Genomic DNA, 922,746 nt, shown 5'->3' on the forward strand with positions numbered 1-922,746 from the left:
AACATGACGATTCCTTTCGTTTTTCCCGCCGCTTTCATGTAGAAAACGGCGGGAGACATTCCTCAATTACACAGCGACAAAAGCCATCCCTGTAAACGTTCGTCGCGGGTTGCCACGTTCAATCTGGTGATGGAACATTCGCCGCTGCGATTTCAGCGCCGCGCTATTTTTCTGTTGCTGCTGCTCCAGCTTCCAGGCAATCAGCAATCGCGCCAGCCGTTTGTTAGCATGCTGGCTGCGCTCTGACTGAACCTTCACGCTAATCCCGGATGCCAAATGCGTGGCGCGTACCGCCGAGTCGGTTTTATTGACATGTTGACCGCCCGGCCCCGACGAACGCAGCGTCTCATACCGGATCGCATCGGATTGCTCCTGCTCATCAGCGGTAAAACGCCCAATGCCCAGAAACCAGTTTTTGCGCCCATGATGAGGCCGATACGGACTCGGACAAATCCACTGAATAGTGCCGCACCAACTTTCGCTTAATGCCCATGCATTATCGCCATCCAGAGAAACCAGCGCTGAACGCAGCGTGTCAGAGTAGCGGCCCGTTTCTGTTTCCAGCACCGTTACCGCGACGTCTTGTCGGGTAGCTTCTTTAATCAGCCTGTCCAGCGCCTTTTTCACTGCGAGACAACATTCTTCCGGCCCCTGCGCTGAGGAGATTTGTAGCAAGATCATCCTTTTTTCCTCCACTGTTTTTGAGCGTTAGCACCGGACGCAGTCGCGCGACAGGAATAATTAAACCGGCCTGCAGCAGACATTGCACCACGCTTTCTGCCGATTTATAGGCCTGTGGCGCTTCTTCGAAGATGAGTTGTTTATCGCGACAAATCACCCGGCTGCCAAGTTCAGTACGCGAGAGTTGCGTCGCCGTGTAATTCGCTGCCAGACGCCCTTTACACTCGGTGCGCCCCCATTTACGCCCTGCCCCATGCGCCAGCGAGTGGAGCGTTTTTTCGTTCGCAACAGGCTCTACAAGCCAGGAGTAATCGCCGCGTGAACCGGGAATAATCACCAGACCGTTGTCATCCGGCGTGGCACCTTTACGATGCAACCAGCCCTGTTGATCACCGATTCGACACGCGCTAACAAAGTTATGCGCCACATCCAGAACCGGACTTCCCATGGCTTTCACTTGTTGCATTATGCGCAAAGCAATCAGCTGGCGATTAATACGCGCAAACGCCAGCGCATCGTCATGTTCCGCAATATACCGTAGCGCGTCGTCACTGCCTTCAGGCAAACCATGATGCGAAAACGAGGCAATATGCCGCTGTAAAATAGACTGCCCCAACCCCCTCGAGCCGCTATGAACCAGCAGTTGCAGATGCTGCGCATCCAGACCTGCCAATGCAAACAGTTCAGCGTCGATGATTTCATCAACTTGTTGCAGTTCTGCGAAGTGGTTTCCGCCACCGATAGAGCCAAGCGAGCTGCGCCACGGATGCTGTGCAAATGCTGACGGCAGGTTTTCCTCCAGCCAGCTTTCTTCAGCAACGTCATCCAAAGCTGATAATCGCTTTTCAAACTTATCGGCGTTGTATTTACGAGCGAGAATATCTGTTTGCCATAGCGCCATGCCACAGCCGATATCATTGCCGACCAGTGCCGGGTAAAAACGGCCTACGGAGAAGAACGCTGCGCCAATCGGGTAGCCGCGTCCGGGGTGTAAATCTGGCATCCCTGCTACGCGCTGCATGTTGGGTAAATTTGCCGTGGTGTGTAATTGTTGGATCGCTAAACTCTCGATCCACAGGTCATCAGATGCGATGGTAAATACCGCATCGGATAAGGGACGAATATATTTGCCCATGTACCATTCCATTTATACTCGTCATACTTCAAGTTGCATGTACTGCGGCTGCGTTCGTTCACCCCAGTCACTTACTTATGTAAGCTCCTGGGGATTCACTCGCTTGTCGCCTTCCTGCAACTCGAATTATTTAGAGTATATAAATATTAAAAATCAGGAAATGGCAGACGAATCCAGGGCAAGAAAAAAAGAATTAATCCTGGAAAGGTCTGCAAAGAGTCATTGATAAAGGATTTGTCATGATTTACCTCCTTGCAGTTTGTGGAATAAGAAAACGCGCACATATTAGGCGGGCGTTATTTTCATTGCAAGCTGGATTTAATGTTGCGGTTTATAACGCATATAAAAATTAATAAACCACGCTCCCCGGCATTCAACGCGCTGCTGCTTAACTGTCTGAAAACCATAACGTTCAAAAAAGGGTTTTGCGGTTATGCTGGCATCTACCGTTAGTTCGGATTCAGACTTAATCAAAGGTTTTAACAAAGCGCTGGCAACCCCACGGCGGGTGTATTCAGGGTCAACAAATAACATATCGATATAATGTTCAATGCGGGAAATAAAACCAACCGGTTGTGCATTAATGATCGCAACCCACACTTGTGATTTCGCGAGTTTCTCCTTCCAGCGAGATTCGTCAATCTGCGCCCAGGCGGCAATTTGTTGTGGTGAATAATGCTGACTGGCGGTCATCGTAACCGCTCTAATGAAAATAGCGCATAGTTGCTGAAAATCGCCAGGCTGATAGTTTCTTATTTGTATGTTATTCATAATCCCAGCACCAGTTGTCTTTCCATTTGAGGGTCAAGCAACGTCACATGCAGCCCCACCAGTCGCACACCGCGCCCGCCGCGACGTTCATCCCAGGTTTTACGCGCGGTGGCGATTAGATCAGCTTTATTCAGCCGCGGCCAGACGTGCTCCTGAGTGGTTTGCTGGAAATCGTCGAACTTTAATTTCACCCCCTGGCGAGCAATCAGTAAATCAGGTTTTACCTTTGCCAGACGGCGTTCAAGTTCCGGATACAGCCGCTCGATAATCGCTTCACATTCAGACCAGTGATGAATATCTTCCGCCATCGTGCGTTCCACGCCGACGGATTTTCGCAACCGTTCGCTGTTAACGTCGCGCTCGTCAATCCCCTGACTACGCTCCCACAAAATGCGGCCAAATTTGCCAAAACGTTTGAGCAGAGTCACCAGATCACACTTTTGCACATCACCGCAGGTTCGTAGTCCCATCGCTTCCAGCTTTGCCGCTGAGACTTTGCCGACGCCGGGAATTTTTGCCAGCGGTAAGGTTTGCAGAAATGCCGGAACTTCTGCCGGAGTAATCACAAACTGACCGTTGGGTTTATTCATGTCGGAAGCAATTTTGGCGAGAAACTTTACCGGCGCAACGCCCGCAGATGCCGTCAGTTGCAGCTCGTTAAAGATCGTCTGACGGATTTCCTGGGCGATGAGGGTCGCAGAACCGTGGCAATGGACGCTATCGGTGACATCGAGATAAGCCTCATCCAGTGACAACGGTTCAATGCGCGAGGTATAGCGCGAGAAAATTTCGCGGATATGATTTGAGGCTTCTTTGTAGGCGTCAAAGCGCCCTGGAAGCAGCGTGAGATGTGGGCATAATTTGAGTGCCATCCCTGTCGGCATAGCGCTACGTACGCCAAATTTACGCGCGGGATAATTGGCGGTGCTGATCACCCCCCGACGTTCGCGGCTGCCGCCAATAGCAATAGGGATATCGCGCAGGGCAGGATTGTCGCGCATCTCCACCGCTGCGAAAAAGCAGTCCATATCCACATGAATGATTTTACGCATTGCTCACCTCTCAACACTGGTAAAGTATACAGTGATTTCAGAGTTTGAGAAATGCGTAAAGATTCAGCATCTAGCGCGTTCGCTGCGAAAGCACCTGCTGCTTATCCAGCTTTTGCACCAGCGGCTGCACCACTTTATCCCCATGCTGACCAAAGTATTGATACAGCGTATCGGACGCACTTTTGGTCAGCACCATAATCTCAATGCGCCGGTTGCCCGCGCTTTGCGGATTTTTGGCATCCAGCAGCATCTGGTCCGCCATTGCGCTTACCTGCATCACTTTATCTTCCGGCATTCCGGCCTCTTCCAGCACCCGACGGGCCGAAAGCGCGCGATCGCCCGAAAGGTTCCAGTTGTTGTAGATATTGTTTTTGTAGGCCATCGCATCGGTATGCCCGGTGATGATGATCTTATTGTCGAGCGAATCAAAAACCGGCGCTAACTCCACCAGCAAAGTTTTAAAGAACGGCATAATCTGCGCGCTGCCGCGTTCAAACATATTGCGGTTCTGGTCATCTTTAATCAGCACGCGCAGTCCCTGGGGAACAATCTCCATCTCCAGATTCGCTTCCATATGCGCATCACGGGCGATGGTGTTGATACTGGTTGCCAGCTCACCAAGCTCGGTGGCTGATTTCTTCTTCAGCAGCGCCGTTTTCTCGTTGAGGTCGCGCGCTTTTTTCTCCGTCTCTTCCGGCACTGCCACGGTGGCAGGTTTTGACGGATGAGACGGGCTGATTTTATTTAACGGCGACAACCCGCCGCCATTGAAAATCGACTGCCCGTGCAGCGCGGCGATAATGCTTTCACGCTCGGATTTACTGACGCTGTTGACAATCAACTTTATCGTCGTCACCAAAGGGGCCGAGCGTATTTCCGAGGTTTCTGCCCGCTTTACCTTAGACGCGATGCCCGGTAAACAGATGGCGATTGACGCCGATCTTAACGCTGGGTTGATCAACCAGGCGCAGGCGCAAACCCGGCGTAAAGATGTTGCCAGCGAGGCCGATTTCTACGGCGCGATGGACGGGGCATCGAAGTTTGTGCGCGGGGACGCCATCGCCGGGATGATGATTCTGGCGATCAACCTGATCGGCGGCGTCTGTATCGGCATCTTCAAATACAACCTGAGCGCCGACGCCGCCTTCCAGCAGTATGTGCTGATGACCATCGGCGACGGGCTGGTGGCGCAGATCCCGTCCCTGCTGCTCTCCACCGCAGCGGCAATTATCGTCACCCGCGTCAGCGACAACGGCGATATCGCCCATGACGTGCGCCACCAGCTGCTGGCAAGCCCGTCGGTGCTCTACACCGCCACCGGGATCATGTTTGTGCTGGCGGTGGTGCCGGGGATGCCGCATCTGCCATTTTTGCTGTTCAGCGCCCTGCTTGGCTTTACCGGCTGGCGGATGAGCAAACGCCCGCAGGCGGCGGAGGCGGAGGAGAAAAGCCTCGAAACGCTGACCCGAACCATCACCGAAACCAGCGAGCAACAGGTCAGTTGGGAAACCATTCCGCTGATCGAGCCCATCAGCTTAAGCCTCGGCTACAAGCTGGTGGCGCTAGTCGATAAAGCCCAAGGTAACCCGCTCACCCAGCGGATTCGCGGCGTGCGGCAGGTGATTTCCGACGGCAACGGCGTGCTGCTGCCGGAGATCCGTATTCGGGAAAACTTCCGCCTCAAGCCCAGCCAGTACGCCATTTTCATCAATGGCATTAAGGCTGATGAAGCGGATATTCCGGCGGATAAACTGATGGCCCTGCCCTCCAGCGAAACCTACGGCGAGATTGACGGCGTGCTGGGGAACGACCCGGCGTACGGGATGCCGGTGACCTGGATCCAGCCCGCGCAGAAAGCGAAGGCGCTGAATATGGGGTATCAGGTGATCGACAGCGCCAGCGTGATTGCCACCCATGTGAACAAGATTGTCCGCAGCTATATTCCTGATTTGTTTAACTATGATGACATCACGCAGTTGCATAACCGTTTGTCGTCGATGGCACCGCGACTGGCGGAAGACTTAAGCGCGGCGCTCAATTACAGCCAGTTGCTGAAAGTGTATCGCGCGCTGCTGACCGAAGGCGTTTCCCTGCGCGATATCGTCACCATCGCCACCGTGCTGGTCGCCAGTAGCACAGTGACCAAAGATCATATCCTGCTGGCGGCCGATGTACGCCTGGCATTGCGGCGCAGCATTACCCATCCGTTCGTTCGCAAGCAGGAGCTGGCGGTGTATACGCTGAATAATGAGCTGGAAAATCTGCTGACCAACGTGGTGAATCAGGCGCAACAGGGCGGGAAAGTGATGCTCGACAGCGTACCGGTTGACCCGAATATGCTCAACCAGTTTCAGATCACGATGCCGCAGGTGAAGGAGCAGATGAAAGCGGCGGGGAAAGATCCGGTGCTGCTGGTGCCGCCGCAGTTGCGTCCTTTGCTGGCGCGCTATGCGAGATTGTTTGCGCCGGGGCTGCATGTGCTGTCGTATAACGAAGTGCCGGATGAGCTGGAGTTGAAGATTATGGGGGCGTTGAGTTGATTGAGGAATCTTTTCCATGCTTTGCAGCACCTGACACCATTAATTGACGTCACACTGCAAAGAGACTACGATGACACCATACAATGACGTCATGGATTGATAGTATGATTAAGGTCAGCGCGCTAGGCTCTCGTCATAGAAAAACATTCGACGATGTAATGACGGAGCCGCCAAAATCTGGAATTAAATGGGATGATGTTGTTGCACTCATTAAAGCTGTGGGTGGAACAATAAAAAATAACAACGGCTCCAGACGAAAATTTCAGATTGGAACGACCAAATTCAGCACACATGAGCCACATCCAAAGAATGTGATGGATAAAGGCGCAGTAGCAGGTCTTAAGGAGTGGTTTGTTAACTGTGTAGGGGTAGATTATGAATAAAGCATCGAACATTATCACAATTAAAGGTCAACCAGCCGCAGTGACATTTGAAGCCGATATCAACGCATTTCGCGGCAAGTTCCTCAATGTAAACGGTTATTGTGACTTTGTAGCCACAAGTATTGAGGCATTATATCGTGAAGGCGAAAGCGCGCTGGATGAGTGGATGGCGGATTGTGAAGAGGACGGTATTGCCCCTTTTCGTGAAGAAGAAGAGCAAAAACGGCTGACGCTTCGTGTTCCTCATCACATTGATTCGCGGCTGACCATCGTCGCCAGACAACATTCCATTTCAAAAAACCAGCTCATTGTTGATGTCTTAGAACGTGAGTTTTCAGCCCAGATGTAAACAGGTCGGATGCCGCGTGGCATCCGACCTTTTGCCAGTTCGTCAATATTACCCATTTACAAAATCGTCTCTTCCGTCAAAATCCGGCGCGCGCCTAAAAAATGGTCCTGCCAGAAAGGTTCAGCTAACCGACTTACCCGTATGGTTTCCCCGGTGCGCGGCGACTCAATAAACTGTCCATCGCCCAGATACACGCCCATATGGTCGGCAATCTCGCGGCTGTGGATATGAAAAAACAGCAAATCTCCCCGGCGCAGGTCGTTATTCGCCACAATGGTTGCCCGGCGATAGTGATACATCTCATTAGCCGTGCGTGGGAGTTTCGCCTCGAGGATCTTGTTGTAGGCATAAAAAACCAACCCGCTACAGTCGAAGCCTTGATCGGGCCGCGTGCCGCCCCAGACGTAAGGCTTGCCAAGCTGCTGCTCCAGGCGGTGAATCGCCACTTCGGTGATGTTGTGTAGATGGTCGCTGCTTAAGAAATGGTTGTTCTCCGCCAGCGCCTGCCAGCGTCTGTCACTTGCCTTGAGCGGCGCAGGAAACCATTCTGGATGCTGTTTTATCTGTTCGCGGTTGTGCTGGCGCAGCGCCTTTCTGCTTTCGGCATTGCCTTCCACAATATAGCTGGCCTGTTTTTTCAGATGGGTTTGGTACTGTTTTAATAAACGCGCACGGTTTTGCATCCGCTGGCGGGCGGCGTAGCTGAATGAGATATGTGATGTGGTGGCGCTGGCGAGTAAAGGGAGCAAAACGCATAACGAAAACACGCCTGGATGCAGAAATCTGCCGAGCAAGAACGAAGACATGAAGGACATAAACCGGCTGAATGAAGGTGAGAATTTTAAAAGACCGGAGGAGTAAACGGGATTATTAATTGCTTATTTGCATATTACTATTGAGGTTTCATAATCTTAGGAAATAAATGATACATGCGCTTTTCGGACTATTGAAAACTGCCCCTGTGCTAAATTTGTAAACCCTGCGCCGACAGGCTTGCGTAAAACTCTTTTGGTGATAATGTGAGCCTTCCAAATCCAGACTATTCCGATTTGGGATCTATTTTGCCGTCCTGGCGTGTGTAACCGTTTTATCAAGGAATAAGCAGTATGCGTAAAATCGCATTAATTCTTGCGATGTTGTTGATCCCGTGCGTTTCGTTTGCCGGTTTGCTGGGCAGCAGTAGCTCGACCACGCCAGTGAGCAAAGAGTATAAGCAGCAGTTGATGGGATCCCCTGTCTACATCCAGATCTTCAAGGAAGAACGTACGCTCGATCTCTACGTCAAAATGGGCGAGCAATATCAACTGCTCGACAGCTATAAAATCTGTAAATATTCCGGCGGCTTGGGGCCAAAACAGCGTCAGGGCGATTTCAAAAGCCCGGAAGGGTTTTATAGCGTCCAGCGTAATCAGTTAAAACCAGACAGCCGTTACTACAAGGCGATTAATATTGGATTCCCCAATGCCTATGACCGTGCGCATGGTTATGAAGGGAAATATCTGATGATCCACGGCGATTGTGTTTCCATCGGCTGCTACGCGATGACCAATCAGGGTATTGATGAGATCTTCCAGTTCGTTACTGGTGCGCTGGTTTTTGGTCAGCCGAGCGTGCAAGTGAGTATTTACCCGTTCCGCATGACCGACGCCAATATGAAGCGCCATAAATATTCCAACTTTAAGGACTTCTGGGAGCAGCTGAAGCCGGGTTACGACTACTTTGAGCAAACCCGTAAGCCACCGACCGTTTCTGTGGTCAATGGTCGTTACGTGGTCAGCAAGCCGTTAAGCCACGAAGTTGTGCAGCCACAGCTGGCATCAAACTACACGCTCCCCGAGGCAAAATAAGCGCCATTCGCCTGGCATAATCTTTTGCCAGGTTTCATTGCCCGTCAGCGGCTGTGTCGCAATCACCGTGACCACATCATTCGGTGTGGTCTGCGAGCTGAAGTCGATTTCCACATCCTGATCCAGCAACGTTGCCACGCCAAACGGCGCGCGGCGGGTGATCCAGTGTAAATTAGTCGAGCAATACGCCATTACATAGCGCCCGTCAGAAAGCAGCATGTTGAAAACGCCCTTCTGCCGCAGTTCATCCGCCAGTGAGGCGATATATTTAAACACTGCCGCCATGTTGCCCGGTGTGCGCGGGTAACGCTGCGTTAATTTATGCAGGAGCCAGCAGAAGGCTTTTTCGCTGTCGGTTTCACCGACCGGGCGGAAGTTGCCGGTTTCCAGTGATTTATAGCCCGTCAGTTGCCCATTATGGGCATAAGTCCAGTTACGCCCCCATAACTCGCGGGTAAACGGGTGAGTATTTTCCAGCGCCACCTCGCCCCGATTCGCCTGGCGAATATGAGCCACCACCGAACAGGATTTTATCGGGTAGTCCTGGACAAGTTTGGCGATGGGGGAATTAAAGCTGGGTTGTGGATCTTTAAATGTGCGACAGCCTTTACCTTCGTAAAAGGTGATGCCCCAGCCATCTTTATGTGGCCCGGTTCCACCACCACGCTGTACCAGACCGGTGAAACTAAAGCAGATATCGGTAGGGACGTTGGCGCTCATCCCGAGCAATTCGCACATGGGTAACCTCCACAACAGCGGGAGCACATGGCCCCCGGCGAAGATTGATTAAAAAGTAAAAAGGTGCAGGCTGTTACCCTCACCCCGGCCCTCTCCCTGAAAGGGAGAAAAGACCTTACTTAACCATCTCTTTTTCAATTAACTGGATCAGGATATGGATAACTTTAATGTGAATCTCCTGAATGCGGTCGGCATAACCAAAGTGCGGTACGCGAATTTCGATATCCGCCGTGCCAGCCATTTTGCCGCCATCTTTACCGGTCAAGGTGATCACTTTCATCCCCTTCTCACGCGCCGCTGCGATCGCTTTGATCACGTTTGCAGAGTTACCGGAGGTGGAGATCCCCAGCAGTACATCGCCTTCGCGACCTACCGCTTCAACGTAACGGGAGAAAATATCATTGAAACCAAAATCGTTACCGACGCAGGAAATATGACTAACGTCAGAAATGGCAATCGCCGGGTAGCCCGGACGGTTTTCACGGTAGCGACCGGTCAACTCTTCGGCAAAGTGCATAGCGTCGCAATGGGAGCCGCCGTTGCCACAGGAAAGCACTTTGCCACCGGCTTTAAAGCTGTCTGCTAACAGGACCGCCGCGCGCTGAATGGCGTGAATATTGGCGTCATCTTTTAAAAAGTTAGCCAGCGTTTCCGCCGCTTCGTTCAGTTCGTTACGAATAAGATCCTGGTACATGAGGATATCCTTCAGCATAAATGTAATAGACAAAATGCAGTGTACCGGATACCGCCAAAAGCGAGAAGTACGGGCAGGTGCTATGACCAGGACTTTTTGACCTGAAGTGCGGATAAAAACAGCAACAATGTGAGCTTTGTTGTAATTATATTGTAAACACATTGCTAAATGTTTTTACATCCACTACAACCATATCATCACAAGTGGTCAGACCTCCTACAAGTAAGGGGCTTTTCGTTATGATGATTTTGAGTGTTCTCGCTACGGTTGTCCTGCTCGGCGCGTTGTTCTATCACCGCGTGAGCTTATTTATCAGCAGTCTGATTTTGCTCGCCTGGACAGCCGCCCTCGGCATTGCTGGTCTGTGGTCGGCGTGGGTACTGGTGCCTCTGGCCATTATCCTCGTGCCATTTAACTTTGCGCCTATGCGTAAGTCGATGATTTCCGCGCCGGTATTTCGCGGTTTCCGTAAGGTAATGCCGCCGATGTCGCGCACTGAGAAAGAAGCGATTGATGCGGGCACCACCTGGTGGGAGGGCGACTTGTTCCAGGGCAAGCCGGACTGGAAAAAGCTGCATAACTATCCGCAGCCGCGCCTGACCGCAGAAGAGCAAGCGTTTCTCGACGGCCCGGTAGAAGAAGCCTGCCGGATGGCGAATGATTTCCAGATTACTCATGAGCTGGCGGATCTGCCGCCGGAGTTGTGGGCGTACCTTAAAGAGCATCGTTTCTTCGCGATGATCATCAAAAAAGAGTACGGCGGGCTGGAGTTCTCGGCTTATGCCCAGTCTCGCGTACTGCAAAAACTCTCCGGCGTGAGCGGGATCCTGGCGATTACCGTCGGCGTGCCGAACTCATTAGGCCCGGGCGAGCTACTGCAACATTACGGCACTGATGAGCAGAAAGATCACTATCTGCCACGTCTGGCGCGTGGTCAGGAGATCCCTTGCTTTGCACTGACCAGCCCGGAAGCGGGTTCCGATGCGGGCGCGATTCCGGACACCGGGATTGTCTGCATGGGCGAATGGCAGGGCCAGCAGGTGCTGGGCATGCGTCTGACCTGGAACAAGCGTTACATTACGCTGGCACCGATTGCGACTGTGCTTGGCCTGGCATTTAAACTCTCCGACCCGGAAAAACTGCTGGGTGGCGCAGAAGATTTAGGTATTACCTGTGCGCTGATCCCGACTACCACGCCGGGCGTGGAAATTGGTCGTCGCCACTTCCCGCTGAACGTACCGTTCCAGAACGGACCGACGCGAGGTAAAGATGTGTTCGTGCCGATCGATTACATCATCGGCGGGCCGAAAATGGCCGGGCAAGGCTGGCGGATGCTGGTGGAGTGCCTCTCGGTAGGCCGCGGCATCACCCTGCCTTCCAACTCAACCGGCGGCGTGAAATCGGTAGCGCTGGCAACGGGTGCGTATGCGCACATCCGCCGTCAGTTCAAAATCTCTATTGGTAAGATGGAAGGGATTGAAGAGCCGCTGGCGCGTATTGCCGGAAACGCTTATGTAATGGATGCTGCGGCATCGCTGATTACCTACGGCATTATGCTCGGTGAAAAACCTGCCGTGCTGTCGGCTATCGTTAAGTATCACTGTACCCACCGTGGGCAGCAGTCGATTATTGATGCGATGGATATCACTGGTGGCAAAGGCATTATGCTCGGGCAGAGCAACTTCCTGGCCCGTGCTTACCAGGGCGCACCGATTGCCATCACCGTTGAAGGGGCTAACATTCTGACCCGCAGCATGATGATCTTCGGACAAGGAGCGATTCGTTGCCATCCGTACGTGCTGGAAGAGATGGAAGCGGCGAAGAACAATGACGTCAACGCGTTCGATAAACTCCTGTTTAAACATATCGGTCACGTCGGTAGCAACAAAGTTCGCAGCTTCTGGCTGGGCCTGACGCGCGGTTTAACCAGCAGCACGCCAACCGGCGATGCCACTAAACGCTACTATCAGCACCTGAACCGCCTGAGCGCCAACCTCGCCCTGCTTTCTGATGTCTCGATGGCTGTGCTGGGCGGCAGCCTGAAACGTCGCGAGCGTATCTCGGCACGTCTGGGGGATATTTTAAGCCAGCTTTACCTCGCCTCTGCCGTTCTGAAGCGTTATGACGACGAAGGCCGTAATGAAGCCGACCTGCCGCTGGTGCACTGGGGCGTACAGGATGCGCTGTATCAGGCAGAACAGGCGATGGACGATTTACTGCAAAACTTCCCGAACCGCGTGGTTGCCGGGCTGCTGAATGTAGTGATCTTCCCGACCGGACGTCATTATCTGGCACCGTCTGACAAGCTGGATCATAAAGTGGCGAAGATTTTACAAGTGCCGAACGCCACTCGCTCACGTATTGGTCGCGGTCAGTACCTGACGCCGAGCGAGCATAATCCGGTTGGTTTACTGGAAGAGGCGTTGGTGGATGTGATTGCCGCCGATCCAATTCATCAGCGGATCTGTAAAGAGCTGGGTAAAAATCTGCCATTTACCCGTCTGGATGAACTGGCGCACAACGCGCTGACGAAGGGGCTGATTGATAAAGATGAAGCCGCTATTCTGGTGAAAGCTGAAGAAAGCCGTCTGCGCAGTATTAACGTTGATGACTTTGATCCGGAAGAGCTGGCGACGAAGCCGGTAAAGTTGCCGGAGAAAGTGCGGAAAGTTGAAGCCGCGTAATTGAATAACGGAGCCGAAAGGCTCCGTTTCTTTATCCGCTAATTATTTAAAATTAAAGCCATCCGGATGGTTTTCCAGGCTGCCGGTCAACGCCGCGAACAGCACCGTTTTACCATCAATCGAAAGCGCATCGTTCACATTCAACCAGGTGAGTTTCTCTTGCGACGTTTTCTCATCAATAGTCGAGAACAGCCCCGTCATCTGATTAGATTTCTCGGACCACATCACAGCGATACGTTGCGAGCCACAGTCATGCGGTTTGCACGCGCTCATCACCTGATACGTCTCATCTCCCAACGTTACGGTTTGTGCAGGGGTATAAGTCCCGCCTTTCATCACCCAGGCAGGCAGCTTATGCCCTTGCACCATCTGATTAAACGCAGCTTTGGTGGTTTCGCCCTTTGCAAGGCTGCTAATGGTTAAATCATCCTGCGCCATTGCACTGGTGGCGATGACCAGAGCGGCGACTGTCGTTATTGCCTTAAACATCATTCCTCCCGAGCTTATCCTGCCCATGTTATTAACCTCCTAAAGCCTGGCGATAACACGATAATTTGCAAATCAGATATTTCCAATATCAGCATTTGTTATCAATTTATTCTGCGCTAAGGCAACTGCCTGATAAGGTGTTAGAGTTATAAAACCCTTCACATAAAGGAGTTGTACACCGTGCCTGGTTTGAAGATTACGCTTTTACAGCAACCACTGGTGTGGATGGATGGTCCTGCCAACCTGCGTCATTTTGATCGTCAACTGGAAGGTATTACCGGACGCGATGTGATCGTTCTACCGGAGATGTTTACCAGCGGCTTTGCCATGGAAGCGGCAGCTTCGTCGCTAGCACAAGATGACGTAGTGAACTGGATGACAGCCAAAGCGCAGCAGTGCAATGCGCTGATTGCAGGCAGTGTTGCATTACAAACGGAGTCTGGTTCGGTTAACCGCTTTTTGCTGGTTGAGCCGGGCGGCACGGTACATTTTTATGATAAGCGTCATCTGTTCCGAATGGCAGATGAGCATCTGCATTATAAAGCGGGCAATGCGCGAGTGATTGTGGAATGGCGCGGCTGGCGTATTTTGCCGCTGGTGTGCTACGACTTACGTTTTCCGGTGTGGTCGCGCAATCTCAACGATTATGACCTCGCCCTGTACGTCGCCAACTGGCCTGCTCCGCGCTCTCTGCACTGGCAGGCATTGCTGACGGCCCGCGCGATTGAGAATCAGGCGTATGTGGCGGGATGCAATCGCGTCGGCAGCGATGGCAACGGCTGCCATTATCGTGGTGACAGCAGGGTGATTAATCCACAGGGCGAGATTATCGCTACTGCCGACGCGCATCAGGCAACGCGCATTGATGCGGAGCTGTCGATGGTGGCATTGCGGGAATATAGAGAAAAGTTTCCGGCATGGCGGGATGCGGATGAGTTTAGGTTGTGGTGAGTGGGTGTTGTGTTTAGGGCCGGGGAGAGTCGGGGTATGACTACGAAAGCCCGCTCTCCTGCAAGGACTGACGCCAGGTAGTTTCTGTCCATGGCTGCTTTTCGCATCTTACGTCTTAACCCTGCCTTGAATACATTATCATTCGTTAAAATATTAATAGCGATGTGCCGTATCCCTGAAAATAATTCTGCTGCATTTCCTCTTCTTATTTTGCAGTCGTCTTCATTCATTACCACGTCCAGACGCCAGTGCAGCTTATTCTCCACGTGCCAGTGGTTTCGGATTGCTGTGGCGAACTTCTCTGCGGTTAAATCAGCAGAACTGATATAATATCTGACCGTCATTTCTGGCTCTTTCTTTTGTTCTGCTATTATTGGCCGAAAGGAGACTGCCACGCATAATTTCTTCAGACCTTTCCATTCAAACGTGAAATCAATAAGTTCATCAGGGACATCGCAAACAATGTGAAGACGGATTTCTTCTCTGCCGTGACTCTTTTCACTAATTGCGTAACTGTCATGCTCTGGATTATTTAATTCTTTCAGCGGAAATTTTTCCTCGAAGGCTTTATTTAGCCGCCCCTGGTTTCCTTTTACAGCGAATAAATAATCACCTCCCTGTTTTTGTATCTCCTCTGCAATATCTTTCTGGCAACCCATCGCATCAGTTGTGATAATTTTTCCTTTAATATCCAGCATGTTAAGAAGTTCTGGGATAGCTGTAATCTCATTGGATTTCTCATCCGTCTTGATCTGTCCGATGACCAGACTGTGCATTGTTGAGAACGCACTAATGACATGAATCGCTCCCCTGCGGCGACTCTTGTCATAAGAGTGCCGGAGCGTTTTTCCATCAATTGCAATGACGCCTTTATCATCTGAAGAATGGCAGTCACGCATCCAGTTAATAAAGCACTCGTGAAATTTTGCAGGACTGATACAGGATACAACTCTGGCAATGGTATCGTGAACAGGAATACCATTTTCAAAATCACCATATTGCTTCAAAAAATCGAGATGTGTTTCCCCAAAATCCTCTATATCTTCCCAACCTTCTGCACCCGAAATAACGGCACAAATAGTCAACAGTAGAATATCCGATAATTTATGTTACACTTTCCAGGCTTGTCTGTAATCGGGGATAATAGAAATATGCTCCATCAATTTTTTAAGTTCCATTTTGTGCTCCTTAATTATGTAAGGAGTATTTGATCATGTATAAGCAATAAAAAACAGCTTTAGGTAATGAGGAATATCTCAATTTTTAAACATAAAATGCGAATTGTTTAGTACAAAAAGTGTACTTCTAGTGAGTAGGCCACCGGAACCTCCCCGACAGCCTCTCGCAGAACCGTATGTGAAACTCTCGCTTCATACGGCTCCCGTCAGGCAAACGCGCTTTCCGGTCCTGCTTTCCAGTGGGCAAATAATTCCGGCTTCTCTTTCGACAGTCTTTCCATTAACTGACACGCCTTCGTCTTTTTATACCGCAGGGTCTTATACTTCTTTCTCAACCACGCAATCAGGAGCAGATTGATATATCTGCACACCTTCTTCATCGCTGATTTATAGTATTTCGCGTAATAGTTCAGCCACCCCGATATCATCGGATTCAGCCATTTCGCAATATCTTCGAGACTCATCTCCACCCTGCGTCTGAGCCGCAGTTTCCTGAGTTTTCCGATCATGCCTTTCTGCGCACTGTTACTCACCGCCGGGCTGAAACTCGTAAAGAGATTTCCCCTTCGCTGATTACGTGCCCTTCTCGCCCTGAACGTATACCCCAGAAAATCAAACTGCACTGTTTCGTGGTTCGCCTGTCGTTCGCTGTCTTTGCAGTAAACTATTTTCGTTTTCTCCGGATGTAATTCCAGTCCACATTCCTGAAAACGTTTTGCCAGTTTATTCAGTAATTCCTCTGCCTGTTGTTTACTGCCACAATGAATTAATCCATCGTCTGCATACCGGCACCACGGAATTCCCGGATAATGTAACGTCAGCCACTTATCAAACACATAGTGCAGAAATAAATTCGCCAGTACCGGGCTGATGACGCCGCCCTGTGGCGTACCTTTATTTCTTTCCTTCAGTGTTCCATCCGGCATCTGCACTGGCGCTGTCAGCCACCGGCGAATAGACAGTCTTACCCATTTATCCGCGCAATGTTTATCCACTGCCCTGAGTAATAAATCGTGGGGGATATTATCGAATAACCCTTTAATATCAAACTCAAGACACCAGTCGTATTGCCAGCAACGTTTTCTGGTGACTGCTATTGCATCCAGCGCCGATTTTCCATGCCGGTATCCGTATGAATCATTCAGGAAATAACGCTCCACTAATGGTTCAAACGTTATCAGCACCGTCATCTGCGCTATTCGGTCGCTTACTGTCGGTATTCCTAAAAGTCTTTTACTTCCATCCTTCTTCGGAATTTCCACCGCACACACTGGCGGCGGCATCCCGCTTCCCGACGATAACCTGTTCCAGATTTTGTACAGATTTCCTTTCAGATCCCGCTCAAAATCTTTCAGCGTCTGGTTATCCACTCCGGCAGTTCCGGCATTCGCTCTTACCCGCCGGTACGCTTCCACCACATGCAATTTACTGACCTGAAACGGTTTTGTCTGTTCACCCGCAGCCTCCTCCTGTTTACAGTTGGGCTGTGATGCAGACTGCCCGACGCTGTCCCTTCGCTCCACGTTCATTACAAACGCTTCCTCACTACTACGAACAGCTCTGCCCCGGTTTCGCACATCGATACTCTCATACTCATAATTTCGGTTATTTGTATTTCTCTCTTGACATTGCGACGACCAGTTCCCGTAGTTCCTGCAAAGAGCCTGATACAGCGTCATGCCTGCTATACGCCGGACACCATTCACGCAGCATTCGGAATTCACCCGTAAATTAATCCCGGCGGTATCATCATGCCTCCGGTTTTGATGTCACTTAGGACTAACGACCTTTCAACACAGGTTCGGGTTTACTCATCTCACTGTATCTCACACAGGATCAGATCGCGTCTGATCGTTCCCCCTGCGCTCACTACCATGGCTCTTTACCACAGCAGCCGGGGTTGTTTGGGACCGACTTCCGACAGCAGATCCCGGTGGGCCTGCCACCATCTCTTCACAAGCTTATGCTTATTACATGCAAAACGTCCCGTTTTGCATCTTTGTGCCTACGGCACACGATGATCTTTCCCTGGTCCTGAATCCGCATTCTCAACCTGCCCCAGAAAATATAAACGGCTAAGGGTGCATATTGCCTAGTTAATCTGCAGGGCTTGCAATATGATCAATGATGTGTGACGTATCTTTCCTGTGTTTGCTTTAATAGATGTTTGTTTCTATCAGTTCATCGGTTCCGAGATGTGTGAACATAACTTTTAATGATTCTGATGGAAAGGGATGCTCATAAATTAACACACTAATTTTTAGATGATTTTCATCAATAACATTTATATTCCATAAAAACCAAGCTCTATTTTCAATTTCAAACCAATAAAGCCAATCACTAAGTATCCAATCTTCATCTTCATTTGAGTTGCGAAAGGACTCTACATAATCCTCTGGCAAAATAGAAATCCACTCATTAATATCAGGCCATGTAGAATAACTTCTATCATTAATCAATAATAATATTTCCCTGGCTTTTTTATGAATGTATTTAGCACATCCACTACTACAATGTGTTATATAATCCACAATAATACCTTTGTGTTCTTTAGGAATAATAGATGAAATAATTCTACTTTTTTCATCATTCAATTCTTTTTTTATTGACTCTGAATATGTCATAAATTACGTCCTGACCCTGGTATGATATTTTCTATTAACTCATTAATTTGCTCTGTTCGCAATCCATATTGATCTGGAGTTCCCTTATCAACAACTAATGGTCTGTTTTTATCAGATTTATTTTTTGATCTAGCTAATTCCCTTTCCGTAATCGATGTTTCTCTTAATTTATCCAGAAAAGACCTATTAACCTCAAATGTCTTTATTTGCTTAGAACCGATACTTCGAAATTCATTTGCTCTTGCTTCACTCCCAAAATTTAAAAATAGCATCCTGATATTATCAGGTATGGAAACATTGCCAAATTCATCAATGAAAACTCTCTGGCTTGCTGAAATATCTGTTTCTACACGATAAACAGATACTTCCTCACCACATAAACCTAGAGGATCGATCCATGACAGCGGATTAGGCGCGTAAGCATAGAGGTTTATTCCCCCCGCCAGCCCTATCGGATCCTGGCTGATAAACCGCCCGCACTCCGGCGCATAATATCTGAACAGATTGTAATGCAGTCCTGTTTCTTCGTCAAAGTACTGCCCCGGCAGCCGCAGCGGCTGTTCAAAGTACGCCCCGCTGTTGCTGATGTCGCCCCGGTTTTCACCAAATCCCGCCTGGTAGCCTGCCCACACCAGCGTCCCGTCCGGCGCGGTCACCTCCTGTACCGTGCCCGTCAGGTCCGTATGGTAATACCAGATTTTTTGACTCTCTCCGCGCCCCGTGATGCCCGCCACCGGCGTGTACGGCTGTTCCGCATCGTACAGGTATGTCCGCTTCCCCTGCCACGTTGTCTCCTGCAACAGCCGGAACCCTTCCCACACAAGCGTCGTCCGGCTTCGTTCTCCCCGGTCCGTATGGCGGCCATATGTCGCCTTGCTGATGCGCCTGCCCAGCGCATCATACTGATACCGCGTTTCGCTGTTGCTGCTGATGACCCGCGTTAACTGGCCCTGCGCATTCCACTCCAGTTGCTGGTCCCTGCGCTCTGTCAGTTCGCCCCATTCGTTATAGCGGTAACGGTCACGCCCGTAGCCCGGCAGGCGGTTATCCGGCACCGCTCCCTGATACTCATCCGTCAGCAGGTTGCCCGCTTTGTCGTAATAATAATGGTTATGGTCGTACATCTGACCCGTGCGGCTGGTCAGCCAGCCGCTGCGGTCATAGCTGAACACCAGGCAACCGCGCAGTTTGTCATTGATGCCGCCGACTTCACCGTCTGCATTCCAGATATAATCCCGCGCTGTCACGCTGTCGTTCTGCGCCGGGGGGTTACCGGCCTGCTGCGGATTCTGGCTGCCGCCTGGCAGGCTGCGCTGCCAGCTTAACCGGTTGTCGGCGTTGTAGCCGCTGAACGTCGCCAGCGCTCCCTGCGCGCGCATCACCTGACGGTGCAGGCTGTCACGTTCATATTCACTGACCGTGATACCGTCCAGCGCCGTCTGGAGCAGATGCCCGCTGCCGTAGTAAAGATGACTGAGGTGCTGACCGTCCGGCAACGTGATATCGGTGGGGTTACCCAGCGCGTCACGCCGGTATCTGATGCTGCCATGCATGCTGTACTCCGCCGTCAGCCACCCGCTGCGGTCATACGCAAAACGTACCCTGTCCGCCTGCAGCTAGCTGTTCAGATGATGAACTTAATTACACCTTCTGGTTATCACCGTATTCAAATGCCACGATGCAATTACTGGGAAACTACACTCATTCTCTTATTTTTTTAGAAATTTTTATCGGTTAAACAATACATATGACCGATATCATTTAACCCTGCTGGGTATAACTGAGAAATTATTTATTTTTAATTAGATTCATTAAATCCCAAACATTGACATCATAATGATTGAAACCTTGAATTACAAGATAAGACAATGCTTTCATATCCAACAGAAATCTGATTTTCCCATCTGTAATTTTTGTGTTTTCCGTTATAAACAATCGTTCCAATTTAACAAGGTTACTTATTTTAGTTACGCTTGGAATATCACCCATTTTTGAAAAAGATATTTTTCTAATTGAAGGTAATTTACTTACATCTTCAATGATTGACATTGCCATTTTTTTGCATAAAGATAAAGACATTTCTTCTATACTTTTCAAACCATATAAAAAAGCCGTGTCCGAAGCCTTAGATAATCCAGATAACTTGATGCTCCTTAAAGTCTTGATAGATGATAAATTAGGGATTGCTTGAATATTGCTATTTTTTATCTCTAATGATTGCAAGAATGATCTCCCCACAACATGCTCTTTTTTTTCTTTAAAATCTATCAATGTTATTTTTTCCAGAGATCTGTGATTAAACAAATTATCAACTCCATTTCGACCTATTAATACAGCCTCTTTTAAAAATGGGAAACATGATAAATCAAGTCTCATTTTATCATCATTCAAAAGATGGATGACTTGTATTTTTCTCAACGAATACAGTTGTGATATATCCTTTATTTTATTGCCTGTGATATATATTTCATTAATGAAATAAATTTCATCAAGAAATGATAAATCAGTTATAAGCGGTGACAAAACTAACCCGTTAACTTTCTTTTCTTTCATCGTGTCAACAATATGACTTGTCTCATCATGCATTTCATACACAAGGACACAATTTCCCCGCACACCATAATTTTCCACTAGTCTCATATATTTCCCCTTAAATAAATCAACACTCTCCCTTCACTCTAAAATCTTGATCTGAAACATTTCCTGTATTTGGTGGTCGTTTTTCATTACTGGTTACACCTCTTCCTCCATTTTTAGCTATTTTCATTGCCTCTAAATTATTTAACCATTATTTACTAATTCCAGCATATTTATCAAAATTCAACGAATCCAACATTGCCTGAGTTAACTTCCCACTTCTAGCATGTTGCAACATTCTCTGATATAGATTTTTTGTTTGACCTGCATACATTTTACCCGCACCTTCATCAAAAAACTCATAAATTGCTTGCCCTTTATATTTTGCAGTAACATCTCTTATTTGTTCTAAAAAATCACTTGCAAGTCTTATTAATCCCCAAGGATCAATCCACCTCAGCGTATTCGGCGCATAAGCATACAGGTTTAACCCGCCCCGCAGCCCAATCGGGTCAAGATAGAGAATCTACGCAATCATCGGATCATACTACTGATTTCGTTTATACCCTTCCATCACACCGGGAACAACCACTCATTCTTAAACGATACACTGTCCCATTTAGCAGTACGCCGTTTAATAATCCATTGATTGAGTTTATCTTCTTTTGGCCGCCCCGACTTGGGGTATTTAATTGGAACAAGTAATAGCAAATCGACAGTCTCACCTTCGAGGTCTTGTTCTTTTTCTTGATGATCAAACGAATAATCTACCGCGATCAGTGCATCAATATTTTCCGGCCATTTCAGTTGTCTCCAGGCTATATCCTGTTTTTCTAAAATGGAGCCTTCTTTAATATCCATGCCATTCTTATATGATTCAGACAATAGAAACAAAAACTTTAATGGGAAAGCTTCTCTATAATCCCCATCAAGTAGTTGAATATTTATCGGCCAGTCATATGGGAGGCAAATAAGAAACTCTTTGCATGGTTTTTTCACGAAATTTCCAAAAGTAAATAATATTTTATTATTTATATATTGCTTCCCTTTGCCTATAAGAGATGTTTTAATTGATATATCGTCTTTTATATATTCATCCGTAATAATAACACCTGCATTGTCATATATATGTGCTAATATTCCACTTCCCGGAGTAGTTTCTAAGTCAATAGTTTCTCGTGAGTATTTAGCACCATTATTTTTTAATAATTCAACAATCTTATGATTTTGACAATTTGTAGCTATATCCAAAGGAGTGCGATTAAACTTAGTTTGAAGTCTGTTAACATCTGCGTTATTTATTATCAATAGTTTTACGACTTCAAAATGTTCATTTTCTATGGCCTCTATGAGAGGCGTGGTAATTCCTCTGGGGTCACCGTTGACCCAAGCTCCATTTTTTAACAAAAGGTCAACCAAATCTAAGGCACCGTTATATGCAGCTTCAACTAAAGGCGTTAAATAGGAGTCATCTATAACATTAACATTCATGCCATTCTCAATTAACATACTACATATCTCTGGTTTATTATTTGATACGAAAAAATAGAGCAAAGACTCATTAGCATCATACGTGTCTATTAAAGAAGAATTCGTATCAATTAATAATCTAATTTTATCAATGTCATTTGATTCTATCAAAGCTAGAATGCTCATATTAGAAGAATTTGCCACGTCTCATCTCCTGACCTAATTTACTAAGAGCTTTTTCAACTTCATCTACACCACCAGGAGCAGCATCCATCACTTTTTCCCAAACATGCCTTGCTGCTTTTATCGTATGCGCCCCACGGCCATTTGTTGCCCACGTGAAGTTACGGATATCCTTATTTTTATCTATTCCAAAATAATCCAGAACATCATGTACTTGAGTTATATAATCACGATTTTGTTTTGACCAGTTCCTCGGAGCTTTTTCTCTACCAATATGATGCCGGTGTGGGTTGATCATTCCAGCAGGCGCATCGCCCATTATTTTCTTATCTGCTGCCGATAATAAACATTTCTCTAATCCTAGCGGGTCGCTCCATGACAGCGGATTCGGTGCATACGCATACAGGTTTAACCCACCATTTAGCCCTATCGGGTCCTGGCTTACGAACCTCCCGCACTCCGGCGCATAATACCTGAACAGATTATAGTGCAGCCCCGTCTCTTCATCATAATACTGCCCCGGCAGCCGCAGCGGCTGTTCAAAGTACGCCCCGCTGTTGCTGATGTCGCCCCGGTTTTCACCAAATCCCGCCTGGTAGCCTGCCCACACCAGCGTCCCGTCCGGCGCGGTCACCTCCTGTACCGTGCCCGTCAGGTCCGTATGGTAATACCAGATTTTTTGACTCTCTCCGCGCCCCGTGATGGCTGCCACCGGCGTGTACGGCTGTTCCGCATCGTACAGGTACGTCCGCTTTCCCTGCCACGTTGTCTCCTGCAAAAGCCGGAATCCTTCCCACACAAACGTTGTCCGGCTTCGTTCTCCCCGGTCCGTATGGAGATTGCTGGTCGCCTTGCTGATGCGCCTGCCCAGCGCATCATACTGATACCGCGTCTCGCTGTTGCTGCTGATGACCCGCGTTAACTGGCCCTGCGCATTCCACTCCAGTTGCTGGTCCCTGCGCTCTGTCAGTTCACCCCATTCGTTATAGCGGTAAAGGTCACGCCCGTAGCCCGGCAGGCGGTTGTCCAGCACCGCACTCTGATACTCATCCGTCAGCAGGTTGCCCGCTTTGTCGTAATAATAATGGTCATGGTCGTACATCTGACCCGTGCGGCTGGTCAGCCAGCCGCTGCGGTCATAGCTGAACACCAGGCAACCGCGCAGTTTGTCATTGATGCCGCCGACTTCACCGTCTGCATTCCAGATATAATCCCGCGCTGTCACGCTGTCGTTCTGCGCCGGGGAGTTACCAGCCTGCTGCAGATTCTGGCTGCCGCCTGGCAGGCTGCGCTGCCAGCTTAACCGGTTGTCGGCGTTGTAGCCGCTGAACGTTGTCAGCGCTCCCTGCGTGCGCATCACCTGACGGTGCAGGCTGTCACGCTCATATTCACTGACCGTGATACCGTCCAGCGCTGTCTGGAGCAGATGCCCGCTGCCGTAGTACAGGTGACTGAGATGCTGCCCGTCCGGCAGGGTAATGTCGGTGGGATTGCCCAGCGCGTCACGCCGGTACTTTATGCTGCCATACACACTGTGCTCTGCCGTCAGCCAGCCGCTGCGGTCATACGCAAAGCGCACCGTATCCGCCTGCATGTGGTGCAGCCGTTCCCCTTCTTCCGTCGGGATTAGCGTCACTTCCGTTATCTGGTCAAGACGGTTGTAGCTGAAGGTCCGTGTACTGTGCTGCGTGTCACTGCGCAACAGGCGGCCCAGCGCGTCACGCTCCTGCCGCTCATTACGCATCCCGCCTTCTGTACCCTGCGTCTGGATGATGACCGGGAACCCGCCCGCATTCAGCACAAACATCCGTATCAGACCGTCCGGGCGCTGTTCTCCCGTCAGCCGTCCGTCCGCATCGTGGCTGAACCGGTACTGCGCCCCGTTGCCGTTGCTCAGACTGGCGACCAGCCCTTCCGGGGTGTACTGCCAGCGCGTCTCCCGCTTCTCTTCATCCATGTGGCGCGCCAGCAGCCCGCGCGGCGTGTACTGCCAGGACTGCACGCTGCCCGTGATGCGGCGGTGGCTGCTCAGTAACCCCAGCGCGTTCCACGTGTAACGGTCCTGCAGTTTACCGGGATGGCTGACCGTCTCCGGCAGCCCCAGACGGTTATAGCGGATACGTACCGTTTTCCCTTCCGCGTCCGTCACCGCCGTCAGGTTGCCGTCCTCATCGTATTCATAACCCGTGGCGCACCCCGAACAGTCGGTGTAACGCGTCAGTTGACCGCGCGCATCGTGCACCAGCGCAGCCTCGCCGCCCCGCGCATCCGTGCGGCTGACCGCCAGCCCCTGTTCATCATACCCGTACCGCGTGACGCGCCCTTCCGGGTCCGTCTCCCGTATCACCTGGCCGTGTTCGTTGTAATCCGCCTTCCATACGTGGTCGTCATCCAGCGCCCGGCGCGTGATTTCAGCAAAGCTGCCGTTCCACTGCGTCTGTGTCACCCGCCCTGCCGCGTCCGTCTCTTTCACCACCCGGCTCAGGGTGTCGTATTCCAGCGTTACCCTGCGTTCGCCGGGGAGTTCCACGGCGACCGGGAAATGGTTTTCGTTGTACGTGAAGCGGTACAGTCCGCCGCCCGGCGTCCGGTGCGCAGTCACATACGTCTCTTCATCAAACCACCACTGCCACTTCTGCTCCTGCCTGCCGGTTACCACCGTCTGCCCACCGGCAAAATCATAGTGGAACCGGTAATACTCGCCGTCGCTGGTCGAGTGTTCCACCACGCGGGGGAAACCTTCAACCTCTTCCCAGCGGTAGGTACAGGTGAAGCCCGTCGCGTTGCGGTGCTCTGTCATCAGGCCATTTTCCCAGGCAAACTGGCGCACCGTCATACCTGCCCGGTTCACCACGCCGGTCAGTTGCCCGTTATCGTCGTAACGATATTCCACCAGGTTACCGGGACGCCCGCCTTTCACCAGTTCAATATGCGAAAGTCTTTCCCCCGCCGGTGTCATTGTACGGTGCAGTAACAGATGGTGCCCGCTGCTGGAGGCTACCCGTACCAGCCTGCCGTTCTCACGCCCGAAAGCAATGCGCTGTCGGTACGGCGTCTCCATAAAAAGTAACGGCGCGACGCCGTGGTCATCAAATTCATCAAATACGTAATAGCTGCGGTCGGTGTAATGCAGCACATAGCGCCCGTCATGCAGGCGACTCAGATAAAATTGCTCTTCCGGATCGAATATCTGGTGGCCCGGCGTCAGCATCGCTTTCGGATAACTCAGTTCCCGTCCCTGTACACCGATGAAGGTGATATATGTTTCATCCTCACGCAGGTTTATCTCCCAGTTCAGCCGCCATCCTCTGCCCAGTAATCCTTCAGTTTCCAGGTGGCTGGCATAAAAGCGCGAACAGGTGACGGGCAGGCGTCCTGGCAGGGTGAAATCCGTCTCCGGCAGCAGGATTTTTTGCCCGGTGGTGACATCCACTGGGTTGCTGAACAACCCCATAGCGACCTCGGAAACGGCCATCCCGGTTATTTCGCCACCAATAAATTTGGCCGCACATTTGGTGCCGAATTTTGTCCCCAGCTTCGCCGCCTGGCGTGCGGCTCCGGCAAGTCCGCCAACCATTCCGGCAACCACAAACAGCACATCCACTACCTGACGCAACCAGTCAGGGATTTCCGGGCTGATCTCCAGCACCGTCTGCGTACCGCCGCCGAGAAAGACATTGGGAGAACCGTCCTCAATCACTGCATCACATTCAGTGTGGTCATCCTTCCGGGCTGCGGGCTGGCTGTTGATGTAGATATTGCAGGAACCCTGGGCGATACGGATTTCTGGAGAATGGTCTTCGCATATCACCGTACTCAGTACGGCGCGGGCAGCAGGTCGGCTGTTGGTGTTGACATTGGGAGAGCCGGTCAGAATTTTTCCCGCAGTGGAATGTATCGAGCGCCCGATGGCTTCCCCCAGTTGAAGGACTCCGGACGCTATCTGGTCAGCAAGAAAACCCAGCACCAGACCGGCAAAAAAACCACAGGTAAAAAAGGCAAAGGCGGCAACGGCAATAATGGCAATGCCAATGATAGCCCCAATCAAAAACCCGGCAAGAGCGCTGGTGTGGTAGATAGGGTCATCCACCCGTGCGGCTTCATACATGACAACACCTCCATGTTGTTTTAACTTTTAGCAGGCTGAAAACTGGTCAACCAGGCAGTCCATAACTGGTCAGTATGCTCATCAAAAGGGCGCTGACTGGTCAGGGTTAACACCAGTACCTTTGCTGGCCCGGTGATAAACCCGGCCTGACGCTGGTACACTTCTGTTTTTCCAGAACGGTGGGTTGCGAGAATTTGTTCACCTGCCATGGCAGCTTCGCCAGTTCCCGCCAGGGCCGTTCCCCGCGAAAGTACCCGGTGCTGGCCCAGGTTTTTTTTCATCAAGACTATCTGGCGGTCAATATAGGTGGTCAGGTTTTCATCGGGTTTGAGAGTGTCACGGGAAATATTCAGACTGGGGGAGGCCCGCTCATTACTCGCCGGGACGAAAATATTGACGGTACGATCAAGAAAAGTTTCAGGCAGGGTAAAACAGCCCTCCTGAATACGGTAAAGGCTGGTCATAGAAAAAATTCCTTTTATATTTTTTTATTCAGAAACGTCCGGGGTAGGTAACGGGGCAATATCATCCGCAGTCATGGCTGTGCCGCCATCCGGGTTCATATCAATCCCCTTACCAATAAGCTGCATCGCATCACTGGTATGCAGCAGGAGTTGTTTTCCGCAGAACTCAATAGAACCGTCTTTGTGCAAAACAAGAGCCGCTTCGCCACAGCGAAGGGTAAATTGATCGCCAACATCCAGTCGGTATGTTGTCCCGATATTGATGGTTTGAGCCAGTTTTACGGAGAGACCATCATTTTTTGTGATGGTGGCATTACGGTCTTCTCCCACGCTGATGGTTTCATTTTTGACAATGGTTTTTATGCGATCGACCATGACCGTGTGGGTTTCATTGTTTTTTACCGTGGTATTGAGGTCTTTTTCCGCGTGGAATTTCACCTCTTCTGCCCCCGTTTTGTCATCGAAGCGCAGCATGTTTCCGTTGGTCGGCCCCCCCTGTAACGAATGGCTAAATATCCCGCTCTGCGACGCCATGCCCGGCAGTCCCCACGGAGGCATGGTGTCCTGGTTGTAGGTACGGCCCACGATAATCGGTAAATCCGGGTCGCCATTTTTGAAATCCACCAGCACTTCCTGGCCGATGCGTGGGATCTGGATCATCCCGAATCCTTTCCCCGCCCACGGGTAGCTGACGCGGATCCAGCAGGAGCTGTTTTCGTCATTCTTTCCGTAGCGATCCCAGCCAAACTGCACCTTCACCCGGCCATATTTATCCGTCCAGATTTCCTGCCCCGCCGGGCCGGTGACGATGGCGCTCTGCGGGCCTTTGGTGTGGGGTTTGCTCAGGGTTCGTTGTGGGCGGTAAACTTCGCTGGTGGGGTGCAGTTCAAACGTGGTGACATAGGTAAAATGCTGATCCTGGCCGCTGTGCTGCGCATTATCCCGTAAAAACAGAGTGGTCTGTACCAGCAGATATTCCTGATTAATTTCTGCCGTCGGGTGATTCATCAACGTAAAGGTGTACCCGGTCATGAGGGTACGGATATGACCGGCCCCATGTGCCCGACTGCCTGGGCTGCGCTGCGCTTCCATACGAATGCGCGTCAGCATCTCGCCTTCGCCCGTAGTGAAGTAATCACCAGGCCATTCGTAATGCTCGTATTCAGCATGACCGGTATCACGCGGACTGGCCACGGTACTTTTAAGCAGCGAACGAGGCTTCATAAAATCAAAATCGTCCATTACCCACTTTCCAGTACGCAGCCTCTCACTAGCCGTAATGGTGTGGATAAATTCCTTGTCCAGTTTCAGCCCTTCCTGGTGCCACTCCACCAGTGGCGAGTCAGGACACGCTTTATGACCATTGATAGCATCCGCCAGCACCAACGTATGGCAGTTCTCGCTGTGCTCAAACCACCAGTAAATTCCCCACTCCTGCATCAGGCGCTGGATGAAATCAAAATCCGTTTCGCCGTACTGCACCTGCCAGGCACGGGGCGGATAATTTTCCACCAACCGTTTTTCCACCGGAAAAGAATATTCATCCAGTACTTCATCGAGAACATCCACCACGGTTTTGTTCTGGAACGCTTTGTAGTCGCTGGTATGGGTCAGCAGCTTCAGCCATGGCTCAATGCGTAATTCATACGTTACCGAACGCCCCTCATGGCCGACCACCCTCGCAGCCGTCACCAGCCCGCTGATATACCGTTTTTCGCCACCGTCCAGTTCGATACTGACGCACAGGTCTTTGCCCACCATGGGCTGAAGCGGCAGGTTGGCAGCGGGAGAAACGTAACCCAGGTTCAGGATGTCCGGCGTTTTAAGCTGTACTGTGTAGGAAAACAGATTCCCAAGTCCTTCCGAACCATTCATGCCTGCAAACAAAAGCAACTGCGGCGGCACAGCGCTACCACTTACTGTGACGTTATGCGCCCCCGGACCACCGGCTGCAATCGACGCCGCCGCATCCTGAACTGCACCAGCCATATCCGATATTCCTGCTGCGGCGGCTGCGGCTTGCGCAGCAGCTACTGCGGCTTTAACCAGACCTGACGGTTCCGGCAATGCACCAAACAGGTCCGCCGCGGCCTGTCCTGCCATCTGCCCGGCTGCATCAGCTACATCGGTTGCGGCTGAACTGGCGCTTACAGCACTACTTTCTCCGGCTATCGGTGGCGTGGAGATAGCTGGCCCACCGTTACTGCCAGATTTATTACTCGTAGATACAAAACTCATGATATTTATTCCTTTAATATCGGATTAGAATTTAGCGCCCGGCGGCCAGAAAAAATAAGAAATAACACGCCACTGTCCATCTTTATAATGAAAAAAACATGTCAGATTTAAATCCCCCCGCAAATGCCAAAACATTTCTTTGATGGGAATATTTCTGAATTCAGGATTTGTTGAGCGATAGGTGTTTTCAATTTCTATATAATACTCACCGACAAATTTATAACGAGGCTTTATAAATTCATACGCTGGCTGACCATAGTTATTTAATAGAACATTCTCTTCAACTCCATTATACACACCACTCGCATTCAGATAAGCATGCCCAGGAATATCAGACATGCTATTTTTCACCCCACCCACTATCAAAAAAATTATCACAGCGTATATTAGTTTCATTTTTTTACGCTTTTCACAAAAAATTAGAACCCGGAACCATTCTATTTAACCGCTCAATGACATTTCCCATATAACGAGAGCGCAGTTCCATACCAATATTCATTAACGCACTGGCGTCCCCGGAGAATGGTGTAGTTGCTTTATCTGCATCATCACTATAGTATTCATCAGCAAGATATCCAATAATATGCCCAAGCTCGTGAGACAGCCCTATTTGCTCATGGCAAACTTTTGATGAGCCAAGACATTTAGCTGCTGCAACTATATCTTTAGAGTCAAGTTCAACGTATCGACTATTCCAGACAATGGAACTCTGTCGAAAACTATTTGGATCATCATTATCAATTTTAAACACCACCACATCCCAATACCCATGACGATCAGTCTGAATTATTTCTATTGAGAAAGATAAATCCTTACCATTAAACTTACTGGCAAACTCAGACTTCCCAGAAACGGATAAAAAAATCTTATTATTCCATGTTTGATTAATGACAAAAATAACTTTCTCATGAAAGGCATTTTTCTCCAAATCTGTCCAGTCAGTTTTTGCATCCCATCTTTTTATCCAATTATATTTCCATCTCAGCAACAATGAGATTGCACCATTTTCACGGTCAATTCTTAAATCTCCCCAGGCATCATTGTCCCTGAGATATCGTTTATCCAGCATTAAGTCGTCATAAGCATCGTATGCCTGCTGAATAGCCTCATCATGAGAGTTACCCATGATCATCTCCTTATATTGCTATATATCCAATAAACCTGAAGATGCTTGCTTACCCACCAATGCAGACGGGACCAAGGGTAGCCTGAAGTCAACAGATAGCAATCAACTTGAAGTTCATGGGTATATTTTTTCCCCATCTACACGTTTATCGTCATATTTTTGTATAGCCATTCTCAGCATTCGTGGGCACATTATTTTTTCTCCAGTCGCAAAGCATCCACATACCGCCCTTCGCTGTTCTGCTGCCAGAACCAGCCCAGCCCCTGCTGCGCCTGCGTTAACATTTTTGCTAGCCAGCACGGTCACGGCAGGCAATTCCATGACATGTACTACTCATCCGTACAATCCAGCCCCCGGCGCTGAACCACTTCACTGGCAAACGTTGCTCCGGTTTTTTTCATTATTCCTTTTTGTATTTTTTGCAGCGCGGGAAATGAGATTCTCCTGCATGAATCCTCTTCCCATATATCACCAGTTACAGGGCTAACTGAAAATAGTCCCCACACATCTGTCGCACCGGCGGAAGGAGAATCATAACCTACCCCAAAACTAAAATACCCAGGATGAAACAGGTTACCTTTTTTATCTTTCAGAGAACCGTCAAGAAAAACCCCAGACAATTCCACATTATATTTTTCATTTTTTAGTGAAAAAACCAATAATGCCTGCGCCTGTGTTTCAGTAAGACCTGACTGGTTAACATTCGCTAGATCAAACCGCGGCACATTCCTGATAAGAATTTCAGCACAACAATTCACGGACACGACCATGATAAGCAATGCTGATATTAATTTACAGGACATGTTATTCTCCGCTTAACCATATTAATCACCCCCACTAACTCACTAGCATAACCGGTATGGCCGCCATTACTGTTTTTACCTGAATTAAAACCAGAATCAATCAATGCCTGCGCAAATTGCTCCGGAGATTTTTTATTTCTGACCGCATTACCAAATCGGATTGCAAAGGACTTTCCGCTAGTTGAAAAAGAGGTATAAGTGGCAACCCACACTTGATTACTCCCCAGCGGGTGAACCTCTCCTGACTGTAAAGGTGCCGGACCATGCATGGAAAAGTAGTTATTGTATTCTGTCGCGATTCTACCCTGCCCGTAAAAGGACTCCTTTGCAGCAAGCCCCAGGATATTTTCCACAGGCACATCAAGTTGCTTAGCGATTAATTCACATTCTTTCAGATATTGCTGTACAAACCTGACTGCACCAGTGTTATTACAGGCTTTATCACAAGACCCCATGATTCACTACTCCTTGTCTGATTATTTTTAATGCGGCCGGATATCCAGCCGAAGCGCATCCACATACCGCCCTTCACTATTCTGCTGCCAGAACCAGCCCTGCCCCTGCTGCGCCTGCGTCAGCATTTTGTCCGGCCAGCCCGGCCACGGCAGGTGGCGCACACCGGGCAGTTCCACTACCGGCGCATCCGGCAGCCCGGTGAGTTCCCGGCTACGCTGCGGCACACGTCGTAGGCCGCGCAGCCATTGCGTCCAGCGCTGCCCCGGTCGCCACATCGCCCAGAGCTGGTCGGCCTGCTCTGCCAGTCGCCCGCGCCGTTCCGCCTGTGGTGCAACCTGCGCCGCCACCAGCCGCGCCAGCCAGTACAGCCAGCCCTGTGTGTCATCCAGGCTCTCTTCCAGCCATTCCCGCCCGGCACACTGGTAAATCACCAGTGGCCACGGCCTGCCCATACTGTCACGCGAGGCGGTCAGTACCCCGGTCAGCCACTCATCGCGCCCACCAATGGGTACAAATCCCGGCGATAAAACAAAGCTCCACGGTAGCGGATGGTGTTCCGGCACCGCCGTTTTCTCGCGCGGTGACAGATGCATCCAACCGTCAGTTACTCCGGTCTTCGCAGCATCCGTTCCTTCCGGCAGAACAATATGCCGCCCCTGTCCCAGCCACGTCTGCTGGTTCAGCCACGCCTGCCACACCTGCCCTTCGTTCGCACTCACCCGCCAGCGCACATAGTCCCGCTGGTCCGGCAGTCTGCCGAACATCGCCGGAGCCGATACCACTGCCCGGCGAATCACAGCGCTCGCTCCGGGCAGGCGAAGCGTTGCAATAGTCCGCGATCCACTGGGTCAAAATCCCGTCCGGCGGTGATTTCCAGTATCACCCGCCGACCATCAAAGCTGTACTCCACCTGCTGTGTTCCCCGTACCGCCGTTTCTTGCGCTTTTCCCGCATCCAGCAGGTGAAACAGCGCCCACGGTCCATTAGTCAGCAGCGTCGAGGTGTCCTGGCGGATGCGCGGGCTGGCGGTTATTTCCGCCATTGAGCCGTTGCGCGGACCCGGTCAGTTAACTTTCAGCGGCCTGACCGGGCCGTGAGCGTAACGCAGTACCTGGCCGTCAATGTCAATCACCAGTTCGGTGATGGCCGGGTCCATATCCACGACGCGGACCTGCATCGCCCAGGAGAACTTTTTCCCGCCGTCGCCGTTAAAAAACACGCTGCGGATCTGTTTCGCCTCCTGAAACGGCGTCAGGTCCGGCCCCTGTAAGGTCATGTTGCCTTCGGTCGGTTTGTAGCGCCACGGGTTGCTGGCGGTGTCCGCCAGTGGGGCCAGTTGCTTCGTCCAGAAGGCATCCAGCACGCCGCCGCTGGCAAAGATACGGTTAAAATCGTCCGCGCTGACCTCCTGCGGGCTGTCGGTGAAGGGGTAGCGCCCGTCGATGGCGTCGCGGCACTCATCACCGATCACCGCTTCCATCTGCGCGTTCAGCACTTCACCGGTGCCGGCGTTGATTTTTCGCGTTCCCTGCTGCGTGAGATCCAGCAGAATATTTTTCAGCGGCGCGGGCAGTTTTGCCGCCTCCAGTTGCAGTTTATCCGCCGCAGAAATGCGCCCCGGCAGAGTGCTCGCAGCCAGCGCACTGTCGGCAATGGTGAGCTGGGTGTAATACTCATTGAGCATCGTCAGCAGCGAATTTAATTGCGGCACGCCGCCGCCCTGCCCGCTGTCCGTCCGCCCGGAAACCACTTCCCGCAGGGCGGCGAAGCGGTCATCCACCAGTGATTTTTCCAGCCGCTCTTCCGGGTGAATGTCCTGCAACAGCTTCGCCGTCTGCACCGCTTTTCCCGCATTGCCGGAGAGCCGGTCCTGCGCGCGCTGGGCCATCTGCTTTTGTCTGGCCTGCGCATCCAGCGGCGGCACCAGCGTGGTCTGCTCCACCACCGCTTTACTCAGGCGCATCAGCGGGGAATCCGGCGAGGCCAGAGTGCGGAGCACCTGAAGGTCATACGCTAGTCCAGGGCTACCGTCCTCCCCGGCGCTGTTGATGCTGTGAATGCTTGCCAGAAAATCCTGCCATCGGCGAGCATATTCAGCCAGGTACAGACGACGTACCTCACGGGTAACCGGGAGTTCCTGCCCCGGTAGCTGACTCATCACAATATCAGTCGTTTTTTTTTGTGCGTTTTCCCGGCCCATCACCCAGGCGTCGTCCGCTGATGCGGCGGCGACAAACTCCGACAGCCGTTTGTCGAACAGTTCCCGGTAGCCTTCGCGGGTGAAGATGCCGGGCACGCCCCTGTCCAGCGGCGCGCCATCCGTGCGGACAAAAACCGTTCCCGCATCCGCGCCCACAGCGCGAACCAGCGAAAACTACTGCGGTGCTTCGCTCTCCATGGAAGCCAGGGCTCGAGTGTAGATACGCTCAGTGCTGGTATGGCCGTCAAGGAAGGCCCGCGCCTGGCGGATCAGCCCCTCATCTTTTTCCCAGGGCGAATGCACCACGCGGCTGCCGTCAAACAGGGCGTCAATATGCTCCAGCACGGCTGCGCGACCGCCAAACTCCGCTACGCTGTCGCGGTTGTCCAGATCGTTCAGCACCCAGGCGTGGATCTCCGCCGCGTTGTATTTGTCCTCGTGGTCCTTATCGAGGTTCAGCAGCAGATAAACATGCAGGGCGTCATAGGCGGCTTTGCTGTCCTGACGCGCAATCGCATCTGAAAGCACATATTCCATTCGTTTCACGAGCGGAGGGAGCAGTAGCTGGTCCAGCAGGCGGTCATACAGGGAGGCCACGCTCTCCATCACAGGCGGGACGCTGTAAAGACCATAACGCCAGGCCAGCGGCGGCGAGTCCGGGTCCAGCCCCGGCCAGGCAGAGAGCGCCCGCGCCTGGTTCAGCAGGGCCGGAACAGGCTGCATAGCAGGTTTTCCGGTATAGGCTTTGACATCACCATCCAGTTGGGTCGTCCGGCTGGCGATTTCATTCAGATAACCGCTGTTACCCTGCTGGCTACCCTGCATTCCCTGCCACAACCAGAAAGCCAGCGCCAGTACCAGCAGATGCCCGCCGGTACGCAGCAGGCGGTAACGCCAGGCCCATTGAAGATTCGGCTCCACCAGGTGCGCTTCGCGGAAGATAAACCGCGTCAGTAGATCGTGCAGGAAATAGCTGCGGTTGCCGTCCGGCAGGGTATGGGATGGGGAATCTGCCTTCCCTTTGATCGCCCGGACAAAACGCTGCCAGATGCCTGTCTGATCGGCCACCGCGTCTGCCTGCGCCTGCGCGGCACTGGTGAAAAATACGCCGCGCAGGGTGTTGTTAAGCTGGGTAGCATCAAATTTTGAATCGAGGAAAATCTGTTCAATAGCTTCCAGCAGCGGCGCGCCCAGCGCGGCAAATTCACGCGGGAAGCGGTAGAGCCGCTGACGGCTTTTAAGGTCGTACTCTTCCTGCAACCGGGTATCCAGCCCCTGATCCAGCCGCTGTGTCAGGTTTGCCAGTTCCCGGCCACAGAGCGCATGCAGCGACTGCGGATCGCTGGCGTGACGCCTGCGGCTGTAAGGCAGGGTGAAGCCCCAGACCTGGGCTCGCAGGTGACTGGTCAACCCACGGAAATACTCCGTAAAGCCCGGCAGCAGATCCATCTTGGTGACAACCAGATAGACCGGAAAACGAATGCCCAGCGTCTCCCGCAGTTCCGCCAGCCGCGCACGCAGAGCTGCACAGGCAGCCAGCCGTTCCGCCGGGGACTGCGCGGTCAGATCCGCCACGTTCAGCGTCAGGATCACGCCGTTGAGCGGTGCGCCTGGGCGGTGTTTACGCAGCAGCCCCAGAAACCCCTGCCATTCCCCGGCGTTACGCTGGGTCGCGCTGATTTCGCCGCCGTCATCGTGTCGGGCATAGCGCCCGGCGGTATCAATAAGCACTGCTTCGTTGGTAAACCACCAGTCGCAGTGCAGCGTGCCGCCGCCCGGCACGGTGAGGATATGCGCGGTCTGCTCCATCTGCTCCGCCAGCGGAAACTGTAGCCCGGTGTTAAGCAGCGCAGTGGTTTTACCATCGCCGGGGCTGCCGATAACCATAAACCACGGCAGTTCGTACAGAAAACGCTTTCCTTCCAGGACTTTTCGCCAGCCAGGAAGATCCACACGCAGTTGTTTCAGTTGCCGGATGGCGCGGCTGACAATATGGCTGACGGTACGCAGGTCGGCTTTAATTTCCCCTGCCACAGGTACGTCTTCCCCACGCGGATGCAGGAAACGGCGCAGCAGTTGTTCATCCAGACGCAGCGCCCGCCACAGCCGGTACAGGCCATACAGAGCATAAGTCAGCAGGATCAGACCGATAAGCGTCAGACGCAGCCACAGCGGCGCAAATGGATGAACATCACCGAAGGCCAGCAGGGGTGAAACAAAACCGATGACCAGGCACAGAACCGTCACGCCAATGATGCTCATCGACCAGTTAACCAGCCACAGTGCGAGGAACATCAGTAACAGAACGATGGTGACTACCCGACTTCCCACGGACGCGAGCGGATGCAGGGTGTCAAACGCCACCAGCGGCCCAACAAACCAGACCAGCAACGCCAGCATCACCACGCCAACAACGGCCAGCGCGCGGCGGGAAAACAGCATACTGAGAAATTTTTGCATTATTGTTCAGAACTCCACATTGTAATCATCAACAATAAAAGGCCACAAGCTGAAAATGTTTTCCCGATTCAGCACAAAAAAGTAGATGGCGATCCGAAACATCACTAAACCTGAAAAATAAAATTTCGCAGCATCATTTTATTTACATCATCACGCAACAACGTTGTCATTATTAAGTTTATGCTCAATATTTTAATTTATATACAAAATCATTCGAGTTGCATCAAGGCGGCAAGCGAGAGGATCCCGAAGCATTTATTCCGGTAAGTGACTCGGGTGAACGAGTGCAGTCAACGCAGAGGCAACCTGAAGGATAAGGTGTATACATCAAAATTCTCTGGATAGAATAATATAGCCATTGAATCTTACGGAACACTCATTTTCATTAATAAGGCCGGATGCAATAACAACATCTTTCCCCCTGTCATTGTTAATATAGGTATATTTTGCCACAATAGACTTAGCATGATTTTCATAGTAGCTATCAAAATACGATTTTTCATCTAACATTGCCTTCTTATTTCTGGCTTTGTCCTTCTCATAATCAATCTTAGCCAGAGACTCTGCATAAAACTTAGACACAGGAGAAACATCAAGAACTTCTACCCTTGTTTTATCTCTTAAAATAGTAGAAGAATTTATATTCAAATCACTTTTCATTGCATCAAATAACGACAACTCTATTGAGGCTCCAACCGTAGCGCAACCATCATTTTGTGCATATGAAATTGCAGGTATGCCAGCTAACAGGCAGATTATTACCTTGAACATATTAGTCCTCAACCACTAATATTTTATCAGTACTGGCAGCAATAACCTTGCGATAAGGTAAATCCAGAATTATACAGCCATCAGAGGCTTCTCCTGGATGGGCTGAACTCTCTCCGTGTATCATGAAACCGTCACGCCCGCACATTTGATTTTCGGGGTAAGGCGTGAGCCTCATCGTCCATGCTCTTGTTCTGGCATGAAAAAATGCAGGTCCAATTGTATATGTACCTCTTGGCAATGGTCCCTTATCTCTTACACACTCATTAACAGAGTCATCTTTAAAACCCGGTCTGCCAGAATATCTGGCATTGAACTGATAGCTACCATTTAAATAAAATGAACGTGCATTAATTTTGTATACCCAAGGCATTACACAATCTCCTTTTTGTTAAAAAATAATAGTCAGATCAGAACACCATATTTTATTGTTAGTTTTCTGACCTAACCATAGTCATATTAATTCACTCCACCACCAGAATTTCCACCCGACGGTTCTGCGCCCGTCCGGTTTTAGTACGGTTATCGGCCACCGGTACGGTATCTCCTTTCCCGACAACCCGGATCCGGCTGGCCGGAATACCACCGGACGTCAGCAGTGAAGCCACTTCCGCCGCCCGTTTTTCCGACAATACCTGGTTGGACGGGAATTCAGCGGAGTGGATCGGCTGGCTGTCCGTGTGGCCGGTCACCGTCACCGCGCCCCCCACACGCGCAATCTCACGCGCGGCCTTGTCAATCACCGGGCGCAGCGCATCATTCACGGTTTTCTGCCCCGGTATAAACATCGTATCGCCACGAAAGATTACACGGCTGTGATGGTCATCTTCCTCCACCGTCAGCAGGCCACGGGCGATTTCGTTCGCCAGCAGGATTTTCAACCGCAGTTTATGCACCGGAACGGGTGGCGGCGGAAGATTTTTACCAATGGCGTCGATACGCTGTTGTACGGTTTCGGTGGCGAGGTTCATCCGGTGGCTGTAAAGGCCAAACAGCGTCAGCATCATCAGCAGGGTGATTCCGGCGCTCAGCCAGACCGGCACCCGGCGCATCCGCCGCATTCGCCCACTAACGGCACCGGCAAAACCCGGCGAGAGCGTCGGCGTGATCGGATCGCGACGCTGGACCAGTTGAGTCAGCAGTTGCTGGCGGATATCGTCCAGTTGTTTACGCCCGTCAGGCCGTACACTGTAGCGGCCTTCAAAACCCAGTCCCAGAATGTGGTAAATGATTTCCAGTACATCGCTGTGCTCCTGGAAGCTGGCGGCCAGACGCCCGATTATCTGAAACAGCTTGATGCCGCCTTCACTTTCGCCATGAAAAGTCACCAGCAGGCTCTTCCCGGCCCAGACACCGCGTCGCCCCCAGACGGTGTTGTTGGCAGCTTCATCCAGCGCCGTGCACACGCAGTAACGTACCGCCAGCACATGTTCGCGGCGCAGGTTTGCCTGGTCGCACAGCGTCTGATACCGGCGGACTTCACGCTCCAGTAGGGCGCGATAATGTTCGACAAAACCAGGGGAAAGTTCACGGGGCATTTGCGCCAGCGCGCATAACAGAGGGCTGGCCGCCGCCAAAAGAGGATTCACAGCAGCAGTGATCTCAGCCAAGCGGAGCTTCAAATCTGGCCCGTCTTCAACCACCACTTTTATATCTTCCCTGCGAAGGCTGTCCTGGACGAGCGTATCGTAACCGTCATTATCAGGCGACCTTGTTCCCCTCATTGAAGGCTGTAATTGCAGGGTATTCACCGCAGGTTGCGTCAGAATATCGTCGGTCATTTATCGCGAACTCCCCACAGCTCCAGCTCCAGTCCAGGAAACTCTCCGGCGGTATGCATTGCCATGCCACCATAGCGGGCGATATGTTCCCACAACACGCCGTCGCGGCGGATGTCGTAATAGATGTAACCGGACTGGAACGGGATCTGACGCGGTGGCACTGGCAGCACCTGTAGAACAAGACCAGGAAGGTGCGAGCGAATCAGTTCCGGCAGGCGTTCTGACGGCCCTATTTTGGTCTGAGCCGAAAAATGTTGTAGTAAGGTGTCGGCGGACATCTGTGCCTTCACCGCCAATACTAACGAGCTGAAATCTGACAGTTCGGTAGGTTCAACCACCGCATTGAGAATACCGTAAGTTCCCTCTTCCAGAGGAATTCGCTGCGCCCCACGTATTAGCACAGCATTCAGCAGATACTGAACCTCGTCCACCACCGATTTCAGCCCGGCATAGGGCGTCAGGTGCTTATATTCTTTATATTCTTCCGGACGGCGTGTTTGCGGACGCACGTAGGTAGATAGTTCTCCGGCCAGTGCGCAGAGGTTACGATAGAGTACTTCAGGCGATAGCGGCGTTTTCGACATATGGATCAATAAGGGGCCGAAACGATTAAGAACTTGCAGAAGCAGGTAATCCGACACTTCCGCCGCTTCATGACCGTGTTTGTCGCTCCCCGTCAATCGTTCCGCCAGTGAATCTGCACGCATTTTTATCAGATCGTTAATCCAGGATAGCCAGGTACATATCAGCGTACTGGCCTGGTAGTTCGCCACTGGAGGGATCAATTCTTTGTCTATATCGACCCGACCATCGGGATGCAGCGCTGTGATGCGCGTCAGCGGCAGGCCGATCCACGCGTCTGTCACCGCCTTTTCCGGTAACAGTCGCAAGCGCAGGTGGCTAAGTTGCAGCAGTTGCGCGCCTCGCCCCAGCGAATTGGCATCACGGATTTCACTTTCATGTACCGAAAAACGTGCCAGTGATTCAGGGTTATTGTCGAAACTGGTTTCTTCACTGTTCGGCGTACGTATTGGCACAGCCAGATAAATCAACTGGTTAAGATGTTCTGGAAGGATGGTCAGAGGCGGCGGGAGTGGTGTATGACCCGGCGCATTAAAAGGTGTACCGTCAGCAAATACCCCGGAAGCCTTCGTAAGTACCAGTTTTCCGATGTTCAGCGCCTCACTACCAATACCATACTCATTGAAGCCCCAGTAAAAAGGTGAAAGAGGCAAACTGCGATAATGAATGACATGTTCCAGATAGCGTTCCTGCTGCTGAAACATCTGTGGCAACAAAAATTGTCCTTCACTCCAGACCACCCGGTTATTCCAACTCATAATTTACTCATCCCGTTCTTTAATCACTATGGCGCTTTGCTCTATGCCAGCATCCAGTTCGACTTTTTTCTTTGGCATAAAGCGGCTGTACCAACTTTTTTCCGGTGGATCAGGAATTTTATATGTAGCCCGCCAGACCGATTTTCCCAGATTGCGGTATCCGGCGAGGATCCCCAGCGTGGTAGTTTCCTTATTGAGGGCGCGGCGTAATTTTTTCTCCTCGCCCGGACGCAGGATAAAGCTGTCGCGGTGGAGTAAATCATCGGCAAGAACAGCCTTGTCATTGTCCTGAAGGGACCACCAGTCCGCCGCCGTGAAAGCTGCATCAATTTTCAGTTCATAAACGCGTATCTCTATGGGCGCGGCTTTTTTCTGATTGTCAGGATTCACCTTATCGGAAGCCTTAATCACCAGATCGAGTCTTTGTGACATCAGGTCCGGCACGTCGTCGCTGTCAATGCTGCACCCGGAAAGCAGGAAGACAAAAGACAAAGCTACCGCACATAACCACCCACCGGGGTTACGCCATTTATTCACTGTAATTTCCTTTAAAATCAAATAATAAAAACCGGCCAGGCTATATACCTGGCCGGGAAAATGTTGCTTAAATTTCTTTGTTAGCTTTGAAATCGTAACCTGCCGTGATAGTGCCGCCGCTGCCGCCCTGCTGGTTCTGCACCACGTATTCCTGCTTCACGGTGCTGAAAGAGAGTTCGACTGACTCACGAGAAGCTATTTCTCCCCCCTGACTCCCGCTGGGCGAAACCATTGCTACGATCAAATCAGTAAAACTGTATTTGAGGTATTCCAGTGGGTTGCCGCCTGCTTTGCGCATGGTCAGCACGGCTTTCGGAATGTGTTTGCCGGAGGCGCAGTATTTGAACAGGTTCGGGCTGGCGCGATCGATATAGTGTTCAAATGAAAGATTAGTTACGGATACCTTGCCGGATCCCAGACCGCTACCCGCGTGCATGGTGGACTCCTGGTGGATATTCCAGCGCCAGCTCAACACCTCAATTTCATTTTTATGTTTGTCATCCATTGACTCGCCGTCAATGCCGTCAATTTTCAGAAAAATATCATAAGACATATTTCATACCTTTTATTTAAATTAATTTTGGTTTATCCGCTTACAAATAAACCATTACTTTACAACACTCTTCCACATATGGAATCGGCAGAACAAAGGATTGAATATATTTCATTTCTTAACACTCCTGGAAATCAACTCATCCAATTCATTTCCATGAATGAAATCTATACATTTCATAGTACTGAAGTCTGATGCTATAGAACCATCATATTTTAATGATGCATATTTTCTCGCTATCGCATCTATTTCACGATAAATTTCTACAGGTTGCTGACCATATTCAAGATAAGCACTAGCTGTAGCTCTGGCATCATCCTGAACGGCATCATTTTTATACACCAATGACAAACAATGACTCAAAGCCCAATTGCGTAAGAGCTCTGACTGAGAATATTTTTCAGTCAATGCTTCCTGAGCATAAGATAATTGACATATCTGTAGCCCACAGAGGCCCCAAAATATTAATTTCAGCCATTTCATGGTAGTACCCACAGGATTCCGACTTCAGGAACAAATGTTCCATTATCTGGATCATTTAGTAGATGGCATTGATCTGAACAAACGCTACCATTCCATAATGTTACATGTCCCCGAGCATTGCTCCAGCCATGGCCTTTTACAACAATGATGCCTTTTTTACCTGTAAAGTCACCAGGAGTTGGATTATTAATGACAAGATCTGGCTTCCCCATAATCTGGGTCAGATGTTCAATCATATCATTCACACGATAAATATAAAATTTCTTATCAGAACCACTAACCGTTGCATAGGGAGAACTACGGGATATCGAAAATCCCGTAGCATTCAAAACATAACTCATACGAATTGGACAAGCATTTTCAAAATAGCCACCTGAAATATTTTGCCCAACATTTCCGCCAATTATACGACCGACATCAGCAACGGGAAAATTCACTTTTCCAAATGCCGACCATGCCTCATTAAATGAAGGTCTACCCATTTTCTTTACCCTCTAAAAAATCTGCATCACAAGCTTTATGAAATATAATAAATCAGGTATTACCCTGTTTTACCGACGGCAGTTTTGTGACCAGACGCAGTGATCCTGTTAACCCTTCAAGCTGAAAATGCGGGCGCAGGAAGAATTTGGCATCGTAATAACCCGGATTACCTTCCACCTCTTCCACCACCACTTCAGCAGCTGCCAGTGGGCGACGAGCTTTGGTTTCCTGTGAGGAGTTCACCGGATCGGCATCGACGTAGTTCATGATCCACTCATTGAGCCAGCGCTGCATATCTTCACGCTCTTTGAACGAGCCGATCTTGTCGCGCACGATACATTTGAGGAAGTGCGCAAACCGTGAACAGGCGAAAAGATATGGCAAACGAGCTGAGAGATTGGCGTTGGCCGTAGCGTCCGGATCGTAATACTCCTGCGGTTTTTGTAGAGACTGAGCGCCAATAAAGGCGGCGTAATCAGAGTTTTTGCGGTGGATAAGTGGGATAAAACCATTTTTCGCCAGTTCAGCTTCACGACGGTCAGAGATGGCAATTTCTGTCGGGCATTTCATATCCACGCCGCCGTCATCGGTCGGGAAGGTATGACAGGGCAGATTTTCCACCGCACCACCAGATTCAACACCGCGGATCAACGTACACCAACCGTAATGTTTGAAAGAGCGGTTGATATTTACACCCATTGCATAGGCGGCATTGCTCCAGACATATTTGCTGTGATCTGCGCCATCCGCATCTTCTTCAAAATCAAACTCATCGACAGGGTTTGTTTTCGCACCATAAGGCAAACGGGAGAGAAAACGTGGCATCGTCAGGCCAATGTAGCGAGAATCCTCACTTTTTCGCAGCGAGTTCCACGGTGCGTATTCGAGGTTTTGGGTCACAATTTTGGTCAGATCACGCGGGTTAGCCAGTTCCTGCCAGGAGTCCATCTGCAACACTGACGGAGAGGCCCCAGCAATAAACGGCGCATGGGCTGAGGCTGCCACTTTGGCAATGGAGCCGAGCAGATCTACATCCGGTGGCGTGTGATCAAAATAATAATCCGCAATGATACAACCGTAAGGTTCTCCGCCTAACTGTCCATATTCAGCTTCATAAAGCTTTTTGAACATGGGACTTTGATCCCAGGCGATCCCTTTGTAACGCTTCATATTTTTCCGCAATTCATCCTTTGAAAGATTCATAAAACGGATTTTTAATTTTTCATCGGTTTCAGTGTTGTAAACCAAATGTTCCATCCCACGCCAGGAGGACTCCAGTTTCTGAAATTCCGGATGACTCAGGATTAGTTTGATCTGCTCAGTTAATTTGAAATCGATCTGCTCAATAATCGCAGCAATACTTTTATAAGCGTCGTCACTGACGGTGACGGTATTTGTCAAAGCCTGTTGGGCCAGCGTCTGAACTGCTGCCTCAACAGCCTTTGCTGCCTGAGGTGTCTTGGGACGGAAGGCTTTATCCAAGAGCGAATCAAATTCAGTGTCCTGATAGGCAGTGGTTTGCGCAGCAGAGAGTTCGCCAGTCGCCAGAAGAGTATCGTTTACCATGAAAGTTCCTTAATAAAATCGCAGTTAGTCTGCTGTTCCCGTTTCACCTGATAAGACACTTTCCTGTTGAGCGACAGGTTTTGGCGCACTAGCCAGAGCTTTCAGTAACGTAGGGTCTTGTAATAGTTTGTTGATAAGATTTTCTGCTCCCGCTTTACCATCCATGTAGGTTTGTAGGTTGGCAAGCTGAGTACGCGCTTCCAGCAGCTGGTTCAGGGCATCCACCTTACGGGCAATCTGCGCAGGCGAAAAATCGTCCATATTCTCTAACGTGATATCGACCATTAACTGCCCTTCGCCCGTCAGCGTATTGGGGACAGCAAACGCCACGCGCGGCGCAATGGCTTTCATCCTCTCGTTGAAGTTATCGATATCAATATCAAGGAATTTACGATCGGTGACCGGCGGCAGCTCTTCACGCGGTTTACCCGCCAGGTCGGCCAGCACCGCCATGACAAACGGCAGTTCGATTTTTTTCTCGGAGCCGTAAATCTCAACGTCATACTCAATCTGCACGCGGGGCGCGCGGTTGCGGGCAATAAACTTCTGCGCGCTGTTGTTGATAGCCATAATCCTTCATTTCCTTATCAGTGAGCCGACGACCACCAGGGGAGCGGTTCGACGGTACAGTTTAAAAATCATACGCAGAGAGTATTTTTATAATCTCTTTGTTTTCTTTGTACTTTTCCCGCAGCACAGGGAGTGATTTCTTCGCCGGAGGACACCAGGTATCAACCCCCTTTTCGATGTCTCTTTTATCCTTCTCTGGTAAAGAACTGTCCCATTCACCAGCAAGATGCTGGCACATTTCCGCATTACTCAGAAAATGCTGTACATCCTGTGGTAAAGACGGTTCCCCCTGAACACTGAAAGCGAACATCATTAACAGGAATGTCCACAACACCGGATAACGAAATGTCATACTTAATGTCCATCAATTGACCAGTGGGGTATATCTGTATTTCCGCCTACAAATTTTCTGACGCCGTAACCCAGACCTACCGCCTGAAGCTGGGCATTCATTCCGGTTCGATGTAGTGTATTAATTGCAACATTCTGACCATTGCTCCCCGCAATTGTTAATGTTCCGCTCCAACTGATATTCATATCTATCGCAGTACCGCGTGTATGGTTGGAGCTCAGTGCAGGCGCGACATTCAGATTATTCATACCATAGGCCGTAACCATAGCCTGCGCCGCTTCAAGCGAGGCTTGCTCAGTCGGGTGAACCCACTCAATATCCACCCCCTCCATCGCCGGGACGTTTTTTGCCTGAACGATTTCATGAGCAATCAACCATGACCAGTGCATGAGATATGCTCTGGCGGGAGGGCGATATGTTGCAGAGATACTGACCCTTGCACGCGCATTACCAAGCGCGCGCAAAAAATTATCTACCGATGCACGAAAAGTCCCCTGCAAATCATTAGTGGAAGAACTTCCAGGAAAGCGACTGACCCACAGTGCGCCACTTAATTCTTTTGCCATAAGGATGCTCCATTAATCCGTTTCAAAAATAATCTGTTCATCCTCATCAACACGAATGCGGATTTGCGTGATGGCCGTTTTCTCTGTCATCGCCTGCAACCAATAACGGGACAGTTGTGGGAGGATATGTTGTTCGATATAGCCGATGAGCAAACGAGCGCCGGTTTCGTGCATCGGGCAGCGCGACACAATATGCGTAATCAGTTCATCGCCATACACCAGTGAAACGCCATGCTGCTCCGCCATCCGATCCATCAATCTGCCAAGATGCAGGCGGGCAATAACACCACGCGCGGTCTCATCCAGCGGTAAATAAGGAATAACCGTCACACGCCCCAGGAAAGCCGCCGGGAAGTGTTTACGTAACTCCGGCATTAACGCCTCTTTTAGTCCTGCCGAATCAGGCATCAGCGCCGGATCCTCACAGAGCTGGCTGATAAGTTCCGCCCCCGCGTTAGTCGTCAACAACAGCGTGGTATTTTTGAAATCGATGTGGACACCTTCGCCATCTTCCATCGCCCCCTTATCAAACACCTGGAAGAACAGCTCGTGGACGTCGTGATGGGCTTTTTCAATTTCATCCAGCAATACCACGCTCCAGGGATGGCGGCGTACCGCTTCCGTCAACACACCGCCTTCGCCATAGCCGACGTAGCCAGGCGGCGCGCCTTTCAGAGTGGAGACTGTGTGAGACTCCTGATACTCGCTCATGTTGATAGTGATCAGATTCTGTTCACCGCCATAGATTGCTTCTGCCAGTGCCAGCGCGGTCTCAGTCTTGCCTACTCCGGACGGCCCGGCCAGCAAAAAGACACCCACAGGCTTACGCGGGTCACCTAAACCCGCCCGCGCGGTCTGGATACGCTCGCCAATCTGCGCCAACGCATCCATCTGCCCGGTAACACGCTGCGCCAAACGGGTGGGCAATTCCAGTATCTGACTGGCTTCATCTTTCACCATGCGTCCGGCGGGAATACCGGTCCAGTCGGAGACAATCTCTGCCACCACGGTTGCACTGACTTCCGGGTACACGACGGGGTTTTCACCCTGCCAGCCTCTTAATGCCGTTTCTGCCTGTTGTAGAGTGATTTCGTCGCGCTCGCCAGGCGCTGCGCCGCGTTGCTCCTGTAAACTGCGAACCAACTCCAGTTCCTGCTGCCACCGCGCTTCGGTGTCAGAAAGATCGGCATTAAGCGATATAATCCGCGCCGTCAGTACATCGCCCCGCTCCGAGCGGATACCCATTTTTTCCTGCTTTAATAACAACTCCTGCTCCAGTTCGGCAGCGTTGAGCTGCTGGCGCAGATACTGGACTCTCGCAGGCGGGGTATGCAGCGACAGCGCTACACGGGCCGCCGCCGTATCCAGCAGGCTGATGGCCTTATCCGGTAGTTGCCGGGCCGGAATGTAACGGTGAGAAAGCTGTACGGCGGCGCGCACGGCCTCATCAAGAATCAGGACATCATGGTGTTCTTCAAGCGTGGTGACTAATCCGCGCACCATCTCAACAGCCGCAACCTCTTCCGGCTCAGCAACCTGCAATACCTGAAAACGCCGGGTCAGCGCCGGATCCTTTTCGATATGGCGTTTGTACTCGCTCCAGGTGGTTGCGCCGATGGTGCGCAGAGTGCCACGCGCCAGCGCCGGTTTCAGCAGGTTGGCAGCATCCCCCGTACCGGATGTACCACCAGCGCCCACCAGGGTGTGAACTTCATCAACAAAAAGTATCACCGGCTGCGCCGAGCGCGCGGCCTCTTCCAGCAAAGCTTTCAGGCGGGATTCAAATTCACCCTTCATGGACGCCCCAGCCAGCAGCGCTCCAACATCCAGTGACAGCAACCGCACGTTACGCAGTGAAGGCGGCACTTCCCCCCCGGCAATCGCCAGCGCGAATCCTTCCACCACTGCCGTTTTCCCGACCCCCGCCTCGCCGGTCAGGAGCGGGTTGTTCTGGCGGCGGCGCAGCAGAATATCCGTCATAGTACGGATCTCGTGTTCGCGGCCGGTGACCGGATCGATATTGCCTTCACGGGCCAGCGCAGTCATGTCCTGGCAGTATTTCGCCAGCGCGGATTTACTTCCGGTTGATTCGCCGGCAAAGACCTGGCTAGCTTCCCCCGGTACTGCAAAATTTAAATCCGAGCCGTCATAAGGTATTTCTGTTAATTCAGGAGATGAAGCGATTAAAGACGGAAGAATATCTAATAGTTCATCTACCGGTAGCCCTGCCAATGGCGCACAGATATTTTTTAACACCCGATACAATTCTGGCGTGGTTAACCAGGCAAGTAATAACCATCCACTACGAATTTTTTGATCACCAAAGCGGATACTTGCCAACATCCAGGCTTTTTCAACAGAAAGATCGATATGATGGGAAAAATCGTTAATTACACTCGCTCCGGCAGGCAATATATTCAATTGCTGAATTAACGCCTTCTCAACATCAGCAGATGTTATTTGATAATGTCGAAGCACATTGTGAATGTCATTCTCTGGTTGTTGTATTAACTGATGCAACCAATGCGTCAGTTCGACATAAGGATTAGCGCGTAATTTACAGAACGTCGTCGCAGATTCCAAAGATCTAAACAAAGATTTGGTTAGCTTTCCATACAGTGCACTGCGCGAAACAGGAGTGTCCATCTGTTACACCTAATGATGTAAGAACATATAAATGATACATAAACATAACTGTACCGATTAAAACTTCTAATTAATAGAATTATCAAAAAGGCCGAATGAAACAATGATGCATATCACAGAACACAATGTAATATAGCAGGTAGTATCTTTTTCATGGTGATATTCAATAGAGCAAGCCAATTTCATACATACCATGAATATATTAAATTGAAAATCGCCACTATATATTTCCGCGAAAACTTATATTGATAAAGTAAATTGATCAGCATTGCTTATCTAAAATTTAGAAAACTTATTCTTTTGAAAGAAACACTCTACACAGTGATACACAATGAAACCAAATATTACGTGGGGACTCCAAAAAATACAGGCGCACGGGATCGCCGATAACACAATTTACGCGACTGAAGGAACCCAAATTATCTTCACCGTTACCTCACCCTGGATTCCTGTTTTTGAGGTGAATGATGATGTAAAGATTGCCCTCAGTCTGACCCGCCACGAAGAAGCATGGTGGATTATCAATCAGTCTACCGAATATTGCTGTACGGTAAACGACCAGATTGTGGAACCTCATCACCGTATGCGTCTGAATGAAGGCGACCTGATAGAATGGGGGTTATCTTCATGGTGCCTTGTGCACGGCAATCCATCATCTCCGGACCTGAGCGCAGTAAAAACGACATCGCAGACTGCCACCATGTCGGAAACAATAACCGAATATCTGGATCTGGATTGGTTCAGGCAGCAGCATCTGACATCACAAAATCCATTCGATATCATTCCTGTTCATGGAGCCTCCTCCACTGGAGAAGATGCTAAAAAAGAAAATGCCCTGACTCGACTTTATCAGGAATACCGCGAGGCGTTGTTATCTCCTGAACAAGATCTTCATCGCCATGCTGATCCTTTTCCCTTTAACGAAGAGCCCTCCTCACAGGATCTGGATTCATTGCGTGATCTGGTCACTGAAGCCGAGACATTGCAGGATATGGTCACTGGCGGGTTAAGCATTGACGCTATTCTCGATGTCCTGGACGCCACCGGCGAAGGGGAAACCGCCTGGCCTGCCGAAAAGACGCCCCCAGATATCCTGCACCTGCTATCCCCGGAATGCGCACCGGAAACAGCGCATAACACCGTTCTACCCGACCTGACACGCAAAGAGCATCGCATCATTGGCATTGACAGCCATTATCGGATAAACCCGGCACAACACGGAGAGATATCTCATGACAAACAATAACGAGCTACCGGCTACCCTGTCGGCGCTGCTGCGGGATTATTCCGTGGCGGAGGGCATTCAAATGGCAGAGCAGCAGGTCAGGATGCACCCGGCGCAGGCCTCCCGCCGCCACAGCCTATTTCAGTTATTGTGCGTGGCAGGCTACTGGTCGCGGGCACTGCAACAGATCCAGCTATGCGCCCGGATGGACGCAAATTATACCCGCGAAGCGCAGGTATTTGGCGAGCTGATACGCTGTGAGATATACCGCCACGCCTGCTTTCAGGGAGAACAGCGGCCCGATTTTATTCTCCCGCCGCCCGCCTGGATGGAGGATCTGCTGACCGCCCTCGCCTGTAACGCTCGTGGTGAAGCGCAGGAAGCTGACGCCCACCGCAGCCGCGCACTTGAGGCCATAACAGATACTGCAGGGCAGTGGAATGGCGGCGCATTTGACTGGATTAGCGACAGCGACTCCCGTACCGGTCCGGTACTCGAACTCATCGCGGGCGGAGTATATATCTGGCTGCCGTTTTCACAAATCTGTTCGCTAAAATCGCCGCGGCCTGCGCATCTGACCGATTTGATCTGGAAACCCGTCAACGTCACACTGAATAATGGCGACACACACAGTGCCTGGCTGTTTTCCCGCTACAGCGGCTCTGAAAAGGCTGCCGACTCCCTGCGTCTGTGCCGGGAAACGGTCTGGCAGGACGGGCCGGGAGAGACTCTGGTACAGGCGCTGGGTCAGAGGGTGTGGCTCACCGGTCACGGCGATATCAGCCTGCTGGATTTGTCCACCTGTACCTTTAACACCGCTGAAGGAAGCGACGCGTGAGCGCTTCCCGCCAGCGTCCGGGCAATCACCTGCTGCCCACGCTGTTTGACCGCCTGTGTGATGATGCCCCAAACCAGAAACGCGACCACGATATCAGCGTCAGCCCGGTTCAGCTTAAGGAGATCATTCGCCGGGATTTGTCATTTCTGCTCAACACCGTCAGCCATGAAGATGATATTGATGCTGCACGTTATCCGGACGCGGCAGCGTCCGTACTGAACTACGGCCTGCCGCCACTGGCGGGCAGCTTTCTGTATGAACACAAGTGGGACGATATTCGCAGGGCCATTTTGCGTACCATCATCCGGTTTGAACCCCGGCTGAAAGCGTCCACCCTGCAAATCATCCCACTTCAGGATGAGCGCCACCAGAGCGGCCATAACACATTACAGTTTGAAATTCGCGGCGAGATCCTCACGCAGCCCTACCCGATGGCATTCCGGGTACGCAGCGCGCTGGATATGGAACAGAGCCGCATTACGTTTTTTTAATTCAGAGAGAAACCGATGGATCCACGGCTACTGGAATACTACAACCGCGAACTGAGCTATCTGCGGGAAACGGGAGCCGAATTTGCCGCCCGTCATCCTAAAGTCGCCGCCCGACTGGGTATGCAGGGAACGGATATTGCCGATCCGTATGTGGAGCGAATGGTCGAGGCCTTCAGCTTCCTGACCGCCCGCACGCAGCTAAAAATTGACGCTGAATTCCCCCGTTTCACCCAGCGTCTGCTGGAAGTGGTCAGCCCCAATTACGTCACACCCACGCCCTCAATGAGCGTGGCGCAGCTTCATCCCAATCCGGAAGAAGGCGATCTGGCGAAGGGATTCACCGTCCCGCGCAACACGGCCTTTTTTTCCGCCATTCCGGAAGGCGAAAGTACCGCCTGCCAGTTTCGTAGCAGCCAGAATGTGACGCTGTGGCCGCTTGCCATCGAAGAGGTGCGGCTGACCGCCGCGCCGCCGGATATGCCTGCCCTGCACCGCTACCTGCCAGCCAACATTCACGTCGCTGGTGCGCTGCGTATTACCCTGCGCACCTTTGGTGAACTGACGTTCAGTCAGCTTGCAGGGCTGAACAAGCTGCCATTTTATCTCTGCGGCGAGGAGCGCACGGCCTCACACCTGTTCGAACTACTGCATACCAGCGCCATCGCGAGCCTGGCTGGCATTCCGGGGCATTTTGACGGCGCACTGGATGTGAATCTGAAACAGCCCGTTATGTACGAAGGCCTGGATCCGGATCAGGGACTGTTGCCGCTGGCGTGGAATGTGTTTCACGGCCATAACCTGCTATATGAATATTTTACCTGTCCGGAACGCTTCTTTTTTTTCACCCCGACAGGCCTGTCTGCCGGGTTACAGAAAATTGACGGCGGCGTGGCGGAGATTGTTATCCTGCTGAACCGCCTGCCGCCGGACTGGCTGATCCACCAGACAAACGCGGCACAGTTCAGTCTGTTCTGTACCCCGGTTATCAACCTGTTTCCCCGCGTCGCCGCCCGGATCGATGTCACGCACAGCACGACGGAACAGCATCTGGTGGTGGACAGAACCCATCCGCTGGATTATGAGGTGTTCTCGGTCCAGGAAGTGGAAGGGCTGGAAACTGACACCACACGGAAGATGGCCTTTCGCCCGCTCTACCACACCCGCAATAATGATGAAGGCAGTCACGGACGTTATTTTTCCCTGCGCCGGGAGCCGCGCCGGTTGTCGGAAAATGCCCGCCGCTATGGCACCCGCACCTCCTATACAGGATCAGAAGTGTTCCTGTCGCTGGTTGACCAGTATGAAGCGCCGTACCCGGAAAATCTGCGCCATATCACCATCACGGCTATGGTCACCAACCGCGATCTGCCCTGTCTTATTGCCCGCAATGGACGGGACGATCTGACCGTGGATGCGGCCATCCCGGTGGCGGGCGTGGGGCTTATCCGTCCGCCGCGTCCGCCGCAGCCTCCGCTGGCTGAACGTGAAATGGCCTGGCGGTTGATCCGCCAGTTATCCTTTAACTATCTGCCGCTGGCCGATCTGGATCACCGTACTGGTGGTCAGGCGCTGCGCGATCTGCTTAACCTGTTTATTCCGGCGCATGACAGTCCGCAGTCGCGCCAGGTGCGCAGCCTGATTGGCTGCAACACCACCCCGGTCACCCGCCGTCTGCCCGGTTCCGGGCTGCTGGTCTATGGGCGCGGCGTCAGTTGTGAGCTGACCGTGGATGAGGAGGGGTTCTCCGGTATCAGTCCGTATCTGTTCGGTCTGGTGTTGGAACACTATATCGCCCGTCATGTTTCCATTAATACCTTCTCGCAGATGACGCTGCACAGCATGCAGCGCGGCAAAATTATGACCTGGCCTGCCAGGGCGGGACAGCGGGGAAGCGTATGAGCGACGATTTCACTCAGGCGCAGGAAACCCCCTGGCGTTACGGTTTTCTGAACCTGATGCGCCGCGTGGATGTGCACTTGTGTACCGTTCCGGCGGGCAACACCTGGCAACCACGGATGGAAAAATTTCGCCTCGGACAAACTCCCGCGCTGACCTTTGCGCCACGGGAAATCGCCAGTGTGAGCTGGCAGGAAGAGCGGCTGCACATCAGTTTGTACAGTCTCGGGCTGTGGGGGCCGAACGGTCCACTGCCGCTGCACTACACCGAACTGGCGCGCAACCGGACTGAAAGCCGAAGAGACCCGACGCTAACCCGTTTTTCTGATCTTTTTCATCACCGCTGGCTGACGCAGTTTTACCAGGCATGGCGCAGCGCCCAGTCCGCTGGGGGCGGTCTGGATAAACCACAACATGACCGTTTTGCCTTTTATATCGCCAGCCTCAGCGGGCAGGATTTGCGGGAGAGCGCCGACAGCCCGTTGCCGGATCACGCTCGCCTGGCGGCATCGGCCCATCTGGTGCGTGAGTCCCGCAATCCGGACGGTCTGGCCACCACGCTGGCGCACTATTTCGGTGTACCTTTCCGGATACAGGAGTATGTCCTGCACTGGATAGCCGTGGCGGACGATGAGATCACCCGGCTGGGGATGCCAGCCCCCTCTTCCGTTATTGGCAACGGTGCACTCATCGGCCAGGCCGTGCCGGACATGCAGTATAAGTTCCGGCTGGTTATCGGCCCGCTGACGCTGGAGGATTACCGACGTTTTCTGCCTGGCGGCAATAACCTGCCAGTCCTGACAGAACTGGTCCGCGCCTTTAGCGGTTTTGAATACTGCTGGGAAATTGAGCTACAGCTAAAGCCCCACGCCGCCCCTCCGGCTGTTACCGGTGGTTCGTACCAACTGGGCTGGACCGCATGGGCGGGTAAAGCCATGCACGAAAACCCGGTGACGGGCATGATTTTCGAACCAGAACACTACCTGGCGCACTGAGGATAATTTAATGGATACATCCCTGTCTGACCCAATTTCGGCAGAATGCCCCTGCGGCCCGGATCTGGAGTACGATCCGGAATACCTGCTACTGTTCACGCGCGCCGCACCGCGTGAAGAAGCGCAATACGGCGATTTTGTCAGTACGCCGGAAACCATTAACTGGGCGGAGCTTGAGCGGGATGCCTGCCGACTGCTGACGCGCAGCAAAGATATCCGCATTCTGGTTGTCCTGCTGCGCTGCCGTATCCAGCAGGCCGGTGCCAGGGGACTGGCGGAGGCGCTCGCGCTGCTGGAAACGTTGTGCGCCACGTACCCGAACGCCATCCATCCTCAACTGCTCGCGACTGAAGATATCACCGCCGAAGAGGCGGCAGTGGCACGTAGTAACGCCCTGGCGGCGTTGCTGGACCATGAAGGCGTAATAGCGGATATTCGTGGCATTACACTGTCAAACAATGCTGCCATACGCCTTCAGGTACGGGATGTGGAGCGTTCGCTGTCTGCATCACGCCCGGCGGATGCGCTGGCACCAGAATCGGTACGCCAGCAACTGGCCGACCTGGAGGCGCGCGGCACACTGCCGCTGGATGCCTTTCGCCAGGCCGCAGAGACCACTGAGCGGCTGCAACGCCATGCGCGTGAAACGCTGAATGACCAGGCACCGAACCTATCCCGTCTGACACAATTGCTGGCCCTGTTGCCGGGAGCGATACGGACCACCACGCCGGAGATCCTGCCACAACCAGTGGCTGAACAGCCGGAGAGCACCACCATCGTTCATACTGAAGAGATATCATCAGAGCAGATTGCGCTACCGGTGCATATCTCGGAGGAAATATCACCGATGTCCGGCGCAGAACCCCGGCAGATCCGCGACCGGAACGACGCGCTGGAACGCCTGCGTGTCATCCGTCGCTGGTTTGAGCACAGCGAACCGAGCAGCCCGACCATTCCTTTGCTGCGCCAGGCAGAACGCCTGGTCGGAAAACGCTTCTCGGAGGTAATAAATGAAATTCCAGTAGAACTGCTGGAAAAATGGGATGCGCTGGAGTAACAGAAGTGGCCAGAATTTATATTATCTGGCCATTTTTTAAATCATATTCGTTTTACTTGCGGAGTGAAAAATTCTCGCTTCACCAAAACGACGAAAGCCCGAATCAGTAATGATTCGGGCTTTCTGAATATTGGCGGAACGGACGGGACTCGAACCCGCGACCCCCTGCGTGACAGGCAGGTATTCTAACCGACTGAACTACCGCTCCGCGTTGCTTTCCGTTGGGAACGAGGCGAATATTACGGATTGCCTCACCCTTCGTCAACGGTTTTTCTCTTCTTTTGAATCGTTTGCTGCAAAAATCGCCCAAGTCGCTATTTTTAGCGCCTTTTACATGTATTTATGCCCGCCAGAGGCAGCTTCCGCCCTTTTTCTGCACCAGATCGAGACGGGCTTCATGTGCTGCAAGCTCTTCATCTGTCGCAAAAACAACGCGTAACTTACTTGCCTGACGTACAAGGCGCTGGATTGTTGCTTCACCTTGTTGCTGTTGTGTCTCTCCTTCCATCGCAAAAGCCATCGACGTTTGACCACCAGTCATCGCCAGATAAACTTCCGCAAGGATCTGGGCATCGAGTAATGCCCCGTGCAGCGTTCGTTTACTGTTATCTATTTCGTAGCGGGCACATAACGCATCGAGGCTGTTGCGCTTACCGGGAAACATTTTCCTCGCCACCGCAAGGCTATCGGTGACCTTACAGAAGGTATTGGTCTTCGGAATATCGCGCTTAAGCAACGAAAACTCGTAGTCCATAAAGCCGATATCGAACGCTGCGTTATGGATCACGAGCTCCGCGCCGCGGATATAGTCCATGAACTCATCGGCAACCTCGGCAAACGTGGGCTTATCGAGCAAAAACTCATCGGCAATACCATGTACGCCAAAGGCTTCCGGATCCACCAGCCGATCGGGTTTGAGATAAACATGGAAGTTATTGCCCGTCAGGCGACGGTTCACCACCTCAACGGCACCAATCTCAATGATCTTGTGGCCTTCATAGTGCGCACCAATCTGGTTCATACCGGTAGTTTCGGTATCGAGAACGATCTGGCGTGTAATTGCAGTGCTCATAGCGGTCATTTATGTCAGACTTGTCGTTTTACAGTTCGATTCAATTACAGGAAGTCTACCAGAGATGCTTAAACAGGTAGAAATTTTCACCGATGGTTCGTGTCTGGGCAATCCTGGACCTGGGGGTTACGGCGCTATTTTACGCTATCGCGGACGCGAGAAAACCTTTAGCGCAGGCTACACCCGCACCACCAACAACCGTATGGAGTTGATGGCCGCTATTGTCGCGCTGGAGGCGTTAAAAGAACATTGCGAAGTCATTTTGAGTACCGACAGCCAGTATGTCCGCCAGGGTATCACCCAGTGGATCCATAACTGGAAAAAACGTGGCTGGAAAACAGCAGACAAAAAACCAGTAAAAAATGTCGATCTCTGGCAACGTCTTGATGCTGCGCTGGGGCAGCATCAAATCAAATGGGAATGGGTTAAAGGCCATGCCGGACACCCGGAAAACGAACGTTGCGATGAACTGGCTCGTGCCGCAGCGATGAATCCCACACTGGAAGATACGGGCTATCAAGTCGAAGTTTAAGCCTGTGGTTTACGACATTGCCGGGTGGCTCCAACCGCCTGGCGAATTCGTGGCTTGTTTTTACTCTGTTTCATCGGATTTAGCGTTAAAGGAATAGTCCGTTTCCGGGCGACAATAAGTTGTAAGCAACCAAGCGCAGGAATATGCGCATTCAATAGTTTTCCACCGTGTTTGTTCCACGGGAGAACGTGGAAACGGCTGGCGTGTAGCACTTCAAAATTCAACAAAGAGAGCCAGTCCAGCTGCCGCATCAGAGTAAACATCCGGCTGTTATAGGGCGAGGTTTTGCGCAATACCGGCACAAGTTTGCGTAATCCCATTAAACTTATGGGATTGAAGCCACTAATCACCAGCCAGCCATCATCAATCAATACCCGATCGGCTTCACGCAATAAACGATGCGGATCGGTGCACCACGGCAATGTATGTGCCAGTAGACAAACATCAACGGATTTATCGGCAAAAGGAAGATGAAGTGGGTCCGCCTGCACCTGGACGGGCAGTCCTTGCGCAGAAACATTCACTTGATGAGAAACCGCGCACGCTTCGCAATTGATTTCTGCGCTTAAATTGCCAATCTTAAGCAGATGAAAACCATACATTTTAGTGAACCACGGGTTGAGCTGGCGCTCCAGCGCCTTGCGATAAAGCTCTCCCCAGGGCAAATCGCCCCAGCAATCAGGAGCCACGACAGTTTGAGGGACTCTTGCCGGTTTCATCACAACCTTCCGTTTCACACTGAGAGGTAATCTATGAATCTTAACAGTATTCCCGCCTTTGATGACAATTACATCTGGGTTTTGAATGATGAAGCAGGTCGCTGCCTGATTGTCGATCCCGGAGACGCAGAGCCAGTATTAAACGCCATTGCCGCCAATAACTGGCAACCGGAGGCCATATTTCTCACCCACCATCACCACGATCACGTTGGCGGCGTAAAAGAACTGGTGAAAAAGTTTCCGCAAATTGTGGTGTATGGTCCACAAGAGACACAAGATAAGGGAACAACACAGGTAGTCAAAGATGGCGAAACTGCCTTCGTTTTGGGGCATGAATTTAGTGTAATTGCCACACCGGGTCACACTTTAGGACATATCTGTTACTTCAGTAAACCTTATCTATTTTGCGGCGACACGCTGTTTTCTGGTGGGTGTGGTCGGTTGTTTGAAGGGACACCATCACAAATGTATCAATCAATTAAAAAGTTAAGTGCGTTACCTGACGATACATTGGTATGTTGTGCTCATGAATACACGTTATCAAATATGAAGTTTGCTTTGAGTATTCTTCCGCACGATTTGTCCATAAATGATTATTATCGTAAAGTTAAGGAGTTACGGGCAAAAAATCAAATAACACTACCCGTAATTCTGAAAAATGAGCGGCAAATTAATGTTTTTTTAAGAACGGAAGATATTGATTTAATTAATGTAATTAATGAAGAAACATTATTGCAACAACCTGAAGAGCGTTTTGCATGGTTAAGGTCAAAGAAAGATAGGTTCTGATAAAACTTTCTTGTCATCGGCTCCGTTCGCCGTTATGATCGGTCGTCTTTTAAGCAACTATTGACACACACATGAAGGCAAAAGCGATATTACTCGCCTCTGTCCTGCTCGTGGGTTGCCAGAGTACCGGCAACGTTCAACAGCACGCACAGAGCCTTTCTGCAGCTGGTCAAGGGGAAGCAGCAAAGTTTACAAGTCAGGCACGATGGATGGACGATGGGACGTCTATCGCGCCAGATGGTGACTTGTGGGCTTTCATTGGCGACGAGCTAAAGATGGGAATTCCGGAAAATGACCGGATTCGCGAACAGAAACAGAAATATTTACGCAATAAGAGCTATCTCCACGATGTAACTTTACGGGCAGAGCCGTATATGTACTGGATAGCCGGGCAAGTTAAAAAACGTAACATGCCTATGGAACTGGTACTACTACCCATAGTGGAGAGCGCTTTTGATCCTCACGCAACGTCTGGCGCCAATGCAGCAGGCATCTGGCAGATCATTCCGAGCACGGGGCGCAATTATGGTTTGAAACAGACCCGCAATTATGACGCGCGTCGCGATGTTGTTGCTTCAACAACTGCCGCGCTGAACATGATGCAGCGTCTGAACAAGATGTTTGACGGCGACTGGCTTCTGACCGTAGCGGCTTATAACAGCGGCGAAGGTCGAGTCATGAAGGCAATTAAAACGAACAAAGCGCGTGGGAAATCCACGGACTTCTGGTCGTTACCGTTGCCGCAGGAAACGAAGCAGTACGTGCCTAAAATGCTGGCATTGAGTGATATTCTCAAAAACAGCAAGCGTTATGGCGTACGTCTGCCAACGACCGATGAAAGCCGTGCTCTGGCGCGTGTGCACCTGAGCAGCCCAGTTGAAATGGCGAAGGTTGCAGATATGGCGGGGATTTCCGTCAGCAAGCTGAAGACATTCAACGCTGGCGTGAAAGGCTCCACGCTGGGCGCAAGTGGTCCGCAGTACGTGATGGTGCCAAAGAAGCATGCAGATCAACTGCGTGAATCTCTGGCTTCGGGCGAAATTGCTGCTGTACAGTCGACGCTGGTTGCCGACAATACGCCGCTTAACAGCCGTGTTTACACCGTACGCTCTGGCGACACGCTTTCAAGTATCGCTTCACGTCTCGGCGTTAGCACCAAAGATTTGCAGCAGTGGAACAAACTGCGCGGATCTAAGCTGAAGCCAGGCCAAAGCTTGACGATTGGCGCAGGTAGTAGCGCACAGCGGTTGGCAAACAACAGCGATAGCATTACGTATCGTGTGCGCAAAGGCGATTCGCTTTCAAGCATTGCTAAACGCCACGGCGTGAACATCAAAGATGTGATGCGCTGGAACAGCGATACTGCGAATCTGCAACCAGGCGATAAGCTGACGTTGTTTGTGAAAAACAACAACATGCCAGATTCCTGACAAACCAGATAATAAAAGGCACCGATTCCCCTGGTGCCTTTTTTATTTATGCTGCTTTATGTGCTTCTACCATGATGATATCACTGGTGAAAGAGCCATCATTCTGCAAGGCAAAATACGTTTTCACCTCTGTCGATGCGCTCTGTTGGTAAATGCGAATAGCGTCTACTAACGCTTCTGGCGTACGCATTCTCGCGACCCATGAAGAAAATTCCAGCGGTAACTTATCTGTAATTAAATTATCAACTATCAGATTGGCTTCATTGATTAACGTCAACCACTCACCGCTGGCGTAGTTTCGTACGTGAGAGGTATCGCGTAATGCTTCTACCGTCTGTAACCAGACGTCGCGCACTGGGTGCCCCGGAGACATTACGTCCATCACAATCAGCCTACCGCCAGGTTTCAATATCCTATTCACTTCTCGCAGTGCTGCACCAACATCATGCCAGTGATGGGCAGAATAACGGCTGATAACAATATCAAATGCGTTATCGGCAAATGGCAGACTTTCGACATAACCCTGGCGGGTGGTGATATTTTTCAGTTGCCGGGCTTCGGCAGCTTGTGCCACGACATCCAGCATGTGGGCAGATAAGTCATACGCCACCACCGCGCTCACGTTCTGCGCAGCGACAAAGCTGGCATGCCCTGCTCCGCAGCCCATATCAAGTACACTTGCATCAGGATAATCAGCCAGACGCACCGCCAGGCGCTGTAAATCCCGTCCGGATGCATGTACGGTACTAGTCAGATATTCGCTAGCTTGAGAGCTAAACTGCTTTTCTACGTGGTCATGGTGGGATTGTGATGTCATTGCGCTGTCCTTTTGTTGTTTGAGTATAAAAGGGCAGCGCCAAACGTTGGTCTGCCCTGTGGCAGACCTGACATACCTTATTTATCAGGCTTGCCGGGACTGAATTCAACGAGTAGCGGATTGTGATCGGAAGCGCGCGTAACCAGTACAGAAGCTTCGCTGACGTTCAGACCACGGTAAAAAACAAAATCGAGCGGGCGACCAAACGCCCGACGGCGCTGATCGTCGGTAAAACGCACCTGGCGCAGCGACATTTCCCGCGCAAAGCGATATAACGCGTTCATCCTTCTACGGCTCCAGGCATTGAAATCTCCCGCCATAATGACCGGGCCGCTGTGATGAGCTATCTGATCGCCAATAGGAAGTAACTGCTTACTATAAACATCCACGCCCAGACTGAAGTTGACGGCGTGTATATTAACCACCATCAACAGGCGGGTGTCAGGTAATGGATAGACCGTCACCAGTGCCGACTTCGCCAGACGCAAAATGGGTTCTCGTTCACGTAACGGGCAGCAATACACTGGATGTGCCGCCGAAAGGGTCATTACGCCAGAAGGATGTTGTGGCAGCACGAAAGCGGGTACCTGATCGGCGGCAAGATAGTTAGCGGTCGCAAACTGTACTAACTCTGGCGTTGTCTGCGCTTCCTGCAATAACACCAGATGTGCATCTTTGCCGTAGTTCTTTAATACCGACAACCATTCAGCGCGTTGCTGTTTGTATATGTTCCACACCAGGATCCGAATACGCTCTTCGGTACTTAACGGTTCTCCGGGTGGTAATGCCTGGCCGATGCTCGCAAAAGACCCCGGCGGTAAGATCCTTTCCGCAGGTTGTCCGGCAACATAGCGCATGGCATAGGTGTTTTTTCGCACTTTTGACTTTGAAACCTCTATTACGTCAACCCTTCCGCACTCGGGAGGGTTCTACTGTTATAGGGATTTTAGCTCACTCTTTCAACGAGCAATTGTATATTGTTATGTAAGCAAGTGCTTACACCGGTCAGAAATTTGCTCATTATTGAGAACATTAAATCGGATGACATATCACGCATCCTGATGGTTTAATGACAAATAAATTCAAAATATCTCATCTATTTTGCAACAGGAGCAAAAATGAAAGCCACGTCGGAAGAACTCGCCATTTTTGTTTCGGTCGTCGAAAGCGGCAGCTTTAGCCGGGCAGCGGAACAATTAGGGCAAGCAAACTCAGCGGTAAGCCGGGCGGTGAAGAAGCTGGAGATGAAACTTGGCGTTAGCCTGCTTAATCGGACCACGCGGCAACTTAGCCTGACGGAAGAAGGCGAGCGTTATTTTCGTCGCGTACAGTCAATTTTGCAGGAGATGGCAGCGGCAGAATCAGAAATTATGGAGACGCGTAATACACCGCGTGGACTGTTGCGCATCGATGCCGCAACTCCAGTAGTGCTGCACTTTCTGATGCCGTTGATTAAGCCTTTCCGTGAACGCTATCCGGAAGTCACTTTATCACTAGTCTCCTCCGAAACGATTATTAATTTGATCGAAAGAAAAGTGGATGTCGCGATACGCGCCGGTACGTTAACGGATTCCAGCTTACGTGCCAGGCCGTTATTTAACAGTTATCGAAAAATTATAGCCTCCCCCGATTATATTTCCCGCTATGGGAAGCCAGAAACGATCGACGATTTAAAGCAACATGTTTGCCTGGGATTCACTGAACCCGCTTCCCTCAATACCTGGCCGATAGCCTGTAGCGATGGACAATTACATGAGGTGAAGTACGGTTTGTCATCCAATAGTGGGGAAACACTGAAACAGCTTTGCCTGAGTGGCAACGGGATTGCGTGTTTGTCCGACTACATGATCGACAGAGAAATCGCTCGCGGAGAATTGGTGGAGCTAATGGCAGATAAAGTGTTGCCAGTGGAAATGCCATTCAGTGCAGTCTATTACAGCGACCGTGCGGTAAGTACGCGCATCCGGGCTTTTATCGATTTCCTTAGCGAGCATGTAAAAACAGCTCCCGGAGGAGCTGTCAGAGAGGCTTAATCCCATTCAGGAGCCAGACCTTCCGGGCTAACCAGGCGGTCGTTGCAATCCAGTGCGGCGATCGCTTTTTTATCTTCGGCATCAAGCTGTAAATTTTGTGCCTTAAGATTACTTTCCAGGTTTTTACGTTTAGTAGAAGAAGGAATTACTGAGTAACCTTCCCCCATAGCCCACGCCAGAATCACTTGTGCCGGAGTCGCATTGTGTTTAGCTGCGATACGAGCAATAACCTCATCTTTCAGGGCCTTACCATACGCCAGTGTCATATAGGAAGTAATATGGATGCCGTGCTGTTTAGCCCAGGCAACCACTTTACGGTTTTGCAGATAAGGAGAGAGTTCAATCTGGTTAGTAGCGATGTTTTCAGCGCCAACAGCAGCAATCGCCTTTTCCATCAATGGGATCGTGAAGTTGGAAATACCGATCTCACGCGTCAGCCCTTGTTTTTTGGCTTCCAGCAGCGCCTGCATAAACTCTTCAACAGAGACTTCATCGTTTGGTGACGGCCAGTGGATTAGCGTCAGATCAACATAATCGATACGCAATTTTTGCAGGCTCTCTTTCAGACTCGGGATCAATTTGTCTTTGCTGAGATTTTCAATCCAGATTTTAGTGGTGATGTAGAGTTCATGACGTGGCACGCCACTTTCTGCAATCGCCTGACCTACTGCGGCTTCGTTATCATAGATTTGTGCGGTATCAATTGCGCGATAACCAAGTTCAAGCGCCGTTTTCACAGATGAAATAACAACGTCGTCTTTCAGACGGAAAGTACCTAAACCAAATGCAGGGATAGCCATAATATGCCTCTTTTAATGCTATTTTCGTTAACTGAGGTGATTATGGGCTTCAGACTGTTGCGGAAAAAGAGCGTAAAACGCAGAGGATTTTTGCGATTCTGGCAATAATAGATATCCAGACGAAAAAAAACCTCGAGCGTTAACTCGAGGCTTCTTAATAATTGGCGGAACGGACGGGACTCGAACCCGCGACCCCCTGCGTGACAGGCAGGTATTCTAACCGACTGAACTACCGCTCCACCGAATTCTTTTACAACCACCGGTTTGATGACCGGCTTACTGCTAAATTTGATGCCTGGCAGTTCCCTACTCTCGCATGGGGAGACCCCACACTACCATCGGCGCTACGGCGTTTCACTTCTGAGTTCGGCATGGGGTCAGGTGGGACCACCGCGCTACGGCCGCCAGGCAAATTCTGTTTTATCAGACCGCTTCTGCGTTCTGATTTAATCTGTATCAGGCTGAAAATCTTCTCTCATCCGCCAAAACATCTTCGGCGTTGTAAGGTTAAGCCTCACGGTTCATTAGTACCGGTTAGCTCAACGCATCGCTGCGCTTACACACCCGGCCTATCAACGTCGTCGTCTTCAACGTTCCTTCAGGAGACTTAAAGTCTCAGGGAGAACTCATCTCGGGGCAAGTTTCGTGCTTAGATGCTTTCAGCACTTATCTCTTCCGCATTTAGCTACCGGGCAGTGCCATTGGCATGACAACCCGAACACCAGTGATGCGTCCACTCCGGTCCTCTCGTACTAGGAGCAGCCCCCCTCAGTTCTCCAGCGCCCACGGCAGATAGGGACCGAACTGTCTCACGACGTTCTAAACCCAGCTCGCGTACCACTTTAAATGGCGAACAGCCATACCCTTGGGACCTACTTCAGCCCCAGGATGTGATGAGCCGACATCGAGGTGCCAAACACCGCCGTCGATATGAACTCTTGGGCGGTATCAGCCTGTTATCCCCGGAGTACCTTTTATCCGTTGAGCGATGGCCCTTCCATTCAGAACCACCGGATCACTATGACCTGCTTTCGCACCTGCTCGCGCCGTCACGCTCGCAGTCAAGCTGGCTTATGCCATTGCACTAACCTCCTGATGTCCGACCAGGATTAGCCAACCTTCGTGCTCCTCCGTTACTCTTTAGGAGGAGACCGCCCCAGTCAAACTACCCACCAGACACTGTCCGCAACCCCGATCAGGGGCCAACGTTAGAACATCAAACATTAAAGGGTGGTATTTCAAGGTCGGCTCCATGCAGACTGGCGTCCACACTTCAAAGCCTCCCACCTATCCTACACATCAAGGCTCAATGTTCAGTGTCAAGCTATAGTAAAGGTTCACGGGGTCTTTCCGTCTTGCCGCGGGTACACTGCATCTTCACAGCGAGTTCAATTTCACTGAGTCTCGGGTGGAGACAGCCTGGCCATCATTACGCCATTCGTGCAGGTCGGAACTTACCCGACAAGGAATTTCGCTACCTTAGGACCGTTATAGTTACGGCCGCCGTTTACCGGGGCTTCGATCAAGAGCTTCGCGTTACCGCTAACCCCATCAATTAACCTTCCGGCACCGGGCAGGCGTCACACCGTATACGTCCACTTTCGTGTTTGCACAGTGCTGTGTTTTTAATAAACAGTTGCAGCCAGCTGGTATCTTCGACTGATTTCAGCTCCATCCGCAAGGGACTTCACCTACATATCAGCGTGCCTTCTCCCGAAGTTACGGCACCATTTTGCCTAGTTCCTTCACCCGAGTTCTCTCAAGCGCCTTGGTATTCTCTACCTGACCACCTGTGTCGGTTTGGGGTACGATTTGATGTTACCTGATGCTTAGAGGCTTTTCCTGGAAGCAGGGCATTTGTTGCTTCAGCACCGTAGTGCCTCGTCATCACGCCTCAGCCTTGATTTTCCGGATTTGCCTGGAAAATCAGCCTACACGCTTAAACCGGGACAACCGTCGCCCGGCCAACATAGCCTTCTCCGTCCCCCCTTCGCAGTAACACCAAGTACAGGAATATTAACCTGTTTCCCATCGACTACGCCTTTCGGCCTCGCCTTAGGGGTCGACTCACCCTGCCCCGATTAACGTTGGACAGGAACCCTTGGTCTTCCGGCGAGCGGGCTTTTCACCCGCTTTATCGTTACTTATGTCAGCATTCGCACTTCTGATACCTCCAGCATGCCTCACAGCACACCTTCACAGGCTTACAGAACGCTCCCCTACCCAACAACACATAGTGTCGCTGCCGCAGCTTCGGTGCATGGTTTAGCCCCGTTACATCTTCCGCGCAGGCCGACTCGACCAGTGAGCTATTACGCTTTCTTTAAATGATGGCTGCTTCTAAGCCAACATCCTGGCTGTCTGGGCCTTCCCACATCGTTTCCCACTTAACCATGACTTTGGGACCTTAGCTGGCGGTCTGGGTTGTTTCCCTCTTCACGACGGACGTTAGCACCCGCCGTGTGTCTCCCGTGATAACATTCTCCGGTATTCGCAGTTTGCATCGGGTTGGTAAGTCGGGATGACCCCCTTGCCGAAACAGTGCTCTACCCCCGGAGATGAATTCACGAGGCGCTACCTAAATAGCTTTCGGGGAGAACCAGCTATCTCCCGGTTTGATTGGCCTTTCACCCCCAGCCACAAGTCATCCGCTAATTTTTCAACATTAGTCGGTTCGGTCCTCCAGTTAGTGTTACCCAACCTTCAACCTGCCCATGGCTAGATCACCGGGTTTCGGGTCTATACCCTGCAACTTAACGCCCAGTTAAGACTCGGTTTCCCTTCGGCTCCCCTATTCGGTTAACCTTGCTACAGAATATAAGTCGCTGACCCATTATACAAAAGGTACGCAGTCACCCCATAAAGAGGCTCCCACTGCTTGTACGTACACGGTTTCAGGTTCTTTTTCACTCCCCTCGCCGGGGTTCTTTTCGCCTTTCCCTCACGGTACTGGTTCACTATCGGTCAGTCAGGAGTATTTAGCCTTGGAGGATGGTCCCCCCATATTCAGACAGGATACCACGTGTCCCGCCCTACTCATCGAGCTCACAGTATGTGCATTTTTGTGTACGGGGCTGTCACCCTGTATCGCGCGCCTTTCCAGACGCTTCCACTAACACACACACTGATTCAGGCTCTGGGCTCCTCCCCGTTCGCTCGCCGCTACTGGGGGAATCTCGGTTGATTTCTTTTCCTCGGGGTACTTAGATGTTTCAGTTCCCCCGGTTCGCCTCATTAACCTATGGATTCAGTTAATGATAGTGTGACGAATCACACTGGGTTTCCCCATTCGGAAATCGCCGGTTATAACGGTTCATATCACCTTACCGACGCTTATCGCAGATTAGCACGTCCTTCATCGCCTCTGACTGCCAGGGCATCCACCGTGTACGCTTAGTCGCTTAACCTCACAACCCGAAGATGTTTCTTTCGATTCATCATCGTGTTGCGAAAATTTGAGAGACTCACGAACAACTTTCGTTGTTCAGTGTTTCAATTTTCAGCTTGATCCAGATTTTTAAAGAGCAAAACTTCGCAGTGAACCTTTGCAGGTACACTCTGAAGTATTTTTTATTTAATCACTACAGAGATGGTGGAGCTATGCGGGATCGAACCGCAGACCTCCTGCGTGCAAAGCAGGCGCTCTCCCAGCTGAGCTATAGCCCCATAACATGTAGTTAAAACCTCTTCAAATTTGCCGTGCAAATTTGGTAGGCCTGAGTGGACTTGAACCACCGACCTCACCCTTATCAGGGGTGCGCTCTAACCACCTGAGCTACAAGCCTGTAGAGGTTTTACTGCTCATTTTCATCAGACAATCTGTGTGAGCACTTCAAAGAACGCTTCTTTAAGGTAAGGAGGTGATCCAACCGCAGGTTCCCCTACGGTTACCTTGTTACGACTTCACCCCAGTCATGAATCACAAAGTGGTAAGCGCCCTCCCGAAGGTTAAGCTACCTACTTCTTTTGCAACCCACTCCCATGGTGTGACGGGCGGTGTGTACAAGGCCCGGGAACGTATTCACCGTGGCATTCTGATCCACGATTACTAGCGATTCCGACTTCATGGAGTCGAGTTGCAGACTCCAATCCGGACTACGACGCACTTTATGAGGTCCGCTTGCTCTCGCGAGGTCGCTTCTCTTTGTATGCGCCATTGTAGCACGTGTGTAGCCCTGGTCGTAAGGGCCATGATGACTTGACGTCATCCCCACCTTCCTCCAGTTTATCACTGGCAGTCTCCTTTGAGTTCCCGGCCGGACCGCTGGCAACAAAGGATAAGGGTTGCGCTCGTTGCGGGACTTAACCCAACATTTCACAACACGAGCTGACGACAGCCATGCAGCACCTGTCTCACAGTTCCCGAAGGCACCAATCCATCTCTGGAAAGTTCTGTGGATGTCAAGACCAGGTAAGGTTCTTCGCGTTGCATCGAATTAAACCACATGCTCCACCGCTTGTGCGGGCCCCCGTCAATTCATTTGAGTTTTAACCTTGCGGCCGTACTCCCCAGGCGGTCGACTTAACGCGTTAGCTCCGGAAGCCACGCCTCAAGGGCACAACCTCCAAGTCGACATCGTTTACGGCGTGGACTACCAGGGTATCTAATCCTGTTTGCTCCCCACGCTTTCGCACCTGAGCGTCAGTCTTCGTCCAGGGGGCCGCCTTCGCCACCGGTATTCCTCCAGATCTCTACGCATTTCACCGCTACACCTGGAATTCTACCCCCCTCTACGAGACTCAAGCTTGCCAGTATCAGATGCAGTTCCCAGGTTGAGCCCGGGGATTTCACATCTGACTTAACAAACCGCCTGCGTGCGCTTTACGCCCAGTAATTCCGATTAACGCTTGCACCCTCCGTATTACCGCGGCTGCTGGCACGGAGTTAGCCGGTGCTTCTTCTGCGGGTAACGTCAATGAGCAAAGGTATTAACTTTACTCCCTTCCTCCCCGCTGAAAGTACTTTACAACCCGAAGGCCTTCTTCATACACGCGGCATGGCTGCATCAGGCTTGCGCCCATTGTGCAATATTCCCCACTGCTGCCTCCCGTAGGAGTCTGGACCGTGTCTCAGTTCCAGTGTGGCTGGTCATCCTCTCAGACCAGCTAGGGATCGTCGCCTAGGTGAGCCGTTACCCCACCTACTAGCTAATCCCATCTGGGCACATCCGATGGCAAGAGGCCCGAAGGTCCCCCTCTTTGGTCTTGCGACGTTATGCGGTATTAGCTACCGTTTCCAGTAGTTATCCCCCTCCATCAGGCAGTTTCCCAGACATTACTCACCCGTCCGCCACTCGTCAGCAAAGCAGCAAGCTGCTTTCTGTTACCGTTCGACTTGCATGTGTTAGGCCTGCCGCCAGCGTTCAATCTGAGCCATGATCAAACTCTTCAATTTAAAAGTTTGATGCTCAAAGAATTAAACTTCGTAATGAATTACGTGTTCACTCTTGAGACTTGGTATTCATTTTTCGTCTTGCGACGTTAAGAATCCGTATCTTCGAGTGCCCACACAGATTGTCTGATAAATTGTTAAAGAGCAGTTGCGACGCGGCTTTCAGCTCACTGTCGCGAGGTGGCGTATATTACGCTTTCCTCTTTCAGAGTCAACCCTGAATTTCAGGATTTTTCTCTTCAACCGAACCGGCTGTTTGTGTGAAGTGATTCACATCCGCCGTGTCGATGGAGGCGCATTATAGGGAGTCGGCTCAGGAAGACAAGCGGAAAAATGCATTTTTATTTCAACCGCTCATCTTTTAATCATTACGCCGGTTTTTTCTGCTTTTTTATCGCTTGCGGCAGGTCTGCCAGGCTATTTAACACCCAATCCGCCGCGTTTTCTGCTTCAGGCGTAACAGGTTTACCCGTACGCACCAGCACTTTTGTTCCCACGTTCGCCGCAGCCGCTGCCTGCATATCTTCTAATTTATCGCCCACCATATAAGAAGCGGCCATATCAATATGCAAATAATCGCGTGCTGACAAAAGCATCCCCGGATGTGGTTTGCGGCAGTCGCAGACCTGGCGAAACTCTTCAACACTACCCTGCGGATGATGCGGGCAATAATAGATACCATCCAGATCGACATCGCGGTCCGCCAGCGACCAGTCCATCCACTCGGTCAGCGTTTCAAACTGTGCTTCAGTAAATTTACCGCGAGCAATGCCAGACTGGTTGGTGACTACCACCAGCGCGAAGCCCATTTTTTTTAGCTCGCGCATGGCGTCAATAACACCGTCGATAAATTCAAAGTTATCGATCTCATGGACATAGCCGTGATCGACATTAATGGTGCCATCACGGTCAAGAAAAATTGCGGGTACGCTCTTCGCCACCTTTTATAGCTCCTTAATAAGGCATGTGACGCTAGTATCGCATGTTTCGACCTGCAAGAAAGTGCTCTTCGCATAAACCTGATTGATTTAGACGTCTGGATGCCTTAACATCCATTTCATTGACGGCGTTGCCCGTTTCAGGCATTCGAAATGCCACGACTAACTTAATGACGATAATAAATAATCAATGATAAAACTTTCGAATATCACCAAAGTGTTCCACCAGGGCACCCGCACCATCCAGGCGTTGAACAACGTCAGCCTGCATGTGCCAGCTGGGCAAATTTATGGCGTTATCGGTGCCTCAGGCGCGGGTAAGAGTACGCTTATACGTTGTGTAAACCTGCTGGAGCGCCCAACCGAGGGTAGCGTGCTGGTCGATGGACAGGAACTGACCACGCTGTCAGAATCCGAGTTGACCAAAGCTCGCCGCCAGATTGGTATGATTTTCCAGCATTTTAACCTGCTCTCTTCGCGTACTGTTTTTGGCAACGTGGCTCTGCCGCTGGAGCTGGACAATACACCGAAAGACGAGATCAAACGTCGCGTGACGGAATTGCTGTCATTGGTTGGTCTTGGCGATAAGCATGATAGCTACCCGTCGAATCTTTCCGGTGGGCAGAAACAACGTGTGGCGATTGCCCGTGCATTAGCCAGCAATCCCAAAGTATTGCTGTGTGATGAAGCCACCAGCGCGCTGGACCCGGCAACGACACGTTCTATTCTCGAACTGTTGAAAGACATTAACCGCCGTCTGGGTTTGACGATTCTGTTGATCACCCACGAAATGGACGTTGTGAAGCGCATTTGTGATTGCGTGGCGGTTATCAGTAATGGCGAACTGATCGAGCAGGACACGGTAAGTGAAGTGTTCTCGCATCCGAAAACGCCGCTGGCGCAGAAGTTTATTCAGTCGACCCTGCATCTGGATATCCCGGAAGATTATCAGGAGCGTCTGCAAGCGGAGCCATTCACTGACTGCGTGCCGATGCTGCGTCTGGAGTTTACCGGTCAATCGGTCGATGCCCCACTGCTTTCTGAAACCGCGCGTCGTTTCAACGTCAACAACAACATTATTAGCGCGCAGATGGATTACGCCGGTGGCGTTAAGTTCGGCATAATGCTGACTGAAATGCACGGCACACAACAAGATACGCAAGCCGCCATTGCCTGGCTGCAGGCACACCATGTAAAAGTAGAGGTACTGGGTTATGTCTGAGCCGATGATGTGGCTGCTGGTTCGTGGCGTATGGGAAACGCTGGCAATGACCTTCGTATCCGGATTTTTTGGGTTTGTGATTGGTCTGCCGGTCGGCGTCCTGCTTTATGTTACGCGCCCGGGGCAAATTATTGCTAACGCGAAGCTGTATCGTACCGTTTCTGCGATTGTGAACATTTTCCGTTCTATCCCGTTCATTATCTTGCTGGTATGGATGATTCCGTTTACCCGCGTTATTGTCGGTACATCGATTGGTTTGCAGGCAGCGATTGTTCCGTTAACCGTTGGTGCAGCACCGTTTATTGCCCGTATGGTCGAGAACGCTCTGCTGGAGATCCCAACCGGGTTAATTGAAGCTTCCCGCGCAATGGGTGCCACGCCAATGCAGATCGTCCGTAAAGTGCTGTTACCGGAAGCGTTGCCGGGTCTGGTGAATGCGGCAACTATCACCCTTATTACCCTGGTCGGTTATTCCGCGATGGGTGGTGCAGTCGGTGCCGGTGGTTTAGGTCAGATTGGCTATCAGTATGGCTACATCGGCTACAACGCGACGGTGATGAATACGGTACTGGTATTGCTGGTCATTCTGGTTTATTTAATTCAGTTCGCAGGCGACCGCATCGTCCGGGCTGTCACTCGCAAGTAACGTTCAACACAACATAAATAATTGAAGAAGGAATAAGGTATGGCGTTCAAATTCAAAACCTTTGCGGCAGTGGGAGCCCTGATTGGATCACTGGCACTGGTAGGCTGCGGTCAGGATGAAAAAGATCCAAACCACATTAAAGTCGGCGTGATTGTTGGTGCCGAACAGCAGGTTGCAGAAGTCGCGCAGAAAGTTGCGAAAGACAAATATGGCCTGGACGTTGAGCTGGTAACCTTCAACGACTATGTTCTGCCAAACGAAGCATTGAGCAAAGGCGATATCGACGCCAACGCCTTCCAGCATAAACCGTACCTTGATCAGCAACTGAAAGATCGTGGCTACAAACTGGTCGCAGTAGGCAACACTTTTGTTTATCCGATTGCAGGTTACTCCAAGAAAATCAAATCACTGGATGAACTGCAGGATGGTTCGCAGGTTGCCGTGCCAAACGACCCAACTAACCTTGGTCGTTCACTGCTGCTGCTGCAAAAAGTGGGCTTGATCAAACTGAAAGATGGCGTTGGCCTGCTGCCGACCGTTCTTGATGTTGTTGAGAACCCCAAAAATCTGAAAATTGTTGAGCTGGAAGCACCGCAGCTGCCGCGTTCTCTGGACGACGCGCAAATCGCTCTGGCAGTTATCAATACCACCTATGCCAGCCAGATTGGCCTGACTCCGGCGAAAGACGGTATCTTTGTCGAAGATAAAGAGTCCCCGTACGTAAACCTGATCGTAACGCGTGAAGATAACAAAGACGCCGAGAACGTGAAGAAATTCGTCCAGGCTTATCAGTCTGACGAAGTTTACGAAGCAGCAAACAAAGTGTTTAACGGCGGCGCTGTTAAAGGCTGGTAATTTTTAGGCTGTTTCCACAATTTGTAATATCATTCAGGACGGGCGCTTGCCCGTCTTGTCATTTCTACAAGCTCCTGATTCAATATTGACGTTTTGATCATACATTGAGGAAATACTATGCGTGCTTTACCGATCTGTTTAGTAGCACTCATGCTAAGCGGCTGTTCCATGTTAAGCAGATCCCCTGTCGAACCCGTTCAAAGCACTGCACCCCAGCCGAAAGCGGAGCCTGCAAAACCGAAAGCGCCGCGCGCCACGCCGGTCCGAATTTATACCAATGCAGAAGAATTAGTCGGCAAACCGTTCCGCGATCTCGGTGAAGTCAGTGGCGACTCTTGCCAGGCCTCTAATCAGGACTCTCCGCCGAGCATTCCAACCGCACGTAAGCGGATGCAAATCAACGCCTCGAAAATGAAGGCCAATGCGGTATTACTGCATAGCTGCGAAGTCACCAGCGGTACGCCAGGCTGCTATCGTCAGGCTGTATGTATCGGTTCTGCGCTTAACATTACGGCGAAATGAGCAGTTTCCAGTTCGAGCAAATAGGCGTTATTCGCTCGCCCTATAAAGAAAAATTCGCCGTTCCGCGCCAGCCAGGTCTGGTAAAAAGCGCCAAAGGCGAACTGCATCTCATTGCTCCCTACAACCAGGCCGACGCCGTTCGCGGCCTGGAAGCGTTCAGCCATTTATGGATCCTTTTCGTCTTTCATCAAACGATGGAAGGCGGCTGGCGTCCAACTGTGCGCCCACCGCGCCTCGGCGGTAACGCCAGAATGGGTGTTTTCGCTACGCGCTCCACTTTCCGCCCTAACCCGATTGGTATGTCGCTGGTAGAGCTGAAAGAGGTTGTTTGCCATAAAGATAGCGTGATTCTGAAGCTCGGCAGTCTGGATCTGGTCGATGGTACGCCGGTGGTGGATATCAAACCGTATCTCCCCTTTGCCGAATCGCTTCCCGATGCCAGTGCCAGCTATGCGCAAAGTGCGCCAGCGGCAGAGATGGCGGTGAGCTTTACCGCAGAGGTCGAAAAGCAGCTTTTGACGCTGGAGAAACGTTATCCGCAGTTAACGCTGTTTATCCGCGAAGTACTGGCGCAGGACCCGCGCCCGGCCTATCGTAAAGGTGAGGAAACGGGCAAAACCTATGCCGTCTGGCTGCATGATTTTAACGTTCGCTGGCGCGTCACCGACGCAGGTTTTGAAGTCTTTGCGCTGGAACCGCGTTAAATTCGCTCCCTTCTCTTTTGACATTTCTTTTGCACTGGTAAACTAAATCACTTTTTTTGTCCCAGGCTCGCCTTGAGCCTGTTCTACCTTCCAACTGGAACCGTAACAACATGCGTACTAGCCAATACCTGCTCTCCACTCTCAAGGAGACACCTGCCGACGCCGAGGTGATCAGCCATCAGCTGATGCTGCGCGCCGGGATGATCCGCAAGCTGGCCTCCGGGTTATATACCTGGCTGCCGACCGGCGTGCGCGTTCTGAAAAAAGTCGAAAACATCGTGCGTGAAGAGATGAACAACGCCGGTGCGATCGAGGTGTCGATGCCGGTGGTTCAGCCAGCCGATTTGTGGCAAGAGAGTGGTCGTTGGGAACAGTACGGTCCGGAACTGCTGCGTTTTGTTGACCGTGGCGAGCGTCCGTTCGTACTCGGCCCAACTCATGAAGAAGTTATCACTGACCTGATTCGTAACGAGCTTAGCTCTTACAAACAGCTGCCGCTGAACTTCTATCAGATCCAGACCAAGTTCCGCGACGAAGTGCGTCCGCGTTTCGGCGTCATGCGTTCCCGCGAATTCCTGATGAAAGATGCTTACTCTTTCCATACTTCTCAGGAATCCCTGCAGGAAACCTACGATGCAATGTATGCGGCCTACAGCAAAATCTTCAGCCGCATGGGGCTGGATTTCCGCGCCGTACAGGCCGACACCGGTTCTATCGGCGGTAGCGCCTCTCACGAATTCCAGGTGCTGGCGCAGAGCGGTGAAGACGATGTGGTCTTCTCCGACACCTCTGACTATGCAGCGAACATTGAGCTGGCAGAAGCTATCGCGCCGAAAGAACCGCGCGCTGCTGCTACCCAGGAAATGACGCTGGTTGATACGCCGAACGCGAAAACCATCGCGGAACTGGTTGAACAGTTCAATCTGCCGATTGAGAAAACGGTGAAGACTCTGCTGGTTAAAGCGGTTGAAGGCAGTAGCTTCCCGCTGGTTGCGCTGCTGGTGCGTGGTGACCACGAGCTGAACGAAGTTAAAGCAGAAAAACTGCCGCAGGTTGCCAGCCCGCTGACTTTTGCGACCGAAGAAGAAATTCGTGCCGTGGTTAAAGCCGGTCCGGGTTCACTGGGTCCGGTAAACATGCCGATTCCGGTGGTGATTGACCGTACCGTTGCAGCGATGAGTGATTTCGCTGCTGGTGCTAACATCGATGGTAAACACTACTTCGGCATCAACTGGGATCGCGATGTCGCTACCCCAGAAATTGCTGATATCCGTAACGTGGTGGCGGGCGATCCAAGCCCGGATGGCCAGGGTACACTGCTGATCAAACGTGGTATCGAAGTCGGTCACATCTTCCAGCTGGGTACCAAGTACTCCGAAGCACTGAAAGCCTCCGTTCAGGGTGAAGATGGCCGTAATCAAATCCTGACGATGGGTTGCTACGGTATCGGGGTAACGCGCGTTGTGGCTGCGGCAATTGAGCAGAACTATGACGAACGCGGCATCGTATGGCCTGACGCTATCGCGCCGTTCCAGGTGGCGATTCTGCCGATGAACATGCACAAATCCTTCCGCGTACAGGAGCTGGCCGAGAAACTGTACAGCGAACTGCGTGCACAAGGTATCGAAGTGCTGCTGGATGACCGCAAAGAGCGTCCGGGCGTGATGTTTGCTGATATGGAACTGATCGGTATTCCGCACACTATTGTGCTGGGCGACCGTAACCTCGACAACGACGATATCGAATATAAATATCGTCGCAACGGCGAGAAACAGTTAATTAAGACTGGTGACATCGTCGAATATCTGGTGAAACAGATTAAAGGCTGATGCCAGAAAGGGTCCTGAATTTCAGGGCCCTTTTTTACATGGACTGTATAAAATGGATAAACCAAAGGCGCATTGCCGCCTGCTTCTCCCCTGCATTCTTTTCCTTTCGGCCTGTACCGTAGATATCAGCCAGCCGGACTCATCAGCCACAGCGGTAGATGCCGGGGCGAAAACATGGGCAGTCAAATTCCAGCATCAAAGCTCTTTCACCGAACAATCAATAAAAGAAATAACGAAACCTGATCTCAAACCCGGCGATTTGCTGTTCTCCTCAAACCTTGGGGTAACCTCATTTGGAATCCGCGTCTTCAGCACTTCCTCTGTGAGTCACGTTGCAATCTATCTGGGTGATAATAACGTTGCCGAAGCGACAGGGGATGGTGTCCAGATTGTTTCCCTTAAAAAAGCGATGAAGCACAGTGATAAACTTTTCGTCTTACGAGTCCCAGACCTTACTCCGCAACAAGCCACAGATATCACCGCGTTCGCCAACAAAATTAAAGATAGCGGTTACAACTATCGCGGCATTGTCGAATTTATTCCCTTTATGGTGACTCGCCAGATGTGCTCACTGAATCCGTTCTCCGAGGATTTTCGTCAACAGTGCGTCAGCGGCCTGGCGAAAGCGCAGTTAAGCAGTGTGGGCGAAGGAGACAAAAAGTCGTGGTTTTGTTCGGAATTTGTCACTGATGCATATGCGTATTGGTGATGTCTCTGCGTTTAAGCCAGAAACGCAGTTACAGTATGTTGGGCACCTGAAGCCTGGGATTTATATCAAGGCGGGTCGCTTTGTTGGGCTGACTCAGTGATGAAAGCCGGAGAATGCTCCGGCTTTCAATTACTGCCCCAAACTACTGCAATCCTGGTTCGGGTAAAATTTACCTGCCGTATCGGGCGCTAATACTTTGGTTGGCGCACCGGTATCCGGATTAGCCTCAAGCGTAAAGTGCCCTTCTAATGACAGTAACATCGGTTTTTCACTATGACCGCGCGCAGCCAGGTAGCCACGCTCCAGCTCTGCGTTATTCGCTACCATGAAACGTTTTCCGGTCGCGCAATCAGTGAAGGTCGCCGCATCAGCCATATAAAAATACATGCCCCGCAGGGTCATCGGCGTCATGGGTAAACTGGATTGTGCCGGTTCCAGCGTATAGTTGAACTGCGATTCAATCGGATTACCTTCACGATCGAGCATCTCCAGCGCATCTCCTTTCGCCCGATAATATGACTTTTCACCTTTGCTGTCGGTTAATACCAGCTTGTCAGCGGTTCGCGCCCATGTACCGTAGGAAGCGAAAGAGGAAGGCTCTTCACGCGCACCAAGATAGCGCTCATTCATCACCCAGGTTCCGTCTTTTTCGAGGAACAGAGAGGTTTCGATTCCTTCGCAATCGGCACACGGCAGCACGCCGCGCCAACTTTGCGGCATCGGTTTCAGTTCGGCAGCCTGTGCCGGAGAAAGCGTATCGACTTCGGCCCGATTATTACATCCCATCAGAGTAAAGAGGCTGATTACAGCCATCGCTGTCACTATCGCTTTTTTCACCATCCATTCCTTCTTTTTATTCCCGACCGCTGCGCACTTTGCCGCGCATCGCCTTCACGCTTGATTTTTGTGCTTTCGATGCCAGCCTGCGCTCTTTTGATGCGCGGGTGGGCCGCGTGGGTCGTCGGGCTTTTTGTTCTGTTGTTAAATCTTTAATCACTGCCACCAGCCGGGCCAGCGCCGCTTCGCGGTTGAGCTCCTGATTGCGGTATTCCTGTGCCTTAATGACAATCACCCCATCACTGCTGATCAAGTGATGGCTGGCGGCGAGCAGACGTTCTTTGTAATACTCTGGCAGGCTGGACGCCCGAATGTCAAAACGCAGATGAATAGCCGTTGAGGTCTTATTAACATGCTGCCCGCCCGCGCCCTGCGCACGAATGGCGGTGATCTCAAGCTCACCATCGGGGATAGCAACATGTCGGGAAATCACAATCATGAAGGTTGTTGCCAGACGGTTAAGTTCACTTCCAGATTATTCTTATCATCCGATAACCAGATCACGCCATCCTGAATCGTTGCCTGCAGCGTCATGGTACGATCGGCAAAGGCGCTTACTTTCGCCAGTTGTTCATCGTCCAGATACCAGATGGAAAGATTGGCAAACTGCACACATTTGCTCTGATTTTGCTGCCACCAGATTTGCGCCGCCCGACTATTATAGGTAAACAGCGCCACTTCTGCGGCCTGGGTGCAGGCTTTCTTAATCCGCCGCTCATCCGGCAGCCCCAGCTCAATCCACAAATCAATGCCCAGGTGATCGTTACGCAGCCACGCTTCCGGCTCATCATCGGCACACAAACCACGGGTAAATTGCAGACGTTCATCAGCATATTTCAGCCACGCCAGCAGGCGCAGCATCATGCGCTCCTGGGTTTCTGAAGGATGGCGCGCCAGCGTCAGAGAGGCATCGAGAAACTGGTTGCGGTCGAGATCGGCCACATTAACCGTCGATTTATAAATTGTCGCTTTAAGCGCCATAAGAAAACTCCTTTCGAATCAGGAGGCCATTGTAACGGAATACGTGCAGTTGCGGCGCTGATATTGCAGAAATGAGTGTGGTATAGTCACCTTGCGAAACAGAGTTTATCTTCGTAGGCTTAGACTTGCATCCACGGTTAAGTCAGAGTGCTGACAGGAGGGCATGTGGAAAAATATTGTGAGTTAATACGCAAGCGGTACGCGGAAATCGCCAGCGGAGACTTAGGATACGTTCCGGACGCGCTGGGCTGCGTTTTGAAAGTGCTGAATGAAATGGCTGCCGACGACGCCCTTTCTGAGGCTGTCAGGGAAAAAGCAGCATACGCTGCGGCAAACTTACTGGTGAGCGATTATGTCAATGAATGATACGTATCAACCAATCAATTGTGATGATTACGATAATCTTGAGCTCGCCTGCCAGCATCATTTAATGCTGACACTTGAGCTGAAAGATGGCGAAAAATTGCAGGCGAAGGCCAGCGATTTAGTCTCCCGCAAAAATGTGGAGTATCTGGTCGTCGAGGCCGCTGGTGCAACCCGCGAGCTGCGTCTGGATAAAATTACCAGCTTTAGCCACCCGGAAATCGGTACGGTGGTGGTGAGCGAGTCCTGATTGACTTTCGCCGGATGCGACGTTTGAAGCGTCTTATCCGGCTTTCACTTAACTAAGCGTTTTCTGCCAGACAAAACTGACGCCATTCTCACCTTCAGCCACACCTTCTTGCGTCACAAATACCCCTGCCGCCGCAATCAACGTTTCGCCATAAAACAGCAGTGGCGTGGTGTCACGTAGCCACGGCGGCACACCCAGCTCTTGCCAGATTTTCTTCAGCTTACGTCCGCCGTTGCGCCCGATAATATGCAGCAATCCTGGCGCTTTGAAACGCACGCTGACCGCTTCGTCTGCACGCGGAGGGCGAATATCGCCTCCCGCATTAAGCTGTACACTTCCCAGCCCCGCCGGTAATTCCAGCGGTTGAAGCCACGTCTGCCACGGCACAATGTTTTCGCTTTGCCCGGTGACGGATTTAATCCACCACAGTTGCGACTGATAGCGGCGGATTTCAAACGCGCCCAGACGTAAACAGGGGGAAGCATCTTCCCGCGCCAGCGCCACTTCCTGCCAGATCCGCACCAACGCGTCGCGGGAAGGCATTGGTGCATTCTGCCCTGCCAGCCAGCGACGGATAATCGCCGCGCGACGGGCATCACTCATCGCCAGCATTGGCGCAATCTGCAGCGTCCCCTGCGGCGATTGACAGTGTGCTAAATCATCCGCCAGCAGTTCATCCAACAGGCTCTCTTGTTCAGCACAAAGTGCGGCGCTGCGGGCCGTTGCTTCGGCAAAATGCGGCCAACGCTGCTGCAATAACGGCACTACGCGCAGGCGCAGAAAGTTACGATCGTATGAGTCGTCCTGATTACTTTCGTCTTCAATCCAGCGTAAACCATGCGCCAATGCCCACTGCTCCAGTTCCCCCCGCGTGCGGGCGAGCAACGGGCGGATAAGCCGTGTTCCGGCAAACTCCGAAACTTTCCCCATAGCCGAAAGCCCGGCAGGGCCGCTACCACGTTTTAGCGCCAGCAGAAAGGTTTCACATTGATCGTCGAGATGTTGCGCGGTGACCAGCACTTCACCGGGCAACAAGGTGCGGGCAAATGCCTGATAACGCGCCTGCCGCGCCTGGGCCTCAATACCCAGTCCTTCTTGCGCAAGTTGCACGCGCTCGACCACCAGCGGCACCTGCCACTGTTGGCAGATGTTCTCGCAATGCCTAACCCAGGCATCGGCATTGGCACTTAAACCGTGATGCACATGGATAGCGCGTAGAGTGACGCCCGGATTTTCCGTCCGCCACTGCACCAACTGATGCAGCAGAACGGTGGAGTCAAGCCCGCCGCTAAAGGCCACCAGAATCTGGCGTGAGGAGAGAAGTTGTCTATTGAGCGTGAGTGTCATGATGATGCGATTTTACAGTAGCAATGCCCGGCACGTTACCGGGCAAATGCGGCGATGACAAGCCTTACTGCTCATACAGTTCCAACGGCAGCCCGTCCGGATCGTTAAAGAACGTGAAGCGTTTTTGCGTGTATGGATCGACACGGATGGCTTCACACTTCACGTTATGGCTTTCAAGGTGCGCCACTGCCGTATCGATATCATCAACGCTAAAAGCCAGATGACGCAGGCCGCAAGCTTCCGGTCGGCTGGGGCGCTCCGGCGGGAACGGAAATGAGAAAAGCTCAATCACATATTGCCCATTAAGCGCTAAATCCCCTTTCCACGAATCGCGCGCTTCGCGATAGACTTCGCTTTGCAGCGTGAAACCAAGAATATCGCAGTAAAACGCTTTGCTCACCGCATAATCCGTCGCAATAATCGCAATATGGTGAACCTGTTTTAAACCCAGCATAACGTCTCCTTTATTTGTTAACAGCACGTTACTCGCCCGGAAGCCGCTCTGGCAAGTTATCCCGCCATTTTTAGGACTCGTACGCGGTAAACGCCGTCTTCGTCCTGTTTCGCGCCGTGAATATCCGTTTCAAAACCGGGGTAATGTTGCCCTACGGAACAAAGCATCAGTAGAAAATCGAGTACTGTGCGGCTCTCTTTGGTCAGCATTTCTCCCGGCATCAGCAGCGGTACGCCAGGTGGATAAGGCAGGATCATATTTGCCGATACTCTACCGACCAGTTGTTCCAGCGCAATGGTTTCTACTTCACCTTTAATCTGTCTCTGCCATGCCTGATGTGGCGTCATGATCATCTCCGGCAAGGTATCAAATGCCCGCAACATCAAACCGGGAAGATCGTGTTTACGAATCAGCTTATGGATCCCTTGCGCCAGATCCTGAATACGCATATTGCGGTAGAAATCGGGATCTTCTGCATAGAGATCGGGTAGCATATTTTTGATCCGCAGGTTGAGATCGTAAGAGCGTTTGAATTCCGTCAACCCACGCAATAATCCCATTGCCTTGGTTTTATCGATGCCAATACTAAAAAGAAACAGCAGGTTATACGGGCCGGTTTTCTCTACTACGATCCCACGTTCGTCGAGGAATTTTGCCACCAGCGCCGCCGGGATCCCCTCCTCGCTCATATTGCCCTGCTCGTCCATCCCCGGTGTCAAAATAGTGACTTTAACCGGATCGAGAAACATATGATCGGCATCCGCATCGTTAAAGCCGTGCCACCGTTCGCCTGGCGCAACGGGCCAGCATTCGGCTTCATCCACCTGCGGCGGTTGCCAGATATCAAAAAACCAGCCGTCAGACTCTTCCCGCAGCCGCTGGACCTCTTTGCGAAAATGCAGAGCTCGTTCTACTGAACGGTTAATCAGCCGTTTGCCTGGATTACCACGCAGCATCGCCGCCGCCGTCTCAACCGAAGCAACAATGGGATAACTGGGCGAGGTGGTGGTATGCATCATAAAGGCTTCGTTGAACGCCTCTTCGTCATACTCGCCTTTAATGTGGATCAGCGAAGCCTGGGACAACGCCGCCAGCATTTTATGGGTCGATTGCGTTTCGAAGATCACTTTTCCCGCAACACGCTCGCCGCTCATACCACTTTTACCCTGGTAGATCGGATGAAAATGGGTGTACGGCACCCAGGCAGAATCGAAGTGGATCGAGGGGACATCCAGCGTCTGTTTGATCCAGTCGGTGTTGTAGAGCAAGCCATCATAGGTTGAGTTGGTGATCACCGCATGAACCGGCCATTGTGCCTGCGTGGTGGCAGCGACTTTCTCTTCGATGCTGTCGCGAGTAAATTCACGGCGCGGGATCCCCCCCAGAATCCCTAACGCATTACGCGTCGGTTTCAGCCAGACTGGCACTACATCGTTCATCATCAACAGATGCGCCAGCGATTTATGACAATTGCGGTCGATCAACAGCGTACTGCCGGATGGCGCGGCGTACATACCCACAATTTTGTTCGACGTCGATGTTCCGTTGGTAACGATATAACTCTGTTCCGCGCCAAAAGTCCGCGCGATGTACTCTTCTGCTTCCAGGTGTGGCCCGGTGTGATCGAGCAACGAACCAAGCTCGGTAACCGAAATAGAGACATCAGCCTTAAGAGTATTCCCGCCGAAAAAATCATAAAACAGACAGCCAACCGGGCTTTTTTGATATGCGGTGCCGCCCATATGACCCGGCGTACAAAAGGTGTACTTCCGCTCTTTGACGTAGGTAAACAAGGCTTTCGTGAACGGCGGTGTAATGTTATCAAGATATTCGTTGGTGTACTGACGCATACGAATGGCGATATCTTCCGCCTGCCCCAGCGCATATTCAAAAAACCAGAGCGCCATCCGCATATCCTGCACGCTGACATCCATCGTCGAGTGGGTGTTGATGAAGGCATAAAGCGGGAGATATTCATTAAGCTGATTGATATCGCTACATAAATCGAGACTGTACTCATCCCAGTCAAAAATCACGCCGCAAATTCGAGGGTTATGTTCGATAAATTTCAGCAAATCAACGCTGTTTTGTGGCCAGATAATCTGAAAGCCTTGCGCCACCAGCACCGACTCCAGTTCTTTGATGGGCTCATCTTTATAAAAGACGCCATGCGGTCCCATAATGGCAATGATGTTCATGTGTTCCTCCTGGAAAATCCTTCCTTAATCATAGCCTGCTCAAACCGTGGCGATAAAAAAGGGCCACCGAAGTGACCCTTTTTCAGAACTTTTGCGAATTATGCGTAACCGTAGCTCATCAGGCGCTGATAACGACGATTTTTTAAATCTTCAGTGCTTAACACGTCGAGATCGGCCAGATCCGCCAGCAGTTGCGCTTTCAACGATGCCGCCATCGCTTCCGGGTTACGATGAGCGCCGCCCAGCGGTTCCGGGATGATGGAGTCGATCAGTTTCAGCTCTTTCAGACGCGGAGCGATGATACCCATCGCTTCAGCCGCCAGCGGCGCTTTGTCGGCGCTCTTCCACAGAATGGACGCACAACCTTCCGGCGAGATAACGGAATAGGTGCTGTATTGCAGCATATTCACTTTATCGCCCACGCCAATCGCCAGCGCACCACCAGAACCACCTTCACCGATAACCGTACAAATTACCGGTACGCCGAGGCGAGACATTTCACGCAGGTTGCGTGCAATGGCTTCAGACTGACCACGTTCTTCTGCGCCCACGCCCGGATAAGCCCCCGGGGTGTCGATAAAGGTGATGATTGGCATCTTAAAGCGTTCAGCCATTTGCATCAGACGCAGTGCTTTGCGGTAACCTTCTGGCGCTGGCATACCAAAGTTACGGCGAATTTTTTCTTTGGTTTCACGACCTTTTTGATGACCAATGATCATCACCGGACGACCATCGAGACGGGCGATACCACCGACGATAGCTTTATCGTCTGCATACGCGCGGTCGCCAGCCAGTTCGTCAAATTCATCAAATGCCAGGCGAACGTAATCCAGGGTATAAGGACGCTGTGGATGGCGTGCCAGTTGCGCAATCTGCCATGCACCGAGATCGGCGAAGATTTTACGTGTCAGTTCTACGCTTTTTTCACGCAGACGATGCACTTCTTCATCGATGTTAATATCCAGTTTCTCATCCTGACGGCTAACCGCAGTCAGAGAATCGATTTTCGCTTCCAGCTCTGCAATCGGCTGTTCAAAATCAAGGAAATTCAGACTCATAGTATTCCTGTATTAGTCAAACTCCAGTTCCACCTGCTCCGAACCAATGAGGCCACGGAGATCGTTTAATAAACGATCGCTCGGAGAGACACGCCACGTCGCGCCAAAACGCAACCGCGCGCGTGCATCCGCCCTCTGATAGTAGAGATGTACTGGAATTGTCCCAGAGCGGTGGGGTTCCAGAGACTGACGGAGTCGGTTTAAAAGCTGGTCATCAATTTGCCTGTCCGTCAGCGAGATAGCAAGCCCGCGAGCATATTTTTCCCGGGCTTCGTCAATATCCATCACTTCGCGAGCGGTCATTTTAAGCCCACCGCTGAAGTCATCAAAGCTGACCTGTCCGCTGACGATAAGTATGCGGTCTTTTTCCAGCAATTGCTGGTATTTATCCAGGGCGTCAGTAAACAACATCACTTCCAGCCGCCCGGAACGGTCATCCAGCGTGCAGATACCGATACGATTGCCGCGCTTGGTGACCATAACCCGCGCGGCAACAACGAGCCCCGCAGCCGTGATGACTTTACCACGTTCTGTCGGGTGCATGTCTTTCAGCCTTACGCCTCCGACATAACGCTCAATCTCTTTTAAATACTGGTTGATAGGGTGTCCCGTCAGGTACAGACCTAACGTTTCACGTTCCCCATCTAACACCACCTGCTCCGGCCACGGTTGGCAGCTGGCGTAGGATTGTTCAATTTGTTCCGGCTCTTCGGCCAGCACGCCGAACATATCGGCCTGACCGATAGCTTCCGCTTTCGCGTGTTGATCTGCCGCTTTTAACGCATCGCCCAGCGAGTTCATCAGCGCTGCGCGGTGTGGCCCAAGACGGTCAAACGCCCCGGACATGATCAGTTTTTCCAGCACCCGCCGGTTTAACTTTTTGGTGTCGGTTCGGGCGCAGAGATCAAACAGTTCGCGGAAGTAGCCGCCTTTATTGCGGGCTTCGATGATCGCCTCGATCGGACCTTCACCTACCCCTTTGATCGCGCCAATACCATACACGATTTCGCCGTCGTCGTTGACGTGGAAATGGTAAAGACCGGAGTTTATATCCGGCGGCAGGATTTTCAGCCCCATCCGCCAGCACTCATCCACCAGGCCCACCACCTTCTCGGTGTTGTCCATATCGGCGGTCATTACCGCCGCCATAAACTCCGCCGGATAGTGCGCTTTCAGCCATAACGTTTGATATGACACCAAAGCATAGGCCGCAGAGTGCGATTTGTTAAATCCGTAACCAGCGAATTTTTCCACCAGGTCGAAGATTTTCATCGCCAGTTCAGCGTTGATTCCGTTCTTTTCTGCACCTTCAGCAAATACAGAACGCTGCTTAGCCATCTCTTCCGGCTTTTTCTTACCCATCGCACGACGCAGCATATCCGCGCCACCGAGGGTATAACCAGAAAGCACCTGGGCAATCTGCATGACCTGTTCCTGATACAGGATGATGCCGTAGGTTGGCTCCAGTACCGGTTTCAGGCTTTCATGCTGCCACTGCACGTCCGGATAGGAGATCTCTTCGCGACCATGTTTACGGTCGATAAAGTTATCCACCATCCCTGACTGCAACGGACCAGGGCGGAACAGTGCCACCAGTGCGATCATATCTTCGAAGCAGTCAGGTTGCAGACGCTTGATCAGGTCTTTCATGCCGCGCGATTCAAGCTGGAATACCGCCGTGGTTTCCGAGCGTTGCAGCATATCGAAGCTTTTCTTATCATCCAGCGGGATCGCGGCGATATCCAGAGGCGGCTCGCCATTCTTCGCCCGCCGCTTGTTGATCATCTCCAGCGCCCAGTTGATGATGGTGAGCGTACGCAAACCGAGGAAGTCGAACTTCACCAGCCCGGCGTATTCAACGTCGCTTTTATCAAACTGGGTGACCGGATGTTTGCCCTCTTCATCGCAGTAAAGCGGCGCAAAATCGGTAATTTTGGTCGGTGCGATAACCACCCCACCGGCGTGCTTACCGGCGTTACGGGTGACCCCTTCCAGTTTGCGCGCCATGTCGATCAGCGCCTTAACTTCTTCATCCGCTTCGTAGATTTCCGGCAGCTGCGGCTCGGCTTCAAACGCTTTCGCCAGCGTCATCCCCGGATCGGGCGGGATCAGTTTCGAGATACGATCGACAAAGCCGTACGGATGCCCCAGCACGCGACCTACGTCGCGGATCACCGCTTTCGCCGCCATCGTACCGAAGGTGATGATCTGCGATACCGCATCACGACCGTACATGTCCGCCACGTGTTCGATAACCTGATCGCGTTTCTCCATACAGAAGTCAACGTCAAAGTCAGGCATGGAGACACGTTCCGGGTTAAGGAAACGTTCGAACAGCAGGTCAAATTCCAGCGGATCAAGGTCGGTGATTTTCAGCGCGTAGGCCACCAGTGAACCCGCACCGGAGCCACGGCCTGGCCCTACCGGTACGCCGTTATCTTTCGACCACTGGATAAATTCCATAACGATGAGGAAGTAGCCCGGGAAGCCCATCTGGTTGATAACCTGAAGTTCAGTCTCCAGACGTTCGTCATATTCCGGGCGGCGCTTAAGACGTTCTTCCTCATCAGGGAATAAAAAGGCCAGACGCTCTTCCAGGCCTTCTTTTGCACGCTTGACCAGATAATCTTCGGTGCTCATGTCCCCGGTCGGGAACTGCGGCAGGAAGTATTCACCAAGACGCACAGTTACGTTACAGCGTTTGGCGATCTCAACGGTGTTGGCAAGGGCTTCGGGGATGTCGGCAAACAGCTCGCACATCTCCTCTTCGCTACGCATATATTGCTGCGGCGAATAGTTACGCGGGCGTTTAGGATCATCTAGGGTAAAGCCGTCGTGGATCGCGACGCGGATTTCGTGTGCGTCAAAGTCGCTGCTGTCGATAAAGCGCACGTCGTTGGTCGCCACGACGGGCAAACCGCGCGCTTCCGCCAGTTCCACCGCAGCGTGCAGATAGCTTTCTTCGTCCGGCCTTCCGGTGCGGATCAGCTCGAGAAAATAGCGATCCGGGAAGTGTTCTTCATAAAACGCGACACACTCATCTACCAGCGCGCTGTTACCACGCAAAAGACTGCGCCCGACGTCGCCCATGCGCCCGCCAGAAAGAAGGATCAAACCTTCATTTAATTCGATAAGCCAGTCGCGATCGATGATCGGCCCGGCGGCACCGTACCCGCGCTGATACGCTTTTGAGATCAGCAACGTCAGATTCTGATAGCCGGTATTGTTCGCCGCCAGCACCGTCAGGTGGGTTAACTCATCACCCAGCAGGTCGCACTGGACGTTAAAATCCGCCCCGACGATGGGCTTAATCCCTGCGCCATGTCCCGCTCCGTAGAACTTCACCAGACCGCAAAGGTTGGTGAAATCGGTGATCGCCAGTGCTGGCATCCCTAACGCCGCCGCCTTTTTTACCAGCGGCGCGGTTTTGGCCAGGCCATCGATCATCGAGTAGTCGCTGTGCACCCGCAGGTGTACGAAACGTGGTTCAGACATCTTCAGATTCCGGTTTACTTAATCTCGACACAAGAATCAGGACGCAAGTCCCAGTGCGCGTTTGACAGGCCCAAAGCTGCGCCGATGGTGTTCGGTCGCGCCGTGTTCAGCCAGTTTTTCCAGATGAAAAGCGGTTGGATACCCTTTGTGTTGGGCAAAACCATATTGCGGGAAAACAATATCCAGCGCCGCCATTTCGGCGTCACGCGTCACTTTCGCCAGGATAGACGCGGCACTGATTTCCGGTACGCGGCTATCGCCTTTCACCACTGCCATCGAAGGCATCGGTAATTTCGGGCAGCGGTTACCATCAATCAACACATATTCCGGCGTAATATGCAGCCCAGCGACGGCACGCTGCATCGCCAGCATGGTCGCATGTAAAATATTCAGTTCGTCGATTTCGTGAGGTTCCGCGCGGCCCAGACTCCAGCTCAACGCTTTCTCTTTGATCTCTTCGCAGAGCGCCAGACGGCGTTTTTCGCTCAGCTTTTTGGAATCATTCAGCCCGGCAATCGGGCGCGACGGGTCAAGGATCACCGCAGCGGTGACGACCGCGCCAACTAACGGCCCGCGTCCGACTTCATCCACACCCGCAACCAGCTGCGTGTGCGGATAAACAAATTCGATCATTGTGCTAACTCCAGAACGGCTTGTGCCGCCTGCTCATCGGCATTGCAGCGGATCTGCTGATGCAGTTCACGGAAGGTATCGTGCATCGCGTGGCTGGTTTTCCCGTTCGCCAACAGCGGTAACAGCGCTGCAGCCAGTTTTTGCGGCTCACACTCTTCCTGCAATAATTCTTTAACTAACTCTCTGCCCGCCAGCAGGTTTGGCAGCGAGACATAATCGGTTTTCACCAGCCGCTTCGCCAACCAGAAGGTGAAAGGCTTCATGCGATACCCCACCACCATCGGGCATTTCGCCAGCATGCACTCCAGTGCAGCCGTACCCGACGCCAGTAGTGCCGCATCGCTGGCGACCATCGCCTCACGGCCCAACCCATCCAGCATATGAACCGACAGGTCTGGCGCAACTTCAGCTTTGATGCGTTCAAACTGCTCGCGGCGTTTGGCATTCACCAGCGGCACCACGATTTCGAGATCCGGATATGTCTGGCGCAAAAGCTGGGCCGTTTTCAGAAAATCGGCGCTAAGCATTTCGACTTCCGCACCACGGCTGCCCGGCAACAATGCCAGACAGTGGGCATCGTGAGGGATCCCCAGCACATCACGGGCACCATTTTTATCTGGATCTAATGGCATGGCATCAGCCATGGTATGACCGATAAAGCGGCACGGTACGTTGTATTTGTCATAAAACGCTTTTTCGAAAGGCAGAAATGCGAGCACCAGATCGGTGGCTCTGCCTATTTTGAAAACGCGTTTCTGTCGCCACGCCCAGACGGACGGACTGACGTAATGAATGGTTTTGATACCCTGCTTTTTGAGGTTACCTTCAAGAGTAATATTGAAGTCAGGCGCATCAATACCGACAAAAACATCTGGCTTCAGTTCGCCAAAACGCTTTGTCAGATCGGCACGAATATGCAGTAAGCGACGCAGACGCCCGAGCACTTCAACAATGCCCATCACCGCCAGCTCTTCCATTTCGTACCAGGCTTCGCAGCCTTCAGCCTGCATTCGTGGCCCGGCAACACCAACAAAGCGGGCGTTGGGCACACGTTCTTTCAGAGCGCGGATTAAACCGGCCCCCAGGATATCGCCGGAGGTTTCTCCGGCGACCAGGGCAATCGTTAATGGACGCGGTTCAGTCATTAACGAATCAGACCGCGCGTTGAGCGTGCAAAGAAATCGGTAAAGGCTTTCACTTCCGGATATGTTTCCGCCAGTTCAGCAATTTCCGGTTTCACTTCATCGAGCGTTTTACCGCTACGATAAATCAGCTTATACGCATTGCGGATAGCGGTAATCGCCTCACGGCTGAATCCGCGGCGCTTCAGCCCTTCGATATTGACACCGAACGGCGTTGCGTGGTTACCCTGCGCAATGACATAAGGAGGGACGTCCTGCGCCACACCGGAGCAGCCGCCAACCATCACATGCGCACCAATGATGCAGAACTGATGGACTGCGGTCATGCCGCCGATGATCGCGAAGTCGTCAACCGATACGTGACCCGCCAGCGTTGCGTTGTTGGCGAGAATACAGCGGTTACCTACCGTACAATCGTGCGCAATGTGCGCGTTGATCATCAGTAAGTTGTCGCTGCCCACCTTCGTCAATCCACCGCCCTGGACTGTGCCACGATGAATGGTGACGCTTTCGCGAATGCGGTTACGATCGCCGATTTCCACGCGGGTCGGTTCGCCAGCATATTTCAGATCCTGGTTAACTTCGCCGATGGAGGCGAACTGATAAATCTCATTATCGCGGCCAATTTTAGTATGACCATTCACGACAACGTGAGATTTCAGTACGGTACCCTCACCAATTTCGACATGGGGTCCAACGATACAAAAAGGACCAATGTGAGCGTTCGCGCCAATCGACGCGCCCTCTTCCACAATGGCGGTTGGATGCACAAAGGCGGATTTATCAATCACGTATCAGGCCTCCCGGCTACGAGCACACATCATCGTTGCTTCGCAAACTACTTTACCGTCGACCAGAGCAACCCCTTTAAAACGGGTCAGGCCGCGGCGCGTTTTTTCGAAAGTGACTTCCATGATCATTTGATCGCCAGGCACGACCGGGCGCTTGAAGCGCGCTTCGTCAATACCAGCGAAGTAGTACAGCTCACCCGGTTCCAGTTTTCCTACGCTTTTAAACGCCAGAATACCTGTTGCCTGTGCCATTGCTTCCAGAATCAGCACACCGGGGAAAATCGGTTTTCCAGGGAAATGGCCCTGGAAGAATGGCTCATTGACAGAGACATTTTTTACTGCGCGCAGAAAACGACCTTCTTCAAAATCCAGCACGCGATCCACCAGTAAGAACGGGAAACGGTGCGGCAGAAGTTCTAAAATCTCTTCAATCTGCAGAGTATGAGTGTTAGTAGTCAAGATACTCTTCCTGTCAAAATATAAGAAACGACAATAATAACACGGCCTGCCGCAATCGTAAGAATGAGACAGGCCGTAAAGTTTGGCGAACAAAAGATGGAACGTTAGTCTTGTTGATTAACCTTGCGCTCAAGCGATTTCAGACGCTTGCTCATGTCATCAATGTTCATCACCAGTGCAGCGGTTTTGCGCCAGACTTTGTTGGGTTGCAGCGGAATGCCTGAGGAATAGACGCCTGGTTCAGTGATGGGACGCATCACCATACCCATGCCCGTAACCGTCACTTTGTCGCATATTTCCATATGCCCGTTGATTACGCTGGCTCCGCCGATCATGCAGTAACGACCAATTTTCAGGCTGCCCGCCATAATGACGCCACCGGCAACCGCCGTATTGTCGCCAATCACGACGTTATGTGCAATCTGGCACTGGTTATCAATGATCACGCCATTGCCAATAACAGTGTCATCCAGCGCGCCGCGATCGATGGTAGTACATGCGCCGATCTCCACACGATCGCCAATAATTACGCGACCAATCTGTGGGATCTTCACCCAGTTACCACGATCGTTGGCATAACCAAAGCCGTCTGCGCCTACCACTGTTCCGGACTGGATCAGGCAATTCTGACCGATCTGGATCTCATGGTAAATGGTTACGTTCGCCCAGAGACGCGAACCTGCACCGATTTTGCTGTTTTTACCTACGAAGCAACCGGCACCGATAATCACGTTATCGCCCAGTTCAACGCCGGACTCAATCACCGCGTTAGCGCCAATCGATACGTTGTTACCCAGCTTCGCCGTCGCGTCGATCACCGCACTGGGTGCAATGTTCTGCGCGGGCTGCGGCGTGGTATCTAAAATTTGCGCCATGCGCGCGTAAGTCAGGTAGGGATTCTTCACTACCAGCGCGGCACTTTTCGCGAAAGGAAGATCGTCCTGGGTCATGACAACCGCGGACGCCTGGCACAAGCCTAAATGCTCACGGTATTTTGGGTTAACCATGAACGTGATGTGACCTGTTTGTGCAGATTGCATGGACGCAACGCCGGTGATGACGATATCGCCATCACCGTGTAGTTCTGCATCCAACTGCTGCGCTAAATCAGCCAGTCGAATTGAAGGCATTACTTATTTAACCTGTTTCAGTACGTCGGCAGTGATGTCTTTTACATCGCTGCTGTTGTAAGCAACGGCGTTAGCATCAACAACCAGATCAATATCCTGGCTGTTGGCAACGGATTTCACAGCAGTCTGGATACGAGTAACCAGTTTGCCGCGTTCTTCGTTGGAACGACGTGCGCGATCCTGCTCAAAAGCCTGCGCTTTCTGAGCAAAAGTCTGGCGCTGAGCCATCACGTCTTTTTCCAGTTTGGTGCGATCGCTGCCCGCTTTCATGGACTGCAGCTTTTTCATTTTAGCCTGCAGATCGGTTTCCATACGCTGCAGTTCGCTGGCACGGCCTTTGAACTCATTTTCCAGCGTGTTAGAAACACCGGTTTTCTGCGCTACCTGCTGGAACAGGCTGCCCATATTGACGATTGCAATTTTGTCAGCCGCCTGAGCAGAAGTTGCCAGTGCTAAACCGAGACCTGCAGCTAATAACCACTTTTTCACAATAAACTCCTTACCATCCCATTTGCACCGGAGGGTGCAGTTCTTTGCGTGGCCCGGCGATCTTATATTGATCGCCTAAAGTCATCGCTACACTACCACTACATTCCTTTGTGGAGAACACTTACCAGGTTTTACCGATGTTAAACTGGAACTGTTCTGCCTTGTCTCCATCGTACTTTTTGAACGGCTGGGCGTAGGAGAACACCAACGGCCCCAATGGGGACATCCATTGTAATGCGATACCCGCAGACATACGGATATTGCTTGGATCACTATAGTCCGGATATCCAGAATATTGGCTGGAATCCCAGTTTGTATCCCAAACGGTACCCATATCCCAGAAGAAGGAAGTACGAACCGAGTTAGCATACTTATCGCTAATAAACGGCGTCGGGGTGATGAACTCGAGGCTGGCAACCGCCATGGCGTTACCGCCTACAGCATCATCCGATTTACACAGGTCTTTCGCGCCGTCCTGAGTCGCACATTCGTAATCATAGTCCGGATCATAATTACTAGCCTGATGCGGGAAGTAAACTGCTTTCGGACCAATGGTATTGGACTGGAAGCCACGGACGGTGCTGGAACCACCGGCATAGAAGTTCTCGTAGAACGGCATCTCTTTGCCGCCTAAACCATCACCATAACCCCAGCGGGTACGACCCAGAACAACCCATTTGTGATCGTCATCGATCGGCACATAAGTCGCCGTGTCTAACGTCACTTTGTAGTATTCGTTATCCGATCCCGGAATGGTCACTTTACCAGTCAGGTTGACACGTGAACCATCTGTCGGGAAGTAACCACGGTCAAGCTTGTTATAGGTCCAACCATAGTTGAACGTGAAGTCGTCCGTTTTGAAGCTGTTATCCTGATCAGAGGTGCTCGGATGTTCACCCATAGAGTACAGATAACGCCACATCGCAACCTGAGGCTGCATGTTGGACAGGGAGTTATGTACATAACCCAGACCTGCACGCAGCGAGTTATATTCGTTGATCGGGAAGCCCAACGTCACGTCTGTACCATAACTCTTGTTGGTATAGTCGGACAGGTCGGCGTCATCTGCCTGGAAGTCATTATAGAAGAGACGACCACCGAGGCTTACGCCATCTACGGTGAAGTACGGGTTGGTTACCGACAGTTCAGCATAGGTCTGGTAATCGTTTTTGGTCCCGTTGATACCAACAGCATAACCCGTACCTAACCAGTTATCCTGTTGCACACCAGCCTGGAAGCTCACGCCACTTTCAGTACCGTAACCAATCCCGAAGTTGAAGCTACCGGTGTTACGTTCTTTCACCTTGTAGACTACATCAACCTGGTCCGGGCTACCCGGAACACGTTGGGTATCGGTATCGACAGTTTCAAAGAAGCCCAGACGATTCAGACGCTCCTTACCCTGATCGACCAGATCGCTCCCCAGCCATGCACCTTCCATCTGACGCATTTCGCGACGCAGGACGGCATCTTTCGAGGTATCGTTACCTTCAAAACGGATCTTACGCACGTAGAAACGGTTACCCGCATCAACGTTCACACGTAATTTAACGGTTTTGTCGGCATCGTTAATTTCAGGCATCGACTGTACGCGCGGATAGGCATAACCATAGCGACCAAGAAGCTTTTTAATGTCATCTTCCATTTTGGTCACTTTGGTGCCGTTATACAGCTCGCCCGGCTCGATCTTAGTCAGCTGCTCAATTTCAGCGGAGTGCCCGGCAAGGTTGCCGCTCACTTCAACGCCAGAAAGCTTGTACTGATCGCCTTCGGTGATGTTCACCGTGACGTAAATACCTTTTTTATCTGGCGTCAGACTGACCTGGGTAGAGTCGATGTTGAAACGGGCATAACCGCGATCCAGATAGTAACTGCGCAGGGTTTCAAGGTCGCCTGCCAGTTTCTGTTTCTGGTATTTACGATCGCCTACCACGTTCCACCACGGCACTTCGTCACGCAGTTGGAAATGAGAGATCAGTTCGTCGGTGGTGAAAGCATGGTTACCAACAATGTTAATTTGCTGGATTTCAGCTGACACACCTTCCTGGAACACCAGTTTTAGGTCAACACGGTTGCGCGGCAGCGGGGTCACGACAGCTTTAACGCTGGCGCTATATTTACCGACGCTGTAGTAGAAGTCTTCCAGACCTTTCTCGATATCGGCAATGGTGGTGCGATCGAGGGATTCGCCCACACGCACGCCAGAAGCCTCGAGGTTTTGCTTCAGCATGTCATCTTTCACCGATTTGTTACCGGAGAAAGTAATGCTGGCAATGGTCGGACGTTCTTTTACCTGAACCAGAAGGGTATCACCATCACGAAGGACGCGAACATCCTCAAAGTTGCCGGTAGCAAACAGAGCGCGAATGGTATTACTGATATCTTCATCATTAACCGTGTCGCCTGTGCGCACCGGCATACTGAGGAGGGCCGCACCAACGGCGACACGCTGAAGGCCTTCGAAATGAATATCTTTCACTACGAACCCTTCAGCACCGTATACGGTGGCGCTGCTAAACAGCAGCGACGCTATGAGCAACTTTTTCATCGCCATCGTTATTATGCGTTCTTCCTAACTAACTCTCATAACCGAGAGAAATCATTGAAAAGTGCAAGCCCCATTAACAGCACCAGCAAAATCGAGCCAATGCGATAACAAAAGTCTTGAACCCGCTCGGATACCGGTCCGCCCTTGATCTTTTCGATCGCAAGGAACAGCAGATGCCCCCCGTCAAGTACGGGCAACGGAAACAGGTTAATTATCCCTAAGTTCACGCTAATAAGCGCAAGAAACGGCAGGTAATAAACAACCCCGAGTTCCGCTGTCATCCCAGCCCCCTTGGCGATAGAGATCGGCCCACTGAGGTTGTTCAGTTTCACATCACCGGTGATCAATTTTCCCAGCATACTGACCGTCAGCTTCATCAACTGCCACGTTTTGTCCGTGGCTTCGACAATGGCGTTGAACGGCCCATACTGGCGTACAACTTTATACTCATCTGGCAAAGGAATGACTTTCGGCTCAATACCGACAAAACCAATCGCTTTACCATTACCCGGTTTACTCTCCGGGATTAATGTCAAAGACAAGGGACTCCCCTGCCTTTCGATTTCTAACGCTAAGGATTTACCCGGGTTATCCCGGACAAGCACCACAAAGGTCACCCACTGCGTTAAGGGCTGACCATCGACTTTAACGATCCTGTCGCCTGCTTGCAAACCTGCCTTGCTTGCCGCCGAGTTTGGCTGCACATTTTCCAGTACAGGTTCAATTTGCGGCCCACGAGGACGAATCCCCAGCGAAGTTACCGGATCTTCTTTATCAGGCTCAAACGCCCAGTGACGTAAATCGAGCTTTACATCCCGCCGTTGGTCGCTGCCAAATGGCGCTACCGTAATGGTGGTGCTTTCATCGCCAATTTTATCGACCAACTGCAAACGCACGGCATCCCAATCAGGCGTTTCGATACCATCTACGGCTTTTAGTTCCGTACCTGGTGCAATTTGTGCTTCCGCAGCTATCGAATTGGCTGCTATTTCGCCAACCACCGGACGTACGCCAGGCACACCAATAATAAAAACCAGCCAGTAGGCAAAGATAGCAAAAATGAAGTTTGCAACCGGACCTGCGGCAATAATCGCCGCTCGTTGGCCGACAGATTTATTATTGAAGGCATGGTGGCGGAGTTCCGGAACGACCGGTTCTGCGCGCTCATCCAGCATTTTGACATAACCGCCCAGCGGGATCAGGGCGATAACATATTCGGTGCCGAGCTTATCAGTTCGCCGCCAGAGCGCCTTACCAAACCCTATTGAGAAACGCTCAACGCGAACACCACAACGCCGGGCAACCCAGAAATGACCAAATTCATGCACGGTGATAAGTACACCCAGTGCAACGATGAACGAAGCCAAATCCCAGAGAAAACTCAGCATATTACCTTCCGTTAAAGCGTCCTGAATACCAGTAACAACAAGCAAGCAAAGACCGGTACCGCAGCCGTCAGGCTATCAATACGATCTAAAATACCACCGTGTCCTGGAATTAAATGACCGCTGTCCTTAATTCCTGCTTCACGCTTAAACATACTCTCGGTCAGATCGCCGAGCACTGAGGCTAACGCTGCGACAATAGAGCAAATGAGTAAGGTGACGGGAGCGACGTCGAGATTCGCCCACATGCCATAACCCCATGAGATTACCGCTGCAGTCGCGAGTCCACCTATAAAGCCTTGCCAGGTTTTACCCGGAGAAACCTTCGGTGCCAGTTTATGTTTACCAAACAATTTGCCAAACATATATGCGCCAGAGTCAGCACCCCATACCAGGATCATGACATAGAGCAGCCATATTGCGCCACTGTAATGATTCTCGTCGTAGTGCCAGGCCCGTAACGCCAGCATGCCCCAGAAGAAGGGAACAATGGTTAGCACGCCAAAAATAATGCGCAATGTTTTAGAGTTACGCCAGATTGCTGCGGAACCTGGGTAAAACAGCACCAGCAATAGCGCGACAATCCACCAACCCAGCGAAGCCCAAAGTGAGATTTCAACCAGCGGTTGATGAATATTTCGGTGATATTCCGGCAACAGAAAAAGCATCAGCGCCAACAATAACCCGCATAACACCGCCAACCATACTCGCTGCGAGCGAGTGGTAAAACCGCTAAGCTGTCCCCATTCCCACGCTGCCAGCATGCAGACCACCAGCGTTACAATGGCGAACCCCACCGGCGGCAACAGAAACAACGCCGCGATGACGACGGGTATTAACACAAAAGCAGATATCAGGCGATACTTCAGCAAAAGCGACCCCCATCAGGCTGTTTCATCACCGGGCTCGGTGCCGCCGAAACGACGCTCTCGATTAGCAAAGGCATTTAACGCCCCTTCAAAGTCTTGTTCATCGAAATCGGGCCAGAGAACATCTGTAAAGTAAAGTTCGGCATAGGCAATTTGCCAAAGCAAAAAGTTACTAATGCGATGCTCCCCCCCAGTCCTAATTACTAAATCTACAGGGGCCAGTTCATGCATACAGACATGCTGGTTTAGCATCTCTTCATCTATCTGATCTGGTTGCAGGTTTCCTTGCTGCACCTTTTCAGCCAGTTGCCTGACTCCCTGGACTATATCCCAACGTCCACCGTAGTTCGCCGCAATATTCAGCGTCAGACCGGTATTCCCGGCTGTTAGCGCTTCAGATTTACGAATACGTTCTTGCAAACGCGAGTTAAAGCGACTGGTATCGCCAATAATACGCAGACGCACGTTATGTCGGTGCAGACTCTTTACTTCGCTATCAAGCGCCCACACAAACAGTTCCATTAACGCACTGACTTCCTGCGCTGGTCGGTTCCAGTTTTCACTACTAAAGGCATACAGAGTTAACGCCTCAATACCGTTGTTGGCCGCAAAAGAGACAGCCCGGCGGACGGATTTTGCCCCGGCTTTATGCCCAAAGGCACGAATCTTCCCTTGCTTTTTTGCCCAGCGACCATTGCCGTCCATAATGATCGCAACATGACGACAGCCATGCGCTGGCAATTTTTCGCTAAGTGGTTGAGTAGCAGACAACATCACGCGTTTTTTATTCCCTGACAGGGTTTACGGTACTCAGGAATACTGAAGCCTATACAAAAAAAAGCCGTGTAAAACCACGGCATACCTGACCTTATAAAGCCAACTACTTACGATCAGATGGCGCAGACTATATCACTGAAGCCCTACGCTAACAAATAGCGCGACTCTCTGTAGCCGGATTATCCTCAGCTTGCGAGACGCATCACCTCTTTTCTGGCGACTTCACGCGCGTTCGCATCAACAGATAACACATCGTCCACACATTGTGGTTCGCGCATATCCATTTTTTCCAGTACGGATAAATTCAACGCGGCGATATCCGTAAAGCGGATTTGTTGCGCAAGAAAAGCAGCAACGGTGATTTCGTTTGCGGCATTCAATGCTGTCGTCGCTGCCTGGCCTTGTTCGAACGCCTCCATCGCCAGTTTCAGGCATGGATAACGATCATAATCCGGTGCGGCAAATGTCAACGCACTTAGTTTGCAAAAATCGAGCGGCTTCACGCCAGAGTTCACGCGATTCGGCCATGCCATGGTGTGGGCAATTGGCGTACGCATATCCGGTTCCCCCAGCTGCGCCAGAACACTGCCGTCCTGATAGCGCACCATTGAGTGAATCACTGACTGCGGGTGAATCAGCACTTCCATCTGGCTGGCGCTGGCGTTAAACAGCCAACGCGCTTCAATGTATTCCAGACCTTTGTTCATCATGGTAGCCGAATCGACAGAAATTTTACGTCCCATCGACCAGTTCGGATGACGGCAGGCTTGATCGGGCGTCATTGTTGCCAAATCGCGCAATGGCGTCTCACGGAAAGGGCCACCAGACCCGGTAAGTAAAATGGACACCACGCCATTTTGCTCAAGGTCAGCGTATCCCAGATTATGCTGGATAGGTTGCGGTAAACTCTGAAAAATGGCGTTATGTTCGCTATCGACCGGTAACAATTGCGCTTTGCTCTGCTTTACGGCGTCCATAAACAGACGTCCGCAAGTAACCAGTGATTCTTTATTGGCCAGCAAAATGGTTTTACCCGCGCGGATCGCAGCAAGCGTAGGTAACAGCCCAGCAGCGCCAACAATGGCTGCCATCACCTGATCAACATCCTCAAGCGCTGCCATATCGCAAGCGGCTTGTTGCCCACTTAAGACTTCGGTGCGGCTACCCTGTTGCTGTAGCATCGTTTTAAGAAGTTTCGCACTCGCTTCATCGTCCATTACGGCATAGCGGGGAGAGAATTCCAGGCACTGTTCTACCATGCGAGTGACATTTTTGCCTGCCACCAGCGCAACTACGCGGAAGTGTTCGGGATTATGGCGCACCACGTCCAGCGTGCTGCAACCAATCGAGCCGGTCGAGCCCAGAATGGTGAGTTGCTTCATGAAACATCCAGAGTTGAGACAGAATAAAAAGCAAAACGCCGCCAGCCGATCCGCAAGGATCTACTGAGCGGCGTTTTTGTCGTTCAAGAAATCAGAACTGCATCAGTTCTGCTTCTTTGTCTGCCAGCGCCGCTTCAATTTTCTTGATTGCAGCATCAGTCAGTTTCTGTACATCGTCCTGAGAACGGCGATCGTCGTCTTCGCTGATCTCTTTATCTTTCAACAGTGCTTTCACTTTGTCGTTCGCGTCACGACGCACGTTACGTACTGCAACACGCGCTTGTTCTGCTTCACCACGAACGATTTTGGTCAGATCTTTACGACGTTCTTCCGTCAGCGGCGGCAGCGGAACACGGATGTCGCTACCCGCAGAGTTCGGGTTCAGGCCAAGATCGGACGCCATAATCGCTTTTTCAACGGCCGGAGACATTGAACGATCAAACACGTTGATTTTCAGAGTACGGGAATCTTCTACCGTTACGCTTGCCAGCTGACGCAGCGGCGTCGGCGTGCCGTAATATTCCACGACAATGCCATCCAGCAGGCTGGGAGAAGCACGACCCGTGCGTATTTTGCTGATTTGGGTTTTGAACGCTTCTACGCATTTGTCCATGCGTACTTCAGCATCTTTTCTGATATCGCTAATCACGTTACGAATCCTTGAAAACTTGTCTCAGTCAGACCAGACAGTCACACACAGTGGAAGTGTGCTAAGTATAGCCCTGATTAAACATATTACGGGTAATCGTCTGGATTATTAGGCTATTTTATTTGCCATTTTGGCCCCGGGCAGTGCTCGCCATCCTCACGCACTTGTGTACGCTCCGGTTGCTGCGCGCTGGCCGTGACCAAACTGCCTGCAACAATAACGCCTTATAACCAGACTTACGCCCCCGCGATACTTACGCGGAATCTTACCCTTATTTATCCATCACGGGAATTATTCCGTGATTAAAGTCCCTTCTTTTTCACCCATTACCACACGGCGCAGCGCACCCGGTTTGTTCATGTTGAAAACACGAATCGGTAATTTATGGTCACGAGCCAGCGTGAAGGCCGCCAGGTCCATGACTTTCAGCTCTTTTTCGAGCACTTCGCTGTAAGTCAGTTGCTCGTACATGGTTGCGGTTGGATCTTTCGCCGGATCAGCGGTAAACACGCCGTCAACTTTGGTTGCTTTCAGCACCACATCGGCTTCAATTTCGATACCACGCAGGCAAGCTGCTGAGTCGGTGGTAAAGAACGGGTTACCTGTACCGGCGGAGAGGATCACCACACGGTTGTTGCGCAACAGGCTGATAGCTTCTGCCCAGCTGTAGCTGTCGCACACGCCATTCAATGGAATAGCGGACATCAGACGAGCGTTCACATAGGCGCGGTGCAGTGCATCACGCATTGCCAGGCCGTTCATTACGGTCGCCAGCATCCCCATGTGGTCGCCCACAACGCGGTTCATACCCGCTTTCGCCAGACCAGCGCCACGGAACAGGTTACCCCCACCAATCACCACACCAACCTGAATACCCAGTTCAACCAGTTCTTTGATTTCCTGAGCCATGCGATCCAGTATGCTTGCATCAATACCGAAGCCTTCAGTGCCCTGCAGAGCTTCGCCACTCAACTTAAGCAGAATGCGTTTATAGACGGGTTTTGCATTGGTAGCCATGTTTCTTTCCTGAGACTGTCAACGATTGAAATGAATTAATACTAGCGACATTGTACGTCGCTTTTCAGCGCAGCCCCACAAGGGTTAGCTGAATTTACAAGATGGGCACAAAAAGAAGCCGCCCTCAGGCGGCTCCTTTTCGATAATTAAGACTGCTTGGACATCGCAGCAACTTCTGCTGCAAAGTCAGTCTCAACTTTCTCGATGCCTTCACCCACTTCGAAGCGGATGAAGCCAGTCACTTCAGCGTTATGCTCTTTCAGCAGCTGACCAACAGTTTTGCTTGGTTCCATAACGAACGGCTGACCGGTCAGAGAAACTTCGCCGGTGAATTTCTTCATGCGGCCTTCAACCATTTTCTCTGCGATTTCTTTCGGCTTACCAGACTGCATCGCGATATCCAGCTGTACCTGGTATTCTTTTTCTACCACTTCAGCGGATACGTCTTCCGGTTTGATGAATTCTGGCTTGCTTGCAGCAACGTGCATAGCGATGTGTTTAACCAGCTCTTCGTCAGCGCCTTTAGCAGCAACCAGAACGCCGATACGCGCACCGTGCTGATAAGAACCCAGAACGTCGCCTTCCAGCGCAGCAACGCGGCGAATGTTGATGTTTTCACCAATTTTCGCTACCAGCGCAACACGTTCTTCTTCGAACTGTGCTTTCAGAACTTCAACGTCAGTGATTTTGCCAGCAACAGCTGCGTCCAGAACTTTGTCTGCGAACGCCTGGAAACCAGCGTCTTTTGCAACGAAGTCAGTCTGGCAGTTAACTTCCAGAATGATGCCGTAGTTGCCGTCGATTTTGGTTTTGATCACGCCGTCAGCAGCAACGTTGCCTGCTTTTTTCGCTGCTTTAATAGCACCGGACTTACGCATGTTTTCGATTGCCAGCTCGATGTCGCCGTTAGCTTCAGTCAGTGCTTTTTTGCAATCCATCATGCCTGCGCCAGTACGCTCACGCAGCTCTTTTACCAGGGATGCGGTAATTTCAGCCATTCTAAAATCCTCGGAGATGTGATCTGCCCGGCATTAAACCGCACAGATATAAAAGTGAAAAAGGGGGCCATATGCAGGCCCCCTAACCAAACGTGTACTACCTGGTCTATAAGGGCTCTCCCCCTTCATATTTCGCGCCGCAGATGCGTTATCTTCGCTCGCTCATCCCGGTCACTTACTGATGTAAGCTCCCGGGAATTCTCGAGCTTGCCGCCTTTCTGCAACTCGAACTATTTTGGGGGAGTTATCAAGCCTTATTACTCAGCTTCTACGAAGCTTTCTTCCGCCTGGGAAGCCAGATCCTGAGAACGGCCTTCACGTACGGTTGCAGCAACAGCGCCCAGGTACAGGGTCACAGCACGGATTGCGTCGTCGTTACCCGGGATAACGAAGTCAACACCGTCCGGATCAGAGTTGGTATCAACGATAGCAAATACCGGAATACCCAGGTTGTTTGCTTCTTTGATAGCAATGTGTTCGTGGTCAGCATCGATTACAAACAGAGCGTCCGGCAGACCGCCCATGTCTTTGATACCGCCCAGGCTGTTTTCCAGTTTCTCCAGCTCACGAGTGCGCATCAGCGCTTCTTTCTTGGTCAGCTTGTCGAAAGTACCGTCCTGAGACTGAGTTTCCAGGTCTTTCAGACGTTTGATGGACTGACGAACGGTTTTCCAGTTAGTCAGCATACCGCCCAGCCAGCGATGGTTCACGAAGAACTGGTCGCAGCTCAGAGCAGCGTCTTTCACCGCTTCGCTTGCAGCGCGTTTAGTACCAACGAAAAGGATTTTACCTTTGCGAGAAGCAATCTTGTTCAGTTCAGCCAGAGCTTCGTTGAACATCGGTACAGTTTTCTCAAGGTTGATGATGTGAACTTTGTTACGCGCACCGAAGATGAACGGCTTCATTTTCGGGTTCCAGTAACGGGTCTGGTGACCGAAGTGAACACCAGCCTTGAGCATGTCGCGCATGGAAACAGTTGCCATGATTAAAACCTCTATATAAAAGTTGGGGTTATGCCTCCACGTATCCCATATTACCGACCCCAAAGGGCACCCCGGAATATGTGCCGATACGTGTGTGTTGTTACACAAAGTGAGATTGTCGCTTCCGTCCAGTCTGTGTATACGAAATGGATCGGAAGTCCGGCGCGCTTTATACCACAAATACGTCGTGGACACCAATAATTGTTGGCGCTGTGTACAGCATCAGACGTTGAATTTTCTATTATAGAAAACCTTCAGTGGCACGTTTGGCGAAATTCAGAATGATTCTCAATTTGCCCGGGTGTGATACCATTGACAGCACTTACATATATATTGTCGGTATCACCGACGCTGATGGACAGAATTAATGGCTATCTCAATCAAGACCCCAGAAGATATCGAAAAAATGCGCGTCGCTGGCCGACTGGCTGCCGAAGTGCTGGAGATGATCGAACCGTATGTTAAACCGGGCGTCAGCACCGGCGAGCTGGATCGCATCTGTAATGATTACATTGTTAATGAACAACACGCGGTTTCTGCCTGCCTCGGATATCACGGCTATCCGAAATCCGTTTGCATTTCTATTAATGAAGTGGTGTGCCACGGTATTCCGGATGATGCTAAGCTGCTGAAAGATGGCGATATCGTTAACATTGATGTCACCGTAATCAAAGATGGTTTCCACGGCGATACATCGAAAATGTTTATCGTCGGTAAGCCGACCATCATGGGCGAACGTCTGTGCCGCATCACGCAAGAAAGCCTGTACCTGGCGCTGCGCATGGTAAAACCTGGCATTAATCTGCGCGAAATAGGTGCGGCGATTCAGAAATTTGTCGAAGCAGAAGGCTTCTCCGTCGTTCGTGAATATTGCGGACACGGTATTGGTCGCGGCTTCCACGAAGAACCACAGGTGCTGCACTATGACTCCCGTGAAACCAACGTCGTGCTGAAACCGGGGATGACCTTCACCATCGAGCCAATGGTCAACGCGGGTAAAAAAGAGATCCGCACCATGAAAGATGGCTGGACGGTAAAAACCAAAGATCGCAGCTTGTCTGCACAATATGAGCATACTATTGTGGTGACTGATAACGGCTGCGAAATTCTGACGCTACGCAAGGATGACACCATCCCGGCGATAATCTCGCACGACGAATAAAATGAAGCCGGCGAATGCCGGCTTTTTTAATGCGATAATTTAATCTTATGGGTGGCGCACAATGAATACCCTTCCAGAACAGTACGCAAACACCGCTCTCCCCACCCTGCCCGGTCAACCGCAAAATCCATGTGCCTGGCCCCGTGATGAATTAACCGTCTGTGGGATAAAAGCCCATATCGATACTTTCCAGCGTTGGCTGGGTGATGCCTTTGACAATGGGATCTCCGCAGAACAGTTGATTGAGGCACGTACCGAATTCATAGACCAGCTCCTGCAACGATTATGGATTGAAGCGGGATTCAGCCAGATTGCCGACCTGGCATTGGTTGCCGTCGGTGGTTATGGTCGTGGCGAGCTGCATCCACTTTCCGACATCGATTTACTGATTTTAAGCCGTAAAAAGCTCCCGGATGATCAGGCGCAAAAAGTGGGCGAGCTGTTAACGCTGCTCTGGGATGTGAAGCTGGAAGTCGGTCATAGCGTGCGCACGCTTGAAGAGTGCATGCTGGAAGGGTTATCGGATTTAACCGTCGCCACCAATTTAATCGAATCCCGCTTATTAATTGGCGATGTAGCGCTCTTCCTCGAACTGCAAAAACATATTTTTAGCGAAGGATTCTGGCCTTCCGACAAGTTCTACGCAGCGAAAGTTGAAGAACAGAACCAGCGCCATCAGCGTTACCACGGCACCAGCTACAACCTTGAGCCAGACATCAAAAGTAGCCCTGGCGGCTTGCGCGATATCCACACGCTGCAATGGGTGGCCCGCCGTCATTTTGGCGCAACATCGCTGGATGAAATGGTCGGGTTTGGCTTCTTAACCTCAGCGGAGCGAGCGGAATTAAACGAATGTCTGCATATATTGTGGCGTATTCGCTTTGCCCTGCATCTGGTCGTCAGCCGTTACGATAATCGCCTGCTGTTTGATCGCCAGCTTAGCGTCGCCCAGCGTTTGAATTACAGTGGTGAAGGTAACGAACCGGTCGAGCGGATGATGAAGGATTACTTCCGCGTTACACGCCGCGTCAGTGAACTCAACCAGATGCTGCTGCAACTGTTCGATGAAGCCATCCTCGCCCTTCCCGCCGACGAAAAACCACGTCCAATCGACGATGAGTTTCAGCTACGCGGTACGCTAATCGACCTGCGTGATGAAACACTATTTATGCGCCAGCCGGAAGCCATCTTGCGTATGTTCTACACCATGGTGCGCAACAGTGCGATCACCGGCATTTACTCCACCACGCTGCGCCATCTGCGCCATGCCCGTCGCCATCTGCAACAACCGCTGTGTAATATTCCGGAAGCGCGAAAACTGTTTTTGAGCATTCTGCGTCACCCTGGTGCGGTGCGTCGCGGACTATTACCGATGCATCGTCATAGCGTGCTCGGCGCGTATATGCCCCAATGGTCGCATATCGTCGGGCAGATGCAGTTTGACCTGTTCCACGCCTACACGGTGGATGAACATACTATCCGCGTGATGCTGAAACTGGAGAGTTTTGCCAGTGAAGAAACGCGCCAGCGCCATCCGTTGTGCGTGGACGTCTGGCCGCGCCTGCCGTCAACTGAGCTGATTTTCATCGCCGCGCTGTTTCACGATATTGCCAAAGGACGCGGCGGCGACCACTCTATTCTCGGTGCTCAGGATGTAGTGCATTTTGCCGAACTCCACGGGCTTAACTCGCGCGAAACACAGCTGGTGGCGTGGCTGGTTCGCCAGCACTTGCTGATGTCGGTGACCGCTCAGCGCCGCGATATTCAGGACCCGGAAGTGATCAAGCAGTTTGCCGAAGAAGTGCAAACAGAAAACCGACTTCGTTATCTGGTATGCCTGACAGTGGCCGATATATGCGCCACCAACGAAACGCTGTGGAATAGCTGGAAGCAAAGTCTGTTGCGCGAACTCTATTTCGCCACCGAAAAGCAGCTACGACGCGGAATGCAAAACACGCCGGATATGCGCGAACGGGTTCGCCATCACCAACTCCAGGCGCTGGCACTACTGCGCATGGATAACATCGACGAAGAGGCGCTGCACCAAATTTGGTCACGCTGTCGTGCTAACTATTTTGTCCGCCATAGCCCAAATCAACTGGCCTGGCATGCGCGCCATTTATTACAGCATGATTTAAGCAAACCGCTGGTATTGCTTAGTCCGCAGGCTACGCGTGGAGGCACCGAGATTTTTATCTGGAGCCCGGACCGCCCCTATCTGTTTGCCGCCGTCTGTGCCGAATTAGACCGCCGCAATTTAAGTGTCCACGACGCACAAATTTTCACCACTCGCGACGGTATGGCGATGGATACCTTTATCGTGCTGGAACCCGATGGCAGCCCGCTGTCCGCAGATCGCCATGAGGTTATTCGGTTTGGTCTGGAGCAAGTACTGACACAAAGTAGCTGGCAGCCACCGCAGCCCCGTCGCCAACCTGCCAAATTGCGCCATTTTACTGTTGAAACCGAAGTAACGTTTTTGCCGACCCATACCGACCGCAAATCGTTCCTTGAGCTTATCGCTCTCGACCAACCTGGACTGCTGGCGCGAGTCGGGAAAATTTTTGCCGATCTGGGAATTTCGCTTCATGGCGCCCGAATTACAACCATTGGCGAGCGAGTAGAAGATTTATTCATAATTGCCACCGCTGACCGGCGTGCGCTTAATAACGAGTTGCAGCAGGAAGTGCATCAGCGGTTGACAGAGGCCCTCAATCCAAACGATAAAGGGTGATGTGTTTACTGATATGAAAAGAGTTTAACAATGCAGCAGTTACAGAACATTATTGAAACCGCTTTTGAACGCCGTGCCGAGATCACGCCAGCCAATGCAGACACCGTTACCCGCGAAGCGGTAAATCAGGTGATCTCCCTGCTGGATTCCGGCGCACTGCGTGTAGCGGAAAAAATTGACGGTCAGTGGGTGACGCATCAGTGGTTGAAAAAAGCGGTGCTGCTCTCTTTCCGTATTAATGATAATCAGGTGATCGAAGGGGCAGAAAGCCGCTACTTTGATAAAGTGCCGATGAAATTCGCCAATTACGATGAAGCGCGTTTCCAGAAAGAAGGCTTCCGCGTTGTACCACCAGCGGCGGTACGTCAGGGTGCGTTCATTGCCCGTAACACCGTGCTGATGCCGTCTTACGTCAACATCGGCGCATATGTTGATGAAGGCACCATGGTTGATACCTGGGCGACCGTCGGTTCCTGTGCGCAGATTGGTAAAAACGTCCATCTTTCCGGTGGCGTAGGTATCGGCGGCGTACTGGAGCCATTACAGGCGAACCCGACCATTATTGAAGATAACTGCTTCATTGGCGCACGTTCTGAAGTGGTTGAAGGCGTAATTGTCGAAGAAGGTTCCGTCATCTCTATGGGCGTATACATCGGTCAAAGCACCCGTATTTACGACCGTGAAACCGGCGAAATCCACTACGGTCGCGTTCCGGCGGGGTCTGTGGTTGTTTCAGGTAATCTGCCGTCGAAAGATGGCAAATACAGCCTCTACTGTGCGGTTATCGTTAAGAAAGTTGACGCGAAAACTCGCGGCAAAGTCGGCATTAACGAACTGTTGCGTACCATCGACTAAAAGTATGCACACGGGCAGCACGACGCTGCCCGATTGCTTTCTGGTTCAGAATAATTCGTCCTACTCATTCTTCCTCCCCCTTTTTTAAATACTTTTTCATCTTGTTTCGGACTGTCATGTAATTCGCAAAACGAAGATAAATGTGCTAATCCATCCCATGGAATATCGCCACAATAAAGTAGGTAATTTTTTGATTTTTACGCCATGATAGAAGTCTGGAAGAAAAAGGCTTTCTGCGATCACAGTCGAGCCGGGCGGGCCAGGCCAAATGCTAAAATAAGCACAATTTACTGACTCATTTTGAGGTAACGCTATGTACGACAATCTGAAAAGTCTGGGTATTACCAATCCTGAAGAAATTGATCGTTACAGCCTCCGGCAGGAAGCCAACAACGATATTCTGAAAATCTATTTCCAGAAAGACAAAGGCGAGTTTTTCGCCAAGAGCGTGAAATTTAAATATCCGCGTCAGCGTAAAACGGTCGTCGCCGATGGTGTGGGTCAGGGTTATAAAGAAGTGCAGGAGATTAGCCCTAATCTTCGCTATATCATTGATGAGTTAGATCAAATCTGCCAGCGTGACCGCAGCGAAGTTGATCTTAAGCGTAAGATCCTCGACGACTTACGTCATCTGGAGTCAGTAGTAACCAATAAGATCAGCGAGATTGAAGCCGATCTGGAAAAACTGACGCGTAAATAATGCCATTCTTTGAGCCGGGTAAAGTCTCACCCGGCTGTAATTTTGTAATCGACCTACCGCTCTTCATCCAGTTGCAACGCGACATACAGCAGCAACCTGTCATCAAAATTGCCCAAATCAAGCCCGGTCAGTTCCGATATACGATTAAGCCGATACTCCAGAGTATTACGATGAATAAACAGCGCCTTTGACGTAGCCAGCGGTTGCACATTGTGGCGAAACCACGCCGCCAGCGTTCGTCGCAGCAAGCCGTTATTGTCCATCGCTTTCAGCCGCGCCAGCGGTCGCGCCAGTTCGTTGGCCTGCCAGTCGCCACGCAAACTGTCGAGTAACACAGGCAACATCAGATCCTGATAAAAATAGCAGCGACTTTCTGGCATTCGCTGTTTACCCACCACCATCGTCGTTTTCGCCGTACGATAAGAGCGGGCAATACTGCCCGGTCCGGTAAAATAGTTACCCAGCGAAACGCGAAAACGCAGCTGGCCGTACTCTTTCATGCGGGTAATCAGTTGTTCAACTCGCTTACGATGATCTTCTGCATCCCAGCGCCCAAAAGAGTTCAACGCCGGTTTCAACACCACCATTTCGGTCAGCGAAACAATTGCCACCAGATTATTACGCTCAGGCGTAGTCAGCGCGTTTTGCAGTTGCTGTAACTCCGCCATTGCGCTGTCCACGCCAAGCTGACCGCTGTCGACCTCAACAATAGCCACCACTCGCGGTTGATTGAGATCGATCCCCAGCCGTTGCGCCCATTCAGTAAGTGCGGGGGTATTCTCCTCAGCCTGAATCAGGTTCATCACCAGTTCTTCCCGCAAACGGCTATCCTGCGCCAACAGGTGCATCAACCGCGACTGTTCCAGCATCATTTCAGCCGTCATGCAGACCAGTTCGCCATATTTACGCAGGTTCTCTGGTTCACCAGTCAGGCCAATTACGCCGACAATTTCACCTTCCAGCCGTAACGGTAGATTAATCCCTTGCCGCACACCGTGCAGATGACGTGCCACCGCGTCATCGATATCGACGACTCGTCCCTGTGAAAGTACCAGCAATGCACCTTCGTGCAATTCACCAATACGCTCACGATCGCCGCTGCCGATAATTCGCCCGCGGGCATCCATTACGTTGATATTGGTATCGATGATGCGCATGGTACGTGCCACGATATCCTGCGCCATTTTGGTATCAAGATGCCAGCCAGCCATAAGTCCTCCGTTATGCACGGCTTAGCATAAGGAAGTACGTAACGTACGGCATTGTGCAAATGCCCAAAGGATGATGAAGATGTATGGAGTTGTGGCGAAGTTCACAGATTGTAAGGAGAACCCCTTCCCGTATTCAGGAAGGGGTTGAGGGAGATTACTGCATTAACAGGTAGATGGTGCTGTCGCCGCGCTGAATGTTCAGTGCCAGCACAGACGGTTTGCTGTCGAGAACTTTACGCAGTTCAGCGATGTTTTTCACTGCCTGCTGGTTCGCGCCAATAATCACATCACCTTTTTTCAGGCCGATCTGCGCGGCCGGAGTGCCCGTTTTCACGTTGTTCACTACCACGCCCTGATCTTTGCCTTTGTTGCTCATCTCAGCGCCTTCAATGCCGTTGAAGATGGAGCTGGAATCAACCTGATTCTGGCTGCTCTGCTGCAGTTCCAGGTTCACGTTAACCTGCTTACCGTCACGCAGTAAGCCCAGGGTCAGTTTGCTGCCCACCGGCATAGTACCCACCTGAGCACGCAGGGCGGCAAAGCTGCTGATCGGCTTACCGTTCAGTGAGGTGATCACATCACCCGCTTTAATGCCCGCTTTTGCAGCGGAGGAGTTAGGCAGAACCTGGCTTACGAAAGCACCGCGCTGGGCGTCAACTTTCATCGCTTTCGCCAGTTCGGAGTTCAGCTCAGTCCCCATAATACCCAGCTCACCGCGTTTCACCTGGCCGTATTCCACCATCTGCGAGGTCAGGTTTTTCACCATGTTACTCGGGATAGCAAAACCGATACCGATGTTGCCGCCGTCCGGTGCGAGGATCGCGGTGTTGATACCGATCAGTTCGCCGTTCAGGTTAACCAACGCACCACCGGAGTTGCCACGGTTGATCGCTGCATCGGTCTGGATGAAGTTTTCGTAGTTTTCAGCATTCAGGCCGCTACGCCCCAGCGCAGAGACAATCCCGGAAGTTACCGTCTCGCCCAGACCAAATGGGTTACCAATCGCTACGGTGTAATCACCCACGCGCAGTGCATCAGAATCCGCCATCTTAATTGCGGTCAGGTTTTTCGGGTTCTGGATCTGGATCAGCGCGATATCAGAGCGCGGATCTTTGCCAACCATCTTCGCGTCGAACTTACGACCATCGCTCAGCTGGACTTTAATCACCGTCGCGTTATCAACAACGTGGTTGTTGGTGACGACATAGCCTTTATCGGCATCAATGATGACGCCGGAACCCAGCGCCATGAATTTCTGTTGCTGGCCGCCGCCATTACCGCCCTGGCCCCCCTGACAGAACGGAGAGCTCTGGAACGGAGAACCTTCCTGGCAGAACGGAGAATCATCACCGAAGAACTGCTGGAAATTACGCGGCATACGCGGCGTATTAACGGTTGTGCTACCTTCTACGTTAATGCTGACCACTGAAGGCATCACCTTTTCGAGCATCGGTGCAAGGCTTGGCATCTGCTGGGCTGTCGTTGCTGAAGAAGTCTCAGCCGCCGTTGCAGAGAGCGGAGATAACGCCAAACCTAAACTCAGAGCCAGTGCACTCAGTGCTAATGTGGTTTTTTTCATGTATTTCAGTCTCGATTAACAGATAACGCAAAATTGCTGTGTTCTTCAGATTCGTTTTATAGCGCGAAGTTCCGAACTAAAGTTTCTGCAAAAGGTAAAAATTTATTGTTCGTCTTTACAAAAGCCTGGTTATTGTTCTACGGCCATCAGACGTCGGTATTCATCCCAGGCATAGAGGTCGGTCATACCGCTGATATAATCCTGCAGCAGGCGGCAACGGTAATAATATTCCCATAGCGGAAACTCAGGAGAATCTGACGGTAATTTACTGACAGCCTCGACATAGGCCAGCCGATGGCGCGTCGAGAGTTTGTTGAATAAGCGCGATTCAATAGGGAAACGTTTCACCCGTTCTTTTTCTACCAGTTCAGTAAAGTCTGATAACGACAGGCTTAATAAAGGACGATAAATCTCTAATAATCCGCTAATGACCCGATAGCCCTGCAATTCAAGCTGCTCGACATCTGGATGGCTAAACACATGTTTTACAGCGACATTTTTATATAGCTTAAGAAGATCGCTGCATTCGCTGGCATCTTCCAATAATGCATGATTAAACGTTCCGGCGAAAATCGCAGGCAGATTATCAATAAATCGTTGTGCCGCGTAGGGTACCAGTTTATTTAGGGTGTTTACCCGTAAATACATAAAAAACTGATCTTCCGTACTGCGGCTTAAACTATTTGAGCGTGATTTTTCCCAGGCATTTTCAACCACCAGCGAAAAGAGCGAACCTTTCTCATGCTGGCCCCACGCCTCGTGCAAATGATGATAAAGCTGCTCAACGGTAAATATTCTTTTCTCTACCGCATCTTCAAGATCTGCCACACAATAGGAGATGTCGTCGGCAGCTTCCATAATCCACGTTAATGGAAAACGACTGTAAAGCGCCAAATTAAGTTCTTTACGCAACCGGGCAATATAGGCTTCCTCAGAAAGATAATAACCCGGCTTTTTCATTAAATAGTGATGTGTCTCAGGCGTTTCACCACGCCACCACGCCGGACGAGTATATTTTAAAATACCGCCAACCTGTGCCCAGGTGAGATTCATCCGCATCAATGTATGCACCAGACGAATGCCTTGTGCATTCCCCTCAAAATGACATAAGTCCTGACGTATTTTGCGCCGCAGCTCGTTAAGCGGTTCTTCCCCGTCCCGTAAACGTAGTGCCGCCACGCTGCAGCGATCGTCAGTCAAAGGCTGGCTTTCGGCATCTTCCGGGTGCAAACGTTGGCGAAACCAGTCATTTATCGCTGCTTCGCCAAAATGACCAAACGGCGGATTGCCGATATCGTGCATCAGGCATGACATCTCAACAATGCTTTCAAAAGGTCCGGTCAGTTCATCCAGGCCGTATGCTTCCAGCAATTTAAGCTCTTTCAGGCGGCTTAAAATCTCTTTAGCGATGTAGCGCCCCACCTGCTGGACTTCCATCGAGTGGGTAAGACGCGTGCGCACGGCGGCATTGCGCTCCAGTGGAAAAACCTGGGTCTTTTGTTGCAGACGACGAATTGCCGGAGAGTTGATGATACGCCCGCGATCGCTCTCGAAGATCCGCAGGATCTCATGTTCGGTTTTAACGCCCTGTGGTGAACGGTAACGACGATGCCAGTTTATTTTTTTTCGGAAATCAATCTGTGCCATGTCCTCTCCCGCGTGAGAAATACGCTTCCCCGTAAGCGCATGGTAAACTATGCCTTCAAATCGGGCTTATCGCGAGTAAATCTATGAAAATCGGCATCATTGGTGCAATGGAAGAAGAAGTTACGCTGCTGCGTGACAAAATCGAAAACCGTCAAACTATCAGTCTGGGCGGTTGCGAAATCTATACCGGCCAACTGAATGGAACCGAGGTTGCGCTTCTGAAATCGGGCATCGGTAAAGTCGCTGCGGCGCTGGGTGCCACTCTGCTGTTGGAACACTGCAAGCCAGATGTGATTATTAACACCGGTTCTGCCGGTGGCCTGGCACCAACGCTGAAAGTGGGCGATATCGTTGTCTCGGACGAAGCGCGTTATCACGACGCGGATGTCACGGCATTTGGTTATGAATACGGCCAGTTACCAGGCTGCCCGGCAGGCTTTAAAGCTGACGATAAACTGATCGCTGCCGCTGAGGCCTGCATTGCCGAACTGAATCTTAACGCTGTACGTGGCCTGATTGTTAGCGGCGACGCATTCATCAACGGTTCTGTTGGTCTGGCGAAAATCCGCCACAACTTCCCACAGGCCATTGCTGTAGAGATGGAAGCGACGGCAATCGCCCATGTCTGCCACAATTTCAACGTCCCGTTTGTCGTAGTACGCGCCATCTCCGACGTGGCCGATCAACAGTCTCATCTTAGCTTCGATGAGTTCCTGGCTGTTGCCGCTAAACAGTCCAGCCTGATGGTTGAGTCACTGGTGCAGAAACTGGCACATGGCTAAGTCACTGTTCAGGGCGCTGGTCGCCCTGTCTTTTCTTGCGCCACTGTGGCTCAACGCCGCGCCGCGCGTCATCACGCTTTCTCCCGCCAACACTGAACTTGCCTTTGCCGCCGGGATCACGCCGGTTGGGGTCAGCAGCTATTCCGACTATCCTCCACAAGCGCAAAAGATTGAGCAGGTTTCCACCTGGCAGGGGATGAATCTGGAACGCATTGTCGCGCTGAAACCCGATCTGGTGATTGCCTGGCGTGGAGGTAATGCCGAGCGGCAGGTTGACCAGCTGGCTTCTCTGGGAATAAAAGTGATGTGGGTCGATGCGACAAGCATTGAACAAATTGCCAATGCGTTACGTCAACTGGCCCCCTGGAGTCCGCAACCAGACAAGGCCGAACAAGCCGCGCAATCCCTGCTGGACCAGTACGCGCAATTGAAAGCGCAATATGCTGATAAACCTAAAAAACGTGTTTTTCTGCAATTCGGCATTAATCCGCCATTTACCAGTGGAAAAGAGTCGATTCAAAACCAGGTACTCGAAGTTTGTGGCGGAGAAAACATCTTTAAAGACAGCCGGGTTCCCTGGCCGCAAGTTAGCCGCGAACAGGTGTTAGCACGCTCGCCACAGGCGATTGTCATTACAGGCGGACCGGACCAAATTCCTAAAATCAAACAATACTGGGGTGAACAGCTCAAAATTCCCGTTATTCCTCTCACGAGTGACTGGTTTGAACGTGCAAGCCCACGTATTATCCTCGCTGCACAACAGCTCTGTAATGCGCTTTCACAGGTAGATTAGCGCCTGACCTTTTCAGGTGCTCAGTGGGGATTGAACAATGCTCGTCTATTGGCTGGATATAGTCGGCACAGCGGTATTTGCCATCTCCGGCGTTTTGTTAGCCGGAAAATTGCGTATGGACCCTTTTGGTGTTCTGGTACTGGGCGTGGTAACCGCAGTAGGCGGCGGAACAATTCGCGACATGGCGTTGGATCACGGCCCGGTATTTTGGGTGAAAGATCCCACCGATCTGGTCGTTGCAATGGTCACCAGCATGCTGACCATCGTGCTGGTGCGCCAGCCAAGACGCTTACCAAAATGGATGTTGCCGGTGCTGGACGCCGTTGGTCTGGCGGTGTTTGTCGGCATTGGCGTGAATAAAGCCTTTAATGCGGAAGCCGGTCCGTTAATCGCGGTTTGTATGGGCGTCATTACTGGCGTTGGCGGCGGGATCATTCGTGATGTACTGGCCCGCGAAATCCCCATGATTTTACGTACAGAAATCTACGCAACAGCCTGTATTATCGGCGGTATTGTCCACGCTACGGCTTATTACACATTTTCCGTACCACTGGAAACAGCCAGTATGATGGGCATGGTCGTGACGCTATTGATTCGGCTGGCGGCTATTCGTTGGCATCTTAAGCTACCGACGTTTGCGCTGGATGAGAATGGGCGTTGAAGAGAGAAGATGTGCCGGATAGTTTATCCGGCACATGAACAACAGATTAGATGCTAAAGGAAGAACCGCAACCGCAGGTGCTTTTCGCGTTCGGGTTGGTCACGATGAAACGAGAACCTTCCAGACCTTCGGTATAGTCAACGGAACCGCCGACCAGATATTGCAGGCTCATCGGATCAACCACCAGGCCAACGCCCTGTTTTTCGATGGTCATATCGCCTTCGTTCACCTGATCATCAAAGGTGAAACCATACTGGAAGCCGCTGCAACCGCCACCGGTGATATACACGCGTAATTTCAGATTCGGGTTATCTTCGTCAGCGATCAGGCTTTTAACTTTGTTGGCTGCTGCGTCGGTAAACTCCAGCGGCAGTGCTACGTCATCACTCATATTTTGCTCCAAACGACATCGGCAATTGGGCAAATTCTAACCCAATAATAATCGCCATTATCTAATACCCTGGTATTTCGTTCAAGTATTCTCGCTGGCTGATGCGGCCTTGCTTCGCGCCAGTTGCTCAGCTTCCTGTTTTGCCAGCGTGCGCGCAAGAATCGCCGAGTATAGCGGTTTCCCGCCGGTAAATTGCGCTAATAGTGTTGCGCCAAGACCGGTAATAATCATTGGCAAAATGAGCTGGTAGTTATCGGTCATCTCCAGAACCAGAATGATCCCCGTTAACGGCGCGCGAATAGATGCCGCCAGTAATGCCCCCATTCCGGCAATAGCAAATGTCCCCGCCTCAAGGTGATATTGCGGAAACAGCTCAACGGCAACCATTCCGAAAGCGGTTCCCAGCACAGTACCCAGCGCCAGCATAGGGGCAAAAATACCGCCCGGCGCGCCGGAAGAGAAACAGAGTAAGGTGGTAATGACCCGCGCGACGAAGATAAACACCAGCATTCCCATGCTGAAATTCCCTGCGGTAGCGATAGGAATCAGGTTAAAGCCGCCGCCCGACGTTGCTGGTGCCACAAACCCCAGCAATCCACACAGACCGCCAATTGCACCGCCCATCAGTACCCATTTGGTAATATTGCCGCCGTGCACACGGTGCAGCAAATCCTGCATCCCCAGCACCCATTTATTAAAAATAGGGCCGAAAATGCCAAAAATAATACCGAGGATCAGATAAAGCCACAGCGTATTAAGCGGCGCGTCAGAAAGTTTACCGACGTCAATCAATGCAACTTCATGATTAAAAATCCGGTACATAATGGTCGACATAATGACGCCAATAAATACCGCTTTAATCGAAATTAACGTATAGCGAAACTGCGGACGCATCTCTTCGATAATAAACAAAATACCCGCTAGCGGGGCGTTAAAGGCCGCCGCCAGACCCGCCGCCGCACCGGTTGCCAACAGCGTATGGCGAGCTTCATCACCTTTCAGGCGGAAAATATCAAGCACCATGCGACCGATATTGCCGCCGATCTGTACGGTTGGCCCTTCGCGCCCCAACACCATGCCTCCGCCGAGTGTCCCCAGCCCGCCAAAGAATTTCACCGGCAACACACGCCACCAGCGAACGGGACGTTGATCTTCCAGCGCCCCTTCAATTTCCGGGATCCCCGAACCACCTGCTTCCGGCGCGTATTTGCGCACCAAAAAGTAGCCGAACATCGCCAGCACCGCCGAACAGAGAAAAGCGACGGTTAACAGAAGCGGATAATTATCAGCAGTATGTACCAGCGCCCCCATACGCTGGTTCTGCAACCAGGCGACACCTTTGTCAAAAGCAACCGCAGCCAGCCCGACAAGCGTGCCGACGACTGCCGCCATAAACAAAATGGCTAACGGGGTTTTATCGCGCTCAAGAAGTTGGCGAATCAGTTGTCTGCGTCGCAGGCGCGCGGCCTGCGGTGTTTCTAAAGAGGGAGTATCAGTTTTCATCCAATGATCACTTATTGGTCATACAAATAAGATGACGGCATTTTACTCGCACGTTCCATGAAAATCCTTTGCAAAGCGTAATGTTTCAAATGCACAAAACTTTTATACTCTAAGAAATCAGGATTGCACCAGTACAAGCAGCCTGATGTTTGACGAGTATTTAACTTGTTATGAATAACATAGAATAGCAGCCATTCACTTTTTCTACGAATCAGGAACCCTCCATGAGTAAGTCTGAAAATCTTTACAGCGCAGCGCGCGAGCTGATCCCTGGCGGTGTGAACTCCCCTGTTCGCGCCTTTACTGGCGTGGGCGGCACTCCACTGTTTATCGAAAAAGCGGACGGCGCTTATCTGTACGATGTTGATGGCAAAGCCTATATCGATTATGTCGGTTCCTGGGGGCCGATGGTGCTGGGCCATAACCATCCGGCGATCCGCAATGCCGTGATTGAAGCCGCCGAGCGTGGTTTAAGCTTTGGTGCACCAACCGAAATGGAAGTGAAAATGGCGCAACTGGTGACCGAACTGGTCCCGACCATGGATATGGTGCGCATGGTGAACTCCGGCACTGAAGCGACCATGAGCGCCATCCGCCTGGCCCGTGGTTTTACCGGTCGCGACAAAATTATTAAATTTGAAGGTTGTTACCACGGTCACGCTGACTGCCTGCTGGTGAAAGCCGGTTCTGGCGCACTCACGTTAGGCCAGCCAAATTCGCCGGGCGTTCCGGCAGATTTCGCCAAACATACCTTAACCTGTACTTATAACGATCTGGCCTCTGTACGCGCCGCGTTTGAGCAATACCCGCAAGAGATTGCCTGTATTATCGTCGAGCCGGTGGCAGGCAATATGAACTGCGTTCCACCGCTGCCAGAGTTCCTGCCAGGTCTGCGCGCGCTGTGCGACGAATTTGGCGCGTTGCTGATCATCGATGAAGTGATGACCGGTTTCCGCGTAGCACTGGCTGGCGCACAGGATTATTACGGTGTGGAACCGGATCTCACCTGCCTCGGCAAAATCATCGGCGGTGGAATGCCGGTAGGCGCATTCGGTGGTCGTCGTGATGTAATGGATGCGCTGGCCCCGACCGGTCCGGTCTATCAGGCGGGTACGCTTTCCGGTAACCCGATTGCGATGGCTGCTGGTTTCGCCTGTCTGAATGAAGTCGCGCAGCCGGGCGTTCACGAAACGCTGGATGAGCTGACAACACGTCTGGCAGAAGGTCTGCTGGAAGCGGCAGAAGAAGCCGGAATTCCGCTGGTGGTAAACCACGTTGGCGGCATGTTCGGTATTTTCTTTACCGACGCCGAGTCCGTGACGTGCTATCAGGATGTGATGGCCTGTGACGTGGAACGCTTTAAGCGTTTCTTCCATATGATGCTGGACGAAGGTGTTTATCTGGCACCGTCAGCGTTTGAAGCGGGCTTTATGTCTGTGGCGCACAGCATGGAAGATATCAATAACACCATCGATGCTGCACGTCGGGTGTTTGCGAAGTTGTGATGATTTTGCCTCGCCCACCGGGCGAGGCATTCAATTAACGGCTCTGCTTTCTCAACAAATAGATAAAATATGGCGCGCCGATAAAGGTCGACAGCAGCCCCGCTGGGATCTGGAATGGAAACAGCACCATCCGCCCACACCAGTCAGCGAACACCAGCAGTAAACCACCCACCAGCGCCGAAATTACGATGTGTGGCATCGTCCGTCGAAAGCCCATCATCCGCGCAATATGCGGTGCCATTAAACCAACAAAACTCAACGGTCCAATAGTCATCGTCGCGGTCGCCGTCAGGCAAGCCGCTAATAGCAGCAGCGCAATTCGCGTCGGCGTCAGCGCCATTCCTACGGCTCGTGCGGTATCACCGCCCAGCGGTAAAATGGTCAGCCAGCGGCGGCACAGCGGGGTAATCGCCAGCAAAATTACCATCGCAATTCCCGTGCGCCAGACCTGCGCATCGGTCGCGTTGTAGGTCGAACCGGAAATCCAGGTCAGAACTTGCGCCATTCGCGGGTCACCACTTGCCTGCAACATCATCAAAAGCATGGTGAACGCGGTACTTAACGCCATCCCCGCCAGTAGCATGCGGTGTGGGGAAAATCCACCGCGGCCGGCGGCGATCATAATGATCAACAGCGTCACCGCCGCGCCGAGACTGCCTGCAGGTAACAGCCAGCCAAAGGCATTACCCGGCACCAGAAACAGCATCAACACCACGCCAAACGCCGCGCCGGAGCTAATCCCCAGCACTTCCGGGCTTGCCATCGGGTTGCCGGTCAGCCGCTGAATAATACAGCCCGCCACCGCCAGCATGACTCCCGCAAACAGCGCCGCCATAATTCGCGGCCAGCGCCAGGGCATCAAATCCTCGAGCAACGCCCCGCTCGCCCACGTCCAGCCGTGCGCATCACGGCCAAACGACAGCGCCACCACCACTGCCATCAACAGCAGCACGCCGCCCGCGAGGGCAAACGCCAGCACATGTTGGCGTTCAGCAGCGACACGATCGTTCACCTTCATATCCGGCGCGCTAATGCTGCGTAAACGCGGCAGCAGCCAAAGTAGCAGCGGCGCACCTATCAACGCAGTGACCGAACCGGTAGAAACTTCCATCCACACGCGAGTCAGCCAGAGGATGATTTGATCAGAAAGCCACAGAATTAACGCCCCAATCAGCGACGCCAGCATCAATCGTGGCAACAAACGCCGCGCCCCCAGCATTTTTGCCAGCAGCGGCGCGAACAACCCGATAAAGCCGATAATCCCCACCGCATTCACCAGCAGCGCACTGATGACTATCGCCAGCGTCAGCGCCGCCAGACGCGCGAGCGACAAGGCCAGCCCGAGATTGCGCGCCACGCCATCATCAAGCCCCATCAGGGTTAACGGACGAAGTAGCAGTAACGTCAGCATCACGCCGCCCAGCAGCTGCGGCCATAAACGCTCAACGCCGCCCCAGTCGGTTTGCGTCAGCGTTCCGGTGCTCCACAGGAACATGCTTTGTAGCTGGTCGTGATGGAAGATAACCAGTAACTGATTGATTGCCCCACAATAAAGGCTCACTACCAGCCCCGCGAGAATCAGCGTTACCGGCGACAGCCGTTTCCCCCACGCGACGCCAAAGACAATTAAGCCAACAACGCAAGCCCCTGCCAGCGCAGCAAACTGGCTCGCCATCGCGCCGGGGATCGCCCAGAGCGTAGTGACGGTAATCCCCAGTTGCGCGCCTGTTGCAACGCCCAACGTCGTCGGTTCCGCCAGCGGGTTACGCAGCACTTGCTGAAACAGCACGCCCACCAGCCCCAGGCCCGCGCCCACCAGCAGCGAAATCGCCAGACGCGGCAACAAGCTGTAGTGAAAAATCATCTGCTCGATGACGTCAATATCCGGCGACCAGGCGGCCTGCGCCCACTGGCTGCGCGGCAGCGCTTGCGAAAAGTTCATCCAGGTGAGCGCCGCTGCGACAATCACCAGCAGCGCCAGCAATAACGCCGGGAAAAGCGCAATTCGTTTACTCACGCTTTACCTCCGATGGCGTTATCCAGAATACGCACAAAGTGCATTGCCGAAAGCGTCGCGCCATAGAACCAGACCGCCGGAACGCGCTGAAAACGTCCTGCACGGACAAACGGCATGGCCTGCCACAGCGGGGTTGCCATTAGCGCATCCATGTCTTTGCTGTTGTCGTGATCAAAACAGAGCACATCAACGTCTTTATACGCTGCCAGACGATCGATACTGACGGCGGTACTGCCCCAGAAGTTGGTTTCCCCTTGCCAGGCATTTGGGATGCCGTACTCATCAAGAATTTCCTGGAACAAGCTGTTTGGACCGAAGACCAACATATGGCGCGGATCGATAAGCGTCGTCAGCAATAACGGGCGTGCACCACGCTTCACAAAGCGGGGTTTCATGCTGCGGATAAAGTCTTCATAGTGCGCTAAATGCGTTTCTGCTGCGCTTTGCAGGTTAAGTAAATCTGCCATTTCCGTCAGTGACTTACGCGCCATCGCCAGCGGCTGTTTGCCGTCGCTGAAGTTAAATCCGCGCCCAGGCGCAATGCGTGCCAGCATTTCTGGTGAAGGGCCATACCCTGCCGACCAGACCATAAACGACGGTTTCATTTCGGTCAGCAGTTCAAGGTTAGGTTCTGTACGCAAACCAACGTCAATCACTGAATCCGGCAATGGCGGTTCGCTGACCCACAGGCGATAGTTGATGGTATCCGCCACGCCGTAAGGCACGATGCCGAGCGCCAGCAGTAATTCCACCGGCAACCACTCCAGCGCCACAATACGATTGGGATCAATAGCCGCCGCGTGGGCGGTATTCATCTGCCATAACAACGGAGAAAGCGCCATCGCCGTTAACAGTCGACGGCGCGAAATAAGAGGTAAGCCGCTCATCAATAAACAAAACTCACAGGTGCAGCACCCGCCGGATGCGGCAAAATACCCATCGGGATGCCATAAATCATTTCGAGGGTTTCGCCGCGCATAATTTCCGCAGGCGTTCCCTGAGCAATCATTTCACCGCCGCGCAGGGCGACCAGATAATCACAGTAACGCGCAGCCATATTGATATCGTGCAGCACGGCAATGACCGTCAGGCCACGCTCCTGACTTAAACGATGCACCAGCGCCAGCACATCAACCTGGTGGGCGATATCCAGCGCCGAGGTCGGTTCGTCGAGCAACAGACAACGGCTATCCTGCGCCACCAGCATGGCGATCCACGCCCGCTGACGTTCGCCGCCAGAGAGACTATCGACCAGCCGATGCGCCAGCGGTTTTAAGCCAACCAGCGAGATAGCTTCCTCGACCTTTTCGCGATCTGCCGCAGCAAAGCGCCCCAGCGCGCCATGCCACGGGTAACGACCAATCGCCACCAGTTCACGCACGGTCATCCCTTCTGCCGGAGGAAGCTGCTGCGGCAAATAAGCCACTTTGCGGGCAAACGCTTTGCTGCTCCAGCTTTCCAGCGGTTGGGCATCAAGAAGAATCTCCCCTTCCGACGGTGGCTGGTGACGACCAAGCATTTTGAGCAGAGTGGATTTACCAGAACCGTTGTGACCAATCAGACCGGTCACTTTCCCGGCAGGAAAGGTTAACGACAGCGGATGCAAAAGCGTGCGCCCGGGCACACGAAAGGAGATATTACGCAGTGCAAAAGTGGTATCGGAATGATTCGTGTATTCCTGCATAACAGCCAACTTGTGAAACGGGCACGGAAATCCGTGCCCCAAAAGAGAAATTAGAAGCGGAAGGTTGCGGTTGCAACGACCTGACGTTCTGCGCCCCAGAAGCAGCCATAGGTGTTAAAGCAGCTGGCGACGTATTCACGATCGAACAGGTTGTTGACATGCAGCGCCACGTTGGAGCCAGCCATGCCGACTCGCGCCAGATCATAACGCACTAACGCATCCACAACCGTATAACTTCCCACTTTAAAGGAGTTAGCCGGATCACCATAGCTGGAGCCAGTATAACGACCACCGGTGCCCAGCGTCAGACCTGAAAGCGGACCGTCAAAGAAGGTATAGTCAGCCCACAGCGAAGCCATGTGTTTTGGAACCTGTGCAGGCGTATTGCCTTTATAGGTAGTATCGGTGGTGTATTCCGCATCGGTGTAAGTATAAGAACCGACTACGTTAACACTCGCCGACAGCGCCGCTTTCGCTTCGATTTCTACGCCACGAGCGCGGATCTCACCACCTTCAACCGAGAAGAAGGAACCCTCAGGGTCCGCCATCAGGTTGTTGGTTTTAGTGAGATTATACACTGCACCAGTAACTACAATCGGACGATCTTCCGGTACATATTTCACGCCGACTTCATACTGCTTACCTTTAGACGGTGCAAAAATATTACCATCCTTCCCAACTTGCGAAGAAGGTTCAAACGATTCGCTATAGCTGAAGTAAGGTGTTACACCATTATCAAACAGGTAGTTAACACCACCACGCCAGGTAAACTGTTTGTCATCACGTTTATCGGTCGTTCCCGCTACGCGGTTAAGAGATTCTTGATCTGCCCAGTCGTAACGACCGCCCAGGGTGACCAGCACTTTATCCCACTGCGCCTGATCCTGAACATAAACACCCGTTTGTTTCTGCTTATTCAGAATGCGGTAAGGACCGGAGTTTGCCGGATCTTTCGCATTGAAATCGAAATCGGTATTCACCGGATTGTACAGATCGAGCAGTGGCACAGAGTCGTCGTAACCAAACCAGGCGTTGATGTCATTACGCATACGCATAAAGTCGACACCGGTCAACAGGGTGTGGTCGATATCGCCAGTGGCAAACTTGCTCTGCAACTGGGTATCAACGGAGAAGTTTTGCAGCTTCTCATCATCAACGACGTATTTACGTGCCAGATAATGGCCTTTATCCGCTGGCGCTAATGCCGCACACTGTTTGCTGTAAGCATTCGCCGGATCGGAGCAGACGCCGTAACCATAAACGCTGTTTTGCGAAGTTTTGTTTTCAGCAAAGCGCAGGTTCTGACGCACAGTAAAGGTGTCGTTAAATTCGTGATCGAAGCTGTAGCCCACCATCTTCTCATTACGTGAATAGGTGTTGTTCTTCGCCCCTTCATTAAAGTCTGTCGGCAGACGCTTACCGTTCGGTAGCGGCTCAACAGTTCCCTCTTTCGGCAACCAGCCGTAATAACCGGTTTCCGGCTCGTTCTGGAAGTAAGAAAGGAAGGTGAAATTGGTTTTATCATCCGGACGCCAGGTGAACGCCGGTGCAATAGCATAACGCTGCTCTTCTGAGCCTTTCTGCTGGGCATTGGCAGAACGCGCAAGACCGGTCAGGCGATAAGAGTAAACACCGTCATCATCCAACGCATCGCTAAAGTCAAAACCAGTCTGGAACAGGCTGTCAGTACCGGCTTTAAACTGAACTTCTTTCAGCGGTTCGGTGGTCGGACGCTTGCTGACCATATTCAACAGACCGCCAGGACTGCTTTTACCGTAAAGCACGGAAACCGGGCCACGCATAATTTCAGCGCGTTCCAACATATACGGGTCAATGACCGCATCGTTATAGAAGTTGCCCTGCAACTTCAGGCCATTCAGATAGTTATTCTGGCTTTGGCCTTCTGCCGCAAAACCGCGAATGATCAGGTGGTCATAGGTGTTGGATGCGCCACGCGTACCAACAGAGACACCCGGCGTGTAGCTAAGCGCTTCTTTTACCGACTTCGGCTGATGCAGCGCCATCTCTTCGGCGGTCACAACAGAAATAGACTGTGGCACTTTTTGAATCGGCGTATCGGTTTTAGTGCCGGTAGCGGACTGTCGCGCCGCAATAGTTGCAGCAGGCCCCCATGCGCTTTCTTGCGGCGCAGGTGCAGCGGTAACGGTGATAGTGTCTTCTTTCGGTTCAACCGCTGCCTGTGCATAAACAGACATGCCGCTAACCGCTGTGGCTACTACAACTGCGATTTTACGCAGTGAGTGTTTTGGCTGAGCAGTTTTGGAACGCGCCATTGGTATATCTCTGATGTAAAGTGAATGATAACGTAAACGAGAATGATTATTATAAAGATAAGATAATATTCGAAACGCTGGCGGGTTCGCAAGCGGTACGCAATCTGAGCGTTCCTGAAGGGTTAATAAACAACCAGATGAAAAGAAAGGGTTAATACTTTAGGTGGGATGTTATTTTACCGGATGGCAACTCGCCATCCGGCATTTCACGCTTAGATGTTAATTACTACCAAACATATCCTTGATCCAACCAGCTACACCGTCGCTGTCTTTCTGCTCTTGCTGAGCAGGTTGCTGTTGCGGCTGTTGCTGCGGCTGAGAAGACTGATCAAACGGATTGCCTGACGGTTGCTGCTGCATCTCACTCTGCTGGCACAGCGATTGCGGATCGCTGGTCCAGACCGGCAAGACACGCATACCACCGCTGCAAACAAAGTTGCCGTCGTAGTCCACGCCCATATCTGCAATATCTTCTGGCGGAACAAGATTTAGCGGCGTTGGCGTCTGGTTAGCCAGATAACGCTGATAAATCGACATTGCCCCGCTGGCTCCATACAATTTGGTCGGTTGGTTGTTATCACGGCCTACCCAGGTGATGGTCACCGTACTGCCGTCAATGCCCGCAAACCAGGTATCTACGTTATTGTTGGTAGTCCCTGTTTTCCCTGCCAGATGCAGGTTCGGGTATTTCGCCCCAAGCTGACGCCCCGTACCACGTTGTACCACCTGCTGCATGGTCCATAGTGTCAGATACGCCGCCTGCGCCGGAACAGCGCGTTCCGCCTGCGGGAAGCTCTGATACAGCACTTTGCCATCTTCCGCAATTACCGAACGCAGCGCAGAAAGCGGTGCACGGTTACCACCGCTGGCGATGGTCTGGAATGCCTGCGCCACTTCGATTGGCGTTAAGTTCAACGCCCCCAGCAGCATCGCCGGAACCGGATGCAGCTGATCTTTCGGTACGCCCAGTTTGATCCAGGTCTCCGTAACCGCAGGCAGCCCCAGCGCCATCCCCAGATTTACCGTCGGCACGTTCATCGAACGGGTCAACGCATCCACCAGCATCACTCTGCCGCTTTCGCTATAACGACGGTCATCGTTCTGCGGTGACCAGACCTGGCCATTCGGCTGACGTAGCGCGATTGGCGCATCCGCAATCCACGTATTCAGACGATAGATTTTCGGCTGGCTTAAGGCCGTCAGATAAGTCGCTGGTTTTGCAAGAGAACCAATCGAACGACGCGCCTGCATCGCACGGTTGTAGCCCGCAAACTGCGGCTCAGAACCACCGACCATCGCACGAACTTCACCACTAAAGCGGTCGACGACCACAATCGCAGTTTCAAGATCGCTCAGCTTACGCTGTTTCTTCAGTGCCGGAATGCCTTCCACGGCGGCTTTTTCTGCCGCGTCCTGGGCCACCGAGTCAAAGGTAGTGAAGATCTTCACGCCGGAGAGATCTTTTACCTTATCGCCTAATTTCGCCTGCAGCTCCTGACGCACCAGTTGCATAAAGGCTGGCTGAGGAGAGATCACCCCACCGCGCGGCTGAACCCCCAGCGGACGTGCACTCAACATGTCATAGAGTTCTTGATCAATAATCTGTTGCTGTTGCAGCAGACGCAGTACCAGATTACGTCGCTCCAGCGCCAGTTTCGGGTTACGCCACGGATTGTAGATGGACGCCCCTTTCACCATACCCACCAACAGCGCCTGCTGGTCGAGGCTCAATTCTTCTACTGGGCGACCAAAGTAATACAAGCTCGCCAGCGGGAAGCCGCGGATTTCGTTGTCGCCGCTCTGACCGAGATACACCTCGTTCATATACAGCTCAAGAATACGGTCTTTGCTGTAACGCGCGTCCATGATCAGCGCCATGTAGGCTTCGTTCGCTTTACGCCAGTAAGAACGCTCGCTGGAGAGGAACAGGTTTTTCACCAGCTGTTGCGTCAGCGTACTCGCACCCTGCACCGTGCGTCCGGCTGTCAGGTTTGCCAGCACCGCACGCCCAATTGAGTAGAGACTGATCCCATCATGCTCGTAGAAATGGCGGTCTTCTGTCGCCAGCAAAGTATCCACCAGCAAATCAGGGAAACCACTGCGCGGCACAAACAGACGTTGCTCACCGTTTGGCGAGGAGATCATGGTGATCAGGCGCGGATCAAGACGGAAGAAACCAAACTGACGGTTGTTCTCCATATTGACGATGGTCGCCAGATGATCGCCATCAAAGGTCAGACGCGCACGCACCTGCCCTTCTTTACTGTCCGGGAAATCAAACGGACGGCGGATCATCTCAATGCTGTTGGCCTGCACGGTAAATTCGCCAGGACGGGTCATTTTCGACACCTGACGATACTGGGTCGCCTCCAGCAGCTTCACCATCTCGTTCTTGCTGATGGTCATGTCTGGCTCAAGGTTGACCATCCGGCCATAAACTGCCGCGGGCAGTTGCCAGACCTTACCATCAATACGGCTGCGAATTTTTTGATCGAGATAAACGCCGTAAATGGCGATCAGCACGGCAAAAACGATAGCCAGTTTTAGCAGCAGCCATAGCCAGCCGCGTTTGCCACGAGGCTTACGCCCTTTGCCTTTGCCCTTACCTTTGCGCGGCATCGGTTCTTCATCCTCATAGTCATCATAATCGTCGTAATCGTCATCTTCGTAACGACGACGGCTTACCTTTTGTTTGACCGGACGCGTCGGTTTCCCTTTGCGTCCAATTGGCTCGCGGTCATTCCCGGCCATGCTTTTTCTCCGCAATATTCAGGCGCAAAAGCCCGATTTTCTGTTCTTCTGTTGCAAGACAGAAGAAGATATCTCTCAAATTTGCTTTGGTCTTCACGAATACTTTTTCGTCCGTCGCGTCGGTGCCGTGTTTGCCGGGTCGTCCGGCCAGACGTGTTTGGGATAACGCCCTTTCATCTCCTTTTGCACCTCACGATACGCCCCTTTCCAGAAGGCCCCCAAATCACGCGTGATTTGCAGCGGCCTTTGGGCAGGGGAAAGCAACTCCAGCACCAGCGGCACGCGCCCCTGAGCGATCGTCGGATTGGTGGCCTCGCCAAACATCTCCTGCATTCTCACCGCCAGCGCGGGCGGGTTATCTTCATGATAACGAATGGCGATCCGGCTTCCCGTCGGCACAGTGTAATGCGCAGGCAATTCACTATCCAGACGTTGCTGCATTCCCCAATCAAGTAATCCGCGTAGTGCCTGATAAATGTCGAGTGATTTCAGGCCGCGTAGTGAATGCACGCCGCTCATATGCGGCAGTAGCCACGTTTCCAGCGTCGCCAACAAACTCTCATCATCAACCGCTGGCCAGTCATATTCCGGCAACCACTTTGCGGCGCATAACAAACGCAAGCGTAGCTGTTCCGCTTCCGCCGTCCAGTTGAGCACGCTTAAACCTTTATCACGAATGCCGTTAAGCATCGCCTGATGCAACTCGTCTTCCGAGGGTTTCGCCAGTGGCTGCACTTTCACCGTCAACTGACCGATTTGCAGCCGACGCCAGGCTTTCAGCGTACCTTGCGCGTCATCCCACTCCACAGTGTCAGACTGCTGTACCAGCTGCGGGCAGCGTTGTACTAACTCATCAATATCGACCGGCAGCGCCAGTAAAATCCGCGCATCCGGCGAGGCGCTGCCCTGCAATAATAACGGTGCGATCAACCATTCGTGGCGGCTTAGCGCATCGTCGGCATCGAGCATCGCCCCCATGCCGTTTGCCAGTTGATAGCGTCCATCTTGCCCACGGCGGCGAGCAATGCGATCGGCAAACGCCCCGGCAAGTAGCGGCGCGATAAGCGAACTGTCTGCCTCACCGCCGCGTACGTTTAAACGTTTTAACAGTTGCTGACTACGTTGCTGCCAGGCGGGTTGATTGCGCGAAAACGCCACGCCCAGGTCACAATTGCCCATCCGTGGCGGCTCTTCGAGAATAGCGGCAATTTTTGCCGCGGTAGCAGCTTCGTCGTCGCTCTTCGCGCTCACCAGCATTGCCGCTAAACGCGGATCGTTACCCAGCGCCGCCATTTTTTGCCCTTGCGCGCTTAGCCGTTCGCCATCCAGCGCCCCCAGCATCCGTAACAGGCGTTTCGCGGCCTGTAAATTCACTGCTGGCGGTTGATCCAGCCAGCTCATCTGCGCCGGATCGCTGCATCCCCATTGCAGTAATTCCATCAGCAAACCGGAAAGATCGCTTTGTAATATCTCCGGTTCACTTTGCGCGGCAGCGCGTTCTGCTTGTTCTTTGGCGATTAAATGCAGGCAGATACCCGGCTCCAGACGCCCGGCTCGCCCGGCACGCTGCGTCATGGATGCCTGACTAACGCGTTGAGTAATCAACCGCGTAAGCCCCGTGCGCGGATCAAAACGCGCCACACGCTCCTGGGCACAATCCACCACCAGACGAATACCTTCGATGGTTAAACTGGTTTCAGCAATATTGGTCGCCAGCACCACTTTGCGCATTCCTTGCGGTGCCGGAAGGATCGCTTTTCGCTGATCGTTCAGCGACAACGCGCCATACAGCGGGCAGAGCAACACATCACTGCCGATGCGCGAAGCCAGTTGTTCCTGCACGCGCTGAATTTCTCCGACGCCAGGTAAAAATAACAGTAATGATCCACTTTCCTGACGCAGCATTTCGGCGGTGGCTACCGCAACGGCTTCGTCAAAACGCTGATGAGCGGGCAGCGGTAAATATCGGCGTTCAACCGGAAACGAGCGCCCTTCTGAGATGACGACGGGCGCTTCTGGCAGCATTTGCTGCAAGCGATCGTTGTCCAGCGTAGCCGACATAATCAGCAGTTTAAGGTCATCACGCAGACCTTGTTGCACATCGAGTAACAGCGCCAACGCCAAATCCGCCTGCAAGCTGCGCTCATGAAACTCATCGAGGATCACCAATCCAACACCGCTCAGTTCCGGGTCACGCTGGATCATGCGCGTCAGCACTCCTTCGGTAACCACTTCCAGGCGGGTATTCGGCCCGACGCAGTTTTGCGCACGCATCCGGTAGCCAACGGTATCGCCTGGCTTTTCGTTAAGCAGCTCCGCCAGTCGTTGCGCAACGTTACGCGCCGCCAAACGACGCGGCTCCAACAGGATAATTTTCCCGTTAATGCCGGGATGCGCCAGCAGTTGCAGCGGCAGCCAGGTTGATTTCCCGGCCCCGGTCGGCGCACTTAATAACACCTGCGATGCACAATCGAGAGCGGTAAGTAATTCAGGTAAGACGGCAGCAACGGGCAACGACGACACAAAACGCTCCAGAGGGTTAACATTCTTCGCGGCACATTGTAGCATCGCGGTAATTCATAACCGAGTACCTCACATGTCTGAACCGCAACGGCTGTTCTTTGCTATCGACTTACCTGCAGAAATCCGCGAACAGATTATCCACTGGCGCGCCACACACTTCCCACCTGACGCGGGACGTCCGGTCGCCGCCGATAATTTGCATCTGACTCTGGCATTTTTAGGCGAAGTGAGCGCCGAGAAAGAGAAGGCGCTTTCTCTTTTAGCCGGGCGGATTCGTCAACCGGGTTTCACACTCACGCTTGATGACGCCGGTCAATGGCTGCGTTCGCGTGTGGTGTGGTTAGGGATGCGTCAGCCACCACGCGGCTTAATCCAGCTGGCGAATATGCTCCGTTCACAGGCTGCCCGCAGCGGTTGTTTTCAAAGCAATCGTCCGTTTCATCCACATATTACCTTATTGCGCGACGCCAGCGAGGCGGTGACAATCCCGCCGCCAGGTTTTAACTGGTCGTATGCGGTGACGGAGTTCACCCTTTACGCTTCCTCGTTTGCCCGTGGACGCACACGCTACACGCCGCTAAAACGCTGGGCGCTAACGCAATAACAAGGATTGTCGCAATGGAATTTTCTCCCCCTCTACAGCGCGCGACGCTAATTCAGCGTTACAAACGTTTTTTAGCCGATGTGATCACACCCGATGGTCGCGAATTAACGCTACACTGCCCGAATACGGGTGCGATGACCGGTTGTGCAACGCCTGGCGATACCGTCTGGTATTCGACTTCAGACAACACCAAACGGAAATACCCACACACCTGGGAATTAACTCAAAGCCAGAGCGGCGCATTTATTTGCGTCAACACGCTTTGGGCTAACAGGTTGACGAAAGAGGCTATCCTTAATGAATCAATTTCAGAACTGTCAGGCTATAGCTCGCTGAAAAGCGAAGTAAAATACGGCGCAGAACGCAGCCGTATTGACTTTATGTTGCAGGCGGATTCGCGTCCAGACTGCTATATTGAAGTGAAATCGGTTACGTTAGCGGAGAACGAACAGGGATATTTTCCCGATGCGGTCACTGAACGAGGTCAGAAACACCTTCGGGAGTTGATGAGCGTAGCGGCTGAAGGCCAGCGTGCGGTTATCTTTTTCGCCGTGCTGCATTCAGCCATTACACGGTTTTCACCCGCGCGCCACATCGATGAGAAATACGCGCAACTATTGTCAGAAGCTCAACAGAGGGGGGTAGAAATTCTGGCTTACAAAGCGGAACTTTCTGCTGAAGGCATGGCTCTTAAAAAATCACTGCCGGTTACATTGTAGTAAAGTATGTAACTGGTTAATTTACATTCTGGTCGCGTGCGCAAATACGCTTTTCCTCACACAGTTGTCAAGTGTTACGTTTAGATAATTGCTATCCGGAAAAGCATCTGCTATTTATAGCGGCCTCATTTTTCCCCCGAACATGGGGATCGATAGTGCGTGTTAAGGAGAAGCAACATGCAAGAAGGGCAAAACCGTAAAACATCGTCCCTGAGTATTCTCGCCATCGCTGGGGTGGAACCATATCAGGAGAAGCCGGGCGAAGAGTATATGAATGAAGCCCAGCTGGCGCACTTCCGTCGTATTCTGGAAGCATGGCGTAATCAACTCAGGGATGAAGTCGATCGCACCGTTACACATATGCAGGATGAAGCAGCCAACTTCCCGGACCCGGTAGACCGTGCAGCCCAGGAAGAAGAGTTCAGCCTCGAACTGCGTAACCGCGATCGCGAGCGTAAGCTGATCAAAAAGATCGAGAAGACGCTGAAAAAAGTGGAAGACGAAGATTTCGGCTACTGCGAGTCCTGCGGTGTTGAAATTGGTATTCGCCGTCTGGAAGCGCGCCCGACAGCCGATCTGTGCATCGACTGCAAAACGCTGGCTGAAATTCGCGAAAAACAAATGGCTGGCTAATTACAGCCGTTCCATCACGTTTACCACAGGCGGGAAATGCTCCCGCCTTATTTTTTGTTCAACGAGATGACAGACACACACTATATTGGCCGCTTTGCCCCCTCTCCTTCCGGCGAGCTTCATTTTGGTTCTCTGATTGCCGCGCTTGGCAGCTATTTGCAGGCTCGCGCCCGGCAAGGTCGCTGGCTGGTACGCATAGAAGATATCGACCCACCTCGTGAAGTTCCCGGTGCCGCAGAGACTATCCTGCGCCAGCTGGAACATTACGGTCTGCACTGGGACGGCGATGTTCTCTGGCAATCGCAACGTCACCACGCCTATCGCGAAGCACTCGCCTGGTTACATGAGCAAGGATTAAGTTATTACTGCACCTGCACGCGTGCACGTATTCAAAGCATTGGCGGTATTTACGACGGCCATTGCCGGGAATTGCATCATGGACCAGACAACGCCGCAGTACGTATCCGCCAGCAGCATCCGGTCACCCAGTTTACTGACCTGCTGCGAGGCATTATTCACGCCGACGAAAAACTGGCACGGGAAGATTTTATTATTCATCGCCGTGATGGTTTGTTTGCCTATAACCTGGCGGTGGTGGTGGATGATCACTTCCAGGGCGTGAGCGAAATTGTCCGCGGGGCAGATTTGATCGAACCGACAGTGCGGCAAATCTCGCTGTACCAGCTTTTTGGCTGGAAAGTGCCAGATTACATCCATTTACCGCTGGCACTTAATCCACAAGGCGCTAAACTTTCCAAGCAGAATCATGCGCCTGCGTTGCCGAAAGGCGATCCGCGCCCGGTACTAATCGCGGCACTTCAATTTCTGGGTCAGCAGGCAGAAGCACACTGGCAGGATTTCAGCGTCGAGCAAATCCTTCAGTCAGCCGTCAAAAACTGGCGGCTTACCGCCGTGCCTGAGTCGGCAATTGTAAATTCAACATTCTCAAATGCGTCATGCTGAGCTATGATTAGCCGCTATTTTTTTGTCCTGAATGATGTTTGACACTACCGAGGTGTACTATTTTTACCCGAGTCGCTAATTTTTGCCGCAAGGTGCTAAGCCGCGAGGAAAGCGAGGCTGAACAGGCAGTCGCCCGTCCACAGGTGACGGTGATCCCGCGTGAGCAGCATGCTATTTCCCGCAAAGATATCAGTGAAAATGCCCTGAAGGTAATGTACAGGCTCAATAAAGCGGGATACGAAGCCTGGCTGGTTGGCGGCGGCGTGCGCGACCTGTTACTTGGCAAAAAGCCGAAAGATTTTGACGTAACCACTAACGCCACGCCTGAACAGGTACGTAAACTGTTCCGTAACTGCCGCCTGGTGGGTCGCCGTTTCCGTCTGGCTCATGTGATGTTTGGCCCGGAGATTATCGAAGTTGCGACCTTCCGTGGACATCACGAAGGTAACATCAGCGACCGCACGACCTCCCAACGCGGGCAAAACGGCATGTTGCTGCGCGACAACATTTTCGGCTCCATCGAAGAAGACGCCCAGCGCCGCGATTTCACTATCAACAGCCTGTATTACAGCGTGGCAGATTTTACCGTCCGTGATTACGTTGGCGGCATGAAGGATCTGAAAGACGGCGTTATCCGTCTGATTGGTAACCCGGAAACGCGCTACCGTGAAGATCCGGTACGGATGCTGCGCGCGGTACGTTTTGCCGCCAAATTGGGTATGCGTATCAGTCCTGAAACCGCAGAACCGATCCCTCGCCTGGCTACCCTGCTGAACGATATCCCACCGGCACGTCTGTTTGAAGAATCTTTGAAACTGCTGCAAGCGGGCTACGGTTACGAAACCTATAAGCTGCTGTGTGAATATCATCTGTTCCAGCCGCTGTTCCCGACCATTACCCGCTACTTCACGGAAAATGGCGACAGCCCGATGGAGCGGATCATTGAACAGGTGCTGAAGAATACCGATACGCGTATCCATAACGATATGCGCGTGAACCCGGCGTTCCTGTTTGCCGCCATGTTCTGGTACCCACTGCTGGAGACGGCACAGAAGATCGCCCAGGAAAGCGGCCTGACCTATCACGACGCTTTCGCGCTGGCGATGAACGACGTGCTGGACGAAGCCTGCCGTTCACTGGCGATCCCGAAACGTCTGACGACGTTAACCCGCGATATCTGGCAGTTGCAGTTGCGTATGTCCCGACGTCAGGGTAAACGCGCCTGGAAACTGCTGGAGCATCCTAAGTTCCGTGCGGCTTATGACCTGTTGGCCTTGCGAGCTGAAGTTGAACGTAACGCTGAACTGCAGCGTCTTGTGAAATGGTGGGGTGAGTTCCAGGTTTCCGCGCCACCAGACCAAAAAGGGATGCTCAACGAGCTGGATGAAGAGCCGTCACCGCGTCGCCGTTCTCGTCGTCCACGCAAACGCGCACCGCGTCGTGAGGGTACCGCATGACAGTGGCGTATATTGCCATAGGCAGCAATCTGGCCTCTCCGCTGGAGCAGGTCAATGCTGCCCTGAAAGCATTAGGCGATATCCCTGAAAGCCGCATTCTTGCCGTTTCTTCGTTCTACCGCACCCCACCGCTGGGGCCGCAAGATCAACCCGATTACTTAAACGCAGCCGTGGCGCTGGAAACCTCTCTTGCACCTGAAGAGCTACTCAATCACACACAGCGTATCGAATTGCAGCAAGGTCGCGTCCGTAAAGCGGAACGCTGGGGACCGCGTACGCTGGATCTCGACATCATGCTGTTTGGTAATGAAGTGATAAATACCGAACGCCTGACCGTTCCGCACTACGATATGAAGAATCGTGGATTTATGCTGTGGCCACTGTTTGAAATTGCGCCGGGACTGGTGTTTCCTGATGGAACAGTATTAGAAAATTTATTAAAAATAAATAAATTTCATGAATTAAACAAATGGTGATTTAATGATTTCATGAATATAAATAAATTCCGAAAAATAGCCTTACCCATTGCAATTAATATATTCCCTAAGCTACAACCATAATTAATATTATATACCCCGTTAACACCTTCTACCTCACATACAATATTCCTTCCGCTTTGTACATTAAGTTTTACTTAAAGATGAATTAAGTGGATATATAAATTTAAATATGCACAATATCCCACTTGGTGATGAACAGATGTTACATTCAGTAAATCTTCACATTCATCATTAACAAACCAATCTATTTTTCTCTATCGGGGTTCTTTGTCTGAAAGCACCCGATTGTAGTTAAACTCATGGAATATAATTCAAGGATTATTATGTCTAAAAAATTAGGTTTTGCCCTGTCTGGTCTTATGCTGGCAATGGTTGCAGGTACTGCTTCTGCTGATATGGACGGTGGTCAGATTAACATCAGTGGCTTGGTTAGCGATAACACCTGTGAAACAAAAGTTGATGGCGGCAAGCAAGATGGCCTGGTTCTTCTGCAAACTGCAACGGTTGCTGAAATTACCGCTGGTGTATCTGAAACTGCTGTCGGTGCCAAAGCGAAACCGTTTAGCATTACTGTAGACTGCAGCAAAGCGACTCCGGGAGGCCAACCGACTCTGACATTCGGTTCAGTTTTCTTTGGTAACAGTCGTGGCACTTTGAATAACGATATGTCCATCACCACCCCGTCATCTGGTGTGAATATCGCCCTGCACAACATTGACGGCACCACTGTTAAACAAGTCAAAATTAATAATGCATCTGATGCTTACACTAAAGCATTAACCAATAATGTTGCAGTCTTTGACTTCAAAGCCTCCTATGTTCGTGAAGACGACTCACCACCAGCAACGGCTGGTTATGTAAGAACCAACACAGCTTACACCATCACCTACAATTAAGTTATTCGTTGGTGATTTAAATTACTACAAGGGTGCGACACCTATTGTCGCCCCCTTGTCTTGAAAACAATTCATGTCATGGATGGTATATTTTGTTAAATAAAAAGAATATTGTCGCATTATGTGTTGCCAGTAGTATGGCATTTAGTATGCCTGTTATGGCTGATATTGTTATTTCCGGTACACGCGTCATTTATAAAAGTGATCAAAAAAGCGTTAGCGTACGCCTGGAGAATAAAGGCAATAGCCATCTATTAGTACAAAGCTGGCTGGATACCGGTGACGATAACGCTGAGCCGGGAAGCATTAATGTACCATTTACGGCAACACCTCCCGTTTCACGTATTGATGCTAAACGCGGTCAAACCATCAAATTGATGTATACCGGCAGCACCGTACTCCCCAGCGACAAAGAAAGCGTATTCTGGTTTAACGTGCTGGAAGTGCCCCCAAAACCAGATGCTTCAAAAGTAGAGAATCAGAGCCTGTTACAACTGGCTTTCCGTACCCGTATCAAGCTGTTCTATCGTCCGGCAGGATTAAACGGTAACCCGTCTGAAGCACCATTAGCCCTGAAATGGAAATGGGCTGAAGGGAAGTCTGGCCTGAGTGTATATAACCCAACGCCTTATTACGTCTCTTTCAATAACGCAGAGTTAATCGCTGGCGGTAAGTCGAACCCGCTCAATGTAAAAATGGTTGCACCGAAAAGCGAAGAGATTTTCACCATAAGCGGTTCAGGCGGGAAAGCAACGTCAGGAAAGGTACATTTCTCCGCGATTAATGATTTTGGCGGCGCAATTGAAGGCGATGTCAATTTGTAAGACCAGGGACCTTATGCAGCAGGAAGCCAATGTAATGAAAACAACGACATCGACTAAACGCCATAATCTTACGCGTATCGCAATGTATTGCTCAATCATGTATAGCGGCGCTACCATCGGAGCCGAAAGTGTTGAGTATGACCCTACCTTTTTAATGGGTGGCAACGCTTCCAGTATTGATGTTAGCCGCTATAGCGATGGCAACCCGACTTTGCCTGGTGTTTACGATGTTAGCATCTATGTTAACGAGCAACCTGTTGCTAACCTGGAGATCCCCTTTATCGCGATCCCCGATAAAAAGAATGCTCAAGCCTGTATTACCCTGAAAAATCTACTACAACTGCATATCAAGACACCCCCGGCAGACGAGGAAAATACTATCCTTCTTCCACGGGATGAAACGCTTGGCAACTGTCTTGACCTGTCGTTAGCCATACCTAAATCCTCAGTGAGCTATGACCCCTCTGAACAACGTCTGGATATCAATGTTCCCCAGGCATGGGTGATGAAGAATTATCAAAACTATGTGGACCCATCACTTTGGGAAAATGGCATTAACGCGGCTACGCTGTCTTATAACATCAACGCTTATCGCAGTGAAAATTCAAATTATACAAATGATAGCGTTTATACATCGTTCAATGGTGGCGTCAATTTAGGGGCCTGGCGTCTGCGTAGCAGCGGTAACTATAGCTGGCGAAACGACGCGGGAAGCGATGTTGAGTTTATGAATCGCTACGTCCAGCGCGACATTACCGCTATTCGCTCGCAGCTCATTATGGGGGAATCCTACACCACAGGTGAAACGTTCGACTCCGTTAGTATCCGCGGCATTCGCTTATACAGCGACAGCCGAATGCTGCCGCCTGTATTGGCAAACTTCGCCCCGACAATTCGTGGTGTAGCAAATACTAACGCCAAAGTCAGCATCACCCAGAGTGGATACAAAATTTATGAAACCACTGTTCCACCGGGACCTTTTGTCATTGATGATCTCAGCCCGTCAGGGTATGGCAGCGATCTTATCGTAACCATTGAAGAAGCTGATGGCAGCAAGCGTACATTTTCTCAGCCATTTTCTTCAGTAATTCAAATGCTGCGCCCGGGTGTTTCTCGCTGGGATATCAGCGGCGGGCAAATTAATAAAGACGACTTGCATCATGAACCAAACTTACTACAAGCGACCTATTACCGTGGTTTAAGTAACCTTTTCACTGGCTATACTGGTTTTCAGGTCACAGATAATCATTATGCTGCAGGCTTACTTGGCATTGGGATGAATACTTCTGTCGGCGCAATTTCCTTCGATGTCACCCACTCCAGTGTCGATATACCGGATGATAAAAGGTACCAGGGGCAAAGCTATCGCATCTCCTGGAACAAATTTTTTGACCTGACAGATACATCATTAAACATCGCGGCTTACCGCTACTCCACGCAGGACTATCTGGGCCTGAATGATGCATTAACACTTATTGATGAAGTTGAACATCCCACTCAGGATCTTGATCCCAAAACTATGCGCAACTACGGGCGCATGAAAAACCAGTTCACCGTAAGCATTAACCAACCGCTACGCTTTGGGAAGGATGATTATGGCTCGTTCTATACCTCTGGAAGCTGGTCTGATTACTGGGGGGGCGGTAAGAGCCGTAGCAACTATTCGATCGGCTACAGTAACAGCGCTTCATGGGGAAGCTACAGTATCAGCGCTCAACGATCCTGGGATGAGTACAGCCAAACAGAAAACAGTATTTACCTCAGCTTTTCGATACCTATCGAAAAACTGATGGGTACGGAGCACCGTGATTCCGGTTTCCAAAGTATTGATACACAACTTAGTACCAATATGGATGGTAATAATCAGTTCAACATGAGCAGTAGCGGTTATAGCAACGATAACCGCGTGAGCTATAGCGTGAACGCGGGTTATGGGATGAATAAAACCGGCAAAGATCTCAGCAACATCGGGGGTTATGCCAGCTATGAATCGCCATGGGGAACGCTAGCTGGGTCAGTCTCTGCTACCAGCGATAATAACCGCCAGTACTCCGTTAATACAGATGGTGGATTTGTATTGCACAGCGGAGGACTGACGTTCAGCAACGACAGTTTCAGTGATAATGACACCATTGCTCTGGTTAAAGCACCGGGTGCAAAAGGGGCGCGTATTAACTACGGCAACAATACCGTTGACCGTTGGGGATATGGCGTAACCAGTGCTCTTTCACCATACCAGGAAAACAAAATTGCTCTGGACACTGAAAACCTGGAAAACGACATCGAAATGAAGAGCACCAGTACGGTTGCCGTACCACGCCAGGGCTCGGTTATCTTTGCTGGTTTTGAAACCAATCAGGGACAATCTGCGATTATGAATATCAAACGCAGTGACGGAAAAGGTATCCCCTTCGCCGCCGATATTCATGATGAAACAAATGCAATCATTGGCAACGTTGGGCAGGGCGGGCAGGCATTTGTTCGCGGTATTCAGCAGCAGGGCACGATAAAAATCACCTGGCTGGAAGCCAGCATGCCCAAAACCTGTATTGCGCAGTACCAGCAACCCAATGTGACATCGGAGAAAATCCAGCAAACGATTATTCTCAATAATATTCTTTGCCAGCTCCAATAATACGAAAGAGAGATGACAATGATAAAAAACACACGGTATAAAATAGTACTCCTGGCAGGCATTTTTTTACTGCCCGGCGCACTGGCACAAGATATTAATGTTGATTTTGTTGCCACAATCAAAGGCACGACATGTAATATCACTCTGGAAGGGACACGCGTCACCGCTGATGGCAATAATCAGTACACGCTACGGATATTAAATGTTGCTCTGGATAAAATCATAAACAAGATGCCAGAAGCACAAGCCGACTTTAAACTGGTCGCTAATTGTGATGGTAACATAGGCAAGATTACGACATCGCTGGCAGGGAATCCTTCAGTAGAGTTACCCTATTTAATTTCTCCATTAACTTCAGATAATTCATCCACCACAGAATATATTGCTATGGGGATTAAACTTCGAAATGCCTCTGACACTGAATTTATTCCCCCAGATGGTTCTAAAAAGATTTCCTGGGGAGAGGGATTAACAAAACCAGAACTTGAGATGACGGTAGCACTTCGCGAAACCCGACCAGGTTCAGGAAGAGCAGGTAGTTTTAAAGCACTTGCGACATTCAATTTCACCTACGAATAAAAGGATAATAATAATGCAGATGAAATCATTACATTATGGGATATTTGCAAGCATTACTCTGAGCTTATTATTATTCAGCACGTTTTCTATAGCCATCACGGATAACATTGGCCTAAACGTTATGACCACTGTTGAAAACAGAACTTGTCAAAGCGAAATCAGCAACCAGGGGTTGGTTAATCTTGGTACTGTTGGAGTGGGATATTTTGCCAGTAATGTTAGTGCGGAAGATAATTATCCAGGCGGAAAGACCTTTACTGTGACAGTAAAAGATTGCCCCTCCGCTGGCACAACTTCAAGCCAGTTGCATATAGAATTTAAACCTGTCAGTGGTGTAATGGCCACTGGTAGCCAACAGATATTCGCCAATAACCATGTCGGCGGTGCACAAAATGTAGGAATCGTGATTTTTAGCCAAAATAATCAGTCATCGGACACAGTGAATGTGCTGTCACCAACAGGGCAGTTTCGCACGGTCTGGCCAGTTGCCTCTGCAAACATGAATAATTCATCGTGGCAATTTTATACACGAATGCAAAAAATTGATCCGTTACTTCCAGTTGGTGCAGGATTTGTCACCAGCAATGTATTAGTTGATATTTATTATCAATAAATGCCAGACATAACGCATCTACAAATATTATTTTTTCAAAGGAGTGATAAGATGAAGTCAGCGTTCCGATACTTTCTTTTTTTATGGATTATCACAGCCAGCATTAATAATGTAAATGCTGGAAATCTTACTTTTATAGTCGGCAACGATGCTGGCGTAGGAAACCTTAATGGCCCATCAGGCGATAAACTAATATCATTTGCCTATCCGGTTGGTGGAGTAAACAATATTGTATTTTATAATCCAACATCCGCCACACCGACCAATGCAAAAATAAAATTATATTGGAGTGGACTGGACACATCAAGTAGTCGTGGGTTTGTATATTGTACTTCAAAAACTGATTCCAGCGGTGAACCAATTACTGTCCAGCATAACATGGTTTACTCAGGAAAAATGGCAGATGGGCACAGATTATATGAAACCAATGTAACCGGTCTATATTATACGTTAATGCTCAATAGATTCTGGTCGTATGAACTTAGCTCAAACTCTCCAGATATATACGTTGGAGACGACGGCTGGCACACTGTACGGTTCTTTATTACGGGTGATACTATGCGAGGTAATTGTAATACTGCCAGGTATCAAGCAGTCGGAGGCCTTGCTCACGATGCCACGGTGGAATTCTATACCGACAGCAGTTTTAACCCTGCTCCAAATACTAACGTGCAATTAAAACATACTGGTGATTATTTGTATTCATTCGCAAATGAAGGGCCAGGGGTTCCAAATGTAAGTGCATCTAAGATGCTAAAAATTGATTTTAATTTAACAGACATCAATATCCAACTGCCAACATGCTTTACGTCTATCCTTTTGGGTGAGAGCGTAACGCGATCAACCGTAAATCTCGGGGAATATACTGTTGGACAGATCACCTCAGATTCTGCAACACCTGTTAATTTTCAGATCTCGCTACAAAATTGTGTTCGTATAAGCAGTATTAAAACAAAACTAAAATCTAATGTAGTAGGAGTGAATAATCCTCTGTTGCTTGGTAATACTTTGACAGGAACCGATGATGCAAAAGGTGCCGGAGTACTTATTGAAGGGTTACCCAACAGCAAAAATTCACAAAATTTCACGCTTAAGCCAAATGATGAGACATCAAGCTATAACGATGCTGAAGATGATCCTGGAGAAAACAATGGAATTTATAACCCAGATTATCCTAATGCCAATGGTCGTACTACAACCCAGGACCTGAAATTTCAGGCAACATTAAAACGCGATGGTAATGCAACTGTGAAACCCGGCGGATTTAAGGCTACCAGTACATTCCAGGTCACCTACGAGTAACAGGTTTAACCGCACCGCCATCATCTGGCGGTGCTGCAATTGATAAATCATTGCCCCCACAAATGTGACTGATAAAATGCCAGACAGCACGACATTACTTATCAGGATACGTTATGAAACCAACCACTATTGCTTCATTGCAGAAATGCAAGCAGGATAAAAAACGTTTCGCGACCATCACTGCTTACGACTATAGCTTCGCAAAACTGTTTGCCGATGAAGGGCTTAACGTGATGCTGGTCGGCGATTCACTGGGCATGACGGTTCAGGGGCATGACTCCACCCTGCCAGTTACCGTTGCCGATATCGCCTACCACACTGCTGCCGTACGTCGCGGTGCGCCAAACTGCCTGCTGCTGGCTGATCTGCCGTTTATGGCGTATGCCACACCAGAACAAGCCTTTGAAAACGCCGCAACGGTTATGCGTGCTGGGGCCAACATGGTCAAAATTGAAGGCGGTGAGTGGCTGGTAGAAACCGTACAAATGCTGACCGAACGTGCCGTTCCTGTTTGTGGTCACTTAGGTTTAACCCCACAGTCAGTGAATATTTTCGGTGGCTACAAAGTCCAGGGGCGCGGCGATGAAGCGGCCGATCGACTGCTCAGCGATGCATTAGCATTAGAAGCGGCAGGCGCACAACTTCTGGTGCTGGAATGCGTACCGGTTGAACTGGCAAAACGTATTACCGAAGCGCTGGCGATCCCGGTTATTGGTATTGGCGCAGGCAACGTTACCGATGGACAGATCCTCGTGATGCACGACGCATTCGGCATTACCGGCGGTCATATTCCTAAATTCGCCAAAAATTTCCTCGCCGAAACGGGCGACATCCGCGCGGCTGTGCGGCAGTATATGGCAGAAGTGGAGTCCGGCGTTTATCCGGGCGAAGAACACAGTTTCCATTAAGGAGTGACGTTGTGTTAATTATCGAAACCCTGCCGCTGCTGCGTCAGCAAATCCGCCGCCTGCGTATGGAAGGTAAGCGCGTGGCGCTGGTGCCCACCATGGGTAACCTGCACGACGGCCATATGAAGCTGGTCGACGAAGCCAAAGCCCGCGCCGATGTGGTCGTCGTCAGTATTTTCGTTAACCCGATGCAGTTCGACCGCCCGGAAGATCTGGCACGTTATCCACGGACCTTGCAAGAGGACTGCGAAAAGCTGAACAAGCGCAAAGTGGATTTAGTTTTCGCCCCTTCGGTAAAAGAGATCTACCCGAACGGTACAGAAACCCACACCTATGTTGATGTTCCCGGTCTTTCTACCATGCTGGAAGGTGCCAGCCGTCCGGGACATTTTCGCGGCGTTTCGACTATCGTCAGCAAGCTGTTCAATCTGGTCCAGCCGGACATCGCCTGCTTCGGTGAAAAAGATTTTCAGCAACTGGCGCTGATCCGCAAAATGGTTGCTGATATGGGCTTTGATATTGAGATTGTCGGTGTGCCAATTATGCGCGCCAAAGACGGTCTGGCGCTGAGTTCCCGTAACGGTTATCTGACGGCGGAACAACGCAAAATTGCGCCTGGTCTGTACAAGGTTTTAAGTTCGATTGCCGACAAATTGCAGGCTGGCGAACGGGATCTCGATGAAATTATTGCTATTGCCGGGCAAGAACTGAATGAAAAAGGCTTCCGCGCCGATGATATTCAGATTCGCGATGCCGACACGTTGCTGGAAGTCTCTGAAACCAGCAAACGAGCTGTGATTCTGGTAGCCGCCTGGCTTGGCGATGCCCGCCTGATCGACAACAAAATCGTCGAACTGGCGTAATGCTTAACTGGCGCTACGGCTGATGGCGCCAGTTATTCATTGCCATGTTATCTGTAAGCGATTATTCATAATGCAGACAACTTAGTTAGAGTTAATTAGCTTATCAATCTCTGCAAGAGATAAAGCTGTCACCTCTGCAACGTCTTCCCGAGACATCCCTTTACTTAGAAAACGCTGGGCGAATTCCTGTCTTACTTCCTGTCTTACTTCCTGTCTTACTTCTTGATACGCTTCTTGATACGCCTTCTGGACCCCCTTCTCTTCAAACCACTGCGCCAACGTCTGCCTGGTTTCTCTCCGTGTCTTTATTTCCATATGTTCCCTTAATTATCTGGTCAGTTAACAACAACAATTATCTGGCTATAGCCGATAATGCAGACAACTTAGTTAATCAGCTTATCAATCTCGGCAAGGGGTAAATTTGCCATCTCTGCAACGTCTTCCCGAGACATTCCTTTATTTAGAAAACGCAGGGCGAATTCTTGCCTTTCCTCCTGTCTTCCCCTCTCTTCAAACCACTGCGCCAGCGTCATCATAGACTCCCCTCCCGTTTCCCTGTCTCTCAGCACACCATAAAACAAATCCGCTTGTTCAGTATGACCGCGTTGCAGCATATAGTTTTGCATGGCAACTAACTGACTTCCGCTAGTGTACCCTTCGTCAATCAGCGTGACCAGTTGCTCCAGCAATAACATTAAGTCGCGCTGGCGAATATGTTTTTGCAGTAGTTCGAGAATCGCAATCCGCCGATGTTGCATGATTTCGTCATCCGGTGTGATGGTGATATCCACCAGCGGGAAAGGGTTGTTGTAAACGCGTCGCGCCAGCTCCGGCGAGTAAAACATATCAAACCAGCACATTGAGAGCGGATAAGGTGTGGCCTCGCCCTGATAAAACAGAATCGGCACCACCAGCGGCAGCTTATCGTGATCCGCCTCCAGATGCCGGTGCATGGCGGCAATGGCATAGCGCATCATGCGAAAGGTCATTTTCTTATCCGGCTTGCTTTGATGTTCAATCACCACATGCAAATAACCGGGATTACCCTGCATTTGCACGGAATAGAGTACGTCCGTGCTGTGCCCTTTCAGGCTTTCTTCAATAAAACTCCCCGACTCAAGATGCAGCGTGTCGAGGTCACACAGTTCGCGTAGTTCCGCTGGCAAATGGATATCCAGAAAGTCACGAGCCGTTTCCGCATGCATTAAAAATTGTTTAAATACCGCATCATGCGGTGTGGTACTCGGTGCATCCATCTTCCCTGCCTTCCGTGTTGTCTTGCGTGAAGGCAGTATCCAGTCAAGGCGCGCCGTCGTCAGCCGCCTCTTTAGTGTTTACCGAGCAGCGTTCAGAGAAATATCAATTCGTTACAGGCGTTACATGGCACGCTTCGGCACGGTACGCAAACTGCTGATGCAAATGCCGTCAGATGAGTAGACACTAAACAAAAATCGGGCAATACTGCGTGAGAATTTCCTCAAAGCAGGCATCGCCTGCTTCGTTAACGACAGGGTAGAAAGGTAGAAGTTATGATTCGCACGATGCTGCAGGGCAAACTCCACCGCGTGAAAGTGACTCATGCGGACCTGCACTATGAAGGTTCTTGCGCCATTGACCAGGATTTTCTTGACGCAGCTGGTATTCTCGAAAACGAAGCCATTGATATCTGGAATGTGACCAACGGCAAGCGTTTCTCCACCTATGCCATCGCGGCAGAACGCGGTTCGAGAATTATCTCCGTTAACGGTGCGGCGGCCCACTGCGCCAGCGTCGGCGATATTGTCATCATCGCCAGCTTCGTTACCATGCCAGATGAAGAAGCTCGCACCTGGCGGCCCAACGTCGCCTATTTTGAAGGCGACAACGAAATGAAACGTACCGCGAAAGCGATTCCGGTACAGGTTGCCTGATAATCACCCCTGCGGCTGGTTACTCACCAGCCGCGACATCGTCTCGAGCGAATCCGTTCTTAAGATATAAAGTCGTTTTAGTAACAACGGATTATCCCCCGGTTTTACTTTGCCTTTCATGGTTGTCACCGCCAGGTGAAATCCGGCTTCTTTTGCTGCCTTCACGGCTTTGTCATTAAATCCGCCAAACGGATACGAAAGATACCAGACATGCGGATTAAATTGCGCCAGAGCGCGGCGTGAACGTGCAAAATCAAACAGAATATTGTGCTCACTACGGCTCAGTAATATGGGGCGGCGATAACCATCCACCCGATGCAAAAAATGGGTATGTGACTGGAAATCAAATACATCGCGAATTTCGTTAAGTTCAGAAACGCTCATAAATTGCAGCGATTTTGGGTCCCACTTCTGCGGGTGACGTTTGATGCGCGAGGTAACAATAAACGCCGTCGCCTTCATGCCATATTGTTTCAACACAGGATACGCATAGCGGCTCACCGATTTGAGGCCATCATCAAAGGTAATCACCACCGCTCGCGCAGGGAGATTGATCTTATTCTTCACGTAACCTTCCAGCTGCACCATGCTCAGTGTCGTGTATCCCCTGTCGCGCAGCCAGGCCATCTGGTTATTGAAAGCGCGTACCGAGGTGGTCGTCGAAGTATGGCGAAAACGGGTGTTTTCTTCGTCGCGCAGAATATGGTGATAGGTTAGCACCGGCAGGCCATTATCGGGTTGGGCATCCAGCGCGCTGATATAGGCCAGTCGATCGCCAATACGGATCTGATACCAGGTTTGATTTAACCTGTCTTTCAGTTTATGCAAAATCGGGTAGCGCAAATTGTCCGCCAGTACCCCAAACGGCGCACTGCCCGCACTCGGCGCGTTATAGACCGGCGTATCTTTCCAGGTAATTAAGTTCTGATTACTCAGCGGCTTGTTGAGGTCACCCAAACCATCTTCAACTTTTTGTCGCCCCTGAACCGGCTCAAGATGACCTTTATCGATAAACCCTTTACCAAAGCCAAAATTAAATGCGTAATAACTTGCGGCAGTGGGCTCCACGGCAATGATTTGTCCGGCCCGAATATTCCCCACGGTCACCATCTTGTCGCCAATTTGCGCCCAGACCGCAGCATTTTCGATGGTTTGCATATAACGGGCAGGTAACGCGGCACTGACACTTGCGGTAAACAGCATCAGCAGGAGAATAACAGCTTGTTTGTACATTAAAAAATAACCGAGGGTGAAACAACGCTTATATTGTAGCAAAAGCGCCATCAGAATCGCGGGTTAATACTCATACAAATTATGTTTGAGGACGAAAGGCGGATTTTTTTGTTGTTGGTGCCAAAGACTACTCACCTCCGGCGCACCCAGTTCGACAATACGCTCGCGAAACTCTGAACTGGTCATGGTTTCACGGCAAGCCATCATCTGTTCAATTAACGGTAACGTGACACCAGAAATCACTTCGCAACGGGAGTGTTTGTGGCTTAATAATGAAGCCACGCGATACGGTGGCGCTCCGGCTATATCGGTTAAGAAGATGACACCCTCACCAGAGTCCGCTTCATGCAGAGCATCGCACATCATGCGGCTGAGCATATTAGAACTTAATCCGCGCCAGAAATTCACGGCCCGGCACTGAAGAAGTGCCCCATGTTTTTTCTCCAGCGCATCCAGTATCTCTTGCGCACGGTCATCGTGACAGGTAATTACCCAACCTAACATCGCCTTCCTCCTTAGCCGAAAATCAGTCTACCCTGACCATTGTTGATAAAGGGTGATAGCCGTCAAAACTCCTCTCCCCCAAATCCAGAGGAGAGGAAATAGCCTTAGCTACGCAAACCACGTCCACGTTGGATCAGCGACCAACAGATCAAATAAAACGCCACAATAAAGACCACCAGTACACCGAAGGTAGTGACCAGCGGAACATCATTGATACCGAGGAAGCCGTAGCGGAAACCACTGATCATATAAACGATTGGGTTCAGATGCGACAGCCCTTGCCAGAACGGCGGCAACAAAGTCAGTGAGTAAAAGACCCCGCCCAAATACGTAAGTGGCGTTAACACAAAGGTTGGCACCAGGCTGATGTCATCGAACGTTTTGGCAAACACGCCGTTCAGCAAACCCGCAAGGGAGAACAACACCGCCGTGAGCACCAGCGTTAAAGCGACAAATACCCACGAATGCACCTGAAACGGCACAAAAAACAGTGAAATTGCCGTCACCAGAATGCCAACAAACAGACCACGCGCCACGCCACCGCCGACATATCCGGCAATAATGACGTGAGTCGGAACCGGCGCTACCAGCAGCTCTTCAATATTACGCTGGAACTTGGCACCAAAAAATGATGACGCGACGTTAGCGTAGGCGTTGGTGATCACCGACATCATGATCAGCCCCGGTACGATGAACTGCATGTAGCTGAAGCCATGCATATCGCCAATACGCGAACCAATCAGGTTACCGAAGATAATAAAGTAAAGGGTCATGGTGATGACTGGCGGCACCAGCGTCTGCACCCAGATACGCATAAAGCGATGGATCTCTTTCGCCCAGATGCTTTTTAGCGCCACCCAGTAAAGATGCATCATGCGCGATCTCCTTGTTTTTCATTAACCAGTGAAACAAACAGCTCTTCCAGACGGTTAGCTTTGTTACGCATACTTAATACCTGAATGCCCTGCTCACTTAACTGCGTAAATACGCTGTTGATCCCCTGCTCACGCAGCACTTCAACTTCCAGCGTCGCGGTATCGACCAGTCGATACTGATAGCCATCGAGCTTCGGTAACGGGCTTTTCGGTGCGAGATCGAGAATAAAGGTTTCTGATTTCAGCTTCGCCAGCAGCGCCTTCATCGAAGTATTTTCTACCAGCTCACCGTGCTGAATAATGCCGATATTGCGGCACAGCATTTCTGCTTCTTCCAGATAGTGTGTGGTGAGAATGATGGTGGTGCCTTTGTCGTTTAAATCCTTCAAAAAGCCCCACATTGAGCGGCGAAGTTCAATATCCACGCCTGCCGTTGGCTCGTCGAGAATCAGTAGTTTAGGTTCATGCATTAACGCACGGGCAATCATTAAACGGCGTTTCATCCCGCCAGATAACATGCGCGCACGTTCGTTGCGTTTCCCCCATAGATCGAGCTGTTTAAGATACTTTTCGCTGCGGATGTACGCTTCTTTGCGCTCCACACCGTAGTACCCTGCCTGATTCACCACAATTTGCTGTACGGTTTCAAACGGGTTGAAGTTAAATTCCTGCGGCACCAGTCCCAACTGACGTTTAGCGTTCACGACATCCTTCTCGAGATCGTAACCAAATACGCTGACCCGCCCGGAGGTTTTATTTACCAGAGAGCTGATAATACCGATAGTGGTCGATTTCCCGGCCCCGTTCGGCCCGAGAAGCGCATAAAAATCACCCGCTTCGACCTGCAAATCTATTCCACGAAGCGCCTGAACGCCGCCTGGATAGGTTTTTTTAAGCTGTTGAAGTTCCAGTGCAATGGTCATAAATTTTTACTTACCTTACGTTCTTACACTTTATCTGTGGTTTAAATCGTCCCGGAGTTGCCCTATATTAGCCAAACGTAATTATTTGGTTACAGGTCGTTAACCTCCATGAAAGACATAGATACACTCATCAGCAACAATGCACTATGGTCAAAAATGCTGGTGGAAGAGGATCCCGGGTTTTTTGAGAAACTGGCACAAGCGCAAAAACCGCGCTTTCTATGGATTGGATGTTCCGACAGTCGCGTTCCTGCAGAACGTTTAACCGGTCTTGAGCCGGGCGAACTCTTTGTTCACCGTAATGTTGCTAACCTGGTCATTCACACCGACCTGAACTGCCTTTCCGTGGTTCAGTATGCAGTGGATGTACTCGAAGTTGAACACATTATTATCTGTGGTCACTACGGTTGCGGCGGCGTACAAGCCGCAGTTGAAAACCCGGAACTGGGGCTTATCAACAACTGGCTGCTGCATATCCGCGATATCTGGTTCAAACATAGCTCATTGCTCGGCGAAATGCCGCAAGAGCGCCGTCTGGATACCTTGTGTGAACTGAACGTCATGGAACAGGTGTATAACCTGGGCCACTCCACCATTATGCAATCAGCGTGGAAACGCGGGCAGAAAGTCACCATTCACGGCTGGGCCTACGGCATTCACGACGGCTTGCTGCGTGATCTGGATGTCACAGCGACCAACCGCGAAACTCTTGAGCAACGTTACCGTCACGGGATTTCCAATCTCAAGCTGAAACACGCCAACCACAAATAAAAATGCCATGCCGGATGCAACACATCCGGCAACTTCACACTTACTCGTCCAGCAGAATCACTTTGCCGATATACGGCAGATGACGGTAACGCTGTGCGTAATCAATGCCGTAACCCACCACAAACTCATCCGGGATCGAGAAACCGATGAATTCTACCGGGACGTTCACTTCACGACGGGACGGTTTATCCAGCAGCGTACAAATCGCCAACGACTTCGGTTCGCGCAGGCTTAAGATCTCACGCACTTTCGACAGTGTATTACCCGAGTCGATGATATCTTCAACAATCAGCACGTCCTTGCCACGGATATCTTCATCCAGATCTTTGAGGATTTTCACATCACGGGTGGTGGACATGCCGCTACCGTAGCTGGAGGCGGTCATAAAATCGACTTCATGAGATACCTGAACTTCACGACACAGGTCCGCCATAAACATAAATGAGCCACGCAGCAGACCCACCAGCACCATATCGCTGCCGCTGTCTTTGTAACGCTCAGTAATCTGACGACCCAGTTCGGCGATACGCGCTTTAATCTCCGCTTCGGGGATCATTACTTCTACAGTATGTTTCATATCTCTAACCATATGATTTAAAAACAAATCACTTCGCACGGGCAGGTTTTGGCACCGCAACAAAGCGCAAGACACGCAGTATACCAGTAAAACTATTCATTCGCGGAATCTGTTAATAAAGCTCGAATTGTGATGACGATCACACATGTTAAAACCTATAATTAATTGCTACTAAAATATTAATGAATTGAAATGGTGTCTCTTTATGGCAATTAACAATACAGGCTCGCGACGATTACTCGTCACGCTAACAGCCCTTTTTGCAGCACTTTGCGGGCTGTATCTACTCATTGGCGGAGGCTGGCTGGTCGCGATTGGCGGCTCCTGGTACTACCCTATCGCTGGCCTTGTGATGCTCGGCGTCGCCTGGATGCTGTGGCGCAGTAAACGCGCCGCGCTTTGGCTATACGCCGCCCTGCTGCTCGGCACCATGATTTGGGGCGTCTGGGAAGTTGGTTTCGACTTCTGGGCGCTGACTCCGCGCAGCGACATTCTGGTCTTCTTCGGCATCTGGCTGATCCTGCCGTTTGTCTGGCGTCGCCTGGTCATTCCTGCCAGCGGCGCAGTTGCCGCTCTGGTGGTGGCGTTGCTGATTAGTGGCGGAATCCTCACCTGGGCGGGATTTAACGATCCGCAGGAAATCAACGGCACCTTAAGCGCCGATGCCACACCTGCCGAAGCAATCTCCCCCGTTGCCGATCAGGACTGGCCTGCCTATGGTCGTAATCAGGAAGGTCAACGCTTTTCACCTCTGAAACAAATTAACGCCGATAACGTTCACAAGCTGAAAGAAGCCTGGGTGTTCCGTACTGGCGATGTGAAGCAGCCGAACGATCCGGGTGAAATCACCAATGAAGTGACGCCAATTAAAGTGGGCGACACCCTTTACCTGTGTACCGCGCACCAGCGCCTATTTGCGCTCGATGCCGCCAGCGGTAAAGAGAAATGGCATTACGATCCTGAGCTGAAAACCAACGAGTCCTTCCAGCATGTAACCTGTCGTGGCGTCTCTTATCATGAAGCCAAAGCAGAAACTGCCTCGCCAGAAGTGATGGCGGATTGCCCGCGTCGTATCATTCTTCCGGTGAATGATGGTCGTCTGATTGCGATTAACGCTGAAAACGGCAAGCTGTGCGAAACCTTCGCTAATAAAGGCGTGCTCAATCTGCAAAGCAATATGCCGGACACCAAGCCGGGTCTGTATGAGCCGACTTCGCCGCCGATTATCACCGATAAAACCATCGTGATGGCCGGTTCAGTCACCGACAACTTCTCAACCCGCGAAACGTCTGGCGTGATCCGTGGTTTTGATGTCAACACCGGGGAGCTGTTGTGGGCTTTTGATCCTGGTGCGAAAGATCCTAACGCAATCCCGTCTGACGAACACACCTTTACCTTTAACTCGCCAAACTCGTGGGCACCAGCGGCCTATGACGCGAAGCTGGATCTGGTCTATCTGCCGATGGGCGTGACCACGCCGGATATCTGGGGCGGTAACCGCACACCGGAACAGGAACGTTATGCCAGCTCGATTCTGGCGCTGAATGCCACTACCGGGAAACTGGCGTGGAGCTACCAGACCGTTCATCACGACCTGTGGGATATGGATCTTCCGGCACAGCCGACGCTGGCGGACATCACCGTTAACGGTCAAAAGGTTCCGGTCATTTATGCTCCAGCGAAAACCGGCAACATTTTTGTGCTCGATCGTCGTAATGGCGAACTGGTGGTTCCGGCACCGGAAAAACCGGTTCCCCAAGGTGCAGCGAAAGGCGATTACGTAACCCCAACTCAACCGTTTTCTGAACTGAGCTTCCGTCCGACGAAAGATTTGAGCGGTGCGGATATGTGGGGAGCCACCATGTTTGACCAGCTGGTGTGCCGCGTGATGTTCCACCAGATGCGCTATGAAGGCATTTTCACCCCGCCATCTGAACAGGGTACGCTGGTCTTCCCGGGTAACCTGGGGATGTTCGAATGGGGCGGGATTTCCGTTGATCCGAATCGTGAAGTGGCAATTGCCAACCCAATGGCACTGCCGTTTGTTTCGAAACTGATCCCACGCGGTCCGGGTAACCCGATGGAGCAGCCGAAAGATGCCAAAGGCACGGGTACGGAATCCGGCATTCAGCCACAGTACGGTGTACCGTATGGTGTCACGCTCAACCCGTTCCTCTCACCGTTTGGTCTGCCATGTAAACAGCCAGCATGGGGCTATATCTCGGCGCTGGATCTGAAAACCAATGAAGTGGTGTGGAAGAAACGTATTGGTACGCCGCAGGACAGTATGCCGTTCCCGATGCCTGTACCGGTGCCGTTCAATATGGGTATGCCGATGCTGGGCGGGCCAATCTCCACAGCGGGTAACGTACTGTTTATCGCCGCTACGGCAGATAACTACCTGCGCGCTTACAACATGAGCAACGGTGAAAAACTGTGGCAGGGCCGTTTACCGGCGGGTGGTCAGGCTACGCCAATGACCTATGAAGTGAATGGCAAGCAGTATGTGGTGATCTCCGCAGGCGGTCACGGTTCATTTGGTACGAAGATGGGCGACTATATTGTGGCTTATGCGCTGCCGGATGATGTGAAGTAACCATAATGCCCGGAGAGATCCGGGCATATTTCCGAATACGGTCTTTTTATACCGTAAACCCTAACATCATCCCCGTATCTTCATGCTCCAGCAGATGGCAGTGCGCCATATAAGCATGTTCTTTCGGTGCATCGTGATTAAACTTCACCAGCACTTCGCTGACATTACCTTCTACCTTAACGGTATCTTTCCAGCCCGCGCGATGAGCGGCTGGCGGTTTGCCATTTTCTGACAAGATACGGAACTGCGTGCCGTGAATATGGAACGGATGCAGCATCATGTCGCCCACGCCAGAGATAACCCAACGTTCGTACTGCCCTTTCGCCGCCGCAAACATCGGCTTATTCATATCAAACGCCTGACCGTTGATTTTATTGGCATGGTGGAAATCGAACTTCCCGCCGTGGTTCATATGATTCATATTGCCGTGCCCCATATGGCCCATCATCTGGCTGTGATCCATCCCGGCCATCGCCTGATCGCCATATTTCTCCATCAGCATCTGCATCCCCATCATATCGAGCATCGGGTCCATAGAGAGTTGCAGCTTACGTACCGTCAGCCCTTCCAGCGAAGGTAATGCTGGCAGGCTACTTAATGTGTCTGGCAAAGCACCGGAGGCACTAATAGCAATCGGCTGAATCCGCATTACCGGATGCGGCTTATCAAACGGCGCGATCGCCATCCCCATCTGGCTGACTGGCAGCGTCACCAGGTCAAACGGTTTGTTGTCGTTAACCTCCACCAGCACTTCGAAACGCTCGCCCATCAGCACGGGAAGCTCGTTCACCTTCACCGGTTCAGGTAGCAGACCACCGTCGCTGGCAATCACATAAAGCGGGCGATTGTCGCTGGTGGCGAAATTGAGCGAGCGGGCGTTACAGCCATTGAGCAAACGCAGGCGCAGCCAACCACGCGGGGCAGCGTGTTGCGGGTAGATTGCACCGTTGGTCAGCAGCGTATCGCCAAACCAGCCCACGGCGGCGGTCATCACATCCAGTTGATAATCAATCTGCCCGTCAGCGTTAAATTTTTTATCCTGAACAATCACCGGGACATCATCAATACCCCACTGTTTTGGCAGCATTAATTTCAGGATCTCGTCATCTTCAATCACCACCAAACCAGCCAGCCCCATCGCCACCTGACGTCCGGTCTTGCCATGTTGATGTGGATGGAACCAGCAGGTAGCGGCAGGTTGATCAACGTTCAACGTCACCGAGCGCTTGCCACCTGGCGGAATAATTCCCTGCGGGCCGCCGTCGACTTCACCCGGTACTTCCAGCCCGTGCCAGTGCAACGTTGTCTCTTCCGTCAGTTGGTTGTAGATATCAACCGTTACCGCTTTGCCGCGCTGTAATTTCACCGCCGGCCCCAGCAGATTGCCGTTATAGCCCCAGGTAGTTGCAGTTTTCTCGCCAAAGGTGGACTGGCCTGCGCCAATAGTTAACTGAATGCGATTACGGGCATCGGTCGTGAGCAAATCAGGGATCGGTAACGTTGGGCGTTCCGCCGCAAATACTGCGCGGCTCCACAGCGGTAAAGCCGAAGCCACGCCCAGCGCGACGGAATATTTTAAGAAATCACGACGTTGCATAGTTATTTCCTTATTCTTAAGCAGGCGAAACAAAATCAAACGTTGAGCATAGTCCTTCCCCTTACGGGAAGGTCAAGCCGCAGACACAATTTAATCGACAATAATGGTCGTCGCCTCGCTCGCAGTGTGCTAACGTTTATCTTCTTTAAGCCCCTGGTAGAAGCAATGAAGACGTTTTTCAGAACAGTGTTATTCGGCAGCCTGATGGCCGTCTGCGCAAACAGTTACGCGCTCAGCGAGTCTGAAGCCGAAGATATGGCCGATTTAACGGCAGTTTTTGTCTTTCTGAAGAACGATTGTGGTTACCAGAACTTACCTAACGGGCAAATTCGTCGCGCACTGGTCTTTTTCGCCCAGCAAAACCAGTGGGATCTCAGTAATTACGACACCTTCGACATGAAAGCCCTCGGTGAAGACAGCTACCGCGATCTCAGCGGCATTGGCATTCCCGTCGCTAAAAAGTGCAAAGCCCTGGCTCGCGATTCCTTAAGCCTGCTTGCCTACGTCAAATAATCCCTGATACCTTTTTGTAGAAATATTGACCGTGCATCCGCGGTCAATGTTAGCTATTATGTTGCGCCCTTTTTTTACGGGTGTTAACAAAGGAGGTATCAACCCATGGCCGAAAAAAAACAGTGGCATGAAACGCTACACGACCAGTTTGGGCAGTACTTTGCGGTAGATAACGTTCTGTATCATGAAAAGACCGATCACCAGGATCTGATCATTTTTGAGAACGCTGCATTTGGCCGCGTAATGGCGCTGGATGGCGTAGTACAAACCACCGAGCGCGACGAGTTTATCTATCATGAGATGATGACCCATGTTCCGCTACTGGCCCACGGTCACGCGAAACATGTGCTGATTATCGGCGGCGGCGACGGTGCCATGCTGCGTGAAGTAACCCGACATAAAAACGTTGAGTCAATCACGATGGTGGAAATCGATGCGGGTGTCGTGTCGTTCTGCCGTCAGTATCTGCCCAACCATAACGCCGGTAGTTACGACGATCCGCGCTTTAAGCTGGTGATCGACGATGGCGTCAATTTCGTGAATCAAACCAGCCAGACCTTTGATGTCATTATCTCCGACTGCACCGATCCTATCGGTCCCGGCGAAAGTCTGTTCACCTCAGCATTTTATGAAGGCTGCAAACGTTGCCTGAATCCTGGCGGTATCTTCGTCGCACAAAACGGCGTCTGCTTTTTACAGCAGGAAGAAGCCATCGACAGCCATCGCAAACTCAGCCATTACTTCAGCGACGTTGGCTTTTATCAGGCGGCGATCCCGACCTATTACGGCGGCATCATGACCTTTGCATGGGCGACAGATAACGACGCCTTACGCCATCTCTCAACCGAAATTATTCAGGCGCGTTTTCTCGCTTCTGGCCTGAAATGCCGTTATTACAATCCGGCAGTCCATACGGCAGCTTTTGCCTTACCCCAGTATCTGCAAGACGCACTGGCTTCACAGCCGTCCTAAGGAGAAGATAAGAAATTGAAAAAACTGAAACTACATGGCTTTAATAATCTGACCAAAAGTCTGAGTTTTTGTATTTACGATATCTGCTACGCCAAAACTGCCGAAGAACGCGACGGTTATATTGCTTATATCGATGAACTCTATAATGCCAACCGTCTGACCGAAATCCTGTCAGAAACCTGTTCCATTATCGGGGCCAATATTCTTAACATCGCCCGCCAGGATTACGAACCACAGGGTGCCAGCGTCACTATTCTGGTGAGTGAAGAACCGGTTGACCCGAAACTCATCGACAAAACAGAACACCCCGGCCCACTGCCAGAAACGGTCGTTGCCCATCTCGATAAAAGTCATATTTGCGTACATACCTACCCGGAAAGTCATCCTGAAGGCGGTTTATGTACCTTCCGCGCCGATATTGAAGTCTCTACCTGCGGCGTGATTTCTCCGCTGAAGGCGCTGAATTACCTGATCCACCAGCTTGAGTCCGATATCGTAACCATTGATTATCGCGTGCGCGGTTTTACCCGCGACATTAACGGTATGAAGCACTTTATCGACCATGAGATTAATTCGATTCAGAACTTTATGTCTGACGATATGAAGGCGCTGTATGACATGGTGGATGTAAACGTCTATCAGGAAAATATCTTCCATACCAAGATGTTGCTTAAAGAGTTCGACCTTAAGCACTACATGTTCCACACCAAACCGGAAGATTTAACCGACAGCGAGCGCCAGGAAATTACCGCTGCGCTGTGGAAAGAAATGCGCGAGATTTATTACGGGCGCAATATGCCAGCTGTTTAACGGCTCTGGCGGAGCTCCCAGGCTCCGCCAGATTTATTTACTTCTGCTGCACGAAATTACGGTAAGCCGCCACCACCTGCAGAAAATCCTCAACGCCACATAGCGACAGGCTTTCTTCATCGTAGTAGTTCATCCCCTCTTCCATTTCATCGCCAGCGAATTCCAGTTGATTGGCGCGAACCATCACTTCTTCGCCGTCCATCCATAGCGTGTACTCATGCCCTGCCCGCTGCCAGGAACGTTCGCTACCTTTCAGTGCGTGCGCTGCTTGTTCCACTTCATCAAGCAAGGCCAGGTTTTCTTTCACCTCTTCATTAAACCAGTGCCCGACCACTTCATGCCCCATGGACATACGCACCTTTACCACTCCGGTAATATCGCGCAGAAATTCGTAATCCATAGTGTGTTCCTCTGCTCCCGGCAATGCGCCGAAATCGCATTGCGCCATTGATGTAATTATCGCAGCCTTACCGGAGAAAAACAGCGGAACGGCGATGGTTTAGAAATAAAAAAATGCCCGGGAATCTCATTCACCGGGCATTGTGTCGTTTATGCGCAGCGCATGCGCTTACTTATTAAACCGCAGTCTGGAAAATCACCCCATCGGCTTTTTCGGTGTACTGAGAAAGCTGGTTGAAGTTCAGATAACGGTAAGTATCAACGGCAGTTTTATCTACTTGCGCCACGTAGGTCTGGTACTCTTCCGGCGTCGGCAGTTTGCCAATCAGCGCCGCAACAGCAGCCAGTTCCGCAGAAGCCAGGAAGACATTCGCGCCAGTACCTAAACGGTTCGGGAAGTTACGGGTAGAGGTGGAAACCACCGTCGCACCGTCTGCTACACGCGCCTGGTTACCCATACACAGGGAACAGCCAGGGATCTCGATACGCGCACCACTCTTACCGAAGACGCTGTAGTAGCCTTCTTCGGTCAACTGCGCGGCGTCCATACGGGTTGGCGGTGCCACCCACAGGCGGGTCGGCAACTGGCCTTTATGCGCATCCAGCAGTTTACCCGCAGCACGGAAGTGACCGATGTTGGTCATGCAGGAACCGATAAACACTTCGTCGATCTTCTCACCCTGTACCGCAGACAGCGGACGTGCGTCATCCGGATCGTTCGGAGCACACAGGATTGGCTCTTTAATATCCGCCAGATCGATGTCGATCACTGCCGCGTATTCCGCATCTGCATCGGCTTCCAGCAGCTCAGGATTCGCCAGCCATTTTTCCATGCCCTGAATACGACGTTCCAGGGTACGACGATCGCCGTAACCTTCGGCAATCATCCACTTCAGCAGGACGATGTTAGAGTTCAGGTATTCAATGATCGGTTCTTTGTTCAGCTTAATGGTACAACCGGCAGCAGAACGCTCGGCGGACGCATCGGTCAGCTCAAAGGCCTGCTCAACTTTCAGATCCGGCAGACCTTCAATTTCCAGAATGCGACCTGAGAAGATGTTTTTCTTGCCTTTCTTCTCAACGGTCAGCAGACCTTGTTTGATCGCATACAGCGGAATAGCGTGTACCAGATCGCGCAGGGTGATGCCCGGCTGCATTTTGCCTTTGAAGCGCACCAGAACGGATTCCGGCATATCCAGCGGCATTACGCCTGTTGCGGCTGCAAATGCCACCAGACCAGAACCCGCCGGGAAAGAGATACCGATCGGGAAACGGGTATGGGAGTCACCACCGGTACCGACGGTATCCGGCAGCAGCATACGGTTCAGCCAGGAGTGGATTACGCCGTCACCCGGACGCAGCGACACACCACCACGGTTCATAATGAAGTCCGGCAGCGTATGGTGCGTGTTCACGTCAACTGGTTTCGGATACGCCGCGGTGTGGCAGAAAGACTGCATCACCAGGTCAGCCGAGAAGCCCAGACACGCCAGGTCTTTCAGTTCATCACGGGTCATCGGGCCGGTGGTGTCCTGTGAACCTACAGAAGTCATTTTCGGTTCGCAGTACGCGCCCGGACGAATGCCTTTCACACCGCAGGCACGACCGACCATTTTCTGCGCCAGCGAGAAGCCGCGATCGCTCTCAGCGACATCTTTCGCCTGACGGAACACATCACTATGCGGCAGACCAAGTGCTTCACGCGCTTTGGTGGTCAGGCCACGCCCGATAATCAGCGGAATACGGCCGCCAGCACGCACTTCATCAATCAGCACGTCGGTTTTCAGTTCGAAGGTCGCCAGCAGTTCGCCGGTTTCGTGGTTACGCACTTCACCTTTGTACGGGTAAACGTCAATTACGTCGCCCATGTTCAGGTTAGAAACGTCCACTTCAATTGGCAGTGCACCCGCATCTTCCATCGTGTTAAAGAAGATGGGTGCAATTTTACCGCCGAGGCACAAACCACCGCCGCGTTTGTTCGGCACATATGGAATATCATCGCCCATAAACCACAGAACGGAGTTAGTGGCGGATTTACGCGATGACCCCGTACCCACAACGTCACCGACGTACGCCAGCGGGAAACCTTTCTGCTGCAGAGCTTCGATTTGCTTAATCGGACCAACAACGCCTGGCTGATCTGGCTCAATACCTTCACGGGCGTTTTTCAGCATCGCCAGCGCGTGCAGTGGGATATCCGGGCGTGACCACGCATCCGGTGCCGGAGAGAGGTCATCGGTGTTGGTTTCGCCAGTTACTTTAAAGACGGTAACGGTCAGTTTTTCAGCCAGCGCCGGGCGATTCAGGAACCATTCGGCATCCGCCCAGGACTGCATTACCTGCTTAGCATATTCATTGCCTGCTTTGGCTTTCTCTTCTACGTCATAGAAGTTATCGAACATCAGCAGCGTGTGAGAAAGTGCTTTGGCAGCGATCGGTGCCAGTTTGGCATCATCCAGCGCATCGATCAGCGGATGAATGTTGTAACCACCCTGCATGGTGCCCAGCAGTTCGATGGCTTTTTCCGGAGTCAGCAGTGGGGATTTGGCTTCACCTTTGGCGACAGCAGCCAGGAAGCCTGCTTTGACATAGGCGGCTTCATCGACGCCAGGGGGAACACGGTTGGTTAACAGATCTAACAGGAATTCTTCTTCGCCCGCGGGCGGGTTTTTCAGCAGCTCTACAAGTGCGGCCATTTGGTTTGCATCCAGGGGTTTGGGCGCAATCCCCTCAGCGGCACGCTCAGCTACGTGCTTACGGTATTCTTCTAGCACGACGGTTCTCCTCGCTCTCATTGTCATAGTGCGGCAGGCGATTCTCTTCACGCTCCTGTGAGACAGCAGTTTGTAGGGTAAATGCCCAGTACCGCAACGGGCAGAATAGCAGGATTTTGACGATGTGTTAATCCGTTTACAAAAAAGCAACATAAAAAAGTGGCTGAATCGTTAAGGATGGTCTAGAGATTGTTTCCCTCCGTAAAAACTTCGTTAATTCGCATGGTGATAATCACCTTTCTCAACGAATCCCAAGATTAGTCAAAATTTAAACTACCGCCTCTTTATACTCGGATTCTCAGCACCTGCGGGTGGCAGTTCGCCGACCATTGCGATTTCCTTGAGATCCGAATTATGAAAATGACTTTGCCGTTTAAACCCCATGTGCTGGCGCTAATTTGCAGTGCCGGGCTTTGTGCCGCCTCTGCCGGGCTATATATAAAAAGCCGCACAGTGGAAGCGCCTGTGGAAGCGCAATCGACACAACAGACTGCGCCTGACATCTCCGCAGTTACGCTTCCTGCAACGGTTTCCGTGCCTCCTGTAACACCTGCCGTCGTCAAATCCGCATTCAGCACTGCGCAAATAGATCAATGGGTTGCGCCTGTCGCGCTGTACCCCGACTCTCTGCTTTCACAAGTGTTAATGGCATCAACCTATCCGGCAAACGTTGCTCAAGCAGTACAATGGTCGCACGATAATCCACTTAAACAAGGCGATGCTGCTATTCAGGCGGTATCTGACCAGCCGTGGGACGCCAGCGTCAAATCACTGGTGGCCTTTCCACAGTTGATGGCGTTGATGGGCGAAAACCCGCAATGGGTGCAAAACCTGGGCGATGCTTTTCTGGCGCAGCCGCAGGACGTGATGGACTCGGTACAGCGATTGCGGCAACTGGCGCAACAAACCGGTTCGCTGAAGTCATCAACCGAACAGAAAGTTATTACCACAACGAAGAAAGCTGTACCGGTAAAACAGACAGTCACGGCACCCGTCATACCATCCAATACCGTTTTAACTGCCAACCCCGTCATTACAGAGCCGGCAACAACCGTCATTTCTATTGAGCCCGCCAATCCTGATGTGGTCTATATTCCCAACTACAACCCAAACGTGGTTTACGGCAGTTGGGCCAATACCGCTTATCCGCCAGTTTATCTGCCGCCGCCAGCCGGAGAACCGTTTGTTGACAGCTTTGTGCGCGGATTCGGCTATAGCATGGGCGTTGCTACCACATACGCACTATTCAGCAGCATCGACTGGGATGACGACGATCATGACCATCATCATCATGACGATGATGATTATCACCATCACGATGGCGGTCATCGTGATGGTAATGGCTGGCAACACAATGGCGACAACATCAATATCGACGTCAACAATTTCAACCGTATCACCGGTGAGCATCTTACTGATAAGAATATGGCATGGCGGCACAATCCAAACTACCGTGATGGTGTGCCCTATCATGATCAGGATATGGCAAAGCGGTTTCACCAAACCGATGTTAACGGCGGCATGAGCGCCACGCAGTTACCTGCTCCAACACGCGACAGCCAGCGTCAGGCGGCAGCAAGTCAGTTTCAGCAACGAACACACGCCACACCCATCATTACGCGAGATACCCAACGTCAGGCAGCGGCACAGCGGTTTAATGAAGCTGAACACTATGGGAGCTATGACGACTTCCGCGACTTCAGCCGTCGCCAACCACTGACCCAGCAACAAAAGGACGTTGCTCGTCAGCGTTATCAGTCGGCCTCGCCTGAGCAGCGCCAGGCAGTCCGCGAGAAAATGCAGACTAACCCACAGAACCAGCAGCGAAGAGAGGCAGCGCGTGAGCGTATTCAGTCCGCCTCGCCTGAGCAGCGCCAGGCGGTTCGCGAGAAAATGCAGACTAACCCGCAGAACCAGCAGCGAAGAGAGGCAGCGCGTGAGCGTATTCAGTCTGCAACTCCCGAACAGCGCCAGGTGTTTAAGGAAAAAGTACAGCAGCGCCCACTGAATCAACAGCAACGTGATAGCGCCCGCCAGCGTGTTCAATCAGCATCACCTGAACAACGTCAGGTTTTTCGGGAGAAAGTTCAGGAGAGCCGCCCACAACGTCTAAACGACAGTAACCATACTGCCAGGCTGAATAACGAGCAACGGTCAGCAGTACGCGAACGTCTCTCTGAACGTGGAGCAAGAAGACTGGAAAGGTAAATTGCAGACGTAAAAAAAGCGGCGTGGTTAGCCGCTTTTTTAATTGCCGGATGTTCCGGCAAACGAAAAATTACTTCTTCTTCGCTTTCGGGTTCGGCAGGTCGGTAATGCTACCTTCGAACACTTCTGCCGCCAGGCCCACAGACTCGTGCAGAGTCGGGTGCGCGTGGATGGTCAGTGCGATGTCTTCAGCATCACAACCCATTTCGATTGCCAGGCCGATTTCACCCAGCAGCTCGCCGCCGTTAGTACCGACAATCGCACCACCGATCACACGGTGAGATTCTTTGTCGAAAATCAGCTTGGTCATACCGTCTGCGCAGTCGGAAGCGATAGCACGACCAGAAGCAGCCCACGGGAAGGTGGCGGTTTCATAGCTGATGCCTTTCTCTTTCGCTTCTTTCTCAGTCAGACCTACCCATGCAACTTCTGGTTCGGTATAGGCGATGGACGGGATAACTTTCGGATCGAAGTAGTGTTTCTTACCGGCGATAACTTCAGCGGCAACGTGACCTTCGTGAACACCTTTATGTGCCAGCATCGGCTGACCGACGATATCGCCGATAGCAAAGATGTGCGGTACGTTGGTACGCAGCTGTTTGTCAACGCGGATGAAACCACGGTCGTCAACTTCCACGCCAGCTTTGCCTGCGTCGAGGTTTTTACCGTTCGGCACACGACCAATCGCTACCAGCACAGCGTCGTAACGCTGCGGTTCAGCGGGTGCTTTTTTGCCTTCCATCGTCACATAAATGCCGTCTTCTTTCGCTTCAACGGCGGTAACTTTGGTTTCCAGCATCAGGTTGAATTTCTTGCTGATACGCTTGGTGAAGACTTTAACGATGTCTTTGTCAGCTGCCGGGATAACCTGGTCGAACATTTCAACCACATCAATCTGTGAACCCAGCGCGTGGTATACGGTCCCCATTTCCAGACCGATGATACCGCCACCCATTACCAGCAGGCGTTCTGGTACTTCTTTCAGTTCCAGCGCGTCAGTGGAGTCCCAGATACGCGGATCTTCATGCGGAATAAACGGCAGTTGGATCGGGCGAGAACCCGCTGCAATGATCGCGTTGTCGAAGTTGATCACGGTTTTACCGTTCTCACCTTCAACTTCCAGGGTGTTAGCCCCGGTGAATTTACCCAGACCGTTGACCACTTTGACTTTGCGGCCTTTTGCCATACCAGCCAGACCACCGGTCAGCTGATTGATCACTTTCTCTTTCCAGGTACGAATCTTGTCGATATCGGTTTTCGGTTCGCCGAAGACGATACCATGTTCAGCCAGCGCTTTGGCTTCTTCGATAACTTTTGCTACGTGCAGCAGTGCTTTAGAAGGGATACAGCCGACGTTCAGGCAAACACCGCCAAGGGTGTTGTAACGTTCTACGATTACGGTTTCCAGACCTAAATCAGCGCAACGGAAGGCAGCGGAGTAACCTGCGGGGCCTGCCCCAAGTACCACGACCTGAGTTTTGATTTCAGTACTCATCATGACCTCTATGTATTTATCTCCGGCGGTCATACCCGTCGTCTTTCAGGCCGCAGCGGCGTTAGCTTCACGCCCTCACCCCAGTCACTTACTTATGTAAGCTCCTGGGGATTCTGGCGCTTGCTACCTTGCTGCACCCAGAAATCCATAGGGTATGTGAAGTAATACCCTAACCACCACCGGGTCGTTCTATCCGTCGGTATTTTACAAAATTGTTAACAATTTTTAAACAACAAACGGCAACCGATTTGTCTATTCGCTAATAACCTCAATACATTCATGAGATTACCAGAAAAGAGCCGGCCGTTGGGCCGGCTCTTTTACTTACATCACCAGACGGCGAATGTCAGACAGCGTGTTGTTAATGATGGTAATGAAACGGGCACCATCAGCACCGTCGATCACGCGGTGGTCGAAGGAGAGAGAAATCGGCAGCATCAGACGCGGCACGAACTCTTTACCATTCCACACCGGCTCCATCGCGGACTTGGAAACGCCGAGGATAGCCACTTCCGGCGCGTTCACAATCGGCGCGAAGTGGGTAGTACCCAGGCCGCCGATGCTGGAGATGGTGAAGCAACCGCCCTGCATTTCGCCCGCAGTCAGCTTACCGTCACGCGCTTTCTTAGAAATAGTCATCAGCTCGCGAGACAGCTCGATGATGCCTTTCTTGTTGACGTCTTTGAATACCGGAACAACCAGACCGTTCGGGGTATCCACCGCCACACCGATGTTGATGTATTTCTTCAGGGTCAGACGCTGACCGTCTTCCGACAGCGAACTGTTGAAGCGAGGCATCTGCTCAAGAGCTGCAGCAACCGCTTTCATGATGAAGACAACCGGGGTGATCTTCACATCCAGCTTACGTTTCGCCGCTTCTTCGTTCTGCTGTTTACGGAACGCTTCCAGCTCGGTGATATCGGTTTTGTCGAAGTGAGTAACATGCGGGATCATCACCCAGTTACGGCTCAGGTTCGCACCAGAGATTTTCTGGATGCGGCCCAGTTCCACTTCTTCGATTTCACCAAACTTGCTGAAGTCCACTTTAGGCCACGGCAGCATGCCTGGGATACCGCCGCCAGTTGCCGCCGGAGCTGCTTCTGCACGTTTGATAGCTTCTTTCACGTAAGCCTGAACGTCTTCGCGCAGGATACGACCTTTACGGCCAGTGCCCTTCACTTTCGCCAGGTTAACGCCAAATTCGCGTGCCAGACGGCGGATCAGCGGAGTCGCGTGAACGTAAGCGTCGTTTTCAGCAAATTCAGATTTGCCTTCCGCTTTCGCAGCCGGTGCTGCTGCCGGGGCTTCAGCTTTTGCTGCCGGAGCCGGCGCTGCCGCTTCCTGTTTCGCAGGAGCTGCCGCAGGCGCTGCGCCTTCAACTTCGAAGATCATAATCAGCGAGCCAGTTTTCACTTTATCGCCAACGTTGACTTTCAGTTCCTTCACGACGCCTGCAAACGGAGCCGGAACTTCCATAGACGCTTTATCGCCTTCTACGGTGATCAGTGACTGTTCAGCGGCAACTTTGTCGCCCACTTTCACCATCACTTCGGTCACTTCAACTTCGTCACCACCGATATCCGGAACGTTAACTTCTTTCACGCCAGCCGCTGATGCAGGGGCCGCTGCCGGAGCCGCTTCCTGTTTAGCCGCCGGAGCTGCCGCGCCTGCTTCACCCGCGACTTCGAAGACCATAATCAGCGAGCCGGTAGACACTTTGTCACCCACGTTCACTTTGATCTCTTTCACGGTGCCTGCAAACGGAGCCGGAACTTCCATAGAAGCCTTGTCGCCTTCTACGGTGATCAGCGACTGTTCAGCTTCAACTTTATCGCCAACTTTCACCAGGATTTCGGTCACTTCAACTTCGTCGCTGCCGATATCCGGAACGTTAACGTCTTTTGCCGCCGCAGCCGCTGGTGCTGCTGCCGGAGCTGCTTCTTTCTTCTCTTCTGCCTGAGCAGGTGCAGCGTCTGCTGCACCGTCGGCGGAATCGAAAATCATAATCAGTGCGCCGGTCTGGGTTTTATCGCCAACAGAGACTTTGATCTCTTTAACGATACCCGCCTGCGGAGACGGAACTTCCATAGAGGCTTTGTCGCCTTCTACGGTGATCAGCGACTGTTCGGCTTCAACTTTGTCGCCCACTTTGACCAGGATCTCGGTGATTTCAACTTCATCAGCCCCGATGTCCGGTACTTTGATTTCGATAGCCATTATTCTTTTACCTCTTACGCCAGACGCGGGTTAACTTTATCTGCATCGATGTTGAATTTGGCGATTGCGTCAGCAACCACTTTCTTATCGATTTCGCCACGTTTAGCCAGTTCGCCCAGCGCCGCAACCACGACATAAGAAGCATCAACTTCGAAGTGGTGACGCAGGTTCTCACGGCTGTCGGAACGACCGAAGCCATCAGTACCCAGTACGCGATAGTCGTCAGCCGGTACGTAAGTACGGACCTGCTCAGCGAACAGTTTCATATAGTCGGTAGATGCCACTGCCGGAGCGTCGTTCATCACCTGAGCGATATACGGAACGCGAGGTGTTTCCAGCGGGTGCAGCATGTTCCAGCGTTCACAATCCTGACCATCACGCGCCAGCTCGGTGAAGGAGGTCACGCTATAAACGTCAGAACCTACGCCGTAATCTTTCGCCAGGATCTCTGCCGCTTCACGGACGTGACGCAGGATAGAACCGGAGCCCAGCAGCTGAACTTTACCTTTGCTACCTTCAATGGTTTCGAGTTTGTAGATACCTTTACGGATACCTTCCTCAGCACCTTCCGGCATTGCCGGCATGTGGTAGTTTTCGTTCAGCGTAGTGATGTAGTAGTAAACGTTCTCTTGTTTTTCACCGTACATACGCTCCAGCCCGTCATGCATGATGACAGCAACTTCGTAAGCGTAAGCCGGGTCGTAAGAGATACAGTTCGGGATAGTCAGCGACTGAATGTGGCTGTGACCATCTTCGTGCTGCAGACCTTCACCGTTCAGGGTGGTACGACCGGAAGTACCGCCGATCAGGAAGCCACGCGCTTGCTGGTCACCAGCCGCCCAGCACAGATCGCCGATACGCTGGAAGCCGAACATCGAGTAATAGATGTAGAACGGAATCATCGGCAGATTGTTGGTGCTGTAAGAGGTCGCCGCTGCCAGCCAGGAACAACCTGCGCCCAGCTCGTTGATCCCTTCCTGCAGAATCTGACCTTTCTCGTCTTCTTTATAGTAAGCAACCTGCTCGCGGTCCTGCGGGGTGTACTGCTGACCGTTCGGACTGTAAATACCAATCTGACGGAACAGACCTTCCATACCGAAAGTACGCGCTTCGTCGGCGATGATCGGTACCAGACGATCTTTGATCGACTTGTTCTTCAGCATCACGTTCAGGGCACGAACGAAAGCGATAGTGGTAGAGATCTCTTTGCTCTGCTCTTCCAGCAGCGCGCCGAAGTCTTGCAGGCTCGGCAGCTCAAGCTTCTCGGTGAAGTTCGGCTGACGGCTTGGCAGATAACCGTGCAGTTTCTGACGCTGAGCGTGCAGATAGGTATGCTCTTCAGAACCTTCCGGGAAGGTGATGTACGGCAGTTTTTCGATATCGGCATCAGATACCGGCACATTGAAACGGTCGCGGATATGACGCACGCCGTCCATGTTCATTTTCTTAACCTGGTGCGCGATGTTTTTACCTTCAGCCGCGTCGCCCATGCCGTAACCTTTAATGGTATGAGCAAGGATCACCGTCGCTTTGCCTTTGGTTTCCTGCGCTTTCTTGAATGCAGCGTAGATTTTCTTCGGATCGTGACCGCCACGGTTCAGTGCCCAGATCTGCTCGTCAGTCCAGTCTGCAACCAGTGCTGCGGTTTCAGGATATTTACCGAAGAAGTGTTCACGAACGTACGCACCATCTTTCGATTTGAAGGTCTGGTAGTCGCCGTCAACGGTTTCGTTCATCAGCTGGATCAGTTTACCGCTGGTATCTTTACGCAGCAGTTCATCCCAACGGCTACCCCACATCACTTTAATCACGTTCCAGCCAGCACCTTCGAAGATGCCTTCCAGTTCGTTGATGATCTTGCCGTTACCGGTGACCGGGCCGTCAAGACGCTGCAGGTTACAGTTGATAACGAAGACCAGGTTATCCAGTTTTTCACGGGTAGCGATGGTGATCGCACCTTTGGATTCCGGTTCGTCCATTTCACCGTCGCCGAGGAACGCGTAAACGGTCTGTTTAGAGGTATCTTTCAGGCCACGGTGTTCCAGATATTTCAGGAATTTAGCCTGGTAAATAGCACCAATCGGACCCAGACCCATAGATACGGTCGGGAACTGCCAGAATTCCGGCATCAGTTTCGGGTGCGGATAGGAAGAGAGGCCATTGCCGTGAACTTCCTGACGGAAGTTATCCAGCTGCTCCTGAGTCAGACGACCTTCCAGGAAAGCACGAGCGTAAACGCCCGGGGAGATGTGGCCCTGGAAGTAAACCAGGTCGCCGCCATCCTGCTCGTTGCGTGCACGGAAGAAGTGGTTAAAGCACACATCATAAATGGTTGCGGAAGACTGGAAGGACGCCATGTGGCCGCCCAGTTCGAGGTCTTTTTTCGACGCACGCAGAACCGTCATGATGGCGTTCCAGCGGATAGCTGAACGAATACGGCGTTCCAGTTCCAGATTACCCGGATACTCCGGTTGTTCTTCAACGGGGATGGTGTTGATGTAGTTGCTGATACCGGTGCCTGCGGCTACGTTGACACCGCCTTTGCGGGCTTCAGCAAGCAGTTGGTCGATCAGATACTGAGCACGCTCAACACCTTCTTCACGGATGACCGATTCGATCGCCTGGAGCCAGTCGCGAGTTTCGATCGGATCCACGTCATTTGGGAAACGTTCTGACATGGGTTATTCCTTATCTATCTAATAACGTTGAGTTTTCTGGAACCTGTCCCATTGAACTCTCGCCGGAAAGCTCAATAAGACAGGTTCTACGTTTAGTTGCCGCGCTTTTATATGCGCTTGATTTACAACATCTTCTGGATAATTTTTACCAGAAAAATCACTAATTCTTTCGTTGCTCCAGACGACGCAGAGAACGCTCACGGCGGCTTTCTTCACGGCTTCTGTCGAGCAAAATTTCTTCGATAAAGGCCAGATGGCGATGCGATGCTTCGCGCGCTTCTTCCGGCTTACCGGCCATAATCGCTTCAAATATGCGGGTGCGGTGACTACTCACCAGCGGCAGCATCTCGCGACGCGAATAGAGCAATTCGAAGTTCTGACGGACATTCTGGGCCAACATCGGCTCCATACACCTTAGCAGATGAAGCAGAACCACATTGTGGGCCGCTTCGGTGACGGCAATCTGATACTGGAGTACGGCGTTTGATTCCGCGTCCAGATCGCCAGACTGCTGCGCCAGCTCTATGGCGTGGTGGAGTTCACGGATGCGTTCCTTGTCTTCATCGGTACTACGCAGCGCGGCGTAATAAGCGGCGATACCTTCCAGGGCGTGTCGTGTTTCGAGCAAGTCATACTGTGATTCAGGATGGTCGGAGAGCAGCTCCACCAGCGGATCGCTGAAGCTTTGCCATAGGCTGCTCTGGACAAAAGTGCCGCCACCCTGGCGACGAAGCAACAAGCCCTTCGCTTCGAGACGTTGAATCGCCTCACGCAAGGAGGGACGGGAGACGTCAAACTGTTTTGCCAGTTCGCGTTCCGGTGGGAGTTTTTCGCCCGGGCGGAGTGTGCCTTCGAGGATCAAAAACTCCAGTTGCTGCTCAATCACATCGGAGAGTTTTGGTTGGCGGATTTTGCTGTAGGCCATGAGTTCCTGTCTTAAGCCACTTGCCGAAGTCAATTGGTCTTACCAATTTCATGTCTGTGACGCTAAAGTAACAAAGTATTCACCTTATGTCCATACAGGTTTTGATTGAAATCATGAAACTGTGCACATTTTAACAACTTGACATATATAACGTTTCAAAGTTGTAACTATGCACAAATGTAGACTTTACGTAGGAAAGGGATTTTTTAACGATTATTAAACTATAAAAATCCGAATTGAACCGATTCACTTACCAATTTATCGATTTTTAATTCAAAAATAATGAATTTATATTCATTTTGTATATTGAGGGGATTTGAGGCTGATCTTTACAAACGGTTCCTTTTTAAGCAACTCATCTTCAACCATGCATAAAGCGGGTGCATTCGCTGCCGCATACCATTATTCTTGATCTGACGGAAGTCCTTTTGTAACAATTCAAACGTCTTTGATGTAAACAAATTAATACAAAAAACGGAATTGCAAACTTACACACGCATCACTGCGTAGATCAAAAAAACAATCACCGCACGAGGTTTCATGATGGAAGGTCAACAGCACGGCGAGCAGCTAAAGCGCGGCCTTAAAAACCGCCACATACAGCTTATCGCGCTGGGAGGCGCGATAGGGACAGGGCTATTCCTGGGTAGCGCCTCCGTAATACAGTCCGCAGGGCCAGGGATTATCCTGGGTTACGCCATTGCTGGTTTTATCGCCTTCCTGATCATGCGTCAGCTAGGTGAAATGGTGGTCGAAGAACCTGTCGCAGGCTCCTTTAGCCACTTTGCTTATAAATACTGGGGCAGTTTTGCCGGTTTCGCCTCTGGCTGGAACTACTGGGTACTGTACGTTTTAGTTGCCATGGCAGAGCTGACTGCCGTAGGTAAATACATTCAATTCTGGTATCCGGAAATCCCGACCTGGGTTTCTGCCGCCGTATTCTTTGTGGTGATTAACGCCATCAACCTGACAAACGTTAAAGTGTTTGGCGAGATGGAGTTCTGGTTTGCCATTATCAAAGTTATCGCGGTGGTAGCGATGATCATCTTCGGCGGCTGGCTGCTATTCAGTGGCAACGGCGGCCCGCAGGCGACCGTTAGCAACCTGTGGGATCAGGGTGGTTTCCTGCCGCACGGCTTTACCGGGCTGGTGATGATGATGGCGATTATCATGTTCTCGTTCGGTGGTCTGGAACTGGTGGGGATCACCGCAGCAGAAGCTGATAACCCGGAGCAAAGTATCCCGAAAGCAACTAACCAGGTTATCTACCGCATCCTGATTTTCTATATTGGTTCGTTAGCCGTTCTGCTCTCGCTGATGCCGTGGACCCGCGTTACTGCTGATACCAGCCCGTTTGTACTGATCTTCCACGAATTGGGCGATACCTTTGTGGCGAATGCGCTGAACATCGTGGTACTGACTGCTGCGCTCTCCGTATACAACAGCTGCGTATATTGCAACAGCCGTATGCTGTTTGGTCTGGCACAGCAGGGCAACGCGCCAAAAGCGCTGGCGTCTGTCGACAAACGCGGTGTACCGGTTAACACTATTCTGGTGTCTGCGCTGGTTACGGCATTGTGCGTGCTGATTAACTACCTTGCACCGGAATCCGCATTCGGACTGTTAATGGCGCTGGTGGTATCTGCACTGGTAATCAACTGGGCGATGATTAGCCTGGCGCATATGAAATTCCGTCGCGCCAAGCAGGAACAAGGCGTGGTAACTCGCTTCCCTGCTCTGCTTTATCCGCTGGGTAACTGGATCTGCCTGCTGTTTATGGCGGCGGTACTGGTGATTATGCTGATGACCCCAGGAATGGCGATTTCGGTATACCTGATCCCGGTATGGCTGATCGTGTTAGGTATCGGCTATCTGTTTAAAGAGAAAACCGCCAAAGCCGTAAAAGCGCATTAATCTCTCTACGCCCTCACCCGTGCAGGGTGAGGGCAATAATCTTTACACCAACGCCCCGTAAATCGTCAGTAGCGCAATTACCACCACGACCACGAACGAGGTTTTCTTCGCCATGGAAACCGCTGCCTTCGGCGTCTCCACCTTATCGACATGCGGTTCACGCGCCAGAGAGAATTGTGCCAGACGCGTTAATACCTGATATTGCGAAGTATGGAAATCACCCAGCGAAGCAAACCAGGCCGGTAACGCTTTCTCACCATGACCGATCAAGGCATATACCACACCCGCAAGACGAACCGGCACCCAATCCAGTACATGAAGCACGGCATCAATGCCGGACTGTAAACGATGATGCGGCGTCTGGTAACGCGCCAGCCAGTATTGCCATGCACGCAAAAACGCATACCCCATCAGCGTAACGGGTCCCCAGGTTCCCCCCACAATCAGCCAGAACAGCGGTGCAAGATAAAAACGAAAGTTAATCCACAGCAATGCATTTTGCAGCTCACGCAAATATTCACGTTCATCGCAGCCTGCCGGGACGCCGTGAATCATGGTGAGTTCGCCAGCCATCGTGGCACGGGCATGGCTATCATTACGTGAAGCAGCTGTCAGATAAGCATGATAATGAAGACGAACTTTACCTGCGCCAATACACAGCAAACCAATCAGCAGCCACACCAGCAGCGTGGGAACGTTGAACAATACTCCCTGCAATGCGCGTAACAGTAAAAAAATCACGCCCATCGCAATAATGGTCATGCCTAATGTGCGCCCGAGAGAAAAATGTTTCACCCGCCAAAAGAACGCTTCAAGACGATGATCAAGCTGCCAGTGCTCGCCCAACTTAAACAGGCGCTCGAAAATTAACACCAGTAAGGTTGTAAATAGCGTCATGTTGTCTCCTTGCTGACCAGTGCACGAAACCGTGCCCAATCAAATGCAGGACCGGGATCGGTTTTCCGATCCGGCGCAATATCACAATGGCCCGTCATGTTATTAGCGATATCTGGATAGCGATCAATCAGTGCCCGCGTAACCGCCGCAAGCTGTTGATACTGCGCATCGGTATACGCCAGCGTATCGGTGCCTTCAAGCTCAATCCCAATAGAAAAATCATTGCAGCGTTCACGCCCCTGATACTGAGAGACTCCGGCATGCCAGGCACGTTTATCGAAAGGAACATACTGGACTATTTCACCATCGCGGCGAATCAAACAGTGAGCGGAGACGCGCAAATGGGCGATCTCAGCAAAGAAAGGATGTGCCTGCGGATCAATAGTTCCAGTGAATAATGCGTCGATCCACGGACCGCCAAACTCGCCTGGCGGCAGGCTAATATTGTGCACCACCAGCAGGGTGGGTGTTTCGTCATCCGGGCGGCAATCGTAATGTGGTGAGGGAACGCGGCGCGCGCCAACCAGCCACCCCTGTTCTAACAACATGCAGGATCTCCTTATATGTGGTGCTAATACCCGGTTCAGAGTAGCATGTTTCTACCTTATGATTCGTTAGCTATCTGGAGTTTTAACATGCCGCCTCGCCGCTACACCCCTGACACCCGACGTGACGAGCTGCTGGAACGCATTAATCTCGATATCCCCGGCGCGGTGGCCCAGGCGCTGCGGGAAGATTTAGGCGGAACAGTCGATGCCAACAATGACATTACGGCAAAACTTTTACCGGAAAATTCTCGCTCTCATGCCACGGTGATCACCCGCGAGAATGGCGTATTTTGCGGCAAACGCTGGGTTGAAGAGGTGTTTATTCAACTGGCAGGCGACGATGTCACCATAATCTGGCATGTGGATGACGGCGATGTCATCAACGCCAATCAACCCTTGTTCGAACTTGAAGGCCCATCCCGCGTGCTGTTAACGGGCGAACGCACTGCACTTAATTTTGTGCAAACCCTTTCAGGGGTTGCCAGTAAGGTACGCCACTATGTCGAATTACTGGAGGGCACCAACACGCAGTTGTTGGATACGCGCAAAACCTTACCCGGCCTGCGTTCAGCTCTGAAATACGCGGTACTTTGCGGCGGCGGAGCGAATCACCGTCTGGGGCTTTCTGATGCCTTCCTGATCAAAGAAAACCATATTATTGCCTCCGGCTCAGTGCGCCAGGCGGTCGAAAAAGCGTCCTGGCTGCACCCGGATGCGCCAGTAGAAGTCGAAGTAGAGAATCTGGAAGAACTTGATGAAGCCCTGAAAGCAGGTGCCGATATCATCATGCTGGATAACTTCGAAACAGAACAGATGCGCGAAGCCGTCAAACGCACCAACGGCAAGGCGCTACTGGAAGTGTCTGGCAACGTCACTGACAAAACACTGCGCGAATTTGCCGAAACGGGCGTGGACTTTATCTCCGTCGGTGCGCTAACTAAGCACGTACAGGCACTCGACCTTTCAATGCGTTTTCGCTAGTTGCTGACAGATTTATCCGCTCCATCGCGGGCGGATAATCTCCCCTTTCCCAATTTTCTTCGTAACGCCTCGCAAATTTCTTGTCTTTCACTGCAACGTAATAAAAAACTCCGGAAGCTGCTTTCCCGTTTCGTTTTTTGCCCCTCGCTTGTGCTGATGGCGTTTGCCAAAGTAGCGCCAACCAAATCAAGGAGCGAAACAAATGGACAAGCAACGCGGTTTTACACTTATCGAACTGATGGTGGTTATTGGCATCATTGCCATTTTAAGCGCCATTGGTATTCCCGCTTATCAAAACTACCTGCGCAAAGCCGCACTCACCGACATGCTACAAACCTTTGTGCCTTACCGTACCGCCGTAGAGTTGTGCGCGTTGGAACATGGTGGATTAGATACCTGCGACGGTGGCAGTAATGGCATCCCCTCGCCTACCACTACCCGCTATGTTTCAACCATGAGTGTGGCAAAGGGCGTGGTGTCGCTGACCGGGCAAGAAAGTCTCAATGGGCTAAGCGTCGTCATGACGCCGGGTTGGGATAACGCAAACGGCGTCACCGGTTGGACGCGCAACTGCAATATTCAAAGTGACAGCGCATTGCAGCAAGCCTGCGAAGATGTCTTCCGCTTTGATGACGCCAACTAAGGAGCGGCAATGAATATTCCACAGCTCACCGCCCTGTGTCTGCGTTATCAGGGAGTCTTGCTGGATGCCAGCGAAGAGGTGGTTCATGTTGCGGTGGTCGATGCCCCTTCGCATGAGCTACTGGACGCATTGCATTTCGCTACCACCAAACGTATTGAGATCACCTGCTGGACGCGCCAACAAATGGAAGGTCACGCCAGTCGCACACAACAGACATTGCCCGTAGCTATTCATGAGAAGCATCAGCCCAAAGCAGAGTTGCTGACTCGAACGTTACAATCTGCGCTGGAACAACGCGCGTCTGATATTCATATCGAACCAGCGGACAATGCCTACCGCATACGCTTGCGTATCGACGGCGTATTGCATCCTTTACCGGATGTTTCACCGGATGCCGGAGTCGCATTAACCGCCAGATTAAAAGTGCTGGGGAACCTGGATATTGCGGAACATCGCCTGCCGCAGGACGGGCAATTCACTGTCGAACTGGCAGGAAACGCCGTCTCATTTCGTATTGCGACCTTACCATGTCGGGGTGGTGAAAAGGTGGTATTAAGGTTGTTACAGCAGGTGAGTCAGGCACTGGATGTCAACACGCTTGGAATGCAGCCGTTACAACTGGCGGACTTTGCTCATGCCTTGCAACAACCACAGGGACTGGTGCTGGTAACAGGCCCTACAGGCAGCGGCAAAACGGTCACGCTTTATAGTGCCCTGCAAACGCTGAATACCGCTGACATTAATATTTGTAGCGTCGAAGATCCGGTTGAGATCCCCATAGCCGGACTAAACCAGACGCAAATCCATTCGCGTGCCGGACTCACCTTTCAGGGCGTTTTGCGTGCGTTATTGCGCCAGGATCCTGACGTCATCATGATCGGAGAGATCCGCGATGGCGAAACGGCAGAAATTGCCATAAAAGCCGCGCAAACCGGTCACCTGGTGTTGTCTACCCTACACACTAATTCCACCTGCGAAACGCTGGTACGTTTACAGCAAATGGGGGTCGCCCGCTGGATGCTCTCATCGGCGCTTACACTGGTAATAGCCCAGCGTCTGGTACGTAAACTTTGCCCACATTGTCGCCGACAGCAAGGGGAGCCCATCCATATTCCAGACAATGTATGGCCGTCGCCGCTGCCCCACTGGCAGGCACCCGGTTGTGTACATTGCTACCACGGTTTTTATGGTCGCACGGCCTTATTTGAAGTTCTGCCCATAACACCGGTCATACGTCAGCTTATTTCCGCTAATACCGACGTTGAATCGCTGGAAACGCACGCCCGACAGGCGGGTATGCGTACGCTTTTTGAAAACGGCTGCCTGGCCGTGGAGCAAGGCTTAACCACCTTTGAAGAGTTAATCCGCGTATTGGGGATGCCGCATGGCGAGTAAGCAACTCTGGCGCTGGCATGGCATAACCGGCGACGGCAATGCGCAAGATGGGATGCTATGGGCTGAGAGCCGTGCTTTGCTGCTCATAGCACTACAGCAACAGATGGTTACCCCACTTAGCCTGAAGCGAATCGCCATCAATTCTGCGCAGTGGCGAGGAGATAAAAGCGCGGAAGTCATTCATCAACTGGCGACGCTACTCAAAGCCGGGTTAACGCTTTCTGAAGGGCTGGCACTGCTGGCGGAACAGCATCCCAGTAAGCAATGGCAAGCGTTGCTGCAATCGCTGGCGCACGATCTCGAACAGGGCATTGCTTTTTCCAATGCCTTATTACCCTGGTCAGAGGTATTTCCGCCGCTCTATCAGGCAATGATCCGCACGGGGGAATTGACTGGTAAGTTAGATGAATGCTGCTTTGAACTTGCTCGACAGCAAAAAGCCCAGCGTCAGTTAGCCGATAAAGTGAAATCAGCGTTGCGTTATCCCATCATCATTTTAGCGATGGCAATCATGGTGGTTGTGGCAATGCTGCATTTTGTGCTGCCGGAGTTTGCTGCTATTTATAAGACCTTCAACACCCCACTACCGGTACTAACGCAGGGGATCATGACGCTGGCAGACTTTAGTGGCGAATGGGGCTGGCTGCTGGTGTTGTTCGGCTTTCTGCTGGCGATAGCCAATAAGTTGCTGATGCGCCGCCCGACCTGGCTTATCGCGCGGCAGAAATTGCTGTTACGCATCCCGATTATGGATTCACTGATGCGGGGACAAAAACTCACGCAGATCTTTACGATTCTGGCGCTGACTCAAAGTGCAGGCATTACTTTTTTACAGGGCGTAGAGAGCGTCAGAGCAACAATGCGCTGCCCGTACTGGGTGCAACTTCTGACACAAATCCAGCACGATATCAGTAACGGTCAACCCATCTGGCTGGCGCTAAAAAATGCCGGTGAGTTTAGCCCACTCTGTTTGCAATTAGTGAGAACAGGAGAGGCATCCGGCTCGCTGGATCTCATGTTAGACAACCTCGCCCATCATCATCGGGATAACACACTGGCGCTGGCGGATAACCTCGCAGCCTTACTGGAACCGGCGTTGCTGATCATAACGGGAGGAATTATCGGTACGCTGGTGGTGGCAATGTATCTGCCAATTTTCCATTTAGGCGATGCGATGAGTGGAATGGGATAACGCTGGCGTGTTGCTCCACGCCAGCATTGGGAGATTACAGGTTGTTGAAGATGCGGTTTTCTTGTTCCAGCACACGAATAAACGTGGTGCGCTTGGTCAGCTCTTTCAGGCGTGAAGCCCCAACGTATGTACAAGCTGAACGCAGGCCGCCCAAAATATCACGCGCGGTATTTTCAACCGGGCCTCGCAGCGGCAGCTTAACGGTTTTACCTTCTGCTGCGCGATATTCCGCAACGCCGCCAACGTGACGTTTCATCGCAGACTCGGAGCTCATGCCGTAGAACAGCATAAATTTCTCGCCGTTCTCCTCAACGATGCGACCGCCGCTCTCTTCGTGGCCCGCCAGCATACCGCCAAGCATGACGAAATCGGCACCGCCGCCAAAGGCTTTCGCGACATCGCCCGGCGTGGTGCAGCCACCGTCGCTGACGATCATTCCGCCCAGACCGTGCGCAGCATCGGCACATTCGATTACCGCAGAAAGTTGCGGATAACCGACGCCTGTTTTGACGCGAGTTGTACAAACAGAACCTGGGCCAATGCCAACTTTAACGATATCAGCACCGGAGAGGATAAGCTCCTCACACATTTCACCAGTCACTACGTTGCCAGCACAAATGGTTTTGGTCGGCCACGCTTCACGCGCTTTCGCAACGAACTGCACGAAGTGTTCGGAATAACCATTCGCCACGTCAATACAAACGAAATTTAATGCCGGGTTCAGGTCGAGAATCTGTTTAGTTTTTTCGAAATCCGCATCTGATGTACCGGTAGAAACCATCACATGTTTCAGCACATCAGCGGAAGAATTGTTGATAAACGCTTGCCACTCTTCGACAGAATAGTGTTTATGCACAGCAGTCAAAATATCAAAAGAAGCCAGCGCAGAGGCCATAGAAAATGTGCCTACGGTGTCCATATTTGCGGCGATAATCGGCACGCCGGACCAGCTCTGACCTGAATGTTTGAAGGTGAATTGACGTTCCAGTTCAACATCGGAACGGCTTTTAAGAGTGGAGCGTTTAGGGCGGATGAGAACGTCTTTAAAACCTAACTTCAGATCTTCTTCAATACGCATGTGCGGATTCCTGGGGTTAATGGCTATAAGGGTAAGAGCGCAACTCCAGTGACGCTATCATACGCACTAATCAATGCGGCGCAAGACTGCGAAATTGTCTTTTTTTACGCTACAATCCCATAAATTTACCTGGTAAATAGTGAGCGAACGTTTCATCAATTTCGCTTTCGTGCGCTCATTTTTAACGTTTTGATAATCATGATGAATTCCCGGGAATATAAATTATGAGGTATATAGTTGCCTTAACGGGAGGCATTGGCAGTGGCAAGAGTACCGTTGCCAATGCGTTTGCTGATCTCGGAATTAACGTCATTGATGCCGATATTATTGCGCGTCAGGTGGTTGAACCAGGTGCACCTGCGCTACATGCCATTGCTGATCACTTTGGCGCTAACATGATTGCTGCTGATGGAACATTGCAGCGCCGGGCCTTGCGCGAGCGGATCTTCGCCAACCCGGAAGAGAAAAACTGGCTTAACGCCCTGCTGCATCCGCTGATTCAGCAAGAGACGCAACACCAGATCCAGCAAGCAACTTCCCCCTATGTACTGTGGGTTGTGCCATTGCTGGTAGAAAACTCACTGTATAAAAAAGCGAATCGAGTGCTGGTGGTGGATGTCAGCCCAGAAACGCAACTTAAGCGCACCATGCAGCGCGATGATGTAACTCGCGAGCATGTCGAACAAATCCTTGCTGCTCAGGCACCGCGCGAAGCTCGCCTTGCCGTGGCAGATGACGTCATTGATAATAACGGCGCACCGGATGCTATCGCATCGGATGTTGCCCGCCTGCACGCACACTATTTGCAGCTTGCGTCGCAGTTTGTCTCACAGGAAAAACCGTAATGCAGACCCAGGTCCTTTTTGAACATCCACTAAATGAAAAAATGCGTACATGGCTGCGCATTGAGTTTTTGATTCAGCAACTTACCGTTAATTTACCCATCGTTGACCACGCTGGCGCGCTGCATTTCTTCCGTAATGTCAGTGAATTACTGGATGTTTTCGAGCGTGGCGAAGTCCGCACTGAGCTGTTGAAAGAACTTGACCGGCAGCAACGTAAACTCCAGACCTGGATTGGCGTGCCTGGCGTGGACCAGAGCCGTATTGAAGCATTAATTCAGCAGTTAAAAGCGGCGGGGAGCGTATTAATTTCCGCGCCGCGTATCGGGCAATTTCTGCGTGAAGATCGTTTGATTGCTCTGGTGCGTCAGCGACTGAGCATCCCAGGCGGCTGTTGTAGCTTTGATTTACCTACATTGCACATTTGGCTGCATCTACCCCAGGCGCAGCGCGACAGCCAGGTAGAAACCTGGATTGCCAGCCTGAACCCGCTCACCCAGGCACTTACCATGGTGCTGGATTTAATTCGCCAGTCGGCCCCCTTCCGTAAACAAACCAGCCTGAATGGTTTTTATCAGGATAACGGTGGCGATGCCGACTTGCTGCGTCTGAATCTGTCGCTCGATTCACAGCTTTATCCGCAAATTTCCGGTCATAAGAGCCGTTTTGCCATTCGTTTTATGCCGCTGGACAGTGAAAACGGACAGGTACCGGAACGTCTGGATTTCGAACTGGCCTGTTGCTAAGGAGTAAAAATGTCAGAAACTATTACGGTGAATTGCCCAACCTGCGGGAAAACGGTGGTGTGGGGTGAAATCAGCCCGTTTCGGCCATTTTGCTCCAAACGTTGTCAGCTGATCGACCTCGGAGAATGGGCTGCTGAAGAAAAACGAATCCCCAGCAGTGGCGATCTTTCCGAAAGCGATGACTGGAGCGAAGAGCCAAAGCAGTGACATTTTTTCTGATGCGACGCTGGCCTGATAAGACGCGGGCAGCGTCACATCAGGCATCGTGTGCAAATGTCGGATGCGGTGTGAACGCCTTATCCGACCTACAAGACCTTATATATCAACGTGTTAAAATTGTAGATGCTGATAAGACGCGCCAGCGTCGCATCGGGCATCTTGTGCAAATGTTGGATGCGGCATAAACACCTATCCGACATACACACGCTTAAGCTTCGCAAGTACCGGTTCATTGGCTGGCGGAAAATCATCGGCATTCAGACCGACCAGCGACATCCACTCACCGGGTTGCCCTTCTTTACCCCACGGCTCCCCTTCCCAGCTTTCGACCAGCCAAAACCACAGTGTTATATGCCTGTCCGGGAATTCATATTCCAGTTTTTCAAATAGCGAAAAATGTTGTGGGGTAATCCCGACCTCTTCCTGAAGTTCACGCACCACCGCCTGTTCCGGCGTTTCGCCCATTTCAATTTTACCGCCGGGAAACTCCAGTTTATTCGCCATGTGCGCATCTGCTGCGCGACGCGTTATAAAGATTTCATTGTTCTCGTTGCGAATAATACCTACCGCAATTTGCAGCTTTTTCATTGTCTTAAACCTATAAAAAAGGCGCAGAATCCTGCGCCTTTTACTTCAACTGTTAGCTTTTATTGCAGGCGACCATGGCACTGCTTGTATTTTTTACCAGAACCGCACGGGCAAGGATCGTTACGTCCTACTTTGCGCTCACCGGTTTGCGCCGCCAGTGCAGCTGCGGCTGCAGAGTCGTCATCCTGATGGCTAAGCTGCTGCATTTGCGCTAAACGCTCGGCTTCCATACGACGCTGTTGTTCCAGCTCCTCAACCTCTTCAGGCATACGTACCTGAACTTTGCTCAGCGTGCTAATAACTTCATATTTCAACGACTCCAGCATCGCTGCAAACATGGAGAACGATTCACGTTTGTATTCCTGCTTCGGATCTTTCTGTGCATAGCCACGCAGGTGGATACCCTGACGCAGATAGTCCATCGCTGCCAGGTGCTCTTTCCACAGAGAGTCGAGAGTTTGCAGCATGACGCCTTTTTCGAAGTGACGCATCATCTCAGCACCAACCACTTCTTCTTTACGCTGATACACTTCGATGGACTGCGCCAGAATGCGCTCACGCAGCGTCTCTTCATGCAGTTCTGGTTCTTTATCCAGCCACTCAGCAATTGGTAAATCGAGGTCGAAATCGTTCTTCAGACGTTCCTGCAGCCCCGGAATATCCCACATTTCTTCCAGCGACTGTGGCGGAATGTAGGCATCAATGGTGGCTTTGAACACATCTTCACGAATGCTGTTGATGGTTTCACTCACATCGCTGACATCCAGCAGTTCGTTACGCTGGGAGTAAATGGCGCGACGCTGATCGTTAGCCACATCATCATATTCCAGCAGTTGCTTACGAATGTCGAAGTTACGGCTTTCAACTTTACGCTGGGCGTTGGCAATCGCTTTGGTCACCCACGGGTGTTCAATGGCTTCGCCTGGCTTCATACCCAGTTTACGCATCATGCCGGATACTCGGTCGGAAGCAAAAATACGCATCAGCGCATCTTCCATCGACAGGTAGAAACGGGAAGAACCAGCATCCCCCTGACGACCAGAACGACCGCGCAACTGGTTATCGATACGACGGGATTCGTGACGTTCAGTACCGATGATATGCAGGCCACCTGCTTCCAGTACCGCATCGTGACGTACCTGCCAGTCGGCTTTAATTTTTTCAATTTGCTCTGCGGTCGGATTTTCCAGCGCGGCAACTTCTGCCTGCCAGCTACCACCGAGCACAATATCTGTACCACGACCCGCCATGTTGGTCGCGATAGTCACCGCAGCCGGATAACCTGCCTGAGCAACAATCGCCGCTTCGTTGGCGTGGAATTTGGCGTTCAGGACATTGTGCTTAATACCGGCTTTGGTCAGTTCGTTTGACACCAGCTCCGATTTTTCGATGGAGATAGTACCCACCAGCACCGGCTGGCCTTTCGCTGTACGTTCTTTGATATCTTCAATGATCGCCTGAATTTTTTCCGCTTCAGTCATGTAGACCAGGTCCGGCAGATCTTTACGAATCATTGGACGGTTGGTCGGAACAACGACGGTATCCAGCTTGTAGATGGAGCTAAATTCGAAAGCTTCGGTATCAGCAGTACCGGTCATCCCCGCCAGTTTTTCATACAGACGGAAGTAGTTCTGGAAGGTGATCGACGCCAGCGTCTGGTTTTCGTTCTGGATCTGTACGCCTTCTTTCGCTTCCACTGCCTGATGCAGGCCATCGGACCAACGACGTCCCTGCATGGTACGACCGGTGTGTTCGTCAACGATGATAACTTCACCATCTTTAACGATGTAGTCGACGTCTCGGGTAAACAGCGCATGAGCGCGCAGCGCCGCCGTTACGTGGTGCATCAGCATGATGTTGGCCGGAGAGTACAGAGACTCCCCTTCATCCATGATGCCTTCTTTCACCAGCAGTTCTTCAATCAGCACCAGACCACGTTCGGTCAGGTTCACCTGGCGAGATTTTTCGTCCACCGAGAAGTGGCCTTCGCCCTGGAAGGTTTCGGAGTCTTCTTTTTCCTGACGGATCAGGTGCGGAATAATTTTATTCACGCGTTTATACATTTCCGAGCTGTCTTCTGCCGGGCCGGAAATGATCAGCGGTGTACGAGCTTCATCGATCAGGATGGAGTCCACTTCGTCCACCAGCGCATAGTGCAGTTTACGCTGTACACGTTCTTCAGGGCTGAACGCCATGTTATCGCGCAGGTAGTCAAAGCCGTATTCGTTGTTCGTACCGTAAGTGATGTCAGCTGCGTAAGCTTCACGCTTCGCCGGTGCTGGCATGCCCGGCAGGTTGATACCGACAGTCAGGCCAAGGAATTCAAACAGCGGACGGTTGTTTTCGGCGTCACGTTGCGCCAGGTAGTCGTTGACGGTAACAACGTGTACGCCCTTACCGGTTAGTGCGTTCAGGTAAGCAGGCAACGTTGCGGTCAGGGTTTTACCTTCACCGGTACGCATTTCGGCGATGCAGCGTTCGTTAAGAACCATACCGCCGAGTAACTGAACGTCGAAGTGACGCATACCAAAGACGCGCTTACTTGCCTCACGCACCACGGCGAAAGCTTCTGGGATCAGATTTTCCAGCACTTCGCCTTTTTCCAGACGTGCACGAAACTCTGCGGTTTTCCCTTTCAGTTCTTCGTCGGAGAGTTTTTCCATCTCCGGTTCCATGGCATTGATGATGTTGACCACTTTGCGCATCCGGCGCAGGGTGCGATCGTTACGACTACCGAAAACTTTAGTTAATAATTTGATTAGCATAATAAAATCTCAAACGCCCCGCGTTGCGGAGTCAATAAAATGAAGTAAAGGTTTATTGTTGTTAGCTGAGGCGTTGAGGGCCAGCACGGATGCCTTGCGCCTGGCTTATCCAGACGGGCGTGCTGAATTTTGCTTGCGGGGTAAAATGCGCATAATCAATGCGATAACCCTTTTCAGACGGCGTGCCTTCCTGGGTCAACAGCGCGCTGAGCGTATCCAGTAATGCAAGATGTTGCGCCTGAAGAGGCAAAGATTCTTCAGCAACGGGCAGCGTTTGCGGTGCCATTGCGAAGGAAAGATGACGGATTACCGTGCGAATGGCATGTTGATGCCAGTAATCAACGGAATAGTTCGAATTCGGGCGGCGCGTGTTCGCTTCCAGCAAGGCCAATTGACCAAAGTTAACTTTGGCAGAAGGCTCGTGGTTGCGGGTTGTCGCTTTTGCGGGCGCGTTTGGTTCGGCGGCGTTGCTGAGCGCAGGCAAACCTAAACTCGCCGCGACCATCCCTAATAAGAGATGCGGCCAGAAGTAGCGTTTACCAAACTGTCGCCAGCGCGTCAGTATTCCACTCACGTTATTGCCATCCCGATCGTATTCAAACGTATTTAGCGCACAAATCTTATCATTAAAGCCTGAAGTCGACAGCACGAATGAAGATAAGTTGTCCGTAAAAGTGCTTAAGAAAACAGCGTTCGCACCGTTTTTTATAGCTCTTATAAAATTCAAAAAAAAACGACTGGTTCACCTGGCCGGAGAGAGTGCCAGATTTGCCAGTCGAATTTTATACGACAGTATAAATGTCGTTATGCCAGTACAGCTGAAGGCGCTTTGAAGGCCAACGGCAGTTCTGCGTCGTCCTGGAAGGTCACATATTCCCAGGCTTCCTGTTTCGCCAGGACAGCCTGCAGCAGTTTGTTATTCAGTGCATGACCGGATTTATAAGCGGTAAATGCACCAATAATATTGTGACCACACATGAACAAGTCACCGATCGCATCGAGCATTTTGTGACGCACAAATTCGTCTTCAAAACGCAGGCCGTCTTCGTTCAGTACGCGATAATCGTCAACAACGATGGCACAATCGAAGCTGCCGCCCAGGCACAAACCACGGGACTGCAGATATTCGATATCACGCATGAAACCGAACGTACGCGCACGGCTGATCTGGCGCATAAACGCATCAGCGGAGAAGTTCATCGCATAGCGCTGGTTGCTGGAATCAATAGCCGGATGGTTAAAATCGATGGTGAAATCCAGCGAAAAACCATTGTACGGCTTAAATTCAGCCCACTTATCGCCATCTTCGACACGAACAGTCTCTTTGATGCGAACAAATTTCTTGGCGCAGTTCAACTCGTCGATACCGGCGTCAAGCAGCAGGTATACAAACGGAGCGGCGCTGCCGTCCATGATCGGGATTTCCGGCGCGTTAACTTCGATAACAATGTTATCGATGCCCAGGCCCGCGAGAGCAGCATTGAGGTGCTCTACGGTTGAAATCCGTACATCATGCTCGTTGACCAGACACGTACAGAGCATGGTATCACGCACAGATTTGGCATCGGCCGGGAAATCTACCGGTGGATTCAAGTCGGTGCGACGATAGATGACCCCGGTGTTGGCCGGCGCAGGGCGTAACGTCAGGGTGACTTTCTTGCCGGTATGTAAACCGACACCCGTCGCCTGAACGATACGTTTAAGTGTCCTTTGTTTGATCATCGTATTATCTCGCCAAATTACCTATCCAACCGAAGTGTACTATACATTCGGCGGGCCAGTTTAGCACAAAGAGCCTCGAAACCCAAATTCCAGTCAATTCTTAATCAGCTTGCTTACGCAGGAATGCTGGGATATCCAGATAATCCGGCTCTTTCGCAGTTTGCGGTGCATTGTCATTCACGACTTTAGCAACCGGCTTCTGCTCCTGGGTCAGCGGAGCCATCCCGTGCTGCTGGTAGCGATCCATCACTGGCTGCTGAACCTGCTTATTGGTCACCAGAGTGATTTCAGGACGTTTGTCCATGCCGATACCTGTCGCAACAACAGTTACGCGCAGCTCGTCATTCATATCCGGGTCAAGAGAAGTACCGATAACCACAGTCGCGTTGTCGGAAGCAAATGCACGGATGGTGTTACCTACCGTTTCGAACTCATCCAGACGCAGGTCGAAGCCCGCCGTGATGTTAACCAGCACGCCGCGTGCGCCAGACAGGTCGATATCTTCCAGCAGCGGAGAAGAGATAGCCATTTCAGCAGCTTCTTCCGCACGGTCTTCACCGCTCGCCACGCCAGAACCCATCATTGCGTAGCCCATTTCAGACATTACGGTGCGTACGTCTGCAAAGTCCACGTTCATCAAACCCGGACGAGTAATCAGTTCGGCGATACCTTGCACTGCGCCTTTCAGTACATCGTTCGCTGCGCCAAACGCATCCAGCAGGGAGATACCGCGGCCCAGAACTTTCAGCAGTTTGTCGTTCGGGATAGTGATCAGAGAGTCCACATGCTTGGACAGTTCAGTGATCCCCTGCTCGGCGAATGCCATACGCTTCTTGCCTTCAAAGTTGAAAGGCTTAGTGACGACAGCAACGGTCAGGATACCCAAATCTTTTGCCACTTCAGCGACGACTGGAGCTGCGCCTGTACCGGTACCACCACCCATACCCGCAGCAATAAAGACCATGTCTGCACCTTCCAGCGCCGCACGCAATGCATCGCGATCCTCATCAGCCGCATTGCGGCCAACTTCTGGATTAGCGCCAGCGCCCAGTCCTTTGGTGATACCGCTACCGATTTGAATCGTCTGTCCAACCGCTGTTTTACGCAGCGCTTGTGCATCGGTATTTACCGCGAAGAATTCAACACCTTCAATGCGCTCGCGCACCATGTGTTCAACAGCATTACCGCCGCCGCCGCCGACGCCGATGACTTTAATCACCGCGTCATTGGTAAGTTCCATTGGTTCAAACATAGTTTCTCTCCGATTTGTGCCTGTCGCCTGAGGCCGTAATCATCGTCGGCCTCATAAAAATTAAAACTCTTTTCGCAGCCAACTATTGAGTCGCTTGATCCACGAGCCAACTGATGCTGTAACACGTTTTTCTACTTCAGCTTCACCGTTAAGATGTGACTCTTTCCCATAGTGAAGCAATCCCACCGCCGTCGAATAATACGGCTCCTGAGCATAATCCGTTAAACCGGTAATGTTCAGCGGCGCGCCGATACGCACTTGCGTATGAAACACGCGCTGAGCACAGGCTGCAAGACCTTCGATCTGCGCTGCGCCACCAGTTAAAACAATGCCTGCCGCCAGGTGATGTTTAACCCCTTGTTGGCGAAGCTTTTCCTGCAACTGCAATATCTCTTCGTTGACCAGGTTGAGCAGCTCGGTATAGCGCGGCTCGATCACCTCTGCCAGGGTCTGACGTTGCAGACTCCGCGGCGGACGACCACCTACGCTCGGCACTTCCACGCTCTCATCTTTTCCAACGATGGAACCCAGCGCACAACCGTGGCGAACTTTAATCGCTTCGGCGTCGCTTGGCGGCGTGCCAAAGGCGTAAGCGATATCACTGGTCACGACATTGCCAGCATAAGGAATTACCTTAGTGTGGCGCAATGCCCCACCGGTATAAACGGCGATATCCATTGTACCACCACCGATATCGACGACGCAGACACCCAGTTCACGTTCATCTTCCGTCAATACCGAATAACTTGATGCCAGTCCGGCAAATATCAGTTGGTCAACTTTCAGCCCACAACGTTCAACCGCTTTGACGATGTTTTTCGCCATATCGTTGTGACATGTGATCAGGTGCACTTTTGCCTGCATCCGCACGCCCGAAAGTCCTACCGGATTCTTGATCCCTTCCTGATAGTCAATCGCATACTCTTGCGGGATCACATGCAGCACACGGTGTTCATCGCGCACACGCACCGATTTCGCGGTATGGACGACATTTTCCACATCTTCTTGCGTCACTTCTTCTTCAGAAATAGGCACCATACCAATTTCATTCTGGCAGCTGATGTGCTTACCAGAAAGCGCCAGATATACCGAAGAGATCTGACAATCTGCCATCAATTCTGCCTGGTCAATAGCGCGTTGTACGCACTTGACCACGGATTCGAGGTCGTTCACCCCGCCTTTATCCATACCACGCGACGGGCAGCTGCCCACGCCAATGATATTGACCATACCGTCGGGCAGAACTTCCCCTACTAAAGCGGCAACCTTCGCGGTACCAATCTCCAGTCCTACTACCAGTTTTCTGTCCGTCGCCTTGATCATTGTTGTTCTGCCTGTGCCTGATTTTGTTGCTGAGTAGATTCCTCTGGCGGCAAGGGCGCCCAGCCTACTGCCGCTCCAGAGTCATAACGCAAATCAACGTAGCTAATCCGTTTGCCATCGGTTTGCGCCTGCTGCTGTAAAACCGGATAAAGTTCTACAAAGCGAGCCAAACGTTTCATCGTATCGCCCCGGCCAAGATTGAGCTTAATATCGTTATTCAGCGTCAACTGCCAGGAACGCCGCGCGGTCATCGCCGCTTCCTTCAGAGTAAATCTGTCCTTTGCCAGCATCTGCCCCATTTCGCGATAGCCCTGCAACACTTCATTGGCGCTGCCTTCCGGGCCATACAGCATTGGAAGCACCTGCTTGCTGGTGCGATCTGGCGGCACGCTGAAAGTGTTTCCTTCCGCGTCTACCATATGTTGATCATTCCACCGCGCAATCGGCACATATTCAACCAGATGAATCTTCAATTCATCAGGCCACTGCTTTCTGACGCTCACCTGCTTAATCCACGGCAGGCGTTGTTCTATTTGCGTCTGGATGATGTTGACATCCTGGGTCATAAAGGTCCCCGGCTCACCCAATGCCAGGATCGACTGCCGGATATCGTCATTACGTGTGTAATGGCGTTCACCGGTCAACACCAGCTTTGAGAGCGGCAGGCGTTGCGCATCTTCCATCCAGCCCAACACGACCCAGCCGCTCACCAACACTGTCGTTAAAACGGTCAGCAGGAAAAGGATCCCCGCCAGACGCGTTCCATTATTGCGGCGAGAAGAAACCTCTTCTTCGCTGTTTCGCGTGTTCAGAGCAGCCTGCGACATATTAGTCCGCCAGTTCCAGAATTCGTACTACCAACTGCGAGAAGCTCATACCTGCCTGACGTGCCGCCATCGGCACCAGGCTGTGGCTGGTCATACCCGGTGAGGTATTGGCTTCCAGCAGATAAAACTGTCCATCGCTGTCCAGCATAACGTCAATACGTCCCCATCCTTTGCAACCTAACGTCGCCCATGCTTTCAGCACTAATGCCTGCAAATTGGCCTCTTGTGACGCTTCCAGACCTGCGGGGCAGAAATACTGTGTCTCATCAGAGAGATACTTCGCCTCATAATCATAGAAGGTTCCGGACGGTTGAATACGTATTGACGGTAAAATTTCTTCACCGAGTATCGCAACCGTGAACTCCGGCCCACTTAGCCATTTTTCAATCAATACTTCTTCATCGTGCTGAAATGCCAATCTTAATGCATCTTGTAGAGCATTTTCTGCTACTACTTTTGACATTCCCACACTGGAACCTTCGCGGCTCGGCTTAACGATAACCGGCAAACCTAAGGCAGAAATTTCTGCTAACTGCTTATCACTCAGGCCTTTTTCAAACTCTGCGCGGGTTAACGCTACCCACGGAGCGACCGGTAAACCGGCGCCCTGCCAAAGCAATTTGCTGCGTAGTTTATCCATTGAAAGCGCAGATGCCATCACTCCGCTGCCGGTATAAGGCAAGCCCATCAGCTCGAGCATGCCCTGCAGCGTGCCATCTTCACCGCCGCGACCGTGTAGCGCGATAAACACTTTCTGAAAGCCCATCGACTTCAGTTGCGTCACGTCGACTTCTTTCGGGTCGACAGGATACGCGTCAATACCGCCTTCACGCAGCCCGGCTAACACCGCTGCACCAGAATTCAGAGAAACTTCCCGCTCAGCGGAGGTCCCGCCCAACAGGACCGCGATTTTATCAGTCATGTTGTTCTTCCTCCGGAGTTTGCGGCTTCAGTTTGATTTCAGCTAAAGAACGGGCAATTTTTCCGATATTACCAGCCCCCTGAACGAGAATCAGGTCGTTACCGGTTAATACCGGTGCCAGCATCTCGGCTACCTGCGCCGGGTCCGGCACCAGAATGGGATCAATTTTCCCACGTCCACGAATTGTGCGACACAGCGAACGGCTGTCCGCTCCCGGAATTGGCGCTTCGCCAGCCGGATACACTTCCAGCATCAACAGGGTATCAACCTGCGTCAGCACATTGGCGAAATCATCATACAGGTCGCGCGTACGGGTAAAACGGTGCGGCTGAAACAGCATTACCAGGTTTTTATCCGGCCAGCCTGCACGCGCCGCTTTAATGGTGGCGTCCACTTCCGTCGGGTGGTGGCCGTAGTCATCGACCAGCATTGCCGTACCGCTTTTACCATTCACTGGCTCCAGCGGGAATTCACCGAGGAAATCAAAACGGCGACCAGTCCCCTGGAAGCTCTCCAGCGCACGCAAAATAGCCTCGTCGTCAATTCCCTCTTCCGTAGCAACCGCAACCGCAGCTGCGGCGTTCAGCGCGTTATGACGGCCTGGCGCATTCAGGGTGACGCGCATCGGCTCTTTGTCCTGGCGCAGCAGCGTAAAGTGCCCCTGCGGGCCAATCTGCTGATAATCTTCTACACGCACGTCGGCATCTTCGCTGAAGCCGTAAGTCGTGGTCTGACGCCCCACACGCGGTAACAATTCGCGGATCACCGGATCATCAACACACATCACCGCACGACCGTAAAACGGCAGGTTGTGCAGAAAATTAATAAAGGTCTGTTTTAAATTCTCAAAGTCGCCCTGGTAGGTATCCATGTGGTCGGCTTCGATATTGGTGACAATCGCCACCATCGGTTGCAGATGCAGGAACGATGCATCACTCTCATCTGCTTCGGCAATCAGGTACCGCCCATGCCCCAAACGCGCATGAACGCCCGCCGCTTTTACCAGCCCACCGTTAACGAAGGTTGGGTCGAGTCCCGCTTCTGCGTAGATGCTGGAAACCATCGCAGTGGTTGTCGTTTTGCCATGCGTTCCGGCAATGGCGATGCCATGACGAAAACGCATTAACTCAGCCAGCATTTCGGCACGACGGATCACCGGAATACGCGCTTCATGAGCTGCGACAATTTCCGGGTTATCGGCAGAAATCGCGCTGGAAACAACGACCACGCTGGCATCACGTACGTTTTCCGGGCGATGGTTGAAATAAATCGTCGCCCCAAGATTCATTAACTGCTGCGTGACCGGATTTGGCGCTAAATCGGAACCACTGATCTGATAACCTTCATTGGCCAGAACTTCGGCAATACCGCCCATACCGGCACCACCGATGCCGACAAAATGTATGTGCCGAACGCGACGCATTTCGGGCACGATGGAACGCAGTTTTGCCAATTGTTGTGTATTCATTCTTTACGCCATTAACTTCTTAAATTCATACGATGCAAAAGGCATCGCTACAATTACGCCCGGGCAGCCCGGCTCACTTCATTTGCCACTCGCTCGGTGGCATCCGGAATGGATGCAGCGCGGGCGCGTTCAGCCATGGTTAATAAGGTTTCTCGCGACCACCCGGCCAGGGTGTTGGCGACAGCATCCACGCTAAGCTGTGGCTGCTCGATAATTTTGGCTGCGCCCGCTTTTTCCAGCGGTAGAGCATTCCAGTATTGCTGGCGGTCTTTATGTTGAAACGGCACAAACAACGCCGGTAGTCCCGCCGCAGCGATTTCACTCACCGTTAACGCACCGGAGCGGCAAACGACGACATCCGCCCACGCATACGCCGCCGCCATATCATCAATAAATTCCGTCACTTTATGCTGCGGTTGCCCCGCTTCGGCATACGCCTGTTCAACGGATTGTTGCGAACCTTTACCGCTCTGATGCCAGATAGTGACTGAATCACCCAGTTTCGCAGCAACCTGCGGCATTGTCTGGTTAAGAATGCGTGCGCCCTGGGAACCACCCACTACCAACACACGAACCGGACCTTCACGTCCAGCCAAACGTTGCTGTGGCAACGGCAGCGCCAGCACATCGGTACGCACCGGGTTACCCACCACTTCCGCATTAGGGAAAGCGCCTGGAAACGCCTGCATCACTTTGGTGGCAATCTTCGCCAACCATTTATTGGTTAATCCCGCAATACCGTTTTGTTCATGAAGTACAACCGGAATACCTAACGACCACGCGGCCAGACCACCTGGACCTGATACGTAGCCGCCCATTCCGAGCACCACGTCAGGTTTGTACGCTTTCATAATCGCCCGCGCCTGACGCCAGGCGTTGAAGATTCGCAGTGGCGCAGCTATCAGTGCTTTTATACCTTTTCCACGCAGACCAGAGATACGAATGAAATCAATTTCGATGCCATGTTTTGGCACTAAGTCCGCTTCCATACGGTCGGCAGTCCCCAGCCAGCGAACTTGCCAACCCTGAGCCATTAGATGGTGCGCAACCGCCAGTCCCGGGAATACATGTCCACCGGTTCCGCCTGCCATCACCATTAATCGCTTTCCTTGACCACTCATCGTGAACCTCGTACAAACGCCTGCGCTTTCTCCAGACGCGTTTCATAATCAATACGCAACAGCATCATGATGGCTGTCGACATAATCAGTAAGCTCGAACCACCGTAACTGATCAACGGCAATGTCAGACCTTTGGTCGGTAACATCCCCGCGGCCGCGCCTACGTTCACCAGCGCCTGGAAGCTAAACCAGATGCCAATGGAACAGGCGAGAAAACCGGAAAAACGATGGTCAATTTCTAATGCTTTACGGCCAATCGACATCGCACGAAAAGCGACGAAGAATACCATTAAAAGTGCTAGTACCACACCGACATAACCTAATTCTTCGCCGATAATGGCGAAAATAAAGTCAGTGTGCGCTTCCGGCAGATACTCCAGTTTTTGTACCGAGTTACCTAAACCTTGCCCCCACAGTTCGCCGCGACCAAACGCCATCAGCGATTGCGTTAACTGATAGCCGCTGCCAAAGGGATCTTCCCACGGGTTCCAGAATGCGGTAACACGGCGGATACGGTACGGTTCGGCGAGGATCAGCAACACAACCGCTGAAATGCCCATACCGATAATGGCAATGAACTGCCACAATTTCGCTCCCGCCAGGAATAACATCGCCAGCGTAGTCACAAACAACACCACCACCGTACCAAGGTCTGGCTGTGCCAGCAGTAACACTGCCAACACCAGAATCACGCCCATCGGTTTCAGGAAGCCGCGCAGGTTATTACGTACTTCGTCGCCTTTACGCACCAGATAGTTGGCGATATAGCAAAACAACGACAGTTTTGTCAGCTCCGCAGGCTGGATACGTAGCAAGCCGAGATCGATCCAACGCGATGCCCCTTTAACAGAGCTACCCACTACCAGAACGATCATCAACAGGATGATTGATCCGAGTAGCATCGTAGCGCTGTAACGTTGCCAGAACTCCATCGGCAGACGCAGCGTAATGATCGCCAGAATGAATGCCAGGATCAGATAGACGCCATCACGCTTCGCGAAGAAGAACGGATCGTTGGTTAAGCGTTGCCCTATGGGCATTGACGCCGAGGTCACCATGATAAAGCCAATCGCCGCGAGGCCGAAGGTCAGCCACAGTAAGGTGCGATCGTACATGATCAGGCTGTCGGTATCTTTTTCCCGCGAGCCCATCACCCAGCCCTTTAGCGCCGTGGAGATCCAGACCAGAATACTGAATCCTGGCAGGCGCGGCATTTTCAGGCGAGGGAGAGATAAACGCATCAACCTAACTCCTTCGCCAGACGGGCAAACTCATTGCCTCGTTGTTCAAAGTTCTTGAACTGATCAAGGCTGGCACAGGCCGGGGAGAGCAGAACCATATCGCCCGGCTGAACACGCGGAGCCAGCAAGCGCATCGCCTGTTCCATAGTTTCGGTTTGTTCTGCCACTTCCGGGCGTAGCGCCGCCAGCTGCGCGCCGTCACGACCGAAACAATACAAACGTACGTTATCGCCATTCAGGTAACGCGCCAGTGGGCTAAAATCTGCCGATTTACCATCGCCGCCCAGCAACAAATGCAGCGTGCCGTCTACGTGCAGGCCATTCAGCGCCGCTTCCGTACTGCCGACGTTGGTCGCTTTTGAATCGTTAATCCAGCGCACACCGTTATGCTCCAGCACAACTTCAAAGCGATGCGGCAGACCAGTGAATGTGGTTAACGCTTTCAGGCTGCTGGCGCGCGGCAAACCAGCGGCATCTGCCAGTGCCAGAGCTGCCAGTGCATTGGTGTAGTTATGCTGCCCGGAAAGTTTCATTTCTTTCACGTTCAGCACTTTCTCGCCTTTCACCCGCAGCCAGGTTTCACCCTGCTGATGATTCAGGTGATAGTCACCCATGTTGACGCCAAAGCTGACGCAGCGTTCATCCGCACCGCGAATCGGCATTGTTAAGGCATCATCAGCATTAACCACGCAAACTTTTGCGTTTTCGTAAATGCGCAGTTTTGCTGCACGATACTGTTGTAAACCAAACGGATAGCGATCCATATGATCTTCAGTCACGTTCAGAATGGTCGCTGCTACCGCCTGTAAACTGGAGGTGGTTTCAAGCTGGAAGCTCGACAGCTCCAGCACGTACAGTTCGCACTCATCATCCAGCAGCATCAACGCAGGCAGGCCAATATTGCCACCCACACCAACGTTAACCCCCGCCGCTTTCGCCATTTCACCCACTAGAGTGGTGACCGTGCTTTTGCCGTTAGAACCGGTGATCGCCACAATCGGTGCTTGTGCTTCACGACAGAACAGCTCGATATCGCCAACGATTTCGATTCCGGCATCAGCGGCAGCGCTTAGGGATGGATGCGCCAGTGCAATACCGGGACTGGCGACAATCAGATCGGCCGCCATCAGCCATTCATCATTCAGACCGCCCGTGTGGCGTTCTACAGCTTCGGGTAATTTATCCAGGCCAGGCGGTGTCATACGCGTATCCATAACGCGCGGCGTCACACCGCGAGCGAGGAAAAAGTCCACGCAAGAAAGCCCGGTGAGGCCCAGGCCGATAATGACGACATTTTTACCCTGGTAATCAGCCATGATTAACGTACCTTCAGCGTTGCCAGACCAATCAGGACCAGCATCAGCGAAATAATCCAGAAACGTACAATGACGCGCGGTTCCGGCCAGCCTTTCAGTTCATAGTGGTGATGAATCGGTGCCATGCGGAAAATACGTTGTCCGCGCAGTTTAAAGGAGCCGACCTGCAGGATGACGGAAAGTGTTTCTACCACGAACACGCCCCCCATAATCACCAGCAGGAATTCCTGACGCAGCAGTACGGCGATAATACCTAACGCACCACCTAACGCCAGCGAACCGACATCGCCCATAAAGACCTGCGCCGGATAGGTGTTAAACCACAGGAAGCCCAGCCCTGCCCCGACTATCGCGGTACAGACAATGACCAGTTCCCCGGCGTGTCGTAGATACGGTATGTGTAAATAGCTGGCAAAGTTCATGTTGCCGGTCGCCCACGCCACCAGCGCAAAACCACCGGCGACAAATACGGTCGGCATAATTGCCAGACCGTCGAGACCATCAGTCAGGTTTACCGCGTTGCCTGTACCCACAATGACGAAGTAAGCCAGCAGAATGTAGAACAGCCCCAGTTGCGGCATCACATCTTTAAAGAACGGAACCACCAGCTGCGTTGCGGGCGTGTCTTTGCCGGCAAGGTACAGCGCGAAGGCAACACCCAGCGCAATGACCGACATCCAGAAATACTTCCAACGAGCGATCAACCCTTTGGTGTCTTTACGCACCACTTTGCGATAGTCATCAACAAAGCCAATGATGCCGTAACCTACCAGCACCACCAGTACGCACCAGACGTACGGATTGGATGGGTAAGCCCACAGCAGCACGGAGATCACAATCGCTGTCAGGATCATAATCCCGCCCATGGTCGGCGTACCGCGCTTGCTGAAGTGTGATTCAGGACCGTCGTTACGCACTACCTGACCAAAGGAAAGTTTTTGCAAATGAGCAATCATGCGCGGGCCCATCCACAATGAGATGAACAGCGCAGTCAGCAGGCTGACGATGGCGCGAAACGTCAGATAGGAAAAGACGTTAAAGCCGGAATAATATTTGACCAAATGTTCGGCCAGCCAAACTAACATGTCCCATTCTCCTGTAAAGCGCGTACTACCTCTTCCATGGCAGCACTACGTGAACCCTTAACTAAAATCGTAATTACCTGTTGCTCAGTAATCAGTGATTTAAGACGCGCGATAAGCGCAGTTTTATCGGAAAAATGTTCGCCAACGCCGCTGGCGGTGCTGATAGCATGGCTTTGTTTACCCACGCTTAACACGCGGTCAATACCAGCTGCTTTTGCCGCTTCGCCCACCTGTATATGGCAGGCTTCGCTTTCAGCGCCCAGTTCCGCCATATCGCCCACCACCAGCACGCGGTAGCCCGGCATTTCAGCCAGTACCTGGACTGCTGCGGTCATTGAACCGACATTGGCGTTGTAGGAGTCGTCGAGCAGCAACTGGTTTTCCGCCAGCTGGATGGGGAACAGACGGCCTGGAACAGCTTTCAGATTTGCCAGCCCCGCTTTGATAGCATCAAGCGTCGCGCCCACGGACATGGAGAGCGCAGCGGCTGCCAGCGCATTCGCAATATTGTGACGCCCTGGAAGCGGCAGCAGAACATCGACGCTACCGGTTGGGGTTTGCAGGGTAAATTCCGTACCGTGCGAAGTCACATGGATGTTGGTGGCGGTGAAATCGCTGTTGGCGGCATTGGGTGAGAAACGCCACACTTTGCGTGAGCCAATTACGCTCTGCCAGTTCAGCCAGTCGTTGTTGTCGGCATTCATAATGGCGATACCGTTTTCCGGCAAGCCGCTAAAGATTTCGCCTTTCGCTTTTGCCACGCCAGCCAAAGAACCGAAACCTTCCAGATGCGCTGCCGCCAGGTTATTGACCAGCGCCGCTTCCGGGCGAGTCAGACTCACAGTCCAGGCAATTTCGCCCTGATGGTTCGCGCCAAGTTCAATAACTGCGTAATCGTATTCCGGCGTTAAGCGCAACAGCGTCATCGGCACGCCGATGTCGTTGTTGAGATTGCCTGCCGTATAAAGCGTGTTGCCACACTGGCTTAAAATTGCCGCCGTCATCTCTTTAACAGAGGTTTTGCCGGAGGAGCCCGTCAGAGCAACCACGCGCGCCGGAACTTGCTGGCGAACCCATGCAGCCAGTTCACCAAACGCCAGACGCGTATCCTTGACGATTAACTGCGGCAGATCGATATCCAGCGGACGGCTGACCAGTAGTGCGCCCGCGCCGCCAGCTTTCGCCTGGTCGGCAAAATCATGAGCATCGAAACGTTCGCCTTTCAGGGCAACAAACAGGCAGCCCGGCGTCAGTTTTCGCGTGTCAGTGGTTACAGCATCAAGGGTGATATCTGCACCTTGCAGTTCACCGTTGAGAATATCGGTAAGTTGGCTAAGGGTTACGCTAATCATGCAATCACCCCCAGCAGACGCGCCACCGTGACGCGATCGGAGTAGTCCAGACGCTGATTGCCAACAATCTGGTAATCCTCATGGCCTTTGCCCGCGACCAGTACCACATCATTCTCTTTAGCCTGCATAACGGCGCAAGTCACCGCTTCAGCACGGCCTTCCATCACTTTGGCATGTCCGGCATCTAACATTCCCGCCAGAATATCGTTGATGATGGCACGCGGTTCTTCGGTACGCGGGTTATCGTCCGTTACCACCGCCACGTCAGCAAACTCTTCAGCAATTGCGCCCATCAGTGGACGTTTGCCTTTATCACGATCGCCACCACAGCCAAAGACGCACCACAGCTTGCCCGCACAGTGCAGGCGCGCCGCCTGTAAGGCTTTTTCCAGTGCATCCGGCGTATGCGCGTAATCCACCACTACCGTCGGTTTGCCTGGCGCAGTGAACACTTCCATACGTCCACAAACCGGCTGCAGGCGTGCGGCAGTTTTCAGCAGGTCAGACAACGGATAGCCCAGCGCCAGCAGCGTCGCCAGCGCCAGCAGCAGGTTGCTGACGTTAAAAGCGCCCATCAGATGGCTTTCAATTTCCCCATCGCCCCAACTTGAACTAAAGCGAATCGTCGCACCGCTGTCGTGATAGTTCACTTCAGTCGCTTTCAACCAGCGTCCGTGACAGTTCGGATTGATATGATCTTCCATTGATACCGCAACTGCGTCTGGCAGTTTTGCCAGCCAGCGGCGGCCCACTTCATCGTCGGCGTTAATAATCGCCTGACCGCAATGATGCTCAGAATAAAGCAGCCATTTCGCGGCTTCGTAGTGTTCCATATCACCATGATAATCAAGGTGATCGCGGCTTAAGTTGGTAAAGACCGACGCCGCAAATTTCAATGCCGCCACACGGTGCTGTACCAGTCCGTGGGAGGAAACTTCCATTGCGCAAAAAGTCGCGCCCTGATCCACCAGCCCCGCCAGCCCATGCTGAACATCGACTGCCGAACCGGTTGTATTTTCTGTCGGGATCACTTTCCCCAGCAGGCCGTTACCAACGGTGCCCATTACCGCGCTGGTTTCGCCAAGCAGTTGGCTCCACTGCGCCAGCAGCTGGGTCGTCGTGGTTTTGCCGTTGGTGCCCGTTACGCCCACGAGACGTAAATTGTCAGAGGGTTCATGGTAAAAGCGGCCCGCCAGTGCAGATAAACGCTCGTTGAGCTGGCTGAGATAGATGACCGGTACGCCGTGCATTTCACGGATTTCACCGTCGGTCGCCTCATCTTTCGCCTCTGCAATAATGGCAGCCACACCTTGCGCTATCGCCTGCGGGATATATCGACGCCCGTCCGCCTGATGACCTACTACAGCTACAAAGAGATCGCCCGCCGCAGCCACACGGCTGTCGAGTGTCATCTCTCGCAGTGCTCGCGAAGGTGCGTCTGGCACCCACGGAGCAAGAAGGTCGCGCAAATTACGATCTGCCACCTGTCCCCTCGCCTTGATTAATCACAAATTCATTTTTATCGCCCGTTGTCAGCGCATCCGGCTCGATGTTCATGGTACGCAATACGCCGCCCATGATGGCACCAAAGACCGGCGCGGAAACGGCGCCGCCGTAGTATTTACCCGCCTGCGGATCGTTGATAACAACAACCAGCGCGAAGCGCGGCTGACTCGCAGGCGCAACGCCTGCGGTATAAGCAATATATTTATTGATGTAGCGACCGTCCGGCCCGACCTTTTTCGCGGTACCGGTTTTAATGGCGATACGATAGCCCTTAATCGCCGCCTTCACGCCGCCACCACCCGGTAGCGCCACGCTTTCCATCATATGCACCACGGTGCGAACAATGGATTCCGGGAAGACTCGTTCACCGGGAACCGGGGGGTCAACTTTGGTAATCGACAGTGGGCGATAAATGCCGTAGCTGCCGATAGTTGCGTAGACTCGCGCTAACTGTAACGGTGTTACCATTAGCCCGTAGCCGAAAGAGAAGGTGGCCCTCTCTATGTCAGACCACCGTTGTTTTTGAGGATATAAGCCACTGCGTTCTCCGACCAACCCCAAATTGGTCGCTTTTCCCAGTCCAAAACGTGAGTAAGTATCTACTAACGCTGAGGACGGCATCGCTAACGCCAGCTTGGAAACACCGACGTTACTCGACTTCTGTAATACCCCGGTCAGGGTTAATTCGCTGTAGCGTGCCACGTCTTTGATTTCGTGGCCGTTAATTCGATAAGGAATGGTATTGAGTACCGAGTTTTCCCGCACTACGCCACGTTGCAACGCGGTCATCACCACCATCGGTTTAACCGTTGAACCCGGTTCAAACACGTCAGTGATGGTACGGTTACGCATCGCCTCTTTCGGCGTGCCACTCAGATTGTTTGGGTTGTATGACGGGCTGTTAGCCATCGCCAGCACTTCACCGGTGTTGACATCCACCAGCACGGCGCTACCAGATTCAGCTTTGTTAAAGGCCACCGCGTTGTTCAGTTCGCGATAAACCAGCGCCTGCAGGCGTTCATCAATACTCAGCGCCAGGTTGTGCGCCGCCTGACTGTCGGTGGAAGAGATATCTTCAATTACGCGACCATAGCGGTCTTTACGCACAATGCGCTCACCCGGCTGCCCGGTAAGCCATTTATCGAAACTCTTCTCGACGCCCTCAATCCCCTGACTATCGACGTTAGTAAAGCCGATGAGGTGAGCGGTCACTTCGCCGGATGGATAATAACGGCGAGATTCTTCACGCAGATGAATCCCCGGCAGTTTCAGTTTTTTGATGTACTCTGCCATGTCAGGGTTTACCTGACGCGCCAGATAAATAAAGCGCCCTTTCGGGTTGGCGTTAATGCGGGCTGAAAGCTGATCCAGCGGAATATTGAGTGCGTTAGCCAGCGCCTTCCAGCGATCACCGACGCTGATACCGCCAGCGTCATGCACTTCTTTCGGGTCAGCCCAAATCGCTTTAACCGGCACGCTCACCGCTAACGGGCGACCAGAACGGTCAGTAATCATGCCGCGGGAGGTGGAAACTTGCTGAACGCGAAGAGAACGCATGTCGCCCTCTTTTACCAGCATATCCGGGGAGATAACTTGTAACCACGCTACGCGTCCGAGCAGAAAAGCCAGCGCCAGGAGAATACAGCCGCATAACAACGCAAAACGCCAACTGATAAAGTTGGCATGTTCTTCCTGACGTTTTGGTTTCTGCGTTTTCGCCGCTGCTTTCATGCGTCGCGTTTATCCTTATTTTTGCACTACGATATTTTCTTGTGACGGATCAACATGCTGCATTTGCAGCTTTTCCGTGGCGATCCTTTCCACCCGGCTATGGTCGCCGAGCGCATTCTCTTCAAGGATCAGGTTGCGCCATTCAATGTCTAAAGCATCTCGCTCCAGCACCAGTTGTTCGCGCTGAGCGGTCAGTAAACGGGTATGGTGCGCCGTGGTTACCACAGTCACCGCCGTCAAAATAATGCAAATGAACAGGCAGAGTGGCAGCTTCCCAAATCGCAAAAGATCGTCACCGATAACACCAGGCAATGCATGGCGCTCGTGGCTTCCCATCGATCCTTTAACTTTGCTTAGAGCTTCTGTCACTCTGCTGATCATGCGTTCGTCCTCTCTGCAATACGCAGAACTGAACTACGGGCACGAGGGTTCTCAGCCACCTCTTCTTCGCCCGGCATTAACTTGCCTAGTGCTCGCAGCTGACGGCCACCCAGTTTTTTGAGCTGCTCTTCAGTCATCGGTAACCCTGCCGGAACTTGCGGACCGCGGCTGTTTTCACGCATAAAACGTTTCACAATACGGTCTTCCAGTGAGTGGAAGCTGATGATCGAAAGCCGCCCACCCGGGGCCAGCACGTTGAGCGAGCTTTTTAGCGCCTGCTCTATCTCCTCCAGTTCACTGTTTACCCAAATGCGCACCGCCTGGAAGGTACGGGTCGCGGGATGTTTAAACTTATCTTTCACCGGCGTTGCGGCAGCCACGACTTCCGCCAGTTCTTTGGTGCGGGTCATCGGCTGTTCGCGGTTTCGCTCGACAATGGCGCGGGCAATGCGTTTGGCAAAACGCTCTTCACCGTAGGTTTTCAATACCCAGGCGATATCGGCTTCTTCTGCGGTTTGTAGCCATTCAGCGGCTGACTGCCCACGGGTTGGGTCCATACGCATGTCCAGCGGACCATCGCGCATAAAGGAAAAGCCGCGTTCAGCATCATCAAGTTGCGGTGAAGAGACGCCAAGATCGAGGAGGATGCCGTCGATCTTGCCGATAAGATCGCGCTCGGCAACATATTCGCCCAGCGCGGAGAAAGGTCCGTGGATGATGGAGAAGCGCGGATCATCAATAGTCTTCGCAACGGCGATAGCCTGCGGGTCGCGATCGATCGCCAGCAAACGCCCCTCTTCGCCAAGCTGCGAGAGGATCAGACGTGAGTGACCACCGCGACCAAAAGTCCCATCAATGTAGATGCCATCAGGACGGATATTGAGGCCATTAACGGCTTCATCCAGCAGCACCGTAGTATGTTTATAGTTTTCCATCATTTTATAGAGACAAGTCCTGCAGTCGCTCCGATAAGTCTCCGGTAGCCAACTGCTCTGCGTCGATATCTTCCTTGACCTGTTGATGCCAGGTTGTTTCATCCCACAGCTCAAACTTGTTGAACTGTCCAACCAGCATCACTTCTTTTGTCAGCCCGGCATGTTGCCGCAGTACTGGCGCGATTAACAATCGACCTGCGCCATCCATCTGACATTCGCTGGCATGACCTAACAGTAGGCGCTGCACACGGCGCTCAACCGGGTTCATGCTCGACAGACGCGATAATTTTTGCTCGATAATTTCCCATTCAGGCAGGGGGTAAAGCAGCAGGCACGGGTGATGAATGTCAATGGTGCAAACCATTTGACCGGCAGCGTTCTCAAGCAGCTGTTCCCGATAACGGGTAGGCACTGATAAGCGCCCTTTGCTGTCGAGATTGACTAACGTTGCTCCCCGGAACATGCCAGCCTCACCCCTTATTCCCACTTTGCCCCACAATTTCCCACTGAAAGGAGTTTACGGAGCGGAGGAAAAGCTTGTCAAGCCAGTCACAAGGCATACCGAGGTAAAAAACCCGATGTTTACGGCTAATATCAGCGTTGTTTATTTTACGTCCAACGTGCGAAGCAAATTAACGTTATGAATAGCTGTAAGAAAAAATCCCTCATCGTCATCACCGTTTTAAAATGACTAACTATTTTCCACAGCAAATATAAAGTGTCAGTTTGCGACGCGAGCGGCATTTTAGGACATATCTTCCCCGGTTAACAGTCCCTGTTGCGTCTGTGTGGCGCTTGATGCCAGCGGGTTTGCGCAAAAGCAAAGAAAAGTGTTTGTTAAATCGGCAATTCATCTCTGCATGTAACAAAATAATGCAAAAACGCGCTATCGATATCACTTAATTATTGTGAATTTCAGCTGGTGAGGTAATTAACGGGCAGGTTTAAAAGCATTTATCAATAATAGCCAGGAATAGTCTTATTTACTTTAAGGATATTGATATCCATTCCCGTACTCAACGCGCCAGAGAGAAATTCACCTGGCGCGTATTTTTGTTCGCGGCTTAGCTACGGCTGAGCACGCCGCGGCGATAGAGATTACGTTTAATGCGCGTTAAACCAGGTTTTGGCTTACGCGGTTCGTCCAGGCTTGCCAGGACAATCTCCAGCACACGCTCTGCGACATCGCGGTGACGTTGAGCCACTGCCAGCACCGGGCACTGTAAGAAGTCGAGCAGTTCGTTATCGCCAAAGGTGGCAATTGCCAGGTCAGAAGGCAGTTTGCCGTCACGACGTAGCGTGACATCCATCACCCCTTGCAACAACGCAAACGACGTTGTGAACAGTGCCTGCGGCATCGGATGCGTTTCCAGCCATTTTTCGAATAACTGGGCAGCCGCCTCCCGCTCATAGCTGTTGGCATAAAGGAAATGCACTTCGCGCGGATCATCTTTCCAGGCAGTACGGAAACCTTGTTCACGCAGGAAGCTGACAGAAAGCTCCGGCAGCGCGCCAAGATAAAGTACCGTCTCGGCGGGAAACTTACGTAACTCTTCCGCCAGCATTTCGGCATCATCCTGATCGGCACCAACCACGCTGGTGAAGTGTTCACGATCGAGGGCGCGGTCCAGCGCGACAATCGGGAACGGGTCGTTAGCCCAGCGTTGATAAAAAGGATGCTCAGGTGGTAACGACGTCGAAACAATAATGGCATCAACCTGACGCTGCAAAAGATGCTCGATACAACGCATTTCGTTGTCGGGCTGATCTTCCGAGCAGGCAATCAGCAGTTGATAACCCCTTTGCCGCGCCTGGCGTTCAAGATAGTTAGCGATGCGGGTATAGCTGGTGTTCTCCAGATCGGGGATCACAAGACCAATAGAACGTGTGCGTCCAGCACGAAGCCCAGCTGCCACGGCGTTCGGGTGGTAATTGTGCTCACGCACCACAGCCATGACTTTTTCAACGGTTTTGTCGCTCACACGGTATTGCTTCGCTTTGCCGTTAATAACATAGCTTGCAGTGGTCCGCGACACTCCCGCCAGCCGAGCGATTTCATCCAGTTTCACAATTGCCCCTTGCGTAAAATGTAAAAACCATAGCCATTGTACTGGTATGGGTTAAATTCATTAACATCTAAGCGCAGAAAATTAACTGCGGCAACTGCTTTTATTCCAGGTTCCCACTGATTTCGCAAAAAAAGCCCAACGTGACATGTTGGGCTGCAAATTGCGCATTGAGATCATTCTCAACGCATTATTTTATCGCCGCGCGAAAGTCCGACCACACCAGAGCGAGCAACTTCCACAATTTTCGCCACATCGCGAATCGATGCTAAAAATGCATCAAGCTTATCGCTGGTACCTGCTAATTGAACGGTATAAAGCGAGGGTGTGACATCGATAATTTGCCCACGGAATATTTCCGTATTACGTTTCACTTCGTCACGCCCGTAGCCGCTGGCCTGAATTTTCACCAGCATGATTTCCCGCTCAACATGCGCGCCCTGCCCTAACTCGCTCACGCGTAATACATCGACCAGCTTGTGTAATTGCTTTTCGATCTGCTCAAGCACTTTTTCATCGCCCACGGTCTGGATGGTCATACGCGATAATGTCGGATCGTCGGTTGGCGCAACGGTCAGGCTTTCAATGTTGTAGCCACGCTGGGAAAAAAGGCCAATCACGCGGGATAACGCGCCTGATTCATTTTCGAGTAAGACTGATAATATCCGGCGCATAATCAGGTTCTCTCCGTTTTGCTTAACCACATTTCATCCATTCCGCCCCCGCGAATCTGCATCGGGTAGACGTGCTCACTGCCATCGACGGTGACATCAACAAACACCAGGCGATTATTGCGCACCTGTTCCAGCGCCTCGCTAAGTTTGCTTTCCAGTTCTTGCGGATGAGAAATCTGGATCCCGACGTGACCATAGGCTTCCGCCAGACGAACGAAATCGGGTAGTGACTGCATATAAGATTGTGAATGACGGCCGGAATAGATCATGTCCTGCCACTGTTTCACCATCCCCAGATAGCGGTTATTGAGATTCACCACCAGTACGGGCAACTCGTATTGCAACGCGGTAGACAGTTCCTGAATGTTCATCTGAATACTGCCGTCGCCAGTGACGCAAACCACGGTTTCTTCTGGCAACGCCATTTTGACGCCCAGTGCCGCAGGTAAACCAAAACCCATCGTGCCGAGGCCGCCAGAGTTGATCCAGCGACGCGGTTTGTCGAATGGATAATAAAGCGCAGCAAACATCTGGTGCTGCCCGACATCGGACGTCACGTAAGCGTCTCCCTTCGTCAACCGCCAAAGAGTCTCGATCACCGCCTGCGGTTTAATCTTTTCACTGTAAGAGTCATATTTCAGGCACTGACGAGCGCGCCACTGTTCAATCTGCTGCCACCAGTCGCGGATCTCATCCAGCGGTTGATGGACGGATTCTTGCGACAGGAGTTCAAGCATTTGTTCGAGGACCTGGCGAGCATCCCCCACAATCGGGATATCAGCAGTCACGGTTTTAGAAATGGAAGTAGGATCAATATCGATATGCAGAACCGTGGCATTTGGGCAGTACTTCGCCAGATTGTTCGTCGTTCGGTCATCAAAACGTACCCCGACGGCAAAAATCACATCCGCGTTATGCATCGTCATATTAGCTTCGTAGGTGCCGTGCATTCCCAGCATGCCCAGTGCCTGACGATGCGTTGCCGGAAACGCCCCCAGCCCCATTAATGAGGAAACAACGGGCAGATTCAACGCCTCCACCGTTTCTTTTAGCTGCTGATGACAGCCCGCCGTGATTGCCCCACCGCCTACATAGACAACCGGTTTTTTTGCCGCCACCAGCGTTTGCAGAGCGCGCTTAATTTGCCCTTTATGCCCGGAGGTCGTGGGATTGTAAGATCGCATACTGACCGACTCCGGCCAGACGTAGGGTAATTTGTTCGCCGGATTAAGAATATCTTTGGGTAAATCAACGACCACGGGCCCAGGGCGACCACTTGCCGCCAGCCAGAAAGCCTTTTTCAGCACCTGCGGAATGTCTTCCGTTTGCTTAACCAGAAAACTGTGTTTAACCACCGGGCGAGAAATCCCCACCATGTCGCACTCCTGAAAGGCATCGTAGCCTATCAACGAGGTCGCTACCTGCCCGGAAAGGACAACTAATGGAATGGAATCCATATAAGCGGTGGCAATGCCAGTAATCGCATTGGTCGCCCCTGGACCCGACGTTACCAGCACGACGCCGACTTCCCCGGTCGCGCGCGCCAGACCATCGGCCATATGCACCGCCGCCTGCTCATGACGAACTAATACATGATCAATACCACCCACGGTATGCAATGCATCGTAAATATCAAGGACTGCGCCTCCGGGATAACCGAATACTTGTTTAACGCCCTGATCGATAAGCGATCGGACGACCATCTCGGCTCCAGACAACATCTCCATGGCCTGCCTCACTGTTTGACGGAAAAAATGTGTAAAACACATTAACCGTCCGATCTTGCTTAAGCAATTGGCAGCCAGAGACATAAACGCAGGGTAATAAGAATAAACAGGAGGAAAGGTGAAAAGAAACGATAAAATCCTCCATTACGAAGGATTAAATTGATAATAAATCGGCTGAATCCCACAACTTACAGCAATTTCTCTATTTTTTTAATTAATCCTAAAATAGAGAGTCCACACATTCAGGATAAAATTCTACATTCAATAGAAAATGCAGAATAAACCAGACATTCATGTCTGATCTATTCTGCATTCAGTTAGCGTTTGCAAATTGAGACTAATTGCTCTTCCATCCACTGATGGCCTTTATCGCGCCCGGCAGCTTCATGCCAGGAGAGATAACAGGTCCTGCTATTTTGTTTTAACGGTAGCGGTAAAACCTGTAACTCTAAGGATTCAGCGAACTCTTCAGCCAGCCAACGCGGCGCTATAGCGACCAGATGCGTTTGCGACACCACGCTAAGTACGCTCATCATTGCCATGCCCTGATACGCGATACTGGCTTGCTTATCTACCGTGTCATACCACGGTTGACTAAATGACGCGAAACGATCGAGCGAAACCGCCGCATGTTGTTCGTTATAAACATCATGTTTCAGTAACGGGCCTTTAATTGTTGGATGATTTTTGCTGGCTACCAGCACCATTTCATCTTTAAATAATGGCACGCTGGTAAATTCAGGACGATGGAAGTCTTCATAACTAATCACAAACTCCGTTTCCTGATAACGCAGCTGATGTTCAGTGTTCTGATTTAATGAAGACTTGAACATAACATGTATATTTGGCGCAATCTGCTCAATGTGATTATAAATCTGCGAGGTCAGAATGCTGTCTAACGGGCTGCAGACACAAAGATGAAATACACGTTCACTACTGGCAGGCTCAAAGCCTGAACCTGGTAATTCATTTTGTACTAGTTGCAATGCCTGACGAACTGAACCAAAAAGTTGAAATGCGCGAGCAGTCGGTTGAATACCACGGCCATAACGAACAAAAAGCTCGTCATTAAACATCACCTTCAGGCGTGCAACAGCGTTACTGACCGCAGGTTGCGACATTCCCAGAACATGAGCGGCACGGGTAATGTTTTGCTCCTGCATCACGGCATCGAAAACGGTTAATAAGTTGAGATCGACCATGCGTAGCTGTGGCTTGCTTAACTCCGCCGTCTCTGGATGATCTGTTTGTACCTCTGGCATACTTAACTCCACTGTCACACTTAACTCCCTTTCCCTTATTGGAATGCAGAGAAATAATCCTCGAGAATATGATTTATCATGCATATAAAATAAGAAAAAGGAAAATGAGTAAAATTAGGAAAACATAAAGATACGGGTTCTTATAAAAACAGAATCCATTGCCGTGGAAAGCGTCATTTACCACAGCATAATAATCCATAATGTTTTTGTTGCGAAAACAATCTAATCATAACTACCACGAATACTCAATCATCCACAAAATGGATTAAATGTGCTTTTTTAATAATTAATTTATATGTTTAATGCATTAATTCTTAACATTAATTGATCAATAATATTCACCAAATGAATATCAAAAAATTCGCAAAACATATAATTCAATACAAATCATCAGGATAGGTTTTGTAACGCGTGCATTTTATCCCCCTTTCCCTCGTCGATTAGATGCAAAAATTTATTCTGAAATATGTCAACCGATGATAAGCGGCGGTAGTTAAGCAGAAATTAATATCGCTTACTTTAACCACCGCAGCACAATTAGCTAATTTTACGGATGCAGAACTCATGCTGGCGGGACGTTTTTATTGCGTCAGGGTTGACATCCGTTTTTGTATCCAGTAACTCTAAAAGCATATCGCATTCATCTGGAGCTGATTTAATGACTCACATCGTTCGCTTTATCGGTCTACTACTACTAAACGCATCTTCTTTGCGCGGTAGACGAGTGAGCGGCATCCAGCATTAAGCCAGCACGCAGTCAAACAAAAAACCCGCGCCATTGCGCGGGTTTTTTTATGCCCGAAGCGAGGCGCTCAAAAAGAGACAAGGACCCAAACCATGAGCCAGCAAGTCATTATTTTCGATACCACATTGCGCGACGGTGAACAGGCGTTACAGGCAAGCTTGAGTGTGAAAGAAAAACTGCAAATTGCGCTGGCCCTTGAGCGTATGGGTGTTGACGTGATGGAAGTCGGTTTCCCCGTCTCTTCGCCGGGCGATTTTGAATCGGTGCAAACCATCGCCCGCCAGGTTAAAAACAGCCGCGTATGTGCGTTAGCTCGCTGCGTGGAAAAAGATATCGACGTGGCGGCCGAATCCCTGAAAGTCGCCGAAGCCTTCCGTATTCATACCTTTATTGCTACCTCCCCAATGCACATCGCCACCAAGCTGCGCAGCACGCTGGACGAGGTGATCGAACGCGCTATCTATATGGTGAAACGCGCCCGTAATTACACCGATGATGTTGAATTTTCTTGCGAAGATGCCGGGCGTACACCCATTGCCGATCTGGCGCGAGTGGTCGAAGCGGCGATTAATGCCGGTGCCACCACCATCAACATTCCGGACACCGTGGGCTACACCATGCCGTTTGAGTTCGCCGGAATCATCAGCGGGCTGTATGAACGCGTACCTAACATCGACAAAGCCATTATTTCCGTACATACCCACGACGATTTAGGCCTGGCGGTCGGCAACTCACTGGCGGCAGTACATGCCGGAGCACGGCAGGTAGAAGGCGCGATGAACGGGATCGGCGAACGCGCCGGTAACTGTTCGCTGGAAGAAGTCATCATGGCGATCAAAGTTCGTAAGGATATTCTCAACGTCCACACCGCCATTAATCACCAGGAGATATGGCGCACCAGCCAGTTAGTTAGCCAGATTTGTAATATGCCGATCCCAGCAAACAAAGCCATTGTTGGCAGCGGCGCATTCGCACACTCCTCCGGTATTCATCAGGATGGTGTGCTGAAAAACCGCGAAAACTACGAAATCATGACACCAGAATCTATTGGTTTGAACCAAATCCAGCTGAATCTGACCTCTCGTTCGGGACGTGCGGCAGTAAAACACCGCATGGATGAGATGGGGTATAAAGAAAGTGAATATAATTTAGACAATTTGTACGATGCTTTCCTGAAGCTGGCGGACAAAAAAGGTCAGGTGTTTGATTACGATCTGGAGGCGCTGGCCTTCATCGGTAAGCAGCAAGAAGAGCCAGAGCATTTCCGTCTGGATTACTTCAGCGTGCAGTCTGGCTCTAACGATATTGCCACTGCCGCCGTCAAACTGGCCTGCGGCGAAGAAGTCAAAGCAGAAGCCGCCAACGGTAACGGTCCGGTCGATGCCGTCTATCAGGCAATTAACCGCATCACTGACTATAACGTCGAACTGGTGAAATACAGCCTGACCGCCAAAGGCCACGGTAAAGATGCGCTGGGTCAGGTGGATATTGTCGCCAACTACAACGGTCGCCGCTTCCACGGCGTCGGCCTGGCCACCGATATTGTCGAGTCCTCCGCCAAAGCCATGGTGCATGTACTGAACAATATCTGGCGCGCCGCAGAAGTCGAAAAAGAGTTGCAACGCAAAGCTCAACACAACGAAAACAACAAGGAAACCGTGTGATGTCGAAGAATTACCATATTGCCGTATTGCCGGGGGACGGTATTGGTCCGGAAGTGATGACCCAGGCGCTGAAAGTTCTGGATGCCGTGCGCAACCGCTTTGCGATGCGTATCACCACCAGCCATTACGATGTAGGCGGCGCAGCCATTGATAACCACGGGCAGCCGCTGCCGCCTGCGACGGTTGAAGGTTGTGAGCAAGCCGATGCCGTGCTGTTTGGCTCGGTAGGTGGTCCGAAGTGGGAACATTTGCCGCCAGACCAGCAACCAGAACGCGGCGCACTGTTGCCTTTGCGTAAACACTTCAAATTATTCAGCAATCTGCGTCCGGCAAAACTGTATCAGGGGCTGGAAGCATTCTGTCCGCTGCGTGCTGACATTGCCGCTAACGGCTTCGACATCCTGTGTGTGCGCGAACTGACCGGCGGCATCTATTTCGGTCAGCCAAAAGGCCGCGAAGGTAGCGGACAATATGAAAAAGCGTTTGATACCGAGGTGTATCACCGTTTTGAGATTGAACGTATCGCCCGCATCGCGTTTGAATCTGCTCGTAAACGTCGCCATAAAGTGACGTCTATCGACAAAGCCAACGTGCTGCAATCCTCTATTTTATGGCGGGAGATCGTTAACGAGATCGCCACGGAATACCCGGATGTCGAACTGGCGCATATGTACATCGACAACGCCACCATGCAGCTGATTAAAGATCCATCACAGTTTGACGTCCTGCTGTGCTCCAACCTGTTTGGCGACATTCTGTCTGACGAGTGCGCAATGATCACTGGCTCGATGGGGATGTTGCCTTCCGCCAGCCTGAACGAGCAAGGTTTTGGTTTGTATGAACCGGCAGGCGGCTCAGCACCAGATATCGCAGGCAAAAACATCGCCAACCCGATTGCGCAAATTCTGTCGCTGGCACTGCTGCTGCGCTACAGCCTGGATGCCGATGATGCGGCTTGCGCCATTGAACGCGCCATTAACCGCGCATTAGAAGAAGGCATTCGCACCGGAGATTTAGCCCGTGGCGCTGCCGCCGTTAGTACCAATGAAATGGGCGATATCATTGCCCGCTATGTGGCAGAAGGGGTGTAATCATGGCTAAGACGTTATACGAAAAATTGTTCGACGCTCACGTAGTGTACGAAGCCGAAAACGAAACCCCGCTGTTATATATCGACCGCCACCTGGTGCATGAAGTGACCTCACCGCAGGCGTTCGATGGTCTGCGCGCCCACGGTCGCCCGGTACGTCAGCCGGGGAAAACCTTCGCCACCATGGATCACAACGTCTCTACTCAGACCAAAGACATTAATGCCTGCGGTGAAATGGCGCGCATCCAGATGCAGGAGCTGATCAAAAACTGCAAAGAGTTTGGCGTCGAGCTGTATGACCTGAATCACCCGTATCAGGGGATCGTCCATGTAATGGGGCCGGAACAGGGCGTCACATTGCCGGGGATGACCATCGTCTGCGGCGACTCGCATACCGCCACTCACGGCGCGTTTGGCGCACTGGCCTTTGGTATCGGCACTTCCGAAGTTGAACACGTACTGGCAACGCAAACCCTGAAACAGGGTCGTGCGAAGACCATGAAAATTGAAGTCCAGGGCAAAGCTGCGCCAGGCATTACCGCGAAAGATATCGTGCTGGCGATTATCGGTACAACCGGCAGCGCAGGCGGCACCGGGCATGTGGTGGAGTTTTGCGGCGAAGCAATCCGTGATTTAAGCATGGAAGGTCGTATGACCCTGTGCAATATGGCAATCGAAATGGGCGCGAAAGCCGGTCTGGTTGCACCGGACGAAACTACCTTTAACTATGTCAAAGGCCGTCTGCATGCGCCGAAAGGCAATGATTTCGACGACGCCGTTGCCTACTGGAAAACCCTGCAAACCGACGAAGGCGCAACTTTCGATACCGTTGTCACTTTGCAGGCAGAAGAGATTTCGCCGCAGGTCACCTGGGGCACCAACCCAGGCCAGGTGATTTCCGTGAACGACAACATTCCCGATCCGGCTTCGTTTGCCGATCCGGTTGAACGCGCGTCGGCAGAAAAAGCGCTGGCCTATATGGGGTTGAAACCGGGTATTCCGCTGACCGAAGTGGCTATCGACAAAGTGTTTATCGGTTCCTGCACTAACTCGCGTATTGAAGATTTACGCGCGGCGGCTGAAATCGCCAAAGGGCGGAAAGTCGCGCCAGGCGTGCAGGCACTGGTGGTTCCCGGCTCTGGCCCGGTAAAAGCGCAGGCAGAAGCGGAAGGTCTGGACAAAATCTTTATTGAAGCTGGTTTTGAATGGCGTTTACCCGGCTGCTCAATGTGTCTGGCGATGAACAACGATCGCCTGAATCCGGGTGAGCGTTGTGCCTCCACCAGCAACCGTAACTTTGAAGGCCGCCAGGGGCGTGGAGGGCGCACGCATCTGGTCAGCCCGGCAATGGCTGCCGCTGCTGCTGTGACCGGACATTTCGCCGACATTCGCAACATTAAATAAGGAGCACACCATGGCAGAGAAATTTATCAAACACACAGGCCTGGTGGTTCCGCTGGATGCCGCCAATGTCGATACCGATGCAATCATCCCGAAACAGTTTTTGCAGAAAGTTACCCGTACGGGTTTTGGCGCGCATCTGTTTAACGACTGGCGTTTTCTGGATGAAAAAGGCCAACAGCCAAACCCGGACTTCGTGCTGAACTTCCCGCAGTATCAGGGCGCTTCCATTTTGCTGGCACGAGAAAACTTCGGCTGCGGTTCCTCGCGTGAGCACGCGCCGTGGGCATTGACCGATTACGGTTTTAAAGTGGTGATTGCACCGAGTTTTGCTGACATCTTCTACGGCAACAGCTTTAACAACCAGCTGCTGCCGGTGAAATTAAGCGATGCAGAAGTGGATGAGCTGTTTGCGCTGGTGAAAGCCAATCCGGGGATTCATTTTGATGTAGACCTGGAAGCGCAAGAGGTGAAAGCGGGAGAGAAAACTTATCGCTTTACCATCGATGCCTTCCGCCGCCACTGCATGATGAACGGTCTGGACAGCATCGGCCTGACTCTGCAGCACGACGACGCAATTGCGTCTTATGAAGAGAAGCAACCGGCGTTTATGCGTTAGTTTGTACACCGTCCGGCACTCAATCGCCAAAAAGAAAAAAGCCAGCAGATAATCACTGCTGGCGTGGCGATTAACACCAATACTCAGTCACACATGATGTCCGCAAATCAGTAGTCAGAATGACTCCCCTCCCATTGCATCAGTTCTTCAAGCATGGTTAATCGTTGTGGGACGCTTAACCAACGCAACCAGCACAACTTCGCTGTCGCGGTAAAATAGTGCTGATAAAACTGACGCATGGGGCACCTCCTTGCTTCATCGTTAGGAATTATTGACTTAATATAGGGAAAAATAAAATTGCTGACTTTTGCGCAGGAGTTCCCCTTTTATGCCATCTGCTCGTCTGCAACAACAGTTCATCCGCCTGTGGCAATGCTGCGAGGGTAAATCGCAGGACACGACGCTCAACGAACTGGCAGCGTTATTGAGCTGCTCGCGTCGTCATATGCGCACCCTGCTCAACACCATGCAGGATCGCGGCTGGCTGACGTGGGAAGCGGAAGTCGGGCGCGGCAAACGCTCGCGTCTGACGTTCCTCTATACCGGGCTGGCGCTTCAGCAACAGCGAGCAGAGGACCTGCTGGAGCAGGATCGTATCGATCAACTGGTGCAACTGGTTGGCGACAAAGCGGCTGTGCGGCAAATGTTGGTTTCTCATCTGGGACGCAGCTTCCGCCAGGGGCGGCACATCCTGCGCGTTCTCTACTATCGTCCGTTGCGTAATCTGCTGCCCGGCAGTGCATTGCGTCGTTCCGAAACCCATATCGCCCGGCAAATCTTCAGTTCGCTAACGCGCATAAATGAGGAAAATGGGGAACTGGAAGCGGACATCGCCCACCACTGGCAGCAAATTTCACCGCTTCACTGGCGTTTCTTTTTGCGTCCAGGAGTCCATTTTCATCATGGTCGTGAACTGGAAATGGACGACGTGATCGCCTCTTTAAAACGAATCAATACGCTGCCGCTCTATTCGCATATTGCTGACATTGTGTCGCCGACGCCCTGGACGCTGGATATCCATCTCACGCAACCGGACCGCTGGTTACCGTTACTGCTGGGGCAAGTTCCGGCGATGATCCTGCCGCGCGAATGGGAAACCCTCAGCAACTTTGCCAGCCATCCCATCGGAACGGGTCCTTATGCGGTGATCCGCAACAGCAGCAATCAACTGAAAATTCAGGCATTCGACGACTTCTTTGGTTATCGGGCATTAATCGACGAAGTTAACGTCTGGGTCTTGCCGGAAATTGCTGATGACCCCGCGGGAGGCCTGATGCTGAAAGGACCGCAAGACGAGGAAAAAGAGATTGAAAGCCGCCTTGAAGAAGGTTGTTACTATTTACTGTTCGACAGCCGCACCCATCGCGGGGCGAATCAGCAAGTCAGGGACTGGGTAAGCTATGTGCTTTCTCCAACTAATCTGGTCTATTTCGCTGAGGAACAGTACCAGCAACTGTGGTTCCCGGCTTATGGACTGCTCCCCCGTTGGCACCATGCCCGCACCATAAAGAGCGAAAAACCGGCTGGCCTGGAAAGCCTCACCCTGACCTTTTATCAGGATCACAGTGAGCATCGGGTGATTGCCGGGATCATGCAGCAGATTCTGGCAAGTCACCAGGTCACGCTGGAAATCAAAGAGATCAGCTACGATCAGTGGCATGAAGGAGAGATCGAGAGCGATATCTGGCTTAACAGCGCCAACTTTACGCTGCCGCTGGATTTTTCGCTGTTCGCGCACCTGTGCGAGGTGCCGCTGCTCCAACACTGTATTCCGATCGACTGGCAAGCCGACGCCGCACGCTGGCGCAATGGCGAAATGAATCTGGCGAACTGGTGCCAGCAACTGGTCGCCAGCAAAGCAATGGTGCCGCTTATCCACCACTGGCTGATCATTCAGGGGCAACGCAGTATGCGCGGCCTGCGTATGAACACCCTCGGCTGGTTCGATTTTAAATCAGCGTGGTTTGCGCCGCCGGATCCAGAGTAGCTTGCGCCTTTTGGCGGTCATGAGCGCGTTTTTTATATTCAGACGGAATGAATAAAATACATTACTTTTATATTTTCTCTGTTTTATGCATCGTCTGATTAGCGTCGCAAATAAGATTAAAGAAGGGGCATTCCAGCCCCTCTTTCATATTCTGAGTTAATCAATAACGGCGCAGTCTGGCCTTGTTCTGGCCGGAACGGTCAGCTTTTTCAGGTTAACCTCGCACAGGTCAGTCATACCATCTGCTATTGTTCATTTCAGCATTGCTCAGGTCAACCTCGAGACGGTCAATACCACAAATGACAACCCCGTTAAAGTAAGCATGACTCAGATCAATGTACCCGGTCCTGGTGTTCTCTTTCATCTGCAACTCCAGAGTAAGTATCGCCTCATCGCCAATAAAAAAACTGACTCTTAACGTATCTTTTGGCGAGAGTGAGGCCTTCGCGGCCATATTTTCCGGATCTATTGCATGTTCTTTGAGTTTATTAAAATTTATCAGCCAGTGGGTAAACTTATCACGCGCATCCCCATCGACAGCCCCGGTAAAGTATTTTGAGTAGTCATCACTATTATGGAAATAAAATGCATCCTTCAGAATTTGCTTTGCCGCAGCCTGGGAATGTTTATCTGACCGGAAGAGATTGCGTAACTTCTCCCATAGCTCTTCAAAGATATTCATATTCTCGGTCTTTTTGACCAAGTTAACCATCCTGATAATCTGAGAGTGAGTAAGGCCTGGATCTTTAGTGGTATTACTAGCAGAGATACTAATCTGTTCTGGGTTTCTTACTTTCATGCTGATAGCTCCACTCTGAGTTAAAAACTCAGAATAAGCGTCCTGAATAAGAATACTGTCAAAAATCGCTCATTCACGCAATAAGCCGTTGCATTACCGATTTTGACTGTGCTAAGGGATTCTTTCGGTTCAAAGCTTCCCAGCTATGCAAATACGTCCTTGATAGCTGAACGAATATTGGCTTTTTTAATACGCCTTCTCTATGGATTGCTGGTTGATAACAAAATCACTACACTAACGCCGTTCTCAACGGGGTGCCGCGCAGCCGCGTGCGCTGAGAAAATACCCGTCGAACCTGATCCGGATAACGCCGGCGAAGGGATTTGAGGCTCCTTCTCAAGTCCTTTGCCACTCTTTTTTGAGGTGCAAAGTGTTAAAAAAATGTCTTCCCCTGCTGTTGCTGTGCACAGCGCCCGTTTTCGCTAAACCCGTTCTGACTGTTTATACCTACGATTCCTTTGCCGCTGACTGGGGACCTGGTCCGGTGGTCAAAAAAGCCTTTGAAGCAGACTGTAATTGCGAACTGAAACTGGTGGCGCTGGAAGATGGCGTTTCGCTGCTCAACCGTCTGCGGATGGAAGGCAAAAACAGTAAAGCCGATGTGGTGCTGGGGCTGGATAACAACCTGTTAGATGCCGCCAGTAAAACCGGACTATTTGCCAAAAGCGGTGTGGCAGCGGATGCCGTTAACGTTCCCGGCGGCTGGAATAATGACACTTTCGTCCCGTTTGATTACGGCTATTTCGCCTTCGTCTATGACAAGAACAAACTGAAAAATCCGCCGCAAAGCCTGAAAGAGCTGGTTGAAAGCGATCAAAACTGGCGGGTGATTTATCAGGATCCGCGCACCAGCACGCCGGGGCTGGGTCTGCTGTTGTGGATGCAAAAAGTCTATGGCGATGACGCCCCACAAGCCTGGCAGAAACTGGCGAAGAAAACGGTCACGGTCACCAAAGGCTGGAGCGAAGCCTACGGCCTGTTTTTAAAAGGTGAAAGCGATCTGGTACTGAGTTACACCACCTCTCCGGCTTATCACATTCTCGAAGAGAAGAAAGATAACTACGCCGCCGCGAACTTCAGCGAAGGTCACTATTTGCAAGTGGAAGTCGCCGCCCGCACCGCTGCCAGCAAGCAGCCAGAGCTGGCGCAAAAATTCCTCCAGTTTATGGTTTCTCCGGCTTTTCAGAATGCGATCCCAACCGGCAACTGGATGTATCCGGTGGCAAATGTCACGCTGCCTGCCGGGTTTGAACAATTGACCAAACCAGCAACCACGCTGGAGTTCACGCCAGCCGAAGTGGCGGCACAACGTCAGGCATGGATTAGCGAATGGCAACGCGCCGTCAGCCGTTAATTCCCGGCTGGTTAATTCCAGGTGTAAGCGCCGCTACGCTTGTGGTGGCGGTTGCACTGGCGGCGTTTCTCGCCCTGTGGTGGAACGCGCCGCAGGGTGACTGGGTGGCAATCTGGCAGGACAGCTACCTGTGGCATGTGGTGCGCTTCTCCTTCTGGCAGGCGTTTCTCTCGGCGCTGCTCTCTGTCGTGCCCGCGATATTCCTTGCCCGCGCCCTCTACCGCAGGCGCTTTCCAGGACGGCTGGCGCTGTTGCGTCTGTGTGCCATGACCTTGATCCTCCCGGTGCTGGTTGCTGTTTTCGGCATTCTTAGCGTCTATGGTCGCCAGGGCTGGCTGGCATCACTCTGCCAATCGCTCGGTCTGGAGTGGACCTTTTCGCCCTACGGCCTGCAAGGTATTTTGCTGGCGCACGTATTTTTTAATCTGCCGATGGCGAGCCGCTTATTACTCCAGGCACTGGAAAACATTCCCGGCGAACAACGTCAGCTTGCCGCCCAGCTTGGGATGCGCGGCTGGCATTTTTTCCGCTTCGTCGAATGGCCGTGGTTACGGCGACAAATCCCGCCAGTTGCTGCGCTTATCTTTATGCTCTGTTTTGCCAGCTTCGCCACCGTGCTGTCGCTGGGCGGCGGTCCGCAGGCGACCACTATCGAGCTGGCTATTTATCAGGCGCTGAGTTACGACTACGATCCTGCCCGCGCGGCGATGCTGGCGTTGATCCAGATGGTGTGTTGCCTCGGGCTAGTGCTGTTGAGTCAGCGATTGAGTAAGGCCATTGCGCCCGGCACTACGCTGCTGCAAGGCTGGCGCGACCCGGACGATCGTCTGCATAGCCGCATTTGCGACACGGTGTTAATTGTGCTGGCGCTGTTGCTGTTGCTGCCACCGTTACTGGCGGTGCTCGTCGATGGGATAAATCGCCAGTTGCCGGAAGTGCTGGCGCAGCCGGTGCTGTGGCAGGCGCTGTGGACCTCGTTGCGTATTGCGCTGGTGGCAGGCGTATTATGCGTAGTGCTGACCATGATGCTGCTATGGAGCAGTCGCGAACTGCGGGCGCGGCAAAAAATGCTGGCGGGTCAGGCGCTGGAGATGAGCGGTATGTTGATCCTCGCCATGCCGGGGATTGTGCTGGCAACGGGCTTCTTTTTGCTGCTCAACAACACCATTGGCCTGCCACAATCTGCTGACGGCATTGTGATTTTCACCAATGCGTTAATGGCGATCCCTTACGCGCTGAAAGTGCTGGAAAACCCGATGCGCGATATCACCGCGCGTTACAGTATGTTGTGTCAGTCGCTGGGGATTGAAGGCTGGTCACGCTTAAAAGTGGTGGAGCTGCGCGCCCTGAAACGCCCGCTGGCGCAGGCGCTGGCTTTTGCTTGTGTGCTGTCGATTGGTGATTTTGGCGTGGTGGCGTTGTTCGGTAACGATGATTTCCGCACCCTGCCGTTTTATCTCTACCAGCAAATTGGCTCCTATCGCAGCCAGGACGGCGCGGTCACCGCGTTAATTCTGCTGCTACTCTGTTTTCTGCTGTTTACCGTGATTGAAAAACTACCGGGGCGAAATGTTAAAACTGACTGATATCACCTGGCTTTACCACCATTTGCCGATGCGTTTTAGCTTAACGGTGGAACGCGGCGAGCAGGTGGCGATCCTCGGGCCAAGCGGCGCGGGTAAAAGTACCCTGCTGAATTTGATCGCCGGTTTTCTGACGCCAGCCAGCGGTTCGCTGACTATCGACGGCGTTGATCACACCACGACGCCGCCGTCACGCCGTCCGGTATCGATGCTGTTTCAGGAGAACAACCTGTTCAGTCACCTGACGGTCGCGCAGAACATCGGGCTGGGGCTTAATCCTGGATTGAAGCTGAACGCGGCGCAGCAGGAGAAAATGCACGCGATTGCCCGTCAGATGGGGATTGATAATTTAATGGCGCGGTTACCGGGCGAGCTTTCCGGCGGTCAGCGACAGCGCGTGGCGTTAGCGCGTTGTCTGGTACGCGAACAGCCGATTTTATTGCTCGATGAACCGTTCTCTGCGCTCGATCCGGCGTTACGTCAAGAGATGTTGACGCTGGTGAGCACGAGCTGCCAGCAGCAAAAAATGACGCTATTGATGGTGTCGCACAGTGTGGAAGATGCGGCGCGGATCGCCACGCGCTCGGTGGTGGTCGCTGACGGGCGTATCGCCTGGCAGGGTAAGACCGATGAGTTGTTGAGCGGTAAGGCGAGTGCTTCGGCTCTGTTGGGAATTAAAGGTTGAAAGCGCACGGACAGTCCCCTCGCCCCTCTGGGGAGAGGGGCGAGGGGAACAAACCAGCGCCGATGCAAACTATCCCCTAAACCCCAACCACTTTACGCAAAATATCGATATACACCGGCATCAACGGGTGGCGAATTAACACCACCAGCGCCACTACACCGACGGCAGAAATTAACGGTGCCAGCCACAACAAACGACCGCGGGACAAATAATGACTCAAACGGTCAGTCGCTTTACCGCTGCGCCATAACCGCCAGCACAGCCAGCCACCAACCCACAAAAATACCGCCGTCGCCAGCAGCAACCATTTAAACTCGCCGCTCTGCATTCCGGCTGGAATATCGATCGCCGCACCCGCCAGAATCCCTGGCAGGAAGTAAAACGGTGGCCACAGCAGGCAGCCGATAATATTCGGCGTAATGAATTTTGCCACCGGCAGATCCAGCATTCCCGCCACCATTGGCACCAGCGGACGCGTCGGGCCAACAAAGCGACCGACCAGAATGGTGAACATGCTGTGTTGATGCAACGCATGTTCAGTTTTATCGAGTAATGCTTTGTTTTTCTTCAGAAATGACCAGCGATGCAATGGCTTTTTAAAACGCCAGCCCAGCCAGAAAGAGATCCAGTCGCCCAGCAGGCAACCGACGATCCCTGCCAGCCAGGCGTGCCAGAAACTTAACTCGCCACTGCCAATCAGCGCCCCCAGTCCCGCCATTAGCACCGTACCGGGTAAAATCAAACCGACCAGCGCCAGCGACTCCAGAAAGGCCACCAACACCACCGCCATCAATGAATACACGGTGGATTGGGTAATAAAGTGTTCCAGCAATGCTTGCATAATGTGCCTGTCAAATGGACGAAGCAGGGATTCTGCAAACCCTATGCTACTCCGTCAAGCCGTCAATTGTCTGATTCGTTACCAATTATGACAACTTGACGGCTACATCATTCACTTTTTCTTCACAACCGGCACGGAACTCGCTCGGGCTGGCCCCGGTGCATTTTTTAAATACTCGCGAGAAATAGAGTTGATCGTCAAAACCAACATTGCGACCGACGGTAGCGATAGGCATCCGGGTGGTGCTCAAAAGCAGCTTCGCCTGACTAATGCGTTGGTCCTCGCGCCAGCTTAAGACGCTAATTCCTAACTGCTGGCGGAACAGATGCGACAGACGCGACGGCGACAGGCAAACATGCTGTGCGACGCTGGCGATATCAAAATTGCTGTCTGCCAGGTGATCGCTGATGTACTGACAAGCCTCGCGTACCCGATTATCCATCGGTGGATGGAGCGACTCGTTAATCGCTTCCATGCGCCGCAGTAACAATTGCTCAAGCAGATTTATCGCCAGCAGCTCCGAATAGCGCCCTTCCCCTTGCCCGGCGTTAATGATTTGCCCAAACAGGTCGCTGAAATGCGGCTGGTGCGCTTCATCCGGGCGAAAGAAACCCGTATTGGCAAATATTGACGGCCAGTTAAGCCATTCATGCCAGTAGGCGCGCGGACGAAAGTAAACCCACTGGTGATACCATTCGCGAGCCTCCGGATGGCGACCGTAGTGATGAATCTCTCCTGGCGGGAACAGCAAAATATCACCCGGTCGGCAGACAAATTCTCGTCCCTGATTTTTCACCACCCCCTGTCCGCGTATGGTGAGATTGAGAATATAACCCTTCATTCCCAGCGGTCGGTCGATAAAAAAATCGAGATAACCGTTGGCCTCAATCGGCGTTAAACCCGCCACCAGATGGGCGTTAAACGAGTATCCCGGCAGCAGGGGATCATTTTGCGCTTCAGCCATACTTTTCATACTCCCGCCATTCAGAGAAGAAACCAATTGTCCATATTGCATCAGACATTGCCGTCACTGCGTCTTTTACTGGCTCTTCTCGCTAATCCAACCGGTAACCCCGCTTATTAAAAGCATTCTGTAACAAAGTGGGACCAAAGCCATGACAAAAACGCGTAACAAAAGTGTCTATAATCACGGCAGAAAAGTCCACATTGATTATTTGCACGGCGTCACACTTTGCTATGCCATAGCATTTTTATCCATAAGATTAGCGGATCCTACCTGACGCTTTTTTTCGCAACTCTCTACTGTTTCTCCATACCCGTTTTTTTGGATGGAGTGAAACGATGGCGATTGCAATTGGCCTCGATTTTGGCAGTGATTCTGTGCGAGCTTTGGCGGTGGACTGCGCCACCGGTGAAGAGATCGCCACCAGCGTAGAGTGGTATCCCCGTTGGCAGAAAGGGCAATTTTGTGATGCCCCAAATAACCAGTTCCGTCATCATCCGCGTGACTACATTGAGTCAATGGAAGCGGCGCTGAAAACCGTGCTTGCAGAGCTTAGCGCCGAGCAGCGCGCAGCTGTGGTCGGGATTGGCGTTGACACAACCGGCTCGACGCCCGCACCGATTGACGCCGACGGTAACGTCCTGGCGCTGCGCCCGGAGTTTGCCGAAAACCCGAACGCGATGTTCGTATTGTGGAAAGACCACACCGCGGTTGAAGAAGCGGAAGCGATTACCCGTTTATGTCACACGCCGGGCAACGTTGACTACTCCCGCTATATTGGCGGTATTTATTCCAGCGAATGGTTCTGGGCAAAAATACTGCATGTGACTCGCCAGGACAGCGCCGTGGCGCAATCTGCCGCATCGTGGATTGAGCTGTGCGACTGGGTGCCAGCTCTGCTTTCCGGTACCACCAGCCCGCAGGATATTCGTCGCGGACGTTGCAGCGCCGGGCATAAGTCGCTATGGCACGAAAGCTGGGGCGGCCTGCCGCCAGCCAGTTTCTTTGATGAGCTGGACCCAATCCTCAATCGCCATTTGCCTTCCCCGCTGTTCACTGACACCTGGACTGCCGATATTCCGGTGGGCACCTTATGCCCGGAATGGGCGCAGCGTCTCGGCCTGCCTGAAAGCGTGGTGATTTCCGGCGGCGCGTTTGACTGCCATATGGGCGCAGTTGGCGCAGGCGCACAGCCTAACGCACTGGTAAAAGTTATCGGTACTTCCACCTGCGACATTCTGATTGCCGATAAACAGAGCGTTGGCGAGCGGGCAGTTAAAGGCATTTGCGGTCAGGTTGATGGCAGCGTGGTGCCTGGATTTATCGGTCTGGAAGCAGGTCAGTCGGCGTTTGGTGATATCTACGCCTGGTTCGGTCGCGTACTCGGCTGGCCGCTGGAACAGCTTGCCGCCCAGCATCCGGAACTGAAAGAGCAAATCAACGCCAGCCAGAAACAACTGCTTCCGGCGCTGACCGAAGCATGGGCCAAAAATCCGTCTCTGGATCACCTGCCGGTGGTGCTCGACTGGTTTAACGGCCGCCGCACACCGAACGCTAACCAACGCCTGAAAGGGGTGATTACCGATCTTAACCTCGCTACCGACGCTCCGCTGCTGTTCGGCGGTTTGATTGCTGCCACCGCCTTTGGCGCACGCGCAATCATGGAGTGCTTTACCGATCAGGGGATCGCCGTTAATAACGTGATGGCGCTGGGCGGCATCGCGCGGAAAAACCAGGTCATTATGCAGGCCTGCTGCGACGTGCTGAATCGCCCGCTGCAAATTGTTGCCTCTGACCAGTGCTGTGCGCTCGGTGCGGCGATTTTCGCTGCCGTCGCCGCGAAAGTGCACGCAGACATCCCATCAGCCCAGCAAAAAATGGCCAGTGCGGTAGAGAAAACCCTGCAACCGCGCAGCGAACAGGCACAACGCTTTGAACAGCTTTATCGCCGCTATCAGCAATGGGCGATGAGCGCCGAACAACACTATCTTCCAACTTCCGCCCCGGCACAGGCTGCCCAGGCCGTTCCGACTCTATAAGGACACGACAATGACGATTTTTGATAATTATGAAGTGTGGTTTGTAATTGGCAGCCAGCATCTGTATGGCCCGGAAACCCTGCGTCAGGTCACCCAACATGCCGAGCACGTCGTTAATGCGCTGAATACGGAAGCGAAACTGCCCTGCAAACTGGTGCTGAAACCGCTGGGTACCACGCCGGATGAAATCACCGCTATTTGCCGTGACGCGAATTACGACGATCGTTGCGCCGGCCTGGTAGTGTGGCTGCACACTTTCTCCCCGGCCAAAATGTGGATCAACGGCCTGACCATGCTCAACAAACCGTTGCTGCAATTCCACACCCAGTTCAACGCGGCGCTGCCGTGGGATAGCATCGATATGGACTTTATGAACCTGAACCAGACTGCACATGGCGGTCGCGAGTTCGGCTTCATTGGCGCGCGTATGCGTCAGCAACATGCCGTCGTTACCGGTCACTGGCAGGATAAACAAGCACATGAGCGTATCGGCTCCTGGATGCGTCAGGCGGTCTCTAAACAGGATACCCGTCATCTGAAAGTCTGCCGTTTTGGCGATAACATGCGTGAAGTGGCGGTCACCGATGGTGATAAAGTTGCCGCACAGATCAAGTTCGGTTTCTCCGTCAATACCTGGGCGGTTGGCGATCTGGTGCAGGTAGTGAACTCCATCAGCGATGGCGATGTTAACGCGCTGGTCGATGAGTACGAAAGCTGCTACACCATGACGCCTGCCACACAAATCAACGGCGAAAAACGACAGAACGTGCTGGAAGCGGCGCGTATTGAGCTGGGGATGAAGCGTTTCCTGGAACAAGGTGGCTTCCACGCGTTCACCACCACCTTTGAAGATTTGCACGGTCTGAAACAGCTTCCTGGTCTGGCCGTACAGCGTCTGATGCAGCAGGGTTATGGCTTTGCGGGCGAAGGCGACTGGAAAACTGCCGCCCTGCTTCGCATCATGAAGGTGATGTCAACCGGTCTGCAGGGCGGCACCTCCTTTATGGAGGACTACACCTATCACTTCGAGAAAGGTAATGACCTGGTGCTCGGCTCCCATATGCTGGAAGTCTGTCCGTCGATCGCTGTGGAAGAGAAACCGATCCTCGACGTTCAGCACCTCGGTATTGGCGGTAAAGACGATCCTGCCCGCCTGATCTTCAATACCCAAACTGGTCCGGCCATTGTCGCCAGCTTGATTGATCTCGGCGATCGTTACCGTCTGCTGGTTAACTGCATCGACACAGTGAAAACACCACACTCCCTGCCGAAACTGCCGGTGGCGAATGCGCTGTGGAAAGCGCAACCGGATCTGCCAACTGCTTCCGAAGCGTGGATCCTCGCTGGTGGCGCGCACCATACCGTTTTCAGCCATGCGCTGAACCTCAACGATATGCGCCAGTTCGCCGAGATGCACGACATTGAAATCACGGTGATTGATAACGACACCCGCCTGCCAGCGTTTAAAGACGCGCTGCGCTGGAACGAAGTGTATTACGGGTTTCGTCGCTAAGTAGCCGCATCAGGTGTGTAACGCCTGATGCGACGCTGACGCGTCTTATCAGGCCTACACGCTGTGATTTTGTAGGCCGGATAAGCAAAGCGCATCCGGCATTGTTTTCCCCCTCGCCCCTTTGGGGAGAGGGCCGGGGTGAGGGGAAACGACCTCTCAGGAGTCAACATGTTAGAAGATCTCAAACGCCAGGTATTAGAAGCCAACCTGGCGCTGCCAAAACACAACCTGGTCACGCTCACATGGGGCAATGTCAGCGCCGTTGATCGCGAGCGCGGCGTCCTGGTGATCAAACCTTCCGGCGTCGATTACAGCATCATGACTGCTGACGATATGGTCGTGGTCAGCATTGAAACCGGTGAAGTGGTTGAAGGTACGAAAAAGCCCTCCTCCGACACGCCAACTCACCGGCTGCTCTATCAGGCATTCCCGTCCATTGGCGGCATTGTGCATACGCACTCCCGCCACGCCACCATCTGGGCGCAGGCGGGCCAGTCAATTCCGGCAACCGGTACCACCCACGCCGACTATTTCTACGGCACCATTCCCTGCACCCGCAAAATGACCGATGCGGAAATCAACGGCGAATATGAATGGGAAACAGGAAAAGTGATCGTCGAAACCTTCGAAAAACAGGGGATCGACGCAGCACAAATGCCCGGCGTTCTGGTCCATTCTCACGGCCCGTTTGCATGGGGCAAAAATGCCGAAGATGCGGTGCACAACGCCATCGTGCTGGAAGAAGTCGCTTATATGGGGATTTTCTGCCGCCAGCTTGCTCCGCAGTTACCGGATATGCAGCAAACGTTGCTGGATAAACATTATTTACGTAAGCATGGTGCGAAGGCATATTACGGGCAGTAATGACTGTATAAAACCACAGCCAATCAAACGAAACCAGGCTATACTCAAGCCTGGTTTTTTATTGGATTTTCAGCGTGGCGCAGGCAGGTTTTATCTTAACCCGACACTGGCGGGATACCCCGCAAGGAACCGAAGTTTCCTTTTGGTTAGCGACGGACAGCGGGCCGTTGCAGGTTACGCTTGCGCCGCAAGAGTCCGTGGCGTTTATTCCCGCCGATCAGGTTCCCCGCGCCCAGCATATTTTGCAGGGTGAGCAAGGCTTTCGCCTGACGCCGCTGGCGTTAAAGGATTTTCATCGCCAGCCGGTGTATGGCCTTTACTGTCGCGCCCATCGCCAGTTGATGAATTACGAAAAGCGCCTGCGTGAAGGTGGCGTTACCGTCTACGAGGCCGATGTGCGCCCGCCAGAACGCTATCTGATGGAGCGGTTTATCACCTCTCCGGTGTGGGTCGAGGGTGATATGCGCAATGGCGCTATCATTAATGCCCGTCTGAAACCGCATCCCGACTACCGTCCGCCGCTCAAGTGGGTTTCTATTGATATTGAAACCACCCGCCACGGTGAGCTGTACTGCATCGGCCTGGAAGGTTGCGGGCAGCGCATCGTTTATATGCTGGGGCCAGAGAATGGCGACGCCTCCGCGCTCGATTTCGAACTGGAATACGTCGCCAGCCGCCCGCAGCTACTGGAAAAACTCAACGCCTGGTTTGCCAACTACGATCCTGATGTGATCATCGGCTGGAACGTGGTGCAGTTTGATCTGCGAATGCTGCAAAAACATGCCGAGCGTTATCGTATTCCACTGCGTCTTGGGCGTGATAACAGCGAGCTGGAGTGGCGCGAACACGGCTTCAAAAACGGCGTCTTTTTTGCCCAGGCCAAAGGGCGACTGATTATCGACGGTATCGAGGCGCTGAAATCCGCGTTCTGGAATTTCTCTTCATTCTCGCTGGAAACCGTCGCTCAGGAGCTATTAGGCGAAGGAAAATCTATCGATAACCCGTGGGATCGGATGGACGAAATTGACCGCCGTTTCGCCGAAGATAAACCTGCGCTGGCAACTTATAACCTGAAAGATTGCGAGCTGGTCACCCAGATCTTCCACAAAACTGAAATCATGCCGTTTTTACTCGAACGGGCGACGGTGAACGGCCTGCCGGTGGATCGGCACGGGGGATCGGTGGCGGCATTTGGTCATCTCTATTTTCCCCGAATGCATCGCGCTGGTTATGTCGCGCCTAATCTCGGCGAAGTGCCGCCGCACGCCAGCCCTGGCGGCTATGTGATGGATTCGCGGCCAGGACTTTATGATTCGGTGCTGGTGCTGGACTACAAAAGCCTGTACCCGTCGATCATCCGCACCTTTCTGATTGATCCCGTCGGGCTAGTGGAAGGTATGGCGCAGCCTGATCCAGAGCACAGCACCGAAGGTTTTCTCGACGCCTGGTTCTCGCGGGAGAAACATTGCCTGCCGGAGATTGTGACTAACATCTGGCACGGGCGCGATGAAGCCAAACGCCAAGGTAACAAACCGCTGTCGCAGGCGCTGAAGATCATTATGAATGCCTTTTATGGCGTGCTTGGCACCACCGCCTGCCGCTTCTTCGATCCGCGCCTGGCGTCGTCGATCACCATGCGTGGTCATCAGATCATGCGGCAAACCAAAGCGTTGATTGAAGCGCAGGGCTACGACGTGATCTACGGCGATACTGACTCAACGTTTGTCTGGCTGAAAGGTGCACATTCGGAAGAAGAGGCGGCGAAAATCGGTCGTGCACTGGTGCAGCACGTTAACGCCTGGTGGGCGGAAACGCTGCAAAAACAACGGCTGACCAGCGCATTAGAACTGGAGTATGAAACCCATTTCTGCCGTTTTCTGATGCCAACCATTCGCGGAGCCGATACCGGCAGTAAAAAACGTTATGCCGGGCTGATTCAGGAGGGCGATAAGCAGCGGATGGTGTTTAAAGGGCTGGAAACCGTGCGCACCGACTGGACGCCGCTGGCCCAGCAGTTTCAGCAGGAGCTTTACCTGCGTATCTTCCGCAACGAGCCATATCAGGAGTACGTCCGCGAAACCATCGACAAACTGATGGCGGGTGAACTGGATGCGCGGCTGGTTTACCGTAAACGCCTTCGCCGTCCGCTGAGCGAATATCAGCGTAATGTTCCGCCTCATGTACGCGCCGCTCGCCTTGCCGATGAAGAAAACCAAAAGCGCGGTCGCCCCTTGCAATATCAGAACCGCGGCACCATTAAGTACGTATGGACCACCAACGGCCCGGAGCCGCTGGACTACCAACGTTCACCGCTGGATTACGAACACTATCTGACCCGCCAGCTACAACCCGTGGCGGAGGGAATACTCCCTTTTATTGAGGATAATTTTGCTACACTTATGACCGGGCAACTTGGGCTATTTTGAGCAAAAAAAGAGTTCGCCAGATACCATTTTGATGCGTGACGAATGCTTTGCCATCCAGTACCATAGCGCCCTTTCCATTCCTGGACCTGAATAACACCACTACCTCATAAGCACGGTAGCGGGTGGTTATTGCCTGCAATTAAAGATATAGAGCCGAACACATATGCCTTTTACACTTGGTCAACGCTGGATCAGCGATACAGAAAGCGAATTGGGACTTGGAACCGTTGTCGCGGTGGATGCGCGAACTGTCACTTTACTTTTCCCATCTACTGGTGAAAACCGTCTGTACGCACGCAGTGATTCCCCCGTGACCCGCGTGATGTTCAACCCTGGTGATACCATTACCAGCCATGATGGCTGGCAGATGCAAGTCGAAGAAGTAAAAGAAGAAAATGGCTTGCTGACCTATATCGGTACTCGCCTGGATACTGAAGAGTCCGGCGTAGCCCTGCGTGAAGTTTTCCTTGATAGCAAACTGGTGTTCAGCAAACCGCAGGACCGTCTGTTTGCCGGGCAGATTGACCGTATGGACCGCTTTGCGCTGCGTTATCGCGCGCGTAAGTATTCCAGCGAACAGTTCCGTATGCCGTACAGCGGCCTGCGCGGTCAGCGTACCAGCCTGATTCCGCACCAGCTCAACATCGCTCATGATGTTGGCCGCCGCCACGCGCCGCGCGTCCTACTGGCTGACGAAGTGGGTTTAGGGAAAACCATTGAAGCCGGGATGATCCTGCATCAGCAACTGCTCTCTGGCGCTGCTGAACGTGTGCTGATTATCGTCCCGGAAACCTTACAGCATCAGTGGCTGGTAGAAATGCTGCGCCGTTTCAACCTGCGCTTTGCTCTGTTTGATGATGAGCGTTATGCCGAAGCTCAGCACGATGCTTACAACCCGTTCGATACCGAACAGCTGGTGATTTGCTCGCTGGATTTTGCCCGTCGTAGCAAACAGCGTCTGGAACATCTCTGTGAAGCCGAATGGGATCTGCTGGTGGTCGATGAAGCCCATCACCTGGTGTGGAGCGAAGATGCGCCGAGCCGCGAATATCAGGCCATTGAACAACTGGCAGAGCACGTGCCCGGCGTTCTGCTGCTGACCGCAACCCCGGAACAACTGGGGATGGAAAGCCACTTCGCCCGTCTGCGTCTGCTGGACCCGAACCGTTTCCACGATTTCGCGCAATTCGTTGAAGAGCAGAAAAATTATCGTCCGGTTGCGGACGCCGTTGCCATGCTGCTGGCAGGTAACAAGCTGAGCAATGACGAACTGAACATGCTTGGCGAGATGATCGGCGAGCAGGATATCGAGCCGCTGTTACAAGCAGCAAACAGCGACAGCGAAGATGCCCAGAGCGCCCGTCAGGAGCTGGTTTCGATGCTGATGGATCGCCACGGCACCAGCCGCGTGCTGTTCCGTAACACCCGTAACGGTGTGAAAGGCTTCCCGAAACGCGAGCTGCACACCATTAAGCTGCCGCTGCCGACGCAGTATCAGACGGCTATTAAAGTCTCCGGCATTATGGGCGCACGCAAAAGTGCGGAAGATCGCGCTCGCGATATGCTCTACCCGGAGCGTATTTATCAGGAATTTGAAGGTGATAACGCCACCTGGTGGAACTTCGATCCGCGCGTTGAGTGGCTGATGGGCTACCTGACCAGCCATCGCTCTCAGAAAGTGCTGGTGATCTGCGCTAAAGCTGCCACTGCGCTGCAACTGGAGCAAGTACTGCGCGAACGTGAAGGTATCCGCGCCGCGGTGTTCCACGAAGGCATGTCGATTATTGAACGTGACCGCGCTGCCGCCTGGTTTGCTGAAGAAGACACCGGCGCACAGGTACTGCTGTGCTCGGAAATCGGTTCTGAAGGACGTAACTTCCAGTTCGCCAGCCACATGGTAATGTTTGACCTGCCATTCAACCCGGATCTGCTGGAGCAGCGTATTGGTCGTCTGGATCGTATCGGTCAGGCGCACGATATTCAGATCCATGTGCCTTATCTGGAGAAAACCGCTCAGTCGGTGCTGGTGCGCTGGTATCACGAAGGTCTGGATGCATTCGAACACACCTGCCCGACCGGACGCACTATCTACGATAGCGTATACAACGATCTGATTAACTATCTGGCTTCACCGGATGAGACCGAAGGCTTTGACGATCTGATCAAAAACTGCCGCGAGCAACATGAAGCGCTGAAAGCACAGCTGGAACAAGGTCGTGACCGCCTGCTGGAAATCCATTCCAACGGTGGCGAAAAAGCCCAGGCACTGGCAGAAAGCATTGAAGAGCAGGATGACGATACCAACCTGATCGCCTTCGCCATGAACCTGTTCGATATTATCGGTATCAATCAGGACGATCGCGGCGACAACATGATCGTGCTGACGCCGTCCGATCATATGCTGGTGCCGGACTTCCCTGGCTTGTCGGAAGATGGCATCACCATCACCTTCGACCGTGAAGTGGCGCTGGCGCGTGAAGATGCGCAGTTTATTACCTGGGAGCATCCGCTGATCCGCAACGGTCTGGATCTGATCCTTTCTGGCGACACCGGTAGCAGCACGATTTCACTGTTGAAAAACAAAGCGTTGCCGGTAGGTACGCTGTTGGTGGAACTGATTTACGTGGTTGAAGCCCAGGCTCCGAAGCAGTTGCAGCTCAACCGCTTCCTGCCGCCGACACCGGTACGTATGCTGCTGGATAAAAACGGCAACAACCTGGCGGCGCAGGTGGAGTTTGAAACCTTTAACCGTCAGCTTAACGCGGTTAACCGTCACACCGGCAGCAAACTGGTTAACGCCGTGCAGCAGGATGTTCACGCGATCCTTCAGTTGGGTGAAGCGCAGATCGAGAAATCTGCCCGTGCACTGATTGATGCCGCACGTAACGAAGCCGACGAAAAACTGTCTGCCGAGCTGTCTCGTCTGGAAGCTCTGCGTGCAGTGAACCCGAACATTCGTGACGACGAACTGACCGCCATTGAGAGCAACCGTCAGCAGGTAATGGAAAGCCTGGATCAGGCAGGCTGGCGTCTGGATGCCCTGCGTTTGATCGTTGTAACGCATCAGTAACGGAGCCGAAAATGGGGATGGAAAACTACAATCCACCGCAGGAACCCTGGTTGGTTATCCTGTATCAGGATGACCACATTATGGTGGTCAACAAGCCGAGCGGTTTGTTGTCTGTGCCGGGTCGTCTGGAAGAGCACAAAGACAGCGTGATGACGCGCATTCAGCGTGATTATCCGCAGGCAGAATCGGTGCATCGTCTGGATATGGCTACCAGCGGCGTGATTGTAGTGGCGCTGACCAAAGCCGCGGAGCGGGAGTTAAAACGCCAGTTCCGCGAGCGCGAGCCGAAAAAGCAGTATGTGGCCCGCGTCTGGGGGCATCCATCCCCTGCGGAAGGTCTGGTAGATCTGCCGCTGATTTGCGACTGGCCAAACCGCCCGAAACAGAAAGTCTGTTACGAAACAGGTAAACCTGCGCAGACGGAATATGAAGTGGTGGAGTATGCGGCGGATAACACGGCAAGAGTGGTGTTAAAACCGATTACCGGGCGTTCGCATCAGCTGCGTGTGCATATGCTGGCGCTGGGTCATCCGATTCTCGGCGATCGTTTTTATGCATCACCAGAAGCGAGAGCAATGGCACCGCGTTTGTTGCTACATGCAGAGATGCTGACGATTACCCATCCGGCGTATGGCAATAGTATGACGTTTAAAGCGCCAGCGGATTTTTAATAGTCACGCTGGCGAAGTTCGGTAGGCCGGAGAAGGCGTTCACGCCGCATCCGGCAATTTTGCGCCGATTGCCTGATGCGACGCGGGCCGCGTCTTATCAGGCCTACACGTTGAAACTTATTTAAACCCTTTCTGCTGCTTTATCAGCTCGTAGGCCTGCTGAATTTCCTGCGCTTTCTGCTTCGCCATCTCCATCATCTCTGGCGGCAAACCTTTCGCCACCAGCTTATCGGGATGGTGTTCACTCATCAGCTTACGGTAGGCACGTTTGATGGTGGTCGCATCATCCGTCGGCTTCACGCCCAAAACATTACAGGCATCTTCCAGCGTCGGGCCACGCTGCGCTTGCTGCCAGTTACCACCGCCAGATTGCTGCTGATAACCGCCGCCAAACTGTGCACCGCCCTGCATCATGCGCAAAAACTGGTCAAACTGGGCGCGGGAGATCCCTAATTCTTCAGCAATAACATACAGCACCGCCCGTTCATTCGGGTGCAGTGAACCATCAGCAAACGCCGCCTGAATCTGGATCTCCAGAAACATACGAATTAAGTCAAAACGACCAAAGCAAACACTGCGAAACTGGCGCATCTTTTCGCGCAGCGGGTAATTGTCTGATTTTCCCACCCGGAATGCGTTTTGCGCCGCAGTACGGGAAGCGCCATGAAGGTTCATTCGGTCCATCAACTGGCTGGCGATATGAATATCAGCCTCCGTGACGCGACCTTTGGATTTGGTTAAATGCCCCATCACTTCAAAAGTGGTGGCAAAAAACAGCGCCTGACGCTCACGCTGGTTGGCGAACCACGCCATTTTACGGCTACGGGCTTTATCAAACATATGGCCAATTAACAGGCCTAACACTACGCCCCAAAAGCCGCCGCCCATCAGTAAGGCCACGGCCACGCCAATGATTTTTCCCCAATACTGCATATATTCCCCAAATCGACACACGGATATCAGGGCTATCTCCCACAATATAAAGGTGCTTTTACCGTTTTCCGGCTGCGGTCAATTGTGGGACATCGCCTATAATTTGCATTATCATACCTGTCATTCAATGCCGTGCCTAACACCACTGACGCTATTCGGACAGGATTAACACTAGCGTAGAGATGACGAGTACGTTAGTCTCTGACCGTTTGTCACGCGCAACGTTACCGATGATGGAACAATAAAATCAACGTATGAAAAAACGTATCCCCACTCTCCTGGCCACCATGATTGCCACCGCCCTTTATAGTCAACAGGGACTGGCAGCCGACCTCGCCTCACAGTGCATGTTGGGCGTGCCAAGCTATGACCGTCCTCTGGTACAGGGCGATACCAATGACTTACCCGTGACTATCAATGCTGACCACGCGAAAGGGGACTACCCGGATGACGCCGTGTTTACTGGCAGCGTGGATATCATGCAGGGTAACAGCCGTCTGCAGGCCGACGAAGTGCAGCTCCATCAAAAAGAGGCACCAGGACAACCGGAGCCGGTACGTACCGTTGATGCGCTCGGTAATGTCCATTACGACGATAACCAGGTGATCCTCAAAGGGCCGAAAGGCTGGGCGAATCTGAACACCAAAGATACCAATGTCTGGGAAGGTGATTACCAGATGGTGGGTCGTCAGGGCCGCGGTAAAGCGGACCTGATGAAACAACGTGGCGAAAACCGCTATACCATTCTGGATAACGGTAGCTTTACCTCCTGTCTGCCGGGTTCTGACACCTGGAGCGTGGTAGGTAGCGAAATTATTCATGACCGCGAAGAACAAGTTGCGGAGATCTGGAACGCCCGCTTTAAGGTGGGTCCGGTACCGATCTTTTATAGCCCCTATTTGCAGTTGCCGGTGGGTGACAAACGTCGCTCTGGTTTCTTGATCCCGAACGCCAAGTACACCACCACCAACTACTTTGAGTTCTACCTGCCATATTACTGGAACATCGCGCCAAATATGGATGCCACCATCACGCCGCATTATATGCATCGTCGTGGCAATATCATGTGGGAGAACGAATTCCGCTACCTCTCCCAGGCGGGCGCTGGCTTGATGGAACTGGACTATCTGCCTTCAGATAAAGTCTATGAAGATGAACACCCGAACGATGACAGTTCACGTCGTTGGTTATTCTACTGGAACCACTCCGGGGTCATGGATCAGGTGTGGCGTTTCAACGTCGACTACACCAAGGTCAGCGATCCTAGCTACTTCAATGATTTCGATAACAAGTACGGTTCCAGTACTGACGGCTACGCAACGCAAAAATTCAGCGTTGGCTATGCGGTGCAAAACTTCAATGCCACCGTTTCAACCAAGCAGTTCCAGGTCTTCAGCGAACAGAACACCAGTAGCTACTCGGCAGAGCCGCAGTTAGACGTTAACTACTACCAGAATGATGTTGGTCCGTTTGATACACGCATTTACGGCCAGGCAGTGCACTTTGTAAACACCAGAGACGACATGCCTGAAGCAACCCGTGTTCACCTGGAACCGACCATCAATTTGCCGCTCTCTAATAACTGGGGCAGCATCAATACCGAAGCGAAGTTGCTGGCAACCCATTATCAGCAAACTAATCTTGACTGGTATAACTCCAGAAACACAACCAAGCTGGACGAATCCGTTAACCGCGTAATGCCGCAATTCAAAGTTGACGGCAAAATGGTCTTTGAACGCGATATGGAAATGCTGGCTCCGGGTTATACCCAAACGCTGGAACCGCGCGCGCAGTATTTGTACGTGCCGTATCGCGATCAGAGCGACATCTATAACTACGACTCGTCTCTGCTGCAATCTGACTACTCTGGCCTGTTCCGGGACCGGACTTACGGCGGTCTTGACCGTATTGCCTCCGCTAACCAGGTGACGACCGGTGTCACATCTCGCATATATGATGATGCTGCCGTTGAACGTTTTAATATTTCCGTTGGTCAAATCTACTATTTCACGGAGTCTCGTACTGGCGATGACAACATAACATGGGAGAATGACGACAAAACGGGCTCACTGGTGTGGGCAGGCGATACTTACTGGCGTATCTCCGAGCGTTGGGGATTGCGTGGCGGGATTCAGTACGATACACGTCTGGATAACGTAGCGACCAGTAACTCCAGCATTGAATACCGTCGGGATGAAGACCGTCTGGTACAGCTGAATTACCGTTACGCCAGCCCGGAATATATTCAGGCTACGCTGCCTAAGTACTATTCCACTGCTGAGCAATATAAGAATGGTATTTCGCAGGTAGGTGCCGTCGCCAGCTGGCCAATTGCCGATCGTTGGTCCATTGTTGGGGCCTACTACTACGACACCAATGCGAACAAGCAAGCCGACTCTATGTTAGGTGTGCAATACAGCTCCTGCTGCTATGCGATTCGCGTCGGTTACGAGCGGAAGCTGAACGGTTGGGATAACGATAAACAACATGCGGTATATGACAACGCAATCGGCTTTAACATCGAACTTCGCGGCCTGAGCTCCAACTACGGTCTGGGTACGCAAGAGATGCTGCGTTCGAACATTCTGCCGTATCAAAACACTTTGTGATTTGTTGATTTACCACGTAATCCGCAGTGCGGTTAATTGAAATGGAAAAAGTATGAAGAACTGGAAAACGCTGCTTCTCGGTATCGCCATGATCGCGAATACCAGTTTCGCTGCCCCCCAGGTAGTCGATAAAGTCGCAGCCGTCGTCAATAACGGCGTCGTGCTGGAAAGCGACGTTGATGGATTAATGCAGTCGGTAAAACTGAACGCTGCTCAGGCAAGGCAGCAACTTCCTGATGACGCGACGCTGCGCCACCAAATCATGGAACGTTTGATCATGGATCAAATCATCCTGCAGATGGGGCAGAAAATGGGAGTGAAAATCTCCGATGAGCAGCTGGATCAGGCGATTGCTAACATCGCGAAACAGAACAACATGACGCTGGATCAGATGCGCAGCCGTCTGGCTTACGATGGTCTGAACTACAACACCTATCGTAACCAGATCCGCAAAGAGATGATTATCTCTGAAGTGCGTAACAACGAGGTGCGTCGTCGCATCACCATTCTGCCGCAGGAAGTCGAATCCCTGGCGCAGCAGGTGAGTAACCAAAACGACGCCAGCACTGAGCTGAACCTGAGCCACATCCTGATCCCGCTGCCGGAAAACCCGACTTCTGATCAAGTGAACGAAGCGGAAAGCCAGGCGCGTGCCATTGTCGATCAGGCGCGTAACGGCGCTGATTTCGGTAAGCTGGCGATTGCTCATTCTGCCGACCAGCAGGCACTGAACGGCGGCCAGATGGGCTGGGGCCGTATTCAGGAGTTGCCGGGGATCTTCGCCCAGGCATTAAGCACCGCGAAGAAAGGCGACATTGTTGGCCCAATTCGTTCCGGCGTTGGCTTCCATATTCTGAAAGTTAACGACCTGCGCGGCGAAAGCAAAAATATCTCGGTGACCGAAGTTCATGCTCGCCATATTCTGCTGAAACCGTCGCCGATCATGACTGACGAACAGGCCCGCGTGAAACTGGAACAGATTGCTGCCGATATCAAGAGTGGTAAAACGACTTTTGCTGCCGCAGCGAAAGAGTTCTCTCAGGATCCAGGCTCTGCTAACCAGGGCGGTGATCTCGGCTGGGCTACACCAGATATTTTCGATCCGGCCTTCCGTGACGCCCTGACCCGCCTGAACAAAGGTCAAATGAGTGCACCGGTTCACTCTTCATTCGGCTGGCATTTAATCGAACTGCTGGATACCCGTAATGTCGATAAAACCGACGCGGCACAGAAAGATCGTGCGTACCGCATGCTGATGAACCGTAAGTTCTCGGAAGAAGCAGCAAGCTGGATGCAGGAACAACGTGCCAGCGCCTACGTTAAAATCCTGAGCAACTAATGGTTAAAACCCAACGTGTTGTGATCACTCCCGGCGAGCCCGCCGGGATTGGCCCGGACTTAGTTGTCCAGCTTGCACAGCGTGAGTGGCCGGTCGAACTGGTTGTTTGTGCCGATGCCACTCTCCTTACCAACCGGGCAGCGATGCTCGGTTTGCCGCTCACCCTCCGCCCTTATTCCCCCAACTCCCCTGCACAACCGCAAACTGCGGGCACATTAACGCTACTTCCTGTCGCGCTACGTGAATCTGTCACTGCGGGGCAGTTAGCGGTTGAAAATGGGCATTATGTGGTGGAAACGCTGGCGCGAGCGTGTGATGGCTGTCTGAACGGTGAATTTGCTGCGCTGATCACAGGCCCCGTGCATAAAGGCGTCATTAACGACGCAGGCATTCCGTTTACCGGTCATACCGAGTTTTTCGAAGAGCGTTCGCAGGCGAAAAAAGTGGTAATGATGCTGGCAACCGAAGAACTTCGCGTGGCGCTGGCAACGACGCATTTACCGCTGCGCGATATCGCAGATGCTATCACCCCTGCGCTTTTGCACGAAGTGATTGCTATTTTGCATCACGATTTGCGGACCAAATTTGGTATTGCCGAACCGCGTATTCTGGTCTGCGGGCTGAATCCGCACGCGGGCGAAGGCGGTCATATGGGTACGGAAGAGATAGACACCATCATTCCCGTCCTCGACGAACTGCGGGCGCAGGGGATGAAACTCAACGGGCCGCTGCCTGCCGATACCCTGTTTCAGCCGAAATATCTCGATAACGCCGACGCGGTGCTGGCGATGTACCACGATCAGGGTCTTCCCGTGCTAAAATACCAGGGCTTCGGGCGCGGTGTGAACATTACGCTGGGCCTGCCCTTTATTCGCACATCAGTGGACCACGGCACCGCGCTTGAACTGGCGGGACGTGGCAAAGCCGATGTCGGCAGTTTTATTACGGCGCTTAATCTCGCCATCAAAATGATTGTTAACACCCAATGAATAATCGAGTCCACCAGGGCCACTTAGCCCGTAAACGCTTCGGGCAAAACTTTCTCAACGATCAGTTCGTGATCGACAGCATTGTTTCTGCCATTAACCCGCAGAAGGGCCAGGCGATGGTCGAAATCGGCCCCGGTCTGGCGGCATTGACCGAACCGGTCGGCGAACGTCTGGATAAGCTCACGGTCATCGAACTTGACCGCGATCTGGCGGCACGTCTGCAAACGCATCCATTCTTAGGCCCGAAACTGACTATTTATCAGCAGGATGCGATGACCTTTAACTTTGGTGAACTGGCCGAGAAAATGGGTCAGCCGCTGCGTGTTTTCGGCAACCTGCCTTATAACATCTCCACGCCGTTGATGTTCCATCTGTTTAGCTATACTGATGCCATTGCCGACATGCACTTTATGTTGCAAAAAGAGGTGGTGAATCGTCTGGTTGCAGGACCGAACAGCAAAGCGTATGGTCGATTAAGCGTCATGGCGCAATACTATTGCAACGTGATCCCAGTGCTGGAAGTACCGCCGTCAGCCTTTACACCACCACCCAAAGTGGATTCCGCCGTCGTGCGCCTGGTTCCTCATGCAACGATGCCTCACCCGGTTAAAGATGTTCGCGTGTTGAGCCGCATCACCACCGAAGCCTTTAACCAGCGTCGTAAAACCATTCGTAACAGCCTCGGCAACCTGTTTAGCGTCGAGGTGTTAACAGGAATGGGGATCGACCCGGCGATGCGAGCGGAAAATATCTCTGTCGCGCAATATTGCCAGATGGCGAACTATCTGGCGGAGAACGCGCCTTTGCAGGAGAGTTAACGATGATCAATTCGCCCCGAGTGTGTATTCAGGTTCAAAGCGTCTACATTGAGGCACAATCTTCACCTGATAATGAACGTTACGTTTTTGCTTATACCGTAACCATACGCAATCTGGGGCGAGCGCCAGTGCAGTTGTTGGGGCGTTACTGGCTGATCACCAATGGCAATGGCCGTGAAACCGAAGTCCAGGGCGAAGGAGTGGTTGGCGTCCAGCCACTTATCGCACCTGGCGAAGAGTACCAGTACACCAGCGGTGCAATCATTGAAACCCCGCTGGGCACCATGCAGGGTCACTACGAAATGATCGATGAAAATGGCGTCCCTTTCAGCATCGACATTCCCGTATTCCGACTCGCCGTTCCCACACTCATTCATTAAAAGAATATGGCGACATACCTTATTGGCGACGTTCATGGTTGTTACGATGAACTGATCGCATTGCTGCATAAAGTAGAATTTACCCCTGGGAAAGATACCCTCTGGCTGACGGGCGATCTGGTCGCGCGCGGCCCCGGTTCGCTGGATGTTCTGCGCTATGTGAAATCCTTAGGCGACAGCGTACGTCTGGTGCTGGGCAATCACGATCTGCATCTGCTGGCGGTATTTGCCGGGATAAGCCGCAATAAACCGAAAGATCGCCTGACACCGCTGCTGGAAGCGCCGGATGCCGACGAGCTGCTTAACTGGCTGCGTCGCCAGCCTCTGCTGCAAATCGACGAAGAGAAAAAGCTGGTGATGGCCCACGCCGGGATCACGCCACAGTGGGATCTGCAGACCGCCAAAGAGTGCGCGCGCGATGTAGAAGCGGTGCTGTCGAGTGACTCCTATCCCTTCTTTCTTGACGCCATGTACGGCGATATGCCAAATAACTGGTCACCGGAATTGCGGGGGCTAGGAAGACTGCGGTTTATCACCAACGCCTTTACCCGGATGCGTTTTTGCTTCCCGAACGGGCAACTGGATATGTACAGCAAAGAATCGCCAGAAGAAGCCCCTGCCCCACTGAAACCGTGGTTTGCGATTCCTGGCCCTGTCGCTGAAGAATACAGCATCGCCTTTGGTCACTGGGCATCGCTGGAAGGCAAAGGTACGCCGGAAGGTATTTACGCGCTGGATACTGGCTGCTGCTGGGGTGGTACATTAACCTGCCTGCGCTGGGAAGATAAACAGTATTTTGTCCAGCCGTCGAACCGGCATAAGGATATGGGCGAAGGAGAGGCGGTCGCGTCTTAAATCCCGTCGAGCATAAAATCTAATGCCCCTTTAATCAACGTTCGGTGCGCGCTGGCATCTCAAAATTTCGTTCCCAGCGCGTTAACTGGAACAGTTGCAGTCTCATGCGTCATGAGCACATATTCTTTGCCGTCTACCAGTAAAAGGATTGTGTTAAGCCGTTCTGGAGGGCGAATACGGATAAATCGTTCAATAGGTGTTAATGGAATAACAATACGGCGATTAATCTCACCAATAATGTCGCTGGTAACATCGATAACAAAGGGAAACGCGGCGTTCCTGCCGCGACTGCGGTATACCGTAAATTGCATCGCTAGAAGCTCCGGTACTCATCAGAGAAACATCCGGTTTCATCAGCCAATTGATTTAACGCAGCGATAGCTTCTGCGTTCTCTTCACGCCAACGTGTTGCTGCATGTTTTTTAAGTTCAGCATTGAGCGCAACCGTAAGGGTGGCGCTCATATTTAAGCCTGCATCACGAGCGCGATTGACTAACTCACGGTCGACGGTGACGGTCACACTTTGTGTGGTACGTTTTGCAGTCATGATATCGTGCTCCTGTACAATTTATACGTCTAGTAAACACGGATATCTGCACGTATCAGTGATGCCGGAATTCTAATATACAAACTTACCGCCGCTCCAGAATCTCAAAGCAATAGCTATGAGAGTTCTGCGCATCAGCGTCGTGGAATTCGCTGAATACCGATTCCCAGTCATCCGGCTCGTAATCCGGGAAATGGGTGTCGCCTTCCACTTCTGCGTCGATATGCGTCAGATACAGTTTTTGCGCTTTGGGCAGGAACTGCTCATAAACGCGACCACCGCCAATCACCATGATTTCTGGTACGTCACCACACGCCGCAATGGCTTCATCCACCGATTTCACCCACGTAACGCGATCGTCAGTACCCGGTTGACTGCTGAGGATAATATTTTTGCGTCCTGGCAGCGGACGACCGATGGATTCCCAGGTATGGCGGCCCATAATTACGGGTTTATTTAAAGTGTTGCGTTTAAACCAGGCGAGATCGGCAGGCAGGTTCCACGGCATGGCGTTTTCCATGCCGATAACGCGATCTACCGCTAACGCCGCAATCAGACTGATCATTGAGATTTCCCGATAAAAAAAATTGTCGCCACTATACGTAAAGCGTAAACCGTCGTCGACTGGTGCGAGGATGATGTTGAGGAAAATTTTATATTCTGCTGGCGAGTCCACGCTCTCTCCCTGGACTCGCCGCATTACAATGAAACAAAAACAAACAGTTAGCTGTAAAGTGTGATTTACGTCACTCTTTATTAGGATGAGGGTTTTGTTTCCGGTTCATCCGCCATGTTGCCGGTATGTTTACCTTCTTCTGTTCCCTGCCAGCCATGTCGTTGAATTAATGACAGATGTTCGCGGTCCTCGGTAATGATCTCACTTAACATCGCGCTGGTGCGTTTATAGACCGCCGCGCGGGCTTTGGTGTCGTTCTCAACCATTGCCATCTCTTCCACCATCTGAATATTAAAGCGGCGGAACACATCGGCACGTTCTCGCGCTTCATACGGCCCCAGACCTAAACTTTCCAGTGCCAGACGCCCGGTTTTCAGCGCACCTTCGAAGGTTTCACGCTCCGGCTTTTCAACGCCTGCCTGACGCAAACGAATGTAGTGGTCGACATCGCGGGCGCGGGCAATAATCTGCAAATGCGGGAAATGTTCTTTCACCATCTCCGTCAGTTGCAGGTTGGTTTGCGGATCGTCGATGGCGTTAATCAGCACTTCCGCTTTCGCCGCTCCCGCAGATTCCAGTAAATCCATCCGCGTGGCATCGCCATAAAACACTTTCATACCAAATTTACGCAAGGTTTCGATATGGTCCGGATCGTGATCGAGCACCACCATTTTCACCCCGCTGGAGAGCAGTAAACGTCCGGTGATCTGCCCAAAACGACCGAATCCGGCGATGATTACCCGCGGCTGTTCTTCGTCGATCTCATCGGCTTCACGCGCCTCTTCACTAGAAGATTGCTCAAGGCGATTGAGGATCACCAGCAGAATCGGCGTTGCCGCCATCGACAGCGCCACCGCCAGGGTCAGCGATTTCGCCCACTCCGGCTCCAGCACATTCGCCATCTGCGCCGCACCAAATACCACAAAGGCAAACTCACTGCCCTGCCCTAACAGCACCGCAAACCAGCGACGCTGTTTATTTGGCACCTGCAACGGTCGGGCAATCAGCCACAGCATGGCGATTTTGATGATGAGGAAACCGAGCAGCAAAATGACAATGCGCAATGGGTTTTCAATCAGCGTGCCAAAGTCTATCGACATGCCAACACCGATGAAAAACAGCCCCAACAGCAAACCTTTAAATGGCTCGATATCGCTTTCCAGCGCATGACGATATTCCGAGCTTGCCAGCAGTACGCCCGCCAGAAACGCGCCCATCGCCATCGACAAGCCAACCTCTTCCAGCAGCAAACCAAAGCCAAACACGAGGAATAAAGCCACGGCACTAAACACTTCCCGCAAGCCAGAGCGGGCAACAAAACGCAGCGCCGGACGCGTGACATAGCGCCCCAGCAATACCACCAGCACCAGCGCGCCCGCCACTTTTAACGCCGAGAGAGCAAATGCGCCCATCGTCGTTGAGGCACTGCTCGCCGCCAGTAGCGGGATCATCGCCACCAATGGGATCGCCGCGATATCCTGGAACAGCAGCACCGCAAAGGCACTGCGGCCCATTTGCGTCACCATCAGATTGCGTTCATTCATCGCCTGCATGGCAATCGCCGTAGAGGAGAGCGCCAGCGTCATGCCGATCAGTTCCGCGACCTGCCAGCGCAGCCCAAGTAACATGCAGAACAGCCCCAGCAGGCCGCCGCAAATCACCATCTGCAATGCACCACCGCCGAACACCGCCGCACGCAGCTTCCACAGCCTTTGTGGATCGAGTTCGAGGCCGATAATAAACAGCATCAGCACCACGCCAATCTCGGCAAAGTGCAGAATAGATTCGGCATCGGTCACCAGTCGCAGCCCCCACGGGCCAATAATGCAGCCAGCGATCAGGTAGCCAAGTACCGATCCCAGACCAAGACGTACCGCAATGGGTACAATCAGCGCCGCCGAACCGAGATAAATCAGCGCCTGAATCAGCGTATGGCTATCCATGATGTGCCTCCTGCCATTCCAGCAGACGTTGCTTATAGTGACGCGCCTGCCCTTCGAGGGTTTCGTCGTCACAAATAAAGGTGCAGTGCATGGCAAACGGTGGCAGCCAGTTCAGCCCGCAGTAGATTGCCGTCGCCTGTAGCGGCTGTGACAGCACATCAAAGCCCGGATGCGCACCAATCTCAAAATGGCTTTCCCCACCGCCGGTCGTCACCGCCCACAGTAAATGTTTGCCATGCAGCGCCGTGCCGCCGTGACCGTAAGCCCAGCCGTGCGAGAAGACTTTATCGATCCAAAGTTTGAGGAGCGGTGGAATGCTGTACCACTGCATCGGGTGCTGCCAGACGATCAGATCGGCGCGAGACAGCGCCTCCTGCTCGGCGGCAATATCGATATTGAAGTCAGGATAGAGTTGATAAAGAGAGCGAATTTCGACGCCTTCCAGCGTCCTTGCCTGTTCAAGCATCCGTTTATTCGCATGGGAATGATGCGGATACGGATGCGCATAAATTATAAGAATCATAGGTAGCCCGCGTGATTACGCCTTTGTTTTCCCACAAAGTGTAGTCATATATTCACGCGGCTTATAGTCAATAATATTGATTCAGAAAAGAGAGAAATCTGAACAAATTATCCCATTCTCTGCCCACGGATCGTCATATTGCTGGTCTGCGCCAGTGACATCCCTCGAGTCTCCGGGGCAAACGCTACGGAAATCAACAAGCCAAACAGCGAGATACCCGCCCCCATTAACATCGTGTTACTGATACCGTAATTATTGATAAAGATCGGCAGTGCCCAGGTCGAAACAATAGTGCCAATACGGCTTAAGGACATAATCACGCCCACGGCAGAGGCGCGGATATCCGTCGGGAAGAGCTCATTAGGATAGAGCCACTGCAAATTACCCGGCCCGCCAGAGAAAAAGGCATACACCGCAAATGCCATCACTACCAGCCAGATCCCCATATCCGGGATCAGCCCCAAAACCGCCAGCGCCAGCGTCATCATGGCAAAGCTGCCAATCAACAATGGACGCCGTCCGGCAGTGTTTAACCACAGCATCGGTGGAATACAGCCGAGCATAAAGAACAGGCTAATCACCACGTTCCCCAGTGCCGCGTTTTTGCCAACACCCAATCCCAACAAACCAACGATTTGCGGGCCAAAGGTGTAGATGGCGAACATCGGGATCACCTGGCAGGTCCAGATGGCGGCAACAAACAGAACAAAAGGAAAATGGCGGCGATTAAACAGATCGCGAAAACGGGTTTGCTGCGGCTGCTCTTCATCGAAAGCCACCGGTTCGCCAAACAGTTTGATCATCATCTCTTCGCACTCTTTTACTCGCCCTTTGCGTAACAACCAGCGGGGAGATTCAGGCAGTTCGAATCGACCAATCAAAATCAACAAACAGGGGATCGCTGCGCTACCCAGCATCCAGCGCCAACCACCTTCCACATCATAAAGCCAGTAACCGACCAGATCGGCGCAGGTCGCGCCGACATACCACATCGCGGCAATAAAGCTGATGGAAAACGCCCGCTGACGGGTACTGGAGAACTCAGTGATCATCGAAGTGGCGATGGGATAATCTGCACCGATGACAATGCCGATGAGTACCCGCATCACTAACAGTTCGACGGGGGATGAGACAAACATCGTCGCCACCGATATCACGCCGATGGCGATGATATCGATGAGGAACATTTTGCGCCGTCCGACTTTATCGGAGATATAGCCAAACAGCGATGTGCCAACGAACAGCCCGGCGAGCGTTCCCGCGCCCAGCAAGCCAATCCAGTCAGCGTCCAGTTTCAGCGCCGGAGTCAGTTGCTCCAGCGCCACGCCAATCATTACCAGTACATAACCATCCAGAAACGGACCACCGCTTCCCCACAGCAAAATGCGGCGGTGAATAGAAGAGAATTTAAGATCGTCAAAGTTTCTGGACGGTTGCATGGGTTATTCCTGTTTTTTTGCAATGAGAGTCAGTACGGCGTTACGTATCAAACCAACATCAGCCGTAACGGAACTCCACACCAAAGGTGCCGCGCGGGTATTCCCACTGTTCCAGCGCCGACCCCAGCCCCAGAATGCGACAGGTGCCGCACTCCAGACATCCGGCGTAATCGAAGCGCACACTGCCGTCATCCTGCTTCTTGTACAGACCTGCGGGGCACGCTTTCACCAGCAGCTCCAGCGCCTGTTTATCGGCATCGGCCTTCACAACAATGTGCGGATGCTCTTCATCGACATTGAATTTATTGACGCCCAGTTTGACATCCACATTGACGGGAGAAGTCATAAAACGGTCACTCCTTTCATGCCATCCTTGATCAGATTGATGAAGCCCACTTTCTTGCCGTGGCGGAGGATTTTCTTGCGCATCAGTTCCGGCGCACTGCCGTCAATGGTGAACAGGTCACGCGCCACGCCCACCGCCAGTTCCGGGTAGCCGCTAAACATCCGTGGGTTATCAAGGAACGCCGGTAGTTTCTGGTACATACGCATATCGCGCAGCGGGCCACTCTCAAGATGCTGACGATATTCCGCCAGTTTTTGCTTACTGAAATCGTCGCTTTTCATCGCTGAAAGCACGGTTTTTGCTGCGGCTTCCCCGGCGGCAATCGCCAGATCCATACCGCGAATGGTAAAACCGAGGTTCATACACATTCCGGCGGCATCACCGGCAATCAATACGCCGTCACCGACCAGCTCCGGCAGCATGTTGATACCTGCTTCCGGCACTACGTGAGCGGAATATTCCACCAGCTTGCCGCCCGCGATCAGCGGTGCAACGGCCGGATGTTGTTTGAAATCTTCCAGCATTTGCGGCACCGATTTTTTCGCGTCATGCAGATGATGCAAACCACAAACCAGCCCCAGCGACAGGGTATTTTCATTGGTATAAAGGAAGCCGCCGCCCATCAGGCCATCGGTGGGGGAACCCGCAAACAGGCAAGCCGCGCCCTGATTACCCTGCAACTGAAAACGGTCTTCGATTACCGACTTCGGTAACTCGATCAGTTCCTTCACGCCAACCGCCACATCCGTCGGTTTGACGCGTTTTGCCATCCCCAACTTTTCGGCAAGGATGGAGTTCACCCCATCAGCAAGGATCACCGTTTTCGCTTCAATCACATCGCCATCGGCTTCTACACCGACAACTTTGCCATCGCGCTGTACGAGGTTATCGACACGAATCCCGGTAATTAACTGCGCGCCCGCTTCTTCGGCCTGCTCCATCAACCAGGCATCAAATTTACTGCGCAAAACGGAGTAAGAACGCTGGGATGGCGAGGTTTCGTCACCGTTGCAGTAGTCCATAGTCATCGCTGACTTTTCCGTCATAAACGCGAGTTTTTCATGGGTGATCAGGCGTTCTACGGGGGCGGATTCGGCGAAACCTGGAATAATGTGTTCCAGACTGTGGGCATAGAGACGCCCGCCAGTAACGTTCTTGGCACCTGCGGAATTGCCACGCTCGATAACTAACACTTGCGCCCCTTCGCGGGCGAGCACCAGTGCGGCAACCGAACCGGCAAGCCCAGCACCGACGATGATGGCGTCAAAGATATCTTCGGACATAAGAGCTCCCTGTCAGCGGCAGGGCCAAAATGCAGCCCTGCCAGAGTGGATCAACGCGCTAAAGCTGCGGTCAGTGCCGGAAGGATCTTCACGGCGTCGCCAACAATGCCGTAATCCGCGTACTGGAAGATCGGCGCATTTTTATCTTTGTTGATGGCGAAAATGGTTTGCGACGCGTTAGCGCCAACCATGTGCTGGATCTGCCCGGAGATCCCCACCGCCAGGTACAGTTCAGGTTTCAGCATCAGGTTGGAGATACCGACATAGCGTTCGTGCTCCATCCATTTTTCGTTTTCTGCCACCGGACGAGAACAGGCCAACTCCGCACCTATCGCCTTACAAAGCTGTTCTGCCAGCGCAATGTTCTCTTTGCTGCCAATGCCGCGACCGACGCTGACCACCAGACGGGCTTTGTCGAGATCGACGCTGTTGCTCTGGCGCGCCTGGGTTGCCGTGCGGGTAATCGCCACAGCCGGAGCCTGCCACTCCACGGTGTGCGTTTCGCCAGTGCGTGACGCGTCTGGCTGAGCCGCATCAAACGTGCCGCTGCTGATGGTCAGTACCGCATACGGCGTGGCAATGCGTTCTTCGCCAATCGCCAGACCGCCGTAAACCATGTGTTTCACTGTCGCTTTACCGTCCTGTACGCTGACGGTGCTGGCATCGTTAGACACCGCCGCTTTAAGGCGATAACCCAGTTTTGCCGCCAGTAATTTGCCGCGACGGGTGTTTGGCAGCAGCACCAGACCGTCTGCGCCGTGCTGGCGAATAGTGTCAGCCATGACACCGGCGTAATCTTCGATCATCCGATCGTCCGGTTTGCCGTTTAATTTCCAGACATGATTAGCGCCTAGCTGGATTGCCTGTGCGCCGTCGGCATCATTGAGGACAAAGGCATTGATTTGATTAGCTAAAGCCTGCGCACCGTTCATCAGTTCCGGCAGACGAGAAGGGGTATCGCTGAATACCCAGACTTGAGAAAACGTGTTCATAGCATCCCCTGTAATTAAATGACTTTGCGAAGATTTTCAGCAAATGCGGCGATCTGTTCTTCGCCGTCGCCTTCAATCACGATGCGCTGACGCTCGCGCTGTTTCGGCGCGGCAACCTGTTGTTCTGACCAGGCTGCCTCTGCGTTAAAACCGATATCCGCCGCCGACCATACCTGGACGGGCTTTTTCGCCGCGCCGAGAATGGCTTTCATCGAAGGAATTTGTGGGGAGTTGATATCAGTGGAAACAGCAACAACCGCAGGCAGCGGAATGCTTAAGGTTTCTGTTTCATCTTCCAGTTCGCGCTCAACGGTGAGGGTATCTGCCGTCAGGGAGATAATTTTGCTGACGCCGTTAACTGCCGGAATATTAAGGATTTCGCCTACCAGCAAACCAACCTGCTGGGCATAAAGGTCGGAAGAACCATCGCCACAGAGGATCAAATCAAAGCCTGCTTTCTGGGCGGCTGCAGCCAGTGCGCTCGCCGTTTGTTGCGGCAGTGCCTGCTCGAACTGGTCATCAATCACCACAATCAGTTCATCCGGACCGCGCGATAGCACATCTTTACGCCCTTTGGCGTTGGTCAGGGCTTTACCGCCCACACTTAAGGCCGTCACCTGCCCCTCTGCTGCCTGTTGCTTTAGCTGGCAAGCCGCTTCAATAGCGTTGAGATCGTATTGGCTTATTTTGGCATCGGCTTTACTGAAGTCTAACGAACCATCAGTATTATTGACCGCAATATCCTGTTCATCAGGCACGCACTTATAGCAAGTAATAATCTTCATTGCATCTCCAGAAATCATGAAGGAAACGTCGTTCATATCGGTGGTGTTAATTACAGATATCACGCCCTTTAATTTGGAAATAAAACTTTAATCACCAATATTGAAAATGTCACACGCAGATAAATCCAACTTTCAATATTGTTAAGTCCCTCACCAATATTGAAAACATGGCGTAGCAAAAAGAAATTTTCAATATTGCTTTATGGATCACCAATATTGAAAGTCAGATGCTATTTTTTTACTCACAATCAAACTTATCACATTGATAAACAATAAATATTTACACAAAGACGCTCTGTTTTTACCCGATAAAAAACTGTGACTAACATCACAGAACGCAGCCAATTGAATACCCATTATGAGTTAGCCATTAACGCGTCCACGAGGTTAATAATAATTATATTAAATGTTAACAAAAATAAAACAAACGGGAACGCAAAATAAATATTCGTTTTCACAGTGGAATTAACTCATGAAGAATGAAAAGAGAAAAACGGGAATAGAACCGAAGGTTTTCTTTCCGCCATTAATAATCGTCGGCATACTTTGTTGGCTTACAGTCAGAGATCTGGATGCAGCGAATGTCGTTATTAATGCTGTATTCAGTTACGTCACCAATGTATGGGGATGGGCATTTGAATGGTATATGGTAGTGATGCTTTTCGGTTGGTTCTGGCTGGTGTTTGGCCCGTATGCCAAAAAGCGTTTAGGTAACGAACCACCTGAATTTAGTACCGCCAGTTGGATCTTTATGATGTTCGCCTCCTGTACGTCTGCTGCCGTACTGTTCTGGGGATCGATTGAGATCTACTACTACATCTCCACCCCGCCGTTTGGCTTAGAACCGAACTCGACAGGGGCGAAAGAGTTAGGGCTGGCTTACAGCTTGTTCCACTGGGGACCTCTGCCGTGGGCCACTTATAGCTTCCTTTCTGTCGCCTTCGCTTACTTCTTCTTTGTCCGCAAAATGGAAGTGATTCGCCCCAGCTCCACCCTGGTGCCGCTGGTGGGTGAAAAACACGCCAAAGGGTTGTTCGGTACCATCGTCGACAACTTCTATCTCGTCGCCTTGATCTTCGCGATGGGTACCAGTCTGGGCCTTGCCACGCCGCTGGTGACCGAGTGTATGCAATGGTTGTTTGGCATTCCGCATACCCTGCAACTGGACGCTATCATCATTACCTGCTGGATTATCCTCAACGCCATTTGCGTCGCCTGCGGTCTGCAAAAAGGGGTACGTATCGCCAGTGACGTGCGTAGTTACCTGAGCTTCCTGATGCTGGGTTGGGTGTTCATTGTCAGCGGTGCCAGCTTCATCATGAACTACTTCACCGATTCGGTGGGGATGTTGCTGATGTATCTGCCGCGCATGTTGTTCTATACCGATCCCATCGCTAAAGGCGGCTTCCCGCAGGGCTGGACCGTGTTCTACTGGGCATGGTGGGTGATTTACGCTATCCAGATGAGTATCTTCCTCGCCCGCATCTCCCGTGGTCGTACCGTGCGTGAACTGTGCTTCGGCATGGTGCTGGGGCTGACAGCGTCAACCTGGATCCTGTGGACTGTACTCGGTAGTAACACTCTGCTGTTGATAGATAAAAACATCATCAACATTCCAAATCTGATCGAACAGTACGGTGTGGCGCGCGCCATCATTGAAACCTGGGCCGCTCTGCCACTCAGCACCGCCACCATGTGGGGCTTCTTCATCCTCTGCTTTATTGCCACCGTTACGCTGGTTAACGCCTGCTCTTATACCCTGGCGATGTCCACTTGCCGCGAAGTACGCGATGGTGAAGAACCACCGCTGCTGGTGCGTATCGGCTGGTCAATTCTGGTTGGCATTATCGGTATTGTTCTGCTGGCGCTCGGCGGCCTGAAACCGATTCAAACCGCCATTATCGCCGGAGGATGCCCGCTGTTCTTCGTCAACATTATGGTGACGCTCTCCTTTATTAAAGACGCGAAACAGAACTGGAAAGATTAATTAACCCCCAAAATATCAAGAGGTTGAAAGATGGATTTTAATTTAAATGATGAGCAGGAACTGTTTGTCGCCGGTATCCGCGAACTGATGGCCAGCGAAAACTGGGAGGCCTATTTTGCCGAGTGCGACCGTGACAGCGTCTACCCGGAACGTTTTGTCAAAGCACTGGCGGATATGGGTATCGACAGTCTGCTGATCCCTGAAGAGCACGGTGGTCTGGACGCGGGGTTTGTTACTCTCGCCGCCGTGTGGATGGAGCTGGGACGTCTGGGGGCACCAACCTATGTGCTGTACCAGTTGCCGGGCGGGTTCAACACCTTCCTGCGCGAAGGCACACAAGAGCAGATCGACAAGATTATGGCTTTCCGCGGCACCGGTAAGCAGATGTGGAACTCAGCGATTACCGAACCGGGCGCGGGCTCCGACGTGGGTAGCCTGAAAACGACTTATACCCGTAGAAATGGTAAGATTTATCTTAATGGTAGTAAGTGTTTTATTACCAGCAGCGCCTACACCCCGTACATCGTGGTGATGGCGCGCGACGGGGCTTCTCCGGACAAACCTGTCTACACCGAATGGTTTGTTGATATGAGCAAACCGGGCATCAAAGTGACCAAACTTGAAAAGCTCGGTCTGCGTATGGATAGCTGCTGTGAAATCACCTTTGACGATGTGGAACTGGACGAGAAAGACATGTTCGGTCGCGAAGGTAACGGCTTTAACCGCGTCAAAGAAGAGTTCGACCATGAACGTTTCCTGGTAGCCCTGACCAACTACGGTACGGCGATGTGCGCTTTTGAAGATGCGGCGCGCTACGCCAACCAGCGCGTGCAGTTTGGCGAGGCTATTGGTCGTTTCCAGTTGATTCAGGAAAAATTCGCCCACATGGCGATCAAATTAAACTCCATGAAAAACATGCTGTATGAAGCAGCGTGGAAAGCAGACAACGGCACCATCACCTCTGGCGATGCAGCGATGTGCAAATACTTCTGCGCCAATGCGGCATTTGAAGTGGTGGATAGCGCAATGCAGGTGCTGGGCGGTGTCGGGATTGCGGGCAACCACCGCATCAGCCGCTTCTGGCGTGATCTGCGTGTAGACCGCGTCTCCGGGGGATCTGACGAAATGCAGATCCTGACGCTGGGTCGCGCGGTGCTGAAGCAATACCGCTAAGTCCGTGCGCTGCCTGATGCGACGCTGACGCGTCTTATCAGGCCTACGGTCGGCCGGATAAGGCGTTTACGCCACACCCGGCAGTCATGCGCTACATAAATTTTTCAGGAGCTAATAATGGATCATCTACCCATGCCGAAATTCGGGCCGCTGGCCGGATTGCGCGTTGTCTTCTCCGGTATCGAAATCGCCGGACCGTTCGCCGGGCAAATGTTCGCAGAATGGGGCGCGGAAGTTATTTGGATCGAGAACGTCGCCTGGGCCGACACCATTCGCGTTCAACCGAACTACCCGCAGCTCTCCCGCCGCAATTTGCACGCGCTGTCGTTAAATATTTTCAAAGATGAAGGCCGCGAAGCGTTTCTGAAATTAATGGAAACTACCGATATCTTCATCGAAGCCAGCAAAGGTCCGGCCTTTGCCCGTCGTGGCATTACCGATGAAGTCCTGTGGCAGCACAACCCGAAACTGGTTATCGCTCACCTGTCCGGTTTTGGTCAGTACGGCACCGAGGAGTACACCAATCTTCCGGCCTATAACACCATCGCCCAGGCCTTCAGTGGTTACCTGATTCAGAACGGTGATGTTGACCAGCCAATGCCTGCCTTCCCGTATACCGCCGATTACTTTTCTGGTCTGACCGCCACCACGGCGGCGCTGGCAGCACTGCATAAAGTGCGTGAAACCGGTAAAGGCGAAAGTATCGACATCGCCATGTATGAAGTGATGCTGCGTATGGGCCAGTACTTCATGATGGATTACTTCAACGGCGGCGAAATGTGCCCGCGCATGACCAAAGGTAAAGATCCCTACTACGCCGGTTGCGGTCTATACAAATGCGCCGACGGCTACATCGTGATGGAACTGGTGGGCATTACTCAAATTGAAGAGTGCTTTAAAGATATTGGCCTCGCACATCTGCTCGGTACGTCGGAAATCCCGGAAGGCACTCAGCTTATCCACCGTATCGAATGCCCTTACGGCCCACTGGTAGAAGAGAAACTCGATGCCTGGCTGGCAGCACATACCATCGCAGAAGTTAAAGAACGCTTTGCCGAACTGAATATCGCCTGTGCCAAAGTACTGACCGTACCGGAACTGGAAAGCAATCCACAGTATGTGGCTCGCGAATCAATCACTCAGTGGCAAACGATGGATGGTCGCACATGCAAAGGGCCGAACATCATGCCGAAATTCAAAAATAACCCCGGACAAATCTGGCGCGGAATGCCCTCACATGGCATGGACACGGCTGCCATTTTGAAAAATATCGGCTACAGCGAAAACGACATTCAGGAGTTGGTCAGCAAAGGTCTGGCCAAAGTTGAGGACTAAACGCGTGGCGTCAGTCGGCTTGCCTGGCTAGCGCCCGCCCAATAACAAACGAACAACAATGGATAGAGGTGCAATGGATATCATTGGCGGACAACATCTACGTCAAATGTGGGACGATCTGGCGGACGTTTACGGTCATAAAACGGCGCTGATTTGTGAATCCAGCAGCGGAGTCGTTAATCGGTATAGTTATCTTGAGTTAAATCAGGAGATTAACCGCACGGCAAACCTGTTTTATACGCTGGGGATTCGCAAAGGCGACAAGGTTGCTCTACATCTCGACAACTGCCCGGAATTTATCTTTTGCTGGTTCGGGCTGGCAAAAATTGGCGCGATTATGGTGCCGATTAACGCCCGCCTGTTACGCGAGGAAAGCGCGTGGATCCTGCAAAATAGCCAGGCGTGCCTGCTGGTGACCAGTGCGCAATTCTATCCTATGTATCAACAGATTCAGCAGGAAGATGCCACTCAGTTGCGGCACATTTGCCTGACAGATGTGGCACTTCCCGCTGATGATGGCGTGAGTTCGTTTACTCAACTGAAAAATCAACAACCTGCCACCTTGTGCTATGCACCGCCGCTATCGACTGACGATACGGCGGAAATTCTCTTCACCTCCGGCACCACCTCCCGACCGAAAGGGGTGGTGATTACCCATTACAACCTGCGCTTCGCTGGATATTACTCCGCCTGGCAATGTGCACTGCGTGACGATGACGTCTACCTGACGGTAATGCCTGCGTTTCATATTGACTGCCAGTGTACTGCGGCGATGGCGGCGTTTTCTGCCGGGGCCACCTTTGTGCTTGTCGAGAAATACAGCGCCCGCGCCTTCTGGGGACAGGTGCAGAAGTACCGCGCCACCATTACCGAATGTATTCCGATGATGATTCGTACGTTGATGGTGCAGCCGCCTTCAGCGAACGATCGGCAACATCGCCTGCGGGAAGTGATGTTTTATCTCAACTTGTCGGAGCAGGAAAAAGATGCGTTTTGTGAACGCTTCGGCGTTCGCTTGCTGACGTCTTATGGGATGACGGAAACCATTGTGGGCATTATCGGCGATCGCCCTGGCGATAAACGGCGCTGGCCGTCGATTGGTCGGGCGGGGTTTTGCTACGAAGCGGAGATCCGCGACGATCACAATCGCCCGCTCCCGGCAGGTGAGATCGGTGAAATCTGTATTAAAGGCGTACCAGGGAAAACCATCTTCAAAGAGTATTTTCTCAACCCGAAAGCCACTGCGAAAGTACTGGAAGCCGATGGCTGGCTACATACCGGCGATACCGGATACCGCGACGAAGAGGGCTTTTTTTATTTCGTCGATCGCCGCTGCAATATGATCAAACGCGGTGGCGAGAATGTCTCCTGCGTGGAGCTGGAAAATATCATCGCCACCCATCCAAAAATTCAGGACATCGTGGTTGTGGGTATTAAAGATTCGATTCGCGATGAAGCCATCAAAGCATTTGTGGTGCTGAATGAAGGTGAAACATTGAGCGAAGAGGAATTTTTCCGCTTCTGCGAACAAAATATGGCGAAATTTAAAGTGCCCTCTTATCTGGAGATCAGAAAAGATCTGCCACGTAATTGCTCGGGGAAAATAATTAGAAAGAATCTGAAATAAATGAAACGGCAGGGAACTACCCTGCCAGCTAATAATCACGCTCTAAAACAATATGCATTTTTTGCAGGGATGTTGTCGTCCCTGAAAAAGCAAAAATGGAGAAAAGGAATGAGTGAATCATTACATCTGACCCGCAATGGATCAATTCTGGAAATTACCCTTGATCGCCCAAAAGCGAATGCTATTGATGCAAAAACCAGCTTTGAAATGGGCGAAGTATTTCTAAATTTCCGTGACGATCCGCAATTACGTGTCGCCATTATTACCGGTGCCGGAGAGAAATTCTTTTCCGCGGGCTGGGATTTAAAAGCGGCAGCAGAAGGCGAAGCACCGGATGCTGACTTTGGCCCGGGTGGTTTTGCAGGATTAACCGAAATTTTCAATCTCGACAAACCGGTTATCGCCGCTGTGAACGGCTATGCCTTTGGCGGCGGCTTTGAACTGGCGCTGGCGGCAGATTTTATTGTCTGTGCCGATAATGCCAGCTTCGCCCTGCCGGAAGCCAAACTGGGCATCGTTCCTGACAGCGGCGGCGTGCTGCGTCTGCCGAAGATCCTGCCGCCTGCCATCGTCAATGAAATGGTGATGACCGGCAGACGAATGGGCGCAGAAGAGGCGCTGCGTTGGGGGATAGTCAACCGCGTGGTTAGCCAGGCGGAACTGATGGATAACGCCCGCGAACTGGCGCAGCAGCTGGTTAACAGCGCTCCGCTGGCGATTGCGGCGCTGAAAGAGATCTACCGCACCACCAGCGAAATGCCGGTAGAAGAAGCGTATCGCTATATTCGCAGCGGCGTGTTGAAACACTATCCGTCGGTTCTGCATTCGGAAGATGCCATTGAAGGGCCGCTGGCGTTTGCCGAGAAGCGCGATCCAGTGTGGAAAGGACGTTAACAACCGTGAGCTATTACGCCTTTGAGGGGTTAATTCCGGTTGTTCACCCGACGGCGTTTGTCCATCCCAGTGCAGTATTGATTGGCGATGTGATTGTGGGAGCCGGTGTCTACATCGGCCCACTCGCCTCACTGCGTGGTGACTACGGGCGGTTGATCGTGCAAGCGGGAGCCAATATTCAGGATGGCTGCATTATGCATGGCTACTGCGACACTGACACCATCGTTGGGGAAAACGGCCATATCGGGCACGGAGCGATCCTGCATGGTTGTGTGATTGGTCGCGATGCACTGGTCGGGATGAACAGCGTGATTATGGATGGCGCGGTCATTGGCGAAGAGAGCATTGTTGCCGCCATGAGCTTTGTCAAAGCGGGCTTTCGCGGCGAGAAACGCCAGTTGTTGATGGGTACGCCAGCCCGCGCTGTACGCAGTGTTAGTGACGACGAGTTACACTGGAAACGGTTGAATACCAAAGAGTATCAGGATCTTGTCGTGCGCTGTCATGCATCGTTACATGAAACACAGCCACTGAGGCAAATGGAGGAAAATCGCCCCCGTTTGCAGGGGACGACGGATGTGACGCCTAAACGGTGATCTTTCCGGATGCGGCGTAAACGCCTTATCCGACCTGGCTGGAAAGGAACCGTAGGCCGTATAAGATGCGCCATGAACTGAACCCCAAAACCTGGACAGTTTCAGTTAACCGGCTTTTTGATGCTCAGTCCGGTATTCTACCGGACTGAGTCCCCCAAGACTGAGTTTTATTCTTTTTTGATTCCAGTAAGTTATGTATTCGTTAACGGCATTTTCCAGCTCTTCTACATTTCTGTAGTCCCGGCGATAGTACATTTCTTCTTTCAGGTGACCAAAGAAGTTCTCCATTACCGCATTATCAAGACAGTTGCCCTTGCGCGACATGCTCTGCACTAACCCTTTGTCTGCCAGGGCAGACTGATAACTTTTTATCCGGTAATGCCACCCTTGATCACTGTGGAGCAGCGGTTTTTCTCCTTCTGCAAGGCTTTCCAGCCCCTTATTTAACATGCGCTTCACCAGCTCCTCTGTAGGCCTGCAGGCCGTTTCCCACGCCACGATTTCCCCGTTAAACAAATCAAGTATCGGGGACAGGTACAGTTTTTGTCCGCCAGCCCTGAATTCGGTGATATCTGTCACCCATTTCTCACAGGGAGCTTCCGCTTTGAACTGCCGCTGAAGGATATTTTCTGCAGCGAGTCCCATATTTCCCCGGTAAGACCGGTATTTCTTCAGGCGCACAGGAGACTTCAGGCCGAGCTGTTGCATCAGTTTTCGCACCGTTTTGCCACTGAACTTAAGACCTCTTTTCTGAAGCTCACAATGGATCCGCCGGTACCCATAACATCCCCGGTGTTCATGGAAGATGGAGGCTATGAGCTGTTTCACATCAGCATACTTGTCCTTAGCCTTCTGCAGTGACAGCTGGTAGTACAGCGTGCTTCTGGCCAGCCCTGCAGCCTTTAACAGGTCAGACTGGCAGTGTCCGCACCTCAGGCTCCGGATGACTTTCGTTTTTTCTCCAGCTCCTGGCGCTTTTTTTCCAGGAGATGCTCCTGCATGGCTTTCAGATATGCATTTTCTGCGCGAAGATAACGCAGCTCATTCTTCATCTCTTCCGGCGTCATGTTTGCCTCGTTTTCATGGGTATCATCAGAACGGGTCATGCTTTTCTCCTTCCTGCGCCTGATAAAGGCCTCATCACCAGATTTGCGGTAGCCTTTTATCCAGTTTTTAACCGTGTTGTGGCTGGGAATGTTAAACCGGGCAGCTACCCGGGGTAGAGACTCAGAATGCCCGAGAGCATAAAGAACCACGCAAAGTTTATCTTCAGGAGAATAGCTACGCTTGTGTCTGCAATCCAGTGCCCGAGGACCGTGAAGAAGAAAAAGATTAATCCAGTGTGAGAGGCTGGTGTGAGAAAGTTGAAAGAGTTTTGCCGTAGAAATGATGCCTGCATGACCAGCCAGGTAATGATTTACAGCGGCAAGTTTTACTTCAAATGAATGTTTCATAAACTGCACCTTCAGATGTCAGATTATGTCCAACATTTGGGGTGCAGTTCAGCCAGCATCGCATCCGGCGACCAGGTCGCACGGTATCAACGAAACGACATTAACGACGCATACTCTTTGACAACATCATCTGCCACTTCTGCTCGCGGTTAAGTTCCGTGAGCGGAACGGCAGGAATACGCGGCGTCTTTCTTACGCCGACTAATTTTTCCCGACTGTTATTGCGCAGGCGCGCGTAAATTTGCTCATCGATGTCGACCACTTTAACCAGTCGCTGACACTGGCATCCCCGCCCTTCCAGCTTATTAGGGATCATCTTAACTTCGCAGCTTATTTCTGTGACTTCCGACAGAATATAAGTCAGGGTATTAACCGCCTTGCTGTGTTCAATATCGAAATGAATAGAGATCTCTCTTGCTATCACCCACCGATTTTCAGCCATCATCCATTCGGCGATTAACAAGTAGAGTGGTTTTTCAACATATCCTTCACACATACGAACTCCAGTTTCACAAATTAAAAGTCTGGCTATGACTCGTTTTGAAGCAATTAAACAAGGCCATATTAAAATTGTGGATATATCGATAGTATGCAACTTCACCGTCGATAAGTGTGAGCTAAATCCTGCTTATGTCATCAAAAATATCGATTCCCCAAAAGATTTACTTAATGGGCAAAAAAAACGGTCCTCATCAGAGAACCGTATTAGTTATTCGATCAAATTAGCGGATGAAAAATATCCGCCATGACACGCTATTATTTGATCTGCGCGTGCATTTCCTGCACCGAAATTACTTTTTCAGTCGCATCGGCATTCAGCGCCATCGCGGTAGCGAAACCACCGTTCAGAGTGGTGTCATAATGCACTTTATATTGCAGCGCACTGCGACGGATCACGCGGGAGTCTTCAATCGCACGACGGCCTGAGGTGGTGTTGATGATGTAGGTATATTCGCCATTCTTGATGCGGTCCTGAATGTGCGGACGTCCTTCATGCACCTTGTTTACCAGACGCGGATTGATACCCGCTTCGCCCAGCACAATCGCCGTGCCGTGGGTCGCATCCAGCTCGAAGCCCTGTTTCAGCAGTTTTGCCGCCAGGTCCACCACGCGTTCTTTGTCGCCTTCGCGCACGGAAAGCAACGCACGACCGTGTTTCTTCATGGTGGAGTTGCTGCCCAGCTGCGCTTTGGCAAACGCTTCAGCGAAGGTGCGGCCCACGCCCATGACTTCCCCGGTAGAGCGCATTTCTGGCCCTAACAGCGGGTCAACGCCGGGGAATTTGTTGAACGGCAGCACCACTTCTTTCACCGAGTAGTACGGCGGGATAACTTCTTTGGTTACGCCCTGCTCAGCCAGCGATTTGCCAGCCATCACACGCGCCGCCACTTTTGCCAGCGGTACGCCGGTGGCTTTGGAGACGAACGGAACGGTACGCGCCGCACGCGGGTTAACTTCAATCAGGTAGACTTCGTTGTTTTTAACCGCAAACTGTACGTTCATCAGGCCGCGCACCTGCAATTCGAAGGCCAGTTTCTGCACCTGCTGGCGCATCACATCCTGAATTTCCTGACTTAAAGTGTAGGCTGGTAGCGAACATGCAGAGTCACCGGAGTGCACGCCCGCCTGCTCGATGTGCTCCATGATGCCGCCAATCAGCACCATTTCACCGTCGCAGATGGCATCCACGTCAACTTCTACTGCGTCATCAAGGAAATGATCCAGCAACACTGGCGCATCGTTAGACACGCTAACCGCCGTCTGGAAGTAGCGACGCAGGTCAGCTTCGTCATAGACGATTTCCATCGCCCGACCGCCGAGAACGTAAGACGGACGTACCACCAGCGGGTAGCCAATCTCTTTCGCTTTCTCAACCGCCATTTCGATGGTGGTAACGGTGGCGTTCGCCGGTTGTTTCAGTTTCAGACGCTCAACCGCATGCTGGAAGCGTTCACGGTCTTCCGCACGGTCGATGGCATCCGGGCTGGTACCGATAACCGGTACGCCAGCAGCTTCCAGCGCGCGCGCCAGTTTCAGCGGGGTCTGACCGCCGTACTGGACGATAACGCCTTTCGGCTTCTCAATACGCACAATTTCCAGCACGTCTTCCAGAGTTACCGGCTCGAAGTAGAGGCGGTCGGAGGTGTCGTAGTCGGTGGAGACGGTTTCCGGGTTACAGTTAACCATAATGGTTTCGTAACCGTCTTCACGCAGCGCCAGCGAGGCGTGTACACAGCAGTAGTCGAATTCGATACCCTGACCGATACGGTTCGGGCCGCCGCCGAGCACCATGATTTTTTCACGGTCGGTAGACGGATTCGCTTCGCACTCTTCTTCATAAGTGGAGTACATGTAAGCGGTGTCGGTGGCGAACTCTGCCGCACAGGTATCCACGCGCTTATAAACCGGGTGCAGGTCATACTGGTCACGCAGTTTACGGATTTCCGCTTCGCGTACGCCTACCAGTTTTGCCAGACGCGCATCGGCAAAGCCTTTGCGTTTCAACTGGCGCAGGAAGTCAGCGTTCAGGCCAGTGATGCCCACTTCTGCGACTTTCTCTTCCAGACGCACCAGCTCTTCAATCTGTACCAGGAACCAGCGGTCAATGTTGGTCAAATTAAACACGCCGTCTACAGACAGGCCCGCGCGGAAGGCATCAGCGATATACCAGATACGCTCTGCGCCAGCATCTTTCAGTTCGCGGCGGATTTTAGTCAGCGCTTCCGGGTCGTCGAGACTCACTTTCGGATCGAAGCCAGTTGCGCCCACTTCCAGGCCGCGCAGCGCTTTTTGCAGGGATTCCTGCTGCGTGCGACCAATCGCCATCACTTCGCCAACCGATTTCATCTGAGTGGTCAGACGGTCGTTAGCACCGGCGAATTTCTCGAAGTTGAAGCGAGGAATTTTAGTAACCACATAGTCGATGGACGGCTCGAAGGAGGCCGGAGTACGCCCACCGGTGATGTCGTTCATCAGCTCGTCGAGGGTGTAACCCACCGCCAGTTTCGCCGCCACTTTGGCAATCGGGAAACCAGTGGCTTTCGACGCCAGCGCCGAAGAACGCGACACGCGCGGGTTCATTTCGATAACAATCAGGCGACCGTTTTTCGGGTTCACCGCAAACTGGACGTTAGAACCACCGGTTTCAACGCCGATTTCACGCAGCACCGCCATCGAGGCGTTACGCATGATTTGATATTCTTTGTCGGTCAGCGTTTGGGCTGGCGCGACAGTGATTGAGTCACCGGTGTGGATGCCCATCGCATCGAAGTTTTCGATAGAGCAGACGATGATGCAGTTGTCGTTTTTATCGCGCACCACTTCCATCTCGTACTCTTTCCAGCCGATCAGCGACTCATCAATCAGCAATTCTTTGGTCGGAGAGAGATCCAGACCGCGGGCGCAAATTTCTTCAAACTCTTCGCGGTTATAAGCGATACCGCCGCCGCTACCGCCCATGGTAAAGGATGGACGAATAATGCATGGGAAGCCCACGTCAGCGGCAACCGCCAGCGCTTCTTCCATCGTGTGTGCGATACCGGAACGCGCGGTTTCCAGACCAATTTTCTTCATCGCTACGTCGAAACGACGGCGGTCTTCTGCTTTATCAATCGCATCGGCAGTGGCACCAATCATGGTGACGCCGAACTCTTCCAACACGCCCTGACGTTCCAGCTCCAGCGCGCAGTTCAGCGCCGTCTGACCGCCCATGGTTGGCAGCACCGCGTCCGGGCGCTCTTTTTCAATAATCTTGCGTACCACTTCCCAGTGAATCGGCTCGATGTAGGTCGCATCAGCCATTTCCGGGTCGGTCATGATGGTCGCCGGGTTGGAGTTCACCAGAATGACGCGGTAACCTTCTTCACGCAGGGCTTTACATGCTTGCGCGCCAGAGTAGTCAAACTCACACGCCTGACCGATAACAATCGGGCCCGCACCCAGAATCAGGATACTTTTTATATCTGTACGTTTTGGCATGGCTCTTTTACTCCTGATTACTTAGCGGTTTTACGGTACTGCTCAATTAACTCGATAAAGTGGTCGAACAACGGCGCGGCGTCGTGTGGACCAGGGCTGGCTTCCGGGTGACCCTGGAAGCTGAACGCCGGTTTATCGGTGCGATGAATGCCCTGTAACGTACCGTCGAACAGGGATTTATGCGTGACACGCAGGTTTGCAGGTAATGTTGCTTCGTCCACCGCAAAACCGTGGTTCTGGGCGGTGATCATCACCACGTTTTTCTCAACATCTTTAACCGGATGGTTGCCGCCGTGGTGACCAAATTTCATTTTGATGGTCTTCGCACCGCTCGCCAGCGCCAGCAGCTGATGACCGAGACAGATACCGAAGACCGGAATATCGGTTTCGAGGAATTTCTGGATGGCGGTAATGGCGTAATCGCATGGGGCCGGGTCGCCAGGACCGTTGGAGAGGAAGATGCCGTCTGGATTCATTTTCAGCACGTCTTCCGCAGAAGTTTGCGCCGGAACGATGGTCAGGCGACAGCCTCTATCCACCAGCATCCGCAGGATGTTGCGCTTGGCACCAAAATCATAAGCCACGACGTGGAACGGCAGCTCGTCTTCTTTTTTCGCTTCTGGCAGGCCGCCGGTCAACGTCCAGCTCCCTTGTGTCCAGCTATAGGCTTCTGCGGTGGTCACTTCTTTTGCCAGATCCATGCCGTTCAGACCTGGGAACGCGCGGGCTTTTTCTAATGCCAGCGCCGCATCCGGGTTATCGCCTGCGATAATGCAGCCATTCTGTGCGCCTTTCTCGCGCAGTAAACGCGTCAGCTTACGGGTATCGATATCGGCAATCGCCACGATGTTATGGCGCTTCAGATAAGAAGAGAGGTCTTCGGTATTACGGAAGTTGCTGGCAATCAGCGGCAGGTCGCGAATCACCAGACCTTGTGCATGTACCTGAGAAGATTCTTCATCGGCGTCATTAGTGCCGACATTGCCAATATGGGGATAAGTAAGAGTAACGATTTGACGAGAATAGGAAGGATCAGTGAGGATTTCTTGATAACCGGTCATTGAAGTATTGAAAACGACTTCCCCAACCGCCGAACCTGTTGCCCCTATGGCCCGACCGTGAAACTGGGTTCCGTCTTCCAGAACCAATAGCGCTGACTTAATCAAAACACCCTCCAGAGAATATTCACTCACTTTATTTGCATATTAATTCACAATGATGACGTAAATCAATGCAAATCTGCTTACCGACGAATTTCTGGCAAACGGCGGCATTCTGGAGATATGGGCGCTAAAAGTCAACTTAATGGCGGGATTTTTTATATTATTTTGTGGCTCATGCATGTTTTACAGGCATTAAGCGACAAAAAGATCATATAACATGTTCTGGAAAACGCTTGCGCAGCAAGAAGATTGCATGAAATAAAAATGAGCAGAAAAAAGTGGACCAGATGGTCAAAATTTACATTAAAACAACAAAAACAGAAGACAAAACATGTAATTTTCAGCACTTGCATTAAATTTAAAAGCATAACACCAAAAATAAAAGGGCCAAAAATTAAAGCCCTTTATATTCAATGCATTAAATGTGTTATTTTTGCATCACTATAAATATTTTGTGGTTACAGATTATTGAGATCAAGCACATCTCGCATATCAAAAAGACCACTTTCCTTACCACTCAACCACAAAGCCGATCTTACCGCACCGTTAGCAAATGTCATGCGACTGGATGCCTTATGGGTGATCTCCAGACGCTCGCCAATATCGGCAAACATCGCGGTATGTTCACCAACGATGTCACCTGCACGCACGGTGGCAAAACCAATGGTGCCAGGCACACGTTCACCGGTATGGCCTTCACGACTGTAGACCGCGCAATCTTTCAGATCTTTATCCAGAGCGTGGGCGATCGCCTCTCCCATTGCCAGTGCGGTACCTGACGGCGCATCAACTTTATGTCTATGATGTGCTTCAATAATTTCGATATCGGTGTAGTCACCCATCACTTTGGCTGCTTTCTCCAGCAGCTTAAGCATGACGTTAACGCCAACGCTAAAATTGGCGGCAAAGACAATCGCAATATCGGCGGCGGCGTCACGAATCGCCTGTTTACCGGCTTCGTCAAACCCCGTAGTGCCGATCACCATCCCTTTGCCATGCTGGCGACAAAAAGCGAGATGGTTCAGCGTACCTTCCGGACGGGTAAAATCGATAAACACATCAAAATCATCTTTTACCGCATCGAGGCTGCTTTGCACGGTAACGCCTGTTTTCCCTGCACCCGCCAGCTCACCGGCGTCGCTGCCCAGTAAAGAAGATCCTTCGCGCTCCAGCGCCGCGCCCAGCTGCACGCCTTCTAATGCCAGCGCCGCCTGAATCAACTGGCGGCCCATACGGCCCCCGGCTCCCGCGATGGCAACGCGGATGTTTGCATCATGCATAGCTATTCTCTTTTGTTAATTTGCATAGACCGTTTTCAGAGTAACCAGCGCATCGCTACGCCGCCAGCCAAAAACGCTGATAATTAGAAATTAATGATAAACAGGGAGGGATATCAGTGAAAGGCATGAGTCGATGAATGACTGCATGCCGATAACATGTGACAGGTTACGGCACCAGAGCCAGCACCTCAGCTACCCACTGCTGGAAGCCTTTTACATTCAGATCCAATGCCACCTGTACATTGGCTGGTTTGCCCAGGCAACCGTCGATATCAACCACCGTCGTGCCAGAGGTAAATTCGCCCTGCGTTTCCACTGCCACAAAACACGGCTTGAGAGTGAACAGGTCCGGGCGCACCAGCCAGGCGATGGCGCAGAGATCGTGCATTCGCAGACCGCTTTGCATACTGCCGCTACGGTAGTGGCTAAACAGGGCGTGGAGCATTTTTCCGGTGCGATTCAACTCCGGCAAAGTAGCGAGATAGTCAGGGGTTAATATTGCCTGATTGGTGACATCCAGACCGCACATGACAATTTCGATTCCGCTACGGAAGACACAGGCAGCCGCTTCTGGATCGGCAGCGATATTAAACTCGGCATTTGGTGTACAGTTACCGCGACCAGCAGAACCACCCATGATCACCAGACGACGAATATACGGTTTACATTCCGGGCATTGTGAAAATAACAGCGCAATATTGGTTAACGGGCCGATGGCTACCAGAGTAACAGGCTCAGGCGCACGCATCAGGGCATCACGAATCGCCAGAAATGCGGGTTTGTCCAGTGGGCTTCTGTTGTGCTCGACAAAGTCGTAGCCAGCCATTCCCGATTCACCGTGCACAGATGCTGCATTACGCGGTGCGCGTACCAGCGGCACAGCGGCTCCCTGGGCGAGCGGAATCTCCGCATTCCAGAAATGCAGCAGTTGCAGGGCGTTGCGGGTGGTTTTCTCAACCGAGACATTACCCGCGACGGTGGTCATCAGTTGCAGGTCGAGTTCGGGGGCAAAAATCGCGGCAGCAATGGCGACGGCATCGTCAATGCCGGGGTCAGTATCGAGGAAGATAGGTAAACGCATGTTTTCTCCATAAAAAATGCCGGTAACAAGACCGGCATTTTCGCATAACTTAGGCTGCTAATGACTTAATCGACTTCACGAATATCGACACGCAGCTCTTTCGGCACTTCGAAAACAATGTTTTCTTCACGGCCTTCCAGCGGAATGGCTTCACCACCGCCCAGCTGTTGCAAACGTGCCACCACATTCTGCACCAGAATATCCGGAGCCGAAGCGCCCGCAGTGACGCCGACGCATTTAACCTCTTTCACCCACTCTTCCTGGATATCTTTCGCATCGTCAATCAAAAACGCGCGTTTGCCCATACGCTGGGCCAGCTCCGCCAGACGGTTGGAGTTGGAGGAGTTTTTCGAACCGACCACCAGCACCACTTCCGCCTGTTCTGCCAGGGCGCGTACTGCTTCCTGACGGTTAGTCGTGGCGTAGCAGATGTCATCTTTGCGCGGACCGACAATTTTCGGGAAGCGTTTACGCAGCGCGTCGATCACATCAGACGTGTCATCCACCGACAGCGTGGTTTGGGTCATAAAGGAGAGTTTCTCTTCGTTTTTAACTGTCAGTTTCCACACATCGTCTGGCGATTCGACCAGATACATTCCCCCTTCCGGGTTGCTGTACTGACCCATCGTCCCTTCCACTTCCGGGTGCCCGGCGTGACCGATAAGAATAGATTCTTCGCCACGACGGCTGGCGCGGGCGACTTCCATATGCACTTTGGTCACCAGCGGACAGGTGGCGTCGAATACCGTCAAATCACGGCTTTTCGCTTCGTTACGTACCGCCTGAGAAACACCGTGTGCGGAGAAAATCAGGATCGCGCCGTCCGGTACTTCGCTAATCTGCTCAATAAAGATAGCCCCACGCTCGCGCAGGCTATCGACCACGTAGCGGTTATGCACCACTTCGTGACGGACATATATCGGTGCGCCGTAAATGGCCAGCGCGTTTTCAACAATGCTGATAGCGCGGTCTACCCCGGCACAAAAACCACGCGGGTTGGCCAACAGGATCTGCATGTTACGCCTCCAGTGCCGGATCGATTTCCAGCACTTCAATATCAAAATGAACGGTCTGCCCGGCCAGCGGATGGTTGAAATCAACGGTAATGGAGTCGCCGTTAATTTCGCGGATCACGCCAGGCATCTCACTGCCATCCATTGCGGTAAAAAGCATTATTGCGCCAATTTCTGGCTCGCCTGCATCCATAAACTCACGGCGTGAGAAGTACTGAATCAGATCCGGTGACGGCACGCCAAACGCCGCATCTGGCTCCAGCGAGAAGGTGGTTTTATCGCCCACTTTCAGCCCCAGCAAGTGTTGCTCCAGCCCTTCAGAAAGAGAAGCATCACCCAGGCGGAACAGCGCCGGTTTACCGTTGTTGCGGGTAGACTCGGCGGTGGTGCCATCGTCGAGTTTTAGCGTGAAGTGCACCAGGACGGCGCTATTGCTCTGTACAGATTCAGACATGCAGGTTTGCTCTTATATTTTGAGGATTTTTGCCGGATGCGGCCTACGATTTCGTAGCAATCTGTAGGCCGCATCCGGCAGGGTTTATTATTGTTTTTTCGCTTTAGAAGGTAAAAAACCTTCCAGCACAATCAGTGCCGCACCGACACAGATGGCAGTATCGGCAAGGTTGAAGGTGGCGAAGTGCCAGTCGCCGACGTAGAAGTCGATCATATCGACAACGAAGCCGTGCCACAGGCGGTCGAACAGGTTGCCCAGTGCGCCGCCAATAATCAGCGCGTAAGCGATATTGTTTAGCTTCTGCGTGACCTTCGAGCGATACATCATCACTGCCAGGATCACGCTAATACCAATCGCAATACCGGCAAAGAACCAACGCTGCCAGCCGCCGCTATCGGCAAGGAAACTAAACGCCGCGCCATAGTTACGCGCATAATGCAGATTAAGCGACGGGAACAGCGGGACCGTATCCCCCAGAGCAAAGTTCTGGAGGATCAGGTATTTGCTGCCCAGATCGATAATCAGCACGACTACCACCAGCCACAGCCAGCGTAGCCCTGTTGAACAGATCGATTGACTCATCAGGCAAACTTACGTTTTTCACCGTCACCGGCGACGTTGCTGACACAGCGGCCGCAGATTTCTGCGTGTTCCGCCACCTTGCCGACATCCTGGGTGTAGTGCCAGCAGCGTGGGCACTTCTCACCTTCGGCTTTACTCAACGCGACTTTCAGGCCTTTGAGTACTTCGCTCTGCTGAGCATCAGCAGGTGCGTCGTTATAGTCTGCAACGGTAGCGCCGGAGGTCAACAGGACAAATCGTAATTCATCGCCCAGCGCGGTCAGTTTCGCCGCCAGTTCCGGTTCTGCATACAAGGTTACTGCCGCTTCCAGCGAGCCACCCACTTTCTTGTCGGCACGCGCTTGCTCAATAACTTTGTTCACTTCGCCACGCACTTTCAACAGCTCGTCCCAGAACGCATCGTTCATCGCTTCACTGTCTGCCAGACCAAACAGGCCTTCGTACCACTCGCCGGTGAAGACGTATTTTTCACGTTCACCCGGCAGGTAGCCCCACACTTCATCAGCGGTGAAGGAGAGGATTGGTGCCATCCAGCGCACCAGCGCTTCCGCGATGTGATACAGCGCTGTCTGGCAGCTACGACGCGCCACACTGTCCGCTTTGGCGGTGTACTGACGGTCTTTGATGATGTCGAGGTAGAAGGAACCCATCTCAACGGAGCAGAAGCGCATCAGACGCTGTACCACTTCGTGGAAATCGTATGCTTCGTACGCCTTGAGGATGTCTTCCTGTGCCGCTTTCGCACAACCTACGGCCCAGCGATCCAGTACCACCATCTCTTCCGGTTTCACCATATCTTTTGCCGGATCAAAACCGTTCAGGTTTGCCAGCAGGAAGCGCGCGGTGTTACGGATACGACGATAGCTGTCGGCAGCACGTTTCAGGATCTCGTCAGAAACGGCCATTTCACCGGTGTAGTCAGTTGATGCCACCCACAGACGCAGAATATCCGCGCCCAGTTTGTTCATCACATCCTGCGGCGAAACGGTGTTGCCGATGGATTTAGACATCTTGCGGCCCTGACCATCCACGGTAAAGCCGTGGGTCAGTACCTGACGATACGGTGCTTTGCCCTTCATCGCGGTAGAGATCATCAGAGAGGACATGAACCAGCCACGGTGCTGGTCTGAACCTTCCAGATACATGTCCGCAGCGTGACCGGCAAATTCCGGACGCACGTCAACAACGGAAGAGTGGGTAGATCCGGAGTCAAACCATACATCCAGCGTATCCGGCACTTTCACGTACTGATCAGCTTCGTCGCCGAGGAGCTCTTTCGCATCGAGATCCCACCACGCCTGGATGCCGTCAACTTCAACGCGTTTAGCCACTTCTTCCATCAGTTCGAGGGTACGCGGATGCAGCTCTTCCGTGTCTTTATGCACGAACAGTGACATCGGTACGCCCCAGGTGCGCTGACGGGAGATACACCAGTCAGGACGGTTAGCAACCATCGACTCGATACGCGCCTGGCCCCAGTCCGGGATCCACTGCACGCCTTTGATCTCTTTCAGTGACTGCGCACGCAGACCTTTCTGATCCATGCTGACGAACCACTGCGGCGTCGCGCGGAAGATGATCGGCGTTTTGTGACGCCAGCAGCACGGATAGCTGTGCTGCATTTTCTCAACGTGCAACAGCGCGCCTTTTTCCTGCAGCAGCGCAACAACGATGTCGTTCGCTTTGAAAACGTTCACGCCATCCAGCGTCGGGTAAGTACCCGGCAGATAAGTGCCGTCCGGGCCAACCGGGTTAGCGGTTTCCAGGCCGTATTTCTGACCGATCACATAGTCGTCCGGGCCGTGGCCAGGCGCGGTGTGAACGGCACCGGTACCGGCATCCAGGGTAACGTGATCGCCGAGGATTGCCGGAACGTCGAAGCCCATAAACGGATGGGTAAAGCGCAGCAGCTCAAGCTCCGCACCTTTTACCGTGCCGAGAATGGTGTAATCGGTCACGCCGATACGCTGCATTACGCTTTCAACCAGATCTTTCGCCAGAATCACGGCCTGACCGTCGATCTGCACCAGCGCATAGTCGAAATCAGGTGCAATAGAGATTGCGCGGTTCGCAGGCAGAGTCCACGGCGTAGTGGTCCAGATCACCAGCGAGATTGGGCCGTTAACGTTGCTTACGGCAAATTTTGCTTTCAGCGCATCCTGATCGACCGCCTGGAAAGCAACGTCGATGGACGGAGAAGTTTTGTCGTAATACTCAACTTCCGCTTCCGCCAGCGCAGAACGGCAGTCAACGCACCAGTGTACCGGCTTCGCGCCTTTGTGCAGGTGACCGTTGCCGATGATTTTGCCCAGCGCGCGGATGATATTGGCTTCAGTTTTGAAGTCCATGGTCAGGTACGGGTGGGACCAGTCACCCAGCACGCCCAGACGGATAAAGTCTTTGCGCTGACCGTCAACCTGGGTCGCAGCGTATTCGCGGCACTTGGCGCGGAACTCAGCGGCGGTGAATTTCTCCCCCGGCTTACCGTATTCTTGCTCTACTTTCAGTTCGATTGGCAGACCATGACAGTCCCAGCCAGGCACATACGGCGAGTCATAACCGGAAAGCCCTTTGGACTTCACGATAATGTCTTTCAGAATCTTGTTAACCGAGTGACCAATATGAATGCTGCCATTCGCATAAGGAGGGCCATCATGCAGAATGAAGGTTTTTTTGCCTTTTTTAGCCGCACGGATGATGCCGTACAGATCATCATCAGTCCAACGCGCCAGCATTCCCGGTTCGCGCTTGGCGAGATCGCCACGCATCGGGAACCCTGTTTCCGGCAAATTCAGGGTTGATTTATAGTCACTCATCAGATTCTCGGTTCCGTGTTTCGGTTTGATTACATAACAGGCTTAAGCCGGTTTTGTTAGCCCAAAAAATTCGCGGGCGGTTAATTCATCACGCGCAATCTGCGCTTTCAGTTCGTCCAGCGACGCAAATCGCTGCTCATTGCGTATTTTTTTACGCAGCACTACTTGTATATGGCGACCGTAAAGGTCCATTGCAACATCTAACAAATGCACTTCCAGCTGCTGGCGAATACCGGCAACCGTTGGGCGTGTTCCGATGTTTGCCACGCCGGGTAACGGCTTTTCACCGAGGCCCAGCACTTCTACCGCATAAACCCCTTTCACCGGGGAAACCTGACGGCGCAGCGGTACATTCGCCGTCGGGAAACCTATAGTGCGCCCTAATTCATCACCGTGGACTACACGCCCGGAGATGGCAAACGGGTGCCCCAGTAAACTTTCTGCCAGAGCCAGATTGTCATCCGCCAGCGCCTGACGCACGGCGGTGCTGCTGATACGCACGCCACCTTCGCAAAAAGTTTGCGTACTGGTGATATCGAAACCGTATTCCATGCCAGCTTTCTGTAATAACAAGAAATCGCCTTCACGACCAGCGCCAAAGCGGAAATCATCACCTACGGCAAGAAATTTTACGCGCAAATGCTTCACCAGAAGATCGCTGATGAAATTTTGCGCGGTTAACGCCGCGAAACGCCTGTCGAAACGTACGCACAGCACGTAATCAACGCCACACCCTGCAAGGTAACGCAGTTTTTCCCGCAGCCGGGTCAGTCGTGCCGGGGCTTTATCGGTTGCAAACAGTTCCAGTGGTTGAGGTTCAAAAAGCATCACCATCACCGGTAAGTTGCGCTTGCGCCCTTCTTCCTGCAAGCCCTGTAACAGCGCGCGATGACCGCGATGCACGCCGTCGAAATTACCAATAGTCAGCACACACCCTTCTTGCGGGGCCTGGCTGAGATTATGTATGCCGCGTATCAGCTTCATGTCTGGCTCAAAACAGTGAAAATCGTCCGAGTATACCTTGTACAGCGGTCAAGGTTAACCGGCGATTGAGTACCGAAATCAGAAAGAAGTGGCTTTTCATTGCCATGGCGCAAATCACGGGAAGAAACTGACCACCTGCTGCAATTTTTATCGCGGAAAAGCTGTATTCACACCCCGCAAGCTGGTAGAATCCTGCGCCATCACTACGTAACGAGTGCCGGCACATTAACGGCGCTTATTTGCACAAATCCATTGACAAAAGAAGGCTAAAAGGGCATATTCCTCGGCCTTTGAATTGTCCATATAGAACACATTTGGGAGTTGGACCTTGGCTAATATCAAATCAGCTAAGAAGCGCGCCATTCAGTCTGAAAAGGCTCGTAAGCACAACGCAAGCCGTCGCTCTATGATGCGTACTTTCATCAAGAAAGTATACGCAGCTATCGAAGCTGGCGACAAAGCTGCTGCACAGAAAGCATTTAACGAAATGCAACCGATCGTGGACCGTCAGGCTGCTAAAGGTCTGATCCACAAAAACAAAGCTGCACGTCATAAGGCTAACCTGACTGCACAGATCAACAAGCTGGCTTAATCGCCAATTTGCTGAAGCTTTGTGAAAAAGCCCGCGCAAGCGGGTTTTTTTATACCTGCTGCTTTGTGATGTGTGAGAAAACACACTGCCGGTTGCCAGATAGTCAAAAGATGCTGGTTCTTGCAGACATGCAGTTACACTCTCTGAACTCTTCGTGACTTAAAAATCGTAGAATCATCGGTTGATACATTCTGAATAAGAATATCTACTCAATCTTCAGACTCCCCCTACACAGAATGTGGAGATTGTGATACACATTGAGGTATTAAACTTAAGACCACTCTATTTTTGAATTAAATTCCTATACACTTTAACCATTCATAAATATCTCCTTATTAGACCTTGTAAATTATTAACAGCAATCAACACAGGTTATCTACCTATTTATATTGTACTTCTTAAAATTAATGAGCGATTTTTGATAGTAGTCACATTCACTCATAAATTAAATTAATAAAAATTCATCAACTTCAAGGACTGATAATGACAGATGGTATCTCAACTTCGCCACATTGTCTTTATAAATCAAATATAGCAGATGATGTAATAATAAATAAAACAAGACAAAATGAGTTAGTAAAAGTGTTTTGCGAGTATAAAACAGAGTTCTTAATTTTGTTTGATGACTTTTTTAGAAGCCAGGATTTGCCTAAACCATCTCCAGTCCTTCATCATTTTTTTCAATATACTCATCTAAGAGATGCGCATTTTTATAGATGTAAACTCATAGAACATACAGTTCAATTTTCTTTTTTTAAACACAAAGATATCACATTACTTAGATTGGATGTTTTTGATGACAGAACAAGCGAATGTCTTTCTGAAGAGATTAAGATATATCAAGAATGCCATGAAAAATTCATTAAGTTTTTAAAGGTAAACTTCAGCCAGGAAATATACCCACAGCTATATACTCCTGAAATATTTTATGAGGCCTGCAGAAACCTCCAGTCATTTTATGATCATCAGGAGACGTCACAAAACGCTAATTACAGTGCAATAGACAAGAAAAAAAGTTATTTTAATAAGGAAATCAAAAATCTAATTAAAAAGAATATTTATCCTGAGCTATACAATGAACAATGCTTGAAAATCCCCGCCTCATCGACAGATGATAACCAGGAAATAACATGGCGGAATTTTAAAACTAGCAATGCGGCATATTCACAACTATGTGAAAAATTATCTTTATTTAAAAGCGTGCCCAGTCGGTTAATAGAAAAATCAGCTTACTGCTCAATTGAAAACATGATCACCAATAAATTTGATGTTGTCTTTTCTTACTGCGGAGATGATATAAAGGAATTTATACTTTTATTACCTTATAATAAATCACTGGAGATGTATGAACTTAACGAGCAAAAGATCCAGTATTTGATTACCCATAATATTAATATAAATAAACTATTGCTATCAAATATAACAATAGAAAAGAGCAATCTTTCATATGGGTATTATTTTGGTTGTGTATTATCCAATATATCATGTTTTGAAAGCGACTTATCAAACACCATCTTTTCGAATGGAGAAATAAATAATCTCTTCATTAAAAAAAGCAACATATTTGGAACATCGTTCACTAATACCAGGATAAAAAATTTGCGCTGTGAAGATATTATGCCTGGTCGATGGAACACTCAACTTGTCAATAAGCACTTAGGTTACAGATACACAGGAGTATTCAAAACCCTGGCAAGTATTGATGACAAACCGTCCCGTTTCGAAATTTTGATACCATTGATACAAACTTTAGTTCGCGACAATGTAAAGCTAAATAATGATGTGTATAAAGAACTTAATAATTTTATGCTCGATTACGACAAAACATCCTCAGAAATGAGAAAATACCTTAAAAGCATCAACGAGTGTATGTTCCTTATGAAAAACATAGTTCATCAAGATTAAAACACTCCCAAAAGAAGTAATTTCAGAATGAAATTATCTGTGATGATTATTAATTCACTGCAGAGAAACAAAAAATAATCTGAAGCATGATCTTAAACATCCCACTCTGTCACTCTAATGATGGCACCTTGCTCTTCTTATAAAGAAGGGAATAATTAAGAATATTAAATTTTCAAAGTTTCATCAACTTCACATCAAGAAATTAAAAAATTTAAACATTAATCTAAATAATAACAACCTGATCACATAATCGGGTTTGACAACGAGTGACCTTCCATACCAGTTAATTAAGGATGATTTATGAAAAAGTATATTATTCCCTTCGTTGCGACAACGTTGATGTTTAGCGCAACAACCTTCGCCAAGGATGTCGATCAAGGAACGCTAACCATTAGAGGAGAAGTTGTTGATACAACGTGTTACTTTGTTAATGGTGATTCGACAACAGATATCGTTGTCGAAGATGTTGTAACCAGTGCAATGAATCAACTTATCAATAATGAAATCTATACTTTAAAAACCGGTTCAACCTCTCATGACTTAGAAATTCAGTGTGACGGCAATACAGCCCCAAGTATCGAAGTGCTAGCATCAGAGTTTGATGCTAATAACTTTACGCTGAATAAAGGAACTGCTGAGAACATTGGCTTTGCCATTTTCCTCGATGATGGAACTTTGACCAGAATGAGACCGGGGTTAAAAACACCGCTGAAAGATAATGGCTCTGGTCAATATTTTCTTAATTTAAGTGCACAATATGCCCGCACAAGTGGCAATCCTGTTACAAAAGGCTCCGTAGAGTCAACCGTAACGATTAAAATCAGTGCAGATTAACGTTTTTTGCCGGTAGCTCTGCTACCGGTATTATTTACGGAGTGATTACGTGAGAATAATAACAGCATTACTGATGTCATTTTTTATTTTACCTGTTCATGCCGGTGTGGTCATCTATGGTACGCGCATTATTTATCCGGAAAAAAGCAGAGAAGTTCTCGTACAGTTAATGAATCAAAGTAAAAATGCCTCTTTGATTCAGGCATGGATCGATGATGGGAACACCACTATCGCGCCAGAAAAAATTCAGGTCCCATTTATTCTCACACCGCCAGTAAGTCGTGTAGCAGGTGGTTCCGGCCAACAACTTAAAATAAGAAAAATGCCAAACAATTTGCCTCACAATAAAGAAAGTTTATTTTATCTAAATGTTCTGGATATCCCTCCAAACAACCCACAAAATGCAGGAAAAAACAAAATTAAGCTTGCATTGCAAAACCGTATAAAGTTACTTTGGCGTCCAAGCGGAATCGCTCCAGTAGATAAAAAAAGCTTTTCTCAATTAAATATCAAAAAGAAAAATAACGCCATCTCAATAAACAACGAAACAGCCAACTGGATAACGATTACAACTATCAAAGCACAAAACGTGAAAGTTAATAATGAAAGTATCTTACTACCTCCATTTTCGAACAACGACATTACATTAAAAAATAACCACGCATCAGAATATGAACTAACGGTAGTTGATGATTACGGGAATAACATCCATAGTAACATCGCCGCAAGATAACAGGAAAAAGTCATGTTAAGGACGACACGATGGGTCGCTGCTATTATTTTTTTGTATTCTTTTCCGGGTTATGCTGAAGAAACTTTTGATACGCACTTCATGATTGGCGGCATGAGAGGAGAAAAAGTTTCCGAATATCGTTTCGATAATAAACAACCGCTTCCAGGAAACTACGAACTTGATTTTTATGTAAATCACCAGTGGCGTGGGAAAAAAGATATCACGATCCCAGAGTCACCAGCCAAACCATGTCTGCCTAAGGTGCTGCTAACCACACTGGGGGTAAAGACCGATAACCTCAATACAGAAGATAATTGTATTTTACTGGATGAAGCGGTTCATGGTGGACAATATCAGTGGGATATCAGTGAACACCGACTAAATTTAACAGTACCACAGGCGTATATCAATGAACTTGAAAGAGGCTACGTTCCCCCAGAAAGTTGGGATCGCGGCATTGATGCTTTTTATACCTCCTATAATTTAAGTCAGTATCGCTCTTATGACAGCAATAATAACAGTAATACAGCCAGTTATGGCCGGTTTAACAGCGGATTAAATTTATTTAGTTGGCAGTTACACTCTGATGCCAGTTATAGCAAACCTGATGATATGAAAGGCAAATGGCAAAGTAATGCTCTTTACCTGGAACGTGGCTGGTCGCAAATATTAAGCACAGTTCAGATAGGAGAAAATTACACATCCTCACTCATATTCGACTCTCTGCGATTTAGCGGAATACGCTTATTTCGCGATATGCAAATGCTACCTGATTCTATGCAAAGCTTTACACCTTTAGTACAAGGTGTTGCGCAAAGTAACGCCTTGATAACGGTTTCGCAAAATGGCTATACCATTTACCAAAAAGAGGTTCCCCCAGGACCATTTACTATCGCAGATTTGCAACTTTCGGGCAGCGGCTCTGATCTCGATGTCAGCATTAAGGAAGCAGATGGTAGTGTTCGTTCCTTTTTGGTGCCCTACTCTTCCGTGCCCAATATGCTGCAACCTGGTGTTTCAAATTTCGATTTTATCGCCGGACGCAGTCAGATATATGGTGTCAAGAATCAGGAGGACTTTCTCGAGGCAAATTATATATATGGCCTCAACAATCTTTTGACACTTTATGGCGGTACGATTTTATCCGATAACTATAATGCTATAACTCTGGGAAATGGTTGGAATACACCGCTGGGAGCAATCTCTTTTGATGCTACCCGATCGAGTAGTGAGTTAAATAATGATACCAGACACGAAGGTACGAGCTATCAGGTCGCCTATAATAAATATCTATTGCAAACGGCTACTCACTTTAGCGTGGCCGCCTGGCGTTATGCTTCGCAGGATTACAGGACATTCAGCGACCATCTTTACGAAAATGATAAAATAAATCATCAGAGTGACTATGACGATTTTTATGATATTGGCAGAAAAAATAGCCTTTCTGCCAATATCATGCAACCTTTATCCAATAATCTGGGAAATGTATCATTAAGTGCGCTTTGGCGGAATTACTGGGGGCGAAGTGGAAATGCTAAAGATTACCAATTCAGTTATTCCAATAGCTGGCAACGCATCAGTTATACTTTCTCTGCCAGCCAATCCTATGATGAAAACGACAAAGAAGAGGAGCGTTTTAATCTGTTTATCTCCATTCCTTTCTACTGGGGGGATGATATTGCCAAAACACGTCACCAAATTAACTTATCGAATTCGACCTCATTTTCCAAAGATGGCTATTCCTCCAACAATACTGGAATTACTGGCATAGCCGGTGAACATGATCAGTTAAATTATGGTATATATGTTAATCAGCAACAACAAAATAATGATACCTCGCTTGGTACGAATTTAAGCTGGAGAACTCCCATCGCCACAATAGATGGCAGCTATAGCCATTCTAAAAACGCCTGGCAAAGTGGTGGAAGTATTAGTAGTGGATTAGTTGTCTGGCCCGGTGGTATTAATATAACTAACCAGTTATCCGATACATTTGCAATTCTGGATGCGCCTGGGTTAGAAGGCGCGCATATTAATGGACAAAAATACAACCGAACAAACAGCAAAGGCCAGGTTGTTTACGACCTGATGATACCTCATCGTGAAAACCATCTGGTACTTGATATAGCAAACAGTGAAAGTGAAACAGAATTGCAGGGCAATCGTCAAATTATTGCGCCTTACCGTGGAGCAGTTTCTTATGTGCAGTTTACAACTGACCAACGTAAGCCCTGGTATATACAGGCACTGCGTACCGATGGTTCGCCATTAACCTTTGGCTATGACGTACTGGATCTCCAGGAAAACAATATTGGAGTCGTTGGCCAGGGTAGTCGCCTTTTTATTCGCGTAGATGAAATTCCCACTGCCATAAAAGTTGCTCTCAATGATGAACAGAACTTATTCTGTACTATTACTTTTCAACACGTTATCGATGAAAACAAAACATATATATGCCAGTAAAAGGAGTTTACTATGAAGTGGCTTTTATTAATCACCTTAAGTCTATATTCTTTTATTGTGCAAAGTGCTCCCTGTGCAGTGACTAATGTCGGTGAACAACGTGGAACATATATACTCAAGCCACTGAGTATGAAAGGTAATCTAACTGCCGAGAAAATTGAAAACACCGGGAATATCATTGAGTGTGCAGACTTGCAAGAGACGACCAACGCCATTAAAGTTCATTTTTTAACACAGAACGCTTTAAGGTTTAAAGTCGGAAGTCGTCATTACATTATTAATTTCCCCTTTGAATCTGACGGTAAAAAAATAGAGCTTCCAGGGAAGTTATCTTATAATTTAGAAGAAATGCTATCTGCGATAAATTTCACCATTCCATATTCTATCGCATCTGTACAAGATAGTTCTGACACCGCAGATATTTTTCCAGGAACTCCTTTTCCTTTGCTGTTCGAAATTGAAGTGAGTTCATGCACAGGGAATAATACTAATTGTAATAGCGTCCGCTTTAATTTTAATTTAAATACTATTTTACAGGTAAATTTAATGACCTGTGGTTTTGAAGATCAATCCATCGACACTGGACGATTTGTACTGTCTCGTATCAATAATGAAAATTATCAGTTTCATCATATAAGATTTGACTGTATCCAGGGTGAGCAAGGTGAATTAGTTTTTGAACCCAGTGATGTTGAATATTACTTTGAGCCAGTGACGATACAGGATTCAGGAACCAGCATATTAAAAAATGAGTTAGAAAACAGTGAGGACGGTGCGGGTCAAATAGGCTTTCAACTCTCCAATGATGGTACGAATGAAATGCAGTATGGTAAAAGCAATTACTACTCTTTTCAGCATCCCCATGAAGGAAGTAATCAGATTCCTCTATTTATTCGCCCGCGTACATATGGAAACAATGTCTCAAGCGGGCAAATAATGAGCCGAGTCAAAATCGTGGTAATGTACAACTAATCTATCTCCCCCACCTTAACTTTGGGGGAGCTGCCGATTAACGTGCCGCTGGGCTAAAAAGCGCAGAATAATCCGTATTGCAGATTCGCTGTACCGCCGGGTGCTGAATCATCCGCTCAGCAAAAATAGCATGGTACTCTTCCATCACATTTTCGACGCGACCAATTTCTACGACAGTTTTATCGGCATAAAAGTCATATGCATAAAGCGTTGGGGCAACGAAGATTGCATTGTGCATCGCACCAAAAGCTTTCATCAACGCGGCATCATCAAACTCGCCGAGGATTTCTACGTTTAATCCCTGGGAGTTAAACCAGTTAAGCAATTTGCGCCCTAACATTGAACGTCGCCCAGGAATCAAAAGCCGCCGTTCTTCCAGACAAGCCGGGAACGGTTTTTCCGGTGGTGGATTTGTACACCAGAAACTCACGCCACATTCGCCAATTCTCACGGAGAACAGGCCTTCCTGCTGCGTAGAATCTATCGGACAGTCGGAAATGATCATATCCAGTTTATGCTGGCTTAATTGTTCCAGCAGCATTTCGTGGGTGGATTCGAAGCAGCGAAGATGAATGGGCTCGCCTTCTACCACTGCGGCGTTAAGTACGCTACTGACCAGGCGTTTGGAAAGTGCATCAGCCACGCCAACGTCAAACAATAAATTGGATTCTTTGCGATAGTTCACGATATCCAGCATTTCCTGGCTTAAGGTGAACATTTTATCGGCATAGCGATAGACCAGCTCTCCCAGCTCGCTGGGTTCGAGACCACGTCCCTTGCGCTTAAATAATTTTCCTTGCAGGCGCTCTTCCAGCGCCCGAATCTGTCCGGTAATGGTTTGTGGTGTCAAATAAAGCGCCTCCGCTGCGCCAACCACGGAACCTTCTTTATAGACATGCCAGAAGTAATACAAGTGGTTGTAATTGATATGAGACATGCTCATTTCTCTCCCTGATAACAATGAAAAGGGAGCCGTTTATGGCTCCCCGGTAAACCGTCCTGTCAAACTGATGGACGCAAACGAACGCGTAACCAGCTGTATCCAATTACCGCCGAAGAGATAGAACCGACCAGGATACCGAGTTTCGCCCAGTTAATCAGTTCTGGATCTACGCTACCAAAGGCCAGGCTGGCAATAAAGATAGACATAGTAAAACCGATACCGCACAGGATCCCCACCGCCATAATTTGCTGATAAGTCGTTCCCTCAGGCAGATGCGCCAGTTTCAAACGCAGCGCCAACCAGCAGAACAGACTAATCCCCAGCGGTTTGCCAATCAGCAAGCCAGCGATGATCCCCAATGGCAGAATGGAGGTCAAGCCATCCAGCGTGACGCCTTGCAGTGAAACGCCAGCATTAGCAAATGCAAACAGCGGTAAAATCAGATACGCCACCCACGGGTGCAATACATGCTCCAGTCGCTTCGCTGGAGAACGCCCATGCTTCTCTTTCAAAGGAATAAAGAAGCCGACAATTACCCCCGCCAGGGTTGCGTGAACCCCCGATTTCAACACCGCAGTCCACAACACCACGCCAACCAGAATATAGACGCCCGTGCGGCGTACACCACACAGATTCAATACCGCGAGTACCGCAATTGCTACAGCCGCGACACCAAGAGAGGCCATCGATAAGTCATTAGTGTAGAACAATGCGATGATAATGATGGCCCCAAGATCGTCGATAATAGCCAGAGCCATCAAAAAGATCTTCAGGGCTAACGGAACACGACTTCCCAACAGCGCCAGCACACCAAGTGCAAAAGCAATGTCAGTAGCCGCCGGGATCGCCCACCCTTCGCGGGTAATCGGATCGGCATAGTTAAAGGCCAGATAGAGCAATGCCGGCACAATCATCCCACCAATAGCGGCGATAACTGGAAATGCGGCCTGGCGTAAGCTGGCTAGCGATCCTTGCATCAGTTCACGTTTAACTTCCAGACCGACTAACAGGAAAAATACCGCCATCAGCGCGTCATTTATCCATAACAGCATGTTTTTGTTGATTTCGAGTGAACCAACCCGGAGCTGAACCGGCGTCTCCAGAAAGTCGTGATACCATCCACTGGTTGCGCCGCTGTTGGCCATAATCATCGCCAGAATAGCGGCAATGATAAGAATAATGCCTCCCGAGGCATCACTGCTAAAGAATCGATGCAGATGTTTCACTTTTTATTTCTCTTTCAGGTGAATAGATCGTTTTTACTATTTTACCCCGCACGAATCATCGTTAAAATCAGATTATAGTGTAGGAATAATTCGTTTTTTACGAGCCATTGAAGGATTTGCGCCATCAGCGGTGAGATGAGTTTTTGACGGCTGTAAGCGCTGACGAGTGACCCTAAGCCCTGATAATCATAGCTTAAGGTGAGGATTCCTGAGGGATTAATTAGGAAAAGTAATAATTAATTTGTTGTCAGTCGGCGATGTTTGTTAGGCCAATACTTCAAAAATAATCCAGTTTGTCGTCAATAATTGCGATGAAGAGATAAATTAAAGTTAAATAATTAAATCATTAAAAAATTACGCCATAAAAATGCGAGGCGTCTTCAGGATTAGAATCGATAAAACAGAATGGGTTAAAGAGAGCGATATAATAGCGGCGGGTGCTTGAGGCTGTCTGTCTCAGGCATTAGCTGAACGGCAGATAGAGAAAAGCCCCGAGTGATATTTTACTATCAACCCGAGGCCCCCTATATGCAGAACACATGTAGAGTGCCTCTTACTGACCGTAAGGTCAAGGAGAAGAGAGCAATGAAGCAGCATAAGGCGATGATTGTCGCCCTGATCGTCATCTGTATCACCGCCGTAGTGGCGGCGCTGGTAACGAGAAAAGACCTCTGTGAGGTTCACATCCGAACTGGCCAGACGGAGGTTGCTGTTTTCACGGCTTACGAATCCGAGTAAGAGCAACGGCGGGGAGTGATCCCCGCCACTTTACAGGTGCTCGCATATCTTCAACGCACCCTATTTTTACCCAGGCCTGCCCACGGGCAGGCTTTTGGGGAGCTTAGCGAGTCAGGTCGTCAAAAAACTTCTTCACACCATCAAAGAAGCTCTTTGAACGCGGGCTGTTGTGCTCACCGGTTGGGCCACCGAAGCTTTCCTGCAGCTCTTGTAGCAGCTGTTTCTGCTTCTCGTTCAGACCTACCGGTGTTTCGACGACAACGCGGCACAGCAAATCACCCTGTGCGCCACCGCGGACAGACTTGACGCCTTTACCGCGCATACGGAACAGCTTACCGGTCTGGGTTTCACCAGGCACTTTCAGTTTGACGCGACCATCAAGGGTCGGTACTTCGATTTCGCCACCCAGCGCCGCCATAGCGAAGTTGATCGGGACTTCGCAATAGAGGTTGTTGCCTTCACGCTCGAAAATCGGGTGCTGTTTAACCTGAACCTGAACGTACAGATCGCCTGCCGGTGCGCCATGCTCGCCCGCTTCACCTTCGCCCGCAAGACGGATGCGGTCTCCAGTGTCCACCCCTGCCGGGATTTTAACGGACAGCGTTTTGCTGCGCTCAACACGACCATGACCATGACATTTGTTGCACGGATCTTTGATCAGCGTACCCCGGCCCTGACAGTGTGGACAGGTCTGCTGCACGGCAAAGAAACCCTGGCGCATCTGCACCTGACCAGAACCATGACAGGTCGGACAGGTCTGCGGCTGTGTACCTGGTTTTGCACCGCTACCGTGGCAAACGTCACACTCTTCCAAAGTCGGAATGCGGATCTCTTTGGTCACGCCACGTACAGCTTCTTCGAGGGTGAGCTCCATGTTATAGCGTAAATCAGCACCGCGCGCCGCACGTTGACGACCACGTCCGCCGCCAAAAATATCGCCGAAAACGTCACCAAAAATATCGCTGAAGTCTGCGCCGCCGCCAAAACCGCCGCCGCCCATGCCACCTTGCTCAAACGCAGCATGACCATACTGATCGTATGCCGCACGTTTTTGCGAGTCGGTCAGAACTTCATAAGCTTCCTTGATCTCTTTAAATTTCGCCTCGGCCTCTTTGTCACCCTGGTTACGGTCCGGGTGGTATTTCATGGCCAGGCGTTTGTAGGCCTTTTTGATTTCACGCTCTTCCGCTGTTTTGGAAACGCCTAAAATCTCGTAATAATCTTGCTTAGCCATCTTTTTTAAATTGCCCCTAGATGAATGCACGGGCGGAGAGGAAATTCCCCTTCGCCCGTGTCAGTATAATTACCCGTTTATAGGGCGATTATTTTTTGTCTTTGACTTCTTCAAATTCAGCGTCGACAACATCGTCATCTTTCGCGTTGTTTGCAGAAGCATCAGCACCGGCAGTCTGCTGCTGGGCATGTTGCTGCTGGGCGATTTCCATCAGTTTCTGGGAAACCTGTGCCAGTTCCTGCATTTTCGCTTCGATAGCGGCTTTGTCTTCACCTTTCAGAGCAGTTTCCAGTGCAGTCAGTGCAGACTCGATAGCAGTTTTGTCGTCAGCCGGCAGTTTGTCGCCCGCTTCTTCAACCTGCTTACGGGTGCTGTGCAGCAGATGGTCGCCCTGGTTGCGAGTCTGTACCAGCTCTTCAAACTTACGGTCAGCTTCGGCGTTAGCTTCTGCGTCGCGTACCATTTTCTGAATTTCATCTTCGTTCAGACCAGAAGAAGCCTTGATGGTGATCTTCTGCTCTTTACCGCTGTTTTTATCTTTCGCGGAAACGTGCAGGATACCGTCAGCATCGATATCGAAGGTAACTTCGATCTGCGGCATGCCGCGCGGTGCCGGGTTGATACCATCCAGGTTGAACTGACCCAGAGATTTGTTATCAGCTGCACGTTTACGTTCACCCTGCAGCACATGGATGGTTACCGCAGACTGGTTGTCTTCAGCGGTAGAGAACACCTGGCTGTGCTTAGTCGGGATAGTGGTGTTTTTCGCGATCAGCGTCGTCATCACACCGCCCATGGTTTCGATACCCAGAGACAGCGGGGTAACGTCCAGCAGCAGTACGTCTTTCACGTCACCAGTCAGAACACCACCCTGAACAGCAGCACCGATTGCTACAGCTTCGTCCGGGTTAACGTCTTTACGCGGCTCTTTACCAAAGAACTCAGCAACTTTCTTCTGAACCATTGGCATACGAGTCTGACCACCAACGAGGATAACGTCGTCGATATCAGATACGGACAGGCCAGCGTCCTGCAGTGCAACTTTCAGCGGCTCAATGGAACGGTTTACCAGATCTTCAACCAGGCTTTCCAGTTTCGCACGAGTCACTTTGATGTTCATGTGTTTCGGACCGGTCGCGTCTGCAGTGATGTACGGCAGGTTAACGTCGGTCTGCTGAGCGGAAGACAGTTCGATTTTCGCTTTTTCTGCCGCTTCTTTCAGGCGCTGCATTGCCAGCGGATCGTTGCGCAGGTCAATGCCCTGATCTTTCTTGAATTCTTCAACCAGGTAGTTGATCAGACGGCTGTCGAAGTCTTCACCACCCAGGTGGGTATCACCGTTGGTAGCCAGAACTTCGAAGGTTTTTTCGCCGTCAACTTCGTCGATTTCGATAATAGAAATATCGAAAGTACCACCACCCAGGTCATAAACCGCGATAGTACGGTTGCCAGTACCTTTGTCCAGACCGTAAGCCAGCGCAGCTGCGGTCGGTTCGTTGATGATACGTTTTACTTCCAGACCAGCGATACGGCCTGCGTCTTTGGTTGCCTGACGCTGAGCATCGTTAAAGTATGCCGGTACGGTAATAACAGCTTCAGTTACCGGTTCACCCAGGTAATCTTCAGCGGTTTTCTTCATTTTTTTCAGCACTTCAGCAGAGATCTGCGGCGGTGCCATTTTCTGGCCTTTAACTTCGACCCATGCGTCACCGTTATCAGCAGCAATAATTTTGAACGGCATGATGGAAACATCACGCTGTACTTCTTCGTCCTGGAAGCGGCGGCCAATCAGGCGTTTAATCGCAAACAGGGTGTTTTGCGGGTTCGTCACTGCCTGACGTTTAGCCGGCTGACCAACCAGAGTTTCACCATCCTGGGTATAGGCAATGATAGAAGGCGTGGTGCGATCGCCTTCGGCGTTCTCCAGTACACGAGGAGTGGTGCCATCCATAATCGCTACACAAGAGTTGGTAGTACCCAGGTCGATACCAATTATTTTACCCATCTAAACGTCTCCACTATATATTCGGTCATCATGTGGTTGTGAGTCTGTAATAGGGGCGAAACGTCTGGTTTCAACTGCCCAATTTCATTTTTTTGCAGACTCACTCACTGCGGTTGACTACTAAATGGGGTCGTAACCCACGTCATCAAGGGGGAGATGCAAAAATTTTTTGTGCTTTTGCGCAGAAATTTCGCGATATGCCAGAACAAGACATGAAACTGACAGCAATTTTATTCATATAGAGAATGAATGGCAGTCAAGACATTCATAGAAAAATTGTAATAAAAAGAAAATATTACGTACCTGAATCTTCTCTTTATCAGCAGTAAACTAGTGGGTATTCATCCCCTACCTCTCCCCACTAAGAGAATCCTTATGAAATCCGTTTTTACGCTTTCCGCTAGCCTGGCGATTAGCCTGCTGCTGTGCTGCACGGCGCAGGCAAACAACCATAAAATCCTCGGCGTCATTGCGATGCCGCGTAACGAAACCAACGATCTGGCGCTGAAACTTCCTGTTTGTCGCATTGTTAAACGTATTCAACTCACTGCCGACCATGGCGATTTACAGTTAAGTGGTGCATCGGTTTATTTCAAAGCCGCCCGTAGCGCCAGTCAGAGCCTGAATATTCCTTCAGAAATAAAAGAAGGGCAAACCACTGACTGGATCAACATCAACAGCGATAACGACAATAAACGCTGCGTCTCAAAAATCACCTTTTCCGGCCATACGGTGAACTCATCGGATATGGCCACGCTGAAAATTATCGGCGACGACTAACGCCAGAATATAGAAGCCACAAAAAATGAATGTTAATTACCTGAATGATTCAGATCTGGATTTTCTCCAGCATTGTAGTGAGGAACAATTGGCAAATTTCGCCCGGCTGCTCACCCATAATGAAAAAGGCAAAACTCGCCTCTCCAGCGTACTGATGCGCAACGAACTGTTTAAATCGATGGAAGGACATCCCGAGCAACACCGCCGCAACTGGCAGCTGATTGCCGGAGAATTACAACATTTTGGTGGCGATAGTATCGCCAACAAATTGCGCGGACACGGTAAATTGTATCGGGCCATTTTGCTCGATGTTTCAAAGCGATTGAAGCTGAAAGCCGACAAAGAGATGTCTACGTTTGAAATTGAGCAACAGTTACTGGAACAATTTCTGCGTAATACCTGGAAGAAAATGGACGAGGAACATAAGCAGGAGTTTCTGCACGCGGTCGATGCCAGGGTGAATGAGCTGGAAGAGCTGCTGCCGCTGCTGATGAAAGACAAATTATTGGCAAAAGGCGTGTCGCATTTGCTTTCCAGCCAATTGACCCGCATTTTACGCACCCACGCAGCAATGAGCGTACTTGGGCATGGTTTGCTGCGCGGCGCGGGGCTGGGAGGCCCTGTAGGCGCGGCACTAAATGGGGTTAAAGCGGTCAGCGGCAGCGCCTATCGCGTGACGATTCCAGCCGTACTGCAAATCGCCTGCCTGCGCCGGATGGTTAGTGCCACTCAGGTCTGATACCGGAAACCGGGGAAAATTTTCATTTTCCCCTCAAAAGATCGTAGACACTGCCCCACTGGCTGATTATTATGCCGCGCCCTGAAAACACTACAGTTATTCAGGGAAATTATTTCACCATTCATTCGATGATGATTTTTGAGGAATTATGGGCAACACTAAGTTGGCTAATCCGGCACCGCTGGGCCTGATGGGCTTCGGCATGACCACCATTCTGCTTAACCTGCACAACGTGGGTTATTTCGCTCTGGACGGTATTATTCTTGCCATGGGCATTTTCTACGGCGGTATCGCGCAAATTTTTGCTGGTCTGCTGGAGTACAAAAAAGGCAACACTTTCGGTTTAACCGCATTCACCTCTTACGGTTCTTTCTGGCTGACGCTGGTTGCGATTCTGCTGATGCCGAAACTGGGTCTGACCGATGCGCCAAATGCACAGTTCCTTGGTGTCTACCTGGGTCTGTGGGGCGTATTTACGCTGTTTATGTTCTTCGGCACGCTGAAAGGCGCACGCGTTCTGCAATTCGTTTTCTTTAGCCTGACCGTGCTGTTTGCCCTGCTGGCGATCGGTAACATTGTCGGTAATGCCGCGATCATCCACTTTGCCGGCTGGATTGGTCTGATCTGCGGTGCCAGCGCAATCTATCTGGCGATGGGTGAAGTGCTGAACGAGCAGTTTGGTCGCACCGTTCTGCCGATTGGTGAATCGCACTAATTGTTTTGAGATCCCCCCGCTCGGGGGGATTGTTTTATTCGCTAACTTCGCGTCTTGCACTCTTCGGTCTGAATGCAGCAACCACTTCCGGTGCCGTTTCAACGTATGGCCCTTCCAGCAACTGAATGCAGTACGGTACGCTGGCAAAAATACCGTGCACCACAACGTTACCCTCAGCGTCCTTTACACCTTCCAGCGTCTCTTTAATAGACTTCGGCTGACCGGGTAAGTTAAGGATCAGCGCCTGTTTGCGAATCACACCCACCTGACGCGAAAGGATCGCAGTTGGTACAAAATGCAGGCTGATCTGGCGCATCTGTTCACCAAAGCCTGGCATCTCGCGGTCCGCTACTGCCAGCGTCGCATCGGGCGTTACGTCACGACGCGCCGGGCCAGTTCCGCCCGTGGTGAGCACCAGATGGCAACTCATTTCATCCACCAGCTCACACAACGTTTGCTCGATGATCGCCTGCTCGTCGGGGATTAAGCGGGTTTCCAGTTCAAACGGCGTGGTTAGCGCCGATGTCAGCCATTCTTCCAACGCAGGGATGCCTTTATCCTGATAAACGCCGCTGGATGCGCGATCAGAGATGGAAACTAAGCCAATACGTAAAGTATTCATCAAGATTTTTCCGTTTAAACAGTCTCGTTAAACAGAATGATACACTGCTAAGGGAGTGACAGACAGGCTTCAGAAGAGGTAGCGTGACCGACTTCTCGGTCACGCTAAGAATGATTACAGCAGATCGCCGATCATTTTTTCCAGTTTTTCCTGGTCAACAGCAAACTTACGGATACCTTCCGCCAGTTTATCTACTGCCATTGGATCCTGGTTATGCTGCCACAGGAACTCGGACTCAGTGATACGCGCCGGACGCGCTTTCACTTCGCCGGTGTAAGACAGTTTACGTTCGATAGCCCCTTCGCTCTCAGCCAGCTCTTTCAGCAGTGCCGGTGCGATGGTCAGACGGTCGCAACCTGCCAGTTCCAGAATTTCGCCGATGTTACGGAAGCTTGCGCCCATAACCACGGTTTCATAACCGTGCTCTTTGTAGTACTGGTAGATTTCAGATACAGAAACCACGCCCGGATCTTCTGCCGGAGCGTACTCTTTCTTGTCGGTATTCGCTTTGTACCAGTCAAGAATACGGCCAACAAACGGCGAGATCAGGAACACGCCCGCTTCCGCACAAGCACGAGCCTGAGCGAAGGAGAACAGCAGTGTCAGGTTACAGTTAATACCTTCTTTTTCCAGCTGTTCTGCAGCACGGATACCCTGCCAGGTAGAAGCCAGTTTGATCAGAATACGATCGTTGCTAATCCCTGCATCGTTGTAGAGTTTGATCAGGCGTTTTGCTTTCGCAATTGACGCTTCGGTGTCATAGGAAAGACGCGCATCAACTTCAGTTGAGATACGGCCCGGAACCAGTTTCAGGATTTCCAGACCAATATTTACTGCCAGTTTGTCGGTCGCGTCCACGATCTGCTGCGCGCGATCGTTGCTCTGCTGTTTCGCCCAGGCGACAGCATCATCAATCAACTTACGGTATTCCGGAATCTGCGCTGCGTTAAGAATGAGAGAAGGGTTGGTTGTGGCATCCTGCGGTTGATACAGCTTCATTGCCGCGATGTCCCCAGTGTCGGCCACTACGGTGGTGTACTGACGAAGGGAGGTCAATTTGTCCGTCATGATAGTATTTCTCTTTAAACAGCTTGTTAGGGGGATGTAACCGGTCTGCCCTGATGATATCACGACGCAACGTCAGCGCAACCGCCGACAAGACGGTTATCGCCAGGCGAGACTGTTTCGGATTTCTGACACTGCGTTGATATCGCCCGCCATTTTTATACAAAACCTCATGTATGCTACGCAGAAGTTATCAAGTACCTCGTAGCGTATATACTTCTTAAACAATTGGTAACGTTTACACAGGAAAGTCATCGCGACCGGCAATAAGAGGGATATGCATGCCAGATTTTTTCTCCTTTATTAACAGCGTCCTTTGGGGATCGGTAATGATTTACCTGCTCTTCGGCGCAGGTTGTTGGTTCACTTTTCGCACCGGATTTGTGCAGTTTCGCTACATCCGCCAGTTTGGCAAAAGTCTTAAAAATAGCATTCATCCACAGCCAGGCGGTTTAACCTCATTTCAATCATTGTGTACCAGTCTTGCGGCGCGCGTGGGTAGCGGCAACCTGGCTGGCGTTGCGCTGGCTATTACCGCCGGTGGACCAGGTGCCGTCTTCTGGATGTGGGTTGCCGCGTTTATCGGCATGGCGACCTCGTTTGCCGAATGTTCCCTTGCACAACTTTATAAAGAACGTGACGTTAATGGGCAGTTTCGTGGCGGACCGGCATGGTATATGGCGCGCGGGCTGGGGATGCGCTGGATGGGCGTTCTGTTCGCCCTCTTTTTGCTCATCGCCTACGGCATAATTTTCAGCGGAGTTCAGGCGAACGCCGTTGCCCGAGCCCTGAGTTTTTCTTTTGATTTTCCCCCGCTGGTGACAGGCATTATTCTTGCTGTCTTTGCTCTGCTGGCAATCACTCGCGGTCTTCATGGCGTCGCCCGGCTCATGCAAGGGTTTGTCCCGTTGATGGCGATAATCTGGGTACTGACCAGCCTGGTAATTTGCGTAATGAATATCGGGCAACTTCCCCACGTCATTTGGTCTATTTTTGAGAGTGCTTTTGGCTGGCAGGAAGCGGCAGGCGGCGCGGCGGGATATACCTTAAGCCAGGCGATTACTAACGGTTTTCAGCGCAGTATGTTTTCCAATGAGGCGGGAATGGGGTCGACGCCAAACGCGGCAGCGGCGGCTGCGTCCTGGCCTCCGCATCCCGCAGCGCAAGGAATTGTCCAGATGATTGGCATTTTTATCGACACCCTAGTCATCTGTACGGCAAGCGCCATGCTGATATTACTGGCGGGTAACGGCACAACCTACATGCCACTGGAAGGTATTCAGCTTATCCAGAAGGCGATGCGGGTGTTAATGGGTTCCTGGGGTGCGGAGTTTGTTACCCTCGTGGTTATTCTGTTTGCCTTCAGCTCCATCGTTGCCAACTACATTTATGCCGAAAACAATCTCTTCTTCTTACGCCTGAACACCCCTAAAGCGATCTGGTGTCTGCGAATCTGCACCTTCGCAACGGTCATCGGCGGCACCTTGCTAAGTCTTCCGCTGATGTGGCAACTGGCAGATATCATAATGGCCTGCATGGCTATTACCAATTTGACCGCCATATTACTGCTCTCGCCTGTGGTTCATACCATTGCCAGTGATTATCTACGCCAGCGTAAACTCGGCGTGCGCCCGGTGTTTGATCCGTTGCGTTATCCGGATATCGGTCGCCAGCTTTCTCCGGACGCGTGGGATGATGTTTCGCAGGAGTAATCACAACTATCGATCAACTCATTCTCTTTTTTTGCTAAAGTCGGCATAAATTTCCTGCAAGGACTGGATATGCTGATTCTTATTTCACCTGCGAAAACGCTTGATTACCAAAGCCCGTTGCCCACCACGCGCTATACGCTGCCGGAGCTGTTAGACAATTCCCAGCAGTTGATCCATGAAGCGCGGAAACTGACGCCTCCGCAGATTAGCACGCTGATGCGCATCAGCGACAAACTGGCGGGTATCAACGCCGCTCGCTTTCATGACTGGCAGCCAGATTTCACGCCGGAGAATGCCCGCCAGGCGATTCTGGCATTTAAAGGTGATGTCTACACCGGCTTGCAGGCCGAAACCTTCAGCGAAGACGATTTCGATTTTGCCCAACAGCATTTGCGAATGCTTTCCGGCTTGTATGGCGTACTCCGCCCGCTCGATTTAATGCAGCCTTATCGTCTGGAAATGGGGATACGTCTTGAGAATGCCCGAGGGAAAGATCTGTATCAATTCTGGGGAGATATCATCACCAACAAGCTGAACGAGGCGCTCGCAGCACAAGGCGATAATGTGGTGATAAATCTGGCGTCAGATGAGTATTTTAAATCGGTGAAGCCGAAGAAATTGAATGCCGAGATTATCAAGCCGGTGTTCCTCGATGAGAAGAACGGCAAATTTAAGATCATCAGCTTCTACGCTAAGAAAGCACGCGGTCTGATGAGTCGTTTCATTATTGAAAATCGGCTGACCAAACCAGAGCAACTGACTGGTTTTAATAGCGAAGGTTACTTCTTTGATGAAGCTTCCTCCAGCAATGGCGAACTGGTGTTTAAACGCTACGAGCAGCGTTAAGTTTGTAGTCAATGCCGGATGGCAATCCGGCATTGATATTTAGCGATGATGTTTGTCAGGCCCCGGACGATGATCGCCACGATGATCATTGTGCTTGTTATGGCGCGGCGATGGCGGCGGTCCATATGGGTGCCAGCGATTGCCTCGCCATTCATAATGTTGTTTCCACCAGCCGTGGTCGCGCCAGTGACCGCCATCCCAGTAATAGCCACGATTATCACGATCGCCTATCTGTAATTTTACTGACGGGACTAACGTAATTTCCGCAGCCTGCGCTGCCATGGGAGCGACCAGAACCAGGGAAAGTGCGAGTACGATAGATTGCATCTTTTTCACAGGTTACTCCTTTTATCATTGCCCGTTATGGGTCGATATCCGGAGATTACGCGATGAGAACGGCGGTTGTTATTCTCCGCAATCCTAATCTCTAAGTTACCGCATTTATTGAGAATTTCTCCTTTTTCCCTGTCGTTTCTCTCCATATTTTCTTCACAAAAAAGCCGGGCTGCATAAAAGCAAACCCGGCCTGATTGAGATAATGAATAGATATTACTGATGATTCATCATCAATTTACGCAACGCAGCAAAATCGGCGGGCAGATTATGCGAAAGCAAGGGTAAATCGGCACGTTCTGCCAGCTCTTTTGGCAGATCCAACGTTTCACCGAGAATCGCTTCCACGCTCTCTTTAAATTTCGCCGGATGCGCGGTGCCGAGGAACAAGCCATATTCGCCTGGATTCAACTGGTCACGCAGCGCACGATACGCTACGGCAGCGTGCGGCTCCGAGGTGTAGCCCAGTTCTTTTAACTCACGCATTGTCTGTTGCGTGGTTTCATCATCTACGGCTGCATAACCCAGCTCTTTCAGTTGCCAAATTTTGCGGCGGAACAACTCTTCCACACGCGGCCAGTTGTTCGGTTGACTCACGTCCATCGCGTTGGATAACGTCGCCTGAGTCGCTTTGGGTGACCACTGCCCGTCGTGCAGGAAACGCGGCACGGTATCGTTCACGTTAGTGGCAGCGATAAAACGCTTCACCGGCAGGCCAAGAGATTTCGCCAGCAGGCCCGCAGTCAAATCGCCGAAGTTACCGCTCGGCACCGAGACAACCAGCTGGTTGCGCGCTTCCTGCGGCAGCTGCGCAACAGCTTCAAAGTAGTAGCAAATCTGCGCCAGCAAACGGCTGATGTTAATGGAGTTAGCAGAGTTTAGCCCCAGCGCCACTTTCAGTTCTTCATCATCAAACGCCTGCTTCACCAGCGCCTGACAGGCATCGAAATCGCCGTCGATGGCAACAGTTTCAATATTGCCGCCCAATGTACAGAACAGTTTTTCTTGCAGTGGACTGATTTTGCCTCGTGGATAGAGGATAACCACTTTCACATTCGGCAAACCGTAGAAAGCATGAGCAACTGCCGCTCCGGTATCACCGGAGGTCGCGGTCAGAATGGTCACTGGCTTATCGCCCGCAATATGGGTCAGCATTTGTGCCATAAAGCGACCGCCGAAATCTTTAAATGCCAGCGTTGGCCCGTGGAACAATTCCAGACAACCGACATCGCTTTCAACATTGGCGACCGGAGCCGGGAAGGCAAACGCCGCGCGTACGCGCTCTTCCAGGATTTCCTGCGGGATTTCATCACCAATAAACGCCGAGAGGATCTTCGCACTGCGGGTGACAAAATCCAGCTTCAGCATCTCATCAATTTCAGTCAGGCTGAATTCCGGCAGGTCGTGCGGAAAAAACAGCCCCTGATTTTTGCCCAACCCCTGGGTTACGGCTTGCGCAAAGCTGACCTGCTCATTGTGATCTTTCAGATTGTAGAGTTTCATTTAGTTTTCCAGTACTCGTGCGCCCGCCGTATCCAGCCGGCAAATATGAACAAAACCTTCCTGATTTTGCAGGTAGTTATTACCCAACCAGTCGGCAACGCGCTGGGCGGTATCCGGCTTGTCACACAGAGCGAACAAGGTCGGGCCGGAGCCGGAGATACCGCTCGCTACCGCGCCGATTTCCGCGACCGCCTGCCGCGCCTGCCGGAAACCAGGCAGTAACCGTTCACGGTAGGGTTCAGCGATAACATCTTTCATCAGCTTCGCGGCAAGCTCAGGCTGACGGGAATAGCAGGCGTGAATAAAGCCTGCCAGATGTCGCCCGTGCGCAATGCAATCCTGGCGGCGATACTGCGCCGGTAAAATAGCCCTGGCTTCTGCCGTCGAGACTTTAATCCCCGGATACGCCAGCACCCACAGCCACTCATCAAACCCTGGCACTTGCTGGCTGATGATGTCGTTTTCTTCGATCATCAACTGCATACCACCAAGAAAACACGGTGCCACGTTGTCGTAATGAATGCTGCCGGAGATACGCCCTTCCAGCTCGCCCATCAAAGCCAGCAAACGGGTGTCATTAAGCGGCTTGCCGCAGTGTTCATTCATCGCCATCAGCGCCGCGACCACTGAGCAGGCGCTGGAGCCTAAGCCCGAGCCGATCGGCATATTCTTTTCCAGGGTCATCGCCACTGGAATTTGCTTACCCAGCTCCTGGCAAAAACGCTCCCAGCACTGATAAACGATATTTTCCCGAGGTTCTGACGGCAGCTTATCGGCAAAGCGTCCGAGGTTATTGAGACTGAATGTCTCTGCCGCCTCAACCGTGACTACATCTCCGAGCAATGCACCATCAACGGGTGTCACCGCCGCCCCGAGCACATCAAACCCGACGCTCATATTGGCACTGGAAGCCGGGGCATAAACTTTAACCATGTCAGACTCCTAACTTCCATGAGAGGGTACGTAGCAGATCGGCAAAGACACCGGCAGCTGTAACGTCATTGCCCGCACCATATCCGCGCAGCACCAACGGCAGCGGCTGATAATAGTGGCTATAGAAGGCCAGGGCGTTTTCGCCGTTTTTCACTTTGAACAGCGGATCATTACCATCCACTTCGGCAATCTTCACGCGACAGACGCCATCTTCATCAATATTGCCAACATAGCGCAAAACTTTTCCTTCATCACGGGCCTTCGCCACGCGAGCGGCAAAGCGATCGTCGAGCTGTGACAGATTCGCCATAAAAGCGGCAACATCACCCTCGGCGTTAAACTCTGCGGGCAGCACAGGTTCAATTTCAATATCCGCCAGCTCCAGTTCACGTCCCGTTTCACGAGCGAGAATCAATAGTTTACGCGCCACATCCATACCAGAAAGATCATCTCGCGGGTCCGGTTCGGTATAACCCATTTCCCGCGCCAACGTGGTCGCCTCGGAGAAACTCATGCCTTCGTCTAACTTGCCGAAGATATAAGAAAGCGAACCAGAAAGAATGCCGGAGAACTTCATCAATTCATCACCTGCATTGAGCAGATTTTGCAGGTTCTCAATAACCGGTAATCCAGCCCCAACGTTGGTGTCATAGAGGAATTTACGCCGCGATTTTTCCGCCGCATGACGCAACAGATGGTAGTAATCCATCGACGAGGTGTTAGCCTTTTTGTTCGGCGTAACAACGTGGAAACCTTCGCGCAGGAAGTCGGCATATTGATCCGCCACTGCCTGGCTGGAGGTGCAGTCAACAATGACCGGGTTTAGCAGATGATATTCTTTCACGAGGCGAATTAAGCGCCCGAGATTAAACGGCTCTTTGGCTTGCGCCAGTTCTTCCTGCCAGTTTTCCAGATTAAGGCCATGTACATTGGTGAGCAGAGCCTTCGAGTTGGCAACACCGCAGACACGTAAGTCGATATGTTTATTCTTCAGCCAGCTTTGCTGACGCTTCAGTTGCTCCAGCAGCGCACCGCCAACGCCACCGACGCCAATCACAAACACTTCGATAACCTGATCGGTATTGAACAGCATCTGATGAGTAACGCGCACGCCAGTGGTCGCATCATCGTTATTTACCACGACAGAGATTGAGCGTTCAGAAGATCCCTGAGCAATGGCGACAATGTTGATATTGGCGCGGGCCAGCGCGGCAAAGAATTTCGCCGAGATCCCACGCAAGGTGCGCATACCATCACCTACCACCGAGATAATGGCCAGCCGTTCCGTCACTGCCAGCGGCTCCAGTAAGCCTTCTTTCAGTTCCAGGTAGAACTCTTCCTGCATTGCCCGTTCAGCTCGCACACAGTCGCTTTGTGGAACGCAGAAACTGATACTGTATTCGGAAGATGATTGCGTAATCAGCACCACGGAAATACGGGCGCGTGACATCGCTGCAAAGACGCGCGCCGCCATGCCAACCATTCCTTTCATCCCCGGGCCGGAAACGCTGAACATTGCCATGTTATTCAGATTGGAAATGCCCTTGACCGGTAATTCGTCTTCATCACGGCTGGCACCAATGAGCGTACCTGGTGCTTGAGGATTTCCGGTATTTTTAATCAGGCAAGGGATCTGGAACTGGGCGATGGGGGTAATGGTGCGGGGGTGAAGAACTTTAGCGCCGAAGTAGGAAAGCTCCATCGCTTCCTGGTAGGACATCGACTTCAACAACCTCGCATCGGGCACCTGACGCGGGTCGCAGGTATAGACCCCGTCAACGTCCGTCCAAATCTCGCAACAATCGGCGCGTAAACAGGCAGCCAGCACCGCCGCGGAGTAGTCGGAACCGTTGCGTCCAAGTACCACCAGTTCGCCTTTTTCATTACCGGCGGTGAAACCTGCCATCAGCACCATGTGATCAGCCGGAATACGACTTGCCGCAATACGGCGGGTGGACTCAGCAATATCGACGGTAGATTCGAGGTAATGCCCCACTGCCAGCAGTTTTTCGACCGGATCGATAACGGTAACGTTGTGACCGCGCGCTTCTAATACGCCGGCCATAATGGCGATCGACATTTTCTCGCCACGGCAAATCAGCGCAGCGTTGATGCTATCCGGGCACTGCCCTAACAAACTAATGCCATGCAGGACATGTTTTATTTGGGCAAATTCCTGGTCGACGAAAGTTTTCAGTTGCGCCAGCGGGAATCCCGGCTGGGCGGCGGCGAGTCCCGTCAGAAGTTCGGCAAAAATACGTTCGGCATCGCTGATATTGGGTAAAGCATCCTGGCCGCTAATGGTTTTTTCAATCATCGCCACCAGGTGGTTGGTTATTTTGGCGGGGGCAGAGAGGACGGTGGCCACCTGCCCCTGCCTGGCATTGCTTTCCAGAATATCGGCAACCCGCAGAAAACGTTCTGCATTTGCCACTGATGTACCGCCGAACTTCAACACTCGCATGGTTGTTACCTCGTTACCTTTGGTCGAAAAAAAAGCCCGCACTGTCAGGTGCGGGCTTTTTTCTGTGTTTCCTGTACGCGTCAGCCCGCACCGTTACCTGTGGTAATGGTGATGGTGGTGGTAATGGTGGTGCTAATGCGTTTCATGGATGTTGTGTACTCTGTAATTTTTATCTGTCTGTGCGCTATGCCTATATTGGTTAAAGTATTTAGTGACCTAAGTCAATAAAATTTTAATTTACTCACGGCAGGTAACCAGTTCAGAAGCTGCTATCAGACACTCTTTTTTTAATCCACACAGAGACATATTGCCCGTTGCAGTCAGAATGAAAAGCTGAAAAATACTTACTAAGGCGTTTTTTATTTGGTGATATTTTTTTCAATATCATGCAGCAAACGGTGCAACATTGCCGTGTCTCGTTGCTCTAAAAGCCCCAGGCGTTGTTGTAACCAGTCGACCAGTTTTGTGTCATCTGCCACTGCCAGAGTCGTCAGCAGTGCCATGGCTCGTTCGCGTAAAGCTTGCAGTTGATGTTGGTCTGCCGTTGTGTCACTTTTCGCCGGTTGTTGTATTAATGTTGCTAATTGATAGCAATAGACCATCACCGCCTGCCCCAGATTGAGCGAAGGATAATCCGCCACCATCGGCACACCAGTAAGAACGTCAGCCAACGCTAACTCTTCGTTAGTCAGCCCGGAATCTTCGCGACCAAACACCAGCGCGGCATGGCTCATCCATGAAGATTTTTCCTCTAACAGCGGCACCAGTTCTACTGGCGTAGCGTAGTAATGATATTTCGCCCGACTGCGCGCAGTGGTGGCGACAGTGAAATCGACATCGTGTAACGATTCAGCCAGTGTCGGGAAAACTTTAATATTATCAATAATATCACCAGATCCATGTGCGACCCAGCGGGTGGCTGGCTCCAGGTGCGCCTGACTATCGACAATCCGCAGTTCGCTAAACCCCATCGTTTTCATTGCCCGCGCCGCTGCCCCAATATTTTCTGCTCTGGCGGGTGCGACCAGAATAATCGTTATACGCATATTGCCACTCTTCTTGCTCAAATAACCGCGAACCGGGTGACCACTGTCAACTTATTACGCGGTGCGAATTTACAAATTCTTAACGTAAGTCGCAGAAAAAGCCCTTTACTTAGCTTAAAAAAAGCTAAACTATTTCCTGACTGTACTAACGGTTGAATTGTTAAAAAATGCTACATATCCTTCTGTTTACTTAGGATAATTTTATAAAAAATAAATCTCGACAATTGGATTCACCACGTTTATTAGTTGTATGATGCAACTAGTTGGATTATTAAAATAATGTGACGAAAGCTAGCATTTAGATACGATGATTTCATCAAACTGTTAACGTGCTACAATTGAACTTGATATATGTCAACGAAGCGTAGTTTTATTGGGTGTCCGGCCCCTCTTAGCCTGTTATGTTGCTGTTAAAATGGTTAGGATGACAGCCGTTTTTGACACTGTCGGGTCCTGAGGGAAAGTACCCACGACCAAGCTAATGATGTTGTTGACGTTGATGGAAAGTGCATCAAGAACGCAATTACGTACTTTAGTCATGTTACGCCGATCATGTTAATTTGCAGCATGCATCAGGCAGGTCAGGGACTTTTGTACTTCCTGTTTCGATTTAGTTGGCAATTTAGGTAGCAAACATGCAGACCCCGCACATTCTTATCGTTGAAGACGAGTTGGTAACACGCAACACGTTGAAAAGTATTTTCGAAGCGGAAGGCTATGATGTTTTCGAAGCGACAGATGGCGCGGAAATGCATCAGATCCTCTCTGAATATGACATCAACCTGGTGATCATGGATATCAATCTGCCGGGTAAGAACGGTCTTCTGTTAGCGCGTGAACTGCGCGAGCAGGCGAATGTTGCGTTGATGTTCCTGACTGGCCGTGACAACGAAGTCGATAAAATTCTCGGCCTCGAAATCGGTGCAGATGACTACATCACCAAACCGTTCAACCCGCGTGAACTGACTATTCGTGCACGCAACCTGCTGTCCCGTACCATGAATCTGGGTACTGTCAGCGAAGAACGTCGTAACGTTGAAAGCTACAAGTTCAATGGTTGGGAACTGGACATCAACAGCCGTTCGTTGATCGGCCCTGATGGCGAGCAGTACAAGCTGCCGCGCAGCGAGTTCCGCGCCATGCTTCACTTCTGTGAAAACCCTGGCAAAATTCAGTCCCGTGCTGAACTGCTGAAGAAAATGACCGGCCGTGAGCTGAAACCGCACGACCGTACTGTAGACGTGACGATCCGCCGTATTCGTAAACATTTCGAATCTACGCCGGATACGCCGGAAATCATCGCCACCATTCACGGTGAAGGTTATCGCTTCTGCGGTGATCTGGAAGATTAATCGGCTTTACCACCGTCAAAAAAAACGGCGCTTTTTAGCGCCGTTTTTATTTTTCAACCTTATTTCCAGATACGTAATTCATCGTCCGTTGTAACTTCTTTACTGGCTTTCATTTTCGGCAGTGAAAACGCATACCAGTCGATATTACGGGTCACAAACATCATGCCGGCCAGCGCCACCACCAGCACACTGGTTCCCAACAACAGCGCGCTATCGGCAGAGTTGAGCAGTCCCCACATCACACCATCCAGCAACAACAGCGCGAGGGTAAACAACATGCTGTTGCGCCAGCCTTTCAATACCGCCTGCAAATAAATACCGTTCATTAACGCCCCAATCAGACTGGCGATTATCCATGCCACGGTAAAACCGATATGTTCAGAAAGCGCCAGCAAGAGCAAATAAAACATCACCAATGAAAGCCCCACCAGCAAATATTGCATTGGGTGTAAACGTTGCGCGGTGAGCGTTTCAAAAACAAAGAACGCCATAAAAGTCAGTGCAATCAGCAGAATGGCGTACTTAGTCGCCCGGTCAGTTAATTGGTATTGATCGGCTGGCGTCGTTACTGCGACGCTAAACGCCGGGAAGTTTTCCCAGCCGGTATCATTGCCTGAAGCAAAACGCTCACCGAGATTATTAGCAAACCAGCTGCTTTGCCAGTGCGCCTGAAAACCTGACTCGCTAACTTCCCGTTTGGCTGGTAGAAAATCACCTAAAAAACTGGGATGCGGCCAGTTGCTGGTTAAGGTCATTTCGCTATTACGCCCGCCAGGCACCACAGAAAGATCGCCGGTACCGCTTAAATTCAGGGCCATATTCAGCTTCAGGTTCTGCTTCCGCCAGTCCCCTTCAGGTAAAGGGATATGCACGCCCTGCCCGCCTTGCTCTAACCCGGTGCCGGGTTCAATGGTCAGCGCCGTTCCGTTAACTTCAGGCGCTTTCACCACACCAATACCACGCGCATCCCCGACGCTAATCACAATAAATGGCTTGCCTAAGGTGATATTTGGCGCGTTGAGTTCGCTAAGACGCGAAACATCGAAATCGGCTTTTAGCGTTAAATCACTGTGCCAGACCTGACCGGTATAAATCCCTATCTTGCGTTCTTCCACGTTCTGATTGCCATCAACCATCAATGACTCAGGTAACCAAAAATGGATAAAACTTCGTTTCCGCTCCACGGTTTTATCCTCTTCCTGCACCGTATAAAGCTCGGTCACAGGAATAGCGATGAGCGGCCCAACGAGTTTTTGCGGCCCGCTGGTACTTTGGCGAATCGCATCTTCCACATCGCTACGGTAATCAGCACGTTCGACAATCACCTGCCGAATCAGCATTATCGGAATCAACAACAGCAATACTGCACCAAACAGGGTGGTCATTTTCCAGAACAGGGGGGATTTCAACATAGTCTTCTCCTTTGCAATGGCAGCAGGATACGAAGGCTATGTGGGAAGAATTTGAAGCTATGTGAAGTGACGGTGAAGTCGAAGCGAAGCCAGCACGCCACCTTCCTGCACGTTGCGCAGCGTGACTTCGCCGTTAAACAAACGGGCGACCTCACTGACGAACGCCAACCCCAGACCGCTGCTTTTTTGCCCATTTGCACGCGGCAAAGAGTAAAAGCGTTCAAAAATACGTGAAAGCGCGTAGTCAGGAATACCACTACCGGTATCCAGCACCTTAAGCGTGACGTGTTCCTGATCCACTTCGGCGCTTAGCGTGATGCAACCGCTCTCGGGGGTAAAATCGATGGCGTTATCCAGTAAATTCCCCAGCGCCTGATCCAGTAACGCCGGTTCAGCAGCAACATTAACCTCGGTGGGCATAACATGCAAAGTGATGTTTTTTTCTGCCAACTGCACGGTACGCGCTTCGCTGACGCGGCGAAATAATGCCGCCACATCAACAGCAGTCAGAACGACTTCCTGACGATTCTCCAGTCTTGCCTGGCATAGTAACGTTTCCACCAGCGCCTGCATTCGCGCATTTTGCGTCAGAATGTTGTCAGTAAAACGAGCCACCACTTCCGGCGGCGGACCTTCGCGTAAAATTTCCGCCGCTCCACGAATCGCCGCCAGTGGGCTTTTTAGCTCATGAGTTAATGCGTAAACATACTGCTCAATATAGTTTTTCCCTTCCAGCTTCACGCGCATACTTTCCAGCGCCTGCGCGAGTTTACGCAGCTCGCTACTACCGAGATCGGGGAGAGGAACGGGCTTATTGTCAGTGACGGAATCAGCATAGCGAGTGAGCCGGGCAATGGAGCGGTTGATCCACCAAACCATGCCTGCGCCAATCACCAGTGCAATCCCCAACAAAATGGCGCTGGCCCATAAAATTCGCCGCTCGCTGCGCTTAATGACCGGAGCCATCGCCGCGTTCGGTTTGCCTACGCTCAAAACGCCAATAAGCCGCGAGCCGTCCATAATCGGCGCGGCAACATACATCACCGAACTTTCGGGATCGGCAGGATTTTGCAACGTGCTGCGCGCACCATACTGACCACGCAACGTTAGCCAGACGTCATTCCAGCGCGAATAATCCTGTCCAACGGCTTTATTTGCCGAATCGAACAATACTTTGCCCTGCGCATCGGTCATATAGACATGATATTCATTGCGCACTTTGTTAATGCCACCGATATTGGCGCGAAACGGGCGATGTTGTAGCTGATTAAACGCCTGCGCCAGTTGCCCATGCGTTGGGTCCCCAGAGAGCAAATCGGGACGCGCCAGCTCCGCCAGCAACGTTGCGGTGTCGATCAACGTCCCCTCCGTTGCTCTTCGCACGCCCGGTTTAACTTCTTTGACAAAAATAGCCAGTACGAACCAGGCCGCCACCGCCACCAGTAAAAAATAGCCCAGCAGCAACCGCATGCCGATACGCATTACAGGCCCCTCAGGCTATATCCCATGCCGCGATGAGTATTAATCGGTGAAAGATCGGGGTTGATGGCGCGCAGCTTGGCACGCAGCGTTTTAATGTGGGTATCGACGGTGCGATCGTAGGTGTCCTGCGCATCTTCCCACACGCTATCCATCAGTTGCTGGCGGGACCAGACGCGGCCCGGTGACTTGAGTAACGTCTTCAACAATAAAAACTCATACCGCGTCAGCGCTAATGGCGTGTCAAACCAGCTGATCTGCGCCGCGGGTTCATTCAATTCAAAATGTCCAATACGGATGACGGGAGACGGCGTCGAGAACTTCTTCACCCGACGCAGTAAGGTGCGCACCCTGGCGCACACTTCGCGGGGTGAAAACGGTTTAGCCACGTAGTCGTCAGCGCCAATTTCCAGCCCAAGCAGGCGATCGACCTCTTCACTTCGGGCCGTCAGGAACAGTACAGGTAACGCCGGATGGAGCGCCAGTAACTGGCGGCACAATTCAAAGCCACTGATATCAGGCAAACCAACGTCGAGAATCATGACATCGGGAACCTGCTGGCGAGCTTTATCCAGCACCGGCAAGCCTCGCTCAAAGACCTCGACGGCAAAACCTTCCTGCTGCAACATGTAGACCAGAGTGTCGGCTATCCCTTGCTCATCTTCCACTAACCAGACCGTTTCCCGTTGCATAAATCGCCTCTGTTATTGCCGCCACGGCATGACAGGAACCGCGCTAATCGCGTTTTTCGGCGAACCTTCTACAACTTTGTCGGAGTAAGCCAGATAAGCGAGCGCGTTGCGTTTGGCGTCATAAAAGCGCACGACCTGTAACGACTTAAAGACCAGGGACGTGCGTTTTTTGAATACTACCTCGCCCTGAGCTTTGCCGTTTTTAATACGATCCGACAGTTCAATCGGCCCGACTTGCTGACAAGAAATGGCCGCATCGGAGGTATCTTCCGCCAGACCCAATCCCCCTTTAATACCACCGGTTTTCGCCCGGCTCACATAACAGGTGACATTTTTCACATCGGGATCGTCAAAGGCTTCCACAACAATTTTGTGATCCGGGCCGATCATTTTAAATACGGTGTCGACCGAACCAATCTCTTCTGCATGAGCCAATGGCCCCAGCATTATCAGGCTTAAAGACAGGATCAAATGCTTGTATTTCATATTGTTACCATTTTTATCTATTACACGAGCAATTAGTTCGTCACGGTAAATAACATATTGATTAAGAACAAAATCTCAATACTTTTATTTCCGTCAAGCCCTAAAACATACTCTACTAAGAAAAAAACACTGAATGCTAAAACAGCAAAAAATGCTATTATCCAATTACCTGATGTCAGGTGCTCGTTGTTGAAAGGATGAGGATATTTTATGGATCAGGCCGGCATTATTCGCGACCTTTTAATCTGGCTGGAAGGTCATCTGGATCAGCCCCTGTCGCTCGACAATGTAGCGGCGAAAGCAGGTTATTCCAAGTGGCACTTACAGAGAATGTTTAAAGATGTCACTGGCCATGCTATTGGCGCGTATATTCGTGCTCGTCGTTTGTCGAAATCGGCGGTCGCACTACGCCTGACTGCGCGTCCGATTCTGGACATCGCGCTGCAATACCGCTTCGACTCTCAACAGACATTTACCCGCGCATTCAAGAAGCAGTTTGCCCAGACTCCTGCACTTTACCGCCGTTCTCCTGAATGGAGCGCCTTTGGTATTCGCCCGCCGCTACGCCTGGGTGAATTCACTATGCCAGAGCACAAATTTGTCACCCTGGAAGATACGCCGCTGATTGGTGTTACCCAGAGCTACTCCTGTTCGCTGGAGCAAATCTCTGATTTCCGCCATGAAATGCGTTATCAGTTCTGGCACGATTTTCTCGGCAACGCGCCGACCATTCCGCCGGTGCTCTACGGCCTGAATGAAACGCGTCCGAGTCAGGATAAAGATGACGAACAAGAGGTATTCTATACCACTGCGTTAGCCCAGGATCAGGCAGATGGCTATGTACTGACGGGGCATCCGGTGATGCTGCAGGGTGGCGAATATGTGATGTTTACCTATGAAGGTCTGGGAACCGGCGTGCAGGAGTTTATCCTGACGGTATACGGAACGTGCATGCCAATGCTCAACCTGACGCGCCGTAAAGGTCAGGATATTGAGCGATACTACCCGGCAGAAGATGCCAAAGCGGGAGATCGCCCAATTAATCTACGCTGTGAACTGCTGATTCCGATCCGTCGTTAACGCTGCAGCTCATCTAATGCAGGGGCGTCCAGATGCGAGATGTCCCCTGCGGTTTCAACGACCCAGCCAGACGCCAGCCACAGGCTTTCCTGATAATCCACGCGCGAAATAGAACAGTTACGCAAACGTAAGCGACGCTCTGCCCATGCTGGTAATCCGAGAATCGTACTCACCAGGCATCCCAGTGCAATACCATGGCTCACCAGCAGCGGTCGGCTTCCCTGCGGTAAGTCCCGGCAAGATTCCAGTGCCGCATTGACGCGATCGCTGAGCTCCTGCATTGACTCGCCTTCAGGAATACGCCCGTCAACGGTGCCATTGACCAGCTGCCGACGCCAGTTCTCTTCTTCTTCGGTCAGAGAATCGATATGTCTTTTTTCCAGCACACCCATGTTTAATTCACGCAGGCGAGAATCAAAGATGATGTCACAGCCGCAGGCCTGGGCGATGATTTCCGCCGTACGCCGGGTGCGCCCTAAATCGCTACTGATGATATGCGTAATGCCAAGCTCTTTGGCACGGGTTGCCACCTGCATCGCCTGTTGCTCACCTTTGGCGGTCAGCGGGCTGTCAGACTGGCCCTGAATACGTCGCTCGGCGTTCCACTGCGTTTCACCGTGGCGGACTAGGTATACCTGTAACATGCTTTTTTTCCGTATACTGCTGTAACGTTAATTTTCTGAGTAATGCTGATTATGCACCAAGTTGTCTGTGCGACCACCAATCCCGCTAAAATTCAGGCCATTCTGCAGGCATTTCACGAGATCTTCGGCGAAGGATCCTGCCATATTGCATCCGTTGCCGTCGAGAGCGGTGTACCGGAACAGCCCTTTGGCAGTGAGGAAACGCGCGCTGGCGCACGAAATCGGGTAGCAAATGCCCGCCGTTTACATCCAGAGGCTGATTTTTGGGTGGCGATTGAAGCTGGCATTGATGACGACAGCACCTTCAGTTGGGTGGTGATAGAAAACACCAGCCAGCGCGGCGAAGCGCGTTCGGCAACTTTGCCGTTACCTGCGGTGATTCTGGAAAAAGTGCGTGAAGGCGAGGCGCTCGGTCCCGTGATGTCGCGCTATACCGGTATTGATGAGATTGGTCGTAAGGAAGGGGCGATCGGCGTGTTTACCGCCGGGAAACTTACCCGCGCCAGCGTCTATCACCAGGCGGTGATCCTGGCGCTGAGTCCGTTTCATAATGCGGTGTATCAGTGATCTTTCAGCAACACCTCTTCCAGCCACTGGCGCAGCTCGACGGGCGCGGCTTTCAGGCTGTTAGATCCACGCGTAATCGTCGCGATGCCCGCGCCGAGTTCATTTTTTAACTCACGCTGGCTCATTTCGCCGCGCAACAGCTCTTCGACAATACGCACGCGAGTCCCCAACGCTTCGCGCTCATCTGGCGTCAGCATCAGGTTTAACAACGGTAAATGGAGATCGTTCTGGTAGGCATTCTTAAGCAGGTCGACAAAACGTAACCACTCCTGGTGACGCTGTTCTGCCATCGCTGCTGAATAGGGTGATTGTTGGGCCATAATATGTCGCCATTGTTAGCGGGGGAAGCAAAATGCCTCCCCCGGTTGTACTCGCTAAAGAGTACGATAGCATATCATAAACGTGCGGATCAGTAACGACGTCCCCATTCCGTGGCGCTCATCAATGTCGGTTTATCCCCCATGAAATAGCGGTAGTAAGCGTCATAAGCCAGCACGTTCTTCACATAACCGCGCGTCTCGGAAAACGGAATACTCTCGACGAATGCCACTGCGTCGATACGCCCGGCGCTATTGCCAAGCCAGGTTCGCACCCGCCCTGGTCCGGCGTTATAAGCTGCTGAGGAGAAAATACGGTTATTACCAAACTGCTGATAAACATATTGCAGGTAACTGGTGCCAATGTTGATGTTCGTTTCCGGATCCAGCAATTGTCCTGGGCTGCTATAACCAGGAATAGAGAACATCTTCACCGTATGGGTCGCCGTGCCCGGCATAATCTGCATCAGGCCGCTGGCCCCTACCGGTGATTTCACTTTCGGATTCCAGGCGCTCTCCTGACGGGCAATCGCCATCGCATAGCTTTGCGGGATCTCCTTCCCACTGGTGTAACGTTTGAAAAGATCGTTGTAAGCCAGCGGGAATCGCTCTTCCAGATGATCCCATAGCTTCCCGGCGATCGTTGCCTGAACGCTAAGATCCCACCATTGGTTATTGAAAGCATACCGAGCAAGTTGAGCCTGCTCTGTTTTTGACTTGCTCTTCACCAGATTGGCCCACTCGCTACGCGCGGTATTATCGAGATTCCAGTACATCAACTCGCGCACGCGCGCCATCTCCGGCCCCTGAGTCAGGGCGCTGTCAACATTCTGCGGCGCTTTATCAATCTTCAGCTCGTACTCTTCACCGATGCGTTGTGCAGCAACCATCGGGTAGAAACCTCGCTGTTGCATGAGTTGATGCAAAATCTCTTTTGCTTCAGCTTCACGTCCGCGTTCAAGCAGTAAATCCGCCTGCCAGTAACGCCATTCATCTTTCTCTTTCGCCTCCATCGGCAGACGCGCCAGCCAGGTATTCAGGCCGCGACGATCGCCGGTGCCAAGCGCCATTCGCACACGGCGTTCAATAAGCGAAGTAGATTGCGAACGCATAATGGCGTCATCACGCCATTTCGCCTGTTCGTCGGTGACATCGTTGCCCATCAAACGCCAGGCGACGATATCGCGCAGCTCCTGAATCTGATCTTCATTAAGCTGCTGCGCCTGGGCAAGCGACGGGATCATCAGCCGTGCATTTTCAGCATCCTGCCGCGCCACACTGGCAAACGCCACCACCGCCATTTGACGGGTAAAATCGGTCGCTCCGGTTGTACGCGCGAAGGTCAGTACCGTATTAGGGTTGTTCGCCAGTGAAATGATTGCCGAGGCGATAGTCTGGTAATCGGCAGGCATCTGCCCTGCCAGCACTGTTACCAGGCCAGTGTTACCCGCTTTCATCGCCAGACGGATACGCTCTAAATACGCCAGCGGATCTTGTTTACCTGACGCACGCCAGACGCTAAATAACTTGTCACAGGCGTTAGGCTGGCTCTTGCCGGTTAGCCACAGCTCTTTCGCCCCTTGCCAGGCTTCTTCACTCTGCCCGGTATTCCATTTCGCATAGTAGTAATTACATTGCGCTTCGGTAGTTCCGGGCTTTTCCGGGCTAAAGGCTAACAAGCCACGCCAGTCTTCACGCCGCGCCAGTTCATTGACGAAACGAGATTGGAGCGTGCGAGCGGGAGGAAGCGTGGGGTTAGCGCGAACAAAGTTAGTGACCGTCACCGCCGGTTGATTCATCAGGTCATCGGTGATCTGACGGTATTCCAGGTAGGGATAAAGCGGATAATCCTTCAGTCCAGGCATCATTTGTTCGACCACATCCATTTGTCGATTATCCCAGGCCTGCTTGATTTGGGCGTAGCGGCTACGCTGCTCATCCAGTGAGTCGGCTCGCGCCACGCTGCTGACCGTCAGCAGACAGACACCGGCAGCCAACAGCCGCCAGGTAACGTGTTTGGCTTTTTCCACAAGCGCATCCTCTAAGTGTAAATACATCAATGCAGCGTCTTGCCGCGTAATAGATTTATGCTAACCAGTCATTGCCGTTTACGCCACGTTACGGACACTTTTTTACTTTTATCGGGAGGGTGATCGACCGGCTGGGATTAGATAAGGAAACAGGCTACACTTCGCCTTTGAAAACTCATCATCACGATAAACATAGAGGCGAAGTCCAACGTGGCTCAATTCGTTTATACCATGCATCGTGTCGGCAAAGTTGTTCCGCCGAAACGTCATATTTTGAAAAACATCTCTCTGAGTTTCTTCCCTGGGGCAAAAATTGGTGTCCTGGGTCTGAACGGCGCGGGTAAGTCCACCCTGCTGCGCATTATGGCGGGCATTGATAAAGACATCGAAGGCGAAGCGCGTCCGCAACCGGATATCAAGATTGGTTATCTGCCGCAGGAACCGCAGCTGAACCCGGAACACACCGTGCGTGAGTCCATTGAAGAAGCGGTTTCTGAAGTGGTTAACGCCCTGAAACGCCTGGATGAAGTGTATGCACTGTACGCCGATCCGGATGCCGATTTTGACAAGCTGGCCGCTGAACAAGGCCGTCTGGAAGAGATCATTCAGGCTCACGACGGTCACAACCTGAACGTTCAGCTGGAGCGTGCGGCGGATGCGCTGCGTCTGCCGGACTGGGACGCGAAAATCGCTAACCTCTCCGGTGGTGAGCGTCGTCGCGTGGCGTTGTGCCGCCTGCTGCTGGAAAAACCAGACATGCTGCTGCTCGACGAACCGACGAACCACCTGGATGCCGAATCCGTGGCGTGGCTGGAACGCTTCCTGCACGACTTCGAAGGCACCGTTGTGGCGATTACCCACGACCGTTACTTCCTCGATAACGTGGCGGGCTGGATCCTCGAACTGGACCGTGGTGAAGGTATTCCGTGGGAAGGTAACTACTCCTCCTGGCTGGAGCAGAAAGATCAACGTCTGGCGCAGGAAGCTTCACAAGAAGCTGCGCGTCGTAAGTCGATTGAGAAAGAGCTGGAGTGGGTACGTCAGGGGACTAAAGGCCGTCAGTCGAAAGGTAAAGCACGTCTGGCGCGTTTTGAAGAGCTGAACAGCACCGAATATCAGAAACGTAACGAAACCAACGAACTGTTTATTCCACCGGGACCGCGTCTTGGCGATAAAGTGCTGGAAGTCAACAACCTGCGTAAATCCTATGGCGATCGTCTGCTGATTGATGACCTGAGCTTCTCGATCCCGAAAGGAGCGATCGTCGGGATCATCGGTCCGAACGGTGCGGGTAAATCGACCCTGTTCCGTATGATCTCTGGTCAGGAACAGCCGGACAGCGGCACCATCACTTTGGGTGAAACGGTGAAACTGGCATCGGTTGATCAGTTCCGTGACTCAATGGATAACAGCAAAACCGTTTGGGAAGAAGTTTCCGGCGGGCTGGATATCATGAAGATCGGCAACACCGAGATGCCAAGCCGCGCCTACGTTGGCCGCTTTAACTTTAAAGGGGTTGATCAGGGTAAACGCGTTGGCGAACTTTCCGGCGGTGAGCGCGGTCGTCTGCATCTGGCGAAGCTACTGCAAGTTGGCGGCAACATGTTGCTGCTCGACGAACCAACCAACGACCTGGATATCGAAACCCTGCGCGCGCTGGAAAACGCCCTGCTGGAGTTCCCGGGCTGTGCGATGGTTATCTCGCACGACCGTTGGTTCCTCGACCGTATCGCCACGCACATCCTGGACTACCAGGATGAAGGTAAAGTTGAGTTCTTCGAAGGTAACTTTACCGAGTACGAAGAGTACAAGAAACGCACGCTGGGCGCAGACGCGCTGGAGCCGAAGCGTATCAAGTACAAGCGTATTGCGAAGTAATGCGTAAAATACCGGATGCGACGCGCCAGCATCGCATCCGGTATTAGTTAAATGATTAGTCCCCGGAAAAGGCAGAATTTTCTTTAAGCGTATTAGCTCAGATGCGGACTGACATCTCAAATCAAGCGGGAACTCATGGTTCCCGCTTAACGTTTTATTCACCGCGCAAAATCTGGCGGAAATGGGAAACCAGCGGACGTTGGTTGGCTTTATGCCAGGCTGCCCATAATTGCGTTGAATAATTCATCCACGGCAATTCACGTAATACCACCCCTTCCGGCGCATTATGACGCAGACTATGTTGAATTAAGGCCAGACCTAATCCCGCAGCGACCAAACCTAATGCCGTGAGGGGTTCACCCGCTTCCAGGCGAATATCAGGATTAAACCCGGCGTTAACACAGGCGGCGACAAAATGATCGCGAGAATGCGCATCGTCGTTATGAATCACCGCAATCCACTGCTCATCGCCAAGTTGTGACGCGACAAGGTTTTCCTCCTGCGCCAGAGGATGATTTTGCGGTAAGGCCAACAACATTCGATCATCCAGAACCTGAATATATTCCAGATCCTGCTCGCTGTCGGTGGGCGGCGTATCGACCAGAGAAAAATCGAGACTGCGCTGGCGCAGGCCTTCAATCTGGGTAGCCGGTGGTTGGCTGTAAAGTGCGATATGCACATTCGGACGCGATACACGTAACGTACGTAGCGCCGTAGAAAGCACACCGGAATGCATGGCGTTTTCGATATAGCCAATACACAAGCCACCATCTTCCCCCCGTCCCAGGCGTTTGCCTAACGACTCCAGGCGGTTGGCGTGTGTCAGCAACGAACGTGTTTCGGCAAGGAATGTCTGTCCATCAGCGGTCAGGCGAATGCGCTGCTGATTACGCTCAAACAGCGTCAGCCCCAGCCGTTCTTCCAGTTGTGCAATCTGGCGGCTCAGCGGTGATTGCGAGATATGTAATCGCTCGGCTGCGCGTCCCACGTGCTCTTCTTCTGCGACCACCACGAAGTACTTCAGTTGGCGTAAATCAATCATGTTAGACCTCAAAGGACTTAAGTCAGACGAATTATGTCCTATCAAGTCACAACCTCGCAAGGTATTGTGATCCACGTCACAGGGCGATAGCAAAAAAATGCCCTAACCCAAACCGAATAATTGAGGACATCTTATGAGCATCAAAAATTTACTTCCCGGCAAAATTGGCTTAGGCGGCGCACCACTCGGCAACATGTTCCGTGCCATTCCGGAAGACGAGGCCCACGCCACCGTGAGCGAAGCCTGGAACCTGGGCGTGCGTTACTTTGATACCGCGCCGCTGTACGGCTCTGGCCTTTCTGAAATCCGCATGGGCGAAGCGCTGTCTCAGTATCCACGTGATGAATACGTTCTGAGCAGCAAAGTCGGCCGCATCATGCTGGACGAAATGGAAGATCCGGCAAAACGTGATTTCGGTGAAAAAGGTGGCCTGTTCGAACATGGCCTGAAAAACAAAATTCTGAATGACTACTCTGCTGACGCCACGCTGCGCTCGATTGAAGACAGCCTGAAACGCCTGAAAACAGATCGTCTGGATATTGTCTGGATCCACGACCCGGCGCAGGACTTCTACGGTGACAGCTGGCTGGAGCAGTTCAACATAGCCCGTACCGGTGCGTTTCGTGCGCTGACGCGTTTGCGTGACGAAGGTGTGATTAAAGCCTGGGGACTGGGTGTGAATCGCGTCGAACCTTGCGAACTGACGCTGGCGCTGGACGAACCGAAGCCGGATGCGTTCCTGCTGGCGGGGCGTTATTCCCTGCTGGATCACGAACGTGCGCTGCAACGCCTGATGCCAGAAGCACTGGAACAGAACGTGGATATTGTTGTGGGCGGTCCGTACAGCTCTGGCGTACTGGCAGGCGGCGAGCACTTTGAATATCAGAAAGCTTCTGCGGCCATCCAGCAGAAAGTGGCGCAAATTAACACCATTGCCACACGTTTCAATGTGAACGTTAAAGCAGCTGCGCTGCAGTTCGCGCTGGCAAACCCGGCCGTTGCGGCGGTTATTCCTGGCTCCAGCCGTCCTGGCCGTATGGCAGAAGATCTGGCTGCACTGAATGCGCCTGTTCCGGCTGAATTCTGGGCAGAAATGCGCCGTCAAAATCTGGTTGCGGAAAACGCTCCGCTGCCGACCCGTTAATCAACCTGGTGAGAAAACGATGAAACTGGATCTGACAGGTAAAGTCGCGGTGGTCAGCGGCTCAACCTCCGGCATTGGGCAGGGTATCGCCGCCGGACTGGCAAAAGCAGGCGCAACGGTGGTTGTCGTCGGCCGTAAACAGAGCGGCGTTGATGACGCCATGGCTGCGATTGCGGCACAAACCCCCACAGCGTCACTGTGCGGCGTGGTGGCCGATCTCAGCACCGAAGACGGCGTGGCTGCGCTGATCGCTGCAGTCCCAACGGCTGATGTGCTGGTCAATAATCTGGGCATTTTCAACGATAAAGATTTCTTTAGCGTTCCGGATGATGAGTGGCTGCACTTCTATAACGTCAACGTCCTCTCCGGCGTTCGTCTGGCGCGTCACTATGCGCCAGGTATGACGGAACAGGGCTGGGGGCGGATTATCTTTGTCTCGTCCGAATCCGGCGTGGCAATCCCTGGCGACATGATCAACTACGGCGTCACCAAAGCCGCGAATCTGGCGGTTTCTCATGGTCTGGCGAAACGACTGGCGGGGACCGGTGTGACCGTCAACGCCATTCTGCCAGGGCCAACCTTTACCGATGGCCTGAAAGAGATGCTGGCGGATGCCGCTGCACAATCGGGACGCAGTGCGCGTGAACAGGCCGATGAGTTTGTTAAAACCTCGCGTCCGAGCTCCATCATCCAGCGTGCGGCAGATGTGGAAGAAGTGGCGAATCTGGCGGTTTATCTCGCGTCACCGCTTTCCTCGGCAACCACAGGGGCAGCCCTGCGCGTCGATGGCGGCGTCGTCGACACCCTGACAATGTAACCCTATAAATTAAGAGAAAATTATCATGGCTAAAACAACTGTATCGATCGAAATTCCGGCTTCTGCCGACGCCGTATGGCAATTGATGGGCGGCTTTGATGCGCTGCCAGACTGGCTGCCGTTCATCCCGAAAAGCGTAGTGACAGAAGGCGGTCGCGTTCGTTCGCTGACAACCTCTGACGGCGGCACTGTGGTTGAACGTCTGGAAGCGTTTAATAACCGTCAACGCAGTTATACCTATTCCATTATTCAGGCACCGTTTCCGGTGGTGGATTACCTCTCCACCATTACCGTTCATGAAACCGCCGACAGCCAGGTTTCCCGTGTGGAATGGTTCGGTGAATTCACCCCGGTGAATGTGACGAACGAAGAGGCCGAAGCGCTGTTTACCGGCATCTATCGGGATGGTCTCAAGGCGCTGAAGGACAACTTTGTTGCCTGATGCAATCGACAGGCGTCGGAACGTCCGGCGTCTGATTATTAACAAAAGCAGAATAGTCTATTGTCATTTGTATCATTTATGTTATCAGGCAGCAGGCGTATTCTCTCCCCATCGCGTTAATAAACGCCAAACAATTAAGACACTCTGGAATATAAACATGAAAACGATCATCGCAATTTTTACAGCTTCTCTTTTCTCTGTCGCGGCATTTAACGCATCGGCGCAAAGCGTGACAGCAACCGGTACAACACTGGATTCTGCGGAAGCGGTTATTGCGCAGAAAGCGAAAGAGATGAACGCCTCTGAATATAAAATTACCAGCGCTCGCATGGGCAATACCGTCACCATGAGTGCCGAACTGTACAAATAACCGCGCGAGGGACCCATTACGTAATTTGCTAAATATGCGCTGAATGCGTTGCCATTAATAAACCGTATTGTAATGCCACCGATGACGCGTTCCCGCGCGGGTGACGTTGCGATTGACATGATGGCGGAGTATTACGCGCAGCGCGCCAGTGCTGGACTTATCATCAGCGAAGGTACGCAAATCAGCAGAAGCGCTGCGCATAATTTTCCATGGCACGCTGATTTACTCCGGTAAATACACCAAAGCGCGCGCCGAAGCGGACTGTCAGATTTGATTGCATTTTGGCTACGCAACCGGTCAGTTGGAGTATGAAGTTGCTCACGAATAGCCTTAGCATCCGCAATTTCGTAGTGGGTCACCCGTGCAGGTTCTTTCTAATCTCAACAGCCTCTTCCAGAGAGGTTTCCAACTCATCAAAAAAACTCAATTTATACCTCGCCTTTGAGCCGTTTCGTCACGGTTATCTTTGCTCGCCCATCATCTCCCGCACCAGCTCCACACAGCGCAGGAAACGGCTGTCGTAATCGTCCTCTTCAACCCGCACAAATTCGATATTGTTCTCTTCCAGCATCTCCACCAGCAAGTTCTGGAACTCTTTGCGATCCACCGAACTGCCGAGGCTGCGTAAACCATCCGCCACCCACGGGGTGTTGTTCTCCAGCAAGATAACCAGATCAAAACGGTATTCATCGATCAGCGCCTGCACGAACGGATGCTCCCGCCCTTCGTACTTTTTGCAGAACGCCTGGGTAGTGACAAAATCAGTGTCAATAAACGCCACTTTATTGGCATATTTCACTGCAAAATCAATATATTGAGCGTGTCCCAGCGCGATTTTATCGTAGTCAGAATACTGCAATGCGATCTCATCACCGCCGAGGTGTGAAAAGACATAATCGCGACCATATTCCCACGCACTGGTGGTATTGAAGATATTGGCAAGTTTGTTTACCAGGGTGGATTTACCGCTCGACTCGCCGCCAAGGATCGCCACGGTACGCACAAAGAACGGCTTCACTTCGGTGGGAATATATTCCCAGTAGCGGAACGGGTTTTCGCGGATCTGCGCACCGCTGATACTCATAAAGGTGCGTTTCGGATCGACCAGCACCGTTTCGATCCCCAGATGTTCCATATACTGTGGCGCATCGGCTTCTTCCGAGGTGTAGATCAGGTCCGGCTGGATCCCCTTTTCAGCCATAAACTTTTTGATGCCATTGCTCCACACATCCCAGCCGTGCGGATACGGCTCCATGCCCTCTTCGTTGAAAGCATGAATACGGATATTTTTCTGATATTTAAAGGTTTGCAATAACCAGCGCAGACGATCCGGCACCGTGGGCTGCTGCGACATGGCGCTGTCTTCAAACAACGCACGGTCACGGGTATCGTCAAAGCCCATAATGATATGCAGCTCGTCAACCTGGCTACAGGCGCGCTGGATAAGGTAGATATGTCCGGTATGCAACGGGTAGAACTTACCGAATACCACGCCAATGGTTTTCTTTTGGCGGGGAAACTCAAGCCCCAAAAAACGGTGCAACGCCTCCAGTTTTTGCGCGCTGGGGCTTTTAATTTTGGCATTCAGTAACTGGCTTAAATACCCTTTGGTCATACCGCTGGCATCAGCTACCTGCTGTAGCGTGCAGCCCTGTTGCTTGATGGCAGTTTTCAGGTAATCAAATGACGACATATCTCCCTCCGTATCTCTCATTATAAGTCGTCGAACACGCTAAGCGCGTCGGAGAGTTTTTTAACGCCAAAAATCTGCATCCCTTCCGGCGCTTTTTTCGGCACGTTAGCCGCCGGAACAATCGCCCGCCGAAAACCGTGTTTCGCCGCTTCAGAGATTCGTTCCTGGCCGCTGGGCACCGGGCGGATCTCCCCTGCCAGCCCGACTTCACCAAACACCACCAGATCCTGCGGTAGCGGTCTGTCACGCAGGCTGGAAACCATCGCCAGCAGTAACGCTAAGTCGGCACTGGTTTCCGTCACCTTCACGCCGCCGACCACGTTAACAAATACATCCTGATCGGCCATTTGCAACCCACCGTGACGGTGCAGCACCGCCAGCAGGATTGCCAGACGGTTTTGCTCCAGCCCCACTGCCACGCGGCGTGGGTTCGCCATCATCGAGTGATCGACCAATGCCTGAATCTCCACCAGCAGCGGACGCGTTCCTTCCCACACTACCATCACTGAGCTACCGGAGGTCACTTCATCACCGCGGCTTAAAAAGATGGCGGAAGGGTTGCTAACTTCACGCAGCCCCTGTTCGGTCATCGCGAAGACGCCCAGCTCATTCACCGCGCCGAAGCGGTTTTTATGGCTGCGTAAGGTGCGAAAACGGGAGTCGGCATCGCCATCCAGAAGCACCGAACAGTCGATACAGTGTTCCAGCACTTTAGGGCCAGCCAGCGAGCCATCTTTGGTTACGTGCCCAACCATGACAATCGCCACGCCGCGCGTTTTGGCGAAGCGCGTCAGATAAGCCGCCGTTTCACGCACCTGCGCCACGCTGCCAGGCGATGACTGAACATCCGCCATATGCATCACCTGGATGGAGTCAATTACCATCAGCTTCGGTTGCTCTTCTTCGGCAATCAGGCAGATCTGCTCGATGCTGGTTTCCGACAACATATTGAGATTGTCAGTCGGCAGGCCAAGGCGATGAGCGCGCATTGCCACCTGTTGCAGCGACTCTTCGCCGGTGACATACAGCGTTTTCATCTGCTGCGCCAGTTTGCACAGCGTTTGCAGCAACAGCGTGGATTTCCCCGCACCAGGGTTACCGCCAATCAGAATGGCACTTCCTGGCACCACGCCGCCGCCTAATACGCGGTCGAATTCTTTAAATCCGGTGGAAAAACGCGGCAGCTCTTCAAGGCTGATATCGGAGAGTTTCTGGACTTTCGCCACTCCGGCGCTACCGGCATAGCCACTGAGACGCTCGTTACGCGCCACCGTTGGCGACGCAGCAAGACGCACCTCGGTGATGGTGTTCCAGGCATGACAGGCACTGCACTGCCCCTGCCAGCGCGGATAATCGGCCCCGCATTCATTACAAACAAAGGCGCGTTTTGGAGCTTTTGCCACGGTGTACCTCGTTAATGCTGTGCCGCCCGCAGGATGACGGGCAGGCAATTACTTCTGATTCAGGCTGCCAGAGAGGATGCAGAATACCCCCATCAGGTCAGCGTGACGGATGGTGACTTCCGTCTTTTCATTCACTTTTGGTTTGGCATGGTAGGCAATCCCCAGCCCTGCCGCTTTGATCATCGGCAGGTCATTGGCTCCATCGCCAATCGCCACGGTCTGCGCCAGCGGGATTTCATACTCCTGCGCGAGGCGAGTCAGAGTTTTTGCTTTGTACTGCGCGTCTACGATGTCGCCGATCACATTGCCGGTAAATTTACCGTCCATGATCTCCAGTTCATTGGCTACCACGGCTGTCAGGCGCAGCTTGTCGCGCAGGTATTCAGCAAAGAAAGTAAAGCCACCGGAGGCAATCGCCACTTTCCAGCCCAGCGTTTCCAGCTTGAGTACCAGTTGCGTTAAGCCTGGCATCAGCGGCAGATTTTCACGCACCTGTTGCAGAATATTGGCGTCAGCGCCTTTCAGCGTCGCCACGCGGCTGCGCAGGCTGGCGGTAAAATCGAGTTCGCCGCGCATCGCCCGTTCGGTTACCTCCGCCACCATCTCGCCCGTTCCGGCCAGTTTGGCAATTTCATCAATACATTCAATCTGGATGGCGGTGGAATCCATGTCCATCACCAGCAAACCCTGCGTGCGCAGGTGCGGGATTTTCCCCAGCGGCGCGACATCCAGCTGCGCTTCGTGGGCCAGGCGCGTAGCCCGCGCGGTGAGTGAACCTGCCAGACGAATCACCTGATAATCTTCCACGCACCAGGCGGCAACAATCACCATCGCCGCGCCCAGTTTGCTCTGGTATTGGGTCAGACGCTGTTTATCCAGCCCACGACCATACAGCAGCCAGCCGCTACGACCTGCGTGGTAATCCAGTGGCATCACTTCATCACCACTTAATGAAAGAGGCAGACCCGGCCATAAAGAGACATCTTCAGGCAGGTCGCACCAGGTAATGTTAGGCATTAAGGCTCCTGTAAAATCGTTCGAAGCAGGGAAAATAACGCATGAGGCTACCTTGTATCCATTGCTTCTGGCAACATTAAGTCTCAAATTTTCAAAGGGTGGAAGATGGCTCGCACAAAACTGAAATTCCGGCTGCATCGGGCAGTGATTGTCCTGTTCTGTCTTGCCTTGTTAGTGGCACTGATGCAGGGGGCGTCATGGTTTAGTCAAAACCACCAGCGACAGCGTAATCCACAGCTGGAAGAACTGGCCCGCACCCTGGCGCGTCAGGTGACGCTGAACGTTGCACCGCTGATGCGTACCGACTCACCGGATGAAAAACGCATTCAGGCGATCCTTGATCAGTTAACGGATGAAAGCCGTATCCTCGACGCGGGCGTGTATGACGAACAAGGCGATCTTATCGCCCGTTCTGGCGAAAGCGTCGAAGTGCGCGACCGGTTGGCGCTCGACGGCAAAAAAGCGGGCGGCTATTTTAACCAGCAGATTGTCGAACCTATTGCCGGGAAAAACGGACCGCTCGGCTATCTGCGCCTGACGCTCGACACCCATACGCTCGCCACCGAAGCCCAACAGGTGGATAACACCACTAACATTTTACGCCTGATGTTGCTGCTCTCACTGGCAATCGGCGTAGTACTGACCCGCACGCTGCTACAGGGTAAACGCACCCGCTGGCAGCAATCGCCCTTCCTGTTAACCGCCAGCAAACCGGTGCCGGAAGAGGAAGAAAGCGAGAAAAAAGAGTGACCCATTACTACAAGAAAGGAAATCGTTATGTCCACATTACGCCTGCTCATCTCTGACTCTTACGATCCGTGGTTTAACCTGGCGGTGGAGGAGTGTATTTTTCGCCAGATGCCCGCCACGCAGCGCGTTCTGTTTCTCTGGCGCAATGCCGACACGGTAGTGATTGGTCGCGCACAGAACCCGTGGAAAGAGTGTAATACCCGGCGGATGGAAGAAGATAACGTCCGCCTGGCGCGGCGCAGTAGCGGTGGTGGCGCGGTGTTCCACGATCTCGGTAATACCTGCTTTACCTTTATGGCTGGCAAGCCGGAGTACGATAAAACTATCTCCACGTCGATTGTGCTTAATGCGCTGAACGCGCTCGGCGTCAGCGCCGAAGCGTCCGGACGTAACGATCTGGTGGTGAAAACCGCCGAAGGCGACCGCAAAGTCTCAGGCTCGGCCTATCGCGAAACCAAAGATCGTGGCTTCCACCACGGCACCTTGCTGCTCAATGCCGACCTTAGCCGCCTGGCAAACTATCTCAATCCGGATAAAAAGAAACTGGCGGCGAAAGGCATTACGTCGGTACGTTCCCGCGTGACCAACCTCACCGAATTGCTGCCGGAAATTACCCATGAGCAGGTTTGCGAGGCCATAACCGAGGCCTTTTTCGCCCATTATGGCGAGCGCGTGGAAGCGGAAATCATCTCCCCGGACAAAACGCCAGACTTGCCGAACTTCGCCGAAACCTTTGCCCGTCAGAGTAGCTGGGAGTGGAACTTCGGTCAGGCTCCGGCGTTCTCACATCTGCTGGATGAACGCTTCACCTGGGGCGGCGTAGAACTGCATTTCGACGTTGAAAAAGGCCATATCACCCGCGCCCAGGTGTTTACCGACAGCCTCAACCCCGCGCCGCTGGAAGCCCTCGCCGGGCGACTGCAAGGCTGCCTGTACCGCGCGGATATGCTGCAACAGGAGTGCGAAGCGCTGTTGGTTGACTTCCCGGAACAGGAAAAAGAGCTACGGGAGTTGTCTGCGTGGATAGCGGGGGCGGTAAGGTAACTCGCTGATTTAAATATCCAGGGAAGGAAATATGATCGATCTGGAAAACCAGGAACGGGAGATTATCAATTTAATGTTCAGCCAGGGTATATCCTGGCTAACCGCCGTGCGTATCAGGCATAAACTATCACTTGCTGAAGTAAGTAAAATGTTAGGTATCTCGATTAATTCTCTAAAACAGATCGAAAAGACGGAACGGCTTAGTTCAAACATCAAAAGCAAAATGGCAGGAATTTATGGTTGTCCACCAGAGTTGCTGATATGCCCTTCCTGGATGACGGCTGAACATAAATGAATAGATTCGTGAATAGATACTTGAATGGATTTTATTTTCTATCCATATGAAAAATAATAGTAAATCTATAAATCAGTTGCTATTGATGAATAGATACTAAAAAGCCGGAGCAGTCTCCCGCTCCGGCTTCACAAGGCAATCGCCTTTCAGCAAAACACAATTACTCTTTATCGCCCAGCAGAACGGATTCCAGTGCGATTTTGATCATGTCGTTGAAGGTGGTCTGACGCTCAGCGGCAGTGGTCTGCTCGTGAGTGCGGATGTGGTCAGACACGGTGCAGATGGTCAGGGCTTTCGCGCCAAATTCTGCAGCGACGCCGTAGATGCCAGCGGCTTCCATTTCCACGCCGAGGATGCCGTATTTTTCCATCACGTCGAACATTTCGCCGTCCGGAGAGTAGAACAGGTCAGCGGAGAACAGGTTACCAACGCGAGCATCAACGCCCAGTGCTTTAGCCGCGTCTACCGCGTTACGCACCATGCCGAAGTCGGCGATAGCCGCAAAGTCATGGTCTTTAAAACGGATACGGTTAACTTTGGAATCGGTGCAGGCACCCATACCGATAACGACGTCGCGCAGTTTTACGTGTGGCAGAACAGCGCCACAGGAGCCTACGCGGATAATTTTCTTCACGCCGAAATCGGTGATCAGTTCTTTGGTGTAGATGGAGCAGGACGGGATACCCATACCGTGACCCATTACGGAAATTTTGCGGCCTTTGTAAGTACCGGTGAAGCCCAGCATACCGCGAACGTTGTTCACTTCACGGGCATCTTCAAGGAAAGTTTCAGCAATATACTTCGCACGCAGCGGGTCGCCTGGCATCAAAACTACGTCAGCGAAATCGCCCATTTCTGCATTAATGTGTGGGGTAGCCATTGTTTTATCCTTTTTGTGACATAACAAAGGCGGAGTCAACGCTCCGCCCAAATCCATCAGAACATGGCTTTGCCATATTCCATATCAGAAGTACCAAAATATTTTGCCAGAGTCTGGCCGATATCCGCGAAGGTTTCACGGTGACCCAGTGAGCCCGGTTTTACTTTCGGGCCGTAAACCAGTACCGGAATGTGTTCACGCGTGTGGTCAGTACCGGTCCAGGTCGGATCACAGCCGTGGTCAGCGGTGAGGATCAGGATGTCGTCATCGCGCAGCAGAGACATCAGCTCCGGCAGACGGCGGTCGAACAGTTCCAGACCCGCAGCATAACCGGCGACGTCGCGACGGTGGCCCCAGGAAGAGTCGAAGTCAACGAAGTTGGTGAAGACGATGGTGTTATCACCCGCTTCTTTCATCTCTTTGATGGTGGCGTCAAACAGCGCGTCCAGGCCAGTCGCTTTCACTTTTTTGGTGATACCGCAGTTGGCGTAGATGTCTGCAATTTTACCGACAGAAACCACCTGGCCGTGTTTTTCATCAACCAGTTTCTGCAGCACGGTCGGTGCTGGCGGTTCAACGGCCAGGTCGTGACGGTTACCGGTACGCTGGAAGTTACCGGCTTTGTCGCCGATAAACGGACGAGCGATAACACGACCGATGTTGTAGCCGCCGTTGGTCAGCTCTTCACGGGCGATTTCGCACAGTTCGTAGAGTTTATCCAGACCGAAAGTTTCTTCATGGCAGGCAATCTGGAACACGGAGTCAGCGGAGGTATAGAAAATCGGCTTGCCGGTTTTCATGTGCTCTTCGCCCAGCTGATCCAGAATGACCGTACCGGAAGAGTGGCAATTACCGAGGTAACCCGGCAGATTAGCGCGTTCAACCAGTTTATCCAGCAGCTCTTGCGGGAAGCTGTTTTCGTGATCGGAGAAATATCCCCACTCAAACAGAACCGGGACACCGGCGATTTCCCAGTGACCAGACGGGGTATCTTTACCGGATGACATCTCGTGCGCCCATGCGTACGCGCCGATAACTTCAGCGTTGCCGTCCATTCCCGCCGGAATGAAACCGGTAGAACCTTCGTGTGCTTTCGCCAGTCCCAGACGGGTCAGATTTGGCAGATTGAGCGGGCCTTTACGACCGTTATCAGCTTCGCCTTTGGCACAAGCTTCTGCGATATGACCCAGGGTGTCAGCCCCGACGTCACCAAAGCGTTCTGCATCTTCTGTAGCGCCGATGCCGAATGAGTCCAGCACCATAATAAATGCACGTTTCATATGTTCTCCGTACTCAGTGCTTCAAATTTAAATGATCAGATCAGTATACCGTTATTCGCTGATACGGCGATAGACAGTTGGTGTGCTTTCCGGTGCTTTATCGGCAAGTTTAATTGCCGCTTTCACCGCTTTCGCCGCTTCCTGCCAGCTGTTTTCGTCTTTCGCGTGGATAACCGCCAGCGGACGCTGACCGTCTACCTGGTCGCCCAGACGCGCCATATCAGTAAAGCCGACGCTGTAATCGATGGTGTCAGATGCCTGACGGCGTCCGCCGCCCATTGCAACCACTGCCATCCCCAACGCACGGGTATCCATTTCACTGACAAAACCTTCGGTATCAGCATAGACTGCTTTCGTCAGCATCGCTGTCGGCAGATACTTCGCGTAGTTCTCAACGAAGTCAGTCGGGCCTTTTTGTGCCGCTACCATACGACCAAAGACTTCTGCCGCTTTACCGTTGTCCAGCACCGCCTGCAATTTCGCGCGCGCTTCGGCGTCATCTTTCGCCAGTTTGCCGGAGATAAGCATCTCTACGCACAGCGCCATCGTGACATCAAACAGACGCGGGTTACGATACTCACCCGTCAGGAACTGCACCGCTTCACGAACTTCAACCGCGTTACCGGCACTGGAGGCCAGTACCTGATTCATATCGGTGAGCAGCGCGGTGGTACGCACGCCCGCGCCGTTAGCTACGCCAACAATCGCTTCGGCAAGGGCTTCAGAGAGTTCGTAGGTCGGCATAAATGCACCACTACCCACTTTCACGTCCATCACCAGCGCGTCCAGACCTTCCGCAAGTTTCTTCGCCAGAATAGAGGCGGTGATCAGCGGGATGGAGTCCACGGTTGCGGTAATATCACGGGTAGCGTAGAAACGTTTATCCGCCGGAGCCAGTGAGCTGGTCTGACCGATAATCGCCACGCCGACGTCTTTAATAATTTCGCGGAAACGGTTGTCATCCGGGAAAATGTCGAAGCCAGGGATGGATTCCAGTTTGTCGAGCGTACCGCCAGTATGACCGAGGCCGCGACCGGAGATCATCGGAATATAGCCGCCGCAGGCTGCAACCATCGGCCCCAACATCAGCGAAGTGACATCGCCGACGCCGCCGGTGGAATGTTTATCAACAATCGGGCCATTCAGATGCAGGCTTTTCCAGTCGAGAACGGTTCCTGAATCTCGCATCGCCATCGTCAGCGAGACACGCTCAGGCATTGTCATATCGTGGAAGAAAATGGTCATCGCGAGGGCGGCAATCTGCCCTTCGGAGATAGTGTTGTCGCGAATGCCGTTGATAAAGAAACGAATTTCTTCATCGCTCAGCGCATGACCATCACGTTTTTTACGAATAATTTCTTGTGCGAGAAACAAGGTAACCTCCCGTGGAAAAGAGACGAGGTAATCGGGGAACCGGATGAGCATCGCTGCGTCATCCGGCAAATCAGGCCTTAGTAGCTGCTGGCGCTCTTACCGTCGCCGTGGCCCAGTGCTTTCAGCAGGCTTGCCAGCAGGCTGGAAGCGCCAAAGCGGTAGTGACGCGCATCGGCCCAGTCAGCGCCGAACAGTTCATCGGCGATGGCGAGATATTTCTGCGCATCTTCCGCAGTACGCACGCCGCCCGCCGGTTTGAAACCAACGGTTTTTTCTACGCCCATATCACGGATCACTTCCATCATGATGCGCGCGCTTTCCGGCGTCGCGTTCACTGCCACTTTACCGGTAGAGGTTTTGATGAAGTCAGCACCCGCTTTGATGGAGATTTCAGACGCTTTACGGATCAGCGCTTCGTCTTTCAGTTCGCCGGTTTCGATGATCACTTTCAGCAGTACGTTAGCCGCAGCGCAAGCCTCTTTACAGGCTTTCACCAGGTCAAAACCAACCTGCTCGTTACCCGCCATCAGCGCGCGGTACGGGAACACCACGTCAACTTCATCGGCACCGTAGGCGATTGCCGCACGGGTTTCTGCCAGCGCGATGTCGATGTCGTCGTTACCGTGTGGGAAGTTGGTTACCGTAGCGATACGGATTTCCGGGGTGCCCTGCTCTTTCAGCGTTTTGCGAGCAATTGGGATAAAGCGAGGATAGATACAGATAGCGGCGGTATTGCCGACCGGAGTTTTGGCCTGATGACACAGAGCAATTACTTTCTCGTCGGTGTCGTCGTCATTCAGGGTGGTCAGGTCCATCAATTTCAGTGCACGCAGGCTGCTTGCTTTCAGATCAGTCATTTCATTCTCCTGGCTTGTCGCCAATAAAATTCACCTTGCGAGTTTGTTAGTATTCTAACATCTACTCCGCAACACACTTCGATATACATCACAATTAAGGAAATCTACTTACAAGTTTGCATCACTGTAATGCGATCTGGTTCAAATAATTCACTTTCAAATGAATGCGTCAGTGGTGGCAAACGCATCAGGATCAAAGTGAACATCACGAAACTTCTTACAATGGCGCATCACCTTCGGCATAAAAGGAAAAGAAGATGCCCACTTCTCATGAAAATGCACTGCAACAACGTTGCCAGCAAATTGTCACCAGCCCGGTGCTTAGCCCGGAGCAGAAGCGCCATTTTCTGGCACTGGAAGCAGAAAACAATCTGCCTTATCCGCAGCTTCCTGCCGAAGCCCGCCGCGCGCTGGATGAGGGTGTAATCTGCGATATGTTTGAAGGTCATGCGCCGTACAAACCGCGCTATGTCTTACCCGATTACGCCCGTTTTCTGGCGAACGGTTCCGAATGGCTGGAGCTGGAAGGCGCGAAAGATCTTGATGATGCACTCTCTCTGCTGACCATTCTTTACCACCACGTACCGTCGGTCACATCGATGCCGGTCTACCTGGGGCAACTGGATGCGTTGTTGCAACCGTATGTTAGAATTCTAACACAAGACGAGATCGATATTCGAATAAAACGTTTCTGGCGTTACCTCGACAGAACCCTGCCAGACGCCTTTATGCACGCCAATATCGGCCCGTCTGATTCGCCCATCACCCGTGCAATCTTACGTGCAGATGCAGAGCTGAAGCAGGTTTCACCGAACCTGACCTTTATCTACGATCCTGAAATCACCCCTGATGACCTACTGCTGGAAGTGGCGAAGAACATCTGTGAATGTAGCAAACCGCACATCGCCAACGGTCCGGTGCATGATAAAATTTTCACAAAAGGGGGCTACGGGATTGTGAGCTGTTACAACTCACTGCCGCTGGCGGGTGGTGGCAGCACGCTGGTACGCCTTAACCTGAAAGCCATTGCCGAGCGCAGCGAATCGCTGGATGACTTCTTTACGCGCACTCTACCGCACTACTGCCAGCAGCAGATCGCCATCATCGATGCGCGGTGTGAATTCCTCTATCAACAATCACACTTCTTTGAGAATAGCTTCCTGGTGAAAGAAGGGCTGATTAACCCTGAACGTTTTGTGCCAATGTTTGGCATGTATGGGCTGGCGGAAGCAGTTAACTTACTGTGTGAGAAAGAAGGAATTGTCGCACGCTACGGTAAAGAAGCCGCTGCAAATGAAGTGGGTTATCGCATCAGCGCACAACTGGCGGAGTTTGTCGCCAATACCCCCGTGAAATATGGCTGGCAAAAACGCGCCATGCTACACGCACAGTCGGGGATCAGTTCCGATATCGGCACCACGCCTGGCGCACGCTTGCCGTATGGTGATGAGCCAGATCCGATCACCCATCTGCAAACTGTCGCCCCGCATCATGCTTATTATTATTCCGGCATCAGCGATATTCTGACGCTCGACGAAACCATCAAACGTAATCCGCAGGCGCTGGTACAGCTTTGCCTCGGTGCCTTTAAAGCCGGAATGCGTGAATTTACCGCCAATGTCAGCGGTAACGATCTGGTTCGCGTTACTGGTTATATGGTGCGTTTGTCGGATCTGGAAAAATATCGTGCCGAAGGCTCACGTACCAACACCACCTGGCTGGGCGAAGAGGCCGCACGCAACACTCGTATTCTGGAACGCCAGCCGCGCGTGATAAGCCATGAACAGCAGATGCGCTTTAGTCAGTAAGATTATCCCCTTCTCCTGCGTTGACGGGCCAGGCAGTCGTCTGGCTCTGTTTTTGCAGGGCTGCAATCTGCGCTGCAAAAACTGTCACAATCCGTGGACGATGGGACGCTGCAATGACTGCGGAGAGTGCGTGCCACAGTGTCCGCATCAGGCGTTGCAGATTGTTGACGGCAAAGTGGTGTGGAACGCTGTGGTCTGCGAGCAGTGTGATACCTGCCTGAAGATGTGTCCGCAACATGCCACGCCAATGGCGCAGTCCATGAGCGTGGATGAGGTGCTTAGCCATATCCGCAAAGCAGTGCTGTTTATCGAAGGGATAACGGTAAGCGGCGGCGAAGCCACGACCCAGCTGCCGTTTGTGATGGCGCTGTTTACTGCCATCAAAAACGATCCGCAATTGTGCCATCTCACCTGTCTGGTGGACAGTAACGGTATGTTGAGCGAAACCGGCTGGGAAAAATTGCTCCCGGTGTGCGACGGCGCAATGCTCGATCTCAAAGCGTGGGGGAGCGAATGTCATCAGCAATTAACCGGACGCGATAATCAGCAGATTAAGCGCAGCATCTGTTTGCTGGCAGAGCGCGGTAAGCTGGCGGAACTGCGTTTGCTGGTAATCCCTGGCCAGGTGGATTATTTGCAACACATCGAAGAACTGGCGGCGTTTATCAAGGGAGTCGGCGATGTTCCGGTACGCCTGAACGCGTTTCATGCCCACGGCGTGTATGGCGAGGCGCAAAGCTGGGCGAGCGCCACGCCGGAAGACGTTGAGCCGTTGGCTGATGCGTTACGGGAGCGCGGGGTGAGCCGCTTAATATTCCCGGCGCTGTATTTGTGACATGCCGGATACGGCCTATGGTTCGGCACAGACTTGTAGGTCTGATAAGACGCGTCAAGCGTCGCATCAGACATTGTGCGCCAACTGCCGGATGCGGCGTGAACGCCTTGTCCGGCCTACGGCACGTTAAACAACGTATACGTATTATTTAGCAACGCTTGCGCAATCTCATCCGCTGGTTCCGGGCGCAACTCGCAAAGCACGTCAAACACCCGCGCAGCCTGTTCCGGGCGGTTAGGCTGCCCCTGAAAACCGTTGAGCGGCATATCCGGCGCGTCGGTTTCCAGCAACAACGATGCCAGCGGTAATTTTGCGATGACATCGCGGGTTTTACTGGCGCGTGGATAGGTGATAGTACCGCCTACGCCGATTTTGTAGCCCAGCTGTACAAACCGCTCGGCCTGTTGCAGGCTGCCGGAAAAACCGTGAACTACGCCAGTGCGCGGCAAATCGTGGCGTTTAAGATGCATCGCCAGTTTGTCGTGCGTGCGCCGTGAATGCAGGATCACCGGCAGATCGTAGCGTTTCGCCAGTTTCAGTTGTTCGTCGAGCAACCACTGCTGCCTCTCAAATTGCGGATCATCGCCGAAGAGATCCAGACCGATCTCCCCCACCGCCACCACCTTCGCCGGACGCCTTTCCAGCGCCTGCTGTAGCTGATCAAGAGACACATCGCTATGTTTTTCCAACATACCAGGATGCAAGCCCAATGCGGCATACAGCGGTTGATATTTTTCCGCTAACGCCTGCACGCGGGCAAAATTTTCCGCCTCGGTTGCCGGAACAATGATCTTGCCTACGCCCGCTTGTGCCGCGCGTTGCAGGCTGGCCTCTTCATCGCCACTAAACGGCGGGAAATCAAAATGGCAGTGGGTGTCGATAAAACGGCAAATCAAGCCAGATCCTCATTGTTAAATGTCGGGTCGTTCGCCTGCGGAGCATCGCTCACTTCGGCAACCAGCGTATCGTTGGCGACTGGCGCAGGCGGAATAACGATCGATTCCGGCGTCACCACTGGCACCAGATGGCGGGTAAGCGGCGCTTTTTCAGTCAATAATTTACCGACCGTGGCGAGGAAATAACGACCGCATAAACGCCCAAGTTTATAGTCTTCACGCAGCGCCGGAATCCGACTGCCAAGCGCGATACTATGTAATGGCTTCGGCGGATAAATTTCGAATATCCGCAGTTTGCCCGGTGGTTTCTCAATAAATTGCTGAATGTCACGATAGCTGGTTTCATGATGCTGCACCAGATTGACCAGCGGCTGCAGGCTACTGTCACCCAGCCAGCGTTCCATGCGTTTGAACCACTGCGGCGTGTAGTACATTTGTGACGGCACAGTGCGGATGACGACTAACGTTTTAGCGCCCTGCCTTGCCGCCTCTTTAACCGGGATCGCATCACTGATCCCACCATCCAGGTAGTTAATACCTTCCAGCGACACTCCGCTACGATAAAAGCCAGGTATCGCACTGGAGGCGCGAATCACATCCAGCCAGTTTTGTTTGGTTGGTAAAAAGTAATTCGGCGCGTAGTCATCCTGACGACAGGCGCACATATAAAACGATTTGCCGCTGTCAAACAACCGCGCGGCGGTGTCCATTTGCAACGGCATCTGGCTTGCGGTGGCCTCCACCAGCCAGTCGAGATCGATAAGATTTCCTCCACGGACAAAGCGCAATGGATCGAAAAATTCGCGTTTTGTGGTATAGCGCATGATGACTTTGCGCGCATAACCGGGCTGATTGCAGATATACGCCGATAGGTTCTGCGCCCCGGCAGATGTGCCGAGATAAAGATCGAAAGGATTAAACTGCGCGCGCATAAACTCATCCAGCACGCCAGCCGTGAAAATTCCACGCTGTCCGCCGCCTTCGCACACCAGAGCTATTCGTCCAGGCTGGAACGGCCTTAGCGACAACGGCGCAATATTACCAAGCGTTACAGGTATTCGCTGCCCCACCTCTGCCTTCCTGTTTTTGTTGTGAAAGAATGACAAAGTAACGCAATTTATTATTCGCTAAAACCGCAAAAGCCAGTCCGCTGGACTGGCTTTGGATAAAATTTTCTTAATGGTCTGAAATCTAGGGTCGTTTTCGGCCCATGAACAAACTCACCAGGAACAGAATAATCCCGACGACAAAGACAATTTTAGCTGCGCCTGCAGCGGTACCGGCCAGACCACCAAACCCAAGTGCGGCGGCGATTAACGCGATAACCAGAAATATGATGCCCCAACGAAACATAAGCGTCTCCTTTACCATAGTTAATGTCACCGCTTGATATGAGCGTGAAAATCACTCAATGCGATATTTTTAGTGTGGTGCACATCGCGCCTCCCGACAAAGTTCGGGAGGACGAATTACGACGAATTACTTAGTTTTCAGATCATTTTTAACGCTTTTCACACCATCTACCGCTTTGGCGATACTTTCAGCACGGTCGCTCTGTACCTGGGAATCGACGGTACCGGAGAGCTGAACCACGCCGTCGGTGGTTTCAACTTTCACATGACGGGAAGGGACGATATCGTCCGCCAGCAGTTTGGCTTTGATTTCACTGGTGGTGGCGGTGTCACCCGCGTAGCCCTTCACAGAGCCTTCTTTAGCGTCGCGAACGTGTAGTTTGTCGCTGACAGAGGTCACCCCTTCAACGCCTTTCGCCACTTTCACTGCCTCTTCGGCCTGAGCCTGGCTTTCAACGAAACCGCTCAGGGTCACGACTTTTTGATCGGTTTTGACAGAGATATCGGTGCTCTTGATGTTGTCATGATCCACCAGCGCCGCCTTCACTTTCGCGGTGATGGCGCTGTCATCCATGAAATTACCGACTTTATTCATAGAGCTATCGACTTTTTGCCCTGCGCTTTCATTGGTAGTCTGTGCGTTGTTTTCCGCGTAGGCAGAGCCGGTCGCGACGGCAGAGGTCAACATTACAGCCAGCAGAGTTTTCGAAATCTTCAGTCTTGTCATAGTCATCGATTTATTCCTGTATGTTTGCTCGTAATTTGAGCCTGGCAACACGAGGTTGCATTGCTGAATAGGGAGAGACTTCACCCTCTACAGAAGTCAATGGTCGCCATCACAAAAGCGATGGGTGATGAATAACGACCATTACAGCCTCTGAATCAGTTATTAATATCGGTAGAATGACAATCGACGGCTTTAGATACTGATATCTACGCATTGAACGGTATTTAACGCCGTCAGAAATGTCATTACTTTGTTAAATATAGATCACAATTTTGAAACCGCTCGGGATATCAGCTAAAACATAAGCAAAAGTGAATGTTTTAAGAACATTCCGTAAGCGGCTAATAAGGAAGGGAAATTGACAGGGCGCAGCGGCTACCGCGCCCTGGAGGCAAGAATTAATGCTCGCGGGTCTGGTGGAACTGAACGTCCGGATAACGTTCCTGCGCCAGGCGCAGGTTGACCATGCTGGTAGCGATGTAAGCGAGGTTATCGCCGCCATCAAGCGCCAGTTGGCTTTCGTTCTTACGCTTGAACTCTTCGAATTTCTTCGCGTCCGCACATTCTACCCAGCGGGCAGTGGCAACGTTGACTGACTCATACACTGCTTCAACGTTGTATTCGCTCTTCAGACGCGCTACCACCACATCAAACTGCAGCACACCAACCGCACCAACGATCAGATCGTTGTTGGAGATCGGACGGAACACCTGCACTGCGCCCTCTTCGGAAAGCTGTACCAGCCCTTTAAGCAGCTGTTTTTGCTTCAGCGGATCTTTCAGGCGGATACGACGGAACAGTTCCGGCGCGAAGTTCGGAATACCGGTGAACTTCATCATCTCACCCTGGGTAAAGGTGTCGCCGATCTGAATAGTGCCGTGGTTATGCAGGCCGAGGATATCGCCCGGATACGCTTCTTCAACGTGCGAACGGTCACCCGCCATAAAGGTCAGCGCGTCGGAGATCACCACATCTTTCGCAGTACGCACCTGGCGCAGCTTCATGCCTTTTTCATATTTACCGGACACCACACGCATAAACGCCACGCGGTCGCGGTGTTTCGGGTCCATGTTGGCCTGAATTTTAAATACGAAGCCTGTAAATTTGTCTTCGCTCGCCTCTACGGTACGGGTATCAGTCTGACGCGGCATCGGCGCAGGGGCCCACTCCACCAGGCCATCCAGCATATGATCAACGCCAAAGTTACCCAGCGCAGTACCGAAGAATACCGGAGTGATTTCGCCCGCAAGGAACAGCTCTTTGTCGAACTCGTTAGACGCGCCTTTCACCAGTTCCAGTTCGTCACGTAGCTGCTGTGCCAGATCTTCACCAACCGCAGCGTCGAGATCCGGGTTATTCAGCCCTTTAACAATGCGGACTTCCTGAATCGTGTGGCCTTTACCGCTCTGATAGAGATAGGTTTCATCTTTATAAAGGTGGTAAACGCCTTTAAACAGCTTGCCGCAGCCAATCGGCCAGGTGATCGGTGCGCAGCCGATTTTCAGCTCGTTCTCAACTTCATCGAGCAGCTCCATCGGGTCGCGGATATCACGGTCAAGTTTGTTCATAAAGGTGAGGATCGGCGTGTCGCGCAGACGGGTAACTTCCATCAGCTTACGGGTACGATCTTCAACACCTTTTGCAGCGTCGATAACCATCAGGCAGCAGTCCACCGCCGTCAGGGTACGATAGGTATCTTCCGAGAAGTCTTCGTGCCCCGGGGTGTCGAGCAGGTTAACCAGGCAATCGTGATACGGAAACTGCATCACAGAAGTAGTAATGGAGATCCCACGCTGCTTTTCCATCTCCATCCAGTCCGACTTAGCGTGCTGGTTGGAACCACGGCCTTTTACTGTACCGGCGGTCTGAATGGCCTGTCCGAACAGCAGCACCTTCTCGGTGATGGTAGTCTTACCGGCGTCCGGGTGAGAAATAATGGCAAAAGTGCGGCGCTTCGCCACCTCTTGCAAATAAGGAGACAACGTCATAATTCTTTCTTCTTGAGTAAGCGGCATCGCGCCGCGCTTGTTGAAAACGAAAAATTGCGGCTATTTTACCCATCAACGGGGGGGAGGCAATCAGTGTTTACACAGGAGCTGCTCCAGTTCGTGCAACGAAGAAACGGTCCAGGTAGGCGCGATGCCTTCTGGTTGCTCGCGATTGTGCGCATTCAGCCAGCAGGTCGCAAGCCCGGCGTTGATGCCACCGAGAATATCGGACTCGGCAGTGTCGCCAACCATCAGCACGCGTGAACGGTCAGGATTGCCCGCCTGTTCCAGCGCATAATCGAAAATTTTCTTATTCGGTTTGGCTACGCCAACTTCTTCGGAAATCACCAACAAATCGAAATAATCACGCAGGCCCGTGCGTTCCAGACGCACTTGCTGCAAGGCGCTAAAGCCGTTGGTGATGATGCCAATTTTAGCGTTGCCACGAATGGCGTTAAGCAGAGAAACCGCGCCCGGCAGGGGCGTACAGATTTCCGCCATCGCATTAATAAAGGCTTCGTTGAGTTTACCCGGCTCGACGTTCAGCCGTTCGGCCCAGCTCTCAAACCGCCCGTGCTGAAGCTGTAATGAAGTGATCGCGCCGTTTTGATAATCCACCCACAGTGGCTTATTAACGGCCTGATAGTCCTGAAAATCTTCAGCGGTAAAGGTGACGCTGTAATCAAGAAACATCCGCTGCAGGCCGGTGAATGAGTCAAAGGTAAACAGCGTTTCATCGGCATCAAAGAAAATCCAGTCCCACTTCATTATTCCACCTTGTCTTACATACTGATTGGCAACGCCATGATGATGGCGTCTTCGCGACCGTCCGTGGTGGGGTAGTAATTGCGGCGAATCGTCGCCTCGTTAAAGCCTAAACTTTCGTACAGTGCAATGGCGGCAGCGTTTGAAGCACGGACTTCCAGCCATAGCGTCGCCACGCCGCGTTTTTCCAGTTCGTCGATCAGATGTTCCAGCAGCGCCCTTCCCAATCCCTGACGCTGATAGTCAGGATCGACCGCAATATTGAACAATGTAGCTTCATCCAGCACCACTTGCGTAATCGCAAACGCCGCCATTTTGCCGTTTTGCGTTAACTGAAAGTTGAGATAACGCTCGCCCTGGTTGCTGGCAAAGGTTTTTTCACTCCACGGAAAGGCGTGGGCGCGTTGTTCAATGTGGTAAGCCGCTGGTAAATCAGTCGTTTCGAGGGAAGAAATCGTGTTCATATGTGCAAATTTGTTGCCATAACGCGGCGCGTGCCGTTGGGTTTGCCCGTAATTCGGTGAGCGCCGGCGATGCCACCTGAGCGCCTTCCAGTGATAGCGGTTCGTCAGTACCCAACCGCCAGCTGTTGCAGCGACTGCCTTGTGGCAGCATCGCGATTTTTTCTGGCGTCAGTTGCAGCACTTGATCGGGGCTGACGGTTAATGCGCGCAGAACATCGCTCACCAGAGGATCGGTCAGGGCGGGAAGATCGTTTGCCACCATCACCAGACGGACGTGTGCCGGGATCGCAATCGCAATCTCCCCCTGCAACGCGCCAGGGCGACGCAGCGACCACTGGGTAATGCCCAGTTGCTGTAACTGCCAGTCTCGTCGGGATGTCATAGCGAATCGCTCCTGTTGTCAGGGGCGCAAATATAGCAAATTCGTCGATACCGCGCCAACATATGGCTATAATCGCCGCCAGTATCAATTGAGGAGCATTCCATGTCTGCATTTACCCCGGCAAGTGAAGTCTTGCTGCGTCACAGTGATGATTTCGAACAAAGCCGTATTCTGTTTGCCGGAGACTTACAGGATGACCTGCCCGCGCGTTTAGATACCGCGGCCAGCCGTGCTCATACCCAGCAATTCCACCATTGGCAGGTGTTAAGCCGCCAGATGGGGGATAACGCCCGTTTTAGCCTGGTCGCCACGGCGGATGACGTCGCAGATTGCAATACGCTGATTTACTACTGGCCGAAGAACAAACCGGAAGCCCAGTTCCAGTTGATGAATTTACTTTCTCTGCTGCCGGTGGGCACTGATATTTTTGTCGTTGGCGAGAACCGCAGCGGCGTGCGCAGCGCAGAACAGATGCTGGCAGATTATGCGCCGTTGAATAAAGTCGACAGCGCCCGTCGCTGTGGCCTCTATTTTGGTCGTCTGGAAAAGCAGCCGGTATTTGATGCCGATAAATTCTGGGGCGAATACAGCGTCGATGGCCTGACGGTCAAAACGCTGCCTGGCGTGTTTAGCCGCGACGGTCTGGATGTCGGTAGCCAGTTGCTGCTCTCGACGTTAACTCCGCACACGAAAGGTAAAGTGCTGGATGTCGGCTGTGGCGCGGGTGTACTTTCAGTTGCCTTTGCGCGCCATTCGCCGAAAATTCGTCTCACCTTGTGCGATGTCTCTGCCCCGGCGGTAGAAGCCAGCCGCGCAACACTTGCGGCTAACGGTGTTGAAGGTGAAGTCTTTGCCAGCAACGTCTTTTCCGAGGTGAAAGGTCGTTTTGATATGATCATCTCCAACCCGCCGTTCCACGATGGGATGCAAACCAGCCTGGATGCGGCGCAAACGCTGATTCGCGGCGCGGTGCGTCATCTTAATAGCGGCGGCGAGCTGCGAATTGTAGCGAACGCCTTCCTGCCTTACCCGGACGTGCTGGATGAGACATTTGGCTTCCATGAAGTTATCGCGCAAACCGGGCGCTTCAAGGTGTATCGCGCCATTATGACCCGCCAGGCGAAGAAAGGTTAAGTATCTGATATCTGTCGCCGCATACCGTGTCGGATGCGGCGTACACGTCTTATCTGACCGACAAACGAATTATCCACAACCCGCTGATGGACATTTTTCCAGCAATTACACCTCCGGCGATAATTAACTATTGACGAAAAGCTGAAAACCACTAGAATGCGCCTCCGTGGTAGCAATTCTTTTTAAGAATTGATGGTATGCGAAGGTGGCGGAATTGGTAGACGCGCTAGCTTCAGGTGTTAGTGTCCTTACGGACGTGGGGGTTCAAGTCCCCCCCCTCGCACCAAAAACCACGTTGATATTGCTCGCACTGGGCGAAGGTGGCGGAATTGGTAGACGCGCTAGCTTCAGGTGTTAGTGTTCTTACGGACGTGGGGGTTCAAGTCCCCCCCCTCGCACCAAACGAGGCGATATCAAAAAAAGTAAGATGACTGTGCGAAGGTGGCGGAATTGGTAGACGCGCTAGCTTCAGGTGTTAGTGTCCTTACGGACGTGGGGGTTCAAGTCCCCCCCCTCGCACCAATTATCTTTACTTCCTTTCTTGTTTCTTCCCTGTTTTATCATCCCTGATTCAAATTCATTAGCATCAGCATGATGCCAGCACTAAGCGCCAGGCACGATGGCAGCAAAACGTAATGCCGCAACTGTTTGTGATACAGCATCACCGGCGTCAATATTAATCCCATCAGAATGACAATCCGCCACTGATCCGGCGATAAATCCGCATACATCAGCCCTGCAATCAGCAATCCCGGCAGCAACACTCCCCAGCCACTGCCCAGCGTACGTTGCAACATGGTTTCATCTCTTTAATTGATAATGATAACTAATATCATATGATAATTTTTATCATTTGCAAGCCAGAGAAATCCCTTGCTATCGGGTAAACCTATCGCTAGGATTAGCAATCATTATCATTTAGATTACTATCCCGATTATGGCCTATCGTTCCGCACCGCTCTATGAAGATGTTATCTGGCGAACGCATCTCCAGCCGCAGGATGCTGGGCTTGCACAAGCCGTACGGGCGACGATCGCCGAACATCGTGAACATTTGCTCGAGTTTATCCGCCTGGATGAACCCGCTCCGCTTAACGCCATGACGCTGGCGCAATGGTCATCAACGAATGCGCTAAGTTCTCTACTGGCGGTCTATTCCGATCATATCTATCGCAACCAACCAACGATGATCCGCGAGAACAAACCGCTGATCTCACTATGGGCGCAATGGTATATCGGCCTGATGGTGCCACCATTAATGTTGGCGCTGCTGACGCAGGAAAAAGCATTAGATGTGTCGCCGGAACATTTCCACGTTGAGTTTCACGAAACCGGACGCGCCGCCTGTTTCTGGGTCGATGTGTGTGAAGATAAAAACGCAACACTACATTCGCCGCAGCAGCGAATGGAAACGTTAATCAGTCAGGCGCTGGTTCCGGTAGTGCAGGCATTAGAAGCAACGGGAGAGATCAACGGCAAACTTATCTGGAGCAATACCGGTTATTTGATCAACTGGTATCTGACTGAGATGAAACAGCTGCTTGGCGAGGCGACGGTTGAATCGCTGCGCCATGCCCTCTTTTTTGAGAAAATGCTCACGAACGGTGAAGATAATCCACTCTGGCGTACCGTGGTACTGCGCGACGGCCTGCTGGTGCGCCGCACTTGCTGCCAGCGTTATCGCTTACCGGATGTGCAGCAATGTGGCGATTGTATGCTGAAATGAAAGCACTGCCGGGGAAGTAAACCCGGCATCATGCGGATTAATAGGGATGCAACACATTACTTGCTTCGCAATGCCGCATACATAACAGAATATCTGCGGCCTCCAACAACCCTGCATCAGAACTTACGCCCAGTTTCGACATCACATTAAATTTATGTGCACGGATCGTTTTGATATTGCGTTTAAGCTGCTCGGCAATTTGTGTCATTGAGTAGCCACGCGACATAAAGCGCAATATTTCTCTCTCCGTCGGGCTTAGCGTTCGGCTTTGATTAATGTACCACTGATTGTTCAGTCGGTCGGTCGCCTGACGTACACCATTTAATGACAAAAAGAGTTCCTGATGAAAAATCTCCAGCGTTGACGCTTTACTTAATACACCGTCCAACGGTGATGGCGACAATGAACCAATCAGCCGAGCTTCAATATCATCATCCGCAATAACTAAACGCCGGGTACGCGGAAACTTAATCGCCAGTTCAGTCAGGCAAGATAATCCCTCTCTGCGCTCACTTCTCATGGCAGAAAAAGAAAAAATGACCGCCGCAAACGAGATCCGCGACATGGCATCCTGAAATGACTCCTGACTGGTATAGGTATGGAGCTTATAAGGGTTACCCGCAAACTTTCTGAATAAACTCTCAATACCGATACTACTCATGACGCATTTTTCTATGAGTGCGACATTTCTCTTCTTAATTCGGCTGTGTTCCATTCTGCGGCATCTCCATAAACAGAAGGCAAGTTAAGTTCTCTTGCACCCTGCGCGCTATTTATCCATGCATACATTTCAGCGTTGCTGTGAATTGCCAGTCGACGCATCGCACTGTTTTTTTGGGCGCTGATAGTTTTATTACTTTTCTTAAGCAATGAAGCTATCTGGTTGATGCCCCATCCTTTACCTAATAGCCGCAGTACCTTGCGCTCTGAAAGAGTGAGAATGACGGAGCGATAGCTAAAATCATGAGTTTCAGTCATTGCCGGAGAGGTCAGCATGGCGCTGATACGCTCTGCGTGCGTATTGCCGGAACGTACGGTCTTGACCAGATTCTCAATGGGTTCAACATCAGACAATAACGTCGCCGTAGGGCACATAAGCAGTTCTACTGCCTGGGAATACCAGGAGCGTGACACCATGAAAACCCAGTGAATTTCCCGATATTGTGAGATTAAAGAATAATAATGTTCACAAACAGAACGTGGATCTTCACTTTCACCGGCTAAATCAGCAATGACTAATCCGGAACGACGTAATTGTAATAAGGTAAGGTCCTCCGCAGAGGCGCTGGATATTATTTCATATTCAGGGAAGTGAGTCCTCATGACCTCTTTTAACCCTGCTTGCATAACAGGTATTTTACTGATAACAATTCCATTTTTGCAGCATCCTGGCAACATATTTCCTCCACATCCACTGTCTAAAAATTATGATGGTTTATTCAGGATATTCATTCCTTAAATGTTTCCAGCAAATTAATAGATTAAGCGAATAAATTATCCTTAGCATTCACTTTCATATCAGCATACTCCTGCTGCACAACAACTCCACTGCATGTGTCAGAAGGTTAGCATCAAATGATAACCTGGTGAAATAGCCTGGAGACATTTAAAATATCTACATTAAGTTGTTAGAAATACTTAATGAAAAACAGAATTCTCATTCATTTAATTTATAATTAACTGATATCCCTTCCAGTAGAATGCAAAATCACACAATCAATATTTATTCAATAAAATCTGATAGTTTTAACTTGTAAAAATTAAAAAACGCACCCAGTTATCTTTTATCCTGATTCGTAAAGGCTAAACAATAAATTCATTATAGTGATAATATTCATGTGATAATTTATTTGCGACGAGAGATAATTCGCTTTTTATCACCGAGCTTCTCCCGATAACCAGGATTAATCAGCGCAATTTTGATCTTAACCTACCGCAAAACAACCGTGCTTCATGATACAAATGGATTCTCATTATCTGAACAATACGCAGCACGTCTATGACAAAGGGCGAGTTATGCAAACTGAGCAACAGCGAGCCGTAACACGGCTTTGTATCCAGTGTGGATTATTTCTTTTGCAACATGGTGCGGAAAGCGCGTTGGTTGATGAGCTTTCCTCACGACTGGGTCGGGCGTTGGGAATGGACAGCGTCGAAAGTTCTATCTCTTCGAACGCCATAGTGCTGACAACCATTAAAGATGGGCAATGCCTGACATCGACACGAAAAAATCACGATCGCGGCATTAATATGCATGTGGTGACTGAAGTCCAGCACATTGTGATTCTGGCGGAGCATCATCTGCTGGATTACAAAGGTGTAGAGAAACGATTTAGCCAAATTCAGCCATTACGTTACCCGAGATGGCTGGTAGCCTTAATGGTCGGCCTTTCTTGCGCCTGTTTCTGTAAACTCAATAAAGGTGGCTGGGATGGTGCCGTCATCACCTTCTTTGCCAGTACGGCCGCGATGTATATCCGCCAGCTGCTGGCACAACGTCATCTTCATCCACAGATCAACTTTTGCCTCACCGCTTTCGCCGCCACCACTATTTCCGGTTTGCTTTTGCAACTTCCCACTTTCAGCAATACACCCACTATCGCGATGGCCGCCAGCGTTCTGCTGCTGGTGCCGGGTTTTCCGTTGATTAATGCCGTCGCCGATATGTTTAAAGGCCACATCAATACCGGACTGGCACGCTGGGCGATCGCCAGTCTGCTGACACTGGCTACCTGCGTCGGCGTGGTGATGGCACTGACGATTTGGGGGCTACGCGGATGGGTGTGATCGAATTTCTGTTAGCGTTGGCGCAGGATATGATCCTCGCCGCCATTCCTGCGGTCGGCTTTGCGATGGTGTTCAACGTTCCCGTGCGGGCGTTACGCTGGTGTGCGCTGCTTGGCTCGATAGGTCATGGTTCCCGAATGATCTTAATGACCAGCGGGTTGAATATTGAGTGGTCAACCTTTATGGCCTCCATGCTGGTCGGCACCATTGGTATTCAATGGTCGCGCTGGTATCTGGCACATCCGAAAGTGTTTACCGTGGCGGCTGTTATCCCTATGTTCCCCGGCATATCAGCTTATACCGCAATGATTTCGGCGGTAAAAATCAGCCAGCTAGGTTACAGCGAACCGTTGATGATTACCCTGTTAACCAACTTTCTTACAGCTTCATCAATTGTTGGTGCGTTATCCATCGGTCTTTCCATTCCTGGATTATGGTTGTACCGCAAGCGCCCTCGCGTATAAAATTGCCTCGCTTAAAGCACACGGATGAGAGACAGCCTCCTCTCCTCCGTGTGTTACTATAAAAGTTATCTCCCTTCTCGTTCATCGTTCCATATTTGAGAAACAGTATGTCTTCCAGAGTTTTAACCCCGGACGTCGTTGGTATTGACGCCCTGGTACACGATCACCAAACCGTTCTGGCAAAAGCTGAAGGCGGTGTGGTTGCCGTATTTGCTAACAATGCCCCGGCGTTTTATGCCGTCACGCCTGCACGCCTGGCTGAACTGCTGGCGCTGGAAGAAAAGCTGGCGCGTCCGGGAAGCGATGTCGCTCTGGACGATCAACTCTATCAGGAACCGCAAGCTGCTCCCGTTGCTGTACCCATGGGGAAATTCGCCATGTATCCGGACTGGCAACCCGATGCCGACTTTATCCGCCTGGCGGCGCTATGGGGCGTGGCGCTAAGAGAGCCGGTGACCACCGAAGAACTGGCCTCATTCATTGCCTACTGGCAGGCGGAAGGTAAAGTCTTTCACCATGTGCAGTGGCAACAAAAACTGGCGCGCAGCCTGCAAATCGGTCGTGCCAGCAACGGCGGACTGCCGAAACGAGATGTGAATACGGTCAGTGAACCTGACAGCCAAATTCCACCAGGATTCAGAGGGTAACGATGAAAAACGTTGGCGACCTGATGCAACGCCTGCAAAAAATGATGCCTGCCCATATCAAACCTGCTTTCAAAACGGGTGAAGAACTACTGGCCTGGCAGAAAGAACAAGGGGCGATCCGCTCCGCCGCTCTCGAACGTGAAAATCGGGCGATGAAAATGCAGCGCACCTTTAACCGCTCCGGTATTCGTCCACTGCATCAGAACTGCTCCTTTGAGAACTATCGCGTTGAGTGTGAAGGGCAGATGAATGCGTTAAGCAAAGCGCGCCAGTATGTCGAAGAGTTTGACGGCAACATCGCCAGCTTCATCTTTTCTGGTAAGCCAGGAACCGGCAAAAACCATCTGGCGGCGGCAATCTGCAACGAGCTGCTGCTACGCGGTAAATCCGTATTGATCATCACCGTGGCCGATATTATGTCGGCGATGAAAGATACCTTCAGGAATAGCGGTACCAGCGAAGAACAACTGCTTAACGATCTGAGCAACGTTGATCTGCTGGTGATCGATGAGATCGGCGTACAGACCGAATCGAAATACGAAAAAGTGATCATCAATCAGATCGTCGATCGCCGCTCTTCTTCCAAACGCCCAACCGGGATGCTGACCAACAGTAATATGGAAGAGATGACCAAGTTGCTGGGCGAACGCGTGATGGACCGTATGCGCCTGGGTAACAGTTTGTGGGTGATCTTCAACTGGGATAGCTACCGTAGCCGGGTAACGGGTAAAGAGTATTAATCCCCGTTTCTGGCGGTATACTGCGACACAATTCCACCTTGAGTAATGATGATGAAAACTGTTAAACATCTTCTGTGCTGTGCCATTGCCGCCAGCGCATTAATTTCCACCGGGGTGCATGCTGCGTCCTGGAAAGATGCGCTCTCCAGCGCCGCCAGCGAACTTGGCAACCAAAACAGCACGACACAGGAAGGCGGTTGGTCGCTCGCGTCATTAACTAACTTGCTTAGCAGCGGGAACCAGGCCTTAAGCGCAGATAACATGAACAATGCCGCAGGCATTCTGCAATACTGCGCGAAGCAAAAGCTGGCTTCGGTAACCGATGCCGAAAACATCAAGAATCAGGTACTGGAAAAACTGGGCCTGAACAGTGAAGAGCAAAAAGAAGACACCAACTATCTGGATGGCATTCAGGGTTTGCTGAAAACCAAAGATGGTCAGCAACTCAATCTGGATAATATTGGAACGACTCCGCTGGCAGAAAAGGTGAAAACCAAAGCCTGCGATCTGGTGTTAAAGCAGGGGCTGAACTTCATTTCCTGAACCGCGAAACGCCGCGTTTTAGCTGTTACCCGGCTGACGCGGCTCTCTCCTGCCCTTTTCCCTGCTCCTGGACGGTTTTCCCCCTGTTACACGGGAAGCGACCGTAATCAAAAAAGTCTGTTTATAAACTAATTCCTAACAACATCGCATTTTTTTGACACTAGAATTGCAGCAATATGGCGACGCCATTACATTGTGCTTCTCAAAAAGCTTAAACGTTGGCTAAACGGCCCGGTTTAGTGAGGATCGCCCGTTGTCAGAACTACTCTCTTTCGCCCTTTTTCTCGCCTCTGTGCTGATTTACGCATGGAAAGCGGGACGTAACACCTGGTGGTTTGCAGCCACATTAACGGTACTGGGGCTATTTGTCGTTTTAAATATCACCCTGTTTGCCAGCGACTATTTTACTGGCGATGGTATTAACGACGCGGTTCTCTATACCTTAACCAACAGCCTGACCGGTGCTGGTGTCAGTAAATACATCCTGCCTGGTATCGGCATTGTGCTGGGGCTGACGGCGGTGTTCGGTGCGCTGGGCTGGATCCTGCGCCGTCGTCGCCATCATCCGCACCATTTTGGTTACAGCCTGCTGGCACTCTTACTGGCGCTGGGTTCAGTGGATGCCAGCCCGGCATTTCGTCAGATAACGGAACTAGTGAAATCCCAGTCACGCGACGGCGACCCGGACTTTGCGGCTTATTATAAAGAGCCGTCGAAAACTATCCCTGACCCGAAACTCAACCTGGTTTATATCTACGGCGAAAGTCTCGAGCGGACCTATTTTGATAACGAGGCTTTCCCGGATCTCACGCCTGAACTGGGCGCGTTGAAAAATGAAGGCCTGGATTTCAGCCACACGCAGCAGCTGCCAGGAACGGATTACACGATTGCGGGCATGGTGGCTTCTCAGTGCGGCATACCGCTGTTTGCCCCCTTTGAAGGCAACGCCTCCGCCTCTGTCTCCAGCTTCTTCCCGCAGAACATCTGTCTGGGAGATATCCTGAAAAACTCGGGTTATCAGAACTATTTCGTGCAGGGCGCAAATCTGCGTTTTGCCGGTAAAGATGTGTTCCTGAAATCGCACGGCTTCGATCACTTATACGGCTCAGAAGAGCTGAAAAGCGTGGTGGCCGACCCGCACTATCGCAACGACTGGGGATTCTACGACGATACCGTTCTCGATGAAGCGTGGAAAAAGTTTGAAGAGCTCTCCCGTTCTGGTCAGCGATTCTCACTCTTTACCCTGACAGTCGATACCCATCACCCGGATGGTTTTATCTCTCGTACCTGTAACCGCAAAAAATATGATTTTGACGGTAAGCCGAATCAGTCATTCAGCGCGGTAAGTTGCAGCCAGGAGAATATCGCGACGTTTATCAACAAAATCAAAGCGTCACCGTGGTTTAAAGATACCGTCATCGTCGTCTCTTCTGACCATTTAGCGATGAACAACACGGCGTGGAAATACCTTAATAAACAGGATCGCAATAACCTGTTTTTTGTCATTCGTGGCGACAAGCCGCAGCAAGAGACGCTGGCGGTGAAGCGTAACACGATGGATAACGGCGCGACGGTGCTGGACATTCTCGGTGGCGATAACTATCTCGGACTTGGTCGTAGCAGTTTATCCGGGCAGTCGATGTCGGAAATCTTCCTCAATATCAAAGAGAAAACATTGGCGTGGAAGCCGGATATCATCCGCCTGTGGAAATTCCCTAAAGAGATGAAAGAGTTCACCATCGACCAGCAGAAAAACATGATTGCCTTCTCGGGTAGCCATTTCCGTTTGCCGCTGCTGTTGCGGGTTTCAGACAAACGCGTGGAACCGCTGCCGGAAAGTGAATACTCAGCACCGCTGCGTTTCCAGCTGGCCGATTTCGCTCCACGCGACAATTTCGTCTGGGTTGACCGTTGCTACAAGATGGCACAACTTTGGGCTCCGGAACTGGCACTTTCCACCGACTGGTGTGTCTCGCAAGGGCAGCTTGGCGGTCAGCAAATTGTCCAGCATGTTGACAAAACAACATGGAAGGGCAAAACGGCATTTAAAGATACGGTCATCGACATGGCGCGTTACAAAGGCAATGTCGATACGCTGAAGATTGTTGATAACGATATTCGCTACAAAGCCGACAGTTTCATCTTTAACGTCGCCGGTGCGCCAGAAGAGGTGAAACAGTTTAGCGGAATTTCCCGTCCGGAGTCGTGGGGCCGCTGGTCCAACGCTCAGCTGGGCGATGAAGTAAAAATCGAGTACAAGCATCCGCTGCCGAAGAAATTTGACCTGGTGATTACCGCCAAAGCATACGGCAATAACGCCAGCCGTCCTATTCCGGTACGCGTAGGCAATGAAGAACAAACCCTTGTGCTGGGCAATGAAGTGACCACCACCACACTGCATTTCGATAACCCAACCGATGCAGACACACTGGTAATTGTGCCGCCGGAACCTGTCTCAACCAACGAAGGGAATATCCTCGGACACTCGCCGCGTAAGCTCGGGATCGGCATGGTGGAAATTAAAGTGGTAGAACGTGAAGGGTAATTCCTGACTGATGTGTAGGTCGCATAAGGTGCGACCTACACACCTTCTCCGGCCTACAAAACATCATTGAGAAACAGAAAAAAACAGCGCCCAACACTTCCCCGGACGCTGCATGGCAACTTTAATAATCTCGCCTTATCAGAAAGTAATTACACCCTTAATCAACTCACGATTGTTAATCACATCGCGCTCGTAGGTTTCTGCCAGCGTGGCGAACGGATAGCGATGGGTTAACATCATGTCGGCAGTGATTTTCCCTTCCGCCATCAGTCGACCGACTTTAGCGAAATCTTCCGGCGTGGCGTTGCGGCTGCCCATCATCGTCGTTTCTTTTTTATGGAATTCCGGATCGGAGAACTGCAACTCACCTTTAAACAGGCCGACAAATACCACCGTGCCGCCGTGACGAATCAGATTCACGGTGTTATTCATCGCATGTTGATTACCTGTCGCGTCGATCACTTTCTGCGCCAGAGAACCACCAAACTGCGCCCGCAGCTGCGCGTCAAAATCTTCGGCTGACGGGTCCAGTACAGGTAATTCCAGACGTGTTGCCACATGTTCACGGCGTGCCGGACTGGTATCCGCCACCACCACCTGTGCGCCATCGGCTTTAGCGATTGCCGCCGCGCCCAGACCGATTGGCCCCGCCCCGACCACCAGCACCTGCTCGCCGGGAGCAATGGCTGCGCGACGCACCGCATGAGCGCTAATAGCGAAAGGTTCAATCAATGCTGCCGCCTGCGGGTCAATACCGTCTGCGGGCAAAATGTTCGCCACCGGCACGCTCAAATACTCACTAAAACCGCCATCCTGATGCACGCCAATGACTGAAATTTTTTCACAGCAATTGGTACGCCCGCTTTTACACGCCGGGCATTGCTGACAGGCAACATAAGGGATCACAGCAACTTGCTGACCATTTTTAAGATCAGCGATATTCTTACCCAGCCCAACAATCTCCCCACATATTTCATGGCCTAAAACGCGTGGATAACTAAAAAATGGTTGATTTCCACCCCAGGCATGAATATCGGTACCGCAAATCCCGACAGACTTAATTTTTATTAATGCTTCATTGTCACCCGGAATAGGTATCTCGCGTTGTTTCCAGACTAATTCTTTCGGCTGCTGGCAAATTAAAACATTCATCGTAGACATGATTCGGCTCTCCATTTTTTGTTGCCTTAGATATCAATGAAAATGAAAAATGGCAGCGGAACGGAAAATCTGTTTTGTGAAAACACACGCATAAAAATGTTTTAAATCGGGTTTTAATGGACTCACAAGGAGGAAAATATGAGTCGTTCACAAAATTTACGCCACAATGTGATTAACCAGGTCATTGATGATATGGCGCGGGGTCATATCCCTTCCCCACTTCCATCGCAAAGTGCGCTGGCGGAAATGTACAACATCAGCCGCACTACAGTGCGTCATATTCTCAGCCACTTACGCGAATGCGGCGTCTTAACGCAGGTTGGAAACGACTATGTTATTGCGCGTAAACCTGACCATGATGACGGTTTCGCCTGTACTACCGCTTCAATGAGTGAACAAAACAAAGTGTTTGAGCAGGCTTTTTTCACGATGATAAACCAGCGCCAGTTACGCCCAGGGGAAACTTTTTCTGAACTGCAACTGGCTCGGGCCGCGGGTGTCAGCCCGGTTGTAGTAAGAGAATATCTTTTAAAATTCGGCCGTTATAATCTTATTCAAAGCGAAAAGCGCGGCCAGTGGAGCATGAAGCAATTCGATCAATCCTACGCCGAGCAGCTGTTTGAGCTACGCGAAATGCTCGAAACACATTCACTTCAGCACTTTCTCAACCTGCCTGATCATGATCCCCGCTGGCTGCAGGCGAAAACCATGCTCGAACGTCATCGGCTACTGCGTGACAACATCGGCAATAGCTTTCGCATGTTCTCGCAACTTGACAGAGATTTTCACTCCTTACTGCTTTCAGCTGCCGACAATATCTTTTTTGATCAATCTCTTGAGATCATCTCAGTCATCTTTCATTTTCACTATCAATGGGACGAAAGCGATCTTAAACAGCGCAATATCATTGCCGTCGATGAGCATATGACCATTCTCAGCGCTCTGATTTGCCGCAGTGACCTTGATGCCACCCTTGCGCTCCGTAACCATTTGAATTCAGCTAAACAATCAATGATTCGATCCATTAATGAGAACACGCGTTATGCTCATTAAGTACGGATTAAAAACAGCAAACTATTAGCGGGTGCACGGTTTTATCAAAAGATAAATACCGGGAAATTCCCGCTTACCTATGCTCACAATCAGTCGACTAAAAATGTTTTTGTGAGCGGTAGTAAAGTCCTAAAACTTTAACCTGCCGTTAATGTCAACCTTGCGTAATGCACAATTACGTAAACAATTAAAATTATAAATACAGGAGTCCGGCGTGGAAAAAGAAAATATCACCCTCGATCCGCGTTCTTCATTTACTCCATCTTCATCGGCAGATATTCCCGTGCCACCAGATGGATTAGTTCAACGCAGTACCCGAATTAAACGCATTCAAACCACCGCCATGTTGTTATTATTTTTTGCGGCGGTAATCAATTATCTCGACCGCAGTTCGCTGTCGGTAGCAAATTTAACGATTCGTGAAGAATTGGGATTAAGTGCCACCGAAATCGGCGCTTTGCTCTCCGTGTTTTCACTCGCTTACGGCATTGCGCAACTTCCTTGCGGCCCACTATTGGATCGTAAAGGCCCACGCCTGATGCTGGGACTGGGGATGTTCTTCTGGTCACTGTTCCAGGCCATGTCTGGCATGGTGCACAGCTTTACGCAGTTCGTGTTGGTGCGTATCGGTATGGGGATTGGTGAAGCGCCGATGAACCCATGTGGCGTAAAAGTCATTAACGACTGGTTCAACATCAAAGAGCGCGGACGCCCGATGGGCTTCTTCAACGCAGCTTCTACCATTGGCGTAGCCGTAAGCCCACCGATTCTGGCAGCGATGATGCTGGTGATGGGCTGGCGTGGGATGTTTATTACCATTGGTGTGCTGGGGATTTTTCTCGCCATCGGCTGGTATATGCTCTATCGCAACCGCGAGCATGTAGAACTGACTGCCGTTGAACAAGCTTATCTCAATGCAGGTAGCGTCAATGCCCGCCGAGATCCGCTCAGTTTTGCCGAATGGCGCAGCCTGTTCCGTAACCGCACAATGTGGGGAATGATGCTCGGATTCAGTGGCATCAACTACACTGCGTGGCTGTATCTGGCCTGGCTTCCTGGTTACCTGCAAACAGCCTATAACCTGGATTTAAAAAGCACAGGGTTGATGGCGGCTATCCCTTTCCTGTTTGGGGCTGCCGGGATGCTGGTCAACGGTTACGTTACTGACTGGCTGGTCAAAGGGGGAATGGCTCCGATTAAAAGCCGTAAGATCTGCATTATTGCCGGGATGTTCTGTTCTGCCGCCTTTACGCTGGTCGTACCGCAAGCGACAACATCCATGACAGCGGTTCTGCTGATTGGCATGGCACTGTTCTGTATTCACTTTGCCGGAACATCCTGCTGGGGGTTGATCCACGTCGCAGTTGCTTCTCGCATGACTGCGTCGGTGGGCAGTATCCAAAACTTTGCCAGCTTCATCTGCGCCTCTTTTGCGCCGATCATTACTGGTTTTATTGTTGATACCACCCACTCATTCCGTCTGGCACTAATCATCTGCGGTTGCGTCACCGCGGCGGGTGCACTGGCGTACATCTTCCTGGTTCGTCAGCCGATCAACGACCCACGTAAAGATTAATCTCCCTATGCCCGATAACATTTTGCTTATCGGGCATTTTTATGGCGATTAAAACGTTTCCCAGTTCTCCTCGCTATCTGCCACGGCCATTTTACGCGGCGTAGCTGGCGTCACGGTTTTTACCACAGCCGATGTTTCACGCTGATGTTGCTGCTGTTGCTGAATCCGGAACACTGCCACAGCTTCGGTCAGGCGACTGGCCTGCTCTTCCAGCGCGGCGGCGGCAGCGGCAGATTCTTCCACCAGCGCAGCGTTCTGTTGAGTTACCCGGTCCATCTCAGCGACCGCTAAGCCAACCTGATCGATACCACGGCTCTGCTCATCAGAAGCAGAAGCTATTTCGCCCATAATGTCCGTCACGCGGGTCACAGCACTGACAATCTCCGCCATTGTTTCCCCGGCGCTTTCGACCAGCGTAGAGCCAACATCCACTTTCCCCACCGAGTCTTCAATCAGGCTTTTAATTTCGCGAGCCGCCTGGGCGCTGCGCTGGGCCAGATTACGCACTTCGCCCGCGACCACCGCAAAACCGCGCCCTTGCTCACCCGCACGCGCAGCCTCAACCGCCGCGTTCAAAGCCAGAATATTGGTCTGGAAGGCAATGCCGTCAATTACGCTGATAATATCGGCGATTTTCTGCGAACTGGTGGAGATATCGCGCATGGTCTGCACCACGTTATCCACCACTTTGCCGCCGCGTTGCGCCGTTTCGGAAGCACTTAACGCCAGGTGGCTGGCCTGACGCGCATTTTCGGCGTTCTGCTTCACCGTTGCGGTCAGTTGCTCCATGCTGGCTGCCGTCTCTTCCAGCGAAGCGGCCTGTTGCTCGGTGCGCGAAGAGAGATCGTTATTGCCGGTGGCGATTTCGCTGGCACCGCTATAGATGGCATTGGCCCCGTTGCGCACATCACCGACGGTACGCATCAGCTCTCCCTGCATATGGCGCAAACTCTCTGCCAGTTGCCCCATCTCATTAGAGCCATCCACCTCAATCGGTTTCACCAGATCGCCGCCTGCAATATGACGAATGCTGTCAATCAGGCGATTCATTGGCGCTACCAACGAGGCTTTAATACCGAACCAGACGGCGAAGATGACCGCCAGTACGACGATCATCACGCCCACCAGGATCCACATCGCCTGGCTGTAGGAGGCATTATTATCGCTGACGGCGATATCATAGAGCCGATCGTTTTGCTCCATGTAAGCCACATACTGCTTCTCGAAACCGTCCTGATATCCCTGGGTCGGCTGATCAAAGAACTCGTTGATTTTGCCTGCACCTAACAGTTGGATCAGCTCCGCCAGCGCATTGTGATAAATATCGTAATTACGTTTGATCTCTGCCGCTGCGGCGGTGCTCTGACGCGGGTCACGCGGCAACGCTTCGTAATCCGCCCAGTTTTTTTCCGCCTGTTTCAGCGAAATACTGGCACTCTGCATCAGCTCAGCAACGGTTGAACCGCTACCAATATTATTCTGATCCATCATGTAGCGGATACCCGCGCGGTTGAGGGTGTTACGCGTCTGCAACAACGCGACCCAGCTGCCATTCAGCGTGGATTGCTGCTGGCGAATGGTTTGTAAAACAGTGAAATTTTCTTTGTCATTCTTTAAGGCATTAAAGAACAGACCGCCTGATGTCAGTTGTAAAAGGCCAAAAACGGCCAAAACCAGCAGTAAGCTGGTCACAATTTTGATACGTTTTAACATGTTTTCTCTTTCCTGTGGACCGATGCAAGATTTTCGGCCTGGAAAGGAAAAACTTTATGAAAAGGTGTAACCCGCCATCCATGGAAAAACCAGGCGCTGGTTATCAGATATTAAAAAGTTATTCATTATCGCCCGGGATGTCTTCTTGTCGGGAATTACCCAGAGCAATAAATTCCTCTAACAGATGGGTTAACTGTTGCATTTTCTCGGCAGTAAACTGAGCTTCAATCTGCCGATAGGCCTCTTCAATCTGTGTCTGAGCGCGGTTATACAGCGCCTGCCCCTCTTTGGTCAGCGAGATATAGAGCTTCCGCTGATCATTGATCGGCTTTAATCGCAACACTAAACCGTCGCGTTCCATCCGCGTAAGGATCCCGGTCAGGCTTGGGCGCAAAATGCAGGCGCGATACGCCAGATCGTGAAAATCCATTGATGGGCTTTCCGCCAGAATACGCACGATGCGCCACTGTTGCTCAGTCAAATTATGCCGTTTAACGATTGGGCGAAAATAACTCATCGCCGCTTCTCGCGCCTGGAGCAACGCAATGGTTAGAGAGTCGTGCATTATCTTTCCCCTGAAAAATTCAAAATCATTAATATAGAAACAGTTAATCATCACGTTACCGGGACTGCGCTGCCCCTGCAATTCTTCATTTTATCAAAATTGAGCATGTTTTGTTAACTTGCTGATATTTAATACTTTATTATCTTTAAATGTAAATAGTTTGTTAATTAGATCACATTTACATCACTTACTTTTGCCAAACTACGCAATCGGGAATAAAAGTAATCATTAACATATTAATGATTAAGATGATCGAATCCGAGGAGTGGTAATGAAAGGCACTATCTTCGCCGTAGCGTTGAACCATCGCAGCCAGCTTGATGCATGGCAGGAAGCGTTCCAGCAATCCCCCTACAAAGCCCCGCCTAAAACTGCGGTCTGGTTTATTAAACCGCGCAATACGGTGATTGGTTGCGGTGAACCGATTCCCTTTCCACAGGGTGAAAAGGTACTGAGCGGTGCGACAGTTGCGCTGATTGTGGGAAAAACGGCGACGAAAGTACGTGAAGAAGATGCGGCAGAGTACATCGCCGGATATGCGCTGGCTAACGACGTCAGCCTGCCGGAAGAGAGCTTTTACCGCCCGGCAATCAAAGCAAAATGTCGTGATGGATTCTGCCCCATTGGCGAAACCGTGGCTCTCAGCAATGTCGATAATCTGACCATCTATACCGAGATCAACGGGCGTCCTGCCGATCATTGGAACACCGCCGATTTACAACGTAACGCCGCGCAGTTGCTGAGCGCCCTGAGCGAATTTGCCACGCTGAATCCAGGCGATGCCATTCTGCTCGGCACGCCACAGGCGCGCGTGGAAATACAGCCAGGCGATCGCGTGCGTGTTCTCGCAGAAGGTTTCCCGCCGCTGGAAAATCCGGTAGTGGACGAACGTGAAGTGACCACGCGCAAGAGCTTCCCAACGCAGCCACACCCGCACGGCACGCTGTTTGCCCTCGGCCTGAACTACGCCGACCACGCCAGCGAACTGGAATTTAAGCCACCGGAAGAACCGCTGGTGTTCCTGAAAGCGCCGAATACCCTCACTGGCGATAACCAGACCTCCGTGCGCCCGAACAATATTGAATACATGCACTACGAAGCGGAGCTGGTGGTAGTTATTGGCAAGCAGGCGCGTAACGTCAGCGAAGCCGATGCCATGGATTATGTCGCGGGCTACACCGTGTGTAACGACTACGCCATTCGCGACTATCTGGAAAACTACTACCGCCCTAACCTGCGGGTAAAAAGCCGCGACGGACTGACGCCGATGCTTTCAACCATCGTGCCGAAAGAGGCGATCCCGGACCCGCATAATCTGACCCTTCGCACCTTCGTCAACGGCGAGTTACGCCAGCAAGGCACCACCGCCGATCTGATCTTCAGCGTGCCCTTCCTGATCGCCTACTTAAGCGAATTTATGACCCTGAATCCGGGCGACATGATCGCCACCGGCACACCAAAAGGCTTATCTGACGTGGTGCCTGGCGATGAAGTAGTGGTGGAAGTAGAAGGCGTGGGCCGCCTGGTGAACCGAATTGTGAGTGAGGAAACAGCGAAATGAAAAAAGTAAGTCATTGGATCAACGGCAAAAATGTTGCAGGTAACGACTACTTCCAGACCACCAATCCGGCAACGGGTGAAGTGCTGGCAGATGTGGCCTCCGGCGGTGAAGCGGAGATCAATCAGGCGGTAGCGGCAGCGAAAGAGGCGTTCCCGAAATGGGCCAATCTGCCGATGAAAGAGCGTGCGCGCCTGATGCGCCGTCTGGGCGATCTGATCGACCAGAACGTGCCTGAGATCGCCGCGATGGAAACCGCGGACACGGGCCTGCCGATCCATCAGACCAAAAATGTATTGATCCCACGCGCTTCTCACAACTTTGAATTTTTCGCGGAAGTCTGCCAGCAGATGAACGGCAAGACCTATCCGGTTGACGACAAGATGCTCAACTACACGCTGGTGCAACCGGTAGGCGTTTGTGCGCTGGTATCGCCGTGGAACGTGCCGTTTATGACCGCCACATGGAAGGTCGCGCCGTGTCTGGCGCTGGGCAATACCGCGGTGTTGAAAATGTCGGAACTCTCCCCGCTGACCGCTGACCGCCTGGGTGAGCTGGCGCTGGAAGCCGGTATTCCGGCGGGCGTGCTGAACGTGGTACAGGGCTACGGCGCAACCGCAGGCGATGCGCTGGTTCGTCATCATGACGTACGTGCCGTGTCGTTCACCGGCGGTACGGCCACCGGGCGCAACATCATGAAAAACGCCGGGCTGAAAAAATACTCCATGGAACTGGGCGGTAAATCGCCGGTGCTGATTTTTGAAGATGCCGATATTGAACGCGCGCTGGACGCTGCCCTGTTCACCATCTTCTCGATCAACGGCGAGCGCTGCACCGCCGGTTCGCGCATCTTTATTCAGCAAAGCATCTACCCGGAATTCGTTAAACGCTTTGCCGAACGCGCCAACCGTCTGCGCGTGGGCGATCCGAACGATCCGAATACCCAGGTTGGGGCGCTTATCAGCCAGCAACACTGGGAAAAAGTCTCCGGCTATATTCGTCTCGGCATTGAAGAAGGCGCAACCCTGCTGGCGGGCGGTCCGGATAAACCGTCCGACCTGCCTGCGCACCTGAAAGGCGGCAACTTCCTGCGCCCAACGGTGCTGGCTGACGTTGATAACCGTATGCGCGTCGCCCAGGAAGAGATTTTCGGGCCGGTCGCCTGTCTGCTGCCGTTTAAAGACGAAGCTGAAGGTCTGCGCCTGGCAAATGACGTGGAGTATGGCCTCGCGTCGTACATCTGGACGCAGGATGTCAGCAAAGTGTTACGCCTGGCGCGTGGCATTGAAGCAGGCATGGTGTTCGTCAACACCCAGAACGTGCGCGACCTGCGCCAGCCGTTTGGCGGCGTAAAAGCCTCCGGCACCGGGCGTGAAGGCGGTGAGTACAGCTTCGAAGTGTTCGCGGAAATGAAGAACGTCTGCATTTCCATGGGCGACCATCCAATTCCGAAATGGGGAGTCTGATATGGGTAAGTTAGCGTTAGCCGCCAAAATCACGCACGTACCGTCGATGTATCTCTCTGAACTGCCAGGGAAAAACCACGGTTGCCGCCAGGGTGCGATCGACGGGCATAAAGAGATCAGCAAACGTTGCCGGGAAATGGGCGTCGATACCATTATCGTTTTCGATACCCACTGGCTGGTCAACAGTGCTTATCACATCAACTGTGCAGACCATTTTGAAGGCGTCTACACCAGCAACGAGCTGCCGCATTTTATTCGTGACATGACCTACAACTACGAGGGCAACCCGGAGTTGGGGCAGCTTATTGCCGATGAAGCCTTAAAGCTCGGCGTGCGGGCAAAAGCGCACAATATTCCCAGCCTGAAACTGGAATACGGCACGCTGGTGCCAATGCGCTACATGAATGAAGACAAGCACTTCAAAGTGGTCTCCATTTCGGCTTTCTGCACGGTTCACGATTTTGCCGACAGCCGCAAGCTTGGCGAAGCGATTGTGAAAGCGATCGAACAGTACGACGGCACCGTGGCGGTCCTTGCCAGCGGTTCGTTATCGCACCGCTTTATCGACGATCAGCGTGCGGAAGAAGGGATGAACAGCTACACCCGCGAGTTCGACCGCCAGATGGACGAGCGCGTGGTGAAGCTGTGGCGCGAAGGCCAGTTCAAAGAGTTCTGCAATATGCTGCCGGAGTACGCCGACTACTGCTACGGCGAAGGCAATATGCACGACACGGTGATGCTGCTGGGGATGCTCGGCTGGGATAAATACGACGGCAAGGTGGAGTTTATTACCGAGCTGTTCCCAAGCTCTGGCACCGGTCAGGTTAACGCTGTTTTCCCGCTTCCCGCGTAAGGAACCACCATGCCGCACTTTATCGTGGAATGTACTGAAAATATTCGTCAAGAAGCCCGCTTACCTGAGCTGTTTGCCAGTGTTAACACTGCACTGGCGGCGACGGGGATTTTTCCGCTTGGGGGAATACGTAGCCGGGCGCACTGGATCGATACCTGGCAAATGGCCGATGGCAAGCACGATTACGCCTTTGTGCATATGACGCTAAAAATCGGCAGCGGGCGCAGTCTGGAAAGCCGTCAGGAAGTAGGTGAAATGCTGTTTGATCTGATTAAAACGCACTTCGCCTCACTGATGGATAGCCGTTACCTGGCGCTTTCATTTGAGATTGCAGAGCTGCACCCGACGTTGAATTTCAAACAGAACAACGTACACGCGTTGTTTAAATAAATTTGCACCAGCTTCCAGGCCGGATGATAAGGCGCAGCCGCATCCGGCAATGCCACAGGATATCGCCATGTTCGATAAACACACCCACACCCTGATCGCCCAGCGTCTGGATCAGGCAGAAAAACAGCGCGAACAGATCCGCGCGATCTCGCTGGATTACCCGGAGATCACCATCGAAGACGCCTACGCGGTGCAGCGCGAATGGGTTCGCCTGAAGATCGCCGAAGGCCGTACGCTGAAAGGCCACAAAATCGGTCTGACCTCGAAAGCAATGCAGGCCAGCTCACAAATCAGCGAACCGGATTACGGCGCGCTACTGGACGACATGTTCTTCCACGATGGCAGCGATATCCCGACCGATCGCTTTATCGTGCCGCGCATTGAAGTGGAGCTGGCTTTCGTGCTGGCAAAACCGCTGCGTGGGCCAAACTGCACGCTGTTCGACGTCTACAACGCCACGGATTATGTGATCCCGGCGCTGGAGCTGATCGACGCCCGCTGCCACAACATCGATCCGGAAACCCAGCGCCCGCGCAAAGTGTTCGACACCATTTCCGATAACGCCGCCAACGCCGGGGTGATCCTCGGCGGTCGTCCCATTAAGCCCGATGAGTTGGATTTGCGCTGGATCTCCGCCCTGATGTATCGCAATGGCGTGATTGAAGAAACCGGCGTCGCCGCTGGTGTGCTGAATCATCCGGCAAACGGCGTAGCCTGGCTGGCGAACAAACTCGCACCGTATGACGTGCAACTGGAAGCCGGGCAAATCATTCTCGGCGGTTCGTTCACCCGCCCGGTTCCGGCGCGTAAGGGCGACACCTTCCACGTCGATTACGGCAACATGGGTTCCATTAGCTGCCGCTTTGTTTAAGGAGAGAACGATGGAAAACAGTTTTAAAGCGGCGCTGAAAGCAGGCCGTCCGCAGATCGGATTATGGCTGGGGCTGAGCAGCAGCTACAGCGCAGAGTTACTGGCCGGAGCAGGATTCGACTGGTTGTTGATCGACGGTGAGCACGCGCCGAATAACGTGCAAACCGTGCTCACCCAGCTACAGGCGATTGCGCCCTACCCCAGCCAGCCGGTAGTACGTCCGTCGTGGAACGATCCGGTGCAAATCAAACAACTGCTGGACGTCGGCACACAAACCTTACTGGTGCCGATGGTTCAAAACGCTGACGAAGCCCGTGAAGCGGTAAGCGCCACCCGTTATCCCCCCGCCGGTATTCGCGGCGTAGGAAGCGCGCTGGCACGCGCCTCGCGCTGGAATCGTATTCCTGATTACCTGCAAAAAGCCAACGATCAAATGTGCGTACTGGTGCAGATCGAAACTCGTGAGGCAATGAAGAACCTACCGCAGATTCTGGACGTGGAAGGGGTAGACGGCGTGTTTATCGGCCCGGCGGATCTGAGCGCCGATATGGGTTATGCCGGTAATCCGCAGCACCCGGAAGTGCAGGCCGCCATTGAACAGGCGATCGTGCAAATTCGTGAAGCGGGCAAAGCGCCGGGGATCCTGATCGCCAATGAGCAACTGGCAAAACGCTATCTGGAACTGGGCGCGCTATTTGTCGCCGTCGGCGTTGACACCACCCTGCTCGCCCGCGCCGCCGAAGCGCTGGCAGCACGGTTTGGCGCGCAGGCCACGACCGTTAAGCCCGGCGTGTATTAATGTCGATCCGGCCTACACGCGCACTAAACCATAGGCTGGATAAGACGTTTACGCCGCATCCGCCATAAATCTTGTCGTACCCTACAAAAATCCCATTAGAGGAAGAAAAATGAGCGACACCTCACCTGCCATACCGGAAAGTATCGATCCGGCGAATCAGCATAAAGCGCTGACTGCCGGACAACAGGCGGTTATTAAGAAGTTGTTTCGCCGCCTGATCGTCTTTCTGTTCGTGCTGTTTATCTTCTCGTTCCTTGATCGCATCAACATCGGCTTTGCCGGACTCACGATGGGACGCGACCTCGGTCTGAGCGCCACCATGTTTGGCCTCGCCACCACCCTGTTCTACGCCGCTTATGTCATCTTCGGCATTCCCAGCAACATTATGCTGAGTATTGTCGGTGCACGGCGCTGGATCGCCACCATCATGGTGCTTTGGGGCATCGCCTCTACTGCTACCATGTTTGCCACTGGCCCCACCAGCTTGTACGTACTGCGTATACTGGTTGGCATTACCGAAGCCGGCTTTCTGCCTGGTATTCTGCTGTATTTAACCTTCTGGTTTCCGGCCTATTTCCGCGCCCGTGCCAACGCCTTGTTTATGGTAGCAATGCCGGTAACGACAGCGTTGGGATCGATCGTTTCCGGCTACATTTTGTCGCTGGATGGCGTAATGGCATTAAAAGGCTGGCAGTGGCTGTTTTTGCTGGAAGGCTTCCCGTCGGTATTACTCGGCGTCATGGTGTGGTTCTGGCTTGATGACTCACCGGACAAAGCTAAGTGGCTGACGAAAGAAGACAAAAAATGCCTGCAAGAGATGATGGATAACGATCGTCTGACGCTGGTTCAGCCAGAGGGAGCCATCAGCCACCACGCCATGCAACAACGCAGCATGTGGCGGGAGATCTTCACTCCGGTGGTGATGATGTATACCCTGGCGTATTTCTGCCTGACCAACACACTTAGTGCGATCAGCATCTGGACACCGCAGATCCTACAAAGCTTTAATCAGGGCAGCAGTAATATCACCATCGGCCTGCTGGCTGCCGTACCGCAGATTTGTACCATTCTCGGGATGATCTACTGGAGCCGTCACTCAGATCGCCGCCAGGAACGAAGGCATCACACCGCCCTTCCTTATTTGTTCGCTGCCGCAGGTTGGTTACTGGCTTCGGCAACTGATCACAACATGATCCAGATGCTGGGGATCATTATGGCTTCGACCGGATCATTCAGCGCAATGGCGATTTTCTGGACAACACCGGATCAGTCCATCAGCCTGCGGGCAAGAGCGATCGGTATTGCGGTGATCAACGCCACGGGCAACATTGGTTCAGCATTAAGTCCGTTTATGATCGGCTGGTTGAAAGATCTGACCGGCAGCTTTAACAGTGGATTGTGGTTTGTTGCCACGCTGCTGGTGATTGGTGCGGGGATTATCTGGGCAATTCCAATGCAGTCCTCCCGTCCGCGAGCGACCCCGTAAGGAACGACGATGTGTGACCGTCAGATTGCCAATATTGATATCAGCAAAGAGTACGATGAAAGCCTGGGCACAGACGATGTGCATTATCAGTCCTTCGCCCGCATGGCGGCCTTTTTTGGCCGCCATATGCTGCCACATCGCCACGAACAGTACTTTCAGATGCATTTCCTCAATAGCGGACAGATTGAGCTACAGCTTGACGATCATCGCTACTCGGTGGAAGCGCCCCTGTTTGTCCTGACGCCACCGTCAGTACCTCATGCGTTTATTACGGAGTCTGACGCCGACGGTCATGTGTTGACGGTACGGGAAGATCTGATCTGGCCCCTGCTGGAAGTTCTTTATCCGGGCACTCGGGAAACCTTCGGCCTGCCGGGGATTTGCCTGTCACTGGCAGATAAACCCGACGAACTGGCGGCGCTGGAACACTATTGGCAACTGATAGAGCGGGAATCGGTAGAACAACTGCCTGGACGGGAACACACCCTGACGTTACTGGCACAGGCAGTGTTCACCCTACTGCTACGTAACGCAAAACTCGACGACCATGCCGCCAGCGGAATGCGCGGAGAATTAAAACTGTTCCAGCGTTTTAATATGCTGATTGAAAGCCATTTTCATCAGCACTGGACAGTACCGGATTACGCTAACGAACTGCATATCACCGAATCACGCCTCACGGACATCTGCCGCCGCTTTGCCAACCGTCCGCCAAAACGGTTGATTTTCGACAGGCAGCTACGAGAAGCCAAGCGGCTGCTGCTGTTTTCTGATAACGCCGTGAACAATATTGCCTGGCAACTCGGTTTTAAGGATCCGGCTTATTTTGCGCGCTTTTTTAATCGTTTAGTCGGTTGCTCGCCCAGTGCTTATCGTGCCAAAAAAGTACCTGTGACGTGAAAATCCCTTAGCCTTAACGGGAAACCAGGCACCACCTGCTATTCCCCTTTCTCCGCCTGGAGCAAGGGGATTTAGTAACGTTAAAAATCGCGAAAAGCGACCTCGATCACAAAACCGTACCCGACCTGAAAAGTACCAGCCATTGTCCCAAAAGTGTCTTCCCGTAATCGCCCCTGCAAGCTTCAATTGAATAACAAAAACAAAACACAAAATTAACAATCGTATTCCGATTAATACTGTAGAGGTCGACATGAAACCAGAAGATTTCCGCGCCAGTACCCAACGTCCGTTCACCGGGGAAGAGTATCTGAAAAGCCTGCAGGATGGTCGCGAGATCTATATCTATGGCGAGCGAGTGAAAGACGTCACCACTCATCCGGCATTTCGTAATGCGGCAGCGTCTGTTGCCCAACTGTACGACGCGCTGCACAAACCGGAGATGCAGGACTCTCTGTGCTGGAACACCGACACCGGCAGCGGCGGCTATACCCATAAATTCTTCCGCGTGGCGAAAAGTGCCGACGACCTGCGCCAGCAACGCGACGCCATCGCTGAATGGTCACGCCTGAGCTATGGCTGGATGGGCCGTACCCCAGACTACAAAGCTGCTTTCGGTTGCGCACTGGGCGCGAATCCGGGCTTTTACGGTCAGTTCGAGCAGAACGCCCGTAACTGGTACACCCGTATTCAGGAAACTGGCCTCTACTTTAACCACGCGATTGTTAACCCACCGATTGATCGTCATTTGCCGACCGATAAAGTGAAAGACGTTTACATCAAGCTGGAAAAAGAGACTGACGCCGGGATTATCGTCAGCGGTGCGAAAGTGGTTGCCACCAACTCGGCGCTGACTCACTACAACATGATTGGCTTCGGCTCGGCACAAGTGATGGGCGAAAACCCGGACTTCGCACTGATGTTCGTTGCGCCAATGGATGCCGATGGCGTGAAATTAATCTCCCGCGCCTCTTATGAAATGGTGGCGGGTGCTACCGGCTCGCCGTACGACTACCCGCTCTCCAGCCGCTTCGATGAGAACGATGCGATTCTGGTGATGGATAACGTGCTGATCCCATGGGAAAACGTGCTGATCTACCGCGATTTTGATCGCTGCCGTCGCTGGACGATGGAAGGCGGTTTCGCCCGTATGTATCCGCTGCAAGCCTGTGTGCGCCTGGCAGTGAAATTAGACTTCATCACGGCACTGCTGAAAAAATCTCTCGAATGTACCGGCACCCTGGAGTTCCGTGGTGTGCAGGCCGATCTCGGTGAAGTGGTGGCGTGGCGCAACACCTTCTGGGCATTGAGTGACTCGATGTGTTCTGAAGCGACGCCGTGGGTCAACGGGGCTTATTTACCGGATCATGCCGCACTGCAAACCTATCGCGTACTGGCACCAATGGCCTACGCGAAGATCAAAAACATTATCGAACGCAACGTTACCAGTGGCCTGATCTATCTCCCTTCCAGTGCCCGTGACCTGAATAATCCGCAGATCGACCAGTATCTGGCGAAGTATGTGCGCGGTTCGAATGGTATGGATCACGTCCAGCGCATCAAGATCCTCAAACTGATGTGGGATGCCATTGGCAGCGAGTTTGGTGGTCGTCACGAACTGTATGAAATCAACTACTCCGGTAGCCAGGATGAGATTCGCCTGCAGTGTCTGCGCCAGGCACAAAGCTCCGGCAATATGGACAAGATGATGGCGATGGTTGATCGCTGCCTGTCGGAATACGACCAGAACGGCTGGACTGTGCCGCACCTGCACAACAACGACGATATCAACATGCTGGATAAGCTGCTGAAATAACGCAGCAGGAGGTTAAGATGCAATTAGATGAACAACGCCTGCGCTTTCGTGACGCGATGGCCAGCCTGTCGGCAGCGGTAAATATTATCACCACCGAGGGCGACGCCGGACAATGCGGGATTACGGCAACGGCCGTCTGCTCGGTCACGGATACACCACCGTCGCTGATGGTGTGCATTAACGCCAACAGTGCGATGAACCCGGTTTTTCAGGGCAACGGCCAGTTGTGCGTCAACGTCCTCAACCATGAGCAGGAACTGATGGCACGCCACTTCGCGGGCATGACAGGCATGGCGATGGAAGAGCGTTTTAGCCTCTCATGCTGGCAAAAAGGTCCGCTGGCGCAGCCGGTGCTAAAAGGTTCGCTGGCCAGTCTTGAAGGTGAGATCCGCGATGTGCAGGCAATTGGCACACATCTGGTGTATCTGGTGGAGATTAAAAACATCATCCTCAGTGCAGAAGGTCACGGACTTATCTACTTTAAACGCCGTTTCCATCCGGTGATGCTGGAAATGGAAGCTGCGATTTAAGCTCCAGCCCCTTCACGCATTCGTCGAAGGGGCATTTTTATTGTGATCTCAATCACATATCCACCCGATGAATAATTCTTGCCCAACCGCTCACCGCCATTCCTGACCGCTTACATCCCTAAAATAACCACTCAGTTATTTACCTTACTTTACGCGCGCGTATCTCTGGCAACATCACTGCAGGATAGCGGTCAATTTACCTCCTCAAACGCAACGCAAACCTAGAACGGCTTCGGCCTATGATTAACAAATTACTCTATGGATTTTGGTTTGCAGGAAGGCAGCAAGTGAGTGAATCCCCGGGAGCTTACAACAGTAAGTGACAGGGGTGAACGAACGCAGCTGCCGCACCTGTAAGCCAAAAGACGACGAGTAAAATGCCAGGTTTTACTATGGATACGAAAAAACTATTCAAGCACATACCCTGGGTGATTCTCGGAATCATCGGTGCATTCTGCCTCGCGGTAGTTGCATTACGTCGGGGGGAGCACGTCAGTGCCCTGTGGATCGTGGTCGCCTCTGTGTCGGTGTATCTGGTGGCTTATCGCTACTACAGTCTGTACATCGCCCAGAAGGTGATGAAACTCGACCCCACGCGCGCGACGCCTGCGGTTATTAACAACGACGGTCTGAACTACGTTCCGACCAACCGTTACGTGTTGTTTGGTCACCACTTCGCCGCTATCGCCGGTGCCGGTCCGCTGGTTGGTCCGGTGCTCGCCGCGCAGATGGGCTACCTGCCTGGCACGCTGTGGCTGCTGGCGGGGGTAGTGCTGGCCGGTGCGGTTCAGGACTTTATGGTGCTGTTTATCTCCTCTCGCCGTAACGGCGCATCTCTCGGTGAGATGATCAAAGAAGAGATGGGGCCAGTACCGGGGACTATCGCGCTGTTTGGCTGTTTCTTAATCATGATCATCATCCTCGCCGTCCTGGCGCTGATTGTGGTTAAAGCCCTGGCCGAAAGTCCGTGGGGTGTCTTCACCGTTTGCTCAACCGTACCGATTGCGCTGTTTATGGGTATCTACATGCGCTTTATCCGTCCGGGGCGTGTGGGTGAAGTCTCTGTCATTGGTATCGTGCTGCTGGTTGCCTCTATCTACTTCGGTGGCGTGATTGCTCACGATCCGTACTGGGGTCCGGCACTGACCTTTAAAGACACCACCATTACCTTCGCGCTGATTGGCTATGCGTTTGTTTCCGCACTGCTGCCGGTGTGGCTGATCCTCGCACCGCGCGACTATCTGGCAACCTTCCTGAAAATCGGTGTTATCGTCGGCCTGGCGCTGGGTATCGTGGTGCTGAACCCGGAACTGAAAATGCCTGCGATGACCCAGTACATTGACGGTACTGGCCCGCTGTGGAAAGGCGCTCTGTTCCCGTTCCTGTTCATCACCATCGCCTGTGGTGCGGTATCTGGCTTCCACGCGCTGATCTCTTCCGGTACAACGCCGAAATTGCTGGCTAATGAAACCGACGCGCGTTTCATTGGCTACGGCGCAATGCTGATGGAGTCCTTCGTGGCGATTATGGCGCTGGTTGCTGCGTCCATCATCGAACCGGGTCTTTACTTCGCGATGAATACCCCGCCTGCTGGCCTTGGCATCACCATGCCTAACCTGCATGAAATGGGTGGCGAAAACGCGCCGATCATCATGGCGCAGCTGAAAGACGTTACCGCACATGCGGCGGCGACCGTCAGCTCCTGGGGCTTCGTGATTTCGCCAGAGCAGATCCTGCAAACCGCGAAAGACATTGGTGAGCCTTCTGTCCTGAACCGTGCAGGTGGTGCGCCGACACTGGCGGTAGGTATCGCGCACGTGTTCCACAAAGTGCTGCCGATGGCTGACATGGGCTTCTGGTATCACTTCGGTATTCTGTTCGAAGCACTGTTCATCCTGACCGCGCTGGATGCGGGTACCCGTTCTGGCCGCTTTATGCTGCAAGACCTGCTGGGTAACTTCATCCCGTTCCTGAAAAAAACCGACTCTCTGGTTGCCGGTATCATCGGTACTGCGGGTTGTGTGGGTCTGTGGGGCTACCTGCTGTATCAGGGCGTGGTCGATCCGCTGGGCGGCGTTAAGAGCCTGTGGCCGCTGTTCGGTATCTCCAACCAGATGCTGGCAGCCGTGGCGCTGGTACTGGGTACCGTTGTGCTGATTAAGATGAAGCGCACCCAATACATCTGGGTAACTGTTGTTCCGGCTGTATGGCTGCTTATCTGCACCACCTGGGCGCTGGGCCTGAAACTGTTCAGCACCAACCCGCAGATGGAAGGCTTCTTCTACATGGCAAGCCAGTACAAAGAGAAGATTGCTAATGGTACTGACCTGACGGCGCAGCAGATTGCCAACATGAACCACATCGTTGTGAACAACTACACCAACGCAGGCCTGAGTATTCTGTTCCTGATTGTGGTGTACAGCATCATCTTCTACGGTTTCAAAACCTGGCTTGCGGTGCGTAACAGCGACAAACGTACTGACAAAGAAACACCGTACGTTCCAATCCCGGAAGGCGGCGTGAAGATCTCTTCGCACCACTAACCGTGTTTAGCCCCGCTTCGGCGGGGCTTTGTTCTTATCAGAGTGAACTATGTTTGGTAACTTAGGACAGGCAAAAAAATATCTCGGCCAGGCGGCGAAGATGTTGATTGGCATTCCAGACTACGACAACTACGTCGAGCATATGAAGACCAACCATCCCGACAAGCCGTACATGAGCTATGAAGAATTCTTCCGCGAACGCCAGAACGCGCGCTACAGCGGCGATGGTAAAGGCGGTATGCGCTGTTGTTAATGGAGAGAGCATGAACCCGATTGCAGTTACCCTACTTACCGGTTTTTTAGGCGCGGGAAAAACCACCCTGCTGCGCCATATTCTTAACGAACAACACGGCTACAAGATTGCCGTGATTGAAAACGAATTCGGCGAAGTCTCCGTTGATGATCAACTGATTGGCGACCGCGCCACGCAGATCAAAACGCTGACCAACGGCTGCATCTGCTGTTCGCGCTCCAACGAGCTGGAAGACGCACTACTCGACCTGCTGGATAATCTCGACAAGGGCAATATTCAGTTCGACCGTCTGGTCATTGAATGCACCGGCATGGCCGATCCTGGCCCGATTATTCAGACCTTTTTCTCCCATGAGATTTTATGCCAGCGCTACCTGCTGGACGGGGTGATTGCGCTGGTGGATGCGGTACATGCCGATGAGCAGATGAACCAGTTCACCATCGCCCAGTCCCAGGTTGGCTACGCCGACCGTATTCTGCTGACTAAAACCGACGTCGCAGGTGAAGCAGAAAAACTGCGCGAACGCCTGGCACGCATCAACGCCCGTGCACCGGTCTACACCGTCACTCACGGCGACATCGACCTGGGCCTGTTGTTCAACACCAACGGTTTTATGCTGGAAGAGAACGTCGTCAGCACCAAACCGCGTTTCCACTTTATCGCGGATAAACAAAACGATATTTCGTCGATTGTGGTGGAACTGGATTACCCGGTAGATATCAGCGAAGTTTCCCGCGTGATGGAAAACCTGCTGCTGGAGTCGGCAGATAAACTGCTGCGTTACAAAGGGATGCTGTGGATTGACGGCGAACCTAACCGCCTGCTGTTCCAGGGCGTCCAGCGCCTCTACAGCGCCGACTGGGACAGGCCGTGGGGCGATGAAAAACCGCATAGCACGATGGTGTTTATCGGGATTCAGCTGCCGGAGGATAAGATTCGGGCGGCGTTTGCTGGGTTGAGGAAGTAATTTTGGATGATGGCCGCCATGTGGCGGCCTGAATTATTTTTTGTTCTGATCGCGCAGCATCGCTTCACGTAAAATTGCGTTCAGGCGAGTTTGATAGCCTTTACCTGGTCGCTTCAACCATTCCATCACATCAGCATCAATACGCACCGAAGCCTGGGTTTTCAATGGCCGATAAAACTTACCGCGTTCTGCGTTAGACCATTGCTCATCGCTGGAAGGTGGGATATCACTGTAATCAATATCTTCGTCGGATTTATTCGCCAGCGCCTTCAGTTCGGCCTCATGCTGCACATCGAGTGTAGAGGGTGTCCCTCGTTTATGTTTAACCATGCTCATAGCGACTCCTCTCTTTACGATCTGCTTTTCGTGCACTGATGATTCGAATGTTGGAAATAGCATCACGTTTTAGGAAAAGATAGGGAAGTTGATATGAAGGGGATGGATGGCAGCATTGGGACACCATCCAGCACTTATTCAAACCTGATAGCAATCCACCAAAAATGCCATCATTTCACTGGCATCTTTGCTGTGATAAAAGCGCACCATTTTGCTGTTGAACTCCAGCGCACGAGCTGCGGGTACACTAATGGGATTGTAACCGTGGCGCATTAACCAGCCGTTCATCATATGGCGACTGGTACGCTTGTTGCCATCAAAGAAAAACTGAAAATAAGCACCAAATAAAAACATTGCCAGCGCCCCTTCGAATGGTGGCATCTCTTTTATTTGTGCCACACCTGCGGCGAATATTCGATTCAGTTCAGGTGCACCTGCTTCAGTGGCTGGTGGAAAATGAGTGCCCAGTTCACCGAGATGAACGCGCGCATTGTAATGTAACTCTTCACCTTCGCCGCGAAAAACGCCCCACTCCAGCGCCTCATTACGCGCAATAATGCCGTTAAGTAACGTGAACGTTTTCTTATCAAGGTCAAAACGCCCGAATTGCACAAGTTCAATCAGTTTTTTTGCGCTATCTGCCAGGTTCAACACCTGCTCAGTATCACTGACCTTATGCCCGCCAACAGTGACGCCATCGAGCAACGTTTTAACTTCAACAAAGGTATAGGGGTTATTTTCCAGTTGCGCGGCATCCCAGACAAACCCAGCCATATGCGTTTTGAAGGTAAATAAGGCTGCGCGCGTACCGACAATTTGCATCGCCGGGATGGCATTTGCATTCCAGCTCAGGTCCAGTAGTTTGGTTGTCATTAGAGGATCCTTGATTGCATGGTAAAGAGGATATTATTCCATATTAAACCATCGCGTTATCCATCTGCTTTTCAAATGCCTGACGAATTAATCCCATCACATAAGGAAGCTCAGAAAGATCGCTGAAACCTATTTCAACATCGCCATTGCCCCAACGGCCTATATCTGTGACATCTTTAGCCATACATTTTGGGTCAACCAGTTCATGGAATGGCATATTTAGTGATAAACGTAAGCGACTTTTTTGCGGCACCACATCAACAAAATTCGTCTCCGCTTTGAAGGCAACATAGAGCTTCAATATTTCTCGCGTAACCCCAGCGTCCAGCGTCATAACGGCATCAGAAAGGCTGTCAAAAAGTACGCGGATGTGCGTACCTTCTTCAAGTTGCGGGAAATCAGCAAGGACATATCCCGTTCCTCGTTCAACGACGGTGCGATAACGAGCCAACACGTCTTCCGAAAGTTTGGGGATCGCCCAGACGTCTATTGCCAGCTCGGACAGACGTTCCGCTCTCTTTTGTATCGCTGCACGATCCCATATTTCACATTGCCCTAACCCCGTGTTCAGGCGTAATGGACTTTCCTTAAAGCCACCTTTTATATCTCGCTTCTTCGCAAATGGACGGTCGCTGTAGCTTGAGTTATAGCCAGTTAACGTTAAATTACCCAACGTATGGAGCCACTTTTTATGGATTCGCTTCCATTCCGGACCAAGGTCATCGCGCCACTTCGCCGATAAATTAGGGTTCTGCGGCATGATATGTTCAATCGTATAAGTGTCAACATAGGCCCGTTCTTTACGATCGTGGTTTTCAAATCTACGTAGCCAATAGCTGCGATTACGGAAGTTGTAGAGGTCGCGAGTTTTCAGTTCACGTTGAAATTCATCATCATCCGGGAAACGACGGTAGGAAGGCAGTTCCAGCAAATGTGCCGCAATGCTCTCCAGATAACGCTCTTTATCCAGCACTTTGTAAAACGTGGCGAAGGTTTTAGTAAATGAGTTAGTGGGAATGGCACAGACTGCGCGCCGGAAGATATACGACTCAATTAAACACGTGGCACTTAAAAAATCCGCGGCAGAAAGAATTCCCTGTTTATAGTCATGATAAAGCACCAACAGGAACGGCCAGGCAGCATCGACTTTCAGCTCGCGTAGATCCTGAAATGCCATCTTTAAGGTTTTATCCTTTTCGCTATCCAGCGCCATCGCACAAAAATAGTCAGCAAACGTACGAATATCCGCAACCAGCGCCTCCATCCCGCGATCCATCACTCCTGGTTTTCGCGCATAGCGTTTAAAGGCTTCATAGACATCACCAATTCGCGGAATCTCACCTGTTTTTACCGTCAGATAATTACGCATAAAACTGTCGAAATAGTCAGTGTATCCCTTCTGACCAAACGCCAGCTCCATGGGCCGCCAGTAATCGTCGTACAGTTGGCTTTGATGTTCTGGCTCCAGCCCCATCAGAACATAGTTGCGAACCAGATCCGCCTGACTCAGCGCTTTTCCTGTTGAGTTCATGCTTTCGAAGATTAGTTGCGGATTATCCTGACCGCGATTCAAGGCGACATCCACAATCAGCAGTTTGGAAAGTCCCTGACATAACGCGGTGAAATTGCCGTGGAGTTTGCCTATTTGCTCATGGAAAAACTCAAAATTCTCTTTCACGCGTAGAGAGCAATTTTCTGCCAGCGGTTTTTGTCTAATCAATGCCAGCAGGCTCTCTCTGTCCGTTTGCGTAAGCAGTAACTTAAATCCACGCTCGCCCGATTCATACGGATTGAGCAGATAATAGTTTCGTAATTTCATGGCGGAGAAACCATCCATCACCTCGTCATCGCCAAGGTGTCTGGACAACGCTTCCAGCAATAACATCGCCGTTGTCAGGCGTTGCTGACCGTCAATCACCAGTAAGGGAGAGATCCCCGAAACCTGATATAGGCCCTGTTCGATATACACCACCGAGCCGATAAAATGCGCCGGGATATCATCACGCTGCCCGGCACGTATTACATCGTCCCAGAGCTGGCGGCACTGTTCCTCTGACCATGAATAAGTACGCTGATAAATGGGAATAACGAATTGCTGAGAGCGTTTTAGAAAATCGAGTAATCGGGCTTCGGTGGCTTTCATGAATGACTCCTGTCAAATTGCACTGGCAAACGGCGTCATTATGCTGCGAATAAAAAATAAAAGTTAGCGTCTTTGTTTCTGCAAAAATACCATTCCAGGATAAATCAAAATATATTAAGAAACACCTCAACACGCATTCATTAGAACAATTAATATTTCCAATTCATATTTATAACGTATTGAAAATGATCGTGTTTTTGATCATCACAGCAATAGTTTGATATAACAAAGCATTCACTTCACATTGAATATCCCCCTCTTTTTCAGGGCAAGGAATGCTTTTTATGTCATCAACTAATTTCAGCCAGATTGCAGCCTTCCTGTGGTCTGTCGCCGACCTGTTACGCGGCGATTTTAAACAATCACAATATGGACGAATTATTCTTCCTTTTACCCTTTTGCGTCGTCTGGAATGCGTACTCGAAACAACGAAAGACGCGGTCATTACCGAGGCGCAAAAAGTAAAAGCCTTGAAACTGCCGGAGGAAGCCCAGGAGAAAATGATCCTGCGGGCGACTAATGGCCTCACGTTCTTCAATGCCTCAGCGATGGATCTCAGCAAAATGGGGCAAAATGGCATACAGGACAACCTGGAAAACTACATCCAGTCGTTCTCTTCGGATGCCCGCGAAATTTTCGAACACTTCAAGTTCAGCGAGTTTGTCGGACAGCTGGCGGATGCAAACTTACTGTTCAAAGTGGTGCAAATATTCGCTAAAGCAGATTTATACCCCGGGCGCGTCACCAACCACGACATGGGGCTGGTGTTTGAGGAGCTGATCCGACGTTTTGCAGAGAGTTCTAACGAAACCGCCGGGGAACACTTTACCCCGCGTGATATCGTCAATCTGACCACCTCGCTGGTGTTTTTCGATGATGATGATGCGCTCAATAAAGACGGTATCATTCGCACCATTTACGACCCAACGGCGGGAACCGGCGGCTTTCTCTCCTCCGGCATGGAGTACGTCCACAAACAAAACCCCAATGCCGTGATGCGCGCGTTTGGTCAGGAGTTAAACCCGGAATCCTACGCCATCTGCAAAGCCGACATGCTGATTAAGGGCCAGGATGTCAGCCTTATCAAACTCGGCAACACCCTTTCCAACGATCAGCTCCCCGCAGAAAAATTCGATTACATGCTCTCTAATCCACCTTTCGGCGTGGACTGGAAAAAGATAGAAACCGACATCAACAACGAGCACAAACTCAAAGGTGCTGATGGTCGCTTTGGCCCCGGCCTGCCCCGCGTCTCTGACGGTTCGTTGCTGTTTCTGCTGCACCTGATCAGCAAAATGCGCGATGCCAAAAGCGGTGGCGGGCGGATCGGCATCATTCTTAACGGTTCCCCATTATTCACCGGCAGCGCGGGCAGCGGTGAAAGCGAGATCCGCCGCTACATTCTGGAAGCGGATTTGCTGGAAGGCATTATCGCCCTGCCTACCGATATGTTTTACAACACCGGTATCGCTACCTATGTTTGGGTGCTGTCTAACAAAAAAGCGCCAGAACGCAAAGGCAAAGTCCAGCTTATCGACGGCAGCAACCTGTGCGGCAAGATGCGTAAATCGCTGGGGTCAAAACGCAATATTCTCGGAGACGAGGATATTGGTTTAATCACCCGCACGTTTGGCGATTTCGAACCCGTTGCCACCACTACGCTTGCGGCGTTAGGCCTGGAGAAAGCACCCGAACAAAAATCCAGCCGGGGACGCCAGCCCGCAACAACCAAAACCGAGGCGGCAAAAACTTTTGCCAGCAAAGTCTTTCACAGCACCGAGTTTGGCTATCGTCGCATCACCGTTGAGCGCCCGTTGCGCCTGTCGGCTCAGATAAGTGATGGCGCCATTGCCACATTGCGCTTTGCGCCGAAGCCGTTTATCGCTCCGATGGCGCAACTGTATGACGCCTTTGCTTTCCAGTGGCAGGACGGTCATTACGGCGACTTAACAGCGGTAGAAAGTGAAGCCCGCGCCATTCTTAAAGCCGATTTTAGCGAGCTGAAAGAGAAGCAAATTAAAGATCTGCTCGACAGCAAATTATGGCTGGCCCAGCGCGGGTTAATGGAAAAAGCGCGGCGTATTCAGGCGGCGATGGGTATGCAGGCGGGCGGCAAAGACACCGTTAGCAATGACTTTAATCAGTTCCAGTTGACGCTGAAAGAGGCGCTCAAAACCGCAGGCGTGAAGCTGGATGCGAAAGAGAACAAGCAGTTTATCGATGCTATCACCCGCAAAAACCCGGACGCCGAGCCGGTTATCAGTAAGGTACTGAAAGAAGCGGCCCAACCGCTGTATGGCGCGTTTGAGTACCAAGGAAAGGTTGTGGAGTTTGAGCCGGATGGCGACCTGCGTGATAACGAGAATGTGCCGTTAAATCCGTCTGTATCTACCAGCGAGTTGATCGAGGGTTACTTCAAAGCAGAAGTGTTACCGCACGCCGCGGATGCGTGGATTAACGCCGATAAACGCGATGCGAAAGATGGGGATATCGGGATTGTGGGGTATGAAATTCCGTTTAATCGTCATTTTTATGTTTATCAGCCGCCAAGGCCGCTGGAAGAAATTGATGCGGACCTGGATGCGGTAAGCGCTGAGATTATGAAACTGTTGCAGGAGGTACATTCCTGATGGCGGGGTTAAATAAATATCAGGCGTATCCGGAGTATAGGGATTCTGGGGTGGAGTGGTTGGGGGAGATTCCAGTCCATTGGAATATAAAACGGTTAGGACATTTTTTTGAGGAACGTAGAGAAAAGGTTAGTGATAAGGATTTCCCTGCATTATCAGTCACAATGCAAGGGATTGTTCCTCAGCTTGAAACAGCAGCTAAAACGGATGCTGGAGACAATCGTAAATTAGTTTTAAAAGATGATTTTGTAATAAATAGTCGTTCTGATAGAAAAGGTTCAGCCGGTGTATCTCAGTTAAATGGCTCTGTTTCATTAATTAGCATAGTCATGCAACCAAAAAAAATAAATGTCAATTTTGCCCATCACCTACTCCGAAGCTATCCCTTCCAGGAAGAATTTTATCGCTATGGGAAAGGAATCGTAGCAGACCTGTGGAGCACTAATGCCTCCGAGATGAAAAATATACTACTCCCTGAAATTCCTGGCAGCGAGAGTGAAAACATTGCAAATTTTCTCAACTATGAAACAGCAAAAATCGATAACCTGATCGAAAAACAACAACAACTGATTGAACTACTGAAAGAAAAACGTCAGGCAGTGATTAGCCATGCGGTGACCAAAGGGCTAAATCCTGATGTGCCGATGAAAGATTCTGGGGTTGAGTGGTTGGGTGAAGTTCCGAAACACTGGCACATATGCAAGTTAAAATGGTTTGCTAATTTGAAAAGTGGTGATTTTATAACCAGCAATTCAATAGAACCAGAAGGAAACTATCCTGTTTATGGTGGAAATGGATTAAGAGGATATTATTCTCATTTTACACACAATGGTGAATATGTTCTTATTGGTAGACAAGGTGCTCTTTGCGGAAATATAAATTACGCAATTGGAAAATTTTGGGCTTCAGAACATGCTGTTGTTGTCACCCCAAACGAAAGAGCTGTTACAATATGGTTAGGAGAATTATTAAGAATAATGAACTTAAACCAATATTCAGTTTCTGCTGCACAACCGGGGCTTGCGGTTGAAAGAATTACTGATTTATATATTCCAATCCCACCATATCAAGAGCAAATAAATATCGGAACTTATATATCTAAATATATTTCTCTAGATAAAAAATTGATTGAGCATAGTACAGATAATATTGAACTCCTAAAAGAACGCCGCACCGCCCTTATCTCCGCCGCCGTCACCGGCAAAATAGACCTACGCAACTGGACCGCCCCCATCCCCAAAGCGGAAACCCCCACGGAGGTCAGCGCATGAGCCACGACATTACAAAAGAGGTGAACCTGCAAAACGACATCATCGCCCAGATGGTGACAAAAGGCTGGATTGTCGGCAAAGGTGACGGCTACGACCGGGAACGTGCGCTGTACGCACAAGACACCTTAAACTTCGTGCAGACCACCCAACCGCAAGAGTGGGAGAAATTCACCCGCGTTTACCCCAGCGACACCGAACGCCATTTCCTCGACGCGCTGGTTGCGCAGCTAAAAAAAGCTGACAGCAACGCCACCGATATTCAGTCGCGCACCAGGGGTACGCTCGGCGTACTTCGCCACGGCCTGAAAATTCGCAATGCCCGTTTTTTGCTGTGTCAGTTTAAACCGGAACATAATCTCAACCCGGAAACGCTGGCGCGCTATCAGCAGAATATCTGCCGTATTGTGCCGGAACTGGTCTACAGCCCGTATGCCTCAAATAGCGTCTTTGCAGAAACGGGCGTGAAAGCCAAAAAATGGCGTATCGATCTGGTGCTGTTTATCAACGGCCTGCCGGTTGCCACGCTGGAGCTGAAATCCGAATTTAAACAGGCGGTGCAGAATGCCATTGCGCAGTATAAAAAAACCCGCCTGCCGAAAGATCCCGCGACCAATAAACCCGAACCGCTGCTGACCTTTAAGCGCGGCGCGCTGGTACATTTTGCCGTCAGCCAGTATGACGTCTTTATGACCACCAAACTCGCGGGTGACAGCACCTTCTTCCTGCCGTTTAACAAAGGTACCAAAGACGGCGGCGCGGGCAATGAGATCCCTGAAGATACCCACCGCTACGCCACCGATTACCTGTGGAATGAAGTGCTACTGCCGGACAACTTATTAAAAATCCTCGCCAGTTTTGTCCATTTGCAGATTGAAGAAAAAGAGGAGTGGAACGGGCTGAAAGCGAAGAAAGAGAGCCTGATTTTCCCGCGCTATCACCAGTGGGATGTGGTCAACAAACTGCTGGAGGCCGCGACGGTCGAAGGCACCGGCCATAAATACCTGATTCAGCACAGCGCCGGTTCCGGTAAATCGAACTCCATTGCCTGGACCGCCCACCAGCTTTCTCGTCTGTACGACGCAAACGGGGAAAAACAGTTTCATTCTGTTATCGTGGTGACGGACCGCACAGTGCTGGACGACCAGCTTCAGGACACCATCTATCAGTTCGAACATGCCGACGGCGTGGTCGGGCGCATCAATAACAAAGAGGGCGACGGTTCCAAATCGGAAAAGCTCGCCAGCGCGCTGGAAAACTCGCAGCCAATTATTATCGTCACCATTCAGACGTTCCCGTTCGTGCTGAAAGCTATCGAAAACAACGTCAGCCTGAAACAGCGTAAATACGCGGTGATTGCTGACGAAGCACACTCCTCGCAGAGCGGTTCTACCGCCCGTCAGCTTAAAGAAGTGCTGATGAGCGAAGAGATGGATGATGACGTGGTACTGTCGTCAGAAGATATTCTGGATGCGACCATTGCCGCCCGGAAAGGCAGCAGTAATCTGAACTACTACGCCTTTACCGCCACGCCAAAATCCAAAACCCTGGAACTCTTTGGCCGCTGTCCGCGTCCCGATGAACCAGCCTCAAAAACCAATAAACCTGAGGCCTTCCACGTCTACTCCATGCGCCAGGCAATTGAAGAAGGCTTTATCCTCGACGTACTGAAAAACTACACCAACTACAAAGTGGCGTATCAGTTGCTGCAAAAGCTGGAAGACAAGGACCGCGAAGTCGACAGCAAGAAGGCAAAGATAAAGCTCAACCAGTGGGTGACACTACACGACTACAATATCTCGCAGAAGGTGAAGGTGATTGTGGAGCACTTCCGCAAACATGTGATGCATCTGCTTGGCGGCCAGGCCAAAGCGATGGTGGTCACCAGTTCGCGTAAAGCAGCCGTGCGCTATAAGCTGGCATTTGATAAATACATTAGCGAGAACAATTACCAGAAAATCAGCGCAATGGTGGCGTTTTCCGGGGAAGTAGAATTCCAGGAAGGCGACCATAACAGCCAGGCATTGTTAAACCAGAAATTTACTGAAATAAACATGAACCCCGGCCTGAAAGGGCGGGATATGCGCAAAGCCTTCGACAGCGATGATTATCAGGTCATGCTGGTTGCCAATAAATTCCAGACCGGTTTTGACCAGCCGAAGCTGTGCGCGATGTACGTGGATAAACCCCTCGGTGGCGTCGAGTGCGTGCAGACACTCTCCCGCCTGAACCGCACCTATCCGGGCAAAGCGGAATCGGGCACTTTTGTCCTCGATTTTTATAATGATCCGGACGAGATCCTCGGCGCATTCCAGCCCTATTTCCAGACGGCGGAACTGACCGATGTCAGCGATCCGCAGCAGGTATTCGATCTGTTTGAAAAACTGCGCGCCACGCAGATTTTTCAGTGGCATGAAGTCGAGCAGTTCTGCGAGGCGTACTTCATCAAAAATAAATCGAATGCGGCGATCAGTAATATCTGTAAACCGGCGGTCGAACGCTGGAAAAAGCGTTATCTGATGGCAATAGACGCCTATTTGACCGCCAAAGAGATGTTCGAGCGCACTAAAAAAACGGGCGATACGGTGTTAATAACCAATGCGGAAAACAGTTTTAAAGCCTGTAAGCAGGAGAAAGATCGTCTGGAGATTTTCAAGAAAGATCTCGGCAGCTTTGTTCGCTTTTATGAGTTTATGTCGCAAATCGTTGAGTACGATGACAAGGATCTGGAAAAGCTAAGCCTGTTTGCGCGCCATTTACGCCCACTGCTGCATGAGCAACGTCTGGATGAAGATGAAATTGAACTCAGTAATGTAGAGATGAGTCACTATCGTTTATCGAAAATCCATGAGCAAGATTTACGTTTACAGGAAGAAAAGCCTGATTATACGCTGGATGCAAGTAATGATATTGGTACGGCAAAAGCGAAAGATAAAAAAGAGGAGTTTTTATCGCAGGTGCTTTCTCGGATGAATGAATTATTCATTAGCGACCATTTGACCGACAAAGATATGATCAGCAATGCTTTTTCGGTGTATAACAAAATAACTGAAAATGAAAATGTTATGACACAAATTAAAAACAATCCGCCAGAACAAGCGATTCTTGGTGATTTCCTCCAGGCAGTTGATAATGCTGTAATGGACAGTAATGACGCTCGGCAAGAATTTATGTTGCAATATTTATCCGATCCAGCTCGGGCAAAGGGCTTTGCTTATCTGATGTTTGATATGCTAACGGGGAAAATTGCTTTGCCAACATAAAACACGTTGATAGCCGGGGTCGCACTTTCTACCCCGGCCATATTGTTTACAATAAGGAATAGCTATGCTGAAGATGATTAAAGATTTTAAATTCAAAAAATACATTAAAAAATTACGTGAAGAAGGTTTGTTTTTTTATGTTTCTTTCGGTTTTATATTTACATTGTTAATGGAAGTTGATAATCAATTACCGTACTATCTTCAACAAGACTTCTTCTTTTATACACTTATAGGATTTATGCCAATCAATATATTCTTTGTTTTGATTTGCACAAATGTATTTTTCAATGCCGCCCACACACTTATTTCACCTTATAAAGGTCAAAGAGTTGGTGAGAAATTTCTCTCTGAACTTGATAAAAGAACGCAACAAATTGGCTTTATTATTTCATTTATATGTTTTGGCATGACATTGTTTTGTGCTCTGGCGTGGTTGCTGTTTTTTGAGATGAATACTGAAAGTTACTACGCAAAATATACATTAGATTTTTTGGCTGTTTTTATCATTATGATTATGTTTTCTTCAGCAGTTAATCCAGTCATGAGAAGAATATTCCAAAAAATGAAGGAATCGGACTCACATGGAAATTCAAAAATAATTCTTATAATTATAATCATTACATTATTGCTACTATTACCAATTGCGTGCATTATCAATAAAAATAAAACAATTGAAATCAATATTAAGAAAGAAACTTATCAGCAAATAAAAGAAAAAACAAAGATGAAACCAGAAGATTATATCAAAAAATTGATTGCTGATATTAAATTCAACTAATATCTATATGTACCCTGGTTTCTTCCTGGGTACATATAAAAAGTTAATATCCTGATTTATTCTCAACATCCCCCCTCACTCCACATCCTCCCTGCGTAACCCAATATCCCTCAACCGCTCATCACTCATCTGCTGTAACACCCGCCGGGCCTGCATTTGCCGCCGCCAACGCCTCACCGCCTGCCAGAGTTGCACAAGTCCAATAAACGGTGCTTTAGCTTTGTTTTCATGAAATTCCATCGACTGCCTCCTCATCTTTCAGAGGCTTCATCATCCGCCTTCTGGCAGTTCACAATACAGATGCAAATATTAGTTTTATTTAACATACAGACAGGTTAAAACAGCATCTGCATCCGGTTTTTTAGCCTCATCTGTACCGGTTTTTCTCTCTGTATGGTCCACATAAGGAATACAGCATGACGCGTTATCAACATCTGGCGACTCTACTTGCCGAGCGGATTGAGCAAGGGCTGTATCGTCACGGGGAGAAATTGCCGTCGGTGCGCAGCTTAAGTCAGGAGCACGGCGTCAGCATCAGCACCGTGCAGCAGGCGTACCAGACGCTGGAGACGATGAAGCTCATCACTCCGCAGCCGCGTTCGGGTTATTTTGTCGCACAACGTAAAGCCCAGCCGCCAGTACCGCCGATGACGCGTCCGGTGCAGCGCCCGGTGGAAATTACCCAGTGGGATCAGGTGCTGGATATGCTGGAGGCGCATAGCGACAGTTCCATTGTTCCGTTAAGTAAAAGCACGCCGGATGTCGAAACGCCCAGCCTGAAACCGCTGTGGCGGGAGCTAAGCCGGGTGGTGCAGCATAATCTGCAAACCGTTCTCGGTTATGACTTGTTAGCCGGTCAGCGAGTGTTGCGAGAGCAGATTGCCCGCCTGATGCTCGACAGCGGCTCGGTGGTCACCGCCGATGACATCATCATTACCAGCGGCTGCCATAACTCGATGTCGCTGGCGTTAATGGCGGTGTGTAAACCGGGCGATATTGTCGCGGTCGAATCCCCCTGTTATTACGGTTCGATGCAGATGCTGCGTGGCATGGGCGTGAAAGTGATTGAAATCCCAACCGATCCAGAAACAGGCATCAGCGTTGAAGCGCTGGAACTGGCGCTGGAACAGTGGCCGATTAAAGGCATCATTCTGGTGCCAAACTGTAATAATCCGCTGGGATTTATTATGCCGGACGCGCGCAAACGGGCCGTTCTCTCTCTCGCTCAGCGTCATGATATTGTGATTTTTGAAGATGATGTCTACGGCGAACTGGCAACGGAGTATCCGCGCCCGCGGACCATTCATTCCTGGGATATCGACGGGCGAGTGCTGTTGTGCAGCTCGTTCAGTAAAAGCATTGCACCTGGCCTGCGCGTGGGTTGGGTCGCACCGGGGCGTTATCACGATAAACTGATGCATATGAAATACGCCATCAGCAGCTTTAATGTGCCGTCCACGCAAATGGCGGCGGCAACGTTTGTGCTGGAAGGTCACTATCATCGCCATATCCGGCGGATGCGGCAGATCTATCAGCGCAATTTGGCGCTTTATACCTGCTGGATACGGGAATATTTTCCCTGCGAAATCTGTATTACGCGCCCGAAAGGCGGATTTTTACTGTGGATAGAATTGCCTGAACAGGTCGATATGGTCTGCGTCGCGCGGCAGCTGTACCGCATGAAAATCCAGGTGGCGGCAGGCTCAATTTTCTCAGCTTCCGGCAAATACCGTAATTGTCTGCGCATCAACTGCGCTTTGCCGCTCAGCGAAACCTATCGCGAAGCACTAAAACAAATTGGCGAGGCCGTGTATCGGGCAATGAAATGAATTCGAAATAGTGGCGAGCCCCCTGATTTCCTCTCACGAATAGCGTGTGACTCGTTTTAACTTTGCAGGGTCATCTCCACGTTCCAGCATGGCTTAGGCAAAATGCGCTTCGTTCATGCCGGATGCCATGTGAACGCCTTACCAAGGCTACAAAAATCTTTAAAATTCAATATATTGAATTAGTTATGTAGACCTGATAAGCGTAGCACATCAGGCAGCTTTGCGTTTGTCATCAGTCTCTGATTAGTACTCGATCCAAGGATCGCGCTTGCTTTCAGGCAAGGGCTGCTCTAATGCCTGCATTTGCTCTGCCGAGAGTCCGGTATATCGTTGTATCCATTCAGGATCTGCCCCATTCTGCAACAACAATCGGAGGAGGCTCCGTTCCCCTTCTACTTTCCCTTCTTTCCTCCCCCTCTCCCTTCCCAACAGCCATCCATCATTATGAATTCGCTCTGCAATCGTCATTATTCGCTCCCTTTGTTGTGGCATTCGACTGGTTAGTTCGCTGATAAACTCTTTAAAACGCGCTTCATCGCCAGTCAGTAAAATGTAATTTAACAGCGCAGTTATCTGGCTGTCATTAGCACACTCTGTAACCAGTAATAGTACCAGTTGGTCGATAAGCCCCATCAGATCGCGCTGGCGAATATGCTTTTGGATCAACTCCAACAGGGCGACTCTGCGATGCTGCACAATCTCGTCGTCTGGCACGACAGTGATATCCACCAACGGGAACGCGGCGGTATATACTCGTCATACTTCAAGTTGCATGTGCTGCGACTGCGTTCATTCACCCCAGTCACTTACTTTTGTAAGCTCCTGGGGATTCACTCACTTGTCGCCTTCCTGCAACTTGAATTATTTAGAGTATAAAGCTTCCGTGCGGTAGCCGGGTCGGCAAATTCGTCCAGCCAGCACAGGGACCAGGGATAAGGACTGCGGCTACCGTGATAAAACAGCATCGGGATGACCAGCGGTAGCGGCCGGCGTTTATCATGCTCGATATGGCGCTGCATCACCGCCATGGAATAGCGCATCAGGCGAAAGGCCATATGAATATCCTCACGGCTCTGATGTTCAATCACCACATAGATATAGCCATCACCTTCACGGGTCTCTACCGACCACAGAATATCGGAGTGTAGCGCCCGCAATTTTTCATCGACGAAGCTGGCGGATTCCAGTTTTAAGGTGTCGAGATCGCACAATTCACGTAAATCTATTGGTAAGTGGATCTCCATAAAATCCCGCGCGGTGTCAGGGTGGGTGAGAAAGGATTTAAATAATGCGTCATGCGGCGTACTGGTCGTGAAGTTTGTCATGGCGATCCGTCACCTGTTGATAAGATGGCCCGACTTTAGCGACTAACAAAACCATTCTCACCCGGCAATTTCCCATTCCCCGAGGTGCTTTCCAGGCTATTTTTATTCTTCTGCAAACGATACATTTTTTCGGAAACAGGCTCGCATTTTACATTTCCTGTACCCGGCAGATATTCCCCTTTCCACCGCACTCTTTTGATTAACCGCAAATTTTAATTACACTTAAGGTGTATATTTTCTATGCAACCCATCAATTCAAGAGGTGTAATGTGCTGATGACTATTTGTAATCGTTATACATTCTGACCTGGAGTCAGAAGGTATTTCTCTGTCTGTGTGTTCACAGGCAGTGTGGTTGATTACATGAAATTCAGTACATTTGTCCTTCTCGCCTGCCTTTCGTCATTACCGACGGTATTGAATTTCGTTTTCCCCATTGGGGTTCTCCGGACAAGGAGTTGTTTGTTATGCCACGTTTTTTTGCCCGCCATGCCGCCACGCTGTTTTTCCCGATGGCGTTGATTTTGTATGACTTTGCTGCGTATCTGTCGACGGACCTGATCCAGCCAGGGATCATTAATGTGGTCCGTGATTTTAATGCCGATGTCAGTCTGGCCCCTGCTGCCGTCAGTCTCTATCTTGCTGGCGGTATGGCGTTACAGTGGCTGCTGGGGCCGCTTTCCGACAGAATTGGCCGCAGGCCGGTGCTGATTACCGGGGCGTTAATTTTTACCCTTGCCTGCGCCGCGACAATGTTCACCACGTCAATGACACAATTTCTTATCGCGCGTGCAATTCAGGGCACCAGTATCTGTTTTATTGCCACCGTTGGTTATGTCACGGTGCAGGAGGCGTTCGGTCAGACAAAAGGGATCAGGTTGATGGCGATTATCACCTCCATCGTACTGATTGCGCCGATTATCGGCCCGCTTTCCGGCGCAGCTCTGATGCACTTTGTGCACTGGAAAGTCCTTTTTGCCATCATTGCGGTTATGGGTTTTATCTCATTTGTTGGCTTACTGCTGACGATGCCAGAGACGGTGAAGCGCGGCGCGGTTCCGTTTAGCGCCAAAAGCGTCTTGCGCGATTTTCGTAATGTCTTTTGCAATCGGCTGTTCCTCTTTGGCGCAGCAACCATCTCTTTAAGCTATATCCCGATGATGAGTTGGGTGGCTGTCTCGCCGGTGATCCTTATCGATGCAGGCGGCTTAACAACTTCGCAGTTCGCCTGGACACAGGTTCCGGTGTTCGGCGCGGTGATTGTCGCGAATGCCATCGTGGCGCGTTTCGTTAAAGATCCGACCGAACCGCGCTTTATCTGGCGTGCCGTACCCATTCAACTGGTTGGCCTCGCGCTGTTGATTATCGGCAATCTGCTGTCACCGCACGTCTGGCTGTGGTCGGTGCTGGGCACCAGTCTGTATGCTTTCGGGATTGGTTTGATTTTCCCGACCTTATTCCGCTTTACGCTGTTTTCCAATAACTTACCGAAAGGGACCGTCTCCGCATCGCTGAATATGGTGATCCTGATGGTGATGTCGGTTTCGGTCGAAATCGGCCGCTGGCTGTGGTTTAACGGCGGTCGCTTGCCGTTTCATCTATTAGCCGTCGTGGCGGGCGTTATCGTCGTTTTCACCCTGGCGGGATTGCTCAATCGCGTGCGCCAACATCAGGCTGCCGAGCTGGCGGAGGAGCGGTGATTTTTGCGCGATCCTACCGTCAGGCTCTATTCTTAACGTTATGAATAAACTCATTGAACTCAGACGCGCCAAAATGTTGGCGCTCTCTTTATTGCTTATCGCCGCTGCTACCTTTGTCGTTACGCTGTTTTTGCCACCCAATTTTTGGGTGAGCGGTGTGAAGGCGATCGCTGAAGCGGCGATGGTCGGCGCGCTGGCGGACTGGTTTGCGGTGGTGGCGCTGTTTCGCCGCGTGCCGATTCCGATCATTTCTCGTCATACGGCGATTATTCCGCGTAATAAAGACCGGATTGGCGAAAATCTCGGCCAGTTCGTGCAGGAAAAATTTCTCGATACCCAGTCGCTGGTGGCACTGATTCGACGTCACGAACCGGCGTTGTTGATTGGCAACTGGTTTAGTCAGCCGGAAAACGCCCGCCGCGTTGGTCAGCATCTGTTGCAGATCATGAGCGGTTTTCTTGAACTGACCGATGATGCGCGTATTCAGCGCCTGCTTAAGCGCGCAGTCCATCGGGCGATTGATAAGGTCGATCTTTCCGGCACCAGTGCGTTGATGCTGGAGAGTATGACCAAAAACGATCGACATCAGGTGTTGCTGGATACGCTGATCGCACAGTTGATCGCCCTTCTCCAGCGCGATAAATCGCGCAAGTTTATTGCCCAGCAGATTGTTCGCTGGCTGGAGAGCGAGCATCCACTGAAAGCCAAAATTCTCCCCACCGAATGGCTGGGCGAACATAGCGCGGAGTTGGTTTCTGACGCGGTGAATTCTTTGCTTGATGATATTAGTCGTGATCGTGCGCATCAGATCCGCCATGCGTTTGATCGCGCCACCTTTGCCCTGATCGACAAGCTGAAAAACGATCCTGAAATGGCAGCGCGAGCCGATGCCGTAAAAAGCTATCTGAAAGAAGACGAAGCTTTTAACCGCTATCTCAGTGAATTGTGGGGGGATTTACGGGAATGGCTGAAAGCGGATATCAACAGTGAAGATTCTCGCGTTAAAGAACGTATCGCGCGGGCGGGTCAATGGTTTGGCGAAACGTTAATTGCCGATGATGCCTTGCGGGCGTCGTTAAATGGTCATCTGGAACAAGCCGCGCACCGCATCGCGCCTGAGTTTTCCGCATTCCTGACGCGCCACATCAGCGATACGGTAAAAAGCTGGGATGCGCGGGATATGTCGCGGCAAATCGAGTTAAATATCGGCAAAGATCTGCAGTTTATCCGTGTCAACGGTACGCTGGTTGGCGGTTGTATTGGGCTAATTTTATATTTGCTGTCGCAGCTCCCGGCCTTGTTCCCCCTCGGCAATTTTTAGAAATCCATGAAAAACTAAGTGGCTAACCGCGAGAGAGATCAAATAAACCATACTAAAAGAATGGTAATAATGTGGCCTCTTTTCATTGTCTCCCGTGGTACGGGGAAGGAAAATCATGTCACTTGTCACCGATCTACCCGCCATTTTCGATCAGTTCTCTGAAGCTCGCCAGAAAGGCTTTCTCACCGTCATGGATCTCAAGGAGCGCGGCATTCCGCTGGTTGGCACCTACTGCACCTTTATGCCGCAAGAGATCCCGATGGCAGCCGGTGCGGTTGTGGTTTCGCTCTGTTCCACCTCTGATGAAACCATTGAAGAAGCCGAGAAAGATCTGCCGCGCAACCTCTGCCCGCTGATTAAAAGCAGCTACGGCTTTGGCAAAACCGATAAATGCCCCTACTTCTACTTTTCTGATCTGGTGGTCGGTGAAACCACCTGCGACGGCAAAAAGAAAATGTATGAATACATGGCGGAGTTTAAGCCCGTTCATGTGATGCAGTTGCCAAACAGCGTTGAGGACGATGCCTCACGCGCGTTATGGAAAGCAGAAATGCTGCGCTTGCAAAAAACGGTAGAAGAACGTTTTGGGCACGAGATTAGCGAAGATGCTCTGCGCGATGCCATTGCGCTGAAAAACCGCGAACGTCGCGCACTGGCCAATTTTTATCATCTTGGGCAGTTAAATCCTCCGGCGCTTAGCGGCAGCGACATTCTGAAAGTGGTCTACGGCGCAACCTTCCGTTTTGACAAAGAAGCGTTGATCAATGAACTGGATGCAATGACCGCCCGCGTTCGTCAGCAGTGGGAAGAAGGCCAGCGACTGGACCCGCGTCCACGCATTTTAATCACCGGCTGCCCAATTGGCGGCGCAGCAGAGAAAGTAGTGCGCGCGATTGAAGAGAATGGCGGCTGGGTTGTCGGTTATGAAAACTGCACCGGGGCGAAAGCGACCGAGCAATGCGTGGCAGAAACGGGCGATGTCTACGACGCGCTGGCGGATAAATATCTGGCGATTGGCTGCTCCTGTGTTTCGCCGAACGATCAGCGCCTGCAAATGCTCAGCCAGATGGTGGAAGAATATCAGGTCGATGGCGTAGTTGATGTGATTTTGCAGGCGTGCCATACCTACGCGGTGGAATCGCTGGCGATTAAACGTCATGTGCGTCATCAGCACAACATTCCTTATATCGCTATTGAAACAGACTACTCCACCTCAGATATCGGGCAGCTCAGCACCCGTGTCGCGGCCTTTATTGAGATGCTGTAAGGAGTGGCAGTGGCATATTCGATTGGCATTGATTCCGGCTCAACCGCCACCAAAGGGATCTTACTGGCAGACGGCGTGATTACGCGCCGTTTCCTCGTTCCAACCCCCTTTCGCCCGGCAACAGCAATTACTGAAGCCTGGGAAACTCTGTGCGAAGGGTTAGAAACAACGCCGTTTCTGACGCTCACCGGCTACGGGCGGCAACTGGTGGATTTTGCCGATAAACAGGTAACGGAAATCTCCTGTCATGGGCTGGGCGCACGGTTTCTTGCGCCAGCAACGCGCGCAGTAATCGACATCGGTGGTCAGGACAGCAAAGTGATTCAGCTTGATGATGACGGTAACCTGTGCGATTTCCTGATGAATGACAAATGCGCGGCGGGCACCGGGCGTTTCCTGGAGGTGATCTCGCGCACGCTTGGCACCAGCGTCGAGCAACTCGACAGCATTACTGAAAATGTCAGACCGCACGCCATCACGAGTATGTGCACAGTGTTTGCCGAATCAGAAGTGATCAGCCTGCGCTCAGCGGGCGTCGCGCCAGAAGCGATTCTCGCCGGAGTGATTAACGCGATGGCGCGGCGGAGTGCCAATTTCATTGCTCGTCTCTCCTGTGAAGCGCCGATTCTGTTTACTGGTGGCGTTAGTCATTGCCAGACGTTTGCCCGGATGCTGGAATCTCATCTGGGAATGCCGGTAAATACCCATCCTGATGCGCAATTTGCTGGCGCAATTGGCGCAGCGGTAATTGGTCAACGAGTGAGAAAACGCCGATGAAAGAGTTTTTATTTTTATTTCACTCCACGGTCGGCGTCATACAAACCCGCAAGGCGTTGCAGGCAGCGGGCATGACTTTTCGCGTCAGCGATATTCCCCGTGATTTACGCGGCGGCTGCGGGTTATGCATTTGGCTGACCTGTCCCCCTGGCGAGGAAATACAATGGGTGATCCCTGGGCAAACCGAAGCGATATATTGCCAGCAGGGCAGCGACTGGCAGTGCGTGGTGCATTACGATGCAGAAGCGTCAACCAGGCAATAAGATCTTTAAATATACCAACCGGATAATTGGCTGCGCATAATCCTGCATGAAGGAAGTTGTATTAAATATCTCACCTGCCATGAAATATTTCCCATCCACAAAATGAGCGATTTTTGATAGCACCTTACTATTTTACGTCTAAAATACAAAATATATTTTATTATACTTAAACCCATAATTATGCATGGAGAAATAAAATGATTACCGGGTGAGATAATGATAAAAGATAAGTTTCTGTGCGAAGCTTATCTTTACCCATCCCCCTGATTATTTTAGATTTAGAAGAACATTTCACAATTCAAGGATAAAAATATGGGCTCCCTAAACATATACCAGGATATTTTCCCAACACTCGGCATGTATTCGGGACTAAAATCTTGTCATAAAAAAAACAACCAACCATTTGATATTAACACGGAAATTGAAACCATACAAAAACAAATTAATTATGATATAAATCATTTGAATGATGGTTTTATTAAGCGTGTACTGAATGTTTTTATTCACCTTATCTCTAATCCCGACAATCTCGAATTAACCTTAAATCGATATTCATCAACAACAGAACAAATCATCGCCAAAACCAAAAGAAATGGTTTAAATGAGTTTGAAATTAACGATCTAAAAATAATATTTAATCGACAAGATGATAATGAAAGCGTATTAACTGTTAACCACAAAGATATAAGTCATAGTTGCAATGTTAAAACCGCGCAACTGCAGCAGTTTATTAAAATAATGGAACAAAAAGCGCAACTACCAATCTATATTGACAAGAACAATTTGAAAGAGAGTATTTTCTCTGTTTTGCGAAATGACCCACAGCATGTAGAAAAAGAGCAATATCTTCCCTTTGATAAGTTTTTAAAACATGCCTGCAAAAGTTCAAATTCATTTGAAGTGAAATTAGATGCCACTCATCAATATCAACATCTGAATAACTTCATGATTTCTTTTGACCCAGTAGAAAATCAATTAACAATACGGGATAACAATAACGAGACTGAAACTATCTCGTTGACAAACCTACAATGGGAAAATGTGCTGCAATACTACAGAGAAAACCACCAGCAGCCAAATATAGCAGGATCACGAAATCTCACGGATAATATAGATAAAATTAAAAATACAATATCCACCTCTGAAATTATAGAGTGCGCCTCTCCTGAAATAAGAAGTAGCGTCCTGAACGATCTTTATAGCATTGCTAATTTCCTCCCGGACAAAAATCTGACACCAAATGAGAGCTGGAAAAGATTTTGTCATACATGTGAGCGCTTTTACGTTGCTCAGAAGAGTATCACTGGAGATAAGAGTGAACGTCTTACGCGAAAACTCTCTGTCTCTGATGCAGGAATTACAATGACCTTCAAGATAGGTGATGTTGTCATCAATACTATTAGCACTGCTATCCCTGAAGATGAATCGGGTCAACGGTGTATAGAAGGGTTGAATTTAGCGGGAATGGATTTAACCGGCATAGACTTGTCTAATATGGTTCTAAGGAATGTCAATTTTAATGGCAGCATTCTTAGAAATGCGGATTTCACCGGTACGATCTGTGAAGGCGTGGATTTTACCGATTGTGATCTCCGTTATGCAACCTTTATTGACGCCTCCTTAGAAAAAATCGATTTTCGTAAAGTTCGTCACTTGCTTAATATAAATTTTACAAATGCAAATCTACGGAACAGTAACTTCAGCGGAAAAGTTCTCACTGGCGTTAATTTTACTGGAAGTGACCTTAGTAACGCTTATCTTGCACACATAGATTTCACAAAAGTGATTTTCTTTCCGTCATTAATTATTGGAGCAGTATTTGATTATTCCAATCTATCAGAGAAAAATCTTTCAGACAAAGATCTTACTAATATTAGCTGCATGTTTACCAATTTTACAAACGCTAATTTAGCAAAATGCAAACTCTTTAATACAAACTTTTCGGCTGCAAAATTTGACAATACTAATTTCACTGGTACAAAAGGTTCTAATATTCTGTTTAACCATGCATGGTTGTTCAATACGATATTTATAGATACGATTTTTAAAAATGCCTGTTTTTTCAATGCCAAAGTGAATAATGTTTCTCTTAAGAAAGCATATATTTACAATGATAATATCGATAAAAAAGCCAATGACAGTACCGAGAAACAACCCAGTGACAGTATCGAGAAACAAGCCAATGACAGTACCGATAAACAAGCCAAGAACAGTACCGAGCAACAGGACAGTACCAGTTTTAATCAAGCCCGTTTAAAGAAAGAAGTGAATAGCAGTTTTTCCATTCCGGGTTTAACGTCTTATCAGCCAACTTATATAGTTGACGAATAGTTCAATAATCACCCAAACAGAGTGGGTATGGCAGAGGATATAAATTAACATTTAAACGTTAACCGCCTCATCTATCATTCATGGATGAGGCGCATTTATCAGTCGATGTAAGCTGAAAATGTTCCGCCATCCAGAGACAACCGCCGCCCCCTGCGGCGTTTACTATTTCATCGCTCGCGTTAAGAATTCATTAAGCTTCATCCGTATACTCCTTATCTGTCGCACTGAATTTGACGAGAAAAAAGCAATAATAAGGAGCAACAAGTTGAAAAAGCGCATCACCTTTATCGTTTTTCTTTGCGCCATCGTGGCGGTAAGCCTGTTTTTTGTGCAATCCTGCGTCCGTAAAAGCCAGCATGTCGCAGGGTTTCAGAATTATCAGGCCACTATCGATGGTAAAGAGATTACAGGAGTAACTAAAAATATCTCCTCACTGACCTGGTCTGCGCAGAGCAATACCTTGTTTAGCACTATCAACAAACCTGCAACCATCGTTGAAATGACGACCGAGGGTGACCTGATCCGCACCATTCCGCTCGATTTTGTTAAGGATCTCGAGACGATTGAATACATTGGTGATAATAAATTTGTCATCAGTGATGAACGTGACTACGCCATTTATGTGATTTCACTTAACGCTGAGTCGGAAGTAAGCATCCTCAAAAAAATTAAAATCCCATTGCAGGAAACACCAACTAACTGTGGCTTTGAAGGGCTGGCTTACTCCTCTCAGGACCATACCTTCTGGTTTTTTAAAGAGAAAAATCCGATAGAGGTCTACAAAGTAACCGGGCTATTGCGTAGCGATGAGTTGCATATCAGCAAAGATAAAGCGTTGCAGCGTCAGTTTACTTTGGATGATGTTTCTGGCGCGGAATTTAACCCACAGAAAAATACGTTGCTGGTGTTGTCACATGAGTCACGCGCCCTACAGGAAGTGACCATGACAGGTGACGTGATCGGCGAAATGTCGTTAACCAAAGGCAAGTATGGCCTTTCACACAACATCAAGCAGGCGGAAGGGATAGCGATGGATGACAGCGGCAACATCTATATCGTTGGCGAACCGAATCTTTTTTATCGCTTTACGTCGACAAAATCACGATAACAGTCTGGCAGGTTCTCCTTTTTTGTTATTAACTTGTTAACTCAAAATAATACAAACCAGGCAGAACATGAATTCGACATCGCATCCCGTAGAACGTTTTTCTTTCAGCACCGCGTTATTCGGGATGCTGGTTCTGACCTTAGGTATGGGTTTAGGCCGCTTTCTCTATACGCCGATGCTGCCAGTCATGCTGGCGGAAGGCGAATTTACCTTTAGCGAACTCTCGTGGATCGCCAGCGGTAACTATGCCGGATATCTGGCGGGGAGCCTGCTGTTTTCATTCGGCGCGTTTCATTTACCCTCACGCCTGCGCCCGTTCCTGTTAGCTTCCGCTCTCGCAACCGGATTATTAATCCTCGCGATGGCGTGGCTGCCGCCGTTTCTTCTGGTTTTCATCATTCGCTTTCTGGCGGGAGTCGCCAGCGCCGGGATGTTGATTTTCGGCTCAACGCTCATCATGCAGCATACTCGTCATCCCTTTGTCCTTGCGGCGCTATTTTCTGGTGTTGGCGTCGGCATCGCTCTGGGCAATGAATATGTGCTGGCAGGCCTGCATTTTGCCCTCTCTTCACAAACGTTGTGGCAAGGTGCCGGAGCTCTTTCTGCCATTATATTGCTTGCTCTGGCGCTGCTCATTCCGTCGAATAAACACGTTATCGCGCCAGCGCCATTGGCAAAAATCGCGCAACAACCCATGAGCTGGTGGTTACTGGCGATTCTGTATGGTCTGGCGGGTTTTGGTTATATCATCGTCGCCACCTACCTGCCGCTCATGGCGAAAGACGCGGGCCAGCCTGTGCTGACGGCTCATCTTTGGACACTGGTTGGCTTGTCGATTGTCCCAGGTTGTTTTGGCTGGCTGTGGGCAGCCAAACGGTGGGGAGCATTACCTTGCCTGACCGCGAATTTGCTGGTGCAGGCGATCTGCGTGCTGTTAACTCTCGCCAGCAGCTCTCCTTTATTACTCATCATCAGCAGTATTGGTTTTGGCGGCACCTTTATGGGGACGACCTCGCTGGTGATGACCATCGCCCGCCAGCTTAGCGTGCCGGGAAATCTCAACCTTTTGGGCTTTGTGACACTCATTTATGGTATCGGGCAAATTCTTGGCCCGGCGCTGACCAGCATGCTCGGCAACGGAACGTCGGCCCTCGCCAGTGCCACGCTCTGCGGCGCGGCGGCGCTATTTATCGCAGCATTAATCTGCGGGATGCAAATATTCAAATTGCATACGAATGATTCTTAAGTAATTTAACGAATTTAACTTTTTAGTACATCACGTAAAATAATTAAAACATCCTTTTTCTTTGGAGGTACTCAGCCACCGCCGTTATTAATCCTGGTTTAGCAATTCCACGGCTAATTCATTATTTCTGGTCATATTATAGTCAGGATCGCATTATATCTCCGTGCTAGAAAAAACAAGTTTAATTCTGTTTTTTCACGGAAGGTCACTATGGCTTCAACAAATGCGCATCAAATAAAAAATAATGATCAAAACTCTTTATGTGGTCTGGGTGACAAAATACGCCGCCTGACCGCCGGAGTTTGTTTATTTACACAAATTTTTTTCCCCGTCATGGCGACGGCACAAAATGTGGTACACGCTAAGCCTCAGACGACAGTTTCATCTCCGTCCCCTCTAATAGAAAATAATACTGTGCCTTACACGCTTGGTGCGCTGGAATCAGCGCAAAGCGTTGCTGATCGATTCGGTATTTCACTGGAGGAGCTTCGTCGTCTTAATCAGTTCCGTACTTTTGCTCGCGGCTTTGATAACGTGCGCCAGGGTGAAGAGCTGGATGTTCCGGCAACAATCTTGCAGAAAAGTCATGAGCAACAAAATGCCGTACCGCCTGCGAATGGCGAAAACACGCTGGAGAATCAAATAGCCAGCACTTCGCAGCGAGTTGGCACCCTGCTTTCACAAGATATGAATAGTGAGCAGGGCAGCAGCATGGCGCGTGGTTGGGCGTCTTCAGAAGCCTCAGGCGCGATGACTGATTGGTTAAATAACTTTGGCACTGCGAAAATCTCTCTGGGTGTGGATGAAGATTTCAGCCTGAAAAATTCGCAATTCGACTTCCTGCATCCGTGGTATGACACACCCGATTATCTGCTCTTCAGCCAGCATACCCTTCACCGAACAGACGATCGTACCCAGATCAACACCGGTTTGGGCTGGCGTCATTTCACCCCCAGCTGGATGTCAGGCATCAACCTGTTTTTTGACCACGACCTGAGCCACTATCACTCCCGCGCGGGGCTTGGCGCAGAATACTGGCGTGATTATCTGAAGTTGAGCAGCAACGCTTATATCGGCCTGACCGGCTGGCGTAGCGCACCGGAATTGGATAATGACTACGAAGCCCGCCCGGCCAACGGCTGGGATTTACGCGCGGAAGGCTGGTTACCTGCCTGGCCACAACTGGGTGGAAAACTAGTCTATGAACAATACTATGGTGATGAAGTGGCGCTGTTTGACAAGAATGATCGCCAAAGTAATCCCCATGCTATTACCGCGGGCCTCAACTATACCCCCTTCCCGCTTCTGACTCTCAGTGCAGAACAGCGTCAGGGGAAGCAAGGTGAAAATGACACACGTTTTGCCGTTGATCTGACCTGGCAACCCAGCAGCTCAATGCAGAAACTGCTTAACCCGGACGAAGTGGCCGGACGGCGCAGTCTGGCCGGTAGTCGTTATGACCTGATTGATCGCAACAACAACATCGTTCTGGAATATCGCAAGAAAGAGCTGATTCGCCTGAGTCTTCTGGATCCGGTGAAAGGAAAGTCTGGAGAAATAAAACCGTTGGTTTCCTCGATACAGACCAAATATGCCCTGAAAGGCTATAACATCGAAGCCGCTGCGCTGGAAGCTGCCGGAGGTAAAGTCAGCACTTCCGGAAAAGATATCACGGTTACGCTGCCAGGTTATCGCTTCACTAACACTCCAGAAACCGATAATACATGGTCGATAGACGTTACCGCCGAGGATGTAAAAGGTAACCTGTCACGTCATGAACAAAGCATGGTCGTCATTCAGGCTCCGACATTAAGCCAGAAAGATTCTCTGTTATCCGTTAATCCGCTAACCGTAGCTGCAGATAAAAAATCGACGACCACATTGACCGTTACTGCGCACGATTCCGACGGAACTCCGGTGCCGGGGCTGGCGCTGCAAACCCGCAGTGAAGGCGTTCAGGATATCACCCTGTCTGACTGGACAGATAACGGTGATGGTAGTTACACACAGATGCTGACCGCCGGAACGACATCAGGTTCAGTAACACTGACGCCGCAAATTAACGGTGAGAGTGCGGTAAAAGAATCCATTGTCGTTAATATCGTCCCTGTTGTCTCATCCCGCGACCATTCATCAATAACAATAGATAACGTATCGTATTATGCCGGAGACGACATCAAGGTTAGGGTGGAACTGAAAGACGACAGCAATCAACCGGTTGCTTATCAAAAAGAAGAATTGGTAAAAGCCGTTACTGTCGAAAACAGCAAACCTGGAGCCACGATTGTCTGGAACGAAGAGCAGCCGGGCGTTTATGCCGCGAATTATCCGGCCCATAAGCAAGGGACAGCACTAAGGGCACAACTTAGCCTTCACAACTGGAATGCTCCACTGCAATCGCATATTTATAACATTGAGGCAAACCAGAATAAGGCTCGCGTCGCCACATTATCAGCGACGAATAATGACGTTTACGCCGATAAAAAGACATTTAATACCCTCACGATCAACATCACTGATGAGAGTGATAATCCCCTGACAAATCATCAGGTCACCTTTAAGAATGAAAAAGGAAGCGCGGAGTTTGTCGAACCGCCGCAGCAAAATACGGATGCATATGGTGTTGCCACAATCAACATGGTAAGTCAGGTTGCGGAAGAAAATACGATTAGCGCCACGCTGCCAAATGGTTTCTCACAACGGATAATTGCGAAATTCGTTAGCGATTCGAGTACGCCAAAATTCAAACAACTGGTTGCCGATCCAGATACCATTATTGCTGGCAACAGCCAGGGCAGTACTCTGACCGCCACCGTCACAGACTTTCATAACAACCCGTTAAAAGATATGAAAGTGAATTTTGTGGCACCTGGTGGCTCGCAACTGGACAACACGTCCGCCACAACAGACCAGTCCGGTATTGTGCGAGTGCACCTGACCAGTTCAAAAGCTGGTAGCTATTCCGTCGATGCCTCGCTTGAGGCGGATAAAAATATTCACCAGTCGGTCACGATCACCGTGGTCCCAAACAGGGAACAATCGGTAATGACCTTAAATGCCGGGTCAGGCAGTGCGATCGCTAACAATACAAATACCGTTATCCTGACAGCCAGTGTGAAAGATGTGTATGGACACCCGTTGCCGGATGAGGATGTGAAATTTACCTTGCCAGCCTCCATGACCGGGAACTTCACGCTAAGTAGTGAAACCGCCCGCACCGATGCAAACGGCGATGCCGTGGTCACATTGCGAGGCACAAAAGCGGGTGAGTTTACAGTTACGGCGACGCTGACCAGAAATAATACCGTTGCTCATCAGCAAGTCACTTTTATTGGGGATACAAACAGCGCGCAGCTCCAGCCGCTGACTGCCTCATTAAATACCATTGTTGCGGGTAACAGTACGGGGAGTACCCTGACGGCAACGATCCTGGACGCTTACCAAAATCCGCTTAAAGACCAGCTGGTCACTTTCCAGAGTAACGATGTCACTCTAAGCGGAACAGAAGTCACCACCAATACGCTGGGTCAGGCGACGGTAACAATGACCAGCAATATTGCCGGACAACATAACGTCGTGGTGAGCCGGAAAGCGCAACCCTCCGATAATAAAACGTTTAGTTTATCAGTGCTGCCGGATGAAAGTTCGGCGAAGGTAATAAGTATAACCGGAGCCGAAAAAACGATAACGGTTGGCGAAAACATCACGCTACGGATACTCGTCCAGGACGCGTTTAACAATGTAATAGCGGGTCAACGCGTCAGATTAAGTGCGCAGCCAACAGCTAACATTACGATAGGCGATACGGCTTACACCGATAATAACGGTTACGCGTACGTTAACCTTATTAGCACCCAGCCTGGGGTTTATCAGGTGACGGCAACGCTGGACAATAACAGTAGTAGTAAGGTTGACGTGAATGTGGCAAATGGCAAGCTCGAGTTAACATCATCGAAGCCAGAAACCACGGTCCATAACAGTGAAGGTATTACGCTGACCGCAACGGCGAGAAATGCTCGGGATGAATTAATGCCTGGACAAATTATCACCTTTAGCGTAACGCCTGAAGGTGCAACGCTAAGCAATACAGGGGAAGTCCTTACTGACCAGTATGGTCAGGCCAAAGTGACGCTGACCAGTGACAAAGTGAATGTCTATACCGTTACGGCCACAATGGGCAAAGATGTTCCCGTTCAGAGCCAGGTAACGGTTGCGGTTAAGGCAGATGCTAAAACGGCACATGTGGTGAGCGTCGTGGCTTCTCCTGACACCATAACCGCCGACGGCATCGATAGCAGCACCGTCACGTCACGAGTAGAAGATGATTACGGATTCCCGGTTGAAGGTGTCGATGTTCGTTACGCCTTAGACACCAAAGGTCGCCCGGTAGTTAATATTCCAACTACGCGTACCGATCAGTCCGGGCAAGTCACGGCGACAATAACCAGTACATTGGCAGAAACCTTAACGGTCAATGTGCAAGTTCCTGGTACAGCCAACCAATCCGCAGCTATTACCTTGCTTGCCAGCACGGCGGATGAAAGTAAGTCATTATTGAAATCCGACGTTGGCACTCTGATGGCTGACTACCAGCATAGCGCGAAACTTACGCTAACATTGCAAGACAAGTACGGTAACCCGATAGTGACGTCTGATCATCTGGAATTTGTCCAGTCAGGTCCCTTCGTGAACTTTCTCAAGTTGAGCGATATTGATTACAGCCAAAGAAATTATGGCGAGTACACCGTGACTGTCACTGGCGGAAAAGAGGGAACAGCGACTCTCATTCCCATGCTGAACGGGGTTCATCAGGCAAACTTAAGCGTATCGCTGAATCTCATCCGCTCGATAAAAGAAATGTCCGGTCATGTCACTGCAAACAACCATACCTTCTCCACGGCTCAATTCCCGAGCGAAGGTTTTGCAGGAGCGTATTACACACTCAACAATGATAACTTTGAAGCGGGTAAAACCGTTGATGATTATATGTTTTCAAGTTCACAGAGTTGGGTGTCTGTCGATGCTTCAGGTAAGGTTTCTTTCGCAAATATCGGCGATCAAACGTCAGTCACAATAAGCGCTGTTCCCCGACAAGGAGGTACAACCTACCAGACCTTAATTAAGCTGAAAGGCTGGTGGGTGAATAATGGAAATCATACCAATATCTGGCTAGCTGCCAATGCGCTCTGTCATGCGAAAAATGATGGATATAATCTTCCTGGCATCACACATTTGACGTCTGGCGAAAACAAACGCACGCAGGGATCACTGTATGGTGAATGGGGGAATGTTGGAGCGTTTTCCAGTAATTCGCAATTTACACAAGGAGCTTACTGGACAAGTGAATCTGATGATTACAATCGGCACTACTATGTGCAGATGCTAACGGGTATGACTGGAAGCGACGCTGATTCCAGCCCCCAACTGACCGCCTGCCGTAAATCACTTTAATTTTAGTAGGTTATTAAGGATACCCTTGTGGGAGGGTATCCTTTCAGACTGATAACAAACGCTACATTACCTGATGCGCTGCGCTTATCAGGCCTATATAACCCCTGCAATATATTGAATTTATTGTTTTTGTACCCCAGCCGGCATGAACGGCCACTCAAGAAACTCAACAGCAACCGTTGATGTCAGCCAGACCCCGTTTTCCGCTTGCCAGAAAGGGAGGCCTCGTTTCGCCATTTCCTGTGCTTTGACGGTTAAGATAACCGGCGATCCGTGTCTTGCTCCCACTTTGCGTGCCGTTGCTTCATCAACAGAGAGATGCACGTAATGACGCTCCCCTGCAATCAGCCCCTGTTTTTTTATCTCGTCAAGGAAACGACTTGCCGTACCGTGATAGAGAAACTGTGGCGGTGTTTTTTCGGCAAAGGAAATGGCGACCTGCGAAGTCGAATGCCCCTGAACCGCGCGAATGCACCTACCATCACTGGAATAACTAAAACGCTTTTTATCGCTGGTGGCGACAACGGTATCCAGCAATGCACGGGTTAACCGCTTGCCCGCTTTTTGGGCACAAAGTATGAGCTTATCGATATCCGCCCATCCTTCACGGTCCAGTACGATACCAATCGCCTCCGGTTTGTGTCGGAGGACAAAACTTAAAAACTTGCTCGTATCCGCCAGCTCTTTTTCGTTGTACTTTGCCATCGCGTTTTCGTCCCTGGATTTTCTGTTTTTATTTACTGATGTCATTGTCACTGGGTTTATGAATTTACTGCAACTCAATCCTGCGCAGAACCTTTTCCCTATAGCGTAATTTTTCCGCTATGCAAAAAACGCATAGCCAGAAACATACTTGCATTTTCCCCATACCCACATGGCTGATAAGGTTTTTCAGCTCCAGGAATTTTCCTGGCTCAAGCAACACACAAACACAAAAAAACAATGGGGATTGTTATGACACAACAAGGGGATGCTGTAGCCGGGGAGCTGGCGACAGAAAAAGTGGGCATTAAAGGGTATCTGGCTTTTTTTCTCACCATAATCTTTTTTTCCGGTGTTTTTTCCGGGACAGACAGTTGGTGGCGCGTTTTTGATTTTTCCGTGCTGAACGGATCGTTTGGGCAACTGCCTGGTGCGAACGGAGCCACCACCTCGTTTCGCGGCGCGGGTGGCGCGGGGGCTAAAGATGGCTTTCTCTTTGCGCTGGAGCTGGCACCGTCAGTCATTCTCTCTCTGGGGATTATTTCAATTACCGATGGTCTTGGCGGATTACGCGCCGCGCAGCAGTTAATGACGCCAGTGCTAAAACCGTTGTTGGGCATTCCAGGGATCTGCTCGCTGGCGCTGATCGCTAACCTGCAAAACACCGATGCCGCCGCCGGTATGACCAAAGAGCTGGCGCAGGAAGGTGAAATTACCGAACGCGATAAAGTGATTTTCGCCGCATATCAAACCAGCGGTAGCGCCATTATCACCAACTACTTCTCTTCCGGCGTCGCGGTGTTTGCCTTTCTGGGCACGTCCGTAATCGTACCTTTAGCAGTCATCCTGGTGTTTAAATTTGTCGGAGCCAACATTTTGCGCGTCTGGCTTAACTTCGAAGAACGTCGCAACCCAACGCAAGGAGCGCAAGCATGACAACTCAGGTCCGCAAAAACGTCATGGATATGTTTATCGATGGCGCGCGCCGTGGCTTTACTATCGCCACCACCAACCTGCTGCCGAACGTGGTGATGGCGTTTGTCATCATTCAGGCGCTGAAAATTACCGGCCTGCTCGACTGGGTGGGGCATATCTGTGAACCGGTAATGGCGCTGTGGGGATTGCCCGGTGAAGCGGCAACCGTCCTTTTAGCCGCATTAATGAGTATGGGCGGCGCAGTCGGTGTTGCCGCCAGTCTGGCAACCGCTGGCGCATTAACCGGTCACGATGTCACCGTTTTACTGCCCGCGATGTATTTAATGGGCAACCCGGTGCAAAATGTCGGTCGCTGCCTGGGGACAGCCGAAGTGAATGCCAAATATTACCCGCATATCATTACGGTTTGCGTGATTAACGCATTGCTGTCGATCTGGGTTATGCAGCTTATTGTTTAACAAGGAGTTACCATGATTGATTATACCGCAGCCGGTTTTACCCTGCTGCAGGGAGCGCATTTGTATGCGCCGGAAGATCGGGGAGTTTGCGATGTCCTCGTCGCTAACGGCAAAATTATCGCCGTTGCCAGTAATATCCCTTCTGACATTGTACCGGACTGCACGGTTGTCGATCTCAGCGGGCAGATCCTCTGCCCAGGTTTTATTGATCAACACGTTCATTTGATTGGCGGTGGCGGTGAAGCAGGTCCCACGACGCGCACGCCGGAAGTGGCGTTAAGTCGTCTGACGGAAGCGGGCGTCACGTCAGTGGTTGGTCTGCTGGGCACCGACTCTATCTCTCGTCACCCGGAATCCCTGCTCGCCAAGACCCGTGCGCTCAATGAAGAAGGCATCAGCGCCTGGATGCTGACCGGCGCTTATCATGTCCCTTCCCGCACCATTACAGGTTCCGTGGAAAAAGACGTGGCGATTATCGATCGCGTGATTGGTGTGAAATGCGCCATCTCTGATCACCGTTCTGCCGCACCGGACGTTTATCACCTGGCTAATATGGCGGCGGAATCCCGCGTTGGCGGTTTGCTCGGCGGTAAACCTGGCGTCACCGTGTTCCACATGGGCGACAGCAAAAAGGCGTTACAGCCTGTCTATGACCTGCTGGAAAACTGCGATGTGCCGATCAGCAAGCTGCTGCCGACCCACGTTAACCGCAACGTTCCGTTGTTTGAGCAGGCGCTGGAGTTTGCGCACAAAGGCGGCACTATCGACATCACCAGCAGCATTGACGAACCGGTCGCCCCTGCCGAAGGTATTGCCCGCGCCGTTCAGGCCGGTATTCCGCTGGCACGCGTCACCCTCAGCTCCGACGGCAACGGTAGCCAGCCGTTCTTCGATGATGAAGGGAATTTAACCCATATCGGCGTTGCAGGTTTTGAAACATTGCTGGAAACCGTGCAGGTGCTGGTTAAAGACTATAATTTCAGTATCAGCGATGCCCTGCGCCCGCTCACCAGTAGCGTAGCCGGTTTCCTTAACCTGACCGGGAAAGGCGAAATTCTGCCAGGCAATGACGCAGACTTACTGGTCATGACGCCAGAATTGCGCATTGAGCAGGTATACGCTCGCGGCAAACTGATGGTCAAAGACGGCAAAGCCTGCGTGAAAGGAACGTTTGAAACGGCTTAAACGGTTGTCAGCCGCCCGAATGGACGTAGAATGCCCGCAAGGGCGGCTGACAGAGTAAAACGTAATGGATGACTGTGGTGCGGTTTTGCATAATATTGAAACAAAATGGCTTTATGATTTTCTGACCCTGGAAAAATGCCGCAACTTTTCCCAGGCGGCAGTCAGTCGCAACGTCTCGCAACCGGCATTCAGCCGCCGCATCCGTGCACTGGAACAGGCGATTGGCGTTGAATTGTTTAACCGCCAGGTGACGCCGCTGCAACTCTCGGAACAAGGGAAAATCTTTCATTCGCAGATCCGCCATCTGTTGCAACAGTTAGAAAGCAACCTGGCAGAGCTGCGTGGCGGCAGCGATTACGCGCAACGTAAAATCAAGATTGCCGCTGCACACTCTCTTTCCCTCGGTCTGTTACCGTCCATTATCAGCCAGATGCCGCCGCTCTTTACCTGGGCGATTGAAGCCATTGATGTCGATGAAGCGGTCGATAAACTGCGTGAAGGGCAAAGTGACTGTATTTTTTCCTTTCACGACGAAGATTTGCTGGAAGCGCCGTTTGACCACATTCGCTTATTTGAATCTCAATTGTTCCCCGTCTGCGCCAGTGACGAACACGGAGAAGCACTGTTTAACCTCGCGCAGCCACACTTTCCGTTACTGAATTACAGCCGCAACTCCTACATGGGGCGATTGATTAATCGCACCCTGACGCGCCACAGTGAGTTGAGTTTCAGCACCTTTTTTGTCTCTTCGATGAGCGAGCTTTTAAAGCAGGTTGCCCTCGACGGCTGTGGGATTGCCTGGCTGCCGGAGTACGCCATCCAACAAGAAATTCGCAGCGGGCAGCTCGTTGTACTGAATCGGGAAGAACTGGTGATCCCGATTCAGGCCTACGCATACCGGATGAATACCCGCATGAATCCAGTTGCCGAACGCTTCTGGCGTGAACTGCGCGAGCTGGAGATTGTGCTTAGCTGACATTCTCCAGCGTCGCACTACGCCAACCGCCATTATCCCAGACCAGATCAAACGTTAGCGGTTCATCGTCGTGGTACAGCATTATCTCAAGGCTGATCGCCAGCGTGTGGCTGTACGCTTCTTTCAAATTGACCTGCAACGCCGCAATCCGTGGCTCATGAAATAACAGTGCAGAACGTAGCTGACGGCAATACCAGCTCTGAAGATGTTTGTCGCTCTGGTTATGCACTTGCCACTCGGGCATGCCTGAAACAAGTAATGACGGTAATGCCGAATGAGGAGAATTAAAAAGAGTGAGGAGATCGCTGCATACCGATTTACGCAGCAATGACGTTTTATTGTCTGAAATTTCAGGTAAAACAGCCTGAAGTGATTGGCGCATCATTTTGCGCACTCCTGACGTTTAGCAACATATGCGGCTTGCCCTGAATGCCGGGCACCACTGTATTGATGCTCATTTTCCATAGCCATTCCCTTTTGTTCATTACATCCATGTCAGTCTGAGACAGGCCTGAATCCTGTCAGCAAAGTATAAAACCTTACTTGCCTATGAATATCTACTGACTTTTCAGGAAAAAAGTCATGATTTGATAAAAATCATCAAACTCAAAAAAAAACCGCTAGTATATTCTGAATATTCCGAATAGTTACGTAGATGAAAATACTTGTCACCGCCGCTACTTAATTTCGGTGGGAAATTATTTATTCCCGCATAATCAGCCATGTATTATTTGAAACAATTAGTTTGTAAATAATATAAATTGATAACATATCAAATACATCAAAAATACCATTCACAGGCATTATTAATATAGACATCAATATAGCAACATCAAATTCCAATTAGTAATAAGATATGCTTTTAAATTGCATGCAAATAATTTTAAATGAGCGTTTTTTGATACTTTATAGTGTTTCCCACCCTTTAATATCACTGTGTAGAGTTGATATCACTACAACAGAAACATGCATGTCATTTGTTTACATCTCTTTTTACTACAGAAAAATTTATCTATTTTTCTAAGCATCAGTGAAATACTCATAAAGGTAACTATTATGTCTATGCCATTAAGCAATGCCCTTCAGAGTCAAATTATTACAGATAATCACTTCCTTCATCATCCAAAAGTCGACAGTGAGTTAACACGTAAACATGAACGTGCACGCATGGATACGGAAAATATCTATCTTCCGCCTCTTGCTCGTGGCAATAACCATAATTACGATGGAAAAAGCGTTGTCGAAATTAGAAAACTTGATATTAGTAAAGAGTCCTGGCCATTTAATTATGTGACAGAAACATGCAGAGAATTCAATGGTATTACAACAACAGGACGTATGCTCTATCGAAACTTGAAAATCACCTCAGCTTTAGACGAAATATATGGTGGTATATGTAAAAAGGCGCATGCTGCCACAGAGTTAGCAGAAGGATTACGGCTAAATTTATTTATGAAAAGCCCTTTCGATCCTGTTGAGGACTATACAGTTCATGAAATAACATTAGGCCCTGGCTGCAATATTCCTGGTTATGCCGGAACCACGATAGGATATATTTCAACACTTCCAGTTTCTCAGGCAAAAAGATGGACCAATGAGCAGCCAAGGATTGATATCTATATTGATCAGATAATGACGGTAACAGGGGTAGCAAATTCTTCCGGATTCGCCCTTGCCGCATTACTTAATGCTAATATTGAAATGGGAAATGACCCAATAATTGGTATAGAAGCCTATCCCGGTACCGCGGAGATCCATGCAAAAATGGGATATAAAGTTATCCCCGGTGATGAAGATGCAAAACTCAAACGCATGACTCTGCAACCGTCATCTCTTCCAGAACTGTTTGAATTAAAAAATGGTGAATGGAATTATATTGGTAAATAACCACTGAGAAGAATGAGTACTAATATTCAGGTTATACAGATAGTTAAACAATACCCTGTAATTTAGAAAGTAATACTCATTGCGACTTCTTAATTTAAGAAAGCGCAAGGAACGTTTACCCTTGCGCTTATCATAATAAGTCAGGCGTCGACTTTATCCAGCGGCCATGAATCAAACAGATAGCCGTCAAAATAAATATCGTCAACGTTCGAGAATTCCAGCAGACGTTGTTTAACGTTTTCCAGATGCTGCCACATTGCCAGCTTCGCCGCTCGGGCATCTTTTTTGATTAACGCGGCGAGGATCTGTTTGTGATCGCCCAACCACTCTTTGCGATACAGGCTGTCATCCAGATGGCTGTGCAATTGGATCCACATTGGATTGTTTTCCCGCCACTGCCAGGACTGACGGAATAACTCCACCAGCATGCTGTTATGCGTTGCTTCGGCAATGGCGAGATGGAACTGCATATCACCACTTTCGCTGCTGCCCGGCGCGCTGGAAGCCAGTTCACGCTCTTCCAGTTGCAATGCCTGACGCATTTTGACGATATCTTCGCGGGTAGCCTGCAAAGCGGCAAATTCCGCGATGTTACTTTCCAGTAACTGACGCGCCTGTAACAGCTCAAAAGGACCGGCATCATTACAGACGTTGGCATCAGGACCGTCTGTGTTGTGGCTGCCTGAGCTATCAAGAACATAGATACCGGCACCCCGGCGCACTTCCACTAGCCCTTTGATCTCCAGCATGATCAGCGCTTCACGTACCACTGTCCGCGTGACATCAAGCATTTCTGCAATTTCACGCTCCGGCGGCAGCCGTTCGCCAGGATTGTACGGCGTCTTTATGATCAGATCGCGGATCATCGCCCCGACTTCCTGGTAAGGTCTTTGCGCAGAGGTGGCAGATTTCATGGTGTTGTGTCCGTTAGGTGCGGTTAATCAAATTTTGCCGGATGCGGCGTGAACGCCTTATCCAGCCTACAACGGGCAATTTTACGGCGCCCGTCAATATCAAACTATATCATTAGCACTGGAAGTTGGCACGTACAGGTGGGCAAAAAAACGAAAACTGGTCAACCAAATATCAGTTTGATTGACCAGTAAGTCTGTAGGGTAATCAGTTAGTTACAGCGCAGCCACACACTCGCGCGCGCCACGTTCGCACAACTGCTGATATGCCGCCGTCACCGCGCCAACAAAGTCGGCATTCTGCGGCAGATCATCAGCAAAGATACCGCTCAGGCCCAGCAGCGCTTTCACGCGGTCTGCGCCCTGATACTGCGCGTTGATCTTCTGGAACTCCGCCAGCATCGGGTCAACCACGTCAATGGCATCACCCTGCTCATCCACGCCCTGGGTGTAACGCATCCAGCCAGCCACGCCCAGCGCCAGATGACGCCAGCTACCGCCGTTTTGCAGATGCAGACGCACCGGATCCAGCAGACGCTGCGGTAACTTCTGGCTGCCGTCCATCGCAATCTGCCAGGTACGGTGACGCAGAGACGGGTTGCTGAAACGCTCGATCAGCAGCGTCGCATAGGCGTTCAGGTCTGTACCTTCCGGCATCGACAGCGTTGGCGCTTGTTCCTGCATCATCAGGGCGAAGGCCGCTTTGCGATAATCCGGGTTAGTCATGGTGTCGGCAATGGTTTCATAGCCGCCGAGGTAACCGAGGTACGCCAGGAAAGAGTGGCTGCCGTTCAGCATACGCAGTTTCATCATTTCGAACGGCACAACGTCTGCAACGAACTGTGCGCCCACTTTATCCCAGTCCGGACGACCATTAACGAAGTTATCTTCAATCACCCACTGACGGAACGGTTCGCAGGCAATGGCGCATGGGTCGTAAACACCCAGCTGGTCAGCAATTTCCTGTAAGGTTTCTGCCGTCGCCGCCGGAACGATGCGGTCAACCATGGTGCACGGGAAGGTGACGTTCTCTTCAATCCATGCCGCCAGCTGTGGATCACGCGCCTGAGCCAGCCCCAGAACCGCGACCTTCGCCACATGACCGTTTTCACGCACGTTGTCGCAGGACATCACCGTAAACGCTTTCAGCCCTTTTTCACGACGCAGACGCAAGGCTTCGACGATGTAACCAATCGCGGACTTCGGCGCAGTCGGGTTTTCCAGATCGTGCTTGATCAGCGGGTTATTGAGATCCAACTGACCGCTTGCCGCATCGGCACAATAACCTTTCTCTGTGACCGTCAGGGAGACAATCGCCGTCTGCGGACGCGCCATCGCGTTGAGAATACCTTCGCAGCCGTCGATTTCCGGATGCAGCGCTTCTTTCATCGAACCGATAATTTTCAGCTCGGTGCTTTCTGCGCCTTTTTCCGCCACGGTGTACAGCAGTTGCTGTTTTTTCAGGTTTTCGATCAGCACGCGGTCGTTACCTGGCATCAGGTTAACTTCGCAGATACCCCAGTCGCTGTCGGTGCTTTCCAGCAGATGATGGGTATACAGCGCCTGGTGCGCGCGGTGAAACGCCCCGCAACCGAGATGCACAATGCGTGATTCCAGACGAGAATGATCCCATGACGGGCGGGCAACCGGCAGATTGCTGTCAACAATAGTAGTCATCGTAAACTCCAGAATCCGTCTTCAGAGAGTGACGGCAAGGAAGAAGGAACCGGCACGGCGCGCAGCCATGCCGGTGGATATTAACGGCTAAAGAAAGCGCGCTGGATCGCCAGTTCGACACCGCGAACTTCGGCCAGGCCTTTCAGACGACCAATTGCGGAGTAACCTGGGTTGGTTTTCTTCTTCAGGTCGTCCAGCATCTGATGACCGTGGTCCGGACGCATCGGGATCAGGTCTTCTTTGCCTTCCGCTTTACGACGGTGTTCTTCTTCAACAATCGCTTTCACCACTTCGTACATATCAACGTCACCGTTCAGGTGCGCCGCTTCGTGGAAGGTTTTCGGGTTATCTTCACGCATGGTGGAGCGCAGATGGGTGAAGTAAATACGCGGACCGAACTGCTTGATCATATCAACCAGATCGTTGTCAGCACGCACGCCGTAGGAACCGGTGCACATGGTGAAACCGTTCGCCATGCTGTTTACGGTATCAACCATCCACTGCATATCTTCAATGGTGGAAACAATGCGCGGCAGGCCGAGGATCGGGCGCGGCGGATCGTCCGGGTGAACAGCCATACGCACGCCAACTTCTTCGGCAACCGGAATAATCGCTTTCAGGAAGACAGCGAAGTTTTCGCGCAGTTTGGCTTTGTCGATATCTTTGTACAGCTCCAGGTGCTTACGGAACTGGTCGAGGGTGTAGCCTTCTTCCGCGCCCGGCAGACCTGCGATGATGTTACGGGTCAGACGCGCTTTGTCTTCGTCGCTCATGGTGGCGAAGCGTTCTGCGGCCTGAGCAATTTCTTCTTCGGTGTAATCCGCTTCCGCGCCTGGACGCTTCAGGATATGCATTTCGAATGCAGCGAATTCGATCTGGTCGAAGCGCAGAGCTTTGGAGCCGTCTGGCAGCACGTATTCGAGGTCAGTACGGGTCCAGTCGAGCACCGGCATGAAGTTGTAGCACACGGTGCGAATGCCGCACTGCGCCAGGTTGCGCAGGGTCTGCTGATAGTTAGCAATCCACTGCTCATAGTTGCCAGTGTGGGTTTTGATATCTTCGTGAATTGGCACGCTTTCTACGACAGACCACACCAGGCCTGCGTCTTCAACGATCGCCTTGCGTTTGAGGATCTCTTCTACGGACCATACTTCGCCGTTCGGGATATGGTGCAGCGCGGTAACCACGCCAGTTGCGCCCGCCTGACGGACATCAGCTAAAGAAACCGGATCGTTTGGGCCGTACCAGCGCCAGGTCTGTTCCATGATTTTTCCTCTTTCACATAGTGGGTTCCACAGCAAAGAGACGCGGAACCCCGGAGTTGTTTAGGTATCCGGATGAACAACCAGACCGCAGCCGTGGCGTTGCATCGGATGAGATGGCGTATAAGTTCTACCTTTTGGTAAGACATGTCAACCCGAAATCTAAAATTGGTTAACCACATCACAAGAATTTCACTCTCACGGTTGTTGCTGCAAATTGCAGCAAAGGGTAATCGATGGTTATTGATCAGAGGATGTGACATTCATCGCAACAATGGTTGACCAATTTACATAACATGTCGCCCAAAATAACAACGGTTCAACCAGGTAAGGTAAAACGTTATGCATGTGCTTAACATTCTCTGGGTGGTATTCGGCATTGGTCTGATGCTGGTACTGAATTTGAAGTTCAAAATCAATTCAATGGTGGCTTTGTTGGTGGCGGCGCTGTCCGTCGGGATGCTGGCGGGCATGGATTTGATGTCGCTGCTGCACACCATGAAAGCGGGCTTCGGCAACACGCTGGGGGAACTGGCTATCATCGTGGTGTTCGGTGCGGTCATCGGTAAATTGATGGTCGACTCCGGCGCGGCGCACCAGATAGCGCATACTCTGCTTGCGCGTCTCGGTCTGCGCTATGTACAGCTGTCGGTGATTATCATCGGCCTGATTTTTGGTCTGGCGATGTTCTATGAAGTGGCCTTTATCATGTTAGCGCCGCTGGTTATTGTCATTGCCGCCGAAGCTAAAATTCCGTTCCTGAAACTGGCGATCCCGGCAGTAGCAGCTGCCACTACCGCACATTCACTGTTCCCACCGCAGCCGGGTCCGGTGGCGCTGGTGAATGCTTATGGCGCGGATATGGGGATGGTTTATATCTATGGCGTCCTGGTGACGATCCCAAGTGTCATCTGCGCAGGTCTGATCCTGCCGAAGTTCCTCGGCAATCTTGAGCGCCCAACGCCGTCTTTCCTGAAAGCGGATCAACCGGTTGATATGAATAATCTGCCCTCTTTCGGCGTTTCGATTCTGGTGCCGCTGATCCCAGCGATCATTATGATCTCCACCACCATCGCCAATATCTGGCTGGTAAAAGATACCCCTGCCTGGGAAGTGGTTAACTTTATCGGTTCCTCGCCGATTGCAATGTTTATTGCGATGGTGGTTGCATTCGTACTCTTTGGCACCGCGCGTGGTCATGACATGCAGTGGGTGATGAACGCTTTTGAAAGCGCGGTGAAGAGTATTGCAATGGTGATTCTGATCATCGGTGCGGGTGGCGTGCTGAAGCAGACCATCATCGACACCGGCATTGGCGACACCATCGGCATGTTGATGTCCCACGGCAATATCTCGCCCCACATCATGGCATGGCTGATCACTGTGCTAATTCGTCTGGCGACGGGTCAGGGTGTCGTTTCGGCGATGACCGCCGCCGGGATTATCAGTGCTGCAATCCTTGATCCAGCAACCGGTCAGCTGGTTGGCGTGAATCCGGCGCTGCTGGTGCTGGCGACGGCTGCGGGTTCCAACACCCTCACCCACATTAATGATGCCTCATTCTGGCTGTTCAAAGGTTACTTTGACCTGTCGGTAAAAGACACGTTGAAAACCTGGGGTCTGCTGGAGCTGGTCAACTCCGTGGTTGGGCTTATTATTGTGCTGATTATTAGCGTGGTAGCGTAAAAGAATACCAGAGCCTGCCATTGGCAGGCTCAGACTGATGACAAAGTCTAAAAATGTGCCCGGACAGTCCCCTCGCCTCTCCGGGGAGAGGGTTAGGGTGAGGGGAACAGACCAGCAAAGTGCGCTTTGTTTATGCCAGATGCGACGCTGACGCGTCTTATCTGGCCTACAAAGGGCTAACGTGCAGGTTTTTAGCTTCAGGTAATATTGCGTACCAGCATTAGCAATGTCCTGTGATTTCTTTATTGATAAACAAAAGTCACGCCAATAATCGATTGCACATTCCCTGCAGTCACCTGCCCTCCGGTACGTGCGTAATTTGCCGTTAATCCCAGACTTACCGCCGAAGTCCCCACTGCTCCTAACGATACCGTGTTATTCGCTGGAATAATCGTACCGTTGCGCGTCAACTGTACGCCGACGCCCTGTGCTGGTGAAAACGAGGCGGTATTGGTGAAAATCGAGTTGCCCGCATCTGCGGTTGTGCCGGAGAGGTAATACCCCAGGTTTTGGCTTTTCGCACAATAAACGGTAAGAGGAATCGGCACCGAACCGGGATAGTCCGGCAGAGTAACGGTGACATCACGAGCAGAAACATCGCAGCCGCCAGTAGGCACCACCACATCATTATTGGCGTAAATATTCCACACAAACTGGAAATCATCGCTGTTATAGTTGTTGGTCTGTCGCAAAATAAGCACGGCAATTAATGAGCCAGCTTTAATCGCCACCCCGCCCGCACTGCTCACAGGCGTCAAATAAAGCGCCACCGGCCACGGCTTATCCGTTCTCGAATTATAAACAACCCGCGGCGTTTCGCTGGTGGTAGGAAATGGATAGCTACTGCCACTATATTTTACGGTCCCGGAAAAATTAGATAACACGCCGCCATAAGCCGAGCCTCGTTGCAGTGTGACATAGTCTGTAATGGTTTCCGGGTAATCGTTATGGCAAAAGATTTGCGTCGAAAGATCTACGACCAGGTTTTGCCCCACATTCACGGCGGGCGCAAGGTTTACATAAACATTGGCGCTGCCACCGCCAATAGGGATAGCGGTACCATTGGCGGTTTTACAGGCGAATGACCAGGCATTTACCGACCAGCCCATCAGCAGTACAGCAAACAGGGTAATAACTCGTTTCATTACAATCATCTCTTCGGGTTCAGCTGTAGGTATAGGTGATGCTAATCACTGCCTGAATGGTTCCCTGAGTGGCCCCGCCATTTACCGTCAATGCTCTGACCTGTAACGGGAAGTGCGCTGATTGTGAGGAATCATCCACCTGAACTGTTTTGGTTGCGCCACTATTCAATGTGTTGCCACTGTCATCCTGTAGCTCTAACTGGATGTTTTGCGCGGTCCCCTGGTTTTTATAATATCCGGTACTGTCGGCTGCCCCGCTGAAGCTGGCAGTGACCCTCGACGTTCCCACCGGACAATTAGTCAACTCAAGCGCAACATCATGCCAGGCCGATGCCGCCCCGGCAGACACGAGACTGAAAGAATAAAGATCGCCGAGATCTACCGTGGCATTGGTGGTGGAAACCGTACACGGTTTGGCGACGACCTTACCGTTCACCGTGATGGTGACATCGGCTGCCTGTATCGTCGCACTTGCGAACGCCAACATTGCCGCCAATAAATACCCACGTTTGTGCCATTTCATGAGCATCTCCAGTTACTGATATTCAAGAGTGAAGGTAGCCGTGGCATTGATATGCCCCGCAGTGACAGGCACCTGTGTCGCCATTAGCCGGGCGTAAAAATTCAGCGTATTTGGTTTACCCGGCGTCAGGGTCGTCCACGAAAGCGCGGACGATGGGGCATTAAGGGGTATCTGATTTTGTTGCTCATTCAGAAGCTGTATTCCCAGTCCCGCAGCCGCTGACACCGTATTTTCAAGTGCAAGCAGGTTGGCATTGTGGCTATCTGCAACACCGGTAAACCCAACTTTTACGGCAGAAACGGCATTACCACAGGGTGACAGCAAAATACGAAATGGAACGACAGGAGTCGTCGCGCCAATGTTGTTAAATTGCTTCGCCGCGTTTTCCATCAGATCAACAGTAAAATTGGTTGATTCAGCGGCCACACTACAGCCGTTATCTCTGACATAGCCGCGGATAGTAATCGTGCTATCCGCAGCCAAAGCGTGACTTACCGCCAGCCACAAAAAAGCGCACAGAAGATAAAAAGGTTTGTTTCTCATCACGCCCCCTTAACGACATTCAGCTGATAGCTGGGTTAATAACTGCTGCTGACTCTCTGGTGGCAGTTGATAATTGGCGACACAGTGAGCATTTTCCTCTTCTCCCCATTTCACCTGAACTTTTCCCGCTAAAGGCATTCCGCTGAGGTAAACCTGACCATTATCCGCAACAATGCCGCTACTCTGGCTACTCTCTGATGTCACCATCGCCCCAAACGGCAGCGGCTTATTATTGTGGGTTAGCGTCATGAGCAGTTTTATCCCAACGCGCGCTTTAAACTCTGCTCGCACTATCGCCCCACGAGTGGGAACAACGTTAGCGACCGCGTTATCTAAATCGACGTTATCAGCCAGGGTATTGGTATCCAGCGCTACTCTGTTTTCCCGATATTCAGTGGCATAAGGCAGCACGGCATAACCGCGCCAGTCGGTACGCACCCCCGTCTGGTTTTCGACTTTTGCATCTTTTGCGCCAGGCGCTTTAACAAGCACCACCGTATCGTTTAACGGCTGCCCCAGCGTTACGCCATTGGCATGAGCCAGTACCCCACCGCTGACTCCGTAATAGAGCTGCTTAATATCATCGCTATGGCTGTAACCGATGTTGGCATTGCCGTAACCACCGCGATAATTCAGCGTGGCGTAGCCTGTACTTCCGCGATTACCATCACCTCCCCCGGCGTAACCGGTTTGCACGCTATAGCTGAGGTTGTTGTCTTCCAGCAACGTACCGTATACACCAGCCAGATTGGTCATCCGACCGTTGAGATCGTGTGACATGCTGTAACTGGCACTGGCATGTCGCCACTGAGATTTACTGTCAGAACGCAGCCAGTGGCTGAAAGGAATATTGACGTTAAGCGCTAACATCTGATCCCGTCCTTTTTGCCAGGCGTTTTTCGTCAGGCTATAGCTGAGCGTCCAGTTAATATCTTCGAACGCAGTATTTAATCCTGCCTGGAATTGCTCATCGACATTACTCGTTCCCCAATAAGTTTGATGGCTACCACTCAAATACAGTGTTGATGTGCGCCCGAGTTGCTGAGTAACGGTGAGCTGTAATTTCCCGCGTTTGTTATAAGCGAGATTGTAATAGTCGGTGAATTTCGGCTTAACCTGAATAACTCCATCCTGTGTTTCGATGTTGTAGCCATTCATTCGACTGTATGTTGTATCAGCGAAATTAAAATACCCACTGGTCGAATAACGGTAACCCACTAACTGAATATTCGTGCCTGACTCATTGAGCGATTTGTTATAAAGAAAACGCACCGATTGTCCGTCATGCTGACTGTCATCGGGAAGTGTGGAATTAGCCTGCGTCATATCCACAGACAGAGCGCCCAGTGCCCCCATGTTTTTCCCGATACCGAAATTAAAAGCACGATAACGATCCGCCAGTTGCGTTCCACCATATATTGTCCAGCCAGCCGGAAGGCCGTGGAGTAATGTACTCTGGAAAAAGCGGGGTTTTTCCTGCTGCGCATTTCCACTACGGTATTCTCCTGCCGTAATGGAATAACGAGTATGCCCTTCACGTTGCAAAAGCGGGACTGACGAATAGGGTACGGTAAAGATCTGCGTGCTGCCGTCAGCCTCTTTAATCGTTGCCTGCAAGTCACCACTATTACCTGCGGCATAGATATCGTTGATGGTAAAAGGCCCCGGCGGCACCGTACTATTATAAATGTCATACCCATTTTGTTTAATAGTGACCTGTGCAGTACCACGAGCAATACCGTGGATCACCGGGGCAAATCCTCTTTGGCTATCGGGTAACATATTGTCATCAGAGGCCAATTGTGCGCCGCGAAAGTTAATACCATCGAAAATATCGCCCTGGGTATAACCATCACCCAGCGTCAGCCGGGAACGTAACGGAATTATGTCTCGCTCAAGCCAGGTATTGATATGCTGCCATTTATTTTTGCTACCTGATGAACTGTCGCTACTGTTATAACTCCAGGTGGTATTGTCGCGTAAACGCCACGCACCAATATTTAACCCACTCTGTAGGTTTAAATATGCATAATGGCTGTTACCCCCAATCCGATTCTGTACACTATTTCCGCTGAAATTATAATTGAGCAAGCCGGCATTAATACCGGGATCCCACAACTCAGGAGGAATATATCCACGCGCGCGATTACTCATAAATGCCTGAGGGATCGTCAGGTTGAGTCGCTGCTGACCAACATCTAAATGCGCAGTAGCGTCATGGATCATTGAGGTTAATGGCACGCAGGCATCATCCGCCAGAAGATTCATACCGGAGACAGAAGCCGTATTCAGCCCCATACTGGCAAGTTGCGCGCGTGTCAGGCAGGGAACAATCCCTTGTTCGCTGTCGCCCGTATTAAATGTGACATCACGCGTTGCCATATAACCATTATTCAAATAGATATCAACACGATACGTCCCTGGCGGCAATTCTTGCCCATTTTCAAAACGCGATAAATCAGCCACAGCCTGGGGATCATCCGCTAAAAAACGCGGGTTAAAATAGAGTTCGGCAGATGACAAAGGTGCCTGTGCGGTAAAAGCACAGGCAACAAAGAGTCGGACAAAAAAACCAGCCAAACGATGCTTACGAATATGCAAGCATTGTGTGTTTCGCTGGTAAAGTCTTAAATTCAGATATGACATTATTCCTCCGGTTTAAAATCACCCGGCAGTCAATTCTTTTTATTCAGGCGAAAAATTCCCCCTGCGTTATTCCATTACGCCCGTCATTTTGGGGGTAAGTGCGCCATAATCATTTATTGTTCGGTAAGTAATATTGCTTCCTGCATCAGAAGGCAATTTAACCGTGCTTTCGCCCATTGGAGGCACCAATGCATTTTCAAGAACCCGGGTTCCGGCATTCAACTCTGTTACCGTCAGGTAATAGGGTGTCGGGTTAATCAGCGTCAGAGAATTCGCGCTACGACGAAATCTTAATTTTTCTGCGGCCTGATCGGGTGGCAACGCTAATTTAGCCGGGCGATAGTACAGTTTAATGCGGCTGATAATTGCGAGCTGTAGCGTATTCTCAGTCAATTTTGATTTATCCATTGACGGAATCGCTTTAACGTTCATCCAGAATAAACTTTCCCGATCCTGTGGCAATTGGTTATTTGTTGCATCAAGAATACGCAAGGTATTCTCTTTTTTTCCCTTCATCGCAAACAGAGGAGGCGTCACGATAAAACGACCATCCTTTACACCATCGGCATTTTCCACCCATGATTGAATTAAATAGGTGCTATTTTCATCATTATTTGTCACGGCAAGTTGCACTTGTTTTTGCCCTGCCGGATAAATTACGCGAGTCGCACCTAAGGCCACTCCCGCTTCAGCGCGTCCGGCAACCATCATTGCCATGAACATCAGGATACCTGCCAGCAAGCAGAATGTTATTTCCTGCGATTTCCTTACATTGACGTTTTTATTACTCACTGTCCTGTTCCTGTTATCACATTATCTGCTGAACAATTACTGATAGGTTAAAGAGAACCAGGCCTGGGCATTGGCGATGCCGCCAGTAACCCGACGCCCGGTAGCACGATATTTGGCGATGAAATGTAGCGAAGTAGAGCCTGAGTAAAGCCGTTTCCAGTTTGCTGGAGGACGATTAATCGGTACGAGGTTTCCTTCATCATCAAATAACGCTACGCCAATGTTTGTGGCTATCCCTGGCCCCTCTCCCACGGAAAGCACATCCGGATTTTTACCATCCGCGACACCGTGAAACGCCACACCCACACGTTCACTCACCACCGTGCTACATTCCCGTAAATGAATAACAAAAGGCACCGGTGCGCTATCTTCCCCTACCGCATGAAACCGGTTACTGCTGATTTGCCCCATATTGACCGTCATTTGTTTATCGCCAGCTTCAATCCGGCAAGTTTCCGCAATAATGACGCCCTGAAATTGCATATTTCCGCCGGGCAGCGTGGTATTCCATTTATTTCCGGCCAGAGCAAACATTGGCAGCAACGACGCTAACAGAAATAATCTCTTCCTTTTCATCGTTATTTTTATCGCACAAGGGTGGGCATCCCTGCCCGTAATGACGTCCCTGAACCTGGGTAGGTTATTGATACTGAACCTTGAAGGTCGCATCCGCATTAGCAGCACCTGGGGTTGCGGCACCGGTTGCAAAATAACGCGCCTGGAACGGAATGGTGTTGGTTCCGTTATTCAGGGTTGTTTCTGAACTAAATGTCGCACCGTCCAGCGCCAGCGCAGCACCCGTTCTGTCCAGGATCTGCACACCAACGTTTGTTGCGCTACCCGCAGCTGAACTCTGCAGAGCCAGTACATCAGTATGCGTAGCATCAATTGCCGTACCTAAGAAGGCAACAGCGGCTTTTGTGGCAACAGTGGTATCGCAATCATTCAGCTGAATGTTAAAACCAACGGCAGAGCTGGTTGCTCCAGCCTGCTTCAGGCTAGCGGTACGAACCTGGCCCAACTGAACGGTTTGATCAGCAGAGCCTGCATCAACTGCGCAAGCGGCGTTAACAACTTCCCCTTTAAAGTGAACGGTCCCACCATTTACCGTCGTAGTATCAGCCAGAGCCGCTGTAGAACTGAGGGACAGAGCCGACAGAACAACGATTGCCAGAGTTTTAATTTTCATGCTGCTTTCCTTTAAAAAAACTATTTCTAAATCGACATGGGCAGTCGTTCTGTACACTTTGTTTTGTCAACGAGTTTGACTGCCAACACTGCACAGTTTTCCCCCAAAAGATGAAACATTTGGGGCCATTTTGACTCATAGAGGAAAGCATCGCGCACAAACTTTTTCAGTTTATTTGTTGGCTTGATATTCTACCGTTATCTTTATTTATAGATTTTTATATTGCATGAGGTGGTTTTTGGAGAGAAGAATGAGGAAGTTGCTTCGAGACACAGAAACGTTAGCTTTACATTTAGCGGAGGTGATGTGAAATTAATTTACAAGAGAAATAATTTACATATCAAACAGTTAGATGCTTTTTGTCGTTTTATAATATTTTTATGCTTGAGAAAAATACGTAACTTATTTATGATATGGACAGTTTGGCCCCAATTGTCTTGTATTTATTTGTTTTTTACCTTTACTATCAATAAGTTAAATTAAACCTCTTCTCTTTTTAATTTTTCGTTTATGAGATTATTTCTTTCCCATAATCCGGCAAAACGAGCAGCATTACTGGCGGTATAACGTACAGTATGGCGAATATTTCGATGCCCGAGATAATCCTGAATTAAACGGGTATCTGCACCACGCTCCGCCAGTTCATAACCGCAAGCATGCCTTAACATATGAGGATGAGTCTGCGTTACGGTTCCAGCTTCAATACCTGCATCGCGAATAATGCGATAGGCCTGCTGGCGAGAAAGCCGACTCCCGCGGCGAGAAATAAATATAGCGTCGGTCCGGTCAGCGCCTTTCCAGTTAGCACGTTCCTGGGTCCAGCGTTCCACGGCTTCACGCTCATCAAAACGTAACGGGTGAACGGTAGAAAATCCGTTCTTCAGTCGGCGAATATTTATTCGACCTTCATTAAGGTCAAGATCCTGATAATGCAGATCAAGCAGTTCACTAATACGCATCCCATGCCGATATGCCAACAGAATAAGACAATAATCTCTGGCTCCCGTTGCCCCGTAACAAACCGCCTGCATCATGGCCTGAACTTCTTTACCGGTAAGATAACGACGTTTACTCACAATAGTAGTACTCCTAACTGAGATATATTTGAATGAATACCTATAGGAAACCTCAATCGGTCAAAATTAGCCCAATAGATAAAAAGATAACCACACATGAAGTGATGTGGTTATCAGTCAATTACATTAAATATCATACAAAAATAAAATATCACTGATGTGACAACATCTATTTTCATTGATTTGATTCAATATAACAATAGATTGCAGTGGATTAACTTCCAGTTGCTTAAAAAATAAAGAAAAAAGTATGAAAACAGGCGAATTTAAGTGATATGTAAATTTATGAATGATTTTGTTTATTTATTTTGAAGAATATAAGCCATTGTATTTTGTATGGATATGGTTAACTTAATGTTTATTATGATAATTAAGAATCACACTTACAATAACATCAATTAATAAATGGTTAATCATTTTTGATATATCGTAAGAATAATGTAGTTTTTAACACCATCCCTGGTATCTCAACTATCTCTATAAAACAGCGTGACGCTGTCGTCCTCTGGCTCTATCCCAGATGCCGTAAAAACGCCCTGCATTGCTGGCGGTATACCAGACAGTATGACGAATATTGCGATGCCCAAGATAATCCTGGATAAGTCGCGTATCTATTCCCATATTCGCCAAAGCAAAACCACACGAATGGCGTAACATGTGCGGATGAATCTCCAGTGACAACCCGGCATTACCACCAGAAGTCGAGATAATATGGTAAAACTGTTGCCGAGAAAGCGGATTCCCCTTACGTGATAAAAATACCCACTCGCTCTCAGCATGCGGATAAGAAGTACGGATACTCAACCAATTTTTTAAAGCCTGAACTTCTTTGTTCAATAGCGGGTGCGTTGTTGAAAAGCCTTTTTTTAATCGATGGATATATATACACTTTGCCTTAAGATCAATATCCGAAATCCTCAATCGACAAATTTCACTCGCCCGGAAACCATGAATAAAACAAAGCAAAGTCAGACAATAATTACGTGCTGCATGAGGCCCGGTATTTGCTGCTTTAAGGAGTGACTCGATTTCACTATGGGTAAGGAAGTTCCTTTTTTTGTTATCAGCCTTATTCTTCATCGTTTTCCCTTATAATTACAGACGCGCACCAGCTGTGCTGGGTTAGCAATAATCCAACATTTTAATCCTGATTATGTTTATAAAAGCGAACGTTTGCTTAATAACTAACGTAAGTGGACCAGTTCTTCTGAGCGAACTTAAATGGAGTAGCGATAGTTACTTATAATAACTTTGCCATACAAACGCCATGCTCTTGCATGCTATGTACCTTTATATATTTATCAATCTGATACGAATCTAATAATAACCCTCATCATTAATGCAACTAATCTTATCTATATATCATGTGATATGTTCTGTAACAAGTAAAATCAACATAAAAAATTCAGCAAAATTTAATATTCGTTCAACTAGCCGTCTCACATATGACATTATTAGTCAACTGCATTTGCCACAAAATGGCTATTTCATGGAACGCAGTAATTTCTTAGTGGCTATTATCAAGCTAATTCTTAGGTCCCTAGCGATTATTCCTGGCTGGTTCGTCAGTTTAGGTCATGAGATTGTTACATTCCTTTTTATCCTGGAGATATGGGGGAACGCAGGCGACGCTTTTTCATCTACATCCGTTGGTAAATATGGCTTTGGTCACTACGACTTAAACCCTCCTCAATCACAGCTACTCGCCGGGCGATACGGCAAACAAACTAATTGAAACATCATCCTGAAAACACCAGCATCAACAAGCCTCTCCAGATCGACATCAGGAGTGACCAGTTACAAGCCACAAACCAAGAAACATATTTCATGATGAGAATTATGCTCAGCCTGATGGCGGGTAAACACTTATTTTCACCACGCTCACTGAGTTAGCTTGCAAAGCTTCCCTTGTTTAGACCCTAAATAAATTTTTTATAAAACAAACAGATAAAAGAAAGCCTTTAGTTTTTGAAGACCACCTCAAGTGTTCGTCTGGCTTCACATGGCATCTTCCTCTTAGAAAAAGATCGACATATTTTGTGACACGAATTGCAAATCTGGTTTTGTTGTATGGATTGCGTGATTTTTGATCTGGTATAACAGGTATAAAGGTGCACCACGATAGTCAATGAGACTGGGCATCTCGTAATCTATGGCAAACATCACTTCAGTTCTTTCTCATCGGGTGATGAAAACGCACTTCAGTCTGAAAGGAATATGAAAATGAGATCAACAGACACTCTATTTTATGACTCTGGGTAAAATGGATTGAGTAAGCGATATAGCTTACGAAAATTCAAATCAATTAAACATCAGCAGAGATTTTATACTCAGGTATTTAATCTGGCTCTCTGTTTATTTAAATAATGTGGAAAGAGATTTTTCACAGGAGATATTATACAAAAAATATAAAATACAGCTACCGGTTGCCAAAGACACTATAAGCCTGGCAAAAAAATATTACACAACATAAATGCTAATTGTTTATGCGGGCTTTGTATTGCTTTCTGTATCCTACAAATGAGTGAAATTTATGAAAAAGGCTAAAATACTTTCTGGCGTATTATTACTGTGCTTTTCGTCACCATTAATTTCTCAGGCTGCGACACTGGACGTACGTGGTGGATATCGTAGCGGAAGCCATGCCTATGAGACTCGACTCAAAGTCAGTGAGGGATGGCAAAATGGATGGTGGGCAAGCATGGAAAGTAATACCTGGAATACCATTCATGATAATAAAAAGGAAAATGCCGCACTCAATGATGTTCAGGTTGAAGTTAATTACGCGATTAAACTTGATGATCAATGGACGGTGCGCCCGGGAATGTTAACGCATTTTAGCAGCAACGGCACACGCTACGGACCCTACGTAAAACTGTCCTGGGACGCGACAAAAGATCTTAATTTTGGCATTCGCTATCGTTACGACTGGAAAGCTTACCGACAACAAGACTTATCCGGTGATATGTCTCGTGATAACGTTCATCGTTGGGATGGATATGTCACTTACCATATTAATAGTGATTTCACCTTCGCATGGCAAACGACGCTATACAGCAAACAGAACGATTATCGCTATGCAAACCACAAGAAATGGGCGACGGAAAATGCCTTTGTTCTACAATACCATATGACGCCCGATATTACGCCATACATAGAATATGACTACCTTGACCGCCAGGGTGTTTACAACGGCAGAGATAATTTATCGGAAAACAGTTATCGCATTGGTGTGTCATTTAAACTGTAGTAGACAGGAGACAGTCACAATGAATAAAACAATAACGGCGCTTACTATCATAATGGCTTCATTTGCCGCAAACGCGTCTGTATTACCGGAAACTCCTGTGCCATTTAAAAGTGGTACCGGAGCAATTGATAACGACACTGTCTACATTGGTTTAGGTAGCGCAGGTACAGCATGGTACAAGCTGGATACACAGGCCAAAGATAAAAAATGGACAGCGTTAGCTGCATTCCCTGGCGGACCGAGAGATCAAGCAACCTCAGCATTTATTGATGGCAATCTGTATGTGTTTGGCGGCATTGGCAAAAACAGCGAGGGCTTGACTCAGGTATTTAATGACGTACACAAATACAACCCCAAAACCAATAGCTGGGTTAAATTGATGTCGCACGCACCGATGGGCATGGCGGGTCATGTGACTTTTGTACACAACGGCAAGGCTTATGTTACTGGCGGTGTTAACCAGAATATCTTCAATGGCTATTTTGAAGATCTCAACGAGGCTGGAAAAGATTCAACCGCTATAGATAAAATCAACGCCCACTATTTTGACAAAAAAGCAGAAGATTATTTCTTCAATAAGTTTCTGTTGTCTTTTGATCCCTCAACACAGCAATGGAGTTACGCTGGCGAATCTCCCTGGTACGGGACGGCTGGTGCGGCGGTTGTGAATAAAGGTGATAAAACCTGGCTTATTAATGGCGAAGCCAAACCAGGATTGCGAACGGATGCCGTATTTGAACTTGATTTCACCGGTAATAATTTAAAATGGAATAAGCTTGATCCCGTCTCATCACCAGATGGCGTCGCTGGCGGTTTTGCGGGGATAAGCAATGATTCTCTTATATTTGCCGGAGGGGCCGGATTCAAAGGTTCACGAGAAAATTACCAGAACGGTAAGAACTATGCGCATGAAGGTCTGAAAAAATCATATAGCGCTGATATTCATCTTTGGCATAACGGGAAATGGGATAAATCGGGTGAATTATCGCAAGGTCGGGCCTACGGAGTATCATTGCCCTGGAATAATAGTCTATTAATTATTGGCGGTGAAACTGCAGGTGGCAAAGCAGTGACGGATTCAGTTTTAATTTCTGTGAAGGATAATAAAGTCACAGTACAAAACTAACGCTTCAGGGCCCCGGTAAAGGGGCCCTGCTATCAATTTGTCATTTCAATTACGCGAAAATTATATGAACGCAATAATATCGCCCGATTATTACTATGTTCTTACCGTTGCTGGTCAGTCTAATGCCATGGCGTATGGCGAAGGACTGCCATTACCGGACGGGGAAGATGCGCTTCATCCCAGAATTAAACAATTAGCGAGATTTGCGCATACGCATCCCGGAGGCCCGTCATGTCACTTTAACGACATTATTCCACTGACTCACTGCCCACACGATGTTCAGGATATGCAGAGTTATCACCATCCTCTGGCAACGAATCATCAAACACAGTACGGCACCGTTGGCCAGGCACTGCATATAGCACGGAAATTACTGCCCTTTATTCCTGATAATGCAGGGGTTCTCATCGTTCCGTGTTGCCGTGGCGGATCGGCTTTTACCGCGGGCAGCGAAGGAACATATTCAGAACGGCACGGAGCCAGCCATGATGCTTGTCGTTGGGGAACGGATACTCCGCTATACCAGGATTTAGTCAGCAGAACGCGAGCCGCACTGGCAAAAAATCCGCAGAACAAATTCCTCGGCGTATGCTGGATGCAAGGCGAATTTGACTTAATGACCTGTGACTACTCGTCACACCCTCAACACTTTAATCATATGGTTGAAGCCTTTCGTAGGGATCTAAAACAATACCATTCTCAGCTTAATAATATTACTGACGCACCGTGGTTTTGCGGCGATACCACCTGGTACTGGAAAGAAAATTTCCCTCATGCGTATGAAGCTATTTATGGCAATTATCAAAATAATGTTTTAGCCAATATTATTTTCGTCGACTTCCAGCAACAAGGTGAAAGAGGACTGACGAACGCGCCTGTTGAAGACCCGGACGATTTAAGCACGGGATATTACGGTTCAGCGTACCGGTCACCGGAGAACTGGACGACGGCACTGCGAAGCAGTCATTTCAGCGCGGCAGCCCGTCGGGGGATTATTTCTGACAGGTTTGTAGAAGCAATTTTGCAGTTTTGGCGCGAAAGGTGAGCGTTCATTAATTTGATTTATTTGCATCCATCAACGCTTTTAACTGCTCCGGCGAAAACGGTGGTTTGCGTCGGTGCAGCATCGCATGGCAATTAGGGCACACAGGAAGCAAATCATTAACTGGATCCAGCTGGTAATCCTCTTTAATGGCTGAAAGCGGCACCAGGTGATGCATATGGATAAAGCCTTCTGCGATATCACCATAGATCTTCACCAGATCAACGCCGCATACGTTGCACTGGCATCCATGATGTTCGACCGCTTTATCTCGGGCCTTTTTATCGCGTTCATAGCGGTTTACTGTCACCTTTATCGCCGCACCTTCAACGTATGTCTCCTGCGACGGCAACTCATCCGGGAACAGAACGTCGGCTATGGTAGCTGCAGCGGCTTTATCCTGATGAATATGAAATCCCTGCTCTATGAGTAGCTTGACACATTTAGATTTTATTCCGCCGGTGAAATCCGCAGGGGTAAATTGCGTCCCCGTCATCAATGTCGCTGCGATGCCAGCAATCGCCTTCGAGGGGTAACGTCGGCCATGATATTCAATCTCATACAACCGTGCAGGCTGGAACTGATGAGTTTCTCCCGCATCCCATAAATGGATAGCTTCGATGATATACCGCCGCGGAAGATGGTCGGGAAGTTTATTCATGGGGAATACCCTTATACGTTCTCAGAACAGGCAGCAAAAAAACAAATGAGATCAAGGTAATATATCTTCACTTGCAGGCTTGAACAGCAGAAAATTTGCGAGCATGATCGCAATTATTTCACTGCCAGGGATATCAATGGCTTCCAGTAAATCGCTACAGCAGGCAATTGCCAATATAAAAATCTGGCACAAGGGTGAACAGCGCGCGCCGCATAAGCCATTGTTATTGCTATACGTATTAGCGGGATACCTGAATGGACATCCGCGCCTTTTCGATTATGGATCGGAAATCTACGAACCTCTGCACAGTTTACTGGAACGTTTTGGGCCACAGCGTTCACAGTACCGACCTGATATGCCGTTCTGGCGATTACAAGGCGACGGATTCTGGCAATTACACAATGCCGAGCTTTGCTCAACAGCAGGGAGCAGCCGACAACCGCCAGTGAAGGAACTGAACGAATACCACGTTGCAGGCGGTTTCGATGAACAGCACTACGCCCTGGTAACTGGCAATAAAAAACTCATCAATACTCTGGCGCAACAGATACTCGAAGCGCACTTCACCGAGAGTATTCAGGAAGAAATTGCTGACGAGCTGGGTTTTGATCTCCAGCAAATTTGTAAACAGCGCGACCCGTTATTTCGCAAAAATGTATTACGCGCTTATAAATACCAGTGCGCGATATGTGGCTTTAATATGCGCCACGACGACACCACCGTCGCGCTGGAAGCGGCGCATATAAAATGGAAACAGCACGGCGGTCCTTGTGAAATTCCTAATGGCCTGGCGCTTTGCGCAATTCACCATAAAGCCTTTGATAAAGGATCGATTGGCCTGGATGAACATATGCGGATACTGGTATCAGATGCGGTAAACGGCGGAGGGATCGTTGAGAGATTATTCTGGGATTTTGACGGGAAAACTATTGCGTTGCCACAGGTGCGTAAAAATTACCCTTATGAGGGGTTTGTGGAGTGGCATCGGAAAGAGGTTTTTAGGGGGTGAGGTTGATAACTATCGCAGTATGTTCAATATTGCTGACATAATCAGTGCAGGATCTTGCCGCTAGTTTACAACTCGCCTTCGATAGCGGCGCAAAACGAGTTCTGTTGCCGATATCCTCGGCTATGGATATTCCAACAGTTCCGGCAGAGTTGTTTACCAAGTTTCAGGTAAGTTTTTACTCAGAACCGGTTGATGCGGTTTATAAGGCGCTGGATGTGAATTAACACATTCCTCAGCTTATTTACAAAAGGATTATTCCCATTTGATATAATATCAGTACCAATTTACTTTTTTCAATGGAATATATCTCGGCTAAATAACAATAAAACTTATCGCTAATGGATTAAATAAACAATTTTCTAATTTATTTCACCACCTTTGATATAGAAATTGATGGTGTTGTCGCTGCCATTGCTTATGGTGATGATAAAATCCACGTTTCTGGATCGGTGCGTAGAAAATCATCACTACCTTGATATTTTGATGCGATATGATCATACCGTTCCGTAGTACCAATTTCAACTTCAGGCTAAACCCCAACATTAAAAAAATTAGAGTTATTCACTGATTATATTATCAATAATATAATCAGTGAATAACATGGACTATATAATAAATTGCTCTAATCATTTTCCTTACGAATATATGGGCCAAAAGCCCAAGAATCATAATAAGGGTGATGGACTAATTTTTCATTAAATCGAACACTATAAGTTAATTTTTTTATATTTTTACGTACAGCATTAATACTGGGCAAAGAGGAAAGATAATCTATAAACTTATCGATAGTGATTTCCCCTTCGCAACACTCAAACCCATCAATGATATTTTTCGCCATTTTTCCATTTTCATTTATTTGATATATCACTCCAGGTATTCGTTGAAAAAAACTAGATAATGCATATTTGTCCGCTACATATGTATCATCCACATGATATTTCCCACCGAGCATAGTTGTAGTAACAATAAGCTTATACACACCTTTGGGTTGCCATGTTGATGGTAGTTCGAATTCTTTAATGATCACATCAAGATGATTAAGATAATGTTCAGAAATTCGATTTATTTGTTGAAAATAAGAACGCATAAATTTATTATTATGATCATGTATTAATGAGCTATCTCCAACGATGTTACACACTTGCTGATAGTACTTACCATAATATATTGGTTGACCATTTGATTTTAGTTCTGTAAAAATCAAACAATCATCCAGGAGAATCACGCAATCGCACTGATAATTAGCATGAGCATCAATTGGAGAAGCTTTAATCCCCGCATCACGAACTTGTTTTATAAATTGTTGCTCATGAAATCGCCCTTTACTTGCTTGAGAAATTTTTTTGGAACCAAATAATGACATTAGAGAGCGAGTCACTGAGCTATTTGCTATTAATGCAGGCATTAAGCATAAACCGTCCATACAGGGAATAAATGGGCAATCATTAAGATCATGTGATTTTGAATTGAAGGTAAAATAATCTATCAGTTTTTTTGCTGCATCTGCTGCAATCCCCTTACGTTGAAAGAATGATAACCAACTCTCACGGCTTTTTATGATCAGCCAGCGATCCAACTGTAGGGGTATAGGTTTTGTCGATGAAAATCTTTTGCTCATTTCTTCTTTAGATAACTCGACTAAACATTGATAAGCGTGCACCCAATTAAATAATGATATATTCCCATATTCTTCATGAAGGTCATCAGGAGACATATTTTCCAACTCGCTTAGATGAAATGAGCTAAAAACGCCATCAGAATTTAAGTAAGATGGCATATGATCCTTTACCCAACTATTTAGATGAAAATGTTTGTTACTAAATTCATGAACTTCGCTATATAGATGTGACGCTCTCATCATTAGTCTATTTCTTGCAATCTCATAATCTCGGTATAAACAAAAACTATCAACCTCAAGAGAGTAAATATTATTATCCAATTTTGTAAATACTGCACTACTTAGTCTGAAAAAGTCTCTTACTCTGCTTAATGAGTCAAAAACATTCCACTCATTAAGGTACCCTCCCATTGAAAGCAAGGTTTGTTTATTCACACAAGAAGTTAGTTTCAATGGCCCATGAGTCCGTAAATAAGAAAATATTCTTCCGGTGTAATTGGCTACCTCATCAAATGCCCTATCGATAACTCGAAAATATTCGATATCAGGTTCAGCATGAATATTAATATTTTCAGAAACGATAAATAATGGAAAAATCCTCTTCATTTTTTTAGGATCATTGACCACAACCAAGGATGATAATGATGATAAAAACATCTCACAAAACATGATGAGATTAAGTATTAATGCATGTGATTTTTTTGTATTTTCACGCCAAATACCAGCACATTTTGTAGCCGCAAAGAAAGAATTATTTATATCATGCATAATTTTACATTGACTCTCGAACTCAGAGATTAGTTCAATGTTATCAGGAAATGAGTTTACTAGCTCATTAATACATTTTTTGAATGTATTGTTATACTCAACTTCAGTCTGAACTGAAAATCTATTATAATAGATGGAAGATATTCTCAGCACATCCAAGGCAATATCTATACTAATATCATCTCTTTTTATGTACTCACAAAAAAAAGAACAAAACTGTTTCGGGTCGTTAGCAAGATTACTAATTCTAGTGGTATCATAAACTTTTTCCATTTTTCCATACATCCTATTGTCTAAATTACTATAAAACTAGCCACTTAACTAATAATTATAAATTTCATCTTTTACACCTTGCATTTTTATGACCAATGAAATCTACAACAAACAACTGATGGATAATCCGATATTGGTCGCATTTAATGGCATGGTAGCAAAGTTTTCATCACATACCTCCTTTGCACCAGAATAAACGCCAGAGACCTGAAATTGCGAGTACACTACAGAAATTGTACTGCCGGTCCCATCAGCATAAAACCATAGTTACACAGGTAATCATCATTATTCACCAAGATAATAAATATTATTCGGTAGAATAGCGTTCTCAGGTGGTCAGTAAAATTGTCTTCAACAAGATGTCTGCGCATCTCGTCTGCTAGCCCTACATAACTGCTCTCGACCGAAACTATTTATTGAATGTTCACCAAGGTGGGCGTGGAGACAAAATGACGTCTTTTGATATTAGCTACCTGAGCCACATGGTCAAAACGTTCAAGTAGCATAGCGAAACCACCCTGCCCACGTAATGTGGACGATGCAGCTTCCAGCCAGAGCAAACTTGGGACCATCGACTACAAAATGAAGAATACTGAACTGCTTTTCTGGCAGGCCTATATACTGCACGGATATGGGTGATTTCAGACACAAAAAAAGCCGCTCTTGAGCGACTCGATTTGCATACGGTGTGGTGCCGAAGGCCGGACTCGAACCGGCACGTATTTCTACGGTTGATTTTGAATCAACTGCGTCTACCGATTTCGCCACTTCGGCACTGAAGAGGTATGCGGAAAACGTTGTGAATTATACCTGTCACGCACCACCATGCAAGCGCCAGCTTGCTCGCACCTCGCTAAGTGCTGAAATTTTCAGCATTGCATACAGCGATGTGTAACCTTTGTCACACTCCAGGCACCCCGCCCTGCCATGCTCTACACTTCCCAGACCACACCAGAGAAGGACCAAAAAATGTCGATGATAAAAAGCTATGCCGCAAAAGAAGCGGGCGGCGAACTGGAAGTTTATGAGTACGATCCCGGTGAGCTGAAGCCACAAGATATTGAAGTGCAGGTGGATTACTGCGGGATCTGCCATTCCGATCTGTCGATGATCGATAACGAATGGGGATTTTCACAGTATCCGCTGGTTGCCGGGCATGAGGTGATTGGGCGCGTGGTGGCACTCGGGAGCGCCGCGCAGGATAAAGGTTTGCAGGTCGGTCAGCGTGTCGGGATTGGCTGGACGGCACGCAGCTGCGGGCATTGCGATGCCTGTATTAGCGGTAATCAGATCAACTGCGAGCAAGGTGCGGTGCCGACGATTATGAATCGCGGTGGCTTTGCCGAGAAGTTGCGTGCGGACTGGCAATGGGTGATTCCACTGCCAGAAAATATCGACATTGAATCTGCCGGACCGCTGTTGTGCGGCGGTATCACGGTCTTTAAACCGCTGTTGATGCACCATATCACTGCCACCAGCCGCGTTGGGGTAATTGGTATTGGCGGGCTGGGGCATATAGCTATAAAACTTCTGCACGCAATGGGATGCGAGGTTACAGCCTTTAGTTCTAATCCGGCGAAAGAGCAGGAAGTGCTGGCGATGGGTGCCGATAAAGTGGTGAATAGCCGCGATCCACAGGCACTGAAAGCACTGGCGGGGCAGTTTGATCTCATTATCAACACCGTCAACGTCAGCCTCGACTGGCAGCCTTATTTTGAGGCGCTGACGTATGGCGGTAATTTCCACACCGTCGGTGCGGTTCTCACGCCGTTGCCGGTTCCGGCCTTTACGCTGATTGCGGGCGATCGCAGTGTCTCTGGCTCTGCTACCGGTACACCTTATGAGTTGCGTAAGCTGATGCGCTTTGCCGCCCGCAGCAAGGTTGCGCCGACCACCGAACTGTTCCCGATGTCGAAAATAAACGACGCCATCCAGCATGTACGCGATGGTAAAGCGCGCTACCGCGTGGTTCTGAAAGCCGATTTTTGAAAATCATTCGCAGCGCTGATCTGAGGAGCTGCCCCCTTTCGCACATATTCTGTCTTGTCGTATCGCCAGCACGGCCTGCCGACATTGTTCGGTGACATTGGCAATATCATGGTTGATATCAATGCGCACAATATCCTGTTCATCTGCTTGTGGACGCTCCAGCGCCTCAAACTGACTTTTTAGTAACGCTACCGGCATAAAATGCCCAGCCCGCCGCTGCATTCGCGTGAGAATAGTTTCATAGTCGCCATCTAACCAGAGGAAATGAACATGGGGGCTACCCTTGCGTAAAATATCACGATACTGTTTTTTTAATGATGAACAGACAATAAATCCTGTTTCATTCTTTTTATAAAGACTGTATGAAGCATCATTTAAGCGTTCCAGCCAGGGAAGTCGATCTTCATCAGATAATGGAATACCCTGCGACATTTTATCTATATTTTTGGCTGGATGAAGATCGTCACCATCAATAAATTTAGCAGATAATAACGCGGCAACCTTGCTACCAATTAATGTTTTACCACTCCCTGAAACGCCCATCAAAATAAAGCTTTCACCCGCCATTTAAAATCTCCTGAATCATCTTACCTGCTGCGATACTACGCCTGGTGGCATAATAATTTCACGTTTTTTTATTTCTGCTGATAAGAATTACAAGGCACATCACGTTATGCGTAACATAGTAATGTAACAATTTTCTGACGTGATCTTCATCACAAATAATGACAATTAAAACCGCTTAAATGCTTCCGAGGTGTCTACCTGACCAGTGAGGAATTTATGCAAGTGAAAACACAGTCCTGCGTTGTTGCGGGCAAGAAAACTGTTGCCGTTACCGAGCAGACGATACATTGGAATAATAATGGAACATTAGTACAAATAACCCGAGGTGGAATTTGCGGTTCCGATTTACATTATTATCAGGAAGGAAAAGTAGGTAATTTCATGATAAAGGCACCGATGGTGTTAGGTCATGAAGTTATCGGTAAAGTTATTCATAGCGACTCATCAGAATTACATGAAGGGCAAACGGTAGCCATTAATCCGTCTAAACCGTGCGGTCACTGCAAATACTGCATTGAACATAACGAGAATCAATGTACAGATATGCGTTTTTTTGGCAGTGCCATGTATTTCCCTCATGTTGATGGTGGTTTTACCCGTTATAAAATGGTCGAAACGTCGCAATGTGTCCCTTATCCGGCCAAAGCTGACGAAAAGGTTATGGCTTTTGCCGAACCTTTAGCCGTCGCGATTCATGCCGCACATCAGGCCGGCGAGTTACAGGGCAAGCGAGTATATGTTTCCGGTGTTGGGCCCATTGGCTGCCTGATTGTCAGTGCTGTGAAAACACTGGGGGCCGCGGAAATTGTCTGTGCCGATGTGAGTCCCCGTTCCCTTTCGCTGGCCAAAGAGATGGGTGCGGATGTGCTCGTAAACCCACAAAACGACGACATGGATCACTGGAAAGCGGAAAAAGGGCATTTCGATGTCAGCTTTGAAGTGTCCGGTCATCCTTCATCAGTGAATACCTGTCTGGAGGTCACTCGTGCACGCGGCGTAATGGTGCAGGTAGGTATGGGAGGCACGATGGCAGAATTCCCAATGATGACATTGATTGGTAAGGAGATTTCACTCAAAGGCTCTTTCCGTTTTACCAGCGAATTTAATACCGCAGTGTCATGGCTGGCGAATGGCGTTATCAATCCCCTGCCTTTACTGAGTGCTGAATATCCCTTCACTGACCTGGAAGAGGCGCTACGTTTCGCCGGTGATAAAACCCAGGCAGCAAAAGTCCAGCTTGTTTTCTAAGAGATAAATAAAGGAATAATACAATGAACGATCTATTTTCACTGGCAGGAAAAAATATCTTGATTACCGGTTCAGCACAGGGCATTGGCTTTTTACTGGCAACCGGCCTGGGTAAATATGGCGCACAAATAATTATTAATGATATTACTGCCGAACGCGCAGAACTTGCTGTAGAAAAACTCCACCAGGAGGGTATTCAGGCCGTTGCCGCACCTTTTAATGTTACTCATAAACATGAAATTGATGCCGCCGTTGAACATATCGAAAAGGACATCGGCCCCATTGATGTGCTGGTGAATAACGCCGGTATCCAGCGCCGTCATCCTTTTACTGAGTTCCCTGAACAAGAGTGGAATGATGTGATCGCAGTAAACCAGACCGCCGTGTTCCTGGTATCGCAAGCGGTAACTCGTCACATGGTTGAACGCAAGGCAGGTAAAGTTATTAATATTTGCTCGATGCAAAGCGAACTGGGACGTGACACCATCACCCCTTATGCCGCATCGAAAGGGGCGGTAAAAATGCTCACCCGCGGCATGTGCGTCGAGCTGGCGCGCCACAATATTCAGGTCAACGGTATTGCGCCGGGCTATTTCAAAACAGAAATGACTAAAGCACTGGTTGAGGACGAAGCCTTCACCGCCTGGTTGTGCAAACGGACCCCCGCCGCACGCTGGGGAGATCCGCAGGAACTGATTGGTGCTGCGGTGTTCCTTTCTTCAAAAGCCTCTGATTTCGTAAACGGCCACCTATTGTTTGTTGATGGCGGCATGTTAGTGGCTGTTTAACAGCCACCACCCTACGTGCAGCGCGAAAGCGCTGCTTTTCTGGCACTAATAAGAGATAAAGACTATGCCATTAATCATTATTGCGGCAGGCGTCGCGCTGCTTCTTATCCTGATGATCGGCTTTAAAGTTAACGGCTTTATTGCCCTCGTTCTGGTAGCTGCCGTCGTCGGATTTGCCGAAGGGATGGATGCACAGGCCGTCCTGCACTCTATACAAAATGGTATCGGCAGCACGCTCGGCGGGCTGGCAATGATCCTCGGTTTCGGGGCCATGTTAGGCAAGCTGATTTCTGATACGGGCGCGGCACAACGTATCGCCACTACGCTGATTGCTACTTTTGGTAAAAAACGCGTGCAATGGGCGCTAGTGATCACCGGTCTGGTTGTGGGCCTCGCCATGTTTTTTGAAGTGGGTTTTGTCCTGCTGTTGCCGTTGGTATTTACCATCGTAGCATCATCAGGATTACCCCTGTTGTATGTTGGCGTACCAATGGTAGCAGCGCTCTCTGTAACCCACTGTTTTCTGCCGCCACATCCAGGGCCTACTGCCATCGCGACTATCTTTGAGGCTAATCTCGGAACGACTTTACTGTATGGATTTATCATTACCATTCCGACAGTTATTGTCGCAGGACCGCTGTTTTCTAAACTGCTAACTCGCTTTGAGAAAGCACCACCGGAAGGCTTATTTAATCCTCATCTGTTTAGCGAAGAGGAGATGCCCTCCTTCTGGAACAGTATTTTCGCTGCCGTGATCCCGGTCATCCTGATGGCTATCGCCGCCGTTTGTGAAATTACGTTACCGAAAACTAACACCGTGCGCCTCTTCTTTGAATTTGTCGGTAACCCTGCCGTTGCGCTGTTTATTGCCATTGTTATTGCGATTTTCACACTGGGCCGACGTAATGGACGCACCATCGAGCAAATCATGGATATCATTGGGGATTCTATAGGCGCTATCGCGATGATTGTGTTTATTATCGCTGGCGGCGGCGCGTTTAAGCAGGTATTAGTAGATAGCGGTGTCGGGCAGTATATTTCACACTTAATGACCGGAACTACACTTTCGCCGTTATTGATGTGCTGGACTGTTGCGGCGCTGTTGCGTATCGCTCTGGGCTCTGCCACCGTCGCGGCCATTACCACCGCGGGTGTGGTGTTGCCGATTATCAACGTTACCCATGCCGATCCCGCTTTAATGGTACTGGCAACCGGTGCGGGCAGCGTGATCGCGTCACACGTAAACGACCCTGGCTTCTGGCTATTTAAAGGGTATTTTAATCTGACGGTTGGTGAAACGTTGCGTACCTGGACGGTGATGGAAACCCTTATTTCTATTATGGGTTTGCTGGGCGTGTTAGCCATTAACGCCGTATTGCACTGAAAGAATAAAATATTGTGATGTAGTTTCGGGGGAAGATTGAAGATTCCCCCGACGTTGGGAGAAGTTATGCGCAATCACAGAATTTCTTTACAGGATATCGCTACGCTGGCTGGCGTAACAAAAATGACCGTGAGTCGTTATATCCGCTCGCCGAAAAAGGTGGCAAAGGAAACAGGCGAGCGCATCGCCAAAATTATGGAAGAGATCAATTATATCCCTAATCGCGCTCCCGGCATGTTGTTGAATGCACAAAGTTATACCCTCGGTATCTTGATTCCGTCATTTCAAAATCAACTCTTCGCTGACATTCTCGCGGGAATAGAATCCGTCACCTCTGAGCATAATTATCAGACCCTTATTGCTAATTACAATTACGATCGCGATTCCGAAGAAGAGTCGGTGATTAACCTGCTCTCTTATAACATTGACGGGATTATACTTTCGGAAAAATATCACACCATCAGGACGGTGAAATTTCTGCGTTCAGCCACCATTCCGGTCGTGGAATTGATGGATGTACAGGGAGAACGGCTGGATATGGAGGTCGGTTTTGATAATCGGCAGGCCGCTTTTGACATGGTGTGTACCATGCTGGAGAAGCGAGTCAGGCACAAAATTCTGTATCTCGGTTCCAAAGATGACACCCGCGATGAACAGCGTTATCAGGGGTATTGCGATGCGATGATGCTGCATAATCTTTCCCCATTACGCATGAATCCACGCGCCATCTCATCCATTCATTTAGGAATGCAGTTAATGCGTGATGCCCTTAGCGCAAACCCGGATTTAGACGGTGTATTTTGCACCAATGACGATATTGCGATGGGTGCGCTTCTGCTGTGCCGCGAGCGAAACCTCGCCGTGCCAGAACAAATTTCCATTGCGGGTTTTCATGGGCTGGAGATTGGCAGGCAAATGATCCCAAGCCTCGCCAGCGTAATTACTCCCCGTTTTGATATTGGTCGGATGGCCGCCCAAATGTTGCTGAGCAAAATTAAAAATAACGATCACAACCACAACACTGTTGACCTCGGGTATCAGATTTATCACGGCAACACGCTTTAGGTTATTTTCTCTTCATTACACGTATTCTCTTTGCCGGACGTTGCCTATACTCCAGGCAGGAAACTGGAGGATATCTCATGAGCGAACCCCTGTTAATTGCCCGCACGCCAGACACAGAACTGTTTTTACTACCCGCTATGGCTAACCGTCATGGGCTGATTACCGGCGCAACGGGGACGGGTAAAACCGTTACGCTGCAAAAACTGGCGGAGTCATTGTCGGAAATCGGCGTTCCGGTGTTTATGGCCGATGTGAAAGGCGATCTGACCGGCGTCGCGCAGGCAGGAACGGCGTCGGAAAAACTGCTCGCAAGGCTTAAAAATATCGGCGTCAATGACTGGCAACCGCATGCCAATCCGGTGGTGGTGTGGGATATCTTTGGCGAGAAAGGCCACCCAGTGCGGGCGACGGTTTCGGATCTGGGGCCGCTGTTGCTGGCGCGACTGTTGAATCTCAACGATGTGCAATCTGGCGTGCTGAATATTATCTTCCGCATTGCGGACGATCAGGGGCTGTTACTGCTCGACTTTAAAGATTTGCGGGCGATTACCCAGTACATCGGCGATAACGCCAAATCCTTCCAGAATCAATACGGTAATATCAGTAGCGCATCGGTTGGTGCCATCCAGCGCGGGCTGTTATCGTTGGAACAGCAAGGCGCAGCACACTTCTTTGGTGAGCCGATGCTGGATATCAAAGACTGGATGCGTACCGATACCAACGGTAAAGGCGTTATCAATATCCTCAGCGCCGAGAAGCTTTATCAGATGCCGAAACTGTACGCCGCCAGTCTGCTGTGGATGCTTTCAGAGTTGTATGAACAATTGCCGGAAGCGGGCGATCTGGAGAAACCAAAACTGGTGTTTTTCTTCGACGAAGCACATCTGTTGTTTAACGATGCGCCACAGGTACTGCTGGATAAGATTGAGCAGGTGATAAGGCTTATTCGCTCAAAAGGCGTGGGCGTCTGGTTCGTTTCGCAAAACCCGTCTGATATTCCGGATAATGTGCTCGGGCAGCTCGGTAATCGCGTTCAGCACGCTTTGCGGGCTTTTACGCCAAAAGATCAGAAAGCAGTAAAAGCTGCGGCGCAAACCATGCGGGCCAATCCGGCGTTTGATACCGAAAAGGCAATCCAGGAACTGGGGACCGGCGAGGCGTTAATCTCGTTTCTCGATGCGAAAGGAAGTCCTTCAGTGGTGGAACGGGCGATGGTGATTGCCCCCTGTTCACGAATGGGGCCGGTGACGGAAGATGAGCGTAATGGCCTGATTAATCACTCTCCAGTGTATGGCAAGTACGAGGATGACGTGGACCGGGAATCCGCCTATGAGATGTTGCAAAAAGGCTTTCAGGCCAGTACCGAGCAGCAAAATAATCCTCCCGCGAAAGGGAAAGAGGTGGCGGTGGATGACGGTATTCTTGGTGGATTGAAGGATATTTTGTTTGGCACTACCGGACCACGCGGCGGGAAGAAAGATGGTGTGGTGCAAACAATGGCGAAAAGCGCCGCCCGCCAGGTGACGAATCAGATTGTGCGTGGTGTGCTGGGGAGTTTGCTGGGGGGGAGAAGAAGGTAAGTCAGGTGCGATTTGTCTTTGCCTGATGCGACGCTGGCGCGCCTTATCATGCCTACACTACTGCAATATATTGAATTTTCATGATTTTTCAGGCATGAACGAAGCACACTTTGCTAACAATAATAAAGGGAGCTTTCGCTCCCTTGTTAGATTACGATTTTCTCATTAACAGCCACAGGCTGATTAAGAAGAAGCTGGCGCTTGGCAACAGTGCGCCGATGATCGGCGGGATGCCATAAACCAACGTCAGCGGGCCGAAGATCTGGTCCAGTACGTAGAAGACAAAACCGAAGCTGATACCGGTGACCACACGCACGCCCATCGGTACGCTACGCAGTGGGCCAAAGATAAACGACAGCGCCATCAGCATCATCACCGCCACGGATAGCGGCTGGAAGATTTTGCTCCACATGTTGAGCTGATAACGTCCAGCGTCCTGACCACTCGACTTCAGATACTTCACATAGTTGTGCAAACCACTGATGGAGAGTGCATCCGGGTCCAGCGCCACCACGCCCAGTTTGTCTGGCGTGAGGTTGGTTTTCCAGGTGCCGCTCACCGTCTGCGAACCGGTAATCTGTTTCGGATTGGTAAGGTCAGATTCATCAACCTGCGACAGACGCCAGACTTTATGTTCCGGGTCAAACTTCGCGGTAGCGGCATAACGTACGGATTGCAGACGACGATTCTCGTTAAAGGCATAAATACTGATGCCACCTAACTCTTCGTCACCTTTAACCCGCTCAATGTAGACGAAGTTGTTGCCATCTTTCGCCCATAAACCTTGCTGAGTAGAGAGCAACGAGCCGCCGTACATCGCCTGCGCACGGTAGTTACGCGCCATCTGTTCGCCCTGCGGCGCGACCCATTCGCCAATCGCCATCGTCAGCAAGACCAGCGGAATGGCGGTTTTCATCACCGACAGCGCCACCTGCATACGGGTAAAACCAGAAGCCTGCATCACCACCAGTTCGCTGCGCTGCGCCAGCATCCCAAGACCAAGCAACGCCCCAAGCAGAGCCGCCATCGGGAAGAAGATCTGCACATCTTTCGGCACGCTCAGCAAGGTATACATTCCTGCGCCTAACGCGTCGTAACTCCCCTGCCCGGCTTTTTTCAGCTGATCGACAAATTTGATAATGCCCGACAGCGACACCAGCATGAACAGCGTCATCATGATGGTGGTGAAAATAGTTTTACCGATATAGCGGTCAAGTACGCCAAAAGGTTGCATCACACCGCTCCTTTACGCGAAAAACTGGCGCGCAGGCGGCGGACCGGCACGGTGTCCCAAAGGTTGAGAACAATCGCCAAAGCCAGATAAATCAGGTTAACGGTCCACATCCACAGCGTCGGGTCCAGCTTACCTTTACCGCCGTTCGATTTCAGGGAGGTCTGGATCAGGAAGAAAAGTAGATACAGCAGCATGGCTGGCAGCATCGACAGTACGCGTCCCTGACGCGGGTTCACCACGCTCAGCGGTACGACCATAAGTGCCATCATAAACACGGTGAATACCAACGTGATACGCCAGTTCAGTTCTGCGCGGGCACGATCGGTGTCAGTGTTCCACAATGTGCGCATGTCCATCTGGTCGGTATCGTTCGGGTCGAGCGCCACCGCCTGGTGACCAATGATCGCCTGATAATCCTGGAAGTCCGTAATGCGGAAATCACGTAACAGTGCAGTGCCTTCGAAGCGCGTTCCCTGGTTGAGAGTGACGACCTGGGAGCCGTCGCGCAGCTGGGTTAAATGTCCGGAATCGGCCACCACCACAGAAGGACGTGCATTACCTTTTGGTCGAATTTGCGCGAGGAACACATCTTTGAAATCGCTGCCGTCAACGCTTTCGATGAACAGCACCGAACTGCCATTAGTCGCTTGCTGGAATTGCCCTTGCGCCAGCGCCGCCATGCCAGGGTTCGCTTTCGCTTCTGCTAACACTTCATCCTGATGACGCGATGACCACGGTCCCGCCCACATCACGTTAACCGCCGCGACGATTGCCGTGAATACCGCAAGGATCATTGCCGCTTTCACCAGAACCGCTTTGCTCAGGCCGCAGGCATGCATTACCGTAATTTCACTTTCGGTATACAGTTTGCCCAGCGTCATCAGCAGCCCGAGGAACAGGCTTAATGGCAGGATAAGCTGCGCCATTTCCGGCACGCCCAACCCGAGAAGGGAGAGCACCAGATTCGCCGGAATATCGCCGTCAACCGCTGCGCCGAGGATCCTCACTAACTTTTGACAGAAGAAGATCAAAAGCAAGATGAAGAGTATCGCCAGCTGGCTTTTGAGCGTCTCCCGCACCAGATATCTTATGATTATCACTTTAAATACGCCCGTAAAAACTCGTCTTTTGCAGGATTTTAGCTTGTTTCATGGCTTAAACGTCATTTATTCTCTTGAGTCGTCGAAATCGTCGCTAAGATAATTATACTCAACGGATTCACCTCTCAGATTTTGTTCTGACGTGCCAATGCCGTAATAACGTTAAGATTAACACGAAGTCATCGCAACAGCGGACATGAGTTACGAAAGCTTGCAATTCTATCTGTAGCCACCGCCGTTGTCTTTAAGATTCAGGAGCGTAGTGCATGGAGTTTAGTGTAAAAAGCGGTAGCCCGGAGAAACAGCGGAGTGCCTGCATCGTCGTGGGCGTCTTCGAACCACGTCGCCTTTCTCCGATTGCAGAACAGCTCGATAAAATCAGCGATGGGTACATCAGCGCCCTGCTACGTCGGGGCGAACTGGAAGGAAAACCGGGGCAGACACTGTTGCTGCACCATGTGCCAAACGTGCTTTCTGAACGCATCCTCCTTATAGGTTGCGGCAAAGAACGTGAGCTGGATGAGCGTCAGTACAAGCAGGTTATTCAGAAAACCATTAATACGCTGAATGATACTGGCTCGATGGAAGCGGTCTGCTTTCTGACTGAACTGCACGTTAAAGGCCGTAACAACTACTGGAAAGTGCGTCAGGCTGTCGAGACAGCAAAAGAGACGCTCTACAGTTTCGATCAGTTGAAAACGAATAAGAGCGAACCGCGTCGCCCGCTGCGTAAGATGGTGTTCAACGTGCCGACCCGCCGTGAACTGACCAGCGGTGAGCGCGCGATCCAGCACGGTCTGGCGATTGCCGCCGGGATAAAAGCAGCGAAAGATCTCGGTAATATGCCGCCGAATATCTGTAACGCCGCTTATCTCGCCTCTCAGGCGCGCCAGCTGGCTGACAGCTACAGCAAGAATGTCATCACCCGCGTTATCGGCGAACAGCAGATGAAAGAGCTGGGGATGCATTCTTATCTGGCGGTCGGTCAGGGTTCGCAGAACGAATCGCTGATGTCGGTGATTGAGTACAAAGGCAACGCGTCGGAAGATGCACGCCCAATCGTGCTGGTGGGTAAAGGTTTAACCTTCGACTCCGGCGGTATCTCCATCAAGCCTTCCGAAGGCATGGATGAGATGAAGTACGATATGTGCGGCGCGGCGGCGGTTTACGGCGTGATGCGTATGGTCGCGGAGCTGCAACTGCCGATTAACGTTATCGGCGTGCTGGCAGGTTGCGAAAACATGCCTGGCGGGCGTGCCTATCGTCCGGGCGATGTGTTAACCACCATGTCTGGTCAAACCGTTGAAGTGCTGAACACCGATGCCGAAGGCCGCCTGGTACTGTGCGACGTGTTAACTTACGTTGAACGTTTTGAGCCGGAAGCGGTGATTGATGTGGCGACGCTGACCGGTGCCTGCGTGATCGCGCTGGGTCATCATATTACCGGTCTGATGGCGAACCATAATCCGCTGGCCCATGAACTGATTGCCGCGTCTGAACAATCCGGTGACCGCGCATGGCGCTTACCGCTGGGTGACGAGTATCAGGAACAGCTGGAGTCCAATTTTGCCGATATGGCGAACATTGGCGGTCGTCCTGGTGGGGCGATTACCGCAGGCTGCTTCCTGTCGCGCTTTACTCGTAAGTACAACTGGGCGCACCTGGATATCGCCGGTACCGCCTGGCGTTCTGGTAAAGCGAAAGGCGCAACCGGTCGCCCGGTAGCGTTGCTGGCACAGTTCCTGTTAAACCGCGCTGGGTTTAACGGCGAAGAGTAAGTTTGCGTTTTACCCTCACCCTAACCCTCTCCCTAAGGGAGAGGGAACCGATCGAGCGCAATAGAAATTCATTGCTCATCTTTCAGGGTGAGGAATGCAGCAATATTTAAATCCACCACAAGAAGCCCCATATATGAAAAACGCAACGTTCTACCTTCTGGACAATGACACAACCGTCGATGGCTTAAGCGCCGTTGAGCAACTGGTGTGTGAAATTGCCGCAGAACGTTGGCGCAGCGGTAAGCGCGTACTCATCGCCTGTGAAGATGAAAAGCAGGCTTACCGGCTGGATGAAGCCCTGTGGGCGCGTCCGGCAGAAAGCTTTGTTCCGCATAATTTAGCGGGAGAAGGACCGCGCGGCGGTGCGCCGGTGGAGATCGCCTGGCCGCAAAAACGCAGCAGCAGCCCGCGCGATATATTGATTAGTCTGCGAACAAGCTTTGCAGATTTTGCCACCGCTTTCACAGAAGTGGTAGACTTCGTTCCTTATGAAGATTCTCTGAAACAACTGGCGCGCGAACGCTATAAAGCCTACCGCGTGGCTGGTTTCAACCTGAATACGGCAACCTGGAAATAATGGAAAAGACATATAACCCACAAGATATCGAACAGCCGCTTTACGAGCACTGGGAAAAGCAGGGCTACTTTAAGCCTAATGGCGATGAAAGCCAGGAAAGTTTCTGCATCATGATCCCGCCGCCGAACGTCACCGGCAGTTTGCATATGGGTCACGCCTTCCAGCAAACCATCATGGATACCATGATCCGCTATCAGCGCATGCAGGGCAAAAACACCCTGTGGCAGGTCGGTACTGACCACGCCGGGATCGCTACCCAGATGGTCGTTGAGCGCAAGATTGCCGCAGAAGAAGGTAAAACCCGTCACGACTACGGCCGCGAAGCTTTCATCGACAAAATCTGGGAATGGAAAGCGGAATCCGGCGGCACGATTACCCGTCAGATGCGCCGTCTCGGCAACTCCGTCGACTGGGAGCGTGAACGCTTCACCATGGACGAAGGCCTGTCCAATGCGGTGAAAGAAGTTTTCGTTCGTCTGTATAAAGAAGACCTGATTTACCGTGGCAAACGCCTGGTAAACTGGGATCCGAAACTGCGCACCGCTATCTCTGACCTGGAAGTCGAAAACCGCGAATCGAAAGGTTCGATGTGGCACATCCGCTATCCGCTGGCTGACGGCGCGAAAACCGCAGACGGTAAAGATTACCTGGTGGTTGCGACTACCCGTCCGGAAACCCTGCTGGGCGATACCGGCGTGGCCGTTAACCCGGAAGATCCGCGTTACAAAGATCTGATTGGCAAATATGTCATTCTACCGCTGGTTAACCGTCGTATTCCGATCGTTGGCGACGAACACGCCGACATGGAAAAAGGCACCGGCTGCGTGAAGATCACCCCGGCGCACGACTTTAACGACTATGAAGTCGGTAAACGTCACGCCCTGCCGATGATCAACATCCTGACCTTTGACGGCGATATCCGTGAAAGCGCCCAGGTGTTCGATACCAAAGGTAACGAATCTGACGTTTATTCCAGCGAGATCCCGGCAGAATTCCAGAAACTGGAGCGTTTTGCTGCACGTAAAGCGGTCGTTGCTGCGGTTGACGCACTCGGCCTGCTGGAAGAAATTAAACCGCACGACCTGACCGTTCCTTACGGCGACCGTGGCGGCGTAGTTATCGAACCGATGCTGACCGACCAGTGGTACGTGCGTGCCGATGTCCTGGCGAAACCGGCGGTTGAAGCGGTTGAGAACGGCGACATTCAGTTCGTACCGAAGCAGTACGAAAACATGTACTTCTCCTGGATGCGCGATATTCAGGACTGGTGTATCTCTCGTCAGCTGTGGTGGGGTCACCGTATCCCGGCATGGTATGACGAAGCGGGTAACGTTTACGTTGGCCGCAACGAAGACGAAGTGCGCAAGGAAAATAACCTCGGTGCGGACGTTGCCCTGCGTCAGGACGAAGACGTTCTCGACACCTGGTTCTCCTCCGCGCTGTGGACCTTCTCTACCCTTGGCTGGCCGGAAAACACCGACGCCCTGCGTCAGTTTCACCCAACCAGCGTGATGGTATCCGGCTTCGACATCATCTTCTTCTGGATTGCCCGCATGATCATGATGACCATGCACTTCATCAAAGATGAAAATGGCAAACCACAGGTGCCGTTCCACACCGTTTACATGACCGGCCTGATTCGTGATGACGAAGGCCAGAAGATGTCCAAATCCAAAGGTAACGTGATTGACCCGCTGGATATGGTTGACGGTATTTCGCTGCCAGAACTGCTGGAAAAACGTACCGGCAATATGATGCAGCCGCAGCTGGCGGACAAAATCCGTAAGCGCACCGAGAAACAGTTCCCGAACGGCATTGAGCCGCACGGTACTGACGCGCTGCGCTTCACCCTGGCGGCGCTGGCTTCTACCGGTCGTGACATCAACTGGGATATGAAGCGTCTGGAAGGCTACCGTAACTTCTGTAACAAGCTGTGGAACGCCAGCCGCTTTGTGCTGATGAACACAGAAGGTCAGGATTGCGGCTTCAACGGCGGTGAAATGACGCTGTCGCTGGCGGACCGCTGGATTCTGGCGGAGTTCAACCAGACTATCAAAGCGTACCGCGAAGCGCTGGACAGCTTCCGCTTCGATATCGCCGCAGGCATTTTGTATGAGTTCACCTGGAACCAGTTCTGTGACTGGTATCTGGAGCTGACCAAGCCGGTAATGAACGGTGGAACAGAAGCCGAACTGCGCGGTACTCGCCATACGCTGGTGACTGTACTGGAAGGTCTGCTGCGCCTCGCGCATCCGATCATTCCATTCATCACCGAAACCATCTGGCAGCGTGTGAAAGTACTTTGCGGTATCACTGCCGACACCATCATGCTGCAACCGTTCCCGCAGTACGATGCGTCTCAGGTGGATGAAGCCGCACTGGCCGACACCGAGTGGCTGAAACAGGCGATCGTTGCTGTACGTAACATCCGTGCAGAAATGAACATCGCGCCGGGCAAACCGCTGGAACTGCTGCTGCGTGGTTGCAGCGCGGATGCAGAACGTCGCGTAAATGAAAACCGTGGCTTCCTGCAAACCCTGGCGCGTCTGGAAAGCATCACCGTGCTGCCTGCAGATGACAAAGGTCCGGTTTCCGTTACGAAGATCATCGACGGCGCAGAGCTGCTGATCCCGATGGCTGGCCTCATCAACAAAGAAGATGAGCTGGCGCGTCTGGCGAAAGAAGTGGCGAAGATCGAAGGCGAAATCAGCCGTATCGAGAACAAGCTGGCGAATGAAGGCTTTGTCGCCCGCGCACCGGAAGCGGTCATCGCGAAAGAGCGTGAGAAGCTGGAAGGCTATGCGGAAGCGAAAGCGAAGCTGATTGAACAGCAGGCTGTTATCGCCGCGCTGTAATCAAAACACAGTGATGAAAACGAAGGCCGGAGCATGCTCCGGCCTTTTTTATCTCTTACAGAAATGGTAAAGAAGGCATAACTCCCCGAGAAATACCGGCTAAGAAGCCTTTATCTGGTTGTTCTTCTTTATTGATTAAAGGAAGGTCATCCAAATCGCCCAGCAAATACGTATTTTTTGCCTGCCAGTCAATCATCCATATTTTCAACAGTGGATAAGCCAGACCGCCCGTAATCCCGGATATCACCACCAACGCACACATGCGATAAAGCATACCGTGGTACGTTAAAGTTGAGCGAAAACGAATACGCCCATCATTCAGTGACAGGTTGCTCATAAAATGGTTTCGCAACGACACCGTTAAATAACTGGTGCTAACAGCAATCCCAAAATAATAGATTAACTGCGCGATTATCATTTTACGTTGCATTTCCATAAATTGCTGTAAATTCTCAATGTCATCATTTGCATATACAGAACTATCATACGCATTTAATATTTGATCGAAGATAATATAACCAGCAACAGCGAGAAAAGGCAATAAAGCTAAAAATGCGAGAATGGCATATTTTATACAATACGTAGTATCTAATTTCACCTTGAAACGATGTATACCAAAACTGGTATTGCTCCAGAGAAAACTCATTACCAGACTATATAAAGTACCATTAAAAATACCAATGGAAACAATACCAACTATTGCCATCAGAACCATAGATATAATAACACTACTTGAACTATTGGCATGTAGCATCTTTGTCGAGATAAAGAAAACAGTCCCCATCCCAATGGCCATTAAAATCGGCAAGAAAAAGGTTACCCACCAGAACCCTTTCAAAGAGCAATTAAAACTAAATCTTACGCCGTTGAGACTGGTCATCAAGGCCTGATAACGCAGTCCTTTTGCTGCCATAAATATAAGCAAAACCAACAGTGACAAAGTCAAAACACAGCCAACAAGCGGCATATCTGCTGACACTGTCATTAAGATTGCGAAATAGAAAAAAACAAAAACAAGACAACTAAAAAAAACATTCCCACCAGTAATTCCATAAGAAAATCGTTGTCCGTTAACTTCCATATTAGCATAGAGATAACGCTTACATTTCATTAATGCCCATGGTAAATAGATACCTAGCGTTATAATCGTTAACAACACATTCACCACACAAATAAGAAAATATCTCTCACCTGTACCATGAAAAACAAACGAATGGGACGGAACATCCATTTCATTAATAACTTGAGCCATAAAAATTCCCTGAATTAAAAAATCCATTGATATAATTTATAGATACAGACAGTAAAATGTTCTGCCACGTTACAATACTCTTATCAGTAATAGGCTGGCAAAAATTTTATTGCTTTATAAGATGCTTGCGCACGTAAGAAGAGAGTGGTATTAAACAAATGTATAATTACTTTATTTTTATTGGGTTAAACTATGAATAACATTGCGCCGCAATCACCTGTAATGCGTCGCCTGACGCTGCAGGATAATCCTGCTATTGCCCGCGTCATTCGTCAGGTATCCGCCGAATACGGTCTTACCGCTGATAAAGGCTACACCGTCGCCGATCCGAATCTTGACGAGCTGTATCAAGTGTATAGTCAGCCTGGCCATGCATATTGGGTGGTTGAGTACGAGGGTGAAGTGGTCGGCGGCGGTGGGATTGCGCCATTAACCGGGAGTGAGTCGGACATTTGCGAACTGCAAAAGATGTATTTTCTTCCGGCTATTCGCGGTAAAGGGCTAGCGAAAAAACTGGCCGTAATGGCGATGGAGCAGGCACGAGAGATGGGCTTCAAACGCTGCTATCTGGAAACGACCGCTTTTTTAAAGGAAGCCATTGCGCTTTATGAGCATTTGGGCTTTGAGCATATCGACTATGCGCTTGGCTGCACGGGCCATGTCGATTGTGAAGTGCGGATGTTGCGCGAACTCTAAAAAAATGCCCGCTAGTATGTGCTATCGGGCATTTTAATCAATTAATTAGTGGCGAACCCCGTCATCGTCTTCATCGACAAAATCTTCATCGTCGCCATCTTCGCCGTTAGGATCTTCAAAGTAAGTGCCCCAACCGTCGTACTCAACGTCAAATTTCTCCGCCAGCGTCATCAGTTGTTCAACCTGGGCATCGATCAGATCGGCATTCAACGCGCACTCGCTGAGGATGTCGCAGCAAATCACGATATCACCATCTTCAACTTCCAGCTCTTCTGGATCGGTCACTTCGTAACCGAGTTTAAACGCTTCAACTGCCGCTTTTTCCAGAGTTTCCAGATCGTCTGCGGAAAGATGGTGTTCGATGGTGTACAGCGCGTCCGGATCGCTGCCATCTTCCAGTAATTCTTCAATAATCAAACGTGTTTCTTCACGCTGTTCTTCCAGTTGTTCCGGGTTTGCCATGGCTCATTCCTCTTAATGTCCTGCCGATACTCTTATTGTCACACACCACTGACATTGCCTCCACCTTTGTGACAAAGATTTATGCTTTAGACTTGCAAATGAATAATCATACATATAAATTGAATTTTAATTCATTGAGGTGTTAGCCACAGGAGGGATCTATGTCCGGGTTTTATCATAAGCATTTCCTGAAATTACTCGATTTCACGCCAGCTGAACTTAACAGCCTGCTGCAGTTAGCCGCGAAGCTGAAAGCTGATAAGAAAAGCGGTAAAGAAGAAGCCAAACTCACTGGTAAAAACATCGCGCTCATCTTCGAAAAAGACTCGACCCGTACCCGATGCTCTTTCGAAGTTGCCGCATATGACCAGGGTGCTCGCGTTACTTATCTCGGCCCAAGCGGCAGCCAAATTGGTCATAAAGAGTCGATTAAAGACACTGCCCGCGTGCTTGGTCGCATGTATGACGGTATTCAGTATCGCGGCTATGGTCAGGAGATTGTCGAAACACTGGCGGAATACGCTGGCGTGCCGGTATGGAACGGCCTGACCAATGAGTTTCACCCAACGCAGCTGCTGGCGGATCTCCTCACCATGCAGGAGCATTTGCCCGGCAAAGCGTTCAACGAAATGACGCTGGTCTATGCAGGTGACGCACGTAACAACATGGGCAATTCGATGCTCGAAGCTGCAGCGCTTACCGGTCTGGATTTGCGTCTGGTCGCTCCACAGGCGTGCTGGCCAGAAGCTGCGCTGGTTACGGAATGCCGCGCCCTGGCACAACAAAATGGCGGGAATATTACGCTGACGGAAGATGTAGCTAAAGGAGTTGAAGGTGCTGACTTTATCTATACCGATGTATGGGTGTCGATGGGTGAAGCAAAAGAAAAATGGGCTGAACGCATTGCATTGCTGCGTGATTATCAGGTGAACAGCAAGATGATGCAGTTGACTGGTAACCCTGAGGTCAAATTCCTCCACTGCCTGCCCGCGTTTCATGACGACCAAACGACGCTTGGCAAGAAAATGGCGGAAGAGTTTGGCCTACATGGCGGAATGGAAGTGACTGATGAGGTCTTCGAATCTGCCGCCAGCATTGTATTTGATCAGGCGGAAAACCGCATGCATACCATCAAAGCGGTGATGGTCGCGACGCTCAGTAAATAATTGATATCGCTATAAAGATGCCGGGAAATACAAAAAATATCCCGGCATCATATTATTTTATGCAGTGTGAGTTCTATTCTTCCACCCCAACTTTTCTATTACTGTTCGTAAATCTTCCGGAGGATTTAATTTTTCTAACTGTTCTTTATTAATATATTCATATATATTTATTTTCCCATCCCGGAGGATTTTCATCATTCTTGTTCTAATTTTTAATTCATTCCCCATCTTTTCTTCAAAAATCTTAACGACACAACCCGGTTGTTTTTTTACAATTTCATTTGTTTTTTCTTCATTACCATAAACATATCCTAACTCATTAAGATACAGCTGTTCGCCCTCATACTTCTTAAGTAATTGATAGAAGTACCATTTAGCAAAATCAGGTTGCTTCATGAAAAAACCCTTCAAAAAAATATCATTTACTAAAATGCTGACAGGCACTTCATTAAATAGCAACTTAACATCATCAAATAACCTTAGTATTAATCGTGATTTTTCTTGATTGCTTAAGTTAAAATCATTGACATATGCAACCAACTTATCCCAAATCAATTCCTGTAATTTACGGCTATTTTTATAGGGTTCTTTATCGAGATTGAAAAATAAGGTCTCAGCTATTTTAATTTTAGATTGATCGCAGCTAAAATCTTTAGATTGATCGCGGCTAAAATCAATATGATTTATCACAGAGCATGCATGCTTTATCTTTGCTGAATCACCAATATATTGCATGCTTTTATTAAAACACCAATCCAGTATTCTTACATCATTAATATATGGGGATTTTAAAAAAGTCTCCAGAATCGAAACGATGACCGGTGCAAGGTTAACTTTTGCATCATCTAAGGAATCAATAAGAATATGAGACAGGTTAACTTTGATGTCATTAATTTCATTGTCAGTAGTTTTTTTATTATTAATAAGATAATTATTTAATACGTTAAGGTCATCTATTTCTTTCAGTATCCCTTTTTTACCCAGCAAGTATGAAATCGATTCATTACATACATAAGGCATGAATAGCAGATGTTCTTTCCTTATTGCTAATAATGCATTATTCAATGGTTTTTCTAATAAATCCGTAATCGTAGAATCAACTGAACCTTTACAACTCACCTGCGAGTTATTTAAGTCATGAGAATTATTTAACTCCTGCGGAATATTTAATAGACGAGCTATTTCCTTGTTAGCTTCGCGTTGGTAACACGCCAGAATCTTGTTAGTAATCAGGTGTAATGAACTCTCATCTTTTCTTTCAAAGGACTTCCCTTCATAACGATTAGTCGAACCATCAGATTGTTGAAATATAATAGCCGTATGTCCTTGACGAGTCCCCATAGTAGTGATAGTGGAAAGTGTAATTTCTATTTCCACCTTAGATAAATCCGCTCGTTCCCCTTCAGGATTATTCATAACAAACTTCATTATCTCACTGCCATCATTATTTTTGATATAAGATGAGGACTCAATATGAGCCATCATATTTCTTCCCGCTTCATTGGAGCGTTTGCTAAAATCCACATAACCCAGGGTAAATATTTTTACCAAAAACTCCAAAAATGTCTTAGGATCAAGGATATTTCTTGTATTATCCTGCCCCTCGGCATTACGGGCAAAATTATTCATTCCAACACGCCAGGTATTTAAAACTTCACTTTTTTGTTTAAAATTGTCGGCTAATGTAATGTGTTGAGAATAATTCAAATCTGATATTTTACTCATGACGAACTCCTTGAGTTAATAAGAACGTCTAAGCATTACAAATTTTACTCACAAAAAAATATCAAAAAACGCTCTTTTCACAAACTCGCCGTAAACCTGGAGTTATTTACGGCGAAAAGTCATCACGCCATCAGCATCTTCACTACTGCTTTGCGAACCTGGGCTGGCGCGCCCACTGCGCACAGCGGTTTATGCACTTCCCCCGGATAAAACACAACAAAATCACCTTCATTAAGGATAACTGTTTTCTCATCAACGCCTTCCGGCAAAAATGCGATGTCTTTGTCTGCTAACCAGTCTGTATCCGGGGTGCCTGCAGGTTGCGTGCTGAAGGTCATGCCTTCCTGACCTTTTAACACAATCTGAATGTCGAGATAGCGGGCATGGTACTCCGCACGGCGAGCTTCGTACGGCTCGGTCATATCTTCCGAGATAAGATAAAACAGACGATTGCCTTCGATATCGTGCTTGCCCTTGGGCGTTTCTGCCGTAACGTTTGCTTTGATATGCTCAATCGCCTGGCGTAACTCTTGGGGTAGCCACGGCTGAAGATTATGAATATTTCCGATGATCATCTTTTCCACTCCTTAATTAAAACAATGTTTCATTTCTATCGTTATACGAAAAGATGATCAATTCCGCCAGCCTTAACGCGTGAATTATTGTCTTATCACAACTTATCGGCAGGCGCGTTCCCGCCTTTCGGATCAAGGCCAGCATCACTCCTTGAGAAGAGTTTTTATCGCTTCCCCCGCCAGGGCAGCTGTTGCACAGAGTTGTTCGATGGAGTGCCCCTCCCGTGCCTTCGCAGAAAGCCCTGACATCACGGTACTCATAAAATCAGTCACACATTGTGCGCGTTGTGGATGCCGCCTGGCGATATAGTCATAAATGGTCGTTTCTGCGGCGTGATAATATTGAATGGCAATATCACGCGCTTGTGGATCATGACTATGAATACCTTCAAGAACCATACAGCCAGCGCAGCCGCCGTTTTGGCTATATCTGCGCGCCGCTTCTTTTAATACCTCAACCAGGCACTCGCCTACCGGACAATCATCACGAAGAATATCGGCAAGCGGAATAGCTTCCGTACCGACATATTCATTGAGTACACGGCTAAATAACCCAGCCTTACTGCCAAAAGCCGCGTAGAGGCTCGGGGGGTTAATACCAAGATAATCAGTAACTTCAGCAACACTGACAGCATCGAAACCTTTTTGATGAAAAAGCACTTTTGCCGCAGAGACTGCCTGCTCAGGAGCGAAACGTCTGGGGCGACCTGGAACACGAGATTGTTTTTTAGTGACCATTACAAAACTTGTTGACAGAAAGTTAAAACAGTTTTGTAATGCATGTTACATAATAAATCAAGGAGTCCTTATGGGCGCTTTTACCGGTAAGACAGTTCTCATCCTCGGTGGCAGCCGTGGAATCGGTGCCGCTATCGTACGTCGTTTCGTCACCGATGGGGCCAATGTACGATTCACCTATGCGGGGTCGAAAGATGCCGCTGAACGCCTGGCACAAGAGACTGGAGCGACAGCAGTATTCACAGATAGTGCTGACAGAGACGCTGTTATTGATGTCGTTCGTAAGAGCGGCGCATTGGATATCCTGGTGGTAAATGCAGGTATTGGCGTCTTTGGCGATGCCCTGGAATTAAATGCCGACGATATTGATCGCCTTTTCAAAATCAATATTCATGCCCCTTACCATGCCTCTGTTGAAGCCGCCCGGCAGATGCCCGAAGGCGGGCGCATCTTAATCATCGGCTCCGTGAATGGCGATCGTATGCCTGTTGCAGGCATGGCTGCTTATGCCGCCAGTAAATCTGCCCTGCAAGGCATGGCGCGCGGGCTGGCCCGTGATTTTGGACCGCGAGGGATCACCATTAACGTCGTCCAGCCTGGGCCAATAGATACCGACGCTAATCCCGCCAACGGGCCAATGCGCGATATGTTGCATGGTTTTATGGCTATCAAAAGACATGGGCAACCGGAAGAGGTCGCTGGAATGGTCGCATGGTTAGCAGGGCCAGAAGCCAGTTTTGTTACCGGCGCGATGCATACCATTGATGGCGCGTTTGGCGCATAACCGACTACGCTCAATTAAGCCCAACCATTATCCATGATGTCTGGGTTTTGTTTACTCACGTCGTCCCCCTAAAAGCGGCTCCCGGTAAATATAAATCTTCTGTTCATGTCGTAAATCTTGAGGATAACCAAATGGTAGAAAGAACCGCTGTTTTCCCTGCTGGCCGACATTCACTGTATGCTGAGCATCGTTATTCTGCGGCTATTCGTTCCGGCGATTTGCTGTTTGTTTCCGGGCAAGTAGGAAGTCGAGAGGACGGAACACCAGAACCCGATTTTCAGCAACAAGTCAGACTGGCATTTGATAATTTGCATGCAACCCTGGCAGCTGCGGGATGCACTTTTGACGATATCATTGATGTTACGAGCTTTCATACCGATCCGGAAAAACAGTTTGAAGACATCATGACGGTCAAAAATGAAATATTTAGCGCCCCTCCTTATCCAAACTGGACGGCGGTGGGTGTTACCTGGCTGGCAGGCTTTGATTTTGAAATTAAAGTGATAGCGCGCATCCCTGAGCTATAAGCAATAGTGTTAGCCGTTCGTTTTCACCCTCCGCCCTATAAGTCGGATGAATGGAATAAAATGCATATCTGATTGCGTGAAAGTGAAAAAGAAAAAAGCAGGAAATGTCTGCAATTATTGATACCGAACGACAGTTCTCCTCCAGAATCACATCAAATAAAAATGCATATATTTTGACTTTTAATTCAAATAAACCGTTTGCGCCGACAAAATATTGCATCAAATGCTTGCGCCGCTTCTGACGATGAGTATAATGCCGGACAATTTGCCGGGAGGATGTATGGTTCAGTGTGTTCGACATTTTGTCTTACCGCGTCTGAAAAAAGACGCTGGCCTGCCGTTTTTCTTCCCGTTGATCACCCATTCCCAGCCCCTCAATCGAGGGGCTTTTTTTTGCCCAGGCGTCAGGAGATAAAAGATGGCTAATCCGCTATATCAGAAACATATCATTTCCATAAACGACCTTAGTCGCGATGACCTTAATCTGGTGCTGGCGACAGCGGCGAAACTGAAAGCAAACCCGCAACCAGAGCTGTTGAAGCACAAAGTCATTGCCAGCTGCTTCTTCGAAGCCTCTACCCGTACCCGCCTCTCTTTCGAAACTTCCATGCACCGCCTGGGTGCCAGCGTGGTGGGCTTCTCCGACAGCGCCAATACATCACTGGGTAAAAAGGGCGAAACGCTGGCCGATACCATTTCGGTTATCAGCACTTACGTCGATGCGATAGTGATGCGTCATCCGCAGGAAGGTGCGGCGCGCCTGGCCACCGAATTTTCCGGCAATGTACCGGTACTGAATGCCGGTGATGGCTCCAACCAACATCCGACGCAAACCTTGCTGGACTTATTCACCATTCAGGAAACCCAGGGGCGTCTGGACAATCTCCATGTCGCAATGGTTGGTGACCTGAAATATGGCCGCACCGTTCACTCCCTGACTCAGGCATTAGCGAAGTTCGACGGCAACCGTTTTTACTTCATCGCGCCGGACGCGCTGGCAATGCCGCAATACATCCTTGATATGCTCGATGAAAAAGGGATCGCCTGGAGTCTGCACAGCTCTATTGAAGAAGTGATGGCGGAAGTAGACATCCTGTACATGACTCGCGTGCAAAAAGAGCGTCTGGACCCGTCCGAGTACGCCAACGTGAAAGCGCAGTTTGTTCTTCGCGCCAGCGATCTCCACAACGCCAAAGCCAATATGAAAGTGCTGCATCCGCTGCCGCGTGTTGATGAGATTGCCACCGATGTTGATAAAACGCCGCACGCCTGGTACTTCCAGCAGGCAGGCAACGGGATTTTCGCTCGCCAGGCGTTACTGGCACTGGTTCTGAATCGCGATCTGGTACTGTAAGGGGAAATAGAGATGACACACGATAATAAATTGCAGGTTGAAGCTATTAAACGCGGCACGGTAATTGACCATATCCCCGCCCAGATCGGTTTTAAGCTGTTGAGTTTGTTCAAGCTGACCGAAACGGATCAGCGCATCACCATTGGTCTGAACCTGCCTTCTGGCGAGATGGGCCGCAAAGATCTGATCAAAATCGAAAATACCTTTTTGAGTGAAGATCAAGTAGACCAACTGGCATTGTATGCACCGCAAGCCACGGTTAACCGTATCGACAACTATGAAGTGGTGGGTAAATCGCGCCCAAGTCTGCCGGAGCGCATCGACAATGTGCTGGTCTGCCCGAACAGCAACTGTATCAGCCATGCCGAACCGGTTTCATCCAGCTTTGCCGTGCGAAAACGCGCCAATGACATCGCGCTCAAATGCAAATACTGTGAAAAAGAGTTTTCCCATAATGTGGTGCTGGCCAATTAATTGCGGTTGGTAATAAAAGTCTGGCTCCCTATAATGAGCCAGACTTTTTACCGCTGTAATAAAGGAGAAATCATGAGCAAAACTATCGCGACGGAAAATGCACCGGCAGCTATCGGTCCTTACGTACAGGGCGTTGATCTGGGCAATATGATCATCACCTCCGGTCAGATCCCGGTAAATCCGAAAACGGGCGAAGTACCGGCAGACGTCGCTGCACAGGCACGTCAGTCGCTGGATAACGTAAAAGCGATCGTCGAAGCCGCTGGCCTGAAAGTGGGCGACATCATTAAAACCACCGTGTTTGTGAAAGATCTGAACGACTTCGCAACCGTTAATGCTACTTACGAAGCCTTCTTCACCGAACACAACGCCACCTTCCCGGCACGTTCTTGCGTTGAAGTTGCCCGTCTGCCGAAAGACGTGAAGATTGAGATCGAAGCGATCGCTGTTCGTCGCTAATCTTGACGGAAATCCGGGCTATCAAGCCCGGATTAAGTCTGATGACAAAAGCAAAATCGCCCGATGCGCTACGCTTATCAGGCCTATGTGATTCCTGCAATTTATTGAATTTGTAGGCCGGATTGGGCGTTTACGCCGCATCCGGCATGAACAAAGCTCACTTTGTCTGCAATCTGAATCCGGGCCACCATTCCCAGTTTATTCTTTACTGCCAGCCGTAACGACGGCTATAGAACCCTTTCACCAACTGGGTTAACGTCATATACCCTGCCAGAATCGCAACCAGCCACGGGAAATAGCTTAACGGCAGCGCCTGCAGCTGCAGATAACTGGCCAGCGGTGAAAACGGCAATGCGATCCCGACAATCATCACGATCACGGTCATGATCATTAACGGCCACGATGCACAGCTCTGAATAAACGGCACACGACGGGTGCGGATCATATGCACAATCAGCGTTTGCGACAGTAAGCCCACCACAAACCAGCCCGACTGGAACAGCGTTTGCGTTTCCGGCGTGTTGGCATGGAATACCCACCACATCAGGCAAAACGTCAGAATATCGAAGATCGAGCTGATCGGTCCGAAGAAGATCATAAAGCGCCCCAGATCCGCCGGATTCCAACGCTGCGGCTTTTGAATTTGCTCGTCGTCGACGTTATCAAACGGGATCGCCACCTGTGACACATCGTACAGCAGGTTCTGAATAAGCAAGTGTAACGGCAACATCGGCAGGAAGGGCAAGAAAGCACTCGCCACCAGCACGCTGAACACATTACCGAAGTTAGAGCTCGCCGTCATTTTGATGTATTTCAGCATGTTGGCGAAAGTGCGACGTCCCTCAATAACCCCCTCTTCCAGCACCATCAGGCTTTTTTCCAGCAGGATGATATCAGCCGCTTCACGGGCAATATCTACCGCGCCGTCCACAGAAATGCCGATATCCGCAGCACGTAAGGCGGGCGCATCATTAATACCATCGCCCATAAAGCCAACCACATGCCCTTCGCGCTTCAGTAAGGTCACAATGCGTTCTTTATGCATCGGCGTCAGGCGAGCAAACAGCGTGGTGCGCTGTGCGAGATTTGCCAGTTCGTCGTCAGATAGCGTTTCAATATCACTACCAATGACCACCTCTCCCGCGTCCAGCCCCACTTCATGGCACACTTTCGCTGCAACTAACTCACTGTCGCCAGTAAGGATTTTTACGGTAATTCCACTCGATTTTAATGCCTTCAGTGCCGGAGCAGTTGTCTCTTTTGGCGGATCAAGGAAAGCAATATATCCTTCGAGGATCAGGTCGGATTCATCCGCTCGCTGGTAATCTCCTTCACGCGCTGGCAGGTATTTCGTCGCAACCGCAACCACGCGCAGCCCCTGACGATTCAGCGTATCAGTAACCCGCTTAATCTTACGTAGCATGGTGTCATCGAGCGGTACAATCTCGCCATTGTGACGCACTTGCGAACACACATTGAGGATTTCCTGCAATGCGCCTTTGCAAACCAGCTGATGGTGTTCGGTATTTTCTGCCACTACCACCGACATCCGGCGACGCTCGAAATCAAACGGAATCTCATCAATTTTTTGCCAACGGCTGGCCAGCGAACGCGCTGACTCTTCATCCGTACCTTCGAGCACCGCGGTATCAAGCAGGTTTTTAAGTCCGGTCTGGTAATGACTGTTCAACCACGCGCTATGCAGCACGCGTTCGCTGGTTTTACCGGAGATATCGGTATGATTCTCCAGCACAATTTTATCCTGTGTCAGGGTGCCGGTTTTATCAGTGCACAGAATATCCATTGCGCCAAAGTTCTGAATGGCATCCAGATGTTTGACGATCACTTTCTGTTTCGACAGCTTTACTGCGCCGCGCGCCAGCGTCGAGGTAACAATCATCGGCAACATTTCTGGCGTTAAGCCTACCGCGACCGAAAGCGCAAACAGTGCCGCTTCCCACCAGTCACCTTTGGTGTAACCGTTGATAAGCAACACCACCGGAGCCATCACCAGCATAAAGCGAATCAGCAGCATACTGACGCGGCTGATCCCTTGCTGAAAGGCATTCGGCTCGCTTTCCTGCTCACTAACACGCCCCGCCAGTTGACCAAACCAGGTGTTGGCACCTGTAGCAATCACCATTGCTTGTGCCGTGCCGCTCACCACGGTGGTGCCCATAAAACACAGCGTGTCGCACTCCAGCGGATTGCTGTGCTCCGGCTGGCGAGTGGTAGCGGCTTTTTCCACGGGCAGAGACTCACCGGTTAACGACGCCTGAGCGACGAACAGATCCCGCGCCTGCAAGATACGTAAATCTGCCGGGATCATATCCCCTGCCGCCAGTTTTATAATATCGCCGGGCACCAGCTGGTCGATCGGGATCTCCAGCCAGCCATTTTCGCCTTTGTCGTTAATTACGCGCAGCACCGTCGCAGTATTGCTGACCATCGCTTTCAGGGCATCTGCCGCTTTAGTGGAACGTGCTTCCTGAATAAAGTTCAGCAACGTAGAAATAGCGACCATTAGCGCGATAACGCCCGCGGCAAATAAATCTTCCGTGGCGTAAGAAATAGCGCCGAGAATGGTGAGTAAAATATTAAAGGGGTTGCGATAGCAGACCCATAAATGTACCCACCACGGCGACGGTTGTTGTGCGGGTAATTTATTTTCACCATGTTGTTCGCGGGCAGATTCCACTTCCGCCTGATTTAATCCTTCCGGATGGGTGTCGAACGTTTTCCACAATTCTTCTTCGGGCATCACCGCCATTTTCAGGCAATGCGCACTTAAGGACGGCGGGACCGCCGTATTCACTGTCTGCTGCGCGCCAGGCAATGGATCGCGATGAACCAGACGGGAAGGTAAATGGCGAATGAACCGGGTAAAAATTTCTTTAAACATAAGGAGTCCCTCCGCACTGTCTGAAACAGTACAGAAATGTCTTCAGGCGTGGCGAAGCCTTACCTGAAGGTAATAAAGCTGAGCAGGGACGTTAAAACGTCACGGCCTTACGCATCCGGTAACGCCGTGAAAAGACGGGCTTACCGGAAAAGTTTTAATCTCCGTCGAGGGAGAGGCGTGGGATCAGGTTCCATATAACCTCCGGTAAGTGAAAAAAGCGCCGCAAATAATAAGGAGAATCCAATAATATTCGTAGCATCTATGGCGATATAATACCTGCTGGCAACTAAACCAACGATAAACCAGACTTTACCCATTGCTGAATGCACGGGTAAAGTTAGGCTCAAATAATTAAACAACACGTTACGGGACAACAGGATGCAAAATCGGCTGACCATCAAAGACATCGCGCGCTTAAGCGGCGTGGGGAAATCTACGGTTTCCCGGGTGCTGAATAACGAAAGCGGCGTGAGCCAGCGCACGCGCGAGCGTGTTGAAGCAGTGATGAATCAGCATGGATTTTCCCCTTCCCGCTCTGCGCGCGCTATGCGTGGTCAAAGCGATAAAGTGGTCGCCATCATTGTTACCCGTCTGGATTCGTTGTCAGAAAATCTCGCCGTTCAAACCATGCTGCCAGCGTTCTATGAACAAGGTTACGACCCAATCATGATGGAAAGTCAGTTTTCCCCGCAATTAGTTGCCGAACATTTGGGGGTGCTGAAACGGCGTAATATCGACGGCGTAGTGCTGTTCGGTTTTACCGGCATAACAGAAGAAATGTTAGCTCACTGGCAGTCATCGCTGGTTCTGCTGGCGCGTGACGCAAAAGGCTTTGCTTCGGTCTGTTATGACGACGAAGGGGCAATCAAGATCCTGATGCAACGGCTGTATGACCAGGGACATCGTAATATCAGTTATCTCGGCGTGCCGCACAGTGACGTGACGACCGGTAAGCGACGTCACGAAGCCTACCTGGCGTTCTGCAAAGCGCATAAATTGCATCCCGTTGCCGCTCTGCCAGGGCTTGCTATGAAGCAAGGCTATGAGAACGTAGCAAAAGTGATTACGCCTGAAACTACCGCGTTACTGTGCGCAACCGACACGCTGGCACTTGGCGCAAGTAAATATCTGCAAGAGCAACGCATCGACACCTTGCAACTGGCGAGCGTCGGTAATACGCCGTTAATGAAATTCCTCCATCCGGAGATCGTCACCGTAGATCCCGGTTACGCCGAAGCTGGACGCCAGGCGGCCTGCCAGTTGATCGCGCAGGTAACCGGGCGCAGCGAACCGCAACAAATCATCATTCCCGCCACCCTGTCCTGATCGTTTCCTGAACGATAAATTGTGATCTTCGCTGCGTTTCGGGAACGTTCCCGTTTTTAAATTTTTCAGCGCAATATATTCTGCAGCCAACCAAAAATGTCATCTGCCATGGGGCTTTATGATGAGCAAAATAAACCAAACGGATATCGATCGGTTGATTGAACTGGTCGGCGGGCGCGGCAATATTGCGACGGTGAGCCACTGTATAACTCGCCTGCGCTTTGTCCTCAACCAACCGGCCAATGCCAGACCGAAAGAAATTGAGCAACTCCCCATGGTGAAAGGCTGTTTCACCAATGCCGGGCAATTTCAGGTGGTAATTGGCACCAACGTGGGTGATTACTATCAAGCACTGATAGCGTCAACCGGACAGGCGCAGGTTGATAAAGAGCAGGTAAAAAAAGCCGCACGGCAGAATATGAAATGGCATGAGCAGTTGATCTCTCATTTCGCGGAGATCTTCTTCCCGTTGCTGCCCGCGTTGATTAGTGGTGGTTTGATCCTCGGTTTTCGCAATGTGATCGGCGATTTGCCCATGAGCAACGGTCAGACGCTGGCGCAAATGTACCCTTCCCTGCAAACGATCTACGATTTTCTGTGGTTGATCGGTGAAGCGATCTTCTTCTACCTACCGGTCGGGATTTGCTGGTCAGCGGTGAAAAAAATGGGCGGTACACCGATCCTCGGTATCGTGCTTGGCGTAACGCTGGTTTCTCCACAGCTGATGAACGCTTATCTGCTCGGGCAGCAGCTGCCGGAAGTATGGGACTTTGGCATGTTCAGCATCGCCAAAGTGGGCTATCAGGCGCAGGTGATCCCGGCACTGTTAGCCGGGCTGGCGCTGGGCGTTATTGAAACTCGCCTTAAACGCATCGTGCCGGATTACCTCTATCTGGTGGTGGTGCCCGTCTGTTCGCTGATCCTCGCGGTGTTCCTCGCCCATGCGCTGATTGGTCCGTTTGGTCGCATGATTGGCGATGGCGTTGCCTTTGCGGTACGTCACCTGATGACCGGCAGCTTTGCACCTATTGGCGCGGCATTGTTTGGCTTCCTGTACGCCCCACTGGTGATCACCGGCGTACACCAGACCACGCTTGCTATTGATTTGCAGATGATTCAAAGCATGGGTGGCACGCCAGTGTGGCCGCTGATTGCACTGTCGAATATCGCTCAGGGCTCCGCCGTGATAGGCATTATCATTTCCAGCCGCAAGCACAATGAACGCGAGATCTCCGTGCCTGCCGCTATCTCCGCCTGGCTTGGGGTCACTGAGCCTGCAATGTACGGCATCAACCTGAAATATCGCTTCCCGATGCTGTGCGCGATGATTGGTTCTGGTCTGGCAGGATTGCTATGCGGCCTGAACGGCGTTATGGCGAATGGCATCGGCGTAGGCGGCCTGCCGGGAATTCTCTCGATTCAACCGAGCTACTGGCAGGTGTTTGCGCTGGCAATGGCTATCGCCATCATCATCCCGATTGTACTCACCTCGTTTATCTATCAGCGGAAATACCGCCTGGGCACGCTGGACATTGTTTAATTTTCTTCGGGGCGCAATTGCGCCCCCTCGCATTTGCAGGAATAACGTAATGACTAATCTTCCCCACTGGTGGCAAAACGGCGTTATCTACCAGATTTATCCAAAGAGTTTTCAGGACACCACGGGTAGCGGCACCGGCGATTTACGTGGCGTTATCCAGCGCCTGGGCTATCTGCATAAACTGGGCGTTGATGCCATCTGGCTAACCCCCTTTTATGTCTCTCCCCAGGTTGATAACGGTTACGACGTAGCGAACTATACGGCGATTGATCCCACCTACGGCACGCTGGACGATTTTGACGAACTGGTGACACAGGCAAAATCGCGCGGGATTCGTATCATTCTCGATATGGTGTTTAACCATACCTCTACCCAACATGCCTGGTTTCGCGAGGCGCTGAACAAAGCAAGCCCTTACCGCCAGTTTTATATCTGGCGCGATGGAGAACCAGAAACGCCACCGAACAACTGGCGTTCAAAATTTGGCGGTAGTGCGTGGCGCTGGCATGCGGAAAGCGAACAGTACTATTTGCATCTCTTTGCACCAGAACAGGCGGATCTCAACTGGGAGAATCCAGCGGTACGCGCAGAGCTGAAAAAAGTCTGTGAGTTCTGGGCCGATCGTGGGGTCGACGGGTTGCGCCTGGATGTGGTGAATCTGATCTCCAAAGACCCGCGTTTCCCTGATGACCTGGATGGCGACGGGCGTCGCTTCTACACCGACGGGCCACGAGCACACGAGTTTTTGCACGAGATGAACCGCGATGTGTTTACGCCACGCGGGTTAATGACCGTAGGTGAAATGTCCTCCACCAGCCTTGAGCATTGCCAGCGATACGCGGCACTGACAGGCAGTGAATTGTCGATGACCTTTAATTTTCATCACCTGAAAGTCGATTATCCCGGTGGTGAAAAATGGACGCTGGCTAAACCTGACTTTGTGGCGTTAAAAACATTGTTCCGCCACTGGCAACAAGGAATGCACAACGTGGCATGGAATGCCTTGTTCTGGTGTAACCACGATCAGCCGCGCATTGTTTCTCGCTTTGGTGATGAAGGTGAATACCGCGTGCCTGCGGCAAAAATGCTGGCGATGGTGCTGCATGGCATGCAGGGAACGCCATATATCTACCAGGGCGAAGAGATTGGCATGACTAACCCACATTTCACGCGCATTACTGACTATCGCGACGTGGAGAGCCTCAATATGTTTGCCGAGCTGCGCAACGATGGGCGTGATGCCGACGAGTTATTGGCAATCCTCGCCAGTAAATCCCGTGACAACAGTCGCACACCCATGCAATGGAGCAACGGCGATAATGCCGGGTTTACGGCTGGCGAACCGTGGATTGGCCTGGGCGATAACTATCAACAAATCAACGTAGAAGCCGCGCTGGCCGATGAGTCCTCGGTGTTTTACACCTACCAAAAGTTAATCGCACTGCGTAAGCAAGAAGCCGTTCTGACATGGGGCGATTACCAGGATCTGCTGCCAAACAGCCCTGTATTGTGGTGCTATCGCCGTGAATGGAAGGGGCAAACCTTGTTGGTCATTGCCAACCTTAGCCGTGAGATCCAACCCTGGCAACCAGGGCAAATGCGCGGCAACTGGCAGCTTGTGATGCATAACTACGAAGAAGCCTCACCACAACCCTGCGCCATGACTTTACGGCCTTTTGAGGCTGTCTGGTGGTTACAAAAGTAAATCTTCGCTAAGCCCCGGTAATGCCGGTCATTCCGGGGTTTTGCCTGTCAGCATGTTGTTTTTGTTGATTTTATAATCAAAAAATTCATTAAAAAATTTACATATCGCTGTAGCGCCCGTCATCCGTACGCTCTGCTTTTTACTTTGAGCTACATCAAAAAAAGTTCAAACATCCTTGATGCAAAGCACTATATATAGACTTTAAAATGCGTCCCAACCCAATATGTTGTATTAATCGACTATAATTGCTACTACAGCTCCCCACGAAAAAGGTGCGGCGTTGTGGATAAGCGGATGGCGATTGCGGAAAGCACCGGAAAACGAAACAAAAAAACCGGAAAACGCCTTTCCCAATTTCTGTGGATAACCTGTTCTTAAAAATATGGAGCGATCATGACACCGCATGTGATGAAACGAGACGGCTGCAAAGTGCCGTTTAAATCAGAGCGCATCAAAGAAGCGATTCTGCGTGCAGCTAAAGCAGCGGAAGTCGATGATGCCGATTATTGCGCCACTGTTGCTGCGGTTGTCAGCGAGCAGATGCAGGGCCGCAACCAGGTGGATATCAACGAGATCCAGACCGCAGTTGAAAACCAGCTGATGTCGGGGCCATACAAACAACTGGCTCGTGCTTACATCGAGTACCGTCACGATCGCGACATTGAACGTGAAAAACGCGGTCGCCTGAACCAGGAGATCCGTGGTCTGGTCGAGCAGACCAACTCCTCGTTACTCAACGAAAACGCCAACAAAGACAGCAAGGTGATTCCAACCCAGCGCGACCTGCTGGCCGGGATCGTGGCTAAACACTATGCACGCCAGCACCTGCTGCCGCGTGACGTGGTGCAGGCACATGAACGTGGTGATATTCACTATCACGATCTCGATTACTCACCGTTCTTCCCGATGTTCAACTGCATGTTGATCGACCTGAAAGGCATGCTGACCCAGGGCTTTAAAATGGGGAACGCCGAGATTGAACCGCCGAAGTCGATCTCTACGGCAACCGCGGTAACTGCGCAGATTATTGCTCAGGTCGCCAGCCATATTTATGGCGGCACCACCATTAACCGTATCGATGAAGTGCTGGCACCGTTTGTCACCGCCAGCTACAACAAACATCGCAAGACCGCAGAAGAGTGGAACATCCCGGACGCCGAAGGCTACGCTAACTCTCGTACCATCAAAGAGTGCTACGATGCCTTCCAGTCGCTGGAGTACGAAGTAAACACCCTGCATACCGCCAACGGTCAAACGCCGTTTGTAACCTTTGGTTTTGGTCTGGGCACCAGCTGGGAGTCGCGCCTGATTCAGGAATCGATCCTGCGTAACCGTATCGCCGGCCTCGGTAAAAACCGTAAAACGGCGGTGTTCCCGAAACTGGTGTTTGCGATTCGCGATGGCCTGAACCATAAAAAAGGCGATCCGAACTACGACATCAAACAGCTGGCGCTGGAGTGCGCAAGCAAGCGCATGTATCCGGATATCCTGAACTACGATCAGGTAGTGAAAGTCACCGGTTCGTTTAAAACCCCGATGGGCTGCCGCAGCTTCCTCGGCGTGTGGGAAAATGAAAACGGCGAGCAGATCCACGATGGTCGTAACAACCTCGGCGTGATCAGCCTGAACCTGCCGCGTATTGCGCTGGAAGCAAAAGGCGATGAAGCCACCTTCTGGAAGCTGCTGGATGAACGTCTGGTGCTGGCACGTAAGGCGCTGATGACCCGTATCGCCCGTCTGGAAGGCGTGAAGGCACGCGTAGCTCCTATCCTCTATATGGAAGGTGCTTGTGGCGTGCGTCTGAATGCTGACGATGATGTTTCTGAAATCTTCAAAAACGGTCGTGCATCTATTTCGCTGGGTTACATCGGCATCCACGAAACCATTAACGCGCTGTTCGGCGGCGAGCATGTTTATGACAACGAGCAGCTTCGCGCGAAAGGTATCGCGATTGTTGAACGTCTGCGTCAGGCAGTGGATCAGTGGAAAGAAGAAACGGGTTATGGTTTCAGTCTCTACAGCACGCCGAGTGAAAACCTGTGCGACCGCTTCTGCCGTCTCGATACCGCTGAGTTTGGCGTGGTGCCGGGCGTGACCGATAAAGGTTACTACACCAACAGTTTCCACCTTGATGTGGAGAAAAAGGTGAACCCGTATGACAAGATCGACTTTGAAGCGCCTTACCCGCCGCTGGCGAACGGTGGTTTCATTTGCTACGGCGAGTATCCAAACATTCAGCACAACCTGAAGGCGCTGGAAGATGTCTGGGATTACAGCTATCAGCATGTACCGTATTACGGCACCAATACGCCGATCGATGAGTGCTACGAGTGTGGCTTTACCGGTGAGTTCGAGTGCACTAGTAAAGGCTTCACTTGTCCGAAATGTGGTAACCATGACACCTCCCGTGTATCGGTGACTCGCCGCGTGTGCGGATATTTAGGTAGCCCGGATGCACGTCCGTTTAACGCTGGTAAGCAGGAAGAAGTTAAGCGCCGCGTTAAACATTTGGGAAATGGGCAGATAGGTTAATCTTCACTCTGCGCTAAGCAAATGCCGGATGCGGCGTAAACGCCTTATCCGGCCTACATTTGGCAACGGCTCCAGGCCTGATAAGACGCGACAGCGTCGCATCAGGCGTTGATTACCGGATGCAGCCTACACGCGGACTGATAAGCCAGGCGAAATAATGAATTATCATCAGTACTATCCTGTCGACATCGTCAACGGCCCCGGCACTCGCTGCACCCTGTTTGTCTCCGGGTGTGTTCATGAATGCCCCGGTTGCTATAACAAAAGCACCTGGCGGGTAAATTCCGGTCAGCCATTTACCAAAGCAATGGAAGACCAGATCATTAACGATCTGAATGACACTCGCATCAAACGCCAGGGTATTTCCCTCTCCGGCGGCGATCCGCTGCATCCGCAAAACGTGCCGGATATTCTGAAACTGGTACAACGCATCCGCGCCGAATGTCCGGGTAAAGACATTTGGGTGTGGACAGGCTATAAACTCGACGAACTCAACGCTGCGCAAATGCAGGTTGTTGATTTGATTAACGTACTGGTCGACGGCAAATTTGTGCAGGATTTAAAAGACCCTTCCCTGATCTGGCGCGGCAGCAGCAATCAGGTGGTGCATCATTTGCGTTAGTCACTCATCCAGCCGTTTAGTCGCGTCTTCATAAACGGCTGAGTTCTCTCTCTTACCAATAGCTATCACCAACACGAGCAACTCTTTATCGTTAACCTGATAAACCAGGCGATATCCCTGTGTGCGCAGCTTAATTTTGTAGCAGTCCGGTAAATCCCGCAGTTTAGCCGATGGATTGCGCGGCCTTTTCAGCACATCCTCAAGCTTTTTTTTAAATTGTTCCCGGACTGTCACGCCCAGTTTTTGCCACTCTTTCAGCGCCCGCGGATCAAACGCCAGCTCATAGTTCATCCAGTCGGACCTTAATGGCCTCTTGTGGGTTGGCCAGTCGTTCCCTGACAGTGCGTAACAAGGCTTCTTCACTATCACTGACAGTGAGCGTTTTTACCGGCATTCGTCCATTTTCCGCAACGTACTGAAACAGCAGCCGCACTGCTTCAGTAGGCGTGATATTTAATTTTTCCAGCACCGCATAAGCCTCATTTTTCAGTTTGTCATCCAGGCGGACGTTAAGTGTGGCCATTATGCCTCCGGTAATTATGAAAAGTGTAATGCATTATAGCATTACATATGCATTACATTCATTTCTGGAAAACGCCTCGCAAAAATGAGGACGACACGCAGGAATATGCCGTGGTGAAGATAGATATTGCGGTGATTTTACGAAGGGAGAAGAAAGCGTTGGGCGGTAACGTTTCACCGCCCAATAAGGAATTAACGATACTTCTGGTGATAGGCGTTGCGGGTCGTTTTCAGTTGCTCTGCGGCAGCCTGCGCTTCTTTTACTTTACCTTCATTTGCCAGCTTCAGCGCGTCGTCAATCTGACCGACCAGAATATCGAAACCGTGGCGGAAGTCTTTCATTTCCGGGCTGTCCGGTGATTTGCCTTCGAGCTTCGGCGGCGTCGCTTTTTGCGCATCCAGCGCTGCGGCGCGCATCTTCGTTAACGCGTCTTTGACTTGCACCGCGTTATCGGCTTTTTCGACCACTTTTAAATTGTCGTTGAGGGTTTCCATATTGTCTTCCAGATCAGCAGCAAACGACGCCGAACTGAATACCAACGAGGAGACTGCAAGAATAGCTAACAGGCTTTTACGCATTGCTCACTTCCTTTTTTATTTACACTTCATCCTTCACACTGCCTCATCGACGGCTACGCTCATTCGCCCGAGTCACGTACTGCGAGTACGCTCCCCGGCCCTCATTCACTTTCCGTCTCGATGCAGTGCGAATGATTTTGTGTAATTTTTTAGTTTATAGCGCGGCAGGTCGCGCCAGTTTTTTTACTGCCCGGCGATTTTCATCTCCGGCAACAGCACAGAACCACACTGTATATTACTGCGTGTTTCAATATCGTTACCGACGGTGACAATATTGCGCCACATATCTTTTAAATTACCTGCGATGGTGATTTCACTCACCGGATACTGAATTTCGCCATTCTCTACCCAGAAGCCCGCTGCACCACGGGAATAATCACCGGTAATGGCACTCACGCCCTGGCCCATCAGCTCCGTCACCACCAGCCCGGTGCCCATCTCTTTGAGCATTTGTTCGAAGCTTAGCCCTTGTCCGGCAATCCGCCAGTTGTGAATACCGCCCGCATGTCCGGTGCTTTTCAGCCCCAGTTTCCGCGCCGAATAGCTGGTCAGCAGCCACTGAGTCAGGATGCCATCTTTGACGATATCGCGGCGCTCGGTGCGCACACCTTCGCTGTCGAATGGCGTCGACGCCAGCCCTTTCAGCAGATGCGGATGCTCTTCAATGGTCAGCCAGTCCGGCAGAATTTGTTTACCCAGCGAATCCAGCAGGAAGGTAGATTTACGGTAAACCGATCCACCCGCTATCGCCCCCACCAGATGCCCAAAAAGCCCGGTTGCCACTTCATTGGCAAAAATGACCGGCGCTTTCATGGTGGAGAGTTTACGCGGTGACAGGCGCGATAAAGTACGGCGAGCACAATCGGCCCCAACCCACTCTGGCGTTTGCAGATCGCTCATCGCACGACCAATGGTGTAGGCGTAATCACGCTCCATATCGCCATTTTCTTCAGCAATTACACAGCTGGAGAGCGAATGACGCGTAGAGCAGTAACCCTGCAACATGCCGTGGCTGTTGCCGAAAACTTTGACACCGTAGTGGCTGTTAAAGCTACCGCCTTCGGTATTGGTGATGCGTTTGTCCGCCTGCAATGCCGCCTGTTCTGCGCGGGCCGCCAGTTCAATGGCTTCATCCGGGGAAACTTCCGCAGGGTGGAACAAGTCGAGATCCGGTGCGTCAAAGGCCAGCAGCTCTTTGTCTGCCACGCCGGCACAAGGATCTGGCGAGGTATAACGGGCAATATCCAGCGCCGCCTGTACGGTGCGGGCAATGGCCTGCGGGCTTAAATCGGTAGACGATGCGCTACCTTTGCGGTTCTGGTGATAAACAGTGATCCCCAGCGCGCCATCGCTATTGAATTCAACATTCTCCACTTCACCATAACGCGTGCTTACGCTAATGCCGGTGGTCTTGCTGACGGCAACTTCTGCACCGTCCGATTTGCCTGAGGCCAACTCCAGCGCAGTGGAAACTGCTTCTTCCAGAATCTTGCGCTGCGCTTCAACTTGAGAGATTACTTTCATTGCAAGTGCCATAATGTAGAGAGTTTCTCTGAAGTCTAACAGAGAACCGTTTTTCAGTGCGCATCTTAACTGGTAACATTAGCCTCTTTTTTTAAGGAGCCTGAGATGACTAAGCAGCCCGAAGACTGGCTCGACGACGTTCCCGGTGATGACATCGAAGACGAAGACGATGAAATTATCTGGGTCAGTAAAAGTGAAATTAAACGCGATGCCGAAGAGCTAAAACGCCTTGGCGCGGAAATTGTTGATCTGGGGAAAAACGCGCTGGATAAGATCCCGTTAGATGCGGATCTGCGCGCGGCTATTGAGCTCGCCCAGCGTATTAAGATGGAAGGTCGCCGCCGCCAGTTGCAGCTCATCGGTAAGATGCTGCGCCAGCGCGATGTTGAACCGATCCGTCAGGCGCTGGATAAGCTGAAAAACCGTCACAACCAGCAGGTGGTACTGTTCCATAAACTGGAAAACCTGCGCGATCGTCTGATCGATCAAGGTGATGACGCCATCGCTGAAGTATTGAATCTGTGGCCCGATGCCGATCGTCAGCAGCTGCGTACTCTGATCCGCAACGCGAAGAAAGAGAAAGAAGGGAATAAGCCGCCGAAATCCGCACGCCAGATTTTCCAGTATCTGCGCGAGTTAGCAGAGAACGAAGGGTAATTTTCGTTGTTGATGTGAGTATGGTTTGCCGGATACGGTGTAAACGCCTTATCCGGCAATGCTATATCAGGCTGAGGCCGAATTACTGCGCGGCTTCCGCTTTCTTCGCCAGACCATCCAGCAGTTTCTGATGGATCCCACCAAAACCGCCGTTGCTCATCACCAGAATATGGTCGCCAGGCTGAGCGGTTTTCACCACCATATCTGCCAGCGTATCCACATCGCCGCTCCAGTGTGCAGGCTGAACGCAGGCTTCTGCCACTTCTGCCACCTGCCACGGAATATGCGACGGTTGCAGCAGGAAGACTTCATCGGCACGACCTAGTGACGGTGCCAAATCGTCTTTGCAGATCCCCATTTTCATGGTATTCGAACGCGGCTCCAGCACAGCAATAATGCGCGCCGTACCACCAACTTTGCCACGCAGCGCCGCCAGCGTTGCCAGAATCGCAGTCGGGTGATGGGCGAAATCGTCATATACCGTCACACCATTCGCTTCACCACGCAACTCCAGACGGCGACGAGCATTAATAAACGAACCCAGCGCGTTAGCGGCATCTGCCGGCGCTACACCAACATGGCGAGCCGCCGCAATCGCCATCAGGCCATTGTGCATATTATGTTCGCCTACCAGCGACCATTTCACTTCGCCCACTTTTTCGCCATCCAGCAAGACTTCCCATTCGGAAGCATCGGTGGTCAGCTTTTTCGCCTGCCAGTGACCCTGCTCGCCCACCAGCTCCTGCTCGCTCCAGCAGCCCATCGCCATGGTCTGTTTCAGGTTGATGTCGTTTTCCGGCCAGATAATACGGCCCTGCCCCGGAACGATACGCACCAGATGGTGGAACTGTTTCTGGATCGCTTTCAGGTCGTCAAAGATATCGGCGTGATCGAACTCAAGGTTGTTGAGGATCAGCGTACGCGGGCAGTAATGGACAAATTTAGAGCGTTTGTCGAAGAAGGCGCAGTCATACTCATCCGCTTCGATAACAAAGAAGTCGCTTTCGCCCAGACGAGCCGAAACCTCAAAGTTCCCCGGCACACCGCCGATCACAAATCCCGGTTTGTAACCGCACTGTTCCAGAATCCAGGTCGCCATTCCCGCGGTGGTAGTTTTGCCGTGTGTACCGGCAACGGCCAGCACCCAGCGGTCGCGCAGCACAAAATCGTGCAGCCACTGCGGACCTGACATATAAGGGATGTTTTTTTCCAGTACCGCTTCCACACACGGATTTCCACGGGTCATGGCGTTGCCAATAATCACCAGATCCGGCTGCGGGTCGAGCTGGCTGGCATCGTAACCCTGAATCAGTTCAATGCCTTGCTTCTCAAGTAAGGTGCTCATCGGCGGATACACATTGGCGTCCGAACCCGTTACTTCATGGCCTAACTGGCGCGCCAGCATCGCCAGACCGCCCATAAACGTGCCACAAATTCCTAAAATATGAATGCGCATACGTCACTATCCTTTTTTAATCTGCCGCTCATTTTACGCATATGTCGGGCAAGTGAGAAACGCATTTCAGGATAATCCGCAATTTGCTGGCGCGATTCACCTGAGCGCAGCATTGAGATTATTTGTTAAGATTGTTGCGGTCGCTTTACTCCATAAACATTGCAGGGAAAGTTTTATGAAAACGTTAGGTGAATTTATTGTCGAAAAGCAGCACGAGTTTTCTCATGCTACCGGTGAGCTCACTGCTTTGCTGTCGGCAATAAAACTGGGCGCCAAGATTATCCATCGCGATATCAACAAAGCAGGACTGGTTGATATCCTGGGTGCCAGCGGTGCTGAGAACGTGCAGGGCGAGGTTCAGCAGAAACTCGACTTGTTCGCTAATGAAAAACTGAAAGCCGCACTGAAAGCACGCGATATCGTTGCGGGCATTGCCTCTGAAGAAGAAGATGAGATTGTCGTCTTTGAAGGCTGTGAACACGCAAAATACGTGGTGCTGATGGACCCACTGGATGGCTCGTCCAACATCGATGTTAACGTCTCTGTCGGTACCATTTTCTCCATCTACCGCCGCGTTACACCTGTTGGCACGCCGGTAACGGAAGAAGATTTCCTCCAGCCTGGTAACAAACAGGTTGCCGCAGGTTACGTGGTATACGGCTCCTCTACCATGCTGGTTTACACCACCGGATGCGGTGTTCACGCCTTTACTTACGATCCTTCGCTCGGCGTTTTCTGCCTGTGCCAGGAACGGATGCGCTTCCCGGAGAAAGGCAAAACCTACTCCATCAACGAAGGAAACTACATTAAGTTTCCGAACGGGGTGAAGAAGTACATTAAATTCTGCCAGGAAGAAGATAAGTCCACCAACCGCCCGTATACCTCGCGTTATATCGGCTCACTGGTTGCGGATTTCCACCGTAACCTGCTGAAAGGCGGTATTTATCTCTACCCAAGCACCGCCAGCCACCCGGACGGCAAACTGCGTTTGCTGTATGAGTGCAACCCGATGGCATTCCTGGCGGAACAAGCGGGCGGTAAAGCGAGCGATGGCAAAGAGCGTATTCTGGATATCATCCCGGAAACCCTGCACCAGCGCCGTTCATTCTTTGTCGGCAACGACCATATGGTTGAAGATGTCGAACGCTTTATCCGTGAGTTCCCGGACGCGTAATCTCCTGCGCCTCTCCACACGGAGAGGCGTTTTTATCGCTGCGCAATGTTGACTCTTGTCACAGGCGAACTCTGACGATTCTCCCATAGCACCGTTAATCCACGCTGTAGTGCTATAAAAATAAACAACAAAATACCGATGGCGATTTTCGTCCACCAGGAACTCAGCGTGCCATCAAAGTTTATGTAAGTCTGAATCAGTCCCTGAATCGCCACGCCAAAAAGCGTCCCTAATACCGTTCCAACGCCACCGCTCAAAAGCGTACCGCCAATTACCACTGAGGCGATAGCATCCAGTTCCACACCTACGCCCGCCAGCGCATATCCGGCCTGGGTATAAATCGAGAAGACAATACCCGCCAGCGTTGCCAGTCCGGTGGAGAGCATATAAATGCGAATAGTGGTGCTGCGCGTGGAAATCCCCATCAGGTTCGCCGACGTTGTGTTGCCGCCAATGGCGTACACCTGATTACCAAAACGCGTACGATGCGCGAGGAATATGCCGATAACCACCACCGCCAGCATCAGCAGCCCCATCGCACTTAAACGACCGCCGCCAGGGATTTTCCATGCAAGGCTTGAGAGCGTGTCATAAACAGGATGATTTATCGGGATCGACTCTTCCGAAACGAGATAGCTGACGCCACGCAAAAAGAACATTCCTGCCAGAGTAATGATAAACGCCGGGATCTTCAGGGCGTCGATCAAAAGCCCCATAAATGCGCCAAAGGCACAGCCCATCACCAGCACCAGTGGAAACGCCAGCAGCGGCGAGAGGCCGAAATCGCCAATCACTTTTGCCAGAAACACGCCGGTAAAGGCGATCACCGAACCGACGGAGAGATCGATCCCACCGGAGAGGATCACAAAGGTCATGCCAACAGCGATGATCCCCAGAAAAGCGTTATCGGTCAGGATATTGCAGATCACTCTTGTGGAAGCAAAACCGGGAAACTGGGTCAGGCAGTAGAAATAACCCAGCACAAAGACGCCGATGGTGATCATCAGTGGCAAATTACGTTTTATCACGGCTACGCACTCCTTTAATCAGACTGATAAAGCGTTGCGACTGGACAATCAGCACGCAAAGCACCACCACCGCTTTCACCACCTGGTTCATCTCCGGCGGAAAGCCCGAAAGCAAAATTCCGGTGTTCATCCCCTGAATAATCAGCGCCCCCACCACCGAAAGCAGTAGGTTAAAACGTCCGCCCATCAGCGAACCACCGCCAATCACCACCGCGAGAATGGCGTCCAGCTCCAGCCATAATCCGGCGTTGTTGGCATCGGCACCGCGAATATCCGCCGCCACGATAATGCCCGCAATCGCCGCACACAGCCCGCTCAACACGTAGGTGAGCATGACGATGATTCGCGTGTTGACTCCGGCATTTTTTGCCGCCCGAATGTTGATACCAACGGCTTCGATAAACATCCCCAGCGCCGTTTTGCGGGTCAACAGCCAGAACAGGAGAAGCGTCAGCACCGCGATAATGACCGGCGTTGGCAGGAACAATAGCGATCCGCTGCCAAACCATGAGAGATCCGGCGAGTTAAACGTGACGATCTGTCCGGAGGTGATCAGTTGCGCCACGCCGCGCCCGGCGACCATCAGGATCAGGGTGGCAACAAACGGCTGAATTTTGAGGATCGCTACCAGTATGCCGTTCCACAATCCCGCCAGGATGCCAGTGCCCAGGGAGCTTAACAAAACAATCGGCAGGCTGAATCCAGCGACCGTCATCGCAGCCGTTGTGGCTCCGGCGATAGCCATCACCGCCCCCACGGAGAGATCAATCCCACCAGTGGCGATCACCAGCGTCATACCAATCGCCAACAGCGCAACGGGGGCGGCGCGATTAAGAATGTCGATAGGGCTACCGAACAAACGCCCATCCTGAAGCACCACCTGCCAGAAATGCGGGGCTACCAGGCTGTCGACCAGCAGCACCAGCAATAGTGCTACCAGCTGCGGCATTCCTGTTGGCCAGCGAAAGCGCCTTTTCGGCGGCGTAGTGTCCGGGAGAGATTGAGGCATCACACTGTTCTCCTTACGCCGCAATGGCGTTCATGATCGCCGGAACGGAAAGCTCTGCCAGCGGGATCTCCGCTACCTGTTTGCGATCGCGCATGATAATCACCCGGTCGGCATAGCCCACCAGCTCTTCCAGTTCGGAGGAGATCACCAGCAGCGCCAGCCCATCGGCGCACAGCGTTTCAATCAGGCGGATGATCTCGGCGTGGGCACCAACATCAATTCCGCGCGTTGGCTCGTCGAGGATCAGAAATTGCGGTCGGGTCAGTAGCCAACGTGAAAGCAACACTTTTTGCTGATTGCCGCCGGAGAGAAATTCAATCGGTTGTTCGGTGGAAGGTGTGCGAATGCCAAGCTGGCGGATAAAGCGTTCGGCAATCTCTTGCTGCTCTTTGCGGGAAATTGGTCGCAGCCAGCCGCGCTGGGCCTGGAGAGCGAGGATGATATTTTCCCGCACCGAGGCGGCGGCGATAATGCCATCGGTTTTCCTGTCTTCCGGGCAGAAGCCAATGCCAAGAACCGAAGCCTGATGTGGCGAGCGTAGCGTTTGCGCTTTGCCTTTGATCAACGCCGTGCCGCTATCAGCAGGTTTGATACCGAAGATCACTTCGGCGGTTTCGGTACGTCCTGATCCCAGCAAGCCTGCCAGACCGACGATCTCGCCGGGGCGCACTTCGAGATCAAACGGTGCGATCGTTCCTTTTTTGCCGTAATTTTTGAACGCGGCAACGGGTTTGTCGCTCAGTAATGTTCGTCCGGCACGCTGTAGCGCGTGGGTGTCCAGCTCGCGCCCCAGCATCATTTTTACCAGTTCGATCTGCGGTAGCTCGCGGGTTTCCCGACAGCCTACGAAACTGCCGTTGCGTAAGACGGTGATCCGATCGCTGACCTGATAGACCTGATCGAGAAAGTGAGTGACAAAGATCAGGCTGACGCCGCGATCGCGCAACTGACGCATCAGGCCAAACAGTAACTCTACTTCCTGAGTGTCGAGGCTGGCGGTGGGTTCATCGAGGATCAGCACTTTGGCAGAGAGATCGATAGCCCGGCAAATGGCGACGATTTGCTGCATCGCGACTGAAAAGCGGTTGAGCGGTTCCCGCACGTCGAGGGAGAAACCGTAAGATGCCATCAGTTCGGTGGCGCGCTTTTCCATCTCTTTACGGCGTAGAAGGCCGAAACGTTTGGGTTCGCGACCTATGAATAGATTATCAGCGACCGACATATTGGGTAGCAGGTTGACTTCCTGATAGACGGTGCCGATGCCGAGTTGTTGTGCATGGGCGGTATTTTTCGGTGAGATAGTCTGGCCTTCCAGCCAGATGGTGCCACGATCGGCGTGGTAGACACCGGTTAATGCTTTGATTAGCGTTGATTTTCCCGCCCCGTTTTCACCGAGCAGCGCCATGATTTCACCACGGCGCAGGCTGAAATCAACGTTGTCTAACGCTTTGACGCCGGGGAAAAATTTACTTAATCCTTCGGTGCGGAGGATTTCCTGGTGTTGGTTAGTATTCATAGTTTCCCCCGTTGTAAGGCGTGCGCCAGATAAGACACAACAGCGTCGCATCAGGCATCTCGCACAACCGCCGGATGCGGCGTGAATGCCTTATCCGGCGGCCCACAAGTCGGCATCAGGCATCGATGCCCCTCAATACCCCATATTCTTCTTCTTCTCTAACTCTTCTTTTGCGGTATCAGGCAGATAAAGGGTGGATTTGGTCAGCGTCAGCTTTTCAGGCATGGTGCCGTCTTTTTTGTATTTCTCCAGCGCGTCGAAAGCAGGACCTGCCATGTTCGGCGTCAGTTCAACACTGGCGTTCGCTTCGCCATCAATCATCGCTTTGTAGATATCCGGTACGCCATCAATGGAACCCGTGAGGATATCTTTACCCGGCTTCAGGCCCGCTTCTTTAATTGCCTGAATTGCGCCAATCACCATGTCATCGTTATGGGCGTAAACCATGCAGATGTTTTTGCCGTTGTTTTCCGCTTTGATAAAGCTCTCCATCACTTCTTTGCCTTTGCTGCGGGTGAAGTCACCTGACTGCGAGCGGATAATTTTGATATTTGGCGCATTCTTAATGGCTTCGGCAAAGCCTTTCTTACGGTCAATGGCGACGCTGGCCCCAACGGTGCCCTGCAGCTCCACCACGTTGCATGGTTTGCCATTCACTTCTTTTACCAGCCAGTCACCAATCAACTTGCCTTCGAGGATGTTGTCGGCAGTGACGGTGGTCATATAGAGAGACTTGTCTTTCACATCGATGGAACGATCGAGCAAGAAGACCGGGATTTCGGCATCTTTCGCCTCTTTTAATACCGGCTCCCAACCGGTCGCTACCACTGGAGCGATAAAGATCGCATCCACCCCTTGCGCGACGAAGGAACGTACCGCTTTAATCTGGTTTTCCTGCTTTTGCTGACCATCGGCAATTTTCAACGTAATTCCGCGCTTTTCGGCTTCACTTTTCGCCACATTGGTTTCTGCGGCGCGCCAGCCGGATTCCGATCCGACCTGCGAAAATCCAACGGTTAATGGAGCGGCCAACGCCATAGACGACATGGCTGCCGAGACTGCAGAGACTACAAGTAAGCGTTTCCACATAGGGTTGTCCTCGTCGGGGTAATTATTATTGGTGAAAAGATGTTCGCGAAAAAACTATAGACAATTCGTTATGTAACGGATTGCGTTACATCACACTTCAAAAAAGTAAATAAAACGTTAATCACAAGTTTGTAATCGCTTTCATCTCACTATGAAAAATGCGGCTACGGTTATGGATTTTCCTGCTCTTTAAACCACCTTAAAACTGGCTAAAAAGGAAAATGAAGAAGAAAACAAGCGAAGACATTCGGCGCGAGTTGGCTATAATACTCGGCACTTGTTTGCCACATATTTTTAAAGGAAACAGACATGAGCTTACTCAACGTCCCTGCGGGTAAAGATCTGCCGGAAGACATCTACGTTGTTATTGAGATCCCGGCTAACGCAGATCCGATCAAATACGAAATCGACAAAGAGAGCGGCGCACTGTTCGTTGACCGCTTCATGTCCACCGCGATGTTCTATCCGTGCAACTACGGTTACATCAACCACACCCTGTCTCTGGACGGTGACCCGGTTGACGTACTGGTCCCGACTCCGTACCCGCTGCAGCCGGGTTCTGTGATCCGTTGCCGTCCGGTTGGCGTTCTGAAAATGACCGACGAAGCCGGTGAAGATGCGAAACTGGTTGCGGTTCCGCACAGCAAGCTGAGCAAAGAATACGATCACATTAAAGACGTTAACGATCTGCCTGAACTGCTGAAAGCACAGATCGCTCACTTCTTCGAGCACTACAAAGACCTCGAAAAAGGCAAGTGGGTGAAAGTTGAAGGCTGGGAAAACGCAGAAGCCGCTAAAGCTGAAATCGTTGCCTCCTTCGAGCGCGCAAAGAATAAATAAGTTCTTATATACTCTAAATAATTCAACTTGCAGGAAGGCGACAAGTGAGTGAATCCCCAGGAGCTTACAGAAGTAAGTGACTGGGGTGAATGAACGCAGTCGCAGCACATGCAACTTGAAGTATGACGAGTATAGCGTAATAACCCTGAACGCCGGGCTTCGGTTAGTAGGGGTTTTTTATGCCCGCGATAAATAAACACACCTTATTCCACCACCGCCTGCAAACGTAATAACGCCTCTTCCACCACCTCACCCGCAGCCAGACCAATACGCTTTGCCAGCCGGGCGCGTAGATCCATCATCCGCACCTGATTCACCAGCACCACGCCGTGCACATCACCTTCTTCGCAATGTAAAGGAACGCTAAATCCGGCATAACGGGCAAAATTTCCGCCCTGCGTAATGGGGGCCACCAGCGTCATTCCCAGTTGATTAAAGGCTTGAACGGAGAGCACAAGCGCAGGTCGACCAGCACCTTGCTGTTCATGGCCGCTTGCTGGATCAAAGCCAACCAGCACAATGTCTCCCCGTTCAAATTCACTTTTCTTTACCATATTTCGTCACCCGCAGGGGTGGATTTACCCCAGACATCCTGCTCGCTAAGTTCCGTGGCGTTCATGTCACACTGTGCCAGCAGTTCATCAAGCGAGTAGCGCCTGGAGATGGGTGTCAGAATCAGTTGATTGTTGCTCACTTGCGCCTCCACGCTCTGCCCCGGCCGTAAGTTAAGTTCTTTCATCACAACATTAGGAATGACCATACCTGAACTGTTCCCCCATCTTTTTATGGTAATACGCATCTGCACCTCCTTAAGTTATACAAAGTATAACTCACGGTGCTACAGGAAACGTTTTACCCCTGCGCATTTGTGAACGCCAGCAGAGTTTTTTATGCGTTAACAGATATGGAAAGCGGCTAGGAGAGAAAAGCAAAAGGTGAGGGAATTACAAAACAGAATGCGAGTCGTCTCGCAAAAAACAACGCCACCCGAAGGTGGCGTATGCGTATGGTTACTTATCCCTGTCTAACCAGTCGCCGCTTTCAATTAGCTTTAATCCATCGACGGGTCGTTGATAAACGTACATCCATGCACTCCCGTACGGCGTCTGAATCAACTGGCGCGCGTATTCACCGCCCCTGGTGCGCAAGGCATCAAGTTCGGCCAGCGTGGCGTTGTCAATACGATAAACTTCACCGTGTACTGTTCCGTTCCCCGGAACTGCGCCTGGATAGTGGCCCAGGCTATACAACTGGTAGTTATCGATACTGAAATCGCCCAGTAACTGGGCATTGGTCATCCAGTGACTGTTGCCTTGTTTGTGGCGTAAACTGCCGTAGACAAATATTCGCATTGCTAAAACTCGAACTGATAGAGCAAATCCAGTGCCTGGTCTACACCAGACACGGCTTCCAGATATAGCTTAGGCATCAGGCGATAACGTAACGTGAGTGTTGCTATAGAGTCAAATATACCCACGCCGTATTTCACTTGCAGACCTGGCAATACATAGCCGCTGACCACCACCTGGGAGGAGTCGCCTACTCCCTGGGTGTCGAGCGCTAAATTGCTTACGCCAAACGTCTCGCCGATTTTACCCACAATCTGACCACTTTGTGCAACCCCCAGACCAATCAGCATTGAGGTCATCGCCGCACTGTCGCTCTGATCGCTCTCCAGCCCTTGTCCACGTAGCAAATAAGACAAGGCAGCCTGTTGCGACATGGCCGGGTCAGAGAAGATCTCCGCTTTCGGTTCGTCCGCCAGACCAGTGACGCGAACTCCGGCGATTACGTCGTCTTCTGTAGCATCCGGGTTACGAATAGCTTCGATATTAAGATACGGTTGATCCGGCGGACCAGAGAACAGTAACTCACCCTTACGCACAATCAGATCCTGACCATAGGCATGGAAGCGCCCTTCAGGGATGTTGATCTGCCCGTTCAGGCCCAGCCCTTGTTTGTCCTGAACGACGTTGAGATCGCCCGTCAGCCGCGCTTTCAGGCCAAAGGCGTCAATGCGCACATTGTTGCCGACGTGGACAATCAGGTTGCTGTTAATCGGAATCGACGCCGTTTTTGCCTCTTCCGGTTGCAGGTTATCGTTAAGCATCACCACATCGCTGGAGACGCCCACCGCGCTTTCCGGCAGATCGTGCACCACGATGCGCGCCCACGGGACATCCACGCGACCATCAAGGGTAAACAGGTTTGGTGTAGCCTCAAATACAACATCTGGTGATACATCCATTCGTACCATCGGCGGCACGGTGATACGCACTTTACTGCCCTTCGCTGTTACCCGCGCCCGCCAGTTTTCAATCTGGCTCCAGTCGGCGTCGCCGTTCAGGTAGATCTCACCCTGCTGGGTCCGTACTGTACCGGCAAGCGTCGAGCGCATACCGTTAAAGTTGACCGCAAGCTGGCTCGGCTGCATATCAAACGGCATAAAGTTGCCGTCGATATCCACACCCGTAACCTGTAGCTGCCCAAACAACTGCGGGCTTTGCACATCACCACCCAGACGTAAGTTGGCACTCACCATCCCCGCAGCTTTTTCCCCACGGGTAAAGATGGGGTTTATCATCGCAAGGTTGAAGTTACGGATATTGACGTTGCCACCAAGATTACGGCGGCCTTGCGGATCGGTCACCTGCACCTGTCCATCAAACTGGCCGTTATTGGTCAGGCGGATGGTCCAGCCCAATTCGGCACGGTTGTTACGCAATTCCGCCGTCAGATTCAGCGTCTGAAACGCCACGGGCAGCGCCGCATCGTTGACGGTTTGCGTTACCTGCACGTTACGCCCCGAAAGGGTGATACTGCCCTGCGGCAGCCCCTCTTTCGTGGTGTCCCAGGCGACATCCGCTTTACCCGTGAAGATACCGCTGGCCTGAGTGGTTTCTGGCATAAACGGTTTCAGCATCGCCAGGTCGAAGCGGTTGAGATTCACCACCGCACGCCCTTCGGCCCCCGCATCGATAGTTTGCGGCACGCACAGTTCCGCATTCGGGTTAAGCCAGCAGTGTGGCCCGATGCTGATTTTTTGCTCCTTGTTGCGATAATCCAGCGCAATATCGCGGGTCAGCGACCACGGGCCGACCGGCGTCTGGAAGCGGGTATTGCTAAGAGTTCCCTTCCAGCGTTCTTCTTTGCGATCAAAACTTCCTGCCAGATTAAGCTGCCCGGAAACCGGTTCGCCCTGAATCCGCAACTGTAACTCGTGCTGTTTTTCGCTGCCTTTGGCATTCAGAGTGACGAGGTTGATATTTACATCCGGCTGCGAGATTTGCTCAACGCGTACGTCAAGTTTACCCGCAATCTGGTCGGTGGATTTGATATCGCCTTCCACACGAACCTGCGCCACGGAAAGTTCCTGCCAGCGCAGGCCGCGCGCGGTGATATCTGCCAGTAGTTGTGGCGCTTCCACCGTGCCGCGTACTTTCACCAGCCCTTTCGCTGTACCGCCAAGCCCCGGCAGCGCGTTATCCAGCCCCGGCGCGTTGATGGTGGCATCAAGATTGAGATCTTTTACCCCCAGCTCGCCTTTCACTTCGGCACTGTTTGGCCCCAGTTCCAGATGCAGCCCTGGGATCTTCCACTGCATATAACTGTTGCCTTTCAGCGTGCCGTCAACGTTCACTTTGTTCTGTTTGACGTTACCGGTCAGCTTCAGTTCTGGCACCTCCATCTGCCAGGTGCCGCCGTACAGGCTACCGCGGGTTTTAATCAAGCCATTGAGTTTCGACGGCCACTCCGGGAACTCTTTGGCGGTGTTAATGCCGTTAAGCGTTAGCTCACCGCGCCAACTAATGGCCTGCTGCCAGTCGAGCAACGCTTTGAGTTCAGTTTTCCCTTCCAGCGCCGCGACGGTGAGTTTGTCGAGATTGACCTGCTGTTCATTACCTTTGGCATCAAGGGTAATGGTGGCTGGCGGGATCTCCTGTCCCTTCACTGCCGTGCGCATAGAGAGCGTGTAATCGGTCATTTTGCCGGTAAGTTTCAGTTTCAGATCATCCGCCTGATACTGCTTCTCTCCAGTGAACGGCCAGTAAAGCTGTTTGCTGTTCACTTCCACGTTGAGCGGCAATCCGGCTTCCGCCAGTCGCGTCTGGGCGCGTAAATCCATATCCACCGGACCAGAAAGGTTAACGCCTATCTCCAGCTGTTCGCGCAGCGCGCCGCCCACTTTCAGCTTCACCTTTTCACCTTTCAACGGCTCCACGTTCAGTGTGCTGTTGAGGGTGATATCCACCGGCCAGTTGTCTGATAGCTGCGCCGTGCCGCTGGCGTTGACAATCCCCTGGTTGGAGTCGATATCCAGCGCGTCCAGTTTGGTATTGCCGTCGATACTGCTCACTTTCAGCAGCATGGTGCGCACGGTGATGTCTGTGTCGCCCGTCACGCGCAGCTGCTCGCCCTTAAACTCTTCAATGTTCAGGTTAAGCGGCAAATGCACGTCGGTCATTTCCGGCAATACCGGGCGAGAAAAGAGATCTTTCAGCGTTTCGCCGAGCGGCTTTTCCTCCGGCTGCGGATTTTCAATCTTCGGTTCGACCACTTCTTCCTGCGCCACTTCCGCTACTTTCGGCAAAGCAATCAACAGGCCTTTCAGCGACGTCGGTTTCAGGGTCAGGGTTTTCTCCTGCCAGTTCAGGCCGGAGGTGAAGTCCATCACCGATACCGTGGTGTCATCAATCTTGATGTTGACGTTATCCAGCGCCACTCGTGTCAGGGTGATGGGATACGGCGTAGAGAGATCCAGCGGGCCGCTATCTTCCTCTTCTTCAACCTGTTCAGAAGGAGGCATTTTTTTACTGTCGATGTTGACCTGAATGTCTTTCAGCGCCAGGTCATTAATACAAACGCTACTGTTCCACAGGCACTCAAGCCCGACCGCCAGATGCAGATTGCCCGCTTTTACCGCCACGCCTGGCTGCTCATAACGAACGTCAGACAAGGTAAGATCGCGCCAGCCGCCGGTGACTTTGCCAATATCCAGTCCTGGCACCCAGCGATCCGCCGCTTTAAATACCAGATGCAGGCCGCTGGTGGTGCCCACCAGAAACGCCACCGATCCCAGCAACAGTAAGATAACGATAACCACGCCGAGGCTGATTTTTTTCCATAAACTCATAATTCTGGCCCCAGACCGATGTAAAACTGTAACCCGTGTTCGTCTTTATCCGCGACCGGTACGGCAAAATCGAGTTTGATTGGCCCGACCGGCGATTCCCAGCGCACGCCGACCCCGGTACCGGTTTTAAAGTCGCTGCGGCGAATATCGCTTACCGCTTCGCCGCTATCGACAAACACCGCGCCCCACCATTTTCCGGTCACGTTGTACTGGTACTCCAGCGATCCGGTTATCAACTTCGAGGCCCCTTTCAGGTCACCGTTGGCGTATTTCGGAGCGATTGATTTGTATTTGTAGCCGCGAATACTGCGATCGCCCCCGGCGAAGAAACGCAGATCCGGCGGTACTTTGTCGAAATCACCGGTTTCAATCCAGCCCAGCGTGCCGCGTGTAACAAAACGATGGCGATCGTACAGTGTGCGGATCCAGACGTTCTGCGCCTGGAAAACGGAGAAATCGACATCTGAGCCCCAGGCCGTGTTGGAGTAGTCGATAGAGTAGCGTTGCGAGTCGCCCCAGGTTGGCATCAGGCCACCACGAGAACGCGTGCGGCTAATCATCACCCCAGGATAAAACAGCATCGTGGTGTTGGTAATTTCACCCTGGGTAAAGTGGTCGAGACTCCAGCGCAGGTTAATGGCACGCTGCCAGCCGCTGGAAAGATCCCAGTAGCGAGAAGCCACCAGCGTAGTGGAGTCAGACTCGGTATCGTTCAGGTCAGTGCGCTTAAAACCGCCCTGCACCAAATAATATTGTTCCAGCGGATTCTTCAGCAGCGGCATTTTATAGCTGAAGTCGAGGATCTGTTCCGGCGCGGAAATACTGGTACTGGTGGTCAAACTGTGACCGTAAGAGTTCATCCACGGCTTTTTCCACGTCGCTTTCACGCGCGGTCCCACGTCCGTAGAGTAACCGACGCCGGTTTCGATGGTGTTTTCTGTTCGCGGCGAAACCACGCCCGTCAATGGTAATACTTTCGTTTCGCGCGCTTTATCAAATTGTGGAGCCACCACCACCGAGTTAAACCAGCCGGTAGCAGAAAGTCGACGGTTCAGTTCTGCCAGATCTTTCGATTCGTACTCATCGCCCTCTTTAAACGGCACCAGATTTTGCAGGTATTCATCGCGGATTTGTGATCCTTCAAAGGTCACATGCCCAAAGCGGTAACGTTCGCCACTGTTATAATCAATATCCCAGAAGGCTTTATGCAGGCCGAGCGCAATGCCCAGCTGCGCTTTGGTAAATTCGCTATCGAAATAACCTTTACGCAACGCAATGCTGGTTAAGGACTTTTTGAAATTTTCATAATCGCCCTGGTTCAGTACCGTACCAATAGCCGGGCGAGTATCGAGCAATTTCAAATAGTCTTTATCGGTCCGCGCGCCGCCGCGCAATACCACATCGGTGCCGCCAATTAACACCGGCACGCCTGGCGTGACTTTGGCGATCAATACCTGCCGCCCTTTCTTTGGCGGTGGACGGAGATCAAATTCAATGGTCGGCTGGTAATAACCCAGCGCTTTCAGACCTTCGCGGATGGCATCATCGACGCGTGCGCGAAAGCGACGGTCTGGCGTCACTTCATCACTTTCAATCGTAGAAAGCTGCGCACGAACGTTCTTTTCCAGCTGTCCCGATAACCCCTCGACCTGTAGACGGACGTTCGCGGCGACGGCAGCTCCGCTTAAGCAGAGTAAGCTTACACAGCATAACTGTCGGATATAGCGCACATTTTCTCCTGAATATCCTTTTTTCCTGCCCCTGGAACGCCGTTAAACGGCTTAACAAAAATCCAGTAATATGGATTAAAAAGCAGACTAAACCCCAAATATTTCTTATGTTTTACTTTAGACCTATTCACGGCGGTTATTGTGTGCAAATACGCCTCTTGTTACAACCTTAACCCCAATGACCGATTTTCGGGAGAGCGACACCATGAGTTTATTTGATAAAAAGCATCTGGTTTCCCCCGCCGATGCCCTGCCTGGACGTAACACCCCGATGCCCGTAGCCACACTGCATGCGGTCAACGGTCACTCAATGACCAATGTACCTGACGGAATGGAGATTGCCATTTTTGCGATGGGTTGTTTCTGGGGTGTGGAGCGTCTGTTCTGGCAGTTACCCGGCGTTTACAGCACCGCCGCAGGCTATACCGGCGGCTATACGCCAAATCCGACTTATCGGGAAGTGTGCTCCGGTGATACGGGTCATGCCGAAGCGGTACGCATTGTTTACGATCCTTCCGTCATCAGCTATGAACAGTTGCTACAAGTATTTTGGGAGAATCACGATCCCGCCCAGGGAATGCGTCAGGGCAATGACCACGGCACGCAGTATCGTTCAGCGATTTATCCGCTGACCCCAGAACAGGATGCCGCAGCTCGCGCCAGTCTGGAACGTTTTCAGGCGGCGATGCTTGCCGCCGATGACGATCGTCACATCACCACGGAAATCGCGAACGCCACACCGTTTTATTATGCCGAAGATGACCACCAGCAATATCTGCATAAAAACCCGTATGGTTACTGTGGAATTGGCGGAATTGGCGTCTGTCTGCCGCCGGAAGCATAGCGTTACGGGTACAAATGTAGATTGTTGATAAAGTGCTATTTGTCTATGCCGGATGCGGCGTAAACGCCTTGCCAGGCCTACAAAATCGTCCAAAATCAATATATTGTGGGGACTGCGTAGGCCTGATCGGCATAGCGCATCAGGCAGTTTTGCATTTATCAGCAGTCTGAATTTTAACCCTCTGGCGGCTTTACAGTACCTTACGCTATACTAGCCACTGAAAATGCCGGTTCACTTTCTTCGAATCGGCTTTCAATGTGTATTTCACACAAATTAATCAACTTCCCCTTCCGAGGATCTGGCCTGAAAGGTCGGATAAGATATGTTAAACAGTATTTTAGTCATACTCTGCTTGATCGCTGTAAGTGCGTTCTTCTCGATGTCCGAGATCTCGCTTGCCGCCTCACGCAAAATCAAACTTAAACTGCTGGCTGATGAAGGCAATATAAATGCCCAACGCGTTCTGAATATGCAGGAAAATCCCGGCATGTTCTTTACCGTGGTCCAAATCGGTCTGAACGCAGTGGCGATTCTCGGCGGTATCGTCGGTGATGCGGCATTTTCTCCAGCTTTTCACAGCCTGTTCTCCCGCTATATGTCGGCAGAACTCTCTGAGCAACTGAGCTTTATTCTCTCTTTCTCGTTAGTGACTGGCATGTTTATCCTGTTTGCGGATTTAACCCCGAAACGCATCGGTATGATTGCGCCAGAAGCAGTGGCTTTGCGTATCATCAACCCGATGCGCTTCTGCCTGTACGTTTGCACCCCGCTGGTGTGGTTCTTCAACGGCCTGGCGAACATGATCTTCCGTATTTTCAAACTGCCAATGGTACGTAAAGATGACATCACTTCTGATGACATCTACGCGGTAGTGGAAGCCGGTGCGCTGGCGGGCGTGTTACGTAAACAGGAACACGAGCTGATTGAAAACGTCTTTGAGCTGGAATCCCGTACCGTTCCGTCGTCAATGACACCGCGTGAAAACGTGATTTGGTTTGATCTCCACGAAGATGAGCAAAGTCTGAAGAATAAGGTGGCGGAACATCCGCACTCTAAGTTCCTCGTCTGTAATGAAGATATTGACCACATCATCGGCTATGTCGATTCTAAAGACCTGCTGAACCGCGTGCTGGCTAACCAAAGCCTGGCACTGAACAGCGGCGTACAAATTCGCAACACGCTGATTGTGCCGGATACGTTAACCCTTTCAGAGGCGTTGGAAAGTTTTAAAACCGCAGGTGAAGACTTCGCGGTGATCATGAACGAGTACGCGCTGGTGGTGGGAATCATCACCCTCAACGACGTGATGACCACGCTGATGGGCGATCTGGTCGGTCAGGGGCTGGAAGAGCAGATTGTCGCCCGTGATGAGAACTCATGGCTGATTGACGGCGGCACTCCGATTGACGACGTCATGCGCGTGCTGGATATTGACGAGTTCCCGCAGTCGGGCAACTACGAAACCATCGGCGGCTTTATGATGTTTATGCTGCGTAAGATCCCGAAACGCACCGATTCGGTGAAATTCGCCGGCTACAAATTTGAAGTGGTGGATATCGATAACTACCGCATCGACCAGCTGCTGGTGACCCGGATCGACAGCAAGGCCACCGCCCTTTCGCCAAAATTGCCTGACGCTAAAGATAAAGAAGAAAGCGTCGCGTAACCCCCAGAAACATCAACGGCTCCTGAATCAGGAGCCGTCTTATTACTTCATAGCACTTTGGTTAAGCCATCTCTGTTTGCAGACGCATAACCTGACGGTTAACTTCGGACATCACTGACAAATGCAGCTTATCCTTCACTTTTGGGATAAGAATCTTACCCTTATCAAATTCAAAAGCGCCAACGTCCTTGATGTATAACCGTCCACGGAACAGGATCTTTACGTACTTCGCCACCTGAAGTGGGTTGTACCGTTGGAAAATTTTCATTGTTATCTCCTGCTGAGTATTACGCCTGTGCGGTGCCACAATCGGCCCAACTATTATGAGGCGCAAATTTTAATGCTTAGTGACTATAGACTATCCGGGCAATGTTTCCACCGCGTATAACTTTTTTTACCTAAAGGTTACAATTATTCAGAATTATCTTTTTACCGAAGCGCGGTCTTCAGTATAAGCATTCATTTTTCATATGATTTGTGCGCTTGACCGCAAACTGGCATCACACTTGCGGGAAATTCGATAAATAGCACATATGATTAAAACTCAGACCCAAGTGGTCGGATCACCTGCATATCATAAGAAGGAAACACCATGACCCTACGCAAGATTCTGGCACTCACCTGCCTGCTGTTGCCGATGATGGCTTCCGCACATCAGTTCGAAACCGGTCAGCGAGTGCCGCCGATTGGCATTACCGATCGGGGCGAGTTGGTGCTTGATAAAGATCAGTTTAGCTACAAAACCTGGAACAGCGCGCAGTTAGTGGGAAAAGTGCGAGTACTGCAACATATTGCTGGTCGCACCTCTGCAAAAGAGAAAAACGCGACGCTGATTGAAGCGATTAAATCAGCAAAGTTACCGCACGATCGTTACCAGACCACCACCATTGTTAACACCGACGACGCAATTCCGGGTTCAGGGATGTTTGTGCGCAGCAGTCTGGAGAGTAATAAAAAGCTTTATCCCTGGTCGCAGTTTATTGTCGATAGCAATGGCGTCGCGCGCGGTGCCTGGCAGCTGGATGAAGAAAGTTCCGCTGTAGTGGTGCTGGATAAAGACGGTCGCGTGCAATGGGCCAAAGACGGGGCGCTCACACCGGAAGAGGTACAGCAAGTGATGGGCCTGCTGCAAAAGTTGCTCAAATAATGGCAATAACATAAATTCTGCAAAAATAATTTTCCCCTATCGTTATCTATGGGATAGGGGAATTAAGCCTCTGAGTTCTTACGCCGAACTCATACTGGTAACGCTAGTTGCTTTTTTTTAAACGCCTCAATGGTCGATTTATATTTCTCGCAAATCTTTTCTTCGGTAATATCACTATCTGCGGCCAGATTCGCACTTACTATCGCATCCACTTGTTCGGCTAATTCGACTTGTTGGCAACCTGCATTAACCAGAAAATTATAAATAAGAGAGTAATCTTCATCCTCCAAAACAACAGAGGAACCATTACGAAAACGTTCATCCCCTCCATAGATTTTAAGCGCAAAGCCCAAAGATTCTATGACTATGGCAAAATTATCATCAATTATTTTTTCGTAAATATACCATCCATCGCATTCTTTAATTCCACCTCCTGGAATTTGGAGGTCAAATTTACCCCGTTTTAATTTACTTACTATATCATCCAATACAGCATAACCTAAAGACACGTCACCAAACGCCTGGCGAATATAACCTTTAATCCTTTCCGGTATGTCAGACTGTTTTTTCTGCAAAATATCCCAGGCATACAATCGTCTGTTTTGTTCTAACGGAAATTCACGGTTTTTGAAATCCATGAATGAGTTATACTCATTTATTGTTATGGGGATTTCTTCGTATTCAAATCCACTGCCTCGCAATGTCATTGTATATTCGGCACCGTTATCTTTAAGGCTGAAACTGATAAGAAACTTATCCATGGCGTTAACAGTTTCATTTTTTGATGAAAGTACCTGATAACTATTTTTATCAATCTGAGTTGCGCAACGAAAGAACTCCCTCAAAGTTAACAGGCTATCATAATTTGAAATCCAATCTTTTTTATTAAATGCATGCTGGATATTGTTAAAAAAATTGTTTGAATGTTTTTTTGTATGCGATGATTTTACGAATAACTCCACCGCACCAATAAAATTATTGTGTCTGATCCTGGGTAACATATGGCTACCTTATTTTATTTGGTTATTTTATGTCGCCATTAAATATCTCATTATAGAAGTAAACTATCAAAAAACGCTCATTATTAAAATGTAACTTATTAGCAATTGAATTTTTGCACTTTAAATACAATCTCTTTTTATTTATAACTTTTTAGGTTGGGAGAAATCAGGATGGCAGAATCAGGAAATACACTGTTTCTGCCATCTGAATTTAGTAAATAGACACTCTGAATCCCGGATTCAGGAACGACTCGCGCGGAGTGTAATCCAGCGGTTTACCCTGCCAGTCGTGAACGTGCGCTCCGGCAGCTGCAGCCACAGCATGACCAGCGGCGGTATCCCAAATATTCGTTGGTCCGAAGCGCGGGTACAGCTGCGCCTGTCCTTCCGCCACCAGGCAGAATTTCAGCGAAGAGCCGATGGACGTGGTCTGATGTTCGCCAAGCTGTTGCAGATACTCTTTCAGCTCCGCATCTGCATGGGAACGGCTAATAACGACCAATGGCGGGCGCGCATCGCGGACCTGAATCTGCTTGCGCACGCCGCACTCATCTTTCCACGCTTTGCCTTCTGCCGCGCTGTACATTACGTTCATTACCGGCGCATACACCACGCCTAAAATCGGTTTTCCATGGTCAATGAGCGCAATGTTAACGGTGAATTCGCCATTACGTTTAATAAACTCTTTAGTACCATCCAGTGGGTCTACCAGCCAGTAACGCTGCCAGTGCTGACGGACTTCCCAACCGGGAGGATCTTCTTCAGAAAGGACCGGAATATCCGGTGTCAGCGTACGTAAACCGTCCATGATAACGGTGTGAGCGGCAATATCCGCTGCCGTTACCGGAGAATTGTCCGCTTTGCTGACGACGTCCATCGGTTTCGTCCCGTCGTAGACCTGCATAATGGCATCGCCTGCATTCCGTGCAAGCTGGCATACTTGATCTAACATTTCTCCACCTCGTCTCTGTGAGCGGTGTTAACTTATTGTTTTACTTATACCCTATCGTTAATGAATGCGCCAACTGTGATAGTGTCATCATTTTCAAAGCGTAAAATTGTGGCATTCTTCACTGTTCTATAAGTAAGACGTTTATTCTCCCTTTTCTTTCGTATTCCCGATGATAAAAGGATGTCCCTGATGATTAAGTTTAGCGCAACGCTCCTGGCCACGCTGATTGCCGCCAGTGTGAATGCAGCGACGGTCGATCTGCGTATCATGGAAACCACTGATCTGCATAGCAACATGATGGATTTCGATTATTACAAAGACACCGCCACGGAAAAATTCGGACTGGTACGTACCGCAAGCCTGATTAACGATGCCCGCAATGAAGTGAAAAACAGCGTACTGGTCGATAACGGCGATTTGATTCAAGGGAGTCCGCTTGCAGATTACATGTCGGCGAAAGGTTTAAAAGCAGGTGATATTCACCCGGTCTATAAGGCATTAAATACGCTGGACTATACCGTCGGCACGCTTGGCAACCACGAGTTTAACTACGGTCTGGATTACCTGAAAAATGCGCTGGCGGGAGCGAAATTCCCTTATGTAAATGCCAACGTCATTGACGCCAGAACCAAACAGCCAATGTTTACACCGTATTTAATTAAAGACACCGAAGTGGTCGATAAAGACGGAAAAAAACAGACGCTGAAGATTGGCTATATTGGCGTCGTGCCGCCGCAAATCATGGGCTGGGATAAAGCTAATTTATCCGGGAAAGTGACGGTGAATGATATTACCGAAACCGTGCGCAAATACGTGCCTGAAATGCGCGAGAAAGGTGCCGATGTCGTTATCGTTCTGGCGCATTCTGGTCTGTCTGCCGATCCGTATAAAGTGATGGCGGAAAACTCAGTTTATTACCTCAGTGAAATTCCGGGCGTTAACGCCATTATGTTTGGCCATGCTCACGCCGTTTTCCCAGGTAAAGATTTTGCTGATATTGAAGGGGCTGATATCGCCAAAGGCACGCTGAATGGTGTTCCGGCGGTAATGCCGGGCATGTGGGGCGATCATCTTGGTGTGGTCGACTTACAACTCAGTAATGACAGCGGTAAATGGCAGGTGACGCAGGCGAAAGCGGAAGCACGACCGATTTACGACATCGCTAATAAAAAATCCCTCGCGGCGGAAGACAGCAAGCTGGTAGAAACACTCAAAGCCGATCACGATGCCACACGCCAGTTCGTCAGCAAGCCAATCGGTAAATCCGCCGACAATATGTATAGCTATCTGGCGCTGGTGCAGGACGATCCGACCGTGCAGGTGGTGAACAATGCGCAAAAAGCGTATGTCGAGCATTACATTCAGGGCGATCCGGATCTGGCAAAACTGCCGGTGCTTTCAGCTGCCGCACCGTTTAAAGTTGGTGGTCGCAAAAATGACCCGGCAAGCTATGTGGAGGTGGAAAAAGGTCAGCTGACTTTCCGTAATGCCGCCGATCTTTATCTCTATCCCAATACGCTGATTGTGGTGAAAGCCAGCGGTAAAGAGGTGAAAGAGTGGCTGGAGTGCTCCGCCGGACAGTTTAACCAGATTGATCCTAACAGCACGAAACCACAGTCACTCATCAACTGGGATGGTTTCCGCACCTATAACTTTGATGTGATTGATGGTGTGAATTATCAGATTGATGTTACCCAGCCCGCCCGTTATGACGGCGAGTGCCAGATGATTAATGCCAATGCGGAAAGGATTAAGAACCTGACCTTTAATGGCAAGCCGATTGATCCGAACGCCATGTTCCTCGTTGCCACCAATAACTATCGCGCTTACGGCGGCAAATTTGCCGGTACGGGCGACAGCCATATCGCTTTTGCTTCACCGGATGAGAACCGCTCGGTGCTGGCAGCGTGGATTGCTGATGAGTCGAAACGTGCGGGGGAAATTCACCCGGCGGCAGATAACAACTGGCGTTTAGCACCGATAGCTGCCGATAAGAAACTGGATATCCGTTTCGAAACCTCTCCGTCAGATAAAGCCGCAGCGTTTATTAAAGAGAAAGGGCAGTATCCGATGAATAAAGTCGCGACCGATGATATCGGGTTTGCGATTTATCAGGTGGATTTGAGTAAGTAATACACTTCTTTTTCGGCCTATAAATCATCAACCGCATCCGGCACTTTTGTCGGATGCGATGCTGGCGCATCTTATCCGTCCTACAAGCCATGCACCGTTGGCCGGATAAGCGCAGCGCATCCGGCACTTATGCCGCACGTTCATCCCGCACCGCTAACACCTCGGGCAAATTCAACTCAATCCAGTCCGCCAGTGCAGCAACCTTTTCGCTCACCTGCTCGCCCAGCGGCGTGAGGCTATATTCCACATGCGGCGGCACCACCGGATACGCGATACGGTTAAGAAAACCATCCTGCTCTAGCGCCTGTAACGACTGCGCAAGCATCTTTTCACTCACCCCGCCGATTTTGCGCCGCAGGTCGCTAAAGCGATGAGTACCTTCGCGTAGCGCCACCAGAATCAACACCCCCCAACGGCTGGTGACGTGTTTCAAAACCTCGCGCGACGGACACTGTTCAGCGAAGAGATTTCCCTCTTTCAGTTGTTGCGACAGGCTAACCTGACTCATCTCATACTTACCTTTTTGTACGTACTTACTAAAAGTAAGTTTAGGTGTTAGCGTATTTAAACACAAGACAAAACGATGGAGACTTCCTATGATCGCAATTACTGGTGCCACTGGCCAACTTGGTCACTATGTTATTGAATCCTTGATGAAAACGGTTCCTGCCAGCCAAATAGTGGCTATCGTTCGTAATCCGGCAAAAGCCCAGGCACTGACAGCACAAGGCATTACCGTGCGTCAGGCTGACTACGGCGATGAAGCCGCACTGACATCTGCACTTCAGGGAGTGGAAAAACTACTGCTGATCTCTTCCAGCGAAGTGGGTCAACGTGCCCCGCAGCATCGTAATGTTATTAATGCCGCAAAGGCGGCTGGCGTGAAATTTATCGCTTATACCAGCCTGCTACATGCAGATACCTCCCCGCTCGGCCTCGCCGATGAGCACATCGAGACGGAGAAAATGCTGGCTGATTCTGGCATCGTTTACACCCTGCTGCGCAACGGCTGGTACACCGAAAACTACCTCGCCAGCGCCCCGGCAGCACTGGAGCACGGCGTATTTATCGGTGCCGCGGGCGATGGCAAAATTGCCTCAGCTACGCGAGCTGATTATGCGGTAGCTGCGGCGCGCGTAATTAGCGAAGCCGGTCACGAAGGCAAGGTTTACGAACTGGCGGGCGATAGTGCCTGGACGTTGACACAGTTAGCGGCAGAGCTGACCAAACAGAGCGGCAAACAGGTTACCTATCAAAATCTGAGTGAAGCTGATTTCGCCGCGGCACTGAAAAGCGTCGGTCTGTCTGACGGGCTGGCGGATATGCTGGCAGATTCTGACGTTGGCGCATCGAAAGGTGGTCTGTTTGATAACAGCAAAACGCTTAGCAAATTGATTGGCCGCCCAACGACAACGTTAGCCGAAAGCGTAAGCCATCTTTTTAATGTTAATAACTAGTTAATTAAAGTGGCATCCTCCCGCATCCTCTCTGATAATGACGGGATGCCGGGAGCAATCATGTGTGCTTCCTGAACGTTTCTTCTGACAGATCAATGGATGCCAGTAATGATTAGCGGCGTGCTGTACGCCCTGTTAGCAGGGTTGATGTGGGGGCTTATTTTTGTCGGGCCGTTGATCGTGCCGGAATACCCGGCGATGTTGCAGTCGATGGGGCGTTATCTGGCGTTAGGGTTAATTGCGCTGCCCATTGCCTGGCTGGGACGCGTGCGTCTGCGTCAGTTGGCGCGTCGCGACTGGCTTACCGCCTTGATGCTCACCATAATGGGCAACCTCATCTATTACTTCTGCCTTGCCAGTGCCATTCAACGTACTGGCGCGCCTGTTTCCACGATGATTATCGGCACCCTGCCGGTGGTGATTCCTGTCCTCGCCAATCTGCTTTATAGCCAGCGTGACGGTAAACTCGCGTGGGGGAAACTCGCCCCGGCGCTGGTTTGTATTGGCATCGGCCTGGCATGTGTAAATATTGCTGAGTTAGACCACGGACTCCCCGATTTTGACTGGGCACGTTATACCTCTGGCATCGTGTTGGCGTTAGTTTCCGTGGTCTGCTGGGCGTGGTATGCCTTGCGCAACGCCCGTTGGCTGCGGGAAAACCCAGACAAACATCCGATGATGTGGGCAACGGCACAGGCGCTGGTCACGCTGCCGGTTTCGCTCATCGGTTATCTTGTCGCCTGTTACTGGCTGAATACGCAAACGCCGGACTTCTCCCTACCTTTTGGCCCCCGTCCGCTTGTATTTGTTAGCCTGATGATTGCGATAGCCGTGCTTTGCTCATGGGTCGGTGCACTCTGCTGGAACGTCGCCAGCCAGCGATTACCGACCGTGATTCTCGGGCCGCTGATTGTTTTCGAAACGCTGGCAGGTTTGCTGTACACCTTTTTACTCCGCCAGCAAATGCCGCCGCTGATGACGCTGAGCGGTATCGCGCTGTTAGTGGTTGGCGTGGTCATTGCAGTCAGAGCAAAACCAGAAAAACCTTTAACTGAATCTGTCTCAGAAAGTTGACACGCTGGCAGTGAGTTAAATAAGCCTCTGCTACGTAAGGGTTATAGCATTTGCCATAAAGATGCATTTAAAATACACCTTATATTATTAAGAATGAGGTATCAGCTATGGCTTATCGCGACCAACCTTTAGGTGAACTGGCGCTCTCTATTCCTCGCGCTTCGGCTCTGTTTCGTAAATATGATATGGATTACTGCTGCGGTGGTAAGCAGACGCTGGCGCGTGCGGCGGCACGTAAAGAGCTGGATGTTGAGGTCATTGAAGCTGAGCTGGCAAAGCTCGCTGAACAACCGATTGAGAAAGACTGGCGTAGCGCCCCGCTGGCAGAAATCATCGACCATATCATCGTGCGCTACCACGATCGTCACCGCGAGCAACTGCCGGAGCTGATCCTGCAAGCGACTAAAGTCGAGCGCGTTCACGCCGACAAACCGAGCGTGCCAAAAGGGCTGACAAAATACCTGACTATGCTGCATGAAGAGCTTTCCAGCCACATGATGAAAGAAGAGCAGATCCTCTTCCCGATGATCAAACAAGGCATGGGCAGCCAGGCGATGGGGCCAATCAGCGTAATGGAAAGCGAACACGATGAAGCGGGTGAACTGCTGGAAGTAATCAAACACGCTACCAATAACGTCACACCGCCACCAGAAGCCTGTACCACCTGGAAAGCGATGTATAACGGCATTAATGAACTGATTGATGACCTGATGGAGCACATCAGCCTGGAAAATAATGTGCTGTTCCCGCGCGCACTGGCGGGTGAGTGATCTAAAAGCTGGATGGCATTGCGCCATCCAGCATGATAATGCGGTTATTTCCGCAGTTCAGCAGCCCGCTTCTTACCAATAAACAACCAGCCCAGCCCCAGAGCGATAAACCACAGCGGGGTAACCAGCAGCGCCTGGCGGGTATCATCTTCCAGTGTCAGCAGCACGACCACGAACACAAAGAATGCCATACATACCCAGCACATCAGCTTGCCGAGCGGCATCTTGTAGATTGATTTCTCATGCAGGTGCGGACGCTGTTTGCGATACACCAGGTACGAGCAAAGGATAATCGTCCAGACGAACATAAACAGAATCGCGGAAACGGTTGTAATCATCGTGAACGCGCCAATCACGCTGGGATTCACATACAACATCACCACGCCGCCGAGCAGACAGATACAAGAGAAGGTCAGCCCTTTCGCGGGTACTGCGCGCTTAGAGAGTTTAGCGAACGCTTTCGGTGCCACACCTTCCTGCGCCAGACCAAACAGCATACGGCTGGTAGAGAAAACACCGCTGTTAGCGGAAGACGCCGCAGAGGTCAGCACCACAAAGTTGATCACGCTGGCAGCCGCAGGCAAACCTACCAACACGAACAGTTCAACAAACGGGCTTTTCTCCGGGACTACCGAACTCCACGGCGTCACGGACATAATCACAATCAGCGCGAAGACGTAGAACATAATGATACGGATCGGAATGGAGTTAATCGCGCGTGGCAGTGATTTCTCTGGATCTTTGGTTTCCGCAGCTGTTGTACCTACCAGCTCAATCCCTACGAAAGCGAAAACCGCTATCTGGAATCCGGCAAAGAAGCCACTTAAACCTTTCGGGAACCAGCCGCCATCATTCCACAAATGCGCGAATGACGCTTCCACACCGGTCGGTGACTGAAAGTGCATCGCCACCATGACCAGGCCGACGACAATCAGCGACACAATGGCGACGATTTTGATCATCGCAAACCAGAACTCCATCTCACCGAACATTTTCACAGTGGCGAGGTTGAGCGTCAGCAGCAGCACTATCACCGCCAGCGAGGCGACCCAGTCGGAGAGATCGGGGAACCAGAACTGAGCATAAGCCGTGATCGCCACCACGTCTGCCATACCGGTTACAACCCAGCAGAACCAGTAAGTCCAGCCAGTGAAATATCCTGCCCACGGCCCGAGTAAATCGGAAGCGAAGTCACTAAAAGATTTGTATTCCAGATTCGAAAGCAGCAATTCCCCCATTGCCCGCATCACGAAAAAGAGCATAAAACCGATGATCATATAAACGAAAATGATCGACGGCCCGGCAAGGCTAATCGTTTTGCCGGACCCCATAAACAACCCCGTACCAATGGCACCGCCAATGGCAATAAGCTGAATATGTCGGTTTGTGAGATTGCGCCGTAGCGACTGTTCAGCCGGAGCCTGATCATCGGCAACGACTTTTACCTGATCTACCATGTTTTTTTCTTCCTGTACCTGTCTGTGTTGTTCAGGCTCTACGGCCTTTAGTCAGTCTATGATACGACGAATCTGTATCGGGACTCATCGATATTAGGTAACAATACGCGGGATGAATACTAAGATTTAGATCTAATGTTAATTTTATGTTTAAAGTGAGTGTCATATCACGGTGATAACGCGAAACAGCTCACAAAAATACACGCTTACGCGGTCTTTGCAACACAAAATAGCGCCGTTTGGCAAACTGAAGGGTTTATTGCTGAATGCCTGCTCCCCTCTGGCTCGAGGGGAACAGAATGCGCTGCTTAGAGGATTTCCAGCAGTTCGACTTCAAACACCAGGGTGCTGAACGGAGGGATGGACGCGCCTGCGCCACGCTCGCCATATGCCAGTTCCTGCGGGATAGTCAGTTCCCATTTAGAACCTACCGGCATCAGAGTCAGCGCTTCAATCCAGCCAGGGATCACGCCGTTAACCGGGAATTCAGCTGGCTCGCCGCGAGCGACGGAGCTGTCAAACACGGTGCCATCGATCAGTTTTCCGGTGTAATGAACACGAACGCGGTCGGTACGTGCCGGAATTGCGCCTTCGCCCTGGTTGATCACGCGGAATTGCAGGCCAGATTCGGTGCTATTCACACCTTCTTTTTTGGCGTTTTCTTCCAGGTATTTCACACCTTCAGCAGCCATCGCCTGGAAACGCTGACGACGAACGGCATCGGCGCGTTCGTGGATTTCACGCAGCGCGCGGTGCACCACATCAACCGGAACAGCCGGATGTTTGCCTTCCAGCGCATCAGCAATGCCTGCAACCAGTGCTTCTGGCAGCAGCCCTTCCAGGCCAGATTCACTCAGTTGTTGCCCTACCTGCAAACCAATGCCGTAGCTTGCTTGCGCTTCGATGGTGTCAAAAGTTGGGGTGGTCATCGTATTTCCTTTCTTAGGGTATAAAGTAGCGGGCAGCATATCAGCCACACTTCTTTGGGTAAAACTTTGTCGCGGGAATGATGACAAATCCCGGGGAAAAAGAAACAATAGCAATATCCCGTATGAATATAATAAAGGCGGGTTTACCACGGACATCATAGCGTTAGCTTATTCATAGGCTATGATTGAGGAACAAGACGCGGAGCAGGAGGAAACCATGCCCGGGCGCTTTGAACTAAAACCAACCCTGGAGAAAGTCTGGCACGCGCCGGACAATTTTCGCTTCATGGACCCGCTGCCGCCGATGCATCGTCGGGGGATCATTATTGCCGCCATTGTATTGGTGGTCGGATTTCTGCTTCCATCTGATGATACGCCCAACGCGCTGGTGGTGACGCGTGAAGCGCAGTTAGATATTCAGTCGCAATCTCAACCACCGACAGAAGAACAGCTGCGGGCGCAGCTAGTTACGCCACAAAATGATCCTGATCAGGTGGCTCCGGTCGCTCCAGAACCTATACAGGAAGGCCAGCCAGAAGAGCAGCCGCAAACTACCCAAACGCAACCATTCCAGCCAGATAGCGGAATTGATAATCAATGGCGCTCTTACCGTGTCGAACCCGGTAAAACGATGGCACAGCTGTTCCGCGACCACGGGCTGCCCGCTACCGATGTCTATGCAATGGCGCAGGTAGAAGGCGCGGGTAAGCCGCTGAGTAATTTGCAAAACGGGCAGATGGTGAAAATCCGCCAGAACGCCAGCGGCGTGGTGACGGGCTTAACCATTGATACGGGGAATAATCAACAGGTCCTGTTTACCCGTCAGCCGGATGGCAGTTTTATTCGCGCGCGGTAGATGAAGGGTCAACCAGAAGCCAGCTAAGGAGCGTCTCTTTGATGACCTTACGTCTGGCTTCCAGAGCCTGGGGTGAAACCATACTGATATGATAAACCAGGCCAAGCGTATGCTGGTTGATCAAATAATATCCCCCAAGCGCAGCAATATTAATATACACCTGCAATGGGTCGATATCTGGCTTAAAAATATTGTGTTTCTTCCCTTCATCCAATAAGGATTCCATTAACTGCAAGTGCGCATGATTAATTTCTAAGAGACGCTGTGATTTTGCATAATGCACACCTTTACTTTGGTTTTCACTATGCACAATTTTTAAAAACCAGGGATTAGCAATATAATAACCCCAGGTAAAATCGATTATTTTTTCAATGGCTTTTTGTGGCTGGTTAACCTGCTGATTAACGAACGCACCGATACCGACAGCGTAGAATAATTACATACCGCACAACAAGAATGTATGGTGTAAGGCGTTGTCAGTCATCTCCCTCCCTGGGTGCATCGTTATATCCGTGATGAGCGATTTTTGATATTAATATCTTTTACTATCCGCTATTTTCACCACTTCAGAAAACAAACTTATTTTTATTAATATCAACTCTTTTTCTTTGAACATTCAACTGCGATATTTGTAAAAATATTAAACAGGCAACAATAAAATGACATTACCAACAACTATTTATTCATTTCCTGCATATTCACCCCGTTTTTCGTCCACCGACAAACCAGTAAAATTAAAATTTCATCAATACGCACGCGCTACATTACTTTCAAATCGTGGAAGAGACCATAATTGCGATGGCAGACATACTGTTGAGATCCACAAACTAGATCTCTCAGACTGGCAAGCATTCAATAAGTTAGCGACGAGGTGTAATGCTTACGATGGAATAACAATGAATGGTGATAATTCTTTTGGATGGAACCATGAAGCTACATTAGATAATATTCACGCCCAGAAATACAATAAAGCTTACGCGGGTGCGAGGTTAACCGCAGAACTGAAATATTTATTGCAAGATGTCGAATCCTTCGAACCCAACAGTAAATACACAATACACGAGGTTGTTTTGGGTCCAGGTTATGGTACTCCAGACTATACCGGCCAAACGATAGGATACGTTGTAACCCTTCCTGCCCAAATGCCTAATTGCTGGTCATCTGAACTACCAACAATCGATCTTTATATCGACCAACTTCGCACTGTTACAGGCGTTTCTAATGCCCTCGGATTCATCATTGCTGCATTGCTAAACGCGTATTCTGATTTACCCCATGATTTGAAAATTGGTCTGCGTTCCTTATCAAGTTCAGCAGCAATCTACTCGGGTTTGGGTTTCGAGCGAGTGCCGCAGGACCGAGACATAAGGAGTGATCGTATGCATCTAACGCCAGCAAACCATCCTGAATTATGGACACAAGAGAATGGTGAATGGATCTACTTGCGAAACTAATACCTGACGAAAAATAGAAAGCAAAACGCCGACCAATGGTCGGCGTTTTTACGTCTCGTTGAATAACGAATTATTCAGCTACTACGTTTACGATCACTTTCGCGAATACTTCGCTGTGAACCTGGAAGCTCACTTCGTGTTCGCCAGTGGTACGCAGAACGCCGTTCGGCAGACGAACTTCGCTCTTAGCCACTTCAACGCCAGCTGCAGTTACAGCGTCAGCGATGTCGCGAGTACCGATGGAACCGAACAGTTTACCTTCGTCGCCAGCTTTAGACGCGATGGTAACAGTTTCCAGTGCATTGATTTTCTCAGCGCGAGCATTAGCAGCTGCCAGAACTTCAGCCAGTTTAGCTTCCAGTTCAGCGCGACGTGCTTCGAAGAATTCAATGTTTTTCTTGGTAGCTGGAACAGCTTTACCCTGCGGTACCAGGAAGTTACGAGCATAGCCCGCTTTAACGTTTACCTGATCACCCAGGCTACCCAGGTTTGCTACTTTATCAAGCAGAATAACTTGCATTACCTTATCCTCTCAAAGTCGTATTAATGGACCGTGACCGATTACTGATGGCGATCAGTGTACGGCAGCAGGGACAGGTAGCGAGCGCGTTTGATAGCGCGAGCCAGCTGACGCTGGTATTTTGCACGGGTACCGGTGATACGGCTTGGGACAATCTTACCGCTTTCGGTGATGTAGTTTTTCAGCGTAGCGATATCTTTATAGTCGATCTCTTGAACGCCTTCCGCGGTGAAACGGCAGAACTTGCGACGACGGAAATAACGTGCCATATGGCTAGTCTCCAGAATCTATCAATTCAATCTGCTCGGCATGCAAAACCATTTTGCTCAGTCCGTTCTTTGCCTTGTGGCATGAAATGAACCCCTGAACGGTTATGCGACTGCCGACCGTTATACTGTGAGTAATGGCCTGGTTTTCGTGTCCGCTAACAATAACGGGCATTTGACACCATGCCTGCCGGTGAAAGCCGGCTTCCTCCTGCACAGAACGATGCTCAAGCACGAACTGGCAGTGAGGAATTCCTGATGGACTGACCTTTCGAAGGGGAGTCCTGCACACGGTGCCGGACAACACCAGACGGTTGGTCATCAGAAATTACTCTTCAGAATCCCCAGCTTCAGCATCATCAGCGGTTTCGTTTGCGAAATCATCGCGACGCTCACGGCGCTCGTCTTTCGCTTTAACCATCGGAGATGCTTCGGTAACAGCGTGCTTGGTACGCATAACCATGCTGCGGATAACGGCATCGTTGAAGCGGAAGGTAGTTTCCAGCTCATCGATCACTTCCTGCGGAGCTTCAACGTTCATCAGAACGTAGTGTGCTTTGTGCAGTTTGTTGATCGGGTAAGCCAGCTGACGGCGGCCCCAGTCTTCCAGACGGTGGATCTTGCCTTCTGCACCAGTGATGGCAGCAGTGTAGCGCTCGATCATGCCCGGAACCTGTTCGCTCTGGTCAGGATGGACCATAAAAACGATTTCGTAATGACGCATCGAATTGCTCCTTACGGATTATTCAGCCTCCTGTCTGGGTCAGCCGAATCCCGGGGAGGCAAGGAACGTGTTAAAGGTCGGCTGAAAAATGACGCGTTATAGTACTGACATACCCCGCTAAACTCAAGGGCAGAGCCGAAATAAATCTCCCCTTTCGCAAATAACCTTTAAACCGCTGATTTGGAGTTCATCACACTTCATCATGGTGTTTTTTTGAACAACTGCATCAGAAATGGTCACCATCAACTTCTTTATCATTGATTAAAATTAAATCAGAAGATCATCACAGAGGAGAGCACATAAAGTCAGCCGTCGAGGAGGTATCTATGTTCAGTCGAGTTTTAGCCCTTCTGGCTGTGCTTTTGCTAAGTGCAAATACATGGGCAGCCATTGAAATTAATAACCACCAGGCCAGAAATATGGACGATGTGCAAAGCTTAGGCGTGATTTATATCAACCATAACTTCGCCACTGAAAGTGAAGCACGTCAGGCATTAAATGAAGAGACAGATGCGCAGGGCGCAACGTACTACCATCCGATCCTGATACGGGAACCGGGAAGTAACGGCAATATGCACGCCAGCGCGGATATTTATCGCTAGCACCAGGTATAACCAACGAAACATTGCCATAGTTTGCTTTGCCCCCTTCGCAGGGGGCTTTTTTTGAAAAACGGCTGCGGAATTAGACCAGTTATCTCCCGAAGAAGGAAATTTCCGCAGCGCGTGTTTTACTTCTGCCCGTAATAAGCGTTGGGACCGTGCTTACGCATGAAGTGTTTATTCATCAGGAAGCTGTCGATATGATTCAGTTGTGGGTTAATGCCGCGCGCAATCCACGCCATTTTCGCCACTTCTTCCATTACTACCGCGTTATGCACCGCATCGTGGGCATCTTTCCCCCAGGCGAACGGCCCGTGCTGGTACACCACAATCCCCGGTGTATGCAGCGGTTCAGCGTTGCCCAGCGTTTCAATAATAACTTTGCCAGTGTTCAGTTCGTACTCGCCCTGCACCTCTTCTTCGCTTAATCCGCGCGTACACGGGATATCGCCAAAGAAGTAGTCGGCGTGCGTGGTGCCTAACGCCGGGATCGCCAGCCCCGCCTGCGCCCATGCGGTAGCATGAGTGGAGTGGGTATGGACAATACCACCAAGCGACGGATAACGACGGTAGAGTTCAAGATGCGTCGCGGTGTCGGAAGACGGACGATATTCCCCTTCCACCACCTTGCCGCTCATATCGACCACTACCATATCGTCTGCTTTCATGGTTTCGTAGGCGACACCGCTGGGCTTGATCACCACCAGCCCGCGTTCGCGGCCAATGGCACTGACGTTGCCCCAGGTAAAGGTCACCAGCCCGTAGCGCGGCAGATCCATGTTGGCTTCAAACACCTGCTGTTTTAGCTTTTGCATTATGCCGCCTCCACCATGCCTGCTTTAGCCATACGCGCTTTCACCCAATCACGCGCTTTCGCCACTTCTGCCGCCGGGTCTTCCGCCGTTTCGCTCCACATCTCAATCAGGTACGGCCCGCAATAGCCACTCTGTTTGAGCGTTTCGAAGCAACGTTCGAAATCCACTACGCCTTCGCCAAACGGCACATTTTTGAAGACGCCTGGTTTGGTGTCTTTCACATGCACCGCGACGATATGCCCAATTCCGGCCTGCAATTCCATCTGCACATCGTTGTCCCACGCCGACAGGTTGCCGATATCCGGATAGAGCTGGAACCACGGGTTGTTGAGATAGTGCGCATAGCCCAGCGCCTTGCTGATGGAGTTCATCAATGGATAATCCATGATCTCCATTGCCAGCGTCACCTGCGCGCGGCTTGCCATCTCAACGCTCTCTTTCAGGCCGTCACGGAAACGACGACGCGTTTCGTTATTGGCTTCCTGATAGTAAACGTCATAGCCCGCCAGTTGGATTACGCGAATGCCAACGTCCTGGGCGAACTGGATAGCTTTACGCATAATCTCCAGCCCCTGCGCCCGTACCGCGTCATCTTCGCTGCCCAGCGGGAAACGACGATGAGCAGAAAGGCACATGGACGGCACGCGCACGCCGGTTTCAACAATCGCATTCACCAGCGCCAGACGCTGCTCGCGGCTCCAGTCGAGGCGCGACAGGCGATCGTCCGTTTCATCTACCGACATCTCGACAAAATCGAAGCCTAACGTTTTTGCCAGTTGCAGGCGTTCCAGCCAGCACTCCCCGGCGGGGAGCGCTTTTTCATAGATGCCAAGCGGGATTTGTTTGGACAACATATCCGCTCCTTAGCCCCACAGTTCGGCGATGGAACGTTTGAACTGACGCGCGGCTTCAACCGGAGAAGCGGCATCACGGATGCTGCGACCAGCGATAAACACATGAATCGGAATGCCTTTGAACAGCGGCAGATCTTCCAGCGCCAGGCCACCAGTAACGGTTACTTTGAAGCCCATATCGGAAAGACGTTTGATCGCGGTAATGTCCGCTTCGCCCCACGCTACGCCTGCGGCCTGCGCGTCACGGCTGCGGTGATAAACCACCTGCTGAATGCCTGCGTCACGCCACTGCTGCGCCTGTTCCCAGGTCCAGTAGCCGGTCAGTTCAATCTGCACATCGCCGTTAAACTCTTTTGCCACGTCCAGCGCACCTTTGGCGGTGTTGATATCCGCACAGCAAATCACGGTCACCCAGTCAGCGTTGGCTTCAAAGCACATACGAGAAAGGATTTTGCCCGCATCGGCAATTTTGGCGTCTGCCAGTACGATTTTGTGCGGGTAAAGCGCTTTCAGATCGCGAACCGCACGCACGCCTTCGCCCACGCACAGAATGGTGCCCACTTCGATAATGTCGACTTCTTCGGCAATCAGGCGAGTGGTTTCGTAGGCGCTATCCATAGTCTGGTTGTCCAGCGCGACTTGCAACATCGGTAATGACATGTTCAATTCCTTCTTAAGCTGCCGCGTTGGTGCGGTCAATGAGATCCAGTACTTCCTGCTCGGTACGGCAGGCACGTAAACGGTCGAAATTCTCTTCATCTTCAAACAGATTGACGATCTGCATGATGCCCACTTCCTGGTGAGTGTTGGCATCGACCGCCGCCATGGTGATGAGGATATCCACCGGATCGTTATCTTCGTGGTTGAACTCCAGCGGCTTTTTCAGCGTCACTAGCGCAAAACCGGTTTTCTTAACGCCCTCTTCCGGGCGACCGTGCGGCATTGCCAGGCCTGGTGCGAGCACAAAGTACGGACCGTGCTGTTCAACCGCATCCAGAATCGCCTGGTAGTAACGCGGCTCGACAACATCCGCCGCTACCAGCAGGTCAACGCCGATTTTTACTGCGTCCTGCCATGTCTCAGCTTCAGCCTGCAGGCGGATGGATTTATTCTCCGCCAGCGAATCACGTAATTTCATGGCGCGTCCTTACTTCACATCCTGCGGGAAATGCGCTTTGATCACTTCCAGCAGTTTCGGGCCAAAGTCGGCAGGAGAGAGCATGTTGCGCACACCAACCACGTATTTGTTGCCGGTCACGGTGATTTCGCCCGCAATGTGCGTAGAAGCGATGATGATATCCGCGCCGCTCAACTCGCTTTTGTATTCGCCAACCGCGCAGCTGTTTACCGTGTGGTCAATGTTTGATTGGGTTAAAAACTGATCCACTTTCATCTTCATGATCATGGAACTGCCTTGTCCGTTGCCACACACAGCCAGAATACGTACGGTCATAATCAAAACTCCTTATTAAGCAGACTGTTCTGCCAGTTGTTTTTCTGCATCTTCTTCTGCGCGCAGTGCGCGGCCAGCGAAGAACATATAAGCCAGTGCAATTACAATGATGACGGCCATAAAGGCGATACCGATGGAGAAGAAGCCCTGCATCATCGGCGGTGCCAGAATCGACCAGTCCGCCATGCCCATCCAGGCGCTCATACCGGTGAGTTTCACCGCCCAGACGCAACCAAAGATTTCGATCATCCCCATCACCAGACAAATCTTCAGCGCCGCACGCCAGCCGCCGAAGTGGTTAGCGAACACGCCGATGGTGGCGTTGGAGAAGAACATCGGGATAAAGCCAGGAATAATCAGGATCGAGGAACCGCAGGCGACCAAGATGCCAACCGCAATCAGCTGACCGATGGTGCCCCACATAAAGCCCCAAACCACGGCGTTCGGCGCGAAGCTATAGATAGCCGCACAGTCAATCGCCAGAACCGCACCTGGGATCAGGCGCTGGGAGATACCGTTAAATGCTTCAGAGAGTTCCGCCACAAACATGCGCACGCCCTGAGTGATGATGAAGATCGCCACCGCGAAGGAGAAACCGGTTTGCAGGATGTACACCGTCCAGTTCACTTTGCCTGCCATCGCCTGCACGGTGTCGATACCGAAGGAGAGCAGAATGGCACCAAAGAAGATGGTCATGACAATCGCCGTGGAGACGATGTTGTCGTGGAAAATATTCAGCCAGCCTGGCAGTTTGAGGTCTTCAACGCTTTCCTCTTTTTTGCCGAGGAACGGCGCAACCTTATAGGCAATCCATGATGCAAACTGTTGCTGGTGACCGATGGAGAAACCGCAGCCGTCCGTCACTTCCTGAGTCGGCTTGTACATCATGTTGGAGGTAATGCCCCAGTAGAGCGAAACCAGAATCGCCGTGCAGATAATGGTCGTCCACATGGAGTAGCCGAAAATAAACAACGTAACGGCAATCAGCCCCGCCTGCTGGAACATGATATGACCAGTCAGCATGATGGTACGAATACCGGTAATGCGACGCAGCAGCACGTAACAGATGTTCAGCGCCAGCGCTAACAACACCGCGTAACCTACCCAGCTATAGGCATCGCCCATGCGGTCGATGGTTGCCATCATCGACGCGTAAGTATCGGAAATTGCGCCGTTAATGCCGTAGACTTCGGACATTTTCGCCACCACCGGTTTGAAGGTGCTGGTGAGGATGCCGGACCCTGCCTGCAACAACATGAAACCAATTATGGTTTTAATCGTGCCTTTAATAATAACGCTGACACTTTTGCGCAGTAGGATGTAGCCCAGACAGGTCACAATACCCAGCAACAACGGGGCATTGGTCATAACCTGGTTAAAAAACACGGTAAAGATGTTGTAGAGGATCTCCATAACGATCTCCTGAAGAAGAGGTAACCGGGTATTCCACACACCCGGAATGTTGTGCACTCACTCTAATTTTCAAAAGTAATCACAACAAGATTATTTATGATTAAATGTGACGCGACCCGCAAATAATTCCACATGGATAGAGTGGGATTCACACAACGAAATAATTATTCATTTAAATTCATTTAGTTAATTGAATTACACATTCCATTAAATCTTTCCACACTCAAAATCAACAACAACTTCCCTGGCAAAAAGTCAAAAAATGGTCATTGCCTTCCTGAAAAAATAGTGTCAGGATTAATCAAAACCAATCACGTGTTGATTCGAATTGAACTATCATGAAGGTAAATGGCGATGAGTAAAGTGAAAAGTATCACCCGAGAATCCTGGATCCTGAGCACTTTCCCGGAGTGGGGTAGCTGGCTGAATGAAGAAATTGAACAAGAGCAGGTCGCCCCTGGCACATTTGCGATGTGGTGGCTAGGCTGCACCGGGATCTGGTTGAAATCAGAAGGTGGCACCAACGTTTGCGTTGATTTCTGGTGCGGCACTGGCAAACAAAGTCACGGTAACCCGTTAATGAAACAGGGTCACCAGATGCAGCGCATGGCTGGCGTGAAAAAACTGCAGCCAAACCTGCGCACCACCCCGTTTGTTCTTGATCCGTTTGCGATTCGCCAGATCGACGCGGTACTGGCGACTCACGATCACAACGATCATATCGACGTTAACGTCGCTGCTGCCGTGATGCAGAACTGTGCTGATGACGTACCATTCATTGGACCGAAAACCTGCGTTGATTTGTGGATTGGCTGGGGCGTACCGAAAGAGCGTTGCATCGTGGTCAAACCGGGCGATGTTGTAAAAGTGAAAGACATTGAAATTCATGCACTTGACGCTTTCGACCGTACTGCACTGATCACCCTGCCTGCCGATCAAAAAGCGGCTGGCGTACTGCCAGATGGCATGGACGATCGCGCAGTAAACTACCTGTTCAAAACCCCTGGCGGTTCCCTGTATCACAGTGGCGATTCCCACTACTCTAACTATTATGCGAAGCACGGTAACGAACATCAGATCGATGTGGCGTTAGGATCGTATGGTGAGAACCCGCGCGGTATTACCGACAAAATGACCAGCGCCGATATGCTGCGTATGGGTGAAGCCCTGAATGCGAAAGTGGTTATCCCGTTCCACCACGACATCTGGTCAAACTTCCAGGCCGATCCGCAAGAAATCCGCGTGCTGTGGGAGATGAAAAAAGATCGTCTGAAGTATGGCTTCAAGCCGTTTATCTGGCAGGTGGGCGGCAAATTTACCTGGCCGTTGGATAAAGACAACTTCGAGTACCACTATCCGCGTGGTTTCGATGATTGCTTCACTATTGAACCGGATCTGCCGTTCAAGTCATTCCTGTAATCTGTCGTTTATACCGGATAGCGTGGAGTAGTTCGCGCTATCCGGCGTAGTATTTCCTGGCTATTTCAAATATCATCTAAAAAAATCAAATTTTATCGGAATAGCTCATGACTGAAGCACAAAGACATCAAATCCTCCTGGAAATGCTCGCACAATTGGGCTTTGTGACCGTTGAGAAAGTCGTTGAGCGTCTGGGAATTTCGCCTGCCACTGCGCGACGCGATATCAATAAACTTGACGAAAGCGGCAAACTGAAAAAAGTGCGCAATGGCGCAGAAGCTATTACCCAGCAGCGCCCACGCTGGACGCCGATGAATCTGCATCAGGCGCAGAATCACGATGAAAAAGTACGTATTGCTAAAGCGGCCTCGCAGCTGGTTAATCCGGGCGAAAGCGTAGTCATCAACTGCGGCTCCACCGCGTTTCTGCTTGGGCGGGAAATGTGTGGCAAGCCAGTGCAAATCATCACTAATTATCTACCGCTGGCAAATTACCTGATCGATCAGGAGCATGACAGCGTGATCATTATGGGCGGACAGTACAACAAAAGTCAGTCCATCACTTTAAGCCCGCAAGGCAGCGAAAACAGTCTCTATGCCGGGCACTGGATGTTTACCAGCGGCAAAGGGCTGACAGCAGAAGGGTTGTATAAAACCGATATGTTGACGGCAATGGCAGAGCAGAAGATGCTGAGCGTGGTAGGGAAATTGGTGGTACTGGTTGATAGCAGTAAGATTGGCGAACGCGCGGGAATGCTTTTTAGCCGTGCCGATCAAATCGATATGCTGATCACCGGCAAAAATGCTAACCCGGAAATCCTGCAACAACTGGAAGCGCAAGGGGTCAGCATTCTGCGTGTTTAAAGATGCTGGCGGAAAAATGTCACGGCAGCATCTAACGCCTCAGGCGTAATGCGGTGACGCACGCCTGGCTGCCATGAACAGGTTAGCAGTTTATCCCGTCCCGTCTCGCTTAAGGCCTGCTGCAAACGTAGTGATTCGTCGGCAGGCACGACGTCATCGTCAAGGCCATGCCACAGCAGTAGAGGTCTGTCAGCAAGTTGTTCCAGGTGGTTTGTCGCTTCCCACTCTGCCAGCGGCGCGACAATGTTATTGAATTCATTCTGCTGTGCTGTCGTTTCAGGTATCAGCGGTGGAAACAGTGAACGGGCGAGCGATGTAAAATAGCCCGATCCCATCATGCTGGCGGTACATTTCACCGTGGGGTGGCGAGCGGTAATTCCCAGTGCCGTCATCGCGCCCATCGACGCGCCACCGACTGCCAGACGGTCAGCAAGCAGCCAGTTTTCTTCGGCTATTGCCGCACGTAACGTAGTGAATTCCTGCATACTTTGTAGCAATATTTGCCAAAATTGATTTAACCGCCGCGCTGCGTCGCCACTAAAACGACTACCGTGATCGGGCGCATCCGGCATGATCACCCGCAAACCAGCCTGCGCCAGCGCAACGGCAAAATAGCTATACACCAGACTGGACGAAGTAAAGCCGTGATAAAAAATCGCGCACGGTAACGGGGTATCTTTTTGCCCGACAGGATAAGCATGAAGAATGGGAATATCTGCCAGCTCGCGTGATTCTATTTCAATCATCTGTCTCTCCTTTTTGTCTGGTATGACATGAAGAAATCCTTAGCACAAGTTTCTGCTGGCGGTATTAGTTCATAATGTTGAGATGTGGGTTACGCTTTCATCACGTTTTCATTCGAAAATCGCGTACCAGGTAACAATTCGGGAACATTCCCCCAAAGTTAAATTAATAAGGCACTACACTATGGTTAGCAGGAAACGTAATAGCGTTATTTACCGGTTTGCCAGTTTATTATTGGTGTTGATGTTAAGTGCCTGTAGCGCACTGCAAGGTACGCCACAGCCAGCACCGCCAGTAACGGACCATCCGCAAGAGATTCGCCGCGACCAGACGCAAGGGTTACAGCGAATAGGTAGCGTAAGCACGATGGTTCGGGGTTCTCCGGATGACGCATTAGCAGAAATCAGAGCGAAAGCTGTCGCTGCAAAAGCTGATTATTACGTTGTCGTCATGGTGGACGAAACCATCGTCACAGGACAGTGGTATTCACAAGCCATTTTGTACCGTAAATAAATCAGACAACTTACATAGTCAGCTTTACATTGCTTTGCGTCCCTATGCGTTTACCTGTGCACAATAAATTACCGGCTGGAAGCCTGGGCGTTTATTACCGCGATGGAATGCCCTGCAACATGTGGGGAAACGAAAAATGGAGCTGACGATGAAACAATTACTTGCCTCACCCTCGCTGCAATTAGTGACTTATCCTGCGAGCGCCACGGCACAGTCTGCAGAATTCGCCAGTGCTGACTGCGTGACGGGCCTGAATGAAATAGGTCAGATCTCAGTTAGCAATATTTCAGGGGATCCGCAGGACGTGGAACGTATCGTGGCGTTAAAGGCCGATGAACAAGGTGCGTCATGGTACCGCATTATTACCATGTACGAAGACCAGCAGCCTGATAACTGGCGCGTACAGGCGATACTGTATGCATGAGTGTCATCTACAGCAAATGAACAATGCCGGATGCGGCGCGAGCGCCTTGTCCGGCCAACAATTTTCAAATATTTCATATAGTTAATCGAAACCAGCGTCGTATACGCTTACACACACACTCCCCCCGTCGCCCGCAGCAATAAATCATTCTGGATCTGCTCTGACAACCGTACGCCGCCGCGCGTATCTAACATCACCTGACACCACGCCTGCGCCATTGGCGGAGAGGCATATTTCAACATTTGCGCACCGCAGCCCAGCAGGAATAGCTTATGAGTAATCTCTCGCCCCAGTTCTTCAGCTGGCTTACGCAGCTGCTGCTGTAAACGACGAACCGCGCGATCAAAATAGCGATCCTGCCCTTTCACTTCCACAAATGCTTCCGACAATAAGTCGTATACACCCGCTTGCTTATTGAGAACACGCAGTACATCCAGGCACATAATATTACCGGAACCTTCCCAAATACTGTTTACCGGCATCTCCCGGTAAAGCCGCGGCAGCTCGCTCTCCTCGCAATAACCAATGCCGCCCAGCACCTCCATCGCTTCGGCCACAAACGGCATACCTCGTTTGCAGATCACAAATTTCACCGCAGGCGTAAATAAACGCGCCCACAGGGCTTCTTTAGCATCGGCACGCCGGTCCCACGCTCGCGCAAGACGAAACAGCAACGCCGTTTGCCCTTCAAGCTGAAGTGCCATGCGACTTAAGACATGACGCATAAGGGGCTGTTGGATCAATGGATTACCAAAAACATGGCGTTGATGGGCATGATAAATCGCCAGCGAAAATGCACGGCGCATCATGGCATGGCTACCCAGGGCGCAATCAAAACGCGTCATCCCTCCCATTTTCAGGATCAGACGAGTTCCTTCCCCTTCCTGCCCTAACAACCAGCCAATGGCATCCTGAAACTCCACTTCGCAACTGGCGTTAGAGCGATTACCCAGCTTATCTTTCAGCCGCTCGAGGCGAATCGCGTTGCGTTGCCCGTCAGGCAAAAAGCGCGGCACAAAAAAGCAGGACAAACCGCCCGTAGTCTGCGCCAGCACCAGATGCGCATCGCTTTGCGGCACCGAGAAAAACCATTTATGCCCCACCAGCCGATAAGAGCCATCTTCCAGGCGCTCTGCGCGGGTGGTGTTGCTCATGACATCGGAACCGCCCTGCTTTTCCGTCATTCCCATGCCAATCAACAAACCGCGTTTTTGCCCACCTGGCAATAAGTGAGAATCGTAGCGATCGCTCAACAGCGGCGTGGTCCAGTCCTGAAACGGCGTGGGTAACATCTGTAACAACAATGGCGTGGCGGCAAAGGTCATCGTTATCGGACATAACGACCCTGCCTCAACCTGTGCGTGCAACATAAAACGCGCCGCGCGCGCCACAAATGCGCCGGAGCGAGCGTCTTCTTCCCAGGCAAGATTGTGCACCCGATTGGTACATAGCGCCTGCATCAGCAAGTGCCAGGCGGGGTGAAAACGCACATCGTCCAGATGGCGTCCTTGCGCATCGTAGCGCAATAATTCAGGCGGATTCACATTCGCCAGCCGCCCCAGTTCAAGAGATTCAGCCGTTCCTAACTGCTGACCAATACTGGCTAGAAAATCGCTATCCCAGCCAGCACCTTCACGCGTTACCGCTTCACAGAGCGCGCCATCAGACAGGTATAAGTTACTGTTATTTAATGGTATAGGTTGATTAAAAACGGTGTGAGTTTGCCAGTGCACTGTGTCTCCCTCCATCAATGGCAGTCACCATTAGTATGGTCACTGCCATGGATTCATGACAGAAAGAGATTGCTAAAACATTCTTATCCAGCAATGTAATGCGGAACGAAACGTGAGGTGTCTTTGGTGATCAGCGTGTTATCTTCACGGATCCCCATTCCGCACGCTTCATCATCGACAATCCAGCTACCGATGAGTGTGTAGCTATCGCCAAATCGCGGCAGAGGTTGAAACGCCTGGTAGATCATCGGTTCATCGGCGTAATCACCATCAGCGTGGTCAACGACGTTATTCTGACCGTCGAAAATGGTGACATTGCCGCCTTCGCGCGAGTAGATCGGTTTACGCACATAGCTTTCGCCAGCGGCAATCTGCGGTTTTTCGCCCTCAAACCAGGATGCAAGAAGGTTAGGATGACCAGGGAAGAAGCGCCAAAGCAGTGGCATTAGCCCTTTATTACTCAAGATACTTTTCCATAACGGCTCCACCCATTGCTCGCGACGCTTGCGCAGCAGCGGACCGTTATCGTCACGCATCATCCACTCTAGCGGATACAGCTTAAATGCACGCTGGATGACATTATCATCAAGATCGGTCAGTACACCGCCGACGCCCAAACCGAGATCTTCAATGTAGATAAACCGCGACTCCTGCCCTGCCTGCTGGGCGCAGTCCTGCAAATACAGCACGGTAGTCCTGTCTTCATCGGTGTCCTGACAGCAGCAAAAATAAAACGGTTCCCGACTGTAAAGCTCGCTAAAGCGTGAAATCAGGCGTTCCTGAATAGCATTGTACTGATCGGCATCACGCGGAATAATGCCGCTGCGCCGGGCATCCTCCAGCCACAGCCACTGGAAATAAGCCGACTCGTACAATGAAGTTGGCGTATCGGCGTTGTACTCCAGTAGCTTCACCGGCGCATTGCCACACCAGGCAAAATCCATCCGGCCATACAGCGAAGGATCTCGTGCGCGCCAGCTTTCGGCGATCACATCCCAGTACAATGGCGGGATCGCCAGTTGCGTCAGGATCTCTTCGTCTTTAACCGCGCGATCCACCACCTCAAGGCACATCTGATGCAGTTCCGCAGTCGGTTTTTCGATCTGCTCTTCAATCTGACGCAGGGTAAAGCGGTAAGCCCGACTCTCGTCCCAATAGATTTCATTGTCGATGATATGAAAGTCGAAACCGTTGTCAGCGGCGATCTGGTCCAGATCCCACCGTACAGGAACGTTGTGTCTCAGCATGATTAGCCTCCCCAATGCCCACGGGCGCTGGAAGAACGACCATAGCCGCCGCGAGAAACGGTTGACGCTTTTTTGGTGGTAAAGCCGCCCGAAGAGTAAGACTCTTTTTTGCCAGAACCGAAGCGCCAGGAGTAATCACCAGAAGTGTTGCGCCAGACAGGGCGCGAAGCAAAAGAGGAACCGCCGCTGTTATAAACAAACTGCTCATCACGATCTTTACGTATAACCCGGCTTAACAAAAATCCCGAAACGACCGGGATCCAACTCTGTTCAACGTTGTCGTAGTAACAATTTTCATACTTAGACTGACAATTCTGCTGAGTCATATTCTTTGGAACATCGGCATAAAACGCCGCTTTGGCGTTGTTCCAGCCATGAGCACAGATATCTGAATTATTACCGTCATCAATACAATCCTGCACAGTCGAGTAAAACGTTCCGTCGCCGTCGTTATCGACATCGCCACTATCGCCACAACCTTTCAATACGAAAAAAGCGGCACCGCCCATTAGCGCCAACGTTAAGTATTTTTGTGCGTAACGATTGCGACGCGGTTCAAAAGAATTATTCGGTCTACCAATGCGACTGATCGCTCCGTGACCAATTTTACTGTTATTTCTTGATTTGCGTTTTCTGGCCATGATCGTCCATTACCATGTCATACAAGCTGCGTTAAAAATACCGCCAGCCAGTGCGGCGGTTCCCATAAACATTCCTGCTGCGGTATTGTGATTAATAATTTTGTCGCTTAATGCGGGCATATAAAGTCTGACGCCAGCAAAAACGAGTAACTGAATCACCAGTGCGATCCCGCCCCAGGCGAAATAGTCTGGAATACTCACCGCATTGATTGCCGCACTGGATAACGGGATCACGTAACCCAACAATGTACCGCTGAACGCCAGTGACGCCGCGGTATTATTGTTTTTGATTAACTGCCATTCGTTGTGCGGTGTAATTTTAGAATAGATAAACAGAAAAATAATCACCATAGCCACGCCAATAAAAAAATAGGCACTAAAGGCAAGAAGAGAATCCAGTATATGCATTGTAAACGTCCTTGTAATTAACCAATAATATGAAGTGATGTCAGCGGGATATCGACACCCAACGCGCGCGAAAATAACCACTCTGGCTCGCCGAGATCGTTAAAAGATTCCTCACCATTTAGCAGCAAATATTCGTAAGTATCTTCGGTTACTTGCCGTTGGTAGCCCATGGTAAAATTATGGACCTCCCATTTGGCATGGTTTTGATTTTCTACTTTTTCCAGCATGTAGACGGGTTCGATATTTCCCGGTTCTTCGCTGTTAAAAAATCGCTGCCAGCGTTTTTCCTGCCAGTTTAAGGTCATTGCCCCCATCGCTTTGGCATTGATCGTCTCGCGCCAGTGACTCTCTTTACTGATACCGTAGCTCTCTTCATAGACAAAGAGCTTGATATCATCAATGTCATCAATATTTTCGCCGCCGGTGGTATTGATTTGCAGAAATTCATCGCCCGAAGTGTAGTAGCGGAAAATCTGGCTACCGCCGCCCAGATCGATGCGGCTGACGGCGGCTACCGTAAATTCCTCACCCGGCAGCGCAATCAGCAATTCATCTTCCAGCAAACGAAACGCTAACGTGTCGAGCGTAAAACCACTATTGAGATGCAGACCCAGCGGACCGCGAGCGATAGCAGGCTTATTATCCTTGCCAAACAGACGCTGGAAAAAACCAGACATATTTTATCCTTAAAATAGTTGCCAGCCTTGCAGTGAGGCTGGCAAAAAAATTACTCGCCCTGTTGGCGTTGCAGTCTTGCTAATACATCCTGGGCGCTACTTTTATTGCTACCGCCTATTCCGGCTTCCGCCAGCTTTTCATCAAGATCGCGACCGTCTGCGACTTTTTCCAACTGTGCAGCAGCATCCAGACGAGCCTGACGTTCGGCCTGACGCGTTTGCAGGCGTTTTAAGGATTCTGCCGCTGTCGAAACGCTGGAAGATGCGCCAACGGTAGAGGTCGTTACAGCCTGTTGTGCACGCTGCATGGCTTCAGTGGCTTTAACGACTTCCATTTGCTGCTCAAACTGAGCGATACGCTGCGCTGTCGCTGTAACTGCTTTTTCCACGCCATCACGGGAGACTTCCAGATTCGACAACACTTGCTCTTCAGCGGTAATGAGATTCTCAAGGCGCGCGATTTCTTCAGCAACTTCGTTAATCAACGACGGATTAACGTTCTTGCTTAACGCTTCCAGCGCACGGGCTTCCAGACTGGCTTTGCGCTCACGTAAATCTTTCAGCTTATCGTGACTTAATTTCACCCGCGCCAGCAGATCAACGCGAGATTTTCCGGCTTTATCGAGTTCAGCTTTAGCGTCACGGATATGCTGTTCCAGCATGCGCACGCCCTGGGTTTCTTCAATGGATTCTTCCGCCTGGGAGATAAACGATTTCCCCAGCGTAAATAAACTTTTTAAAATTCCCATAAATACCCGTCCTTGTAATTAGAGTGAATATTCTTCTGTAATTTCAGCCAGATCCAATGCGTTATCTACCAGCGAGGTTATCTCAAGCAGGATATCTTCAAGAGAAGATTTAAGCGATAACGCCCCGAAAACAATGTAATACTCTTCATGTTGCACGCTGGAGATCCCTACCGATGACAACGGCATCATCTTCTGATTTCTTAATAAGAAGGTATTAAATTCATCTGGATTGCTGATACTACTTACCGGACAAATAAAGGTTTCGATAATCATTTGGCGGGAAGTAAATAGAATATTGATTTGCAAATCGCCATAATCATTCATTTTAATAATTAATGCATTCTCGCCATTTGTTACATCAATATTTTGTTCAGGTACAGTTTGCAGCGCCGTCGCCAGCGCCAACGGATTCCATGTCATATATTATTCCATATAAATTAAGTTTAAATATTAATAAAATGAATATTTGCAGTACGTAATTATCTTACCAGCTATAGACAAAAAAAAACCATCCAAATCTGGATGGTTTTTCATAATTCAGAGGAACTAGCTGCGCTGTCGCACCGCTTCAAATAAGCAAATCCCTGTCGCCACAGAAACGTTCAGCGAAGAAACGCTTCCTGCCATTGGGATGCTGATCAACTCGTCGCAATGTTCACGAGTCAGGCGACGCATACCTTCACCTTCCGCGCCCATCACCAGTGCCAGGCGTCCGGTCATTTTGCTCTGATAAAGTGTATGATCCGCCTCACCTGCCGTACCGACGATCCAGATATTCTCTTCCTGCAACATACGCATGGTGCGCGCAAGGTTAGTCACCCGAATCAGCGGAACGCTTTCTGCCGCGCCGCAGGCTACTTTTTTCGCCGTGGCGTTGAGCTGTGCGGAGCGATCTTTCGGCACAATCACCGCATGAACACCTGCGGCGTCCGCGCTACGCAGGCACGCGCCGAGGTTATGCGGATCGGTTACACCGTCGAGGATCAGCAGGAACGGTTGATCGAGCGAAGCGATCAGATCCGGCAGATCGTTTTCCTGATACTGACGTCCTGGCTTCACACGGGCAATAATGCCCTGATGCACGGCACCGTCGCTTTTCTCGTCGAGATACTGACGGTTCGCCAACTGGATAACCACGCCCTGGGACTCAAGGGCGTGAATCAGCGGTAACAGACGTTTATCTTCACGGCCTTTTAAAATAAAGACTTCCTGAAAACGTTCAGGGGCGCGCTCCAGCAGGGCCTGCACTGCGTGGATGCCGTAAATCATTTCGCTCATTAATGTACTCGTTGTTTACGTTTTGCCGGGAGCGCCACGCTTGCCCGGCCTACGGATAATTCACCCTCTTCTGTTTGAAGAGGGTAATGATCACTCTGCCACTTTTTTCTTCGCCGCACGCTTCGCTTTGGTCGCTGCAGCTATTTTCTGCGTTTTCGCCGATGGCTTTTTCGCTTTTCTCGCGTCTTTCTTCGCCGCTTTCGGCTTCGTTTTTTTCTCACCGCGGAAGGCGCTGTCTGGCTCAAAGTTTACCTTTTTACCGACCTGACGACGCTTGCCGCCTTTTTTACCTGCATCGCCTTTTTTCGCTTTCTCGCGCGCCGTTTTACCGACGTTGCGCGGTGCGCGTTCGCTGGAGATCAGGCTAAAGTCAATTTTACGCTCGTCCATATTAACCGCTTCGACGCGAACTTCCACGCGATCGCCCAGGCGATAAGTCTGGCCGCTGGATTCACCCATCAGGCGTTGCCCTACCTGGTCAAAGCGATAGTAGTCATTGTCCAGCGAAGAGACATGGACCAGACCATCAATGAACAAGTCGTCCAGACGGACGAAGAAGCCAAAGCCAGTGACGCTGGAAATTACGCCTTTAAAGACGTTACCTACCTGGTCGAGCATGAAGTCACACTTCAGCCAGTCAGCTACATCGCGTGTTGCTTCGTCGGCACGACGTTCCGCCATCGAACAGTGCTGACCCAGTTGCAACATCTCTTCCATCGAATAATGGTAACCGCCGGTTTCAGTAGTGTTGCCCTGATGCCCCTGCTCTTTCGCCAGCAGATACTTAATGGCGCGGTGCAGCGTCAGGTCAGGATAACGACGAATCGGCGAAGTGAAGTGCGCATAGGACTGCAATGCCAGACCGAAGTGACCACGGTTTTCTGGATCGTAAATCGCCTGTTTCATCGAGCGCAGCAGCATGGTTTGCAGCATTTCTGCGTCAGGACGATCGGCAACCGACTCCAGCAGCTCCGCGTAGTCACGCGGTTCCGGCTTGTTACCGCCCGGCAATTCCAGCCCCAGCTCCGCCAGCACTGAACGGAAAGAGGTAATTGCTTCGGTGCTCGGCTTGTCGTGAATACGGAACAGTGCCGGTTCTTTGGCTTTCTCAACGAAACGCGCCGCCGAGATATTCGCCAGAATCATGCACTCTTCAATTAATTTGTGTGCGTCGTTACGCTGGGTCTGTTCGATACGTTCAATACGGCGTTCGGCGTTGAAAATGAACTTCGCTTCTTCGCTCTCAAATGAGATCCCGCCACGTTCTTCACGGGCTTTATCCAGCACTTTATAGAGGTTATGCAACTCTTCGAGATGCTTAACCAGCGGGGCGTACTGCTCGCGCAGATCCTGATCGCCCTGCAGAATATGCCAGACTTTGGTGTAGGTCAGACGTGCGTGAGAGCTCATTACCGCTTCATAGAATTTGTAGCCAGTCAGGCGGCCTTTCGACGAAACCGTCATCTCGCACACCATACACAGGCGGTCTACCTGCGGGTTGAGCGAACACAGACCGTTAGAGAGCACTTCCGGCAGCATCGGGATAACCTGCGAAGGGAAGTACACCGACGTACCACGGTTACGCGCTTCTCTGTCCAGCGGTGTTGGCGGACGCACATAGTAGCTGACGTCGGCAATCGCGACCCATAAACGCCAGCCGCCGCCGCGTTTTTTCTCGCAGTAAACTGCATCGTCAAAGTCACGGGCGTCTTCGCCATCAATGGTGACAAGCGGTAAATCGCGCAGATCGACACGGCCCGCTTTTGCTTCTTCCGGCACTTCTTCTTTCAGCCCGGCAACCTGTTGCTCAACGGCCTGCGGCCAGATATACGGAATTTCATGGGTACGCAGAGCGATATCAACCGCCATGCCGGTGCCCATATTGTCGCCAAGTACTTCGACGATTTTACCCACCGCTTTGGTACGGCGAGTCGGGCGTTGGGTCAGTTCAACCACCACCACAAAGCCCATCCGCGCGCCCATGATCTGATCGGGCGGGATTAAGATATCGAAGCTCAAACGACTGTCGTCAGGAACCACAAAGCCGACGCCCGCTTCGGTAAAGTAGCGACCAACAATCTGGCTGGTTTTTGGCACCAGTACGCGGACAATACGCGCTTCACGACGACCTTTACGGTCAGCACCCAGCGGCTGCGCCAGCACCTGATCGCCATGAATGCAGGTTTTCATCTGCTCGCTGGAGAGATACAAATCATCTTTACGCCCTTCAACCCGCAGAAAGCCGTAGCCATCACGGTGGCCAATAACGGTACCTTTCACCAGGTCGAGGCGTTCCGGCAGCGCATAGCACTGACGACGAGTGAAGACCAGTTGACCATCGCGCTCCATCGCGCGCAGGCGGCGACGCAGGCCTTCAAGCTGCTCTTCGCCTTCAATGTGCAGTTCTACCGCCAGCTCATCACGGCTGGCCGGTTTTTCACGTTTGGTTAAATGTTCGAGGATAAATTCCCGACTAGGGATGGGATTCGCGTATTTTTCAGCTTCGCGTTCCTGGAAAGGATCTTGTGACATCTCGGTTCCTCCGTTGTCATCTCTGATGAAGATTTTCGTCACTCCACCAGCAATAATTTATAAAGCGGTTGATTCTCTTCAACCAAATCGGCAAGCGTGTAGTTATCCAGTTCCGTAAGAAAACTTTGCACGGCCTTAGAAAGTGCCTGTTTCAACCGACAGGCAGGTGTAATGTGGCAAAACTCACTGCTGCAATTCACCAGCGATAAGGGCTCCAGCTCGCGCACCACATCACCAATACGTATCGCACTCGCCGGTTTACCCAGACGAATGCCGCCATTTTTTCCACGAACAGCAGTCACGTAGCCGGCACGACTAAGTTGATTGATTATTTTGACCATATGATTACGGGAGACGCCGTAGACGTCAGTCACTTCAGAAATACTGGTCATCCGCCCTTCTGGCAATGACGCCATGTAGATCAGCGCACGTAATCCGTAATCAGTGAAACTCGTTAACTGCACATCAACCTCAAAAGGGAAATCGGGAAAAAATACATTTATATTGATGATAAACCAGCCACAAGCTGTGTCGCTAATTTATTTCAGTTCGGGGAAGGAAAAAAGCGAGGATTTAACACTGTGTCGGATAGCGTAATGGCTTACCCGACACAGCAATGTATCACACTGTTAGCCCGGCAGGCAAAATATCTGCCAGGCGTACCAGAATTACGCGTCGAACGGGTCGCGCAGAATCATGGTTTCAGTACGATCCGGACCGGTAGAGATGATATCGATCGGCACACCGGTCAGCTCTTCAATACGCTTGATGTAGTTCAGCGCCGCCTGCGGCAGGCCGCTACGATCTTTCACGCCGAAGGTGGATTCAGACCAGCCCGGCATGGTTTCGTAAATCGGCTCTACACCTTTCCAGTCGTCAGCTGCCAGCGGAGTGGTAGTCACTTCACGACCATCCGGCATACGGTAAGCCACGCAGAGTTTCACCTCTTTCAGGCCATCCAGAACGTCCAGCTTGGTCAGGCAGAAGCCAGACAGGGAGTTCAGCTGTACCGCACGACGAACGGCAACGGTGTCCAGCCAGCCGGTACGACGACGACGACCCGTAGTTGCGCCGAATTCGTTACCCTGCTTGCAGAGGAACTCGCCAGTTTCATCAAACAGTTCAGTCGGGAACGGACCTGCACCCACACGAGTGGAGTAAGCTTTGAGGATACCCAGAACGTAATCAACATAACGCGGGCCCAGGCCGGAACCGGTCGCCACGCCACCAGCAGTGGTGTTGGAAGAAGTTACGTACGGATAAGTACCGTGGTCGATATCCAGCAGCGTACCCTGAGCACCTTCGAACATGACGAAATCGCCACGCTGACGCGCCTGGTCGAGCAGGTCAGAAACGTCAACCACCATAGAAGTCAGGATGTCGGCAACAGCCATCGTATCATCCAGAACTTTCTGGTAATCAACCGCTTCAGCTTTGTAGTAGTTAACCAACTGGAAGTTGTGATATTCCATCACTTCTTTCAGTTTTTCAGCGAAGGTTTCTTTGTCGAAAAGGTCGCCAACACGCAGACCGCGACGTGCCACTTTATCTTCATAAGCAGGCCCGATACCACGACCGGTGGTGCCGATCGCTTTCGCGCCACGCGCTTTCTCACGCGCGTTATCCAGCGCAACGTGATAATCAAGGATCAGCGGACATGCTTCAGACAGCAGCAGACGCTCACGAACGGGGATGCCACGGTCTTCCAGTTCTTTCATCTCTTTCATCAGCGCGGCTGGAGACAGCACAACACCGTTACCGATGATGCTGGTTACATTCTCGCGGAGAATACCTGATGGAATAAGATGGAGAACGGTTTTTTCACCGTTGATTACGAGAGTATGGCCTGCGTTGTGACCGCCCTGGTAGCGTACAACATATTTAGCCCGTTCAGTCAGAAGATCGACGATCTTACCTTTACCTTCGTCACCCCATTGGGTGCCCAGTACGACGACGTTGTTACCCATTTTTCAAAATCACCGTTTGCTTAAAAATGGATTCTACCATCGCTTTTTCAGAGTTACAGCACTTTTTGCACTCAAAAATGACCTCGATCAGTCTGTTTTTTGTTCAGCCAATCGTTTTCCTCAACATGTAGTAGACCACAACGCCCGCAACCACAAGTCCACCGCCAAAACGACGTAAAATATTATCGGGCAAATTGGTCATCGCAGAGATCATCTTCTTCCATGCCTTCGGGTAAAGCATCGGCCCTAAACCTTCGAGCACCAAAACCAGGGCAAGCGCCAGCCAGATTGTCGAATTCATTCATTATCCTTATAGAAAAAGAAAACCACCGACATCCCTGAGGATGCGGTGGCTTTATTGACCTGTACCGCGGTCGTTATATTAACGCGTTGCGGAAGTCGGCGTCTTCATGTAGCGGAAGAAATCGCTATCCGGGCTCATGACCATCACGTCCTGATTGCCAGAGAAGCTGTTCTCATAAGCACGCAGGCTACGGATAAATGCGTAGAAGTCCGGATCTTTACTGAATGCATCAGCAAACAGTTTGGCTGCTTCGGCATCGCCTTCACCACGCATGATGCGGCCCTGACGCTCAGCTTCTGCCAGCGTTCTGGTCACTTCATAGTCGGCAGTCGCACGCAGTTTTTCCGCTTCTTCCTGACCTTGTGAACGGTGACGACGCGCTACCGCTTCACGCTCGGCGCGCATACGGTTGTAGATCGCTTCAGACACTTCGGTCGGCAGGTTGATCTGCTTAATTCGCACATCGACAACTTCAATACCCAGCGCCGCCATACTGTTCGGGTTGATGACCGGAACTTTACCCTTCGTCTCAGCCGTTACGCGCTCTGCCGCTTCGGCAATGGCGTTATCTGCTGCCGGGGTAGTAACTTCATCTTCTGTACCCGCAGAACCGGAGTTCAGCGCGTCACGTACTTCGAGGGTCAGACGACCACGGGAATCGGTGACGATGTCTTTCACGTCCAGGCGACCAATTTCAGAACGCAGACGGTCAGAGAACTTACGTTTCAACAGCACTTCCGCTTGCGAAATGTCGCCACCGCCCGTTGCCAGGTAGTAACGGCTGAAATCGCTGATGCGCCATTTGATGTAAGAGTCGACGATCAGGTCTTTCTTCTCTTTGGTCACAAAGCGGTCGGCTTGGTTGTCCATGGTCTGAATACGTGCGTCGAGCATTTTCACCGTTTCAATGAACGGTATCTTGAAATGCAGACCCGGCTCATAAACCAGAGGTTTGTTGTCATCGTCACGCAGTACCTTACCAAAACGCAGCGTAATACCGCGCTCACCTTCTTTGACGACAAAGACAGACATGTAAAGCACTACCAGCACGATGATGATAATCGCGATAACTGACTTACGCATCGTTATTCCCCCTGACGCTGGTAGTCGTTACGCTGCGCGTTGGCGCGGCGTTGGTCCATAATATCGCCCTGACTGGTGGACGACGTGTTGCTTGCTCCACTGGTTGTGGAGGAAGAGGCTGGCGGCAGACGCAGCAGATTGCTGGCACCGTTATCGCTCTTCGCCGCAGGGGCGTTACCACCTTTCAGCATCTGGTCTAACGGCAGAACCATCAGGTTGCCACCTTTATCGTTAACCAGCACTTTGCGGGTGTTACCCAACACTTTTTCCATCGTCTCGATATACAGACGCTCGCGAGTAATTTCCGGCGCAGCTTTATATTCCGGCAGAAGTTTAGCAAAGCGCGCCACTTCGCCCTGAGCTTCCAGGATGGTCTGGGCCTTGTACGCACGCGCCTCTTCGAGGATACGTTGCGCCTGACCGTTCGCACGCGGCTGAACTTCGTTGGTATACGCTTCTGCTTCACGAATGTATTGCTGTTCGTTTTCACGCGCGGCAATCGCATCGTCAAACGCCGCTTTTACTTCTTCCGGCGGACGAGCTGCCTGGAAGTTGACGTCCAGCAGAGTGATGCCCATGTCATACGGACGAATCGTCTCTTCCAGTTCGCGCTGAGTATCGCTACGAATCACGGTACGACCTTCCGTCAGAATGCGGTCCATGGTGTATTTACCGATAACCCCGCGCAGGGCGCTGTCGGTAGCCTGACGCAGGCTGTCATCCGGGCTGGTCACGCTATACAGATATTTTTCCGGATCGGTGACGCGGTACTGCACGTTCATCTCAACGCGCACTACGTTCTCGTCCGACGTCAGCATCACACCAGAAGCGGCCAGTTCACGCACGGCTTCCACGTTCACTGGTTTGACTTCGTCAATAAACGTCGGTTTCCAGTTCAAACCCGGCTCAACCAGATGGCTGAATTTACCAAAGCGTGTTACCACGCCGCGTTCGGCTTCTTTAATGGTATAGAAACCACTGGCCGCCCAGATAATGACAATCGCTGCCGCTGCGATGGTAACGACGCGACCGCCAAGCTGCGGGCGCGGGCCTTGCGATGAACTGCCACCGCCAGATCCGGTGCCTTTACCGCCGCCCAGACCACCGAGCTTTTTGCTCAGTTTGCGGAAGATATCATCTAAATCAGGTGGCCCTTGATCGCGACCGCCTTTGTTTCCATTTCCCTCAGAGTTGCCGCCAGGTTTGCTGCTTCCCCACGGGTCGCGGTCTTGTCCGTTATTACCGGGCTGATTCCACGCCATGTTTGTGCTCCATATTTGTTATGCGGTGATCCCTGTTGTCTTTCGACGCCAGAGGATATGACTCCACGCTTCAGACGCTACGCCGTTAGATCAGGTAATCGATCAACGCCGGTTCTTGTTTACAGAGGCGACGCCAGTCAACGATCGGCATACGAACTTGCAGACTTACGCTGCCGTCCTCCTCCATCCACTCTTTTTCTATTGCCTGAAGCTGATAAAAACGACTTCTCAGACGCCCTTCCTGCGGTGGCAGACGCAATGTATGCTGCGCCACCTCGCCGGAAAGCCGCTCCGTCAAAGCCTGAAAAAGCTGTGGTATCCCCGCTCCGGTCTGTGCGGAAAGCCAGACACGGATCGGTTTGTTCTCTTCGTCCCGATCAATACGCGGTTCGAAATCTTCCAGCATATCGATCTTGTTCATCACCAGCAGGGTTGGGATCTCGTGAGCGTCGATCTCTTCAAGAACCGTATTCACCGCTTCGATGTTTTCTTGTACACGCACATCCGCCGCATCAATGACGTGCAGCAGCAATGTGGCTTGCCGCGTCTCTTGTAACGTGGCTTTAAATGCCGCCACCAGATCGTGCGGCAGGTGGCGAATAAACCCTACGGTATCAGCCAACACGGTTTCACCGACATCTGCGACGTCAATACGCCGCAACGTCGGGTCGAGGGTGGCAAACAACTGGTCTGCCGCGTAGACCCGCGCTTCGGTGATGTGATTGAAAAGGGTAGATTTACCGGCGTTGGTATATCCCACCAGCGAAACAGTAGGAACGTCGGCTTTGATACGCGATTGCCGCCCCTGCTCACGCTGCTTTTCAACTCTTTCCAGGCGCGACTGTATCTGCACGATGCGATTACGCAACAAACGACGGTCGGTTTCGAGCTGGGTTTCACCCGGACCACGCAAACCTATCCCGCCTTTCTGTCTTTCAAGGTGGGTCCAGCCACGCACCAGGCGCGTAGCCAGATGGCGCAGCTGCGCCAGCTCAACCTGCAACTTACCCTCATGGGTACGCGCACGTTGGGCGAAAATATCTAAAATAAGGCCGGTGCGGTCGATAACACGACACTCGCACAAACGCTCCAGGTTACGCTCTTGCGCCGGGCTCAGGGCATGGTCAAAAAGAACGACCGAAGCACCCGTCGCTTTGACAGCTTCCGCAATTTCAACTGCTTTACCTTCACCTACAAAATACTTTGGGTGCGGCGCTTTACGGCTACCGGTAATCACCTGCAATGCTTCGACACCGGCGGAAGAGACCAGAGATTCAAACTCCTGGAGGTCTTCCATATCTTTGTCTTGCGTAAAATAGATGTGTACCAGTACCGCCTGCTCACCAGCATCATAACGGTCAAACAAGCGTATAACCCTCTAAATAGATCAGCGGGGAACGCAGGATCGCTGGCTCCCCGTGTAAAAAAACAGCCCGAAACCTTATTCGGTTTCTTCGCTGTCCTGTTGCGCGGAAGTATTCTGCGCGCTGCTACCATGATGGTAGTTACTGCTGGTACCGCCACCGGCGTTGTTACTGTGATGAGAAACCGGGCGAGACGGGACAACAGTAGAAATCGCGTGCTTATAAACCATCTGGCTGACCGTGTTTTTCAACAGGATCACGAACTGATCAAAAGACTCGATTTGTCCTTGCAGCTTAATACCATTCACCAAATAAATAGAAACTGGAACACGTTCCCGACGCAGTGCGTTCAGGAACGGATCTTGTAAAGATTGCCCCTTAGCCATTCTCTCTTTTCCTTATATGCTTATTTGTACTTTGAACCTTTCGATTCTGAAAAAATTGCGCACGATACGTCTCAATTGTACACATTCAGCCTGCGATAGCACCAACAACCTGTAATACTTCGTCACGCGCTTGTTCTGGTTTTTCACTGTCAAGCCAGTGAACCCCTTCCCAACCACGCAGCCAGGTTATCTGCCGCTTCGCCAACTGTCTCGTGGCGCAAACACCTCGATAAACCATTTCATCGTATGAGATTTCGCCTTCAAGGTAAGACCACATCTGGCGATAACCCACGCAACGAATGGAAGGCAAATCCGTATGCAAATCTCCTCGGGCAAAAAGCGCCCGGACTTCTGCTTCAAAACCTGAAGCCAACATCTGATGAAAACGCTGCTCAATTCGTTGATGGAGCAGTTCACGGCTCGCCGGGGCGATGGCGAACTGATGCACCTGATACGGTAGAGCGTCTCCTGACGTTTGCGTCAGTTCCGTTAAAGTTTTACCCGAAATGAAAAAAACTTCCAGTGCCCGGGAAAGCCTTTGTGGATCATTTGGATGAATCCTTGCTGCCGCAACCGGATCGATCTCCTGAAGTTGACGATGCAATGACTCCCAACCTTGCTCTGCCGCCTGTTGCTCAATTCTGGCCCGCACTTCCGGGTCTGCCGACGGTAGCGGCGACAACCCTTCCAGCAATGCCTTGAAATACAACATCGTACCGCCCACTAACAGTGGGATCCGCCCCGCTGCGGTGATATCGGCCATTTCCGCCAGCGCATCGCGGCGAAAATCAGCAGCCGAGTAAGCCTGCGACGGATCGCGAATATCCAGCAATCGGTGCGGCGCGGCGAGTAACTCTTCAGCGTTCGGCTTCGCCGTCCCGATATCCATCCCTTTGTAAATAAGGGCAGAATCAACGCTTATCAACTCTACTGGTAAAATTTTACGCAGCTCAATGGCTAACGCCGTTTTACCGGAGGCCGTCGGCCCCATCAAAAAAATCGCCTTAGGCAGGCTCGCCTTACTGATATCACTCATCTTTCAGGGCTTTTATCGCCGGATGTAAATCAACAGATTGTAACAGACCACCCGGCGGCGTTTTCACAAGTTGCGGACATAACCGTTCCACGTCCGCCAGCAGGGTTATGGCCTGTGCCATTGACCACTGCGCATGTTCGCTCATCAGATTTCGTGCAATCCACTGCGCAATATTGCCAGGTTCGAATACGGACTGCTTCGCCAGGTAGCCTATCAGTTCAGGAATCAAGATTTGTAAATTTTGTTGGCGTAAGGGTAAAGGCACGGCCCTGATGGTCACATGCTGTGCATCTGACTGGAAATCAATACCCAATTCCGCCAGGGCAGACTGCGCTTTTTCTAATGCCGATTTTTCTTCGCCAGAAACTTTTAGCCGCAGCGGAATCAGCAACGGCTGGGCGCAAACTGGCGCTTCACCCGGCGTCAGTTGCGCCTGACGCAGCCAACGTTCTGCCACTGGCAAGGCTAAAAGTGAAATGTTGCCATCGCGCTCAAGCAACGCACAGTCGGAATGGACGATAGTCAGTACCCGACCAAAACTCTGACTGTTCGCCGCAAGTGCAGGTTCCTGCGGTTCTGGCGCTTTTGGTTTTTGCATCGGCGCGGGCGTTTGCAAAAGCTGGCGATACACTTCACCTTGCTGTTTCTGGTAGCCTGGCTGCGCATTCGGCCAGGGGGCAGCCGGACGACTGCCTGAGGCGGGCGCAGGAGTGTAACGCGGAGCTACCGGCTCCCGAGCTGCCGGTTCTGCAAAGTGATTGCGCCCCGCCGCCACGCGGTTTTCCGGGATGGCGCGCGGTGCAGGTTGTGGTTCATCGTCCAGCGGTAGCGGCGTTTCCAGTTGCTGTTGTAGCACGCTCAGCACGCCCTGATAGATAAAATCATGCACCAGACGCGACTGATGGAAACGCACTTCGTGTTTGGCAGGGTGCACGTTGACGTCCACCTGATGTGGGTCGATCTCCAGATACAGCACAAATGCCGGTTGCTGATCGGCCCCCAGTTTGTCTTCACAGGCCTGGCGGATCGCGTGATTGATCAGGCGATCGCGCATCATGCGACCATTCACATAGCAATACTGAATTTCCGCCAGTGCGGGCGTGGTGTGATTCGGATCTGCCACCCAGCCGCGCAGCGTAAGATCGCCGTGTTGCCATTCAATCGCCAGCGCTTGTTCGAGAAAAGCGGTGCCGCAAATCGCGCCTAAGCGCCGTTCTTTTTGCCCGCCTTCCGGCACTGCGCGGTACTGACGCACAATTTTACCGTTATGCGACAGGTTGATCGTGACGTCGAAACGCGCCAGCGCAATGCGGCGAATAATTTCATCGATATGGTTAAATTCGGTTTTCTCGGTGCGCAGGAATTTGCGCCGCGCCGGGGTGTTGTAGAACAGATCCAGCACCTCCAGCGTCGTTCCCACCGGATGCGCCGCCGGTTTAACCGTTACGTCCATATCGCGCCCTTCGGCATAGGCCTGCCAGGCTTCCTGCTGTTCTGCGATGCGTGAAGTGAGCGTCAGGCGCGAAACCGAACTGATACTCGCCAGCGCCTCACCGCGAAAGCCCAGGCTGATAATGGCTTCGAGATCGTCCAGAGAGGCGATTTTACTGGTGGCATGACGAGCCAGCGCCAGCGCCAGCTCATCTTTTTTGATACCGCAGCCGTTATCACGAATGCGGATAAGTTTCGCCCCACCGCGTTCGATATCAATATCGATACGCGTCGCACCTGCATCGAGGCTGTTTTCCACCAGCTCTTTGACTACCGACGCAGGTCGCTCGACCACCTCACCTGCGGCAATCTGGTTCGCCAGTTGTGGCGGTAAGACCTGAATTGGCATCAATCGTCCTTAGTTTGGCAGCGTGCGATCTGGCGTCGTCACCGTACTGGCAGTTTGTGCCGCTGTACCCTGCGGCGCAGATTGCATCGGATGCGCAAGGAAATAATTACGCAGGCCTTTGTAAATGGCTTCTGCCAGCTGTTGTTGGTAATCGTCGCTCGCCAGCAAACGTTCTTCGCTGTTGTTGCTGATAAAACCGGTTTCGACCAGTACTGACGGGATATCCGGCGAACGCAGAACACCAAGGCTGGCATGTTCTGGCCGACGTTTATGTATTTCGCCAATGCGTTGCAACTGACTGATCATACTGGTCGCTACATCATACCCTACCCGCTGGGAATGACCGAACTGTAAATCCAGCACCGCCTGGCTTAAATAGGGGTCAGACTGACTGTTCGCCAGCACATCGCCCGCTCCGCCCAGTAGCTCCGACTGTTTCTCGTGCTGCTCCAGCCAGCTGGCCATTTCGCTGTTGGCGCGACGGTTAGAGAGCACCCATACGGAAGCGCCAGTCGCACTGCGGTTCGGTGCGGCATCAGCGTGAATCGACACGAGGAAATTGGCGTTTTGCTTACGTGCCACATCGCTGCGCCCCATCACCGAGATAAAGTAATCCCCGTCACGAGTTAAAACGCCTTTAAACATCGGATCGTCATTGAGCAAAGTACGCAATTTACGTGCGATGGCGATGGTGACATTTTTCTCCCGCGTACCACCAGGGCCGATAGCGCCAGGGTCCTGACCGCCGTGTCCGGCATCAATAGCGATGATAATTTTATCGCCAGTGTTCGCCGTCGCGCGCGCTGCCGGACGCGTTACCGTATTACTGCTGATAACACCCGTAGTGCGGTTACTTTCTGTTTTAAACGGATTGCGCGCCGGTTCGCTGACGCGCGGTGCGACAACCGCAGGTGTTTCAACGCGTTTCGCAACCACGGACGGCGGAGGAGGCGGTGGCGGCGCATCGGCGTTAATCGTAAAGACGACAGTGTAATTGCTGCCATTCTGCCGCTTCACCGCTTCGGTTTTACCGTTTTCGGTAAGATCGACCACCAGCCGTAGCGTTTGTGCATCTTTAGGCGTTCCGGAGCGAATCGCCTTCACCAGATTATTACCGCTGAACAACAATGGCAGTCCCTGAATCACGCCCGTTTGTTTGATATCGAGCGCCACGGTGCGTTTGCTTTGATGGCTAAACGCATAATCAGGATCGCCAATAAAACTCAACGTTATCCGCGCCTGTTGATTACCGTTAGAAACCTGAATATCAGAGAGCGTCGCGGCACCCACCTGCGCGCACAGCAGCAGCAACGTCGCTACCAACCAATTTCTGATGCGATACATCATCCCGCCACCTTTCAAAGGTTAACCGGCTAAACGCGCCAGCAACAATTCACCCGCAGAGGAAACCGCACTCACGCGCGCCTCACGGCCTTGTGCCTGATAATCAATGTGTATTTCGACATCCGGGTCAGGAAGAACACCTGTACCTTGTTGTGGCCACTCCACCAGGCAGATGGCATCGTTGGCAAAATAATCGCGGATCCCCATAAACTCCAGCTCCTCGGGATCGGCAAGGCGGTACAAATCAAAGTGATAAACCATTAAATTGTCGAGCGTATAGGGTTCGACCAGCGTATAAGTGGGGCTTTTGACATTACCCTGATGGCCCAAAGCCTGCAAAAAGCCCCGGCTAAAGGTGGTTTTACCTGCGCCTAAATCGCCATACAGATAGATTACGGTTGCGCCATCGCAGGCTTTCGCTACCCGCTCGCCCAGGTCTAATGTTGCCTGCTCATCAGGGAGCGGAATTACTCGATTCATCATGGTTTTTATCAGTCACTTCCGGGTTAACAATACGCTGTAGCGTGGAAAAGAGATCGGTTGCCAGCATCCCGCGCGTTCCAAAACGCGCCGCCAGTACGTCAGCTGCCGCACCGTGCGCGACACAGCCCGCACAGGCTGCATCATACGGCGACAGTTTTTGCCCAAGCAATGCGCCAATAATACCAGAGAGCACATCGCCCATGCCGCCGCTCGCCATGCCTGCATTCCCGGCATCAATAATGCCTAAAGCGTCAGGATGGGCGGCGACCACGGTTCCGGCACCTTTCAGCACCGCTACGCCGCCATAACGTTGTACCAGACGTTTAGCGCAATGTAAGCGGTCACTTTCAATTTCAGCGACGGAACAGCCTAACAACCGTGCGGCCTCGCCAGGATGCGGCGTGATCACGCGATTGTGACGCTTATCGGGATTGATTGCCAGTAGGTTCAATGCATCGGCATCCCACAACATCGGTTTGCGAAAATTCTCAACTTTTTGCAGGGCTTTTTTCCCCCACTCTTGCTGGCCCAGTCCGGGACCAATCACCAGCACATCGGCCCATTCCAGGCTTTCGGTAAGAGAGTCCACAGTCAGTTCATGCACCATCAATTCCGGTCGTGCAGTCAGTAGCGGCGCAATGTTTTCACTGCGGGTCAATACTCGAACTAAACCAGCACCAGCACGCAGTGCCGCTTCCCCCGTCATACGAATAGCTCCCGCCGTGCCGTGATCGCCGCCAATAATCACCACTCTCCCGTGATCGCCTTTATGCGATGTCGGGCGACGCGGTTTCAGCCAGTGAGAAAGTTGTTCTGCCGAAAACCGCTGAATTTTCGTCTCCTGACCTGCCAGCCAGCTATCCAGCCCCAGTGAGTCAAAATGCAGTTGTCCGGTAACATCCCGCGCTTTTCCAGTGAGCAAGCCTGGTTTCAGCGCAATAAAAGTGATGGTGTGATCGGCGTTGATCACCGCGCCTGGCGTAGCGCCAGTTTCAGCCAGCAGGCCGGAAGGGATATCAACCGCCACAATCGGCGCAGGATGGGAATTAGCGTGGTCGATTAACTGGCTAATGGATTCGCGGGGTGCTTGCTGCAAGCCGGTACCGAGCAGCGCATCAACAATCAGATCTACCGATTCGGGCCAGACAATATTCGAAGCATGGATCTCGCCTCCCGCGTTTAACCATGATTCGCGTGCCAGCGCGGCCTCTTCCGGCAACGGTTTGTCACTTTCCTGGGCCAGCAGCGTGACCTCAATACCGACCGCTTTGGCCAATCGCGCGACCACGTAGCCATCGCCGCCGTTATTACCATGACCGCACAGCACCAGCCAGTGGCGGGCGTCAGGATAAGCCGTGCGACACACCTGGAATGCGGCTTCGCCAGCGCGAAGCATCAGCTCATAGAGTGTGAGTCCCAGTGCATCTGCCGCCTCGCGTTCTCCGCGGCGGATATCGTCGGCGTGCCAGACGGTGTGTGGTATACTTACGGGGTTTTTCTTCATTGTATGGTCCGTCATGTCAGAGCCCCTCGATCTCAATCAGTTAGCGCAAAAAATTAAACAGTGGGGGCTGGAACTGGGCTTTCAGCAGGTAGGTATTACCGATACCGATCTCAGCGAGTCCGAGCCCAAACTGCAAGCATGGCTGGACAAACAATACCACGGCGAAATGGACTGGATGGCGCGTCACGGTATGCTGCGCGCTCGCCCCCATGAGTTATTGCCCGGTACGCTGCGCGTGATCAGCGTGCGGATGAATTACCTTCCTGCTAACGCCGCATTTGCCAGCACGCTGAAAAACCCTAAGCTCGGCTATGTGAGCCGTTATGCGCTGGGCCGTGACTATCACAAACTTCTGCGCAACCGACTCAAAAAGCTGGGCGAGATGATTCAGCAACATTGTGTTTCGCTGAATTTTAGACCGTTTGTCGATTCTGCGCCTATTCTCGAGCGCCCGTTAGCTGAAAAAGCTGGGCTCGGCTGGACAGGTAAGCACTCACTTATCCTCAATCGCGAGGCCGGTTCATTCTTCTTTTTAGGCGAATTGCTGGTCGATATTCCGCTGCCCGTGGATCAACCAGTCGAGGAAGGATGCGGTAAATGCGTGGCCTGTATGACGATTTGCCCGACCGGAGCCATCGTCGAGCCATATACCGTCGATGCTCGCCGCTGTATCTCTTATCTCACCATCGAACTGGAGGGGGCGATCCCGGAAGAGTTGCGACCGTTAATGGGAAACCGTATTTACGGTTGCGATGACTGCCAGCTTATCTGCCCGTGGAATCGCTATTCGCAACTCACTACAGAAGACGATTTCAGCCCGCGTAAGCCGCTACACGCACCGGAACTCATTGAGTTATTCGCCTGGAGTGAAGAGAAGTTTTTAAAAGTCACGGAAGGTTCGGCGATTCGCCGTATAGGTCACCTGCGTTGGCTGCGTAATATCGCCGTAGCATTAGGCAATGCCCCCTGGGATGAAACGATTTTGACAGCGCTGGAAAGTCGTAAAGGTGAGCACCCACTTCTCGATGAGCACATAGCGTGGGCGATTGCGCAGCAAATCGAGAGGCGAAATGCGTGCGTGGTCGAAGTGCAATTACCGAAAAAACAGCGTCTGGTTCGGGTGATTGAAAAAGGGTTACCGCGTGACGCCTGATTCATCCACAGCTTGTGAATAAAAATAAAAACGCATTGCAATTCAAGCCGGAAAAAATCGTCAAGTGATCGATACGACAAAACGAAATCTTAATTTTTAACTTATCTATCAATAGGTTAAAAAAATACTATTCACCGTGCGAAGTTTCTTTGAAATTAAGATTACAGCCTGAGACTGTGGATAACTCTGTTTACAAGAGTTTGTCAGAGACAACAAAAACCAGCAATAACGCATCGCGTCGCTGTGGATATTTTATTGAGAGAAGAATTTGGAGCGGGAAACGAGACTCGAACTCGCGACCCCGACCTTGGCAAGGTCGTGCTCTACCAACTGAGCTATTCCCGCTTGGGTGGTCTGTGCTTTACAGCACTTTCAAATTTTGGAGCGGGAAACGAGACTCGAACTCGCGACCCCGACCTTGGCAAGGTCGTGCTCTACCAACTGAGCTATTCCCGCTTAATCTTCGTCTTTCGAACCGCTACTGCCTTGGCTGCCTTCACTCACCTTAGTCACTTACTTTTGTAAGCTCCCAAGGATTCGTTCAGTTGCCGCCTTGTCGCAATTCGAAATACTGCGATTGGGTGGTCTGTGCTTTGCAGCACTTTTCAAATTTTGGAGCGGGAAACGAGACTCGAACTCGCGACCCCGACCTTGGCAAGGTCGTGCTCTACCAACTGAGCTATTCCCGCGTACTACTTAATTTTGCTTTCGTAATTTTCGCATTTCTGCGTCGTTACGGGAGGCGCATTATACGAGAAATCTTTCCCTCTGCAACCCCCCTAAAAAATTTTTTTTGAGTTTTTATCTCAAGTGCTGAAATTATCAGCAAGACGTTCAATTTAGCGTCAAAATCACGCCGCCGCAAGTGGATTCCGGCGCTTACGTGACCAGGAAAAATTTTACAGCTTGATAAAATGCTCGCGATAGTAAGCCAGTTCTGCCACCGACTCACGGATATCATCCATCGCCTGATGCGTCCCCTGCTTGGTAAAACCATCAAGAATTTCCGGCTTCCAGCGGCGCGCCAGCTCTTTCAGCGTGCTGACATCGAGATAACGGTAGTGGAAGTAGGCTTCCAGCTCCGGCATGTATTTAAACAGGAAGCGACGATCCTGGCCGATGCTGTTACCGCAAATCGGCGATTTTCCCGCAGGCACCCACTGTTTTAAGAATTCGAGCGTTGCCAGTTCAGCTTCACGATCGCCCATTGTGCTCGCTTTCACGCGCTCCACCAGCCCGCTCGCGGTATGGGTGCGCACGTTCCAGTCATCCATCAGCGCCAGCTGTTCATCGGACTGATGTACTGCAATGGTCGGCCCTTCTGCCAGAATATTCAGGTTGGCATCGGTCACCAGCGTGGCAATCTCAATAATGCGATCGCGCTCGGGATCCAGACCGGTCATCTCAAGATCGATCCAAATCAGGTTGTTTTCATTGGCACTCATGCTATTTTCCACCCATTCACAGTGACTATATTGATCCACAATTGCGTGTATCATAGATGTTTTGCCCATCAGGGGCGACCAGGAGTCTGTACGATTGAGTAAAAATAAACTCTCCAAAGGCCAGCAGCGCCGCGTGAACGCCAATCACCAGCGTCGTCTTAAAACGTCTAAGGAGAAGCCCGACTACGACGACAATCTGTTTGGCGAGCCTGATGAAGGTATCGTCATCAGCCGCTTTGGTATGCACGCTGATGTGGAATCCGCCGATGGCGACGTTCACCGCTGCAATATTCGCCGTACCATCCGTTCGCTGGTGACCGGCGACCGCGTAGTCTGGCGTCCGGGTAAACCGGCGGCGGAAGGCGTAAATGTCAAAGGGATCGTGGAAGCGGTGCATGAGCGCACCTCGGTGTTGACGCGTCCGGATTTCTACGACGGCGTGAAACCTATTGCCGCCAACATCGACCAGATTGTTATTGTCTCCGCCATTTTGCCGGAGCTGTCGCTCAATATTATCGACCGTTACCTGGTGGCCTGCGAAACCTTGCAGATTGAGCCGATTATTGTGCTCAACAAGATAGACCTGCTGGACGACGAAGGTATGGAGTTCGTCAACGAGCAGATGGATATCTACCGCAATATCGGTTATCGCGTATTGATGGTTTCCAGCCATACTCAGGATGGGCTGAAACCGCTGGAAGAGGCGTTGACCGGGCGCATCAGCATTTTTGCCGGGCAGTCTGGCGTCGGTAAATCCAGCCTGCTGAACGCGTTGCTGGGGCTGCAAAAAGAGATCCTGACCAACGATGTCTCTGACAACTCGGGTCTCGGTCAGCACACCACGACCGCCGCTCGGCTGTATCACTTCCCGCACGGCGGTGATGTGATTGACTCCCCAGGAGTGCGTGAGTTCGGCCTCTGGCACCTGGAGCCGGAACAAATCACTCAGGGCTTTGTCGAATTCCATGACTACATAGGTCTGTGTAAATATCGCGATTGCAAACATGATACCGATCCGGGCTGCGCTATCCGGGAAGCGGTTGAGGAAGGAAAAATCGCGGAAACCCGTTTCGAAAACTATCACCGTATTCTGGAAAGCATGGCGCAGGTAAAAACGCGTAAAAACTTTTCTGATACGGATGACTGACAATTAAGCTAACCGTCGTTAGAATCGTCCCCTTTTTTTCAGGATCCGGCATGTAGGCCGGATCAGGAACGACAAAACAATGGCCTGGAGGCTACCTTGTTAAATTCATTTAAACTTTCGCTACAGTACATTCTGCCGAAACTATGGCTTACTCGCCTGGCGGGTTGGGGCGCAAGCAAGCGGGCAGGATGGCTGACAAAACTGGTTATCGATCTGTTCGTTAAATACTACAAGGTCGACATGAAAGAGGCGCAAAAGCCGGATACCGCCAGCTACCGCACCTTTAACGAATTCTTTGTCCGTCCGCTGCGTGACGAAGTACGCCCAATCGATACCGATCCGAATGTACTGGTTATGCCTGCCGATGGCGTTATCAGCCAGTTGGGTAAAATCGAAGAAGATAAAATCCTGCAAGCCAAAGGCCACAACTACAGCCTCGAAGCCCTGCTGGCAGGCAACTATCTGATGGCGGATCTCTTCCGTAACGGTACGTTTGTGACCACTTACCTCTCCCCACGTGACTACCACCGCGTACACATGCCGTGCAACGGTATTCTGCGTGAGATGATCTACGTGCCGGGCGATCTCTTCTCCGTTAACCATCTCACCGCTCAGAACGTGCCGAATCTGTTTGCCCGTAACGAACGCGTGATCTGCCTGTTCGATACCGAATTTGGCCCGATGGCGCAGATTCTGGTCGGTGCGACGATTGTAGGCAGCATTGAGACGGTCTGGGCGGGCACCATTACGCCGCCGCGCGAAGGCATCATCAAGCGCTGGACCTGGCCTGCCGGGGAAAACGACGGTTCTGTGGCACTGCTGAAAGGCCAGGAAATGGGTCGCTTTAAACTCGGTTCCACCGTTATCAACCTGTTTGCACCGGGTAAAGTGAATCTGGTTGAGCAACTGGAAAGCCTGTCTGTCACGAAAATTGGCCAGCCGCTGGCAGTATCTACCGAAACCTTTGTTACGCCAGACGCTGAACCCGCCCCGCTTCCTGCTGAAGAGATCGAAGCAGAACACGACGCCAGCCCATTGGTTGACGACAAAAAAGACCAGGTCTAATCCATCAAAGGAAACGCTGACGTGCGCCTGATTATCACTTTTCTGATGGCCTGGTGCCTCAGTTGGGGGGCGTACGCCGCGACGGCCCCCGATAGCAAACAAATCTCACAAGAACTGGAGCAGGCAAAAGCGGCGAAGCCCGCGCAGCCGGAAGTCGTAGAGGCGCTCCAGTCCGCCTTAAATGCGCTTGAGGAACGAAAAGGTTCCCTTGAGCGCATCAAGCAATATCAAGAAGTCATTGATAATTACCCGAAACTTTCCGCTACTCTGCGCGCACAATTAAACAACATGCGTGACGAGCCGCGCAGCGTGTCACCGGGGATGTCTACCGACGCTCTGAATCAGGAAATTCTCCAGGTCAGCAGCCAGTTGCTGGATAAAAGCCGTCAGGCCCAGCAAGAGCAGGAGCGCGCCCGCGAGATTGCCGATTCGCTGAATCAACTGCCGCAACAGCAAACCGACGCCCGCCGTCAGTTAAATGAGATCGAGCGCCGCCTGGGAACGCTTACCGGCAATACCCCGCTTAATCAGGCGCAAAATTTCGCGTTGCAGTCTGACTCCGCACGTCTGAAAGCGCTCGTTGATGAACTGGAGCTGGCGCAGCTGTCTGCCAATAACCGCCAGGAATTAGCGCGCTTACGCTCTGAGCTGGCGGAAAAAGAGAGCCAGCAACTGGATGCATATTTGCAGGCCTTACGTAATCAGTTGAACAGCCAACGTCAGCTTGAAGCGGAGCGGGCGCTGGAAAGTACCGAATTACTGGCAGAAAACAGCGCCGATTTGCCGAAAGATATCGTCGCGCAATTCAAAATTAACCGCGAACTATCGGCGGCGCTGAATCAACAGGCGCAGCGGATGGATCTCGTTGCCTCGCAACAGCGTCAGGCTGCCAGCCAGACGTTACAGGTCCGGCAGGCGTTGAATACGCTGCGTGAACAGTCGCAATGGCTGGGATCGTCCAACCTGCTCGGCGAAGCGTTGCGGGCGCAGGTGGCACGGCTACCGGAAATGCCAAAACCACAACAGCTTGATACCGAAATGGCGCAGTTGCGTGTGCAACGGTTACGTTATGAGGATCTGCTTAATAAACAGCCGCTGCTACGGCAGATTCATCAGGCCGACGGTCAGCCGCTGACCGCCGAGCAAAACCGTATTCTGGAAGCACAGCTACGCACTCAGCGTGAGTTGCTGAACTCATTGTTGCAGGGTGGCGACACGCTACTACTGGAACTGACCAAGCTGAAAGTCTCCAACGGGCAACTGGAGGATGCGCTGAAAGAGGTGAACGAAGCGACGCACCGCTATCTGTTCTGGACCTCTGACGTGCGCCCGATGACCATCGCCTGGCCGCTGGAGATCGCCCAGGATCTGCGTCGTCTCATTTCGCTGGACACCTTCAGTCAGTTGGGCAAAGCCAGTGTGATGATGCTGACCAGCAAAGAGACAATTTTGCCGCTGTTTGGCGCGTTGATTCTGGTCGGTTGCAGTATTTACTCGCGCCGCTATTTCACCCGTTTTCTTGAACGTTCGGCGGCGAAAGTCGGCAAAGTGACTCAGGATCACTTCTGGCTGACGTTGCGCACCCTTTTCTGGTCGATACTCGTCGCGTCACCGTTGCCGGTGCTGTGGATGACGCTGGGTTACGGCTTGCGCGAGGCGTGGCCTTATCCGCTGGCGGTCGCGATTGGTGATGGCGTAACAGCCACCGTGCCGCTGCTGTGGGTAGTGATGATTTGCGCCACCTTTGCTCGCCCGAACGGCTTGTTTATCGCTCATTTTGGCTGGCCGCGCGAACGGGTTTCCCGTGGGATGCGCTACTACCTGATGAGCATCGGGCTTATTGTGCCGCTGATTATGGCGCTGATGATGTTCGATAACCTCGACGACCGTGAATTCTCCGGTTCGCTGGGACGGCTTTGCTTTATCCTCATTTGCGGTGCGCTGGCGGTGGTCACTCTCAGTCTGAAAAAGGCCGGGATCCCGCTGTATCTCAACAAAGAAGGCAGCGGTGACAACATTACCAACCATATGCTGTGGAACATGATGATTGGCGCACCGTTGGTTGCTATTCTGGCGTCGGCGGTGGGTTATCTGGCAACGGCACAGGCGCTGTTAGCGAGGCTTGAAACCTCGGTTGCCATCTGGTTCCTGCTACTAGTGGTTTATCACGTTATCCGCCGCTGGATGCTGATCCAGCGCCGCAGGCTGGCGTTTGACCGGGCGAAGCATCGCCGGGCAGAGATGTTAGCGCAACGTGCGCGTGGCGAAGAGGAAGCTCATCATCACAGTAGCCCGGAAGGGGCAATTGAAGTCGATGAAAGCGAAGTCGATCTCGATGCCATCAGTGCGCAATCCTTGCGGCTGGTGCGCTCAATTTTGATGTTGATCGCCCTGCTTTCGGTCATTGTGCTGTGGTCAGAAATCCATTCCGCTTTCGGCTTCCTCGAAAATATTTCGCTGTGGGATGTCACCTCCACGGTACAGGGCGTAGAAAGTCTGGAGCCGATTACCCTCGGTGCGGTGCTGATTGCCATTCTGGTGTTTATCATCACCACGCAGCTGGTGCGCAACCTGCCCGCGCTGCTGGAACTGGCGATTTTGCAGCACCTGGATTTAACGCCGGGTACAGGTTACGCCATCACCACCATCACCAAATATCTGCTGATGCTGATTGGCGGGCTGGTCGGCTTCTCAATGATTGGTATTGAGTGGTCGAAATTGCAGTGGCTGGTCGCCGCGCTCGGTGTTGGTCTCGGTTTTGGTTTGCAGGAAATTTTCGCCAACTTTATCTCTGGCCTGATCATCCTGTTCGAAAAACCGATTCGCATTGGCGATACGGTAACGATCCGCGATCTTACTGGTAGCGTGACGAAAATTAACACCCGCGCCACCACCATCAGCGACTGGGACCGTAAAGAGATAATCGTGCCGAACAAGGCGTTTATTACCGAGCAGTTTATCAACTGGTCGCTCTCTGACTCGGTCACGCGCGTGGTGTTGACGATTCCGGCCCCTGCCGATGCCAACAGTGAAGAAGTGACGGAAATCCTGCTCACCGCAGCGCGTCGCTGCTCGCTGGTGATCGACAACCCGGCACCGGAAGTCTTCCTGGTGGATCTGCAACAGGGGATTCAGATTTTCGAGCTGCGTATTTACGCCGCTGAGATGGGTCACCGTATGCCGCTACGCCATGAGATCCACCAGCTAATTCTGGCAGGCTTCCATGCCCACGGTATCGATATGCCATTCCCGCCCTTCCAGATGCGTCTGGAAAGCCTCAACGGTAAAAAAACGGGGAGAACGCTGACGTCTGCGGCTAAAGCGCGCCAGGCCGGCGGTTTATAAGGTTTTGTAGCCGGATAGTCTCATCCGGCTCACCAACAAAACAGATAGCGCAGGGAAAACTGCCACAGCCAATAGAAGAGCATTATTGAAATAACAAAATATTGCCAAAGAGAGTGCTGTTTCTTCCAAATAACAGCATAAATATATGGGATGAATAATGGTAAGGTCATTATAATACCAACTGGGCGAATATCATCATTCTCAAGATATGTCATAACATCACAAACATTATTAATTCCTCTACCGTCGATAAACCACTCTTTGTCTTGAACAGATAAAAAATCTATCCAAAATATGCTTATAACAAACCAGATAAGGTTAAGGGAAAATGATTTCCAGTTCATCATAGATTATTCATTATTTTCATTAAAGCAGTTTTCTTTTCAAGAATACGTCGACCATATTCACTGTATTCTCTCTGATGGGATCCTTTCGGTGCTGCAATGGAGTCTATAATATCTTGTTTATTTCTTTCAATACCACGGTTGTATCGGGAGCCGACTACAATTAACTGCTCATCCGTTAAATTAGTGGTGTCACCTATTTCCGGATAGTCATAATGTATAAGGTCTCGTAAATGAAATGCTACCACTCTAATGTTGAAGCGGTCATTTAGTAAGCACTGGGAAAGTTGGAACTGCTCAAAGGATGACAAAAGATCTGGATGTATCCCTATAGTCCTGGCTGCAACGCCTAACTGTATTGCGACAGAACCGACTGAAGTAGAGTTTGAGTAGGTATTGCCTCCTCTCTTTGAAACGGCCTCTAGGATTATTTTTAATTGCAGCACCCCCACTGGTTTAAATCTTTCTGGCATTCCGCCAACCTCAGCAGCCGCAACGCCCGCAAGTAATAATAACGGGATTTGCGCCTCTTTGGCATATTGCCACAACATATCACGGTGATAAATCAACCATGATGTTTTATATAACCATAAGTGTGCAGTCCCCGTGCTGAATGTCCAATTAGTCGGAAGAAAACGCCATCGAAAATAATCAATGCCATTCCATTTAGGAAAGCCTAATTCATCAACTTCGCAAAAAATAAGATTATTCATTTAAAGTCCCTTATTAAAATCATTCCCAGAATGAAGAATAGTACTATCATCAGAAAAACTGATTTGTGATGGGACAGACAAAAAATATAAAAAAGAGTTCGGCTTAAGATAATCAAGATAAAACATATATACCCAATAAACCTCAAGATGCGGGTGTGAGCACCTGAAAGTGATCGTTAATTCGGGATGTCAGAGAGTCCGCTATATCCGGCAGCGTCTGGTTAAAAAAGACAGAAAAACGGGATACATTATATTCATGAATGGTTTTATATTCGCAGATTAGCGGTGACGTCAGTGCTTTCAGATTCAGCGCCCCCATGATATTCAGGCGTGTGCGGCAGCCTGTTGTTTTTACTGCTTTTTTCTGGCCTTTACGTATCCAGCCATAGCTGATTTTAGTGGCCTGAGTCGGATGGACTCCATCAATAAAAAGAACCGGTTCATCACCCACAGTTATTTTCAGTTCCTCATAATATTCAATGAATTGCCTTTGTTTCTCTTCACTGAATTTATGGGGGACGCCTGACGGTTTTTTGTAGGTGAAACCATTACGATGCAGCCACTTATTCATCCCCGGAATGCTGAAAATGATGTTCCATGTCCGGGTGATAAACGCAATAACATCGCGGGTATGGTGAAATAAATTATCGGATAACTGGCTGATTAAAAGGCCGTTTGTTCAGCACTGAGTTTGCTGTCTGAGCCGCCGTTTTCGGGCTTCAGTTTTCCTTTATTCAGGAATTCGCTGATATGGTGATCAATCGTTGTCTGATGCAAGCGTAAAGCCTGAGCAATCATGGCAGAACTCCAGCCTTCGGAAACCAGAAGAATGGCTTTAATACGATCTCTGACTCGCCCGTCACGACTGGAATCATGAAGGCGTTCAAGTTCAGCTTTTTGTTGCTCAGTAATGAATATTTTCATGTTGGACAGCATGATCTTCTGTTGCTGAAAAATCAAGCATCTTCAATGATCACGGGTATATAAGGTGAATATTTATTGTTTTTAATATAAAAATCGCTTGCCCAACTTACAGAGTGACTGCAAGCTGGATAATATACTCGTCATACTTCAGAACGGTAAGCAAACGGGGTGAACGCTGACCTCTGCGGCTAAAGCGCGCCAGGACGGCGGTATATAAGGTTTTGTAGCAGGATGGTCTCATCCGGCTACAAACAAAACTGATAGCGCAGAAAAAACTGCCACAGCCAGTAGCCGAAAATCACAAGCGCGGTGGCATACATAAACCAGCCGCGTTTTTTTCGCCACAAAGCGAACCAGAGAAAAGGGAAAAAGAGCGGTAACGTCATTATCACACCGACATCGCGGGTATCATCATTTTCCAGATACTCCAGCACATGGCAGATATTTTTAACCCCACCTTCATCAATCATCCACTCTTTGTCCAGCGTGGAAGTGATGACTATCCAGGGATCGCTACAACAAACCAGATGCAACACAAGACAAACATGCGCGCACTCATGAGGTAACCCGTAGTTTAATTTCGCTATAGCGCATACGAAATCTCACTAATTCCCTGTCATTACGCCCTATCGTCAGGCCGACGATAGGGCATTTGATTACTCAGCCACCCACTGCGGATTTTTTGCCACTCTGCTGCAATAGTTCTGGTAAATCGCCATCGCTAACAGCGAGAAGAAGACAGGGCCGCCAATCATCCACAATGTGCTGTCCCAGTCTCCGGCTTCAACCACAGGCTGAATGATGGTGAAGACGTTCGCAAATGTCACCACCAGAACGACAACCACCGTCGCAATCATTGCCGACATACGCGTTTTGAAAATCACAAACGGTCTGTCGAGATCCTGACGTGCTTTAAAGAATGGGAAAGCCAGCGCGAGGAACAAGTAAGGAAGCGTCATAGACACGTTCGCCATCAGCGTCAGCTTGTTAAAGAACGCCGATGCGGTACCGCCACCAAACGAAACCAGCAGGATGAAGACAGTAACCAGCCCGCACTGCATCCACATGGCGATAGAAGGCATACCCATCGCATTCAGGCGCGTCATCGGTTCCGGCCACAATGCTTTCGGCGTTCCCTGGATGATGGCTTTCAGCGGTGAATAGCAAAGCGTAAAGAACGCACCGGTATAAGCGAGGAACATCGAAAGTCCGGTAATACGCGCAAACCATACGCCCAGCGACAATGACGCTTCTGGTGACAAATGCAGTGCGTTACCCAGCGTCACCCCGAGGCTCTTCATCAGCACATAGGTAATATTGCCGAGGTTAACGGAACCATTACTTAATACCTGCTGCCAGTTTGTGCTGACGCCCCATAAAAATATTGCCAGCGAATAACCGATTGAAATAACAATAGCGGCAAAAACAATACCTTTGGCAAAGTTCTTTTCTGGATTTTCCGTTTTATCGACCAGACCACCAACCGCTTCAATTCCGCCATAGGCAAAAATAGCAAATACCACAAACGATAGCATTGCCAGACCGGACTGATAACCTGGGTTCGGTGATGCAAGGAAATTAATATCCTGCGCGAAATGCCCACCATTTAATAACAAAATAGTAATGCTTACTAACAGCAATACTAAATTCAGACACATTACTGCAATACCGCCCACCGCAGTAATGCGGGCAATTTTATTAATCCCCTTTGAAGCAACGACGGTGACCAGAATCATCCATGCCCCTGCCAGCAGACCAACCACCTGCGTAGGCTCCAGTCCGGCAATATGCCAGTGCTGGGTCATGTCGCTACCATAGAGGAATGTTGAGAACGGTACCCAAACTTTCGCGGAGGTACTCACCATCCAGATGATATAAGAGGAAAACCACATAAACGTACCAATGAAGGCAAAACGTGGTCCGACACTATTATTCATCCAGGAATAGATACCGCCTTCTTCTTTGCGATAAGCAGCTCCCATTTCAGCCATCATTAAGGCGAATGGAATAAAGAATAACAATGCAGAAAATATATAAAAGGGAATCGCACTATAACCCATTAAGTAATAAGCCGATGGGCTATTGGCAAATCCAAATACGGAAGTAAAGATCATCAATATGAGTCCTATCAGACTCATCTTTTTTATCGTGTGAGGCATGAAACCATCCTTCATTTCAGCGCGTGTATAAAACGCGCCCACTGAACTGCACTGCCCAACATTGAGCGGGCAGCGTAAAAACCAATACAGAATTGATACCTGGATGATATCAAATATCCAGTCTTAAATTGTGGCCTTTAGCGGAAAAATGAAAACATATGCTACAGAATGGCGCTTATCACGCCATTCTTCGCGGTTAATTCAGTAATTTTTCAGAATTATGCCCGGTCAACGCTAAAGGCGATGACTTCAGCCAGTGTCTCCGCGCCCAGCGCCAACATCACCAGACGATCAACACCTAATGCCACGCCGGAACAGTCAGGCATACCGACTTTCAAGGCTTCAATCAGATTCTGGTCAATGGGGTGCTGCGGCAAACCGCGCGCCGCGCGCTTACGGTTATCTTGTTCAAAGCGTTGTTGCTGCTCACGGGCATCCGTCAATTCATGGAAACCATTCGCCAGCTCAATACCTTTATAATAAACCTCAAAGCGTTCAGCGACCCGATGATCTTCGGTACTGATTTGCGCCAGTGATGCCTGGCTGGCTGGAAAGTGGTACACAAAGGTCGGTTTTTCTTTGCCAATATTTGGCTCTACGCCAAAGGTAAACAGCAATTGTAGCAACGTGTCGCGGTCTTCTTCGGTATCAGCAACGTTGCTTAAATCCAGTTTCGCTGCCACTTCCCGCAGTTGCGTTTTGTCGGCAGAGAGCGGGTCAATTTCCAGATAACGCAAGAAAGCTTGTTGATAAGAAAGGCTTTCTGCTGCCGGGCAGTCCAGCACTTGTTGTAAGAGATCGTCCACCTCGTTCATCAACCGGTACATATCATAGTGCGGTCGATACCACTCAAGCATAGTGAACTCAGGGTTGTGATAACGCCCCATCTCTTCATTACGGAAGCTGCGGCACAGCTGGAATACCGGCCCACAACCGGCAACCAGCAGGCGCTTCATATGGTATTCCGGGCTGGTCATTAACCAGAGATTCATCCCCTGCGAATGCCCAGGGCCAACGAAACGTGTCTCAAACGGGACCAAATGAATATCGGTTACCGTCGCCTGGCTCATACAAGGCGTCTCCACCTCCAGCACTCCACGATCGGCAAAGAAACGACGGATCTCCGCCATAATCGCCGCGCGTTTTAATAAGTTAGGAATGGATGCGCTCGGCTGCCAGGATGCCGTTTCGCTCATAGTTAAATCTCCAGTTTTTGACAAGGGCACGAAGTCTACTCGCAACGCGACGGCGAGACAAATTTTACGCAGGAATCAAACAACGGTGGGCAGTGACTAAAAAAAGCACGATCTGATGGTTTAGTAATTAAATTAATCATCTTCAGTGATAATTTAGCCCTCTTGCGCACTAAAAAAATCGATCTCGTCAAATTTCAGACTTATCCATCAGACTATACTGTTGTACCTATAAAGGAGCAGTGGAATAGCGTTCGCAGACCGTAACTTTCAGGCACTTACCCTGAAGTACGGGGCTGTGGGATAAAAACAATCTGGAGGAATGTCGTGCAAACCTTTCAAGCCGATCTTGCCATTGTAGGCGCCGGTGGCGCGGGATTACGTGCTGCAATTGCTGCCGCGCAGGCAAATCCAAATGCAAAAATCGCACTAATCTCAAAAGTATACCCGATGCGTAGCCATACCGTTGCTGCAGAAGGGGGCTCCGCCGCTGTCGCGCAGGATCATGACAGCTTCGAATATCACTTTCACGATACAGTAGCGGGTGGCGACTGGTTGTGTGAGCAGGATGTCGTGGATTATTTCGTCCACCACTGCCCAACCGAAATGACCCAACTGGAACTGTGGGGATGCCCATGGAGCCGTCGCCCGGATGGTAGCGTCAACGTACGTCGCTTCGGCGGCATGAAAATCGAGCGTACCTGGTTCGCCGCCGATAAGACCGGCTTCCATATGCTGCACACGCTGTTCCAGACCTCTCTGCAATTCCCGCAGATCCAGCGTTTTGACGAACATTTCGTGCTGGATATTCTGGTTGATGATGGTCATGTTCGCGGCCTGGTAGCAATGAACATGATGGAAGGCACGCTGGTGCAGATCCGTGCTAACGCGGTCGTTATGGCTACCGGCGGTGCGGGTCGCGTTTATCGTTACAACACCAACGGCGGCATCGTTACCGGTGACGGTATGGGTATGGCGCTAAGCCACGGCGTTCCGCTGCGTGACATGGAATTCGTTCAGTATCACCCAACCGGTCTGCCAGGTTCCGGTATCCTGATGACAGAAGGCTGCCGCGGTGAAGGTGGTATTCTGGTCAACAAAAATGGCTACCGTTATCTGCAAGATTACGGCATGGGCCCGGAAACTCCGCTGGGCGAGCCGAAAAACAAATATATGGAACTGGGGCCACGCGACAAAGTTTCTCAGGCCTTCTGGCACGAATGGCGTAAAGGCAACACCATCTCCACGCCGCGTGGCGATGTGGTTTATCTCGACCTGCGTCACCTCGGCGAGAAAAAACTGCATGAACGTCTGCCGTTCATCTGCGAACTGGCGAAAGCGTACGTTGGCGTCGATCCGGTTAAAGAACCGATTCCGGTACGTCCGACCGCACACTACACCATGGGCGGTATCGAAACCGATCAGAACTGTGAAACCCGCATTAAAGGTCTGTTCGCCGTGGGTGAATGTTCCTCTGTTGGTCTGCACGGTGCAAACCGTCTGGGCTCCAACTCCCTGGCGGAACTGGTGGTCTTCGGCCGTCTGGCCGGTGAACAAGCGACAGAGCGTGCAGCAACTGCCGGTAATGGCAACGAAGCGGCAATTGAAGCGCAGGCAGCTGGCGTTGAACAACGTCTGAAAGATCTGGTTAACCAGGATGGCGGCGAAAACTGGGCGAAGATCCGCGACGAAATGGGCCTGGCTATGGAAGAAGGTTGCGGTATCTACCGTACTCCGGAACTGATGCAGAAAACCATCGACAAGCTGGCTGAGCTGCAGGAACGCTTCAAGCGCGTGCGCATCACCGACACCTCCAGCGTGTTCAACACCGACCTGCTCTACACCATTGAACTGGGCCACGGTCTGAACGTTGCTGAATGTATGGCGCACTCCGCAATGGCACGTAAAGAGTCTCGCGGCGCGCACCAGCGTCTGGACGAAGGTTGCACCGAGCGTGACGACGTCAACTTCCTCAAACACACCCTCGCCTTCCGCGATGCTGATGGCACAACTCGCCTGGAGTACAGCGACGTGAAGATTACTACGCTGCCGCCAGCTAAACGCGTTTACGGTGGCGAAGCGGATGCAGCCGATAAGGCGGAAGCAGCCAATAAGAAGGAGAAGGCGAATGGCTGAGATGAAAAACCTGAAAATTGAGGTGGTGCGCTATAACCCGGAAGTCGATACCGCACCGCATAGCGCATTCTATGAAGTGCCTTATGACGCAACTACCTCATTACTGGATGCGCTGGGCTACATCAAAGACAACCTGGCACCGGACCTGAGCTACCGCTGGTCCTGCCGTATGGCGATTTGTGGCTCCTGCGGCATGATGGTTAACAACGTGCCTAAACTGGCATGTAAAACCTTCCTGCGTGATTACACCAACGGTATGAAGGTTGAAGCGTTAGCTAACTTCCCGATTGAACGCGATCTGGTGGTCGATATGACCCACTTCATCGAAAGTCTGGAAGCGATCAAACCGTACATCATCGGCAACTCCCGCACCGCGGATCAGGGTACTAACATCCAGACCCCGGCGCAGATGGCGAAGTATCACCAGTTCTCCGGTTGCATCAACTGTGGTCTGTGCTACGCCGCGTGCCCGCAGTTTGGCCTGAACCCAGAGTTCATCGGTCCGGCTGCCATTACGCTGGCGCATCGTTATAACGAAGATAGCCGCGACCACGGTAAGAAGGAGCGTATGGCGCAGTTGAACAGCCAGAACGGCGTATGGAGCTGTACTTTCGTGGGCTACTGCTCCGAAGTCTGCCCGAAACACGTCGATCCGGCTGCGGCCATTCAGCAGGGCAAAGTAGAAAGTTCGAAAGACTTTCTTATCGCGACCCTGAAACCACGCTAAGGAGTGCAACATGACGACTAAACGTAAACCGTATGTACGGCCAATGACGTCCACCTGGTGGAAAAAATTGCCGTTTTATCGCTTTTACATGCTGCGCGAAGGCACGGCGGTTCCGGCTGTGTGGTTCAGCATTGAACTGATTTTCGGGTTGTTTGCCCTGAAAAATGGCCCGGAAGCCTGGGCGGGATTCGTCGACTTTTTACAAAACCCGGTTATTGTGATCATTAACCTGATCACTCTGGCGGCAGCTCTGCTGCACACCAAAACCTGGTTTGAACTGGCACCGAAAGCGGCCAATATCATTGTAAAAGACGAAAAAATGGGACCAGAGCCAATTATCAAAAGTCTCTGGGCGGTAACTGTGGTTGCCACCATCGTAATCCTGTTTGTTGCCCTGTACTGGTAAGGAGCCTGAGATGATTAATCCAAATCCAAAGCGTTCTGACGAACCGGTATTCTGGGGCCTCTTCGGGGCCGGTGGTATGTGGAGCGCCATCATTGCGCCGGTGATGATCCTGCTGGTGGGTATTCTGCTGCCACTGGGGCTGTTTCCGGGTGACGCACTGAGCTACGAGCGCGTTCTGGCGTTCGCGCAGAGCTTCATTGGTCGCGTATTCCTGTTCCTGATGATCGTTCTGCCGCTGTGGTGTGGTTTACACCGTATGCACCACGCGATGCACGATCTGAAAATCCACGTACCTGCGGGCAAATGGGTTTTCTACGGTCTGGCTGCTATCCTGACAGTTGTCACGCTGATTGGTGTCGTTACAATCTAACGCATCGCCAATGTAAATCCGGCCCGCCTATGGCGGGCCGTTTTGTATGGAAACCAGACCCTATGTTCAAAACGACGCTCTGCGCCTTATTAATTACCGCCTCTTGCTCCACATTTGCCGCCCCTCAACAAATCAACGATATTGTGCATCGCACAATTACCCCGCTTATAGAGCAACAAAAGATCCCCGGTATGGCGGTGGCGATAATTTATCAGGGTAAACCTTATTACTTTACCTGGGGCTATGCGGACATCGCCAAAAAGCAGCCCGTCACACAGCAAACGTTGTTTGAGTTAGGTTCGGTCAGCAAAACATTTACGGGCGTACTTGGTGGCGACGCTATTGCTCGAGGGGAAATCAAGTTAAGCGATCCCGCAACAAAATACTGGCCTGAACTTACCGCTAAACAGTGGAATGGGATCACACTATTACATCTCGCAACCTACACTGCTGGCGGCCTGCCATTGCAGGTGCCGGATGACGTTAAATCCTCAAGCGACTTGCTGCGCTTCTATCAAAACTGGCAGCCTGCATGGGCTCCAGGAACACAACGTCTGTATGCCAACTCCAGTATCGGTTTGTTCAGCGCACTGGCTGTGAAGCCGTCTGGTTTGAGTTTTGAGCAGGCGATGCAAACTCGTGTCTTCCAGCCACTCAAACTCAACCATACGTGGATTAATGTACCGCCCGCAGAAGAAAAGAATTACGCCTGGGGATATCGCGAAGGTAAGGCAGTGCATGTTTCGCCAGGGGCGTTAGATGCTGAAGCTTATGGTGTGAAGTCGACCATTGAAGATATGGCCCGCTGGGTGCAAAGCAATTTAAAACCCCTTGATATCACTGAGAAAACGCTTCAACAAGGGATACAACTGGCACAATCTCGCTACTGGCAAACCGGCGATATGTATCAGGGCCTGGGCTGGGAAATGCTGGACTGGCCGGTAAATCCTGACATCATCATTAACGGCAGTGACAATAAAATTGCACTGGCAGCACGCCCCGTAAAAGCGATTACGCCCCCAACTCCTGCAGTACGCGCATCATGGGTACATAAAACGGGGGCGACCGGCGGATTTGGTAGCTATGTCGCGTTTATTCCAGAAAAAGAGCTGGGTATCGTGATGCTGGCTAACAAAAACTATCCCAATCCAGCGAGAGTCGCCGCCGCCTGTCAGATTCTCAACGCTCTACAGTAAAATTTCATCGGGTCCGAATTTTCGGACCTTTTCTGCGCTTTTCCTTGCTGTCATCTACACTTAGAAAAAAACCAGTAAGGAAACATTTATGCGCCTGCTCCCTCTCGTTGCCGCAGCGACAGCTGCATTTCTGGTCGTTGCCTGCAGTTCTCCAACGCCGCCGCGTGGCGTGACAGTAGTGAATAATTTCGACGCTAAACGCTATCTCGGTACCTGGTATGAGATTGCCCGTTTTGATCACCGTTTTGAACGTGGACTGGAAAAAGTCACCGCAACATACAGCCTGAGGGATGATGGCGGCCTGAATGTCATTAATAAAGGCTATAACCCTGACAGAGAAATGTGGCAGCAGAGTGAAGGGAAAGCGTACTTTACCGGCGCACCAACTCGCGCTGCGCTGAAAGTGTCATTCTTTGGTCCTTTCTATGGCGGTTATAACGTTATTGCACTCGATCGGGAATACCGCCATGCGCTGGTTTGCGGCCCGGACCGCGACTACCTGTGGATACTCTCCCGCACGCCAACCATTTCTGACGAAGTGAAACAGGAGATGCTGGCAGTCGCGACCCGGGAAGGGTTTGATGTCAGTAAGTTTATTTGGGTACAACAGCCTGGTAGTTAGTGAGTGCTGAGTTTCAGACCAATAATCCCCAATACGATTAACGCCAGACTCGCCAGGCGCATCGGGTTAGCGGACTCGCCGAGCAGCACAATGCCGGTGATGGCCGCGCCGACTGCGCCAATACCCGTCCACACGGCATAAGCCGTCCCTACCGGTAGAGATTTCATCGCCCAGGCAAGTAGCGCCATACTGACAATCATCGCCGTCACGGTAATAACACTTGGCGTCAAACGACTAAAGCCGTGGGTATATTTCAGGCCAACGGCCCATACCACTTCCAGCAGACCAGCAATAACTAAGATAATCCAGGACATATCAGGCTCCGGAGAATTGGGGCCGTCCCCGGTGAAAAGAGGCGTTTGCAGGTCGTCCTGCAAAGCTGATGGTTGAACGGATATTTTGCCAGGTGGCAGAGGAATTTCAACTATTACCTTTGTAACTATCGCAGAAAAAACAAACGGCACGACACAGCTGCCGTACCGTTATTGCTTATTGCTGCGCTTTCGTTGCTGCGCCAGAAATCGCGTTACCGCCATCAGAAATGTCTTCACCTACGCCACGCGTGGTGTTGCAGGCAGTTAATACTGTTGAAAGCACCAGAACAGAAAAGATCGCTGCAATTGTCTTCTTCACCATAACGTCTTCCTTTTAGGTAATGTTATTTATGTTTGCCTATAGCAAATTAATAATAGACAACATCGCCAAAAATGATGGAAATCTGATGATTTTTCGGAAGAGAAGAAAAATTAGCTGGCAGCGCGGGAGATGGAGTTGCCGAGGTGTTTGATATCTTCGCCGAAACCGCGAGCGGTGTTACAGCCCGTAAGCAGCGTGCTGGCAAGCAAAACAAGAACGATAAGGCGTTTCATCATCTCTAACCTGAATAAGTGATGGTGCAGCCTGCAGGCCGCACCACAACCGCATTACTTCACGCGAGAGACGTATTCACCAGAGCGGGTATCCACTTTGATGACTTCGCCGATCTGCACGAACAGCGGAACTTTAACCACAGCGCCAGTAGACAGGGTAGCTGGTTTGCCGCCAGTACCTGCGGTATCACCTTTCAGGCCCGGATCGGTATCAACGATTTCCAGTTCAACGAAGTTCGGCGGAGTAACGGAGATCGGCTGACCATTCCACAGAGTTACGATACACTCTGCCTGATCAAGCAGCCATTTCGCGTTGTCGCCAATTGCTTTTGCGTCAGCAGACAGCTGCTCGAAAGTTTCGTTGTTCATGAAGTGCCAGAACTCACCGTCGTTGTACAGGTAAGTCAGGTTCATATCGACAACATCAGCGCCTTCAGCGGAATCAGTAGATTTGAAGGTTTTTTCTACGCGAGTACCGGTCAGCAGACGACGCAGTTTAACGCGAGCAAATGCCTGGCCTTTACCCGGTTTTACGAATTCACTCGCTTCAACCGCGTAAGGTTCGCCGTCTAACATGATTTTAAGACCAGCACGAAAATCGTTGCTATAGTACGTTGCCATAAGGCCCTCTGAAATTTGTTAATTGGTAGCTAAGCCACAAAATGGCGCATATTGTAACCCTAAATACCCCATCCAGAGAAGATTGGTTAACGCAACTTGCCGATGTTGTGACCGATCCTGATGAACTTCTGCGTCTTTTGAATATAGACGCGGACGAAAAACTGTTGGCCGGACGCAGCGCCAAAAAGCTGTTTGCCCTGCGTGTGCCCCGCTCATTTATCGATCGCATGGAGAAAGGCAATCCGAACGATCCGCTTTTGCGTCAGGTACTTACCTCGCAAGATGAGTTTGTCGTCGCGCCCGGATTCTCCACCGACCCACTGGAAGAACAGCACAGCGTAGTGCCTGGTTTGTTGCATAAATACCACAACCGGGCGCTTTTGCTGGTCAAAGGCGGCTGCGCGGTAAATTGCCGCTATTGCTTCCGTCGCCACTTCCCCTATGCCGAAAATCAGGGCAACAAGCGTAACTGGCAAACTGCACTTGAGTATGTTGCTACGCATCCGGAACTGGACGAGATGATTTTCTCCGGCGGCGATCCGCTGATGGCGAAAGATCACGAGCTGGACTGGTTGCTCACACAACTGGAAGCCATCCCGCATATCAAACGTCTGCGGATTCACAGCCGTCTGCCGATTGTGATCCCGGCACGCATCACAGATGCGCTGGTTGAACGCTTTTCACATTCTACGCTGCAAATCTTGCTGGTGAATCACATCAACCATGCCAATGAGGTAGATGAAACATTCCGTCAGGCGATGGCTAAGTTGCGCCGGGTAGGCGTTACTTTGCTGAACCAGAGCGTTCTGTTACGTGGTGTGAACGATAACGCGCAAACGCTGGCAAACCTGAGTAATGCGTTGTTCGATGCCGGCGTGATGCCGTATTACCTGCATGTGCTCGATAAAGTACAGGGCGCGGCGCATTTTATGGTGAGTGATGACGAAGCACGGCAGATTATGCGTGAGTTGCTGACACTGGTGTCGGGATATCTGGTGCCTAAACTGGCGCGAGAAATTGGCGGCGAACCCAGCAAAACGCCGCTGGATCTCCAGCTACGCCAGCAGTAACTGATTAAACAGGGAAGTTTAATCTTTGCACGTTGCATAACCTTTAATTATTCATATACATTGCTGTTATTACTTTTTATATAACCAACACCAATAATTAACCTTTCTTTTCTGTTTATATAGAGTGAGCACGGCTATTTATGTTATTTTAACAACTATTACTACCAAGCCCATTTATCTGGCTTATAAATTAAAATTAATTATTTAATTGAGAAATGGTTAGGGAGAACCTACATGGCCATAAGCATCAAGGGTGTTAATACCGGTGTTATTCGCAAGAGCAATAATTTCATTGCACTGGCGCTGAAAATTAAAGAGCCTCGCAATAAAGAATCGTTGTTCTTTCTGTCTGTCATGGAACTGCGCGACCTTCTGATTGCGCTGGAAAGCCGTCTGCATCAAAAGCATAAACTGGATGCTGCTGCACGCCTTCAGTATGAGCAAGCTCGCGATAAAGTCATTAAGAAAATGGCAGAAAATATCCCAGAAATTCTGGTTGATGAGCTTAAAAATGCCGATATTAATCGTCGGGTTAACACGCTGGAACTTACCGATAATCAGGGCGAAAATCTTACCTTCGTATTAACACTACATGACGGTAGCAAATGTGAGTTAGTCATCAATGAATTACAGATTGAAATGCTGGCGCGAGCAATCATTCATGCAATTAATAATGCGGAAATGCGTGAACTGGCATTACGTATTACTTCACTGTTAGATTTCCTGCCGTTATACGACGTTGACTGCCAGGACAATGGCAATCTGGAATATGACACCTATTCCCAACCGGAATGGAAACATAACTTGTTCAACCATTATCTGGCGGTGCTTTACCGCTTTAAAGATGAAAGTGGCAAAGAACAATTTAGCGGCGCAGTGGTGAAAACGCGTGAAGCAACGCCGGGTAAAGAAGTGGAGGCGATCACTCGCCGAATGCTTGATTTCAGCCCACGACTGAAAAAACTCGCGGGTGTACCATGTCAGGTCTATGTTCGCACCGTAGCGGCAAATAACGCCCAACCGCTAACCCAGGATCAATGCTTACGCGCGCTACATCACTTACGTGTTCAATCCACCAGCAAAACTGCACCACAGGCGAAATAATCCCATCTGTTTTACTACGAGGCTGGAAGTATCCAGCCTCTGGATCCCATCAGTTCGGGCACTTATATACCTGGCCGATAATCTGGCTATCCGTCGGGACAAAACTGGACAACATTCCCTGCGACGGGCTACTGATGCCATAAATCACGTTACCGCCCATTGCAGCCGCCTGGTTGCGCAGATCGTTTGCTGCGCCGCGCATAGAACCGCCCTCTTCTCCGTGTTGCCCGGAAAGCCAGTTGCTTTGCTTACCTGTCGCAGTACCAATCAGCTGGCACTCTGCGCCTGGCTGCTCGTCCACAATGCGTACACTCTGACCGGCAGCACTCAATTCGTTGCTGGAGCTACAACCCGCCATCAGTAGCGCGGCACCGACAATCCCTGCTAAGTATTTTACGTGCATGTTATTCCCCATAATCAATGAGCTGGACGCCACTCGCGTCGTCCGTGTCTGAATCTTATACTAGAAAGATGACCAAAAGAAAAACCCCCAGACATTTCTGCCCGGGGGTTTGTTTATTTCTGCGAGGTGCAGGGCAATTACATCATGCCGCCCATGCCACCCATGCCGCCCATACCGCCAGCAGCGCCTAAGTCAGCTGCATCGTTTTTCGGCAGGTCGGTAACCATGCATTCGGTGGTGATCATCAGGCCAGCCACAGAAGCCGCGTACTGCAGAGCAGAACGGGTTACTTTGGTTGGATCCAGGATACCCATGTCGATCATGTTGCCGTATTCTTCGGTTGCTGCGTTGTAACCGTAGTTGCCGTCGCCGCCTTTAACGGTGTTAGCAACAACAGACGGTTCTTCGCCGCAGTTCAGGACGATCTGACGCAGCGGAGCTTCCATTGCACGCAGTGCAACTTTGATACCCACGTTCTGGTCTTCGTTCTGACCACGCAGGTCAGCCAGTTTAGACGCTACGCGGATCAGCGCAACACCACCACCAGCAACCACGCCTTCTTCTACCGCAGCACGGGTCGCGTGCAGGGCGTCTTCAACGCGTGCTTTTTTCTCTTTCATTTCAACTTCGGTAGCAGCACCTACTTTGATAACTGCAACGCCGCCTGCCAGTTTCGCTACGCGCTCCTGCAGTTTTTCACGGTCGTAGTCAGAAGTTGCTTCTTCAATCTGCTGACGGATCTGAGCAACACGGCCCTGGATTGCAGCTTCTTCACCCACGCCATCGATGATAGTGGTGGTGTCTTTGTTGATCACAACACGTTTAGCCTGACCCAGGTCTTCCAGGGTTGCTTTTTCCAGCTCCATACCGATCTCTTCAGAGATCACGGTACCGCCAGTCAGGGTTGCGATATCCTGCAGCATAGCTTTACGACGATCGCCGAAGCCCGGAGCTTTAACCGCAGCAACTTTCACGATGCCACGCATGGTGTTAACAACCAGAGTTGCCAGCGCTTCGCCTTCTACATCTTCAGCGATGATCAGCAGCGGTTTGCCTGCTTTGGCAACAGCTTCCAGAACCGGCAGCATTTCGCGGATGTTGGAGATTTTCTTGTCAGCAAGCAGGATGAATGGGCTTTCCAGTTCTACTGCGCCAGTTTCCGGCTTGTTGATGAAGTAAGGAGACAGGTAGCCACGGTCGAACTGCATACCTTCAACCACGTCCAGTTCGTCCTGCAGACCGGTACCGTCTTCAACGGTGATAACGCCTTCTTTACCGACTTTGTCCATCGCTTCAGCGATCAGTTTACCTACGGTTTCGTCGGAGTTAGCGGAGATGGTACCAACCTGAGCAATCGCTTTAGAGTCAGAGCACGGTACGGACAGCGCTTTCAGTTCTTCAACTGCAGCGGTAACAGCTTTGTCGATACCACGTTTCAGGTCCATCGGGTTCATGCCCGCAGCAACAGCTTTCAGACCTTCAGTGATGATAGCCTGAGCCAGTACGGTTGCAGTGGTGGTACCGTCGCCTGCAGCGTCGTTCGCTTTAGAGGCAACTTCTTTCACCATCTGCGCACCCATGTTTTCGAACTTGTCTTCCAGTTCGATTTCACGAGCAACGGAAACACCATCTTTGGTGATGGTCGGTGCACCGAAAGATTTATCCAGAACTACGTTACGGCCTTTCGGACCGAGGGTAACTTTCACTGCATCTGCCAGTACGTTTACGCCGCGCAGCATTTTCACACGAGCGTCGTTACCGAATTTTACGTCTTTAGCTGCCATTATCTTTATTCCTTAAATTCGTATGTTCAGTGTCGTGCGCGGATTACGCTTCAACAATTGCCAGAATGTCGCTTTCGGACATGATCAACACTTCTTCATTGTCGATCTTCTCAGATTTCACACCGTAGCCATCGTTGAAAATAACGATGTCGCCAACTTTCACATCCAGCGGCTTCACTTCGCCATTTTCAAGGATACGGCCATTGCCGACAGCCAGCACTTCGCCGCGGGTGGATTTAGCCGCTGCAGAGCCGGTCAGAACGATGCCGCCAGCAGATTTAGTTTCAACTTCTTTACGCTTGACGATCACGCGATCATGCAATGGACGAATATTCATTGATAACTCTCCTTTGAGAAAGTCCGTATCTGTTATGGGTGACGCCGGAGCTTACGTGGTTTCCCGGCTGGTGACCAGAGAAATGGGGATGAGGCTTCGCCCCTTCAAGGGGGAAAAAGAAAAAAAATTCTGATCAGCACAAAATCGGGTGAAAAGCCTGATTCACCTCACATTTCATCGCAATTTCTTCATCACCGTCATAAGCGAATCTGATTGTGCTACCATCGAAAATCTACGCAGTTGCCCATAATTTGGGCGCAATCGGACATCAACCCATGAGTGGACTCAAACAAGAACTGGGGCTGGCCCAGGGCATTGGCCTGCTATCGACGTCATTATTAGGCACTGGCGTGTTTGCCGTTCCTGCGTTAGCTGCGCTGGTAGCGGGCAATAACAGCCTGTGGGCGTGGCCCGTTTTGATTATCTTAGTGTTCCCGATTGCGATTGTGTTTGCGATTCTGGGTCGCCACTATCCCAGCGCAGGCGGTGTCGCGCACTTCGTCGGTATGGCGTTTGGTTCGCGGCTTGAGCGAGTCACCGGCTGGTTGTTTTTATCGGTCATTCCCGTGGGTTTGCCTGCCGCGCTACAAATTGCCGCCGGGTTCGGCCAGGCAATGTTTGGCTGGCATAGCTGGCAACTGTTGTTGGCAGAACTCGGTACGCTGGCGCTGGTGTGGTATATCGGTACTCGCGGTGCTAGTTCCAGTGCTAATCTACAAACAGTTATTGCCGGACTTATCGTCGCGCTGATTGTCGCTATCTGGTGGGCGGGCGATATCAAACCTGCGAGTATCCCCTTCCCTGCACCTGGTAATATCGAACTTACCGGGTTATTTGCTGCGTTATCAGTGATGTTCTGGTGCTTTGTCGGTCTGGAGGCATTTGCCCATCTTGCCTCGGAATTTAAAAATCCAGAGCGTGATTTTCCTCGTGCTTTGATGATTGGTCTGCTGCTGGCAGGATTAGTCTACTGGGGCTGTACGGTAGTCGTCTTACACTTCGACGCCTATGGTGAACAAATGGCGGCAGCAGCATCGCTTCCAAAAATTGTAGTGCAACTGTTCGGTGTAGGAGCGTTATGGATTGCCTGCGTGATTGGCTATCTGGCCTGCTTTGCCAGTCTCAACATTTATATACAGAGCTTCGCCCGCCTGGTCTGGTCGCAGGCGCAACATAATCCTGACCACTACCTGGCACGCCTCTCTTCTCGTCATATCCCGAATAATGCCCTCAATGCGGTGCTCGGCTGCTGCGTGGTGAGCACGTTGGTGATTCATGCTTTAGAGATCAATCTGGACGCACTTATCATCTATGCCAATGGCATCTTTATTATGATTTATCTGTTATGCATGCTGGCAGGTTGTAAATTATTGCAAGGACGTTATCGACTACTGGCGGTGGTTGGCGGGCTGTTATGCGTTCTGTTACTGGCAATGGTCGGCTGGAAAAGTCTCTATGCGCTGATTATGCTGGCGGGGTTATGGCTGTTTCTGCCAAAACGAAAAACGCCGGAAAATGGCATAACCACATAATCCGGCGTTTCGGCATTAATCCTGGCGATCGTCTTTATGATCAAGGCGGTCGCGGTCATCATCCTTTCGCTGGTACTCACCCTCAAAAGTATTACCGCCACCGGTCCCGGCGCTAAAACCGCCGCCTGGCATGCGAGAAAAGCGCAAATGCGGCATCAACTTCACTGTCAGATGCTTTTGCACCGGCGGCAATAAAAGCAGAAGACCGAGGAAGTCGGTGAAAAAGCCAGGTAATAAAAGCAGCAAACCGGCAATGATCAGCGAAACACTTTTAATCATCTCCGCCGCTGGGTTTTCACCCGCCGCCATTTTTTGCTGCATCAGCACGAAATTCTTAAAGCCCTGGTTACGTACCAGTGACATACCGATAACTGACGTGAATATAACCAGCACGAGGGTCAGCAATACCCCCAATACATGGGCAACCTGAATAAAGATTGAAATCTCAATATAGACATAAAGGAAAATGGCAATAAAAGGTAACCAGCGCAAAGGTTTCTCCTGTAATAGCAGCCGGTTAACCCCGGCTACCTGAATGGGTTGCGAATCGCGTTTAGCTTATATTGTGGTCATTAGCAAAATTTCAAGATGTTTGCGCAACTATTTTTGGTAGTAATCCCAAAGCGGTGATCTATTTCACAAATTAATAATTAAGGGGTAAAAACCGACACTTAAAGTGATCCAGATTACGGTAGAAATCCTCAAGCAGCATATGATCTCGGGTATTCGGTCGATGCAGGGGATAATCGTCGGTCGAAAAACATTCGAAACCACATATATTCTGTGTGTTTAAAGCAAATCATTGGCAGCTTGAAAAAGAAGGTTCACATGTCAAACAACATTCGTATCGAAGAAGATCTGTTGGGTACCAGGGAAGTTCCAGCTGATGCCTACTATGGTGTTCACACTCTGAGAGCGATTGAAAACTTCTATATCAGCAACAACAAAATCAGTGATATTCCTGAATTTGTTCGCGGTATGGTAATGGTTAAAAAAGCCGCAGCTATGGCAAACAAAGAGCTGCAAACCATTCCTAAAAGTGTAGCGAATGCCATCATTGCCGCATGTGATGAAGTCCTGAACAACGGAAAATGCATGGATCAGTTCCCGGTAGACGTCTACCAGGGCGGCGCAGGTACTTCCGTAAACATGAACACCAACGAAGTGCTGGCCAATATCGGTCTGGAACTGATGGGTCACCAGAAAGGTGAATATCAGTACCTGAACCCGAACGACCATGTTAACAAATGTCAGTCCACTAACGACGCCTACCCGACCGGTTTCCGTATCGCTGTTTACTCTTCCCTGATTAAGCTGGTAGATGCGATTAACCAACTGCGTGAAGGCTTTGAACGTAAAGCTGTCGAATTCCAGGACATCCTGAAAATGGGTCGTACCCAGCTGCAGGACGCAGTACCGATGACCCTCGGTCAGGAATTCCGCGCTTTCAGCATCCTGCTGAAAGAAGAAGTGAAAAATATCCAACGTACCGCTGAACTGCTGCTGGAAGTTAACCTTGGCGCAACAGCAATCGGTACTGGTCTGAACACGCCGAAAGAGTACTCTCCGCTGGCAGTGAAAAAACTGGCTGAAGTCACTGGCTTCCCATGCGTACCGGCTGAAGACCTGATCGAAGCGACCTCTGACTGCGGCGCTTATGTAATGGTTCACGGCGCGCTGAAACGCCTGGCTGTGAAGATGTCCAAAATCTGTAACGACCTGCGCTTGCTCTCTTCTGGCCCACGTGCCGGCCTGAACGAGATCAACCTGCCGGAACTGCAGGCGGGCTCTTCCATCATGCCAGCTAAAGTAAACCCGGTTGTTCCGGAAGTGGTTAACCAGGTATGCTTCAAAGTCATCGGTAACGACACCACTGTTACCATGGCAGCAGAAGCAGGTCAGCTGCAGTTGAACGTTATGGAGCCGGTCATTGGCCAGGCCATGTTCGAATCCGTTCACATTCTGACCAACGCTTGCTACAACCTGCTGGAAAAATGCATTAACGGCATCACTGCTAACAAAGAAGTGTGCGAAGGTTACGTTTACAACTCTATCGGTATCGTTACTTACCTGAACCCGTTCATCGGTCACCACAACGGTGACATCGTGGGTAAAATCTGTGCCGAAACCGGTAAGAGTGTGCGTGAAGTCGTTCTGGAACGCGGTCTGTTGACTGAAGCGGAACTTGACGATATTTTCTCCGTACAGAATCTGATGCACCCGGCTTACAAAGCAAAACGCTATACTGATGAAAGCGAACAGTAATCGTACAGGGTAGTACAAATAAAGAAGGCACGTCAGATGACGTGCCTTTTTTCTTGTGAGCAGTAACTTAAAAATAACAATCTAATATCAACTTGTTAAAAAACAAGGAAGGCTAATATGCTAGTTGTAGAACTCATCATAGTTTTGCTGGCGATCTTCTTGGGCGCCAGATTGGGGGGAATAGGTATTGGTTTTGCAGGCGGATTGGGGGTGCTGGTTCTTGCCGCTATTGGCGTTAAACCCGGTAACATCCCGTTCGATGTCATTTCCATTATCATGGCGGTTATCGCCGCTATTTCTGCCATGCAGGTTGCTGGCGGTCTGGACTATCTGGTTCATCAGACAGAAAAGCTGCTGCGCCGTAACCCGAAATACATCACGATCCTCGCGCCGATCGTGACCTATTTCCTGACAATCTTTGCTGGTACTGGCAACATCTCTCTGGCGACACTGCCAGTTATCGCTGAAGTTGCGAAGGAACAAGGCGTTAAACCTTGCCGTCCGCTGTCTACTGCAGTGGTATCCGCGCAGATTGCGATCACCGCATCGCCAATCTCAGCGGCAGTGGTTTACATGTCTTCCGTGATGGAAGGTCATGGCATCAGCTACCTCCATCTGCTCTCCGTGGTCATCCCGTCCACCCTGCTGGCGGTTCTGGTGATGTCCTTCCTGGTCACTATGCTGTTCAACTCCAAACTCTCTGACGATCCGATTTATCGCAAGCGTCTGGAAGAGGGCCTGGTTGAACTGCGCGGTGAAAAGCAGATTGAAATCAAATCCGGTGCAAAAACGTCCGTCTGGCTGTTCCTGCTGGGCGTAGTTGGTGTGGTTATCTATGCAATCATCAACAGCCCAAGCATGGGTCTGGTTGAAAAACCGCTGATGAACACCACCAACGCAATCCTGATCATTATGCTCAGCGTTGCAACTCTGACCACCGTTATCTGTAAAGTCGATACCGACAACATCCTCAACTCCAGCACCTTCAAAGCAGGTATGAGCGCCTGTATTTGTATCCTGGGTGTTGCGTGGCTGGGCGATACTTTCGTTTCCAACAACATCGACTGGATCAAAGATACCGCTGGTGAAGTGATTCAGGGTCATCCGTGGCTGCTGGCCGTCATCTTCTTCTTTGCTTCTGCTCTGCTGTACTCTCAGGCTGCAACCGCAAAAGCACTGATGCCGATGGCTCTGGCACTGAACGTTTCTCCGCTGACCGCTGTTGCTTCTTTCGCTGCGGTGTCTGGTCTGTTCATTCTGCCGACCTACCCGACGCTGGTTGCTGCGGTACAGATGGATGACACGGGTACTACCCGTATCGGTAAATTCGTCTTCAACCATCCGTTCTTCATCCCGGGTACTCTGGGTGTTGCCCTGGCCGTTTGCTTCGGCTTCGTGCTGGGTAGCTTCATGCTGTAATGACCAATCGCGGGGCGTTCACGCCCCGCTTTCTTTCCCGCCGACTAACATCCTTCCCCCGTCCGTTGTATAGTGACCTCTCTCTTGCGGTTCCATCTGTTCTTGCGAGGTGTTTATGCTTGATGAAAAAAGTTCGAATACCGCGTCTGTCGTGGTGCTATGTACGGCACCGGATGAAGCGACAGCCCAGGATTTAGCCGCCAAAGTGCTGGCGGAAAAACTGGCGGCCTGCGCGACCTTGATCCCCGGCGCTACCTCTCTCTATTACTGGGAAGGTAAGCTGGAGCAAGAATACGAAGTGCAGATGATTTTAAAAACTACCGTATCTCTCCAGCAGGCACTGCTGGAATGCCTGAAGTCTCATCATCCATATCAAACCCCGGAACTTCTGGTTTTACCTGTTACACACGGAGACACAGATTACCTCTCATGGCTCAACGCATCTTTACGCTGATCCTGCTACTTTGCAGCACTTCCGTTTTTGCCGGATTATTCGACGCGCCGGGACGTTCACAATTTGTCCCCGCGGATCAAGCCTTTGCTTTTGATTTTCAGCAAAACCAACATGACCTGAATCTGACCTGGCAGATCAAAGACGGTTACTACCTCTACCGTAAACAGATCCGCATTACGCCGGAACACGCGAAAATTGCCGACGTGCAGCTGCCGCAAGGCGTCTGGCATGAAGATGAGTTTTACGGCAAAAGCGAGATTTACCGCGATCGGCTGACGCTTCCCGTAACCATCAACCAGGCGAGTGCGGGAGCGACGTTAACTGTCACCTACCAGGGCTGTGCTGATGCCGGTTTCTGTTATCCGCCAGAAACCAAAACCGTTCCGTTAAGCGAAGTGGTCGCCAACAACGCAGCGTCACAGCCTGTGTCTGTTCCGCAGCAAGAGCAGCCCACCGCGCAATTGCCCTTTTCCGCGCTCTGGGCGTTGTTGATCGGTATTGGTATCGCCTTTACGCCATGCGTGCTGCCAATGTACCCACTGATTTCTGGCATCGTGCTGGGCGGTAAACAGCGGCTTTCCACTGCCAGGGCATTGTTGCTGACCTTTATTTATGTGCAGGGGATGGCGCTGACTTACACGGCACTGGGTCTGGTGGTTGCCGCCGCAGGGTTACAGTTCCAGGCGGCGCTACAGCACCCATACGTGCTCATTGGCCTCGCTATCGTCTTTACCTTGCTGGCGATGTCAATGTTTGGCTTGTTTACTCTGCAACTCCCCTCTTCGCTGCAAACACGTCTCACGCTGATGAGCAATCGCCAACAGGGCGGCTCACCTGGCGGTGTGTTTGTTATGGGGGCGATTGCCGGACTGATCTGTTCACCATGCACCACCGCACCGCTTAGCGCGATTCTGCTGTATATCGCCCAAAGCGGGAACATGTTGCTGGGGGGCGGCACGCTTTATCTCTATGCGTTGGGCATGGGCCTGCCGCTGATGCTAATAACCGTCTTTGGTAACCGCCTGCTGCCGAAAAGCGGCCCGTGGATGGAACAAGTCAAAACCGCGTTTGGTTTTGTGATCCTCGCACTGCCGGTCTTCCTGCTGGAGCGAGTGATTGGTGATATATGGGGATTACGCTTGTGGTCGGCGCTTGGTGTCGCATTCTTTGGCTGGGCCTTTATCACCAGCCTACAGGCCAAACGCGGCTGGATGCGCGTGGTGCAAATAATCCTGCTGGCAGCGGCATTGGTTAGCGTGCGCCCACTTCAGGATTGGGCATTTGGTGCGACGCATACCGCGCAAACTCAGACGCATCTCAACTTTACACAAATCAAAACGGTAGATGAGTTAAATCAGGCGCTCGTTGAAGCCAAAGGCAAACCGGTGATGTTAGATCTTTATGCCGACTGGTGCGTCGCCTGTAAAGAGTTTGAGAAATACACCTTCAGCGACCCGCAGGTGCAAAAAGCGTTAGCAGACACGGTATTACTTCAGGCCAACGTCACTGCCAACGACGCACAAGATGTGGCGCTGTTAAAGCATCTTAATGTCCTTGGCCTACCGACAATTCTCTTTTTTGACGGACAAGGCCAGGAGCATCCACAAGCACGCGTCACGGGCTTTATGGATGCTGAAACCTTCAGCGCACATTTGCGCGATCGCCAACCGTGAACGACACTTGCAGTGGGAAAGACGGAGGAAAATAGCGTGCAACGTGAAGATGTACTGGGAGAAGCCCTGAAATTATTAGAATTACAAGGGATTGCCAACACCACGCTGGAGATGGTTGCTGAACGTGTGGATTATCCACTGGACGAGCTGCGCCGCTTCTGGCCAGACAAAGAGGCAATCCTCTACGATGCGCTGCGTTATCTTAGCCAACAGATAGATGTCTGGCGTCGTCAGCTGATGCTGGACGAAACGCAAACCGCCGAACAAAAGCTGCTGGCACGTTATCAGGCGTTATCGGAGTGCGTTAAAAACAACCGCTATCCGGGCTGTCTGTTTATCGCTGCCTGTACGTTTTATCCCGATCCTGGCCACCCTATTCATCAACTGGCCGATCAGCAAAAAAGCGCGGCCTACGATTTCACCCACGAACTGTTAACCACACTGGAAGTTGACGATCCGGCGATGGTAGCAAAGCAGATGGAACTGGTGCTGGAAGGCTGTTTAAGCCGAATGCTGGTGAATCGCAGCCAGGCGGATGTCGACACCGCACATCGGCTGGCGGAAGATATCCTGCGCTTCGCCCGCTGCCGCCAGGGTGGTGCTTTGACCTGACAGAAACACAGAAAAGAAGCGATTTGCCGCAATCTTAAGCAGTTGAATCGCTTTTACTGAAATTAGGTTGACGAGATGTGCAGATTACGGTTTAATGCGCCCCGTTGCCCGGATAGCTCAGTCGGTAGAGCAGGGGATTGAAAATCCCCGTGTCCTTGGTTCGATTCCGAGTCCGGGCACCACTTTCACTTCCAGATTCATCTCCCGAACTCCACGAAACTCAAGTATAATCACATCGTTACAAGCAATCTGAACATCCTGAACTCCACCGAACTCTACTGAACTCTCTCTCAATCAAGCGTTCATTGGGGGCACTGGTGGGGGCTCATTGTGTTCAGTCAGTTTCAGGAGCCCCCATATGGCACTTACAGCCAGACAGGTCGAAACAGCCAGACCTAAAGAAAAAGACTATAAACTCTCTGACGAACGTGGTTTATATCTGCTGGTAAAAACCACGGGTGCCCGCTACTGGCGGCTTAAATACCGGATAGCAGGAAAAGAGAAAAAACTGGCCCTCGGCGTCTATCCCGACGTCTCCCTTGCTGAAGCCAGAATCAAACGCGACGATGCCCGAAAAATTATCTCCGAAGGTGGTGACCCGGGCGAAAAGAAACGAAAGGAAAAACTCACTCAGAAAATCTCTGCCACCAATACGTTCCATGCCCTTGCTACGGAATGGCACCAGCATAAATCTTTGTCATGGTCTGAAAGTTACGCCAGAAGCGTACTGGAGGCTCTGGATAAAGATATTTTCCCGTATCTGGGCAAACGAAGCGTTACTGATATCCTCCCGCTGGAAATGCTGGAAATTCTGCGCCGCATAGAAAAACGTGGCTCGCTGGAAAAACTTCGTAAGGTGCGTCAATACTGTAATCAGATTTTTCGTTATGCCATCGCCACCGGACGAGCCACTGTCAATCCGGCATCTGAACTGACCAGTACGCTGGCGGCGCCAAAAGCTGCACATTTCCCCCACCTGAGAGCAGATGAGCTCCCTGTTTTTCTCCGGAAGCTCACTGAATATCATGGCAGTCCTGTTACCCGCATGGCGACAAATCTGCTGCTTCTGACAGGCCTCAGAACGATTGAACTACGGTCCGCTGAGTGGTCAGAAATTGATTTTGATAATGCCCTGTGGACAATCCCTGAAAGCCGCATGAAAATGCGACGTAAACATGTCGTACCACTGTCACGACAGGCCACTGACATTCTGCTACAGCTCAAAACTTTCTCCGGGCAATACCGGCTGGTTTTTCCGGGACGTTGTGATATCAACAAGCCAATGAGCGAAGCCAGCATCAATATGGTGCTCAAACGTATCGGTTACGATGGCAGGGCAACCGGTCATGGTTTTCGTCACACCATGAGTACCATTCTGCACGAACAGGGCTTTAATTCTGCCTGGATTGAAATGCAGTTAGCTCATGTGGATAAAAACGCCATCAGGGGTACCTATAATCATGCCCAGTATCTCGATGGTCGCCGTGAAATGATGCAGTGGTACGCAGATTATATTGATTCGCTTTCTAAGCAAGAGAGTCAGGGTTAAGAGCACTTGTCCTGATATTTTCTCTCAATCCACAAATTCTCCTCCGGCCTCCAGGTCCGGAGGAATTTTGCTTTTATGCTTTATTTTTAGATATTTTTTGTTTTTTGATAAAATATTTAATATTGTATCTGTAAACAATCTCAAAACATCACACCGTTATGGACCGCTAACAATTTTGATACCTGTAATATCAATCATCATCATGTCGTTATTTCAGCACCATTCCCCCAAAAAAATCGATTAATATGCTGTTTCAGCTGATAATTCACAATACACCGGAATGCAGATAAAGATAAATTTTCATTCTCATGTAAAAACACTGTCGATGATATTATAAACAACATTCATCCCGGACAAAAACAAGACTTGATACACAACATCACGACTTTTATGCTTTTCAGATTGTGTCCCATCCGTTTTACAGGCTCAGAAAATGAACGACAGATTACGCTTTGAAGTGAACAATAACCAGGGTCGTTTCGTATTTCCGGATACCTGGTTTGGCCCATTACTGGGGGAGTTTGAAGAAGTGCTTGATGCATACGACACTGATGAAATCAGCGAGACAAGTTACATCAACAAACTCAGACGCCTTGCTCAACAGGAGCCTGACTTTATTGATATACACGCTCATCTGGCATATGCATTTCTGGAACAGAATGCCCCGCGTAAGGCACTGAACGCCGCTCTTAAAGGACTGGCGGCAGGTAATCGTCTCATCCCGGAAAGTTTCAGTGGTGAAATCATCTGGATGCATCCCGAAAACCGGCCTTATCTGCGCGCACTTTATGCAGCAATTCTCGCAAATGTGCACTTACAGCGTCATCAGGATGCGGTTATGCTTACTGATAAAATACTGGCATACAATCCTGAAGATAATCAGGGTGCCCGCTGGTTGTTGGGCTCAGAACTGTTACGAACAGGCGATCATAAGCAAGCCTTCAGTGTACTGAAAGAGCATGCTGATGAATTTTCACCTTACTGGTATGAACTTGGTCTTCTGCATTTTCTGAATGGGGAACATGTTAAGGCTGCCACAGCTTTTCGTCATGGCTTTGCTACAAACACTTACATCGCGGAAATGCTGTGCGGAAATTTGCATCCATTTCCACTTGCTGTGCGGCATAACTTCTCCGGCTCTCTGGATACGGCAGAAGATTACTATGCAACATACTCACCATTATGGGGACAATATCCAGAAGCATTGCTGTTTGTAAACTGGCTCTATAACCATTCCTCTGTGCTGCATGAACGAGCAGAAATCATTAAATGCGCCGAAATGCTGATGCAGGAAGATGATTTCGAAATATGCGAAAGCATTTTAAGACAGCAGAAGCTGTTGCGGGAAAGAATTGATGAGACACTTTCTGAGGAAATTGTACAGAAATGCAGAAATATTAACGGTGAATATGTCTGGCCCTGGATATTGCCGTTTTCAGCAGCAGGAATGAAACACTCAAGCATCCAGCATCAGTAGATATTGCATTAGTGTATCTTTCAAACAAGTAATAATTTATCCACCAGTAATAACACAGTCCCCCTTCCCCAGGTTATCGCCCTGGGGGCATTTTCTGAAAGTTTCCTTTAAAAAAGAATAGAGTCGTAAATTACTTTAACGAATTATTCCTGGAGTTCATTAAAGTTCTTTCGTAATACTTTGTAGTCAAACACGTTATGACTGACATCAAAAACCACGGATTTCCCCTGCCAGCGGGTAATCACCTCCTCCGGCGTTTTCGGTTGAGCCGGTCTGGTTACGCCCATCCATGCATTAATCAGATAATCATTATACGCAGTGGAAAAAACGCTGTTCACCGTCTGGCGATCGACATGCTCTCCCAGTGTCGGGCTGTACCAGATAAACATCGGAACATGATAAGCCTGCTGACTGGGTTTTATTCCACCATGAAAATAGGCATGTTCTTTTGTCGGGTCATACTCCAGACCGTGATCTGAAAAATACATGACTGATGCCCGACGCGTTTCCAGCATGGCGAAAATCTGTCCCAACAAACTGTCGGTATAATGAATGGAATTATCGTAGCAGACTTCTTCTGTATCCAGCGGTTTAAACACGGCTTTATCTCTGGGCCAGTTACTGCAGACTGGCTCATGGCTGCCCGTCAGATGCAGAACAATCAGTTTCCTGCTCCCCGGATTACTGTTCAGTGCTTCAGCCAGGTGTGGGAGCAGTAACTCATCATAGCCTCTGACATAAATTCTGTTTCTGGCCCGCATGGCGATACTGGCCACAGCCGTTCCGTTCTGCCGGAAAGCGGACTGCGCACTGAGCCACCAGGTATCGAACCCCGCCTGATTCGCCATGTTGATAATATTATCGGGGTAACGGCGAACATCATGATGCAGCACGGTATCAGCAGATAATGCCAGCGGTACCGCAAGAGCGGTATAAGGTGCCCCGCTGATTGCCTGAGTGAACAGTTTCAGTCGTGATTTCTGTTTCTGAAGCTCTGGTGTGGTTGGGCGCGAATACCCGTAAATGGACATGTTATCAGTCCTTGCAGATTCACCAATCACCAGAACAAATACGTCAGTGTTGTTATCCGTAATCACCAGATCGTAGTGAGGTATGGTATCAGCAATCGTCATTAATCTCTGATGCTCCTTTGCGGCCAGTGCAAAATAGTTCAGATTAAAGAAAGGGGTATATGTGGCAAACCGGGAAGCGACTATGTAAGGATCAACTTCATTTATTTGATACTGTTTCTTCAACGCAAACTGAAAGGAAGAATATAACGTTACTGTAATTAACAATAAAAATGTAATTACCGTGACCTTTTCCGATGGCAATGAGGACGTTTTATTTATTGCTGAACAGAAGAACAATAAAAAAGAGGATAATAAATGCGATAACATAAACAACATACATCCTGAACATTCTTATTACTTCATCAGGCTCTGTCTGAAGGATACTGATTGCAAAACCATCATTAAATGTTGTGCCAAATGTACACCATGAATACAAACTGATACTGATATCTGCCGCGGTCAGTAATGTGAACGGAAAGGCCAGAATAAAACGCAGCGTAAGCGATTTCATCGCCTTAATAATAAGAAGCGCCAGGGTGAAGAATAATATCCGGTAAATCAGATGCGCTCCTGAGGATACAAGGAGGTTAGAAAGGGTAAAGACAACCACTAATAACACAAGGCGCTTATCATTGCTAATCCGTGACCAGTGTATGAATGGAAGATTAATTTTCATAATAATTGAGTAAAAGCGATATTTCTGTCCGACGCTGATCGCTGAATATGGCGTGACAGGTAAATACATTTTTCTTAATAATCATAAAACGGGCATCATCCGCCGCCACAAATGTAGCGGCGTAAACAGGATCGTCATGATGTTTTCTTTCGTGACAGAAGAGAACGGCACATACCGCCCGCAATCATTATCAGCAGGAATAACATCCCCAGGACAACGATTACTCTTAATGCCGGATGAACCCGATCGGCGAGAAAAAATAACTCCATCCCGAAACCAATAACAAGCCAGGCCAGCGCCATTCCGACGAGCCCTTTTAACAGCAATCTCACGCTCCCCTCCTTCTGCATTCTTAACGAAAATGCCTTACAATAACAGCAGCCGGGGAAGGCAACGCTGGCTGCTGAACGGTATGACATTTTACTGCTTTATGTTCTCTCAGTTTCTGTCCTGACGCCGCCATTAATGGCATTACAGTTTATTCAGAATAAGGCAGGCGGCCTGGTTTAATGCAATAAACTCCTGCCAGCTGTACTTAGACTGATAATTCAGTAAATACTGGTCTTCAACCCGGCAAATCTGTGGGCGTTTATCATAAATTGCACACAGATGAGAATCAGTCTGATAGTGACGGCAAATACCGTCACCACGATCCAGACATTGCGTTTCACCAGCCCTGTTGACATGACGACAACAGGCCCCACACTGGTTACAGGGAAATGGAGGGTGTAATTTCATCGCTTATTTAACCAGTCACGAACAGAAGCCACATTTCCTGACTCAAACGGCAACGCAATCCCTCGTCGGCTGACTTCTTCTCTCAGCAGAAGTCCGCGCTCTATCTCACTGTTTACGCTATCCAGATGAAGTGAAAAATGATTTAACGCGGCAGCATCAACAGAAAATTCCAGTGCAGTAAGTTCCACAAGATAGCGATCAAGTTCAGCATTGACTGCCTGAAAGTATTCCAGTGACCGCCGGAACTTATCCTTAAATTTGTCCAGAAATGCCCACACCCGCTGCATAACCTCGCTGTATTCGAGATAATAATTCATCACCAGCCCGAGAATACCTGTCGTCAGCGCACCACAAAAGGCAGCAAGCTCTGAACCAAATGGAAAAATAAGGATCTGCGCCATCGCCTCATTTATCATCACCCCTCCGGCAACAGCCACACCTGCTGCTATCAGTTTAGTGACCGCTTTGGCTAACTGCCCCGGCGATAATCCCTCCGGGTTAAACACCAGGATTTTAAAGGCCTGAACGAGATTGTTCCACATTTCCCTGATAAGCCGGACAATCATTTTTTCCGTTGTCAGGAATATATTTAACAGCGTTGTGGTAATACCTGACAGTATCCCTCCGATGACTCCATCTTTAAAGGCAATTAAAAAAGAACTGAATTTTTCCTGTACTCGTTTCTGGCAGACACGTAATGCTGACGTTATTTCGGACAGGCATTTGCCGGCGCTGAATGAGTTCCGTTGCTGCCTGATAATATGCGGGATTCGTTCCCTCAGTTCGAACCAGATCTCGGCAAGAATAAGCCCCAGCATCTGTCGCGTCCCCATACGAAAACCGGAATTAAGTGAAGCACTGGCGACAGCAGTAGCAAACTTACTACTCAGGTAATAGCTCTGATTAATCGTGGCCTCATATTTTTCCCGGGCATATTTATCAGCCCTTTCCATACGCTCAGTATCTGCATCAGCTTTTTTTCTCAGACTTATCAGACGTTTCTTTTCCTTTTCTGTCAGCGTTGCCTGAGATTCAAGCTCTGCTATCTGCCTTAACGTATCTTCTTTGTCTTTCTGCAGCGTGCAAATAAACGCATCCATTGAATCTGCTTTCTTTGATTTATTGAGCGATTCATGAGTGAATGCCAGATTTGAAGCATCATTTGCCAGTTCTGCGCCATCCCGTTCAGCAAGAATCCTCCCCGGATCATCATGAATTTCTTTAGCGGAAATAATATGATCCAGATTTTTTTTATCGTCTGAAGCAAACACTTCGCCTGTATATGCATCAGTAAGAGTCCCTGCCTGATGTGCACGCTTTCCTTTCCGGTTCGTCGCGATGTAGTTCTCATGGCTGTGGTAATGATGAGAATCATAGTCGCCACGACCTTCATACCGCTGTCGCTCAGCCTCCGTGGCATAAATGCCATTACGCACATTATGGATAGTGTCAACATCACCACCCTTACGATCATTTAACAACAGAAAATCCAGCCCGAATGATGTAACCAGGCTCTTCACCATGGTCTGATGTAACTCTTCTGTCCAGTCAAATTTTTCCACATTCATGTTATTTCACTTCTTGTAAAGCCGGGCTTTAACGCCCGGTAAATCATTAACTCCGGGATGAAAAATCATCAAATTTCACAACCGAACTGGCCAGTACATCATCCAGCTCTTCCTTATTAATAACATTCATTCCATTATCATCCTTTTCCATTTCAATAACGTTATCTTTTATCACAGCCTCACCATTTTCCTGTTTCCGCGGTTTAAACAGTGGCGTTGTAATAATATCCGTCATAATAGCGGCCAGTGAATATCCATGGTCAATAAGCATAATGATTTCATCTGATACACTGATATCCTGTTGTTCTGTAATAACAGAATGCATGGATTTAAGCGGCTCAAAATAGTGTTTAATAAATACAGCATGCATTCTGTTCAGCGCAGCGAGAATTTCATCAACATATTGATTAACTTTTGCAAAATGCTCCCGGGCCAGATTCATTTTCTTAACTGCCCGTTCAACTTTGCAGGCACACTGATGGGCATTTTCAAGAGCTTTCGTCGCATGTCTGTCGTAAGCCCAGCCCGCAATGGCAATCAACGGTGCAGCCACTGCGGTGCCTAATACCATTGCGCCGCCGGCCATTCCCATGCCCCCTGCCGCGAGAGAGCCCCCTCCAATTGCCGCCATCGTCGCGTTATAAGCCGCGGCACCAGAAAGCGCTGCAATGGGTGTACCTGTGGAAGCCGCAGCAAATGCCATCACTCCACTATACACAGCAAAACCCGCAGCAGCCCCGGAAACTCCGGCAGCAACGACCGTACTGAGATATTCTGTCGCTGAAATGGCCAGGTTCTGAATCTTATTGATGTTATGTTGCGGGACACTCAGTTTCAGGTCTTTATTGCCCTCTTTTTCCAGACACGCCAGGAGCTCAGCAGCAATCCTGTCGAACTCACTGAAATCTTTACCAATCTCAAGCTCTTTATTTCCGAGCGTTGTTAATTTTGATGATGTCTGAGCTTCAGACTGCTCAAATTTTCCTTTATGCTCCTCGTAACGCTCTTTTGCTTTTTCGAGGATATCCTCTGCTTCTGACTTTTTTTGATATCCATCGTAAGCCTTTTTTCCGCCGAATGCCGCAGCGCCGGCAGCCACACCCAAAATAATGAAAGGTAACGCCATTCTTTTCCTCCTGTACAGGTTGCTTTATCATCAGTCAACTGAAATATTTCAGGAAACATTCTCAGCGGTGAGGTATTTTCCTAACATTGTTAACACGGCTTCTTTCAGCCATACTGGTTCAATAATTTCAACATTCGGTAGCCAGTATAAAATCAACGGGATAATTTGATTTTTATGTGCAGCCTTGCATGACAGCGTAATGCCATTGTCATGTTTGTGTAGCAATTGCTGGTAAGGAAGTAAATCCCGTCGCAAAAAATAATGGGCGATATTACTGTGAATGAACAACACTACATCAAATGTTTTGTCGCTCACCCACGGGTCACATGACTCACTTATCAGTGACTGTATTTCCTCACTCTTTGCAAACTTTTCTTTTTTTATATCCAGCCATTTTATTTTAGCTAATGAAAACGACTTTAACTTGTTCTCTTCAGTAGCCAGCAAATACCATATACTTCTCTGATTAGTTAATTTATAGGGATGAACGATTCTGGTCTTACCGGCATATGCAATCTGACAAATATTACTGTTGCGGATCGTTTTTTCAAGAACACCAAGATATTTTCTTAAATCATCCCTGATGGTGTGCTCAGGGTTATGAAACTGAACACGAATATGCTTTTCGGTTGCCCTGTTTTCTAATTTCTGCCAGAAATCTTCATCCCTTTCAGGAAAAATCGCATCAGTATCCAGTAACCTGGCCAGAGATTTGTGCAGTGACTCTTTGTTCTGGTTATCTGTTCTTGCTGAAATAAGCCGGTATTTTCCATCGCCACAGGCTTCAATAAAGGGAGAAAGCATATTCAGATCACGATATGCTGTTCGCTCAGTGATGTTGTATTTTTTCATCAAATTATAGCGACTGACCACGCCATAATTTTGTAATTCAACAAGGATATCAATCAAACGCTCCGCTGAGCGATTTCTCGTTGAGTCAGCCATAAATCACTGCACCTTAGTATTACTCTTGTGTAAGTGAATTATATAAATACCCCTGACATCATTTGTCAGTTCCACAAAACTACGCCCTCCGGCAACAGATTTTTATTTGATTATAATCAAACTTTAAACCAGATTTCTGGGTGCCTCTTTCGTAATACGGTTTATTGTTTCCGGAAGGGCTGATATGGCAAAAAACAACGTGTCCCAACAACAGTCCTTTTTCATTTAACAGACTGACAACCATGCTGCGCGCTACCTGCCCCCTGTAAAAAATCAACGAGAGTAATATTTTTGCTCTATTTATATTTCATTCATCTGAAATTATTAGTTGCCAGAGGGAGAACATCATCAGGATATCTGTTATTGATTTGTCATACCTGCACTTTACTGTGCTCCAAAGCGCAGGCAGAAATGGCTGTCAGAAGTTATAAGTCACACCAAACATGATGTCGTGACTTTTAACGTCAGCCTCTGATTTATATTTATCCCCTTCTGTATCCTTGTAAGACAGGGAGGATTTACCAGCATCCAGATAGCGATAGCTGAGGTCAAGAGCGATATCCGGGGTTACGTCATAGCGAACACCGGCCCCAATGCTCCATGCGAAGTTGTTATCATATCCCGAGTAATGTAACGCAGAAATATCACTTACCTCACCAGATTTATTCCAGGAAGTATCAGTATATGTCGCCTTATGATGTACCCGTGCATAACCCAGGCCAACAGATACCCATGGAATAAATGCACTGCTGTTTCTGAAATCATAATACGTGTTCACCATCAGGGTATTCACTCTGAGCCTGTTTTGTGTGTCTTCCCGACCACCATCCCCCATCGGAGAACGCCATGTATCCAGTGTATAACGGGAGTCTGCAGCTCCACGGCCATAAAATTCCACTTCCGTGCGTACTGGAACATTGTAATGTTGATAAAAATCATAGCCCACTGCAAGGCCCGCACCAAATACAGTATCGTTTTTATCACCGCCCTTATACTTATAAACATCATCCCCAAAGTCCTGACGGAAGCGTTGGTCAGTCTGATTCACAACTGAAGCACCGGCTTTACCGGTCACATAAAAGCCTGTTTTGCTCTCATCAGCCAGAGCCTGGGCCGAAAACATGCCTGCCATTGCAAGCGCTGAAACAGCAATAACCTTTTTCATTTCAATCATCTCCGTTGGTTCTTACCCTACCCGACAAATAGGGTTGCTTATTTTAAAACCATGAAAAAGATAGGGTAAAAAGAATGTTTTCGATCGAATCGATCGATAAAATCGATCATAGCTAACAAAAATTTCTTATCGTATCCATAAAAATAGTAATGTCCGAGTTTGGAAAGCTATCACAGCGGCACGAAAGTGTTGTAACCAAGAAATATGAAAGGTTTGCATTACAACAGCATCACTGAACAAAATGTCAGACACTGTAAAAAAGCATGGATGCAAAATGACATCTGAATCGATCACAGTTGGCAGTGTTTATCAGGCTGATGTCGCTGTTGCTAACAGGGATAATACGTTGACGGGTCAATATGCAGTTCACTGCATACCTGTCCGACCCCGTACTGCTCACGCAGCTTATCCAGCAGTGGCATCATTCTTTCCAGAGGCGGTTGAACACCGCCTTCGCAAAATAAGCGGAAGCCTAGCGAAGGATATCGTCAGTGCAAGGCTGTTCACTATTTTCACGTTCCAGCTCTTTCAGACGCTGACGTTCAGCGATGGTGAGCCCACCATTACCGCCTCCAGTATCCCGCTCATGTTGACAAATCCAGATACGCAAAGTCTCTGGTGTACAGCCAATCTTTGAGGCGATGGAACCAATTCGCCCATTGTGAGTCATTTTAGCCTTAATTCTCCAGAACCATACGAATTGCCCGCTGACGAACTTCGAGGGAAAAACAAATATTTTTAGTCATCCTGTTTATCTCTTTCTCTGGAAATTTAGTTTATAGGATCCCCGAGGTGGCCAAAAACTCGGGTGAAAAAGTACGTGAACATTAGCGCCAACATTTGCATTCGTGATTATTTAAATGAATTGTTTTTTAAGCTTTTTTTACCAAAAAGCAAAATTTTTTTGCCATTAAAAAAAACACAAAAAAGCTATTTCCGTATCTTATTTAGCTATATTTATCTACACATTTCCTTTTTTTGGGGTTTTTCTCTCTTTTTTGTAACGCTTTTATGGTTTTAAATCCTGGGTCATGTGCTTTTTTTGGTTTATAAATCCGACATATATGTATTGAATGAAATTTAATGCTGTATAAAATGAATGTATTGGATTTGGGAATACGTTTTATTCTTTGAGGCCGAAAGATACGCGGGAATTATGTTTAACAATGGCAATAATGAAGTTTATTACTAGTAGAATACCAAGTTCTGTTTCAGATGAGGTGATGTAAAGGATTTGTTGTCGGATAAACGATTTTGTTAACTAATAGGATTTTATCCAATTCATAGTCCAAAGGTTATTCTGGCAATATGTGATTATTGTTAAAGAGGACGCAAAGTTGTTTGCGAAAACATGTTATTTAAGTGTATGTATTAGTCGCCTATTCAGAATAGGGAGGTCTTTCCAGACCAGCTCGTTTTTCTTATTGGAACATTAAAACATCACAAAGAAAAATTTAATTTCACAACCCCGTCATGAGTGCGGACAGCAATTATATGCTTACAAGGATGGGGGGGCGTTATTTTCTTTTTAGCTGAGAGCGAAAATAGCGACGCGCCATTCATTAGTGCGTTCTCTAATAACGTTTTTAATTGTTCCCTAATCATGGAGTTTAAAAGATGAAAAAATTAATGATTGCATCTGCAATTGCAATGACTATGGCTGCGGGTTCTGCTATGGCTGCACTGGGCGATGCGGCTTCTCAGGGTCAGGTTCAGTTCTTGGGTACTGTTGCTGCGAACACCTGTGATGTTGTTGTTGAGGGCGATGGCGCTGTAAATAACCTGATTCAGTTTGGCCGAGTCGCTAAAAATGGCGCTGTTGAGAAAGAATTCACAGTGAAACTCAAGGATCCGTCATGTGTAGATACTATGACGAAGGCTCATTTCACGTGGGCTTCTCCAGCCTTTACAACTGCAGGTATTGGCATCCAGTCTGGTACTGCAACTGATGCCGTTGTGGAGCTTAAAGCTGTTAGTAGCGGCAATACCACTAGTAACACTGCACTGATCACCAGTGCAAACAATGCGGTTACGTTCAACCTTGTATCAGGGGAGGAAGACAAAGGTTTTAAATATAACGCTAAATTCGTAGCCAAAAACGAAGTGGGTAATTTTGAAACTGCCGCTGCTTACGCCATTGTATATGAGTAATAGCTGACTGCTGACATATATCCGGGAGTTTCCTCCCGGATATGCAACTTTTCAGTTTTCTTATTTTACCAGTCTTTAACTGGTATCTTTACATTTGCTGAGGTGTGAAGAGGTGAGCTTATGAAATTAAAAAGGTTCCCTAAAATATCTCTGCTGGCCCTGAGTATATGGTATTCCCACTTCAGCCTGGCTGATGAACTTAATCTGGATTTTATACAGGGGGTCAGCGTTATTCCGTCAATTCTGAAAAATGACGCGAATTATCCGGAAGGGCAATATATCGTTGATGTTGCCGTGAATAAAGAGCGTACGGGACGTACTGACCTGAACATCAGCAAGGAAGACGAGCAGACTAATATGCTCTGCTTTACTCCTGAGTGGCTGGAAAAAGCCGGGGTGATGCTGAACACAGATGCCTATCAGGATGTTTTGGATGAAGGCAAGGGGTGCTATGTTCTGGCGAAAAAGCCTCATACGCTGATTGATTTTGATTACGGTGCACAGGCGTTAAATTTTAATATTCCTCAGGCGTATTTACTGAGTAAGACAGACCCCGCGCGCTGGGATTATGGCGTGAATGCTGGGCGCCTGAAATATTACGGTAACTTTAACAAGACCGTTCATAACGACATGAATGCTTTCGGAAACCTAGATGCCACCATTAACCTAGGGCGCTGGGTGTTATCCAGTAACATGAACGTTTCGCACTCTGATAATAAAACAGAGTTCACCTCAAGTGATCTGACGCTTTCAACAGCCATCAGTCAGGTGCAGGGCGATTTGTTACTGGGTAAATCCCAGACACGTACTGAACTGTTTTCTGATTTTAATTTTTATGGTGCGGCACTACGCTCCAACAGCAATATGCGCCCGTGGCAATCCCGGGGATATGCACCAGATATCTCCGGGATTGCCTCCACGCCTTCCCGTATTACCGTGAAACAGAACGGATATACGGTCTATTCAAAAATGGTGCCGGCGGGGCCTTACCGTCTGGATGACCTACGTCCGATGGGTAACGGCGACCTGGTGGTGACCGTTGAAGATGAAAGCGGAAACAAAACCGAACAGGTCTATCCGGTGACCACGCTGCCGACGCTGCTGCGTCCGGGTGAGTTCCAGTACAACGTGGCGATGGGTAAGAAGAACAACAGTAATGAACTGGACAAGGCGTTCCATTCTGACACCGGGTTGTTCTGGCTGGGAAGCCTGGATTATGGTTTCACCACCACCACACTGAACTCGGCGGCCATTCTGAATGAGAACTATCAGTCCGGTGGTCTGGGTGTCACGCAGATACTGGGGGGGCTAGGCGCTGTATCGCTCAGTGCAAACGTGTCGAAGGCCAGCTATGACAATGGAGAGGAAAAAAACGGTCAAAGTTTCAGTGTGAAATATGCCAAGAGCTTCACGGACAGGACTGACCTGCAGTTGCTGACGTACCGCTACCAGAGTAAAAGGTATGTGGAGTTTACTGACTTTAATCCGAAATATACCTGGCACTATGGCAACCAGAAGTCGCGCTATGAAGCTCGTCTGTCGCACCGTTTTGACGGCACATACCTGAGCGGCTCTTACTGGCGTCAGGATTACTGGATGCGCGAGGGCTCAGATACCGGCAGCACGCTGTCATTCAGTACATCTGTTTTTAATCCTGTCTCAATCTTTATAAATGGCTCGTACTCAAAGTATGCCTGGTCGGATAAGGCGAATTATTCCGTGTCAATGAGTGTGAGTGTGCCGTTTGATCTGAAAGGTATCCGTCATTACTCCAGCAACAGTGTAGGTTATACCCGGAACGGCGGAACGACATTCAATGCCAGTGTGTCAGCCACGCCGACAGACCGGTTTAACTACGGTCTGAGCGTTAATGCTGGCTCGAAAGGTGATCGTGGTACATCGGCATCGGCCAGTTACACCTTTGATGAAATTCAGACTAATTTCGATGTATCCCGCTCTTACTCGAAACAGGGTTACAGCCAAACCAGTTTCTCCGGCAGTGTTTCCGGCTCGGTACTGGGTACGACAGAAACCGGTCCGCTTTTTACCAAAGAGTCGTCTGGCACCGTGGGTATTGTCAGTATTCCGGGTATTGAGGGGGTTTCTGTTAACGGCTCCATGCCGACGAACAGCGACGGTAACACGGTGGTGTGGCTGTCTGCGTATTCAGAGAACAGCATCAACATCAACATGGATAACGTGCCGGACGATATAGAGTTTGAGAGCACATCATACAAGGTGGTGCCGACCGAAAAGGCAATGATTTACCGCAAATTCGGCTTCGAAAACGTGTTGCGCTATATCCTGCGCGTGAGGGATGCACAGGGCAATTACCTGACCGGTGGCGATGCGAAAACGGAACTGGGGTTGAATGCAGGGTTTATTTCAAACAATGGTGTTCTGCTGATGAACATGCTGGCTGAACCGAAAACTGTCAGCGTGGATACGGGAGCCGGTAAACAGTGTCGTTTCTCCATGGCAGGACTGAAAGCAAATACCAACAAAGTTCAGGAGGTTCGTTGTGAATAAACTGGGTAAGGTAGCACTGGCTGCCCTCCTTTCCCTTTCTTTCTGCAGTCAATCCATGGCGGCGTTTGTGCTGAACGGAACCCGTTTCATTTATGAAGAGGGGAAGAAGAATGTTTCTTTTGAAGTGACGAACAATGCAGACAAGACTTACGGTGGCCAAGTGTGGATTGATAACACCAACCAAGGGAGTGGTGTTTATATGGTTCCCCAGCCACCGTTCTTTAAGGTAGGGGCAAAGCAAAAGCAGGTTATTCGTATCATGAACACGGATAGCAACCTGCCGAAGGACCGTGAATCTCTGTTCTGGCTGAACGTGCAGGAAGTTCCCCCCAAACAGGAAGTGCAGGATGGTGAAGGCAGTGTGCTGGCTATTGCCATGAACACCCGCGTGAAACTGATTTACCGTCCTGTCTCCCTTAAGGATGGTCGTAAGAATGCGGAAAAGCAACTGAAGCTGGAACAACGTGGTAATGAGACCTGGCTGAAAAACCCAACACCGTATTATATGGCCATTGTTAACGTGAAGCATGACGGTAAGGACATAACACTCAGTGACAAAGTGATGAAAGAAGTCGCGCAACTTAAGCCGTTCAGCGATGTAAATCTGATTAAGAAGGTGAGCGGAAAAATCAGCGTGGATGCCATCAATGACTGGGGCGGAGTTCAGAGCTATGAAATTCACTAACGCTGCCCTGGCTGCCCTGATAATGACTGTGATGACTAGCAGCGGGCAGGCTGCTACTGTCATCACTGCGGCAACACTGACGATTAATGTCACCTTCACCCAGCCGAGCTGTGACATTACAGTGCCTCCTTTATATAGCCTGGGCACCCTGACCCCGGGGACAAATATACACGCTCCGATGGAAATTACCTGGAAGTGTGAAGGTAATGCGCCGATTAGAACAGCGTTGACGGCGAGCATTGCGAAAGGAAGCGCAAGCGGTGTTGAGGAAGTTGTTTTGCAAACGACCAGTTATACAGACACCGGGGTGACCCTTTCCCTGAGAGAAAAGGTGAGCAACGAGCTGATAAAACTGACCGGCGGAGATTACTTTTGCAGTGATCAAAATTCTGTTCCTGGTGTGACGATGCGCACCTGCACCCTGACGCCGGAGACGAATGTGTCTCCGGGCGGGCCGTTCGGCTTAGCATCAGCCACGCTGCGTTTTGAAGTGGTTTATCCGTAATGGAGGCAAAAGATGAAACAAATATCTGCGGACAGGGAAAAGGTATACGGAAAAGGGGAGGAGACAGGATTGCTGAGAGAATATTTTGCAGAAATTTTTCTGTTCATCCTGAACTGTTTTCTCTGGGGCTATATCTGGTTTGAAACCCCTCAGCGGTAGAGTTATTACGGAGCCAGTTATACCGGCCAGGCAGAAAATTCCGTAAGTCAGACGACCGCATGATTACTTTGAGGGCATAGGCTTTATATGCCCCCAAAACACAGGTCGGTAATACTGAGCGCGGATTTGACTGGCTGGGCGTGTGGTTTGATGCAGTGGAGCCTATAGGAATGGCACCTTGTGCGAAAGAGAACCATCGTGCTCGTCGGTTGTAGCTTGAAGAACGGGTCCACAGGCAAGGGCTATCTGAAGAGACTATCAGTCAACGGGTACAAGAGTATGAAGCATGGTGGATATTTTGGGCAGAACGGCAGATAAAGATTGCTTTGTCTTAATTAATATATTGCGAGAATTTCATGATTGACTACAAACGTCTGTGTATTTATGCATCAGTATTACTGACACTAACACACCCACTGTTCGGACACGCAGAATCAATATCGTCAGAGGCCTATGCCGGAACTATGTCGCTCTCTGTCATAACCGATGGTAGAGGACCTATAATCGGGGGCTCTGGCTCTGCTCAGGGAGCTTATCGCTCAATCGATAAGACCTACATACCCGTAGTCTACATACCCGAAAACGGCGGATATCGCTGGAAGGTTACCCCCATGAGTAATACTGGCGCACCGATATGGATGGAGGGTGTGTATCTGGCTCACTCTACAGACGCCACGCCGCTGGAAGTGGACGTAGAAAAAACAGACACTACAGGGTATATATTATTTAACCCTCGAATGAACAATAAGCCTTTATGGGTTGTGACACCTGAATCATCAGGAAAGAATGGGGTGTATGGAACGCCGAAAGATACTTTTCTATATCTAGAGCAGCTCGAGGGGTGGATTCCAATCTCATCCGGGCAGATTGCTACGCAAAAAACAACGTTTAAAACAACAGATCCTTCTACTGGGCGCGACTTTACCATAACGCTCCTAGGGAAACACGATTTAAGCCAAAGACTCACACACACAATTAATTACTTAAACCACATGACCTGTCCAGTGAAGGAAATCTGTACACAGGAAGTTACCATACATGCAAATCAGCAACATAACTATACATACAGTGTATCTGTACAATCCATTTCACCCAAGGACGTGTCCGTTTACATCAATGGGGACGTGGCAACGTCAGTCCCTAAAGATATCAATGAATCATCATTTACACTTGGTGTATCCAATATGTATCCGACCCCATGTACTGTGAACATCACGATAACCGCTTCCGTGAAGTGATATACGGTATCGATCAAGGAAACTGTGTGCTGTGATAAGACATGATCTTTCAATGAATGATCCTACTCAGCAAGCGTCTTTCGGGGTTCGGACGATTTGCCTGGGCTATTTTATTATGCCAGCCCGCATCGACTGCTTCATGACAGTATCAGGTTAAAACTTAAAGGTGAATCAATGAGGAAAATACAATCTCCGTTGACCGAAGGAGATCAGTGAAGGTAATTTATAAACGGTTCGGTGAAAGTGACACGAACCGTTCTCCTGGATTTGCCCCTATATTTCCAGACACCTGTTATCACTTACGCTGCCGCAGATATCCCCTCGGTGAGCGATAACCCAGTGCACTATGCGGATACCATTCGTTATAGTGTTCGAACGCCTCCATGAGCAAATGTTTTTCTTATCAAACATATGAGCATATCATGCATACATATTTCTGTGATATACACAATAATAGATTATAATCGGTTTACACCGACTAATTAGGCTACTGCATTTGGGTTGAAAACTTAATAACTCCTCAATAAACATTGTACTTTGTAATGTCCATTGAAAGTGTCACAATCATTGTTCATCAAATGATTCTTAATAACTCATTCTCTGTATCAATAATTTTCCCATCCCTGCAAAATACGATTCTTATCCGAGAAGACAAAATTATATCTATCCAAAATGTAATATCACTACGAATACCAAGCTTCTTGTATACTTGATGTTTTTGAGATGAAACTGTTTTGGTGCTACGAATTCTATGTCGAGCTATAGAAGTAATGTTATATCCTTTCAAAATCAACTCAAACACATCTAACTCAACTTTTGTCAGAGGAGTATATATCCAGATATGAACAATAAAATCATGCTCTTTGAGATAATGCTTTATATAATGGATATTTTCTTTGTTTCCCATACATTAACATTCCTAACAAAATTATGTTTCATCAGTCTTTACTCGAAGCAGGCTGGGATTCGCCTCAAAAATCTAATACGTCTCCCAGCCTATTTATTAGAAGTTGATACGGAAACCAGCACTACCAGTTATTGGTGATTCAATATTTTCTCCTTTCTGATAAAAGGCTTCAGCCCATATCCCTGCGTTAGCTGCCAACTGAATATTGACACCCAGCCCATATTTCCCAATCGTCCCGGAGATATCATTACTGAAGTCATAACGATTGTTAATCTGCACCTTGTTGTTATCCGAAAACTCATGGCTGACCGCGGCCTTAAAGTAAGGCTTAACCGTCTTGCCAGCAACGTCAAGATCCATACCCAGATTCACACCAGCCTCAGCCTGCAGAGATTTGGTCGCACCGATATTGGCTTTCATACCGTTATTCAGGCTGATATCTTTCGCATCCGCCCTGAATGCCGTTGCCCGCACGTATGGCTGCGCCCATGCATTCTCATTCAGACTGAAGGTTCTGCCCGCTTCGAGGCTACCGCCGAAACCGTTCTGGCTGTAATCGCCCTTCACCGCCGTGCCGTCACTCATCCAGGTACGCAGCTCATTATTAAAGCGGTTGTATTTCAGCACACCGTCCACGTAGTAGCCGTCATTATCAAACCAGGTCGCGTACAGACCACCACCAGTGCTGTCAACGTTACTCTTTCCTCCACGGGCATGTTTAATGCTGTTGTCGCTGTAAGAGAAGAAAGTACCTACCGCTAAACTGCTGTCACTCAGGTCAAAGACCATATCGGCGCCGGTTTCGAAACCGTTCTGGGTCAGGGTATAGCCCGAGCTGGCCCCGCCGCTAATGCGGTTGTCTGACCCGGTATAACGGCCCCATACGCCCCCTGGTGCACGGGTATTCTGCATCACATCACCATGACGGAAACGCAGATTATCCAGCTCGCTGTTGAAGACGTATGCCGGTGCTGTCGCCATGCCCAGTACTGCGTCGGCCGATTTTGTTGTGCGACGCACCGGAGACGACGATGTACCTGCATCTGGCTTACCTGCGTCAGGGTTACCTGTACCTGGGTTACCTGTACCTGGGTTACCTGCATCCGGGTTAGTCGGCGGAGTATCAACCTTCAGATACCAGTTGGTATTTTCCTTGCTCAGGCCGTATTCCCAGGTACCGGCATCGACTTTCCCGCCTTTCAGGGTAAATGCGGCATCACCGCCACCTGTCTGCACCACCTGAAGCGGCGCACCAGCAGATACTGGCTCCAGGCCGGTGTTTTTGATATCCAGCACAAAGTTACCACTGGCATTGCCCGCGACATTCAGCATATCTCCGATATGTGATGCAATATCCGTGTTCATCCGGAACGTCCCGCTACCCGACAGGCTCCCGAGCGCCAGCGACACCGCCTGGAAGGCTGGCGTCAGACGCGTGGTTACTGACGGACGGAAATCAACGGTCCCGTTATCCAGCGTTAATGCGCCGACAGTGGAGTCACCATCGAGATGCCAGACAGACGCACCTTTAACCGCCATATCACCTGCGCCGGTGTTGTCTCCCGCCACGTTCCCCGTCAGGATGCTCCCGTTATCCAGCGTCAGGGTGGTGCCTGACTGTGTCGTCACATTAGCCTTAGCCTGAAGGGCATCCATCGTCATGGCAGCGCCACTCTTAAGGACAATCCCGCCGTCCTGAGACAACAGACCACTGAAGCGGGTGCTCCCGCCTTCCTGTGTCAGGGTGCCGGTACCCGTCAAAGTACCTGCGAAGGTCGCAGCACTGTTGTTGAGGAAATACAGGTTCCCTTCATTTGTGACCACATCACCGGCCAGTATACTTTTATCCAGCAGGGTGGTGGTGCCGTAGAGCACACCGCCGCTGCGGACATCCAGCGTACCGTCACTGCCAACAGTTGTATCGCTGGCCTGGTGACCGTCAAACACTGTCAGGTACCCGCCGTTCTCCAGCAGCATATTGGTTGCACTGCCGCCAGCAATACTGAAGGTACCTTTATCGTTGGTACCGCTCAGGACTGCACTGGTATTGGTGACGACAGCCCCACCACTGTTCTGGGTAACCTTAGAGGCTGAGCCACCGGCCTCCACCTGTAGCATGCCGCCGCTTGTAATAGTCGTTTCTGTGATATTTCCGTCGATATAAACATGCTGACGTCCACCACTGTAAACGGTTGTGTCAGTGGCGCTACCACCACTGGAGACGTACTGGCGTCCGCCGTTGCTAATAGAGGTGACCGTGGCACTTCCGCCGTAGAGATACTGCCCACCACCGGAGTTAATTGTAGTGTTAGTGGTACTGCCGCCGCTGGAGATAAACTGGCGCCCAGTATTGTTAATTACGGTGTCCGTGGCACTGCCGCCGATACGGACATACTGGCGACCGCCGCTATTAATAGAAGTAGCAATGGCGATACCGCCTTTGGAGACAAACTGACGCCCACCGTCATTAACAGAGGCGTTCAACGCATTGCCGCCGCTGTAGACATATTGGCTCCCTCCGTTGTTAACGAGGGTGCTCGTAGCAACACCGCCGCTGGAGACAGCCTGGATACCACCACTGTTAAGGGTAGTGCTCGTGGCACTGCCGCCTGAATTGATATTCTCGCGGCCACCGTTATTAACGATGGTGCCAGTGACACTACCGCCGCTGGATACATGCAGCAAACCATTGCTGTTAACGGTGGTATCTGTTGCCTGATGTCCGTTGAGTACACTGAGAGAGCCGCCATTCTCCAGAAGCATATTAACTGCACTGCCGCCAGCAATACTGAAATTGCCTTTATCGTTGGTGCCATTCAGGACTGCACTAGTATTGGTGACAACAGCGCCACCGCTGTTTTGGGTAACCAAAGAGGCTGAGCCACCAGCCTCCACCTGCAGCATGCCACCGCTTGTAATAGTTGTTTTGGTGATATTACCGTCGACGTAAACATGCTGACGTCCACCACTATTAATGGTTGTGTCAGTTGCACTGCCATCCCTGTAGATATACTGGTATCCTCCGTTGTCAATCATTGTGCTTGTAGCACTGCCTCCGCTGGAGACATTCTGGCGCCCATCACTGTAAATAGTAGTACTAATGGCATTACCACCACTGTAGATATGCTGGTAACCACCACTGTTAATAGCAGTATCCGTAGCACTGCCACCACTGTAGATTTGCTGATACCCTCCGCGATTAACTGTAGTGTTCGTGGCAATGCCACCGCTATAGACCTTCTGACTCCCACCACTGTTAAGAGTAGTGTTCGCGGCGCTACCACCACTGGAGACATACTGGCCCCCACCGCTGTTAATAGCAGTATTCGTGGCGCTACCACCACTGAAGATATGCTGGTAACCAGCGCTGTTAATAGTAGTACTCATGGCACTGCCTCCGCTGGAGACATACTGATATCCAGCGCTGTTAAGGGTGGTATTTGTCGCCGTGTCGCCTGCCCCCAGAGACATGGAGGAGCTTGTACCTCCGTTCCCCAGCACCTGATCGCTGTAATCTGCCGCCAGAGCAGGCGATGACGGCAAAAGTAGGCCAGCAATGAGCCCCGCCAGCGCGGTACACCTGATTTGTCGGGGACGCCGTCCATCTTTACGGGTCAGTTCTGAGGTAACGACCCACATACCAGTGGATTCGTTCCAGACAGTGTTATAAACCTTATTCATTGCTTACTCCATTTTCTAGAGCGCTCTCAACACTCTGCTCACTAAAAAGACGGTGAAGTTTATTGATGACACCATTAACCTGGGTGCCGGTTATCAGCCGGGTACATTCAAATTGCCGGTCGGTGTTTTTATGTCTGGGGCACCACAAAAAATCTTTATGGTCAAAATTCAGCGACGTGTCGTCCCAGCATCCATTGCAGCCATGGGGGTTAAATACACGCCACGGAGTGTAAAACTCACTGTTGGGCAGGCTAAAACCGCTTATCAGCACAACTGGAATACCGGTAGCCCATGCCAGCCATGACAGGCCGCTGGGCAGGCCAATAAAGAAGCTGGCATGCCGCAGCAGGTTCACCCGCTCCTGCAGCGGGAGCTTGCCGGTAAAGTCCTCTGCACCCCACGGGATGTGATTCCAGACAAAGCCCTGACCATAATGGGCATCACGGTCAATGCACAGCACCCGGTAACCTAGCGATTTTAGGTAAGCGACAACTTCACTCCAGCCGGTGCCGTTGTTCCAGTATTTCGCCTGACAAGTGGACTGCGTGGCGATGCACACATAAGGCTCCTGAATAACCCTGGGTGCAGACAGGTCTAGCCGGACGGGAGCTTCTCGCGGGTCAACACCCAGAATGTATCCCGCAGAACGGTGGAAACCGACTTTGCGAAAATCTATAGGTTGGTTATTTGTATCACCACCGAAATAGAGTCCCACGCGATAGGTGGCATAAGGCGCCACCGTGCGCGGTTTATCCGGCGTGGAAAACTGTATTTGCGGATACTGAGGTGCCAGCAGGTCGATAATGTCCTGTGCCAGCGTGCACTCCAGTTGGCACTTATGCAGAGTCTGGAAACGTTCGGCATAAGGGAACCAGCCGAGCAAATCGCCCAGCGTCCCGGTCGGGAATGAAATCAATACCGGTCGGTCTTTTAATTTCAGGGTTTCATCCAGCAGGGGCGTTTCTTCCCCCTGACGGAATACCTGAATACGAAAGCGCACGAAATATTTCTTACTACTGGTCACCCAGCCTTTATCCACATCGCAGCAGAAAAGAATATTTTTTGAATCCGCATCCAGCAGACGTACGTGCCATTTCCCTTCAGGAAGCAATACACGAGCGCCATCATTAAAGTCATAAAAGATATTTTCAGGTCCGGCCTGCGTTGGCGTGTCAGGCGGAAGGATAAAAAATGCATTCCTCAGCATTGACATATTTTCACTTTCAAAACATATAAGCATTAAAGAACTCGATGAGTACCCTAACAATATAACTGAAGCACCTTTCTTGAGATGAGCACCCCCCACCACACAATTCTGCCATTTTCTTTAATGGCAGAGATGAGAACACTCATGACATTAGTCATTGAAGATGAATGTTCTCTGAATTACTTGCAGCCTCGCGCAGGAGTTAGTTTGTAGTTTACGCGCAAGAAAGATTTATCGATTTCGATAAGACATCCGGTCAATACGTATCGTTATAGCGTATCTATTCATAATCCATATCACTATTTATATAGTGAGAAATGAGATAACCAGAATGAGAAAAATATTTTTTAATTAACAGAAATTTTGCAACCTCCTCAGATAAAGGACGTATCTAATTTTTTTGCAACACCTGTGGCACTGGCGAAAACAACTGCCACGGCAAGTACAAGTACGGCCTGACGGAAAAAACCGGACGAAACCGGCTCTGCGACTGCCTTCTTTCCTGCACACACAATCCTTTTCTCCGTTACTGATACGTGACCACAAAGGTCAGTGCTCCATGTATTTCCCGTCTTCACGTTCGCCGAAAACAGCGGCTGTGCACAAAAACGAAAGTGCCTCCTGATTGCTAAATCCACCAGATAATTCTGTATGGCTGCCCTGTGTCAGACGTCCGCGATAATCAATCAGTGTATCCTCCGTCGAGCCATCCACGCGAATACCACCAACACCGCGGAGGAGAACGCATCCTGCATCTAACTGTTCCTGATTACCAAAACCTATATAGTTCCCCCCCACCAGAAGCATATGTACTGAAAACGAAAAATTTCCATGCAAATGTCATCCCGCATATGGAATACTGGCTTCTGGTATATAAAAGGGAATCAAACTACTTACCGTCTGATGAGTGCACTGAAAACGCCCTAGTGCACCTGAAAAATACCCCTGAGAAACCTCATGTCGTTCACAGGCCTCCCTTCGGGTATAACCCAGAACCAGAAAATCCCTCAACGCGCCAATAACTTTCTTACTGTGAAGCGGGGATATTTCAACCAATAACCAGAACTGATTCTCCGGCATTTTTCCAGGCAACAAAGCGCGATCATACTTTTTGCGAAAATACAGACCATCACTGTCCATTATGCTACTCCACAAATACAACAAGACAAGAAAGGCGATATGAATCCAGATAAGCAAATATATTCATACAACTACTGCCACATTTTTTACAGAGATTATCACGACAAAACAACATGAAAAACCACAACTTCATATTATTCAAAAACACAATTAACACATTAATTAGAGAGAAAAACCAAAAAAACAATCGAAAACAGAACAAAACAAACACATAAAACAAATTCACAGAATAAAAAACCAATATAACAAAAAACACCAGAATAAAAAACTATATTTTGTTTTTCATTAAGAATAGATATTCATCAAAAAACAATTTCTATTATTTAGAAAATATATAAAATTAAAATCATGGGAAATATTAACCACAGCAACTAAAACGAACCCAAATACATACATTTGTAAACATCTGGAAATAAATCAATACAATTCTTTTCACAAACCACAAAATAACTCACCACACTATTTCATTGTAAAGCAATTTATAATTTAGTAATAAATACAGAATCAATAAAAAGGTATTGCAGCTACAGTTAAGGATTAAGAAAAGATAGATTCAAGATATAAACATGCCATGCCAAACGACAAAAATCGCTATACGGTTTAACATGAATACTTCTCAGGCTCAGCATTTGAAAAAGAAGGGGAAATATAGTGATGTGATGGAGACCCTTTCCTGAAACAGGCAGCGCCATACACTGGGCCGGCCCCGTGAAACGCCAGACAGTGGATGTATCTTAAAATAAGAGTTTGGCTTGGATATATGTCTAATACTAGTTCTAATTTTGAGATGACTGGAACTTTGCTGGGGCAGAAGCTTCGTAAACGTAAAAATCCTCAGGCAAAAATTGCCATTATTCAGCAGACAATGGAGCCTGGCATGACGGTGTCCCATGTGGCGCGTTTGCATGGTATTCAACCCAGCCTGTTGTTTAAGTGGAAAAAACAATATCTGGAAGGAAGTCTCACTGCTGTTGCTGCCCGAGAGCAGGTTGTTCCTGCCTCAGAACTGGCTGCCGCTATAAAACAAATAAAAGAGTTACAGCGCTTTCTGGGTAAAAAAACTATGGAAGTTGAGATCCTCAAAGAAGCGGTGGAGTACGCGCAATCGCGAAAATGGATAGCGCATGCGCCCTTGTTACCTTCGGACAAGGAAGAACCCAGGTAAACCGTATTCTGGACGTGTCGCGTGCGCAACTGGCACAACGGATGAAAACATCTGGTAATAAGCCGAATAAACGTCGTCGCAGATGTGATGAGGCTGCGGATGCGGTAGTGTTAGCACGCATCCTTGATATCATCAGCGATATGCCGACATATGGATATCGTCGTATCTGGGCCATTCCCAGACGGCAATCCCGTAACGAAGGACTGCCGTTCGTGAATGCAAAGCGCGTTTATCGGATAATGGGCGAGAATAACCTGTTGTTGTTACATGACAAACCTTCACGACCGCAGCGGGAACATAAAGGCCGAATATCGGTGAAGGAAAGCGACCAGCGTTGGTGTTCCGATGGCTTCGAGTTCGGTTGTGATAATGGCGAAAAACTGTGTGTCACGTTCGCACTGGACTGTTGCGCTCGTGAAGCCATAGACTGGGCCGCAAGCACGGGGGGTTATGACCAAGCAACGGTGCAAGATGTCATGTCAGGAGCGATGTCAGCGCCAGCGATAGAAAAACGCTTTGGCGATAGACCGGAACGGCCAATCCAGTGGCTGACTGATAACGGTTCGGCTTATATGGCTCATGAAACAGGGCTGTTCGCCAGAGAGTTGAGTCTGGAGCCCTGCACGACGGCAGTCATTAGCCCTCAGAGTAATGAAATGGCAGAATGGTTCGTGAAAACGATGCAGGAAAACTACATCGCGTTCATGCCGAAACCAAATGTAAGAACGGCATTGCATAACCTTGCAGTGGCAATCGAGCATTACAATGAAAAACATCCGCATAGTGCGTTAGGTTATCTCTCACCAAGGGAATATCGACGTCAGCGGGTAACGTCAACTTAAGATACAATGACTGTCTGAATATGTGGATCAAGGACAATTTCACTGCAGTCATCACAACAAATCGCGTACCGGCATCTATCAACAATCTCGCCCGGGCGCCGAGCCCCTGATTACTGCAACATTTTTCAGCAGAATATAATATTTTTGCAAGAGAAAGATGACAGGTAATATTAGTTTGACTAATCCACATCAGTTTCTAGGGACACTAATTAGTTTAAATTACAATAATAAAAAATAAGAAACAGAATTATAATAAAAAACAATACTTACAACAAGCATAATTTATCACGCATCTAAAGAGCATTTTTTCTGTTTCGTGAAAAAGGTTGTTATTTTTTCATACAATATATTGATTTCTTTTATTTTTACAGAAAGATATCCGGGGTTTACATTATATCTGTCGCAAACCTCACTTCTTGTATATCCTTCAACCAAGTGATCATGCAATGCATTAATCATCTTATCACTACGAATAACTGAAATATCAATAATAAACCAAAATAGATCCTTTTCAACATATCCAGGGTATAATCTCTGAATCATACTATATACCTGATAATAAAAATCTCTACGTTTTGTTTACGGGTATAAATAAATCACAACTTATTATGTCATCATCCGCATTGATTGGATGATGAAAATAAATATAATTATTTCCTCCTGTATATTTATATTTTCCATCTGAAAGTAGCTTTATGAAAACCGCAAAAGAATATATATGATAGTCACACCACCCCCCTACAAAATGACAGTGACAAAAATCACCTCCGGGTATTTTGAACATTTTATCATGTTTTTCGTCAGATAATTCACCAGCAACAACCTCTGTATTAAAAACACCTTTTCTTCCTTTTGATAATTCTGGCGTATCAATCATTTTTATCGAAACAAAAACGTCTTTATCTTCGTAAAGGAAGATTTTTTTTATTAATTTCTGTAATCCATTGAATGATTCATTATCTGGATTGTAAAAAAAAGACTCCTCTATATGGTATGTTTTCCCGATTAAAAATCTTTCAGGCAATACACATTCATCAATATCTTCAATATCAATATTATATAGAAAGGAGAACTGTAAAACAGAAATATCCCAATCTTTACTTTTTCTATATTCTGAAGGCGTCTTACCTGTAAAACGATGATAAGCCCGGGAAAAATTCTGACTGCTACTGTAATGCAATAATTCAGCGATTTCAGTTATGGACAATTTTGTTAACCTCAATAATACGGCCGCCCGACTCATTCGCCTTCGGAAAAAATAGTCACCGAGAGTTAACCCATATTTTCTGAAGAACCATATTTCTATAGTCTTTCGACAATATCCTGTAGAAGATACCATATCGCTAATGTTTTTTCCTGAATCCAGATTTAATTCTATCCAGTGAAGAATGAATGAACCAACAGAAGGTAACATATGGATTCCTTTTTTAGTATAAGAAAATACTTTAGCCAAAAAGTTTCATTTTGCGTAATTATAACTATTCACTGCAAAAAAAACTCAAAACTTGGCGTAAATTCGGCTGAGCGGTAAGAACCATCGGTTTATCTGGTAAGGTAATGATTATAAGAATATTATCTTAAAAATTAATCCAGTGGCTGTAAACTGTGTGACATTCGGCACGTCCCTGATGCTGCCAGGGCAGTCTGGTAGCTTCTCTGTTTGGTTGTTGCAGTGATATCGCTCGGCGCTCTTGCATGCACATCGTGGATTTTTCTCCGGGTATAGGCCATACACGCGGCTTCCGTTATTCTGCCGGATTCGTATAACGTCCGGTAACCACCGTAAGCATCAGCCTGAAGCACACCGCTGTAACCGGACAGGTGATTTTGTGGATGGATACCTTTCCGGTCCGGACTGTACGCGAAACAGACCGCCGGGGCATCTGTAAACCAGCGTTACGGTCACATTGTCAACATCACGGATGTAGACCCACAATCGGGCTATCCGCATCCCCTAACGGTCAAAAATCGTGGCGTTGACTCCTCTGGCAAATAAAAGCATTTTATCAGACATCTGTACTCGCACATAATATTATCTGTCGCACGTCATTCCGTATATTATTTTTCCTCATTTTCAGGAATCAGTTATTATCAGCGAGCCATGGTTACCTGAGAACACTATAAATGATACTGATATTTATATTGTAGTGGCACAGTAAATTTGGCCACCTGATTAAAGGTGATATCCTCACCACAACACAAAACAGGTGACTTAATGAACAAGAAAACCAAACGTACTTTCACCCCTGAATTCAGGCTGGAATGTGCACAGCTAATTGTTGATAAGGGCTACTCATATCGACAAGCCAGTGAAGCGATGAATGTCGGTTCTACCACGCTTGAGAGTTGGGTGCGCCAGCTCAGGCGAGAGCGTCAGGGGATTGCGCCCTCTGCCACACCTATTACTCCAGACCAGCAACGTATCCGCGAACTGGAAAAGCAGGTTCGCCGCCTGGAGGAACAAAATACGATATTAAAAAAGGCTACCGCGCTCTTGATGTCCGACTCGCTGAACGGTTCACGATAGTTGCCAGACTGAGTGACAGCCACTCAGTTGTCAGCCTCTGTTCTGCTCTGGAAATACACCGCAGCAGTTACCGGTACTGGCGAAAACGACGCGATACGGTTAATCCGGCGCGAGTCAGGTTGTGCAGCGAAATACGCCGGGCGTGGAACCAAAGTAGGGGCTCTGCGGGGGCGCGCACGCTGGCTGAAATGCTGACCCAAAACGGCGTCCCGATGAGCCGTTACCGTGCCGGGCGTCTGATGAAATATCTGAACCTGAGCAGTTGTCAGCCCGGAAAACATCAGTACAAAAATGCTCGTCAGGAACATACCTGCCTGCCGAATCTGCTTGAGCGCCAGTTCGCTGTGCCCGAGCCAGATAGGGTATGGTGCGGAGATATTACGTATATCTGGGCAGGAAATCGCTGGTGCTATCTGGCGGTCGTCATGGATCTTTTTGCCCGCAGGGTTATCGGCTGGAGCCTGTCAGCGAATGCCGATACTGCCCTGATAAGCAGTGCCCTGCGGATGGCGTATGAGGTGCGTGGTCAGCCGCGGGACGTCATGTTCCATAGCGACCAGGGAAGTCAATATACAGGACTGAAATATCAACAACTTCTCTGGCGTTACAGGATAAAGCAAAGTGTCAGCCGACGGGGAAACTGCTGGGATAACAGTCCAATGGAACGCTTCTTCCGCAGTCTGAAAACAGAATGGGTGCCAACCGATGGCTACACAGGCAAAGACGTGGCCCGGCAGCAAATCAGCAGTTATATTCTGAATTATTACAATAGCGTCAGGCCTCACCATTATAACGGAGGGCTGACGCCGGAAGAGTCAGAGAACAGATACCATTTTTACTGTAAAACCGTGGCCAGTATTACTTGACCACTACATATACAGACAGAGATTCAATAACGTAGAGATGTTATAAAATGCTCGAATGGATACAGGTATGAGGCTGTACTATCACAAAAAAAGACCTGCACCACGGCAGGTCTGCAATGCAAAAGAAATATCAGAAAGTCAGTAATGGTGAAGTCAATAAATGCCGATGCTCTGTAAATAACGCCCATACTCCTCACGGGATTTTCGCCCTGTCATGTTAACCCGCAGAAAACAGAACACAACATCGACGTCTTATAAATAAGAATTTTTTATATTTTGTCCTGTTACCGTCAAAAAAAAGCCAGCTCCGGTGAACTGGCAAATGTACGGAACAAACAGTGGACACTTCGTCTCAGAAGGGGAGAACTTCCGCGAGAAATAATGTTATTCAGTCGTCAGAATGACTGCAATAATCTGACACCATGTTTCAGAATTGGTTATCTGTGTTATCTGCACATATCCCCCCCACATACATATCAGGAGGCTGACAAAAAATATCAACGATATCACCGGTATCAATATATTTTTCTCAGAAAGATTCTTAATAAGATAAAAACACCGCTCTGCATCATATCCGAACCGGGACAAAAAAAATAACTTCTTCCGAAACAGGATGAAATAGATCTTGAAATCCTCCCTCCTGATTAACGATTATTTATCGGGCTGTGACATCTTCTCTGAAGAAAAGTTCAATTTCAAAGGTTCAGTAAAATGAAAAAGCTAACGGTGACAATTTCTGCAGTAGCAACAGCAGTCCTGATGGCTGTATCCGCACAGGCAGCTGAAATATACAATAAAGATGGTAATAAACTTGATCTGTACGGAAAAGTGGACGGGCTCCATTATTTTTCAGGCAATAAGGATGAAAATGGTGACAAATCCTACATGCGTATGGGGATCAAGGGTGAAACCCAGATCAACGATGATTTGACGGGATATGGTCACTGGGAGTACCAGATCCAGGCAAACACGCCGGAAAATGAAAACCATGCCTGGACCCGTCTGGCCTTCGCCGGCCTGAAGCTCTCCGATTATGGGTCTCTGGACTACGGACGTAATTATGGTGTTGTCTATGACGTCACCTCCTGGACTGATGTGCTGCCGGAGTTTGGTGGTGATACTTACAGTGCGGATAACTTCATGCAGGGACGGGGTAACGGTTTTGCCACCTACCGTAATACCGACTTTTTTGGCCTTGTCGATGGTCTTAATTTTGCAGTGCAGTATCAGGGCGAAAACGGTGGCGTGAGCGGTGAAAATACGACAAATAACGGGCGTGGTGCATTACGGCAGAACGGTAATGGTGTTGGTGGCTCGATTACCTACGAGTATGACGGTTTCAGTATTGGTGGTGCGGTGTCCAGTTCCCAGCGTACATGGGATCAGAACCATACGGGACTGATGGGGACCGGCAACCGTGCGGAAACATACACTGGTGGGCTGAAGTATGATGCCTATAACGTCTATCTGGCAGCACAGTACACCCAGACATATAATGCCACACTTGCCGGCAACCTGGGCTGGGCAAACAAAGCCCAGAACCTTGAACTGGTGGCCCAGTATCAGTTTGATTTTGGTCTGCGTCCGTCCCTTGCCTTTCTGCAGTCCAAAGGGAAAAAACTGGGAAGCATCAATGGCCGCAATTATGACAACCAGGATATCCTGAAGTATGTTGATGTGGGCGCAACTTACTACTTCAACAAAAATATGTCCACCTACGTGGATTATAAAATCAACCTGCTGAAAGACAACCAGTTTACACGTGATGCCGGCATCAATACCGATGATATTGTTGCGGTAGGTCTGGTCTATCAGTTCTGACGTAAAGACCGACGTATATTCCGGGATGATAAATCATCCCGGAATAACAGTGACTCCCTCAGGTCACTTATTAAAAGGCACCTGTCTTTTTATCAAAAAACCTTCTGTTATATTTTTATTTGTCCAGGGCGTTATCACGCCCTTTTTTATGTGCATATAGTCATCAGAATATTCCCCATAAGGGGTCTTGCTGTTTATTTTCAGCCATTTCACTTACGGCATTATCATAATAGTGTAATGGTGTCATCCCATAATAATCCTTAAACGCTGAGATGAAATATGACGTACTGTTGTAGCCACACTTTTGTGCAACCATAGAGACAGAGTGGGTATTTTCAAGTATCATCTTTCGTGCTGACTCCATACGCATATCCCTTAATATTTCAGAAAATGAGGTTCCCTCCTCCTTCAGTCTTTTCTTGATCAGACTTTCACTGGCATAGAGGCGTCCGGCAATATCTTTAAGATGCCAGGCTCGTTCTAAATCCCCGCCAATAATCCCCATAATCTTATACGAGAATGTGTTCATATTCGTCAGTAAGAAAGAAATCACTCTTGTACGCTCCTGAAATACAGAAAGCAGGGACAAACAGAGTTTTTCTCTTAGTGACGTCGTGTAAGCGTCTGCAATTCTTATCCCTTCAAAAAGAGAATAAACCAGCGACAGCGGAATATCTTCCTCGATGACATACCCCTGTCTGTCAATACAGAACATATCAGGCAGTCTGTTATTCACGTCATTCAGAAAGGACAATACTGTTTTATGATCAAGTTCGACCGTTCTGACGAGAGAGGGGCTGTCAGATAATTTACTTCTGGATGCTGGATCCAGAAGTAAAACTGTATTTTTCTTTAATGATACAGGCTTCTTACAGATAATTAAATCGAAAGACTGGCAAACCAGAACCACAGAACATACAGCATCCATCAGGCACCTGCGATAGATTGAAACAGAAAAATAATAAACAACAGGATTTAACGAATGAATTTGTCACACATTTTAAATAAAAAACATTATTAATCAAATATTCATAAGGAATATTTAAGAAATATACGATATATATATATAACAAAATAATATATATTTATTATTGATTTTTTATAAGCTATATTACCAATAACGATATTGCAAAATGGCATCTGAATCGATCACGATTTGGCATGCTTCCGATCATTGATTGGCATCCTGCCAGTCACTCCGGGAATTAACTCTTTTCACCACAGTCTTCATTGCCGTGTTTAAAACAATGGAGACGCCAATGTCCAAAAAGAGAAAATCCAGGAGCACTATGGAAACCTGTTTTAAGATCCTTCAGCTCAAGTTCGACAAGAAGCTGACTAACCGTTGTATAGGACTGACATTACACATCAGCGCCTCAACCGTTTTTGAGGTTCTTGCCCGCTTCAAAGCCTCTTCTCTGTCATGGCCGTTACCTGCAGATATATCCCATGACATGCTGGAGAAACTCATCTTCCCGCCCAAAGACACCTCTGCATCAGAGCTTGTAATGCCTGACATGCTGTACTTCGATATGGAAATGAGAAAACCAGGTGTAACGCGGCAACTGTTGTGGATGGAATACAAGGCTCAGGCGGGTGACAAAGCGATGGGATACTCGCACTTCTGCCGTTGCTACCGGGAGTGGAAAAAACGCGACGCCTCTCCATGCACCAGGAGCACCGTGCTGGCGAAAAGCTCTTTATCGACTTCTGTGGCCCTACGGTTCCTGTTATTAATCCAGACACCGGTGAGATACGCCGCGTGGCAATCTTCGTGGCCGTAATGGGGCGTCCAACTATACCTACGTTGAAGCGTGCGAAGGTTAGGACATGATGTTATGGTTAAATGCCCACAGCCGTTGCCTGACCTTCCTGAGCGGCGTACCGAAGCTGCTCATCCCCGATAATCTCAGAAGCGCAGTGAAAGGCCGCTCGCCATGAGCCTGTCATCAACGACAGTTATCAGGCGCTGGCTGAGCACTATGGCACGGTTATTATCCCGGCCCGACCACGCAAACCTAAAGATAAACCAAAAGCAGAAAACGGTGTCCTCATCGTCGAACGATGGCTTCTTGCCCGCATCCGTAATGAAACCTTCCGCACGCTCAGGGCGCTGAATGCGCGCCTTCGGGAGTTACTGACGGACATGAATAACCGGCCAATGAAGGGGTACGGCAATCAAACCCGTGCAGAACACTTCCGCATACTGGATGCGCCAGCACTCTCTCCGCTGCCTCTGGCACCTTATGAATACACGGAATACAAAGCCGTGAAGGTTGGCCCTGACTACCACGTTGAATATGCCCGTCACTGGTACTTCGTTCCACACGAACTGGTTGGTCAGCGTCTGTCACTGAAGGCGGGGCAGTCGGTGGTACAACTCTGGCACAAGGGGCAGTGTGTGGCGCAACATCCGCGCAGCACACATGAATATAAACACACAACCAATCCGCTTCACATGCCAGAGCGCCACTGACGGCACGGGACATGGACACAGGAACGCCTTATCGGGCAGGGAAAACGTACAGGCCCATCCACAGGCCGGGGGGTTGAATTCATGCTGAAGGCAAAACCCCATCCGGAACTGGCTTATCGTGCAGTCCTGGGGCTGCTGGCGCTTCAGAAAAAATACGGCCCGGAACGGCTGGAAAAGGCCTGTTACGTTGCCCTGTACTATAACGCCCCTGACAGACGCTTTATCGACAATCTGCTGCGTCACCATCGGGAGAACCTGGAGCTTCCGTTATCCCGCCAGGGCGAACAACATCCGGCATATGCTTCAGAGCATGAAAACCTGCGTGGTCCGGGCTACTACCACTGACAGAAGGAACAACAGTATGAGTGATAACCTGTTAAACAAACTGACCCAACTGAAACTCCCGGCGATGGCCGGGAGCCTGATACGGCAACGGGAAACGCCTCAGACCTACGACGAACTGTCGTTCGAGGAAAGGCTGACGCTGCTGGTTGATGACGAGCTTCTGAGCAGGGAAAACAGCCGTGTGGCACGGTTGAGAAAAAATGCCGGCCTGAAATACCAGGCAACACCGGAAGGGCTGCGTTATCCGGCCTCAAGAGGTCTGCGGGCTGAACAGATGAGGGAACTGCTGAACGGCCACTACATAATCCACAGGAAAAACCTGCTGATAACCGGTCCGACAGGATGTGGCAAGAGCTGGATAGCCAATGCGCTGGGCGAACAGGCATGTCGACAGAAACACAGCGTCCGGTACTGTAGAACCGGGCGATTACTGGAACAACTGGCTCAGGGACGTGTTGATGGCAGCTGGCTGAAATATCTGAAACAGTTGCAAAAAATACAGGTTCTAATCCTGGACGATCTGGGGCTGGAACAGTTAAGTAACGCCCAGTGTAATGACCTTCTGGAGCTCATAGAGGATCGTTACGGACAAAGCAGCACAATAGTGGTAAGCCAGTTCCCGGTAGATAAATGGCATGGTCTGATGGAGAACCCAACAACAGCAGATGCCATCCTGGACAGACTGGTACATAACTCACACCGGGTGGTCCTTCAGGGAGAGTCACTGAGGAAAAATCCCCCGACAGTGGAAAGCAGCGAAAAAACGAGTTAAAAAGCGGTAGAAAAAGTTAAGTTCCCGGTTGATCGAATAGATGCGAATCGCTGATCGGACTTCGATGCCAATCCGTGATCGAATAGAGCGGAATACGCAGCTCGCACGCCAGCAGCGTTTTGGTAAAAAATGCGAATCGCTGGCCGGGATGCAGCGTTCCCTCTTCGAAGAGGATGTTGACGCGGATATCGCAGAAATCTCGGCGCATCTGGACAGACTGCTTCCTCAGACCGGGGACGAAGAAAAAACAACAATACGTCCTGTTCGTAAACCTTTACCCTCACATCTTCCCCGGGTTGAAAAGGTTATCCCGGCAGATGAAGAACGTTGCCCGGAATGTAATGAATCCCTGCGCTTCATTCGCAATGAAGTCAGCGAGAAAATGGAATATATCCCCGCACAGGTTGTGGTCAATCGCTATATCCGTCCGCAGTACAGCTGTCCCTGCTGTGAGAAAGTGTTCAGCGGAGAAATGCCGGCACATATCCTTCCGAAAAGTGCCGTTGAGCCGTCGGTCATCGCACAGGTGGTCATCAGCAAATATACCGACCATCTTCCCCTGTATCGTCAGCAGCACATCTTCTCCCGAATGGGGGTGGCGGTTCCCGTCAGTACAATGGCGGATATGGTTGGTGTCGCCGGAGCTGCACTGGCCCCGCTGGCAAAACTGTTACGCCACGAGCTTCTGACACGGGATGTCATTCATGCTGATGAAACGTCCCTGAGGCTCCTTGATACCCGGAAAGGTGGTAAATCCTGCTCCGGCTGGCTGTGGGCTTACGTCAGTGGTGAAAGAAGCGGTCCGCCGGTCGTCTGTTTTGACTCGCAGACCGGACGGGCTCTCAGATATCCTGAGGCCTGGCTGCAGGGCTGGCATGGCGGTACGCTGGTGAGTGACGGGTACAACGTGTACAAATCTCTGGCGGATAATCACCCTGGTATCACATCTGCCTGTTGCTGGAGCCACGCAAGGCGCGGCTTCGCAAATCTGTACAAGGCCAGCAGGGAGCCCCGTGCAGCCATGGCGCTGAGGAAAATCGCCGGTCTTTACCGCATTGAGAAGCTCATCCGCGAGCGTCCTGTGGAAAAAATACGGCAGTGGCGACAACGGTATTCCCGGCCGATAGTGAACGACCTGTTTGCCTGGCTTGAAGAGCAGGAGCCGTGTTGTCCGCCTGAGGGCCCATTAAATAAGGCGATTAACTATATTCTGAACCGGCACGATGAACTGAGCTGCTTCCTGGGGGACGGAGCTGTGCCCCTGGACAACAATATCTGCGAGCGTGCCATCCGCCCGGTGGTCATGGGGCGGAAAGCATGGTTATTCGCCGGTTCACTGATGGCCGGGAACCGCGCGGCACAGATAATGAGCCTTCTGGAAACGGCAAAACGTAATGGTCTGGAGCCGCATGCCTGGCTGACAGACGTTCTGACGCGTCTACCGGAGTGGCCGGAAGACCGACTGGCAGAGTTGCTGCCCCTTGAGGGATTTACCTTCTCCGGGTGAGTGATACCTGCCATCAGGTGTTCGTGCAGCGGGCCATAACCCGCAGTCGGGAGTTGAACGCCTGACGACAGGAAATGAGCCAGAGCAGCAACCACGCGGGCTGACAGCGAGTCAGAACCTGAATCAGCCTGGAGCCATTCCCGGGGAAGGACTTCATTTACCTGCCACCAATACCCGTGTCAGTACTTCACGACCTGACGCATTTACCCGACTCAGTACTTCAGAGCCCGCCGCCGGTACCTGCCTGGCGATCGTCCCTGTGCAACAAAATAAATCAACCATCGTCAGACGGTGATCAATCGTATGCGCTGCCAGTGGCTTGCCTGAAAAATGCGTCAATATGAGTTCACCGGATGCTTACGTTGCTTCATTGCTGGCCGAGGTTCCTGAACTGGGGAGCCTCTCACGACGAGCAATCAGTGCGCTTGTAGGTGTTGCTCCAGTCAATCGGGACTCTGGTTCCATGCGAGGCCGACGAACCATTTTTGGCGGTCGGTCTGGCGTACGAACCGCGTTGTATATGGCCGCGCTTGTCGCAACCCGTTTTAATCCGGTAATAAAAGCCTTTTACATGCGTCTGCTTGCAGCTGGAAAAACCAAAAAAATGGCTCTGGTTGCCTGTATGCGCAAATTGCCGACCATCCTGAACGCGATGATCAGAAAGAATGAAGAATGGAATGAGTCCTACCATTACGTTGCTCCATAATTATTACGTTCAAGACAGTTGCTGTTTACCTCTTTCTCAGGGAGTTTTGTCTCCAGGATTTCCGGGGCGGTTCATACGCTTTAAGCTCAATGTAAAACGACTGATTACAATAAAGAAAACCGGAACAAAAAATATTGCCAGGACAGTTCCACTAATCATTCCGCCAAAAATACCGGTGCCTATTGCATGCTGAGTTTTGTCATTGGCTCCGCTGGCTAGCATCAGGGGTACCACCCCAAGAGCAAAAGCCAGAGAAGTCATAAGTATCGGACGCAGACGTTGTTTTGATGCTGTTATGGCCGCTCCAGCTAATGTCTTCCCCTGTGCCCGTAACTGTCTGGCAAATTCTATAATCAGAATTGCATTTTTTGCAGATAAACCTATAAGAGTGATTAACCCCACTTTGAAGAAAACATCATTCGTCATACCAGAAATACTTACCGCAATCACAGCCCCGATAAGTCCGAGAGGAACAACCAGCATTACCGCAAATGGAATTGACCAGCTCTCGTAGAGTGCTGCAAGTACCATAAACACGACGAGTATCGAAAGTCCCATCAGCCCGGGAAGTTGAGCTGCAGATTCAATTTCCTGCAAAGAACTGTCAGCCCATTCACCCGAAAAGCCCTGAGGCAATGTTTTTACCAGCGCATTCATTTCCTGCATGGCGGTACCACTTGACTCTCCAGGGGCTGCACTTCCGCTAATACGTAGTGCCGGATACCCCTGATAACGGTTTAATTGTTGTGGCATGACAGACCATGAAATATCAACAAAAGCAGATAATGGTAACATCTGGCCTGTTCTGTTTCTTACCGGAATACTTAATAATTGTTCTGGCTGCATCCTGTACGGAGCATCAGACTGGATAATTACCTGCTGAACCCGACCATTATTTATATAGTCATTGACATAATTCGAGCCTGTTGTAATGGAAATCGCCTGATTAATTTCTTCAAACGAGACTCCCATGGCTTCGGCTTTTTCCCTGTCCACATTGAGTGAAAGATTTGCACCTTCCGGCAAACCATCAATATAAACATCAGACAATTTAGTATCATTATTGGCCCGTGATATTAGTTCATCAGCGACCTTCTTAAGTTCATGATAGCCTTTCCCTCCCCGGTCCAGCAGATAATAAGTAAACCCTGAAGATGTGTCCATATCAGGGATGGCCGGAGGTAACTGGCTCATCGTTATTGCATCAGGAACACCTTCCATTGTTGACTGAATATGATCAGCTTCACTCTGGGCGGATATACCTTTGCGCTCCTTCCAGTCTTTCAGTGTGGTGAAGGACATAGCAGCATTTGGACCAGAACCCGAAAAACCAAACCCCATGATTATTATGTTGCTCTTAACCGCAGGCCGCATTGATAGTTCATTTTCAAACTTTTTCACAACATTAAGTGTTCGTTGTGTCGTGGCTTCAGATGGGAGCTGTATGGTGGACATAAAATACCCCTGATCTTCTTCAGGAAGAAATGAGGAGGGTAATGATGACAACCCTGCGTATAATGCAATACACAGTGCTGTATATAACATCATCATGCGTCCGGTGCGTTTAAGTACAAAACCAAGACTATGTTCATAGAAAGCAGTTATCCGACTGAAATGCGTATTAAACCATACAGGAAACCTGCTCCCGGGATTGTTTTTATGGTTGTATGACCGGAGTACAGATGCGCACAGTGCAGGAGTCAGTGTCAGTGCCAGAAATGCGGATAACAAAATAGACACAACCATCGACATACAGAATTGTCGATAAATGATCCCCACAGATCCGCTTGCGAATGCCATTGGAATAAACACCGCAGTGAGTACAAGTGTAATTCCTATGATCGCTGGCGTGATCTCCTGCATGGCTTCCTGTGTTGCATCAGATGGTGACATACCCTTTTTTTTCATCAGGCGTTCCACATTCTCGACAACAACAATGGCATCATCAACAATGATGCCGATGGCAAGAACCATACCAAACATTGTCAGAATATTAATGGAATAACCGCTCAGTAGCATAACCGTGAATGTCCCCAGTAAGGCTACCAGTGCCACAATGGCTGGAATAAGAGTACAACGAATGTTGTGAAGGAAAAGCAGCATAACAAGGAACACCAGTACCATTGTCTCGGCAAAAGTCTGTACAACTTTCATGATAGACAGTTTTACAAACGGCACTGTGTCAAAGGGAACAGTAAATTCCATACCTTCCGGCAATACAGCTGAAAGTTCAGCAAGGCGTGTGCGTATACCGTCTGCCGTACTGATTGCATTCGCACCGGGCGTCATCTGTATCGCAGCAGCAGTCGCCGGAACCCCGTTTTCCCGTATGCCGAAAGCGTAACTCTGCAGACCTGACTCTACCCGGGCAATATCAGCCAGTTTCAGGCGGGCTCCTGTAATATTTGATTTAAGGGTTATATTACTGAACTCCTCTACAGAAGTAAGTTGCCCCCTGACGGTAACAGGATAAGAAACCATTTGTCCTTTTGTAGCGGGTTCATCTCCTGTTCTGCCTGGTGAAACCACCGTATTTTGCTGGCTGACAGCGGTCAGAACATCGCTGGCAGAAAGTCCAAAACCATGTAGTTTCTGAGGATCAAGCCAGATACGTAGTGCTTTCTCTGCTCCAAACAGCTGAACTTTACCCACCCCGGGGACACGGCGGAGTTCATCCGAGACATTTCTGGCAAAATAATCACTCAGATCGGCTTCCTGAATAGCGGAGGAGGTTGCTTTCAGCCCCACAATCATCAAAAAGCCGGGGGCTGCTGCCTCAAGAGAGAGTCCATTTTGCCGGACAACCTGAGGCAGTTGGGGTTCCACCGTTTTTATCTGGTTCTGAAGATCCATCTGGGCTAATTTTACATCGGTACCTGGTTTGAATGTGACCGTAATTGATGCCATACCGGTGGTATCACTGGATGACTCAAAATACAGTAAATTATCAACAGCGGATATTTCACGCTCAATAAGTGAAATAACGGATGTGTTCATTACCTCCGGGCTGGCACCAGGATAAGATACAGAGATAATTATGCTGGGCGGCGCCACAGAAGGATATTGTGTTACTGGCAGTCGTGGTATTGATAAAACACCGCTCAAAATGATAAATAGCGCAATGACCCAAGCAAAAACCGGTCGTCGGATGAAAAACTGAGGCATAAAAATAATCAGCCATAATGTCTAAAAATCAATCGCCACCACCTCAGGAGAGGGCCTGTACACGGATCTGTGTACAGGCTCATTGCCTGATCTTAATATGTTCAGTCCAACATTCGCTAACGTCCTGAACAAGTAATATCTTCCATTTTCTGGGGAGCCAGAAGATGACGCACAACAGCTTTATCTACACATAAGTTAGTTCCATTGAGAGCCAGAGCATGCCCATCTCCATTTACTGTCAGCAACGGGCTGGAAAACTTATCAGCCGCCTTGCGAGCATTAATCCAGGGAGTTGTCGGATCGTGCTTCTGTGCTACGAACAGTAAACCAGAGGGCAAAACTGTATTCTCCCTGCGGGTATTCTTCAGGCCTCGATGTACTGGCCACAATTCACAAAAATCAGGTGAACCGGACGTTTCCCTGTGAAAGTTAATAGCCGGAAAAGCATCAGCAAGAGCATTTTTTCGTGATTCTCGTTCTGCCGGCGTTAATTGTTTATCTTCCTCATCAACGCAAAGAATAACCTCCAGAGCATCACTGGATTTTTCCGAAAACAATGGTTCATTGAGCACGGTTTCTATTTCCTTGCTGACAATTCCCCGGGAAAACTGACGTATGGCAGTTGCAAGTACTGGCCACGATGAGCGCCATAGTAGAAGATCGTATGTCAATAATATGAGGTCATCTGATGATACCTCTTTCCCTTTGCTGTCAGTTAAAGGGCTGCGATGCAATTTTGATAATAATTCATTGAACTGATTTATTGCCTGCTCTCTGTCTGAAGAAAGCGGGCAACTTTTTGTACTGGCACACCATGAAGCAAAACGTTCAAACGTTTCCTGATATCCCTGAGCCTGTCTGAGTTGCCATGTAAAATCCAGATCATCAAGGTTGACGACGCCATCAAGAACGATAGACCTGACATTCGAGGGAAAACGTTCAGCGTATAAGGATGCAATCTGCGTTCCGTATGAATACGCCACTGCTGTCAGTTGTCTGTCCCCCAGAGCCTGTCTGATGCGGTCAATATCATATGTAGCCTCGTTAGAACCAATATAACGAATGACTTCAGCTCCACCAGAATTATGGATGCAGGCATTGATTTTTTTCAATATCCGTTGTTTTTCAGTTATGTCTTCCTGAATATCTGTATCGGACTGTTGGCAGTTTATTACGGGGGTAGATTGACCAATTCCTCGAGGATCAAAACCGATAATATTCCATGACTCCCTGAGATTCGTTACCGGCCAGTCAAAATCAATATAGGGGTTAATACCTGGCTGGCCCGGGCCACCCGGTATCATAAGGATACTCCCCTCAGGCTTGCTTTTTGCCGGCAACTTTGTCAGCGCCAGTCTGACCTGTGGTATTTCTTCATCAGAAATATCTCCGCCAGTATCCGTATACTTTAGTGGAACAGATAAATATCCACATAATAAATCTGGTGAAGGTTTTTCCTCACCAAACCAGTGACTATATGGTTGAGTCATACAGGATTGCCATTCGATATGATGGGCCGATACCGTTCCAGGAAGAACCAACAGAAATAAAAAAGAAAATAAGACTGTTTTTATCTGTATAAACGCATCCCCGTTTGCAAGGTTTCTGTTGTTCTGACATTGACGAATAGTTTCAGCTCTGTCAGCCTCATTGCAGTCAGAGCGGCGGGCCACTATGAGATTTGCTATTCCTTTATTCATTATTCACACCCATTAATCTGAAAACTAATATATCTGTATACCTTTTCTGAATATCTCCCCGGACGGGCTGGCAATCCCCATTCGCCTCAGCGTGGCATCTGCAGCTTTCGCCACTTCGCTGATATCCAGCTTTTCAGGTGGCGGTGGGGGCGATATCTGCGCCAGACAAAAATTACGCCGCAACAACAGCCACTCCCGTTGTGCTTCTGTACATTCAAAATTGCCCATAACAAAAAGCCAGCGGGCAGAAGCTCGGCGCCAGCAACCTGCTGCCTCCAGTTTCTGTGCAACCGTGTCTTCCACAACCTCCGGGGTACTCTTTTTCCTGCTCAAAACATTAACTCACTGAAATAATACATATATCTGACGCCCTCAGCGAACCGTCCATGCCGGGCTGAAGTCCTCTTCCTGAAACAATTCTGTCAGCCCGCTAATCTGTTTCAGTCTCAGCACTTCATCCTGGTCCATACCCAGCTCTGTACCAATACGTTCATCCGTCCAGCCCAGCCGCGACAGGTCCCTGACAATATCTGACATTGAGGTTATCTGGTGTTTCCCCCTGGCCCGGTTATGTCTAATGGTTGCAGCAATACGTGAGGCCTGTCCCTTTCTTTCCGGATTAATACAGGTCACTGGCAACCAGCCCTTCAGACGCTTTCCTGTATCGGCTTCCCTGCCCAGTAACTGACGATGAAAACCATCCACGACCAGATAATGCTCCTTCTCTTCCGAGACAACCACAGGCTGCGTGAACCCATCCTGCTCCAGTGAATGCTTCAGCAGTTTTTTCTCACCCGGCGCCATGACATTAGGATTGTAATCATTGGCCACCACCTCATCTGCTTTCACCCACAGCACGCAGTCCACAGGCTCCTGCGCAAAAGGACTGACTTCATGAAGCACTCTGCGCAGGTGATTCAGGGCCTGTATGGCCTCTTCTTCTGGTCGTTCCTGGCTGAAGTACTGACGAATCATGTTGCCAAGTATCTCCGGTGTCACAGAATCCCCCATTCCTTCCTCCTTTCTTTCATACGCTGCAGATAACGTTCATAGTGCCGGGGTTTGTTCGGACTGAAGGAAAGGGTCCGGCACCAGAAATCATTCTTTATGAGAGTCTTACAGATACGTCGCCAGGACGGAATATCCCGGCGCCCCTGGTCATTCTCCTGTTCATCCGGAATGTCATCCGGGAAGCCCCGCGTCTGATACCAGCGCAGATAGACAGCTATTTTATTACGGTAATGTTCTGCTGTTCTTTCCGGCATCACATCCAGCAGGAACATCGCATAGCTACGCCAGGTATGATGAGCCGGCTTCGTGATACGCTTACGCAGGGCAAAATAGGCACCACTCTCATTGGCATAAAGCGCCCCGCTGGCAGCTCCTGACACCCGTTCACACATCCTGGCCCAGGTTTCCGGCTCCAGAACATGGTAAAGCCACAGTCCCTTACGCTGTTCAGGACCAAAAGGTTCACAGACACGCATGTTGCGTAACGGCACGCCAGCACGGTACATCAGGTCATACAGAGGATTGTAGATGGCACGGGTTCTGGCGTTATATATCCAGATATCGCGGGCTTTCCAGTCATATAACGGATATATGGTGTAATAAAACCCTTCAGGCGATGCCGTGGTCCAGGGCTTATCATCGGCATATCTCAGTTTGCGCTGAGACACCAGCCCCATAAAGCGATTGAGGGATTCATCCGCACGAACACCGGTCAGCACTGCCACCCCACACCGGTTACCGGCAAACCAGGAAGAAAATGCCGGAACAAATTCTTCAAAAGTCATGGCATACCGGTAAAAGGGAAAATACGCCATATCCGTAATGGCGTATTCCGGTGGCTGGCGAACCCAGGTCACACCCGACTCCCAGCATATCCACTCCGGCTGAAACTGCGAGACACCGTTTACCGTGGTCAGGGGAAGTGCCACCCAGTAAAAGGTATCCGTCACATCCCGGTACATTTCCCGCATCTTCTGAATATATTCAATGGTGCACTGGTACTGAGCTTCCCAGTCAATGAACAGTACAGAGAAACGACGTTTTTTCCTGCGGGCCACATCGGCGACAAGATGGAAGAGTACCGTGGAATCCTTTCCACCTGAAAAAGACAGGCATACCGACGGAAATGTTTCAAAAATCCACTCAATACGGGCGGTTGCTGCTCGCAGAACATTTTCTCCAGTAAGGATTTTTTCGGTTAAAAACGTATCACTCATTTTTCTGACTTTAGCCTGTTTCCTCAGAAGCCTGCGTGTTATGGTCCTCAGTCACTCACGCCCATAAACAATGGCAACAACCTGTCCAGGATGCAGGTGACGAAGGCTGGTGACGACATACGGCGCGCCATCCACAATGACAACGTTATTTGAAATCAACTGCCATCTGTTGGGGAATGGACAGTCCCCTGGTCGTCTGTACACAACACCCAAGATATTCGGTAAACCGCGGTGGCTTCGGCATGCCGGTTTCAAGTAATTTTTCATTGCTGAATCGCACACCAAGCATACTGAACGCCCCATACAGACGCATTGCCCTCAGCATCAGACGTTCATTGCAGGGACCAAAGATCCTCCTGAACTGGTGTCGCATCATTACAAGCGTGTCATAGCCGACCTGAGCATATTTTTCTCCAACAGGCTCTGTTCCCAGCGCCTGCGCCATGGCTCTGTCAATATCTGCAAATGTCACACTGCCTTCTTCGCCGGCAGAGATATGCACAACTTCACCACTGATAAACGGGCTTCTGAGCAGCCTCAGCAGGGCATCAGCACAATAGTCGACCGGGACAACGTCAATATAATCGTCCATTGAGCACATGAATTTCTGCAGCATCAGTCCCATCCTGAACACCCAGAAGATACTGGTTGAGGGCTGACAGCCGTGACGGGTGTGACCAACAACGATCGAAGGGCGGGCTATCAGTAAAGGCAACCCCGGGCACTGCTGGCGCAGCAGGCGCTCCGCTGCAGCTTTTGACCGCGTGTATTCAACCAGATGTTCTCCTGTCTCTGACAACTCATCCTCAGTCACCAACGAATGTGCCTCCGGAGTGCATGCCATGGCGGTACTTATGTGCAGAAAACACCGGAGACCGGAGACCTCTGCCATCCGGCGTGCCAGAGAGTGTGTGCCTTCGACATTAACCTTCCATATAAGTGGGTTATTGCCAAAAGAGGCAACTGCAGCACAGTTTATGACATGTGTTACCAGCTCAAGGCGGGGGTCACTGAGATAACCATCCGGTTCACTCAGGTCTCCCGGCAGAATATGACTGACCGTTAAACGCCGGAGAACATCTTCACTGATGTTAAATCTGCGCATATTCTCCCGGACCCGCTCAAGTCCGCTCAGAGGATCGGCGGCCCGAACCAGTAGCAGGACGTTCATCTCCGGGTTTCTGTCAAGAAACCTCTCCAGAACCGCGCCACCAAGGAACCCTGTGGCCCCCGTAATAAATAATATTCCCATATCCACAACCTGTTATAACCACTACTGTCTCCGGACGGGTATTTTAGCTGTCCGGTATTGAACGATATATAAATGACAGGGATGAACCTGTCAGCAACGCAATAATTCAGATGCCGGTATATCCGTAAATAAATGTCATCATACAGGCTAGCATATTCTGCTTTTTAAACCGGCCCCAAAATAATTTCCTTCCTGCCAATATAAAGCGGCATGGACGGATGCTGGCATGCTCCATCCGGACATGCCGGAAGTGAAAGAGAATGGACCTGTATATATTTCTGTTCCGCGCAGAGACTCATGCTGTGCGGGCACTAGTTCTTCCGTGAAACCGTATCTCCGGCGATGATGCTCTTTACCCTGCTTCCGGGGCGGGGCAATGCAACGATTATTCCCGAATTCACGTTATAACGGATTATGTCAGCAGATAATCTGTTCCCTTCCATCCGGACACAGGCATTCCCGGTAAGAACAATCTCGCCAGTATTTATTGTATATCGGGCCTCTTCTGAAACACCCGAGAACAATTTCCCGTTACTGGCCACACCACTGTATTTTACCGGCTTCCCTTTTGCGGTTATATACGGGAGATTCACGTTATACCGGTGATATACAACCTCATCCGCATCAATAACCATATCCCCGTTTACTGCATGTACATGTCCGGTCGCACTGATATTACCGTCTGGCAGAATTTCCTGCCTGTCCGAATCAATAGTGTATTTACCCGGCTGATTAACCGCAGCTCCTGCCGTTCCGGTTGAGATAATAACAAGCAGACTGGCAAGAATAATCCTCACGGCTCACCCCTCATATTTTTCCGGACTGTCAGGGAACAGTGGAATATGTTCAGCTCCCGTCGCTGCCCGAATGGAAATATTTATGTTATTCAGCAATGCGTTACGTCTGCGGTATTCCGCCCGTTTACGCACAGGTATATCCTCCTCCTCCTTGCGTGGCAGAGGGAGCGGGAGTCGATAGAAGCCATCACCGGTACACTCACCACCAACAGAAATCCAGCAGTCACTGTAACGGGCAACGAAACGCCCCTGTTTGCGGACAGCGTATCTGTCATGCCGCAGAACGTGTTTTTCCTCACTGACCGCTGTGATGGTATCCAGCTGGCAGATCCCGGCCAGCACAGCCACTGCCTCACAAAGCACCCGACGCGGGAACAATCCATGACACTGCCGGGTGGCATGACGGATGATGTCCTTTCCCTCTTCCCGGGGGCCCTGCAGACCACCGATGAACAGGGTGTATTTGTCCTGCCAGCGAATGAACGAAAAAGAGATCCGGGTCACTACCATACCGTCACAGTACAGGATCAGCATCAGTTCTCCTTCACGGTCAAATCCACAGGGGGCGCAGGTGATATCCAGCGACGCACCATTTTTCCCTTTCAGACTGGCAAGTGTTTTTTCCCGGTAAATCTGCAGGAAAGGTCTGAGCGTATCAGGCAATGTCCGGACAAAATGGTAATGTTCCAGAACGGCCCGGGCCCGCTGTCGTGCATTTCCACCGCGGTGCAGGTAGGGCCGGTGAGGTTTGGCCGGCAGAACAGGGTTAGCCTCAAGCAGACGCTCAGTTTCCTCCAGCCTGCATAACCCCTGCAGATAACGGAACGTAACCCATGGCCATACGAAGAGGGTTCGCAGAATAAAGCGATAACGAAAATTCCGCATTTCCCACCGACGACGGTAATAAACCGGGTCAGTCACCAGCTTCACGAACAGCCTGAGGGCTGACAGTTTTCTTTCCCCGTTATGTCTCCCGACACCAGCGCAGTTTTTATCTGTCACTTTCCCCGGTGACGTATCCATTCTGCTTTTCTCCTCATCACAGTAGTCATCCCCCCACCGGATACGGCGGTAACGCTCCCCCAGTTTCACCAGCTCCGTGACGGTTCTGTCAATGCTGTAACGGGACAGCACGTCCCTCCTGGCCTGCAGCGCCATTGCCTGCAGGTCTTCAGGCGCCGAGAAAAACGCTTTCAGGGCGTTTATCCAGGCCTCCCGGTCATCTGGCGGAAGCAGTACACCATTTCGTCCACCCTGCATAACCAGCGGAATGCCGCCCACCCGGCTGGCCATCACCGGCGTGCCACATGCTGCAGCCTCGGCAATAACCATGCCAAAGGACTCATTACGGGAAGGCATGACCATCAGGGAAGCAGCCCGGTAAACCGGTGCCACTGGTGATAACAGGCCGCACATCAGTACACAATCTTCCATCCCCATCTGCCTGATCCCTGCCCGCAGTCGTTCCTCCTCCTCTCTGTTCCCGCTTCCCACAATCAGCCAGTAAAAACGCAGGCCTTCCTGTTTCAGCCTGTGAAGCACATTCAGCATAAAGTGATGCCCCTTTTCTGGTCGTATCATCGCCACCTGAACAATCACAGGAGCCGGCTCCCGGCATTTCAGCCACGCATCAATATTTGCCGGCAGTGCTTCTCCGGACTGCCGTCTGAGGGAGGAGAAATCTGTACCGGGAGGCACAACAACAACAGGCCGCAGACATCTCCTGCTCAATAACCGGGAACCCACATCACCGGAAGGCACCACCACGACATCACACATGTGGTTCAGGGAGAACATCCTCACTTTTCTGGTCAGATATGTTTTCTGCCGGATAATGCAGAAACGCCCCGCTCTCCCGGGAAGGGAGGCCCGGACCAGTCCGGTAATGTTGCTGTCATGCCCACTGTGGCAGACCACAATATCCGGCCTGAATCTCACTGTCAGCCGCCTGAGGGCCAGAACAGAAGGGAGATGGAGGCTGTTCCGGAACGGAATGTGAACCACCGGAATGCCATAACGGCGCGCCTCTGCCGAAATCCTGCTGTGTTCGCGGCAGGCCAGCATCACCTGATGTCCCGACCGTTGCATGGCACACATCTGGGCAATGGCCTGTAATTCCTGTCCCCCGATGTCAGGGGACGATTCAGTATAAAGAAATTTCATCCATCCCCCCTGCATCAGTTCCAGGACAGACGCGGCCCCTTATGCAGGGCAAGCAATGAAGAGAAGACCGGCGTGGTATAACAGAACAGGCGCCGTTTCAGCCATCCTGAAGACTCCCGCTCCTTGGTGCTGATACGACCTATCTGACAGGCACCGTGTTGTGGGGTGTTCATTCGCCTCTCGGTTGTGTACAGGCAGGTGAAGCCCAGATCCCCGGCAATCCGGATATAATCCGGGTGGTACCATCCTTCCGGCCAGCACAGATGGGGGCTGCAGCTGCCGAGCATTTCTTTCATCCGTTCACGACTGAGCAAAATATCAGCCCGTAGAAGTTCCAGCGGGTTGGTGATGCCCGGCATCAGATCCCAGCGACGATGAGTGTGGGTATGTGAGTGGAACTCAACGAGTCCACTACTGCGCATTTCTCTGATCTCAGACCAGCGCAGCATGACGTTATCTGCCAGTCCCTGTTTAATGTATTCTTCACACTCCCTGTGTGAGGGGGTGTCATCCACCCGCTCCCTGACCGGGCCGTCACCTATCAGCCCGGTAATAAGGAAGATATGTGCATGCAGACCAAACTCCCTCAGGACGGGGAAGACCTGCGACCAGTTATCCAGCCAGCCGTCGTCAAAAGTCAGCATGACGCTTTTCCTGGGCAGTTTCCCACCGAGGTAGAACAACTCCACTTCTGCAGCGGTAACGGTCTTCCATCCGGAGCCTGCCAGCCATCTCATCTGTGAACGAAATGTGTGAGGAGATAATGTAACCAGCCCGGGTTTATTACTGACATGGTGGTACATTAATACAGGCAGACTTCTGGCATCTGACATATAACCCATTCTCAAAACACTGTCCTCTCGTACTCAGAAAAATAGAGTTCACACTACCGTCAGTTAATGCATCACAGCATTTAATATTATTGTGACATTCATCTGTACAGTTTCTGTACCTCTCCGGCCTGCATGGTTCCTTTCTGCCACACAGAATGGCTCTCCCCAGCCATTCCCGGCGCTAATATATCCACCGCGGGCAGTCCTGCGGGTACCGGGACATATCAACAGACGGACCCGGCCCGCATGCCATTTTTACGACAGATGGGAGCCCCCCTCCGCCGCCCCCGTCGTACAGCAGATCTCCCGGTCCAGTCCTGCCATCAGTAACAACCGGATATCCCTTACGCCCACATTCTCTGCCAGCCGGGCATAGTGATAATACAGCTCACGTTCCTCCGGCTTCAGCCCCAAGGGGCAGCCTCTCCCCTCTTCCGAAAGACGCTCCAGTGCCCGGCGTTGTCCGGATGTCAGACGGAATTTACCGGTACGGGCTGTCTTTCTGTTCAGTGCCATGCGGACCGTTCTTTCCAGGCACGACAGCGACATGCATCCGCTGTACACCGGGCAGATATTTCGCAACACTTTCAGCATTTCCAGCCTTTCCGGCACCAGAACCAGCATTTCACCGGACATTTCTGCCCTCAGTTCACGTATCCAGGACAGATGACGCCCCCAGCCCGTAACAGGCTCTGCACTCAGCGCCACAATAATCAGGTCCCAGCCCTCCCGGACACAGGGATACCCCGGAGGTACACGGTAAACGTTGTGGCCCTGTGCGGATAACAGGTGCCACAGCCCTGTCAGCTCATACCAGCAGGTTCCGGTCAGAAGGATTTTTTGCCTCATACTTACGACCTTCACCACATCAGTACCGCACAGAACATCACCAGTGTCAGCACCAGACATGCCATACAGGTTGCTGCCACACAGACACCAACCACCCACCACATCGGTATTAACACTTTTCGTTGCCGGGCCATCAGAAATACACCACCACCGGTGTCAGATTACCCTGCCAGCGTTTTACCGGCTCCTCAGCACCGGGGAAATTCACCCGCACATCACTCAGGGATGTCACCCAGGCACCGGCAATATGCTGGCTGCCATTCTCCTGTGACAACAGCGACTCAGCGCCCGAAATAAACGCATCAGGACGCGCGGTTAACCCGGCATAGTCCGGAGTCCATTCATAGCCGTTCACCTGCCATAACTGGCGTTTCACCTGTTTTTCAGCCTCCGGCGTCACCTCTCCGCTGACCACGCTCCAGCCCTGACCACCAGTAATATTGTCCTGCCATGCCAGAAGATGGCGCATCGTGAACGTGATTTCCCCGTAACGCACCTGTCCCCGGGCGAGTTCTCCCCGGGCCGCAATACGGGGAGATGATGGCGCCACCTGAAGTAATGTCACCGACGGCTGCAGCCCCGGACGGGCAGTTGTCAGTGATGTGGTATGTCCGCCAAGAATATAAAAATCCTGCCCTCTCCGGCTTTCTCTGACCATGCCGCTTTTACCCGTTGTCAGACCGGCCTGCACGGCGTCTGGTGTCCCCATCCGCACAGAACGGGGCTGCCACTGCCAGGAAACTTCAGGAACATACAGCGTGCCGCTGAATTCCGTTACCCCCACAGCCATTCCCTCCTGCCAGTGGCCCAGCGGAATAGTCAGGGGTTGTGCCAGCACACTGGCTGAAGTCAGAAAAAACAGAGCCGGAAACATACCGGACTTCAGACGATGAATAATATTCAGCACCGGACCGTCCTCCTGCTTACTGGTACTCAATACTTACCGGCAGTGACACCCGCCAGCGTTCCGGCATCGTGCCGTTCAGACGCAATTCACCACTGCCTGCCACAGTCTGTGCACCATACGCACCTTCAACCTGACGCAGGGAGGCATCACTGAAATGACTCACTCCCGAATAACCACTGACGGTCATTGTCTGCAGCCAGGACGGACCTTCACCACTGAACATCTTCTGCAGAACACCCGGAATATCAGAAGCCTTCATGGCTGTGCTTTCACCAGGCAGGCCATTCACATTCAGGTCGTCATACACACCGGCATACGCCGGCTGTCCGTCCTTCATATGGCGCAACACCCCCGCAGCCTGCATTCTGAAAACAAATGTGCCTGCCCGGACGTTATTATCTCCGGTGACAGGCAGCGTCACCTCCGCCACGCCTGGTGCTGTCCATTCAAGCGAAAATCCCTCAGTACCCTTTCCGTAACTGACCCGGGGAGAAAGCCCCTCACGTCCTGCCGGTGTGGTCAGGGTGGTTTTTCCCAGTAAAACGGTCATCGCCGGCAGTGCGACCGGTATTGCCTGCTCACCGTCACGAACACCGCGGCTCTGTTTAACCTCCAGACCTTCATTTCCCTGTCCGACTTTCCATACCCACGGGTTACGGGTGCTGGTCACCGGGCCTTCCAGCTTAAGCTCTCCGCTGAAATCTTCTCCCGGCGTGTTCCAGGCCAGTACACAGGAAGGCAGGAGGCTGGCAGCAAACAGAAATAACGTCACCTTTTTCATTTCTCTTCTCTCCTTTATCCCTGCAACCATCACTGTACTGTAACCGTCACATTCAGCCCTGCCTGCCATGCTGCAGGTGTACCCTCCGCCGGCAACCGCAGTTCAAAATCCGACACTACAGAGGCATATGCCGCAGCCAGATTCATCACCCGACCGTCAGCCAGTACCCCCTGACTGATAACCTGTCCGTTATCCACCGCATTCACACCATTGCCAAAATTCTGATTCATCAGTAACAGAGAAGAGAGTCGGGCTTTCAGCCCCTGTGGCAGCGTTCCTGACTGTACATCCGTCACGCTCTGTCCACTGACCAGTGACATCCCGACCGGTACGGATGCCCCGTCTTCCTGTCTGCCGGCGCTGACGACCATCCCCTGGTTCAGGATGAAAGAAAGCTGTCCCGACACATTTCCCGTCTCCGGGTCACGCACCGGGACAGTGGCGCGGAAGTGCTGTGCTGAGGTACCGTTTCCTTCCGTCACAGTAAAAGGCTGTCCGTTACTGCTGAAGGTAATAAAGGGGGTGAATCCGGGACCACCACGCTCAGCCACCTCATGCAGATGTCCCTCCAGAAACGGCAGAGCCCCTTTATCACGCAAATTAAAAACCAGTTGCCCGTTCTCTGTACGTGCATCTGCAGTATCCACTGCCCAGGTCTGGTCCGGTGAACTGATTTGCCAGGTCCATTTGGGAGCTTCGTCAGTGACAAAACCATTAAACTGAATTTCGCCACCATCAAGAATATCTGCATGTGGCGCTGCCGAATAAAACAGGGCCACCGAAATAATGGCTGAAAGAAGGGATTTATAATGATGCGCTATTTTCATTGTTATTTACTCTGCTCTGTTCCGGAGCACATAAAAATAAAAACCAGTTCATTCAAACGTGTTCCCACTGAAAACAATACAGAACCGACATGCGTCACAACGCATTCCGACAGAAAAAAAACACCTGTTCCGACATGGCGGTTCCGTATATTCAGATCACTGGAAACAGTGACCTGAATTTTTAGTCAGCAGTAAACGGGGGAGTGTTTACTGCCGGACTCTGCTGAATTACTGGTAAAAAACAGTAACTGGCAGAGATGCTTTCCACTGGATTGGAGCATCGCCGGAAGCAGCCTGATCAAGAGTGATCTTGATAATTTTACCAGATTCGATACCAGAGCCATAATAAGCACTAAAAGTAGCACCAGTATCAGAAAAACTACTAGCAAGACCGACTTCATTATATGATGCATTCTGATATGTAAAATGCGATCCAATATCAGGGAATACATTCCCTGCAATATTTTCGTCTGGTGTATTTGCCTTATTTTTAGGCAAACCACCGAAGAATGCCTGACCAGCAGATTCCGCATATTCGTGGTTATAACCGTTATAACTTGAGGTCACGTAAGATACCAACGCAGATGCACCCAAAGACGTGGTCAGCGTGCCAATTTTAGCATTGGTATCATCCTTCACTTCCAGAGTGACTGGTGCACGACCATTTTCAAATGCATCCACATTCACAGCATCGCCATAGTTAATCTGCGGTGAAATACCTGGCTGCCCCTGGAATGCTGCAGCAGTTTGAGTACGAATACCCAGAACCGGAATTGCTCTATTTACAGCAATACTGGCTTCTTTCTGACCTTTCTGAATTTGCGCATCCAGACCAGTGACAGCATCACCTGTTTTTACTTCCCATGGGGTAGCTTTCGTAACCGGAGTCAGGGTACCGCCCAGGGCAACAGAACCACCAGTGCCGTTTGCAGTCCACGCCATAGCAGAACCAGATACTGCAGCAGAGGCAGCCACAGCCAGTGCAATCAGAGTCTTTTTCATAAAATAATTTCCTTGATATTTCATAAATAATAAACTGAAATCGGTAATCCTTATTTTTCCGGAATTACCGCAAAACTATCCCCTGCGGATTCATTTAATTAACCGCATTTCATTAAACACTGTGTTTAACTCAGAATAGCTTTACGTTATTCCCGTTTAAAAATACGGTAAATCCCTTTACCAATATGACCCGTTCCGGAGTCACGGATGTATTGCATCTGTTGTCGGAGATGAATTCTCAGTCTTCCACCTGCAGCGCTATCTGCAGATTTCCCCGGTAACTGACCGGGACTTCCAACTCTGCCGGTGCATCCGTTCTTAACTCAACCAGCTTCTGTGCCTCAGGTACGGTTATCACCACATCCTCACCCTGCTGTCTGGCACTGAGTGCCACTCTCTTTCCGTCAACCATCAGAGCCGTCTTCAGGGTGATGCGGGCTTCCCCGTTATCCGGCAGAGTCTGTTTCACCGTGATGTTTGCCAGTCCGCCGGAAGCCGGGCGGCTTTCTGCATGCCGGATTATCAGCTCTGCTGGCAACGGGCTGTTACTGACTGAGCGGTACAGCACCGGGTCTGTCGGTGTACGGGTCACCTTCACCACGCTGTTACCTGACACCTGACCGTTCACCACACCCAGATACTGCGTTTTCTCGCTGTATTCAGCGGCCAGTGCTGACTGAATACTGAGTGCACTCAGGACCAGGGTGGCTGCCATCATTGTTTTCTTCATTTATTACCCCTCTGTTCCGTGTTCCGGAGGGCGGTTATTTTTTATCTGCCTTATCAGACGGATTAACCGGCGAATCAGATGCCTTCTGCCCGGAAGGGGCCACAGCCTTTTTCTGGTTAATTGTCCAGGTCTGCAGGCTTCCCCAGTCATTCAGGGAGTCCACTTTCACCACATTTCCCTTCACCTGCACTTCATCACCCGGCATGAACATCAGCAGTTTCTGTGCCGTTTCGTTATCCGTGGCAATTTTCTTCCCGTTTCCGTCCAGCAGGCTGCCAATCGCAAAAATGTATGGCGTGGTGTTCACCAGCATGGTCCTGCCATCCGGGCGGCTCTGCAGGCTGAGCCCTTCCTCTGCCCCCTTGCGACCTTCAAGCAGTGCCTTCGGTCGGTAGAACAGTTTCAGCTTCGTGCGCAGTGCCACCGCAATACCGCTGCCCTCCAGAGCCGGCGGAATATCCTGCAGGTTCAGCCAGTACACCGACTCTTTATCCTTCGGCAGATGGTCCGAGGCCATGATGATACGCAGTGTCTGCTGACCATTCGGTTTCACCCTGAAGAAGGACGGTGTCACCACAAAAGTCGGACGGGTGTCCTTCTCCACGATATTGTCCACCCAGGCCTGACCACCAAAGGTACGCTCCTTGTCATTGTTGGTGACCGTGATGGTCAGCGCATCCTTGTCCCCGCGAAAGATATAGCGGGTCTGGTCTGCCGCCAGGGAAGCCATCGCACTCTGACAGGTCATCATCAGCGCCAGAGTCATTCCCAGTGCTTTTGTCACCCGGTTAGTGAAAAACGTCGTTACTGCGTTACGCTTACTCACACGTAATCTCCTGTAGTTTCTCAGTATCCTGCAGTTTCGCCGCAGGTATCCGGCACTGGCCCAGGGTGATATCACCCGGCGCATCCACCGTGTTAATCATCAGCACACCATTGTTAGCTACAAAGCCCAGCGGTGTGTTCTTACTGTCACGTGCCCAGGTTCCCCCCGGCACAAACTCACCGTCACGCTGCTTCACCTGCAGCAGGTAACGCTTAACTTTCAGGGCATCAAACGGCATCCACACCACCGCCTTGTCCGTCGGCACCACCTTCTGACTGGTGTTCGTCAGTTCTGTGCTCAGCGGCAGCGTGCCCGCATCAATCGTCACCGTGTTCCAGTCATAGCTGTTCAGCGGTACCACCAGGTTGCCGTCACTGTCAGTCTGTCCGTCACCGGACGTCACCTTCACTCCGGGGGTATCCTTCACGTTCACCACAGCCACGGTATCCCCGGTCGTGCGGCTGAACATAATGTCTTTCGCCGCCGGAACGGCCAGTACCGAACCGCTGACCGAGACAGAACCACTGGTTCCGCCGGACTGCGAGTGGTTCAGGGCACCACTCAGATAAGCCCGGTCACCACTGTACGACGCGTTCAGATAACTGCTGGCACCGCCATCACTGTCACGACCACCGCCCAGACCATAACTGAAACGGTCATTCAGCGAGCCGGACACACCGGTGCTGAAGCCTGTGCCACCGTCTTTACTCGTACTCACCGACGTACTGCTGCTGTAGCGACGGTCAAACAGTGTGAACGGTACCGATACTGACGCCGATGCAGACCAGTTGTTTTCCCCCCGGGTGTTCCGTGAACCGGACCAGCCCAGGTTAAGACTGACACCCTTAATCTGTGTGCTCAGGGTGCCGGTAATCCCCGTATCCTTACCGTTGTCATCGCTGTACCGGTAACGCCCGGTCGTGGATGCGGGGTAATAGCTCCTCTGCCAGCCGGACACCGACAGACTGAACAGTCCACCCACCGGCTGACTGACACCGGCATTCCATTCATCCTTCGTCCGGCGACCATGATTTGACTGCGACCACAACTCTGTCGGGTCAAAGGAGGACATGTCCTCATATTCCTCACTCTGCCGTGACCAGCTCACCCGCAGTCCGGTGTTCGTCATCTCCAGTTGTTTACTCCAGGATAACTGCACCTTATTCCCGCTGCGGTTGCCGTCACGGTATTTTGCCGTGGCATAAGCCCCGTCAGCAGACACCGCCCCCAGGTAACTCAGCCCCAGAACAGCCCCGGCGCTGACGCCCTGCCAGTCCTGGTTAAACACCCCCCCGGTGCGCAGTGTCAGCCCGTCCAGACCGTAACCGTATGACGCTGCAAACACACCGCCTTTCAGGTCACTGTCATCGTCAGGCAAACCGGCTGCCACACTGAACTCGTGCTGCCCCGGACTTAACTGCCCGGCCATCACCGACAACGGGAAGTTCTGTACCTGCTCGCGCCCGTCTTCACCGGTGATTTTCATGGTCACATCACCACTGGTGTACAGCGGCACATCCGTGATGGAGAACGGCCCCGCCGGCACCATCTCCGAATGCAGCAACCGCCCGTTCTGTGTCAGCGTCACCCTCGACGGCCCGTTCGCAATGCCGCTGAACACCGGGGTATACCCCAGATTGCCCGGCTTCATGCTGTTGTTCCGGCTCAGCGACACGCCGTACGTTCCCGTACTGCCCAGCAGACTGTCCCCGGTGGATGTTTTCCCGACCGCCAGGTCCGCGCTCAGTGCGCGGATGGCCCGGGTGGCCGTAAACATGTTTATCGTGGTGGAGTTATCCCCGCTGTCACCGCCGCTGGCCGTGGCAGAAGAACTCACCACCCAGTGCCCGATATTGGCCTTCAGATCCGCTGAACCAAAGGCCGAGGTGTTATTGCGACCGGTGTTGGCGTTCGCGTTATAGTTCACGCGAAATGCACTGGTTCCGTAGTCCCAGTCCACGTTCTCCGGCATCTTCACCAGTCCCTTCTGGGGAATGGACAGCGCCAGACTCTGGGTGGAAACATCAAAATCCACCTTCACTGACGGGGCTTTTGTCAGCACATAGCACTGTCGTGTGGCGTCATATCCCTCACGAAAGTAATCTGCACTGACGTAAATCCCGGCCTTCGTCAGCCATGCCTCTGTCAGACACAGTTCATTACTGTCCTGTGGTGTCACATCCAGTATCTGTTTCCCGGCCTCCTTCCCGTTCAGGGACAGGTCAACCAGATAACGCCCCGGCGCATAGCTGCCGTTCAGGGCTGCCCAGACTTCCGGATTAACCCCGGCACCACCCTGGATAAAGGACATATCCAGTTTTTCACCTGCAATACCTGTGGCACTGGCAAAAGCAGCTGATACGGCAAGCGCAAGTGCGGCCCGACAGAAAAACACGGACGAAACCGGCTCAGCGACTGCCTTCTTTCCTGCACACACAATCCTTTTCTCCGTTACTGATACGTGACCACAAAGGTCAGTGCACCCGTGTATTCCCCCGCCTTCACGTTCGCCGGAAACACCGGCTGCGCACGAAAACGAAACTGTCCTTTAGCAGCAAACTCCACCGGGTAATTCACCGAATGACTGTCCTGAGTCAGACGTCCGCGATAATCTGCCTGTGTATCCACCGCCCGCACATCCACGCGAACACCATCACCGGCACCGCGGGTGACCACGCCCCCTGCATCCAGCTGTCCCGGGTTACCAAAATCCAGGGTGGCGACCTGCCCTGCCTTAAAGGCTGAGCAGCCCTGAACCGTGGCACCGGACTCATACAGACGCACAGTGAAGTCACGCGGCGGCACAGACGCCCCTGTGGACTTGCGGTAAGTCCCGAATGTCAGCCGGCCACTGTTGCCGGTACTGTCCGCATCCACCACCACATGACAGGCCGAAGCCACCACGTCAGCGCTGAATACGGTTTTCTGAACAGCGGCGTGAGAAACCCCGCCCCCTGCCAGAAGCAGAAGTACTGAAAGCGATAAATTTTTCATGCAACTGTTATCCCGTATATGGAATACCGGCTTCTGATATATAAAAAGGAACCAGCCTGTTTACCGCCTGATGGGTACGCTGAATACGCCCGAGAGCACCAGAGAAATATCCCTGAGAAACCTCATGTCGTTCACAGGCCTCCCTTCGGGTATAACCCAGAACCAGAAAATCCCTCAGCGCATTAAGAACCTTTTCACTGTGAACCGGAGATATTTCAGCTAATAACCAGAACTGGCTCTCTGACATTTTTCCGGGCGACAAAGTACGCCCGTGCTTCTTGCTCAGATACAGGTCACTGCTGTTCATTTATATCTATTCCAGAAACATAACCAGACAAAAAGACGACATAAATCCGGATAACAAAAATGTATTCACTCTGCTGCCGCCCTGTTTTCTGTGGTGAAGACTATCACGGTGTTTTATAGCGAAAAACATCAATTTCACGATCTTTATAACCAAACAAAAGTAATTTAACGGCACAAAACCCTGCAAAAACACAACAACTAAGAACAAAAACCCAAAAACAAAACAAAAAACAGATAAAAAGATCGTTGTTTTTGTAAACACCAATATTGCCTCCTGGATAGGTTTTTTGTTCTTATTTAGATATTCATCAAAAAATAGATCCCAATTTTCACAAAAAATATGAATTTAGGGCAATAAAAAATATTAAACATGGAAATTAAAAACACAGAAACAAAAATATGCCCAATCACTAACCACTCAATAAAGCAATAAACAGTCAAAACAGAGCACTACTATTACTAACATCCTTTATTTTCATGTGGTTGCAATGATAGAAGATGGCAATGAGATTCAACGTAAGTAAGGATGTATAATAAAAAGGATTACAGCTAAGAGTGTTAACAGAAGATGAAGAAAAAGCAGATACTGGATTTTATTCAGGAAATAAAGACACCATGCAGAACGACTGATATTGCCTCGCGTTTTGAAATGAGTGCCTATCAGGCCCGCCATTATCTTATGTGTCTTGAAAAAGAAGGAAAAATAAGGCGTACGCCTCTTCGTCGTGGTGCCCGTACTTTATGGGAGGTAGCAAGGGAAACGGAAAAGTATTAATAAAAACATGCATTTTTTCTGCATAAACTTCACTGTTAGCGCCAGTGATATAAGACGGTAATTCACCATTTGGATTGTCCGCATCCTATAACGGTTAAAAATCGTGGCATTGACACGTTGGATAAGCGAAGAATGTAGCAAGATTCGGCCAGTTAGCCTGCCAGCTTCGGCTTATCTGAGGATAGCGACTGTCCCAGGCCGCCGCGAACGCTTCCAGTGCCTGCTGGCCTGCCTCTTCCGTGGGAGCCTGATAAATCGCTTTCAGGTCGCGAGTGACGGCTTTGTAGCCCTTCCATGACACGAAGCGCAGGCTGTTGCGCACCATATGCACGATGCATAACTGGATGCGGGCCTCCGGATATACTGTGTTGATGGCATCCAGGAAGCCTTTCAGGCCATCCACACAGGCGATGAGGATATCGTTCAGACCGCGGTTTTTCAGTTCAGTCAGCACATTGAGCCAGAACTTCGCCCCTTCATTTTCGGTCAGTCACATACCCTGCAGTTCTTTCTGACCTTCGATATTGATGCCCAGTGCCAGGAACACCGATTTGTTGATGACGCGACTGTTCTGCCGAACTTTCAGGACGATACAGTCAAGATAAACAATGGGGTAAACAGCATCCAGTGGTCGGTTTTGCCATTCTACAACCTGCTCCATCACGGCATCGGTGACCTTTGATATCAGTGCCGGTGAAACATTTGCGTCATACAGTTCTTTGAACGCAGTAGCTATCTCACGGGTGGTCATCCCTTTGGCATACAACGAGAGGATCTGGTTATCCATCCCGGTAATACGGGTCTGATTTTTCTTTACCAGTTGTGGTTCGAAGGTACCGTCACGATCGCGCGGAGTACGCAGTTCCAGTGGACCGTCGCCTGTGATAACGGTCTTTGTGGAATAACCGTTGCGGGAGTTAGCTCCTGGTCTGGACTGATTTTTCTCATACCCAGGATGGTGTGTCATCTCTGCATTGAGAGCGGCTTCAACGCTGAGCTTTTTCAGCAGCCGATCAAACTGACTGAGGTCTTCAGGGGTTTTGAGATTTTTGGCCAGTTCGTTAGCCAGAGCCTGTAACTGTTTTTCGTCCATAAATTAACCTTCATTTGATGCTGGATTGAACATATCAAAATCAGGCAATTACACAAATCTATGTACAGGCTCGCGGCTGTGTTTCATCAGTAGCGTCAGCGCGCCCAAACGGCGGTGCTGCATTATCTCATCATCATCCATCACCGTCACATCCACCAGATGAAACGGCCTTGTGTAGATTTTAGCCGCAAGGGCCGGATTATCAAAGCACTCCAGCCAGTTCATACTGTACGGGTACGGACTACGTTCCCCATGGTAAAAAAGCATCGGTATCACCAGCGGAAGCGTCCTGTGTTGCTCAAAGTGCCTGCATCGCCGCCACCGCATATCTGAGCATTCTGAATGCCATATACGCGTTTTCTGTGCTCTGGTGCTCCACAAGACAATACACATAACCCTCATCACCACTGACCGTCTTTATGCTGAACAGCGCATCACACACGAACTGCTTCAGGTCCTGCTCCACAAACGTGCAGGGCTCCAGTCGCAGCGTCGATAAATCACACAGCTGACGGTATTCCTCCGGAAGGTGAATCGAGACAAAATCCCGTGCCACTTCCGGCGACGCCATAAACGCCCTGAATGCAGCATCATGCGGCATGGGCGTGTTCTTCTCTTTTTCCTGTTCACAATAACCTGCTTAACGGTCAGAAGGCATTTTCACCAAGATTATATTCACCTGCACAACCATGTTCAGCCATGACCGCTGATAAGTGAACATCCGGAGTATATTATTCTGCCGCTGTTGAATTGCCGGTAAGCTCCCGGTCCTTTGCTCCGGCACACTGTTTTTGTTCCTGGTTCTCTGTCTGAGGTGAAACCTTCCAGGTATGTCGCCCCATTTTTGTTCGTCTCCATTTTTTTAAGAAGTGCTCAAGTGAAAAACTTTTACCTCTCCGGGAGTTGTCGTATTTGCTGATATTGTTCGTTTGTTTAAAGAACCTGCTGGTCTTGCCATTAATATTACCTGCTGATTGCTTCACGCCCGGGCTCCTCGCACTGTGCGCGGATTATTGTTTCGTTTTCAGTCCCGGGGCGCCAGGACTCTGTTTGCAGACCATAACGGCCTGACCTGTACTGTTTCTTCGGCTCTTTGATGCCCGTTTACGCCATTTGTTCCCTGCCCCTCTGTCTGATAACGAATACGCTCACTACGCACAGCACTGAACAATACCGGCAACAGCATGTCTTACATGACATTCGCTGTGCCATCCACCGGAAAACATTTTCAGATACCGGATGAGGTACCACTTCCATTGACAGCAAGAGGTAACAATACTGATGGTAACGCTGACCATTAACCGTAAACCGCAGGGTATTTTCAGTAAGTCACCGGCAACGCCGCTGCAGAATAAAACGAACACAGTACACAACGAGAAGCCTCTTCGGGTGAGGAATCAAACACCATGGCGACATATGACAAAACGCCAGCGCAAAAACCGTAAGCGTATAAATCGTCTTGTGGAACTCTGGCCTGAGTTATTCAACCGGGAAAAACCAAAACCGCTTAAAGTGGGGATAACTGACGACCTGATACAAGATATCGCCATCAGAGAACTGGCGTTTAGTGCAGGTGCATTACGCGCAGCAGTAGCGTCTTATGTGCAGTCTCCGCGCTATTACCGTGCGTTAATGGCTGGCGGCGCCCGTTATGACCTGAAGGGGCTGCCGTGCGGGGAAGTGACTCCACAGGAACAGAAAGAGGTAGAGACCCGGCTAATGATGCTGAATGACCGACGAAAAGCCAGAAAACCTCGTTGACTGCACAACTGCGCTGATTCACTGAGCTGTAATCAATGTACAGCGCTGTACCGGACGATAGATAATGGCGGTCACAACCGGTAACCCCAGAGACAATGCGACTGTTTTTAACGCAACATACTGGCCAGATGTATCACCCCGGGCGATCTGAAAACGCTTTTCCACCCGGCATTGTCCGCCAGCGTTTATCACCTGCCAGGTCTGTTGTAGTAAATCCACCAGTTGTGAACATTCTTCATCAACTGTCACACTGGCTCGCGGATGGCAGAAAAGCTCCTGGCTGAACAGCAACAGGCATCGTATTGTTGCTCCTCCATGTTGTTCCCGCAACCAGCGTAATACCAGCGGCGATGATAGACTGGCCGTGTGATTACGCTCAGTAATACGTTCGTGCACCTGTCGATAAAAGGAAGTATAGAATGCATGAATCTGTTGCCCGTTGATATTTCCTTCTGCCGAATGGAGTGTGAAGTGAAATGCCAGCAGATGTGGCCAGTGGTCCACCGCCTGCTGAATAAAACGCCGGATATCTCCCGGCTCTGAAAGTAAGGCTTCGGTTATTTGCACGGAATACGACTCCTTCAGACTCTGTTGAATTTTGTTACGCCGGTGCAGACACACAGGAAAATACGCATCAACACCGGTGTAATGCCAGTTATAAACAATGTGAATGGAATGACGAATCAGTCAGGAAAGGGCTACAACCTGCTGGCTGACCGGAGAGAGTCAGCAGGAAGATGAACGGTAATGTCGCCAGCACCAGGGACAGGGCTGATTTCCACAATACCAGCGCCGGCATTTTGCACATTGCCAGCGTACCGGCATCACAACACGTTTCATGCTGCAGCTCCTCGTGACTCCTCGATTCGCTGTTGCATCCACTGCTCCACTTCGCTTTTGTACCAGCGGCTGCTGCGGCCCAGCTTGATGGGTTTCGGGAAATGGCCTTCACTGATCAGCTTATAAAACCATTTGTCAGTCATACCGGTGAAGCTGGTGATATAATTCATGTCGATCAGGGGATCGTCGGTACGCAGCAATACGCTGTCGTGGCCTGTTATTGAGGTCAACATAGTCAGAATATCCTCTGTGAGATTTATGAAGGTTGGGCAAATGCGGGTGAATCTGCTGAACTGAGCTTTCAGAGCTGGCCTGCTACGGGATACCAGGGGTTACCGGCGAGGTAACGGGCTTCCGGATCGCGTACACCACGACGATCGCGGGCGAAATCACTGAACGCCCATATCAACTCTTTGAGTCTCTCTTCGCAGTCCGGTGAACGGCTGTCCAGCACCACATCCCGGGTGATCTGCTTCTGGTACGGCTTTGCATCACCTGGTGACGCAAAGCCCAGCACGTTACTCCAGGCATCCAGAATCAGCCGGTCCAGCTCAGGGCCGTCGAAATACTCCTGTCTGACGCATAACACCACATGGTATTCCGGCTTTTCAGGATGACGGGTCAGGAGCCAGCAGAGGTCACGCCCGGGCGTTGCATTCATCAGCGCGCTGACAGTTTCAATAAAGCCCATCCCGAACCAGGTTCTGCTGCAACTAAAGGTGTTGTCATGTTCCCACGGCAGACGAAGCAGGATCCGCCGTACCCGGGAGCCGGACTGCTCACGCAGCGCACGCTCAAGAACGCCGATGACTTTGTTCTGATAAGATGGCCAGAAGGGCGCCATGCTATAGTCGAAATAAGGGATAGCATTCATAAGATATGCTCCGTTATGCGCAGCCCACAACGCGTCCTGCCCGTGAATGAGCTGACGTGTTATGGTTTGCGGATGGGGTTGATGGAATACGTGAAGAACCGAAGCAGAACGGGAAGATAAGGGAAAGAACACTAGATGCAGGTTCAGGGTGAATGATCTCCGTTGACTTCGGTTCACATCATTAATCAAGGTGGTAAGTTTTTACCGACGGATTATCTCCAGGAGCGGAAGTTCAGGACTTAAACTTTCAGAAGTGAGGCTTACGTGGACGCCCTGCAGCAGGACGTTCAGGAACTTCACTGCAGCCGTAGGCGCACAGCCCGTCTTTTTGTTCTTCTTTCGCCAGATAATGCAGGGCACCGCGAATATTATTGATGCTTTCAGGATCGTTGTGGCGCACAGGAATGTTGATGTTGTATGTATAATGCGGCTGATATGTACAGCGGTGTGCCGAACCGCTGTTATGCGTAACAGACCGCCAGCATTCCGTAATCCGCTCCGCAAAGGGATATATTTTTTTAACCCTCTGACGATCGATCCAGAAAACCGCATGCGCATGAAAACCATGATCAGCCGTCCATTCAATCACCCAGAAGAAGCCAACGATATTTTCAAATTGTTCCACCTGCTCCAGCAGCATACGCAACTGCAATTCAAGCCAGCGATGATCAGGTTGTAAGAAATCAGGCGTATCTTTCCTGTAGAAGAAATCCATGCGTAAGGCCCGCAGGCAGGAATAGCGTGCCATCATTTGATTGATGTGATTGTCAAGTAAAGCGGTAAAAAACCAGTTTGGTGTGTAAGATTTAGGCATGTTGATGACTCCTGAAAGTTAATGACGTTTTAAACTCTGTAAGCGAATTAATGTTTTCGCTCATAATCAGATCTAAAACGGTAATAACTTACAGACGATAATTATCAGACCATGCTGTAGAAAATATTGATACAACTGGTTATTAACGACACGTAGCGTTGTGCTGAAAGGAATAGGTTATCTGATGGCATTGACTAAAGAAATGAGACAAACAAGGAGTAAAGAAAATACAGACTCAATAAAACATCACGAAATACTGCAAAATATGCGATAAAACCCCACTACCAAGAGGTTAAGAAACATATTACGACCAATCACATCATAAACTACAAACTTGTTCTCAGTGAGTCTGAAAAAACGTGTACAAGGCCAACACATATCTGTAACCTGATAAAATCATACACTCTCATTTAATCTGTTAAAAACAACTCATGTTCAAGATATGAACGTTAACGGGCACACGGCACCAGAGTAAAAAATACCATGGATGGATAATTTTCATTTTGTTTAACATACAAGATAATCAGGAACGAACAAACACAATCAGAAATTCACTCTATTAATTCTGTTGTTTACCCTGCTCGGTTAATCGTTACAGAATAATGGATACCTTATCAAAGAGTAAGCATTCAGTTAATCAGTAATGACAGAAAAATTGATATTCACAAGAACAGTTAAAACATATCAGATAAACAATCATTGTTAAGCAAATACGGTTCACAATGGATAAATTAAAATCAATTACTGTTTTACTGAAGATGAGAATAGATGAATATCAACAATAGCGTAGTAGAGAATGACTTATCTGAACATCATATGAGTTACAGTAGTTATGATTGAGGGATGGAGTGAATACGATAACAAGAGTAATACTAATGGAATGTGAGTGAAGACAGGAAGTAAATAACAATAGAGATTGTATGAAAAAGGGAGTGAGTATAATAATAGTAATAAACCTAAATTAAAATCATCCTTGTTTGATGAGTAAAAATAATTCTAGAAAATGAATCTGTTTGAAAACTCTTTCTCAGAGATTAACCGATCAGATGCTCAACGGACTCAATAAATTGGCTGAGTCAGGTTACCTCATCCACACTCTATTTGTTTCTAGAAGGATCTACCATTTTGTTCATCTACCTAAACACATCAATTTAGTGACTCGATAGTATCAGTTATATAGACATCTATCGTTGCCACCAATACATAACTAATTGATCTCAAATAATTTTCATGGATTACAGGCTAATAGGTCATACTATTTTAGGAAGAGAATCTATGCAAAAGTCTGCTATGAGCGAACTGCGGACATTGCGAAGAGCAAAGTGGTAATATGATTCAGATGGTCACGTAAGATTGATGCAATGAAGTTAAGTAATTTCAAGCTGGATAATTTTATATCTGTTCTGATAAAAGAATTCAATAATTAAGCGTTTAAACACAATCTTCATTTCAGCCCATCAAATCTGAGGGTCTATAAATTAAACACTTACTTTTCGATGAATACCCAATACAGTTCAAAGAGAAACTTACTCGGAAATATCTCAGCCTTGAATTTTAAATTGAATGGTCGCACCGACTTTTCTAGAAAAAGGTTTGATACTGTACTGATTACATGATATCAACAATAATCTATTGATTATTATGCAAAAAGCCCCTTAAGCATGGAGCTTTTATGTGATGCAATGTATTAATTCGAAGTTAAAGAAGTTAAAGAAGTTAAAATACATTTATAATAATTAATTGTTGCTCCAGAAAGATAATCACCTGGAGCTTCAGAAAAACTTGATAATGCTATGGTTTTAAATAAAATGTTGTTTTTTGTCTCACTATTTCCTATTTGATATTGTTTATAGAACATATGCGTAACTTCGAGTACGTATGACTCAAAAGCATGACCTTGTATTAAATAACCAGGGTGAGAATAAAATGGCGCATGCAGAAATGATAAGGCACATCTGCTTTCTTGTGTATTACCAATATTGAATCCTTTCCATTTGGATTTTAATCTTTGTATACACTCATCTTTAATTATTAACTTACCATTTACTTCATGAAAAAGGATACCACATAATCCATCAAGATTAAACATTGCCATGTTATTAGTTCTAGATATAAGGTTCAGCTTATGTATATATGCAACCTTTCTCTCAAGCTTCTTCCATTTATTTATAAATATGTCTATATCATCATTATTTGGGCAAAATGTTCTTAGTATTTTTCTTAATAGCGCCGTTGTCCATAAGTCGTTCTCAAAACTATATCCATGTGTAAAGTGAACAAAGTTATATAGCCGATCATTAATACCCAATGCTTCATTATGATCACGATCCATAAATACAATATGAGTATTTTCCGTATACTGGGCTCCATTAATCCTAGCAGCAATCTCCTTTAAATTCTCTTTTCCACCTTCTATTCTAATTTCATAACGACCATCTAAGTAATTTTTTAACAATGCATTGTAGAAGATATAATCAGGAAGTTTTTTAATATCTGGGCTATTACCTTTACCTTCAACATGAACAATATAAGATACATCTCTCAACAGAGATTCAGCAATCAAACCTGCCGGCGTTCTTGATATGAAGTTAGCATCCATTGTTATTTATACCCTTATAGCCGACTCTCTTCTTCTCCCGATAATATCAGGAGAATGAGTAGCTAAAATAAATTGAGCTTTAGGATTTATCTTTACCAAAGCGTCAACAATTTTATCCTGCCACGTCACATGTAGCGAAACCTCAGGTTCATCTGCGATATATATAATATCTTTATTATCATTCAAATAGATTTCTCCGAGTAATATAATCATTTGCTTTTCACCAGAGGATAACTTGTCAAGGCCTATTGTGCCACCTTCAGTTCTCATCACAAGTTCGTTTTTCTTCGATAATAGAAGAGTTTTTCCATTTTGGAAGAACATTCTAAAAACTTCAAAAAAATCATCTCTACTTCTGAATATTTCAATCTTCTTCTTTTTGAGAATCTCATAGTCTGCAATTAAAGATCTTGTCCTCCAAGCATTATACATAACACCAAAATCAGTTAAAGACATTGGCCCACTGTCATCACGTTCCGAAACATCTTTAAGACGTTTCAAATAATAATCTAGTCGACTACTATCATAATTACTTTTATTTTCATTCATAAACGAAAGCATTTCATGCAAGGAAGAAGCTTCTTTTTCAATATCAATTTTACTGTTAAATTCGAATATCGAATTTTCGCTCGGAACATCTAATAACTTATTAAATATACTCTTTTGAAAATTACTTGCTATTCTATTATATGCCTGAGATTGCCTAGAGAACTTACTTATTAAAGCGGATTTAATTGCGTTTAGTTTTTCATCAACCGGATCACTACCTTCATTATTAAAATAATCATGTTCGTCATTATCACCTCTTCCCTTCCTTGAAAGTGGAATCAGGCTAAGTTGTGATATTTTAGATACCATAACTTTTAGTTCCATTATCCTTCCTTCAAGCAGAAAATCATACTCGTCATTACTTAATTCATATTTAGAAATAACGCCTTGCTCTGTATATATGGAATAAGTTATATTTCCGTCACCGTTTTTCGCGACCATTATCACATGATTTCCATATAGACTAACAATAGCTCTTGAAAATGACAGCAAATACATTTGCTTGACATCCACTGAAAGCAAGGCACAGATGATGTTAATAACAGTGGTTTTACCTGCGCCATTTGACCCAATCAGGAAATTCATGTCCTTGTTAAAAGACAATGATATATCTTTATATCCCCAGATTCCCCATGCCTGAAAAGAACTTATTTTACTCATCTTTCATCCTTTAGTTAATATTCACCATAAATATCTTTATCGGTTACTTTGCCTGAACAGTTATAAAAACTCAAATTGAAGATGCTCTTTTTCTGGAAATATTTTAGGGCAAACTGATTGCAACCAGCAATAGTTGCTGACCTTACTACCAGCATCAGGATTTTGGTCATATATAAGTATGCATATGCTTTTCCAAAAAATACCGATACACACTAATGAATCGGGACATTATGGCACATAAATCAGAGAAGGGAGCTTGTTGTCTCATAGCCCCCAATTTTGGGGGACAGGTTTGAAAATAGTAGAGAAAAGTCAGCGTCGACCTGGCTCCCTAGGATAGCCCATAGACTACTAAACAGTTCGTGGTATCAGAACACAGTTAAATCTGAAAGTCGACAAGAGCGAAAAGCAGAAGTGATATGTGTGAACGATGAAATAGTCAGCTAAAAGAATGACAACCATAGCAGTGACGATTCAGACGTCCGCTCCTGGCAAGCAGCGGACATTGCTGGCTGAGTTGAGGGTCCGCTGTGAGCGAAAAGCGGACATTGACTTTATATCAAAAATGACATTTTGTGGTTGAACCTCGCCACGGTCGGATTTTTACCGAAGGGCGCAGCGGGGAAACCGGCGGGTTCTGTCCTGATAATCACCGCCGATCACTATATCTGACATGCCGTCCAACTGAGGGAGGCACAAGATATAGTGTTGAGCGCCACAGCGGGGTTCATTCTTCAAAATAAGGATTTTACCGAATTGGCAAATCTATTGGTAAAACCGGCATGGAGACTTAATGCAACTGATTGTAGGGCTTGCTTTTCAAAGAAATTGCTACAATCCTGTGGAGTTAGGATGATTCCTATAAGATACTGTTATCCGTTTCAGGAAGAACTTAGCGGTACATCTATCACTATCATACTTTCAGGAGTCATATGAAAAGCCATGAATATATTGTTATAAGTGGTTTTAACAGGAGTAAGGTAGGTAAAATAATTGGTTCATTAGCTTCTCTGATATCAGGGTTTTTGGTTTTTGTTATTTTAACTTACCTTGAGAATAATTCTTATGTTGAGGCGAAATCTGTAATGACCCCAACGGTCTCTTCGCTTATTAGTGCAGGTACAATATATCTAATTCTCTACTGGATTTTTGACTCAAGGTTATGGAAGTGGAAGTTAATATCAAAAATAATAAATGTCCCGGACCTGTCGGGAGAGTGGGATTGTGAAGGGCGCGGCGAAAACAAGGAAGGAGACGTTTTTTCATGGCATGCTAAAATTAATATATTCCAGTCATGGGATAAAGTTCATATACGGTTGCAAACCTCACAATCAGGTTCCGACAGCATAGCTGCCTCCATTATATATGATGGAGAAATAGGTTATCGGTTAGTTTACAACTACAGGAATGATCCGAGAATAAACGAAAAAGAGTTAAGTCCGCATATGGGATTTGCAGAATTAATTTTTGATAAAAGCCTGACAACTGCTGATGGCGAGTATTTTAATGGCAGAGGTCGGAATACCTTTGGGACAATGAAGCTAAGGAAGTTATAACATGGCCGATAACTTTTCATCACGAATCGAACGTTTAAGAACGCGAAGAAGAGGGATAAATGAAATATTTGCAATGGACAGCGGGCTTGAAAGCAGAGAGATCTTACTGAATAAATCTCTACAACAAGAAACCTGGGAAAGCAGGGCTTCCGGGAAATCAGCTACGAAATATGCATTAGGTGCCATGCAGGAAGTTGATCCAGTTTATACTAGGGTTAGCATCGAAACAGGGAAAAGGATAGAAAACCAACTATCTAACCGATTGGAAAAAAAGGAAATTACAGCATCCTTTCGTTTGCAGGGTTCTGTACCGCTTAACATCCATATTAAAGGCGTTAGCGATGTAGATATTCTTACTATTGATGAACAGCTATTCGTTTTTTCAAACGAAGGAAGCAAAGCAAATAGTTATGTTTTATCCAAGAAACAAGCTGTAGATGTACTCCAGATCCTACGGGAAGAAATTGAAGATAGCCTCAGGGCTGCTTTCCCGGCTGCAAAGGTTCACACTGAAAACTCTAAAGCAGTAAAAATAACTGGCGGCTCTTTAGCCAGAGATGTTGATGTAGTCCCGGCTGTTTGGTGGAATAATGCCAGATATCAAGATACAGGCAATGAAGTTGACAGAGGTGTGGCAATTTTAAATAAAAAGGATAACCAGCGGATTTATAACACGCCGTTCCTTCATATTAATTATATTGAGAGCCGCTGCAACACAACGCTAGGCGGCTTAAGGAAATCAATAAGATTACTTAAAAATATCAAAGCAGATGCGCATGAGGAAAGCATAGAAATAAACCTCAGTAGTTTTGATATTGCATCTATTATGTATCATGCTGATATTGGCAACCTCTTAAGAGGTCACTTCTATGAACTTGCAATACTAAGCGAAACACAGCGCTGGCTTGACTGGTTATGGCATAATTTTGACGAAGCAAAGAAACTGGAGGTCCCTGATGGAACCAGGAAGATATTTGACACAGACGAAAAAAAAGGTGAGCTGCTAAAGTTATCTCTGCAAGTCGATACATTATTGACAGCCGTTCATAATGAAATGAATTCTATTTTTCATAAAGATTCAATCGATAAGGGAATGAGAGAATATTTGAGTAATTCAAAAGTTGATTAGCGTCATAGCCTTTGTTTATTGATAATGAAAATTTATAAAATATTGTTGTATAATTTTAGATATCTTCAGCTGCACAATCGCATTCAGCTTAACGTTTTAGACCGTCTCATTAGGGACGGTTTTTTTATGTTTAGTTTGGCAGAATTAGCGTTTTACCGAATTCCTGGAAGAGGGGGTAAGAAAACCGCCTGGTAGCGATTTCAAAGCAAAGTACAATTGCTAATGTCCGCTCCTGGCACAAAGCAGACTATGAGAAGATAGACGCTATAACATTTGAGTCCTACCAATCGATCTGTTCATTTCCATAAATGGCAGTAAATGCAAATAACCAGAACAGCCAAGCGCTTTTCGACTTATGGTCGAGTAATAAAGAGTGAAGTGTGGAATACGAGTTGAAGCAGATGGCAATACCATTCATTGCATGACTTCAGGACGACTTTTTCAGAAAACGAGCTAAAGGCGTCAACCACTCCCTTACTGTGACGTACACTCTGGCACCGGATGCCGTTTTACAGGATTTACCTGCCATCCAGTAGACGCCCCGGCCCACGACTGCAACCATAATTACGTTGACCAGAACCGTCATGCTGCTTCGTCTCATACTTCACGAGATAACGGGCTCTCTCCATGGCTTTCTGCATCGCTTCCACATCACCACGCGTGACCCAGAGCACAGCGGATCCACCAGACTTTTTGTCAGAATCCTTCCTGGTATCAGAACATCCACCCGACAAAGGCGTGTCATCAGAAGAAGGGCGAGCATCAGACGATGCTGGTTTAGGGGAAGGCGTCCACCTGGAAAAATGGACCAGGCCATCGCCTTGCCAGGGCTCAAGATGTAGGGCGCTGCACCATGCCTCCTGGATCATCGTCGCTAGCGAAGACGGTTCGCTGAAATCCCCGAGCGAGCACCAGGTATCTTTGTTGAGCAGTAATATCACGTGATAATGTTTCCTGCCATACATCTTGCCGAACTCCCGGCACCAGAAATAACGCAGGCTGGTTGCATGCACACGCTGATTGGCACATCTTTTTTTCCGCTGGTAAGCCTGAATTTTGGCTTTCAGGGATGCAAAAAAACGAGAAATCACCGCTGAATCCGGGTCGGGATCCATGATGGCGACTGGCATATACTCAGGGAAACGTAAATCCACCCGGATTAACGAGACGGCACGGTGTTGCGCCAGGGCACTGTTGAGAATACTTTCAAAACGGGATAACCAGTAAGCATTGTGTATTGGTTGATTCATGATGAGAGATCTCCGTTGATTTGGATTGACTTCACATCATTAATCACCGCGGTAAAACTTTACGGTATCTCACCATTGAGCAACACCAATGGCTCCTGATTAAAACAGAATGAATCCCCCACGAAGAAAAGATAAACCTACACGCAGGGTAAAACACACAACAACGGCATAAATGGTTTTTAAAAACTACAAAGCCTGAAGGGAAACGCTTCAAATAAAACATCAGAAACGCAATCAGAACGCTTTCTGCTGCTGTGAATCAACAACAATACCAAAACCTACAGCTTAACCACAAAACTCAATCACAGAGCCGAACAGCGCGCTTAAAACCTGTTTACAGCTCCCCCCAAGAACAAAAACCACCAATATCAGAATCGATTTTCTTATCCTGAAAATGTTATGTTTCACTACACAGCATAAAAACGATTAACTATTGATAACGTAAACCTCATCTGAATCAAAACACCAGAACTAATCATCACGCTTTTCCTGAAAAGAGTCTTGCGCTGAGAAAAAACACCAGGGCCAGTTAATCATCTCATCAATCTCATCGTTACAAAATCATCCATAAAACCATTTAACAAAATCTTCGTAAGCACACAGTAAATCACGCCAGGTTATATCAGCCGGATTTGCGTTTTTACATAAAGACACTTGTCTCAGGTTAACGACTAAAAACACAAAAACTAAGAAAAGGTTAAATGTAATATCAGTAAAATCGAATAGCACATTGACTGCTTAAACAGGACAGAGAGTTTTGTAGTGACGTTAACTGATTTTAGCTATCGTAAAAACAGGACTAACAAATTTACTAAACTGGATGTGTATCAGACAAAGCAATGTGTATAGCAATACTTAATGAAAACACTTGTAGAAGTGTTTATGAAAATACGTGTATACCTGGTAAAACACTTAATAAAAAATACGTGTATAACACTTACTGAAATGCTTAGTAAAAATACGTGTATATAATATCATACCGACATTCTCAACTCTTCCAAACATCCATGCAGACTGAATGTTGGTTTCAGTTTTTCACGGCCAGCATGGGGATTTTTGTTCTGAAAACGGAGCAGATTTACTCTGGAATTATTTTCCCTGTCGGGATGTTTTTTACCTGAAAATTTTCTACAACACAACGGCTGTATAACATCATTCTGGCATATTCATTCAGGTGAGTCGGACAAGCGATAATCCTGTTCTTTACCGAACGAACAGGCAGCGATAAAAAACTGATTCAGACGACATTTCTGTCTGACAAACATTCACATGCAGAAGACCGGGACATTTATTTTTCCCGAAAGGAAGGGATACCTGTTCTTATCATGGTAGCTGCATTACCTGATATCTTTCAGGCGAACCCCCTCCCTGTAAATCTGACCGTCGGATAAAAGAGATGAACATCAGGCAGATTTCCGTCAATAACGATAAGAGATGACCATCGTAAACATTTCTTCTGACACCTGCATATTACCGTTTATTCTCATACTTCATTGAAATATTGTCAGTTATAAAGGACACACATCAGGAAATTATCACCATGTGACAACGTCACAGATGGTGCTGATATATAAAAATCAACAAAATCGCGCCAAAAAACCGCGCCGATATTGCGCATCTGTAATCCATCATTTCCTTTTTGAATAACCTTCCGTGGTTACCCGACATCCTGATAATGACGCCCATCGTACACACTTTTCTTTGCTCAGACATCGCATACTTTTATCCTGCTCAATACCGTCTTCCTGCCAGTCTTCCCACTCGCTGACACACACAGAACAGCAACATCCTCCGGACATACAGGAAGGGCAGAACATAACCCATTATGTTAATTGTATGTAACAATAACACACCATCAAGACCACTTCCATGGCCTTATATGTTACAACCTTAGGGCATGTATTTAATCTTCCGTAATACAAGACTCGTCTTTGTTCTTCTGAGACGACATGGGCATGTCACAAAACCAATTGACTGACATATCATGAAAATGTCAGTATTTAATAATTTAATGGGGGTACAAACATGAGCACAGATGGCATTTCCGATTTAATAAAACCAGAAATATTTCTTGTCATTTTCCCTGGTACAACAACCACAGCCAAACGGGGTGGCGCCGGGTGGTTGAATAATAAAAGAGTCGTGTTCTGGGTATGGCTTTATATCAGTAAAGCCAGTTATAAGAAGATGGGGATTTTTCAGCGCGGTTCTGCGCCCGAATCAATACCCTATCGTGAATACCATTTTCCCTCATACCCTGACACCCATGAAAAAAGGAAAAAGGTATTACGTGACTGGATATCCTTCATGCGCTCCCGTTTTAATATAAATCAGATTGCTCAGTTCTGTTATCGTATGGAAAATGAATGGGCATTCACCTTTGATAATATCCACGTTCCACGACACTTTCGGGAGGGAACTGATGACACAGAATGGTCATGGAATTATATTAAGAAAAAACGATTATTTTCTCTGAGCGGCCTGCAACACATTCAGCCTCAGAATAATGCTGAACGAAAGCTTCTCATTAATGTTTTTTTTGATACCTGTCTTATTGATAATAACCCTGTCGACGATATTGAGATAAAGAACATATTACTCAGAAAGATGAATGCAGCGTTTTATAAAAGAAAGAGCCGGGCGCGTGCGCGAATTCGCTCCCGGAATAACCAACAGATGTCAGTCAGTTCAGGAACGGATAAACAGGTAAATATTCGTCTTAAGGATTTTCAGTATCAGCAACTTCTTTTTATCACGCAGAAAGAAAACAAAAGTAAGTCAGAAATTATAAAGGAACTCATTACCAGAGCATACAGGGCGATACAATAACTGCTACGTTCACTATTTCATCCCGACCATGCTCCATATGCGCGGGATGATTCTGACTATTTTTTATCGTGCCGACTGACTACGCCAGGTATACATAACGAATATTCTTTTGTTACATCGCTTACATATTCGCGTATAAGATCCTTTTTCTTATTATTATCGTGCCCATTTTCTATCCTGAAAAATAATTCTCTTAAACTAAACCTGGACATTATATCCGAATGCAATAATGTAAAAAACAACACATGGGCCAGTTCTTCACTTAACGACATATCATTTTCTACAGGCTTAAATATAACGTCTCTTACATATTCTTTAGTGTGGAGAAATCTAAACGGCAAAGAAAACTGACTTATAAAAAGTTCAGATACTCTTGTTTTTACACCGAGAATCTTCTTCAGATGCTCGCTGCCTGTTTCATTCCTCCTGAAGTTTTCATCTTCCGTTGAGGGTAAATCCTCTATAAGTTTTTTAACTTCTGACAATGGATGCTTCTCAAGAAGATAAGAATATAAACTACCGGGAAATGAAAACACATAACGATGTACTGAATCACCCATCAGAGATGAAACTTTCTTTCTTATATAGGATGGAACAAGAGTATATGAAAAATCTCTTCTTATAATTTCAGGAAAAGTTATAGTGTCAGGCTCAGAATCAGCAAAAAAAAGAGGGATTTTCTGAGAAGAAGGACAACCTGTACAATTGGCCCTCGCTTCAGGCGGGAACATTATTTTTGAGGGAACCTTAAAAACATCCACATAAACTCCTTTACGCCTCAATATTGCTGCCGTATGATGAAGCATATAGACTTCTGCCACTTTTGAAATAAACATCTTCTCATATTGTTCTCCGTACCACTGACTGAGCGTATGAATATTCATACCTACAGTTCTTTTTATCGTTTTTTCTGTATTTTTCCAGTATCGGGTGTTAAGAACAGCCTGTATCTTCGGCGGTTTTCTCCGCCCCATCATCATGTGAAGTTCTTTTGCCTGCTCAGATAATCCTGTCATTTATTACCTCCGAATATATTCCATTAAAAATGGAAATAATTATGCGCCCATATTACCTGAATGATAAACCGGATTAGTGTGATCCGGTTCAGTGAAATCAACAGGATACCGGTATGTCATTCAGCCATTCTTCCCTCTCCGCACACGTAAAATCATATCTGACGTTTCTTCCTGAAGAAATTCGCCAGAAAATCCTTGAACATCTTCGCAGCGTTATTCATTACGAGCCCGTGATTGGCATTATGGGTAAATCCGGCACCGGCAAAAGCAGTCTGTGTAATGCCATTTTTCAGTCCCGTATCTGCGCCACACATCCCCTGAACGGCTGCACCCGTCAGGCTCATCGTCTTACCCTTCAGTTCGGTGAACGCAGAATGACGCTGGTCGATCTGCCCGGCATTGGTGAGACGCCGCAGCATGATCAGGAATACCGGACACTTTATCGTCAGTTACTGCCGGAACTGGATCTGATTATCTGGATCCTGCGGGCTGATGAACGTGCGTATGCTGCCGATATTGCCATGCATCAGTTTTTACTGAATGAAGGCGCAGATCCCTCGCGTTTTCTGTTTGTTCTCAGCCATGCCGATCGCGTATTTCCTGCTGAAGAATGGAACGACACAGAAAAATGCCCGTCCCGTCAGCAGGAACTCTCACTGGCAACAGTCACAGCCCGGGTGGCAACCCTGTTCCCTTCATCATTTCCGGTACTCTCCGTTGCCGCACCTGCAGGCTGGAACCTTCCAGCGCTGGTGTCACTGATGATCCACGCACTGCCACCACAGGCAACCAGCGCAGTTTATTCACATATCAGGGGGGAAAACCGCTCTGAACAGGCCCAGAAACACGCACAACAGACTTTTGGTGATGCCATCGGGAAAAGTTTTGACGACGCCGTTGCCCGGTTCACTTTTCCGGTCTGGATGTTACAGCTTCTGCGTAAAGCCCGGGACCGCATTATCCGCCTGCTGGAAACACTGTGGGATCACCTGTTCTGAGCGCCCCGGAGTCCCCCGTGGCAACCGTATACCTTTACACGACAACGGATTACGGTAACCACTGCCGTATACCGTCTGTCATTATCAATAACACGCTCTTTAATTTCAGAGGTCAGTCATGAATACCAGAATGCTTTTTCCCCTGCTGTTCACTGTGGCATCCTTCTCCGCCTCCGCCGGTAACTGGGCTGTCAAAAATGGCTGGTGCCAGACCATGACGGAAGATGGTCAGGCGCTGGTAATGCTGAAAAATGGCACGATTGGTATTACCGGCCTGATGCAGGGATGCCCGAATGGCGTACAGACGCTCCTGGGCAGCCGTATCAGTATTAACGGTAACCTGATCCCCACATCACAAATGTGTAATCAGCAGACGGGATTCAGGGCTGTTGAGGTGGAAGTCGGACAGGCGCCGGAAATGGTCAAAAAAGCCGTTCACTCCATAGCAGAGCGTGATGTGTCCGTTTTACAGGCATTTGGTGTACGAATGGAATTCACCCGCGGTGATATGCTGAAGGCCTGCCCGAAATTTGTCACGTCACTTGCCGGTTTTTCCCCGAAACAGACGACCACTATTAATAAAGACTCCATACTGCAGGCTGCCCGACAGGCATACGCCCGGAAATACGACGAGGAAACAACAGAAACCGCTGATTTTGGCTCTTACGAAGTAAAAGGCAATAAGGTTGAGTTTGAAGTGTTCAATCCTGAAGACCGTGCGTACAACAAAGTGACCGTCACGGTTGGTGCTGACGGTAATGCCACCGGAGCCAACGTTGAATTTATCGGAAAATAGCCGGTATGTCGGACTGTCACCCTGTTTTATTGCCCGAAGGCCCTTTCTCACGCGAACAGGCGGTTGCCGTCACAACAGCTTACCGCAATGTGCTTATTGAAGATGACCAGGGAACGCATTTCCGGCTGGTTATCCGTAATGCTGAAGGTCAGTTGCGCTGGCGATACTGGAATTTTGAACCTGATGCCGGAAAACAGCTAAATCCGTATCTCGCCAGTGAGGGAATTCTCAGGCAATAAACGTCTTCATTTCATCCATCAGGCCGCGTCTTCTCCGGGAGACGCGGCCTTTTCATTTATACCGCTAACTCATTCATAAGGAGCAAAGTATGCAATTAGCCAGTCGTTTTGGTCATGTAAATCAGATCCGTCGGGAGCGCCCACTGACACGCGAAGAACTGATGTACCACGTCCCGAGTATTTTTGGAGAAGACCGGCACACCTCCCGCAGTGAACGGTATGCGTACATTCCCACCATCACCGTCCTGGAAAATCTGCAGCGGGAAGGCTTTCAGCCGTTCTTCGCCTGCCAGACCCGTGTGCGCGACCAGAGCCGTCGGGAATATACCAAACACATGCTGCGTCTGCGGCGGAGCGGACAGATAACCGGCCAGCATGTGCCTGAAATTATTCTGCTCAACTCCCATGACGGTTCATCCAGCTACCAGATGTTACCCGGATATTTTCGTGCCATCTGCACCAATGGCCTGGTCTGCGGTCAGTCGCTGGGAGAAGTCCGGGTGCCACACCGGGGAAACGTGGTGGACAGGGTGATTGAAGGTGCTTACGAAGTGGTGGGCGTTTTTGACCGGATTGAGGAAAAGCGTGATGCCATGCAGTCGCTGCTCTTACCGCCACCGGCACGTCAGGCACTGGCTCAGGCGGCACTGACTTACCGTTATGGTGACGAACATCAGCCCGTCACCACTACCGACATTCTGACACCACGACGCCGGGAGGATTACGGTAAGGACCTGTGGAGTGCTTATCAGACCATCCAGGAGAATATGCTGAAAGGCGGGATTTCCGGCCGCAGTGCAAAAGGAAAACGTATCCATACCCGGGCCATTCACAACATCGACACCGACATTAAGCTCAATCGCGCATTGTGGGTGATGGCGGAAACGCTGCTGGAGAACCTGCGCTGATGCCGTTTACCTGAATCACGTCTGTCCCTGCCCCCGAGCCTTCTTCATTCATTTGCTTTTTATAAGGAATAATATCATGACAACCTCTTCGCATAATTCCACCACACCTTCTGTTTCCGTAACTACTGCATCAGGGAATAACCAGTCTCAACTGGTTGCCACTCCCGTCCCTGATGAACAGCGCATCAGCTTCTGGCCGCAGCACTTTGGCCTCATTCCACAGTGGGTGACCCTGGAGCCCCGCGTCTTCGGCTGGATGGACCGTCTGTGTGAAGACTACAGTGGGGGGATCTGGAATCTGTACACCCTGAACAACGGTGGCGCATTTATGGCACCCGAACCGGATGACGATGATGACGAAACATGGGTGCTGTTTAACGTCATGAACGGTAACCGCGCTGAAATGAGCCCGGAAGCCGCCGGCATTGCCGCCTGTCTGATGGCGTACAGCCATCACGCCTGTCGTACAGAGAATTGTTCATTATTACCGGCTGCGGGATTATGCCCTGCAGCATCCGGAATGCAGCGCCATTATGCGCATCATCGACTGAATGGAGGCAGGGACAATGCAGCAGCTTTCCTTTCTGCCCGGAGAGATGACGCCCGGCGAGCGCAGCCTCATTCAGCGGGCCCTGAAAACTCTGGACCGCCATCTTCATGAACCCGGCGTGGCCTTCACCTCCACCCGTGCGGCACGGGAATGGCTGATTCTGAACATGGCGGGACTGGAGCGTGAAGAGTTCCGGGTGCTGTATCTGAACAACCAGAATCAGCTGATTGCCGGTGAAACCCTCTTCACCGGCACCATCAACCGCACGGAAGTCCATCCCCGGGAAGTGATTAAACGCGCCCTGTATCACAATGCCGCTGCCGTGGTGCTGGCGCACAATCACCCGTCCGGTGAAGTCACACCCAGTAAGGCAGACCGCCTTATCACAGAACGTCTGGTACAGGCACTGGGCCTGGTGGATATCCGGGTGCCGGACCATCTGATAGTCGGTGGCAACCAGGTTTTCTCCTTTGCCGAACACGGTCTGCTTTAACCCGTCACCGTCACAACTACATCACACTTGTTTTCACTTTTATCTTCTGTCTTCAGAGGTATCCCATCATGAAAATTATCACCCGTGGTGAAGCCATGCGTATTCACCAACAGCATCCTGCATCCCGTCTTTTTCCGTTCTGTACCGGTAAGTACCGCTGGCACGGCAGCGCTGAAGCGTATACCGGTCGTGAAGTGCAGGATATTCCCGGTGTGCTGGCTGTGTTTGCTGAACGCCGTAAGGACAGTTTTGGCCCGTATGTCCGGCTGATGAGCGTCACCCTGAACTGAGTCTGGAAGGGCATTCAGATGAGCAGAATTATCGCCACCACCGGACCATTCTTAACCGATTTTCTGTGAGGATTTTATCGTGTCAGACACACTCCCCGGGACAATACTTCCCGACGACAATCACGACCGCCTCTGGTGGGGACTGCCCTGCACCGTGACGCCCTGTTTCGGCGCCCGTCTGGTGCAGGAGGGTAACCGCCTGCATTACCTTGCCGACCGCGCCGGTATCAGAGGCCGGTTCAGAGATGCGGATGCGTACCATCTGGACCAGGCCTTTCCGCTGCTGATGAAACAACTGGAGCTCATGCTCACCAGCGGTGAACTGAATCCCCGCCATCAGCATACCGTGACACTGTATGCAAAAGGGCTGACCTGCGAAGCCGACACCCTCGGCAGTTGTGGCTACGTTTATATGGCTGTTTATCCGACGCCCGAAACGAAAAAGTAACTCTCCAGAATAACCTTCTGCTCCGGCCTGGTGTTTTCACCACGCCACTTTTCCATTTTTCATCTCTGCATATCAGGAAAATCTTCAGTATGAAAACATTACCCGACACGCATGTACGGGAGGCATCGCGCTGCCCGTCTCCCGTCACCATCTGGCAGATACTGCTGTCCCGACTGCTGGACCAGCACTACGGCCTCACACTGAATGACACACCGTTTGCCGATGAACGTGTGATTGAGCAGCATATTGAGGCAGGCATTTCACTGTGCGATGCGGTGAACTTTCTCGTGGAAAAATACGCACTGGTACGAACCGACCAGCCGGGGTTCAGCACCTGTACCCGCTCTCAGTTAATAAACAGTATTGATATCCTCCGGGCCCGCCGGGCAACCGGCCTGATGGCCCGCGACAATTACAGAACGGTAAATAACATTACCCTGGGTAAGCATCCGGAGGCGAAATGATGAAACTGGCCCTGACGCTGGAGGCAGACAGCGTTAACGTACAGGCACTGAATATGGGGCGCATTGTCGTTGACATTGATGGTGTTAATCTCGCTGAACTGATTAACATGGTCTGCGATAACGGCTACTCCCTTCGTGTTGTTGATGAATCTGACCGGATCTCAGCAGAGTGCACGGCACCATTTGCTGCCCTTACCGGCATACGCTGCAGTACCGCACATATCACGGAAACGGACAACGCCTGGCTGTACTCGCTGTCACACCAGACCAGTGACTTCGGTGAATCAGAATGGATTCACTTTACCGGTAACGGTTATCTGTTGCGTACCGATGCGTGGTCGTACCCGGTTCTGCGGCTTAAACGCCTGGGTCTGTCAAAAACGTTCCGTCGTCTGGTTATCACTCTCATCCGGCGTTATGGCGTCAGTCTCATTCATCTGGATGCCAGCGCTGAATGCCTGCCGGGTTTACCCACTTTCAACTGGTAACCAGGAACAACATGAAATCATTAACCACGGAAACAGCGCTGGATATTCTGATTACGTGGCTACAGGACAATATCGACTGCGAATCGGGAATTATCTTCGACAACGATGAGGATAAAACAGATTCGGCAGCACTGTTGCCCTGTATCGAACAGGCCAGGGAGGGTATCCGTACCCTGCGCCAACTGCAGTTTCTGCAACAGAACCGGTGAGTCTTACTCACCAGACTTCATTCCACTGACGTCAGCCTGAACAGGGCTGGCGTTTTCGTTTATAAACCAAAAGGGAAACCGATAATGTCAGACATCACAATCTCCCGTCCGGAAGTGGTCACCGGGCATACGGACGTTATCTGTTCAACCAGTATCCACCACATTCTGGCTGTGCGAAAGACTATACTGCTGCAAATCGACACACTTATCCGACAACTGGCTGAAATATCAGCAATGACAGAAAGTATTGGAGGTAAAACCGCCCGGGACTGGGCCATGAAACAGGATTTTCGCTGCGGTTGCTGGCTGATGGAGAAACCGGAAACCGCAATGAAAGCCATCACCCGGAATCTCGATCGCGAACTCTGGCGTGACCTGATGCAACGTTCAGGGATGCTGTCATTAATGGATGCACAAGCCCGTGATACATGGTACCGGTCACTGGAGTACGATAATTTTCCGGAAATCTGCGAAGCGAACATTCTGAGCACATTTGAACAACTGCACCAGAATAAGGATGAGGTGTTTGAGCGAGGGGTGATCAACGTCTTCAGGGGATTGAGCTGGAATTACAAAACCAATTGCCCCTGCAAATTTGGCAGTAAAATTATCGTCAACAACCTGGTGAGGTGGGACCGGTGGGGGTTTCATCTGAACAACGGCCCACAGGCAGATCGACTTGCCGATCTGGAAAGAATGCTACACCTGTTCAGCGGCAAACCGATCCCCGACAACCGGGAAAACATCACCATTCATCTGGATGATCACATCCAGTCTGTTCAGGGTAAAGAGGACTATGAAGATGAGATGTTCAGCATCAGATACTTTAAGAAGGGCTCCGCGCACATCACGTTCAGGAAACCAGAGCTGGTTGACAGGCTTAATGATATACACTACCCGGAAGCCCTGGCAAGCACAGTGAACAAAAGCAGCAAGGCATAAAAGAGGTATTTTACAATTCGCGAATATTAACTATTATTAATTGATAGTAATCAATCGGCGAGAAAATCACCATGCCTACCAGTGTATCCCTCAGTCCTTACTTTGAAACGTTTATCCGCGAACAAATAGAAAGTGGTCGGTATAACAATACAAGTGAAGTCATTCGTGCCGGACTTCGTGCTCTGGAAGAACGGGAACAGCAGATAAAGCTTGAATCACTCCAGAGCGCCGTTACCGCAGGCATCAACAGCGGTGAAAGTAAAAGTGCTGAAGAGGTATTCGGGCGACTGACGCACAAATACAAAAAGATGGCAGAAGGTGAACAGCCAATATGAAACTGACTGTTTCACCATTAGCAGAACACGATCTTGAAGCTATAGGTGACTGGATCGCTCAGGATAATCCTGTCCGTGCAATCAGTTTTACCGAAGAGCTTTACCAACAATGTCTGTTGATAGCCGAATCGCCAGTACTCTACAGAGAAAGACCCGAGTTAGGGGCTGGGATCAGAGGTTGTTCGTATGGTCGTTACCTTCTGCTGTTCAGGGTACTGGATACTAAAGTTCGTATCGAACGTATCGTTCATGGTTCCCGGGATATCAACAGGGTACTTGCAGAGCCAAACGACAAACCATCAGATCATTTCTGGCAGCTATAAACAAAATCTGTGCGTTAACGCTCCCTAACACAGGTAGCCAGGTATTTTATAAATCTCTGTATTTTGTTGTTACTTCGATTCCGCGATTCAGCATATCGAACCAGACAAAATGATTACAACAAAGCACAAAAAAGAGGGATTATAGCGTCAAAAGAATTCGAATTGCACATGGGGGCCTCATTGGTGGCCCCAAAAAGAACAAAGACAAAACAGTCGATACAAAACAATTGGTTATATAACCAGTTTCATTCCGAGTCCGGGCACCAAATTCATATAAACGGACCTCCACGGAGGTCCGTTTTTCGTTTCAGGACGCCACAATTTAAGCGTTCTGCCTAAAAATCATTTCTACCGAACTCAACCAGATTCTCCCCACAACACCAGCATTTTGCGGGTATATCCCAATTCGGGAAAATTTGTTCCTGAGCTATAGCACTGACTGACGTGAAATGTCGTGCGGCCCCGTGATGCTGTTGAACGTCAAATGACGTCATCAGGAGCGTAACGCATCCATAAAGCACAACATCGGGCAGAACGCCAACTGATGAGATTTTCTGAATGAGAACAAAGAGAAATGTATCGGTCCACTTGCTCATGCAAAGACTAACAATCCATTAAAATAGTAAGCGCTCCGGGCAATTTTCCATGGATTATTTTCTGAACATTTTTCTTTGGCAAAGATGATGAATTTTGATGGTAAGGAATATTACTTCTGGTTCTCAGTAAAATCCTTTCGTAATACTATGTGATCAAGAAGTTTATGGCTGGTAAAAATAACGTCTTGCATTCACCAATAATATGTAAATAAACCCATCTATAGATGGTAAAAATAGGTTGTGGCAATTATCATTGCATCATTCCCTTTTCGAATGAGTTTCTATTATGCAACAACCTGTAGTTCGCGTTGGCGAATGGCTTGTTACTCCGTCCATAAACCAAATTAGCCGCAATGGGCGTCAACTTACCCTTGAGCCGAGATTAATCGATCTTCTGGTTTTCTTTGCTCAACACAGTGGCGAAGTACTTAGCAGGGATGAACTTATCGATAATGTCTGGAAGAGAAGTATTGTCACCAATCACGTTGTGACGCAGAGTATCTCAGAACTACGTAAGTCATTAAAAGATAATGATGAAGATAGTCCTGTCTATATCGCTACTGTACCAAAGCGCGGCTATAAATTAATGGTGCCGGTTATCTGGTACAGCGAAGAAGAGGGAGAGGAAATAATGCTATCTTCGCCTCCCCCTATACCAGAGGCGGTTCCTGACACAGATTCTCCCTCCCACAGTCTTAACATTCAAAACACCGCAACACCACCTGAACAATCCCCTGTTAAAAGCAAACGATTCACTACCTTTTGGGTATGGTTTTTTTTCCTGTTGTCGTTAGGTATCTGTGTAGCACTGGTAGCGTTTTCAAGTCTTGATACACGTCTTCCGATGAGCAAATCGCGTATTTTGCTCAATCCACGCGATATTGACATTAATATGGTTAATAAGAGTTGTAACAGCTGGAGTTCTCCGTATCAGCTCTCTTACGCGATAGGCGTGGGTGATTTGGTGGCGACATCACTTAACACCTTCTCCACCTTTATGGTGCATGACAAAATCAACTACAACATTGATGAACCGAGCAGTTCCGGTAAAACATTATCTATTGCGTTTGTTAATCAGCGCCAATACCGTGCTCAACAATGCTTTATGTCGGTAAAATTGGTAGACAATGCAGATGGTTCAACCATGCTGGATAAACGTTATGTCATCACTAACGGTAATCAGCTGGCGATTCAAAATGATTTACTCCAGAGTTTATCAAAAGCGTTAAACCAACCATGGCCACAACGAATGCAGGAGATGCTCCAGCAAATTTTGCCGCATCGTGGTGCGTTATTAACTAATTTTTATCAGGCACATGATTATTTACTGCATGGTGATGATAAATCATTGGATCGTGCCAGTGAATTATTAGGTGAGATTGTTCAATCATCCCCAGAATTTACCTACGCGAGAGCAGAAAAAGTATTAGTTGATATCGTGCGCCATTCTCAACATCCTTTAGACGAAAAACAATTAGCAGCACTGAACACAGAAATAGATAACATTGTTACACTGCCGGAATTGAACAACCTGTCCATTATATATCAAATAAAAGCGGTCAGTGCTCTGGTAAAAGGTAAAACAGATGAGTCTTACCAGGCGATAAATACTGGCATTGATCTTGAAATGTCTTGGCTAAATTATGTGTTGCTTGGCAAGGTTTATGAAATGAAGGGGATGAACCGGGAAGCGGCTGATGCATATCTCACCGCCTTTAATTTACGCCCAGGGGCAAACACCCTTTACTGGATTGAAAATGGTATATTCCAGACTTCTGTTCCTTATGTTGTACCTTATCTCGACAAATTTCTCGCTTCAGAATAAGTAACTCCCGGGTTGATTTATGCTCGGCAATATTTGTTGTTGAGTTTTTGTATGTTCCTGTTGGTATAATATGTTGCGGCAATTTATTTGCCGCATAATTTTTATTACATAAATTTAACCAGAAAATGTCCCGCAATCCATTGTAAACATTGAATGTTTATCTTTTCATGATATCAACTTGCGATCCTGATGTGTTAATAAAAAACCTCAAGTTCTCACTTACAGAAACTTTTGTGTTATTTCACCTAATCTTTAGGATTAATCCTTTTTTCGTGAGTATTCTTAGCGCCAGTTTGGTCTGGTCAGGAAATAGTTATACATCATGACCCGGACTCCAAATTCAAAAATGAAATTAGGAGAAGAGCATGAGTTCTGCCAAGAAGATCGGGCTATTTGCCTGTACCGGTGTTGTTGCCGGTAATATGATGGGGAGCGGTATTGCATTATTACCTGCGAACCTAGCAAGTATCGGTGGTATTGCTATCTGGGGTTGGATTATCTCTATTATTGGTGCAATGTCGCTGGCGTATGTATATGCCCGACTGGCAACAAAAAACCCGCAACAAGGTGGCCCAATTGCTTATGCCGGAGAAATTTCTCCTGCATTTGGTTTTCAGACAGGTGTTCTTTATTACCATGCTAACTGGATTGGTAACCTGGCGATTGGTATTACCGCTGTATCTTATCTTTCCACCTTCTTCCCAGTATTAAATGATCCTGTTCCGGCGGGTATCGCCTGTATTGCTATCGTCTGGGTATTTACCTTTGTAAATATGCTCGGCGGTACCTGGGTAAGCCGTTTAACCACTATTGGTCTGGTGCTGGTTCTTATTCCTGTGGTGATGACTGCTATTGTTGGCTGGCATTGGTTTGATGCGGCAACTTATGCAGCTAACTGGAATACTGCGGATACCACTGATGGTCATGCGATCATTAAAAGTATTCTGCTCTGCCTGTGGGCCTTCGTGGGTGTTGAATCCGCAGCTGTAAGTACTGGTATGGTTAAAAACCCGAAACGTACCGTTCCGCTGGCAACCATGCTGGGTACTGGTTTAGCAGGTATTGTTTATATCGCTGCGACTCAGGTGCTTTCCGGTATGTATCCGTCTTCTGTAATGGCGGCTTCCGGTGCTCCGTTTGCAATCAGTGCTTCAACTATCCTCGGTAACTGGGCTGCGCCGCTGGTTTCTGCATTCACCGCCTTTGCGTGCCTGACTTCTCTGGGCTCCTGGATGATGTTGGTAGGCCAGGCAGGTGTACGTGCCGCTAACGACGGTAACTTCCCGAAAGTTTATGGTGAAGTCGACAGCAACGGTATTCCGAAAAAAGGTCTGCTGCTGGCTGCAGTGAAAATGACTGCCCTGATGATCCTCATCACTCTGATGAACTCTGCCGGTGGTAAAGCATCTGACCTGTTCGGTGAACTGACCGGTATCGCAGTACTGCTGACTATGCTGCCGTACTTCTACTCTTGCGTTGACCTGATTCGTTTTGAAGGCGTTAACATCCGCAACTTTGTCAGCCTGATCTGCTCTGTACTGGGTTGCGTGTTCTGCTTCATCGCGCTGATGGGCGCAAGCTCCTTCGAGCTGGCAGGTACCTTCATCGTCAGCCTGATTATCCTGATGTTCTACGCTCGCAAAATGCACGAGCGCCAGAGCCACTCAATGGATAACCACACAGCGTCTAACGCACATTAATTAAAAGTATTTTCCGAGGCTCCTCCTTTCATTTTGTCCCATGTGTTGGGAGGGGCCTTTTTTACCTGGAGATATGACTATGAACGTTATTGCAATATTGAATCACATGGGGGTTTATTTTAAAGAAGAACCCATCCGTGAACTTCATCGCGCGCTTGAACGTCTGAACTTCCAGATTGTTTACCCGAACGACCGTGACGACTTATTAAAACTGATCGAAAACAATGCGCGTCTGTGCGGCGTTATTTTTGACTGGGATAAATATAATCTCGAGCTGTGCGAAGAAATTAGCAAAATGAACGAGAACCTGCCGTTGTACGCGTTCGCTAATACGTATTCCACTCTCGATGTAAGCCTGAATGACCTGCGTTTACAGATTAGCTTCTTTGAATATGCGCTGGGTGCTGCTGATGATATTGCTAACAAGATCAAGCAGACCACTGACGAATATATCAACACTATTCTGCCTCCGCTGACCAAAGCACTGTTTAAATATGTTCGTGAAGGTAAATATACTTTCTGTACTCCTGGTCACATGGGCGGTACTGCATTCCAGAAAAGCCCGGTAGGTAGCCTGTTCTATGATTTCTTTGGTCCGAACACCATGAAATCTGATATTTCCATTTCAGTATCTGAACTGGGTTCTCTGCTGGATCACAGTGGTCCACACAAAGAAGCAGAACAGTATATCGCTCGCGTCTTTAACGCAGACCGCAGCTACATGGTGACCAACGGTACTTCCACTGCGAACAAAATTGTTGGTATGTACTCTGCTCCGGCAGGCAGCACCATTCTGATTGACCGTAACTGCCACAAATCGCTGACCCACCTGATGATGATGAGCGATGTTACGCCAATCTATTTCCGCCCGACCCGTAACGCTTACGGTATTCTTGGTGGTATCCCACAGAGTGAATTCCAGCACGCTACCATTGCTAAGCGCGTGAAAGAAACACCAAACGCAACCTGGCCGGTACATGCTGTAATTACCAACTCTACCTATGATGGTCTGCTGTACAACACCGACTTCATCAAGAAAACACTGGATGTGAAATCCATCCACTTTGACTCCGCATGGGTGCCTTACACCAACTTCTCACCGATTTACGAAGGTAAATGCGGTATGAGCGGTGGCCGTGTAGAAGGGAAAGTGATTTACGAAACCCAGTCTACTCACAAACTGCTGGCGGCGTTCTCTCAGGCTTCCATGATCCACGTTAAAGGTGACGTAAACGAAGAAACCTTTAACGAAGCCTACATGATGCACACCACCACCTCTCCGCACTACGGTATCGTGGCGTCCACTGAAACCGCTGCGGCGATGATGAAAGGCAATGCAGGTAAACGTCTGATCAATGGTTCCATTGAACGTGCGATCAAATTCCGTAAAGAGATCAAACGTCTGAGAACGGAATCTGATGGCTGGTTCTTTGATGTATGGCAGCCGGATCATATCGATACGACTGAATGCTGGCCGCTGCGTTCTGACAGCACCTGGCACGGCTTCAAAAACATCGATAACGAGCACATGTATCTTGACCCGATCAAAGTCACCCTGCTGACTCCGGGGATGGAAAAAGACGGCACCATGAGCGACTTTGGTATTCCGGCCAGCATCGTGGCGAAATACCTCGACGAACATGGCATCGTTGTTGAGAAAACCGGTCCGTATAACCTGCTGTTCCTGTTCAGCATCGGTATCGATAAGACCAAAGCACTGAGCCTGCTGCGTGCTCTGACTGACTTCAAACGTGCGTTCGACCTGAACCTGCGTGTGAAAAACATGCTGCCGTCTCTGTATCGTGAAGATCCTGAATTCTATGAAAACATGCGTATTCAGGAACTGGCTCAGAATATCCACAAACTGATTGTTCACCACAATCTGCCGGATCTGATGTATCGCGCATTTGAAGTGCTGCCGACGATGGTAATGACTCCGTATGCTGCATTCCAGAAAGAGCTGCACGGTATGACCGAAGAAGTTTACCTCGACGAAATGGTAGGTCGTATTAACGCCAATATGATCCTTCCGTATCCGCCGGGAGTTCCTCTGGTAATGCCGGGTGAAATGATCACCGAAGAAAGCCGTCCGGTTCTGGAGTTCCTGCAGATGCTGTGTGAAATCGGCGCTCACTATCCGGGCTTTGAAACCGATATTCACGGTGCATACCGTCAGGCTGATGGCCGCTATACCGTTAAGGTATTGAAAGAAGAAAGCAAAAAATAATTAGCTCGTACAAGGGAAGTGGCTTGCCACTTCCCTTTTTTGCTCATAAGGAGAACACATGAAAACACCCTCACAGCCGCGCGCGATATACTATATCGTGGCGATCCAAATCTGGGAGTACTTCAGTTTTTACGGCATGCGTGCCTTACTCATTCTCTATCTCACCCATCAGCTTGGTTTTGATGATAACCATGCCATCAGCCTGTTCAGCGCATATGCTTCTCTGGTTTACGTTACCCCTATTCTCGGCGGCTGGCTTGCCGACCGCCTGCTCGGCAACCGCACTGCAGTGATTGCCGGCGCGCTGTTAATGACCCTTGGCCATGTAGTGCTGGGCATTGATACAAATTCAACCTTTAGCCTGTATCTGGCGCTGGCAATCATTATTTGTGGCTACGGTTTATTCAAATCAAACATCAGCTGTTTGCTTGGCGAGCTCTACGACGAGAACGATCATCGACGTGATGGCGGTTTTTCGCTGCTGTATGCTGCGGGCAATATCGGTTCTATCGCAGCCCCAATCGCCTGCGGCCTGGCTGCTCAGTGGTATGGATGGCATGTTGGCTTTGCCCTTGCGGGTGGCGGCATGTTTATCGGTTTGTTGATTTTCTTAAGCGGTCATCGTCATTTCCAGTCCACGCGTAGTATGGATAAGAAAGCGCTCACTAGCGTGAAATTTGCCTTACCAGTATGGAGCTGGTTAGTGGTGATGCTCTGTTTAGCCCCAGTATTTTTTACCCTGCTGCTGGAGAACGACTGGTCGGGATATTTGCTGGCGATCGTTTGCCTCATTGCCGCACAAATCATTGCCCGCATGATGATCAAATTCCCCGAACACCGCCGTGCTCTTTGGCAAATTGTATTGTTGATGTTTGTCGGGACGTTGTTCTGGGTACTGGCACAACAGGGCGGCAGTACCATCAGCTTGTTTATCGATCGCTTTGTGAATCGTCAGGCATTCAATATTGAAGTACCTACTGCACTATTCCAGTCAGTGAACGCAATTGCGGTGATGCTCGCTGGGGTTGTTCTGGCCTGGCTGGCGTCGCCAGAAAGCCACGGCAACTCGACATTGCGCGTCTGGCTGAAGTTTGCCTTTGGCTTATTGCTGATGGCTTGTGGCTTTATGTTGCTGGCATTTGATGCCCGACATGCAGCGGCTGACGGTCAAGCGTCAATGGGCGTGATGATATCCGGGCTGGCGCTAATGGGCTTTGCCGAACTCTTTATTGACCCGGTGGCGATTGCGCAAATCACGCGTCTGAAAATGTCTGGCGTATTAACCGGTATTTATATGCTGGCAACAGGCGCAGTCGCCAACTGGCTGGCAGGCGTCGTGGCACAGCAGACGACAGAGTCGCAAATTAGCGGTATGGCAATTGCCGCTTACCAGCGATTCTTTTCTCAGATGGGAGAGTGGACGTTGGCTTGTGTCGCGATCATCGTCGTATTGGCCTTTGCTGCCCGTTTTCTGTTTAGCACGCCGACGAATATGATACAGGAGAGCAACGATTAACTGTCGCAAAAACAATTAGTTATGAATAAATTAACTTTCAGTTTATCACACTAGTAAATCGAGATTAATAAGTCATTTAAACCATTTTGATGGTTATTTATTAGTGATATCAACTTGAGGTAAGCGTTAGTTTCGATAAGATAAACTGAGTTATTAATAGTCGAGGCAGATAATACAGTGTACCGATCTGTCTCTTTATCTACGCTAAATTGAAAGCTGGATTTAGAGGAACCAAAATGTCTGAACGAGAAACACGGGGAGCCAATGAGGCTATTGATTTTAACGATGAACTGAGAAATCGCCGCGAAAAACTGGCGGCACTACGTCAGCAAGGTGTGGCGTTTCCCAATGATTTTCGCCGCGACCATACCTCTGACCAGTTGCACGAAGAGTTTGATGCGAAGGATAACCAGGAACTGGAATCCTTAAACATTGAAGTCTCGGTTGCTGGCCGAATGATGACCCGTCGTATCATGGGGAAAGCCTCCTTTGTAACGTTGCAGGATGTCGGTGGCCGTATTCAACTGTACGTTGCAAGAGATAGCCTGCCAGAAGGTGTTTATAACGATCAGTTTAAAAAATGGGATCTGGGTGACATTATCGGTGCCCGCGGTACGCTGTTTAAGACGCAAACCGGTGAGCTTTCCATTCACTGTACTGAGCTGCGCCTGCTGACTAAAGCACTACGTCCTTTACCAGATAAATTCCATGGTCTGCAGGATCAGGAAGTCCGTTATCGTCAACGTTATCTGGACCTCATCGCTAACGATAAATCCCGTCAAACGTTTGTTGTCCGTTCAAAAATTCTGGCCGCTATCCGTCAGTTCATGGTCGCGCGCGGCTTTATGGAAGTAGAAACCCCGATGATGCAGGTAATTCCAGGTGGGGCATCTGCTCGCCCGTTTATTACCCATCATAACGCTCTGGATTTAGATATGTACCTGCGTATCGCGCCGGAGCTGTATCTGAAACGTCTGGTTGTAGGCGGTTTTGAACGGGTATTCGAAATCAACCGTAACTTCCGTAATGAAGGTATTTCTGTTCGCCATAATCCTGAGTTCACAATGATGGAACTCTACATGGCGTATGCGGATTACCACGATTTGATTGAACTGACGGAGTCCCTGTTCCGCACCCTGGCACAAGAGGTTCTTGGTACCACTAAAGTCACTTATGGCGAGCATGTGTTTGATTTCGGCAAACCGTTTGAAAAACTCACCATGCGCGAAGCAATCAAAAAATATCGTCCAGAAACCGATATGGCCGACCTGGATAATTTTGATGCTGCTAAAGCATTAGCTGAATCTATCGGAATTACGGTAGAGAAAAGCTGGGGTCTGGGACGTATTGTTACGGAGATCTTTGATGAAGTGGCAGAAGCACATCTGATTCAGCCAACCTTTATTACGGAATATCCGGCAGAAGTGTCACCGCTGGCGCGCCGTAATGATGTTAACCCGGAAATCACCGACCGATTTGAATTCTTCATCGGTGGTCGTGAAATCGGTAATGGTTTTAGCGAATTAAACGACGCAGAAGACCAGGCTGAACGTTTCCAGGAACAGGTTAACGCTAAAGCTGCAGGTGACGACGAAGCCATGTTCTATGACGAAGATTACGTGACTGCGCTGGAATATGGTCTGCCACCAACCGCTGGTCTGGGTATTGGTATCGACCGAATGATTATGCTGTTTACAAACAGTCATACTATTCGCGACGTTATTCTCTTCCCGGCGATGCGCCCACAGAAATAATTTTCACTTTAATGAACGAAGCAGTCAGGCGACTGCTTCGTTCATCGTTCCGCAAATCCAGTTTTGAGGAGAGACGCTTCGTTTCACGATAACCAGCGGGTCCACTCAACTACAGCTCCTAAAAGAGAGAAAAAAGTAATGCCACAGGCAGACTCATTGGCCAGGTTATTCCGACCAGGAATGCACTAAGTAAACGAATATGTGTTTTCTCATGTGAGATAAACCAGATAATGACAAAGGATATGTTCACACCAATCACATAAAAAATTAATATTTTAGAGAATAGTGCCATTTTTTATGTTCTTCTTATCCTTCCTGGCTACTTGTAAAACTGACGGAAATAGTCATCAACGGTCATAATGCTGAGGTCAAAATCAATATCCGGTAAGTCTAAGCATTTGAGCCTGATTAAATCTTCGATTTCACTTGCGGCTAATGATGTCGTTATTGCGAAGGAGTTTTCATTCAATTGTCGTGGTATACCATATTCATCAGCCACGATAGAGGAGAAATTCATATCATACATCAATGATCTTAACCTTAAGAACACTGAGGAATAAGATGATGGATAATCAAAAGAAACAACATAAGTATTGAACTTGTTTTTACCTTCCATAATATGACTCCTATCAATATTGAACGCTCTGGGGACGCAAAACTTATTAACCCCGATCGATGATTTTCATATAGGAGATATTCTTTTTTTTTTGCTCAGTAAAGGGGATGACTTGGGACAAAAAAACGCTCTCTCTGACCATTCTTTGTGCATCCCCCTACCCTTCAGATACTCTCCTGCATCACACCGCGGAGAGCAAGAAAAATATCGTGACTCTGTACTCTCCCATCAACTTCGAATATCATCATACTCCCGCGTTTTATCAAATTCGTGTTTCGCAAATGGGCATAGTGGGATAATTTTTCGTTTTTCCCGACGCATTTTTTCCACGACTTTCGCAACCAGCTGTTTACCAATCCCCTGCCCTTTCAGGCTTTCATCGACATCGGTATGTTCGATAATCGCTAAATTCTCTCCGGTCGGCACAAAGACAATTTCAGCGATTTGCTTGCCCTGTTCGTCATTAATGTAAAATTTATTGTGGCCTTCGCGTATTTCCATTTTACCCTCGCTTATTTATGACGGTATTTCAGCGCGCCGCTCGGGCACGTATCAATCACTTTAACCACAGTGGCAACGTCGACTTCATCCGGCATGATCCACGGCTTTCGTTTGAGATTAAATAACTTGCCGTTGCCACGTACGCAATTGCCAGAATGCTGACATATCGCAGTATTGAAATAGACATCGATCTTTTCGCCGGTATAACAGCGATAACCCCCGTCCAGTAGCGCCCGATCCATGACCTTCCCTCTCTCATCAGTATGATTATCGCTATAAGCATAGCCCCGGAATCTTCATACAGCACTGGCAGTTTCCGTTGCCAGAATCTCTTCCCCTATATAGCCAATCATTCTTACTCCCTTTGAATTACCCGCCTCATCAGAGATAATGCTTAAGAAATTTGTCACACAAGGAAGCTGATGAGACATTCATTGCCCTACCGCATGTTACGCAAACGTCCGATGAAATTGAGTACCACAGTGATCTTAATGGTCAGCGCGGTACTGTTCTCGGTGCTATTGGTGGTGCATCTGATTTACTTCTCGCAAATCAGTGATATGACGCGAGACGGGCTAGCCAACAAGGCACTGGCGGTGGCGCGTACCCTCGCCGACTCGCCGGAAATCCGGCAGGGCTTGCAGAAAAAACCGCAGGAGAGCGGCATCCAGGCCATCGCGGAAGCCGTGCGCAAACGCAACGATCTGCTGTTTATTGTTGTTACCGATATGCAAAGTCTTCGCTACTCGCATCCTGAAGCCCAGCGTATTGGTCAGCCATTTAAAGGTGATGACATCCTTAAAGCGTTGAATGGCGAAGAAAATGTCGCTATCAATCGCGGTTTTCTGGCGCAGGCTTTACGCGTATTTACCCCCATCTACGATGAAAATCATAAACAAATTGGCGTGGTGGCGATCGGCCTTGAGTTAAGTCGCGTGACCCAACAGATCAATGACAGTCGCTGGAGCATCATCTGGTCGGTATTATTTGGCATGCTGGTCGGGCTGATTGGCACCTGCATTCTGGTTAAGGTACTGAAAAAAATCCTTTTCGGCCTGGAACCCTACGAAATCTCCACGCTGTTTGAGCAACGCCAGGCCATGTTGCAGTCTATCAAAGAAGGCGTCGTTGCCGTGGACGATCGCGGTGAAGTCACGCTGATCAACGATGCCGCACAAGAATTGCTGAATTACCGTAAGTCGCAGGACGATGAGAAGCTGTCGACGCTAAGCCACTCGTGGTCACAGGTAGTAGATGTCTCGGAAGTGTTACGCGACGGTACCCCGCGCCGCGACGAAGAGATTACGATTAAAGATCGGCTATTACTGATCAACACCGTTCCGGTGCGCAGTAATGGCGTTATCATCGGTGCCATTTCAACCTTCAGGGACAAAACTGAAGTACGTAAACTGATGCAGCGACTCGACGGTCTGGTCAACTATGCTGACGCACTTCGTGAACGATCCCACGAATTTATGAATAAATTGCATGTGATTCTCGGATTATTGCATCTGAAGAGTTATAAGCAGTTGGAAGATTACATTCTCAAAACAGCCAATAACTATCAGGAAGAGATTGGCTCTCTGCTGGGTAAGATCAAATCTCCGGTTATCGCTGGTTTTTTAATCAGCAAGATTAACCGCGCGACCGATTTAGGCCATACGCTGATTTTAAACAGTGAAAGCCAACTGCCAGACAGCGGCAGTGAGGACCAGGTCGCGACGCTGATTACCACATTGGGAAATCTGATAGAAAACGCGCTGGAAGCATTAGGGCCGGAACCCGGAGGCGAAATTAGCGTAACATTGCACTACCGTCACGGCTGGCTGCACTGTGAAGTTAATGATGATGGACCGGGGATCGCACCCGATAAAATCGATCACATTTTTGACAAAGGTGTCTCGACAAAAGGAAGCGAGCGAGGCGTCGGTTTAGCACTTGTCAAACAACAGGTAGAAAATCTCGGCGGCAGCATCGCCGTGGAATCGGAACCCGGGATTTTCACACAATTTTTTGTCCAGATACCCTGGGACGGGGAGAGGTCGAACAGATGATCAATGTATTAATTATCGATGACGACGCAATGGTCGCGGAGCTGAATCGCCGATACGTGGCACAAATCCCAGGCTTTCAATGCTGTGGAACAGCCTCGACGCTGGAGAAAGCCAAAGAGATTATCTTCAATAGCGATACGCCTATCGACCTGATATTACTCGATATCTATATGCAAAAAGAGAACGGGCTCGATTTACTGCCTGTCCTGCATAACGCGCGTTGCAAAAGTGATGTGATTGTCATCTCCTCCGCAGCCGATGCGGCAACCATTAAAGATTCGCTGCATTACGGTGTCGTGGATTACCTGATCAAACCCTTCCAGGCTTCCCGCTTTGAAGAGGCGCTCACCGGCTGGCGGCAAAAGAAAATGGCGCTGGAAAAACATCAGTATTATGACCAGGCCGAGCTTGATCAGCTAATCCACGGCAGCAGCTCCAACGAACAGGATCCTCGTCGCTTGCCAAAAGGCTTAACGCCGCAGACGTTACGCACGCTGTGCCAGTGGATTGACGCGCATCAGGACTATGAGTTTTCAACCGACGAGCTGGCCAACGAGGTTAACATCTCGCGTGTTTCCTGCCGTAAATACCTCATCTGGCTGGTCAACTGCCACATCTTGTTCACCAGTATCCATTATGGCGTTACGGGGCGTCCGGTTTACCGTTACCGTATTCAGGCAGAACACTACTCACTGCTGAAACAATATTGCCAATAACGGATCGCTGGTTATCTGTAAGTAATAATTATTACTGTAATGCAAAATATTCCTGGCACAAGTTACATTGTTCATCAGTAAAACTTGTGCCAGATCAAATATAATTATCCCTCCATCATCGTTAAAAATTAATATCTCTTCAGATGAACGGTGTTTTTAATTTCAAAACGCTAACAAAAGTTAATTAACTATTATGTCACCCGCATTATGTGTATTTTTACCCACAAATGGGTAGATCAGATTAATCTATAAACCTAATGACATCTGCCCTGAGAACAAAAAATAGACCAATAAATATCAATAAGATAGAAGCAAACAAAACATTAACATCTGCGCAGTACAAACTATAAACCCATCGCCAGAGAGTTTTTCTCTCTGAAAAAGCCGCTTATCACAGTGCATAAATTTGCCGCTGCTTTAATCAGCCAATATTCACTGTGAGGTATTTGCTCAAGCCGGTAACGACCAAACGGATATTTAGTCAGGCTCTGAAAACAGTTCATACAAAACAGAACGTGACTGTGATCTATTCAGCAAAAATTTAAATAGGATTATCGCGAGGGTTCACACATGTTATTTACTATCCAACTTATCATAATACTGATATGTCTGTTTTATGGTGCCAGAAAGGGTGGTATCGCGCTGGGTTTATTAGGCGGTATCGGTCTGGTCATTCTGGTCTTCGTCTTCCACCTTCAGCCAGGTAAACCACCGGTTGATGTCATGCTGGTTATCATTGCGGTGGTGGCGGCATCGGCGACCTTGCAAGCTTCGGGCGGTCTTGATGTCATGCTGCAAATTGCCGAGAAGCTGCTGCGCCGCAACCCGAAATATGTCTCAATTGTCGCGCCGTTTGTGACCTGTACGCTGACCATTCTTTGCGGTACGGGTCATGTGGTTTACACCATTCTGCCGATCATCTACGACGTCGCCATTAAGAACAACATCCGTCCGGAACGCCCGATGGCGGCAAGTTCTATCGGTGCACAGATGGGGATTATCGCCAGTCCGGTGTCGGTTGCAGTCGTGTCTCTGGTTGCGATGCTGGGTAATGTCACCTTTGATGGTCGCCATCTTGAGTTCCTCGACCTGCTGGCAATCACCATTCCATCGACGTTAATCGGTATCCTGGCGATCGGTATCTTCAGCTGGTTCCGCGGTAAAGATCTGGATAAAGACGAAGAGTTCCAGAAATTCATCTCCGTACCGGAAAACCGTGAGTATGTTTACGGTGATACCGCGACGCTGCTCGATAAAAAACTGCCGAAAAGCAACTGGCTGGCAATGTGGATCTTCCTCGGGGCAATCGCTGTAGTCGCACTTCTTGGTGCTGATTCGGACCTGCGTCCATCCTTCGGTGGCAAACCGCTGTCGATGGTACTGGTTATTCAGATGTTTATGCTGCTGACCGGGGCGCTGATTATTATCCTGACCAAAACCAATCCCGCGTCTATCTCAAAAAACGAAGTCTTCCGTTCCGGTATGATCGCCATCGTGGCGGTGTACGGTATCGCATGGATGGCAGAAACCATGTTCGGTGCGCATATGTCTGAAATTCAGGGCGTACTGGGTGAAATGGTGAAAGAGTATCCGTGGGCCTATGCCATTGTTCTGCTGCTGGTTTCCAAGTTTGTAAACTCTCAGGCTGCGGCGCTGGCGGCGATTGTTCCGGTCGCGCTGGCGATCGGCGTTGATCCGGCATACATCGTGGCTTCAGCACCGGCTTGCTACGGTTATTACATCCTGCCGACTTATCCGAGCGATCTGGCAGCGATTCAGTTTGACCGTTCCGGCACCACCCACATCGGTCGCTTCGTCATCAACCACAGCTTTATTCTGCCGGGGTTGATTGGTGTGAGCGTATCGTGCGTCTTCGGCTGGATCTTCGCCGCGATGTACGGGTTCTTATAAATGCACTTTGCGTGCCGCCCGTGACTACGCGGCACGCCATTTTCGAATAACAAATACAGAGTTACAGGCTGGAAGCTATGTCAAACAAACCCTTTATCTACCAGGCACCTTTCCCGATGGGGAAAGACAATACCGAATACTATCTACTCACTTCCGATTACGTTAGCGTTGCCGACTTCGACGGCGAAACCATTCTGAAAGTGGAACCAGAAGCCCTGACCCTGCTGGCGCAGCAAGCCTTTCACGACGCTTCTTTCATGCTCCGTCCGGCACACCAGAAACAGGTCGCGGCTATTCTTCAAGATCCAGAAGCCAGCGAAAACGACAAGTACGTGGCGCTGCAATTCTTAAGAAACTCCGAAATCGCCGCCAAAGGCGTGCTGCCGACCTGCCAGGACACCGGCACCGCGATCATCGTCGGTAAAAAAGGTCAGCGCGTGTGGACCGGTGGCGGTGATGAAGAAGCGCTGTCGAAAGGCGTCTATAACACCTATATCGAGGATAACCTGCGCTACTCGCAAAACGCGGCGCTGGACATGTACAAAGAGGTCAACACCGGCACTAACCTGCCTGCGCAAATCGACCTGTACGCGGTAGATGGCGATGAGTACAAATTCCTTTGCGTTGCGAAAGGCGGCGGCTCTGCCAACAAAACGTATCTCTACCAGGAAACCAAAGCCCTGCTGACGCCCGGCAAACTGAAAAACTTCCTCGTCGAGAAAATGCGTACCCTCGGTACTGCAGCCTGCCCGCCGTACCATATCGCGTTTGTGATTGGCGGTACGTCTGCGGAAACCAACCTGAAAACCGTCAAGTTAGCAAGCGCTCACTATTACGATGAACTGCCGACGGAAGGGAACGAACATGGTCAGGCGTTCCGCGATGTCCAGCTGGAACAGGAACTGCTGGAAGAGGCCCAGAAACTCGGTCTTGGCGCGCAGTTTGGCGGTAAATACTTCGCGCACGACATTCGCGTTATCCGTCTGCCACGTCACGGTGCATCCTGCCCGGTAGGCATGGGCGTCTCCTGCTCCGCTGACCGTAACATTAAAGCGAAAATCAACCGCGAAGGTATCTGGATCGAAAAACTGGAACACAATCCAGGCCAGTACATTCCGGAAGAACTGCGTCAGGCCGGTGAAGGCGAAGCGGTGAAAGTCGACCTTAACCGCCCGATGAAAGAGATCCTTGCCCAGCTTTCGCAATACCCGGTATCCACCCGCTTGTCGCTCACCGGCACCATTATCGTGGGTCGCGATATTGCACACGCCAAGCTGAAAGAGCTGATTGACGCCGGTAAAGAACTGCCGCAGTACATCAAAGATCACCCGATCTACTACGCGGGTCCGGCGAAAACGCCTGCCGGTTATCCATCAGGTTCACTTGGCCCAACCACCGCAGGTCGTATGGACTCCTACGTGGATCTGCTGCAATCCCACGGCGGCAGCATGATCATGCTGGCGAAAGGTAACCGCAGTCAGCAGGTTACCGACGCGTGTCATAAACACGGCGGCTTCTACCTCGGTAGTATCGGCGGTCCGGCGGCGGTACTGGCGCAGCAGAGCATCAAGCATCTGGAATGCGTCGCTTATCCGGAGCTGGGTATGGAAGCTATCTGGAAAATCGAAGTAGAAGATTTCCCGGCGTTTATCCTGGTCGATGACAAAGGTAACGACTTCTTCCAGCAAATCGTCAACAAACAGTGCGCGAACTGCACTAAGTAACCTCTTCGGCCCAGCGCCTGGCAGCATGCTGCCAGGTGATCCCCCTGGGCCACCTCTTTTGCGATTGTAATTTCACGCTTGCTGGTGAATAGTCAGTATTTTCCCTGACTTGCGAACTCACCATGACCCGCACACTCAAGCCGTTAATTCTTAACACCGGCGCACTGGCGCTAACGTTAATCCTGATTTATACCGGCATTTCGGCCCATGACAAACTCACCTGGCTGATGGAAGTGACACCGGTGATTATTGTCGTGCCGCTACTGCTTGCCACCGCTAAACGTTATCCGTTAACGCCGCTGCTTTATACGCTCATTTTCTTTCACGCCATCATCCTGATGGTCGGCGGACAATACACCTACGCGAAAGTCCCCGTTGGTTTTGAGGTGCAGGAATGGCTGGGGTTGAGCCGTAATCCGTATGACAAACTGGGGCATTTTTTCCAGGGGCTGGTGCCTGCACTGGTGGCACGAGAGATCCTTGTGCGCGGGATGTACGTTCGCGGACATAAGATGGTGGCGTTTCTGGTCTGCTGCGTGGCGCTGGCGATAAGCGCGATGTATGAATTAATCGAGTGGTGGGCGGCGCTGGCAATGGGCCAGGGAGCGGATGATTTTCTCGGCACCCAGGGCGACCAGTGGGACACGCAATCCGATATGTTCTGCGCGCTGCTTGGCGCATTAACGACGGTGATATTCCTCGCTCGCTTTCATTGCCGCCAGCTACGGCGCTTTGGCTTAACCACCAGAGCGCCGGAAGCGATAACCCCTTAACGGTGCAACCAGCCTGGTAGCCAGTCGCCGTGGGCGGCAATCAGGTCGTCAACAAGAGCATATATTTCGTCAATGCCCAGCACGGCGGCAGTATGCGGGTCCATCATCGCGGCGTGGTAAACACGGTCGCGATTTTCCGTAAGAATAGCTTCGGTCAGCAGCGTCTGTACGTTGATGTTGGTTTGCATCAGGGCGGCCAGATGCGAAGGTAACGTACCGACTTTGGTCGGCTGAATGCCATTAGCATCAACCAGACAGGCTACTTCCACGCAACATCCTTGTGGCAGGTTATCAATCAATCCATCGTTACGGACGTTGCCGTAAATCACACTCGGCTCGCCAGTCCAGATAGCGTTCATGATTGTGCTGGCATATTCCCGTGACGGTTTAATATCAATCCGGGAGGCGTTCTTATACTCCTCCAGCTCTTTATGCCAGTTCGCCAGCTGCTCGACGCAGCGTTTCGGGTACTCATCCAGCGGTACTTTATAACGCTCAATCAAATCCTCACGACCTGGCTTAATAAACCACGGTGTGTACTCAGCAAAATGTTCTGACGATTCCGTGACGAAGTAGCCCAGCTTTTTGAACATTTCATAGCGCACAATATTCTGGCAGCGAGTATTGCCATGAATATTCGGCTTCGGTGCCTGCCCTGCTTCATAAGCCGCCAGCAGTTCCGGGTAGAGATTCACGTAACTACCGTCGGCGGTTTTGCGCTCCAGTTCCAGGTAAAACGCCATATGGTTGATACCTGCGCAACGGTAACGCAGCGTAGCCGGGTCGATATTGAGGTCACGCGCCAGCTCTTCCGCCGTTCCCTGCACCGAATGGCACAGCCCGACCTGTTTGATATGCGGATAACGGGCATACATCGCCCAGGTATTCATCGCCATTGGGTTAACGTAGTTGAGCATAGTGGCATCGGGGCAAACTTCCGTCATGTCCTCGCAAATTTGCCACAGGTGCGGAATGGTACGTAGCGCGCGCATAATACCGCCCGGCCCCAGCGTATCGGCAATGGTTTGTTCCAGACCGTGGCGCTTACAGACCTCGAAATCAGTCACCGTGCAAGGTTCATAACCGCCAATCTGAAATGCTACCACGACAAAATCGGCATCCTGTAAGGCTTCTTTCTGTTGGGTGTGGCAGGTGATTTTGCCGCTGGCCCCTGCTGAATCCATCAGCTTGCGCACCACAATGTGCGACTCTTCCAGGCGGGTGGGATCAATGTCCATCAGGGCAATATGCGCCGTTTTCAGCGCCTCGCGATGGAACACATCACCAAGAATATTTTTAACGAAAATCGTCGAACCAGCGCCGATAAATGTAATTTTAGGTGCAGACATCATGCAGATCTCCTAGCTTGCTTGAATGACTTCATCATGGCAGGCGAATCTGCATAAAACCTCCGGCTTCCAGGTTGAGCATTCCCATAAACTCAGATCCTGCGTGAAGCAGCAGTAAATCTGAGTTTATGGGAATAAATTACCTGAAAAGCAGAGTTTTCGGCCTCATGATGCTCGGACAGTCCCCTCGCCACTGTGGGAAGAGGGTGAAAACCGTGCTCCCACTCGTAGTCATCCTCCCTCACTCCTGCCATAATTCTGATATTCCAGGAAAGAGAGCCATCCATGAATACAGATACGTTTATGTGCAGCAGCGACGAAAAACAGACCCGCAGCCCGCTGTCGCTGTATTCGGAATACCAGCGGATGGAGATTGAGTTTCGCGCACCGCATATCATGCCCACCAGCCACTGGCATGGTCAGGTCGAAGTGAATGTGCCTTTCGATGGCGATGTGGAATACCTGATCAACAATGAAAAAGTGAATATCAATCAGGGACATATCACGCTGTTCTGGGCCTGTACACCGCACCAACTAACAGATACCGGAACCTGTCAGAGCATGGCGATTTTTAATCTGCCGATGCATCTGTTTCTCTCCTGGCCGCTGGATAAAGACCTGATTAACCACGTCACTCACGGCATGGTGATCAAATCACTGGCCACACAGCAACTTAGCCCGTTTGAAGTGCGCCGCTGGCAGCAGGAATTGAACAGTCCGAACGAGCAAATTCGCCAGCTCGCCATTGATGAAATTGGCCTGATGCTCAAGCGATTTAGCCTCTCTGGCTGGGAACCGATTCTGGTCAATAAAACCTCGCGCACACACAAAAACAGCGTCTCGCGCCATGCGCAATTTTATGTCAGCCAGATGCTGGGCTTTATTGCCGAAAACTATGATCAGGCGCTGACCATCAACGATGTGGCTGAGCACGTCAAACTTAACGCCAACTATGCAATGGGGATATTCCAGCGGGTCATGCAATTGACGATGAAACAGTACATAACCGCGATGCGCATCAACCACGTTCGCGCGTTACTGAGCGATACCGATAAAAGTATTCTCGATATTGCCCTGACGGCAGGCTTTCGTTCAAGTAGTCGTTTTTACAGCACGTTCGGCAAATATGTCGGCATGTCGCCGCAACAATACCGCAAACTTAGCCAACAGCGCCGCCAGACGTTTCCCGGCTAAAGACGATATCAGTATCAGCCAAAAAAATAGTTTAGCCGTCGATAATAAGCAGTGAAAATAATTTAAAATAATCACATAACATATTGTTTATAAAAACAAATATTTCAAAAATGTTTGTTTTTCACGCGCTTTACAGCCCGAAAAGGCCGGAAGATACTTGCCCGCAACGAAGATTCCTTCATAACCGGGTAAGCAATGATGAAAGTATTAATTGTTGAAAGCGAGTTTCTCCATCAAGACACCTGGGTCGGTAACGCCGTTGAGCGTCTGGCAGATGCTTTAAGCCAGCAAAATGTTACCGTGATTAAATCCACCTCCTTTGATGATGGTTTTGCCATTCTCTCTTCAAACGAAGCCATTGACTGCCTGATGTTCAGCTATCAAATGGAACATCCGGACGAACATCAAAACGTCAGACAATTGATCGGTAAGCTTCATGAGCGCCAACAAAACGTGCCGGTCTTCCTGTTGGGCGATCGGGAAAAAGCCCTCGCCGCAATGGACCGGGATCTGCTGGAGCTTGTCGATGAATTCGCCTGGATTCTGGAAGATACCGCCGACTTTATCGCCGGACGCGCCGTTGCCGCGATGACCCGCTACCGCCAGCAACTGTTGCCGCCACTGTTCAGCGCGCTGATGAAATATAGCGACATCCATGAATATTCCTGGGCAGCGCCAGGCCACCAGGGCGGCGTTGGTTTTACCAAAACACCCGCCGGACGTTTCTACCATGACTACTATGGTGAAAATCTGTTCCGCACCGACATGGGCATCGAACGAACTTCCCTCGGTTCTTTGCTTGACCATACTGGCGCATTTGGCGAAAGCGAAAAATATGCTGCACGCGTATTTGGTGCCGATCGCTCCTGGTCGGTAGTCGTCGGTACTTCCGGCTCTAACCGCACCATCATGCAGGCTTGCATGACCGATAACGATGTCGTGGTCGTTGACCGTAACTGCCATAAATCCATCGAACAAGGCTTGATGCTGACAGGCGCGAAACCGGTCTACATGGTGCCAAGCCGCAACCGCTACGGCATTATCGGGCCAATCTATCCGCAGGAAATGCAACCTGAAACCTTGCAGAAGAAAATCAGTGAAAGCCCGCTGACTAAAGACAAAGCCGGGCAAAAACCGTCTTACTGCGTAGTGACCAACTGTACCTATGACGGCGTGTGTTATAACGCTAAAGAAGCGCAGGATCTGCTGGAAAAAACCTCCGATCGGCTGCACTTTGACGAAGCCTGGTACGGCTATGCACGTTTCAACCCGATCTATACCGATCACTATGCCATGCGCGGCGAACCTGGCGATCACAACGGTCCTACCGTTTTCGCCACCCACTCCACCCACAAACTGCTGAATGCGCTGTCACAGGCCTCTTATATTCATGTACGTGAAGGTCGTGGGGCGATTAACTTCTCTCGCTTCAACCAGGCCTACATGATGCATGCCACCACCTCCCCGCTGTATGCCATCTGTGCATCCAACGACGTGGCAGTGTCGATGATGGACGGCAACAGCGGCCTGTCACTGACCCAGGAAGTGATCGACGAAGCGGTTGATTTCCGTCAGGCGATGGCGCGGCTGTATAAAGAGTTCACCGCTGACGGTAGCTGGTTCTTCAAACCGTGGAACAAAGAAGTCGTCACCGACCCACAAACCGGCAAAACCTATGACTTTGCTGACGCACCAACCAAACTGCTGACCACCGTTCAGGACTGCTGGGTCATGCATCCGGGCGAAAGCTGGCACGGCTTCAAAGATATTCCGGATAACTGGAGTATGCTCGACCCGATTAAAGTCAGCATCCTTGCTCCGGGAATGGGTGAAGATGGTGAACTGGAAGAAACCGGTGTTCCGGCGGCGCTGGTCACTGCCTGGCTTGGTCGCCACGGCATTGTGCCTACCCGCACCACTGACTTCCAAATTATGTTCCTGTTCTCTATGGGCGTAACCCGTGGGAAATGGGGGACTCTGGTTAACACCCTTTGCTCCTTCAAACGCCACTATGACGCCAACACACCGCTGGCGCAGGTGATGCCGGAACTTGTTGAACAATATCCTGACACTTACGCGAACATGGGGATTCACGATCTGGGTGACACCATGTTTGCCTGGCTGAAAGAAAACAACCCTGGCGCACGGTTGAACGAAGCCTATTCCGGCCTACCGGTGGCGGAAATCACCCCACGTGAAGCGTACAACGCGATTGTCGACAACAATGTCGAACTGGTATCCATTGAAAACCTGCCAGGACGCATCGCGGCAAACTCAGTTATCCCGTATCCGCCAGGAATCCCGATGCTGCTGTCTGGTGAAAACTTCGGCGATAAAAACAGTCCGCAAGTAAGTTATTTACGCTCGCTGCAATCCTGGGACCATCATTTCCCTGGGTTTGAACACGAAACAGAAGGGACAGAAATTATTGACGGTATTTACCACGTTATGTGTGTGAAAGCGTAACCACTATTCCGCTGAAGGCGTAATTGTTTAAATAACATTACGCCGCCTGGCCTTAGGCCTTTTGAGTATGGCAACGTTTTCATAAAAATTGCTGCAAACAAAAATGTCATACTTTTTGCGCGGCCCCACCCCGCGCTTTTTTTTGCCTGTTATTTATCCTTTTTTTAGCCTGTAAAAAAATATGTACATGAGAAATTACTATAAAAATTTGTAATATTAGTAAAACTCGTTATTTTTATGCATGTTTATATTCATCATACAATTATATAACCATTTCCCGGTATCGCTTCGCTTTAGCGAGAACTGGTCTTTTATTCGCACTCAGGAGTACATGTATGAGGATTTGCAGCGACCAACCTTGTATTGTTTTATTGACTGAAAAAGATGTCTGGATAAGGGTGAATGGGAAAGAACCTATTAGCCTTAAAGCTAACCATATGGCGTTATTAAATTGTGAAAATAATATTATCGACGTCTCCTCTCTTAATAACACTTTGGTTGCTCATATTAGTCACGACATCATCAAAGATTACCTCCGGTTTCTGAATAAAGATCTCTCGCAAATACCAGTATGGCAACGTAGCGCTACGCCCATCCTCACCCTGCCATGCCTGACGCCAGACGTCTTTCGCGTTGCCGCGCAACATAGCATGATGCCCGCTGAAACTGAGTCAGAAAAGGAACGAACACGTGCATTATTATTCACTGTGCTATCCCGTTTTCTCGACAGTAAAAAATTCCTTTCATTAATGATGTATATGTTACGTAATTGTGTAAGTGACAGCGTTTATCAAATTATTGAAAGCGATATCCACAAAGACTGGAATCTTAGTATGGTAGCCAGTTGTTTATGTCTTAGCCCGAGTCTGTTAAAGAAAAAGCTGAAAAGCGAAAACACCAGTTATAGCCAAATAATCACCACCTGCCGCATGCGTTATGCCGTCAATGAATTAATGATGGACGGTAAAAATATCTCTCAGGTATCACAATCCTGCGGCTACAATAGTACGTCGTACTTTATTTCTGTCTTTAAAGACTTCTACGGTATGACGCCTCTGCATTATGTTAGTCAGCACAGAGAACGCACTGTCGCCTGATTTTTAACCTTAACGAAGAGCTATATTAATAACGGCATCAGCGATAACCCGGTCGATAATAATTCAACTATCGAATGCAGGCGTATGATATGACGTAATTTATTGTCACGAAGCTCGCCTTCGCAGGAGTTTAATTATGTCTTCGGATGCTGATGCTCACAAAGTGGGCTTAATCCCCGTCACCCTGATGGTGTCGGGGAATATTATGGGGTCAGGTGTTTTTCTGTTACCTGCAAACCTGGCCTCCACTGGCGGGATTGCCATTTATGGATGGTTGGTGACGATTATCGGTGCGCTGGGGCTCTCGATGGTATACGCCAAAATGTCGTTCCTCGACCCAAGTCCTGGTGGTTCTTACGCTTACGCCCGTCGCTGCTTTGGGCCGTTTCTCGGTTATCAAACCAACGTCCTCTACTGGCTGGCCTGCTGGATCGGCAATATCGCCATGGTGGTCATTGGCGTAGGATATTTAAGTTACTTCTTCCCGATTCTGAAAGATCCACTGGTATTAACCATCACCTGCGTCGTGGTGCTGTGGATCTTCGTCCTGCTGAATATTGTCGGTCCGAAAATGATCACCCGCGTGCAGGCCGTTGCCACTGTGCTGGCGCTGATCCCCATCGTCGGGATTGCCGTATTTGGCTGGTTCTGGTTCCGTGGTGAAACCTATATGGCGGCATGGAACGTCAGCGGCCTGGGCACCTTCGGCGCGATTCAAAGTACCCTTAACGTTACGCTGTGGTCGTTCATCGGTGTGGAAAGTGCCTCCGTTGCCGCAGGTGTGGTGAAAAACCCGAAACGCAACGTCCCTATCGCCACCATAGGTGGGGTATTGATTGCCGCCGTTTGCTATGTGCTCTCCACCACCGCGATTATGGGGATGATCCCTAATGCCGCACTGCGCGTTTCTGCCTCGCCATTCGGTGATGCCGCACGGATGGCGTTGGGTGACACCGCCGGGGCCATTGTTTCCTTCTGCGCAGCTGCGGGTTGCTTAGGTTCACTGGGCGGCTGGACGTTGCTGGCGGGTCAAACGGCGAAAGCCGCTGCCGATGACGGACTGTTCCCACCGATTTTTGCCCGTGTAAATAAAGCGGGTACGCCAGTGGCAGGGCTGATTATCGTCGGTATTTTGATGACCATCTTCCAGCTCAGTAGCATTTCGCCAAACGCGACCAAAGAGTTCGGTCTGGTTTCTTCCGTGTCGGTCATCTTTACACTGGTGCCATATCTTTACACCTGTGCGGCGTTACTGCTGCTCGGCCACGGTCACTTTGGTAAAGCACGCCCGGCATATCTGGCAGTTACTACCATTGCCTTCCTCTACTGCATCTGGGCCGTGGTGGGGTCCGGGGCGAAAGAGGTTATGTGGTCATTTGTCACCCTGATGGTCATCACCGCCATGTATGCGCTGAATTACAACCGGCTGCATAAAAACCCGTATCCCTTAGATGCACCAATAAGCAAAGATTAATTCCCCTTAATCCAGCAAACATAAAAGCCAACCTTAAGAACTTAAGGTTGGCTTAATTTTGCTTTGCGAGCATATGCGCACTTTGTTCGATGGAAACACCGTGATGTTGAAGCGCCTACTAAAAAGACCCTCTTTGAATTTACTCGCCTGGCTATTGTTGGCCGCTTTTTATATCTCTATCTGCCTGAATATTGCCTTTTTTAAACAGGTGTTACAGGCGCTGCCGCTGGACTCGCTGCATAACGTACTGGTTTTCTTGTCGATGCCGGTCGTCGCTTTCAGCGTGATTAATATTGTCCTGACACTAAGCTCTTTCTTATGGCTTAATCGACCGCTGGCCTGCCTGTTTATTCTGGTTGGCGCGGCTGCACAATATTTCATAATGACTTACGGCATCGTCATCGACCGCTCGATGATTGCCAATATTATTGATACCACTCCGGCAGAAAGCTATGCGCTGATGACACCGCAAATGTTATTAACGCTGGGATTCAGCGGCGTGCTTGCTGCGCTGATTGCCTGCTGGATTAAAATCAAACCTGCCACCTCGCGTCTGCGCAGTGTTCTTTTCCGTGGTGCCAATATTCTGGTTTCTGTACTGCTGATTTTGCTGGTCGCCGCACTGTTTTATAAAGACTACGCCTCGTTGTTTCGCAATAACAAAGAGCTGGTGAAGTCCTTAAGCCCCTCTAACAGCATTGTTGCCAGCTGGTCATGGTACTCCCATCAGCGACTGGCAAATCTGCCGCTGGTGCGAATTGGTGAAGACGCGCACCGCAACCCGTTAATGCAGAACGAGAAACGTAAAAATTTGACCATCCTGATTGTCGGCGAAACCTCGCGGGCGGAGAACTTCTCCCTCAACGGCTACCCGCGTGAAACTAACCCGCGGCTGGCGAAAGATAACGTGGTCTATTTCCCTAATACCGCATCTTGCGGCACGGCAACGGCAGTTTCAGTACCGTGCATGTTCTCGGATATGCCGCGTGAGCATTACAAAGAAGAGTTGGCACAGCACCAGGAAGGCGTGCTGGATATCATTCAGCGAGCGGGCATCAACGTGCTGTGGAATGACAACGATGGCGGCTGTAAAGGTGCCTGCGACCGCGTGCCTCACCAGAACGTCACCGCGCTGAATCTGCCTGGTCAGTGCATCAACGGCGAATGCTATGACGAAGTGCTGTTTCACGGGCTGGAAGAGTACATCAATAACCTGCAGGGTGATGGCGTGATTGTCTTACACACCATCGGCAGCCACGGTCCGACCTATTACAACCGCTATCCGCCGCAGTTCAGGAAATTTACCCCAACCTGCGACACTAACGAGATCCAGACCTGTACCAAAGAGCAACTGGTGAACACTTACGACAACACGCTGGTTTACGTCGACTATATTGTTGATAAAGCGATTAATCTGCTGAAAGAACATCAGGATAAATTTACCACCAGCCTGGTTTATCTTTCTGACCACGGTGAGTCGTTAGGTGAAAATGGCATCTATCTGCACGGTCTGCCTTATGCCATCGCCCCGGATAGCCAAAAACAGGTGCCAATGCTGCTGTGGCTGTCGGAGGATTATCAAAAACGGTATCAGGTTGACCAGAACTGCCTGCAAAAACAGGCGCAAACGCAACACTATTCACAAGATAATTTATTCTCCACGCTATTGGGATTAACTGGCGTTGAGACGAAGTATTACCAGGCTGCGGATGATATTCTGCAAACTTGCAGGAGAGTGAGTGAATGAAAATTCTGATTGTTGAAGACGATACGCTGTTATTGCAGGGATTGATTCTGGCGGCACAAACCGAAGGCTACGCGTGCGATGGCGTGACAACCGCGCGGATGGCGGAACAAAGCCTTGAGGCCGGTCATTACAGCCTGGTGGTACTGGATTTAGGGTTACCCGACGAAGATGGACTGCATTTTCTCGCCCGTATCCGGCAGAAAAAATACACCCTGCCGGTACTGATCCTCACCGCTCGCGATACGCTGACCGACAAAATCGCCGGGCTGGATGTCGGTGCCGATGACTATCTGGTGAAGCCTTTTGCGCTGGAAGAGTTACACGCCCGTATCCGCGCCCTGCTACGACGCCATAATAATCAGGGCGAAAGTGAGCTGATTGTTGGCAATCTGACGCTGAATATGGGTCGCCGCCAGGTATGGATGAGCGGAGAAGAACTGATTCTGACGCCCAAAGAATATGCTCTGCTGTCGCGCCTGATGCTTAAAGCAGGCAGCCCGGTGCATCGGGAAATTCTCTACAACGACATCTATAACTGGGACAATGAACCCTCGACCAACACCCTGGAAGTGCATATCCACAATCTGCGCGACAAAGTGGGCAAAGCCCGTATCCGCACCGTGCGCGGCTTTGGCTATATGCTGGTCGCAAATGAGGAAAACTAATTGAATCTGATGCGTTTTCTGCGCCGACCAATATCGCTGCGCCAACGGCTGATATTGACCATCGGGGCCATTTTGTTGGTGTTTGAGCTGATCAGCGTCTTCTGGCTATGGCATGAAAGTACCGAGCAGATTCAGCTGTTTGAGCAGGCGCTACGCGACAATCGCAACAACGATCGCCACATCATGCGTGAGATCCGCGAGGCGGTCGCCAGCCTGATCGTCCCCGGCGTCTTTATGGTCAGCCTGACGCTATTTATCTGCTATCAGGCGGTACGCCGCATCACCCGGCCGCTGGCGGAGCTGCAAAAAGAGCTGGAAGCGCGCACCGCCGACAACTTAACGCCTATTGCCATTCACAGCGCCACCCTCGAAATCGAAGCGGTGGTTTCGGCGTTGAACGATCTGGTCAGTCGCCTGACCAGCACGCTGGATAACGAAAGGTTGTTTACCGCTGACGTCGCGCACGAACTGCGAACGCCACTGGCGGGGGTGCGTTTGCATCTGGAACTGCTGGCGAAAACGCATCACATTGATGTAGCACCGTTAGTGGCTCGACTTGATCAGATGATGGAGAGTGTCTCCCAGCTGCTGCAACTGGCGCGTGCCGGACAGTCATTTTCTTCCGGTAATTATCAACATGTAAAACTGCTGGAAGATGTCATTCTCCCCTCGTATGACGAACTCAGTACCATGCTCGACCAGCGACAGCAAACCCTGCTATTGCCAGAGAGCGCCGCCGACATCACCGTTCAGGGTGATGCAACCCTGCTGCGGATGTTATTGCGAAACCTGGTAGAAAACGCCCATCGTTACAGCCCGCAAGGCAGCAACATTATGATTAAGCTGCAAGAAGATGGCGGAGCGGTCATGGCCGTTGAAGATGAAGGACCGGGTATTGATGAGAGTAAATGCGGGGAGTTGAGTAAAGCGTTTGTACGTATGGACAGCCGTTATGGCGGGATTGGTCTGGGGTTAAGTATTGTCAGCCGCATTACACAGTTGCATCACGGGCAGTTTTTCCTGCAAAACCGGCAAGAGACTTCCGGCACGCGGGCCTGGGTACGGCTGAAGAAAGATCAGTACGTGGCAAACCAGATATAAAGAAAGCTGCTGACCACCAGCACGCTGAACACGGTAGTTAAACTTTCATAAACACGGTTTTTCATTGCACTCTCCTCCGTTAACCTGGAGGAGAGTATGCGCGTCAGAGATTAAGTGAACCTTAAGACTTCAATTGGCCTGATAAGACAGCGTCACATCAGGCCATCCGTTTCAGCTTATTCATCAATTCGCGGATGTTGCTGCACCAGGCGGGTACGTTTCGCCTGCAAATCGGCAATCTCGTGGTCAATATCATCGATTTTCTGCTCGATATTATCGTAATGCTCGACGAGAATTTCCTTCGCTTCCTGTATATCTGACGCCGCCGGTGTCGCACCTTTCAACGGACGATTTGCCGTCTCTTTCATGGTTACGCCGGTGATTAAACCAACCACCGCCACTACCATCAGGTAATAGGCAGGCATCATCAGATTCTGCGAGCTTTCGACCAGCCAGGCCGCCAGTGTTGGCGTCAGACCGGCAACCAGCACCGAAATATTAAATGCCGCCGCCAGCGCGCTGTATCGGATATGCGTCGGGAACATCGCTGGCAAGGTAGAAGCCATAACGCCCGTAAAGCAGTTAAGGATCACCGCCAGCATCAGTAACCCGGCAAAAATCAGGCCGATGACGTTACTGTTAATCAGAATAAACGCCGGGATCGCCAACACAAACAGTGCAACACTACCAAGTAGCACAAACGGACGACGGCCAAAACGGTCACTCAGCAAGCCCATCACCGGCTGGACAAACAGCATACCGATCATAATGGCGATAATAATCAGCACCCCGTGGTCTTCGGAGTAATGCAGGTTATGCGACAAATAACTCGGCATATAGGTCAGCAACATGTAGTAAGTCACGTTGGTGGCAATTACCAGACCAATACATGTCAACAGGCTGCGCCAGTATTTAGTGGCAATCTCTTTAAACGAGACTTTCGGGCCATCCTGCAAACCTTCACGGTCGCCCTGTTCCAGTTTATCAACATGCTGCTGGAACGCCGGGGTCTCTTCCAGCGCATGGCGCAGGTAAAGCCCGATAATCCCTAACGGCAGAGCAATAAAGAACGGAATACGCCAGCCCCAGTCGAGGAAGTTCGCTTCTCCGACAATGGTCGAAATTAACACCACCACGCCCGCACCCAGCACAAACCCGGCAATAGAACCGAAGTCCAGCCAGCTGCCCATAAATCCACGTTTACGGTCAGGGGAGTATTCCGCAACAAATATCGACGCCCCGGTATATTCACCGCCGACCGAGAAACCTTGTGCCATCTTACAGATCAACAGCAGAATCGGTGCCCAAATACCAATCGTGTCGTAGGACGGTATTAAGCCAATACAGAACGTACTGATCGACATAATCACAATAGTGATAGCGAGGATCTTCTGGCGACCATATTTATCGCCCAACATACCAAAGAAGAGTCCACCAAGCGGTCGAATCAGAAAGGGAACGGAGAAAGTGGCAAGTGCAGCAACCATCTGCACGCTGGGGTCAGCCCCCGGGAAAAAAACTTTACCTAATGCGTAAGCAACAAAACCATAAACACCAAAATCAAACCATTCCATTGCATTACCCAGTGATGCTGCGGTAATGGCTTTACGCAGTTTACCGTCATCAATAATGGTGACATCACGAAGGGTAATCGGTTTTACTTTTTTCCTTTTCAGCATAGCTTTCCTCGCAGAGTTGGCCCATTTCCGCAAACGCCAGAAAAATCAGCGCGACGGCCGCAAAAGGGGAGCGGGAATTGCAGGATGCAATCTCTGTAACAAGCGTAGCGGGTTTGCTTACACCCTCCGGTTAAGGAATGTACAATCAAACCAGTTGACGCCTGAATTGGGCAGTTAATGACCTTTTTACCCTACCAGCGTTTAAATTTGTGATCAACTTCACACATGGATTTCGTTTAGGACTCATTGATGTAACTGATTATTTACACCAAATTTACAGAGAAGATTTCCTCGACCATTGCCCCCGCCAGACGCTGCGCTGAACAGAGTCGTGGCATCCCCAGCGCGACAGTTTGCCAGCGTTGGGTCACTGACCAGCAAACGGGTTGTTTATCTGCCGTGGTCCACTTTCCCAGCCAACTTAAAAAATCAGCATGATCCCCGCCCGTCGGAACGGTCGAAGAGGCAAACCACTGATGGTAATAGTGACGCGTGGTCGGGGCCGCATTGATACTCTCTGCCAGATGTTGTGTCGCTTTCACGCGCAAATCACCCAGCAACAACGCCACCGCTTGCGGGCTTCCCAGACGGCAGGCATCGCCAAATGCCCCCCAGCGCAACTCCTCCAGAACGATAAAACAGCGCCCAGGCAACGACCAGGCGTTATACGCCCCAGCACGCCAGCGGGTAAAAATTTGCTCGCTCTGTTCACCCGCCTGCACCAGTAGGCCTCGTTGCGTTAACGCCTTTTCCTTCCAGCGACAACGGGCTGAAAACCACTCATACAAGGCGGCAATTTGCTGGGGGAGCTCCGGGAAAGCAGAGTGCTGGCGGTGATCCATTTTTTGCAGCAGCGCCAGATGCTGCGCGATCTGCGTCAGTGCCAGATGACCGGGATCCAGCATCGACGCCAGTTTTTCCACCAATGTCAGACGCAGGCTAAGCGGCGCATTTAACATGCCGCCGTTCGTCCATGTCTGAAGCTGCATGCGCGCAAGAAGTTCCTGCATCAGTCGTTCACGAAACTGCTGCTGATGGGCTTGTGGAAGGCGGGCATCATCGCCCTGCGCCAGATCCACTAAAAAGCGCGGATGAACCGACTCCAGCACGCGACCGGGGCCGTCCAGTAACGTCTTGGTCAATATCGTTCTGCCGTGAAAAGTGTTTGAATATCATCGCGTAACAGCTGAGCGTCGGTGTAAATCCAGCTGTGAGTCATCACAGCCTGCTGCAATTGCTGCTGCATCAGCCTGACCACCGATTCATTTTGTTGACGCAGAGTCAGGCTTTCGCGTAAACGCGTCTGTAATTCCGTCAAACATGAAGCGAACTCAGCGAAAAAAGTATTCATGCCTGCCGTAACAGATTCATCGACCTGCTCTGCCAGAACTTTAGCCATTTGTTGGCAATAAAGATCGACTTCTGCGCTTAATGCTCGTTGCAACGCACTGTAATCAACCGTCTCTATCGGGGATTTCTCATTTCCCCGTCCCCAGTCGGGCTGATTCAACCAGCGCGAAAAAGTCTCACGCACAACGCCTAAACGCGTGCTCTGCTCGTCCATTGCGTCCTGGCGCGAAATGACTTCACTGAACAGCTGGCGAGTGTTGAAGTGGGGAACTGCGCCGTGAAAAACAGGAAAATGAAACCCAGGACGAAACCCTGACTCGCTCAATTCCATTTTGATTTGTTGCTCAATGGGGCGAATAACATCGGTTAACACCCGGCAAAGAGTGGATTCCAGCTCGGCAAAACGCAGCGTAAAGTCGCGACTGATGGTGTTCTGCGCCGTCTGTAACAGTGTCTCACAGCGGGTACGAATCTCGCTTAACGGCTCCGAATCATCCTGAAACCAGGCGGCTAACTGCGCATTCAGCGCATCTTGCTGTTGACGCAGAAAGTGGTTGGCGGAGGTCAGGGCCAGCTCGATTTCATGTTTAATCTCGCCGCTCACCTGCGCCTGATTGAGTTGCAATAGCTGCAAACTTTCTTCGACCTGATGGATATTTTGCCGCAATTGTTCACAAGCGACGTTTAACCCGTGCGCACGAAAATCCAGGTATTCCCGCGCCTGCTGCGCGTAATTCAACAGTTTATGCGCGGCAGATCGCAGAGCATACAACGAGGCGTTAGCGTAAGCGGCATGAAGCAACGCCTGAATTGGCTGGGCGAACAGCGAATCTTCCCACAACTGATCGGCAGCATGACGAATATGTTCGAGGTCCGCCAGATCGGCATGACGCCAGCGCCTGCCGAGCGCGGCATGGGCAAAATCTTCCACCCAGCGTTGTTGCTCTGGCGGTGGTAACTTACCGTTGTTGGCTAACTCATGGCGCGCCCGATTCGCCAGGTAGCCCCACATCGACGACACCGGAAATATCTGCTGTGGCGTAATACAGCCTTTCATCAGCGTCCCGGAAATCAGTGCCCGCACCTGGTCGGCGTCGTCACTGTTACGATCCTGTTGATCGAACTTATTGACCAGCACATACAGCGGCACCGATTGCCCCACCGCCAAAATCGCCTCACGGACCTCTTCATCGGAGATCGATTTCAGTTGCGTATAATCCAGCACCGCCAGTACCGCCGAGGCGCGTGCCAGCTGCTGGTTAAGCATTTTTTGCAGATGCGGTTGCCCGGCTTCATTTGGCCCAGGGGTATCCAGTAACGTCAACTGACCGGGATAACTCTCCAGCCCCGCCAGATGGACAAACTCCACTTCAATCACGGGAATATACTCAATGGCGGCGTAAGCAGAAAAAGGAAAATCGACGTCCAGCGCCTTCGCCAGTCGCACCAAATCATTCAAACTTTTCAGACAATGAAAAATAGGCTGGGCACCCAGATAATATTTTTCGAAAGCGACGCCATTTTCGATCCGCTGCATAAGCGCACGCATATCTTTATCTATTTCCAGCACATCGGTCAGATGCTTAATATCGCAATCACACAGGCGCTGTTGTAATTTTTGAATTAAACAATCGATTGGCGCGACATGTGAAAAATGCAGTACCGGTTCCTTTTGCCCGGGCGTATGGCGAATAAGCGTCGGCAGCGCAGTCATTGGGCGATTACGATTAGGCAAAACCTCCGTACCAACAATGGCATTAATGGTAGTTGATTTCCCTGCTTTCATGGTACCGACAATCGCCAGCACCATTTCCAGTCGGGAAATTTTACGCAACTCATTATTCAGCATCGCGTGACGTTCGGCGATATTAGGCTGACTCCAGGGTAAAGCCAGTTGTGGCGCATCGTCTCCGGGGACAGAGAGAGGCATTTTTTCCAGTAACTGCAACTGTTGGCGAGAAAGCTGTAACAGGCGTTCAGCCTCCTGACTTAACTCATACAGGGTCTGTGTGTACATAGAAAATTCTTCCTTAAAGCAAATTTTGTTACTTTTATTTAGCCAGATTGTTTTTGAGTTCTGTTTTCGGCTTTTATAATTACTGCAAGAAATAATTTTATATTTAGAGTGTTGTTTTTTATTAGAATAAATAACGTCTTCCGATACGTTTAAAACGTCAGAAAGATAAAAATATCATTTGAATTAAAAAAAGAACAAGTAGAGCATTAACCTTATCTTAAATAATAAATGGAGGCAAAAAGATTATTTTCTTTTTGCGTTTACTTTCAAATGAAAACGATCGTCGTCTAAAATCAGCAGTACCCCCGACAAACTCAGGGATTTTGTGTATAATTGCGGCCTTTTTCGGCAATCTGCCGTTTTTTGGCGCTTTTGCCCTGCTGACTTTTGAGGAAATCCACATGTCATTACCACACTGCCCAAAATGCAACTCCGAATACACCTACGAAGATAACGGCATGTACATCTGCCCGGAATGTGCCTACGAATGGAACGACGCAGAACCTGCACAGGAAAGCGACGAGCTGATCGTTAAAGATGCTAACGGCAATCTGCTGGCTGACGGCGACAGCGTTACCATCATTAAAGATCTGAAGGTGAAAGGTAGCTCTTCGATGCTGAAAATTGGCACCAAAGTGAAAAACATCCGCCTGGTTGAAGGCGACCATAACATCGATTGCAAAATCGACGGTTTTGGTCCGATGAAACTGAAATCTGAGTTTGTGAAAAAGAACTGATTGTATTGTGATCGGTAAGCCGGATAAGGCGCTCGCGCCGCATCCGGCAACGATGCCGACTGCCTGATGCGACGCTGACCGCGTCTTATCAGGCTTCCCTCTCATCTGTATAAATTTCGAACTACACTTAACTGGCTTCTCTTAACTGAGGTCACCATCATGCCGTTAAGTCCCTACCTCTCTTTTGCCGGTAACTGTGCCGACGCAATTGCTTATTATCAACGTACGTTGGGCGCTGAACTGCTCTATAAAATCAGCTTCGGCGAAATGCCAAAATCAGCGCAGGACAGCGCCGAGAACTGCCCTTCCGGAATGCAATTTCCCGATACCGCCATCGCCCACGCCAATGTGCGCATTGCCGGAAGCGATATCATGATGAGCGATGCTATACCGTCAGGAAAAGCCAGCTACTCCGGCTTTACGCTGGTGCTCGATTCGCAACAGGTCGAAGAAGGAAAACGCTGGTTTGACAACCTTGCCGCTAACGGAAAAATCGAAATGGCCTGGCAGGAAACTTTCTGGGCGCATGGCTTCGGCAAAGTCACCGATAAATTTGGCGTACCGTGGATGATTAATGTCGTCAAACAACAACCAACGCACTAACCCGCCGGGAGGGCCGCCCTCTCGCACTGTCATCGAAATCTCGTTAACTCTTCATCCGTTAGTCACTTTTAGTTAACAAAATCGTCACAATAATCCGCCACGATGGAGCCACTTTTTTAGGGAGGCTGCATCATGCAAACGATTATCCGTGTCGAGAAGCTCGCCAAAACCTTCAATCAGCATCACGCGCTGCACGCGGTTGATCTGAACATTCATCACGGTGAAATGGTGGCTCTGCTTGGGCCGTCGGGTTCCGGCAAATCCACCCTTTTACGTCACTTAAGCGGTTTGATTACCGGCGATAAATCTGCCGGTAGCCATATCGAGCTGCTGGGCCGCACAGTCCAGCGCGAAGGCCGCCTGGCCCGCGATATCCGCAAAAGCCGCGCCAACACCGGCTACATCTTCCAACAATTCAACCTGGTGAATCGCCTGAGCGTACTGGAGAACGTGCTGATTGGCGCGCTCGGCAGCACGCCATTCTGGCGCACCTGTTTTAGCTACTTCACTCGCGAGCAGAAACAGCGCGCGTTACAGGCGCTGACCCGCGTTGGCATGGTGCACTTTGCCCATCAGCGCGTTTCCACCCTCTCCGGCGGACAGCAGCAGCGTGTGGCGATTGCCCGTGCGCTGATGCAGCAGGCGAAGGTGATTCTGGCCGATGAACCCATCGCCTCGCTGGACCCGGAATCAGCGCGCATCGTGATGGACACCCTGCGCGACATCAACCAGAACGACGGCATCACCGTGGTCGTCACGCTGCATCAGGTGGATTACGCCCTGCGCTACTGCGAACGCATCGTCGCCCTGCGTCAGGGGCACGTCTTCTACGACGGCAGCAGCCAACAGTTTGATAACGAACGCTTTGATCATCTCTATCGCAGCATCAACCGCGTCGAAGAGAACGCGAAAGCTGCCTGACATCCCCATCATTGAGGAAAACGAATGAACGCTAAGATAATTGCCTCGCTGGCCTTCACCAGCATGTTCAGCCTCAGCACCCTGTTAAGCCCGGCGCACGCCGAAGAGCAGGAAAAGGCGCTGAATTTCGGCATTATTTCAACGGAATCACAGCAAAACCTGAAACCGCAATGGACGCCGTTCTTACAGGATATGGAGAAGAAGCTGGGCGTAAAGGTCAACGCCTTCTTTGCCCCGGACTACGCGGGCATTATCCAGGGGATGCGCTTCAATAAAGTGGATATCGCCTGGTACGGCAATCTGTCGGCGATGGAAGCGGTGGATCGCGCCAACGGTCAGGTCTTCGCCCAGACGGTCGCAGCAGATGGATCGCCGGGTTACTGGAGCGTGTTGATCGTCAACAAAGACAGTCCGATCAACAACCTGAACGATCTGCTGGCGAAGCGTAAAGATCTCACCTTCGGCAATGGCGATCCTAACTCTACCTCTGGCTTCCTCGTCCCCGGCTACTACGTCTTCGCCAAAAACAATATCTCCGCCAGCGACTTCAAGCGCACCGTCAACGCCGGGCATGAAACCAACGCGCTGGCCGTCGCCAACAAGCAGGCGGATGTGGCGACCAACAACACCGAAAACCTCGACAAGCTGAAAACCTCCGCGCCAGAGAAGCTCAAAGAACTGAAGGTGATCTGGAAGTCGCCGCTGATCCCAGGCGATCCGATCGTCTGGCGCAAGAATCTTTCCGAAACCACCAAAGACAAGATCTACGACTTCTTTATGAATTACGGCAAAACGCCGGAAGAGAAAGCGGTGCTGGAACGCCTGGGCTGGGCCCCGTTCCGCGCCTCCAGCGACCTGCAACTGGTGCCGATTCGCCAGCTCGCGCTGTTTAAAGAGATGCAGGGCGTGAAAGGCAATAAAGGGCTGAATGAGCAGGACAAGCTGGCAAAAACTAGCGCCATTCAGGCGCAACTGGATGACCTGGACCGCCTGAACAACGCGTTAAGCGCGATGAGTTCGGTGAGTAAAGCGGTGCAGTAATGTGCTCGATCGGTCCCCTCTCCCACAGGGAGAGGGAGAAAACATTAAACGGAGCAATATATGCAAACCATCACCATCGCCCCACCCAAGCGCAGCTGGTTCTCGCTTCTGAGCTGGGCCGTTGTTATCGCCGTGCTGGTCGTCTCGTGGCAGGGCGCGGAAATGGCCCCGCTCACGCTGATTAAAGACGGCGGCAACATGGCGACGTTCGCCGCCGACTTCTTCCCGCCCGATTTCAGCCAGTGGCAGGATTACCTCACCGAAATGGCCGTCACGCTGCAAATCGCCGTCTGGGGCACCGCGCTGGCGGTGGTTCTCTCCATCCCCTTCGGCCTGATGAGTGCTGAAAACCTGGTACCGTGGTGGGTCTACCAACCTGTACGCCGCCTGATGGACGCCTGCCGCGCCATTAACGAGATGGTCTTCGCCATGCTGTTCGTGGTCGCCGTCGGTCTCGGTCCGTTCGCTGGCGTACTGGCGCTGTTTATCCACACCACCGGCGTGCTCTCCAAACTGCTTTCCGAAGCGGTAGAAGCAATTGAACCCGGCCCGGTGGAAGGTATTCGCGCCACCGGTGCCAACAAGCTCGAAGAGATCCTCTACGGCGTGCTGCCGCAGGTGATGCCGCTGCTGATCTCCTACTCCCTCTATCGCTTCGAATCCAACGTCCGTTCGGCCACCGTTGTTGGCATGGTCGGCGCTGGCGGGATCGGCGTCACCCTGTGGGAAGCGATTCGCGGTTTCCAGTTCCAGCAAACCTGCGCCCTGATGGTGCTGATTATCGTCACGGTCAGCCTGCTGGATTTCCTCTCTCAACGGTTGCGTAAGCACTTTATCTGATAAGCGAGGCATTGATATCTATGCACTTGTCTACACATCCGACCAGCTACCCAACACGCTATCAGGAGATAGCCGCAAAACTTGAGCAGGAGCTTCGTCAACACTACCGCTGCGGCGACTATCTTCCCGCCGAGCAGCAACTGGCGGCGCGCTTTGAGGTGAACCGCCACACCCTGCGCCGCGCCATCGACCAACTGGTGGAAAAAGGCTGGGTACAGCGCCGTCAGGGCGTCGGCGTGCTGGTGCTGATGCGCCCGTTCGATTACCCGCTCAACGCTCAGGCGCGTTTTAGCCAGAACCTGCTGGATCAGGGCAGCCATCCCACCAGCGAAAAACTGCTGTCTGTGCTGCGCCCGGCCTCCGGTCACGTCGCTGACGCGCTGGGGATAACCGAGGGCGAGAACGTTATCCACCTGCGCACCCTGCGCCGGGTCAACGGCGTCGCGCTCTGTTTAATCGACCACTACTTTGCGGACCTCACCCTCTGGCCGACGCTGCAACGCTTCGACAGCGGCTCGCTGCACGATTTTCTGCGCGAGCAAACGGGGATTGCGCTGCGCCGCAGCCAGACGCGGATCAGCGCCCGCCGCGCCCAGGCCAAAGAGTGCCAGCGTCTTGAAATCCCGAATATGTCGCCGCTGCTGTGCGTGCGCACCCTTAACCACCGTGACGGTGAAAGCAGCCCGGCGGAGTACTCCGTCAGCCTGACGCGCGCCGACATGATTGAATTCACTATGGAGCACTGAATGCACGCAGATACCGCGACCCGCCAGCACTGGATGTCCGTACTGGCACACAGCCAACCGGCTGAACTGGCAGCCCGCCTGAAGGCGCTGAACATCACTGCCGACTATGAAGTAATCCGCGCCGCTGAAACCGGCCTGGTGCAGATTCAGGCGCGGATGGGTGGCACCGGCGAACGCTTTTTTGCTGGCGACGCCACGCTCACCCGCGCCGCCGTACGCCTGACTGACGGCACGCTCGGCTACAGCTGGGTGCTGGGGCGCGACAAACAGCACGCCGAACGCTGCGCGCTGATCGACGCGCTGATGCAGCAAACCCGCCATTTTCAAAACTTATCAGAAACTCTTATTGCCCCGCTGAACGCTGACCGTATGGCACGCATTGCCGCACGCCAGGCCGAAGTAAACGCCAGCCGGGTCGACTTCTTTACGATGGTTCGCGGAGATAACGCATGACCCTGGAAACCGCTTTTATGCTTCCTGTGCAGGATGCCCAGCACAGTTTTCGTCGCCTGTTAAAGGCCATGAGCGAGCCGGGCGTGATTGTCGCCCTGCATCAGCTCAAACGCGGCTGGCAGCCGCTGAATATCGCCACCACCAGCGTGCTGCTGACGCTGGCCGATAACGACACGCCGGTGTGGCTTTCTGCGCCATTAAGTAACGATATCGTCAGCCAGAGCCTGCGTTTTCATACCAACGCGCCGCTGGTCAATCAGCCGGAACTGGCGACCTTCGCGGTAACGGATGAGGCGATTTCCAGCGAACAGCTTAACGCCCTTTCCAGCGGCACCGCTGTTGCGCCAGAAGCGGGCGCGACGCTGATTTTACAGGTCGTCAGCCTGAGCGGCGGGCGCATGCTGCGCCTTACTGGCGCGGGTATTGCCGAAGAACGAATGATCGCTCCGCAGCTGCCGGAGTGCATTCTGCACGAACTCACCGAGCGCCCGCACCCGTTCCCGCTCGGCATCGACCTGATCCTGACCTGCGGCGAGCGGCTGCTGGCTATCCCGCGAACCACTCATGTGGAGGTGTGCTGATGTACGTTGCCGTGAAAGGGGGCGAGAAGGCGATCGACGCCGCCCACGCCCTGCAAGAGAGCCGACGCCGGGGCAATACCGATTTGCCTGAACTGAGCGTCGCCCAGATTGAACAGCAGCTTAATCTTGCAGTAGATCGCGTGATGACCGAAGGCGGCATTGCCGACCGCGAACTGGCGGCGCTGGCGCTGAAACAGGCCAGCGGCGATAACATCGAAGCGATTTTCCTGCTACGCGCCTACCGCACCACGCTGGCGAAGCTCGCGGTAAGCGAGCCGCTCGACACCACGGAGATGCGTCTCGAACGGCGTATTTCAGCGGTTTATAAAGATATTCCCGGCGGCCAGCTGCTTGGCCCAACCTACGACTACACCCATCGCCTGCTCGATTTCACCCTGCTGGCAAACGGCGAAGCGCCGACGCTGACCACCGCCGACAGCGCACAACAGCCGTCGCCGCACGTTTTCAGCCTGCTGGCGCGTCAGGGGCTGGCGAAGTTTGAAGAAGATAGCGGCGCACAGCCGGACGACATCACCCGCACGCCGCCGGTTTACCCCTGCTCACGTTCTTCCCGTTTGCAGCAGCTCATGCGCGGAGACGAAGGCTATTTGCTGGCGCTGGCCTACTCCACCCAGCGTGGTTACGGACGCAATCATCCGTTCGCAGGCGAAATCCGCAGCGGCTATATCGACGTGTCGATTGTACCGGAAGAGCTGGGATTTGCGGTGAACGTCGGCGAACTGCTGATGACCGAATGTGAAATGGTCAACGGTTTTATCGACCCGCCGGATGAGCCGCCGCACTTCACGCGCGGCTACGGGCTGGTGTTCGGCATGAGCGAGCGCAAAGCGATGGCAATGGCGCTGGTTGACCGCGCTCTGCAAGCCCCGGAGTACGGCGAGCACGCGACAGGCCCGGCGCAGGATGAAGAGTTCGTGCTGGCGCATGCCGACAACGTCGAAGCCGCAGGCTTTGTCTCGCACCTCAAACTCCCGCACTACGTCGATTTCCAGGCCGAACTGGAGCTACTCAAACGTCTGCAACAGGAGCAGAACCATGGCTAATCTGAGCGGCTACAACTTTGCTTACCTCGACGAGCAGACCAAACGCATGATCCGCCGCGCCATCTTAAAAGCGGTAGCGATCCCCGGTTATCAGGTACCTTTTGGCGGGCGCGAGATGCCGATGCCGTACGGCTGGGGAACTGGTGGTATCCAGCTTACCGCCAGCGTGATTGGCGAAAGCGACGTGTTGAAGGTGATTGACCAGGGTGCGGATGACACCACCAACGCCGTGTCGATTCGCAACTTCTTTAAGCGCGTGACCGGGGTAAACACCACTGAACGTACGGACGATGCGACGCTTATCCAGACGCGTCACCGCATCCCCGAAACGCCGCTGACCGAAGATCAGATCATTATCTTCCAGGTGCCAATCCCGGAACCGCTGCGCTTTATCGAGCCGCGCGAAACGGAAACCCGCACCATGCACGCGCTGGAGGAGTACGGCGTGATGCAGGTGAAGCTGTATGAAGATATCGCCCGCTTCGGTCATATCGCCACCACCTACGCCTATCCGGTGAAGGTAAACGGGCGCTACGTGATGGACCCGTCGCCGATCCCGAAATTCGATAACCCGAAAATGGACATGATGCCCGCCCTGCAGCTGTTCGGCGCAGGGCGCGAGAAGCGCATCTATGCGGTGCCGCCGTTTACCCGCGTGGAAAGTCTCGATTTCGACGATCACCCGTTCACCGTTCAGCAGTGGAATGAGCCATGCGCCATCTGCGGATCGACCCACAGCTATCTTGATGAAGTGGTGCTGGATGACGCCGGAAACCGCATGTTTGTCTGCTCCGATACCGATTATTGCCGCCAACAGAGCGAGGCGAAAAGCCAATGAATCAACCGTTACTTTCGGTCAATAACCTGACCCACCTTTACGCGCCGGGCAAAGGCTTTAGCGATGTTTCTTTTGATTTATGGCCGGGGGAAGTGCTGGGCATCGTCGGGGAATCCGGCTCCGGGAAGACCACGCTGCTGAAATCAATCTCCGCGCGCCTGACGCCGCAGCAGGGGGAGATTCGCTATGAAAACCGCTCCCTCTATGGCATGAGCGAAGCCGACCGCCGCCGTTTACTGCGCACCGAATGGGGCGTGGTACATCAGCATCCGCTCGACGGCCTGCGCTGCCAGGTGTCGGCAGGCGGCAATATCGGCGAACGGTTGATGGCAACCGGAGCGCGTCATTACGGCGATATTCGCGCCACCGCGCAGAAGTGGCTGGAAGAGGTGGAGATTCCCTCCAACCGGATCGACGACCTGCCGACCACCTTTTCCGGCGGTATGCAGCAACGTTTGCAGATTGCCCGCAACCTGGTGACGCATCCGAAGCTGGTGTTTATGGATGAACCGACCGGCGGGCTGGATGTATCGGTACAGGCGCGCCTGCTCGATCTGCTGCGCGGTCTGGTGGTGGAGCTGAATCTGGCGGTGGTGATTGTCACCCACGATCTGGGCGTCGCCCGCCTGCTGGCGGACCGTTTGCTGGTGATGAAACAGGGGCAAGTGGTGGAGAGTGGGTTAACCGACCGCGTGCTCGACGACCCGCACCACCCGTACACCCAGTTGCTGGTGTCATCGGTTTTGCAGAATTGAGCCAGTGCCGGATACGGCGTAAACGCCTTATCCGGCCGACAAATGCGCTCCCCGTAGGTCGGATAAGACGCGTCAGCGTCGCATCCGACACCCGAACCACGAGGCGAAAAATGATTAACGTACAAAACGTCAGTAAAACCTTCATCCTGCACCAGCAAAACGGCGTGCGCCTGCACGTCTTACAACGTGCCTCGCTCACAGTCAACGCAGGCGAATGCGTGGTGCTCCACGGCCACTCCGGCAGTGGAAAATCAACCCTGCTACGCTCGCTGTACGCCAACTATCTGCCCGATGAAGGTCAAATCCAGATCAAACACGGTGATGAGTGGGTAGACCTGATCACCGCGCCAGCCCGCAAAGTGGTGGAGATCCGCAAAACCACCATCGGCTGGGTGAGCCAGTTTCTGCGCGTCATCCCGCGTATTTCGGCACTGGAAGTGGTGATGCAGCCTCTGCTCGATACCGGCGTACCGCGTGAAGCCTGCGCCGCTAAAGCCGCGCGTCTGCTCACCCGCCTGAACGTGCCTGAACGCCTGTGGCACCTGGCACCATCGACCTTCTCCGGCGGCGAACAGCAGCGCGTCAACATCGCCCGTGGCTTTATCGTCGACTACCCCATTCTACTGCTCGACGAACCTACCGCCTCGCTGGACGCCAAAAACAGCGCCGCCGTAGTGGAACTGATCCGCGAAGCCAAAGCCCGTGGCGCGGCCATCGTCGGCATCTTCCATGACGAAGCCGTACGCAATGACGTCGCCGACCGCCTGCACCCAATGGGAGCCTCTTCATGATTATCAATAACGTCAAACTGGTGCTGGAAAACGAAGTGGTACACGGTTCACTGGAAGTACAGGACGGTGAAATCCGCGCCTTTGCCGAAAGCCAGAGCCGCCAGCCGGAAGCGATGGACGGCGAAGGTGGCTGGCTACTGCCCGGACTGATTGAGCTGCATACCGACAACCTCGATAAATTCTTCACCCCGCGCCCGAAAGTCGACTGGCCCGCCCATTCGGCGATGAGCAGCCACGACGCGCTGATGGTGGCAAGCGGCATCACCACCGTACTGGACGCCGTGGCGATTGGTGATGTGCGCGACGGCGGCGATCGGCTGGAGAATCTGGAGAAGATGATCAACGCCATCGAAGAGACGCAGAAACGCGGCGTCAACCGCGCCGAGCACCGCCTGCACCTGCGCTGCGAACTGCCGCACCACACCACGTTGCCGCTGTTTGAAAAACTGGTGCAGCGCGAACCGGTGACGCTGGTATCGCTGATGGACCACTCGCCAGGCCAGCGCCAGTTCGCCAATCGCGAGAAGTATCGCGAATATTATCAGGGCAAATATTCCCTCACCGATGCGCAGATGCAGCAGTACGAAGAGGAACAGCTGGCGCTTGCCGCACGCTGGTCACAGCCGAATCGCGAATCCATCGCCGCCCTGTGCCGCGCGCGACACATTGCGCTCGCCAGCCATGATGACGCCACGCACGCACACGTTGCCGAATCCCACCAGCTTGGCAGCGTGATCGCCGAATTTCCCACCACGTTTGAAGCGGCACAAGCCTCGCGCAAGCACGGCATGAACGTGCTGATGGGCGCGCCGAATATCGTGCGCGGCGGTTCGCACTCCGGCAACGTGGCGGCCAGTGAACTGGCGCAGCTTGGCCTGCTGGATATCCTCTCTTCCGACTACTACCCCGCCAGCCTGCTCGATGCGGCATTTCGCGTCGCCGATGACGAGAGCAACCGCTTTACGCTGCCGCAGGCGGTGAAGCTGGTGACCAAAAATCCGGCGCAGGCGCTTAATCTCCAGGATCGCGGGGTGATTGGCGAGGGCAAACGCGCCGACCTGGTGCTGGCGCATCGCAAGGGCAATCACATTCATATCGACCACGTCTGGCGTCAGGGTAAAAGGGTGTTCTGATGACGGGAAAACTGATTTGGTTAATGGGGGCCTCTGGCTCCGGAAAAGACAGTCTGTTGACGGAACTCCGCCAGCGGGAACAAACTCAGCTACTGGTAGCGCATCGCTACATCACGCGCGCCGCCAGCGCCGGAAGTGAAAACCATATCGCCCTGAGCGAGCAGGAGTTTTTTACCCGCGCGGGGCAAAATCTGCTGGCCTTAAGCTGGCACGCTAACGGCCTGTATTATGGCGTCGGCGTCGAGATTGACCTCTGGCTGCACGCTGGATTCGACGTGGTGGTCAACGGTTCACGCGCGCATTTGCCGCAGGCACGGGCGCGCTATCAATCGGCGCTGCTGCCCGTTTGTTTACAGGTTTCGCCGGAGATCCTGCGCCAGCGCCTCGAAAACCGTGGTCGTGAAAATGCCAGTGAAATTAACGCCCGACTGGCACGCGCTGCCCGCTATACTCCTCAGGATTGTCTTACGCTCAATAATGACGGCAGCCTGCGCCAGTCGGTCGACAAGCTGCTGACGCTGATTCATCAGAAGGAGAAACACCATGCCTGCTTGTGAGCTTCGCCCGGCCACACAGTACGATACCGACGCGGTTTACGCGCTGATTTGTGAGCTAAAACAGGCGGAGTTTGACCACCATGCGTTTCGCGTGGGGTTTAACGCCAATCTGCGCGACCCGAACATGCGCTACCATTTGGCGCTGCTGGATGGCGAAGTTGTCGGCATGATCGGCCTGCATTTGCAGTTTCATCTGCATCATGTCAACTGGATCGGCGAAATTCAGGAACTGGTGGTGATGCCGCAGGCGCGCGGTCTGAACATCGGCAGTAAATTACTGGCATGGGCAGAAGAAGAAGCCCGCCAGGCCGGGGCAGAAATGACCGAGCTTTCCACCAACGTGAAGCGCCACGACGCGCACCGTTTCTATCTGCGCGAAGGCTACGAGCAGAGCCACTTCCGCTTCACCAAGGCGCTGTAACATGAGCCTGACCCTCACACTTACTGGCACTGGCGGCGCACAGGGCGTTCCCGCATGGGGCTGTGAGTGCGTGGCCTGCGTCAGAGCGCGGCGCTCACCACAGTATCGCCGCCAGCCATGCAGCGGCGTCGTGAAGTTTAACGACGCGATCACCCTGATCGACGCCGGGCTGCACGATCTCGCCGATCGCTGGTCGCCCGGATCGTTCCAGCAGTTTTTGCTGACGCACTACCATATGGATCACGTGCAGGGGCTGTTTCCGCTGCGCTGGGGCGTGGGCGATCAGATCCCGGTCTACGGCCCGCCGGATGAACAGGGCTGCGACGATCTGTTTAAACATTCGGGCCTGCTTGATTTCAGCCACACGGTGGAGCCATTTGTGATGTTTGATTTGCAGGGGTTGCAGGTCACGCCGCTGCCGCTCAACCATTCGAAACTCACTTTCGGCTATCTACTGGAAACGGCACATAGCCGGGTGGCGTGGCTGTCTGACACCGCAGGCCTGCCGGAAAAAACGCTGAAATTTTTACGCAATAATCAGCCACAGGTAATGGTGATTGATTGCAGCCACCCACCGCGCGAGGATGCACCGCGTAATCACTGTGATTTAAACACCGTGCTGGCGCTGAATCAGGTTATCCGCTCGCCACGGGTGATTCTGACCCATATCAGCCACCAGTTTGATGCGTGGCTGATGGAAAACGCACTGCCGTCGGGGTTTGAGGCGGGGTTTGATGGGATGGAGATTGGGGTGGAGTGATGGGTGAGGGGCGATGCCTGCTCCATACCCAACATCATCGCCCATACTCATCTTCCATTCTCCGCTCTTCATCCTCCAGTTGCCGACGCTCCTGATCAAGCTGGCGTTGGCGATCGTCCAGCTGCCTGCGGCGATCTTCAAACTGGCGGCGGCGATCGTCATATTGTCTGCGCCGATCGTCGTTCACTTCACGCTGCCAGCCGTCGTCGCGCGAATCTTCATAGTCTCGCCCACGGTCAGGGTTATAAGCATCATTAATCGCCTGCTGAATATTGCCAATGGTGTCGTCGATAATATCGGCCTGGGCCGGAACGGTGGACAGCGTGAGCAGGGTGAATAAAAGAAATAGCGGAAAGCGTTTCATTAGCCAACCTCAAAAAGAAACTCTATCCACATTAGTCATTACTCATCCATGCAAGTAGTGGATGAATCTCAATTTCTCCGCTGCTCTATTGCCGTAATCGCCTCCACGCGTTGTTGATGACGACCGCCTTCGTACTGCGCGCCCAGCCACGCATCCACAATCATTTTTGCCAGTTCGAGGCCAACCACTCGTGAACCAAAAGCCAGCACGTTGGTGTCGTTATGCTGCCGCGAAAGTTGCGCGGAATAAGGTTCGCTACAGACGACCGCGCGAATTCCGGCAAACTTGTTCGCCGCTATCGAAATACCGACGCCAGTACCACAAATCAAAATCCCGCCATCAGCCTCTCCGCCAGCAACAGCCAGTGCGACTTGACTGGCGTAATGCGGATAATCAGTACGCTCTGACGACCAGGTTCCTTTATCAATCACTTCAACGCCACGCTCAACTAAATGTGCCACTATTTCATGTTTTAAAATGAAACCGACATGATCACAGCCAAATGCAATCTTTTTCATTCATCTTCCCCGTCCGTGCAAAACTTCACAATCAAAAAACATTTGTGATGTTAATGAATTAAAAACACCCAAAATCGATGAATTACGCCTTCCTGATCTGTTTTACAGAGTTACATCTGACAGCGCAATAGCGTTAAAGACACTCACCATCCAGCAACATCTATCATCTAAAAAACCAGAAAAACAAATAACATCTTGTTTTTAAAGTGATTGAATGAAATAAAATTTTAAGTCACTCTCCATTGTTCACAACAAAACAAACTTTATAAATTTTATTTTTTTGTGAAGTAGCCAGCATCTTTTCTGTTCTTGCTGTGGTGATATAGTGGCGTCTTCAATTCAAGGACAAGAGAACGTGATGAGCCAGTCAGAGTTTGATTCAGCGCTTCCGAACGGTATAGGGTTAGCGCCTTACCTGCGAATGAAGCAGGAAGGAATGACAGAAAATGAAAGCCGCATCGTGGAGTGGTTACTCAAACCCGGTAACCTGAGTTGTGCACCCGCAATTAAAGATGTCGCAGAAGCTCTGGCGGTATCTGAAGCGATGATAGTTAAGGTATCAAAGCTGCTGGGGTTTAGCGGCTTTCGTAACTTACGCAGTGCGCTGGAAGATTATTTTTCTCAGTCAGAACAGGTATTGCCTTCCGAGTTGGCTTTTGATGAAGCGCCGCAGGATGTGGTGAATAAGGTATTTAACATCACTTTACGCACCATTATGGAAGGTCAGTCGATCGTCAACGTTGATGAGATCCACCGTGCCGCTCGCTTTTTCTATCAGGCCAGACAGCGGGATTTGTACGGTGCCGGAGGATCAAATGCTATCTGTGCTGATGTACAGCACAAGTTCTTGCGCATTGGCGTACGCTGTCAGGCCTATCCGGACGCTCACATCATGATGATGTCCGCTTCGTTGTTACAGGAAGGAGATGTTGTGCTGGTAGTGACCCATTCCGGGCGAACCAGTGATGTAAAAGCGGCCGTAGAACTGGCAAAAAAGAACGGGGCAAAGATTATTTGTATAACGCATAGCTACCATTCACCAATAGCGAAACTGGCCGATTATATTATTTGCTCACCAGCCCCGGAAACGCCGTTATTAGGTCGTAATGCCTCGGCAAGAATATTACAACTAACTTTGCTGGACGCGTTTTTTGTCTCTGTCGCCCAGCTCAACATTGAACAAGCTAATATTAATATGCAAAAAACCGGCGCAATTGTTGATTTCTTCTCACCAGGCGCGCTGAAATAAGAAAAAGGTAATTCCGCCATCGCGGAGTTACCTATCCCCTTACCGTGAGAACATGATTATGAATAAATATCTGAAATATTTCAGCGGCACACTCGTGGGCTTAATGTTGTCAACCAGCGCTTTTGCTGCCGCCGAATATGCTGTCGTATTGAAAACACTCTCCAACCCATTTTGGGTAGATATGAAAAAAGGCATTGAAGATGAAGCAAAAACGCTGGGCGTCAGCGTTGATATTTTTGCCTCTCCTTCAGAAGGCGATTTTCAATCTCAATTGCAGTTATTTGAAGATCTCAGTAATAAAAATTACAAAGGTATCGCCTTCGCGCCATTATCCTCAGTGAATCTGGTCATGCCTGTCGCCCGCGCATGGAAAAAAGGCATTTATCTGGTCAATCTCGATGAAAAAATCGACATGGATAATCTGAAAAAAGCAGGCGGTAATGTGGAAGGTTTTGTCACTACCGATAATGTTGCCGTCGGGGCGAAAGGCGCGTCATTCATTATTGACAAGCTGGGTGCCGAAGGGGGTGAAGTCGCAATCATTGAGGGTAAAGCCGGTAACGCCTCCGGTGAAGCGCGTCGTAATGGTGCCACCGAAGCCTTCAAAAAAGCAAGCCAGATCAAGCTTGTCGCCAGCCAGCCTGCCGACTGGGACCGTATTAAAGCACTGGATGTCGCCACTAACGTGTTGCAACGTAATCCGAATATTAAAGCGATCTATTGCGCGAATGACACGATGGCAATGGGTGTTGCTCAGGCAGTCGCAAACGCCGGAAAAACGGGCAAAGTGTTGGTCGTCGGTACAGATGGAATTCCGGAAGCCCGCAAAATGGTGGAATCCGGACAAATGACCGCGACGGTTGCCCAGAACCCGGCGGATATCGGCGCAACGGGTCTGAAGCTGATGGTTGACGCTGAGAAATCCGGCAAGGTTATCCCGCTGGATAAAGCACCGGAATTTAAACTGGTCGATTCAATCCTGGTCACTCAATAAAACTGAATGATGCCGGATGATGATGCTAATGAAGTGTCTTATCCGGCTAACAAAATAACCTGAACGTAGACCTGATAAACGTAGCCATCAGGCAATAATACGATATTTCGTGCAGAGAGGTTATTTATGGCCACGCCATATATATCGATGGCGGGGATCGGCAAGTCCTTTGGTCCGGTTCACGCATTAAAGTCGGTTAATTTAACGGTTTATCCTGGTGAAATACATGCATTACTAGGAGAAAATGGCGCGGGTAAATCCACGCTAATGAAAGTTTTATCCGGAATACATGAGCCGACCAAAGGCACCATTACCATTAATAACATTAACTATAACAAGCTGGATCATAAATTAGCGGCACAACTCGGCATCGGGATTATTTATCAAGAACTCAGCGTTATTGATGAATTAACCGTACTGGAAAATTTATATATTGGTCGTCATCTGACGAAAAAAATCTGTGGCGTCAATATTATCGACTGGCGAGAAATGCGTGTCCGCGCCGCCATGATGTTATTACGCGTGGGCTTGAAAGTTGATTTAGATGAGAAAGTGGCGAATTTATCTATCAGCCACAAGCAGATGCTGGAAATTGCCAAAACGCTGATGCTCGATGCCAAAGTCATCATCATGGATGAACCCACCTCCTCACTCACCAATAAAGAGGTGGACTATCTGTTTCTGATCATGAATCAGTTGCGTAAAGAGGGTACGGCCATCGTCTATATCTCGCATAAGTTGGCGGAAATTCGCCGTATTTGCGACCGCTATACGGTGATGAAAGACGGCAGCAGCGTTTGCAGCGGCATGGTAAGCGATGTGTCAAATGACGATATCGTCCGTCTGATGGTAGGCCGCGAACTGCAAAACCGTTTTAACGCGATGAAGGAGAATGTCAGCAACCTTGCGCACGAAACGGTTTTTGAGGTGCGGAACGTCACCAGTCGTGACAGAAAAAAGGTCCGGGATATCTCATTTAGCGTCTGCCGGGGAGAAATATTAGGCTTTGCCGGACTGGTCGGTTCCGGACGTACTGAACTGATGAACTGCCTGTTTGGCGTTGATAAACGCGCTGGCGGAGAAATCCGTCTTAATGGCAAAGATATCTCTCCACGTTCTCCCCTGGATGCCGTGAAAAAAGGGATGGCTTACATCACTGAAAGCCGCCGGGATAACGGCTTTTTCCCCAACTTTTCTATCGCTCAGAACATAGCTATCAGCCGCAGTCTGAAAGACGGCGGCTATAAAGGCGCGATGGGGTTGTTTCATGAAGTTGACGAGCAACGTACCGCTGAAGCCCAGCGCGAACTGCTGGCGCTGAAATGTCATTCGGTAAACCAGAACATCACTGAACTCTCCGGCGGTAACCAGCAGAAAGTCCTGATCTCCAAATGGCTGTGCTGTCACCCGGAAGTGATCATTTTCGATGAACCTACCCGTGGCATCGACGTTGGCGCGAAAGCCGAAATTTACAAAGTGATGCGCCAACTGGCGGACGACGGAAAAGTCATCCTGATGGTGTCATCTGAACTACCTGAAATTATCACCGTCTGCGACCGCATCGCCGTGTTCTGCGAAGGACGACTGACGCAAATCCTGACCAATCGCGATGACATGAGCGAAGAGGAGATTATGGCATGGGCTTTACCACACGAATAAAAAGCGAAGCGAGCGAGAAGAAACCGTTCAACTTTGCGCTGTTCTGGGATAAATACGGCACCTTTTTTATCCTGGCGATCATCGTCGCCATTTTTGGTTCGCTGTCGCCAGAATATTTTCTGACCACCAATAATATTACCCAGATTTTTGTGCAAAGCTCCGTGACGGTACTGATCGGCATGGGGGAATTCTTCGCTATCCTGGTCGCCGGTATCGACCTTTCGGTTGGCGCGATTCTGGCGCTTTCCGGTATGGTGACCGCTAAACTGATGTTGGCAGGTATTGATCCGTTTCTCGCGGCGCTAATTGGCGGTGTACTGGTTGGCGGCGCACTGGGGGCGATCAACGGCTGCCTGGTCAACTGGACGGGGCTACACCCGTTCATTATCACCCTTGGCACCAACGCTATTTTCCGTGGGATCACGCTGGTGATCTCCGATGCCAACTCGGTATACGGCTTCTCATTTGACTTCGTGAACTTCTTTGCCGCCAGCGTAATTGGGATACCTGTCCCCGTTATCTTCTCGCTAATTGTCGCGCTCATCCTTTGGTTTCTGACAACGCGTATGCGGCTCGGCCGCAACATCTACGCACTGGGCGGCAACAAAAACTCGGCGTTCTATTCCGGGATTGACGTGAAATTCCACATCCTGGTGGTGTTTATCATCTCCGGTGTTTGTGCAGGTCTGGCAGGCGTCGTCTCAACTGCACGACTCGGTGCCGCAGAACCGCTTGCCGGTATGGGGTTTGAAACCTATGCCATTGCCAGCGCCATCATTGGCGGCACCAGTTTCTTCGGCGGCAAGGGGCGCATTTTCTCTGTGGTGATTGGCGGGTTGATCATCGGCACCATCAACAACGGTCTGAATATTTTGCAGGTACAAACCTATTACCAACTGGTGGTGATGGGCGGATTAATTATCGCGGCTGTCGCCCTTGACCGTCTTATCAGTAAGTAAGGAATTGAACATGAAAATCTCCCCCTCGTTAATGTGTATGGATCTGCTGAAATTTAAAGAACAGATCGAATTTATCGACAACCATGCCGATTACTTTCATATCGATATCATGGACGGCCACTTTGTGCCGAATCTGACGCTCTCACCGTTCTTCGTAAGCCAGGTAAAAAAACTGGCGAGTAAACCGCTCGACTGCCATCTGATGGTAACGCGTCCGCAGGATTACATAGCTCAACTGGCGCGTGCGGGAGCTGATTTCATCACTTTGCATCCGGAAACTATCAACGGTCAGGCATTCCGCCTGATTGATGAAATCCGCCATCATGGCATGAAAGTGGGGCTGATTCTTAATCCGGAAACGCCGGTTGAGGCCATGAAATACTATATCCATAAGGCTGATAAAATTACGGTCATGACTGTCGATCCCGGTTTTGCCGGACAACCGTTCATACCTGAAATGCTGGATAAACTTGCCGAACTGAAGGCATGGCGTGAACGAGAAGGTCTGGAGTACGAAATTGAGGTGGACGGTTCCTGCAACCAGGCAACTTACGAAAAACTAATGGCGGCAGGGGCGGATGTCTTTATCGTCGGCACTTCCGGCCTGTTTAATCATGCGGAAAATATCGACGAAGCATGGAGAATTATGACCGCGCAGATTCTGGCTGCAAAAAGCGAGGTACAGCCTCATGCAAAAACAGCATAACGTCGTAGCGGGCGTGGATATGGGGGCAACGCATATCCGCTTTTGTCTGCGGACAGCAGAAGGTGAAACGCTACACTGCGAAAAAAAGCGGACCGCAGAAGTTATTGCTCCCGACCTGGTGTCGGGTATCGGCGAAATGATTGACGAGCAACTCAGGCGCTTTAACGCTCGCTGTCATGGTCTGGTAATGGGATTTCCGGCGCTGGTCAGTAAAGATAAACGCACTATTATTTCTACGCCTAACCTGCCGTTAACAGCGGCAGATTTATATGATCTCGCCGATAAGCTCGAAAATACGCTGAATTGTCCGGTTGAGTTTTCCCGCGACGTTAACCTACAACTTTCCTGGGACGTAGTAGAAAACAGCCTTACGCAACAACTGGTTCTGGCAGCCTATCTCGGTACGGGGATGGGGTTCGCAGTGTGGATGAACGGTGCGCCGTGGACGGGTGCACACGGTGTGGCAGGCGAACTGGGTCATATCCCCCTGGGAGATATGACCCAACACTGCGCGTGTGGCAATCCTGGATGCCTGGAAACCAATTGCTCTGGAATGGCGCTAAGACGCTGGTACGAACAACAGCCCCGAAATTACCCATTGAGCGATCTTTTCGTCCATGCGGGAAACGCCCCTTTCGTCCAGAGTCTGCTTGAAAACGCGGCACGGGCCATTGCCACCAGCATTAATCTGTTCGATCCCGATGCGGTGATTCTGGGCGGTGGCGTGATGGATATGCCCGCCTTCCCACGCGAGACTCTCATTGCCATGACCCAAAAGTACCTGCGCCGTCCACTGGCGTATCAGGTCGTGCGCTTTATTGCCGCCTCATCTTCTGACTTTAATGGCGCTCAGGGTGCAGCAATATTGGCGCATCAACGTTTTTTGCCACAGTCCTGTGCTAAAGTCCCATGAGTAAAGCGTTGGCACAGTAGCGCAATGTCCCGCTGTGCCAACGACAGGTACAATATATATAATAATTACATAAAACAGCCCATATTATTCCCAGCAATTATAATTCTACTGTACTTTTCCCTCTCAGCACAAATGCCTAATAAAATGGCGCGTTCAGCTCACACTTCTACTTATTAAAGTCGCAATTTCCCAATTATGATAACGCCAGCTTTAAATGACGTATTTTGCATGGATTACATATTTACGACACAAATGATAAATGGAGATTTATATGAATAACTCTCGGTTATTCCGTTTGAGCAGGATTGTTATTGCGTTAACTGCCGCCAGCGGCATGATGGTAAATACCGCTTACGCAACAGATGAAGCGAAAGCCGCCACTCAATATACCCAACAGATTAATCAGAATTACGCCAAATCATTACCGTTTAGCGATCGTCAGGATTTTGACGATGCCCAGCGTGGATTTATAGCCCCGCTGCTGGATGAAGGTATTCTGCGTGATGCGAACGGTAAAGTTTACTACCGCGCAGACGATTACAAATTTGATATTAATGCCGCTGCGCCGGAAACCGTAAACCCCAGCCTGTGGCGTCAGTCGCAAATCAACGGTATTTCTGGCCTGTTCAAAGTCACCGATAAAATGTATCAGGTGCGCGGCCAGGATATCTCTAACATTACATTCGTTGAGGGCGAGAAAGGCATTATTGTTATCGACCCACTGGTGACGCCACCTGCCGCAAAAGCCGCACTTGACCTTTACTTCCAGCATCGCCCGCAAAAACCGATTGTTGCTGTGATTTACACCCACAGCCACGCCGACCATTATGGCGGTGTGAAAGGCATTATCTCTGAAGCGGATGTTAAATCCGGCAAAGTGCAGGTGATCGCTCCGGCAGGCTTTATGGACGAAGCCATCAGCGAAAACGTGCTGGCGGGTAACATCATGAGCCGCCGTGCGCTCTACTCTTACGGTCTGTTACTGCCGCACAACGCGCAAGGCAACGTGGGCAACGGCCTGGGCGTGACGCTGGCAACCGGCGACCCGAGCATTATTGCACCGACTAAAACTATCGTCAGAACTGGCGAGAAGATGATTATCGACGGCCTGGAATTTGACTTCCTGATGACCCCAGGTAGCGAAGCACCAGCCGAAATGCACTTCTATATTCCGGCCCTGAAAGCCCTGTGTACCGCCGAGAACGCCACGCATACCCTGCACAACTTCTACACTCTGCGCGGCGCGAAAACCCGCGACACCAGCAAGTGGACCGAGTACCTGAACGAAACGCTGGATATGTGGGGTAACGACGCGGAAGTACTGTTTATGCCGCACACCTGGCCGGTCTGGGGCAATAAGCATATCAATGATTATATTGGTAAATATCGCGATACTATCAAGTACATTCACGACCAGACCCTGCACCTGGCGAACCAGGGCTACACCATGAATGAAATCGGCGACATGATTAAGCTGCCGCCTGCGCTTGCCAATAACTGGGCCAGCCGCGGCTATTACGGTTCTGTCAGCCACAACGCCCGCGCGGTGTATAACTTCTATCTTGGCTATTACGACGGTAACCCGGCTAACCTGCATCCATATGGTCAGGTGGAGATGGGTAAACGTTACGTGCAAGCTCTGGGCGGTTCTGCCCGCGTCATCAACCTGGCGAAAGAAGCGAACAAGCAAGGTGATTATCGCTGGTCGGCAGAACTGCTGAAACAGGTGATTGCCGCCAACCCTGGTGACCAGGTCGCGAAGAATCTGCAAGCGAATAACTTTGAACAGCTGGGCTATCAGGCCGAGTCCGCCACCTGGCGCGGTTTCTACCTGACCGGCGCGAAAGAGCTGCGCGAAGGGGTGCATAAATTCAGCCACGGCACCACCGGTTCCCCGGACACCATTCGCGGAATGTCGGTCGAAATGCTGTTCGACTTTATGTCCGTTCGCCTCGATAGCGCGAAAGCCGCGGGTAAAAATATCAGCCTGAACTTCAATATGAGCAACGGCGATAACCTCAACCTGACGCTGAACGATAGCGTGCTTAACTACCGTAAAACGCTGCAACCGCAAGCCGACGCCTCTTTCTACATCAGCCGTGAAGATCTGCATGCCGTGCTGACCGGACAAGCCAAAATGGCGGATCTGGTAAAAGCGAAGAAAGCCAAAATTATTGGCAATGGCGCGAAACTGGAAGAAATTATTGCCTGTCTGGATAATTTCGATTTGTGGGTGAATATCGTAACCCCAAATTAATGCCACTCACTTTTGGGGGCGCTTAAGCCCCCAAAAGCATTTATTTTAAAAATAAATACAACAAATTAATACATAAAATATATAAGTTATGAATGCGGTGGCTGAATAAAGCTATTTTTATTCATCGAGAAAATAGCCATACTGACGCCTTCAATGGATATTGATATTCACTACAGATATTGTTCGCAGCAGACAGGATGTATTTAATATGCCAACAGTTCTCTCTCGCATGGCGATGCAACTCAAAAAAACAGGCTGGATAATTCCCGTCTTCATGGTTTCGGGATGCTCATTATCTCCGGCAATCCCGGTGATCGGCGCTTATTATCCCAGCTGGTTTTTCTGCGCCATTGCCAGCCTTATTTTGACGCTCATCACGAGGCGAATTATTCAGAGGGCAAATATCAATCTGGCATTTGTCGGAATTATTTATACCGCCCTTTTTGCTCTCTACGCCATGCTGTGCTGGCTGGCATTTTTCTAATCTATTTGAGACGCGCTCATGGAAAGTACGCCGAAAAAAGCTCCTCGCAGTAAATTCCCTGCTCTGTTAGTGGTTGCGTTGGCGCTGGTTGCCCTTGTTTTCGTTATCTGGCGCGTAGACAGTGCGCCATCAACTAATGACGCCTACGCGTCAGCAGATACCATTGATGTGGTGCCGGAAGTCAGCGGTCGCATTGTAGAACTGGCGGTCACCGACAACCAGGCGGTGAAACAGGGCGATTTGCTGTTCCGCATCGACCCGCGCCCGTACGAAGCCAATCTGGCGAAAGCCGAAGCCTCCCTCGCGGCGCTGGATAAGCAAATTATGCTCACCCAGCGTAGCGTTGACGCACAACAGTTTGGTGCCGACTCGGTTAATGCCACGGTAGAAAAAGCCCGTGCTGCTGCAAAACAGGCCAGCGATACATTACGCCGCACCGAGCCATTACTGAAAGAAGGTTTTGTCTCAGCGGAAGACGTTGACCGTGCAAGAACGGCGCAGCGCGCCGCAGAAGCCGATCTTAACGCCGTTTTATTACAGGCGCAGTCAGCCGACAGCGCCGTCAGCGGCGTGGATGCATTAGTTGCCCAGCGTGCGGCAGTGGAAGCGGATATTGCGTTGACCAAACTGCATCTGGAAATGGCGACCGTTCGCGCGCCGTTTGATGGCCGGGTCATTTCCCTCAAAACCTCCGTCGGGCAATTTGCTTCTGCCATGCGCCCAATTTTTACCCTAATCGACACTCGTCACTGGTACGTGATCGCCAACTTCCGCGAAACCGATCTGAAAAATATTCGCTCAGGTACACCCGCAACGATTCGCCTGATGAGCGACAGCGGCAAAACCTTCGAGGGTAAAGTGGATTCGATTGGCTACGGCGTGCTACCGGATGACGGCGGTCTGGTGCTGGGCGGCCTGCCGAAAGTGTCTCGTTCTATTAACTGGGTCCGCGTTGCCCAGCGTTTTCCGGTCAAAATCATGGTTGATAAACCTGACCCGGAAATGTTCCGCATCGGCGCTTCTGCAGTCGCTAATCTTGAGCCGCAATAATGAGCGCGCTCAACTCCCTGCCATTACCGGTGGTCAGGCTGCTGGCGTTCTTTCATGAAGAGTTAAGCGAGCGGCGACCAGGCCGTGTGCCGCAGACTATGCAACTCTGGGTAGGCTGCCTGCTGGTGATTCTGATCTCGATGACTTTTGAGATCCCTTTTGTGGCGTTATCACTGGCAGTGCTGTTTTACGGTATTCAGTCGAACGCGTTTTACACCAAATTTGTGGCGATCTTGTTTGTGGTCGCCACGATGCTGGAAATCGCCAGCCTGTTTTTGATCTACAAATGGTCATATGGCGAACCGTTGATCCGATTGATCATTGCCGGACCGATCCTGATGGGCTGTATGTTTTTGATGCGCACCCATCGGCTGGGGCTGGTCTTTTTCGCCGTCGCCATTGTCGCTATTTACGGGCAAACCTTCCCCGCCATGCTCGACTATCCGGAAGTGGTCGTGCGCTTAACCCTGTGGTGTATCGTTGTTGGCCTCTATCCAACCTTGCTGATGACGTTAATCGGCGTGCTGTGGTTTCCCAGCCGCGCCATTACGCAAATGCATCAAGCGCTTAATGATCGGCTTGATGATGCCATTAGTCACCTGACGGACAGCCTCGCACCGCTACCCGAAACGCGGATTGAAAGAGAGGCGCTGGCGCTGCAAAAACTCAATGTCTTTTGCCTCGCGGACGATGCCAACTGGCGAACTCAGAGCGCATGGTGGCAAAGCTGCGTGGCAACGGTAACCTACATTTACTCGACGCTGAATCGCTACGATCCCACCTCTTTTGCTGATTCTCAGGCAATTATTGAATTTCGGCAAAAATTAGCCACAGAAATCAACAAACTGCAGCATGCCATTGCCGAAGGTCAGTGCTGGCAAAGCGACTGGCGGATCAGTGAAAGTGAAGCGATGGCGGCACGGGAATGTAACCTGGAGAATATCTGCCAGACGTTATTGCAACTGGGTCAGATGGACCCGAATACGCCGCCAACGCCCGCCACCAAACCGCCATCAATGGTCGCCGACGCTTTTACCAATCCAGACTATATGCGCTACGCGGTAAAAACGCTGCTCGCCTGTTTGATCTGTTACACCTTCTACAGCGGCGTGGACTGGGAAGGCATTCACACCTGTATGCTGACCTGCGTGATCGTCGCTAACCCGAATGTTGGTTCGTCGTATCAGAAAATGGCGCTGCGTTTTGGCGGTGCCTTCTGCGGTGCAATTCTGGCGCTGTTATTCACGTTACTGGTCATGCCCTGGCTGGACAATATTTTCGAATTGCTATTTGTGCTGGCACCGATTTTCCTGTTGGGCGCATGGATTGCCACCAGCTCTGAACGCTCTTCTTATATCGGCACACAGATGGTGGTCACCTTCGCGCTCGCCACGCTCGAAAACGTTTTTGGCCCGGTGTACGACCTGGTGGAAATTCGCGATCGCGCCCTGGGTATCATCATTGGTACCGTGGTGTCCGCGGTGATTTACACCTTTGTCTGGCCTGAAAGTGAAGCGCGCACACTGCCGCAAAAACTGGCTGGCGCGCTGGGTATGTTGAGTAAAGTAATGCGGATCCCACGCCAGCAGGAAGTCACAGCTCTGCGCACTTATTTGCAAATTCGTATAGGTCTGCATGCGGCGTTTAATGCCTGTGAAGAGATGTGCCAACGCGTGGCGCTGGAGCGTCAACTGGACAGCGAAGAACGCGCTTTACTGATTGAACGTTCGCAAACGGTTATTCGTCAGGGCCGCGATATTCTTCACGCCTGGGATGCAACCTGGAACTCGGCGCAGGCGCTGGATAACGCACTACAGCCGGACAGAGCAGGTCAGTTTGCCGACGCACTGGAGAAATACGCCGCCGGTCTGGCAACCGCACTCAGCCGTTCTCCTCAAATAACGCTTGAAGAAACACCCGCCTCGCAGGCCATCCTGCCCACCTTATTAAAACAGGAGCAACACGTCTGCCAGCTTTTCGCCCGCTTGCCAGACTGGACAGCCCCGGCATTAACGCCCGCCACGGAACAGGCACAAGGAGCCACGCAATGATCAATCGTCAACTTTCACGTCTGCTGTTGTGCAGCATTCTCGGCAGCACGACGCTGATTTCCGGCTGTGCCCTGGTACGCAAGGATTCTGCGCCTCATCAACAGCTCAAACCTGAACAAATCAAACTGGCCGATGATATTCATCTTGCCAGCTCCGGCTGGCCGCAGGCGCAGTGGTGGAAACAACTCAATGACCCGCAGTTGGATGCCCTGATCCAACGGACGCTAAGTGGTTCACACACCCTCGCCGAAGCGAAACTGCGGGAAGAAAAAGCGCAGTCCCAGGCCGATTTGTTAGATGCTGGTTCACAGTTGCAGGTGGCAGCGTTAGGGATGCTCAACCGCCAACGTGTCTCGGCGAACGGCTTTTTAAGCCCTTATGCGATGGATGCGCCCGCACTGGGGATGGACGGGCCGTACTATACGGAAGCCACAGTCGGTTTGTTTGCCGGATTGGATCTCGATTTGTGGGGTGTGCATCGCTCAGCGGTTGCCGCTGCCATTGGCGCGCATAATGCCGCGCTGGCAGAAACCGCAGCAGTAGAGCTATCGCTGACCACGGGCGTAGCGCAGCTTTATTACAGTATGCAGGCCAGCTATCAGATGCTCGATCTGTTAGAACAAACTCGCGATGTGATTGATTACGCGGTAAAAGCGCACCAGAGTAAAGTGGCGCACGGTCTGGAAGCGCAAGTGCCTTTCCACGGCGCGCGGGCACAGATTCTGGCGGTCGATAAACAAATTGCTGCCGTTAAAGGGCAAATCTCCGAAACGCGAGAATCTCTGCGCGCATTGATTGGCGCGGGAGCCAGCGATATGCCGGAGATCAAACCGGTGGCATTACCACGAGTCCAGACCGGCATTCCGGCGACACTCTCTTATGAGTTGCTCGCCAGACGCCCGGATCTGCAAGCTATGCGCTGGTATGTTCAGGCGTCATTAGATCAGGTGGATTCCGCACGGGCGCTGTTCTATCCGAGCTTTGATATCAAAGCGTTTTTCGGCCTGGATTCTATCCACCTGGATACCTTATTCAAAAAAACCAGTCGCCAGTTTAACTTTATCCCGGGTCTGAAATTGCCGCTGTTTGACGGTGGACGGTTGAATGCCAATCTCGAAGGCACTCGCGCCGCCAGCAACATGATGATTGAACGTTACAACCAGTCAGTGCTGAATGCGGTGCGCGACGTTGCCGTCAACGGCACGCGTCTGCAAACGCTCAACGACGAGCGAGAGATGCAGGCTGAACGCGTGGAAGCAACGCGCTTCACCCAGCGCGCTGCCGAGGCCGCCTATCAACGCGGCTTAACCAGCCGCTTACAGGCCACCGAAGCCCGGTTGCCAGTGCTTGCCGAGGAGATGTCATTACTGATGCTGGACAGCCGCCGGGTGATCCAAAGCATTCAGTTGATGAAATCGCTGGGCGGCGGGTATCAGGCAAGTCCCGTCGTCGAGAAAAAATAAAATGTCTGCCGCGTGATGGCTGTCACGCGGTATTTCGTTTCGTCACGTCAAAACTGACGACAGCCTGTTTTTCGTCAGAGTTTTGAATAAATAGTGCCCGTAATATCAGGGAATGACCCCAAATAAAATGTGGCATAAAAGATGCATACTGTAGTCGAGAGCGCGTATGCGTGATTTGATTAACTGGAGCGAGACCGATGAAAAAAGTCGTCACGGTTTGCCCCTATTGCGCATCAGGTTGCAAAATCAACCTGGTCGTCGATAACGGCAAAATCGTCCGGGCGGAGGCAGCGCAGGGGAAAACCAACCAGGGTACCCTGTGTCTGAAGGGTTATTATGGCTGGGACTTCATTAACGATACCCAGATCCTGACCCCGCGCCTGAAAACCCCCATGATCCGTCGCCAGCGTGGCGGCAAACTCGAACCTGTTTCCTGGGATGAGGCACTGAATTACGTTGCCGAGCGCCTGAGCGCCATCAAAGAGAAGTACGGTCCGGATGCCATCCAGACGACCGGCTCCTCGCGTGGTACGGGTAACGAAACCAACTATGTAATGCAAAAATTTGCGCGCGCCGTTATTGGTACCAATAACGTTGACTGCTGCGCTCGTGTCTGACACGGCCCATCGGTTGCAGGTCTGCACCAATCGGTCGGTAATGGCGCAATGAGCAATGCTATTAACGAAATTGATAATACCGATTTAGTGTTCGTTTTCGGGTACAACCCGGCGGATTCCCACCCAATCGTGGCGAACCACGTAATTAACGCTAAACGTAACGGGGCGAAAATTATCGTCTGCGATCCGCGCAAAATTGAAACCGCGCGCATTGCTGACATGCACATTGCACTGAAAAACGGCTCGAACATCGCGCTGTTGAATGCGATGGGTCATGTCATTATTGAAGAAAATTTGTACGACAAAGCGTTCGTCGCTTCCCGTACAGAAGGCTTTGAAGAGTATCGTAAAATCGTTGAAGGCTACACGCCGGAGTCGGTTGAAGATATCACCGGCGTCAGCGCCAGTGAGATTCGTCAGGCGGCACGGATGTATGCCCAGGCGAAAAGCGCCGCCATCCTGTGGGGCATGGGTGTAACCCAGTTCTACCAGGGCGTGGAAACCGTGCGTTCTCTGACCAGCCTCGCGATGCTGACCGGTAACCTCGGTAAGCCACATGCGGGTGTTAACCCGGTTCGTGGTCAGAACAACGTACAGGGTGCCTGCGATATGGGCGCGCTGCCGGATACGTATCCGGGATACCAGTACGTGAAAGATCCGGCTAACCGCGAGAAATTCGCCAAAGCCTGGGGCGTGGAAAGCCTGCCTGCTCATACCGGTTATCGCATCAGCGAGCTGCCGCACCGCGCAGCGCATGGTGAAGTGCGTGCCGCGTACATTATGGGCGAAGATCCGCTGCAAACTGACGCGGAGCTGTCGGCAGTACGTAAAGCCTTTGAAGATCTGGAACTGGTTATCGTTCAGGACATCTTTATGACCAAAACCGCGTCGGCGGCGGATGTTATTTTACCGTCAACGTCGTGGGGCGAGCATGAAGGCGTGTTTACTGCGGCTGACCGTGGCTTCCAGCGTTTCTTCAAAGCAGTTGAACCGAAATGGGATCTGAAAACGGACTGGCAAATCATCAGTGAAATCGCCACCCGCATGGGTTATCCGATGCACTACAACAACACCCAGGAGATCTGGGATGAGTTGCGTCATCTGTGCCCGGATTTCTACGGTGCGACTTACGAGAAAATGGGCGAACTGGGCTTCATTCAGTGGCCTTGCCGCGATACTTCAGATGCCGATCAGGGGACTTCTTATCTGTTTAAAGAGAAGTTTGATACCCCGAACGGTCTGGCGCAGTTCTTCACCTGCGACTGGGTAGCGCCAATCGACAAACTCACCGACGAGTACCCGATGGTACTGTCAACGGTGCGTGAAGTTGGTCACTACTCTTGCCGTTCGATGACCGGTAACTGTGCGGCACTGGCGGCGCTGGCTGATGAACCTGGCTACGCACAAATCAATACCGAAGACGCCAAACGTCTGGGTATTGAAGATGAGGCATTGGTTTGGGTGCACTCGCGTAAAGGCAAAATTATCACCCGTGCGCAGGTCAGCGATCGTCCGAACAAAGGGGCGATTTACATGACCTACCAGTGGTGGATTGGTGCCTGTAACGAGCTGGTTACCGAAAACTTAAGCCCGATTACGAAAACGCCGGAATACAAATACTGCGCCGTGCGCGTCGAGCCGATCGCCGATCAACGCGCCGCCGAGCAGTACGTGATTGACGAGTACAACAAGTTGAAAACTCGCCTGCGCGAAGCGGCACTGGCGTAATACAGTCCTTTCTACAGCCTCCTTTCGGAGGCTGTTTTTTTATCCATTCGAACTCTTTATACTGGTTACTCCCTACCCAATCGTATTATCAAAATGAAAAAAATTATCGCATTGATGTTGTTTTTAACATTCTTTGCCCACGCTAACGACTCCGAGCCTGGCAGCCAGTATTTAAAGGCAGCAGAGGCCGGGGACCGACGCGCACAATATTTTCTTGCCGACAGCTGGTTTAGCTCCGGCGATTTGAGCAAAGCCGAATATTGGGCACAGAAAGCCGCCGACAGCGGTGATGCTGATGCCTGCGCGCTGTTGGCGCAGATCAAAATCACCAATCCGGTCAGTCTGGACTATCCACAAGCAAAAGTTCTTGCAGAGAAAGCGGCGCAAGCGGGGAGTAAAGAAGGTGAAGTAACGCTGGCGCATATTCTGGTAAATACGCAAGCGGGTAAACCGGATTATCCAAAGGCGATTTCGCTGTTAGAAAACGCTTCGGAAGATCTGGAGAACGACTCTGCCGTCGATGCCCAAATGCTGCTTGGTTTGATTTACGCCAACGGCGTGGGCATTAAGGCCGACGATGACAAGGCAACCTGGTATTTCAAACGCAGCTCTGCGATTTCCCGAACCGGTTATTCCGAGTACTGGGCGGGAATGATGTTCTTAAACGGTGAAGAAGGTTTTATCGAGAAGAACAAACAAAAGGCGCTGCACTGGCTGAACCTGAGCTGTATGGAAGGGTTTGATACCGGGTGTGAAGAGTTTGAAAAATTAACTAACGGTTAAGGTAGGCCTGATAAGACGCGTTAAGCGTCGCATCAGGCATCCACACATTGCCGGGTGGATATCCCCGGCAATCTTCAATTATTGATCCGCAGTTTTATCAAATTTGCCCAGCACTTCGCGCTCATAAGCCAGCGCTTTCTTACGGTCAAATTTGTGTTCCCACTTGGCAATCACCAGCACCGCCAGCGCATTACCCACCACGTTCAGCGCAGTACGCGCCATGTCGAGGATACGGTCAACACCGGCAATAAACGCCAGACCTTCCAGCGGGATCCCTACGCTGCCCAGCGTTGCCAGCAACACCACAAACGACACGCCCGGCACGCCAGCAATCCCTTTCGAGGTCACCATCAGCGTCAGCACCAGAATGATTTCCTGCCAGATGGACAGGTCAATGCCATACAACTGCGCGATGAAAATAGCGGCAATACTTTGATACAGCGTCGAACCATCAAGGTTAAAAGAGTAACCGGTCGGCACCACGAAACTGGTGATCGACGCCGGTGCTCCGTAGGCTTCCATCTTCTCAATAATTCGCGGCAGCACGCTTTCAGAACTGGCAGTGGAGTACGCCAGAATCAGCTCATCTTTCAGAATACGAATCAGGATCCAGACGCTTAACCCGCACAGGCGCGCCACAATTCCCAGTACGACCAGCGCGAAGAACAGAATGGCGAAATGCACCAGCAGCACCAGTTTCGCCAGTGGCCACAGAGAAGAGAAACCAAAGTTAGCCACCGTCACCGCAATCAGCGCAAACACACCCACCGGCGCATAACGCATCACCATGTGAGTCACTTTAAACATGGTTTCAGAGATGGAGCGGAACACGGTCACCAGCGGTTCACGATGCGTCGCGGGCAGGGAGGAAAGCCCCAGACCAAACAGCACCGAGAAGAAGATGATCGGCAGCATTTCGCCTTTCGCCATCGACGCCACAATGTTCGTCGGCACCAGCGACAAAATCGTGCCCATAATGCCGTGGGAACTGCTTTGTACCGCTTCCGTAGTGCTCTGATATTTCGAGATATCGACGGTCGCCAGCTGCGACATATCCACCCCGGCACCGGGCTGGAAGACGTTCGCCAGAGTGATCCCCAAAATGATGGCGACGGTGGTGATCACCTCGAAGTAAATAATGGTTTTCGCGCCAATACGCCCGAGCTGTTTGGCATCACCAACACCCGCGATACCCACCACCAGCGTGGAGATCACAATCGGCACAACAATCATTTTGATCAGATGGATGAAGATATCACCCGCCGGAGAGAGCAAATTGACGACCAGCCAGTCGCGGCTGTCGCTATGGTAGTGCAGGTAGCTTCCCAGGAGAATGCCCAGCACCATAGCAAACAGAATCTGCCAGGCCAGGCTGAATTTTATATTTTTCATCAGAATAACTTCCTCAATGGAGCGCCGTTCCCCGTTCAGAAACGTGAGAACGTGACATACTGCCAGGGCATGAATTGTGTTGCGTTGGTTTGTAGATTTTTTTAACGCTTATGATCAGTATCATTTGCGCGGTATGTTGCGCAACCCTTTAACAACAGAGCTTTTCGCTGCATTAATGCATAATAACGCGAGTTTATGGCAGGATTAATGAATAACCATTTGTTATGGAAAGATTTTTATTTGTTTAATCTGCAATAATACTGATTAGTGATTATTTTGGGCATATGTTCATTCGATTATTTTTTATGCAGCTCAATAGCATAATCTTCATCACCAGATGATTAATCTGATCTCCGCTGCAACAGTTTCGCCATATTAATCGACTCGACCAGCTGTGTCCGGTTGATCCGGGGTGAGTTGAGATCCATCACTTTTTGCCATAGTTCGATGGCTTGCGCGTAATTCGCCTGCATAAACGCATCGGAAGCCAGCAGCATCAGAGCGGTGATTTCGTTAGAGTCCAGCGCGAGGGCTTTGTCGATCATTGTGCGAGTCTGGGCGGTCATATGCTGGCTGGCCTGGTAATAAAGCACCGTCGCCAGCGCCGCATACAGTTCAGCGTTCTCACCACGTAGTTGCAACGCCTGACGGTACGCCAGCAGCGAATTGCTGTAATCGTTTTGCCACAGATAATACTCGCCCAGTAACGCCCATTGTTCGCTGTTTTGTGGATTAGCGCGGATTTTATCCTGCAATGCCTGAAGCTGCGCTTCCGGGGTTTGCTGGCTGGCAAACTGATGTAGCGGATCGCGCTGACGCTGATACTCCGCACGCACCGCCTGCCATTTTGGACTTAGCAGATAACTGCCGACACAGAGAAATACCATCAAAATCGTGAGTGTTGTCAGCATTTTCACCGGTATTTGAGGCTGTTTCATCGCTTCGCCCTTACCCGCCAGAGGATCAGTATCATCAGCAGTAACAACACCACTGGCAGCGCCCACAACACCAGCGTCTGACCGGTTAACGGTGGGTTATAGCGAACAAAATCTCCGTAGCGTTCGGTCATCCAGCCAATGATTTCGACTTCACTTTTCCCCTCTTCCACCATGGTGTAAACCTGATGGCGCATACTAACTGCCACCGGCGCATTGGATTCCAGTAAGTTCTGATTCTGGCACTGCGGACAACGTAACTGGCTGGCAATATTTAACGCCTGTTCCTGTTGTTGCGGATTAGCGAATTGCCAGGTGTCTACAACCTGAGCGCGCGCAAAACAGGTAAATAACAGCAGTAGCGTGAGAAGTCCTTTATTCATCGCGCTTCCTACCCCGCCATCCGCTTAACAATGCACCCGCAATCATCAACAATCCTCCCCCCCAGATCCAGCGCACACCGCTTTGTACATACAAACGAAAAGCGTAACGATCCGGCCCAGTTTTCTCCCCCATGACCGCATACCAGTCATGGATGCCGTTCCAGCGAATTGACGGTTCCATCATTTGCTGACGGCGTGCTTCGTAAAAACGCCGCTCCGGCGTCAGTTCACCAATACGTTGCTGATGGTCAAACAGTGCCACTATCGCTTTTTCGCTGGTGTAATTGCCTCTGGCTTGCAGATCGAGGCGCTCAAAACGGAAGGTGTATCCTGCCAGCGTCACCTGCTGACCCGGCTGTAAATTCAGGCTGATCTCCTGACGGCTGACGCTGGAGACCACGATCCCCGCGGCAAATAACAGCACGCCCGCATGCGCCAGCAGCGCCGGAAGCTGCACGCGTTTGCCAGAGACAAACGTCGCCAGCACAATCACCACCAGCATCAACAGACCAAACGGTAACGTCGCGCGGTTAAAATACGGCGCGCCAACGGAGAGGCGTCCCCAGCCCAGCAGGCCGTAAATCATCGGATAAAGCGTTCCCACCAGCACGATCAGTAGCACTGCGCAAAACAGCAACAGCGTAGCGAGGATTAACATCTCCCGCGATAACCCCGAAAAACGCACCGCCGGGCCACCGTCCCGCGCTCGCCAGCCATACAGAGCCAGAGACGCAAGGCTAATCAGTGCAAACAGGCTGAACAACGGCACGGCGCGAACGTTATCCAGCGCGAACGCATGGACCGAAACCAGAATACCAGAACGGACAATCAACGTGCCCAACAGCGACAACATCAGAGTAACTATTGCCAGCAGCAGCGACCAGTGACGGAAAATCCCCCGCTGGCGTGTCAGGGACAAACTGTGCAGCAGTGCAGTGGCAGAAAGCCAGGGTAATAAAGAGGCGTTTTCCACCGGGTCCCAGAACCACCAGCCGCCCCAGCCCAGTTCGCAATAGGCCCACCAGGAACCGAGGATGATCCCCGCCGTTAATGCCCCCCAGCCTGGTAGTGCCCAGCGCCAGCAAATTCGGGCGCAGGCACCATCAAACTCGCTGTGCAGTAAACTCGCCAGCGCCACGCTCGCCGCCACCATCAAACCGCCATACCCGAGATAAAGCAGCGGCGGATGGAAGATAAGACCGGGATGTTGCAGCATCGGATTGAGATCGCGGCCTTCGATTGCTGGTGGAAATATCCGCACGAAGGGATCGGACCACAGCACTACAAACAGTAGTAGTGCGGCGAGCATGAGAGATAAAACGGCTAGCGTCAGCGGAAATAGCGGATCGGTTTGCTGCCGATAATGCCAGGCAAACAGCGCGCTCCAGGCGGAAAGCAGCAGCACCCAAAGCAGCAGCGAACCTTCATGACCGCCCCACACCGCCGCCAGTTTGAGTTCCCACGACAGCAGGCTGTAGCTATGTTGGGCGACATAAATGACCGAGAAATCGCTGATGAGAAAACAATACGTCAGTACGCCAAAGGCGAGCAGCAGGAGCGCGAACTGCGCCAGAATGCCGATGCAAGTGAGTCGCATCATGGCAGGCCAGCGCAACCGCACTCCCGCAAAGGCCGTCAACGGGGTCAACACGTTGACCCCGAGACTTAACAACAACGCCAGAAAACCGACTTCAGGAAGGAATACGTCCAGAAACCACCTCTGTTCTGGCTTACGCCACCGTTAACTGCCCGGCGTAGAGAATGAAAAAACGCAGCATCAACACGCCGACCAGGCTGGCCCCACACGCCGCCAGCACAGCAGGAATGCCGGAACTGCGATTGACCCACGGTTTGAGCAACATTGGCACAATCAGCCCCAGCCCGGCGACACCAAGCCAGAACCACCACGTCCAGAAACCGCCGCCCAATGCCGCCACCAGCGCACGCACTTTACCGTCATCGCCCAAGGCCAGTCCGACAAAAAACGCCACCAGCAGGAAGATTTCGCCCCATACCACAGGGATCTCCATACGGTGTACAAAGTGCGCTTCCGTGGAATGCGGGTTACTGCGTTGGCGTATCGCCATGGCGATCAGCGCCACCGCCGCACCGGACGAGATGCCGGAGAAGAGGAACAACACCGGCAGGATCGGGTTATTGAGGAACGGATACGATTTCAGCGCCGATAGAAGAAAGCCGGTATAAGCCCCCAGCATTACCGCCAGCACCAGCATCAATGTTTCCAGTCCGCGATGAACGGGCGTCAGCAGGCTCAGAACCTTTTGTATGATCCCCAGCTTCGGCAACCAGCGTTGTTGCAGGGCAAGCAAATCATGTTCAAAGATTTTCGCCAGCCATAGCACCAGCACCACCATGTAGAGCTGAAACAGCATCACCCCCATCGACATCACCGAGGTAAAACTGTAGTGGAACATCAGCTTCCAGAAGGTCCACGGTCTTGTCAGGTGGAAGACGAGGATCAACAGACCGAGGATCACCGCGCCCGGCCCGACAATCAGCGTGGTGCGCAGCAACGTGCTGTCTGCACCGCCCGCCTGCGGGTAGACGCGACGTAACATCACGGCCAGCGTCACCAGACCAGCAGAAATACCAATCAAAAACAGGTAGATGGCAATCGGCCAGTCCCACACCAGCGATTCAAAATGAAATGCGGAAGTCTGCGTCATTGGCTCACCTCCCCGTATTTAAACGGTACGCGGTACAGCTTCGGTTTGGTTCCCAGCGCCAGCTTGTAGCGGTAAGTGGGCTTCTGGCGCAGCAGTTGCGAAATCTCACTGTTGGGATCGTCCAGATTGCCAAACGTCAGCGCCTTCGTCGGGCAAGCCTCAACGCACGCGGGCAGCTTACCGGCCTGCAAATTGGTCTTACGGCAGAAATCGCATTTGTCCGCTGTCTTCGTGACCGGATGGATAAAGCGCACGCGGTACGGACAGGCGGCGATGCAGTACTGACAACCGACGCAGAGATCCGGATTAACATCGACAATCCCGCTAGCGGCATCACGAAAAGACGCACCGGTCGGGCAGACGTCAACGCACGGCGCATGATCGCAGTGCTGGCAAGACTTACGGAAGAAGCGATATTTCACATCAGGAAATTCGCCCTGCGGCTCGCTACGAATAATCGTCAGGCGCGAGACGCCTTCCGGCACCTTGTTCACTTCCCGACAAGCATCCATACAGGCGGTACAGCCGATACATAACGACTCGTCATGCACCATGCCGTAACGCACCCCATTGATATTCAACGTTTTCGCCACCACGCGTCCTGCGGTGCCGCTGACGGCTGCCAGCACGCCGACGCCGGTGAGAAACTGGCGACGTGACCAGGTCATGGCTGCTCCTTAAGCAACGGAACAGACGCCGGGTTAAAGTTCGGATTGGTACGCTGATCGCTGTGGCAATCGACGCAAATCTTAATCCGTCCTTTGTCACTTAACGTCTGCATCGTATCTTGCTGTGGATGCAGGGAATGGCAGCTGGCGCACGCCACTTTGGTTACGTGGACATCGTGTGGCCAGAACGCTTTTTGCAACTGTTCCGGCAAATGGCAGGACATACAGACGCTGTTCTGCTCTCCAACCTTGTACATCGGCTCGTTAAAGCGCATCACATCTTTCACCCCTTCGCGGTGTTGCGGTGATGGCTGGCCGTGACAGTTGGTGCAGGTGACCGGCAGTTTGTTATTCGGGTTGATAACGGAAGCATGTTTGCCATGCATACCTTCGGTATCTGGCTTATGACAGTCCAGACAGGCGGCATCCGGGTTACGCTGCTGGGTAACTTCGTAGCGATCACCAGATGCCTGCGCCGCAGGGGTAGCGGTAATTCCGTTCAGGCTCCACAACAGGCCCGACGCCAGCACCCCGGCAGTTAATAACGAACGTAATACGCTCATATTCACTCCATTGTGTTTTCCGCCCCTTGCGAGGCGGAACGGGGTTATTGGCTTAACAGACCGTTTTTACGTGCCTGCTCTTCCCACTGCGGGATCACCGTTTTGATGAAGTCCTGCTTCTCGGCCTTGATTTGTTCCATGTTCAGGCCAATGGCCTGCTGGGCTTTCTCTTTGGTCGAGATATCCGGGATCTGGATTTCATGTGTGATGCCTTTGGTCGCCAGCAGTCGCGCCAGTTTAGTGCGCGCATCCGCCGCTTTATCCATCGCCGTACCGAGCATCCTCAGACCTTCTTCCGGTGCGTGCATATGAATGCCGTGGGAAGCGATCGCCAGATCCCAACGCCACTGGGCATGACGGATATCGTCCTGAATCGGCTTCATTTCGGCTTCCGTCGCGCCTGCATCCAGCGCCGCTTTCGCTTCGAAGTGAGCGTGAACCAGTTGATCTTCAACCTTGATTTTCAGGTCGTTAATCGACTGCTTACGTTCCGCGACCACTTTTTGCAAGGCAGCTTTGTCCTGGGTATGGCAGTTCGCACAAGTCTGGGCGAAGTTATCAAACGGATTACCAATTTTATGGTCGGTGTAGAGTTTGCCTTCGGCGTTCTGCACTTTTGGCATATGGCAGTCGATACAGGTCACGTTGTTTTTACCGTGAATGCCCGCTGTCCAGGTTTCATATTCCGGGTGCTGCGCTTTCAGCATTGGCGTTTTCGACAGGGAGTTAGTCCAGTCAGAGAAGGCAATTTTGTCATAATACTGCTCCATATTTTCGACTTTCATGCCGTCATCCCACGGGAATTTAACCGCTTTGTTTTTGCCGTCGAAGTAATACTCCACATGGCACTGACCGCAAACCATCGATTGCTGGTCGAAACGTCCGGCTTTCTCAAAAGGTTTACCAATGGCTTCCATCGCGCGAGCCGCATACGGACGGGAAAGGGTTAACTCCGGTTTGCCTTTGGCGAACTCTGGTGAGGCGGTGTTATGGCAATCGGCACAACCTAAGTTGTTGACGATTTCCGGGCCGCCGCGCGCCCATTTTCCGTGGAAGTAGCCATCTTCGCCGTCTTTCTGGATCAGACGCGCCACATCCGGGCTTTTACAACTCCAGCATGCCATCGGTAGCGGACCATCTTCAGCGTTTTTCGGCGCACCGGTACGCAGGGTTTCACGCACATCGGTCACAGCAAAGGCATGTCCACGCGGCTTGTTGTAATCGCGCGAGAAGGGATACCCCGCCCACAGGATCACCAGCCGTGGATCTTCCGCCAGGGCGTCAACACGCTCTGACTGTTCCGAGGTGGCTTTCCAGGAGAGATATTGATCGGGATGTTGCGGGGCAAAGGTTTCATTCTTCGCTTCAACAGTTACAGGTTTTGCGGGAGCTGCCGTTTGTTCAGCGTGAACAGAAGTGAAAAAGAAAAAAGGAATCAATAAGCTGAAGATACGGCGTGCGTTTATTTTTATCCTTGTCATAGGGGCTTCATCCGAATTGCGCCATTGTTGCAATGGCGGTTTTTATTGTTTTTCACGACAGTAACCGCACCTACACTGTCATGACATTGCTCACCCCTATGTGTAACAAATAACCACACTGTGAATGTTGTCTTTAATCAATTGTAAGTGCATGTAAAATACCACTTTAGAGTTAGTCAGTATCTTCCTCTTTTTCAACAGCATGCATAACTGCATGTTCCTCAAAGAATTAATCAACTTTTGTTGCTGACCTTCAAAAATTACCCTGCCGTTTATTTGCACAATTCTACTTTTGCGTGATCTGTCGCCCAAATACTAAACAAAACTGCCAATACCCCTACATTTAACGCTTATGCCACATATTATTAACATCCTACAAGGAGAACAAAAGCATGAGTCAAATTCACAAACACACCATTCCTGCCAACATCGCAGACCGTTGCCTGATAAACCCTCAGCAGTACGAGGCGATGTATCAACAATCTATTAACGCACCAGATACCTTCTGGGGCGAACAGGGAAAAATTCTCGACTGGATCAAACCTTACCAGAAGGTGAAAAACACCTCCTTTGCCCCCGGTAATGTGTCCATTAAATGGTACGAGGACGGCACGCTGAATCTGGCGGCAAACTGCCTTGACCGCCATCTGCAAGAAAACGGCGATCGTACCGCCATCATCTGGGAAGGCGACGACGCCAGCCAGAGCAAACATATCAGCTATAAAGAGCTGCACCGCGACGTCTGCCGCTTCGCCAATACCCTGCTCGAGCTGGGCATTAAAAAAGGTGACGTGGTGGCGATTTATATGCCGATGGTACCGGAAGCTGCGGTCGCGATGCTGGCCTGCGCTCGCATTGGCGCGGTGCATTCGGTAATTTTCGGCGGCTTCTCGCCGGAAGCCGTTGCCGGACGCATTATCGATTCTAACTCACGGTTGGTAATCACGTCCGACGAAGGCGTGCGTGCCGGGCGTAGTATTCCGCTGAAGAAAAACGTTGATGACGCGCTGAAAAACCCGAATGTCACCAGCGTAGAGCATGTGGTGGTACTGAAGCGTACTGGCGGAAAAATCGACTGGCAGGAAGGGCGCGACCTCTGGTGGCACGACCTGGTTGAGCAAGCCAGCGATCAGCACCAGGCGGAAGAGATGAACGCCGAAGATCCGCTGTTTATTCTCTACACCTCCGGTTCTACCGGGAAGCCGAAAGGCGTGCTGCACACTACCGGCGGTTATCTGGTGTACGCGGCGCTGACCTTTAAATATGTCTTTGATTATCATCCGGGTGATATCTACTGGTGCACCGCCGATGTGGGCTGGGTTACCGGACACAGTTATTTGCTGTACGGCCCGCTGGCCTGCGGCGCGACCACGCTGATGTTTGAAGGCGTACCGAACTGGCCGACGCCTGCCCGTATGGCGCAGGTGGTGGACAAGCATCAGGTCAATATTCTCTATACCGCGCCCACGGCGATTCGCGCGCTGATGGCGGAAGGCGATAAAGCGATTGAAGGCACCGACCGTTCGTCACTGCGCATTCTCGGTTCCGTGGGCGAGCCAATTAACCCGGAAGCGTGGGAGTGGTACTGGAAAAAAATCGGCAATGAGAAATGCCCGGTGGTCGACACCTGGTGGCAGACCGAAACTGGCGGTTTCATGATCACGCCGCTGCCTGGCGCTACCGAGCTAAAAGCCGGTTCGGCAACACGTCCGTTCTTCGGCGTGCAACCGGCGCTGGTCGATAACGAAGGTAACCCGCTGGAAGGCGCTACCGAAGGCAGTCTGGTGATCACCGACTCCTGGCCGGGTCAGGCGCGTACGCTGTTTGGCGATCACGAACGTTTTGAACAGACCTACTTCTCCACCTTCAAAAATATGTATTTCAGCGGCGACGGCGCGCGTCGTGATGAAGATGGCTATTACTGGATCACCGGGCGTGTGGACGACGTGCTGAACGTCTCCGGTCACCGTCTGGGAACGGCAGAGATTGAGTCGGCGCTGGTGGCGCATCCGAAAATTGCCGAAGCCGCCGTAGTAGGTATTCCGCACAATATTAAAGGTCAGGCGATCTACGCCTACGTCACGCTTAATCATGGGGAGGAACCGTCACCAGAACTGTACGCAGAAGTCCGCAACTGGGTGCGTAAAGAGATTGGCCCGCTGGCGACGCCAGACGTGCTGCACTGGACCGACTCCCTGCCTAAAACCCGCTCCGGCAAAATTATGCGCCGTATTCTGCGCAAAATTGCGGCGGGCGATACCAGCAACCTGGGCGATACCTCGACGCTTGCCGATCCTGGCGTAGTCGAGAAGCTGCTTGAAGAGAAGCAGGCTATCGCGATGCCATCGTAACCCACAATTGCCGGATGCGGCGTATAACGCCTTATCCGGTCTACACGCCCCTTTCTTTATAGTGGGAAAGGGCAAATATAAAAATTCCCCTAAGTATTTCGCGTTGCAGGAAGGAAGCAAGCGAGCATCTCCCCAGGAGCATAGAAAACTATGTGACTGGGGGAGGCGAGTGCGGCTGACGAACCTGCGGCGTGAAAGACGACGGGAACCTCTGGAGAATCTGTGATGAATGGTACGATTTATCAGCGGATAGAAGACAATGCGCATTTCAGGGAGTTAGTCGAAAAACGGCAACGGTTTGCCACCATCCTGTCGATTATTATGCTGGCAGTTTATATCGGCTTTATTTTACTGATCGCCTTCGCGCCCGGCTGGCTGGGCACTCCGCTGAATCCGAACACCAGCGTCACACGCGGTATTCCGATTGGTGTTGGGGTAATTGTGATCTCCTTTGTTCTCACTGGTATCTACATCTGGCGGGCGAACGGCGAATTCGACCGTCTTAATAATGAAGTCCTGCATGAGGTACAAGCATCATGAAAAGAGTTCTGACGGCGCTTGCCGCCACACTCCCTTTCGCAGCTAACGCCGCGGATGCTATTAGCGGGGCCGTAGAGCGCCAGCCAACAAACTGGCAGGCGATTATTATGTTCCTGATTTTCGTCGTGTTTACGCTCGGTATTACCTACTGGGCGTCAAAACGCGTACGTTCTCGTAGCGACTACTACACCGCAGGCGGCAATATCACCGGTTTCCAGAACGGGCTGGCGATTGCCGGGGACTATATGTCTGCCGCCTCATTTTTGGGGATCTCCGCGCTGGTGTTTACCTCCGGCTATGACGGCTTAATTTACTCGCTGGGCTTCCTGGTGGGCTGGCCGATCATTCTGTTCCTGATTGCCGAACGTCTGCGTAACCTGGGACGCTACACCTTTGCCGATGTAGCCTCTTACCGCCTGAAACAGGGGCCAATCCGTATTCTTTCGGCCTGTGGTTCTCTGGTGGTCGTGGCACTTTACCTTATCGCTCAGATGGTAGGCGCAGGTAAACTGATCGAACTGCTGTTTGGCCTTAACTATCACATTGCGGTAGTACTGGTCGGCGTGCTGATGATGATGTACGTCCTGTTCGGCGGCATGCTGGCGACCACCTGGGTACAGATTATCAAAGCCGTGCTGTTGCTGTTCGGTGCCAGCTTTATGGCCTTTATGGTGATGAAACACGTCGGCTTTAGCTTCAACAATCTGTTCAGCGAAGCGATGGCGGTACACCCGAAAGGTGTCGACATCATGAAGCCGGGCGGGCTGGTGAAAGATCCCATCTCCGCGCTCTCTCTGGGGCTAGGACTGATGTTTGGTACGGCTGGCTTGCCGCACATTCTGATGCGCTTCTTTACGGTCAGCGATGCCCGCGAAGCGCGTAAGAGCGTGTTCTACGCTACCGGATTTATGGGCTACTTCTATATTCTGACCTTTATTATCGGCTTCGGCGCGATCATGCTGGTTGGTGCGAATCCGGAATATAAAGACGCGGCGGGCCATCTGATTGGTGGTAACAACATGGCGGCAGTTCACCTGGCGAATGCAGTGGGTGGCAACCTGTTCCTCGGTTTTATTTCAGCGGTTGCTTTCGCCACCATTCTTGCGGTGGTTGCGGGTCTGACGCTGGCGGGCGCATCGGCGGTGTCTCACGACCTGTACGCTAACGTCTTCAAAAAAGGCGCGACCGAACGTGAAGAGCTGCGGGTATCAAAAATCACCGTTCTGATTTTGGGTGTGATTGCCATTATCCTCGGCGTGCTGTTTGAGAATCAGAACATCGCCTTCATGGTAGGCCTGGCGTTTGCCATCGCGGCGAGCTGTAACTTCCCGATCATTCTGCTTTCTATGTACTGGTCGAAACTGACTACCCGTGGCGCGATGCTGGGCGGCTGGTTAGGACTGATTACTGCGGTGGTGCTGATGATCCTCGGCCCGACGATTTGGGTACAGATCCTCGGTCACGAAAAAGCCATCTTCCCGTATGAATACCCGGCGCTGTTCTCTATCAGCGTGGCATTCCTCGGCATCTGGTTCTTCTCGGCAACCGATAACTCAGCGGAAGGCGCGCGCGAGCGTGAACTGTTCCGTGCGCAGTTTATCCGTTCCCAGACCGGCTTTGGCGTTGAGCAAGGCCGCGCGCATTAATCTCTCCCCTTCCCCGGTCGCCTGACCGGGGAATACTCTTCCTCTGCAAAATGCATCACCTTTTCCCATAATATTAAAGAAATAAACTCATTAAAAAATGAGCGATTTTTGACAGTTGTAGAAAATGATAATGCAGAGAATATGCCTTTTCTTTCTTGTTAATTATAAGGATATTTTATGCGCTATAATGGTTTAAATAATATGTTTTTTCCTCTTTGCCAGATTAACGATAACCACTCTGTCACAAGTCCATCACATACAAAGAAAACAAAATCAGATAATTACAGAAAACATCATAAAAACACGTTAATTGACAATAAAGCCCTCTCTCTTTTCAAAATAGATGATCATGAAAAAGTGATAGGCTTGATTCAGAAAATGAAAAGATTTTATGATAGTTTACCATCAGGAAAAATCACGAAAGAAACGGACAGGAAAATACATAAACATTTTATAGATATAGCTTCACATGCAAATAATAAATGTGACGATAGAATTACGAGAAGAGTTTACCTTAATAAAGATAAGGAAGTGTCCATTAAGGTAGTATATTTTATAAATAATGTCACCGTCCATAATAATACTATCGAAATCCCACAGACAGTAAATGGTGGTTACGATTTTTCACACCTTAGCCTGAAAGGCATCGTGATTAAAGATGAAGATTTATCCAATTCGAATTTTGCAGGTTGCAGACTACAAAACGCTATTTTCCAGGACTGTAATATGTATAAAACGAATTTTTATTGCGCCATAATGGAAAAAATACTTTTTGATAATTGTATTCTCGATGACTCAAATTTCGCTCAGATAAAAATGGCTGACGGAACTCTAAATGCATGCTCCGCTATGCATGTTCAATTCTACAATGCAGCAATGAATAGAGCCAATATTAAAAATACCTTCCTTGATTATTCAAATTTTTATATGGCGTACATGGCTGAGGCAAATCTTTATAAAGTAATAGCGCCATATGTTAATTTATTTAAAGCCGACCTTAGTTTCTCTAAACTCGATTTAATTAACTTTGACCATGCTGATCTGTCTCGCGTCAATCTGAACAAAGCAATCCTTCAGAATATAAACTTAATTGATAGCAAACTCTTTTTTACGCGGCTGACAAATACATTCCTCGAAATGGTTATATGTACCGGATCTAATATGGCTAATGTTAATTTTAATAATGCCAATTTAAGCAACTGCCATTTCAACTGTTCTATTTTAACAAAAGCCTGGATGTTTAATACCCGTCTCTATCGGGTTAATTTCGATGAGGCTAGCGTGCAGGGAATGGGCATTTCCATTCTCCGAGGGGAGGAAAATATCCCCATTAATAGTGATACTCTGATAACACTACAGAAATTCTTTGAAGAAGATTGTACCTCTCATACTGGCATGTCACAAACTGAGGATAATATTCATGCAGTCGCTATGAAGATTACTGCAGATATTATGCGAGATGCAGATTGAGGTTAAGCCGAAGAACAGCCAATGAATTGACTTTAAAAGAGAGATAACTTATTTGTTTTAGAATCATGTATGTTAGCCCGAGCTAACCTGTTAAAGGTGCAAAAGATTGCACCTTTTTCAAATTACCTCGGGCCTGGTTACGTCGCTTTCGGCTTACTGATTTTCCTCAATCAACAACGCTTCAAGCAAATCGAGATCGTGCAGTAATTTTTGCAGCGTTTCGTTGCTGATCTCCCGCGTGGCGCGCAGGTGGTACAGTTCAGCACGTTCAGAACGCAATGCCGCCAGACGGAAGCGACGCTCAAGGTTCTCTTCCTGCACGGAACTTTCAACGTCGTTACGTCCATCGGCGCGACGACGCAGGTTACCAATGACGCGAGAACTGACCTCCGTAAGCAGCTGGTTATCGATATTCTCTTCGGTATCCGCCGCCAGACGCTCCTCCATTTTCTGGATCGCCACAATCGCCACTTCTGCCGTTGCCGCTCGCGCAATACGTTCCTCTTTCAATTGTTGCGAATGGTCCGCGACTTCAATGTGTTGTAGCAGAATAGGCAACATCACCACGCCGACAAACAGCGAGAAGAGAATGACACCAGCCGCCAGGAATACCAGCTCATAGCGCGCCGGGAAGACGTTACCATCCGGCAAGAGCAGCGGGATAGAGAGCACACCGGCCAGAGTGATCGCCCCACGCACCCCGGCGAAAGACGCGATCAGGATTTCTCGTGTGGTCCACGAACCAAACTCCATCGGCTTCTTCTTCAGGAAGCGGTTGCTGAACTTTTTCATCGTCCACAGCCAGCCGAAACGGACCAGCATCAGCGCCGCATAAATCAGAATGATATCGGTAAACAGCATCCAGATTTCGACGTTAGGGTCGATTTCTGCCGCCATCAGCGACGTCTCCAGAATACCCGGCAGCTGCAGACCTAACAGCAGGAATACCATGCCGTTAAAGACAAATTCCAGCATCGCCCAGGTACTGTTTGCGCGCAGGCGCATTGCCAGCGGCGCACGGCGCATCACACCGGAGCGGGTGATGGTCATCCCGGCGGCAACCGCAGCGAGGATGCCGGAAACGCCAATATGTTCGGCAATCAGATAAGAAGCGAATGGCAGCAAGAACAGTAGAACAATCTGCGTCGCGGGTTCATCACCGCCCCAGCGGCTGAGGAATCGCAGCGAGCGACCATACAGCCAGCTCACTACAAAACCGGCGAGAATACCGCCAATGGCCACTTTCATAAATTCGACCGTCGCACCGCCGACGGTGAAGATCATCGTCCCCATCGCCACTGCTACGGCAAACTTCAACGACACCAGGCCGGAGGCGTCATTCATCAACGCTTCGCCCTGCAAAATGCCCATGATTTTTTTCGGGATGCGCCCTTCGCCAACAATCCCGGAGAGCGCCACAGCATCGGTCGGAGAAAGCACCGCCGCCAGCGCAAAGGCGGGGATCAGCGGAATGCCCGGCACCACCCAGTAAATAAGGAAGCCAATGCCGACCACGGTGACCACCACCAGCGCCAGCGCGAGGCCGAAAATCTCTCGACCATGTTCGAGAAATTCACGGGTCGGCGTTTTCCAGCCATCAGCGAACAGCAACGGCGGGATAAACAAGACTAAAAAGAGTTCAGGATCAAACTCCACATGCAAACCAAACGTCGGCCACGCCAGTAGCGCACCGATGGCGATTTGCATAAGCGGAAGCGGGATCTGAAAGGGCATGACACGAGTGACCACCCCGGACAGCGAGACCACGAGGGTCATTATCAGTATGGTGAAGAAGATTTCCATGCGTTCCCTGTTTGCGATGTTTTTTATGATCTGAGAAAGACGTTATGCCTGAATTCTCATTTTTTCAGAATATCGCAAAAGCTCACACAATGTGCGGAGAAAATAAAAACGGGCAGCCATTGCCACCCGTTTTCAGAATCATATGAAAGATTAGATAGCCCAGCCACCCGCATAGAAGGTCACCAGCGCCACGGCGATAACGACCGTACCGATGTTCAACTTGCGCCATTCGCCGGAAACCAGACGACCAATCACCAGAGTCGCGAAGCCGATCATGATGCCTGTTACGATGTTACAGGTCAGCACGATGAATACCGCCGTAACCAGACCCGCCATCGCATCAACAAAATCAGCAAAGTCGATTTTCGCCACGTTGCTCAGCATCAGCAGGCCAACGTACATCAGCGCTGGAGCCGTTGCGTACCCAGGAACGAGGTAAGAGAGCGGAGAGAGGAACAGAATCAGCAGGAACAGCACGCCAACGGTGATAGCCGTCAAACCGGTTTTACCGCCCGCCGCCGTACCCGCCGCAGACTCAATGTATACCGCTGCCGGAGCTGCCCCCACCAGGCCAGAGAAAACGCTGCTCATGGAGTCAGTGGTCAGTGCTTTCCCGCCGTCGATGATCTGCCCGTCTTTATCCAGCAGGTTCGCCTGGCCGGCGACGGCACGGATAGTTCCGGTGGCATCAAATACTGCCGTCATCACCAGCGCCAGAACGCTTGGCAGGACTACAGGATTCAGCGCGCCCATAATATCCAGGCTGCCAATCAGTGAATTGCCGTTTTCATCGCTCAATGAAGGCATAGCGAAAACGCCGGAGAAATGGACGTTAGGATCGAAGATCAAACCGACAATTGAGATACCGATAATGGTCAGCAGAATGCCACCAGGGACTTTCAGTTTTTCCAGGCCGATGATCACCGCCAGACCTACCAGTGACATAATCACCGGGAAGGTCGCGAAATCACCCAGCGCAACGGGCAGACCATCAAGCGGGTTTTTAATCACCAGACCGACACCATTAGCAGCAATCAGCAGCAGGAACAGACCGATACCGATCCCCGTGCCGTGCGCCACACCGTGCGGCAAGTTGCGCAAAATCCAGCTACGGATACCCGTGGCAGAAATGACCGTAAACAGCACACCCATCAGGAACACGGCACCCAGCGCGACAGGTACGCTAATATGTTGCCCCAGCACCAGACTGAATGCGGTAAACGCCGTCAGGGAGATGGCGCAACCAATCGCCAACGGCAGATTAGCCCACAGACCCATCACGATAGAACCGAGTCCGGCAACCAGACAGGTCGCAACGAAAACTGCCGCAGGCGGGAAGCCTGCTTTACCCAACATGCCTGGAACGACGATAACCGAGTAGACCATCGCCAGAAACGTTGTTAACCCGGCAACCACTTCCTGACGGACAGTGCTTCCACGTTGTGAAATTTTAAACCAGGCGTCGAGTGAACCGCCGGTACGCGCTGATGGCGTAGACATAAGAAAACATCCCCTGAGAGTTTAATTTTCGTCAAGATGCGTGGCGGACAATCCCCTGCCAGCGAAACGTTATCTTCCTGCTCCAGGTTTGCGACAAATTGGTGCGTCGCAAAAAAGCAAACGTTTAGCTCCGCGCATACAAAACGGGTGGTAAAAAAAGCAAACGATTATCCGGCGATCATAGCGGCTTTTTCAACCGAAGTTTGCTGCTTTTTTCTCTTTTATTGTCTTGACGATGAAAAACCAGGCAATTGATGCGCAAACGTTATCGTCGATGCGCAAGATTGCAGCGTTATCGAGCCGCATACCGTTCAGGATTGCGATAAAAAATCGTCTGAGATGACAAAAATATTGCGGCTAAAAAGTGTACTTTTACACTGGCGAAGAAACGCCGGTGACATACAATTAAAGCATCAACACCAACCGGAACCTCCACCACGTGCTCGAATGAGGTGTGTTGACGTCGGGGGAAACCCTCCTGTGTACCAGCGGGATAGAGAGAAAGACAAAGACCGGAAAACAAACTAAAGCGCCCTTGTGGCGCTTTAGTTTTGTTCATCTTCCAGCAAGCGTGCGCCTGTGCCTTCTTCTCCTAAGCGGTCGCCCGGGTTACGCAATGGGCAATCACTGCGCGAAAGGCAGCCACAACCAATACATCCGTCCAGTTCGTCACGCAGCGCCACTAAGGTATGAATGCGCCGATCCAACTCTTCTCGCCATTGGGACGAAAGCTGTTTCCACTCTTTCGCACTTAATGTATGCCCTTCGGGCAACACGCCAAATGCTTCACGAATGGTCGCTAGCGGAATGCCAATACGCTGAGCAATTTTGATGATTGCGACATATCGCAACACATCACGTTTATATCGCCGCTGATTGCCACTATTACGGATACTGCTAATCAACCCTTTGCTTTCATAGAAATGCAGCGCCGATACCGCCACACCGCTGCGTTTCGCCACTTCGCCGGGGGTTAGCAGCGCTTTAATGCGGGGTAATTTCTTTTCCATAAATCGCTTTACCTCAAGTTAACTTGAGGAATTATACTCCCCAACAGATGAATTAACGAACTGAACACTGAAAAGAGGCAGATTTATGTCCCATCAGAAAATTATTCAGGATCTTATCGCATGGATTGACGAGCATATTGACCAGCCGCTTAACATTGATGTCGTCGCAAAAAAATCAGGCTATTCAAAGTGGTACTTACAGCGGATGTTCCGCACGGTGACGCATCAGACACTTGGTGATTACATTCGCCAACGCCGCCTGTTACTGGCCGCCGTTGAGTTGCGCGCCACCGAGCGTCCGATTTTTGATATCGCAATGGACCTGGGTTATGTCTCGCAGCAGACCTTCTCCCGCGTTTTCCGTCGGCAGTTTGATCGCACTCCCAGCGATTATCGCCACCGCCTGTAGTTTTATTACCCGCGCGTTAACCCCCGCGCGGGTAATTGCTCCATCCATTGCATAAACACCTGCGGCGGCATCGCCTTCGCAAAGAACCATCCCTGGCAATAGCGCACGCCGCGTTTGCGCAGCCAGTTAACCTGCTCCTCAGTTTCGACGCCTTCAGCGATCGTTTTTAACCCCAGACTGTGCGCCAGCTCGATGATGTGTTCCGCAATCAAATGACTGGTTTTATGGGTGGTCAGCGTCTCAACAAACGATTTATCGATTTTCAAAATATCGACATTCAATGATTTAAGGTTATGCAAGTTAGAGTAGCCAATACCAAAATCATCAATTGCCACTTCGTAACCAGCCTGGCGGAAAGCCAGAATAATCGGCGTCATTTTGTCGACATCAAGAAATGCATGTTCAGTCACTTCAAATTTAATTTGCTGCGGACGCACCGCATATTGCTCTGTTTTCTGGTTGGTTCGCGCTATCAACCGTGACGTATGAAAATCGGAGGCCGACAGGTTAATAGAAACATAGCGATCGACATGTGTTGCCAGGTACACGCCCAGATCGCGGAAGACATTATCAATAACATAATCAGTTATCTGTTCGATCATCCCCTCCTTTTCTGCCAGCGGAATAAACTCTGCCGGATTCATTACTTGCCCCTGCTCACCAGGCCAACGTAACAATGCTTCAGCTCCGATACATTTTTCTGTTTTGATATCGATTATTGGCTGGTAATAAAGGCAAAGTTGATGTTTTTCGAGGGCGCGTTGCAATTTACGTTTGGGAGACAAATAGTTTTGTCGAATACGTAGCCAGAGTAATAACAGAACAAGACTCCCCAAAATACCGGCGGGTAATGCAAAAATAAGATGATTATAAAAATGCGCTATAAGACGTTGATATGAAGTCGCAACAATGGCTGCAATCGGGCGTTTTGTCGAATAAACTGTCGCATATAAATAGCCATTTCTTTGTACGATTAAATCATTCAAATGAATCAGCGGAGAAAACGTTGCTGCCGAGGCCTCGTTGCTTAACGAGAAAAAGGTTTTTGTCACCGTATCATACACACCCCATTGCAATGTCGGATCATCGGACATCACTTCACTCCAGAAGAGAGGGTTGATAACCGCCACATAATTTCCCCGCTGCATATAGGTCATTTTATAGCCAGAGAAAAAAGGCGTATCGCGGTAATAATAGATAGAAACGTTAGGTTCACGCTTATAATCGGCCGGTGCAATCGTATAGCCGTTTACAGGCGCTATCAGCGATGAGCATAAAAAATGGTTATCACGGGCATAGATCAATTCATTAATATAAAGATAGCCACGAATAATATTCAACATTCGCTTTTGATGGGCTGGAGTGCAAACTTGCCCCTGATAGCGTTCAGCAGCATCGCTCACTAAATCTGCCTGGCGAATGACCAGCTCGGATTTATCCAGCGCCAGCTGAGCAAAAGTTTGGAGCTGGCTATTCACTTCTGATTTTGCCCAAAGGAAGGCAATCCATAGCGACAGAATGATGGGAAAGAGAACTAAAAAGATAATGCCCGGCAACGCCAGTAATTGGTGTCGTGCACGATGACTCATTGCTATCAATTTCCTGCCTGTTTATACCCGGCCATTGCAAGGTGAAAACCCTGGGCACCGACGTCTTTAGATAAATCTTACGGTATAAATAGCACTTTTGCCTGATTTGAAATTGATACCTTTTTAATGGTCACTTGGATAAAAATAATTCATTGATATTCAAATTAATTTTCTACAGGAATGCAGAGGCGGCGGGAAGATATGCCCTTAATGCCACTGAAAAACCACATAATCTGTACAGCAATAAAAGTCACGGCCTAATCTGGCTAACAAACAATCAATTGTGATATAGTTCACAAAATTAATGAAACAAACAGAGTGTTTCATTTTTGTGTCCTGCAAGCCCCGCGATAGCCAGAGTGTACCACGCCTCCCGTGAACAACGCCGCGCTGTCCAGGGCATCGGCTCTTTTCAGAGGAATTGTTTGATGGCTACCCTCACCACTGGCGTGGTTCTACTTCGCTGGCAACTTCTTAGTGCCGTAATGATGTTTCTGGCCAGCACGCTCAACATCCGTTTTCGTCGGTCTGATTATGTCGGGCTTGCAGTGATCAGCAGCGGTCTGGGCGTGGTTTCTGCCTGCTGGTTCGCAATGGGGTTGCTTGGCATCACAATGGCGGATATCACCGCCATCTGGCACAACATCGAGTCGGTGATGATAGAAGAGATGAATCAGACACCGCCACAATGGCCAATGATTTTAACTTGATATGTAGAAGCCTCCATAACGGAGGCTTCTTTTTTTATGGCTGGCAGATGCTTTAATCATCCACCTTAAAACAATATAACCTATTGTTTTAATGACAAATCAGAACGGAATATCGTCATCAAAATCCATCGGCGGCTCGTTAGACGGTGCTGCCGGAGCGGACTGCTGCGGGCGAGACTGCGCGCCGCCGCTGAACTGATTGCCGCCCTGCGGCTGCTGAGGCTGACCCCAACCGCCCTGCGGCTGACCACCACCGATATTGCCACCTGCAGGAGCGCCACCACCCTGACGACCACCCAGCATCTGCATGGTGCCGCCAACGTTCACCACGACTTCTGTGGTGTAGCGATCCTGACCGGATTGATCGGTCCATTTGCGGGTACGCAGCTGACCTTCGATATAAACCTGAGAACCTTTACGCAGATATTCGCTGGCCACTTCTGCCAGTTTGCCGAACAGCACAACGCGGTGCCATTCAGTCTGCTCTTTCATCTCGCCGGTCGCTTTATCACGCCAGGATTCGGAAGTAGCCAGCGTAATGTTGGCAACTGCGCCACCATTTGGCATGTAGCGTACTTCCGGGTCCTGACCCAGATTACCAACGAGAATAACCTTGTTTACGCCTCTGCTGGCCATGTTCGTGTCTCCTGAAAAAAAATCGTTCTGAATAAGTGTAAACGCGCGATTGTACCATTACCAATAGCGCTTTTACTATGTTGTGACCTCGGTTCCGGGAAACAAACCTGGCCAGACATTGTTACACAACACTCCGGGTATTGCATTCCAATACTGTATATTCATTCAGGTCAATTTGTGTCATAATTAACCGTTTGTGATCGCCGGTAGCACCATGCCACCGGGCAAAAAAGCGTTTAATCCGGGAAAGGTGAATGGATAAGATCGAAGTTCGGGGCGCCCGCACCCATAATCTCAAAAACATCAACCTCGTTATCCCCCGCGACAAGCTCATTGTCGTGACCGGGCTTTCGGGTTCTGGCAAATCCTCGCTCGCTTTCGACACCTTATATGCCGAAGGGCAGCGCCGTTACGTTGAATCCCTTTCCGCCTACGCGCGGCAGTTTCTGTCACTGATGGAAAAGCCGGACGTCGATCATATTGAGGGGCTTTCTCCTGCCATCTCAATTGAGCAGAAATCGACGTCTCATAACCCGCGTTCTACGGTGGGGACAATCACCGAAATCCACGACTATTTGCGTTTGTTGTTCGCCCGCGTTGGCGAGCCGCGCTGTCCGGACCACGACGTCCCGCTGGCGGCGCAAACCGTCAGCCAGATGGTGGATAACGTGCTGTCGCAGCCGGAAGGCAAGCGTCTGATGCTACTCGCGCCAATCATTAAAGAGCGCAAAGGCGAACACACCAAAACGCTGGAAAATCTGGCAAGCCAGGGTTACATCCGTGCTCGTATTGATGGCGAAGTCTGCGATCTTTCCGATCCGCCGAAACTGGAACTGCAAAAGAAACATACCATTGAAGTGGTGGTTGATCGCTTCAAGGTGCGTGACGATCTCACCCAACGTCTGGCAGAGTCGTTTGAAACCGCGCTGGAGCTTTCCGGTGGTACCGCGGTAGTTGCCGATATGGACGATCCAAAAGCGGAAGAGCTGCTATTTTCCGCCAACTTCGCCTGCCCAATTTGCGGCTACAGTATGCGTGAACTGGAACCACGCCTGTTTTCGTTTAACAACCCGGCGGGTGCCTGCCCGACCTGTGACGGCCTTGGCGTACAGCAATATTTCGATCCTGACCGCGTGATCCAGAATCCGGAACTGTCGCTGGCAGGTGGTGCGATCCGAGGCTGGGATCGCCGCAACTTCTATTACTTCCAGATGCTGAAATCGCTGGCAGATCACTATAAGTTCGACGTCGAAGCGCCGTGGGGCAGCCTGAGCGCGAACGTGCATAAAGTGGTGTTGTACGGTTCTGGCAAAGAAAACATTGAATTCAAATACATGAACGATCGTGGCGATACCTCCATTCGTCGTCATCCGTTCGAAGGCGTGCTGCACAATATGGAGCGCCGTTATAAAGAGACAGAATCTAGTGCGGTACGCGAAGAATTAGCCAAGTTTATCAGCAATCGCCCGTGCGCCAGCTGCGAAGGGACGCGTCTGCGTCGAGAAGCGCGCCATGTGTATGTCGAGAATACGCCGCTGCCTGCTATCTCCGACATGAGCATCGGTCATGCGATGGAATTCTTCAACAATCTCAAACTCGCAGGTCAGCGAGCGAAGATTGCGGAAAAAATTCTTAAAGAGATTGGCGATCGCCTGAAATTCCTCGTTAACGTAGGCCTGAATTACCTGACACTTTCCCGCTCGGCAGAGACACTTTCTGGCGGTGAAGCCCAGCGTATCCGTCTGGCGAGCCAGATTGGTGCGGGCCTGGTTGGCGTTATGTACGTGCTGGACGAGCCGTCTATCGGCCTGCACCAGCGCGATAACGAGCGCCTGTTGGGTACGCTAATCCATCTGCGCGATCTCGGTAATACCGTGATTGTGGTGGAGCACGACGAAGACGCGATTCGCGCCGCTGACCATGTGATCGATATCGGTCCTGGTGCGGGTGTTCACGGCGGTGAAGTGGTCGCAGAAGGTCCGCTCGAAGCGATTATGGCGGTGCCGGAGTCGTTGACCGGGCAGTACATGAGCGGTAAACGCAAGATTGAAGTGCCGAAGAAACGCGTTCCGGCGAATCCGGAAAAAGTGCTGAAGCTGACAGGCGCACGTGGTAATAACCTGAAAGACGTGACGCTGACACTGCCAGTCGGTCTGTTTACCTGCATCACAGGGGTTTCAGGTTCCGGTAAATCGACGCTGATTAACGACACACTGTTCCCGATTGCCCAACGCCAGTTAAATGGTGCGACCATCGCCGAACCGGCACCGTATCGCGATATTCAGGGGCTGGAGCATTTCGATAAAGTGATCGATATCGACCAAAGCCCAATTGGTCGTACTCCGCGTTCTAACCCAGCGACCTATACCGGCGTGTTTACGCCTGTGCGCGAACTGTTTGCGGGCGTACCGGAATCCCGTGCGCGCGGCTATACGCCGGGACGTTTCAGCTTTAACGTCCGTGGCGGGCGCTGCGAAGCCTGTCAGGGCGATGGCGTGATCAAAGTGGAGATGCACTTCCTGCCGGATATCTACGTGCCGTGCGACCAGTGCAAAGGTAAACGCTATAACCGCGAAACGCTGGAAATTAAGTACAAAGGCAAAACCATCCACGAAGTGCTGGATATGACCATCGAAGAGGCGCGTGAGTTCTTTGATGCGGTGCCAGCTCTGGCGCGTAAGCTGCAAACGTTGATGGACGTTGGCCTGACGTACATTCGCCTCGGGCAGTCCGCAACCACGCTTTCTGGTGGTGAAGCCCAGCGCGTGAAGCTGGCGCGTGAGCTGTCAAAACGCGGCACCGGGCAGACGCTGTATATTCTTGATGAGCCGACCACCGGTCTGCACTTCGCCGATATTCAGCAACTGCTCGACGTACTGCATAAACTGCGCGATCAGGGCAACACCATTGTGGTGATTGAGCACAATCTCGACGTGATCAAAACCGCTGACTGGATTGTCGACCTGGGACCAGAAGGCGGCAGTGGCGGCGGCGAAATCCTCGTCTCCGGTACGCCAGAAACCGTCGCGGAGTGCGAAGCTTCGCATACGGCACGCTTCCTCAAGCCGATGCTGTAATCGTTAAGGCCGCTTTCCGAGCGGCCTTTTCCTTTCAGAGTTGCACCAGCAATTTACGTTTTTCTTCCGGCAGCAAATTCACCGCCTGCTGATAAGACGCATCCACCAGATAATAGATTTGCGAATCTGGCAGCGAACCGTCGAGATACACGGTGCTCCAGTGCGCTTTATTCAGATGGCGGCTTGGACGCACATCGCTGTGCTGCTGACGTAGCAGCTCCGCCAGCTCCGGGCTGGTTTTCAGCGAAACAGCTGGGCGATTTTCTACTTCTTTCACCATCGCAAACAGTACATCTTCCACTTTGATCTGCGTCGCTTTCCAGTCGTTATGCACGCTCTGTTCTGCACCTGGTTTTGCCATGCAATATTGTAGCAACTCCGAAATGGTCATTTTTTACTCCCCTTGTAGTGTCGCGATAATGCGACGCGATCCGCCGTGGATGCGATGTTCCCCCAGCCAGATGCCTTGCCAGGTGCCGGTCTGAATACGCCCTTTATGTACCGGCAATACAAGCGATGTTCCCAGCATTGAGGATTTGATATGAGAAGGCATATCGTCTGCTCCCTCATAGTCATGCTCATAATTTCCGTTATCGGGAACGGTGCGGAGGAAAAAACGCTCCATGTCGTGGCGTACGGTGGGATCGCAGTTCTCATTAAGTGTCAGAGAGGCGGAGGTATGTTGCAGCAACAGATGCAGTAAACCGATGTTAACGCGCGGCATATCAGCCAGCTGATTCAAAATTTCATCCGTTACCAGATGAAACCCACGAGATTTGGCGCTAAGCGTGAGCGTCTTTTGATACCACATGTGCTGCTCCTTGATAAAACTCTCTTAATCAGTTTGCAGCAAGACAGCGAAAGGATAAAGGTGTGATTAAAAAAACAGCATTCGGGAGAGTGTCACGCTCTCCCGCTCTGTCAGTATTCTGAATTGACGATCACCTCTTCACCAAACGCACCCGCTTGTGGCAAGGGTTTGTAGGTAGAGTTGGAGGCGCGCAGAATGCGGATACCACGAGCGCCGACATCGCGTGCGGCGGTAATATCGTTATCGGAATCGCCATAAAAAATTCGGATATTTTTATCCTGCAGCCATTGCGATTTTGTATTTTGCCCTGGTTTATCACCCGCAAAGATCACCGGATTCATATTGGTGGCAGGAATATGAAAATTATCCGCCAGCGTTTTTGAAACCGTTTCTGTTTTCGTCGGGCTACGACCAGTCACAAAGAAGATCGCGTCACCGCGGCGTACATGCATATCAATAAGCTGGCGAGCGACCTCTTTCGGAATGCTGAATTCATCCCAGCCATTGTTCATTTTTTCCCAGAACACAGGATTTTTCAGATAATCTTCGCTTTCTGGCGAGAAGGTTTTTTTGCCGCGCCAGAAGCCCGGACTGGAAAAAAGTACCGTGTCATCGATATCAAACCCCACCGCCATTGGCGGGCGCCCTGCGAGGCTATTTTCAATTTGTGCGACCGAAACCCAATGAATTGGTGCCTGTTCAGCAAGCCTGGCAACGTTAGTACCAGGGTTAAGCGGCGAAGGAGATGAGGCCAGGGCAACAGCGGAACTGTTTAGAGCGAACAATAAGCAAACGGCACTGATTGCCTGTGTGATCTTGCGCATATTTTTCCCTAAATAGTCAGTATGTTGAAACTTTTTATTGTGAGATTTGTTGCAAAAACCATCTGACCATAACGCCAGCAGCAGGGGAAAGGAAGGATTATCTGCGGTTTTTGTGATGAAAAGCAGGATGATTATATTTAACCCAGTAAATACGTTCCTGTCGTTTTTTTGTAAAAAAATGTTTATTCCTCAATGAAGGATACATTAATTTTACGTTTATTATGATGAATCCTCTGCAAATGAGCGAAATTTGATAGAACATTTATCTGCTGTACGATTTAATAAACTTAATGATACAGCATTACAAAAACAATCGAAGTTTATAAAGATGATTTCTGATTGACCAGCCCCCTACCCTACAATGGTGACTAATTTTATTACTCCCGAAGGAGATGATGATATGAATATATCAAATGTGAATAGCAACAACACGACATCTTTACCTGTAGAGCTAGATACACTAAATAACAAAGGTATCTCTTATGCCAAAGATTTCTCTTATGCCAAAGATCTCTTTTTATATATAGAAACACAGTTAAAAATTGCAAAAGATTTTTGTAGACCTGGAGAAGAAGTATCAAGTTCTATTGCAAGTACAGTTTTTCACGCATTTATTGATTTAGTTAACAAAATCAGGGGTAAGAAAGATTGTATGTATATTTGCACGCTTTGCTGTTTTGCCGAGGAGGTTAAAGGTGATTATTCTCATTACAGGACCTTTTTATTTGATATTGGTAATCAATATAAGGTTAAACTTACACAAAGCGGAAAAAAAGAGTTCTCTTTAACTTTAGAATTTAACGATACTATAATTGAATCTCAGATAGTCACAGGCAATAAGGCAAAGCATATTCTTGAGGATATAGAAAAATTCTATCGTAACAAACCCGATACTTATTATTAAATTTAATAATGGTTAGATGTGCAAAAATTATTATTCCACACGGTAAAACAGGGAAAAGCACTCCAGAACATTGGGATAAACTTAACAAGTTAGAACTAACAACGTTTTATTACCTCTCACGTAGAACGATGGCATCAAAAAAATCATCTATAAAGCAAGAGTGAAAGCGACAACAGTTTAATTTCACTGCAGGCTGAGTAACTCCAGCCTGCTTTCCTGCATTACATCACCGCAGCAAACGCCTTTGCCACACATTGTACATTTGCCGTATTTAACCCGGCGACACACATGCGACCGCTGGCGATGAGATAGACACCAAATTCTTCACGTAGTTGGTCAACCTGAGCGGCACTTAAACCGGTATAACTGAACATACCGCGCTGATTAAGCAGATAATCGAAATTGCGTTCTGGCATTTCTGTGCTCAATACCTTCACCAGTTCCTGACGCATCGCCAGAATGCGAGTACGCATCTCTTCTACTTCCGCCAGCCAGCTGGCTTTCAATGCCTCGTCATTCAGCACCGCAGCCACCACCTGCGCACCAAAATTCGGCGGGCTGGAGTAGTTGCGGCGAACTGTTGCTTTCAATTGCCCCAGTACGCGGCCTGCGGCTTCGGCATCTTCACACAGCACAGAAAGTCCGCCGACGCGCTCGCCGTAAAGGGAGAAAATTTTCGAGAACGAATTGCTCACCAGAGCGGGTAATCCAGCGCTGGCAATGGCGCGAATGGCGTAGGCATCCTCTTCCATACCGGCACCAAATCCTTGATAGGCAATATCAAGGAATGGGATAAGCTCGCGGGCTTTGAGAATTTCAATCACCGCATCCCACTGGTTATTAGTGAGATCGGCACCCGTTGGGTTGTGGCAACATGGATGCAGCAACACAATACTGCGGGCAGGTAATGTTTTTAGCGTCGCCAACAGGTCATTAAAGCGCACGCCGTTAGTCGCTTCGTCATACCAGGGGTAAGTACTCACTTCGAATCCAGCCCCGGCGAATATTGCTACGTGGTTTTCCCAGGTAGGATCGCTGACCCAGACGCCTGATTCCGGGAAGTAGTGTTTCAGGAAATCTGCGCCCACTTTCAATGCCCCTGAGCCGCCAAGGGTTTGAATGGTTGCTACGCGCTGTTGTTGCAGTACCGGATGGTCGGCACCAAACAGCAGCGGCGCAATAGCATGGCGATAGCTGTTAAGCCCTTCCATCGGTAAATAAAGCGAAGCGCCATGAGGCTGCGCATTCAGGCGCGCTTCCGCATCCGCCACGGCTTTCAGTTGTGGAATAATTCCGTCTTCGTTGTAGTACAGACCGATACTTAAATTCACTTTGTCGCTGCGAGGGTCTTCTTTAAAACGCTCCATAAGCGTAAGAATCGGGTCGCCAGCGTAGGCGTCAACTTTTTGAAACACGCGATGGTTCTCCAGGTTTACGGGCAGGTGGTTAAACCACAATAAACCGGAAAAAGGCGAAGATCGAGTGGATGTTCAGGGGCGAACGGCAATTAGCAACAGAGTGAGACTCATGACAAACGTACATCCGCCAGAGGCACGGCCTTCATAAGAGCATGAAAGAATATCAACTTATTGAATTGGTAGGATTTTATTGGCCGGATAAGGCATTCACGCCGCATCCGGCACAAACAATCAAATATTACAGAACGATTAATCCACGTATTTCATCGCGACCCTTGAAGTCAGGCGCGTGATAAGTTCGTAAGCGCTCACTTTCGTCATTTCAGCAATACGTTCTACGGGCAAACCTTCGCCCCATAAAATGACCGGGTCCCCGGCTTTATCCTGCGCCTGTGGACCTAAGTCGACGCAGATCATATCCATCGCGACTCGCCCGACAATCGGCACTTCGCGACCGTTCACCAGCACTGGCGTACCGGACGGCGCGGCGCGCGGATAACCATCGCCATAACCCATCGCGACTACGCCCAGGCGGGTATCACGTTCGCTTACCCAGGTTCCACCATAACCGACAGGCTCTCCGGCTTTGTGCTCACGCACGGCAATCAGGCTGGAGGTTAGTGACATCACTGGCTGACAGCCAAAATCGGCACCGGTGGAGCGATCTTCCAGCGGAGAGACGCCATAAAGAATGATGCCCGGGCGCACCCAGTCAAAATGCGACTGTGGCCACAGCAGAATGCCACCCGACGCGGCAATGGAACGTTGACCTGGTTTGCCTTCACAAAAGGTATTAAAGATAGCGAGTTGTTTCTCGGTTGCGCCACATTTTGGTTCATCCGCGCGCGCAAAATGGCTGACGATATTCACCGGCTGACGAACGTTTTTGCACTGGGTCAGGCGATGATAAAACGCCTCAGCCTGTTCCGGCCTTACGCCCAGACGGTGCATACCGGTATCGAGTTTCATCCAGACGGTAACCGGCTCGTCCAGGCTAGCCTCTTCCAGCGCAGCCAGCTGTTCTTCGTTATGCACGGCGGTATGAAAATGTTGCGCAGAAATCGTCGGTAGATCTCTGGCATCAAAAAAGCCTTCGAGTAACAGTACAGGTTTGGTGATTCCCCCCGCACGCAGTCGCAGAGCTTCTTCGAGACGGGCTACGCCAAAGGCGTCAGCATCGGGGAGCGTTCGCGCGGTCTCAAGAAGACCGTGACCATAAGCGTTCGCTTTCACCACCGCAACCATTTTACTGGCAGGTGCCAGTTCACGAAGACGTTGCAGGTTGTGTCGCAGAGCGCGGCGGTTAATCACAACAGTTGCCGCTTGCATTTGTGTTCCTTGATAAGTGTTTGCTTTAATTACCTAATTCATAAAATAATTATTATTCGTCGTCGTACTGCGGCCCCGCATAGTTGTCGAAGCGCGACCATTGACCGTTAAAGGTCAGGCGTACCGTCCCGATTGGGCCGTTACGTTGTTTACCGATAATAATTTCCGCGATGCCTTTTAAATCACTGTTTTCGTGATACACCTCATCACGATAGATAAACATGATCAAGTCCGCATCCTGCTCGATAGAACCAGATTCACGCAGGTCGGAGTTGACCGGGCGTTTGTCGGCACGTTGTTCCAGAGAACGGTTCAACTGGGACAGCGCCACCACCGGCACGTTCAGTTCTTTCGCCAGTGCTTTCAGCGAGCGGGAGATTTCTGCAATTTCCAGCGTACGGTTATCGGAAAGCGCCGGTACGCGCATCAGTTGCAGGTAGTCGATCATGATAAGCCCGATGCCGCCGTGTTCACGGGCAATACGGCGCGCGCGGGAACGCACTTCCGTTGGCGTCAGGCCGGAGGAATCATCGATATAGATATTACGTTTTTCGAGCAAAATACCCATGGTGCCGGAAATACGTGCCCAGTCTTCATCATCGAGCTGCCCGGTACGGATTTTAGTCTGGTCAACGCGCGACAGCGACGCCAGAGAACGCATCATAATCTGTTCTGATGGCATCTCCAGCGAGAAGATAAGTACTGGTTTATCCTGCAACATCGCCGCGTTTTCGACGAGGTTCATCGCAAATGTTGTTTTCCCCATCGACGGACGCGCGGCGACGATGATCAAATCCGACGGCTGCAAGCCAGCGGTTTTTTTGTTGAGATCGTCATAACCGGTGTTTACCCCGGTAACACCATCGTGTGGCTGCTGAAACAACTGCTCAATACGCGCCACCGTGGCGTCGAGCACATCAGCGATGTTCTTCGGCCCTTCGTCTTTGTTTGCACGACTTTCGGCAATTTTAAAGACGCGGGATTCAGCCAGGTCCAGCAGATCTTCGCTGGTGCGCCCCTGCGGATCAAAACCGGCTTCGGCAATCTCATTCGCAACCGAAATCATCTCGCGAACAACGGCACGTTCACGCACGATGTCAGCATAAGCACTGATGTTCGCCGCACTTGGCGTATTTTTTGACAGCTCCGCCAGATAAGCGAAACCACCGACGCTATCGAGTTGCCCCTGGCGTTCCAGCGATTCCGCAAGGGTAATCAGATCGATAGGACTACCGCTTTCCTGCAAACGCGCCATTTCAGTAAAGATATGACGGTGTGGGCGGGTGTAAAAATCGTCTGCCACCACACGCTCGGCTACATCGTCCCAGCGTTCGTTATCCAGCATTAAACCGCCCAACACCGACTGCTCCGCTTCGATCGAGTGCGGAGGCACTTTCAGCCCGGCAACTTGTGGATCGCGTTCGCGGGGTTCAGCCTGCTGTTTGTTGAAGGGTTTATTTCCTGCCATAGTGAATGGAGTTACCGAGATAAAGAATGGGTCGAAACTTTACCATATGAAGCAGACCCTGACGATACGTTCTGGAGGACACATGGCAACACGAATTGAATTTCACAAGCACGGTGGTCCGGAAGTACTTCAAGCCGTAGAGTTCACTCCTGCCGATCCGGCGGAGAATGAAATCCAGGTCGAAAATAAAGCCATCGGCATCAATTTTATCGACACGTATATCCGCAGCGGCCTTTACCCGCCGCCATCACTACCCTGCGGATTAGGCACCGAAGCGGCAGGCATCGTGAGTAAAGTCGGCAGTGGTGTAAAGCATATTAAGGCAGGCGATCGCGTAGTCTATGCGCAGTCGGCGTTAGGCGCTTACAGCTCTGTGCATAACGTTAATGCGGATAAAGCGGCGATTCTGCCTGCGGCAATTTCTTTTGAGCAAGCTGCAGCATCCTTCCTGAAAGGCTTAACGGTTTATTATCTGCTGCGCAAAACCTATGAAATTAAACCTGATGAGCAGTTCCTGTTCCACGCAGCGGCTGGCGGCGTTGGCTTAATTGCTTGCCAGTGGGCAAAAGCCCTTGGGGCGAAACTTATCGGCACCGTGGGAACCGCGCAAAAAGCGCAGAGTGCGCTAAAAGCGGGCGCATGGCAGGTTATTAACTATCGCGAAGAGAATCTGGTCGAGCGGTTAAAAGAGATCACCGCTGGCAAGAAAGTGCGCGTGGTGTACGATTCCGTGGGCAGAGACACCTGGGAACGGTCGCTGGATTGCCTGCAACGCCGCGGCTTAATGGTGAGCTTTGGCAACTCATCAGGTGCGGTTACCGGTGTGAACTTAGGCATTCTCAATCAGAAAGGCTCGTTGTATGTGACACGCCCTTCCCTGCAAGGCTATATCACCACGCGGGAGGAATTAACCGAGGCCAGTAATGAACTGTTCTCTTTGATTGCCAGCGGTGTGATTAAGGTCGATGTCGCCGAGCAGCAGAAATATCCGCTGAAGGATGCGCAGCGTGCGCATGAGATTCTGGAAAGCCGGGCGACGCAAGGTTCCAGCCTGTTGATTCCATAAAAGAAATAGGGCTTCCACCTGGGAAGCCCTTTCTTTTTATAGTTCGGCTGTATGTAGGGTACAGCACGATGAATCTGTTAGAGGCGCAATAGTGACAGATTTGATTATCAATTCCTATTTTGTTCTAAGGATAAAACCTTAGGTTGTGATCATCCGCACAATCCCTTAGTAACGCCAGCGGTCATAACGCTGATATTTAGGCACTTTTGGTGCTTTAATCGCCTTAATAACCCACACCACCGCAATCGCCAGTAGTAACCACGGCAGCAACTTAATCATCAATGCCAGCATACCGCCGAGGAACATAATGGCCGTCGCCACAACCAGCGCAGCGATAATACCCAGCAACGAAACGCCGGTGACCATCAGCATGACAAAAAAGCCAATCACAAAAAGTAGTTCCAGCATGATGCTCTCCCAAATATGAAATCTCTTGCTGGCATTACAAGAATCATGCCAAAAATAATCTATTGATTTAACAGCAAAACGCCCCGCGACGGTGCGCAGGGCGTGGTGAATTTGACTACTTTTTGGTGAAAAGTTAACGCTTATCTGCCACCAGTTTGAGCGCGTGTTCCAGCACATTAATGTCTGCACCCGCTTTATGGGCATTTTCACTTAAATAACGCCGCCACTGCCGCGCGCCAGGAATACCCTGGAACAGGCCCAGCATATGCCGGGTAATATGGCCAAGATACGTCCCCTGGCTGAGTTCACGCTCAATGTACGGATACATGGCGCGCACTACCGCCACCGGATCGGCATCGGTATCCGAAGAACCAAAAATCTCTCGGTCTACCGCCGCCAGAATACCCGGATTCTGATACGCTTCGCGCCCGACCATCACGCCATCCATATGTTGCAAATGCGCTTTAGCCTCTTCCAGCGACTTGATACCACCGTTAATCGACATTGTCAGATGCGGAAAGTCACGCTTCAGTTGATACACACGCGGATAATCGAGCGGCGGGATTTCACGGTTTTCTTTCGGGCTTAACCCCGAAAGCCAGGCTTTACGTGCGTGGATGATGAACATCTCACACTCGCCTTTGCCGGAAACGGTGTTGATGAAATCGCAGAGAAATTCATAGCTGTCCTGGTCGTCGATGCCAATACGCGTTTTCACCGTCACCGGAATCGACACCACATCGCGCATCGCTTTCACGCAGTCGGCAACCAGCTGCGCATTACCCATCAGACACGCCCCAAACATGCCGTTCTGCACCCGGTCAGACGGGCAGCCGACATTCAGGTTGATCTCATCATATCCGCGCGCTTCTGCCAGCTTCGCACACTGCGCCAGCGCCGCCGGATCGCTACCGCCGAGTTGCAACGCTACCGGATGTTCTTCTTCACTGTACGCCAGATAATCACCTTTACCGTGAATAATCGCCCCTGTGGTCACCATTTCGGTATACAGCAACGTATTGCGGGAAAGCAGACGCAAGAAATAGCGGCAATGTCTGTCCGTCCAGTCGAGCATTGGTGCAACGCTAAACCGACCACTCCAGTGAACGTCAGTTTTTTCAGGCATTGCGCTGGTTTGGTTGATTTTTTGCATTTCAGAATTACCGTGCATTTTCAAATGTAGAGATTATTTTATCGATATATCATTGAGTTATGTTATTCAGCATCACAGTTCAGGAGGCTCAATAGCGGGGTACTATACCATAACAACAGGAAGCGCCTGTCTCATTGCAAAAGAAAATTGAGATCCTCTCAAGGCATGAAGTTCTCACGAAGTGATGGAAATAATCTTATTAGCCGTTAGCTTTGTTAAGGCCAATGATAAACAATCCAGGTTCGACGATAAATAAAAATCACACATTAAACTACGGTGATATCTCTCCCTGCTAATAGCACTGATAGAGAAAAAAGAACCCAATCAATATTGGGTTCTTTTATGTAAAAACTTCCATGCTATAGGGAAAATTCACATTTTATTTTTCTAACTCAGTACCTAATAGGACATAAATGAACTTAATAATATCTTCGTTAATTAGATCGTTGTCATTTATATTTTTGTTATCCATATCTTTACCAATTATAATTGGTCCCGTTGAGTCCGGGTCAAATGATTGAATAAATTTAATTAAAGTCTCACCTGCAGCCTGCATTTTTGTAATGTTTTTGATGTCTTCTTTTTCTTCTCCGGCCTGATTTTTCATCTCCTGCAGAATTACATTAAAATCCAATTCTTTTTTATCTATCAAGTCTTTCATCTCCGCCAGGTTTTTTTTCATCACTTGACGAGATAATATTTTTATCTGACTTTTTATGTAGTTTTCACAATCATCATTAACTCTCTGTGCTGCTCCTATGATATCTGCTGATGCACTATCATATGAAAATGAAAGTAAAAGGGAGGCCAGGGGTTTTAAGCGAGTATCTTTCTTTACATTATATGCATTTTCCAAATTTAAAAAGCCTTCGCTTACTGTTTTTAGATGTAATGACGCTACAGGTGCTTTACAATAGGATTTATCATAAAATAGCTGAATCGTGGAGGGAAGGCCATTATGATTTATTACGTCGAAAGTACACTTGTCTATTAGAGTTACATCACTATTTTCCATTGGATTACAAACAAAATTCATCGCGTAATGAAAAATCGCCCGATCCACAAATGCAGAAATATAGTCACGATCACCTAATTGCTCATTAGTGCACTGATCAATACACTCCTCAACCCAATTTTTGAGAGCATCTATTCGCTTAATTAAGGAAACATTATTATCACTTGCAGTCCATAAATTATGGGTAATTCTCTGAATAAACAAATCTATTTTTGCAATAATCGCAGCGCGATTACTCATCGTTGCATAATCAACCGATTTATTATATATATCCTTTATTTTTTCTTTGCTCGCATCTTTAATTTCGTATTGATTTGAATGGAGTGTATTATTGAAGAATTCTGTTGCACTTGAAATTATACCTGACATGATATACGCACCTTTTTTGTCGTACCGTGTCCTCCTTATATTTCTTTTGCCATCTGGTCACTATCAAAAATCGCTCATAATTTTCTGAACTACGGGTATGCGATCAACCCCAGTTAAATAAATAGTGAGTTAACTTAAAGCAATTCATTTAAAAATGAATTATTAATTATTATCGTGTAGATAATGGTACTACCAGGCAACACAACACCTTACCTACAAAACAGAAAATCAACATTACGGTAACAATAAGGGTTCTCGGTGTTTTTCCTGGAACATGGTAAAGTAAGGACATTCTTAACCCCACTTTGAGGTGCCCGATGGAAAAGACCACAACGCAGGAGTTATTAGCGCAGGCTGAAAAAATCTGCGCGCAGCGTAATGTGCGCCTGACTCCACAGCGCCTGGAAGTGTTGCGCCTGATGAGTCTGCAGGATGGCGCTATCAGCGCTTATGATCTGCTTGATTTGCTGCGCGAAGCTGAACCGCAAGCCAAGCCGCCAACGGTTTATCGCGCGCTGGATTTTCTGCTTGAGCAAGGTTTTGTGCATAAGGTGGAATCCACCAACAGTTATGTGCTCTGTCATCTGTTCGACCAGCCCACCCATACGTCAGCCATGTTTATTTGCGATCGCTGCGGCGCAGTGAAAGAAGAGTGTGCAGAAGGCGTGGAAGACATTATGCATACGCTGGCGGCAAAAATGGGGTTTGCCCTGCGTCATAATGTGATTGAAGCACATGGGCTCTGTGCGGCATGTGTGGAAGTGGAAGCGTGTCGTCATCCTGAACAGTGCCAGCATGATCACTCTGTGCAGGTGAAAAAGAAACCGCGTTAAGAGGGCGTACATCCTTGTACACGTCGGGCAGGAGGGATTAATTACCAGCGATATTCATTGCGGGTTTCCCAATCCACGACCTCTTTTTCTGCCTGATCTTTCTGATAACCATAACGTTCCTGGATTTTACCGACCAGTTGATCACGTTTACCTTCAATGATCGTCATATCATCATCGGTCAGTTTGCCCCATTGCTCTTTCACTTTACCTTTAAACTGTTTCCAGTTACCGCCGGCTTCATCTTTATTCATAATCAAGACCTCATCGTTAGGTTGTGAATGAGAATACGTTCACTTTTCTTCTGAACGTGAGATTAAGTGTAGTCAGCAATTTGGCTTAGGATAATTTATTCAGAATTTTTAACCGTCACGTTGCGGCAAACCAGGTACCGTTGCGCCAGTGACGCCGCCAGATAGCCGCCAGAGAAAGCCCGCGCAACGCCAGAAAGACGGTTAACGCCAGCCACAAACCATGATTCCCCAGCCACGGCAGCGTAAGGAGCGTCAGCGCAAAACCTGCGGCGGCCACCGCCATACTGTTACGCATTTCGGCGGCGCGCGTTGCACCTATAAACATGCCGTCGAGCAGATAACACCAGACGCCGACCAACGGCAAAATCACCTGCCAGATAAGATAGCGGTCGGCCAGCTGCTGAATCTGGGTTAACGACGTCAGCAATGCAATGATGTGTTCCCCTGCCAGCAAATAAACCGCCGAAAACAGTAACGCTACAATCCCCGACTGGCGGCACGCTGCCCGCCAGACATCCAGTAACTGGCTACCGTCGCGCGCACCGTACGCCTGACCAGAATGTGCTTCAACCGCGTAGGCAAAACCATCCAGCGCATAGGCGGTAAAGGTGAGTAGCGTCATCAGAACCGCGTTAACAGCGATAATGTCACTCCCCAGTCGCGCGCCAAGTACGGTGATCGCGCCGAAACAGAGTTGCAACAACAGCGAGCGCAGCATGATATCGCGGTTAAGCGCCAGCAAGCGACGGAAGTTTCCTCGCCAGGCAGTTTTCAGCATTTCGCCGGAGATTCCGCGTAGTTTGAGGATTTTACGCACCATTAGCAGACCAATCAGCAATGTTGCATATTCCGCAATAACCGTCGCCAGCGCCGCGCCCTGCACGTTCATATGCAGCCCCATCACCAGCCAGACATCCAGCACAATGTTGAGGATATTGCCGACCACTAACAAAATTACTGGCGCACGGGCATATTGCACGCCGAGTAACCAACCGAGTAATACCAGATTCGCCAGCGACGCCGGAGCGCTTAACCAGCGGATTTCAAGAAAGCGCCGCGCCTGTTTCAGGACCGCTTCACTACCGCCAACAATATGCAGCGCCAGATCGATAATCGGCGTACGCAACAGCGCAATTAACGCCCCGGCCCCCAACGCCAACAGCAACGGTTGCACCAGCGCACGGGCTAATGCCTGAGGATTTTTGGCACCATAAGCCTGCGCAGTCAGCCCGGTAGTGCTCATGCGCAAAAACAGCAACAGCATAAAGAGAAAGCTGGTCGCCGTTGCACCAACCGCCACGCCGCCCAAATAAACCGGACTATCAAGATGACCAATTACCGCCGTATCGACCAGCCCCAACAACGGAACGGTGATATTGGAGAAAATCATGGGTAAGGCGAGATGCCAGAGTGCTTTATCAGATGAAGTGAGGAATGCCATGCAGACAAGCCTGATGAAGAGAGATGAAAAACAAACCGCGACGCCAGGCGGCATCGCGGTCTCAGAGATATGTTACAGCCAGTCGCCGTTGCGAATAACCCCAACCGCCAGCCCTTCAATGGTGAAGCTCTGCTGACGAAGGTCAACGACAATTGGTTTAAACTCGCTGTTTTCTGGCAATAGTTCGACTTTATTGCCCTGTTTTTTCAGGCGCTTAACGGTAACTTCGTCATCAATACGTGCGACAACGACCTGACCGTTACGTACATCCTGAGTTTTATGCACTGCCAGCAAGTCGCCATCCATAATGCCGATATCTTTCATCGACATCCCGCTGACGCGCAGCAGGAAATCAGCATTCGGCTTGAACAAGGAAGGATCGACCTGATAATGACCTTCAATATGCTGTTGCGCCAGAAGCGGTTCACCGGCAGCCACTCGACCTACCAGCGGCAACCCTTCTTCCTCTTCCTGCAACAGACGAATCCCGCGTGATGCGCCGGAAACAATTTCAATAACGCCTTTGCGTGCCAGCGCCTTCAGATGTTCTTCAGCCGCGTTTGGGGAACGGAACCCCAAACGCTGCGCGATTTCCGCACGCGTCGGCGGCATACCTGTCTGGCTGATGTGATCACGGATGAGATCAAACACCTCTTGTTGCCTGGCCGTTAACGCTTTCATTCCGCCCCCTGGGTGTATATACAGTTATGCTGTGAGTATATACAGCAAAAGGCGATTTTGGAACCATAAACTGCACAATAAACCAGAGATTTATCGAAATCTGGAAGGGTTATCCAAAATGCGACCATAACAGGATGCACCAGGTAATCACGGCGACGATAATCGCAATCAGCACCGCGGCGGATCCCATATCTTTAGCGCGTCCGGAAAGCTCATGGTATTCAGAGCCAATTCGGTCAACCACGGCTTCGATGGCGCTATTGAGAATTTCCACAATCATCACCAGCATCACGGAGCTGATAAGCAGCACGCGGGTAATCGCGTCCACATCCAGCCAGCAGGCGATGACAACCGCCAACAATACCGCTACGCCTTCCTGACGGAATGCCGCTTCGTTGATCCATGCAGCGCGTAAACCTTTCCAGGAATAGCCAGCAGCTTTGATAATTCGGGTGAATCCAGTGGTATTATTGGCCATTGAAAGAACCTTTTTACATTATGAGCGTCAATATCAGTGTACCGTTAAATCCGATGATTCGGGTTTGCGTAACGCCGCGCGAAACATGAGCGGATACCACAGAATTTCCCATGACTTTCTGCTATCCTTGCCGCGCATTTGCATTATTAACCAGAGGCTTTACATCGTTTATGTCCGGCTGGCCACGAATTTACTACAAATTACTGAATTTACCATTAAGCATCCTGGTAAAAAGCAAGTCTATTCCGGCAGATCCTGCCCCGGAACTGGGGCTGGATACTTCTCGTCCAATTATGTACGTTTTACCGTACAACTCGAAAGCAGATTTGCTGACGTTGCGCGCCCAGTGTCTGGCTCATGACTTGCCTGACCCGTTAGAGCCGCTGGAAATCGACGGCACGCTACTGCCGCGCTATGTGTTCATTCACGGCGGGCCGCGTGTATTCACCTATTACACGCCGAAAGAAGAGTCTATTAAGCTGTTCCACGACTATCTCGACTTGCACCGTAGCAACCCAAATCTGGATGTGCAGATGGTGCCAGTATCGGTGATGTTTGGTCGCGCGCCGGGGCGTGAAAAAGGCGAAGTAAACCCGCCGCTGCGTATGCTTAACGGCGTACAGAAATTTTTCGCCGTACTGTGGCTCGGTCGCGACAGTTTTGTGCGTTTCTCGCCGTCAGTTTCTCTGCGCCGCATGGCCGATGAACACGGCACAGATAAAACTATCGCTCAGAAACTGGCGCGCGTGGCGCGTATGCACTTTGCCCGTCAACGTCTGGCTGCCGTAGGCCCACGTTTGCCTGCTCGTCAGGATCTGTTTAATAAGCTGCTCGCCTCCCGCGCCATTGCCAAAGCGGTAGAAGATGAAGCGCGCAGCAAAAAAATCTCCCATGAAAAAGCGCAGCAGAACGCGATTGCGCTGATGGAAGAGATTGCGGCGAATTTCTCTTACGAGATGATCCGCCTGACTGACCGCATTCTGGGCTTCACCTGGAACCGCCTTTACCAGGGCATCAACGTCCATAACGCCGAGCGCGTTCGCCAGCTGGCCCACGACGGTCATGAGCTGGTATATGTGCCTTGCCACCGCAGCCACATGGACTACCTGCTGCTTTCTTACGTGCTGTATCACCAGGGGCTGGTGCCGCCGCATATCGCCGCCGGGATCAACCTGAACTTCTGGCCGGCTGGGCCGATTTTCCGCCGTCTGGGGGCGTTCTTTATTCGCCGTACGTTTAAAGGCAATAAACTTTATTCCACCGTTTTCCGTGAGTATCTCGGCGAACTGTTCAGCCGTGGTTATTCCGTCGAGTATTTCGTAGAAGGCGGTCGTTCCCGTACGGGGCGTTTGCTGGATCCGAAAACCGGTACGCTGTCGATGACCATTCAGGCGATGCTGCGTGGCGGCACTCGTCCGATTACGCTGATTCCGATCTATATCGGTTATGAGCACGTCATGGAAGTGGGTACTTACGCCAAAGAACTGCGCGGTGCGACGAAAGAGAAAGAGAGCCTGCCGCAGATGCTGCGCGGTTTAAGCAAGCTGCGTAATCTCGGTCAGGGTTACGTCAACTTCGGTGAACCAATGCCGTTGATGACCTACCTTAACCAGCACGTACCAGACTGGCGTGAATCTATCGATCCCATCGAAGCGGTGCGTCCGGCTTGGTTAACGCCGACGGTCAATAATATTGCTGCCGATCTGATGGTACGCATTAACAACGCAGGCGCGGCAAACGCCATGAACCTGTGCTGTACTGCGCTTCTGGCGTCACGTCAGCGCTCACTCACCCGCGAGCAGTTAACCGAGCAACTCAACTGCTACCTGGATCTGATGCGCAATGTGCCTTACTCCACGGACTCTACCGTTCCTTCAGCCAGCGCCAGCGAGCTTATCGATCACGCGCTGCAAATGAACAAGTTTGAAGTCGAGAAAGACACGATCGGCGACATCATCATTCTGCCGCGCGAGCAAGCGGTGCTGATGACCTACTATCGCAACAACATTGCGCATATGTTGGTGCTGCCTTCGCTGATGGCGGCAATTGCCACCCAGCATCGCCACATCTCCCGCGACGTATTGATGGAGCACGTCAATGTGCTTTACCCAATGCTGAAAGCGGAGCTGTTCCTGCGCTGGGATCGCGACGAGTTGCCGGACGTTATTGATGCGCTGGCAAATGAGATGCAACGTCAGGGGCTGATTACCCTGCAAGATGATGAGTTGCATATCAACCCGGCGCATTCTCGCACGCTACAGCTGCTGGCCGCAGGCGCGCGCGAAACGCTGCAACGTTATGCCATCACTTTTTGGCTGTTGAGCGCCAACCCGTCGATCAACCGCGGTACGCTGGAGAAAGAGAGCCGCACCGTCGCGCAACGTCTCTCCGTGCTGCACGGTATCAACGCGCCGGAGTTCTTCGACAAGGCGGTGTTCAGTTCTCTGGTGCTGACACTGCGTGATGAAGGGTATATCAGCGATAGCGGCGACGCCGAACCGGCAGAAACGATGAAGGTGTATCAGTTGCTGGCGGAGTTAATTACATCAGACGTGCGTTTGACGATTGAGAGTGCGACGCAGGGCGAAGGGTAATCAGTGAGAATTGCCGGATGCGGCGCAAACGCCTTATTCGGCCTTCCATGATCTGCAAATTCAATAAATTGCGATATGTTGTGTAGGCCTGAGAAGCGCAGCGCATCAGGCAACCCAGAAGAAAGCCGGATGATCATCCGGCTTTTTTACATCATCAGAAATGCCAGTAACTCATTGCCAGCCCTAAAAACAGTACCAGACCAACATAGTTATTATTCATAAATGCTTTAAAGCAGGCTTCACGCTCGCGGTTGGCAATCAGTTTTTGTTGATAAACAAACAGCGCGCCAGCTACCAGAATTGACCAGTAATATCCCCAGCCTAAGCCATTTAACTCACCGATGATCGCCATCAACGCCAGTACGCCAATCTGCAAAATACCAATAATCAATTTATCGTATTGGCCGAACAGGATTGCGGTGGATTTAATGCCAATCTTCACATCATCATCGCGGTCAACCATCGCATACTGCGTATCGTAAGCCACCGCCCAGAGAATATTGGCGAGGAACATTAACCAGCAACTCAACGGCACCGACTCACTCACAGCGGCAAAAGCCATTGGAATCGACCAGCCAAACGCCGCCCCCAGCACCACTTGCGGTAGATGGGTATACCGCTTCATAAACGGGTACACCCACGCCAACGCCAGCGCGGCAATCGACAACAGAATAGTCATCGTATTCAGCGTCAGCACCAGTAAAAATGAAATCAGTACCAGCACGACAAACAGCGCGCGCGCCTCTTTCTCCGTTACCGCACCGCTGGGAAGTGGTCGGTTCGCCGTGCGCTTAACATGACCATCAAACTTGCGGTCAGCATAATCATTCACCACACATCCGGCAGCGCGCATCAGCCAGACACCCGCGACAAACACCGCCAGGATCCAGAGCTGGGGAACGCCCGGTGTCGCCACCCACAACGCCCATAATGTTGGCCAGAGCAGCAGTAACGCGCCAATTGGCTTATCCGTACGCATTAAGCGATGAAACGCCAGCAGCTTATTCTGCGTCAGACTCCACTCCATATTTTTTTCCTCTTAGTACAACGGTGACGCCGGTAAAAACAGTTCTGTTAGCAACAGCGGTTTACCGCTTAATCGCAGGCGGGAACGTCGCCCCCACAGTCCGGCATCACGGCCTATCTCAATAAAGTCCCGGGTTAATGTCGATGATGTGAACAGATAGCGTCCTAACGGCGTTTTACCCAATTTTTGTAACGCCAGCTCCGGCCCGCTTAACGTTGACACAGGAACGACGGTACGACCGGCAAGCCACGGTTCACCATCGGCACATAACAAAATTTCACGTAACCAGTAACGAGACTCTTTCGGCAGCAGCGGCAGTTCTTCGGGGATTTCATTCTGCTCGACAAACCCTTCGCGGATCATCGTCACGCTCACCGTTTTTCCCTGCTGTTCAAAACGTTTTGTCATGGAATCTTCCAGCAACAGCCAGTCGAGCAGTTGCGGATCCAGGGCAGGGATCTCTTTAAAATAGCGCAGCGCACGCAGTTGCGTTAACGCGGGGTGTGACATGCCGAACTCTCCGTTACATAACGTAAAGGCATTGTATCGCAGAAAAGTGTTTACGGGAGATGTAAAGCAAATTAAGTGATCTAATGCGCAACAAAAACGCAACAATCGCATGAAGTGGTAAAACGCTGTTGAACCTTACGCTTTGCCGATGCCCGTGCTGGCGAGGGCAACCATAGGGGCATCACCGCCCAGGAAGCAGGAACGGTGATGTTTTCCTCTACTTAAACACCTTTATTCTTTATACGAGTAGCTTGCCAACTCGCAGTAAAAAGGGGAAAAAGCGCATGTTTACCATGAGATTTGGAGCCGAAAAGTGTTTCCGAAGTAAGATTAACAGGCAACATCTCATGTCTGGATTTATAGATATACGTGGAATTCCAACGGGTATCTTTTGTAGGATTCAACATATCATGTAAGCGCTGGGAGCTTACCACCATAACTGGCCCATCATCGACAGAGGAGAACAAGATGAAGATATTATCGTTTCGTGTTAGTTCATTCGTGTTAAAGGTTCTTAAATTATCTTCAGTTTCTATAAAGATAGGTGAAACATCATCACTACGAATCCACTCTTTATAAAGATGCCAGGCATTTGCTTTGATCGTATCATCCGTTGATCGTAGAGCCTGATCGATAAGTTGGATAAAAAAATTGTTATTTTGATCAATCAGCCCTTTATTCATATTAAATCTGTTAATAAAAACGATCATCTGTTGGGTATCGAAATTCACTTTACTGAATCGATGTTGACGCATAAAAATATCGAACGTGTTATCTTCATCAGAATGGATATAACTACGTATAATTGGATCTTTTATATAAGGGCAATGGCTAAATATTTTCTTCATATTCTCAATAAAGTTTTTATTAACAATATTAAGAATTTTTAATTGCATCACCAATTTTACTGCCAGAACGGATTTCAATATCATTGCATTATCTGGCAATGTATCAATCATTTTTATAATGTTATTGATATAACCATCAAGATCTTCATTCCCAAATATATCTGAATAATCAATAGTTAATTCCAATCGTTCTGTAATGCAATCTTTAAAATTCCCTGTCGACATTCGCACATGATCAAACATAACAGCTGTCAAATTCGATTTAATAAATGATATTTCTTTGTCAGAAAGAAATTCTGCTCTGGTGAAGTGCGAAGCATAAAGATAACAATTATCGAAGTTTGAATTTTTAATCTGACATTCGCGAAAATTACTATGACCAAGTTGACTCTGCGAGAAGTCAACTGTATCAAGAATATTTTGGCTAAAATCAACACATTCGCCACTCGTTTTGAGAAAAATCACATTGTGTAAACGTCGACATTTAAATATGACATTATTAACTGTTGCCTTAATAAAATTGCAATTCTCAATGTCTTTACATTCGAAAGTTGCATGTTGTAGATTTGACGATAAAAAAGACACCTCCGAAATAACGTCACCTTTAAAATGGCAACTTGTTAAATCCAAATCAGACAGGTCGATATACCCCTGCGCATCTTTATCCATCATAAAATCACAAGCACATTCTATTTTTTCATTTCTATAAAATTTTACGCTTATAATATCATTACTGATTGAGACTTCACGAAACATATTTATTGCATGATTTTTTTCGTTCCGTTGTTTTATATTTAAAAATATATTGCTGATATAAATAAAATTTTCTCGATTTAACCCTGGTACCCCATTAAAATTACGTAGTAAATCAAGATCTAATTTATTATTTCCTTGCACCACATCATGTTTCATCAAAGAGTTATTGCCGCCAGAATTTGTGATATGACCTATCATAAAACCTCTGTATTACAGAAATAAAATAACCTGGAAAAGTAGCCTGAGCGTCCAGACACTACCGGCGAAAGGAAAAGAATCTCTGATAAGGCATTGAGATAATGGATATTCTTAGTGAAGAAGAAGTGAAGTACTATAAAAAATCGCTCATATCCCAGGAATGAAGCATAAAAAAAGGTGCGCCAGGAGACGCACCAGTTGTTGCAAAATCAGCACTGTGGGGCGTAATTACCCCTTGCCTTTTACACTGCTGATAAAGGTGGAACGGGCAGATGTTGACCCCAGGCGTTCAGCTTCATCAAGCAGTTTTAACGCCTTATCAACATCACCTTTCGCGACAGCGTTTTTGATCGCGGTATTAAAATAACTTTCCGTGTCGTTGAGCATCGGCTCGCTTTTCTTCACCGGTGCCGGAGCGGGTGCAGCCACAGCTGGTGCCGCCGTGTTGCCTACCGTAACCGGAGCTGGAGCGGAAGAACCAAATAGAGGCCCAACCAACACGCTGGAACTGGAGTTCGTTTTGACTTTCAGTTTCAGTAAGCCATCGGTGGTATGACGAGCAACCGGGTCAGGAATATCCGGGATCGAGTTACCGACGCCTTTGGCATAGGCTTTAGCCGGGTCGAGCAGTTGAGTCGTCTGCTGGAGATCTTTTTCCGTGGTAAAGACCAGAACATAAAGTTTTTGCTGCCCCAACGCCGGTGTCAGGCGCATAACACCTTCCAGCCGATCTGCACTCATCACGCCTGGTTCCTGGTAGGTGAAATAACTGCTTGGGAAGAAGGCTGATGGGGTCATGTTCTGATCAAGAATCAGCACGTTCGGCGCAAATACGCTGGTTTGTTTGTTCACTTCGCTGGTCAGCGTCAGTGTCAGTTCGCCAATGTTTGCCGGGACGCTGTACGCAGCAACCGGCCCACTGATGCCGGGAACGTTCAGTTGTTGGCCGCCGGTCGCCAGTTGGGTGGTCTGGGTTTTAGATTGATCGACCGGTGTCCAGGTGAGTTGTTGCAGCGCGGCAGATGGAATGGCTGGCGCGTCGCTGGTGTTTTGCGGTACGTAGTTAACATCGGCAAGGCTGATTCCAGGCGCGCTTGCCAGTAACCCTGCTGATAAACAGAGGGCGATGAGACTTTTATTCATTTTCATTGTTTTCACCTCAAAATCTGGAGCTCAGCGGTAGCCAGGCAATAGCGCGCTAAACCCGATAATCAGAGGGGCTTGCGCCCCTTTCAGATAATGACAACCTGTTTTTATGCCGGATGCGGCGCAAGCACCTTATCCGGCCCAGTTTTTGCTATTACCACCAGATTTCCATCTGGGCACCGAAGGTCCACTCGTCGCTGTCACCACGGCCGAAGCTGCCGCCGTTGAAATCAGCAGGAACGGCTTTGCCGAAGTTAGTGTTGGTATTGGCGTTACCGGTGTAGTCATAACCCCATTTCTCATCCCACTTGGCGTAGGTTGCGAAGACACGAATAGCCGGGCGTGACCAGATGCTGTCGCCAGCCTGCCATTGTTGTGCAAGGGTAATTTTGTACTGATTGTTCTTGTCGCCGGTGCGCTGGGATTCGACGTTGTCGTAGCCGATTTCCATCACGGTGCTCATGATTGGCGTCCACTTGTACATCGGGCGAATACCGACGGTCCACCACTTGGTGCCGTTGTCGTTATCCCAGTTGATATCCTGGTACATACCCACGTACATCATGTCCCAGTTGTCGCCCATGGAGATCGCACCGTGGTCGAGGATACGCAGCATGTGACCGTTGTTGTTGATATTGTAGGCAAATTTTTCGTTATCAAACGCGACGCCAGAACCCTGCGACAGACCTTTACCCTGCGAGGTCATCGAGTCAGTAGCGTACTGAACAACAAACTTGTTAAAGCCCTTCAGGACACTCTGAGTATGTTCAGCAGTGAATAACCAGCCGTCTTTCGATGCGCCATCAACCAGACGATAGTTATCACGCAGGTTGGCACGACCGTAGTCGACACCCAGTTCTAATGTGCCGCCCGGGTTGATTTCCATCTGCGCTAAACGCACATCGAAAACGTCGTTCGCGGTTTCGTTGGTATAGTCATAAATATTGTTGCTGGCGAAAGAGGAAGAACCACCTGCTTCAGAGGAGCGGGTTGCTGCCAGAGAGAGTTTACCGAAGCCAACATCGATGTTTTCCAGACCGGCACCAGGACCAGAAATATCCCAGTAGTAGAAGTCGATCATATGAACGTCATGACGTTGGTAGAAGCGCTTACCTGCCCAGATGGTGGAACCTGGCAGCCATTCGATCAGGTTTTTACCCTGTACGTTTGCTTCACGGAAGGCCGGATCGGTAGCTTCCCAGTCATTCTGTTGTGCGACGGAATAGGCCACGTTAGTGTCGAAATAGAAGCTCTTATCGCCCTCTTTCCACACTTCCTGACCCAATTTTAATTCAGCATAAGTTTCACATTCGTTGCCAAGACGGTATTTACTTTGAGCACCGGTAGTCTGGAAACACTGTTGTTCACCGCCGCTACCTGTCCAGCCAATACCGGAACGTGCATAGCCGTGGAAATCAACAGCCATTGCCTGAGCAGACATTACGCCCGCTGCGACGGCAACCGCCAGAGGAAGTTTGCGCAGAGTAATCATCATTCTATCTCCTGAGTCATTGCTTTTCTTTTTTCACATCACCTGTGACAGGCTTTGTGTGTTTTGTGGGGGTGCTTAAACGCCCGGCTCCTTATGCAGTCGACGACATGCAGTGCCATCCTCACGGAACAGATGGCAACGCTCTGGCGGCAGGCCGATAGCGAATGTGGCACCTTCTTCTACCAACACCACGTCGTTCTGGCGGTACACCAGGTTTTGACGAATGGAAGGGATCTGGATATGGATTTGGGTTTCGTTGCCGAGTTGCTCGACGACCTGAACTTCACCCTCAAGGATGACGTCAGCGATATCACTCGGCAGTAGATGTTCCGGGCGAATACCCAGCGACATATTGGCTCCAACCTGGACATCACGGCTTTCAACAGGCAGCCAGACTTGCTGACGATTTGGCATCGGCAGCTCCACCTGCACTTGATCGATTGCAGTGGCGGTCACTTTTACCGGCAGGAAGTTCATCTTTGGCGAACCGATAAATCCGGCGACAAAACGGTCTGCCGGATAGTGGTACAGTTCCAGCGGTTTCCCAACCTGTGCCACGCGACCGGCGTCCAGCACCACGATTTTGTCGGCCAGCGTCATCGCTTCGACCTGATCGTGGGTGACGTAAATCATTGTGCGGCCCAGGCGTTTATGCAGACGGGAGATTTCGATACGCATTTGCACACGCAGTGCAGCATCGAGGTTGGAGAGCGGTTCATCGAGCAAAAATACGCTTGGCTCGGCCACCAGCGTACGGCCAATCGCCACACGCTGACGCTGACCACCGGAGAGCGCTTTCGGTTTGCGATCCAGCAAATGCGCCAGTTGCAGCACTTCCGCCACCTGGTTGACGCGTTGGTTAATCACCTCTTTTTTTGCGCCTGCCAGTTTCAGGCCAAATGACATGTTTTCTGCTACTGACAGGTGGGGATAGAGCGCGTAAGACTGAAACACCATACCAACGCCGCGTTCTGCTGGCGGAGTGTCATTCATCCGTTTCTCACCGATGAACAGGTCGCCGCTGGTGATCGTCTCAAGCCCGGCAATCATGCGCAGTAAAGTCGATTTACCGCAGCCAGACGGTCCGACAAACACCACGAATTCACCTTCATGGATATCGAGATTGATATCTTTCGATACCACGACCTCGCCCCAGGCTTTCGTTACATTTTGCAGCTGTACGCTCGCCATGCCCTTCTCCCTTTGTAACAACCTGTCATCGACAGCAACATTCATGATGGGCTGACTATGCGTCATCAGGAGATGGCTTAAATCCTCCACCCCCTGGCTTTTTTATGGGGGAGGAGGCGGGAGGATGAGAACGCGGCTTCTGTGAACTAAACCGAGGTCATGTAAGGAATTTCGTGATGTTGCTTGCAAAAATCGTGGCGATTTTATGTGCGCATCTCCACATTACCGCCAATTCTGTAACAGAGATCACACAAAGCAACGGTGGGGCGTAGGGGCAAGGAGGATGGAAAGAGGTTGCTGTATAAAGAAACTAGAGTCCGTTTAGGTGTTTTCACGAGCACTTCACCAACAAGGACCATAGATTATGAAAATAAAAACAGGTGCACGCATCCTCGCATTATCCGCATTAACGACGATGATGTTTTCCGCCTCGGCTCTCGCCAAAATCGAAGAAGGTAAACTGGTAATCTGGATTAACGGCGATAAAGGCTATAACGGTCTCGCTGAAGTCGGTAAGAAATTCGAGAAAGATACCGGAATTAAAGTCACCGTTGAGCATCCGGATAAACTGGAAGAGAAATTCCCTCAGGTTGCGGCAACTGGCGATGGCCCTGACATTATCTTCTGGGCGCACGACCGCTTTGGTGGCTACGCTCAATCTGGCCTGTTGGCTGAAATCACCCCGGACAAAGCGTTCCAGGACAAGCTGTATCCGTTTACCTGGGATGCCGTACGTTACAACGGCAAGCTGATTGCTTACCCGATCGCTGTTGAAGCGTTATCACTGATTTATAACAAAGATCTGCTGCCGAACCCGCCAAAAACCTGGGAAGAGATCCCGGCGCTGGATAAAGAACTGAAAGCGAAAGGTAAGAGCGCGCTGATGTTCAACCTGCAAGAACCGTACTTCACCTGGCCGCTGATTGCTGCTGACGGGGGTTATGCGTTCAAGTATGAAAACGGCAAGTACGACATTAAAGACGTGGGCGTGGATAACGCTGGCGCGAAAGCGGGTCTGACCTTCCTGGTTGACCTGATTAAAAACAAACACATGAATGCAGACACCGATTACTCCATCGCAGAAGCTGCCTTTAATAAAGGCGAAACAGCGATGACCATCAACGGCCCGTGGGCATGGTCCAACATCGACACCAGCAAAGTGAATTATGGTGTAACGGTACTGCCGACCTTCAAGGGTCATCCATCCAAACCGTTCGTTGGCGTGCTGAGCGCAGGTATTAACGCCGCCAGTCCGAACAAAGAGCTGGCGAAAGAGTTCCTCGAAAACTATCTGCTGACTGACGAAGGTCTGGAAGCGGTTAATAAAGATAAACCGCTGGGTGCAGTGGCGCTGAAGTCTTACGAGGAAGAGTTGGCGAAAGATCCACGTATTGCCGCCACCATGGAAAACGCCCAGAAAGGTGAAATCATGCCGAACATCCCGCAGATGTCCGCTTTCTGGTATGCCGTGCGTACTGCGGTGATCAACGCCGCCAGCGGTCGTCAGACTGTCGATGAAGCCCTGAAAGACGCGCAGACTCGTATCACCAAGTAATGCTGTGAAATGCCGGATGCGGCGTGAACGCCTTGTCCGGCCTACAAAACCGAAACGTATGTAGGCCTGGTAAGGCGCGTCAGCGTCGCATCAGGCAGTTGTTGTCGGATAAGGCGTGAAAGCCTTATCCGTCCTGGAATGAGGAAGAACCCCATGGATGTCATTAAAAAGAAACATTGGTGGCAAAGCGACGCGCTGAAATGGTCAGTGCTAGGTCTGCTCGGCCTGCTGGTGGGTTACCTTGTTGTTTTAATGTACGCACAAGGGGAATACCTGTTCGCCATTACCACGCTGATATTGAGTTCAGCGGGGCTGTATATTTTCGCCAATCGTAAAGCCTACGCCTGGCGCTATGTTTACCCGGGAATGGCTGGAATGGGATTATTCGTCCTCTTCCCTCTGGTCTGCACCATCGCCATTGCCTTCACCAACTACAGCAGCACTAACCAGCTGACTTTTGAACGTGCGCAGGAAGTGTTGCTAGATCGCTCCTGGCAAGCAGGCAAAACCTATAATTTTGGTCTTTACCCGGCGGGCGATGAGTGGCAACTGGCGCTCAGCGACGGCGAAACCGGCAAAAATTATCTCTCCGACGCATTTAAATTTGGCGGCGAGCAAAAACTGCAGCTGAAAGAAACGGCCGCCCAGCCTGAAGGCGAACGCGCGAATCTGCGCGTGATTACCCAGAATCGTCAGGCGCTGAGTGACATTACCGCCATTCTGCCGGATGGCAACAAAGTGATGATGAGCTCCCTGCGCCAGTTTTCTGGCACGCAGCCGCTCTACACACTCGACGGTGACGGTACGTTGACGAATAATCAGAGCGGCGTGAAATATCGTCCGAATAACCAAATTGGCTTTTACCAGTCCATTACCGCCGACGGCAACTGGGGCGATGAAAAGCTAAGCCCCGGTTACACCGTGACCACCGGCTGGAAAAACTTTACCCGCGTCTTTACCGACGAAGGCATTCAGAAACCGTTCCTCGCCATTTTCGTTTGGACCGTGGTGTTCTCGCTGATCACCGTCTTTTTAACGGTGGCGGTCGGCATGGTTCTGGCGTGTCTGGTGCAGTGGGAAGCGTTGCGCGGCAAAGCGGTCTATCGCGTCCTGCTGATTCTGCCCTACGCGGTGCCATCGTTCATTTCAATCTTGATTTTCAAAGGGTTGTTTAACCAGAGCTTCGGTGAGATCAACATGATGTTGAGCGCGCTGTTTGGCGTGAAGCCCGCCTGGTTCAGCGATCCGACCACCGCCCGAACGATGCTGATTATCGTCAATACCTGGCTGGGTTATCCGTACATGATGATCCTCTGCATGGGCTTGCTGAAAGCGATTCCGGACGATTTGTATGAAGCCTCAGCAATGGATGGCGCAGGTCCATTCCAGAACTTCTTTAAGATTACGCTGCCGCTGCTGATTAAACCGCTGACGCCGCTGATGATCGCCAGCTTTGCCTTTAACTTTAACAACTTCGTGCTGATTCAACTGTTAACCAACGGCGGCCCGGATCGTCTTGGCACGACCACGCCAGCCGGTTATACCGACCTGCTTGTTAACTACACCTACCGCATCGCTTTTGAAGGCGGCGGGGGTCAGGACTTCGGTTTGGCAGCAGCAATTGCCACGCTGATCTTCCTGCTGGTGGGTGCGCTGGCGATAGTGAACCTGAAAGCCACGCGAATGAAGTTTGATTAAGGGAGATAACAAAAATGGCAATGGTCCAACCGAAATCGCAAAAAGCACGTTTGTTTATTACTCACCTGCTACTGCTACTTTTTATCGCGGCGATTATGTTCCCGCTGCTGATGGTCGTCGCTATCTCGCTGCGTCAGGGAAACTTCGCGACTGGCAGCCTGATCCCGGAGCAAATCTCCTGGGATCACTGGAAACTGGCGTTAGGTTTTAGCGTGGAACAGGCTGATGGTCGCATTACGCCACCGCCATTCCCAGTACTGCTGTGGCTGTGGAACTCGGTAAAGGTCGCCGGGATTTCCGCGATTGGCATTGTGGCGCTCTCCACCACCTGCGCCTACGCTTTCGCCCGTATGCGCTTTCCAGGCAAAGCGACGCTGCTGAAAGGAATGCTGATTTTCCAGATGTTCCCGGCAGTACTTTCACTGGTCGCGTTGTATGCGTTGTTTGATCGTCTGGGTGAGTACATTCCATTCATTGGCCTGAATACTCACGGCGGCGTAATTTTCGCGTATCTGGGTGGGATTGCGCTGCATGTCTGGACCATCAAAGGCTATTTCGAAACCATCGATAGTTCGCTGGAAGAAGCGGCGGCGCTGGATGGTGCGACACCGTGGCAGGCCTTCCGCCTTGTCCTGTTGCCGCTGTCAGTACCGATTCTGGCGGTGGTATTCATCCTGTCGTTTATCGCTGCCATTACTGAAGTTCCGGTCGCGTCGCTGTTACTGCGTGACGTAAACAGCTACACCCTGGCCGTGGGGATGCAGCAATACCTCAACCCGCAAAACTACCTGTGGGGTGACTTTGCCGCCGCTGCCGTGATGTCTGCATTACCGATCACCATCGTCTTCTTGCTGGCTCAACGCTGGCTGGTCAACGGCCTGACGGCAGGTGGTGTGAAAGGTTAAAGATGTTGTTCTGCCAATGTTATGCCGCTGCACCCTCAACTTACGTTATCCCAACTTGTGACTGTTATTCGGCGCTCCACGGAGCGCCTTTTTTTACTCCCGCTTCAACCGTTTCGAATTACATAACCACAGGGTGATCACCAGCAACAGGATCGCTGCCGAGTAGATCAACACATCCAGTGGCGATTTATGATCGACGATGATCAAGCGCACAATGGCGGTGATCCCAATATAGACAAAGTAACGTAGCGGGAAGTGAAAACCGGACTGAAAGTACTTCACAATCAGCGCGATAAATTCGAAATAGAGAAAGTAAACCACCAGCCCTTCTACCAGCTCATATTTGCTGGTTTGTTCTGGCGCGAACAGCACATCAGCCAGATGCACCGTTTCTTTGCCGAGGAAGACAACCAAAATAAGGCCGAGGCACAGCAGGCCAAGATTGAGTACGGTCTGCAAAATGGTGGAGATAAACTCCACGCGCGGACGAGAGAGTGACGTCATAGCAGTACCTCCTTCACAGTGGCGAGCTTCCTGTATAACGCAAAAATGTGACGGAGATCTATATTTTTTGTGTATGTTTTGTTCAGCTCGATTAAGTGGGCATCTCCCATCAACGTCTCATCTGACAAAACACACAGCCCAAAAAAATCACCCATTCAGGTGATTCCCAGCCACCAGCAATGCGCGAAAAATCGACAATGTTCCTCTGGAACAAATGAAACGTAACCTGATAAAGGTGGTAAAAATGAAGCCTTATTTTGCTGCTTTGATGTTATCAGTCTCTGTTCTTCCTGCTTATGCTGGTCCGCTCGGTACTGCTGATAAAACCGACCTACCGCAAAGCAATGTCTCCAGCCCAATGATGGCCCAGTCGCTCAGGCAACCAGACCTGCAACCGATATCGACGGACAGGAAGACAGAATGTTTTCGCCTTTACACACCAGATCGCAAACCGGGGGTGAACTGCGTTCCTGATGGCTCGACAGGCCATTAAGAATAAAGGTGCCAGTGAGTGCGAAAACTGGCACCTTTCCCATGACTTAGCGGAAATTCACGCTACGGTCGCTGGTCATGTCATACAACTGGAACTTACGTCCAAGTTGCTGACCACCGTCACGCGTCAGCGGCGTCCAGCCAATCGCCGCACGGCTGCGTGTCGGGCCAGACGAGAAGAGATCCAACGGTACAGAGACATACACGCCTTTGGTGAAGTCCCCTTCGCCGTACTCCTCTTTCGAAACATTCGTGATCGTGGCATAGCCACCCACCACCACACCGCTGTCAAAGCGTTTAGCGATCTCCAGCGTGCCGCCTTTATCCCCTGCCAGATACTGCCCGACGCTCGCTTTCACTAACACATCCTGAGCGAAAGATGGCGTCCAGTAGGCGGTCAGATGTCCGGTTTTCACGCTGTAGTCGGTGAATTTCATCATATCTTTTGCACTACGCCAGTCGCGCTGTTTAACGTAGTTGGCATCCACACCAAACGCCCAGTTGCTGTCCAGCGGGCGATACAACACTTCTGCCCCCGCACCGCCAAACATGGTTTCGAGATAACCTCCATAGACCTGACCGTAGAAGCCGTTGCCCAGATGCTGGAAGTAGTTGGCTTGCAGGTTATTCACATAGACATCGTTCTGCACATACTCGCGCACATGGGTACGAACGCGCGGTAAGTGCGAGTCCTGCGGCGGATTGGTGTAGTTAAACTTGTCGTAGTTGTTGGCAAGATTTGCAAACAGGCTGCCGGTGGTCAGCAGATGGTCCGTCAGCCACAAATCTGCCGTTCCCATCACGCCCAGCTGATACATGTAAAAGTTTTCCGGGCCACCGACCGACTGGTTCAGCACCGGATCGATATGGAAATCAAAGCGCGATTTGTCGATATACCAGCCCTGCTCGGTGGACTGCGGAACCACTGGCTCGACGCGTTTTTGCGCCAGCGTCGTTTCGTGGCCCAAAGGCTCTCCGGCGAGATGATTTTTCAGGCTGGCGACATCCGTTTCCGTCGTCACCTGCGGCATGTTAAGGCGATTTTCCGTAACGCGGATCGTCTTGATCCCATCCGGCAGATCATTCATCACGATCCGATTAGCACGGATGATCCCTTCGCGCGAATCACGATATTTCACCTGTTCGCCGGTAACATACAGCGTATCGCCTTTCGCCTGGATCTGCGGATCGGCAAGTCCGGCGTTGTATTTCAGCAACGTTAACTGATTCGCCACCACCGAGTGCTGCAAAATGGCATCCTGTGGCTGCGGTTGATATTGCGGGCGGGCGTTATCATTGTAGGACGGGCGCAGATCGTTAAAGTTGGTGCGCAGCGTGATGCCAAACATAAAGGTGTTGCCACGTTCATAGCTAAGGTTAACGTCGGCCCAATCGGTAACGCGATAAATCGCCCCGACGTTAAACTTACTTTTTTGCTCCAGCTTCCCGGCAAAATCCTGCTGATAATTATTACCTTCATACTCCAGTTTCAGGCGCAGCGGTTGCCAGGGCGTCTGGTATTCCACGCCGCCAAACAGTGAGGCCGGGCCGTGGAACATCTGGCTACCGTCGATAGATCCCGCCTGTTTGTAGCTGTTATCGCGATAGCAATATTTATCACTGGCTGAACAGAGCGGATTTTTCACATTACCGCTGGTGCCCAGATATCCCCAGCCCAGGCCGAGCGTAAAATCGAACGGTCCCCAGGCTTTGCTGGCAACAAGATATTCCGCATCAAACAGCCCCGTACCGCCGATATCCCGCGCACCAACCGCCACTTGCGGCAGCCAGTAACTCTCTTCCCACAAACGCAGTTTGAGATCGAAGGCTTTATCTTTATACGTTTGATCGCCAGAGAACGCTTCGACGCTGCTGTACTGCCGGGTGCGCACGTCGGTGTAACGCAGCGTTGTTTCCAGCCACGGGAAGAGTTGCACTGAAGCTGAGTAATAACGGTACTGATCGTTATCTCGATAGTTCAGGCTCAACTCCCCTTCCCGCGCCATGCGCGCGGTGGGCGTTTGTAATAATCCTACGCCACCGAAATCCGACTGCGACGGACCAATGGGCGCAGGATATGTTTCGCCGTAGCAAGCTGTGCTAATGCCCAGCGCCAGTAAGCTAAGCAGATGTCTTTTTTTCATTATTGAGGTATCCGCTGCGTCAGAGTCTGAAGAATGTCGGCGTTAAGGGCATCAGGCGTCTCACTCCAGACGGAGTCCGCGAGGCCAACATAAATAATGCTGCCGGGCATCGGCTCTACGTGACGCTTGTTCCAGTAAGCCACCGGCGCTTTTTGCGTGCGTCCGTCCGGGTAAACCACCCACGCGTAGCTGCGATCCGCACCGCTAAGCAGGTTCTGGCCGGAGAGATAGCTCGCCACGTCGCGACCTGGAGTGAATGACTGCTTGCCAGGACGGCTGATAAGCCCGAACAACATGACCGTGGACGGCGGTGGTCCGACCCACAGCGTGTAGTTGCCCTGCAACGGCGGGTTACCGCGTTCGGCAACGCGGACGATATCGGGATCAAGATTGATTTTTTGCCTGCCCGTCACTTTCAACGCCTGAATTTGCTGGCGTAAGGCGTTAATCGCAGCGGCATCGTCGGCGCTGGAGTCTGCGGTTAGTTCTGCCAGCCGTGTCAGCAACGCCTGCTGCTGACGCAATGCTGCCGCCGTTGCCAGCTCTTCGCTAATCACCGCACCGGGCCACCAACTGTTTGCCAGCCGTGGTTGGCCTACCAGATCGATTAAATGCTCTGCACCCGTTAGCGTTTTGGCCTCACTGCTGCCATTGTTGAACACCTTGACGGTTCCTGCCGCGAAGACCGATGACGCCCCCACACTCAAAATCAATGCGACAATAGTTTGTTTAATCATTGTTTTGCCGCCTTGATGAGAGTGGTTTTCACCGGGAAATAATCCGCGCCGAGATACTGTTCCGACTGGCGAATTTGCCCTTCGCTGTCGATCCAATAGCGGTTATGCCAGCGCGCCTGGTCGGTGGAGACTTCTTCGTCCAGCACGCGAACCGGAGTTTCATCGCTGCCGACTTTGACGGTATCGGTGCCATCCCATTTGAAGACTGAGCGTGCGGTGGCGTAGCGTACCTGCTGGTACTCGGTCCAGCCCATCGTGCGCATCCATGTTGCACCATCAACAATTTGTGCGGGTTTAATCAGCGGGTCGGCAGCAAGGTTATTCACTTCAATCAGGTTGTCGCCGCCAAGCAAAGTCTTCACCAGACGACCATGTTGTGTGACGAGAGTGGCCTGATCCTGAGTGACCCATTTTTGTTGTCCGTCTTCAGCGAAGGCCAGCACCACAAATAACTGCGGTCCGCCATTAAGCTGCATGTACTGGCTGGCGTAGGGCATATTTTGAATATCATCGTCCGTCAGCTGTACGCCTGGCGTGCCGAACAGACTGTCCCACAGTGAATTGCCCAGCTCTTTAGTCGTGGCTGAACAGGCCTGTAATAGCAGGCAGATAAGAATGAGTGCAGGTCGCTTCACGACTCTTCTCCAGAGGGGCAGAATAACCACACCGGAGTGTGGTTATGGTAAATCCCTTCATACTTCAAGCCACAGATGCAATGACTCGAATTATTTTGGGGATACATACTTTATTACTGGGTACTGGTGGTCGTGGTTGTTGTGGTCCCGGTATTAGAACCATCACCGCCACCGGTTGCCGCGAGCGCGACACCCACCGCCGAGCTTACGGTGCTGACGCTGGTCGCGGAGGAACTCCCCGCCGAAACCGACGTTGCTGCCGACCCTGCCGCTTCGCCCACCTGTACAGGTGCAGCCCACGCAGAAGTCGCCGCAAGCGCAGATATGGCAAAAATGCCATACAGAACTTTTTTCATAACAATTTCCCTTCATTGAATGAATGGAGATTTACCCAAAAACATTTCGGGCGGGATCGAGTATACACAACTAAAGCATGCGAATTACGGCGCAGGGAATTAGCGATGGCGTTTTAGGATAATTGGAATGAATATCAAATATAAGTTTCAACTTATATTTAAATAACAATAAAAATCATAAACTTAAAATAAAAACAAAAGTAATTAATCTGCGTATTTTCCGAAATAAACAACGATTAAAAATCTATTTTAGGATTAACCTCACGGTATGATTTCCGTTAAATTACAGACAAGGGGATTTATCTGATAAAAAATGCCGACATAACGTCGGCATTTTTATTAAGGTTATTTAATTAACCGCGCCACGCTTTATAGCGGTTAATCAGACCATTGGTCGAGCTATCGTGGCTGCTGATTTCTTTATCATCTTTCAGCTCTGGCAGAATACGGTTCGCCAGTTGTTTACCCAGCTCCACGCCCCACTGGTCGAAGGTGAAGATGTTCAGGAGCACGCCCTGAGTAAAGATTTTGTGCTCATACAGCGCAATCAACGCACCCAGGCTGAACGGAGTGATTTCGCGCAGCAGGATGGAGTTGGTCGGGCGGTTACCTTCGAATACTTTGAACGGCACCACGTAGTCAAGCGTTGCCGGATCTTTACCCTGATCGCGATATTCCTGCTCAACCACTTCGCGGGATTTACCAAACGCCAGCGCTTCGGTCTGAGCGAAGAAGTTAGACAGCAGTTTCTGGTGATGATCAGAGAGCGGGTTATGGGTGATAGCCGGAGCGATGAAATCGCACGGTACCATTTTGGTTCCCTGGTGGATCAGCTGGTAGAACGCGTGCTGACCGTTAGTACCTGGTTCACCCCAGATAATCGGGCCAGTCTGGTAATCCACAACGTTACCGTTACGGTCAACATACTTACCGTTGGACTCCATATTGCCCTGCTGGAAGTACGCCGCGAAACGGTGCATATACTGGTCATACGGCAGAATCGCTTCAGTTTCCGCACCAAAGAAATTGTTGTACCAGATGCCAATCAGCGCCAGCAGTACAGGCAGGTTTTTCTCGGCAGGCGTGGTGGAGAAATGCTTGTCCATCGCGTGTGCGCCAGAAAGCAGTTCAACGAAGTTATCAAAGCCGATGGAGAGAACAATCGACAGGCCAATCGCTGACCACAAAGAGTAACGACCGCCGACCCAGTCCCAGAACTCGAACATGTTGGCGGTATCAATACCAAACTCACCAACGGCTTTGGCATTGGTGGAGAGCGCCGCAAAGTGTTTCGCAACGTGTTTTTCATCACCTGCCGCTTTCAGGAACCAGTCACGCGCGCTATGGGCGTTGGTCATAGTTTCCTGAGTGGTGAAGGTTTTAGAGGCGACCAGGAACAACGTGGTTTCCGGGTTTACTTTTTTCAGCACTTCCGCGATGTGAGTCCCATCGACGTTAGAAACAAAGTGCATGTTCAGGTGATTTTTGTACGGACGCAGTGCTTCGGTCACCATGTACGGGCCGAGGTCAGAACCACCGATCCCGATGTTCACTACGTCAGTGATTGCTTTGCCGGTATAACCCTTCCACTCACCGGAAATAATCGCTTCCGAGAAGGTTTTCATCTTCTCCAGCACCGCGTTGACTTCTGGCATTACGTCTTTGCCATCAACCAGAATCGGGGTATTGCTACGGTTACGCAGCGCTACGTGCAGCACGGCGCGGTTTTCAGTGCGGTTGATCTTCTCGCCAGAGAACATCGACTTAATCGCGCCCGCCAGATCGCACTCTTTCGCCAGATCCTGTAATTTCGCCAGCGTCTCTTCAGTGATGCGGTTTTTGGAGTAATCCACCAGCATCTGATCGTCGAAGGTTGCAGAGAACTTAGAAAAACGATCGCCGTCTTTAGCAAAAAGATCGGCGATCGTAACGTCTTTCATTTCATCGAAGTGTTTCTGTAGTGCCTGCCAGGCAGCGGTCTGCGTTGGATTGATGTTTTTCATTAGCAATACTCTTCTGATTTTGAGAATTGTGACTTTGGAAGATTGTAGCGCCAGTCACAGAAAAATGTGATGGTTTTAGTGCCGTTAGCGTAATGTTGAGTGTAAACCCTTAGCGCAGTGAAGCATTTATTAGCTGAACTACTGACCGCCAGGAGTGGATGAAAAATCCGCATGACCCCATCGTTGACAACCGCCCCGCTCACCCTTTATTTATAAATGTACTACCTGCGCTAGCGCAGGCCAGAAGAGGCGCGTTGCCCAAGTAACGGTGTTGGAGGAGCCAGTCCTGTGATAACACCTGAGGGGGTGCATCGCCGAGGTGATTGAACGGCTGGCCACGTTCATCATCGGCTACAGGGGCTGAATCCCCTGGGTTGTCACCAGAAGCGTTCGCAGTCGGGCGTTTCGCAAGTGGTGGAGCACTTCTGGGTGAAAATAGTAGCGAAGTATCGCTCTGCGCCCACCCGTCTTCCGCTCTTCCCTTGTGCCAAGGCTGAAAATGGATCCCCTGACACGAGGTAGTTATGTCTGAAATTGTTGTCTCCAAATTTGGCGGTACCAGCGTAGCTGATTTTGACGCCATGAACCGCAGCGCTGATATTGTGCTTTCTGATGCCAACGTACGTTTAGTTGTCCTCTCGGCTTCTGCTGGTATCACTAATCTGCTGGTCGCTTTAGCTGAAGGACTGGAACCTGGCGAGCGATTCGAAAAACTCGACGCAATCCGCAATATCCAGTTTGCCATTCTGGAACGTCTGCGTTACCCGAACGTTATCCGTGAAGAGATTGAACGTCTGCTGGAGAACATTACTGTTCTGGCAGAAGCGGCGGCGCTGGCAACGTCTCCGGCGCTGACAGATGAACTGGTCAGCCACGGCGAGCTGATGTCGACCCTGCTGTTTGTCGAAATCCTGCGCGAACGCGATGTTCAGGCACAGTGGTTTGATGTACGTAAAGTGATGCGTACCAACGACCGATTTGGTCGTGCAGAGCCAGATGTAGCCGCGCTGGCGGAACTGGCCGCGCTGCAGCTGCTCCCACGCCTCAATGAAGGCTTAGTGATCACCCAGGGATTTATCGGTAGCGAAAATAAAGGTCGGACAACGACGCTTGGCCGTGGAGGCAGCGATTATACGGCAGCCTTGCTGGCGGAGGCTTTACACGCATCTCGTGTTGATATCTGGACCGACGTCCCGGGCATCTACACCACCGATCCACGCGTGGTTTCCGCAGCAAAACGCATTGATGAAATCGCGTTTGCCGAAGCGGCAGAGATGGCAACTTTTGGTGCAAAAGTACTGCATCCGGCAACGTTGCTACCCGCAGTACGTAGCGATATCCCGGTCTTTGTTGGCTCCAGCAAAGACCCACGCGCAGGTGGTACGCTGGTGTGCAATAAAACTGAAAATCCGCCGCTATTCCGCGCGCTGGCGCTTCGTCGCAATCAGACTCTGCTCACTTTGCACAGCCTGAATATGCTGCATTCTCGCGGTTTCCTCGCGGAAGTTTTCGGCATCCTCGCGCGGCATAATATTTCGGTAGACTTAATCACCACGTCAGAAGTGAGCGTGGCATTAACCCTTGATACCACCGGTTCAACCTCCACTGGCGATACCTTGCTGACGCAATCTCTGCTGATGGAGCTGTCTGCACTATGCCGGGTAGAAGTGGAGGAAGGTCTGGCGCTGGTCGCGTTGATTGGCAATGACCTGTCAAAAGCCTGCGGCGTTGGCAAAGAGGTATTCGGCGTACTGGAACCGTTCAACATTCGCATGATTTGTTACGGCGCATCCAGCCATAACCTGTGCTTCCTGGTGCCCGGCGAAGATGCCGAGCAGGTGGTGCAAAAACTGCATAGTAATTTGTTTGAGTAAATACTGTATGGCCTGGAAGCTATATTTCGGGCCGTATTGATTTTCTTGTCACTATGCTCATCAATAAACGAGCCTGTACTCTGTTAACCAACGTCTTTATCGGAGAATAATTGCCTTTAATTTTTTTATCTGCATCTCTAATTAATTATCGAAAGAGATAAATAGTTAAGAGAAGGCAAAATGAATATTATCAGTTCTGCTCGCAAACGAATTCCCGTACACTGAACTCTCTGGCTCACTGAGGGCACCAGCATGGCACTCCCCCGTATTACCCAAAAAGAGATGACTGAACGCGAGCAGCGTGAACTTAAAACACTGCTGGATCGGGCGCGGATTGCGCATGGTCGCGTACTGACCAACTCCGAAACCAACAGCATTAAGAAAGAGTACATCGATAAATTAATGGTCGAGCGTGAGGCTGAAGCGAAAAAAGCCCGCCAGTTAAAGAAAAAGCAGGCTTATAAACCGGATCCTGAGGCGTCATTTAGCTGGTCAGCAAATACGTCGACGCGCGGCAGGCGCTGATTAACGCCCCTTCTTTTTACGCCCCGGCGAGGTAAAACGCTTACCGTTGGACGCCGGGCGACCGCCTTTTTCCGCCGTTTTTTCCATCTTAACGACTGGACGTTTGATGCCCGCCGTTTTCGGTTTGGCCTTCGTTTTAGGTTTTGCCTCGGAAGAGGAATTTTCGATGAGCTTAAAGAGGTCGATTAACTCATCGTCAGTTAAATCGCGCCACTCACCCAGCGGAATGCCGCTTAAGCTGACGTTCATAATGCGCGTACGTTCCAGCTTTTTCACTTCGTAACCAAAGTGCTCGCACATGCGCCGGATCTGACGGTTCAGCCCCTGCACCAGGGTAATGCGGAAGACAAACGGCGCTTCTTTTTTGACTTTGCACTTTTTCGTCACCGTCCCGAGGATCGGCACCCCCGCCCCCATACCACGAATAAATTCATCGGTAATCGGTTTATCGACCGTCACCAGATACTCTTTCTCATGATCGTTACCCGCACGGAGGATCTTATTCACCAGATCGCCGTGATTGGTGAGGAAAATCAGCCCCTGGGAGTCTTTATCCAGGCGGCCAATCGGGAACACGCGTTTGCTGTGGTTAACGAAATCGACAATGTTATCGCGCTCGCCATCTTCGGTGGTGCTGACAATACCGACGGGCTTGTTCAGGGCGATAAGTACCAAATCTTCGGCTTCCCGAGGCTCAATCAACTGACCGTTTACTTTCACAACGTCGCCGGGTTTCACCTGATCGCCAATGGTGGCTCGCTTGCCATTAAGGAACACATTGCCTTGCTCGATATAGCGATCCGCTTCGCGGCGTGAGCAAATTCCGCTTTCGCTGATGTATTTATTTAAACGGACTGATGAGTCGGGCAGCATAAATTCTCCTGTAAAACGCGGAATATACCGTACCTCTTAGCGGGGAAAAACAGGGTTATGCGGCAACGTCGAAATTAAATGTGATCTGCCACGCCTTTTATCACAAAAGTGTCTCCGGAAGTACGATGCAAATTTGCCTGGCAAAATAAGGATAATCAACATATTACGAATCGCTGCACACCTGTGCTGATGACTACTAGGCAGAGAAACAAATGTGCAAGAGAAAGCGCTATTTCTCCCCATGCAAAGAGTGAAAAATCGCTTTGAAAGGCCATCATGATGGGGTTATATCAGATCAAGCGGTGAGAAAGCGTATTTGCACAAATGTGCAGAACCAGGAGGCGGCAATGGAAAACAGTGACGATATCCGTTTGATTGTGAAGATTGCCCAACTCTATTACGAACAGGATATGACGCAGGCGCAAATCGCGCGCGAACTGGGTATTTACCGCACCACCATCAGCCGCTTGCTTAAACGAGGCCGCGATCAGGGAATTGTCACCATCGCCATCAACTATGACTACAACGAAAATCTCTGGCTGGAGCAGCAACTGAAGCAAAAGTTTGGCCTGAAAGACGTTGTGGTGGTGTCGGGAAATGATGAGGATGAAGAGACTCAACTGGCGATGATGGGGTTACACGGCGCGCAACTGCTGGATCGCTTGCTGGAGCCTGGCGATATTGTCGGTTTTTCCTGGGGTCGCGCGGTGAGCGCACTGGTTGAAAACTTGCCGCAGGCGGGGCAATCGCGGCAGTTAATCTGCGTACCAATTATTGGCGGACCGTCCGGTAAACTCGAAAGCCGCTATCATGTAAACACATTAACCTACAGCGCGGCAGCGAAGTTGAAAGGAGAATCGCATCTCGCGGATTTTCCGGCTCTACTGGATAACCCCTTAATTCGTAATGGGATCATGCAGTCTCAGCACTTTAAAACCATCTCTGCCTACTGGGATAATCTGGATGTCGCCCTGGTGGGAATTGGCTCACCGGCCATTCGTGACGGCGCTAACTGGCATGCGTTTTATGGTGGTGAAGAGAGTGACGACCTGAATGCCCGCCAGGTTGCTGGCGATATTTGCTCGCGCTTTTTTGATATTCACGGCGCAATGGTTGAAACGAATATGAGCGAAAAAACACTCTCTATCGAAATGAATAAATTAAAGCAGGCGCGGTATTCCATTGGCATTGCCATGAGTGAAGAAAAATACAGCGGAATTGTTGGTGCACTGCGTGGAAAATATATTAATTGTCTGGTAACGAATAGCAGCACAGCTGAACTATTACTGAAATAAAAATCTTCCCGATGTTTACCGTAATAAAAATTACGGCGGGTCCCTATTATCTAAAAACAGGAGTCTGTTATGCAAACGTGGTTAAATTTGCAGGATAAAATCATTATCGTCACCGGCGGCGCATCCGGTATTGGTCTGGCGATTGTAGAGGAATTATTAGCACAAGGCGCAAACGTACAGATGGTCGATATTCACGGTGGCGATGGTCAATATGAAGGTCATAAAGGCTATCAGTTTTGGCCGACCGATATTTCCAGCGCCAAAGAGGTAAATCATACGGTAGCGGAAATTATCCAGCGTTTTGGTCGCATCGACGGTCTGGTCAATAACGCCGGGGTCAATTTCCCGCGTCTGCTGGTCGATGAGAAAGCGCCTGCCGGGCAGTATGAACTCAACGAAGCTGCATTCGAAAAAATGGTCAATATCAACCAGAAAGGCGTTTTTCTGATGTCGCAGGCGGTGGCGCGACAGATGGTCAAACAACATGATGGCGTGATTGTGAATGTTTCCTCAGAAAGTGGGCTGGAAGGCTCAGAAGGCCAAAGCTGTTACGCCGCGACCAAAGCCGCGCTCAATAGCTTCACGCGCTCCTGGTCGAAAGAGCTGGGTAAGCACGGTATCCGTGTGGTCGGTATCGCGCCAGGGATTCTGGAAAAAACAGGACTGCGCACGCCGGAATATGAAGAAGCGCTGGCGTGGACGCGCAATATCACCGTCGAGCAGCTGCGTGAAGGCTATACCAAAAATTCCATTCCTATTGGGCGCGCCGGAAGATTAGCAGAAGTGGCTGATTTTGTTTGTTATCTGCTGTCTGAACGCGCCAGCTATATCACCGGAGTAACCACTAACATTGCAGGCGGCAAAACGCGCGGCTAAGGAGGCTTTATGGTCAATGCCATTTTTTGCGCCCACGGCAAATTAGCCTGCGCCATGCTGGAATCGGTTCAGATGGTGTACGGCGATGCCAGGGTCGAGGCAGTTGAATTTGTGCCCGGCGAGAACGCCGGAGACATTGTGGCAAAGCTGGAGAAGTTAGTGAGCATTCACAATCATGACGAGTGGCTAATCGCCGTGGATTTACAGTGCGGTAGCCCGTGGAATGCAGCAGCGACGCTTGCGATGCGCAATCCGCACCTGCGGGTGATCAGCGGCCTTTCCCTGCCACTGGCGCTCGAACTGGTTGATAACCAGGACAGCATGAATGTTGATGAACTGTGTGAACACCTGACGCAAATCGCAAAGCAAACCTGCGTTGTCTGGAAACAACTGGCAACGGCAGAGGAGGATTTCTGATGAACATTACGCTCGCCCGCATTGATGACCGCCTGATCCACGGCCAGGTCACAACCGTCTGGTCGAAAGTGGCTAACGCCCAGCGCATTATTATCTGCAATGACGAGGTGTATAACGATGAAGTTCGCCGGACATTATTGCGTCAGGCCGCCCCGCCGGGAATGAAGGTTAACGTGGTCAATATTGAAAAAGCCGTCGCGGTTTATCACAACCCGCAATATCAGGACGAAACCGTTTTTTATCTTTTCACTCGCCCACAGGATGCCTTAGCGATGGTTCGCCAGGGGGTAAAAATAGACACCCTGAATATTGGCGGCATGGCCTGGCGGCCCGGTAAAAAACAGTTAACCAAAGCGGTTTCATTAGATGATGATGATATTAACGCATTTCATGAGTTAAATAATCTTGGCGTCATACTGGATTTACGCGTCGTAGCGTCAGATCCCTCAATCAATATTATCGACAAAATAAACGAACAGTTAATCGCAAATTAAATAATAGCGCCTGTGTACATATGCTTTAACAGGCAGGGATGACGACACTTAAAAGGTGACAAATCATGGAAATAAGTACCCTACAAATCATTGCTATATTTCTTTTTTCCTGTATTGCCGGAATGGGCAGCGTGCTGGATGAATTTCAGACTCATCGCCCGTTAATTGCCTGTACGGTGATTGGTTTAATTCTCGGTGATTTAAAAACCGGAATAATACTCGGTGGTACGCTGGAATTGATAGCTCTCGGCTGGATGAACGTCGGCGCGGCGCAATCTCCGGATTCCGCGCTCGCCAGCATTATCTCCGCCATTCTGGTTATCGTTGGTCAGCAAAGCATCGCCACCGGTATCGCCATCGCGTTGCCTGTGGCTGCTGCAGGCCAGGTACTGACGGTGTTTGCCCGCACCATCACCGTAGTGTTCCAGCACGCGGCGGATAAAGCAGCGGAAGAAGCACGGTTTCGCACTCTCGATATTCTGCATGTCTCCGCGCTTGGCGTGCAGGCGCTGCGCGTTGCTATTCCGGCACTGATTGTCTCGCTGTTCGTCAGCGCCGATATGGTCAGCAATATGTTAAACGCCATTCCCGAATTTGTGACCCGAGGACTACAGATTGCTGGCGGTTTTATCGTGGTGGTCGGTTACGCCATGGTGCTACGTATGATGGGCGTGAAATATTTGATGCCTTTCTTTTTCCTCGGTTTCCTCGCAGGTGGCTACCTCGATCTCAGTCTGCTGGCGTTCGGTGGCGTCGGCGTGATCATGGCCCTGCTCTACATCCAGCTAAATCCACAGTGGCGTAAAGCTGAACCTCAACTCCAGGCCACCGCCTCCACCGCCCTTGACCAACTTGACGATTAACGGAGCCATCATGGAACAGAGAAAAATTACACGCAGCGATCTGGTGAGCATGTTTCTGCGCTCCAACCTGCAACAGGCGTCCTTTAACTTTGAACGTATTCACGGGCTGGGTTTTTGCTACGACATGATCCCCGCCATCAAGCGACTTTACCCATTAAAAGAGGATCAGGTTGCGGCGCTCAGGCGACACCTGGTGTTCTTCAATACCACGCCAGCCGTATGTGGCCCGGTCATCGGCGTCACTGCCGCCATGGAAGAGGCGCGGGCCAACGGCGCGGAAATTGATGACGGTACCATTAACGGCATCAAAGTCGGTCTGATGGGACCATTGGCAGGAGTTGGCGATCCACTGGTCTAGGGAACGCTGCGCCCGATTACCGCCGCGCTCGGCGCATCTCTGGCACTTTCGGGCAACATTCTCGGCCCGCTGCTGTTTTTCTTTATTTTCAATGCGGTGCGTCTGGCGATGAAGTGGTATGGCCTACAGCTCGGCTTTCGCAAAGGGGTGAATATCGTCAGCGATATGGGCGGGAATGTGCTGCAAAAACTCACCGAAGGCGCGTCGATTCTCGGACTGTTTGTGATGGGCGTGCTGGTGACCAAATGGACGTCAATCAACGTACCGTTGGTGGTTTCACAAACGCATGCCGCCGATGGCTCCACCGTCACCATGACCGTGCAGAACATTCTCGACCAACTTTGCCCTGGTTTGCTGGCGCTCGGTCTGACGCTACTGATGGTTCGTCTGCTCAACAAAAAAATTAACCCGGTATGGCTGATTTTCGCCCTGTTTGGCTTAGGGATTATCGGCAATGCGCTGGGCTTCCTGTCCTGATTCTTCGCCCCGGCACGACTGCCGGGGCCATCGCTCAACATGAGGTGGTTTATGAAAACAACAGCTCTGCGTCTTTATGGTAAACGTGATTTACGCCTGGAAACCTTTGATCTTCCTGAAATGCAGGAGGATGAAATCCTCGCGACGGTGGTCACCGACAGCCTGTGCCTCTCTTCCTGGAAAGAGGCCAATCTGGGTGAAAACCATAAAAAAGTACCCGACGATGTGGCGACCAACCCCATCATCATCGGCCACGAGTTTTGCGGCGATATTCTGGCCGTGGGTAAAAAGTGGCAGCACAAATTCCAGCCGGGTCAGCGTTATGTGATTCAGGCCAACCTGCAACTCCCCGACCGCCCGGACTGCCCCGGCTACTCCTTCCCGTGGGTAGGCGGCGAAGCCACGCATGTGGTTATTCCCAACGAGGTCATGGAACAAGATTGCCTGCTGGCATACGACGGCGAAACCTATTTTGAAGGCTCGCTGGTTGAACCGCTTTCCTGCGTGATTGGCGCGTTCAACGCCAACTATCATCTTCAGGAAGGTAGTTATAACCACACGATGGGGATTCGCCCGCAAGGGCGCACGCTGATCCTCGGCGGCACCGGACCAATGGGACTGTTGGCGATTGATTATGCGCTACATGGACCCGTTAACCCGTCGCTGCTCGTCATTACCGATACCGACAACGACAAATTGAGTTATGCGCGCAAGCACTATCCATCAGAACCGCAAACACTGATTCATTATCTCAATGCCGCCGATGCAGCATTTGATACGTTAATGGCACTGAGTGGCGGTCACGGCTTCGATGATATTTTCGTCTTTGTGCCTAATGAAGGACTGGTGACTCTCGCCTCTTCCTTGCTGGCGACAGATGGTTGCCTGAATTTCTTCGCCGGACCGCAGGATAAACATTTCAGCGCGCCAATTAATTTCTACGATGTGCATTATGCATTTACCCACTACGTGGGCACGTCAGGCGGCAATACCGATGACATGCGCGCAGCAGTCAAATTGATTGAAGAGAAAAAAGTGCAGGCCGCAAAAGTGGTAACACATATTCTTGGGCTGAATGCCGCGGGCGAAACCACGCTTGAATTGCCTGCCGTCGGCGGCGGCAAAAAGCTGGTGTATACCGGGAAATACCTGCCGCTTATGTCACTCACGCAGATTCAGGATCAAGCACTGGCGGCAATTCTGGCGCGTCATCAGGGGATCTGGTCCGGTGAGGCGGAGCAATATCTGCTCACTCATGCAGAGGCAATTTCCCATGATTAATCGCGCTACTTAACTCTGCATGTCGCTGGCTGGTCGCCGCGGCAACTTCGCGACCGGATGTGCGGCTGATTGCTGAAGCAGCACAATTTGCATGAGAAGGATAAAAAATATCAGCGCCTTAAGGGGCGCTCAAATTGGTGGCAAAGTACACATTGTTTATGCCGGATGCGGAATGAAGCCTTATTCGGCCTACATAATCTCGAAAATTCAATATATTGCAGTTATCTGGTAGGACTGGTAAGCGTAGCGCATCAGGCAATGCTGTGTTTGTCATCAGTCTCAGCGCCCGGTGCAATACGTGACATCGTGAGCCATGTCAGTAAGTGGTTAAATTCGCAGTGGTAGCATGCCTTCCGTGATTTCTTACTAACCGGAGAAGTAATGGAACTGCTTTTATTGAGTAACTCGACGCTGCCGGGTAAAGCCTGGCTGGAACATGCGCTGCCGCTAATTGCTGAACAGTTGCAGGGTCGCCGCTCAGCGGTGTTTATCCCTTTCGCTGGCGTAACGCAGACCTGGGATGATTACACAGCGAAAACGGCTGCGGTTCTCGCTCCGCTGGGTGTTTCTGTCACCGGTATTCATAGCGTTGTCGATCCCGTTGCCGCGATTGAAAATGCTGAGATCGTGATTGTCGGCGGCGGTAATACTTTCCAGTTGCTGAAACAGTGCCGCGAGCGCGGGCTGCTGGCACCAATTACTGACGTGGTTAAACGTGGCGCGCTGTATATTGGCTGGAGCGCAGGCGCTAACCTTGCTTGCCCAACCATTCGTACCACCAACGATATGCCGATTGTCGATCCGCAAGGTTTCGATGCGCTGAATCTGTTCCCGTTGCAAATCAACCCGCACTTCACCAACGCGCTGCCGGAAGGCCATAAAGGTGAAACGCGTGAGCAGCGTATTCGCGAACTGCTGGTCGTCGCGCCAGAACTCACAATTATTGGTCTACCGGAAGGTAACTGGATCACGGTGAGTAAAGGTCACGCTACGCTGGGTGGCCCGAACACCACTTATGTGTTTAAGGCTGGTGAAGAAGCGGTTCCGCTGGAAGCGGGTCACCGTTTTTAAGTGAATTGCCGGATGCATGATCCGGCATCTTGTACATAGTGCCTGATGCGACGCTTTACGCGTCTTATCAGGCCTTCAGGGGCGCAGTATTAATACTCGTCCCGTCCTTCATCTTCATCAGGCTGTTCCAGCACACTGTAAGCGACTGAACAAAACAGCGAGTTCAGACGTTGCATATCTCCCAATAAGCCTAAATGTAGCGAACTGGTTTCAATACTCTGCACGTTTTGCTGATGCAGGCGATCGACGTGGGCGTGGGAATAGCGGCGATTAAGAATGCGAAAACGATGTTTGCTGCGGCGCAAACGACGGGCGCTGGTAACATCGCCAGAGAAGAAAACCGACATTGCCAGTTTTAAATTACTGAGCAATTGCTCATAGAGCGCATCCAGTTCCTTCAAGCCATCAAGCGAAAATGCTCGCCTTGCAGCCAGCGATTTGTCGGCAATTTCACTACCCATGCGCTCGACGATATCGGAGGCCTGTTCAAGGTTTAGCGACATTTCGATGATCTCCGCCCAGCGGCGCGACTCTTCTTCTGCCAGTTCCTCTTTTGGCATTCGCGCCAGATAAAGTTTAATCGCGGTATAGAGCACGTTGATATCATCCGCCAGCTTGCGCAGCTCTTTCTCCTGCCGTGGCTCGCCGTGCATCACTTTATTCAACCCTTCCATCATCTGTTCCATGGCGTCGCCAATGCGCAGGGTTTCGCGCGCGGCGTTCGCCAGAGCAAGCGTGGGCGTATCCAGCGCGCTGACATCCAGATGTTTAGGCCGTAGCTGGGTATCCAGTTCCGGTTCATCGCGAATAATCGTTTTGCAAAACCGTGCCATCGGGTCAACAAATGGCAGCATGACCAGGCAACGTACAAGGTTGTAGAAGACGTGGAAATAGATCACCAGTTCCGCTTTTGGCAATGACAACTTCCCCATTGTCTCTGCCAGCAAATGGACAAACGGCAGGATAATCAGGCTACCCACCAGCTTAAACAGCAGACTACCCAGCGCGACACGGCGGGCTGCGGCATTGGCGGCACTGTTGTTGAGCATCGCCAGCAGGCCGGAACCGAGGTTAGCACCAATCACCAGACAGAGCGCCACGGGGAAGGAGATAATGCCTGCAGCGGTCAGAGTCGCGGTCAGCAGTACAGCAGCAAGGCTGGAGTAGCTGATAATGGCGAACATCGCGCCAATCAGCGCATCCAGCAGAATATCGCCGGTCAGCGAGGCAAAGATCACCTGAACGCCGTTTGCCTGGGTGATCGGCGTTACGGCCTGCACAATCAACTCCAGCGCCAGCAAAATCAGCCCAAGACCAATACCGACGCGGCCCAGTTGCCCGGCGCGTGACTGTTTGCGTCCGAGGAAAAAAATCACGCCGATAAAAATAAGTAATGGTGACAGCCAGGATAAATCGAAGGTGAGAATACGCGCCATTAGCGCCGTCCCGACATCTGCACCCAGCACAATCACCAGAGCCGGTGCGAGGGCTACCAGATCCTGAGCGACGAACGAGGTCACCAGCATGGTGGTGGCATTACTGCTCTGTACCAGTGCGGTAACGCCGATCCCCGCGCAAAAGGCGAGCGGCTTTTTTTCGACGCTCCGGCTAAGGACAGTACGCAAACGCGCGCCGAAGACGCGCATTACGCCGGTTCGAACAATATGCGTCCCCCAGACCAGCAGGGCGACGGCAGAAAGCAGGTGAAGCAGCGTTAACACGAGTTCAGGTTCTCCTTATCGTTATATGTTCCTGAAGCAATTGAATGACCAAAGGACCGGAAACACGCTGACTGGCATCTTTACTGTGCCTTTTGACCTTCGTTTTTCCGGCTAAGATTATTCCAGCCTGATTCCAGTATAAGTGTTTCATATTAATAAAGAGACAGGGCACTCATTGAGCGCCCTGTTTGTTGTAAGGAAAAGTGACAGATTTGTGAATCAGTCCGCGTCATACCCCAGATTCGGTGCCAGCCAGCGCTCAACATCTGAGACGCTCATACCTTTACGGCGGGCATAGTCTTCAACCTGATCGCGCTGGATTTGCGCCACCGCGTAATACTTGCTGTCCGGGTGGCTGAAGTACCAACCCGAAACCGATGCACCAGGCCACATGGCGAAAGATTCTGTGAGTTTCATGCCAGTGTGTTTTTCCACTTCCAGCAGCTCCCAGATGGTGGCTTTTTCCGTATGTTCCGGGCAGGCCGGATAGCCCGGTGCCGGACGGATGCCCTGGTAGTTTTCGCGGATCAGTTCTTCGTTGCTGAGGTTCTCGTTCGGCGCATAGCCCCAGTAGACTTTACGCACACGCTCATGGAGATACTCCGCAAAGGCTTCGGCTAAACGGTCGGCAAGCGCTTTCACCATGATTTTGTTGTAATCATCGTGCTGCGCTTCAAAGGCATCAGCCAGTGCGTCCTCTTCCAGCCCGCCAGTCACGGCAAATGCGCCGATGTAATCTGCTTTACCAGAAAGCTTCGGCGCAACGAAGTCAGCGAGACAGTAGTTAGCGAAGCCGGTTTTTTCGGTCTGTTGACGCAGATGGTGGCTGACGTTGATCACATGGGTACGCGTTTCGTCACGGTAGATTTCAATGTCATCGCCCACACGGTTTGCCGGGAACAGGCCCACCACGCCACGCGGATTCAGCGTTTTTTCGGCGCTTAATTTATCCAGCATGTCGTTGGCGTCTTTAAACAGCCGCTGCGCCTCAACGCCTACCACTTCATCTTCCAGAATGCGCGGATACTTCCCGGCCAGCGACCAGGTCATAAAGAACGGTGTCCAGTCGATGTAATTACGCAGCGTTTCGATGCTGGCTTCGACTTCCTGCACGCCGAGACGGTGCGCCACCGGCGGCGTATAAGCCTGCCAGTCAAAAGCGAAGTCGTTATCACGCGCCGCTTCCAGCGTGACCGGTGGTGTGCGCGGTTTCTTGCGCCCGTGCTGAATACGTACGGTTTCGTACTCCTTGCGGGTACGAGCGACAAAATCATCACGCTGAGTGTCGGAAAGCAGCGCAGCCACCACACCAACGGTGCGTGAAGCGTTCTGCACATACACCGTCGGGCCGCTGTAGTTCTGCTCGATTTTCACCGCCGTGTGCGCTTTAGAAGTGGTCGCGCCGCCAATCAATAGCGGAATGGTGAAGCCCTGACGCTCCATCTCTTTCGCCACGTTAACCATCTCGTCCAGCGACGGCGTGATCAATCCTGAAAGGCCAATCAAATCAGCATTCACTTCTTTGGCGGTACGGAGAATTTTTTCCGCAGGCACCATAACGCCGAGATCGACAATTTCGTAGTTGTTACATTGCAGCACCACACCAACGATATTTTTACCGATGTCGTGGACGTCGCCCTTCACGGTGGCGATCACCATCTTGCCGTTGGTTTTGCCCTGCTCTTTGCTGGCTTCAATAAACGGTTCGAGGTAGGCCACCGCCTGCTTCATCACACGCGCCGATTTGACCACCTGTGGCAGGAACATTTTCCCTTCGCCAAACAGATCGCCGACCACGTTCATGCCGTCCATCAACGGGCCTTCAATCACTTCAATCGGGCGCGTAGCCTGCTGGCGGGCTTCTTCGGTATCCTGCTCGATAAACTCGGTAATGCCTTTGACCAGCGAGTATTCCAGACGTTTATTCACTTCCCACGAGCGCCACTCCGCCTGCTGGGCGTTGGTGGTGTCGTCGGTTTTGCTGCCGCGATATTTCTCGGCAAGCTCCAGTAAACGCTCAGTGCCATCGTCGCGACGGTTAAGAATCACATCTTCCACCGCGTCGCGCAGTTCAGCGGGTAGGTCGTCGTAAATTGCCAGTTGCCCGGCGTTGACGATCCCCATATCCATGCCATTGCGAATAGCGTAGTAGAGGAACACCGCGTGAATGGCTTCGCGCACCGGATCGTTGCCACGGAATGAGAAAGAAACGTTAGATACGCCGCCGGAGATCAGCGCGTGCGGCAGCTCACGTTTGATGTCTTCACACGCGCCAATAAAGTCCTGCGCATAGTTGTTGTGCTCTTCAATGCCGGTGGCGACCGCGAAGATGTTCGGGTCGAAGATGATATCTTCCGCCGGGAAGCCGACTTCCTCGGTGAGGATTTTGTACGCCCGACGGCAAATCTCGATTTTCCGTGCGCGGGTATCGGCCTGCCCCTGTTCGTCAAAGGCCATTACCACCACTGCCGCACCGTAACGACGCAACAATTTCGCGTGATGGATAAAAGCGTCGACGCCTTCTTTCATCGAAATAGAGTTAACAATGCCTTTGCCCTGGATACACTTCAGACCTTTTTCAATGACATCCCATTTTGAGGAGTCGATCATAATCGGCACGCGAGCGATATCCGGTTCACCGGCAATCAGATTGAGAAAACGCACCATCGCCGCTTCGGCGTCGAGCATCCCTTCATCCATATTGATATCGATAATCTGCGCGCCGTTTTCCACCTGCTGGCGGGCCACATCCAGTGCCTCGCTGTATTTCTCTTCTTTGATCAGGCGCTTGAACTTAGCGGAACCGGTGACGTTGGTGCGTTCACCCACGTTCACAAACAGGCTATCTTCGCCAATGTTCAGCGGCTCCAGGCCGGACAAACGGCAGGCTACGGGGATTTCCGGCAGTTTGCGCGGCGCTAATCCTTCTACTGCACGACTCATCGCGGCAATATGCTGTGGCGTGGTGCCACAGCAGCCGCCGACGATATTGAGAAAGCCCGCTTGCGCCCATTCACGTATCTGTTTTGCCATCGTGTCGGCGTCGAGATCGTACTCACCAAAGGCGTTGGGTAGCCCGGCGTTCGGGTGCGCTGTGACGTAGCATTCCGCAATCCGTGATAATTCCTGCACGTACTGGCGCAGTTCGTCTGGCCCCAGCGCACAGTTAAGGCCGAAAGTCAGCGCTTCGGCGTGGCGCAGAGAGTTATAAAATGCTTCGGTGGTCTGCCCGGAGAGCGTGCGCCCGGAGGCGTCGGTGATGGTGCCGGAGATCATAATCGGCAGCTCAACGCCCAGCGCTTCAAACTCCGTTTTCACCGCAAAGACCGCCGCTTTGGCGTTAAGGGTGTCGAAAACGGTTTCAATCAGGATCAGATCCGCACCACCTTCCACCAGCGCTTTGGTGGATTCGCGATAGGCCGCCACCAGCTGGTCAAAAGTGATGTTGCGGAATGCCGGATCGTTGACGTCCGGAGAAATAGACGCCGTGCGGTTGGTCGGGCCGAGAACACCGGCAACGTAGCGCGGTTTCTCCGGCGTGCGCGCGGTCCACTCATCAGCACAGGCGCGCGCCAGTTTCGCCGCCGCAAAGTTGATTTCCGCTGACAGGGATTCCATCTGGTAATCCGCCATCGCAATGGTCGTGGAGTTGAAGGTGTTGGTTTCGATGATATCCGCGCCCGCTTCAAAGTAGGCGTTGTGGATAGCGGCGATCACTTCCGGTTTACTGAGTACCAGCAGGTCGTTGTTGCCTTTGAGGTCGCATGGCCAGTCGGCAAAGCGTTCACCACGAAAATCGGCTTCGTTCAGTCGATAGCTCTGGATCATGGTGCCCATACCGCCGTCCAGCACCAGAATACGTTCATTTAACTGCGCACGCAGTTGTTCCACTTTGCTGCTCACACTTGCTCCCGACACGCTCAACCCAGATTTAATAAAAATTCAACAAACCATACTGGCATAAACGCATCTGTGGTAAAAGCGACCACCACGCAACATGAGATTTGTTCAACATTAACTCATCGGATCAGTTCAGCAACTATTGCATTAGCTAACAATAAAAATGAAAATGATTTCCACGATACAGAAAAAGGAGACTGTCATGGTCGCACCCATTCCCGCGAAACGCGGCAGAAAACCCGCCGTTGCCACCGCACCAGCGACTGGACAGGTTCAGTCTTTAACGCGTGGCCTGAAATTACTGGAGTGGATTGCCGAATCCAATGGCAGTGTGGCACTCACGGAGCTGGCGCAACAAGCCGGGTTACCCAATTCCACGACCCACCGCCTGCTAACCACGATGCAACAGCAGGGTTTCGTGCGTCAGGTTGGCGAACTGGGACACTGGGCAATCGGCGCACATGCCTTTATGGTCGGCAGCAGCTTTCTCCAGAGCCGTAATTTGTTAGCAATTGTTCACCCTATCCTGCGCAATCTAATGGAAGAGTCTGGCGAAACGGTTAATATGGCGGTGCTTGATCAAAGCGATCATGAAGCGATTATTATCGACCAGGTACAGTGTACCCACCTGATGCGAATGTCCGCGCCTATCGGCGGTAAATTACCGATGCATGCTTCCGGTGCGGGTAAAGCCTTTTTAGCCCAATTAAGTGAAGAGCAGGTGACGAAGCTGCTGCACCGCAAAGGGTTACATGCCTATACCCACGCAACGCTGGTGTCTCCTGTGCATTTAAAAGAAGATCTCGCCCAAACGCGCAAACGGGGTTATTCATTTGATGATGAAGAACATGCCCTGGGACTGCGTTGTCTCGCGGCATGTATTTTCGATGAGCACCGCGAACCGTTTGCCGCAATTTCAATTTCCGGACCGATTTCACGTATTACCGATGACCGCGTGACCGAGTTTGGCGCAATGGTGATTAAAGCGGCGAAGGAAGTGACGCTGGCGTACGGTGGAATGCGCTGACTTTTTTCTGGCGGGCAGAGGCAATATTCTGCCCGTCATACCTGAGTGGTAATAGAATAAGGGTGTCTGTTAATCGCATAGACGCCAAAATAACTTAATGTCATACACTTCACACACTTTTATTAACTCAGCATTATTTTTAAACATCAAACCACTTAATTATTAACAAAATCGCAAGTTCTCATTCCACCGAAACTTTTACGGCTGCATTATGAGATTGAGCGATTTATGATATTTCTTTACTTGTAATCATATTAAATTTTTTCACTGTTCTGATAGTTAAAATTCAAGACATCAATAAACAATGAGATATTTAAATGATTACTCGTATTCCTCGTAGTTCTTTCTCTGCAAATATTAATAATACAGCCCAGACAAATGAACACCAAACCCTGAGTGAATTGTTTTATAAAGAACTCGAGGATAAATTTTCTGGCAAGGAGCTGGCGACGCCTCTATTAAAAAGCTTCTCAGAGAACTGTAGACAAAATGGTCGTCATATCTTTAGTAACAAGGATTTTGTCATTAAGTTTTCCACGTCCGTCTTACAGACTGATAAAAAAGAAATTACGATAATTAATAAAAATGAAAACACGACACTCACTCAAACCATTGCTCCAATATTTGAAGAATACCTGATGGAAATTTTACCTCAACGCACAGACGCTCTTGATAAACAAAAATTAAATCTAAAATCAGATAGAAAAGAAAAAGAATTTCCAAGAATTAAACTTAATGGTCAATGTTATTTTCCGGGGCGCCCCCAAAACCGTATAGTATGCCGACACATTGCTGCACAATATATTAATGATATTTATCAGAATGTTGACTACAAACCCCATAAAGATGATTACTCTTCAGCTGAAAAATTTCTCACTCACTTCAACAAAAAATGCAAAAACCAGACTTTGGCGTTGATTTCCAGCCGTCCTGAGGGGCGTTGCGTTGCTGCCTGCGGTGATTTCGGGCTAGTTATGAAAGCATATTTTGACAAGATGGCATCAAATGGCATCAGTGTTATGGCAGCCATATTATTGGTGGATAACCATGCTTTGACGGTCCGGCTAAGAATAAAGAACACAACTGAAGGATGTACCCATTACGTGGTTTCGGTTTATGATCCAAATGTAACTAACGATAAAATAAGAATCATGAGCGAAAGTAAAGAGGATATTAAACACTATTCACTGATGGACTTTATGAATGTAGATTATAGCCTCCTGAAATGGTCAAATGATCATGTTATTAACCAATCTGTTGCAATAATTCCAGCACTTCCGAAAGAACAGCTATTGATGCTAAAAGGATCTGTGGATGAAATACCCCCTCCATTATCACCTGCAACGATGAATTTGCTAATGGCAATTGGTCAGAATCATCAACTTACGCAACTGATGACTCAACTCCAGAAAATGCCAGAACTACATAGAACAGAAATGTTGACTGCCTATAATAGTATTAACCTCCCCGGTTTATATTTGGCTATAAATTATGGTAATGCGGATATCGTTGAGACTATTTTCAATTCATTGTCAGAGCCAGGATATGAAGGGTTACTCTCGAAAAAAAATCTCATTAATATTGTGGAGGCAAAAGATAAAAATGGTTTTTCTGGATTATTTTTAGCGATATCACGTAAGGATAAAAATGTTGTAACCTCGATTCTGAACGCCTTACCTAAACTGGCCGCAACACATCATTTAGATAACGAACAAGTGTATAAATTCCTGAGTGCCAAAAATAGAACGTCCAGCCATGTTTTATACCATGTTATGGCGAATGGTGATGCCGACATGCTGAAAATTGTTTTGGACGCGTTACCTTTGTTAATTCGCACATGTCATTTGACTAAAGAACAGGTACTCGATCTCCTGAAGGCAAAGGATTTTTATGGTTGCCCAGGACTATACCTGGCGATGCAAAATGGACATAGCGATATCGTGAAAGTTATTCTCGAAGCATTACCCTGTCTGGCCCAGGAAATTAACATTTCAGCTTCCGATATTGTAGATCTTCTGACCGCTAAAAGTCTTGCGCGCGACACGGGTTTGTTTATGGCCATGCAGCGCGGACATATGAACGTTATTAAGACTATTTTTAACGCATTACCCACTCTGTTTAATACGTTTAAATTCGATAAAAAAAATATGAAGCCCCTCCTCCTGGCAAATAATTCTAATGAATATCCCGGTTTGTTTTCAGCGATACAGCATAAACAACAAAACGTTGTAGAGACGGTTTATCTTGCTTTATCTGACCATGCACGCCTGTTTGAATTTACTGCTGAAGATATTATGGATTTTTGGCAACACAAAGCGCCACAAAAATACTCTGCCTTTGAGTTGGCTTTTGAATTGGATCACCGGGTTATTGCTGAATTAATCCTTAATACGATAAATAAGATGGCTGAAAGCTTTGGCTTTAAGGATAACCCTCGATACATTACGGAGAAAAATAAGATGGAAACCTTACTCAAAAAAGCATCTCCCCATACCGTACGCTAAATCTTTGCCTGCGCCGATACGCATAAACATCTTCCACATGTCCTTCACGAATACGGTTTTGTAGTGCGCGCCAGTAATCAGCGCGGAACAGGTCGGCGTGCATCTCTTCAAACAGTGGCCCAATGCGGGGGTCGGCGCATAGCCAGTGGCGAAACTCTTCCGGGAAAACATCGCCCGGCGAGACGCTGTACCACGGTTCGCTGGCAAGTTCGTCCTCCGGGTAGCGCGGCGGTGGGATGTCGCGGAAGTTCACTTCCGTCATGTAGCAAATTTCGTCGTAATCATAAAACACCACACGCCCGTGACGGGTGACACCAAAGTTTTTAAACAGCATGTCGCCAGGGAAAATGTTAGCGGCGGCAAGCTGGCGAATAGCGTTACCGTACTCTTCAATGGCGTCGCGCAGCTGCTGACCTTCCACTTGTTCCAGCCAGATATTGAGCGGCACCATCCGCCGCTCAATATAAAGATGGCGAATCACAATATGTTCACCGAGATCGGTGATTTTCTCCTCTGCTTCCTGGAGCAGTAATTCCATTAATGCCGGGGAAATATGCCTCTTCTCCAGCACAAAGTTTTCAAACTCCTGGGTGTCCGCCATTCGGCCCACGCGATCGTGCTCTTTCACCAGTTGATAGCAGGCGCGAACGTGAGCGGCAGACATCTCTTTCTGCGGCGCGAACTTGTCTTTGATGACTTTGAATACCCGATCAAAGCCCGGCAGCGTAAACACCAGCATCACCATGCCACGAATACCCGGCGCTTCAATGAACTGCTCATTACAGCCCTGTAGATAAACGAGATATTCGCGGTAGCTTTCGGTTTTGGCGTGCTTCTGGCAGCCGATAGCCATATACAATTCAGCGGTGGTTTTACCTGGCAGAATTTCCCGTAGCCACTCGACCAGTGCTGCGGGCAGCGGCGCGTAAACCATAAAATAAGAACGCGCAAAGCCAAAAACAATGCTCGCTTCGGCGGTCGTCGTCAGGCAGGTATCAATAAATAACTCGCCGTCGTCCGTCTGGTGGATCGGCAGCAAAAATGGCAATGTGCCGGAAGGCGTGATCAGTTTGCCTACCAGCCAGGCGGCTTTATTGCGGTAAAACAGTTCGTTCGCCACCTGTAAATGACTTTCCGCGAGGTTGTCTGTCCCCAGCGTTTCCGTCAGATGGCGAACGATGTAATGAATGTCACGGCTTTTATTCTGCCAACGCAGACGCAGCGGCAGATCGCTGATAACGCGCATCAGCAGAGATTCCCAGCCGTGATCGGGGTGAAAGTCTTTCGCCAGCGGGCGGGGAATGGTACGAAAACGGCGCTCTGGCTGGGAGCTAAAGATAAAAAGCCGCTCGGGAGTAAGCGAGCGGTGGTCAAATAACCGACAGTACACGGAGTTAAAAAAGCTCTCCGCAATCTCGAAGCGCGGGTAATCCGGCAACAGCCGGGTGTAATGCTCTTTGACGCGCAGTAAAAATGCCGCGTCCGTGCTTTGGCCGTTGGTAATGCAGCGCAGTTGCTCCACCACCAGACCCACGTGATGATCGTAAAGATGGATACGGTTTTTCATCGCCTGCTGGACAGCGTGCCAGTCGGCTTGTTCGAAACGCTGCTGCGCCCCGGAAGTCACTTCGAGGAATCGACCATACTGAGCGTCGAAACCTTGCAAAATGGTTTGTGCAATCAGTAATTCCAGGCCACGCGGCATCGCCTCTCCTTAATTCGCCCCTCGCCTTACGGAAAGGGGCGTTGGTTGTTAGAACTGCGATTCTTCGGTGGAGCCGGTCAGCGCGGTGACTGAAGACGTGCCGCCCTGAATAATGGTCGTCACTTTATCGAAATAACCTGTACCCACTTCCTGCTGGTGAGATACGAAGGTATAGCCATCTTTCGCAGCGGCAAATTCCGGCTGCTGCACTTTCTCAACGTAATGCTTCATGCCTTCGCCCTGGGCATAGGCATTTGCCAGGTCGAACATGTTAAACCACATGCTGTGGATGCCTGCCAGGGTGATGAACTGGAACTTGTAGCCCATATCCGACAGCTGCTGCTGGAAGCTGGCAATAGTTTTGTCGTCGAGGTTTTTCTGCCAGTTGAACGACGGCGAGCAGTTATAAGCCAGCAGTTTGCCCGGATATTTCGCGTGGATAGCTTGTGCAAAGCGACGCGCCAGTTCCAGGTCTGGCGTGGAGGTTTCACACCATACCAGGTCAGCATATGGCGCATACGCCAGGCCACGGCTGATCGCTTGTTCAATACCTGCATGAGTACGGAAGAAGCCTTCGCTGGTACGCTCGCCGGTAATAAATTCGCTGTCATATGGGTCGCAATCGGAGGTAATCAGATCCGCCGCATCGGCATCGGTACGAGCAACCAGCAGGGTTGGAACGCCCGTCACGTCAGCTGCCAGACGCGCCGCGACCAGTTTCTGAATAGCTTCCTGAGTTGGCACTAAAACTTTGCCGCCCATGTGACCGCATTTCTTCACTGATGCCAGCTGATCTTCGAAGTGAACTGCCGCTGCACCGGCTTCAATCATCGCTTTCATCAGTTCAAAGGCATTCAGGACACCGCCAAAACCGGCTTCCGCATCGGCAACGATCGGCAGGAAGTAATCGACATAGCGCGGATCGCCCGGCTCAATGCCCGCGGACCATTGGATCTGATCCGCACGGCGGAAAGTATTGTTGATCCGCTCCACCACAGCTGGCACCGAGTTTGCCGGATAGAGCGACTGATCCGGATACATGCTGGCCGCCAGGTTAGCGTCCGCCGCTACCTGCCATCCCGACAGATAGACTGCTTCAATACCCGCTTTCGCCTGTTGCAGCGCCTGACCGCCAGTCAGTGCGCCGAGGCTGTTGATGTAGCCTTTTTTCGACTCGCCGTGCAGCAGACGCCACATTTTCGCCGCGCCCAGTTGCGCCAGGGTGCATTCAGGATTGACTGAACCGCGTAATTTCACCACATCTTCCGCGCTGTACGGGCGAGTAATGCCTTCCCAACGCGGTTGAGTCCACTCTTTCTGTAATTCTTCAATTTGTTGTGTACGGGTTTTCATGTGCAGATGCTCCATAGTTATGTGGTGGTTTACGCTAACAGGCGGTAGCCTGGCAGGGTCAGGAAATCTATTAACTCATCGGAAGTGGTGATCTGTTCCATCAAGCGTGCGGCATCGTCAAAACGCCCCTGGGAGAAACGTTCTTCGCCCAGTTCGCTGGCAATGACTTTCATCTCTTCGCCCAGCATCTGGCGGAACAAGGCTTTGGACACCGGTTTGCCATTGCTCAACGTTTTTTGATGATGGATCCACTGCCAGATCGAGGTACGGGAAATTTCAGCCGTCGCCGCATCTTCCATCAGGCCATAAATCGGCACGCAGCCGTTGCCGGAGATCCATGCTTCGATGTACTGCACAGCCACGCGAATGTTGGCGCGCATACCTTCTTCGGTGCGTTCACCATCACAAGGTGCCAGCAGCTGATCGGCAGTAATCGGCGCGTCTTGTTCGCGCATCACTTCAAGCTGATTTTTACGGGAGCCGAGAATGTCGTTGAATACCGCCATTGCCGTATCCGCAAGGCCTGGGTGAGCGATCCATGTGCCATCGTGACCGTTATTGGCTTCCAGCGCTTTATCCGCTTTTACTTTGTTGAGCACCTGGTTATTACGCTCTTCATCTTTGCTCGGAATAAACGCTGCCATGCCGCCCATAGCAAAAGCACCGCGTTTATGGCAGGTTTTAATCAGCAGGCGTGAGTAGGCATTAAGGAACGGTTTATCCATCGTCACTGCCTGTCTGTCTGGCAGGACGCGATCGGGATAGTTTTTCAACGTTTTGATATAGCTGAAGATGTAATCCCAACGACCGCAGTTCAGACCAACAATATGGTCACGCAGCGCGTGAAGGATTTCATCCATCTGGAACACGGCGGGCAGCGTTTCAATCAGCAACGTCGCCTTGATGGTGCCGCGCGGCAGATTAAAGCGATCTTCTGCATAGCTGAAGACTTCGCTCCACCAGGCCGCTTCCTGCCAGGACTGGGTTTTCGGCAGATAGAAATAGGGACCGCTGCCCTTTGCCAACAGTGCCTGATAGTTGTGGAAGAAATAGAGCGCAAAATCAAACAGGCTACCGGGGATTGCCTCACCACGCCAGGTGACATGTTTTTCCGGCAAGTGCAGACCGCGTACCCGACAAATCAACACCGCTGGATTGGGCTTGAGCTGATAAATTTTGCCTGCTTCATTGGTATAGCTGATGGTGCCGTTAACTGCATCACGCAGGTTAATTTGCCCGTCGATCACTTTGTTCCAGTCTGGTGCCAGTGAATCTTCGAAATCGGCCATAAAGACTTTCACATTGGCGTTGAGCGCGTTGATCACCATCTTGCGCTCAACCGGGCCGGTAATCTCTACCCGACGATCTTGTAAGTCCGCGGGAATACCACGAATTTTCCAGTCAGCATCACGAATGGAAGCTGTTTCCGAAATAAAATCAGGCAACGTTCCGTTATCGATATCCTGCTGCTGCTGAATGCGCGCTGCCAGAAGTTTATTGCGTTGTGGCGTAAAATGCGTCACCAGCTCAGTCAGAAATTCTACCGCTTCGGCAGTAAGAATTTGCTTCTCCTGCTCGCCATACGGCCTTATGAAAGCCAGTTCATCGGTTGTTGTTGCCTGTTCAGTCATCGTGCAGCTCCTCGTCATGGATCCGAAAACTTCCCCACTGTGAACGAAGGATCGTTGTGCGCTTTTCGTTCAGCACAACTAAGACTACTCATTTAAAATGCAAAATCAAAAACAATTTCCATTTTAATTAAAAATACTTGATAACTTATTGATAACAATATGAATAAAATTTATTCACCTACTGAGGTGCGTTTCGGAAATAAAAAAGGCACCCGAAGGTGCCTGAGGTAAGGTGCTGAATCGCTTAACGATCGACTATCACAGAAGATTAATCCAGCGTTGGATTCATGTGCCGTAGATCGTATGGCGTGATCTGGTAGACGTAATAGTTGAGCCAGTTGGTAAACAGCAAATTACCGTGACTACGCCAGCTCGCTCGCGGTGTATTTTGCGGATCATTATGCGGAAAATAGTTATACGGTACATCCGGGTCCAGTCCGGCTTCCACATCGCGGAAAAATTCCTGCGCCAGCGTTTGCGCATCATATTCGGGATGGCCCGTCACAAAGGCAATGCGCTTATCTTTGCTGGCAAACAGATATGCATCCCCTTCTTCCGTCTCTGCCAGAATTTCCAGATCGGTATAATCACGAATCAACGCTGCCGGAAAGTCAGCATAGCGCGAATGTGGTGCCAGGAATGAATCATCAAAGCCACGCGTCAGAAGCGCATGAGGATGGAGAATATGATGCTCGTAAACGCCAGAGAGTTTGTCGGTGCGGGTTTGCTTAGGAATGCCGTAGAGGATATTGAGCGCGGCTTGGACCGCCCAACAGACAAACAGCGTCGAGGTGACGTGATCTTTCGACCACTCCAGCACCTGTTTGATCTGCGGCCAGTAAGCGACATCATTAAACTCCACCAGGCCCAGCGGCGCGCCGGTAACTATCAGACCGTCAAAGTTTTGTTCCTGAATATCTTCAAAGTTACAGTAGAAGTTATTCAGATGCTCTGCGGGCGTGTTGCGCGATTCACGGGAATCGATGCGCAACAGCTGAATATCGACCTGCAAAGGTGAGTTTGAAAGCAGGCGCAGAAACTGATTTTCAGTTTCAATCTTCTTCGGCATCAGGTTTAGGATCAGAACCTTAAGTGGACGAATTTCCTGACCAGACGCACGAGAAGTTGTCATCACAAAGACGTTTTCTTCACGCAAGAAATTGACGGCGGGTAGCTCGTCCGGCACACGAATCGGCATAACCTGATTACCTCACTACATACGCTTATACGTTTAGACATCCAGATAGCTGAAGATAACCAGAAAATTTGCCAATGTCGAGTCTGCATGTTGAAGGTGAGAAAGTTTCAAGGAAAAGGCTACGTTAGAATATAAGAATGACGAAAAGGAGAGAAAATGGTTATTAGTATTCGCCGCTCACGGCATGAGGAAGGGGAGGAACTGGTTGCGATTTGGTGCCGTTCTGTCGATGCCACTCACGATTTTTTATCAGCAGAGTATCGGGCCGAGCTGGAAGAGCTGGTGCGTTCCTTCCTGCCGGAAGCGCCGTTGTGGGTCGCGGTTAATGAGCGGGATCGGCCGGTTGGGTTTATGTTGTCAAGTGGGCAGCATATGGATGCGCTGTTTATCGATCCTGATGTGCGCGGCTGCGGCGTGGGTCGGATGCTGGTGAAGCATGCGCTCTCGATGGCACCGGAACTGACAACCAACGTTAATGAGCAAAATGAGCAGGCGGTTGGGTTCTATAAGAAGGTGGGTTTTAAGGTTACGGGACGCTCTGAGGTGGACGATTTGGGGAAACCGTATCCGTTGCTGAATCTGGCGTATGTGGGGGAATAAGCTGCCCCTGCCGTGCCTGCCCAGGCTGGAGAAGACGCGCCAGCGTCGCACCCGGCATTTTTTTTGCACCAACGCAAAAAGGCCATCCTGACGGATGGCCTTTCGCTTAATTTGATGCCTGGCAGTTTATGGCGGGCGTCCTGCCCGCCACCCTCCGGGCCGTTGCTTCGCAACGTTCAAATCCGCTCCCGGCGGATTTGTCCTACTCAGGAGAGCGTTCACCGACAAACAACAGATAAAACAAAAGGCCCAGTCTTCCGACTGAGCCTTTCGTTTTATTTGATGCCTGGCAGTTCCCTACTCTCGCATGGGGAGACCCCACACTACCATCGGCGCTACGGCGTTTCACTTCTGAGTTCGGCATGGGGTCAGGTGGGACCACCGCGCTAAGGCCGCCAGGCAAATTCTGTTTTATCAGACCGCTTCTGCGTTCTGATTTAATCTGTATCAGGCTGAAAATCTTCTCTCAATCCGCCAAAACATCTTCGGCGTTGTAAGGTTAAGCCTCACGGTTCATTAGTACCGGTTAGCTCAACGCATCGCTGCGCTTACACACCCGGCCTATCAACGTCGTCGTCTTCAACGTTCCTTCAGGAGACTTAAAGTCTCAGGGAGAACTCATCTCGGGGCAAGTTTCGTGCTTAGATGCTTTCAGCACTTATCTCTTCCGCATTTAGCTACCGGGCAGTGCCATTGGCATGACAACCCGAACACCAGTGATGCGTCCACTCCGGTCCTCTCGTACTAGGAGCAGCCCCCCTCAGTTCTCCAGCGCCCACGGCAGATAGGGACCGAACTGTCTCACGACGTTCTAAACCCAGCTCGCGTACCACTTTAAATGGCGAACAGCCATACCCTTGGGACCTACTTCAGCCCCAGGATGTGATGAGCCGACATCGAGGTGCCAAACACCGCCGTCGATATGAACTCTTGGGCGGTATCAGCCTGTTATCCCCGGAGTACCTTTTATCCGTTGAGCGATGGCCCTTCCATTCAGAACCACCGGATCACTATGACCTGCTTTCGCACCTGCTCGCGCCGTCACGCTCGCAGTCAAGCTGGCTTATGCCATTGCACTAACCTCCTGATGTCCGACCAGGATTAGCCAACCTTCGTGCTCCTCCGTTACTCTTTAGGAGGAGACCGCCCCAGTCAAACTACCCACCAGACACTGTCCGCAACCCCGATCAGGGGCCAACGTTAGAACATCAAACATTAAAGGGTGGTATTTCAAGGTCGGCTCCATGCAGACTGGCGTCCACACTTCAAAGCCTCCCACCTATCCTACACATCAAGGCTCAATGTTCAGTGTCAAGCTATAGTAAAGGTTCACGGGGTCTTTCCGTCTTGCCGCGGGTACACTGCATCTTCACAGCGAGTTCAATTTCACTGAGTCTCGGGTGGAGACAGCCTGGCCATCATTACGCCATTCGTGCAGGTCGGAACTTACCCGACAAGGAATTTCGCTACCTTAGGACCGTTATAGTTACGGCCGCCGTTTACCGGGGCTTCGATCAAGAGCTTCGCTTGCGCTAACCCCATCAATTAACCTTCCGGCACCGGGCAGGCGTCACACCGTATACGTCCACTTTCGTGTTTGCACAGTGCTGTGTTTTTAATAAACAGTTGCAGCCAGCTGGTATCTTCGACTGATTTCAGCTCCACGAGCAAGTCGCTTCACCTACATATCAGCGTGCCTTCTCCCGAAGTTACGGCACCATTTTGCCTAGTTCCTTCACCCGAGTTCTCTCAAGCGCCTTGGTATTCTCTACCTGACCACCTGTGTCGGTTTGGGGTACGATTTGATGTTACCTGATGCTTAGAGGCTTTTCCTGGAAGCAGGGCATTTGTTGCTTCAGCACCGTAGTGCCTCGTCATCACGCCTCAGCCTTGATTTTCCGGATTTGCCTGGAAAATCAGCCTACACGCTTAAACCGGGACAACCGTCGCCCGGCCAACATAGCCTTCTCCGTCCCCCCTTCGCAGTAACACCAAGTACAGGAATATTAACCTGTTTCCCATCGACTACGCCTTTCGGCCTCGCCTTAGGGGTCGACTCACCCTGCCCCGATTAACGTTGGACAGGAACCCTTGGTCTTCCGGCGAGCGGGCTTTTCACCCGCTTTATCGTTACTTATGTCAGCATTCGCACTTCTGATACCTCCAGCATGCCTCACAGCACACCTTCACAGGCTTACAGAACGCTCCCCTACCCAACAACACATAGTGTCGCTGCCGCAGCTTCGGTGCATGGTTTAGCCCCGTTACATCTTCCGCGCAGGCCGACTCGACCAGTGAGCTATTACGCTTTCTTTAAATGATGGCTGCTTCTAAGCCAACATCCTGGCTGTCTGGGCCTTCCCACATCGTTTCCCACTTAACCATGACTTTGGGACCTTAGCTGGCGGTCTGGGTTGTTTCCCTCTTCACGACGGACGTTAGCACCCGCCGTGTGTCTCCCGTGATAACATTCTCCGGTATTCGCAGTTTGCATCGGGTTGGTAAGTCGGGATGACCCCCTTGCCGAAACAGTGCTCTACCCCCGGAGATGAATTCACGAGGCGCTACCTAAATAGCTTTCGGGGAGAACCAGCTATCTCCCGGTTTGATTGGCCTTTCACCCCCAGCCACAAGTCATCCGCTAATTTTTCAACATTAGTCGGTTCGGTCCTCCAGTTAGTGTTACCCAACCTTCAACCTGCCCATGGCTAGATCACCGGGTTTCGGGTCTATACCCTGCAACTTAACGCCCAGTTAAGACTCGGTTTCCCTTCGGCTCCCCTATTCGGTTAACCTTGCTACAGAATATAAGTCGCTGACCCATTATACAAAAGGTACGCAGTCACCCCATAAAGAGGCTCCCACTGCTTGTACGTACACGGTTTCAGGTTCTTTTTCACTCCCCTCGCCGGGGTTCTTTTCGCCTTTCCCTCACGGTACTGGTTCACTATCGGTCAGTCAGGAGTATTTAGCCTTGGAGGATGGTCCCCCCATATTCAGACAGGATACCACGTGTCCCGCCCTACTCATCGAGCTCACAGTATGTGCATTTTTGTGTACGGGGCTGTCACCCTGTATCGCGCGCCTTTCCAGACGCTTCCACTAACACACACACTGATTCAGGCTCTGGGCTGCTCCCCGTTCGCTCGCCGCTACTGGGGGAATCTCGGTTGATTTCTTTTCCTCGGGGTACTTAGATGTTTCAGTTCCCCCGGTTCGCCTCATTAACCTATGGATTCAGTTAATGATAGTGTGACGAATCACACTGGGTTTCCCCATTCGGAAATCGCCGGTTATAACGGTTCATATCACCTTACCGACGCTTATCGCAGATTAGCACGTCCTTCATCGCCTCTGACTGCCAGGGCATCCACCGTGTACGCTTAGTCGCTTAACCTCACAACCCGAAGATGTTTCTTTCGATTCATCATCGTGTTGCGAAAATTTGAGAGACTCACGAACAACTTTCGTTGTTCAGTGTTTCAATTTTCAGCTTGATCCAGATTTTTAAAGAGCAAAACTTCGCAGTGAACCTTTGCAGGTACACTCTGAAGTATTTTTTATTTAATCACTACAGAGATGGTGGAGCTATGCGGGATCGAACCGCAGACCTCCTGCGTGCAAAGCAGGCGCTCTCCCAGCTGAGCTATAGCCCCATAACATGTAGTTAAAACCTCTTCAAATTTGCCGTGCAAATTTGGTAGGCCTGAGTGGACTTGAACCACCGACCTCACCCTTATCAGGGGTGCGCTCTAACCACCTGAGCTACAAGCCTGTAGAGGTTTTACTGCTCATTTTCATCAGACAATCTGTGTGAGCACTGCAAAGTACGCTTCTTTAAGGTAAGGAGGTGATCCAACCGCAGGTTCCCCTACGGTTACCTTGTTACGACTTCACCCCAGTCATGAATCACAAAGTGGTAAGCGCCCTCCCGAAGGTTAAGCTACCTACTTCTTTTGCAACCCACTCCCATGGTGTGACGGGCGGTGTGTACAAGGCCCGGGAACGTATTCACCGTGGCATTCTGATCCACGATTACTAGCGATTCCGACTTCATGGAGTCGAGTTGCAGACTCCAATCCGGACTACGACGCACTTTATGAGGTCCGCTTGCTCTCGCGAGGTCGCTTCTCTTTGTATGCGCCATTGTAGCACGTGTGTAGCCCTGGTCGTAAGGGCCATGATGACTTGACGTCATCCCCACCTTCCTCCAGTTTATCACTGGCAGTCTCCTTTGAGTTCCCGGCCGGACCGCTGGCAACAAAGGATAAGGGTTGCGCTCGTTGCGGGACTTAACCCAACATTTCACAACACGAGCTGACGACAGCCATGCAGCACCTGTCTCACGGTTCCCGAAGGCACATTCTCATCTCTGAAAACTTCCGTGGATGTCAAGACCAGGTAAGGTTCTTCGCGTTGCATCGAATTAAACCACATGCTCCACCGCTTGTGCGGGCCCCCGTCAATTCATTTGAGTTTTAACCTTGCGGCCGTACTCCCCAGGCGGTCGACTTAACGCGTTAGCTCCGGAAGCCACGCCTCAAGGGCACAACCTCCAAGTCGACATCGTTTACGGCGTGGACTACCAGGGTATCTAATCCTGTTTGCTCCCCACGCTTTCGCACCTGAGCGTCAGTCTTCGTCCAGGGGGCCGCCTTCGCCACCGGTATTCCTCCAGATCTCTACGCATTTCACCGCTACACCTGGAATTCTACCCCCCTCTACGAGACTCAAGCTTGCCAGTATCAGATGCAGTTCCCAGGTTGAGCCCGGGGATTTCACATCTGACTTAACAAACCGCCTGCGTGCGCTTTACGCCCAGTAATTCCGATTAACGCTTGCACCCTCCGTATTACCGCGGCTGCTGGCACGGAGTTAGCCGGTGCTTCTTCTGCGGGTAACGTCAATGAGCAAAGGTATTAACTTTACTCCCTTCCTCCCCGCTGAAAGTACTTTACAACCCGAAGGCCTTCTTCATACACGCGGCATGGCTGCATCAGGCTTGCGCCCATTGTGCAATATTCCCCACTGCTGCCTCCCGTAGGAGTCTGGACCGTGTCTCAGTTCCAGTGTGGCTGGTCATCCTCTCAGACCAGCTAGGGATCGTCGCCTAGGTGAGCCGTTACCCCACCTACTAGCTAATCCCATCTGGGCACATCCGATGGCAAGAGGCCCGAAGGTCCCCCTCTTTGGTCTTGCGACATTATGCGGTATTAGCTACCGTTTCCAGTAGTTATCCCCCTCCATCAGGCAGTTTCCCAGACATTACTCACCCGTCCGCCACTCGTCAGCAAAGCAGCAAGCTGCTTTCTGTTACCGTTCGACTTGCATGTGTTAGGCCTGCCGCCAGCGTTCAATCTGAGCCATGATCAAACTCTTCAATTTAAAAGTTTGATGCTCAAAGAATTAAACTTCGTAATGAATTACGTGTTCACTCTTGAGACTTGGTATTCATTTTTCGTCTTGCGACGTTAAGAATCCGTATCTTCGAGTGCCCACACAGATTGTCTGATAAATTGTTAAAGAGCAGTTGCGACGCGGCTTTCAGCTCACTGTCGCGAGGTGGCGTATATTACGCTTTCCTCTTTCAGAGTCAACCCTGAATTTCAGGATTTTTCTCTTCAACCGAACCGGCTGTTTGTGTGAAGTAATTCACATCCGCCGTGTCGATGGAGGCGCATTATAGGGAGTTCTCCGCAGGCCGCAATAGAAAAATTGCAGAAAAATGACTGACTGCTGCATTCCCCAGCAAAACCCCGCTTTATACCTTTTTACGCACAGAGTTATCCACAATCATCAATGTAATTTCTGTATTTTTCCCACGGTAAACACTGTCAAAATTGTGATCACCATTGAAAGAGAAAAATTCGCGAGCGTTGCGCAAACGTTTTCGTTACAATGCGGGCGAAAAATAAGGATGCCCCGTTAGGGGCGTTAGCTGAGTTTTTCGCGAAAAATTCAGCTAACGCTCTCTGTAATAGTCAAATCCAGGGGATTTACCATGCAACAACGTCGTCCAGTCCGCCGCGCTCTGCTCAGTGTTTCTGACAAAGCCGGTATCGTCGAATTCGCCCAGGCACTTTCCGCACGCGGTGTGGAGCTGCTGTCTACAGGGGGCACTGCCCGTCTGTTAGCAGAAAAAGGTCTGCCGGTAACCGAAGTTTCCGATTACACCGGTTTCCCGGAGATGATGGATGGACGCGTGAAGACCCTGCATCCGAAAGTACATGGTGGCATTCTGGGCCGTCGCGGCCAGGACGATGCCATTATGGAAGAACATCAGATCCAGCCTATCGATATGGTGGTTGTTAACCTGTATCCGTTCGCCCAGACCGTTGCCCGTGAAGGCTGCTCACTGGAAGATGCGGTTGAGAACATCGATATCGGCGGCCCAACGATGGTGCGCTCCGCCGCCAAGAACCATAAAGATGTCGCAATCGTGGTGAAGAGCAGCGACTACGACGCCATTATTAAAGAGATGGATGCCAACGAAGGATCGCTGACGCTTGCAACCCGTTTCGACCTTGCCATCAAAGCCTTCGAACACACTGCCGCCTACGACAGCATGATTGCCAACTACTTCGGCAGCATGGTTCCGGCTTACCACGGTGAAAGCAAAGAAGCCGCCGGTCGCTTCCCACGCACGCTGAACCTGAACTTCATTAAGAAGCAGGATATGCGTTACGGCGAGAACAGCCACCAGCAGGCTGCCTTCTATATAGAAGAGAATGTGAAAGAAGCCTCCGTTGCTACTGCAACCCAGGTTCAGGGTAAAGCCCTCTCTTATAACAACATCGCCGACACCGATGCGGCGCTGGAGTGCGTGAAAGAGTTCGCCGAGCCGGCATGTGTGATTGTGAAGCACGCCAACCCTTGCGGCGTGGCTATCGGCCATTCCATTCTTGATGCTTACGATCGCGCGTACAAAACCGACCCGACCTCCGCATTCGGCGGCATTATCGCCTTTAACCGCGAGCTGGATGCGGAAACCGCGCAGGCCATCATTTCTCGTCAGTTTGTTGAAGTGATTATTGCGCCGTCCGCCAGCGAAGAAGCCCTGAAAATCACCGCCGCCAAACAGAACGTGCGCGTCCTGACCTGCGGTCAGTGGAGCGAGCGTGTTCCGGGTCTTGATTTCAAACGTGTTAACGGCGGTCTGCTGGTTCAGGATCGCGATCTGGGCATGGTCGGTGCAGAAGAACTGCGCGTCGTCACCAAACGTCAGCCGACCGAACAGGAACTGCGTGATGCGCTGTTCTGCTGGAAAGTGGCGAAGTTCGTGAAATCCAACGCCATTGTCTATGCCAAAAACAATATGACCATCGGCATTGGCGCGGGCCAGATGAGCCGCGTGTACTCCGCAAAAATCGCCGGTATTAAAGCGGCCGATGAAGGCCTGGAAGTGAAAGGTTCCTCGATGGCTTCTGACGCGTTCTTCCCGTTCCGCGACGGTATTGATGCCGCCGCCGCTGCGGGCGTGACCTGCGTAATCCAGCCTGGCGGTTCTATCCGTGATGACGAAGTGATTGCCGCCGCCGACGAGCACGGTATTGCGATGCTCTTCACCGACATGCGCCACTTCCGCCATTAATGGAGCGACAGATGAAAGTATTAGTGATTGGTAACGGCGGGCGCGAGCACGCGCTGGCCTGGAAAGCGGCCCAGTCGCCGCTGGTTGAAACTGTTTTTGTTGCTCCGGGTAATGCAGGCACTGCGCTGGAACCCACACTGCAAAACGTCGCTATCGGCGTAACCGATATCCCGGCGCTGCTGGATTTCGCGCAAAACGAAAAGATCGATCTAACCATCGTCGGCCCGGAAGCGCCGCTGGTGAAAGGCGTAGTGGATACCTTCCGCGCCGCCGGGCTGAAAATCTTCGGCCCAACCGCAGGTGCCGCGCAGCTGGAAGGCTCGAAAGCGTTTACCAAGGATTTCCTGGCCCGCCATCAGATCCCTACGGCGGAATACCAGAACTTCACCGAGGTAGAACCTGCGCTGGCGTATCTGCGTGAGAAAGGCGCGCCAATCGTCATTAAAGCTGACGGTCTGGCTGCCGGGAAAGGCGTTATCGTGGCGATGACGCAGGAAGAAGCGGAAGCGGCTGTTCACGATATGCTGGCGGGCAACGCTTTTGGCGACGCGGGGCATCGCATCGTTATCGAAGAGTTCCTCGACGGCGAAGAAGCGAGCTTTATCGTGATGGTGGACGGTGAGCATGTGCTGCCGATGGCCACCAGCCAGGATCACAAACGCGTAGGCGATAAAGATACCGGGCCGAACACCGGCGGGATGGGCGCTTACTCCCCTGCGCCAGTAGTGACCGATGAGGTTCATCAGCGCACGATGGAACGAATCATCTGGCCAACCGTGAAAGGCATGGCGGCAGAAGGCAACACCTACACCGGTTTTCTCTACGCGGGCCTGATGATCGACAAACAGGGCAATCCGAAGGTTATCGAATTTAACTGCCGCTTTGGCGATCCGGAAACCCAGCCGATTATGCTGCGCATGAAGTCCGATCTGGTTGAGCTCTGCCTGGCAGCCTGTGAAGGTACGCTTGACGAGAAAACGTCCGAGTGGGATGAACGCGCTTCTCTCGGCGTGGTGATGGCTGCGGGTGGATATCCGGGCGATTACCGCACCGGCGATGTGATCCACGGCCTGCCGCTGGAAGAAGTGTCTGACGGCAAAGTGTTCCACGCGGGCACGAAACTGGCGGATGACGAGCAGGTAGTGACCAGCGGCGGGCGCGTACTGTGCGTCACCGCGCTGGGTCATACTGTGGCAGAAGCGCAGAAACGCGCTTATGCCTTAATGACCGATATCCATTGGGACGACTGCTTCTGCCGGAAAGATATCGGCTGGCGCGCTATCGAACGCGAGCAGAACTAACGCGACAGTTTTGCCAAGAGCGTTTTGCGCGTGATCCCTAACTGACGGGCGGCTTCGGTTTTGTTGCCGCCCGTTTTCTCCAGTGCCGCAAGAATCACCTCTTTTTCGACTTCCACCAGCGGCTGAATATCCTGACTTTGTACCAGCGGGATCGGCGTACTCGCAATCGCCAGCGGCAGCTCGCGTTCGGAAATATATTCCCCGGTCAGCAGCACCACCGCCCGTTCTACCGCGTTTTCCAGTTCACGAATATTTCCCGGCCAGTCGTAATGAATCAACAGATCCATCGCCTGGGGCGTAAAACCTTTTACCGCCTTGCGATTACGCTCGGCAAAGCGCTGAAGAAAATAGTCAGCCAGCAGAGGAATATCTTCCCGCCGTTGCCGCAGCGACGGTACTTCAATCGCCACCACGTTCAGGCGATAGTAGAGATCCTGGCGAAAACGCCCGGCATTCACCTCTGCGGCAAGATCGCGATGGGTCGCCGCAATCAGCCGGACATCAACCGAGATGGTCTGGTTGCTGCCGACACGCTGAACTTCGCGCTCCTGAATCGCACGTAGCAGACGCACCTGCATCATCGGCGAGATATCGCCAATTTCATCGAGAAACAGCGTGCCGCCGTCCGCCTCAACAAAGCGCCCTTCCCGCCGTTTGTCGGCTCCGGTAAACGCCCCTTTTTCGTGACCGAACAATTCAGATTCCAGCAAGGATTCGTTGAGTGCCGCACAGTTGAGCGTTACCAGTGGTTTTTCACTCCGTGCGCTACTGGCGTGAATCGCCCTGGCGACCAGCTCTTTACCGGTGCCGGAATCGCCGTGGATCAGCACCGTGGCTTCCGATGGCGCGACGAGGGCGATTTCACTGAGCAGGTGTTGCATCGCCGGGCTTTTACCGACCATACCGAACTGGCTGGCAGACACCGCAGGCGTTTCAGCGTCAACACTGTGCGTATGTGCGAGCGCCTTTTCCAGCGTCGCCTGTAGGTTATCGAAATCCAGCGGCTTGATGAGATAATCCAGCGCCCCAGTTTTCAGTGCCTCTACCGCCGTCTCGACGCTGGAGTATGCGGTCATAATCAGTACCGGAATTGCCGGATTTAACGCTTTGATCTCTTTTAGCGTGGCAATGCCGTCCATCTCCGCCATTCGCACATCGCAAAGCACAAGATCAAAAACCTGTTCCCGCACCTGCGCCAGCGCCTGTCGCCCGCTGTTCGCCAGCGCGACGTTATAGCCCCAGCCGCGCAGTAAAGCCTGCAAAATAGTGCAGTGGCTAATGTCATCATCCACCACCAGAATATCGATATTATCGTGCGTCATCCTTGTGGGTCCTTACGCGTAATATTGACCGGAAGCCAGAGGGTGAACGTTGCGCCTTTTCCCTCCTGGCTTGCGACCTGAATTGTACCACCGTGTTGTTCAACAATATTATGCACGACCGCCAGCCCCAGTCCGGTACCTTCGGCTTTGGTGGTGAAGTACGGGGTGAAGATGGCTTCAAGCTGATCTGCCGCAATTCCCTTACCGCTGTCGGTAACGCTGATTTTCACGCCCGCGCCGCTTTCGCTGGCCGTCACGCTAATCACGCCATGCTGACCAATCGCCTGAATAGCATTGAGATAGAGATTCAACAGGACCTGAGTCAGCCTGTCCGGATCGGCCTGAATTTCCGGTAATGTGTCGTTGGCGGTAAAGCGTAACTGGATCTCCCGGCTGTTTGCATCCTGGCTTACCAGCTGTAATGAGTGGTTAATCAGCGTGTTGAGATCCACCGCCTGCAAAGCCAGATGCGTTGGCTTGACCAGTTCCAGCAACTCGCTTACCACGCGGTTTAAACGGTCGGCTTCTTTCGCCATCACCTGCGCCAGTTGATGCGCTTCTCCCCCTGCTGGCGCACGTTCGGCAAAGTATTTCGCCAGCCCTTTAATCGAGGAAAGTGGGTTACGGATTTCGTGGGCGACGCCTGCCGCAAGATGCCCCAGTGCCACCAGCTTCTCTTTGCGCTTCATTTCATCCTGCAATAGCTGCCGCGAGCGCAGATATCGGCGATACCAGAAGAATGACAACACGCTTGCCAGCAAGACCGTCGCCAGAGCGAAGAGGATAATCAGGGTATTTCTCTGCTCACGATCCTCAGCACTCACAATGTTACTGGCGTCGAAAGCGATAAAAATTGCTTGTGGTGTCGCGGCATACTGCTGCATATGGCGCATCCGGTGCATTCCAGCAGCAAACATCGGTTGAAACTGGCGATAAATTTCCAGAACAGGCTCGCCGTCTGCGCTATCGATCCGCCGCCACGCTTCTTCATCTCCCGGATGTAACTGCTGCATTTTCTGCGGGGAATAAAGCTGTTTTCCCACCATGCCGGAGTTGCTATGCATCACGATTGTTCCTTGTTCATCCGTGACCGCAAACCAACGTACACCAGGCTGCCCGGCCATTTCTTCCAGTAATGCCTGCTGCTGCGCATGATGCATGCGCATCCCCATGCCGACGCGCGAGCCGGATTCGAGAGCACGGATAAGTACACTGCCTTTTTCCAGCAGCGTTTGTCTGGCGGCGGCAGTCTCGCGCCCATAATCGCGAATCACTGTCACCGCAAACAACCCCACCAGCCCAACAATGACCACGGGGAGGATAGCGCTTAACCATTTGGCTAAGGTGTCTTTTGAACGTTGCATAAAACGTATCTTCTTCTTTGCCTGTTCATCCCTTTTTGACAGCAGAAATCATGCCATCTTTTAGCAGCGCTTACCCTGCGTTGTAACACAAAGACTTAAGTTTCAATGAGTAAAAATGACTCGCCACCCACAGCAGGCGAGTCATTTTTACTCGTTTATCATGCCAGATTACCCGTCATATCAGCGTTTCGTTGTTGGCACGAAAGATGCAATACCCAAAGTAAGACAACCACTGGAGGATTAACCATGAAACGGAACACGAAAATTGCCCTGGTGATGATGGCGCTTTCAGCAATGGCGATGGGATCGACATCTGCATTTGCTCACGGCGGACACGGGATGTGGCAACAAAATGCCGCGCCCTTGACCAGCGAACAACAAACAGCGTGGCAGAAAATCCATAATGACTTTTACGCTCAAAGCAGCGCACTGCAACAGCAACTGGTGACGAAGCGTTATGAATACAATGCCCTGTTAGCCGCGAACCCACCGGATAGCAGCAAAATTAACGCGGTCGCCAAAGAGATGGAGGCTTTGCGTCAGTCGTTAGATGAGTTACGGGTGAAACGGGATATTGCGATGGCTGAAGCGGGTATTCCGCGCGGAGCCGGAATGGGCATGGGCTACGGCGGCTGCGGTGGTGGCGGTCATATGGGTATGGGCCACTGGTAAATCAGAACGTTTTCTCGTTGGGTTGCCAGCGACAGAAATCAGAGTTTGCCACTAACAGTAATTGCGAACCTTCGGGCGCTTCCAGCCATGCCACGCTGACATCAACAGAAGAGCGGCTCTGGCGGCGCTCGATATGCGCTATCGCCTGCGAATCTAAATCAGGTTTAATGGTTTGTCCTTCGCAGGTGGTCACGGTCTGTTCCATCGCATGCCAGCGCCCCTGGCGCAGCACGACTCTCCCCTGACGTAAAGCATCGCTAATCTGGCGGATCTGATCAGCACGATAACGGTATAAATCGATTTGGTCGTTAGAAAGCTGCTGCTTTTCCCCATCGGATTCACGTTGCATAAAGCTCAGATCGCCGCGATCGTCAAAACGCGCGCGAATGTTCACCGGCGGTTTGCTGTAAACATTGATATTGATGAGCGTAAGGTTATCGCCCTGCCAGCGATACTCTCGCGTCGTGGTATCGCCACTGCGCCACGGGCTAAACACGGCAAGCAGATGCACATTATCGCCACTGTCTTTTCGCCAGATGCGTACCGCGCCCTGGTCTTCAGCAAATCCACTGGCGGTAAAGGGAGGAAGTGAAGAGTTGTGACTACAGGCAGTGAGAAACAGAGCGCCAGCCAGCATCAATGATCGACGCCAGAAAGACAAAAGGGGTGAAACCACCCCTTCGTTAAAACTGTTCACTGCCACGCAATCTTACTTAACTGCGTCTTTCAGTGCCTTGCCAGAAACAAATGCCGGTACGTTAGCTGCGGCAATTTTGATTTCTTTACCGGTCTGCGGGTTGCGGCCAGTACGCTCAGCGCGGTGGTTCACTTTGAAGGTACCGAAACCAACCAGTTGTACAGCATCGCCTTCTTTCAGAGACTCAGTAATTGCAGCCAGAGTGGACTCCAGAGCAGCTTTAGCCTGGGTTTTGGACAGTTCTGCTTTCTCTGCAATTACATCAATCAGTTGAGTCTTGTTCATAAGTTATCCTTACAATGTGTTTATCGCTTGCTAAGCATCGAGTGCGACGGAAATGCCAGAATAGCACTCTCCTGCATACACGCACCGATAGCCACTTTTTTTCGCCCCCCAAATGTAGACCAGACGGGGGGCGAAAGGGAAGACTCCAGGTACGACAAATCAGGCGTTAAATCACGTTTTCTGGTCTTATTGCTGAAAAATTATACCAATATTGCTCTCGCCCGCCTCACGCAGGTCTGCCCTAAGGCCTTTTATCAGCTCGATATCGCGTTCTTCGCACTCAGCTAAAAGTCGGAATATTTCCCACTGAATGTCCCATTCTTGCTCTACTGCTGGATTTTCTTTGAGCTCTTCATCGCTCATTTCGCGACCAGCCTGAGTCATTTCCAGCATCGCAACGGTCGTGATGGAGGTCTTACTCACTTCCACCGCGTGTTCGAGCGTTTCACCACTCAAACGCGAATGGACCAGTTCACTTAACGCCACGCAGGCATCGATTGCCGGATAAACGCCGTACAGATCGAAATCGTCGGCTGAAGGAATCGCTTCTTCAAATTTCTCCAGTTGGCTGTCGAAATTTACTTTTGCGTCTTTGACGGTCAGCGTTTCCCAGATGAGATCGAGAATGCGGCGGTAAATCTGCCCATCACCAAAACCAGTTTGCTGACAGAATACGGCGTAATTAGGGTACATGCGTTCGCATAAGCAGGCCATAAAAGTGACGTGCTGCCAGCTTTCCAGGCGCTCCAGACGCAGATGAATTGGGTTTTGTAACATGTTGAGTTCTCAAATACGGAAATTATCCGCAGTTTACCTGAATTAGGGCTGATTTGCTGTATAGCGCACGAACGCCGGACGTTCCGAGGCCACCGCGTCCGCCCAGCGCGTTGGCTCCGGCAGACGATAGCCTTTCATGCAGCGTTGTACCCACGCCAGCGCGCTGTCCACGCTGACCCGATGGCCGGTAGCGATAAACAATGGGTTACAGCGCGCTTTGCTGCGCCAGACCCAGGCCAGCTGCTCGCCTTTATCCATCAGTGGGGCCAGCGCGCCCGGTTCGCTGGAGAGCGGTTCGAATTTACCGCAGAGCCGTTTTTTCGCCACGCCAATGGTCGGCACATCCACCAGCAAACCAAAGTGGCTGGCGACGCCAAGACGGCGAGGATGCGAGATCCCGTGACCATCGACAAACACTAAATCCGGCTTTTGCGACAGCATCTCCCACGCTGCCAGCAGCGCAGGATATTCGCGGAACGAGAGAAAACCTGGAATGTAAGGCATGGTGGTGGCGATGCGGGCCACTTTATACTCCACCAGCTCAAGCGAGGGGTATTTCAGCAGCACCATCGCCGCTCGCGTCACTTCTCCGCCCTGCTCAAATCCGACATCGGCTCCGGCGATCAGATCCGGCGGATCTTTATCGAGTCGATCCTCGCGGATCACAGAAGAAGCCAGTTCAATTTGTTGAGCGCGTAATGACGCGAGATCCATAATCGCTCCTTAGAGCCTGGTCCACTAGGCGTAATTGTTGAAGGCAGTTTGAGGCCGGACAGCGCGGAAAAACCGGAGCGTACACGTAGTACGTGAGGATTTTGAGCACTGCCCGGCCTCAAAATGGCAAATAAAATAGCCTGATGGACCAGGCTCTTAGCGGTGATACTGTTCAGATAACCGATGCACTGCCTCCACAAACACGCCAGCATGTTCTGGCGGCACATCCTGATGAATGCCGTGACCAAGGTTAAAGACATGACCTTCACCGTGACCGAAACCTGCAAGTATAGTCGCTACTTCTTCTTCAATGTGGGCTGGCGGCGCGTACAGCATCGACGGATCCATATTGCCCTGCAACGCGACTTTATTGCCCACGCGGCGGCGCGCATCGGCGATGTCCGTTGTCCAGTCGAGGCCCAGCGCATCGCAACCGGTTTCTGCCATCGCTTCCAGCCACTGTCCGCCGCCTTTGGTAAACAGCGTGACCGGTACGCGGCGACCGTCGTTTTCACGCAGTAAACCATCAACAATTTTATGCATGTAATAAAGCGAGAACTGTTGATAATCGCGCCCGGTAAGCACGCCGCCCCAGGTGTCGAAAATCATCACTGCCTGAGCACCGGCTTTAATCTGCGCATTCAGATACAAAGTGACGCTTTTCGCCAGTTTATCGAGTAGCGCGTGCAGCGCCTGTGGATCGGCATACATCATTTTTTTGATCACGGTGAACGCTTTGCTGCTGCCGCCTTCCACCATATAGGTCGCCAGCGTCCACGGGCTGCCGGAAAAACCAATCAGCGGCACTTCGCCTTTCAGTTCGCGACGAATGGTACGCACCGCGTTCATCACGTAACCCAGCTCATCTTCCGGGTCCGGAATTGGCAGTTTATCGACGTCGGCTTTGCAGGTGACTGGCGAGGTAAAACGCGGACCTTCTCCGGCTTCAAAATAGAGCCCTAACCCCATCGCGTCCGGCACGGTGAGGATATCGGAAAAGAGGATCGCCGCATCCAGCGGATAGCGACGCAGCGGTTGCAAAGTCACTTCGCACGCCAGCTCGGCGTTTTTGCACAGCGACATAAAATCGCCCGCCTGGGCGCGCGTGGCTTTATATTCCGGTAGATAGCGACCCGCCTGGCGCATCATCCATACTGGAGTGACATCAACGGGCTGGCGCAGCAGCGCCCGCAGATAACGATCGTTTTTAAGTTCGGTCATTTTGGCTGTTCCTTAGTGCGTCAGGCGGTCAGTGTATCATCACTCATACTCTGCCCGACACATCGCCACCGTATCTTCTATCAGACGGCGCGCTACGGTGCCGGGCGGCGGGAGTAACGGCAAATCGTCATAGCGATACCAGTTCGCCTCGAGCAATTCTTTCGGGTCGATCACGATGTCGCCGCTGTCGTATTCCGCCATAAACGCGGTCATTAAAGACTGAGGAAACGGCCACGGCTGGGAAGTCACGTAACGCAAGTTTTTAACTTTAATTCCGCTCTCTTCCATCACTTCCCGCGCGACAGCCTGCTCGAGGGTTTCGCCCACTTCGACGAATCCGGCAAGTACCGTATGGACACCGTTACGATGGCGGGTATGCTGGGCGAGGAGGATCGAATCATCGCGACGGATGGCAACAATAATGCAGGGGGCGATTTGCGGATAGTAACGCTCACGGCAATGGCTGCACAGCATCGCCCATTCGGTTTTGCTTGGATACATTTCATGCCCGCAGTAACCACAGTATTTATGCGATCGGTAAAACTCCGCCAGTTGCACGCCACGTCCGGCCAGTTGAAACAGCCCAACATCGAGATCAATGACCTGACGTACCGACCCCATATCGTGACGCCGCTGCTGTTGTACTAACCAAACAGGTTCCCCTTGCCATTCGCCGATTTGTAGTGCGCGCTGACCCACAAGATCGAAATTTGCCGCTTCGCCATATGGCAATTCTCCCTTCGGCAACCATAATTTTTGTTCATGGCTGACGACCCACCAGCCGTGATCTAATTTTTCAATTATACGATCCATAGCTCTTGCACTACCTTTGCATCACTGGCATGTTTAACATGGTTTTTACATTTCTCACTGAGCAGTTTTTGAATACAAACTTGCGGAGTCAATCATGCTTAACCAGCTCGATAACCTGACGGAGCGCGTCAGAGGAAGTAACAAACTGGTTGATCGCTGGCTACATGTACGTAAGCATCTGCTCGTGGCTTACTACAATCTGGTTGGCATTAAGCCTGGCAAAGAATCGTACATGAGGCTAAACGAAAAAGCCCTTGATGATTTTTGTCAGAGCCTGGTCGATTACTTGTCTGCCGGGCATTTCAGTATTTATGAGCGCATTCTTCATAAGCTGGAAGGCAACGGGCAACTCGCGCGCGCCGCGAAGATTTGGCCGCAACTCGAAGCCAATACCCAACAGATTATGGATTACTACGATTCCAGCCTGGAAACCGCCATCGATCATGATAATTACCTTGAGTTTCAACAGGTTTTATCTGACATCGGCGAGGCGCTGGAAGCGCGCTTTGTGCTGGAAGATAAGCTGATTCTGCTGGTGCTTGATGCCGCCCGCGTCAAACATCCTGCTTGAGTTCTGCGCTGTTAACGCGTAATTTACATTCAACGCCCCGTTTGTGGGGCTAATTTCTTGTCGGAGTGCCTTAACTGGCTGAGACCGTTTATTCGGGATCCGCGGAACCTGATCAGGCTAATACCTGCGAAGGGAACAAGAGTTAATCTGCTATCGCATCGCCTTTGCGGCGATCGTCTCTTGCTTCATCCGTCGTCTGACAAGCCACGTCCTTAACTTTTTGGAATGAGCTATGTCTGCAACAAAACTGACCCGCCGCGAACAACGCGCCCAGGCCCAACATTTTATCGACACCCTGGAAGGCACCGCCTTTCCCAACTCAAAACGCATTTACATCACTGGCACACACCCCGGCGTGCGCGTGCCGATGCGTGAGATCCAGCTTAGCCCGACGCTAATTGGCGGCAGCAAAGAACAGCCGCAGTACGAAGAAAACGAAGCGATTCCGGTCTACGACACCTCCGGTCCGTATGGCGATCCACAGATCGCCATTAACGTGCAGCAAGGACTGGCAAAACTACGCCAGCCGTGGATCGATGCGCGCGGCGATACCGAAGAACTTACCGTGCGCAGTTCCGATTACACTAAAGCGCGGCTGGCAGATGATGGCCTCGACGAGCTACGTTTTAGCGGCGTACTAACACCAAAACGCGCCAAAGCAGGACGCCGCGTCACCCAACTGCACTACGCCCGCCGGGGCATCATCACGCCCGAAATGGAATTCATCGCCATTCGCGAGAATATGGGTCGCGAGCGCATACGTAGCGAAGTTTTGCGCCACCAGCATCCGGGAATGAGCTTTGGCGCACGTCTGCCGGAAAATATCACTGCGGAATTTGTCCGTGATGAAGTTGCTGCCGGACGTGCGATTATCCCGGCCAACATTAATCATCCGGAATCGGAGCCGATGATTATTGGTCGCAATTTCCTGGTAAAAGTTAACGCCAATATCGGCAACTCGGCGGTCACCTCTTCCATCGAAGAAGAAGTGGAAAAGCTGGTATGGTCCACGCGCTGGGGAGCGGATACGGTGATGGATCTCTCCACCGGTCGCTATATTCACGAAACCCGCGAGTGGATTTTGCGTAACAGCCCGGTGCCGATCGGTACAGTGCCGATCTACCAGGCGCTGGAGAAGGTTAACGGGATCGCCGAAGATCTTACCTGGGAAGCGTTCCGCGACACGCTGCTGGAACAAGCCGAGCAAGGTGTGGATTACTTCACTATCCATGCGGGCGTACTGCTGCGCTATGTGCCGATGACCGCGAAACGCCTGACCGGTATCGTCTCTCGCGGCGGTTCGATTATGGCGAAATGGTGCCTCTCCCATCATCAGGAAAATTTCCTCTATCAACACTTCCGCGAAATTTGTGAAATCTGTGCCGCTTATGACGTTTCGCTGTCGCTGGGCGACGGTCTGCGCCCCGGTTCTGTTCAGGACGCCAACGATGAAGCGCAATTTGCCGAGCTGCATACGCTGGGTGAACTGACCAAAATCGCCTGGGAATATGACGTACAGGTGATGATTGAAGGCCCAGGCCACGTGCCGATGCAGATGATCCGCCGCAATATGACCGAGGAGTTAGAGCACTGCCACGAAGCGCCGTTTTACACTCTGGGGCCGCTAACTACCGATATCGCGCCGGGTTATGACCACTTCACGTCGGGGATTGGTGCGGCGATGATTGGCTGGTTTGGCTGCGCGATGCTCTGTTACGTAACGCCAAAAGAGCATCTGGGTCTGCCTAATAAAGAAGATGTTAAGCAGGGGCTTATCACCTATAAGATTGCCGCCCACGCCGCTGACCTGGCGAAAGGGCATCCGGGCGCGCAAATTCGCGATAACGCCATGTCGAAAGCCCGCTTCGAATTTCGCTGGGAAGACCAGTTTAATCTGGCCCTCGACCCGTTTACTGCCCGCGCTTATCACGATGAAACCCTGCCGCAAGAGTCCGGTAAAGTCGCTCATTTTTGCTCCATGTGTGGGCCGAAATTCTGCTCGATGAAAATCAGCCAGGAAGTGCGCGATTACGCCGCCGCGCAAACCATTGAAGTGGGAATGGCGGATATGTCGGAGAACTTCCGTACCAGAGGCGGAGAAATCTACCTGCGTAAGGAGGAAGCGTGATGTATCAGCCTGATTTTCCTCCTGTACCTTTTCGTTTAGGACTGTACCCGGTGGTGGACAGCGTACAGTGGATCGAACGTCTGTTGGATGCAGGCGTACGTACTCTCCAGCTACGCATCAAAGATCGACGCGATGAAGAGGTGGAAGCCGATGTCGTGGCGGCAATTGCGCTGGGCCGCCGCTATAACGCGCGATTGTTTATCAACGATTACTGGCGGCTGGCGATTAAGCATCAGGCGTATGGCGTCCATTTGGGGCAGGAAGATTTGCAAGCCACCGATCTCAGCGCCATCCGCGCGGCAGGCCTGCGGCTGGGCGTTTCGACCCATGACGATATGGAGATCGACGTCGCGCTGGCAGCACGCCCTTCATATATCGCGCTGGGACATGTGTTCCCGACGCAAACCAAACAGATGCCTTCTGCACCGCAGGGGCTGGAACAACTGGCTCGGCACATTGAGCGCCTGGCGGATTATCCCACCGTGGCGATTGGCGGCATCACTCTGACGCGCGCGCCTGCGGTGATGGCGACGGGTGTCGGCAGTATCGCCGTTGTCAGCGCCATTACTCAAGCCGCAGACTGGCGTTTGGCAACGGCACAGTTGCTGGAAATTGCAGGAGTTGGCGATGAATGACCGTGACTTTATGCGTTATAGCCGCCAAATCCTGCTCGACGATATCGCTCTTGACGGGCAGCAAAAACTGCTCGACAGCCAGGTGCTGATTATTGGTCTTGGCGGGCTGGGGACACCTGCTGCGCTGTACCTGGCGGGCGCTGGCGTCGGGACGCTGGTACTGGCAGATGACGACGATGTGCACTTAAGCAATCTGCAACGACAAATCCTCTTTACCACTGAAGATATCGATCGCCCGAAATCGCAGGTCAGCCAACAGCGACTGACACAGTTGAATCCCGACATTCAACTGACGGCACTACAACAACGGTTAACGGGTGAGGCGTTAAAAGATGCGGTAGCACGGGCCGATGTGGTGCTCGACTGTACCGACAATATGGCGACGCGCCAGGAGATTAATGCCGCCTGCGTGGCACTCAACACGCCGCTTATCACCGCCAGCGCGGTCGGATTTGGCGGTCAGTTGATGGTACTGACGCCGCCCTGGGAGCAGGGGTGTTACCGCTGCCTGTGGCCAGATAACCAGGAGCCTAAACGCAACTGCCGCACAGCGGGCGTGGTTGGCCCGGTGGTCGGGGTTATGGGCACTTTGCAGGCACTGGAAGCCATTAAGTTATTGAGCGGTATAGAGACGCCTGCGGGAGAACTCCGACTGTTCGACGGTAAGTCGAGCCAGTGGCGCAGCCTGGCGTTGCGCCGCGCCAGTGGTTGCCCGGTATGCGGAGGAAGCAATGCAGATCCTGTTTAACGATCAACCGATGCAGTGCACCGCCGGACAAACTGTTCACGAGCTGCTGGAGCAACTCGACCAACGACAAGCGGGCGCGGCTCTGGCGATTAATCAGCAAATCGTCCCGCGTGATCAATGGGCGCAACATATCGTGCAGGATGGCGACCAGATCCTGCTTTTTCAGGTTATTGCAGGGGGTTGAGATGTTACGTATTGCGGACAAAACGTTTGATTCACATCTGTTTACCGGCACAGGGAAATTCGCCTCTTCACAACTGATGGTGGAGGCGATCCGTGCTTCCGGCAGCCAGCTGGTGACGCTGGCGATGAAACGTGTCGACTTGCGCCAGAACAACGATGCTATCCTCGAACCGCTTATCGCGGCGGGTGTGACCCTGCTGCCGAATACTTCCGGGGCGAAAACAGCGGAAGAAGCCATTTTCGCCGCCCATCTGGCTCGTGAAGCATTAGGCACAAACTGGCTAAAATTAGAAATTCACCCTGACGCCCGCTGGCTGCTGCCCGATCCCATCGAAACCCTGAAAGCCGCCGAAACACTGGTACAACAGGGATTTGTCGTGCTGCCTTACTGCGGTGCCGATCCGGTATTGTGTAAACGTCTGGAAGAAGTCGGCTGTGCAGCGGTGATGCCGCTCGGCGCGCCGATTGGCTCGAATCAGGGACTGGAAACCCGTGCCATGCTGGAGATTATTATCCAGCAAGCCACGGTTCCGGTGGTTGTCGATGCTGGCATCGGCGTTCCCAGCCATGCCGCGCAGGCGCTGGAAATGGGTGCCGACGCGGTGTTAGTGAATACGGCGATTGCCGTCGCGGACGATCCCGTCAACATGGCGAAGGCATTTCGTCTGGCAGTAGAAGCAGGCCTGCTGGCACGTCAGTCCGGACCGGGCAGCCGCAGTCATTTTGCTCATGCCACCAGCCCGCTGACCGGATTTCTGGAGGCATCGGCATGAAAACCTTCAGCGATCGCTGGCGACAACTGGATTGGGACGACATCCGCCTGCGTATCAACGGCAAAACGGCTGCTGACGTAGAGCGGGCGCTAAATGCCTCGCAACTCACCCGCAACGATATGATGGCATTGCTATCACCTGCCGCCAGTGAATACCTAGAACCACTGGCCCAACGGGCGCAGCGTCTGACCCGTCAACGATTTGGCAACGTTATCAGTCTTTACGTCCCGCTTTATCTTTCCAATCTTTGCGCTAACGACTGCACGTACTGCGGATTTTCCATGAGCAACCGCATCAAGCGCAAAACGCTGGATGAAGCGGATATTGCCAGGGAAAGCGCCGCTATACGGGAGATGGGCTTTGAACATCTGCTATTAGTCACTGGTGAACATCAGGCGAAAGTGGGGATGGATTACTTTCGTCGTCATCTCCCTGCCCTGCGTGAACAGTTCTCTTCACTACAGCTGGAAGTGCAACCGCTGGCGGAGGCGGAATACGCCGAGTTAAAGCAACTTGGTCTGGATGGCGTGATGGTTTATCAGGAGACATATCACGAGGCGACTTATGCCCGCCATCATCTGAAAGGCAAAAAACAGGACTTCTTCTGGCGGCTGGAAACGCCGGATCGGCTGGGGCGTGCGGGGATTGATAAGATAGGCCTCGGCGCGCTAATTGGCCTTTCCGACAGCTGGCGCGTTGACTGCTATATGGTTGCAGAACATTTGCTATGGCTGCAACAGCATTACTGGCAAAGCCGCTACTCTGTCTCCTTCCCACGCCTGCGTCCATGTACTGGCGGCATTGAGCCTGCGTCGATTATGGATGAACGCCAGTTAGTGCAAACCATCTGCGCCTTCCGGCTGCTTGCACCGGAGATTGAACTGTCACTCTCCACGCGGGAATCACCGTGGTTTCGCGATCGCGTGATTCCGCTGGCAATTAATAACGTCAGCGCTTTTTCGAAAACGCAGCCAGGTGGCTATGCCGACAATCACCCCGAGCTGGAACAGTTCTCACCGCACGACGGTCGCAGACCGGAAGCGGTTGCTGCCGCGTTAACTGCTCAGGGTTTGCAGCCGGTATGGAAAGACTGGGACAGCTTTCTGGGACGCGCCTCGCAAAGGCCATGAGACAGAATGTAAGAACGTAAATTTATTCCGAGCCGCTACGGAAGATGAAAAACGCAAGGTTGTTGAAAGCTTTGTGTTTTTTTATGGTAGTGCCGTCAGCAGGAATGTTGTCCAGGGCGAAAAGCTTCTTCCTCGTTTCGCCCTGCCTTTCTTAATATTTCCCATGAAGACTTTGCCCTCTAAATAACACCCATAAAAAAACCCGCCGAAGCGGGTTTTTACGTTATTTGCGGATTAACGATTACTCGTTATCAGAACCGCCCAGACCTGCGTTCAGCAGTTCTGCCAGGCTGGCAGATGCGTCTTCTGCAGTCACCTGCGGTGCAGCCGGAGCTTCACCCGCAGCACGGCGACGCATACGATCCTGGTGGTACGCGTAACCGGTACCTGCCGGGATCAGACGACCCACGATAACGTTCTCTTTCAGGCCGCGCAGTTCGTCGCGTTTGCCCGCAACGGCTGCTTCGGTCAGCACGCGAGTGGTCTCCTGGAACGATGCCGCGGAGATGAAGGACTCGGTTGCCAGAGACGCTTTGGTGATACCCAGCAGATCGCGGGAGTAAGTTGCACCCACTTTACCGTTCGCTTCCAGTTCGCGGTTTGCGATCTTGACGCGAGAGTATTCAACCTGTTCGCCTTCCAGGAAGTCGGAGCTGCCCGCGTTAACGATGGTAGCTTTACGCAGCATCTGACGAACGATAACTTCGATGTGTTTATCGTTAATCTTAACGCCCTGCAGACGGTATACGTCCTGTACTTCGTTAACGATGTAACGAGTAACAGCATGAACACCACGCAGACGCAGAATGTCGTGCGGCGCTTCCGGACCATCGGAAATTACGTCACCACGTTCTACACGTTCACCTTCGAACACGTTGAGCTGACGCCATTTCGGAATCATCTCTTCGTACGGATCGCTACCGTCTACCGGGGTGATAACCAGACGACGTTTACCTTTGGTTTCTTTGCCGAAGGAAACGATACCGCTGATTTCAGCCAGGATTGCCGGCTCTTTCGGACGACGTGCTTCGAACAGGTCCGCAACGCGCGGCAGACCACCGGTGATGTCCTTGGTACCGCCGGATTCCTGCGGAATACGCGCCAGGGTGTCACCAGAGCTGATCTGTACGCCATCTTCCAGCTGAACAATCGCTTTACCTGGCAGGAAGTACTGCGCAGGCATATCGGTACCCGGGATCAGAACGTCGTTACCCTGAGCATCAACGATTTTCAGTGCCGGACGCAGATCTTTACCACCTGCGGTACGTTCTGCGGAATCCAGAACTACCAGCGAAGACAGACCGGTCAGTTCGTCGGTCTGGCGAGTAATGGTCTGGCCGTCAATCATGTCAGTAAAGCGTACAAAACCGCTTACTTCGGTGATAACCGGCATGGTGTGCGGGTCCCAGTTTGCAACGGTTTCGCCGCCAGCAACCTGTTCGCCATCGCCTTTCGCCAGTACCGCACCGTAAGGTACTTTGTAGCTTTCTTTGGTACGACCGAATTCGTCGATCAGTTTCAGTTCGGTGTTACGGGAAGTGATAACCAGTTTACCGCTGGAGTTCACAACCGACTTCACGTTGCTGAGCTTGATGCTACCTTTGTTTTTCACCTGGATGCTGGATTCAGCAGCCGCACGTGATGCCGCACCACCGATGTGGAACGTACGCATGGTCAGCTGTGTACCCGGTTCACCGATGGACTGTGCCGCGATAACACCGATTGCTTCACCTTTGTTAATGATGTGGCCACGCGCCAGGTCACGACCGTAGCAGTGCGCACATACACCAAAGTCGGTGTCACAAGATACAACAGAACGTACTTTAACCGCGTCGACAGAGTTCTCTTCCAGCAGGTCACACCACTGTTCGTGCAGCAGCGTGTTGCGCGGAACGAGGATATCAGCAGTACCCGGCTTCAGAACGTCTTCAGCAGTTACACGACCCAGTACGCGATCGCGTAGCGGCTCTTTAACGTCACCACCTTCGATAACCGGAGTCATCATGATACCTTCATGGGTACCACAATCGTCTTCGGTAACCACCAGGTCCTGCGCCACGTCAACCAGACGACGAGTCAGGTAACCGGAGTTCGCAGTTTTCAGTGCGGTATCCGCCAGACCTTTACGAGCACCGTGGGTGGAGATGAAGTACTGGAGTACGTTCAGACCTTCACGGAAGTTCGCGGTGATTGGCGTTTCGATGATGGAGCCATCCGGCTTCGCCATCAGACCACGCATACCAGCAAGCTGACGAATCTGTGCCGCAGAACCACGCGCACCGGAGTCGGCCATCATGTAGATGCTGTTGAAGGAAACCTGCTTCTCTTCCTGACCGTCACGGTTAATAACGGTTTCAGTTTGCAGGTTATCCATCATCGCTTTGGATACACGATCGTTCGCCGCAGCCCAGATATCGATAACTTTGTTGTAGCGTTCGCCCGCAGTTACCAGACCAGACTGGAACTGCTCCTGAATTTCAGCAACTTCTGCTTCTGCCTCGGAGATGATTTCGTGTTTCTTCTCCGGGATGACCATGTCATCGATACCAACAGATGCACCAGAACGCGCTGCGTAGGCGAAGCCGGTGTACATGATCTGGTCCGCAAAAATAACGGTCGGTTTCAGACCGAGAATGCGGTAGCAGGTGTTCAGCATTTTGGAGATTGCTTTTTTACCCAGCGCCTGGTTGACGATGGAGTAAGGCAGACCTTTCGGTACAATCATCCACAGAATGGCACGGCCAACAGTCGTGTCTTTCAGGCTGGTTTTCGCTACTAATTCACCGTTAGCATCTTTTTCATACTCGGTGATACGCACTTTAACGCGCGCATGCAGAGAAGCCAGACCAGAGCGATACAGACGTTCTGCTTCTTTCGGGCCAGTCAGCACCATGCCTTCGCCTTTGGCGTTAACACAGTCACGGGTCATATAGTACAGACCCAGTACAACGTCCTGAGACGGAACGATGATTGGTTCGCCGTTCGCCGGGGACAGGATGTTGTTGGTAGACATCATCAGCGCACGCGCTTCCAGCTGGGCTTCCAGCGTCAGCGGTACGTGAACAGCCATCTGGTCACCATCGAAGTCGGCGTTATATGCCGCACAAACCAGCGGGTGCAGCTGGATAGCTTTACCTTCGATCAGTACCGGTTCAAATGCCTGGATACCCAGACGGTGCAGAGTCGGTGCACGGTTCAGCAGTACCGGGTGTTCGCGGATAACTTCGTCCAGGATATCCCAAACGACAGCTTCTTCGCGCTCAACCATTTTCTTCGCAGCTTTAATGGTGGTAGCAAGACCACGCAGTTCCAGCTTGCCGTAGATGAACGGTTTGAACAGCTCCAGCGCCATTTTCTTCGGCAGACCGCACTGATGCAGACGCAGGTATGGACCTACGGTGATTACAGAACGACCGGAGTAGTCAACACGCTTACCGAGCAGGTTCTGACGGAAACGACCCTGTTTACCTTTGATCATGTCGGCCAAAGATTTCAGAGGACGCTTGTTAGAACCGGTGATCGCACGACCGCGACGACCGTTATCCAGCAGGGCGTCTACCGCTTCCTGCAGCATACGTTTTTCGTTACGTACGATGATGTCCGGCGCAGCCAGATCCAGCAGACGTTTCAGACGGTTGTTACGGTTAATGACGCGACGATACAGATCGTTCAGGTCAGAAGTCGCGAAACGACCACCATCCAGCGGAACCAGCGGACGCAGATCTGGCGGCAGTACCGGCAGAACGGTCAGGATCATCCACTCTGGTTTGTTACCAGACTGAACGAACGCTTCCAGCAGTTTGATACGCTTGGTCAGCTTTTTACGCTTGGTTTCGGAGTTGGTTTCGTTCAGCTCTTCACGCAGCTGTTCGCACTCTTGCTCCAGATCCATGCTCTTCAGCAGGGCCTGGATTGCTTCCGCACCCATTTTCGCGTCGAATTCGTCACCGAACTCTTCCAGCGCGTCCAGATACTGCTCTTCAGTCAGGATCTGCTGGCGTTCCAGGTTGGTCATACCGCCTTCAATAACCACATAGGATTCGAAGTACAGTACGCGTTCGATATCGCGCAGCGGCATATCGAGCAGCAGGCCGATACGGGACGGCAGCGATTTCAGGAACCAGATGTGCGCAGTCGGGGAAGCCAGTTCGATGTGGCCCATACGCTCACGGCGTACTTTAGTCTGGGTCACTTCAACGCCACACTTCTCACAGATGACGCCACGGTGTTTCAGGCGCTTGTACTTACCGCACAGGCACTCGTAATCTTTTACCGGCCCAAAGATACGGGCGCAGAAAAGGCCGTCACGTTCTGGTTTGAACGTACGGTAGTTGATGGTTTCCGGCTTTTTAACTTCACCGAAAGACCATGAACGGATCATGTCTGGCGAAGCCAGAGCAATTTTGATCGCATCAAACTCTTCGGTTTTAGTCTGCGCTTTCAGAAACTTTAATAAATCTTTCACGGATTTGCTCCCGTCGGAGTTAGCACAATCCGCTGCCGGGTTTTACCCCGACAGCAGTGACCTGTTTGAGCGAGAATTACTCGTCTTCCAGTTCGATGTTGATACCCAGCGAACGAATCTCTTTCAACAATACGTTGAAGGATTCTGGCATGCCCGGCTCCATCTGATGGTTGCCGTCCACGATGTTTTTATACATCTTGGTACGACCGTTCACGTCATCAGACTTAACGGTGAGCATTTCCTGCAGGGTGTATGCTGCGCCGTATGCTTCCAGCGCCCACACTTCCATCTCCCCGAAACGCTGACCACCGAACTGTGCCTTACCACCCAGCGGCTGCTGAGTAACCAGGCTGTAAGAACCGGTGGAACGCGCGTGCATCTTGTCGTCGACCAGGTGGTTCAGTTTCAGCATGTACATGTAACCAACGGTTACCGGACGTTCGAACTGTTCACCAGTGCGTCCGTCGTACAGGCGGATCTGACCAGAAGTCGGCAGGTCGCCAAGTTTCAGCAGCTCTTTAATTTCTGCTTCTTTCGCACCGTCGAACACCGGCGTTGCGATTGGCATACCTTTGCGCAGGTTTTCAGCCAGACGCATAACTTCTTCATCGCTGAAGGTACTCAGGTCAACTTTCTGACGAACGTCAGCGCCCAGATCGTAAGCACGCTGGATGAATTCGCGCAGTTTCGCGACTTCTTGCTGCTGTTTCAGCATGGCGTTGATCTTGTCGCCGATACCTTTCGCAGCCATACCCAGGTGGGTTTCGAGGATCTGACCGATGTTCATACGAGACGGTACGCCCAGCGGGTTCAGTACGATGTCTACCGGCGTACCGTTTTCATCGTAAGGCATATCTTCGATCGGGTTGATCTTAGAAATTACACCCTTGTTACCGTGACGACCTGCCATCTTGTCACCAGGCTGGATACGGCGTTTAACCGCCAGATATACCTTAACAATCTTCAGCACGCCCGGTGCCAGATCGTCGCCCTGGGTGATTTTGCGGCGTTTCGCTTCGAGTTTCTTCTCGAACTCGTGTTTCAGTTCGTCATACTGCTCAGCCAGCTGTTCCAGCTGATTTTGTTTCTCTTCGTCGGTCAGGCCCAGCTCCAGCCAGCGATCGCGCGGCAGTTTGTCGAGCTTCTCAGCTTCAACGCCACCGGCTACCAGCACAGCACGGATACGGCTGAACAGACCCGCTTCGAGGATCTGCAGTTCTTCAGACAGGTCTTTCTTCGCCTGTTTGAGCTGCATTTCTTCGATTTCCAGCGCACGTTTGTCTTTTTCTACGCCATCGCGAGTAAAGACCTGAACGTCGATAACCGTACCGGATACACCGTTTGGTACGCGCAGAGAAGAGTCTTTAACGTCAGACGCTTTCTCACCGAAGATCGCACGCAGCAATTTTTCTTCTGGGGTCAGCTGAGTTTCACCTTTCGGCGTTACCTTACCAACCAGAATGTCGCCACCGGTCACTTCCGCACCAATGTAAACGATACCGGATTCATCCAGTTTGGAGAGCGCAGCTTCACCCACGTTCGGGATGTCAGCGGTGATCTCTTCCGGCCCCAGCTTGGTGTCACGGGACACACACGCCAGTTCCTGAATGTGGATGGTGGTGAAACGGTCTTCCTGAACAACACGCTCGGATACGAGGATGGAGTCTTCGAAGTTGTAACCATTCCACGGCATGAACGCTACGCGCATGTTCTGACCCAGCGCCAGTTCACCGAGGTCGGTGGACGGACCATCTGCCAGCACGTCGCCACGTTCTACCGGTTCACCCAGAGACACACACGGCATCTGGTTGATACAGGTGTTCTGGTTAGAACGGGTGTACTTGGTCAGGTTGTAGATGTCGATACCTGCTTCACCCGGATACATCTCATCTTCGTTAACTTTGATAACGATACGGGAAGCATCCACGTACTGAACGACACCACCACGTTTAGCAACCGCAGTTACACCGGAGTCAACAGCAACAGCACGTTCCATACCCGTACCAACCAGCGGCTTATCAGCACGCAGAGTCGGAACGGCCTGACGTTGCATGTTCGCACCCATCAATGCACGGTTGGCGTCATCGTGTTCCAGGAACGGGATCAGGGACGCACCGACGGATACCACCTGCTGGGTGGATACGTCCATGTAGTCAACCTGGTCACGGCTGAACAAGCTGGATTCGCCTTTGCTACGGCAAGTTACCAGGTCTTCTACGAAGTGGCCTTCTTCATCCAGGTTGGAGTTCGCCTGGGCGATAACGTAGTTGCCTTCTTCGATAGCAGACAGGTAGTGAATTTCGTCAGTTACAACACCGTCGGTCACTTTACGATACGGAGTCTCAAGGAAGCCGTATTCGTTAGTCTGTGCGTACACGGACAGAGAGTTGATCAGACCGATGTTCGGACCTTCAGGGGTTTCGATTGGACATACGCGACCGTAGTGAGTCGGGTGTACGTCTCGAACTTCGAAGCCTGCACGTTCACGGGTCAGACCGCCTGGGCCGAGTGCGGAGATACGACGTTTGTGCGTAATCTCAGACAGCGGGTTGTTCTGGTCCATAAACTGAGACAGCTGGCTGGAACCGAAGAACTCTTTCACTGCTGCGGAAATCGGCTTGGCGTTGATCATATCCTGAGGCATCAGGGTATCCAGATCGCCCAGAGACAGACGCTCTTTCACCGCACGCTCTACACGTACCAGGCCAACGCGGAACTGGTTTTCCGCCATTTCGCCAACGGAACGGATACGACGGTTGCCGAGGTGGTCGATATCATCGACTTCGCCTTTACCGTTACGGATATCAATGAGCTTTTTCATAACATCAATGATGTCGTCTTTGCTCAGGATACCGGAACCTTCGATTTCTTCGCGCAGCAGAGAACGGTTGAACTTCATACGACCAACCGCAGACAGGTCATAGCGGTCTTCGGAGAAGAACAGGTTCTCAAACAGGCTTTCCGCTGCTTCACGAGTCGGCGGCTCGCCAGGGCGCATCATGCGGTAGATTTCTACCAGTGCGCTCAGACGGTCGTTAGTTGGGTCGACACGTAAGGTTTCAGAGATATATGGGCCGTGATCCAGATCGTTGGTGAACAGCGTTTCGATACGCTTGTGACCAGACTGGCTCAGCTTAGCCAGCAGATCCAGGCTCAGCTCCATGTTCGCTGCGCAGATCAGCTCGCCGGTAGACTCATCAATATAGTCTTTAGCAACCACTTTACCTGCGATGTACTCAACCGGGACTTCGATCAGTTTGACGTCGTCTTTTTCCAGCTGGCGAATGTGGCGCGCAGTGATACGGCGGCCTTTTTCTACGTACACTTTACCGTTAGCTTCGATGTCAAAAGATGCGGTTTCACCACGCAGGCGTTCCGGCACCAGTTCCATCTGCAGCTTGTTATCACGGATTTCAAAGATAACTTTTTCAAAGAACAGGTCGAGGATCTGCTCTGTGGTGTAGTTCAGGGCGCGCAGAATGATGGTCGCAGGCAGTTTACGGCGACGGTCGATACGTACGAACAGGTTGTCCTTCGGATCGAATTCGAAGTCCAGCCAGGAACCACGGTAAGGGATGATGCGCGCGTTATACAGCACTTTACCCGAAGAGTGGGTTTTACCTTTGTCGGAGTCAAAGAAGACGCCCGGACTACGGTGCAGCTGGGAAACGATAACACGCTCAGTACCGTTGATAACAAAGGTACCGTTGTCTGTCATGAGCGGAATTTCGCCCATGTAGACTTCTTGTTCTTTAATGTCTTTTACGGTGCCTTCCGGCGCTTCGCGCTCATAGATCACCAGACGCAGTTTAACGCGCAGCGGTGCGGAATAGGTCACGCCACGGATTTGACATTCCTGGACGTCAAACACCGGTTCGCCAAGGCGGTAGCTGACGTATTGCAGCTCGGAATTACCGCTGTAGCTCTGAATCGGGAATACGGAACGGAAAGCAGCTTCCAGACCATACTGCCCTTCAGGATCTTGCTCGATAAATTTCTGAAACGAGTCAAGCTGGATAGAAAGGAGATAAGGTACATCCAGAACTTGTGGACGTTTACCAAAATCCTTACGAATACGTTTTTTCTCGGTATAGGAGTAAACCATAGGGTTCCTCAGCTCGCTGACAAGTCGACCCATCTGTCCATTGAGCGGACAGTTTGTGCAACACTATTTTGTTGACCGGAAAATGGAACACTTTCCGCAATGCCTGTTGCTATCACGCTTAAACCATTTCATTGCGATTTACACAGAACGGACGTCCTGTCGCAGTATATTAAGTCGTCGATAGAAACAAGCATTGAAAGGCACAGCAGTAGTCAAACAGTGTGAAACGCTACTGGCGCCTTACAGCGCAAAAAGGCTGGTGACTAAAAAGTCACCAGCCATCAGCCTGGTTTCTCAGGCTGCAACCGGAAGGGTTGGCTTATTTAACTTCAACTTCAGCGCCAGCTTCTTCCAGAGCTTTTTTCAGTGCTTCTGCGTCGTCTTTGCTCACGCCTTCTTTCAGAGCAGCCGGTGCAGATTCTACCAGGTCTTTAGCTTCTTTCAGACCCAGGCCAGTTGCGCCACGTACTGCTTTGATAACAGCAACTTTGTTAGCGCCAGCAGCTTTCAGAATTACGTCGAATTCAGTTTTTTCTTCAGCAGCTTCAACCGGGCCAGCAGCTACAGCTACAGCAGCAGCAGCGGAAACACCGAATTTTTCTTCCATTGCAGAGATCAGTTCTACAACGTCCATTACAGACATAGCTGCAACTGCTTCAATGATTTGATCTTTAGTGATAGACATTTAAATTGTTCCTGAATATCAGAATAAGTTTATACGTAAGCGAATGCGTTAAAAAGATAACTGCGATTAAGCAGCTTCTTTCGCATCGCGTACAGCAGCCAGAGTACGAACCAGTTTGCCAGCCGAAGCTTCTTTCATGGTTGCCATCAGGCGTGCAATTGCTTCTTCGTAGGTCGGCAGAGTTGCCAGGCGGTCGATCTGAGACGCCGGGATCAGCTCACCTTCAAAGGCAGCGGCTTTGACCTCAAATTTTGCATTCGCTTTCGCGAACTCTTTGAACAGACGAGCAGCAGCGCCCGGGTGTTCCATAGAGTATGCAATCAGGGTCGGACCAACAAACGCGTCTTTCAGGCACTCGAACGGAGTACCTTCAACAGCACGGCGCAGCAGGGTGTTACGAACAACACGCATGTATACGCCAGCTTCGCGACCTGCTTTACGCAGTTCAGTCATTTTATCTACAGTTACGCCACGGGAATCCGCAACTACTGCAGACAGCGCGCCTTTGGCTACTTCGCTGACTTCAGCAACAATCGCTTGTTTGTCTTGAAGATTTAAAGCCATTAGCTTTGCTCCTGGATGTTTGCCAGAGAAAATCTCTGGAACTCACTTCACTCCTCCAAACGGAGAGAGCGTCTTAATTACGGTGAGCAGAAACAAGCCAGAATATAAAAGAATAATCTTAGCGTTCTGTCACCGTCTACGCAGGGGATTAAGTTTCTTGCGAAACTCCTGCGGTCTTCGACGGAGGCCTGGATAGGCCAGGCTCCAACGAACAAATCTTTTCTATCCGTCGCTATTCAGCTTGTGGCGGCGTTGGCTTCCTTCGTTCGCACCAGTCACATAGTTAGCTATGCTCCTGGCGACTCACTCAGTTGCCGCCTTGCCACAACCCGAATATCTCGGACATACGTCTGCATTAAGCATTATACGTGGGGGTAAGATTGTAGACAAAATCACCGCCCACGTAAAGGCATTAGTTTACAGAAGCGCTCAGGCCAGCCTGGTCAACTGCAACACCTGCACCCATGGTGGTGGAGATGCTAACTTTCTTGATGTACACGCCTTTCGCCTGAGTCGGTTTTGCTTTTTTCAGCGCAACCAGCAGAGCTTCCAGGTTTTCTTTCAGTTTGTCAGCGTCAAAGTCCACTTTACCGATGGTAGTGTGGATGATGCCGTTTTTGTCGTTACGGTAACGAACCTGGCCAGCTTTAGCGTTTTTAACCGCTTCAGCAACGTTCGGCGTTACAGTACCCACTTTCGGGTTTGGCATCAGGCCGCGCGGACCCAGAACCTGGCCCAGCTGGCCAACAACGCGCATTGCATCCGGAGAAGCAATAACAACGTCAAAGTTCATTTCGCCTTTCTTGATCTGTTCAGCCAGATCTTCCATACCTACCAGTTCAGCACCTGCAGCTTTAGCAGCTTCAGCATTTGCACCCTGAGTAAATACGGCTACGCGAACGGAACGGCCAGTACCGTGCGGCAGTACAGTTGCACCACGTACGTTCTGGTCAGATTTACGAGCGTCAATGCCGAGGTTAACAGCTACGTCCACGCTTTCTACGAATTTAGCAGTCGCCAGCTCTTTCAGCAGAGCGATAGCTTCGTTGATGTCGTACTGTTTGGTTGCATCAACTTTCTCGCGGATAACACGCATGCGCTTGGTCAGTTTAGCCATTTCTTAGTCCTCCACTACCAGGCCCATGGAACGTGCAGTACCTTCGATGGAGCGAGTCATCGCTTCAATGTCGGCACCAGTCATGTCGGCAGCTTTGGTCTGCGCGATTTCCTGCAGCTGAGCGCGGGAAATTTTACCCACTTTGTCTTTGTTCGGCTTACCGGAACCAGACTTGATACCAGCCGCTTTTTTCAGCAGAACTGCTGCTGGCGGAGTCTTGGTAACGAAAGTGAAAGAACGGTCAGCGTAAACGGTGATTACTACCGGAATCGGCAGACCTTTTTCGATGGAATCAGTTTTTGCGTTGAACGCTTTGCAGAATTCCATGATGTTTACGCCCTGCTGACCCAGAGCCGGACCTACTGGCGGACTCGGGTTAGCCATACCAGCTGCAACCTGCAGCTTGACATAGGCTTGTACTTTCTTAGCCATTATAAATTCCTCAAGTTGGGTAATAACGCCTCTGAGAGGCTCCCCGTGATATAAAAAATCGTTTTACGGGCAAGGCCCATAAAAACAAAAGGCGCGAAATTGTATTCCAATCTCGCGCCTTGTGCAACGATTAAATCGCCGCTTTTTTGATCGCTGGGTTAGGCTTTTTCAACCTGGCTGAAGTCCAGTTCTACCGGGGTCGCACGACCGAAGATAGAAACAGACACTTTCAGACGAGATTTCTCGTAATCCACTTCTTCAACAACACCGTTGAAGTCAGCGAACGGACCATCATTAACACGGACCATTTCACCCGGTTCAAACAGCGTTTTCGGACGCGGCTTATCACCAACCTGCTGCAGGCGGTTCATAATCGCATCGACTTCTTTATCGCTGATTGGCGCAGGACGATCGGAAGTACCGCCGATGAAGCCCATCACACGCGGTACGCTGCGCACCAGGTGCCAGCTCGCGTCGTTCATCACCATCTGAACGAGGACGTAGCCAGGGAAGAATTTACGTTCGCTTTTGCGACGCTGACCGCCACGGATTTCAACCACTTCTTCGGTTGGTACCATGACTTCACCAAACAAATCTTCCATGTTGTGTAATTTGATATGCTCACGCAGCGACGTTGCTACGCGGCCTTCAAAACCGGAAAACGCCTGAACGACGTACCAGCGCTTTTTAGGAGCTTCAGACATCTCAGAACCTCAGGCCAGTGATAAAGGATACCAGGCGAACCAGAATACCATCCAGTCCCCACAGGATCAGTGACATTACTGCGGTAACCGCAGCCACAATCAGCGTGGTGTGCAATGTTTCCTGGCGAGTCGGCCAAATGACCTTACGGACTTCGGTACGCGCTTCACGGGCAAAAGCAACGGTAGCTTTACCTTTTGTCGTTAACAGCGCGACACCACCCGCTGCAGCAATCAGAATTACTACGGCCAGCGCACGCAGCGGCAGCATAATGTCGCGATAAAGATAGTTGCCGACAATCGCCACCAGGAGCAATGCCACCACAACGACCCACTTCATCGCTTCCAGGCCGCGCCCGCTTCCTTGAGCTTCGGTATTCGCACTCATAAACCAACCTGTCAGAAGTTTTCTACAAACATTTTCACCCCGCGATCGCGAGGCAAACCAAATCGAAACGCGTATTAGCTTTTCGGATTATACGCCCTCAACAGAGCCTGTCTCAGCAATGATTATGACAAAGAAAATCACTGATGAGCCAGGTTCTGGTACGAAAGCGTGCAAAAAGGGCATCAAATGATGCCCTTTTAGTGCGCATTGCGTCAAATGTTATCGGCAATTAGCTCAGAACTTTTGCTACAACGCCCGCGCCAACGGTACGGCCGCCTTCACGGATTGCGAAACGCAGACCGTCGTCCATCGCGATCGGGTGGATCAGGGTAACAACCATTTTGATGTTGTCGCCCGGCATTACCATCTCTACGCCTTCCGGCAGTTCGATGGTGCCAGTCACGTCAGTAGTACGGAAGTAGAACTGCGGACGGTAGCCTTTGAAGAACGGAGTATGACGACCGCCTTCATCTTTGGACAGAATGTACACTTCAGATTCGAACTTGGTGTGCGGCTTGATGGTGCCCGGCTTAGCCAGTACCTGACCACGTTCGATTTCTTCACGTTTGATACCACGCAGCAGAACACCTACGTTCTCACCAGCACGGCCTTCGTCCAGCAGTTTGCGGAACATTTCAACGCCAGTACAGGTAGACTTCTGAGTCTCTTTGATACCAACGATTTCAACTTCTTCACCAACTTTGATGATACCGCGTTCTACACGACCGGTAACAACGGTACCACGACCGGAGATGGAGAATACGTCTTCGATCGGCAGCAGGAACGGCTTGTCAATCGCACGCTCTGGTTCCGGAATGTAAGAATCCAGGAAGCCAGCCAGTTCCAGGATTTTCGCTTCCCACTCTGCGTCGCCTTCCAGCGCTTTCAGAGCAGAACCACGAACGATCGGAGTGTCGTCGCCCGGGAAGTCGTACTGAGACAGAAGTTCACGAACTTCCATTTCAACCAGTTCCAGCAGCTCTTCGTCATCAACCATGTCGCATTTGTTCAGGAACACGATGATGTACGGAACGCCTACCTGACGACCCAGCAGGATGTGCTCACGAGTCTGCGGCATCGGGCCGTCAGTCGCAGCAACTACCAGGATCGCGCCGTCCATCTGAGCAGCACCGGTGATCATGTTTTTAACATAGTCGGCGTGCCCCGGGCAGTCTACGTGTGCGTAGTGACGGGTCGGGGTGTCGTATTCAACGTGAGAAGTGTTGATGGTGATACCACGAGCTTTTTCTTCCGGCGCGTTATCGATCTGGTCGAATGCGCGAGCAGCACCGCCGTAGGTTTTAGCCAGTACGGTAGTGATTGCAGCGGTCAGCGTTGTTTTACCATGGTCAACGTGGCCGATAGTACCGACGTTAACGTGCGGTTTTGTACGTTCAAACTTTTCTTTAGACATCGATTGTCCCTCTAAGACACGGATAAATCGGTGATATCACCACATCAACCAGGCAACATGCCCGACTTGTTGAATGCAATAAACAGAAGGAAAAAACAGGGAGGAGAAAAGAAGTGGTGCTGATAGGCAGATTCGAACTGCCGACCTCACCCTTACCAAGGGTGCGCTCTACCAACTGAGCTATATCAGCACATCTTGGAGCGGGCAGCGGGAATCGAACCCGCATCATCAGCTTGGAAGGCTGAGGTAATAGCCATTATACGATGCCCGCATCCTGGAACTCGGCTACCTGATTTTCATTCTGCACTGAATATCGAGAGAAGCTCTCTTTATTCGAGCCGGTAAGCGAACTTATCGTCTCGGGCTACGCCATCGCGTGGCCGAAATTGGTGGTGGGGGAAGGATTCGAACCTTCGAAGTCTGTGACGGCAGATTTACAGTCTGCTCCCTTTGGCCGCTCGGGAACCCCACCGGACTTGATGGTGCCGACTACCGGAATCGAACTGGTGACCTACTGATTACAAGTCAGTTGCTCTACCTACTGAGCTAAGTCGGCATCAAGTAGCGCGCATTCTATGGAGACATGCGAGTTCATGCAACTAAAAAATTGCATAATTTGTTTTATTGGTCACATTTTATGCGACACGATGAAGAAACAGCCGAATGGAGGGCAGATTAGCACACTTTTTCAACATCATTGTGCTCAACAATGCGCTCCTGCTAAACCATAATTCTTTTTATCAGATGGAATATCTGTCACATTGCTTTTCAACGATAGCTTCCTGGGAGAGATTTTTTCTTATTATTCCTCCCCATCTGGTGTTACCCTCCTGCCCATTAACCCATTCAACAGAACTGTGACGCGCCATGGCAAATATCGCTTTGCCGATAGAGCTATGACCGCCAGAAACATGCTTATGAGTATAAAAGAGCAAACGTTAATGACGCCTTACCTACAGTTTGACCGCAACCAGTGGGCAGCTCTGCGTGATTCCGTACCTATGACGTTATCGGAAGATGAGATCGCCCGTCTCAAAGGTATTAATGAAGATCTCTCGTTAGAAGAAGTTGCCGAGATCTATTTACCTCTGTCACGTTTGCTGAACTTCTATATAAGCTCGAATCTGCGCCGTCAGGCAGTTCTGGAACAGTTTCTTGGTACTAACGGGCAACGCATTCCTTACATTATCAGTATTGCTGGTAGTGTCGCTGTGGGGAAAAGTACAACCGCCCGTGTATTGCAGGCGCTATTAAGCCGTTGGCCGGAACATCGTCGTGTTGAACTGATCACTACAGATGGCTTCCTTCACCCTAATCAGGTTCTGAAAGAACGAGGTCTGATGAAGAAGAAAGGCTTCCCGGAATCGTATGATATGCATCGCCTGGTGAAGTTTGTTTCCGATCTCAAATCCGGCGTGCCAAACGTTACAGCACCTGTTTACTCGCATCTTATTTATGATGTGATCCCGGATGGAGATAAAACGGTTGTTCAGCCTGATATTTTAATTCTTGAAGGGTTAAATGTCTTACAGAGCGGGATGGATTATCCACACGATCCACATCATGTATTTGTTTCTGATTTTGTCGATTTTTCGATATATGTTGATGCACCGGAAGACTTACTTCAGACGTGGTATATCAACCGTTTCCTGAAATTCCGCGAAGGGGCTTTTACAGACCCGGATTCCTATTTTCATAACTACGCGAAATTAACTAAAGAAGAAGCGATTAATACTGCCATGACGTTGTGGAAAGAGATCAACTGGCTGAACTTAAAGCAAAATATTCTACCTACTCGCGAGCGCGCCAGTTTAATCCTAACGAAAAGTGCTAATCATGCGGTAGAAGAGGTCAGACTACGCAAATAATTTTCAGGGGAGCTAATGCTCCCCTATCTTATTATTCCGCGCTACGCAGGGATATTTCACCGCCCATCCAGGGTTTTATTATTCCATCCTGCTCAAGTAATAAAGCGCCCTGTTTGTCTATTCCGCGTGAAATGCCAAATATTTCTTTATCACCAATGATAAGTTTCACTGGGCGATTAATAAAATTATCCAACTTTTCCCAGCGCGAAAGATAAGGTGCCAATCCTTCTTGCTCGAAGAGTTCCAGCGCCGCGCGTAATTCACGTATCAGCATGGCCGCCAACGTATTACGATCGAGATTGATCCCGGCTTCCTGCAGCGTGATCCACCCTTGATTAACGACACTCTCTTCAACACGACGCATTGCCATGTTGATCCCTGCACCAATGACTATTTGCGCCGCATCGCCGGTTTTGCCAGTCAGCTCCACAAGAATGCCTGCCAGCTTGCGATCCTGCAGATAGAGGTCATTAGGCCATTTAACACGAACTTTATCTGCACCCAGCTTGCGTAATACTTCCGCCATCACGATACCGATAACCAGACTTAAACCAATCGCCGCCGCCGGGCCTTGCTCCAGACGCCAGAACATCGACAAATATAAGTTTGCGCCAAAAGGCGAAAACCATTTCCGCCCCCGGCGACCACGGCCAGCCTGCTGGTATTCTGCAACACAGGCATCGCCAGATTTAAGCTCTCCGATGCGGTCCAGGAGATACTGATTCGTGGAGTCAATAACTGGCAGCACGGCTACACTGCCGTCATCCAGCTGACTCAATATCTGTTCAGCATTAAGTAACTGGATTGGCTCGGGCAAGCTGTATCCTTTACCCGGAACAGTAAATACATCAACGCCCCAGTCACGCAGTGTCTGAATGTGTTTATTAATAGCCGCCCGGCTCATTCCCAGCGTTTCACCCAACTGCTCGCCAGAGTGAAATTCACCGTTCGCTAATAGGGCGATCAATTTCAGTGGCACGGTGTTATCCTTCATGAAATTGTCTCCACTGCGCTCACTTCACCTGATGCACCAATAAAGCGGACTTCAGGCTCAAGCCAGACATTAAATTTTTCACCCACTTTTTGTCTTACATGGTGTGCCAGTTGCACCACATCTTCGCTTTTTGCATTGTCTTCATTAATGAGAACTAACGCCTGTTGACGGTGCACCGCAGCCCCACCCATTTGCATCCCTTTTAGCTGGCACTGCTCGATAAGCCAACCTGCTGCCAGTTTTACTGAACCATCCGCCTGGGGGTAATTTGGTGCTGTTGGAAATTGTGACAGTAATGCTTTAGCCGTTTCGGCAGATACAACAGGGTTTTTGAAGAAACTACCGGCATTGCCATTCACTTTTGGGTCAGGAAGTTTGGTGGTGCGCATATGACACACCGCATCAAATACTTGCTGTGGCGTTACTGTTGTAGGATCCAGACGAGTTAAGTCACCATACGTTAGTACAGGTTGCCACTCTTTTGGCAGACGCAGACCTACGGCTACAATGGCGAAGCGGTCCTGGTATTCATGTTTAAAAATACTGTCGCGATAGCCAAAACGGCACTCTTTGGCAGTTAAGCGCACTTGCTTGCCTGTCGCCAGTTCAACACAATCAACATAAGCGCAAACTCGCTGTAATTCTACGCCATAAGCACCAATATTCTGGATAGGTGATGAGCCGACACAACCAGGAATTAATGCCAGATTTTCCAGACCAGGCATACCTTCCTGCAAAGTGTATTTTACCAGGCGATGCCAGTTTTCTCCGGCTCCTACATATAAATACCACGCATCAGGTTCATCATGAATTTCGATACCTTTGATCCGGTTGATGATCACCGTGCCGCGATAGTCTTCCAGAAAAAGTACATTACTTCCTTCACCCAGAATAAGAACGGGTTGCCCTTCTGCGGTTGCATGCTGCCAGGCATTGAGTAGTTGTTGTTCGTCTTCGGCACATACAATGTGCTGAGCATTATGATCAATGCCAAATGTGTTCCAGGGTTTTAAGGAGTGGTTCATAGCTGCTTTCCTGATGCAAAAACGAGGCTAGTTTACCGTATCCGTGGGGGGATGGCTTGTAGTAATGACGACAGGGAGAGTTTGTAGAAACGCAAAAAGGCCCAGTCTTCCGACTGGGCCTTCTGCTTAATTTGATGCCTGGCAGTTCCCTACTCTCGCATGGGGAGACCCCACACTACCATCGGCGCTACGGCGTTTCACTTCTGAGTTCGGCATGGGGTCAGGTGGGACCACCGCGCTACGGCCGCCAGGCAAATTCTGTTTCATCAGACCGCTTCTGCGTTCTGATTTAATCTGTATCAGGCTGAAAATCTTCTCTCATCCGCCAAAACATCTTCGGCGTTGTAAGGTTAAGCCTCACGGTTCATTAGTACCGGTTAGCTCAACGCATCGCTGCGCTTACACACCCGGCCTATCAACGTCGTCGTCTTCAACGTTCCTTCAGGAGACTTAAAGTCTCAGGGAGAACTCATCTCGGGGCAAGTTTCGTGCTTAGATGCTTTCAGCACTTATCTCTTCCGCATTTAGCTACCGGGCAGTGCCATTGGCATGACAACCCGAACACCAGTGATGCGTCCACTCCGGTCCTCTCGTACTAGGAGCAGCCCCCCTCAGTTCTCCAGCGCCCACGGCAGATAGGGACCGAACTGTCTCACGACGTTCTAAACCCAGCTCGCGTACCACTTTAAATGGCGAACAGCCATACCCTTGGGACCTACTTCAGCCCCAGGATGTGATGAGCCGACATCGAGGTGCCAAACACCGCCGTCGATATGAACTCTTGGGCGGTATCAGCCTGTTATCCCCGGAGTACCTTTTATCCGTTGAGCGATGGCCCTTCCATTCAGAACCACCGGATCACTATGACCTGCTTTCGCACCTGCTCGCGCCGTCACGCTCGCAGTCAAGCTGGCTTATGCCATTGCACTAACCTCCTGATGTCCGACCAGGATTAGCCAACCTTCGTGCTCCTCCGTTACTCTTTAGGAGGAGACCGCCCCAGTCAAACTACCCACCAGACACTGTCCGCAACCCCGATCAGGGGCCAACGTTAGAACATCAAACATTAAAGGGTGGTATTTCAAGGTCGGCTCCATGCAGACTGGCGTCCACACTTCAAAGCCTCCCACCTATCCTACACATCAAGGCTCAATGTTCAGTGTCAAGCTATAGTAAAGGTTCACGGGGTCTTTCCGTCTTGCCGCGGGTACACTGCATCTTCACAGCGAGTTCAATTTCACTGAGTCTCGGGTGGAGACAGCCTGGCCATCATTACGCCATTCGTGCAGGTCGGAACTTACCCGACAAGGAATTTCGCTACCTTAGGACCGTTATAGTTACGGCCGCCGTTTACCGGGGCTTCGATCAAGAGCTTCGCTTGCGCTAACCCCATCAATTAACCTTCCGGCACCGGGCAGGCGTCACACCGTATACGTCCACTTTCGTGTTTGCACAGTGCTGTGTTTTTAATAAACAGTTGCAGCCAGCTGGTATCTTCGACTGATTTCAGCTCCACGAGCAAGTCGCTTCACCTACATATCAGCGTGCCTTCTCCCGAAGTTACGGCACCATTTTGCCTAGTTCCTTCACCCGAGTTCTCTCAAGCGCCTTGGTATTCTCTACCTGACCACCTGTGTCGGTTTGGGGTACGATTTGATGTTACCTGATGCTTAGAGGCTTTTCCTGGAAGCAGGGCATTTGTTGCTTCAGCACCGTAGTGCCTCGTCATCACGCCTCAGCCTTGATTTTCCGGATTTGCCTGGAAAATCAGCCTACACGCTTAAACCGGGACAACCGTCGCCCGGCCAACATAGCCTTCTCCGTCCCCCCTTCGCAGTAACACCAAGTACAGGAATATTAACCTGTTTCCCATCGACTACGCCTTTCGGCCTCGCCTTAGGGGTCGACTCACCCTGCCCCGATTAACGTTGGACAGGAACCCTTGGTCTTCCGGCGAGCGGGCTTTTCACCCGCTTTATCGTTACTTATGTCAGCATTCGCACTTCTGATACCTCCAGCAACCCTCACAGGCCACCTTCACAGGCTTACAGAACGCTCCCCTACCCAACAACACATAGTGTCGCTGCCGCAGCTTCGGTGCATGGTTTAGCCCCGTTACATCTTCCGCGCAGGCCGACTCGACCAGTGAGCTATTACGCTTTCTTTAAATGATGGCTGCTTCTAAGCCAACATCCTGGCTGTCTGGGCCTTCCCACATCGTTTCCCACTTAACCATGACTTTGGGACCTTAGCTGGCGGTCTGGGTTGTTTCCCTCTTCACGACGGACGTTAGCACCCGCCGTGTGTCTCCCGTGATAACATTCTCCGGTATTCGCAGTTTGCATCGGGTTGGTAAGTCGGGATGACCCCCTTGCCGAAACAGTGCTCTACCCCCGGAGATGAATTCACGAGGCGCTACCTAAATAGCTTTCGGGGAGAACCAGCTATCTCCCGGTTTGATTGGCCTTTCACCCCCAGCCACAAGTCATCCGCTAATTTTTCAACATTAGTCGGTTCGGTCCTCCAGTTAGTGTTACCCAACCTTCAACCTGCCCATGGCTAGATCACCGGGTTTCGGGTCTATACCCTGCAACTTAACGCCCAGTTAAGACTCGGTTTCCCTTCGGCTCCCCTATTCGGTTAACCTTGCTACAGAATATAAGTCGCTGACCCATTATACAAAAGGTACGCAGTCACCCCATAAAGAGGCTCCCACTGCTTGTACGTACACGGTTTCAGGTTCTTTTTCACTCCCCTCGCCGGGGTTCTTTTCGCCTTTCCCTCACGGTACTGGTTCACTATCGGTCAGTCAGGAGTATTTAGCCTTGGAGGATGGTCCCCCCATATTCAGACAGGATACCACGTGTCCCGCCCTACTCATCGAGCTCACAGTATGTGCATTTTTGTGTACGGGGCTGTCACCCTGTATCGCGCGCCTTTCCAGACGCTTCCACTAACACACACACTGATTCAGGCTCTGGGCTGCTCCCCGTTCGCTCGCCGCTACTGGGGGAATCTCGGTTGATTTCTTTTCCTCGGGGTACTTAGATGTTTCAGTTCCCCCGGTTCGCCTCATTAACCTATGGATTCAGTTAATGATAGTGTGACGAATCACACTGGGTTTCCCCATTCGGAAATCGCCGGTTATAACGGTTCATATCACCTTACCGACGCTTATCGCAGATTAGCACGTCCTTCATCGCCTCTGACTGCCAGGGCATCCACCGTGTACGCTTAGTCGCTTAACCTCACAACCCGAAGATGTTTCTTTCGATTCATCATCGTGTTGCGAAAATTTGAGAGACTCACGAATAATCTTTCGACTATTCAGTGTTTCAATTTTCAGCTTGATCCAGATTTTTAAAGAGCAAATATCTCAAACATCACCCGAAGATGAGTTTTGAGATATTAAGGCAGGTGACTTTCACTCACAAACCAGCAAGTGGCGTCCCCTAGGGGATTCGAACCCCTGTTACCGCCGTGAAAGGGCGGTGTCCTGGGCCTCTAGACGAAGGGGACGTATCAGTCTGCTTCGCAAGACGCCTTGCTTTTCACTTTCTATCAGACAATCTGTGTGAGCACTGCAAAGAACGCTTCTTTAAGGTAAGGAGGTGATCCAACCGCAGGTTCCCCTACGGTTACCTTGTTACGACTTCACCCCAGTCATGAATCACAAAGTGGTAAGCGCCCTCCCGAAGGTTAAGCTACCTACTTCTTTTGCAACCCACTCCCATGGTGTGACGGGCGGTGTGTACAAGGCCCGGGAACGTATTCACCGTGGCATTCTGATCCACGATTACTAGCGATTCCGACTTCATGGAGTCGAGTTGCAGACTCCAATCCGGACTACGACGCACTTTATGAGGTCCGCTTACTCTCGCGAGGTCGCTTCTCTTTGTATGCGCCATTGTAGCACGTGTGTAGCCCTGGTCGTAAGGGCCATGATGACTTGACGTCATCCCCACCTTCCTCCAGTTTATCACTGGCAGTCTCCTTTGAGTTCCCGGCCGGACCGCTGGCAACAAAGGATAAGGGTTGCGCTCGTTGCGGGACTTAACCCAACATTTCACAACACGAGCTGACGACAGCCATGCAGCACCTGTCTCACAGTTCCCGAAGGCACCAATCCATCTCTGGAAAGTTCTGTGGATGTCAAGACCAGGTAAGGTTCTTCGCGTTGCATCGAATTAAACCACATGCTCCACCGCTTGTGCGGGCCCCCGTCAATTCATTTGAGTTTTAACCTTGCGGCCGTACTCCCCAGGCGGTCGACTTAACGCGTTAGCTCCGGAAGCCACGCCTCAAGGGCACAACCTCCAAGTCGACATCGTTTACGGCGTGGACTACCAGGGTATCTAATCCTGTTTGCTCCCCACGCTTTCGCACCTGAGCGTCAGTCTTCGTCCAGGGGGCCGCCTTCGCCACCGGTATTCCTCCAGATCTCTACGCATTTCACCGCTACACCTGGAATTCTACCCCCCTCTACGAGACTCAAGCTTGCCAGTATCAGATGCAGTTCCCAGGTTGAGCCCGGGGATTTCACATCTGACTTAACAAACCGCCTGCGTGCGCTTTACGCCCAGTAATTCCGATTAACGCTTGCACCCTCCGTATTACCGCGGCTGCTGGCACGGAGTTAGCCGGTGCTTCTTCTGCGGGTAACGTCAATGAGCAAAGGTATTAACTTTACTCCCTTCCTCCCCGCTGAAAGTACTTTACAACCCGAAGGCCTTCTTCATACACGCGGCATGGCTGCATCAGGCTTGCGCCCATTGTGCAATATTCCCCACTGCTGCCTCCCGTAGGAGTCTGGACCGTGTCTCAGTTCCAGTGTGGCTGGTCATCCTCTCAGACCAGCTAGGGATCGTCGCCTAGGTGAGCCGTTACCCCACCTACTAGCTAATCCCATCTGGGCACATCCGATGGCAAGAGGCCCGAAGGTCCCCCTCTTTGGTCTTGCGACGTTATGCGGTATTAGCTACCGTTTCCAGTAGTTATCCCCCTCCATCAGGCAGTTTCCCAGACATTACTCACCCGTCCGCCACTCGTCAGCGAAACAGCAAGCTGTTTCCTGTTACCGTTCGACTTGCATGTGTTAGGCCTGCCGCCAGCGTTCAATCTGAGCCATGATCAAACTCTTCAATTTAAAAGTTTGATGCTCAAAGAATTAAACTTCGTAATGAATTACGTGTTCACTCTTGAGACTTGGTATTCATTTTTCGTCTTGCGACGTTAAGAATCCGTATCTTCGAGTGCCCACACAGATTGTCTGATAAATTGTTAAAGAGCAGTGCCGCTTCGCTTTTTCTCAGCGGCGCGGGGTGTGCATAATACGCTTTCCCGCTACAGAGTCAAGCATTTATTTTTGCTTTCTCTGCCGGAATTCTCAGGAGAACCCCGCTGACCCGGCGGCGTGTTTGCCGTTGTTCCGTGTCAGTGGTGGCGCATTATAGGGAGTTATTCCGGCCTGACAAGAGGAAATTTAAAATAATTTTCTGACCGCGCAACATTCAACCAAATCAGTCTAAAACTGCCAGTTTTTCGAGCGTTTTGAAGCCGTAACGCTGTAAAACGGGCAATAATTGTTCAGCTTCTGGCGTCATTGCCATACAAAAGGCAATATTCGCATCGGCAGATTTTGCATCCGGGGCTTCATGCTCTAGCAACCAGGCCGTTCGGCGAGCAATCGCTGCGCCAGAATCCACCAGCCGGGTTCCCTCTGGCAGCACCTGTAACAGTTCTTCTTGTAGTAGAGGGAAATGGGTACACCCCAATACAACGGTATCTGGCGGTTCTTTCATTCTTAACCACGGGCGTAGGATACGTTTTAGCGCATCCAGAGAAACATCTTCGCCATGCAGCTTCGCTTCAGCCAACTCAACCATCTCTGCCGAGCCCAGCATTTCTATCTGGCATTCATTAGCGAATCGCGCGATCAGCTCATGAGTATAAGAACGTTTAACTGTTCCGCGGGTTGCCAGTAATCCAACAATGCCATTTGCCGTCAGACGTGCAGCAGGTTTAATCGCCGGCACGACACCAACAACCGGGAAGTCGAACTTTTCGCGTAATGCAGGAAGTGAAACGGTACTGGCAGTGTTGCAAGCGACCACAGCCAGCGCAAGGGGATAACGTTTTTGCACTGCGGTGACAATTGCCACCACTCGCTCAACAATAAACGCTTCGCTTTTTTCGCCATACGGGAAAGCGACGTTATCGAAAGCATAAATGTAATGGAGATCCGGTAAGAGATGCCGGATCTCGTCATAGACCGACAACCCACCGACGCCGGAGTCAAACACCAGCACGGTGGGACGTGGTTCAGAAGGTGTAGCTGCCAGACAAGGTGTATTCCCGTCCTGCAGTTTGGTAGCCATAGACTGTCTCATAATCTTTGTCGAACAGGTTGGCTATTTTACCACGAACTGTCAGGTGAGAGGTGACCGGATACGCAACCGCAAGATCCCACAAGCTCACACCGCCCATTTTAACGGTTTGATAAGGATAAGATGAGTAATCCTTATCATAGCGAGTGCCTAAATACTGATAAGTAATACCCCAGTCGAAGTCATACAACTGCCAGTCGAGCTGGTATTTCACCTGCTGTTTAGCACGGCGTAACAACGGCGTGTCGGTAATTGCATTGCGCGCATCGACATAATCATAACTCACAGTATGCGTCAGTGGTCCGGTATCAAAATTGGCGGTCGCCTCGACCCCCTTAATCCGCGCTTTCCCTTCGTTGTAATATTTCAGGGTGTGATCATCATAATCGATCAAATCACTGACATCGTTACGATATCCGGAAATACGCCAGTTCACCCCAGCGGTTAAGCCTTCAAACGCGCCTTCCCACTGTTTGCTTTTCTCAGGATTCAGATTCGGATTTCCGTAGAAACCATACAGTTGCCCAAGATTAGGTGCCTTGTACGACGTGCCATAAGAAGCGATAAAACGATAGCCTTCGATGAATTCCCAACCGGCACTCGTTTGCCAGGTTCCATGACGACCAAACTGTGAGTTATCGTCGCTGCGGGCTGCGCCTTCAAACGTAAAATCGCCGACTTGTTGCAATCCGGTCAGATAGATACCAGTGTTACGTTGATCATACCCATCTTCAACATAACCAGTACCCGGCGTCGTAGTCTGTTTCTGCCAGTCAACGCCCGCACCAATATTACCGTGGCCAACGGTAACGTTATTTGCCCACTGGACGGTGTACTGCTTCATCTCATCCAGCGTCGCGGACGAATCATAACGACCATAATGGGGATCGTAGTTGTAATCTTTGCTATGGCTATAGCTGGTAATGAGTTGTGATTTAATCATTTCGCCGTTATAGCGCAGCCCGGCGTCCCAACTTTGGCTATAGAGTTTACGGGTATCGAGCAACGGTGAGCCGGGAGAATAATACGCGTCATAATTGGTACGGTTATCATAGCCATAGCCGCGCACAAAGCCGCTCCAGGCATCAGTAAAGTTATGCTCCAGAGCGCCATAAAGCGTTTTACTTAAAAAACCATCGTTATCTGTCTGCGCTTGCGTTCCGGTATTACCATAGGCAACAACATCATAACCATGAGTATGGGCATAATCGCCCAACAGCGTTACCCGTGTCTTATCCCCCAGTTGTTGCTGCGTGGAGACATCATAGTTCTGATAACTATTGCTTCCCCACCCTGCTGAAATTTCCGTTCCGGGTTCATCGCGCGTCGTGATGATATTCACCACCCCACCTATCGCATCGGAACCATAAACGGCGGAGCGCGGCCCACGGATATATTCAACACGCTGGACAAGCGCAATAGGGAACTGGCTAAGGTCGGCAGAACCACTCACCCCTGCCAGATTCAGGCGTACGCCATCAATTAACACCAACACATGACTGGCATTTGTACCGCGAATAAAAATAGATGAGAGCTGACCTGAACCGCCGTTTTGGGTGATATCGACGCCCGGAAGACGGCGCAGCACATCATTGACCGAGGTCGACTGCCAGCGGTCGATATCCTGACGGGTCACAACGGTGGTTGGTGCAAGCACAGTGCTGCGCGGCTGTTCAAAACGGTTAGCAGTAACGACGAGAGTATCCGGGCTGGTATCCTGTGCCCAAGCAGAAAAGGCTGTGACAGAACACGCCGTCAGCAGCGAAGCTTTTTTAATCATTGTAAAGCATCCACAATAGAAGAAGGATGCCGCAGGTTTCATCAATATTACGCGATGATGAGAACCAGATGCGACGTTAGCCGGCAGGTCTTCGGGCTTGGAGGGGTATCTAAGATACTAAGAGATGATGACTTCCCACCGGATGGCAGTGTCCGCATAACGCAATCATCGCACCTTTCCTTACCGCTGCGCGTCAGCTCCAGATTCGCACTGGATTCCCTATTAACTCACAGGACCGGCAAGTGGATGCTACAGGTTGTAACAAGTTACTGTCCAGACGTAGCTCACAAATAGGAATTCATCAAGATCTGGACATCTGATGAGCAATCCCTACAATCGCCGCGTACTTTAATTTTTCAGGATACATCATGACCCCCGAACACCTTCCAACAGAACAGTATGAAGCGCAGTTAGCCGAAAAAGTGGTACGTTTGCAAAGTATGATGGCACCGTTTTCTAACCTGGTTCCGGAAGTGTTTCGCTCGCCGGTCAGTCATTACCGGATGCGTGCGGAGTTCCGCATCTGGCACGATGGCGATGACCTGTATCACATCATTTTCGATCAACAAACCAAAAGCCGCATCCGCGTGGATAGCTTCCCCGCCGCCAGTGAACTTATCAACCAGTTGATGACGGCGATGATTGCGGGTGTGCGTAATAATCCCGTTCTGCGCCACAAGTTGTTCCAGATTGATTACCTCACCACGCTGAGTAATCAGGCGGTGGTTTCCCTGCTGTACCATAAGAAGCTGGATGATGAGTGGCGTCAGGAAGCGGAAGCCCTGCGCGATGCACTGCGAGCGCAGAATCTGAATGTGCATCTGATTGGTCGGGCAACGAAAACCAAAATCGAGCTGGATCAAGATTACATCGATGAACGTCTGCCAGTCGCAGGGAAAGAGATGATCTACCGTCAGGTAGAAAACAGCTTTACCCAGCCGAACGCGGCGATGAATATTCAGATGCTGGAATGGGCGCTGGACGTAACCAAAGGCTCAAAAGGCGATTTACTGGAGCTGTACTGCGGCAACGGTAACTTTTCATTAGCACTGGCGCGCAATTTTGATCGGGTATTAGCCACCGAAATCGCTAAGCCGTCGGTCGCTGCCGCGCAATACAACATTGCCGCTAACCATATTGATAACGTACAAATTATTCGTATGGCGGCAGAAGAATTTACTCAGGCGATGAATGGCGTACGCGAGTTTAACCGCCTGCAAGGGATCGATTTAAAGAGTTATCAGTGCGAAACCATTTTTGTCGACCCACCACGCAGCGGTCTGGACGGTGAAACCGAGAAAATGGTGCAGGCGTATCCACGTATTCTGTATATCTCCTGCAATCCGGAAACGTTATGCAAGAATCTGGAAACATTAAGTCAGACGCACAAGGTCGAACGTCTGGCTCTGTTTGATCAGTTCCCCTACACGCACCATATGGAGTGCGGCGTATTACTGACCGCGAAGTAAAACCCATGCCGGATGCGCCAGCATCCGGCATGATACCGATTACTCAGCAACTTCCTGCTTACGGTTACGCATCTTCGCGCCAATCCAGAACACCATAATGACGGAGAGTACTGCCGGGAAGAAGTTAGAGCCGATATCCGGATATTCCGCACGAACTACCGTGCTGTACAGCAGTACGCCGAGAATAAAACAGGCAGCTGCCAGACCCGGCAAGCCTACCGGCATGGTGCGATTAAGATAACGTTGATGCAGGCAGTAAACCGTCAACACCAGGGAAATAATCGGGAATACAGAAAATGGCACAATGGAGCTAAACAGCGCTGCGAAAGTACCATTAATCGATAAGCCAGCAACCAACGCCAGCAGCAGCGTACCTCTATCTTGATTTGCTTGTTTCATTACTCGTCCTTCACATTTCCCGGAATAATTGCGGTTTTCTCTTGTTCACGGCGATACCAGTAATAAGCCCCTTTCGAAATCATTCGCAGTTGCAGTACCAGTCGCTCTTCTAATTGCCGACGTTGTTCGACGCCGACATCCAACGCCTCGGCCCCCGCGCTGAAGACAATTGTCACCATGGCTTCGGCTTGCGCTTCAGTAAACGCACGCGGCATATGGTTTTCGAGTTCCAGATAGTCCGCAAGTTCCGCAATGAAGTGCTGAATTTCACGCGCAACGGCGGCACGAAACGCAGCGGAGGTACCGGAGCGTTCCCGCAATAATAACCGGAAGGCGTTAGGATTATTACCGATGAACTCCATAAATGTGGAGACCGAGGTGCGGATCACACTCCCGCCTTTGGCGATACGCTGACGCGCCTGACGCATGAGTTGGCGTAGCATTAAACCGCTCTCATCAACCATGGTCAGACCCAGTTCGTCTACGTCGCGGAAATGCCGATAAAAAGAGGTGGGAGCAATGCCCGCTTCACGCGCCACTTCACGCAAACTCAGGCTGGCGAAGCTGCGTTCAGCACTTAATTGGCTAAATGCGGCTTCCACCAGCGAACGGCGGGTTTTTTCTTTTTGTTGCGCTCTTACGCCCATCACGATGTCTGAATCCTTGCCAAAAGTACTGCTGGCACTATACCAGAGAATGAACATACTGGATTGCTCCAGTGTTGTGAATGAACGGTAACGCAATAAAACATATTTACTGCAATTCTTTGGCCGGTTCTTTTACGTACAACGGAAACCTGCCGCTTAAACGGAGAGTATCGTCGATAAAAATCCAATAAAACGTTCAGGGCAAAAGTAAGAAACAGACAAAGCAAAGGCCGCTCACGATATAGCCAGATAAATGACGGGGATCAATTGGCTTACCCGCGATAAAATGTTACCATTCTGTTGCTTTTATGTATAAGAACAGGTAAGCCCTACCATGCCTCATTCCTACGATTACGATGCCATAGTAATAGGTTCCGGCCCCGGCGGCGAAGGCGCTGCAATGGGCCTGGTTAAGCAAGGTGCGCGCGTCGCAGTGATCGAGCGTTATCAAAATGTTGGCGGCGGTTGCACCCACTGGGGCACCATCCCGTCGAAAGCCCTCCGTCACGCCGTCAGCCGCATTATAGAATTCAATCAAAACCCACTATACAGCGACCATTCCCGACTGCTCCGCTCTTCTTTTGCCGATATCCTTAACCATGCCGATAACGTGATTAATCAACAAACGCGCATGCGTCAGGGATTTTACGAACGTAATCACTGTGAAATATTGCAGGGAAACGCTCGCTTTGTTGACGAGCATACGCTGGCGCTGGATTGCCCGGACGGCAGCGTCGAAACACTAACCGCTGAAAAATTTGTTATTGCCTGCGGCTCTCGTCCATATCATCCAACAGATGTTGATTTCACCCATCCACGCATTTACGACAGCGACTCAATTCTTAGCATGCACCACGAACCGCGCCATGTACTTATCTATGGTGCTGGAGTGATCGGCTGTGAATATGCGTCGATCTTCCGCGGTATGGATGTAAAAGTGGATCTGATCAACACCCGCGATCGCCTGCTGGCATTTCTCGATCAAGAGATGTCAGATTCTCTCTCCTATCACTTCTGGAACAGTGGCGTAGTGATTCGTCACAACGAAGAGTACGAGAAGATCGAAGGCTGTGACGACGGTGTGATCATGCATCTGAAGTCGGGAAAAAAACTGAAAGCTGACTGTCTGCTCTATGCCAACGGTCGCACGGGTAATACCGATTCGCTGGCGTTACAGAACATTGGGCTGGAAACTGACAGTCGCGGACAGCTGAAGGTCAACAGCATGTATCAGACCGCGCAGCCGCACGTTTACGCGGTGGGCGACGTGATTGGCTATCCGAGCCTGGCGTCGGCGGCCTATGACCAGGGGCGCATTGCCGCGCAGGCGCTGGTGAAAGGTGAAGCCACCGCACATCTGATTGAAGATATCCCTACCGGCATTTACACCATCCCGGAAATCAGCTCTGTGGGCAAAACCGAACAGCAGCTGACCGCGATGAAAGTGCCATATGAAGTGGGCCGCGCCCAGTTCAAACATCTGGCACGTGCACAAATCGTCGGCATGAACGTGGGCACACTGAAAATTTTGTTCCATCGGGAAACAAAAGAGATTCTGGGCATTCATTGCTTTGGTGAGCGTGCTGCCGAAATTATTCATATCGGTCAGGCGATTATGGAACAGAAAGGTGGCGGCAACACTATTGAGTACTTCGTCAACACCACCTTTAACTACCCGACGATGGCGGAAGCCTATCGGGTAGCTGCGTTAAACGGTTTAAACCGCCTGTTTTAACACTTTATCGAAATGGCCATCCATTCTTGCGCGGATGGCCTCTGCCAGCTGCTCATAGCGGCTGCGCAGCGGTGAGCCCGGACGATAAACCAGGCCAATAGTGCGGCGTGGTTCCGGCTTAATACACGGCAAATAAACAACCCCATCGCGTTTGCGCTCCGGCGGCACAGCCAGCGCAGGCAGTAAAGTGATCCCGCTACCTGCCGCCACCATGTTGCGCAGAGTTTCCAGGCTGGTCGCGCGGAAGTGTGTATCTTCATCCGCCCCGGCTTCAAAGCAGAAACCCATTGCCTGATCGCGCAAACAGTGACCATCTTCCAGCATCAGCAGTTTTTCCCCTGCCAGATCGGCCATCGGTACGCATTCGCGGTTCGCCCACGGGTGATCTTCATAGATAGCCAGCAGCATTGGTTCATCAAACAATGGCACTTCAATGAATGCTTCGCTCTCTTTCACCAGCGCGAGGATCACGCAGTCAAGTTTGCCACTGTCCAGTTGCGCCAGTAACTGGTGGGTCTGTGCTTCATGCAGATACATTTCCAGCTTTGGAAAGGTCTGGTGCAGCATCGGGATAATATGCGGTAGCAGGTACGGTCCAACCGTGGGAATCAAACCAATATGCAGCGGTCCGGACATCGTCTCGCCCTGCTGGCTTGCCATCTCTTTAAGGACTTTCACCTCACGCAGCACGGTACGCGCCTGATCCACCAGCAGCATTCCCGCCTGGGTGAACAACACTTTACGGCTGGTCCGCTCCAGCAACATCACGCCCAACTCATCTTCCAGCTTACGAATTTGCCCGCTAAGCGTCGGCTGGCTAACGTGGCAGGAATCTGCCGCACGCCGAAAATGGCGGTGTTCGGCCAATGCCACCAGGTACTCAAGATCACGAATATTCATTATCCATCCTCCATTGCCACGATAGTTCGCGGCGATAGGTAGCATAGCAACGAACGATTATCCCTATCAAGCATTCTGACTGATAATTGCTCACAGAAACGGAGCGGCACCTCTTTTAACCCTTGAAGTCACTGCCCGTTTCGAGAGTTTCTCAACTCGAATAACTAAAGCCAACGTGAACTTTTGCGGATCTCCAGGATCCGCTTTTTTTTGCCATAAAAAAGCCCGGCGATAAGCCAGGCTCAAATTTGTACATATAAATGTTCTTACCCCAACCGCGCCTGCGCAAAAGCAATCGCCTGCGCCACCTGCTGCGGTGAGACACCGCCTTTTGCCGCACGCTTGTCGAGGCACGATTGTAGCGACAGAATCGGATAGACATCTTCGCCAATCACCTGACTGAATTTCTGCAACTCACTGAGCGGTAGTTCTTCCAGCGGTTTGCCCTGACGAATGGCTTCCACCACCGCTTCACCAACAATATGGTGCGCCTCGCGGAACGGTACGCCTTTCGCCACCAGGTAATCCGCCAGTTCAGTGGCGTTGGCGTAACCCTGCTGAGCCGCTTCCTGGCAACGCGGACGTTTCACCTGAATGCCGTCCAGCACCAGCGCCGCCATATGCAGGCAGTCCAGCCAGGTATCGAGCGCGTCGAACAGACCTTCTTTGTCTTCCTGCATATCTTTGTTGTAAGCCAGCGGCAAACCTTTCAGCGTCATCATCATGCCGGTTAACGCGCCCTGCACACGACCGCATTTACCGCGAATCAGCTCCAGCGCATCCGGGTTTTTCTTCTGCGGCATCAATGATGAACCAGAAGTCACGCGGTCAGAAAGCTCGACAAACCCCGCTTCGCCGGTGTTAAAGAAAATCAGATCTTCAGCAAAACGCGACAGATGCACCATGCCGATAGCGGCAGCAGACAGCAGTTCCAGCACGTGGTCACGGTCAGAAACGCTGTCGAGACTGTTACGGGTCGCTGAGGCAAATCCCAGCCAGCCTGCTAATTGTTCACGGTCGATTTCATAGGCCGTTCCCGCCAGCGCGCCACAGCCTAGCGGGCTGACATCCAGACGCTTAAGTGCATCCTGCAAGCGGCTTTCATCACGCGCCAACATCTCAACATAGGCCAGGCACCAGTGCGCGAACGTCACCGGCTGGGCGCGTTGCAGGTGAGTGTAACCTGGCATCACCGCGTCCTGATTGTTTTGTGCGGTTTCCACCAGCGCCGATTGCAGCTGCCGGTTAGCCGTCAGCAACTCGCTAACGGTATCTTTGCACCACAGTTTCAGGTCAGTCGCTACCTGATCATTACGGCTACGCCCGGTGTGCAGTTTTTTGCCTAACTGACCCACTTTGTCGATCAGTTTGCCTTCCACCCAGCTATGGATATCTTCGGCGTCGCTTTCAAGGATTTGTTGTGGCCTGGCGCGAACATCTTCCAGCAGCACGTTCAGCGCCTCTTCCAGTTGCGCCTGTTCTTCTGCGGTCAACACACCGACCGTTACCAGGGCTTTGGACCAGGCCACAGAGCCAACAATATCCTGCTCCGCCAGACGGTAATCAAAACGCAGTGAGTCGTTGAATTGTTTGAACCGTTGATCTGCTGCCTGGGTAAAACGCCCGCCCCAAAGTGCCATAACTCTGTTTCCTTATTTTGAAATTCAATGCCGGAAAGCTGCGCCTCCGGCCAACAAAACTTAAGCTAAAATCCGCGTACCCATCGGCATACCGTTAAACAGTGCCGGAAGTTGTTCCGCATGACGCCAGGAAGCGATATCTACCGGACGGCCCAACGTGCGCGCAGCATCCAGCGCCGCGTTCACTTTCACTATCATGCCGTCAGTAATAATGCCCTGCTCAATCAGTTGTTCTGCTTTCGCGGCAGTCATTTCGGCAATGCGTTGCCCTTTGCCGTCGAGAATGCCGCTGACGTCGGAGAGCAAAATCAGATCCGCGCCCAGCGTTGCCGCCAGCGCCGTTGCCGCCTGATCGGCATTGACGTTCATCAGTTGCCCTTCGTCTGTTACGCCAATGGAGCTGACCACCGGCAGATAACCGTTCTCCAGCAACGTGTTGATAAGCTTAGGCGAACCTGGCTGCGCCAGTCCAACATGGCCTAACTCTTCATCAAGCTGGATCACTTTGACGCTGTCGCCGTCACCGAGAAACAAACCTACGGACGCAATCTGATGTTTCTTCGCCCATGCCAGCAGGGTTTTATTTGCCGTTCCCGCCAGTGCTCCGGTGATAATGTTTATCTGATCCGCTGGCGTCACCCGCAGGCCATTTTTCTTTTTCACCGGCAGATTCAGCCCTTTCATCAGCTCATCCACCACGCAACCGCCGCCGTGCACAATCACCAGCGGACGCTGATGTGACTCACGATAATTCACCAGTGCGCTAAACAGACGTTCCAGCGCCTCTTCACTATCCAGCAGTACGCCGCCCAGTTTGATAATTAATGGATTCATCATTGCACCCTTAAATAAGAGACTGCGTTTCCGCATAGCCGAAACGAATATTGGCGCACTGTACCGCTTGTGCCGCCGCGCCTTTCAGTAAGTTGTCTTCGGTCGCCACAATGATCAAATGCTCGCCCTGAACGGCAAACCCGATATCGCAAAATGGCAGCCCAACGACATTTTTCAGCGCCGGAACGCCTTTGTCATACAGCCGCACCAGCGGTTTATGGGCATACGCCTGCTGTAACGCTTGCGCGACTTGCGCCTGGGTCACACCCGATTTCAGGCGGCAGGTAATGGTTTCGAGAATGCCGCGCGGGAAATTGCCCAGATGTGGGGTGAAGATAACGTCAGCACCGAGGTGTGTGGCGATCTCTGGTTGATGGCGATGAGTAAAGACGCCATACGGTTGCAGGCTAACTTCACAAAAACTATTTGAAATCGCTGCCTTACGTCCTGCACCGCTCACGCCGCTGGTGGCGTTGATCACCGGCCACTGATTGAGGTCAAGAAGATCGGCATCAATCAACGGTTTCAGCGCCAGCTGTGCCGCCGTCGGATAACAGCCTGGCACGGCAATCAAGTTCGCTTCTTTTAATTTATTACCGCACCACTCGGCCAGACCGTAGGCTGCCTGTTCCAGCAGTTCCGGATACTGATGGGTAAAGCCGTAATATTTTTCATAGAAGGTGGCGTCGTTAACACGAAACGCGCCGGAAAGGTCGAACACCACGCAGCCCGCTTCAAGAAATTGCGGCGCTAAATCGTGGCTAACTTCATGGGCGGTGGCGAGAAACACCACGTCCACCCCTGGGCTAAACTCGCTGATATCCGACATCGGCTGCAACGGCAGATCAACGATGCCTTTTAGCTGCGGATGCAAATCGGAGATTAACTTTCCCGCATCATTGCTTTGCGCTGAAACAGTCAAAGCGGTTATGTTCATATGCGGATGGCGATTTACATAGGTCACTAGCTCTGCGCCAGCGTAGCCGCTGGCACCCACAATCAGCGTATTCAACATCGGGGCTATTCACCTTCTTATGTCTGGTTGCCAGGTTAAACGTAAAACATTCACCTTACGGCTGGTGGGTTTTATTACGCTCAACGTTAGTGTATTTTTATTCATAAATACTGCATGAATATTGATACTATCATGACCAGAGGTGTGTCAACAATGAAAAACAAATTACCGCCATTTATCGAGATTTACCGTGCTCTGATTGCCACACCTTCAATAAGCGCCACGGAAGAGGCACTCGATCAAAGCAATGCAGATTTAATCACTCTGCTGGCGGACTGGTTTAAAGATTTAGGCTTCAATGTGGAAGTGCAGCCTGTGCCAGGAACTCGCAACAAATTTAATATGCTGGCAAGTACCGGACAGGGGGCTGGCGGTTTGTTGCTGGCGGGGCATACCGATACGGTGCCATTTGATGACGGACGCTGGACGCGCGATCCGTTTACACTGACGGAGCATGACGGCAAGCTTTACGGCTTAGGCACCGCCGACATGAAAGGCTTTTTTGCGTTTATCCTTGATGCGCTACGCGATGTCGACGTCACGAAACTGAAAAAACCGCTCTACATTCTGGCGACTGCCGATGAAGAAACCAGTATGGCAGGAGCGCGTTATTTTGCCGAAACTACCGCCCTGCGCCCGGATTGCGCCATCATTGGCGAACCGACGTCACTACAACCGGTACGCGCACATAAAGGTCATATCTCTAACGCCATCCGTATTCAGGGCCAGTCGGGGCACTCCAGCGATCCAGCACGCGGAGTTAACGCTATCGAACTAATGCACGACGCCATCGGGCATATTTTGCAATTGCGCGATAACCTGAAAGAACGTTATCACTACGAAGCATTTACCGTGCCATACCCTACGCTCAACCTCGGGCATATTCACGGTGGCGACGCTTCTAACCGTATTTGCGCTTGCTGTGAGTTGCATATGGATATTCGTCCGCTACCTGGCATGACACTCAATGAACTTAATGGTTTGCTCAACGATGCATTGGCTCCGGTGAGCGAACGCTGGCCGGGTCGTCTGACGGTCGACGAGCTGCATCCGCCGATCCCTGGCTATGAATGCCCACCGAATCATCAACTGGTTGAAGTGGTTGAGAAATTGCTCGGAGCAAAGACCGAAGTGGTGAATTACTGTACCGAAGCGCCGTTTATTCAAACGTTATGCCCGACGCTGGTTCTGGGCCCTGGCTCAATTAATCAGGCTCATCAGCCTGATGAATATCTGGAGACGCGGTTTATCAAGCCCACCCGTGAGCTGATCACCCAGGTAATTCACCATTTTTGCTGGCATTAAAAAAGCAAATCAGGCTGATGACAAAGCCATGCAAGCGCACGGACAGTCCCCTCGCCCCTTCGGGGAGAGGGTTAGGGTGAGGGGAAAACCGTGCCCATACTGACCCGTAAGCGAGTTTGTCAGCAATCTCAAATGATGCCCAAATGGTAACTACAACTCATAACTCTTTGGTGTTACTCGAGGCGATTTTTTAACATTCCCATAAGTTACGCTTATTTAAAGCGTCGTGAATTTAATGGCGTAAATTCCTGCTATTTATTCGTTTGCTGAAGCGATTTCGCAGCATTTGACGTCACCGCTTTTACGTGGCTTTATAAAAGACGACGAAAAGCAAAGCCCGAGCATATTCGCGCCAATGCGACGTGAAGGATACAGGGCTATCAAACGATAAGATGGGGTGTCTGGGGTAATATGAACGAACAATATTCCGCATTGCGTAGTAATGTCAGTATGCTCGGCAAAGTGCTGGGAGAAACCATCAAGGATGCGTTAGGAGAACACATTCTTGAACGCGTAGAAACTATCCGTAAGTTGTCCAAATCTTCACGCGCTGGCAATGAGGCTAACCGCCAGGAGTTGCTCACCACCTTACAAAATTTGTCGAACGACGAGCTGCTGCCCGTTGCGCGTGCGTTTAGTCAGTTTCTGAACCTGGCCAACACCGCCGAGCAATACCACAGCATTTCGCCGAAAGGCGAAGCTGCCAGCAACCCGGAAGTGATCGCCCGCACCCTGCGCAAACTGAAAAACCAGCCGGAACTGAGCGAAGACACCATCAAAAAAGCAGTGGAATCGCTGTCGCTGGAACTGGTCCTCACGGCTCACCCAACCGAAATTACCCGTCGTACACTGATCCACAAAATGGTGGAAGTGAACGCCTGCTTAAAACAGCTCGATAACAAAGATATCGCTGACTACGAACACAACCAGCTGATGCGTCGCCTGCGCCAGTTGATCGCCCAGTCATGGCATACCGATGAAATCCGTAAGCTGCGTCCAAGCCCGGTAGATGAAGCCAAATGGGGCTTTGCCGTAGTAGAAAACAGCCTGTGGCAAGGCGTACCGAATTACCTGCGCGAACTGAACGAACAACTGGAAGAGAATCTCGGCTACAAACTGCCCGTCGAATTTGTTCCGGTGCGTTTTACCTCGTGGATGGGCGGTGACCGCGACGGCAACCCAAACGTCACTGCCGATATCACCCGCCACGTCCTGCTACTCAGCCGCTGGAAAGCCACCGATTTGTTCCTGAAAGATATTCAGGTTCTGGTTTCTGAACTGTCGATGGTTGAAGCGACCCCTGAACTGCTGGCGCTGGTCGGCGAAGAAGGTGCCGCAGAGCCGTATCGCTATCTGATGAAAAACCTGCGTTCTCGCCTGATGGCGACACAGGCATGGCTGGAAGCGCGCCTGAAAGGCGAAGAACTGCCAAAACCAGAAGGTCTGCTGACACAAAACGAAGAACTGTGGGAACCGCTCTACGCTTGCTACCAGTCACTTCAGGCGTGTGGCATGGGTATTATCGCCAACGGCGATCTGCTCGACACCCTGCGCCGCGTGAAATGTTTCGGCGTACCGCTGGTCCGTATTGATATCCGTCAGGAGAGCACACGTCATACCGAAGCGCTGGGCGAGCTGACCCGCTACCTCGGTATCGGCGACTACGAAAGCTGGTCAGAGGCCGACAAACAGGCGTTCCTGATCCGCGAACTGAACTCCAAACGTCCGCTTCTGCCGCGCAACTGGCAACCAAGCGCCGAAACGCGCGAAGTGCTCGATACCTGCCAGGTGATTGCCGAAGCGCCGCAAGGCTCCATTGCCGCCTACGTGATCTCGATGGCGAAAACGCCGTCCGACGTGCTGGCTGTCCACCTGCTGCTGAAAGAAGCGGGTATCGGCTTTGCAATGCCGGTGGCTCCGCTGTTTGAAACCCTCGATGACCTGAACAACGCCAACGATGTCATGACCCAGCTGCTCAATATCGACTGGTATCGCGGCCTGATTCAGGGCAAACAGATGGTGATGATTGGCTATTCCGACTCAGCAAAAGATGCGGGCGTGATGGCAGCTTCCTGGGCGCAATATCAGGCACAGGATGCATTAATCAAAACCTGCGAAAAAGCGGGTATTGAGCTGACGTTGTTCCACGGTCGCGGCGGTTCCATTGGTCGTGGCGGCGCACCTGCTCATGCGGCGCTGCTGTCACAACCGCCAGGAAGCCTGAAAGGTGGCCTGCGCGTGACTGAACAGGGCGAGATGATCCGCTTTAAATATGGTCTGCCAGAAATCACCGTCAGCAGCCTGTCGCTGTACACCGGGGCGATTCTGGAAGCCAACCTGCTGCCACCACCTGAGCCGAAAGAGAGCTGGCGTCGCATTATGGATGAACTGTCAGTCATCTCCTGCGATCTCTACCGTGGCTACGTACGTGAAAACAAAGATTTTGTGCCTTACTTCCGCTCCGCTACGCCGGAACAGGAACTGGGCAAACTGCCGTTGGGTTCACGTCCGGCCAAACGTCGCCCGACCGGTGGCGTTGAGTCACTGCGCGCTATTCCGTGGATTTTTGCCTGGACACAAAACCGCCTGATGCTCCCCGCCTGGCTGGGTGCAGGTACGGCGCTGCAAAAAGTGGTCGAAGATGGCAAACAGAGCGAGCTGGAGGCTATGTGCCGCGATTGGCCATTCTTCTCGACGCGTCTCGGTATGCTGGAGATGGTCTTCGCCAAAGCAGATCTGTGGCTGGCGGAATACTATGACCAACGCCTGGTAGACAAAACACTGTGGCCGTTAGGTAAAGAGTTACGCAATCTGCAAGAAGAAGACATCAAAGTGGTGCTGGCGATTGCCAACGATTCCCATCTGATGGCCGATCTGCCGTGGATTGCAGAGTCTATTCAGCTACGGAATATTTACACCGACCCGCTGAACGTATTGCAAGCCGAGTTGCTGCACCGCTCCCGCCAGGCAGAAAAAGAAGGCCAGGAACCGGATCCTCGCGTCGAGCAGGCGTTAATGGTCACTATTGCCGGGATTGCGGCAGGTATGCGTAATACCGGCTAATCTTCCTCTCCTGCAACCCCTCGTGCTTTTGCGCGAGGGTTTTCTGAAATACTTCTGTTCTAACACCCTCGTTTTCAATATATTTCTGTCTGCATTTTATTCAAATTCTGGATATCCCTTCAGATATCCTTAAGGAATTGTCGTTACATTCGGCGATATTTTTTTCAAGACAGGTTCTTACTATGCATTCCACAGAAGTCCAGGCTAAACCCCTTTTTAGCTGGAAAGCCCTGGGTTGGGCACTGCTCTACTTTTGGTTTTTCTCTACTCTGCTACAGGCCATTATTTACATCAGTGGTTATAGTGGCACTAATGGCATTCGCGACTCGCTGTTATTCAGTTCGCTGTGGTTGATCCCGGTATTCCTCTTTCCGAAGCGGATTAAAATTATTGCCGCAGTAATCGGCGTGGTGCTATGGGCGGCCTCTCTGGCGGCGCTGTGCTACTACGTCATCTACGGTCAGGAGTTCTCGCAGAGCGTTCTGTTTGTGATGTTCGAAACCAACACCAACGAAGCCAGCGAGTATTTAAGCCAGTATTTCAGCCTGAAAATTGTGCTTATCGCGCTGGCCTATACGGCGGTGGCAGTTCTGCTGTGGACACGCCTGCGCCCGGTCTATATTCCAAAGCCGTGGCGTTATGTTGTCTCTTTTGCCCTACTTTATGGCTTGATTCTGCATCCGATCGCCATGAATACGTTTATCAAAAACAAGCCATTTGAGAAAACGTTGGATAACCTGGCATCGCGTATGGAGCCTGCCGCACCGTGGCAATTCCTGACCGGCTATTATCAGTATCGTCAGCAACTAAACTCGCTAACAAAGCTACTGAATGAAAATAATGCATTGCCGCCACTGGCTAATTTCAAAGACGAATCAGGTAACGAACCGCGCACCTTAGTGCTGGTGATTGGCGAGTCGACCCAGCGTGGACGCATGAGTCTGTACGGTTATCCGCGTGAAACCACGCCGGAGCTGGATGCGCTGCATAAAACCGATCCGAATCTGACCGTGTTTAATAACGTGGTGACGTCTCGTCCGTACACCATTGAAATCCTGCAACAGGCGCTGACCTTTGCCAATGAAAAGAACCCGGATCTGTATCTGACGCAGCCGTCGCTAATGAACATGATGAAACAGGCGGGTTATAAAACCTTCTGGATCACCAACCAGCAGACGATGACCGCCCGCAATACCATGCTGACGGTATTTTCGCGCCAGACCGACAAGCAGTACTACATGAACCAGCAACGTACACAGAGTGCGCGTGAATACGACACCAACGTGCTGAAGCCGTTCCAGGAAGTGCTGAATGACCCTGCGCCGAAGAAACTGATCATCGTTCATCTGCTGGGTACGCATATCAAATACAAATACCGCTACCCGGAAAATCAGGGCAAGTTTGATGGCAATACCGATCATGTTCCGCCGGGATTAAGCGCAGAAGAACTGGAGTCATATAACGATTATGACAACGCTAACTTGTATAACGATCATGTGGTTGCCAGCCTGATTAAAGACTTTAAAGCAGCAGACCCGAACGGTTTCCTGGTTTACTTCTCTGACCACGGTGAAGAGGTTTACGACACGCCGCCGCACAAAACTCAGGGGCGTAACGAAGACAACCCGACGCGTCATATGTACACCATTCCGTTCCTGCTGTGGACGTCGGAAAAATGGCAAGCGACTCATCCGCGTGATTTCTCACAGGATGTTGATCGTAAATACAGCCTGGCGGAACTGATCCACACCTGGTCAGATTTGGCGGGCTTATCTTACGACGGTTACGACCCAACCCGTTCAGTGGTGAATCCGCAGTTCAAAGAAACTACCCGCTGGATTGGTAACCCGTACAAGAAAAACGCGCTGATCGATTACGACACGCTGCCGTATGGCGACCAGGTAGGTAATCAGTAAATGACCTTTGTATCGCGTCTGGCGCTATTTGCCGGATGCGATACTGTCGCAATGTTTACATCGAACTCCCCTCAGGCCACACTTTTCAGGTGGCCTTTTTTAATAATGCCAGTTACTGTTTTCCCGTCTACATACCTAAGGGAATAACATGTATCACGACGTCAGCTATCTGCTCTCCCGCCTGATCAACGGCCCGCTGTCCCTGCGCCAGATTTACTTTGCCAGCAGTAACGGCCCGGTGCCCGATCTTGCGTATCAGGTCGATTTTCCACGACTGGAAATTGTGCTGGAAGGTGAGTTTGTTGATACCGGCGCTGGAGCAACGTTAGTTCCCGGCGATGTGCTGTACGTTCCCGCTGGTGGCTGGAATTTTCCACAATGGCAAGCCCCCGCCACTACCTTTAGCGTGCTGTTTGGCAAACAGCAACTCGGCTTCAGCGTCGTGCAATGGGATGGTAAACAATATCAAAATCTGGCGAAGCAACACGTCGCCCGACGCGGCCCACGCATAGGCTCTTTTCTGCTACAAACGCTCAATGAAATGCAAATGCAGTCGCAGGAGCAGCAAACGGCAAGGCTTATCGTCGCCAGCCTGCTTAGCCACTGCCGCGATTTGCTTGGCAGCCAAATCCAGACCGCCTCACGCAGCCAGGCACTGTTCGAAGCTATTCGTGATTATATCGACGAACGCTATGCCTCCGCGCTTACCCGCGAATCTGTCGCACAGGCATTCTATATTTCGCCAAATTACCTCTCGCACCTGTTTCAAAAAACGGGGGCCATTGGTTTTAACGAATACCTGAATCACACGCGACTGGAGCACGCTAAGACGTTATTGAAAGGCTATGACCTGAAGGTAAAAGAAGTGGCGCACGCCTGCGGCTTTGTCGACAGCAACTACTTCTGCCGTCTGTTTCGTAAAAATACCGAACGCTCACCGTCGGAATATCGTCGGCAGTACCACAGCCAACTGACAGAAAAACCGACTACTCCAGAATGAGATGGGTTTGCTGCGGCGCAGAAAGCACTTTGCGTACCGCGCTCATCACCCGCTGCGGCTCACGAAGGAAAGCGTAGATGCTGCATTGCACACAGCGGCAATGTTCAAATCGCTCAGCACCGGCAAGCTCGATATCCGTAATTAACAGCGCAACATCCGCCCGGCGGATATCCTCGTCCGCTAAACGATTCTCCGTTCCCAGCGCGCCCTGAGTTTCAATGCTGACGCCCCACTTCTCTAACAGGCACAACTTTTCCAGCCGTTCCGCCGCCATATAAGTATGCGCCACGCCGCTTACGCAGGCGGTTACTGCCACCAGGTATGCCATTTTAACCTCCCACGGTAACCTGAAATCCGGCCTGTTCTGCCATTTCGCGCATCGTTGCCACATCAGCTGACGACGGCGCAGGCACCTCTTTCATCGACCATGTTTTCCCCAGCAGGCGGTATTTCGGTTCGCCGTACTGATGAAACGGTAACAGATGGATCTGCCTGATATTCAGCGGGATCAGCACGTCCAGCGCCTGCTGCATATTCTCCCGGCTGAGCGTAAAACCAGGGATCAGCGGTAAACGCGGGATCACGTTGACGCCCTCACTCACCAGCAAACGCAGATTCTCCAGCACGCGTGGCAGGTTCATCTTCACCACATCCCGCGCCTGAGTCGCGTCCATAATTTTTAAATCGAACAACACTTCATCGCACAATTTCGCCAGCGGTAACAGCTTGCTGGCTGGCGCGTCTCCGGCAGTTTCAATGGCACATGACACACCCCACAACCGCAGCCGCTGTAAAAAACGGGTAGCAAACTCCGCCTGCATTAACACTTCGCCGCCAGAAAGCGTGACGCCGCCGCCGGACGTGCGAAAGAAAATGTCATCTTTCATCACTTCCCGTTCCAGCGCGTCAAGGCTGATATCGCGGCCAATCCGTTCAAACGCCCCGGAGGGGCATTCATCCGCATCACGCAAACATTTCGCACAGTGCAGACATTTCGCCTCTCTGCGTACCGTCTGGATTTTGCCGGAGATCGACTCCGGATTAGCACACCACGGGCAAAGATGCGGACAGCCTTTAAAAAAGACCACCGTACGAATGCCCTCGCCGTCATTCAGTGAATAACGCTGAATGTTGAAAATGCGCGCCACATCATTGCGGCGCGTTTCCACAACGTTACAGCTGATGCGCTGTCCGGCAGATGATGTCATCCTGGATCTCCTTCGACAATTCGACAAAGAAGGCGCTGTATCCGGCAACGCGCACCACCAGCCCGGCATAATCTTGTGGGCGCTGTTGCGCTTCCCGCAACGTGTCGGCGTTCACCACGTTAAACTGAATGTGTTGTAACTTAAGCTGGGTAAATGCCCGTAAGAAGTCGGCCAGTTTGCGTAATCCCGCTTCACCTTCCAGGGTCGCCGGAGTGAATTTCACGTTCAGCAACGTACCGTTAGACAGCAGCGTATTATCGAGCTTACTGACTGACTTCAGTACCGCCGTTGGCCCTTGTGCGTCCTGACCCAGCATAGGTGACAAGCCGCCGTCTGCCAGTTGTTCCCCGGCAAAACGACCGTCTGGCGTCGCGCCAACCACCGATCCCAACGGGACGTGAGCAGAAACGGTATACGATCCCGGCGTGAAGTAGCCGCCGCGCGGGTTCTGGTATTTTTCCACTTCTTTGCAGTAGTGGCGTAACAGTTCGGCGCTGATGTTATCCACCTCGTCGATATCGTTACCGTATTTCTCGAAGCGGTTAATTAAGCGAGCACGGACTTTTTCGCCTTCTGGCGTTGCGAAGTTGGCTTTTAATACCGACAGCAATTCGTCAAAACTTAAACGCTGTTGCTCAAAAACCATACCTTTCAACGCATGGAGAGAATCGCTCAGGTTGGCGATACCGATCCCCTGTACGCCGGAGAAGTTATAACGCGCACCGCCATCGGTAATATCGCGGCCTTTTTCCAGACAATCGCTGATAAACGATGAGAGCAGCGGTACAGGTGCCCAGTCACGGTGACCGATATCGCAAATATTGCTGCCCTCAACCATCAGGGTGATGTAGTGGCTGATCTTGGCGCGGATCTGCTCCAGTAAACCTTCATAAGTCAGCGCAGCATTGCCTTCATTTTCATGCAGGCAGATTTCCATCACTTTCAGCAGATTAAACATCGCGATGTCATGCAAGCCGTAGGTTCTGCCGGGAATAGATAATTCCACACAGCCCACTACGGAATAGTCGCGTGCATCTTCCAGCGAAACGCCACGGTTGAGGAACGCTGGCACCACCACTTCATCGTTAAAGATTTGCGGAATACCGGTGCCGAGGCGAATGGTTTCTGCGGTTTTCATCAGGAACGGCGTGTCGATCAAGGCGTTAGTGCGCACGCCGAGGTTCGGTTGCGGTAATTGCACGCTTTGATAAGCGTCAAGGCAAAGGAACGAAAGCACGTTCACCGCGCTACGTCCGTTCTCGGTTAACCCGCCGAGCAGTGCGGTATAGCCGGTCGGGAAACCGGCGAAATAACGCGCGCTACTGGTGGAGCGCAACAGCACGATGTCGTTGCATTTCACCCATAAAGATTCGAGCAGTTCTTTCAGGAACGCCGGATCTTCGCCCTGGGTTAATGATGCCTGATAGAACGGCAACATATACTGGTCGAAGCGCCCCAACGATAGTGAACTGGCGTTGGATTCGTATTGCAGAATGATGTTCATGTACCAGAATAACTGGCACGCCTGCCAGAACGTCTGCGGCTTATGTTCGGCGTTATGGCGGGAGATCTCCGCAATAGTCAGCAGTTCTTCGCGACGCTGGGCATCAGTGCAGCTTGCCGCCATCGTTTCCGCCAGTTCGGCGTAACGCAAAATGTGTTTCTGCGAGGCTTCGAGCAGTAACAGCGCTGCCTGATAAAAGTGATTCTCCGGCTGTTGCTGACAATGTTGCTGCATCTGCGCTACCAGCTCACCCAGCCCGTGATTCAGCAGGCGCGGGTAATCAATAATAATGTGCCCCTGGCCTTTATCCGTCTGGTTGATGCTGAAAATCTGCGTGCTGGTCGCGGCTTTTACTTCATCCGTCATCTGCCCGTTAATGAAATCTTTCATCGAACGTTTTTCCCAGTACGGGAACAACTCTTCACGGTAGATACGTTTATCTTCTTCGCTGATAGCAAAGCGGTCCTGCGGACGCGTCGGGAATTGATCCAGCTCTTTCAGCAGCCAGTAAGGGTCCATTTCCGGCGACATAATCCCGGCGCGCGGTTTTACGGTGCGGTTACCGGCAATCAGTTCTTCATCACGAATCGAAATTTCAACATGTTCAAGGATATACGCTGTTGCTTTCGCCCGGCGCAATATCACCGGTTCGCCTTCGGTTTGCCGATGGCTGGCGGTATAAAGCAGCGCACGCTCCAGCGAGATTTCACGGGTATTGGCAAACAGTGCAGTTTTGAGGCGAGAGATACGATTCGTCATGAGGAACTCCTGTGGGAAAGCGAACCCGCCCTTACGGGCGGGATAAGAACTTAAACGGTTTGTGCCAGGTGAGCTTCAATTTTGCTCATAATGGCATCAGCGCGTTTTACCGCGTCGCTGATGTTGACGCGCACGATGGTCTTGCCAGCAAAACGCTCTTCAAACTTGATGCCGATATCTTTGGTCAGAATCACCATATCGGCGCTCGCCACGTCTTCCGCTGTCAGTTCATTTTCCAGACCAATTGACCCCTGGGTTTCTACTTTCACTTCCCAGCCTTTCGCTTTCGCGGCACTTTCCAGCGCCTCTGCCGCCATATAGGTATGGGCAACACCAGATGGACACGCGGTTACTGCAATAATTTTCGTCATGGCTCGTTCCTCAATTAATTAATTTCAAAATCCAAATCCAGGTCGTCTTCTTTTTCATCAGTCGAAGACCCATTTTTACGCGCCAGACTTTTCAGCACGTTCACGCAGACTGCCGTCACCACTGCTCCGACAGCCACTGCTGCGATATAACCCAGCTTGCCTTCAACCACCGGCAGCACAATCAGACCACCCCAGCCTGCATAGCACTGTGCACCGACCAGTGCCGCAGTTACCGCACCACAAACTGAACCGACCATGATGGAAGGAATAACACGCAGCGGATCGGCAGCGGCGAAAGGAATCGCCCCTTCAGTAACCCCAACGCACCCCATCACCAGCGCCGCTTTACCGGTTTCGCGCTCTTCTGCGGAGAAATTTTTACGACCAATCAGCGTCGCCAGCCCCATCCCCAGCGGCGGAATACAAATACCCACGGCAGCAATGGCCACCACGGTATAAACACCCTGAGCAACGCAAATCAGCATGAAGGCATAGGCCACTTTGTTAACCGGACCGCCCATATCGAACGCCAGCATCAGGCCCATGATCACCGCCAGCATAACAATGCTGCCCTGCTGCATCCCCTGAAGCCACTGGGTCAGGCTGTTGGTCAACGCCCCCACCGGCTCGCCCAGCCCCCACATCATGACGCCAGCGGTAATCAGTGTGCCGACGATAGGAATAATGAAGATTGGCATCACCGAGCGCAGAACTTTATGCACCGGAATTTTCTTCAGGTAATGCACCACGATGCCGCCGATAATCCCGGCGATCAGCGCACCAAAAAAACCCGCACCAAAGCTGTTACCGACCCAGGCACCGATAGCGCACGGGGCCAGCGCAGAGCGTTCTGCAATGGAATAACCGATGTAAGCGGCGAGGAAAGGCACCATCAGCGTCAAACCTGCAACGCCGATATCAAACAGTTTTTTCAGATTCGGATCGGCGACGGCATCCGGCACTGCGCCTTTGCCATACAACATGACGGAAACCGCCAGCAAAATACCGCCCGATACCACGAAGGGAATCATGTGTGAAACGCCCGTCATTAAATGCTGACGGGTATTTTTCAGGATCTGCACCAACTCATTCATAAGCTGCTCCCGGGCTTGCGAAAGCCCATGTCCATATTTTTGATGGAAGAAACAATAGGCAATCGCAGGCGGAGCAAACAGTGGATAAAAAGGCCATTTACTGGACTTTTGTAATATCAGTACAAAAATGCGATCCGCCTCATAACTTGCGATAATCCGGAAGTACGCCGCAAAACGGCGTCTTGTGAGACGCGTCGCAAATTGACGGTTACATTACATTTGTCCAGCTTTTGGCAGATTTGTCACATGGCAGGCCGTTGCCGTGCGCTCTTATCCTGTAAACAGAAAACCGTACCGGGAGAAAGGCAATGGCCCTGATTGTGGAATTTATTTGTGAGCTACCTAACGGCGTACATGCGCGTCCGGCAAGCCACGTTGAAACGCTGTGTAATACTTTTTCATCACAAATTGAGTGGCATAACCTGCGCACTGACCGCAAGGGCAACGCCAAAAGCGCCCTTGCGCTGATTGGCACCGATACGCTGGTGGGCGATAACTGCCAGTTACTGATTTCCGGGGCCGACGAACAGGAAGCGCACCAGCGTTTAAGCCAATGGCTGCGCGATGAATTCCCCCACTGCGACGCACCGCTGGCGGAAGTAAAATCTGACGAACTGGAACCACTGCCGGTTTCACTGACCAATCTGAATCCGCGAATTATCCGCGCCCGCACCGTGTGCAGCGGTAGCGCAGGCGGCATTCTGACGCCGATCTCTTCTTTAGATCTCAATGCGCTGGGTAATCTTCCTGCTGCCAAAGGCGTTGACGCCGAGCAATCCGCGCTGGAAAACGGCCTGACGCTGGTACTGAAAAACATTGAGTTTCGTCTGCTGGATAGTGACGGTGCCACCAGCGCGATTCTGGAAGCGCACCGCTCCCTGGCTGGCGATACTTCCCTGCGCGAACATTTACTGGCAGGCGTCAGCGCCGGATTAAGCTGCGCCGAAGCAATTGTTACCAGCGCGAATCACTTTTGTGAAGAGTTCGCCCGTTCCAGCAGCAGCTACCTGCAAGAACGTGCTCTGGACGTACGCGACGTCTGCTTCCAGTTACTCCAGCAAATCTACGGTGAGCAACGCTTCCCGGCACCGGGCAAACTGACGCAGCCCGCCATTTGTATGGCTGATGAACTGACCCCCAGCCAGTTCCTCGAACTGGATAAAAATCACCTCAAAGGATTGTTGCTCAAAAGCGGCGGCACCACCTCACATACGGTGATCCTTGCCCGTTCGTTCAACATTCCGACACTGGTTGGTGTGGATATTGATGCCCTCACTCCGTGGCAGCATCAAACGATTTATATCGACGGCAACGCTGGGGCGATTGTGGTTGAGCCAGGGGAAGCCGTAGCTCGTTATTATCAGCAGGAAGCCCGCGTACAGGACGCCCTTCGTGAGCAACAGCGTGTCTGGCTGACCCAACAAGCCCGTACCGCTGACGGTATCCGCATTGAAATTGCCGCTAACATCGCTCACTCCGTGGAAGCGCAGGCCGCATTCGGCAATGGTGCGGAAGGCGTTGGTTTGTTCCGCACTGAAATGCTCTATATGGATCGCACCAGCGCACCGGGCGAAAGCGAGTTGTATAACATTTTTTGTCAGGCGCTGGAGTCCGCCAACGGGCGCAGCATTATTGTGCGCACTATGGACATTGGCGGTGACAAACCCGTTGATTATCTGAACATTCCCGCAGAGGCAAACCCGTTCCTCGGTTATCGCGCCGTGCGTATTTATGAAGAGTACGCGTCGTTATTTACCACACAACTACGGTCGATTCTCCGTGCCTCCGCTCACGGCAGCCTGAAAATCATGATCCCGATGATCTCTTCAATGGAAGAGATCTTATGGGTGAAAGAAAAACTGGCGGAAGCCAAACAGCAACTGCGTAACGAACACATTCCGTTTGATGAGAAGATCCAGCTCGGCATCATGCTGGAAGTGCCGTCGGTGATGTTCATCATCGATCAATGCTGTGAAGAGATTGATTTCTTTAGTATTGGTAGTAATGACCTGACGCAATATCTGCTGGCAGTGGATCGCGATAACGCTAAGGTTACTCGTCACTATAACAGCCTGAATCCAGCATTCTTGCGGGCGCTCGATTACGCCGTGCAGGCGGTGCATCGCCAGGGCAAATGGATTGGTCTGTGCGGTGAACTGGGAGCGAAAGGTTCCGTGCTGCCATTGCTGGTCGGTTTAGGGCTGGATGAGCTGAGCATGAGCGCACCATCAATTCCGGCGGCGAAAGCGCGGATGGCGCAACTTGATAGCCGCGAATGCCGCCAGTTGCTCAACCAGGCAATGGCCTGCCGTACTTCGCTGGAAGTGGAACACCTGCTGGCACAATTCCGCATGACACAACAAGACGCACCGCTGGTCACCGCCGAGTGCATCACACTGGAAAGCGACTGGCGCAGCAAAGAAGAAGTACTCAAAGGCATGACCGATAACCTGCTGCTGGCGGGCCGCTGCCGCTATCCGCGTAAACTGGAAGCCGACTTGTGGGCGCGCGAGGCCGTTTTCTCTACCGGTCTGGGCTTTAGTTTTGCCATTCCCCACAGCAAATCGGAACATATTGAGCAATCCACCATCAGCGTAGCGCGTCTGCAAGCGCCGGTGCGCTGGGGCGATGATGAAGCGCAATTCATCATTATGTTAACGCTGAACAAACACGCTGCGGGCGATCAGCACATGCGCATTTTCTCGCGCCTCGCTCGCCGCATCATGCACGAAGAATTCCGTAACGCGCTGGTTAACGCCGCCTCTGCCGACGCTATCGCCAGCCTGCTGCAACATGAACTGGAACTGTAAAAGGAAACATCATGGAACTGTATCTGGACACCGCTAACGTCGCAGAAGTCGAACGTCTGGCACGCATATTCCCAATTGCCGGGGTGACAACTAACCCGAGCATTATCGCTGCCAGCAAGGAGTCCATCTGGGAAGTGCTGCCGCGTCTGCAAAAAGCGATTGGTGATGAGGGCATTCTGTTTGCTCAGACCATGAGCCGTGATGCGCAGGGAATGGTGGAAGAAGCGAAGCGCCTGCGCGACGCCATTCCGGGTATTGTGGTGAAAATCCCAGTGACTTCCGAAGGTCTGGCAGCAATTAAAATACTGAAAAAAGAGGGTATTACTACACTTGGCACCGCTGTATATAGCGCCGCACAAGGGTTATTAGCCGCACTGGCAGGGGCAAAATACGTTGCTCCGTATGTTAACCGCGTCGACGCCCAGGGCGGAGACGGCATTCGTACGGTTCAGGAGCTGCAAGCACTGTTAGAAATGCACGCGCCAGAAAGCATGGTGCTGGCAGCCAGCTTTAAAACGCCGCGTCAGGCGCTGGACTGTTTACTGGCAGGATGTGAATCCATCACCCTGCCCTTAGATGTAGCGCAACAAATGCTCAACACCCCTGCGGTAGAGTCAGCTATAGAGAAGTTCGAACACGACTGGAATGCCGCATTTGGCACTACTCATCTCTAAAGGAGCAATTATGGACCGCATTATTCAATCACCGGGTAAATACATCCAGGGCGCTGATGTGATTAATCGTCTGGGTGAATACCTGAAGCCGCTGGCAGAACGCTGGTTAGTGGTGGGTGACAAATTTGTTTTAGGTTTTGCTCAATCCACTGTCGAGAAAAGCTTTAAAGATGCTGGACTGGTAGTAGAAATTGCGCCGTTTGGCGGTGAATGTTCGCAAAATGAGATCGACCGTCTGCGTGGCATCGCGGAGACTGCGCAGTGTGGCGCAATTCTCGGTATCGGTGGCGGAAAAACCCTCGATACTGCCAAAGCACTGGCACATTTCATGGGTGTTCCGGTAGCGATCGCACCGACTATCGCCTCTACCGATGCACCGTGCAGCGCATTGTCTGTTATCTACACCGATGAGGGTGAGTTTGACCGCTATCTGCTGTTGCCAAATAACCCGAATATGGTCATTGTCGACACCAAAATCGTCGCTGGCGCACCTGCACGTCTGTTAGCGGCGGGTATCGGCGATGCGCTGGCAACCTGGTTTGAAGCACGCGCCTGTTCCCGTAGCGGCGCTACCACTATGGCGGGCGGCAAGTGTACCCAGGCGGCGCTGGCACTGGCAGAACTGTGCTACAACACTCTGCTGGAAGAAGGCGAAAAAGCGATGCTTGCCGCCGAACAGCATGTAGTGACTCCGGCGCTGGAGCGCGTGATTGAAGCGAACACCTATTTAAGCGGTGTAGGCTTTGAAAGTGGTGGTCTGGCTGCGGCGCACGCAGTGCATAACGGCCTGACCGCTATCCCGGACGCGCATCACTATTATCACGGTGAAAAAGTGGCATTTGGTACGCTGACGCAGCTGGTTCTGGAAAACGCACCGGTTGAGGAAATCGAAACCGTAGCTGCACTTAGCCATGCGGTAGGTTTGCCAATAACTCTCGCTCAACTGGATATTAAAGAAGATGTCCCGGCGAAAATGCGAATTGTGGCAGAAGCAGCATGTGCTGAAGGTGAAACCATCCACAACATGCCTGGCGGCGCGACGCCAGATCAGGTTTACGCCGCACTGCTGGTAGCCGACCAGTACGGTCAGCGTTTCCTGCAAGAGTGGGAATAACCTACTCCAAACTCCCGGCTTGTCCGGGAGTTTGAGAGTGCAGGCAAAGTGGCTCACTCGTCACTGCGGGCATGTTTTTCCCCCTCGCCCTTTCAGGGAGAGGGTCGGGGTGAGGGTAAATATTCGCCCCGGAGCTGGCCTGTTCCCCTCACCCTAACCCTCTCCCCAAAGGGGAGAGGGGACTGTTCGAGCACTTTTTATACGTTATCACCCGTCTGAAACTCCCACGTTGTTCAGGAATTTTTTATCCGCTTCTGGACATTTTCTCTACAGAACAATCGTTAGCCCGGAAGGTCGAATCTGTGACTCTTATTTTCACGGACGGAACAGATGAAAGCTTCACTGGTGCTGATCAGCCTGCTAACGGCATTTACCAGCCACTCCTTAAAATCTCCGGCCGTTCCACCAACCGTGGTACAAATTCAGGCCAACACTAACCTTGCCATCGCAGACGGTGCCAGACAGCAAATCGGCAGCACGCTATTTTACGATCCGGCGTATGTGCAGCTTACCTATCCTGGCGGTGATGTCCCGCAAGAACGCGGCGTATGTTCCGATGTGGTGATCCGCGCCTTGCGCAGCCAGAAGGTCGATTTGCAGAAACTGGTTCACGAAGATATGGCGAAGAATTTTGCTGAGTACCCGCAAAAATGGCAGTTAAAGCGCCCGGACAGCAACATCGATCACCGTCGGGTGCCTAATCTGGAAACCTGGTTTAGCCGCCATGATAAAACACGCCCCACCAGCAAGAACCCCGGTGATTATCAAGCGGGCGATATTGTCTCCTGGCGATTAGATAACGGGCTGGCGCATATTGGGGTGGTGTCAGATGGCTTCGCCCGCGACGGTACGCCGCTGGTGATACATAACATTGGCGCAGGCGCGCAGGAAGAAGACGTGCTGTTTAGCTGGCGGATGGTGGGGCACTATCGGTATTTTGTTAAATAAGCGATCGCCCCACATGAAGAAAAAATTCAGATGTTTTTTACACTGACAGCTTCTTTTTTCTTACGGCTCACCAGCGCCAGTGCCAGCACAATCAGCACAATACCGCTACCTTCAACGGCCCCCGGATTCTCACCGAGCAGCCACCAGGAAAAGAGTACGCCGCAAACGGGAACGGCCAGTGTGCTTAAGCTGGCAATACTGGCAGGCAAGTTTTTCAGCACAAACAGCCATAAGCTCCACGCCAGCGCCGTCGCCAGAATCGCACTGTAGGCCAGCGCCCAGAACACGGTGGGCTGCCAGTCAATTTCACGTTGCGGCACCAGTAAAGCGACCACACTCATCACCAGCGCCGCATAGAGCATCTGCCAGGATGTTAACGACAATAAATCCACGCGTGGATGGCGGGCGTATAGGCGTTTCGCGACAATCGCGCTCGCCCCCCAACTAACACCGGAGAGGATTGCCAGCAGGGCACTTTTCATCGAAGAGAAATCGAGTTGCCACGGCTGCAACACCAAAAATAAGCCGAAAGCGGCAATCAGTATCGCGAAATATTGCCCACGTCGCAGGCGTTCACCGAGAAACAACGCGGCGAAAATCACCACCCAGAACGGCATGGTATAGCTCAGGATCGCCACCTTCCCCGCTCCTCCGCTAACCAGCGCCCACTGTGCCAGGCCAACCATCCCGCAGGTTTGTAACAGGGCAATGGCTAAGGTGTATTTAAACGGCGTCGGGCGCAGTCCGCGACCACGTAATAAAAGGACGATGAATAAAACGAGAGCGCCGAAAATGCAGCGTAAGGCGGTGAAGTCGAAGGCACCGATGTAGCTGGTGACTTGCTTCATGAAAATCCAGCTATAACTCCAGATAAGTGTGAGCACAACCAGGCCACTGATTGCCAGTGGGTTGCTCTTTCCTGCGGCAGACATGAGAGATCCAGTGTGTAGTTTTCCTGTGGACACTATACGCCGGTAAAGAAACTTCAGCGACTGCCTGAAAGACAGTCGCTGAAGAAGGTCAGATTACAGCAGGTCGAAACGGTCGAGGTTCATCACTTTCACCCATGCCGCCACGAAGTCTTTAACAAACTTCTCGTGGGCATCGCTGCTGGCGTAAACTTCAGCCACCGCACGCAAGACAGAGTTAGAGCCAAAGACCAGATCCGCACGGCTGGCTGTGTATTTCACTTCGCCGGTTTCACGGTCACGGCCTTCGAACAGCTCTTTCGATTCGTCGGTCGCTTTCCACTCGTAACGCATATCCAGCAAGTTCACGAAGAAGTCATTGCTTAATACGCCCACGCGGTCAGTGAAGACGCCGTTTTTGCTGCCATCGAAGTTGGCACCCAGTACGCGCATCCCGCCCACCAGCGCGGTCATTTCCGGCGCAGTCAGCGTCAGTTGCTGTGCTTTATCAATCAGCAGTGACTCGGTGGTGGAAACGTCCAGACGAGCGCGATAGTTACGGAAACCGTCAGCAATTGGCTCCAGCAGCTCAAACATCTCAATGTCAGTCTGATCCTGACGCGCATCAACGCGACCCGGCGCAAACGGTACATGAATGCTCAAACCTGCGGCGCTTGCGGCTTTCTCAACGCCAACCACACCTGCCAGCACGATGATATCCGCCAGCGAAGCTTTGCCAGACTCTTTCTGAATTTTCTCCAGAACTGGCAGAGCACGAACGGCTGCGGCGTTCACATCCCAGTCGCGCTGCGGCATTAATGCCAGACGCGCACCGTTGGCACCACCGCGTTTGTCGCCACCACGGAAGGTAGAAGCAGACGCCCAGGCTACCGATACCAGCTCGCTGACAGACAGACCAGAATCCGCAATCGCGAATTTCAGATCGATAATGTCCTGCTCGGTCGGGTTGTAGATCGGCTGCGGCAGCGGATCTTGCCAGATCAGATCTTCTTTCGGTACTTCCGGCCCGATGTAACGAGATTTCGGCCCCATATCCCTGTGCGTCAGTTTGAACCAGGCACGGGCAAAGGCTTCGTTGAACGCCTGCGGATCGTTGAGGAAACGACGAGAGATCTTCTCGAACTCAGGATCAAAACGCAGCGTCAGGTCGGTCACCAGCATTGTCGGTTTACGTTTCTTCGACGGATCGAACGGATCCGGGATAATTTCCGGTGCGTCTACCGCTTCGAACTGGATTGCGCCAGCCGGGCTGCGGGTCTGTACCCACTCATATTTGAACAGGTTCTCGAAGAAATAGTTGCTCCACTGGGTCGGCGTCTGGGTCCAGACCACTTCCAGACCAGAGGTGATGGCATCTGCGCCAACGCCGCTGCCGTAAGTGCTCGCCCAACCTAAACCTTGTTCTTCAATCGGTGCAGCTTCTGGATCAGGACCTACGTTTGATGTCGGACCGGCACCGTGAGTTTTACCCAGCGTATGACCACCCGCAATCAGCGCCACGGTTTCTTCGTCGTTCATGCCCATGTTGCCGAAGGTCGCGCGGATAGCTGCTGCCGCAGAAAGCGGTTCGCCGCTGTGATCCGGGCCTTCCGGGTTAACGTAAATCAGGCCCATCTCGGTTGCGCCCAGCGGTGCTTTCGCCAGTGCTTCCGGATGACGGTGGGTCAGCCAGGCTTTTTCATCACCCCAGTTAACATCCAGATCCGGTTCCCAGACGTCTTCACGACCGGCACCAAAACCGAAGGTACGGAAGCCGGAGTTTTCCAGCGCCACGTTACCCGCGAGGATAAACAGGTCGGCCCAGGAGATTTTCTGACCATATTTCTGTTTGATTGGCCACAACAGGCGACGCGCTTTATCGAGGCTTACGTTATCTGGCCAGGAGTTCAGCGGTGCAAAACGTTGCTGACCACGACCCGCGCCGCCGCGCCCATCGATTGAACGGTAAGTCCCCGCGCCGTGCCAGGCCATACGAATAAACAGACCGGCGTAGCTGCCCCAGTCGGCAGGCCACCACGGCTGAGATTCTGTCAGCAGGGCTTTCAGATCTTTTTTCAGGCCGTAGTAATCTAATTTGCTGAATTCTTTGCGGTAGTCAAAGTCCTCACCCAGCGGGTTAGAACGATTAGAATGTTGGTTTAACAGGTCAACACGGAGTTGATTTGGCCACCAGTCGCGCGTGGTTGTGCCCCCACCTGCGCTCTGGTCGTGACCGCCCTGATGGAACGGGCATTTGCCAGTGGCTGTCGTGTTATGGATATCGTCTGACGTGCTCATCAATGTGCTCCCCTCTACAGTGTTACCGTTACGATACACAGCGTTAGAGAGAAGTTATAATTGAATTAATCCACGGATGCGATAGTTGAGATCTTACATATTGTTGGTTAAAGAGATGTAGATCAAATTGATCGTAATTAAGCTTTTTTGATTATGTCCGAATTCGGACAAATGCTTTATAAAAAAGGGTTTTAGCTTTATATCCTTCAAGTAATGAGGGAGAAAACAAGGCTGACACCCTTATTTTCCCGCCCTCATTTCGAGGCAGCATTTTGTGCTCTGTTTAAAATTTGTGATCACTGTGTGATTTTCACAAAAGCCACACTATTTATAAACCAGGTCGAACACCCAGCGTATGGCAAATCGCGTAACTCATTTCAGCACGGTTAAGCGTATAGAAGTGGAAATCTTTCACTCCTTCACGGCTTAAAATCTTCACCATATCCATGGCGATATTCGCGCCCACCAGCTTGCGGGTTTCGGCATCATCATCAAGCCCGTCGAACATTTGTGCCATCCACGCTGGAATACGCACATTGGTCATGTCGGCAAATTTCTTCGCCTGTTTAAAGTTAGATACCGGCAAAATTCCCGGAATGATTTCCACATCAATGCCCGCCGAGACGCAGCGATCGCGAAAACGCAGGTAGCTTTCGACATCAAAGAAGAACTGAGTAATCGCGCGATTGGCTCCGGCATCGACTTTGCGTTTCAGGTTGAGCAAATCCGCCTGAGCGCTTTTTGCTTCCGGGTGTACTTCCGGATACGCCGCCACGGAGATATCGAAATCTGCCACTTCTTTTAACAGCGTCACCAGGTCAGAAGCGTACATTTCTGGCTTACCACTTCCCGGCGGCAGATCACCACGCAGCGCCACGATATGACGAATACCGTTATTCCAGTAGTCGCGTGCAATGGTGCGCAGCTCGTCGGGCGTCGCATCAATGCAAGTAAGATGCGGTGCCGCTTCCAGACCAGTGCGATCTTTAATGCCTTTAATAATGCTGTGCGTACGGTCGCGCTCGCCGGAGTTCGCGCCATAGGTCACCGATACAAACTTCGGTTTCAGGCTGCTAAGGCGATCGATGGAGTTCCACAGGGTCTGCTCCATTTCACTGGTACGCGGCGGGAAAAACTCGAACGAAACGTTAATCTGCCCCTGGACTTCTGCCAGACTCTGATTCAGGGCATCCCGCTGGCTGGCGTGAAAAAAGCTCATACCTTACCTCATCAATCGCTTGTAGTTATATGTTGTGTTGTGAACATCTATCCATTTAGACGTCCAGATGTAAAGATGAAGGAAAAGCCGAGGGGCGTCAACCGAAAAATGACCAATGATGGTGAGGAAAAATCAGGGAAGATGAAAAAAATTCAGGATGGTAAGGAAAAGAAAATCCGGTATGCAAAACAGACCGGATTGCAGATGTAGGCTAACAACGTACTTATTGCTTCTTGCCGGATACGGCGTAAACGCTTCATCCGGCCTATAATCCTATGATAATTCAATAAATTACATTAGAACCCATAGACCCGAAGACATGCGTACCGGACATTATTAGATTCCTGAAATTACAACAACTGCGCCAGGCGGTTAATATCCGACTGAATCGCCCCGGCGGTGACATCGCGCCCTGCGCCAGGCCCACGGATCACCAGCGGGTTGTCGCGATACCAGCGGCTTTCGATGGCAAAGACGTTATCGCACGGCAGCAGTGATGCCAGCGGATGATCTTCACGCACCGCTTCCACGCCCACACGCGCTTTGCCGTTGGCATCGAAACGCGCCACGTAGCGCAGCACCAGCCCCATTTCGCGGGCCGCTTCCAGTCGTTGCACCATCTGCTCGTTAAGTTCATCGCCGTTTTCAAAGAAATGGTCGATGCTACCGCCTTCGCAATGGGCAGGTACCAGCGATTCCACGCGCACCTGATCTGGTTCGATGTCGTAACCCGCTTCACGCGCCAGAATCACCAGCTTGCGCATCACGTCTTTGCCGGAAAGGTCATCACGCGGATCAGGCTCGGTTAAGCCCTGCTGCCACGCCTGATCCACCAGCTCGGTAAACGGCACGCTACCGTCGAATTGCAGGAACAGCCAGGAGAGCGTGCCGGAGAAGATCCCACTGATCGACAAAATAGTATCGCCGCTGTCGATCAGATCGCGCACGGTATGGTTGATCGGCAAGCCCGCACCGACGGTGGCGTTGTACAGCCAGTGACGCCCGGTTTTTTCGAAGGCGTCGTGGATCTGGCGATATTTATTGCTGTCGCTGGCTCCCGCCAGTTTGTTGGCGCTGATGACGTGGAAACCGTGGCTGGCAAAATCGAGATACTGATCAGCAAGCTGCTGGCTGGCGGTAACGTCCAACACCACTAAATCATCATACGGATGGGCGCGCATCCACAGGAACAGCGACTCTTCATCCTGCTCGACCGCTTCATCGTTGAAGAAGGCTAACGCGCGGCTGGCGTCCAGCCCGTCATAGCTCAACAGGCTGCGGCGGCTGTCCACCACGCCTGCCAGCACAAATTCAAAGCCGGTACGCGCCGAAAGCGTGCTCTGCTCACGGGCGAACAGTTCCAGCCAGCGGGAACCGATATTGCCCTTGCCGAACAATACCAGGCCGATGCGTTTTTCCGCGCGAAAGACGGACTGATGCAGACCCTGAATCAGGCTTTCGGTCGGCCCGGTGCGCAGTACTGCCACCAGGCTGATGCCGTCATCCGACTGCCAGGTAAATTCGACCGGCTGGCCTTTCAGTTGCTGCCAGAAGCGGTGGCAATGTAGCGGGTTACGGGTGACGCCTGCACCAACCATCGCCACCAGCGCCAGCCCCTGACGCAGACGCAGTTCGCCAGGTAATCCCGCTTCGTCGAGGATTTTCAGCGCACTGTCAGCGACTTCTGAGGTGTAGCAAAATTGCAGCAACTGGCGATCGTTATGTACGCCAACCGCCAGTGGGCGCACCTGAGCACGTTTCAGGATCTGGTCGATCTCTTTATGCGCCAGTTTGAAATCCTGGCTGGTGGGCACCTGAAACTCAATCAAGCAGACATCATCGTGGCTGGTGACAATACGCGCACCAGTACCGGAGGCCAGCACGCGTTCAATGCGCGTGGAACCTTGATCCGGCGTGTAGCTACAGCGCAGCTGCAGGTCGATTTCGCTGCCAGAAACTGGCTGTAAAGTACGGGCGTGAAGAACGGGAGCCGCCAGACGCGCCAGTTCGCTGGCCTCATCCAGACGCAGCAATGGCAGCAGACAGGCATCTTTCACTTTACGCGGGTCGGCACTGTATACCCCGGCGACGTCGCTCCAGATGGTTACACGAGAAACACCCGCCAGCGCACCGATTTGTGTCGCGGAATAGTCGGAACCGTTACGCCCCAGCAGCACCGTTTCACCGGCGTTGTTACGGCTGATAAACCCGGTCACCACCAGACGTTTGCCTGGATGTTGTACCAGTAGCTGTTGCAGCAACGGGTAAGAAAGCCCTTCATCAACCTGCGGTTGCGCAGCGCGTTCAGCGCGTAAAAACTCGCGAGCATCAAGCCAGGCCGCTGGCAGCCCTTGTTGATTAAGTACCGCAGACATCAGGCGCGCCGACCACACTTCGCCGTGGCCCACCACTTCCGCATACACCGCGTCGTTAATACCGCTGTCGAGCAGCGCCGCCAGGCGCTCAAGATCGCTGATAAAGGCACTAATGAGGCTATCGGCTTCTTCGGCGGGTAGCAGGCCGCTAATCAGATCGCACTGATAGCGACGCAGCGTTTGTTGAACCTGATGCGCAGAGAGACGATCGGTCTGACTTAGTTTCAACCAGTTAATCAACTGGTTAGTGGTGCTACCGGCGGCGGAAACCACCATCATATCGTCAGGCTGAGAGTACTCCGCCATAATGCCCGCGACACGCAAATAACACTTCACATCAGCCAGACTACTGCCACCAAATTTATGCAGTTGACGACCTTTCGCCCCTGCCTGCGCAATCACACTCATTTTTACCCCTTGTTTGCAGCCCGGAAGCCATTTTCCAGGTCGGCAATTAAATCTTCGCCATCTTCAATACCGGTGGAGATACGCAGCAGCGTCTCGGAGATCCCGGCGGCAGCACGCGCTTCTGGTGCCATGCCTGCATGTGTCATGGTTGCGGCGTGAGAGATTAAACTTTCCACTCCCCCTAATGATTCCGCCAGCGTAAACAACGACAGCCCGCCCAGGAAACGACGCAGCGTCTGCTCATCGCCATCCAGTTCAAAACTCAACATTGCGCCAAAGCCTTTTTGCTGGCGCGCGGCAATTTCATGCCCCTGATTTTCTGGCAGCGACGGGTGATACAGTTTTTTCACCAACGGCTGGGTTTGCAGATATTTCACAATCGCCTGCGCGTTGCGCTGGGCCAGCTCCATACGCGGCACCAGCGTTCGCAAACCACGTAGCAGCAGATAGCTGTCAAACGCGCCGCCCGTCACGCCAATATTATTTGCCCACCAGGCCAGTTCGGTGACAACGTCCGGATCTTTAGCAATCACCACGCCGGCCACCACGTCTGAGTGACCGTTCAGATATTTCGTGCATGAATGCAACACCAGATCGGCACCTAATGCCAGCGGATTTTGTAATGCCGGGCTTAAGAAGGTGTTATCCACCACGCTCACCGCCCCGACTTCCCTTGCCAGATGGCAGATTTTCGCAATATCCACGACGCGTAACAATGGATTACTTGGGCTTTCTACCAGTACCAGTTTGGGGTTTTCTGCCAGCGCTGCCCGTAATGCCTGTTCATCGCCTTGATCAACAAACAACACGCGATAGCAACCGCGTTTCGCCAGGCTGTCGAACAGGCGATAGCTGCCGCCGTAGCAGTCGTGCGGCGCAACCAGCAGATCGCCAGGTTTCAAAAAGACGGTCGTTACCAGGTGAATCGCGGACATGCCGGTATTAGTAAGTACTGCACCAGCACCGCCTTCCAGTTCTGCCAGCGCACGCTGAACCACATCGCGCGTTGGGTTGCCGCGCCGCGAGTAATCATGCGCGCGCGGTTCATTAAATCCGGTAAAGTTATAGGTGCTGGAAAGATGGATGGGAGGGACAACGCAACCATACTGTTCGTCGTCATTTAACCCGCTACGCACTGCGATGGTGGCCTGTTTACGCGTCATGTGATGAAGTTCCCTGGGCTTGGTCGGTGAAATGTCAGGCACCAGAGTAAACATTGTGTTAATGGACGTCAATACATCTGGACATCTAAACTTCTTTGCGTATAGATTGAGCAAATCCCAAATAGCCGTTAAAATTATATGCATTATCACGCCGACAGGTGCATTACACGATGTCACGGTAACGCCTGTACGGTAAACTATGCGGGTTTACGGTCAGTACCCACATTAACTGTGTGGTCTGGTCTCAATTTATTGACGAAGAGGATTAAGTATCTCATGGCTGAATGGAGCGGCGAATATATCAGCCCATACGCTGAGCACGGCAAGAAGAGTGAACAAGTCAAAAAGATTACGGTTTCCATTCCTCTTAAGGTGTTAAAAATCCTCACCGATGAACGCACGCGTCGTCAGGTGAACAACCTGCGTCACGCTACCAACAGCGAGCTGCTGTGCGAAGCGTTTCTGCATGCCTTTACCGGGCAACCTTTGCCGGATGATGCCGATCTGCGTAAAGAGCGCAGCGACGAAATCCCGGAAGCGGCAAAAGAGATCATGCGTGAGATGGGGATTAACCCGGAGACGTGGGAATACTAAAGCGGAAAAGAGCGGCGCGGAGTTAACCAGCCGCTTTTTTCATACATGGACGTTTAACGATGAAAATCAGGCTACTGATCCCCGGCCTGCTGGTTTCTGTGCCTGCATTTGCCTGGCAACCACAAACCGGCGACATCATCTTTCAGATCTCTCGCTCATCGCAAAGTAAAGCGATCCAACTGGCGACCCATTCCGATTACAGCCACACCGGTATGCTGGTGATACGCAACAAAAAGCCCTACGTTTTTGAAGCGGTCGGCCCGGTGAAATACACCCCGCTCAAGCAGTGGATTGCCCATGGTGAAAAGGGCAAATACGTTGTTCGCCGCGTTGAAGGCGGACTGAGTGTTGAACAACAGCAAAAACTGGCGCAAACGGCGAAACGTTATCTCGGCAAACCGTACGATTTCAGCTTCTCATGGAGCGACGATCGCCAGTACTGTTCGGAAGTGGTGTGGAAGGTTTACCAGAATGCGCTGGGAATGCGTGTGGGCGAACAGCAGAAGCTGAAAGAGTTCGATCTTAGTAACCCGCTAGTTCAGGCAAAGCTCAAAGAACGCTACGGCAAAAATATTCCGCTTGAGGAAACGGTAGTTTCACCACAAGCCGTTTTCGACGCGCCACAACTCACCACAATCGCCAAAGAATGGCCGCTGTTTTCCTGGTAATACGACCAAAATTCAGGCACAAAAAAAGCGCCGTGCGGCGCTTTTTTCGGAAATCCGGTCTTATTTGCTGCCCGGGATGTTGAAACGCTTGTTGAAGCGGTCAACACGGCCACCGGTAGCAACATCACGCTGTTTGCCAGTGAAGAACGGGTGGCACTTGCTGCACACGTCGAGGTTCAGGTCATGACCAACGGTGGAGCGGATTTTCATTACGTTACCGCAAGAGCAGCTAGCAGTAATTTCTTCGTATTTCGGGTGAATATCTTTTTTCATGGGAAAACCTCGGTTTAAGGCCGCGTCGCTCTTCCAGCCCTAACGCCAGACACCACGCGATGTTAAAAGTATAGCTTCAATACGATCATTTCGTACGAAGGCGCGAAATCATACAGAAATTAACCAGCGTATGCAAACTGATCCGCACTCTTCTACGGCAATGTGTATACTAACCCACCGAATTTCAAGTCAGGATGATGCTATGCCCGTTGCCCACGTTGCCTTGCCCGTTCCGCTTCCTCGTACCTTTGACTATCTGCTGCCAGAAGGCATGACGGTTAAAGCCGGGTGTCGCGTGCGCGTGCCGTTTGGCAAACAGCAGGAGCGCATCGGGGTTGTGGTATCAGTTAGCGATGTCAGTGAGCTGCCGCTTAACGAGCTGAAAGCGGTAGTTGAAGTTCTGGACGTTGAGCCGGTATTTACTCACTCCGTCTGGCGATTATTGCTCTGGGCGGCAGATTACTATCATCATCCAATTGGCGATGTGCTGTTTCATGCCTTGCCGATTTTACTACGCCAGGGGCGGCCTGCGGCGAACGCGCCGATGTGGTACTGGTTTGCCACTGAACAAGGCCAGGCGGTGGATCTGAACAGCCTGAAACGCTCGCCAAAGCAACAACAGGCGCTGGCAGCGTTACGGCAAGGCAAAATCTGGCGCGATCAGGTTGCCACGCTCGAATTTAATGATGCCGCATTGCAGGCACTGCGCAAAAAAGGTCTGTGTGATTTAGCAAGTGAAACACCAGAGTTTAGCGACTGGCGAACGAACTATGCCGTTTCTGGTGAGCGGTTGCGGTTGAATACCGAACAGGCCACCGCCGTTGGCGCAATTCATAGCGCGGCAGATACTTTTTCTGCCTGGCTGCTGGCGGGCGTTACCGGTTCCGGTAAAACGGAGGTTTATCTCAGTGTACTGGAAAACGTGCTCGCTCAGGGCAAACAGGCGCTGGTGATGGTGCCGGAAATCGGCCTGACACCGCAAACTATCGCCCGTTTTCGTGAACGTTTTAATGCCCCGGTGGAAGTTCTGCATTCCGGCCTGAACGACAGCGAGCGTCTTTCGGCGTGGTTGAAAGCGAAAAATGGCGAGGCGGCGATTGTCATCGGCACCCGCTCCGCGCTGTTTACGCCGTTTAAAAATCTCGGTGTGATTGTCATTGATGAAGAGCACGACAGTTCCTACAAGCAGCAGGAAGGCTGGCGCTATCATGCCCGCGACCTGGCGGTTTATCGTGCGCACAGCGAGCAAATCCCGATTATTCTTGGCTCCGCAACACCCGCACTGGAAACGTTATGCAACGTCCAGCAGAAAAAATACCGCCTGCTGCGCCTGACGCGTCGGGCGGGGAATGCGCGCCCGGCAATTCAACATGTGCTGGATTTAAAAGGTCAGAAGGTGCAGGCAGGTCTGGCTCCGGCGTTAATCACCCGTATGCGCCAGCATTTACAGGCCAATAATCAGGTTATCCTCTTTCTTAATCGCCGTGGCTTTGCGCCGGCCTTGCTGTGCCACGACTGTGGCTGGATTGCCGAATGCCCGCGCTGCGATCACTACTACACGCTGCATCAGGCACAACAGCATTTGCGCTGTCACCACTGTGACAGCCAACGCCCGGTGCCGCGCCAGTGCCCTTCCTGCGGTTCCACACACCTGGTACCCGTGGGGCTGGGCACCGAACAGCTTGAACAGACGCTCGCGCCGCTGTTCCCCGGCGTGCCCATTTCTCGTATCGACCGCGATACCACCAGCCGCAAAGGGGCGCTGGAACAGCAACTGGCGGAAGTACATCGCGGCGGTGCGAGGATTTTGATCGGCACGCAAATGCTGGCGAAAGGTCACCACTTTCCGGATGTGACGCTGGTGGCATTACTGGACGTAGACGGCGCGTTGTTTTCTGCCGATTTTCGCTCGGCAGAGCGTTTCGCCCAGCTTTACACTCAGGTCGCCGGTCGTGCCGGGCGTGCGGGTAAACAGGGCGAAGTGGTGCTGCAAACGCACCATCCGGAACATCCTCTGTTGCAAACATTGCTCTATAAAGGCTACGACGCCTTTGCCGAACAGGCGCTGGCTGAACGACGCATGATGCAACTGCCGCCGTGGACCAGCCATGTGATTGTGCGTGCGGAAGATCATAACAATCAGCACGCGCCGCTGTTCCTGCAACAACTGCGTAATCTCATCCTCTCCAGCCCGCTGGCAGACGACAAACTGTGGGTTCTCGGTCCCGTTCCGGCACTGGCACCTAAACGTGGCGGCCGCTGGCGCTGGCAAATTTTGTTGCAGCACCCTTCCCGCGTGCGATTACAGCACATCATCAATGGTACGCTGGCGCTTATTAATACAATACCGGATTCCCGTAAGGTGAAATGGGTGCTGGATGTCGATCCCATCGAGGGCTAATGCGCAAACGATGCGAGGCGGATCGAAAAATTCAATATTCATCACACTTTTCATGAAAATTCTGTAACCGTTTTCACGCGCTATCTGCTAAAAATGTTGCCGATGTGAAGTAAACATGGAAGTAGTACGCCTGCCGTGCCAGGCGAGGAGTGAGTGTGAAAGCGAAGAAGCAGGAAACTGCCGCGACCATGAAAGACGTTGCCCTCAAGGCAAAAGTCTCTACAGCGACCGTCTCCCGAGCATTAATGAATCCCGATAAAGTCTCCCAGGCCACCCGTAATCGGGTTGAAAAAGCGGCCCGGGAAGTGGGTTATTTACCTCAGCCTATGGGGCGCAACGTCAAGCGTAATGAATCCCGTACCATTCTGGTGATTGTCCCGGATATCTGCGATCCCTTCTTTAGCGAAATTATTCGCGGTATCGAAGTTACGGCGGCAAATCACGGATATCTGGTGCTGATTGGCGACTGTGCGCATCAAAATCAGCAGGAAAAAACCTTTATCGATTTGATCATCACCAAGCAAATTGATGGCATGTTGTTGCTGGGTTCAAGGCTGCCGTTTGATGCCAGCATTGAGGAACAGCGTAATCTGCCGCCGATGGTGATGGCGAACGAATTTGCACCGGAACTGGAGCTGCCTACAGTTCATATCGACAATCTGACCGCCGCATTTGATGCAGTAAATTATTTATATGAGCAAGGGCATAAACGGATTGGCTGTATAGCCGGTCCCGAAGAGATGCCGCTGTGTCACTACCGCCTGCAAGGCTATGTTCAGGCGCTGCGTCGCTGCGGCATTATGGTTGATCCGCAATACATCGCCCGTGGCGACTTCACCTTCGAAGCCGGAAGCAAAGCAATGCAACAGCTGCTTGATCTTCCACAACCGCCTACTGCTGTCTTCTGCCATAGCGATGTGATGGCGCTCGGCGCACTTTCTCAGGCAAAACGCCAGGGGCTGAAAGTCCCGGAAGACCTTTCCATAATCGGTTTTGATAACATCGACCTGACGCAATTTTGTGATCCGCCGCTGACAACCATCGCGCAGCCGCGTTACGAAATCGGTCGGGAAGCTATGCTGTTATTGCTTGATCAAATGCAGGGGCAACACGTTGGCAGTGGCTCTCGTTTAATGGACTGCGAACTTATCATCCGGGGATCAACACGCGCGTTACCTTAAAGTAAACCTTTAAGACTGCCGTGACTGGTCAAAGGCCCGCCGCTTAAGTAACATGGCGGGCTGACGAACGAATAAATACAGCGAAACGATAGTGGCACAACGAGATTATGTACGCCGCAGCCAACCGGCACCTTCGCGGCGAAAAAAGAGCACCTCACGGAAAAAGCAACGAAATCTGCCTGCGGTTTCTCCCGCTATGGTCGCTATTGCTGCCGCCGTTCTTGTGACCTTTATCGGTGGTCTGTACTTCATTACGCATCACAAGAAAGAAGAGTCCGAGACGCTGCAAAGCCAGAAAGTGACCGGAAACGGACTACCACCGAAACCAGAAGAACGCTGGCGCTACATTAAAGAGCTGGAAAGTCGCCAGCCGGGTGTGCGTGCGCCCACAGAACCTTCTGCCGGTGGTGAAGTGAAAACGCCGGAGCAACTGACACCAGAACAACGTCAGCTTCTTGAACAAATGCAGGCTGATATGCGCCAGCAGCCAACGCAGCTGGTTGAAGTTCCGTGGAATGAACAGACGCCGGAACAGCGCCAGCAAACGCTACAGCGCCAGCGTCAGGCGCAGCAATTAGCGGAACAGCAACGTCTGGCTCAGCAGTCGCGTACGACTGAACAAAGCTGGCAGCAGCAGACGCGTACGTCGCAAGCCGCGCCGGTACAGGCGCAACCGCGCCAGTCTAAACCGGCTTCTACTCAGCAGCCGTACCAGGATCTGCTGCAAACTCCTGCGCACACCACCGCGCAGTCGAAGCCGCAGCAAGCTGCGCCAGTTGCTCGTGCCGCTGACGCGCCAAAACCGACGGCGGAGAAAAAAGACGAACGCCGCTGGATGGTGCAGTGCGGTTCGTTCAGAGGCGCGGAACAGGCAGAGACGGTACGTGCTCAGCTGGCGTTCGAAGGCTTTGACTCGAAAATCACCACCAACAATGGCTGGAATCGTGTGGTCATTGGCCCGGTGAAAGGCAAAGAGAACGCAGACAGCACCCTCAATCGGTTGAAGATGGCGGGTCATACAAACTGCATTCGGCTCGCCGCCGGGGGTTGAAACCCTCAAAATCCCCCCCATCTATAATTGCATTATGCCCCGTACTTTTGTACGGGGTTTGTACTCTGTATTCGTAACCAAGGGGTCAGCTCGTGACAACTATAGTAAGCGTACGCCGTAACGGCCATGTGGTCATCGCTGGTGATGGTCAGGCCACGTTGGGCAATACCGTAATGAAAGGCAACGTGAAAAAGGTCCGCCGTCTGTACAACGACAAAGTCATCGCGGGCTTTGCGGGCGGTACTGCGGATGCTTTTACGCTGTTCGAACTGTTTGAACGTAAACTGGAAATGCATCAGGGCCATCTGGTCAAAGCCGCCGTTGAGCTGGCGAAAGACTGGCGTACCGATCGCATGCTGCGCAAACTTGAAGCACTGCTGGCAGTCGCGGATGAAACTGCATCGCTTATCATCACCGGTAACGGTGACGTGGTGCAGCCAGAAAACGATCTTATTGCTATCGGCTCCGGCGGCCCTTACGCCCAGGCTGCGGCGCGCGCGCTGTTAGAAAACACTGAACTTAGCGCCCGTGAAATTGCTGAAAAGGCGTTGGATATTGCAGGCGACATTTGCATCTATACCAACCATTTCCACACCATCGAAGAATTAAGCTACAAAGCGTAAGGATCTCCCATGTCTGAAATGACCCCACGCGAAATCGTCAGCGAACTGGATAAGCACATCATCGGCCAGGACAACGCCAAGCGTTCTGTGGCGATTGCTCTGCGTAACCGCTGGCGTCGCATGCAGCTCAACGAAGAGCTGCGCCATGAAGTGACCCCGAAAAATATCCTGATGATCGGCCCGACCGGTGTCGGTAAAACTGAAATCGCCCGTCGTCTGGCTAAGCTGGCGAATGCGCCGTTCATCAAAGTTGAAGCGACCAAATTCACCGAAGTGGGCTATGTCGGTAAGGAAGTGGATTCTATTATTCGCGATCTGACCGATGCCGCCGTGAAAATGGTACGCGTCCAGGCTATCGAGAAAAACCGTTATCGCGCTGAAGAACTGGCAGAAGAACGTATTCTCGACGTGCTGATCCCACCTGCTAAAAACAACTGGGGACAGACCGAACAGCAGCAGGAACCGTCCGCTGCTCGTCAGGCATTCCGCAAGAAACTGCGTGAAGGCCAGCTTGATGACAAAGAAATCGAGATCGATCTTGCCGCAGCACCGATGGGCGTTGAAATTATGGCTCCTCCGGGCATGGAAGAGATGACCAGCCAGCTGCAGTCCATGTTCCAGAACCTGGGCGGCCAGAAGCAAAAAGCACGTAAGCTGAAAATCAAAGACGCCATGAAGCTGCTGATTGAAGAAGAAGCGGCGAAACTGGTGAATCCGGAAGAGCTGAAGCAAGACGCTATCGACGCTGTTGAGCAGCACGGGATCGTGTTTATCGACGAAATCGACAAAATCTGTAAGCGCGGCGAGTCTTCCGGTCCGGATGTTTCTCGTGAAGGTGTTCAGCGTGACCTGCTGCCGCTGGTAGAAGGTTGCACCGTTTCCACCAAACACGGGATGGTCAAAACTGACCACATTCTGTTTATCGCTTCTGGCGCGTTCCAGATTGCGAAACCGTCTGACCTGATCCCGGAACTGCAAGGTCGTCTGCCAATCCGCGTTGAGCTGCAGGCACTGACCACCAGCGACTTCGAGCGTATTCTGACCGAGCCGAATGCCTCTATTACCGTGCAGTACAAAGCACTGATGGCGACTGAAGGCGTAAATATCGAGTTTACCGACTCCGGTATTAAGCGCATCGCGGAAGCAGCATGGCAGGTGAACGAATCTACCGAAAACATCGGTGCTCGTCGTTTACATACCGTTCTGGAGCGTTTAATGGAAGAGATTTCCTACGACGCCAGCGATTTAAGCGGTCAAACCATCACTATTGACGCAGATTATGTGAGCAAACATCTGGATGCGTTGGTGGCAGATGAAGATCTGAGCCGTTTTATCCTATAATCGCGTTCAATCATTTTCATCATTGTTTGATGGGGCTGAAAGGCCCCATTTTTATTGGCGCGTATTATGACTGAACAACAAATTAGCCGAACTCAGGCGTGGCTGGAAAGTTTACGACCTAAAACCCTCCCCCTCGCCTTTGCTGCAATTATCGTCGGGACGGCGCTGGCATGGTGGCAAGGTCACTTCGATCCGCTGGTCGCCCTGCTGGCACTGATTACCGCCGGGCTATTACAGATCCTTTCTAACCTCGCCAATGATTACGGCGATGCGGTAAAAGGCAGCGATAAACCTGACCGTATCGGACCGCTACGCGGCATGCAAAAAGGGGTCATTACCCAGCAAGAGATGAAACGGGCGCTCATTATTACCGTCGTGCTCATCTGTCTCTCCGGGCTGGCACTGGTTGCAGTGGCGTGCCATACACTGGCCGATTTTGTCGGTTTCCTGATTCTTGGCGGGTTGTCGATCATTGCCGCTATCACCTACACCGTGGGCAATCGTCCTTATGGTTATATCGGTCTGGGTGATATTTCCGTACTGGTTTTCTTTGGCTGGTTGAGCGTCATGGGCAGCTGGTATTTACAGGCTCATACATTGATTCCGGCGCTGATCCTTCCGGCGACCGCATGCGGCCTGCTGGCAACGGCAGTACTGAACATTAATAACCTGCGTGATATCAATAGCGACCGCGAAAATGGCAAAAACACGCTGGTGGTGCGCTTAGGTGAAGTGAACGCGCGTCGTTATCATGCCTGCCTGCTGATGGGCTCTCTGGTGTGCCTGGCGCTGTTTAATCTCTTTTCGCTGCATAGCCTGTGGGGCTGGCTGTTCCTGCTGGCGGCACCATTACTGGTGAAGCAAGCCCGTTATGTGATGCGGGAAATGGACCCGGTGGCGATGCGACCGATGCTGGAACGCACTGTCAAGGGAGCGTTACTGACTAACCTGCTGTTTGTTTTAGGGATATTCCTAAGCCAGTGGGCAGCATAACTGACAAATATCAATTAACAATTGATGATTTTGCCAACAGCCTACATAGCGCGATATACTGAAAATTCTCGCAGCAACTGAATGTTAAGCCTATGAAATACGATACTTCCGAGCTTTGTGACATCTATCAAGAAGATGTTAACGTCGTGGAACCGCTGTTCTCCAACTTTGGCGGACGGGCGTCGTTTGGCGGACAAATAATCACGGTAAAATGTTTCGAGGACAACGGGTTGCTGTACGATCTGCTCGAACAGAATGGCCGTGGTCGTGTTCTTGTCGTCGATGGCGGTGGTTCTGTTCGTCGCGCACTGGTCGATGCTGAACTGGCGCGTCTGGCAGTACAAAATGAATGGGAAGGTCTGGTCATTTACGGCGCGGTGCGTCAGGTAGATGACCTGGAAGAGTTGGATATCGGCATCCAGGCGATGGCGGCAATTCCGGTTGGTGCCGCTGGCGAAGGCATTGGCGAAAGCGATGTCCGCGTCAATTTTGGCGGTGTCACCTTCTTCTCCGGCGACCATCTTTATGCCGACAATACCGGGATTATTCTTTCTGAAGATCCGTTGGATATTGAATGATAGAAAAGGCACCGCAAGGTGCCTTTTTTCTGCGTTACCTGTTGGCCTACACAGTAAAGAAATTACGCGGAAGATGAAGCGTAATCAGACCTCTTCCATGCGACCCAGCAGGGCCTGCAGACGTTCCTGCCAGCCGTTCTGCTGTTCTTTCAGATGGTTGTTCTCACGCTCCAGCTCTTCGCGCTGATGCTGGGCATTTTGAACTTCCTGCGACAGTGAGTTGTTTTTTTCTTTCAGCTCTTCGATTTCCATCTGCAACAGAGTGATGGTATCAATCGCCTGCTGTACTTTTGCTTCCAGTTTCTCAAACACTTCTAATGACATTGTCATACCTCTCCTGAATTGCAAGGCGTTGATGGATAAAAATCCTCGTCCCGATTACCGGTGACGCCTTAATAAATACGAGCGCACTTTAGTTAGCTCCGATTGTATGAAGCCGCGCCATCGCTGTCCAGCGGCACGCCTTGCAGATTACGGTTTGCCACACTTTTCATCCTTCTCCTGGTGACATAATCCACATCAATCGAAAATGTTAATAAATTTGTTGCGCGAATGATCTAACAAACATGCATCATGTACAATCAGATGGAATAAATGGCGCGATAACGCTCATTTTATGACGAAGCACACACATTTTAAGTTCGATATTTCTCGTTTTTGCTCGTTAACGATAAGTTTACAGCATGCCTACAAGCATCGTGGAGGTCCGTGACTTTCACGCATACAACAAACATTAACTCTTCAGGATCCGATTATGAGTCAAACATCAACCTTGAAAGGCCAGTGCATTGCTGAATTCCTCGGTACCGGGTTGTTGATTTTTTTCGGGGTGGGTTGCGTTGCAGCACTAAAAGTCGCTGGTGCGTCTTTTGGTCAGTGGGAAATCAGTGTCATTTGGGGACTGGGGGTGGCAATGGCCATCTACCTGACCGCAGGGGTTTCCGGCGCGCATCTTAACCCCGCTGTTACCATTGCATTGTGGCTGTTTGCCTGTTTCGACAAGCGCAAAGTTATTCCTTTTATCGTTTCACAAGTTGCCGGCGCTTTCTGCGCTGCGGCTTTAGTTTACGGGCTTTACTACAATTTATTTTTCGACTTCGAACAGACTCATCACATTGTTCGCGGCAGCGTTGAAAGTGTTGATCTGGCTGGCACTTTCTCTACTTACCCGAATCCTCATATCAATTTTGTGCAGGCTTTCGCAGTTGAGATGGTGATTACCGCTATTCTGATGGGGCTGATCCTGGCGTTAACGGACGATGGCAACGGTGTACCACGCGGCCCTTTGGCTCCCTTGCTGATTGGTCTACTGATTGCGGTCATTGGCGCATCTATGGGCCCATTGACGGGTTTTGCCATGAACCCAGCGCGTGACTTCGGTCCGAAAGTCTTTGCCTGGCTGGCGGGCTGGGGCAATGTCGCCTTTACCGGCGGCAGAGATATTCCTTACTTCCTGGTGCCGCTTTTTGGCCCTATCGTTGGCGCGATTGTAGGTGCATTTGCCTACCGCAAACTGATTGGTCGCCATTTGCCTTGCGATATCTGTGTTGTGGAAGAAAAGGAGACCACAACTCCTTCAGAACAAAAAGCTTCGCTGTAATATGACTACGGGACAATTAAACATGACTGAAAAAAAATATATCGTTGCGCTCGACCAGGGCACCACCAGCTCCCGCGCGGTCGTAATGGATCACGATGCCAATATCATTAGCGTGTCGCAGCGCGAATTTGAGCAAATCTACCCAAAACCAGGCTGGGTAGAACACGACCCAATGGAAATCTGGGCCACCCAAAGCTCCACGCTGGTAGAAGTGCTGGCGAAAGCCGATATCAGTTCCGATCAAATTGCAGCTATCGGTATTACGAACCAGCGTGAAACCACTATTGTCTGGGAAAAAGAAACCGGCAAGCCTATCTATAACGCCATTGTCTGGCAGTGCCGTCGTACCGCAGAAATCTGCGAGCATTTAAAACGTGACGGTTTAGAAGATTATATCCGCAGCAATACCGGTCTGGTGATTGACCCGTACTTCTCTGGCACCAAAGTGAAGTGGATCCTCGACCATGTGGAAGGCTCTCGCGAGCGTGCGCGTCGTGGTGAATTGCTGTTTGGTACGGTTGATACGTGGCTTATCTGGAAAATGACTCAGGGCCGTGTCCATGTGACCGATTACACCAACGCCTCTCGTACCATGTTGTTCAACATCCATACCCTGGACTGGGACGACAAAATGCTGGAAGTGCTGGATATTCCGCGCGAGATGCTGCCAGAAGTGCGTCGTTCTTCCGAAGTGTACGGTCAGACTAACATTGGCGGCAAAGGCGGCACGCGTATTCCAATCTCCGGGATCGCCGGTGACCAGCAGGCCGCGCTGTTTGGTCAGTTGTGCGTGAAAGAAGGGATGGCGAAGAATACCTACGGCACTGGCTGCTTTATGCTGATGAACACCGGCGAGAAAGCGGTGAAATCAGAAAACGGCCTGCTGACCACCATCGCCTGCGGCCCGACTGGCGAAGTGAACTATGCGCTGGAAGGTGCGGTGTTTATGGCGGGCGCATCCATTCAGTGGCTGCGCGATGAGATGAAGTTGATTAACGACGCGTACGATTCCGAATATTTCGCCACCAAAGTGCAAAACACCAATGGTGTATATGTGGTTCCGGCATTTACCGGGCTGGGTGCGCCATACTGGGATCCGTATGCGCGCGGGGCGATTTTCGGCTTAACGCGTGGAGTGAACGCTAACCACATTATCCGCGCGACGCTGGAGTCTATTGCTTATCAGACGCGTGACGTACTGGAAGCAATGCAGGCCGACTCCGGTATTCGTCTGCACGCGCTGCGCGTGGATGGCGGCGCAGTAGCGAACAATTTCCTGATGCAGTTCCAGTCCGATATTCTCGGTACGCGCGTTGAGCGCCCGGAAGTGCGCGAAGTCACCGCATTGGGTGCGGCCTATCTTGCTGGTCTGGCGGTTGGCTTCTGGCAGAATCTCGACGAGCTGCAAGAGAAAGCGGTGATTGAACGCGAGTTCCGTCCAGGCATCGAAACCACTGAGCGTAATTACCGTTACGCAGGCTGGAAAAAAGCGGTCAAACGCGCGATGGCGTGGGAAGAACACGACGAGTAATGTAAATGCCGGATGAAGCGTTTATGCCGCATCCGGTAGTCCTGAATCGTGCGGGGGCAACCCCGCACACATCAATAATCCCGCCCTTCCCCTGTGCTACACTTCGCGCCATTCCTTACTGCTTAGAGTTTGCTATGAGACGAGAACTTGCCATCGAATTTTCCCGCGTCACCGAATCTGCGGCGCTGGCTGGCTACAAATGGTTAGGACGCGGCGATAAAAACACCGCGGACGGCGCAGCGGTAAACGCCATGCGTATTATGCTCAACCAGGTCAACATTGACGGCACCATCGTTATTGGTGAAGGTGAAATCGACGAAGCACCGATGCTCTACATTGGTGAAAAAGTCGGTACTGGTCGCGGCGACGCGGTAGATATTGCTGTTGATCCGATTGAAGGCACGCGCATGACGGCGATGGGCCAGGCTAACGCGCTGGCGGTGCTGGCAGTAGGCGATAAAGGCTGTTTCCTCAACGCGCCAGATATGTATATGGAGAAGCTGATCGTCGGACCGGGAGCCAAAGGCACCATTGATCTGAACCTGCCGCTGGCGGATAACCTGCGCAATGTAGCGGCGGCGCTCGGCAAACCGTTGAGCGAACTGACGGTAACGATTCTGGCTAAACCACGCCACGATGCCGTTATCGCTGAAATGCAGCAACTCGGCGTACGCGTATTTGCTATTCCGGATGGCGACGTTGCGGCCTCAATTCTCACCTGTATGCCAGACAGCGAAGTTGACGTGCTGTACGGTATTGGTGGCGCGCCGGAAGGCGTGGTTTCTGCGGCGGTGATCCGCGCATTAGATGGTGACATGAACGGTCGTCTGCTGGCGCGTCATGACGTCAAAGGCGACAACGAAGAGAATCGTCGCATTGGCGAGCAGGAGCTGGCACGCTGCAAAGCAATGGACATCGAAGCCGGTAAAGTATTGCGTCTGGGCGATATGGCACGCAGCGATAACGTCATCTTTTCTGCCACCGGTATTACCAAAGGCGATCTGCTGGAAGGCATTAGCCGCAAAGGCAATATCGCGACTACCGAAACGCTGCTGATCCGCGGCAAGTCACGCACTATTCGCCGCATTCAGTCCATCCACTATCTGGATCGCAAAGACCCGGAAATGCAGGTGCACATCCTCTGATTGATTTGATCGATTGAGCCTTCCAGTCCTTCAGGACTGGAATTTTTTTGTTCGGAGAACGAAGATAAGGCAAGTCAATCAAAACAGGAGAAAAACATGGCTGATTGGGTAACAGGCAAAGTCACTAAAGTGCAGAACTGGACCGACGCCCTGTTTAGTCTCACCGTTCACGCCCCCGTGCTTCCGTTTACCGCCGGGCAATTCACCAAGCTTGGCCTTGAAATTGACGGCGAACGCGTCCAGCGCGCCTACTCCTATGTTAACTCGCCCGATAATCCCGATCTGGAGTTTTACCTGGTCACCGTCCCCGATGGCAAATTAAGCCCACGATTGGCGGCACTGAAACCGGGCGATGAAGTGCAGGTGGTTAGCGAAGCAGCTGGCTTCTTTGTTCTGGATGAAGTACCAGATTGCGAAACGCTATGGATGCTGGCAACCGGTACAGCGATTGGCCCTTATTTATCGATTCTGCAACTGGGCAAAGATTTAGATCGCTTCAAAAATCTGGTCCTGGTTCACGCCGCACGTTATGCCGCCGACTTAAGCTATTTGCCACTGATGCAAGAACTGGAAAAACGCTACGAAGGCAAACTGCGCATTCAGACGGTGGTCAGTCGGGAAACGGCAGCGGGGTCGCTCACCGGACGGATACCGGCATTAATTGAAAGTGGTGAACTGGAAAGCGCGATTGACCTGCCGATGAATAAAGAAACCAGCCATGTGATGCTGTGCGGCAATCCACAGATGGTGCGCGATACACAACAGTTGCTAAAAGAGACCCGGCAGATGACGAAACATTTACGTCGCCGACCGGGCCATATGACAGCGGAGCATTACTGGTAAGCGGTTACTTATCGATAAACGGCACGATGAGCAAATCCGCACTCAACTTATTGATCATCCCGCGATATGCCGGCATCAAACGGTTGATAAATGAGTGGTGATGACCACAGACAAGGAGGTCGCACTGCTCTTTTTGCATAATTTCCAGCAGTGTTTCCGGCATTTCTCCGCGTTCAATACGCAGTTTTGTCTTCGGCCATTGAATATTTTTCGTCAGTTTATACAGCTTGTTATCCGACTTATTCTTCAACAATTGAAGAATATCTTCTGTTGCAGGGAAGTAGATACCCGGATACAACTCGCTTAAGCCATCATCAATATGAATTAACGTCAGGTGAGCGTCATTATGTCTGGCGAGCTCCAGGGCTTTATTCACCAGTAAGGCATCTTCTTCATTCCCGGAAATTGCCACGCCAATGTGTTTATAAGCCATGTTTAACTCCTTCTAAAGCAACTCCATCAAGCTAACGAACGCAGTGATAACTCAAAAATAATCATCTCGGCCTGGCATGAGAAGGTGAAGGCCGCATCAAGCTCAACTTGCCCCTCCAGATCCTTAATCTTATAGGCCACGCTGGCCCCTTCATCTGCAGAGGATGCAGCGGCGGCAAGCTCTTTCAGTTTGGTCATAAAGGACTCTGCTTCTTCGCGGGTGGCAAAAAAGCGCGAAAACTTACTGGTACAGTTGTCGTTATCAATCACCGTACCGATATCAATCGCACATCCTTTAGTACTGCATTTATCTACGACATCTTTCATAGGGCACCTCTGTATATTCGCCTCTCTGTCGATTACGACTTAAGAATAATGCGCCGTTAAGGGAAGAACAAACAAGTAATGATCTTATGGATTACCATTTTTTTTGATATTGCTTAAGGTGAAGAGTTCAGAAGGATTTTCCGGGCATTGTCATTTGCATCGTGGAAATAACAATCCCGGAAAAAAATAGCAGTAAGAGATATATTAAAGGTTAATTACTTGATTTATTGTCGGCTTTATACTTCACATCCTGGGTATCTTTACCATATTTATTTTCGCCTTGTGTGCCAACAAACGCACCAAGATCGATAAGCATCATCACCAGAATCAACGTCGGGACAAAACGCCCCACCGCCCATTGCCAGACACCCGGTAAAATCGCCCAGTTACCCGCCAGCAGCATCCACGCCACAATCATCAGAAATGCCCATGCGCCGGAACGCCCGCGATCATGCAAGCGCTTAACGGTTACTGCCGCTGTTGGCCAAAGCAAGCACACAAGGCAAAACGCCGCGGTCTGAATATCGAGTAAATTTTTACCCGCCAGTGAGAAAAGCACCAGCATGCCTGCGAACCACAGGCCTATCCAAATCCAGAAATCACGGCGTCCAATACGCCCTTTAAATGAGAATAACCATTGCTGTATGGTCATGTAAGTTCCTTGATGGTTGTCTTTTCCAGGATTCTACCCTTTTGACAAGGGCGACAGATATCGTTTTAATCGGAGCCAGTCATAACAAAAGGTACTGTCAATGAAGCCAGGGTGTACGCTGTTTTTTCTCTTATGTTCTGCATTAACCGTTACAACAACGGCGCATGCACAAACACCAGATACGGCAACGACTGCGCCTTATCTGCTGGCTGGAGCCCCTACTTTCGATCTCTCCATCAGCCAGTTTCGAGAAGACTTTAACAGCCAGAATCCCAGCCTGCCACTGAACGAATTTCGTGCCATCGACAGCAGTCCCGACAAAGCCAATCTCACTCGTGCTGCCAGTAAAATTAACGAGAACTTGTATGCTTCTACAGCGCTGGAGCGCGGTACCTTAAAAATCAAAAGCATTCAAATGACCTGGCTACCCATCCAGGGGCCAGAGCAAAAAGCCGCGAAAGCGAAAGCTCAGGAATACATGGCAGCGGTGATCCGCACACTCACCCCATTAATGACCAAAACACAAAGCCAGAAAAAACTGCAGTCGCTACTAACGGCGGGGAAAAACAAACGTTATTACACCGAGACAGAAGGTGCACTGCGTTATGTAGTCGCGGACAACGGCGAAAAGGGGCTGACCTTCGCTGTTGAACCGATTAAGCTGGCGCTATCTGAATCGCTTGAAGGTTTGAATAAATGACAAAAAGCAAAGCCTTTGTGCCGATGAATCTCTATACTGTTTCACAGACCTGCTGCCCTGCGGGGCGGCCATCTTCCTTTATTCGCTTATAAGCGTGGAGAATTAAAATGCGACATCCTTTAGTGATGGGTAACTGGAAACTGAACGGCAGCCGCCACATGGTTCACGAGCTGGTTTCTAACCTGCGTAAAGAGCTGGCAGGTGTTGCTGGCTGTGCGGTTGCAATCGCACCACCGGAAATGTACATCGATATGGCGAAGCGCGAAGCTGAAGGCAGCCACATCATGCTGGGTGCGCAAAACGTGGACCTGAACCTGTCCGGCGCATTCACCGGTGAAACCTCTGCTGCTATGCTGAAAGACATCGGCGCACAGTACATCATCATCGGCCACTCTGAACGTCGTACTTACCACAAAGAGTCTGACGAACTGATCGCGAAAAAATTCGCGGTGCTGAAAGAGCAGGGTCTGACTCCGGTTCTGTGCATCGGTGAAACCGAAGCTGAAAACGAAGCGGGCAAAACTGAAGAAGTTTGCGCACGTCAGATCGACGCGGTACTGAAAACTCAGGGTGCTGCAGCATTCGAAGGTGCGGTAATCGCTTACGAACCAGTATGGGCAATCGGTACTGGCAAATCTGCAACTCCGGCGCAGGCACAGGCTGTTCACAAATTCATCCGTGACCACATCGCTAAAGTTGACGCTAACATCGCTGAACAAGTGATCATCCAGTACGGCGGCTCTGTAAACGCGTCTAACGCTGCAGAACTGTTTGCTCAGCCAGACATCGACGGCGCGCTGGTTGGCGGTGCTTCTCTGAAAGCTGACGCTTTCGCAGTGATCGTTAAAGCTGCAGAAGCGGCTAAACAGGCTTAAGTCTGACAGGTGCCGGATTTCATATCCGGCACTTACTTTCCTTAACTCCTCGCCTTAACGCAAAATCTCACACTGATGATCCTGGATTTCCTCGGCTGAAGCACGGTTCAGCGTCAGTAGATTTCGTTGTGTCGCCAGCAACACAAACGAATTATCACTCTGCCGCACCATCGCCAGCCCGTAGCTTCCCATATGTTCCCGCGCTTCAGGCACTTCTTCTGCAAGCATCATAAATGGGCTGCGTTGTACCAGTTCGCTTTCCGTTACCCGACGCGCCAGGTATTCATGCCCGCGCAAACCACCTGGCAGTGGCAACCAGCGGCTGCTGATGTTCGCCAGATTTTTATCCAGTTGTTCGCGCACATCAGGACGAATACAAGAGATATGAATATGAAAATGGTTTTGCGTACGCCCGGTGCGGGAGTTGATCGCCAAAGAAACCGCGCGATCGGGAACCGACTGACCGTATTTTTTGCTCATAAAATCACGCGCCTGCCAGGCCAACCAAAAGAAGTTCGGCGTTGAAGGATCGGTCAACAAAGGACTTTCAGTACCGTTAATACGATACGTTGGCATCAACAGATATTGCAGTGGGCCATTAAGATCTTTTAAAACCACGTATCCGGCATTGGGTTTGACTTCCGCACATGGCGAAGGATTTTGATTTTGCTGCTGATTGGGCAAACATTCCTCAAGGACAATCTTACGTAATGTATCCGACTCTTCACCGGTTAATTTCCAGTAACCAATACCGGCAGCCACAACGGCGATAACTATCATCACCAAAAAAAGAAGACCCGCTTTTTTCATCTTTTTTTCCCTGTACCTCAAAGAGATGCAAGGGTAACGCAAAATCGTGACAAATAAAAAACCCGGTCGCGAGAAACCACCGGGTTTGATAATTATCCTGGAGAAATCAGCGTTTGCTAATCTGATCGAACGTACCGCCGTTAGCAAAATGCTCTTTTTGCGCTTTCGTCCAGCCGCCGAACTCTTCATCAATGGTGAATAACTTCAGCTTTGGAAACGCATTTTCGTACTTTTTCGCCACCTCAGCATCGCGCGGACGGTAGTAGTTTTTCGCGGCAATTTCCTGACCTTCTGGCGAGTAGAGATATTTCAGGTAGGCTTCCGCCACCTCTTTGGTGCCTTTTTTCTCGACCACTTTATCGACCACCGACACGGTTGGCTCTGCGAGGATAGACTCACTCGGCGTAACGATTTCGAATTTATCTTTCCCCAGCTCATTCGCTGCCAGCAGAGCTTCGTTTTCCCAGGCGATCAGTACATCGCCAATCCCGCGCTCGACAAAGGTATTAGTGGAGCCGCGCGCGCCAGAATCCAGAACTTCGACGTTTTTATACAGTGCCCGAACAAAATCCTGTGCTTTTGCCTGATCGTTGTTGTTGTGATGCAGCGCGTAGCCCCAGGCTGCCAGGTAGTTCCAGCGCGCGCCACCAGAGCTTTTCGGATTAGGCGTGATCACCGAAACACCCGGTTTAATCAGATCGTTCCAGTCATGGATCTGCTTCGGATTGCCCTTACGCACCAGGAAAACAATGGTGGAAGTGTACGGTGCGGAGTTATCCGGCAGACGTTTGATCCACTCTTTATCAATCCGCCCGCGTTCCGCAATCGCGTCCACGTCATAGGCCAGAGCCAGAGTGACAACATCAGCTTCAATACCATTGATTACCGACGTCGCTTGTTTGCCTGAACCACCGTGTGACTGACGAATCACCACGTTATCGCCAGTTTGCTGTTTCCAGTGGGCGCTGAATGCCTTGTTGTACTGTTCGTACAATTCGCGCGTTGGATCATATGAAACGTTAAGAAGCTGAATATCCTTTGCCATAACGCTGGTTGCCGCCAGCAAAAATGTTAACCCTACGCCCCACTTGTTCATCGCCCGACTCTCTTATGTTGTGTTGTGATGAGCAAAGCGTGCCAGAAGGTTAACCAAACATTAAAGAATAAAAAAAGATTGGCTATAACTTGCAGGTATATGTTGGGGGATTAAAAAGGCGGAAGAAATCCGCCTCATATTGCTGACAAAGTGCGCTTTGTCCATGCCGGATGCGGCGCGAACGCCTTATCCGGCCTACAAAAGTTTGCAAATTCAATAAATTGCAGAATTCATGTAGGCCTGATAAGCGAAGCGCATCAGGCATTTTTGCTTCTGTCATCGGTTTCAGGCTAAAGGAATCTGCCTTTTTCCGAAATCATTAATACAGTTTTTTCGCGCAGTCCAGCCAGTCGCCTTTGAACGGACGCTTCATGTTTTCGATAGCGTCGATGATGTCGTGGTGAACCAGCTGTTCGTTCTGGATACCTACGCAACGACCGCCGTAACCTGCCAGCAGCAGATCGATAGCGTAAGCGCCCATACGGGAAGCCAGAATACGGTCGTAAGGCACCGGAGAACCACCGCGCTGGATGTGGCCCAGCACAGTTGCGCGGGTTTCACGACCGGTTTCTTTCTCGATGAAATGCGCCAGTTCGTCAACATCACACATATGTTCGGTAATCGCCACGATCGCGTGTTTTTTACCTTTCGCGATACCCGCTTTGATTTCGTTTACCAGGTCTTCACGGCTGAATTCAACTTCCGGAACTACAACGAATTCACAGCCACCGGCAATGGCCGCAGCCAGGGTCAGATCGCCACAATAACGGCCCATCACTTCCACCACGGAAATACGCTGGTGAGAAGAAGAGGTGTCACGCAGACGGTCGATCGCTTCTACAACGGTGCTCAGCGCAGTGAAGAAACCGATAGTGTAGTCAGTGCCTTTGATGTCGTTGTCGATAGTGCCAGGCAGACCGATGCACGGGAAGCCCATTTCGGTCAGACGCATTGCACCCATGTAGGAACCGTCACCGCCGATAACCACCAGCGCGTCGATACCACGTTTTTTCAGGTTTTCGATAGCCACGGCGCGGATGTTCTCGTCGCGGAATTCCGGGAAACGCGCAGAACCGAGGAACGTACCGCCACGGTTGATCATGTCAGAAACGCTGTAACGGTCTAGCTGTACCATACGGTCTTCATACAGACCCAGATAGCCGTCATAAATGCCCATTACTTCCAGACCTTCTGTCAGCGCAGAACGAACAACCCCGCGAATTGCGGCGTTCATGCCTGGCGCATCACCGCCGCTTGTCAACACACCGATTTTCTTAATCATGACTACCTCTGAACTTTGGAATGCAAAATGAAATCTGTTGCCGGAAGTCTTCTTGCACATCGAAGTGATCCAACGAATGTGCAAATAGTATAACAATCACTTCCTGCTGAATTGATTCAGGTCAGGCCAAATGGCGGTATTTTATACACAAAATGCGGGTCTGGCTCTCTTTTATACTGATTATGAAAGCATAGACCGTTTACCCTCCCTGGGTACGACGGAACAGGGGTCCTGATGGATAATCACATCCGATCCCGGAAAACGCCGTAAAATAGCCTGCTCTACCTGATCCGCCACCATATGTGCCTGAACCAAAGGCAGAGAGTCTTCCATTTCCAAATGAATCTGAATAAAGCGGGTCGGCCCTGACTGCCGCGTGCGAAGATCGTGAGCGCCGCTAACACCCGGCCAGGAAGTCACGATATCAATAATTTCTTGCCGTTCTTCATCAGGCAATGCGCGATCCAGTAATGACTGTACCGCCTCATATCCCATGCGTAACGCGCTATATAAAATATAGATGCCGATTCCCAATGCAAACAGAGCATCGGCGCGATGCCAGCCATACCAGGACAACCCCAGCGCCAGCAGAATTGCGCCGTTCATCATAACATCAGACTGGTAATGTAGCATATCAGCCCGCACCGCCTGGCTTTGCGTCCGGCGCACCACCCACCGCTGAAACGAGACAAGGATAATCGTACAAATTAGCGCCACAATTGTCACGATAACCCCGACGCCTGGATCTGTCATCGGTGTTGGAGATATCAGATGTTGAATACCCGTCAAAAACAGGAATAGTGCTGAACCGGAGATAAACATACTTTGCGCCAGCGCCGCGAGGGACTCAGCTTTACCGTGACCAAACGAGTGATTATCGTCGGCAGGTTGCAGGGAATATCGCACCACCAATAAATTCGTCAACGACGCGCCGATATCCACCAGCGAATCCACCAGCGCGGCGAGAATACTCACCGACCCGGTATACCACCATGCAAAAATTTTAATCAGCAATAGCAGTGAAGCCATCGCCGTTGCAGCAATCGCCGCCCGACTGACCAGCCGTCCATAAGATTGATTCATAAATACTCCCGCTATCAACTGACGCTAGTATAACGGAAGCAAATCATCTGCAATGCATTAAGCAGCAGGCAAATTGAGGATAAAAAAAACCCCCACATCATGTGGGGGAAGACAGGGATGGTGTCTATGGCAAGGAAAACAGGGTTTACTACTGGGAACGTGAGTTGCTACTACTCAATAGCTTCAACGATGAACTTTTTTGCCATTGCGTCACGTCACGCAACTGCTCCATTCGTTGTTGATGTTTCTCATTTAAAACCGCTTGCTGCTCCGGCGTTAACAGGCGATACATTTGGTTGCGGACTTTTGCCATCTCAACCTGACGAGCAATTTGCTCATTCGCCATTTTTTCTGCCTGTGCGCGCACAGCGTTTTCATCAAAATTTTCTGCGGTGACAAGGCGATGCATTGTCTCCAGTTCGCTAACATTAACAGGAGGCTGTTCGTGCCGGGCCTGTTGCATAAGATCTCGCATCTGCTGACGCTGATGTTCGGTTAAACTTATGCCGTCGAACATATGGCTCTGCGTACTGCGCTGCGTAAGTTCTTCACCCGGATGCCAGTTATCGCCTGAACCGACTTCAGCAGCGTGGCTTAATGAACTGACTGCCAGCGTTGAGGCCATGACGGCAGCGGTAACTATGCGCATCATTTGCTCCCAAAATCTTTCTGTCGCGATTCAACGATAGAGAGTTTACGATTCAGGCTGCAAACATGCGTCAGGGGGTGTAAAACAACGTAAAGTCATGGATTAGCGACGTCTGATGACGTAATTTCTGCCTCGGAGGTATTTAAACAATGAATAAAATCCTGTTAGTTGATGATGACCGAGAGCTGACTTCCCTATTAAAGGAGCTGCTCGAGATGGAAGGCTTCAACGTGATTGTTGCCCACGATGGGGAACAGGCGCTTGATCTTCTGGACGACAGCATTGATTTACTTTTGCTTGATGTAATGATGCCGAAGAAAAATGGTATCGACACATTAAAAGCACTTCGCCAGACACACCAGACGCCTGTCATTATGTTGACAGCGCGCGGCAGTGAACTTGATCGCGTTCTCGGCCTTGAGCTGGGCGCAGATGACTATCTCCCGAAACCGTTTAATGATCGTGAGCTGGTGGCACGTATTCGCGCGATCCTGCGCCGTTCGCACTGGAGCGAGCAACAGCAAAACAACGACAACGGTTCACCGACACTGGAAGTTGATGCCTTAGTGCTGAATCCAGGCCGTCAGGAAGCCAGCTTCGACGGGCAAACGCTGGAGTTAACCGGCACTGAGTTTACCCTGCTCTATTTGCTGGCACAGCATCTGGGTCAGGTAGTTTCCCGTGAACATTTAAGCCAGGAAGTGCTGGGCAAACGCCTGACGCCTTTCGACCGCGCTATCGATATGCACATTTCCAACCTGCGTCGTAAACTGCCGGATCGTAAAGATGGTCACCCGTGGTTTAAAACCTTGCGTGGTCGCGGCTATCTGATGGTTTCTGCTTCATGATAGGCAGCTTAACCGCGCGCATCTTCGCCATCTTCTGGCTGACGCTGGCGCTGGTGTTGATGTTGGTTTTGATGTTACCCAAGCTCGATTCACGCCAGATGACCGAGCTTCTGGATAGCGAACAGCGTCAGGGTCTGATGATTGAGCAGCATGTCGAAGCGGAGCTGGCGAACGATCCGCCCAATGATTTAATGTGGTGGCGGCGTCTGTTCCGGGCGATTGATAAGTGGGCACCGCCAGGACAGCGTTTGTTATTGGTGACCACCGAAGGCCGCGTGATCGGCGCTGAACGCAGCGAAATGCAGATCATTCGTAACTTTATTGGTCAGGCCGATAACGCCGATCATCCGCAGAAGAAAAAGTATGGGCGCGTGGAACTGGTCGGTCCGTTCTCCGTGCGTGATGGCGAAGATAATTACCAACTTTATCTGATTCGTCCGGCCAGCAGTTCTCAATCCGATTTCATTAACTTACTGTTTGACCGCCCGCTATTACTGCTGATTGTCACCATGTTGGTCAGTACGCCGCTGCTGTTGTGGTTGGCCTGGAGTCTGGCAAAACCGGCGCGTAAGCTGAAAAACGCTGCTGATGAAGTTGCCCAGGGAAACTTACGCCAGCACCCGGAACTGGAAGCGGGGCCACAGGAATTCCTTGCCGCCGGTGCCAGTTTTAACCAGATGGTCACCGCGCTGGAGCGCATGATGACCTCTCAGCAGCGTCTACTTTCTGATATCTCTCACGAACTGCGCACCCCGCTGACGCGTCTGCAACTGGGTACGGCGTTACTGCGCCGTCGTAGCGGTGAAAGCAAGGAACTGGAGCGTATTGAAACCGAAGCGCAACGTCTGGACAGCATGATCAACGATCTGTTGGTGATGTCACGTAATCAGCAGAAAAATGCGCTGGTTAGCGAGACCATCAAAGCCAACCAGTTGTGGAGTGAAGTGCTGGATAACGCGGCGTTCGAAGCCGAGCAAATGGGCAAGTCGTTGACAGTTAACTTCCCGCCTGGGCCGTGGCCGCTGTACGGCAACCCGAACGCCCTGGAGAGTGCGCTGGAAAACATTGTTCGTAATGCCCTGCGTTATTCCCATACGAAGATTGAAGTGGGCTTTGCGGTAGATAAAGACGGTATCACCATTACGGTGGACGACGATGGTCCTGGCGTTAGCCCGGAAGATCGCGAACAGATTTTCCGTCCGTTCTATCGTACCGATGAAGCACGCGATCGTGAATCTGGCGGTACAGGTTTGGGGCTGGCGATTGTTGAAACCGCCATTCAGCAGCATCGTGGCTGGGTTAAAGCGGAAGACAGCCCGCTGGGCGGTTTACGGCTGGTGATTTGGTTGCCGCTGTATAAGCGGAGTTAAACTCGGCGCAGGGCCGTCCCCTTCGGGGTGAAGGCAACAGGTCAGCACTGTGCGAACTGATACCCTCACCCCGGCCCTCTCCCTGAAAGGGCGAGGGGGAAAAACGTAGCCCTGTTCAGCAACGGAGCTGAGCACCGCTCCGGACAGTCCCCTCGCCCCTCTGGGGAGAGGGTTAGGGTGAGGGGAAAAATTCAGCACAATGCAAACGGCACTGCTCTCACCGGAAACCATGCCAGATTTCGTATTAAGGCAGACTTATTTTCCCCACAACCGGCGGGAAAAATCTTCGATCTTGCCGCTCAGTCGGCGCTTTTGCATCGTCCGCGTCCAGCTTTTCGATAACCCGGCGGCGGAGAGTAAACGGTGATACTGATCGTCATCAAACGGCATATGCCATGCGATGGCAGCAGCCTCCTGCACGGTCACATCGCTGACACGGGAAACCAACTCCAGCGGCGCATCAGCAGATACCAACCCTGGCGCAATCACGCTATACAACCACCCCACTTTACCCGTGTTTTGCATCAACTGCGCTATGTCGCTGATATCAAAATGGTAATTGAGTTTATAGCAAGGTGAGCGTGGCTGGCTGACCTGAATTAATGCCTCTCCCCAGCGGAAAATATCGCCAATATAAACATTACTTTCCGTCAGACCGTCGGTTGAGAGATTTTCGCCAAACGCAGGCGCAACAAACAACTCCGCCTCTTCCGGAAATTCCCGCGCCCAGTAGAGATAATGCTCACGAGGATAATGACACAGCGCTCTGTCTGGCCCGCCGTGAACCTTTTTCTCCGCCTGCTCGTCACCTTCCAGCCCCAGCTCCGTCAGCATCAACTCACCATCAACCTGGATTTTGGCAATTGCGCTGGGTTTGCCTTCGGGATAAGCCTGAATCTTGCCTGTGTATACATCAACCGGATATCGCATCTGTTCCCTCTCCACGAGAAATTTCCCCATTAGACCATATTTATTTTATGTCAGGCGTGCTGTTTTCGCGGTATGTATCCAGGCAGGAGCTCAATAGCAAACCGGACGAACGTTAGTTCATCCGGCTGTGGGGATTAAGGAAGCAGGTTTATTTCACCGTGCCTAAAATTTCGATTTTCGCCACTCTGGCTTTGACTTTACGTGACCAGATAGAGGTAAGAATTGGCACCAGAATCGAAGTCACAATGACCGCCGTCGCAACCAGCGAAGTTGCTGCCGGAGCCATCGGTTTAAACGCAGGCACCATTTCAGCAATCAGCACAGGTGTCGCTACCGCGGCCCCTGCGGAACTGGAAGCGGCAATTCCGGCAGTGCCATCGCCACCGCCAATCAATTTATCGGCTATAATCAACGGAATACCGGTCACGATAATTACTGCCACACCCAACAGGATCCCCAGCAAACCTGTCTGGGCAATTACAGTCAAATCAATGGTATTGCCCAGCGCGAAGGCAAAGAATGGAATCAGCGTCTGCACCGCTTTGCTGAAAAATTCTCGTAATTCAGGGTCAAGGTTCCCAAGGGCAAAGCCCACCAGGAACGGTAATACTGCGCCGACGAAAACATGCGGTTCAAACGAGGCAATCCCGGCAGTGCCCAGAATAATCATCGTCATGAGCGGCCCGGACTCCAATGACATCAACACAAATGCCCCAGCTTCTTCTTTTGTGCCGTACTGCTGCATGATGGAAGCGTAAAGTCCGCCGTTGGTCATATCCATCGCCGCCACCAGCGCCAGCGTTGAAAGTCCGGCAAAGAATCCAACTTCCACACCATGTTCCGGAATAATACGCGAGGCAATTGCCGCAACCACCCACGCGACGGCAATTTTAGTTACCACCAGCGTACCGGATTTACGCAGTACCGTTCCCGTCGCGCTTAATTTTATTGACGCCCCCATGCAAAAAAACCACACCGCCAGAATGGGCACCGTACCGGTAATCATCCCGTTGGTGAATGATCCAAAATATTTCCCCGCCTCCGGCGAGAAGGTGTGGCACAGTGCGCCAAGGAATAGCGGGACGAGCATCATCCCCCCCGGGATTTTCTCAATCGAGCGTTTTATCTGCATTTCCATCACCTGTCGGCATATTTTTAAGGGCTGATGCGTAATTCCTCAATGGAGCATCAGTGTTGATGGAAACGAAGATAGACATTCATTTAATCAATAAAAGTGATCAAAACCACATCAATTGAAACACTATTTTATTTTTATCGGATCATTGTTTTTATTTTGAAATTGATCACAAAAAAACCACCGCCGTTGGCGATGGTTCATTTTTTAAGCTGATATGCGGCGTAAACGCCTCATTGCAGCAGGCGGCAAATGATTATTTTTTCGCCGCGAAACGTGCCGCTGCTTCGTCCCAGTTCACCACGTTCCAGAACTCTTTGATGTAGTCCGGACGGCGGTTCTGGAATTTCAGGTAGTAAGCATGTTCCCACACATCCAGGCCCAGAATCGGGAAGCCGGAAGCGCCAGAAATAGCTTCACCCATCAGCGGGGAGTCCTGGTTAGCAGTAGAAACCACCGCCAGTTTATCGCCTTTCAGCACCAGCCATGCCCAGCCGGAACCAAAGCGGGAAGCTGCCGCTTTTTCAAATTCTGCTTTGAAGTTATCAACGGAGCCGAAGTCACGTTCGATAGCCGCTTTCAGGTCACCCTGTAAGGTGGTGCCTTTTTTCAGACCTTTCCAGAACAGGCTGTGGTTAGCGTGACCGCCAGCGTTGTTGCGCAGTACGGTTTTCTTGTCTGCTGGCAGCTGGTCCAGTTTGGTGATCAGCTCTTCAACCGGCAGGTTGGCAAATTCTGGCAGGCTTTCCAGCGCCGCGTTGGCGTTGTTGACGTAGGTCTGATGGTGTTTGGTGTGGTGGATTTCCATGGTCTGCTTATCGAAGTGCGGTTCCAGGGCATCGTAAGCATACGGCAGGGATGGCAGGGTATAGCTCATATTCATCTCCAGTATTGTCGGGCGGCCGATTGTTAATGCCGCGTAAGCAGTTGGTTCATTATAGTTAATTAAATGATATTGAAAATGATTATCAATGCCGTACTTTTCGTAAGGGTATGGTTTTGCAGGAAAATGCCCGAGATGTGAAGCAAATCACCCACTTAATGCCGTGATTGCCAGTAAATCGACAACGGCGGCAACAGGCGAAAGGTTAATCGACAGCACGATTTTTACACTCATCTCGTCGGAGATGTGACGCGACGAAAAATGATGAGGATAAGAAGATGAGTAACGCGATTACGATGGGGATATTTTGGCATTTGATCGGCGCGGCCAGTGCAGCCTGTTTTTACGCTCCGTTCAAAAAAGTAAAAAAATGGTCATGGGAAACCATGTGGTCAGTTGGTGGGATTGTTTCGTGGATTATTCTGCCGTGGGCCATCAGCGCCCTGTTACTGCCGAATTTCTGGGCGTATTACAGCTCGTTTAGTCTCTCTACGCTGCTGCCTGTTTTTCTGTTCGGCGCTATGTGGGGGATCGGTAATATCAACTACGGCCTGACCATGCGTTATCTCGGCATGTCGATGGGAATTGGCATCGCCATTGGCATTACGTTGATTGTCGGTACGCTGATGACGCCAATTATCAACGGCAATTTCGATGTTCTGATTAATACCGAAGGTGGACGCATGACATTGCTCGGCGTTCTGGTGGCGCTGATTGGTGTAGGGATTGTGACTCGCGCCGGGCAGTTGAAAGAGCGCAAGATGGGCATTAAAGCCGAAGAGTTCAACCTGAAAAAAGGGCTGGTGCTGGCGGTGATGTGCGGCATTTTCTCTGCCGGGATGTCCTTTGCGATGAACGCCGCAAAACCGATGCATGAAGCCGCTGCTGCACTGGGCGTCGATCCACTGTATGTCGCTCTGCCAAGCTATGTTGTCATCATGGGCGGCGGCGCGATCATCAACCTCGGTTTCTGCTTCATTCGTCTGGCAAAAGTGAAGGATTTGTCGCTAAAAGCCGACTTCTCGCTGGCAAAACCGCTGATCTTTCACAACGTGTTACTCTCAGCACTGGGCGGGTTGATGTGGTATCTGCAATTCTTTTTCTATGCCTGGGGCCACGCGCGTATTCCGGCGCAGTATGACTACATCAGCTGGATGCTGCATATGAGCTTCTATGTATTGTGCGGCGGTATCGTCGGGCTGGTGCTGAAAGAGTGGAACAATGCAGGTCGCCGTCCGGTAACGGTGTTGAGCCTCGGTTGTGTGGTGATTATTGTTGCCGCCAACATCGTCGGCATGGGCATGGCGAATTAATCTTTCTGCGAATTGAGATGACGCCACTGGCTGGGCGTCATCCCGGTTTCCCGGGTAAACACCACCGAAAAATAGTTACTATCTTCAAAGCCACATTCGGTTGAAATATCACTGATTAACAGGCGGCTATGCTGGAGAAGATATTGCGCATGACACACTCTGACCTGCCGCAGATATTGATTGATGGTCATTCCAGTCTGCTGGCGAAATTGCTGACGCAAAACGCGCTCACTGCACGATGCCTCATCACAAAATTCATCCAGCGCAAAGGGACTTTTCAGGCTGGCCGCCAGCCGGGTAATCAGCTTATCCAGCAACGTTTCGCTGGATGTTGGCGGCAACGAATCACTGGTGTAACGATGGCGATTCAGCAACATCACCAACTGCCCGAACAGCAACTCTGCCATTTCGTTAGCAAACGGCACATGCTGACTACTTTCATGCTCAAGCTGACCGATAATCTGCCGCGCCTGTGCCATCCCCATGCTACCTAAGCGCCAGTGTGGCTGCCCTGCGCTGGCGCTAAATCCCGGAATCGCCCTCTGCCAGTCAAGATTCAGCTTCAGCCGCTCCGGGCAATAAATAATATTCTGCAAAACCAGATCGTTAACGGAAGCGTAGGAGTGTTTATCGTCAGCATGAATGTAAAAGAGATCGCCACGGGTAATGCGATAAGGGCGATCGTTGAGTACATGCAGACCATTACCGCGCCAGACAATCACCAGCTCACAAAAATCATGTGTATGTTCGGCAAAGACATCTTGCGGATAACGGTCAGCCACAGCGACTGCCTGCTGGTCGCTGGCAAAAAAATCATCTTTGAGAAGTTTTAACTGATGCGCCACCGTGGCTACCTCGGCCAGAGAACGAAGTTGATTATTCGCAATATGGCGTACAAATACGTTGAGAAGATTCGCGTTATTGCAGAAAGCCATCCCGTCCCTGACGAATATCACGCGGTGACCAGTTAAACTCTCGGCGAAAAAGCGTCGAAAAGTGGTTACTGTCGCTAAATCCGCAGCGATAGGCGATGTCAGTAACGCTGGCTTCGCTGTGGCGTAGTAGATGTCGGGCTTTCATCAGTCGCAGGCGGTTCAGGTAACGCTGAGGCGTCAGTCCCGTTTGCTGCTTAAGCTGCCGATGTAGCGTACGCAGCGAAAGAGAAAATTGATCCGCCACGGCATCCCAATTCACCTCATCGGCAAAATGGTCCTCCAGCCAGGCCAGAAGTAAGTTGAGACGTGATGCGCTGTTTTCCAGGTTCTCCTGCAAACTGCTTTTACGCAGCAAGAGCAGTAATTGCATAAATAAGATCTCGCGACTGGCGGTCGAGGGTAAATCATTTTCCCCTTCCTGCTGTTCCATCTGTGCAACCAGCTGCCGCACCTGCTGCAATACGCTGTGGTTAACGCGCCAGTGAGACGGATACTGCCCATCCAGCTCTTGTGGCAGCAACTGATTCAGCCCGGCGAGAAACTGAAATCGATCCGGCGAGCGGTACAGCACATTAGTCAGACACAGATTATCGGTATGTTCATACAGATGCCGATCATGATCGCGTACGAAACAGACCGTCCCACCGGTGATGGTATAGGGCTGCCCATTAAACACATGAATACCCGTGCCATGTTCGACAATCACAATTTCATGAAAATCATGATGATGTTCAGGAAAATCCGCCTGCGGGAGCCGGGGTTCTATCGCCACGGACGCGTTACCAGACGGAAAAAAATCCACACTATGTAATACGGTCATACTGGCCTCCTGATGTCGTCAACACGGCGAAATAGTAATCACGAGGTCAGGTTCTTACCTTAAATTTTCGACGGAAAACCACGTAAAAAACGTCGATTTTTCAAGATACAGCGTGAATTTTCAGGAAATGCGGTAAGCATCACATCACCACAATTCAGCAAATTGTGAACATCATCACGTTCATCTTTCCCTGGTTGCCAATGGCCCATTTTCCTGTCAGTAACGAGAAGGTCGCGAAGTCAGGCGCTTTTTAGACTGGTCGTAATGAAATTCAGCAGGATCACATTATGACCTTTCGCAATTGTGTCGCCGTCGATCTCGGCGCATCCAGTGGGCGCGTGATGCTGGCGCGTTACGAGCGTGAATGCCGCAGCCTGACGCTGCGTGAAATCCATCGTTTTAACAATGGGCTGCATAGCCAGAACGGTTATGTCACCTGGGATGTGGATAGCCTGGAAAGTGCCATTCGCCTTGGATTAAACAAGGTGTGCGAGGAAGGGATTCGTATCGATAGCATTGGGATTGATACCTGGGGCGTGGACTTTGTGCTGCTCGACCAACAGGGTCAGCGTGTGGGCCTGCCCGTTGCTTATCGCGATAGCCGCACCCATGGCCTGATGGCGCAGGCACAACAACAACTCGGCAAACGCAATATTTATCAACGTAGCGGCATCCAGTTTCTGCCCTTCAATACGCTTTATCAGTTGCGTGCGCTGACGGAGCAACAACCTGAGCTTATTCCACAAATCGCTCACGCTCTGCTGATGCCGGATTACTTTAGTTATCGCCTGACCGGCAAGATGAACTGGGAGTACACCAACGCCACGACCACGCAACTGGTCAATATCAATAGCGACGACTGGGACGAGTCGCTACTGGCGTGGAGCGGGGCCAACAAAGCCTGGTTTGGTCGCCCGACGCATCCGGGTAATGTCATAGGTCACTGGATTTGCCCGCAGGGTAATGAGATTCCGGTGGTCGCCGTTGCCAGCCATGATACCGCCAGCGCGGTTATCGCCTCGCCGTTAAACGGTACACGCGCCGCTTATCTCTCTTCTGGCACCTGGTCATTAATGGGCTTCGAAAGCCAGACGCCATTTACCAATGACACGGCGCTGGCAGCCAATATCACCAACGAAGGCGGGGCGGAAGGTCGCTATCGGGTGCTGAAAAATATTATGGGCTTATGGCTGCTTCAGCGGGTGCTTCAGGAGCGGCAAATCAACGATCTTCCGGCGCTTATCGCCGCGACACAGGCACTGCCGGCCTGCCGCTTCACCATCAATCCCAATGACGATCGCTTTATTAATCCTGACGAGATGTGCAGCGAAATTCAGGCTGCGTGTCGGGAAACGGCGCAACCGATCCCGGAAAGTGATGCTGAACTGGCGCGCTGTATTTTCGACAGTCTGGCGCTGCTGTATGCCGATGTGTTGCATGAACTGGCGCAGCTACGCGGTGAAGATTTCTCGCAACTGCATATTGTCGGCGGTGGCTGCCAGAACGCGCTGCTCAACCAGTTATGTGCTGATGCCTGCGGTATTCGGGTGATCGCCGGGCCTGTTGAAGCCTCGACGCTCGGCAATATCGGCATCCAGTTAATGACGCTGGATGAACTCAACAATGTGGATGATTTCCGTCAGGTCGTCAGCACCACCGCGAATCTGACCACCTTTACCCCTAATCCTGACAGTGAAATTGCCCACTATGTGGCGCAGATTCACTCTACACGACAGACAAAGGAGCTTTGTGCATGACCACTCAACTGGAACAGGCCTGGGAACTGGCGAAACAGCGTTTCGCGGCGGTGGGGATTGATGTCGAGGAGGCGCTGCGCCAACTTGATCGTTTACCCGTTTCAATGCACTGCTGGCAGGGCGATGATGTTTCCGGTTTTGAAAACCCGGAAGGTTCGCTGACCGGGGGGATTCAGGCTACTGGCAATTATCCGGGCAAAGCGCGTAATGCCAGCGAGCTACGTGCCGATCTGGAACAAGCTATGCGGCTGATTCCGGGTCCGAAACGGCTTAATTTACATGCCATCTATCTGGAATCAGATACGCCAGTCGCGCGCGACCAAATCAAACCAGAGCACTTCAAAAACTGGGTTGAATGGGCGAAAGCCAATCAGCTCGGTCTGGATTTTAACCCCTCCTGTTTTTCGCATCCGCTAAGCGCCGATGGCTTTACGCTTTCCCATGCCGACGACAGTATTCGCCAGTTCTGGATTGATCACTGCAAAGCCAGCCGCCGTGTTTCAGCCTATTTTGGCGAGCAACTTGGCACACCGTCGGTGATGAACATCTGGATCCCGGATGGCATGAAAGATATCACCGTTGACCGTCTCGCCCCACGTCAGCGTTTGCTGGCAGCACTGGATGAGGTGATCAGCGAGAAGCTGGATCCGGCGCACCATATCGACGCCGTTGAGAGCAAATTGTTTGGTATTGGCGCGGAGAGCTACACGGTTGGCTCCAATGAGTTTTACATGGGGTATGCCACCAGCCGCCAGACGGCGCTGTGCCTGGACGCCGGGCATTTCCACCCGACTGAAGTGATTTCCGACAAGATTTCCGCCGCCATGCTGTATGTGCCGCAGTTGCTGCTGCACGTCAGCCGTCCGGTGCGCTGGGACAGCGATCACGTAGTGTTACTGGATGATGAAACCCAGGCGATTGCCAGTGAGATTGTTCGTCACGATCTGTTCGACCGGGTACATATCGGTCTCGATTTCTTTGATGCCTCTATCAACCGCATTGCCGCGTGGGTCATTGGTACACGCAATATGAAAAAAGCCCTGCTGCGTGCGTTGCTGGAACCTACCGCTGAGCTGCGCAAGCTGGAAGCGGCGGGCGATTACACTGCGCGTCTGGCACTGCTGGAAGAGCAGAAATCGTTGCCGTGGCAGGCGGTCTGGGAAATGTATTGCCAACGTCACGATACCCCAGCGGGTAGCGAATGGCTGAAGAGCGTGCGGGCTTATGAGAAAGAAATTTTGAGTCGCCGCGGGTAAACACTGCCGGATGCGGCGCGAGCGCCTTATTCGGCCTACGGGTCGTGCATCCGACAACACCGAATTTACAGGAACACAGAACATGCAAAACATTACCCAGTCCTGGTTTGTCCAGGGAATGATCAAAGCCACCACCGATGCCTGGCTGAAAGGCTGGGACGAACGCAACGGCGGCAACTTGACGCTGCGCCTGGAGGACGCCGATATCGCGCCTTATCACGGCAACTTTCATGCACAACCGCGCTATATCCCGCTCAGCCAGCCCATGCCTTTACTGGCAAATACACCGTTTATTGTCACCGGCTCCGGCAAATTCTTCCGTAACGTCCAGCTTGATCCTGCGGCTAACTTAGGCGTCGTAAAAGTCGACAGCGACGGCGCGGGCTACCATATTCTCTGGGGGTTAACCAACGAAGCCGTCCCGACATCCGAACTCCCGGCGCACTTCCTCTCCCACTGCGAGCGCATTAAAGCCACCAACGGTAAAGATCGGGTGATCATGCACTGCCATGCCACCAACCTGATCGCCCTTACCTACGTACTGAAAAACGACACCGCGGTCTTCACTCGCCAGCTTTGGGAAGGCAGCACCGAGTGTCTGGTAGTGTTCCCGGATGGCGTCGGCATTTTGCCGTGGATGGTGCCCGGCACGGACGAAATCGGCCAGGCGACCGCACAAGAAATGCAAAAACATTCGCTGGTGTTGTGGCCCTTCCACGGCGTCTTCGGCAGCGGTCCGACACTGGATGAAACATTCGGTTTAATCGACACCGCAGAAAAATCAGCACAAGTATTAGTGAAGGTTTATTCGATGGGCGGCATGAAACAAACCATCAGCCGTGAAGAGCTGATAGCGCTCGGCCAGCGTTTCGGCGTTACACCACTCGCCAGTGCGCTGGCGCTGTAAGGAGCAAACATGATCCGCAAAGCCTTTGTCATGCAGGTTAACCCCGACGCCCACGAAGAGTATCAGCGTCGGCATAATCCAATCTGGCCGGAACTGGAAGCAGTGTTGAAATCTCACGGTGCGCATAACTACGCCATTTACCTCGACAAAGCGCGTAATCTGCTGTTTGCCACGGTAGAGATTGAATCTGAAGAACGGTGGAATGCGGTTGCCAGCACTGAAATCTGCCAACGTTGGTGGAAATATATGACCGACGTTATGCCAGCTAACCCGGATAACAGCCCAGTCAGTAGCGAGCTGCAAGAAGTGTTTTACCTGCCTTAATGAGTTGCGGTGCCGGAAAATATCCAGCACCGCGCCTTCATCAGAAGAAGTATTTAAAGCGAACGCGTGCGCCGTAACGGTCATCAGTATCATCACCGTGTTTTTTATCACCGTCGCTATCCAGAATGGAGTAATACGTCCCGAGGTAAATATTAAAGTTCTCCATATCCATCACATTAGCGAACTGATAAGACGCATGAATGGTGTGAATGGTGTACGTCCCTTCATCATCAATCCAGCAGTCGTTATCACAAACTACACCGCTGAATTCATCAATCTTATTGTGCGCGTAGATATAACCGAGCTCGAAACGTTTCCACAGCGCGTTAATCCCGGCAGTGAAATCTTTCTCATTATTAGCATCTAAATAGGCGGTATTAAGATTAACCACGACGCCATTTTCCGGATCCGTTTTCAGGCCATTCCAGGTCATGCTCATACCATAGCCGGTACGATCGGACTGATCGACAAAATTACCCTTGCTATCGGTATAACCATAAGCATTATTTACCACGTTCGCTTCCATCGCTGCGGAAACGGTGAATTCTTCCGCCGGCGACCAGGCAATTACTGGACGCAGATAAGCAACATTTTTCTGCTGCTCCATATCGCGTCCATGATAATTACTGCCATTATATAAAGATGTTCCGTCTTCAAGTAACGTGTTTAATTCAAAATACCAGTTATCGAGTTGTTTGCTGACGAGGAAATTACCGCCAGCGTTAGAGCGCCCGCGGCCCTCTTTCATCATATAGATATAACCGCTGCCATCGTCATAAAGATCGTTCGCAGTATTACCGGAATGTTCAACAAAGGTATCCTGATTCAGCGGGAACATATCGTAGGCTTCAAAACGGCCTACTTTGACCTTCCAGTCGTTTTCTTTGCCAAAGAAGAATACCGCATCATCAATATTTACTGAACCGTGCATATCCCCCAGCGGTTGTGCGGAGAACCCGGCGAAATAACCATTATCCAGTTTTCGCATACCATCAAAACCTAACAGAATACGACCATTGAGATTCCACTGTTCATTAGTGGGATCGCTATTCACATCAGCGTTGGTCATTGCCAGCAGGCCATGATTACTTTCCGCATCCATATTAAATTCTACGTCGCCGTAGATTTTTAAATCGCCATAACCTGAGAGCAAAAGATTAGGTGAGGTGGAATTTTTCTTTGCAGATTCCGCCGTTGCCTGTCCATTTACCGGCGTATTGCCCTGGGCAGCTTTAATTTCGCGGATCTCAGCGGCTTGTTGTGTCTGCAGCTGTTTAACCTGGCTCTCTGCTTTTGCTGCCCGCATTTCTGCCGCTTCCAGGCGTTCTTCCAGCAATGCCATGCGTTGTTCCAGCGTTAAATGCTGTGTTTTTGCCATTCCGGTACTACATGCCAATAATAAACCGATGGCTAAAGATAATGTCGATTTTTTCATTATTTACGCTCCCTGAAATAAAAGAGACCCTACGCTTTCCAAAAGGAATACGTATATAGAGAAATATAAGGTGTGCACTTTCGAATTTTTAATCCAACTTCAGCAGGCCGATGGATAGTATCCCGCTGCATAATATGAGTAAATCCGCTGATTTCCTGGAACGTGAGGAATATAACAATAGTGCCGTTTTTAACCAAATATCGTAAAAAATATTAGATATAATTCACGCTGACTCATAAGCCACAAATATAAATAACCTTGCTGCAAAATATGTGCGGCAGTTAAACATTCACAACATCATTAAATAATGATTTTTTATTCACTGCATTTATTTTGCCCATCAATATGTGCCTTACACCGCAAAATTTATCCTTCACTCTGCCTTATATTGTCACGACTTCACGACATATCCGCGCTCATCACAAAACCGCCCCGCCGTTACAATTAACTATAATATTTTTTCATGGAGTCCAATAATGGCAGCACTTACTGCAAGCTGTATTGACCTGAATATTCAGGGCAATGGCGCTTATTCCGTTCTGAAGCAGTTGGCGACAATGGCGTTACAAAACGGTTTTATCACCGACTCACATCAATTCCTGCAAACCCTGCTGCTGCGCGAAAAAATGCACTCCACGGGATTTGGTTCCGGTGTCGCCGTGCCGCACGGTAAAAGCGCCTGCGTTAAACAACCGTTCGTGTTATTCGCCCGCAAAGCGCAGGCCATTGACTGGAAAGCCAGCGACGGCGAAGACGTCAATTGCTGGATCTGCCTCGGCGTGCCGCAAAGTGGCGAAGAGGATCAGGTCAAAATCATCGGCACACTGTGTCGCAAAATTATCCACCAGGATTTTATCGACCAACTGCGACAGGGCGACGCCGACCAGGTGCTTGCTTTGTTAAATCAAACCCTCAGCTCATAAGGAAGTGGCGATGGAGTCATCCTTACGTATTGTCGCGATCACCAACTGCCCCGCCGGGATCGCTCACACCTACATGGTGGCGGAAGCCCTGGAACAGAAAGCCCGTTCTCTCGGTCATACCATTAAAGTTGAAACTCAAGGATCAAGCGGCATCGAAAACCGCTTATCCAGCGAAGAGATTGCCGCTGCCGATTACGTGATTCTCGCTACCGGGCGTGGCCTGAGCGGTGATGATCGCGCGCGATTTGCCGGGAAAATGGTTTATGAGATTGCCATCTCCCAGGCGCTGAAAAATATCGACCAGATTTTCAGTGAATTACCGACAAACTCACAACTTTTTGCAGCAGATAGCGGCGTGAAGCTCGGCAAACAGGAAGTGCAAAGTGGCAGCGTAATGAGCCATCTGATGGCGGGTGTCTCTGCGGCGCTGCCGTTTGTCATCGGTGGCGGTATCCTGGTGGCGCTTGCCAACATGCTGGTGCAGTTCGGTTTGCCGTATACCGATATGTCGAAAGGCGCGCCGTCGTTTACCTGGGTGGTTGAATCCATCGGTTATCTCGGCTTCACCTTTATGATCCCCATCATGGGCGCTTATATTGCCTCGTCGATTGCCGATAAACCCGCTTTCGCTCCGGCGTTTCTGGTTTGCTATCTGGCGAATGACAAAGCCCTACTCGGCACCCAGTCTGGCGCGGGCTTCCTCGGCGCGGTGGTGCTGGGGCTGGCGATTGGCTATTTCGTCTTCTGGTTCCGTAAAGTGCGCCTTGGCAAAGCATTACAACCGCTGCTCGGTTCCATGCTGATCCCGTTCGTCACTCTGCTGGTTTTCGGCGTACTGACTTACTACGTTATCGGACCGGTGATGTCCGACCTCATGGGCGGGTTGCTGCACTTCCTGAACACCATTCCTCCGTCAATGAAGTTTGCGGCAGCGTTTTTGGTCGGTGCGATGCTGGCGTTCGATATGGGCGGCCCTATCAATAAAACCGCCTGGTTCTTCTGCTTCTCACTGCTGGAAAAACACATTTACGACTGGTACGCCATCGTCGGCGTTGTCGCGCTGATGCCGCCTGTCGCGGCGGGTCTTGCGACGTTCATTGCGCCCAAGCTGTTTACTCAACAGGAAAAAGAAGCCGCCAGTAGCGCCATTGTGGTCGGTGCCACGGTCGCGACCGAACCGGCTATTCCTTACGCTCTGGCGGCACCACTGCCAATGATTACCGCCAATACGCTGGCGGGCGGCATTACTGGCGTGCTGGTGATCGCTTTCGGAATCAAACGTCTGGCGCCAGGTTTGGGTATCTTTGACCCGCTGATCGGCCTGATGTCGCCGGTGGGTTCGTTTTATCTGGTGCTGGCGATTGGCCTCGCGCTGAACATTTCATTCATTATCGTCCTGAAAGGATTGTGGTTACGCCGCAAAGCGAAAGCCGCGCAACAGGAGCTTGTCCATGAACATTGAGTTACTGCAACAGTTGTGCGAAGCCAGCGCCGTCAGCGGCGATGAACAGGAAGTTCGCGACATTCTGATAAACACGCTGGAACCTTGCGTTAATGAGATCACCTTTGATGGTCTGGGCAGCTTTGTTGCCCGTAAGGGAAATAAAGGTCCAAAAGTTGCCGTTGTCGGGCATATGGATGAAGTCGGCTTTATGGTCACCCACATCGACGAGAGCGGTTTTCTGCGCTTTACCACCATTGGCGGCTGGTGGAATCAGTCGATGCTCAACCACCGGGTAACCATACGCACACACAAGGGAGTGAAAATCCCTGGTGTGATTGGTTCCGTCGCGCCTCATGCGTTAACCGAAAAGCAAAAGCAACAACCGCTTTCATTTGATGAGATGTTCATTGATATTGGCGCGTACAGTCGCGAAGAGGTGGAAAAACGCGGCGTGGAAATTGGCAATTTTATTAGCCCGGAAGCCAATTTTGCCTGCTGGGGCGAAGATAAAGTGGTCGGCAAGGCGCTGGATAATCGCATCGGCTGCGCGATGATGGCTGAGCTACTACAGACAGTAAATAACCCCGAAATTACGCTGTACGGCGTCGGCAGCGTGGAAGAAGAAGTTGGGCTACGCGGGGCACAAACCTCGGCGGAACACATTAAACCGGATGTGGTGATTGTGCTGGATACCGCTGTCGCAGGTGATGTTCCGGGCATTGATAACATTAAATACCCGCTGAAACTGGGCCAGGGGCCGGGGCTGATGCTGTTTGACAAGCGCTACTTCCCCAACCAGAAACTGGTAGCAGCGTTAAAAAGCTGTGCCACGCAGAATGATTTACCGCTGCAATTTTCCACTATGAAAACCGGTGCGACGGATGGCGGGCGCTACAACGTAATGGGCGGCGGGCGTCCGGTTGTCGCGCTGTGTCTGCCAACTCGTTATCTGCACGCCAACAGCGGTATGATTTCAAAAGCCGATTATGATGCTCTGCTCACGCTGATACGGGGTTTTCTGACGACCTTAACTGCGGAGAAAGTCAACGCGTTTAGCCAGTTCCGTCAGGTGGATTAATGCTAAACGAACGCCAGTTAAAGATTGTCGATCTGCTGGAGCAACAGCCGCGCACGCCTGGCGAGCTGGCACAACAGACTGGCGTTTCGGGCAGGACCATCCTGCGCGACATTGACTATCTCAACTTTACCCTTAACGGCAAAGCCCGCATTTCCGCCAGTGGCAACGCGGGCTATCAGCTGGAAATCTTCGAGCGCCGCAGCTTTTTTCAGTTGCTGCAAAAGCACGATAACGACGATCGGCTGCTGGCGCTGCTATTACTGAATACCTTCACTCCCCGTGCGCAACTCGCCTCGGCGCTTAATTTGCCAGAAACGTGGGTAGCAGAGCGCCTGCCCCGCCTGAAACAGCGCTATGAACGCGGTTTTTGTCTCGCTAGTCGCCCTGGTTTGGGCCATTTCATTGATGAGACAGAAGAGAAACGCATTATTTTGCTGGCGAATCTTTTACGCAAAGATCCGTTTTTAATTCCTCTGGCGGGCGTAACACGAGACAACCTTCAGCAATTATCCACGGTCTGCGACAACCAACACCGCTGGCCGCTGATGCAGGGTGATTATCTCTCCAGCCTGATTCTGGCGATTTACGCCCTGCGTAATCAACTGACCGATGAGTGGCCGCAATATCCCGGTAGCGAGATAAAACAGATCGTTGAATATAGCGGCCTGTTTCTTGGTGATAACGCTGTAAGAACGTTGACGGGGTTGATAGAAAAACAGCATCAACAGGCGCAGGTTATTTGTGTCGATAATGTGCTGGCATTGCTGCAAAGGGTGCCGGGCATTGCGTCATTGAATATTATTGATACGCAACTGGTTGAGAATATTACCGGGCATTTATTACGTTGCCTTGCCGCACCAGTATGGATTGCTGAGCACCGCCAAAGCAGCATGAATAACCTGAAAGCCGCCTGGCCTGCGGCCTTTGATATGAGTCTGCACTTTATTACGCTACTGCGTGAACAGCTCGATATTCCCCTTTTCGACAGCGATCTGATCGGTTTGTATTTTGCCTGTGCGCTGGAACGACATCAAAACGAACGCCAGCCGATCATTTTGCTCTCGGACCAGAACGCGATTGCCACTATTAATCAGCTCGCCATTGAGCGCGATGTCCTGAATTGTCGGGTGATTATTGCCCGCAGCCTGAGCGATATTACCGCCATTAGCCAGGAGATTACGCCGTTATTGATCGTCAATAACAGCCACTATTTGCTGGATGACGCGGTAAAAAATAGTATTACCATCAAAAATATCATTACCGCCGCCGGGATTGAGCAAATTAAACATTTTCTTGCCACGGCATTTATTCGCCAGCAGCCGGAGCGTTTTTTCTCTGCCCCCGGAAGTTTTCATTTTTCGAATGTACGCGGTGAAAACTGGCAACATATTACCCAGCAAATATGTGCACAATTAGTGACGCAACACCACATTACCGCCGATGAAGCACAACGGATCATCGCCCGCGAAGGCGAAGGTGAAAACCTGATTGTTAATCGTCTCGCCATCCCACATTGCTGGAGCGAACAGGAACGCCGTTTTCGTGGATTTTTTATTACCCTCGCCCAACCGGTTGAGGTGAATAACGAAGTAGTTAACCATGTGCTGATCGCCTGTGCCGCCGCCGATGCGCGTCATGAGCTAAAAATATTTAGCTATCTGGCAAGCGTATTGTGTCAGCATCCGGCAGAGGTTATTGCCGGGTTAAAAGGATATGAGGCATTTATGGAGTTACTTCACAAGGGGTGAACTGTGTCGGATGCGCCGCATCCGACACTGCATTTATCACCAAAATCAAAAACGTTTAACGCAGGCTATTATAGTCATCGACCATTTCGTTGTACTCGCGTAACGCTCGCGGAAATGAGTCGTCGACCATCCAGCTGGTGTTTGCATCCTGAAGTTGCTCTTTATCCCAGTCAGAGTACGGAACTTTATCTCTGACGCGGCGAACATATTTTTTAGCCTCGAGTTGATACTGGTCTGCCGAATTAATGAACGAGAAATTCATACCGCCTTTATCCGCTTCTTTGGCCTGCGCCACCAGCGTTTCCAGTTCAGAGACTTTCTTCATTGCCGCATCAACATCAAACTTCTCTTGCGAAATCAGGTTATTAATTTGTTTCGCTGAAATCATGACTGCCAGAGAGTAGTAGTGGAATGTTTTCCCTTCTCTTTGTTCAATATTTTTCAGTTCCGCAAGCTGGCGCTTATCGTTAATTTCCTGAATCGCCGCATGATAAGATTCTGCTACAGGTTCAAAGGCTTCAAGATTTTTTAAGAATGTCTGGTGCAGCGTTTTCCCTTTCGCAAACGCATCGTCTTTATAATTTTCCTGGGTGTAATATTTATCCATTTCGTTAATGGTATTACCCAACGCCACGGCAGCATCAATATAACTCACCGCCACGCCATCAATAGGTTGCAGCGCAGGCGTTAACGCCACTACACGCATTTTGTTTATAAATAAAATAATAAAATTCACGAAATGAATAAGTCCTGCAATTTAATATATATCGCAGGACTTATTTTAATTAATTGCTCAAACGCTGCGGATGGGTATAAACCGTTGCCCGACCCGGTTTACAAAAGCCCACCAGCGTCAAATTACAGCGTTCAGCCACTTCTACAGCAAGTGTGGTCGCGGCAGACACCGCAAACAAAATCTCTACGCCACACATCGCCGACTTTTGCACCATTTCATAACTGGCACGACTGGAAACCAGCACCGCACCTTGCTGCCAGCTTTCCCCTTCTTGTGACCGGCGGCCTAACAGTTTGTCCAGCGCCACATGGCGACCCACGTCTTCATGCCCGCCGACCAGTTCGCCAGATGGCAACATCCATGCAGCGGCGTGAGTACAACCAGTCAGTTGCCCCACTGGCTGGAAATCATTGAGATGACGTAATGCATCATCCAGTTTGTTGAGATCAAACGTCTGGGTGAACGGCAGCGGCTGCACCGGTTTCCCGATATCGTTAAGCTGTTCTACACCGCATACGCCACAGCCCGTACGTCCCGCCAGCGCCCGGCGGCGTTCCTTCAACCCCATAAAGCGGCGGCTGGAAAGCTCAATTTGAACTTCAAGACCATTACAGGAAGGAACGACATCCATGCCAAAGATATCGCGCGGACTTTCGATTATCCCCTCGGAAAGCGAAAAACCGAGCGCAAAGTACTCAAGGTCTTTGGGCGACGCCATCATCACCACATGCGAAATGCCGTTGTAGACCAGCGCAACGGGAACTTCTTCCGCGACCTCATCTAACCGTGGGTGTTGTAAATCATCACGCCGCCATAACTCAATTTGACGAACACCTGTGATATTTGTCACATTTTCGATTTCTTTTTGCTGTGTTTTTTTCACTTTCTCTTAACCAGATAAGAACACACACACCAACATTATGGTATTCTGTTACAAACCCTTCCTGGATGGAGGGAAATTGAGCCAATTCTGGACCTTTGCGGCCCCTTCCGCAAAGAAAAATAACTCCCACTCCCTGCACACGCAGCAAGCGAATGTAAATGGGACGTGACAATGTCGAAACAAGGAGCAATCCATGCAGGTCAGCAGAAGGCAGTTCTTTAAGATCTGCGCTGGCGGTATGGCAGGCACCACGGCGGCGGCACTGGGTTTTGCCCCCAGCGTAGCACTCGCGGAAACCCGGCAGTATAAACTGCTGCGCACCCGCGAAACCCGTAATACCTGCACCTATTGTTCCGTAGGCTGTGGGCTGTTGATGTACAGCCTCGGTGACGGAGCAAAAAACGCCAAAGCATCTATCTTCCATATCGAAGGCGATCCGGATCACCCGGTCAACCGCGGTGCACTTTGTCCGAAAGGCGCTGGCCTGGTGGATTTCATCCACTCCGAAAGCCGTCTGAAGTTTCCGGAATACCGTGCGCCAGGTTCTGATAAATGGCAGCAAATCAGTTGGGAAGAGGCGTTTGATCGCATCGCCAAACTGATGAAAGAAGACCGCGATGCTAACTACATTGCGCAAAACGCCGAAGGCGTGACCGTTAACCGCTGGCTCTCCACCGGGATGCTGTGTGCTTCCGCGTCGAGTAACGAAACCGGCTATTTAACGCAAAAATTCTCCCGCGCGCTGGGGATGCTCGCGGTCGACAACCAGGCGCGTGTCTGACACGGACCAACGGTAGCAAGTCTTGCTCCAACATTTGGTCGCGGTGCGATGACCAACCACTGGGTCGACATCAAGAACGCCAACCTCGTCGTGGTGATGGGCGGTAACGCCGCTGAAGCTCACCCGGTCGGGTTCCGCTGGGCGATGGAAGCCAAAATTCACAATGGCGCGAAGCTGATTGTGATCGATCCTCGCTTTACGCGTACGGCGGCGGTGGCTGACTACTATGCCCCTATTCGTTCCGGTACTGACATTGCTTTCCTGTCAGGCGTATTGCTGTACCTGCTGAACAATGAAAAATTCAACCGCGAATACACCGAAGCCTATACCAACGCCAGCCTGATCGTGCGTGAGGATTACGGCTTTGAAGATGGCCTGTTCACCGGCTATGACGCGGAAAAACGCAAGTACGATAAATCCTCCTGGACTTACGAACTGGACGAAAACGGCTTCGCCAAACGCGATACCACGCTGCAACATCCGCGCTGCGTGTGGAACTTGCTGAAACAGCACGTTTCCCGCTACACGCCAGATGTGGTTGAAAACATCTGTGGTACGCCAAAAGACGCGTTCCTGAAAGTCTGCGAATACATCGCAGAAACCAGTGCTCACGATAAAACTGCCTCGTTCCTGTATGCCCTCGGCTGGACGCAACACTCCGTTGGTGCGCAAAACATTCGTACGATGGCGATGATCCAGCTGCTGCTCGGCAATATGGGGATGGCAGGCGGCGGCGTTAACGCCCTGCGCGGTCACTCCAATATTCAGGGACTGACGGACCTGGGGCTGCTGTCGCAGAGCCTGCCGGGTTACATGACGCTGCCGAGCGAGAAGCAGACCGATCTGCAAACCTACCTTACCGCCAACACGCCAAAACCGCTGCTGGAAGGCCAGGTAAACTACTGGGGCAACTACCCGAAATTCTTCGTCTCCATGATGAAGGCCTTCTTTGGTGATAAAGCGACGGCGGAAAATAGCTGGGGCTTTGACTGGTTGCCGAAGTGGGATAAAGGCTACGACGTCCTGCAATACTTCGAGATGATGAAAGAAGGCAAGGTCAATGGCTATATCTGCCAGGGCTTTAACCCGGTTGCCTCATTCCCGAACAAAAACAAAGTGATCGGTTGTCTGTCGAAACTGAAGTTCCTCGTCACCATCGACCCGCTGAACACTGAAACCTCTAACTTCTGGCAGAACCACGGTGAGCTGAACGAAGTTGACTCGTCGAAGATCCAGACCGAAGTGTTCCGTCTGCCATCGACCTGCTTCGCGGAAGAGAACGGTTCTATCGTTAACTCCGGTCGCTGGTTGCAGTGGCACTGGAAAGGTGCGGACGCCCCGGGAATTGCGCTGACTGATGGCGAGATCCTCTCCGGTATCTTCCTGCGCTTGCGCAAGATGTATGCCGAACAGGGTGGCGCGAACCCGGACCAGGTGCTGAACATGACCTGGAACTACGCCATTCCGCATGAGCCGAAGTCGGAAGAAGTAGCGATGGAGAGCAACGGTAAGGCGCTGGCCGATATTACCGATCCGGCAACCGGTGCGGTTATCGTCAAGAAAGGCCAACAACTTAGCTCGTTCGCCCAACTGCGCGATGACGGTACGACCTCCTGTGGCTGCTGGATTTTCGCCGGTAGCTGGACGCCAGAAGGTAACCAGATGGCGCGTCGTGATAACGCCGATCCGTCTGGCCTCGGTAACACGCTGGGCTGGGCATGGGCATGGCCGCTTAACCGCCGCATTCTGTATAACCGCGCCTCCGCAGATCCGCAGGGTAACCCGTGGGATCCGAAGCGTCAGTTGCTGAAATGGGACGGCACTAAGTGGACCGGCTGGGATATTCCGGACTACAGCGCAGCACCTCCGGGTAGCGGCGTCGGGCCGTTTATCATGCAGCAGGAAGGCATGGGGCGTCTGTTTGCCCTCGATAAGATGGCGGAAGGTCCGTTCCCGGAACACTACGAGCCGTTTGAAACGCCGCTGGGAACTAACCCGCTGCATCCAAACGTTATCTCGAACCCGGCTGCACGTATCTTTAAAGACGACGCCGAAGCGTTGGGTAAAGCCGATAAGTTCCCGTATGTCGGAACCACCTATCGTCTGACCGAGCACTTCCACTACTGGACCAAACACGCGCTGTTGAACGCGATTTTGCAACCAGAGCAGTTTGTGGAAATCGGGGAGTCGCTGGCGAATAAACTTGGCATTGCCCAGGGCGATACCGTGAAAGTCTCCTCCAACCGTGGCTATATCAAAGCCAAAGCGGTGGTGACCAAACGTATTCGCACGCTAAAAGCGAACGGCAAAGATATCGATACCATCGGTATTCCGATTCACTGGGGCTATGAAGGCGTAGCTAAAAAAGGCTTTATTGCCAATACGTTAACGCCATTCGTTGGTGATGCGAACACGCAGACGCCAGAGTTTAAGTCCTTCCTTGTGAATGTGGAAAAGGTGTAACGGAGACGACATATGGCTTATCAATCTCAAGATATCATTCGTCGTTCCGCGACTAACGGTCTGACCCCCGCGCCTCAGGCGCGGGACTTCCAGGAAGAAGTGGCGAAACTCATCGACGTCACCACCTGTATCGGCTGTAAAGCCTGTCAGGTGGCGTGTTCAGAGTGGAACGACATTCGCGATACCGTCGGCAATAACATTGGGGTGTACGACAACCCCAATGATTTAAGTGCCAAATCGTGGACGGTAATGCGCTTCTCGGAAGTGGAGCAGAACGACAAACTGGAATGGCTGATCCGCAAAGACGGCTGTATGCACTGTTCCGATCCAGGCTGCCTGAAAGCGTGCCCGGCGGAAGGAGCAATTATTCAGTATGCCAACGGTATCGTCGACTTCCAGTCCGAGCAGTGCATCGGCTGCGGTTATTGCATTGCGGGCTGTCCGTTCGACATTCCGCGCC

The 922,746-nt window shown here is 50.9% G+C and carries 806 protein-coding genes, 19 tRNA genes, 9 rRNA genes, 34 pseudogenes, 4 riboswitches and 2 other annotated features (2 of these 874 only partly in view); of the genes and pseudogenes, 382 read left to right on the forward strand and 486 right to left on the reverse strand.

The annotated features are described in order from the left end of the window. The 6 genes and pseudogenes from ACK8NJ_RS18505 to lafU all read right to left on the reverse strand — a co-directional run. On the reverse strand, positions 1-5 hold the beginning of the coding sequence (locus ACK8NJ_RS18505; RefSeq protein ID WP_328115033.1) for a metal-dependent hydrolase. The gene continues 505 nt to the left of window position 1, outside the view; the window shows 5 of its 510 coding nt (coding positions 1-5); its start codon is at positions 3-5; its stop codon lies beyond the left edge, outside the window. 61 nt (positions 6-66) lie between these two features. Further along, positions 67-681 (reverse strand): peptide chain release factor H, encoded by a 615-nt coding sequence (gene prfH, locus ACK8NJ_RS18510; RefSeq protein WP_328115032.1) that lies wholly within the window; start codon positions 679-681, stop codon positions 67-69. A gap of 4 nt (positions 682-685) precedes the next feature. Next, positions 686-1,816, reverse strand: a pseudogene (locus tag ACK8NJ_RS18515) (RNA ligase RtcB family protein); the annotation flags it as partial. 318 nt (positions 1,817-2,134) lie between these two features. Further along, entirely contained in the window at positions 2,135-2,587 is a 453-nt protein-coding gene (locus ACK8NJ_RS18520) for a GNAT family N-acetyltransferase (protein WP_085459378.1), read from the reverse strand. Continuing rightward, positions 2,584-3,639, reverse strand: coding sequence for a DNA polymerase IV (gene dinB / locus ACK8NJ_RS18525; RefSeq protein ID WP_001226166.1), 1,056 nt, complete (start codon positions 3,637-3,639; stop codon positions 2,584-2,586). The genes ACK8NJ_RS18520 and dinB overlap by 4 nt, the downstream gene beginning before the upstream one ends. A 70-nt stretch (positions 3,640-3,709) precedes the next feature. Beyond that, positions 3,710-4,495: a putative lateral flagellar export/assembly protein LafU gene (gene lafU, locus ACK8NJ_RS18530; RefSeq protein ID WP_172950244.1), complete on the reverse strand. Its 786-nt coding sequence runs from the start codon at positions 4,493-4,495 to the stop codon at positions 3,710-3,712. Between lafU and ACK8NJ_RS18535 the strand changes: the two are divergent. From ACK8NJ_RS18535 to ACK8NJ_RS18545, 3 genes and pseudogenes are all read left to right on the forward strand, one after another. Continuing rightward, positions 4,461-6,179 (forward strand): annotated as a pseudogene (locus ACK8NJ_RS18535) (flagellar biosynthesis protein FlhA); the annotation flags it as partial. The gene lafU and the pseudogene ACK8NJ_RS18535 sit on opposite strands and share 35 nt — an antisense overlap. Positions 6,180-6,283: 104 nt before the next feature. Continuing rightward, positions 6,284-6,562, forward strand: a complete 279-nt coding sequence (locus tag ACK8NJ_RS18540) for a type II toxin-antitoxin system HicA family toxin (RefSeq protein ID WP_000598760.1) — start codon at positions 6,284-6,286, stop codon at positions 6,560-6,562. After that, on the forward strand, positions 6,555-6,911 hold the full coding sequence (locus tag ACK8NJ_RS18545) for a type II toxin-antitoxin system HicB family antitoxin (RefSeq protein WP_001030484.1): 357 nt from the start codon (positions 6,555-6,557) through the stop codon (positions 6,909-6,911). Before ACK8NJ_RS18540 ends, ACK8NJ_RS18545 begins: the two co-directional genes overlap by 8 nt. A gap of 56 nt (positions 6,912-6,967) precedes the next feature. On the opposite strand, the gene ACK8NJ_RS18550 is transcribed toward ACK8NJ_RS18545, so the two are convergent. Continuing rightward, positions 6,968-7,717: a C40 family peptidase gene (locus ACK8NJ_RS18550; RefSeq protein ID WP_019842499.1), complete on the reverse strand. Its 750-nt coding sequence runs from the start codon at positions 7,715-7,717 to the stop codon at positions 6,968-6,970. A 300-nt stretch (positions 7,718-8,017) separates the two neighbouring features. Here ACK8NJ_RS18550 and dpaA point away from each other — a divergent pair, with 300 nt between their 5' ends. After that, positions 8,018-8,758 carry a peptidoglycan meso-diaminopimelic acid protein amidase gene (gene dpaA, locus ACK8NJ_RS18555; protein ID WP_001225679.1) on the forward strand — a complete coding sequence of 247 codons (741 nt, stop codon included), beginning with the start codon at positions 8,018-8,020 and terminating at the stop codon, positions 8,756-8,758. Here dpaA and ACK8NJ_RS18560 read toward each other — a convergent pair. Both ACK8NJ_RS18560 and lpcA read right to left on the reverse strand, forming a co-directional pair. Next, positions 8,729-9,496: a class II glutamine amidotransferase gene (locus tag ACK8NJ_RS18560; RefSeq protein ID WP_000333380.1), complete on the reverse strand. Its 768-nt coding sequence runs from the start codon at positions 9,494-9,496 to the stop codon at positions 8,729-8,731. The two genes, dpaA and ACK8NJ_RS18560, sit on opposite strands and share 30 nt — an antisense overlap. A 115-nt stretch (positions 9,497-9,611) precedes the next feature. Beyond that, on the reverse strand, positions 9,612-10,190 hold the full coding sequence (lpcA, locus tag ACK8NJ_RS18565; protein WP_000284050.1) for a D-sedoheptulose 7-phosphate isomerase: 579 nt from the start codon (positions 10,188-10,190) through the stop codon (positions 9,612-9,614). 239 nt (positions 10,191-10,429) lie between these two features. Here lpcA and fadE point away from each other — a divergent pair, with 239 nt between their 5' ends. After that, the gene (gene fadE / locus ACK8NJ_RS18570) at positions 10,430-12,874 is read left to right on the forward strand and encodes an acyl-CoA dehydrogenase FadE (RefSeq protein WP_328114978.1); all 2,445 of its coding nucleotides are present in this window, start codon (positions 10,430-10,432) and stop codon (positions 12,872-12,874) included. Positions 12,875-12,916: 42 nt separating this feature from the next. Here the strand turns inward: fadE and ivy are convergent, their stop codons facing one another. Continuing rightward, positions 12,917-13,363 carry an Ivy family C-type lysozyme inhibitor gene (gene ivy / locus ACK8NJ_RS18575; RefSeq protein WP_001308392.1) on the reverse strand — a complete coding sequence of 149 codons (447 nt, stop codon included), beginning with the start codon at positions 13,361-13,363 and terminating at the stop codon, positions 12,917-12,919. A 180-nt stretch (positions 13,364-13,543) separates the two neighbouring features. On the opposite strand from ivy, the gene yafV reads away from it, so the two are divergent. Next, positions 13,544-14,314: a 2-oxoglutaramate amidase gene (gene yafV, locus ACK8NJ_RS18580; protein ID WP_001118043.1), complete on the forward strand. Its 771-nt coding sequence runs from the start codon at positions 13,544-13,546 to the stop codon at positions 14,312-14,314. Positions 14,315-14,370: 56 nt separating this feature from the next. Here the strand turns inward: yafV and ACK8NJ_RS18585 are convergent. The 31 genes and pseudogenes from ACK8NJ_RS18585 to tssH form a co-directional block, all read right to left on the reverse strand. Continuing rightward, a pseudogene (locus tag ACK8NJ_RS18585) lies at positions 14,371-15,492 on the reverse strand (ISAs1-like element ISEc1 family transposase); the annotation flags it as partial. 206 nt (positions 15,493-15,698) lie between these two features. After that, on the reverse strand, positions 15,699-17,021 hold the full coding sequence (gene ltrA, locus ACK8NJ_RS18590) for a group II intron reverse transcriptase/maturase (protein ID WP_001100275.1): 1,323 nt from the start codon (positions 17,019-17,021) through the stop codon (positions 15,699-15,701). Positions 17,022-17,648: 627 nt separating this feature from the next. Further along, positions 17,649-18,116 carry a hypothetical protein gene (locus ACK8NJ_RS18595; protein WP_000222470.1) on the reverse strand — a complete coding sequence of 156 codons (468 nt, stop codon included), beginning with the start codon at positions 18,114-18,116 and terminating at the stop codon, positions 17,649-17,651. Next, a pseudogene (locus tag ACK8NJ_RS18600) lies at positions 18,113-19,732 on the reverse strand (RHS repeat-associated core domain-containing protein); the annotation flags it as partial. The gene ACK8NJ_RS18595 and the pseudogene ACK8NJ_RS18600, both read right to left, overlap by 4 nt. A gap of 172 nt (positions 19,733-19,904) precedes the next feature. Further along, the gene (locus ACK8NJ_RS18605) at positions 19,905-20,756 is read right to left on the reverse strand and encodes a hypothetical protein (RefSeq protein ID WP_034174063.1); all 852 of its coding nucleotides are present in this window, start codon (positions 20,754-20,756) and stop codon (positions 19,905-19,907) included. A gap of 148 nt (positions 20,757-20,904) precedes the next feature. Then, positions 20,905-21,027 carry a hypothetical protein gene (locus ACK8NJ_RS18610; RefSeq protein ID WP_112024613.1) on the reverse strand — a complete coding sequence of 41 codons (123 nt, stop codon included), beginning with the start codon at positions 21,025-21,027 and terminating at the stop codon, positions 20,905-20,907. Between the two features lie 99 nt (positions 21,028-21,126). After that, positions 21,127-21,207 (reverse strand): annotated as a pseudogene (locus tag ACK8NJ_RS18615) (Rhs family protein); the annotation flags it as partial. A 59-nt stretch (positions 21,208-21,266) separates the two neighbouring features. After that, positions 21,267-22,367 carry an ankyrin repeat domain-containing protein gene (locus ACK8NJ_RS18620; RefSeq protein WP_137588799.1) on the reverse strand — a complete coding sequence of 367 codons (1,101 nt, stop codon included), beginning with the start codon at positions 22,365-22,367 and terminating at the stop codon, positions 21,267-21,269. Continuing rightward, positions 22,351-26,454 (reverse strand): RHS repeat-associated core domain-containing protein, encoded by a 4,104-nt coding sequence (locus tag ACK8NJ_RS18625; RefSeq protein ID WP_411961871.1) that lies wholly within the window; start codon positions 26,452-26,454, stop codon positions 22,351-22,353. The genes ACK8NJ_RS18620 and ACK8NJ_RS18625 overlap by 17 nt, the downstream gene beginning before the upstream one ends. A gap of 20 nt (positions 26,455-26,474) precedes the next feature. Further along, positions 26,475-26,918 (reverse strand): DcrB-related protein, encoded by a 444-nt coding sequence (locus ACK8NJ_RS18630; protein WP_411961872.1) that lies wholly within the window; start codon positions 26,916-26,918, stop codon positions 26,475-26,477. Between the two features lie 24 nt (positions 26,919-26,942). Then, a complete protein-coding gene (locus ACK8NJ_RS18635) occupies positions 26,943-29,156 on the reverse strand; it encodes a type VI secretion system Vgr family protein (RefSeq protein ID WP_411961873.1) in 2,214 nt (737 codons plus the stop codon). Between the two features lie 24 nt (positions 29,157-29,180). Next, complete coding sequence (locus ACK8NJ_RS18640; RefSeq protein ID WP_001280224.1) at positions 29,181-29,495, reverse strand: hypothetical protein; 315 nt, start codon at positions 29,493-29,495, stop codon at positions 29,181-29,183. Positions 29,496-29,565: 70 nt separating this feature from the next. Next, positions 29,566-30,282, reverse strand: a complete 717-nt coding sequence (locus ACK8NJ_RS18645) for a hypothetical protein (protein WP_000528404.1) — start codon at positions 30,280-30,282, stop codon at positions 29,566-29,568. A gap of 191 nt (positions 30,283-30,473) precedes the next feature. Next, positions 30,474-30,584 (reverse strand): annotated as a pseudogene (locus tag ACK8NJ_RS18650) (TagF domain-containing protein); the annotation flags it as partial. A 27-nt stretch (positions 30,585-30,611) separates the two neighbouring features. Beyond that, positions 30,612-31,085: a hypothetical protein gene (locus tag ACK8NJ_RS18655; protein ID WP_328117037.1), complete on the reverse strand. Its 474-nt coding sequence runs from the start codon at positions 31,083-31,085 to the stop codon at positions 30,612-30,614. Further along, positions 31,070-31,540 (reverse strand): glucosaminidase domain-containing protein, encoded by a 471-nt coding sequence (locus tag ACK8NJ_RS18660; protein WP_001316116.1) that lies wholly within the window; start codon positions 31,538-31,540, stop codon positions 31,070-31,072. The genes ACK8NJ_RS18655 and ACK8NJ_RS18660 overlap by 16 nt, the downstream gene beginning before the upstream one ends. A gap of 27 nt (positions 31,541-31,567) precedes the next feature. Then, positions 31,568-32,338, reverse strand: a complete 771-nt coding sequence (locus ACK8NJ_RS18665) for a TagF domain-containing protein (RefSeq protein ID WP_328180304.1) — start codon at positions 32,336-32,338, stop codon at positions 31,568-31,570. Further along, positions 32,335-36,201: pseudogene (tssM, locus tag ACK8NJ_RS18670) on the reverse strand (type VI secretion system membrane subunit TssM). Before tssM ends, ACK8NJ_RS18665 begins: the two are co-directional and overlap by 4 nt. Before the next feature lie 327 nt (positions 36,202-36,528). Continuing rightward, positions 36,529-36,972, reverse strand: a complete 444-nt coding sequence (locus tag ACK8NJ_RS18675) for a hypothetical protein (RefSeq protein WP_000477415.1) — start codon at positions 36,970-36,972, stop codon at positions 36,529-36,531. 1 nt (position 36,973) lies between these two features. Then, entirely contained in the window at positions 36,974-37,342 is a 369-nt protein-coding gene (locus ACK8NJ_RS18680) for a tlde1 domain-containing protein (protein ID WP_001145945.1), read from the reverse strand. Between the two features lie 91 nt (positions 37,343-37,433). Continuing rightward, complete coding sequence (gene tssL / locus ACK8NJ_RS18685; RefSeq protein WP_000128888.1) at positions 37,434-38,750, reverse strand: type VI secretion system protein TssL, long form; 1,317 nt, start codon at positions 38,748-38,750, stop codon at positions 37,434-37,436. Beyond that, on the reverse strand, positions 38,747-40,090 hold the full coding sequence (tssK, locus tag ACK8NJ_RS18690) for a type VI secretion system baseplate subunit TssK (protein ID WP_001316112.1): 1,344 nt from the start codon (positions 40,088-40,090) through the stop codon (positions 38,747-38,749). The genes tssL and tssK overlap by 4 nt, the downstream gene beginning before the upstream one ends. A gap of 3 nt (positions 40,091-40,093) precedes the next feature. Beyond that, positions 40,094-40,627: a type VI secretion system lipoprotein TssJ gene (gene tssJ, locus ACK8NJ_RS18695; RefSeq protein WP_001045933.1), complete on the reverse strand. Its 534-nt coding sequence runs from the start codon at positions 40,625-40,627 to the stop codon at positions 40,094-40,096. Positions 40,628-40,694: 67 nt separating this feature from the next. Then, positions 40,695-41,180: an Hcp family type VI secretion system effector gene (locus tag ACK8NJ_RS18700; RefSeq protein ID WP_000119441.1), complete on the reverse strand. Its 486-nt coding sequence runs from the start codon at positions 41,178-41,180 to the stop codon at positions 40,695-40,697. 111 nt (positions 41,181-41,291) lie between these two features. After that, positions 41,292-41,663 carry a T6SS amidase immunity protein Tai4 family protein gene (locus tag ACK8NJ_RS18705; RefSeq protein ID WP_000871595.1) on the reverse strand — a complete coding sequence of 124 codons (372 nt, stop codon included), beginning with the start codon at positions 41,661-41,663 and terminating at the stop codon, positions 41,292-41,294. After that, entirely contained in the window at positions 41,660-42,145 is a 486-nt protein-coding gene (locus ACK8NJ_RS18710; protein ID WP_000533467.1) for a type VI secretion system amidase effector protein Tae4, read from the reverse strand. The genes ACK8NJ_RS18705 and ACK8NJ_RS18710 overlap by 4 nt, the downstream gene beginning before the upstream one ends. Positions 42,146-42,197: 52 nt before the next feature. After that, a complete protein-coding gene (gene tssC, locus ACK8NJ_RS18715) occupies positions 42,198-43,712 on the reverse strand; it encodes a type VI secretion system contractile sheath large subunit (protein ID WP_000245854.1) in 1,515 nt (504 codons plus the stop codon). A 24-nt stretch (positions 43,713-43,736) separates the two neighbouring features. Continuing rightward, positions 43,737-44,282 carry a type VI secretion system contractile sheath small subunit gene (gene tssB, locus ACK8NJ_RS18720; protein ID WP_000996814.1) on the reverse strand — a complete coding sequence of 182 codons (546 nt, stop codon included), beginning with the start codon at positions 44,280-44,282 and terminating at the stop codon, positions 43,737-43,739. A 61-nt stretch (positions 44,283-44,343) separates the two neighbouring features. Next, on the reverse strand, positions 44,344-44,634 hold the full coding sequence (locus ACK8NJ_RS18725; protein ID WP_000144227.1) for a hypothetical protein: 291 nt from the start codon (positions 44,632-44,634) through the stop codon (positions 44,344-44,346). A gap of 2 nt (positions 44,635-44,636) precedes the next feature. Then, complete coding sequence (locus ACK8NJ_RS18730; protein ID WP_001040750.1) at positions 44,637-45,200, reverse strand: hypothetical protein; 564 nt, start codon at positions 45,198-45,200, stop codon at positions 44,637-44,639. 12 nt (positions 45,201-45,212) lie between these two features. Further along, positions 45,213-47,846, reverse strand: coding sequence for a type VI secretion system ATPase TssH (gene tssH / locus ACK8NJ_RS18735; RefSeq protein ID WP_001308377.1), 2,634 nt, complete (start codon positions 47,844-47,846; stop codon positions 45,213-45,215). A gap of 331 nt (positions 47,847-48,177) precedes the next feature. Here tssH and tagK point away from each other — a divergent pair, with 331 nt between their 5' ends. From tagK to ACK8NJ_RS18765, 6 genes are read left to right on the forward strand one after another with little or no spacing between them, the layout of a single operon-like run. After that, on the forward strand, positions 48,178-49,092 hold the full coding sequence (gene tagK / locus ACK8NJ_RS18740) for a type VI secretion system-associated protein TagK (RefSeq protein WP_000804008.1): 915 nt from the start codon (positions 48,178-48,180) through the stop codon (positions 49,090-49,092). Next, the gene (locus tag ACK8NJ_RS18745; protein WP_000183805.1) at positions 49,079-49,909 is read left to right on the forward strand and encodes a type VI secretion system accessory protein TagJ; all 831 of its coding nucleotides are present in this window, start codon (positions 49,079-49,081) and stop codon (positions 49,907-49,909) included. Before tagK ends, ACK8NJ_RS18745 begins: the two co-directional genes overlap by 14 nt. Continuing rightward, positions 49,906-50,400 (forward strand): type VI secretion system baseplate subunit TssE, encoded by a 495-nt coding sequence (gene tssE, locus ACK8NJ_RS18750; protein WP_001276638.1) that lies wholly within the window; start codon positions 49,906-49,908, stop codon positions 50,398-50,400. The genes ACK8NJ_RS18745 and tssE overlap by 4 nt, the downstream gene beginning before the upstream one ends. A gap of 15 nt (positions 50,401-50,415) precedes the next feature. Continuing rightward, positions 50,416-52,299: a type VI secretion system baseplate subunit TssF gene (tssF, locus tag ACK8NJ_RS18755; protein ID WP_411961874.1), complete on the forward strand. Its 1,884-nt coding sequence runs from the start codon at positions 50,416-50,418 to the stop codon at positions 52,297-52,299. Further along, on the forward strand, positions 52,296-53,291 hold the full coding sequence (gene tssG / locus ACK8NJ_RS18760) for a type VI secretion system baseplate subunit TssG (protein WP_001278438.1): 996 nt from the start codon (positions 52,296-52,298) through the stop codon (positions 53,289-53,291). The genes tssF and tssG overlap by 4 nt, the downstream gene beginning before the upstream one ends. 10 nt (positions 53,292-53,301) lie before the next feature. Beyond that, positions 53,302-54,348, forward strand: coding sequence for an ImpA family type VI secretion system protein (locus ACK8NJ_RS18765; protein ID WP_024230292.1), 1,047 nt, complete (start codon positions 53,302-53,304; stop codon positions 54,346-54,348). A 131-nt stretch (positions 54,349-54,479) separates the two neighbouring features. Here ACK8NJ_RS18765 and ACK8NJ_RS18770 read toward each other — a convergent pair. Next, positions 54,480-54,556 (reverse strand) — tRNA-Asp (locus tag ACK8NJ_RS18770). Between the two features lie 132 nt (positions 54,557-54,688). Further along, entirely contained in the window at positions 54,689-55,420 is a 732-nt protein-coding gene (gene dnaQ, locus ACK8NJ_RS18775) for a DNA polymerase III subunit epsilon (RefSeq protein ID WP_001301976.1), read from the reverse strand. Positions 55,421-55,484: 64 nt separating this feature from the next. On the opposite strand from dnaQ, the gene rnhA reads away from it, so the two are divergent. Beyond that, positions 55,485-55,952 carry a ribonuclease HI gene (gene rnhA, locus ACK8NJ_RS18780; RefSeq protein ID WP_000917883.1) on the forward strand — a complete coding sequence of 156 codons (468 nt, stop codon included), beginning with the start codon at positions 55,485-55,487 and terminating at the stop codon, positions 55,950-55,952. On the opposite strand, the gene ACK8NJ_RS18785 is transcribed toward rnhA, so the two are convergent. Next, complete coding sequence (locus ACK8NJ_RS18785) at positions 55,949-56,671, reverse strand: class I SAM-dependent methyltransferase (protein ID WP_001308373.1); 723 nt, start codon at positions 56,669-56,671, stop codon at positions 55,949-55,951. The two genes, rnhA and ACK8NJ_RS18785, sit on opposite strands and share 4 nt — an antisense overlap. A 33-nt stretch (positions 56,672-56,704) precedes the next feature. Between ACK8NJ_RS18785 and gloB the strand changes: the two genes are divergently transcribed. After that, entirely contained in the window at positions 56,705-57,460 is a 756-nt protein-coding gene (gene gloB / locus ACK8NJ_RS18790) for a hydroxyacylglutathione hydrolase (RefSeq protein ID WP_151407104.1), read from the forward strand. Positions 57,461-57,531: 71 nt separating this feature from the next. Then, complete coding sequence (gene mltD / locus ACK8NJ_RS18795) at positions 57,532-58,890, forward strand: murein transglycosylase D (RefSeq protein ID WP_000644685.1); 1,359 nt, start codon at positions 57,532-57,534, stop codon at positions 58,888-58,890. Between the two features lie 46 nt (positions 58,891-58,936). On the opposite strand, the gene ACK8NJ_RS18800 is transcribed toward mltD, so the two are convergent. Both ACK8NJ_RS18800 and ACK8NJ_RS18805 read right to left on the reverse strand, forming a co-directional pair. Continuing rightward, positions 58,937-59,707: a class I SAM-dependent methyltransferase gene (locus tag ACK8NJ_RS18800; protein WP_328180298.1), complete on the reverse strand. Its 771-nt coding sequence runs from the start codon at positions 59,705-59,707 to the stop codon at positions 58,937-58,939. 77 nt (positions 59,708-59,784) lie between these two features. Next, positions 59,785-60,585, reverse strand: coding sequence for an endonuclease/exonuclease/phosphatase family protein (locus ACK8NJ_RS18805; RefSeq protein ID WP_001230983.1), 801 nt, complete (start codon positions 60,583-60,585; stop codon positions 59,785-59,787). Positions 60,586-60,825: 240 nt separating this feature from the next. Between ACK8NJ_RS18805 and yafC the strand changes: the two genes are divergently transcribed. Beyond that, the gene (gene yafC, locus ACK8NJ_RS18810; RefSeq protein WP_000648583.1) at positions 60,826-61,740 is read left to right on the forward strand and encodes a DNA-binding transcriptional regulator YafC; all 915 of its coding nucleotides are present in this window, start codon (positions 60,826-60,828) and stop codon (positions 61,738-61,740) included. On the opposite strand, the gene dkgB is transcribed toward yafC, so the two are convergent. The 8 genes from dkgB to gmhB form a co-directional block, all read right to left on the reverse strand. Continuing rightward, the gene (gene dkgB / locus ACK8NJ_RS18815; RefSeq protein WP_022645201.1) at positions 61,737-62,540 is read right to left on the reverse strand and encodes a 2,5-didehydrogluconate reductase DkgB; all 804 of its coding nucleotides are present in this window, start codon (positions 62,538-62,540) and stop codon (positions 61,737-61,739) included. The two genes, yafC and dkgB, sit on opposite strands and share 4 nt — an antisense overlap. Before the next feature lie 162 nt (positions 62,541-62,702). Beyond that, positions 62,703-62,779 (reverse strand) — tRNA-Asp (locus tag ACK8NJ_RS18820). 54 nt (positions 62,780-62,833) lie between these two features. After that, positions 62,834-62,949: ribosomal RNA gene (gene rrf / locus ACK8NJ_RS18825) — 5S ribosomal RNA — on the reverse strand. Positions 62,950-63,043: 94 nt separating this feature from the next. Continuing rightward, positions 63,044-65,947 (reverse strand): 23S ribosomal RNA (locus tag ACK8NJ_RS18830). Positions 65,948-66,130: 183 nt separating this feature from the next. Continuing rightward, positions 66,131-66,206: transfer RNA gene (locus ACK8NJ_RS18835), tRNA-Ala, on the reverse strand. Positions 66,207-66,248: 42 nt separating this feature from the next. Then, positions 66,249-66,325, reverse strand: a tRNA-Ile gene (locus ACK8NJ_RS18840). 68 nt (positions 66,326-66,393) lie between these two features. Then, positions 66,394-67,935, reverse strand: a 16S ribosomal RNA gene (locus ACK8NJ_RS18845). The 16S, 23S and 5S rRNA genes sit together here with 3 tRNA genes alongside, the layout of an rRNA operon. A gap of 365 nt (positions 67,936-68,300) precedes the next feature. Next, entirely contained in the window at positions 68,301-68,873 is a 573-nt protein-coding gene (gmhB, locus tag ACK8NJ_RS18850) for a D-glycero-beta-D-manno-heptose 1,7-bisphosphate 7-phosphatase (protein ID WP_001140177.1), read from the reverse strand. A gap of 187 nt (positions 68,874-69,060) precedes the next feature. Between gmhB and metN the strand changes: the two genes are divergently transcribed. The 7 genes and pseudogenes from metN (at position 69,061) to ACK8NJ_RS18885 (ending at position 75,457) form a co-directional block, all read left to right on the forward strand. Beyond that, positions 69,061-70,092: a methionine ABC transporter ATP-binding protein MetN gene (metN, locus tag ACK8NJ_RS18855; protein ID WP_000593993.1), complete on the forward strand. Its 1,032-nt coding sequence runs from the start codon at positions 69,061-69,063 to the stop codon at positions 70,090-70,092. Further along, positions 70,085-70,738, forward strand: a complete 654-nt coding sequence (locus ACK8NJ_RS18860; RefSeq protein WP_001294600.1) for a methionine ABC transporter permease MetI — start codon at positions 70,085-70,087, stop codon at positions 70,736-70,738. The genes metN and ACK8NJ_RS18860 overlap by 8 nt, the downstream gene beginning before the upstream one ends. Before the next feature lie 39 nt (positions 70,739-70,777). Further along, positions 70,778-71,593 (forward strand): methionine ABC transporter substrate-binding lipoprotein MetQ, encoded by an 816-nt coding sequence (gene metQ / locus ACK8NJ_RS18865; protein WP_000874226.1) that lies wholly within the window; start codon positions 70,778-70,780, stop codon positions 71,591-71,593. Between the two features lie 117 nt (positions 71,594-71,710). Next, positions 71,711-72,115 (forward strand): Rcs stress response system protein RcsF, encoded by a 405-nt coding sequence (gene rcsF / locus ACK8NJ_RS18870; protein WP_001202329.1) that lies wholly within the window; start codon positions 71,711-71,713, stop codon positions 72,113-72,115. Continuing rightward, positions 72,112-72,819, forward strand: a complete 708-nt coding sequence (tsaA, locus tag ACK8NJ_RS18875) for a tRNA (N6-threonylcarbamoyladenosine(37)-N6)-methyltransferase TrmO (protein ID WP_000093995.1) — start codon at positions 72,112-72,114, stop codon at positions 72,817-72,819. The genes rcsF and tsaA overlap by 4 nt, the downstream gene beginning before the upstream one ends. 110 nt (positions 72,820-72,929) lie before the next feature. Further along, entirely contained in the window at positions 72,930-74,648 is a 1,719-nt protein-coding gene (gene proS / locus ACK8NJ_RS18880) for a proline--tRNA ligase (protein WP_001260708.1), read from the forward strand. A 52-nt stretch (positions 74,649-74,700) separates the two neighbouring features. Further along, positions 74,701-75,457, forward strand: a pseudogene (locus ACK8NJ_RS18885) (YaeF family permuted papain-like enzyme). Between the two features lie 29 nt (positions 75,458-75,486). Here the strand turns inward: ACK8NJ_RS18885 and nlpE are convergent. Genes nlpE through ACK8NJ_RS18900 form a run of 3 tightly spaced genes read right to left on the reverse strand, consistent with a single transcriptional unit; the run spans position 75,487 to position 77,175 of the window. After that, positions 75,487-76,197, reverse strand: a complete 711-nt coding sequence (gene nlpE / locus ACK8NJ_RS18890; RefSeq protein ID WP_000239177.1) for an envelope stress response activation lipoprotein NlpE — start codon at positions 76,195-76,197, stop codon at positions 75,487-75,489. Positions 76,198-76,210: 13 nt separating this feature from the next. Continuing rightward, a complete protein-coding gene (arfB, locus tag ACK8NJ_RS18895) occupies positions 76,211-76,633 on the reverse strand; it encodes an alternative ribosome rescue aminoacyl-tRNA hydrolase ArfB (RefSeq protein WP_000635534.1) in 423 nt (140 codons plus the stop codon). Then, positions 76,630-77,175, reverse strand: a complete 546-nt coding sequence (locus ACK8NJ_RS18900; RefSeq protein WP_411961875.1) for a YaeQ family protein — start codon at positions 77,173-77,175, stop codon at positions 76,630-76,632. Before ACK8NJ_RS18900 ends, arfB begins: the two co-directional genes overlap by 4 nt. A 165-nt stretch (positions 77,176-77,340) precedes the next feature. Here ACK8NJ_RS18900 and ACK8NJ_RS18905 point away from each other — a divergent pair, with 165 nt between their 5' ends. Beyond that, a complete protein-coding gene (locus tag ACK8NJ_RS18905) occupies positions 77,341-77,541 on the forward strand; it encodes a YaeP family protein (RefSeq protein WP_000417058.1) in 201 nt (66 codons plus the stop codon). Continuing rightward, positions 77,528-77,788 (forward strand): Rho-binding antiterminator, encoded by a 261-nt coding sequence (gene rof / locus ACK8NJ_RS18910; protein ID WP_000062311.1) that lies wholly within the window; start codon positions 77,528-77,530, stop codon positions 77,786-77,788. Before ACK8NJ_RS18905 ends, rof begins: the two co-directional genes overlap by 14 nt. A 48-nt stretch (positions 77,789-77,836) precedes the next feature. Here rof and tilS read toward each other — a convergent pair whose 3' ends face one another. From tilS to rpsB, 20 genes are all read right to left on the reverse strand, one after another. Further along, the gene (tilS, locus tag ACK8NJ_RS18915) at positions 77,837-79,135 is read right to left on the reverse strand and encodes a tRNA lysidine(34) synthetase TilS (protein ID WP_001316092.1); all 1,299 of its coding nucleotides are present in this window, start codon (positions 79,133-79,135) and stop codon (positions 77,837-77,839) included. Positions 79,136-79,199: 64 nt separating this feature from the next. After that, complete coding sequence (locus ACK8NJ_RS18920) at positions 79,200-79,589, reverse strand: VOC family protein (protein ID WP_000901101.1); 390 nt, start codon at positions 79,587-79,589, stop codon at positions 79,200-79,202. 56 nt (positions 79,590-79,645) lie between these two features. Continuing rightward, complete coding sequence (ldcC, locus tag ACK8NJ_RS18925; protein ID WP_411961876.1) at positions 79,646-81,787, reverse strand: lysine decarboxylase LdcC; 2,142 nt, start codon at positions 81,785-81,787, stop codon at positions 79,646-79,648. Positions 81,788-81,885: 98 nt separating this feature from the next. After that, positions 81,886-82,845 carry an acetyl-CoA carboxylase carboxyl transferase subunit alpha gene (gene accA / locus ACK8NJ_RS18930; RefSeq protein ID WP_000055738.1) on the reverse strand — a complete coding sequence of 320 codons (960 nt, stop codon included), beginning with the start codon at positions 82,843-82,845 and terminating at the stop codon, positions 81,886-81,888. 12 nt (positions 82,846-82,857) lie between these two features. Continuing rightward, complete coding sequence (gene dnaE / locus ACK8NJ_RS18935; RefSeq protein WP_001294757.1) at positions 82,858-86,340, reverse strand: DNA polymerase III subunit alpha; 3,483 nt, start codon at positions 86,338-86,340, stop codon at positions 82,858-82,860. A 36-nt stretch (positions 86,341-86,376) separates the two neighbouring features. Further along, complete coding sequence (gene rnhB, locus ACK8NJ_RS18940) at positions 86,377-86,973, reverse strand: ribonuclease HII (protein WP_083576410.1); 597 nt, start codon at positions 86,971-86,973, stop codon at positions 86,377-86,379. After that, a complete protein-coding gene (lpxB, locus tag ACK8NJ_RS18945; RefSeq protein ID WP_411961877.1) occupies positions 86,970-88,118 on the reverse strand; it encodes a lipid-A-disaccharide synthase in 1,149 nt (382 codons plus the stop codon). The genes rnhB and lpxB overlap by 4 nt, the downstream gene beginning before the upstream one ends. Further along, positions 88,118-88,906 carry an acyl-ACP--UDP-N-acetylglucosamine O-acyltransferase gene (lpxA, locus tag ACK8NJ_RS18950; protein ID WP_000565966.1) on the reverse strand — a complete coding sequence of 263 codons (789 nt, stop codon included), beginning with the start codon at positions 88,904-88,906 and terminating at the stop codon, positions 88,118-88,120. The genes lpxB and lpxA overlap by 1 nt, the downstream gene beginning before the upstream one ends. A 3-nt stretch (positions 88,907-88,909) precedes the next feature. Next, on the reverse strand, positions 88,910-89,365 hold the full coding sequence (gene fabZ, locus ACK8NJ_RS18955) for a 3-hydroxyacyl-ACP dehydratase FabZ (RefSeq protein ID WP_000210739.1): 456 nt from the start codon (positions 89,363-89,365) through the stop codon (positions 88,910-88,912). A gap of 104 nt (positions 89,366-89,469) precedes the next feature. Beyond that, positions 89,470-90,495, reverse strand: coding sequence for a UDP-3-O-(3-hydroxymyristoyl)glucosamine N-acyltransferase (lpxD, locus tag ACK8NJ_RS18960; protein ID WP_001139282.1), 1,026 nt, complete (start codon positions 90,493-90,495; stop codon positions 89,470-89,472). 3 nt (positions 90,496-90,498) lie between these two features. After that, positions 90,499-90,984 carry a molecular chaperone Skp gene (gene skp, locus ACK8NJ_RS18965; protein ID WP_000758956.1) on the reverse strand — a complete coding sequence of 162 codons (486 nt, stop codon included), beginning with the start codon at positions 90,982-90,984 and terminating at the stop codon, positions 90,499-90,501. Between the two features lie 121 nt (positions 90,985-91,105). Next, complete coding sequence (gene bamA / locus ACK8NJ_RS18970) at positions 91,106-93,538, reverse strand: outer membrane protein assembly factor BamA (protein WP_001240896.1); 2,433 nt, start codon at positions 93,536-93,538, stop codon at positions 91,106-91,108. 29 nt (positions 93,539-93,567) lie between these two features. Continuing rightward, positions 93,568-94,920, reverse strand: a complete 1,353-nt coding sequence (rseP, locus tag ACK8NJ_RS18975; RefSeq protein WP_411961878.1) for a sigma E protease regulator RseP — start codon at positions 94,918-94,920, stop codon at positions 93,568-93,570. A gap of 11 nt (positions 94,921-94,931) precedes the next feature. Continuing rightward, the gene (gene cdsA / locus ACK8NJ_RS18980) at positions 94,932-95,789 is read right to left on the reverse strand and encodes a phosphatidate cytidylyltransferase (RefSeq protein WP_000922437.1); all 858 of its coding nucleotides are present in this window, start codon (positions 95,787-95,789) and stop codon (positions 94,932-94,934) included. 12 nt (positions 95,790-95,801) lie between these two features. After that, positions 95,802-96,560 (reverse strand): (2E,6E)-farnesyl-diphosphate-specific ditrans,polycis-undecaprenyl-diphosphate synthase, encoded by a 759-nt coding sequence (gene ispU, locus ACK8NJ_RS18985; protein WP_001295562.1) that lies wholly within the window; start codon positions 96,558-96,560, stop codon positions 95,802-95,804. A gap of 188 nt (positions 96,561-96,748) precedes the next feature. Continuing rightward, positions 96,749-97,945 carry a 1-deoxy-D-xylulose-5-phosphate reductoisomerase gene (gene ispC, locus ACK8NJ_RS18990; RefSeq protein ID WP_000811923.1) on the reverse strand — a complete coding sequence of 399 codons (1,197 nt, stop codon included), beginning with the start codon at positions 97,943-97,945 and terminating at the stop codon, positions 96,749-96,751. A gap of 91 nt (positions 97,946-98,036) precedes the next feature. Next, on the reverse strand, positions 98,037-98,594 hold the full coding sequence (frr, locus tag ACK8NJ_RS18995; RefSeq protein WP_000622418.1) for a ribosome recycling factor: 558 nt from the start codon (positions 98,592-98,594) through the stop codon (positions 98,037-98,039). Between the two features lie 291 nt (positions 98,595-98,885). Then, entirely contained in the window at positions 98,886-99,611 is a 726-nt protein-coding gene (gene pyrH / locus ACK8NJ_RS19000; RefSeq protein ID WP_000224573.1) for a UMP kinase, read from the reverse strand. A 146-nt stretch (positions 99,612-99,757) separates the two neighbouring features. After that, positions 99,758-100,609, reverse strand: a complete 852-nt coding sequence (gene tsf, locus ACK8NJ_RS19005) for a translation elongation factor Ts (RefSeq protein ID WP_000818114.1) — start codon at positions 100,607-100,609, stop codon at positions 99,758-99,760. A 257-nt stretch (positions 100,610-100,866) separates the two neighbouring features. Continuing rightward, on the reverse strand, positions 100,867-101,592 hold the full coding sequence (gene rpsB, locus ACK8NJ_RS19010) for a 30S ribosomal protein S2 (RefSeq protein WP_000246882.1): 726 nt from the start codon (positions 101,590-101,592) through the stop codon (positions 100,867-100,869). Between the two features lie 367 nt (positions 101,593-101,959). Between rpsB and map the strand changes: the two genes are divergently transcribed. The 4 genes from map to ACK8NJ_RS19030 all read left to right on the forward strand — a co-directional run bounded on the left by map (position 101,960) and on the right by ACK8NJ_RS19030 (position 107,043). Beyond that, entirely contained in the window at positions 101,960-102,754 is a 795-nt protein-coding gene (gene map / locus ACK8NJ_RS19015) for a type I methionyl aminopeptidase (RefSeq protein WP_001018194.1), read from the forward strand. Positions 102,755-102,815: 61 nt separating this feature from the next. Continuing rightward, positions 102,816-105,488, forward strand: coding sequence for a bifunctional uridylyltransferase/uridylyl-removing protein GlnD (gene glnD / locus ACK8NJ_RS19020; RefSeq protein ID WP_001520515.1), 2,673 nt, complete (start codon positions 102,816-102,818; stop codon positions 105,486-105,488). A 30-nt stretch (positions 105,489-105,518) separates the two neighbouring features. Continuing rightward, complete coding sequence (gene dapD / locus ACK8NJ_RS19025) at positions 105,519-106,343, forward strand: 2,3,4,5-tetrahydropyridine-2,6-dicarboxylate N-succinyltransferase (protein ID WP_001186663.1); 825 nt, start codon at positions 105,519-105,521, stop codon at positions 106,341-106,343. Positions 106,344-106,656: 313 nt separating this feature from the next. Then, positions 106,657-107,043 carry a DUF3461 family protein gene (locus ACK8NJ_RS19030; RefSeq protein ID WP_000272188.1) on the forward strand — a complete coding sequence of 129 codons (387 nt, stop codon included), beginning with the start codon at positions 106,657-106,659 and terminating at the stop codon, positions 107,041-107,043. A gap of 53 nt (positions 107,044-107,096) precedes the next feature. Here the strand turns inward: ACK8NJ_RS19030 and cdaR are convergent, their stop codons facing one another. From cdaR to dgt, 3 genes are all read right to left on the reverse strand, one after another. Continuing rightward, positions 107,097-108,254 (reverse strand): DNA-binding transcriptional regulator CdaR, encoded by a 1,158-nt coding sequence (gene cdaR, locus ACK8NJ_RS19035; protein WP_000929439.1) that lies wholly within the window; start codon positions 108,252-108,254, stop codon positions 107,097-107,099. A 154-nt stretch (positions 108,255-108,408) separates the two neighbouring features. Continuing rightward, entirely contained in the window at positions 108,409-109,833 is a 1,425-nt protein-coding gene (gene degP, locus ACK8NJ_RS19040) for a serine endoprotease DegP (RefSeq protein ID WP_000753946.1), read from the reverse strand. A 129-nt stretch (positions 109,834-109,962) separates the two neighbouring features. Then, positions 109,963-111,480: a dGTPase gene (gene dgt, locus ACK8NJ_RS19045; protein WP_000057068.1), complete on the reverse strand. Its 1,518-nt coding sequence runs from the start codon at positions 111,478-111,480 to the stop codon at positions 109,963-109,965. 83 nt (positions 111,481-111,563) lie between these two features. On the opposite strand from dgt, the gene mtnN reads away from it, so the two are divergent. From mtnN to ACK8NJ_RS19060, 3 genes are read left to right on the forward strand one after another with little or no spacing between them, the layout of a single operon-like run. Then, positions 111,564-112,262, forward strand: coding sequence for a 5'-methylthioadenosine/S-adenosylhomocysteine nucleosidase (gene mtnN, locus ACK8NJ_RS19050; RefSeq protein WP_000689844.1), 699 nt, complete (start codon positions 111,564-111,566; stop codon positions 112,260-112,262). Further along, positions 112,255-113,055: a vitamin B12 ABC transporter substrate-binding protein BtuF gene (gene btuF, locus ACK8NJ_RS19055; RefSeq protein WP_001129927.1), complete on the forward strand. Its 801-nt coding sequence runs from the start codon at positions 112,255-112,257 to the stop codon at positions 113,053-113,055. The genes mtnN and btuF overlap by 8 nt, the downstream gene beginning before the upstream one ends. Before the next feature lie 37 nt (positions 113,056-113,092). Next, positions 113,093-113,716: a TRIC cation channel family protein gene (locus ACK8NJ_RS19060; protein ID WP_000964221.1), complete on the forward strand. Its 624-nt coding sequence runs from the start codon at positions 113,093-113,095 to the stop codon at positions 113,714-113,716. A gap of 46 nt (positions 113,717-113,762) precedes the next feature. On the opposite strand, the gene erpA is transcribed toward ACK8NJ_RS19060, so the two are convergent. The 4 genes from erpA to yadX are packed head-to-tail and all read right to left on the reverse strand — an operon-like array spanning position 113,763 to position 115,669. Continuing rightward, positions 113,763-114,107, reverse strand: a complete 345-nt coding sequence (gene erpA / locus ACK8NJ_RS19065) for an iron-sulfur cluster insertion protein ErpA (RefSeq protein WP_001295564.1) — start codon at positions 114,105-114,107, stop codon at positions 113,763-113,765. Next, positions 114,100-114,165 (reverse strand): small protein YadW, encoded by a 66-nt coding sequence (gene yadW, locus ACK8NJ_RS19070; RefSeq protein WP_120795373.1) that lies wholly within the window; start codon positions 114,163-114,165, stop codon positions 114,100-114,102. The genes erpA and yadW overlap by 8 nt, the downstream gene beginning before the upstream one ends. Before the next feature lie 23 nt (positions 114,166-114,188). Beyond that, positions 114,189-115,610, reverse strand: coding sequence for a H(+)/Cl(-) exchange transporter ClcA (gene clcA / locus ACK8NJ_RS19075; protein ID WP_000845394.1), 1,422 nt, complete (start codon positions 115,608-115,610; stop codon positions 114,189-114,191). An 11-nt stretch (positions 115,611-115,621) separates the two neighbouring features. Next, positions 115,622-115,669 (reverse strand): protein YadX, encoded by a 48-nt coding sequence (gene yadX, locus ACK8NJ_RS19080; protein ID WP_211180485.1) that lies wholly within the window; start codon positions 115,667-115,669, stop codon positions 115,622-115,624. A gap of 165 nt (positions 115,670-115,834) precedes the next feature. On the opposite strand from yadX, the gene hemL reads away from it, so the two are divergent. Then, positions 115,835-117,115: a glutamate-1-semialdehyde 2,1-aminomutase gene (gene hemL / locus ACK8NJ_RS19085; protein WP_000045291.1), complete on the forward strand. Its 1,281-nt coding sequence runs from the start codon at positions 115,835-115,837 to the stop codon at positions 117,113-117,115. 34 nt (positions 117,116-117,149) lie between these two features. On the opposite strand, the gene fhuB is transcribed toward hemL, so the two are convergent. The 6 genes from fhuB to hrpB all read right to left on the reverse strand — a co-directional run bounded on the left by fhuB (position 117,150) and on the right by hrpB (position 128,384). Next, positions 117,150-119,132 (reverse strand): Fe(3+)-hydroxamate ABC transporter permease FhuB, encoded by a 1,983-nt coding sequence (gene fhuB / locus ACK8NJ_RS19090; RefSeq protein ID WP_409023533.1) that lies wholly within the window; start codon positions 119,130-119,132, stop codon positions 117,150-117,152. Then, positions 119,129-120,019 carry a Fe(3+)-hydroxamate ABC transporter substrate-binding protein FhuD gene (gene fhuD / locus ACK8NJ_RS19095; protein WP_001308368.1) on the reverse strand — a complete coding sequence of 297 codons (891 nt, stop codon included), beginning with the start codon at positions 120,017-120,019 and terminating at the stop codon, positions 119,129-119,131. The genes fhuB and fhuD overlap by 4 nt, the downstream gene beginning before the upstream one ends. Continuing rightward, positions 120,019-120,816 carry a Fe3+-hydroxamate ABC transporter ATP-binding protein FhuC gene (gene fhuC, locus ACK8NJ_RS19100; RefSeq protein ID WP_062875652.1) on the reverse strand — a complete coding sequence of 266 codons (798 nt, stop codon included), beginning with the start codon at positions 120,814-120,816 and terminating at the stop codon, positions 120,019-120,021. Before fhuC ends, fhuD begins: the two co-directional genes overlap by 1 nt. 50 nt (positions 120,817-120,866) lie before the next feature. Beyond that, complete coding sequence (gene fhuA / locus ACK8NJ_RS19105) at positions 120,867-123,110, reverse strand: ferrichrome porin FhuA (protein WP_000124416.1); 2,244 nt, start codon at positions 123,108-123,110, stop codon at positions 120,867-120,869. Between the two features lie 219 nt (positions 123,111-123,329). Continuing rightward, a complete protein-coding gene (gene mrcB, locus ACK8NJ_RS19110; RefSeq protein WP_000918206.1) occupies positions 123,330-125,861 on the reverse strand; it encodes a bifunctional glycosyl transferase/transpeptidase in 2,532 nt (843 codons plus the stop codon). Between the two features lie 93 nt (positions 125,862-125,954). Continuing rightward, positions 125,955-128,384, reverse strand: coding sequence for an ATP-dependent helicase HrpB (gene hrpB, locus ACK8NJ_RS19115; RefSeq protein ID WP_328180799.1), 2,430 nt, complete (start codon positions 128,382-128,384; stop codon positions 125,955-125,957). A gap of 73 nt (positions 128,385-128,457) precedes the next feature. On the opposite strand from hrpB, the gene thpR reads away from it, so the two are divergent. The 14 genes from thpR to panC all read left to right on the forward strand — a co-directional run bounded on the left by thpR (position 128,458) and on the right by panC (position 141,880). Next, positions 128,458-128,988, forward strand: a complete 531-nt coding sequence (gene thpR / locus ACK8NJ_RS19120) for an RNA 2',3'-cyclic phosphodiesterase (protein ID WP_001294686.1) — start codon at positions 128,458-128,460, stop codon at positions 128,986-128,988. A gap of 14 nt (positions 128,989-129,002) precedes the next feature. Further along, positions 129,003-129,707 carry a DNA/RNA nuclease SfsA gene (gene sfsA / locus ACK8NJ_RS19125; protein ID WP_000396038.1) on the forward strand — a complete coding sequence of 235 codons (705 nt, stop codon included), beginning with the start codon at positions 129,003-129,005 and terminating at the stop codon, positions 129,705-129,707. A 177-nt stretch (positions 129,708-129,884) separates the two neighbouring features. Continuing rightward, positions 129,885-130,340 carry an RNA polymerase-binding protein DksA gene (gene dksA / locus ACK8NJ_RS19130; RefSeq protein WP_001155227.1) on the forward strand — a complete coding sequence of 152 codons (456 nt, stop codon included), beginning with the start codon at positions 129,885-129,887 and terminating at the stop codon, positions 130,338-130,340. A 66-nt stretch (positions 130,341-130,406) separates the two neighbouring features. After that, the gene (gluQRS, locus tag ACK8NJ_RS19135) at positions 130,407-131,303 is read left to right on the forward strand and encodes a tRNA glutamyl-Q(34) synthetase GluQRS (protein WP_250318807.1); all 897 of its coding nucleotides are present in this window, start codon (positions 130,407-130,409) and stop codon (positions 131,301-131,303) included. Positions 131,304-131,362: 59 nt separating this feature from the next. Beyond that, positions 131,363-132,760: a polynucleotide adenylyltransferase PcnB gene (gene pcnB, locus ACK8NJ_RS19140; RefSeq protein ID WP_203717019.1), complete on the forward strand. Its 1,398-nt coding sequence runs from the start codon at positions 131,363-131,365 to the stop codon at positions 132,758-132,760. After that, a complete protein-coding gene (gene folK, locus ACK8NJ_RS19145; RefSeq protein ID WP_000215145.1) occupies positions 132,757-133,236 on the forward strand; it encodes a 2-amino-4-hydroxy-6-hydroxymethyldihydropteridine diphosphokinase in 480 nt (159 codons plus the stop codon). The genes pcnB and folK overlap by 4 nt, the downstream gene beginning before the upstream one ends. Positions 133,237-133,583: 347 nt before the next feature. Beyond that, positions 133,584-134,156, forward strand: a complete 573-nt coding sequence (locus ACK8NJ_RS19150; protein WP_411961879.1) for a fimbrial protein — start codon at positions 133,584-133,586, stop codon at positions 134,154-134,156. Between the two features lie 137 nt (positions 134,157-134,293). Continuing rightward, complete coding sequence (locus ACK8NJ_RS19155) at positions 134,294-134,980, forward strand: fimbrial chaperone (protein ID WP_001328782.1); 687 nt, start codon at positions 134,294-134,296, stop codon at positions 134,978-134,980. Between the two features lie 34 nt (positions 134,981-135,014). Continuing rightward, complete coding sequence (locus ACK8NJ_RS19160; protein ID WP_223024693.1) at positions 135,015-137,615, forward strand: outer membrane usher protein; 2,601 nt, start codon at positions 135,015-135,017, stop codon at positions 137,613-137,615. 18 nt (positions 137,616-137,633) lie between these two features. Beyond that, a complete protein-coding gene (locus ACK8NJ_RS19165; protein WP_001550619.1) occupies positions 137,634-138,194 on the forward strand; it encodes a fimbrial protein in 561 nt (186 codons plus the stop codon). 13 nt (positions 138,195-138,207) lie between these two features. Continuing rightward, the gene (locus tag ACK8NJ_RS19170; protein ID WP_001178095.1) at positions 138,208-138,807 is read left to right on the forward strand and encodes a fimbrial-like protein; all 600 of its coding nucleotides are present in this window, start codon (positions 138,208-138,210) and stop codon (positions 138,805-138,807) included. 51 nt (positions 138,808-138,858) lie between these two features. Then, positions 138,859-140,109 carry a fimbrial-like adhesin gene (locus ACK8NJ_RS19175; protein WP_411961880.1) on the forward strand — a complete coding sequence of 417 codons (1,251 nt, stop codon included), beginning with the start codon at positions 138,859-138,861 and terminating at the stop codon, positions 140,107-140,109. A 113-nt stretch (positions 140,110-140,222) separates the two neighbouring features. After that, entirely contained in the window at positions 140,223-141,017 is a 795-nt protein-coding gene (gene panB / locus ACK8NJ_RS19180) for a 3-methyl-2-oxobutanoate hydroxymethyltransferase (RefSeq protein ID WP_000805448.1), read from the forward strand. Between the two features lie 11 nt (positions 141,018-141,028). Next, complete coding sequence (gene panC, locus ACK8NJ_RS19185; RefSeq protein ID WP_000905371.1) at positions 141,029-141,880, forward strand: pantoate--beta-alanine ligase; 852 nt, start codon at positions 141,029-141,031, stop codon at positions 141,878-141,880. An 81-nt stretch (positions 141,881-141,961) separates the two neighbouring features. Here the strand turns inward: panC and ACK8NJ_RS19190 are convergent. After that, positions 141,962-142,162, reverse strand: a pseudogene (locus ACK8NJ_RS19190) (hypothetical protein); the annotation flags it as partial. Between the two features lie 101 nt (positions 142,163-142,263). Then, entirely contained in the window at positions 142,264-143,136 is an 873-nt protein-coding gene (locus ACK8NJ_RS19195) for an Rpn family recombination-promoting nuclease/putative transposase (RefSeq protein WP_411961881.1), read from the reverse strand. Between the two features lie 273 nt (positions 143,137-143,409). Between ACK8NJ_RS19195 and panD the strand changes: the two genes are divergently transcribed. Beyond that, positions 143,410-143,790, forward strand: coding sequence for an aspartate 1-decarboxylase (gene panD / locus ACK8NJ_RS19200; RefSeq protein WP_000621515.1), 381 nt, complete (start codon positions 143,410-143,412; stop codon positions 143,788-143,790). Positions 143,791-143,793: 3 nt separating this feature from the next. Here panD and ACK8NJ_RS19205 read toward each other — a convergent pair whose 3' ends face one another. From ACK8NJ_RS19205 to ACK8NJ_RS19220, 4 genes are all read right to left on the reverse strand, one after another. Beyond that, a complete protein-coding gene (locus tag ACK8NJ_RS19205) occupies positions 143,794-145,023 on the reverse strand; it encodes a polysaccharide deacetylase family protein (RefSeq protein ID WP_000277892.1) in 1,230 nt (409 codons plus the stop codon). A 63-nt stretch (positions 145,024-145,086) separates the two neighbouring features. Beyond that, positions 145,087-145,527 carry a PTS sugar transporter subunit IIA gene (locus ACK8NJ_RS19210; protein WP_000901987.1) on the reverse strand — a complete coding sequence of 147 codons (441 nt, stop codon included), beginning with the start codon at positions 145,525-145,527 and terminating at the stop codon, positions 145,087-145,089. A 104-nt stretch (positions 145,528-145,631) separates the two neighbouring features. Beyond that, positions 145,632-146,402, reverse strand: a complete 771-nt coding sequence (locus tag ACK8NJ_RS19215) for an ABC transporter permease (protein WP_000972203.1) — start codon at positions 146,400-146,402, stop codon at positions 145,632-145,634. Further along, entirely contained in the window at positions 146,399-147,325 is a 927-nt protein-coding gene (locus tag ACK8NJ_RS19220) for an ABC transporter ATP-binding protein (protein WP_000150637.1), read from the reverse strand. Before ACK8NJ_RS19220 ends, ACK8NJ_RS19215 begins: the two co-directional genes overlap by 4 nt. A gap of 108 nt (positions 147,326-147,433) precedes the next feature. Here ACK8NJ_RS19220 and can point away from each other — a divergent pair, with 108 nt between their 5' ends. Continuing rightward, positions 147,434-148,096: a carbonate dehydratase gene (can, locus tag ACK8NJ_RS19225; protein WP_000651599.1), complete on the forward strand. Its 663-nt coding sequence runs from the start codon at positions 147,434-147,436 to the stop codon at positions 148,094-148,096. 40 nt (positions 148,097-148,136) lie between these two features. On the opposite strand, the gene hpt is transcribed toward can, so the two are convergent. Further along, the gene (gene hpt, locus ACK8NJ_RS19230; protein ID WP_000683335.1) at positions 148,137-148,673 is read right to left on the reverse strand and encodes a hypoxanthine phosphoribosyltransferase; all 537 of its coding nucleotides are present in this window, start codon (positions 148,671-148,673) and stop codon (positions 148,137-148,139) included. A 205-nt stretch (positions 148,674-148,878) separates the two neighbouring features. On the opposite strand from hpt, the gene gcd reads away from it, so the two are divergent. Then, entirely contained in the window at positions 148,879-151,269 is a 2,391-nt protein-coding gene (gcd, locus tag ACK8NJ_RS19235) for a quinoprotein glucose dehydrogenase (protein ID WP_001309217.1), read from the forward strand. A gap of 46 nt (positions 151,270-151,315) precedes the next feature. Here gcd and cueO read toward each other — a convergent pair whose 3' ends face one another. Continuing rightward, the gene (cueO, locus tag ACK8NJ_RS19240) at positions 151,316-152,866 is read right to left on the reverse strand and encodes a multicopper oxidase CueO (protein WP_001189606.1); all 1,551 of its coding nucleotides are present in this window, start codon (positions 152,864-152,866) and stop codon (positions 151,316-151,318) included. Between the two features lie 165 nt (positions 152,867-153,031). On the opposite strand from cueO, the gene ACK8NJ_RS19245 reads away from it, so the two are divergent. The 3 genes from ACK8NJ_RS19245 to speD all read left to right on the forward strand — a co-directional run bounded on the left by ACK8NJ_RS19245 (position 153,032) and on the right by speD (position 155,161). Beyond that, a complete protein-coding gene (locus ACK8NJ_RS19245; RefSeq protein ID WP_001295568.1) occupies positions 153,032-153,379 on the forward strand; it encodes a YacC family pilotin-like protein in 348 nt (115 codons plus the stop codon). A 105-nt stretch (positions 153,380-153,484) separates the two neighbouring features. Continuing rightward, the gene (gene speE, locus ACK8NJ_RS19250) at positions 153,485-154,351 is read left to right on the forward strand and encodes a polyamine aminopropyltransferase (RefSeq protein ID WP_000818414.1); all 867 of its coding nucleotides are present in this window, start codon (positions 153,485-153,487) and stop codon (positions 154,349-154,351) included. A gap of 15 nt (positions 154,352-154,366) precedes the next feature. Continuing rightward, positions 154,367-155,161, forward strand: a complete 795-nt coding sequence (gene speD / locus ACK8NJ_RS19255) for an adenosylmethionine decarboxylase (protein ID WP_000734287.1) — start codon at positions 154,367-154,369, stop codon at positions 155,159-155,161. A 37-nt stretch (positions 155,162-155,198) separates the two neighbouring features. Here speD and yacL read toward each other — a convergent pair whose 3' ends face one another. Together yacL and acnB are read right to left on the reverse strand one after the other, a co-directional pair. Beyond that, entirely contained in the window at positions 155,199-155,561 is a 363-nt protein-coding gene (gene yacL / locus ACK8NJ_RS19260; protein ID WP_000384306.1) for a protein YacL, read from the reverse strand. A 175-nt stretch (positions 155,562-155,736) separates the two neighbouring features. Further along, entirely contained in the window at positions 155,737-158,334 is a 2,598-nt protein-coding gene (gene acnB / locus ACK8NJ_RS19265; protein ID WP_247157461.1) for a bifunctional aconitate hydratase 2/2-methylisocitrate dehydratase, read from the reverse strand. A gap of 354 nt (positions 158,335-158,688) precedes the next feature. Here acnB and ACK8NJ_RS19270 point away from each other — a divergent pair, with 354 nt between their 5' ends. After that, positions 158,689-160,542 (forward strand): DUF3300 domain-containing protein, encoded by a 1,854-nt coding sequence (locus ACK8NJ_RS19270; RefSeq protein ID WP_411961882.1) that lies wholly within the window; start codon positions 158,689-158,691, stop codon positions 160,540-160,542. 70 nt (positions 160,543-160,612) lie between these two features. On the opposite strand, the gene lpdA is transcribed toward ACK8NJ_RS19270, so the two are convergent. From lpdA to pdhR, 4 genes are all read right to left on the reverse strand, one after another. Beyond that, complete coding sequence (gene lpdA, locus ACK8NJ_RS19275; RefSeq protein WP_000102485.1) at positions 160,613-162,037, reverse strand: dihydrolipoyl dehydrogenase; 1,425 nt, start codon at positions 162,035-162,037, stop codon at positions 160,613-160,615. Positions 162,038-162,361: 324 nt separating this feature from the next. Continuing rightward, positions 162,362-164,254 carry a pyruvate dehydrogenase complex dihydrolipoyllysine-residue acetyltransferase gene (aceF, locus tag ACK8NJ_RS19280; RefSeq protein WP_000963535.1) on the reverse strand — a complete coding sequence of 631 codons (1,893 nt, stop codon included), beginning with the start codon at positions 164,252-164,254 and terminating at the stop codon, positions 162,362-162,364. Between the two features lie 14 nt (positions 164,255-164,268). Next, positions 164,269-166,932, reverse strand: a complete 2,664-nt coding sequence (aceE, locus tag ACK8NJ_RS19285; protein ID WP_000003820.1) for a pyruvate dehydrogenase (acetyl-transferring), homodimeric type — start codon at positions 166,930-166,932, stop codon at positions 164,269-164,271. Between the two features lie 160 nt (positions 166,933-167,092). Then, positions 167,093-167,857 carry a pyruvate dehydrogenase complex transcriptional repressor PdhR gene (pdhR, locus tag ACK8NJ_RS19290; protein WP_000331776.1) on the reverse strand — a complete coding sequence of 255 codons (765 nt, stop codon included), beginning with the start codon at positions 167,855-167,857 and terminating at the stop codon, positions 167,093-167,095. Positions 167,858-168,397: 540 nt separating this feature from the next. On the opposite strand from pdhR, the gene aroP reads away from it, so the two are divergent. Then, the gene (gene aroP / locus ACK8NJ_RS19295) at positions 168,398-169,771 is read left to right on the forward strand and encodes an aromatic amino acid transporter AroP (protein WP_000969915.1); all 1,374 of its coding nucleotides are present in this window, start codon (positions 168,398-168,400) and stop codon (positions 169,769-169,771) included. Between the two features lie 42 nt (positions 169,772-169,813). On the opposite strand, the gene ampE is transcribed toward aroP, so the two are convergent. Beyond that, positions 169,814-170,668, reverse strand: a complete 855-nt coding sequence (ampE, locus tag ACK8NJ_RS19300; RefSeq protein ID WP_097438704.1) for a beta-lactamase regulator AmpE — start codon at positions 170,666-170,668, stop codon at positions 169,814-169,816. After that, complete coding sequence (gene ampD / locus ACK8NJ_RS19305) at positions 170,665-171,216, reverse strand: 1,6-anhydro-N-acetylmuramyl-L-alanine amidase AmpD (RefSeq protein ID WP_000923726.1); 552 nt, start codon at positions 171,214-171,216, stop codon at positions 170,665-170,667. The genes ampE and ampD overlap by 4 nt, the downstream gene beginning before the upstream one ends. A gap of 87 nt (positions 171,217-171,303) precedes the next feature. Between ampD and nadC the strand changes: the two genes are divergently transcribed. From nadC to hofC, 4 genes are all read left to right on the forward strand, one after another. Further along, positions 171,304-172,197: a carboxylating nicotinate-nucleotide diphosphorylase gene (gene nadC / locus ACK8NJ_RS19310; RefSeq protein ID WP_250780810.1), complete on the forward strand. Its 894-nt coding sequence runs from the start codon at positions 171,304-171,306 to the stop codon at positions 172,195-172,197. Between the two features lie 202 nt (positions 172,198-172,399). Then, positions 172,400-172,840: a prepilin peptidase-dependent pilin gene (gene ppdD, locus ACK8NJ_RS19315; RefSeq protein WP_000360907.1), complete on the forward strand. Its 441-nt coding sequence runs from the start codon at positions 172,400-172,402 to the stop codon at positions 172,838-172,840. 9 nt (positions 172,841-172,849) lie between these two features. Further along, on the forward strand, positions 172,850-174,235 hold the full coding sequence (gene gspE / locus ACK8NJ_RS19320; RefSeq protein ID WP_411961883.1) for a type II secretion system protein GspE: 1,386 nt from the start codon (positions 172,850-172,852) through the stop codon (positions 174,233-174,235). Further along, a complete protein-coding gene (gene hofC, locus ACK8NJ_RS19325) occupies positions 174,225-175,427 on the forward strand; it encodes a protein transport protein HofC (RefSeq protein ID WP_411961884.1) in 1,203 nt (400 codons plus the stop codon). The genes gspE and hofC overlap by 11 nt, the downstream gene beginning before the upstream one ends. A 34-nt stretch (positions 175,428-175,461) precedes the next feature. Here the strand turns inward: hofC and guaC are convergent, their stop codons facing one another. Together guaC and ACK8NJ_RS19335 are read right to left on the reverse strand one after the other, a co-directional pair. Further along, positions 175,462-176,505 carry a GMP reductase gene (guaC, locus tag ACK8NJ_RS19330; protein WP_001217337.1) on the reverse strand — a complete coding sequence of 348 codons (1,044 nt, stop codon included), beginning with the start codon at positions 176,503-176,505 and terminating at the stop codon, positions 175,462-175,464. A 155-nt stretch (positions 176,506-176,660) separates the two neighbouring features. Then, complete coding sequence (locus ACK8NJ_RS19335; protein WP_120795372.1) at positions 176,661-176,705, reverse strand: protein YacM; 45 nt, start codon at positions 176,703-176,705, stop codon at positions 176,661-176,663. Positions 176,706-176,729: 24 nt separating this feature from the next. Between ACK8NJ_RS19335 and coaE the strand changes: the two genes are divergently transcribed. From coaE to yacG, 3 genes are read left to right on the forward strand one after another with little or no spacing between them, the layout of a single operon-like run. After that, positions 176,730-177,350, forward strand: coding sequence for a dephospho-CoA kinase (coaE, locus tag ACK8NJ_RS19340; RefSeq protein ID WP_001269517.1), 621 nt, complete (start codon positions 176,730-176,732; stop codon positions 177,348-177,350). Continuing rightward, positions 177,350-178,093: a cell division protein ZapD gene (zapD, locus tag ACK8NJ_RS19345; protein WP_001194731.1), complete on the forward strand. Its 744-nt coding sequence runs from the start codon at positions 177,350-177,352 to the stop codon at positions 178,091-178,093. Before coaE ends, zapD begins: the two co-directional genes overlap by 1 nt. Positions 178,094-178,102: 9 nt before the next feature. Next, positions 178,103-178,300, forward strand: coding sequence for a DNA gyrase inhibitor YacG (gene yacG, locus ACK8NJ_RS19350; RefSeq protein WP_000005042.1), 198 nt, complete (start codon positions 178,103-178,105; stop codon positions 178,298-178,300). Between the two features lie 201 nt (positions 178,301-178,501). Here the strand turns inward: yacG and mutT are convergent, their stop codons facing one another. From mutT to ilvI, 23 genes are all read right to left on the reverse strand, one after another. Beyond that, a complete protein-coding gene (mutT, locus tag ACK8NJ_RS19355; RefSeq protein ID WP_000736017.1) occupies positions 178,502-178,900 on the reverse strand; it encodes an 8-oxo-dGTP diphosphatase MutT in 399 nt (132 codons plus the stop codon). Between the two features lie 59 nt (positions 178,901-178,959). After that, positions 178,960-181,665, reverse strand: a complete 2,706-nt coding sequence (gene secA / locus ACK8NJ_RS19360) for a preprotein translocase subunit SecA (RefSeq protein ID WP_000905789.1) — start codon at positions 181,663-181,665, stop codon at positions 178,960-178,962. A gap of 61 nt (positions 181,666-181,726) precedes the next feature. Further along, positions 181,727-182,239, reverse strand: a complete 513-nt coding sequence (secM, locus tag ACK8NJ_RS19365; protein ID WP_000014320.1) for a secA translation cis-regulator SecM — start codon at positions 182,237-182,239, stop codon at positions 181,727-181,729. A 230-nt stretch (positions 182,240-182,469) separates the two neighbouring features. Beyond that, a complete protein-coding gene (gene lpxC / locus ACK8NJ_RS19370; RefSeq protein ID WP_000595482.1) occupies positions 182,470-183,387 on the reverse strand; it encodes a UDP-3-O-acyl-N-acetylglucosamine deacetylase in 918 nt (305 codons plus the stop codon). Between the two features lie 100 nt (positions 183,388-183,487). Beyond that, a complete protein-coding gene (gene ftsZ, locus ACK8NJ_RS19375) occupies positions 183,488-184,639 on the reverse strand; it encodes a cell division protein FtsZ (RefSeq protein ID WP_000462776.1) in 1,152 nt (383 codons plus the stop codon). A gap of 60 nt (positions 184,640-184,699) precedes the next feature. Then, entirely contained in the window at positions 184,700-185,962 is a 1,263-nt protein-coding gene (ftsA, locus tag ACK8NJ_RS19380) for a cell division protein FtsA (protein WP_000588474.1), read from the reverse strand. After that, complete coding sequence (gene ftsQ, locus ACK8NJ_RS19385; protein ID WP_000075744.1) at positions 185,959-186,789, reverse strand: cell division protein FtsQ; 831 nt, start codon at positions 186,787-186,789, stop codon at positions 185,959-185,961. The genes ftsA and ftsQ overlap by 4 nt, the downstream gene beginning before the upstream one ends. A gap of 1 nt (position 186,790) precedes the next feature. Next, positions 186,791-187,711, reverse strand: coding sequence for a D-alanine--D-alanine ligase (ddlB, locus tag ACK8NJ_RS19390; RefSeq protein ID WP_073461993.1), 921 nt, complete (start codon positions 187,709-187,711; stop codon positions 186,791-186,793). Further along, on the reverse strand, positions 187,704-189,179 hold the full coding sequence (murC, locus tag ACK8NJ_RS19395) for a UDP-N-acetylmuramate--L-alanine ligase (RefSeq protein ID WP_001096048.1): 1,476 nt from the start codon (positions 189,177-189,179) through the stop codon (positions 187,704-187,706). Before murC ends, ddlB begins: the two co-directional genes overlap by 8 nt. 53 nt (positions 189,180-189,232) lie before the next feature. Then, the gene (murG, locus tag ACK8NJ_RS19400) at positions 189,233-190,300 is read right to left on the reverse strand and encodes an undecaprenyldiphospho-muramoylpentapeptide beta-N-acetylglucosaminyltransferase (protein WP_000016559.1); all 1,068 of its coding nucleotides are present in this window, start codon (positions 190,298-190,300) and stop codon (positions 189,233-189,235) included. Continuing rightward, positions 190,297-191,541 carry a cell division protein FtsW gene (gene ftsW / locus ACK8NJ_RS19405; RefSeq protein ID WP_001295532.1) on the reverse strand — a complete coding sequence of 415 codons (1,245 nt, stop codon included), beginning with the start codon at positions 191,539-191,541 and terminating at the stop codon, positions 190,297-190,299. The genes murG and ftsW overlap by 4 nt, the downstream gene beginning before the upstream one ends. Then, on the reverse strand, positions 191,541-192,857 hold the full coding sequence (gene murD / locus ACK8NJ_RS19410) for a UDP-N-acetylmuramoyl-L-alanine--D-glutamate ligase (RefSeq protein WP_000796459.1): 1,317 nt from the start codon (positions 192,855-192,857) through the stop codon (positions 191,541-191,543). The genes ftsW and murD overlap by 1 nt, the downstream gene beginning before the upstream one ends. A gap of 2 nt (positions 192,858-192,859) precedes the next feature. Then, positions 192,860-193,942, reverse strand: coding sequence for a phospho-N-acetylmuramoyl-pentapeptide-transferase (mraY, locus tag ACK8NJ_RS19415; RefSeq protein ID WP_000964122.1), 1,083 nt, complete (start codon positions 193,940-193,942; stop codon positions 192,860-192,862). Then, on the reverse strand, positions 193,936-195,294 hold the full coding sequence (murF, locus tag ACK8NJ_RS19420) for a UDP-N-acetylmuramoyl-tripeptide--D-alanyl-D-alanine ligase (protein WP_328116644.1): 1,359 nt from the start codon (positions 195,292-195,294) through the stop codon (positions 193,936-193,938). The genes mraY and murF overlap by 7 nt, the downstream gene beginning before the upstream one ends. Further along, a complete protein-coding gene (gene murE, locus ACK8NJ_RS19425; RefSeq protein ID WP_328116646.1) occupies positions 195,291-196,778 on the reverse strand; it encodes a UDP-N-acetylmuramoyl-L-alanyl-D-glutamate--2,6-diaminopimelate ligase in 1,488 nt (495 codons plus the stop codon). The genes murF and murE overlap by 4 nt, the downstream gene beginning before the upstream one ends. Continuing rightward, positions 196,765-198,531, reverse strand: coding sequence for a peptidoglycan glycosyltransferase FtsI (gene ftsI / locus ACK8NJ_RS19430; RefSeq protein WP_000642211.1), 1,767 nt, complete (start codon positions 198,529-198,531; stop codon positions 196,765-196,767). Before ftsI ends, murE begins: the two co-directional genes overlap by 14 nt. A 15-nt stretch (positions 198,532-198,546) precedes the next feature. Beyond that, the gene (gene ftsL, locus ACK8NJ_RS19435) at positions 198,547-198,912 is read right to left on the reverse strand and encodes a cell division protein FtsL (protein ID WP_000625658.1); all 366 of its coding nucleotides are present in this window, start codon (positions 198,910-198,912) and stop codon (positions 198,547-198,549) included. After that, complete coding sequence (rsmH, locus tag ACK8NJ_RS19440; RefSeq protein ID WP_000970479.1) at positions 198,909-199,850, reverse strand: 16S rRNA (cytosine(1402)-N(4))-methyltransferase RsmH; 942 nt, start codon at positions 199,848-199,850, stop codon at positions 198,909-198,911. The genes ftsL and rsmH overlap by 4 nt, the downstream gene beginning before the upstream one ends. Before the next feature lies 1 nt (position 199,851). Beyond that, a complete protein-coding gene (gene mraZ, locus ACK8NJ_RS19445) occupies positions 199,852-200,310 on the reverse strand; it encodes a division/cell wall cluster transcriptional repressor MraZ (RefSeq protein ID WP_001295770.1) in 459 nt (152 codons plus the stop codon). Positions 200,311-200,911: 601 nt separating this feature from the next. Next, positions 200,912-201,916 carry a catabolite repressor/activator gene (gene cra / locus ACK8NJ_RS19450; RefSeq protein WP_000762401.1) on the reverse strand — a complete coding sequence of 335 codons (1,005 nt, stop codon included), beginning with the start codon at positions 201,914-201,916 and terminating at the stop codon, positions 200,912-200,914. Between the two features lie 81 nt (positions 201,917-201,997). Continuing rightward, positions 201,998-202,084 carry a fruR/shl operon leader peptide gene (locus ACK8NJ_RS19455; RefSeq protein ID WP_001303787.1) on the reverse strand — a complete coding sequence of 29 codons (87 nt, stop codon included), beginning with the start codon at positions 202,082-202,084 and terminating at the stop codon, positions 201,998-202,000. Between the two features lie 11 nt (positions 202,085-202,095). Continuing rightward, entirely contained in the window at positions 202,096-202,587 is a 492-nt protein-coding gene (ilvN, locus tag ACK8NJ_RS19460; protein ID WP_001252744.1) for an acetolactate synthase small subunit, read from the reverse strand. A gap of 2 nt (positions 202,588-202,589) precedes the next feature. Beyond that, positions 202,590-204,314: an acetolactate synthase 3 large subunit gene (ilvI, locus tag ACK8NJ_RS19465; protein WP_000425652.1), complete on the reverse strand. Its 1,725-nt coding sequence runs from the start codon at positions 204,312-204,314 to the stop codon at positions 202,590-202,592. A 118-nt stretch (positions 204,315-204,432) separates the two neighbouring features. Here ilvI and ACK8NJ_RS19470 point away from each other — a divergent pair, with 118 nt between their 5' ends. Beyond that, positions 204,433-204,477 carry a hypothetical protein gene (locus ACK8NJ_RS19470; RefSeq protein WP_128566915.1) on the forward strand — a complete coding sequence of 15 codons (45 nt, stop codon included), beginning with the start codon at positions 204,433-204,435 and terminating at the stop codon, positions 204,475-204,477. A gap of 154 nt (positions 204,478-204,631) precedes the next feature. Here ACK8NJ_RS19470 and leuO read toward each other — a convergent pair whose 3' ends face one another. Further along, positions 204,632-205,576, reverse strand: a complete 945-nt coding sequence (gene leuO, locus ACK8NJ_RS19475; protein WP_001115472.1) for a transcriptional regulator LeuO — start codon at positions 205,574-205,576, stop codon at positions 204,632-204,634. Between the two features lie 658 nt (positions 205,577-206,234). Between leuO and leuL the strand changes: the two genes are divergently transcribed. The 5 genes from leuL to leuD all read left to right on the forward strand — a co-directional run bounded on the left by leuL (position 206,235) and on the right by leuD (position 211,095). Next, positions 206,235-206,321 (forward strand): leu operon leader peptide, encoded by an 87-nt coding sequence (gene leuL, locus ACK8NJ_RS19480; protein WP_001300467.1) that lies wholly within the window; start codon positions 206,235-206,237, stop codon positions 206,319-206,321. Between the two features lie 92 nt (positions 206,322-206,413). Further along, positions 206,414-207,985, forward strand: coding sequence for a 2-isopropylmalate synthase (gene leuA, locus ACK8NJ_RS19485; RefSeq protein ID WP_000082846.1), 1,572 nt, complete (start codon positions 206,414-206,416; stop codon positions 207,983-207,985). Then, positions 207,985-209,076, forward strand: a complete 1,092-nt coding sequence (gene leuB, locus ACK8NJ_RS19490) for a 3-isopropylmalate dehydrogenase (RefSeq protein ID WP_025210186.1) — start codon at positions 207,985-207,987, stop codon at positions 209,074-209,076. Before leuA ends, leuB begins: the two co-directional genes overlap by 1 nt. 2 nt (positions 209,077-209,078) lie before the next feature. Next, positions 209,079-210,479, forward strand: coding sequence for a 3-isopropylmalate dehydratase large subunit (gene leuC, locus ACK8NJ_RS19495; RefSeq protein WP_328116650.1), 1,401 nt, complete (start codon positions 209,079-209,081; stop codon positions 210,477-210,479). 10 nt (positions 210,480-210,489) lie between these two features. Beyond that, the gene (gene leuD / locus ACK8NJ_RS19500) at positions 210,490-211,095 is read left to right on the forward strand and encodes a 3-isopropylmalate dehydratase small subunit (RefSeq protein ID WP_000818231.1); all 606 of its coding nucleotides are present in this window, start codon (positions 210,490-210,492) and stop codon (positions 211,093-211,095) included. Between the two features lie 107 nt (positions 211,096-211,202). Here the strand turns inward: leuD and sgrT are convergent, their stop codons facing one another. Continuing rightward, positions 211,203-211,334 carry a glucose uptake inhibitor SgrT gene (gene sgrT, locus ACK8NJ_RS19505; protein WP_001248768.1) on the reverse strand — a complete coding sequence of 44 codons (132 nt, stop codon included), beginning with the start codon at positions 211,332-211,334 and terminating at the stop codon, positions 211,203-211,205. A gap of 89 nt (positions 211,335-211,423) precedes the next feature. Here sgrT and sgrR point away from each other — a divergent pair, with 89 nt between their 5' ends. Beyond that, entirely contained in the window at positions 211,424-213,082 is a 1,659-nt protein-coding gene (gene sgrR, locus ACK8NJ_RS19510) for a DNA-binding transcriptional regulator SgrR (RefSeq protein WP_219390596.1), read from the forward strand. A gap of 229 nt (positions 213,083-213,311) precedes the next feature. Here the strand turns inward: sgrR and espY2 are convergent, their stop codons facing one another. Then, on the reverse strand, positions 213,312-213,881 hold the full coding sequence (espY2, locus tag ACK8NJ_RS19515) for a T3SS effector EspY2 (protein ID WP_001601003.1): 570 nt from the start codon (positions 213,879-213,881) through the stop codon (positions 213,312-213,314). Positions 213,882-214,121: 240 nt separating this feature from the next. Next, positions 214,122-214,221: riboswitch (TPP riboswitch) on the forward strand. Between the two features lie 30 nt (positions 214,222-214,251). Between espY2 and thiB the strand changes: the two genes are divergently transcribed. Genes thiB through thiQ form a run of 3 tightly spaced genes read left to right on the forward strand, consistent with a single transcriptional unit; the run spans position 214,252 to position 217,503 of the window. Beyond that, complete coding sequence (thiB, locus tag ACK8NJ_RS19520; RefSeq protein ID WP_001469031.1) at positions 214,252-215,235, forward strand: thiamine ABC transporter substrate binding subunit; 984 nt, start codon at positions 214,252-214,254, stop codon at positions 215,233-215,235. Then, the gene (gene thiP / locus ACK8NJ_RS19525) at positions 215,211-216,821 is read left to right on the forward strand and encodes a thiamine/thiamine pyrophosphate ABC transporter permease ThiP (RefSeq protein ID WP_001601002.1); all 1,611 of its coding nucleotides are present in this window, start codon (positions 215,211-215,213) and stop codon (positions 216,819-216,821) included. Before thiB ends, thiP begins: the two co-directional genes overlap by 25 nt. Continuing rightward, a complete protein-coding gene (gene thiQ, locus ACK8NJ_RS19530; RefSeq protein ID WP_001601001.1) occupies positions 216,805-217,503 on the forward strand; it encodes a thiamine ABC transporter ATP-binding protein ThiQ in 699 nt (232 codons plus the stop codon). Before thiP ends, thiQ begins: the two co-directional genes overlap by 17 nt. A 76-nt stretch (positions 217,504-217,579) precedes the next feature. Here thiQ and ACK8NJ_RS19535 read toward each other — a convergent pair whose 3' ends face one another. Together ACK8NJ_RS19535 and araC are read right to left on the reverse strand one after the other, a co-directional pair. Beyond that, complete coding sequence (locus tag ACK8NJ_RS19535) at positions 217,580-218,344, reverse strand: DedA family protein (protein WP_001561402.1); 765 nt, start codon at positions 218,342-218,344, stop codon at positions 217,580-217,582. Between the two features lie 85 nt (positions 218,345-218,429). Then, positions 218,430-219,308 carry an arabinose operon transcriptional regulator AraC gene (gene araC / locus ACK8NJ_RS19540; protein ID WP_001300811.1) on the reverse strand — a complete coding sequence of 293 codons (879 nt, stop codon included), beginning with the start codon at positions 219,306-219,308 and terminating at the stop codon, positions 218,430-218,432. A gap of 338 nt (positions 219,309-219,646) precedes the next feature. On the opposite strand from araC, the gene araB reads away from it, so the two are divergent. The 6 genes from araB to rluA all read left to right on the forward strand — a co-directional run bounded on the left by araB (position 219,647) and on the right by rluA (position 229,891). Next, a complete protein-coding gene (gene araB / locus ACK8NJ_RS19545; RefSeq protein ID WP_001600999.1) occupies positions 219,647-221,347 on the forward strand; it encodes a ribulokinase in 1,701 nt (566 codons plus the stop codon). 10 nt (positions 221,348-221,357) lie between these two features. Then, complete coding sequence (araA, locus tag ACK8NJ_RS19550; RefSeq protein ID WP_115429524.1) at positions 221,358-222,860, forward strand: L-arabinose isomerase; 1,503 nt, start codon at positions 221,358-221,360, stop codon at positions 222,858-222,860. A 168-nt stretch (positions 222,861-223,028) separates the two neighbouring features. Beyond that, positions 223,029-223,724 carry an L-ribulose-5-phosphate 4-epimerase gene (araD, locus tag ACK8NJ_RS19555; RefSeq protein ID WP_097438691.1) on the forward strand — a complete coding sequence of 232 codons (696 nt, stop codon included), beginning with the start codon at positions 223,029-223,031 and terminating at the stop codon, positions 223,722-223,724. A gap of 74 nt (positions 223,725-223,798) precedes the next feature. Then, entirely contained in the window at positions 223,799-226,150 is a 2,352-nt protein-coding gene (gene polB, locus ACK8NJ_RS19560) for a DNA polymerase II (protein ID WP_411961885.1), read from the forward strand. A 163-nt stretch (positions 226,151-226,313) separates the two neighbouring features. Further along, positions 226,314-229,220, forward strand: a complete 2,907-nt coding sequence (rapA, locus tag ACK8NJ_RS19565; RefSeq protein WP_001117001.1) for an RNA polymerase-associated protein RapA — start codon at positions 226,314-226,316, stop codon at positions 229,218-229,220. Positions 229,221-229,231: 11 nt separating this feature from the next. After that, complete coding sequence (gene rluA / locus ACK8NJ_RS19570; protein ID WP_000525176.1) at positions 229,232-229,891, forward strand: bifunctional tRNA pseudouridine(32) synthase/23S rRNA pseudouridine(746) synthase RluA; 660 nt, start codon at positions 229,232-229,234, stop codon at positions 229,889-229,891. A gap of 117 nt (positions 229,892-230,008) precedes the next feature. Here the strand turns inward: rluA and djlA are convergent, their stop codons facing one another. Further along, complete coding sequence (gene djlA, locus ACK8NJ_RS19575; protein ID WP_001200573.1) at positions 230,009-230,824, reverse strand: co-chaperone DjlA; 816 nt, start codon at positions 230,822-230,824, stop codon at positions 230,009-230,011. A 254-nt stretch (positions 230,825-231,078) separates the two neighbouring features. Here djlA and lptD point away from each other — a divergent pair, with 254 nt between their 5' ends. The 6 genes from lptD to apaH are packed head-to-tail and all read left to right on the forward strand — an operon-like array spanning position 231,079 to position 237,814. Next, positions 231,079-233,433, forward strand: coding sequence for an LPS assembly protein LptD (lptD, locus tag ACK8NJ_RS19580; RefSeq protein WP_000746151.1), 2,355 nt, complete (start codon positions 231,079-231,081; stop codon positions 233,431-233,433). Between the two features lie 52 nt (positions 233,434-233,485). Next, positions 233,486-234,772 carry a peptidylprolyl isomerase SurA gene (surA, locus tag ACK8NJ_RS19585; RefSeq protein WP_000800470.1) on the forward strand — a complete coding sequence of 429 codons (1,287 nt, stop codon included), beginning with the start codon at positions 233,486-233,488 and terminating at the stop codon, positions 234,770-234,772. After that, positions 234,772-235,761, forward strand: coding sequence for a 4-hydroxythreonine-4-phosphate dehydrogenase PdxA (gene pdxA, locus ACK8NJ_RS19590; protein ID WP_000241280.1), 990 nt, complete (start codon positions 234,772-234,774; stop codon positions 235,759-235,761). Before surA ends, pdxA begins: the two co-directional genes overlap by 1 nt. Continuing rightward, a complete protein-coding gene (gene rsmA, locus ACK8NJ_RS19595; RefSeq protein WP_001065361.1) occupies positions 235,758-236,579 on the forward strand; it encodes a 16S rRNA (adenine(1518)-N(6)/adenine(1519)-N(6))-dimethyltransferase RsmA in 822 nt (273 codons plus the stop codon). The genes pdxA and rsmA overlap by 4 nt, the downstream gene beginning before the upstream one ends. 2 nt (positions 236,580-236,581) lie before the next feature. Then, positions 236,582-236,959 carry a Co2+/Mg2+ efflux protein ApaG gene (gene apaG / locus ACK8NJ_RS19600; protein WP_000610901.1) on the forward strand — a complete coding sequence of 126 codons (378 nt, stop codon included), beginning with the start codon at positions 236,582-236,584 and terminating at the stop codon, positions 236,957-236,959. Positions 236,960-236,965: 6 nt separating this feature from the next. Further along, a complete protein-coding gene (gene apaH, locus ACK8NJ_RS19605; RefSeq protein WP_000257196.1) occupies positions 236,966-237,814 on the forward strand; it encodes a bis(5'-nucleosyl)-tetraphosphatase (symmetrical) ApaH in 849 nt (282 codons plus the stop codon). Here the strand turns inward: apaH and ACK8NJ_RS19610 are convergent. The 10 genes and pseudogenes from ACK8NJ_RS19610 to ACK8NJ_RS19655 form a co-directional block, all read right to left on the reverse strand. Continuing rightward, positions 237,811-238,125, reverse strand: a pseudogene (locus tag ACK8NJ_RS19610) (CcdB family protein). The gene apaH and the pseudogene ACK8NJ_RS19610 overlap by 4 nt on opposite strands. A gap of 2 nt (positions 238,126-238,127) precedes the next feature. Beyond that, on the reverse strand, positions 238,128-238,361 hold the full coding sequence (locus ACK8NJ_RS19615; protein ID WP_000125566.1) for a type II toxin-antitoxin system CcdA family antitoxin: 234 nt from the start codon (positions 238,359-238,361) through the stop codon (positions 238,128-238,130). Positions 238,362-238,446: 85 nt separating this feature from the next. Next, positions 238,447-238,926: a type 3 dihydrofolate reductase gene (gene folA, locus ACK8NJ_RS19620; protein ID WP_000624375.1), complete on the reverse strand. Its 480-nt coding sequence runs from the start codon at positions 238,924-238,926 to the stop codon at positions 238,447-238,449. 191 nt (positions 238,927-239,117) lie between these two features. Next, positions 239,118-240,980 (reverse strand): glutathione-regulated potassium-efflux system protein KefC, encoded by a 1,863-nt coding sequence (gene kefC, locus ACK8NJ_RS19625; protein WP_000377113.1) that lies wholly within the window; start codon positions 240,978-240,980, stop codon positions 239,118-239,120. Beyond that, positions 240,973-241,503: a glutathione-regulated potassium-efflux system oxidoreductase KefF gene (kefF, locus tag ACK8NJ_RS19630; RefSeq protein ID WP_000600725.1), complete on the reverse strand. Its 531-nt coding sequence runs from the start codon at positions 241,501-241,503 to the stop codon at positions 240,973-240,975. Before kefF ends, kefC begins: the two co-directional genes overlap by 8 nt. A gap of 107 nt (positions 241,504-241,610) precedes the next feature. After that, positions 241,611-242,942 (reverse strand): MFS transporter, encoded by a 1,332-nt coding sequence (locus ACK8NJ_RS19635; protein WP_001183198.1) that lies wholly within the window; start codon positions 242,940-242,942, stop codon positions 241,611-241,613. 58 nt (positions 242,943-243,000) lie between these two features. After that, a complete protein-coding gene (gene fixX, locus ACK8NJ_RS19640) occupies positions 243,001-243,288 on the reverse strand; it encodes a ferredoxin-like protein FixX (RefSeq protein WP_000203741.1) in 288 nt (95 codons plus the stop codon). Next, a complete protein-coding gene (locus ACK8NJ_RS19645) occupies positions 243,285-244,571 on the reverse strand; it encodes an FAD-dependent oxidoreductase (RefSeq protein WP_001287739.1) in 1,287 nt (428 codons plus the stop codon). The genes fixX and ACK8NJ_RS19645 overlap by 4 nt, the downstream gene beginning before the upstream one ends. 50 nt (positions 244,572-244,621) lie before the next feature. After that, on the reverse strand, positions 244,622-245,563 hold the full coding sequence (locus tag ACK8NJ_RS19650; protein WP_001091480.1) for an electron transfer flavoprotein subunit alpha/FixB family protein: 942 nt from the start codon (positions 245,561-245,563) through the stop codon (positions 244,622-244,624). Positions 245,564-245,577: 14 nt separating this feature from the next. Continuing rightward, entirely contained in the window at positions 245,578-246,348 is a 771-nt protein-coding gene (locus ACK8NJ_RS19655; protein ID WP_411961887.1) for an electron transfer flavoprotein, read from the reverse strand. Positions 246,349-246,820: 472 nt separating this feature from the next. Between ACK8NJ_RS19655 and caiT the strand changes: the two genes are divergently transcribed. The 6 genes from caiT to caiE all read left to right on the forward strand — a co-directional run bounded on the left by caiT (position 246,821) and on the right by caiE (position 253,960). Beyond that, entirely contained in the window at positions 246,821-248,335 is a 1,515-nt protein-coding gene (caiT, locus tag ACK8NJ_RS19660; protein ID WP_000787103.1) for an L-carnitine/gamma-butyrobetaine antiporter, read from the forward strand. Between the two features lie 30 nt (positions 248,336-248,365). Then, a complete protein-coding gene (caiA, locus tag ACK8NJ_RS19665; protein WP_000347117.1) occupies positions 248,366-249,508 on the forward strand; it encodes a crotonobetainyl-CoA dehydrogenase in 1,143 nt (380 codons plus the stop codon). Positions 249,509-249,625: 117 nt separating this feature from the next. Next, positions 249,626-250,843: an L-carnitine CoA-transferase gene (gene caiB, locus ACK8NJ_RS19670; protein ID WP_001586652.1), complete on the forward strand. Its 1,218-nt coding sequence runs from the start codon at positions 249,626-249,628 to the stop codon at positions 250,841-250,843. Positions 250,844-250,916: 73 nt separating this feature from the next. Continuing rightward, positions 250,917-252,470: a crotonobetaine/carnitine-CoA ligase gene (caiC, locus tag ACK8NJ_RS19675; RefSeq protein ID WP_104951308.1), complete on the forward strand. Its 1,554-nt coding sequence runs from the start codon at positions 250,917-250,919 to the stop codon at positions 252,468-252,470. A 108-nt stretch (positions 252,471-252,578) separates the two neighbouring features. Continuing rightward, a complete protein-coding gene (caiD, locus tag ACK8NJ_RS19680; protein ID WP_001295419.1) occupies positions 252,579-253,364 on the forward strand; it encodes a crotonobetainyl-CoA hydratase in 786 nt (261 codons plus the stop codon). Positions 253,365-253,369: 5 nt separating this feature from the next. Further along, positions 253,370-253,960, forward strand: a complete 591-nt coding sequence (caiE, locus tag ACK8NJ_RS19685) for a carnitine operon protein CaiE (RefSeq protein WP_112065649.1) — start codon at positions 253,370-253,372, stop codon at positions 253,958-253,960. A 105-nt stretch (positions 253,961-254,065) separates the two neighbouring features. On the opposite strand, the gene ACK8NJ_RS19690 is transcribed toward caiE, so the two are convergent. The 12 genes from ACK8NJ_RS19690 to ACK8NJ_RS19745 all read right to left on the reverse strand — a co-directional run bounded on the left by ACK8NJ_RS19690 (position 254,066) and on the right by ACK8NJ_RS19745 (position 268,991). Next, positions 254,066-255,414 (reverse strand): IS3-like element IS1397 family transposase gene (locus ACK8NJ_RS19690; RefSeq protein WP_411961832.1). Its coding sequence is split into 2 segments (ribosomal slippage): positions 254,066-254,934 and positions 254,934-255,414, totalling 1,350 coding nucleotides; the frame shifts between segments, so codons are not numbered across the junction. A 100-nt stretch (positions 255,415-255,514) separates the two neighbouring features. Beyond that, positions 255,515-255,910, reverse strand: a complete 396-nt coding sequence (caiF, locus tag ACK8NJ_RS19695; protein ID WP_000333125.1) for a carnitine metabolism transcriptional regulator CaiF — start codon at positions 255,908-255,910, stop codon at positions 255,515-255,517. Between the two features lie 260 nt (positions 255,911-256,170). Beyond that, positions 256,171-259,392 (reverse strand): carbamoyl-phosphate synthase large subunit, encoded by a 3,222-nt coding sequence (gene carB / locus ACK8NJ_RS19700; RefSeq protein ID WP_282647638.1) that lies wholly within the window; start codon positions 259,390-259,392, stop codon positions 256,171-256,173. Between the two features lie 17 nt (positions 259,393-259,409). Continuing rightward, positions 259,410-260,558, reverse strand: a complete 1,149-nt coding sequence (gene carA / locus ACK8NJ_RS19705) for a glutamine-hydrolyzing carbamoyl-phosphate synthase small subunit (RefSeq protein WP_001589662.1) — start codon at positions 260,556-260,558, stop codon at positions 259,410-259,412. A 455-nt stretch (positions 260,559-261,013) separates the two neighbouring features. Beyond that, positions 261,014-261,835, reverse strand: a complete 822-nt coding sequence (dapB, locus tag ACK8NJ_RS19710; RefSeq protein WP_000543604.1) for a 4-hydroxy-tetrahydrodipicolinate reductase — start codon at positions 261,833-261,835, stop codon at positions 261,014-261,016. Between the two features lie 166 nt (positions 261,836-262,001). Then, on the reverse strand, positions 262,002-262,916 hold the full coding sequence (gene rihC, locus ACK8NJ_RS19715; protein ID WP_411961888.1) for a ribonucleoside hydrolase RihC: 915 nt from the start codon (positions 262,914-262,916) through the stop codon (positions 262,002-262,004). A 65-nt stretch (positions 262,917-262,981) separates the two neighbouring features. After that, the gene (ispH, locus tag ACK8NJ_RS19720; RefSeq protein ID WP_001166395.1) at positions 262,982-263,932 is read right to left on the reverse strand and encodes a 4-hydroxy-3-methylbut-2-enyl diphosphate reductase; all 951 of its coding nucleotides are present in this window, start codon (positions 263,930-263,932) and stop codon (positions 262,982-262,984) included. 1 nt (position 263,933) lies between these two features. Further along, positions 263,934-264,383, reverse strand: a complete 450-nt coding sequence (gene fkpB / locus ACK8NJ_RS19725; RefSeq protein ID WP_000004655.1) for an FKBP-type peptidyl-prolyl cis-trans isomerase — start codon at positions 264,381-264,383, stop codon at positions 263,934-263,936. A gap of 87 nt (positions 264,384-264,470) precedes the next feature. Continuing rightward, on the reverse strand, positions 264,471-264,965 hold the full coding sequence (gene lspA / locus ACK8NJ_RS19730) for a signal peptidase II (RefSeq protein ID WP_250264098.1): 495 nt from the start codon (positions 264,963-264,965) through the stop codon (positions 264,471-264,473). Further along, positions 264,965-267,781 (reverse strand): isoleucine--tRNA ligase, encoded by a 2,817-nt coding sequence (gene ileS / locus ACK8NJ_RS19735; protein WP_001286871.1) that lies wholly within the window; start codon positions 267,779-267,781, stop codon positions 264,965-264,967. Before ileS ends, lspA begins: the two co-directional genes overlap by 1 nt. A 42-nt stretch (positions 267,782-267,823) precedes the next feature. Beyond that, positions 267,824-268,765: a bifunctional riboflavin kinase/FAD synthetase gene (ribF, locus tag ACK8NJ_RS19740; protein WP_411961889.1), complete on the reverse strand. Its 942-nt coding sequence runs from the start codon at positions 268,763-268,765 to the stop codon at positions 267,824-267,826. Between the two features lie 7 nt (positions 268,766-268,772). Beyond that, the gene (locus ACK8NJ_RS19745; protein WP_001300728.1) at positions 268,773-268,991 is read right to left on the reverse strand and encodes a DUF2575 family protein; all 219 of its coding nucleotides are present in this window, start codon (positions 268,989-268,991) and stop codon (positions 268,773-268,775) included. 102 nt (positions 268,992-269,093) lie between these two features. On the opposite strand from ACK8NJ_RS19745, the gene rpsT reads away from it, so the two are divergent. The 6 genes from rpsT to ACK8NJ_RS19775 all read left to right on the forward strand — a co-directional run bounded on the left by rpsT (position 269,094) and on the right by ACK8NJ_RS19775 (position 276,264). Then, positions 269,094-269,357 carry a 30S ribosomal protein S20 gene (gene rpsT / locus ACK8NJ_RS19750; RefSeq protein WP_001274021.1) on the forward strand — a complete coding sequence of 88 codons (264 nt, stop codon included), beginning with the start codon at positions 269,094-269,096 and terminating at the stop codon, positions 269,355-269,357. Positions 269,358-269,840: 483 nt separating this feature from the next. Next, complete coding sequence (gene espX1, locus ACK8NJ_RS19755) at positions 269,841-271,262, forward strand: type III secretion system effector EspX1 (protein WP_411961890.1); 1,422 nt, start codon at positions 269,841-269,843, stop codon at positions 271,260-271,262. A 300-nt stretch (positions 271,263-271,562) separates the two neighbouring features. Further along, the gene (locus ACK8NJ_RS19760; protein ID WP_000759929.1) at positions 271,563-272,096 is read left to right on the forward strand and encodes a fimbrial protein; all 534 of its coding nucleotides are present in this window, start codon (positions 271,563-271,565) and stop codon (positions 272,094-272,096) included. 49 nt (positions 272,097-272,145) lie between these two features. Further along, a complete protein-coding gene (locus ACK8NJ_RS19765) occupies positions 272,146-272,829 on the forward strand; it encodes a fimbria/pilus periplasmic chaperone (protein ID WP_012602160.1) in 684 nt (227 codons plus the stop codon). A gap of 12 nt (positions 272,830-272,841) precedes the next feature. Next, a complete protein-coding gene (locus ACK8NJ_RS19770; protein WP_411961891.1) occupies positions 272,842-275,292 on the forward strand; it encodes a fimbrial biogenesis outer membrane usher protein in 2,451 nt (816 codons plus the stop codon). 12 nt (positions 275,293-275,304) lie between these two features. After that, positions 275,305-276,264 carry a fimbrial family protein gene (locus tag ACK8NJ_RS19775; RefSeq protein ID WP_328117001.1) on the forward strand — a complete coding sequence of 320 codons (960 nt, stop codon included), beginning with the start codon at positions 275,305-275,307 and terminating at the stop codon, positions 276,262-276,264. 37 nt (positions 276,265-276,301) lie between these two features. Here ACK8NJ_RS19775 and nhaR read toward each other — a convergent pair whose 3' ends face one another. Then, complete coding sequence (nhaR, locus tag ACK8NJ_RS19780; protein WP_001300855.1) at positions 276,302-277,201, reverse strand: transcriptional activator NhaR; 900 nt, start codon at positions 277,199-277,201, stop codon at positions 276,302-276,304. Positions 277,202-277,266: 65 nt separating this feature from the next. Further along, entirely contained in the window at positions 277,267-278,433 is a 1,167-nt protein-coding gene (nhaA, locus tag ACK8NJ_RS19785) for a Na+/H+ antiporter NhaA (protein ID WP_000681360.1), read from the reverse strand. 585 nt (positions 278,434-279,018) lie between these two features. Here nhaA and mokC point away from each other — a divergent pair. Next, a complete protein-coding gene (mokC, locus tag ACK8NJ_RS19790) occupies positions 279,019-279,171 on the forward strand; it encodes a type I toxin-antitoxin system toxin MokC (RefSeq protein ID WP_000809168.1) in 153 nt (50 codons plus the stop codon). A 103-nt stretch (positions 279,172-279,274) separates the two neighbouring features. On the opposite strand, the gene dnaJ is transcribed toward mokC, so the two are convergent. After that, positions 279,275-280,405, reverse strand: a complete 1,131-nt coding sequence (gene dnaJ / locus ACK8NJ_RS19795; RefSeq protein ID WP_001118464.1) for a molecular chaperone DnaJ — start codon at positions 280,403-280,405, stop codon at positions 279,275-279,277. Between the two features lie 88 nt (positions 280,406-280,493). Further along, positions 280,494-282,410, reverse strand: a complete 1,917-nt coding sequence (dnaK, locus tag ACK8NJ_RS19800) for a molecular chaperone DnaK (RefSeq protein WP_000516135.1) — start codon at positions 282,408-282,410, stop codon at positions 280,494-280,496. A 375-nt stretch (positions 282,411-282,785) separates the two neighbouring features. Here dnaK and ACK8NJ_RS19805 point away from each other — a divergent pair, with 375 nt between their 5' ends. The 3 genes from ACK8NJ_RS19805 to satP all read left to right on the forward strand — a co-directional run bounded on the left by ACK8NJ_RS19805 (position 282,786) and on the right by satP (position 284,644). After that, the gene (locus tag ACK8NJ_RS19805; protein ID WP_000843579.1) at positions 282,786-283,190 is read left to right on the forward strand and encodes a DUF2541 family protein; all 405 of its coding nucleotides are present in this window, start codon (positions 282,786-282,788) and stop codon (positions 283,188-283,190) included. A 25-nt stretch (positions 283,191-283,215) separates the two neighbouring features. After that, complete coding sequence (gene msyB, locus ACK8NJ_RS19810; protein WP_001102367.1) at positions 283,216-283,929, forward strand: acidic protein MsyB; 714 nt, start codon at positions 283,216-283,218, stop codon at positions 283,927-283,929. A gap of 148 nt (positions 283,930-284,077) precedes the next feature. Further along, positions 284,078-284,644 carry an acetate uptake transporter gene (satP, locus tag ACK8NJ_RS19815; RefSeq protein ID WP_000528541.1) on the forward strand — a complete coding sequence of 189 codons (567 nt, stop codon included), beginning with the start codon at positions 284,078-284,080 and terminating at the stop codon, positions 284,642-284,644. Positions 284,645-284,678: 34 nt separating this feature from the next. On the opposite strand, the gene mog is transcribed toward satP, so the two are convergent. Next, positions 284,679-285,266, reverse strand: coding sequence for a molybdopterin adenylyltransferase (mog, locus tag ACK8NJ_RS19820; RefSeq protein ID WP_001094685.1), 588 nt, complete (start codon positions 285,264-285,266; stop codon positions 284,679-284,681). A gap of 114 nt (positions 285,267-285,380) precedes the next feature. Then, positions 285,381-286,334: a transaldolase gene (tal, locus tag ACK8NJ_RS19825; RefSeq protein WP_000130187.1), complete on the reverse strand. Its 954-nt coding sequence runs from the start codon at positions 286,332-286,334 to the stop codon at positions 285,381-285,383. A gap of 278 nt (positions 286,335-286,612) precedes the next feature. Between tal and ACK8NJ_RS19830 the strand changes: the two genes are divergently transcribed. Then, on the forward strand, positions 286,613-288,043 hold the full coding sequence (locus ACK8NJ_RS19830) for an alanine/glycine:cation symporter family protein (RefSeq protein WP_407228089.1): 1,431 nt from the start codon (positions 286,613-286,615) through the stop codon (positions 288,041-288,043). Between the two features lie 69 nt (positions 288,044-288,112). Continuing rightward, a complete protein-coding gene (gene yaaA, locus ACK8NJ_RS19835) occupies positions 288,113-288,889 on the forward strand; it encodes a peroxide stress protein YaaA (protein ID WP_000906178.1) in 777 nt (258 codons plus the stop codon). 39 nt (positions 288,890-288,928) lie between these two features. Here the strand turns inward: yaaA and ACK8NJ_RS19840 are convergent, their stop codons facing one another. The 7 genes from ACK8NJ_RS19840 to yjjY form a co-directional block, all read right to left on the reverse strand. Then, on the reverse strand, positions 288,929-289,225 hold the full coding sequence (locus tag ACK8NJ_RS19840) for a DUF2502 domain-containing protein (RefSeq protein ID WP_000738734.1): 297 nt from the start codon (positions 289,223-289,225) through the stop codon (positions 288,929-288,931). A 213-nt stretch (positions 289,226-289,438) separates the two neighbouring features. Further along, positions 289,439-290,725, reverse strand: a complete 1,287-nt coding sequence (gene thrC, locus ACK8NJ_RS19845; protein ID WP_000781063.1) for a threonine synthase — start codon at positions 290,723-290,725, stop codon at positions 289,439-289,441. Further along, positions 290,726-291,658: a homoserine kinase gene (gene thrB, locus ACK8NJ_RS19850; RefSeq protein WP_042003964.1), complete on the reverse strand. Its 933-nt coding sequence runs from the start codon at positions 291,656-291,658 to the stop codon at positions 290,726-290,728. 1 nt (position 291,659) lies between these two features. Further along, positions 291,660-294,122, reverse strand: a complete 2,463-nt coding sequence (gene thrA / locus ACK8NJ_RS19855; RefSeq protein WP_001264699.1) for a bifunctional aspartate kinase/homoserine dehydrogenase I — start codon at positions 294,120-294,122, stop codon at positions 291,660-291,662. Positions 294,123-294,147: 25 nt separating this feature from the next. Beyond that, positions 294,148-294,267: a sequence feature (Thr leader region), on the reverse strand. Beyond that, complete coding sequence (gene thrL, locus ACK8NJ_RS19860) at positions 294,203-294,268, reverse strand: thr operon leader peptide (RefSeq protein ID WP_001386572.1); 66 nt, start codon at positions 294,266-294,268, stop codon at positions 294,203-294,205. (Overlaps the previous feature by 65 nt.) Before the next feature lie 213 nt (positions 294,269-294,481). Continuing rightward, positions 294,482-295,168, reverse strand: coding sequence for a tRNA/rRNA methyltransferase (locus ACK8NJ_RS19865; RefSeq protein ID WP_001223152.1), 687 nt, complete (start codon positions 295,166-295,168; stop codon positions 294,482-294,484). A gap of 399 nt (positions 295,169-295,567) precedes the next feature. Further along, positions 295,568-295,708, reverse strand: a complete 141-nt coding sequence (gene yjjY, locus ACK8NJ_RS19870) for a protein YjjY (RefSeq protein ID WP_001303782.1) — start codon at positions 295,706-295,708, stop codon at positions 295,568-295,570. A 95-nt stretch (positions 295,709-295,803) separates the two neighbouring features. On the opposite strand from yjjY, the gene arcA reads away from it, so the two are divergent. Beyond that, a complete protein-coding gene (gene arcA, locus ACK8NJ_RS19875; protein WP_411961892.1) occupies positions 295,804-296,520 on the forward strand; it encodes a two-component system response regulator ArcA in 717 nt (238 codons plus the stop codon). Between the two features lie 59 nt (positions 296,521-296,579). Here the strand turns inward: arcA and creD are convergent, their stop codons facing one another. The 4 genes from creD to creA are packed head-to-tail and all read right to left on the reverse strand — an operon-like array spanning position 296,580 to position 300,589. Then, the gene (gene creD / locus ACK8NJ_RS19880) at positions 296,580-297,932 is read right to left on the reverse strand and encodes a cell envelope integrity protein CreD (RefSeq protein ID WP_096984328.1); all 1,353 of its coding nucleotides are present in this window, start codon (positions 297,930-297,932) and stop codon (positions 296,580-296,582) included. 57 nt (positions 297,933-297,989) lie between these two features. After that, positions 297,990-299,414, reverse strand: coding sequence for a two-component system sensor histidine kinase CreC (creC, locus tag ACK8NJ_RS19885; RefSeq protein ID WP_001219576.1), 1,425 nt, complete (start codon positions 299,412-299,414; stop codon positions 297,990-297,992). Then, a complete protein-coding gene (creB, locus tag ACK8NJ_RS19890) occupies positions 299,414-300,103 on the reverse strand; it encodes a two-component system response regulator CreB (RefSeq protein ID WP_001188671.1) in 690 nt (229 codons plus the stop codon). Before creB ends, creC begins: the two co-directional genes overlap by 1 nt. Positions 300,104-300,115: 12 nt before the next feature. Then, positions 300,116-300,589, reverse strand: a complete 474-nt coding sequence (gene creA, locus ACK8NJ_RS19895) for a protein CreA (RefSeq protein ID WP_000875487.1) — start codon at positions 300,587-300,589, stop codon at positions 300,116-300,118. A gap of 210 nt (positions 300,590-300,799) precedes the next feature. On the opposite strand from creA, the gene robA reads away from it, so the two are divergent. Beyond that, positions 300,800-301,669, forward strand: a complete 870-nt coding sequence (gene robA, locus ACK8NJ_RS19900) for an MDR efflux pump AcrAB transcriptional activator RobA (RefSeq protein WP_000371666.1) — start codon at positions 300,800-300,802, stop codon at positions 301,667-301,669. On the opposite strand, the gene gpmB is transcribed toward robA, so the two are convergent. Next, positions 301,666-302,313, reverse strand: a complete 648-nt coding sequence (gpmB, locus tag ACK8NJ_RS19905; RefSeq protein ID WP_000942344.1) for a 2,3-diphosphoglycerate-dependent phosphoglycerate mutase GpmB — start codon at positions 302,311-302,313, stop codon at positions 301,666-301,668. The genes robA and gpmB overlap by 4 nt on opposite strands. Before the next feature lie 51 nt (positions 302,314-302,364). Between gpmB and yjjX the strand changes: the two genes are divergently transcribed. After that, the gene (yjjX, locus tag ACK8NJ_RS19910; RefSeq protein ID WP_065228293.1) at positions 302,365-302,880 is read left to right on the forward strand and encodes an inosine/xanthosine triphosphatase; all 516 of its coding nucleotides are present in this window, start codon (positions 302,365-302,367) and stop codon (positions 302,878-302,880) included. Here the strand turns inward: yjjX and trpR are convergent. After that, positions 302,874-303,200 carry a trp operon repressor gene (gene trpR / locus ACK8NJ_RS19915; RefSeq protein ID WP_000068678.1) on the reverse strand — a complete coding sequence of 109 codons (327 nt, stop codon included), beginning with the start codon at positions 303,198-303,200 and terminating at the stop codon, positions 302,874-302,876. The two genes, yjjX and trpR, sit on opposite strands and share 7 nt — an antisense overlap. 89 nt (positions 303,201-303,289) lie before the next feature. Continuing rightward, positions 303,290-305,227, reverse strand: coding sequence for a murein transglycosylase (gene sltY / locus ACK8NJ_RS19920; protein WP_411961893.1), 1,938 nt, complete (start codon positions 305,225-305,227; stop codon positions 303,290-303,292). A 210-nt stretch (positions 305,228-305,437) separates the two neighbouring features. On the opposite strand from sltY, the gene ettA reads away from it, so the two are divergent. After that, a complete protein-coding gene (gene ettA, locus ACK8NJ_RS19925; RefSeq protein ID WP_000046743.1) occupies positions 305,438-307,105 on the forward strand; it encodes an energy-dependent translational throttle protein EttA in 1,668 nt (555 codons plus the stop codon). 154 nt (positions 307,106-307,259) lie between these two features. On the opposite strand, the gene ACK8NJ_RS19930 is transcribed toward ettA, so the two are convergent. Then, a complete protein-coding gene (locus ACK8NJ_RS19930) occupies positions 307,260-308,147 on the reverse strand; it encodes a LysR substrate-binding domain-containing protein (RefSeq protein ID WP_000566334.1) in 888 nt (295 codons plus the stop codon). Positions 308,148-308,280: 133 nt separating this feature from the next. On the opposite strand from ACK8NJ_RS19930, the gene ACK8NJ_RS19935 reads away from it, so the two are divergent. From ACK8NJ_RS19935 to ACK8NJ_RS19955, 5 genes and pseudogenes are all read left to right on the forward strand, one after another. Then, positions 308,281-309,291: an aldo/keto reductase gene (locus tag ACK8NJ_RS19935; RefSeq protein WP_000023619.1), complete on the forward strand. Its 1,011-nt coding sequence runs from the start codon at positions 308,281-308,283 to the stop codon at positions 309,289-309,291. Between the two features lie 19 nt (positions 309,292-309,310). Further along, positions 309,311-310,108, forward strand: coding sequence for an SDR family NAD(P)-dependent oxidoreductase (locus ACK8NJ_RS19940; RefSeq protein ID WP_411961894.1), 798 nt, complete (start codon positions 309,311-309,313; stop codon positions 310,106-310,108). Positions 310,109-310,133: 25 nt separating this feature from the next. After that, positions 310,134-310,550 carry an SRPBCC family protein gene (locus ACK8NJ_RS19945; protein ID WP_116836084.1) on the forward strand — a complete coding sequence of 139 codons (417 nt, stop codon included), beginning with the start codon at positions 310,134-310,136 and terminating at the stop codon, positions 310,548-310,550. Between the two features lie 157 nt (positions 310,551-310,707). Continuing rightward, entirely contained in the window at positions 310,708-310,920 is a 213-nt protein-coding gene (locus ACK8NJ_RS19950) for a DUF1471 domain-containing protein (RefSeq protein ID WP_000848792.1), read from the forward strand. 72 nt (positions 310,921-310,992) lie between these two features. Further along, a pseudogene (locus tag ACK8NJ_RS19955) lies at positions 310,993-311,133 on the forward strand (hypothetical protein); the annotation flags it as partial. Positions 311,134-311,380: 247 nt separating this feature from the next. Here the strand turns inward: ACK8NJ_RS19955 and nadR are convergent. The 3 genes from nadR to serB are packed head-to-tail and all read right to left on the reverse strand — an operon-like array spanning position 311,381 to position 315,033. Continuing rightward, positions 311,381-312,613, reverse strand: a complete 1,233-nt coding sequence (gene nadR / locus ACK8NJ_RS19960) for a multifunctional transcriptional regulator/nicotinamide-nucleotide adenylyltransferase/ribosylnicotinamide kinase NadR (RefSeq protein WP_000093813.1) — start codon at positions 312,611-312,613, stop codon at positions 311,381-311,383. Between the two features lie 20 nt (positions 312,614-312,633). Further along, positions 312,634-314,016: a DNA repair protein RadA gene (gene radA / locus ACK8NJ_RS19965; RefSeq protein ID WP_001029698.1), complete on the reverse strand. Its 1,383-nt coding sequence runs from the start codon at positions 314,014-314,016 to the stop codon at positions 312,634-312,636. 48 nt (positions 314,017-314,064) lie between these two features. Beyond that, positions 314,065-315,033 carry a phosphoserine phosphatase gene (gene serB / locus ACK8NJ_RS19970; RefSeq protein ID WP_113588862.1) on the reverse strand — a complete coding sequence of 323 codons (969 nt, stop codon included), beginning with the start codon at positions 315,031-315,033 and terminating at the stop codon, positions 314,065-314,067. A gap of 105 nt (positions 315,034-315,138) precedes the next feature. Here serB and ACK8NJ_RS19975 point away from each other — a divergent pair, with 105 nt between their 5' ends. From ACK8NJ_RS19975 to ACK8NJ_RS19985, 3 genes are read left to right on the forward strand one after another with little or no spacing between them, the layout of a single operon-like run. Then, positions 315,139-315,783 carry a YtjB family periplasmic protein gene (locus tag ACK8NJ_RS19975; RefSeq protein WP_000124615.1) on the forward strand — a complete coding sequence of 215 codons (645 nt, stop codon included), beginning with the start codon at positions 315,139-315,141 and terminating at the stop codon, positions 315,781-315,783. A 27-nt stretch (positions 315,784-315,810) separates the two neighbouring features. Continuing rightward, the gene (gene lplA / locus ACK8NJ_RS19980; protein ID WP_073511130.1) at positions 315,811-316,827 is read left to right on the forward strand and encodes a lipoate--protein ligase LplA; all 1,017 of its coding nucleotides are present in this window, start codon (positions 315,811-315,813) and stop codon (positions 316,825-316,827) included. A 31-nt stretch (positions 316,828-316,858) separates the two neighbouring features. Then, a complete protein-coding gene (locus tag ACK8NJ_RS19985; RefSeq protein WP_000566145.1) occupies positions 316,859-317,122 on the forward strand; it encodes a helix-turn-helix domain-containing protein in 264 nt (87 codons plus the stop codon). 160 nt (positions 317,123-317,282) lie between these two features. Here the strand turns inward: ACK8NJ_RS19985 and deoD are convergent, their stop codons facing one another. The 4 genes from deoD to deoC all read right to left on the reverse strand — a co-directional run bounded on the left by deoD (position 317,283) and on the right by deoC (position 321,513). Further along, on the reverse strand, positions 317,283-318,002 hold the full coding sequence (gene deoD / locus ACK8NJ_RS19990; RefSeq protein ID WP_137447076.1) for a purine-nucleoside phosphorylase: 720 nt from the start codon (positions 318,000-318,002) through the stop codon (positions 317,283-317,285). Positions 318,003-318,058: 56 nt separating this feature from the next. Continuing rightward, positions 318,059-319,282: a phosphopentomutase gene (deoB, locus tag ACK8NJ_RS19995; protein ID WP_000816471.1), complete on the reverse strand. Its 1,224-nt coding sequence runs from the start codon at positions 319,280-319,282 to the stop codon at positions 318,059-318,061. A gap of 51 nt (positions 319,283-319,333) precedes the next feature. Beyond that, complete coding sequence (deoA, locus tag ACK8NJ_RS20000) at positions 319,334-320,656, reverse strand: thymidine phosphorylase (protein WP_000477811.1); 1,323 nt, start codon at positions 320,654-320,656, stop codon at positions 319,334-319,336. A 77-nt stretch (positions 320,657-320,733) separates the two neighbouring features. Beyond that, on the reverse strand, positions 320,734-321,513 hold the full coding sequence (gene deoC, locus ACK8NJ_RS20005; protein ID WP_001298497.1) for a deoxyribose-phosphate aldolase: 780 nt from the start codon (positions 321,511-321,513) through the stop codon (positions 320,734-320,736). A gap of 257 nt (positions 321,514-321,770) precedes the next feature. Here deoC and ACK8NJ_RS20010 point away from each other — a divergent pair, with 257 nt between their 5' ends. Then, positions 321,771-323,321, forward strand: coding sequence for a YjjI family glycine radical enzyme (locus ACK8NJ_RS20010; protein WP_001143238.1), 1,551 nt, complete (start codon positions 321,771-321,773; stop codon positions 323,319-323,321). Continuing rightward, entirely contained in the window at positions 323,293-324,156 is an 864-nt protein-coding gene (locus tag ACK8NJ_RS20015; protein ID WP_001088387.1) for a YjjW family glycine radical enzyme activase, read from the forward strand. The genes ACK8NJ_RS20010 and ACK8NJ_RS20015 overlap by 29 nt, the downstream gene beginning before the upstream one ends. A 116-nt stretch (positions 324,157-324,272) precedes the next feature. On the opposite strand, the gene ACK8NJ_RS20020 is transcribed toward ACK8NJ_RS20015, so the two are convergent. From ACK8NJ_RS20020 to holD, 8 genes are all read right to left on the reverse strand, one after another. Further along, positions 324,273-325,052: a metal-dependent hydrolase gene (locus tag ACK8NJ_RS20020; protein ID WP_000563062.1), complete on the reverse strand. Its 780-nt coding sequence runs from the start codon at positions 325,050-325,052 to the stop codon at positions 324,273-324,275. Further along, on the reverse strand, positions 325,049-326,122 hold the full coding sequence (locus ACK8NJ_RS20025; RefSeq protein ID WP_000531527.1) for a patatin-like phospholipase family protein: 1,074 nt from the start codon (positions 326,120-326,122) through the stop codon (positions 325,049-325,051). The genes ACK8NJ_RS20020 and ACK8NJ_RS20025 overlap by 4 nt, the downstream gene beginning before the upstream one ends. Before the next feature lie 121 nt (positions 326,123-326,243). After that, positions 326,244-326,405 carry a DUF1328 domain-containing protein gene (locus ACK8NJ_RS20030; RefSeq protein WP_000490275.1) on the reverse strand — a complete coding sequence of 54 codons (162 nt, stop codon included), beginning with the start codon at positions 326,403-326,405 and terminating at the stop codon, positions 326,244-326,246. Between the two features lie 126 nt (positions 326,406-326,531). Continuing rightward, on the reverse strand, positions 326,532-327,137 hold the full coding sequence (osmY, locus tag ACK8NJ_RS20035) for a molecular chaperone OsmY (protein WP_061341706.1): 606 nt from the start codon (positions 327,135-327,137) through the stop codon (positions 326,532-326,534). A gap of 392 nt (positions 327,138-327,529) precedes the next feature. Beyond that, entirely contained in the window at positions 327,530-329,119 is a 1,590-nt protein-coding gene (prfC, locus tag ACK8NJ_RS20040; protein ID WP_000175940.1) for a peptide chain release factor 3, read from the reverse strand. Positions 329,120-329,209: 90 nt separating this feature from the next. Continuing rightward, positions 329,210-329,887 (reverse strand): pyrimidine 5'-nucleotidase, encoded by a 678-nt coding sequence (gene yjjG, locus ACK8NJ_RS20045; protein ID WP_000870712.1) that lies wholly within the window; start codon positions 329,885-329,887, stop codon positions 329,210-329,212. Between the two features lie 14 nt (positions 329,888-329,901). Beyond that, complete coding sequence (rimI, locus tag ACK8NJ_RS20050; protein ID WP_001092461.1) at positions 329,902-330,348, reverse strand: ribosomal protein S18-alanine N-acetyltransferase; 447 nt, start codon at positions 330,346-330,348, stop codon at positions 329,902-329,904. Continuing rightward, a complete protein-coding gene (gene holD / locus ACK8NJ_RS20055; protein WP_000204018.1) occupies positions 330,317-330,730 on the reverse strand; it encodes a DNA polymerase III subunit psi in 414 nt (137 codons plus the stop codon). Before holD ends, rimI begins: the two co-directional genes overlap by 32 nt. A 102-nt stretch (positions 330,731-330,832) precedes the next feature. Here holD and rsmC point away from each other — a divergent pair, with 102 nt between their 5' ends. The 4 genes from rsmC (at position 330,833) to ACK8NJ_RS20075 (ending at position 332,386) form a co-directional block, all read left to right on the forward strand. Then, the gene (rsmC, locus tag ACK8NJ_RS20060; RefSeq protein ID WP_059341031.1) at positions 330,833-331,864 is read left to right on the forward strand and encodes a 16S rRNA (guanine(1207)-N(2))-methyltransferase RsmC; all 1,032 of its coding nucleotides are present in this window, start codon (positions 330,833-330,835) and stop codon (positions 331,862-331,864) included. Between the two features lie 199 nt (positions 331,865-332,063). Further along, positions 332,064-332,150 (forward strand) — tRNA-Leu (locus ACK8NJ_RS20065). A 28-nt stretch (positions 332,151-332,178) separates the two neighbouring features. Next, positions 332,179-332,265, forward strand: a tRNA-Leu gene (locus ACK8NJ_RS20070). A gap of 34 nt (positions 332,266-332,299) precedes the next feature. Then, positions 332,300-332,386, forward strand: a tRNA-Leu gene (locus tag ACK8NJ_RS20075). 38 nt (positions 332,387-332,424) lie between these two features. On the opposite strand, the gene ACK8NJ_RS20080 is transcribed toward ACK8NJ_RS20075, so the two are convergent. Next, positions 332,425-332,661 (reverse strand): DUF1435 domain-containing protein, encoded by a 237-nt coding sequence (locus ACK8NJ_RS20080; RefSeq protein ID WP_001445803.1) that lies wholly within the window; start codon positions 332,659-332,661, stop codon positions 332,425-332,427. A gap of 140 nt (positions 332,662-332,801) precedes the next feature. Between ACK8NJ_RS20080 and fhuF the strand changes: the two genes are divergently transcribed. After that, positions 332,802-333,590, forward strand: a complete 789-nt coding sequence (gene fhuF / locus ACK8NJ_RS20085) for a siderophore-iron reductase FhuF (RefSeq protein WP_000331609.1) — start codon at positions 332,802-332,804, stop codon at positions 333,588-333,590. A gap of 37 nt (positions 333,591-333,627) precedes the next feature. Here fhuF and bglJ read toward each other — a convergent pair whose 3' ends face one another. Both bglJ and ACK8NJ_RS20095 read right to left on the reverse strand, forming a co-directional pair. Next, positions 333,628-334,305 (reverse strand): DNA-binding transcriptional activator BglJ, encoded by a 678-nt coding sequence (gene bglJ, locus ACK8NJ_RS20090; protein ID WP_001300509.1) that lies wholly within the window; start codon positions 334,303-334,305, stop codon positions 333,628-333,630. Further along, positions 334,263-334,988, reverse strand: a complete 726-nt coding sequence (locus tag ACK8NJ_RS20095; RefSeq protein WP_000936635.1) for a helix-turn-helix domain-containing protein — start codon at positions 334,986-334,988, stop codon at positions 334,263-334,265. The genes bglJ and ACK8NJ_RS20095 overlap by 43 nt, the downstream gene beginning before the upstream one ends. A 618-nt stretch (positions 334,989-335,606) precedes the next feature. On the opposite strand from ACK8NJ_RS20095, the gene ACK8NJ_RS20100 reads away from it, so the two are divergent. From ACK8NJ_RS20100 to opgB, 6 genes are all read left to right on the forward strand, one after another. After that, positions 335,607-336,377, forward strand: a complete 771-nt coding sequence (locus ACK8NJ_RS20100) for a threonine/serine ThrE exporter family protein (protein WP_001340933.1) — start codon at positions 335,607-335,609, stop codon at positions 336,375-336,377. Then, entirely contained in the window at positions 336,368-336,841 is a 474-nt protein-coding gene (locus ACK8NJ_RS20105; protein ID WP_000538191.1) for a threonine/serine exporter, read from the forward strand. The genes ACK8NJ_RS20100 and ACK8NJ_RS20105 overlap by 10 nt, the downstream gene beginning before the upstream one ends. A gap of 107 nt (positions 336,842-336,948) precedes the next feature. Then, entirely contained in the window at positions 336,949-337,488 is a 540-nt protein-coding gene (gene dnaT / locus ACK8NJ_RS20110) for a primosomal protein DnaT (protein ID WP_000098818.1), read from the forward strand. Between the two features lie 2 nt (positions 337,489-337,490). Then, complete coding sequence (gene dnaC / locus ACK8NJ_RS20115; RefSeq protein ID WP_000799911.1) at positions 337,491-338,228, forward strand: DNA replication protein DnaC; 738 nt, start codon at positions 337,491-337,493, stop codon at positions 338,226-338,228. Positions 338,229-338,276: 48 nt separating this feature from the next. Then, complete coding sequence (yjjA, locus tag ACK8NJ_RS20120) at positions 338,277-338,771, forward strand: DUF2501 domain-containing protein YjjA (RefSeq protein WP_001308243.1); 495 nt, start codon at positions 338,277-338,279, stop codon at positions 338,769-338,771. 253 nt (positions 338,772-339,024) lie between these two features. Beyond that, a complete protein-coding gene (opgB, locus tag ACK8NJ_RS20125) occupies positions 339,025-341,316 on the forward strand; it encodes a phosphatidylglycerol--membrane-oligosaccharide glycerophosphotransferase (protein ID WP_001292674.1) in 2,292 nt (763 codons plus the stop codon). Between the two features lie 138 nt (positions 341,317-341,454). Here opgB and lgoD read toward each other — a convergent pair whose 3' ends face one another. Continuing rightward, the gene (lgoD, locus tag ACK8NJ_RS20130; protein ID WP_000106033.1) at positions 341,455-342,477 is read right to left on the reverse strand and encodes an L-galactonate oxidoreductase; all 1,023 of its coding nucleotides are present in this window, start codon (positions 342,475-342,477) and stop codon (positions 341,455-341,457) included. Positions 342,478-342,615: 138 nt separating this feature from the next. Here lgoD and ACK8NJ_RS20135 point away from each other — a divergent pair, with 138 nt between their 5' ends. Then, positions 342,616-343,530, forward strand: a complete 915-nt coding sequence (locus tag ACK8NJ_RS20135; protein ID WP_000091572.1) for a GntR family transcriptional regulator — start codon at positions 342,616-342,618, stop codon at positions 343,528-343,530. Between the two features lie 214 nt (positions 343,531-343,744). Then, a complete protein-coding gene (locus ACK8NJ_RS20140) occupies positions 343,745-345,106 on the forward strand; it encodes an MFS transporter (RefSeq protein WP_000410144.1) in 1,362 nt (453 codons plus the stop codon). 48 nt (positions 345,107-345,154) lie between these two features. Here ACK8NJ_RS20140 and tsr read toward each other — a convergent pair whose 3' ends face one another. Together tsr and hpaR are read right to left on the reverse strand one after the other, a co-directional pair. Continuing rightward, positions 345,155-346,819: a methyl-accepting chemotaxis protein gene (gene tsr, locus ACK8NJ_RS20145; protein WP_063625624.1), complete on the reverse strand. Its 1,665-nt coding sequence runs from the start codon at positions 346,817-346,819 to the stop codon at positions 345,155-345,157. Between the two features lie 118 nt (positions 346,820-346,937). Then, positions 346,938-347,384, reverse strand: a complete 447-nt coding sequence (gene hpaR, locus ACK8NJ_RS20150; RefSeq protein WP_000543916.1) for a homoprotocatechuate degradation operon regulator HpaR — start codon at positions 347,382-347,384, stop codon at positions 346,938-346,940. Between the two features lie 271 nt (positions 347,385-347,655). On the opposite strand from hpaR, the gene hpaG reads away from it, so the two are divergent. The 13 genes from hpaG to yjiA all read left to right on the forward strand — a co-directional run bounded on the left by hpaG (position 347,656) and on the right by yjiA (position 361,813). Further along, positions 347,656-348,945 carry a 4-hydroxyphenylacetate degradation bifunctional isomerase/decarboxylase gene (gene hpaG / locus ACK8NJ_RS20155; RefSeq protein ID WP_000679092.1) on the forward strand — a complete coding sequence of 430 codons (1,290 nt, stop codon included), beginning with the start codon at positions 347,656-347,658 and terminating at the stop codon, positions 348,943-348,945. After that, entirely contained in the window at positions 348,942-350,408 is a 1,467-nt protein-coding gene (gene hpaE, locus ACK8NJ_RS20160; protein ID WP_137512166.1) for a 5-carboxymethyl-2-hydroxymuconate semialdehyde dehydrogenase, read from the forward strand. Before hpaG ends, hpaE begins: the two co-directional genes overlap by 4 nt. A gap of 1 nt (position 350,409) precedes the next feature. Then, entirely contained in the window at positions 350,410-351,261 is an 852-nt protein-coding gene (gene hpaD, locus ACK8NJ_RS20165) for a 3,4-dihydroxyphenylacetate 2,3-dioxygenase (protein WP_000516992.1), read from the forward strand. A 9-nt stretch (positions 351,262-351,270) separates the two neighbouring features. Continuing rightward, positions 351,271-351,651, forward strand: coding sequence for a 5-carboxymethyl-2-hydroxymuconate Delta-isomerase (locus tag ACK8NJ_RS20170; RefSeq protein ID WP_247792853.1), 381 nt, complete (start codon positions 351,271-351,273; stop codon positions 351,649-351,651). A 67-nt stretch (positions 351,652-351,718) separates the two neighbouring features. Next, positions 351,719-352,522, forward strand: coding sequence for a 2-oxo-hept-4-ene-1,7-dioate hydratase (gene hpaH, locus ACK8NJ_RS20175; RefSeq protein ID WP_000459750.1), 804 nt, complete (start codon positions 351,719-351,721; stop codon positions 352,520-352,522). Positions 352,523-352,532: 10 nt separating this feature from the next. Continuing rightward, positions 352,533-353,321 (forward strand): 4-hydroxy-2-oxoheptanedioate aldolase, encoded by a 789-nt coding sequence (hpaI, locus tag ACK8NJ_RS20180; RefSeq protein WP_000431711.1) that lies wholly within the window; start codon positions 352,533-352,535, stop codon positions 353,319-353,321. A 109-nt stretch (positions 353,322-353,430) separates the two neighbouring features. Further along, the gene (hpaX, locus tag ACK8NJ_RS20185) at positions 353,431-354,807 is read left to right on the forward strand and encodes a 4-hydroxyphenylacetate permease (protein ID WP_001285765.1); all 1,377 of its coding nucleotides are present in this window, start codon (positions 353,431-353,433) and stop codon (positions 354,805-354,807) included. Between the two features lie 9 nt (positions 354,808-354,816). Next, positions 354,817-355,707, forward strand: coding sequence for a 4-hydroxyphenylacetate catabolism regulatory protein HpaA (gene hpaA, locus ACK8NJ_RS20190; protein WP_000332891.1), 891 nt, complete (start codon positions 354,817-354,819; stop codon positions 355,705-355,707). A 250-nt stretch (positions 355,708-355,957) separates the two neighbouring features. Then, on the forward strand, positions 355,958-357,520 hold the full coding sequence (gene hpaB, locus ACK8NJ_RS20195) for a 4-hydroxyphenylacetate 3-monooxygenase, oxygenase component (protein WP_000801473.1): 1,563 nt from the start codon (positions 355,958-355,960) through the stop codon (positions 357,518-357,520). Between the two features lie 17 nt (positions 357,521-357,537). After that, positions 357,538-358,050, forward strand: coding sequence for a 4-hydroxyphenylacetate 3-monooxygenase reductase subunit (locus ACK8NJ_RS20200; RefSeq protein WP_059341559.1), 513 nt, complete (start codon positions 357,538-357,540; stop codon positions 358,048-358,050). A gap of 392 nt (positions 358,051-358,442) precedes the next feature. Next, on the forward strand, positions 358,443-360,593 hold the full coding sequence (gene btsT / locus ACK8NJ_RS20205; protein ID WP_001298933.1) for a pyruvate/proton symporter BtsT: 2,151 nt from the start codon (positions 358,443-358,445) through the stop codon (positions 360,591-360,593). Between the two features lie 49 nt (positions 360,594-360,642). Continuing rightward, positions 360,643-360,846 carry a YbdD/YjiX family protein gene (locus ACK8NJ_RS20210; protein ID WP_052973158.1) on the forward strand — a complete coding sequence of 68 codons (204 nt, stop codon included), beginning with the start codon at positions 360,643-360,645 and terminating at the stop codon, positions 360,844-360,846. A 10-nt stretch (positions 360,847-360,856) separates the two neighbouring features. Beyond that, complete coding sequence (yjiA, locus tag ACK8NJ_RS20215; RefSeq protein ID WP_076795804.1) at positions 360,857-361,813, forward strand: GTPase; 957 nt, start codon at positions 360,857-360,859, stop codon at positions 361,811-361,813. A 33-nt stretch (positions 361,814-361,846) separates the two neighbouring features. Here yjiA and ACK8NJ_RS20220 read toward each other — a convergent pair whose 3' ends face one another. From ACK8NJ_RS20220 to ACK8NJ_RS20230, 3 genes are all read right to left on the reverse strand, one after another. Next, the gene (locus tag ACK8NJ_RS20220) at positions 361,847-362,149 is read right to left on the reverse strand and encodes a BrnA antitoxin family protein (protein WP_000063150.1); all 303 of its coding nucleotides are present in this window, start codon (positions 362,147-362,149) and stop codon (positions 361,847-361,849) included. Positions 362,150-362,287: 138 nt separating this feature from the next. Further along, positions 362,288-363,022: a Fic family protein gene (locus ACK8NJ_RS20225; protein ID WP_000208597.1), complete on the reverse strand. Its 735-nt coding sequence runs from the start codon at positions 363,020-363,022 to the stop codon at positions 362,288-362,290. A gap of 43 nt (positions 363,023-363,065) precedes the next feature. Beyond that, on the reverse strand, positions 363,066-365,165 hold the full coding sequence (locus ACK8NJ_RS20230) for a GmrSD restriction endonuclease domain-containing protein (RefSeq protein ID WP_115438138.1): 2,100 nt from the start codon (positions 365,163-365,165) through the stop codon (positions 363,066-363,068). Between the two features lie 284 nt (positions 365,166-365,449). Here ACK8NJ_RS20230 and ACK8NJ_RS20235 point away from each other — a divergent pair, with 284 nt between their 5' ends. The 4 genes from ACK8NJ_RS20235 (at position 365,450) to ACK8NJ_RS20250 (ending at position 373,104) form a co-directional block, all read left to right on the forward strand. After that, positions 365,450-367,795, forward strand: a complete 2,346-nt coding sequence (locus ACK8NJ_RS20235) for a type I restriction-modification system subunit M (RefSeq protein WP_411961895.1) — start codon at positions 365,450-365,452, stop codon at positions 367,793-367,795. Beyond that, the gene (locus ACK8NJ_RS20240) at positions 367,795-369,066 is read left to right on the forward strand and encodes a restriction endonuclease subunit S (RefSeq protein WP_247792854.1); all 1,272 of its coding nucleotides are present in this window, start codon (positions 367,795-367,797) and stop codon (positions 369,064-369,066) included. The genes ACK8NJ_RS20235 and ACK8NJ_RS20240 overlap by 1 nt, the downstream gene beginning before the upstream one ends. Beyond that, positions 369,063-372,326 carry a type I restriction endonuclease subunit R gene (locus ACK8NJ_RS20245; RefSeq protein ID WP_411961896.1) on the forward strand — a complete coding sequence of 1,088 codons (3,264 nt, stop codon included), beginning with the start codon at positions 369,063-369,065 and terminating at the stop codon, positions 372,324-372,326. The genes ACK8NJ_RS20240 and ACK8NJ_RS20245 overlap by 4 nt, the downstream gene beginning before the upstream one ends. 64 nt (positions 372,327-372,390) lie before the next feature. Further along, positions 372,391-373,104: a hypothetical protein gene (locus ACK8NJ_RS20250; RefSeq protein ID WP_059341565.1), complete on the forward strand. Its 714-nt coding sequence runs from the start codon at positions 372,391-372,393 to the stop codon at positions 373,102-373,104. 75 nt (positions 373,105-373,179) lie between these two features. Here the strand turns inward: ACK8NJ_RS20250 and ACK8NJ_RS20255 are convergent, their stop codons facing one another. After that, positions 373,180-373,344 carry a DUF1127 domain-containing protein gene (locus ACK8NJ_RS20255; RefSeq protein WP_000394263.1) on the reverse strand — a complete coding sequence of 55 codons (165 nt, stop codon included), beginning with the start codon at positions 373,342-373,344 and terminating at the stop codon, positions 373,180-373,182. Positions 373,345-373,520: 176 nt separating this feature from the next. Between ACK8NJ_RS20255 and ACK8NJ_RS20260 the strand changes: the two genes are divergently transcribed. Next, positions 373,521-374,933, forward strand: a complete 1,413-nt coding sequence (locus tag ACK8NJ_RS20260) for a PLP-dependent aminotransferase family protein (protein WP_000199311.1) — start codon at positions 373,521-373,523, stop codon at positions 374,931-374,933. A 624-nt stretch (positions 374,934-375,557) separates the two neighbouring features. Here the strand turns inward: ACK8NJ_RS20260 and ACK8NJ_RS20265 are convergent. Together ACK8NJ_RS20265 and ACK8NJ_RS20270 are read right to left on the reverse strand one after the other, a co-directional pair. Continuing rightward, a pseudogene (locus tag ACK8NJ_RS20265) lies at positions 375,558-375,671 on the reverse strand (Rpn family recombination-promoting nuclease/putative transposase); the annotation flags it as partial. 146 nt (positions 375,672-375,817) lie between these two features. Then, positions 375,818-376,258, reverse strand: a pseudogene (locus ACK8NJ_RS20270) (Rpn family recombination-promoting nuclease/putative transposase); the annotation flags it as partial. Between the two features lie 466 nt (positions 376,259-376,724). On the opposite strand from ACK8NJ_RS20270, the gene mdtM reads away from it, so the two are divergent. From mdtM to iatD, 9 genes are all read left to right on the forward strand, one after another. Further along, a complete protein-coding gene (gene mdtM / locus ACK8NJ_RS20275) occupies positions 376,725-377,957 on the forward strand; it encodes a multidrug efflux MFS transporter MdtM (RefSeq protein ID WP_411961897.1) in 1,233 nt (410 codons plus the stop codon). Between the two features lie 40 nt (positions 377,958-377,997). Then, complete coding sequence (locus ACK8NJ_RS20280; protein WP_247840691.1) at positions 377,998-379,278, forward strand: DUF445 domain-containing protein; 1,281 nt, start codon at positions 377,998-378,000, stop codon at positions 379,276-379,278. Positions 379,279-379,393: 115 nt separating this feature from the next. Beyond that, complete coding sequence (locus ACK8NJ_RS20285) at positions 379,394-380,545, forward strand: double-cubane-cluster-containing anaerobic reductase (RefSeq protein ID WP_001389645.1); 1,152 nt, start codon at positions 379,394-379,396, stop codon at positions 380,543-380,545. A 9-nt stretch (positions 380,546-380,554) separates the two neighbouring features. Continuing rightward, positions 380,555-381,322: a putative 2-hydroxyacyl-CoA dehydratase activator YjiL gene (yjiL, locus tag ACK8NJ_RS20290; RefSeq protein ID WP_411961898.1), complete on the forward strand. Its 768-nt coding sequence runs from the start codon at positions 380,555-380,557 to the stop codon at positions 381,320-381,322. Continuing rightward, the gene (locus ACK8NJ_RS20295; RefSeq protein ID WP_000657677.1) at positions 381,319-381,585 is read left to right on the forward strand and encodes a DUF3343 domain-containing protein; all 267 of its coding nucleotides are present in this window, start codon (positions 381,319-381,321) and stop codon (positions 381,583-381,585) included. The genes yjiL and ACK8NJ_RS20295 overlap by 4 nt, the downstream gene beginning before the upstream one ends. Positions 381,586-381,897: 312 nt before the next feature. Then, entirely contained in the window at positions 381,898-383,916 is a 2,019-nt protein-coding gene (locus ACK8NJ_RS20300; RefSeq protein WP_411961899.1) for a pentapeptide repeat-containing protein, read from the forward strand. A 265-nt stretch (positions 383,917-384,181) separates the two neighbouring features. Beyond that, a complete protein-coding gene (locus tag ACK8NJ_RS20305; protein WP_024044844.1) occupies positions 384,182-385,024 on the forward strand; it encodes an SdiA-regulated domain-containing protein in 843 nt (280 codons plus the stop codon). A 67-nt stretch (positions 385,025-385,091) separates the two neighbouring features. Then, positions 385,092-386,270, forward strand: a complete 1,179-nt coding sequence (locus tag ACK8NJ_RS20310) for an MFS transporter (protein WP_411961900.1) — start codon at positions 385,092-385,094, stop codon at positions 386,268-386,270. 210 nt (positions 386,271-386,480) lie between these two features. Then, on the forward strand, positions 386,481-391,721 hold the full coding sequence (iatD, locus tag ACK8NJ_RS20315) for an inverse autotransporter IatD (RefSeq protein ID WP_411961901.1): 5,241 nt from the start codon (positions 386,481-386,483) through the stop codon (positions 391,719-391,721). 120 nt (positions 391,722-391,841) lie between these two features. Here iatD and kptA read toward each other — a convergent pair whose 3' ends face one another. Then, entirely contained in the window at positions 391,842-392,426 is a 585-nt protein-coding gene (gene kptA / locus ACK8NJ_RS20320; RefSeq protein WP_001558473.1) for an RNA 2'-phosphotransferase, read from the reverse strand. 249 nt (positions 392,427-392,675) lie between these two features. Between kptA and ACK8NJ_RS20325 the strand changes: the two genes are divergently transcribed. The 4 genes from ACK8NJ_RS20325 (at position 392,676) to hypT (ending at position 395,978) form a co-directional block, all read left to right on the forward strand. Then, positions 392,676-393,359 (forward strand): nucleoside recognition domain-containing protein, encoded by a 684-nt coding sequence (locus ACK8NJ_RS20325; RefSeq protein WP_001295597.1) that lies wholly within the window; start codon positions 392,676-392,678, stop codon positions 393,357-393,359. After that, positions 393,356-393,817 carry a YjiG family protein gene (locus ACK8NJ_RS20330; protein ID WP_000211971.1) on the forward strand — a complete coding sequence of 154 codons (462 nt, stop codon included), beginning with the start codon at positions 393,356-393,358 and terminating at the stop codon, positions 393,815-393,817. The genes ACK8NJ_RS20325 and ACK8NJ_RS20330 overlap by 4 nt, the downstream gene beginning before the upstream one ends. Positions 393,818-393,829: 12 nt before the next feature. Beyond that, the gene (iadA, locus tag ACK8NJ_RS20335) at positions 393,830-395,002 is read left to right on the forward strand and encodes a beta-aspartyl-peptidase (protein WP_042064641.1); all 1,173 of its coding nucleotides are present in this window, start codon (positions 393,830-393,832) and stop codon (positions 395,000-395,002) included. A gap of 64 nt (positions 395,003-395,066) precedes the next feature. Further along, positions 395,067-395,978: a hypochlorite stress DNA-binding transcriptional regulator HypT gene (gene hypT, locus ACK8NJ_RS20340; protein ID WP_000340760.1), complete on the forward strand. Its 912-nt coding sequence runs from the start codon at positions 395,067-395,069 to the stop codon at positions 395,976-395,978. Here hypT and iraD read toward each other — a convergent pair. The 4 genes from iraD to ACK8NJ_RS23905 all read right to left on the reverse strand — a co-directional run bounded on the left by iraD (position 395,971) and on the right by ACK8NJ_RS23905 (position 396,797). After that, positions 395,971-396,363 carry an anti-adapter protein IraD gene (gene iraD / locus ACK8NJ_RS20345; protein WP_001558470.1) on the reverse strand — a complete coding sequence of 131 codons (393 nt, stop codon included), beginning with the start codon at positions 396,361-396,363 and terminating at the stop codon, positions 395,971-395,973. The genes hypT and iraD overlap by 8 nt on opposite strands. Then, positions 396,360-396,443, reverse strand: a complete 84-nt coding sequence (gene idlP / locus ACK8NJ_RS20350) for an iraD leader peptide IdlP (protein WP_122989392.1) — start codon at positions 396,441-396,443, stop codon at positions 396,360-396,362. Before idlP ends, iraD begins: the two co-directional genes overlap by 4 nt. A 115-nt stretch (positions 396,444-396,558) precedes the next feature. Next, positions 396,559-396,702, reverse strand: coding sequence for a hypothetical protein (locus tag ACK8NJ_RS20355; protein ID WP_269808169.1), 144 nt, complete (start codon positions 396,700-396,702; stop codon positions 396,559-396,561). After that, positions 396,681-396,797: a hypothetical protein gene (locus tag ACK8NJ_RS23905; protein WP_423245297.1), complete on the reverse strand. Its 117-nt coding sequence runs from the start codon at positions 396,795-396,797 to the stop codon at positions 396,681-396,683. The genes ACK8NJ_RS20355 and ACK8NJ_RS23905 overlap by 22 nt, the downstream gene beginning before the upstream one ends. 237 nt (positions 396,798-397,034) lie before the next feature. Here ACK8NJ_RS23905 and ACK8NJ_RS20360 point away from each other — a divergent pair, with 237 nt between their 5' ends. Beyond that, a complete protein-coding gene (locus ACK8NJ_RS20360) occupies positions 397,035-397,865 on the forward strand; it encodes a DUF2686 family protein (RefSeq protein ID WP_001558469.1) in 831 nt (276 codons plus the stop codon). A gap of 140 nt (positions 397,866-398,005) precedes the next feature. Here the strand turns inward: ACK8NJ_RS20360 and uxuR are convergent, their stop codons facing one another. The 3 genes from uxuR to uxuA all read right to left on the reverse strand — a co-directional run bounded on the left by uxuR (position 398,006) and on the right by uxuA (position 401,718). Next, positions 398,006-398,779, reverse strand: coding sequence for a Uxu operon transcriptional regulator (gene uxuR, locus ACK8NJ_RS20365; RefSeq protein ID WP_024193182.1), 774 nt, complete (start codon positions 398,777-398,779; stop codon positions 398,006-398,008). A gap of 213 nt (positions 398,780-398,992) precedes the next feature. After that, positions 398,993-400,453 carry a fructuronate reductase gene (locus ACK8NJ_RS20370; protein WP_001558467.1) on the reverse strand — a complete coding sequence of 487 codons (1,461 nt, stop codon included), beginning with the start codon at positions 400,451-400,453 and terminating at the stop codon, positions 398,993-398,995. Positions 400,454-400,533: 80 nt separating this feature from the next. Further along, positions 400,534-401,718: a mannonate dehydratase gene (uxuA, locus tag ACK8NJ_RS20375; protein ID WP_000438582.1), complete on the reverse strand. Its 1,185-nt coding sequence runs from the start codon at positions 401,716-401,718 to the stop codon at positions 400,534-400,536. Between the two features lie 339 nt (positions 401,719-402,057). On the opposite strand from uxuA, the gene gntP reads away from it, so the two are divergent. After that, positions 402,058-403,401, forward strand: coding sequence for a gluconate permease GntP (gene gntP, locus ACK8NJ_RS20380; protein WP_411961902.1), 1,344 nt, complete (start codon positions 402,058-402,060; stop codon positions 403,399-403,401). Positions 403,402-403,643: 242 nt separating this feature from the next. Here the strand turns inward: gntP and fimH are convergent, their stop codons facing one another. The 9 genes from fimH to fimB all read right to left on the reverse strand — a co-directional run bounded on the left by fimH (position 403,644) and on the right by fimB (position 412,395). Next, on the reverse strand, positions 403,644-404,546 hold the full coding sequence (gene fimH, locus ACK8NJ_RS20385) for a type 1 fimbria D-mannose specific adhesin FimH (protein ID WP_000832227.1): 903 nt from the start codon (positions 404,544-404,546) through the stop codon (positions 403,644-403,646). 19 nt (positions 404,547-404,565) lie between these two features. Next, positions 404,566-405,009, reverse strand: coding sequence for a fimbrial protein (locus ACK8NJ_RS20390; RefSeq protein WP_310592994.1), 444 nt, complete (start codon positions 405,007-405,009; stop codon positions 404,566-404,568). A 72-nt stretch (positions 405,010-405,081) separates the two neighbouring features. Continuing rightward, on the reverse strand, positions 405,082-405,612 hold the full coding sequence (fimF, locus tag ACK8NJ_RS20395) for a type 1 fimbria minor subunit FimF (protein ID WP_001469032.1): 531 nt from the start codon (positions 405,610-405,612) through the stop codon (positions 405,082-405,084). A 9-nt stretch (positions 405,613-405,621) separates the two neighbouring features. Next, complete coding sequence (gene fimD / locus ACK8NJ_RS20400; protein WP_411961903.1) at positions 405,622-408,258, reverse strand: fimbrial usher FimD; 2,637 nt, start codon at positions 408,256-408,258, stop codon at positions 405,622-405,624. Between the two features lie 66 nt (positions 408,259-408,324). Then, positions 408,325-409,050 carry a type 1 fimbria chaperone FimC gene (gene fimC / locus ACK8NJ_RS20405; RefSeq protein WP_000066560.1) on the reverse strand — a complete coding sequence of 242 codons (726 nt, stop codon included), beginning with the start codon at positions 409,048-409,050 and terminating at the stop codon, positions 408,325-408,327. Between the two features lie 36 nt (positions 409,051-409,086). Next, entirely contained in the window at positions 409,087-409,626 is a 540-nt protein-coding gene (locus ACK8NJ_RS20410; protein WP_000824114.1) for a fimbrial protein, read from the reverse strand. A 64-nt stretch (positions 409,627-409,690) separates the two neighbouring features. Beyond that, positions 409,691-410,239 (reverse strand): type 1 fimbrial major subunit FimA, encoded by a 549-nt coding sequence (gene fimA / locus ACK8NJ_RS20415; RefSeq protein ID WP_256270340.1) that lies wholly within the window; start codon positions 410,237-410,239, stop codon positions 409,691-409,693. A 479-nt stretch (positions 410,240-410,718) separates the two neighbouring features. Next, positions 410,719-411,315 carry a type 1 fimbria switch DNA invertase FimE gene (gene fimE / locus ACK8NJ_RS20420; protein ID WP_000044711.1) on the reverse strand — a complete coding sequence of 199 codons (597 nt, stop codon included), beginning with the start codon at positions 411,313-411,315 and terminating at the stop codon, positions 410,719-410,721. 477 nt (positions 411,316-411,792) lie between these two features. Next, positions 411,793-412,395: a type 1 fimbria switch DNA invertase FimB gene (gene fimB, locus ACK8NJ_RS20425; protein ID WP_000790583.1), complete on the reverse strand. Its 603-nt coding sequence runs from the start codon at positions 412,393-412,395 to the stop codon at positions 411,793-411,795. Between the two features lie 1,453 nt (positions 412,396-413,848). On the opposite strand from fimB, the gene nanC reads away from it, so the two are divergent. The 3 genes and pseudogenes from nanC to ACK8NJ_RS23910 all read left to right on the forward strand — a co-directional run. After that, positions 413,849-414,565 carry an N-acetylneuraminic acid outer membrane channel NanC gene (gene nanC, locus ACK8NJ_RS20430; protein WP_001295734.1) on the forward strand — a complete coding sequence of 239 codons (717 nt, stop codon included), beginning with the start codon at positions 413,849-413,851 and terminating at the stop codon, positions 414,563-414,565. 19 nt (positions 414,566-414,584) lie between these two features. Continuing rightward, positions 414,585-415,691 carry an N-acetylneuraminate epimerase gene (nanM, locus tag ACK8NJ_RS20435; RefSeq protein ID WP_001305636.1) on the forward strand — a complete coding sequence of 369 codons (1,107 nt, stop codon included), beginning with the start codon at positions 414,585-414,587 and terminating at the stop codon, positions 415,689-415,691. A gap of 286 nt (positions 415,692-415,977) precedes the next feature. Then, positions 415,978-416,322: pseudogene (locus ACK8NJ_RS23910) on the forward strand (sialate O-acetylesterase); the annotation flags it as partial. 332 nt (positions 416,323-416,654) lie between these two features. On the opposite strand, the gene ACK8NJ_RS23915 reads toward ACK8NJ_RS23910, so the two are convergent. After that, positions 416,655-416,744, reverse strand: coding sequence for a hypothetical protein (locus ACK8NJ_RS23915; RefSeq protein WP_374758120.1), 90 nt, complete (start codon positions 416,742-416,744; stop codon positions 416,655-416,657). Then, the gene (locus ACK8NJ_RS20445; RefSeq protein ID WP_001037973.1) at positions 416,744-417,394 is read right to left on the reverse strand and encodes an HNH endonuclease; all 651 of its coding nucleotides are present in this window, start codon (positions 417,392-417,394) and stop codon (positions 416,744-416,746) included. The genes ACK8NJ_RS23915 and ACK8NJ_RS20445 overlap by 1 nt, the downstream gene beginning before the upstream one ends. Positions 417,395-417,530: 136 nt before the next feature. Here ACK8NJ_RS20445 and ACK8NJ_RS20450 point away from each other — a divergent pair, with 136 nt between their 5' ends. Both ACK8NJ_RS20450 and ACK8NJ_RS20455 read left to right on the forward strand, forming a co-directional pair. Continuing rightward, the gene (locus tag ACK8NJ_RS20450; RefSeq protein WP_336476998.1) at positions 417,531-418,403 is read left to right on the forward strand and encodes a phosphorothioated DNA-binding restriction endonuclease; all 873 of its coding nucleotides are present in this window, start codon (positions 417,531-417,533) and stop codon (positions 418,401-418,403) included. A 44-nt stretch (positions 418,404-418,447) separates the two neighbouring features. Further along, positions 418,448-418,627, forward strand: a pseudogene (locus ACK8NJ_RS20455) (peptidase); the annotation flags it as partial. A 398-nt stretch (positions 418,628-419,025) separates the two neighbouring features. Here the strand turns inward: ACK8NJ_RS20455 and ACK8NJ_RS20460 are convergent. Both ACK8NJ_RS20460 and ACK8NJ_RS20465 read right to left on the reverse strand, forming a co-directional pair. After that, positions 419,026-421,062, reverse strand: a complete 2,037-nt coding sequence (locus ACK8NJ_RS20460; protein WP_001589581.1) for a hypothetical protein — start codon at positions 421,060-421,062, stop codon at positions 419,026-419,028. Positions 421,063-421,751: 689 nt separating this feature from the next. Then, positions 421,752-421,836 (reverse strand) — tRNA-Leu (locus ACK8NJ_RS20465). 195 nt (positions 421,837-422,031) lie between these two features. Between ACK8NJ_RS20465 and ahr the strand changes: the two genes are divergently transcribed. After that, the gene (ahr, locus tag ACK8NJ_RS20470) at positions 422,032-423,051 is read left to right on the forward strand and encodes an NADPH-dependent aldehyde reductase Ahr (protein ID WP_034173362.1); all 1,020 of its coding nucleotides are present in this window, start codon (positions 422,032-422,034) and stop codon (positions 423,049-423,051) included. 3 nt (positions 423,052-423,054) lie between these two features. Here the strand turns inward: ahr and idnK are convergent, their stop codons facing one another. Beyond that, the gene (idnK, locus tag ACK8NJ_RS20475; RefSeq protein WP_411961905.1) at positions 423,055-423,618 is read right to left on the reverse strand and encodes a gluconokinase; all 564 of its coding nucleotides are present in this window, start codon (positions 423,616-423,618) and stop codon (positions 423,055-423,057) included. A 216-nt stretch (positions 423,619-423,834) separates the two neighbouring features. Between idnK and idnD the strand changes: the two genes are divergently transcribed. From idnD to ACK8NJ_RS20500, 5 genes are all read left to right on the forward strand, one after another. Further along, positions 423,835-424,866, forward strand: a complete 1,032-nt coding sequence (idnD, locus tag ACK8NJ_RS20480; protein ID WP_411961906.1) for an L-idonate 5-dehydrogenase — start codon at positions 423,835-423,837, stop codon at positions 424,864-424,866. 23 nt (positions 424,867-424,889) lie between these two features. After that, entirely contained in the window at positions 424,890-425,654 is a 765-nt protein-coding gene (idnO, locus tag ACK8NJ_RS20485) for a gluconate 5-dehydrogenase (RefSeq protein WP_000998695.1), read from the forward strand. A 64-nt stretch (positions 425,655-425,718) separates the two neighbouring features. After that, complete coding sequence (gene idnT, locus ACK8NJ_RS20490; RefSeq protein ID WP_001128336.1) at positions 425,719-427,038, forward strand: gnt-II system L-idonate transporter; 1,320 nt, start codon at positions 425,719-425,721, stop codon at positions 427,036-427,038. 66 nt (positions 427,039-427,104) lie between these two features. Beyond that, complete coding sequence (gene idnR, locus ACK8NJ_RS20495) at positions 427,105-428,103, forward strand: DNA-binding transcriptional regulator IdnR (RefSeq protein ID WP_001309159.1); 999 nt, start codon at positions 427,105-427,107, stop codon at positions 428,101-428,103. A 77-nt stretch (positions 428,104-428,180) separates the two neighbouring features. Next, positions 428,181-429,683 carry a helicase HerA-like C-terminal domain-containing protein gene (locus ACK8NJ_RS20500; RefSeq protein ID WP_001294527.1) on the forward strand — a complete coding sequence of 501 codons (1,503 nt, stop codon included), beginning with the start codon at positions 428,181-428,183 and terminating at the stop codon, positions 429,681-429,683. 151 nt (positions 429,684-429,834) lie between these two features. On the opposite strand, the gene lptG is transcribed toward ACK8NJ_RS20500, so the two are convergent. The 3 genes from lptG to ytgA all read right to left on the reverse strand — a co-directional run bounded on the left by lptG (position 429,835) and on the right by ytgA (position 432,130). Further along, the gene (gene lptG / locus ACK8NJ_RS20505; protein WP_001295681.1) at positions 429,835-430,917 is read right to left on the reverse strand and encodes an LPS export ABC transporter permease LptG; all 1,083 of its coding nucleotides are present in this window, start codon (positions 430,915-430,917) and stop codon (positions 429,835-429,837) included. Beyond that, complete coding sequence (gene lptF / locus ACK8NJ_RS20510; RefSeq protein WP_000584114.1) at positions 430,917-432,017, reverse strand: LPS export ABC transporter permease LptF; 1,101 nt, start codon at positions 432,015-432,017, stop codon at positions 430,917-430,919. Before lptF ends, lptG begins: the two co-directional genes overlap by 1 nt. A 62-nt stretch (positions 432,018-432,079) precedes the next feature. Next, on the reverse strand, positions 432,080-432,130 hold the full coding sequence (ytgA, locus tag ACK8NJ_RS20515; RefSeq protein WP_211180521.1) for a protein YtgA: 51 nt from the start codon (positions 432,128-432,130) through the stop codon (positions 432,080-432,082). Between the two features lie 153 nt (positions 432,131-432,283). Here ytgA and pepA point away from each other — a divergent pair, with 153 nt between their 5' ends. From pepA to valS, 3 genes are all read left to right on the forward strand, one after another. Continuing rightward, positions 432,284-433,795 (forward strand): leucyl aminopeptidase, encoded by a 1,512-nt coding sequence (pepA, locus tag ACK8NJ_RS20520; protein WP_000397144.1) that lies wholly within the window; start codon positions 432,284-432,286, stop codon positions 433,793-433,795. Between the two features lie 133 nt (positions 433,796-433,928). Next, positions 433,929-434,372 (forward strand): DNA polymerase III subunit chi, encoded by a 444-nt coding sequence (gene holC / locus ACK8NJ_RS20525; RefSeq protein WP_000786399.1) that lies wholly within the window; start codon positions 433,929-433,931, stop codon positions 434,370-434,372. Next, complete coding sequence (gene valS, locus ACK8NJ_RS20530) at positions 434,372-437,227, forward strand: valine--tRNA ligase (RefSeq protein WP_000416382.1); 2,856 nt, start codon at positions 434,372-434,374, stop codon at positions 437,225-437,227. Before holC ends, valS begins: the two co-directional genes overlap by 1 nt. Positions 437,228-437,282: 55 nt before the next feature. Here valS and ACK8NJ_RS20535 read toward each other — a convergent pair whose 3' ends face one another. Beyond that, positions 437,283-438,479 carry a YjgN family protein gene (locus ACK8NJ_RS20535; RefSeq protein WP_000079626.1) on the reverse strand — a complete coding sequence of 399 codons (1,197 nt, stop codon included), beginning with the start codon at positions 438,477-438,479 and terminating at the stop codon, positions 437,283-437,285. 192 nt (positions 438,480-438,671) lie between these two features. Between ACK8NJ_RS20535 and ACK8NJ_RS20540 the strand changes: the two genes are divergently transcribed. After that, a complete protein-coding gene (locus ACK8NJ_RS20540) occupies positions 438,672-439,175 on the forward strand; it encodes a GNAT family N-acetyltransferase (RefSeq protein ID WP_001059404.1) in 504 nt (167 codons plus the stop codon). 45 nt (positions 439,176-439,220) lie between these two features. On the opposite strand, the gene rraB is transcribed toward ACK8NJ_RS20540, so the two are convergent. Next, positions 439,221-439,637, reverse strand: coding sequence for a ribonuclease E inhibitor RraB (gene rraB, locus ACK8NJ_RS20545; protein WP_000002953.1), 417 nt, complete (start codon positions 439,635-439,637; stop codon positions 439,221-439,223). Positions 439,638-439,798: 161 nt separating this feature from the next. On the opposite strand from rraB, the gene argF reads away from it, so the two are divergent. Continuing rightward, a complete protein-coding gene (gene argF, locus ACK8NJ_RS20550) occupies positions 439,799-440,803 on the forward strand; it encodes an ornithine carbamoyltransferase (RefSeq protein ID WP_000012907.1) in 1,005 nt (334 codons plus the stop codon). A gap of 57 nt (positions 440,804-440,860) precedes the next feature. Here argF and ACK8NJ_RS20555 read toward each other — a convergent pair whose 3' ends face one another. The 3 genes from ACK8NJ_RS20555 to ACK8NJ_RS20565 form a co-directional block, all read right to left on the reverse strand. Beyond that, positions 440,861-442,528 carry a DNA-binding protein gene (locus ACK8NJ_RS20555; RefSeq protein WP_411961907.1) on the reverse strand — a complete coding sequence of 556 codons (1,668 nt, stop codon included), beginning with the start codon at positions 442,526-442,528 and terminating at the stop codon, positions 440,861-440,863. Positions 442,529-442,650: 122 nt separating this feature from the next. Further along, positions 442,651-443,103 (reverse strand): toxin-antitoxin biofilm protein TabA, encoded by a 453-nt coding sequence (gene tabA, locus ACK8NJ_RS20560; RefSeq protein ID WP_001315168.1) that lies wholly within the window; start codon positions 443,101-443,103, stop codon positions 442,651-442,653. A gap of 144 nt (positions 443,104-443,247) precedes the next feature. Then, a complete protein-coding gene (locus ACK8NJ_RS20565; RefSeq protein WP_156618869.1) occupies positions 443,248-443,841 on the reverse strand; it encodes a TetR/AcrR family transcriptional regulator in 594 nt (197 codons plus the stop codon). Between the two features lie 70 nt (positions 443,842-443,911). Between ACK8NJ_RS20565 and bdcA the strand changes: the two genes are divergently transcribed. The 6 genes from bdcA to ridA all read left to right on the forward strand — a co-directional run bounded on the left by bdcA (position 443,912) and on the right by ridA (position 447,439). Next, positions 443,912-444,625, forward strand: a complete 714-nt coding sequence (gene bdcA, locus ACK8NJ_RS20570) for an SDR family oxidoreductase (RefSeq protein ID WP_000500711.1) — start codon at positions 443,912-443,914, stop codon at positions 444,623-444,625. A gap of 131 nt (positions 444,626-444,756) precedes the next feature. Further along, a complete protein-coding gene (locus ACK8NJ_RS20575) occupies positions 444,757-445,152 on the forward strand; it encodes a RidA family protein (protein ID WP_000230273.1) in 396 nt (131 codons plus the stop codon). 280 nt (positions 445,153-445,432) lie between these two features. After that, complete coding sequence (gene pyrL, locus ACK8NJ_RS20580; protein ID WP_001296693.1) at positions 445,433-445,567, forward strand: pyr operon leader peptide; 135 nt, start codon at positions 445,433-445,435, stop codon at positions 445,565-445,567. Positions 445,568-445,570: 3 nt separating this feature from the next. Further along, entirely contained in the window at positions 445,571-446,506 is a 936-nt protein-coding gene (gene pyrB, locus ACK8NJ_RS20585) for an aspartate carbamoyltransferase (RefSeq protein WP_000013046.1), read from the forward strand. Positions 446,507-446,518: 12 nt separating this feature from the next. Then, on the forward strand, positions 446,519-446,980 hold the full coding sequence (pyrI, locus tag ACK8NJ_RS20590) for an aspartate carbamoyltransferase regulatory subunit (protein WP_000148581.1): 462 nt from the start codon (positions 446,519-446,521) through the stop codon (positions 446,978-446,980). 72 nt (positions 446,981-447,052) lie between these two features. Next, on the forward strand, positions 447,053-447,439 hold the full coding sequence (gene ridA / locus ACK8NJ_RS20595) for a 2-iminobutanoate/2-iminopropanoate deaminase (protein ID WP_001315167.1): 387 nt from the start codon (positions 447,053-447,055) through the stop codon (positions 447,437-447,439). Between the two features lie 205 nt (positions 447,440-447,644). Here ridA and mgtA read toward each other — a convergent pair whose 3' ends face one another. Together mgtA and mgtL are read right to left on the reverse strand one after the other, a co-directional pair. Next, complete coding sequence (gene mgtA, locus ACK8NJ_RS20600; RefSeq protein ID WP_000471851.1) at positions 447,645-450,341, reverse strand: magnesium-translocating P-type ATPase; 2,697 nt, start codon at positions 450,339-450,341, stop codon at positions 447,645-447,647. A gap of 140 nt (positions 450,342-450,481) precedes the next feature. Further along, positions 450,482-450,535 (reverse strand): mgtA regulatory leader peptide MgtL, encoded by a 54-nt coding sequence (gene mgtL, locus ACK8NJ_RS20605; protein WP_001387276.1) that lies wholly within the window; start codon positions 450,533-450,535, stop codon positions 450,482-450,484. A 184-nt stretch (positions 450,536-450,719) separates the two neighbouring features. On the opposite strand from mgtL, the gene treR reads away from it, so the two are divergent. The 5 genes from treR to nrdG all read left to right on the forward strand — a co-directional run bounded on the left by treR (position 450,720) and on the right by nrdG (position 458,066). Continuing rightward, positions 450,720-451,667 (forward strand): trehalose operon repressor TreR, encoded by a 948-nt coding sequence (gene treR / locus ACK8NJ_RS20610; RefSeq protein WP_001181324.1) that lies wholly within the window; start codon positions 450,720-450,722, stop codon positions 451,665-451,667. A 118-nt stretch (positions 451,668-451,785) separates the two neighbouring features. Further along, positions 451,786-453,207, forward strand: coding sequence for a PTS trehalose transporter subunit IIBC (treB, locus tag ACK8NJ_RS20615; RefSeq protein ID WP_001299664.1), 1,422 nt, complete (start codon positions 451,786-451,788; stop codon positions 453,205-453,207). Positions 453,208-453,256: 49 nt separating this feature from the next. Next, a complete protein-coding gene (gene treC / locus ACK8NJ_RS20620; RefSeq protein ID WP_411961908.1) occupies positions 453,257-454,912 on the forward strand; it encodes an alpha,alpha-phosphotrehalase in 1,656 nt (551 codons plus the stop codon). Between the two features lie 393 nt (positions 454,913-455,305). Further along, a complete protein-coding gene (gene nrdD / locus ACK8NJ_RS20625; protein ID WP_000187799.1) occupies positions 455,306-457,444 on the forward strand; it encodes an anaerobic ribonucleoside-triphosphate reductase in 2,139 nt (712 codons plus the stop codon). Between the two features lie 157 nt (positions 457,445-457,601). Beyond that, positions 457,602-458,066 (forward strand): anaerobic ribonucleoside-triphosphate reductase-activating protein, encoded by a 465-nt coding sequence (nrdG, locus tag ACK8NJ_RS20630; protein WP_001106233.1) that lies wholly within the window; start codon positions 457,602-457,604, stop codon positions 458,064-458,066. On the opposite strand, the gene ACK8NJ_RS20635 is transcribed toward nrdG, so the two are convergent. From ACK8NJ_RS20635 to pmbA, 4 genes are all read right to left on the reverse strand, one after another. Then, positions 458,067-458,357 (reverse strand): type II toxin-antitoxin system RelE family toxin, encoded by a 291-nt coding sequence (locus tag ACK8NJ_RS20635; protein WP_001105433.1) that lies wholly within the window; start codon positions 458,355-458,357, stop codon positions 458,067-458,069. Then, positions 458,347-458,589: a type II toxin-antitoxin system RelB/DinJ family antitoxin gene (locus ACK8NJ_RS20640; protein WP_000212715.1), complete on the reverse strand. Its 243-nt coding sequence runs from the start codon at positions 458,587-458,589 to the stop codon at positions 458,347-458,349. The genes ACK8NJ_RS20635 and ACK8NJ_RS20640 overlap by 11 nt, the downstream gene beginning before the upstream one ends. A 191-nt stretch (positions 458,590-458,780) precedes the next feature. Beyond that, the gene (cybC, locus tag ACK8NJ_RS20645; protein ID WP_001232253.1) at positions 458,781-459,167 is read right to left on the reverse strand and encodes a cytochrome b562; all 387 of its coding nucleotides are present in this window, start codon (positions 459,165-459,167) and stop codon (positions 458,781-458,783) included. 183 nt (positions 459,168-459,350) lie between these two features. Next, positions 459,351-460,703 (reverse strand): metalloprotease PmbA, encoded by a 1,353-nt coding sequence (pmbA, locus tag ACK8NJ_RS20650; RefSeq protein ID WP_001162173.1) that lies wholly within the window; start codon positions 460,701-460,703, stop codon positions 459,351-459,353. Positions 460,704-460,796: 93 nt separating this feature from the next. Between pmbA and yjgA the strand changes: the two genes are divergently transcribed. Beyond that, positions 460,797-461,348, forward strand: a complete 552-nt coding sequence (gene yjgA, locus ACK8NJ_RS20655; RefSeq protein ID WP_000166270.1) for a ribosome biogenesis factor YjgA — start codon at positions 460,797-460,799, stop codon at positions 461,346-461,348. 82 nt (positions 461,349-461,430) lie between these two features. Here the strand turns inward: yjgA and mpl are convergent, their stop codons facing one another. Next, positions 461,431-462,804: a UDP-N-acetylmuramate:L-alanyl-gamma-D-glutamyl-meso-diaminopimelate ligase gene (gene mpl / locus ACK8NJ_RS20660; protein ID WP_065228113.1), complete on the reverse strand. Its 1,374-nt coding sequence runs from the start codon at positions 462,802-462,804 to the stop codon at positions 461,431-461,433. A 175-nt stretch (positions 462,805-462,979) separates the two neighbouring features. Between mpl and fbp the strand changes: the two genes are divergently transcribed. Further along, positions 462,980-463,978 (forward strand): class 1 fructose-bisphosphatase, encoded by a 999-nt coding sequence (gene fbp, locus ACK8NJ_RS20665; RefSeq protein ID WP_000853753.1) that lies wholly within the window; start codon positions 462,980-462,982, stop codon positions 463,976-463,978. Between the two features lie 32 nt (positions 463,979-464,010). Here the strand turns inward: fbp and yjfF are convergent, their stop codons facing one another. From yjfF to ytfQ, 4 genes are all read right to left on the reverse strand, one after another. Next, positions 464,011-465,006, reverse strand: a complete 996-nt coding sequence (gene yjfF / locus ACK8NJ_RS20670; RefSeq protein ID WP_000595982.1) for a galactofuranose ABC transporter, permease protein YjfF — start codon at positions 465,004-465,006, stop codon at positions 464,011-464,013. After that, on the reverse strand, positions 464,993-466,015 hold the full coding sequence (ytfT, locus tag ACK8NJ_RS20675; RefSeq protein WP_122990219.1) for a galactofuranose ABC transporter, ATP-binding protein YtfT: 1,023 nt from the start codon (positions 466,013-466,015) through the stop codon (positions 464,993-464,995). The genes yjfF and ytfT overlap by 14 nt, the downstream gene beginning before the upstream one ends. A gap of 13 nt (positions 466,016-466,028) precedes the next feature. Further along, the gene (gene ytfR, locus ACK8NJ_RS20680; RefSeq protein ID WP_112065700.1) at positions 466,029-467,531 is read right to left on the reverse strand and encodes a galactofuranose ABC transporter, ATP-binding protein YtfR; all 1,503 of its coding nucleotides are present in this window, start codon (positions 467,529-467,531) and stop codon (positions 466,029-466,031) included. A 132-nt stretch (positions 467,532-467,663) separates the two neighbouring features. Next, a complete protein-coding gene (gene ytfQ, locus ACK8NJ_RS20685) occupies positions 467,664-468,620 on the reverse strand; it encodes a galactofuranose ABC transporter substrate-binding protein YtfQ (RefSeq protein WP_000265933.1) in 957 nt (318 codons plus the stop codon). A gap of 309 nt (positions 468,621-468,929) precedes the next feature. On the opposite strand from ytfQ, the gene ppa reads away from it, so the two are divergent. Then, the gene (ppa, locus tag ACK8NJ_RS20690) at positions 468,930-469,460 is read left to right on the forward strand and encodes an inorganic diphosphatase (protein WP_000055075.1); all 531 of its coding nucleotides are present in this window, start codon (positions 468,930-468,932) and stop codon (positions 469,458-469,460) included. Between the two features lie 203 nt (positions 469,461-469,663). Here the strand turns inward: ppa and chpB are convergent, their stop codons facing one another. The 5 genes from chpB to tamA form a co-directional block, all read right to left on the reverse strand. Further along, on the reverse strand, positions 469,664-470,014 hold the full coding sequence (gene chpB, locus ACK8NJ_RS20695) for an endoribonuclease toxin ChpB (protein ID WP_000239581.1): 351 nt from the start codon (positions 470,012-470,014) through the stop codon (positions 469,664-469,666). After that, a complete protein-coding gene (chpS, locus tag ACK8NJ_RS20700; protein WP_001223213.1) occupies positions 470,008-470,259 on the reverse strand; it encodes a type II toxin-antitoxin system antitoxin ChpS in 252 nt (83 codons plus the stop codon). Before chpS ends, chpB begins: the two co-directional genes overlap by 7 nt. A 211-nt stretch (positions 470,260-470,470) precedes the next feature. Continuing rightward, positions 470,471-470,812 carry a gamma-glutamylcyclotransferase family protein gene (locus ACK8NJ_RS20705; RefSeq protein ID WP_001219160.1) on the reverse strand — a complete coding sequence of 114 codons (342 nt, stop codon included), beginning with the start codon at positions 470,810-470,812 and terminating at the stop codon, positions 470,471-470,473. A gap of 2 nt (positions 470,813-470,814) precedes the next feature. Continuing rightward, positions 470,815-474,594 carry an autotransporter assembly complex protein TamB gene (gene tamB / locus ACK8NJ_RS20710; RefSeq protein WP_411961909.1) on the reverse strand — a complete coding sequence of 1,260 codons (3,780 nt, stop codon included), beginning with the start codon at positions 474,592-474,594 and terminating at the stop codon, positions 470,815-470,817. Further along, positions 474,591-476,324: an autotransporter assembly complex protein TamA gene (gene tamA, locus ACK8NJ_RS20715; RefSeq protein WP_059341526.1), complete on the reverse strand. Its 1,734-nt coding sequence runs from the start codon at positions 476,322-476,324 to the stop codon at positions 474,591-474,593. The genes tamB and tamA overlap by 4 nt, the downstream gene beginning before the upstream one ends. Positions 476,325-476,529: 205 nt before the next feature. Here tamA and msrA point away from each other — a divergent pair, with 205 nt between their 5' ends. Next, entirely contained in the window at positions 476,530-477,168 is a 639-nt protein-coding gene (gene msrA / locus ACK8NJ_RS20720) for a peptide-methionine (S)-S-oxide reductase MsrA (protein ID WP_001295196.1), read from the forward strand. Between the two features lie 322 nt (positions 477,169-477,490). After that, complete coding sequence (locus tag ACK8NJ_RS20725; protein WP_000935042.1) at positions 477,491-478,834, forward strand: hemolysin family protein; 1,344 nt, start codon at positions 477,491-477,493, stop codon at positions 478,832-478,834. Positions 478,835-478,895: 61 nt separating this feature from the next. Here the strand turns inward: ACK8NJ_RS20725 and ACK8NJ_RS20730 are convergent, their stop codons facing one another. Continuing rightward, positions 478,896-479,102 carry a DUF1107 domain-containing protein gene (locus ACK8NJ_RS20730; protein ID WP_000689228.1) on the reverse strand — a complete coding sequence of 69 codons (207 nt, stop codon included), beginning with the start codon at positions 479,100-479,102 and terminating at the stop codon, positions 478,896-478,898. 324 nt (positions 479,103-479,426) lie between these two features. On the opposite strand from ACK8NJ_RS20730, the gene ACK8NJ_RS20735 reads away from it, so the two are divergent. Continuing rightward, complete coding sequence (locus ACK8NJ_RS20735; RefSeq protein WP_000175285.1) at positions 479,427-479,981, forward strand: YtfJ family protein; 555 nt, start codon at positions 479,427-479,429, stop codon at positions 479,979-479,981. Positions 479,982-480,070: 89 nt separating this feature from the next. Here ACK8NJ_RS20735 and ytfI read toward each other — a convergent pair whose 3' ends face one another. Then, positions 480,071-480,982, reverse strand: a complete 912-nt coding sequence (gene ytfI / locus ACK8NJ_RS20740; protein WP_042097343.1) for a protein YtfI — start codon at positions 480,980-480,982, stop codon at positions 480,071-480,073. A gap of 211 nt (positions 480,983-481,193) precedes the next feature. Next, complete coding sequence (gene cysQ / locus ACK8NJ_RS20745; protein ID WP_001558438.1) at positions 481,194-481,934, reverse strand: 3'(2'),5'-bisphosphate nucleotidase CysQ; 741 nt, start codon at positions 481,932-481,934, stop codon at positions 481,194-481,196. A gap of 189 nt (positions 481,935-482,123) precedes the next feature. Here cysQ and cpdB point away from each other — a divergent pair, with 189 nt between their 5' ends. Next, entirely contained in the window at positions 482,124-484,067 is a 1,944-nt protein-coding gene (gene cpdB / locus ACK8NJ_RS20750) for a 2',3'-cyclic-nucleotide 2'-phosphodiesterase (RefSeq protein WP_328139950.1), read from the forward strand. A gap of 127 nt (positions 484,068-484,194) precedes the next feature. Here the strand turns inward: cpdB and ACK8NJ_RS20755 are convergent, their stop codons facing one another. After that, a complete protein-coding gene (locus ACK8NJ_RS20755) occupies positions 484,195-484,575 on the reverse strand; it encodes a winged helix-turn-helix transcriptional regulator (RefSeq protein WP_000084622.1) in 381 nt (126 codons plus the stop codon). Positions 484,576-484,663: 88 nt separating this feature from the next. Between ACK8NJ_RS20755 and qorB the strand changes: the two genes are divergently transcribed. The 3 genes from qorB (at position 484,664) to ytfE (ending at position 487,368) form a co-directional block, all read left to right on the forward strand. Beyond that, complete coding sequence (gene qorB, locus ACK8NJ_RS20760) at positions 484,664-485,524, forward strand: NAD(P)H:quinone oxidoreductase (RefSeq protein ID WP_411961910.1); 861 nt, start codon at positions 484,664-484,666, stop codon at positions 485,522-485,524. Between the two features lie 108 nt (positions 485,525-485,632). After that, a complete protein-coding gene (locus ACK8NJ_RS20765) occupies positions 485,633-486,598 on the forward strand; it encodes a DMT family transporter (RefSeq protein WP_411962558.1) in 966 nt (321 codons plus the stop codon). Positions 486,599-486,705: 107 nt separating this feature from the next. Next, positions 486,706-487,368 carry an iron-sulfur cluster repair protein YtfE gene (gene ytfE, locus ACK8NJ_RS20770; RefSeq protein WP_089646972.1) on the forward strand — a complete coding sequence of 221 codons (663 nt, stop codon included), beginning with the start codon at positions 486,706-486,708 and terminating at the stop codon, positions 487,366-487,368. 44 nt (positions 487,369-487,412) lie between these two features. Here the strand turns inward: ytfE and cycA are convergent, their stop codons facing one another. Then, complete coding sequence (cycA, locus tag ACK8NJ_RS20775; RefSeq protein ID WP_000228346.1) at positions 487,413-488,825, reverse strand: D-serine/D-alanine/glycine transporter; 1,413 nt, start codon at positions 488,823-488,825, stop codon at positions 487,413-487,415. Between the two features lie 308 nt (positions 488,826-489,133). Beyond that, positions 489,134-489,754, reverse strand: coding sequence for an FKBP-type peptidyl-prolyl cis-trans isomerase (gene fklB, locus ACK8NJ_RS20780; protein ID WP_000211225.1), 621 nt, complete (start codon positions 489,752-489,754; stop codon positions 489,134-489,136). Positions 489,755-489,971: 217 nt separating this feature from the next. Here fklB and ytfB point away from each other — a divergent pair, with 217 nt between their 5' ends. Further along, positions 489,972-490,610 (forward strand): cell division protein YtfB, encoded by a 639-nt coding sequence (ytfB, locus tag ACK8NJ_RS20785; protein ID WP_001550498.1) that lies wholly within the window; start codon positions 489,972-489,974, stop codon positions 490,608-490,610. Here ytfB and ACK8NJ_RS20790 read toward each other — a convergent pair. Continuing rightward, positions 490,594-490,995, reverse strand: a pseudogene (locus tag ACK8NJ_RS20790) (TetR/AcrR family transcriptional regulator); the annotation flags it as partial. The gene ytfB and the pseudogene ACK8NJ_RS20790 overlap by 17 nt on opposite strands. Positions 490,996-491,269: 274 nt before the next feature. On the opposite strand from ACK8NJ_RS20790, the gene ACK8NJ_RS20795 reads away from it, so the two are divergent. Next, the gene (locus ACK8NJ_RS20795; protein ID WP_137447298.1) at positions 491,270-492,064 is read left to right on the forward strand and encodes a DUF2686 family protein; all 795 of its coding nucleotides are present in this window, start codon (positions 491,270-491,272) and stop codon (positions 492,062-492,064) included. Between the two features lie 70 nt (positions 492,065-492,134). Here the strand turns inward: ACK8NJ_RS20795 and rplI are convergent, their stop codons facing one another. Genes rplI through rpsF form a run of 4 tightly spaced genes read right to left on the reverse strand, consistent with a single transcriptional unit; the run spans position 492,135 to position 493,574 of the window. Beyond that, entirely contained in the window at positions 492,135-492,584 is a 450-nt protein-coding gene (gene rplI, locus ACK8NJ_RS20800; RefSeq protein WP_001196062.1) for a 50S ribosomal protein L9, read from the reverse strand. A 41-nt stretch (positions 492,585-492,625) separates the two neighbouring features. Beyond that, on the reverse strand, positions 492,626-492,853 hold the full coding sequence (rpsR, locus tag ACK8NJ_RS20805) for a 30S ribosomal protein S18 (protein WP_000135199.1): 228 nt from the start codon (positions 492,851-492,853) through the stop codon (positions 492,626-492,628). A 4-nt stretch (positions 492,854-492,857) separates the two neighbouring features. Continuing rightward, on the reverse strand, positions 492,858-493,172 hold the full coding sequence (gene priB / locus ACK8NJ_RS20810) for a primosomal replication protein N (protein ID WP_001296681.1): 315 nt from the start codon (positions 493,170-493,172) through the stop codon (positions 492,858-492,860). 6 nt (positions 493,173-493,178) lie between these two features. Further along, a complete protein-coding gene (gene rpsF, locus ACK8NJ_RS20815) occupies positions 493,179-493,574 on the reverse strand; it encodes a 30S ribosomal protein S6 (RefSeq protein WP_001216676.1) in 396 nt (131 codons plus the stop codon). A gap of 326 nt (positions 493,575-493,900) precedes the next feature. Between rpsF and yjfY the strand changes: the two genes are divergently transcribed. Further along, positions 493,901-494,176: a DUF1471 family protein YjfY gene (gene yjfY / locus ACK8NJ_RS20820; RefSeq protein WP_000492913.1), complete on the forward strand. Its 276-nt coding sequence runs from the start codon at positions 493,901-493,903 to the stop codon at positions 494,174-494,176. A 128-nt stretch (positions 494,177-494,304) separates the two neighbouring features. Here yjfY and ulaF read toward each other — a convergent pair whose 3' ends face one another. Genes ulaF through ulaA form a run of 6 tightly spaced genes read right to left on the reverse strand, consistent with a single transcriptional unit; the run spans position 494,305 to position 498,711 of the window. Then, a complete protein-coding gene (gene ulaF / locus ACK8NJ_RS20825; RefSeq protein WP_411961911.1) occupies positions 494,305-494,991 on the reverse strand; it encodes an L-ribulose-5-phosphate 4-epimerase UlaF in 687 nt (228 codons plus the stop codon). Then, positions 494,991-495,845, reverse strand: coding sequence for an L-ribulose-5-phosphate 3-epimerase UlaE (gene ulaE, locus ACK8NJ_RS20830; protein WP_000949498.1), 855 nt, complete (start codon positions 495,843-495,845; stop codon positions 494,991-494,993). Before ulaE ends, ulaF begins: the two co-directional genes overlap by 1 nt. Positions 495,846-495,854: 9 nt before the next feature. Continuing rightward, positions 495,855-496,505: a 3-keto-L-gulonate-6-phosphate decarboxylase UlaD gene (gene ulaD, locus ACK8NJ_RS20835; RefSeq protein WP_000056760.1), complete on the reverse strand. Its 651-nt coding sequence runs from the start codon at positions 496,503-496,505 to the stop codon at positions 495,855-495,857. A 13-nt stretch (positions 496,506-496,518) separates the two neighbouring features. Beyond that, positions 496,519-496,983 carry a PTS ascorbate transporter subunit IIA gene (ulaC, locus tag ACK8NJ_RS20840; protein WP_000776505.1) on the reverse strand — a complete coding sequence of 155 codons (465 nt, stop codon included), beginning with the start codon at positions 496,981-496,983 and terminating at the stop codon, positions 496,519-496,521. Positions 496,984-496,992: 9 nt separating this feature from the next. Continuing rightward, the gene (ulaB, locus tag ACK8NJ_RS20845; protein WP_000218360.1) at positions 496,993-497,298 is read right to left on the reverse strand and encodes a PTS ascorbate transporter subunit IIB; all 306 of its coding nucleotides are present in this window, start codon (positions 497,296-497,298) and stop codon (positions 496,993-496,995) included. Between the two features lie 15 nt (positions 497,299-497,313). Further along, positions 497,314-498,711 carry a PTS ascorbate transporter subunit IIC gene (ulaA, locus tag ACK8NJ_RS20850; protein WP_001300695.1) on the reverse strand — a complete coding sequence of 466 codons (1,398 nt, stop codon included), beginning with the start codon at positions 498,709-498,711 and terminating at the stop codon, positions 497,314-497,316. A gap of 354 nt (positions 498,712-499,065) precedes the next feature. On the opposite strand from ulaA, the gene ulaG reads away from it, so the two are divergent. Both ulaG and ulaR read left to right on the forward strand, forming a co-directional pair. Next, the gene (gene ulaG / locus ACK8NJ_RS20855) at positions 499,066-500,130 is read left to right on the forward strand and encodes an L-ascorbate 6-phosphate lactonase (RefSeq protein ID WP_001295191.1); all 1,065 of its coding nucleotides are present in this window, start codon (positions 499,066-499,068) and stop codon (positions 500,128-500,130) included. 107 nt (positions 500,131-500,237) lie between these two features. Further along, on the forward strand, positions 500,238-500,993 hold the full coding sequence (gene ulaR, locus ACK8NJ_RS20860; RefSeq protein ID WP_000133631.1) for an HTH-type transcriptional regulator UlaR: 756 nt from the start codon (positions 500,238-500,240) through the stop codon (positions 500,991-500,993). On the opposite strand, the gene yjfP is transcribed toward ulaR, so the two are convergent. After that, positions 500,990-501,739 carry an esterase gene (gene yjfP / locus ACK8NJ_RS20865; protein WP_411961912.1) on the reverse strand — a complete coding sequence of 250 codons (750 nt, stop codon included), beginning with the start codon at positions 501,737-501,739 and terminating at the stop codon, positions 500,990-500,992. The genes ulaR and yjfP overlap by 4 nt on opposite strands. Before the next feature lie 181 nt (positions 501,740-501,920). Here yjfP and bsmA point away from each other — a divergent pair, with 181 nt between their 5' ends. Together bsmA and yjfN are read left to right on the forward strand one after the other, a co-directional pair. Beyond that, positions 501,921-502,250 carry a biofilm peroxide resistance protein BsmA gene (gene bsmA / locus ACK8NJ_RS20870; RefSeq protein ID WP_000254636.1) on the forward strand — a complete coding sequence of 110 codons (330 nt, stop codon included), beginning with the start codon at positions 501,921-501,923 and terminating at the stop codon, positions 502,248-502,250. Between the two features lie 148 nt (positions 502,251-502,398). Next, a complete protein-coding gene (gene yjfN, locus ACK8NJ_RS20875; RefSeq protein ID WP_000811566.1) occupies positions 502,399-502,674 on the forward strand; it encodes a DUF1471 family protease activator YjfN in 276 nt (91 codons plus the stop codon). Between the two features lie 107 nt (positions 502,675-502,781). Here yjfN and ACK8NJ_RS20880 read toward each other — a convergent pair whose 3' ends face one another. From ACK8NJ_RS20880 to nnr, 21 genes are all read right to left on the reverse strand, one after another. Further along, on the reverse strand, positions 502,782-504,407 hold the full coding sequence (locus tag ACK8NJ_RS20880; RefSeq protein WP_328180839.1) for an isovaleryl-CoA dehydrogenase: 1,626 nt from the start codon (positions 504,405-504,407) through the stop codon (positions 502,782-502,784). An 83-nt stretch (positions 504,408-504,490) separates the two neighbouring features. Next, entirely contained in the window at positions 504,491-505,654 is a 1,164-nt protein-coding gene (locus tag ACK8NJ_RS20885; protein ID WP_000944021.1) for a glutathionylspermidine synthase family protein, read from the reverse strand. A 2-nt stretch (positions 505,655-505,656) separates the two neighbouring features. Beyond that, a complete protein-coding gene (locus tag ACK8NJ_RS20890) occupies positions 505,657-506,295 on the reverse strand; it encodes a DUF1190 domain-containing protein (RefSeq protein ID WP_411961913.1) in 639 nt (212 codons plus the stop codon). Positions 506,296-506,304: 9 nt separating this feature from the next. Next, positions 506,305-506,703: a DUF350 domain-containing protein gene (locus ACK8NJ_RS20895; protein ID WP_000547757.1), complete on the reverse strand. Its 399-nt coding sequence runs from the start codon at positions 506,701-506,703 to the stop codon at positions 506,305-506,307. A gap of 17 nt (positions 506,704-506,720) precedes the next feature. Then, the gene (locus tag ACK8NJ_RS20900; protein ID WP_000012571.1) at positions 506,721-507,380 is read right to left on the reverse strand and encodes a YjfK family protein; all 660 of its coding nucleotides are present in this window, start codon (positions 507,378-507,380) and stop codon (positions 506,721-506,723) included. Positions 507,381-507,430: 50 nt separating this feature from the next. Next, a complete protein-coding gene (locus tag ACK8NJ_RS20905) occupies positions 507,431-508,129 on the reverse strand; it encodes a PspA/IM30 family protein (protein WP_000511955.1) in 699 nt (232 codons plus the stop codon). 18 nt (positions 508,130-508,147) lie between these two features. Then, entirely contained in the window at positions 508,148-508,549 is a 402-nt protein-coding gene (locus ACK8NJ_RS20910) for a YjfI family protein (protein WP_000220122.1), read from the reverse strand. 126 nt (positions 508,550-508,675) lie between these two features. Further along, entirely contained in the window at positions 508,676-509,407 is a 732-nt protein-coding gene (gene rlmB, locus ACK8NJ_RS20915) for a 23S rRNA (guanosine(2251)-2'-O)-methyltransferase RlmB (RefSeq protein ID WP_001293282.1), read from the reverse strand. Positions 509,408-509,497: 90 nt separating this feature from the next. Then, on the reverse strand, positions 509,498-511,939 hold the full coding sequence (rnr, locus tag ACK8NJ_RS20920) for a ribonuclease R (RefSeq protein ID WP_000076316.1): 2,442 nt from the start codon (positions 511,937-511,939) through the stop codon (positions 509,498-509,500). A gap of 38 nt (positions 511,940-511,977) precedes the next feature. Continuing rightward, a complete protein-coding gene (gene nsrR / locus ACK8NJ_RS20925; RefSeq protein WP_001177639.1) occupies positions 511,978-512,403 on the reverse strand; it encodes a nitric oxide-sensing transcriptional repressor NsrR in 426 nt (141 codons plus the stop codon). Between the two features lie 204 nt (positions 512,404-512,607). Then, a complete protein-coding gene (gene purA / locus ACK8NJ_RS20930) occupies positions 512,608-513,906 on the reverse strand; it encodes an adenylosuccinate synthase (RefSeq protein ID WP_000527955.1) in 1,299 nt (432 codons plus the stop codon). 103 nt (positions 513,907-514,009) lie between these two features. Next, positions 514,010-514,207, reverse strand: a complete 198-nt coding sequence (locus ACK8NJ_RS20935; RefSeq protein ID WP_001089295.1) for a DUF2065 domain-containing protein — start codon at positions 514,205-514,207, stop codon at positions 514,010-514,012. A gap of 81 nt (positions 514,208-514,288) precedes the next feature. After that, on the reverse strand, positions 514,289-515,293 hold the full coding sequence (gene hflC, locus ACK8NJ_RS20940; protein ID WP_001232412.1) for a protease modulator HflC: 1,005 nt from the start codon (positions 515,291-515,293) through the stop codon (positions 514,289-514,291). Positions 515,294-515,295: 2 nt separating this feature from the next. Continuing rightward, positions 515,296-516,555 carry an FtsH protease activity modulator HflK gene (hflK, locus tag ACK8NJ_RS20945; protein ID WP_000312479.1) on the reverse strand — a complete coding sequence of 420 codons (1,260 nt, stop codon included), beginning with the start codon at positions 516,553-516,555 and terminating at the stop codon, positions 515,296-515,298. A gap of 85 nt (positions 516,556-516,640) precedes the next feature. Next, complete coding sequence (hflX, locus tag ACK8NJ_RS20950) at positions 516,641-517,921, reverse strand: ribosome rescue GTPase HflX (protein WP_001558424.1); 1,281 nt, start codon at positions 517,919-517,921, stop codon at positions 516,641-516,643. A gap of 75 nt (positions 517,922-517,996) precedes the next feature. After that, a complete protein-coding gene (gene hfq / locus ACK8NJ_RS20955; protein WP_001051883.1) occupies positions 517,997-518,305 on the reverse strand; it encodes an RNA chaperone Hfq in 309 nt (102 codons plus the stop codon). 85 nt (positions 518,306-518,390) lie between these two features. Continuing rightward, the gene (miaA, locus tag ACK8NJ_RS20960) at positions 518,391-519,341 is read right to left on the reverse strand and encodes a tRNA (adenosine(37)-N6)-dimethylallyltransferase MiaA (RefSeq protein WP_001280339.1); all 951 of its coding nucleotides are present in this window, start codon (positions 519,339-519,341) and stop codon (positions 518,391-518,393) included. Next, positions 519,334-521,181 (reverse strand): DNA mismatch repair endonuclease MutL, encoded by a 1,848-nt coding sequence (gene mutL, locus ACK8NJ_RS20965; protein WP_328180842.1) that lies wholly within the window; start codon positions 521,179-521,181, stop codon positions 519,334-519,336. Before mutL ends, miaA begins: the two co-directional genes overlap by 8 nt. 9 nt (positions 521,182-521,190) lie before the next feature. Further along, entirely contained in the window at positions 521,191-522,528 is a 1,338-nt protein-coding gene (gene amiB, locus ACK8NJ_RS20970) for an N-acetylmuramoyl-L-alanine amidase AmiB (RefSeq protein ID WP_411961914.1), read from the reverse strand. Positions 522,529-522,546: 18 nt separating this feature from the next. Further along, entirely contained in the window at positions 522,547-523,008 is a 462-nt protein-coding gene (tsaE, locus tag ACK8NJ_RS20975) for a tRNA (adenosine(37)-N6)-threonylcarbamoyltransferase complex ATPase subunit type 1 TsaE (protein ID WP_000981977.1), read from the reverse strand. Next, entirely contained in the window at positions 522,980-524,527 is a 1,548-nt protein-coding gene (gene nnr, locus ACK8NJ_RS20980) for a bifunctional ADP-dependent NAD(P)H-hydrate dehydratase/NAD(P)H-hydrate epimerase (protein ID WP_411961915.1), read from the reverse strand. Before nnr ends, tsaE begins: the two co-directional genes overlap by 29 nt. On the opposite strand from nnr, the gene queG reads away from it, so the two are divergent. Further along, positions 524,526-525,665, forward strand: a complete 1,140-nt coding sequence (queG, locus tag ACK8NJ_RS20985) for a tRNA epoxyqueuosine(34) reductase QueG (RefSeq protein ID WP_001294215.1) — start codon at positions 524,526-524,528, stop codon at positions 525,663-525,665. The genes nnr and queG overlap by 2 nt on opposite strands. On the opposite strand, the gene ACK8NJ_RS20990 is transcribed toward queG, so the two are convergent. From ACK8NJ_RS20990 to orn, 5 genes are all read right to left on the reverse strand, one after another. Further along, on the reverse strand, positions 525,648-525,701 hold the full coding sequence (locus tag ACK8NJ_RS20990; RefSeq protein WP_010723271.1) for a hypothetical protein: 54 nt from the start codon (positions 525,699-525,701) through the stop codon (positions 525,648-525,650). The two genes, queG and ACK8NJ_RS20990, sit on opposite strands and share 18 nt — an antisense overlap. A gap of 233 nt (positions 525,702-525,934) precedes the next feature. Continuing rightward, positions 525,935-526,010 (reverse strand) — tRNA-Gly (locus ACK8NJ_RS20995). Positions 526,011-526,045: 35 nt separating this feature from the next. Next, a tRNA-Gly gene (locus tag ACK8NJ_RS21000) sits at positions 526,046-526,121 on the reverse strand. A 157-nt stretch (positions 526,122-526,278) separates the two neighbouring features. Continuing rightward, positions 526,279-526,354: transfer RNA gene (locus ACK8NJ_RS21005), tRNA-Gly, on the reverse strand. Positions 526,355-526,564: 210 nt separating this feature from the next. Beyond that, positions 526,565-527,110 carry an oligoribonuclease gene (gene orn / locus ACK8NJ_RS21010; RefSeq protein ID WP_001295188.1) on the reverse strand — a complete coding sequence of 182 codons (546 nt, stop codon included), beginning with the start codon at positions 527,108-527,110 and terminating at the stop codon, positions 526,565-526,567. A 94-nt stretch (positions 527,111-527,204) separates the two neighbouring features. On the opposite strand from orn, the gene rsgA reads away from it, so the two are divergent. The 3 genes from rsgA to mscM all read left to right on the forward strand — a co-directional run bounded on the left by rsgA (position 527,205) and on the right by mscM (position 532,667). Continuing rightward, positions 527,205-528,257 (forward strand): small ribosomal subunit biogenesis GTPase RsgA, encoded by a 1,053-nt coding sequence (rsgA, locus tag ACK8NJ_RS21015; RefSeq protein WP_201477804.1) that lies wholly within the window; start codon positions 527,205-527,207, stop codon positions 528,255-528,257. A 96-nt stretch (positions 528,258-528,353) separates the two neighbouring features. Next, on the forward strand, positions 528,354-529,322 hold the full coding sequence (asd, locus tag ACK8NJ_RS21020; protein ID WP_000934920.1) for an archaetidylserine decarboxylase: 969 nt from the start codon (positions 528,354-528,356) through the stop codon (positions 529,320-529,322). A 21-nt stretch (positions 529,323-529,343) separates the two neighbouring features. Continuing rightward, positions 529,344-532,667 (forward strand): miniconductance mechanosensitive channel MscM, encoded by a 3,324-nt coding sequence (mscM, locus tag ACK8NJ_RS21025; RefSeq protein ID WP_001236801.1) that lies wholly within the window; start codon positions 529,344-529,346, stop codon positions 532,665-532,667. Positions 532,668-532,696: 29 nt separating this feature from the next. Here mscM and ACK8NJ_RS21030 read toward each other — a convergent pair whose 3' ends face one another. From ACK8NJ_RS21030 to epmA, 6 genes and pseudogenes are all read right to left on the reverse strand, one after another. Next, the gene (locus tag ACK8NJ_RS21030; protein ID WP_001308294.1) at positions 532,697-533,011 is read right to left on the reverse strand and encodes a YjeO family protein; all 315 of its coding nucleotides are present in this window, start codon (positions 533,009-533,011) and stop codon (positions 532,697-532,699) included. Further along, positions 533,011-533,724: a hypothetical protein gene (locus tag ACK8NJ_RS21035; RefSeq protein WP_001061059.1), complete on the reverse strand. Its 714-nt coding sequence runs from the start codon at positions 533,722-533,724 to the stop codon at positions 533,011-533,013. The genes ACK8NJ_RS21030 and ACK8NJ_RS21035 overlap by 1 nt, the downstream gene beginning before the upstream one ends. Positions 533,725-533,866: 142 nt before the next feature. Further along, a pseudogene (locus ACK8NJ_RS21040) lies at positions 533,867-534,660 on the reverse strand (IS630 family transposase). A gap of 233 nt (positions 534,661-534,893) precedes the next feature. Further along, a pseudogene (locus ACK8NJ_RS21045) lies at positions 534,894-535,207 on the reverse strand (YjeO family protein). A gap of 97 nt (positions 535,208-535,304) precedes the next feature. Then, on the reverse strand, positions 535,305-536,807 hold the full coding sequence (yjeM, locus tag ACK8NJ_RS21050) for a glutamate/gamma-aminobutyrate family transporter YjeM (RefSeq protein ID WP_411961916.1): 1,503 nt from the start codon (positions 536,805-536,807) through the stop codon (positions 535,305-535,307). A gap of 218 nt (positions 536,808-537,025) precedes the next feature. Continuing rightward, the gene (gene epmA, locus ACK8NJ_RS21055) at positions 537,026-538,003 is read right to left on the reverse strand and encodes an elongation factor P--(R)-beta-lysine ligase (RefSeq protein WP_000004771.1); all 978 of its coding nucleotides are present in this window, start codon (positions 538,001-538,003) and stop codon (positions 537,026-537,028) included. Between the two features lie 324 nt (positions 538,004-538,327). Between epmA and frdA the strand changes: the two genes are divergently transcribed. The 6 genes from frdA to blc all read left to right on the forward strand — a co-directional run bounded on the left by frdA (position 538,328) and on the right by blc (position 543,457). Next, entirely contained in the window at positions 538,328-540,136 is a 1,809-nt protein-coding gene (gene frdA / locus ACK8NJ_RS21060; protein ID WP_001192973.1) for a fumarate reductase (quinol) flavoprotein subunit, read from the forward strand. Further along, the gene (gene frdB, locus ACK8NJ_RS21065; protein ID WP_000829502.1) at positions 540,129-540,863 is read left to right on the forward strand and encodes a fumarate reductase iron-sulfur protein; all 735 of its coding nucleotides are present in this window, start codon (positions 540,129-540,131) and stop codon (positions 540,861-540,863) included. The genes frdA and frdB overlap by 8 nt, the downstream gene beginning before the upstream one ends. A 10-nt stretch (positions 540,864-540,873) precedes the next feature. Next, positions 540,874-541,269 (forward strand): fumarate reductase subunit FrdC, encoded by a 396-nt coding sequence (gene frdC, locus ACK8NJ_RS21070; protein ID WP_000208757.1) that lies wholly within the window; start codon positions 540,874-540,876, stop codon positions 541,267-541,269. Positions 541,270-541,279: 10 nt separating this feature from the next. Further along, positions 541,280-541,639, forward strand: coding sequence for a fumarate reductase subunit FrdD (gene frdD, locus ACK8NJ_RS21075; protein WP_000609663.1), 360 nt, complete (start codon positions 541,280-541,282; stop codon positions 541,637-541,639). A 62-nt stretch (positions 541,640-541,701) separates the two neighbouring features. Then, positions 541,702-542,835: a BlaEC family class C beta-lactamase gene (locus ACK8NJ_RS21080; protein WP_411961917.1), complete on the forward strand. Its 1,134-nt coding sequence runs from the start codon at positions 541,702-541,704 to the stop codon at positions 542,833-542,835. 88 nt (positions 542,836-542,923) lie between these two features. Then, the gene (blc, locus tag ACK8NJ_RS21085) at positions 542,924-543,457 is read left to right on the forward strand and encodes a lipocalin Blc (protein WP_001238369.1); all 534 of its coding nucleotides are present in this window, start codon (positions 542,924-542,926) and stop codon (positions 543,455-543,457) included. Here blc and sugE read toward each other — a convergent pair. The 4 genes from sugE to efp form a co-directional block, all read right to left on the reverse strand. After that, positions 543,454-543,771 (reverse strand): quaternary ammonium compound efflux SMR transporter SugE, encoded by a 318-nt coding sequence (sugE, locus tag ACK8NJ_RS21090; RefSeq protein ID WP_000118482.1) that lies wholly within the window; start codon positions 543,769-543,771, stop codon positions 543,454-543,456. The genes blc and sugE overlap by 4 nt on opposite strands. A 175-nt stretch (positions 543,772-543,946) precedes the next feature. Continuing rightward, positions 543,947-544,093 (reverse strand): lipoprotein toxin entericidin B, encoded by a 147-nt coding sequence (gene ecnB, locus ACK8NJ_RS21095; RefSeq protein WP_000239596.1) that lies wholly within the window; start codon positions 544,091-544,093, stop codon positions 543,947-543,949. Between the two features lie 110 nt (positions 544,094-544,203). Next, positions 544,204-544,329, reverse strand: a complete 126-nt coding sequence (gene ecnA / locus ACK8NJ_RS21100) for a lipoprotein antitoxin entericidin A (RefSeq protein WP_000977757.1) — start codon at positions 544,327-544,329, stop codon at positions 544,204-544,206. Positions 544,330-544,380: 51 nt separating this feature from the next. Further along, positions 544,381-544,947, reverse strand: a complete 567-nt coding sequence (efp, locus tag ACK8NJ_RS21105) for an elongation factor P (RefSeq protein ID WP_000257278.1) — start codon at positions 544,945-544,947, stop codon at positions 544,381-544,383. Positions 544,948-544,988: 41 nt separating this feature from the next. On the opposite strand from efp, the gene epmB reads away from it, so the two are divergent. Beyond that, a complete protein-coding gene (gene epmB, locus ACK8NJ_RS21110; protein WP_328115468.1) occupies positions 544,989-546,017 on the forward strand; it encodes an EF-P beta-lysylation protein EpmB in 1,029 nt (342 codons plus the stop codon). Positions 546,018-546,251: 234 nt separating this feature from the next. Next, entirely contained in the window at positions 546,252-547,121 is an 870-nt protein-coding gene (locus ACK8NJ_RS21115) for a YjeJ family protein (RefSeq protein WP_001008025.1), read from the forward strand. 49 nt (positions 547,122-547,170) lie between these two features. Here the strand turns inward: ACK8NJ_RS21115 and ACK8NJ_RS21120 are convergent, their stop codons facing one another. The 3 genes from ACK8NJ_RS21120 to ACK8NJ_RS21130 form a co-directional block, all read right to left on the reverse strand. Next, positions 547,171-547,524, reverse strand: a complete 354-nt coding sequence (locus ACK8NJ_RS21120; RefSeq protein WP_000558209.1) for a DUF4156 domain-containing protein — start codon at positions 547,522-547,524, stop codon at positions 547,171-547,173. Positions 547,525-547,661: 137 nt separating this feature from the next. Beyond that, the gene (gene groL / locus ACK8NJ_RS21125) at positions 547,662-549,308 is read right to left on the reverse strand and encodes a chaperonin GroEL (RefSeq protein ID WP_000729117.1); all 1,647 of its coding nucleotides are present in this window, start codon (positions 549,306-549,308) and stop codon (positions 547,662-547,664) included. A gap of 43 nt (positions 549,309-549,351) precedes the next feature. Continuing rightward, positions 549,352-549,645 (reverse strand): co-chaperone GroES, encoded by a 294-nt coding sequence (locus tag ACK8NJ_RS21130; RefSeq protein WP_001026276.1) that lies wholly within the window; start codon positions 549,643-549,645, stop codon positions 549,352-549,354. A gap of 275 nt (positions 549,646-549,920) precedes the next feature. Here ACK8NJ_RS21130 and yjeH point away from each other — a divergent pair, with 275 nt between their 5' ends. Beyond that, positions 549,921-551,177 (forward strand): L-methionine/branched-chain amino acid transporter, encoded by a 1,257-nt coding sequence (gene yjeH, locus ACK8NJ_RS21135; protein ID WP_000015852.1) that lies wholly within the window; start codon positions 549,921-549,923, stop codon positions 551,175-551,177. Positions 551,178-551,192: 15 nt separating this feature from the next. Here yjeH and ACK8NJ_RS21140 read toward each other — a convergent pair whose 3' ends face one another. Further along, a complete protein-coding gene (locus tag ACK8NJ_RS21140) occupies positions 551,193-551,669 on the reverse strand; it encodes an FxsA family protein (RefSeq protein ID WP_001558411.1) in 477 nt (158 codons plus the stop codon). A 336-nt stretch (positions 551,670-552,005) separates the two neighbouring features. On the opposite strand from ACK8NJ_RS21140, the gene aspA reads away from it, so the two are divergent. The 8 genes from aspA to ACK8NJ_RS21180 all read left to right on the forward strand — a co-directional run bounded on the left by aspA (position 552,006) and on the right by ACK8NJ_RS21180 (position 560,626). Then, a complete protein-coding gene (gene aspA / locus ACK8NJ_RS21145; RefSeq protein ID WP_000069437.1) occupies positions 552,006-553,442 on the forward strand; it encodes an aspartate ammonia-lyase in 1,437 nt (478 codons plus the stop codon). Between the two features lie 117 nt (positions 553,443-553,559). After that, positions 553,560-554,861 (forward strand): anaerobic C4-dicarboxylate transporter DcuA, encoded by a 1,302-nt coding sequence (dcuA, locus tag ACK8NJ_RS21150; RefSeq protein WP_000961959.1) that lies wholly within the window; start codon positions 553,560-553,562, stop codon positions 554,859-554,861. A 115-nt stretch (positions 554,862-554,976) separates the two neighbouring features. Beyond that, a complete protein-coding gene (cutA, locus tag ACK8NJ_RS21155) occupies positions 554,977-555,315 on the forward strand; it encodes a divalent cation tolerance protein CutA (protein WP_000883405.1) in 339 nt (112 codons plus the stop codon). After that, complete coding sequence (gene dsbD, locus ACK8NJ_RS21160; RefSeq protein ID WP_064226692.1) at positions 555,291-556,988, forward strand: protein-disulfide reductase DsbD; 1,698 nt, start codon at positions 555,291-555,293, stop codon at positions 556,986-556,988. The genes cutA and dsbD overlap by 25 nt, the downstream gene beginning before the upstream one ends. A 36-nt stretch (positions 556,989-557,024) precedes the next feature. Continuing rightward, positions 557,025-557,600, forward strand: a complete 576-nt coding sequence (locus tag ACK8NJ_RS21165; protein ID WP_001188520.1) for a transcriptional regulator — start codon at positions 557,025-557,027, stop codon at positions 557,598-557,600. A 106-nt stretch (positions 557,601-557,706) separates the two neighbouring features. Next, positions 557,707-557,782: transfer RNA gene (locus tag ACK8NJ_RS21170), tRNA-Phe, on the forward strand. Positions 557,783-557,958: 176 nt separating this feature from the next. Next, positions 557,959-559,149 (forward strand): tyrosine-type recombinase/integrase, encoded by a 1,191-nt coding sequence (locus tag ACK8NJ_RS21175; protein WP_001218746.1) that lies wholly within the window; start codon positions 557,959-557,961, stop codon positions 559,147-559,149. Between the two features lie 433 nt (positions 559,150-559,582). Next, complete coding sequence (locus ACK8NJ_RS21180) at positions 559,583-560,626, forward strand: tetratricopeptide repeat protein (RefSeq protein ID WP_000999872.1); 1,044 nt, start codon at positions 559,583-559,585, stop codon at positions 560,624-560,626. Positions 560,627-560,769: 143 nt separating this feature from the next. Here ACK8NJ_RS21180 and ACK8NJ_RS21185 read toward each other — a convergent pair. From ACK8NJ_RS21185 to ACK8NJ_RS21215, 7 genes and pseudogenes are all read right to left on the reverse strand, one after another. Next, positions 560,770-562,444 (reverse strand): annotated as a pseudogene (locus ACK8NJ_RS21185) (sulfatase-like hydrolase/transferase). 65 nt (positions 562,445-562,509) lie between these two features. After that, complete coding sequence (locus tag ACK8NJ_RS21190) at positions 562,510-562,707, reverse strand: hypothetical protein (RefSeq protein WP_001543225.1); 198 nt, start codon at positions 562,705-562,707, stop codon at positions 562,510-562,512. Positions 562,708-563,109: 402 nt separating this feature from the next. Next, positions 563,110-564,681 (reverse strand): cobalamin adenosyltransferase, encoded by a 1,572-nt coding sequence (locus ACK8NJ_RS21195; protein WP_411961918.1) that lies wholly within the window; start codon positions 564,679-564,681, stop codon positions 563,110-563,112. Between the two features lie 46 nt (positions 564,682-564,727). Continuing rightward, positions 564,728-565,807: a chemotaxis protein gene (locus tag ACK8NJ_RS21200; protein WP_411961919.1), complete on the reverse strand. Its 1,080-nt coding sequence runs from the start codon at positions 565,805-565,807 to the stop codon at positions 564,728-564,730. 48 nt (positions 565,808-565,855) lie between these two features. Further along, positions 565,856-566,752, reverse strand: coding sequence for a helix-turn-helix transcriptional regulator (locus ACK8NJ_RS21205; protein ID WP_411961920.1), 897 nt, complete (start codon positions 566,750-566,752; stop codon positions 565,856-565,858). A gap of 418 nt (positions 566,753-567,170) precedes the next feature. Then, the gene (gene tia / locus ACK8NJ_RS21210; RefSeq protein ID WP_411961921.1) at positions 567,171-567,917 is read right to left on the reverse strand and encodes an invasion outer membrane protein Tia; all 747 of its coding nucleotides are present in this window, start codon (positions 567,915-567,917) and stop codon (positions 567,171-567,173) included. A gap of 347 nt (positions 567,918-568,264) precedes the next feature. Beyond that, positions 568,265-568,672 (reverse strand): annotated as a pseudogene (locus ACK8NJ_RS21215) (IS3 family transposase); the annotation flags it as partial. Beyond that, positions 568,277-568,393 (reverse strand) — a sequence feature (AL1L pseudoknot). It overlaps the preceding pseudogene by 117 nt. 871 nt (positions 568,673-569,543) lie before the next feature. Between ACK8NJ_RS21215 and ACK8NJ_RS21220 the strand changes: the two are divergent. The 5 genes from ACK8NJ_RS21220 (at position 569,544) to ACK8NJ_RS21240 (ending at position 575,193) form a co-directional block, all read left to right on the forward strand. Next, positions 569,544-570,077 (forward strand): hypothetical protein, encoded by a 534-nt coding sequence (locus ACK8NJ_RS21220; RefSeq protein ID WP_411961922.1) that lies wholly within the window; start codon positions 569,544-569,546, stop codon positions 570,075-570,077. 120 nt (positions 570,078-570,197) lie between these two features. Then, positions 570,198-572,606, forward strand: coding sequence for a PefC/AfrB family outer membrane usher protein (pefC, locus tag ACK8NJ_RS21225; RefSeq protein ID WP_411961923.1), 2,409 nt, complete (start codon positions 570,198-570,200; stop codon positions 572,604-572,606). Further along, positions 572,599-573,291 carry a fimbrial chaperone gene (locus ACK8NJ_RS21230; RefSeq protein ID WP_053272551.1) on the forward strand — a complete coding sequence of 231 codons (693 nt, stop codon included), beginning with the start codon at positions 572,599-572,601 and terminating at the stop codon, positions 573,289-573,291. The genes pefC and ACK8NJ_RS21230 overlap by 8 nt, the downstream gene beginning before the upstream one ends. Further along, positions 573,278-573,796: a F18 fimbrial protein FedE gene (locus ACK8NJ_RS21235; protein WP_411961924.1), complete on the forward strand. Its 519-nt coding sequence runs from the start codon at positions 573,278-573,280 to the stop codon at positions 573,794-573,796. The genes ACK8NJ_RS21230 and ACK8NJ_RS21235 overlap by 14 nt, the downstream gene beginning before the upstream one ends. A 515-nt stretch (positions 573,797-574,311) precedes the next feature. Beyond that, positions 574,312-575,193 carry a hypothetical protein gene (locus ACK8NJ_RS21240; RefSeq protein WP_411961925.1) on the forward strand — a complete coding sequence of 294 codons (882 nt, stop codon included), beginning with the start codon at positions 574,312-574,314 and terminating at the stop codon, positions 575,191-575,193. A gap of 273 nt (positions 575,194-575,466) precedes the next feature. On the opposite strand, the pseudogene ACK8NJ_RS21245 reads toward ACK8NJ_RS21240, so the two are convergent. From ACK8NJ_RS21245 to ACK8NJ_RS21270, 6 genes and pseudogenes are all read right to left on the reverse strand, one after another. Then, positions 575,467-575,581, reverse strand: a pseudogene (locus tag ACK8NJ_RS21245) (integrase core domain-containing protein); the annotation flags it as partial. Positions 575,582-575,767: 186 nt separating this feature from the next. Further along, entirely contained in the window at positions 575,768-576,100 is a 333-nt protein-coding gene (locus ACK8NJ_RS21250; protein WP_053272791.1) for a helix-turn-helix domain-containing protein, read from the reverse strand. Positions 576,101-576,196: 96 nt separating this feature from the next. Then, positions 576,197-579,781 (reverse strand): autotransporter outer membrane beta-barrel domain-containing protein, encoded by a 3,585-nt coding sequence (locus ACK8NJ_RS21255; protein WP_411961926.1) that lies wholly within the window; start codon positions 579,779-579,781, stop codon positions 576,197-576,199. After that, the gene (locus tag ACK8NJ_RS21260) at positions 579,774-580,994 is read right to left on the reverse strand and encodes an autotransporter strand-loop-strand O-heptosyltransferase (RefSeq protein WP_032178264.1); all 1,221 of its coding nucleotides are present in this window, start codon (positions 580,992-580,994) and stop codon (positions 579,774-579,776) included. The genes ACK8NJ_RS21255 and ACK8NJ_RS21260 overlap by 8 nt, the downstream gene beginning before the upstream one ends. A gap of 520 nt (positions 580,995-581,514) precedes the next feature. Continuing rightward, a pseudogene (locus ACK8NJ_RS21265) lies at positions 581,515-581,771 on the reverse strand (fimbrial protein); the annotation flags it as partial. A gap of 57 nt (positions 581,772-581,828) precedes the next feature. Beyond that, positions 581,829-582,128 (reverse strand): adhesin biosynthesis transcription regulatory family protein, encoded by a 300-nt coding sequence (locus ACK8NJ_RS21270; RefSeq protein WP_053272493.1) that lies wholly within the window; start codon positions 582,126-582,128, stop codon positions 581,829-581,831. Positions 582,129-582,915: 787 nt separating this feature from the next. Between ACK8NJ_RS21270 and ACK8NJ_RS21275 the strand changes: the two genes are divergently transcribed. Next, positions 582,916-584,135 (forward strand): IS3 family transposase gene (locus ACK8NJ_RS21275; protein WP_411962559.1). Its coding sequence is split into 2 segments (ribosomal slippage): positions 582,916-583,237 and positions 583,237-584,135, totalling 1,221 coding nucleotides; the frame shifts between segments, so codons are not numbered across the junction. A gap of 285 nt (positions 584,136-584,420) precedes the next feature. Here the strand turns inward: ACK8NJ_RS21275 and ACK8NJ_RS21280 are convergent. The 3 genes and pseudogenes from ACK8NJ_RS21280 to ACK8NJ_RS21290 all read right to left on the reverse strand — a co-directional run. Further along, positions 584,421-584,678 carry a PapB/FocB family fimbrial expression transcriptional regulator gene (locus ACK8NJ_RS21280; RefSeq protein WP_053272496.1) on the reverse strand — a complete coding sequence of 86 codons (258 nt, stop codon included), beginning with the start codon at positions 584,676-584,678 and terminating at the stop codon, positions 584,421-584,423. 25 nt (positions 584,679-584,703) lie between these two features. Next, positions 584,704-585,549 (reverse strand): helix-turn-helix transcriptional regulator, encoded by an 846-nt coding sequence (locus tag ACK8NJ_RS21285; RefSeq protein ID WP_411961927.1) that lies wholly within the window; start codon positions 585,547-585,549, stop codon positions 584,704-584,706. A 239-nt stretch (positions 585,550-585,788) separates the two neighbouring features. Next, positions 585,789-586,083, reverse strand: a pseudogene (locus ACK8NJ_RS21290) (IS66 family transposase); the annotation flags it as partial. 231 nt (positions 586,084-586,314) lie between these two features. Here ACK8NJ_RS21290 and ACK8NJ_RS21295 point away from each other — a divergent pair. Together ACK8NJ_RS21295 and ACK8NJ_RS21300 are read left to right on the forward strand one after the other, a co-directional pair. Next, positions 586,315-587,528, forward strand: a protein-coding gene (locus tag ACK8NJ_RS21295; protein WP_085949589.1) for an IS3-like element ISEc31 family transposase whose coding sequence is annotated in 2 segments (ribosomal slippage) — positions 586,315-586,609 and positions 586,609-587,528 — 1,215 coding nt in all. Because the reading frame shifts where the segments join, the coding sequence is not laid out codon by codon here. Positions 587,529-588,239: 711 nt separating this feature from the next. Then, positions 588,240-589,349 carry a porin OmpC gene (locus ACK8NJ_RS21300; protein WP_053272497.1) on the forward strand — a complete coding sequence of 370 codons (1,110 nt, stop codon included), beginning with the start codon at positions 588,240-588,242 and terminating at the stop codon, positions 589,347-589,349. A gap of 163 nt (positions 589,350-589,512) precedes the next feature. Here ACK8NJ_RS21300 and ACK8NJ_RS21305 read toward each other — a convergent pair whose 3' ends face one another. Next, positions 589,513-590,277 (reverse strand): helix-turn-helix domain-containing protein, encoded by a 765-nt coding sequence (locus ACK8NJ_RS21305; protein ID WP_053272498.1) that lies wholly within the window; start codon positions 590,275-590,277, stop codon positions 589,513-589,515. 361 nt (positions 590,278-590,638) lie between these two features. On the opposite strand from ACK8NJ_RS21305, the pseudogene istA reads away from it, so the two are divergent. The 3 genes and pseudogenes from istA to tnpC form a co-directional block, all read left to right on the forward strand. Next, positions 590,639-592,170, forward strand: a pseudogene (gene istA, locus ACK8NJ_RS21310) (IS21 family transposase). 16 nt (positions 592,171-592,186) lie between these two features. Then, positions 592,187-592,942, forward strand: coding sequence for an IS21-like element ISSso4 family helper ATPase IstB (gene istB, locus ACK8NJ_RS21315; protein ID WP_411961928.1), 756 nt, complete (start codon positions 592,187-592,189; stop codon positions 592,940-592,942). 100 nt (positions 592,943-593,042) lie between these two features. After that, positions 593,043-594,449 (forward strand): annotated as a pseudogene (tnpC, locus tag ACK8NJ_RS21320) (IS66 family transposase); the annotation flags it as partial. 153 nt (positions 594,450-594,602) lie between these two features. Here tnpC and ACK8NJ_RS21325 read toward each other — a convergent pair. Continuing rightward, complete coding sequence (locus tag ACK8NJ_RS21325; protein ID WP_411961929.1) at positions 594,603-594,788, reverse strand: hypothetical protein; 186 nt, start codon at positions 594,786-594,788, stop codon at positions 594,603-594,605. Positions 594,789-594,813: 25 nt separating this feature from the next. Here ACK8NJ_RS21325 and ACK8NJ_RS21330 point away from each other — a divergent pair. Beyond that, positions 594,814-595,155 (forward strand): annotated as a pseudogene (locus tag ACK8NJ_RS21330) (transposase); the annotation flags it as partial. 36 nt (positions 595,156-595,191) lie between these two features. Here ACK8NJ_RS21330 and ACK8NJ_RS21335 read toward each other — a convergent pair. The 21 genes and pseudogenes from ACK8NJ_RS21335 to daaA all read right to left on the reverse strand — a co-directional run bounded on the left by ACK8NJ_RS21335 (position 595,192) and on the right by daaA (position 616,516). After that, a complete protein-coding gene (locus tag ACK8NJ_RS21335; protein ID WP_411961930.1) occupies positions 595,192-598,320 on the reverse strand; it encodes a multidrug efflux RND transporter permease subunit in 3,129 nt (1,042 codons plus the stop codon). A gap of 116 nt (positions 598,321-598,436) precedes the next feature. Next, positions 598,437-600,020 carry an alpha/beta fold hydrolase gene (locus tag ACK8NJ_RS21340; RefSeq protein WP_411961931.1) on the reverse strand — a complete coding sequence of 528 codons (1,584 nt, stop codon included), beginning with the start codon at positions 600,018-600,020 and terminating at the stop codon, positions 598,437-598,439. A gap of 24 nt (positions 600,021-600,044) precedes the next feature. Next, on the reverse strand, positions 600,045-600,323 hold the full coding sequence (locus tag ACK8NJ_RS21345) for a PerC family transcriptional regulator (protein ID WP_411961932.1): 279 nt from the start codon (positions 600,321-600,323) through the stop codon (positions 600,045-600,047). A gap of 69 nt (positions 600,324-600,392) precedes the next feature. Further along, positions 600,393-601,031 (reverse strand): IbrB-like domain-containing protein, encoded by a 639-nt coding sequence (locus ACK8NJ_RS21350; RefSeq protein ID WP_411961933.1) that lies wholly within the window; start codon positions 601,029-601,031, stop codon positions 600,393-600,395. Beyond that, positions 601,016-602,248: a phosphoadenosine phosphosulfate reductase gene (locus tag ACK8NJ_RS21355; protein WP_411961934.1), complete on the reverse strand. Its 1,233-nt coding sequence runs from the start codon at positions 602,246-602,248 to the stop codon at positions 601,016-601,018. The genes ACK8NJ_RS21350 and ACK8NJ_RS21355 overlap by 16 nt, the downstream gene beginning before the upstream one ends. Positions 602,249-602,393: 145 nt before the next feature. After that, positions 602,394-603,500 carry an SDR family oxidoreductase gene (locus tag ACK8NJ_RS21360; protein ID WP_411961935.1) on the reverse strand — a complete coding sequence of 369 codons (1,107 nt, stop codon included), beginning with the start codon at positions 603,498-603,500 and terminating at the stop codon, positions 602,394-602,396. 311 nt (positions 603,501-603,811) lie between these two features. Beyond that, positions 603,812-604,297 (reverse strand): lipopolysaccharide transport periplasmic protein LptA, encoded by a 486-nt coding sequence (gene lptA / locus ACK8NJ_RS21365; protein ID WP_411961936.1) that lies wholly within the window; start codon positions 604,295-604,297, stop codon positions 603,812-603,814. 3 nt (positions 604,298-604,300) lie between these two features. Continuing rightward, positions 604,301-605,320, reverse strand: coding sequence for a VirK/YbjX family protein (locus tag ACK8NJ_RS21370; protein WP_411962560.1), 1,020 nt, complete (start codon positions 605,318-605,320; stop codon positions 604,301-604,303). Between the two features lie 51 nt (positions 605,321-605,371). After that, positions 605,372-606,460: pseudogene (locus ACK8NJ_RS21375) on the reverse strand (glycosyltransferase family 4 protein); the annotation flags it as partial. A 14-nt stretch (positions 606,461-606,474) separates the two neighbouring features. Further along, a complete protein-coding gene (locus ACK8NJ_RS21380; RefSeq protein ID WP_411961937.1) occupies positions 606,475-607,293 on the reverse strand; it encodes a polysaccharide deacetylase family protein in 819 nt (272 codons plus the stop codon). Positions 607,294-607,548: 255 nt separating this feature from the next. After that, positions 607,549-608,202, reverse strand: coding sequence for a hypothetical protein (locus ACK8NJ_RS21385; RefSeq protein ID WP_411961938.1), 654 nt, complete (start codon positions 608,200-608,202; stop codon positions 607,549-607,551). Beyond that, complete coding sequence (locus ACK8NJ_RS21390) at positions 608,154-608,276, reverse strand: hypothetical protein (protein ID WP_256112207.1); 123 nt, start codon at positions 608,274-608,276, stop codon at positions 608,154-608,156. Before ACK8NJ_RS21390 ends, ACK8NJ_RS21385 begins: the two co-directional genes overlap by 49 nt. After that, positions 608,276-609,049, reverse strand: coding sequence for a F4 (K88) fimbria accessory protein FaeJ (gene faeJ / locus ACK8NJ_RS21395; RefSeq protein WP_411961939.1), 774 nt, complete (start codon positions 609,047-609,049; stop codon positions 608,276-608,278). The genes ACK8NJ_RS21390 and faeJ overlap by 1 nt, the downstream gene beginning before the upstream one ends. A gap of 16 nt (positions 609,050-609,065) precedes the next feature. Next, entirely contained in the window at positions 609,066-609,830 is a 765-nt protein-coding gene (faeI, locus tag ACK8NJ_RS21400) for a F4 (K88) fimbria minor subunit FaeI (protein ID WP_411961940.1), read from the reverse strand. Between the two features lie 29 nt (positions 609,831-609,859). Next, positions 609,860-610,657: a F4 (K88) fimbria minor subunit FaeH gene (gene faeH / locus ACK8NJ_RS21405; protein ID WP_411961941.1), complete on the reverse strand. Its 798-nt coding sequence runs from the start codon at positions 610,655-610,657 to the stop codon at positions 609,860-609,862. 228 nt (positions 610,658-610,885) lie between these two features. Beyond that, positions 610,886-611,659 (reverse strand): hypothetical protein, encoded by a 774-nt coding sequence (locus ACK8NJ_RS21410; protein ID WP_411961942.1) that lies wholly within the window; start codon positions 611,657-611,659, stop codon positions 610,886-610,888. Positions 611,660-611,897: 238 nt separating this feature from the next. Further along, positions 611,898-612,389: a F4 (K88) fimbria minor subunit FaeF gene (faeF, locus tag ACK8NJ_RS21415; RefSeq protein ID WP_411961943.1), complete on the reverse strand. Its 492-nt coding sequence runs from the start codon at positions 612,387-612,389 to the stop codon at positions 611,898-611,900. A 34-nt stretch (positions 612,390-612,423) separates the two neighbouring features. Beyond that, entirely contained in the window at positions 612,424-613,215 is a 792-nt protein-coding gene (gene faeE / locus ACK8NJ_RS21420) for a F4 (K88) fimbrial chaperone FaeE (RefSeq protein WP_411961944.1), read from the reverse strand. Beyond that, positions 613,208-615,652, reverse strand: coding sequence for a F4 (K88) fimbrial usher FaeD (gene faeD / locus ACK8NJ_RS21425; protein ID WP_411961945.1), 2,445 nt, complete (start codon positions 615,650-615,652; stop codon positions 613,208-613,210). The genes faeE and faeD overlap by 8 nt, the downstream gene beginning before the upstream one ends. A 14-nt stretch (positions 615,653-615,666) precedes the next feature. After that, on the reverse strand, positions 615,667-616,209 hold the full coding sequence (locus tag ACK8NJ_RS21430; RefSeq protein WP_096925848.1) for a fimbrial protein: 543 nt from the start codon (positions 616,207-616,209) through the stop codon (positions 615,667-615,669). A gap of 7 nt (positions 616,210-616,216) precedes the next feature. Further along, positions 616,217-616,516 carry a F1845 fimbrial adhesin operon transcriptional regulator DaaA gene (gene daaA, locus ACK8NJ_RS21435; protein WP_001088797.1) on the reverse strand — a complete coding sequence of 100 codons (300 nt, stop codon included), beginning with the start codon at positions 616,514-616,516 and terminating at the stop codon, positions 616,217-616,219. A 567-nt stretch (positions 616,517-617,083) separates the two neighbouring features. Here daaA and ACK8NJ_RS21440 point away from each other — a divergent pair. Further along, on the forward strand, positions 617,084-617,290 hold the full coding sequence (locus tag ACK8NJ_RS21440) for a FaeA/PapI family transcriptional regulator (protein ID WP_000730142.1): 207 nt from the start codon (positions 617,084-617,086) through the stop codon (positions 617,288-617,290). Positions 617,291-617,408: 118 nt separating this feature from the next. Here ACK8NJ_RS21440 and ACK8NJ_RS21445 read toward each other — a convergent pair. The 3 genes and pseudogenes from ACK8NJ_RS21445 to ACK8NJ_RS21455 all read right to left on the reverse strand — a co-directional run. Further along, positions 617,409-618,383 (reverse strand): annotated as a pseudogene (locus ACK8NJ_RS21445) (IS256 family transposase); the annotation flags it as partial. 72 nt (positions 618,384-618,455) lie between these two features. Next, positions 618,456-618,984, reverse strand: a pseudogene (locus tag ACK8NJ_RS21450) (Rpn family recombination-promoting nuclease/putative transposase); the annotation flags it as partial. Between the two features lie 130 nt (positions 618,985-619,114). After that, positions 619,115-619,366 (reverse strand): hypothetical protein, encoded by a 252-nt coding sequence (locus tag ACK8NJ_RS21455; RefSeq protein WP_411961946.1) that lies wholly within the window; start codon positions 619,364-619,366, stop codon positions 619,115-619,117. Positions 619,367-619,664: 298 nt separating this feature from the next. Between ACK8NJ_RS21455 and ACK8NJ_RS21460 the strand changes: the two genes are divergently transcribed. After that, the gene (locus tag ACK8NJ_RS21460) at positions 619,665-620,144 is read left to right on the forward strand and encodes a ProQ/FINO family protein (RefSeq protein ID WP_411961947.1); all 480 of its coding nucleotides are present in this window, start codon (positions 619,665-619,667) and stop codon (positions 620,142-620,144) included. 18 nt (positions 620,145-620,162) lie between these two features. On the opposite strand, the gene ACK8NJ_RS21465 is transcribed toward ACK8NJ_RS21460, so the two are convergent. From ACK8NJ_RS21465 to ACK8NJ_RS21495, 7 genes are all read right to left on the reverse strand, one after another. Then, positions 620,163-620,711, reverse strand: a complete 549-nt coding sequence (locus tag ACK8NJ_RS21465; RefSeq protein WP_411961948.1) for a YagK/YfjJ domain-containing protein — start codon at positions 620,709-620,711, stop codon at positions 620,163-620,165. An 88-nt stretch (positions 620,712-620,799) separates the two neighbouring features. Continuing rightward, positions 620,800-620,952, reverse strand: coding sequence for a hypothetical protein (locus tag ACK8NJ_RS21470; protein WP_411961949.1), 153 nt, complete (start codon positions 620,950-620,952; stop codon positions 620,800-620,802). Between the two features lie 28 nt (positions 620,953-620,980). Continuing rightward, positions 620,981-621,217, reverse strand: coding sequence for a helix-turn-helix transcriptional regulator (locus ACK8NJ_RS21475; RefSeq protein ID WP_098402556.1), 237 nt, complete (start codon positions 621,215-621,217; stop codon positions 620,981-620,983). Between the two features lie 68 nt (positions 621,218-621,285). After that, the gene (locus tag ACK8NJ_RS21480) at positions 621,286-621,858 is read right to left on the reverse strand and encodes a hypothetical protein (protein ID WP_411961950.1); all 573 of its coding nucleotides are present in this window, start codon (positions 621,856-621,858) and stop codon (positions 621,286-621,288) included. A 247-nt stretch (positions 621,859-622,105) separates the two neighbouring features. Further along, positions 622,106-622,672: a YagK/YfjJ domain-containing protein gene (locus tag ACK8NJ_RS21485; protein WP_097456899.1), complete on the reverse strand. Its 567-nt coding sequence runs from the start codon at positions 622,670-622,672 to the stop codon at positions 622,106-622,108. A 1,687-nt stretch (positions 622,673-624,359) separates the two neighbouring features. Then, positions 624,360-625,271, reverse strand: a complete 912-nt coding sequence (locus tag ACK8NJ_RS21490) for a DUF4435 domain-containing protein (RefSeq protein ID WP_411961951.1) — start codon at positions 625,269-625,271, stop codon at positions 624,360-624,362. Positions 625,272-625,277: 6 nt separating this feature from the next. Then, complete coding sequence (locus tag ACK8NJ_RS21495) at positions 625,278-626,480, reverse strand: AAA family ATPase (protein WP_411961952.1); 1,203 nt, start codon at positions 626,478-626,480, stop codon at positions 625,278-625,280. Positions 626,481-627,412: 932 nt separating this feature from the next. Between ACK8NJ_RS21495 and ACK8NJ_RS21500 the strand changes: the two genes are divergently transcribed. Beyond that, on the forward strand, positions 627,413-628,036 hold the full coding sequence (locus ACK8NJ_RS21500) for a hypothetical protein (RefSeq protein ID WP_411961953.1): 624 nt from the start codon (positions 627,413-627,415) through the stop codon (positions 628,034-628,036). 1 nt (position 628,037) lies between these two features. Further along, the gene (locus ACK8NJ_RS21505; protein ID WP_411961954.1) at positions 628,038-629,165 is read left to right on the forward strand and encodes a hypothetical protein; all 1,128 of its coding nucleotides are present in this window, start codon (positions 628,038-628,040) and stop codon (positions 629,163-629,165) included. A gap of 518 nt (positions 629,166-629,683) precedes the next feature. On the opposite strand, the gene ACK8NJ_RS21510 is transcribed toward ACK8NJ_RS21505, so the two are convergent. Beyond that, positions 629,684-630,415, reverse strand: coding sequence for an inovirus Gp2 family protein (locus ACK8NJ_RS21510; protein WP_411961955.1), 732 nt, complete (start codon positions 630,413-630,415; stop codon positions 629,684-629,686). Between the two features lie 2,025 nt (positions 630,416-632,440). On the opposite strand from ACK8NJ_RS21510, the gene ACK8NJ_RS21515 reads away from it, so the two are divergent. Further along, the gene (locus tag ACK8NJ_RS21515) at positions 632,441-633,244 is read left to right on the forward strand and encodes a hypothetical protein (protein ID WP_411961956.1); all 804 of its coding nucleotides are present in this window, start codon (positions 632,441-632,443) and stop codon (positions 633,242-633,244) included. A 56-nt stretch (positions 633,245-633,300) separates the two neighbouring features. On the opposite strand, the gene ACK8NJ_RS21520 is transcribed toward ACK8NJ_RS21515, so the two are convergent. Continuing rightward, positions 633,301-634,260: a hypothetical protein gene (locus ACK8NJ_RS21520; RefSeq protein WP_411961957.1), complete on the reverse strand. Its 960-nt coding sequence runs from the start codon at positions 634,258-634,260 to the stop codon at positions 633,301-633,303. 113 nt (positions 634,261-634,373) lie between these two features. Here ACK8NJ_RS21520 and ACK8NJ_RS21525 point away from each other — a divergent pair, with 113 nt between their 5' ends. The 20 genes and pseudogenes from ACK8NJ_RS21525 (at position 634,374) to lysS (ending at position 651,361) form a co-directional block, all read left to right on the forward strand. Next, entirely contained in the window at positions 634,374-635,258 is an 885-nt protein-coding gene (locus ACK8NJ_RS21525) for a GTPase family protein (protein WP_411961958.1), read from the forward strand. A 118-nt stretch (positions 635,259-635,376) separates the two neighbouring features. Further along, a complete protein-coding gene (locus tag ACK8NJ_RS21530; protein ID WP_411961959.1) occupies positions 635,377-636,054 on the forward strand; it encodes a hypothetical protein in 678 nt (225 codons plus the stop codon). Positions 636,055-636,059: 5 nt separating this feature from the next. Continuing rightward, entirely contained in the window at positions 636,060-636,293 is a 234-nt protein-coding gene (locus ACK8NJ_RS21535; protein WP_097456906.1) for a DUF905 family protein, read from the forward strand. A gap of 89 nt (positions 636,294-636,382) precedes the next feature. Then, complete coding sequence (locus tag ACK8NJ_RS21540; protein ID WP_411961960.1) at positions 636,383-637,201, forward strand: DUF932 domain-containing protein; 819 nt, start codon at positions 636,383-636,385, stop codon at positions 637,199-637,201. 76 nt (positions 637,202-637,277) lie between these two features. After that, a pseudogene (locus ACK8NJ_RS21545) lies at positions 637,278-637,752 on the forward strand (antirestriction protein). A 15-nt stretch (positions 637,753-637,767) separates the two neighbouring features. Next, positions 637,768-638,244, forward strand: coding sequence for a JAB domain-containing protein (locus ACK8NJ_RS21550; RefSeq protein ID WP_001186773.1), 477 nt, complete (start codon positions 637,768-637,770; stop codon positions 638,242-638,244). A 68-nt stretch (positions 638,245-638,312) separates the two neighbouring features. Continuing rightward, on the forward strand, positions 638,313-638,534 hold the full coding sequence (locus ACK8NJ_RS21555; RefSeq protein WP_000692300.1) for a DUF987 domain-containing protein: 222 nt from the start codon (positions 638,313-638,315) through the stop codon (positions 638,532-638,534). Positions 638,535-638,613: 79 nt separating this feature from the next. After that, the gene (locus ACK8NJ_RS21560; protein ID WP_411961961.1) at positions 638,614-638,982 is read left to right on the forward strand and encodes a type IV toxin-antitoxin system YeeU family antitoxin; all 369 of its coding nucleotides are present in this window, start codon (positions 638,614-638,616) and stop codon (positions 638,980-638,982) included. An 89-nt stretch (positions 638,983-639,071) separates the two neighbouring features. Beyond that, on the forward strand, positions 639,072-639,446 hold the full coding sequence (locus ACK8NJ_RS21565) for a TA system toxin CbtA family protein (RefSeq protein ID WP_411961962.1): 375 nt from the start codon (positions 639,072-639,074) through the stop codon (positions 639,444-639,446). Continuing rightward, positions 639,443-639,934 carry a DUF5983 family protein gene (locus tag ACK8NJ_RS21570; RefSeq protein WP_411961963.1) on the forward strand — a complete coding sequence of 164 codons (492 nt, stop codon included), beginning with the start codon at positions 639,443-639,445 and terminating at the stop codon, positions 639,932-639,934. Before ACK8NJ_RS21565 ends, ACK8NJ_RS21570 begins: the two co-directional genes overlap by 4 nt. Before the next feature lie 11 nt (positions 639,935-639,945). Beyond that, positions 639,946-640,143 (forward strand): hypothetical protein, encoded by a 198-nt coding sequence (locus ACK8NJ_RS21575; RefSeq protein ID WP_411961964.1) that lies wholly within the window; start codon positions 639,946-639,948, stop codon positions 640,141-640,143. 84 nt (positions 640,144-640,227) lie between these two features. Further along, positions 640,228-641,085, forward strand: a complete 858-nt coding sequence (locus ACK8NJ_RS21580; RefSeq protein ID WP_411961965.1) for a DUF4942 domain-containing protein — start codon at positions 640,228-640,230, stop codon at positions 641,083-641,085. A gap of 71 nt (positions 641,086-641,156) precedes the next feature. Next, positions 641,157-641,420 (forward strand): type II toxin-antitoxin system ParD family antitoxin, encoded by a 264-nt coding sequence (locus ACK8NJ_RS21585; protein ID WP_001143297.1) that lies wholly within the window; start codon positions 641,157-641,159, stop codon positions 641,418-641,420. Then, positions 641,417-641,743 (forward strand): type II toxin-antitoxin system RelE/ParE family toxin, encoded by a 327-nt coding sequence (locus ACK8NJ_RS21590; RefSeq protein WP_411961966.1) that lies wholly within the window; start codon positions 641,417-641,419, stop codon positions 641,741-641,743. The genes ACK8NJ_RS21585 and ACK8NJ_RS21590 overlap by 4 nt, the downstream gene beginning before the upstream one ends. A 463-nt stretch (positions 641,744-642,206) precedes the next feature. Then, a pseudogene (locus tag ACK8NJ_RS21595) lies at positions 642,207-642,366 on the forward strand (tyrosine-type recombinase/integrase); the annotation flags it as partial. Positions 642,367-642,625: 259 nt separating this feature from the next. Then, complete coding sequence (gene cadC / locus ACK8NJ_RS21600; protein WP_411961967.1) at positions 642,626-644,164, forward strand: lysine decarboxylation/transport transcriptional activator CadC; 1,539 nt, start codon at positions 642,626-642,628, stop codon at positions 644,162-644,164. Positions 644,165-644,529: 365 nt separating this feature from the next. Continuing rightward, complete coding sequence (gene cadB / locus ACK8NJ_RS21605; RefSeq protein WP_000092909.1) at positions 644,530-645,864, forward strand: cadaverine/lysine antiporter; 1,335 nt, start codon at positions 644,530-644,532, stop codon at positions 645,862-645,864. Positions 645,865-645,943: 79 nt separating this feature from the next. After that, on the forward strand, positions 645,944-648,091 hold the full coding sequence (gene cadA / locus ACK8NJ_RS21610) for a lysine decarboxylase CadA (protein ID WP_001296667.1): 2,148 nt from the start codon (positions 645,944-645,946) through the stop codon (positions 648,089-648,091). Between the two features lie 58 nt (positions 648,092-648,149). Beyond that, the gene (dtpC, locus tag ACK8NJ_RS21615; protein WP_001550473.1) at positions 648,150-649,607 is read left to right on the forward strand and encodes a dipeptide/tripeptide permease DtpC; all 1,458 of its coding nucleotides are present in this window, start codon (positions 648,150-648,152) and stop codon (positions 649,605-649,607) included. A gap of 236 nt (positions 649,608-649,843) precedes the next feature. Beyond that, positions 649,844-651,361 (forward strand): lysine--tRNA ligase, encoded by a 1,518-nt coding sequence (gene lysS, locus ACK8NJ_RS21620; protein ID WP_000003806.1) that lies wholly within the window; start codon positions 649,844-649,846, stop codon positions 651,359-651,361. A 118-nt stretch (positions 651,362-651,479) separates the two neighbouring features. Here lysS and ghoT read toward each other — a convergent pair whose 3' ends face one another. From ghoT to yjdI, 4 genes are all read right to left on the reverse strand, one after another. Next, a complete protein-coding gene (gene ghoT / locus ACK8NJ_RS21625) occupies positions 651,480-651,653 on the reverse strand; it encodes a type V toxin-antitoxin system toxin GhoT (protein WP_001173343.1) in 174 nt (57 codons plus the stop codon). A 27-nt stretch (positions 651,654-651,680) separates the two neighbouring features. Continuing rightward, entirely contained in the window at positions 651,681-651,977 is a 297-nt protein-coding gene (ghoS, locus tag ACK8NJ_RS21630) for a type V toxin-antitoxin system endoribonuclease antitoxin GhoS (protein WP_001312331.1), read from the reverse strand. Positions 651,978-652,205: 228 nt separating this feature from the next. Continuing rightward, positions 652,206-652,478, reverse strand: coding sequence for a GNAT family N-acetyltransferase (locus tag ACK8NJ_RS21635; protein ID WP_000405647.1), 273 nt, complete (start codon positions 652,476-652,478; stop codon positions 652,206-652,208). A gap of 11 nt (positions 652,479-652,489) precedes the next feature. Continuing rightward, on the reverse strand, positions 652,490-652,720 hold the full coding sequence (yjdI, locus tag ACK8NJ_RS21640) for a 4Fe-4S mono-cluster protein YjdI (RefSeq protein ID WP_000373291.1): 231 nt from the start codon (positions 652,718-652,720) through the stop codon (positions 652,490-652,492). A 180-nt stretch (positions 652,721-652,900) separates the two neighbouring features. On the opposite strand from yjdI, the gene ACK8NJ_RS21645 reads away from it, so the two are divergent. The 5 genes from ACK8NJ_RS21645 to ACK8NJ_RS21665 all read left to right on the forward strand — a co-directional run bounded on the left by ACK8NJ_RS21645 (position 652,901) and on the right by ACK8NJ_RS21665 (position 659,656). Beyond that, positions 652,901-654,532 carry a sensor histidine kinase gene (locus tag ACK8NJ_RS21645; protein ID WP_001216477.1) on the forward strand — a complete coding sequence of 544 codons (1,632 nt, stop codon included), beginning with the start codon at positions 652,901-652,903 and terminating at the stop codon, positions 654,530-654,532. Next, a complete protein-coding gene (dcuR, locus tag ACK8NJ_RS21650) occupies positions 654,529-655,248 on the forward strand; it encodes a two-component system response regulator DcuR (protein WP_000611288.1) in 720 nt (239 codons plus the stop codon). Before ACK8NJ_RS21645 ends, dcuR begins: the two co-directional genes overlap by 4 nt. A 570-nt stretch (positions 655,249-655,818) precedes the next feature. After that, positions 655,819-657,159 carry an anaerobic C4-dicarboxylate transporter DcuB gene (gene dcuB / locus ACK8NJ_RS21655; RefSeq protein ID WP_000899522.1) on the forward strand — a complete coding sequence of 447 codons (1,341 nt, stop codon included), beginning with the start codon at positions 655,819-655,821 and terminating at the stop codon, positions 657,157-657,159. A 77-nt stretch (positions 657,160-657,236) separates the two neighbouring features. Next, a complete protein-coding gene (gene fumB / locus ACK8NJ_RS21660) occupies positions 657,237-658,883 on the forward strand; it encodes a class I fumarate hydratase (RefSeq protein ID WP_001550468.1) in 1,647 nt (548 codons plus the stop codon). A 122-nt stretch (positions 658,884-659,005) separates the two neighbouring features. Beyond that, positions 659,006-659,656 (forward strand): DUF2238 domain-containing protein, encoded by a 651-nt coding sequence (locus ACK8NJ_RS21665; protein WP_411961968.1) that lies wholly within the window; start codon positions 659,006-659,008, stop codon positions 659,654-659,656. Here ACK8NJ_RS21665 and melA read toward each other — a convergent pair. Beyond that, on the reverse strand, positions 659,653-661,008 hold the full coding sequence (gene melA / locus ACK8NJ_RS21670; RefSeq protein WP_000986622.1) for an alpha-galactosidase: 1,356 nt from the start codon (positions 661,006-661,008) through the stop codon (positions 659,653-659,655). The genes ACK8NJ_RS21665 and melA overlap by 4 nt on opposite strands. A gap of 282 nt (positions 661,009-661,290) precedes the next feature. On the opposite strand from melA, the gene melR reads away from it, so the two are divergent. The 7 genes from melR (at position 661,291) to pmrB (ending at position 670,749) form a co-directional block, all read left to right on the forward strand. Next, positions 661,291-662,199 carry a transcriptional regulator MelR gene (gene melR / locus ACK8NJ_RS21675; protein WP_001090758.1) on the forward strand — a complete coding sequence of 303 codons (909 nt, stop codon included), beginning with the start codon at positions 661,291-661,293 and terminating at the stop codon, positions 662,197-662,199. A gap of 198 nt (positions 662,200-662,397) precedes the next feature. Continuing rightward, on the forward strand, positions 662,398-664,665 hold the full coding sequence (adiA, locus tag ACK8NJ_RS21680; protein ID WP_077632891.1) for an arginine decarboxylase: 2,268 nt from the start codon (positions 662,398-662,400) through the stop codon (positions 664,663-664,665). A gap of 335 nt (positions 664,666-665,000) precedes the next feature. Continuing rightward, positions 665,001-665,762, forward strand: coding sequence for a DNA-binding transcriptional activator AdiY (adiY, locus tag ACK8NJ_RS21685; protein ID WP_001217059.1), 762 nt, complete (start codon positions 665,001-665,003; stop codon positions 665,760-665,762). 136 nt (positions 665,763-665,898) lie between these two features. Then, the gene (adiC, locus tag ACK8NJ_RS21690) at positions 665,899-667,236 is read left to right on the forward strand and encodes an arginine/agmatine antiporter (protein ID WP_000093154.1); all 1,338 of its coding nucleotides are present in this window, start codon (positions 665,899-665,901) and stop codon (positions 667,234-667,236) included. Positions 667,237-667,339: 103 nt separating this feature from the next. Beyond that, positions 667,340-668,983 (forward strand): phosphoethanolamine transferase EptA, encoded by a 1,644-nt coding sequence (gene eptA, locus ACK8NJ_RS21695; RefSeq protein WP_001365469.1) that lies wholly within the window; start codon positions 667,340-667,342, stop codon positions 668,981-668,983. Continuing rightward, on the forward strand, positions 668,980-669,648 hold the full coding sequence (basR, locus tag ACK8NJ_RS21700) for a two-component system response regulator BasR (protein ID WP_000697919.1): 669 nt from the start codon (positions 668,980-668,982) through the stop codon (positions 669,646-669,648). The genes eptA and basR overlap by 4 nt, the downstream gene beginning before the upstream one ends. Next, the gene (pmrB, locus tag ACK8NJ_RS21705) at positions 669,649-670,749 is read left to right on the forward strand and encodes a two-component system sensor histidine kinase PmrB (RefSeq protein ID WP_001052138.1); all 1,101 of its coding nucleotides are present in this window, start codon (positions 669,649-669,651) and stop codon (positions 670,747-670,749) included. On the opposite strand, the gene pmrR is transcribed toward pmrB, so the two are convergent. The 4 genes from pmrR to crfC all read right to left on the reverse strand — a co-directional run bounded on the left by pmrR (position 670,725) and on the right by crfC (position 675,795). Beyond that, positions 670,725-670,814 carry an LpxT activity modulator PmrR gene (gene pmrR / locus ACK8NJ_RS21710; protein ID WP_000797657.1) on the reverse strand — a complete coding sequence of 30 codons (90 nt, stop codon included), beginning with the start codon at positions 670,812-670,814 and terminating at the stop codon, positions 670,725-670,727. The genes pmrB and pmrR overlap by 25 nt on opposite strands. A 111-nt stretch (positions 670,815-670,925) precedes the next feature. Beyond that, a complete protein-coding gene (gene proP, locus ACK8NJ_RS21715) occupies positions 670,926-672,428 on the reverse strand; it encodes a glycine betaine/L-proline transporter ProP (RefSeq protein WP_001298520.1) in 1,503 nt (500 codons plus the stop codon). A 263-nt stretch (positions 672,429-672,691) separates the two neighbouring features. After that, on the reverse strand, positions 672,692-673,570 hold the full coding sequence (locus ACK8NJ_RS21720; RefSeq protein WP_089703722.1) for a YjcZ-like family protein: 879 nt from the start codon (positions 673,568-673,570) through the stop codon (positions 672,692-672,694). Next, positions 673,567-675,795: a clamp-binding protein CrfC gene (gene crfC / locus ACK8NJ_RS21725; RefSeq protein WP_000288560.1), complete on the reverse strand. Its 2,229-nt coding sequence runs from the start codon at positions 675,793-675,795 to the stop codon at positions 673,567-673,569. Before crfC ends, ACK8NJ_RS21720 begins: the two co-directional genes overlap by 4 nt. A gap of 401 nt (positions 675,796-676,196) precedes the next feature. On the opposite strand from crfC, the gene ACK8NJ_RS21730 reads away from it, so the two are divergent. The 16 genes from ACK8NJ_RS21730 (at position 676,197) to phnP (ending at position 688,036) form a co-directional block, all read left to right on the forward strand. Then, positions 676,197-676,532 (forward strand): zinc ribbon domain-containing protein YjdM, encoded by a 336-nt coding sequence (locus ACK8NJ_RS21730; RefSeq protein ID WP_001300891.1) that lies wholly within the window; start codon positions 676,197-676,199, stop codon positions 676,530-676,532. A gap of 159 nt (positions 676,533-676,691) precedes the next feature. Next, complete coding sequence (gene yjdN / locus ACK8NJ_RS21735) at positions 676,692-677,135, forward strand: VOC family metalloprotein YjdN (RefSeq protein WP_001131317.1); 444 nt, start codon at positions 676,692-676,694, stop codon at positions 677,133-677,135. Positions 677,136-677,267: 132 nt separating this feature from the next. Then, the gene (gene phnC / locus ACK8NJ_RS21740; RefSeq protein ID WP_411961969.1) at positions 677,268-678,056 is read left to right on the forward strand and encodes a phosphonate ABC transporter ATP-binding protein; all 789 of its coding nucleotides are present in this window, start codon (positions 677,268-677,270) and stop codon (positions 678,054-678,056) included. A gap of 24 nt (positions 678,057-678,080) precedes the next feature. Then, on the forward strand, positions 678,081-679,097 hold the full coding sequence (gene phnD / locus ACK8NJ_RS21745) for a phosphonate ABC transporter substrate-binding protein (protein ID WP_411961970.1): 1,017 nt from the start codon (positions 678,081-678,083) through the stop codon (positions 679,095-679,097). Positions 679,098-679,157: 60 nt separating this feature from the next. Beyond that, positions 679,158-679,937: a phosphonate ABC transporter, permease protein PhnE gene (gene phnE / locus ACK8NJ_RS21750; protein WP_001296658.1), complete on the forward strand. Its 780-nt coding sequence runs from the start codon at positions 679,158-679,160 to the stop codon at positions 679,935-679,937. Between the two features lie 20 nt (positions 679,938-679,957). After that, positions 679,958-680,683, forward strand: a complete 726-nt coding sequence (gene phnF, locus ACK8NJ_RS21755) for a phosphonate metabolism transcriptional regulator PhnF (RefSeq protein ID WP_001295387.1) — start codon at positions 679,958-679,960, stop codon at positions 680,681-680,683. Further along, positions 680,684-681,136, forward strand: a complete 453-nt coding sequence (gene phnG / locus ACK8NJ_RS21760; protein ID WP_000542771.1) for a phosphonate C-P lyase system protein PhnG — start codon at positions 680,684-680,686, stop codon at positions 681,134-681,136. It abuts the gene before it with no gap. Then, complete coding sequence (phnH, locus tag ACK8NJ_RS21765; RefSeq protein WP_000171616.1) at positions 681,133-681,717, forward strand: phosphonate C-P lyase system protein PhnH; 585 nt, start codon at positions 681,133-681,135, stop codon at positions 681,715-681,717. The genes phnG and phnH overlap by 4 nt, the downstream gene beginning before the upstream one ends. Then, positions 681,717-682,781 carry an alpha-D-ribose 1-methylphosphonate 5-triphosphate synthase subunit PhnI gene (phnI, locus tag ACK8NJ_RS21770; RefSeq protein WP_328115759.1) on the forward strand — a complete coding sequence of 355 codons (1,065 nt, stop codon included), beginning with the start codon at positions 681,717-681,719 and terminating at the stop codon, positions 682,779-682,781. The genes phnH and phnI overlap by 1 nt, the downstream gene beginning before the upstream one ends. Then, the gene (gene phnJ / locus ACK8NJ_RS21775) at positions 682,774-683,619 is read left to right on the forward strand and encodes an alpha-D-ribose 1-methylphosphonate 5-phosphate C-P-lyase PhnJ (RefSeq protein WP_000002289.1); all 846 of its coding nucleotides are present in this window, start codon (positions 682,774-682,776) and stop codon (positions 683,617-683,619) included. Before phnI ends, phnJ begins: the two co-directional genes overlap by 8 nt. Continuing rightward, positions 683,616-684,374, forward strand: coding sequence for a phosphonate C-P lyase system protein PhnK (gene phnK, locus ACK8NJ_RS21780; protein ID WP_001075534.1), 759 nt, complete (start codon positions 683,616-683,618; stop codon positions 684,372-684,374). Before phnJ ends, phnK begins: the two co-directional genes overlap by 4 nt. Before the next feature lie 110 nt (positions 684,375-684,484). Beyond that, positions 684,485-685,165, forward strand: a complete 681-nt coding sequence (gene phnL, locus ACK8NJ_RS21785) for a phosphonate C-P lyase system protein PhnL (RefSeq protein WP_000611392.1) — start codon at positions 684,485-684,487, stop codon at positions 685,163-685,165. Further along, positions 685,162-686,298 (forward strand): alpha-D-ribose 1-methylphosphonate 5-triphosphate diphosphatase, encoded by a 1,137-nt coding sequence (gene phnM, locus ACK8NJ_RS21790; protein WP_000586308.1) that lies wholly within the window; start codon positions 685,162-685,164, stop codon positions 686,296-686,298. The genes phnL and phnM overlap by 4 nt, the downstream gene beginning before the upstream one ends. Then, positions 686,298-686,855 carry a ribose 1,5-bisphosphokinase gene (phnN, locus tag ACK8NJ_RS21795; protein WP_000145993.1) on the forward strand — a complete coding sequence of 186 codons (558 nt, stop codon included), beginning with the start codon at positions 686,298-686,300 and terminating at the stop codon, positions 686,853-686,855. Before phnM ends, phnN begins: the two co-directional genes overlap by 1 nt. After that, entirely contained in the window at positions 686,842-687,276 is a 435-nt protein-coding gene (gene phnO, locus ACK8NJ_RS21800) for an aminoalkylphosphonate N-acetyltransferase (protein WP_001110486.1), read from the forward strand. The genes phnN and phnO overlap by 14 nt, the downstream gene beginning before the upstream one ends. 1 nt (position 687,277) lies before the next feature. Further along, positions 687,278-688,036 carry a phosphonate metabolism protein PhnP gene (gene phnP, locus ACK8NJ_RS21805; RefSeq protein WP_062876256.1) on the forward strand — a complete coding sequence of 253 codons (759 nt, stop codon included), beginning with the start codon at positions 687,278-687,280 and terminating at the stop codon, positions 688,034-688,036. Between the two features lie 34 nt (positions 688,037-688,070). On the opposite strand, the gene yjdP is transcribed toward phnP, so the two are convergent. Then, complete coding sequence (gene yjdP, locus ACK8NJ_RS21810; protein WP_000819739.1) at positions 688,071-688,400, reverse strand: DDRRRQL repeat protein YjdP; 330 nt, start codon at positions 688,398-688,400, stop codon at positions 688,071-688,073. A gap of 68 nt (positions 688,401-688,468) precedes the next feature. Next, on the reverse strand, positions 688,469-688,918 hold the full coding sequence (gene rpiB / locus ACK8NJ_RS21815) for a bifunctional allose-6-phosphate isomerase/ribose-5-phosphate isomerase RpiB (protein ID WP_000716792.1): 450 nt from the start codon (positions 688,916-688,918) through the stop codon (positions 688,469-688,471). 358 nt (positions 688,919-689,276) lie between these two features. Between rpiB and ACK8NJ_RS21820 the strand changes: the two genes are divergently transcribed. From ACK8NJ_RS21820 to yjcO, 13 genes are all read left to right on the forward strand, one after another. Continuing rightward, positions 689,277-690,167 carry a MurR/RpiR family transcriptional regulator gene (locus tag ACK8NJ_RS21820; RefSeq protein ID WP_000083216.1) on the forward strand — a complete coding sequence of 297 codons (891 nt, stop codon included), beginning with the start codon at positions 689,277-689,279 and terminating at the stop codon, positions 690,165-690,167. A 58-nt stretch (positions 690,168-690,225) separates the two neighbouring features. Next, complete coding sequence (gene alsB / locus ACK8NJ_RS21825; RefSeq protein ID WP_282647949.1) at positions 690,226-691,161, forward strand: D-allose transporter substrate-binding protein; 936 nt, start codon at positions 690,226-690,228, stop codon at positions 691,159-691,161. Positions 691,162-691,287: 126 nt separating this feature from the next. Beyond that, positions 691,288-692,820: a D-allose ABC transporter ATP-binding protein AlsA gene (gene alsA, locus ACK8NJ_RS21830; protein WP_025210116.1), complete on the forward strand. Its 1,533-nt coding sequence runs from the start codon at positions 691,288-691,290 to the stop codon at positions 692,818-692,820. Further along, positions 692,799-693,779 carry a D-allose ABC transporter permease gene (alsC, locus tag ACK8NJ_RS21835; protein ID WP_411961971.1) on the forward strand — a complete coding sequence of 327 codons (981 nt, stop codon included), beginning with the start codon at positions 692,799-692,801 and terminating at the stop codon, positions 693,777-693,779. The genes alsA and alsC overlap by 22 nt, the downstream gene beginning before the upstream one ends. 10 nt (positions 693,780-693,789) lie before the next feature. Then, positions 693,790-694,485 (forward strand): D-allulose-6-phosphate 3-epimerase, encoded by a 696-nt coding sequence (gene alsE, locus ACK8NJ_RS21840; RefSeq protein ID WP_411961972.1) that lies wholly within the window; start codon positions 693,790-693,792, stop codon positions 694,483-694,485. Further along, positions 694,469-695,398 carry an allose kinase gene (gene alsK / locus ACK8NJ_RS21845; protein ID WP_411961973.1) on the forward strand — a complete coding sequence of 310 codons (930 nt, stop codon included), beginning with the start codon at positions 694,469-694,471 and terminating at the stop codon, positions 695,396-695,398. The genes alsE and alsK overlap by 17 nt, the downstream gene beginning before the upstream one ends. A gap of 271 nt (positions 695,399-695,669) precedes the next feature. Continuing rightward, on the forward strand, positions 695,670-697,655 hold the full coding sequence (gene yjcS, locus ACK8NJ_RS21850) for an alkyl sulfatase YjcS (RefSeq protein WP_219390706.1): 1,986 nt from the start codon (positions 695,670-695,672) through the stop codon (positions 697,653-697,655). Positions 697,656-697,863: 208 nt separating this feature from the next. Beyond that, a complete protein-coding gene (locus ACK8NJ_RS21855) occupies positions 697,864-698,139 on the forward strand; it encodes a YtcA family lipoprotein (protein ID WP_411961974.1) in 276 nt (91 codons plus the stop codon). Positions 698,140-698,157: 18 nt separating this feature from the next. Continuing rightward, a complete protein-coding gene (gene mdtN / locus ACK8NJ_RS21860) occupies positions 698,158-699,189 on the forward strand; it encodes a multidrug efflux transporter periplasmic adaptor subunit MdtN (protein WP_137511552.1) in 1,032 nt (343 codons plus the stop codon). Then, positions 699,189-701,240, forward strand: coding sequence for a multidrug efflux transporter permease subunit MdtO (gene mdtO / locus ACK8NJ_RS21865; protein WP_409023607.1), 2,052 nt, complete (start codon positions 699,189-699,191; stop codon positions 701,238-701,240). The genes mdtN and mdtO overlap by 1 nt, the downstream gene beginning before the upstream one ends. Then, entirely contained in the window at positions 701,237-702,703 is a 1,467-nt protein-coding gene (gene mdtP, locus ACK8NJ_RS21870) for a multidrug efflux transporter outer membrane subunit MdtP (RefSeq protein ID WP_411961975.1), read from the forward strand. The genes mdtO and mdtP overlap by 4 nt, the downstream gene beginning before the upstream one ends. Before the next feature lie 197 nt (positions 702,704-702,900). Next, positions 702,901-705,048, forward strand: coding sequence for a formate dehydrogenase subunit alpha (fdhF, locus tag ACK8NJ_RS21875; RefSeq protein WP_001300547.1), 2,148 nt, complete (start codon positions 702,901-702,903; stop codon positions 705,046-705,048). A 93-nt stretch (positions 705,049-705,141) separates the two neighbouring features. Next, positions 705,142-705,831 (forward strand): Sel1 family TPR-like repeat protein YjcO, encoded by a 690-nt coding sequence (yjcO, locus tag ACK8NJ_RS21880; RefSeq protein WP_000719886.1) that lies wholly within the window; start codon positions 705,142-705,144, stop codon positions 705,829-705,831. A gap of 78 nt (positions 705,832-705,909) precedes the next feature. Here the strand turns inward: yjcO and gltP are convergent, their stop codons facing one another. The 8 genes from gltP to nrfA all read right to left on the reverse strand — a co-directional run bounded on the left by gltP (position 705,910) and on the right by nrfA (position 713,940). After that, entirely contained in the window at positions 705,910-707,223 is a 1,314-nt protein-coding gene (gene gltP / locus ACK8NJ_RS21885; protein WP_000789589.1) for a glutamate/aspartate:proton symporter GltP, read from the reverse strand. 341 nt (positions 707,224-707,564) lie between these two features. Then, the gene (gene nrfG / locus ACK8NJ_RS21890) at positions 707,565-708,161 is read right to left on the reverse strand and encodes a heme lyase NrfEFG subunit NrfG (RefSeq protein WP_328180348.1); all 597 of its coding nucleotides are present in this window, start codon (positions 708,159-708,161) and stop codon (positions 707,565-707,567) included. Then, complete coding sequence (gene nrfF / locus ACK8NJ_RS21895) at positions 708,158-708,541, reverse strand: heme lyase NrfEFG subunit NrfF (protein ID WP_411961976.1); 384 nt, start codon at positions 708,539-708,541, stop codon at positions 708,158-708,160. Before nrfF ends, nrfG begins: the two co-directional genes overlap by 4 nt. After that, positions 708,534-710,252 carry a heme lyase CcmF/NrfE family subunit gene (locus tag ACK8NJ_RS21900; RefSeq protein WP_411962561.1) on the reverse strand — a complete coding sequence of 573 codons (1,719 nt, stop codon included), beginning with the start codon at positions 710,250-710,252 and terminating at the stop codon, positions 708,534-708,536. The genes nrfF and ACK8NJ_RS21900 overlap by 8 nt, the downstream gene beginning before the upstream one ends. Positions 710,253-710,271: 19 nt before the next feature. Further along, positions 710,272-711,228: a cytochrome c nitrite reductase subunit NrfD gene (nrfD, locus tag ACK8NJ_RS21905; RefSeq protein WP_025210108.1), complete on the reverse strand. Its 957-nt coding sequence runs from the start codon at positions 711,226-711,228 to the stop codon at positions 710,272-710,274. After that, positions 711,225-711,896: a cytochrome c nitrite reductase Fe-S protein gene (gene nrfC / locus ACK8NJ_RS21910; protein ID WP_000220281.1), complete on the reverse strand. Its 672-nt coding sequence runs from the start codon at positions 711,894-711,896 to the stop codon at positions 711,225-711,227. Before nrfC ends, nrfD begins: the two co-directional genes overlap by 4 nt. Further along, positions 711,893-712,459 (reverse strand): cytochrome c nitrite reductase pentaheme subunit, encoded by a 567-nt coding sequence (gene nrfB, locus ACK8NJ_RS21915; protein ID WP_001296647.1) that lies wholly within the window; start codon positions 712,457-712,459, stop codon positions 711,893-711,895. Before nrfB ends, nrfC begins: the two co-directional genes overlap by 4 nt. Positions 712,460-712,503: 44 nt before the next feature. Beyond that, positions 712,504-713,940, reverse strand: a complete 1,437-nt coding sequence (gene nrfA, locus ACK8NJ_RS21920; protein WP_000196875.1) for an ammonia-forming nitrite reductase cytochrome c552 subunit — start codon at positions 713,938-713,940, stop codon at positions 712,504-712,506. A gap of 392 nt (positions 713,941-714,332) precedes the next feature. Here nrfA and acs point away from each other — a divergent pair, with 392 nt between their 5' ends. From acs to ACK8NJ_RS21940, 4 genes are all read left to right on the forward strand, one after another. Beyond that, complete coding sequence (acs, locus tag ACK8NJ_RS21925; RefSeq protein ID WP_000078209.1) at positions 714,333-716,291, forward strand: acetate--CoA ligase; 1,959 nt, start codon at positions 714,333-714,335, stop codon at positions 716,289-716,291. A gap of 225 nt (positions 716,292-716,516) precedes the next feature. Beyond that, a complete protein-coding gene (locus tag ACK8NJ_RS21930) occupies positions 716,517-716,831 on the forward strand; it encodes a DUF485 domain-containing protein (RefSeq protein ID WP_001014565.1) in 315 nt (104 codons plus the stop codon). Next, on the forward strand, positions 716,828-718,477 hold the full coding sequence (actP, locus tag ACK8NJ_RS21935; protein WP_000832571.1) for a cation/acetate symporter ActP: 1,650 nt from the start codon (positions 716,828-716,830) through the stop codon (positions 718,475-718,477). Before ACK8NJ_RS21930 ends, actP begins: the two co-directional genes overlap by 4 nt. Before the next feature lie 177 nt (positions 718,478-718,654). Next, complete coding sequence (locus tag ACK8NJ_RS21940; RefSeq protein WP_094308600.1) at positions 718,655-719,947, forward strand: pentapeptide repeat-containing protein; 1,293 nt, start codon at positions 718,655-718,657, stop codon at positions 719,945-719,947. A 153-nt stretch (positions 719,948-720,100) separates the two neighbouring features. Here ACK8NJ_RS21940 and ACK8NJ_RS21945 read toward each other — a convergent pair whose 3' ends face one another. From ACK8NJ_RS21945 to soxR, 3 genes are all read right to left on the reverse strand, one after another. Then, positions 720,101-721,750, reverse strand: coding sequence for a Na+/H+ antiporter (locus ACK8NJ_RS21945; protein ID WP_000402207.1), 1,650 nt, complete (start codon positions 721,748-721,750; stop codon positions 720,101-720,103). Between the two features lie 150 nt (positions 721,751-721,900). Continuing rightward, positions 721,901-723,250: a guanine/hypoxanthine transporter GhxP gene (ghxP, locus tag ACK8NJ_RS21950; protein WP_000106882.1), complete on the reverse strand. Its 1,350-nt coding sequence runs from the start codon at positions 723,248-723,250 to the stop codon at positions 721,901-721,903. Between the two features lie 545 nt (positions 723,251-723,795). Then, positions 723,796-724,260 carry a redox-sensitive transcriptional activator SoxR gene (soxR, locus tag ACK8NJ_RS21955; RefSeq protein ID WP_000412424.1) on the reverse strand — a complete coding sequence of 155 codons (465 nt, stop codon included), beginning with the start codon at positions 724,258-724,260 and terminating at the stop codon, positions 723,796-723,798. A gap of 85 nt (positions 724,261-724,345) precedes the next feature. Between soxR and soxS the strand changes: the two genes are divergently transcribed. After that, positions 724,346-724,669, forward strand: coding sequence for a superoxide response transcriptional regulator SoxS (soxS, locus tag ACK8NJ_RS21960; RefSeq protein ID WP_411961978.1), 324 nt, complete (start codon positions 724,346-724,348; stop codon positions 724,667-724,669). A 5-nt stretch (positions 724,670-724,674) separates the two neighbouring features. Here soxS and pdeC read toward each other — a convergent pair whose 3' ends face one another. Next, complete coding sequence (gene pdeC, locus ACK8NJ_RS21965) at positions 724,675-726,258, reverse strand: c-di-GMP phosphodiesterase PdeC (protein WP_411961979.1); 1,584 nt, start codon at positions 726,256-726,258, stop codon at positions 724,675-724,677. A 428-nt stretch (positions 726,259-726,686) separates the two neighbouring features. Between pdeC and ACK8NJ_RS21970 the strand changes: the two genes are divergently transcribed. Next, positions 726,687-726,968: a YjcB family protein gene (locus ACK8NJ_RS21970; RefSeq protein WP_001295689.1), complete on the forward strand. Its 282-nt coding sequence runs from the start codon at positions 726,687-726,689 to the stop codon at positions 726,966-726,968. Positions 726,969-727,067: 99 nt separating this feature from the next. Here ACK8NJ_RS21970 and ssb1 read toward each other — a convergent pair whose 3' ends face one another. Continuing rightward, the gene (gene ssb1, locus ACK8NJ_RS21975) at positions 727,068-727,604 is read right to left on the reverse strand and encodes a single-stranded DNA-binding protein SSB1 (protein WP_000168305.1); all 537 of its coding nucleotides are present in this window, start codon (positions 727,602-727,604) and stop codon (positions 727,068-727,070) included. A gap of 254 nt (positions 727,605-727,858) precedes the next feature. Between ssb1 and uvrA the strand changes: the two genes are divergently transcribed. Further along, positions 727,859-730,681: an excinuclease ABC subunit UvrA gene (gene uvrA, locus ACK8NJ_RS21980; protein ID WP_000357740.1), complete on the forward strand. Its 2,823-nt coding sequence runs from the start codon at positions 727,859-727,861 to the stop codon at positions 730,679-730,681. 34 nt (positions 730,682-730,715) lie between these two features. Here uvrA and ACK8NJ_RS21985 read toward each other — a convergent pair whose 3' ends face one another. From ACK8NJ_RS21985 to aphA, 3 genes are all read right to left on the reverse strand, one after another. Continuing rightward, the gene (locus tag ACK8NJ_RS21985) at positions 730,716-731,072 is read right to left on the reverse strand and encodes an MmcQ/YjbR family DNA-binding protein (protein WP_000155657.1); all 357 of its coding nucleotides are present in this window, start codon (positions 731,070-731,072) and stop codon (positions 730,716-730,718) included. A 3-nt stretch (positions 731,073-731,075) separates the two neighbouring features. Next, positions 731,076-731,492 (reverse strand): secondary thiamine-phosphate synthase enzyme YjbQ, encoded by a 417-nt coding sequence (locus ACK8NJ_RS21990; protein WP_000270375.1) that lies wholly within the window; start codon positions 731,490-731,492, stop codon positions 731,076-731,078. A 110-nt stretch (positions 731,493-731,602) separates the two neighbouring features. Continuing rightward, positions 731,603-732,316 carry an acid phosphatase AphA gene (gene aphA, locus ACK8NJ_RS21995; RefSeq protein ID WP_001226928.1) on the reverse strand — a complete coding sequence of 238 codons (714 nt, stop codon included), beginning with the start codon at positions 732,314-732,316 and terminating at the stop codon, positions 731,603-731,605. A 400-nt stretch (positions 732,317-732,716) separates the two neighbouring features. On the opposite strand from aphA, the pseudogene ACK8NJ_RS22000 reads away from it, so the two are divergent. Then, positions 732,717-732,939, forward strand: a pseudogene (locus ACK8NJ_RS22000) (hypothetical protein). Positions 732,940-733,441: 502 nt separating this feature from the next. Here ACK8NJ_RS22000 and tyrB read toward each other — a convergent pair. From tyrB to dnaB, 3 genes are all read right to left on the reverse strand, one after another. Continuing rightward, positions 733,442-734,635 carry an aromatic amino acid transaminase gene (tyrB, locus tag ACK8NJ_RS22005; protein ID WP_328115782.1) on the reverse strand — a complete coding sequence of 398 codons (1,194 nt, stop codon included), beginning with the start codon at positions 734,633-734,635 and terminating at the stop codon, positions 733,442-733,444. A 252-nt stretch (positions 734,636-734,887) separates the two neighbouring features. Next, positions 734,888-735,967, reverse strand: a complete 1,080-nt coding sequence (gene alr, locus ACK8NJ_RS22010; RefSeq protein WP_001147328.1) for an alanine racemase — start codon at positions 735,965-735,967, stop codon at positions 734,888-734,890. 52 nt (positions 735,968-736,019) lie between these two features. After that, entirely contained in the window at positions 736,020-737,435 is a 1,416-nt protein-coding gene (dnaB, locus tag ACK8NJ_RS22015; protein ID WP_000918363.1) for a replicative DNA helicase, read from the reverse strand. 82 nt (positions 737,436-737,517) lie between these two features. Between dnaB and ACK8NJ_RS22020 the strand changes: the two genes are divergently transcribed. After that, the gene (locus tag ACK8NJ_RS22020) at positions 737,518-738,501 is read left to right on the forward strand and encodes a quinone oxidoreductase (protein WP_042028556.1); all 984 of its coding nucleotides are present in this window, start codon (positions 737,518-737,520) and stop codon (positions 738,499-738,501) included. Between the two features lie 165 nt (positions 738,502-738,666). Here the strand turns inward: ACK8NJ_RS22020 and pspG are convergent, their stop codons facing one another. From pspG to ACK8NJ_RS22035, 3 genes are all read right to left on the reverse strand, one after another. Further along, entirely contained in the window at positions 738,667-738,909 is a 243-nt protein-coding gene (gene pspG / locus ACK8NJ_RS22025; protein WP_000891404.1) for an envelope stress response protein PspG, read from the reverse strand. A 133-nt stretch (positions 738,910-739,042) separates the two neighbouring features. Continuing rightward, entirely contained in the window at positions 739,043-740,080 is a 1,038-nt protein-coding gene (gene dusA, locus ACK8NJ_RS22030; protein WP_001298868.1) for a tRNA dihydrouridine(20/20a) synthase DusA, read from the reverse strand. Between the two features lie 361 nt (positions 740,081-740,441). Continuing rightward, complete coding sequence (locus ACK8NJ_RS22035; RefSeq protein ID WP_000014229.1) at positions 740,442-741,446, reverse strand: DUF2713 family protein; 1,005 nt, start codon at positions 741,444-741,446, stop codon at positions 740,442-740,444. A gap of 317 nt (positions 741,447-741,763) precedes the next feature. On the opposite strand from ACK8NJ_RS22035, the gene zur reads away from it, so the two are divergent. Next, positions 741,764-742,279 carry a zinc uptake transcriptional repressor Zur gene (gene zur / locus ACK8NJ_RS22040; RefSeq protein ID WP_001295691.1) on the forward strand — a complete coding sequence of 172 codons (516 nt, stop codon included), beginning with the start codon at positions 741,764-741,766 and terminating at the stop codon, positions 742,277-742,279. A gap of 41 nt (positions 742,280-742,320) precedes the next feature. Here the strand turns inward: zur and ACK8NJ_RS22045 are convergent, their stop codons facing one another. The 4 genes from ACK8NJ_RS22045 to dgkA all read right to left on the reverse strand — a co-directional run bounded on the left by ACK8NJ_RS22045 (position 742,321) and on the right by dgkA (position 745,130). Next, a complete protein-coding gene (locus ACK8NJ_RS22045; protein ID WP_001030593.1) occupies positions 742,321-742,530 on the reverse strand; it encodes a CsbD family protein in 210 nt (69 codons plus the stop codon). Positions 742,531-742,645: 115 nt separating this feature from the next. Further along, positions 742,646-743,971, reverse strand: a complete 1,326-nt coding sequence (gene dinF, locus ACK8NJ_RS22050; RefSeq protein ID WP_411961980.1) for an MATE family efflux transporter DinF — start codon at positions 743,969-743,971, stop codon at positions 742,646-742,648. Positions 743,972-744,043: 72 nt separating this feature from the next. Further along, a complete protein-coding gene (lexA, locus tag ACK8NJ_RS22055) occupies positions 744,044-744,652 on the reverse strand; it encodes a transcriptional repressor LexA (RefSeq protein WP_000646078.1) in 609 nt (202 codons plus the stop codon). A 109-nt stretch (positions 744,653-744,761) separates the two neighbouring features. Beyond that, entirely contained in the window at positions 744,762-745,130 is a 369-nt protein-coding gene (dgkA, locus tag ACK8NJ_RS22060) for a diacylglycerol kinase (protein WP_000002907.1), read from the reverse strand. A gap of 170 nt (positions 745,131-745,300) precedes the next feature. Between dgkA and plsB the strand changes: the two genes are divergently transcribed. Beyond that, positions 745,301-747,724 carry a glycerol-3-phosphate 1-O-acyltransferase PlsB gene (plsB, locus tag ACK8NJ_RS22065; protein ID WP_187209709.1) on the forward strand — a complete coding sequence of 808 codons (2,424 nt, stop codon included), beginning with the start codon at positions 745,301-745,303 and terminating at the stop codon, positions 747,722-747,724. Positions 747,725-747,878: 154 nt separating this feature from the next. On the opposite strand, the gene ubiA is transcribed toward plsB, so the two are convergent. The 6 genes from ubiA to malK all read right to left on the reverse strand — a co-directional run bounded on the left by ubiA (position 747,879) and on the right by malK (position 754,892). After that, positions 747,879-748,751: a 4-hydroxybenzoate octaprenyltransferase gene (gene ubiA / locus ACK8NJ_RS22070; RefSeq protein WP_000455227.1), complete on the reverse strand. Its 873-nt coding sequence runs from the start codon at positions 748,749-748,751 to the stop codon at positions 747,879-747,881. A 12-nt stretch (positions 748,752-748,763) separates the two neighbouring features. Next, positions 748,764-749,261: a chorismate lyase gene (gene ubiC, locus ACK8NJ_RS22075; RefSeq protein ID WP_001295693.1), complete on the reverse strand. Its 498-nt coding sequence runs from the start codon at positions 749,259-749,261 to the stop codon at positions 748,764-748,766. Between the two features lie 221 nt (positions 749,262-749,482). Beyond that, complete coding sequence (locus ACK8NJ_RS22080) at positions 749,483-751,063, reverse strand: SopA family protein (protein WP_411961981.1); 1,581 nt, start codon at positions 751,061-751,063, stop codon at positions 749,483-749,485. Between the two features lie 228 nt (positions 751,064-751,291). After that, positions 751,292-752,212 carry a maltose operon protein MalM gene (gene malM / locus ACK8NJ_RS22085; protein WP_000783444.1) on the reverse strand — a complete coding sequence of 307 codons (921 nt, stop codon included), beginning with the start codon at positions 752,210-752,212 and terminating at the stop codon, positions 751,292-751,294. 151 nt (positions 752,213-752,363) lie between these two features. After that, the gene (gene lamB, locus ACK8NJ_RS22090; protein WP_000973665.1) at positions 752,364-753,704 is read right to left on the reverse strand and encodes a maltoporin LamB; all 1,341 of its coding nucleotides are present in this window, start codon (positions 753,702-753,704) and stop codon (positions 752,364-752,366) included. Between the two features lie 72 nt (positions 753,705-753,776). Continuing rightward, positions 753,777-754,892: a maltose/maltodextrin ABC transporter ATP-binding protein MalK gene (malK, locus tag ACK8NJ_RS22095; RefSeq protein ID WP_000179165.1), complete on the reverse strand. Its 1,116-nt coding sequence runs from the start codon at positions 754,890-754,892 to the stop codon at positions 753,777-753,779. A 364-nt stretch (positions 754,893-755,256) separates the two neighbouring features. Between malK and malE the strand changes: the two genes are divergently transcribed. From malE to malG, 3 genes are all read left to right on the forward strand, one after another. Next, positions 755,257-756,447, forward strand: coding sequence for a maltose/maltodextrin ABC transporter substrate-binding protein MalE (gene malE / locus ACK8NJ_RS22100; RefSeq protein WP_000695381.1), 1,191 nt, complete (start codon positions 755,257-755,259; stop codon positions 756,445-756,447). A gap of 153 nt (positions 756,448-756,600) precedes the next feature. Next, the gene (malF, locus tag ACK8NJ_RS22105) at positions 756,601-758,145 is read left to right on the forward strand and encodes a maltose ABC transporter permease MalF (protein WP_001353545.1); all 1,545 of its coding nucleotides are present in this window, start codon (positions 756,601-756,603) and stop codon (positions 758,143-758,145) included. 14 nt (positions 758,146-758,159) lie between these two features. After that, the gene (malG, locus tag ACK8NJ_RS22110; RefSeq protein ID WP_001252058.1) at positions 758,160-759,050 is read left to right on the forward strand and encodes a maltose ABC transporter permease MalG; all 891 of its coding nucleotides are present in this window, start codon (positions 758,160-758,162) and stop codon (positions 759,048-759,050) included. 93 nt (positions 759,051-759,143) lie between these two features. Here malG and psiE read toward each other — a convergent pair whose 3' ends face one another. Beyond that, positions 759,144-759,554, reverse strand: a complete 411-nt coding sequence (psiE, locus tag ACK8NJ_RS22115) for a phosphate-starvation-inducible protein PsiE (RefSeq protein WP_000202902.1) — start codon at positions 759,552-759,554, stop codon at positions 759,144-759,146. Positions 759,555-759,768: 214 nt separating this feature from the next. Here psiE and ACK8NJ_RS22120 point away from each other — a divergent pair, with 214 nt between their 5' ends. Next, the gene (locus tag ACK8NJ_RS22120) at positions 759,769-760,047 is read left to right on the forward strand and encodes a hypothetical protein (protein ID WP_001328330.1); all 279 of its coding nucleotides are present in this window, start codon (positions 759,769-759,771) and stop codon (positions 760,045-760,047) included. 46 nt (positions 760,048-760,093) lie between these two features. Here ACK8NJ_RS22120 and ACK8NJ_RS22125 read toward each other — a convergent pair whose 3' ends face one another. From ACK8NJ_RS22125 to pgi, 5 genes are all read right to left on the reverse strand, one after another. Further along, complete coding sequence (locus ACK8NJ_RS22125) at positions 760,094-762,190, reverse strand: YjbH domain-containing protein (RefSeq protein ID WP_411961983.1); 2,097 nt, start codon at positions 762,188-762,190, stop codon at positions 760,094-760,096. Next, entirely contained in the window at positions 762,190-762,927 is a 738-nt protein-coding gene (locus tag ACK8NJ_RS22130) for a capsule biosynthesis GfcC D2 domain-containing protein (RefSeq protein WP_411961984.1), read from the reverse strand. Before ACK8NJ_RS22130 ends, ACK8NJ_RS22125 begins: the two co-directional genes overlap by 1 nt. Next, complete coding sequence (locus ACK8NJ_RS22135) at positions 762,924-763,562, reverse strand: YjbF family lipoprotein (protein WP_187179218.1); 639 nt, start codon at positions 763,560-763,562, stop codon at positions 762,924-762,926. The genes ACK8NJ_RS22130 and ACK8NJ_RS22135 overlap by 4 nt, the downstream gene beginning before the upstream one ends. A 113-nt stretch (positions 763,563-763,675) precedes the next feature. After that, positions 763,676-763,918, reverse strand: a complete 243-nt coding sequence (yjbE, locus tag ACK8NJ_RS22140; protein ID WP_000757333.1) for an exopolysaccharide production protein YjbE — start codon at positions 763,916-763,918, stop codon at positions 763,676-763,678. A 353-nt stretch (positions 763,919-764,271) separates the two neighbouring features. Beyond that, positions 764,272-765,921: a glucose-6-phosphate isomerase gene (gene pgi / locus ACK8NJ_RS22145; protein WP_021501419.1), complete on the reverse strand. Its 1,650-nt coding sequence runs from the start codon at positions 765,919-765,921 to the stop codon at positions 764,272-764,274. 236 nt (positions 765,922-766,157) lie between these two features. Next, a riboswitch (Lysine riboswitch) is annotated at positions 766,158-766,354 on the forward strand. A 91-nt stretch (positions 766,355-766,445) separates the two neighbouring features. Here pgi and lysC point away from each other — a divergent pair. Further along, complete coding sequence (lysC, locus tag ACK8NJ_RS22150; RefSeq protein ID WP_001290322.1) at positions 766,446-767,795, forward strand: lysine-sensitive aspartokinase 3; 1,350 nt, start codon at positions 766,446-766,448, stop codon at positions 767,793-767,795. A gap of 252 nt (positions 767,796-768,047) precedes the next feature. Further along, positions 768,048-768,320, forward strand: a complete 273-nt coding sequence (locus tag ACK8NJ_RS22155; protein WP_001207638.1) for a DUF3811 domain-containing protein — start codon at positions 768,048-768,050, stop codon at positions 768,318-768,320. Here the strand turns inward: ACK8NJ_RS22155 and rluF are convergent, their stop codons facing one another. Beyond that, positions 768,321-769,193 (reverse strand): 23S rRNA pseudouridine(2604) synthase RluF, encoded by an 873-nt coding sequence (gene rluF, locus ACK8NJ_RS22160; protein ID WP_000936367.1) that lies wholly within the window; start codon positions 769,191-769,193, stop codon positions 768,321-768,323. A 347-nt stretch (positions 769,194-769,540) separates the two neighbouring features. On the opposite strand from rluF, the gene ACK8NJ_RS22165 reads away from it, so the two are divergent. From ACK8NJ_RS22165 to pepE, 8 genes and pseudogenes are all read left to right on the forward strand, one after another. Next, a complete protein-coding gene (locus tag ACK8NJ_RS22165; protein WP_000431660.1) occupies positions 769,541-770,488 on the forward strand; it encodes a sugar-binding transcriptional regulator in 948 nt (315 codons plus the stop codon). A 69-nt stretch (positions 770,489-770,557) separates the two neighbouring features. After that, positions 770,558-771,364 (forward strand): SDR family oxidoreductase, encoded by an 807-nt coding sequence (locus ACK8NJ_RS22170; protein ID WP_001195425.1) that lies wholly within the window; start codon positions 770,558-770,560, stop codon positions 771,362-771,364. Positions 771,365-771,373: 9 nt separating this feature from the next. Beyond that, the gene (locus tag ACK8NJ_RS22175) at positions 771,374-771,781 is read left to right on the forward strand and encodes a mannose/fructose/sorbose PTS transporter subunit IIA (protein WP_000245625.1); all 408 of its coding nucleotides are present in this window, start codon (positions 771,374-771,376) and stop codon (positions 771,779-771,781) included. Then, positions 771,781-772,275 carry a PTS system mannose/fructose/N-acetylgalactosamine-transporter subunit IIB gene (locus tag ACK8NJ_RS22180; protein WP_001027849.1) on the forward strand — a complete coding sequence of 165 codons (495 nt, stop codon included), beginning with the start codon at positions 771,781-771,783 and terminating at the stop codon, positions 772,273-772,275. Before ACK8NJ_RS22175 ends, ACK8NJ_RS22180 begins: the two co-directional genes overlap by 1 nt. Before the next feature lie 65 nt (positions 772,276-772,340). Further along, on the forward strand, positions 772,341-773,138 hold the full coding sequence (locus ACK8NJ_RS22185; RefSeq protein WP_000406313.1) for a PTS mannose/fructose/sorbose transporter subunit IIC: 798 nt from the start codon (positions 772,341-772,343) through the stop codon (positions 773,136-773,138). A gap of 10 nt (positions 773,139-773,148) precedes the next feature. Then, positions 773,149-773,973 (forward strand): annotated as a pseudogene (locus ACK8NJ_RS22190) (PTS system mannose/fructose/sorbose family transporter subunit IID). A gap of 51 nt (positions 773,974-774,024) precedes the next feature. Then, positions 774,025-775,254 (forward strand): L-sorbose 1-phosphate reductase, encoded by a 1,230-nt coding sequence (gene sorE, locus ACK8NJ_RS22195; RefSeq protein ID WP_000858557.1) that lies wholly within the window; start codon positions 774,025-774,027, stop codon positions 775,252-775,254. A gap of 381 nt (positions 775,255-775,635) precedes the next feature. Beyond that, entirely contained in the window at positions 775,636-776,325 is a 690-nt protein-coding gene (gene pepE / locus ACK8NJ_RS22200; protein ID WP_000421763.1) for a dipeptidase PepE, read from the forward strand. An 89-nt stretch (positions 776,326-776,414) separates the two neighbouring features. Here pepE and ACK8NJ_RS22205 read toward each other — a convergent pair whose 3' ends face one another. Both ACK8NJ_RS22205 and metH read right to left on the reverse strand, forming a co-directional pair. Further along, positions 776,415-778,046, reverse strand: coding sequence for a Na/Pi cotransporter family protein (locus tag ACK8NJ_RS22205; RefSeq protein WP_000956830.1), 1,632 nt, complete (start codon positions 778,044-778,046; stop codon positions 776,415-776,417). A gap of 219 nt (positions 778,047-778,265) precedes the next feature. After that, on the reverse strand, positions 778,266-781,949 hold the full coding sequence (metH, locus tag ACK8NJ_RS22210) for a methionine synthase (RefSeq protein WP_411961985.1): 3,684 nt from the start codon (positions 781,947-781,949) through the stop codon (positions 778,266-778,268). 199 nt (positions 781,950-782,148) lie between these two features. Here metH and iclR point away from each other — a divergent pair, with 199 nt between their 5' ends. Both iclR and espL4 read left to right on the forward strand, forming a co-directional pair. Then, a complete protein-coding gene (gene iclR / locus ACK8NJ_RS22215) occupies positions 782,149-782,973 on the forward strand; it encodes a glyoxylate bypass operon transcriptional repressor IclR (RefSeq protein ID WP_000226403.1) in 825 nt (274 codons plus the stop codon). A 317-nt stretch (positions 782,974-783,290) separates the two neighbouring features. Continuing rightward, positions 783,291-785,477: a type III secretion system effector EspL4 gene (gene espL4 / locus ACK8NJ_RS22220; protein ID WP_411961986.1), complete on the forward strand. Its 2,187-nt coding sequence runs from the start codon at positions 783,291-783,293 to the stop codon at positions 785,475-785,477. Here espL4 and aceK read toward each other — a convergent pair. From aceK to metA, 4 genes are all read right to left on the reverse strand, one after another. Further along, positions 785,446-787,182, reverse strand: coding sequence for a bifunctional isocitrate dehydrogenase kinase/phosphatase (gene aceK / locus ACK8NJ_RS22225; protein WP_411961987.1), 1,737 nt, complete (start codon positions 787,180-787,182; stop codon positions 785,446-785,448). The two genes, espL4 and aceK, sit on opposite strands and share 32 nt — an antisense overlap. 48 nt (positions 787,183-787,230) lie before the next feature. Next, positions 787,231-788,535, reverse strand: coding sequence for an isocitrate lyase (aceA, locus tag ACK8NJ_RS22230; protein WP_000857856.1), 1,305 nt, complete (start codon positions 788,533-788,535; stop codon positions 787,231-787,233). 29 nt (positions 788,536-788,564) lie between these two features. Then, positions 788,565-790,166: a malate synthase A gene (gene aceB / locus ACK8NJ_RS22235; protein ID WP_000138866.1), complete on the reverse strand. Its 1,602-nt coding sequence runs from the start codon at positions 790,164-790,166 to the stop codon at positions 788,565-788,567. Positions 790,167-790,434: 268 nt separating this feature from the next. Further along, entirely contained in the window at positions 790,435-791,364 is a 930-nt protein-coding gene (gene metA, locus ACK8NJ_RS22240; protein WP_001122782.1) for a homoserine O-acetyltransferase MetA, read from the reverse strand. Between the two features lie 156 nt (positions 791,365-791,520). Here metA and ACK8NJ_RS22245 point away from each other — a divergent pair, with 156 nt between their 5' ends. Further along, positions 791,521-791,964, forward strand: coding sequence for an acetyltransferase (locus ACK8NJ_RS22245; RefSeq protein WP_000236993.1), 444 nt, complete (start codon positions 791,521-791,523; stop codon positions 791,962-791,964). A gap of 284 nt (positions 791,965-792,248) precedes the next feature. Here the strand turns inward: ACK8NJ_RS22245 and rrf (ACK8NJ_RS22250) are convergent. The 5 genes from rrf (ACK8NJ_RS22250) to ACK8NJ_RS22270 all read right to left on the reverse strand — a co-directional run bounded on the left by rrf (ACK8NJ_RS22250) (position 792,249) and on the right by ACK8NJ_RS22270 (position 797,349). Further along, positions 792,249-792,364, reverse strand: a 5S ribosomal RNA gene (gene rrf, locus ACK8NJ_RS22250). A gap of 95 nt (positions 792,365-792,459) precedes the next feature. Continuing rightward, positions 792,460-795,361, reverse strand: a 23S ribosomal RNA gene (locus ACK8NJ_RS22255). A gap of 183 nt (positions 795,362-795,544) precedes the next feature. After that, positions 795,545-795,620: transfer RNA gene (locus ACK8NJ_RS22260), tRNA-Ala, on the reverse strand. 42 nt (positions 795,621-795,662) lie between these two features. Then, positions 795,663-795,739, reverse strand: a tRNA-Ile gene (locus ACK8NJ_RS22265). 68 nt (positions 795,740-795,807) lie between these two features. Then, positions 795,808-797,349: ribosomal RNA gene (locus ACK8NJ_RS22270) — 16S ribosomal RNA — on the reverse strand. 616 nt (positions 797,350-797,965) lie between these two features. On the opposite strand from ACK8NJ_RS22270, the gene purH reads away from it, so the two are divergent. Next, a complete protein-coding gene (gene purH / locus ACK8NJ_RS22275) occupies positions 797,966-799,555 on the forward strand; it encodes a bifunctional phosphoribosylaminoimidazolecarboxamide formyltransferase/IMP cyclohydrolase (RefSeq protein ID WP_411961988.1) in 1,590 nt (529 codons plus the stop codon). Positions 799,556-799,566: 11 nt separating this feature from the next. Next, positions 799,567-800,856, forward strand: a complete 1,290-nt coding sequence (gene purD / locus ACK8NJ_RS22280) for a phosphoribosylamine--glycine ligase (protein ID WP_096932490.1) — start codon at positions 799,567-799,569, stop codon at positions 800,854-800,856. Here the strand turns inward: purD and zraR are convergent. Further along, complete coding sequence (gene zraR / locus ACK8NJ_RS22285; protein ID WP_411961989.1) at positions 800,853-802,178, reverse strand: sigma-54-dependent response regulator transcription factor ZraR; 1,326 nt, start codon at positions 802,176-802,178, stop codon at positions 800,853-800,855. The genes purD and zraR overlap by 4 nt on opposite strands. Continuing rightward, a complete protein-coding gene (gene zraS / locus ACK8NJ_RS22290) occupies positions 802,175-803,551 on the reverse strand; it encodes a two-component system sensor histidine kinase ZraS (protein ID WP_024177873.1) in 1,377 nt (458 codons plus the stop codon). Before zraS ends, zraR begins: the two co-directional genes overlap by 4 nt. 237 nt (positions 803,552-803,788) lie before the next feature. Here zraS and zraP point away from each other — a divergent pair, with 237 nt between their 5' ends. Then, entirely contained in the window at positions 803,789-804,214 is a 426-nt protein-coding gene (gene zraP / locus ACK8NJ_RS22295; protein WP_034173750.1) for a zinc resistance sensor/chaperone ZraP, read from the forward strand. A 1-nt stretch (position 804,215) separates the two neighbouring features. On the opposite strand, the gene ACK8NJ_RS22300 is transcribed toward zraP, so the two are convergent. The 6 genes from ACK8NJ_RS22300 to nudC all read right to left on the reverse strand — a co-directional run bounded on the left by ACK8NJ_RS22300 (position 804,216) and on the right by nudC (position 808,721). Continuing rightward, complete coding sequence (locus ACK8NJ_RS22300; protein WP_001300651.1) at positions 804,216-804,911, reverse strand: DUF1481 domain-containing protein; 696 nt, start codon at positions 804,909-804,911, stop codon at positions 804,216-804,218. A 12-nt stretch (positions 804,912-804,923) separates the two neighbouring features. Further along, positions 804,924-805,196, reverse strand: a complete 273-nt coding sequence (hupA, locus tag ACK8NJ_RS22305; RefSeq protein WP_001044513.1) for a nucleoid-associated protein HU-alpha — start codon at positions 805,194-805,196, stop codon at positions 804,924-804,926. Between the two features lie 186 nt (positions 805,197-805,382). Next, positions 805,383-805,973, reverse strand: coding sequence for a YjaG family protein (locus tag ACK8NJ_RS22310; protein ID WP_000941119.1), 591 nt, complete (start codon positions 805,971-805,973; stop codon positions 805,383-805,385). 42 nt (positions 805,974-806,015) lie between these two features. Next, positions 806,016-806,687: a deoxyribonuclease V gene (nfi, locus tag ACK8NJ_RS22315; protein ID WP_000362388.1), complete on the reverse strand. Its 672-nt coding sequence runs from the start codon at positions 806,685-806,687 to the stop codon at positions 806,016-806,018. 156 nt (positions 806,688-806,843) lie between these two features. Then, positions 806,844-807,908, reverse strand: a complete 1,065-nt coding sequence (gene hemE / locus ACK8NJ_RS22320; RefSeq protein WP_125097814.1) for a uroporphyrinogen decarboxylase — start codon at positions 807,906-807,908, stop codon at positions 806,844-806,846. A gap of 39 nt (positions 807,909-807,947) precedes the next feature. Next, positions 807,948-808,721, reverse strand: a complete 774-nt coding sequence (gene nudC, locus ACK8NJ_RS22325) for an NAD(+) diphosphatase (RefSeq protein ID WP_000373940.1) — start codon at positions 808,719-808,721, stop codon at positions 807,948-807,950. A 94-nt stretch (positions 808,722-808,815) separates the two neighbouring features. Here nudC and rsd point away from each other — a divergent pair, with 94 nt between their 5' ends. From rsd to thiH, 7 genes are all read left to right on the forward strand, one after another. Further along, the gene (rsd, locus tag ACK8NJ_RS22330) at positions 808,816-809,292 is read left to right on the forward strand and encodes a sigma D regulator (protein ID WP_000934302.1); all 477 of its coding nucleotides are present in this window, start codon (positions 808,816-808,818) and stop codon (positions 809,290-809,292) included. 51 nt (positions 809,293-809,343) lie between these two features. Beyond that, positions 809,344-809,444: riboswitch (TPP riboswitch) on the forward strand. 80 nt (positions 809,445-809,524) lie between these two features. Further along, the gene (thiC, locus tag ACK8NJ_RS22335) at positions 809,525-811,420 is read left to right on the forward strand and encodes a phosphomethylpyrimidine synthase ThiC (RefSeq protein ID WP_411961990.1); all 1,896 of its coding nucleotides are present in this window, start codon (positions 809,525-809,527) and stop codon (positions 811,418-811,420) included. Then, a complete protein-coding gene (thiE, locus tag ACK8NJ_RS22340; RefSeq protein WP_411962562.1) occupies positions 811,420-812,055 on the forward strand; it encodes a thiamine phosphate synthase in 636 nt (211 codons plus the stop codon). Before thiC ends, thiE begins: the two co-directional genes overlap by 1 nt. Beyond that, complete coding sequence (gene thiF / locus ACK8NJ_RS22345) at positions 812,048-812,803, forward strand: thiazole biosynthesis adenylyltransferase ThiF (protein ID WP_001522120.1); 756 nt, start codon at positions 812,048-812,050, stop codon at positions 812,801-812,803. The genes thiE and thiF overlap by 8 nt, the downstream gene beginning before the upstream one ends. Further along, on the forward strand, positions 812,787-812,987 hold the full coding sequence (gene thiS / locus ACK8NJ_RS22350) for a sulfur carrier protein ThiS (RefSeq protein WP_001560238.1): 201 nt from the start codon (positions 812,787-812,789) through the stop codon (positions 812,985-812,987). The genes thiF and thiS overlap by 17 nt, the downstream gene beginning before the upstream one ends. 1 nt (position 812,988) lies before the next feature. Continuing rightward, a complete protein-coding gene (gene thiG, locus ACK8NJ_RS22355; protein WP_034173753.1) occupies positions 812,989-813,759 on the forward strand; it encodes a thiazole synthase in 771 nt (256 codons plus the stop codon). Beyond that, on the forward strand, positions 813,756-814,889 hold the full coding sequence (thiH, locus tag ACK8NJ_RS22360) for a 2-iminoacetate synthase ThiH (RefSeq protein ID WP_411961991.1): 1,134 nt from the start codon (positions 813,756-813,758) through the stop codon (positions 814,887-814,889). The genes thiG and thiH overlap by 4 nt, the downstream gene beginning before the upstream one ends. Before the next feature lie 241 nt (positions 814,890-815,130). Here thiH and rpoC read toward each other — a convergent pair whose 3' ends face one another. From rpoC to ACK8NJ_RS22425, 13 genes are all read right to left on the reverse strand, one after another. Further along, the gene (gene rpoC, locus ACK8NJ_RS22365) at positions 815,131-819,354 is read right to left on the reverse strand and encodes a DNA-directed RNA polymerase subunit beta' (protein ID WP_000653944.1); all 4,224 of its coding nucleotides are present in this window, start codon (positions 819,352-819,354) and stop codon (positions 815,131-815,133) included. Between the two features lie 76 nt (positions 819,355-819,430). Beyond that, positions 819,431-823,459, reverse strand: coding sequence for a DNA-directed RNA polymerase subunit beta (gene rpoB / locus ACK8NJ_RS22370; protein ID WP_000263098.1), 4,029 nt, complete (start codon positions 823,457-823,459; stop codon positions 819,431-819,433). Positions 823,460-823,778: 319 nt separating this feature from the next. Next, positions 823,779-824,144, reverse strand: a complete 366-nt coding sequence (gene rplL, locus ACK8NJ_RS22375) for a 50S ribosomal protein L7/L12 (protein WP_000028878.1) — start codon at positions 824,142-824,144, stop codon at positions 823,779-823,781. A 66-nt stretch (positions 824,145-824,210) separates the two neighbouring features. After that, positions 824,211-824,708, reverse strand: coding sequence for a 50S ribosomal protein L10 (rplJ, locus tag ACK8NJ_RS22380; RefSeq protein WP_001207201.1), 498 nt, complete (start codon positions 824,706-824,708; stop codon positions 824,211-824,213). A gap of 412 nt (positions 824,709-825,120) precedes the next feature. Continuing rightward, positions 825,121-825,825 (reverse strand): 50S ribosomal protein L1, encoded by a 705-nt coding sequence (gene rplA / locus ACK8NJ_RS22385; RefSeq protein ID WP_001096688.1) that lies wholly within the window; start codon positions 825,823-825,825, stop codon positions 825,121-825,123. A 3-nt stretch (positions 825,826-825,828) separates the two neighbouring features. Then, positions 825,829-826,257 carry a 50S ribosomal protein L11 gene (rplK, locus tag ACK8NJ_RS22390; protein ID WP_001085926.1) on the reverse strand — a complete coding sequence of 143 codons (429 nt, stop codon included), beginning with the start codon at positions 826,255-826,257 and terminating at the stop codon, positions 825,829-825,831. 158 nt (positions 826,258-826,415) lie between these two features. Next, entirely contained in the window at positions 826,416-826,961 is a 546-nt protein-coding gene (gene nusG / locus ACK8NJ_RS22395; RefSeq protein ID WP_001287516.1) for a transcription termination/antitermination protein NusG, read from the reverse strand. Position 826,962: 1 nt separating this feature from the next. Further along, complete coding sequence (gene secE, locus ACK8NJ_RS22400; RefSeq protein ID WP_001275702.1) at positions 826,963-827,346, reverse strand: preprotein translocase subunit SecE; 384 nt, start codon at positions 827,344-827,346, stop codon at positions 826,963-826,965. Between the two features lie 229 nt (positions 827,347-827,575). Next, complete coding sequence (gene tuf, locus ACK8NJ_RS22405; RefSeq protein WP_000031784.1) at positions 827,576-828,760, reverse strand: elongation factor Tu; 1,185 nt, start codon at positions 828,758-828,760, stop codon at positions 827,576-827,578. A gap of 114 nt (positions 828,761-828,874) precedes the next feature. After that, positions 828,875-828,950: transfer RNA gene (locus ACK8NJ_RS22410), tRNA-Thr, on the reverse strand. Between the two features lie 6 nt (positions 828,951-828,956). Further along, a tRNA-Gly gene (locus ACK8NJ_RS22415) sits at positions 828,957-829,031 on the reverse strand. 116 nt (positions 829,032-829,147) lie between these two features. Then, a tRNA-Tyr gene (locus ACK8NJ_RS22420) sits at positions 829,148-829,232 on the reverse strand. An 8-nt stretch (positions 829,233-829,240) separates the two neighbouring features. Further along, positions 829,241-829,316, reverse strand: a tRNA-Thr gene (locus ACK8NJ_RS22425). Between the two features lie 361 nt (positions 829,317-829,677). On the opposite strand from ACK8NJ_RS22425, the gene coaA reads away from it, so the two are divergent. After that, positions 829,678-830,628: a type I pantothenate kinase gene (gene coaA / locus ACK8NJ_RS22430; protein ID WP_000023085.1), complete on the forward strand. Its 951-nt coding sequence runs from the start codon at positions 829,678-829,680 to the stop codon at positions 830,626-830,628. Positions 830,629-830,659: 31 nt separating this feature from the next. Here the strand turns inward: coaA and birA are convergent, their stop codons facing one another. The 8 genes from birA to btuB form a co-directional block, all read right to left on the reverse strand. Then, positions 830,660-831,622: a bifunctional biotin--[acetyl-CoA-carboxylase] ligase/biotin operon repressor BirA gene (birA, locus tag ACK8NJ_RS22435; RefSeq protein WP_000654623.1), complete on the reverse strand. Its 963-nt coding sequence runs from the start codon at positions 831,620-831,622 to the stop codon at positions 830,660-830,662. After that, on the reverse strand, positions 831,619-832,647 hold the full coding sequence (gene murB / locus ACK8NJ_RS22440; protein WP_411961992.1) for a UDP-N-acetylmuramate dehydrogenase: 1,029 nt from the start codon (positions 832,645-832,647) through the stop codon (positions 831,619-831,621). Before murB ends, birA begins: the two co-directional genes overlap by 4 nt. Before the next feature lie 136 nt (positions 832,648-832,783). Next, positions 832,784-832,899: ribosomal RNA gene (rrf, locus tag ACK8NJ_RS22445) — 5S ribosomal RNA — on the reverse strand. 94 nt (positions 832,900-832,993) lie between these two features. Beyond that, a 23S ribosomal RNA gene (locus tag ACK8NJ_RS22450) occupies positions 832,994-835,895 on the reverse strand. A gap of 195 nt (positions 835,896-836,090) precedes the next feature. Then, positions 836,091-836,166, reverse strand: a tRNA-Glu gene (locus ACK8NJ_RS22455). A gap of 85 nt (positions 836,167-836,251) precedes the next feature. After that, a 16S ribosomal RNA gene (locus ACK8NJ_RS22460) occupies positions 836,252-837,793 on the reverse strand. Positions 837,794-838,166: 373 nt separating this feature from the next. After that, positions 838,167-839,024 carry a glutamate racemase gene (murI, locus tag ACK8NJ_RS22465; RefSeq protein WP_001306631.1) on the reverse strand — a complete coding sequence of 286 codons (858 nt, stop codon included), beginning with the start codon at positions 839,022-839,024 and terminating at the stop codon, positions 838,167-838,169. After that, positions 838,969-840,813, reverse strand: coding sequence for a TonB-dependent vitamin B12 receptor BtuB (gene btuB / locus ACK8NJ_RS22470; RefSeq protein ID WP_001366808.1), 1,845 nt, complete (start codon positions 840,811-840,813; stop codon positions 838,969-838,971). Before btuB ends, murI begins: the two co-directional genes overlap by 56 nt. Positions 840,814-840,878: 65 nt before the next feature. Beyond that, positions 840,879-841,068: riboswitch (cobalamin riboswitch) on the reverse strand. Between the two features lie 113 nt (positions 841,069-841,181). Between btuB and trmA the strand changes: the two genes are divergently transcribed. Beyond that, entirely contained in the window at positions 841,182-842,282 is a 1,101-nt protein-coding gene (gene trmA, locus ACK8NJ_RS22475) for a tRNA (uridine(54)-C5)-methyltransferase TrmA (RefSeq protein WP_000187046.1), read from the forward strand. A 39-nt stretch (positions 842,283-842,321) separates the two neighbouring features. Here trmA and ACK8NJ_RS22480 read toward each other — a convergent pair whose 3' ends face one another. Continuing rightward, positions 842,322-842,681: a YijD family membrane protein gene (locus ACK8NJ_RS22480; RefSeq protein ID WP_000806411.1), complete on the reverse strand. Its 360-nt coding sequence runs from the start codon at positions 842,679-842,681 to the stop codon at positions 842,322-842,324. Next, on the reverse strand, positions 842,681-843,331 hold the full coding sequence (gene fabR / locus ACK8NJ_RS22485; RefSeq protein ID WP_001309117.1) for an HTH-type transcriptional repressor FabR: 651 nt from the start codon (positions 843,329-843,331) through the stop codon (positions 842,681-842,683). The genes ACK8NJ_RS22480 and fabR overlap by 1 nt, the downstream gene beginning before the upstream one ends. Before the next feature lie 331 nt (positions 843,332-843,662). On the opposite strand from fabR, the gene sthA reads away from it, so the two are divergent. Beyond that, positions 843,663-845,063, forward strand: a complete 1,401-nt coding sequence (sthA, locus tag ACK8NJ_RS22490) for a Si-specific NAD(P)(+) transhydrogenase (RefSeq protein ID WP_001120810.1) — start codon at positions 843,663-843,665, stop codon at positions 845,061-845,063. On the opposite strand, the gene oxyR is transcribed toward sthA, so the two are convergent. The 4 genes from oxyR to argC all read right to left on the reverse strand — a co-directional run bounded on the left by oxyR (position 845,046) and on the right by argC (position 849,452). Next, positions 845,046-845,963 (reverse strand): DNA-binding transcriptional regulator OxyR, encoded by a 918-nt coding sequence (gene oxyR, locus ACK8NJ_RS22495; RefSeq protein WP_001025939.1) that lies wholly within the window; start codon positions 845,961-845,963, stop codon positions 845,046-845,048. The genes sthA and oxyR overlap by 18 nt on opposite strands. Before the next feature lie 266 nt (positions 845,964-846,229). Continuing rightward, positions 846,230-847,603: an argininosuccinate lyase gene (gene argH / locus ACK8NJ_RS22500; RefSeq protein ID WP_001230093.1), complete on the reverse strand. Its 1,374-nt coding sequence runs from the start codon at positions 847,601-847,603 to the stop codon at positions 846,230-846,232. A 60-nt stretch (positions 847,604-847,663) separates the two neighbouring features. After that, the gene (gene argB / locus ACK8NJ_RS22505) at positions 847,664-848,440 is read right to left on the reverse strand and encodes an acetylglutamate kinase (protein ID WP_001306634.1); all 777 of its coding nucleotides are present in this window, start codon (positions 848,438-848,440) and stop codon (positions 847,664-847,666) included. Between the two features lie 7 nt (positions 848,441-848,447). Then, positions 848,448-849,452 (reverse strand): N-acetyl-gamma-glutamyl-phosphate reductase, encoded by a 1,005-nt coding sequence (gene argC / locus ACK8NJ_RS22510; protein WP_000935367.1) that lies wholly within the window; start codon positions 849,450-849,452, stop codon positions 848,448-848,450. Between the two features lie 153 nt (positions 849,453-849,605). Between argC and argE the strand changes: the two genes are divergently transcribed. From argE to ACK8NJ_RS22530, 4 genes are all read left to right on the forward strand, one after another. After that, positions 849,606-850,757, forward strand: a complete 1,152-nt coding sequence (gene argE, locus ACK8NJ_RS22515; protein WP_001306635.1) for an acetylornithine deacetylase — start codon at positions 849,606-849,608, stop codon at positions 850,755-850,757. 411 nt (positions 850,758-851,168) lie between these two features. Beyond that, positions 851,169-853,820 carry a phosphoenolpyruvate carboxylase gene (ppc, locus tag ACK8NJ_RS22520; protein ID WP_411961993.1) on the forward strand — a complete coding sequence of 884 codons (2,652 nt, stop codon included), beginning with the start codon at positions 851,169-851,171 and terminating at the stop codon, positions 853,818-853,820. A gap of 182 nt (positions 853,821-854,002) precedes the next feature. Then, entirely contained in the window at positions 854,003-855,736 is a 1,734-nt protein-coding gene (locus tag ACK8NJ_RS22525) for a phosphoethanolamine transferase CptA (RefSeq protein WP_000556307.1), read from the forward strand. A gap of 148 nt (positions 855,737-855,884) precedes the next feature. After that, positions 855,885-856,736 (forward strand): AraC family transcriptional regulator, encoded by an 852-nt coding sequence (locus ACK8NJ_RS22530; RefSeq protein WP_000274639.1) that lies wholly within the window; start codon positions 855,885-855,887, stop codon positions 856,734-856,736. On the opposite strand, the gene ACK8NJ_RS22535 is transcribed toward ACK8NJ_RS22530, so the two are convergent. The 5 genes from ACK8NJ_RS22535 to ACK8NJ_RS22555 are packed head-to-tail and all read right to left on the reverse strand — an operon-like array spanning position 856,723 to position 861,672. Continuing rightward, positions 856,723-857,064 carry a PTS fructose-like transporter subunit IIB gene (locus ACK8NJ_RS22535; RefSeq protein WP_000323842.1) on the reverse strand — a complete coding sequence of 114 codons (342 nt, stop codon included), beginning with the start codon at positions 857,062-857,064 and terminating at the stop codon, positions 856,723-856,725. The genes ACK8NJ_RS22530 and ACK8NJ_RS22535 overlap by 14 nt on opposite strands. A 1-nt stretch (position 857,065) precedes the next feature. After that, positions 857,066-857,944 (reverse strand): [formate-C-acetyltransferase]-activating enzyme, encoded by an 879-nt coding sequence (locus ACK8NJ_RS22540; RefSeq protein WP_000204142.1) that lies wholly within the window; start codon positions 857,942-857,944, stop codon positions 857,066-857,068. Next, positions 857,910-860,207, reverse strand: coding sequence for a formate C-acetyltransferase (locus ACK8NJ_RS22545; RefSeq protein WP_411961994.1), 2,298 nt, complete (start codon positions 860,205-860,207; stop codon positions 857,910-857,912). Before ACK8NJ_RS22545 ends, ACK8NJ_RS22540 begins: the two co-directional genes overlap by 35 nt. A gap of 50 nt (positions 860,208-860,257) precedes the next feature. Continuing rightward, on the reverse strand, positions 860,258-860,578 hold the full coding sequence (locus tag ACK8NJ_RS22550) for a PTS fructose-like transporter subunit IIB (protein ID WP_001521843.1): 321 nt from the start codon (positions 860,576-860,578) through the stop codon (positions 860,258-860,260). A 14-nt stretch (positions 860,579-860,592) separates the two neighbouring features. Beyond that, the gene (locus ACK8NJ_RS22555) at positions 860,593-861,672 is read right to left on the reverse strand and encodes a PTS fructose transporter subunit EIIC (RefSeq protein WP_001004463.1); all 1,080 of its coding nucleotides are present in this window, start codon (positions 861,670-861,672) and stop codon (positions 860,593-860,595) included. 308 nt (positions 861,673-861,980) lie between these two features. Here ACK8NJ_RS22555 and ptsP point away from each other — a divergent pair, with 308 nt between their 5' ends. The 4 genes from ptsP to ACK8NJ_RS22575 all read left to right on the forward strand — a co-directional run bounded on the left by ptsP (position 861,981) and on the right by ACK8NJ_RS22575 (position 867,218). After that, on the forward strand, positions 861,981-864,482 hold the full coding sequence (ptsP, locus tag ACK8NJ_RS22560; RefSeq protein WP_411961995.1) for a phosphoenolpyruvate--protein phosphotransferase: 2,502 nt from the start codon (positions 861,981-861,983) through the stop codon (positions 864,480-864,482). A gap of 11 nt (positions 864,483-864,493) precedes the next feature. Further along, positions 864,494-865,156, forward strand: coding sequence for a fructose-6-phosphate aldolase (fsa, locus tag ACK8NJ_RS22565; protein WP_000424838.1), 663 nt, complete (start codon positions 864,494-864,496; stop codon positions 865,154-865,156). 10 nt (positions 865,157-865,166) lie between these two features. Beyond that, on the forward strand, positions 865,167-866,270 hold the full coding sequence (gene gldA, locus ACK8NJ_RS22570; RefSeq protein ID WP_000374004.1) for a bifunctional L-1,2-propanediol dehydrogenase/glycerol dehydrogenase: 1,104 nt from the start codon (positions 865,167-865,169) through the stop codon (positions 866,268-866,270). Between the two features lie 330 nt (positions 866,271-866,600). Beyond that, positions 866,601-867,218 (forward strand): DUF1287 domain-containing protein, encoded by a 618-nt coding sequence (locus ACK8NJ_RS22575; protein WP_411961996.1) that lies wholly within the window; start codon positions 866,601-866,603, stop codon positions 867,216-867,218. Positions 867,219-867,244: 26 nt separating this feature from the next. Here the strand turns inward: ACK8NJ_RS22575 and yijE are convergent, their stop codons facing one another. From yijE to metB, 5 genes are all read right to left on the reverse strand, one after another. Continuing rightward, positions 867,245-868,150 (reverse strand): cystine transporter YijE, encoded by a 906-nt coding sequence (gene yijE, locus ACK8NJ_RS22580; RefSeq protein ID WP_048969935.1) that lies wholly within the window; start codon positions 868,148-868,150, stop codon positions 867,245-867,247. A 93-nt stretch (positions 868,151-868,243) separates the two neighbouring features. After that, positions 868,244-870,424 (reverse strand): catalase/peroxidase HPI, encoded by a 2,181-nt coding sequence (gene katG, locus ACK8NJ_RS22585; RefSeq protein WP_001296626.1) that lies wholly within the window; start codon positions 870,422-870,424, stop codon positions 868,244-868,246. A gap of 328 nt (positions 870,425-870,752) precedes the next feature. Next, entirely contained in the window at positions 870,753-871,643 is an 891-nt protein-coding gene (gene metF / locus ACK8NJ_RS22590) for a methylenetetrahydrofolate reductase (RefSeq protein WP_000007523.1), read from the reverse strand. 350 nt (positions 871,644-871,993) lie between these two features. Further along, on the reverse strand, positions 871,994-874,426 hold the full coding sequence (gene metL, locus ACK8NJ_RS22595) for a bifunctional aspartate kinase/homoserine dehydrogenase II (RefSeq protein ID WP_021516635.1): 2,433 nt from the start codon (positions 874,424-874,426) through the stop codon (positions 871,994-871,996). 2 nt (positions 874,427-874,428) lie between these two features. Next, complete coding sequence (gene metB / locus ACK8NJ_RS22600) at positions 874,429-875,589, reverse strand: cystathionine gamma-synthase (RefSeq protein ID WP_000197201.1); 1,161 nt, start codon at positions 875,587-875,589, stop codon at positions 874,429-874,431. Between the two features lie 276 nt (positions 875,590-875,865). On the opposite strand from metB, the gene metJ reads away from it, so the two are divergent. Both metJ and ACK8NJ_RS22610 read left to right on the forward strand, forming a co-directional pair. Next, a complete protein-coding gene (gene metJ / locus ACK8NJ_RS22605) occupies positions 875,866-876,183 on the forward strand; it encodes a met regulon transcriptional regulator MetJ (RefSeq protein WP_000852812.1) in 318 nt (105 codons plus the stop codon). A gap of 59 nt (positions 876,184-876,242) precedes the next feature. Continuing rightward, entirely contained in the window at positions 876,243-876,851 is a 609-nt protein-coding gene (locus tag ACK8NJ_RS22610; protein WP_411961997.1) for a YiiX family permuted papain-like enzyme, read from the forward strand. A 60-nt stretch (positions 876,852-876,911) separates the two neighbouring features. Here the strand turns inward: ACK8NJ_RS22610 and rpmE are convergent, their stop codons facing one another. After that, positions 876,912-877,124 (reverse strand): 50S ribosomal protein L31, encoded by a 213-nt coding sequence (gene rpmE / locus ACK8NJ_RS22615; RefSeq protein WP_000710769.1) that lies wholly within the window; start codon positions 877,122-877,124, stop codon positions 876,912-876,914. Positions 877,125-877,326: 202 nt separating this feature from the next. Between rpmE and priA the strand changes: the two genes are divergently transcribed. The 7 genes from priA to rraA all read left to right on the forward strand — a co-directional run bounded on the left by priA (position 877,327) and on the right by rraA (position 885,292). Next, positions 877,327-879,525 (forward strand): primosomal protein N', encoded by a 2,199-nt coding sequence (gene priA, locus ACK8NJ_RS22620; protein ID WP_001330197.1) that lies wholly within the window; start codon positions 877,327-877,329, stop codon positions 879,523-879,525. 155 nt (positions 879,526-879,680) lie between these two features. After that, entirely contained in the window at positions 879,681-880,706 is a 1,026-nt protein-coding gene (cytR, locus tag ACK8NJ_RS22625) for a DNA-binding transcriptional regulator CytR (protein WP_000644904.1), read from the forward strand. A gap of 91 nt (positions 880,707-880,797) precedes the next feature. Continuing rightward, positions 880,798-881,757 (forward strand): cell division protein FtsN, encoded by a 960-nt coding sequence (ftsN, locus tag ACK8NJ_RS22630; protein WP_000068834.1) that lies wholly within the window; start codon positions 880,798-880,800, stop codon positions 881,755-881,757. Positions 881,758-881,849: 92 nt separating this feature from the next. Beyond that, complete coding sequence (gene hslV, locus ACK8NJ_RS22635) at positions 881,850-882,380, forward strand: ATP-dependent protease subunit HslV (RefSeq protein WP_000208242.1); 531 nt, start codon at positions 881,850-881,852, stop codon at positions 882,378-882,380. A 9-nt stretch (positions 882,381-882,389) separates the two neighbouring features. After that, positions 882,390-883,721, forward strand: a complete 1,332-nt coding sequence (gene hslU / locus ACK8NJ_RS22640; protein WP_001293344.1) for an HslU--HslV peptidase ATPase subunit — start codon at positions 882,390-882,392, stop codon at positions 883,719-883,721. A 66-nt stretch (positions 883,722-883,787) separates the two neighbouring features. Then, entirely contained in the window at positions 883,788-884,714 is a 927-nt protein-coding gene (gene menA / locus ACK8NJ_RS22645; RefSeq protein ID WP_000139496.1) for a 1,4-dihydroxy-2-naphthoate polyprenyltransferase, read from the forward strand. A gap of 92 nt (positions 884,715-884,806) precedes the next feature. Beyond that, entirely contained in the window at positions 884,807-885,292 is a 486-nt protein-coding gene (gene rraA / locus ACK8NJ_RS22650; protein ID WP_000872908.1) for a ribonuclease E activity regulator RraA, read from the forward strand. An 84-nt stretch (positions 885,293-885,376) separates the two neighbouring features. On the opposite strand, the gene zapB is transcribed toward rraA, so the two are convergent. After that, positions 885,377-885,622, reverse strand: coding sequence for a septal ring assembly protein ZapB (gene zapB / locus ACK8NJ_RS22655; protein WP_001296623.1), 246 nt, complete (start codon positions 885,620-885,622; stop codon positions 885,377-885,379). A gap of 424 nt (positions 885,623-886,046) precedes the next feature. Between zapB and glpF the strand changes: the two genes are divergently transcribed. The 4 genes from glpF to fpr all read left to right on the forward strand — a co-directional run bounded on the left by glpF (position 886,047) and on the right by fpr (position 890,411). Beyond that, positions 886,047-886,892, forward strand: coding sequence for a glycerol uptake facilitator protein GlpF (gene glpF, locus ACK8NJ_RS22660; protein WP_000084268.1), 846 nt, complete (start codon positions 886,047-886,049; stop codon positions 886,890-886,892). A gap of 22 nt (positions 886,893-886,914) precedes the next feature. After that, positions 886,915-888,423, forward strand: a complete 1,509-nt coding sequence (gene glpK, locus ACK8NJ_RS22665) for a glycerol kinase GlpK (protein WP_000136788.1) — start codon at positions 886,915-886,917, stop codon at positions 888,421-888,423. A 134-nt stretch (positions 888,424-888,557) separates the two neighbouring features. Continuing rightward, on the forward strand, positions 888,558-889,568 hold the full coding sequence (glpX, locus tag ACK8NJ_RS22670; protein WP_001250641.1) for a class II fructose-bisphosphatase: 1,011 nt from the start codon (positions 888,558-888,560) through the stop codon (positions 889,566-889,568). Between the two features lie 96 nt (positions 889,569-889,664). Next, positions 889,665-890,411, forward strand: a complete 747-nt coding sequence (gene fpr, locus ACK8NJ_RS22675; RefSeq protein ID WP_411961998.1) for a ferredoxin--NADP(+) reductase — start codon at positions 889,665-889,667, stop codon at positions 890,409-890,411. Positions 890,412-890,415: 4 nt separating this feature from the next. Here fpr and uspD read toward each other — a convergent pair whose 3' ends face one another. From uspD to ACK8NJ_RS22690, 3 genes are all read right to left on the reverse strand, one after another. Further along, entirely contained in the window at positions 890,416-890,844 is a 429-nt protein-coding gene (gene uspD, locus ACK8NJ_RS22680) for a universal stress protein UspD (RefSeq protein ID WP_000323555.1), read from the reverse strand. A 26-nt stretch (positions 890,845-890,870) separates the two neighbouring features. Next, positions 890,871-891,170, reverse strand: a complete 300-nt coding sequence (locus ACK8NJ_RS22685) for a DUF406 domain-containing protein (protein ID WP_000655986.1) — start codon at positions 891,168-891,170, stop codon at positions 890,871-890,873. A 211-nt stretch (positions 891,171-891,381) separates the two neighbouring features. Then, the gene (locus ACK8NJ_RS22690) at positions 891,382-891,822 is read right to left on the reverse strand and encodes a DUF805 domain-containing protein (protein ID WP_000155257.1); all 441 of its coding nucleotides are present in this window, start codon (positions 891,820-891,822) and stop codon (positions 891,382-891,384) included. Positions 891,823-891,922: 100 nt separating this feature from the next. On the opposite strand from ACK8NJ_RS22690, the gene ACK8NJ_RS22695 reads away from it, so the two are divergent. Together ACK8NJ_RS22695 and tpiA are read left to right on the forward strand one after the other, a co-directional pair. Continuing rightward, positions 891,923-892,522: a YiiQ family protein gene (locus ACK8NJ_RS22695; RefSeq protein ID WP_000802226.1), complete on the forward strand. Its 600-nt coding sequence runs from the start codon at positions 891,923-891,925 to the stop codon at positions 892,520-892,522. A 107-nt stretch (positions 892,523-892,629) separates the two neighbouring features. Further along, on the forward strand, positions 892,630-893,397 hold the full coding sequence (tpiA, locus tag ACK8NJ_RS22700) for a triose-phosphate isomerase (RefSeq protein WP_001216325.1): 768 nt from the start codon (positions 892,630-892,632) through the stop codon (positions 893,395-893,397). A 54-nt stretch (positions 893,398-893,451) separates the two neighbouring features. Here tpiA and cdh read toward each other — a convergent pair whose 3' ends face one another. From cdh to cpxP, 5 genes are all read right to left on the reverse strand, one after another. After that, positions 893,452-894,207: a CDP-diacylglycerol diphosphatase gene (cdh, locus tag ACK8NJ_RS22705; RefSeq protein WP_001469196.1), complete on the reverse strand. Its 756-nt coding sequence runs from the start codon at positions 894,205-894,207 to the stop codon at positions 893,452-893,454. A gap of 106 nt (positions 894,208-894,313) precedes the next feature. Further along, positions 894,314-895,303, reverse strand: coding sequence for a sulfate/thiosulfate ABC transporter substrate-binding protein Sbp (gene sbp, locus ACK8NJ_RS22710; protein WP_001045689.1), 990 nt, complete (start codon positions 895,301-895,303; stop codon positions 894,314-894,316). Between the two features lie 319 nt (positions 895,304-895,622). After that, entirely contained in the window at positions 895,623-896,585 is a 963-nt protein-coding gene (pfkA, locus tag ACK8NJ_RS22715; RefSeq protein ID WP_000591795.1) for a 6-phosphofructokinase, read from the reverse strand. Positions 896,586-896,765: 180 nt separating this feature from the next. Further along, the gene (gene fieF, locus ACK8NJ_RS22720) at positions 896,766-897,668 is read right to left on the reverse strand and encodes a CDF family cation-efflux transporter FieF (protein WP_001076742.1); all 903 of its coding nucleotides are present in this window, start codon (positions 897,666-897,668) and stop codon (positions 896,766-896,768) included. Between the two features lie 148 nt (positions 897,669-897,816). Then, the gene (gene cpxP / locus ACK8NJ_RS22725; protein WP_001223800.1) at positions 897,817-898,317 is read right to left on the reverse strand and encodes a cell-envelope stress modulator CpxP; all 501 of its coding nucleotides are present in this window, start codon (positions 898,315-898,317) and stop codon (positions 897,817-897,819) included. Between the two features lie 149 nt (positions 898,318-898,466). On the opposite strand from cpxP, the gene cpxR reads away from it, so the two are divergent. Together cpxR and cpxA are read left to right on the forward strand one after the other, a co-directional pair. Next, positions 898,467-899,165 (forward strand): envelope stress response regulator transcription factor CpxR, encoded by a 699-nt coding sequence (gene cpxR, locus ACK8NJ_RS22730; protein WP_001033722.1) that lies wholly within the window; start codon positions 898,467-898,469, stop codon positions 899,163-899,165. Then, positions 899,162-900,535 carry an envelope stress sensor histidine kinase CpxA gene (gene cpxA / locus ACK8NJ_RS22735; protein WP_000580417.1) on the forward strand — a complete coding sequence of 458 codons (1,374 nt, stop codon included), beginning with the start codon at positions 899,162-899,164 and terminating at the stop codon, positions 900,533-900,535. The genes cpxR and cpxA overlap by 4 nt, the downstream gene beginning before the upstream one ends. A 255-nt stretch (positions 900,536-900,790) precedes the next feature. Here cpxA and yiiM read toward each other — a convergent pair whose 3' ends face one another. From yiiM to sodA, 3 genes are all read right to left on the reverse strand, one after another. Beyond that, on the reverse strand, positions 900,791-901,465 hold the full coding sequence (yiiM, locus tag ACK8NJ_RS22740; protein ID WP_001560224.1) for a 6-hydroxyaminopurine reductase: 675 nt from the start codon (positions 901,463-901,465) through the stop codon (positions 900,791-900,793). 148 nt (positions 901,466-901,613) lie between these two features. Further along, the gene (kdgT, locus tag ACK8NJ_RS22745) at positions 901,614-902,597 is read right to left on the reverse strand and encodes a 2-keto-3-deoxygluconate transporter (RefSeq protein ID WP_001166045.1); all 984 of its coding nucleotides are present in this window, start codon (positions 902,595-902,597) and stop codon (positions 901,614-901,616) included. Between the two features lie 259 nt (positions 902,598-902,856). Further along, positions 902,857-903,477 (reverse strand): superoxide dismutase [Mn], encoded by a 621-nt coding sequence (sodA, locus tag ACK8NJ_RS22750; protein WP_001297064.1) that lies wholly within the window; start codon positions 903,475-903,477, stop codon positions 902,857-902,859. Between the two features lie 284 nt (positions 903,478-903,761). Here sodA and rhaT point away from each other — a divergent pair, with 284 nt between their 5' ends. Continuing rightward, entirely contained in the window at positions 903,762-904,796 is a 1,035-nt protein-coding gene (gene rhaT / locus ACK8NJ_RS22755; protein ID WP_000063505.1) for an L-rhamnose/proton symporter RhaT, read from the forward strand. Here the strand turns inward: rhaT and rhaR are convergent. Both rhaR and rhaS read right to left on the reverse strand, forming a co-directional pair. Further along, on the reverse strand, positions 904,793-905,641 hold the full coding sequence (rhaR, locus tag ACK8NJ_RS22760) for an HTH-type transcriptional activator RhaR (RefSeq protein WP_001309887.1): 849 nt from the start codon (positions 905,639-905,641) through the stop codon (positions 904,793-904,795). The two genes, rhaT and rhaR, sit on opposite strands and share 4 nt — an antisense overlap. Before the next feature lie 73 nt (positions 905,642-905,714). Next, the gene (gene rhaS, locus ACK8NJ_RS22765) at positions 905,715-906,551 is read right to left on the reverse strand and encodes an HTH-type transcriptional activator RhaS (RefSeq protein WP_000217137.1); all 837 of its coding nucleotides are present in this window, start codon (positions 906,549-906,551) and stop codon (positions 905,715-905,717) included. A 287-nt stretch (positions 906,552-906,838) separates the two neighbouring features. On the opposite strand from rhaS, the gene rhaB reads away from it, so the two are divergent. The 4 genes from rhaB (at position 906,839) to rhaM (ending at position 910,795) form a co-directional block, all read left to right on the forward strand. Then, a complete protein-coding gene (rhaB, locus tag ACK8NJ_RS22770; RefSeq protein WP_096930985.1) occupies positions 906,839-908,308 on the forward strand; it encodes a rhamnulokinase in 1,470 nt (489 codons plus the stop codon). Then, positions 908,305-909,564, forward strand: coding sequence for an L-rhamnose isomerase (gene rhaA / locus ACK8NJ_RS22775; RefSeq protein ID WP_033868617.1), 1,260 nt, complete (start codon positions 908,305-908,307; stop codon positions 909,562-909,564). Before rhaB ends, rhaA begins: the two co-directional genes overlap by 4 nt. Before the next feature lie 82 nt (positions 909,565-909,646). Next, the gene (gene rhaD, locus ACK8NJ_RS22780; RefSeq protein WP_097336552.1) at positions 909,647-910,471 is read left to right on the forward strand and encodes a rhamnulose-1-phosphate aldolase; all 825 of its coding nucleotides are present in this window, start codon (positions 909,647-909,649) and stop codon (positions 910,469-910,471) included. 9 nt (positions 910,472-910,480) lie between these two features. Then, on the forward strand, positions 910,481-910,795 hold the full coding sequence (gene rhaM, locus ACK8NJ_RS22785; protein WP_000619508.1) for an L-rhamnose mutarotase: 315 nt from the start codon (positions 910,481-910,483) through the stop codon (positions 910,793-910,795). A 40-nt stretch (positions 910,796-910,835) separates the two neighbouring features. On the opposite strand, the gene ACK8NJ_RS22790 is transcribed toward rhaM, so the two are convergent. Further along, positions 910,836-912,230: a carbohydrate porin gene (locus tag ACK8NJ_RS22790; RefSeq protein ID WP_097336551.1), complete on the reverse strand. Its 1,395-nt coding sequence runs from the start codon at positions 912,228-912,230 to the stop codon at positions 910,836-910,838. Positions 912,231-912,706: 476 nt separating this feature from the next. On the opposite strand from ACK8NJ_RS22790, the gene ACK8NJ_RS22795 reads away from it, so the two are divergent. The 4 genes from ACK8NJ_RS22795 to ACK8NJ_RS22810 are packed head-to-tail and all read left to right on the forward strand — an operon-like array spanning position 912,707 to position 917,423. Further along, positions 912,707-913,153, forward strand: a complete 447-nt coding sequence (locus ACK8NJ_RS22795) for a PTS fructose transporter subunit IIA (protein WP_021564767.1) — start codon at positions 912,707-912,709, stop codon at positions 913,151-913,153. Positions 913,154-913,163: 10 nt separating this feature from the next. After that, entirely contained in the window at positions 913,164-914,615 is a 1,452-nt protein-coding gene (locus ACK8NJ_RS22800) for a PTS fructose-like transporter subunit IIBC (RefSeq protein WP_024229726.1), read from the forward strand. Then, the gene (locus tag ACK8NJ_RS22805) at positions 914,605-915,675 is read left to right on the forward strand and encodes an aminopeptidase (RefSeq protein ID WP_021564765.1); all 1,071 of its coding nucleotides are present in this window, start codon (positions 914,605-914,607) and stop codon (positions 915,673-915,675) included. Before ACK8NJ_RS22800 ends, ACK8NJ_RS22805 begins: the two co-directional genes overlap by 11 nt. Next, a complete protein-coding gene (locus ACK8NJ_RS22810; RefSeq protein WP_001550358.1) occupies positions 915,675-917,423 on the forward strand; it encodes a putative frv operon regulatory protein in 1,749 nt (582 codons plus the stop codon). The genes ACK8NJ_RS22805 and ACK8NJ_RS22810 overlap by 1 nt, the downstream gene beginning before the upstream one ends. Positions 917,424-917,478: 55 nt before the next feature. Here the strand turns inward: ACK8NJ_RS22810 and ACK8NJ_RS22815 are convergent. Next, positions 917,479-918,120, reverse strand: a pseudogene (locus ACK8NJ_RS22815) (YiiG family protein); the annotation flags it as partial. 88 nt (positions 918,121-918,208) lie between these two features. Continuing rightward, the gene (gene fdhD, locus ACK8NJ_RS22820; protein ID WP_000753589.1) at positions 918,209-919,042 is read right to left on the reverse strand and encodes a formate dehydrogenase accessory sulfurtransferase FdhD; all 834 of its coding nucleotides are present in this window, start codon (positions 919,040-919,042) and stop codon (positions 918,209-918,211) included. Positions 919,043-919,235: 193 nt separating this feature from the next. Between fdhD and fdnG the strand changes: the two genes are divergently transcribed. Both fdnG and fdoH read left to right on the forward strand, forming a co-directional pair. Next, a complete protein-coding gene (gene fdnG, locus ACK8NJ_RS22825; protein ID WP_011310337.1) occupies positions 919,236-922,286 on the forward strand; it encodes a formate dehydrogenase-N subunit alpha in 3,051 nt (1,016 codons plus the stop codon). A 12-nt stretch (positions 922,287-922,298) separates the two neighbouring features. Next, positions 922,299-922,746, forward strand: partial view of a formate dehydrogenase O subunit beta gene (gene fdoH / locus ACK8NJ_RS22830; RefSeq protein ID WP_000331377.1) — the 5' portion only. The gene runs 455 nt beyond the window's last position; only the first 448 of its 903 coding nucleotides appear in the window; its start codon is at positions 922,299-922,301; its stop codon lies beyond the right edge, outside the window.

Source organism: Escherichia sp. F1, assembly GCF_046764225.1.
Lineage (GTDB): Bacteria > Pseudomonadota > Gammaproteobacteria > Enterobacterales > Enterobacteriaceae > Escherichia > Escherichia coli.

Bases quoted from the DNA above. Each gene is read 5' to 3' on its own strand.
- prfH (WP_328115032.1), bottom strand. From the start codon at position 681: ATGATCTTGCTACAAATCTCCTCAGCGCAGGGGCCGGAAGAATGTTGT.
- ACK8NJ_RS18520 (WP_085459378.1), bottom strand. From the start codon at position 2,587: ATGAATAACATACAAATAAGAAACTATCAGCCTGGCGATTTTCAGCAA.
- dinB (WP_001226166.1), bottom strand. From the start codon at position 3,639: ATGCGTAAAATCATTCATGTGGATATGGACTGCTTTTTCGCAGCGGTG.
- ACK8NJ_RS18540 (WP_000598760.1), top strand. From the start codon at position 6,284: ATGATTAAGGTCAGCGCGCTAGGCTCTCGTCATAGAAAAACATTCGAC.
- ACK8NJ_RS18545 (WP_001030484.1), top strand. From the start codon at position 6,555: ATGAATAAAGCATCGAACATTATCACAATTAAAGGTCAACCAGCCGCA.
- ACK8NJ_RS18550 (WP_019842499.1), bottom strand. From the start codon at position 7,717: ATGTCTTCGTTCTTGCTCGGCAGATTTCTGCATCCAGGCGTGTTTTCG.
- dpaA (WP_001225679.1), top strand. From the start codon at position 8,018: ATGCGTAAAATCGCATTAATTCTTGCGATGTTGTTGATCCCGTGCGTT.
- ACK8NJ_RS18560 (WP_000333380.1), bottom strand. From the start codon at position 9,496: ATGTGCGAATTGCTCGGGATGAGCGCCAACGTCCCTACCGATATCTGC.
- lpcA (WP_000284050.1), bottom strand. From the start codon at position 10,190: ATGTACCAGGATCTTATTCGTAACGAACTGAACGAAGCGGCGGAAACG.
- fadE (WP_328114978.1), top strand. From the start codon at position 10,430: ATGATGATTTTGAGTGTTCTCGCTACGGTTGTCCTGCTCGGCGCGTTG.
- ivy (WP_001308392.1), bottom strand. From the start codon at position 13,363: ATGTTTAAGGCAATAACGACAGTCGCCGCTCTGGTCATCGCCACCAGT.
- ltrA (WP_001100275.1), bottom strand. From the start codon at position 17,021: ATGAACGTGGAGCGAAGGGACAGCGTCGGGCAGTCTGCATCACAGCCC.
- ACK8NJ_RS18595 (WP_000222470.1), bottom strand. From the start codon at position 18,116: ATGACATATTCAGAGTCAATAAAAAAAGAATTGAATGATGAAAAAAGT.
- ACK8NJ_RS18605 (WP_034174063.1), bottom strand. From the start codon at position 20,756: ATGAGACTAGTGGAAAATTATGGTGTGCGGGGAAATTGTGTCCTTGTG.
- ACK8NJ_RS18610 (WP_112024613.1), bottom strand. From the start codon at position 21,027: ATGTATGCAGGTCAAACAAAAAATCTATATCAGAGAATGTTGCAACAT.
- ACK8NJ_RS18625 (WP_411961871.1), bottom strand. From the start codon at position 26,454: ATGTATGAAGCCGCACGGGTGGATGACCCTATCTACCACACCAGCGCT.
- ACK8NJ_RS18630 (WP_411961872.1), bottom strand. From the start codon at position 26,918: ATGACCAGCCTTTACCGTATTCAGGAGGGCTGTTTTACCCTGCCTGAA.
- ACK8NJ_RS18635 (WP_411961873.1), bottom strand. From the start codon at position 29,156: ATGAGTTTTGTATCTACGAGTAATAAATCTGGCAGTAACGGTGGGCCA.
- ACK8NJ_RS18640 (WP_001280224.1), bottom strand. From the start codon at position 29,495: ATGTCTGATATTCCTGGGCATGCTTATCTGAATGCGAGTGGTGTGTAT.
- ACK8NJ_RS18645 (WP_000528404.1), bottom strand. From the start codon at position 30,282: ATGGGTAACTCTCATGATGAGGCTATTCAGCAGGCATACGATGCTTAT.
- ACK8NJ_RS18655 (WP_328117037.1), bottom strand. From the start codon at position 31,085: ATGTCCTGTAAATTAATATCAGCATTGCTTATCATGGTCGTGTCCGTG.
- ACK8NJ_RS18660 (WP_001316116.1), bottom strand. From the start codon at position 31,540: ATGGGGTCTTGTGATAAAGCCTGTAATAACACTGGTGCAGTCAGGTTT.
- ACK8NJ_RS18675 (WP_000477415.1), bottom strand. From the start codon at position 36,972: ATGTTCAAGGTAATAATCTGCCTGTTAGCTGGCATACCTGCAATTTCA.
- ACK8NJ_RS18680 (WP_001145945.1), bottom strand. From the start codon at position 37,342: ATGCCTTGGGTATACAAAATTAATGCACGTTCATTTTATTTAAATGGT.
- tssL (WP_000128888.1), bottom strand. From the start codon at position 38,750: ATGACCGACGATATTCTGACGCAACCTGCGGTGAATACCCTGCAATTA.
- tssK (WP_001316112.1), bottom strand. From the start codon at position 40,090: ATGAGTTGGAATAACCGGGTGGTCTGGAGTGAAGGACAATTTTTGTTG.
- ACK8NJ_RS18700 (WP_000119441.1), bottom strand. From the start codon at position 41,180: ATGTCTTATGATATTTTTCTGAAAATTGACGGCATTGACGGCGAGTCA.
- ACK8NJ_RS18705 (WP_000871595.1), bottom strand. From the start codon at position 41,663: ATGAAATGGCTGAAATTAATATTTTGGGGCCTCTGTGGGCTACAGATA.
- ACK8NJ_RS18710 (WP_000533467.1), bottom strand. From the start codon at position 42,145: ATGGGTAGACCTTCATTTAATGAGGCATGGTCGGCATTTGGAAAAGTG.
- tssC (WP_000245854.1), bottom strand. From the start codon at position 43,712: ATGGTAAACGATACTCTTCTGGCGACTGGCGAACTCTCTGCTGCGCAA.
- tssB (WP_000996814.1), bottom strand. From the start codon at position 44,282: ATGGCTATCAACAACAGCGCGCAGAAGTTTATTGCCCGCAACCGCGCG.
- ACK8NJ_RS18725 (WP_000144227.1), bottom strand. From the start codon at position 44,634: ATGACATTTCGTTATCCGGTGTTGTGGACATTCCTGTTAATGATGTTC.
- ACK8NJ_RS18730 (WP_001040750.1), bottom strand. From the start codon at position 45,200: ATGGCAAAAGAATTAAGTGGCGCACTGTGGGTCAGTCGCTTTCCTGGA.
- tssH (WP_001308377.1), bottom strand. From the start codon at position 47,846: ATGGACACTCCTGTTTCGCGCAGTGCACTGTATGGAAAGCTAACCAAA.
- tagK (WP_000804008.1), top strand. From the start codon at position 48,178: ATGAAACCAAATATTACGTGGGGACTCCAAAAAATACAGGCGCACGGG.
- ACK8NJ_RS18745 (WP_000183805.1), top strand. From the start codon at position 49,079: ATGACAAACAATAACGAGCTACCGGCTACCCTGTCGGCGCTGCTGCGG.
- tssF (WP_411961874.1), top strand. From the start codon at position 50,416: ATGGATCCACGGCTACTGGAATACTACAACCGCGAACTGAGCTATCTG.
- tssG (WP_001278438.1), top strand. From the start codon at position 52,296: ATGAGCGACGATTTCACTCAGGCGCAGGAAACCCCCTGGCGTTACGGT.
- ACK8NJ_RS18765 (WP_024230292.1), top strand. From the start codon at position 53,302: ATGGATACATCCCTGTCTGACCCAATTTCGGCAGAATGCCCCTGCGGC.
- dnaQ (WP_001301976.1), bottom strand. From the start codon at position 55,420: ATGAGCACTGCAATTACACGCCAGATCGTTCTCGATACCGAAACTACC.
- rnhA (WP_000917883.1), top strand. From the start codon at position 55,485: ATGCTTAAACAGGTAGAAATTTTCACCGATGGTTCGTGTCTGGGCAAT.
- ACK8NJ_RS18785 (WP_001308373.1), bottom strand. From the start codon at position 56,671: ATGAAACCGGCAAGAGTCCCTCAAACTGTCGTGGCTCCTGATTGCTGG.
- gloB (WP_151407104.1), top strand. From the start codon at position 56,705: ATGAATCTTAACAGTATTCCCGCCTTTGATGACAATTACATCTGGGTT.
- mltD (WP_000644685.1), top strand. From the start codon at position 57,532: ATGAAGGCAAAAGCGATATTACTCGCCTCTGTCCTGCTCGTGGGTTGC.
- ACK8NJ_RS18800 (WP_328180298.1), bottom strand. From the start codon at position 59,707: ATGACATCACAATCCCACCATGACCACGTAGAAAAGCAGTTTAGCTCT.
- yafC (WP_000648583.1), top strand. From the start codon at position 60,826: ATGAAAGCCACGTCGGAAGAACTCGCCATTTTTGTTTCGGTCGTCGAA.
- dkgB (WP_022645201.1), bottom strand. From the start codon at position 62,540: ATGGCTATCCCTGCATTTGGTTTAGGTACTTTCCGTCTGAAAGACGAC.
- metN (WP_000593993.1), top strand. From the start codon at position 69,061: ATGATAAAACTTTCGAATATCACCAAAGTGTTCCACCAGGGCACCCGC.
- ACK8NJ_RS18860 (WP_001294600.1), top strand. From the start codon at position 70,085: ATGTCTGAGCCGATGATGTGGCTGCTGGTTCGTGGCGTATGGGAAACG.
- metQ (WP_000874226.1), top strand. From the start codon at position 70,778: ATGGCGTTCAAATTCAAAACCTTTGCGGCAGTGGGAGCCCTGATTGGA.
- rcsF (WP_001202329.1), top strand. From the start codon at position 71,711: ATGCGTGCTTTACCGATCTGTTTAGTAGCACTCATGCTAAGCGGCTGT.
- tsaA (WP_000093995.1), top strand. From the start codon at position 72,112: ATGAGCAGTTTCCAGTTCGAGCAAATAGGCGTTATTCGCTCGCCCTAT.
- proS (WP_001260708.1), top strand. From the start codon at position 72,930: ATGCGTACTAGCCAATACCTGCTCTCCACTCTCAAGGAGACACCTGCC.
- nlpE (WP_000239177.1), bottom strand. From the start codon at position 76,197: ATGGTGAAAAAAGCGATAGTGACAGCGATGGCTGTAATCAGCCTCTTT.
- arfB (WP_000635534.1), bottom strand. From the start codon at position 76,633: ATGATTGTGATTTCCCGACATGTTGCTATCCCCGATGGTGAGCTTGAG.
- ACK8NJ_RS18900 (WP_411961875.1), bottom strand. From the start codon at position 77,175: ATGGCGCTTAAAGCGACAATTTATAAATCGACGGTTAATGTGGCCGAT.
- rof (WP_000062311.1), top strand. From the start codon at position 77,528: ATGTCAATGAATGATACGTATCAACCAATCAATTGTGATGATTACGAT.
- tilS (WP_001316092.1), bottom strand. From the start codon at position 79,135: ATGACACTCACGCTCAATAGACAACTTCTCTCCTCACGCCAGATTCTG.
- ACK8NJ_RS18920 (WP_000901101.1), bottom strand. From the start codon at position 79,589: ATGCTGGGTTTAAAACAGGTTCACCATATTGCGATTATTGCGACGGAT.
- ldcC (WP_411961876.1), bottom strand. From the start codon at position 81,787: ATGAACATCATTGCCATTATGGGACCGCATGGCGTCTTTTATAAAGAT.
- accA (WP_000055738.1), bottom strand. From the start codon at position 82,845: ATGAGTCTGAATTTCCTTGATTTTGAACAGCCGATTGCAGAGCTGGAA.
- dnaE (WP_001294757.1), bottom strand. From the start codon at position 86,340: ATGTCTGAACCACGTTTCGTACACCTGCGGGTGCACAGCGACTACTCG.
- rnhB (WP_083576410.1), bottom strand. From the start codon at position 86,973: ATGATCGAATTTGTTTATCCGCACACGCAGCTGGTTGCGGGTGTGGAT.
- lpxB (WP_411961877.1), bottom strand. From the start codon at position 88,118: ATGACTGAACCGCGTCCATTAACGATTGCCCTGGTCGCCGGAGAAACC.
- lpxD (WP_001139282.1), bottom strand. From the start codon at position 90,495: ATGCCTTCAATTCGACTGGCTGATTTAGCGCAGCAGTTGGATGCAGAA.
- bamA (WP_001240896.1), bottom strand. From the start codon at position 93,538: ATGGCGATGAAAAAGTTGCTCATAGCGTCGCTGCTGTTTAGCAGCGCC.
- rseP (WP_411961878.1), bottom strand. From the start codon at position 94,920: ATGCTGAGTTTTCTCTGGGATTTGGCTTCGTTCATCGTTGCACTGGGT.
- ispU (WP_001295562.1), bottom strand. From the start codon at position 96,560: ATGTTGTCTGCTACTCAACCACTTAGCGAAAAATTGCCAGCGCATGGC.
- ispC (WP_000811923.1), bottom strand. From the start codon at position 97,945: ATGAAGCAACTCACCATTCTGGGCTCGACCGGCTCGATTGGTTGCAGC.
- pyrH (WP_000224573.1), bottom strand. From the start codon at position 99,611: ATGGCTACCAATGCAAAACCCGTCTATAAACGCATTCTGCTTAAGTTG.
- tsf (WP_000818114.1), bottom strand. From the start codon at position 100,609: ATGGCTGAAATTACCGCATCCCTGGTAAAAGAGCTGCGTGAGCGTACT.
- rpsB (WP_000246882.1), bottom strand. From the start codon at position 101,592: ATGGCAACTGTTTCCATGCGCGACATGCTCAAGGCTGGTGTTCACTTC.
- map (WP_001018194.1), top strand. From the start codon at position 101,960: ATGGCTATCTCAATCAAGACCCCAGAAGATATCGAAAAAATGCGCGTC.
- glnD (WP_001520515.1), top strand. From the start codon at position 102,816: ATGAATACCCTTCCAGAACAGTACGCAAACACCGCTCTCCCCACCCTG.
- dapD (WP_001186663.1), top strand. From the start codon at position 105,519: ATGCAGCAGTTACAGAACATTATTGAAACCGCTTTTGAACGCCGTGCC.
- ACK8NJ_RS19030 (WP_000272188.1), top strand. From the start codon at position 106,657: ATGTACGACAATCTGAAAAGTCTGGGTATTACCAATCCTGAAGAAATT.
- cdaR (WP_000929439.1), bottom strand. From the start codon at position 108,254: ATGGCTGGCTGGCATCTTGATACCAAAATGGCGCAGGATATCGTGGCA.
- degP (WP_000753946.1), bottom strand. From the start codon at position 109,833: ATGAAAAAAACCACATTAGCACTGAGTGCACTGGCTCTGAGTTTAGGT.
- dgt (WP_000057068.1), bottom strand. From the start codon at position 111,480: ATGGCACAGATTGATTTCCGAAAAAAAATAAACTGGCATCGTCGTTAC.
- mtnN (WP_000689844.1), top strand. From the start codon at position 111,564: ATGAAAATCGGCATCATTGGTGCAATGGAAGAAGAAGTTACGCTGCTG.
- btuF (WP_001129927.1), top strand. From the start codon at position 112,255: ATGGCTAAGTCACTGTTCAGGGCGCTGGTCGCCCTGTCTTTTCTTGCG.
- ACK8NJ_RS19060 (WP_000964221.1), top strand. From the start codon at position 113,093: ATGCTCGTCTATTGGCTGGATATAGTCGGCACAGCGGTATTTGCCATC.
- erpA (WP_001295564.1), bottom strand. From the start codon at position 114,107: ATGAGTGATGACGTAGCACTGCCGCTGGAGTTTACCGACGCAGCAGCC.
- clcA (WP_000845394.1), bottom strand. From the start codon at position 115,610: ATGAAAACTGATACTCCCTCTTTAGAAACACCGCAGGCCGCGCGCCTG.
- hemL (WP_000045291.1), top strand. From the start codon at position 115,835: ATGAGTAAGTCTGAAAATCTTTACAGCGCAGCGCGCGAGCTGATCCCT.
- fhuD (WP_001308368.1), bottom strand. From the start codon at position 120,019: ATGAGCGGCTTACCTCTTATTTCGCGCCGTCGACTGTTAACGGCGATG.
- fhuC (WP_062875652.1), bottom strand. From the start codon at position 120,816: ATGCAGGAATACACGAATCATTCCGATACCACTTTTGCACTGCGTAAT.
- fhuA (WP_000124416.1), bottom strand. From the start codon at position 123,110: ATGGCGCGTTCCAAAACTGCTCAGCCAAAACACTCACTGCGTAAAATC.
- mrcB (WP_000918206.1), bottom strand. From the start codon at position 125,861: ATGGCCGGGAATGACCGCGAGCCAATTGGACGCAAAGGGAAACCGACG.
- thpR (WP_001294686.1), top strand. From the start codon at position 128,458: ATGTCTGAACCGCAACGGCTGTTCTTTGCTATCGACTTACCTGCAGAA.
- sfsA (WP_000396038.1), top strand. From the start codon at position 129,003: ATGGAATTTTCTCCCCCTCTACAGCGCGCGACGCTAATTCAGCGTTAC.
- dksA (WP_001155227.1), top strand. From the start codon at position 129,885: ATGCAAGAAGGGCAAAACCGTAAAACATCGTCCCTGAGTATTCTCGCC.
- gluQRS (WP_250318807.1), top strand. From the start codon at position 130,407: ATGACAGACACACACTATATTGGCCGCTTTGCCCCCTCTCCTTCCGGC.
- folK (WP_000215145.1), top strand. From the start codon at position 132,757: ATGACAGTGGCGTATATTGCCATAGGCAGCAATCTGGCCTCTCCGCTG.
- ACK8NJ_RS19150 (WP_411961879.1), top strand. From the start codon at position 133,584: ATGTCTAAAAAATTAGGTTTTGCCCTGTCTGGTCTTATGCTGGCAATG.
- ACK8NJ_RS19155 (WP_001328782.1), top strand. From the start codon at position 134,294: ATGGCATTTAGTATGCCTGTTATGGCTGATATTGTTATTTCCGGTACA.
- ACK8NJ_RS19160 (WP_223024693.1), top strand. From the start codon at position 135,015: ATGAAAACAACGACATCGACTAAACGCCATAATCTTACGCGTATCGCA.
- ACK8NJ_RS19165 (WP_001550619.1), top strand. From the start codon at position 137,634: ATGATAAAAAACACACGGTATAAAATAGTACTCCTGGCAGGCATTTTT.
- ACK8NJ_RS19170 (WP_001178095.1), top strand. From the start codon at position 138,208: ATGCAGATGAAATCATTACATTATGGGATATTTGCAAGCATTACTCTG.
- ACK8NJ_RS19175 (WP_411961880.1), top strand. From the start codon at position 138,859: ATGAAGTCAGCGTTCCGATACTTTCTTTTTTTATGGATTATCACAGCC.
- panB (WP_000805448.1), top strand. From the start codon at position 140,223: ATGAAACCAACCACTATTGCTTCATTGCAGAAATGCAAGCAGGATAAA.
- ACK8NJ_RS19195 (WP_411961881.1), bottom strand. From the start codon at position 143,136: ATGGATGCACCGAGTACCACACCGCATGATGCGGTATTTAAACAATTT.
- panD (WP_000621515.1), top strand. From the start codon at position 143,410: ATGATTCGCACGATGCTGCAGGGCAAACTCCACCGCGTGAAAGTGACT.
- ACK8NJ_RS19205 (WP_000277892.1), bottom strand. From the start codon at position 145,023: ATGTACAAACAAGCTGTTATTCTCCTGCTGATGCTGTTTACCGCAAGT.
- ACK8NJ_RS19210 (WP_000901987.1), bottom strand. From the start codon at position 145,527: ATGTTAGGTTGGGTAATTACCTGTCACGATGACCGTGCGCAAGAGATA.
- ACK8NJ_RS19215 (WP_000972203.1), bottom strand. From the start codon at position 146,402: ATGATGCATCTTTACTGGGTGGCGCTAAAAAGCATCTGGGCGAAAGAG.
- ACK8NJ_RS19220 (WP_000150637.1), bottom strand. From the start codon at position 147,325: ATGACCATTGCACTGGAACTTCAACAGCTTAAAAAAACCTATCCAGGC.
- can (WP_000651599.1), top strand. From the start codon at position 147,434: ATGAAAGACATAGATACACTCATCAGCAACAATGCACTATGGTCAAAA.
- hpt (WP_000683335.1), bottom strand. From the start codon at position 148,673: ATGAAACATACTGTAGAAGTAATGATCCCCGAAGCGGAGATTAAAGCG.
- gcd (WP_001309217.1), top strand. From the start codon at position 148,879: ATGGCAATTAACAATACAGGCTCGCGACGATTACTCGTCACGCTAACA.
- cueO (WP_001189606.1), bottom strand. From the start codon at position 152,866: ATGCAACGTCGTGATTTCTTAAAATATTCCGTCGCGCTGGGCGTGGCT.
- ACK8NJ_RS19245 (WP_001295568.1), top strand. From the start codon at position 153,032: ATGAAGACGTTTTTCAGAACAGTGTTATTCGGCAGCCTGATGGCCGTC.
- speE (WP_000818414.1), top strand. From the start codon at position 153,485: ATGGCCGAAAAAAAACAGTGGCATGAAACGCTACACGACCAGTTTGGG.
- yacL (WP_000384306.1), bottom strand. From the start codon at position 155,561: ATGGATTACGAATTTCTGCGCGATATTACCGGAGTGGTAAAGGTGCGT.
- ACK8NJ_RS19270 (WP_411961882.1), top strand. From the start codon at position 158,689: ATGAAAATGACTTTGCCGTTTAAACCCCATGTGCTGGCGCTAATTTGC.
- lpdA (WP_000102485.1), bottom strand. From the start codon at position 162,037: ATGAGTACTGAAATCAAAACTCAGGTCGTGGTACTTGGGGCAGGCCCC.
- aceF (WP_000963535.1), bottom strand. From the start codon at position 164,254: ATGGCTATCGAAATCAAAGTACCGGACATCGGGGCTGATGAAGTTGAA.
- aceE (WP_000003820.1), bottom strand. From the start codon at position 166,932: ATGTCAGAACGTTTCCCAAATGACGTGGATCCGATCGAAACTCGCGAC.
- pdhR (WP_000331776.1), bottom strand. From the start codon at position 167,857: ATGGCCTACAGCAAAATCCGCCAACCAAAACTCTCCGATGTGATTGAG.
- aroP (WP_000969915.1), top strand. From the start codon at position 168,398: ATGATGGAAGGTCAACAGCACGGCGAGCAGCTAAAGCGCGGCCTTAAA.
- ampE (WP_097438704.1), bottom strand. From the start codon at position 170,668: ATGACGCTATTTACAACCTTACTGGTGTTAATTTTCGAGCGCCTGTTT.
- ampD (WP_000923726.1), bottom strand. From the start codon at position 171,216: ATGTTGTTAGAACAGGGGTGGCTGGTTGGCGCGCGCCGCGTTCCCTCA.
- nadC (WP_250780810.1), top strand. From the start codon at position 171,304: ATGCCGCCTCGCCGCTACACCCCTGACACCCGACGTGACGAGCTGCTG.
- ppdD (WP_000360907.1), top strand. From the start codon at position 172,400: ATGGACAAGCAACGCGGTTTTACACTTATCGAACTGATGGTGGTTATT.
- gspE (WP_411961883.1), top strand. From the start codon at position 172,850: ATGAATATTCCACAGCTCACCGCCCTGTGTCTGCGTTATCAGGGAGTC.
- hofC (WP_411961884.1), top strand. From the start codon at position 174,225: ATGGCGAGTAAGCAACTCTGGCGCTGGCATGGCATAACCGGCGACGGC.
- guaC (WP_001217337.1), bottom strand. From the start codon at position 176,505: ATGCGTATTGAAGAAGATCTGAAGTTAGGTTTTAAAGACGTTCTCATC.
- coaE (WP_001269517.1), top strand. From the start codon at position 176,730: ATGAGGTATATAGTTGCCTTAACGGGAGGCATTGGCAGTGGCAAGAGT.
- zapD (WP_001194731.1), top strand. From the start codon at position 177,350: ATGCAGACCCAGGTCCTTTTTGAACATCCACTAAATGAAAAAATGCGT.
- yacG (WP_000005042.1), top strand. From the start codon at position 178,103: ATGTCAGAAACTATTACGGTGAATTGCCCAACCTGCGGGAAAACGGTG.
- mutT (WP_000736017.1), bottom strand. From the start codon at position 178,900: ATGAAAAAGCTGCAAATTGCGGTAGGTATTATTCGCAACGAGAACAAT.
- secA (WP_000905789.1), bottom strand. From the start codon at position 181,665: ATGCTAATCAAATTATTAACTAAAGTTTTCGGTAGTCGTAACGATCGC.
- lpxC (WP_000595482.1), bottom strand. From the start codon at position 183,387: ATGATCAAACAAAGGACACTTAAACGTATCGTTCAGGCGACGGGTGTC.
- ftsZ (WP_000462776.1), bottom strand. From the start codon at position 184,639: ATGTTTGAACCAATGGAACTTACCAATGACGCGGTGATTAAAGTCATC.
- ftsA (WP_000588474.1), bottom strand. From the start codon at position 185,962: ATGATCAAGGCGACGGACAGAAAACTGGTAGTAGGACTGGAGATTGGT.
- ftsQ (WP_000075744.1), bottom strand. From the start codon at position 186,789: ATGTCGCAGGCTGCTCTGAACACGCGAAACAGCGAAGAAGAGGTTTCT.
- ddlB (WP_073461993.1), bottom strand. From the start codon at position 187,711: ATGACTGATAAAATCGCGGTCCTGTTGGGCGGGACCTCCGCTGAGCGG.
- murC (WP_001096048.1), bottom strand. From the start codon at position 189,179: ATGAATACACAACAATTGGCAAAACTGCGTTCCATCGTGCCCGAAATG.
- murG (WP_000016559.1), bottom strand. From the start codon at position 190,300: ATGAGTGGTCAAGGAAAGCGATTAATGGTGATGGCAGGCGGAACCGGT.
- ftsW (WP_001295532.1), bottom strand. From the start codon at position 191,541: ATGCGTTTATCTCTCCCTCGCCTGAAAATGCCGCGCCTGCCAGGATTC.
- murD (WP_000796459.1), bottom strand. From the start codon at position 192,857: ATGGCTGATTACCAGGGTAAAAATGTCGTCATTATCGGCCTGGGCCTC.
- mraY (WP_000964122.1), bottom strand. From the start codon at position 193,942: ATGTTAGTTTGGCTGGCCGAACATTTGGTCAAATATTATTCCGGCTTT.
- murF (WP_328116644.1), bottom strand. From the start codon at position 195,294: ATGATTAGCGTAACCCTTAGCCAACTTACCGATATTCTCAACGGTGAA.
- ftsI (WP_000642211.1), bottom strand. From the start codon at position 198,531: ATGAAAGCAGCGGCGAAAACGCAGAAACCAAAACGTCAGGAAGAACAT.
- ftsL (WP_000625658.1), bottom strand. From the start codon at position 198,912: ATGATCAGCAGAGTGACAGAAGCTCTAAGCAAAGTTAAAGGATCGATG.
- rsmH (WP_000970479.1), bottom strand. From the start codon at position 199,850: ATGATGGAAAACTATAAACATACTACGGTGCTGCTGGATGAAGCCGTT.
- mraZ (WP_001295770.1), bottom strand. From the start codon at position 200,310: ATGTTCCGGGGAGCAACGTTAGTCAATCTCGACAGCAAAGGGCGCTTA.
- ACK8NJ_RS19455 (WP_001303787.1), bottom strand. From the start codon at position 202,084: ATGCGCAATTTGCAGCCCAACATGTCACGTTGGGCTTTTTTTGCGAAA.
- ilvN (WP_001252744.1), bottom strand. From the start codon at position 202,587: ATGCGCCGGATATTATCAGTCTTACTCGAAAATGAATCAGGCGCGTTA.
- ilvI (WP_000425652.1), bottom strand. From the start codon at position 204,314: ATGGAGATGTTGTCTGGAGCCGAGATGGTCGTCCGATCGCTTATCGAT.
- leuO (WP_001115472.1), bottom strand. From the start codon at position 205,576: ATGCCAGAGGTACAAACAGATCATCCAGAGACGGCGGAGTTAAGCAAG.
- leuL (WP_001300467.1), top strand. From the start codon at position 206,235: ATGACTCACATCGTTCGCTTTATCGGTCTACTACTACTAAACGCATCT.
- leuA (WP_000082846.1), top strand. From the start codon at position 206,414: ATGAGCCAGCAAGTCATTATTTTCGATACCACATTGCGCGACGGTGAA.
- leuB (WP_025210186.1), top strand. From the start codon at position 207,985: ATGTCGAAGAATTACCATATTGCCGTATTGCCGGGGGACGGTATTGGT.
- leuC (WP_328116650.1), top strand. From the start codon at position 209,079: ATGGCTAAGACGTTATACGAAAAATTGTTCGACGCTCACGTAGTGTAC.
- leuD (WP_000818231.1), top strand. From the start codon at position 210,490: ATGGCAGAGAAATTTATCAAACACACAGGCCTGGTGGTTCCGCTGGAT.
- sgrT (WP_001248768.1), bottom strand. From the start codon at position 211,334: ATGCGTCAGTTTTATCAGCACTATTTTACCGCGACAGCGAAGTTGTGC.
- sgrR (WP_219390596.1), top strand. From the start codon at position 211,424: ATGCCATCTGCTCGTCTGCAACAACAGTTCATCCGCCTGTGGCAATGC.
- espY2 (WP_001601003.1), bottom strand. From the start codon at position 213,881: ATGAAAGTAAGAAACCCAGAACAGATTAGTATCTCTGCTAGTAATACC.
- thiP (WP_001601002.1), top strand. From the start codon at position 215,211: ATGGCAACGCGCCGTCAGCCGTTAATTCCCGGCTGGTTAATTCCAGGT.
- thiQ (WP_001601001.1), top strand. From the start codon at position 216,805: ATGTTAAAACTGACTGATATCACCTGGCTTTACCACCATTTGCCGATG.
- ACK8NJ_RS19535 (WP_001561402.1), bottom strand. From the start codon at position 218,344: ATGCAAGCATTGCTGGAACACTTTATTACCCAATCCACCGTGTATTCA.
- araC (WP_001300811.1), bottom strand. From the start codon at position 219,308: ATGGCTGAAGCGCAAAATGATCCCCTGCTGCCGGGATACTCGTTTAAC.
- araB (WP_001600999.1), top strand. From the start codon at position 219,647: ATGGCGATTGCAATTGGCCTCGATTTTGGCAGTGATTCTGTGCGAGCT.
- araA (WP_115429524.1), top strand. From the start codon at position 221,358: ATGACGATTTTTGATAATTATGAAGTGTGGTTTGTAATTGGCAGCCAG.
- araD (WP_097438691.1), top strand. From the start codon at position 223,029: ATGTTAGAAGATCTCAAACGCCAGGTATTAGAAGCCAACCTGGCGCTG.
- rapA (WP_001117001.1), top strand. From the start codon at position 226,314: ATGCCTTTTACACTTGGTCAACGCTGGATCAGCGATACAGAAAGCGAA.
- rluA (WP_000525176.1), top strand. From the start codon at position 229,232: ATGGGGATGGAAAACTACAATCCACCGCAGGAACCCTGGTTGGTTATC.
- djlA (WP_001200573.1), bottom strand. From the start codon at position 230,824: ATGCAGTATTGGGGAAAAATCATTGGCGTGGCCGTGGCCTTACTGATG.
- lptD (WP_000746151.1), top strand. From the start codon at position 231,079: ATGAAAAAACGTATCCCCACTCTCCTGGCCACCATGATTGCCACCGCC.
- surA (WP_000800470.1), top strand. From the start codon at position 233,486: ATGAAGAACTGGAAAACGCTGCTTCTCGGTATCGCCATGATCGCGAAT.
- pdxA (WP_000241280.1), top strand. From the start codon at position 234,772: ATGGTTAAAACCCAACGTGTTGTGATCACTCCCGGCGAGCCCGCCGGG.
- rsmA (WP_001065361.1), top strand. From the start codon at position 235,758: ATGAATAATCGAGTCCACCAGGGCCACTTAGCCCGTAAACGCTTCGGG.
- apaG (WP_000610901.1), top strand. From the start codon at position 236,582: ATGATCAATTCGCCCCGAGTGTGTATTCAGGTTCAAAGCGTCTACATT.
- apaH (WP_000257196.1), top strand. From the start codon at position 236,966: ATGGCGACATACCTTATTGGCGACGTTCATGGTTGTTACGATGAACTG.
- ACK8NJ_RS19615 (WP_000125566.1), bottom strand. From the start codon at position 238,361: ATGACTGCAAAACGTACCACACAAAGTGTGACCGTCACCGTCGACCGT.
- folA (WP_000624375.1), bottom strand. From the start codon at position 238,926: ATGATCAGTCTGATTGCGGCGTTAGCGGTAGATCGCGTTATCGGCATG.
- kefC (WP_000377113.1), bottom strand. From the start codon at position 240,980: ATGGATAGCCATACGCTGATTCAGGCGCTGATTTATCTCGGTTCGGCG.
- kefF (WP_000600725.1), bottom strand. From the start codon at position 241,503: ATGATTCTTATAATTTATGCGCATCCGTATCCGCATCATTCCCATGCG.
- ACK8NJ_RS19635 (WP_001183198.1), bottom strand. From the start codon at position 242,942: ATGCAACCGTCCAGAAACTTTGACGATCTTAAATTCTCTTCTATTCAC.
- fixX (WP_000203741.1), bottom strand. From the start codon at position 243,288: ATGACTTCTCCCGTCAATGTGGATGTCAAACTGGGCGTCAATAAATTC.
- ACK8NJ_RS19645 (WP_001287739.1), bottom strand. From the start codon at position 244,571: ATGTCCGAAGATATCTTTGACGCCATCATCGTCGGTGCTGGGCTTGCC.
- ACK8NJ_RS19650 (WP_001091480.1), bottom strand. From the start codon at position 245,563: ATGAACACGTTTTCTCAAGTCTGGGTATTCAGCGATACCCCTTCTCGT.
- ACK8NJ_RS19655 (WP_411961887.1), bottom strand. From the start codon at position 246,348: ATGAAGATTATTACTTGCTATAAGTGCGTGCCTGATGAACAGGATATT.
- caiT (WP_000787103.1), top strand. From the start codon at position 246,821: ATGAAGAATGAAAAGAGAAAAACGGGAATAGAACCGAAGGTTTTCTTT.
- caiA (WP_000347117.1), top strand. From the start codon at position 248,366: ATGGATTTTAATTTAAATGATGAGCAGGAACTGTTTGTCGCCGGTATC.
- caiB (WP_001586652.1), top strand. From the start codon at position 249,626: ATGGATCATCTACCCATGCCGAAATTCGGGCCGCTGGCCGGATTGCGC.
- caiC (WP_104951308.1), top strand. From the start codon at position 250,917: ATGGATATCATTGGCGGACAACATCTACGTCAAATGTGGGACGATCTG.
- caiD (WP_001295419.1), top strand. From the start codon at position 252,579: ATGAGTGAATCATTACATCTGACCCGCAATGGATCAATTCTGGAAATT.
- caiF (WP_000333125.1), bottom strand. From the start codon at position 255,910: ATGTGTGAAGGATATGTTGAAAAACCACTCTACTTGTTAATCGCCGAA.
- carB (WP_282647638.1), bottom strand. From the start codon at position 259,392: ATGCCAAAACGTACAGATATAAAAAGTATCCTGATTCTGGGTGCGGGC.
- dapB (WP_000543604.1), bottom strand. From the start codon at position 261,835: ATGCATGATGCAAACATCCGCGTTGCCATCGCGGGAGCCGGGGGCCGT.
- rihC (WP_411961888.1), bottom strand. From the start codon at position 262,916: ATGCGTTTACCTATCTTCCTCGATACTGACCCCGGCATTGACGATGCC.
- ispH (WP_001166395.1), bottom strand. From the start codon at position 263,932: ATGCAGATCCTGTTGGCCAACCCGCGTGGTTTTTGTGCCGGGGTAGAC.
- fkpB (WP_000004655.1), bottom strand. From the start codon at position 264,383: ATGTCTGAATCTGTACAGAGCAATAGCGCCGTCCTGGTGCACTTCACG.
- lspA (WP_250264098.1), bottom strand. From the start codon at position 264,965: ATGAGTCAATCGATCTGTTCAACAGGGCTACGCTGGCTGTGGCTGGTG.
- ileS (WP_001286871.1), bottom strand. From the start codon at position 267,781: ATGAGTGACTATAAATCAACCCTGAATTTGCCGGAAACAGGGTTCCCG.
- ribF (WP_411961889.1), bottom strand. From the start codon at position 268,765: ATGAAGCTGATACGCGGCATACATAATCTCAGCCAGGCCCCGCAAGAA.
- ACK8NJ_RS19745 (WP_001300728.1), bottom strand. From the start codon at position 268,991: ATGTGCCGGCACTCGTTACGTAGTGATGGCGCAGGATTCTACCAGCTT.
- espX1 (WP_411961890.1), top strand. From the start codon at position 269,841: ATGACAGATGGTATCTCAACTTCGCCACATTGTCTTTATAAATCAAAT.
- ACK8NJ_RS19760 (WP_000759929.1), top strand. From the start codon at position 271,563: ATGAAAAAGTATATTATTCCCTTCGTTGCGACAACGTTGATGTTTAGC.
- ACK8NJ_RS19770 (WP_411961891.1), top strand. From the start codon at position 272,842: ATGTTAAGGACGACACGATGGGTCGCTGCTATTATTTTTTTGTATTCT.
- ACK8NJ_RS19775 (WP_328117001.1), top strand. From the start codon at position 275,305: ATGAAGTGGCTTTTATTAATCACCTTAAGTCTATATTCTTTTATTGTG.
- nhaR (WP_001300855.1), bottom strand. From the start codon at position 277,201: ATGTCTCATATCAATTACAACCACTTGTATTACTTCTGGCATGTCTAT.
- mokC (WP_000809168.1), top strand. From the start codon at position 279,019: ATGAAGCAGCATAAGGCGATGATTGTCGCCCTGATCGTCATCTGTATC.
- dnaJ (WP_001118464.1), bottom strand. From the start codon at position 280,405: ATGGCTAAGCAAGATTATTACGAGATTTTAGGCGTTTCCAAAACAGCG.
- dnaK (WP_000516135.1), bottom strand. From the start codon at position 282,410: ATGGGTAAAATAATTGGTATCGACCTGGGTACTACCAACTCTTGTGTA.
- ACK8NJ_RS19805 (WP_000843579.1), top strand. From the start codon at position 282,786: ATGAAATCCGTTTTTACGCTTTCCGCTAGCCTGGCGATTAGCCTGCTG.
- msyB (WP_001102367.1), top strand. From the start codon at position 283,216: ATGAATGTTAATTACCTGAATGATTCAGATCTGGATTTTCTCCAGCAT.
- satP (WP_000528541.1), top strand. From the start codon at position 284,078: ATGGGCAACACTAAGTTGGCTAATCCGGCACCGCTGGGCCTGATGGGC.
- mog (WP_001094685.1), bottom strand. From the start codon at position 285,266: ATGAATACTTTACGTATTGGCTTAGTTTCCATCTCTGATCGCGCATCC.
- tal (WP_000130187.1), bottom strand. From the start codon at position 286,334: ATGACGGACAAATTGACCTCCCTTCGTCAGTACACCACCGTAGTGGCC.
- ACK8NJ_RS19830 (WP_407228089.1), top strand. From the start codon at position 286,613: ATGCCAGATTTTTTCTCCTTTATTAACAGCGTCCTTTGGGGATCGGTA.
- yaaA (WP_000906178.1), top strand. From the start codon at position 288,113: ATGCTGATTCTTATTTCACCTGCGAAAACGCTTGATTACCAAAGCCCG.
- thrC (WP_000781063.1), bottom strand. From the start codon at position 290,725: ATGAAACTCTACAATCTGAAAGATCACAATGAGCAGGTCAGCTTTGCG.
- thrB (WP_042003964.1), bottom strand. From the start codon at position 291,658: ATGGTTAAAGTTTATGCCCCGGCTTCCAGTGCCAATATGAGCGTCGGG.
- thrA (WP_001264699.1), bottom strand. From the start codon at position 294,122: ATGCGAGTGTTGAAGTTCGGCGGTACATCAGTGGCAAATGCAGAACGT.
- ACK8NJ_RS19865 (WP_001223152.1), bottom strand. From the start codon at position 295,168: ATGCGTATAACGATTATTCTGGTCGCACCCGCCAGAGCAGAAAATATT.
- yjjY (WP_001303782.1), bottom strand. From the start codon at position 295,708: ATGACTAAAGTACGTAATTGCGTTCTTGATGCACTTTCCATCAACGTC.
- arcA (WP_411961892.1), top strand. From the start codon at position 295,804: ATGCAGACCCCGCACATTCTTATCGTTGAAGACGAGTTGGTAACACGC.
- creD (WP_096984328.1), bottom strand. From the start codon at position 297,932: ATGTTGAAATCCCCCCTGTTCTGGAAAATGACCACCCTGTTTGGTGCA.
- creC (WP_001219576.1), bottom strand. From the start codon at position 299,414: ATGCGTATCGGCATGCGGTTGCTGCTGGGCTATTTTTTACTGGTGGCG.
- creB (WP_001188671.1), bottom strand. From the start codon at position 300,103: ATGCAACGGGAAACGGTCTGGTTAGTGGAAGATGAGCAAGGGATAGCC.
- creA (WP_000875487.1), bottom strand. From the start codon at position 300,589: ATGAAATACAAGCATTTGATCCTGTCTTTAAGCCTGATAATGCTGGGG.
- robA (WP_000371666.1), top strand. From the start codon at position 300,800: ATGGATCAGGCCGGCATTATTCGCGACCTTTTAATCTGGCTGGAAGGT.
- gpmB (WP_000942344.1), bottom strand. From the start codon at position 302,313: ATGTTACAGGTATACCTAGTCCGCCACGGTGAAACGCAGTGGAACGCC.
- yjjX (WP_065228293.1), top strand. From the start codon at position 302,365: ATGCACCAAGTTGTCTGTGCGACCACCAATCCCGCTAAAATTCAGGCC.
- trpR (WP_000068678.1), bottom strand. From the start codon at position 303,200: ATGGCCCAACAATCACCCTATTCAGCAGCGATGGCAGAACAGCGTCAC.
- ACK8NJ_RS19930 (WP_000566334.1), bottom strand. From the start codon at position 308,147: ATGATTGATTTACGCCAACTGAAGTACTTCGTGGTGGTCGCAGAAGAA.
- ACK8NJ_RS19935 (WP_000023619.1), top strand. From the start codon at position 308,281: ATGAGCATCAAAAATTTACTTCCCGGCAAAATTGGCTTAGGCGGCGCA.
- ACK8NJ_RS19940 (WP_411961894.1), top strand. From the start codon at position 309,311: ATGAAACTGGATCTGACAGGTAAAGTCGCGGTGGTCAGCGGCTCAACC.
- ACK8NJ_RS19945 (WP_116836084.1), top strand. From the start codon at position 310,134: ATGGCTAAAACAACTGTATCGATCGAAATTCCGGCTTCTGCCGACGCC.
- ACK8NJ_RS19950 (WP_000848792.1), top strand. From the start codon at position 310,708: ATGAAAACGATCATCGCAATTTTTACAGCTTCTCTTTTCTCTGTCGCG.
- nadR (WP_000093813.1), bottom strand. From the start codon at position 312,613: ATGTCGTCATTTGATTACCTGAAAACTGCCATCAAGCAACAGGGCTGC.
- serB (WP_113588862.1), bottom strand. From the start codon at position 315,033: ATGCCTAACATTACCTGGTGCGACCTGCCTGAAGATGTCTCTTTATGG.
- ACK8NJ_RS19975 (WP_000124615.1), top strand. From the start codon at position 315,139: ATGGCTCGCACAAAACTGAAATTCCGGCTGCATCGGGCAGTGATTGTC.
- lplA (WP_073511130.1), top strand. From the start codon at position 315,811: ATGTCCACATTACGCCTGCTCATCTCTGACTCTTACGATCCGTGGTTT.
- ACK8NJ_RS19985 (WP_000566145.1), top strand. From the start codon at position 316,859: ATGATCGATCTGGAAAACCAGGAACGGGAGATTATCAATTTAATGTTC.
- deoD (WP_137447076.1), bottom strand. From the start codon at position 318,002: ATGGCTACCCCACACATTAATGCAGAAATGGGCGATTTCGCTGACGTA.
- deoB (WP_000816471.1), bottom strand. From the start codon at position 319,282: ATGAAACGTGCATTTATTATGGTGCTGGACTCATTCGGCATCGGCGCT.
- deoC (WP_001298497.1), bottom strand. From the start codon at position 321,513: ATGACTGATCTGAAAGCAAGCAGCCTGCGTGCACTGAAATTGATGGAC.
- ACK8NJ_RS20010 (WP_001143238.1), top strand. From the start codon at position 321,771: ATGCCCACTTCTCATGAAAATGCACTGCAACAACGTTGCCAGCAAATT.
- ACK8NJ_RS20015 (WP_001088387.1), top strand. From the start codon at position 323,293: ATGAACAGCAGATGCGCTTTAGTCAGTAAGATTATCCCCTTCTCCTGC.
- ACK8NJ_RS20030 (WP_000490275.1), bottom strand. From the start codon at position 326,405: ATGTTTCGTTGGGGCATCATATTTCTGGTTATCGCGTTAATCGCCGCC.
- osmY (WP_061341706.1), bottom strand. From the start codon at position 327,137: ATGACTATGACAAGACTGAAGATTTCGAAAACTCTGCTGGCTGTAATG.
- prfC (WP_000175940.1), bottom strand. From the start codon at position 329,119: ATGACGTTGTCTCCTTATTTGCAAGAGGTGGCGAAGCGCCGCACTTTT.
- yjjG (WP_000870712.1), bottom strand. From the start codon at position 329,887: ATGAAGTGGGACTGGATTTTCTTTGATGCCGATGAAACGCTGTTTACC.
- rimI (WP_001092461.1), bottom strand. From the start codon at position 330,348: ATGAACACGATTTCTTCCCTCGAAACGACTGATTTACCAGCGGCTTAC.
- holD (WP_000204018.1), bottom strand. From the start codon at position 330,730: ATGACATCCCGACGAGACTGGCAGTTACAGCAACTGGGCATTACCCAG.
- rsmC (WP_059341031.1), top strand. From the start codon at position 330,833: ATGTCTGCATTTACCCCGGCAAGTGAAGTCTTGCTGCGTCACAGTGAT.
- ACK8NJ_RS20080 (WP_001445803.1), bottom strand. From the start codon at position 332,661: ATGTTGCAACGTACGCTGGGCAGTGGCTGGGGAGTGTTGCTGCCGGGA.
- fhuF (WP_000331609.1), top strand. From the start codon at position 332,802: ATGGCCTATCGTTCCGCACCGCTCTATGAAGATGTTATCTGGCGAACG.
- bglJ (WP_001300509.1), bottom strand. From the start codon at position 334,305: ATGGAACACAGCCGAATTAAGAAGAGAAATGTCGCACTCATAGAAAAA.
- ACK8NJ_RS20095 (WP_000936635.1), bottom strand. From the start codon at position 334,988: ATGTTGCCAGGATGCTGCAAAAATGGAATTGTTATCAGTAAAATACCT.
- ACK8NJ_RS20100 (WP_001340933.1), top strand. From the start codon at position 335,607: ATGCAAACTGAGCAACAGCGAGCCGTAACACGGCTTTGTATCCAGTGT.
- ACK8NJ_RS20105 (WP_000538191.1), top strand. From the start codon at position 336,368: ATGGGTGTGATCGAATTTCTGTTAGCGTTGGCGCAGGATATGATCCTC.
- dnaT (WP_000098818.1), top strand. From the start codon at position 336,949: ATGTCTTCCAGAGTTTTAACCCCGGACGTCGTTGGTATTGACGCCCTG.
- dnaC (WP_000799911.1), top strand. From the start codon at position 337,491: ATGAAAAACGTTGGCGACCTGATGCAACGCCTGCAAAAAATGATGCCT.
- yjjA (WP_001308243.1), top strand. From the start codon at position 338,277: ATGATGAAAACTGTTAAACATCTTCTGTGCTGTGCCATTGCCGCCAGC.
- lgoD (WP_000106033.1), bottom strand. From the start codon at position 342,477: ATGTCTACGATGAATGTTTTAATTTGCCAGCAGCCGAAAGAATTAGTC.
- ACK8NJ_RS20135 (WP_000091572.1), top strand. From the start codon at position 342,616: ATGAGTCGTTCACAAAATTTACGCCACAATGTGATTAACCAGGTCATT.
- tsr (WP_063625624.1), bottom strand. From the start codon at position 346,819: ATGTTAAAACGTATCAAAATTGTGACCAGCTTACTGCTGGTTTTGGCC.
- hpaR (WP_000543916.1), bottom strand. From the start codon at position 347,384: ATGCACGACTCTCTAACCATTGCGTTGCTCCAGGCGCGAGAAGCGGCG.
- hpaG (WP_000679092.1), top strand. From the start codon at position 347,656: ATGAAAGGCACTATCTTCGCCGTAGCGTTGAACCATCGCAGCCAGCTT.
- hpaE (WP_137512166.1), top strand. From the start codon at position 348,942: ATGAAAAAAGTAAGTCATTGGATCAACGGCAAAAATGTTGCAGGTAAC.
- hpaD (WP_000516992.1), top strand. From the start codon at position 350,410: ATGGGTAAGTTAGCGTTAGCCGCCAAAATCACGCACGTACCGTCGATG.
- ACK8NJ_RS20170 (WP_247792853.1), top strand. From the start codon at position 351,271: ATGCCGCACTTTATCGTGGAATGTACTGAAAATATTCGTCAAGAAGCC.
- hpaH (WP_000459750.1), top strand. From the start codon at position 351,719: ATGTTCGATAAACACACCCACACCCTGATCGCCCAGCGTCTGGATCAG.
- hpaI (WP_000431711.1), top strand. From the start codon at position 352,533: ATGGAAAACAGTTTTAAAGCGGCGCTGAAAGCAGGCCGTCCGCAGATC.
- hpaX (WP_001285765.1), top strand. From the start codon at position 353,431: ATGAGCGACACCTCACCTGCCATACCGGAAAGTATCGATCCGGCGAAT.
- hpaA (WP_000332891.1), top strand. From the start codon at position 354,817: ATGTGTGACCGTCAGATTGCCAATATTGATATCAGCAAAGAGTACGAT.
- hpaB (WP_000801473.1), top strand. From the start codon at position 355,958: ATGAAACCAGAAGATTTCCGCGCCAGTACCCAACGTCCGTTCACCGGG.
- ACK8NJ_RS20200 (WP_059341559.1), top strand. From the start codon at position 357,538: ATGCAATTAGATGAACAACGCCTGCGCTTTCGTGACGCGATGGCCAGC.
- btsT (WP_001298933.1), top strand. From the start codon at position 358,443: ATGGATACGAAAAAACTATTCAAGCACATACCCTGGGTGATTCTCGGA.
- ACK8NJ_RS20210 (WP_052973158.1), top strand. From the start codon at position 360,643: ATGTTTGGTAACTTAGGACAGGCAAAAAAATATCTCGGCCAGGCGGCG.
- yjiA (WP_076795804.1), top strand. From the start codon at position 360,857: ATGAACCCGATTGCAGTTACCCTACTTACCGGTTTTTTAGGCGCGGGA.
- ACK8NJ_RS20220 (WP_000063150.1), bottom strand. From the start codon at position 362,149: ATGAGCATGGTTAAACATAAACGAGGGACACCCTCTACACTCGATGTG.
- ACK8NJ_RS20225 (WP_000208597.1), bottom strand. From the start codon at position 363,022: ATGACAACCAAACTACTGGACCTGAGCTGGAATGCAAATGCCATCCCG.
- ACK8NJ_RS20230 (WP_115438138.1), bottom strand. From the start codon at position 365,165: ATGAAAGCCACCGAAGCCCGATTACTCGATTTTCTAAAACGCTCTCAG.
- ACK8NJ_RS20235 (WP_411961895.1), top strand. From the start codon at position 365,450: ATGTCATCAACTAATTTCAGCCAGATTGCAGCCTTCCTGTGGTCTGTC.
- ACK8NJ_RS20240 (WP_247792854.1), top strand. From the start codon at position 367,795: ATGGCGGGGTTAAATAAATATCAGGCGTATCCGGAGTATAGGGATTCT.
- ACK8NJ_RS20245 (WP_411961896.1), top strand. From the start codon at position 369,063: ATGAGCCACGACATTACAAAAGAGGTGAACCTGCAAAACGACATCATC.
- ACK8NJ_RS20250 (WP_059341565.1), top strand. From the start codon at position 372,391: ATGCTGAAGATGATTAAAGATTTTAAATTCAAAAAATACATTAAAAAA.
- ACK8NJ_RS20255 (WP_000394263.1), bottom strand. From the start codon at position 373,344: ATGGAATTTCATGAAAACAAAGCTAAAGCACCGTTTATTGGACTTGTG.
- ACK8NJ_RS20260 (WP_000199311.1), top strand. From the start codon at position 373,521: ATGACGCGTTATCAACATCTGGCGACTCTACTTGCCGAGCGGATTGAG.
- mdtM (WP_411961897.1), top strand. From the start codon at position 376,725: ATGCCACGTTTTTTTGCCCGCCATGCCGCCACGCTGTTTTTCCCGATG.
- ACK8NJ_RS20280 (WP_247840691.1), top strand. From the start codon at position 377,998: ATGAATAAACTCATTGAACTCAGACGCGCCAAAATGTTGGCGCTCTCT.
- ACK8NJ_RS20285 (WP_001389645.1), top strand. From the start codon at position 379,394: ATGTCACTTGTCACCGATCTACCCGCCATTTTCGATCAGTTCTCTGAA.
- ACK8NJ_RS20295 (WP_000657677.1), top strand. From the start codon at position 381,319: ATGAAAGAGTTTTTATTTTTATTTCACTCCACGGTCGGCGTCATACAA.
- ACK8NJ_RS20300 (WP_411961899.1), top strand. From the start codon at position 381,898: ATGGGCTCCCTAAACATATACCAGGATATTTTCCCAACACTCGGCATG.
- ACK8NJ_RS20310 (WP_411961900.1), top strand. From the start codon at position 385,092: ATGAATTCGACATCGCATCCCGTAGAACGTTTTTCTTTCAGCACCGCG.
- iatD (WP_411961901.1), top strand. From the start codon at position 386,481: ATGGCTTCAACAAATGCGCATCAAATAAAAAATAATGATCAAAACTCT.
- kptA (WP_001558473.1), bottom strand. From the start codon at position 392,426: ATGGCAAAGTACAACGAAAAAGAGCTGGCGGATACGAGCAAGTTTTTA.
- ACK8NJ_RS20325 (WP_001295597.1), top strand. From the start codon at position 392,676: ATGACACAACAAGGGGATGCTGTAGCCGGGGAGCTGGCGACAGAAAAA.
- ACK8NJ_RS20330 (WP_000211971.1), top strand. From the start codon at position 393,356: ATGACAACTCAGGTCCGCAAAAACGTCATGGATATGTTTATCGATGGC.
- iadA (WP_042064641.1), top strand. From the start codon at position 393,830: ATGATTGATTATACCGCAGCCGGTTTTACCCTGCTGCAGGGAGCGCAT.
- hypT (WP_000340760.1), top strand. From the start codon at position 395,067: ATGGATGACTGTGGTGCGGTTTTGCATAATATTGAAACAAAATGGCTT.
- iraD (WP_001558470.1), bottom strand. From the start codon at position 396,363: ATGATGCGCCAATCACTTCAGGCTGTTTTACCTGAAATTTCAGACAAT.
- idlP (WP_122989392.1), bottom strand. From the start codon at position 396,443: ATGGAAAATGAGCATCAATACAGTGGTGCCCGGCATTCAGGGCAAGCC.
- ACK8NJ_RS20355 (WP_269808169.1), bottom strand. From the start codon at position 396,702: ATGGCTGATTATGCGGGAATAAATAATTTCCCACCGAAATTAAGTAGC.
- ACK8NJ_RS23905 (WP_423245297.1), bottom strand. From the start codon at position 396,797: ATGTCTATATTAATAATGCCTGTGAATGGTATTTTTGATGTATTTGAT.
- ACK8NJ_RS20360 (WP_001558469.1), top strand. From the start codon at position 397,035: ATGTCTATGCCATTAAGCAATGCCCTTCAGAGTCAAATTATTACAGAT.
- uxuR (WP_024193182.1), bottom strand. From the start codon at position 398,779: ATGAAATCTGCCACCTCTGCGCAAAGACCTTACCAGGAAGTCGGGGCG.
- ACK8NJ_RS20370 (WP_001558467.1), bottom strand. From the start codon at position 400,453: ATGACTACTATTGTTGACAGCAATCTGCCGGTTGCCCGCCCGTCATGG.
- uxuA (WP_000438582.1), bottom strand. From the start codon at position 401,718: ATGGAACAGACCTGGCGCTGGTACGGCCCAAACGATCCGGTTTCTTTA.
- gntP (WP_411961902.1), top strand. From the start codon at position 402,058: ATGCATGTGCTTAACATTCTCTGGGTGGTATTCGGCATTGGTCTGATG.
- fimH (WP_000832227.1), bottom strand. From the start codon at position 404,546: ATGAAACGAGTTATTACCCTGTTTGCTGTACTGCTGATGGGCTGGTCG.
- fimF (WP_001469032.1), bottom strand. From the start codon at position 405,612: ATGAGAAACAAACCTTTTTATCTTCTGTGCGCTTTTTTGTGGCTGGCG.
- fimD (WP_411961903.1), bottom strand. From the start codon at position 408,258: ATGTCATATCTGAATTTAAGACTTTACCAGCGAAACACACAATGCTTG.
- ACK8NJ_RS20410 (WP_000824114.1), bottom strand. From the start codon at position 409,626: ATGAAAAGGAAGAGATTATTTCTGTTAGCGTCGTTGCTGCCAATGTTT.
- fimA (WP_256270340.1), bottom strand. From the start codon at position 410,239: ATGAAAATTAAAACTCTGGCAATCGTTGTTCTGTCGGCTCTGTCCCTC.
- fimB (WP_000790583.1), bottom strand. From the start codon at position 412,395: ATGAAGAATAAGGCTGATAACAAAAAAAGGAACTTCCTTACCCATAGT.
- nanC (WP_001295734.1), top strand. From the start codon at position 413,849: ATGAAAAAGGCTAAAATACTTTCTGGCGTATTATTACTGTGCTTTTCG.
- nanM (WP_001305636.1), top strand. From the start codon at position 414,585: ATGAATAAAACAATAACGGCGCTTACTATCATAATGGCTTCATTTGCC.
- ACK8NJ_RS23915 (WP_374758120.1), bottom strand. From the start codon at position 416,744: ATGAACGCTCACCTTTCGCGCCAAAACTGCAAAATTGCTTCTACAAAC.
- ACK8NJ_RS20445 (WP_001037973.1), bottom strand. From the start codon at position 417,394: ATGAATAAACTTCCCGACCATCTTCCGCGGCGGTATATCATCGAAGCT.
- ACK8NJ_RS20450 (WP_336476998.1), top strand. From the start codon at position 417,531: ATGGCTTCCAGTAAATCGCTACAGCAGGCAATTGCCAATATAAAAATC.
- ACK8NJ_RS20460 (WP_001589581.1), bottom strand. From the start codon at position 421,062: ATGGAAAAAGTTTATGATACCACTAGAATTAGTAATCTTGCTAACGAC.
- ahr (WP_034173362.1), top strand. From the start codon at position 422,032: ATGTCGATGATAAAAAGCTATGCCGCAAAAGAAGCGGGCGGCGAACTG.
- idnK (WP_411961905.1), bottom strand. From the start codon at position 423,618: ATGGCGGGTGAAAGCTTTATTTTGATGGGCGTTTCAGGGAGTGGTAAA.
- idnD (WP_411961906.1), top strand. From the start codon at position 423,835: ATGCAAGTGAAAACACAGTCCTGCGTTGTTGCGGGCAAGAAAACTGTT.
- idnO (WP_000998695.1), top strand. From the start codon at position 424,890: ATGAACGATCTATTTTCACTGGCAGGAAAAAATATCTTGATTACCGGT.
- idnT (WP_001128336.1), top strand. From the start codon at position 425,719: ATGCCATTAATCATTATTGCGGCAGGCGTCGCGCTGCTTCTTATCCTG.
- idnR (WP_001309159.1), top strand. From the start codon at position 427,105: ATGCGCAATCACAGAATTTCTTTACAGGATATCGCTACGCTGGCTGGC.
- ACK8NJ_RS20500 (WP_001294527.1), top strand. From the start codon at position 428,181: ATGAGCGAACCCCTGTTAATTGCCCGCACGCCAGACACAGAACTGTTT.
- lptG (WP_001295681.1), bottom strand. From the start codon at position 430,917: ATGCAACCTTTTGGCGTACTTGACCGCTATATCGGTAAAACTATTTTC.
- pepA (WP_000397144.1), top strand. From the start codon at position 432,284: ATGGAGTTTAGTGTAAAAAGCGGTAGCCCGGAGAAACAGCGGAGTGCC.
- holC (WP_000786399.1), top strand. From the start codon at position 433,929: ATGAAAAACGCAACGTTCTACCTTCTGGACAATGACACAACCGTCGAT.
- valS (WP_000416382.1), top strand. From the start codon at position 434,372: ATGGAAAAGACATATAACCCACAAGATATCGAACAGCCGCTTTACGAG.
- ACK8NJ_RS20535 (WP_000079626.1), bottom strand. From the start codon at position 438,479: ATGGCTCAAGTTATTAATGAAATGGATGTTCCGTCCCATTCGTTTGTT.
- ACK8NJ_RS20540 (WP_001059404.1), top strand. From the start codon at position 438,672: ATGAATAACATTGCGCCGCAATCACCTGTAATGCGTCGCCTGACGCTG.
- rraB (WP_000002953.1), bottom strand. From the start codon at position 439,637: ATGGCAAACCCGGAACAACTGGAAGAACAGCGTGAAGAAACACGTTTG.
- argF (WP_000012907.1), top strand. From the start codon at position 439,799: ATGTCCGGGTTTTATCATAAGCATTTCCTGAAATTACTCGATTTCACG.
- ACK8NJ_RS20555 (WP_411961907.1), bottom strand. From the start codon at position 442,528: ATGAGTAAAATATCAGATTTGAATTATTCTCAACACATTACATTAGCC.
- tabA (WP_001315168.1), bottom strand. From the start codon at position 443,103: ATGATCATCGGAAATATTCATAATCTTCAGCCGTGGCTACCCCAAGAG.
- ACK8NJ_RS20565 (WP_156618869.1), bottom strand. From the start codon at position 443,841: ATGGTCACTAAAAAACAATCTCGTGTTCCAGGTCGCCCCAGACGTTTC.
- bdcA (WP_000500711.1), top strand. From the start codon at position 443,912: ATGGGCGCTTTTACCGGTAAGACAGTTCTCATCCTCGGTGGCAGCCGT.
- ACK8NJ_RS20575 (WP_000230273.1), top strand. From the start codon at position 444,757: ATGGTAGAAAGAACCGCTGTTTTCCCTGCTGGCCGACATTCACTGTAT.
- pyrL (WP_001296693.1), top strand. From the start codon at position 445,433: ATGGTTCAGTGTGTTCGACATTTTGTCTTACCGCGTCTGAAAAAAGAC.
- pyrB (WP_000013046.1), top strand. From the start codon at position 445,571: ATGGCTAATCCGCTATATCAGAAACATATCATTTCCATAAACGACCTT.
- pyrI (WP_000148581.1), top strand. From the start codon at position 446,519: ATGACACACGATAATAAATTGCAGGTTGAAGCTATTAAACGCGGCACG.
- ridA (WP_001315167.1), top strand. From the start codon at position 447,053: ATGAGCAAAACTATCGCGACGGAAAATGCACCGGCAGCTATCGGTCCT.
- mgtA (WP_000471851.1), bottom strand. From the start codon at position 450,341: ATGTTTAAAGAAATTTTTACCCGGTTCATTCGCCATTTACCTTCCCGT.
- treR (WP_001181324.1), top strand. From the start codon at position 450,720: ATGCAAAATCGGCTGACCATCAAAGACATCGCGCGCTTAAGCGGCGTG.
- treB (WP_001299664.1), top strand. From the start codon at position 451,786: ATGATGAGCAAAATAAACCAAACGGATATCGATCGGTTGATTGAACTG.
- treC (WP_411961908.1), top strand. From the start codon at position 453,257: ATGACTAATCTTCCCCACTGGTGGCAAAACGGCGTTATCTACCAGATT.
- nrdD (WP_000187799.1), top strand. From the start codon at position 455,306: ATGACACCGCATGTGATGAAACGAGACGGCTGCAAAGTGCCGTTTAAA.
- nrdG (WP_001106233.1), top strand. From the start codon at position 457,602: ATGAATTATCATCAGTACTATCCTGTCGACATCGTCAACGGCCCCGGC.
- ACK8NJ_RS20635 (WP_001105433.1), bottom strand. From the start codon at position 458,357: ATGAACTATGAGCTGGCGTTTGATCCGCGGGCGCTGAAAGAGTGGCAA.
- ACK8NJ_RS20640 (WP_000212715.1), bottom strand. From the start codon at position 458,589: ATGGCCACACTTAACGTCCGCCTGGATGACAAACTGAAAAATGAGGCT.
- cybC (WP_001232253.1), bottom strand. From the start codon at position 459,167: ATGCGTAAAAGCCTGTTAGCTATTCTTGCAGTCTCCTCGTTGGTATTC.
- pmbA (WP_001162173.1), bottom strand. From the start codon at position 460,703: ATGGCACTTGCAATGAAAGTAATCTCTCAAGTTGAAGCGCAGCGCAAG.
- yjgA (WP_000166270.1), top strand. From the start codon at position 460,797: ATGACTAAGCAGCCCGAAGACTGGCTCGACGACGTTCCCGGTGATGAC.
- mpl (WP_065228113.1), bottom strand. From the start codon at position 462,804: ATGCGCATTCATATTTTAGGAATTTGTGGCACGTTTATGGGCGGTCTG.
- fbp (WP_000853753.1), top strand. From the start codon at position 462,980: ATGAAAACGTTAGGTGAATTTATTGTCGAAAAGCAGCACGAGTTTTCT.
- ytfT (WP_122990219.1), bottom strand. From the start codon at position 466,015: ATGCCTCAATCTCTCCCGGACACTACGCCGCCGAAAAGGCGCTTTCGC.
- ytfR (WP_112065700.1), bottom strand. From the start codon at position 467,531: ATGAATACTAACCAACACCAGGAAATCCTCCGCACCGAAGGATTAAGT.
- ytfQ (WP_000265933.1), bottom strand. From the start codon at position 468,620: ATGTGGAAACGCTTACTTGTAGTCTCTGCAGTCTCGGCAGCCATGTCG.
- ppa (WP_000055075.1), top strand. From the start codon at position 468,930: ATGAGCTTACTCAACGTCCCTGCGGGTAAAGATCTGCCGGAAGACATC.
- chpB (WP_000239581.1), bottom strand. From the start codon at position 470,014: ATGGTAAAGAAAAGTGAATTTGAACGGGGAGACATTGTGCTGGTTGGC.
- chpS (WP_001223213.1), bottom strand. From the start codon at position 470,259: ATGCGTATTACCATAAAAAGATGGGGGAACAGTTCAGGTATGGTCATT.
- ACK8NJ_RS20705 (WP_001219160.1), bottom strand. From the start codon at position 470,812: ATGCGAATATTTGTCTACGGCAGTTTACGCCACAAACAAGGCAACAGT.
- tamB (WP_411961909.1), bottom strand. From the start codon at position 474,594: ATGAGTTTATGGAAAAAAATCAGCCTCGGCGTGGTTATCGTTATCTTA.
- msrA (WP_001295196.1), top strand. From the start codon at position 476,530: ATGAGTTTATTTGATAAAAAGCATCTGGTTTCCCCCGCCGATGCCCTG.
- ACK8NJ_RS20725 (WP_000935042.1), top strand. From the start codon at position 477,491: ATGTTAAACAGTATTTTAGTCATACTCTGCTTGATCGCTGTAAGTGCG.
- ACK8NJ_RS20730 (WP_000689228.1), bottom strand. From the start codon at position 479,102: ATGAAAATTTTCCAACGGTACAACCCACTTCAGGTGGCGAAGTACGTA.
- ACK8NJ_RS20735 (WP_000175285.1), top strand. From the start codon at position 479,427: ATGACCCTACGCAAGATTCTGGCACTCACCTGCCTGCTGTTGCCGATG.
- ytfI (WP_042097343.1), bottom strand. From the start codon at position 480,982: ATGTTACCCAGGATCAGACACAATAATTTTATTGGTGCGGTGGAGTTA.
- cysQ (WP_001558438.1), bottom strand. From the start codon at position 481,934: ATGTTAGATCAAGTATGCCAGCTTGCACGGAATGCAGGCGATGCCATT.
- cpdB (WP_328139950.1), top strand. From the start codon at position 482,124: ATGATTAAGTTTAGCGCAACGCTCCTGGCCACGCTGATTGCCGCCAGT.
- ACK8NJ_RS20755 (WP_000084622.1), bottom strand. From the start codon at position 484,575: ATGAGTCAGGTTAGCCTGTCGCAACAACTGAAAGAGGGAAATCTCTTC.
- qorB (WP_411961910.1), top strand. From the start codon at position 484,664: ATGATCGCAATTACTGGTGCCACTGGCCAACTTGGTCACTATGTTATT.
- ACK8NJ_RS20765 (WP_411962558.1), top strand. From the start codon at position 485,633: ATGATTAGCGGCGTGCTGTACGCCCTGTTAGCAGGGTTGATGTGGGGG.
- ytfE (WP_089646972.1), top strand. From the start codon at position 486,706: ATGGCTTATCGCGACCAACCTTTAGGTGAACTGGCGCTCTCTATTCCT.
- cycA (WP_000228346.1), bottom strand. From the start codon at position 488,825: ATGGTAGATCAGGTAAAAGTCGTTGCCGATGATCAGGCTCCGGCTGAA.
- fklB (WP_000211225.1), bottom strand. From the start codon at position 489,754: ATGACCACCCCAACTTTTGACACCATCGAAGCGCAAGCAAGCTACGGC.
- ytfB (WP_001550498.1), top strand. From the start codon at position 489,972: ATGCCCGGGCGCTTTGAACTAAAACCAACCCTGGAGAAAGTCTGGCAC.
- ACK8NJ_RS20795 (WP_137447298.1), top strand. From the start codon at position 491,270: ATGACATTACCAACAACTATTTATTCATTTCCTGCATATTCACCCCGT.
- rplI (WP_001196062.1), bottom strand. From the start codon at position 492,584: ATGCAAGTTATTCTGCTTGATAAAGTAGCAAACCTGGGTAGCCTGGGT.
- rpsR (WP_000135199.1), bottom strand. From the start codon at position 492,853: ATGGCACGTTATTTCCGTCGTCGCAAGTTCTGCCGTTTCACCGCGGAA.
- priB (WP_001296681.1), bottom strand. From the start codon at position 493,172: ATGACCAACCGTCTGGTGTTGTCCGGCACCGTGTGCAGGACTCCCCTT.
- rpsF (WP_001216676.1), bottom strand. From the start codon at position 493,574: ATGCGTCATTACGAAATCGTTTTTATGGTCCATCCTGACCAGAGCGAA.
- yjfY (WP_000492913.1), top strand. From the start codon at position 493,901: ATGTTCAGTCGAGTTTTAGCCCTTCTGGCTGTGCTTTTGCTAAGTGCA.
- ulaF (WP_411961911.1), bottom strand. From the start codon at position 494,991: ATGCAAAAGCTAAAACAGCAGGTGTTTGAAGCCAACATGGATCTGCCG.
- ulaE (WP_000949498.1), bottom strand. From the start codon at position 495,845: ATGTTGTCCAAACAAATCCCGCTTGGCATCTATGAAAAAGCGCTCCCC.
- ulaD (WP_000056760.1), bottom strand. From the start codon at position 496,505: ATGTCATTACCGATGTTGCAAGTCGCGCTGGACAACCAGACTATGGAT.
- ulaC (WP_000776505.1), bottom strand. From the start codon at position 496,983: ATGAAATTACGTGATTCGCTGGCGGAGAATAAATCCATCCGCCTGCAG.
- ulaB (WP_000218360.1), bottom strand. From the start codon at position 497,298: ATGACCGTACGTATTCTGGCTGTGTGTGGCAACGGACAAGGCAGTTCC.
- ulaA (WP_001300695.1), bottom strand. From the start codon at position 498,711: ATGGAGATCCTCTACAACATCTTTACCGTGTTTTTTAACCAGGTTATG.
- ulaG (WP_001295191.1), top strand. From the start codon at position 499,066: ATGAGTAAAGTGAAAAGTATCACCCGAGAATCCTGGATCCTGAGCACT.
- ulaR (WP_000133631.1), top strand. From the start codon at position 500,238: ATGACTGAAGCACAAAGACATCAAATCCTCCTGGAAATGCTCGCACAA.
- yjfP (WP_411961912.1), bottom strand. From the start codon at position 501,739: ATGATTGAAATAGAATCACGCGAGCTGGCAGATATTCCCATTCTTCAT.
- bsmA (WP_000254636.1), top strand. From the start codon at position 501,921: ATGGTTAGCAGGAAACGTAATAGCGTTATTTACCGGTTTGCCAGTTTA.
- yjfN (WP_000811566.1), top strand. From the start codon at position 502,399: ATGAAACAATTACTTGCCTCACCCTCGCTGCAATTAGTGACTTATCCT.
- ACK8NJ_RS20885 (WP_000944021.1), bottom strand. From the start codon at position 505,654: ATGCTGAGACACAACGTTCCTGTACGGTGGGATCTGGACCAGATCGCC.
- ACK8NJ_RS20890 (WP_411961913.1), bottom strand. From the start codon at position 506,295: ATGGCCAGAAAACGCAAATCAAGAAATAACAGTAAAATTGGTCACGGA.
- ACK8NJ_RS20895 (WP_000547757.1), bottom strand. From the start codon at position 506,703: ATGCATATACTGGATTCTCTTCTTGCCTTTAGTGCCTATTTTTTTATT.
- ACK8NJ_RS20900 (WP_000012571.1), bottom strand. From the start codon at position 507,380: ATGTCTGGTTTTTTCCAGCGTCTGTTTGGCAAGGATAATAAGCCTGCT.
- ACK8NJ_RS20905 (WP_000511955.1), bottom strand. From the start codon at position 508,129: ATGGGAATTTTAAAAAGTTTATTTACGCTGGGGAAATCGTTTATCTCC.
- ACK8NJ_RS20910 (WP_000220122.1), bottom strand. From the start codon at position 508,549: ATGACATGGAATCCGTTGGCGCTGGCGACGGCGCTGCAAACTGTACCT.
- rlmB (WP_001293282.1), bottom strand. From the start codon at position 509,407: ATGAGCGAAATGATTTACGGCATCCACGCAGTGCAGGCCCTGCTGGAG.
- rnr (WP_000076316.1), bottom strand. From the start codon at position 511,939: ATGTCACAAGATCCTTTCCAGGAACGCGAAGCTGAAAAATACGCGAAT.
- purA (WP_000527955.1), bottom strand. From the start codon at position 513,906: ATGGGTAACAACGTCGTCGTACTGGGCACCCAATGGGGTGACGAAGGT.
- ACK8NJ_RS20935 (WP_001089295.1), bottom strand. From the start codon at position 514,207: ATGAATTCGACAATCTGGCTGGCGCTTGCCCTGGTTTTGGTGCTCGAA.
- hflC (WP_001232412.1), bottom strand. From the start codon at position 515,293: ATGCGTAAGTCAGTTATCGCGATTATCATCATCGTGCTGGTAGTGCTT.
- hflK (WP_000312479.1), bottom strand. From the start codon at position 516,555: ATGGCGTGGAATCAGCCCGGTAATAACGGACAAGACCGCGACCCGTGG.
- hfq (WP_001051883.1), bottom strand. From the start codon at position 518,305: ATGGCTAAGGGGCAATCTTTACAAGATCCGTTCCTGAACGCACTGCGT.
- miaA (WP_001280339.1), bottom strand. From the start codon at position 519,341: ATGAGTGATATCAGTAAGGCGAGCCTGCCTAAGGCGATTTTTTTGATG.
- mutL (WP_328180842.1), bottom strand. From the start codon at position 521,181: ATGCCAATTCAGGTCTTACCGCCACAACTGGCGAACCAGATTGCCGCA.
- amiB (WP_411961914.1), bottom strand. From the start codon at position 522,528: ATGATGTATCGCATCAGAAATTGGTTGGTAGCGACGTTGCTGCTGCTG.
- tsaE (WP_000981977.1), bottom strand. From the start codon at position 523,008: ATGATGAATCGAGTAATTCCGCTCCCTGATGAGCAGGCAACATTAGAC.
- queG (WP_001294215.1), top strand. From the start codon at position 524,526: ATGTCAGAGCCCCTCGATCTCAATCAGTTAGCGCAAAAAATTAAACAG.
- nnr (WP_411961915.1), bottom strand. From the start codon at position 524,527: ATGACGGACCATACAATGAAGAAAAACCCCGTAAGTATACCACACACC.
- orn (WP_001295188.1), bottom strand. From the start codon at position 527,110: ATGAGTGCCAATGAAAACAACCTGATTTGGATCGATCTTGAGATGACC.
- ACK8NJ_RS21030 (WP_001308294.1), bottom strand. From the start codon at position 533,011: ATGAACTGGAAATCATTTTCCCTTAACCTTATCTGGTTTGTTATAAGC.
- ACK8NJ_RS21035 (WP_001061059.1), bottom strand. From the start codon at position 533,724: ATGAATAATCTTATTTTTTGCGAAGTTGATGAATTAGGCTTTCCTAAA.
- yjeM (WP_411961916.1), bottom strand. From the start codon at position 536,807: ATGCCTCACACGATAAAAAAGATGAGTCTGATAGGACTCATATTGATG.
- epmA (WP_000004771.1), bottom strand. From the start codon at position 538,003: ATGAGCGAAACGGCATCCTGGCAGCCGAGCGCATCCATTCCTAACTTA.
- frdB (WP_000829502.1), top strand. From the start codon at position 540,129: ATGGCTGAGATGAAAAACCTGAAAATTGAGGTGGTGCGCTATAACCCG.
- frdC (WP_000208757.1), top strand. From the start codon at position 540,874: ATGACGACTAAACGTAAACCGTATGTACGGCCAATGACGTCCACCTGG.
- frdD (WP_000609663.1), top strand. From the start codon at position 541,280: ATGATTAATCCAAATCCAAAGCGTTCTGACGAACCGGTATTCTGGGGC.
- ACK8NJ_RS21080 (WP_411961917.1), top strand. From the start codon at position 541,702: ATGTTCAAAACGACGCTCTGCGCCTTATTAATTACCGCCTCTTGCTCC.
- blc (WP_001238369.1), top strand. From the start codon at position 542,924: ATGCGCCTGCTCCCTCTCGTTGCCGCAGCGACAGCTGCATTTCTGGTC.
- sugE (WP_000118482.1), bottom strand. From the start codon at position 543,771: ATGTCCTGGATTATCTTAGTTATTGCTGGTCTGCTGGAAGTGGTATGG.
- ecnB (WP_000239596.1), bottom strand. From the start codon at position 544,093: ATGGTGAAGAAGACAATTGCAGCGATCTTTTCTGTTCTGGTGCTTTCA.
- ecnA (WP_000977757.1), bottom strand. From the start codon at position 544,329: ATGATGAAACGCCTTATCGTTCTTGTTTTGCTTGCCAGCACGCTGCTT.
- efp (WP_000257278.1), bottom strand. From the start codon at position 544,947: ATGGCAACGTACTATAGCAACGATTTTCGTGCTGGTCTTAAAATCATG.
- epmB (WP_328115468.1), top strand. From the start codon at position 544,989: ATGGCGCATATTGTAACCCTAAATACCCCATCCAGAGAAGATTGGTTA.
- ACK8NJ_RS21115 (WP_001008025.1), top strand. From the start codon at position 546,252: ATGGCCATAAGCATCAAGGGTGTTAATACCGGTGTTATTCGCAAGAGC.
- ACK8NJ_RS21120 (WP_000558209.1), bottom strand. From the start codon at position 547,524: ATGCACGTAAAATACTTAGCAGGGATTGTCGGTGCCGCGCTACTGATG.
- groL (WP_000729117.1), bottom strand. From the start codon at position 549,308: ATGGCAGCTAAAGACGTAAAATTCGGTAACGACGCTCGTGTGAAAATG.
- ACK8NJ_RS21130 (WP_001026276.1), bottom strand. From the start codon at position 549,645: ATGAATATTCGTCCATTGCATGATCGCGTGATCGTCAAGCGTAAAGAA.
- yjeH (WP_000015852.1), top strand. From the start codon at position 549,921: ATGAGTGGACTCAAACAAGAACTGGGGCTGGCCCAGGGCATTGGCCTG.
- aspA (WP_000069437.1), top strand. From the start codon at position 552,006: ATGTCAAACAACATTCGTATCGAAGAAGATCTGTTGGGTACCAGGGAA.
- dcuA (WP_000961959.1), top strand. From the start codon at position 553,560: ATGCTAGTTGTAGAACTCATCATAGTTTTGCTGGCGATCTTCTTGGGC.
- cutA (WP_000883405.1), top strand. From the start codon at position 554,977: ATGCTTGATGAAAAAAGTTCGAATACCGCGTCTGTCGTGGTGCTATGT.
- dsbD (WP_064226692.1), top strand. From the start codon at position 555,291: ATGGCTCAACGCATCTTTACGCTGATCCTGCTACTTTGCAGCACTTCC.
- ACK8NJ_RS21175 (WP_001218746.1), top strand. From the start codon at position 557,959: ATGGCACTTACAGCCAGACAGGTCGAAACAGCCAGACCTAAAGAAAAA.
- ACK8NJ_RS21180 (WP_000999872.1), top strand. From the start codon at position 559,583: ATGAACGACAGATTACGCTTTGAAGTGAACAATAACCAGGGTCGTTTC.
- ACK8NJ_RS21195 (WP_411961918.1), bottom strand. From the start codon at position 564,681: ATGAATGTGGAAAAATTTGACTGGACAGAAGAGTTACATCAGACCATG.
- ACK8NJ_RS21200 (WP_411961919.1), bottom strand. From the start codon at position 565,807: ATGGCGTTACCTTTCATTATTTTGGGTGTGGCTGCCGGCGCTGCGGCA.
- ACK8NJ_RS21205 (WP_411961920.1), bottom strand. From the start codon at position 566,752: ATGGCTGACTCAACGAGAAATCGCTCAGCGGAGCGTTTGATTGATATC.
- tia (WP_411961921.1), bottom strand. From the start codon at position 567,917: ATGAAAAAGGTTATTGCTGTTTCAGCGCTTGCAATGGCAGGCATGTTT.
- ACK8NJ_RS21220 (WP_411961922.1), top strand. From the start codon at position 569,544: ATGAAAAAATTAATGATTGCATCTGCAATTGCAATGACTATGGCTGCG.
- pefC (WP_411961923.1), top strand. From the start codon at position 570,198: ATGAAATTAAAAAGGTTCCCTAAAATATCTCTGCTGGCCCTGAGTATA.
- ACK8NJ_RS21235 (WP_411961924.1), top strand. From the start codon at position 573,278: ATGAAATTCACTAACGCTGCCCTGGCTGCCCTGATAATGACTGTGATG.
- ACK8NJ_RS21240 (WP_411961925.1), top strand. From the start codon at position 574,312: ATGATTGACTACAAACGTCTGTGTATTTATGCATCAGTATTACTGACA.
- ACK8NJ_RS21250 (WP_053272791.1), bottom strand. From the start codon at position 576,100: ATGGGAAACAAAGAAAATATCCATTATATAAAGCATTATCTCAAAGAG.
- ACK8NJ_RS21255 (WP_411961926.1), bottom strand. From the start codon at position 579,781: ATGAATAAGGTTTATAACACTGTCTGGAACGAATCCACTGGTATGTGG.
- ACK8NJ_RS21260 (WP_032178264.1), bottom strand. From the start codon at position 580,994: ATGTCAATGCTGAGGAATGCATTTTTTATCCTTCCGCCTGACACGCCA.
- ACK8NJ_RS21270 (WP_053272493.1), bottom strand. From the start codon at position 582,128: ATGGACAGTGATGGTCTGTATTTTCGCAAAAAGTATGATCGCGCTTTG.
- ACK8NJ_RS21280 (WP_053272496.1), bottom strand. From the start codon at position 584,678: ATGATTCAGAGATTATACCCTGGATATGTTGAAAAGGATCTATTTTGG.
- ACK8NJ_RS21285 (WP_411961927.1), bottom strand. From the start codon at position 585,549: ATGTTACCTTCTGTTGGTTCATTCATTCTTCACTGGATAGAATTAAAT.
- ACK8NJ_RS21300 (WP_053272497.1), top strand. From the start codon at position 588,240: ATGAAAAAGCTAACGGTGACAATTTCTGCAGTAGCAACAGCAGTCCTG.
- ACK8NJ_RS21305 (WP_053272498.1), bottom strand. From the start codon at position 590,277: ATGGATGCTGTATGTTCTGTGGTTCTGGTTTGCCAGTCTTTCGATTTA.
- istB (WP_411961928.1), top strand. From the start codon at position 592,187: ATGAGTGATAACCTGTTAAACAAACTGACCCAACTGAAACTCCCGGCG.
- ACK8NJ_RS21335 (WP_411961930.1), bottom strand. From the start codon at position 598,320: ATGCCTCAGTTTTTCATCCGACGACCGGTTTTTGCTTGGGTCATTGCG.
- ACK8NJ_RS21340 (WP_411961931.1), bottom strand. From the start codon at position 600,020: ATGAATAAAGGAATAGCAAATCTCATAGTGGCCCGCCGCTCTGACTGC.
- ACK8NJ_RS21350 (WP_411961933.1), bottom strand. From the start codon at position 601,031: ATGGGGGATTCTGTGACACCGGAGATACTTGGCAACATGATTCGTCAG.
- ACK8NJ_RS21355 (WP_411961934.1), bottom strand. From the start codon at position 602,248: ATGAGTGATACGTTTTTAACCGAAAAAATCCTTACTGGAGAAAATGTT.
- ACK8NJ_RS21360 (WP_411961935.1), bottom strand. From the start codon at position 603,500: ATGGGAATATTATTTATTACGGGGGCCACAGGGTTCCTTGGTGGCGCG.
- ACK8NJ_RS21370 (WP_411962560.1), bottom strand. From the start codon at position 605,320: ATGGATACGTCACCGGGGAAAGTGACAGATAAAAACTGCGCTGGTGTC.
- ACK8NJ_RS21380 (WP_411961937.1), bottom strand. From the start codon at position 607,293: ATGTCAGATGCCAGAAGTCTGCCTGTATTAATGTACCACCATGTCAGT.
- ACK8NJ_RS21385 (WP_411961938.1), bottom strand. From the start codon at position 608,202: ATGTCTGGTGCTGACACTGGTGATGTTCTGTGCGGTACTGATGTGGTG.
- ACK8NJ_RS21390 (WP_256112207.1), bottom strand. From the start codon at position 608,276: ATGGCCCGGCAACGAAAAGTGTTAATACCGATGTGGTGGGTGGTTGGT.
- faeI (WP_411961940.1), bottom strand. From the start codon at position 609,830: ATGAAAAAGGTGACGTTATTTCTGTTTGCTGCCAGCCTCCTGCCTTCC.
- faeH (WP_411961941.1), bottom strand. From the start codon at position 610,657: ATGAAAATAGCGCATCATTATAAATCCCTTCTTTCAGCCATTATTTCG.
- ACK8NJ_RS21410 (WP_411961942.1), bottom strand. From the start codon at position 611,659: ATGAAAAAGACTCTGATTGCACTGGCTGTGGCTGCCTCTGCTGCAGTA.
- faeF (WP_411961943.1), bottom strand. From the start codon at position 612,389: ATGAAGAAAACAATGATGGCAGCCACCCTGGTCCTGAGTGCACTCAGT.
- ACK8NJ_RS21430 (WP_096925848.1), bottom strand. From the start codon at position 616,209: ATGAAAAATTTATCGCTTTCAGTACTTCTGCTTCTGGCAGGGGGCGGG.
- daaA (WP_001088797.1), bottom strand. From the start codon at position 616,516: ATGAACAGCAGTGACCTGTATCTGAGCAAGAAGCACGGGCGTACTTTG.
- ACK8NJ_RS21440 (WP_000730142.1), top strand. From the start codon at position 617,084: ATGAAGAAAAAGCAGATACTGGATTTTATTCAGGAAATAAAGACACCA.
- ACK8NJ_RS21460 (WP_411961947.1), top strand. From the start codon at position 619,665: ATGGTAACGCTGACCATTAACCGTAAACCGCAGGGTATTTTCAGTAAG.
- ACK8NJ_RS21470 (WP_411961949.1), bottom strand. From the start codon at position 620,952: ATGTGCAAAATGCCGGCGCTGGTATTGTGGAAATCAGCCCTGTCCCTG.
- ACK8NJ_RS21475 (WP_098402556.1), bottom strand. From the start codon at position 621,217: ATGTTGACCTCAATAACAGGCCACGACAGCGTATTGCTGCGTACCGAC.
- ACK8NJ_RS21480 (WP_411961950.1), bottom strand. From the start codon at position 621,858: ATGAATGCTATCCCTTATTTCGACTATAGCATGGCGCCCTTCTGGCCA.
- ACK8NJ_RS21485 (WP_097456899.1), bottom strand. From the start codon at position 622,672: ATGCCTAAATCTTACACACCAAACTGGTTTTTTACCGCTTTACTTGAC.
- ACK8NJ_RS21490 (WP_411961951.1), bottom strand. From the start codon at position 625,271: ATGGATGCTAACTTCATATCAAGAACGCCGGCAGGTTTGATTGCTGAA.
- ACK8NJ_RS21495 (WP_411961952.1), bottom strand. From the start codon at position 626,480: ATGAGTAAAATAAGTTCTTTTCAGGCATGGGGAATCTGGGGATATAAA.
- ACK8NJ_RS21500 (WP_411961953.1), top strand. From the start codon at position 627,413: ATGAAAAGCCATGAATATATTGTTATAAGTGGTTTTAACAGGAGTAAG.
- ACK8NJ_RS21505 (WP_411961954.1), top strand. From the start codon at position 628,038: ATGGCCGATAACTTTTCATCACGAATCGAACGTTTAAGAACGCGAAGA.
- ACK8NJ_RS21510 (WP_411961955.1), bottom strand. From the start codon at position 630,415: ATGAATCAACCAATACACAATGCTTACTGGTTATCCCGTTTTGAAAGT.
- ACK8NJ_RS21515 (WP_411961956.1), top strand. From the start codon at position 632,441: ATGAGCACAGATGGCATTTCCGATTTAATAAAACCAGAAATATTTCTT.
- ACK8NJ_RS21520 (WP_411961957.1), bottom strand. From the start codon at position 634,260: ATGACAGGATTATCTGAGCAGGCAAAAGAACTTCACATGATGATGGGG.
- ACK8NJ_RS21525 (WP_411961958.1), top strand. From the start codon at position 634,374: ATGTCATTCAGCCATTCTTCCCTCTCCGCACACGTAAAATCATATCTG.
- ACK8NJ_RS21530 (WP_411961959.1), top strand. From the start codon at position 635,377: ATGAATACCAGAATGCTTTTTCCCCTGCTGTTCACTGTGGCATCCTTC.
- ACK8NJ_RS21535 (WP_097456906.1), top strand. From the start codon at position 636,060: ATGTCGGACTGTCACCCTGTTTTATTGCCCGAAGGCCCTTTCTCACGC.
- ACK8NJ_RS21540 (WP_411961960.1), top strand. From the start codon at position 636,383: ATGCAATTAGCCAGTCGTTTTGGTCATGTAAATCAGATCCGTCGGGAG.
- ACK8NJ_RS21550 (WP_001186773.1), top strand. From the start codon at position 637,768: ATGCAGCAGCTTTCCTTTCTGCCCGGAGAGATGACGCCCGGCGAGCGC.
- ACK8NJ_RS21555 (WP_000692300.1), top strand. From the start codon at position 638,313: ATGAAAATTATCACCCGTGGTGAAGCCATGCGTATTCACCAACAGCAT.
- ACK8NJ_RS21565 (WP_411961962.1), top strand. From the start codon at position 639,072: ATGAAAACATTACCCGACACGCATGTACGGGAGGCATCGCGCTGCCCG.
- ACK8NJ_RS21570 (WP_411961963.1), top strand. From the start codon at position 639,443: ATGATGAAACTGGCCCTGACGCTGGAGGCAGACAGCGTTAACGTACAG.
- ACK8NJ_RS21575 (WP_411961964.1), top strand. From the start codon at position 639,946: ATGAAATCATTAACCACGGAAACAGCGCTGGATATTCTGATTACGTGG.
- ACK8NJ_RS21580 (WP_411961965.1), top strand. From the start codon at position 640,228: ATGTCAGACATCACAATCTCCCGTCCGGAAGTGGTCACCGGGCATACG.
- ACK8NJ_RS21585 (WP_001143297.1), top strand. From the start codon at position 641,157: ATGCCTACCAGTGTATCCCTCAGTCCTTACTTTGAAACGTTTATCCGC.
- ACK8NJ_RS21590 (WP_411961966.1), top strand. From the start codon at position 641,417: ATGAAACTGACTGTTTCACCATTAGCAGAACACGATCTTGAAGCTATA.
- cadC (WP_411961967.1), top strand. From the start codon at position 642,626: ATGCAACAACCTGTAGTTCGCGTTGGCGAATGGCTTGTTACTCCGTCC.
- cadB (WP_000092909.1), top strand. From the start codon at position 644,530: ATGAGTTCTGCCAAGAAGATCGGGCTATTTGCCTGTACCGGTGTTGTT.
- cadA (WP_001296667.1), top strand. From the start codon at position 645,944: ATGAACGTTATTGCAATATTGAATCACATGGGGGTTTATTTTAAAGAA.
- dtpC (WP_001550473.1), top strand. From the start codon at position 648,150: ATGAAAACACCCTCACAGCCGCGCGCGATATACTATATCGTGGCGATC.
- lysS (WP_000003806.1), top strand. From the start codon at position 649,844: ATGTCTGAACGAGAAACACGGGGAGCCAATGAGGCTATTGATTTTAAC.
- ghoT (WP_001173343.1), bottom strand. From the start codon at position 651,653: ATGGCACTATTCTCTAAAATATTAATTTTTTATGTGATTGGTGTGAAC.
- ghoS (WP_001312331.1), bottom strand. From the start codon at position 651,977: ATGGAAGGTAAAAACAAGTTCAATACTTATGTTGTTTCTTTTGATTAT.
- ACK8NJ_RS21635 (WP_000405647.1), bottom strand. From the start codon at position 652,478: ATGGAAATACGCGAAGGCCACAATAAATTTTACATTAATGACGAACAG.
- yjdI (WP_000373291.1), bottom strand. From the start codon at position 652,720: ATGGATCGGGCGCTACTGGACGGGGGTTATCGCTGTTATACCGGCGAA.
- ACK8NJ_RS21645 (WP_001216477.1), top strand. From the start codon at position 652,901: ATGAGACATTCATTGCCCTACCGCATGTTACGCAAACGTCCGATGAAA.
- dcuR (WP_000611288.1), top strand. From the start codon at position 654,529: ATGATCAATGTATTAATTATCGATGACGACGCAATGGTCGCGGAGCTG.
- dcuB (WP_000899522.1), top strand. From the start codon at position 655,819: ATGTTATTTACTATCCAACTTATCATAATACTGATATGTCTGTTTTAT.
- fumB (WP_001550468.1), top strand. From the start codon at position 657,237: ATGTCAAACAAACCCTTTATCTACCAGGCACCTTTCCCGATGGGGAAA.
- ACK8NJ_RS21665 (WP_411961968.1), top strand. From the start codon at position 659,006: ATGACCCGCACACTCAAGCCGTTAATTCTTAACACCGGCGCACTGGCG.
- melA (WP_000986622.1), bottom strand. From the start codon at position 661,008: ATGATGTCTGCACCTAAAATTACATTTATCGGCGCTGGTTCGACGATT.
- melR (WP_001090758.1), top strand. From the start codon at position 661,291: ATGAATACAGATACGTTTATGTGCAGCAGCGACGAAAAACAGACCCGC.
- adiA (WP_077632891.1), top strand. From the start codon at position 662,398: ATGAAAGTATTAATTGTTGAAAGCGAGTTTCTCCATCAAGACACCTGG.
- adiY (WP_001217059.1), top strand. From the start codon at position 665,001: ATGAGGATTTGCAGCGACCAACCTTGTATTGTTTTATTGACTGAAAAA.
- adiC (WP_000093154.1), top strand. From the start codon at position 665,899: ATGTCTTCGGATGCTGATGCTCACAAAGTGGGCTTAATCCCCGTCACC.
- eptA (WP_001365469.1), top strand. From the start codon at position 667,340: ATGTTGAAGCGCCTACTAAAAAGACCCTCTTTGAATTTACTCGCCTGG.
- basR (WP_000697919.1), top strand. From the start codon at position 668,980: ATGAAAATTCTGATTGTTGAAGACGATACGCTGTTATTGCAGGGATTG.
- pmrR (WP_000797657.1), bottom strand. From the start codon at position 670,814: ATGAAAAACCGTGTTTATGAAAGTTTAACTACCGTGTTCAGCGTGCTG.
- proP (WP_001298520.1), bottom strand. From the start codon at position 672,428: ATGCTGAAAAGGAAAAAAGTAAAACCGATTACCCTTCGTGATGTCACC.
- crfC (WP_000288560.1), bottom strand. From the start codon at position 675,795: ATGTACACACAGACCCTGTATGAGTTAAGTCAGGAGGCTGAACGCCTG.
- ACK8NJ_RS21730 (WP_001300891.1), top strand. From the start codon at position 676,197: ATGTCATTACCACACTGCCCAAAATGCAACTCCGAATACACCTACGAA.
- yjdN (WP_001131317.1), top strand. From the start codon at position 676,692: ATGCCGTTAAGTCCCTACCTCTCTTTTGCCGGTAACTGTGCCGACGCA.
- phnC (WP_411961969.1), top strand. From the start codon at position 677,268: ATGCAAACGATTATCCGTGTCGAGAAGCTCGCCAAAACCTTCAATCAG.
- phnD (WP_411961970.1), top strand. From the start codon at position 678,081: ATGAACGCTAAGATAATTGCCTCGCTGGCCTTCACCAGCATGTTCAGC.
- phnE (WP_001296658.1), top strand. From the start codon at position 679,158: ATGCAAACCATCACCATCGCCCCACCCAAGCGCAGCTGGTTCTCGCTT.
- phnF (WP_001295387.1), top strand. From the start codon at position 679,958: ATGCACTTGTCTACACATCCGACCAGCTACCCAACACGCTATCAGGAG.
- phnG (WP_000542771.1), top strand. From the start codon at position 680,684: ATGCACGCAGATACCGCGACCCGCCAGCACTGGATGTCCGTACTGGCA.
- phnH (WP_000171616.1), top strand. From the start codon at position 681,133: ATGACCCTGGAAACCGCTTTTATGCTTCCTGTGCAGGATGCCCAGCAC.
- phnI (WP_328115759.1), top strand. From the start codon at position 681,717: ATGTACGTTGCCGTGAAAGGGGGCGAGAAGGCGATCGACGCCGCCCAC.
- phnJ (WP_000002289.1), top strand. From the start codon at position 682,774: ATGGCTAATCTGAGCGGCTACAACTTTGCTTACCTCGACGAGCAGACC.
- phnK (WP_001075534.1), top strand. From the start codon at position 683,616: ATGAATCAACCGTTACTTTCGGTCAATAACCTGACCCACCTTTACGCG.
- phnL (WP_000611392.1), top strand. From the start codon at position 684,485: ATGATTAACGTACAAAACGTCAGTAAAACCTTCATCCTGCACCAGCAA.
- phnM (WP_000586308.1), top strand. From the start codon at position 685,162: ATGATTATCAATAACGTCAAACTGGTGCTGGAAAACGAAGTGGTACAC.
- phnN (WP_000145993.1), top strand. From the start codon at position 686,298: ATGACGGGAAAACTGATTTGGTTAATGGGGGCCTCTGGCTCCGGAAAA.
- phnO (WP_001110486.1), top strand. From the start codon at position 686,842: ATGCCTGCTTGTGAGCTTCGCCCGGCCACACAGTACGATACCGACGCG.
- phnP (WP_062876256.1), top strand. From the start codon at position 687,278: ATGAGCCTGACCCTCACACTTACTGGCACTGGCGGCGCACAGGGCGTT.
- yjdP (WP_000819739.1), bottom strand. From the start codon at position 688,400: ATGAAACGCTTTCCGCTATTTCTTTTATTCACCCTGCTCACGCTGTCC.
- rpiB (WP_000716792.1), bottom strand. From the start codon at position 688,918: ATGAAAAAGATTGCATTTGGCTGTGATCATGTCGGTTTCATTTTAAAA.
- ACK8NJ_RS21820 (WP_000083216.1), top strand. From the start codon at position 689,277: ATGAGCCAGTCAGAGTTTGATTCAGCGCTTCCGAACGGTATAGGGTTA.
- alsB (WP_282647949.1), top strand. From the start codon at position 690,226: ATGAATAAATATCTGAAATATTTCAGCGGCACACTCGTGGGCTTAATG.
- alsA (WP_025210116.1), top strand. From the start codon at position 691,288: ATGGCCACGCCATATATATCGATGGCGGGGATCGGCAAGTCCTTTGGT.
- alsC (WP_411961971.1), top strand. From the start codon at position 692,799: ATGGGCTTTACCACACGAATAAAAAGCGAAGCGAGCGAGAAGAAACCG.
- alsE (WP_411961972.1), top strand. From the start codon at position 693,790: ATGAAAATCTCCCCCTCGTTAATGTGTATGGATCTGCTGAAATTTAAA.
- alsK (WP_411961973.1), top strand. From the start codon at position 694,469: ATGCAAAAACAGCATAACGTCGTAGCGGGCGTGGATATGGGGGCAACG.
- yjcS (WP_219390706.1), top strand. From the start codon at position 695,670: ATGAATAACTCTCGGTTATTCCGTTTGAGCAGGATTGTTATTGCGTTA.
- ACK8NJ_RS21855 (WP_411961974.1), top strand. From the start codon at position 697,864: ATGCCAACAGTTCTCTCTCGCATGGCGATGCAACTCAAAAAAACAGGC.
- mdtN (WP_137511552.1), top strand. From the start codon at position 698,158: ATGGAAAGTACGCCGAAAAAAGCTCCTCGCAGTAAATTCCCTGCTCTG.
- mdtO (WP_409023607.1), top strand. From the start codon at position 699,189: ATGAGCGCGCTCAACTCCCTGCCATTACCGGTGGTCAGGCTGCTGGCG.
- mdtP (WP_411961975.1), top strand. From the start codon at position 701,237: ATGATCAATCGTCAACTTTCACGTCTGCTGTTGTGCAGCATTCTCGGC.
- yjcO (WP_000719886.1), top strand. From the start codon at position 705,142: ATGAAAAAAATTATCGCATTGATGTTGTTTTTAACATTCTTTGCCCAC.
- gltP (WP_000789589.1), bottom strand. From the start codon at position 707,223: ATGAAAAATATAAAATTCAGCCTGGCCTGGCAGATTCTGTTTGCTATG.
- nrfG (WP_328180348.1), bottom strand. From the start codon at position 708,161: ATGAAACAGCCTCAAATACCGGTGAAAATGCTGACAACACTCACGATT.
- nrfF (WP_411961976.1), bottom strand. From the start codon at position 708,541: ATGAATAAAGGACTTCTCACGCTACTGCTGTTATTTACCTGTTTTGCG.
- nrfD (WP_025210108.1), bottom strand. From the start codon at position 711,228: ATGACGCAGACTTCCGCATTTCATTTTGAATCGCTGGTGTGGGACTGG.
- nrfC (WP_000220281.1), bottom strand. From the start codon at position 711,896: ATGACCTGGTCACGTCGCCAGTTTCTCACCGGCGTCGGCGTGCTGGCA.
- nrfB (WP_001296647.1), bottom strand. From the start codon at position 712,459: ATGAGCGTATTACGTTCGTTATTAACTGCCGGGGTGCTGGCGTCGGGC.
- nrfA (WP_000196875.1), bottom strand. From the start codon at position 713,940: ATGACAAGGATAAAAATAAACGCACGCCGTATCTTCAGCTTATTGATT.
- acs (WP_000078209.1), top strand. From the start codon at position 714,333: ATGAGTCAAATTCACAAACACACCATTCCTGCCAACATCGCAGACCGT.
- ACK8NJ_RS21930 (WP_001014565.1), top strand. From the start codon at position 716,517: ATGAATGGTACGATTTATCAGCGGATAGAAGACAATGCGCATTTCAGG.
- actP (WP_000832571.1), top strand. From the start codon at position 716,828: ATGAAAAGAGTTCTGACGGCGCTTGCCGCCACACTCCCTTTCGCAGCT.
- ACK8NJ_RS21940 (WP_094308600.1), top strand. From the start codon at position 718,655: ATGCGCTATAATGGTTTAAATAATATGTTTTTTCCTCTTTGCCAGATT.
- ACK8NJ_RS21945 (WP_000402207.1), bottom strand. From the start codon at position 721,750: ATGGAAATCTTCTTCACCATACTGATAATGACCCTCGTGGTCTCGCTG.
- ghxP (WP_000106882.1), bottom strand. From the start codon at position 723,250: ATGTCTACGCCATCAGCGCGTACCGGCGGTTCACTCGACGCCTGGTTT.
- soxR (WP_000412424.1), bottom strand. From the start codon at position 724,260: ATGGAAAAGAAATTACCCCGCATTAAAGCGCTGCTAACCCCCGGCGAA.
- soxS (WP_411961978.1), top strand. From the start codon at position 724,346: ATGTCCCATCAGAAAATTATTCAGGATCTTATCGCATGGATTGACGAG.
- pdeC (WP_411961979.1), bottom strand. From the start codon at position 726,258: ATGAGTCATCGTGCACGACACCAATTACTGGCGTTGCCGGGCATTATC.
- ACK8NJ_RS21970 (WP_001295689.1), top strand. From the start codon at position 726,687: ATGGCTACCCTCACCACTGGCGTGGTTCTACTTCGCTGGCAACTTCTT.
- ssb1 (WP_000168305.1), bottom strand. From the start codon at position 727,604: ATGGCCAGCAGAGGCGTAAACAAGGTTATTCTCGTTGGTAATCTGGGT.
- uvrA (WP_000357740.1), top strand. From the start codon at position 727,859: ATGGATAAGATCGAAGTTCGGGGCGCCCGCACCCATAATCTCAAAAAC.
- ACK8NJ_RS21985 (WP_000155657.1), bottom strand. From the start codon at position 731,072: ATGACCATTTCGGAGTTGCTACAATATTGCATGGCAAAACCAGGTGCA.
- ACK8NJ_RS21990 (WP_000270375.1), bottom strand. From the start codon at position 731,492: ATGTGGTATCAAAAGACGCTCACGCTTAGCGCCAAATCTCGTGGGTTT.
- aphA (WP_001226928.1), bottom strand. From the start codon at position 732,316: ATGCGCAAGATCACACAGGCAATCAGTGCCGTTTGCTTATTGTTCGCT.
- alr (WP_001147328.1), bottom strand. From the start codon at position 735,967: ATGCAAGCGGCAACTGTTGTGATTAACCGCCGCGCTCTGCGACACAAC.
- dnaB (WP_000918363.1), bottom strand. From the start codon at position 737,435: ATGGCAGGAAATAAACCCTTCAACAAACAGCAGGCTGAACCCCGCGAA.
- ACK8NJ_RS22020 (WP_042028556.1), top strand. From the start codon at position 737,518: ATGGCAACACGAATTGAATTTCACAAGCACGGTGGTCCGGAAGTACTT.
- pspG (WP_000891404.1), bottom strand. From the start codon at position 738,909: ATGCTGGAACTACTTTTTGTGATTGGCTTTTTTGTCATGCTGATGGTC.
- dusA (WP_001298868.1), bottom strand. From the start codon at position 740,080: ATGCACGGTAATTCTGAAATGCAAAAAATCAACCAAACCAGCGCAATG.
- ACK8NJ_RS22035 (WP_000014229.1), bottom strand. From the start codon at position 741,446: ATGTCAGGTATAATTTCAAGTGCAACAGAATTCTTCAATAATACACTC.
- zur (WP_001295691.1), top strand. From the start codon at position 741,764: ATGGAAAAGACCACAACGCAGGAGTTATTAGCGCAGGCTGAAAAAATC.
- ACK8NJ_RS22045 (WP_001030593.1), bottom strand. From the start codon at position 742,530: ATGAATAAAGATGAAGCCGGCGGTAACTGGAAACAGTTTAAAGGTAAA.
- dinF (WP_411961980.1), bottom strand. From the start codon at position 743,971: ATGGCATTCCTCACTTCATCTGATAAAGCACTCTGGCATCTCGCCTTA.
- lexA (WP_000646078.1), bottom strand. From the start codon at position 744,652: ATGAAAGCGTTAACGGCCAGGCAACAAGAGGTGTTTGATCTCATCCGT.
- dgkA (WP_000002907.1), bottom strand. From the start codon at position 745,130: ATGGCCAATAATACCACTGGATTCACCCGAATTATCAAAGCTGCTGGC.
- plsB (WP_187209709.1), top strand. From the start codon at position 745,301: ATGTCCGGCTGGCCACGAATTTACTACAAATTACTGAATTTACCATTA.
- ubiA (WP_000455227.1), bottom strand. From the start codon at position 748,751: ATGGAGTGGAGTCTGACGCAGAATAAGCTGCTGGCGTTTCATCGCTTA.
- ubiC (WP_001295693.1), bottom strand. From the start codon at position 749,261: ATGTCACACCCCGCGTTAACGCAACTGCGTGCGCTGCGCTATTTTAAA.
- ACK8NJ_RS22080 (WP_411961981.1), bottom strand. From the start codon at position 751,063: ATGATAGGTCATATCACAAATTCTGGCGGCAATAACTCTTTGATGAAA.
- malM (WP_000783444.1), bottom strand. From the start codon at position 752,212: ATGAAAATGAATAAAAGTCTCATCGCCCTCTGTTTATCAGCAGGGTTA.
- lamB (WP_000973665.1), bottom strand. From the start codon at position 753,704: ATGATGATTACTCTGCGCAAACTTCCTCTGGCGGTTGCCGTCGCAGCG.
- malK (WP_000179165.1), bottom strand. From the start codon at position 754,892: ATGGCGAGCGTACAGCTGCAAAATGTAACGAAAGCCTGGGGCGAGGTC.
- malE (WP_000695381.1), top strand. From the start codon at position 755,257: ATGAAAATAAAAACAGGTGCACGCATCCTCGCATTATCCGCATTAACG.
- malF (WP_001353545.1), top strand. From the start codon at position 756,601: ATGGATGTCATTAAAAAGAAACATTGGTGGCAAAGCGACGCGCTGAAA.
- malG (WP_001252058.1), top strand. From the start codon at position 758,160: ATGGCAATGGTCCAACCGAAATCGCAAAAAGCACGTTTGTTTATTACT.
- psiE (WP_000202902.1), bottom strand. From the start codon at position 759,554: ATGACGTCACTCTCTCGTCCGCGCGTGGAGTTTATCTCCACCATTTTG.
- ACK8NJ_RS22120 (WP_001328330.1), top strand. From the start codon at position 759,769: ATGAAACGTAACCTGATAAAGGTGGTAAAAATGAAGCCTTATTTTGCT.
- ACK8NJ_RS22125 (WP_411961983.1), bottom strand. From the start codon at position 762,190: ATGAAAAAAAGACATCTGCTTAGCTTACTGGCGCTGGGCATTAGCACA.
- ACK8NJ_RS22130 (WP_411961984.1), bottom strand. From the start codon at position 762,927: ATGATTAAACAAACTATTGTCGCATTGATTTTGAGTGTGGGGGCGTCA.
- yjbE (WP_000757333.1), bottom strand. From the start codon at position 763,918: ATGAAAAAAGTTCTGTATGGCATTTTTGCCATATCTGCGCTTGCGGCG.
- pgi (WP_021501419.1), bottom strand. From the start codon at position 765,921: ATGAAAAACATCAATCCAACGCAGACCGCTGCCTGGCAGGCACTACAG.
- lysC (WP_001290322.1), top strand. From the start codon at position 766,446: ATGTCTGAAATTGTTGTCTCCAAATTTGGCGGTACCAGCGTAGCTGAT.
- ACK8NJ_RS22155 (WP_001207638.1), top strand. From the start codon at position 768,048: ATGGCACTCCCCCGTATTACCCAAAAAGAGATGACTGAACGCGAGCAG.
- rluF (WP_000936367.1), bottom strand. From the start codon at position 769,193: ATGCTGCCCGACTCATCAGTCCGTTTAAATAAATACATCAGCGAAAGC.
- ACK8NJ_RS22165 (WP_000431660.1), top strand. From the start codon at position 769,541: ATGGAAAACAGTGACGATATCCGTTTGATTGTGAAGATTGCCCAACTC.
- ACK8NJ_RS22170 (WP_001195425.1), top strand. From the start codon at position 770,558: ATGCAAACGTGGTTAAATTTGCAGGATAAAATCATTATCGTCACCGGC.
- ACK8NJ_RS22175 (WP_000245625.1), top strand. From the start codon at position 771,374: ATGGTCAATGCCATTTTTTGCGCCCACGGCAAATTAGCCTGCGCCATG.
- ACK8NJ_RS22180 (WP_001027849.1), top strand. From the start codon at position 771,781: ATGAACATTACGCTCGCCCGCATTGATGACCGCCTGATCCACGGCCAG.
- ACK8NJ_RS22185 (WP_000406313.1), top strand. From the start codon at position 772,341: ATGGAAATAAGTACCCTACAAATCATTGCTATATTTCTTTTTTCCTGT.
- sorE (WP_000858557.1), top strand. From the start codon at position 774,025: ATGAAAACAACAGCTCTGCGTCTTTATGGTAAACGTGATTTACGCCTG.
- pepE (WP_000421763.1), top strand. From the start codon at position 775,636: ATGGAACTGCTTTTATTGAGTAACTCGACGCTGCCGGGTAAAGCCTGG.
- iclR (WP_000226403.1), top strand. From the start codon at position 782,149: ATGGTCGCACCCATTCCCGCGAAACGCGGCAGAAAACCCGCCGTTGCC.
- espL4 (WP_411961986.1), top strand. From the start codon at position 783,291: ATGATTACTCGTATTCCTCGTAGTTCTTTCTCTGCAAATATTAATAAT.
- aceK (WP_411961987.1), bottom strand. From the start codon at position 787,182: ATGCCGCGTGGCCTGGAATTACTGATTGCACAAACCATTTTGCAAGGT.
- aceA (WP_000857856.1), bottom strand. From the start codon at position 788,535: ATGAAAACCCGTACACAACAAATTGAAGAATTACAGAAAGAGTGGACT.
- aceB (WP_000138866.1), bottom strand. From the start codon at position 790,166: ATGACTGAACAGGCAACAACAACCGATGAACTGGCTTTCATAAGGCCG.
- metA (WP_001122782.1), bottom strand. From the start codon at position 791,364: ATGCCGATTCGTGTGCCGGACGAGCTACCCGCCGTCAATTTCTTGCGT.
- ACK8NJ_RS22245 (WP_000236993.1), top strand. From the start codon at position 791,521: ATGGTTATTAGTATTCGCCGCTCACGGCATGAGGAAGGGGAGGAACTG.
- purH (WP_411961988.1), top strand. From the start codon at position 797,966: ATGCAACAACGTCGTCCAGTCCGCCGCGCTCTGCTCAGTGTTTCTGAC.
- purD (WP_096932490.1), top strand. From the start codon at position 799,567: ATGAAAGTATTAGTGATTGGTAACGGCGGGCGCGAGCACGCGCTGGCC.
- zraR (WP_411961989.1), bottom strand. From the start codon at position 802,178: ATGACGCACGATAATATCGATATTCTGGTGGTGGATGATGACATTAGC.
- zraP (WP_034173750.1), top strand. From the start codon at position 803,789: ATGAAACGGAACACGAAAATTGCCCTGGTGATGATGGCGCTTTCAGCA.
- hupA (WP_001044513.1), bottom strand. From the start codon at position 805,196: ATGAACAAGACTCAACTGATTGATGTAATTGCAGAGAAAGCAGAACTG.
- ACK8NJ_RS22310 (WP_000941119.1), bottom strand. From the start codon at position 805,973: ATGTTACAAAACCCAATTCATCTGCGTCTGGAGCGCCTGGAAAGCTGG.
- nfi (WP_000362388.1), bottom strand. From the start codon at position 806,687: ATGGATCTCGCGTCATTACGCGCTCAACAAATTGAACTGGCTTCTTCT.
- hemE (WP_125097814.1), bottom strand. From the start codon at position 807,908: ATGACCGAACTTAAAAACGATCGTTATCTGCGGGCGCTGCTGCGCCAG.
- nudC (WP_000373940.1), bottom strand. From the start codon at position 808,721: ATGGATCGTATAATTGAAAAATTAGATCACGGCTGGTGGGTCGTCAGC.
- rsd (WP_000934302.1), top strand. From the start codon at position 808,816: ATGCTTAACCAGCTCGATAACCTGACGGAGCGCGTCAGAGGAAGTAAC.
- thiC (WP_411961990.1), top strand. From the start codon at position 809,525: ATGTCTGCAACAAAACTGACCCGCCGCGAACAACGCGCCCAGGCCCAA.
- thiE (WP_411962562.1), top strand. From the start codon at position 811,420: ATGTATCAGCCTGATTTTCCTCCTGTACCTTTTCGTTTAGGACTGTAC.
- thiF (WP_001522120.1), top strand. From the start codon at position 812,048: ATGAATGACCGTGACTTTATGCGTTATAGCCGCCAAATCCTGCTCGAC.
- thiS (WP_001560238.1), top strand. From the start codon at position 812,787: ATGCAGATCCTGTTTAACGATCAACCGATGCAGTGCACCGCCGGACAA.
- thiG (WP_034173753.1), top strand. From the start codon at position 812,989: ATGTTACGTATTGCGGACAAAACGTTTGATTCACATCTGTTTACCGGC.
- thiH (WP_411961991.1), top strand. From the start codon at position 813,756: ATGAAAACCTTCAGCGATCGCTGGCGACAACTGGATTGGGACGACATC.
- rpoB (WP_000263098.1), bottom strand. From the start codon at position 823,459: ATGGTTTACTCCTATACCGAGAAAAAACGTATTCGTAAGGATTTTGGT.
- rplL (WP_000028878.1), bottom strand. From the start codon at position 824,144: ATGTCTATCACTAAAGATCAAATCATTGAAGCAGTTGCAGCTATGTCT.
- rplJ (WP_001207201.1), bottom strand. From the start codon at position 824,708: ATGGCTTTAAATCTTCAAGACAAACAAGCGATTGTTGCTGAAGTCAGC.
- rplA (WP_001096688.1), bottom strand. From the start codon at position 825,825: ATGGCTAAACTGACCAAGCGCATGCGTGTTATCCGCGAGAAAGTTGAT.
- rplK (WP_001085926.1), bottom strand. From the start codon at position 826,257: ATGGCTAAGAAAGTACAAGCCTATGTCAAGCTGCAGGTTGCAGCTGGT.
- nusG (WP_001287516.1), bottom strand. From the start codon at position 826,961: ATGTCTGAAGCTCCTAAAAAGCGCTGGTACGTCGTTCAGGCGTTTTCC.
- secE (WP_001275702.1), bottom strand. From the start codon at position 827,346: ATGAGTGCGAATACCGAAGCTCAAGGAAGCGGGCGCGGCCTGGAAGCG.
- tuf (WP_000031784.1), bottom strand. From the start codon at position 828,760: ATGTCTAAAGAAAAGTTTGAACGTACAAAACCGCACGTTAACGTCGGT.
- coaA (WP_000023085.1), top strand. From the start codon at position 829,678: ATGAGTATAAAAGAGCAAACGTTAATGACGCCTTACCTACAGTTTGAC.
- birA (WP_000654623.1), bottom strand. From the start codon at position 831,622: ATGAAGGATAACACCGTGCCACTGAAATTGATCGCCCTATTAGCGAAC.
- murB (WP_411961992.1), bottom strand. From the start codon at position 832,647: ATGAACCACTCCTTAAAACCCTGGAACACATTTGGCATTGATCATAAT.
- murI (WP_001306631.1), bottom strand. From the start codon at position 839,024: ATGGCTACCAAACTGCAGGACGGGAATACACCTTGTCTGGCAGCTACA.
- btuB (WP_001366808.1), bottom strand. From the start codon at position 840,813: ATGATTAAAAAAGCTTCGCTGCTGACGGCGTGTTCTGTCACAGCCTTT.
- trmA (WP_000187046.1), top strand. From the start codon at position 841,182: ATGACCCCCGAACACCTTCCAACAGAACAGTATGAAGCGCAGTTAGCC.
- ACK8NJ_RS22480 (WP_000806411.1), bottom strand. From the start codon at position 842,681: ATGAAACAAGCAAATCAAGATAGAGGTACGCTGCTGCTGGCGTTGGTT.
- sthA (WP_001120810.1), top strand. From the start codon at position 843,663: ATGCCTCATTCCTACGATTACGATGCCATAGTAATAGGTTCCGGCCCC.
- oxyR (WP_001025939.1), bottom strand. From the start codon at position 845,963: ATGAATATTCGTGATCTTGAGTACCTGGTGGCATTGGCCGAACACCGC.
- argH (WP_001230093.1), bottom strand. From the start codon at position 847,603: ATGGCACTTTGGGGCGGGCGTTTTACCCAGGCAGCAGATCAACGGTTC.
- argB (WP_001306634.1), bottom strand. From the start codon at position 848,440: ATGATGAATCCATTAATTATCAAACTGGGCGGCGTACTGCTGGATAGT.
- argC (WP_000935367.1), bottom strand. From the start codon at position 849,452: ATGTTGAATACGCTGATTGTGGGTGCCAGCGGCTACGCTGGCGCAGAG.
- argE (WP_001306635.1), top strand. From the start codon at position 849,606: ATGAAAAACAAATTACCGCCATTTATCGAGATTTACCGTGCTCTGATT.
- ppc (WP_411961993.1), top strand. From the start codon at position 851,169: ATGAACGAACAATATTCCGCATTGCGTAGTAATGTCAGTATGCTCGGC.
- ACK8NJ_RS22525 (WP_000556307.1), top strand. From the start codon at position 854,003: ATGCATTCCACAGAAGTCCAGGCTAAACCCCTTTTTAGCTGGAAAGCC.
- ACK8NJ_RS22530 (WP_000274639.1), top strand. From the start codon at position 855,885: ATGTATCACGACGTCAGCTATCTGCTCTCCCGCCTGATCAACGGCCCG.
- ACK8NJ_RS22535 (WP_000323842.1), bottom strand. From the start codon at position 857,064: ATGGCATACCTGGTGGCAGTAACCGCCTGCGTAAGCGGCGTGGCGCAT.
- ACK8NJ_RS22540 (WP_000204142.1), bottom strand. From the start codon at position 857,944: ATGACATCATCTGCCGGACAGCGCATCAGCTGTAACGTTGTGGAAACG.
- ACK8NJ_RS22545 (WP_411961994.1), bottom strand. From the start codon at position 860,207: ATGACGAATCGTATCTCTCGCCTCAAAACTGCACTGTTTGCCAATACC.
- ACK8NJ_RS22550 (WP_001521843.1), bottom strand. From the start codon at position 860,578: ATGACGAAAATTATTGCAGTAACCGCGTGTCCATCTGGTGTTGCCCAT.
- ACK8NJ_RS22555 (WP_001004463.1), bottom strand. From the start codon at position 861,672: ATGAATGAGTTGGTGCAGATCCTGAAAAATACCCGTCAGCATTTAATG.
- ptsP (WP_411961995.1), top strand. From the start codon at position 861,981: ATGGCCCTGATTGTGGAATTTATTTGTGAGCTACCTAACGGCGTACAT.
- fsa (WP_000424838.1), top strand. From the start codon at position 864,494: ATGGAACTGTATCTGGACACCGCTAACGTCGCAGAAGTCGAACGTCTG.
- gldA (WP_000374004.1), top strand. From the start codon at position 865,167: ATGGACCGCATTATTCAATCACCGGGTAAATACATCCAGGGCGCTGAT.
- ACK8NJ_RS22575 (WP_411961996.1), top strand. From the start codon at position 866,601: ATGAAAGCTTCACTGGTGCTGATCAGCCTGCTAACGGCATTTACCAGC.
- yijE (WP_048969935.1), bottom strand. From the start codon at position 868,150: ATGTCTGCCGCAGGAAAGAGCAACCCACTGGCAATCAGTGGCCTGGTT.
- katG (WP_001296626.1), bottom strand. From the start codon at position 870,424: ATGAGCACGTCAGACGATATCCATAACACGACAGCCACTGGCAAATGC.
- metF (WP_000007523.1), bottom strand. From the start codon at position 871,643: ATGAGCTTTTTTCACGCCAGCCAGCGGGATGCCCTGAATCAGAGTCTG.
- metL (WP_021516635.1), bottom strand. From the start codon at position 874,426: ATGAGTGTGATTGCGCAGGCAGGGGCGAAAGGTCGTCAACTGCATAAA.
- metB (WP_000197201.1), bottom strand. From the start codon at position 875,589: ATGACGCGTAAACAGGCCACCATCGCAGTGCGTAGCGGGTTAAATGAC.
- metJ (WP_000852812.1), top strand. From the start codon at position 875,866: ATGGCTGAATGGAGCGGCGAATATATCAGCCCATACGCTGAGCACGGC.
- ACK8NJ_RS22610 (WP_411961997.1), top strand. From the start codon at position 876,243: ATGAAAATCAGGCTACTGATCCCCGGCCTGCTGGTTTCTGTGCCTGCA.
- rpmE (WP_000710769.1), bottom strand. From the start codon at position 877,124: ATGAAAAAAGATATTCACCCGAAATACGAAGAAATTACTGCTAGCTGC.
- priA (WP_001330197.1), top strand. From the start codon at position 877,327: ATGCCCGTTGCCCACGTTGCCTTGCCCGTTCCGCTTCCTCGTACCTTT.
- hslU (WP_001293344.1), top strand. From the start codon at position 882,390: ATGTCTGAAATGACCCCACGCGAAATCGTCAGCGAACTGGATAAGCAC.
- menA (WP_000139496.1), top strand. From the start codon at position 883,788: ATGACTGAACAACAAATTAGCCGAACTCAGGCGTGGCTGGAAAGTTTA.
- rraA (WP_000872908.1), top strand. From the start codon at position 884,807: ATGAAATACGATACTTCCGAGCTTTGTGACATCTATCAAGAAGATGTT.
- zapB (WP_001296623.1), bottom strand. From the start codon at position 885,622: ATGACAATGTCATTAGAAGTGTTTGAGAAACTGGAAGCAAAAGTACAG.
- glpF (WP_000084268.1), top strand. From the start codon at position 886,047: ATGAGTCAAACATCAACCTTGAAAGGCCAGTGCATTGCTGAATTCCTC.
- glpK (WP_000136788.1), top strand. From the start codon at position 886,915: ATGACTGAAAAAAAATATATCGTTGCGCTCGACCAGGGCACCACCAGC.
- glpX (WP_001250641.1), top strand. From the start codon at position 888,558: ATGAGACGAGAACTTGCCATCGAATTTTCCCGCGTCACCGAATCTGCG.
- fpr (WP_411961998.1), top strand. From the start codon at position 889,665: ATGGCTGATTGGGTAACAGGCAAAGTCACTAAAGTGCAGAACTGGACC.
- uspD (WP_000323555.1), bottom strand. From the start codon at position 890,844: ATGGCTTATAAACACATTGGCGTGGCAATTTCCGGGAATGAAGAAGAT.
- ACK8NJ_RS22685 (WP_000655986.1), bottom strand. From the start codon at position 891,170: ATGAAAGATGTCGTAGATAAATGCAGTACTAAAGGATGTGCGATTGAT.
- ACK8NJ_RS22690 (WP_000155257.1), bottom strand. From the start codon at position 891,822: ATGACCATACAGCAATGGTTATTCTCATTTAAAGGGCGTATTGGACGC.
- ACK8NJ_RS22695 (WP_000802226.1), top strand. From the start codon at position 891,923: ATGAAGCCAGGGTGTACGCTGTTTTTTCTCTTATGTTCTGCATTAACC.
- tpiA (WP_001216325.1), top strand. From the start codon at position 892,630: ATGCGACATCCTTTAGTGATGGGTAACTGGAAACTGAACGGCAGCCGC.
- cdh (WP_001469196.1), bottom strand. From the start codon at position 894,207: ATGAAAAAAGCGGGTCTTCTTTTTTTGGTGATGATAGTTATCGCCGTT.
- sbp (WP_001045689.1), bottom strand. From the start codon at position 895,303: ATGAACAAGTGGGGCGTAGGGTTAACATTTTTGCTGGCGGCAACCAGC.
- pfkA (WP_000591795.1), bottom strand. From the start codon at position 896,585: ATGATTAAGAAAATCGGTGTGTTGACAAGCGGCGGTGATGCGCCAGGC.
- fieF (WP_001076742.1), bottom strand. From the start codon at position 897,668: ATGAATCAATCTTATGGACGGCTGGTCAGTCGGGCGGCGATTGCTGCA.
- cpxP (WP_001223800.1), bottom strand. From the start codon at position 898,317: ATGCGCATAGTTACCGCTGCCGTCATGGCCTCAACGCTGGCAGTCAGT.
- cpxR (WP_001033722.1), top strand. From the start codon at position 898,467: ATGAATAAAATCCTGTTAGTTGATGATGACCGAGAGCTGACTTCCCTA.
- cpxA (WP_000580417.1), top strand. From the start codon at position 899,162: ATGATAGGCAGCTTAACCGCGCGCATCTTCGCCATCTTCTGGCTGACG.
- yiiM (WP_001560224.1), bottom strand. From the start codon at position 901,465: ATGCGATATCCGGTTGATGTATACACAGGCAAGATTCAGGCTTATCCC.
- kdgT (WP_001166045.1), bottom strand. From the start codon at position 902,597: ATGCAGATAAAACGCTCGATTGAGAAAATCCCGGGGGGGATGATGCTC.
- sodA (WP_001297064.1), bottom strand. From the start codon at position 903,477: ATGAGCTATACCCTGCCATCCCTGCCGTATGCTTACGATGCCCTGGAA.
- rhaT (WP_000063505.1), top strand. From the start codon at position 903,762: ATGAGTAACGCGATTACGATGGGGATATTTTGGCATTTGATCGGCGCG.
- rhaS (WP_000217137.1), bottom strand. From the start codon at position 906,551: ATGACCGTATTACATAGTGTGGATTTTTTTCCGTCTGGTAACGCGTCC.
- rhaB (WP_096930985.1), top strand. From the start codon at position 906,839: ATGACCTTTCGCAATTGTGTCGCCGTCGATCTCGGCGCATCCAGTGGG.
- rhaA (WP_033868617.1), top strand. From the start codon at position 908,305: ATGACCACTCAACTGGAACAGGCCTGGGAACTGGCGAAACAGCGTTTC.
- rhaD (WP_097336552.1), top strand. From the start codon at position 909,647: ATGCAAAACATTACCCAGTCCTGGTTTGTCCAGGGAATGATCAAAGCC.
- rhaM (WP_000619508.1), top strand. From the start codon at position 910,481: ATGATCCGCAAAGCCTTTGTCATGCAGGTTAACCCCGACGCCCACGAA.
- ACK8NJ_RS22790 (WP_097336551.1), bottom strand. From the start codon at position 912,230: ATGAAAAAATCGACATTATCTTTAGCCATCGGTTTATTATTGGCATGT.
- ACK8NJ_RS22795 (WP_021564767.1), top strand. From the start codon at position 912,707: ATGGCAGCACTTACTGCAAGCTGTATTGACCTGAATATTCAGGGCAAT.
- ACK8NJ_RS22800 (WP_024229726.1), top strand. From the start codon at position 913,164: ATGGAGTCATCCTTACGTATTGTCGCGATCACCAACTGCCCCGCCGGG.
- ACK8NJ_RS22805 (WP_021564765.1), top strand. From the start codon at position 914,605: ATGAACATTGAGTTACTGCAACAGTTGTGCGAAGCCAGCGCCGTCAGC.
- ACK8NJ_RS22810 (WP_001550358.1), top strand. From the start codon at position 915,675: ATGCTAAACGAACGCCAGTTAAAGATTGTCGATCTGCTGGAGCAACAG.